The organism is Acidovorax sp. 69, assembly GCF_002797445.1.
Lineage (GTDB): Bacteria > Pseudomonadota > Gammaproteobacteria > Burkholderiales > Burkholderiaceae_C > Acidovorax.
Window position 1 is genome coordinate 2,606,234 of the sequence record NZ_PGEP01000001.1, and the last position, 919,380, is coordinate 3,525,613.

The window sequence follows — 919,380 nt, forward strand, 5'->3', positions numbered from 1 at the left end:
CCACCGACGGCGATGTGCTGGGCCAACTCGGCATCGTGCGCCAACGCCAGGCTGCTATCGGGGCCCTGGCCCGCGCGGTGGACAGCGGCGCCCTGGCGCTGCATGCGGGCGCTGATGTCGAACAAACCACGGCCGCCCTGTGTGCCTTGCCCGGCATTGGGGACTGGACGGCCCAGTACATCGCCATGCGGGTGCTGCGCTGGCCCGATGCCTTCCCGGCGGGTGACGTGGCGTTGCACAAGGCGCTGGGGGTTCAGCCGCTCAAGAACCCGGCCCGCGCCGCCACGGCGGCCTCGCAGGCCTGGCGGCCCTGGCGCAGTTACGCGGTGCTGCGTGCCTGGGCTGCCGGCGGCAGCAGCGCCATGCCAGCCGCCAGTACAGACACAAAATCACTATAAAAATAATAGCTGCCAGCACAATACACAAAAGCACAATAGCGTGATATTGATGATTTTTTCACCCCTCAGAGCGAAATCTCCCCGTATGCGTTTCCACCCCCTTACCGTTCAGGCACATGCCCCAACACCCCTGGGCCGGGTGCGTCTCTCGGCGTCTCCAGCAGGTCTGTCGGGCATCTGGTTTGAAAGCCAGCGCCACGAGCCCAGCCATTGGCTGTACGGCCCCTCCGCCTGGGCCACAGCGCCGGACCACCCGCTGCTGCAGGCCGCAACCGCGCAGTTGCAGCAGTATCTGAGTGGCCAGCGCGATCATTTCGATCTGCCGCTGGATCTGTCGGGTGGCACCGCTTTCCAGCAAAGCGTGTGGCGGGCGCTGCTTTCTATCCTGCGCGGTCAGACCACAAGCTACGGGGCGTTGAGCCAGCAGCTGGGCAACCCCCGGGCCGTGCGGGCCGTGGGTGCAGCCATAGGCCGCAACCCCCTGAGCGTGGTGGTGCCCTGCCACCGGGTGGTGGGTGCCGATGGCCGCCTGACCGGCTACGCGGGCGGCCTCGATCGCAAGAGGGCCTTGCTGGTCCTGGAAAATGCCACGCTCGGCGGCTCAGGTCCCTACTCCCACTCCTCCCACTCCAAAGGACATGCATGAACAGCCAGGGCACCCAGCCTGTATCGACCTGGATCGGTGAGTTTGTGCTGCTGGCAGCGCTGTGGGGCGCGTCCTTTTTGTTCATGCGGCTGGGCGCTGCCGAATTTGGCCCGCTGCCCATGGCCGGTTTGCGCGTTACGCTGGCCACGCTGTTTCTCTGGCCCATCATGCTGCGCCAGGGCCACTGGCCCGCATTGCGCAAGCACTGGCGGCCTATCCTGCTGGCAGGTGTCCTCAATTCGGCCATTCCGTTTGCACTGTTTGCCTGGGCGGTGATGCACATCACCACGGGCATGACCTCTATCCTCAATGCCACCGTGCCACTGTTTGGTGCGCTGGTGGCCTGGATCTGGCTGGGTGACCGCATCAACCGCTTGCGCTGGTTGGGTTTGGCCCTGGGTTTTGTGGGCGTGGCATTGTTGACATTGCGGGCCCCGGTCGGCAGCGGGCTCAAGACCGAACACACCGCTTGGGCCATTGCGGCCTGCCTGGTGGCGTCCAGCTTTTACGGTGTGTCGGCCAGCTTTGCGCGGCGCCACCTCACGGGCATTCCCCCGCTCGCGACAGCCACCGGCAGCCAGCTGGGTGCCGCATTGGCCCTGGCGTTGCCCACGCTGTGGCTGTGGCCGACACAAATGCCCGGCCCCAGCGCCTGGGCCGCGATTGTGGCAATCGCCGTGTTTTGCACCGGCATTGCATACATCCTGTACTTTCGCCTCATCGTGCACGCAGGCCCCAGCCGCGCGTTGGCGGTGACTTTCATCACCCCCGTGTTCGCGGTTCTCTATGGCGCGTTGTTTCTGGGCGAAACCGTCACGCCCTGGATGATTGGCTGCGCCCTGGTGATCGTGTGCGGCACCATGTTGTCAACCGGACTTATCAGGACGCGCCGCTCGCCCGCGACACCCCCAGAACGCGCCTAAACTCTGCACATGGTTGTTGTGCCGGGTTCTTGCTTATGCGCCACGAGTTCCTCGCGGCGAGTTACCGGCTTGGGGTCTTGTGTGCCCCCCAGTGCTGGCGCGTTGGGCACATTCGGCGCCTGGCGCCCTGAGCCTGCGTGCCCCCCTCTTTTCGCCCCTTCCGAGGCGTCTTCTCGGGCCCTTCACCATGGCCCATAACGCGCTGCTGGCAGGCGGACTGCTGATCCTGCTGGTACTGGTGCTGGCGCATCTGAAGCCGGCCGAAATCCTGCGTCCCTCCCGTCACACGCAAGTGCTCACCGGGGTGATGGGCGGTGTGGTGTCGGCATTGATTCTTGTGGTGCTGCGCATGAATGCGCCCGAATTGGGCGTGGTGGCCTACCCGACGGCCACGGCCTTCATGGGCTTGTATTTCGGCCCCCTCTCGGCGGGAATCACCGCAGCCATGGCCCTGCTGGCGCTGGCCTGGAGTGAAGACGCGGCGTGGCTTGCCGCCCTGGCCGTACTGACAGGGGCTGGCGCACTGGCGGGGCTGTGGCGCCTGGCAGATTCTCGCCCCGGTGCCAATCCATGGCTTGGCATGACGGGCATGGCCGTGACCTTGCCACCCGTGGTTGCGCTCTGCCTGGTCGCTGGCGGCGTTCAGCCCTTGCCGACCTCGGCGCTGGAATGGCTGCTGCAGTTGCCCTGGTACCACGGCGCTGGCATCCTGATTTTGGGCACTGGGCGGCAACTGCTGGTGGGCAAGGCGCAATCGGTGGCGGCGCTGGAGCATGCCCACCACACGCTGGAAGAACGCGAGCAGCAACTGCGTCTGGCGTTGGACTCCCTGGGCGGAGGGCGTTGGGAATGGGATGTCGGAACCCGCCGGTTCCATTGCAGTGGTGCCTTCTACGAGGCCTACGGCATCACCCGCGCCGATACCGATGCCCCCGACCTGTGGGAGCGTTGGTATGCACGGCGCCATCCGGTGGACGCCGAACGCAACGCCGCGCGGCTCGCTCGGGCCATGGACGGGCTGGAGGAAAGCTACGAGGCTGAGTTCCGCGTGATGGACACGGCGGGCCAATGGCACTGGCTGATGTCGCGTGGCTCGGTCGCCCGACGCGACGCCCAGGGACGCCCTGCCAGCCTGATCGGCATGGATGTGGACATCACGGCGCACCGCGAGGTCGAGGATGCGCTGCGCTCCTCCGAGGCCAAATACACCACCTTCTACCAGACGCTGCCCGACCCGGCGGGCATCTCGCGCATCTCGGACGGCCGCTATGTGGACATCAACCCGGCCTTCTGTGAGGTGCTGGGCCGACCGCGTGAGGAAGTGATCGGGCGCACGTCCACCGAGCTGCAGATCTGGGCCAGCGAACAAGAGCGTGCGCGGCTGGTCGACACCTTCCGTCGCGAAGGCAAGGTGGACCGCCTGCCCCTGGTAGCGCAAAGCAAGGGCGTGCGCATTCCGGGCCTGATGTCGGCACGCTCCGTGCTTGTGAATGGCGAAAATTGTTTTGTTTTCGTATTCCACGACATGACCGAAGCCCAACGCACCAGCGACGAACTTCGGGCGCTCAATAACCAGTTGCAGCAAGCCGGCCGCCTGGCCCGCCTGGGCGCCTGGGAAGACGAGCGCGGCAAAGGCCTGGTGTACTGGTCTGAAATGTGTTTTGACATCCATGGCCTGGACTCCAGCCAGCCGCCACCCAGCGACTACATCAACCGCCATGTTGCACCGGCCTACCGTGAGCCACTGCGCGAGAAGTTCCGCCAAAGCATCCGTTCACGCACCGCTTGGAGCATGGAGATGGAGGTCCGCCATGCCGATGGCCACCTGCTGTGGATGCGTGCACGCGGCGAACCCGTGATCGAGAACGGCCGCGTCGTCAAGGTGCGCGGCGTGATGCAGGACATCGACGAGGCCAAGCGTGCCGAACAGCGTCTGCGCCAGTCGGAGGAACGGTTCTCGCGCATCTTCCACCTCATGCCCTACCCGATGGGTCTGTCACGCCGCAGCGACGGGCAGTATGTAGACATCAACCCCGCCTGGGTGGAGATGATCGGCATTCCCCGCGAAGAAGCCATTGGCCACACGGCGATCGAGCTGGGCATCTTCTCGGCCGAGGACCGTCGGCGGCTGATGCACGAAGTGGAACGCTCCGGCCAGCTCAGCGACTATGAAGTCACGTTGAACCTGCGCAGCGGCCCCCCACGGACCGTGCTGCAATCCATGCGGTCCACAGAGTTTGACGGCGAGCCCTGCTGGCTGTTTTCAGTGCACGACATCACCGACCGCAAACGCAACGAAGAACAAGTGCGCGAGCGGGAAGAACTGCTCTCCCTCACCATCTCTGCCGCGTCGCTGGGACTGTGGGACTGGAACCTGCAGACCGGTATCGTCACGGGCGACAGTCGTTGGCACGCCATGCGCGGTGCGGAGGCATCGGGCGGCAATGCCCCCATGCCCACGCAGTGGACCCACGCCATCGCCCCCGAAGACATCGACCGTATCACCGCCGAACTGGAGCGCCACACCACCCATCCCGGCACACCGTTTGATGCCACTTGGCGCGTGAGCCAGCCCACAGACGCCGCACGCTGGGTGCGCAATCTGGGCAAGATCGTGGGTTTTGACAGCAATGGGCGCCCTGCCCGCATGCTGGGCGTGGCCATCGACGTGACACCCCAGCGCGAGCAAGAGGTCATGCTGCAGCGTTTGGCGCTGTACGACGCCCTCACCGGCCTGCCCAACCGTGTGCTGCTGGCCCGCAAGCTGCAGGAAAGCATGGCCCTGGCCCGCGAGAACGGGACGCAACTGGGCGTTGCCTACCTGGACCTGGACGGTTTCAAACCCGTGAACGACCGCCTCGGACATGGCGCTGGCGACCGCCTGCTGGTGGTCGTGGCTGGCCGCCTCACCCGCGCCCTGCGGCCCCTCGACTGTGTGGCCCGTCTGGGTGGCGACGAATTTGTGATCCTCATGCCGGGGCTGTCATCGGTCAGTGACTGCGAGCACCTGCTTGAGAAAGTGATGGAAAGCGTCTCGGCTCCCTACACGCTCGACACCGAGCGCGTGGTGGTCACGGCCAGCATCGGCTACACCGTTTTCCCCCAGGACGATGCCGATGCCGACACCCTGCTGCGCCACGCCGACCAGGCCATGTATGCCGCCAAGCAGGCGGGGCGCAATCGTTTTCACCAGTTCGACGCGGCGCAGGAGCGTGCGGTACAACTGCTGCGAGCACAGGGGCGCCACCTGCGCGATGCGCTTGCCGACGCCCAATTCACGCTGTACCTGCAACCCAAGGTAGACATGCGCAGCGGCACCGTGGTGGGGGCCGAAGCACTCTCACGCTGGAACCACCCCGAGCGTGGACTGGTGTCACCGGCCGAATTCTTGCCGCTGCTGCAAGGCACTGAGCTGGAAATCGGTTTTGGCGAATGGGTGGCCGAAGCCGCGCTCACCGTCCTGGAGCAGTTGCAGGACCGAGGCTTGCCCATGCCCCTGAGCATCAACATTGCCGCCCAGCACCTGCAACACCCTGGCTTTGCGCGCTGGATGGCGCAATGCCTGGCACGCCACCCCAAGGTGCCAGCACACCTGGTGGAGATCGAGATCACCGAAAGCGCCGCCCTTTACGACCTGTCGGCCGTGGCGGCGACATTGACCGAATTGCGCGGCATGGGCGTGAGTGTGTCGCTGGACGACTTTGGCACCGGTTATTCGTCGCTGACGTACCTGCGCCGCCTGCCCATGGACACGCTCAAGATCGACCAGAGCTTTGTGCACGGCATGATGGGCGACCCCGGCGACCTGGCCATCGTGCAGGGCGTGATCGGCCTGGCCCGCTCCTTCGGCTACCGCGTGATCGCCGAAGGGGTGGAAACCATCGAACAAGGCCAGATGCTGCTGCAACTGGGCTGCACCCAGGCCCAGGGTTACTGCATCGCGCGGCCCATGCCGCTGGAGGACTTCATCGGCTGGACGTCAGCGTGGCAGCCCCCGGCGGGGTGGCAGCGAAACAGGCCCGTGTGAATTTTGAATAAAAATAGCTGCCAGCGCTTATTCAATAAGCGCTGGCAGCTATTTATTTAATAGCGTCTTGCAGGCGCTGACTTCGGCAGCGGGTCTGTCTCAGGCCTCAACCCACCAGATCCTTCACCTGCTGCAACGCTGCTGGGTCTTCCATCGTCGTCAAATCCCCCGGATCGCGCCGTTCGGCCACGGCCTGCAGGGCGCGGCGCAGCAATTTGCCGCTGCGGGTCTTGGGCAGCACGGTCACAAAAAACACGCGTGACGGGCGGGCTACGGCGCCCAGCTGGTTGTCCACCTGTTTCATGACCTCGCCTTCCAGCTTGAGCCGTGCGGCCTCAGAGTCGAGCCCTGACGCATCACGCGCTACCGCGAACGCCATGGCCACCTGGCCTTTCAGGCTGTCGGCCACGCCCACCACGGCCACTTCGGCAATATTGGGGTGGGAGGAAATGCTCTCTTCGATCTCACGCGTGCCCAGGCGGTGGCCCGCCACGTTGATCACGTCGTCGGTGCGGCCCAGAATGAAGTGGTATCCGTCGGCGTCGCGGATGCCCCAATCAAAGGTGCTGTAGATCAACCGGCCGGGGATGCTCTTCCAGTAGGTGTTCACGAACCGTGCGTCGTCGCGCCACACCGTCTGCATGCAGCCGGGCGGCAGCGGGCCTTCGATGGCCACCACACCCTTCTGGTTGGCACCGGTCAGTTCTTCGCCATTGCTTTCGTCGATCAGCTTCACGCCATAGCCATACATGGCCTTGCCCGGGCTGCCAAAGCGGGTGGTTTGCTGCTGCACACCATTGGCCAGGGTCAGAATGGGCCAGCCGGTTTCGGTCTGCCAGTAGTTGTCGATGATGGGCACCTGCAGCGCGTCACTGATCCACTGTGCCGTGGGCTCATCGAGTGGCTCACCCGCCAGCCACAGGGCCTTGAGGCTCTTCACGTTGTATCGGGTTAGGTAAGCGGGGTCCTGCTTCTTGAGCACGCGCACCGCCGTGGGGGCCGAGAACATGTGGGTGACCTGGTACTTTTCCACGATGCTCCACCACACGCCCGCGTCGGGCCGCGTGGGCAGGCCCTCGTACATGATGGTCGTCATGCCCGCGATCAACGGGCCATAAACGATGTAGCTGTGGCCCACCACCCAGCCAATGTCGCTGGTGGCAAAGTAAACCTGCCCTGCCTTGGCATCAAAGATGTGCTTCATGCTGGCCGCCAGCGCCACGGTGTATCCGCCCGTGTCGCGCTGCACGCCCTTGGGTTTTCCGGTGGTGCCGCTGGTGTAGAGCGTGTAGCTGGGATGGGTGGATTCCACCCACTCGCAGGGCACCACGGTGTTGAGATGCTGTTCACGCAGCGGAGTCCAGTCGTGGTCGCGCCCCGGTTGCAGGTGCATGGGCGCCAGGCCCCGGTTCACCATCAGCACCGCAGCGGGCTTGTGTTGGGACAGTGCAATGGCCTCGTCCAGCAGCGGCTTGTAGGGCACCACCTTGCCACCGCGCGATCCGGCATCGGCGCTGACCACGGCCACGGGCTCGGCATCTTCAATGCGGGAGGCCAGCGAGCCCGAGGCAAAGCCGCCAAACACCACCGAATGCAGGGCCCCAATGCGCACACACGCCAGCATGGCAAAGGCGGCCTCGGCAATCATGGGCATGTAAATGAGCACGCGGTCGCCCTTTTTCACACCCAGCGACAACAACACGGCCGCCATGCGCTGCACCTCAGCATGCAGCTCGGCAAAGCTGTAACTGCGCTCGGTGTTGGTTTCGGTGGAGATGGCCACCAGCGCGGCCTGGCTGGCGCGCGTGGCCAGGTGCCGGTCGACTGCGTTGTGGCACAGGTTGGTGGTGCCGCCCACAAACCATTTGGCAAACGGCGGGTTGCTGTAATCGCAGACCTGCTGGGGTGGCGTCTTCCATTCGATCAACTGGGCCTGTTCGCTCCAGAAAGCGTCGCGGTGGTCAATGGACTGGCGGTAGAAGTCAGCGTATGCGGTCATTGTGGGAGTCTCCTCGGCATCTCTCGCCCTGCCAGGACAGCAGGTTTTGAATTCATAATTATTCATAACGGGCTTGCGGCAAACTGACGCAACGCCAGGAACAACGCGCCCAGCGGGGCATGGCATATCGATATTCCCACAGGCGTCATGTTCCGCTGTCACACTCCGGGGCCATGAATTCAGCCCTGCCCCCTGCCCCGGTCACGTTTGGTGAGGCTTTTCGTTTCTGGCTCAAACTCGGATTCATCAGCTTTGGCGGGCCTGCCGGCCAGATTGCGATCATGCACGCTGAGCTGGTAGAACGCCGCCGCTGGATCAGCGAAAACCGCTTTTTGCATGCGCTGAACTACTGCATGTTGCTGCCCGGGCCCGAGGCACAGCAACTGGCGACCTATATCGGCTGGCTCATGCACCGCACCTGGGGCGGCATTGTGGCGGGCACCCTGTTTGTGCTGCCTTCGCTGTTCATTCTGATCGCTCTGTCGTGGGTGTACTTGCGGTTTGGCGATGTGCCAGTGGTGGCCGGTATTTTCTATGGCATCAAGCCGGCGGTCACGGCATTGGTGCTGCACGCTGCGCACCGTATTGGTACACGGGCACTCAAAAACGGCTGGATGTGGGGCATTGCAGCCGCATCGTTCGTGGCGATTTTCGCGTTCCGCACGCCCTTCCCTGCCATCGTGCTGGCAGCCGGGCTGGTTGGCTACTTTGGCGCACAACGATGGCCCGCAGTGTTTGCCTTGGGCGGCGGCCATGCGGCCGCACACAAGGGCTATGGCCCTGCGCTGATTGACGACGACACCCCTACGCCAGAGCACGCCCGCTTCAAACGCAGCCACCTGGCCAGGGTGCTGGCGGCAGGCCTTGTGCTGTGGCTGGCGGCCATGGCGGTACTGGTGCTCACGCAGGGCTGGCAGGGCACGCTCACGCAGATGGGCTGGTTCTTCACCAAGGCCGCCCTGCTGACCTTTGGCGGCGCCTATGCCGTATTGCCCTATGTGTACCAGGGCGCCGTGGAGCACTACCAGTGGCTCAGCGGGGCGCAGATGATTGACGGCCTGGCGCTGGGCGAAACCACGCCCGGCCCGCTCATCATGGTGGTGGCATTTGTGGGTTTTGTGGGCGGCTGGCTGCAGCAGGTGTGGGGGCCGGATGCGCTGTTTGCAGGCGCCGCTGCGGCGGCCACAGTGGTGACCTTTGTGACATTCCTGCCCTCGTTCATCTTCATCCTGGCGGGCGGCCCATTGGTGGAGGCCACCCACGGCAAGCTGGGGTTCACCGCACCCCTCTCAGCCATCACTGCCGCCGTGGTGGGCGTGATCCTGAATTTGGCGCTGTTTTTTGCCTACCACCTGCTGTGGCCGCAGGGTTTTGGAGGGCGGTTTGATGCAGCATCTGCCGTGATCGCTCTGGGGGCCGCTTTTGCACTGTTCCGCTTCAAGCTCGGCGTGTTTCCGTTGCTGAGTGCCTGTGCCCTGGTGGGCCTGGCGGTGAAGCTTGCAACGCCCCACTTTGCCTGAGTCGATTTGCTCTGTTTTTTATAGCTACCAGCGCTTTAATTACAAGCGCTTGAAGCCCATTTGTCCCCGAACGGGCTTATTTGACCAACCCCAGCACATCCTTGAACACTGGGTGCTCGCAGGTGCCCAGCCATTCAAACGCCACCATCTCGGTGGTCACCAGTTCGGCGCCCGCGCCGGCCAGGCGATCAAATGCCGCGTCGCGGTTGCGTTCGGTGCGCGAGCCGCAGGCATCGGTCACCACCCACACTTCAAATTCGTCTTCCAGCAGGTCGAGCGCTGTCTGCAGCAGGCAGACATGGGCTTCGCAGCCAGCGATCACGATGGTGCCACGCTCGTCCCCCTGGCCCGCGGCGGGCTTTTGCAGGTGTTTGGGCAGGCTGCGTGCATTACCGCCCTGGGGCTTGGCCGGTGGGCGCAGCCATTCGCCCAGGCCTTCCTCGGCGGCGCTGAAGTGCATCTTGGCCAGGGTTTTCTCGCACAGGGCGCGCAGCGCGGCATCATTGGCGCCCAGGCGCGATGGGTTCTGCTCGGTGCCCCACACGGGCACCTCCAGCAAACGGGCGATCTCGGCCAGGCGGCGGGCGTTGGCCAGCACGGCGGGGCCTTCAAAGATGGCGGGCATCAGGCGCTCCTGGTAATCGACCAGGACGAGTTGGGATTCGGTGGCGTCAAGCAGCATGGTGTGATCGTCGGTATGTTCTGGGATGCGACCGCCGGGACCGGGGGCGCTGGGCAATAGCGCATTGTCGCAGCCCTGCGGCGCCCTTTTATGCCGCCAGCACCGTCCGCAGTGCAACGGCCAGCGGCTTGGCCATCTCAACCGCATTGCTGGGGTGTGGGATGCAGTCCGTGCTCCACACCTCGCCAACCCCTGCGTCGTGCAAAGCCTGCAGTGCGTCGCCCGCAAACAGCGCGTGGGTCACGGCCACATCCACCGAGGCGGCGCCCGCCTGACGCAGCAGTTGGGCCGCCAGCGCCAGCGTGCGCCCGGTGCTGGCCATGTCGTCCAGCAGCACCACGGCCCGGCCTTGGGCGTTGAGGGTGGGCAACTCCATGGCGACATCGCGGTCGCCGTGGCGCACCTTGGTGCACACGGCGTGGTCAAAGCCGTGGCGCGCAGCGGCCTGGGCGATCCATTGGGCGGATTCGCCGTCAGGCCCCACCAACAGTGCGTTCGGGCGGCGCTCGGCGATCAGGTCGGCCAGCGGCTCGGCGCCGCTGAGCACCATCGCCTGCGGCACGGCCACGGCCTGCTCCAGACGGTCGATGCGGTGCAGGTGCGGGTCCACCGTGATGACCGCGTCAAACAGCCCGGCCAGGAACCCGCCCACCACCTGCTGGCTGACGACCTCGCCGGGGTGGAAGGCAATATCCTGCCGCATATAGGCCAGGTACGGTGCCACCAGCGTGAGGTGCTGCACGCCCAGGCCGCGTGCCGTGCGGGCGGCCAGCAGCAACTCCACCAGTTTTTCGTTGGGCTGGTGCAGGCTGCGCAGCAGCACGGCATGGGGTGGCAAGCGGCCAGAGGCATCGACGGGCAGGCGCAGCTTGAGTTCCCCATCGGGGAAACGGTGGCGCTCCATGGCCAAGGCTGTCAGGCCCGCGGCCGATGCCAAGCGTTGGGCAGCAGCTTCCTCGTCCGCGAAATACAGCAGGCAAGCCCGGTCGGATGAAAAGATCTGAGCCATCGTCAAAACTCCACGTAAACGCGCGGCACTTCGTCGGCGGTGCCCAGGCGGTACCCGCTGCCCTGCTCGCAGGCGTGGCGCGCAAACTCCAGGTCGGCGGGGTAGCTGGCATGCACCCGGTACAGCACCTCGCCCGCCGCCACGGTGTCGCCCAATTTGTGCATCAGGTCCACCCCCGCACCCGACACCTTGGGAGCACCGGCCAGTCGGGCCACGCGGGCGATCTGGTAATTGTCAATGCTGGCCACCACGCCGCTGGCGGGGGCCACCACATCGAAGGTCAACAGGCCCAGCGCCGGATGGTTGTGGTCAAAACCCGTGCCGCCCTGGGCGGCAATGATGGCGTTCATGCGCGCAAGAGCCCGGCCGGAATCGAGGATGTCACGGGCAATCGCATAACCGTCGCCGCCGCGCACATCGGGGTCGCATTCAATAAGACGCCCGGCCAGGCGCAAGGATTTTTGCCGCAGGTCGTCAGGCGCACGCGGGTCGTTTTGCAACACACGCATCACATCGCGGGCCTCCAGCACCGGGCCCACACCTTTGCCCACAGGCTGGCGGCCATCGGTGATCACCACGTCGAGTGACAGGCCCATGCGCCGCGCCACATATTCAAAGAGGCGCCGCAGGCGCTGCGCATCCGGCATGGACCGCACCTTGGCCGTGGGGCCAATGGGGATGTCCAGCACCAGATGCGTGGCACCCGCCGCCACCTTTTTGGACAGAATTGACGCCACCATCTGCCCGGCCGAGTCGATGGACAAGGGCCGCTCCACCGAGATCAGCACATCATCGGCAGGCGACAGGTTGGCCGTGCCGCCCCAGGCCAGGCAACCCCGGTAGTCGCGCACGATGTCGGCCAGTTGCTCAAAAGGAAGCTCCACCTTGGCCAACACCTCCATGGTGTCGGCAGTGCCTGCGGGCGAGGTGATGGCGCGCGAGGAGGTCTTGGGGCACAACATGCCATGCGCGGCCACAATCGGCACCACCAGCATGGTGGTGCGGTTGCCCGGAATGCCGCCGATGCAGTGCTTGTCGACCACCAGCGGCTCATGCCAGTCCAGCCGTCGGCCGGTGGCGACCATGGCGTCGGTCAAAAAGAACACTTCTTCGCGGTCCAGCTCGTTGCGGTGGCAGGCCACCACAAAGGCCGTGAGTTCGATTTTGGAATAGCGGTGGTCGGCAATGTCGCGCACGATGGCGCCAAAGTCCTCGCGCGTGAGCCGCTCGCTGGCAATCTTGCGAAACAGCGCGCCCATGGACTCGGGCGGCTCGGCCTGAGCGACCGACACGGTGTGGCCGTTGTCCACGCCCAGCTGGGCAAACGCGTCTTCCGACAGTCCCAGCTCGTGGCAGCCCACGATGGCGGGATCGTCGACCACGTTCACGATGGCCAGAATGCGGCGGCCGTTGGCGCGCACCTCGACCTTGGACAGGGCCTGGAAGCCCTCGGCCCGGTATACGGCGCAATCGCGGTGCAGATAGGCTACGTTTTCGCGCCAGGTGTCGATCGCCACGCGGCGCAGGGCCAGCTGGGACCGGGGAGCCGCGTCTGCCGTGGCGGCGGGCACAGGTGGAGCTGAGGCGGGTAAGGGAGAAGAGGATGGCTCGGTATGCATCACGCCAGCCTATACCGAAAGTGCACGCAATGACCCCGGGAACTCCCCGCGCGGCGGCGTTTGCCGCGCAGATCTTTCATGCGACATGACCCAAGTCAAGACCGACGCGCTGTCTGCCCGCCGACCCCAAGCTGCGTTGAGCGGCCTCTCAGTTCGGCTGGAGCCGTAGCAACCGACCTTGCGGGCTGTCGGTCAGCATGTAGAGCAAGCCATCCGGCCCCTGTCGCACGTCGCGGATTCGCTCGCCATTGCCTTGGAGCCATTTTTCCTCGCGCTGCACCTTGCCACCGGCCAATTCCAGCCGGTGCAGCGTGCCCAATTTGAGTGAGCCCACAAACAGGCTCCCTTGCCAGGCGGCGCCATAACGTGTGCTGGTCAGGAACGCCATGCCCGACGGCGCAATCGAAGGCACCCAGTAGTGCAGTGGCTGCTCCATGCCCGCCTTGGCAGTACCTTCGCCCATCTTGCCGCCGCCGTAGTTCTCGCCATAGGTGATCACCGGCCAGCCGTAGTTGCGTCCGGGCTGGGGCAGATTGATCTCGTCGCCGCCCTGGGGGCCGTGTTCGTGCATCCACAGCTTGCCGTCTGGCCCCAGGGTGGCGCCCTGGGGATTGCGGTGGCCGTAGCTCCAGATTTCTGGCAAGGCACCGGGTTGCTTGGCAAATGGGTTGTCGGCTGGCACAGCTCCGTCGGGGGTGATGCGCACGATCTTGCCATGGTGGTTGTCCAGCTTTTGCGCATCGTCCTTGCGCACGTAGCGTTCGCCCAAAGCCAAAAACAGATGGCCGTCACCCGACTGCACGATACGGCAGCCAAAATGCAACCCGCTTTCCACCTTGGGGCGCTGGCTGAAAATGACCTTCACGTCCTGCAGGCTGCGCGCGTCGGGCGCAAGGGTCGCGCGTGCCAGCGCCGTGCTGTTGCCCGCCCCACCCCCCGCAGCTGCCGGCTCGGAAAAGCAGAAATAGATGCGGCGACTGCGCGCGAAGTCGGTGTCGGTCATCACATCCAGCAGCCCCCCCTGGCCGCCAGCGGCCACGGTAGGCACACCCGCCAATGCAGGGCTCACCTGGCCACTGGCGCTGACAACCCGCATACGCCCAGGGCGCTCGGTCACCAGAAACTGCCCGTCCGGCAAAAAGGCCAGTGCCCATGGATGAACGAGCCCCGTGGCCACAGGCACGAGCGATACCGGAGATGCCGCATTCTGGGCAACGCCTGGGCCACTGTATGAAAGCACTATCAAAACAGTAGCCACATGTGCTTTTCCAATCGGCGCCAGCAGCAGTTTTTGCATCAAACCCATGGCTCAAGGCTCCTGGAAAAAATGGGCGGTGTGAATGGTGTGCCACCCCATGCGGGCGGGCAACTTTGAGGCACCACGCACGCCCAAAACTATAGAGCGGCGCAGGGCGGAAGCTGATTTATCTCAATCAAATCAATGGCTTGCAAAATCGCTTATTTTTGATAATTAACCATACCGTGTTACCCTTCGCCCCCATGTCCAGATGGTTTTGTATCCTCCTCTTGGTCTGCGCCAGCTCCGCGCAGGCTGCGCCCCCAGCGGCAAATTCTGACGATATGGACCGTTTGCTCGCGGACAAAGGGCTTCTGAACCGGCTTGAGAACGTGAGCCACAAGATGGCCGACAAGGCCCAGACGGTGGCTGGCCGGGCCTCGGATCTCGTGGTCAATGCCATGGGTTTTCTGGGCGTCCCCTACAAACGGGGAGGCAACAGCGCAGAGACAGGCTTTGACTGCAGTGGCTTTGTTCGCGCCATGTACGAACAAACCGTAGGCCTGTTGCTGCCCCGTCGCGCTGACCAGCAAGCGGCAGCTACCCAGATCATCGACAAAAAAGAGCTTCAACCGGGCGATCTGGTGTTCTTCAACACCATGCGCCGCAATTTCAGCCATGTCGGGATTTACGTGGGTGACGGCAAGTTCATCCACTCTCCGCGCAGTGGCTCGGAAATCCGGGTGGAAGACATGGGCATCGCCTATTGGGCCCGTCGGTTCAATGGTGCACGCCGTGTCACCCCCACCGATGGCGTCGAGAGCGCCCAAGCCTCTGCACAGAACTGAATAGGCCGTTTGCTGACGGTAAGCGACCCCGGTTTGCGCGCAGCAGATCCGATCAAGGCTTGACTTGGTACACCGTCTCGGTGCTCCGGATCGGCCCGCCCACGACATTGACAGGCCCTGCAGCAGGGTCCTTCAAGAGTGCTTTCGCCGCCGTCATATCAGACTGGTAGCGGGCGCGGGCCTCTGATTCACATCCCTTGCGCTGCGCTGCAACCATGGCGCGACATTCTTCAAGACTGACCTTGAGCCCACCCCCCGCCTCGCGGATGGCGGACTGGTACCGCTGCTGAGGCGTGGTGTCAGGCATCGCCCCCCGCGCCAGCGAAGCGTCGTCGTTTTGCGCCATTGCGCTGGTGGGCAAGGCCAGCATGCTGCCCAAGGCCATTGCAACCGCCAGTTGCGCTCCAGAACGGGTCCATTGAATAGTGATCATGAAAGTGCCTTTCTCTTTGAGTGGGGAAGATGGCAATACGCGCGCCGTGCGGTGTGTCTTGGCGCCGTGGGCATTGCCACGTTTGTGGACAGGCCACTGTAGGCCCGCCAAACGCCACTGTGCCGACAGCAGGTGCCGCGCTACCATGTCAGACATTGCCCACAGGCTATCGCCATGACCCCTCCTCCCGCGCTACCCGTAGAGGCCCACATCCCACACGACAAGGGCTATCTGCGCCGCCTGCTGTCGGAGCGCAACCAGACACCGGCCAACGCGCCAGCCATTGACACGGCCATTGAGCAAGCCTTTGTGCGCCATGTGGCCATTCTGGTGCTGGACATGTGCGGCTTTTCACGCATCACCCAGCGGCACGGCATCATTCATTTTCTGGCAATGATTCATCAGATGGAACAGGCAGCCCGCCCTGCCATCCAGGGAAATGGCGGGGAAGTCATCAAACAGGAAGCCGACAACCTGTTCGCGGTATTCGCTTCACCGGAACAGGCCCTGGAGGCTGCGCTGGACACGCTGCGCGCACTGGAGGCCATGAACACGGTGCTGCCGCCTGAACGTGCCCTTCATGTGAGCGCGGGCATTGGCTTCGGTCCGACGCTCGTCATTGCGAGCGAAGACCTCTTCGGCCCCGAAATGAACTGCGCCTGCAAATTGGGTGAGGACATCGCGGGTGCCAATGAGATTCTGCTCACGGAAGCGGCCTACACCCGCCTGCCAGAAGGTCGATATGTCTGCGCAAGAACAGACCACCAGATCTCAGGTCTGGACCTGCATGCGTACCAGTTCGAACAATGCCTTTTCGACCGTCCGTTGCACCCTTTGGGCCGCACTTCTTCTGGCACCCCTACCAGTTCAGTGCGCTGACGGGGGGCGTTGTCTGACACCGCTTTGACCGATCTGTCGGTAAAGTACCTCCACCGTCTCAACCACACACCAAGGGAAAAAATGCTGTCACTTCTGGGAACGTTATTGATCGGTTTGGTGGTTGGACTGATTGCCCGCGCCATCAAACCCGGGGACGACAAACTGGGCTGGATCATGACCGCGCTGCTGGGTGTTGCGGGGTCGTTTCTGGCCAGCTATGTGGGCACGGCCATGGGCTGGTATGCACAAGGAGATTCAGCCGGATGGATCGCATCGGTGTTGGGTGCCACGGTTTTGCTGGTTTTGTACAGTCTCATCAAGGGCAAGTCCTGAGCCGCAAGCAGCCATAGCGCGTTGTGCGCACCTTGGCACACCCAACCCTCTCATGTACTCACACACACCATGCCCAGTTCTTTGCACATGGCCAATGGCGACCCGGACCTGACCGCAGCAGTGCAACGCGCACGCAAACTGCTGCATCGGCGTGCGCTGGTGGCGGCAGCGGCCAGCGTGGTGCCCGTGCCTGGCCTTGACTGGGCGGTGGATGCCGCCCTGCTCTCACGGCTGATTCCGCAGCTCAGTGCCGAGTTCGGCTTGTCTGCCGAGCAGATTGACCAGCTGGACCCGCAAAAACGCGAACAGGTACAAAAAGCAGCAGGGTTGGTCGGGTCGGTACTGATCGGCAAATTGATCACCCGCGAGCTGGTCATTCGTGCGACCCAGGCGGTGGGCCTGCGACTGACCACCCGCCAGATCGCCAAATATGTTCCGCTGGCGGGTCAGGCCGTTGCGGCCACCATGGGCTACGCCACGCTGCGCTACCTGGGCGAGCAGCATCTGCGCGACTGCATCCGGGTGGTGCAGGCGTCTCAGCTGAGGCTTCCGCACCCACCCACCCGTTCAGGGCCCCCGCGCTAAAGGGCCCGTGTGCGGCGGAGCACACTGACCGTTCCAAAGAAAGAAATAAAGAAAGAAAGGGCCTCCAGGGCCCATTCTTTATTGAGGATGTGACGACGCATCCATTCTGTTGTGATCAGCCTGCTGTGCAAACGAAATTGCTGGCATCTTCCATGCTGCCTGTTCCCTTGTACTTGGCGAACTGCGGATAGGGGCACAAAGGGCGCGTGCGCAGGGGGAAGTCAGCGCTGGTTGGCAGTGCCTTGGCGGCAATGCTCTGAGGGGCAACGCCTTTTTCAACCCAGTCCACCATGGTTTGTATCGAGTCGAAGTTGTCTGTGGCAGGCCCGCCCGAACAGTGGTTCATGCCCGGCACCAGGAAGGTGCGCGCAAAGTTTTGCGTGGCCGCCATACCGCCGTTGTTGGCGGCCAGACGCTCGTAGTAGTCAATGGTGTCAAACGCCGAGAAGATCGGGTCGGACATGCCGTGGATGAACAACAGCTTGCCGCCGCGCTGCCGGTAGGCCGCGAGTTTGTCGTCGGCATAGGTGTCGTAGATGGCCGAATACGCCGCCATGCGCGCTGGATCCGTGTCGAAATTGAAGGCCAACGGGTTGAACGAAAGGTCGGGGGGCGTAAAGAACTCGTTGATGAGGGCATCGACCATCAACGTGATGTAGCGCGCATCGGGTGTGGCGGTGGTCGAGTTGCCCAGCGTCCAGGTACGCCAACCGGGTGCGGCCAGCCCGGCATCCCAGGGTTGACCTGCGTACAGCGCCTTGCCGGCAGAGTTGCGGGGCCCTGCGAATACGCTCTTGAGCGCACCCGCCTGGACCGATGACAGGCAACTATCGGTTTTGCCGCCACTGCATTGCAGCGCCGCTGGGTCGAAGGCCTTGCAGGCGTTGATGTTCTGGGCCAGGCCATCCACCACGCCATCTGCGGCGTCACAGGTGGCATTGACGGCATTGGCCACCAGTTTCAGATCTGTGTTGCTGAAGGCCCGCGACAGGATGCGGTTGCCACTGGCATCCTGCGGCGCAATGGCGTTGAACTGGATGGTGTTCCACATCGCAGCCACCGTCGCGCCACTCGACACCCGCATGGCTGGGGCCCCCGCCGTGATGCCGTCAAAGTAGTCGGGGAACCGCTGTGAAAACACCATGCCCTGGCGTCCCCCGCCAGAGCAGCCCGAGAAGTACGAATAGTCGGGCTTGCGGCCGTAACGTGTATTGATGAGTGACTTGGAGGCCACAGCCGTCTTGTCGTAAGCGTTGTAGGCGTGGTCAAGGCGGGCCTGTGGGTCCGCTCCAAAGCTGGCGCTGGTGCCACTGTGGCCTGCATCGGTAGACACCACCGCAAAGCCTTGCGCCAGCGGCGAAGGGGTACCACCCGAGATGCTGGAGCTGAGCGAAGTATCGCGCAGGATGCCGTCATTGCCGCCACCCCCGATGAACAAGAAACGCCCGTTCCAACTGTCAGGCAGGCTCAACTGAAAGCCAATCGCGTAGTTTTTTCCATCCACACCCACGCGCGGATTGATGCTGCCAGCCACCACGCAGTGTCCCGGCAAAAATGTGCCGCTGGTGGCGCCGCCGGGGCGGCGGGTGTTGGCGGGAACGTAGTTCGTGGTCAACGTGGTGCCGTTCAGCGGGTTCTGGGTCGCCAGGTCCGTGCAGGCCGTCGACGGACTGGCGCTCTCTGTCACCAGCACGGCATTGCCGCCGCCGCAGGCACTGAGCGCCAAAGGTACCAGCAACGCGGCAGGCCACCATGCCCGACGATCAAGGTGTGGAAGGAGGGATGGTGATGCAATCGTGCGAACCATGGGCATAGCGATCTTTCCTGTTGTTGTGGGCTGTGGGTGATCCGTGGCGCGGCTCAGTCGGCTTTGAAGCCGGTGGCTGCCACAGCCTTGCCCCAGGTCACCGTGTCGGCGGCAATGACGCGGGCAAACTCCTCACGGCTTGTGCCCGTCACACGAAAGCCTGCCTCTTCGAGCCTCGTCTTGCCTTCTGGGGATTGCACGGCCTTCACAATGTCTGCCTGCAGGCGCGCCACGATCTCAGGGGGGGTCTTGCTTGGCGCCACGATGCCAAACCACGAGTTGAATTCGAGACTCGGATAGCCCTGCTCCTTGATGGTGGGCACATCGGGCAATGCATTCGATCGGGTTCCGCCCGTCGTGCCCAGCGCCACCAGCTTGCCCGCTTTCACGTTGGGCGCGGCCAGACCGACGCTGGCAAATACCCCCTGCACGTCGCCACTGAACAAGCCGCCCAGCGCATCGGTGGTATTTTTGTAGTGCACGGGTTCGGGTTTGAGCTTGACGGCCTCTCCAAACATGAAGGCACCAAAATGCCCTGGTGTCCCCGCACCAAAGGTGGCCAGGAACAGGCCCTTTTGCTGCTGTGTCCAGGTCACAAAATCCTTGACGTTGCGCGCGGGCACCTTTTGTGGGTTCACCAGCAGAGCAAAGTCGGCCGTCACCACCTGGCTGACGGGGGCGAAGTCTTTTTGTGGGTCATAGGGCAGCTTGTTGTAGCTGCTCGGTGCAATGCTGAGCTGACCCGTTTCGCCCAGCATCAGCGTATAGCCATCGGGAATGGCGCGCGCAGCCTCTGCGGCGGCAATCAGTCCGCCAGCGCCGGGCTTGTTGTCCACGATCACGCCCAGGTTGCCCCACCCTTCCGACAGCTTTTGGGCCAGCAGCCGCGCCACAATGTCTGGCCCTGTGCCCGCCGGGAAGCCGACGATGATGCGCACCGGCTTGTTCGGGTAGCCCGCAGTCTGCGCCAGTGCGCCAGACGCAGGCACAAGGCCTGCCACCACCGTGGCCGCAAGGCAGACGCTGCGCAGGGCGTGGCGACGAGAGAATCTGCGGGACTGGGTGCGTGTGAACGTGGAAAAAGAGGTCATGACAAGGTCTCCAGGGTGTTGTTGTGTGCTGTCGGTGATCAAAAAAAGCGGGAACAAGGTTGCGCGGCTACATCAGCTCCCAGAACCGCATGGCCACGGCGTCGGGAAACCGCGCCCCGGTGCCCGTGAACATGCGCTCGCCAATCCAGCGCAGGGCCGGCGACGCCGTCTCGAACTGCGGGCTGCAGCGAAAGTAAATCTGCGCCGGGTCGACCGGCTCGCCCCGCACCAGCCGGGCCATCAGCTCCGGCGGGCCAGAGCGCACCGCGCGGTTTTGCACATAGACGAGGTCACCACCGTCGGTCTCCAGCGTGTAGCGGGCGTCCAGCTCGGCGAGGGTTTCACTCACGATGAGCTGAAAATCGGCCCCACCCGGCAGCACTTTGGCCTGCCAGCCATCACCGGTGGCCTGGCCTCCGGTGATGGGAATCAGCCGGCGCAGGCCATGCGCCGTGCGGCCCACCTCCTGCGGTGCCCCCACTTCCACGCGCAGATCGGCAAAAAATCGCAAACGGGGTTCCGTCAGTGACACAGGTTCATTCATGGGTTCTGGCTTTCCGGTGATTCGCGAGGTCCGGCGAGCGCAAGGGTTGCGCCCACCAGCTGGTTTTGCTTGCACCTAGCGTAAATCCCGTGGTGCCTGACCCATGTCATCCCTGAAGATGACAACATGACCCGACACACCCGGCACCACACCCCATGAGGCACTGGCTCCCGGCAAGCACCTTGGGCCGTGGCGCAGCGCCCGCCCCCAACCTCACCGGCTCGGCCATGGGCGCCATGGTCCACCAGCTGGGTGACACCGGATTTGCCTGCGGCATGCTGCAAGAGCTGGCGCCCGTGCTGCCCGCCGCATCGTGGTCGGTGTATCGCACGGGGCGCCACTGCAAACCCACGCTGTTCATGTCGGCCAGCCACGGCATTCCCGACACCACGCAGGACTGCTGGTGGGCGTACCTGTCGGGGCCCTACCGCACCGACCGCACCTGGGGCGATGCGGCCACCGTCGCGCCCAGCACACGGCTGTGCCATCTCGCCGCCAGCGATGTGGGTGGCGAGCACCAAAGCCGCGTCTACGAGGCCCACGGCATGGCAGAGCGGGTGTCCATCGTGGAGCATGAAAACGATGGCTCGGTCTTTGCCGTCAACTTCTATCGCCACCAGCATCAAAGGCCGTTCCAGGATCGGCAGATCAGCGACTTCGAAGACATGGCGCCTGTGTTGCTGGCCCTGACGCGCAAGCACATTGCGTTGGCCCTGCGCCCTGGCGCGTTGCAGCCCACCCTGCCGGCAACGACGTTCGCAGAGCAACCACAGCGGTCCCACAGCCTGCCCGCCCTGCGTGAGCGACTGCTGCGCGCCCATCACGGCCTGACCGAGCGCGAGCTGGACGTGTGCGCCCGCCTTCTGCAGGGCATGACCCAGGAGGGCATTGCCTGCGACCTGGGTTTGAGTCTGCCCACCGTCAAGACCTACCGCAACCGCGCCTTTGGCCGCCTGGGTATTCACTTTCGCAACGAACTGTTTGCACTGGCGCTGGGCACGCAACGCAGCGCATAGCCCAAATGCGCACTGCGCGTGGGCACAATGCCAGCCCATGTCCAGCCCATCTTTGCCACCCGCCCCCCCACGCCCTCGGCGGGCCGCGCCCGCGTGGTGGCGCAATGGGCACAGGCACTGCGCAACCAGGCGGGCAGCGCGGCCTTGCAGCAACTGCCTCCGCTGAGCGACGCTGAGGCCGCACAGGTGATGGCCCAGTTGCGGGGCGAAAGCGGCGCCATGGGATTAACCACCCAAGACTCGGTGCCAGATCTGCCTGAGGGCATCACCTCTGCGCAGTTTCGCCCCCGCATCACCCTCATGACGCTGGGCCGGGGCGACGGCCTGCTGGGCCTGCAGCCGCAGGGCAAACTGGGACCGCGCGGCGACAGCGTGACGCTGGCACAAATCGACTGGACGTATCGCACCGACGATGGCGCCACCTGGCAGACGCCCGCCCCCACGTCCATCCTCAACGCCCGCCCTGCCCCGGTGCAAGACCTGTTTGACACCGGCGGCCCCGTGGTGCGCATGCAGCGCAACCTGGCGGCTGAATCCGACGCCATGGACCGCGTGTGGGACCTGGGCCTCATTCCTGTGGATGCGAACAAGCTGCAATGGCGCCACCGCGCCGCTGCCACCCCGCTGGGGCCCGTGTGGACGCTGGCGCAGGAGGCGCATTTTGGCGACTTCTGGGCCGAGCAAATCCCTCGGTTGCGCGCCGAGGGCTGGAGCGTGGTGGTGCACCCCGGCTTTGCGCACGAAAGCGTACCCGTACAGCGCTGGAAGCTGCTGATCGCCCCCGACACCGGTGAGCTGCTGGGCAAGGAAGTAGACGGCCCACTGGCCCTGCGCGAACGCCCCGTGCAAAAGCTCATGCTGCCCGAGCGCGAAGGCGCCTGGTTGCTCAGCCTGGGCATCGAGATCGACGGTGAAACGCTGGATCTCGCCCCCATGCTGGCCGACCTGCTGCGCCGCGACGCGCGCTGGCTCAACGCCCGGCAGATGGCGGCCATTGACGACATCGCCATCATTTCGCTGCGCGCACCTGGGGGTAAACGCATCGACGCGCCCGCTGGCCCGCTCAAGGCCATCGTGGGCGCCATGGTGGACCTGCTGACCGACCCGACAAGGAATCAGCGCAAGGATGGCGACCCCCTGCACCTGGGCGCCTGGGAAGCCCGCCGCATCGAGGCCCTGCGCGCCGGGCTGGTGCAGGCCCACCGCGTGGGCACGGTCAACGGCTGGAACAACGACTGGCAATTGCAAGGCGACATTGGCTTGGCCCAGCTGACCAAACGCCTCAAATCCATCGGCGCCCTGCAACCCGTGGCGGCGCCACAAGGACTGCAGGTGCAGCTGCGCACCTACCAGCTCGAAGGCCTGGCTTGGTTGCAATACCTGCGCGCCCAAGGCCTGGGCGGCATCCTGGCCGACGACATGGGCCTGGGCAAGACCGCGCAGGCGCTGGCCCATGTGCTGGTTGAAAAAGAAGCCGGGCGGCTGACGCGCCCCGCATTGGTCGTGCTGCCCACCTCGCTGCTGTTCAACTGGCAGGCCGAGGCCGCGCGCATGGCGCCCGACCTGCGCGTGCTGGCCTTGCACGGGCCTGACCGGGGCCAGCGCTACCTGCACATTGCCGACCATGACCTGGTGCTGACCACCTACCCCCTGCTGTGGCGCGACGTGGAAGCGCTGGCCGCACAGCCTTTTCACCTGCTGATCCTGGACGAAGCGCAGATGGTGAAAAACGCGGGCAGCCGCAGCGCCCGCGCCCTGCGCAAGCTGCAGGCGCCCCACCTGCTGTGCCTGACGGGCACGCCGCTAGAAAACCACCTGGGCGAGCTGTGGGCTCAGTTTGACTTTTTGATGCCCGGCTTTCTGGGCGATGTGCGCAGCTTCAACGCCCGCTGGCGCAAGCCCATCGAGGAAAACGGTGAAACCCTGCGCGCGCAGCTGCTGTCCCAGCGCGTGCGCCCCTTCATCCTGCGCCGCCGCAAGCAGGACGTGGCCACCGAGCTGCCGCCGCGCACCGAAGTCATTCAGCGCGTGCAGCTGCAAGGCAAACAGCGTGAGCTGTACGAGGCCGTGCGCACCACCGCCGACAAACAGGTGCGCCGCGCGCTGGAGCGTCAGAGCTTTGACGGCGCGCAGATCACCATTCTGGATGCACTGCTGAAGCTGCGCCAAGTGTGTTGTGACCCACGCTTGGTAAAGGGCACCACAAAGACCGCTCTGACGATGGAGCGCGCCAAGCTCGAACTGCTGGCCGACATGCTGCCCGCACTGGTCGATGAAGGCCGCCGCGTGCTGGTGTTCTCGCAGTTCACCGAAATGCTGGGCCTGGCGGCCGAGCTGCTCGACACCCTGGCCCTGCCCTACCTCACCCTCACGGGCCAGACGCCTCCCCGCCAGCGCGGCGCGGTGGTGCGGCAGTTTCAGGCGAAGGACGAGGCCAGCGCGCCCATCCTGCTGGTGAGCCTCAAGGCCGGGGGCCTGGGCTTGAACCTCACCGCTGCCGACACCGTGATCCACCTCGACCCGTGGTGGAACCCCGCCGTGGAAGAGCAAGCCACCGCCCGCGCGCACCGCATCGGGCAAGACCAGCCCGTGTTTGTCTACAAACTGGTGGTGGAAGGCAGCATCGAAGAACGCATGCTGGAGCTGCAGGCCCGCAAGGCGGCGCTGGCCCAGGGTGTGCTGGGCCACGACGCCGAGGGTGCGGTCAAATTCAGCGAGGCCGACCTGCACGCGCTGCTGGCGCCGCTGGCCGAACCGGCCAACAACCCGCTGGGCATTCCGGGCGAAGACGCGCTGCGCTGGGGCGGCACGGGCAAACGCAGGCCCCGCCCGTTGCAGCCACCAGAAATGTGAGTGTTTTTGGCCTCTGGTGCTTGTCTGTTAAGCACTAGTAGCTATGTTAATAGTAGCAAAGGCCCGCGCAACCCAGGCCCTTCAAGCCGGCCGTCCATCGGTCGGGCGGTAGCGCAACGCGTCGATGACGAGTTCCAGGGCCCTGGAACCGGGCCGAAGCTGGGAGTAATAGACGTGCAAGCCCGGAATCACCGGGGCCCAATGGCACAACACGGCGCAAAGTCGCCCGGCTTCCACGTGCTGCTGCACCAGGTCTTCGGGCAAAAAAGCCAACCCGCATCCGTCCAGCGCCGCCGCGAGGATTTGGTAAACCCCGTTGAACACCGCCTGCCCCTGCACCTGCACCCGGAGTTCGCGCTGCCCGTCATTCAGCTCCCACGCATGCATCTCGCCACTGGCCAGTCGCAACCCAATGCAGTTGTGGTGGACCAGGTCCTGGGGCGACGCAGGCGGATTGCGATGTGCGAAATAGGCGGGAGCACCCACGATGACGCTGCGCACATCGGGGCCCACACGCACCGCAACCATGTCTTTGGCGACCTGGTCTCCCCACCGCACACCCAGGTCGTAGCGCTGCGCGACGATGTCGGTGAGCGCGTAATCCACGTGAATTTCAATGTGGATGTCGGGATAACGGCGCAACAGCGGCGCAAGGCGTGGGCGAAGCACCTGGTCAGCCGCGTAGTCTGTGGCCGTGATGCGAAGGCTTCCACCTGGCTTGCCTTGCAGGTCACTCACTGCGGCAATTTCGGCCTCGATGGCCTCCAGTTCGGGGCCCACGGCCTGTAGCAACCGTTCACCCGCCTCCGTGGGCGACACGCTGCGCGTGGTGCGAATGAGCAGCCGCACGCCCATTCGCGCTTCCAGCGTGCGAATGGTGTGGCTGAGGGCCGACTGAGAAACGCCCAGCTTGCCTGCTGCGCGCGTAAAGCTCTGCTCCCGCGCAACGGCCAGGAACGCCAGAATGTCATGCAAAGGGTTGCGGGCCATCGGGTTTCAGCTGCGGTGGCGCAATGCGTCCAACACCAGCGCCTGCGCGCGTGATTGCTGGCGGTTGCTGGGGTAGTAAATGTAAAAACCCGCTGCCGTGGGATACCAGTCCTCCAGCACCATGCGCAGGCGCCCGGCAGCCACATGCGGCTGCGCTATGGGCTCGGGCGTAAATGCCAGGCCAGACCCCGACAACGCGGACCGAAGGATCTGGTACGTGTTGTTGAAGGTGAGCTGGCCCGACGCGCGGACCTCGCGCACCTGGGCGCCTTTCTTCAGCTCCCAGGGGAACAGCGCGCTGCGCGTTGCCAGCCGCATGGTGATGCAGTTGTGATCGGACAGATCATCAGGGTGCTGCGGCGTGCCGTGCTCTTGCAGGTAGCCGGGAGTGCCCACAATCACGCGCCGATAGTCGGGAGAGATGCGCAGCGCCACCATGTCTTTGGCAACCTGGGCGCCCGCACGCACCCCGAAGTCAAAGCGCTCTGCCGCAATGTCAATCATCTTGTAACTGGTGCTGATTTCGATACGCAGCCCAGGGTATTGCAGCAGCAACGGCGCCAGTTTGGGCCACAAGATGGTGTCTGCCACGACATCGATGGCGGTGATACGGACGGTGCCCGTTGGGGTGTCGGCCAACGCGCTCAGCGCTGACATCTCTGCCGCAATGTGGTCAAAGCGGGGCCCCACCCTGAGCAAAAGGCGCTCTCCCGCTTCGGTGGGCGTGACGCTGCGGGTGGTGCGGTTCAGCAAGCGCACGCCCATGCGCTGTTCCAGGGCGCTCACGGTGTGGCTCACCGCCGACGGCGTCAGCCCCAGCTGGGCCGCTGCTTTCGTAAAGCTGCACTCTTGGGCCACGGCAAGAAACGCGAGTACGTCGGTGATGGTGTTGCGCGCCATTGCTGAATGCCATTCATAAGTGCATGCAAATTGTGCCAGCTAGTCACCGCGCGCACCCCGCCCTAAAGTTCACAGCAGGCGGGTTTGACCGCTACCACACAGGAATCCATCACGGCCATGACCCCATCCCATTCGAAAATCGCGTTGTGCCTCACAGCGGCCCTGGCCGCCACGATGAGCGAAGCACGGGCGCAGGTGCAGCCCGCCGCTGAAGCAGCAGCCGCCCAACAAATCCAGCGAGCGGGCACACAAGCTTCTGTCCCCGGCCCCGCAGCGTTTTTCACCGGCCAGGCGCGCATCGATCCGGTCTGGCCCGCAGACGGTGACATCCATGCATCTGGCGGCCTGGTGACCTTCGAGCCCGGCGCGCGTTCGGCCTGGCATACCCACCCCAAGGGCCAGCGATTGGTGGTCATGGCGGGGGTGGGCCTGACCCAGGAATGGGGCAAACCCATCCAGGAAATCCGGCCCGGTGACGTGGTCTGGTGCCCACCCGGCGTGAAACATTGGCATGGTGCCGCGCCCACCACCGCCATGACCCACCTGGCCGTGACCGGCACGCTGGACGGAAAAAACGTGGAATGGATGGAGAAAGTCAGTGATGCGCAATACCACCACCGCTAAATTCCGCCGGGCTGTTCTGCAACCCGCCGTCCTGGGGCTTGCGGGGCTTTGCGTCTTCAGCGCACTTAATCCACCCTCCGTCCATGCTCAGCCTGCCAACACCATGACCCAACCAGCGCCCTCGTCAGACACACTATCGGCCCCACAGCAAGCCATCATCCCTGTCGCAGCGCTTGCAGCGGCTGGAGACATTGCCAGGCTGAACACGGCCCTGAATCACGGGTTGGACAGCGGCCTGAGCGTGAACGATCTGAAAGAGGTGTTGGTCCAGGTCTACGCCTACGCCGGGTTTCCGCGCAGCCTGAACGCGCTGGGCGAGCTGATGAAGGTGCTCGATGCGCGCAAGCAGCGCGGCATTCAAGACCCCCCTGGCCGCACGCCCGGCCGTGTGGTGCCCCAAGGTGACGCGCTGCTGGCAGCGGGCACTGCCAACCAGACGCGCCTGAGTGGCGGGCCCGTGTCAGGGCCGTTGTTCGCGTTCGCGCCCGCCATCGACGAGTACCTTAAAACCCATCTGTTCGGCGACATCTTCGAGCGCGACAACCTGGACTGGCAAAGCCGCGAGCTGGCCACCGTCGGCATGTTGTCGGCACTGCCTGGCGCCGATTCGCAAATACAGGCCCACATGCGCATCAGCATGAACGTAGGCCTTACCGCCAGCCAGTTGGGCCAGCTGGCGCAGGTGCTGCATGACCGTGTGGGTGCTGACAACGCCGTGAGGGCGCGGGAGGCGCTGGCGCGGCACGTGGCCACCCTCGGCGGCGGGTAGGCAAAACCCAAGGGTGCCGGTTCTGCCGGTTGCCACCTCTCTATCAAGCGGGTAGCGCAGCGCCGCTTGGGTTGCGCTTGGGCAATGCCACGGGTGCCGCTGATAAAAGCAGCCGCTCCACATCCCGCCGAGGGGGCGCGCCGAACAGTCGGCTGTACTCGCGGCTGAACTGCGATGGGCTTTCATAGCCCACCGTGAACGCGGCAGTCGAGGCGTCTGCCTGTTCGGTGAACATGAGCCGGCGCGCCTCGTTCAGGCGCAGGTGTTTTTGAAACTGCAGCGGGCTCATGGCGGTGAGCTGCCGAAAGTGGTGATGAAACCGCGATGGACTCATCTGCACCAGTGCGGCCAGCTCGTCCACCAGCAGCGGCTGCGCAAAGTGCGCCTTCAACCAGCCAATGGCACGGGCCACCCGGTTCCCCTGGCTGCCCGTAGAAACCAGCTGCCACAACAGCGCACCCTGCGGCCCCACCAGCAGGCGGTAAAAAATTTCCTTGTGTATCAGGGGTGCCAGCACGCCCATGGCTTCGGGCTCATCCAGCAACTGCACCAGTCGGTCAAAGCGCTCCAGCATGCCTGCCGACGTGTCGCCGATGGCAATGCCGCGCGCGGCCGAGGCCTCTCGGGTGGGTGGGTGCATCTGGCCTTGCATCACCAGTTCAGCAATGGCCCGCTCGTCCAGTTTCAGAACCAGGCTCAGGTAGGGCGTGGCCTGGCTGGCTTCTACCGCCTGCAGAACAACTGGCAAATCCAGGGTCGTCAAAAGAAACCGGTGCGGGTTGTAGGCATAAACATCGTCGCCCAGCAAGGCCCGCTTGGCGCCCTGAACAGTGAGCGCGATGGCGGGCTCCACCATGCAGCTGGTGGCCTCGGTGGGCGCCTCGTGGCGGTACAAGGTCAGGCTGGTGTTCGCGGTGGGGAACTGCTCCACGCCCGCCGTCCATCGGTCAATGCGCGCCGCCAGGCGTGCGCGAACCACTTCAAAAGCATCGGACGGGCTGGGGGGCAAGGCATCGGGGCTGGGCATGGGCCGCATGGTACTGCGCCGCTCGATGGCATTGGCCAAAAATAGCCGGGTGTGGGAGCAATGGGCAAGAACTTGATGGAATCAGCCTACCGCTCCGGGCGGCTGCGCGCGAACAATGAAGCCAGCCCTTCAGGAGTCCATTCGATGATGACAAAACGCGCCGCGGTGGCCACAGCCGCATCCTTGATCTTCAGCACGCTGCTGGTAAAAACAAATGCAAACGCAACCACAGCCGCGCAAGCACCCGCCGGGCCCTACGTGCGCTGGGCTGAGCTGGAGATCTCGCCCGCAAAATTAGCAGAGTTTCGTGAAGCCAGCCGCGATATCGCCGCCCCCACGCTGCAGGAGCCCGGGGTGGTGGCTTTTCACTCGGCAGCTGAAAAAGGCAATCCCACCCAAGTCCGCGTGCTGGAGGTTTACGCAGACGCTGCGGCATACGGCACTCACTTGCAGTCGCCGCACTTCCAGCGTTTTGCACAGGCGTCGCAGCCGGTGCTGGTAGCGCGCCGCGTGTACGACACCGTGCCCATTCTGCTGGGGGCCAAACCGGGCATCACCTCGCCAGCACCCCATGTGCGCGTGGCCGAGCTGGAGATCCATGCCAACCAGCTGGACGCCTACAAAGCGGCCGTGAGGCAAGAGATCGAGGATTCCATTGCCGTCGAGCCCGGTGTGCTGGCGATCTATTCCGTGGCGTTGAAAGACCAACCCACGCACCTGAGATTTTTCGAAATTTATGCCGATGAAGCCGCGTACCGCGCGCACATCGTGTCCCCGCATTTCAAGAAATATGTGGAGACCACCCAATCCATGATCGCCGCGCGAAAGTTGTTCGAAATGGACTCGCCCGTGCTTGGCATCAAAAACGCCCACTGATCACCTGTTGATCACCCCCGGATCGCCCACCCAAACCCCACCGAGGAACTGCCATGAACCTGAAACTCACCCTGCTCCGCGCTGCACTCGCGGTGACCGCCGCAGCCACCTGCGCCCTGGCCAGCCACAGCGCGCAAGCGCAGACGACCGGCCCGGCGGCGAAGCCGCCCGCGTACTACCTCTCTGAATTTGAACTGACCGACCCCGAAGGCATTCGACCCTACAGCGCGGCCGTCGAGTCCACCTTCACCCCGTTTGGCGGCAAGTACGCCGTGCGCGGCGGCAAAGCGGTGTCGCTGGAGGGCGAGCCCAACAAGCGCGTGATCATGATCGTCTTCCCCAGCCTGGAGCAGGCACAGGCCTGGTACGACTCCCCGCGCTACCGGGAGATCATGCCAATCCGCCACCGATCGGCCCAATCGCGCGTTTTCATCATGGAAGGCTTCGCCAACTAGGCAGGTCACGGTGGGCCCGCAAGCGAACGAACGACGAGCAGGCGCAGCAACATTGCGCTGCGGGCTCTGCACTGGCGCAGCAGCTGACATGGGATGCTCGGTAACTTGCCGCAGCCTTGATGCGTTGCGCCCCAGAGCCTGGGGAATGGAGGCAGCGCGGCGGCGTGCACACTCTCAACGAGCCGTAGGTGGCCGCTTGGCAACGAACGAATCAGAGTGTTTTTGGCCTCTGGCGCTTATGCGGTATGCACTGGTAGCTATCAAATAGAGAGTAATACCCCCATTGCGCAGGCCTCTGCAACCAGGCGCAGAATTCAAAAGCAAGCTTCGGAGTGCGCGCGCCGCGCCCCGTCCCTAAAGTGCATGGCATCGCAACCGACTTGTGAGCCATCCACCATGAACGCTGCCGCCTTCGCCCTTGTTACATCGCATTGTTCGCAGACCACCCCGATGCCCCGCACCGCCCCAACGTCCAACAAAGCCGCACAGGCCGCTGCCACCCAGGCCGACCCGCGCTGGGCGGCGGTGGTGGCGCGCAGCGCTGCGGCAGACGGAACCTTCTGGTATTCGGTGCAGACCACCGGCGTGTACTGCCGCCCCAGCTGCGCGGCGCGCGCGCCCCGCCCCGAGAACGTGCGGTTTCATGCCAGTGGTGCAGAGGCGGAAGCCGCCGGGTTTCGGCCGTGCCAGCGCTGCAAACCCCGGCAGCCTACCGCGCTGTCGCACCACGCTGCGCTGGTCACCGAGGCCTGCCGCAGCATCGAAACGGCAGACAACGACAAAGCCGCCACCCTGGAGGCACTGGCCGCACGGGCGGGCCTGAGCGCATCGCATTTCCACCGCATCTTCAAACAGGCCACGGGGCTCACGCCCAAAGCCTATGCCGCGGCCCACCGCGCGCAGCGCCTTCGCAATGCGCTCAATGAATCGCCCACCGCCTCGGTCACAGACGCCATTTACAGCGCGGGCTACCAGTCCAGCAGCCGGTTTTACGAACAATCGGCCCAGGTGCTGGGCATGACACCCAGCCGCTACCGTGCGGGCGGCAACGCGCTGAACATTCGTTTTGCCATTGGCCAGTGCGCGCTGGGCGCCATTCTGGTGGCGCAAAGCGACCAGGGCATCTGCGCGATCTTGCTGGGCGACGATGCCGACACCCTGGCGCGCGACCTGCAGGACCGGTTTGTGCAGGCCCACCTGATCGGCGGCGACACCGCATTTGAAGCCCTGGTGGCACAGGTGGTGGCGTTTGTCGAGGCCCCTGGCCTGGGGTTGAACCTGCCACTGGACGTGCGCGGCACGGCGTTTCAGCAACGCGTGTGGCGGGCGCTGCAGGCGATCCCCGCCGGGCAGACCGCCAGCTATGCCGAGGTGGCCGAGCGCATTGGCGCGCCCACCGCAGTGCGCGCCGTGGCGCAGGCCTGTGCGGCCAACGCGCTGGCGGTGGCCATTCCGTGCCACCGGGTGGTCAAAAGCGATGGCGCCTTGTCGGGCTACCGCTGGGGCGTGGAGCGCAAACGCAAGCTGCTGGACCTTGAATCGTTGCCGTCGCCGCCATCGCACGCCCCGAGTGCATCCAGCACTGTGGAGAACGCGGCATGAGCGCGCTCGCCAGAACCACCCTCTCCGCGCCACCGCCCGACTGGGCCCCCCGCGCCGCCGCCATCGACTGGCCCACAGCCACTGAGGCCCTGCACCAGCAAGGCAGCGCCGTGCTGCCCCAACTGCTGAGCGCGCCGGAATGCAGCGCACTGGCCGGCCTGTACAGCGGTGCCAGCGAATCGACCTTTCGCAGCCGCGTGGTGATGCAGCGCCACGGTTTTGGCCAGGGTGAATACCGGTATTTCAGCTACCCCCTGCCCCGCGTGGTGGCAGGTTTGCGCGAGGCGCTGTACCCGCACCTGGCGCCCATTGCCAACCAGTGGAACACCGCCATGGGCATCGACGTGCGCTACCCCGCGCGGCACGCCGACTTCATCGCGCGCTGCCATGCGGCGGGCCAGTTGCGCCCCACGCCGCTGCTGCTGCAATACGCACCGGGCGACTACAACTGCCTGCACCAGGACCTGTACGGCGAGCATGTGTTCCCGCTGCAAGTGGCCATCCTGCTGTCAGAGCCCGGCCACGACTTCACGGGCGGCGAATTTGTGCTGACCGAGCAGCGCCCTCGCATGCAGTCGCGGGCCGAGGTGGTGCCCCTTTTGCGCGGCGATGCCGTGGTGTTTGCCGTGCACCACCGCCCTGTGCAGGGCACGCGCGGGCCGTACCGCGTGCAGATGCGCCATGGGGTGAGCCGCTTGCGCAGTGGGCAGCGGCACACGCTGGGCGTGATCTTTCACGACGCTGAATAGGACTGCACCCCTGTGTCGCGTTCGGCGCCTTCACCCCTTTCTCGCTGTGCGGGAGGGGGACGCATCCGGTGGCCTGGCGAAGCCAGTTCCACGGGTGCACTCGCTCAGATCGTGCCCGCTGCCACGGGCTGTAGCCACGTTAGATTCACACATCCATGAACCTTGGTCTTTTTGATGACATGCCTGTCGCGCCTCAGCCACCCGAGGTGCTGGAGCCCGGCGCCCTTGTATTGCGCGGCTTTGCGGTGGCGCAGGCCGCTGATTTGCTGGCTGCCGTGCAGCAGATCACGGCGCAAGCGCCTTTCAGACACCTCATCACGCGCGGCGGCCTGCGCATGTCGGTGGCCATGACCAACTGCGGCGCGCTGGGCTGGGTGAGTGACCGCAGCGGCTACCGCTACGACCCCACCGACCCCGACAGCGGCCAGCCCTGGCCCGCCATGCCACCGCTGTTTCGCCAGTTGGCGCTCGACGCTGCGCAGGCAGCGGGCTTCCCCGGCTTTGCGCCCGATGCTTGCCTCATCAACCGCTATGCCCCCGGCACGCGGCTGTCGTTGCACCAGGACCGGGACGAGGGCCACTACGCGCACCCCATCGTGTCGGTGTCGCTGGGCATACCGGCCGTTTTTTTGTGGGGTGGCGCCCAGCGGGCCGACAAGGCTCGGCGCCTGGGGCTGGTGCACGGCGATGTGGTGGTGTGGGGCGGGCCAGCGCGGCTGCGGTTTCACGGGGTGCTGCCGTTGCCCGAGGGCGTGCACCCGCTGACGGGCGCGCACCGCATCAACCTCACGTTTCGCAAGGCGGGTTGAGGGCGGTGATCGGCCAGCAATCCGGCCAATGATCCGCTTGCAATGGGGTGGCGCGCAGCCCGCCTCAGCGTGTGGGGTAGCCCGTCCAGCCACCGATGGATGAGAGCATGCGATCGGCTTCTGCGCGCCCTTGCAGGTCTTGGGCGATGGTGATTTTTTTGCCGCTGCGCAGTGCGGCCTCGATGCGGAAATACACCTGGCGCTGGCCATTGGTTTCCACCGTGTAGCTCTCCACCACGTGAAGGCGGGCAATGTCGTGTGCGGGCACCTGGTGCCACTGCAGCATCAGGCCCAGCAGGCGCCGCTCGGTAAGCAGGCCGTCGTGGTCCAGCTGCACCCGCAGGCTGTTGGCCAGCGCATAAAAGCTGCTGATCAGCACTGCCCCGCCGATGCCTCCAAAAAGCAGGCGAAACAGCCAGGGCGCCACATCCACCCGGGCTTCCTGTTCCCAAGGCACCAGCAGGCCCACTGCCAAAAACACGCACCCGACCAACCCCAGGGCCAGCTTGAGGCCCCACCACCGCCCCGCCGGAAAATACATCTGCACTCCCCCCGGAATGCGCTCCACCTTGCCGGGGGTGCCCGCTGCCACAGCGCGTTGCGGCGACGTTTGGCGCCCTGCCTGCGACGGTGTGCGCACCAGGTGCACCAGCATGCCCAGGCCAACGCCACCAAACACCACCACAAACACCATCTTGAGGGCCAGCAAGCCGGGCCGCAGGCTGCGGTCGATCACGGCCTCAGCGGGGTTGGTGGCACTCACCCAGATGGGCACCGGCTGTGCGCTTTGCAGCGCATGCTCCAGCCGCTCGCCCAGCGCTTCCTGAAAATCCCCCACGTTGTCCCCACCACTGCCGATGGCCACGCGGTCGCCCTCGTACTCGCGGCCCGCCACCTGATACCGGTAGCGCGCCGTGACGTGGTACGTGGTGGACTTGCTGCTGCGGCTGGCGTTGAGCTGCGCAGACACCAGGGTGGCCTGCGCCGGTTGCCAGAACTGCATGCGCGACCAGTCGTACAAGGTGGGCAACACGCCCAGCAGCAGCATGCCCACGCCCACGGCGGCAAAGGGCAGTGCAAACAGGGCGAGCAGCCAGCGCCCACCGCGCTTTTGGCCCGGCTTGGCGGCGCTGCGTGTGCCACGGTCTGCACGGTTGGAAAGGCGTTGGGGCATTGTTGAGGTGGTGTTGAGCCCGAGACTGCGAGATTGCGGCACTGTGCCGGTGGCGCGCCGTTGGTGTGCCGTTAGGCTGCCGTTAATGTGCTGGTAGGGTGCCGTTAGTGCGGGCAAATAAGCTCTGCGATTTTGCTGCGCGCCCGGTGGCTGCGCAATGCCACGGCAGAGACAGCGGCACGCTCGCAAGTGGTTTTGCAGGTCTTTCAGGCCGCTAGCGCTTGATTGGCAAGCACTGGCAGCTATACAAAATATAGCAAAACAACACGCCGGTTATTTTGTGCGGGCCCGGTGTCCGTCCGCCCCCCGTCTTTGCCAGAATATTGCCATGGCCCTACCCCACACCGCTGAGCACCCCGCCCGCTACTGGCTCATGAAGTCGGAGCCTGACGAATGCTCCATCGACGACGCCCTGCACGCGCCCGAGGCCACGGTGCCCTGGACTGGCGTGCGCAACTACCAGGCGCGCAACTTCATGCGCGATGCGATGCAGGTGGGTGACGGCGTGCTGTTCTATCACTCCAGTTGCCCCGAGCCCGGCATTGCAGGCCTGGCCCGCGTGGCCAGCGGTACACGCACCGACCCCACGCAGTTCGACGCCGCCTCGCCCTACCACGACCCGAAATCACCCACCGATACCCCGCGCTGGTTGTTGCTGGAGGTGCAGGCCTTGCGCAAAACACGCCTGATCAGCCTGGCCGAGTTGCGGGCACACCCGGCGTTGGCCGACATGCGGGTGCTGCAAAAGGGCAGCCGCCTGTCCATCACGCCGGTAGAGCCCGGTGAGTGGGCGTACATCACCGGGGTGCTGATGGCGGGCGCCTGACCACCTACCCCCGGCCAATGCCCATCCACGGGTGCCGCACCGCCGGCCTCACTGGCTGCGCTCTGCCGACACATGCCCCTTGTTGGCATACATCGCCTGGTCGGCCACGCGCAGCAGCTCGAATGCGGTAGCGCCGTCTTGCGGGTAGATCGCTGTGCCCACGGCGGCAGACACGCTCACCACGCGGCCAGCGCCCAGGTCGATGGGTTGTTCGATGGCCTTGCGCACGCGCTCCAGGGCTGTGGTGATTTCAGCGCGGTCGTTGACCGCGGTGAGCAACAGCACAAACTCGTCACCACCGATGCGGGCTGCAGTGTCGTTGCCGCGCACCTGCTCCAGCAGGCGGCGGCCAATGACCCGCAGCACCTGGTCGCCCATGTCGTGGCCATACTGGTCGTTGATGGGCTTGAAGCCATTGAGATCCATGTAGCACACCGCTGCCAGGGAGTGGGTGCGGTCGCACAGCGCAAACGCCTGGGTCAGGCGGTCGGCCAGCAGCAAGCGGTTGGGCAGGTGCGTGAGGCCGTCGTGAAAGGCGATGTGCTCCATTTGCTCCTGGTACTGCTTCATGGCCGTGATGTCCTGCATGAGCCACAGGGATTCGCCATCGGCACTCAGCGCCACGCCATTGACATCGATCCACACCGTTTCGCCCGTCGCTTTGCGCATCCGGCGCTGCTGCCGGTAGTGTCGGCCCGAGGCCAGGATGGCATAGGCATCACGCCCAAACGCCAGGTAGTCCTCGCGGTCCATATACATCTCTTCGGTCAACCGGCCCTGCAGCATGCCCGGCGCATAGCCAAAAATGCGCTCCAACGCCTGATTGCGCCACACGATGACGCGGTCCTTGATCTTGGCGATGCCGATCAGGTCGTTGTCCAGCATGGCCTGCTGCTCCCGGTTCAGCGTGTGCAACGCTTGCCGGGCCGCGTGCAGCTCGGTCACGTCGTACATGATGGAGCGGCTCATCGCAAACCCGCCCTTGGCGTCCAGGATGGCGGTGGACGATACGCTCACCCGCCGGGGCGGCTGGCCCTGGCCCTGCAGGTTGAACTCGACGGGCCCGATCTTTCCGTTCGCCAGAAACACCGGAAAACTCTGGGCAAACAGCGCCTTGCCTTCCTCGTCAAAAAAGTCCGCAGGGCCCAGCTTGCCAATCACCTCCTCGCGCGGAAGGCCCAGCCATTGCTCGATGAGCAAATTGAGGTGCACATACCGCCCCTGCCAGTCCAGCGCGTAATACCCGCAGGGCGCATGGTCGTACAGGTCTTGAAACTGCTCGGAGGCCTGGGCCAGTTCGGCCTCCAGCCCTCGCTGGTCGGTGATGTCGCGCCCCACCGACTGCCATTCCACCAATTGCCCGGCGCCATCAAACAGCGCACGGTTGCTGAACTGGCACCAGCGGATGGCCCCATCACCCGCCACCACGCGGTTTTCGATCACCACCACCGGGTTGCCGGGGTGGATGGCCGCGAGTTTTTGCGTGACCAGCGGCAGGTCGTCGGGATAGACGATGGGCGCCCACACCTGTCCCACCACGTCGTCACGGCGCAGATGGAACAGCCTGCAGAACGCATCGTTCACAAAGGTCATGCGGTTGCTGGCGTCAAAGCGGCAAATGATCTCGGTCTGGTCTTCCAGAATCGACAGATAGCGCTGCTCGCTTTGCTGCAAGGCCAGGGTGCGCTCAATCACCCGGTGCTCCAGCTCGGCGTTGGCTTTCTGCAGTGCGGCCCTGCCATCTATCAGGCCCTGGGTCATGTTCTGCAGCGCAGACCGCAGGTGCTGGAACTCCACTGTCTCCATCTTGAAGTCCAGGGCCGCCACCTGTCCGGTGGTTTCCACCTGCCGGGCCGCCTCGGCCAGGCGCTCCACCGGCTGGCTGAAGCGCCGCGCCGCCCAATAGGCAAGCCCCACCAGCATGGCCGTCATCACCACCAGCAACAAGGCCACCACGCTGTGCAACCGGCTGATGGGCTGCAACGCCATGTCCAGCGGCTGCCGGGTCACCAGTTGCCACCCCAGATCGGTCACCGTTTGCGCCTTCACCGGCACCACGGCCGTGAGGTAGCGATCCTTGGGTGAATCACCCCAAGACATCACATGAAACGTGCCCAGCGGCGGAAGAATCGGCAGCGCAGACCGGGGCAGCTCCACCTTCCCTGCCGCATTGAGCACGCCATCCTTGTTGACCAGCAGGACGTCCAGCCCACTCGCCGCCGCCGAATCAGGGCTGGCGCGGCGAATGATGTCCTGCACCCAGGCCCAGTTCACATGGGCTGAAATCACCCCCCTGAGCGCCGAGTCCTGACCACGCACCGGAGAGGCGTAGTCCATGAAGCGCAAAGGCACCTGGCTGCCCGGGTCACGCAGGTGCTTGTCCAGCAGCACAGCATCGTGTGCGTCGCCCACATAGGGGCCGGTCTTGCCGGCACCGAACCAGGGCCGTTGCGACACGTCTTGACCCAGCAGCAAATTGCCGGTGGCCACTTGCACCACACCCTGCGCGTCGGTCACGCCGATCCAGGAGTAAAACGGGTAGGACTGCCGGATCTGCTCCAGGTGGGCCTGCAACTGGGGGGCATAACCGCTTTCGCTGGTCAGCATGGGCAGGTAGCTGAGCAGCGAAATTTCGCGCTCACGCTCTTGCATGCCTTGGGACAACGCCAGCGCAATGGGCTGGCTGGCATTCATCAGCGACTGGCCGCTGACCTCTGTGAGATGCCGGCTCAGCACTTCGTCGGCCACAAACCCAATGGCCAGACCCGTGAGCACCGCCGTGCCGCCAAAAAGCAAGGTCAGCCGCGAGCGCGTGGTCTGCAGCCATGAAGACACAGCGGGCATCAGAGGCATGGGGAGTCGGGTATTTCAGTGTTTGACAACGGCCAATTCTGTCATTGAAAGCTCGGTGCAAGTTACGGCCTGGCCGCACAACGGGGTGGTAGAAACCCGTTCGTTCACGCCCCCTGCTTCGCCTACTTGCCTCGCCGCCCGTGCCGCCCGGTCTATGCTGCCCCCATGACCTCTGCCAAAACCCTGCTGATCGTCTACCACTCCCACACCGGCGGAACCCGCCAGATGGTGGACGCCGCGTGCGCCGGGGCCGCAGCGGCCGACAGCAGCGTGGCAGTGCGCTTGCTGCACGCAACGCAGGCCCAACCCGCCGATGTGCTGGGTGCCGACGGCTATCTGTTTGCCACCCCAGAAAACCTGGCGGCCGTCAGCGGCCTGCTCAAGGACTTTTTTGACCGCAGTTACTACGGCGTGCTCGACCAGATCAACGGCCGCCCCTATGCCACCTTGGTCTGCGCGGGCAGCGACGGAACCAACGCAGCCCGCCAGATCGCACGCATTGCCACCGGATGGCGCCTCAAAGCGGTGGCAGAACCCTTGATCGTGTGCACCCGCGCGCAAACCACCGAAGCCATCCTGGCGCCCAAGCACATTGGCCCCGATGACCTGCTGCGCTGCAGGGCGCTGGGTGAGGCCATGGCAGCGGGGTTGGGGCTGGGGGTGTTTTAGCTCTGCGCTGCCAGCTCCGGCGCCCGATACACCAGCACCTTCAACGCCCGCTCCCCGTCCACATCGGCAAACACCGCCGGGTTGGCCACCCGCTCGACAAACTGCAGGTCGGGAGCCAGCTCACGCATCTGGTCCTGCAAAAACGCCAGGCCCAGCTCCGGCGCGTTCAGGCACAGCAGCGCGTGGCCGCCGGGCGCCAGCAGGTCGGGCAGGCGCCGCATCAGGCGGGCGTAATCCTTGGTGGCCACAAAGCTGCCCTTTTGGTAGCTGGGCGGGTCGACAATGACCAGGCCATAGGGGCCGCTGCGATTGATCTTGCCCCAGCTGCTGAAAATGTCGTGCGGCAAAAATGCAGCGCCGGTGGTCAGGCCGTTGAGCTGGTGGTTTTGTTGGCCCACGGCGATGGCGCCGTGGCTCATGTCCACATTGACCACGTGCCGGGCACCCGCCTGCAGCGCCACCACCGAAAACGCGCAGGTGTAGGCAAACAGGTTCAGCACCTTGAGCCCATAGCGGTCATCGCTGCGCGCGGCGGCGTGGTCGCGCACCCAGCGGCGGCCTTCGGCCATGTCCAGAAACAACCCGTGGTTTTGCCCGCGCAGCACATGCACCCGGTAGCGCGCACCGGCCTCGGTGACCGTGTGCGGGTCGGGCACGGCGCCGGTCATCAGGCGCGTTTCGCTGCGGCCTTCCATGCGCAGGGCCTCGCCGCGATGCTGGAACACCCAGTTCAGTGGTTCGCCACTGGGCGCGATCTGGGCCCAGCGCACGGCCAATGCAGCGCCAATGGCGGCCAGCGCTTCCTCGGTGGCGGGCGCGAAACTGGTCAGCACCCACACCGGCGGGTAGGCGTCGAGCGACCACTGCTCCGAACCCGGGTGCAGCCCGCCCCGGCCATGAAAGACGCGCTGCGCGTCTGTGGGCAGGGGCATGGTGGCGATGGCGTCGAGCAGGGCTTGCATGGAAGAACGAAAGTGGAGAGAACGAAAATAGGGGTAAAAACAGCCTCTGGTGCCGGAGGTAAAAGCGCCGACAGCTACCGAAACCATAGCAACAGCCATTATCGCGCCTGCGATGGGCGGGTGGCGGCCGCCGCGTCGCACCACATGGGGTATTGGAATGAGGCCTGCGGCCATTTGCCATCTGCACGCGAACCCTTGGGCGGGCGGGTGGTCGGCATGGTCAGCGAGCAATGCGATGGCGGCACGTCTGCCGGTGTGCGCACGCCCCCTGCACAGCCCGCCGTCTCCCGTTAACGACTGTGACTTCAAATGCAATTACAGTCGCTGCCAGGGCCACCTGACGGCCTGAACCTCATCACAAGGAATTCCATGTTCTCCATTCTCGGAACCATCGTTGTCGGCTTCATCGTCGGACTGCTTGCGCGCGCCCTGAAGCCGGGCGACGATAAATTGGGCCTGATCATGACCACCGTTCTCGGCGTTGCCGGGTCGCTGCTGGCGCGCTATGTGGGTGTGGCCATGGGCTGGTACGGGCCCGAAGCGCCAGTGGGCTGGATCGCATCGATCGTCGGCGCCATGGTGTTGCTGGTGATCTACGGGCTGATCAAGAAGAAGGCGTAAGCGCGGGCGCGCGGCCTTAGAGCCGCGCAAACAAAGGCGCCTGGGTGCAGGAAATCCCTGGGGACCCTCTGCACAAATCAGCGTGCCGTGTGCATCTGCGGCCCCGGGCGGTCTGCCGTGTTGCAAATACTCGCCATAGCTATGGCTACGGCTGCGTTTTGCGCCTTGCGTTCTGCGCCTTGCAGCCCATCCCGATCCGCAGCGCACCCTTGCCACTTGATTCGTGCAGACGATCTCTAGCCCGCCGCGCCCTGCAGCATCAGCGCCACATGCTGCAGCAGCATCACCGTCTTGCCGTCCTGAATCGCCCCGCTGCCAATGCCGGCCAGGGCTTGCGCCAACGGCATCTCGATCACTTCGATGTCTTCACCCTCATGCGCCAGCCCGCCACCGCTTTGGATGCGGTCGTGCGGTGCGTATTCGGCAACAAAGAAGTGGAGCTTTTCGGTGACCGAACCAGGGCTCATGTAGGCCTCGAACACCTTGCGCGGCTGGCGCACGCGGTAGCCGGTTTCCTCCTCGGCTTCGCGGCGGATGCAGGTCTCGGGGTCGTCGCCATCGAGCAAACCGGCGCAGGCCTCCACCAGCATGCCGCTAGCACTGCCGTTCAGGAACGCGGGCAACCGGAACTGGCGCGTCAGCACCACGGTGCGGCGCTGCGGGTCAAACAGCAGCAGCGCGGCGCCGTTGCCCCGGTCGTAGGCTTCGCGGCTCAGCGTTTGCCACTGGCCGTCGCGGCGGCGCAGTTCAAACGTCACCTTGCGCAAGGTGTACCAGTGGTCTGACAGCACATCCACGGCCAGCAGCTTGACCTGCTCTGTGCTGGCTGGCAGGGGCGCGGGCACAGGGCGGCTCATCGGGCGGGCTCCGGCGCAACCGGGGCCTGGGCCTGGGCCTGGGCCTGGGACAGCCGCAGCGGCAATTCGTCCACATGGTGCACCACTGGCAGGCCCCGAGCGCGGGCCCTTGCCACACCCATGTCTGCGCCGCGCGATTCGCCCGGCAGGCGCAGCACGGCGTCGCAGCGCGACAGCAAGCGCTCGGCCACGGGGTACTGGTACGCGTGAAAGATGTCATCGCTTGTCTCACGCCCACCCGCCGCGTGGATGATGGGCAGTGCCAGCCACTCGCCCAGAAGGGGCAGGTGGCCGCGCTCGTAAATGGGCAGCGCGGCGGCCTCCAGCCGTGCGCGGTTGGCGGCGATCTTTTCAGGATCTCCATCCGTGCCGGACAAATACGGGCCGGCGATCAGCACCAACATCGGAGGGTGGGAGTTGGGCGTGATGGGCATGGTGTGCAAATGGTAATTCGTGCGATATCATGCACAAACACGCAATTTCATGCAAACGCGTCGGCATCAACCGCGTCGGCCGCAACCGCTGCCCTGCTTTCGTCGCCATGCTCACCACACAACGCAAACAACTCATTCTTGACCGGCTTCGGCAAGACGGCCACCTTGTGGCCAAAGCCCTCAGCGAAGAACTGGCGATCTCGGAAGACACCATCCGGCGCGACCTGCGCGAGCTGGCTGCCGAAGGCCAGTTGCAGCGCGTGCACGGCGGCGCCCTGCCCGCATCCCACGCCGTAGGCAGCCTGCAGGTGCGCGAACACCTTGCCACCGACGACAAGCGCGCACTGGGCAAGGCCGGTGCGGCACTGGTGCAGCCGGGGCAAGTGGTCATCCTCGATGGCGGCACCACATCGCTGCAGGTGGTGCAGCACCTGCCCCTGCACCTGCGCGCCACCGTGGTCACGCACAGCCCCGCCGTGGCCGTGGCGTTGGCTGCGCACACACAGATCGAGGTGCTGATGCTGGGCGGCCGCCTGTTCCGGCATTCGATGGTGAACGTGGGCGCCAGCGTGGTCGAGGCCGCTTTGCAGCTGCGCGCAGACCTGTATTTGATGGGCGTGACCGGCGTGCACGCCGACGCCGGCTTGACCACCGGCGATTTTGAAGAGGCCGCCGTCAAGCGCACGCTGCATGCGCGCGCCGCAGAAACCGTCGTGCTGGCCACCATCGACAAGCTCGGGGCGGCCTCCCCTTTCGGCATTGCGGCGCTCAACGAACTGACAGCGCTGGTGGTACCTGCGGCCACGCCCGCTGCGATGCGCAAGCAGCTTCAGGCGTCGGGGGTCCGGCTGATCAAGGCGGAATAACCGAGCGCACAGCTGCCTGCCCCAGCCCGCCACCCTGGTCACCGGCGCCACCGGATTCGTGGGCAGCGCCCTGGTGGCCGACCTGGTGCGCGACGGCCAGCGGGTGATCGTGTTAACCCGCGACGCCCTGCAGGCCCGCGCCAGCTTTGGCCCCGGCGTGTGGGTTTCCACCCTGTTGCTGGCCGGACAAAACGTAGTGCCAATCGCCGCTGTGGCTCAGGGATGCGGGTTTGCGCGACCGCACCTGGATGGAGCTTTGGACAACTTGGCGCAGCATTCAACCCGGAACCTCCAAATCCACACCCTCACAAGATGTGAATAAAAACAGGCGCTAGAGCTCACTGGATAGGCGCTAGCCGCTATCAAAACCGTAGTCTTCCGTGGACACAGCACTGCTGTCGCTCATGTCCAGTCCAGACGTGCAACCCGCAAATCAAGCACCTACGGCAACAGCTGCAAATCCAGTTCTTTCAAAAAGCTGTTGTGCTTGTCCTTGGCTGCCGCAATCGCCTTTTCAATTTCTACCAACTCGCCATGCGTGGCGGCCAGGTCAATCTCTGCCTCGCCCACCGCCGTGCTGATGTAGCGCGAGATATTCAGGTTGAAATCGTTCTTCTGAATTTCTTCCATCCCCACCCTGCGTGAGTAACGCGCATCTTCGGTGCGGAACTGGTAGGTGCTGATGATCTTGGCGATGTGTTCTTCGGTCAGCTGGTTCTGGCGTTTGCCTTTGACAAAGTGCTCGGCGGCGTTGATGAACAACACGTCATCCGGCTTCTTGCACTTCTTCAGCACCAAAATGCACACCGGAATGCCGGTGGAATAGAACAGGTTGGACGGCAAGCCAATCACCGTGTCGATATGCCCGTCCCTGAGCAGCTTGGTGCGGATGCGCTCCTCCGCCCCGCCCCGAAACAGCACCCCGTGCGGCAGGATGATGGCCATTACGCCTTCATCCTTCAAGAAGTGAAAGCCGTGCAGCAAAAAAGCAAAGTCGGCTGCTGACTTGGGCGCCAGCCCATGGTTCTTGAAGCGCACGTCATCGGCCAGCGCTTCAGTGACGTCCCACCGGTAACTGAAAGGCGGGTTGGCCACGATGGCGTCAAACGCCGGCTTCTTGGCTGGGTTCAGCTCACGCAGAATGTCCCAGTCGTTGGTCAGCGTGTCGCCGTGGTAGATCTCAAACTCGGTATCTTTCACCCCGTGCAGCAGCATGTTCATGCGCGCCAGGTTGTAAGTGGTGATGTTTTTCTCTTGGCCGTAGATCTTGCCAATGCCATGCGGCCCCATGCGCTTGCGCACATTGAGCAGCAGCGAACCCGAGCCACACGCAAAGTCCATCACGCTCTCCAGCCGCTGCTTTACGCCTGTCTTGGGCTCCTGGCTGTCAAGCGTCACGATGGTGGAGAGGATGTCCGAGATTTGCTGCGGCGTGTAAAACTCGCCCGCCTTCTTGCCCGAGCCAGCGGCAAACTGGCCAATCAAGTATTCATAGGCATTTCCTAGATCATCCGCATCCTTCGACAATTCGGCCGCTAGCCCTTCTGCGATCTTCTGAATGATGGTGCACAGCTTGGCATTACGTTCGGTGTAGGTTTTCCCCAGCTTAGGCGAGCCCAGGTCAATCTCGGAGAACAAACCGGCAAAGGTACTTTCAAACGACTCAGTCTCGATGTACTTGAAGCCCTCTTGCAGCGTGCGCAGCAATTCAGGGTCTTGCGTGCGCGCCATGCTGGCAATGCTGCTCCACAGGTGCTGCGGCTCAATCACGTAGTGCACCTTGCGGCGCATTTGCTTCTCAAACTCCGGCACGTCTTCTAGGTTGCCCTCGTACCAAAGCTGCAAGGGCGTAGATACAGAGCTATCGATATGCGCCGGGTAGTCCTTGCCCAGCTCCTTTTTCGCCGCCGTCTCGTAGTTGTCAGACAGATAACGAAGAAACAGGAAGGACAACATGTAGTCGCGGAAATCATCCGCATCCATCGCCCCGCGCAGTTGGTCGGCAATGGCCCACAGGGTCTTGCCCAGTTGTTTTTGGTTTTGTTCGGTCATGCTGGGTTGGTTTTAGTGACTACTTGCAACGCCAGATCTGAGGCGGCAACTTGTCGGTATTTCCGACGAGTTGCACCCAATGAAGACGTTTTCTCTACACAACGTGGTGAGAATTGAGAGCGGTTCGATCATTTTTTCGGACGGCGTTTGATGCTGTTTTCCAGTGCCTTGAGTTCAGCCTCGTCCTGCCGGTCAGTTTGCATGGCTTCTTGCTGTTTGCGGCGCTGGTCAAAGTCTTGGTACAGCGCCTCGGTTTTGGATTCCATCTGCGCGTGGCTGATGGCGCCCGCGTGCGCGAGCAGGGGGAAACCGTTGGTGCTGATGATCTGGTCCACGTTTTGCCGCCAAAATACCATGCGGATCTCCTGGCGGCTCTTGGTGCGCAGCTCTGCTGTTTCCAAAAAGATCACCACCAGTCGGTTCAAGGTGTCAATCTCGTCCTCGGACAGGTAATTTTTGGCCACCAGAATGTCCTGCTTGCGCACCTGCGCGCCCTTCCAATGCTGCAGGCCAAAGTTGGGATCGTTGCGGTCGGCCCGGGCGGTGACCAGTTCGGCTGCCGTCTTTTGCGTGACCGCGTAGAGCAGCTGGTTTTGCACGGTGGCAAAAAAGGTCTGCGTGGCCTGGTCGGTCTTGTCGTAGTCACTGGAGAGCGCAAACAGGTCGCGGACCTTTTGGTAAAAGCGCTTTTCCGAGGCCCGAATGTCCCGGATGCGCGCCAGCATCTCGTCAAAGTAGTCCGGGCGGCCGTCGGGGTTCTTTAGCCGCTCATCGTCCATCACAAAACCCTTGACCAGATACTCCTTGAGCACAGTGGACGCCCAGCGGCGGAACTGCACCCCGCGCGGCGAGCGCACGCGGTAGCCCACGGACAGGATGGCGTCGAGGTTGTAGTGCGCCACGTGGTAGTTCTTGCCGTCTGCGGCAGTTATCAACCGTTGGTTGACAACTGAATCTTGGGCCAACTCTTGCTCAACGAAGATAGCTTTGAGGTGCTTGGCAATGTTCTGCTTGCTGGTCTGGAACAACTCCGCCATCTCCAACTGACTGAGCCACACAGTGCCCAAATCAACTCGCAGCTGAATCTGGCTCTTACCATCGTCAGAGGTGTAAAGAATAAGGCCGCTCATACTGTTGCCGGTAATGGTGCGACAGTGGGTTTTTGCGAACCCGCAACTGCGGTAAGGCGGAATGCATAGCGGTTAAGGAAAACATGGAGAATTTCCCGAAACATTTTTTTATCAGTTGCTGTAATGGATTCCGACTCGAATACTGAATATTTCGCGTGACTTCGCACGTTCAGAAAACGCGCATAAAGTGCCTTCTTCGGAAGACCTTCAAAGCAAGTTGAAATGTGTTGGCGGCCAAAAAAAATAGCCGTCTTCTCAAGAATACTTCGCAGTGAATTGAAATGGTATTGCGAGATCTTTCCAGATTTCGCAACCGCACGCAGTTCCTCTAACGCTGCAACATGATGTAGAAATGGCGATTCGCTTGTATCTTCAAGCGTGTATGTCTGGGCTTCATTCAACCGGTGAAGAATGTATGCCTTCTTCTTTATGTCGACGTTGCTCTCAGGTGACCTTTTTCCTTTGAGTTCATTAAACATTACATTGAAAAATAGACCGTGGTGCGTAGATACAACGACCTTAAGTTTGTTGTCTTCACGCTTCAGTAAGCTACCGAGGCCAGCAGCAACAGCAATGGTGTTTTGCTCGTCTAAGGAAGAGATGGGATCGTCAATATAGACATACTTCACCCAATCGTAGGGTTGCCCCTTATCCGCTTCAATGGCCAACTGCAGAATGGCCAAAAAGAAGCACCAAATAAAGATATTCTCTTCACCTCGTGAAATCTTGATGTCCTCAAGACGTCTGCGAATACCTGAAGTCGTCACGTTGCGAAAGAAGCGTATCTCTGCTGCGGCGTAATTGATTCTGAAATCAAAGTCTACATATTGATGCAGAAGAGGTCGGACCTGATCTTCAATACCCATACCATCCAGTCCATCGAAGAAATGAGACTCAGCCTTGAACTTAATCCTGCGATCCTTGTCTTCATCGAGATCATTGTCCCAATCGAAGAGATCTTCCGTAAAGGCATTGAAGTAAAGCGTATCTCGTTTCTCTTCGTTCTTACCGAGATTCTTAAACTCCATCGACAATCGGGTTTTGCCCACACCGTTGTGTGCGAACACCAGAACGAAGTCATTTTCAGCAACCGCAGTAGTACCTTTGCGCTGAAGTGTCTTCTTGCGCTTCTGAATTCCTTTTAAGTCTTTGCGGAACTTCCGTGCTAAAGATTCCAAAGACCTGAATCTGGTGATGGTGGATGCCTTACTCATACTTCGATGTCATCAATGGACGGGAAAAGTTGCTGCATCAGTCCTTTTTTGTGTTCGGCAAGAAATTCAAGTTTTCGAGCTTCACTACTGATCGAGATATCCAGATTCACTAGCCGCTCCGCAATCTTTCTTTGTTCCGCTACGTCCGGAAAAGCGCTTTCCCAGCTCTCGATCGCCCCCTTTGTGATGTGCATGATTCCAAGTCCGTTTGTGGTCTTGGCTTTCATTCTCTCGGTCTCATGCTCAAGCACGATGAAGAGAAACTGTTTATCGATACTCGGCTGCTCGACGACCTTCCAAATGTGGTAGTGATAAATAGTTTTCTCGCCACGCCAGACACGTGGCCCGAATGATGCAGACCACGCATAAAGAAGGTCGCCATCTTCGCAATATTTCGTTTCATCCAGTTCAAGATTGGAGTGATACCAATTATTGTTAGTGAAAAAATTCCCAACACGCAGTACTTTATATTTTCCGGCTTCGAGAAGCTCTTCCTGTTTGTAAGCTCGCCCGTTGTAAAAATTCGCGGCAGAACCAAGGGTCATTTTTTTCCACTTCCCCGAATCCCGAAACTCAGGAAACCGCAGGCGGGGTTGGGTTTCGCCTTCGCGGGGGAAAAGCTGCTGCATCAGCCCTTTTTTGTGGGTCTTGAGCGCGTCCACTTTGCGGGCTTGCGCGGCGATCAGTTCGTCCAAGGAACGCAGGCAATCGGCGATTTTTTTCTGTTCGTCTGGCTTCGAAAGAGCAAGCGGTACTTCTGCCAAATCAGATGAATTGATTGCGGGGTAGCTTGAACCCGTGCATTTCGCTATTACGCGATCAACGAAACCATCAACATGAACGGCCTGATATAGAAAGTCTGCCGAATCTTTCGCCCTGAGTTGTGCGTATCCAGTAGAGGCAACGTATTCCAAGCCGTCGCTGGCTTTGAAATGAAAGTTGTTGCGTTGATATGGTCGAACAATCTGAAAAATCACATCATCGGGATGCAACAGTCTTTGCGCTCTGCTCGGCGCATCATCTATAGCAATAACCTTGCGCGCAGTCAATTTACCCGCTTCCACTGATTCAAGGTCGATATACACAAACATCGCGGGCAGCGCAGAACTCGAAGGATTTACTTCGCAGGCATCCTTCAGCCTCTTCCGAGACCACCCCTCCGCCCCCCGAAACTCCGGAAACCGCAGTTTAGGCACCAGCAGTGCTTTGTTCTTATTGCTCATACGCACTCAGCCCAGAAATATCCCGCCCCTGCGCGCGCTTGGTCAGCAGCGCCACCAGCTCTGTCATCAGCGCGGTTTCCGCCTGGGCACGGGCTTTCCAGCCCAGCTCCAGCGGGGCCATGAGGTCGCTCAAGGCCTCGCCATCAAAAATCATGCGCTGCAAGATGCCCTCCACAAAGGCTTGCAGAGCGGCGGGGATCAAGCCGTGCCGGGTGGCGATGCTGGCCAGCTCCGCGCTGTCTTTTTCCTTTTTAAACCGGGTGTAGCCGTCGCGGATGGTTTGTTCGCTCAGGCCTTCGCCGGCCTTCAGGGTGTTGATGTAGGCGGCAATGTCGTAGCGCTCGTTCATGAACTTGGCATCACTCTGGATGAGGCCAATGAGCTGCTCGCGGGTCATCTTCTGCTTGCCCGGCCCTTGGCTAGAGAAGCGGTGCATCAGGCCCATGATGTAGTCGTAGTCGATCACCGCGCTGGCAAATAGCACAAATTCAAAGTCGAGCTGGTCTACCTCGGCGCTGGCTGCGCCGGTGTCGCCCTTGCCTTGCTGGGCCTGTTGCGCTTTGAGGCGCTGTGCTGTCTCCAAGTAGGCCCCGCGAAATGCTTGCAGGTTTTCTGCGGGCAATATCTGTTCGATGGCTGTAGTGTTGTCAGCCGTGAGGTCGGTGTATTGGTCTAGCTGGGTTTTCAGGCGCTGCACTTCTTTGAAGTGGCTGATAAACGCAGCGCGGGCATCGTCGCCCTTGAGGTTGTGCACGGCCTCGGGCGCGCAGTTGAGGCCCTGACTTTGCATGAAGTCAGCCAGCTTGGTGACCGCAGCGTCTAGCTTTTCAATCACCACAGGGGCTTTGTCCACCAGCCAGATTTCGCGGGCCTGTTCGCTGGTCTTCTCGCCCGAGAACAGGGCAATGGCGGCATCTACGTTGTCTTGCTGGTTGCGGAAGTCGAGGATGTTGCCGTAGGGCTTGGTGCCGTTAAGCACGCGGTTGGTGCGCGAGAAGGCCTGTATCAAGCCATGGTGCTTGAGGTTTTTGTCTACATACAGGGTGTTGAGGTATTTGCTGTCAAAGCCGGTGAGCAGCATGTCCACCACGATGGTGATGTCGATCTTTTGGGCGGCGGGCAGGTCGGCATTGGGCCACTGCTGGTCTTTGATGCGTTTTTGCACGTCCTGGTAGTACAAGTCGAACTCGCTGATGCTGTGACTGGTGTTGTAGCGGGTGTTGTAGCTGGCCAGGATGGCTTTGAGGGCGGCTTTTTTGCCCTCGGGGTCTTCTTCGTTGTCCTGCTTTTCTTGCGGCAGGTCTTGCTGCAGTTGCTTGACATCGGCATCGCCCTCGGCGGGGGGCGAGAACACGCAGGCGATGTTGAGCGGCACAAAGTCGGGGTCGGCTTCTTGTTTGGCTTTTTGCAGCTCGGCAAACAGGCTGTGGTACTCAATAGCATCGTTAATGCTGGCGGTGGCCAGCACGGCATTGAAGCGGCGATTGGCAGTAGCCGTGTCGTGCTTGGCGAGGATTGCCTCTATGACGGCCCGCTTTGCCAGCGGCTCGCCGGGCTTGGGGGCCGTGGCCTTCTTGGTCTTAGCTTCTGCCTTGCCTTCTTCTTCCTTGGGCTTGAAGTAGTCCACATGGAAGCGCAGCACGTTGGCGTCTTCAATGGCGTGGGTGATGGTGTAGGCGTGCAGCTGCTTTTGGAAGATGTCTTCGGTGGTGCGCAGGCTGGCCTGTTCGTCCACGATCTGAGTGCGGGTGGCGTTGGCCTCAAAGATGGGGGTGCCGGTAAAGCCAAAGAGCTGAGCCTTGGGGAAGAACTCTTTGATGGCGTCGTGGTTGGCACCAAACTGGGAGCGGTGGCATTCGTCAAAGATGAAGACCACGCGCTTCTCGCGCAGCGGCTCCAACTGCTCTTTGTAGGTGGCGCGGCCATCCCTTTTTTGCTGCTGGTTGCGGTGGCTGGTTTCATCCAGCGCCAGGCCCAGCTTTTGGATGGTGGTGACGATGACCTTGTCGGCATAGTCGTCAGACAGCAGGCGGCGCACCAGGCTGGCGGTGTTGGTGTTTTCCTCTACGCAGCCTTCTTGAAAGCGGTTGAACTCTTCGCGGGTCTGGCGGTCCAGGTCTTTGCGGTCCACCACAAACAGGCATTTCTCCACGTCGGGGTTGTCCTTGAGCAGGGTGGATGCCTTGAAGGACGTGAGCGTTTTGCCGCTGCCGGTGGTGTGCCAGATGTAGCCGTTGCCGCTGTTGTGGTGGATACAGTCCACGATGTGTTTGACGGCGTACACCTGGTAGGGCCGCATCATCAGCAGCTTTTGCTCAGAGGCCACCAGCACCATGTAGCGGGCGAGCGTTTGGCCTAGCGTGCATTTGACGAGGAAGCTGTCGGCAAAGTCGTCCAGGTGGGTGATCTTTTTATTCGCCTCATCGGCAAACTGGTAGATGGGCAAAAAGCGCTCGTCGGCGTTGAACGCGAAGTGGCGCGCGTTGTTGTTGGCAAAGTAGTAGGTGCTGGCCCTGTTGCTGACGATAAACAGCTGCAAAAAGCACAGCAGCGTTTTGCTGTAGCCATTGCCGGGGTCGTTTTTATAGTCAACGATCTGCTCCATGGCCCTGCGAGGGTTGATGGTGAGCGTTTTCAGCTCTACCTGCACGCACGGCACGCCGTTAATGAGGATCAGAACGTCAAACCGATGGTGGCTGTTGTCGGTATTAATGCGCAGCTGGTTGACCACCTCAAAGGTGTTTTTGCACCAGTCTTTAATGTTGACCAGGGTGTAGTTCAGCGGCGTGCCGTCTTCGCGGGTGAACGAATTGATGCTGCGCAGGGTCTTGGCGGCGGTGAAAACGTCGGGGGTGACGATTTCGTCCAGCAGGCGGGCGAACTCGCCGTCTGACAGGTTGACTCGGTTCAGGGCTTCAAACTTCTCACGGAAATTTTTCTCAAGCGAGGCACGGTCGCGAATGTCGGCGCGGTATTCGTATTTCAGGCCCTGCAGCTTGCCGATGAAGCCGTATTCAATCTGCTGTTCCTTGACGGCATGAATCGGAGCGCCGGGCGCGGGGGCGTAGGTGGGCGTAGATGGAGGCATGGTTTTGCGAAAGCGGTACCGACTAACTTTGGGCTATTCGATAGATGTAGAGCACCGGAGATTGTGACGCCTCGGGCGGCCTCCCTCGCGCCCTTGAAGGCGCCATCCGCGATGACGGCGGAGTCGCCGTTCTGCGGAACCCACCTCTAAGGCAAATTCTCCCGAAAAATCACCTGGCTCCGCGTCGTCTCCACCCCACTCGTCGGCTCCCGCCCATCCCGCACATTCGCAAAAATCCGCACGCAGTTCATCACCGCGCCCTGCGGGTTCTGGGTGATCACTGCATCCATCGTTCCGTCGATCAGCAGCGCCCGCGTATCCGGCGTGAGGCCGTGGCCGATGAACACGATCTTGCGGTCTGCGCCCGCCTCTTTCAGCGCCCGGCCAATGCCTTCGGCCCCGCCGCCGATGTTGTAGATGCCTGCCAGGTCGTCGTGCTGCTCCAGCAGCGCGCGGGCTTGGCGGTAATTGCGTTCGGCGTCGTCCTGGCCTTCGCGCACGCCCACCACCTGCACCAGGGGGAACTGTTCTTCAAACAGGTGCAAAAAGCCCGCCTCGCGCTCCTCGTGGGCGCGGTAGCGCAATGAGCCAACAATCATCGCCACATGCGCCTTGCGGCTGTGGGCCAGCGGGCCCATGAAGCGGGCGATCAGGTAGGCGGCGGTGCGGCCTGCGGCGCGGTTGTCCAGGCCCACGTAGGCCACGCGGCGCGAGTTGGATAGGTCTGAAATCAAAGTGACGGTGGGCACGCCCTGCTCTGCCAGCTGGGCCACGGCCTCGCGCACCACGGGGTGCTCCAGCGCCATGAAGGCGATGCCGTCGCAGCGTTTGCCGTAGTGCAGCAGTGCTTTGGCCAAGGCGTCGGGGTTAAAGCTTTCGATGTACGCCGCCTGGCAGCGCACGTTGAACGGTGCCCAGTGGTCTTGCGCGTAGCCGATCACGTCGCCCAGCATTTGCAGAAAGCGGTTGCTGCCCTCGGGGATCAGCACCATCAGGCGCAGGGGCTGGGGTTGCAGCGCTGCGTGCACCTCAGCCTGCGGCAGGTAGCCCAGGGTGGCAGCGGCCTGCAGCACCCGCTGCGCGGTGGCGTTGCGCACGCCCGAGCGCTGGTTCAGCACCCGGTCGACCGTGGCTGTGGAGACGCCGGACAGCTGGGCAATATCGGGGATGCGCGGGCTGCGAGGGGCCTGAACAGGTAATGAGGTGGGTGATTGGGCCATGATTCAATTCCATCAAAAACCATCATCTATTTTGCTGGTATTTGATGGGTTCCGCGGATAGTATCACTGGGCGTTCGATGCTGAAAGGCATCAGAAACCATCAGTAAAAACCCTAGGTTGCAACGGCCAAGACCGATTGCGCAGGAGACAAGACATGCCTGATACCCCCACCCTTGCCGCGTGCCGCGCCCCGGGCTTGCCCGTGCCGTTCGTGCCGTTTGTGCCGTTCGCGACCAGGCGCCCCGCCTGCGTGCGCTGAAGCATCGCCGCCGCGCCCATGCAATACGAGTTTGACTTTGCCAGCGTGCTGGCCAACTGGCCCCAGTTTCTGGAAGGGGCGTGGATGACCATCTTGCTGTCCTTCCCGGCCACGGTGATTGGTTTTGTGGGTGGCACGCTGCTGGCCATTGGGCGGCGCGGCGACACGCGCTGGCTGGCCAAGGCCTGCGGTGTGTATGTGGAAGTGCTGCGCAACACGCCGCTGCTGGTGCAGGTTTTTTTGGTGTTCTTTGGCCTGGCCAGCCTGGGCTTCAAGGTGTCGGCGTTTGCTGCGGCGCTGCTGACGCTGGTGATCAACGTGGCGGCCTACACCTGCGAAATCATGCGGGCCGGTATGGATTCCATCCACAAGGGGCAGATAGAAGCGGCCGAGTGCCTGGGGCTGACGCGCCGGCAGGTGTACTGGCATGTGGTGATTCGCCCGGCGATGGAGAAGGTGTACCCCGCGCTGACGAGCCAGTTTGTGCTGCTGATGCTGGCCTCGTCCATCACCTCGCAAATCTCGGTGGAAGAGCTGACCGCCGTGGCAGCGCGGGTGCAGTCAGAGACCTTCCGCCCGTTTGAGGCTTACATCCTGGTGGCGGTGGCGTACCTAGCGTTGTCGCTGCTGATGCGGCTGGGGCTGTGGGTGTTCGGGCAGATCGTGTTCACGCGCCAGCGCAAATTGGGGAGCGCCAAATGATCGACGGTGGACTGAACTCGTATCACCTGCAGTACCTGTTGTTTGGCGCGCTGTGGACGGTGGGGCTGTCGCTGATTGCGTTTGTAGGCGGCGGCCTGGCCGGGGGCGTGATTGCGCTGTGCCGCGTCAGCCCTATCAAGGCGGTGCGCTGGGCCACGATTGCGTGGATTCAGATCATCCAGGGCACGCCGCTGCTGGTGGTGCTGTTCTTGTGCTACTTCGGCCTGAGCATTGCGGGGCTGGAGCTGCCCGCCATCGTGGCGGCCAGCATTGCGATGATTGTCTATGTCAGCGCCTATCTGGGCGAGATATGGCGCGGTTGCATTGAATCGGTGCCGCGCACGCAGTGGGAGGCGGCCGAGTGCTTGGCGCTGTCGCGCACCCAGCGCATGCGGCTGGTGGTGCTGCCGCAGGCGGTGCGCATTGCCACGCCGCCCACGGTGGGCTTCATGGTGCAGATCGTGAAGAACACCTCGCTGGCGTCCATCGTGGGGTTTATCGAGCTGGTGCGTGCGGGGCAGCTCATCAACAACTCCATTTTTCAGCCCTTTACCGTGTACCTGCTGATCGCCATCGTCTACTTTGCGATGTGCTACCCGCTGTCGGTGTGGAGCCGCAAGCTGGAGCAGCGCCAGCAGTTTGGAAACCGTGGCCCAGCCACTGTGCCTGTGACCACCGCATGAAACGAGAAGACACCATGAACCTCGCCCAAGACGCTGCTGTGCAATCTGTTGCGCACGCTGCTTTGTCTGCACAACAACCACAACAACATCGACAGCAACAGCGCGTGGTCGAACTGAAAGACGTGCACAAAAGCTTTGGCAGCAACCAGGTGCTCAAGGGCGTGTCGTTTGCCATTCCCAAGGGGCAGGTGGTGGCCATCATCGGCAAGAGCGGGTCGGGCAAGAGCACGGCGCTGCGTTGTATTGACCGGCTGGAGATCATCGACAGCGGCACCATCAACGTCTGCGGCCACGCGGTGCACGACCCCGCCATCGACCTGCGCCAGCTGCGCCAGGACGTGGGCATTGTGTTCCAGAGCTACAACCTCTTCCCGCACCTGACGGTGGAGCAGAACGTGACCCTGGCGCCCAAGGCCGTCAAGAACATGCCCGCCGCCAAGGCGCGCGAGATTGCCGCGCGCACCCTGCAGCAGGTGGGCCTGGCCGACAAGGCGCAGGCATACCCCGAGCAACTGTCGGGCGGGCAGCAGCAGCGCGTGGCCATTGCCCGGTCGCTGGCGATGGAGCCGCAGGTGATGCTGTTTGACGAGGTGACCTCGGCGCTAGACCCGCAACTGACCGGCGAGGTGCTGCGCGTGATCGAAGCCCTGGCCCAGGGCGGCATGACCATGGTGCTGGTCACGCACGAGATGGAGTTTGCCGCCCGCGTGGCCGACACCATCATCTACATGCACGAAGGCAAGGTGTGGGAGACGGGCCCGGGCGCGATGCTCAAAAACCCGCAAACCGCCGAGCTGCGCGATTTTCTGTCGCACGGGCTTTGACTGTTGATGCGCCGCTTATCGAGACGACATGAACCCACTAGAACCCACAAGAGCCGTTCACGCTGAGCTTGTCGAAGCGCTGCGCGAGGCTTCGACAAGCTCAGCCCGAACGGAATTTGAGATTTCTACGCGCCCGACCACCCGAGCCCTGCCCCTTTCGATTCACTAGCAAAAACGACCAGGAGACAACACCATGACCACTTCCCTCACCCTCCTCCGCCGCACCCTGTTGGCCGTCAGCGCCGCCGCCCTGTGCGTGCCCGCGATGGCCGAGCTGGCCGACATCAAGTCCGCTGGCAAGCTGCGCGTGGGCATTGACTTTGGCGCGCCGTTTTACGGCTATGTGGACGAAAAGATGAAGCCCGTGGGCTCGGACGTGGAAGCCGCCGAGCTGCTGGCCAAGGACCTGGGCCTGACGCTGGAGATCGTGAACACCACCAACTCGTCGCGCATCCCCAACCTGCTGTCGAACAAGGTGGACCTGATCATCTCGTCGCTGTCGATCACGCCAGATCGCCAGAAGGCGGTGGATTTTTCTATCCCCTACGGCGCTATTCAGGCTGCGGTGGGCGCGCCCAAGAGCATGAAGCTCACCAGCATTGAAGACCTGGCGGGCAAGACCGTGGCCGTGACGCGCGGTGGCCCGCAAGACAAGATCGTGACCGAGCGCGCGCCGCAGGCCAAGGTGGTGCGGTTTGATGACGAATCGGCCTCCATCACCGCCGCCGCCACCGGCCAGGCCGACATCGTGGCGATCACGCCGCCCATCATCGCGGCCATCGCCAAGAAGAACCCGTCGCGCGACTTTGAGACCAAGTTCATTCTGCAGTCGTACCAGCTGGGCGTGGCCATGCGCAAAGGCCAGCCCGAGCTGATGGCCGCCGTGAACAGCTGGATCAAGACCAACCTGGCCAACGGCAAGCTGAACGACATCCATGTGAAGTACGCGGGCGTGCCCATCCCCAAAGAAATCATCGACGGCGCGAAGTAAGCCAATAAGCAAACCAAGCCTGCAACCTGGGCGGCGCCTGTGGGCCCCGCCCGGCTGCGCCCTGCCCTCACGCATCAATACCAAAGGAATTTTTATGAGCCGTCATTTCGGCGCCATCCGCCAACTTGGCTACGTGGTCCACGACATCGAAGCCGCCATGGACTATTGGAGCAAGACCCTGGGCGTGGGACCGTGGTTTTACAACCCCAAGGTTCCGATCAAGAACTACGTGTACCAGGGCGAGTCGTACGAGCCGCACAACTCGGTGGCGCTGGCCAACTCGGGCTACGTGCAGGTCGAGCTGATCCAGACCCGCAACGATGTGCCGTCGATGTACCGCGATTTTTTGCAGGCCGGGCGCACCGGGCTGCAGCACGTGGCGTACTGGACCAGCGACTACGACGCCGACTTGGCACGGCTGACGGCCCAGGGCTTCAAGACGGTGATGAGCGGCGAGGTGGGCGAAAAAGGCCGGTTCGTCTATTTCGACACCGAGTACCACCCGGGCACGGTGATCGAGCTGTCGGAAGTGGCGGGCCCCAAGGGCCGCATGTTCGATTTGATCCGTGCGGAATCGGAAACCTGGGACGGGACGACCGACCCGGTGCGGCCTTTTCCTGATCTGTCGAAGATTTGATTTTTAGGTGCCGATCATCTCAACCCCCAACCGTTCGGGCTGAGCTTGTCGAAGCCTGTTGGAGCTTCATCCGGCCTTTCGACAGGCTCAAGGCGAACGGGGGGCCAGCCAGCCGAGCATTCACGATTTTTAAGCCAAATTGGCATCTAGCGCTTATCCTATAAGCGCTAGCAGCTATCAAAACAGTAGTAAAGCCTTAACCATGTCCCCCAACCGCTTTGAAGCCACCTACCTGATCGAAACCCCGCTGGACCCTGCCCACGTGGCCGAAGTGCTGGCAGGCGAGCAATCGTGCGGCACCTTCACCCGGGTAGAGGGCGAGACCGACGCGCTGCGCGAACGCGCCCGCGCCACGGTGGAATCGGTGGAGCTGCTGGACGTGGCACCGGCCCCCTCGCTGCCCAACGGCTGGATGCAGCGGCGCGGCATGTTCGATACGCCGCAAACCTGGCAGCGCGCCCGGCTGCGCGTGAGTTTTCCGTGCGACAACATCGGCCCCAACCTGCCCACGCTGGCGGCCACGGTGTCAGGCAACCTGTACGACCTGGGCGAAGTCACCGGCCTGCGGCTGGAGTCTATGAAGCTGCCGGCCGAATACCGACGCCAGTTCGACATGCCCCGCCACGGCATCACCGGCACGCGCGCGGTGACGGGTGTGCAGGGCCGCCCGCTCATCGGCACCATCATCAAACCCAATGTGGGCCTGTCGGCCGAAGAAACGGGCGACTTGGCGGGCCGCCTGTGCGCCGCCGGGGTGGATTTCATCAAGGACGACGAGGTGTGCGCGAACCCGGTGCACGCGCCGCTGGCCGACCGGGTGCGCTCGGTGATGCGCCGGGTGCGCGCCCACCAGGACAAAACCGGCAAGTTGGTGATGGTGGCCTTCAACATCACCGACGAAACCGACGCCATGCGCCGCCATGCGGACCTGATTGCGGCCGAGGGCGGCAGCTGCATCATGGTCAGCCTGAACTGGGCTGGTTACTCCGCCGTGCAAACCCTGCGCCGCCACAGCCCGCTGGCGCTGCACGGCCACCGCAACGGCTACGGCGCGCTGTCGCGCCACCCGTTGCTGGGCTTTTCGTTCAACGCCTGGCAGACGCTGTGGCGACTGGCGGGTGTCGACCACATGCATGTGCACGGGCTGCAGGGCAAGTTCTCGCAGACCGACGAAGAAGTGATAGCGTCGGCCCACGACACCCTGGCGCCGCTGTGCGAAGGCCTGGACGACCGGGTGCTGCCCGCGTTCTCCAACGGCCAATGGGCGGGCACTGTGCCCGCCACATGGGACAGCATCCAGTCCAACGACCTGCTGTTCATGTCTGGCGGCGGCATTCTGGCCCACCCAGACGGTGCCGCTGCAGGCGTGGCCAGCCTGCAGCAGGCGTGGGACGCGGTGCAAAAGGGCGAGACGCTGGCAGAACGTGCCGTGCACGCGCCCGAGCTGCGCCGCGCCATCGACTTTTTCGGCAAGAAATAAATAGACCACCACACACACAAACAGACCCACCATGACCACAACGGCCCCTTTGTTTGGCTGGTACGGCGACGACTTTACGGGCGCTACCGACACGCTGGCGGTACTGGCGCAGGCCGGTTTGCGCGCCATGTTGTTCATGGGCGTGCCCAGCCCCGAAGCCCTGGCCGCTGCAGGCCCGCTGGATGCCGTTGGCATTGCAGGCGCAGCCCGAGCGATGGCGCCCGATGCCATGCGCACAGAGTTGTCAGGCGTGGGCCGTTTCTTTGAAAAAGTGGCGCCACCAGTGCTGCACTACAAGGTGTGCTCCACCTTCGACAGCGCGCCGCATGTCGGCAACATCGCCTGCGCCATCCAGGCGCTGCACCCCTCGGTGAGTAACCGATGGGTACCCATCATTGGCGGGCAACCGAGCCTGGGGCGTTACTGCGCCTTCAGCAACTTGTTCGCAGCCGCAGGCACAGGCGGGCTCGTGCACCGCATCGACCGCCACCCCACCATGCGCCAGCACCCGGTCACGCCGATGGGCGAGGCCGACCTGCGGCTGCACCTGGCGCATCAGGGGCTTGAGAACATCACCGCCCTGCACTACCCGCAATACGACACCGACGCCGACGCGCTGGACGACGCACTGCGCGCGTTGCTGAGCGCCGATGCAGCCTTGATCCCAACCCTGCTGGACCTGACCACATCCTCCCAATTGGCCGTCGTCGGACGTTTGCTGTGGGACCAAGCCCAACACGCCCGCTTGCTGGCCGTGGGCTCCAGCGCGGTGGCCCAGGCGCTGGTCGCCCACTGGGGCAAGCCGACTTCCAAGGCCGCTGCACCGCTGGCGCCCGCCGACGGTCCGGTGTTTGCCTGGGCAGGCAGCTTGTCGCCCCTGACCGCGGCGCAGGTGCAGGCCGCTACCGCATACCACCGCATTGCCGTGGACGCCCAGCGGCTGTGCAGCGACACGGCCTACGCTCAGGATCTGCGAGACGCCATCTGCGAGGGGCTGCAGAGCCTGCAGAACGTACTGGCCTTCACCGGCCCCACGGACGGCGCGCCGCTGGCCGCTGCGGCCTCGTCCACCGACATCGCCCAGGCCAGCGCCCATCTGATCGCCCGCGTGGTGCAAGCCCGCGCAGAACGCGGTGCGCCACTGCGCCGCATCGGCATCGCTGGCGGTGACACGTCAAGCCACGCAGTCCAGGCGCTGCAGTTGTGGGGGCTGTCGTACAAGACCACAGTCTGCGCGGGCGTCACGCTGAGCAGCGCGCACAGCGCAGACCCGTCACGCCACGGGCTGGAGTTGATGCTGAAGGGCGGGCAGATGGGCGGAACGGATTTGTTCCAAAAGCTGCTCGGCACCGCCTGACAGAGGCATCCAGTCCATTTCAAGCGACAAAAAAGCCCGCACAGGGCGGGCTGGCCCTGCATCAAGGCAATGGGCAACGGGCAACGGGCAATTGGGGAGAGGCATTGCGGCAGGTGCACCCGCCGCAACCCCGTCACACGCATGGAACCGGCGTGCCGGAGTTCACGCACAGCGCCAGGTTCAGCGCCTTGACGGCGGTTTTGTAGTCCTCACGCTCGATCACAAACTGCATGTTCACCTGCCGCAACGTTTGGGACACGCAGTTCACATTGACCCGCGCATCGGCCAGCGCCTGCGCCGCCTTGGCCAGCACACCGGGAATGCCGATGTTGGAGCCAATGGTGCAAACGATGGCGCTGGGCTTGATCGTCACGATCTGGTAGCCCTCCTGCAACTCGGCCACGAACTCGGGTGTGACCTGGTTGTCCCACACCAGGTGGGCAATGGAGTTGGCGTTGGTGGCCTTCAGGATGTAGCTCACACCGTGCTTGCAAAACACGTTCATCAGGCCCGCATCAAAGCCCACGGTGCCCACCATGCTGGGGTCGTGGATCTCAATCAGCGTGACCTTGTCGGTGCCGGTAACGATCTCGACGCGAGCGCGCTCGCCCACGAAGTCTTTGGTGATCAGCGTGCCGGGGTGGTCGGGCTCGAAGGTGTTCTTCAGGCGGATGGGGATGCCCGCCAGTTCCATGGGCTTGGCGGCTTTGGGGTGGATGGCTTCCATGCCCACGTCGGCCAGCTGGTCGGCCACGTCGTAGTTGGTGGCGCCCACCACGATGGCGTTTTCCAGGCCCACCAGGTTGGGGTCGGCGGAAGACAGGTGGAATTCCTTGTGGATCACGGCCTCGGCGGGCCGCACTTCCACCGCGATCTTGCTGAAGGTGACCTCGGAGTAGCCCCGGTCGAACTCGCGCATGATGCCTTCGGTGCCCTTGGTGTAGCCGGTGGCCACCACCACCTTGTCGCTCAGGTCCAGGCCCTTGAAGCTGTGGGCAATGCGCTCGTCAATCGTCCATGCCTCGTTGTCGTCAAAACCGGCCAGGTCCATCAGGATGGCGTTGACGCCATTGGCCTTGAGAATTTCGACGGAGTTGAAGGCGCTGTGCGATTCGCCAATCGAGGCCAGCACTTCGCGCGCGGCCAGCAATACGTCCTTGCGGCTCAGATAGCCGCTGGCCAGCACGTGCTGCATGGCATTCAGGTATTCATGCGCCTGTCCAATGCGCTGGTCGATGAAAGCGTCTGCCACGGGCAGCGGCAGGCCAATGTCGGCATAGCCCGCGTTGAGCTTCTTCAGGCTGACGGCCAAATCCGTCAGGGCGTCCTGGTAGCCCTGGCCCTCTGCAAACAGCGCGTAAATCCCGCGCTCGCCCGTTTTCTTGTGCTCCAGCAACTGGTTCGTCACGCCAGAGTAGGCAGACACCACATAGATACGGCCGTAAATGCGATTGGGATCGTGCAGCACGATGTGGCGCAGCACATCGCCAAAGGCGGTCATGGATGTGCCGCCGATTTTCTCGACAGAGATCTTGGAGTTTTGAACGTCTTGCATGGACAGGCTCAGGGGAGCAAAAAAGTTGGAAAGCCGGACGGGTGTTCTGCCAAGGGACTCAGCGGCAGCAAACCCTCTATTTTCCACGACTTTTGGCGGGGTGCTTGGACGCATACCTCGTGAATGGGGGCGCACTCCGTTGCGAGCTGGCGCGGCGTCTGTGCAGATGGGATGGGCTGGCGTGGTGTGCACAGGACCATGCATCCAGACCCGCATCAAGATCCAGCAGCGGTTTTGACCGCAGCGGCTGCCTCTTCAGCCCCCAGGCCCCACTGCTCCCAGTCCTCGCCAAACAGCTCCGCAGGATGCTGGGTGCGGTCCGATCCGTTGCCACAGCGCATGTCTTTGGCGGGGCAGTACAGGTCACAACCCCAGCACACCCGCTCGGGGTGGGCGGGGGCCTTGGGGAACTTCTTGACCGCCATGGCTTGTCTTCAGACTTTGGGTACCGGGCTCCCGCCAAACCTGCGCTGTACCGGCGCCTTACTTGCGTGCGGGCGGCACGTCTGTGCAACTGCCGTGCGCAATCTCCGCCGCCATGCCGATGCTTTCGCCCAGCGTGGGGTGCGGGTGTATGGTCTTGCCGATGTCCACCGCATCCGCGCCCATCTCGATGGCAAGCGCGATCTCGCCGATCATGTCGCCTGCATGGGTGCCGACCATGCCGCCGCCCAGGATCTTGCCGTGGCCATGGGCTTCGGGCGAATCGTCGAACAGCAGCTTGGTCACGCCCTCGTCGCGGCCGTTGGCAATCGCGCGGCCGGAGGCCGTCCAGGGGAACAGGCCCTTCTTGACCTTGATGCCTTGCGCCTTGGCCTGGTCTTCGGTCAGGCCCACCCATGCCACCTCGGGGTCTGTGTAGGCCACGGATGGGATCACGCGGGCGTTGAAGGCGGCCGCTGCCAGCTCTTTGTTGCCCTGCAGTTCACCGGCGATCACTTCGGCCGCCACGTGCGCTTCATGCACCGCCTTGTGCGCCAGCATGGGCTGGCCCACGATGTCGCCGATGGCGAAGATGTGGGGCACGTTGGTGCGCATCTGGATGTCGACGTTGATGAAGCCACGGTCGGTGACGGTCACGCCGGCCTTGTCGGCGGCGATCTTCTTGCCGTTGGGCGTGCGGCCCACAGCCTGCAGCACCAGGTCATACACCTGCGGCGCGGGGGCGGTGCCGCCCTCTTCCGCAGGTGCAAACGTCACTTCAATGCCCTCGGGTGTGGCTTTGGCGCCCACCGTCTTGGTCTTGAGCATGATGTTGTCAAACCGCTTGGCGTTCATCTTCTGCCAGATCTTGACCAGGTCGCGGTCGGCGCCCTGCATCAGGCCGTCCATCATTTCGACCACATCCAGGCGCGCGCCCAGCGTGCTGTACACAGTGCCCATTTCCAGGCCGATGATGCCGCCGCCCAGGATGAGCATGCGCTTGGGGACTTCTTTCAGTGCCAGGGCACCGGTGCTGTCCACCACGCGCGGGTCTTCGGGCATGAAGGGGAGGCGCACGGCTTGCGAGCCCGCCGCAATGATGGCGTTCTTGAAGGCGATGACCTTCTTGACGCCGGTCTTGTCTTGCGACGTACCGGTGGTCTCTTCCACTTCGAGGTGGTTGGCCCCCACAAAGGCACCATAACCGCGCACGGTCGTGACCTTGCGCATCTTGGCCATGGCGGCCAGGCCGCCGGTGAGCTTGCCGATGACTTTTTCTTTGTGGCCGCGCAGCTTGTCGATATTGAGCGCCGGGGCGCCGTAGTCCACGCCCAGGTCGGCCATGTGGCTGACTTCGTCCATGACGGCTGCGACGTGCAGCAGCGCCTTGGAGGGGATGCAGCCCACGTTCAGGCACACGCCACCCAGGGTGGCATAGCGCTCGACGATGACGACCTTGAGGCCCAGGTCGGCCGCACGGAAGGCTGCGCTGTAGCCGCCGGGGCCACCGCCGAGCACGAGCACATCGCACTCCAGATCGGCCGTGCCTGCAAAGCTTGATGCTACTGAATCAATAGCTGGAGGCGCTTTATTTACTTGCGCTACCACCTGTTTTTGCTCAGGAACCGCTGATGCCGGGGCCGCAGCAGGCGCGGTGGCAGCTGCGCCTTCGACCTCCAGGGTCAGCACCACCGAGCCCTCGGCGACCTTGTCACCGAGTTGGACCTTGAGTTCCTTGACCACGCCAGCGTGGCTGGAGGGGATCTCCATGGAGGCCTTGTCGGACTCCACGGTGATCAGGCTCTGCTCGGCCTTGATGGTGTCGCCGGGTTTGACCAGCAGTTCGATGATGGCCACTTCGGCGACGTCGCCGATGTCGGGCACCTTGATGTCAATGATTGCCATGGGTATTGCCCTCGCGTTACATCACGATGCGGCGGAAATCCGCCAGCAGCGAGGCAAAGTACACGTTGAAGCGTGCGGCGGACGCACCGTCGATCACGCGGTGGTCCCAGCTGAGCGACAGCGGCAGCATCAGGCGAGGAGCGAACTGCTTGCCGTCCCACTTGGGCTCCAGGCTGCTCTTGCACACACCCATGATGGCGACTTCAGGCGCATTGATGATGGGCGTGAAGTAACGACCACCAATGCCGCCCAGCGAGCTGATGGAGAAGCAGCCGCCGGTCATGTCGGCCGGGCCGAGCTTGCCGTCGCGCGCCTTCTTGGCCAGGTCGCCCATCTCTTGCGAGATCTGCACGATGCCCTTCTTGTCGGCGTCACGAATGACGGGCACGACGAGGCCGTTGGGCGTGTCGGCCGCAAAGCCGATGTGGAAGTAGTTCTTCAGCACCAGCTGGTCGCCGTCGAGCGAGCTGTTGAACTCGGGGAACTTCTTGAGCGCGGCCACGGCGGCCTTGATCATGAAGGCGAGCATGGTGACCTTGACGCCACTCTTCTCGTTCTCTTTGTTGAACTGCACGCGGAAGGCTTCGAGGTCGGTGATGTCCGCGTCGTCGTGGTTGGTGACGTGCGGGATGACGACCCAGTTGCGGTGCAGGTTGGCACCGCTGATCTTCTTGATGCGGGAGAGGTCCTTGCGCTCCACGGGGCCGAACTTGGTGAAATCGACCTTGGGCCAGGGTAGCAAGTCCAGGCCCACGCCAGAACCGCCCGTCGCGGCAGGCGCCTTGGCGGCCTGGGCTTTGGTTTGTGTGGCACCGCTCATCACCTGCTTGGTAAAGGCGGCTACGTCGTCCTGCGTGATACGGCCCTTGGGGCCATTGCCCTTGACTTCGTCGATGGGCACACCCAGTTCGCGGGCGAACTTGCGCACCGATGGGCTGGCGTGTGGCAGGCCGAGAGGGGACGCACCAGGCTGGTGGGCTGGCGCAGATGCTGTAGCCGCAACGGGTGCCACTGCAGCGGCAACCGCTGCTGGTGCCGATACCGCAGCGGGCGCAGGGGCAGCAACGACGGGGGCAGCCATGCCTACCACGCCTTCGAGCAGGGCAATGAGGTCGCCAATGTTGACGGTGTCGCCAATCTTGACTTTGAGTTCCTTGAGCACACCAGCGGCGGGCGAAGGGATCTCCATGGAGGCCTTGTCGGATTCGACGGTGAACAGCGACTGCTCAACCTTGATGGTGTCGCCGACCTTGACCAGCATTTCGATGACGGCCACGTCCTTGAAGTCACCAATGTCAGGCACGCGCACTTCGACAGGGCCTGCAGCAGCAGGGGCTGTAGCGGGTGCCACGGCTGCTGCTGCAGGTGCGGCGACAGCCACGGGAGCAGGAGCGGGTGTTGGGGCCGCGGCAGGTGCCGATGGGGTGGCCGCGTCAGCAGATTCCACCACGGCAATCACCGAGCCCTGCTTGACCTTGTCGCCCAGCGCGATCTTGATTTCCTTGACCACGCCTGCGTGACTGGACGGGATTTCCATCGATGCTTTGTCCGATTCGACGGTGATGAGCGACTGCTCGGCCTTCACGGTGTCGCCCACCTTGACCAGCAATTCGATCACGCCCACTTCGTCGAAGTCCCCGATGTCCGGGACTTGAATGTTGACCAATGCCATTGTTGTCTCCGTTCGGTTTACGCGTAGAGCGGGTTGACCTTATCGGCCTGGATGTTGTACTTGGCAATCGCCTCGGCCACCTTGGCGGCGGGCAGCACGCCGTCTTCGCTCAGCGCCTTGAGGGCGGCCACGACGATGTAATGGCGATCCACTTCGAAGTGCTCGCGCAGCTTGCTGCGGAAGTCGCTGCGGCCAAAACCGTCGGTGCCCAGCACCTTGTAGGTACGGCCCTTGGGCACAAAGGGGCGGATCTGCTCGGCATAGGCCTTCATGTAGTCGGTGGATGCCACCACAGGGCCGGTGCTGCTGCCCAGTTGCTGCGCCACGAAGGGCACACGCGGTGTTTCCAGCGGGTGCAGCAGGTTCCAACGGTCAGCGTCCTGGCCTTCGCGGGTGAGTTCGTTGAAGCTGGGGCAGCTCCACACGTCGGCTTGCACGCCCCAGTCGGCCGCCAGCAGGGTCTGCGCAGCCAGCGACTCACGCAGGATGGTGCCCGAGCCCAGCAGTTGCACGCGCTTGTCGCCCTCAGCACCGGGCTTGCACAGGTACATGCCCTTGATGATCTGCTCTTCGGTGCCCGCCGTGAGGCCGGGCATGGGGTAGTTTTCGTTGAGCAGCGTGATGTAGTAGAAGACGTTCTCCTGCAACTCGACCATGCGCTTGAGGCCCCTGTGCATGATCACAGCCACTTCATGCGCAAACGTCGGGTCGTAGCTGACGCAGTTGGGGATGGTGTTGGCCAGAATGTGGCTGTGGCCATCTTCGTGCTGCAGGCCTTCGCCGTTGAGCGTGGTACGGCCCGAAGTGCCGCCGAGCAAAAAGCCACGTGCCTGCATGTCGCCCGCCGCCCAGGCGAGGTCGCCAATGCGCTGGAAGCCGAACATGGAGTAGTACACGTAGAACGGGATCATGATCCGGTTGTTCGTGCTGTAGCTGGTGGCCGCCGCAATCCAGCTGGCCATGCCGCCGGCTTCGTTGATGCCTTCTTGCAGGATCTGGCCAGCCTTGTCTTCGCGGTAGTACATCACCTGGTCGCGGTCCACCGGGGTGTACAGCTGGCCCTTGGGGTTGTAGATACCAATCTGGCGGAACAGGCCTTCCATGCCGAAGGTACGGGCTTCATCCACCAGGATGGGCACCACGCGTGGGCCCAGTGCCTGGTCACGCAGCAACTGTGTGAGAAAGCGCACATACGCCTGGGTGGTCGAGATTTCACGGCCTTCGGCTGTGGGCTCCAGCACCGCCTTGAAGGTGTCGATCGACGGGACCGTAAAGCTCTCTTCCGCCTTGGGCAAGCGCTTGGGCAGATAGCCGCCCAAGGCTTTGCGGCGCTCTTGCAGGTAGCGCATTTCCGGCGTGTCGTCAGCGGGCTTGTAGTAAGGGATGTTGGCCAGCTCGCTGTCGGGGATCGGGATGTTGAAGCGATCGCGGATGTACTTGATGTCTTCGTCCGACAGCTTCTTGGTCTGGTGCACGGTGTTCTTGCCTTCACCGGCCTTGCCCATGCCATAGCCCTTGACGGTCTTGACCAACAGCACGGTGGGCTGGTTCTTGTGCGCGTTGGCAGCGTGGAAAGCGGCGTAGACCTTGGCGGGCTCATGGCCGCCGCGGCGCAGCTCGAACACTTCCTCGTCGGTCATGTGCTCGACGAGCTTGAGCGTCTCGGGGTATTTGCCAAAGAAGTTCTTGCGCACAAAGGCGCCGTCGTTGGCCTTCATGGCCTGGTAGTCGCCGTCCAGCGTCTCCATCATCAGTGCTTTTAGCTTGCCCGTCTTGTCGCGGGCCAGCAGGGCGTCCCAGCCAGCGCCCCAAAGCAGTTTGATGACGTTCCAGCCGCTGCCACGGAACTCGCCTTCCAGTTCCTGCACGATCTTGCCATTGCCACGCACCGGGCCGTCAAGACGCTGCAGGTTGCAATTGACCACGAACACCAGGTTGTCGAGGTTCTCGCGCGCAGCCAGGCCGATGGCACCCAGCGATTCGGGCTCGTCCATCTCGCCGTCGCCGCAGAACACCCAGACCTTGCGGTTTTCGGTGTTGGCAATGCCACGGGCATGCAGGTATTTGAGGAAGCGCGCCTGGTAGATGGCCATCAGCGGGCCCAGGCCCATCGACACGGTGGGGAACTGCCAAAACTCGGGCATCAGCTTGGGGTGCGGGTAGCTGGACAGGCCCTTGCCGTCGACTTCCTGGCGGAAGCTGTCGAGCTGCGCCTCGGTCAGGCGACCTTCCAGGTAGGCGCGGGCGTAGATGCCGGGCGCGCTGTGGCCCTGGATGTACAGCAGGTCGCCGCCATGGTCTTCACTGGCGGCATGCCAGAAATGGTTGAAGCCCGCACCAAACATGCTGGCCACCGAGGCAAAAGAGCCAATGTGGCCGCCCAGGTCACCGCCGTCGGCGGGGTCCAGGCGGTTGGCACGCACCACCATGGCCATCGCATTCCAGCGCATGTAGGCGCGCAGGCGCTTTTCCAGCGCGATATTGCCGGGGCAATGGGCTTCCTTGTCGGCCTCGATGGTGTTCACGTAGCCCGTGTTGGCCGAGAACGGCATGTCGATGCTGCTCTGGCGGGCATGCTCAAGGAGCTGTTCCAGCAGGTAGTGGGCCCGCTCAGGGCCCTCCTTGTCGATGACGGCGGACAGCGCGTCCATCCATTCACGGGTTTCTTGCTGGTCGGTATCGGAACCGATGCCGAAACCGGCCTGTGGGTCGGGCTGAGCTGACATGCTTTGTCTCCTGTAGGTGTGGCAGCAATTTAGTACGTTGGCTCTAGTTTCGCATATTTTTCTTCAATTTCAAATGGTGCCCATGCATTTCACATTGCAAGAATTTGCTGCAAACGCACATATCCGGAATGGCGCCATGCCGGGCACGGCTCCCCTACACTTGGAGGATGGATTCGATGCCCCCTGCCCCCACCCCTGCAGCAGTGACCGTGGCTGCGCCAATACGCTGGTGGCGCATGTGGTGGCGCGGTTTGTCACCCACCCGCCAGGACCGTTTTGCCGCACTGGCCCCCCTGGCTGCAGTGCTGATGTTTCTGGCGGCCATCGTGGCCGCGTTCTGGTATCTGCGTGCCGAAGAGGCCGAGCGCGAACAAGAAGCCTTGCGGCGCGATGTGGAATACGCCCAGCAGCGCGTGCGCCTGCGCCTGCTGGAGCGGCAGGAGCAGTTGATGCGCATCGCGCGCGACCTGTCCAACCAGGATCTCGGCCGCGCGGAGTTCGTGGGCCGTGCTGAAGCCCTGATCAGCCAATACCCCGAACTGCAGGCCATCACCTGGATCGATGAGCGCCGCCGCATCCGCGCCAGCCAGGCGGCACCGACCCTCGCCAGCGGTGAGTTGCGGATTGGCGGCGAGGTGCTCAAGCCAGGCGACACCGCCGACACCTTTGGCCTGGCGCGGGACCTGCAACAACCGGTCTACGCGCAGCCCGCAGTCACCTCGGGCGATGCCACCCCGCTGCTGCAGTTGCAGGTGCCGCTCAATAACCAGGGCAAGTTCAGCGGCGTGGTGCTGGGCGAATATTCCGTCGACAGTTTGCTGCGTTACGGAACCCCCACCGAAGTGCTCGCACGTTATGCCGTCACGCTGCTGGACAGCAAGAGCCAGGTGTTGGCGGGCACGCCCCTAGGGCCGCGCAACAAGGCGACCCAGTTGCTGCCGTGGACCCCCAAGGCCAATGAGTACGAGGTGCCTGTTTCGCCCGTGGGCAATGGCCTGGTACTGCGCGCGCAGGCCTACCGCACCTCGCTGGGGGTGGTGGGCAGCGGCCTGTTCTGGCTGGTAGGCACCTTGAGCGCCATGACCGCCTGGATGCTGATCGCCACCTGGCGTCACACCCGGCGCCGTATGCGGGCCCAGGAGGCCTTGGTGGCTGAAACCAATTTCCGCCGGGCGATGGAAAACTCCATCCTCACGGGCATGCGGGCTCTGGATCTGGAGGGTCGCATCAGTTATGTGAATGCCGCCTTCTGCCAGATGACGGGCTGGAGCGCCGAAGAGTTGGTGGGCCTGAAGGCGCCCTTCCCCTACTGGCCCGAGGCCGACCACGAGACGCTTCAGGCCAAGTTGCGCGATGAACTGCGCGGCCACACCATGGCGGGCGGCTTTCAGGTGCGCGTCAAACGCAAGAGCGGCACGCTGTTCGATGCGCGGCTGTACGTGTCTCCATTGATCGACGCGCATGGCCAGCAGACCGGCTGGATGACGTCGATGACCGACATCACCGAGCCCAACCGCATCCGCGAGCAGCTATCGGCCTCGCACGAGCGCTTCACCATCGTGCTGGAGTCGCTGGACGCGTCGGTCTCAGTGGCGCCCCTGGGCAGCGAAGAGCTGCTGTTTGCCAACAAGCTCTACCGACAGTGGTTTGGATCACAGACCAGTGGGCACTTGCAGTTGGTGGCACAGGCCGGCGTGGTGCCCATTGCGGGCAAGGAGCAAAGCGGCATGGACGACGAGGACGGACTCATGGGCCTGCCCACTGACACCCTCACCAGCGCCCGCACCGAGAATGCCGAAATCTACCTGCCCGACCTGGGCAAATGGCTGGAAGTGCGCTCGCGCTATCTGAACTGGGTGGACGGGCGTCTGGCGCAGATGGTGATCGCCACCGACATCACGCCCCGCCGCCTGGCCGAAGAACAGGCCGAGCGGCAGGCCGAGCGCGCCCAGTCGGTCAGCCGCCTTATCACCATGGGGGAGATGGCATCGAGCGTGGCGCACGAACTGAACCAGCCACTCACCGCCATCAACAACTACTGCAGCGGCATGGTTTCGCGCATCCAGAGCGGTCAGCTCACCGAAGAGGCCCTGCTGACCGCGCTGCAAAAAACCGCCCACCAGGCCCAGCGCGCAGGACAGATCATCCAGCGCATCCGCTCCTTCGTGAAAAAGAGCGAACCCAACCGCACGCTGGCCGATGTGCACTCCATGGTGAACGAGGCTGTGGAGCTGGCCGACATCGAACTGCGCCGCCACAACGTGCGGCTTACGCACTATGTGGCCGCACGCTTGCCCCCCGTGATGGCCGACACCATCCTGATCGAGCAGGTGCTGGTGAACCTCATGAAAAACGGCGCCGAAGCCATTCAGCACGCCGACCGCCCGGCTCCCAACCGCAGCGTGGAACTGCGCGTGGTGCCCAAACAGATCGAAGAACGTCAGGTGGTGGAGTTTTCGGTGCAGGACACCGGCAAGGGACTCGCACCCGAGGTGCTGGAGCGCCTGTTCGAAGCCTTCTTCTCGACCAAGGCCGAAGGCATGGGCATGGGGCTGAACCTGTGCCGCAGCATCGTCGAGTCGCACCAGGGCCGGATGCAGGCGGAGAACCTCTACAATGGATCAGAGGTCACAGGCTGCAGGTTCTCCTTCTGGCTGCCGCTTGCCAAGCCTGCTGATGCCACTACAAATTCTGTAGCAAACGTACAAAACCCAAGGACTGTTGCATGAGCTTGATTCCGAAAAAAGGCACTGTTTACGTTGTAGACGACGACGAAGCAGTTCGCGACTCCCTTCAGTGGCTGCTGGAAGGCAAGGACTACCGGGTGCGCTGCTTTGATTCGGCCGAAACCTTTCTTTCGCGTTACGACCCCCGCGAAGTTGCCTGCCTGATTGTGGACATCCGCATGGGCGGCATGACCGGCCTGGAACTGCAGGACCGCCTGATCGAGCGCAAATCACCATTGCCCATCGTGTTCATCACCGGCCACGGCGATGTGCCCATGGCCGTGAACACCATGAAAAAGGGCGCACTGGACTTCATCCAGAAGCCGTTCGACGAAGAAGAACTGGTGGGTCTGGTCGAACGCATGCTGGACCACGCCCGCGAAAGCTTCGCGGGCTACCAACAGGCCGCCAGCCGCGATGCCCTGCTGTCCAAGCTCACCAGCCGTGAAGCCCAGGTGCTTGAACGCATCGTGGCCGGCCGCTTGAACAAGCAGATTGCCGACGACCTGGGCATCAGCATCAAGACCGTGGAGGCGCACCGCGCCAACATCATGGAAAAACTCAACGCCAACACCGTGGCCGACCTGCTCAAGATTGCCCTCGGCCAGAACGCGCCCAAGGTCTAAGGCCTTGATCACTTTTTGATAGCTGCTTGCGCATATACAACAAGCGCTCGCAGCATTTTTGACCAGTATTTTTGATATGACTGCACAGCTCATCGACGGCAATGCCCTCTCCCGCCAACTGCGCGCTGACGTGGCGCAGCGCGCCGCCGTATTGAAAACCCGTGGCGTCACGCCCGGGCTGGCTGTCGTCCTGGTGGGCGACAACCCGGCCAGCCAGGTCTATGTGCGCAACAAGGTCAAGGCCTGCGAGGATGGCGGCCTGCACTCAGTGCTCGAAAAGTACGACGCCGACATGACCGAGTCAGCGCTGCTGGCGCGTGTCGAAGCGCTCAACAACGATCCGGCCATCCATGGCATTCTGGTGCAATTGCCGTTGCCCAAGCACATCGATGCGCAAAAGGTGATCGAGGCCATCTCGCCCGCCAAGGATGTGGACGGATTCCACATCGCCAGTGCTGGCGCCCTGATGACGGGGATGCCAGGCTTCTGGCCCTGCACACCTTACGGCTGCATGAAGATGCTCGAATCCATCGGCTATGACCTCAAGGGCAAACACGCTGTGGTCATTGGCCGCAGCAACATCGTCGGCAAGCCCATGGCACTCATGCTGCTGGGCCAGAACGCCACCGTCACCATCTGCCACAGCGCGACCCAGGACCTGAAGGCCCAAACGCTTCAGGCCGACGTGATCGTGGCCGCTGTGGGCAAACGCAATGTACTGACCGCCGACATGGTCAAGCCTGGCGCGGTGGTGATTGATGTGGGCATGAACCGCAACGACGAAGGCAAGCTCTGCGGCGATGTGGATTTTGAGGGCGTCAAGGAAGTCGCCGGTTGGATCACCCCCGTTCCTGGCGGGGTTGGGCCCATGACCATTACCATGCTGCTCGTAAACACCATCGAAGCCGCCGAGCGCACCGCAGCGCACTGAATGAATGCGCCTGGGGGAGACACCGGCCGCTTTGCAACTTGAACCTGCGCCACCTGGCGCCATCTGATTTCGCATGAGCAACGCCCTTCTCGACTTCTCCGACCTCCCTCCTTTTGACCGCATTGCGCCTGAGGATGTTGCGCCTGCGATGGATGTGCTTCTGGAGCATTCCAATCAGGCGCTGGAGACCGTCACGGCCCCGGATTTCCCCGCCCGCTGGGATGCAATTGCCAAGGTGTTGGATGTGGCGACAGAGCAGCTGGGGCGCGCCTGGGGAGCGGTCAGTCACCTCAACAGCGTGGCAGACACCCCGGAACTGCGCGCCGCGTACAACGCCGCCTTGCCGCGAGTCACCGAATTCTGGACCCGCCTGGGCGCCGATGAGCGTCTGTATGCCAAGTACAAAGCCATCGACCCCGCCACGCTCACACCCGAGCAGCGTCAGGCCCACCTGAACGCAGTGCGCAACTTCGTGCTCAGTGGTGCCGAGTTGGTTGGAGCCGCGAAGGAACGGTTCGCGCAAATCCAGGAGCGCCAGGCCGAGTTGAGCCAGAAATTCAGCGAAAACGCACTGGATGCCACCGACGCCTACGCCTACTTCGCGTCTGCCGATGAACTGGAAGGCATCCCCTCCGATGTGCAGCAAGCAGCATGGGCTGCAGCGCAGGCCGAAGGCAAGGCGGGTTACAAGCTCACGCTGAAGATGCCGTGCTATCTGCCGGTGATGCAATTTGCCGCGCGCAGCGACCTGCGGGCCAAGCTCTACCGCGCCTATGTCACCCGCGCCTCTGACCAGGCCGAAGGCGATGCCCACAAGTTCGACAACACCGCACTCATCAGCGAGATCCTCGCACTGCGCCGCGAAGAGGCCCAGTTGCTGGGTTATGCCAACTTTGGCGAAGTGTCCGTGGTGCCCAAGATGGCGCAGTCGCCCGCGGAGGTTGTCCGATTCCTGCGAGACCTGGGCCGCCGCGCACGTCCGTACGCGGAAAAAGACGTTGCCGACCTGCGCACCTTTGCCGCCGAACACCTGGGCTTGAGTGATCCGCAGGCCTGGGACTGGCCCTACATTTCAGAGAAGCTCAAGGAAGCCCGCTACGCGTTCAGCGAGCAGGAACTCAAGGAATACTTCACCGCGCCCAAGGTGCTGGCGGGGCTGTTCAAGATCATCGAGACGCTGTTTGAAGTCTCCATCCGTCGCGACTCGGCCTCCGTATGGCACCCCGCAGTGGAGTTCTACCGCATCGAGCGCAATGGAAGCTTGGTGGGCCAGTTCTACCTCGACCAACCCGCCCGCACCGGCAAGCGGGGCGGCGCCTGGATGGACGATGTGCGCACCCGCTGGCAGCGCCCCGACACTGGCGTGCTGCAAACTCCGGTGGCACATCTTGTCTGTAATTTTGCAGAGGGTGTTGATGGCAAGCCACCCCTGCTGACCCACGACGATGTGATCACGCTGTTCCATGAGTTTGGCCATGGCCTGCACCACATGCTGACGCAGGTGAACGAACGCGATGTCTCTGGCATTGGCGGCGTGGAATGGGATGCGGTGGAGCTTCCCAGCCAATTCATGGAAAATTTCTGCTGGGAATGGGATGTGCTGAGTCACATGACAGCCCATGTGGACACGGGTGCAGCACTGCCTCGCGAGCTGTTCGACAAAATGATCGCTGCCAAGAACTTTCAGAGCGGCATGCAAACCTTGCGCCAGATCGAGTTCGCGCTGTTCGACATGTTGCTGCACACCGAGCACGACCCCGCCCAGGATTTCATGCCGCTGCTCCAGCAGGTGCGCAGCGAGGTCTCAGTCCTTGCCCCACCCGCCTTCAGCCGCACTGCCCACACGTTCAGCCACATCTTTGCTGGCGGCTATGCGGCAGGCTACTACAGCTACAAGTGGGCCGAGGTGCTCAGCGCCGATGCCTATGCAGCCTTTGAGGAAACCGCTGGCAGTGATGGCTTGCCGAGCACAGAGACCGGCAGGCGCTATCGCGAAGCCATCCTGGAGGCCGGTGGTAGCCGCCCTGCGATGGATTCGTTCAAGGCATTCCGTGGCCGTGAGCCCAGCCTGGATGCCTTGTTACGCCACCAGGGCATGAACGAAGAGTTGAGCGCCTGAGCGCTGCACGTGACCCCCTGAACGCACGCTGCATCCGCCGATCACCTATTGGAATGAGGAGAATGACCATGCAAAAAACCATGTTGGCCCCCCTGTTGGCTTCTTTGCTGCTGGTTGTGGCTGGCGCTCAAGCGCAAGGCGTATACCGCATCGTAGGACCCGACGGCAAAGTGACGTTCTCCGACCGGCCGCCCGCAGATGACAAGGCACCGCCACCATCTACCCGAGCTAATGGTGCGGCGCCCACAGCCGCCAGTGGTGCCGCGTTGCCCTACGAGCTGCGACAAATCGCCAGCCGCTTTCCCGTGACGATCTATACGGGCAACGATTGCGCTCCGTGTGGCAGTCTCCGGATCATGTTGTCATCGCGCGGTGTGCCTTTTACTGAGCGCACCATTGCGACCAATGAGGATATTTCAGCGCTGCAACGCCTCAGCGGAAGCACCAGTTTGCCTTTTGGCACGATTGGTGGGCAGCAATTAACAGGTTACTCGGATGGGGAATGGGCTCAGTACCTGGATGCGGCAGGCTACCCCAAACAATCTCAGCTGCCGGGCAACTACCGCCAGCCCGCGCCCACCCCGTTGGTGGCAGTGAAGCCCGTGGAGGCGGCTCCCGCCGCCGAGTCACGGGCAACTCCCCCGGCACGCCCCGCACCTGCAGCGCCCGTCAATGAAGGGCCTACTCCCAGCAATCCTGCGGGCATCCGTTTCTGACATTGGAGCCATCACGTCCACGGCGCAACGCCGGGCCGTGATATCGCTCTAAAAAACAAGAGGCCCTCATGGGCCCCTTATTTTTGACTGGCGGTCCGCTCCCCACCGCCTTGTGCTGGGGACTCACTGACTCATTGGCCAGCCATTGATTCGTCAGTAGGTCAGGGTCTTTACCCCTTGGGCCGTTCCCAGCAGACACACGGAAGCCTTCTGGTGGGCAAACACGCCCACGGTCACCACACCGGGCCATTGGTTGATTTGCGACTCAAACGCCAGCGGATCTGTGATCGACAGTCCCCTGACATCCAGAATGTGTTGTCCGTTGTCCGTGACCAGCGGCAGACCATCCTTGAGCCGCAAGTTCGCCTGCCCGCCCATGGCCGAAAAACGGCGGGCGACGTGATTGGCTGCCATGGGAATCACTTCCACAGGCAAAGGAAATTGACCCAGGGCTTGTACCAGCTTGGACTCATCGGCGATGCAAACGAACCTGTCAGCCAACGCCGCCACAATCTTCTCGCGCGTCAGGGCTGCGCCGCCGCCCTTGACCATATGGCCCTGGCCGTCGATTTCATCGGCGCCGTCAATATAGACGGACAAAGACTGCACTGCGTTGGCATCGAACACGACAATGCCCAGCGCCTTCAGGCGCTCGGTGCTCGCCACCGAGCTGGAAACAGCGCCCTTGATCATGTCCTTCATGCCCGCCAGGGCGTCGATGAACTTGTTGACGGTGGAGCCTGTGCCCACCCCCACAATCTCGCCAGGCACCACGTATTGCAATGCGGCTTGGCCTACCAGGGTCTTGAGTTCGTCTTGGGTCAGGGAAGGAATGGTCGTCATGGGAGAAAATCAGGGGTAATCCTTGAATTATCCCCCCATGTCCCTGATCCCCTACGCACTCACACGCCCCTTTCTCTTCAGCATGGACGCCGAAGTCGCCCACGAACTCACCATGGACATGCTGGCGCGTGGACAACGCACGCCACTGCAATGGGCCTGGTGCAATGAAACCGTGGACGACCCGGTGCAGTTGGCGGGCCTGACGTTTCCTAACCGCGTCGGCATGGCTGCGGGCCTGGACAAGAATGCACGCTGCATTGATGCACTGGGGGCCATGGGTTTCGGTTTTGTGGAGGTCGGTACGGTCACCCCCAAGGCGCAGCCCGGCAACCCCAAGCCGCGCATGTTCCGCCTGCCCGAGGCCCGTGCCCTGATTAACCGCCTGGGTTTCAACAACGAGGGTTTGGATGCCTTCCTGCACAACGTGCAACAGGCGCGGTTTCGCTCACACAACCGCAAACGCCCCTTGCTGCTGGGTTTGAACATCGGTAAAAACGCCACAACCCCCATCGAAAACGCCACCAGCGACTATCTGACCTGCCTAGAGGGCGTGTATCCCCATGCGGACTACGTCACGGTCAATATCAGCTCTCCCAATACACAAAACCTGCGTGCACTTCAGAGCGACGCCGCTTTAGACGCCTTGCTCGGCGCGATTGCAGGGCGGCGCGAAGCACTGGTTGTGCAACACGGTCGGCGTGTCCCGGTTTTCGTCAAGATTGCGCCCGATCTTGACGAGGGCCAGGTATCGGTCATTGCCGCTACGCTGCAGCGGCACGGCATGGACGGAGTGATTGCTACGAACACAACCATCAGTCGCGCCGCAGTGCAGGGCATGCGCCATGCCGAGGAAACTGGCGGACTCAGTGGGGCACCCGTGCTGGAGGCCAGCAATCAGGTCATTCGGCAACTGCGTGCTGCCCTGGGAAGCCGCTTTCCCATCATCGGCGTGGGCGGCATCCTGAGCGCTGACGATGCCGTGAGCAAGATCCGCGCAGGCGCCGACGTTGTCCAGATCTACACCGGTCTGATCTATGAAGGCCCGGCCTTGGTCGCCAAAGCGGCCAAAGCCATCAAGGCCTTGGCCTGAGTATTGGTCGCTCACCCCCTGTACAAAAAGAAACGGAGCCACTGGCAACAGGGCTCCGTTTCGCTTTTCGGTGAGCGGGCGCCATCAGCACCCATACACCCCCCGCAAAGGGATTGTCATCGCCGCAGGCGCAGCAGCATGGGCAACAGAACCCCCGCCCAACGAATCAACCTGCGCGGCCCTGCGACCACAGCCACTCCCGCCATGGCGGCAACGGCCAAAGGATGCTCACGGGCAAAGCCCGCTGCGCGCAGCGCCAGCGACTCTTCCGTATCTTCCGTCGCAGTGCCGTTTGAGCCCATGGCCTGAGCCCTTGCTGCCCGCCGCGTGCGCAGACGCTCACGCTGCATGGCGATGCGATCCAGGATACGTTGCTGCTCTACCGTGGCCACAGGCGATGGTGGCACCACTGAAGTGAGGGTGGACGAGGTGGACGTGTTCACAGCCGCTCCTTGATGTCGCGCCAATCGTGGGCCAATTCACGGCGCGTCAAGGCAAAGCCGTTGCCGGCCCGCTGGCCTACAGACACAAGTGCCACCAAGGTGCCCGCCCATCCTGCCATCCAGACACCCGCCACAAGCCAAGCCACCAGGCCCCGCTGCGGCGAATCCCAGAAGTGCACCAGTACCGCCAGCGACAGCATGATCAATGCAACCACCGTGAGCCCTGCCACCACAATGGTCAGGACCAGCAATTGCTGAAGGCGCTGCTTGAGGTCTGTCCACTCCGAGCGGGCGAGATCCATGCGATCTTCGGCGGCAATGGCGCCCTCGATCACATGGGCACGCCAGCGCGCGACCAAGCCCTCAAGACCCAGAAGCGAAAACCAGTTCATGCGGGATGGCGGTTAGCGGCGTGCGAGCAAAAACCCCACCAAGGCACCCACAGCCAAAGCAGCACCAGCCACGCGCCATGGTTCGTCGTGTGCGTAGCGGTCAGCCGCCAGTGCCGCATCCTTGGCCTGGCGGGCTGCGTCCTGGGCAGCACGCACGGCAGACTCGCGCACATTGTGCATACCGTCGTCCAGGCGCTGGCGCAGCAGCCTGATTTCCGGAACCGCGTCCAGGTCCTTGCTGGACAACAGCCCGCGCAGATCGGAAACCAGCTTTTCCAGTTCGCCCTGGGTGGTGGTGGTATCGGAAGCAGTCATAAAAACCTTTCTGTCGATCAACATGCGTATTGGAAAAAGAACCCCTGATAGGGACCACAGTTCATCTTAGCCATCTGCCCAGAGACCCCTCGTAGGACGGGGGCGCAAGAGGTTACCGATTGCAACTGACTTGCCACAGATCAAACAAGTGCAGCCACATGCTCAGCAATAGCAAGGGCACTTGTCAACCCGGGTGATTCGATGCCAAACAGGTTCACCAACCCGGGGACTCCGTGGACCGCAGGGCCCTGGATCACAAAATCTGCTGCAGGCGCATTGGCGCCGTGGATCTTGGGGCGAATGCCCGCGTACCCAGGGGCCAACGCACCGTCCTGCAGAGCGGGCCAGTACTTGCGTACCTCAGCATAAAAAGCATCACCACGGGCAGGGTCCACCAGCAAGTCGTCCGCAGACTCCACCCATTGCACGTCGGGTCCAAACTTGGCCTGCCCACCCAGATCCAGCGTCAGGTGCACGCCCAGACCAGCCGCTTCAGGCACAGGGTAGATCAGATGGCTGAAAGGCGCCTTGCCCGCCAACGTGAAATAGCTGCCCTTGGCATAGTGGGCTGCAGGAACATGCGCAGGAGCTAGGCCTGCAAAACAGGCCGCCAAAGCGGGCGCAGAGAGTCCCGCCGCGTTGATGACGGTACGGGCCTGCAGCCGGGTTCCATCTTTTGCTTCTAAATTTATAGCATCTTGCGCATACTCCGCAAGCGCAAGCGGCGAATTCAATGCCACGATCCCACCAGCGTGCTCCAAGTCACCTTGCAGCGCCAGCATCAGCGCATGGCTATCGACAATGCCGGTGCTGGGCGAATGCAATGCTCCCACACACTCAAGGGCAGGCTCCAGCGCCAGCGCTGCGTCACGACTGAGCCATTGCAGGTCCAGCACACCGTTGGCCTGCGCCCGTTCCTGAATGGACTCCAGACTGGCCAACTGAGCCGCCGATGTTGCTACCAGTAACTTCCCACAGCGGCGATGTGGCACGCCGCGCTCTGCACAATAGGCATAAAGCATCTCCTTGCCCTGCACACACAGACGCGCCTTCAAGGAACCGGTGGAATAGTAAAGCCCGGCATGGATCACCTCACTGTTGCGCGAACTGGTGCCGGTGCCAATGGCGTCTGCCGACTCCAGCACCATCACCTCGCGCCCTCGCAACGCCATCGCACGGGCCACGGCAAGCCCCACCACGCCCGCCCCCACCACCACGCAGTCCACCACATCGGTCATTCGTTTTCCCTTTTAGAGTTCCATTTCCCAGCACCGCCACCGTCACGAGAACCCGTACCAGCACCCGACAAGAGCCGGTGGGAGGCACTCACGAGAATTTTGCCTGTTCAAAACCGTCGAGCACATTGACGGCGTTGGTCCCCAACTCTGCGGCCGCATAACCGCCCTCCAGCACAAAGACCGTAGGCAAGCCAAGCCCCGCGAGGCGCTCACCCAGCCGCGTGAAATCGGCGGACGTCAGCGCAAACTTGGAGATGGGGTCGCCCTCAAAGGCATCGAGCCCGAGAGAAATCACCAGGGCATCAGCCCCCTGACGGACAATCCGCGCACAGGCGCTTTCGAGCGCATCGAACCAGGTGGCGGCGCTGGTGCCTGCAGGCAGCGGCAGGTTCAGGTTGAAACCCGCTCCCTCACTGACCCCGGTTTCGTCCGCATGGCCCAGATAAAAAGGGTACTCGGTGCGTGGATCGCCATGAATGCTGATGAACAGCACATCGGCCCGGTCGTAGAAGATGCTTTGTGTACCGTTGCCATGGTGGTAGTCCACATCCAGCAAGGCCACGCGCTGCGCCCCGTGGTTGCGCAACGTCTGAGCAGCCACTGCGGCGTTGTTCAGAAAACAATAACCCCCCATGAAATCAGGGCCCGCGTGGTGGCCAGGTGGGCGCGTGCAGCAGAAAGCTGCGCGAGCGCCCTGTGCAACGCGCACCCCCGCACTGGCTGCCGCATCGGCCCCTGCCTTGGCGGCCGCCCAGGTGCCCGCAGCCATCGGTGTACCGTTGTCCATGGAATAGAGACCAAGGCGCGCCACAAAGTTGTCCGGCTCGACGTCGCTGCGCAGCGTGCGCACCGGCCACACAGAGGGAAAAGGCTGTGCCGTCGCATTGGCAGGGTCCAGCGCAAGCCATTGCTGCCATGCGGTTTGCACGAAATTCAGGTAGCGTTGCGCATGCACCTGACTGAGTACGGCGCTGCTGTCGACGTCGGGCGCCTCCATGCCATGGCCGCGCAAACGCAGCGCCTCCTCCACATAGTCAACCCGCGCGGGCTTTTCGAAACAGGGCACGCGTTCACCACGGAAGAACTCATGGACAGGCGCATGGCCTAGGTGCAAGGGGTTGTGGAAGGTGATCATGGATTCAGCGTCTGAAGACAATGGGGCGGGACTGCAAGTGCAGCAAGCAGCACACATGGGTCATGGAACCAGTGCCCGACACTGTAGCGGCTTCTGGGAACCCTCAGACCGGCGGCACAAGAACGTGCGAGCCCATGAAAAAACCCCTGCAGATCAAAAATCTACAGGGGTTTCAAATTGGTGGGTGATACATGGATCGAACATGTGACCCCTGCCGTGTGAAGGCAGTGCTCTACCGCTGAGCTAATCACCCGACGAGGCATCCCTAACCGGGGTGCTTTCGTAAAAGGCCGAGAAACGTGGTGGGTGATACATGGATCGAACATGTGACCCCTGCCGTGTGAAGGCAGTGCTCTACCGCTGAGCTAATCACCCGCGTCTCTGTGACAGCCTTCGATTATGTCACAGCTTTTCAAGCCGCCTGAGAAGTTCGCCAAATTGTTTTACCACCACTGGCCTTGTCAATCTGAGTCAGCACGTCGGCATGGGCTGCAAGCTCTGGCTCGCTGGCCCGCAACACTGGCAACGCCAGGCCGCGCAAATCAATGGCCGCCGCCTTCGTACCGTCAGAACCGTCCTGCGCGTCATCAGCAATGAGCAAAGCATCCTGCCCGCGCGTGAGGTTGATATACACATCGGCCAACAGCTCGGCATCAAGCAAGGCACCGTGCAAGGTCCGGCCCGAGTTGTCCACGCCCAGGCGGTCACACAAGGCGTCGAGAGAGTTGCGCTTGCCCGGGTACATCTCCTTGGCCATGGCGAGTGTGTCGGTCACACTCTCCACAAAGGTGCGAAACGTGGGGCGCCCGGTCAGCTCCAGCTCCTTGTTCAAGAAGCCCACGTCGAATGCGGCGTTGTGAATGATGATCTCGGCGCCCTGCAGGTACTGCAGGATCTCGTCGACCACCTCCACAAACTTGGGCTTGTCTTTCAAAAACTCGTTGCTGATGCCGTGCACCTTCAAAGCATCTTCATGGCTATCGCGCCCGGGATTGAAATACAGGTGCAGGTTATTGCCGGTGAGCTTGCGGTTGAGCAGTTCCACACAGCCCAGTTCAATGATGCGGTCCCCGCCTTCGGCCGACAGGCCAGTGGTTTCGGTGTCGAGAACGATCTGGCGCGACATCAGTGGTTTTCCTTGGCGTGGTTGATCGTGTACTTGGGAATCTCCACCGTCAGGTCAGTTTGCGCAAGGATCGCCTGGCACGACAGGCGCGACTGCGGCTCCAGGCCCCAGGCGCGGTCCAGCAGGTCTTCTTCCTCTTCCTCTGCGTCATTCAGCGAGTTCAGCCCCTGGCGCACGATGACATGGCAGGTGGTGCAGGCGCAACTCATGTCGCAGGCATGTTCGATGTTGATGTGGTTGTCCAGCAGCGCCTCGCAGATCGAGGTGCCTGCAGGGGCCGTGATTTCAGTCCCTGCGGGGCAGTATTCGGGATGGGGAAGAATTTTGATGACGGGCATGGGGCGGTCTTTTTCTTGCTCGAAAGGATGGACTCAGAGGGTCTGAACGTTCTTGCCGGCCAGCGCCTGCTGGATACCCCGGTTCATACGCTGGGCCGCAAAGGCCTCGGTACCCTTGGCCAAGGCGTCGGTGGCGGCTTCAATGACGGCCGCATCGTCGACATCGCGCTGGTGGCGCAATGCGACCATCAGGCCATCGATGGCTGCGCGCTCGCGCGAACTGAGCACATCGCCATCTGCATCCAGTGCACTCTGGGTGGCGATCAGCATGCGGTCGGCATCCACACGGGCCTCGACCACGGCACGGGCCTTCATGTCCTGTGCGGCCGTGGCAAAACCGTCCTGCAGCATGTGTGCAATCTGGTCGTCAGAGAGGCCATACGACGGCTTCACGTCGATGCGCGCCTCCACCCCACTGCCCTGCTCCCGCGCGCTCACGCTCAGCAAGCCGTCGGCATCGACGGTGAAGGTCACGCGGATGCGCGCAGCGCCTGCGGCCATGGGGGGGATGCCGCGCAGCTCAAAACGCGCCAGGCTGCGACAGTCCTGCACCAGGTCGCGCTCGCCCTGAACTACATGGATCGCCAGTGCTGTTTGGCCGTCTTTGTAGGTCGTGAAATCCTGCGCCTTGGCCGTGGGGATGGTCTCGTTGCGCGCCACGATGCGCTCGACCAGCCCCCCCATGGTTTCGATGCCCAGCGACAGCGGAATCACATCCAGCAGTAACAAGTCACCCGACGTATTGTTCCCTGCCAGCTGATTGGCCTGAATGGCAGCGCCCAGCGCCACTACCTCGTCAGGGTTGAGATTGGTCAGTGGCTCTTTGCCAAAAAACTCTGCCACCGCGCTCTGCACCTGCGGCATGCGGGTGGAGCCGCCCACCATTACCACGCCTTGCACCTCATCGCGGGCCAGGTGTGCGTCACGCAGCGCACGGCGCACGGCGGCCATGGAGCGTGCCGTCAAGTCAGCCGTGATGGCCTCAAAATCCGAGCGTTTAACGTCAAAATGGGCTTCAGCGCCTGACAATAAAGCGCTGAATGCTACTGAATCAATAGCGGTTAACGCCTCCTTGCAAGCACGCGCCGCGATGCGTACTGCGGATTTATCGGTGGCGGTGACCGCTTGCAGCCCTAGTTGCTGCAGGACCCAGTCAGCCAGCGCCGCATCGTAGTCATCCCCGCCCAAAGCCGAGTCACCGCCCGTGGCAATGACCTCAAATACGCCTTGCGTAAGGCGCAGGATGGAGATGTCAAAAGTGCCTCCGCCCAGGTCATACACAGCGTAAACACCTTCGCTGGCGTTGTCCAGCCCGTAGGCAATCGCCGCTGCCGTAGGCTCATTGATGAGGCGCAGCAGATGAATGCCGGCGAGCTTGGCCGCATCCTTGGTGGCTTGGCGCTGGGCGTCGTCGAAGTACGCGGGCACGGTGATGACCGCGCCATAGAGATCATCATTGAAGGTGTCTTCAGCCCGGTAGCGCAGCGTGGCCAGAATTTCGGCGCTGACCTCAACAGGCGACTTGTTGCCATCTACCGTCGCTAGGCTGACCATGCCACCCGCCTCGACGTCGATGGCGGGAACAAAGTCATAGGGCAGCTTGCCCGCGTCCGCCACGTCTTTCAGGCCGCGCCCCATGAAACGCTTGGCCGAGGCGATGGTGTTGCGCGCATCCTGGGCTTGCGAAGCCACGGCGTCATAGCCAATCTGGCGCCCACCGTTGGCGAGGTAGCGCACCACCGATGGCAGCAACACCCTGCCCTGCGCATCGGGCAGGCACTCTGACACACCATTGCGGACAGCGGCAACGAGGGAATGGGTGGTTCCCAGATCAATGCCGACAGCGATGCGTCGCTGGTGCGGGTCGGGGGATTGCCCGGGTTCGGAAATCTGCAAAAGCGCCATGAAATTTCGGGTCTCAACGTGGTGGAGCCCGCCATCACAACGACCGGGCCCTCAAGGGAAAAGCAAAACCGCTCTATTGTCCCAGTTGCTCTCGGCGACGTTCAATATCGTCGGCAAATCGCGCAATGAACATGAGGGCTCTGACCTCACGGGCTGCGCCCGCGTAATCTTGCTGCTGGTCGATGAGCTGACCACACTGTGCCAGCGCAGTACGGCGGGCCCGCTCGACGCCATCATCCAGGGCATCGAGCTCACTCTCTGCACGGGCGTCCTCCAACGCCTCCCGCCACTCCATCTGCTGCATGAGGAACGCTGCGGGCATGGCGGTGTTGTCCTCGGCGCGAATGGCAGCACCGTGCAACTCGCACAGGTACGCAGCACGGCGCATGGGGTCCTTCAAGCGCTGGTAGGCCTCGTTGATACGCACCGACCATTGCATGGCCACGCGCTGCGCTGCTGCGCCTTGCGCCGCAAATTTGTCGGGGTGGGCTTCGCGCTGCAACTCTTTCCAGCGGGCATCGATGGCGCTGCGCTCCTGCGCAAAGCAGCGTGCGAGGCCAAACAGTTCAAAGTCATCAGATTGCAGGTTCATGCGCAGGAGAATCGATGCGAAAAATCCAAGAAAAAACCGCCAGCACGGAGCGCGTTGGCGGTTTCACGGTGCAGCAGCAGCGGGCGCTCAAACGCGAAAGCTCTCTCCACAACCGCAGCGGTCACGCTCGTTGGGGTTGTTGAACTTGAAGCCTTCGTTGAGGCCTTCGCGGACAAAGTCCAGCTCGGTGCCATCAATGTAGGCCAGGCTTTTCGGATCGATCAGCACCTTGACCCCGTGATTTTCAAACACGATGTCTTCGGGCTCGCTGTCATCCACATATTCCAGCTTGTAGGCAAGCCCTGAACAACCGGTCGTCTTGACCCCCAGGCGCACACCCAAGCCCTTGCCACGGCGAGAAAGGTAGCGGTTGACGTGCCGGGCAGCGGCTTCTGTCAGCGTAATGGCCATGTCTCTCTCGGTCGCTCAGGCTGCGGCAGTGGCTGCGTGCTTGGTCTTGTAGTCGAGCACGGCCGCCTTGATGGCATCTTCGGCCAGGATGGAGCAGTGAATCTTCACAGGCGGCAGTGCCAGCTCTTCAGCGATCTCGCTGTTCTTGAGGGCCGCGGCCTCATCCAGCGTCTTGCCCTTGACCCATTCGGTCACAAGCGACGATGACGCAATGGCCGAGCCGCAGCCGTAGGTCTTGAAACGCGCATCTTCGATCACACCGGTTTCAGGGTTCACCTTGATTTGCAGCTTCATCACATCGCCGCAAGCCGGTGCACCCACCATGCCGGTGCCCACCGAATCGTCACCCTTGTCGAACGAACCCACGTTGCGGGGGTTTTCGTAATGGTCAACCACTTTGTCTGAGTAAGCCATGATGTTTACCTCTTCAATACGTCCAAAATCTTCGCGGAATCAGTGCGCAGCCCACTGAATGGTGCTGATGTCGATGCCGTCTTTGTACATCTCCCACAGCGGGCTCAGCTCGCGCAGGCGGGCCACGTTCTCGCGGATGGTGGAGATGGCGTAGTCGATCTCTTCCTCGGTCGTGAAACGGCCGATGGTCATGCGCAGGCTGCTGTGCGCCAGTTCGTCACTGCGGCCCAGGGCGCGCAGCACATAGCTGGGCTCCAGACTGGCAGAGGTGCAGGCCGAACCCGATGACACCGCCAAGCCCTTGATGCCCATGATGAGCGACTCGCCTTCGACGAAGTTGAAGCTCATGTTCAGGTTCTGTGGCACGCGGCGCTCCATGCTGCCGTTGATGAAGACCTGTTCAATGTCCTTCAAACCGTCCAGAAGGCGCTGCTGCAGTGCATTGGCCTTGGCATTGCTCTCGACCATTTCTTCCTTGGCGATGCGGAATGCCTCGCCCATGCCCACGATCTGGTGCGTGGGCAAAGTGCCAGAACGCATGCCGCGCTCGTGGCCGCCACCGTGCATTTGCGCTTCCAAGCGCACTCTGGGCTTGCGGCGCACGTACAGTGCGCCGATACCCTTGGGCCCATAAGTCTTGTGTGCCGTCATGCTCATCAGATCGATGGGCAATACGTTCATGTCAATCTCAACCCGGCCCGTTGCCTGGGCTGCATCCACATGCAGCAGGATGCCCTTTTCGCGGCACAGTGCACCGATGGCAGGGATGTCCTGAATCACACCAATCTCGTTGTTCACGAACAGGATGCTGATCAACACCGTGTCAGGGCGGATGGCGGCCTTGAGGGCGTCCATGTTGACCAAGCCGTCTTCCTGCACATCCAGGTATGTGGCTTCAAACCCCTGGCGCTCCAGCTCACGCATGGTGTCCAGCACGGCCTTGTGTTCGGTCTTGAGCGTGATGAGGTGCTTGCCCTTGCCCTTGTAGAACTGGGCGGCGCCTTTGAGGGCCAGGTTGATGGACTCTGTGGCACCGCTGGTCCAGACGATCTCGCGCGGGTCGGCATGGATCAAGTCAGCCACTTGCACACGCGCTTTTTCGACCGCCTCTTCCGCCTCCCAACCCCAGGCATGGCTGCGCGATGCCGGGTTGCCGAAGTGCTCGCGCAACCAGGGAATCATGGCATCCACAACGCGGGGATCCACCGGCGTCGTAGCGCCATAGTCGAGATAGATGGGAAAGTGCGGTGTCATGTCCATGGCTGGCTCAGTAAAAGTTTCTGGCTGGCAAAACTTGGGAAGAAGGAAGGTCGATATTCGAAAACACGTTCAGGGCAGCGCCGACCCTAAGGCCCAATTCACCGCCCCAAATGTCAGGATTTCGCGAAGACGTTGCCCAGCGCAAACACCGAGTTGGGTGCGTTCACGCGAATCGGCTTGACCACCGGGGTTGTCGAAATGGCGCGACGCACCACAGGTTTGTCTTCAATCTGAACACCCTTGGCGAGTTGTTCGTCCACCAGCTTTTGCAAGGTGACGGAGTCAAGAAACTCCACCATGCGCTGGTTGAGCGATGCCCACAATTCATGGGTCATGCAGCGCCCCGCTTCACCCAGGCAGTTTTCCTTGCCGCCACACTGCGTGGCATCAATGGGCTCATCGACCGACACGATGATGTCTGCCACCGTGATGTCGCCTGCCTTGCGGGCCAGCGTGTAACCCCCACCCGGGCCACGGGTGGACTCCACCAGTTCGTGACGGCGAAGCTTGCCAAAGAGCTGCTCCAGATACGACAGCGAGATTTGCTGGCGTTGGCTGATCGCGGCCAGCGTGACAGGGCCATTGTTCTGGCGCAGGGCCAGGTCAATCATGGCGGTGACCGCAAAACGGCCTTTGGTTGTGAGACGCATCGCAAGCTCCTTGTGCTAAGGCTTGTTCGTTGTAGAAACTGCTTTTGCTGGCTGTTGGTCAGCAAAAGCACCGTCTCCGCCCCTTACTCCGCACAGTTACTTGCACGGAGCCCTTCATCGCTGGGCTTTTTTCTTGAGTATTTTGTGCAAGTATAACACAAATCCCTATTGAATTTGTCGGGTTAAAAAACCAAACAGTCACCGTTTGACCTATGGCGTATTCCCTCCCGCACCCCGCCACTAAGCCGCCACGGAATCGTTACCGTGTGCACCAAACGCCTGGTCTTTGAGCCGCGTGAGCTGGTCCCGCACCCGGGCGGCCTGCTCAAACTCCAGGTTGCGCGCATGTTCCAGCATGAGCTTTTCCAGCCGCTTGATCTCGCGTGCCACGTCTTTTTCGGACATGTCCTCGACCTTGGCGCGCTGCATGGCTTCCTGCTCCAGCCGTTCAGCGTCTTTTCCGGCTTTCTCGCTGTAGACGCCGTCAATCAGGTCTCTTACCCGCTTGACAATGCTGCGCGGCGTAATTCCGTGTTCCTCGTTGTGTGCGATCTGCTTGATGCGCCGGCGTTCCGTTTCACCCATGGCTTTTTTCATGGAGTCGGTGATGCGGTCGGCATACAGGATGGCGCGGCCATTCAGATTGCGCGCTGCGCGGCCAATCGTCTGAATCAGGCTTCGCTCGGCCCGCAAGAAGCCTTCCTTGTCAGCATCCAGGATGGCCACCAAGGACACCTCGGGGATATCCAGCCCTTCCCGCAGCAGGTTGATACCCACCAGCACGTCAAAGGCGCCCAGCCGCAGATCCCGGATGATCTCCACCCGCTCCACCGTGTCGACATCGCTGTGCAGGTAGCGCACCTTGACGCCGTTGTCGGTCAGGTAGTCGGTCAACTGCTCCGCCATGCGTTTGGTCAGCGTCGTAATGAGTACACGTTCATGCTTTTCAGAGCGAATGCGTATTTCTTGCAGCACATCATCCACCTGATGGGTGGCGGGGCGCACTTCGACTTCAGGATCTACCAGGCCGGTCGGCCGCACCACCTGGTCCACGACCTGGCCGGAATGGGTTTTTTCATAGTCAGCGGGTGTGGCCGACACAAAAATCACCTGCCGCATGCGCTGCTCGAACTCCTCGAACTTGAGCGGCCGGTTGTCCAGCGCGGACGGCAGCCGAAACCCATACTCCACCAGCGTCGTCTTGCGCGAGCGGTCCCCGCTGTACATGGCGTTGAGCTGGCCAATCATCTGGTGGCTCTCGTCCAAAAACATCAGCGCGTTCTTCGGCATGTAGTCGGTCAGCGTGCTGGGCGGGTCGCCCGGCGCTGCACCCGACAGGTGGCGCGTGTAATTCTCGATGCCCTTGCAATGCCCCACTTCGCTGAGCATCTCCAGATCAAATCGCGTGCGCTGCTCCAGGCGCTGCGCTTCCACCAGCTTGCCGTCGGCCGCCAACTGCTTCAGACGATCAGCCAGCTCCAGCTTGATCGTCTCCACCGCCGCCAGCACCTTGTCACGCGGTGTCACGTAGTGGCTGCTGGGGTACACGGTAAAACGCGGAATCTTCTGCTTGACGCGGCCCGTGAGCGGGTCGAACAGTTGCAGGCTCTCGATCTCGTCGTCAAACAGCTCGATGCGCATTGCCAACTCGGAATGTTCGGCCGGGAACACATCAATCGTGTCGCCGCGCACCCGGAACTTGCCGCGCGAGAAGTCGGCCTCGTTGCGCTGGTACTGCATGCGGATGAGCTGGGCGATCACGTCGCGCTGACCCAGTTTGTCGCCGGTGCGCAGTGTCATCACCATGCGGTGGTAGCTCTCGGGCTCACCAATGCCGTAGATGGCAGACACCGTGGCCACGATGACCACATCGGTGCGCTCCATCAGGCTTTTGGTGCATGACAGACGCATCTGCTCGATGTGCTCGTTGATGGCGCTGTCCTTTTCGATGAACAGGTCGCGCTGCGGCACATACGCTTCGGGCTGGTAGTAGTCGTAGTAGCTGACAAAGTACTCGACGGCGTTCTTCGGAAAGAACTCGCGGAACTCGCTGTACAGCTGGGCGGCCAGCGTCTTGTTGGGCGCAAAGATGATCGCCGGGCGCCCCATTCGGGCGATCACGTTGGCCATGGTGAAGGTCTTGCCTGAGCCCGTCACACCCAGCAGGGTCTGAAAGGTTTCCCCGTCGTTCAACCCTTCCACCAGCTTGTTGATGGCCTCGGGCTGGTCGCCAGCGGGCGGGTATGGCTGGAAGAGTTCAAAGGGCGAACCAGGAAATTGGACGAACTTGCCGTCTTGCTGTTCGGGAATGACTTCTGAGATATCCGGCATGGGGCGGTCAACGGGTGGGTTGGGCGGGCCGTTAAAATCGGCTTAACCTGGCACAGTACACCACGCCCGGATTCTTCGCTACTGACAACCTTTCAAGGATTTTCATGTCTCTGTTCACCGCCGTCGAAATGGCCCCCCGCGACCCCATCCTGGGTCTCAACGAGCAATTCAACGCCGACACCAACCCCAACAAGGTCAACCTGGGCGTTGGCGTTTATTTCGACGACAACGGCAAGCTGCCCCTGCTGCAATGCGTGCAGGCCGCCGAAAAGACCATGATGTCCACCCCCACGGCCCGTGGCTACCTGCCCATCGACGGCATCGTGGCCTATGACAACGCCGTCAAGGGCCTGGTGTTCGGTGCCGACAGCGAACCCGTCACCTCCGGCCGCGTGGCCACCGTGCAGGCCATTGGCGGCACCGGCGGGCTGAAGATCGGCGCCGACTTCTTGAAGAAGGTCAGCCCCAACGCCAAGGTCCTGATCTCCGACCCCAGCTGGGAAAACCACCGTGCGCTGTTCACCAGCGCCGGCTTCGTTGTGGACACCTACGCGTACTACGACGCTGAAAAACGCGGCGTGAACTTTGAAGGTTTTCTGGCCAGCCTGAACGCCGCCGTCCCCGGCACCATCGTCGTGCTGCACGCCTGCTGCCATAACCCCACCGGCTATGACATCACGGCCGCCCAGTGGGACCAGGTCATCGCCGCCGTCAAGGCCAAGGGCCTGACGCCCTTCCTCGACATGGCCTACCAGGGCTTTGGCCACGGTATCGCCGAAGACGGCGCCGTGATCGGCAAGTTCGTGGCCGCTGGCCTGAACTTCTTTGTCTCGACCTCGTTCTCCAAGAGCTTCAGCCTGTACGGCGAGCGCGTGGGCGGCCTGTCGGTGCTGTGCGCCGACAAGGAAGAAGCATCGCGCGTGTTGAGCCAGCTCAAGATCGTCATCCGCACCAACTACTCCAACCCACCCATCCACGGTGGTGCCGTGGTGGCCGCCGTGCTGAACAACCCCGAGCTGCGCGCGATGTGGGAAAAAGAGCTGGGCGAGATGCGCGTGCGCATCAAGGCCATGCGCCAGAAACTGGTCGACGGCCTGAAAGCCGCTGGCGTCAAGCAGGACATGTCGTTCATCACCACGCAGATCGGCATGTTCAGCTACTCGGGCCTGAACAAGGACCAGATGGTGCGCCTGCGGAACGAGTTCGGCGTGTACGGCACCGACACCGGCCGCATGTGTGTGGCGGCCTTGAATAGCAAGAACATTGACTACGTTTGCCAAGCCATCGCAAAGGTCGTCTGAGCTTGATGACAAAGCGGCGCTTGCGCGCCGCTTTGTGAGCGAAACGCTCCAGAACCCGCACAACGCGGCCCTTCTGGGGCGTTTGCCGTTTCTGGGCTTGCCTGATGTGTGGCTGGTGGCAGGTTGCCTGTTTCAAACAGTGTGGAACCTGCGCACCGGCCTGGCGCCCACAGCAAACATCAAGGACTACGACCTGTTCTATTTCGATGCATCAGACCTGTCCGAAACCGCCGAACAGGCGGTGCAAGCACGTGTCACCGCCCTCTTCGCTGACCTGCCGATCACGGTGGAAGCCAAGAACCAGGCCCGCGTGCACCTCTGGTACGAGCGCTGGTTTGGTTACCCCTATGCGCCCTTGCAATCGGCGCGCAACGGCATCGAGCGATTTCTGGTGCCCTGCACCTGCGTCGGTCTGCAACCTGCGGCTGACCTCAGCGTTGATGAGCCCACGCTCTATGCGCCCTATGGGCTTGACGAACTGTATGCCGGGCTACTGCGCCCCAACCCGGCGTGCCCCCATCTGCCGCTGTTCCAGGCCAAGGCGGAAAGCTACCGCGAACGCTGGCCGTGGCTGACAATCCAGGCGGGCCATCTGCCGCATTGATCAGCGTTGCAGATGGTTTTTAGGTGCTTTTGGTCTCTAGCGCTTGATGGATAAGCGCTAACAGCTATCAAATCAGAAGCAATGGCTGCAGCCAGTGCGACCCCCTCACCCCCACAGTACGGACCGCATCGAGATCGAAGCCGACTGGTAGCCCGTATTGAAGAAACGCGGCATCTCACTGGCGTGCACCGCGCCCGCCGCGTAGAGCAGCGGCAAATAGTGCTCATGCGTGGGGTGTGCCTGTTTGGCCACCGCGCCCAGTTGCAGGAGGTTCTGCAACGCGCCCAACTGCCCTTTCTTGATCTGCTCTTGCACCACCGTGTCGAACTCTGTGGCCCAGTCATACGCCTCGTTGGCGGCCGTGCCACGGCGGGTGAGCCGAAGGTTGTGCACCACATTCCCGCTGCCCACGATGAGCACACCGCGTTCGCGCAGCCCTTTGAGCTGCTGACCCAGCGCGTAATGCTCCGCCGGGGCACGGCTGTAGTCCATGCTCAGCTGCATCACGGGGATATGCGCCTTGGGGAACATGGGTTTGAGCACCGACCAGGTGCCGTGGTCCAGGCCCCACTCGCCCTCGTCCACGCCCAGCGCACTTCCGGTGGCGGGCGATTTGAGTTCCTTGGCCAGGCTGCTGGCTACCAGGGGCGCGCCGGGTGCCGGGTACTGCTGGTCAAACAGCGCCTGCGGAAAACCGCCAAAGTCGTGGATCGTCTTGGGGTTGGCCATGCCCGTCAGCTGCCAGCCGTCACGTGTCAGCCAATGGGCCGATACGCACAGGATGAGCTGCGGTTGCGCGGTGCGGGCTGTCAACTCGGCCCCCAAGGCTTGCCAACTGCGGCGCCAGGCGTTGTCCTCAATGGCGTTCATGGGGCTGCCGTGGCCTACAAACAGCACCGGCATGCGGGGCGATGCTTTCAGCGCCTGCAACGCGGGCACAGTGGCGGCACTGCTCAAAGACGAGGTCATGAAGGCTCCCGGGAAGGCGGCCAGGCCCGTGAGTGCGGCCAAAGAGGTTCTGCGTTGCATGGGTCAGGTAGCGTAACAAATTATGTATAACGCAGGGAATGAGCCCGCGCGCCCCGTGAAGTTCCGGCGCCACGCGCTCCCGTCAAAACCACAACGCCGAGACAACCCCACACCCATGACGACCACCCTGCCCCAGCCCCTGCGCAATGTCCGCGTTCTGAGCCTCGCTCTCAACCTGCCCGGCCCCGCCGCCCTGATGCGCTGTGCACGCATGGGCGCCGAATGCACCAAGCTCGAACCCCCACCGCCCGCCGGCTACCCCAGCGCCGATCCCATGGGCGTCTACAGCCCGGCCGCCTACGCCACGCTGCACCACGGCGTGCGTGTGGTGCATGCCCACCTCAAGACCGCCGAAGGCCAGGCCGCGCTGCACGAGGAGTTGGTCCGCACCGATGTGCTGATTACGTCGTTCCGTCCGTCAGCCCTGAACAAACTGGGCCTGGGCTGGGAGGCCCTGCAATCGAAATACCCGCGCCTTTCGCTGGTGCGCATCGTGGGGGCTGCCGCCGAACGGGCCGAAGAACCCGGCCACGACCTGACCTATTTGGCCGACGCGGGCCTGGTCACCGGCACCGACATGCCTCCCACCTTGTATGCCGACATGGGCGGCGCGCTGATGGCGAGTGAAGCGGTGCTGCAAGCCCTGCTGGAACGCGCCCACACGGGCAGCGGCGTGTGCATCGAAGTCGCTCTGGCCGATGCCGCTGCGTGGCTGGCCCAGCCACGCGACTGGGGCCTGACCACGCCCGAAGGCGATGTGGGTGGCAACCATGCAGGCTACCGCATCTACCCCTGCGCCGATGGCCGCGTAGCCGTGGCCGCGCTGGAGCCGCACTTTGCCGCCAGCCTGTGCGCCGCTGCAGGCCTGCCCGCTTCAGGCGACCCACAGGTGCTGCGCACCCCCGCCACCCACGCGGCCGTGGCGGCGTTCTTGCGCACGCAGACGCGCGCACAGCTCGATGCGCTGGCCATGGCGCAGGACATTCCCTTGCACACTCTGGCCTGAGAACCCCCTTTCACCGATGCAGAAACAAGGCACCGTCATCCGCTGGGACGCCACCCGCGCCTTCGGTTTTATCCGTAGCCCCGGCACATCGGCCGATGTGTTCTTTCATGTGCGGGACTACCAGGGCGCTGCGGCGCCCCGCGAAGGTCTGGCCGTGATGTATGAAGAAATTCATGTCGGCGGCAAAGGCCCCCGGGCGATGGCCGTGCAACCCACAGCGCAGCAAGGCGTCACCTCGCAGCCCCGTGCGCAGCCGCGATCAGCCCCAAGAACCGCCCCTGCGTCGGGCTCACCAGCGCGCGGCGCCGCCACACAGAAGACCCTGCCACAGGCGCACCGCAGCCGCCGCCCCGCAGACTCCAGCGGCCCACCAACCCCTGCGGGCCCCGCACTGGCGCTGATGCTGGGCTGGGTGGCGCTGCTGGCTTGGGGTCTGTGGGCTGGCCGACTTCCGCCTTGGGTGCTCGGGGCCGCAGTGGGGGTCAACCTGCTCACCTTTGTGGTGTACGCCATCGACAAAAGCGCTGCGCAAAACGGCCAATGGCGCACCAAAGAAAGCCACCTGCATTTGCTGAGCCTGGCAGGTGGCTGGCCGGGCGCCTGGTTTGCCCAGCAGTGGCTGCGGCACAAGTCCCGCAAGGTGGAGTTTCGCGCGGTCTACTGGGTCACCGTGGTAGCGCATTGCACGTTGCTCGGGGCCTGGCTGACCGGATGGCTCGCGCGGTGGCTGGCATAGCAGTTTGCGGCCTTTTTATTCAAGTTTGATAGCTACAAACCCATTAAAAACAAGCGCTTTCAGCATTTTTATGGAAATTTCAGGGTGAATTCAAACGAATCCATGTACTGACGCGGACAAGGCCCGCCGACCTACACCGGGGATGCAGAAGAGGCGTTTCAATAGACCGTTCTGAAACACCTCAGGAGATGGCATGAAGCCCCTCGTTCTTGACTCCACCATGACCAACCTGGGCGGCGTTTTCTACCCCACGGGCCATGTCTTCGCCCTCTTCCCCGACGAAGACTGCGTGCGGCAGGCAGCCACTGCACTCCACGCAGCAGGCCACCAGGGCGAAACGGCTTACGCCAGCCCCGAAGTCATCCTGCAAGAGATCGTGCACACCCTGGGCACCGCCGATGCTCCCTTGCCATCCGTCGGTGCCGAGGGCGACATGGTGCGCCGCATTGCAGACCTGGCAGGCACCGGGCACCACGGCGTACTGATCGAGATGAACGACAAGGACACCACCACGGACACCCTTGTCGCCACCATTGGCCCCGAGGGTGCAGTGGCCGCCTTCTACTACCGCACGTTCATCATCGAAGACCTGATCAGCGAGCCCGCTGATGGCCCACTACAGTCCGTCGTGGTGGGCACCCACGCAGCCCCTCTCTGAGCGGGCGGATTTGCCCTAGCAGGTTTGGCAGTCTTGCCCTGCATGGCACGTTCTGATGGATGACTGCCAGCTGCGCTAAGACCTGACAAACCAGAAAAAAAGATAGGTCCACGGCTCTGTCCAGCCTTTTGCGTCCCCCCACGAAGGCCATCCCCCACCCGGGCGCAGGGACTGCCAAACTTTGCATGCGCGGGCGAATTGATCCCTATATAGTGGCTCGAACGCGTCGCACCACAGAATCAGCCGCCAATTCCAGAGCCACTCTGGAAGGCCCGCATGGACACTGGGTGCGGGCACACCAACGAAGAGGCGCCAGGCGAAGCCATCAGGGGCATCCAGAGCGCATGGCGGCTTGGCATGACGCGGAGGGCCCATTCATGGATGTGTTGCAGACAGTCGAGCGAAGACCCGTCTCACTGACGCTGCGGGTGACTTGGCCATTCATCACGATGGTGTTGCTGCTGGTGGCGTGTGCCTCTGCCAGCTTGTATGTCTTATCGACGGTGCGTGCCTTTGTCGCTGGCGAAAGCCTCTGGACCAAGGGCCAGAAAGACGCCATCTACTTCCTGGATCAATACGCCACCACCGGGTCGCCACAGGCCTTTGCCGGTTTCACCCGTGCCATGGAGATTCCGCTGGGCGACCACGCCGCACGACTGGCCCTGCAACCCGGTCAGGTTCAGACCGATGTGGCACGCGACGGCTTTCTGCGGGGCGGCAATCACCCCGATGACATTGACGGCCTGATCTGGTTGTTGCGCTATTTCGACCGCTTTGACCTGGTCAAAAAGCCCGTAGACCAATGGCTGGTAGGCGACGAATACATCAATGCGCTGCGCGAGCTGTCGCACGAAATCCACCAGCACAACACCGCAGGCACGGCAGATGCCCAAGCACGCGAGCGCTGGCAAACAACCATCCGCGAGATCAATGCAGGCGTCACCCCGGCTGCCCGAAACTTCAGCGACGCCCTGGGCGAAAGCTCGCGCCACATCGTGCTGCTGCTGATGTGGACCAACATGGGCATGGCCGTGATATTGATCATGCTGACCTTGTGGCACACCCACGGGCTGCTCGCACAACGCCGCCGTGCCGAGCTGAACCTGGAGGCCGAGCGCGAGCAGGCGCGCACCACACTGACAGCCATTGGCGACGCCGTGGTAACAACCAATATGCACGGAGAGATCCTCTACATGAACCCTGCGGCAGAGGCGCTGCTGGCCCGCAGCGCCACGCAGGCCGCCGGGTTGCCACTGGCGCAACTGCTGGTTTTTGACGGCGAGGCACCTCCCTTGTCTGCGAATGCGCTGGTGCAAACCATCCTGCACAGCGGCAGCGCTACGACAGGCAACATCCATCGCACCCTGGTGCGCGCAGACCAGACCATCGTTCCAGTCAAACTCGTAGGTTCGCCCATCCGGCATCAGGGGGCACTCACCGGCGCGGTGCTCGTACTGCACGACGTCACGCGCGAGCAGCACTATGTGGAGCAGCTGTCATGGCAGGCCAGCCACGACGCGCTGACGGGCCTGGTCAACCGGCGCGAGTTCGAGCATCGGCTGGAAGCGCTGCTCGCACAGCCCCGCCCCGTGGGCCGCGAAGGTTCGCTGCTGTATGTGGACATGGACCAGTTCAAGCTCATCAACGACACCTGCGGCCACCAGGCGGGCGATGAGATGCTGCGCGAGGTCTGCCGCATGCTGCAAAGCCACCTGCGCGAGGGCGACACCCTCGCCCGCCTGGGCGGCGACGAATTCGGCATCCTGCTCAAGGACTGCCCCGCAGGCCCCTCGGCCCGCATTGCAGAGCAATTGCGGCAGGCGGGCCAGGAGCTGCGCCTGAACTGGGGTGACCAGCAGCTGCGCACCGGTCTCTCCATCGGTATGGTGCAGCTCATCCCGGCACTCACCTCCATCCAGGAGGCCATGCGCGTGGCCGACATGGCCTGCTACCGCGCCAAGGAGAGTGGGCGCAACCGGGTGTTCATCTACCAGACGGAAGACATTGAAATGAGCCGCCGCGAAGGCGACATGGACTGGGTACGGCGGCTGCGCCTGGCTCTTGAGCACAACCAGTTTCAGCTGTACGCCCAGGCCATTGCCCCCTTGCAACCCGAGGGCGAAACCGGTCTGCACATGGAAGTGTTGCTGCGACTGCCTGAAGACGACGGACAGCTGATTGCACCCGGCTGCTTTATCCCGGCGGCCGAACACTACGGGATGATGCCCTCCATCGACCGGTGGGTCATCCGGCACACACTGGAGGCCCTGGCGCAGCGCCAGAACCTGCCAGGCGTTAATACACCGGTGCACAGCTGCGCCATCAACCTCTCGGGCACCAGTCTGGGCGACGACAGCCTGCTCAAACTCATCCGCAGCGCGCTGACAGAGTCCGGGGTCGACCCCCGAGTACTGTGCTTCGAGATCACGGAAACCAGTGCCATATCTCACCTGCCCAATGCCGTGCGGTTGATGAAAGAACTGCAGCAACTCGGTTGCCGCTTTGCACTGGACGATTTTGGCGCGGGGATGTCGTCGTTCAACTACCTCAAGCACCTGCCGGTGGACTACCTCAAGATCGACGGCAGCTTCGTCAAAGACATGCTGCAAGATGCCGGCAACCGCGCCATGGTGGAGATGATTCACCACATTGGGCAAGTGACGGGCAAACAGACCATTGCAGAGTTTGCAGAATCGCAGGCCATCGTGGACGCATTGCGGGGCATTGGCGTGAACTACGCGCAAGGCTATGCGCTGGCACGGCCGATACCGCTGGATGACTATTTGGCCATGCAGCGCACACCACAACCGGGGCCTCCGGGGAGTGCGGACTCGGTGCAGGCGCCTCCTCGCGCCGGCCAACGTGGCGCCGGCCCTGAAACCGGCGACGGCCCCCCATAGGGATGCCCTGCATAACGCCCTGTGGTCTTTGGTAGCCCGGACCCGGGCGGTCTACTGCGTTGCTTTTTTTGCCAATAGCGCGGCTGATGGCTGCAAAAGACGCCTTCTAGCCCCTCCCGATCCGCGCTACCACCGGCTCACAAGGGTTACACAGGAAAGCCCTAGCGCGCCTTCTTGAAACCCTTGCCCGCTGCGGGCTTGGCGGATGCCCCGGTGACTCTCGGTGGCAAACCCGTGTGCTGCGTCAGAATGCGGCCCTTTTGCGGCTGGGACGACTTGATCGGCGCAGCCGCAACCGGCTTGCTCGCCCCCACGGGGGTGGAGTTTTTGCGCCGCGCGCTCTGATAACCGCCGTCCGTCAGGGGCTGGAAGGTCGGTATCAGGTGGTGCTTGCCATTGCCGATCAAATCGGCCCGGCCCATGGCCTTGAGCGCATCACGCAGCAACGGCCAGTTGTTGGGGTCGTGGTAGCGCAAGAAGGCCTTGTGCAGGCGGCGGCGCTTTTCACCGCGCACGATGTCTACCGACTCCTCATCCGTGTCGCGCATCTCGCGGCGCACGCGGGTCAGCGTGTTGCGGCCCGAGTGGTACATGGCCGTGGCCGTGGCCATGGGGCTCGGGTAGAAGGTCTGCACCTGGTCGGCCCGAAAGCCATTCTTCTTGAGCCAGATGGCGAGGTTCATCATGTCCTCGTCGCTGGTCCCAGGGTGTGCTGCGATGAAGTACGGGATCAGGAACTGCTTCTTGCCCGCCTCTTCGCTGAACTTCTCAAACAGTTGCTTGAACTTGTCGTAGTTGCCGATGCCCGGCTTCATCATCTTGGTGAGCGGGCCTGATTCGGTGTGCTCGGGGGCAATCTTGAGATAACCGCCGACATGGTGCTGGACCAGCTCCTTGACGTATTCGGGGCTCTTGATGGCCAGGTCGTAGCGCAGACCCGATCCGATCAGGATTTTCTTGATGCCCTTCAAGGCACGTCCACGGCGGTAGATCTTGATGAGCGGGCCGTGGTCAGTGGTCAGGTTCTGGCAAATGCCGGGGTACACGCAGCTCGGTTTGCGGCAGGCGGCTTCGATCTCTGGCGAGCGGCAGCCCAGGCGGTACATATTGGCCGTGGGGCCACCCAGGTCGCTGATGGTGCCGGTGAAGCCCTTGACCTTGTCGCGGATGTCCTCGATCTCCTGGATGATCGAATCCTCGGAGCGGCTCTGGATGATGCGCCCTTCATGTTCGGTGATGGAGCAGAAGGTACAGCCACCAAAACACCCACGCATGATGTTGATGGAGAAGCGAATCATCTCCCACGCAGGGATCTTGGTGACACCGTCGTGGCTGCCGTTCTCGTCGGCGTAGCTGGGGTGCGGGCCGCGCGCATACGGCAGGTCGAACACATAGTCCATCTCGGCCGTGGTGAGCGGAATGGGGGGCGGATTGAGCCACACATCGCGCGCGGTCACACCCTCGCCATGCGCCTGCACCATGGCGCGGGCGTTGCCAGGGTTGGTCTCCAGATGCATCACGCGGTTGGCGTGGGCATAAAGCACTGGGTCGCTTTTGACCTGCTCGTAGCTAGGCAGGCGGATCACCGTTTTGTCGCGCGGGGGCACCTTGAGCTTGGCCTTGAGTGCCGGGTTGGCGACAAACAGCATGGGCTGAATGGCAGGGTTGGGCTCAGCTGTCTTAAGGTCTTTTTGGCCACCAGCGCTTGAGCCGCCTTTGCTACCAGCTACAAAATCAGGAGCATCATCCTTGCTGCAGGTGCTGCCTTGGGCTGCAGCCTGCTCACTGGTCGTCATGTAGGGGTTGATGTGGGCCTCAACACGGCCGGGTTCGTCCACGCTGGTGGAGTCGATCTCAAACCAGTCTTTGCCGCTCTCATCGTCTGGGCGACGCACAAAAGCCGTGCCGCGCACATCGGTGATTTTTTCCACCGGCTCGCGTGCAGCCAGGCGGTGGGCCACCTCGACCAGGGCTCGCTCGGCGTTACCGTACAGCAGCAGGTCGCACTTGGCGTCCACCACAATGCTGCGGCGTACCTTGTCACTCCAGTAGTCGTAATGCGCGATACGGCGCAAGCTGCCCTCAATGCCGCCCAGGATGATGGGCACGTCCTTGAAGGCCTCGCGGCAGCGCTGGCTGTAAACGATGGCGGCACGGTCAGGGCGCTTGCCACCGATGTCGCCCGGGGTGTAGGCATCGTCGCTGCGGATCTTGCGGTCAGCGGTGTACCGGTTGATCATCGAGTCCATGTTGCCCGCCGTCACGCCCCAGAATAGGTTGGGCTTGCCCAGCACCTTGAACGGGTCGGCGCTTTGCCAGTCAGGCTGGGCGATGATGCCCACGCGAAAGCCCTGCGCCTCCAGCGTGCGGCCGATCACCGCCATGCCGAAGCTTGGGTGATCCACATACGCATCGCCAGTCACCAGGATGATGTCGCAGCTGTCCCAGCCCAGTTTCTCCATCTCGGCGCGGCTCATCGGCAAGAACGGGGCCGTGCCAAAGCGTTTGGCCCAGTACGGACGGTAGCTGGTCAAAGGCTTTGCGGCGCGCGCAAAAAAGGAGACGTCAACGGGGGCGTTCATGCAATGGGGGTCGCGGCCACCCCGTGTGCGATGGGGTCTCGTGGGGCGCGGCTGTGGTGATTAACCCGTGATTTTACGTTGGCAGGCGATTTTTGTCGCCTTGAGGTCACTTGTCCCTCACTCCTGCAGGCTTGATAGAGATCCAACATATACTTGCTTTTGTCAATTAATTAAATGACAAAGGCATCTATGCGCCGTGCAACGCCAGACTCTCCACCCGCCACCGCCGTCTCGGCAAATGCCGTCAAGGCGGTGCGTCGCTTCAACCGTTTTTTCACCCGCCGCATGGGCGTGCTTGACCCTTACCTGGGCAGCAAGCTCTCGCTGACGGACGTGCGCGTGCTCTATGAGCTGGCCCACCGCGAGACGCCAGTGGCCAGCGAACTGGCGCGTGAGCTGGGACTGGACGGCGGCTACATGAGCCGAATCCTGCGGCGGTTCGAGCTGGCGGGCTGGATCAGCCGCAGCGCGAGCCAGGCAGACGCCCGGCAAAGCGTGCTGACCCTCACGGCGGCGGGGCGGGAGGTGTTCGAGCCGCTGCAGCAGCGCTCACGCGATGAAGTCGCGGCTCTGCTGGCCCCCCTGCCCCCCGCGCGCCGCCAGGAGGTGGTGGACGCCATGGAACGCATCGAGACCCTGCTCGACCCAGCCTCCGGTGCCGGCACCAGCCCCCCCCGCATGGCTGTGCTGCGCGACCCCGTGCCTGGAGACATGGGCTGGGTGGTACAGCAGCACGGCGAAATCTACTGGCGTGAATACGGCTGGGACCGTCGATTTGAGGCCCTGGTCGCCGACATTGCCGCGCAGTTCGTGCACAAGTTCCAGCCCGCCTGGGAAAAGGCCTGGATCGCAGAGTTGGACGGCGAGCGGGTAGGCGCCGTCTTTGTTGTGCGCAAATCCCCCACCACGGCGCAATTGCGCATGTTGATCCTGACCCCCAAGGCACGCGGACTCGGCCTGGGCGCGCGACTGACCGACGAATGCCTTGCGTTTGCCCGTGCCAAGGGCTACAAGAAGATGGTGCTGTGGACCAACAGTTGCCTGACCGCAGCGCGTGGCATCTACAGCCAAAGAGGCTTCAAGCTATGCAAATCTGAGCCCTACGAGGGGTTTGGGCAGCACCTGGTGGGGGAAACCTGGGAGCTGAAGCTGTAGCAGCCCACCCGACCCACTCCGTGCAGAGACCGCTCTCACGACCTACGATCCGATCCATGCCGCACCACTCAGCCTTGATAGCACCATGACCGAGAGCCATCGCCCCACCATCCGGCTGGTCGACGTTGACGATGATCTCTCTCGTCTCACGGCGCTGATCCATAGCGCCTATGCCCCGCACGCACGCCTCGGCCTGCGGTATTGGGGCACCCACCAGTCGGTGGAAGACACCGCCAAGCGCTTTGCATCTGGCACAGGATTGGTGATGGTGAATGGGGCTGGCGACTATGTGGGCACGTTGACCCTGCGCCCGCCACAACCGGATTCTGCGGTGGCTTTGTACCGCGACCCGGTGGTGTGGTCGCTGTGCCAGTTTTGTATTTCACCCCAGGCCAAGGGCCGGGGCTATGGCACGCAGTTGCACGCCTACGCGACCGATTTTGCCCGCAGGGCGGGCGCCCGGATGATGGCCTTGGACACAGCACAACCCGCCAAGGCCTTGATCGCGATGTATGAATCCTGGGGCTACCAGGTGGTGGGCGAGTGCGACTGGCGGCCGCTGACCAACTACACCAGCGTGCTCATGTCACGCAGTCTTACCGGCAGCGCGGGGGCGAACTCTGCCAGCTAATAACCGCAAGAACACCCAAAAGAATGGCCCCCAGGGGCCCATATGAGCAACGCCGGAAACACGCGCCAAGGCCGGGTCGGCCTACCACTCCCCCACATTGCGCACACGCTGCGCCAGATCAGGCGTCGCATCGTCGTCCGCAGCCAATGCCTGCGGAGCGGGCACCACCACGGATTCATGGGCGCCAGGCAAGCTGGACCGCCCCAGATACCGTCCAAAGAGATGGCTGGCAAGGGATGCAGGCAATGGGGCGGGGACCGGGGTAGATGCAAACATGGCAGTTCCTTTTCTGATGACCTGAGTGCTTTCCAATACAGCGCACCAGCGTAGGCCACGGCAATAAGCAATCAGTGTAGGAACACAGGCCAGATCCGTGTGTGACAGAACGCACAAACAACAGTCTGTTGTGGGTTTCATCGCTACAGACTGGCTCAAGACGTGACATCCGTCACAACCGAGCACCCCGCAGCGGCGCCGTAAACTCACGGCCCCATGTCCCACACCCTGGCTACGCCCGCGCACAGCGAACTCATCATCAAAAAAAGCCGTTTCATCGGCTGCGTACAACCCATGGCCGACCGCGCCAGCGCCCAGTCCGCTGTCGATGCGCTATGGAAGCAGCACCCAGGTGCCGCCCACGTCTGCTGGGCGTTGTTGGCCGGTGGCCAGTCGGCGGCGGTGGATGATGGCGAACCCGGTGGCACAGCCGGGCGCCCCATGCTCGAAGTGCTACGCCACCAAGACCTGGAAGGTGTGCTGGCGACGGTGGTCCGATATTTCGGGGGCGTGAAGCTGGGCGCCGGTGGTCTGGTGCGGGCTTACACCGACACCATCGCCCAGGCCCTTCTCACCGCACCCAAGGTGACCCTGCAACGCATGAAAACGCTGCAATGCCAGGTGCCCTACGCGCTCGAAGGCCTGTTGCGCCGAGAGATCGAGGCTGCAGGCGCTGAGCTGATTGAGGTGCAGCATGGTTCGCTGGTGTGCCTGCAATGGCGGTTGCCGGAGACACAGGCGCCTGCCTTTGTGCAGCGCATCAACGACAACGGGCAGGGCCGCGTGGGGTGGATGAGGCCTGAGCCCTGATCCTTACAGGCAGCTCAACGGGGGAGTTGCCGTGGTGGTGCAAGGCTTCGCTGAAAAGGCCTCTGCGCCTACAAGCGTCCTGCGGCCAGCGCTTCACACTGCCGGTTTCTGGACTCTGAGGACGCTCCGTGAGCCAACAACCGCTCGACACCATCATCATCGGCGCAGGCACCGCTGGCCTCGCGGCATTGCGCGAGGTGCGTCAGCGCACCGACCGGTACCTCATCGTCAATGAAGGCCCCTGGGGGACCACTTGTGCACGCGTAGGCTGCATGCCGTCCAAGACCCTCATCGAGGCAGCCAACGCTTTTCACCGCCGCCACACCTTTGAGGCGTTCGGCTTGCGTGGTGCCAGCGGGCTGACAGCAGACATCCCGGCCGTGCTGCAACGCGTGCGGGCGCTGCGCGATCAATTTGTGGCGGGGGCCCTGCAAGCCACCGGTGACCTGGGCAAGGCCTGCCTCAGTGGCCGAGCCACTGTGCTGAACCCCCACACAGTGGACATTGACGGCATACCGTACACGACCCGCAGCATCATCATCGCCACGGGCTCGCGCCCCAGCCTTCCCGACGAATGGCTCGCTTTTGGCGACCGCATGCTGACCACTGACACCCTGTTCGAACAACCCACGCTGGGCCCGCGCATCGCGGTGATTGGCCTGGGCGCCATTGGCGTGGAGATTTCGCAGGCCCTGGCCCGGCTGGGCTTACAGGTGGCAGCCTTCACCTCGGGCCATACCTTGGCAGGACTGAGCGATCCGGCGCTCAATGACGTGTTGACGGCGCTGCTCAAGCAGGAGATGGTGCTGCACACGGGCGCCAAAGCCGAGCTGCGCGAAGTGCCGGGCGGCATCGAAGTGTGCAGCGGCACGCACCGTGTGGTCGTGGACCAGGTCATTGCGGCCATGGGCCGGGTGCCCAACATCGAACACCTGGGCCTGGACACCCTGGGCGTGCCGCTGGACTCGCGCGGCATGCCCGCCGTGGACACGCAAACGCAGCAAATTGGCAACCTGCCGGTGTTCCTGGCTGGGGACGCGAATGCCCACGCGACAGTGCTGCACGAGACCGCAGATGAAGGCCATATTGCCGGCATGAACGCACTCGCCGCCGTGCCCGCACGGTTCAGGCGTCGCACACCGCTGTCCATCGTTTTTGCAGATCCGAACATCGCCATCGTAGGCCAGCGCATGGCCAGCCTGGATCCACGGCACACCGCCACTGGCACCGCAGGTTTTGAAAATCAAGGCCGTGCCCGCACCGCCCAGCACAACCACGGGCGCTTGTGTGTGTATGCCGACAAGACCACCGGCTGCCTGCTGGGTGCCGAGCTATGTGCACCGCAGGGCGAACACACGGCACACCTGCTGGCACTGGCGGTGCAGCAACAAATGACCGTGCACGACTTGCTGGGCATGCCGTTTTATCACCCCACGCTGGAAGAAGGCCTGCGCACCGCGCTGCGCGACGCCGCGCGCCAACTGCCACACGCCCGCACCTCCGATCTGGCCACCTGCATGGCGATCGGTGTACCCGCGCTGGACTAGCGAAGGCTCTGGCAGGCAGCCTTTTGAGTTGTAACAACGCTCAAGTCTGTCGCCAGCATGCCGAAAAACCGCCATTACCCCAAGGAATCGCCATGGACGTCGCCCTGACCAACAGCATCGTCAACACAGCCACCTCACTGGCCAGCGCCAAGACATCGGATGCGCTGAACATGGTGGTGCTGAAGAAAGCACTCAACATTCAGGCCGCATCGGCGGCCACCATGATCGACGCCATGCAGCAATCCATGCCCCAGCCATCGCTGGCCACATCGGGCACGCTGGGCACCCAGGTCAACACGTTCGCCTGAGCCTCCAAACAAACCGCGGCTATCGCAACCTCGCTGGCGATAGCCCTTCCAGCATCACGCATTCGCGCACCAGCGCGTCAGACAGCGGCTCGCCGGACAACAACTGCCGGGCCAACAAAGAGGCGCCCGCCGCGCTCTGAATTCCATAGCCGCCCTGCCCGGCCAGCCAGAAGAAGCCGGGCACATGGTTGTCCCAGCCAATCACCATGTCACCGTCTGGCACAAACGAACGCAGACCCGCCCAGGTGTGCGAAGGGCGGCGAATCTGGAAAGTGGTTTTTTCCTCAATGTGATAAATGCCGGTGGCCACATCCAGTTCTTCAGGCACCACATCGTGGGGATGGGTCAGGTCGGCGTTGGCCGGTGAGCCCAACAACTGGCCCGCGTCGGGCTTGAAGTAAAAGCTCTCGTCGATGCCGATCACGGCGGGCCAGTGGGTGGCGTCCATGCCCTCGGGCACGGCAAACGTGAAGGCCGTGCGGCGGCGCGGCTCCAGGCCAATGGGCGGAACGCCCGCCAGGCCTGCCACTACATCGGCCCAGGCGCCAGCGGCGTTCACGATGGTTTTGGCCAGAAGTTCTCGGCCATCGGCCAGGGTCACGCACCACACATCGCCCTGGCGCTGCAGAGACGTCACCTCCGCGTGGGTCAGCACCTGGCCGCCACGCTGGCGCAAGCCGCGCAGGTAGCCCTGGTGCAATGCATTCACGTCGATATCGGCCGCCTCGGGCTCGCTCATGCCTGCGGCCACGGCCTCGGGTTTCAGGCAGGGTAACTGGGCCAGCAACGCGTCCTTCTCCACCCATTCCACATTGGGCGAGATCGCATGGGCTTGCGTATACGCCTGTTTCAGCATGTCGAGCTGATCCGGCCCGGCCACATAGACCACGCCACGCGGCAAGAGGATGGGGTCCGCCCCAAACTCCGGCGGCGGTGCGTCATAAAACGCTCGGCTCGCCCGCGTCAGCGCCTGGATGTTGGGCGTGCCGTAGGTGGCCATGTACAGCGCTGCCGAGCGGCCGGTGGTGTGGTAGCCGGGCTGCGACTCGCGCTCCAGCAGCATCACGCTGGTGCCCGTACCCCCGGCGCTCTCCTGCACCAACTGCCAGGCCACCGAGGCCCCTGCTATGCCCGCGCCAATGACAATGGTGTCCGCTGTTTGCATGGTTTTGACTCCTGGCTCGAATTACACCGCCGACACTTGTGCTGTGGATGCCGCCCGGTCGTCGCGCGGCAGGCTGCGGGCATCGCGCAAATCAGGGGCGCCCGTCACGATGGAGGTCAGCGCAGGGTCCGCGCTGGTTTGCATGAGTTTGGCGATGTCAGGCCGTGGACGCGCCAGCCCGGCGATGCCCTTGAACGCCTGCTCCATCGCATGGCCCACGCCCAGCGTGTGGCGGTCGGCGCGGAAGCGGCCCACGATCTGCAACCCAAACGGCAGGCCCGCATCGTCCAGCCCGCAGGGCAGACTGAGCGCGGGGTGCGTGGTCAGCGTGGTCACATAGGTCAGCGCCAGCCAGCGGTAGTAGTTGGCCTGCGGCTCGCCATTGATGTGGCTGGCGAACAGTTGCGTCCACGCAAAGGGCGACACGGGCGTGGTGGGCGCCAGGATCACGTCGTAGTGTGCATACAGCTTTTGGAACCGCGCCAGGATGCGCGTCTGCTCGGCCTGCGCCCAGGCGCTGTCCAGCAAACTCATGGTGGCGCCCAGCTCATAGTTGGCGCGGGTGTTGGGCCCCAGGCTGGCGGGGTCGCGTTCATACGCTTCGCGGGTGCTGGCCACAAAGGCTTCGGCACGCAGCACATCAAAGCAGCGGTGCACGTCGCCCAGGTCGATGTCGATGGCGTCGCAGCTGGCAAACAGGTGCTTCATGGCCTGCACCTTGTTGCGGAACACGGTGCGGATGCCGTTATCGACCGCACAGGCACCAAAGTCTTCGGTGTAGGCCACGCGCAGGCGGCTCAGGTCCACGGTCTCGGGCAGTAAGAAACTCATCGGGTCCAGCGGATAGCTGAGCGGGTCGCCCGCCGACATGCCCGCCGTGGCAGCCAGTTGCAGGCACGCTTCTTCCACCGTGCGGCCCATGGGGCCCACCACCGAAATCGGGGTCCAGGCCAGCAGCTTGCGCGAGCTGGGCACCACGCCGGGCGAGGGCCTGAAGCCCACCACCCCGCAGATGGATGCCGGAATGCGCAGCGACCCGCCCGTGTCCGACCCCGTACACACCGGCAGCATGTCGCACGCCAGCGCAGCGGCCGACCCGCCCGACGAGCCGCCCGCATTCAGGTTCGGGTTGAACGGATTGCCCGTGGCGCCCCACACCGTGTTGCGCGAATTGGCGCCTGCGCCCATCTCGGGGATATTGGTCTTGCCCGTGACGATGGCGCCCGCCGCACGCAACCGCGCCACCAGCACGTTGTCCTCCGCCGGGATGTTGCTGCGGTAGATTTCCGAGCCATAGGTGGTCAGCAGCCCGGCCGTGGCCTCCAGGTCTTTCACCCCCATCGGCAGGCCGTGCAGCAGGCCCAGTGGCTCACCACGCAGCACGGCCTGCTCGGCCGCCTGTGCCTCTGTGCGGGCGCGGTCGTAGCAGGTAGCGGTGATGGCGTTCACCTGCGGGTTCACGGCCTCGATGCGTTCGATGCAGGCGTCGAGCAGCTCCACCGGAGAAATTTCGCGCGTACCGATGCGGTGGCGCAGTTCGTTGGCGGTCAGCTCGACCAGGGTGCCGGGTGTTGTCATGTTGGGTTTGTCTCCTTTTTTTACCGGGTGTTCGGTCAGGGTCAATCGACCGTGATGTTGGCCCGCTGCGCAATGGCGCGCATCAGCGGCAGCTCTTTGTCGATCAGTTCGGCCAAGGCTTTGGATGAAGCATAGGACGGTTCAAACCCCGTGGCGATCATCTTGTCGCGCGTTTCGGGGTCTGACACCACCTGGGCCAGCGCCAGCTCCAGGCGTGACTTCACGGCGGGCGGCAAACCACGCGGCGCCACCATGGCCAGCCAGGTGTCCATCTCCAGGCCCGGGAAACCGCTTTCGGCCAGCGTGGGCACCTTGGGCAGCAGGGCCGAGCGCTTGCCCGCCGTGACCGCAATGGCTTTGATCTTGCCGTCCTTGAGCTGTGGCAACGCGGCCGATACGGTATCAACGGAGAACGGAATCTGCCCGCCCAGCAGGTCGGTCATGGCCGGGGCGCTGCCCTTGTAGGGCACATGCTGGATTTTGAGACCCGCCGCGTTGAAGAACATCTCGCCTGCAAACTGCGAGGTGGTGCCCGCGCCAAACGAGCCGTACGAATGCTTGTCGGGCGCCGCCTTGACCATGGCCACAAACTGCTTCACGTCACTGACGGGCACATCCTTGTTCGCCAGCAAGATCAGGCTGGTGCGCCCGGTAATGCCAATGGGCTCAAAACTTTTGACCGGGTCATACGGCAGCTTGGGGCGCACGGCCGGGTTCACCGTGAAGGTGGTGCCCGAACTCATCAGCAGCGTGTAGCCGTCGGGCGCCGCCCGCGCTACATAGGTGGCGCCAATCACCGTGCCCGCGCCTGCGCGGTTGTCGATCACCACACTTTGGCCCAGCTTGTCGCCCAGCTTCTTGCCGATCAGGCGGCCGAGCACGTCGGTGGCGCCACCGGGTGGGAAAGGAATCACCAAAGTGATGGGCTTGGTGGGGAACACCGCTTCTTGCGCCGCGGCGGGGCCCCATGCAGCGGCCCCCAAAGCACAGAGTACGGCGGACGACAAAAGCAGTTGCTTGCGGTTCATGGGGTGCTCTCCAAAGATGACGGAAGTTGGGGAATAAAGGGACAGGGGGACGAGAAGATCAGCCTTGCGCAGCCAGCACGGCCCGCCCGCGCTGTACAAAGCCTTGGTACTGCGCATCGGGCACCAAGAGGCCGCCCGTGGTCCACACCAGGTGCGTGGCGTTGTGCAGCACGGCATCCACGCCGGTGTTTTGCAGCCACGCTTGCCCGGCGGTGGTGCCCGTCAGCATGGCCGGGCCACTGAAGCCCGCGGCGGCCGAGGGCTCGATGCGCTCGCCCAGCGCATCCAGCACTTGCACCAGCTGCACAAATAAGGTGTCGTCGGCCACGGTAAACACGCCCGACAGCAGCGGCTGCATCAGCTCGGCGGCCAGCAGCGAGGCACGCGGCACGGCCAGGCCATCGGCCTCGGTGCGGTTGGTCAGGCCCCAGTCGTACACCGACGGGTGCTGCCCAGCGCCCTGTGTGGCATCGGCCAGCATCTGAACCAGGAAACACGGCGACTGCACCGGCTCGGCAAAGAAACAGTGCACATGCGGCCCCAGCAACTGCCGCAGGCCAAACGCGATGCCCGCTGGCGCACCACCCACACCACAGGGCAGGTACACGATGAGCGGGTGCTCGGCGTCCACCGCCACGCCCTGCTCTGCCAGCTGCTGTTGCAGGTGCAGCGCTGCTGCGCTGTAGCCCAGCAGCAGAGAAAACGATTGTTCGTCGTCCACAAAGTGGCACAGCGGGTTGCTGCTGGCCTGGGCACGGCCCGCAGCCACGGCGCGCTCGTAGTCACCCGCGTGCTCCACCACCTCTACGCCGCGCAGGCGCAAGCGGTCTTTTTTCCATTCCTTGGCATCGGCCGACATGTGCACCGCCGCCTTGAAACCCAGGGCAGACGCCACCACGCCAATGCTCAGCCCCAGGTTGCCCGTGGAGCCCACCGCCACCTGGTAGCGGCCCAGCACCTCGCGCGCCGCCGGGCTGGCCAGCGCTCGGTAGTCGCCACCAGGCTGCACCAGCCCGTGCTCCAGCGCCAACCGCTCGGCAAACTCCAGCACCTCGTGCATGCCACCCCGGGCCTTGATGGATCCCGCCACGGGCAGGCCGTGGTCCGCCTTGATGAACAAACGCCCCTGCTCTGGGGCCCAACCCAGCGCAGCTTGTAGCGCGGTGGCGGGCAGCAGGGGAGACTCCACCACGCCCCCCGTGGCGGCCAGCTCCGGGAACACCTGCGCCAGCAAACCTGCAAAACGGGCCAGCCGCGCCGCAGCAGCCTGCGTATCATCCAGACTAATGGTTCTCCCTAGTGCGGGCAGTGCGACGGCGGGCTGCGCCTGCCGGGCCGGATTGATCCACAGGGCGGGCTGGGCGTTGCGCAGGCGGTTGGCCAGCAAGGCATCCATAGCGGGGTGGGTTTCTGCAAGCGTCATGGCACATTCATCACAAGAAGTCTTGCCTGCATTCTTCGCCGGTCACGCCATCGTCACAAACCATTTATATTGCGCGAAGCATTAGTATTAATAATGGATATTCGCCTCTCCCCTTCTCTACTGGCCTGGCTGCGCAGTTTTGATGCGGCTGCCCGCCACGGCAGCTTTACCAAGGCCGCAGCCGAGCTGTGCATCACCCAGGGCGCTGTCAGCCAGCAGGTCAAGCAGCTCGAAGACTGGCTGCGCCGCCCGCTGTTCTTGCGCACCCCGCGCGCCCTGGTACCCACGCCCGAGGGCAAATGGCTGGCCGTGGTGCTGCGCGAGAGTTTTGACGCCATCGAAAGCACCCTGGCCCAGATGCGCCAGCCGCCCGAGGCCGCCACCGCCACCCTGAGCTGCTCGCCATCGTTTGCCATGAGCTGGCTCACCCCCCGGCTGGGCGACTTCTTTCGCCAGCACCCCCACACCGGCCTGCGCGTGTTTGGCGAATTCCACACCCTGGACCGCACCCGCATGGTGCAGGGCGGCATCGAGGCCGCCGTGCGCTTCGACCTGGGCGGCTACCGCGACTTGAACGCCACCGTGTTTCTGGACGAATGGCTCATCCCCGTGGCCAGCCCCGAGTTCCTGGCCCGCCACCCGCCCATTACCCAGCCGCAAGACCTGCACGGCGACTGGCTGCTGCACGACGGCAGCCCCTGGGACGGCGCCGACACATATGAAGAATGGCAGCACTGGTTTGCCCAGGTGGGTGCCACACCACCACCCTGGGCCGGCGGCCAGCAGTTCAACCTGTCACAACTGGCCCTCGGCGCAGCATTGGCGGGCCAAGGAATCGCCATGGGCCGCGCCGCGCTGGTGCTGCAGGACGTGAAGGCCGGGCGTTTGGTGCCACTGCTGGGCCACAGCGTGGCGTCGCGTGCGGTGTATTCGTTTGTGACCACGACCCACCCCAGCCCGGCCATGCAGTTGGTGCGGGATTGGTTGGGGGATGAGGCGTTGCGGTTTTGTGGGGAGCGGGGGCAGGTGCTGCCAAGCCCGGCGGGGTGACATGCCGCCGCGCATCGTGCCCAGCACAGAGTTTTTAGTCTTTTAAGCCTCTAGCGCTTGATGAATAAGCGTTGGCAGCTATTCTTTTTGATTTGCGGCCAGCCATCAATCTGTAGGGTCACACCCTACTGGCTGACCGGGCTTGCATGACGCCTCCCCCTCCGAGTTACACCACATACCGCCTCATTAGACTTCACAGCGCATCCCCGCCACGGCAATCGCCTACCCCCACGCATGGCCTCTGCCAGCCCCGACATCACCGCCACCATCGCCGCCGCCCAGGCCTTCATCCAGCGCTGGCAGCACAACACCGCCAGCGAGCTGGCCACGGCGCAGAGTTTTGTGATGGACCTGTGCGAGCTGCTGGGTGTGACCAAGCCGCACCCCACGCCCGACCAGGACTACATGTTCGAGCGGCCCATCACCTTTGCCCACGGCGACGGCACCGGCTCGGCAAAGAAACAGTGCACATGCGGCCCCAGCAACTGCCGCAGGCCCAACGTAATGCCCGCTGGCGCGCCGCCCACACCACAGGGAAGGTACCGACGTTACCAAAGCATCGGGCACCCTGGTAAACGCGCTACTGGCCCTCGGCCATCTCGAATGTTAGTATTACAACCGTAATAACATACGGAGCCGCCATGCACACCCTCAAGCTCACCCAGATCGGCAATTCCGTGGGCGTTGTCCTGCCCAAAGAGGCCTTGGCCCGCCTGAAGCTGCAAAAAGGCGAGTCCGTTTTTCTGACCGAATGTGCTGAAGGCTTCATTCTCACGCCCTACGATCCGGCGCTGGAAGAAGAAATCACTGCAGGCAGAGAGTTCATGCGCGAGTACCGCGACACCTTTCACCAGTTGGCCAAATGAGCTGGCGCTGGATCAGCAAACAGGCGCTGCTGCTGCTGCATACCGAAAGCCTTGCCGAACACGGTGGCGGCGCTGGCATGCGCGACGAAGGGCTGCTGGACTCCGCCCTGGCGCGCCCACTGAACCTGTGCGCTTACGGCGATCCTGATTTTGCGGCCCTTGCCGCCAGCTATGGCGTTGGGGTGGCCAAAAACCACCCGTTTGTGGACGGCAACAAGCGCGCTGCACTGCTGGCTACTGGTCTTTTCCTGTACGTCAACCGCTACAAGCTCACCGCCAGCCAGGCCGAAACCACACTCACCATGCTCTCCGTCGCCGCAGGCGACCTCTCTGAGGACGACTTTGCCGCCTGGCTGCGCCAGCACGCCAAGCCACGGGCGTGACAACGCCTGATCTCCCCAGCGCACCCCGTCACGGCAATCCCCACCCCCACGCATGACCTCTGCCACCCCCGACATCACCGCCGCCAACGCCAACGCCGCCCATGCCTTCATTCAGCGCTGGCAACACAACACCGCCAGCGAGCTGGCCACGGCGCAGAGTTTTGTGATGGAGCTGTGCGAGCTGCTGGACGTTGCCAAGCCCCACCCCACGCCAGAGCAGGACTACATGTTCGAGCGGCCCATCACCTTTGCCCACGGCGACGGCAGCACCAGTGCCGGGCGCATTGACTGCTACCGGCGCGGCCACTTTGTGCTGGAGGCCAAAAAGCTCAAGGCCGGTAGCCACACCAAAGGTTTTGACGACGGCCTGCTGCGCGCCCGCAGCCAGGGTGAAGGCTATGCCCGCGCCCTGCCCAGCGCGGAAGGCCGCCCGCCTTTTGTGCTGGTGGTGGATGTGGGCACCGTCATCGAGGTGTATGCCGAGTTCAGCAAAACCGGCGGCACCTACACCCCCTACCCCGACCCGCGCAGCCACCGCATCGCGCTGGCCGACCTGGCCCGGCCCGAGGTGCAAGACCGCCTGCGCCGCGTCTGGCAGGACCCCGACAGCCTGAACCCCGCGCGCATCAGCGCCCAAGTGACGCGCGATGTGGCCGCGCTGCTGGCGCGCCTCGCCAGATCGCTCGAAACCAGCCGACCAGCCGACCAGCCGACCAGAATTTTCGCAAAATTCCGGATTAACGCAATATAGCAAAGCGTTTATAGCTCCTGAAATAGTAGCAAACTTTCTCACCCGCTGCCTCTTTTCGATGTTCGCCGAAGACGTCGAACTACTGCCCAAAGGCGCGTTTCTGGGCCTGCTGCAAACCCGCTGCGACGACCCCGCCACACTGCAGCAAATGCTGCGCATTCTGTGGGCCGACATGGATCGGGGCGGCTTCAGCGCCGCGCTGGTCAAGCCCGTGCTGCACTTCAACGGCAAGCTCTTCAAAGGCGCGGCACAAGACGGCTACAGCCTGCTGCTCACCCCCGAGCAGGTCGATTTGCTCATCCAGGCCGCCCGCTGCAATTGGCGCGAGGTGGAGCCCGCCATCTTCGGCACCCTGCTGGAGCGCGCCCTCGACCCCACCGAGCGCCACGCGCTGGGCGCGCACTACACGCCCCGCGCCTACGTAGAGCGCCTGGTGCTGCCCACCGTGATCGAGCCCCTGCGCGCAGACTGGGCCAATGCCCAGGCCGCCGCCCTGGTGCTGGCGCACGAAGCCGCTGCGCTGCAAGGCAAGGCGATGGACGCCAAACTGGCCGAAGCGCGTGCTGAGGTCAAAAAATTCCACCACCAGCTGTGCACCACCCGCGTGCTGGACCCCGCCTGCGGCAGTGCCAACTTCTTGTACGTGACGCTGGAACACTTGAAGCGCCTGGAGGGTGAGGTTGTCAACCAGTTGGAGTCCCTGGGCCACACGCAAGACCAACTCGGCTTTGAAGGCGAAACCGTCACCCTGCAGCAACTGCGCGGCATCGAACTGAACGAACGCGCAGCCGCCCTGGCCGAGCTGGTGCTGTGGATTGGCTACCTGCAATGGCACATCCGCACCCGTGGCAAAGCCGCAGTGGCCGAGCCCGTGGTGCACAACTACGGCAACATCGAATGCCGCGACGCCGTGCTGGCCTGGGACGCGCAAGAAGTGGCTTACGATGCCGCCGGAAAGCTGCTCAGCCGCTGGGACGGCACCACGTTCAAGACGCACCCTGTGACGGGCGAGCCAGTGCCCGACGAAGCCGCCCAAGTGCCGCAATGGCGCTACGTGGGCGCTCGGCAGGCAGCGTGGCCGCAGGCGGATTTCATTGTGGGGAACCCGCCGTTTATTGGTGCCAAATATTTGCGCTCAGCCTTGGGCGACGGCTACGCGGACGCTCTGCGCGCCGCGTGGCCCGAGGTGCCAGAGAGTGCAGACTTTGTGATGTTCTGGTGGCACCACGCAGCCGCGCAGGTGGCCGCAGGCCACTCCCGGCGGCTGGGACTGATCACCACCAATAGCCTGACCACGACCTTCAACCGTCGCGTCGTGCAGGCGGCGCTGGACAAAGGCACTCATTTGGAAATGGCGATTGCCGATCACCCATGGGTGGACGGCGCGAACGGCGCCGCCGTGCGCATTGCGATGACGGTGCTGGCACCTGATGCAGGCGAAGGCGGCTTACAGAGCGTGACCACCGAGCACGCCGGTGAATTTGGTGAAGTAGCAGTAACGCTGAATGAACGACGCGGGCTGATTCACGCTGATTTGAGCGTGGGCGCCAATGTGGCGGCTGCGAAGCCATTACAAGCAATGGCGGGCATTTCGTCACCCGGCGTCAAACTGCATGGCGCTGGTTTCATCGTCACGCCACAAGAAGCCGATGCACTGGGCCACGCGCCGCTGATTCGTGACTATCGCAACGGCCGAGACCTCGCCGACAAGCCGCGCGGCGTTATGGTGATCGACGCCTTCGGTCTGGATGCGGAAACCCTGCGCAAGCAATACCCGGCGGTTTACCAATGGTTAGCGGAACGGGTCAAACCAGAACGCGACCTGAACAATCGGGCGGTCTATCGCGACAACTGGTGGATTTTTGGTGAACCTCGCAAGGAGTTACGGCCCGCTCTTGCTGGGCTATCCCGCTACATCGCCACCGTAGTTACCGCCAAACATCGCGTATTCCAATTCCTCGACGCTGGAATACTGGCCGACGATGCTCTTATTGCAATCGCTCAGGACGATGGATACACGCTCGGCGTGCTGTCCAGTCAGTTGCACATCGAATGGGCTTTAGCCACAGGCAGCACTCTGGAAGATCGTCCTCGGTACATAAAAACCACTTGCTTCGAAACCTTCGCCCTCCCCGACGAAGACACCGGCCTGACCCCCGCCCTGCGAGAGCGCATCGCCGACCTTGCCGAGCAGATCGACGCCCACCGCAAGCGCGTGCTGGCGCCCGAGGCAGGCAACACCGGCCTCACCCTCACCGGCATGTACAACGTGCTGGCCGCCTTGCGCGAAGGCCGGGCGCTCACCGCCAAAGAGAAAACCCAGTACGCCCAGGGCCTGGTCGGAGTGCTGCGCGAACTGCACGACGAGCTGGATGCGGCGGTGCTGGCAGCGTATGGCTTGCCCGCCAACGCGAGCACCGACGACATCCTCGCCCACCTGGTGCAGCTCAACGCCCAGCGCGCAGCCGAAGAAGCCCAGGGCCGCGTGCGCTGGCTGCGCCCGGACTTTCAAAATCCGCAAAATTCACTGCAAAAACAAGAGCTGCTAGCGCAAGAGGATAAAGCGCCAGAGGCCGATCTGGATAGTGAAAAATCGCTATCAAAACCAGAGCAAGCAAAACCCACCCAACACCCATGGCCCCCCACCCTGCCCGAGCAGGTGCGCGCCGTGGCCGATGCGTTGGCCGCCAGCCCCGTCCCGCTCACCTTGCCCGCCATTGAGGCCCGCTTCAAAGGCCGTGGCCCGTGGAAGAAAGGCCTGCCCACGCTGCTGCAAACGCTGGAGGCGCTAGGTCGCGCGCAGGCGGTGCAAATTGAAGGCGGCATGGCCTGGCGGGGCTAGTCTCCAAAAACTCGATCTTGCGCACGCCGTGGGCCAAAGGGCCGACGGGTGAGTGGTTCGTGCGCTTCATGCAGTCCGTGCGGCTGGCCTCACGGCAGCGGCGTGCCTTGGTGTGCACGCAGCTGCCAGGTGCCGCCCTCGCCCCCTGGTCCGGCCACCCAGACGGTGAGGAACTGGCTGCGAACCTGCTTTTCCTGTCCGTCCTTGAGCACGGAGGCGTCCATGCGGCCGGTGACCAGTGCAGTGCCGCCGGGCAGCACCTGCACCTGAAGATCGCTCCACTCCAGGAGCAAGTAGCGCATGGCACCGTCGCGGATCTTGCCCAGGTAGCTGTCCCGGGTGTCACGCACGCCGGTGGAATGCACGTACACGATGTCTGGCGACAGCAGGGCCTGGAGGGCCGCACTGTCGCCCGCCAGCATGGCGTTACGCCGCAGTTGCTCGCAGTGCAGCACGGCCTCGGCGGTGATGAGCGAACTCATGGCGCAGCGCTTCAGTCGAGCTTGACGTCGGCCTGGCGCACCACCTTGCCCCATTGGGCAGAGTCGGCCTTGATGAAGGCGGCAAATTCTGCCGGGGTGGTGGCCTTGAGTTCGCCGCCGTACTGGCGCCATTTCTCGGCCAGTTGCGGGTTTTGCGCAGCTTTTTGCATGGCCGCACTGAGCTTTTCGACGATGGCCTTGGGGGTGGCTGCAGGCGCCAGGATGCCTTGCCAGGCCACAGGCGCGTAGTCTGCAATGCCAGCTTCGGCAAAGGTAGGCACATCGGGGAAGGCCGGGTGGCGGGTTTTCCCGGTCAGCGCCAGCAGCTTGAGCTTGCCGCCACGGATACCGCCGGCCGCCACGGGCAAGGCGTCAAACATCACTTGCACCTGGCCAGCCATCAGATCGGTGTAGGGGCTCGTGGTGCTGTAGGGCACAAAGCGCAGTTTGACCCCCGCGTTCGACGCAAACCATTCGCCGGCCAGATGAAAGTAGCTACCAGCGCCCAACGTGGCTGCGGTCACGGTGTCTGGATTGGTCTTGGCATAGGCCACCATTTCAGCCGCTGTCTTGAAGGGTGCTGAAGGCGTGGCAATCAGCCCGGTATTGAGTACGCCCAGCAGGCTGACGGGAGCGAAGTCTTTCTCGGCGTTGAAGGGCAGCTTGGTGTACAGGTGGTGTAGCACCGACATGGTGCTGGTGGTGCCCACCACCAGCGTGTAGCCATCGGGCGCGGCCTTGGCGGCGGCCTCTGTGCCGATGATTCCCGAGGCACCGGGCTTGTTTTCGACGATCACGGTCTGGCCCAGGATCTTGGTCAGCTCGCCCGCAATTTCCCGCGCATTGGCATCGGGCCCCGAGCCGGCCGGAAAAGGCGCCAGCAGCCGGATGGGCTTGGTGGGGTAGTCCTGCGCTTGTGCGCCGCTGGCGGCCAGCAGGGCCAGCGTGATTGCTGCGAGGCCGGTGCGCCGGGTGATGAAGGGGGTCATGTTTTGTCTCCTGAAGGGGTCGTTGAATGGACGCGTGACAACCGCGCTGGATCGCCTGGGTTGAATTCTTGATAAAAAACAAGATTTTGTCAAATTATGAGAATTGATGCATAATTTTATCTAAATCAAGCGACAAAACATCTTTACATGTTCACTCAAACTCCCCAGGAGACGATATGACCCCACCTATCTCGGCACTGCGCGAGCGCGGCTCATTGGTGTTCAGCCACATGGGCTTTTACGTGCGTGACCTAGAACGCATGGCGCACTTTTACAAAGACGTTCTGTGCTTCACCGAGACCGACCGGGGTGACCTGGGAGCGGTTCAGCTGGTGTTTCTGAGCCGCGACCCAGCAGAGCATCACCAGGTGGTGCTGGCCAGCGGCCGCCCAGCGGATCTGACGTTCAGCGTGATCAACCAGATCTCCCTGCGCGTACCCGACCTGGCCACGCTGCGCCTGGTGCGGGACCGCGTTGCGGCCGATGCCGATGTCACGGAGATGCTGTGTGCGACCCATGGCAACGCGGTATCGATCTATTTCCGCGACCCCGAAGGCAACCGGCTGGAGGTGTTCATGGACATGCCCTGGTACTGTGAGCAGCCGCTGCGCGAGCCCATCGACCTGGACCAGTCTGACGAGATCATCATGGCGCGCGCCGAGGCCATCGCGCGCAGCCGCCCCAAATTCCAGTCGCGGGCGTTGTGGCAGGCCGATATGGCCCGTCGCATGGGCTATGCCGACGACAGCCAAGAGGCCTGAGCCATGTTCGACGTCGCAATCATCGGCTACGGCCCCGCTGGCGCCACGCTGGCCAATCTGCTGGGCCAGGCAGGTTTGTCTGTAGTGGTGCTGGAAAAAGAAGCTGGCATCTACCCGCTGCCGCGCGCCATCCACTTCGACGGCGAAGTGATGCGCATCTTTCAGTCGGCGGGCCTGCGCCCGAAGGTAGAGGCCATCTCGCGCCCCGGCCTCAAGGGCATGCACTTTGTCAACGCCGAAGGTGAGACGCTGATGATCCGCGGCGGCACGGCCGCCCAGGGGCCGCACGGCTGCGCGAGCAACCACTACTTTCACCAGCCTGAGCTGGAGCAGGTGCTGCGCGATGGCGCTGCTCGCTTTGCCAGCGTACAGGTGCGGTTGCGCCATGAGGTCACGCAGATCACCGAAGCCGCCGACCATATCAACCTGACTGTTACCGACATGCAGGTTGGCCGCGCCTCTGAGGTGCAGGCACGGTATGTGGTGGGTTGCGACGGCGCGCGCTCCATGGTGCGCAAGGTGCTGGGCAGCCCCATGACAGACCTGGGCCTGCGCCAGCCATGGCTGGTGTTTGACGTCATCCTGAAAGACAACGCTCCCGCACTGCCCGACCACACCGTCCAGTTCTGCGACCCGGCCCGGCCCATGACCTGGTGCAACGTGACAGGGAATCGCCGCCGCTGGGAGATCATGCTGATGCCGGGCGACGACCCGGCCCAGCTGGTGCAGCCCACCACCCTGTGGCAACTGGTGAGCCGATGGATGAAGCCCGAACACGCCGACATCGAGCGCGCCGCGATCTACACCTTCCATTCTTTGATTGCCCAGGGCTGGCGCAAGGGTCGGCTGATGTTGGCCGGCGACTCGGCGCACCAGACGCCGCCTTTCCTGGGCCAGGGCATGTGCGCCGCACTGCGCGATGTCTCCAACCTGGCCTGGAAGCTCGAAGCGGTGCTGCAAGGCCACGCCAGCGAATCACTGCTGGATACCTATGAATCTGAACGCTCGCCCCATGTGCATGCGTTCATCGAACTGGCCGTCAAGCTGGGCGACATCATCCAAGCCACCGACGCCGACAAAGCCCGCGAGCGCGACGCGAAGTTCAGGGCGGGTGGGCCGGAGATTTTCGAGTTTCCGTCGCCACGCCTGGGACCAGGCCTGCTGCACGGCAATACGGGCCCGGTGGGCCAACCGTTCCCGCAGCCGGTGTTGGACGACGGCCGGCTGATGGATCTGCACATCGGCAATCGCTTTGCGGTGATCGGCCGCCCAGCGCTGCTGGGCGCGGTGAGCGAAGAGACCAAAGCGCTCTGGCAACACAGCAATGTGGTGGTGATGGCAACACAGGAGCCGGCCCTGCTCGATTGGCTCGACAGCCACGGTGTGGGGGCCGCCATGCTCAGGCCCGACCGCTACATTCTGGGGTTGGCCAAAACGCCAGGGGAACTGGATGCCATCACGGCGTGCCTGCCCGTGGCGGAACTTCAACCCCACTGAGCCCTTCAAGGGCCAAAGCCCCATGACCGAAAAGTCCGAGTCCAGCCTCGCGCGCATGCTCAGCGTGCTGGACCTGTTTTCCGACCAGCAATTGACCTGGACTGCCGAAGCCATCACCGAGGCGCTGCAGGTGTCGCTACCCACAGGCTACCGTTACGTGAAGATGCTGACCGAAGCGGGCCTGCTGCAGCGCTCGGCCGACGCGAATTACACGCTGGGGCCGCGCATCATCGTGCTGGACCACTACATACGCATGGGTGACCCGGTGCTGCAGCACGGCGTGGCGCAAATGCAGGAGCTGGTCGAGCAAACCGGACTGGACTGCGTCATTTCGTGTCTGTATGGGCAGCAGGTACTCGACACCCACCGGGAGTTCGGCACCACCGAGGCCACGCTGAGCTATGGCCGGGGCCGCCCGCGTCCGCTGTTCCTGGGTGCGGCGCCCAAGGTCATCCTGTCGTGCTTTACCCCGGCACAGTTGCACCGGGTTTTTGACGAGCACCTGGACGAGATCGTGCAGGCTGGCCTGCCCACCGACTGGAGCGATTTCCGCAAGTACTACAGCGCCATTCGCAAAGCCGGGTCCTACTTCTCGAATGGCGAACTCGAACCCAACCTGGCGGCGGTGGGTGTTCCCCTGCAAAAACCTGATGGCACTTTGCTGGGCGCCATCTCGCTGGTAACCACCGTGCCACGCATGGCCGTGATCGATCTGCCCAAGCTGACGCAACGTCTCACCCGCACAGCGCAGGAAATCACGGCCCGCATTCCCTGACTTCCCGCATTCGTCCTCTTCCCTTCCCGCTTTCCTCCTCCGTTCATTTTGAAAGGCCTTTCCCATGAAACTCATCAGCTTCTTGAACCAGGGCACGCCGTCCTACGGCATCGTCAACGGCGACGACGTGCTCGACCTCACGCCCATCCTGGGCGCACAAGCACCCGACCTCAAGACCCTTATCGCCAAGGACCTGCTGGGCGCCGCTGCCGAGGCGGCCAAGAAGCATCCCTTCACCCTCAAGTACGGGCAGCTCACCTTGCTACCCGTCATCCCCAACCCCGGCCAGATCTTCTGTATCGGTCTGAACTACGGCGAGCATGTGCGCGAGACCGGCAAGGAGATCACCGAAACACCCGTGATCTTTCTGCGCCTGCCCGAATCGCAGGTGGCCCATGGCCAGGACATCGTGCGCCCGGCTGAATCGCATCGGCTTGACTACGAGGCAGAGATCGCCCTCGTGATTGGCAAGCCCGGTCGCCGCATCAAGGAAGAGGACGCCTGGGACCACATCGCCGGTTACGCCTGCTACAACGACGGCTCGATCCGCGACTGGCAGGTGGCCACCTCCCAGTGGACGCCCGGCAAGAACTTCTACAAGACCGGCGGCTTTGGCCCCTGGATGGTGACGTCTGACGAGATCCCTGCGGGCAAGGTGATGCGCCTGCAAACGGTCCTGAACGGCCAAGTCCTGCAGGACACCACCACTGACAAGATGATCCACAACATTCCGCGCCAGATCGCCTACATCTCCACCTTCATTCCGCTGTCGCCTGGCGACGTGATCGTGACCGGTACCCCAGGCGGCGTAGGCAACAAGCGCACGCCGCAGATATTCATGAAGCCCGGCGACGTCTGCGAGATCGTGGTGGACGTCATCGGCACGCTGAGAAACGGCATCCGCGACGAGTAATCGTTCAGGTAGCCATTCAGCTTGCGGAGCGCTGGCTGGATCGGCCCGCTTCCTCGGTGCGTGGCAAAGGCTTGTGGATGGGGCCCGTTGGTGCCTGACATAGCGTTCAGAGCGAACGGATCAGACCTCATCGGGCCGGATCAATCGATGGCCGGCACGAAGCAGCGACAGCGGTCGATGTGCCTGCGCCATTTAATTTTCATGAGGACATCATGCATTTCATCCCCCTTACATTCGGTCGCAGCGTGACCCTGTTGGGCGTTGCCTGCGCCTTTGCCGCAGCCGCACCAGCGTTGGCGCAAGACAGCTACCCCAGCAAGCCGATCCGCCTTTTGCTGGGATACGCGCCCGGAGGGGGCAGTGACATGGTGGCTCGCCTCATTGCCAAACCGCTGGGGGAGCGGCTGGGCCAGGGCGTGGTCGTGGACAACAAGCCTGGTGCCGGTGGCAACATCGCAGCAGACTTGGCGGCAAAGGCCCCACCGGATGGCTACACACTGGTGCTGCTGCCCAGTGGTCACTCCAGCAATGCGGCCATGAAGAAAAGTCTGCCTTTCCACCCGGTGAACGATTTCTCCTGGATTTCCACGGTCACCACCTACCCGCTGACCCTCGCGGTAACGCCCAATTCGCCCATCAAGTCATTCCCCGACTTCATGCAACGGGCCAAGGCCGAGCCTGGCCGCTACACCTATACATCCGTGGGGGTAGGTACCGCCATGCATCTGGTTGGCGAGTGGATCATGGCCGAAGGTGGGGGCGTGGCAACCCATGTGCCCTTCAAGGGCGGCGCCGCCCCGCTTACCGAGCTACTGGCAGGTCGCGTAGACGTCATGATCGACACCATGACCAGCACGGCCCCGCTCCTCAAGGACAAACGTTTGCGCGTGCTGGCCGTGACCAGCCCCAAGGGGGCCAGCAATCCCCCCGGCGTGCCCAGCGTGGCGGAGTTTTACCCCACAGTGGTTTTCGAATCCTGGCTGGGAATCGCCGCACCGGCAGGCACACCCCCTGCCATCGTTGCGCGGATCAACAAGGAGTTACGTGCCGTTGTTGCCCAGCCAGAAATACGGCAACAACTCATCGATTGGGGCGGCACACCACAGACTGGTTCACCCCAGGAGTTCCAGGCCCGGGTTGAGCGCGACATCCAGAGTTTGCGCCAGGTGGTTGCAGACCGACGCATTGAAACCGAGTAGTCCCCTCAAAGTGGGATCGTTCACTGATCCGGCCCTGCGACGTACTGAAAATTTTGCAAGCAGCGCTTGCTGAAGCGTTTCGGCCAGTTCAGTGTGAGCGACTCAAACCTCATGGCCCGGATGCTCATTGAATGCGCCAAGCCTGGAGCGGGCTTTCACCGATGACCCGCTGCGACAGCAGTGTGCCACGCCGCAATCTCAACCCAAACCTCAAACCTACGCACTTCATGAAACCGATTCTTCACATCGTCGTTTGCAGCACCCGCCCTGGCCGCGTCGGCCCCGCCGTCGCACAGTGGGCGCAGCAAGAAGCCCTGGCCAACGACAAATTCGATGCGCAAGTGGTGGACCTGGCGTCGTTCAATCTGCCGGTTTTTGATGAGCCTGAGCACCCGCGCCTGCAGAAGTACCAACACGCCCACACCAAAGCCTGGAGTGCCAGCGTCCACGCGGCCGATGCCTTCGTGTTCGTACTGCCAGAGTACAACTTCGGCCCCCCTTCGGCTCTGCTCAATGCCATGAACTACCTCGTGCGCGAATGGCAGTACAAACCAGCAGCTTTCGTCAGCTACGGAGGCATGTCGGGCGGGGTGCGCGCAGTGCAGGTCACAAAGCAGCTGCTGACCACACTCAAGGTGATGCCTCTGCTCGAAGCGGTGGCCATACCAAACGTGGGCCAGCACCTCGATATCGACAAAACCTTTGCACCGAATGATTTCCACACCAGCTCGGCAGCGGCCATGTTCGACGAGTTGTCTCGCTGGGCACAGGCGCTCAAGCCGATGCGTGCGCCGTCGTGAGTGATTCGCGCGGTTAATACCGCTCAATACTGCGGAAGGCGTCGTGCTGAGGAGAACGGTGCCCATCAGATAAGCTGGAATCTTGGCGGGACAAATGAATTATTAAATACTCTTTTAATTTAAAATGAGTATAAATACGATCATGTCTACCGACCTCATCCCCACCCTCGCCGCCGCCCGCAAGGCCCACCAAATGACCCAGGCCCAGCTCGCCGAAAGCGCAGGCCTTTCCCGCATGACGGTGCAGCGCACCGAAGGGGGCGACCTGGACCCGCGCTATTCCACCCTGGCCGAAATGGCCCGCGTGCTGGGCATGGACATCATTGCCGTGCCCAGCAGCCTGCGGCCCAGCCTGGAGGCGTTCATCCAGTCGGGAGGCAAGTTTCTGGGCCAGCCGGAGGGTGTGGATGCCCCGCCCTCGGTGGTGGATGGCCTGCGCCGCTGACCGTAGCAACGCCCCATGAGCACCTCCATCCGCTACCTGCGCCTGTACCTGCACCGCCCCGCGCAGGCGGATGGCCACCCCGGTGGGCGGGAGCCCATCGGCTACCTCTCGCAATACGGCGACATCCTGCGCGTGTCATTCGACGAGAGCTACATCCGCAACCCGCAGCGCCCCACCCTGTCGCTGAGCTTTCAGGGTGCAAACGAGGCGGCCACGCAGCAGATTCTGGCGTCGGCACGCGATGCGCGGCTGGTGCGCACCGATGGGCGCTGGCCTGCCTATTTTCAGAACCTGCTGCCCGAGGGCCACAACCGCGAGCGGCTGGCGCGCGAGCGCGGTTGCAGCCCCGATGACGAGTTCGAGCTGCTGGCCGCCGCAGGCCATGACCTGATGGGCGCGCTGGAGGTGGAGCCCGTGCCCGCGCAAGACGGCATCCCGGACGTGGTGCGGCACTGGCACACCACGCAGGGGCTGGATGTGCTGGAGCCGGGGTTTGTGGAGTTTCCGGTGGAAGACGCGGCATCGCTGCCCGGCGTGGTGACCAAGTTCAGCGCGGTGCAGGACGGCCGCCGCTACACCGTGCACCGCCAGGGCGCGGCGGGCAGCGTGATCTTGAAGCTGCCCACCACCGCCCACCCCGACCTGGTGGCCAACGAATACACGGGCTACCAGCTGTGCAAGGCGCTGGGCTTGCATTGCGCCGATGTGCGCGTCATCACCCGCGCTGAGGCTGACCTGCCCGATGCCGTGCCCTTCAACGAAATTTTGGCCGTGCAGCGTTTTGACCACCTGCCCGGCGGCGCGCGCGTGCACATGGAGGAGTTCAATCAGGTGCTGGGCTACACCCCGCGCCAAAAGTACGGCAAAACCCATGGCAAGGGCGCACTGCAGGACTGGGCCACCATGTTGCGCGTGCTCAACCGCCTGAGCCGCCAGCCGGTGTTGGACACACGCGAGTTTCTGGCGCGCATGGTGGCGTTCATCCTGATGGGCAACACCGATGCCCACCTGAAAAACTGGGCGCTGGTCTACCCCGATGGCCGCGTGCCGCAGCTGGCGCCGGTGTACGACCCCGTGTGCGTGGCTGCGTTTTTTGACGGCGTACCCGACCACCAATACGCGGTGAACCGTGCCATCGACCACACCCTGCGGGCGCTGACCTGGGGCGATCTGGAAGGCCTGATGAAATCTGCCGGGCTGCTGCGTGTGCCCCGGCACCTGGCGCTGCTGCGCGAAACAGTGAAACAGGCCCAGGCAGACTGGCCCGCCTTGTTGCAAGCCACCACCACGCCGCCGACCGTGCGCACCACGGTATTGCAGCGCCTGGCGGGCGGGGTGAAGCTGACAGCGTGACCATGGCGCATGGCGCAGCGGCGTCAGGCACCCAGCATCTGAAGCGCTTCCCATACAGCCAAATGTGCTATTGAATGAATAGCGCATTGCGCTTATTCATCAAGCGCACCACCCGTTTTTATACAAATTCCTTGCCGGTTACATGACCCAAATGTGATGCCACCGTGGATACTGGGCCTCGCAAGCCTCCAATCACCCTCCCTCAAGGATGCCCATGGCCAAGATCCTGGAAGTGAAGTACGAGCACCAGGCCGACGCCCGCGTGTGCGAGGTGGCCCAAAAAAGCCTGGCCGATCTGTGCTGGCACGAAGTCGCCTACCCTACGCAAGCCACGGGCGATGCGGTCTGGTTCCTGGTGGCCTATGCGAACCAGGCGAGCTTCAAGGTTTACCGCGTCAAACATGCCAGCCAGGCAGACCTCAAACTCTTCAAAGTGGCCACCCCCGAGGAAGCGGGCTGGCGCACCAAAGACCATCTGCTGCGCGGCAAGCTGGGGTGACCTCTGCCGGGCAACGGCCACAAGCCCTTGGAGCGGGTTCTCAGCCAGAGGCAATCCGGGCGTCAGTGCCTCTTGTGAGGCACGGTGGACAAGAAGATAGGCTCGCTTGCTGCAGCGGTCACGCAACGTACCGGCACCCAGGTCATTGTGCGAACGTGAATGACAAACACGCCCATGCCACAACACGAGGCCGCAGGGTCTTGCACCGGGCGCAGCACGCGTAACATGGCGCGGGGGGCGCTGCTCCCCCCACGACTCCATGTAAAAATCCTGATTTGATAGCTACCAAGGCATACTGAACAAGCACCGGTGGCTATTTTGACCCCACCCTCGCCATGGCCGCTGCCACCGATCTACCCACCCCCTCCCCGAGCCTTCTCCAAGGCCCCAACCCCGCAACCCGGCCGACCTGTTCTGGTCCTTCACCTGGCTGGCCCTGCAGGGCTTTGGCGGCGTGCTGGCGGTGGTGCAGCGCGAACTGGTGGAGAAAAAACGCTGGATGACCAACGAGGAGTTTGTCGAGGACTGGGCCGTGGCGCAGATCATGCCGGGCCCCAACGTGGTCAACCTCAGCATCATGATTGGCGACCGCTACTTTGGGCTGCGCGGGGCGTTTGCGGCCCTCGCGGGTATGCTGACGTTTCCGCTCATGCTGGTGCTGGCACTGGCCGTGGTGTACGCACAATTTGCCAGCCACCCCGCCGTGGCCGGTGCGCTGCGTGGCATGGGCGCCGTGGCGGCCGGGCTGATCGCGGGCGTGGGGATCAAGCTCTTTGTCTCGATCAAGAACCACCCGCTGAGCCGGCCGCTGTGCATGGCCGTGACGGCACTGACCATCGTGGCCATGGCGTGGTTGCGCTGGCCTTTGTTCTGGATATTGCCGGTGATCGGCGGCGCAGCCTGCGTGCTGACATGGAGAAAGCTCGCGCCATGAACGCTGCCGCCACTGTGACCGCCCCTCTTCTGGCCCTGAGCGCAGGCGACTGGTTCAACCTGTTTCTGTACTACCTGTCGCTGTCGCTGCTGGCCGTGGGTGGCGCCATTGCCACCGCGCCCGATATGCACCGTTTCCTCGTCGAGCGCCAGGCCTGGCTGACCGATCCGCAGTTCAACGCGTCGATCGCCATCGCACAGGCCGCACCAGGCCCCAATGTGTTGTTCATCGCCCTGCTGGGCTGGAACGTGGGCATCAACGCCGGTGGCCCAGGCATGAATGGCTGGCTGCTCGGGACGCTGGGCATGGCGGTGTGCATGCTGGGGGTGATGCTGCCCAGCAGCCTGCTGACTTGGCTGGCCACGCGCTGGGGTCACCGCAATCGCGAGCGCCGGGGGGTGCGGGCCTTCAAGCAGGGCATGGCACCGGTGGTGATCGGCCTGCTGCTGGCTACCTCATGGGTGCTGGCCCGCGCGCATGGCAGCCCCACTGCGGCCTGGCCGCTGTGGCTGCTGAGCGCCGTGACCGTGGTGCTGGTGTGGCGCACCAAGCTGCATCTGCTGTGGATGCTGGGCGCAGGGGCGCTGCTGGGCGCGCTGGGCTGGGTGTGACCAAGCCCTGAACGCACCAAAACGCACCCCAGAGCCCGTGCCCACCCCCGGCAGCCGGCAGGGGTGGCTTACGCGCCAGACGCGCGGTCGAGCATTTCTTAACTGATCCGGCGCCCGTTTTCTGCGTAGATCGCCAGGTAAATGGCGTCCGAACCAATGTACGGCGCCTTGTTGCCAAAGCCGATATTGAAGTCACCAAACGACAGTGCACGGATGCTCGTCAGCCCGGCGCGCAGGCGCTCACGCGTAGGTTCTTTGCCCGCGTTCTTCAGGCCTTCGATCATGATCTGGGCATTGAGCCAGCCTTCGAGCGCGCTGCCGCTGTTCAAGAACGCGGCATCTGCGCCGGTGGCCTTCATGGTGCTCTGGAACTTGCGCACCACCACCGACTTCTGCGAATTGGCGTCCGGGAACACCTGCACCAGCGCAAGGCCACGCGTGGATGCGGCCAGCTTGGGCAGCTCGGACGAGATCACGGTGACCGACAGCCCCGCCAACGGCACACCCTGCGCCTTGGCGCGGAACGCCTGCACAAACGCCGTGTTGGCGGTGCCCGTGGTGGCCAGCAACACCGCGCCGGGGCGCTCAGCGGCCACCTTGTCGGCCAACTCAGCACCGTTCTTGCCATCCACAGCCAGCGCAAATTCGCCCCCGCGCTCGACCTTGATCTCGTCCAGCGCCCGGGACATGTCCTTGAGCACTTCCTTGCCGAAGGGGTTGTCCAGATAAACCACGGCAATGCGCTTGAGACCCATGTCCACGATCTGCTTGACCAGGCGCTGTGTCTCCTCGCGGTAGCTCGGGCGCAAGAAAAACACATGGCGATTTTCCGGCGCGCGCAGCGAGGTGGCGCCCGTGACCGGGCCCACAGTGGGAATGCCCTTCGACTCGATCAGCGGCAAGATGGACGCCGTGTTGGCGGTGCCCAATGGCGAAATCAGCGCAAACACCGACTGCGCCTCTACCATGTCCGTCACATTCTTGAGGGTGCGGCTGGCTACGTAGCCATCGTCCTTCACCTCCATGCGAATTTCGCGGCCGTGCACGCCGCCTGCGGCATTGACCTCGGCAAACGCGGCTTTCATGCCCGCCACCTGCTCAATGCCCGCCTGACCCAAGGGGCCGGTCAGTGCGATGGAGCAGCCGAGGTTGATCGACCGTGCGGTCAGCGCCTCTTCAGCCGCCATGGAAGTCTGGGCCCATACGGGCAGGCCAGTGGCAGCGACAGCCTGGGTGGCGCGCAAAAGAAAGTGACGACGGCTCATGGTGGTGTGTGACTGAAAAAGCAAAGGTGGCGCAGGCTACCGGCCGCTGCGCCCCGCCACTGTCCGCTGTGCGACACAAGCCGCTGTGCCGACCAGAAATAGGGGGTTTTCACTGAGCCAGGACAAACAGCGCAGACAAAGTACGCCCGCGCCTTGCCCCGGTAGCCTCAGCGGCCCAACAACTGCGGCAACAGGGTGGCGGCCGTGCCGCGCAGCAACAGGTGTGCCACACCGTCCAGTTCGCTGTGGGCGGGATTGAGTACGACCACGCGTGCGCCAGTGGCCCGGGCCTGGTGCGCCAGGCCCGCCGCCGGATAAACCGCGCCCGCCGTGCCCACCACCAGCATCAGATCACACCGCCCCGCAGCGTTGTGGGCGGCATCCAGCACATCCGGAGGCAAGGGCTCGCCAAACCACACCACCCCCGGCCGCAGCAGGTTGCCACAGCCCCCGCAATGCGGTGGGTGGCCCGCGACGGCGTGCCCGGCAAGGCAACAGCTGCGTGGCGTGTCAAGCCATTGGTATTCAAAGATGTCACCGTGCAGGCACAACACGCCGGTGCTGCCCGCACACTGGTGCAGGCCGTCGACGTTCTGGGTGATCAGCGTGAGCCCGCCCGGGTGTTATTGCCCAAAGGTAGCCAGTGCAAGGTGCCCAGCGTTGGGTGACACCTCAGCCAGCAGCTCGCGCCGGTACTGGTACCAGTCCCACACGCGCTGCGGATGGCTGCGAAAGCCCTCTTCGGTCGCCATGTCCTCGGGCCGAAACTGCGCCCAATAGCCGGTCTGCGCATCGCGGAAGGTGGGCACGCCCGATTCGGCACTGACACCGGCCCCGGTCAGTACGGCAAGGTGCCGCGCCTGCTGAACCCAGGTTCTGGCGTCGTCAAGCGGGGCACCCGGCATGGGGCGGGGCGGTTCAGGTCCGCTGACGCAGTGCCTCGTAAAGGCACACACCGCTGGCTACCGACACGTTCAGGCTTTCCACAGCCCCTTTCATGGGGATGCTGACCAGCTCATCGCAGGTCTTGCGGGTGAGCTGGCGCATGCCGTCGCCCTCCGCGCCCAGCACCAGAGCGACGGGGCCTTTCAGGTCCACCTGGTACACGGTCTTGGGTGCGTCGTCGCTGGTGCCGATACACCAGATATTGCGCTCCTTGAGTTCATTGAGCGTGCGCGACAGGTTGGTCACCATGAAGTACGGCATGGTCTCGGCCGCGCCACTGGCCACCTTGGCCACGGTGGCGTTGATGCCCACGGCATGGTCCTTGGGGGCGATCACCGCGTGGGCGCCCGCGCCATCGGCCACGCGCAGGCAAGCGCCCAGGTTGTGCGGGTCGGTCACGCCGTCGAGCACCAGCAGCAGCGGATTTTCAATGCCAGCGGCTTCCAGGTTCTCCAAAAGCTCATCGAGCGAGGTGATCTGGGCCACGGGCTCCACGCGGGCGGCCACGCCCTGGTGGCCATGGCTGCCGGCCAGTTTGGCAATGCGCTCGCTGTCGGCTTCGATCAGGCGGGCGCCGGCCTCGCGGGCGCGGTCGAGAAACTGGCGCATGCGGGCATCGCGCCGCGTGACTTCGTAGTAAATCTCGATGACGGACTTTGGTGCGGTCTTCAGACGCACACCCACGGCGTGAAAGCCGAAGAGAACTTTGGGGCTGGACATGGGGGGATTATCCGCTGGCTACAGACTGCGCTGCATGGCAACTATCAATTTCATAGCTGCCAGCGCATGAACTACCTGCACCAGCGGCCAAAAACACTCCAAATTGCTTCGCGACTCAGACCACCCGTCCCGCATCGATGGTGATGCGCCGCTCGCACTGCGCAGCAATGGCACGGTCGTGTGTGACCAGCACAAGGGTGGTGCCCTGCTCGCGGTTGAGATCGAACATGAGCTTCATGATGGTTTCGCCAGTCGCAAAATCGAGGCTGCCGGTGGGCTCGTCGGCCAGCAGCACGGCGGGCTGCACGACAAAGGCGCGGGCCAGGGCCACGCGCTGCTGCTCGCCGCCCGAAAGCACCTTGGGGTAGTGCGACAGGCGCTGGCCTAATCCCACGCGCGCCAGCATCTCGGTGGCGGCCTTGCGCGCATCGCGGCGGTCGGCCAGCTCCAGTGGCAGCATCACGTTCTCCAGCGCCGTGAGGTTGCCCATGAGCTGAAAGCTCTGAAACACAAAGCCCACCTTTTGCGCACGCAGGGCAGCACGCGCGTCTTCGTCGATGGCAAAAAGGTCCTGGCCGTCAAGCCGTACCGTGCCACGCGTGGGTGTGTCCAGCCCTGCGATGATGGACAACAAGGTACTCTTGCCCGACCCCGATGCACCCACGATGGCAGCGGTTTCCCTGGCGGCCAGGCGGAAATCGATATCCCGCAGAATGTCGAGTGTTCCGGTGGAATCCGTCACCGACTTGAAGACATGCTCGATGGCAATGATGGGTGTGGCAGACGACGTCGCGGGCAGTGGGGAGGATTCGGACATGAAAGGCACTTTACTTTGATTCGATATCTGCAACGACGCCACTTTATCCTGAGCACAGCGACCGCCGCGATGGTGGGGCTTTGTGCCCCTGCCGTGTTGGCGCAAGCGAACAGCAAGGCGGCGACCACGCCCGCTCGGCAGCCGGTGATCCTCGTGCTCGGTGACTCACTGAGCGCGGAGTACGGTCTTGCACGTGGCACCGGCTGGGTGGCATTGCTCGAAAAGCAGTTGGTTCAGGAGAAATGGGCGGCCACGGTGGTCAACGCCAGTGTGAGCGGCGACACCACCTCGGGTGGACGCTCGCGCCTGGCAGCACTGCTGGCGCAGCACAAACCCAGTCATGTGGTGATCGAGTTGGGCGGCAACGACGCGCTGCGCGGGTTGCCACTGAAAAATACCGAAGAGAACCTGGCCTGGATGACGCAGACGGCGCAGAAAACGGGTGCCAAGGTCCTGCTGGTGGGAATGCAGGTGCCACCCAACTATGGCACCGACTACGCAAACCGGTTTGCGGGTTTGTTCACCACCGTGGCGCAGGCGCAGAGGGCTGCGGTAGTGCCCTTCCTGCTGAAGGGAGTGGCCGACGGGCCTGATCCAACCCGCCTGTTCCAGCCAGACCGCATCCACCCACGCGCCGAAGCGCATCCGCAGATGCTGGCCAATGTCTGGCCGGAACTCAAGAAACTGATGCGCTGAGATGCGCCTGGCGCCTTAAGCGCCGGTGGCGCCTGCAGGCTGCTCGGGAGTACCGGCATCGCCCATGGGCTGACCATCAGCGGGCTGGTCATCGCCCTGCGGATCGTCCGGCCTGCGCTGTGTTTTGGACCTCAGCTTCTCTTCCTTTTTTTTCTTTTTGGCGAGTTCGCGCTGGCGTTTTTCGTATCCGTAGTTGGGTGTTGCCAAGGTAATTGCTTCCTGAAGTAGAGGCTCACTGTAACAGCATGGACTTTTTTCACGCGGCTGCGGGCGGCAACTGGGGTGGGGTTACTGATGCACGATACGCATGCCAACTGGCAAAGCCCAGCACCGGGCCTGCCAAAAGCAGCCCCACGCCCCAGAACCAGAGCGAAAGTGTCACGATGGCAGTGATGAGCGCCCCCCAGAGCAGCATGACGAGGGTGTTCTCCAAAACCACCCGCATGCTGGTGATACCGGCGGTCAAAGCATCGGTGTCGCGATCCAGAATCATGGGGATAGACACCACCGAGGTGGAGAACACCAGCGCCGCAAACACACCACCCACCACGGTGTACACGGCCACAAAACTCCAGTTTTGCGGGTTGAACACCGCCTGCAATACGCCGGTGGTCGATGGCATGCCGGTGTTGAAAAACACTGCAAACACCACCAGCGACGCGCGCCCCCAGAGCAACTCCAGCACCACCAGCACCAGCACCAGCATGCCCATGCTGCCCATATGGCGGTCCCAGCAGGTGAGCGACTCGCTCAGCTCGGGTCGGAGCCCCGCCTCGCGCCTGCGGCTGGTGTCGTACAGCCCCATGGCCAAAAAGGGCCCCACCAGCAGACAGCCGCTGGCCAGAGACATCGTGTATTCGGGCCGCGTGCGGAAGACCCAGCCCAGCACCAACGCCATGCAGCAGAAACACACGCCATAGAACACCGAAATACCGGGGGCAGCGCGCACATCCTGCACCCCCCTGGCAAGCCACCGAAACGGATCGGCGAGCGTCAGGCGCTGCAAGATGACCGGCTGGGCTGCCTGGGCATCCAGCGCGACACGCGGCGCTGGGTCAATGGGGTCAATGGGGTCAGGAACGGGATCAGCGGGATGGGTGGGCGTGGCGGTCATGCAAACAGGCAGGCTGTGGGAGTTGGGCAGCGGGAAACCCGCGAACCCTCACCCTAAGCCAGGCCCTTGTCACGCGCCACTGAGGAAACTACCACCCCCGGTAAAAAAGAGAGAAAAGGCTACCCCGCCGGGAAGGCATGCTCCAGGGCCTGCCACAGATCCTGCCGCAGGTCTTCCACAGCCTCCAGGCCGATAGAAAACCGCACCAACGTGCCTGGTTTGAGGTGCGTGGGCGCGCGGCTGCGCATGCTGGCGATGTTGTAGGGCACAACCAGGCTCATGGGGCCGCCCCAGCTGTAACCCAGCCGGAACAGGCGCAAGCCGTCGCAGAAAGCATCGACCTGCTGCTGCGTGTATCGGGCATCGATCATCACGCTGAACAGGCCTGCCGCCAACCCCGGCCCGCCCCGCCCAGCGCCACATAGAGCCTTCCAGTGCGCGTGGCCGGGCGCGTCTTCCAGCGCGGGATGCAATACCTGCGCAATGGCAGGCTGCAGCTGCAACCAACGCGCCAGACTGCGAGCGGCCTCGTCATGGGCGCGGTAGCGCAGGCCAATACTGGGCAGCGCGCGCAGCACGGCCTCTGCGTCGTTGGCCCCCACACCCAGGCCCAGGCGCATGTGGGTGAGCTTGATTTTCATGTGCAACCCGAGGTCGCGCGTGATGACACTGCCCATGAGCACATCACCGCCACCACTGGGGTATTTGGTCAGCGCGTGGGCAGAAATATCCACACCAAGGCTGCCGTCCCCCGTCAGATCAAACGGTGCAAACGCCAGCCCAGCGCCCCAGGTGTTGTCCAGCGCGGTGATCACGCCGCGAGCGCGGCAGATGCGCACCTGCTCACACAGGTCCGGAAATTCCATGCTGACCGAACCTGGCGCCTCCAGCCACACCAGCCGGGTGGCGGGTGTGATGCGGGCCGCCAGGTCGGACAGGTCCAGGGGGTCATAGAACACATGGGAGATGCCAAACCGGGCCAGCTCGCCGTTGGCGAGGTCTTTGCCAGGGCCGTATGCGTTGTCCGGAATCAGTACCTCGTCGCCGGGTTTGAGCAGGGCCAACGACACATTGGCGATAGCGGCCAGGCCGCTGGGTACCAATACGCACTGAAGACCACCCTCCAGGGTGCACAGGCGCTCTTCGAGGATGAAGGTGGTGGGCGTGCCGTGGAGGCCGTAGGTATAGCCGCTCTTGTCTTTCCATTCCCGCGAGCGCATGGCAGCCACGTTGGGGAAGATGACCGTCGAAGCCTTGAAGACGCCAGGCTGGGGCGCTAAAAAACCGGCGGGTGGAATGTAGTCGTGGTGGACGATGCGGGTTGCTGGATCGGTGTCATGGTCGTTCATGACAACCATGGTAGCGCGCCGCAAGGGGCGAACCCGCACGGCGCGTGGCCTGGAGGGATGCCGCAACAACGGCTCCGCTCCACGCACGCATCGGCGATTTTTTAGCTTGCGGTGACAACCAGCTGGTTGTTCACCGAGGTCACGCCCGTCACTGCCTTGGCAATGGTTTCTGCGCGCTCACGGGCCACGGTAGAGGGTGCGGGGCCATTCAGCGTGACCTTGCCATTCACGGTATCTACATTGATTTTGACGGCACTCAGATCAGGGTCTTTGGCCAGACCTGCACTGATCTGGGCGGTGATGGTTGCGTCGTCAATCATGCCCTTGGCATTGTTGGCGGCCTGCTTGGCCGTGGTTTCAGCATTCGCTGCGCCCTGCTCCATCTTGGTTTCGGCGCTTTGCATAGCCCCTTCGGCCTTCACGCGCGCATCGGCAGCAGCCTGCTCGGTCTTTTCTACGGCAGAGTCCAGACGCTGGCCCACCGTGGGCTCTTCCTTCTTGCCGCAGGCTGAGAGACCCAGGGCGAGTGCGCTCACAGCCAGAATGGTGGCAACCCGATGTGCGGGACGATCGATCATTTTCAGTGTGTTCATGCAGTGACTCCTTGCGAGTGAAACAGGGGTCCACTGTAGGCAGCCACACTCGGTCAACGGGTCGGACGCCACTGAAGTGCTTGTAGGACGGTATCACCAGTCAGTCCGCCAACGACGCGGCAAAACAGGCTGCCGCGCGCGACAATCACCCCATGATGTCGTCTTCGCTGGCCCGCTGGCTTCCTTTTCTGAAATGGCCCCGCCCTGACCGCCACTTGCTCAAAGGGGAGTTCTGGGCAGGCATGACGGTGGGCCTCATGCTGGTGCCGCAGGGCGTGGCCTATGCCGCACTGGCCGGTATGCCGCTGGTGACCGGGATCTACGCTTCGCTGATCCCTGCACTGATCGCGGTGCTGTTCAGCTCGTCCACCCGGCTGGGCGTGGGGCCGACGGCGCTGACCAGTTTGTTGATTGGGGCGTCGCTCACCGGTCTGGCCGAGCCAGGCAGCGCCCAATGGGTGGCTATGGCCGCATGGATGGCGCTGCTCTCGGGCTTGCTGCAGCTGGTCATGGGGTTGGCGCGATTTGGCTGGCTGCTCAACCTGGTCACGTCGCCGGTACTCAGCGGGTTCACGCAAGCAGCGGCACTGTTGATTCTGGGATCTCAACTGGGCGCCCTCACGGGCCTCAGAGCCGCCGACTGGGGTGCCTTGCTGTCCACGCCGTCACCGGGCCTGTTTGACCTGACGGCGGCGGCCTTTGGACTGGGCAGCCTGGCGCTGCTGATGGTGGCACGCCGCTGGAGACCCAACTTCCCGGCCGCCATCATCATCGTAGGTGCGGCAGGCGCATTGAGTTGGGCGCTGAACTATGCCGACGCCGGAGGCGCCGTGGTGGGGTCGCTTCCTTCGGGCCTGCCGGCGCCCTATTGGCCCGGCGCCCTGCCCTGGTCAAGTTTCACGGCGCTGGTAATGCCCGTGCTGGTGGTCACCCTGGTGAGCTTTCTCGAAACAGCGTCCAGTGCCAAGGTAGAAAGCCAACGCTCCAGCGAACAGTGGAACGAAAACCAGGACCTGATTGGCCAGGGGCTCGCCAAGATCAGCAGCGGTCTGTGCGGCAGTTTTGCCACCAGCGCTTCGTTTTCGCGCTCTGCCATCAACCTCTATGCGGGCGCCAAGAGCGGCTGGGCCACGCTGTTTGCCATCGGCCTGGTGCTGGTAGTGTTGCTGTGGCTAACCCCGGCGCTCTATCACGTGCCGCAGTCGGTACTGGCCGCCGTGGTGGTCACAGCGGTGACCAGCTTGATCAAGCCTGGCACGCTGTTGAGGCTGTGGCGGGTATCACGTGTCGAGGCGGTGATCGGAGGCATCACCTTCGCCCTGACCTTGGCAACGGCCCCACGCATGTACTGGGGCGTGCTGGTGGGGTTGCTGATCAACCTGAGCCACTTTCTGTACCAGCGCTTGCACCCCCGGATCATCGAAGTGGGGCTGCATCCAGACGGTAGCATGCGTGACCGCCACCTGTGGAGCCTGCCACCGCTGGCACCACGGCTTTTGGCACTGCGGATGGACGCCGAGCTGGACTTTGCCTCGGCAAGCGCACTGGAGCGACGGGTGACGGAGCACCTGGCGGAACACCCCGATGTCGTGCACCTGTGCCTGCTGGCCCAACCCATCAATCGCATCGACGTGACCGGTGTGGAAACTTTTGCGCAGTTGCTGGCCCTGATGCAATCCAGAGGCGGAACGCTGCACCTGAGCGGCTTGAAGCTTCCCGCAGAGCAGGTGCTTCGGCAAGCGGGGCTCCTGGAGCCTTGTATTGGCTTGGCCATGTACCGAACCGACGCAGAAGCGTTGGTGGCGCTGCAGCAGCTCCCGGAACCCATCGCAAGGGTTTGATGACGAGGGTTAGTCCACGCCATGGGCGGGCCTTCTTCTTGCTGACGCACTGGTACACTCCCTGAACTCTTTTTTGCTCCATTTGTGTCTGACTCTGCGGCCTCTCATCTTGTAGATCTGCGCGAACTTCGCCTGGATACTGCGCACTCGCTGGTGGTTCAGGCCGGCGGCAGTGAAGCAGCATTGCACCGCGAGGTTCCCTCGCGCTACTTGCAGGGCCTGATTGACGGCCTGTGCGAGCTGTCCCTCAAAGACCCCCTCACCGGCCTGGCCAACCGCAGGCATTTCCGCGCGGTGCTGGAGCGTGAAATCGACCGTGTGACACGTTCGGGTGAAGCCGCCTTGCTACTCATGCTCGACATCGATCACTTCAAAAAAGTGAACGACACGCATGGCCATCTGGCTGGCGATGTGGTGTTGCAGGCCGTAGCACGCACGCTCAGTGCCTGCGTGCGCCCCATGGACACCCTGGCACGTTATGGCGGCGAAGAGTTTGCCGTGGTGCTACCCGCCTGCCAGGCCGCTTTTGGGCGCGTAGTGGCCGAGCGCATACGTCGGGCTGTGGCCAACACGCCCATCCAGATATCCCCCTCGGTGGAGCTGAATGTCACGATCAGCATTGGCGGCGCCTTTGCCATGCAGTGGATCCGATCAACCACACTGCTGTGGACCGACCGCGCCGATCACCAGCTCTATCAGGCCAAATCGTCAGGCCGCAACTGCGTCAGCATTGAGGAGCAACCCGACAGCACCGTCAGTGCCGAAGAGAAAAGCCTGTTGTTTGGCCCGCTCTACACCCCCTCGGGTTGGGGCGACCTGCCCCCGCTGGACCCCAACCCAACAGGCAGCGCCTACTGAAAGTTAGATGATGAGCGACGCGCTGTCCCCCCAACCCACTTCGCCCGCAGTTCCTGCGGGCCCCGCCACCCCTCCAGCACCAGCCGCGCAAGGCGCCCGCATCATTGCGGTCACCAGCGGCAAAGGCGGGGTGGGAAAAACCTTTGTATCGGCCAATCTGGCTGCGGCACTCACCCGCCGCGGGCAGCGGGTGCTGGTGCTGGATGCCGACCTGGGCCTGGCCAATCTGGATGTGGTGCTGAACCTGCACCCCAAGATCACCCTGCACGATGTGTTCACGGGCAAAGCCGCACTGGACGATGCCGTCATCGCCGCCCCCGGTGGTTTTGATGTGCTGCTGGCGGGCTCCGGCATGGTGGAGTATTCGCGCCTGACACCCGAGGTACGCAACCAGTTTCTGAGCGTGATTCAGGCACTGACTCCACGCTACGACGTGGTGCTGCTCGACACCGGCGCCGGCATTTCTGATGTGGTGCTGTTTTCTGTGTCGCTGGCATCAGAAGTCCTGATCGTGGCCACGCCCGAGCCCACGTCGCTGACCGACGCCTACGCCGCCATAAAGGTGCTGGCCATGCAGCAAAAACGCCAGCATGTGCGCATGGTCATCAACCAGGCGGCACGCCCGGGCGATGGCCGCGCCATCACCAGCCAGTTGCAGCAGGTGCTGGACCGCTTTGTCAGCACCGATTCAGGCCGCCCTATGCGGCTGATCCACATGGGTGACATTCCGGCCGACCCCTCCGTGCGCGATGCGGTGATGCGCCGCCAACTTTTGCTGCTGCAAACCCCAGGTTGCCCTGCTGCGCTGGCGATTGCCCAGCTGGCCAACAAGATAGAAACCACACTGCTGTCGCCAGCAGCGTAACAATGCCCGCAAGCCCCGATAGGCCCATGGGCCTTCGGCGGCGCAGGTGATTCACAAGCCCATGACCGGGCCCTTGTTCGTCAAATAGCCGTGAACCACAACGTCCTCAACATCTCCTGCTACAAGTTCGTGCCCCTGCCCGATGCCGCAGCATTGCGCGAGTTGCTGCAGGCGCGGGCCACTGCCGCCGAACTCAAAGGCACCATCCTGCTGGCCGAGGAAGGCATCAACTTCTTTCTGGCAGGCCCGGCCACTGCGGTGCGCGGCTTTGTAGAGGCACTACGCAACGATGCACGGTTTGCCGATCTGGAGCCCAAGGAGAGCTGGTCGGACACCCTTCCGTTTCGCAAGATGCTGGCCAAGGTCAAGCGCGAGATCATCCGCATGGACCACCCCACCATCCAGCCCGCCCAAGGCCGCGCCCCCTCGGTGGACCCCGCCACGCTGCACCGCTGGCTGGCCCAGGGGCATGACGATGATGGCCGCGAGGTGGTGACACTGGACACCCGCAACGCTTTTGAAGTGGATGCAGGCACCTTCGACAATGCCATCGACTGGCGTATCGACAAATTCACCGAGTTTCCACCCGCACTGCGGGCCCACAAAGGGGAGCTGCAGGACAAGACCGTGGTGAGTTTTTGCACCGGAGGTATCCGCTGCGAAAAAGCCGCCATCCTCATGCGCGAAGAAGGCCTTTCGCATGTTTACCAACTGGAGGGTGGCATCCTGAAATACTTTGAGCTGACGGATGGCGCGCACTACCACGGAGGATGTTTTGTGTTCGACGAACGCCGGGTGCTGGACACCGGGCTTGCTACCGACACCCTCACAGCTAGCGGCGAATTTGCTATCAAATAATGAGCATCCAGCGCTTTAAGCACCTGCGCTACAGCCCATTTTGACTCAAAAAATCACCCTTTGAACCGGTGTTCCGGCAGGGGAATCCACTCCACCTCGCCCGGCACCTGCCCCATGGCCTGGGCATCCCAGTCTGTCGCGGCTTGCACGATACGGTCCTTGCGGCTGGAGACAAAGTTCCACCACATGTGGCGCGGTGCATCCAGCGCGTCGCCACCAATCACCATCAACTGCACCGCGCTGTCACCCGCAGCAAGCTGTGTGACCTGCCCCGGCTCGACCACCGCCAGTAGCTGCGCAGCCACCGTGTCCCCGTTGAGCACTACAGGGGCATCCACGGGGTAAACCGCCATCTCCGGTACCAGTGCGGGGATCTCCAGCGTGGCGCCCGCAGGCAACTGCACGTCCAAGTACAGAGTGCGCGAATAGGTGGCGACAGGGGAGGTCTGCCCAAAGGCGTCCCCAATCAGCACCCGCACAGTGGCCTCTCCCACCTGCACCTGCGGGATGGCAGCAGAGGGTGTGTGCACGAACGAAGGATCGGCCTCTTCATGGGCCAGCGGCAGCGCGGCCCACAGCTGGATGCCATGGTTCACATAGGACTGGTTGGCGAGATTCTGCGGGCGGCGCTCGGAATGCACGATGCCGCGTCCCGCCGTCATCCAGTTGATGGCGCCGGGCTCGATCTGCTGCACATAACCCAGGCTGTCGCGGTGCATGATGGCGCCGGAGAACAAGTAGGTCACGGTGGCCAGGCCAATGTGGGGATGGGGTCGCACATCGTGGCCTGCGTCGGGCTCTACCGTCACCGGACCAAAGTGATCAAAAAACAGGAAAGGCCCCACGGACTGGCGCTGCACCGCGGGCAACAGGCGCCGCACCGTGAACCCACCGCCCAGATCCTTGGCGTGGCCTGACAGACGCAGAGGTGCGCTCATGACAACACTCCCATAAAGTCCCTGGCGAAGGCAAAGGCAAGGCAAAAGCGGTGATTCATCGGGCGACTCCTTGAAGGCTGGGCAACAACGTCGCCAGCCTACCAGCTTCAGCTGCCCAACTTGGCAGCCATGGCCGCAACGCGCTGGCCGAACTGCTTGCCGGTTTCCAGATCGCCAGGGAACATCTCGGCGGCCGAGGCATCCGATGGCGATTGCGACATGGCGCCGCTGAAGGAGCCGATCCAGTTCACATCGTTGCGTGTGGCGGCCTTGGAGTTGGCAGGCATCATGCCGTTGCCCACCCACACGCCGCCATGCTGCATGGCCAGGTGGAACAGATAGTCCAGCGTGATTTGCTTGTCGCCATTGGTGCTGGCGCTGTTGGTGAAGCCTGCGAACAGCTTGTTTTTCCAAGCCTGGCTGAACCAGGGCTTGGACGACGCGTCGGCAAACTTCTTGAACTGCCAGCTCGGGCCCGCCATGTAGGTGGGTGTGCCGAAGATGATGGCACTGGCGCCCGCCAGGGTTTCCCAGCCGCCTTCGGGAAGATTGCCCTCGGCATCAATAGCGATCAACTGGGCGCCAGCGCCCTCGGCCACGGCCTGCGCCAGACGCTGCGTATGACCGTAACCCGAGTGGTAAACAACTGCAATGTGTGCCATGAGAAAACTCCTGAGGGATGGATAAAACCAAGGGACCGAGGGAACAAAGAACCCACCGAAGGGCCACAGTGAAGCGGCGATTGCCTGCTGCGCGCGCGCAGCGCGCTAAATGGCAGTCTGCGCCCCACTATAGAGAGAGATCAACAACCTGTCTCAGCGGGCCGACTGGCGCGCATCCAGACTCCAGGCACCAGCGCCGAAGGCCGCCAGGGCCAGCAGGCCGCCCGTCACGCCCACGTTCTTGAAGAACATCAGCTGCTGCATCATTTGCTTGTCGACCGGCAGGCTCCAGTAGGCGTGAAAGAAGAAGCTCGCCACCAGCGTGAAGAACGCCAACGCCAGGGCTGCAAAGCGCGTACCCAAGCCAAAAATAAGGGCCAGACCGCCCAGCACTTCGACGGCTGCTGCGATGGCGGCTGCCACGGTGGGCATGGGCAGCCCGACCGAGCTGATGTAGCCGACAGTGCCAGCGAAGCCGGTCAGTTTGCCGATACCGGCGGGCAGGAACAGTGCAGCCAGCAGCAGCCGGGATGCCAAAGCTAAAGGATTTTGCAGGGATGTGAACATGGTGAGTAACTCCTGAGTGATGGGGGGTTGAAAAACAAAGTCGAACGTCAGGCGGCCAGGTCAAACACGAGCACCTCGGCGTCGTGGCCATCGGTCAACGACAAGGTGGTTTCTTGCTCCATCAGCACGGCATCACCGCCCGACAAAGCATTGCCGTTGACCCGCAACGTGCCGCGCACCAAGTGCACATAGGTCTTGCGCGCCGCTTGGAGAGCCAGCGTGACAGTCTCCGCACCATCGAGCAGGCCGGCGTACAAAGCGGCATCGGCATGGATCTTCACCGACCCTTGGGCGCCGTCGGGCGAGGCCACCAGGCGCAGTGCACCCCGTTTTTCTGCCTCGGCAAAGGTCTTTTGCTCATAGCTCGGAGGGATACCGCCCACGTTGGGCTCGATCCAGATCTGCAGGAAATGGGTGGTCTGGCCCGCTGCATGGTTGAACTCGCTGTGCTGCACGCCAGTGCCAGCGCTCATGCGCTGCACATCGCCGGGCGGGATGCCTTTGATGTTGCCCATGCTGTCCTTGTGGGCCAGTTCGCCCGACAGCACGTAGCTGATGATTTCCATGTCGCGGTGGCCATGGGTGCCAAACCCGGTGCCCGGCGCGATGCGGTCTTCGTTGATGACCCGCAGGTTGCCAAAACCCATGTGGGCCGGGTCGTAATAACCCGCAAACGAAAAGCTGTGAAACGAATTGAGCCAGCCATGGTCGGCATGGCCCCGGTCTTGCGATTTACGAACAGTCAGCATGTGAGTGCTCCTTTCAAGACTCCACTGTAGGACTGCGCAGCGCCCGGCAGGGGCAGATGAATTGATGGCACTATTCAAATAATCTGAATTAACATGGCACCACCATGCAAAACGCACGCGATGTCCTCACCCCAGATGCGCTGACCATGCTGCAGGTGATTGCCGAGGCCGGTAGCTTTGCCGCCGCCGCCCGGCAGCTGGGCCTGGTGCCCAGCGCCCTCACCTACCGCGTACGCCAGATCGAAGATGCGCTCGATGTGCTGCTGTTCGACCGCAGCGCGCGCCAGGCCCGCCCCACCGAGGCGGGCGTGGAGCTGCTGCGCGAAGGTGCCCGCCTGTTGCAGGACATCGACGCCGTGGCCAACCGCGTGCGCCGCGTGGCCACCGGCTGGGAGCCGCAGCTCACGCTGTCCATCGACGGAATCATCTCACCGCACACCATGCTGGAGCTGGTGGATGCGTTCTACGCCATGCAACCCCCCACCCGCCTCAAGCTGCGCGACGGCATCATGACGGGCACGCTGGAGGCGCTGACATCGGGCCGTGCCGATCTGGCCATTGGTGTCTCAGTGGCAGGCAACAACGTGGCGGGCCTGCAGCAGGCCACGCTGGGCGACATGTTGTTCATTTACGTGGTGGCGCCCCACCATCCCTTGGCCACTGCTCCCGAGCCCATTGCAGACGCCACTTTGCTGGAACACCGCGCCGTGGCCGTGGCCGATTCGGCCACGCGCGGTGGTGTCACGATGGGCCTGCTGGGTGGGCAAGATGTGCTGACCGTCGACACCATGCAAGCCAAGGTACGGGTACAACTGCGCGGCCTGGCCGGTGGCTTTTTGCCCGAGCCCATGGTGCGCCCCTATCTGGAGACCGGCCGCCTGGTAGAGCGCCGCGTGGCCCGCCCTGAGCGCAATGTGCGCGTGCATTACGCCTGGGGCGGCCCCGGCTTCACGGCACCCGGTCGGGCGCTGCAATGGTGGCTGAACCAGTTGCAAAGCCCCGCCACACGCCGCGCTCTGCTGGAAAACCACCATCATTTCTGATGCGGATCAAGCTCACAGCCCCCTGTGGCGCGTGTAGAGTGGTTCCTGTTGGTTTTGCATAGCATTTCACCTGCCGACCGTCACCGAAAGGCCTTCCATGAGCAAACCTGATCCTCTCCCCGCCAAACGGCTCCGACGCACCAGCGCCCCTGTCCAAGCAACCCCTGCTGCGGCGCCCACCACCCCATCCGGCAAACCCCAGCGCCATTTCGCCATCATCGGCGCAGGCATGGCCGGCATTGCCTGCGCACGCACGCTGGTGCAAGCCGGGCACCGCGTGACCGTGTTCGAGAAGTCCTCCCAGGCGGGCGGCCGCACCGCCACCATCGACACCCCTTTTGGCAACTTTGATGCGGGCGCCCAATATTTCACGGTGCGCGATCCACGTTTTGCCCGCGCCATCGACACCGTGCCTGGCATCTGCAAGCGCTGGAGCGCCAATTCTGTGCAGGTGCTCGACGCCGCAGGGCGCGTGGCCGCAGCCGGCCTGCCCCACCGCGAAGCGCACTGGGTGGCGAGCCCGGGCATGCAGTCCCTGGTGGGCGCCTGGGCCGAGCCGCTGCTCAAGGCCGGCCAGCTGATCACCCACACCCGCGTCACCGCCATCGAACCCGATTCCCTGAATGCCCCCGGCTGGCAACTGCGCACCGAGGGGCCTGCGGGCAGCCAGCATGTCTATGCCGGCTTTGACGCCGTGCTGCTGGCCCAGCCTTCGGTGCCCGCCCAGGCCCTGCTGGCCAGCTCAGCCGTGGACACCTCGCTGACCGATGCCCTGTCCACAGTAGCCATTGCCCCCTGCTGGACACTGATGCTCGCCTACCCGCAGGCCGTGCGCCCAGGCCTGACCACGCTCGGCCCCCAGTGGAATGCCGCACGCAGCACCCACCACCGCATTGCCTGGCTGGCGCGCGAGTCCTCCAAACCCGGCCGCAACATGGTCGAACGCTGGACGGTACAGGCCAGCCCCGCTTGGTCGGCCGAGCACCTGGAAGACGACGAAGCCCGTGTGCAGGCCAAACTGATCAAGGCGTTTGCCGAAGTCACCGGCATCCGCGCCACGCCGGCCCACGCCGACACCCGCCGCTGGCGCTATGCCCAGACCACACACGCACTGGGCCGCAGCCATTTGTGGGATGCCACCATGGGCCTGGGCGCCTGTGGCGACTGGTGCCTGGGGCACCGGGTGGAAGACGCCTTTGTGTCGGGCCTGGAGCTGGCACTCGCCGTGGCATGACCGTGGACGCGGGCGCTGGTCAGCGCTACGTGGGCCGGTTTGCCCCCTCGCCCACGGGCCCGCTGCATGCGGGCTCGCTGGTGGCCGCGCTTGCCAGCTGGCTGGATGCGCGGGCGCACCATGGCCGATGGCTGGTGCGCATTGAAGATGTAGACCAGCCCCGCTGCGTGCCCGGCGCCGACGCCTTCATCCTGCAACAACTGGCCACCTGCGGCCTGATTCCGGATGCCCCGCCCCAATGGCAGTCAGTCCGTGGAACGCTCTACCAGCGAGCGCTGGAGCAGTTGATGGCGCAGGGCAACGCCTACCCCTGCGCCTGTTCGCGCAAGGACATTGAAGACGCCCAGGCCGCGCTGGGCCATGCCCGTGAGCGCCACGCAGCGCTCCCCTACCCCGGCACCTGTCGCCACGGACTGCAGGGCCGCACCGGGCGCTCCTGGCGCTTCAATGCCACCGAATTTAAGAAAAAACAGCCTGTAGCGCATGTTGCACAAGCACAAGCAGCTACATATTCAATAGCAAACAACGCGGATGAACTGCAGTGGCGTGACCGCCGCCTGGGCCTGCAGCAGCAAGACGTGGCCCGCACCGTGGGCGACTTTGTGCTGCACCGTGCCGATGGGCTCTGGGCTTATCAGCTCGCCGTGGTGGTGGACGACGCAGACCAGGGCATCACCGATGTGGTGCGAGGCGCAGACCTGGCAGACAACACACCGCGCCAGATCCTGCTGCAACAGGCCCTGGGGCTGTCCACGCCCCGCTATCTGCACACGCCACTGGTCTGCGGCGACAACGGGGAGAAGCTGTCCAAGCAAAACGGTGCCCAGGCCCTGGACCTGCGCCATCCGGTATCGGCATTGTCACAAGCGGCCCGCGTGCTGGGGTTGCCACCACTGGAGCATCCGCACCACATTTGCATCTCGGAGGCCCTCACGCTATGGGTTACGGCATGGGGACGAAACTACAATGGCTCATCGTGACCGAACCGACCATTGCCCCCTCCCTCCCGAGCGCTGCGCCCGCTGCAGCCCCATCCGCTCCTGGTGCAGCGCCAGCAGGCGTCACCCACCCCAAAACCATCAAGAGTTTTGTGCGCCGCGCAGGCCGCACCACCACCGGCCAGGCCAAGGCCTTTGAAGACCTTGGCCCCCGTTTTGTGCTTCCCTATGCCCCGGCCCCGCTTGACGCAGTAGCCGCCTTTGCCCGCAATGCCCCGCTGGTGCTTGAAATCGGCTTTGGCATGGGCGAGGCCACGGCCCACATCGCTGGCGTGCGTCCTGGCGACAATTTCCTGTGCTGCGAAGTGCATGAACCTGGCGTGGGTGCCTTGCTCAAGCGCATTGGCGAGCAGAACCTGACCAATATCCGCATCCTGCAGCACGACGCGGTGGAGGTCATTGACCACATGCTGCCCGAGGGCAGCCTGGATGGCGTTCACATCTTCTTCCCGGACCCCTGGCACAAGACCAAACACAACAAGCGTCGCCTGATCCAGTCTCCGCTGGTGGCCAAGCTGGCCGCCCGCCTCAAACCCGGCGGCTACCTGCATTGCGCCACCGACTGGCAACCTTACGCAGAACAAATGCTGCAAGTGCTCAGCGCCGAGCCATTGCTTCAAAACACCGCCACCGGCTTTGCCCCACAACCCGACTACCGCCCCCTGACCAAGTTCGAAAATCGCGGCCTGCGGTTGGGACACGGGGTGTGGGATGTGGTGTTCGTTCGCCGCAACTGACCACCCATATGCCCCGACCGGCCCGCCAAACACCGCCCATGAAACCCATCCTGCAAAACCTGGTGGAGATGACCGGTCACCGCGATCACCTGCGGCTGGAGGTGTCGGTGTTGTCCACGCTGCAAAAGCTCAGCAGCATCACCGAAGTGCGGGCCCTGGAGCTTTTCTCCGACGCAGGGGTGCCCTTTGTGCGCCCGCGCACCTGGGTGGACAACGGCCAGCTGGTCTCCACCGATTCGGAGGCTGCAGCAGACCCGCGCCGCGAACCGCTGGACAACTACCCCGCGCTGCGCGGCTGCGTGGACACCCACGGCGAAAGCGCGCTGGCCTCACCCCGCAAGGGCCGCTATGTGCTGTGGCTGCCGGTGTGGATGCACGACAAGGTCAGCACCTGCCTGGAGATCACGCAGTCGCGACCCTTCTCAGCCCACAAGCTCGACGTGCTCATGGGTGTGTTTCAGGTGTACCAAAACTACCAGAGCCTGCTCGACTACAGCGAGCGCGATGCACTCACAGGGCTCTTTAACCGCAAGACCTTCGACGAACAGTTCTCACGCCACACGATGAGCGGGCTGGCCAGTCGCGCAAGCGCAGCCAACGAATCTTTTGTCACCGATGAAAGCCCTGCAGCCAGCGAACACAAGCCCGTACAGCAGTGGCTGGCCGTTGTGGACATTGACCACTTCAAGCAGGTCAACGACCGCTTTGGTCACCTCTATGGCGACGAGGTACTGATCCTGATCGCCAACATTTTGCGCAGTTCGTTCCGCAGCCACGACCGCATCTTCCGCTTTGGCGGCGAGGAGTTCGTGGTGCTATTGCGCTCGACCACACTGAGCACGGCCCACAAAGTGTTCAACCGTTTTCGCCTGGCCGTGCAGGAGTACCCCTTTCCTCAAGTGGGCCAGGTTACCGTGAGCCTGGGGTTTGTCGGCACCACCAAAGGCTCGCCGGTAGAAATCCTCGGGCAGGCTGACCAGGCGCTCTACTACGCCAAAGAACATGGCCGCAACCAGGTCTGCTTCTACGATGACCTGGTGGCCAGCGGCCAACTCACGCCCAAGGTCGCCAACGACGACGTCGAACTGTTCTGACGCGCGCGTTGCACTAGGCGCGCAAGCGCATGCATGCCGACATCCCGCTGCCGGGCGTTGAACAACCCCTGTGGCTCAGGCCAGCGACGCCAGAATGGTGTCCACATCCACCCCATCGTGTTGCGCAGGCGCCAGAAAGCGCTCGGCATACTCGCGCCAGACTCCGCTGGTCAAGAAGAAGCGAAACACATCGGCATCGATGTGCCGATCACGCACCATGTGGGTCATGATCTTGAGCGACTCGGACAAGGTTTTGGGTGGTTTGTAAGGGCGGTCTGCGGCCGTCAATGCCTCAAAGATGTCGGCCAGCGTCATCACACGGTCTGCCAGGGTAAGGTCTGCGGCTTTCAATCTGCGCGGATAACCCGTGCCATCCAGCTTTTCATGGTGCGAGCCCGCAATGTGAGGCACACGCGCCAGATGCGGTGGAAACGGCAAGCCACTGAGCATGATGATGGTCTGCACGATATGGTCGTTGATCTTGAAACGATCCTCCGCCGTGAGCGTGCCGCGCTGGATCGACAGGTTATGCAGCTCGCCCAGGTGCGCCTCCTGCGGCGGCAGCACCATGTCAAAGCCCCAATGGTTGGCCGGATTGCCCACCTCCACCGGCGGCTTGCGGGCGCCCCAAGGCACGATGTGCTCAGGCCGGTCGGCCAGCAGCGGCTCGTTGGCGGGCAGGGGGCGCACCGGCACCGAGGCCAGCCGCAACAACTCTGCCGCCGACAGGCCCAGCCGGTCATCAAAATGCCGTTGCCACACCTGCCTGCCGATGGCGGCCAATCGCTGCATATCTGCACCGGCCATGAACTCACCGCCCACATTGCTGCGGGCTACAAACGCAAAGTCTTCTTGCAGGCGCTCACGCAGCTGCAGCAACTCACGCTGCAGGCGTACCGGATCGACACCCGCCACCTGCTGCTTCCAATAGTCCAGTTCGGCATCGCGCCACAGCACTTCAAACCGCATACGCACCTCGTGGATGCGGTTGTACAGCGTCTCCAACTTGGTCGCCTTGTCGATGATGTGCTCCGGGCTGGTGACCTTGCCGCAGTCATGCAGCCAGGCACCCAGGCGGAACTCGTAGCGCTCCGCATCGGTCATGGCGACCTGCGCAAAGGGTCCCTCCTTGGCCTCGCACATGCGCTGCATCAGCGACTCGGCCAATTGCGGCACCCGCTCGCAGTGCCCGCCCGTATAAGGGCTCTTGGCGTCGATCGCGTCTGCCAGCAGGCGGATGACCGCGTCGAGCAACTTTTTCTGCCCCTCAATCAGGCTACGCGTTTCAATGGCCACAGACAGGGTGCCTGACAGTTTCTCGACAAACGCACGAAAATGCACGTCGTCCTGCAGCTGGTCCGCCCCGTAGCGCAGCACCAGCAGCCCCAAGGGATGCCCATCCCTTGTGCGCAACTGCACGCGCAGTACACGCGGGTGCAAGGTCTCATCGTCATCCTCGTGCTGATCCCCCGCCTGCACCTCGGCATGGTTGATGAAGTGCACCATTCCCAGGTGATCCGGGTAGCGCGACTGCTGTTCCGGGTCTTCGCAATAGCGGGCGGCACGCAGCAGCCCGGTGCGTTGGGGTTCCACCAGATAAACGGCACCGCCCGTACAACTGGTGGCACGCACCAGTTCATACAACACGCTGGACAGCATCAGGTCCGTGCGCGACTCGGCGCTGATGTGGTGCGTGATGTGCAGAAACTCCTGGATGGTGTCCGACATGCGGTCCATCACGAGCCCCAGATCACGCACCTCGCGCACGGGCGACACCCGCCGCTCGGGACGCCGAAAATCAAACCGGGCCAGCGCCCGCGCCTGCGAAGCCAGCCCAAACAGACTGCGCCCCACCCGCCGTCCCGCCAACCACCCGAAGGGCAGCATGAGACCGATGAGCGACACCGACAGCCACACCTGGCGCCGCAGGTTCTCGTTCACCCCGGCCAACAGCTCCTTCGTAGGAATGGTGATCAGCATCTGAAGCCCCCGCCAGCGCATCGACTCCAAAGGCAAGGCACGGGCCAACCACTCCTCACCACCGGCCTCCAGCCGCCGAGACTCGCCTTCTTTCAGTCCCAGCGTTTGCGCGGCAAGAAGACTATCGACGCCCAAGTCCGCAAGCTCACGCAACCGCAGCGTGGGTGCATCTCCGTCCTTCACAAGCACACGCGCCATGTCCGGATAAGCCAGGACACGGAGATCCTGGTCCACCACCGCGACTTCAGTGCGGGGCAACAAGCGCAGCTCCCCAATCTCGCGTCCCAGATCCGTCAGCGCCACATCCAGTCCGATCACGGCGCGCCCATCTTCGTTGGGCTGGCTCAGCGTGACACCCACTTCCTGTGTGGTGAAAAACACATAGGGTGCGGTGAGTATCTGGGTGTTCCTTTCGGCAGCCTCGGCGTACCAGGGCCGGGTGCGAGGGTCGTAACGGTATTCGGGGCGGACGGACGAATGGATCAGGCGCAATTGGGTGTCGTAGTAGCTCCAGCGCCCCACCAGGCCCTCGCCTGCGCGCTCACGGGACATGGACTGCACCAGGTACGCTGTCTTCGGTGGCGCATCCAGACGCACGCGCAAGGCGTCGTTCCGCAGGGGACGCACAAGCAGAAACTGCCCGTCGGGATAACCAATGAAAACCGCCGACAGCAGCTGGTTTTGCTCCACCAGCCGCGCCAGCATCGGCAGGCGGCGCAGCCGCGCCGGCAGTGTCCCTGCGGTAGTCACCGGGTCAAACGCCAAAAGGCGGATGGTGGCGTCCGCCGGGTCCACGATACGGTGCACCCGTTCGGTAATCAACTGGCTGATGCGCAGCGCACTGTCGTCCGACGCAGCAATGATGGCCTGGCGGGCGCTGGTACTGACCTGGTAGACCAGCAGCACGGTCAGCAGCAGCATGGCCGTGACCACCACCGTGGCAATCAACACCTCAAAAGGAATCGTGATGCGGCGCCACCAGGAACCATCGTCAGCCCGCGGCTGGAAGGCCGAGGCACCGCCATGGCTGGCGACAGAGGGTGGTTCTTGCGGGCTGTTGCGCAGGCTGTCCATGCGCTCGAATGTAGGGGGAAAGCCGGTTTTCCGTCACCCCTATTTGGCAAGCAAGTCCGACAAACCACAGCGGCCCGCGCCGCCGTGGTAGCCGAGGGCATCAGCCCAGTTGTTGCGTCACCCAGCCCGTCACCGAAGCCAGTGCGGCAGGCAGCTTGGAGGCATCCGTGCCACCCGCCATCGCCATGTCGGGCTTACCGCCGCCCTTGCCGCCGACTTGCTGGGCTACAAAGTTCACCAGTTCGCCCGCCTTGACCTTGCCCACGCTGTCGGCTGTGATACCGGCTGCGATCTGCACCTTGTCGCCGTCCACGGCCGCCAACACGATGGCAGCGGTCTTGAGCTTGTCCTTGAGCTTGTCCATGGTGTCGCGCAGTGTCTTGGCATCAGCCCCCGGCAGCGCAGCGGCCAGCACCTTGATACCTTTGATCTCCACGGCCTGGTTGACCAGCTCATCGCCCTGGTTGGAGGCGAGCTTGCCCTTGAGCGCAGCCACTTCCTTCTCCAGCACACGGGCGTTGTCCAGCGCTTGGGTGATACGACCGTTCAGCTCAGCCACCGGCGCCTTCAGGGTGCTGGCAGCCTGGTTCACGGTGTCTTCCAGGTTCTGCAAGTAGGCCAGAGCGTTGACACCGGTCACAGCCTCAATGCGGCGGATGCCAGCGGCCACGCCGCCCTCGCCCACCACCTTGAACAGGCCGATATCGCCCGTGCGCTGCACGTGGGTGCCGCCGCAAAGCTCGCGGCTGGTGCCGATGTCGAGCACGCGCACGGTTTCGCCGTACTTCTCGCCAAACAGCATCATGGCGCCGGTCTTCTGGGCCGACTCGATGTCCATCACGCGGGCCTGCGTAGGCTGGTTGGCCAGGATTTCCTCGTTCACGCGGCGCTCGATCTCGCGGATCTCGGCCGCCGTGACGGCGCCGTTGTGTGTGAAGTCAAAACGCGTGCGGTCGGCGTTGACCAGGCTGCCCTTTTGCTGCACATGGCTGCCCAGCACTTCGCGCAGGGCCTTGTGCATGATGTGCGTGACCGAGTGGTTGCGCACGGTGGCGGCGCGCACTGCGGTGTTCACCTGGGCCAGCACCGTGTCGCCCACGTTCAGCGTGCCCTCTTCGAGCGTGCCGTGGTGGCCAAACACATCGGCCTTGATCTTGAGCGTGTCGCCCACCGCAAAACGGGCCGAGCCGCTGGTGATGACGCCTTCGTCACCCACCTGTCCGCCGCTTTCGGCGTAGAAGGGGGTTGTGTCGAGTACGACCACCCCGGTTTGACCATTTTTTAGGGCCGCAGCGCTTGTCCCATTTACGTAGATAGCTACGATTTTTGCAGTCTCTGCAAGATTTTCGTAGCCCGTGAAGCGGTTGACATCACCGGTGTAATCCAGCGCCTTGTCCATCTTGAACTTGCCTGCAGCGCGGGCCTGGGCCTTCTGCTTTTCCATGGCGGTCTTGAAGCCAGCTTCGTCCACTTCCACGTCGCGCTCGCGGCACACATCGTTGGTCAGGTCGAGCGGGAAGCCGTAGGTGTCGTGCAGCTTGAACGCCACGTCGCCGGGCAGCACCTTGGCACCGCCATCCAGGGTGGCGTCCAGGATTTCCATGCCATTGGCCAGCGTTTCAAAGAAGCGCTCTTCTTCCACCTTCAGCACTTCGGTGATGCGCTGCTCTTGCTCGCGCAGCGATGGGTAGGCGTCACCCATCAGGCGCACCAGGTCGGCCACCAGCTTGTGGAAGAACGGGGTCTTCTTGCCCAGCTTGTAGCCATGGCGGATAGCGCGCCGCACGATGCGACGCTGCACGTAGCCGCGGCCTTCGTTGCTGGGGATCACGCCGTCGCTCACCAAAAACGCGGTGGCGCGGATGTGGTCGGCGATCACGCGCAGGCTCTTGTGGTTGAGGTCGGCCACGCCGGTCTCGCGGCCAGCGGCCTTGATGAGGGCATCGAACAGGTCGATCTCGTAGTTGCTGTGCACGTGCTGCAGGATGGCAGCCAGTCGCTCCAGGCCCATGCCAGTGTCCACGCAAGGCGCGGGCAGCGGCGTGACCTTGCCGCTCTCGTCCATGTCGAACTGCATGAACACGTTGTTCCAGATCTCGATGAAACGGTCGCCGTCTTCATCGGGGCTGCCTGGGGGGCCGCCGGGGATGTGGTCACCGTGGTCGTAGAAGATTTCGCTGCACGGGCCGCAGGGGCCGGTGTCGGCCATCATCCAGAAGTTGTCGGACTTGTAGCGGCCACCCTTGTTGTCGCCGATACGGATCACGCGCTCGGGCGGCAGGCCGATTTCCTTGGTCCAGATGTCGTAGGCCTCGTCGTCTTCCTGATAGACCGTGGCCAGCAGGCGCTCGGGCGGCAGCTTGTAGACCTCGGTCAGCAGCTCCCACGCCCACTTGAGCGATTCGCGCTTGAAGTAGTCGCCAAACGACCAGTTGCCCAGCATTTCAAAAAACGTGTGGTGGCGCGCGGTGTAGCCCACGTTCTCCAGGTCGTTGTGCTTGCCACCCGCACGCAGGCAGGCCTGCACTGACACCGCGCGGTTGTACGAGCGCTTGTCGGTGCCCAGGAACACGTCCTTGAACTGCACCATGCCCGAGTTGGTGAACATCAGCGTGGGGTCGTTGCCGGGCACCAGCGGGCTCGATGGGACGATGGTGTGGCCCTTGGAGACGAAGAAATCCAGGAAGGACTTGCGGATGTCAGCGACAGAAAAAGTGGGATTGCTCATGGTGTTGTGGAGTGGTTGCACGGAGCAGGCAGGGCGCAGGACCCGCGCCTGTGCGTGGCCTGTCGCTGCCCCTATGGGGACCAACCTTTCATTATAGGTTTGCGACCTGCAGGCCCGTGGCGGTATGGCGACAGCGCGGGTGTGCAGGCTGCGGAGTACCGCAACAGGAGCTTGCGCCATTGGGAACAAAAGATGCATTCGGCAGGCAACGGGTGGGGTGGATCGTTCGCAACCGCTCCAAAAACCGCTTGCGCCGATTAAATATCTTGTTAATATATTAATAACTCAACCGAAGCGAACTGCTTCATCCGCCCCCAAGGAGCCCCCGTGAACCACCAACCCCGCTGGCAAGGCATCTTCCCCGCCATCACCACCAAGTTCCACGCCGATGAATCCATCGACGCCGAAGGCACGGCGCGGCACATCGACTTCCAGATCCGCAACGGTATCCATGGCCTGGTCACCTGCGGCTCGCTGGGTGAGGCCAGTACGCTGTCTCTCGAAGAGAAGCTCCAGGTCGCGAAGATCGCTCTCGAAGCCGCCGACGGCCGCGTGCCCGTGCTGGCCAATGTGTCCGAAACCAGCACCCGCGACGCCCTGCGCTACATAGATGGCGGCAACCAACTGGGCGTGGCGGGCTACATGGTGATGCCTTCGGTCATCTACGTGGCAGACGCCCGTGAGGCCATGGCCAACGTGCGCGCCATGGCGGGCGCTGCCCAGCGCCCCCTCATGGTCTACAACAACCCCGTGGCCTACCGCGTGGACCTGAAGCCCGAGCACATGGTGGAGCTGGCCGACTGCGAATGGATCGCCGCCATCAAGGAGAGCACGGGCGACATCCGCCGCATCACCGACCTGCGCAACACCTTGGGCGACCGCTACCAGCTCTTTTTGGGCGTGGATGATCTGGCCTACGAAGGCCTGGCCCTGGGCTGCGACGGCCTGCTGGCGGGCGTGGGCTGCGCGTTCCCACGTGAAACGGTGGCTTTGTACGACCTGATGAAGGCCGGCAAATTTGCCGAAGCGTTGCCGCTGTACCAGTGGATGACGCCCATGCTGCACCTGGATGTTTCGAACAAGCTGGTGCAGAACCTCAAGCTCATCGATGCACTGGTGGGCGTGGGCACCGAGCACATGCGCCGCCCGCGCCTGCCGCTGGTGGGTGAGGAGCGCGCGTTTGTGGAGAGTGTGGTGAGCAAGGCACTGGCCACGCGCCCCACAAAATACCAGTCTGTGGCTTAAAGCGCAGGCGGGTGTTGCTCACCGCGCTCCTCACCAGCCACCAGCCGTCCGGACAGAGCCTGTCGGGGCCAGTGCACGCATGTCGATAAAAGCCCATCGACAGGCTCAGGACGAACTGGCGTGGAAACACCCAAAATAGCGAAAACTCACGACGACCCCACACCGCTTCTCAGCAGCAACGCAGCCCAACACCATGCAACGCATCCAAGTGATCGACTCCCACACCGGCGGCGAGCCCACCCGGCTTGTCATCGACGGTTTTCCTGACCTGGGCACCGGCACCATGTCCGAACGGCGTGCGCTGCTGGCGGAGCGCCACGATGCCTGGCGGGCCGCCACCGTGCTGGAGCCGCGAGGCAGCGACGTGGTGGTGGGCGCCCTGCTCTGTGCACCGCAAGACCCGGCCAACGCAGCGGGCGTGATCTTCTTCAACAACAGCGGCTACCTGGGCATGTGTGGCCACGGCACCATCGGGCTCATTGCATCACTGGCCTACCTGGGCCGCATCACGCCCGGCGAGCACCGCATTGAAACACCGGTGGGCACCGTGACCACCACACTGCACACCGATGGCTCCGTCAGCGTGCGCAACGTGCCCGCCTACCGGCTGCACCATGCATTGGCCATCGATGTGCCCGGCTACGGGCGCGTGGTGGGCGATGTGGCCTGGGGCGGCAACTGGTTCTTCTTGATCTCTGAACACGGCCAGCGCGTGGCCAGCAACAACCTGGAGGCCTTGATGGACTACAGCTGCGCCGTGCAGCAGGCTCTCAAAGACCAGGGCATTCGCGGCGACAACGGCGGCGAGATCGACCACATTGAGCTGTTCGCCGATGACGACCAAGCGGACAGCCGCAACTACGTGCTGTGCCCCGGCAAGGCGTATGACCGATCGCCCTGCGGCACGGGCACCAGCGCCAAGGTGGCCTGCCTGGCCGCAGACGGCAAGCTGGCACCGGGCGCCGTCTGGCGCCAAGCCAGCATCATTGGCAGCCAGTTCGAGGCCAGTTACACGCTGCAGGACGATGGCAAGGTCATCCCCACCCTGCGCGGCCGCGCCCACATGAGCGCCGAGGCCACACTGCTCATCGAAGACAGCGACCCTTTCGGTTGGGGAATCCGGCTGTGAAGCCCCCCTGTGTCGCTTCGCGCCTTCCCCCCAGGGGGACGACGGCCTTTGCTGCGGGGCGGCCCTTGCTGGCCGTCCGCGCGATGGCCCTGCGCCCGTTTCAGCGATTGCAGGCAATACACAGACTGATGTTTCAGGGCCAACCACCGCAACCCGTCGCGCCTTGTCGTTTCTCCCCATGCAACACACCGATGTCCTTGTGATTGGCGCTGGCATCGTGGGCGCGGCCTGTGCCCATGCGCTGGCGCGGGCCGGGCTGTCGGTGCATGTCATCGATGCGCGCCTCGGCGGGGCCACGGCTGCAGGCATGGGCCACCTGGTGGTGATGGACGACAACCCGGCCGAACTGGCACTGAGCCAGACATCGCTGGACCTCTGGCACGCCTGGGCGCCCCACATGGATGCGGGCTGTGCCTTCACCGCCTGCGGCACGCTGTGGCTGGCCGCCAACGACGCCGAACTGCAGGCCGCATACGACAAGCGCACCACATTGCAAGCGCATGGCATCGCCTGCGAGATGCTCGACGCCGCCGCCCTGGCCCGGGCAGAGCCCGCGCTGCGCCCCGGTATGGCGGGCGCACTCAGGGTGCAGGGCGACAGCGTGGTCTATGCCCCGCGCGCGGCCCAGTGGCTGCTGGACCAGGCCGCAGCGCACGGCCAGGTCGTGTTTGAGCAAGCCCAAGCCACGCACATTGACGGCCATACAGTCACCCTGCGCGATGGCAGCCGGCGCAGCGCAGGCGCCGTCGTGCTTGCCAGCGGCATGCACGCCCCACAACTGTGCCCCGGCCTGCCGCTGCGCCCCAAAAAGGGCCACCTCGTCATCACCGACCGCTACCCCGGCACCGTGCACCACCAGTTGGTGGAACTGGGCTACATCACCAGCGCCCACCACAGCGATGGAACCTCGGTGGCCTTCAATGTGCAGCCCCGGCCCACCGGGCAATTGCTGATCGGCTCGTCGCGCGAATTCGACACCACAGACCCCACCGTCAACAACGCCGTGCTGGCGCGCATGCTGCAACGTGCGCTCGACTACCTGCCGGGCCTGGCCGAGCTCAACGCCATCCGCACCTGGACCGGGTTTCGTGCCGCCACACCCGACAGCCTGCCCCTGATTGGCCCGCACCCCGAACACCCGCACCTGTGGCTGGCCGTGGGCCATGAAGGGCTGGGGGTGACCACGGCCCCTGCTACCGCACAGCTGCTGGCGGCACAGATCACCGGGAGCACTCCGCTGATCGACACCGCACCGTATGCGCCCGCACGTTTTGCTGGCTCGGGCAGGCCATGAACCCATCCCATTCAACCGTTGTACAGATCGTGGTGAACGGCGTGCCTCTGCAGGCGCGCGCGGGCACCAGCGTCGCCGCCGCGCTGGCGCAGCAAGCACCAGGCACCGCTCGCACATCAATCACTGGCGCGCCCAGGGCACCGCTGTGCGGCATGGGTGTGTGCCACGAATGCCGGGTGCGCATCAACGGCCGTACCCGCCTGGCGTGTCAGACGGTCTGCGCCGACGGTATGTTGATCCACACCGATGTCGGCACGGCCCCTGGGAGTGCAACGCCATGACTCAGTCCCCCACAGTGCACGAACACTGCGACATCCTCATCATCGGCGCTGGCCCTGCGGGCATGGCTGCAGCACTGGCCGCAGCGCCCAGCGGTGCGTCAATCACCATCGTGGACGACAACCCCCAGGCGGGAGGCCAGATCTGGCGCGACGGCCCGGCGGTGGCACTGCCCGCCATCGCACAGCACCATCGCTCTGCCCTGGCACAACACGCCAGTGTGCGCCTGCTGAACGCGACTCGGGTAGTGGGCCTGGGAGACCCGCACCCGCAAGACAAAGCCCCCGCCCTGCTACTGGAGGATGCCGAACAGGGCTGGACCCAGCACAGCCACCGCATCGTGCTGTGCACCGGCGCGCGCGAATTGTTGCTGCCCTTCCCCGGTTGGATGCTGCCCGGCGTGACCGGTGCAGGCGGTTTACAGGCGCTCATCAAAGCGGGCCTGGATGTGCGCGGCCAGCGCATCGTCATCGCTGGCACGGGCCCGCTGCTGCTGGCCGCCGCGGCCACCGCCACCCAAGCGGGCGCCACAGTGGTGCGCGTGGCAGAGCAGGCACCATGGAGCGCCCTCGCTGGCTTTGCAGCGCAGCTGGCGCGCTGGCCCGCCAAGGCAATGCAGGCCTTCACCCTGCTGAACCCATCGCTGCGGGCCAGCACCCACGTGCTGGAGGCGCAAGGCACCGACCAGGTGCAGACCGTGCGCCTGCGCACAGGTCAGCACGCAGAAGAAACCATGGCCTGCGACCGCCTGGCCTGCGGTTTTGGCCTGGTGCCCAACACCCAGCTGGGTCAAATGCTGGGCTGCGCACTGGGCGGGCCCCTGAGCGATGGCCTTGGGCTGGCGGTGGATGCCCACATGCGCACCAGCGTGCCCGGGGTGTTTGCTGCGGGTGAAAGCACCGGCTTTGGCGGCAGCGAACGCGCACTGGTTCAGGGTGCCATGGCGGGCCATGCAGCCGCAGGGCAGGTGCAACAGGCGCTGGCCCTCCGCCCGCAACTGGCACGCTGGGAGGGCTTTGCGCAGGCGCTGCAGGCCTCTTTTTCGCTGAACGAAGCACTCAAGACACTGGCACAGCCCGACACCCTGGTGTGCCGCTGCGAGGACGTTCCCTTTGCGCAATTGACAGGGCGCCAGGGCTGGATCGACGCCAAGCTCCACACCCGCTGCGGCATGGGCGCCTGCCAGGGGCGCATTTGCGGCGCCGCGGCACAGCACCTGTTTGGCTGGGCCCCTACCGCGCCCCGCCATCTGCTGGCGCCAGCGCGCATTGGCACGCTGGCCACTTGCACTCCCGTGCCCGAGCCTGCGCCCGCCAAGGCCACTTTGGCCTGACGGGCTGATAGCTGACAAGCGCCCCGCCAACCCCTCGCGCACACGCTTCTTCAGGGCTTACCCGCACCCCGCAGGCATCTATCTTGCTTTTAAATATATTAATTAGATATTAGACAGGCGCGCGCTTCTTCAACGTCCACCGGCAAGCACTTTTCCTCCGCCCCACACCATGTCCACCCTCCACAGTCCCCCTGCCCCACCAGCCCGCGTGCCACACACGCCACGCGCACCCGTTCGCTGGGTGCAAGCACTGTCCACGCAGGTGCTGCGCATCGAACGGCTGGTGCTCACCGCCCTCATGACGCTGCTGGTGGGGCTGATCCTGCTCAACGTGGTGACGCGATACACCGGCGTACCCCTCTACTGGGTGGACGAGGCGGCGGTGTACACCGTGGTCTGGCTGACCTTTGTGGGCGCCTCGGTCATGACGCGGCTGCGCATGGACTTTGCCGTGACCATGCTCACCGACCACCTCGGCGCACGGGGCGCCAAGGTGTTCAAGGGGGTGGCGACATCGGGCGTGCTGCTGTTTGGCCTGGCGATGCTGGCGATGTGCTGGGTGTGGATGGACCCGGTGGGCATTGCGCGTTATGGCTTTGACGCCAAGGAGTTTGCGGCCGAGAGCTTCAACTTTCTCTACACCGAACGCACCCAGACGCTGAACTGGCCGACCTGGGTGCTGCAGCTCATCCTGCCGATCTTCTCCGCCACGTTCAGCGTGCATGCCCTGGCCAACCTGCTCGAAGACATGGGCGCGGCCGAGCGCGTGAAACACGCGGGCTTCGACGTGCTCAACGCCGACGCCGTGAATTGACCACCAAGCACGCCACGCACGCCAATCACCCCACCAACGCCCCACCAGAGCGCCACCATGATCACCACCCTGTTCTTTCTCGCCGCATTGATGGTGGGCGTGCCCATCGGGGTGTGCCTGTGCCTGTCGGGTGCGGTGTACATCCTCAGCATTGGCAGCCCGGTGCTGTTCCAGTCGTTCCCCATGCAGATGTTCGGGGGGTGGACAGCTACGGCCTCATCGCCATCCCCTTGTTCATCCTGATCGGCGAGATCATGAACAGCGGGGGCATCACGCGGCGGCTGGTGGACCTGTCGATGGCCTTCATCGGCTCGGTCAAGGGCGGCCTGGCCTATGTGAACATTTTGGCCAACATGCTGGTGTCGTCCATCATCGGCTCGGCCACCGCGCAAGTGGCGATCATGTCGCAGGTCATGGTGCCCGAGATGGAAAAGCAGGGCTACGACAAGACCTTTGCGGCCGGCCTCACGGTGTATGGCGGCATGTTGGGGCCGATCATCCCGCCCTCGGTGATGTTCGTGGTCTATAGCGTGCTGGCCCAGGTGGCCGTAGGCGACATGCTGATTGCGGGCATCCTGCCCGGCGTACTGCTCACGGCCATGTTCTTTGTCGTGATCGCGCTCATGGGCCTGGTCTACAACTACCCGCGCAGCGAGAAGCGCACGCTGGCCCAGCGCGCACGCACCGTGGTGCAGGCCAGCCCCACGTTGCTGATCCCGATCATCATCGTGGGCTCCATCCTGAGCGGCCTGGCCAACCCCACCGAGTCCGCCGCAGTGGGCGCACTGGTCTCGGCCCTGGTGGGCCGCTACGTGACCAAAGAGTTCCGCTTCAGTGCCATGCCAGCCATCTTGCTGCGCTCGGCCATCTACTCGGCCATCGTGCTGTTTCTGGTGGCGGCAGCCGCCGTGTTCTCGTGGCTGCTGATCTACGGCAAGGTGCCGCAGATGGTGGCAGCCTGGGTGCAGACCGTAGCGCACGACCCAGTCACCTTTTTGCTGCTCACCAACGTCATCCTGCTGGTGATCGGCACGGTGATCGACGGCATCCCCGGTCTCATCATGACGGCACCGATCCTGCTGCCGATCGCCACTGAGGTCTATCACATCGACCCGCGCCATTTTGGCGTGGTGATCGTCGTCAACCTGGTGCTGGGGCTGATGACCCCACCCGTGGGTCTGAGCTTCTTTGTCGCGTCGGCCGTCACCGGAGCCAAGCCCGGAAAGATGTTCATCGTGACCTTGCCATTTTTCATCATCAGCTGCGTGGCGCTGGTGATGTTGTCGCTGTTCCCCAGCCTGTCGCTCGGTTTGCTCAAGTAGCCAGCCGCCCGGCAAATCCCCCGTCCCCTCCCCACGTTTCTTCACACGGAGTTCACCATGACGACCACGCCCGCCGACACCAGTACCCTCACCCGCCGCCATTTCATCCAGCGCCACGCCGTAGCCGCGGCCACCGTCACGGGGCTGGGCTTTCCGGCACTGGTGCGCGCCGCTGACGCCAAAGAGTTTCGACTGGGCCTGATCACGCCCGCCGGCCACTCATGGAACCGCGCCGCACTGCAGTTTGGCGAGGCGCTGAAGAAGGAAACCGACGGCCGCCTGAGCGCCACGGTTTTCCACTCGGGCCAGTTGGGCAACGAGGCGGCCATGATGCAGCAGCTGCAGTCCGGCGCGCTTGACATGGGCTGGATCCAGGCGGCCGAACTGGGCTCACGGGTGGCCAGCATTGCCTCCATCAACGCGCCGTACCTGGTGCGCTCCACACCGGCCGTGGCCAAGCTGGTCAAGCACCCGGCCGCCACCAAACTGCTCGAAGTGCTGCCGCGCGAGACAGGCACCATCGGCCTGGGCTGGGGCATCACCGGCATGCGCGCGGTGTTCTCCACCAAGGACATCAACGTGCCCACCGACATCAAGGGCATGAAGCTGCGCATCAACCCCACGCCCGTTTACCGCGACTTTTATCAAATGCTGGGCGCCGCCCCCACGCCCATCCCCACGCCCCAGGTGTTTGACGCCATGAGCAACGGCCAGGTCGATGGGCTGGAGGCCGACATCGAGTTCTCGTGGAACCAGCGTTTTGACAAGGTGGCCAAGACCCTGCTGCAGATGAACGCCCTGTTCATGCCGTTTGCGCCGCTGGTATCGGGCCGCATCTGGCAAGGGCTGGACGCCAAGGACAAGGACCTGATCCGCAAGCTGGTGGCCCAATCGCTGGATGCGCAGATCAATGACATCGTGACCACCGAAGCCGGCCTGATCGAGAAGTTCAAGGGCACGTCCATCGCCTTCAAGACGGCGTCATCGTTCAACCCCGACGGCATCATTCAGGAGTTCGACAAACTCTGGCTGCCCAAGGCGCCGCAGATTGCCGAGCTGCGCAAGGCGGGCGCAACCCTCTGACAGGAACACGGCAGACCCGCGAAGGCTGCATCAAAGGGCGTTCGCCTAAGATGCGGCCTCCCGCCACGCCCCGCCCTCCACGCCCGATGACACTCCGCAGCCCCTCCCCCCAGCGAGAACCAGCGCCCAAGCGGCGCGCGGCGGACGTGGCCTACGACGCCATCGAGACCATGATCTCCACGCTGCAGCTGCTGCCGGGCAGCCCCGTGGTGGAGGCCGAAATCGCTGACAGCACGGGCCTGGGCCGCACGCCGGTGCGCGAGGCGCTGCTGCGCATGGTGTCCATCGGCCTCATCGTGCAGCAGCCCCGGCGCGGCTTGCTGGTGTCACACATCGACCTGGCAGACCACCTGGATGTCATCCAGACCCGCCGCGTGCTGGAGCGCCTGCTGGCCTCCAACGCCGCACGCCGCGCCACCGCACCGCAGCGCCAGGCCATCGTGCGCTGCGCTGAAAACATGGTGGAGGCTGCAGCGCGCGGCCACCTGGACGACTACATGCTGGCAGACCACGCGCTGGACCTCGTCACCCACCAGGCCAGCCAGAACCACTCGGCCGTGAAGTGCGTGGCGCCGCTCATCGTGCAATGCAGGCGCTTTTGGTACGCCTACCAGCACGAAGGCGAAGTGTCGGAAGGCGCCCGCGCGCACATGCAACTGGCGCAGGGCATCGCCAGCGGTGACGAGGCCCAGGCCATGGCGGGCGCAGAACAATTGATGGAATACCTCGAGCGGTTTGCACGGCGCATCATTGACCGGTAAAGGGGCCACTGCGGCGTGTAAGGTCGTTGCCTTTGGGGTAAATTTGCTATTATTTTTATAGCTACCAGCGCTTTATCTACCTGCACTACCGCCCAAAAACACCCAAAATCCCCCGCCTCGGAGATCGGAGCCTATTCCACCACCTGCTGGCCCAGCACGATGCGCTGCTCCAGAAAATGCCACATGCGCTCGTCCTGGCTGAAAGCCACGTTAAAGCGCAGCCAGCCCGTGGGGCGCGGCTCCACCAGAAACAGCTGACCCGGCCCGAGCATGATGCCCGCACCCGTGGCCTCCTTCGACAGCTCGGCGCTGTCGGGCAGGTCGGGGTGGCGCGCCCACAGGTACATGCCCGCTTCGGGCTCGTGGAACAGCTCGAACCCGAGGTTCAGCAGGCGCCGCCCCACCGAGCGGTGTGCCTCGGCCAGGCGCTCGCGCAGCGACTTGAGGTGCTTGCGCCAGCGGCCATCGGTCACCACGCCAAAGGTGATGCGCTCGGTGATCTCTGACGAGGTCAGACCCGAAATCATCTTGAGCTGCACCAGCTCATCCAGCAGATCGCGCCGCGCCGCCAGAAAGCCGGTGCGCAGGTTGGGCGAAATCGTCTTGGAGAAACTGCCCAGGTAAATCACGCGGTTGAGCTGGTCCAGGCTGGCCAGCGAGGGGCGCACACCCGTGTCCATGTCGGCGTAAATGTCGTTCTCCACCAGCATGAAGCCGTGCTGCTCTGCCAGCTGCAGCAGGCGGTGCAGCTGCGCCACCGACGCCACCGAGCACGTGGGGCTTTGCAGGCGCGGCTGGGTGAAGAACACCGTGGGCCGGTGCTCTGCCAGCAGGGCCTCCAGCGCCACCAGGTCATAGCCCGTGGCCGTGCGCGGAACCCCCACAGGGTGAGCACCTGCAAAACGCAGCATGAACAACAAGTTGGGATAGCCAGGGTCGTCCACCAGCACCACATCGCCCGGCTTCACCAGGCGACGAGCCACCAGATCCAGCGCCTGGCTGGAGCCTTGCGTGAGCAGCACTTGGTCGGCATCCACCGCCAAATGGTGCTCCGCCAACGACTCGGCCACCACCATGCGCAGCGCCATGTGGCCGTGGGGCAGTCCGTAGCCGTCCAGCTCGGGGCCGTCGGACGAAAGCTGGCGCATGCTGCGTTTGACCGCATCGCTAAACAGCCAGTCATGTGGCAGCCAGCCACAGCCCGGTTTCATGGGCAGGTTGCGATTTTCAAAAATTTGTTTGAGGTACCAGCGCGCATCAAAACGGGGCACAGGCCGCTCTGGCGCACCAGCACCGGGCACAGCGCCTTCGTCGCCCCTTCGTTTCACAAAAAAGCCCGCATTGGACCGCGACACCAGCCAACCCTGCGCCACCAGACGGTCGTAAGCCTCGACCACGGTGAATACGCTTACGCCGTGGGCCGCAGCAAAAGCACGGATGGACGGGAGTTTGCTGCCGGGTTTAAGAACCTGTCCGGCAATGAGGCCTCGCAGCCCATCGACGATCTGGCTGACCAGAGGTGTCTGGAGGTCCGGGCTGAGAGTGAGCATCAGGAGGGCAAAAAAGGAGGCGAATTGTGCACCGGGTTGGCGCACACCAGATCAGGGATTGCCTGTACAGGATTCTAGACCTGCACAGTGCGCGCCAAACAGCATGCCGGTGTACATGGACGGACCGTGGCGCGACTTTCAGAATTCGCTCCATTCCTTCTTTTCATCACCCACTCCACCTGCCCACCGCCATGCAGCAAGACCGCCACTTCACCAACGCCGCCCTCATCACCCGCCGCCACGCCGCTGTGGCCCGGGGCGTAGGCCAGGCCCACGACCTCTTCATCCAGAAGGCCCGCAATGCCGAACTGTGGGACGTGGAAGGTCGCCGCTTCATCGACTTTGCCGGCGGCATCGCCGTGCTCAATACCGGCCACCTGCACGCCGGTGTGATCGCCGCCGTGAAGGCGCAGCTGGAGCTGTACACCCACACCTGCTTTCAGGTGGTGGCGTATGAACCCTATGTGGAAGTGTGCGAACGCCTGAACACGCTGGCCCCGGGTGCGTTTGCCAAAAAGAGCCTGCTGCTGACCACCGGTGCCGAGGCGGTGGAGAACGCCATCAAGATCGCCCGCGCTTACACCAAGCGCGCCGGCGTCATCGCATTCACTGGCGGCTACCACGGCCGCACCAATCTCACGCTGGGCCTGACGGGCAAGGTCGCTCCCTACAAGACGGGCTTTGGCCCCTTCCCTGGAGAGGTGTTCCACGCACTCTTCCCCAACGCGCTGCACGGCGTGAGCGTGGAGCAGGCGCTGCACTCGGTCGAGCTGATCTTCAAGAACGACATCGAGCCGGAGCGCGTGGCGGCCTTCATCGTCGAGCCTGTGCAGGGAGAAGGTGGCTTCTACGTCGCCCCACCCGAATTCATCACCGGCCTGAAGGCCCTGGCCGACCGTTACGGCATTCTGCTCATTGCCGACGAGGTGCAGACCGGCGCGGGCCGCACCGGCACCTGGTTTGCCTGCGAGCAATGGCCGGTGGCGCCCGACCTCATCACCACCGCCAAATCGCTGGCGGGCGGATTTCCGCTGTCGGGCGTGGTGGGCCGTGCCGACGTGATCGACGCCCCAGCCGCTGGTGGCCTGGGCGGCACCTATGCCGGCAGCCCCGTCGCCTGTGCTGCAGCACTGGCCGTGATCGACGCCTTTGAAAAAGAAAACCTGCTGGCCCGCAGCCAGGACATGGGCGCCCTGCTGGTCAGTGCCCTGAAGGCAATGGCCGCCAAAGTACCTGCCATCGGCGACGTGCGCGGCCTGGGCGCCATGGTGGCCATTGAGCTGTTCGAAAACGGCGACGTGCACCGCCCCGATGCCGCACTGACCAAAAAGGTCGTCACCGAGGCCGCCAAGCGCGGGCTCATCCTCCTGTCGTGCGGCACCTACGGCAACGTCATCCGCATCCTGGTGCCGCTGACAGCCTCTGACGAACTTCTGGCGGAGGGCCTGGCCATCCTGGCCGACAGCTTTGCTGCGGTAGGCTGATATGCGCCCCGAACTCCCCTCTGCCTACAAGGCCACCCCCGCCATGACCCTGGCCACCGAACCCTTGGTCCGCTTCAGCGGCGTGCAAAAGACGTACGACGGCGAACAACTGGTCGTGCGCGCGCTGGACCTGGACATCCAGCGCGGTGAGTTCCTGAGCCTGCTGGGGCCTTCAGGCTCGGGCAAGACGACCACGCTGATGATGCTGGCGGGGTTTGAATCCCCTACCGCGGGCGACATTCTGCTCGATGGCAAACAGATCACGCGCACCCCACCGCACAAGCGCAACTTCGGCATGGTGTTCCAGAACTACGCGCTGTTCCCCCACCTCACCGTGGGCGAGAACGTGGCCTACCCGCTCACCGTGCGCAAGGTGCCCAAAGGCGAGCAGGCTGAGCGCGTGAAGAAGGCCCTGGACATGGTGCGCCTCACCGGCATGGCAGACCGCCTGCCCACACGGCTGTCGGGTGGCCAGCAGCAGCGCGTGGCCCTGGCCCGCGCCTTGGTGTTCAACCCCCAGCTGGTGCTGATGGACGAACCCTTGGGCGCCCTGGACAAGCAATTGCGCGAGCACATGCAGATCGAGCTGAAAGAACTGCACCGCCAGCTGGGCGTGACCTTTGTCTACGTGACGCACGACCAGGGCGAGGCGCTGACCATGAGCGACCGCGTGGCGGTATTCAACGAGGGCATCATTCAGCAGCTGGCCGACGTAGAAAGCCTCTACGAAACCCCCAGCAACCGGTTTGTAGCCGGGTTTGTGGGCGACAGTACCGTGCTGACCGGCACCTTGCAAGGTGCCGGCGCAGACGCAGCCATTCAGCTGCCCGGCGGCTACCTGCTACCAGGCGTGAACGTGAACGCCGCAGCCCGGGGAGCCCCTGTGCAGGCCTGCGTACGCCCCGAGCGCATCGTGCTGCACTCGCCCGCGCAATACCCCAAGACCTCGGCGGTGCCCGCCACTGTGGCCCGCGTCATTTACTACGGTGACCACCTGCGCCTGATGTGCGACCTGGGCCATGGCCAGGAGCAAGCCAGTGTGAAGCTCGCCCTGGCGCCTTCGGGCACCGGTCCCCAGCTCGAACCAGGCAATGCCGTGCTGCTGGAGTTTCCACCCGCTGCCACCCGCATCTACGCGGTCTGAGCCCTTGGCTTCACCGGTTCGCATCATTTCGCCGTTGCCGTCCTCTTCTTCTCTTTCCATCTTTTTGTCCGCTTTCCCGTCCGCGCTTTCGTTACCCCAACCCTAGGAAAACCTGCACCATGAAAAAGAGCCTTATCGCCTGCGCATCCCTGGCTGCCTGCCTGGCCCTGCCCAGCTTTGCACAGCAACAACTCACCGTTGTGAACTTTGGCGGCGCCAACGCCAATGCGCAGAAAAAGGCGTTCTACGAGCCCTACGAGAAGCTGGGCAACAAGATCGTGGCCGTGGAGTACAACGGTGAGCAGGCCAAGGTCAAGGCCATGGTAGAGACGAAAAAAGTGACCTGGGACGTGGTGGAAGTCGAATCCCCCGACGCGGCCCGTGGCTGCGACGAAGGCCTGTACGAAAAGCTGGACTACAGCAAGATCATCCCCAAGGCCGACCTGCTGCCCGCTGCGGTGAACGAGTGCGCCGTCGGCATCTTCGTATGGTCCACCGTCATGGCCTACAACGGCGACAAACTCAAGACGCCCCCCACCAGCTGGGCTGATTTCTGGGACACGAAGAAGATCCCCGGCAAGCGCGGCATGCGCAAGGGCGCCCGCTATAACCTCGAATTTGCCCTGCTCGCTGACGGCGTAAAGCCCGCTGACGTTTACAAGGTGCTCGTCACCAAGGAAGGCGCTGACCGTGCCTTCAAGAAGCTGACCGAACTCAAGCCGAATATCCAATGGTGGGAAGCCGGTGCGCAAGCGCCCCAGTTCCTGGTGGCCGGTGATGTGACGCTGACCACCGTGTTCAACGGCCGCATCGACGCCGCCAACCGCGAAGGCCGCAACCTCAAGATCTACTGGCCCGGTGGCATCTATGACCTGGACTCCTGGGCCATCCCCAAGGGCTCGCCCAACAAGGATGCGGCTGTGAAGTTCATCGCCTTCACGATGCAGGCGCAAAACCAGGCTGCCTACGCACAAAACATTGCGTACGGCCCTGCCAACACGAAGGCCCTGGCGTCGCTGGACAAAAAGGTGCTGGACGACCTGCCCACCTCGGCCGCCAATGCGAAAGAGGCACTGCAGTTCAGCGTGGGCTTCTGGGCTGACCAGGGCGAGGCACTCGAAAAGCGCTTTGCTGCCTGGGCAACACAGTAATTTTGTGAACCGTTGAGAGCAAAACACCATGCAAGCCACCCTGGTCGCCCCTGACGCCAGCGCCACGCAAGACAGCGCACCTGGCGCACTGCGCAAGGCCCTCTCTCTCGCCGAATCCCGGCGCAAATGGCGGGCCTTTGCGTTGACCTTGCCCTTGCTGGTGTTTTTGCTGCTCACCCTGCTGGTGCCCATCGTGGCACTGCTGCAGCGCGCTGTAGAAAACCCCGAAGTGGCCAACGCCCTGCCGGCCACGATACGCGCGCTGGACGGCTGGGACCGCAAGGACGCCCCAGCTGCCAGTGCCTACGCTGCCCTGGTGCAAGACCTGGGCCGCTTGCCCGACAACTCGGACGCCGGTGCCCTGGCCCGCAGGCTCAACACCGAAGTGCCCGGCGCGCGTTCGCTCATCATGGGCGCCTACCGCGCCCTGCCCATCGAAGGAACGCCAGAGGCGATCCGCGCGCAGCTTCTGGAGAAAGACGCCCGTTGGGCCGAGGCCCCGCTGTGGCAAACCATTGCCAAAAACGGCGCCCGCTGGACCCCCGACTACCTGCTGGCATCCGTCGACCTGCAGCGTGATGCACAGGGCCACGTGGAGCGCATGCCCGAGGAGCAGCGTGCGTTTGGCGGCATCTTGCTGCGCACCTTTCACATCAGCCTGGTCGTCACGCTGGTATGCCTGCTGCTGGCCTACCCGCTGGCCTGGTGGCTGGCGACGCTGCCCGCACGCACGGCCAATGTGCTGATGATTCTGGTCTTGGTCCCGTTCTGGACATCCATCCTGGTGCGGGTGGCTGCCTGGATCGTGCTGCTGCAATCCGAGGGCCTGGTCAACCGGGGCCTGATGGGCCTGGGTGTTATCAGCGAGCCGCTGGCGCTGCTGTTCAATCGCACAGGCGTGGTGATCGCCATGGTCCACATCCTGCTGCCGTTCATGATCCTGCCGCTGTACAGCGTGATGAAAAGCGTGCCACCCACTTACCTGCGCGCCGCCGTGTCACTGGGTAGCTCGCCGCTGGCCGCGTTCTTTCGGGTGTATGTGCCGCAAACCTACCCTGGCATTGGTGCAGGCGCGCTGCTGGTATTCATCCTGTCAATCGGCTACTACGTGACGCCCGCGCTGCTGGGCGGGGCCGATGACCAGATGCTCAGCTACTACATCGCCCGCTACACCAATGTGGAAGTGAACTGGGGCATGGCCTGCGCACTGGGCGCACTGCTGCTCACCGCCACGCTGGTCTTGTACGGCGTTTACCGCCGCATTGGCAAAGCCGAATTGAGTCTGGGCTGATCACTCCCTCCAAAGCTGAAAGTCGCTCACCATGTTTCGCCTGCCCCAATTCCCCCTGTACGCCACCTTGGCCGACAAGCTCGGCTGGTGGGCCGTGCGCGCGCTTTGCGTGTCCGTGCTGGTGTTCCTGCTGGCCCCCATCCTGGTGATGGTGCCGCTGTCGTTCTCCGAGAGTTCTTTCCTGGCCTATCCCATCCATGGCTGGTCGCTCAAGTGGTACCAGCACCTGTTTGAGTCGCCTGAATGGGCACGCGCCACACGCAACAGCTTCATCGTGGCACCTGCGGCCACTTTCATTGCCACCGTGCTGGGCACGCTGGCAGCAGTGGGGCTGTCGCGGGCAGACTTCCGCTTCAAGGGCCTGCTAATGGGCATCTTGATTGCGCCCATGGTGGTGCCCATCATCGTGGTGGGCGTGGCCACCTACCTGTACTTTGCACCGCTGGGGCTGGCCGACAGCTACTTCGGACTCATCATCGTGCACGCCGCGCTGGGTGCACCGTTTGTGCTGACCACGGTGCTGGCTACCCTGGCAGGCTTCAACCACAACCTGGTGCGCGCCTCGCTCAGCCTGGGCGAGACACCCTTCCACACCTTCTTTCGCATCACCCTGCCGGTGATTGCGCCAGGCGTGATCTCGGGGGCGCTGTTTGCGTTTGCCACCTCGTTCGATGAAGTGGTTGTCACCCTGTTTCTGGCCGGCGCCGATCAGTCCACGCTGCCACGACAGATGTTCAACGGCATTCGCGAGAACATTTCCCCCACCATAGCGGCGGTGGCCACGCTGCTCATTCTGTTCACCACCAGCCTGCTGCTGGCGTTGGAATGGTTGCGCGGCCGCCGTGCCTGACGGAGCCGCAGCAGGTGCCACCTTGGCGACCGGCACTGCGGCACCACCCGTGCTAGCCTTTGGCTAGATGCCTGCCCATCGGCAAGCCCCTCTCTTTTCTGTTCGTCTTTTCCCTCGTCACGCCACCTCTTCTGGAAGCATTCCCATGGACATGAAGACCTCCCCCCTCGCCCAACTCAACGACCCCACCCTGCTCAAGACCGACGGCCTCATCAACGGCCAGTGGGTGGCAGGCAGCAGCCGCTTTGACGTGAACGACCCGGCCACAGGCTTGAAGCTGGCCGACGTGGCCAACCTGGGCCCGGCCGATGCGGAGGCCGCCATCGCCGCCGCCAATGCAGCCTGGGGCCCCTGGAAGACCAAGACGGCCAAGGAGCGCAGCATCATCCTGCGCAAATGGTTCGACCTGCTCATGGCGCACCAGGACGACCTGGGCCGCATCATGACGGCCGAGCAAGGCAAGCCGCTGGCCGAAGCCAAGGGCGAAGTCGCCTACGGCGCAAGCTTTGTGGAATGGTTTGCCGAAGAGGCCAAGCGCATCAACGGCGAGACCCTGCCGCAGTTCGACAACAGCCGCCGCCTGCTGGTCCTCAAGCAGCCCATCGGCGTATGCGCGGCCATCACACCGTGGAACTTCCCGCTGGCCATGATCACGCGCAAGGTGGCACCCGCCCTGGCCGCTGGCTGCCCAGTGGTCATCAAGCCCGCCGAGCTCACACCGCTCACAGCCCTGGCTGCGGCCGAGCTGGCCCTGCGCGCTGGTATCCCCGCGGGTGTGTTCAACATCCTGCCCGCTGACAGCGACAACTCGATCGCCATCGGCAAGGTGCTGTGCGCGAGCGATGTGGTGCGCCACATCAGCTTCACGGGCAGCACCGAAGTGGGTCGCATCCTGATGGCACAGTCGGCCCCCACGGTCAAGAAGATGTCGCTGGAGCTGGGCGGCAATGCGCCCTTCATCGTGTTCGACGACGCCGACATCGACAGCGCCGTGGAAGGCGCATTCGCCAGCAAATACCGCAACGCGGGCCAGACCTGCGTGTGCACCAACCGCTTTTATGTGCAAGAAGGCGTGTACGAAGAGTTCGTGGCCAAGTTTGCCGCCAAGGTCAAAACCGCCAAGGTGGGCAATGGCTTTGAAACTGGCGTGAACCAGGGCCCGCTGATCGAGGAAGCCGCCCTGGCCAAGGTGCAGCGCCATGTGGACGACGCCATTGCCAAGGGCGGCCAGGTGGTGGCGGGTGGCCAGCGCCTGAAAAGCCTGGGCTCGGGGCAGTTCTTTGAGCCCACCGTCATCGCCAACGCCTCGGCCGACATGCTGTGCGCACGCGAGGAAACCTTCGGCCCCTTCGCCCCCGTGTTCAAGTTCAAGACCGAACAAGAAGCCATCGACGCCGCCAACAACACCGAGTTCGGCCTGGCCAGCTACTTCTACAGCCGCGACGTGGGCCGCATCTTCCGCGTGACCGAGGCGCTGGAATACGGCATGGTGGGCGCCAACGTGGGCATCCTGGCCACCGAGCACGTGCCCTTTGGCGGCGTCAAGCAGTCGGGCTTGGGCCGCGAGGGCTCGCACTACGGCATGGACGACTACGTGGAGATCAAGTACTTGTGCCTGGGCGACATCCAGAAGTGACCGGCGCGTGGGCAGCTTCTATTTGATATGTTTTTGATAGCTGCTAGCGCTTATTGAATAAGCGCTAGCAGCCAAAAACGCTTCAAAAAATCAACATCGTCAGCGACACCCACAGGCCCGGATTCACACTCACTTCGACAATGCGCACCTGCTGGTTGTCGAGGTCCTGCCCCAGCCATTCAGTGGTGGTGACCAGGGGGGCCAGCAAGGCCCCGCAGAACAACGCGATGCTGCATGCATGCCACAGAAACGCGCACCCAGTGGCTCCAAGCAGGCTGTAGAGATAGGTTGCTTGGACTTGTCATTGGCGTCCTTTCGATGTCTTTAAAGCGCCTGCCCAGCGCAGCTGGTGAAAGGAATTTGGGGCCCGACGCCAATCAGCCCAGCCAACCAGTTCAGCAATGAATATGCATTTTGCGTACTTGCACCAAGCGCGCTCCAGACGGCCGGCGGATGCTGCCTATAATCCACAGCGTCGCGGGTGTAGTTCAATGGTAGAACGGCAGCTTCCCAAGCTTCATACGAGGGTTCGATTCCCTTCACCCGCTCCAAATACAGAACCTGCCTTGCAAAAATGTCTGGCAGGTTTTTTTATGGCACTCGCCGGGGCCACTCAGCCTTTGAGCTGTGGGGCGGCCGTTGCGGAAAGCCTGGCTGTGCTAGACAGCTGGGCGGCATATGCCGGAGAAGTTGCAGCATCCTGCCCCAGGTTGAAGCGTGCGATTGCCGTCACCATCTGCTCTGCCTGCACCTGCAAGCTGCTGGCTGCGGCAGCCATTTCCTCCACCAGGGCAGCATTTTGCTGCGTGGTCTGATCCAACTGGGTAACCGCCTCGCCCACCTGGCCCACGCCGGCGGTTTGCTCATTGCTGGCGGCGCTGATCTCCGAGACCATGTCTGCCACGCGCTGGATGGAGCTGACCACCTCCTGCATCGTACTGCCCGCCTGATCGGCAAGCACCGAGCCCTGCTGCACCATAGCGCTGCTCGCCCCTATCAGCTCCTTGATGGCCTTGGCTTCTGCGGCCGTGCGCTGAGCCAGGTTGCGCACTTCGGCGGCTACCACCGCAAAACCGCGGCCTTGCTCACCCGCGCGGGCCGCCTCAACTGCAGCGTTGAGCGCCAGGATGTTGGTCTGAAAAGCAATACCGTCAATCACACCAATGATGTCGGCAATCTTCTGGCTGCTGCTATTGATCTCCTGCATGGTGTGGACTACTTTGGACACCACCTCGCCACCCTGCTGCGCGACGCGGCTGGCCCCGACTGCGAGCTGGTTGGCTTGGCCGGCACTGCCCGCGTTATGGCGGATGGTGGCGCCCAGTTGCTCCATGCTGGCCGCCGTTTGCTCCAAAGCACTGGCCTGACTTTCGGTGCGGCCCGACAAGTCCTGGTTGCCTTGCGCGATCTCCGTGCTGGCGGCCGACACGCTATCAGCACTGGCGCGAACCGTGCTCAGGCTTTCGACCAGGCGAACCCGAAAACCCTCCATGGCCTGGGCCAAGGCTCCAATTTCGTCGCTGGAGCGGATCGACACGGTGTGGCTCAGATCACCCTGTGCCAGGTAGCCAAGGGCCGTGCTCAGCTGCTGTACCGGTGCGCCCACCAATCGACGTGTGGCCGCCACCAGCACCACGGTAAGCAGTACCAGTGCCACCGCCACACCCAACCAGAGCCAAGTGAGCACACTGCGCGCTTCGCTCATCATTTCCCCCAAAGGGGCCTCGGCAACAATGGCCCAATTCCAGGGTTTGTAGTGCTGCACGGCCACATAACGCGTGGCAGTGTCGCCTTCGCCACTGCGTCGCGGCGACCAGCCCGACTCCAGATCGCCAGACTGCCCAACCGCAGCCAACGAAGCCAGCCAGGCCTTGGCGTTGTCGTCCTTGTCATCCACCTTCAGGGATTTACCAACACCCGGCAGCCCGAAAACACTGCCCCGCGCGGGGCCCGATGAGAGATTGACGGCATAGACCGCACCTGTGGTGAACAGCTTCTGTCCCGCCATCACGGTGTCTAGCTTGCCCAAAATAGCCCCCATGTCAGAGCCAATGAACAAGATTCCGATGGTGCGATTGCCGTCGCGAATGGGCTCGTACACGGTCATGTACTCGCGGCCAAACAGGCTGGCACGGCCGATATAGGTTTTGCCCTCGTTCATCAGCGCGTAGGCGGGGTGTTTGCGGTCCAGCAGGGTCTTGTAGGCGCGCTCGCCATCCTGCTTTTTCAGGGACGTGGTCACACGGATGAAGTCGTCTCCCGTGCGCGCAAAAATCGTAGCCACGGCACCTACGCTGTCCTTGGAAAAACGGTCCACCACTTCAAAATCACCGTTGACGGCAGCCCCCTGGAACGACAGCAAGGCTTCGGGTTTGCCATCGGCCCCTGGCGCCTCGGCCACGGTGAACTGGCCCGGAAAATTCGCCTTGAACAGGGTGAAGTCCCTCTTGGCCTGGTCTTGCGCCGTTTCGTCGAAGGTCTGCACCAGGGTGCTCACCTGGGCGGCATATTGCATGGCATCGCCACGCGCCAGGCGGCCAAAGTCTTTCCAGAGCAGGCCACTGACGCTGCCCATCGTGACCAGCAAGACCACCAACAGACTGACCAAAGCGGTGAAGGAGAGCTTGAAGGCCACTGAATGTTGGTTTTTTGAGGGAGTCATCTGGTGCTTTTCTGTAACTTATGCATCGCTGTGCATAAAAAAGCAGTCAAGTTACCCTATATGGGTAGGAAGACCAAACCAAGGCCAGCTCTATGGCCTTTGAATACATAGGGAAAACCCTTGTAAAAAGCATTCCAATGCGGCACTGCCCCGGCATGGGCCGCCCGCGACTGTCTGCGCGCTGGGCCGACAGGGCGCTCAGGGGAGGTTCAACGACTGCCTACTCTCAAAGACCCGGTGCTCCCCCGTGAGCGGATCCATGAACTCCAGCGACCGTGCCAACAGTTGGAGTGGCCGCGAGTAATCACCTTCGGGCGGGTCGTTGACGACCGGATAAAACGGATCATTGCGCAACGGCAAGCCCAGGGCAGCCATGTGCACCCGCAGCTGATGGCGCTTGCCCGTGATGGGAGACAGACGGTAGCGTGCCCAGCCCCCTGCCACCTCCACAACCTGCATGTGGGTATGGCTGTTGGGCTCTCCGGGCGCTTCCTGCATACGAAAGAACTGGGGACTTTCTTCCATGCGACTGGTGTGTTCGCGTGGGAAGCGCACATCCGCCCGCCAAGGGGCAATCGCGTCGTAGTGCTTGGTGATCTCCCGATCACGGAACAACGCCTGGTACACGCCGCGCGTGCGCTGCTGCACAGAGAGCATGACCAGTCCGGCCGTGTCGCGGTCAATGCGGTGCAGTGGTGATAGTTCTGGCAATCCCAGTTGGCGTTTGAGCCGCACCAGCAGCGTGTTGTGCAGGTAGTGGCCTGACGGCGTGACGGGCATGAAGTGCGGCTTGTCGGCCACCACAAGATGTTCGTCGCGGTACACCACCGTCTCGCTGAAGGGCAGCGCTGGCTCTGCCGACAGGCTTCGGTAGTAGTACAGGCGCAGGCTGCCTTCAAACGGCCGCTCGGGCGCCACAACCTGCCCGCGCTCATCCACCACCTCGCCCGCCAGCATGCGCTGGCACCATTCCTCGCGGCCCACCACTGGCAGCCGCTGCGACAGAAAGTCCAGCATGTTGCCCTGCCCGTGTGTGGGCAGGGCAACACAACTGGGGCTCACCCCATCGCGCACGGGCATGACCTGGGGGTGGCGGGGGTTGTGCATGGTGCGCGAATTCTAGGGCGCGCCAGCACGGTTCATCGGCTGTAGGACATGAGCGCCAGTTGCGCCGACACAGCCACATGGCGCGCCGATGCGGGCTAGCATCCAACAACCAAGCCGCAATGCCGAGCTGGCAGGCGCTGTGCCCCACACATTCATGCGCAGCAAGTGCCCAGTGGAATACGGCCAAGACCCACCATCGTTCATGTCACCCATACCCGCATCTCCCAATCCTCCTGCTGCTCAACCTGGCCCTGTCACCACCACCGCCTTCCCGTTGCCTGCACCGGGTATTTGGCGGCGTATCACGCACGGGGCCCTGTGGGCTGCAGGGCTGCTGGCTGCGCTGCTGGTGGCGCTGGGTGTCTTGCTGGCATGGATCGACTGGAACCGCGCGAAGCCTTGGGTCAATGACACCGTGAGCAAAGTCACAGGACGGCACTTTGCCATTCAAGGCGATTTGTCTGCGGCATGGCACTGGCCCCAGCCCCTGGAAGAGGGATGGCAGCGCTGGGTACCTGGTGTCACGGTGACTGCCGAACGCCTGGTGATGGGAAACCCCGCCGGGTTCACACTCCCTTTTCCGCATGCTGCAGGCAAAACGCCGCCCAAAGGCCAACTCCGCGCTCCGCTGGCATCCAAAGAGGCCGACACCCATGCAACCACCTTGGCCCGTATTGGCGGCGCCACCGCTACCGTGCGCCTGTTGCCATTGTTGGTAAAACATCTGTCGATTGACACGCTCAAACTCACCGGGCCCCAGGTGACTTTGGCCCGGAGCGCCGATGGCGTCGATAACTGGCACTTTGATCGCAAGGATGGTCCCAAGAGCGGTTGGAGCTTTGATATCGACCAGTTGGTGGTGAATGAGGGCGTACTCGCTTATGCCGATGGCGTGAAAGACCTGGACCTGCGGGCGCACATTGATACCACGGCGCCCTTGGCCCCCACAGACGCAGCGACCCAGGCCTTGGCCAGCGCAGCCGACCCGACGACAACACCTGCAGCAAAGGCTGCACCCGGCATACAAAACCAAAGTGCAGCGACCACACCTTATGGCTTGCGCTTCGAGATCCGGGGCCGCTATGCCAAGGCACAGATCGAGGGCCGAGGACGTGCGGGCCAGGTCATTAGCCTGCGCAACAAGGTGGTGAACTACCCGCTACAGGTCGACGCCAGTGCAGGCAGCGTGGCCCTGTCGGCCGAGGGGGTGCTGGCCAACCCGGGAGCCCTCTCGGGGCTGGACTTCCAAGTGTCTCTCAAGGGTGGCAGCATGGCCGACCTGTACGACCTGACAGGGCTGGTGCTGCCCAACACCCCTGCGTTTGCCACGCGCGGGCGGCTGACCGGCAGCCTGGAACCCGAACGCGCCGTGTGGGAGTACAACGATTTTCGCGGCAAGGTGGGCCAGAGCGATCTGCAAGGGTCGCTGAAATACACCTCCGGCAAACCACGTCCCCGGCTCACCGGCACCATGACCTCCAACCAGTTGCGCCTGGCAGACCTGGGACCGACGATTGGCACCCGCCAGTCCGGCAACACCCCACGCAGCCGCAGCCAGGGCGGCAAGGTACTGCCAGACTCGCAATTTGCGGCCGAGCGGTGGAATGCCATGGACATGGACATGGTGTTCAAGGGCCGTCACATCATCCGCCCCGAGAGTCTGCCCCTGCAGGACTTGAGCGTGCACGCCGTGATGGAAAACGCGCAGCTCAAGCTGGCACCGCTCACGTTCGGCGTGGCAGAGGGGAAAATCGATTCGCAGGTGAGCATTGACGGGCGTACCGCTCCTTTGACGGCCCAGATACGCGGCACCGTGCAGGGCTTGCAGCTCTCGGCCCTGTTCCCCAAGGTACAGCTCATGAAAAAAAGCTTGGGCCACATGGACGGGGCCATTGCCCTGAAGAGCTCAGGCAACAGCATGGCCGGATTGCTGGGCCATGGCACCGGCGAAATGCGTTTGTATGTGCGCGACGGCACGTTGAGCAAGCAGATGCTGGACCTGGCGGCGCTCAATGTGGGCAGTATTGTTGTAGGCAAGCTCTTTGGCGAAAACAAAGAGGTGCGCCTGCGCTGCGCCGTGGCTGACTTCACGGTGGTGGATGGCCTGGCCACCACACGCATCGTGAAGATGAGCACCGACGACGCGGTGGTGGAGGCCACAGGCACCATCGACCTGGGTACCGAGGCCATGAACCTGCGCATCAAGCCCGAGTCGTTGCAATGGAAATTCTTCTCGCTGCGCTCACCCCTGTATGTCAAAGGCACCTTTGCGAACCCCGATGTCGGCGTGGAACCCGGCCCGCTGCTGCTGCGCGCGGGCGCCGCAGTCGCGGCCGCCCTGGTGGCCCCCGCCGCACTGGCACTGGTGCCGGTCACCGTGCCGGCGGCGGAAGACAACACCCCTTGCAAACCGTTGCTCGACCTGGCCCAGGAACCCGTCAAGCCCGGATACCAAGGCGCTGCGGGCACGGCATCACAGCCTGCGCGGCGGGCTGCCAGCGGCATGGCAGATCCTGCACGTTGATGGCCTCCTGGGCAGACGGCAACGGGGGAGGCATTGCCCTGCTCCCTCGCCCCTCATGGCGGACAAGACGCGAAAGAATGCCCTCTTGCACCATGGCGCCGGCCCTCTGCATGAAATTTACCAACATCTGGTGTGCGCAAGGACATCGACATCTTTGGCAAGACCGGCACGCCGGTGCCAAGCGCCACGGATGGCATCTCGCTTCTCGCGGGAGAGACCGCCAAAGACGGCAAGGTGGTGCTTGTGCTTGTGCTCATGCTCGGACCCCGCTGGCGGCTGCATTGTTTTGTGCATCTGGACTCGATCCGAACAGGCGCCTTGTCGTTCGTGGTGTCTGGCGAGACCATCGGTACGCTGGCCGCCAACGGCAACGCACTGGGCAAGCCACCGCACCTGCGCCATTCCATCGGGCGAATACTGCCCGCACCGTGGAAGGTGGATGGCGCTACGCAGGGCCACAAAAAACGGTTTTTTCTATCGATCCTCACGCTTATCTACTCGAACGGTGACTGCCGGGGTCAGACACTGACCTCAATACACCCCAACGCCCTGCTCGCGCACTCTGCATCAAACCGCCACGGCCAAGGCGAATGAACCTCGAACCAGACAGTACAAGGCCCCTTGCACAACACCAATGCGCTGGTCGCTCAAAGAACTGCGCTTCCCCTCAATGAAAATCCCGGCTGCCTTGCAGCGCCTGGGCCATGCGCCCAAGCAGTGGCGTCATGTCTTTGAATCGCTGGGCCACCAAGTGGCGCACCACGGTGGGCTCCGGGCCGGAAGACGATGGCGCGGCGCCGTCCGGCACGCTGCACTGCCACACCCCCTCTACCGCCAGCAGTTGCGAGCGCAGCAGCGCATTGCGCCAGGTCTCGACCAATGCAGGCCACACGATCACGTTGACGGGGCCGGTTTCATCCTCCAGTGTGACGAACATCGTGCCCTTGGCTGTGCCAGGGCGCTGGCGCACGGTGACGATGCCGCAGGCGCGCACCTTGCGGCCGTGGGGCACGGTGTTCAGCTGCAGTGCGGTCAGCAGCCGCCAGCGGTCCAGGCGCGGGCGCAGCAAGGCCAGCGGATGGCGGCGCAGCGTGAGACCGGTGGCGGCGTAGTCAAACAGGATTTCTTCGCCCTCGGGGGCTGCGGGCAACTGAAGCGGCGCTTCATGCACCGGTGCATCGCGCAACAAGGCCGGCGCGGTGTGCTGCGCTGCAGCATCCCACATCTGCTGGCGCCGATGGCCGGAAAGGCGCGCCAGCGCATCGGCTGCAGCCAGGACCTGCAGATCCTGCTGGCTCAGCTGCGCGCGCAGGGCCATATCTTCGGTATTGGCGAATGCGGGGCCTGTGGCACGGGCTTGTGCCAGGCGTTCGGCAGCATCTGCACGCAAACCGCCCACCAGCCGCAGGCCCAGGCGCACAGCGGGCTGCGGCAGTGGCGGTGCCCCCAGTCCGCGTGCGGGCCGCAGCTGTTCTGCGGGGCCTTCCAGCGTGCAGTCGATGTCACTGCAGGTCACGTCGATGGGCAGAATGCGCAGGCCGTGGCGGCGTGCATCCTGCACCAGCTGCGAGGCGGTGTAAAAACCCATGGGCAGCGAGTTGAGCAACGCTGCCAGAAAACACGCGGGCTCATGGCACTTGAACCAGCTGCTGGCATAGGCCAGCAAGGCAAAGCTGTGGGCGTGGCTCTCAGGAAAGCCGTATTCACCAAAACCCAGCATCTGCTGGAAGATGGCCTGGGCAAACTCAGGGCGGTAGCCCTTGGCCAGCATGCCTTTCATCAGGGGTTCTTCAAAACGGTGCACGCCGCCCTTGCGCTTCCATGCCGCCATAGAGCGGCGCAGGTCATCGGCCATGCCCGGCGTGAAATCCGCAGCGATCATGGCGATTTGCATCACCTGCTCCTGAAAGATGGGCACACCCAGCGTCCGCGCCAGGGCTGTTTCCAACTCCGCTTTCTCCAGCACCAGCGGTTCGCCCCTGCGCCTGCGTTCACGCGCTTGCAAGTACGGGTGCACCATGCCACCTTGGATGGGCCCGGGCCGCACAATGGCGACTTCCACCACCAGGTCATAGAACACGCGCGGCTGCAGGCGGGGCAGCATGCTCATCTGAGCGCGACTCTCGATCTGGAACACGCCCACGGTGTCGGCCGCGCAGATCATGTCGTAGGTGGCGGGGTCTTCGCGCGGGATGTCGTGCAGCAGCCAGCCTTCGCCCCGCAGCGCGGAGCGCAAGTCCAGGCAACGGCGCAACGCGCTGAGCATGCCCAAGGCCAGCACATCGACCTTGAGCAGCCCCATGATGTCGAGGTCGTCCTTGTCCCATTGAATGACGGAGCGGCCTGGCATGCTCGCGGGCTCCACCGGCACCAGGCGCGTGAGCTTGCCCTGCGTGAGCACAAATCCGCCCACATGCTGGCTCAGATGGCGCGGAAAGCCCTTGAGTTGCGCGGCCAGCTCCAGCCACAGCGTGGCCGTGTGCCGATGCAGTGGCATACCCAGGCCTTGTGCCAGCTCCTGCAGGCGGTCGGTCGCAAACTCTTCGTCGAACCAGTGATGGTCCTTGGCAAAGGCATCCACCAAGGCAGGCGCCACCCCCAGGGCCTTGCCCACATCGCGCAAGGCGCTGCGTGTGCGATAGGTCGTGACCACAGCGGTAATGGCGGCGCGCTCGCGGCCGTATTTTTCATAGATGTACTGGATGACTTCTTCGCGCCGGTCGTGCTCAAAGTCCACATCGATATCGGGCGGCTCGCTGCGCTCTTTGCTGATAAAGCGCTCGAACAAAAGATGTGAATCTGCGGGGTTCACTGCCGTGATGCCCAGCACATAACAAACGACCGAATTGGCAGCCGAACCGCGCCCCTGGCACAGGATGCCCACGCTGCGCGCAAAGCGCACGATGTCGTGCACGGTGAGGAAATACATCTCGTACTTGCAATGTGCAATCAACACCAGCTCTTTGCGGATCTGCGCAGCAATCCAGTCGGGCACCCCTTGGGGATAGCGGCCCCTGGCCCCCTCCTCGGCCAGCCAGGCAAGTGCCTGGGCAGGCGTCATGCCAGCCGGAACGGTCTCCAGCGGATATTGGTACTTGATTTCCTTGAGATTGAAGGAGCAACGCGCTGCCACCGTGAGCGTGGCTGCCAGCAACTCGGGCGGATAAAGGCCTGCCAGCCGCACACGCCGGCGCAGGTGGCGTTCGGCATTCGGTTGCAGGGCAAAGCCGCATTCCGCCACGCTGCAGCCCCGTTGCACGGCGGTGACGACGTCCTGCAGCGGCTTGCGCCCGCGCCCATGCATGTGCACGTCGCCAGCGGCCACCAGCGGCAGACTGAGCACAGCCCCCACGCGCTGCAACGTGGCCAGCCACAAACCATCGTCCGGCGCCAGATGCAACTCTACGGCCAGCCAGATATGGCCGTCAAAATATGAGTCAAAATGGCTTGTAGCGCTTGATATACAAGCGCTGACAGCTACAAAATCAGAAGCATTCAAACGCTGGCGGCATGGGGCCAGCAGCAGCTCGCACCCGCGCAGCAGCGCCAACGGGCTGCCCGGCCCCACGCGATACTCGCCCTTGGGCGCTGCCGCGCGGGCGGCGGTGATGAACTCGCACAGGTTTCCCCAGCCCTCGGCGTCGCGCGCCAGCGCCACCAGCCGCAGATCGCCCCACAAGAACTCACTGCCCACGATGAGATGCAGGCCTGATTTTTCAGCCGCTTCATGTGCCCGCACCACCCCCGCCACCGAGCATTCATCCGTCAGTGCCAGCGCCTGATAACCCAGCGCCAAGGCACGCTCCACAAGCTCTTGCGGGTGGGATGCACCGCGCTGAAAGCTGAAGTTGGACAGGCAGTGCAGCTCTGCATAACCCGGCAGCCCCGCTGCAACGGCTGGCACGGACGGCGCCACGGAGGAGTCCCTGGCCGAAGTCAGAGCAAGGGGCGAAGGCACCACCCCAGCGGCACTGCGCGCCATCACCCAAAAACTCCCTGCAAAAACCAGCGATGGGGGCGCGCCAGGGCCTGTGTGCCCTCAGAAACAGGCGCCAGCCGCTCGCGGAACACCCACACCAGCCCCGCCACATCGTTGTGCGCCACAAAATAGTCACGCAAGGCCAGGCCCGCACCGGGGCGGGCCGGATCTTCGCCGTCCTCCATGGCAGACCACCAACCCGCCTCGAACCGATGGGGACCGGCCAACAGGCGCAGCAGACCGTGGTGACAGGGGCGGTTGCCCTGCACAAGCAAGCGGCGGGGCGGATTGAGCAGCCAGGTGGGCAGCAGCAAGGCATGGGGGTGCATATCCAGCGCGGCACCCGAAACGCTGGCGGGCACATGCCGGACGGCAGGACGCATTGCAGGGCGGGCTGCCGTGACAAGGCATAACACCTCGGCCGCAGGTCGCCACTGCTGCATGCGCTCGGGCCGATGGTCGGCCTGCAGCACGGGGGCCAGCACATGGTCCGCCCCCAGGCGGGCTGACAGGCGCTCCAGCAACTGGTGCAAGGCCTCGCCCTGCACGTCTGATGAATGGTCATGGGCCGCACCCCGATCACCGGGTGGCAGCAGGCTCGCGCTGCGGTGTGGCAACAGTGCCGACTCCAGCAGGCGCAGCGTGATCTGGTTGACCGGTGCCGCCAGGGCCGTGCGTGCCAGGTTTTCAGACAACAGGCGCCGCAAGTGCGCCATGTCTTGCGTGGCCTGGGCGGTGCGTACCTGCAGGGCCTGCGCAGGGGCGATCAGCACCCCATCGATGCGCCGCAGGTCGTGGCGCCAGGCCAGCTCCAGCGCCAGCGCACCCTGTTGTCGGCCCTGCAGCCAGCCCTGCAGGGCCGACAACAGGGTGCGGTTGGCGCTCCACAGCAGCGCATCGGCCGACTCTGCCAATGCAGGCAGCTCGGTGGCAAGCACAAACTGCTCGGGCAATTCCAGCCAGCGGTGCGCCTCCGGGGCATCGCCCAACGCCTGGTCCAGCACCCGCAACACGCCGGCACCAAAACGCCTTGCCACCCCGGCACGCGGCAGCGCATGCAGCGACCCCCACGTGCGGCAGCCCATGTGCTCCAGGCTGGCCACATGCGGGCGCAAGGCCGTCAAAGTGTGCAAAGGCAAGCCCTTCAGGGCGCTGTCAGACAACGGCGAGATCGCCTGCGGCCAATCAACCAGTGCGGTCTTTTTGTGGCTGCCTTCCGAGGCTCTGGGACCGTGGGGCCGCCGGCTCTCCGCCGCCTGTGCCATGCGCAACAAAGCCTGCGCCACCAGGGCTGTCGGCCCACAGCCCCAGACGGTGGTTGGCGGGTCAGCTGTTTGTCCACCAACGTCATCGCCTGCCGCTGCATCCGCCAAACCAACGCAGGCATCGGACCAAGCCTGCAATACCAGCGCCAACAAAACATCGGGCCCGCCCCACAGCCGTTCGGTGCTGGAGACCTCCAGCAACACGGTGTCACCATCCACCAGCGCCACGCGCGGAGTGAAACGCAAGGCCCACCACCCCGCCGCAGCGGCCACCAGCGGGCTGGGCGACATTGGGGCCGCCCCGCTGCCAGCTGCTGCTGGCGCAGGGCCCACTGCTCCGGCGCCTTCGCGCCTTGCTACGGACTCATCCAGCCATGGCAATGGCAGTGCGATCCAGTGCATGCTCCCTCCCCTCCGGCCCAACCATCGCAGGCACGGGCACAGAGCGCTGACACAGCTCCCGTGTATCCCCAAGGACTGCCGTGTTGCGATGCATTACCGTTGCATGGACCGCCATCTGTGCGGCACGCCGGCGCTCTGCCTGCGCTGTCAGCGCCTGCGCCAACTGAGGGTGACAAGCCGGCAGATCAAGCCCCTGCGCAAGATGCGGCCCCCGGCGTTTGAGGATATGCACCTGCATCCCTGGCGATGCCGAGGCGTCACCCGGCAGTGCCAGCCCTTGTACCTGCAGCCGCAGCAAGGCGGGCGACGCCTGCAGCGCAGCGCTGGCCGGGCGAAACACCCACAACAACTGCTGTTGTTGCGCCGCCGCCAATTGCAGCCTGCGCAAGGCCGCCGGTTGCGCCTGCGGCAGCCAGGCCATGACGGCCAGCACATCGCGGCACCGCAGTGCCTGCTCGGCAGCCCAGAGTGCCGCCTTGGCGTTATCGGCCCGCACCATGCACAACCGCTGTGCCGACAGCCCCTTCGCCGTGAGTGCCGGGCCAAAAGGCTCACAGGGGGGGGCCACAGCCACCACAGTACCCGCCCGCTGGGCGGTAGCCTGTGCCAGCGCTGGCAGCACCAGTTGCCATTCATGCAGGCCTGCCGAGGGTTGCAGTACCTCGCTCAAAGCCCCCACCGGCCAGCCTCCGCCGGGCAACTGGGTGTCCAGCAGCGCATACCCTGTGGGCTGCGCTGGGTGCAGGCCCATGCCCAGGGTATCTGCATGCCAGACACCCGGCACGACAGCGGGAAGATCAGACGCAACCCGCAGGGAAAGGCGCAATGCAGACATGGTGGCGAAATGGCTTCAAAAACAAGAATACTGTGAATATACACAGTATTTTGAAGCATGTGCACCCCATGAGGGAGACGCTGAAAAAGAACGACTATGGGGCTATGAATGCCTGTCGCAAAGCACTACCCCACAGGGTCAGTCAGCGGCACCCGGACCCCACGCACTGTTGCAAGCATCCGGATCGAAACGAATGCGCGCAGTTGCGATGGCCGCATTGAGAGAAAAAGCCAAAGGGCACCACTGTCTCGCGCTCCGCGCAGCGAGGGCTGCCCCCAAGGCGGTATGGCAGCCTGGACGGAATCGCTCACCCAGTGACATCCAGAAACTTCCGCCCGGACCATCGCTGCTCATGGGCTCTTTCGCGCCAAAGCCTACGGTGATTTCAAGATCCAGACGCACCCTGTCACCGGGGGTGGATCACACAGAAGCGCCAAACGGCTGGCTACGTGCAATCCATCCTTCACAGTCTCCGCAGCGCCCAATCACACCAGTCGGCCACAGCAGCGTCCGCAGGGGTCGCACGGTCCGATAACTTGGGCCAGCGACGATGGCTGGCGTTCAGAATGCTTTGCAACTGCCACAGTGCCTCTCGCCCCACCAAGGCCACCTCGGCCATGCCGATGGCATCACCCTGCAATTGCGCCATCAAATCGCCCTGCTGCTGAGGGTGTGACCCCGCTTCCACCAAGGCTTTTTGAAGGGCAAGCAAGCGCGAGTCGGCAAATGCAAAGGCGCTACCTTCAAGGGCCTTGGTGCCAGTTCCAGTGGCAGGGGGCAAGGCTGCCTTGAGCTGGTCCCAGTAAGAAAAAGCCTCGGCCAGCAAGTCAATCTGGCGCGAAGCATCATTGCCCAAGGGCATGAGGGCCGATTCGCGAGTCACCTCTTCCTGCAGCAAAGGCAGGACATGCGCGACCAATGCCGACGGGAATTTACGGTGGTTGAGCCGCAGCACCAACGACAGACGCTGCGCTGGCATATCGTCGTATTTTTCGTAAAACGCAGTCACCACCTCGGCCAACAGCAGAATGCGGCCCATGGGCGTGATGTCAGCACCGGCCAGTGCGCGGGGGTAGCCGCTCCCGTCCATGCGCTCATGGTGCTCTAACACGGCCACTTCAGTGGCACGGGAATAGGACTGGGTATCGCGAATCATCAGCATGGCGGTGATCGGGTGCGCCACCAGATGCTTGCGCTGCGCACCGACCACCTTGTGGTCAGGGTCGCTCCAGGCCGGGTCCATGTGCAGCACACCCAGGTCATGCAGCAAGGCGGCAGCGGCCAGCGCGCCGCAATCGCGCTCAGTGAGGCCACTCTTGATCCCCAGAAAAACGGCCACAGTCATCATCTGCAAGCTGTGCTGAAACAGCTGGGGCCGCTGGTCACGCATCACCGTGAGCTTGCAGGCCATGGAGGTCGGCAATGGCAGGGAGCGCAGCGGCGCCAAAAGCCGGGCCGCCGACCCCAATGCCTCGACCAGCATGCCCGGCAGCACTTCCTGCTCAATGAGCGTCTGGCCCGCCACCAGCAAAGCGGGCACGTCCACGGGGTTCTCGATGGACAGGTGGCGGTCGATGGGCTCGCGCAGTTTGTGCTGCACCAGGCGGTCATAAAGCCGGCTGTCGATGCGGGTCCCCTTTTCCACCAACTTGATGCCGTTGTCGGTGTAGATGGCTGCGTCGGCAACCACCGTACGCCGGTCAGCCATATCGGTCAGCGCGCGCAGATAGTGGGGGCTGTCAGTAGTGTCGATATCCGCAGGGAAAAGGGTATCTGTCATGCGAGGAACACAAATCGTTACCTCGGACTATATGCCGTTCTCTTGCAAGGCACTGACACAAAACACTGCGTGGCTCCGAACGGCCTTGATGCACATCAAGCGTTGCTTTGGAACTACGGCCAGATAGGCCTGCAGCCCAAAGGCGAAGGGCAGGAAGTCGGCACGAGGCGCCCCTTTGGACTGTCCCAAATCTGAATCAGGGTTTGCATGGAACGCTGGGGTCTGAAGCCATCTTTTTGATGGCCATTGGCACTCAGGCATGGGTAAACCCTGAAAAGTTCCTCATTGATTGTTTCCAATACTGGAACAGTTAGTTCGCGACCCAGTGGTTTTTCTCTGAACACCATCGGCGTACAGTTCAACCCATCGATGAGCCGAACCCGCAAGGCGACTCACCGAACCCGGTTCAGCAGCCCTTCTTTGTTTTGCAGCCGTTCCGGTTTGATTGAGCCGCTTTTTTAACTTCAAGGATTTTCATCATGAACAACACCGCACGTTTCCTCTCCATCGCCGCTGTGGCCGCTTTCGCTTCTTTTGGTGCACAAGCCGACGAAGCCGATGCTTCGCAATTTTCCACCAAGTTTGAAACGAACCGCACCCGCGCTGAAGTGGCTGCTGAAGCCGCTACCGTGGCCCAGACCCGTTCCATCGAGCCCGCTGGCTCGCGTGTCGTGACTTACAAGTCCACGGCTGACCGCGCTGCGGTGCGTGCCCAGGCTGCTGACGCTGTGCGTACTGGCCAGATCCCTTCGGGCGAGCGCGGTTGATTCTTTTTGAATCCGCAGTTCCCCTGTTTGCGTATTTGTCAGTACCTCACCCCTGTTTTTTGAATTTCACTGGAGTTTCACCATGAACAAGACTGCACGTTTCCTGTCTATCGCCGCTGTGGCCGCTTTCGCTTCTTTTGGTGCACAAGCCGACGAAGCCGATGCTTCGCAATTTGCCACCAAGTTTGAAACCAGCCGCACCCGCGCTGAAGTGGCTGCTGAAGCCGCTACGGTCGCCCAGACCCGTTCCATCGAGCCTGCTGGCTCGCGTGTCGTGACTTACAAGTCCACGGCTGACCGCGCTGCTGTGCGTGCACAGGCTGCTGAAGCTCTGCGCACCGGCCAGATCCCTTCGGGCGAATTCAGCGCCATGTAATTTCCAGGGCCCGCATGCGATGCATGGGGGCTGGCGAAGTGCAAATGCAAAAGGCCGGGGCCCCACAAGGGGCCCCGGCCTTTTTTACTGCGCCGACACCGGCGGGCAGGTATGAATGATTACTGGATCAGCGTCACGCCTGTCTTGGCCTGAAGGGCATCAAACGTAACACCCGGCGCCAGCTCCACCACCTTCAGACCCTCTGGCGTCACGTCCATGACGGCCAGGTCGGTGATGATGCGATCCACCACACCCACGCCTGTCAAAGGCAGCGTGCACTGGGGCAATATCTTCATGTCTTCAGTGCCATCCTTCTTGCGGGCGACATGCTCCATGAGCACGATCACGCGCTTGACGCCAGCCACCAGATCCATCGCCCCGCCCATGCCCTTGACCATCTTGCCAGGGATCATCCAGTTGGCCAGGTCACCCTTTTCGCTGACCTGCATGGCACCCAGGATGGACAGGTTGATCTTGCCGCCACGGATCATGGCGAAGCTGTCATGGCTGCCAAAGATGGACGATCCCTTGATGGTGGTCACGGTCTGCTTGCCAGCATTGATCAGGTCGGCATCCACCTCGTCTTCGTTGGGGAAAGGGCCGATGCCGAGCATGCCGTTTTCTGACTGCAGCCACACTTCTTTGTCAGCAGGCACAAAATTGGCCACCAGGGTGGGGATGCCAATACCCAGATTCACGTAAAAGCCGTCTTCGAGCTCATGGGCGGCACGGGCCGCCATTTGGTCTTGACTCCACGACATATGTATTTCTCCAGCTTGTTCGGTGACGGCAGGCTTGCACGCCCGCCTTTTCGATAAACGCAGGCTTAAACGCCCGCCTTTTCAGTGATCGTGCGCTTTTCGATGCGTTTTTCTGGGGTTGGGTTGTGCACGATGCGGTGCACATAGATGCCCGGCAGATGAATCTGGTCAGGCACCATCGCGCCGGTCTCCACAATTTCTTCCACTTCAACGATGCAGACCTTGCCAGCCATGGCGGCAGCGGGGTTGAAATTGCGGGCCGTCAGGCGGAACTGCAGGTTGCCCGATTTGTCAGCGCGGTGGGCTTTGACCAGCGCCACCTCGGGCACCAGCGAGCGCTCCATCACATAGGTTTCGCCATCAAAGTCACGCAGCTCCTTGCCATCGGCCACGATGGTGCCCACGCCGGTTTTGGTGAAAAACGCCGGAATGCCGGCACCGCCGGCGCGCAGCTTTTCTGCCAGCGTGCCCTGGGGCGTGAACTCCAGCTCCAGTTCGCCTGCCAGGTACTGGCGTTCAAACTCTTTGTTCTCGCCCACGTAAGACGAGATCATTTTCTTGATCTGGCGGGTTTCGAGCAGCTTGCCCAAACCAAAGCCGTCCACCCCGGCGTTGTTGGAGATTACGGTGAGGTTTTTGACCCCCGAGTCGCGCAAAGCGTCGATCAGGGCTTCCGGAATGCCGCACAGCCCGAAGCCACCCACGGCCATGAGCTGGCCGTCTGCAACCACGCCCTTGAGGGCCTCGGCTGCGGAGGGGAATAACTTGTTCACCACGATCTCCTTGTGAATTTGGATGCGCTACGATACTACGTACCAGAATAAGTAGTTTTCCGTAAAGATTTGCACTATGGACGTTGATTACAGACTTGCTTTCGACATGGCCCCCGTGGGGCTGGTGCTGTCACGCAATCGCACCATGGTCGATTGCAATCGCCATGTCTGCGAGATGTTTGGTGCCTCGCGCGAAGTGCTCATTGGCCAGTCGTTCCAGGTCCTTTATCCGAGCGTGGACGAATACGAGCGCCTGGGCGCGCACATGGAGCCTATCCTGAACGCGAAGGGGCACTATGCCGACAACCGCATCATGAAACGCGCCAACGGCGAGGTCTTCTGGTGCCATGTATCGGGCCGTGCACTCAACCGCGAAACACCGCATGAATCCGGCATCTGGAGCTTTGAAGACCTCAGCTCGCAGCGTGCCGTGAAGGCTGAGCTGACAGGCCGCGAACGCGAGGTGGCTGCGCGCCTGCTGGAAGGCCTGACCTCCAAGGAGATTGGCAAAGCGCTGGAGATCAGCCACCGCACAGTGGAGATCTACCGCGCGCGCCTCATGCGCAAGTACAACGCCTCCACCGCTGCCGACCTGGTGCACAAGCTGTTGGCGGGAGGCTGAAAACAGCGGTCGGCTTCAGCCCTTCTTGGGCCCGTCGATCACCTCGGCCGCCGTGCGGAAGGCCTCCACCGCCGTAGGCAGGCCACAGTAAATGCTCGCGTGCAGCAGCACCTCCTGGATCTCTGCCGCGGTCGCGCCGTTGTTGAGCGCACCGCGCACATGGCCTTTGAGTTCGTGCTGCTTTCCCAGCGCCGTGAGAAAAGCCACAGTGATCAGGCTGCGCGTCTTCATGTCCAGCCCCGGACGTTGCCACACATCGCCCCACGCATTGCGGGTGATGAACTCCTGGATCGGCTGGGTGAACTCCGTGGCATTGCCAAAGGCATTGGCCACAAAGTCCTCACCCATGACCTGCTTGCGCGTAGACAGGCCTTTGTCGAAATCCTTGGTGGATGGGGGTTGCGTCATGCGGGCTCTCCATTACAGCGTTGAGGAACAGGGCCGCCATGTTAGCCGCCCTACCCCAGGCGATGCCTTGGAAAACAGAACGCCACCTGACGGAGACCCAGCGGGGCAACAGGCAGGTGGCGTTCTCCCAGCGCTCGAAGCGCACTCAGGCGTTCGTGGCCGTGTCAGGACAGGTCAAAACGGTCCAGGTTCATCACCTTGGTCCAGGCCGCCACGAAGTCCTGAACAAACTTCTGTTGGGCATCCACGCTGGCATAAACCTCGGCGACGGCGCGCAGGACGGAGTTGGAGCCAAACACCAGATCGTTGCGGGTCGCCGTGAATTTCACCGCACCGGTCTGGCGGTCCCGGCCCTCGAACACCTGGGCTGTGGCATCCACGGGCTTCCAGACAGTGCCCATGTCCAACACATTGGCAAAGAAGTCGTTGCTGAGCACCCCCACCTTGTCGGTCAACACGCCGTGCTGGCTACCGTCGTAATTGGCCCCCAGCACCCGCAGGCCGCCCACCAGGGCCGTCAACTCCGGCGCCGTCAGCGTGAGTTGCTGGGCCTTGTCGATCAGCAACTCCTCCGCCCTCGTGCTGCCAGCCACGCGCCGGTAGTTTCGGAAACCATCGGCCACCGGTTCCATCACGGCAAAAGACGCCACATCGGTCTGGTCCTGGCGGGCATCCACCCGGCCCGGGGCAAAGGGAACATCCACCGCCACACCGGCAGCCTGTGCGGCCTGCTCCACGCCCACCACACCGGCCAACACGATCACATCGGCCAGCGAGGCCTTGCCAGACGCCTGCTGAATGGCCTGCAACCTGGGCAGCACACCCACGGCAATGGTGTTCACCGCCCAATCCTTTTGTGGTGCCAGTGCCAGGCGTGCACCGTTGGCGCCACCGCGCTTGTCCCCACCCCGGAAGGTGGAGGCAGAGGCCCAGGCCACCGACACCAGATCGCTCACCGAGAGACCCGAGGCCGCGATCTTTGACTTCAGCTCGGCGATGTCCGCCGCCGTGGGCTTGTGTTGCTGTGCGGGCAGCGGGTCTTGCCAGACCAGCTCTTCCTTCGGCACTTCGGGGCCCATGTAGCGCGCCTTGGGGCCCATGTCGCGGTGGGTCAGCTTGAACCAGGCGCGGGCAAAAGCCTCGTTGAACGCCTGTGGGTCGTTCAGGAAACGGCGCGAGATCTTCTCGAACTCAGGGTCGAAGCGCAGCGTGAGATCGGTGACCAGCATCGTGGGCTTGCGCTTCTTGGCCGGGTCGAAGGGGTCGGGAATGATCTCGGGCGCATCCTTGGCCTCGAACTGGATGGCGCCAGCAGGGCTGCGCGTCTGCACCCATTCGTACTTGAACAGGTTTTCGAAGAAATGGTTGCTCCACTGGGTAGGCGTCTGGGTCCACACCACCTCCAGGCCCGATGTGATGGCGTCGCTTCCACTGCCGCTGCCATGGCTGCTGGTCCAACCCAGGCCCATCTGCTCCATGGACGCGCCCTCTGGGTCAACGCCCACATGGCTGGCGGCGCTGGCGCCATGGGTCTTGCCCAACGTGTGGCCACCGGCGATCAACGCCACAATTTCTTCATCGTCCATGGCCATGTTGCCAAAGGTGGCACGGATGGCTGCAGCCGCAGAGCGCGGGTCGCCACTGGCATTGGGGCCTTCGGGGTTCACGTAGATAAGGCCCATCTCGGTGGCCGCCAGCGGGTTCTGGGCCAGGGCCTCAGGGCTGCGGTGTGTCAGCCAGGCTTTCTCGTCGCCCCAGTTCACGTCCATGTCGGGCTCCCACACGTCCTCGCGGCCAGCGGCAAAACCAAAGGTGCGAAAGCCGGAGTTTTCGAGCGCCACGTTGCCTGCCAGGATCATCAGGTCGGCCCAGGAGATTTTTTGCCCGTACTTCTGCTTGATCGGCCACAACAGGCGGCGCGCCTTGTCCAGGCTCACGTTGTCGGGCCAGCTGTTGAGCGGGGCAAAACGCTGCTGACCACGCCCGGCACCACCACGGCCGTCCACCGTGCGGTAGGTGCCGGCGCTGTGCCAGGCCATGCGAATAAACAGACCGGCATAGCTGCCCCAGTCCGCTGGCCACCAGTCCTGCGAATCTGTCAACAGCGCCTTGAGGTCGCCCTTGAGCGCAGCGTAGTCAAGCTTCTTGAACTCCTGGGCGTAGCTGAACTTCTGGCCCAGGGGATTGGAGCGCTCGGAATGCTGGTTCAGCAAGTCCACGCGCAACTGGTTCGGCCACCAGTCCCGGGTGGTGGTGCTGTTGCTGGCACCAGCGGCATGGAATGGGCATTTAGCTTCTTGGGTCATGGAGCGCTCCTTGGATTGCATAGGGGGCCGTTGTGGCGGGATACAGCCCAAATGATAGGGAGCCGCACCTGAAACAAAAAGTCAATTAATACAAATACATTGATAGTTTTTTATTAACAAAACAGTTCAAAGGATAGCCAGAAAGGAGAATGTGCAGCACCTCCAATTCATCATTTTGATAGCACTCAGCGCTTTATCCATATGCACTTCAAGCGCAATGGGCATGTCATCTGCACGCCTTTTCTCAAAATGCAGCCGCAGCCACTCAGCGCGGCCGTGCCAACGCCAGGCCGGGCGTGTCCAGGTCCGCGCACAGGATCTGGCCGTGCGTCGAGTCGGTCACATACACCTCTCGGCGCGCTTCTCCGCCGAAAGCCAGGTTGGTGGTGGAGGACCCAGCGGGGCCGCGCAGCACATATTCCGGCTCGGCCCGGTGGTTCAGCACCCACACATAGCCCAGGCCCGGGTTGGCCACCAGCAGGCGCCCTGCCCCGTCCACCGCCAGCCCATCGGGGCCGCTGGGGCCGTATGAAGTGAAGAACTGCCCCACCTTGGCCACGCTGCCATCGGGCAGCAGCGGTACGCGCCACACGCAGTTGCCACGCGTCACGGCCAGATACAGCACGCGGCCATCGGGCGACAGGGCCACACCGTTGGGACTGGGCACGTTGTGCAGCAGCAAATCGAGCTGACCATTGGGCCGCAGGCGGTACAGGCGACCACTCGGGTCGTGCAGGCCGCTCTGGCCCTGGTCCGTGAAATAAAGATTGCCTTCGGCGTCAAAGATCAGGTCGTTCACGCCCTTGAAACGCTCGCTGTTGCGGCGCTCCAGGTACGGAGTGACTTTGCCGCTGGCCACATCGAGCTGCATCAGCCCGTTTTTGTAGTCAGTGATGAGCAGCGTGCCAGCATCCATGAACTTCATGCCATTGGGCTCGCCGTCGTACTCGGCCACCAGCGCCCACTCCCCTTGCGGATTGATGCAAAAGACACGGCCCCAGGGGATGTCGCTCACATACAGGTTGCCGGCGTCGTCGAACACCGGGCCTTCCAGGAACGAATCGGTGATGGTGCCGCCCCGGTTGGCGTCGGCCCAATCGCTGCGCTCGCGGCGGCGAAAGCGCTCGGGCATGGAGGTAAAGACATCGAGGTCACGGACCTCAGGGGCTTGCAGCAAAAACATGGTCATTCTTTCATTAGCAAACCGTTCACGCTGAGCTTGTCGAAGCGCCGCGCAAGGCTTCGACAAGCTCAGCCCAAACGGATGTTTCAAGTGCAAAGATGCTTGCTCAAAATAGCCTGGAGGCGGTGGGGGCGGCATCGAAACCATACAGCCGCTCCGGGTTGTCGACCAGGATGTGGTTCATGGCGGCGTCGCTGCCAGCCCAGGCTTGTAGCAAGTCCACCAGCGCTGCATCGTTCACGGTGCCGGGTGCCTCGGTGGTGTGCGGCCAGTCGCTGCCCCACACCAGCCGGTCGGGTGCGGCCTGCACCAAGGCCTGGCCCAGCGGCAACGTATCCGCAAAACTCGGGCCATGCACCGTCGAGCGCATGTACGCGCCCGAGAGCTTGACCCAGGTATTGCCCCCATCCAGCAGGCCACGCACCACGCGGTAAGCCTTTGCAGCCGGGCCTTCGGCCGGGTCGATGCGGCCCAGGTGGTCGATGACCAGGGGCACAGGCAGGGTGTGCAACTGGGGGGCGAGCGCGATGAGTTGCTCAGGGTGCGCAAAGATCTGGATATGCCAGCCCGCGCACGCCGGGTGCTCCGCCACCTTGCGCGCCAGCGTGGCCAGCATGGCGGGCGTGGTGGTGCCCCACGATTGGGGCGAGACGAAATTGACGCGCAGCCCGCGCACACGGCGTGCGGCCAGGCGGCTCAGCTCTTCGGCACTCACGTCGTCACCCACCACGGCGACGCCGCGCGCAGCGTCGCCCAACTGGTCCAGCGCATCGAGCGTGCAGGCGTTGTCGGTGCCGTAGGTCGATGGCGTGACCACCACCGTGCGTGTGGTGCCCAGGCGCACCTGCAGCTGCCGGTACACCGCCACGGGCGCCACCGGTGGCGTGCGCGGCCAGTGGGCTGACGGCGCAAAGCGCGGGTCAAAGATGTGCATGTGGCTGTCGCATGCACCGGGCGGCAACAGGCGCTGCGGGCGGTTCAGGCCCACCGAGTGCGGCACGGGCGTGATCAGCGCTGGTAAGGGCATGGCTCAGTCCAGTTTGATATGGCCCTTGCGCACCACCTCGCCCCACTTCGCGTCTTCCTTTTTGAGAAACGTAGCAAATTCAGCGGGTGCGGATCCGATGGGCTGGGCCCCCAGGTCGGCCAGGCGCTGCTTCACTTCGTCCTCCTTCAGCACCTCTTGCAGGGCCTGCTGCAGTTTGGTGGCCACGTCGGCAGGTACGCCCGCAGGCAGAAAAATACCGTTCCATTCATACGCTTCGTAGCCCGGAATGGCCGCCTCGGCCACGGTGGGCACATCGGGCAGGCGCTTGGAGCGCTCAGGCGCCGACACGGCCAACGCACGCAGCTTGCCGCCCGCCACATGCGGGTAAGTGGCGGCCACGGTGCCGAACATGAAGTCCACCTGGCCCGCGATCACGTCGGTGATGGCCGGGCCGCCGCTCTTGTAGGGCACGTGCACCATGTCCAGGCCCAGCCTCTGGGCCATCAGCTCGGCGGCCAGGCGCTGCACCGTGCCGCTTCCGCCCGAGGCAAAGTTGATCTTGCCCGGCTGCGCCTTGGCCTTGGCAATCAGCTCGCCCACGTTTTTGTAGGGTGCATCGGCCTTCACGATGAGCACATTGGGCGCCAGCAGCACCAGCGACAGCGGCTGCAGCGCGTTGGCGGCATACGGCATCTTGGGGAACAGGTGGGGGTTGATGGAATACGGCGTGGCGTCGTACAGCAGGGTGTAGCCGTCCGCCGATGCCTTGGCCACAAAGCTCGCACCGATGGTGCCGCTGGCCCCGGCCTTGTTGTCCACGATCACGCTGCCGCCGAGCTTGGCGCCCAGGCGGGTGGCGACCACACGGGCCACGGCATCGGCCGCGCCACCGGGGGCGTAGGGCACGACGATGGTGATGGGCCGCTCGGGGAAGGCGGCGTGGGCCACGCCAGCGGCCAGGGCGCAGGCGGCGATCAGGGGTTTGAGGAAGCGAAACATGCGTGTCTCCAATCAGTTCTAGGTTCTACAACAGGGCGGCTCAATCTGCTTTGAGATCGAGCGCTTTGGCAATCTGGCTATACGTCGCAGCTTCGCGGGCCACACGGGTCGCAAAGGTATTGCCACACACCGATTCGGCATCCATCCCCAGGCCGCGCAGCTTGTCGGCGGCCGATTCGCTCTTGGCAAAGTCGGCGGCGGCACGCTCCAGCGCCTGGGCGATGGGCTCGGGCAAGCCCGCAGGGGCCAGCACGCCGTACCACACGTCGGCAGCGTAGTTGCCACCACCCGCTTCGGCAAACGTGGGTACATCGGGCACCAGGGCCGAGCGCTGGGGCGCGCCCACTGCCAGCGCGCGCAGCTTGCCACTGCGGATCTGCGGCAGCACCGAACCCAAAGTGGCGAAGGAGCTGTCGAGCTGGCCGCCCATCAGGTCCGTCACCACCGGCGCGGCGCCCTTGTAGGGCACATGGTTGAGCTGCAGGCCCTGGGCGCGGGCAAACACCTCGGTCGCAAAGTGGCCCGAGCTGCCCACCCCGGCGGTGCCCGCCGTCACGCGGCCGGGCTCTGCGCGGGCTTTGCCCAGGTAGTCGGCCAGCGTCTTCACAGGCAGGCTGGGGGCCACCACCAGCACCGTGGGGCTGCTGGCCACCGTGCACAGGGGGCGGAAGGACTTCACCGCATCGAACTTGACGCGGCCCTGGTACAGCGCCGGAATCATGGTGTGGTTGGTGGCACCAAACAGCAGCGTGTAGCCATCGGCCGGGGCGCTGGCCACGGCCTGGGCAGCAATGATGGTGCCCGCGCCCGGCTTGTTGTCGATGATGAAGGGCTGGCCCAGCGCCTTGCTGGCATGGTCGGCAAAGGCGCGCGCCACTACATCGGTGGGGCCACCGGCGGCAAAGCCAACGACCAGCTTCACGGGCTTGTGGGGGTAGGCCATGGCGTTGGTTTGTGCCCAACCCGCACCAGACGCTATCAATGCAATAGCTGTCAGCGCTTTAAAAATATGCGCTACAGGCGGTTTTTGTTGAAACATCGTCAACTCCTTCAGTCCACGCGGATACCGCTGGTGCGAATCACCTCGGCCCACTTGGCGGTTTCGGTTTTCAAGAAAGCGCTGAACTCCTGCGCGCTGGAGCCCACACCCTGCACGCCCAGTTCGGCAAAGCGCTTTTTCATCTCGGGGCTGGCGACGATGGCGCGGGTTTCTGCCTCCAGCCGCTCCAGCACTGGGCGTGGCGTGCCAGCGGGAGCCAGCAAGCCGTTCCACTCGCTCACCTGAAAATGCGGCAGTCCTGATTCAGCCACGGTAGGCACCTGCTCCCAGCCTTCCACACGGCGCGGCGAGGTCACTGCCAGTGCGCGCAGCTTGCCGCTTTTCACAAACGGGCCGCTGGCTGTGGTGGCGCTGAACATCACGTCCACCTGCCCGCCGATCAAGTCGGTGAGCGCCGGGGCGCCGCCCCGGTAGGGGATGTGGGTGATCGCCACCTTCTGCCCCTGCTTGAACAGCTCGCCCGCCAGGTGCTGCGCGCCGCCGTTGCCCGCCGATGCGTAGGTGAGGTGGCCGGGCCGTGCCCTGGCGGCCTTGGCCAAATCAGCCACCGACTGGAAGGGCGAGTTAGCGGGCACGACCATGAGCAGCGGCACCTGCAGCACCAGCGAGATGGGTGCAAAGTCCTTGACCGCATCAAACGGCAGCTTGGGGAACAGGCTGGGGTTGACGGTGAAGGCCGTGGCATCGAGCAGCAGCGTGTAGCCATCAGCCGGGGCCTTGGCCACTGCCGCCGCGCCAATGGTGCCGCTGCCACCGGGGCGGTTGTCCACCACCACCGGCTGGCCCAGGCGCTGGCCCAGTTGCGTGGCCAGCAGGCGTGCAGTGTTGTCGGCATTGCCACCGGCCGGGTAGGGCACGACGAGCTTGAGGGGCTTGTCGGGCCAGGTCGCCTGCGCCTGCGCGGGCATTGCAGTCGCCACACCTATTGCTATCATAAATATAGCTGTCAGCGCTTTTCCAAAAAGCGCTGCAGGCCGTTTTGGCTTGAAACCTCTGTTCATGGGGATTGTCTCCTGATAGGGGCTGCGGGGGCCGCAGCCGTTGGTTCTGGCACAGGTCGGTGCGGACACCAGGCCCGGCAAGGCGGGCACACAACGCTGGTGTGCCCTGCCCTGCTTCATGTGTTCGTTCACTCGGTATCGCGCTACCTAGGCTCCCGCCGTTTCAGCCGCGACAGCGGCGACCGGAACGCGCGCCAGCACGGCCAGCAGGTTCTGGGCAGCGCCCACGCCCATGTTCACGTAGGCATCGCTCGTCACGCCGCCGATGTGGGGGCTAAGGACGAAGTGCTTCTCGCCCTGGAAGGGGTGGCCCGCCGCCATGGGCTCCACCGCAAAGCTGTCGAGCCCGGCCGCCATGACCTGGCCCGAGCGCACGGCGGCCAGCAGCGCGGCCTCGTCGATCAGGCCGCCGCGTGCCGTGTTCACCACGATCACGCCGCGCTTGCATTGCGCCAGCGTGGCGGCGTTCAGCAGGTTGCGGTTGTCGTCGGTCAGCGGGCAGTGCAAAGACACAGCATCGGATTCGCGCCATATCGTTTCCAGGTCCACCGCCTGCACGTACGCGGGCAGGTTTTTGGCAAACGGATCGAAGCCGATGACGCGCATGCCCAGGGCGTCGGCCATCTTGGCAAAGCGCAGGCCAATGGCGCCCAGGCCTACCAGGCCCACAGTGCGGCCGCCCAGCTCCAGGCTCTTGTGCGTGGCCTTGTCCCAGTGGCCAGCGTGCATGCGCGCATCGAGTTGCACCACCGACTTGGCGCAGGCCAGCAGCAGCGCCAGGGCCTGCTCGGCCACGGCGGCGGCGTTGGCGCCCACGGCGGCCACCACCTCAATGCCACGGGCCTGGGCGGCCACCTTGTCGATGGTGTCAGTGCCGCTGCCATGCTTGGAGATGACTCGGAGCGCGGGGGCCGCGTCCATCACCGCAGCGCCCACCTTGCCGTAGCGCACGATGATGGCCACCGGGTTGTGGCGCTGGCACAGGGCCACCATGTCGTCTTCGGTGGGTGTCTTGCCTGCGTAGACGATCTCGTAGCCTGTGAGCAAGTCGAGGGCTTGTTGCGCCAGGTCGGCGCCCGTCACGATGATGGTTGGGGTCACAGCGATTCCCCTTCCTTCAGTACGCCCGCAGCGCGCAAGGCGGCGGGCAGCCATTTCGATGCAGTGTCACCACGGGCAATGGCTTCGATGCGGGCGGCTTCGTCGGCCACCTTCTTGTCGGCCAGGACCAGCAGCGCGGGGGCTTTTTCGCGCTCGATGACGACCACGCCATCGGCGTCGCCCACCACCAGGTCACCCGCATTCACCACGGCGCCACCGGCGCTGATGGGGTGGTTGATGCGGCCGGGCACGTACTTGGTGGGCCCTGCGGGGTTGAAGCCCGCGCTGAACACGGGGAAGTCCAGCTCCAGAATTTCCAGCTTGTCGCGGATGGCGGCGTCCACGATCACACCCGCCAGACCGCGCTTCTTGCAGGCGCTGAGCATCAGCGTGCCCATCAGCGCGGCAGTCTGGTCGCCCTTGCCGTCAATCACCAGCACATCGCCCGGCTGGGCCAGAGCGATGGCGGCGTGGATCATGAGGTTGTCGCCGGGGCGCACTTCCACGGTGAAGGCGGGGCCGGCCACCTTCATGCTCTGGTGCACAGGCGCCACGCGGCCATGCATGGTGCCGCGGCGGCCTGCCACGTCGGCCAGGATGGCGGCCTGGTAGGTGGCGGCTTTTTGCACCACGTCGGCACTCACACGGTCGATGCTGCGGATGATTTCGGGGAGTTGGCTCATGGGGGAATCCTTGATAAAGAAAGCGGGAGACGGCGCACCAGATCGATGCCAACGAATGGACGGGGGCTTCCAAAGGGCCCATGCAGCGGCGCTGCCGGCCCCAAAAAGCGGCAAAGAACGCGGTGGATGAAAAAAGGCGGAGGCAAGCGCGCCGAGCGAGCCGCCCCCCCTGGCGGCTGTGTCAGTCCAGGCTGGCGCCCGAGTCCTTGACGATCTTGGCCCAGCGCGGCACCTCGGCGCGCAGCAGCGTGCCGAACTGCTCGGGCGTGCCGCCCAGCACATCGCCACCTTCCGACTTGAGCTTGTCGGCCACATCGGCCTGCTGCAACGCCTGGTTGATGGCCTTGTTGAGCTGCGCCACGATGGGCGCGGGCGTGCCGGCCGGAGCCAGGATGCCAAACCAGGTCACGGCCTCAAAGCCCTTGTAGCCCGATTCCGCCAATGTGGGCACGTCAGGCAATTGCGATGAGCGTTTGGCCGAGGTGATGGCCAGCACTTTGAGCTTGCCGTTACGCACCTGCCCCAGCAGCGTGGGCACCGAAGACATGTACAAATCGATCTGCCCACCCACGAGGTCCGTCATGGCTTGCGCCGCGCCCTTGTAGGGGATGTGGCGCAGCTGGATGCCTGCGGCGTTTTCGGCCAGCTCGCCCGCCAAATGGGCCACAGTGCCGTTGCCTGAATAGCCCAGCGTGAGGGCGTCGGGCTTGCCCTTGGACGCAGCCACCACATCGGCAAAGGTGTTGAAGCGCGAGTTCGCGGGTGCCGCCATCACGATGGGCGAGGACGACACCAGCGCCACGGGCACCAGGTCCTTGATAGGGTCGTAGGGCAGCTTGGCGTAGAGCGAGGGGTTGATGGCCAGGTTGCTGGTCTGGCCCATCACCAGCGTGTAGCCGTCGGGGGCCGACTTGGCCGCCGCATCCACGCCCAGGTTGCCACCCGCGCCAGGCCGGTTGTCCACGATCACGCTCCACTTGTGCTGGTCGGTGAGCTTTTGCGCCACCGTGCGCGCAATCATGTCGGTACCGCCGCCGGGCGGGAACGGCACGATGAGCCGGATGGGTTTGTGGGGGTATGCGGCCTGCGCCAGGGCGGCGCCGATGGGCAGGGCCGCCGAGGCAAGGCCCAGGAGGGCAGCGCACAGCTGTGCGCCCATTGAACGCGAAAACGATGAAAGCACTGGCATGGATTTGTCTCCGTTATGGTGGTTCGTCACGCCGTTGTGCAAGAGTGTTCAAGCCCGGCGCCGTGGGAGCGACTTTACGCAACCGTTTCAACCCATACAATGCAGTTGCACACAATGAAACGAATTGCACCATGAGCAACCGCCCCGCCCAAACCCTGCATCCCGCCCTGCCCAAGGCCCCGGAGCCCCCCGGCGCTGCCGCCGCAACGGCCACCAAGGACACCGGTGGGGTGATCGCCGTCACACGCGCACTGCAGGTGCTGGAGGCCTTTGCACTGGGCGAATCAAGTCTGCCGCTGGCCGAGCTGAGCCGCCGCTGCGGCCTGCACAAGACCACCGTGCTGCGGCTCGCGCGCACGCTCGCGCAGTCGGGCTTCATGGTGCAGCGCGAGGACGGTGACTGGCGCCTGGGCCCCGCTGCGGGCTGGCTGGGCGCGCGCTACCAGGCAGGGTTTGACGTGCAGAACGTGCTGGAACCCGCGCTGCGCGAACTCACGCACGCCACCGGCGAGAGCGCCGCTTTCTATGTGCGCGAGGGCCAGGTGCGCACCTGCCTCGTGCGCGTGGAAGGCCCGCAGGCCCTGCGCCACCATGCGCGCATGGGCGAAGGCCTGCCGTTGGACAAAGGCTCGCCGGGCCGCGTGATCCTGGCTTTCTCCGGCGAGCCGGGCAAGGCGTACGAAGAGATTCGCAAGAAGGGTTACCACTGGTCCATTGGCGAGCGCGAACAGGGCGTAGCCACCGTGTCGGCGCCAGTGTTCGGGATGCACTGGCGGCTGATGGGGTCGGTATGTATCTCAGGGCCCGCATCGCGCCTGCCCGCCGACAAGCTGGAGGCGCTCGCGCAGACGGTGGTGGCCGCAGCCACCCGCCTGTCCTACGCGCTGGCAGGCAACACCGGCGCACCACCACAGAGCCCGGTGCGCGCCACCCAATGGCATCCGTGATACATCGCAACACCACTGGCATACCCACAAGCCGTCAGACAACCACAAGCCCCAGGAGACCGAAGTGAGCCGCTACCCTTTTCCAGACCTCAACACCCTGCCCGACGACATCCGCACGCGAATTGTGGAAGTGCAAGAAAAAGCGGGTTTCATCCCCAACGTGTTCCTCGCATTTGCCCGCCGCCCAGCCGAATGGCGCGCCTTCTTTGCGTACCACGATGCGCTCATGCTCAAGGAGGATGGCAGCCTGACCAAGGGCGAGCGCGAGATGATCGTCACCACCACCAGCGCGGCCAATCAGTGCCTGTATTGCGTGGTGGCACATGGCGCCATCTTGCGCATCTACGAGAAGAAGCCGTTCATAGCCGACCAGGTGGCAGTGAACTACCTTAAGGCGGATATCAGCCCGAGAGAGCGGGCCATGCTCGACTTCGCGATGAAGGTGTGCCAGAACGCCCACGAGATCGACGACGCGGATTTCGAGGCCCTGCACCCCCATGGTTTCGATGACGAGGACATCTGGGACATCGCTGCCATCACGGCGTTTTTCGGCCTGTCCAACCGCATGGCCAGCTTTGCAGGCATGCAGCCCAATCCAGAGTTCTATCTGATGGGGCGTGTACCCAAGGCCAAGCCTGCGGCCTGATCGATACCATGCACGCCGCAGCAACGATCTGGCTTTGGGTGCTGGCCGCCCCTGTGGTGCAGGCCGCAGGGTTTGGGCCGCCGGAGGGCACACTGCCCATTCACCCTTTGCCTGTGACCGTACCCGCTGGCGCGTTGTCGCCGTTGTGGTACGCCTCCCTCTTTCGCGAAGAGCCCAGCACTGGGGCGACGCCCACTTACTACCTGGGTGCAGGCGTTGTGGGCTCACGCCTGCCAATCCCCGACTCGCCGGGTGCTACGGCCTGGCAAGTGGTAACTACCGCAGATTGCGTGCGTCTGGAGCCAGTACCCACCGCACTTCTGCACACCCCTGCGGTGCAGGCAGTGCTGGTGCAAAAGAATCCTCTTCCTATGGAATGCGCTGCCGCCTTCGAGGGCAGCTGTACCAGCCGTGACGGAAAACTGCGCATCACCACGGCCTTCGACGGCCGTCGCCGCGCAGCGCGGGTGGGTGGCGGCTTCTTTGGCACCGAAGGCACGATCGACACCACGTTCTACACGGGTGTGCGCACGCTCAGCATCGAACACCTGCCCAGCCGTCTTGTGCTGCGCATGCAAGAACGCCTGAACAACGCCAACGGCTACAGCGCGCCGCAGACAGCCATCCGCTACTTGCCAGAGCTGCAGCGCCTGCTGCTGCTCGGCGCCTCCGAGGCGCGTGGAATGCCGCTGACGCACTGTGTGGCCCTGCCCCCCGGTTGACGGGAGTGACCCTGCGGTCGAGGACCTGGCGAGGCCCGCGTTGCTCACGCAGAACGGGGTATCACGTTGACCGGGTGCTTGATCTGTCCATGGACATGGCACAACGCCTGGCCGACAAGCCGCGGCGCCTCAGACTGGCAAGCCGGCATCGTCTTGTGGCACCCAGGGTTGCTGCGCTCGCCACTGGTCCAGCCAGCCCGGCACCTGCTGCGCAGGCATGGGCCGCGCAATGCCATAGCCCTGGCCCAGCACACAGCCCATGGCCAGCAGCTTGCGGCCGTGGGCCACGGTCTCCACGCCCTCGGCAATCACCTTGCGGTTGAACGCCTTGGACAGGCCCACCACGCCTTGCACAATGGCCAGGTCATCGCGGTCTTCGAGCATGTCGCGCACAAAGCTCTGGTCGATCTTGAGCAGCTCGGCGGGCAGTTTTTTCAGGTAGGTCAGCGATGAATAGCCCGTCCCGAAATCGTCCAGGGCAAAGCGCACGCCCAGTTCAGCGCACGCATGCATCAGGCCTGACACCTGGGCCATGTCCTGCAATGCGCTGGTCTCCACAATCTCCAGCTCCAGCGCCGACGAAGGCACCGAGGGGTGCGCCTCCAGCGCCTGGCGCAGCTTGTGGACAAAGTCATCCTGCTGCAGCTGCCTGGAGAACACGTTGACGCTGACTGGCATGCGCAGCCCCGCCTCCAGCCACTGCGCCATTTGCGACAAGGCCATGTCCAGCACCCGCTCGCCAATCGCAATCGCCATGTCGTGGTCTTCGATGACCGGCAAAAACTGGCTGGGCGCCAGCAGGCCGCGCTGCGGATGCAGCCATCGGATCAGCGCCTCCATGCCCACCACCTCGCCTGTCTGCATGTTGACCTGCGGCTGGTAGTACAGCACCAGCTCCCGCTGCGCAATGGCGGTGGCAATCTGCTCCAGGCTCTCGCGCTTGATCCGGATGGCCGCATCGCTGGCCACATCAAACAGGTGGAACCGGTTCTTGCCCGCCTGCTTGGCCAGGTACATGGCCTGATCGGCATGGCGGATGAGCTGCTCCGAACTGGAACCATCCTGCGGGTAGATGGTGACGCCGATGCTGGCAGACACCTGCAGGGACTGCCCGCTTATCTGCAACGGCTCGGCCGCCAGCTGCAACAGCCGCAACAGCAAGGGCTCGCAGTCGTGCTCGGCCGTCAGGTCGGTCATGACGGCTACAAACTCGTCCCCGCCAATGCGCGCCAGCGTGTCGCCATCGCGCAGCGCCGACCGCAGACGCTTGGCAATCGCCACCAGAAACTCGTCGCCCGCCGCATGGCCGTAGCGGTCGTTGATGTCCTTGAAGCCGTCCAGGTCCAGAAAGGCCACCGCCAGCGACTTGTTGCGGCGCACGCAATGTGCCATGGCCTGCTGCAGCCGGTCAGCCAGCAGCACGCGGTTGGGCAGACGCGTCAGCATGTCAAAGTGCGCCACCTCGGCCAACTGCTCGTTGATGCGGCGCATTTGCGCGTTGGCGGCCTCCAGCTCGGCCTGGCTGCGCAAGCGCTCTGTGATGTCGCGCACGATCATGCTGCTGTATTGGCGGCCCTCACTGTCCCCATAGATGCTGGAGCTGATCTCGGCGGTGAAGTGGCTGCCATCGCCACGCACCATGGTCAGCAACCCAGCGGCCTGACCCTGTCTTGCGCGCTGAATCAACAACTCCTGCAACCTGGAGTCGGTGGGGTCCGCCAGACCGGTGCGTCCACGGGTGATGATTTCCGCCTCGCTCAATCCGAACAGTCGGCAAGCTGCCTGATTCACAGCCAGCACCGTGCCGTCGGGCGAGGTCAGCAACACGGCATCCATGCTGTTATCAAACAGCGCCTTGAACTTGAGTTCGCGGTCCTGCAACTGGTATGTCAGCTTGCGCCGCATGGTGATATCGACAAACGTGACCACGATCTTGTCAATCTCTCCACCTGGCTTGAGCCAGGGGTCTGCTCGGCACAGCACCCAGCAGATATCCGCATCTTTGGAGTGGACGATGCCCACGACCGACCCCTTGACGGGTTCACGGGTCGCAAGCACCCGCGAGGCGGGGTAGTCGGAGACCGGCATGACAGCCCCCTCCTCACTCACAAAGGACCAGGCCGGGTCAATCAGCTGCTTGCCGGTCATCTGCTCAAAGCTCAGACCCAGGAGGTTGCTGGCCTCGGCGTTGCACCGCACCACGGCGCCCGTCGCATCGTGGATGACCAGGCCGGTCATCAGGTTGTCGATGAGCGAGCGCTGCTCGGTTTCGCTGTCGCGCAGCACTTGTTCCACCACCCGCCTTTGCTCTTCGGCTTCGCTCTCGCGACGGGCCAAGCGCAGAGACACAAACTTGATGAACGCCAGCAGCAGCGCGGTCAGCGCCAGGGGGGTGTCGATGCTGCGGGCCCACACCTGCCAGAACCGGCGCTCGGACTGCCCCACAAACACCGTCACCGGAAACTTGTCGAGCCGATGGAACAGATTGATGAAGTTCTGCCCATTCAGCAGTGCATTAGGCCCTTCCACCCGCCCTTGCACCGGGAACTGTTGCTCGGTCAGATACCGGCTGAGTGCCCCGGCGCGGCGCGTGCCGTACACCTCATCCTTGGTGACTGCGGCGGGCACGGGGTACCGGGTCATCAGGTAGCCATCGTCACGCAGCACGCCCACCGTCAGCTGCTGCACCAGCGGCGCGTCTTTCCAGAGCGACTCCAGAAAATCGACGGGGAACACATCGGTCAACACCGCCCGGGCCTGGCCCTGCGGGTCGCGCAGTACATAGCGCAGGGTGAACACCCAATCCGGGTTCAGCGCATCCCGCTGCGGGCGGCCCAGGTAGATGTCGCGTGCGGCCTGAGCATCACGCAAAAAATCCTGAAAGCTGGGTTGGTCCGCCAGGCTGGGCAACCCACGCAGACTTGGCGTGTGGGATGAGGCCAGCAACTGGCCATTCATGTCGCTCACGTAGATTTGGCTGACTTCAGGGCGGTGCTGACGGTAGTCCGCCAGCAGTTGCTGCACCTGGGCCAGGTTGTCGATGCCACCAGGCGAAATCGCGATGGTCTCGGCCAGGCCGAGCATGCCCGCGCGTTTGGAGAGAAAGAAGGTGTCCAGCGTCCGCGTCAGGAGCACCAGGTTGGACTGCATGTGCTGTTCTTCACGATCTTTGACCTGTCCCCATTCGTCAAAGGCGTACAGGCCAACCATGAAGAGAACCGACGCAATGACCAGATTGATCACCTTGTTGATGCTGCTGGCAGCCGCGCTTGCTTGGATGGTTGAATTCATTCAGAAAGCACAAAACAGCACGTCGGTGCGGTGTTGGAAACCCCCTCCCCGGCTTTATTCGTGTTCTTCTTTCCTCACCCAAACCATCCTAACAGGTAACAAAAAGAACGAGGGGGTGAAAGAGAAGGCGTTGCATTGGGCCGGTGATGTGCGCGCACGGCTCCATGCCGCGGTGCAGGGGCGGGCAGGATCGTCGGCTACCGCCGGGCCTCTGGGAAAGCAGCGAAGTGGCGCGGGTGCTGTGCGCTGGCCGGGGATCGCCTTTTACCCTGCCGTAAAACTGCTGGGGTCAACTAAAAAATACTATATTTTTGATAGCAATAAAGACATATGACACTGGCGCTACCGGCCAAATACCCCCAATAATCCGCCCCCCGCCAAAGGGCTCAGGAGCCAGTGCGGAGGGTCAGCCGGCAGTCACCAGCGCCCGCATCCAGTCGGGCAACGCCACAGCCTTTTGCTGCGGAAAGTCCACCCAGATGGTGGTGGCGCCTCCAGCAGCGCAGATGACGCCCGGTTGGTCCGCACGTTCCATCGTGCCCCAGGTCTCGAACGTGGTACGGCCCGGGTCACTCACATAGAGCTTGAGCAACACATCGGCCGGGTATTCGAGCTGCTTGTAGAAGTTGCAGAACGCGTTGACGATGACAGGCCCTTGGCCGGTGGGATCGGGGTTGCAGCCCACCGACACCATCCAATCAATGCGCGCGGTTTCCAGGTAACGGAAGTACACCGTGTTGTTGACATGGCCCATCGCATCCATGTCGCCCCAGCGTACCGGAAAGCGCATTTCATAGACCAGCGTCTTGATCTCAGGGATTTCGATCTTCATACGTGCGTCGCACCGCGAGGATCAGACTGCAAAACCATCGTCGGCTGCAATCACTGCACCATTGATGAAATGGCTCTGGTCACTGGCCAACATGATCAACAGCGCATCGAGGTCCTCGGGACTGCCCACGCGCTTGCGGGGCAGCATGGCTACCAGCTTCTGGCCCTGTTCGGTCTGCCAGTGGTGGTGGTTGATCTCGGTATCAATGTAGCCGGGGCAGATCGCATTCACATTGATGCCGAACTTGCCCCACTCCATCGCCATCGCCTTGGTCATCTGCACCACCGCCGCCTTGCTCATGCAGTAGGCACCGATCTGCGGCAGCACCTTGAGCCCCGCCATCGAGGCAATGTTGATGATGCGCCCGCCTGTGAAGCTGCCCGGCGCCGCACCGCGCGAGCGGGCCAGCATGCGCTTGCCCACCTCTTGCGCCACAAAAAATGCGCCCTTGACGTTGGTGTCGAAGATGAAGTCATAGTCCTCGGGCGTCACGTCCTGGATGCGCTGCGTGGTGCTCACGCCCGAGTTGTTGACCAGGATGTCAATGGAGCCCATCTCGGTCTCGGCATGTGCCACGGCGGACTTGATGGAGTCGTGGTCTGTCACGTCGAGTTCAATCACATGGGCGTCCCCGCCCTCGCCTTCGATGCGCGCGCGCAGTTCCTTGAGTTTCTCGATCCGGCGACTGGCCAGCACCACCCCGGCACCTGCACGCGCCAGAGTGCGCGCGAACTGGGCGCCCAGGCCGCTGGAGGCGCCGGTGATGAAAGCCACGCGGCCGGACAAGTCGATGCTGTATGCCATTTAGAGTCTCCCTACTGATCAAAATAGAACGGTCGTTCGATTGTCTATATTCCGTGAATACAATCAGTCGCCAGACAGACAGGGCATTGCACCCGGCTCTGTAGACAATCACCCATTATCAAACGCCCGACGAGACGCTCATGACCCACGAAGAAATCCTCGCCCAATATGGCCCCCGCGAATCCATGGAATACGACGTGGTGGTCGTCGGCGGTGGCCCTGGCGGCCTGTCCACCGCCATCCGCTTGAAGCAGCTGGCGGCAGAAAAAGGCCAGGATGTCTCGGTCGTGGTGCTCGAAAAAGGCTCTGAACCCGGCGCACATGTCCTCTCGGGCGCCATCATGGACCCCAAGGCACTGACGGAACTGATCCCAGACTGGAAAAAACGCGGCGCGCCGCTGAACCAGCCCGTCACCGACGATGCGTACATCTTCCTGTCGGAAAAATCGGGCGTCCGTGTGCCCAACATGTTCCTGCCACCGTTTGCGCACAACCACGGCAACTACATCATCAGCCTGGGCAACCTGACCAAATGGCTGGGGGAACAGGCCGAGGCACTGGGTGTAGAGATTTTCCCGGGCTTCACGGCCGCCGAAGTGCTCTACAACGACGATGGCTCGGTCAAGGGTGTCGCCACCGGCAACATGGGCATCGGCAAGGATGGCGAGCCCACCGAGAACTTCCAGCTCGGCATGGAGCTGCTGGGCAAGTACACCGTGTTCGCCGAAGGCGCACGCGGCCACCTGGGCAAGCAGCTGATCGCACGCTACAAACTTGACCAAGACCGCGACCCGCAGAGTTTTGGCATCGGCGTGAAAGAGCTGTGGGAGATCGACCCCAAGAAGCACCAGCCCGGCTTTGTGATGCACACCGCTGGCTGGCCCATGGAGAACGACACCTACGGCGGCGCCTTCCTGTACCACCTGGAAGACAACAAGGTGGCCGTCGGCTTCGTGACCGGCCTGGGCTACACCAACCCTTACCTCAGCCCGTTTGAAGAATTCCAGCGCTGGAAGACGCACCCGAACGTCCGCTACTACTTCGAAAACGAAAAAGGCGAGATCACGGCCAAGCGCCTGTCGTACGGCGCGCGCGCCATCAACGCCAGCGGCATCAACGCGCTGCCCAAAACCGTGTTCCCAGGCGGTGCACTGGTGGGCTGCAACGCCGGCTACCTGAACGTGGGCCGCATCAAGGGCAGCCACGCCGCCATCAAGACCGGCATGCTGGCTGCTGAAGCAGCGTATGACGCGATCGTGGCCGGACGCCAGCATGACGAACTCAAGGCCTACCCCGAAGCCTTTGAAAAGAGCTGGCTGCACACCGAGCTGAACAAGGACCGCAACTTCAAGAACTGGTTCAAGTACGGTCTGACCACCGCCACGCTCATGAACGGTTTTGAGCAGTTCGTGTTGCGCGGCCACATTCCCTGGACGCTGCACCGCGACAAGCCCGACCACGCGTATCTGAAGCCTGCGGCCGAGTGCAAGCCCATCGTCTATCCCAAGCCCGATGGCAAGCTCACGTTTGACCGCCTCTCCAGCGTGTTCATCAGCAACACCAACCACGAAGAGAACCAGCCAGCGCATCTGACGCTCAAGGACGCGAGCGTGCCGGTGAACATCAACCTGGCGAAGTACGCGGGCCCCGAGGCGCGCTATTGCCCAGCAGGCGTGTACGAGTTTGTGCCAGACACCACCCAGGGCGGCGATGCCCAGCGCCTGCAGATCAATGCGCAGAACTGCGTGCACTGCAAGACCTGCGACATCAAGGACCCGACGCAAAACATCGTGTGGGTCACACCCGAGGGCGGCGGTGGCCCGAACTACGCGGGCATGTAAACATCAAAAATCATAGCGCGTAGCGTTGGAAGGGCCTGCACTGCAGGCCCTTTTTTATTGAAAACCCAGGCGCAAGCTAGCCCGCGAACAGCGGCAAGTCGGCCTTCTTGAGCGTGCGCAGCACAAAGCTGGAACGGCTGTGCCGTATGCCCTTGATCTTGTAGAGCTTCTCGCGCAACAGGCGCTCGTAATCGCGCGTGTCTTTCACCACGATACGCAGCAGGTAGTCATAGTCGCCAGAGACCAGATGCGCCTCGATCACCTCGGGAATGCTGGCCAGGGTTTCGCCAAACTTTTCGAGCGTGTTGTCAGAGTGGCTGTCGAGCGTGACCTGCACCAGCACGGTATCGGCGAGGTCCAGCGCCTGTGGGTTGATACGCACGGTGTAACCCTGGATCACCCCTGCCTCTTCCATCTTCTTGATACGCCCCCAGCACGGAGAAGGGCTCAGGCCGACCGCTTGGCCAATCTCTTGCAGGCTGGCCCGTGCATTACCTTGCAGCACAGCGAGAATTTTTCTATCCAATCGATCCATTGGCCTGATTATTCACAACAATATCGATTGACAGAAAATTATTCTGCAATTTACGGAAATTGCGTCAATTTCAGCAAATCCATCTCCACCCTGCGGCGCATACTTCTCACATCAAGGCGCTCTTACCGGAGCGAACGAACTGACAAGGCCCCGGCTGGTTACCGCCAGCACGGGGCCCTTGGCATTTTTCACGCCCCAAGCAGGACTTGCGGCTCATCAGACGAGGACGCACAGCGTGTGCCCAGCAGCACCCAAGGCATCACGGGTGTCACCAATGCAACTGTGGCGGCACTTCTGCACAGTTAATAAGCACGCTTACCAGCACAAACCCCGATGCCTGCAAGCATGCTGCACCGCGATAATTTGGGGGAGGCTGTGGCCCGCAGACACCCATCTCCAAGCGGTGCGCGAAGACCACGCCTGGCCCGAATCAACAGGAGACACCATGCAATTGACCAAACTCGTCGTCGGCCTGAGCCTTGCGCTCGGCTTTGTGGCCACCGCTGCCGCGCAAACCACCATGCGCATCAGCATTTCTACTGCCCAGAATTCTCACCAGGGCGTGGCCATCGACACGTTTGCCAAGGAAGTCGAAAAGCGCACGGGTGGCCGCTACAAGGTTCAGACCTTCTACAACGGCGCTCTCGGCGGTGAGCGTGAGTCGATTGAAGCGGTGCAACTGGGCACCCAAGAGCTGGCGTTCAGCTCCACCGGTCCTATCCCCAACTTTGTGCCCGAAACCAAGATCCTGGACGTGCCCTTCCTGTTCCGCGATAAGGCCCATGCCCGTGCCGTGCTCGACGGCCCCATCGGCCAGGAGATGCTCACCAAGTTCGACGCGAAGGGCTTCAAGGCGCTGGCCTGGGCTGAGAACGGCTTTCGCCACATGACCAACAGCAAGCGCGACGTGAAGGAGCCCGGCGACTTGAAGGGCCTGAAGATGCGCACGATGGAGAACCCCGTGCACATCGCTGCGTACAAGGGCTTTGGCATCATCACCACGCCCATGGCCTTCCCTGAAGTGTTCACAGCCCTGCAGCAAGGCACCGTGGACGGCCAGGAGAACCCCCTGCCCGTGATCATCTCGGCCAAGTTCGACCAGGTGCAAAAGCACCTGACGCTCACCGGCCACGTCTACTCGCCCTGCATTTTTGTGATGAACAAGGCATCGTTTGACAAGCTCAGCGCCGCCGACAAGCAGGCTTTCGTCGATGCCGCCAAGGAAGGCACCAAGGCCAACCGTGCCCGCGTGGACGAAGACGATGCCAAGGGCGTGGCCGACCTGCGCGCCAAGGGCATGACGGTGATCGACAACCCGGACAAGGCCAAGTTTGTGGCAGCCCTGGCACCCGTGAATGCCGAGTTTGAAAAGCAGTTCGGCAAGGCGGCACTCGACAAGATCCGCGACGTCAAGTAAAGCCGCCCACCGCTACTATCCATTTGGTAGCAAATAACGCCCGTAGCCAAAGCGCTACCGGGCGTTTTCTCATTTTTAATTTTGAACCACCGACCGCCCATGGTTGCCACTGCCCCATGAAAAACGCCTTTCTCACCTTTGAGCGTTGGACCACGTTCATCGCCATGCTGGGCGCCTGCGCCATGCTGGCCGTGTCGGCCTCGCTGGGCATGTTCCAGATCATCACGCGTTTTGTGCTCGAACAACCCGCCGAATGGACCGAAGTGCTGATCCGCTTCAGCCTGATCTGGATGGTGTTCCTGGCCATCCCCGCCGCCTTCCGCCAGGGCGCGATGGTGAGCGTGGACGTGCTGTACCGCTGGAGCCCGCCCAAGATACGGCGCGTGCTGGACTGGGTGGTTTCGCTGGCGGCACTGTCGCTGATCGGCATCATCATCTGGTGGGGCTGGGATTACGCCCAACGCGGCGGCGTGCAGAGCATGGCGGGGCTGGAATCCGTGTCCATGTTCTGGGCCTATCTGGCCATGCCTGTGGGCGGGCTTTTTTGTATTGTCGGAATCATTGGCAACCTCATTGATCCTTTGCGCATGGAACTGGAGACGGCCCAATGACCGCAGTGATGATTTCAACGATGGTGCTGTGCTTTGCACTCACCGTCTCGGTGGCTGTTTCCATCGGACTCGCCTCCATCCTGGGTATCCAGGCGTCCAACGCCAACATGCTCATTTCGGTCAAAGAGATGTTTGGCGCGATCAACAAGTTTCCGCTGGCCGCCATCCCGTTCTTCATCCTGGCAGGTAACCTGATGGAAACCGGCGGCATCTCGCGCCGTCTGGTCGAATTTGCCAAGAGCATTGTGGGTGGGGTGCAAGGGGGCCTACCCATGACCTGCGTGCTCACCTGCATGATCTTTGCCGCCGTGTCGGGCTCTTCGGTCGCCACCACGTTTGCGATTGGCGCCATCCTGATTCCCGCGCTCATCAAGCACGGCTACCCCACCAGCTATGCGGCTGCGCTTCAGGCTACCAGCGCTGAACTGGGCGTGATCATTCCGCCCTCCATCCCCATGATCCTGTACGGCGTGAGCGCCGAGGTGTCGATTGGTGAGCTGTTCATCGCAGGCTTCGGCCCGGGCCTGCTGATCAGCGGAGCGCTGATGTTCTTTGTCTGGGCGTATTGCAAATACAAGGGTTGGGGCAAGAACGACGGCGATGGCCGCATGCCCTTTGGCAAGGCCACGCTGCAGGCCGGCTGGGCGCTGCTCATGCCCGTGATCATCCTGGGCGGCATCTATGGCGGCGTTTTCACCCCCACCGAAGCATCGGCCGTGGCCGTGTTCTACGCGTTGGTGGTAGGCGTCGTGATCTACCGCGAGATCAAGATCAAGGACCTGTTCGCCATTCTGCGCAAGTCGGCCCTCTCGTCGGCCGTGATCATGTTCATCATCGCCAACGCTGGCTTGTTTGCGTTCCTGATCACCCGTGCCGGCGTGCCAGATGCCATTGGCCGCTGGCTGGAATCCGTGCTGCAGTCACCCGCCCTGTTTTTGCTCGGTGTCAATGCTGCGCTGTTCGTGATCGGCATGTTCATCGAGACCAGCGCGGCCATCATCGTGCTGGCCCCCATCCTGGCGCCCGTGGCCATGCACTTCGGTATTGATCCTGTGCACTTCGGTCTCATCATGGTGGTGAACCTGGCACTGGGCATGATCACGCCGCCCTTCGGTGTGAACCTGTTCGCAGCCTGCACGGTGGCCAAAATTTCGCTGGACCGGATCATCAAGCACCTGCTGCCCTTTGTGGGCGTGATCTTGGTTTGCTTGTTGATCATCACCTACATTCCCTCGATTTCACTGGCACTTCGTGATCTGGTCTACGCGAAGTAGCTAGAATCGCCCGGTCAGGAGAGAGCGCCAGGCCCCCATAGGCCATGGCGCCGCCGAAGGCGCAGGCAGCAGCCAAACGCTCAGGCAAAAGGACTGACAACCGCCCGCAGTGATGCGGGCGTTCCCTTGCTGGAGAGAGATGACCCCCACACGACAACTGTGCGCGAGGCCATCCACCGAAGGAGCAAACCGCACGGCCAGCCAGGGCGCTGCGGTGAATCTCTCAGGTAAAGCGGACAGCAGGGCAAATCCCGTGATCATGTTTTATGGTCGCGGCCCCCATTTGCCCGGAGTCCGCCATGTCAGCCACCAATGCCCCCCTGCTCACCACGCCCCTGAACGCCCTGCACATGGAGCTGGGCGCCCGCATGGTGCCGTTTGCTGGCTATTCCATGCCCGTGCAGTACCCTGCAGGCCTGATGGCAGAGCATGTGCACACCCGCACTGCGGCGGGCTTGTTTGACGTGTCGCACATGGGCCAGCTCAGGCTCATCGGCGCCGATGCCGCCACCGCTTTTGAATCGCTGATGCCTGTGGACGTGATAGACCTGCCTGTGGGCAAGCAGCGTTACGGCCTGTTGCTCACCGACGAGGGCACGGTCATCGACGACCTGATGTTCTTCAACCAGGGCGTAGTGGATGGCGAGCCGACCCTGTTTGTCATCGTGAATGGCGCCTGCAAGGTGGGCGACATCGCCCACATCCAGGCCCGCATCGGCCAGCGTTGCAAAGTGGTGCCCATGCCCGACCACGCCCTGCTCGCACTGCAAGGCCCGCAGGCCGTCACCGCCCTCGCCCGCCTGTCACCCGGTGTGGAAAAGCTGGTGTTCATGACCGGCGGCGCGTTTGACATTGCAGGCTGCGACTGTTTTGTGACGCGCAGTGGCTACACCGGCGAAGACGGCTTTGAAATCTCGGTGCCTGCCGCCCAGGCCGACACCCTGGCGCGCGCCCTGCTGGCCCAGCCCGAGGTCAAGCCCATTGGCCTGGGGGCCCGCAACTCGCTGCGCCTGGAGGCGGGCCTTTGCCTGTACGGCAACGACATCGACACCACCACCACGCCGCCTGAGGCCGCTCTGAACTGGGCCATCCAGAAGGTGCGCCGCACCGGTGGCGCGCGCGCGGGCGGCTTCCCCGGTGCCGACAAGGTGCTGGCGCAGATCGACAACCCCGCCAGCCTTCAGCGCAAACGCGTAGGCCTGGTAGCGCTGGAGCGCGTACCCGTGCGTGAACACACCGAACTGCAGAGCACCGACGGCCAGAAGATCGGCGAAGTGACCAGTGGCCTGCTGGGCCCCACGGTGAACGAGCCCGTGGCCATGGGCTATGTGGCGCCCGCCTTCGCGGCCATGGGCACGCGCGTCAACGCCATCGTGCGTGGCAAGCCGGTGCCCATGGAAGTGCGCGCCCTGCCCTTTGTGCCCGCCAACTACTTTCGCGGCTGATTTCGCCAGCGGGCGCGCACAGGCACGGCCCGCGCCCGCTACATTGCTGATTCCTTTATTTACCCGTTGCTTGAGGAGCTTCCCCATGACCGTCAAATTTTCCAAAGAACACGAATGGATCAACACCACCGACACGGCCGCTGCTGTGGTGGGCATCACCGTGCACGCGCAGGATGCCCTGGGCGATGTGGTGTTTGTGGACCTGCCCGAGGTGGGCGCGAGCTTCAACCTGGGTGACGTGGCGGGCGTGGTCGAGTCCGTGAAGGCCGCCGCCGACGTGTACATGCCCGTCACCGGCGAGATCGTCGAAGTGAACGAAGCCCTGCGCGCCGACCCCTCCCTGGCCAACAGCGATCCGCTGGGCGCTGGCTGGTTCTTCAAGGTCAAGCTGGCGGATGTCGCCCAGCTCGACGGCCTGATGGACGAGACGGCTTATAGCGCCTTCGCAGCCAACGCCTGATGGGCGACTGGTCAATCTCAGGTTTCAAAAACCATAGCTGCCAGCGCTTTATTTGATTGGTTTTCAATATAAAAATTCATTGAAATCAATGAATATCAAGCGCTAGCAGCTTCTTTTTTAATAGCAATTCAACCGCCCGCCATGACCGCCGCTCTGCCCACCTCCTTGCCGTTGTCCGCGCTGGAAAACGCCGCCGAATTCCTGCCCCGCCACATCGGTATCGACGCGGCAGACGAAGCCCACATGCTGTCCGTGATCGGCGAAGCCTCGCGCCGCGCACTCATCGACTCCATCGTGCCGCGCTCCATCGCACGCGCCAGCGCCATGGACCTGCCGCCCGCCACCACCGAAGCGGCGGCGCTGGCTGAACTCAGGGCGATTGCGGGCAAGAATCAGGTGCTCAAGAGCTTCATCGGCCAGGGCTACCACGGCACCCACACGCCAGGCGTCATCCTGCGCAACATCCTCGAAAACCCCGCCTGGTACACCGCCTACACACCCTACCAGGCCGAAATTTCGCAAGGCCGCATGGAGGCGCTGGTCAACTTCCAGACCATGGTGTGTGACCTGACGGGCATGCCGATTGCCAATGCGTCGATGCTTGACGAAGCCACCGCCGCCGCCGAGGCGATGACGCTGGCCAAACGTTCGGTCAAGAGCAAAAGCAATGTGTTTGTGGTGGCCGGTGACGCGCACCCCCAGACCATCGAAGTGATCCAGACCCGCGCCAAGCCCCTGGGCCTGGAAGTGCGCCTGGCCAATTCGGCCGAAGAATGGAACACCTTGCTGGCCGGCGACTACTTTGCCGTGCTGGCCCAGTACCCCGCCACCAGCGGCCGCATTGACGACCTGCGCGCCGATGCAGCCAAAGCCCACGCCAAGCAAGCCGCCTTCATCGTGGCCGCCGACCTGCTGGCCCTGACCCTGATCACGCCGCCCGGCGAATACGGGGCAGACATCGTCGTGGGCACCACGCAGCGTTTTGGCATGCCCATGGGCGCTGGCGGCCCGCACGCCGCGTTCATGGCCTGCCGTGACGAGTTCAAGCGCAGCCTGCCCGGTCGCCTGGTGGGCGTGAGTGTGGACGTGCACGGCAAGCCCGCCTACCGCCTGGCGCTGCAGACGCGCGAACAGCACATCCGCCGCGAAAAGGCCACGTCCAACATCTGCACGGCCCAGGTGCTGCCCGCCGTGATCGCCAGCATGTACGCTGTGTACCACGGCCCCGAAGGCCTCAAGCGCATCGCCCAGCGCGTGGCAAGCTATACGGCCATCCTGGCCAGGGGTCTCACACAACTGGGCGCGCCCGTGCGCCCCCAAGCCACGTTTGACACCCTCAGCCTGCACACCGGGGATGCTACCAAATCAATAGCTGCCCGCGCCGTCCAGATGGGCGCCAACCTGCGCATTTACTTTGAAGAGTATCTGTGCATCTCGCTGGACGAGACCACCACCCGCGCCGACATCGCGCTGCTGTGGAAGGTCTTCGCCAAGGACGGGCAGCCACTGCCCACCTTCGATGCGTTCGAGAACGGCGTCGAGCCACTGATTCCTGCCGCGCTGCGCCGCACCAGCGCCTACCTCACGCACCCGGTGTTCAACACCCACCATTCCGAAACCGGCATGCTGCGCTATATCCGCCAGCTGTCCGACAAAGACCTGGCGCTGGACCGCAGCATGATCCCGCTGGGCTCGTGCACCATGAAGCTCAACGCCACCAGCGAGATGATCCCCATCACCTGGCCCGAGTTTGCCAACGTGCACCCCTTTGCCCCCGCAAACCAGCAACAGGGCTACAAGGAGCTGGATGAACAGCTACGCGCCTGGCTGTGCCAGGCCACGGGCTACGCGGGCATCAGCCTGCAACCCAACGCTGGATCACAAGGTGAATACGCGGGCTTGCTGGCCATCAAGGGCTACCACGAGTCGCGTAGCGAAGGCCACCGCAACATCTGCCTCATCCCCAGCAGCGCGCATGGCACCAACCCCGCCAGCGCCCAGATGGTGGGCATGCAGGTGGTGGTGACGGCCTGCGATGCCAACGGCAACGTGGACCTGGCCGACTTGCAGGCCAAGTGCGAACAACACAGCGGCAACATCGCCTGCGTGATGATCACCTACCCCAGCACCCACGGCGTGTTCGAGACCAGCGTGAAAGAACTGTGCGCCCTGGTGCACAGCCACGGCGGCCGCGTGTATGTGGACGGTGCCAACATGAACGCCCTGGTGGGCGTGGCCGCTCCCGGCGAATTCGGCGGCGATGTAAGCCACCTGAACCTGCACAAGACCTTCTGCATCCCCCACGGCGGCGGCGGCCCCGGCGTGGGCCCCGTGTGCGTGGTGGAAGACCTGGTGCCGTTCCTGCCCGGCCATGCCACGGCGGGCGTGCCCGGTGGCGTGGGTGCCGTCAGCGCTGCCCCGCTCGGCAACGCCGCCGTGCTGCCCATCAGCTGGATGTACATCCGCATGATGGGTGCGGTGGGCCTGCAGGCGGCGACCGAAACCGCCATCCTGAGCGCCAACTACATCAGCGCGCGCCTGAAGGACCACTACCCCACGCTGTATTCAAGCGCCAACGGACATGTAGCGCACGAGTGCATCCTGGATCTGCGTGGCCTCAAGGACACCAGTGGCGTGATGGCCGAAGACGTGGCCAAGCGCCTCATCGACTACGGCTTCCACGCCCCCACGCTGAGTTTCCCCGTGCCCAACACGCTGATGGTGGAGCCCACCGAGAGCGAGACGCTGTCCGAAATCGACCGTTTCATCGACGCGATGATCGCCATCCGCGAGGAGATCCGCCAGATCGAGGCAGGCGCCTTCCCGCAGGACAACAACCCACTAAAGAATGCGCCGCACACGGCCGAGAACCTGCTCACCGGCGAATGGAACCGCCCCTACACCCGTGAAGCCGCTGCCTACCCCGTGGCTGCACTGCGCCAGGCCAAATACTGGTCCCCCGTAGGCCGCGTGGACAACGTGTGGGGCGACCGCAACCTGAGCTGCAGCTGCATCCCGGTCAGCGATTACGCCTGACCCTGCAGCGAAGGCCACGGCGGCACGGTCTGCCGCCACAGCCCTTGCTCTTGCAAGCCCTGGAGCCCGCTCGTCCAGGGCTTTTTTCGTTGAAGGCCCGTACTGACAGGTGCATGAACACGCATAAGATCGCGGGCTGCGTTGTGATTCACCCTTCTAGGAGCCCCCTTTGCGAAACCTCTTGTGCCTTCTGCTCGCCAGCGCCGTGATTACCCCCGCCGCCATGGCCCAGTCTTCCAAGCCCGTCACCACGGCCAGCGGCCTGGTCTATGAATCGCTGAAAGACGGCACAGGCGAATCGCCCAAGGCCACCGACACCGTCAAGGTGCACTACAAAGGCATGTTCCTGGACGGCAAGGAGTTCGACAGCTCCTACAAGCGTGGCGAGCCCACCGAGTTCCCGCTCAACCGCGTGATCCCTTGCTGGACCGAAGGCGTGCAGCGCATGAAGCCCGGTGGCAAGGCCAAGCTGACCTGCCCGCCAGGCATCGCCTATGGCACCGCAGGTGCAGGCGGTGTTATCCCACCCAATGCCACGCTCAATTTTGAGGTCGAGCTGGTGTCGGTTCGCCGCTAACGCTGCACCTGCCTGATCCCCATCGAAAACCGCCCACCATGCTGCTGAAGGTCGGAGACCTCGCGCGGCGCACCGGCCTCACGGTGCGCACACTGCACCACTACGACGAGATTGGCCTGCTCACGCCTTCGGGCCGCTCGGAGGCCGGTTACCGGCTCTATAGCCAGGCCGATGTGCAGCGCCTGCATGGTATTCAGACCATGCGCCAGATGGGGCTGGCGCTCAGCGATATCGGCAGCCTGCTGGCAGATGACGTCATGGCGCCCGAGCGCATCATCGGGCAGCAGATCCGCGCGCTGGAACAGCAAATCAACCAGGCCACCGAACTGCGCGCGCGCCTGACCATGCTGCGCGACGGACTCATGGCAGGCGCCGAGCCCGACATGGGCAACTGGCTGGAAGCCCTGGCGCTAATGACCACCTACGGCAAGTATTTCAGCTCGGCCGAACTCAAGCAGATCTTCACCAGCTGGAGCCTCATCGAGGCGGACTGGATGATCGTCAAGGACCTGGTGCGCGATGCCATGGACCGTCAACTGCCGCCCGATGCCCCCGAAGTCCAGGCACTGGCCTACCGCTGGATGGCGCTCATGCTGTACTGGATGGGCGGCGACCTCGATTTGCTGGAGCGCTGGGGCCATATGTTCCGCACGGAGCCCAGCACACAGGGGCGCAACCACGCGCCGCCGGGCGACATGATTGCGTACATCGAAACGGCCATCAAGCTGCGCATGGCATTGCTGGAAAAGTACCTGACCCCCGACGACCTGCGCAGATTGGGCCATGTGCCCCACACCCGATGGGCCGCACTGGAAGCCGATGTGCAGCAGCTTCTGGCCCATGCGCTGCCCCCGCACCACCCCGATGCGATAGCTGCAGCGCAGCACTGGAATGCACTGTTCGACCAACTGACCGGCCAGAACCCCGCACTGCGCAAGAAATTGATCACGGCATCGGCCAACGAACCGCTGCTGCAGGTCGGCTCACCCCTGAGCGCCCCCGTGCGCGCTTACCTGCACGCGGCGCTGGCCTGTGCAACCCCCGCTGCGCCCCCTCAGCCCACCCTTTGTTGAAAAAGTTCTGAAAAGCGCTTGACCCTCACGCAACGTGAGGCTCCACAGTCGGTCCCCATGAATGGATCGACACCTTCCCCCGGGCCTGCCGCCCCGCGCCTGCGGGTTTATGCGTTGGACAACCTGCGCGCCACCATGATGTGGCTGGGCATCGTGCTGCATGTCTCGGTGATTTACATGAGCCGGCCGTCGCCCCTGCCATGGCACGACAACCTGTCCACCCCGGTGGCCGATCTGCTGGTCGCCGTGATCCACGCGTTCCGCATGCCCGTGTTTTTTATCCTGGCGGGCTTTTTTGTGTCGTTGCTGGTGCACCGCCGTGGTCTGGCGGGCATGGTGCGCCACCGGCTGCGCCGCCTGGGCCTGCCCTTTGTAGTGTTCTGGCCGCCCCTGTTTGTGCTCTGCGCCATGCTGGGCCTGGCGTTCCTGCACCGCATGGCCGATGGCACCTGGGGCCTGGACCGCAGCCTGCTGCCCCCAAGCCCCAACGTGCCCAAGGGCCCGAGCACCATGCACCTGTGGTTCCTGTGGATGCTCTTGTGGCTGGCCGCCTTGACGCCCGTGCTGTGGGCCACCGTCTGCGCGCTGCCCACCGGCCTGCAGCGCACCCTGGGGCACACCGTTACCTGGCTGGGCGGCACACCCCTGGGTCTCATCGCTCTCACGCTGCCGCTGGCGTGGATGGGTGCGGGTTACGACCACGGCGTCGTTACCCCCAGCGGGTCTTTCCTGCCACCGCTGGCGGAATGGCTGCACAACGGGCTGTTCTACGCGTTCGGGCTGTGCCTGTATGCACAACAAAAGGAACTGATGATGCGCTACCAAAAACACTGGCCGATGCTGGCAGGCCTGGGACTGGCCAGTTTTGTGATCACGGCCGTGCTGTCGGAGGTACTGGCGCAGCCGGAGGCATCGGCCTTCGCGCTGGTGCTGATCACCGGGACCTTTTCGGACATCCTGGCCGCGCCCGTGTCGGCCACACGGCACCTGCAGTTCTGGATGGCGCTGGCCTACAACAGTGCCTCCTGGCTGTGGAGCTTTGCCCTGATCGGCTTCTTTCTACGGCATGTGGGACACACCCGCCCCTGGCTGACCTACCTGGCGGACAGCTCGTACTGGGTGTATCTGGTGCACCTGCCCATGACGATCGGGTTGGGCGCGCTGATGTACGGCCTGCCAATTCCCGTGCTGGCCAAGATGATTCTCAACGTGCTGGCCACCACCGCCCTGTGCCTGGCCACTTATCACCTGGGCGTGCGGTTCACTGCCGTGGGCCAGTTGCTCAACGGCCACCGCCACACCCGCAATTTTTCTGGAGACCCTGCCCATGCGACCTGACACCTCACCACACTCCGCATCCGCGCCATCACCGGCCCCAGCGGCCAACCCACGCGCTGCGCTGTTCAAGGACCGCAACTTCCGTTGGCTCACCAGCGGCGCCTTCCTGTCGATGCTGGGTGACCAGTTCACGCTGATCGCGCTGCCCTGGCTGGTGCTGCAGATGACCGGAGACACCCTGGTGCTCGGCACCGTGTTGGCCCTGGTCAGCGTGCCGCGTGCGCTGTTCATCCTGATTGGCGGCGCGCTGGTGGACCGGCACTCGCCCAAGCGGGTGCTGATGATCACCAAGTACGTCAACTTCGTGCTGCTGGCCGTGCTCGCAGGGCTGGTGCTGACGGGCCATCTGACGCTCTCGATGGTGTACATGTTGTCGCTGGGCATTGGCCTGGCCACCGCCTTCAGCATCCCGGCCGGCACCGCCATGATGCCGCACGTGGTGGCACGACACCAGCTGCAGGCGGCCAATGGCGTGAACCTGGGTTTGCGCCAGCTCACGATGTTCCTCGGGCCGCTGCTGGCGGGTCTGCTGATTGCTCTGTTTGGCGATGCCACGGCGGCCTCTGCTGGCAGCGAGGGCGGTGCGCGCGCCAATGCCACCGGCATCGGCCTTGCGTTTGCGCTCGACGCGCTGAGCTTTGCAATCTCTGCCTGGACGCTGGCGAAGGTCCAGACGAACGGCGGCAGTGCGCCGTTCTCTGCCTCCGTGCCTGTCGCGCCAACAGCACCTTCGCAGGCCGTGCTGGCCTCGGTGGCCCAGGGCCTGGTGCATTTCTGGCACGACAGCGAACTGCGCACCTGCTTTCTCTACTGGAGCGCGGTCGCCCTCTTCATCATGGGGCCCATCCACATCGCGATTCCCGTGCTGGCCAGCAGCACGCCCGCGCTGGGCGCAGCCGCCTTTGGCATCATCGTGGGCGCCCATGGCGCCGGCACGCTGCTGGGCATGGTGGTGTCAGGCATGGTGCCCCGGCTGCGTTTTGGCAGCCTGGGCATGACCATCCTGGTGTTTGACGCGATCATTGGCGCCTTGTTCATGCCCATGGGCCTGATCACTGCCGTGTGGCAGGGCGCACTGCTGATGCTCGCCATTGGCCTCTTGGGCGGCTTCATGCAGGTGAGCGTGTTCACCTGGATCCAGCAGCGCGTGCCTCCTGCACTGCTGGGCCGCGCGATGAGCCTGTTCATGTTCATCTTCATGGGCCTGGCGCCCATCTCTGCGGCGGTGACAGGGTGGGTGATGAAAAGCACCACACTCACGCAGCTGTTTGCTGCCAGCGGCGGCACGCTGGTGGTGCTGGCCGCGCTGGCCTTTGTGCTGACACCCATGCGCCGCGTGACGGACACGGCGCCCGCCACGCGCTGACAACCTCGCACCCATGAAAAAAGCCGGGCACAAGCCCGGCCTTGATGGGGTGGATCGAGGTCGCGCAGCCTCGATCCGGCTCAGACTTCGGTGACGAACTGCTCGCGGGGGCGGCGCACCTTCTTCAGGTTCACCAGCCAGTCGCCTTCATCGGCACGGTAGCCCAGGGGCAAGATGGCGACGCTGCGCAGGCCACGGGCCCGCAGGTCCAGAATCTCGTCCAGCGCATTGGGGTCGAAGCCCTCCATGGGAGTCGAGTCCACTTCTTCAAACGCGGCAGCAATCAGCGCGGCGCTCATGCCGATGTAGGCCTGGCGGGCAGCGTGCTGGAAGTTCACTTCGGCATCGCGCTGGGGGTAGCTGGACAGCAGCATCTGGCGGTAGTTCTCCCAGCCTTCGTTCTTGAAGCCGCGCTGGTCGTTGGTCAGGTCAAACATCATGTTGATGCGCTCGGCCGTGTAGTTGTCCCAGGCCGCAAACACCAGCAGGTGCGAGCCGTCCGTGATCTGCGCCTGGTTCCAGGCGATCGGTTGAATCTTGGCGCGCACGGCGGGGTCAGTGACCACAAAAATTTCAAAAGGCTGCAGACCGCTCGAAGTGGGCGCCAGGCGCGCGGCTTCCAGAATGCGCTCGACCTTGTCCTGAGGAACCACCTTGGCGGGGTTCATCTTCTTGGCAGCGTAGCGCCATTGCAATTGGTTCAGCAGGGGTTGGGAGGCCGCGGTGTCGATGGGGTTCATGGCAAGAATTCCTGAAGGTAACGAGAAAGGTGGGTCGAAAAACGAGGGGATGGTGGAACTGTAGAGAGCCGAATCCCTTTCGGTAAGCCCTGCCAGGGAAAAGGATTGTTCGCAATTGATCAACAATCCCCGCTTGAAACACGGCCCAAGGCCCCCAAACGCCACATTGACTGGCAACAGCGCCCCTGCGGCACCGCAGGGACCAAAGATTGCGGGCGTACACTCCCGGCCATGCGTTCTGGCCCACAGCATTGCGCGACGCTCGAACTTTCTACGCGCCCAAACCCCTGGCCGCGCCCCTCCCATGAGTGAACCTGACCTGTCGTTTCTGGACCCCGAGGGGCGGCAGCCCACCCCCGCAGAGCGCCCGCCCGGCATCTTCGCCGCACACGCCCGTGCCGCCAGTGCCCCCGGTGGCAGCCCAGCCGAAGGTCTGGTGGCCGAGTTGCGCGCCTACCAGGGAGAGCTGGAAAGCCAAAACAAGGTGCTGCGCTACAGCCAGGCCGTGGCAGAAAGCGCCTACGAGCGTTTTGAAACCCTGTTTGCCAGCGTGCCCTTGGCCCTGATGGTGGTGGACGAGCACGACATGGTGGTGCAGGCCAACTCGATGGCGCACCGCTCATTCCAGCCCACAGAACGTGACCGCCCGCTCACCGCGCTGATGCCCTTTGTGCGCCCGCAAGACGCCCGGCGCGTGCGCGAGGCGTTTGCGCTGGCGCAGGACCTGGGCCGCAGTGAGGTCAAGGAGGTGGTGTTCTCGATCAGCGAAGACGCGCACATCACCGGCGACCTGCACATCGCACACATCGAGGCCCCTCAAACCAACGGCCTACCGCAGTCGCAGTATTTGTGCGCCGTGATCGACCAGGGTCCGCTGCTGGCCGAGCGCCAGGCGCTGCAGCACAGCGCGCGCACCCTGCAGCAACGCAACGAACAACTGCACGCCAGCGAAAAGCGGCTCGAAGCCGTCATCAATTCAGCGCTGGACGCGATCATCTGCGTGGACCAGCACCAGCGCGTTACCGTGTTTAACCCCACGGCGGCGGCACTGTTCCAGTGCAGCGCCAGTGATGCACTGGGCAGCACGCTCGACCGTTTTTTGCCCGATGCAACCCAGGCCCTGGCGTTTGCCCAGCTCACCACCCAGGCTCTGCTGGGCGAAATGACGGCGCTCACGGCCAGCGGCAAGGAACTGGCCGTGGAAGTCAGCGTGTCGTTCGAGCGCCATGCCGAGGGCGAGACCACCACCGTGTTCGCACGCGACCTCACGGGCCGCAAAAAGGCCGAGGCGCACAGGAGCGAGCTCGAAGCCCAGTTGCGCGAGTCGCACAAGATGCAGGCCGTGGGCACCATGGCCGGAGGCATTGCGCACGACTTCAACAACATCCTGGGTGCCATCCTGGGCAACGTGGAGCTGGCCAAGGCCGACTGCAGCCCCGGGTCACCCGTGCTGGAAAGCCTGCTGGAGATCGACAAGGCCGGTCGGCGCGCGCGCGACCTGGTGCGCCAGATCCTCACCTTCAGCCGCAACGAGCCTCCACAGCGCTCGGCCGTGTCGCTGGCCGAAGTGGCGCACGACACTGAGCGCCTCCTGCGCGTGACCCTGCCCCCCGCCATCGAGCTGCACATGCAATTGCAGGCGGGCCTGCCGCCCGTGCTGGCCGACGCCACGCAGGTCGAGCAAGCCCTGCTCAACCTGTGCACCAATGCGGTCCATGCCATTGGTGCGGAACGCGGCAGCATTCATGTAGAGGCCGCCGCAGTGCAGCCCGATCAGCGCCTCTCCGAACGCCTGGGCCTGGCACCCATCGACTATGTCGCCTTGACCGTACGCGACACGGGCCCCGGCATGGAGGCCACCACCTTGGAGCGGATCTTCGAGCCGTTCTTCACCACCAAGCCCGTGGGCCAAGGCACAGGGCTGGGCCTGGCCGTAGTGCATGGTGTGATGCGCACGCACGAAGGCGGTGTGGACGTGCAAAGCACACCGGGCCAAGGCAGCCGTTTTACGCTGTACTTTCCGGTAGCCACCAACGCCGCGCAGGGTGCGCAGGCCGGTCCTGTCGCGCAGTCCGCGCCGCTGGCCGCCACGGCATCTTCACCATCGTCTGCAGACACCCTCAGCGGCACGCCGGGCAAGAAGCACCATGTGATGTACGTGGACGACGACCAGGCCCTGGTCTTCCTGGTGCAGCGCCTGCTGCGCCGCCGGGGCTACGAGGTCAGCGGCTACACCGACCCGCACGAGGCCACGGCCGCGCTGCGCGCTGCACCCCAAGCCTACGATCTGCTGGTGACCGACTACAACATGCCCGGCTTTTGTGGCGTGGACCTGGTGCGCGAGGCCCGCCTGATCCGCCCCGACCTGCCCGTGGCCCTGGCCTCGGGCTATGTGACGGCCGAGATCGAACAGGCTGCGCTGGCCGAAGGGGCGCGTGCCCTCATCCACAAACCCAACGATGTGGAAGAACTGTGCGCCACCGTGCAGCGGCTGATCGCAGGCAATGACCCTGCCTGAGCCGCTGGTGGGCAGTGTGCAGGCGGTGTACGAAGACGCCGACCTGCTGGTGCTGCAAAAGCCCTCGGGCCTGCTGTGTGTGCCGGGCCGGGGCCCCGACAAGCAGGATTGCATGAGCGCGCGCGCGCAGCAGCGCTGGCCTGGCGCATTGATCGTGCACCGCCTCGACCAGGCGACATCCGGCCTGGTGCTGATGGCCCGCCACATCGACGCGCAACGGGCCCTGAGCCACGCCTTTGCAGAACGGCAGGTGCACAAACGCTACCAGGCCGTGGTGCAGGGGCAGATGGGACTGGCGGACAAAGGTGAAGGTGGCAGTGAAAGCGCTTGGGGCGAAATCGATCTTCCCATTGCCGCAGACTGGGAACGCCGCCCCCTGCGCATCATCGACCCCGTCGCAGGCAAACCCAGCCTCACCCGCTGGCGCGCGCTGGGCCATGACCGCACAACGCACACCACGCGCCTCGAACTGGAGCCCTTCACGGGCCGCACCCACCAGCTGCGCGTGCACCTGGCGGCGGTGGGCCACGCCATTCTGGGCGATGCGTTGTATGCCGATGCCACCACACACGCCCAGGCGCCGCGCCTGCTGCTGCACGCTTGCCACCTGGCCTTCACCCATCCGGCGACGGGTGAGCCGATCACGCTCGATTCAGCGCCAGATTTTTAGTCAAAATGGTCTGCAGCGCTTATCCTATAAGCGCTAGCAGCTATTACCCTGATAGCAACCGGTCCCGGGTCATTGTGCGAACCGGCAAGTTGCCCGGGGCCGCTGGCTGCGACATCGCACAGGGCTCGCCGCCCTGGCACCCACGGGAGACAGCGGCCGCCCCACATCCCGCAGTACGATGGCGGGATGCCTCAAAACCACCTCTACATCCTCACCGGCGCATCGCGCGGCATGGGGCTGGCCATGGCCCAGCAACTTCTGCGCAGCGGCAACACCTTGATCTGCATTGCGCGCAGCGCCAACGCCGACCTGACGACCGAAGCCAAAGCCGCAGGCGTCACCATTGAACAGTGGCAGCAGGACCTGTCACAAGGCGAACAAGCTGCACACAAGCTGCAAGCCTGGCTGGCCGCCCAGGGCCCGCAGGCATTTGCCAGCGCCACCCTGATCAACAACGCGGGCATGATCCCGCGCATTGCGCCGCTGTCAGGCAGCGACGCCGACGACCTGGCCACCGCCCTGCGCGTGGGCCTGGAAGCGCCGATGCAGCTGACCGCCGCCTTCCTGGGCGCTACGGACAGCTGGACCGTGCCCCGCAAGGTGCTCAACATTTCATCGGGCCTGGGCCGCCGGGCCATGGCCTCGCAAGCCGCCTACTGCGCCGCCAAGGCGGGCATGGACCATTTCACCCGCTGCGTGGCGCTGGACGAAGCCATCAAGCCCCATGGCGCCAAGGTATGCTCGTTGGCTCCGGGCGTGATCGACACCGACATGCAGGTCCAGCTGCGCGGCGCCGACCCGGCCGCCTTCCCGGACCGCCAGAATTTTGCCAACCTCAAGACGGGTGGCCAGCTCACATCGCCCACCGACGCCGCTACCCGCGTGCTCGGCTGGCTGGAACGCGCGGACTTCGGCACCCACCCGGTGGCCGACGTCCGAGACGCATAAGGCCTGAAAACTCCTGTTTTTATAGCTGCTAGCGCTTTATGGATAAGCGCCACCGCCCCATTTGACCTGAAATTCATCTGAAAGGACCTCCCCATGACCCGTGAAGTCGTCGTCGTCAGCGCAGTGCGCACCGCCATTGGCACCTTTGGCGGCAGCCTCAAGGATGTGCCCCCCACCGAGCTGGGCGCCCTGGTGGTGCGTGAATCGCTCGCGCGTGCCAACGTGGAAGGCAAGGACGTGGGCCATGTGGTGTTCGGCCACGTGGTGAACACCGAGCCTAAGGACATGTACCTGTCGCGCGTGGCCGCCATCAACGGCGGCTGCGGCGAAGGCACGCCCGCCTATAACGTCAACCGCCTGTGCGGTTCGGGCCTGCAGGCCATCCTCAACGCCAGTCAGTCCATATTGCTGGGCGACACCGACGTAGCCATTGGCGCCGGTGCCGAGAACATGAGCCGCGTGCCCTTTGCCAGCCTGAACATGCGCTGGGGCGCCCGCATGGGTGACACCAAGATGGTGGACATGATGATCGGCGCGCTGCACGACCCCTTTCACAACATCCACATGGGTGTGACGGCCGAGAACATTGCCGCGAAGTGGGGCATCAGCCGTGAAGACCAGGACAAGCTGGCCGTTGAAAGCCACAACCGCGCCGAGCGCGCCACGCAAAGCGGGGTGTTCAAAGACCAGATCGTGCCCGTCACCCTGAAGAGCAAGAAGGGCGATGTGCAATACGCCACCGACGAGCACTTCCGCCCCGGCGCCACGATGGAAGACCTAGCCAAGCTCAAGCCCGTGTTCATCAAGGAAAACGGCACCGTGACCGCGGGGAATGCCTCCGGCATCAACGACGCCGCTGCAGCGGTGGTGCTGATGGAAGCCGGTGCCGCCAAGGCCCGCGGCGCCAAGCCCCTGGCCCGCCTGGTGGCCTATGCCCATGCGGGTGTGGACCCCAAGTACATGGGCATCGGCCCGGTGCCCGCCACGCAACTGGCGCTGAAGAAGGCGGGCCTTACCGTCAACGACCTCGACGTGATCGAAGCCAACGAAGCCTTTGCCGCCCAGGCCTGCGCGGTGACCAAGGACCTGGGCCTCGACCCGGCCAAGGTCAACCCCAACGGCTCGGGCATTTCGCTGGGCCACCCCATCGGTGCCACCGGTGCGCTCATCACCGTGAAAGCCATTCACGAGCTGCAACGCATTCAGGGCCGCTACGCGCTGGTGACCATGTGCATTGGCGGCGGCCAGGGCATTGCGGCGATTTTTGAACGCATCTGATCTGCTTGCGGCGTGTGCAGGCCGCCATCGCCACCCGCGATGCTGCCACCCGCTATTGGCAAGGTCAGCGCCGCGGGTGATCAACGATCATTGACGCCCGCTGACCCAGATCAGCCGAGCAGCCCCCGCCTGGTGGCTGCCCGCACACCATTGAACCGACGGAGACATCTCTCACCATGATTCGCACCCTGTTTTCCTTCGCTACGCTCGCCTTCGTCGTGGGCGCCACCGCCCACGCCCAAGCGCCCGCACCCGCAGCGGCCTACCCCAACAAGCCCATCCGCCTGATCGTGCCCTTCCCACCCGGCGGCGGCACCGACATCCTCTCGCGCCTGGTGGCCACCAAGCTCACCGAAACCGCCAAGTGGACCGTGGTGGCCGACAACAAGGCCGGTGCGGGCGGCACCATCGGCATTGGCGAGGCTGTCAAGGCCGCGCCCATGGGCTACGACATCGTGATGGGCCAGAAGGACAACCTCGTGATCGGCCCCTGGCTCTACAAGAACCTGCCTTGGGACCCCACCAAGGACCTGACCGCCGTGGCCCATGTGGCCTACACGCCCGTGGTCATTGCCACCAGCGCCAACTCCAAATTCAAAACCCTGGCCGATGTGGTGGCCGCCGCCAAGGCAGCACCCGGCACCATCACCTATGGCTCGCCCGGCAACGGCACCTCCATCCACCTGGCGGGTGATCTGTTCGAGAAGGCGGCCGGTGTGAAGCTGAGCCACATTCCCTACAAAGGCTCGAACCCCGCGATGATGGATGCCCTGGCCGGCAATGTGGACCTGCTCATGTCCTCGGTGCCCTCGGCCATGGGCCAGATCAAGTCGGGCAAGCTGCGCCCCCTGGCCGTGACCTCGGCCAAACGCAGCTCATCGATGCCCGATGTGCCTACCGTGGCCGAATCCGGTTTCAAGGACTTTGACGTGAGCACCTGGTACGGCGTGTTCGCCCCCGCAGGCACCCCTGCCGCCGTGGTGAACACCCTCAACGCCGAAATCAACAAGCTGCTGGCCACGGCCGACATGAAGGCCGCCATCCACGCCCAGGGCGCCGAGCCTGAAGCCCTGTCGGCCGCCCAGTTCAACACCCTGCTCAAAGCCGACTACGCCAAGTGGAAGGGCATTGTGGAAGCCTCGGGCGCAAAGATTGAGTAGCCCCCTGAGTCGCCTGCGGCGCCTTCCCCCAAGGGGGACGCACCCGGTGGCCTGGCAGAGCCAGATCCACGGGTGCACTGGCGGGGGGCGTGCCTGTTCCACGAACGGTGGGGTGGGTTGCCGGTGATGCGCGACATCATCGAGAACTGAAATGAAAAACGGCTCCTTTCGGAGCCGTTTTTCATGGGGAAAAGGACGCTCAGTCCCTCACCACCAGCACAGGGATGTGCACCACGCCCAACACGCGCTGGGTGACGCTGCCCAGCACCAGCTTTTCGAGGCCCCGGCGGCCGTGCGAGCCCATCACGATGAGATCAGCCCCAGTGCTTTCGAGTGCCCGCAAAATGCCGTCATGCACCGCATGGCCTTCGCCCACCACGCCGGTCACGTCCACACCCGCTTCTGCCATGGCCTTTTTGGTGGCATCCAGCGCAGCGTTGGCTTCTGCGGTGGCGGCGCTGATGTACTGCGCCTGACCGTAGGCGAAATCAGCGCCCACACCCGTGAAAGGATAGGGGTCGATCACATACACCGCTGTCACGGTGCTGCCAAAGGTCTTGGCAAGGCCTGCGGCCTTGGACACGGCCAGCATCGAGGTCTTGGAGCCATCGACGGGAACCAGAATGTGCTTGAACATGGTGCTTCTCCTTGGATTAGTAAGTCAGGTGTTGAACCAAGCTTGTGACCTGGCCATGGGCCTCAGTGTGAACGCCCACCATACCGCGCATCTTGATTCGCATCAAATTGGATGCACTCAGGCACCCGCGCTCAGGTGGGGCTGTGCCCCACCACATCAGCGCCCTGGAAGTTACCGCGTCGGCAGGTCACCACCAGGGTGTCACGATACCCACCCTCGGCCACGGGCTGGATGGGCGTGGACTCGTGGATCATGCGTGCATCGTCCAGCAGCAACAGCGACCACGGCTCGGTGAGCGTGAAACGCAGGCCGTTGGGGCCGGAAGCCTCGAACACGCGCGTCTCGCCGCCCTTGACGCCCTCTCGCCCCACCAAAAATACCGCCACCAGATCAACGCCATCGCGGTGCGCTCCTTCGGGTGTCGGGCGTCCGATGCCATCGGTGGTGTCGATGCGGAACTGGTGGGCTTCCACAAACCAGGACGCAGGTGCGTCGGGGCCCGCAAAAACAGCGTCGGACACCCTTGCCAGGGCCACGAGCAACTGCTGCCACACGGGTTTGGCCACGGTGGCGGGCTCCATGGGCGCAAACCAGCGCTCCATGCCACCGTGCAATGCGTTGTACTCCACGGGCTGCCAATGCGCCCTGTGCGGCGCCTGCTGCATCTGCCCACCCTGCACCACAAAGCAGGCATGGCGACGGCGGCGATAGCGGCCACCGTCTTTCAGAAAATCGTCCGGCGGCAACGTGGCCCAATCGCCATTCAGGCCCATCAGCGCTGACAGATCACAACCCAACCACTGGGCCACGGCCGCCGGGGAGAGCACAGCGTAGCCGCCCTCGCGCAACTGGCTGGAGACGTCGGAAGGGACGGTGAACGGAGGGGAAAAGGTGACTTGGGCCATAGGAGCCCGAGCTTAACCGCTGGCCCCACCCCCACGCCTTCCCACGCGCTCCCAAACCTCAATCAGCCCCGAGGTCAGTCCCGGTGGCCGTGACCATTGCCCTTGCCACGGCCTTCGCCTCTGTCGCCCCGGTCATCCCCTCTGCCATTCCCACGCCCGTGGTCGCGGTCATGCTTGCCGCCGCCATGACGACGATCGTCATCCCAGCGATGGTCATCCCGGCCCCTGGGGCCCTGGTAGGCGTTGCCACGGCGCGGTGGTGGCTCTTGCACAAAATACACGGGCTGATTACAGGCGTTGTAGCGGGAGCAATGCTTGCCCCAGTTCTTGGCGTGACCCGGTGGCACATACAGGTAAATGGGTGCACGCGGCACAACCACCGCAGGGCGGTGAATGATGACGGGCTCGGCGTAGAGCAATGGCGGCGGTGGCGCATTGCCGATGTTGATGCGGCCATACACGCCGGGAGCCAGTTCGCCCCCTACGGTGGCGTTGACGTAGGCCTGCGCATAGGCACCGCCAGCGGCGGCAAGCAGCAACGTGGCAGCTGCCCCGGAAACAAAAAGGCGAATCGTGGTGATGGTCGTGTTTTTCATGGAGACTCCTGATGACTTGCCCACCGAATGCACAAAGGACATGCGAATGCCGGTGGGCCGGCCCGTCTTTGAACAAAGCCTGTCGTAGCTTAACTGGGCGGGTGCAGAAATAATGTCAGCCAATGGCGACAGATACTTCCCCTCCGATCCAGGCATTTCGAGTCATTCTACAAACCCATGACTGTTGATGCGCTTGATATTCATGCCTCTTAAGCTATCATAAAAATAGCAAAACCATCTCCACCGAACGAACACCCCCTGCGATTCATCGCTCCACAAGCCCGTTTCAGCGCGAAGATCATGATGCCCCTGCCGCAGCGGCCGTTGCCACAGCGTGCAGTGCGGCAGCGGGGCCGGGGCGCCCGAACAGGTAGCCCTGCCAGGTGTGGCAGCCCAGGCTGGCCAGCATGTCGCGCTGCTCCAGGGTTTCCACACCTTCAGCGATCACGCCCAGATCCATGCTTTGCGCAAGAGTCACGATGGTGCGGGCGATGCTGGCGTCATTGGCGTCGGTGAGCAGGTCGCGCACAAAACTCTGGTCGATCTTGAGCTGGTCCAGTGGCAGCCGCTTGAGGTAGCTCAGGCTGGAATACCCGGTACCAAAGTCGTCCAGCGAAAAACCCAGGCCCGCTGCACGCAATGTGGCCATGCGCTCAATCGTGTCTTCCACATCGTCGAGCAACAGGGTCTCCGTCAGTTCCAGTTTCAGGCGATGGGGGTTGGCCCCAGTCTCCTCCAGAACGCACAGCACCTCATCGACAAAGTGGCTGTGGCGGAACTGTCGCGCGCTCACATTCACTGCCAGCGTCCAGTGTGCCGTCAGCGGGTCACGCGCCCAATCAACCAATTGCACGCAGGCCGTGCGCAAAATCCACGCACCCAGCGGAACAATGAGGCCCGATGCCTCGGCCACCGGAATGAACTCAGCCGGCGACACCAGCCCGCGCTGCGGGTGCTGCCAGCGCACCAGCGCCTCGGCCCCCAGCATGCCGTGGTCCTGACTGATCTGGGCCTGGTAGTGCAGCAGGAACTGACCGTCGCGCAGGCCTTCACGCAACCCAGACTCCAGCAACGTGCGTGCCGTCACATCGGCTTGCGTGCGCGGGTCGAAGAAACGCAAGGTGTTTCGGCCTGCCCCCTTGGCCTGGTACATGGCCATGTCGCCGTGCTTGAGCAACTCGTCCACCGAACCACGCGCGTCGGCATACAGCGCGATGCCGATACTGCATGCGCTGTGGTGGGCATGGCCTTCAAGCTGGTAGCTCTGACTCAGGGCCTGCAACACCGTACGCGCCACAGCCTCCGACTGGGCGGCCGCTTCGTGCGGGTGCGGGCTCAGTCCTTCCAGCAGCACCACAAATTCATCCCCGCCCAGGCGCGCCACCGTATCGCCCATGCGAACGCAGCCTTCCAGACGGGCCGCCACCTGGCGCAAAAGCTGGTCGCCCAGCTCATGGCCCTTGGTGTCATTGAGGTCCTTGAAGTTGTCCAGATCCACAAACAGCAACGCCCCCCCGCTGCCAGAGCGCGCCGTGGTAGCCAGGCTGTGCTGCAGGCGGTCGGTCATGAGACGGCGGTTGGGCAAGCCCGTGAGTGGGTCATAAAACGCCAGCAAGCGGATCTCTTCTTCGGCTGCCTTGCGACTGGAGATATCGGTTTGCGTGCCCACATAGTGCGTGATGTCGCCCTCGGCAGAGCGCACGGCCGTGATGGTGATCCAGGCCGGGTACTCCGAGCCATCCTTGCGCCGGTTCCATACCTCGCCCTGCCATATACCGGTGGTGGACAGCGCGCTTTTCATGCTGGCGTAGAACGTGGCGTCCTGCCGCCCCGATCGCAGCAGCCGGGGCGTCTGCCCCACCAGCTCCTCCACCGTGTAACCCGTCAAGCGTGCATACGCCTGATTGGCCTTCAGGATGCGCTGGTCTGGGCCCGTCACGATCATGCCCTCGAACGACTCGAACACCGTCGCGGCAATCTGCAATGACTCCTCGGCCTTGCGCCGCTCGGTAATGTCGGTGGAAATACCGCACAGCGCATGGATGCTGCCATCAGCGTGGCGCAGCGGTATCTTGACGGACAGGTACGCCCGGGTCTCGCCGGTCACCCGCTGCGTGTTCACCTCCTCGGCCTCCAGCGTTTCGCCATCCTCCAGCACGCGCCGGTCATTGGCGCGCAATTGCGCGGCCGTGGCCGCATCAAAAATGAAGGCGTCATCGTGGCCCACCACCTCTTCGGACGACTTGCCAAAGAGCATGAGTGTGTGATGGTTGGCGTACTGGTAGCGGTAGTCCCGGCCCTTGATGTAGATGAAGGCGCCCACGCTGTCCAAAATGGTGGCCAGCTTTTGCTCGCTGTCTTTCAGGTGGCGGGTGCGCTCTTGTACCTGGCGGCGCAAGAACACAGCCGTCAGCGCCGCCAGCAAACTGAACGCCAGCAGACCGCCCAGACTCCACCACAGCAGGGGCGATATGCGGCCCCCAGGGTCCTGCGCGCCCCAGTGGCGCAAGACCTGGCTGTACGCGGGGTCTGCCCCACTGCGCCAGTCCTGCACCGACCTGTCAATCGCCGCCAGCAAATCCGCATTGCGCCGGGGGCCGGTTGCAAAAAACAGCGCAGCGGGCTGAAACACGATGCCCGAATCCACCAGACCGTACCGGGCCGAATGGAAATTGCCGAACAAATGATTGGAGATCACCGCATCGGCATCCCCGCGCTGCACCATCGCAAAGGCATCGATGAGGCTGGCGGCATCCACCAGCGAGACCTGGATCCCAAAGCTGTCCATCATGTTGACAAACGTGGCGCGTTGCACCGAGCCCTTCAGCACGGCCACCCGCTTGCCCTGCAGGTCGAACAGTGACTGAATGGCACTGCCGGGTGTGCGATAGATCTGTGACCAGCTGTGCAGCACCGGCAGGGCATGAAAGTCATACAAGGCCTCACGCTCTGCAGACCGGGCCACATCGGGCATCAAATCGAGACGCCCAGCACGCAACGCCTCCAGACAGTCCTGCCAGTCGCAGGGCACGAATTTCAGCGTCCACTGCTCACGCGCCGCCACCAGTTGCAACAGGTCCACAAAAATGCCAGAGGCCTTGCCATCGGCATCCACAAACACCTTGGGTTCGTTGGAGTACACGCCCACGCGCAACTCACGGGGCGCCGCAGGCACGCTCATGCTCACCCACAGCAGGGGCAAGACCACGATCCATCGCAGCCAGCCGATACATCGGCGTCTGAACCGGTACACGTCTGGACCCACAGACTGCCTCCACAAACAGCGGAAGTCCCATATTAACGACAGGTGTCAAAAACCTCCAAAGACAATCTGACCCACGGGGCGTTGGAGTAGCATGTGCCAAAACCATGCCCCGCCCAGGAGACAGCAATGCCCCATGAACGCCGCCACTTCGTTCGCGTCAGTTTTGATGCGCCGGCCCTGCTGACAACCTCTACCGACGCATTCAGCGTGCATGTGCTGGACCTCTCCCTCAAGGGCGCGCTCATCACGGTCCCCGCCCAAGCCGAGCTGAAACCCGGCATGCTGTGCCAGATCACCATCCCTCTGGCCGAAACGGGCAACCACATCGCCATGTCAACCGAAGTGGCGCATGTACAAGGTCTGCACACCGGGCTACTGTGCTGCGGTATCGACCTGGACAGCGTGACCCATCTGCGCAGACTGATCGAGCTGCAACTGGGCGACCCCGCCCTGCTGGAGCGCGACTTGGGTGAGCTGACGACCGCCACCCAACCCCAGTAAGCCCACAACACACAAGGGCCGCCCCCGGCAGCCCTTGTCTCGTGCCGTCTTGAAGATTGCTGGCGCCCTTGGCTACTGCGCTTCCTGCTCCTGCAGCGCGCGCCACATGACCTTGCCGCTCCCACTCTTGGGCAATGCATTCACGAACTGCACGATGCGCGGCACCTTGTACACGGCCATGTTCTCGCGGCACCAGTCAATGATTTGCTGCTCGGTCGTGCTGTCTTTGTGCGTGGCGCGCACCACCACCACAGCCTTCACCGTTTCACCCCGGTAGCTGTCCTTGGCGGCGATGATGCAGGCCTCCTGGATGGCGGGGTGGCGGAACATCAGCGCCTCGACCTCAGCGGGCCAGACCTTGAAACCGCTGGCGTTGATCATGCGCTTGAGCCGGTCGGTCAGGAAGAAATAGCCGTCCTCATCCATATGCCCCAAATCGCCCGAGCGGAAGAAACGCTTGCCCTCGAACTCGATGAATGTGGCCTCGGTGGCGTCAGGCCGTTTCCAGTAACCGTCAAACACCTCGGGGCCATGGATGACGATCTCGCCCTGCTCGCCCTGGGGCATTTCCTTCAAAGTGTCAGGGTCAACCACACGCGCATCGGTGCTCATGAACGGGATACCCAGGCACTGCTGTTTGGGGTGGTCGGGCGGGTTCGAGTGCGACGGAGCCGCTGTCTCGGTCAAACCATACCCTTCGGAATAACGCAGGCCGTATTGCTCCAGCAGGCGCTGTGCCACAGCCTGCGGCATGGCTGCGCCGCCACCGCCGATGTAGACCAGGCTCGACAGGTCGTAGCTAGCAAAGTTCGGACTGCCCAGCAGGTCAATGACCATGGTGGGGATGTTCGTCCACGTCGTGACCTGGTAGCGCGAGATAAGGCGCCCCGCCAGGTCGCGGTCCCATCGGGGCATGATGACCAGCGTGGCGCCGCTGTAGATGGCCGTGTGCATCACGCTCACCATGCCGGTGATGTGGAACATGGGCACCACCGCCAGCGTCACGTTGTCGGCCGACCCATTGCCCCACAGGCAGCCCGACACTGCGTTGTGCATGATGCTTTTGTGCAGGTGCATGCAGCCCTTGGGCAGGCCCGTGGTGCCGCTGGTGTACGGCAACAAGGCCAGGTCGTCCGGCCCCACCACCAGGGCGGGCGGCATGTCAGAACACGCCACCGCATCCGTCCACGCATAGGTGCGCCCGCCCTCCAGCGCTGGCAGCGGATGCCGGGTGCCCAACCACTCCATCCAGGCCTCCGGCGGGGCATCGGCGCCCGTCACAGAGGGGTCGAAAGCGTCGGTGAATTGCGTCACCACCAAATGCGCCAGACGCTCGCCCAGCGGCAGCGCGTTGCTGGCCTTGGCCATCTCGGCCGCCAGATCCCCCGTGGTGAAAGCCACCTTGGTGTCCGGGTCGGTGATGTAGTGCTTGAGTTCCTCGGCCCGGTTCATGGGGTTGACGGGAACCACCACCGCATTCGCCCGCAGGATGGCAAAGTGCGCCATCACGAGCTGCGGGCAGTTTTGCATGCACAGCACCACGCGGTCCCCGCGCTTCACGCCCAATTGCACCAGCCGTGCAGCCAACCGCTCTGCGCCTTCTGCCAACGCCTGGTAAGTCACCGAACGGCCGAAGAACACCAGGGCTGCCTTGTCAGGATAGCGCCGGGCGTTCGTGGCCAGGTTGTCCCACAGCGATGTAGCGGGCAAGGTGATGGAGTGCGGTAAACGGCGGGGCCAGAACTTGTGGTGGGAACGCATAGGGCAGACAGTCTCCTTTGGCCTGCAAGCCTAGTTCGCCGTCCCCCGAACTACAATGGGGGTGCCCCTTGGCTGGCGTCGCCAATGCGACCGATAGCCCCTTGTACATCGACTCTGCCCTGTTGCCACCCCATCACACCTTGGCTATCAGGGCGCCAGCAAGCTCTTGCATTTTTTGAATCAGTCAGTCATATTGATTCCGACGATTCATTTTGGACACCGAGTCCGTCGTTGCGATAAGTCCTTATATTTGCCTTGCGTACCGGCAATAGACTCCCTGTCGTTAAAGGAGCAAATTGCATAAGACAAGCCATATCTCTCTTGCCTCTATTCAAACCGGACCAGCCTACATTGAAGCTATGCTGAATCAGCTGACACATCGAAAGATTCCGCTGTTTTTTCAGGATGAGAGAAAAGTGAATAGTCGCGTTGCGCTCCAGGGCCTCACCCAAGGAACGCTAGGTTCTGCTGTGTTTTACGAAGTGTTGCTAAAAGAAGCGATGACCCGCGTAGTCGGAATCGTGGCGATCCAAAAACCCGTTACGAAGGGATCGCCTGCCTATATTTCCCTCTTGCTCATTGATGTGGACTTTCGCGGGCGCGGTCTGGGGCATGAGGTTAATCTTCTCCTCGACAAGGAACTGGCCCAGTTTTCTGACACGATCTTGCTCCATGTTTCACCCCCCAACCCCGGCCTGATTGCATTTTGGAAAAGCAACGGCTTCGTCACGGTGGGCGGTCTTCAGGAGATGATGGGTTTAGGTCAAACCAAACATACCGGTGCACTGATGCAAAAACGGCTTCACATGACCGCCCCGCTTGGCATAACGCACTAAATGCCGATCCTTGTCGGTAAGGCCAACCGTCTCACTGCCGAAGACAACTTCAGTCAACTATTGACCTGCGCCCACAGCTTGTCCAGCCGCTTCACGCTCACCGGCTGCGGGGTGCGCAGTTCTTGCGCGAAGAAGCTCACGCGCAGTTCCTCCAGCAGCCAGCGCAGCTCTTGCATGCGGGCATCCACGGCGCCCTTGCGCTCGGCCACCAGGCGCCAGTAGCGCTGCTCTTGCGGGCGCAGCTCGGCCAGTTTGGCGGCGTCGCGGGCGGGGTCGGCGCGGTATTTGTCCAGGCGCAGGGTGATGGCCTTGAGGTAGCGGGCGTAGTGCGCCAGTTGCGTCCACGGCGCCACGGCGATGAAGTTCTTGGGCATGAGGCGGGCCAGTTGCTGCTGCGCGTCTTGCGTGGCCTCGGGCGCGTTTTTGGTGTCCTTGATCTTGCGGGCCGCTACGGCGTATTCGAGCAGGATGGTGCTGGCCAGCCGCGCCACTTCGTTAGCGATCAGCGTGAGGCGGCCTCGCCCCTCGTCCATGCGGCGCTTGAAGGCGAACTCGTCGGTGGGCAGCGGGTCGAGCAAAAACGCGCGGTCCAGCGCCACATCGATGATTTGGTTGCGCAGCTCTTCCTGCGTGCCGCCGCCGGTGCCATCGGCGTTGCGGCCCACCTGCATGTAGGCCACGGCCATTTTTTGCAGGTCGGGGATGTTCTTCTCCAGGTACTTCAGCGCGTCCTTTATCTGCAGCGCAAACAAGCGGCGCAGGCCCGCGCGGTGTTTGGCGGCGGCTACTTCGGGCTCGTCGAACACTTCGATGGTGACGGCGTCGCCGCCGTCGATGAGCGCCGGGAAGCCGATCAGCGTTTGGCCCGCCTTCTTGATCTCCATGAGTTCGGGAAGCTCGCCAAACGTCCAGCTGACGTAGCGCTGGCCAGCGGGGGCCGATGGTGTGGTGCTGGCGGGCGCCACAGTTTTGGTGGCTGGTGCTGCGCATTTTGCTCCTGATTTAATAGCTGATGGTGCTTGACCATCCAGCACTGGAGGCACTTTTGGCTCTGAATTTTCGGCCGATACTGTCGTACCGGCTAACTTCAACCCTGCCAGCGCCTGGAACGCCCCGCGCGCCTTGGCGCCCCACTCGGCCTTGAGCGCACCCAGGTTGCGGCCGTGGCCCAGCTGGCGGCCGTGTTCGTCCACCACGCGGAAGTTCATGAACAGGTGCGGGCTGAGCATGTCGAGCTTGAAGTCGGCACGCTTCACGTCCAGCGAGGTTTCGTCGCGCACCTGCTTGAGCAGCACGTCGGTCAGGCTGCCCGTGCCAAAACTCTCAGGTGCGCCCAGCAACGCGGCAAGGCGCGTGGCGTTTTCGGGCAAGGGCACAAAACGGCTGCGTGGGCGCTGGTGCAGGCTTTTGAGCAGCGCCTGGATCTTGTCCTTGAGCATGCCGGGCACCAGCCATTCGCAGCGCTCGTCGTTCACCTGGTTGAGCACAAACAGCGGGATGGTCACGGTGATGCCGTCGCGTGCGTCGCCGGGCTCGTGCAGGTAGCTGGCGGCGCAGTCCACGCCGCCCAATCGCACGGTTTTGGGAAACGCGTTGGTGGTGATGCCTGCGGCCTCGTGGCGCATCAGCTCGTCGCGGGTGAGCTTGAGCAGTTCCGAGTTCTTCTTGCTTTCGTCGCGGTACCACGCCTCAAAGCTGTGGCCGCTGCACACCTCGGGCGGCAGTTGCTGGTCGTAGAAGGCGTAGATCAGTTCATCGTCCACCAGCACATCCTGGCGGCGCGACTTGTGCTCCAGCTCTTCTACCTTGGCGATCAGCTTCTGGTTGGCGGCCAGAAATGGCAGCTTGGTCTCCCAGTTGCCACCCACCAGCGCTTCTCGGATGAAAATTTCACGGGCAGCGTGCGGGTCGATCTTGCCGAAGTTGATGCGGCGATTGTTGTAAACCACGATGCCGTACAGCGTGGCGCGCTCCAGCGCAGTCACCTCGGCCGACTTCTTTTCCCAGTGCGGGTCGAGCAGTTGCTTGCGCAGCAGGTGCCCACCCATTTGTTCGAGCCACTGTGGCTCGATGGCGGCAATGCCGCGCCCAAAAAGACGTGTGGTTTCGACCAGTTCAGACGCAATGATCCAGCGGCCGGGCTTCTTGTTCAGGTGCGCGCCAGGGTGTTTATAAAACTTGATGCCACGCGCGCCCAGGTACCAGTCTTCTTCTTCGCTTTTGAAACCCACGTTGCCGAGCAGACCCGCCAGCATGGACAGGTGCAGTTGCTCGTAGCTGGCGGGCTGGGTGTTGATCTGCCACTTGTGCTCGGTCACCACGGTGAGCAGCTGGGTGTGGATGTCGCGCCATTCGCGCAGGCGGCGAATGCTGATGAAGTTTTGGCGCAGCTGCTGCTCGTACTGGCGGTTGCTGAGCTTGTGGGTGGCGGCAGGTGCAGTGGCTGAGGCTGCAGGAGCGCTCGGCGTTGCCTCCACAGCACTTCGGCCACTGCTGCGCTGCGCCACCGGCAAAAACGCTTGCGAAGGCGCTTTCTGCGCGGCCATGGCCTTTTGAGCGCGGGCCGATGGCAGGCTGGGCGCACCGCCGCGGGCCTCGTTGATCCACTTCCACAGCTTCAGATACCCGCTGAACTCACTCTTGTCGTCGTCGAACTTGGCATGCGCCTGGTCGGCCTGCTGTTGCGCCTCCATCGGGCGGTCGCGCACGTCCTGCACGCTCAATGCGCTGGCAATGATCAGCACTTCGTCCAACGCCTTGCGGTCGCGTGCCTCCAAAATCATGCGGCCCACGCGCGGGTCCAGCGGCAGGCGCGACAGGGCCACGCCCATGGGGGTCAGCTCGTTGGCGTCGTCCACCGCACCCAGCTCGCCCAACAGTTGATAGCCGTCGGCAATGGCGCGGCCCGAGGGGGCCTCGATGAACGGAAACTGCGTCACATCGCCCAGGTGCAGCGACTTCATGCGCAGGATGACGCCAGCCAGCGAGCTGCGCAGAATTTCAGGGTCGGTAAAACGCGGGCGGCCGTTAAAGCCGGGCTCGTCATACAGGCGAATGCAGATGCCGTTGGCCACACGCCCGCAGCGCCCGGCGCGCTGGTTGGCGGCCGCCTGGCTGATGGGCTCGACCAGCAGCTGCTCTACCTTGCTTCTAAAACTGTAGCGCTTGACGCGCGCTGTGCCTGCGTCGATGACGTAACGAACCCCAGGCACGGTGAGCGAGGTCTCGGCCACGTTGGTGGCCAGCACGATGCGGCGGCCCGTGTGGCCGTCAAAGATGCGGTCCTGCTCGGCCTGCGACAGGCGGGCAAACAACGGGAGCACCTCGGCGTTGCGCATCACCGGCTGGTGCGCCAGATGCTTGCGCAGGTGGTCAGCGGCCTCGCGGATTTCGCGCTCGCCAGGCAGAAAGACGAGGATGTCGCCCGCCGCGTTGCCCTGCCAAAGCTCGTCCACGCCATCGGCAATGGCCTCGTTCAGTCCGTAGTCGCGGCTTTCTTCAAACGGGCGGTAGCGCTGCTCGACCGGGAAGGTGCGGCCCGACACCATGATGACCGGCGCCGGGCCCTTGGCCGACTCAAAGTGCTTGGCAAAGCGGTCGGCATCGATCGTGGCGGATGTGACGATGACCTTCAGGTCCGGCCGACGCGGCAGGATCTGGCGGATGTAGCCCAGCAGAAAGTCAATGTTGAGGCTGCGTTCGTGCGCCTCGTCAATGATGATGGTGTCGTAGTTTTTCAGCAGCGGGTCGGTCTGTGTCTCGGCCAGCAAGATGCCGTCGGTCATGAGCTTGACGGAGGCATCGCGACTCAAGCGGTCCTGAAAACGCACCTTGAAGCCCACCACATCCCCCAGCGGCGTGTTCAGCTCTTCGGCAATGCGCTTGGCCACGCTGCTGGCCGCAATGCGGCGCGGCTGGGTGTGGCCGATGAGCTGGCCCTTGGTACCGGGCTTGGCGTTGCACTTGCCGCGGCCCAGGGCCAGGGCAATCTTGGGGAGCTGCGTGGTTTTGCCGGAGCCGGTTTCACCACACACGATGATCACCTGGTGCTTTTCGATGGCCTCCATGATCTCTTCGCGCTTGCCCGACACGGGCAGCGACTCGGGGAACGTGATGCGCAGCGGCGCGGAGATCGCGGGTGGTGAGGCGGGTGTCGGTGTGGGGGCGCGGGAAGGCTCAGGCAAACGCGAATCAGAAGAAGACATAGGCCTGCATTATCCGTAGCGGCGCCCTGCCCCCTGGGCTGCATCTGTACTTTTGGTGCGACATTTCGCTGCGCTTTCAGCGCTTTTCGTTGCCAAAGCCCACAAGGGCCGCCAATATCACAGCCATTCTTCGGAAGCCAACATACAGCGCACCCCTGGCGCATGGCCCGAACGAACCCCTGGAGGTCCCCCGACATGTCCGCCTTTGACACCGCACCCGTCTGACCGCAGTCCACCGCCCCGGCTGGACAGTGCACACCCAGTTCAGCCATAGCGAAAGCACCCGCGCACCCATTCACGCGCTCCGCAAGCCCTGGCTCTGTTGCCGGGGTTTTTTGTTTGTGGAGTACGTGCACACCATGAGTGCCAAAAAATTGTCTCGGGCCTACGCCCAGGGTGCGCTGAAAAAGCTGCGTCGCATGAAGGCGCCCCTGGTCTTGCAGCTGGAAGCCTCGGGCCCGCCCCGAAACCCTGTGGCCGCTGCGCTGGCCCAACGCAGCCTGTCGAGTGCGGCAGGCAAACACATCCGAACCCGTGGGGCCCAGCGCCGCGCGGACGACGTCGCTTTGCGCAAGGCGATCCAGAATCCCTTTGCGAGCGATTGAAATGCACCCATCACCAAAGCGCTACTCCGGCAGAAGAAGACCTGCCGCAGGAGCCGTTCAGGGCCAAAATCACGGCCTTGCGTGTGCAAGGGCCTGCCTAAATGCCAGCGAATGGACACACAAACGCCATCCATCCGTCACACAATCGCCGCATGAGAAGCCTCCGCCCCCAGGAACCCCATGGCCAACGGCTTTACTGAAACCGTCGAGGGCCTGCGCTACGCCGAATACATATCGGTGCCAATGCGGCTTTTTGCGGGCGTGATTGGCCTTTGCATGTTTCTGATTCCGGTGCCTTTTGTTCTGCACGCCAGTGTCCACACGCCCTGGTGGCACCTGCTGCTGGCCGTAGCGTGTGTGCTGGCGGCCACTGCCATGGGGCTGCTCTTCATCACCCTGGCACTCTGTCGGGTGCGAACCCTGCAGTTCGACACCGCGCAGCGCCGTGTACTGCGCACTTCGCGCTGGCCCTTGGGTGCACGCCACACGCCCATCGATTTTGATCGTTTGGGCCTTCCTGACGTTCTGGAACGGGCCTCAGAAGACGGTCCGTACTATGTGGTTCGACTGACGGTGCAAGGTGAGCGCCCCATGCACCTGGCCAGTTTTGACCGCAGAGATGATGCGGAACACTGGCGCAGCCGCGTTGCCGCGCAATGGCAACAAAACACACTTTGAGAACCTGTCGGGAGGCGTGGTTCTAAGGACACTTATCATTCGCTGCTCACGCGTTTCCACCACCGCTCTACACACCACCCTCCTTCATGTCCGCTGTCTTCAATTTCACCTTCGTCCCCTGGTTTCGCTCTGTGGCGCCGTACATCCACAAGTTCCGCAACCAGACCTTTGTGATTGGACTCACGGGTGAAGCCATTGCGGCGGGCAAGCTGCACAACATTGCGCAGGACTTGGCCCTCATCCAGGCCATGGGCGTGCGCATTGTGCTGGTGCATGGCTTTCGCCCACAGGTGAACGAGCAACTGGCAGCCAAGGGGCACGCCGCCAAGTATTCGCATGGCATCCGCATTACCGACTCGGTCGCGCTGGACTGTGCTCAGGAAGCTGCGGGCCAACTGCGTTATGAGATTGAGGCGGCTTTCAGCCAGGGCCTGCCCAACACCCCCATGGCAGGCGCCACCGTGCGGGTGATTTCGGGCAACTTCCTGACCGCACGGCCCGTCGGCATTGTGGACGGCGTGGACTTTCAGCACTCGGGCCTGGTGCGCAAGGTGGACGTGGCGGGCATCCAGCGCACGCTGGACATGGGTGCGCTGGTGCTGCTGTCGCCCTTTGGGTTTTCGCCCACTGGCGAAGCCTTCAACCTGAGCATGGAAGAAGTGGCGACCAGTGTGGCCATCGAGATGCGGGCGGACAAGCTGATCTTCCTGAGCGAGGTGCAAGGCATCCGCATGTCGCCCACCGAGCCCGAGAGCGAAGACAACCCCATCGACACCGAGCTGCCGCTGGCCGCCGCCCAGGCATTGCTGGCGACGCTGCCCACGGCGCAGACCCCCACCGACACGGGCTTTTACCTGCAGCACTGCGTGAAGGCCTGCAAGGCGGGCGTGGAGCGCAGTCACATCCTGCCGTTTGCGGTGGATGGATCGCTGCTGCTGGAGGTGTATGTGCACGACGGCATCGGCACCATGGTGATCGACGAAAAGCTCGAAGAACTGCGCGAGGCCACGGTCGACGACGTGGGCGGTATCCTGCAGCTCATTGAGCCGTTTGAGAAGGACGGCACGCTGGTCAAGCGCGACCGCACCGAGATCGAACGCGACATTGCCGCCTACACCATCATCGAACACGACGGTGTGATCTTTGGCTGTGCGGCGCTCTACCCCTACCCCGAGGCCAAGACGGCCGAGATGGCCGCCGTGACCGTGTCGCCACAAAGCCAGGGCACGGGCGACGGCGAAAAGCTGCTCAAGCGCATCGAGCAGCGCGCCCGCGCCGCAGGCCTGGACAGCATTTTTGTGCTGACCACGCGCACCATGCACTGGTTCATCAAACGCGGCTTTTCGCCCGTGGACCCGGACTGGCTTCCCGATGCACGCAAGCGCAAGTACAACTGGGACCGCAAGAGCCAGGTGCTGGTCAAGAAGCTCTGAAAGTCTCGCGCGCTGCAACCACTGCACGCGCTACCTGGGCGATGGCGGCATCGCGCTGCTCCGGCTTGGCGGTGGACTCCGTCAGATAGCAGGTCACCAGCACGGGGGCACCGCCGCCCGCAGGCCACATCACGCCGATGTCGTTGGACGTCCCGCTGTTGGTGGTGCCTGTCTTGTCCCCGACCTTCCAGCCAGGCATGCCCGCACGCAGACGCTTGTCCCCGGTGCTCGTCTCTCGCAGCCAGCGCTGCAGCCACGCTCGGGACGGCGGGGTCAGCCCATCGCCCAACACCAACTTCTGCAGCGTCTGCAGCATGGCCTGTGGCGTGGTGGTGTCGCGCGGGTCGCCCACGGCTGCTTCGTTGAGCGTGGGCTCTGTGCGGTCCAGCCGCGTGGTGCCGTCGCCCAGTGAGCGTACAAAAGCTGTGAACCCAGCCGGCCCACCATGGCGGGCCAGCAGTACGTTGGCGGCGGTGTTGTCGCTCAGGCTCACGGTGGCAGAGCAAAGTTCCGCCACCGTCAGACCGCCGCCGTCACCCGCGCGCGGGCCACTCACGGGCGAGTAGTCCACAACAGCATCGCGGCCATACAACACGCGCGCATCCAGCCGCTCCTTGCCCTGGTCCACCAGCGCCAGCATCCAGCCCGCGAGCAATGCCTTGAAGGTGCTGGCCATGGCAAAACGTTCATCCTGCCGCCAGCCCAGCGCCAGGCCCGAGCCGGTGTCCAGCATCGCCACGCCCAACCGGCTCTGTGCGCTGCGTTCGATCTGGGCGAGCGTTTCACCCCATTGGCGGGCCGTTGCGTCCTGGTTTGCCGGATGGCTGGCAGCGGCGCAACCCCACAAAGGAACGGCGGCACCGGCGATCACACCCAAGGAAAACTGTCGTCTTTGCATAAGAAATGGAGCGATTGGTTGAAACAAGGCCTGAACGATACGGGCTTCGACTCCCCATCACCATCGACAATAATTGCCGTCAGCCCCCAGAAAAACTTATGCATCTACCGCTCAATGCCCTGCGCGCGTTCGAAGCCTCGGCACGCCACCTGAACCTCACGCGGGCAGCGGCAGAGCTGCATGTGACCCAGACCGCCGTGAGCCAGCACATCCGCAAACTGGAAGACCGCCTGGGCAAACCGCTGTTCCGCCGCCTGCCGCGTGGCCTGGCGTTGACGGATGAGGGGCAGGCGCTGCTGCCGGTGGTGGCGGAATCGTTCGCCAACCTGGAGCGCGCGCTGGAGACGCTGGGCGACACCCGTCCGCGCGAGGTGCTGACGGTAGGCGCCGTGGGCACTTTCGCCGTGGGCTGGCTGCTGCCGCGTTTGCGTGACTTCCAGCAGGCCTGCCCGTTCGTGGACCTGCGCCTGCTCACCAACAACAACCGCGTGGACATGGCCGGCGAAGGGCTGGACTGCGCCATCCGCTTTGGCGACGGCGCCTGGCATGGCACCCATGCCGAACGCATCATGGACGCGCCCATGTCCGTGATGTGCTCGCCCGCGCTGGCCCACGGCCTGCGCACTGCCGCCGACCTGGCGCGCCAGCCCTTGTTGCGCAGCTACCGAACCGATGAATGGACCGCCTGGTTTGACGCCGCCGGTACGCCCTGCCCCGTGGTGCGGGGCGCAGTGTTTGACTCATCCCTCACCCTGGCCGAGGCCGCCGCCCAGGGCGCGGGCATGGCGTTGCTTCCGGTGAGCATGTTCGAGCGCGAATTGCAGCAGGGCCGCCTGGTCCAGCCGTTTGTGCAGGCGCTGCACCGGGGCGCGTACTGGCTCACCCGCCTGCAGACGCGCCCGCCCACTGGGGCCATGACTGCGTTCAGTACCTGGCTCATGGCAGAGGCCCGCATTGGTCAGGCTGAAATTTGAGTCAAAATAGCCTCTAGCGCTTATCTATCAAGCGCAGACAGCTATCAATTCAGAAGTATCCACAGTATCTGCGGTCATGCGGTTGCAGCACGCCGCCGGGGCCCCGCTCAGGATGTAAAGGCTCAGTCTGAACCCACCCGTGGCCATGTTGATCGCCCCCGCCATCACCAGCGCCGCCACCCCCGCCGTTCCGCCCAGTGTTGATGATCAGCGCAATGCCCATGGCGGCGGCATACACGGCGGGTGTGCATGCGCCTGCGCCAGGCGCTGGCCTGGATTGACGACGCCATCCTGCAGCCGCTTCCCCTAAGGCTGGCGCATCGCCTGCTCACACTGGATGCGCGGCCCGACGCATCGGATGGCGTGACCGTGCTGGCGGCATCGCAGGAAGACCTCGCCTTCATGCTGGGCGTGTCGCGGCAGAGCGTGCACCGGCCGCTGAAGCTGTGGGAGGAAGAGGGAATTTTGCGGGTGGGGTATCGCGTGGTGGAGTTGATGGACCGCGGCCAACGGGAACGGCAGGCGCTGTCTGCGGGATGACCTGGAACGGGGTAGTTTCATTGAAGAAAAATCACCCTTGAGCGCCTTTCCCGCTTGCGCTAGCAGCTATCTTTTTTGATATTTCAGCCTTGTTGAAGGCCTGGCGCCAAGCACCGCAATCCGAACTGGTGACAGAACCACAAGGTCAGCACCCAATCACCGGAACCCCAGCCCTACACAAACCCCAGCGCCGCAATATCCACCGCATCCACCTGCCCCACATCCAAAAACTCCTGCCCATACCGCAGATGCACCCCTTCGCGCACGAACACCTCGAACAAGTCCGGGTCGATGTGCCCGTTGTCGCGCATCCTGCACATGATGGCCAGGGCCTCTGACAGGGTCATTCCACTCTTGTAGGGCCGATCGGCCGCTGTCAGCGCCTCAAAGATGTCGGCAATGCCCATCATGCGGGCCTGCAGCGACATCTGGTCGCGGGTGAGTCCGCGCGGGTAGCCCTTGCCATCCATGCGCTCGTGGTGGCCTCCCGCGTATTCAGGCACGTTCTTCAGGTGGCGCGGCCAGGGCAGTGTCTCCAGCATCTTGATGGTGGCGACGATGTGATAGTTGATGGTGTCGCGCTCGGCCTGCGTCAGCGTGCCGGCACGGATGGTCAGGTTCTCCACCTCTTCGGCACTCAAAAAGCTGGTCTGCACGCCCTGCGGGTTGCGCCAGTGGCGCATGGCGGCGATGTCCCGCACACGCTGCTGGTCTTCAGATCTCATGGACTCGGTGCCGGTGTTGCAACGGCGCAGAAACTCGCGGTCCTTTTCCAGCGCATGGATTTCATGGTGCAACGCCTGCAGCTCCTGCCCTTCGGCGCGGGCATCCACCACCGGCCGCAGCGCCAACTGGCGGCGCAGCGCCGCCAGCTCGGCATCACGCTTGAGCACCTCAAACCGCGTGTCTACCAGCCCAATGCGGTCGTAGATGGTCTGCAGCTTGGTGGCCTTGTCCACCACATGCACGGGCGTGGTGATCTTGCCGCAGTCGTGCAGCAGGCCCGCCATCTTGAGCTCGTACCGGTCGCGGTCGCTCATCTTGAAGCCCGCCAGCGGGCCTTGATCGGTACCGTCCACCGCCTCGGCCAGCATCATGGTGAGGGCCGGCACACGCTGGCAGTGGCCGCCGGTGTAGGGCGATTTTTCGTCAATGGCCAGGTTGATGAGGTTCACAAACGACTCGAACAGGCGTTCGAGCTGCGTGATGAGCAAGCGGTTGGTCAGCGCGATGGCCGCCTGAGACGCCAGCGACTCGGCCAAACCTTGGTCGGCCTCGGAGAACGTGGTGACCTCGCCCGTTTCCCAGTCGCGTGCGTTGATGAGTTGCAGCACGCCAATCAGCTCATGGTCGTGGTTCTTCATTGGCACCGTGAGGAACGACTTCGACCGGTAACCTGTGCGCACATCAAACGTGCGGGTGCCAGAAAAATCGAAGCCCTCGGCACTGTAGGCATCGGCAATGTTCACCGTGCGGTCGTGAATGGCGGCGTGGGCTGCCACCAGTGAATCGTTGGGCGTGCCGTCGGCATTGCGCAGCGGCAGGTGCGGAAAATCAATCGGCTTGCCCGTGGTGCCGCCCAGGCGGATGTTCAGCGAATCGGTGCGCAGAATCTCGAATTTCAGGGCAGATTCGTCCTCGGTCACGCTGTACAGCGTGCCGCCGTCGGCCCCGGTAATGGCCTTGGCGGCCTCCAGAATGTTCTCCAGCAAGCGGTCAATATCGCGCTCACGCGATAGCGCAGCCCCGATGCCATTGAGCTGCTCCAGGCGGCGAAACAGGTTGACAGTGGATTCCTGGGCCATAAAACACCTTGGGTGCGCGGTGGGGACTCCCACATCGTAACGAAAAGTGACCGCTATCATCACCCTTCTTTTCTCCCCTCTCCCCATTTCGTGGACTCGGTCACTCCCCCATTCCTCACCGTTGCTCTCTATCAGTTTGTCGACCTGCCCGACTGCGCCATGCTGCGCGTGCCCCTGCAGGCCCTGTGCGACGAGCGCAGCGTGCGTGGCATGCTGCTGCTGGCGCCCGAGGGCATCAACGGCACCATCGCGGGCGCACCCACTGATGTCCGCGCGGTGCTGGCCTGGTTGCGCAGCGATGCCCGCTTTGCCAATCTGCAGCACAAGGAGGCCCCCACCGATCGCCAGCCGTTTTACCGCATGCGCGTGCGGCTCAAGCGCGAGATCGTGACGCTGGGCGTGCCCGGCCTGAACCCGGCACGCAATGCGGGCACCTATGTGAAGCCGCAAGACTGGAACGCGCTGATCGACGACCCTGCCGTGGTGGTGGTGGACACGCGCAATGACTACGAGGTGGGCATCGGCACGTTCGAGCGCGCGGTCAACCCGCACACCCAAACCTTTGCAGAGTTTCCAGCCTGGGTGGCCGCGCAATCGCAACCCGGCGGAGTGCTGGCGGGCAAACCCCGCGTGGCCATGTTCTGCACCGGGGGCATCCGCTGCGAAAAATCCACTGCCCTGCTCAAGTCGCAGGGGTTTGAAGAGGTGTTCCACCTCGAAGGCGGCATCCTTAAATACCTGGAAACCGTGCAAAAAGAAGAGAGCCGCTGGCAGGGCGACTGTTTTGTGTTTGACGAGCGGGTATCCGTGGGGCACGGCCTTGCGCCGGGCCACCACCAGCTGTGCCGGTCGTGCCGCATGCCGCTGGGCGAGGCAGAGCTTGCGTCGCCCCACTATGTGCGCGGTGTGAGTTGCCCTTACTGCCACGGCACGCGCACGCCCGAACAAGAACGCGCACTGGCCGAGCGCCAACGCCAGATGGACCTGGCAGACCAACGGGGGCAAGCGCACCTGGGCGCGCGGCAACCGGGCAGCCCTGCTGCACGAACCGTTCCCAGCAACGAGGGTGGAAGCGAGGACGATTCAGCGTGAGCGCGCTGCCTGTTCTCTATTCCTTTCGCCGCTGCCCGTATGCCATGCGCGCCCGGCTGGCACTGGCCGTGAGCGGCCAGGTGTGTGAGCTGCGCGAGGTGGTGCTGCGCAACAAACCCCAGGGCCTGCTGCAGGCATCGCCCAAAGCCACGGTGCCCGTCCTGGTGATGGAGGACGGACAGGTGCTGGACCAGAGCCTCGCCATCATGCGGTGGGCCTTGGGGCAGCATGACCCCGCACACTGGCTGGTGCCCAGCGAAGGCACCGAGGCCGACATGCTGGCACTGATCACCGAGTGCGACGGCCCCTTCAAGCAGGCACTGGACCGCTGCAAATACCCCGGCCGCTACCCCGAAGCCGACGCCGTGCTGGCCCGCACGCAAGCCGTGGAATGGCTGCAGGCACTGGATGAGCGTTTGACCCAGCGCCCCTTTCTGTTTGGGGTCCACACGGCCCTCGCAGACATGGCAATTGCGCCCTTCGTGCGGCAGTTTGCAGGCATCGATACTCCTTGGTGGGACGCCCAGCCCTGGCCGCGCCTGCAGGCCTGGCTGGCGCAATGGCAGGCGAGCCGCCTGTTCGAGAGCGTGATGCACAAACTGCCCGCCTGGGTAGACGGCACCGAAGGTGTGCTGTTTCCGCCCCTCGCTGAGGCCGCAGACGGACTCCAGCCATGAGGCCCCGCTTGAGATCGGTGTTTCAGGCACCATGTTCCAGATGAGCCCCCATGCGAGCGACATCCATTTTCGCGATGGCGCAGCCTCTTTCACGCATACGCTGCGTGCGCTGGCATCAGTTCCTAGGCTTCGCTACCGCAAAGCCCCATCAAAGAACCACTGTTTGACCCGATAAAGATGAAGATCATCGACGAGATGCTGAACCTTGACCTGCTCACCCACGAGCAGCACCTGCAAATCAGCGCATGGATAGCGCGCTCTTCCTCGCCGGAAGAGATACTGGAAATGCCTCCTCCGCTTTGGCAGGCTGTGGAGCGCGCCAGTCAGACCATGGGGATCAATGAGGACCTATTGCGTCCGCCATCCCTGGATGCTGGCGACGTTGTATTCAGCTAGCCAGGATCTGTCCGTCAGCCATTAAAAAGGCGCTCCGGGGAGCGCCTTTTTCACGAGCTTTTGTGCATCACCTGCATCAGGCCATCGAGTAGCCCGAACCACTGCGGCGCCCGCCCTTGAAGCCGCGCACCAGCACGGCCAGTATCACCAGGCCAAAACCGACGAAGCAGATGAACGACCAGTTGGCAATCGAGCCCCCCAGGAACGTCCAGTCAATGGCCGTGCAATCGCCCGAGCCCCGGAAGATCATGGGAATGGCGCGGCTGATGGGGTAGTTTTCGATCATTCCATAGAAGTCACGGCCACAGGTGGCGATTTCGGGCGGATACCACTGCAACCAGCTCTGGCGGGCCGCCACAAAGGCACCGAAACCGGCCGTGAGTACCGCCAGCGCCCCCCAGCTCATCCACCAGCCTTTTTGTCCTCTGGCGCTTGCCAGTCCTGCAAAGATTGCTACACCCATAAGAGCATATCGCTGCACGATACACATGGGGCATGGCTCCAGACCCACCACATGCTGCAGGTACATGCCAAAGGCCAGCATGGCCACGCAGGCCACGCTGATGAGCGCAAGCACTCGGCGCGGGGCCTGATCGATCCAGTTCAACACCATCATTTTTATCCCTTATCCAATAGCCATTTCACGCGGCGCCGACTCCCGAACGGGCGCCGCCCATGCCAGTGCACCCGAGGATCTGGCTCCGCCAGTCCACCGGGTGCGCCCCCCCAGGGGGAAGACGCGAAGCGGCTCAGGGGGAGTCAGATCCCAGCGGCGTGATCCAGAAAAACCCGGGCGCGGCGTGGTGTCACCACCAGCGTTTCGCCCTCTTTGAAGCCCTGCTCCTTGAACTGCTGCGCAGGGATCTGCGCTTCGATCAGGGAGTCTGGGGACGCATTGTCCGCTGGTTTGTGGTCCTGGGATGGAATAAGTTCCAGCCGGGCAATCGGCCCCACCACAATGGCGCGGCTCAGTTGCGCCACGATACCGCGTGGACGGCCTTCAGCGTCCAGGCCCGCACCGGGCGAATAGCGCTCCACATCCAGGTCATGGGGACGAACATAGGCGAAGGCCTTGGCGTTTTGCGCCTGGCTGTGCTCGGGCGAGTCGATCTGCATGCCATCCAGATGCACCAGCCCTTCGTGCGCGCGGCCGTGGAAAAGATTCACATCGCCCAAAAAACCATAGACAAACGGGCTGGCGGGCTGGTCCCACACCTGCTGGGGTGAGCCGCTTTGTTCGATGCGGCCCTGGTTGATGACCACCACACGGTCGGCCACCTCCAGCGCTTCCTCCTGGTCATGGGTCACGAAGATGCTGGTCACATGCAACTCATCGTGCAGGCGGCGCAGCCAGCGGCGCAGTTCCTTGCGTACCTTGGCATCCAGCGCGCCAAAAGGCTCGTCCAGCAGCAGCACCTTGGGCTCCACGGCCAGGGCGCGGGCCAGCGCAATACGCTGGCGCTGGCCGCCAGACAGTTGCGAGGGGAACCGCTCCGCCAACCAGTCAAGTTGCACCAGCTTCAGCAGATCGGTCACTTTCTGCTTGATCTGCGCCTCACTGGGCCGCTCTTTGCGGGGTTTGACGCGCAGGCCAAATGCCACGTTCTCAAACACCGTCATGTGGCGAAACAGCGCGTAATGCTGGAACACAAAGCCCACGTTGCGCTCGCGCACATGCACGTCGGTCGTGTCTTCGCCACTGAAGTGAATCGTGCCCACATCGGCCGTTTCCAGCCCAGCAATGATGCGCAGCAGCGTGGTCTTGCCGCAGCCCGAGGGGCCCAGCAACGCGATGAGTTCGCCCGATGCGATGTCCAGGCTCACATCGCGCAGCGCCTGGAAGTCACCGAACTGCTTGCTGACGTTACGGATTTCAATGCTCATTTGTGTCTGTCCTTCAGTGATCCATTCCGCTGCACATGCACAGCTGCCTTTGCAACTGACGCGGCCCGAGTCAGCGGACGCCGGGCAAGGGCCGCGCTGGCGTCGTCCCCCTTCCCGGCGAAGCCGAGAGAAGCGGCTCAGGGGGTTGTCGGTCGTTCCGGCGGTAACTCGGCGGCAGCCTTCAACGCCTGCTCGTTGCGATGTTCGGCAATGGTCTTGATGACCAGCGTGACCAGGGCCAGCAGGGCCAGCAGCGATGCAGCGGCGAATGCGGCCACGGACTGGTACTCGTTGTAGAGAATCTCGACATGCAGCGGAATGGTGTTGGTCTGGCCCCGGATGTGGCCCGACACGACAGACACCGCGCCAAACTCACCCATGGCGCGCGCATTGCACAGGATCACGCCATACAGCAGGCCCCACTTGATGTTGGGCAGCGTCACGTACCAGAAGGTCTGCCAGCCGGTGGCACCCAGCACGATGGCGGCCTGCTCCTCGTCGTTGCCCTGAGCCTGCATCAGCGGGATCAGCTCGCGGGCGATGAACGGGAAGGTCACGAACACAGTGGCCAGCACGATGCCCGGCACGGCGAAGATGATCTTGATGTCGTGCTCTTGCAGCCACGGGCCGAACCAGCCCTGCGCACCAAACATCAGCACGTAGATCAGGCCCGCCACCACAGGCGACACCGAAAACGGCAGGTCTACCAGTGTGGTCAGAAAGGCTTTGCCCCTGAACTCATACTTGGCGATACACCAGGCCGCCGCCACGCCAAACACCAGATTCAGCGGGACCGCAATCAGCGCCGTGATCAGTGTGAGCTGGATGGCCGACCAGGCATCGGGCTCGCGCAGGCCTTCGAGGTAGGCACCAAAGCCCTTGCGCAGTGCCTCGGCAAACACGGCGGCCAGTGGCAGCACCAGGAACAGCAGCATGAACGCCAAGGCCAGCGTAATGAGCGTGTAGCGCACCCAAGGCGCCTCGGTCGTTCCCGCTTGGGCGCGCCGAACGGTTCTAGAGTTGCTGCCACTCATGCCGGAGCCCCCGCGTGGCGGCGCTGCCAGGCTTGCAGCGCGTTGATGATGAGCAGCAGGATGAAGGAAATGACCAGCATCACCACGGCCACGGCGGTGGCACCGGCGTAGTCGTACTGCTCCAGCTTGCCGATGATGATGAGGGGCGTGATCTCAGACACCATGGGCATGTTGCCCGCGATGAAGATCACCGAGCCGTATTCGCCCACCGCGCGCGCAAACGCCATGGCAAAACCGGTCAGCAGCGCGGGGGCAATGGAAGGCAGGATGACCTTGGTGAAGGTCTGCAGGCGCGTGGCGCCCAGGCAGGTGGCGGCTTCTTCCAGCTCCTTCTCGGCGTCTTCCAGCACGGGTTGCACGGTGCGCACCACAAATGGCAAGCCGATGAAGATGAGTGCGATCACGATGCCTGCGGGCTTGAACGCGAGCTGAATGCCCATGGGCTCCAGGATGCTCCCGACCCAGCCATTGCCCGCCAGCAGCGCGGTCAGCGAGATGCCTGCCACGGCGGTGGGCAGCGCAAATGGCAGATCCACCAGCGCGTCCACCATCTTTTTGCCCGGAAACTTGTAGCGCACCAGCACCCAGGCGATCAGCAGGCCAAACACCAGGTTGACCAGCGCCGCCAGCAACGACGCGCCAAAGGTGAGGCGGTACGAAGCCATCACGCGCGGCGCACTGATGGCGACCCAGAACTGCTCCCAGGTGAGGGTGAAGGTCTTGAAGATCAGTGCCGACAACGGGATCAGCACAATGATGCTCAGATAGAAAAGCGTGTAGCCCAGCGTGAGCCCAAAGCCGGGAAGCACGCGTTGGGGCGTGCGCCGTCCGGCCGGGGCTGCGGCCACTGCAGTCGCGGTGGTCATAAGTGAGGTAGAGACGAAACGCGCTGGCTTACTTGGCGCCGGGCGTGTAGAGCTTGTCGAACTGGCCGCCGTCATTGAAGTGCACCTTCTGCGCTTCGGTCAGCGAGCCAAAATACTTGGCCACGGTGAACTGTTTGAGCGGCTTGAAGGTGGCGGCGTACTTCTTGAGCACGGTTTCCGAACGGGGGCGAATCGCATGCTTGGCAGCGATTTCCTGGGCTTCTTCGGAGTACAGGTAATCCAGATAGGCCTTGGCCAGCTGGGCTGTGCCCTTCTTGGCGACAGTACGCTCCACCACGGCCACGGGGTTCTCAGCCACCACACTCACCGACGGGTAGATCGCATCGACCTTGCCCGCACCAAACTCGCGGTCGATGGAGACCACTTCGGATTCAAACGTGATGAGCACATCGCCCTGGTTGCGCTGCAGGAAGGTCGCCGTGGCATCGCGCCCGCCCTTGGCCAGGATGGGGACGTTCTTGTAGAGCTTGCCCACGAACTCGGCAGCCTGCGCCTCCGTGCCACCCTTTTCGCGCACAGCGCCCCAGGCGGCCAGATACGCGTAGCGGCCGTTGCCACCGGTCTTGGGGTTCACCACGATGACCTGCACACCCGGCTTGATCAGATCGTCCCAGTCCTTGATGCCCTTGGGGTTGCCGTTGCGCACCAGGAACAGCATGGTCGAGGTGGTGGGCGATGCGTCGTGCGGAAACTTCTTGGCCCAGTCCTTGGCGACCACACCGCTGTCGGCTAGAAACTGCACGTCGGTGGTGGTGTTCATGGTCACCACATCGGCCGCCAGGCCGTCATTCACGGCGCGCGCCTGGGCGCTGGAGCCCGCGTGCGACTGATCGATCTTCACATCCTGACCGGTGGTCTTCTTGTAGTGCGCGGCAAAGGCAACGTTGTAGTCCTTGTAGAACTCGCGGGCCACGTCATACGAAACGTTCAACAGCGAATTTTGCGCGGCAGCCATGCCGCTGGCAGCCAGGGCCAGGGAGGCCAGAAGGGTCTTGAGTTTCAAAGAAGTCATGGTGTTGTCGCCCAAAAATTGCTGGAGATACCGCATTGTGCGGAGGCCTCTTTAAAACTCAAAAGAATATATTCTTGTTAATTAATCGTATATTGGCATATAGATTTTTCATCGTCCCATGAGGGCGACTGCAGACAGACCTGCCCGGATGATCGCCCAGCACGCCAAACTATGAGCCAAATCAGCCGTTAGCGCCTATAAATAAAGCGCCAACAGCTATAAATAATATAGCAATCAAATGACTGCGGAGGACAGGTGCACTGACGCTGCGGGCCGCTTCGGCACAGCGGCATGGTCGCCTTCCAGCGACTGCAGCAGCGCCCAACCCAGGGGCCATTCGCCGTGGCCGGAATCAATGTTGATATGCCCCGCGTTCTGCATGCGCACAAACTCGCTGCCCCAGGCCCGCGCATAGGCACCCGCCAGGCGGATGGGGCAGTACGGGTCGTTGCTGCTGGCCACCACAATGCTGCGATAGGGCAGCGCGGCATACGGCACAGGGGCAAAGTCGCTCAGGATGGCGCGGCGTTCGGGGTCGGCCGGGGCCACCAGCAGCGCACCGCACACCCGGGCGGCAGCCTCTGGGCCCATGTGGGTGGTAGCGATGCAGCCCAGGCTGTGCGCCACGATGACCACGGGGTTCGGCGCGGCGAGCACGGTCTTCTCCAGTTGCCCCACCCAGGCGGAGCGGGTGGGCGTGATCCAGTCGTCCTGCACCACGCGGCGGGCGTGCGGCAGGCGCTCGGCCCACAGGCTTTGCCAGTGGCCGGGGCCCGAGTCGCGCCAGCCGGGAACGATGATGATGGAGATGGTGGTCACAAGGCAAATCAGGCCGGGCCCGCCTTGGCGAGCCCCTGGTCTTTGGAGGATGGCTGGGTTACTTGTTGGGCTGCGGCGTGATGCGCAGATAAGGGCGCACGGCCTTGAAGCCCTTGGGGAAACGCTGGGCGATTTCGGCCGGGTCTTGAAGGCTCGGCACGATGATCACGTCGTCGCCATCCTTCCAGTTGGCAGGCGTGGCCACCTTGTGGCTGTCGGTGAGCTGCAGCGAGTCGATCACGCGCAGGATCTCGTCGAAATTGCGGCCCGTGCTGGCCGGGTAGGTGAAGGTGGTACGGATCGTTTTTTTGGGGTCGATGATGAACACGCTGCGCACCGTGACCGTGACCGTGGTCGATGCGTTGGGGTGGATCATGTCGTACAGGTCGGCCACCTTCTTGTCCGCGTCGGCGAGTATGGGGAAGTTGACGGTGGTGTTTTGCGTCTCGTTGATGTCGCCCACCCAGCGGTAGTGCGAATCCACGGGGTCCACGCTCACGGCGATGGGCTTGACATTGCGCTTGGCGAACTCGGCGGCCAGGGCGGCGGTCTTGCCCAATTCGGTGGTGCACACGGGCGTGAAGTCGGCCGGGTGCGAGAACAGCACCACCCACGAGTCACCCGCCCATTCGTGAAAACGGAGGGTGCCGACGGTTGATTCCTGGGTGAAGTCTGGGGCGATATCGCCGAGGCGCAGGGTGGCCATGTCAATGCTCCTTCAATGGGTTGAAAGGCATTGTGTGATGGGGCCTTTAAAACCCAAACGAATATATTGCTCTTACTTAATCGCCAAATCGTCTATCAGCAGACCGACTGCGGCGGGCATCAACCCGCTGATGAACGTCAGACATGGTTTTTTTGCTGAAGGCTTAACCCCATTCAGCCACCCCGTTCGTTTCACCCAGCACCACCACTTTTTTTGATGGAGCTGCCATGAAACCCCGTTTCCTCACCCTCTCTGCCCTGACGGCACTCACTGCACTGCTGGGCCTGACCAGCGTCCCCGCCCAGGCCATTGGCCGCCTGGCCGATGTCACCATCGTGGACCGGGACACCGGCGCCACATTGCCGGTGCATTACGCCCAGGGTGAATACTGGGTGGCCGGACGGCCCGGAGCGCGCTATGCCATCACGGTACGCAACCGTTCGGGTGAACGGGTGCTGGCCGTGCCTTCGGTCGACGGGGTCAATGTGCTCAGCGGCGAGACCGCCGCCTGGGACCAGCGCGGTTACGTGTTCTCGGCCTACGAGCGCTACCAGATCACCGGCTGGCGCAAGAGCAGCAGCGAGGTCGCCGCGTTTGAGTTCGCCCACATTGCCAACGCCTACGCCAGCCGCACGGGCCGCCCCGCCCATGTGGGGGTGATTGGTGTGGCGCTGTTTCGCGAACAGCCGCCCGTGCTGGCGCCCGCCATCACGCCCGAGCCGTACAGCCCCCACCAACGCCGCGACAGCAGCAGCAACAACAGCGGTGCAAGCGGCAGCAGCCTGGGGCGCCTGCGCGAGGAGCCTGCGCCCATCCTGCCCTCGCCCGCAGCGCCTGCGGCAGCGGCGGCCGCCCCGCAGTCGGAGGCCGAGTCCTCTGCACGGTCCATGTCGGCGGACAGCATGGCCAAAACCGCCCCCATGCCATCGGCCAAACTGGGCACGGCCCATGGCCAGCGCGAGACATCCATCGTCTCGCACACCACGTTCACACGCCTGCAAGAGCAGCCCAACGAAGTCATCAGCATCCGCTACGACAGCCGCGAGAACCTGCTCGCCAGTGGCGTGATCCGCGAACCCATTGCCCGGCCGCACATGCCCCGCGCTTTTCCGCAGTCCGACAACCTGTCGTACGTGCCCAACCCACGGTAAGCCCAAAGAAGGTGTCACCGGTCGCGCGCCAGTGCATGGGGGCCTCGCATAATGTCCCAGTGCCCACCGCCCCACCTTCCGACGATACCGACGAGACCTTGATGCTGCGGTACGCCAGGGGCGACCTGGGCGCGTTCGACCAGCTCTACGGCCGGCACGAACTGGCGGTTTGGCGGTTTGTGTTTCGCAGCGTCAAGGTGCAGGCCGTGGCCGACGATTTGCTGCAGGACGTGTGGTTTGCCGTGGCGCGCAACGCTGGCACATATGAGGTCAAGGCCCGGTTCCGTACCTGGTTGTTCACCCTGGCACACCACCGGCTGGTGGACCATCTGCGCACCGCCAAAAACCACACCAGCCTGGATGCCAGCGACGATGACGCGCGCAGTCTGGCCGACACGCTGGTGGCCGACTCCGGCTTCGGGCCCGTGCGGCAATGGCAATCCCGCGAGCAGGCCGCTGCCCTGATCGCCGCCGTGGAGCGCTTGCCACTGGAGCAGCGAGAGGCTTTCTTGCTGCAGGCCGAGGGCGACCTCAGCGTGCAGGAGATCGCGGAAGCCACCGGCGTCAATTTTGAAACCGCCAAGAGCCGCCTTCGTTACGCGCGGGCCAGCCTTCGTGTTCAGCTAAAGGAATTTGCACCATGAGCGCGCCAGACGACGAATGGGTCCGCCGATACCGCGACGCCAGCGAGCAGGAGGGCGCCCGCCCCGGCGCCCATGTGCGCGACGCCGTGCGGGCCCATGCGCAGATGGTGGCCGCAGCCCCCGAGCCTGCGGCACCCACTGGCGCGCGCACCGCAGCCAACCAAACGCGCTGGAAGATCTCGGCCCTGGCCACCGTGGCCGTAGTGGGCCTGACCGGCTTGCTGATGCTGCAGTTTGAGCGCGGCACGCCCGAAGAAAGAGACACCGCTTTCAGCCACCGCCGGGCCGAGTCCCCCGCGCCGGCCGAATTACCCCCCTCTGCCCCCTTGGCAACGCCTGCAGCAGAACCCCCATCGGCAACACCACCAGCCCCTGCTGGACCGCCGGACCGCGCCCGCAACACCACCAACACAGCAGCCGGGGCCATGGCCCCCAAGCCCGCCACCCCCGAGCCCCTGGCCAAGGCCGCGCCTGCGCCAACCCCTGCGCCGGTCCCCGCTCCCGCTGCTGCTGTCGATGCCTTGCCCGCGCCCCGCATCGCCGGGGCGATGTCAGGGTTTCCCGCTTCACCGCCCGCTGCCATGGCGCCAGAGGCTGAAAGGCGCGCGCGCCCGGCAGTCCCTGCAGAGCCCGCCCTCAAGGACGTAGCGCCAGCGCCCCAAGCGGCTGCAGCCGCAGCCCCCCACAGCCCGCTGTCCGACACCATGGCCCGCGACGACCGCGCTGCAGCCGCCGCACCGCTACCAAAGAGCCTCGGCGATTCGTTGCCAGGCAGTGTTTGGGATGCGGCACGCGCAGGCAACACCTTGCAGGTGGAAAACCTCATTCACCAGGGCGTCTCCGTGGATGCCCGTGACAACCACAGCAGGACGGCACTGATGCTGGCAGCCATGAACGGCCACACCGCAACCATCCAGAAGCTCCTGACCCTGGGCGCCAACCCGGCACTGGTGGACCGCGACGGCCTGAGCGCCGCGCAATGGGCCCGGCAGCGGGGGCACAGTCACATTGCCGACTTGTTGGATGCGGCACGCTGAGCACCGCTACAACGGGCTCAGCCCGAACAGACGTCAATGACCCGGTGCAAATCCGCGCCGACCCGCCTCAAAACCGCACCGCTTCAAACGCCGGATGCAGTTCGTCGATCCAGTGGTCCAGCTCGTCCTGCGTCACATGCAGGTGCGCCATGCAGGCCTCGCCATGCAACAGCCATTCGCGCGTGGGCGCCAGGCCCTCGTGCTGGTTGACCAAAAACTCGGCCAGCAGGCCCAGGGCCACCAGGTGGCGCACGGTGGGCACGAAACGCTCGTCGTTCAGGCACGTAAAGTCGTGGTGCAGCCAGATGGCCTGGGCCACATCGCCCGGCAGGTGCCAGGTGCGCGCCACGATGGCGCCCATCACGGCGTGATCGGTGCGGTGGCTGGCGTTTTCGGTCTGGGTGAAGGTGCGGTCCTTGCGGGCCAGGGCCTCGGTCACCGTGCCTGCGTAGCCGCGCACGGCCTTCACCAGCACGGGCATGCCCACATGGCAAAACAGCCCGAAGCTGTAGCCCAGGCCCGGATCAAAGCTGTAGAGCTGGTGGCCAATGTGTTCGCAGGCAATGGCGCGGCGCTGGGAGCTTTCCCAGAAATGCTCCAGCAGCGGCGAGCGCACCTGCAAGGCATTGCGGGTGATGAAGGCCGACAGCAGCTCCACCGCAGGCTGCAGCCCCAGCACCGTGAGCGCCATGCCCACCGTCTGCACCGGCTGGGCCAGGCCATACAGCGGGCTGTTGGCCAGCCGCATCACGGCGGCGGCCAGGGCCACGTCCGACGATGCCAGTTGGTCCAGCGCCACGGAGTCCAGCTCCGGTTCCGCCACGATCTTCTGCAGGCGCAGCAACGATTCGGGGCACGGAGGAATCACGATCGCGCGCACCGCAGGGTGTACGCGGGCTTGCCGGATGTCTTGATCGATGGGGTGTGGAGCGGTCACGAAAAATCCTCGGGCCGCCGCGTGCGCAGAACACACGGACGGGGGCAGCCCGAACAGTTGCAATTCGTTGCATTGTGGCGCCAAAAAGTGCTGTGCCGATGCAGCCCAGGCGGCATGTGGTCTTTGCCACAGCCTGCTGAATCAGCGCTCAGTCTGCGCCCAGCGAGCGCTTGGGGGCCGTGCTTCCCCCATACCGTCAGATATTCGCCCCATCCACCCCTTGCAGCGCCTGGCGCGTACTCAGGCTGCTGCGCCCGGGCATGGCCTCACCCAGGTAATCCAGAAACCGCCGTACGGCGGGAGACAGCCCCCGACGCGACGGAAACACCGCATGCACGATGGCGGGCGCTGGCGCCCAGTCGGGCAACACGCGCACCAGCTTGCGCTCGCGCATCTCGTCCTGGCACATGTAGTCGGGCATCCAGCACACGCCGGTGCCGGCCACGGCGGCGTATTTGAGCGTGAGCAGGTCGTCGGCCACGTAGCGCGGCGTGTGCTGCACCACCTGGTGCACGCCGCCCGGGCCGATCAGGTTCCAGGTTGATCGGCCATCGGGGGCGGACATGGCGATGCTGTCGAGCTTGGCCAGGTCGTCCAGCGTCTTGGGGGTGCCCTGGCGGATCAGCAGCTCGGGGCTGGCGACCAGGATCTGCGTGGTGTGGTCCAGTCGCTTGACGACCATGCTGCCGCTGTCGTCCACCGAAGGGCGCACGCGCAGCGCCACGTCGATGCCCTCCTCCACCAGATTCACCGCGCGGTTGCTCACCAGCATGTCGATGCGCACTTCGGGGTACTGGGCCAGAAACCGGGGCATCAGCTCGGCCACCACGGTCTGCGCCAGCGTCACCGGGCAGCTCACGCGGATGGTGCCGCGCGGTGTGGTCTGCACCTGGGCCACCGTGTCGGCCGCCGCCTGGGCCGATTCGCGCATGGCCTGGCAGTGGCGCAAATACGCCTCGCCCACCTCGGTCAGCGAGAGCTTGCGGGTGGTGCGCTGCAGCAGGCGCACGCCCAGCTGCGTTTCCAGGTCAGACACCCGCCGGGACAGGCGCGATTTGGGGATGCCGAGGGCGCGGCCCGCAGCGGCAAAGCCGCCCCGCTCCACCACTTCGGCGAAATACAGCATGTCGTTGAGGTCTTGCATGGACGGGTCCGTAACACTTCAATCGTTCTATGGATAGAACAATCTATCGCAAGTTCCCCACCTTATCAACAATTGGATGAACAACCACAATTGATTCCATGGCCACACGCTGTGGCTCCACCCACAGACCCCCAGGAGTTTTCCATGCAACTGCTTCACATCGACTCTGCCATCACCGGTGAACAATCCGTGTCCCGCCAACTGACCGCCCGCACCGTGGCGTCCTGGCAAGCCAGCCACCCCGGTACCCAAGTCGACTACCTGGACCTGGCCGCACAGGCCCCTTCGCACCTGTCGGTGGAATCGCTGGGCTTTCGCACCGGACAGGCCGCTGCCACCGAGGTGGAACGCAATGAAAACGCACTGTCTGAAGCGCTGGTGAGCCAGTTCCTGGCGGCCGACGTGATCGTGATCGGCGCACCCCTGTACAACTTCTCCATCCCCAGCCAGCTCAAGGCCTGGATCGACCGCATCGCCCAAACGGGCCGCACCTTCAAGTACACCGACAAGGGCCCCGTTGGCCTGGCCGGTGGCAAGACAGTGATCGTGGCGTCCACCCGTGGCGGCGTGTACTCGACCAGCGAAGGCGGCCAGTCCATGGAGCACCAGGAGAGCTATCTGAAGGTGGTGTTCGGCTTCTTCGGCATCACCGACGTGCGCTTTGTGCGTGCCGAAGGCGTGGCCATGGGCCCGGACGCCAAGGCGGCCGCACTGGCCTCGGCCGAGCGTGAAATCACCGCCAGCACCAGCGAAGCCGCCAACCAGGCCCGCGTGTCGCAGGCTGCGTAAATTGCGCCACGGGGCGCAAGCCCTGCGGAGTTTTCCTCAAACCCGGCCCCGTGCCGGGTTGGGTGCATTATCCATAAAAATAGCCTCAAGCGCTTATTCAATAAGCACCAGAAGCTATCATTTTTGAACTACGAACCGGCAAAACCCTCTGTGGACTGCAGCCGCTCCACGCGATGCAGCCATTGCTGGGCCAGTTGCTCCGGCGCCAGGGCGGGGGCAAACAGCCAGCCCTGAAAGCGCTCGCAGCCCATCTTGATCAAAAGCTGCAGTTGCTCCTCGGTCTCGACCCCCTCGGCCACCACCTCCAGCCCCAGCGTCCGGGCCAGGGCGTTGACGGTGGCGCAGATCTCTCGGTCGTTCACATCCGCCACGATGTCGCGCACAAACACCTTGTCGATCTTCAGCTCGCTCACGGGCAGCCGTTTGAGCTTGATGAGCGATGAATGGCCGGTGCCAAAATCATCGATCGATAAAACAAAACCCGCGTTCTTGAGGTCCAGCGCAATGGCATAGAGGGACTCGTCCAGCAACTGCGATTCCGTGATCTCCAGCACCAGGCTCGCAGGCTCCACCCCGGTGCTGCGGGCCATGCCCAGCAGGCTCTCGGTGAAGCCGGGTTCGCGCAGCTGGATGGTGGAGACGTTGACCGACACCACGGGCACCTGCCAGCCCTGCGCCCGCCATTGCGCCACCTGGCGGCAGGCCGTCTCGAAAACCCACAGGCCAATGGGCACGATGAGCCCACTCTCTTCGGCCAGCGGAATGAACTCATCGGGGGACACCGGTTTGCCATCCACCGACCAGCGCAGCAAGGCCTCGGCCCCCACCGTCTGGCGCAGGTGGTTGAGCTGCGGTTGGTACACCAGCGAAAACTCACCACCCTGCAGCGCGCTGTGCATGCGGCGGCGCAGCTCCAGCCGGCTGCGGGTGATCTGCGTGAACTCCTCGATGTAAAAACGGTACGAGCCCCGCCCCCCACTCTTGGTGGCATGCAGCGCCGAATGCGCGTGCTGCACCAGCTCCACGCTGGTGCCCGCATCGTCGGGGAACAGGCTGATGCCAATGCTCGCGCCCATGTACTGCACGCCCACCTCCGACAGCTCCCAGGGCCGCGCAAGCCCCTCCAGCAACACGGTCGCCAGCTGTGCCAGCACCGTGCGCGATGCCGGGCGTTGCAGCATCACCGTGAACTGGTCATTGGCCAGCCGCGACACCAGCCCCTGCCCCTCCAGCAACTGGTGAATGCGCTGCGCCACCTCGCTCAGCAGCGCATCGCCAACCCGGTGACCATAGGTTTCGTTCACGCTCTTGAAGTGGTCCAGGTCGATGAGCAGCAGGGCCACGCGGCGGTCAGACGCCTGCGTGTAGCGCGCGGCCTCGGCCACGGCGCGCTCCAACGCATCCTCGAAATAGCGGCGATTGGGCAGCCCCGTGAGCGCATCGAAATGCGCCACGTGGTAGAGCTGTTCCTCGTTGCGCAGCACCGCAGCTTCAGCCGTGCGCAAGCGGTTGAGCAGGCCCACCACAATGGTCTGGCGCAGCGCCGCCAGCAACAGCACCAGCAGGCAACACACCAGGATGAGCACCTGCAACCCGTTGTGCCCCCCATTGGGAGCGATGAACAACAGCACCAGCGTGACCGACGCCAGCGCCATCGCCACCAGGGGCACATAGTTCATGGCCTGGTCGCACCGGCGCCGGTAGCCGGGGTCGGCCGACACCTCAAAGCGCAGCCACCGCGCCCCCCAGCCCAGGGTCAGCGCGGCCACGCTGAAGCTGGCGTTGAACCAGATGCCTGGCTGCACCGAGCCACCCAGCAGCATCAGGTTCCATTGCATCCAGCTCAGGCCGTAGCCCAGCATGCCCACCAACACCAGCAGGTGCGAACGCGTGACACGCACCCCCACCGTGGGAATGGCCAGCGCCGTCACCCCTGCCGCCGTCAGATAGCCCGCCGGATACAGCAGCAGCACAGTGCCCACTGCCAGCGAGTCCACCTCGCCCGAGGGCAGGTAAACCACCAGGGTAAAAGCCACCAGCGCCAGCACCGCGCCCCCGAAATCCAGCGCAGCGGGATAGACACGGTCCTTGGACAGGCGCGCGAAGGTGGCACGGATCACGGTGGCCGCCCACAGCGGCCCCACACTCACAAAGAACAGATCCGCCGGTGCCGGGAAAGGGTTCCAGTCCAGCGCCACCTGCAGGTTCCACACCAGTTGCCCTGCAGCCACCAGCAAAGTGCCCGCCCACAGCCCCGTGTGCAACAAGCGCTCGGCCGGCGGCACCTGCGCCCGGCCCCGCCAGGCCCAGAAGGCCGACAGGCCAAAGGCCAGCGTCCAGGAGGCGTTGTCGAGGAACACCTTCACTGCGGCATCTGGCACCCACAGCGACGCAGCAAACAACAGCGTGGCTGCGCCCATCCAGACCGCTGTGAGGGTTTGTTCCGCTAGGGGCATGGGCGAAGGAAAGTTTCGGGGTAACGGTGTTACAGGGCGTTAACCTCTCCATTGTGGCCGCGATCCTGGCCTGACAAATCCCCACGGGCCCCACCGGGGCACAACCTGTCGGGGCATACAGGCCCGCAGCGCCCCGGCAGCCCCGCCGCTCCATCCCATGCTCCCGACAAACGCTGCCAACATGCGCTACAAATAAAATAGCACCTGGCGCTTGATTGGCAAGCGCCAGGTGCCTTTTTATTTAAATTTCATACAGCGCGCCACAGCGCGCGGCCACCTCAAAAGCCTGGCAACACCGAACCCTTGAACTCGGTCTGGATGAACTTGCGCACTTCTTCCGAGTGGTAGGCCTTGACCAGCTTGGCCACCCAGGGCTTGTCCTTGTCGGCTTCGCGCACGGCGATCAGGTTGACATAGGGGCTCTTGGCGTTTTCTTGTGCAATCGCGTCCTTGCCAGGGTTCAGGCCGGCCGACAGCGCAAAGTTGGTGTTGATCGCCGAGGCATCCAGATCATCCAGCGAACGGGGCAGCTGGGCCGCATCCAGTTCTACAAACTTGATCTTCTTGGGATTGCTCACCACATCGAGCGGCGTGGCCTTGAGGTCGGCGCCGTCACGCAACTTGATCAGGCCCTTGTCCTGCAGCACCAGCAACACACGGCCGCCGTTGGTGGGGTCGTTGGGGATGCCAAACTTGGCGCCTTCCTTCAGGTCTTCCAGCTTCTTGACCTTCTTGGAGTACAGGCCAATGGGGAAGTTGACGGTGTAGCCCACGGACACCAGTTTGTAGCCACGGTCCTTGACCTGGGCATCCAGGTACGGCTTGTGCTGGTAGCTGTTGGCATCGAGGTCACCCGCCGACAGCGCGGCATTGGGCTGCACGTAGTCGCTGAATTCAACCACCTGGATCTTCAGGCCGTCTTTCTCGGCGACCTTCTTGACCACTTCAAAAATCTGCGCGTGAGGACCACCGGTCACGCCCACCTTGATGGGTTTGTCTTGCGCCATGGCACCGGTCGAAAAACCAGCGGCGAGGGCCAGGGCAAGAGTGGTTTGCAGCAACGAGCGTTTGTTCACGAAAAGCACCTTTGGATATGAGATGGTTCACATCCTAGGGTTTCCCCGATAAAACACAAACGAATAGGTTTTCATGTTCTTACAACCAATTCGAATAAGAAGGCCTGCAAAGGCCTCCTATCTGCTCGGCCCCGTGTGGGGTCCGCCCCACCACGCGGGGGGCTTGTTGCCCCCTCCGGAGAAGGCGCACAGCGCCTCACGGGGTCAAGGGGGCAAGGGGTCAGCCCCTCAGCGCCACGTTGTTCAGCTTGTCCAGCCGCTCCGGCCAGGTGCCCTCCACCGTGGCGCCCTGCAGCAAAATGCGCGTCCAGGCCACCCAGGCGTCCCACTGCACGCGCTTGTCCCATGAATTTCCCCAGGCGCTGAACAGGTGCAGTGCGCTTTCGGCAGCCGCCTTGGCGTCATCTTTGCGGCCCGCCGACAGGTACAACTGGGCCAGCACCATCTGCGGCTCGCCCACCCAGGGGTTGTGGCGCACGGCGCTTTCCAGCACACCGGTGGCCACATCCAAATCCACCAGGGGCTGGTCTTGCTGGATCACCGACCAGTAGAGCGACGCAGCCGCTGCCTCGTTGGCCGCTGACAGGTACTGCGAGCAGTGCGCAAACACGGGCGGCATGGGCAACACATCCTTCAGACCCGGGTGCTGCAGCGCCTTGGCCAGCCCATTGATCTGGTGCACCATGCGCCCGGTGGGCCGCATGGGCCCGGGCCACAGCGATGCCGCCCAGTGGGCCTTCTGATTGCGGTGCTGCACCTCGGGAAAGCGCGAGAAGATGTCGTCCTGCCAGCTGAACCACTGCTCAATGGTGTCGGCCATGCTCACAATGATGAAAGTGGCCACCTCATACGGCGTGAGCACATGGTCCTTGCCGTCTTTTTGCAGTACCAGGCTGCCATCGGCCTCCAGCGCATGGGCCAGCACCTTCTGCACAAACTGCGTGCGTGACTGGGTGCAGAACAGATACACCAGATGCTCGGCCGACTCGCCCACCAGGTCACGCACCCGGGCACGCTCCTTGGCCGGGTCGAACTTCACCAGGTCCACAAACGCATTGCCGTACACGCTGTGCAACAGCCCCAGCAGGCGCACATCGCGCGGCTGCTGCCACACGGTCAGGGTGCGCGTCACCCCCACCAGGTGGTGCCGGAACGTGCCTGCCTTGTGCCAGTCCTGCCCCACATTGCGCGCCAGCACGGTGGGCAACACCGGGGCCAGTTCGGGGTCGCGGGCCAGCCACTCGTCGTCCAGCAGCGGTTGCGCGCGAGCGAACAGGTCAGCGTCCAGGGGGTGAAGCGGCAGGGTCATGGTGTTTTGTCTCCGGCGTTGGTAGGGGCAAGGAATGCAATGTACACACAGTATCGGCGCAGCCCACGCCAGCGCGTGATGGGCATGGGCCGGTACTTTTGAATGAAATCGTGCGGTAGCGCAGGTGCGTATTGCCCTGGCAGCTATCAAAATAAAAGCACACCTTCCATCACGCCCGTGACGGAAGGCGCAGGTGCTCAGGGGCGCAACGTGATCGCAGCCCCGCAGCAGCCGCTCACATCGACGGATCGATCAGCACTTTCGCCCCGGTGTTGCGTGGGCCATAGAACGCGATGGCATCCGCGCTGAGCGCACCGGCCAACGACACCGTGCGTGCGTAATGGCTGGCAAACGTGGTCTTCAGTTCAGCGGCCACGCGCTCGCGCAGCGCTTGGGCCGCAGCGTCACCGATCTTGTTCAGGAACGGGAACAGCAACCAGCCCCCCACGCCCCAGGCCATGCCAAAGGTGCGCTGGATCTCGGTGGGGCGGGTGTCCAGGTGGCCATACAGGTACACCTGCTTGTGCACGGCCGAGCCGTAACGGCTGTACTCCTTGGCCGTGCGGTTGATGGCAGCCTCCATGCACTGCAGGATCTGCCCGGCCAGCGTGCCGCCGCCCGTGGCGTCGAACGCAATGGTGGCGCCCGTGGCGGCCAGCGCGTCGGTCAGCTCGGCCATGAAGGTGGGGGCGCTGCTGTCGCACACGTACTGGGCGCCAATTCCCCGCAGCAACGCGGCCTGTTCGGGTTTGCGCACGATGTTGACGAGGCCAATGCCGTCCTTTTGGCACACCTTGTTGAGCATCTGGCCCAGGTTGCTGGCGGCGGCGGTGTGCACCAGTGCGGTGTGGCCCTCGCGCTTCATGGTCTCGACCATGCCAAGCGCCGTCAGCGGGTTGACAAAACACGAAGCGCCTTCGGCCGCCGTGGTGCCGGACGGCAGCACCAGGCACTGCGCAGCGGGCATGGCGCGGTACTGCGCATACATGGCGCCGCCAATCACCGCGACCGTGCGGCCCAGCAGCGCCTGCGCGGCGGCAGAGGCACCCGCTGCCACTACCAGCCCGGCCCCCTCATTGCCCACGGGCATGCTCTGCCCGATGCGCGCGGCCATGCTGGGCATGGCACGCTCAGGAATCCGGGCCGTGGCGACGGGCCGGTCTGGGCTGCCAGAGACCTGGACGGTCGACAAATCGGCAGGACCCAGCAGCAGGCCGATGTCCGACGGGTTGATGGGTGTGGCCTGCACCTGGATCAGCACCTCGTCGGGCCCCGGGGTGGGAACGGGAATGGATTCGAGGCTGATCTGCAAGGTGCCGTCGGCCTGCACCAGTGAGCGCAGTTGGAGCGCGGTAGCGGGTATAGATGGGTTCATGGGTGACTCGTGGTGGGTGACGTTGGACCGGGTCCGTGCATTTGGCGAAGGGTGAGGTGGGAGGCACTGGGCCCAGCGGGCCAGCACCTCTCTGCCATCAACCACCATTTTTGATCAGACGGCCTGGCTTTACTGTCCCCCACGTTTTCGCCCCACCGTGCAAGCAGGTTGCCGCCGCGCGCGGTATGCCCCCACACAACATGACAGCGGCTCACGGCCCATTTGCAGGGCATGGCAGCCCGCCTTTTTTTCAAACACCTGTGACGGCATGGCCATGGGCCAAGCCAGCACGCCAGGTGAGAAAGACCAGCAGCGCCGCCCCCAGCAGCAAGATGGCGCTCACGGCAAAGGTGGTCTGGTAGCCGCTGCTGTCAAACAGCAGGCCGCCCACCGTGGCGCCCAGGCCAATGGCCAACTGCACCACCGCCACCATGAGGCCGCCCCCGGCTTCGGGTGCATCCGGCATGGACCGGGCAACCCAGGTCCACCAGCCCACGGGCGCGGCGGTAGCTACCAGGCCCCACACGCCCAGCAAGGCAGTGACAACGGTCAACTGGTCACCGACAAAGATCAGCGCGATGGCAATGAACGCCATCAGCACGGGCGCCATGAAAAGGGTCCGGTAAAAGCCCTTGTCCAGCGCCACGCTGACGAGCGCAGTGCCCACAAAGCCCGCCACCCCGATCACCAGCAAGATGAACGACAAAGTAAACCCACCCACATGCGCCACGGTTTCCAAAAAAGGCCGCAAGTAGGTAAACAGCACAAACTGGCCCATGAAAAAGCTGCCCACGCCCCACATGCCCAGGGCGATGGCCCGGCGCCGCAGCAGCCCGAACACCCGGCCAGACTCGCCAGCGGACTGGCGCTCGGCAGGCATCGCCGGCAAGCTCACCCATTGCCAGACAAAGGCCACCACCGCCACTGGCACCAGGCACCAAAAGGCCCCGCGCCAACCGATTGCAGCCCCCAGATAGCTGCCCAGCGGCGCCGCCACCACGGTAGCCAGCGCGTTGCCGCCATTGAAGATGGCCAGCGCCCGTGGCACCTGCTGCGCAGGCACCAGCCGCATGGCAGTGGCTGCCGACATCGACCAGAAGCCCCCCACCACCACCCCGATGAGCGCGCGCCCCGCCATGTACACCGCGTAGTTCGGCGCCAACGCAATGACCGCGCCAGACACGCACATCAGCACCGTGAGCCCCAGCAACAGGGTCTTGCGGTCCATCTTGCCGGCCAGGGCAGCAATGCGCAGGCTGGTGAGCACGGCAAAAGCGCCCGACACCGCAATGCCCTGCCCGGCCCAGCCTTCGCTGACGCCCAGGTCGACCGCCATGGGTGTGAGCAGGCTGACCGGCATGAACTCCGAGGCGATCAGCGCAAACACACACAACGTCATCGCAAACACGCCGCCCCAACGCGCAGGTTGTGCTTCTGTTCCGAGCATGCCGCAAACTTGGCAGGGTGCCGCGTCGCAAATCTGTGTCGCCATCGCCTAGGCCAGGTGCTTGTTGAAGAACGCCGTCAGCGTGTCCCACGGGATCAGGTTCACGCGGTCGTACAGGTCCACATGGCCCGCACCGGGCACGATGTGCAGCGCCTTCGGTTCGGCCGCACGTTGGTACGCGTCTTCGCTGAACTCCTTGGAGTGCGCCTGGTCGCCGGTGATGAACAGCAGGGGGCGCGGAGAAATGGTCTCGATGTCATTGAACGGGTAGAAGTTCATGAACTTGACGTTGCTTGTCAACGTGGGGTGGGTGGTGGTTTTGGGGGAGCCGCCCTTGGGCGTGACCTCTCCACGCGGGGTGCGGTAGAAGTCATAGAACTCGCGCTGAATGGGGTGCGTGTCTGCAGCCAGCTGGTGCACCGTGCCACCGGTGTATTGCGTCGCACCGCCGGTGAACTCTGCATAGCGCTGCTCGGCAGCTGCGGCAATGATCTGCTTGCGCTGCACCACAGTCTGCGAGTGGTTCAGCGCGTCGCGGTTGGCAGCACCCATGTCGTACATGCTGACGGTGGCGATGGCCTTCATGCGCGGGTCGATCTTGGCGGCGCTGATGACAAAGCTGCCGCTGCCGCACACGCCAATGGCCCCAATGCGCGCGCGGTCCACCATGGCCTGCGTGCCCAAAAAATCCACCGCTGCGCTGAAAGCCTCGGCATAGATATCGGGTGCCACGGCATTGCGCGGCTGGCCCTCGCTCTCGCCCCAGAAAGGCAGGTCGAGCGACAGCGCGACAAAGCCCTGCTCCGCCATCTTGGTGGCATACAGGTTGGCGCTCTGCTCCTTGACCGCCCCCATGGGGTGGCCCACCAGAATGGCCGGGTGCTTGTGGCTGCGGTCCAGGTTCTTGGGCACAAACAGGTTGCCAGCCACCGCCATGCGGTACTGGTTCTTGAAGGTCACTTTGCGCACTGTCACCTTGTCGCTTTGGTAGAAGTTGTTGGCACCGCTGACCTTGCCGGGCACCGCTTGCGGCCCCGCTGCCATGGCGTTACCGCCCGCAGACACCCCGCCGAGGGCCGCCGCACCGAAGCCCGCACGGATGAGGAAGTCGCGCCGGTCCGAGGTGCGTTGGAAGGACGGCTCCGCGGTGCCAAGTTCGGCGCCGACAGGGTGAAATATGTGGGATGCGTTCACGGTGTTTTCCATGGTCGATGTTCCTGGAGATGGGAAATGTGGGGGTCAGGGCAATGCGCCCGATCAGGGCCATCGCAGGACGAAGCCGGGCAGCAGACCTGCCGCCTCCACCCTCTTACTGCCTTGCGGCCGCTCAATCGCTGGCGCGTTCGATGCGCACGGTGAACGGCCCGGGCCGCTGCAAGGCCGACAGGCCGCTGTCCACCCTGCCCAGGCGCACCAGGCCGCGGTCCGATACGGTGCCGCTCAGATAGATCGCCAGATTGCCCCACGGCGCGTAGTAAGCGATATCGCCCGTGACGGGGGTCATGCCCATGGATGCCTGCGCGATGGACAGCTTGCGCGGCAGGTCCGTGATGCGTTCGATCTTTGCGTAGTCCTTGAGCGTCACGGTCAACGGAAGCAGGGCTGCGAAATCGCGGGCAGCCACAGAGTCTTCCAAAGTGGCCGTGGCCACGGCATCGTCAAGCTGGAGGCGGATTTTCATGGGATTGGTTTGTGCAAGAACGGGCATGGGCACCATGCTGGCTGCCACGACCCCTGCGGCGGCAAAGCCCGCCAGCCAGCGGCTTTGCCAGAGAGGAAGACGATTGCGCAAGGTCATGGGAAAGAAGTTTGCGCGCCTTTACGGGCCCTGACTAGATAATGAATACCGAATAGGTTAATAAGCCCTGCTAACCAATCAAGGAGGACCGTGTGACATGGCACGACGCAACCTGAACGACCTGCTGGCCTTCGTCACCGTGGCGCGCGAGGGCAGCTTTACCAAGGCCGCAGCCACCCTGGGCGTGACGCAATCGGCCCTGAGCCAGACCATCCGTGGGCTGGAAGAGCGCCTGCAGATCCGGCTGCTCACGCGCACCACGCGCAGCGTCTCGCCCACACCAGCGGGCGAGCGCCTGATGCACGCCATCGGCCACCGCTTTGACGAGATCGAGGCCGAGCTGGATGCCCTGACCGCGTTGCGCGACAAGCCCGCAGGCACCGTGCGCATCACCTGCGGCGATCACGTCATGCACACCACGCTGCTGCCCAAGCTCATGCCGCTGCTGCACGACAACCCCGACATCACGCTCGAATTCGACATGAACTACGGCTTTCGCGACATCGTGGCCGACCGGTTTGACGCTGGCGTGCGCATGGGCAACACCATCGACAAGGACATGATTGCCATCCCCATCGGCCCGCCGCTGCGCATGGCCGTGGTGGCATCGCCCGGCTACTTCGCCAAACGCCCTATTCCGAAGACACCGCACGACCTGACGGCGCACCGCTGCATCAACCAGCGCATGCCCACATCGGGCGGCCTGTACGTGTGGGACTTTGCGCGCAAGGGCAAACAGGTCAACGTGCGCGTCGATGGGCCTCTGATCTTCAACACAGCGCCGCCCCAGGTCGATGCCGCATTGGCCGGGCTGGGCATTGCACTGCTGCCCGAGGACGAGCTGGCACCCCACATCGACGACGGCCGCCTGGTGCGTGTGCTGGAAGACTGGTGCCCGCCATTTGCGGGCTACCACCTGTACTACCCCAGCCGGCGTCAGCCATCGCCCGCGTTCTCGCTGGTGCTGCAGGCGTTGCAGCTGCGGTGAAAAAGCAGGGCGCAAGCACGCGCATCGACAAATATCGCCAGGCTGCCGATGCGAGAAAGGGCTAGACGACGGCCTGATGCAGCCCCTCTTCATCACGAAACGATTCAGCACTTGACTTAGAGTGCGCTCAAACTTTCAGAATCGTTCCCATGGCATCCCTCCTCACCATTGCCGAAGTCGCCAAACGCACCGGTCTGACCGCGCACACCCTGCGCTACTACGAGCGCGCCGGTTTGATTGCGCCGGTAGCCCGTGCACCCGGTGGTCAGCGCCGCTATGCGGCGTCGGACATGGAATGGATCGGATTCTTGCTGCGCCTGCGCGAGACCCAGATGCCCATCGGGCAGATGCAGGCCTTTGCGCGGCTGCGCAGCGAAGGGAACGCCACCGCCCCCGAGCGGCGCCAGTTGCTGGAGCAGCACCTGGCGCAGGTGCTGGCCACGATCACCACGATGCAGCAAGCCGCACAGGCCCTGCAATCCAAGATCGCGCATTACCAGGGCCTGGAAGCTTCCCTTCGGTCCACCCCGTCGTCAACCCACCAAGGAAGCTCCCATGTCCCCTGAAACCCAACCACGCTATCTCCAGGGCCTCGCCAAGCTGCGCGAAATCGACGGCCACGCCGGTGAAAACGTCGTCGCCAGCCTGGCCGACATTGCGCCCGACTTTGCGCGCTACCTGATCGAATTTCCGTTTGGCGACATCTATTCGCGCCCCGGGCTGGACCTGCGCAGCCGCGAGATTGCGGTCATCGCCGCGCTGACCGCGCTGGGCAACGCCGCACCGCAGCTCAAGGTGCATCTGCAGGCGGCGCTGAACGTGGGCGTCACCCGCGAAGAGATCGTGGAGGTGCTGATGCAGATGGCGGTCTATGCTGGCTTTCCAGCCGCACTCAACGGGCTGACCGCCGCACGCGAGGTGTTTGCGGCGGACGATGCGCAATCGATGGCGGCGTAAAGCGCCCTGCCCGTTTGGCTATCGGGCTACTTGCCCGCCCCCACCGGCTGCGGCCGCACCAGCCGCACAGGCAGCTTGCTGGCCCGCGCGGCATCGCCCCGCGCCTCGCCGCTGGAGAGGTTGACCGCCCAGCCGTTGATGAGGGCAGCCTGGCGCGCGCCATCGCCCGCGCGGCCCTGGGCGATGTTGCCGTAGGTGTACTGGTTGGTGCTGGGTGCGCTGACGTTGGCGGTGGACGACCAGTGCCACTGGCCCGGCGCAGCCGGGAACAGGATGGGGTTGAGGCCTGATGGTGACAGCGACTTGTCCACCAGCCGCTGCAGCTCGGCCGCACGGGGAATGCGCCAGCCCACGCCCTCGGCCTTCCAACGGTCTGAGGCCAGCGCGGTGGCTTCGGCGCGGTCCAGCAGCAGGGGCTGGCCAGTACAGGTTTTGCCGTTCCATTGCATGCCCTCCACACAGCGTGGCCAGGCGAGGCCGGCGCGCTGGTCCAGCACGTAGGCGCCATCCGCTGACAGGGACCAGTCGGCTGCCACCTGCGAATCGGCGGCCTGCACAGGCCCGGCAAACAGGGCAACAAACAGCGGGGAGATGAGCTGCAACAACATTTTCATGGGCAAAGCAGAGGCAATGAAAGACAGGTACAGGTCCGGGGGCGGCGAAGCACCATAGGGTGCCTCGGCAACACCCTAACCCGGCGGCGGCACACGCGCCATCCACCAGGTCAAGAAACCCGCACGGCCCGCCTCTTGTCCACACGGGCACCGATACCCACCCCCGCCAGCATGCCTGATGCAGCCAGCGCATCGGACAGAAAGCCCACAAAGGCCTGCACCCGGGTGGAGAACTGGTGCCGCTGCGGGTACACCGCATAGATGTCAGCCGCAGGTGTGTGGTATTGCGGCAGCACGGGCTCCAGCAGGCCCTGGGCAAGGTGGCGGTTCACGTCCCACTCGGCGCGCATCACGATGCCATGGCCCTGCAGCGCCCACAGCACGGCAATCTCGCCGTCGTTGGTGGTGAGGTTGCCGGTGATCTTGATCGACTCGGTGTGCGCCTTGCTGCCACGCCCGGTGGTCAGGCGCCACAGGCCATAGGCCTCGTCGCCCTGGCGGATGCCGATGCACTGGTGCTCCATCAGGTCGCGCGGCACGCGGGGCCTGCCGTGCTGCTCCAGGTAAACAGGTGCTGCACACAGCACGCGCCGGTTGGGTGCCATGCGGCGGGCAATCACGCGGCCATCGGGCGGCTCGCCAAAACGCACACACACGTCGTAGGCATCGTCGGTGATCGGTGGTGGGTGCACCGACAACTGCAGCTGCACATCCACCTCGGGGTACTGGCGCACAAAGTCCGAGATCACGGGGGCAATGTGCATGCGGCCAAAGCCCAGGGTGGCGTTCACGCGCAGCAGGCCCTTGGGGCTGGCCTTGGACTGCACGATGAGTTCATCCAGCGCATCGATCTCGCGCAGGATGCGGCGCGCGTGCTCCAGCAGCAGCTCGCCCTCGGGCGTGAGGCTCATGCGCCGGGTGGTGCGGTTGATGAGCACCACACCCAGGCGCTTTTCCATCTGCGCAAGGTGCTTGCTCACGGCGGCGGTGGAGACGCCCATTTCGCGCCCGGCGGCGCTCAGGCTGGGGCTGGCCGCCAGTGCCGAGAAGAAGCCCAGTTCTGCGGGCTGGATGGTGGAGCTCATCGCCGCATTATCAACTGCAGGTTAACGATGGATTCACTTGGTCGCCGTTTTTACAACGAGCGTATGCCTACAGTCGCTTCCACTGCTTTTGTTCCATCCATTTTCCGCGGCCCGGCATCCCACAGGCCTTCCCCGACGCTTTCACACACCCAGAGACCTTCATGAAAACTTACCAAATCGCCACCATCCCCGGAGACGGCATCGGCAAGGAAGTGATTCCCGCCGGCCAGCGCGTGCTCGAAGCCCTGGCCGCGCGCCACACGGGCTTGCAATTCCAGTTCGAGAATTTCGGCTGGGGCGGCGACTGGTACCGAGCCCACGGCGTGATGATGCCGGCCGATGGCCTGAACGCCCTGCGCAGCAAGGACGCCATCCTGTTCGGCTCGGCGGGCGACCCGGACATCCCCGACCACATCACGCTGTGGGGCCTGCGCCTCAAGATCTGCCAGGGGTTCGATCAGTACGCCAACGTGCGGCCCACGCGCATCCTGCCGGGCATTGATGCGCCCCTGAAGCGCTGCACACCCAAGGACTTGGACTGGGTCATCGTGCGCGAGAACTCCGAGGGCGAATACTCGGGCGTGGGCGGCCGCGTGCACCAGGGCCACCCCATCGAGGCGGCGACTGATGTGTCCATCATGACCCGCGTGGGTGTGGAGCGCATCCTGCGCTACGCCTTCCGCCTGGCCCAATCCCGCCCCCGCAAGTTGCTCACCGTCATCACCAAGAGCAATGCACAGCGCCACGCCATGGTGATGTGGGACGAGATTGCCGCGCAGGTGGCCACCGAGTTCCCCGACGTGAAGTGGGACAAGGAGCTGGTGGACGCTGCCACGGCCCGCATGGTCAACCGCCCCGCCACGCTCGACACCATCGTCGCCACCAACCTGCATGCCGACATCCTCAGCGACCTGGCCGCCGCACTGGCCGGCAGCCTGGGCATTGCCCCCACCGGCAACATCGACCCCGAGCGCCGCTACCCCAGCATGTTCGAGCCTATCCACGGCTCGGCGTTCGACATCATGGGCAAGGGCCTGGCCAACCCCATCGGCACCTTTTGGTCGGTGGTGATGCTGCTGGAGCACCTGGGCGAGGTAGATGCCGCCCGCGCCGTGATGCAGGCCATCGAACAAGTCACCGCCCACCCCGCACTGCACACCCGCGACCTGGGAGGCACAGCCACCACGGCGCAGGTGACCGACGCCGTGTGCGCACTGGTGGGTAGCACGCCGCTGCAGAAGGCCGCCTGAGCCGCGTGACTCCAACGCACTGCGCCCTACCCCACTACCCGATGAGCACGCACATCGACACCCAGGCCCGCCACTGGCTGCGCAGCATGTTCGATGCCGCCATCGCATCCGCGCAGCCTGCGGTATGCCTGCCGCCGCACCTGCCTGCCCCGCCCCGGGGCCGCACGGTGGTGATCGGCGCAGGCAAGGCATCGGCCCAAATGGCGCAGGTGCTGGAGGCCCACTGGCCCATGCCGCTCACTGGCGTGGTGGTCACACGCTACGGGCATGCGGCCGCCTGCCAGCACGTCCGCGTGCTGGAGGCCGCCCACCCCGTGCCCGATGCGGCGGGCCTGGCTGCCGCCCAGCACATGCTGGCTGCAGTGGACGGGCTCACTGCGGACGATCTGGTGATCGGCCTGTGGTCGGGCGGCGGCTCGGCGCTGCTGCCCTTGCCGCTGCCGGGCATCACGCTGGCTGACAAGCAGGCGCTCAACCAGGCCCTGCTGCGCAGCGGCGCCAGCATTGGCGAGATGAACTGTGTGCGGCGCCACCTCTCGGCCATCAAGGGCGGGCGGCTGGCCCTGGCCTGCAGCCCCGCCCGCGTGGTCAACCTGGTGATGTCCGACGTGCCGGGCGACGACCCGCTGGACGTGGCCTCGGGCCCCACCGTGGCCGACCCGACCACCCGTGCACAGGCTCTGGCCATCTTGCAGCGCTACCGCATTGCGCTGCAGCCCGCCGTACTGGCTGCGCTGGACACTGCCGCCAGCGAAAGCATCAAGCCCGGCGACACCCGGCTGGGCCCCATCACTACCCACGTCATTGCTACGCCCGACCTGGCCCTGCAGGCAGCAGCCCAGGTGGCGCGCCAGGCGGGCATCGAGCCCACGCTGCTCGGCGATGCACTGGAGGGCGAAGCCCGCGACATGGGCACCGTGCTGGCCGGTGTCGCCCGCTACGCCGCCAAGGCCCCGTCACCACGGCACCGCGTGCTGCTGAGTGGCGGCGAAAGCACTGTCACCCTGCGTGCACCGGCCCCAGGGCAACCCATGCCAACCCCGGGGCGCGGCGGGCGCAATGTGGAATGCCTGCTGTCCCTGGCCCTGTCGCTCAAGGGCTTGCCCGGCGTGTACGCATTGGCCGGGGATACCGACGGTATCGATGGCCTGGAGCCCGTGGCAGGCGCCATCGCCACGCCCGACACGCTGGAGCGCGCCGCTGCACTGGGCCAACACGCCACCGCCGCGCTGGACGCGCACGACGCCCACACCTTTTTTGGCGCGCTGGGCGACGCCGTGGTCACCGGGCCCACGGGCACCAACGTCAACGACTTCCGCGCGATCCTGATCGCAGCCACGGGCTGACGCCACGCATCCGCGTCCCCACCGGCCCTGCCCCCACAAGAACCACAACCCAACGGAGACAACCATGACACGCATTGCGACCCCGCACCACCCACCGTCAACGCCGCCCACAACGCCCTCCACGCGCCGCCACCACCTGCTGGCGCTGGCAGCCCTGGCTGGCGCTGCCTGTGCCCTACCCAGCGCGCCGGCCCACGCGCAGGCCTGGCCGGCCAAGCCCGTCACCATCGTCGTGCCCTTTGCAGCGGGCGGCACCACCGATGTGCTGGCACGTGCGCTGGGCGAAAAACTGGGCACGGCCCTGGGCCAGCCCGTGATCGTGGAAAACCGGGGCGGCGCGGGCGCCACCATCGGGGCCGACTACGTGGCCAAGGCTCCTGCCGACGGCTACACGCTGTTGATGGGCGCGGTGCACCATACCATTGCCACCAGCGTGTACAAAAAGCTCAACTACGACTTTCAAAAGAGTTTTGCACCCATCACCACCGTGGCGCTGGTGCCCAACGTGCTGGCCGTGAGTGCGGCCACGCCCGCCAAGGACGTGAGGGAGCTGGTGGCGCTGATCAAGGCCACGCCCAACAAGTTCTCCTACGGCTCCAACGGCGCGGGCACAGCGCAGCACCTGATCGGCACGCAGTTCGCCGCGTCCATCGGCCAGCCCTTGCTGCATGTGCCCTACAAGGGCAGCGGCCCGCTTACCACCGACCTGCTGGGCGGGCAGGTGTCGATGTCGTTCGACACCGTCACCCCGGTGCTGCCGCACATTAAGGCGGGCAAACTGCGCGCCCTGGCGGTCACCACGGCCAAGCGCTCGTCCACCCTGCCCGACGTGCCCACGCTGCAAGAAAGCGGCTTTGCGGGCTTTGACATCGGCACCTGGTTTGGTGTGCTGGCCCCCGCCCGCACACCCGCCGATGTGGTGGCACGGCTGAACACCGAAATGGTCAAGGTCATCCAGTCGCCGGACTTTCAAAAACGCATGCAGGACATTGGCGCCGAACCCATCGGCAACACCCCCGCGCAGATGGCCGAGCAGATTGCGGCCGACACCGCACGGTTTGCCAAGCTGGTGGCCGACAACAAGATCACCACCGACTGACCGAGTGGCAAAGAGTGGTCGCCAAGGGTGGTTGGTGAGTTGAATGGTCAAGGTGGGTTGGTATAAACCCACGATGACCGATACCGCCGCCCCCGTTGCCAACACCGCACCCGCTGCCCTCGTCCGCGCGCTGGAAGAGCGCGCCTTCAACGCCTGGCCCGCGCACCAGACGGTGTTTCACCGGGGCTGGGTGTTCCGGCTGTCGGGCGGGTACACCAAGCGTGCCAACTCGGTCAACGCGCTGGTGCCCGGCGCGCCGTTTGACGGCGTGCGCGAGGCGGCGGCGGCGCTGTATGCGCGGCATGGTTTGCCCGCCGTGTTCCGCATCTCCCCCCTGGCCCCGGACGAGGCCGACCAAGAGCTGGCGGACGCGGGCTACCAGCACTTCGACCCCTCGCTGGTCCTGCACCGGCCGCTGGTGCAGGGCTCGGTGCCCCGGCCCGACGGCAGCACCGTGGTCAGCACTTCGCCTTCACCTGCATGGCTGGAAGGTTTTGCGGCGGCCAACGGCGTGGCGCCGCACCACCGCAACCTGCACCGCAGCATCCTCGACGCGATCGCCCACCCGGTGGGCTATGCGCTGCAACACAACGCCCAGGGCCATGCCGTGGGCTTTGGCCTGGCGGTGCTGGAGCGCGGCGCCGTGGGCCTGTACGACCTGGCCGTGGCGCCCGAACACCGGGGCAGCGGGCGCGGGCGCGCGCTGGTGCAGGCCCTGCTGCACTGGGGGACCGAGGCCGGGGCGACCAGCGCCTATCTGCAGGTGCGCGCGCAGAACACGCCTGCGCTGCGGCTGTATGAATCGATGGGGTTCAAGACGGCCTATGGCTACCACTACCGGGTGCCGGGCTGAACAGCCCACGCTCGCCGGGTGGTGAGGATGGCAAGCGGTACCGCAGAGGGTTTTCGCGGAGAATTTGAATCAAATTGGCTGGTAGCGCTTGATAATCATGCGCCAACAGCTATTGAATCAATAGCAAATCACCCGATCCCTAGCGGTGGCCGAGCTTGCGCACCGCCCAGTCGCCCAGGCTTTGCACGGCCTGCACAAAGAAGATCAGCACCAGCACCACGGCCAGCATGATCTCTGGCAAAAAGCGCTGGTAACCGTAGCGGATGCCCAGGTCGCCCAGGCCGCCGCCACCAATGGCACCGGCCATGGCCGAGTAGCCCGTGAGGCTCACGAAGGTGATGGTCAGGCCCGCCACGATGCCGGGCAGCGCCTCGGGCAGCAGGACCTTCCACACGATCTGGCTGGTGGTGGCGCCCATGGCCTGGGCGGCTTCCACCAGGCCATGGTCCACTTCGCGCAAGGCCGATTCAACCAGCCGGGCCACAAAGGGCGCGGCGGCAATGGTCAGCGGCACCACGGCGGCCGCCGTGCCGATGGACGAGCCCGTGATGAGGCGCGTGAACGGAATGATGGCGACCAGCAAGATGATGAACGGCGTGGAACGCACGGCATTCACCAGCCAGCCCACCAGCTTGTTCAGCGGCCCGTTTTCCAGCACGCCACCATCGTCCGTGAGGCGCAAAAACACGCCCAGTGGCACGCCGATAAGGCCCCCGACGATGCCGGAAATGCCCACCATGATGAGCGTCTCCCACAGCGACGAGGCAAAGAGGTCCAGCATGGCCGGAGTGAAATGATCGAACATGGCTTGCCCCTCCCTCAGATTTCAATGGTGACTTCTTCGACGGCCACGCCGCCTGCGCGCAGATGCTCCACGGCACCGCGCAGGTGGCCGGGTTCACCGCTGGCATAGACCGCCAGCGAGCCGAAGGTTTCGTCCTGGATCTCGTCCACCTGGCCGTGCAGGATGCTCATGTCCACCCCAAACTGGCGGATCAGCTGCGACAAGATGGGCTGGTAGGCGCTGTCGCCAGAGTAAGACAGGCGCAACAACCGGCCGGCGTGGCCGGGGGCCGTGGCCGCCAGCTGACCAGTCAGCTTGCGCACGTGGTCGAGCACACTCGGGGGCAGCTCTTGCGGCAGAATTTCGTCGATCAGGCTCTTGGTGATGGCCTGCTGCGGCCGCGTGAACACGTCGAGCACACGGCCCTGCTCCACAATGCGCCCGGCCTCGATCACCGCCACGCGGTCGGCCACCTGTTTGATGACCTGCATCTGGTGGGTGATGAGCACCACCGTCAGGCCCAGCTCGCGGTTCACCTGGCGCAGCAGGTCGAGGATGGAGCGGGTGGTCTCCGGGTCGAGCGCCGAGGTCGCTTCGTCAGACAGCAGCACCTTGGGGCGGCTGGCCAGCGCACGCGCAATGCCCACGCGCTGCTTTTGACCGCCGCTGATCTGCGCCGGGTAGCGGTCTGCCAGTGCCGACAGGCCCACCAGCTCCAGCAGCGGGTTCACGCGCTCGCGAATGGCTGCCTTGTCCATGCCCGCCAGCTCCAGTGGCAGTGCAGCGTTGTCGAACACCGTGCGCGACGACAGCAGGTTGAAGTGCTGGAACACCATGCCAATGTCGCGGCGGGCCTCGCGCAGTTGTGCGTCGTTGAGCTGGGTCAGGTCGCGCCCACCCACGATGACCTGGCCCGTGGTGGGCCGGTTCAGCAGATTGATCACGCGCACCAGCGAGCTTTTTCCCGCGCCGCTCTTGCCGATGATGCCGAACACTTCGCCCGGCGCGATGTGAAGGTCGATGCCGCGCAGGGCCTCGACCGGACCTTGTGGGCCCTGGTAGGTTTGGGTAATACCCCGTAAGTCGATCATGAAAAGCAAAGGGCCGGCACGCACCTGGTGTGTGCGCTCGGCCCTGAAAACACAAAGATAAGCAACTGTACTAGAGCGCTATAAAGAAACCAACTATCAAAAAATAAAGTAATAAGACATCAAAGTTATTTGGACTGTTCGGCGCCTACCCCGCCGCCATGGGCACAACCCGACCCTTGACCTGGCGCGACACCATGGCCCCCAATACCACCACACCCAGCGCCGCCACCGAGAACACCGGCGCGATCCAGCCCCGGTCCACGCTGGCGGCCACCGCCAACACCCCCAGGGACTGGCCCAGAAACAGCAGACAGGCAAACAGCGTGACCGCTGTGCCACGCGCTTCGGGGGCCATCTGTGTGGCCTGCACCTGCAGCGTGTTGTGCAGCATGTAAAAGCCCACCCCGGCAAAAAAACAGCCCAGCACAGCCCACGCGGCCGCCGGGCCCCAGGCCAGTAGCAGCAGGCCCGCCGCAATGAAGCAAGCGCCCACCAGTGCCAGGCCACGCTCACCCAGCAGGGCCAGCCAGCGGCGCGCCAGCAGGCTGTAGACCAGCCCGCCCACGCCATACAACACCATCACCCCCCAGCGGCCGAGGCCGACAGCCCAAAACCATCCACCATGCGCGCAGGCACAAAGGCCAGCGTGCCAAAGGCCAGGGCCCCTTCGACCGCCACCACGGCCAAGACCCAACGCACGCGGGGCATGCGCAACAGGCGCGCTGTGCTGGCCAGATAGGCCGACAACGAGAACGCGGGCGGCACCGGCGCGCCTTCGGCCGGGGCCGGGGCAGAGGCCGTCATGATGCGTGCCTGCCTGAACAACATGCTGGCCGCCACCATAAACAACAGCGACAGCACGGCAAACGCGGCCCGCCAGCCCAGCACTTCCACCGCGAAACCACCAAACCACTGGCCCGCCATCATCCCCGAGACCGTCGCCACCATCAGGCGGGCCAACGTCTCCTGGCGCTGCGCATAGGGCACATGGTCGCCAATCCAGGCCATCGACAGCGGGATGATGCCCGCCGCCGCCGCCCCCATGGCCGCGCGCGAGGCCACCAGCAGCGGCAACGTGGGCGCCATCGCTGTCATGCCGCAGAACACCGCACAGGCCGACGTGGCGCTGATGATCACGCGCACCTTGCCAAACCGGTCGCCCAGCGGGCCATAAAAAAGCTGAAGCACGCCGTAGGCCACCGCAAACGCGGCAATCACCGCAGAGGCATCGCCCGTGGTCACAGAGAACTCCTGCGCCAGGGACACCAGCATCGGGTCACACACGCGCATGGAGGCCATGCTGCAAAAGGCCGCCAGGCCAATCAGGCGCAGCATCAAAGGGGAAGGGATCATGCGCCGATTGTGCGGGGGCTGTGGCCAGTGTGCTGACGCCAAGGTGCATGCACCCCGGCAGCGGGGGGTCTGTGGGCTGGCGCGTGCAGCGCAGGCCCTCTGTGTGGTTGTCGTGATGGCGCGGGGCCAGAGGGGCCCGATCAGTCCCGGGCGCGATCAGCCCTTGCCCGCATTGAACCCGGTGTCGAACGTGCCCCGCACATCGAGCCGCTGCTTGATGAGGCCCGCCGCCAGATAAAAGTCGGCCGTCTTCTGCTGGTCCGCCAGCACCTGGGCGTCGATGTCCTGCCAGCGGGTGGCGCGGCGCTCAAATTGCAGCTGTGCGGCATCGGCCGGTATGCCCACGATGCGCGCCAGCGATTGCCCAAACGGCTTGGCGTTCTGGTACGACCACACCTGCGCACGCGCCACGCGCTCCTTGAAGTCTTGCAGTGCAGCGCGTTTTTCGGCCAGCGCCGCATCGGTGGCGGCCAGAAAACTCAGGCCGGACCACAGACCCCGGCCACTGACCAGAACCCGCGCATGGCCGCTGGTTTCGGCGAGTGCCGTGTAAGGCTCCCAGGTCGCCCAGGCGTCCACCGATCCCTGAGTCAAGGCGAGCTTGGCGTCCGGCGGCGGGATGAAGCGCAGCTGCACATCGTCCACCTTCAGGCCCGCCGACTCCAGCGCCTTGAGCGTGACCAGATGGCCGATGGAGCCCCGGTTGGTGACAATGCTCTTGCCCTTCAGATCCGCCGCCGTCTTGAGCGGCGAATGGGGCGCCACCAGCACGGCTGTGCCATACGCGTCAGACCGGCTGGCCGCAAAGGCCTTCACCCGGCTGCCCGCCGCCAGCGTGAACAGCAGCGGCGCATCGCCGATGGGGCCAAAGTCCACCGCGTTGGCATTGAGTGCCTCGGCCAGCGGCGCGGCGGCCGGGAACTCGCTCCATTTGATGTCGTAGGGCAGATTCTTGAGTTCACCCGCCGCGTCGAGCAGGGCCTGTAGCCCGCCCTTCTGGTCGCCCGCACGCAACAGCACGCGCGCGGGTGTTTGGGCATGGGTCAGCACAGGCGAGAGGAACGAACTGGCGGCGACCGAGGCGGTCAGCAAGTGGTGAAACTGGCGTCGTTGGAGGGTCATGGTCGGGGAGTTTTGAAAGGGAGAGGTCGGTAACAAAAAAAGGAGGGGGGGAAAGGGATCACAACCCCAGAGCGCGGCGGCCCGCCGCGATGTGTACGCTGTCCTCCTGCGGCGTGTGCACGCGCCCGCACAACACGTCGCGCAGGTGGCGCTCCAGCGGGTTCTTGCGCGCCAGGCCGTGGTTGCTGCTGAGCGCCAGCGCGGCTTGCACCGCCTCGATGGCGTTCTGCATGGCCACCGTCTTCACCAAACCGCTGTCTATCGCGGGCACCAGGATGCCGCTGTCCAGGTCCTGCGCCACGCTGGCGATCAGGCGGGCGTTGGTACTCAGCTGGGCCTCGATGCGGCCCAAGGCCTCTTGTGCGCGGGGCAGGCTGGCCAGCGGCGCGCCGAGGTTGGCGGGTGTGCGCTCGCGCAAAAACTGCACCAGCCAGTCGCGCGCCGCGCGGGCCACACCGGTGTAGAGCGCGCCCAGCATCACCGTCATCTCGGCCAGCATGGCGGGCTCGCCACGGGCCCAGTCTTGCGGCAGGCGCAGGTCCAGCGCGTGGTCGTGCGGCGTGAGCACCCCCTGCAGATGCACGTCGTGGCTGCCGCTGGCGCGCAGGCCCAGGTGGTCCCAGGTTTCTTCGATACGGATTCCGGGCGCATCGGCCCGCACCAGGAACGATCCCGTGCGCGGCACCTCCTCATCGGTGCGCGCCCACACCACATACCAACGCAGGATGGGTGCGCCGGTCGAATACACCTTGTGCCCGCTGATGCGCCAGCCCTCGGCCGTGTGCCGCGCCACCGTGGCGGGCAGGCCGCCGCGCGCGGGCGAGCCCAGCTCGGGCTCCACCCGCAGCGCGTTGATGAGCGATACCTCGCGTTGCGACTCCTGCACCAGTTGCTGCGCCAGCGCCTGCGGCCAGGGCGAGCCGGGCCGTCCCATGCCGCGCTGCTGGATGTATTGCATGGTCAGCACCAGTGCGGTGGCCGGGCAGCCCTGCCCCACCGCACCGATCACCTCGCCCAGTTGCGCAGCCGATGCGCCCTGCCCGCCCAGCGTGCGTGGCGCGGCCAGCGCAAGCAGCCCGGCCTGCTGCAGGTCGGCAAAGTTGGCATGCGGAAAACTGCCGTCCCGGTCATGCACCACAGCCCGCTCGGCAAACTCCACCGCCAGCGTGCGGGCCACCTGCCCCCAGGTCAGCGGCGCATTCATTGCAGCACCTCAGGCTGCTGCCGCACGATGATGTCGAACAGGCTTCTGAAGGCAAACTGCGCGCCGCCCGGCCCGCCGATCTGCGCGTGGGTGCGCTGCGCGATCTCGTGGCGAATGGGTTTGGGCGTGCCCGCTGCCTCGGCCAGCAACTGGGCGTGGCAGGCGTTCTCCAGCGCGATGTACCACCACGCAGCGGCCTCCACCGAGGGCCCAGCCGTGAGGATGCCGTGGTTCTGCAGGATCACCGCCTTCCGCGCACCCAGCGCCTTGCCGATACGGAAACCCTCATCGGTCTCCAACACCACCCCGGTGAAGTCGTCGAACAGCGCATGGTCTTCATAGAAGATGCACGCGTCCTGCGTCAGCGGATCGAGCTTGCGGCCCAGCGCGGCCCAGGCCTTGCCGTAGGTGGAATGCGTGTGGGCTGCCGCAATGATGTCGGGCCGTGTCTCATGCAGTGCGGCGTGGATGGCAAACGCAGCGCGGTTCAGCGGCCCCTCGCCCACCACGATCTCGCCCGCTGCATTGACCAGCAGCAGGTCAGACACCTTGATCTGCGAGAAATGCACGCCCAGCGGGTTCACCCAGAAGTGATCTGTCCACTCTGGGTCGCGCGCAGTGATGTGGCCTGCCAGCCCATAGTCAAAACCCTGCTGCGCAAACAGCCGGAACGCCACGGCCAGCGTCTCTTGCCGGTGACGGCGCTCGGCCTGCACGGTGGAGCGCGCTGCGGGCGCATCGAACCAGTCCTTACGCTGGGGTTGGGCGTTGCGGGCAGGGGTGGTGGGTACAGGCGCGAGGACAGCGGACATGGGCGGCTTTCAAGAATGGGTGGGGTTGCAACAAGCAATGCGCCCACCTTAAAAGCGCCCCCACGCTTCGCCAACGAAGAATTCCGCGTGACCACATGCGGTTTCTGCATGAACGGCGACGGCGCGGTGCACTGCCCCTGTGCATAAGCAGTCGGCAGCACGCAGCGTTCCATGCTGCGTTTACCGCATATCGATGCTACGCAACGGTCTTTGCGCGGCAGGCGGGCTTGGCGGAACCTTGTGGCCCATCGTTGTATGCCACTGCCTCAAGGACCCGCCCCCATGCCTCACACCACACAGCCCCTCACCCACCTCCTGAACCGCCGCCAACTCCTTCAGGCCAGCCTGGCCGCCACCGCCTGGGCCGCCACGGCGGGCACACCCGCCTTTGCGGCCACGCCCGCGCCCGACCTGTCCAAAATCACGCTGCGCGTCGGCACCTACAAAGGCCTGTGGCGCGCACTGATCGCGGCATCGGGCCAGGGCAACACGCCCTACCGCATCGAATGGCGCGAGCTGAACAACGGCGTGCTGCACATCGAGGCGCTGAACGGCGATGCGCTCGACCTGGGCTCGGGGAGCGAGATCCCGGCCCTGTTTGCTGCACGCCAAAAGGCGCAGGTGCGCTTCATCGCCGTGGTGCGCGAAGACCTCAACAACCAGGTCACGCTGGCGCGCAAGGATGCGCCCATCCAGCGCATCGCGGACCTGAAAGGCAAGCGTGTGGGCTACGTGCGCGCCACCACCTCGCACTACTACCTGAGCCGCCAGCTGGCCGAGGCCGGCCTGTCGTTTGCCGACATCCAGGCCATCAACCTTACCCCCGCCGATGGCCTCTCGGCCTTTGACCGGGGCGACCTCGACGCCTGGGCCATCTACGGCTACAACGGGCAAATCGCCCGCCTGCGCTACGGGGCGCGCGTGCTCAAAACCGGGCTGGGTTACCTCTCGGGCAACTTCCCCATTTATGCCAACCCGCGCTCGGTGGACGACCCGCTCAAACACGCTGCCATTGCCGACTATTTGCAGCGCCTGCGCCGCGCCTATCTGTGGGCCAACGACAACTACCTGGCCTACGCACAGGCCCAATCGGCCGAGACCCGTGTGCCCGTGGGCGACCTGATCGAGCTGTGGAACAACCGCAGCACCGACTACGACCTGCGCCCCGTGGACGACAGCGTGGTGCAAGGCCACCAAACCGTGGCCGACACCTTCTTGCAGCTGGGTGTGCTGGACGGGCCTGCACAAGTGGCACCGCTGTGGGATCGCAGCTTCAAGGGCGTGTTGCGCCCCTTGGCCGTGGACAAGGCGGCATAAAGGCAAGGGGCGGCTCGGTGGCCAACGTGCCCGCCGTCCGCCGTCCGCCCTCCCTCCTTCCCTCCTTCCCTCCTTCCCCGATCCATTTTTTGCGTGGCACGGGCACCGCTTGCGCTTACCATGCGCCCCTCATTCCAACGAGGAGCACAGAACCATGACCATGAACAAGCGCAACTTCGTCACCGCCAGCGTGGGCCTGGCCAGCCTGTGGTCCGCGGCCGGCAGCAGCCACGCCGCCCCCTCGACCAAGACCACAGCGTCCCAAGGCCCCACGCTGCTCACCCTGAGCGGCGCCATCACCCGGTCCAACCGGGGAGCACTGGACCCTGCCATCGACCAGATGATGGGCAAACACGGCATCCAGTTTTCCAACGCCCACGCGCTCGACGCCGCCGCCCTGCAACGCATGGCCGCCGTCACCATCCAACCCACGCTGGAATACGACAGCAAAAAGCACACGCTCAAAGGCCCCTTGCTCACCACCGTGCTGGCCGCCGCGGGTGTCACCGCAGGCAGCGCCGTGCAACTGGTGCTGCGCGCGGTGGATGGCTACAACGTCACCATCAGCATGGCCGACGCCCAGGCCCACCGCATGATCGTCGCCACCCACATCGACGGCCAGCCCATGGCCCTGGGCGGCCTGGGCCCGCAGTGGGCGGTGTATGACGCGGACGTGCTGCCCGCCTTCAAGGACAAGCCTGTGAAGGAACGCTTTGGTTTGTGCCCCTGGGGGCTGTACCACATTGAGGTGAAGAAGGCCTGAGCCCGCGCGGGCCCACCACCGACGGGCCAGTGCACAGCAAAGCACCGCAACCCCGCACCCAACAAAAAGAGCGACCCCAGGGTCGCTCTTTTTTTGATAGCTGCCAGCGCTTGATCCACTAGCGCTACAGCCACATTTCGCCTCAAATCAGCCCCGGCGCCGCCCGATGCGCACCGCCAGCGCTGCCAGCGACCCCACCGTGGCCAATGCCACCACACCCAGCCACCCCCACTGCGCCAGCACCAGGCTGCCCAGCGCTGCACCGGCCGACATGCCGATGAACATGCCGGTGAACAGCAACGCATTGAGCCGGCTGCGCGCCGCAGGGTCGATGCCGTACACGATGGTCTGGTGCGCCACCAGCGTGGCCTGCACGCCAAAGTCAAAACCAATCGCACTGGCCACGATCAGCGCCAACTGCGCCTGCGCAGGCAGCAGCGGCGCCAGCGCCATCACCGCAAACGACGCCGCCGCCAGCCCTGCGCCATAACGGGTGACGACCTCGGGCCCGCGCTTGTCGGCCAGGCGCCCGGCCAGCGGTGCGGCCAACGCACCTGCCGCCCCGGCCAGGCCAAACGCACCCGCTGCCGCCGTACCCAACTGAAACTGGCCGTGCAGCATCACCGCCAGCGTGGACCAGAACGCGCTGAAACCCACGGCCAGCAACCCCTGCGCCCAGGCCGCACGGCGCAGCGCAGCGTGCTGGCGCCACAGCGCCACCATCGAGCCAATCAGCGCGCCATAGCCCAGCTGCGTGGTGGGCGCAAAGCGCGGCAGCCCGCGCCACACCGCCACCGTCAGCAGCGCAATGGCCACCGCCGCCGCCACATACACCGTGCGCCAACCCCATTGCTGCGCCACAAAGCCGCTGACCACACGCGACAACAAAATGCCCAGCAGCAGCCCCGTCATCACAATGCCCACCATGCGCCCGCGCTGCGCCGCCGGGGCCAGCGTGGCGGCGGCGGGCACCACATCTTGCGCCACCGTGGCCGCCAGGCCCACGGCCAGGCTGGCCGCCAGCAGTGCGCCCATGCCGGGCGCCAGGCCGCTCATTAGCAAGGCCACTATCAGCGCGATGGACTTGATGACGATGATGCGACGCCGGTCAAACCGGTCGCCCAGCGGAGCCAGCAGCAAGATGCCCAGCGCATAGCCCAGCTGCGTGAGCGTGGGCACCAGCCCCACCACGCGGCTGTCGGCCTGCATGTCGGGCCCCAGCACGCCCAGCATGGGCTGGCTGTAGTACAGCGACGCCACGCTCAGGCCCGCCGTGGTGGCCAGCAGCAGCAACAGCGGCGCGCCCACCGCCCCCTCGGCAGGCGGCAGCCCTGGCGCCGCGCCAATGACAGGGATTGCATGCACATTTTGAATGGAAGACATCTCAACACCTGTTCAGCAAAAGGAAAGGTGCGATTGTTCATAGGCGCTGCACCCTTGGGTAGTGGTCTGGGTTGCAGATTTGTTATACGCTTCACGCATGACCACTGCCCTGCCACCCGGCGCCGACCGCATCGAGCTGATGCAGACCTTCATCCGCATCGTCGAAACCGGCAGCCTCTCAGCCGCTGCCCAGCAACTGGGCACCAGCCAGCCCACCGTGAGCCGCCGCCTGCAGGCACTGGAGCGCAGCCTGGGCATCAAACTGCTGCAGCGCTCCACCCATGTGATGAAGCTCACCGAAGACGGCGAACGCTGCTTTGCCCACGCCAAGGCCCTGCTGGAAGACTGGCGCGCCATGGAAGACGACCTGCGCGGCACGGCCGACACCCCGCGCGGCACCCTGCGCGTGCTGGCGCCACACGCCTTTGGGCAAGACCAGTTCATCGCCCCGCTGATGGCCTACCTGCGCCGCTACCCCGAGGTGGATGTGGAATGGATGCTGCACGACCGCCGCCCCAACTTCATCGCCGAAGGCATCGACTGCGCCATCCAGGTCGGCGCGGTGGACGACCCCACGGTGGTCGCGGTGCGCCTGGCCGAAGTGCCTCGCATCGTGCTGGCCGCCCCCGCCCTCATGGCCGGGCGCCCCACGCCCCAGCACGCACAAGACCTGCAACCCCTGCCCTGGCTGGCCCTGAGCACCTTCTACCGCCGCGAGGTCACGCTGACGCAAGAGCCCGGCGGCGAGGCCCACACGTTTGGCATCGCACCGCGTTTGGCCACCGACAGCCTGTACGCATTGCGCAGCGCCGCTCTGGCCGGGCTGGGGGCGTGCATTTCATCGGCATGGATCGTGGACAACGATGTGCGCCAGGGGCACTTGCTGCACCTGGTGCCCAACTGGCATGCAGCGCCGCTGCCGGTGTACTTGGTTTATCCGTATGCGCGGTTTTATCCGGCGCGGCTACGGTTGTTTTTGGAGGCGATGCGGGGGGCGATGCCGGGGTTGGTGGGGATGCGGGCGGTGGAGGTTTGAGCGGATGGCAGGCATCGGCCCATTGCGGAGGCTCCGGGCCGCCCCGCGCTGGCCGGCCGGCCGAGGGATGAACCTATCGGGCAGGGCGTTTGGCCCATCCGTCGCGGACGGGCTGCGAGGCCTGATAGACCTCGACCGGCTGTGCCCCAGCGCTCTAGAATGTTTGCGTGAAGCCCCGGTTGGAACAACAGATTCGCTTCTGCAAATCGCATGACGACCTACGCATTGCCTACGCGACGATGGGTAGGGGGCCGGCGGTGGTGCGCGCGGCACACTTCCTCACGCACCTCGAATTCGATCTGCACAGCCCCGTCTGGAATCCATGGTTGCTCGAACTCAGCCGCCAGCGCTCGCTGGTTCGGTACGACGGCAGGGGCTACGGTCTGTCGGACCTGGATTCGGCGCCGCAGCAACTTGACGCCTGGGTCGCCGATCTTGAAGCCGTGGTGGACGCCGCCGGGCTGGAGCGTTTTGCGCTGCTGGGATGTTCGCAAGGCTGTGCCATTTCCATTGCCTACGCGGTGCGCCACCCGGAACGGGTCTCCTGCCTTGTGGTGCTGGGCGGATATACGCGCGGGCTGATGCGGCGCAACCCGACGCCGGCCGAGATCAAGGAAGCCAGGCTGCTTCTCGACCTGATCGAGATCGGATGGGGCCGCGACAACCCGGCTTTCCGCCAGGTGTTCACCTCGCAGTTCATTCCCGATGGGTCGCCAGAGCAAGTGAACTGGTTCAATGAACTGGAGCGGCTGTCTACCAGCCCCGAACATGCGGCACGCGTCATCGCGGCGTTTGGACAGATCGACGTCACCGACTTGGCCGCCCGTGTCACCTGCCCTACGCTGGTGCTGCACGCGCGGGGAGATGCCCGCGTGCCCTTCGAGGAAGGCCGGCGCACCGCAGGACTGATTCCCGGCGCACGCTTCATTCCGCTGGACAGCCGTAACCATGCGCTGTTGGCGACCGAGCCCGCATTCGCCCAGTGCTTCCGTGAAATTCAGACCTTTCTTGAAGAGCACCAAGCGGCACCGGGCGAGCCTCTTGCGTTCCCGGACTTGAGTTCTGGCGAGCGAGCCTTGCTGGAGCTTTTGGCGCATGGCCTGGACAACTTGCAGATAGCGGCGCATCTCGGCCTGGCCGAGAAGACAGTGCGCAACAAAGTCTCTGCAATCTTCGCCAAACTGGACGTGTCAACCCGCGCCCAGGCCATCGTCCACGCGCGAGAAGCCGGATTCGGCGCCAAGCCGCTGCCGACCTGAGGTGGCACAGGACGGCGGTCCCGGCCAGGGACCCATTTGCGCAAGCATCCGCCCCGAATCGGGACAACTGCCTCGCGCGCGATCGTCCCCGCTTCTATTGAATGGACTCCATCGCATCACCCCAGCACTGGAGATCACATGTTGCCACTGACAAAACCGAATCCGATCCGCTTCACAACGGCCGGTGTGGCGCCGCGCCACCCAGGGCTAGAGCGCATGGCGAGCTGGCTGCAACGCAGATGGCAATCGGCATGCCGTCGCGCAGAGCGGCCCGACCGCGCCGTGCCCTACTACTGACCCGCGATGCCAGACGCCTTGCATGGTTCGGGATCGGGTCGACCTCACACGGTTTGATGGTGGCCGGGACATGGGCGTTTGTGCAGAGGCAAGAAGTTCGGCAGCATTCCCCCAAAGCGCTGGGTTCCACAGGGCCGACCCGGCGGGACAGGCCGGGCCCGGCTGCTGGGCCATGGTGGCCGCCGCCTCGGCCTTGTGCGTATTCACCATGGGCCTGTCGGTGGCCTGTTGGAGGACTTGACCGGCAGGGTTTCGGTGACATAGGCTAACGCTGGCTTGGCAAGGCTACTCAATTCCGCCACCGTTGGCGGCCTCGTACGCCGGCAACGCGGTCGCAAGAAGCCACCTCTGCACGCTGGCACCGCACAGGCCTCTGCATTTTTTGGCGTTACCAAGGAGTCACCCACCATGCAGACCGACCGCCACCACAAAATTGACTTTCAGGAATACGGCGGCAAGCCCGACGGTGTGAACGGTGTTGCAGGCAGCGCGCATCCGGTAGTGATGTTCGTGCCCGGCTCGTACAGCACCCCGGCGGCCTGGCGTGGCATACAGAAGCGGCTGCCGCCCCAATATCGCATGGTTGGCACCAGCCTCTGCGGCTATGGCGCAACAACCGATTCGCGCAGCGTCGGCGATCTCGATATCGATCACGAAGTGCGTGTGTTGGAGCACGTGGCCGCGCGCATGGGCAATGGGCCGTTGCATCTGGTGGGCCATTCGTTCGGCGGCACCGTGGCGCTGGCTGCGGCCCTCTCCCGCACCGTAGAGGTTTCCAGCCTGGCATTGTTCGAGGCCAACCCGGTGACCATGATCCGCGCAGTCGGCAACATCGATCTGTTTGAAGAAACGCGTCGCATGAGCCAGGATTTCGAGGCGGCACACCGTGCTGGCGAGCCCGATGCCGCCAGCCGCATCATCGACTTTTGGGGCGGTACCGACTCCTTTGCGGCAATGCCACTGTCGGTGCAAGACTATTGCCGATCGACCACCGATGCCAATGTGCTCGACTGGCGCACCGTGATGACGCTCGACGCTGGCCCGGCAGACTATGCCCGGCTGGCCATGCCGGTGCTCCTGGTGCGCGGCGGCCTCGCCAACCCCGCCATGGTGGCGATCACTGACGCGCTTGCGACGAGCCTGCCAAATGTCACGACCGCTGTCGTCGCCAACGCCGGCCACTTCTTGATCACATCGCACGCGGCCGAATGCGCTGATTTGCTCAGGGACTTTTTGGCGCATGCATCCCTGTAGGCAAGGCTTCATTGGCGCCTTCGCAGTGCCTGCTTTCCAGCTTGTCACCACCGCCTGCCAGGACCCGCTTTGGGTCGGTAGCGGCCAATCTTCGATCAACACCCTCAAAGTCCAAAGACATGGAGCGGTATACCAACCGCTCTCATTTCAATAGCTTTCAGCGCTTACACATCAAGCGCTACAGCACTATTTCATTCAAAACAGCGTTCCCCCCTTCGTGCAGCCCCTCGCCACACCTGCGCATGCGTGATGGCCGCCACGTCCACCCGCACGGACAAGATCCCGTCGCGGGCCGACCGGCCGGCCACGGTTTGCAGCGCCGTGATGCCAGTTGAAGCCCACACCTTCCAGCGTGCGCGATGCCTCGAACAGTGCGCGCAGGCCACCGGCCTGGTCGCCCAGCACCAGCGATGTGGCCTGGGCTTGCTGAGCGTGTGCAACGCCGCCCGGGCCGAGCAGGCCCGACAGGCTGGTAGCCCCCAGCGACAAGGCGCCGGCCTGCTGCAGCCAGATGCGGCGGCTTGTGTGACTACTGCTGCGGTTGTCCATCACGCCGCCTTGCGCAGGGGCTGCGCTGCGGGTTGTAGGCCATCACGCTCGGCCACCTTGGCACGCACCAGGGGCAGCAGTTCGCGGCCATATTCGATGGCGTCCACCAGCGGGTCGAAGCCCCGGATGAGGAAGGTGGTGATACCCAGGTCGTAATACTTGAGCAGAGCGTCGGCCACCTGTTCGGGCGTGCCGACGAGCGAGGTGGAGTTGGAGCGGCCACCGATCTCGCGCGCCACGGCAGTCCACAGGCGTTCGTCCACGCAGTCGCCGTTGGCGGCGTCGGCCAGCAGGCGTTGCGCGCCTTCGCTTTGCTGCGGGCCTGCGCCGCGTGCGTAGCCCTGCTGCACGCGCAAGCGGCGGGTGTCGTCCAGAATGCGGTCGGCCTTGGCCCAGGCTTCTTCTTCGGTTTGGCCCAGGATGGGGCGAAACGAGATGCTGAAGTCCACATGCCGGCCTTGCAGCGTGGCCTCGGCGCGCACGCGGCGCACCAGGTCGCCGGCCTGGGCCAGCGATTCGCCCCACAGCGCGTATACGTCGGCGTGTTTGCCTGCCACCTGCAGTGCGGGGGCAGAGGCACCACCAAAGTAGATGGGCACGCGCTGGCCGCGCACGGGCTTGACTTCCGACACGGCGCCCTTCACGCGGTAATAGGTGCCTTCATGGTCGAAGGGTTTGTCTTCGGCCCACACGCGGCGCAGGATGGCAAGGTATTCGTCCGTGCGCGCATAACGCTCGTCGTGGTTCAGAAAATCGCCATCGCGCTGCTGGTCTTCGTCCGAGCCACCGCTGATGTAGTGCACGGCCAGGCGGCCGCCCGTGTAGTGATCGAGCGTGGCGAGCTGGCGTGCAGCCAGTGTGGGCGCCACAAAGCCGGGCCGGTGGGCCAGCAAGAAGTTGATCTTGTCGGTGACCGAGGCGGCGTATGCGACGGTAAGCAGCGTGTCGGGGCTGGACGAGCTGGCGGGAACGAGGATGCGGTCAAAGCCCGCATGCTCATGCACCTGCGCAAAGGCGCGCACGTAGGCGGGGTCTACGGCGGCGCCCTTGCGGGTAATGGTTTCGGAGACTTCGTGCGGCTGGATCATGCCGATGAATTGGACGGACATTGCGGGCTCCTGGGGCGATGGGTAAACGGTTGAATGAATGATTGGCAGCGTCACGCGGGCGGGACTGCAGCCATGATCTGCCTGCACCCGGCGCGCGCCAACGAAGAAAAACGCGTTTGCAAACTCGGGCTGTGCATAGGGCCTCACGGCAATGCAGCAGACGCCCACCGTGGCGCTTGAGCCCGGTTGCAAGGTAGAGTGGCAGCCTCTGGCTCTGCCTGGGCTGCTGGCCATGGCTCCAGGACCGAAAACGACCGGCGCGCTGCGGTACTTGCGCGGTGCACAAGAGATGGGCCAAGCCGAACGGCAGCAGCCGCCTGGCCAATGCCTTCAGGCCAAGCTGCGGCTGCCGCGAGGGAAATGCCGAGCCCATGGGCGCAGTTCGAAAGATGGAGGTGACCGTGTTCAGAACACGCATCCCAGTGCAACCCCAAAGGAGGTACTCATGACACAGCATTCAGATGCCACCTTGGCCACCGAGCGCGTGCTGCTTGCCAGCCCGCGCCAGGTGTTCACCGCCTTCAGCCAACCGCAACTGCTGGCCCGCTGGTGGGGGCCGGAAGGTTTCAGCAACACGTTCGAGCAATTCGATTTTCGGCCCGGGGGAAGGTGGGTGTTTGTGATGCATGGGCCGGACGGGGCGAACTACCCCAACGGGAGCCGCTTTCGCCGCATTGAGGAGGACACGCTGGTCGTGATCGATCATGTGGTGGCACCGCTGTTCACCCTCACGGTCAGGCTGACACCCCATGGGGAGCACCATACGCACCTGGCTTGGGCCCAGGCGTTTGAAAGTGCCGCGCTGGCCGACAAGCTGCGCGCGCTGGTCGTTCCCGCCAACGAGCAGAACCTGGACCGACTGCAGACCGTGCTGAGCACATTGGGGGCAGCGTGACCTCCACACGCGCCGAGACTCAACCGCCCCCTCCTGAAGGGCCGCCCGCCTCCACCCTGATCGATCAGCGCATTGCCGACCTCAACGACTGGCGCGGGCAGGCACTGGCCCGCGTGCGCCAACTCATCCACGAGGCAGCGCCCGATGTAGTGGAAGAGTGGAAGTGGAAAGGCACGCCGGTATGGTCGCTGGGCGGGATCCTGTGCACGGGCGAGAGCTACAAGACGGCAGTGAAGCTCACCTTTCTGAAAGGTGCCTCACTGCCCGACCCGGCCCAGCTCTTCAACGCCAGTCTGGACGGCAACGCGCGGCGGGCCATCGACATCCATGAGGGCAAAACGGTGGATGCCAGCGCCTTCAAGGCACTCGTTCGCGCCGCCGTGGAGCTGAATGCGGCGCAGACCACCGCCAGACAACTGGCTCGAACCAGGTAACCGGGGCAGCCCCATTCTTCCCCTGCCTGGCCAAGCCTTGCACGCCCATGCTTTGGTCGCACGCGCCGATGGCAGCCGATGCGAGGATTTTTCGGATGCATCCTTCTCCAAAAAACTGTATATTTATACAGTTATCTACCCAGGAGAAAACCATGGACACCATCGAAGCCACCTACACCGTTACCCTGCACGACTACCCTGAAGAACTGCCAGCCCAGCAACAATCCGCCGCCGAAAAACGCTATGCCCGGGAGCTTGAAAAGCAGCTGGGCGGCCCAGAACAGGTGGTGGCCGCGCTGGACACCCTGTCCAGCCTGGAAGAGTCCCCGCCCGAAATTGTCTCTCCCGGCGACCTCAGCCTGCTCAAGCACTGGGGTCGAGCCAATGCGGCGGCCAAACAGGCGGGTTTTCGGGACCTGGGTGAGGCGGATGGCGCGTACTTTGAGGTGCAAATCGCCTGAACAGAGGCCATGTGTGGCCGGGCGTGCGCTGGCATCCACTCTCATGGCTGGCGGCGTACTGGCCGGAATGGCCGTGGGCCACGGTTGCGGGCCCTGAATACCAACCACGTCCGCTAACAAAACCGCCGATCCGGGACAAGTCGGCCCCCCTCGGGCCGCCTGTGCAGACACTCTCAGATAAAACCCGCCGCAGCGAATTTATTTTCGATGTAGCAAGCCTCCAGAATGCCCTCAGGCCAGGCTGTGGAGAATCTGGCAAACGCCCCGAAGTTCATCCAACCCAGACCCGGATTGTGAGGGCGCCAACCCACAGGCAGGACATGAATGAAGACAGCACCTATGCAAGAACTACTCGCCAGCAGGTTGCCATCGGGCGGACAGATTTCCGTGTTGATGGTGTGCATGGGCAACATCTGTCGCAGCCCCACAGCACAGGGTGTGCTGGAGAAGATGGTGGCCGATGCGGGCTTGTCCGGCCGCATCCATGTGGACTCCGCCGGCACCCACGGCTACCACGTGGGCGAGCCTCCCGACGAACGTGCCCAGGCGCACGCCGCACGGCGGGGCTATGACCTCTCGGCGCAGCGCGCACGCACACTCACCCGGAGCGACTTCACCGACCACGACCTGTTGCTGGTAATGGACGACAACAACGAACACGCCGCCCGCGCGCTGTGCCCGCCGGGCAGCAAAGCCCGGTTGCACCGGCTTGCAGACTTCTGCACCACCCTGCAGGCCCATGAGGTGCCCGACCCGTACTACGGCGGCAAGGATGGTTTCGAGCATGTGCTGGACGTGGTGGAAGACGCCTGCCGGGGCGTGCTTCAGCGCCTGCAGCTCCAACCGCAGACACCGGCCCGCTGAACCGTCCCAGGATGGGTCAGGATTCGGCGAGCGGCATGACAACCCGCGCCGCCGGCAATGACACCGCACAACCCCTGTCCACCTGGCTCGACCAGCCCATCGCCAATTCCAGTCGCTGATGGGAAGCCCTGGCCTGGAATGCACTTGCAGCCAAGCCCACCAAGGAGGGCGCTGCACGCAGCAGTTAGCTATGTTTTCAAGAGCAAACTCTGTTGATTCCACTGGCGCATGAGGCACTATTGGCTTGAAATCCGCCGTCCGATCCGGCACGGAAGGTGCCAAAACGGTCGGGCAACCCCACCTCGCTGCCTAGCACCGTGCCCCGGCCGACCACATCATTCGGGCTGGATGCCCGCCTCCTTCACCACCCTGCCCCACTTGACCAGGTCGGACTTGATGACGGCGGCGTATTCCTGCGGCGTACCGCCCTGGATTTCAATGCCGGCGCCCTCCAGCTTGGCCCGCACGTCAGGCAATTTGAGGGCGGCGTTGATCTCGGCATTGAGCCGGGCAATGATCGCCTTGGGTGTGCCCGCTGGCGCAAGGAAACCACCATTGGTATTGGCGTCGTAGCCCTTCAGGCCCTGCTCGTCGGCCGTGGGCACATCCGGCAGCGACTGGGCGCGTTTGCGGGTGGAGATGGCCACGGCGCGCACATTGCCACCCTTCACCTGCGGCTGGATGGCGCTGATAGTGTCGATGTAGAGCGCGGTGCGCCCGGCCAGCAAGTCGGGGTGGGCAGCGGACGAGCCCTTGTAGGGCACCAGCAGCATCTGCACGCCGCTGGCCATGCGGAACATCTCAGCGGCCATCTCCTGAGCGCTGCCGCGGCCTGAAGTGGCCACCTTGGCCTGGTCGGGATTGGCCTTCATCCAGGCGATGAACTCGGGCAGCGTCTTGGCAGGGATCTGCGGGTAGATGGCAAACACCAGCGGCACTTCGTGGGTGTAGACGATGGGCTCGAAGCTTTTTTCAGGGTCCCAGCCCATATTCTTGAACAGGAATTTGTTGATGTTGTGGCTGCCACCCACGATGCCGATGGTGTATCCGTCAGGTGCGGACTTGGCCAATACATCGGTGCCCAGGTTGTTAGAGGCACCGGGTCGGTTGTCCACGATGACCGGTTGGCCCAACGACACCGCCATCTTGTCGCCCACAACGCGGGCAATGGTGTCGATGGCGCCGCCCGGTGGGGCCGGCACAACGATCTTGATGGCCCGTGCGGGATAGGCAGCCTGGGCCGAGGCCAGCGTGGGCACCAGGCCCAGGCTGGCCGACAGGACCAGAAGGCGAGTCAGATGATTCAGGAACGGGCGTTTGCGCATGGTTTGTCTCCTCTTGAGGGATGGGTCGGTCGAACCGGTTTTTTCTAGAAAAGTAAATAGATCGCGGGGCCGGTCAGTCGCTCAGCCCCGGCCCACAAATGGCATGGCGCTGGCCATCACGGTCATGTGGAGCACATTGGCCTCCAACGGCATGGCGGCGATGTGGCGCACGGCCTGGGCCACATGGCTGGCGTCCATCATGGGTTCGGGAGCGGTGGTGCCGTTGGCCTGAAGCACGCCCCGCGTCATGCGTTCGGACAGGTCCGTCAGCGCATTGCCGATGTCGATCTGGCTGGCCACGATGCGGTAGGCCCTGCCGTCCAGCGCCAGCGCCTTGGTCAGGCCGCTCACTGCGTGTTTGCTGGCCGTGTACGGCGCAGTGAAGGGGCGCGGCGTGTGCGCCGAGATCGAGCCGTTGTTGATGATGCGCCCGCCCTGCGGAGCCTGGCGCCGCATCAACCCGAACGCGGCACGCGCGCACAGGAACACGCCGGTCACGTTGGTATTGATCACGCTGAACCACGTGTCCAGCGGGAGTTCATCCATGGGCACCGCCGGGGCGTTGACGCCCGCGTTGTTGAACAGCAAGTCCAGCCGACCGAAGCGGCCTTCGATGGTATCGAACAGGGCCTGCACGCTGGCCGGGTCGGTCACATCGGTGGGCACCGCCAGTGCAGCCTGCCCCTGGGCGGCAGCCTGCTGCTCCAGCGCCTGCAGGGGCTCTGTGCGCCGACCAGCCAGCACCACCGTGAAGCCATCGGCCAGCAGGCCCAGGGCAACGGCGCGGCCGATGCCGCTGCCTGCACCCGTGACCAGTGCAATGCGCTCAGAGGGGGTGGATGACGGTATGGATAGAGGGTTGGGATGGTTCAAGGGGAAACTCCTTCTGAATGGGTGGGTGATGGCGTGGCCGCGGCACCCACCGGCCCACGCTCCACGGTCATGGAAAACTCGCCGACGCCTTCGACACCGCCTGTCACCGTATCGCCAGGCTGCAGCGGGCCAACCCCGGCCGGCGTGCCTGTGTAGATGAGATCTCCAGGCAGCAGCGCGACCGAACGCGACAACATGGCCACCAGCTCTGGCACGGGCCAGAGCATGTCGGCCACATCAGCCCGCTGCCGCTCGGCACCGTTGACCGCCAGCCAAATCGCGCCGCGGCGTGCATGGCGGCAGGCTGCTGCAGGAACCAGCGGCGTGCAGGGCGCGGAATGGTCGAAGGCCTTGGCGGGCTCCCAAGGCCCGCCCGTGCGCTTGGCCTGCTGCTGCAGGTCGCGCCGCGTCATGTCCAGCCCGACGGCATAGCCCCAAACGTGGTGCATGAGCACCTGCGCGGGGTCTATGTCGCTACCGCCCTGGTGCAAGGCCACAACCAGCTCCACCTCGTGGCAGAAGTCCTGCGTGGCAGGTGGGTAGCGCAAGCGCCCCCCGGCGGGCACCACGGCGTTGGAGGGTTTCATGAACCAGCCAGGCATCTCAGCGGGCCGTGGCTCGCCGGTGTGCCAGCGGTAATTGCGGCCGATGCAGAACACCCGGCCCACCGGAAACCGCGCCGCCGTGCCTGCCACGGCCAGGGTGGCCATGGCGGGTGCGGGTATCACGGTGCCGGAGAGAGCGTCCGTACCGACCTTGAGGGTGGAAACGGCACTCATTCGACGGTGATCTTTCGGCTCTTGATGATCTGGGCGTAGCGCACCTTGTCTTCCTTGATGAGCTTGCCGAACTCGTGCGGTGAGGTGGTTCGCGGCACACCGCCCAGAGAGGCAAAACGCGCTTTCACAGCCTCTTCGGCCATGATGGCGCGCACATCGGCAGCGATTTTCTCCACGATGTCGGGGGGCGTGGCGGCAGGTGCCAGCAGGCCCAGCCATGAAATGGCGTTGAAGCCGGGGATCACGGTTTCGGCCAGCGTGGGCACGTCACCCAACGCAGGCACGCGCTTGTCACCCGTCACGGCCAGCGCCCGCAGCTTGCCGGCCTTGATGTGCCCAGAGGCCTCCAGAACGGTCATGAAGGACAGCTGCACATGGCCCGCGATCAGGTCTGCAATGGCCGGGCCGCCGCCCCGATAGGGCACGTGCAGCATGAAGGTGCCGGTCTGGTCCTTGAACATCTCACCCGCCAGGTGGGGTGCCCCACCCGCCCCGGCGCTGCTGTACGAGAGTTTGCCGGGCTGCGCCTTGGCCAGCGCAATCAGCTCTGCCGGTGTTTTGGCGAGCACCGCGGGGTTGACCATCAGTGCCAGGGGCAGCTCGGCCAGCAGTGAAATGGGGGCAAACGCAGTGTCAGGGTCGTACGGTAGCCGCGCATACAGCGATGGGTTGATGGCCTGCGTGCCGATGTTGCCCAGCAGCAGGGTGTAGCCGTCTGGTTTGGCTTTGGCCACGTAGTCGGCACCAATCTGTCCTGCCGCGCCGCCCTTGTTCTCGACCACCACGCTCTGGCCCCATTTCCTGCCCAGCTGCTCGGCAATGATGCGTCCGCCAGTGTCAGTGCCGCCCCCCGGTGGAAAAGGCACGACCAGGGTGACCACCCGCGATGGGAAAGCCTGCGCCGAAACGCCGCCGTGGCCCAACACCCCCGCCGTGAGCGCCAACGCAACGGCGACGGTATGGGGTAAAAAAGTGCGTCGAAAAAACATGGTGGTTGTCTCCGTTGTTATCGTTGAATGGGGCAAGGCTTTGCACGCGGTTGCAGCAGTGGCAGCAGTGGCAGCGCTGGCAGCGGCGACCGTGACTGCGATGACTGGGCACGCCCTGTGTGACCAATGCGTCAGGTGGTCAGGCTCAACGCCGGCCGCTGGCCAGCCAGGGCCTGCGCGATGCTGTCCAGCACCATCTGCCCCATGGCCGTGCGGGTCTCCCAGGTGGCGCTGGCGCGATGGGCCTGCAGGGTCACGCGGTCGGACTGACGCAGGGCCAGCGGCACACGCGGCTCGTCGACGAACACATCCAGCCCCGCCCCGGCAATACGGCCTGCGGCGATGGCATCGGCCAAGTCCGCCTCGTTGACCAGACGACCCCGCGCCACGTTGACGAGAAAACTGCGCGGGCCCAGCGCGTCGAGCACCGCCGCATTGACGATGCCCTCGGCCTGGTCGGCGGCAGCGCACAACACCAACGCGTCGGCGTCACGTGCCAGTTCCACCAGGCCCGGTACGAACCTGTAGGGCACGTCCTCCATGGGGCGCAGGTCGGTGTAGCTGATCGCACAGCCAAAGGCCGCTGCACGCGCGGCCACTGCGCGCCCCACGCGACCCATACCCACGATGCCCACATGCATGCCGCTGAACCGCCGAGCCAGCGGGATGGCGCTGGGCTGGGGGTGCAGCTCCCACTGGCCGTCGCGCACGAAACGGTCGCCCGCACACAGGTTGCGGCACGCGGCGATCAGCAGGCCAATGGCCAGATCCGCAACGTCTTCGGTCAGTGCACCCAGCGTGGCGGTGACGGGCAGCGACCGACTGCGGCAGTACGCAAGGTCTACCGCATCGGTGCCCACACCATTGACGGCCACGACCCTGAGCGCAGGCAACTGCTCCAGCATGGCCCGCGTGATGCCGGTGTGACCCCCGGTGACCACTGCAAGCACCGTGGCACCGTTCTCGCGCAACCAGGCCGCCGGGTCCGGCGTCTCGTAAAGCTTGTGCACGTCGTACAGCGCGGCGAGCTGCTGGTTGATCTCAGGGATGAGGATGGGGTTGAGTTGCAGGATGCGTGGCTTGGTCATAAGGCTTTGTCGGGACGGTCTGTCTGCTGCCGGCCCCTGTTTTTGCAAGATGAAGCCATGGTATTAATACATTGATTGATTGGTCAATATTGATGTATAAAATCAACATATATATTTTCCATTCACCACAAGATGGCCTCCTGGATATCAATGGATGAGGCGTGCAGCCTCCTCGGGGTACGGCCCCAAACGGTGTATGCGTATGTCAGCCGCGGCAAGCTCGAGGTGGCCCCCGACCCCACGGATTCGCGCCGCAGTCTGTACCGCACTGAAGACGTGGCGGTGCTGACCAAGCGCAAGCAGGCCGGCCGCAAACACGAGACGCTGGCCGCCAACACCCTGTTCGGCGCAGAGCCCAGCGTACCGACGGCGCTGTGCACCTTCTTCAAAGGTCGGCCGTATTACCAGGGGCGGGATGCCGTCGATCTGGCGCGCTCCGCGACACTGGAAGATGCAGCGCAGCTGCTGTGGGGAGCCGAGCGGGCTGTGGACTTTTCCACCTCGACACCCCTGCAGGCAGGCCGCCAACCTGGCCGCGACGCGGCCTTCACGGCGCTGGCCAGCCTGGCCGCCGTGGGGCTTTCGACACGCGGACGGCTCACGCGGGTGCTGCACACCGAGGGCCAGGCCCTGGTGGGGCAGATGGCCAACGCCTTCGGCGCACGGCAGTGCCCGCAGCCACTGCACCAACGGTTTGCGCTGGGCTGGAAGCAGCCGCACCGGGTGGCCGAACTGTTGCGAACGGCCATGGTGCTACTGGCCGACCATGAGTTGACCAGCTCAGCCTTTGCCGCGCGCATCGCGGCCTCTACAGGGGCATCGCTTCCGGCCTGCCTGCTGGCGGGCCTGACCACGCTGTCAGGGCCCTTGCACGGGGATGCATCAGGCCGGGTGCAGGCGCTGTTCAGCGAAGTGGAGCGTTTGGGCGACGATGCTGTGCTTGCCCACTACCTGTCCACCGGGCTGCCACTGGCCGGTTTCGGGCACCACATCTACCCGGATGGCGACCCGCGTGCCGCAGCGCTGCTGGCGCTGTTCGAGCCACCCCAGGCCATTGCGCGCTTCATCGAGAAAGTGATTGCGATGACGGGTCTGCAGCCCAACATTGACGTGGCATTGGCAGCCCTGGTGGCCCATCACAGGCTGCCTGCCGACGCTGCCTTTGGCCTGTTTGCCACGGCCCGCAGCGTGGGCCTGCTCGCGCACAGCCTGGAGCAACTGGATGTTGCACAGGTCATCCGGCCGCGCGGACGCTATGTGGGACCCCCACCCCAGGTGCTGGCGGCCGGCTGATCGTCAAAGCAAATCCAACACGCATGACGCGCAAGCGGTCACCGGCTGACGATGTCGAGGCGCAAGGGAACACCAAGGCAAGGCGGTCGAACTTCTGTGCATCCACTATGGCCAGCCCGCCGTTGACGAGGTTCTCCGGAACGAAATCGCCGCGAGCGACGGGGGTTGCCGAGGCAGCGGTTTCCACCGCGCAGCGGCCTGCGCTTCTCAGCCCCGTTCACAGCTTGTTCAAGGCGCCTACGCGCTGATCGGCGCATGCCGTGTAGCCAAGCTCATCGACCATCCGCACCGCCATCCGTTCTTCGACTTTGACGAGGATGCACTGGAACACAGTGGGCGACTGCTCGTGACAGCCCTCGTTGGCGCGAACGTGGTCGCAGACGAAGCCCATCAACGCCCCACAGGCCGCCACGCCCTCAGTGCGGAAAGCCACCACGCAGCAGCCGTACAGGCTCGGCGTCCATACGCCGAATCAATGCCTCCAGCCCATCACCTTGGGCTGCCGACCGTTTTTCCACTGACGCGTCAGCGGGTGCCGTGAGGACCGTGCCCGAGCGGCAGACCAGGTCGTCCTCAGACCACGCCGTCTTGCCCGGCTGTCCACGGGCACGCAACCAGCCTGCGCGATCCACAATGAGCTGGTAGCCCGGCAGCTCTGCAACAGGCACACCCAGCACCAGGGCCAGAGTTTGGTTCACGGCTTCGGCCCCACCGTCGGGCCAGCACTCGACATCGGCGTCGGAGGCCGGAGGCCCCGCCACCAGCGTGACCAGGCGAGGGTCGTCGGCCAACGGTGGCACGCCCGGGCCTGCCACCGCCACGCGCACGCGCTGTCCCAGCAGATCGCGAGACTGCTGTGGACGCCCGCTGCGACAGTGCACGGCCATTCCGGGCAGGCGCACGGGGCGGTCCCAGGTGCCGGATTCGCGCAGCATCTGCCCGGCAGCGTGGGCCTGCAGGTAGTCCAGCACCTCCCAGATCTCTTGGTCGCGCAGTGCATTGCCCACACCGGGCATGGTCTGCACACCAACGCGGTTGTGCATGCCCTCGCGCACGCGCCAAAAAAGTTCACCATCGAGCCGCTTCCACAACAACGCTCCGTTCAGATTGGGTGGCCATTGCGCCAGTTGCGCAGCCTCGGCCCCCTCGCCCCGCCCGTCCGTGCCGTGGCAACGCACGCAGTGCTGTCGGTACACCGCCTGGCCGCGCACGATGCCAGTGGCCTCAAAGCCGGTGGGAGACTGGTGCAGGCTGGTGGGTACGGCGGGCGTCAGCAGCAGATGCGCCTGCGGCCAAGGGGCCAGCACCAGCACTGCGATGGCAGCCGCCCACAACGGAATTCGGGCACGCCGCCAGGGCAGCGACAGCCCCATGGCCAGCACCGCCACACCAGCACACAACAGCGACAGCAATACGCGCCGCGCGTGGCCGGCATCCACCACCAGCATTTCTGCGGCAATGCGGTAGCCCAGCGGCCACGCGGGCTGGCCGTGCAGGTCGGGCGCCGAGCCGACCAGATGCAGCAGCGCACGCAGGCCCTGTTGCGCGGCATACAGGCCTTCGAGCAGGCCGTTCAACAGTTCAGAAGACAAGGCAATGCACCACGGCCCAGCTACCAGCTTGCCGCCAGGCCGAGCAGCGCCAAGGCCTCGTGGCGCAAGGCCGCCAGGCGCGGATCACCCCGGTGGCGCGGGTACGGCAGGTCGTTGACCAGCACCTGCTTCACACGCGCAGGGCGGTCAGAGAACACCACCACGCGCTGCGCCATGAAGAGCGCCTCTTCCACATCGTGCGTGACCAGCAGCGCCGAAAAGCCCGCGCGTTGCCATAGCTGCACCAGCTCGGTCTGCATGGACAGGCGGGTGAGCGAATCGAGCTTACCCAGCGGTTCGTCAAGCACCAGCAAGGTGGGGTCGTTGACCAGTGCACGCGCCAGCGCCACGCGCTGCGCCATGCCACCCGAGAGCTGGTGCGGGAACGCCTTGGCAAAGTCTTGCAGGCCGACCAAGGCCAGCGCTTCGTCCACCCGGTGGCGCTGCGTGCGCAGGAGGCCGCGCGCCTGCAGGCCCAGGGCCACGTTGTCCCACACAGTGCGCCAGGGGAAGAGCGTGGGGTCCTGGAACACCACGATGCGCGAGGGATCGGGCTCGGTGATGGGTGCGCCGTCCTGCATCAGTTCACCCGTGGTGGCGGGCTCCAGCCCCGCTACCAGGCGCAGCAGCGTGCTCTTGCCGCAGCCGCTGGGGCCCAGCAACGCCACGAATTCGCCAGGGGCGATGGACAAATCCAGTTCGTCAATCACATGCAACGGGCCTGCGGGCAGGTCGAACCAGTGGCTCACATGGCGCACGTCGATGCGCGCGCCGGTTGCGCGTGTGGCTACACCCGGATCGTCACTCACAACAGCGCTCACCATTTCACCACCCCCTTCTGCCACGACAGCACCCGGTCGCGCAGCACGAACAGCAGGCTGATGACGCCCGAGAAAAGCAGCGCCATCACGATGAGCGCGGCATACATGTTGGGGTAGGCCGCCCAGCCCTGCGCCCAGGTCAGGTACCAGCCCAGGCCCGCCTTCACGCCCAGCATCTCGGCCACCACCAGGGTCGAAAACGCCGCGCCCAGGCCCATGAACAGGCCCACAAACACCTGCGGCAGAGCGGCAGGGATGGCCACACGCAGCACCAGGAACCAGGGCGATGCGCCCATGGTGCGCGCCACGTCATAAAAGTTCTTGTGCACCCCGGCCACGCCCGACCAGGTCAGGATGGCCACCGGGAAGGCTGTGCCCAGCGCAATCAAAAAGATCGCCGTGGACCAGCTCGACGGAAAGAAATAGAAGCTGACCGGCAACAGCGCCGTGGTGGGCACCGGGCCCAGGATGCGCAGCACCGGGTGGATCCAGTAGCTGGCCTGGCGCGACCAGCCGATCAGCACGCCGGTCACAAACCCCGCCGCCGCACCAATGGCAATGCCCAGGGCCAGCAGACGCAGCGAGGCCACCGCGCTTTCGAGCAGGCGCGGCGCGTCGGTGGCATACACCTCGACCAGGCTCTGAGGGGGAGCAAAAAACGGCGGTGGCAGCGTGCCCAGCTTGGCGGTGAACACCTCCCACACCAGCAGGCCCAGCGCGATCGCAATCAACCACGGACCGGCCGCGCGCACGCGGTGCACCGTGGCGCCCAACGGGCGGGCCAGGATCACCAACGCCAGCAGCAGCACCGACACCCCACCCGCGCCCCAGGCAAACTCTTCGGTGAATGCCCACTCGCTAAAGCCCGCTGGCTTGTTGGGCCACAGACCCGTGAGCAGGGCCAAGGCGGCCCATGCGATGGTGGCGGCAAGCCCCGTCCACCAAAAGCCCACGGACGCAGCGGCGGCCTTGAAGTCAGGCACCTTGACCGTGTGCACCGCCTGGGGCGGGCTCGGTGAGCGTGAAGACGATGTGGCGGGCCGGGGCGCGGCGCCAGGCGGCGCGCCCAGAATGTTGTCAGCGACGGTACTCATGAATGATGTCCTTGCACGGGTTGCATGGATGAATGAAGGGATTGCCGGGCTCAGGCAAGAACGTCCGCGTGGACGTGAGCGGCAAAACGCGCGGGGTCGGTGCTGGGCTTGAGCACGCCCACCAGCTTGAAGTCGCGGGCATAGAACTCGATCTCCTGCCGCAGCGCCGTGCCTACGGGGTGGCTGCGGTGCGTGAGCGTGCCCAACACCGCGCGCAGGTCTTCTTGCGGCACTTTGGAATATGGGCTGAAGATGCGTGCCGTTTCGTTGGGGTTGTCGGAAACGAAGTCCGAGGCCTCGATGATGGCGCGCGTGAGGGCTGCCGCCGTGCCTTTGTCGTTGCGCACCATGGCGCCGCTCACGCCCAGCACGCAGCAGGTTTTGGCGGCGTATTCGCCCGACAGGTTCGACGCCAGGTCCACCAGGCCCTTGGTACGGCGCTGGATGAGCAGCAGGTTGGGGTCGCCGTCGGCAATGGCCTGTGCCTCGCCCTTTTCCACCGCAAGGCCCAGCATGTCACCGGGGAATTGGCGCCAAACCACATCTTTCTCGGGGTTCAAGCCGGCCTTGGCCAGCAATACCGAGAAAAAATTCTTGCCAGGACTGTTGAGGTCCGAGACGGCAATGGTCTTGCCCTTGAGCTTTTGCAAGCTGGTCACGCCCGCCGCTTCGTAGCCCACCAAGCGTGAACAACCGCCATGCGAGCTGCCCACCAGCTTCACGTCAAAGCCCGACTCCAGCGGCTTGATCCAGCGGTGCACCATGCCCAGGCCCGCATCGGCCTTGGAGGTGGCAATGGTCTCCAGCAGTTGGTCGGTAGAGCCCGCAAAATTGATCAACTCGACCTTGAGGCCATGTTTTTCAAAAATACCCCGTTCGATGGCTACAGGGGCCGCAGAAAGGCAAATGGCATTGGCGTTCCACGCCAGCTTCACCTCACGCAGCTTGCCGGCAGCCAGCACATGGCTGCCCACCACACTGCCCACCCCCACCATGCTGGACGCGCCCGCCGCCTGCAACAGCTGCCGGCGCGTCCAGCGCCCTCCCACCCCACCTTGACCTTGAACCTTGCTCATGTTGTGCCCTTTTGGTTGTCAAATGCCGACCAGCGATGTGAATGCCTGGGTGCAGGCCAGCACAATCGCTACGATGGATTGGCATTGAACCGAGAGTTGCCCCGCAACAGAACGAAGAAAAACAGGGATGCATATGCAAAACACGCAGCACGCCAGAGGCCCAGACGCTGGTGCAATACCGGGCATGAGTTCATTGCCCACCCCATCGGCTCCACCCGCACAGCAGGGGGCCCCAACACCACACGCCTGCGCCACTTTGTGCAGCAACTGGCCACGCTGGTCGAGCGGGGCTTGCCCGAGGCCGACACCCTGTCCCAAGGCACCACACTGCTGGCTGCGCTGGTCGCCCACGACGACTGGCTGCCCGACGCCTATACCCAGCCAAACCCCGAGCGCTACCAGCAATACCTGCTGCATGCCGATGCGCTGGGGCGCTTTTCGGTGGTGAGTTTTGTGTGGGGTCCGGGACAGGCGACGCCCATCCACGACCACACGGTGTGGGGGCTGATCGGCATGCTGCGTGGCGCCGAGGATTCGCAGGCCTATGCCCGCACACCCGACGGCCGCTGGGCACCGCAAGGCGCGCCACTGCGGCTGCACCCGGGCCTGGTGGAGGCCGTATCGCCCAGCATTGGCGACGTGCACCGCGTGAGCAACGCCTGGGAAGGGCAGACCTCCATCAGCATCCACGTATATGGCGCCAACATCGGCGCGGTGCAGCGCAGCGTGTACCTGGAGGACGGCGCGAAGAAACCCTTCATTTCAGGCTACAGCAATACAACGCTACCCAACCTGTGGGATCTGTCTCGTAACCCCGCCACCGCTGCCTGACCCTGTTTTTCAAAGCCCCTTACGCCCCCGCACATGACCGTCACTCCCCTGCCCCAGACTTCATTCCACCAGGTCCGCGAGGCCCTGCTCGCTCGCCACGAAATCGCTCTGCTCGACGTGCGCGAGGAAGACCCGTTTGCCCAAAACCACCCGCTGTTCGCCGCCAACCTGCCCGCCAGCAAGATCGAACTGGACGCCTGGGCGCGCATTCCACGCCGCGACACTTTCATCGTGGTGTACGACAACGGCGAAGGCCTGGCCGAGCCCGCTGCGCGCAAGCTGCAGAAGCTGGGCTACACGCAGGTGACGCTGCTGGCCGGTGGCCTGCAGGGCTGGAGCGATGCGGGCGGCGAGCTGTTCATCGATGTGAACGTGCCCAGCAAATCGTTTGGCGAGCTGGTCGAATCGGTGCGCCACACGCCCTCGCTCGGCGCCGAAGAAGTGCAGGCCCTGATTGACGCCAACGCCGATGTGGTGGTGCTCGATGTGCGCCGCTACGATGAGTACCACACCATGAACATCCCCACCGGCGTGAGCGTGCCCGGTGCCGAGCTGGTGCTGCGTGCGCAGGCGCTCGCGCCCCACCCGGCCACGCAGATCATCGTGAACTGCGCGGGCCGCACGCGCAGCATCATCGGCACGCAATCACTGGTCAACGCGGGCATCCCCAACCCCGTGGCGGCGCTGCGCAACGGCACCATCGGCTGGCTGCTGGCCGGCCAGGCGCTAGAGCGCGGCGCCACCCGCCGCTTTGACCCCACCGTGCATGCCGACCGCGAGCGCGCCCCCCAGCAGGCGCGCAGCGTGGCCGACCGCGCGGGCGTACAACGCACAACGCAGGGCGACCTGGCGCGTTTCGCGGCCGAAGCGCAGCGCACCACCTACCTGCTGGACGTGCGCACGCCCGAGGAGTTTGCCGCGGGCCACCTGCCGGGCTTTCGCAACACACCCGGCGGCCAGCTGGTGCAAGAGACTGACCACACCGCGGCCGTGCGCGGCGCACGCATCGTTCTGATGGATGACGATGGCGTGCGCGCCAACATGAGTGCATCGTGGCTGGCGCAGATGGGCTGGGACGTGTGGGTGCTGGACGGCGCGCAGGCCGCCGACTTCAGCGAAACCGGTGCCGTGGCCAACACCGTGCCCGAGCCCGAGGGCCCTATTGCCTGGGCAACACCTGCACAGTTGGCAGGCTGGCTCAGGGAAGAAGCCCCCGGCCACACCGCCGTGCTGGACCTGACCACCAGCGCCCACTACACGCAGCGCCACATCCCCGGCGCGTGGTTCGTGATCCGCTCGCAACTGGCGCAGGCCGTGGCCAGCATTCCCAAGGCGCAGCGCTACGTGCTGACCTGCGGCAGCAGCCTGCTGGCGCACTATGCCGCGCAGGACCTGGCCCGCCTCACCGGCGCTGAGGTGCTGGTGCTGGAGGGCGGCACCCTGGCCTGGATTGCCCAGGGCCTGCCGCTGGAGCAAGGCGAAACCCGCCTGGCATCGCCCCGCATCGACCGCTACCGCCGCCCCTACGAGGGCACCGAGAGCCCGCGCGAGGCCATGCAGGCCTATCTGGACTGGGAGTTTGGGCTGGTGGAGCAACTGGGGCGCGACGGCACGCACGGGTTCCGGGTGATCTGATTTGCTCTACTTTTGATAGCTATCAGCGCATATTCTAAAAGCGCCTGGGGCCATTTTCATTCATAAATAACCCGAGAAGCGTCGCTCCCGGTGCGCCAGGCCGGGCAAGATACTGTGATTAAAATCAGTACCTTGCCAGCCTCGCACCCCCATGACGGCGCAACCCTCCTCCCCCCTTCCTATCACGCTCACCCGGTTTCACCGCACCCGCCTGATGCAGATCTGGCGCTCGGCGGGCTGGCCGTGCAAGGACGGGCTGGAGATCGATCTGCTGGCCGCCGGGCTGATTGCGCAGCACTCCACACCAGAGGGGTTTGAGACGCTCCAGCTCACCAACGATGGCATCCGCACGCTGGCCCTGGCACGCCAACGCAGCGTGCGTGCACTGAGCGCCCATGACCGACTGGGCCAGAAGTTTGCCGCGCAACTGCTGGCCAGCGGACGCATCGTATGGGCCGAGCTGTCGCTGCGCGCCGTGATCGAGGGCCCCGCCGCGCCACCCATCCCGCAAATGACCGCGCCCCACACCGCACCGGCCATGGCCCCGCTGTGGAGCGACGAGGACACCCCCACCGCCCGCGCCGCAGCCAACCTGTGGCGCATGGCGCGGCCCGATCTGTTTTCGGTGCGCAACACCTCGGTGCCTGCCTACCTGCAGCCCATGGTGCACGAGATCAAGTACAGCCGTGCCGACTTGCTGTCGGACCTGCGCCACGACGCCAAGCGCCAGGCCTACCAGTGGCTGTGCGAGGAGTGCTACTACGTCTTTCCTGCCGGCATCGCCGAGCCCGAAGAGATCCCTGAACACTTCGGTATCTGGGTACTGCATGGCGGTCTGGACGCAGGCCACTTCGAGCTGCTGCGCCCTGCACGCCACACACCCTGCACCCTGCCCTTTGCCGTGTGGCTGGCACTGTGCAAGGCCACACCGCTGCGCAGCGACGAAGACAAGGCCCAGGTCCAACTGGGTGACGCCGGCACACCGCCCCCCGGCACCCAAGCGCCATGACCTACACCGTGGCAGTGCGCGAGTTGTGCGAGTTCACCGCCAAGCAGGGCGACCTGGACCTGCGTTTTACGCCCGCACCGACGGCGCTGGAAGGCATTGCAGGCCACGCTGTGGCGGCAGCCCGCCGGGGTAAAGGCTACCGGGTCGAAGTGGCGCTGGCGGGCAGCTACCAAACCCTGCAGGTGCGCGGCCGTGCCGATGGGTACGACCCTGAGGCGCAGCGCATCGACGAGGTCAAAACCTTCAAGGGGCGGCTGGACCGCCAGCCCGCATCGCACCGCCGCCTGCACTGGGCGCAGGCCAAGGTGTATGGCTGGCTGCTTTGCCAGCAAGAGCAGCTGGCGCACATCGACGTGGCGCTGGTCTACCTGGATGTGGGCACGCAGCAAGAGACGGTGCTCACCGAACGCTGCAGTGCCGACGCCCTTTGCCAGCATTTCGAGGCGCAGTGCCAGCGTTTTCTGACCTGGGCCGAAGCGCAGATGACGCACCGAGCAGCGCGCGACGCAGCGCTGTGCACACTGACGTTTCCGTTTGGCGGGTTTCGCACCGGGCAGCGCCCGCTGGCCGAGGCGGTGTACAAGGCCGCCACCGCCGGGCGCTGCTTGCTGGCGCAGGCGCCCACGGGCATTGGCAAGACCATGGGCACGCTGTTCCCGCTGCTCAAGGCGGCGCCTGCGCAGCGCATCGACAAGGTGTTTTTTCTGGCGGCCAAAACGTCGGGGCGGCAAACGGCGCTGGATGCGCTGACCCGCCTGGCACACAGCGCCCCCCATCTGCCGCTGCGCGTGCTGGAGCTGGTGGCGCGCGACAAAGCGTGTGAATACCCTGCCAACGCCTGCCACGGCGAATCGTGCCCTCTGGCCCAAGGCTTTTACGACCGCTTGCCCGCTGCCCGCGCTGCTGCGGTCGCGCAAGGGGGCGCCCCTTGGCACCAGGCCCAGGTTCGCGAGGTGGCCCTGCAACACCAGGTCTGCCCCTACTACCTGAGCCAGGAACTCGCGCGCTGGGCTGACGTGGTGGTGGGCGACTACAACTACTACTTTGACATGGGCGGCCTGCTGCACGGCCTGGCCCAGGCCAACCAGTGGCGCACCGCACTGCTGGTGGATGAGGCCCACAACCTGGTGGAACGCGGCCGCAAGATGTACACCGCCGAGTTGCGCCCCACCGCATTGGCCGAAGCACGCCGCAGCCCCACAGCCACACGCCACGCACCTGTCAAAAAGGCATTGGACAAGGTGCGCCGCCAGTGGGTAGCGCTGGACAAGGCACAAACCAGTGCCTACGCCGTGCACGACGCCTTCCCCGACAAACTGCTCGCCGCGCTGCAGCAGTGCGGCAGCACGCTGACCGAACACTTTGCAGAGCACCCCACCGAGCCCGACCCAGCGCTGCAGGCCTTTTACTTTGATGCGCTGCACATGGTGCGCATGGCCGAGCTGCTGGACAGCCATTCAATGGTGGACGTCACGCAGCCGACCAAGCCCACCACGGGATACAACCGCAAAGCGGCTGCACCGGGCGATTCGCTGGTCTGCATTCGCAACGTGGTGCCCGCGCCGTTTCTGCAACCCAAGCTGGCGGCTGCACACACCAGCACATTGTTTTCAGCCACGCTGCAGCCCGCGCGCTACTACGCCGATTTGCTAGGTTTGCCTGAGGATCATCTGTGGGTGGATGTCGAATCGCCCTTTGCTGCGGCGCAATTGCAGGTGCAGGTGGCGCGCCACATCTCTACGCGCTACCCGCATCGCAGCGCCTCGCTGGCGCCCATCGTGGCGCTGATGGCGCGGCAGTTTCAAATGCACCCCGGCAACTACCTGGCGTTCTTCAGCAGTTATGACTACCTGCAGCAGGTGGCCGCGCTGTTTGCGCAGCACCACCCCGATGTGCCGCACTGGTGCCAGTCGCGCCGCATGCTGGAGGCCGAGCAGCGCGAGTTTTTAGGCCGTTTGACGGATACCAGCCAGGGCATTGCCTTCGCGGTGCTGGGCGGCGCGTTTGCTGAGGGCATCGACCTGCCTGGCAATCGGCTGATCGGCGCATTTTTGGCCACACTGGGGCTGCCGCAGGTCAACCCGGTCAACGAGCAGATCCGCGAGCGCATGCAGGCACTGTTTGGCGCGGGGTATGACTACACCTACCTGTACCCCGGCCTGCAAAAGGTGGTGCAGGCCGCCGGGCGGGTGATACGCACGCCCAGCGACGAGGGGGTGGTGCACCTGATGGACGACCGGTTTGGGCAGGCACAGGTGCAGGCGCTGCTGCCCGCGTGGTGGCGGGCGTAAAAAAAGGCCGATCACCCTGGGGTGACCGGCCTTGCAAAGCCACCGAAGTGGCATACAGAGAGTCAATCGTCAGAACACCGCTGAATCGCCCCCGCGATGTTGCTGGCACCAGTGCGTGAAGTGCAGCACATCGGGGGCTGGTTCAGCGTTGCCTTAGCTGGCGGCAGGCGCCACCACCAGTTCCTTGGCTTTGCCACGCTGGCGGAAGAACCCAAAGGTCTGCCACAGGATGAACGCTGCGATCAGGCTGATCAACGTGCCGCTGATGGGCCGGTTCACGAACACGTCGAAGCTGCCGCGCGACAGCAGCATGGCGCGGCGGAAGTTCTCTTCCAGCATGGGGCCCAGAATGAAGCCCAGCATGAGTGGCGAGGGGTCCATCTCCAGCCGCATGAACAGGTAGCCCAGCGCACCAAACGCCACGGTGATGAAGACGTCATCGAGGTTGTTGTTGATGCTGTAGGTGCCGATGCAGCAGAAGAACAGGATCGCCGGGAACAACACGTTGTACGGGATCTTGAACACCGACAGCCAGTAGCGCACCAGCGGCACGTTCAGGATCAGCAGGAAGCAGTTGCCGATCCACATGCTGGCCACCAGGCCCCAGAACAGCTCGGGGTGACCGGCAATCATGTTGGGGCCGGGCTGGATGCCCTTGATGATGAAGGCCGCCATCATCAGCGCCATCACCGCGTTCTCAGGGATACCGATACTCATCAGCGGGATGAAGCTGGTGCGTGCAGCCGCTTCGTCGGCAGCGGCCTGACCCGCCACGCCTTCGATGCAGCCTGTACCGATCTCGTGGCGGTATTTGCTGACCTTCTTGTCCAGCGCGTAGGCCGCAAACTGGGCAATGACCGGGCCACCGCCGGGCAAGATGCCCAGGATGGAGCCCACCACGCTGCCACGCAGCGCGCTGGGGATGATGCGCTTGAACTCAGGCCAGGTGGGGATCAGCTTGATCTTGCCGTTGAAGGGCGAACGCTCTTCGCGCGCGTCCAGGTTCTTGGTGATCTCGGCAATACCGAAGCAACCCAGTGCAATGCTCACAATGCCCACGCCATCCGCCAGGAAAGGTGCATCCCAGGTAAAGCGCGCAAGGCCACTGTTGACGTCGGTGCCGATAGAGCCCAGCAGCACGCCCACCATGCACATGGCCAGGCCATTGAGCAAACTGCCGGTGGTGACAAAGCTCACGCACACAAAACCCACCAGCATCAGCGCGCAATAGTCGGCCGGTCCAAACAGGAAGGCCACCTCGCCCAGGCTGGGCGCCAGAAACGCCAGCACCACAATGGCCACCGTGCCACCAATGAAGCTGGACACCCCGGCAGTGAACAAGGCAAGGCCCGTTTTGCCTTTGAGCGTCATCTGGTAACCATCGATACACGCCACGATGGAGCTGGCGTGCGGGATCTTCATGGTGATCGCGCTCACGCTATCGCCATACTGCGCGCCGTAGTAGATGCCCGCCAGCATGATGAGCGCGCCGGTGGTGTCGATCGAATACGTCAGTGGCAGCAGCAGGCTGATGGTGGCCAGTGGCCCCAGGCCCGGCAGCAGGCCCACCAGAGTGCCCACGGTGCAGCCCAGGGCGCAGAACATCAGGTTCTGCAGGGTCAGTGCGTGGCTGAAGCCAAACGCGAGGTTGTTGAGAACTTCCATGGCAGCGACCTCAGTACAGCGGCAGGCTCACGCCCAGCAGCTTTTGGAATGCAAACGCAATGCCGACCAGCACCGCAGCGATCTTGAGGTTGCGCTTCCACGAGTACGACGCACCCGCAAACCCCGAGCAGAACACCAGAAACACGATGCCGGCAATCATGTTCACAAAGTGCGACAGTGCCGCAAACCCGCACAGGCTGCCCAGGATGATGGCAATGTTGCGCACTTGGAAGTCCATGGGCACAGGCGCCACCAAGCGCGCGCGCACCACGGTGATGGCGCCGATGGCAAACAGCATGCAGCTGACGATGAACGGGAACATCCCGGGCCCGGCGCGGCCGAGCGACCCCAGCGAGTAGCCCATCGACGGCAGGCCAAAGCCCAGCGCCAGGGCCATGAGGGCAAAGCCTCTGACTAGATTGCGGTTGATCATGAAAAGTGTGTCTCCTGAAAGGCTGAACGACCCCGCTGGGCTGCACCCGTGGCGCACAGGGCTGGGGTATGCTGACGAGAGGACTATCCCCACCCAACCTGATCGCTGGCTGATCTTGGCCATGCGTAATTTCACGTAGAACCAGCCCCCTCCATGCGACTCCTTTTGGTGGAAGACGACCCCGTGCTCAGCCGCACCATGGCCCAGGGCCTTGAAAACGCAGGCCATCGCGTCGAGCGGGCCTGCACCGTGGAGGAGGCCCAGCACTGGTGGGCTGTGCAGACCTTCGATGCCGTGCTTCTGGACCTCAACCTGCCCCACGCCGCACACGCGCGCAGTGGCCTGGGCAGCGGCCTGACGGCGCTGCGCGGCGCCCGTGCACGCGGCGACCGAACCCCCGTGCTGGTACTAAGCGCACGCGACAGCACCGAAGAGCGCATCGCCGGGCTGGACGCGGGCGCCGACGACTACCTGGGCAAGCCCTATGAACTCAAGGAGGTCGAGGCCCGCCTGCGCGCGCTGCTGCGTCGCGCCAGTGGCACGGCCGATCTGGTGGCCGTGGGCCAGTTGGTGCTTGACCGACAGGCACGCCGCTTCAGCGTGGCAGGGCGGCCCCTGGAGTTGCCCGCACGCGAGTTCGATCTGCTGTGGGAGCTGATGACGCCACCGGGCCGTGTGCTCAGCAAGGGCGATCTGTCCCAGCGCCTGTCGGACGCAGGCGAGGCACTGGGCGAGAACGCGCTGGAGGCGTCCTTCTCGCGGCTGCGGCGCAAGATCGCCGACAGCGGCGCCGCCATACGCACGCTGCGCGGACTGGGCTATGTGCTGGAGGACGATGCCGGCCGGTCCTGATGCAGGCCTCACGGCCCGCCAGCGCCCCCCCGCGTTGCGCCAGCGTATCGGGCGCCATGTGCTGCTGTCGCTGGTGCTGATCTGGGCACTGGGGAGCGCCGTAGTGCTGGGCGTGGGCAACCATTTTGTGACCGAGGCCTTCGACCGCGCGCTGCTGGACGACGCCCATGCGCTGGCGGCCCATGTGCGCAGTGGCGACAGCGATCCGCTGCGGCTGGACCTGACACCGCGCGAGGTCGGGCTGCTGCGGTTCGACCAGAGCGAGACAGTATGGTTTGCGGTGTACGGCCCCGACGGCGCCTTTGTGGCGGGCGACCGTGACGTTGCTACCGCGAGCGTGGCGACCGGGGCCGCACATGAGTTCTCGAACCTCGCGCGCGACGGACGCGAACTGCGCCGCGTGAGCCTGCACATCGATGGCCCTCCCACATTCACCGTGGTCATGGCCCAAACCACCGCCGAGCGCACGCACCTGCTGCGCAGGTTGCTGGTGTATTCAGGCCTTGCGCAGTTGTGGCTGCTGGTGGTGCTGGGTTCACGGTTGCTGCGCGGCATCGAACGCGACCTGCGCCCGCTGACCGATCTGCAGGACGCCATGGACCGCCGCGACGCCGCCGACCTGCAGCCGTTGCCCGAGGCACTCACGCGCCAGGCGGGCACACGCGACGTACAGCACCTGGGCGAGGCACTGGATGGCCTGCTGGCGCGCGTGCAGCAAAGCCTGCATGCGCAGCGCGAATTTGCAGGCAACGTGGCCCATGAGCTGCGCACCCCCCTGGCGGGCATCCGCGCACAAGCCGCCCATGCCCTCGCGCACAACGATCCCTCTGTCTGGCGCAGCGAACTCGAAGGAATCGCCCAGGCCGAGCAACGCGCCAGCCGCACGGTGGATCAGTTGCTGGCACTGGCACGTGCCGCAGAAGGGGGTATTGCGCTGACGCTGCAGACGATGGCACTGGACACCCTGGTTCGAGACATCGTTCTGCGGTTTGTGCCACGCGCCGACGCACTCAGTGTGGACCTGGGCGCCGAGGGCCTGGACAAGACCGTGGAGGTGCATGGCAACGCCGCACTGATCGAGGGCATTCTGAACAACCTGCTGGACAACGCCCTGCGCTACGGACGCGGCAGCCCCCCTTGCATCACAGTGGCCCTGCATACCACGCAAGACCACGCCGTGCTCACGGTGACCGACAACGGCCCCGGCATCGACTCCGCGCTGGCAGAGCACCTGCATCAGCGCTGGGCACAGGGCGAACAGGGCTTGCGCCTGGGTCAAGGTGCGGGGCTGGGGCTCTCCATCGTGGCGCGTTACGCAGAGCTTCTGGGAGGCCGACTCGCCCTCGCCAATGCCGAGGGCTCAACAGCGCACAGCCCCCACGGGTTGGTTGCCAGTGTCTGGCTGCCGTTGGCCCGGCCTGTCGTCAGCGATCCCGTTCTCGTAGCTTGACACACATCAAGGCAGACCACCGCTGCGCACGGTCACAATCCCCCCGTGCAAAGCATCTCCAGCCCCCTCCCCATGCCCCGTCGGCCACACCTTCCACGGACGGTGTTCACGGCACTCGCACTCTCCGCGTTCGCGCTGGCAGGCTGTGACAACACCGCCGACAAAACCGCTGCGGCAGCCGCTGCACCCAATGCCACCGAGGCCGCTTTTGACGCCATCGTCGCCCGCTGCACGCAGTCAGTGGCCGACAGAACACCCACGGTGCGCGCCGGTGATAACGGCCAATGGGTCAAGGTAGGTCATAGCCCGGCCCTAGTGCAGCGCGAGGTCACCCGCACCGAATCGCCCATCACCCCCTATGTCGGCAAAATTGTCATCAAGGACAACGAGGCGCGCGCCACCGCCACGACCGAGGCCGAGGCCCGTGCGATCACCCTCACGCCTGCCCACCTGCTGTCCAACCGCACGCACACCTTCGTCTACAGCTTTGATGGCGAGGCGTGGCGCTGGAACAATGGATCTCTTTTCACCAAAACACCTTCGCAGAGCGACACCACGGTGGCACTCACTCTGGCCGAGGTCTCGGCAACGGGCACAGGGTTTGGGGGCTGCCTGCCGCACTGATATTGCTATTTATTTTGCAGCATATAGCGCTTGATTCATGGGCGCTACAAGCCATTTTTAGGAAAATTTCGATGCGCATCACCGCATCGTTCTATTCGCAGCTCGCTCCAGGCGCGCTTTGCTGAACCGCTTTTTCCACCGCCTCCCGCGTGAGCGTCGGCACAAAGCTCTCGACAAAGTGGTACGCATACCCGCGCAGCCAAGCGCCCCGGCGCAGGCCCAGGCGCGTGAGGTTGACCTCGAACAGATGCCCGGCATCGATGAGGCGCAGGTGCCTGTCGCGCTCGGCGTCTACCGCGATCGAGGCCACGATGCCCACGCCCATGTCCAGCTCTACATAGGTCTTGATCACATCGGCGTCCATGGCAGTGAGCACAATGTCGGGCGCGATGCCCGCACGGGCAAAGGCCTCGTCGATGTGCGCACGGCCGGTGTAGCCCAGCTCGTACGTGATGATGGGGTATTGCGCCAGTTGCTCCAGCGTCACAGGCCCCTCCAGCTCCAGCAGGCGATGGCCCGGTGGCACCACGATGCTGTGCGTCCAGCGGTAGCACGGCAGGGTGACCAGCGCGTCGTAGCCCGCCAGCGCCTCGGTGGCCACGCCGATGTCGGCCTCACCGGACAACAGCATCTCTGCCACCTGGCGCGGCGAGCCCTGATGCAGGTGCAGCGACACCTGGGGAAACAATGCACGAAAGTCGCGCACCACCTGCGGCAAGGCATAACGCGCCTGCGAGTGTGTGGCAGCCACCGACAGGCGCCCCTGCGCGCTGTCGCTGAAGTCCTGCCCCGCGCGCTTGAGGTTGTCGGCCTCCAGCAGCAGGCGCTCTACCGTGGGCAGCAGCGCCTCGCCCGGTGGTGTAAGGCCGGTCAGGCGTTTGCCTGCGCGCACAAAAATCTCCACGCCCAGTTCCTCCTCCAATTCGCGGATCTGGCGGCTGACGCCGGGCTGCGAGGTGTGCAGCATGTGGGCCACCTCGGTGAGGTTGAAACCCCGTCGCACGGTTTCACGCACGGAGCGCAATTGCTGAAAATTCATGAGAGATGCCCGTCGCTGGTCCACGCCCCCACAGCGGGGCCTCAGTACGGCGCCAGCCTTCAGGGCGGCTGGCGTCAGTTACTCTATTTTTGATAGCTACTAGCGCTTATTGAATAAGCGCCAGAGCCATTTTTTAATGATTTTTAGTGCAGCTGCCCTCTCACAGCTTGGCGATCGACACCTCCGTGGACTTGACCAGTGCGACAACATCCGAGCCCACCACCAGGGCCAGGTCGTCCACCGAGCGGGTGGTAATGACCGAGGTGACGATGCCCCAAGGGGTTTCGACATCGACCTCAGACACCACATCACCGCGAATGATCTCGCGCACTTTGCCCTTGAACTGGTTGCGAACGTTGATGGCTTGAATGGACATGGGGTTCTCCTTGAAAGTCCGTTGAAAAAAAGAAATCTGCAAAAACAAACACAAAAAACAGAAAGATCAGACCGCCCAGCGCAGGCCATGCGCAGGCACCCCCGGCCACACCGGCTCGTGGGCGGGTGCCACATCGGGCTTTTGCAGCACGCGGTCGAGGATGCGTTTTTCGATGGCGGCAAACGCGGCATCGCCGTGGGATCGGGGGCGTGGCAGGTCGATGCGCTGGTCCAGCGCGATCTGGCCGTCTTCGATCAGGATCACGCGGTCGGCCAGGGCCACCGCCTCCTGCACGTCGTGCGTGACCAGCAGTGCCGTGAAGCCGCTGCTGCGCCACAGGCCTTCGATGAGTCGGTGCATCTCGATGCGCGTCAACGCATCAAGCGCGCCCAGGGGTTCATCCAGCAGCAGCAGGCGCGGGTTGTGCACCAGGGCACGGGCCAGGGCCACACGCTGGCGCTGGCCGCCGGACAGGCGCGCGGGCCATTCGCCCAGGCGGTCGCCCAGGCCCACACGGGCCAGCACGTCGGCCGCTGCACCGCGCTGCGCAGTCGGCAGGCCCAGGGCCACGTTGTCGGCCACACGCTTCCAGGGCAGGAGGCGCGAGTCCTGGAACATGATGCGGGTGTCGTCACTCAGGCCGGTGATGTCCTTGCCGTCGAGGCGGATGGCCCCACCCGAGACAGATTCCAGCCCCGCCACCAGGCGCAGCAGGGTGCTCTTGCCACAGCCGCTGCGGCCCACGATGGCGACGAACTGGCCGGGCTCGATGACAAGTTCGGTCTTCTTGAGCACATCACGTGTGCCATAGCGCTTGTCCACGCCACGCACTTCCAGGCGCACGCCTTGTGCCGATGGGGTGTTGGTTGTTGTCATGGTGTCAGGCCCCGGGTTTGAACAACGGCACGTCCAGCGCATTCACGCGCTTGGGCAGCAGCTTCTCGGCCAGAAAGGCGTCGGCAATGCGCTGCTGCTCGGCCAGCGCGGCAGGCACTACCGCCCGCACTTCATAGCTGCGGCGGCTGTTGGCCAGCTCGATCACATCAGCATCCAGCCCCCACACGGGCGCCAGCAGCGCGGCAGCGTCCTTGGGGCTTTGCTTGACCCAGACACCCGCCTTTTGCAGCTCGTTGAAGAACACGCGCAACACATCGGGCCGGGCCTGGGCGTACGTGGTGCCTGCCAGGTAGTAGCGCTGGTACGCGGCCAGATCGCGCCCATCGGCCAACACCCGCACGGCCGATTGTTTTTGTACAGCAGCCAGGAACGGATCCCACACCACCCAGGCGTCGATGGCACCACGCTCGAACGCGGCGCGGCCGTCGGCGGGTGTGAGGTAGGCGGGCTCGATGTCCTTGAACGAGAGCCCTGCTTTCTCGAGCACCGCAATCAACAGAAAGTGCACGCCAGCGGCCTTGGCAAAGCCGATCTTCTTGCCCTTGAGATCGGCCACGGTCTTGATCGGCGAATCCGCACGCACGACGATGGCCTGGGCGGAGGGAGACGGCGACTCCTGGGCCACAAAGGTCAACTGCGCACCAGCGGCCTGGGCAAACACGGGCACGGTGTCTGCCACGTCGGCGCTCACGTCGATGTTGCCCAGGTTCAGGGCTTCGAGCAGCGGCAGGCCGCTGGTGAACTCGTGCCAGCTCACCTTGACGTTGAGCGGTGAGAGCAACTGCTCCAGCGTGCCGCGCGTGCGCAAAATGGTGGTGAGCGTGGACGACTTTTGCAAGCCGATGCGGAGCACCTCGGGCTTGCTGCCCTGGGCCCGCGTCAGGCCACTGGACAGCGCGGAAAACGCTGCCAGCGCCCTGAGCGCATGGCGCCGGTGGATGGAGAAAATTGCAGACATGGTGACGGGATCTCTGGGGCGAATGGTTTGGAATGGGGAGAGATGAAGCGCGATGCAACGCCGGTTACGCAGACTGATAGCCGGGATGCCAGCGCAGCCAGTAGCGCTCCAGCCCCTTGGCAAACACGTCGGCCAACTTGCCCAGCAGCGCGTACAGCAGGATGCCCACCAGCACGATGTCGGTCTGCAAAAACTCGCGGGCATTCATCGTGAGGTAGCCGATGCCGGCCTGGGCGGAGATGGTCTCGGCCACGATCAGGATCACCCACATCAGGCCCAGCGAGAAGCGCAGCCCCACCAGAATGCTGGAGAGCGCCCCCGGCAGAATGATCTGGCGGTACAGCTGCCAGCGTCCCAGTCCGTAGGTACGCCCCATCTCGATGAGGCCCGGGTCCACGTTGCGAATGCCGTGAAACGTATTGAGGTAGATGGGGAAGAACACCGACACGCTGATGAGGAACAGCTTGGCCGACTCGTCGATGCCAAACCACAGGATCACCAGCGGGATGAGTGCCAGCGCCGGGATATTGCGCACCATCTGGATGGTGGAGTCCAGCAACGTCTCGAACAGCCTGACCGAACCGGTGAGCAGACCCAGCAGCAGCCCCAGGCCGCCACCAATGGCCAGTCCGGCCAAGGCGCGGCCGGCGCTGACCTTGACGTGTGTCCACAGCTCGCCCGATGCGGCGAGGGTCCACGCGGCCTTGACGACCTCAACAGGCGCGGGCAGCACGCGGGTCGACAGCCAGCCTTGCGACGAGGCAATTTGCCACAACACGATGAGCGCCATGGGCACCGCCCAGGGCAACAGGCGCTGTGCAACGTTGGCAAGAAAGCGGACCACCGGCGCGGGGAGCAACGGCCCCTCGATGGGCAGGTCTACGGAGTCGGCCACAGGGGATACCTGCAGCTCTCTGGCGATGTGGGTCATGGGAGGGTTCGCTTTCAATCTACGGTTCAGCTTTGCGATGCACGCGGCACAAAGTCGTTGGCCACGGTTTCACCAAATGGGCCCAGCGGGTTGCCGCCCGCGAGCTTCTCGCGCACACCGAGTGGCAGCAGCGGGAACACCAGCTCGGCAAAGCGGTAGGCCTCTTCAAGGTGCGGATAGCCGGAGAGCACGAAGTGGTCGAGCCCCAGGGCGGCATATTCCTGGATGCGCGCTGCCACCGTTGCTTGGTCGCCCACCAGGGCCGTGCCAGCGCCGCCACGCACCAGTCCCACGCCAGCCCACAGGTTGGGGCTGATCTCCAGGTCTTTGCGGCTGCGGCGAACACCCCCTGCGTGCAGCGCGGCCATGCGGCGCTGGCCCTCGGAATCCATGCGCGCAAAAACGGCCTGGGCACGCGCCACAGTGACGTCGTCCACATGGCTGATGAGCTCCTCGGCAGCGGCCCAGGCTTGTTCCTCGGTTTCGCGCACGATGACGTGCAGGCGGATGCCGAATTTCACGGTGCGGCCGCGCTTTGCGGCGCGGGCGCGCACATCGGCGACCTTCCTTCCCACCTCAGCGGGCGGCTCGCCCCAGGTCAGGTAGGTCTCTACCTGCTCGGCCGCCAGGTCATGTGCAGCATCGGAGGAACCCCCGAAAAACACTGGCGGGTGGGGCTGCTGCAGCGGCGGAAACAAGAGCTTGGCACCTTTCACCGTGAGATGTTTGCCTTCGTAGTCGAAGGCTTCTCCGTGGTGGCTGCGCGTGAGGATCTCGCGCCAGATGCGGATGAACTCGGCCGATTGCTCATAGCGCGTGGCATGGTCCAGGAACACGCCATCGCCCTCCAGCTCGGCCTGATCGCCCCCGGTCACGAGGTTGATGAGCAAGCGCCCCCAGAGAGGCGGTCGAACGTGGCCGCCATGCGCGCGGCCAGCGCGGGCTGGTGCAGGCCAGGGCGCACGGCCACCAGGAACTTGAGTTTCTTGGTGACAGCAATCAGGCTGGATGCCACCACCCACGGGTCTTCGCAAGAGCGGCCGGTGGGGATCAGCACGCCTTCATAGCCCAGGCTGTCAGCGGCCACGGCCACCTGCTGCAGATAGTCAATGCTGAGCTGGCGTGCGCCTTGGGCAGTGCCCAGATACCGGCTGTCGCCGTGGGTAGGAATGAACCAGAAAATTTGCATGGAACAGGTCTTTTTTAGAGGGCAATGGCCAGAAGCTCAGTACGAGATGGCAAAGCCGAACTGGGGAGCTTGTTGTGTGGCACGGCGCTGCGGGGCGCTAAGCCCCCAGGCGGTGGCCGTGACGCACAGAACGCGTCGCAGCTGGGTGTGCAACGGGAAAGGCAGGGGCGCAGGCATGGGGGCTCCTTGGGGTACGGGTTACAACAAATCAACCGGCGCCGCGTGCAGCAGGTTGAGCTTCTTGGGAATCAGCTTCAGGTCGAAAAAGGTGTCGGCAATGCCTTGCTGTTCCGCCAGGATCTCGCGGGTGACCGGGGCGGTGCCAAACCGTGCGCGGTTCAGGTACAGCTCGGTGATGGACTTGTCCAAACCCAGCACGGCCGACAGCTCAGCCGCTGCGGCGGCCTTGTTCTTCGAGGCCCAGGTGTCGATGGCGTTGACCTCTTCAATCGCAATGCGCAACACATCGGAGTTTTGGGTGGCGAAGTCGCGTGAGGTGAAGTAATACGCGCGGTTGTTGACCACCCCTGTGGCATCGGCCAGCAGGCGGGCATCGAGCGTTTTTTGGGCAGCGGCGAGGAACGGGTCCCAGATGATCCAGGCATCGACCGCACCCTTTTCAAAGGCGGCCCTTGCATCGGCCGGCGCCAAAAAGACGGACTGCACATCGCCGTACTTCAGGCCATTTTTCTCCAGCAGCTTGACCAGGAAATACTGCACGTTAGAGCCCTTGTTGTAGGCCACGCGTTTGCCCTTGAGGTCGGCCACGCTGCGGATGGGCGAATCCTTGGGCACGATCACGGCCTCCAGCGCAGGGCGTGGCACGGTGGCGCCCGCATACACCAGTGGCGCACCAGCGGCCTGGGCAAAGATGGGAGGCGCTTCGCCCACATCGCCGAAGTCGATGGAGCCCACGTTGAGCGCTTCGAGCTGCACGGGACCTGCGTTGAACTCGGTCCAACTGACCTTGACACCCAGCGGTGCCAGGCGCTTTTCGAGCGTGCCACGGCCCTTGAGGATGGAGAGCCAGCCCTTCTGGTGGCCCACGCGCAGCACACGGCTGGGCACCGGGTTCGGTGTTTGTGCCAAGGCCGAGGCGCCGAGGGCTGCGGTGGCCAGGCCGCAGAGCAGTGCCTGGCGGCGGCGAAGGGAGAAATGCGTAGGCATGGTGAGATGTCTTTCTGAAAATCGGGTCACAAAAGGGGCCGAGTGCGTGGGATTCAGCCCACGGCAGGTGCTACCGGCATGAGCAAAAAGGCGCCAATCACCACGAGCGACGCCACCACCAGCAAGGCGATACCCAGCCAGCGCAGCGCATCGCGCAGGCCCAGGGGACGGCCCCCGGACAGGTCTTGCGCTGGCACCTTTGGCTGTGCGGGCAGATGGATTGCGTCACCGGACATGAAGAACACCTTTTTTCTGCGGGTAGAGAACGGGCAACAGCCCACCCTGCCCGCACTCAGCGGGCAACACCAGGAAACAAACGGGGATGGAAAACGAGAAAAGAGCGCGGGCACCAACCGCCAAGGCTGGGGGCGCCCATTGCGTCAGACGCTACATCGCACCTGCGAAAAATGCACCGGCGCAAACCGCGTGGCCTGGGCCGGCGATGGGCGCAGGGTTTCGGTCACGAGCACGTTGACAGCGTCGTCCAGCCGCGTGGAAATGTCATCGTTCAGGTGGTAGGCCCCTTCGGGCGTCAAGGTGACCTGCGCGTCCGTGGCATAGATGCCCGGCAGGATGCTCTTGGCGCCCAGCGACTGCAGCACTGGGCGCAGCGCGTAGTCCAACGCCAGCATGTGGTGCGGGCTGCCACCGGTGGCCAGAGGCAACACGACCTTGCCCTTGAGAGCGGTCTGCGGCAACAGGTCCAGAAAGACCTTGAGTACGCCGCTGTAGGCCGCCTTGTAGACCGGAGTGGCCACCACTAGCACGCGGGCCTGGGCCACCTGGTCGATAGCGCCCACCACCGTGGGGTGCCCAAAGTCAGCGAGCAGCAGCGCTTGGGGCGACAGGTCGCGGATGTGGATGCGATCCACCAGCGCACCACGCACCGACAGGCGCTGGGCCACGGCATCCAGCAAAGCAGCGGAGCGGGAACGCTCGGAAGGGCTGCCAGCAATGAGCAAGGCGGACATGATGGAATCCTTTACTACATTTTTGATAGCTTCCAGCGCTTTATGGATAAGCGCTAGAGGCCGATTTCTTATAAAAACGAATGTGCGGCACCCGTCCCGCCGTTTCAGGCAAGGTTTGTCGAGGCTGGGGGCCGGGGCTCTACCCGCCGCTCAGGCGGGGTGAGCCTACTTGCGCGTATAGATCTGGTCGAAGCTCGCGTTGTCCGCAAAGTGGTCCTTGGCCGCCTTGTCCCAGCCACCGAACGCGTCGTTGATGGTGAACAGGTTCAGCTTGGGGAACTGCTTGGCGTACTTGGCCTTGGCTTTGTCGGACACCGCCGGGCGGTAGAAATTTTTGCCTGCGATGTCCTGGCCTTCCTCCGTGTAGAGGAACTTCAGGTACTCCTCGGCCACGGCGCGGGTGCCTTTTTTGTCCACGTTCTTGTCCACCACCGTCACGGCGGGCTCGGCCAGGATGGAGATTGAGGGGGCAATCACATCGAACTTGGCGCCGAACTCCTTTTCGAGCAGGTAGGCCTCGTTCTCCCAGGCGATCAGTACATCACCCTGGTTGCGCTGGGCAAAGGTGATGGTGGAACCACGGGCGCCGGTGTCGAGCACGGGCACGTTGCCGTACAGCTTGGCGACAAAGTCCTTGGCCTTGGCATCGCTGCCCAGCTTGCGCTTGGCAAACTCCCAGGCGGCCAGGTAGTTCCAGCGGGCGCCGCCCGAAGTCTTGGGGTTGGGCGTGATCACGCTGATGCCTGGCTTGATGAGGTCGTCCCAGTCCTTGATGCCCTTGGGGTTGCCCTGGCGCACCACCAGCACGATGGTCGATGTGTAGGGCGAGCTGTTGTGCGGCAGGCGCTTTTGCCAGTCCTTGGGGATCCAGCCACCGTTGGTGTGCAGCGCGTCGGTATCACCGGCCAGCGCCAGGGTGGCGACGTCGGCATCCAGGCCATCGATGATGGAGCGCGCCTGTTTGCCCGAGCCGCCATGGCTTTGCTTGATGGTCACATCCTGGCCGGTTTTGACCTTCCAGTGCTTGGCGAAAGCCTGGTTGAACTCGACGTACAACTCGCGGGTGGGGTCGTACGAGACATTGAGCAGCGTCACAGACTGTGCAAACGACGGCAATGCCGTCAGGGCCAAACTGCCAATGAGGGCGGCAGCCCAAGGAAACTTGATAAAGTCGCGGCGAAAGTTCATGAGGGACCTCGATTTATGAATGTGTTGCGGTGCAAACCACCGATGAAACGCATTCTGGAAGGCACTCCTTAAAACCGGAACTACTGAGATTTCAGTTCTTTATATCCAAAACATCTGAGCAACCCGTTTTTGCTCGCTCCACACAAGGAAAACCCATGGCACGCACGGTTCAATGCATCAAGCTCGGAAAAGAAGCGGAAGGCCTTGACTTCCCCCCCTACCCGGGCGATCTGGGCAAGCGCATCTGGGAAAGCGTGAGCAAGGAAGCCTGGGCGGGCTGGCTGAAACACCAGACCATGCTCGTCAATGAAAACCGCCTGAACCTCGCCGACGCCCGCGCCCGCCAGTACCTGGCGCGGCAAATGGAGAACCATTTCTTTGGCGGCGGCGCAGACGCTGCAGCGGGTTACGTGCCGCCCACGGCCTGAGCCCCATGTCAGCTTTCCATGGTGCTGCGTGCCACCCACGGCCCATGAAACTGGCGCTGTGGATGCCAGTGAGCCGCGAAACTGGCTTTGCCAGGCCGCTGGCTGCGTTCCCCTTCCACGCGAAGCGTGAGACAGGGGGAAGGCGCGAAGCGACTCAGGGGGTGTTTCATCTCAGAGCCCATTGACTGGCTGCCGGACGGCACCCCCTACAGCCCCCGCTTTGGCGACCGCTACCACAGCGAAAACGGCGGCCTGGACCAGGCCCGCCGCGTTTTTCTGCACGGTTGTGGCTTGCCTGGCGCCTGGGCGGGGCAACCGCAGTGGCGCATTCTGGAAACCGGGTTTGGCTTTGGGCTGAACTTTCTGGTCACCTGGGCGGCCTGGCGGGCCGACCCGCAGCGCCCCACCTTGCTGCATTTCGTCTCGACCGAGGCCTGGCCTGTGGGCGCAGACGACCTGCTGCGGGCCACCACGGCACACCCCGAACTGGCACCGCTGGCCGGAGCCTTGCATCGCCAGTGGTGGGGCCTGTTGCCGGGCGTTCACCGCCTTAGCTTCGACGAGGGCCGCGTGTTGCTCACGCTGTGCGTGGGCGACACCCAGAACCTGCTTCGCCAGCAGAGCCTGACGGTGGACGCGGTGTACCTGGACGGCTTCAGCCCACAGCGCAACCCCGAGATCTGGGACCTGCACACCCTCAAAGCCGTGGCGCGCTGCTGCCGCCGTGGCACGCGGCTGGCCACCTGGACCATTGCACGCGCCGTGCGTGACGCGCTGGCCCAATGCGGCTTTGAAGTCAGCCGCGTGCCGGGCGTGCCGCCCAAACGCGACAACCTGCACGCCACCTACAACCCCCACTGGGAAACGCGCACCACACGCCAGCCCCAAACCACGACGCAGCCCGCCGTCCCCGGCACCTGTATCGTGATCGGCGGCGGCATTGCGGGCGCGGCCACCGCAGCCAGCCTGGCACGGCGCGGCTGGCAGGTGGTGGTGTTGGACCAGGCTGCCGAGCCTGCAGCGGGCGCATCGGCCCTGCCCGCTGGCGTGTTTGCGCCCCATGTGTCGCCCGACGACAGCGTGCTGTCGCGCCTGTCTCGCAGCGGCATCCGCACCACGCTGCAGCAGGCCCAGGGGCTGCTGAATGAAGGGGTGGACTGGTCCCACTGCGGCGTGCTGGAACACCGCACCGATGGCTCCCCCGGCCTGTCGGTCGACTGGATGCACGGACCAGGGGCCGCCTGGAGCCAACCCGCACCGTCCTCCACCCTGGCAGAGGCCCAGTTGCCGCCCGATGCCGCAGCCTGCTGGCACCATCAGGCAGGATGGGTGCGCCCAGCCCGTCTGGCCAAGGCCTTGCTGGGGCAGCCCGGGATTCACTGGCAAGGTGGGTCTCAGGTGGCTCAGTTGCGGCGCTTGGAGCGGCCCGCCGCTGATGACCAACCAACCGCCCTGTTGTGGCAAGCAGTGGACGCCCAAGACAACGTGATTGCAGAGGCCCCCACCCTGGTCATTGCTGCGGGCGCTGGCAGCCGGGAGCTACTCAACCACCGGTGGCCTTTGCAGCCCGTGCGCGGACAAGTGTCCTGGGGCATTCATGCAGAGCCCGCTGCGCCGCTGCTGCCGTTTCCAGCCAATGGCCATGGCAATCTGGTGCCCCGCTTTCCGATGGACAACCGCTTGGGCGAGGCTCCTGGCAGCGGCCAGGCGTGGGTCATGGGTTCTACCTTTGAACGCGACGTGGAAGCTCTGCCGCCCACCGCTGCTGACATCCATTCCGCCCACACCACCAATTGGGCCAAATTACAAGGCCTGTTGCCGGGGATCGCCCCGCAGCTGGAACCCGCATTTGCCACGGCGCTGTCCGTCCCTCACACAGTTGCAGCCTTCGGCGATACACCCGTGTTGGAGCATGCTGTTCGATCGTGGGCGGCCGTGCGCTGCACGGCGCCAGATCGTTTACCCATCGTCGGACCCGTGGATACCACCCACCTCCCGGGGCTGTGGGTCAACACCGCCATGGGTGCGCGGGGGCTGACCCTGGCACTGCTGTGTGGCGAACTGCTGGCCGCCCGCCTGCAGGGCGAACCCCTGCCACTGGATACCAAGCTGGCCAGGGCCCTGGGCACGGAGCGCCTGGCAGAGGCCTGCACCCAGCCAAAGCCCTCGTAAACCCGCACCAAACCTTGCTTATAAGCAAATTGACATATTGGAAGAGCAAAACAATAGTTTGCATCCATAAGAGAGCCCCCTACATTCGCAGCCATGCATGAATTGGCGTTTGTTTTTGCGGGCTTTGCCGTCGGTCTGATCGTAGGCCTGACGGGGGTGGGCGGTGGCTCGCTGATGACGCCTGTGCTTATCTTTTTCTTCGGCATCAAGCCCCACCTGGCCATCGGCACCGACCTGCTGTTTGCCGCGTTCACCAAGATGGGCGGCACCGTGAGCATGGCGCGCCAGCGCCTGGTGCCCTGGCGCGTGGTCGGCCAGCTGTGCGCCGGTAGCATTCCGGCTGCCCTGCTGGCGCTGTGGGCGCTGCACACCCTGGGACCAGCCAGTGCCGTGGCCCAGCGCGTCATGACCACCACACTCGGTTTTGCGCTGCTGCTGACGGCAGCGGCCACACTCTACAAGGTGGTAGCCTTTTCGCGCCAGCGCCAGGCGGCCGACCAGGCCAAGCGGCTGGCCGGTGCAGAGCAGGCCACGCGCCCCCGCCACTGGAGCCTGCCCGTACTGCTGGGTGCCGTTATCGGCACCCTTGTCACCTTCACCTCGGTGGGTGCGGGCGCCATCGGCGTCACGGTGCTGCTGCTGGTGTACCCCCTGCTGCCGCTGCCGCGCATCATCGGCGCCGACATTGCCTATGCCGTGCCGCTGACCCTGGTGGCAGGCCTGGGCCACGCCTCACTGGGCTCGGTGGACTGGCCTTTGCTTGCACAATTGCTGGCTGGCTCGTTGCCGGGCATCTGGCTGGGCTCGCGCCTGGTCACCCGCACCCCCGAGCGCCTGATTCGCTCCGCCCTGTCCATTTTGCTGGCCTGGGCGGGCTTCAAACTGATCCTGATCTGAGTTGCCCCACGATGTACCAATACACCGCATTCGACACACAGTTCGTGCAACAGCGCGCGCACCAGTTCCGTGACCAGCTCACGCGCTGGCAAACCGGCAAGCTGAGCGAGGACGACTTCCGGCCCCTGCGCCTGCAAAACGGCTGGTATGTGCAGCGCTACGCGCCCATGCTGCGCGTGGCCGTGCCTTACGGCGAAATCGCCAGCCGCCAGCTGCGCGTGCTTGCACAGATTGCCCGCGAATACGACGAGCCCGAAGCTGCGGTGTTCAAGGCCGCCATGGAAGGCCAGGGCCTGCTGGGCACCACCTTCCTGCCCAAGAACTGCGCCCACTTCACCACGCGCACCAATGTGCAGTTCAACTGGATTCCACTGTCCAAAAGCGCGGACGTGATGGACCTTCTGGCCAGCGTGAACCTGCACGGCATCCAGACCAGCGGCAACTGCATCCGCAACACCACCACCGACGCGCTGGCCGGCGTGGCAGTGGATGAAATCGTGGACCCACGCCCCTATGCAGAAATCATTCGCCAGTGGACCACGCTGCACCCCGAGTTCGCGTTTTTGCCGCGCAAGTTCAAGATCGCCATCAGTGGCGCCAAGGACGACCGCGCCGCCACGGGCTGGCATGACGTGGGCCTGCACCTCGTCAAGAACGACGCGGGCGAGATCGGTTTCAAGGTGTTTGTGGGCGGTGGTATGGGCCGCACGCCGGTGATTGGCACCGTGATCCGCGAGTTCCTGCCCTGGAACCAGATCATGAATTACATCGAGGCCATCGTGCGCGTGTACAACGAACACGGCCGCCGCGACAACAAGTACAAGGCGCGCATCAAGATCCTGGTGAAGGCCGAGGGCCAGCAGTACATCGACGATGTGGAAGAGGAATACCGCCAGATCCTGGAGATCGACGGTGGCCCCCACACCATTCCTCAGGCCGAGTTTGACCGCGTGGCGGCCTGTTTTGTGACGCCTCCCCTGGCCGCTATTGCCGATGTAGCGCCCGCTGCACTGCAAGCAACGCTCGATGCACAGGCGGCCGAGCAAGTGGCCTTTGGCCGCTGGCTCAAGCGCAACGTGCATGCACACCAAAATGCACAGCTGCGTGCGGTCACGCTGTCGTTCAAGCGCCCTGGCCAATCGCCGGGCGATGCCACCAGCGAACAGCTGATTGCGCTGGCCGACCTGGTGGACAAATACTCCGCTGGCGAAGCCCGCGTGACGCATGACCAGAACGTGCTGCTGCCCTGGGTGCACGCCAGCCGCCTGTTCGACCTGTGGCAAGAAGCCAAGGCCCTGGGCCTGGCCAGCGCCAACGTGCAGCTGCTCACCGACATGATCGCCTGCCCCGGCGGCGACTTCTGCGCGCTGGCCAACGCCCGCTCGCTGCCGATTGCCGAGGCCATCACCCAGCGCTACCAAGACCTGGACGAGCTCGACGACATCGGCGAGATCGACCTGCACATCAGCGGCTGCATCAACAGCTGCGGCCACCACCACAGCGGCCACATCGGCATTTTGGGTGTGGATAAGGACGGCAAGGAGTGGTACCAGGTCACGCTGGGTGGCTCCGATGGTTCCGACCTGTCGGGCGCCGCCGTGGCGGGCAAGGTGATTGGCCCCTCGTTCTCCGCCGCCGAAGTGCCGGACGTGATCGAAGCCGTGCTGGGCACCTACCGCGACCTGCGCGAATCGGGTGAAACCTTCCAGGCGGCCGTGCGCCGCACGGGTCTGGACCCGTTCAAGGAAGCCGCCAAACAAGCCCGCCACAAAGAACCAGAAACCGCCGCCGCCTGACCCGGCCGAGCGCACAGCCTGACCCACAAGATGTTGAAACTACTTGCCGCCCAAGACCACCAGCCGCCCGCCGAGGGCGACGCCCGCACGGTGGCCCTGCCCAACGATGCCGACGCCATGGCACTGCCGCTGGAAGGCGTGGAACGTGTGGACCTGCACTTCCCCAACTTCACCGATGGCCGCGCATTCAGCCAGGCCTTTTTGTTGCGCCGCCGCCGTGGCTTTGCGGGTGAAATCCGCGCCACGGGGGATGTGCTGATCGACCAGCTGGTGCAGATGCAGCGCACGGGGTTTTCGAGCGCCGTACTGCGCGAAGGCGTGGACGCGGCCGATGCGCAGCGCCAATTTGAACGGTTCTCCGGGTTCTACCAGGGCGACGCCGTGCAAACCCAGCCCCACTTTGCAAAGGCTGCCTGATGTCCAGCAACTCCAGCCTGTTCTCGCGTGGTGCGCCCGCCAAAGCCACCGAAGTGCATGCCCGCGCCAGTGTCACGTTCGACGCCAAGCTGACAGAAACCCAGGCGTTGCTGCGCCAGGCAGCAGCCCTTGGCGCCAACGCCGTGACGCAAGCCTCCAGTCTGGGTGCCGAGGATGTGGTCATCACCCACCTCATCAACGCGTTGCAGCTCGATATCCCGGTCTTTGTGTTGGAAACCGGCGCGCTGCACACCGAAACGCTGGCCCTGCTGGAGCGTACCCAGGCCCATTCGCGTGCTCCCGTCACGGTGTACCGCCCCGAAGCAGAGGCCGTGATCCACTTCGTCCGCACCAATGGCCAGGACGCGATGTACCAGAGCATCGACCTGCGCAAGGCCTGCTGTGGCATCCGCAAGATGGAGCCGCTGGCGCGCGCGCTGGCAGGCAAAAGCGCCTGGATCACCGGTTTGCGCCGCGAACAATCCAACGCCCGGGCCGACGTCCCTCTGATCGACACCACCGAAGTCACCGCCAAGGGGCTGACCAAATTCAACCCCCTGGCCAACTGGACCTGGGGTGATGTGTGGCACTACATCGCAGCCAACGGGGTGGACTACAACCCGCTGCACGATCAGTTCTTCCCCAGCATCGGCTGCGCACCCTGCACGCGGGCCATCAGCCTGGGAGAGGAGTTCCGTTCAGGCCGCTGGTGGTGGGAGGACGAGACCGCCAAGGAATGCGGTCTCCACGCCAAGAACTGATCGCAGAGAAAGCACCCGATATGAATTCCCGCACCGACTCCGCGCTGCTTGAGAAGAAAACCAACGACATGAGCCACCACCTCAACAACTCGCACCTCGACGCACTGGAAGAAGAAACCATCTTCATCCTGCGTGAGGTCGCCGCCGCCTTCGAGCGCCCCACCCTGCTGTTCTCGGGCGGCAAGGATTCGCTGGTCATGCTCAAGTGCGCCGAAAAGGCCTTTGGCACCAAGGCCAGCGGTGGCGGCATTCCTTACCCGCTCTTGATGATCGACACGGGTCACAACTTCCCCGAAGTCACGGACTTCCGCGACTTTCGCGCCAAGGAACTGGGCGCCGAACTCATCGTGCGCAATGTGGAAGACTCGATGGCGCGCGGCACCGTGCGCCTGGCCCACCCCGGCGAATCGCGCAACGTGCACCAATCGGTCACGTTGCTGGAGGCGATTGAAGAATTCCGCTTTGACGCGCTGATTGGCGGCGCCCGCCGTGATGAAGAAAAAGCCCGCGCCAAGGAACGCATCTTCAGCCACCGCGACAGCTTTGGCCAATGGCAGCCCAAGGCCCAGCGACCCGAGCTGTGGACGCTGTTCAACACCCGCCTGCAACCCGGCGAGCACTTCCGCGTGTTCCCTATCAGCAACTGGACTGAACTCGATGTGTGGCAGTACATCGACCGCGAACAGATCGCCCTGCCCAGCATCTACTACACGCACAAGCGCCAGGTGGTGGACCGCAAGGGCCTGCTGATGCCCGTGACCGAACTGACGCCGCCGCGCGATGGTGACACGGTAGAGACACGCGACGTGCGCTTTCGCACCGTGGGCGACATCACCTGCACCGCACCAGTGGAAAGCACGGCAGCCACCGCCGCCGAGATCGTCATCGAGACCTTGGCCGCAGATGTGAGCGAGCGCGGTGCGACCCGCATGGATGACAAGACTTCCGATGCTTCCATGGAGAAGCGCAAGAAAGACGGGTATTTCTGATGACTACTACTAATTTAATAGCTGCCAGCGCAATTAACACCGGCACTAGCGGCCAAAATGACCATATTTCCGCGCTCAAGTTCATCACTTGCGGTTCGGTCGATGATGGCAAAAGCACGCTGATCGGACGCCTGCTGGTAGACAGCAAGGCCGTGCTGCAGGACCACCTGGCCGGCGTACAGCGCCAGGGCGAAACCGACCTGGCCTTGCTGACCGACGGCCTCAGTGCAGAGCGCGAACAAGGCATCACCATCGACGTGGCCTACCGCTACTTCGCCACCGAAGAGCGCAAGTTCATCATTGGCGACGCCCCCGGCCACGAGCAGTACACACGCAACATGGTCACCGCCGCCAGCAGCGCCGACGCCGCCGTGGTGCTGGTCGATGCGACCAAGCTCGACTGGAAGAACCCGCAATTGGCCCTGCTGCCGCAGACACGCCGCCATTCGCTGCTGGCCCATTTGCTGCGCGTGCACTCCGTGGTGTTTGCTGTGAACAAGCTCGACGCCGTGGAAGACCCTGTTCTGGCGTGGAAACACATCCAGGGCGCCCTGCAGTCCTTCGCCCAAGCAGCGGGCATCACCGTGCGCGCCACGGTGCCGGTCTCCGCCCTCAAGGGCTGGAATGTGGTGGACGCCCACGCGGGCTGGTGCGGCTACGAAGGCCCCACGCTGCTGCAGGTGCTCGAAGCGCTGCCCAACACGCCCGCCGACACGGCGCTGCCACTGGCTTTCCCGGTGCAGTGGGTCGAAAAGTCCTCCTCCTCGTCGTCGGACACATCCCAAGGCCGCCGCGTGTTCTGGGGCCGTGTGGCTGCGGGCAACGTAGCACCTGGCACGCCCGTGCAGATCTTCCCCAGCGGCCAGCTGGCCACCGTGGCCCAGGTGCTGGACCATGCACGCCGCCCCAAGGACGTTCCCGCAGGCACCAGCGCGGGCATCATCCTCGACCGCGAGGTGGATGTCTCGCGCGGCGACTGGATTTTGGCCGCTCCCACGGCAGCGGCGGCCCCAGCCGACGACGACTTTGGCGACACGCCCACTGCTGCGCCCGCCTGGCCCGCCAACCGCGAGCTGCGCACCACCATCGCCTGGATGGACGACGAGCCCCTGGTGGCTGGCCGCGTTTATTGGGCGCTGCATGGCCACCGCTGGGTCAAGGCCAAGGTCAAGGCCGTGGTGCACAAGCTCAACATCAACACGCTGGCAGAAGAGGCAGCGACGCAGCTCGACCCCAACGCCATCGGCCATGTGGATTTGCTGCTGCAAGAGGCCGTTCCGGCCGCCGCATTCGGCACAGCCCGCGTGCTCGGTTCGCTGATCCTGGTAGACACCGCCAGCCACAAAACGGCTGGCGCCGTGCTGGTGAACTGATCCAGATCAGCGCCAAAACCCCAGAGTCACCCCTCCCCGGCGAGGGGCCCTGTCAACAACGCCGGTGAAAGCTCCTAAAATCGAGGGTTTTCACCGACCCACACAATTCCCGTCATGACCCACGTCGTCTCCGAAAACTGCATCAAGTGCAAGTACACCGATTGTGTGGACGTGTGCCCCGTGGACTGCTTCCGCGAAGGCCCGAACATGCTTGTCATCGATCCCGATGAATGCATCGATTGCGCCGTGTGCATCCCCGAGTGCCCGGCCAACGCCATCTTTGCCGAAGAAGACCTTCCGGCAGACCAGATTGCTTTCATCAAGCTCAATGCCGACCTGTCTTTTGCCGATGGCTGGAAAAGCATCACCAAGCGCAAGCCCGCCATGCCCGACGCCGACGAGTGGAATGGCAAGCCCGGCAAGGTCAACGAACTGGTGAAGTGAGCTCCCCCCTGAGCCGCTTCGCGTCTTCCCCCCTGGGGGGGACGCCACCCGTGGCCTGGCAAAGCCAGTTCCACGGTGGCAGAGGTCTTTGGCTGCGCCAGGTTCAAGCGCTGCCTGTATGTTGGCGCCGACATGACTCAAGAAACCGATGCTGTTGTCATCGGTGCGGGCCCGGTAGGACTGTTTCAGGTCTTCCAGCTCGGCCTGCAAGGCATCACCGCCCACCTGATCGACGCCCTGCCCCATGCGGGCGGCCAATGCGTCGAACTGTATGGCGACAAACCCATTTACGACATCCCGGGCATTCCCGTCTGCACGGGCCGCGAGCTGGCGGATTTGCTGCTGCAGCAGATCGCGCCTTTCAAGCCCCGCTGGCATCTGAATACCCTGGTCTCGTCCCTGGCGCCACAGCCCGATGGCCGCCTGCTACTGCAGACCCGTGCCGGAGCGCAGTTGCTGGCGCGCTCGGTGTTCATTGCGGCGGGTGTGGGCGCCTTTGTGCCGCGCACGCTCAAGATCGAAGGCGTCGAGCGTTTTGTGGGCACGCAGGTGCACTACCAGGCACTTCCCGCTGGTGTCGATGCATCCGGGCAAAACATCGTCGTGCACGGTGGCGACGAGCCCGCCGTGGCGCGTGCCGTGGAACTGGCCGAACTAGACGGCACGGCGCGAATCAGCCTCTTGCACCGCCGCGACGTCTTCCAGGCGCCCGATACGCTGCTGCAACGCCTGCAGCAACTGCGTGACGCGGGGCGCATCGTGGTCGAGGCCGCGCAGATCACCGGCATCGAGGCCTCTGGCGACCGGTTGACGGCGCTGCAGGTGGTGGACGCAGAGGGCAGCACCCGCAGCCTGTCACTGGATCTATTGGTCGCCGTTCTGGGCATCTCGCCTCGCCTCGGCCCCATCGCCGATTGGGGCCTGGCCATGGAGCGCAAACAGCTGGTGGTGGACACCGAGGCGTTTCGCACCAGCGTACCCGGCATCTACGCCGTGGGCGACATCAACACCTACCCCGGCAAACGCAAGCTCATCCTGTGCGGTTTCCACGAGGCCACACTGGCCGCCTTTGGCGCGGCCGAGGCATTGAAGGGTGACAAGGTGGCGCTGCAATACACCACCACCAGTCCACGTCTGCACCAGCTGCTGGGTGTGGCACCAGCATCAGCGCCTTCCATCAGCGTGTAGTCCCGGCGGGTCTGGGCACCGTCGCGTCATGCCCCAGCGGCGCGCCCACAAATAAGCACAAAATGTCCAAAAGGCGTGCAGGCGCCCGGCAGGATGGCGTCTCCCGTCAACACCCATCAGGAGCGCACCATGAGCCAACAACATCTTCAATCCGTCTGGGACACCTACACCGCGTCGTGGAAAACCGACTCGGTCGCAGACAGAGAGACCCTGTTTTCCCTGTCCCTCGACCCCGGCTGCACCTACAGCGACCCGCTGGCCACCGCCCAGGGCTGGACCCAGCTGACCGCCTACATGGACGACTTCCACCACCAGGTGCCCGGCGGCCATTTTGTGACCCACTACTTCGCCAGCCACAACCGGCAGAGCATCGCCAAATGGAACATGGTGGATGGCAGCGGACAGGTGATCGGAGAAGGCGTGAGCTACGGCCGGTACAACGACCAGAATCGCTTGGTTGCCATGACCGGTTTCTTTGAAACCCCTTGAACGGACGCCACCGTGCTTTATCTCCAGCAGATCCAGGAGGGCATCGATTTCATCGAGGCCCATCTCGAATCCGATATCGAACTGGCTGAGGTGGCGCGGGCTGCGGGGATGAGCCAATGGCACTTCCAGCGGATCTTCAAGGCGCTGACCAATGAAACCTTGAAGACCTACATCCGCTCGCGCCGGTTTGCCAAGGCACTCGAGCAGTTGACCAACACGCGGCTTTCCGTGCTCGACATTGCGCTGGCCTCGGGATACGAGACGCAGGAGAGCTTCACGCGCGCGTTCCGGGATGGCTTTCGGCTCACGCCGTCGCAGTACCGCAAGATGGGCAACCGCTCCCTGTTCGTGCGCAAGATCCGTTTTGACCCAAGCTACCTCGCGCACCTGCACCACAACATCTCCCTGGCGCCCGACATCGAGGAGCAGCAAGCCATGCAGATGGTCGGGCTGCCCACGGACTACTACGGCATCGACTCTGAAAAGAACAACCTGGGCCAGAAGCTGCCGCCCCTGTGGGCGAAGTTTCTACCCCGGTTGGGCGAAATTGCGAACACCGTGCCCGGGGTCTGCTATGGCGTTGTGGTGCCTGCGGGGCCGTACACCGAAGAGCTGCGCTATCTGGCCTGCATCGAAGTGCGAGGCCCCGGTGTGCTGCCACCGGGCATGGTGGCCATGGAAATCCCCGCGTCGACCTATGCACGCTTCACCCACCGGGGTCCAGCCCAGAACGTCGATGCGACGGTGAACTACATCTACTCCAGCTGGCTGCTGTCGGCCAGCCCGTCGCACAGCCTCGGGCCGGATCTGGAAATCTATGGTTCTCAATACCACCCGACTTCCGGCGACTCCGTGATGCACTACGCCATCCCCATCGCCCACGCCGGGCGCTGACCCACCCTCTACAATAATTACCGCGCTCCTTCGGGGGCGCTATCGCTAGGGGTGTCGAGACCGGCTTGCCGGAACCGACTGAGAGAGTCCCTTTGAACCTCATTGAACAGACTTCGGAGCGGCCTGAAGATACGGGCCCAGCACAGGCGGAAGCACCGGGCCATTGGCCCTTTTTTTTCGTCTCGCCATTGCCCGATAGATAGATTTGGGTGTGGTTCCCCACATATCTGCCAGGAGCGCCCAGGTGTACCAGCCGGACGCATACATAGCCATGATTTGGTCAAGCTCCAGCTCAGTAATCACCAAAGGCTTGCCACCCCAAGTAACGCCCCGCATTCGGGCTGCAACCTGCCCAGCTATCGCACGTTCCCGAATGATTGAGCGCTCAAGCTGCGCGACAGCGCCAAGAATCTGGATCATGAACATCCCTAGCGGGCTGGATGTATCTAGCGGCTCTGTCAAAGACCGAATGGCCGCCCCAGCCACTTTTATTCGATCCAATATGGCAAGCAAGTCTTTTAAGGATCGTGCCACGCGGTCCATCTTGTAGACCACAAGGACATCACCCGGCTGCAACGCCGCCAAGAGCTTCTGCAGCTCAGGCCGAGGCCCTACCGAACTCCCCTTTTCTTGCCAAATTTGCGTAACGCCAGCTTTTGCGAGCGCGTCAAGCTGCAAATGCGTTTCCTGATCCCTTGTAGAAACGCGCGCATATCCAATCAGAGCCATTCAATCCCCCCATAACAAACCTTGTTTTTTCCAATCACGGTTAGTGAGCGCGAAGCGCAACAGCGACCGCACAACGACCGCTTTAGAGCAGCCGAAGCACAAGGCTAAATCGTCGATGGTTTGACCAATTGGTAAAGAAACAGGGATATCAAGGCGCGCATGAACAGAGCGAAATTTCGACACTCTCTGAGAATCACTTACAGGCCGACGTTACCGGTAACGACCACGCTTTGATCAATAGGCAGGGGCATGGTGCACCCCCTTCGGTTCAGGCTCAGTGACGAGCCAATAGCGGCCACCAGACCACCTATCCCGAGTGACTCTATGTGACACGATGACGTCACCATCGGCACACTGAAAAGCAAGCTCAATCATCTGCTCAAAGGTAAGGCCACAGAACTGCATGCGCTGAGGCTTGGGCACTTGCAAGCCGTTCGACCTGCTGTATCGATTGGACTCAAGAGGAGCATCGTGATAATCCTTCATGATGTACTTGGACACATACGCAGCGAGCTTTGCAAGGCTCAGGTTGCGACGCTGACCGCCGTGCCTTGTCTTGCCACCGACAAAACACAAGCCATTGTCTTGACCGATGATCGAACGCCATATCTCAGTGCCCAGTTTCCAAGCCTTGATCTTTTCGCCCTTGCGCGTGCCATGACTGGGCAGCTTATGGCATGCGACATGCACATGCATGGCACCGCGTTCTTGACGCTCAAAACTGGCGCAATAAACGAACTTGCCACCCAGTGCGGCTTTCATGCGCCGTACCCACATCTCGAAATGTTTTTTGCACAAATTACGGTCTTGCTGATTCTCGCGATACGTCAACGTCAGCAACTCATTGAGGCCCTGGGCCTTGATGATCCAGCGGCAATTGGTCTTGGCACGCTGGGCGTTTTTTTCGCGCTGCTTTTCGCGCTTTTCCTCCAACTCTTTTTCATACAGCGCTTGCCTGTCCGCAGCCTCAACACCTTCAAAGCCTTGCATATAGACGTCATGAGAATCTGGAGCACGTTCACCAGTGTCTTCCCACACCACGACGTTCTTGAAAGACAACTCACGATGACCGTTTGCGGTGCGTGTGTAGACCTCCCAAGCATCCTCAACCACCGTTCCACGAAACAACATGCGTTCACCGCAAATCGATACAATCCGTTCCATCGACTACCTCATTTAGTTGATCAAGGCTCTGAACCGTTGACGCGGTTGCAGGGCCATTTTTTTGCTACTCACCATCCCACCAGAGGGCCATGACTGCCCCTTGCTTGTGGCGCCATTGACGGCACCACAACTGATCGAGATAGCACCAGTCCCCATCGGGGAACTCCCACACGAACAAAGAGCAATCCCCAACAGCCGGGAACCGACTTGCAAGCGGCCTGCGACCGTGATGCAAAAGCGCCAAAGACATGCTTTGTCGGAAAGTGAACTATTAATAAATTAGGCGGCGCTTCGCGCCGCTCGCAAGCTCGCCACGCCGCAGCGCCGCCCCGTCATTGCAACGAACTCCGCACCTGCGCATTGCGAGCAGCAAGGCCCTGCAAATACGTGTTTTGGGATGGCTCAGAAGACGGAGCAGGGGCAGGCATAGCCGATGGCTGTGCACGAACAGGAAGGGGCGCAGAACCCTCAGCGTATGGACGCGGTAGAGCCTTCTCGCGCATCGTTTCAGGGGACACCTGGGCGCGCTTCCAATCCATGAAAAACCCGTGCTGAACTATCTGCAAACAGGCCGCAGCACTGACCTGCAAAAGGGTTGCTTGCTGGGTGTAGCACTTGCACGTTTTGCCCATCTGTACGCAGGCCGCAGGGTAAGGCGCCTCAGTGGGTTTAGTCACATCGTCATATGCCGGCGCAGTCTGTGGAAAATCAGGAAAGCGAGGTGTACGCGAAGCCAGATATTGAGCCGCCGTCATGGGGCCGACGCTGGCAGCAGCACCGGAGCCGGTAGCAACCGGAGGACGAGCGCCATCAACTTTTGCCGCGATCGCAGAGCCAGAACCAGACGCTTTACCGATGGCGCCACTGGCGAAATAAAAAGCCGCATAGATCGCAAGACCCGCAAGCAAAAGACCGACAGGGATCGCCCAAAGCTTTGTCGGAATACTGCGCTTAATATTGTGGACGTCAGCACTCTTGTACCAAGGCTTTGTGATCCAGTTGCCCGCCTTGTCCTTCTTGCCAAACGCTTCTTTTGGATAGCGCCATGGATACTTCTCAGACTTGGCCTTGACCTTCTCAGGGTCAGTTTGCATACGGTTGAATTTATGAGCAACAGCGTTCTCACTGCCAAACGCACGGACGACATGCCAATGGGTTTCGCAGAGCTTGCGAGGTGTGGCATGTATTAACGTAGGGTCCTGGGTGATGAAGTAGAAATCAATGCCGCGTTTGCCGTGCATTGACAGCTCAAGGATAGGCAGAGGCACGCGAGCGCCAGTGCTAGCCATCCCCCAAAACTGCTGCAATTCATCAACCACGATGATGGAGTCGTTGGGACAGTCCATCCACTTGTCAGGGTGATCAATGCGCGTCCAACCATCGAGCGTTACCTCAGGGATGTTGCAATAGAAAACAGGGCGGTTCTCCTTCTTCGCACGCTCCATCACTTGAATAAACGTGAACAGCGTTTTGCCTTGACGAGGCAGGCCGGTGACGATATTGATAGGCATCGAGCAACCCCTACTTCTGCACCAAGCGCCTGATCTTGTCGCCGCCAAGGGCATTCAAAAGCACCTTCGCGCCTATGGCACTTATGACGATAGAGATGTGCTGATCAATGCGAAAAAACCCAGCCCAATCGGCCAGCATCGACGCGCCAAACGATGAGATCAATGCTGTAGCTTGAGCCTTGACTGAATCGACCAAGGTACTAACACCCACGTACTCAACAAAGCCAAAGCCGAGGGCAATAACGACACGACCAACGAGAGAGCCAGCAATCTGCAACAAGCCAGAAAGCAAGATAGAGACGATCCACGGCATGACCTACCCCCTATTGTTTTTGCCACCAAGCACCCACACGAGGGAGCCGAGCAATGTGATGCCGACACCTGCCAACGACAGGAGACCGAGAACGCCACAGACGCGGGAAAAGGGAATGACGAAGGAGCGACCCGCAGCAAACTCAAGGGTGAACTCAGGATCAGGGGGGCAGGTATGGGACCAGCCAAAACCAGCACTATCAAACGTGCTAACACTGACCTGCTGTGCCTCAGACCTCAGCTTGTCCATGCTGAATCCGTCAGTGCCCGCCTTCGCCTGATTGAAGGCGGTAGAGGGGTCATTGTCAGCATCAAGCATCTGACAGTTGCGCCGGTACTGCTCACGCGCCATGGCACATTGAATGGCATCACCATCACACTGCACGGACTCACACTGACCGCCGAAACTGTTGGGGTCTTTCTCTTTTGCATCGTCTGGACGAGGCATCAAGGGGATGCACTCCGAATTGACCTTGATGTAACCAGATGGGCATTTGCCATCGTTGTCTGGCGGCTGCTTTGGCGGGTCTTTCGAGTAGCAGCCGCCATTTGATTTGTAGGTTCCGTCAGGGCACTTTCCGTCAGGGCCGGGAGGTGTTGGAGTGTTGCCGGGTCCACCGGGAGAACCGCCCGGTTTATCGCCCGGTTTGGGGTCACCGGGTGCCGGTGGCTTGGTGCCCCTGTCGGGGTCGCCATTTGGATTGTCAGGGTCCACCGGCGTTGGTTTTCCGGGTTCTGATGGGCCACAGGTGCCGCCCGTATAAACGCCATAGCCCCCGTAATACGTGGGCTTGCCGCCACTCATTCCAATAAATTGAGGTTTGATAGTGAGCGTGCAATAGGTGTTGTCGATGTGGTTGTAAAGACAAGTTGCGGCAGAACCCGGACCCTCAAGGTCGTACCACTGATCTGATTCAACGCCCTGCGTGGGGCACTTGAAAGGCACGCATTTGCCATTGACGCGACTTTGACCAGCAGGACAAGGAGGCTCAGGGATGCAAACGCCATTGACGCGGGTTTCGTTGGGCTTGCAAGCGTCGGGCACACATGAGCCGCCCTCTTCATGCTGGCCCACAGGGCAAGCTGGCACCTTGCAAAGACCGTCACCACCAAGCACAGTGGGAGGTACGCATTGACAGTTTGGACTGGTGCCCGTGGAAAAAGGAGGGCAAGCCCCAGGCACTTTTGCAATGGAATACGTGTAATAAGACTTGCCGCCGTTGTCGTAATTCAAGACGACATTGCAGGCAGTCTCAGTGACGGAGTTGATGGCATATGAACCACCCAAATTAGCAGGAGCACGAGATTGCAAAGAAGCCACAACAGCAGAGCAAGCAGCAGACGCCGAATCAAAGAGAGTCGATGAACTGACGTAAGGAGCAGTTACTGAATATTGAGGGTTGGCGGTAAAGGCAGAAGCAACCGCCGAGAAAATGACCAACACAGAGAACAGACTCAAGCGGAGAAAATTCGCCATACACGCCTCAAGGCCAAAAGATGATGACGCCCGCGAGCACGAGCGATAGAAGAACCCAGTGACCCACGACGACCCCCTTTAAATGAAAAGAGGGGCACCCCTCACGCGAGAAGCGCCCCCCGGTCAAGCCCTGCTTACAGGACGCGCTGCACCCACTTGAACAGCTTGATGACCACCACCAAAGACAGGATGGCGATACCAATGCTGGACACGAGGGCCACACCTGAGGTGATGACCGAAATCACTTCGGACACGTCAGGCATGACAACGGCAGCTTGAGCGCCGCCAGTGGCCACGAGAGCAGCAGCAGCCACCGCCAAAGCACGCGCCAGAGGGGCACGAGCAATAACGGACAGGGCGCGGCGCTTCGCAGCGTTTGCGTTTGCGTTCATGAGTTACTCACTTTCACTTCCGAGGGTTTTGCGCGCAGCACGTAGCACGAACGCCACGGCCATCACGAGCAGGAGGGCACCCCCAATGGCCCCCGCTGATTCAATATCCAAATAAAACGGGCTGTACTGCTGCAACTCTGTACGGGTCATGACCACCAAGGAGTCCGGCATGTCGCAGGAAACCTCAGTGACCGTAGACGTATCAGCCTGCATGCAGTACATCAAGCACCCCGCAGGAGGGGCAAAGGTGCGGGAGGCACTAACGCCAATTCCTCTGAAGTGCTGTGCACTTCGCCGGAATCGTCATTAGCACAGTGACCACATCGCAAGGCGGGGGCGCCTTCGGCGCGTTTGTCTTTCAAGCACGAAAGCGGGCTTGCCTGATCTTGAGTCTGGAGGCGCGGGTCTTCGCTGTGCTTGACCACGCGCCCTTCATGGCCCTGCACTTGCGACCTCACCGCCCCGACTTGAGACACGCGCACTAGCCCGCCCCCTGCCCCTTGATGCGGGTACTCTGTGCGTGACAGGTCCACCATGGGGCGTTGCCCCATACCCCGAGCAGCGCGGGCTTGAGCAGCGGCGACCCTTGCGCGGGTCTGGGCGCGATCCGCGAACCAGTCAAGCAGTGAGCCCACAAGGGACGCGCACACAGTCCATGCACAGCCGCCTATGGCACCAGCACACAGCGCAGCAATGACGAGCTGCTGTGCAAAGTGCACCAGCTCAGCATGGGTGAGGGGGGCCGCATTCATGATGGCTTGGACGATGCAGGGAGCTTGGGCACCGTGTAGGGTGTCAACGATGTGAGAACGGCGCCGATCTTGCGATCCTTCATGCCGACTTGCATTGCGAACGCGCCGAGGTAAATACCGGGCTGGGGGGCAGCATCACCGGTCATGTTTTTAGGCAGTTGCAAAACGCCCACTTGCTCAATCGCACCGGTATCGGACACCAGCGCACATTCACAGTCCTGCATGGACCACGCACGGCCATCTTTTGAGCCAGTGCGCACATCGTTTGTTTTGAAAATCTGGAGTATTGAAGTCATTGCCATGATGGGCTTTCAGTAGGGGCACAAGGGCCGATATAGAGCGAAAGCGCTCCCCACTGCCGTGCACGCAGAGCAGCAGAGAGGGCTTTCACGCAGACACCACCTGAACGGACGCACAGGGGAGCCAGCGAGTAGCCACATCGGCAAAAGTGGGCATGCGGCCAACGTGCTGGAACTTGACCAAGCAGCGACCCTGCCGAACACGCTGGACAGTGGCGCGATAGCCACCCCAAGAAACGAGCAGGCCACGCTTTATGAGCTTGTCGTTTAGATCGAGATTAGGAGCGCGGGTCATGCGTACCACCCAGGACGAGAAACACTGCTATCGATGAACGGGTAACCAGCCTCAAGCCCAAGAACTACAGCGGAACCAGAGGGGATAAAAGAAGGGGCGTCAAGGCCAACACCAGCCCAACCAGGGTGCATGCCATCAAGCCAAAATTCCTCACGCATGAAGTCCAAGGCAGGCCGCTCAACATGGACGCGACGGAGATCGATGTGAATGCACTCCCCACCGTCAGCCACCAATGGGTGAGCTACCACCGCAGAGGCAGCATCAATGACAGGGGGAGTGCAAGGGGAAGCCTCAAAATCAATCTCAGATTGAGCAGAGGCCAGAAGGGACGCGGCAAACGAGGCGAAAGAAATCTGCGTGGCTGACATGGGTAGCTCCATGAGTGGATAATTACCCCGGTGGGGTACATGTACCATTTTTTAGTACATGCCCACATTGTACCAATTATTTGATACATGTACCAGAAGAAAGATACACCATGCCGTTGAATTTAACTATCAATAAAGCCGCAGAGATAGCAGGCAGCCAGACGAAGCTAGCCGAGCTCCTAGGGGTAGCAAGGCCGCATATCTCAAACTGGAAACAAGGCAGCAGAACGTGCACGATCGACAAGCGAATAAAGCTCGCACAGATAGCCGGACTCGACCCGACGACAGCAGTATTGGAAGGACTGGCCGACCAACTAGACGAGAACGACCAATGGCAAAAACAAGCCAAGGAAACACTAAACGCAATCCTTAACGCGTTCCCCCAAACCTGATTGAGATCATCCTCGCGCAGGGAAGCAAGTCCGCTTTGGCATAGCCCTGAATGAAATGACTTTGGGGCGCGCTGGCGGGCCGCCCCTGCTCTGTACTTCTACGGAGCCATCCATGTCCTCATCGCCCGCCGCGCCCGCCACCAACGAAGCGCTGGCCCCTGTTTCCTCCGACCGCCGCGTCTTCCAGTGGCATGACCACGCCTCGCTTTGGTTCAGCCTGGGCGTGGGCCTGCTGGTCATGCAGGTGGGCGCGTACCTGATGCCCGCGCTGGGCACCAATGAGGCACTCATTGCCATCGTGGCCGGCTCCATCGTGGGCGCAGGCCTGCTGGGCTGGGTGGCCAAGCTCGGTTGCGACAGCGGCCTGGCCAGCGCGGGGCTGATGCACGCCGTGTATGGCCGCACGTTTGCCAGCCTGCCCATCATTCTCAACATCGTGCAGCTGGTGGGCTGGGGCACGTTTGAACTGGTGGTGATGCGCGACGCCACCGTAGCCATTGGCCAGCAATCGGGCAGCATGGCTGGCGCTCACTGGCCTGTCTTGGCCACATTGCTGTGGGGCGGGGTGGTGATGCTGCTGATCAGCGGATCGATGGTGCAGCTGGTGCGCAAAGTGATCGCACGCGTGGCGCTGCCGCTGGTGGTGCTGTCGCTGCTGTGGCTGTCGTGGCAGTTCCTGTCGCTGGCGCAGGCCCAGGGCTTTGAAGCGCTGTGGACGCGCAAGGGCGAAGGCGGGATGGGCGTGTTTCCGGCGCTGGACCTGGTGATCGCCATGCCGATTTCGTGGCTTCCGCTGGTGGCAGACTATGCGCGCCACGGCAAGAACGGCGGCTCGGCCTTGCGCGGCACCTGGCTGGGCTACGCGCTGGCCAATATGTGGTGCTACAGCCTGGGTGTGCTGGTGGCGCTGACCTTGCCCAGCAAGGACCTGGTGCAGGCGCTGCTGCTGGCGCAGGGCGGGCTGATTGCGCTGTCGCTGATCCTGATCGATGAGGTGGACAACGCCTATGGCGACACGTATTCGGGTGCGGTGTCGGCCCACAGCCTGCTGCCAGGCTGGGGTGTGCGCGCCTGGGGCCTGCTGGTGGCCGCGCTGTGCACAGGGTTGGCCCTGGTGCTGCCAATGCACAGCCTGGAGCCGTTTTTGCTGCTGCTCAGTTCGGTGTTTGTGCCGCTGTTTGGCGTGATTCTGGGACGGTTGGCGTTTGGCGTCGACGCGTCGGCATTGCTGGCGCAGGCACGCAAGGTCAACCCAGCGCCAGTGGCCATCTGGTTGGGAGGCGTGGCTTTCTACCACCTTCTGCCCCTCGTCTCCACGCTGCTTGGCGCCGCATTACCCACATTAGTGCTGTGTTTTGTGCTGGCGTTCGCAACCCGCCCGCGCCGCTGAGCGAGTCCCAACAAGGGCAGACCAGGGTCTGCGCGCAAAGGGGCAGTGTCTTGCACTGCCTAAAATGGCCCATGAAATTTTTAGTTCGATTCTTTTTCAAGACCCTGCGCACCGTCCTGGGCCCTGCGATGCTGCTCAAAGAGGCCTTGACCCGGCCCCAAGGTGTGGTGCGCTCGGAGGCAGGACAGCAAGCCGTCAATCAAGCGTGCAACGCACTTGCGCTGTACCAATACAAGACCTGCCCTTTTTGCATCAAGGTGCGCCAGGAAATGCGTCGCCTGTCATTGCCGATAACCCAGGTGGACGCGCAACCGGAAGGCCCCGCCAGGGCCGCGTTGGTGCAGCAAGGTGGCCACGCCAAAGTGCCGTGTCTGAAGATCACGGACGAATCGGGCAAGAGCCACTGGCTCTACGATTCAGAAAAAATCATCACCTACTTGCGCAGCCATTTCGCGCAGGTGGCCTGAAGCGCCCCTGCAACGGGTAGCGCAGTCACGCCAATCAGACGGGCAACACCCGCTGTGCCAAGGGCGCATAACCGTGGTTGAGGGGCCCTTGGCCGCGGCCCGTGTGCACATCCGCCCCTGCGGCGATGGCGCCCAGAATGTAGGCGCGGGCACGCTGCACAGCTTGCTGCAACGTTGCGCCCAAGGCAAGGTGTGCAGCAATGGCAGACGACAAGGTGCAGCCCGTGCCGTGCCCGTTGTGGGTGGCAATTCGCTCGGACGCGAGTCGCTGGCACGTTCCGTCCGGCAATGCCAGCACATCCACCACCCAGTCACCCGGCAAGTGCCCGCCTTTGAGCAGCGCCGCACGGGCGCCCAGGGCCCGCAGCGCTTGTGCGGCCTCGTCCAGCGTCTCAACACCTTCGACGGGCCACCCCAGCAACCAGCCTGCTTCGTCCAGATTGGGCGTGATCACCTCGGCCAACGGAAAGAGTTCGCGCACCAATACGGCCACGGTCTCCTGGGCAATCAGCCGGTCACCACTGGTGGCCACCATCACCGGGTCAAGCACCACGTGGGGCAACTGATAGGTGCGAATGGCGTCAGCCACCACGCGCACCACTTCGGGCGAATGCAGCATACCGATCTTGACCGCGTCCACACCAATGTCCTGCACCACGGCGTCAATCTGGGCCTTGAGCATCTCGGGCGGAATGCCATGGATGCCCGTCACGCCACAGGTGTTCTGGGCCGTGATGGCCGTGATGGCCGTCATGCCGTAGCAGCCCAGGGCGCTGAAGGTCTTGAGGTCCGCCTGAATGCCCGCCCCGCCGCCGCTGTCGGAACCGGCGATGGAAAGAACGCGCGCGTAGCGGCGCGCTGCGAAGGGCTGGGAAATCGATGAAGTCATGGCAAAAATTATGGCCTATGCGCCACATCAAATCGCTGCCGCAAGGGATATGCTGTAATTGATTTTTACGGACGAAACAGGGGTGTCCCGCCAGCACGGTCAAGGATCGCGTGGGACTGAGAAATACCCTGGGGCCGCACAGCATTCCGCTTGCCAATTGCCCCGCTACCCGATCCAGGTCATGCTGGCGTGGGGAGTTTCCACCAACGGCACAGCCCCGTTTTGTCCATTGTTGCCAGCCAACACACGGACACACAGACGGACTTATGCCACTTCAACCCTCTTCTTTTGCCATTTTGGGCGCGGGCCTCATGGGCCGGATGCTTGCCGTGGAACTGGCTCGCCAAGGGCATCAGATCGACCTCTACGACGCTGGCAGCCCGGCTGCCGAAGGATCTGCCGCCACGGTGGCGGCCGCCATGTTGGCCCCATTGGCCGAATCCGCCATCACGGAGCCCGGCGTGGTGCGCATGGGGCACCACGCCCTGACCCGCTGGCCCCAACTGCTGGCCTCTTTGGCTGAACCGGTGTTCTTCCAGCAGGCTGGGACCTTGATCGTATGGCATCGGCAAGACGCCGCCGACGCCCAACGGCTGACCCGCCAATTGGAGACCAACCAACATCGGGTGCCCGAGTTACCCCGCCTGCAAAAACTCAGCAGCGATGCCCTCGCGCAGGCAGAGCCCACACTGGCCCACCGGTTCTCACAGGGCCTCTACCTGCCCGGCGAAGGCCAGCTGGATAACCGCCAGTTGCTCGCGGCATTGGGGGTGGAAATGGAAACACTCTCGGTGCGTATGCACTGGCACAGCCCCCAATCACCTGACACCTTCACACCCGGCACTCCAGGACAGCCAGACTGGGTGCTGGACTGCCGCGGGCTGGGCGCCAAAGGCCAGTGGAGCGCGCTGCGCGGCGTGCGCGGCGAGGTGGTGCGTATCCATGCACCCGACGTCACGCTGCAACGCCCCACACGGCTCGTGCACCCACGCTACCCCATCTACATCGCGCCGAAGGAAAACCACCTTTTCGTGATCGGCGCCACCGAGATCGAGTCGGATGACCTCTCGCCCGCCAGCGTGCGCTCCACACTGGAACTGCTGAGCGCCGCCTATGCCGTACACCCGGGTTTTGCAGAAGGCCGCATTCTGGAGCTGGCAACCCAGTGCCGCCCTACGCTGCCCGACAACCTGCCCGCCATCCGCAAAACCCGCCAGGGCGTGCTGGAGATCAATGGCCTGTACCGCCACGGCTTCATGATTGCCCCCGCATTGCTGGATGTGACACTGGAGGTGCTGAACACAGGACAATCAGCACTTTCGCAACGTTTTGATCTGGCGTTGACACTGGAGCCCAGCCCATCGGCCGCGCCCAGTGCCACCGCCCGAGCCTTGGCATGAACATTTCGATCAATCAGATCTCGCACGAACTGCCCAACGGCTCTACCGTGGCCGACGCCGTGGCCGCCATTGCAGCCCGCCCCCCCTTCGCCGTGGCTGTCAACACCAACTTTGTGCCCAGCACCCGCTACGCCGAGCAGGCCCTTCAGCCCGGCGATCGCGTAGAAATCATCTCTCCCGTGACCGGCGGCTGAGCTACCCGAGACACACGCCATGACACAGAACCCTACACCCGACGCCTTGGTACTCTACGGCCAGCATTTTGCGAGCCGCCTGTTGCTGGGCACCTCCCGCTACCCCTCCCCCGCCGTGCTGGAGGCTGCCGTGTTGCGCGCACAGCCCGCCATGGTGACCGCGTCGCTGCGGCGCCAGGGCAGCAATCCAGCCGAGAGCGGCAGCAGCTTCTGGGAGCTGCTGCGCAAGCTCAACGTGCCAGTGCTGCCCAACACCGCCGGTTGCCACAGCGCGCAAGAGGCCATCACCACGGCACAGATGGCGCGCGAGGTTTTCAACACCCCCTGGATCAAGCTGGAGCTGATTGGCGACGACTACACGCTACAACCCGACACGCTGAACCTGGTGGGGGTGGCCGAACACCTCATCAAGGAAGGTTTTCAGGTCCTGCCGTACTGCACTGAGGACTTGGTGCTGTGCCAGCGCCTGGTCGATGTGGGCTGCCAGGCCGTGATGCCCTGGGCAGCGCCTATCGGCACAGGGCGCGGACCGGTCAACCCTTACGCGCTGCAGACATTGCGCGAACGCCTGAGCGTGCCGCTACTGGTCGATGCGGGCCTGGGCCTTCCCTCGCACGCATGCCAGGTCATGGAATGGGGCTATGACGGTGTGTTGCTCAACACCGCCGTCGCACTGGCCCAAGACCCCGTTGCGATGGCTGGTGCATTCGCCGATGCGGTGAACGCCGGGCGCGCAGCGCGCCAGGCCGGAGCCATGGCGGCACAAGACGCAGCCCAACCCAGCACCCCCGTGTTGGGCACCCCTTTCTGGCACCACGCCCATGCATGACACCGCAACCTTGGCGCAAGCCATTTTGGAACACCACGCAACCACTTTCGCGGGCTTTTCCCCCGAACCAACTCCCGTACCCACCTCGCAGGAGCCGGTCTATATGGCAGCCCTGCAGGCATGCAGTGCACTGGGATTCATCGCGCAGGATGCAGAGTGCCTGGCTCTCGCATGGCTGGCGCGCACGCAGCGCACAGGAGCCGTTCACGCGCAACAATGGCCAGATGAGCCCCAGGATTTCGGTCTACAAGCCCTGCCGCGCGCGCAGCAATTCAGACCCTGTCCCAACGAATTGGGCCTGTATGCCGTGCTGCCCGACGCCAACTGGGTGGGGCGCATGGCACGTGCGGGCGTGCCCACAGTACAACTGCGCTTCAAATCCACCGACGCCGCGGCTATCCAACGGGAAGTGCAAGCAGCGGTTCAGGCAGTGCAAGGCACTGACGCGCTCCTGTTCATCAACGACCATTGGCAGTTGGCCATCAATGCCGGTGCCTACGGCATCCATCTGGGCCAGGAAGATCTGGACGCACTGAACGCCCATGAACTGCAGGCGCTGCGCAGCTCAGGCCTGCGGCTGGGGGTCAGCACGCATGGCTACGCAGAAATGGTACGTGCCGATGCCGTGGGCCCCAGCTACATCGCGATGGGGGCGGTGTTCCCCACCACCCTCAAGAAAATGGCTACGGCCCCTCAGGGAGTGGGCAGGCTGGGCATGTACGCGCGCCTGATGCGGAACTACCCCCAGGTTGCGATCGGAGGCATTGGCGCCGAACAGTTTGCACAAGTGCGCGCCACTGGCGTAGGGTCCATCGCGGTGGTGAGAGCCCTTGTCAACGCACCAGACCCCGAAGCCGCCGCAAAGCAACTATTGAAGGCCGTGGGATAAATCACCGGGGCTCACAACACCTGCCAGGTGTTGACTACGGGCCCTCGGTGCCACACACCGCCGGGTCCGTCGCAGCCTTACAGAACCGCCCCCAGGCTACCGGGGGTCGCGATCCTGTGCACCCGCATCATGGCAAAACAAGCTTGCTGACGCGCCTACGGCCCCTTTGTCCGAGGGTCCGTTTTCATCTGTTCCAACTCCAGCCGCAGCTCCATCAGATCGTTCTCCATCCCAAACCCGACGGCTTGTCCGGGCGACGGAGGTGCAGAAACAGGCACAGGCGGCAGATCACTGAGGGTCAGATGGGGTGGTTCCGACAGATCCAGGTCGAGTGGGATGCCACGGGAATCCTGGTCCATGGCTGCAGGCGCCGTGGTGGCAGGAGCGACCGGCTCTGCGCGCGGAGGGAGCACACCAAAATCGAACTCCAGACTGGCAGCCAGAGAGTCCAGCGGCAAGTCGTCCGGCGTCGCAACAGTGGCAGGCGGCTGCGCCATGAGCACTTCGATCCGGGGCGGCGCCAGAGGCGTCGTACGCTTGCGAGGTGGCGGCGCTCCACGGGCACTGGCGGGTGTCGTCTGCGCTACAGAGAGCAGCAACAACAGATCGTCATAGGCAGCCAGATCGAACGGCTCCACGGCCTCAGCGCCGGTACGCCGAAACAGGAACTTCTCCAGCAACGGCAACACCGTGGGCATGGTCCATTCGGCTTCAATCTCTGCCAGCGCATCGGTGTAGTGGTAAAGCATGCGCCCCGTGCGGTGAAAGCCTGAGAACTCGGGAACCTGCGCGTTGAAGGATTGCATGAACTGTGCGCGCAACTGAGCAAACTCGTCCACCCGACTGAGCGTGTGATACAGACGCAGAAGCTCCAGATACGCCAGCGGCGAGGTCTCGCGGTGATCAGCAATGTGGTTCTTCAAGACTTCAATGGCTTGCTGGTGCTCCCCCACCGATACAAAGAATTCAGCTTGCTGTTGGATGTCAAAAAGCTCTTCCGGATTGACGATATGTGGTGACGATGGTGGGGTTGCCACCGCTGGCTTTTTCGCAAGGGGTACGGGTGTGCCGACCGCAGGGCTTGTTGCCACGAAGGGAACCGGCGCCGGGACTGCACTGGGAGAAGCGGCCGCCGCAACATGGACTTCTGGCGCTGGCTGGGTTTCGGATGGCAACCAGGTATCCCCAGGATGCGGCGTCAGGCCCAACATCTCGTCATGGGCCAAGGTAGCGTCGCGTGCGCCCACGGCCACCGAATCCCGCCAGGCCCGCACGGCTTTGTCCGATGCACTGCGCAACCGTGCCCATGTCCAGCCCGCAGCCAACAGCGCCAAAAGCAGCAAACCGCCCAGTGCATACACAACGGTAGCGGGGAACCGCTCCTTCTCTGCCAACTCCAGTTGCTGCTGCACTTGCGCGACCAGAGCACGGTCCTTCGTTGCCTGCGCTCGCAAAAGGCCCGCTTCGGACTCCAGGCTTTTTAGACGCTCACCGTCCTTTTGCAGATCTTCGGGGCGGGCGTTCAATGACCTCCAAAGTGTGGCCGCTTGCATGCGCTGCTCCGACATGCCTTCCGATGGTGTGCTCAACAGTTCGGGGGTCACCCGCAATGAAACCGGGGTATCCGCCCCGTTGTCGAGAGACTCAATCACCAGGCGCGAGCGAAGGGCCGTCGCACTAGCGGCGACAGCGGCTTTGCCGGGAGCCTGCGGCCCCACCGCTCGCGCAGACTTTTTGGGAGCAGGACGCGCCGCCGCAGGGGCTCGCGCGGGCGGGTTCTGGAGGGACGGATTTTCGCGTGAGGCCGACGGCAGCGAAGGACGACTATCTACGCTCTTCGCGGGTGATCGCGATGACTCCGACGTCGCACCCGACGCCAATGGCAGGCGCGACTGATCAACGGGCAATGCCGAGGCAGACCGAGTCACGGTCGTGGGGAGATCGGAAAGAAAGGTGTAAGTGCGTGTTGTTCTACCCACACACCCGGCTGACAACGTGACCGTCAATACCGGTTCGTCGAGCGAAATCGATGCCAGAACTCGAACCCCCGAGGGACGACCGCGCACCTCGGGCAAGGGGATGACGCGCACCTTGCTCTCACCCACGGCGTTATCGCCTGCCAACAATTTGGCGGTGACACAGGACGATGCGACATCAGTCCCGGGATCAGGTTGCAATTCAAACGCCAGATCAACGGGAGCCCCCAACACAACCGTGCCACTGCCACCACCCAAGGACAGCGCCGAGGCACCGGCTGCAAACACCCACAGCCCTGGCCCAAAAAAAGTGTTACGGATTTTCACAATAATTTCTGTTTCTGGTCCGAAGGATTCTTGCACATAAGTCCAAGATAAGGCCACAGCCATAATGACGCTATGAAAATTCAGTTTCCCAACATAGCCATTGTGGGCACCGGCGCCATGGGCCGAGGCATCGCACAGATCGCGGCACAGGCTGGCAGCCAAGTTTTCTTGCTTGATGCGAACCCCGGCGCTGCGGATACCGCCAAGGCAGCGCTCCAGGAGCAATGGAGCAAACTGGTTGCCAAAGGCCGCATTGAGGCAGAACAAGCCAACACATTGGCAGCCCGGCTGCACCCGGTGAAGAGCGTGGCCGACCTGGCCACCTGTGACCTGGTGATCGAAGCCATCGTCGAACGCCTGGACGCCAAACAAGCCCTGTTTGTGGAGCTGGAAGCCGTGGTTCGCAGCGATGCCATCCTGGCCACCAACACCTCCTCCTTGTCGGTCACATCAGTGGGGCAGCACTCAAGCGCCCTGATCGTCTCGCAGGCTTTCACTTCTTCAACCCTGTCCCCCTCATGAAAGTGGTGGAGGTGATTGCAGGTCTGAAGACAGACCCGGCCATTTGCACAGCGCTGGCAACCTATGCCCGGGAAATGGGGCACACCCCCGTGCAGGCGCAAGACACGCCAGGTTTCATCGTCAACCATGCGGGGCGCGGTTTTGGAACAGAAGCCTTGCGCATCGTCGGTGAGGGCGTGGCCGATTTCGCCACCATCGACCGCATCTTGCGCGACCAGGTGGGCTTCAAGCTTGGGCCCTTCGAGCTGATGGACCTCACGGCACTGGATGTGTCGCACCCCGTCATGGAATCCATCTACCGCCAGTATTACGACGAACCCCGCTTTCGCCCCAGTGTGATCACCGCGCAACGCCTGGCCGGGGGCATCGTGGGCAAGAAGGTGGGTGAAGGCTTCTACCGCTACATAGATGGCGTGGCACAGATGCGCGCCGAAACCCCGGCCCCCGTGGTCAACGACATTCCCCCCGTGTGGGTATCCCCCCGAGCGGCACGGCGCGCCGAGCTGTACCAGTTGCTCAAAGACCTGGGTGCCACCATCGAAACAGGGACATCGCCCTCGCCCCACGCCATCACGCTGGTGGCTCCCCTGGGCTTTGACGTGACCACGGTCGCCGTGGTCGAACGGCTGGACCCGGCCCGCACCATCGGCATCGACATGCTGATCGACGATGCTGCCACCAAGCGCCGTGTGCTGGCCACCAACCCGGCGACGCGCGTGGACATCCGCAACGCTGCGCATGCGCTGTTTGCACGCGACGGTAAGGCTGTGAGCGTAATTCGCGACAGCGGTGGATTTGTCACGCAGCGTGTGGTGGCCACCATCGTCAACATTGCGGCAGATATCTGCCAGCAGGGCATCTGCTCACCCAAGGACCTGGAAACCGCTGTGACCCTGGGTCTGGGTTACCCGTTGGGCCCATTGGCCATGGGCGATCGCTGGGGGCCCACCAATATTCTTGAAGTGTTGTTCAACATGCAGACGGTGTACGGCGACACCCGCTACCGGCCCAGCCCCTGGCTGCGCCGGCGCGGCGCCATCGGACTGAGCCTCTCACACGTCGAAGAAGACTAACCCACAGCCCTGCCGCCAAACCTGAGCACCCATGCCCGCAGAACTACAAAGCACCAGCCAGGGCCAAACCCTGATCCTGACCCTTCGCAACCCGGAGCGGCGCAACGCCATCGACCCGGTGATGTACGCAGCAGGCGTGGAGGCGCTGGGCGTGGCAGAAAGAAGCCCCGACATCCGCAGCGTGGTCATCACCGGTGCCGACGGCATGTTCTGCTCGGGTGGCAACCTGCAGCGGCTGCTCGCCAACCGACAGCAGCCGCCCGAGGTGCAGGCCCAGAGCATTGAAGGCCTGCACAACTGGATAGAGACCATCCGCACCTACCCCAAGCCGATCATTGCGGCGGTGGAAGGCGCAGCGGCGGGCGCCGGCTTTTCGCTGGCGCTGGCCTGTGACTTCATCGTGGCCGCCCGAAACGCCGTATTTGTAATGGCCTACAGCAATGTGGCGCTGTCACCCGATGGCGGCGCCAGCTGGAGCCTCTCGCACGCCCTGCCCCGCCAGATCGCCACCGAAATCCTCATGTGCGGTGACCGCATCGGCACGGAGCGCCTGCACGCACTCGGTGTCATCAACCGCATTGCCGAAGCAGGCAGCGCACTCGATACAGCCCTGGCGCTGGCCGAACAGCTCAATGCGCGCGCGCCGAATGCACTGGCCAGCATCAAAGAGCTGCTGAACGAAGCACCCCACGCCCAGCTGACGCACCACCTGGACCAGGAGCGTGACCACTTCGTAAAGAACCTGCACCACGCCAACGGTGGCGCAGGCATCTCGGCATTCCTCGAAAAACGTGTGCCGCGCTACGAATAGCACAAAACAGCGGGTGCCCGACAACGCCCACCCGTCAACCACACATCGCCCCCAGCACGCTGCCACACAGCGCCGGGGGTTTTCTTTTGGCATACGCACAGACACGCAGGTGACAACCCTGACGCATCTCGCCGGTCCCTGACGCGACAATGGGGCTGTTTCTAGTCACGCAAAAGACAGGCCATGGACGACCCGATTCTTACCATCGAAGAACGTGAAGCGATCAACTCAGGTCGCTGGTTTTCATCCCTTTCACCTTCGCTACGCCACGACATCCTCCGATGTGCATACGTCAAACGCTTCAAGGACGGCGGCCTCATTGCCGCACGCGGCGACCCGCCCGAGGAATGGATTGCCTGCGCGCGCGGTGCAGTGCGGGTCAGTTCCACATCCATCTCGGGCAAACAGATCACGCTGACCTACGTGGAGCCAGGCATCTGGTTCGGCGACGTGGCGATCTTCGACGGGGACCGGCGCACACACGATGCGTATGCACATGGAGACACCACGATCCTGTGTGTGGCCAAAGCCGACTTCAAGAAAATCCTTGCGGCGCACACCGAGTTCTACGAAGCCATGCTGCGCCTGCATGCGCGGCGCATCCGCCAGCTTTATGGCCTGGTGGAAGACCTCAACACCCTGCCTCTGCGCGCTCGGCTGGCCAAGCAGCTCGTCCACCTGGTGCGCAGCTATGGCATTCCCAGCCTGTCAGATGGCAGCGAGATGCGCATCGGCCTGCAACTTGCGCAGGAAGAACTGGCGCAGTTGCTGGGCGCGTCGCGCCAACGGGTGAACCAGGAACTCAAGGCGATGGAGCGGGAGGACGCCATACGCATCGAACCGGGCGGCCTCGTGGTGCGCGATCGTGAAGCGCTCATGCGCATCGCTGAAACAGACAACTGACAGACCGAACCTTTCTTCATCCCTCCATGAGCAACTTTGACCATTTCGTCGGCACCCGCCCCGTTTCCGATCAGCACGCTTTTGATATCGAAACACTGACTGCGTGGCTCACCAAGAACATGGAGAGCTTTGCGGGCCCGGTGACCGTGGAGATGTTCAAGGGCGGGCAGTCCAACCCCACCTACAAACTCATCACCCCCGGTGCCAGCTATGTGATGCGGGCCAAGCCTGGCCCGGTGGCTAAATTGTTACCATCGGCTCACGCCATCGAGCGCGAATTTGCGGTGATGAGTGGCCTGTACGGCACCGACGTGCCCGTGCCCCGCATGTTTGTGTTGTGCGAGGATGAAGCGGTGATTGGCCGCGCCTTTTACGTGATGGAGTGCATGCAGGGCCGCGTGTTGTGGGACCAGTCGCTGCCTGGCATGACACCCACAGAGCGTGGCGACATCTACAACGAGATGAACCGCGTGATTGCCGCGCTGCACACCGTGAAGTTTGCCGACCGAGGGTTGGCCAACTACGGCAAGCCAGGCAACTACTTTGACCGCCAGATAGGCCGCTGGAGCAAGCAGTACGTGGCCTCCGTCACGCAGCCCATCCCTGAGATGGACAAGCTCATGGAATGGCTGCCGGCCCACATGCCTGCGAGTGCACGTGACGAGAGCCAAGTGTCCATCGTGCATGGCGACTACCGGCTCGACAACCTGATGTTCCACCCCACCGAGCCCCGTGTGATTGCCGTGCTCGACTGGGAGCTGTCCACACTGGGCCATCCGCTGGCGGATTTCAGCTACCACTGCATGAGCTGGCACATCCCCGCCGCGATGGGCCGTGGTATCGCAGGTCAGGACCTTGCCGCATTGGGCATCCCCAGCGAGGAGAGCTACATCCGCCTGTACTGCGAGCGCACCGGCATCGCCACCCCAGAGTCGCTGCGTGCGGACTGGAACTTTTACCTGGCCTACAACATGTTCCGCATTGCGGCCATTCTGCAAGGCATTGCCAAGCGCGTGGAGGCCGGCACGGCTTCCAGCGCGCAGGCCAAGGCCTCTGGCGATACCGCACGGCCCATGGCCCAGCTCGCTTGGTCGTTTGCGCAGCGCGGTTGACCTGCGCCGCTCGCAGCGCCCCGCACCCGAGATTTTTTGACGGAGACCCCCATGGACTTTGATTACTCCCCCAAGACCAAGGAACTGCAGGCAAGACTGCTCCAGTTCATGGACGACTACATCTACCCCGCAGAAGCCGCCTACTCCACAGAGTTGGCCGCCAACACGGCAGCGGGCAAGCGCTGGTCGGCACTTACCACCATCGAAAATCTCAAACCAAAAGCCCAGGCCGCAGGCCTGTGGAACCTGTTCCTGCCCGTCGACAGCGCTGCTGCATCGGGCTATGCCGGAGCAGGCCTGACCAACCAGGAATACGCGCCGCTGGCCGAAATCATGGGCCGCGTGCCATGGGCGAGCGAAGTCTTCAACTGCTCGGCACCCGATACGGGCAACATGGAAACCATCGCCCGCTATGGCGACGATGCCAACAAGGCGCGCTGGCTCAAGCCCCTGCTGGAAGGCAAGATCCGCTCGGCCTTTGCCATGACGGAACCCGAGGTGGCATCGAGCGATGCCACCAACATCGCCACGCGCATCGAACGCCAGGGAGACGAATACGTCATCAACGGCCGCAAGTGGTGGATATCCGGCGCGGCCGATCCCCGCTGTGCCGTGTTTGTGACCATGGGCAAAACCGACCCTGAGGCGCCCCGCCACTCCCAGCAAAGCATGGTGCTGGTGCCCGCAGACGCCAAGGGCATCACCATCGTCCGTCCTCTGAACGTGCTGGGCTATGACGATGCGCCCCACGGCCATGTGGAGATGACGTTCGATAACGTGCGCGTGCCCGTGTCCAACATCCTGCTCGGCGAAGGTCGTGGCTTCGAGATCGCCCAAGGGCGCCTTGGCCCCGGACGCATTCACCACTGTATGCGCTTGATTGGCTTGGCCGAGCGCGCACTGGAACTGATGTGCAAACGCGCCTCGTCGCGCACAGCCTTCGGCAAGACCGTGGCCCAGCAGACTGTGACACAAGAGCGCATCGCCGAAGCGCGTTGCAAGATCGACATGGCCCGCCTGCTCACGCTCAAGGCGGCCTGGCTGATGGACGTGGCTGGCAACAAAGTCGCCAAGTCCGAAATCGCCATGATCAAGGTGGTGGCTCCCAGCATGGCCTGCCAAGTCATCGACTGGGCCATGCAGGCGCATGGCGGCGGTGGCATGTGTGATGATTTCCCGCTGGCCTACGCCTATGCGCAAGCCCGCACCCTGCGGTTTGCCGACGGCCCTGACGAAGTGCACCGCAACGCCATTGCCAAGTGGGAGTTGGGCAAGTACGGCACCTATGGTCGCGATGCGGCAGTGCCGGTCACACGCGGCGGCTGATCTAGTCTAAAGGATGCGCTGGCTCGCTTGCCAGCGTTCGCTTGCCAGCGCCTTTCGCGCCATTCATTTCGCCGGCTCCACAGCTTGCCTCCTTCGCCTGCGGTCTATGGCGACGGCTCCAGCGTATCGCTGGCCGACACGGCCGGTGGTACAGGAGGCAGGTTCTGCAAGGCTCCCTGGGCCGCCGCCAGCAGTAACTGCGTGGCCTGGGCGATTTCGGACAGGCTACGCTGGGCATGTGCCATGCGCAAATAGACCTTGCCACGCACCAGCATCAAAAGCAGGGGAGATTGCGCCCGCTCTGCGCCACCCTCGCCTTCCACGATATTGAGCAACTGAGACACCAACGGGGCATGAATCCAGCGCTGGGCGGTTTCGATGCGCTCAGCCACTACCGCAAAGTGCTGCCGGAACGATGCGGGCAAACCTGGCCAGGCAACCTCTTCATACATCGCCAGCCAGCGCATCTCTTCGGGCAGGCTGGCATTCACCGTGGTCTGCAAGGTGTCCGTGATCGCGTTGTAGGCATTGCCCTCCAGCGCCTCTTGCAACGGCCGGTTGAGCACCATGACTGCGGCATCGGGGTCGGCGCCCACATCCGCGCGGCCTCGCAACTCCAGGCCGTGCACATAGTCCCGCGTGGGGTTTCCGCACTCCAACCGCCAAGGGTGACCATTCAGATCCCCACCCAGGTCGAAATGCCCCTCCACCGCCTGCGGCACGATTGCCAGACGCTGGGTAGCAGCCCAACGGACCACCTCCTGGTTGGACACGGGCCGGGTCGAAGACGAGCCGCCCGACGGACTGAGTGCTTTGCGGAGGCGATCAAACATGGCGGTTCGAAGCAGTGCGCTTCGCGGAAGTCACGGATGCAGGCATTATTGAGGGCATTGCCTCGTATAGAAAGCCCCCTGAGTCGCTTGGTGGCGCCTTCCACTGAGGGAGACGCACCCGGTGGACTGGCGAAGCCAGATCCACGGGTGCACTGGCCTGGGGCCGCGCCGGTTTCAACGGCTGTGCGCAGTGCACGGCGTTTTGGATAGATAGCATGCTTTTTTGCTCATGAACCGCCGTTATGTCTTTGCCGCCGTGGCTGCCGCTTGCGCATTGGCGACCATGCCTACGGCCGCTGTGGAGCCCCCCAAGGACGCCTCGGCCACGGCCCGCCAGCTGGTACGCTGGGCCACCGAAAACGGCGACCACCAGGGCCTGCCTTTTGCCGTGATCGACAAGCCTGCAGCCCGTATCCATGTGTTCTCAGCCCAGGGGCAATGGCTGGGCAGCTCGCCGGTGCTGCTGGGCGCGGCGCTGGGCGACAGGTCTGCGCCCGACATTGGGCAGCGGCCGCTGTCGCAGATTCGCCCGGAGGAGCGCACCACGCCTGCTGGCCGGTTCGTCACGGAACCCGGTCGCAATCTGCGGGGCGAAGACATCGTGTGGATCGACTACGAATCGGCCGTGTCACTGCACCGGGTGCGCAGTGTGCGGGCCTCAGAACGCCGACACCAACGCCTGCGCAGCCAGGGAGTAGGTGACAAACGCATCAGCTACGGTTGCGTGAACGCGCCCGAAGGGTTCTACAACCAGTTCATCGCCCCGTTGTTTGGACAGTCACCCGGTGTGGTGTATGTGCTGCCAGACACGGAGGATTTTGCTACTATTTTCGAAGCTGCCAGCACTTATCCTTAAAGCGCTGGAAGCCATTTCCATCAAAATTTCTCGCACCAAGCAACGATGGCAGCACACCACAATCAGTGTCTGGTGCACCGCCTGCCAGTCGCGCGTAGCCCCGGGGCCAGAATCAGAGGGACAAATCCCATGATGCTCCTTACGGGCCCCATCGCTGCGTGGCGGTTGCGGGGGCAGTGTCAGTCCATGCACCCAGCGGGGGGCTGGCGCTGCAGGGCCCGGTAGCCCGTCTCAGCCCAAATGGCACTCATATCGCGGTGGCGGGGTGGCCTCCTATCGTTGTCTGCTGGGCCATTGCCAGGGGGTTGCATCAAGGCTCTCAGGCAACACTGACAAGGTATCGGGCACTATTGCAGCACGCCTGCCCACCAACACATCAGCCCAGGTGCACGCTGGCGCCAGCCACGTGAAAATTCATCACCGGCGCACTGGACTCAGAAAAAGGAACGCCCAGCGCGATCTGCCCCGTGCCATGCAGGATGCATGCGTCGCGACGCAGCCGCACCGGCGATTCGCTTCCATCAAATCGCACCCAGGTTCCGAAGCTGCTCATGTCAGTGAGCACAAAACCGCTGTTGCGCCAGTCGATGCGTGCATGCAAACGGGAGACCCGTGGGTCATTGATGCACAGTTGCGCATGGGTTGCGCGCCCCACATGAACAGGCGCATCCGACGAAGTGAAGGACATGTCAACACCATGCCACGAAAACTGAATCTGCCCGAGGATGGAGTCCACTGGCGCAAAACTGCTGACCAGTGCGGCCTGCATGGTGAGAGAGTCAGGCTCCTCGTTCTCACGCCACTCCACCTGGTACAGCATGAGCAACTCTGCTTTCCCACGAATTTCCATCATGCCTAGCTTGCGGTACCAGACATCAGCCGCAGCCCCCGCCAGCAGCACAGTGGTCTCCGTGGCCCATATCTCAGCAGGCCCGGCCCGCTCGCACAGGCGAGACGCCACGTTGACGGCATCGCCATAGCAGTCGCCATCCACATCCACGACCTCGCCACTGGCCACACCCACACGAATGTCCATGCGCAGCGGTTGCGGCCAGCGATCCAGTCGCAGCTTGTGCTGACGGAGCATGGCGCTTGTCGCTGATACGGCGCCGGCGGCATCGCCAAAAATGCACAGCACGCCGTCACCCAGCTTCTTGACCAGCCTCCCCCCGTGGGTTTCGATGGTGTCGCCAATCCACTGGGTCATCTGCGTCACGGCCTCCGTGGCCCGCTCGTTGCCCAGCGTTTCATACAAAGAGGTGCTGCCGGAGATATCTGCGAAGACCACCGTGGATAACACACTCATGAACGACGGCCTATCAGTAACATCATGTGAATCAGTTTAGTGCAAGCCGAATGAAGACGCACTCTTCAAAGCGTCAACAATCCTTGACTGAAGGGCTTGGTCGGCTCATCTGCAACAAGTGCACTGCCACATTCCCCGTTTTTTTAGCCGCTCACAGAACGGCGGAACAAGGAAATCCGAGGGTCTACGCCCATCGCAGACCACGCAGGGTGGTCCCCAAAGAAGCACTCATAACACGTAAAAATTCGCAACAAACACTCCCCGCGTGTTGTCTTTATACAAAAACAGGAGCACCACCCTTGCGTCAATCCTCGCGCCCGCTTACTTTGATCGACCCTGTTACACAAATCGTTTGCCGATCCACCCATGCGCTGGAACAAGCCTAATCTTCGCAACAACCTGCACGACCTGCTGGGCCGTGACAAGCCATCTTCGACGGCATGGGTGCGCGACCAGGGTCTGGAAGACGTGCGCCGGGCGATGCTGCAGGGTCTGATGGGCCTGACGGGTTGCGAAGTCGCACGCATGAGCATGCGCTTGCGCTATGCAGGGGACATTGAGGCTCTCTGGTATCTGCGCACCGACCTGTTTGCCACCCTGTTGTCCTTGCGCGGACAGGCCGTTGCGCAGACGGTGCTGGACCAGGTCACCCTGTTGTTCCAGGGACAGTTGCCCCGGTCCCTGCGCGCGCCACAAATACCCCCATCACCCCACGCCCGGCCGTTCTAGGCCTACCGGGCAATGCCTGCAATGCAGGCCACGGGGATCACCGGGCACTCTGCGCTGGAGTGTCTCCGGCAGATCAGCTGATCGCACTCCTTCCCCGACAACGACACTGCTGCGCCCACCAGCAACAACACCCTGGTCAAGCTGTTGCCTGCCAAGCCCGCTGTGCTGGTTCCGCCGTGCTTCGCGTGCCTGGCCGAAGCGGGCGGTGAACCAGCGCGTGAAGGTGCTGCGGCGTCTACCCAAGCCTGACCCGCTACTACTGCCCGCGCCCGCCAACATCTCGACCGAGATGTCTGTCAGTGCTGGTGGCCCCAGTAAATCAGCGCATCGCGCTCTTCCACCGACAGCGACACCGTTGCGCCGACTGGCAGCAGCACCTTGGTCTCCACATGGCCAAACGGCAGGTTCGTCAGCACCGGCGCCTTGATCTGGGTACGCAGCCAGTCCACCACCGACTGCAGCTTGTAGCCCTTGTCATGCGGTGCCAGCTTGAAGTGGGTGAACTGCCCCAGCACCACGGCCTTTTGCTGGGCCAGCACGCCCGCGTGCAGCAATTGGGTCAGCATGCGCTCGATGCGGTACGGGTGCTCGTGCACATCCTCCACAAACAGCACCCCGCCTTTGACCTGCGGGAAATACGGCGTTCCCACCAGCGAGGCCAGCACCGCCAGGTTGCCGCCCCACAGCGTGGCGCTTTTCACATAGACATTGGGCACGGCGGGCTTGCCCGTGGTGGCATGGGGCTTTTCCTTGTGCATGCGCCAGCCCGTACCTTCGCCGTGGCCGGTCAGCAGGTCGTCAAAGCAGGCTTCCATGATGTCATCGGGCTCGCCCGCCACACCAAAGTCCGCCCCCAGTGACGGCCCCGCCCAGGTGGTCGCACCCGTTTTGGCCAGCATGGCCAGCTGAAAGGCGGTGAAGTCGCTCACGCCGACAAAGTGCATGCCCTTTTCGATGGCCTTGGCCACGGCCTTGTAGCGGATACCCGGCAAGATGCGCGTGAGCCCATAGCCGCCGCGCGAGATCAGCGCCACATCGGCGCCACTGGCAGCAGCGCGGTGAATGGCGGCCAAACGCGTGGCATCGTCGCCCGCAAAGCGGGTGTGTGTGGCCAGCGCGTCTTCGTCCACTTCCACCTCATGGCCCAGGGCCTTGAGCCTGGCAATGCCGCGCTTGAAGGCGACCTTGTCACGCACGGCGCTGGAGGGCGAGTAGATGTAGATGCGCTTGGGACCGTGGTCATGGTCGCAATGTGAGTGGTCGTGGTGATGGTCGTGCAAAGCGCTCAGGCCCACCGGGGCCTGCTCCATAAACAGGGGGATGACCGACGCTGGAGGCGGAAGCACCAGGCCGGATGTCAATGCGCGAAGTATTCCACAGCCTGTGCGGCAATGGCTTCGCCATGCTCCTGCACAAAGTGGCCCGCCTGCGGCAGCACTACGGGCTCAGGGCAGCCGTGGATGAGCTGCTGCAACACCCGCATTACGGGCAAACCCAGCACCGGGTCTTGAGCCCCCACCACCATCAGGCTGCGGCCCTGCCACCGCTGTTGCCAGAACTGGCGGGCCTCGCGCGACAAAGCGGCACCGGGGTCATCGATGGTGGTGGGCACACGCTCGGGAAAAGCCCGCAACGCCGCCCGATAGCCGCGATCAGGGAACGGAGCGTCGTAGGCGGCACATTCGGCGTCCGTCAGTTGCGGGTTGCCACGCGCCAGCAGGCGGCCCACGCCGTACAAAGGTTTGTCGCGGCACATCGCACGCCAATCGACAAAGCCGGCAGGCAGCGGCGCATCGCCCGTGGCCAACAGTGTGTTCATCACCAGCAAGCCGTCAAAGCGATCCGGCATCGCCATGGGCAAGGTCAAGCCCAGAATCCCCCCCCAGTCCTGTACCACCAACACGGTGGTTCGCAAGTCCAGCCGTGCGATCAACTCCAACAGCACCTGCCGGTGCCAATCAAACTGGTGCAGGCCCTCTTTCTTGGGCTTATCGCTTTTGCCAAAACCGATCAGATCCGGCGCCACCACACGGTCGCCTGCCGCCAAAAACGTGGGCAACATGCGCCGATACAGATAGCTCCAGGCAGGATTGCCATGCAGGCACAGCCAGGTGCGGCGCGCGTCGCGGGGGCCTTCATCCAGATAGTGCAAACGCAGCCCGGCCAGGCTGGGCAAATCGCTCACGTAGTGGGGGGCCCAGGGATAGGCAGGCAGTTGGGCAAACGCGGCCTCGGGCGTGCGCAGCGCATCGTCACGCAGGGGGTGGCGAGCCAGCGCTTCGGAGCGCTGCTGCTGGCGGCGCTCGCGGAAGAAGCCGCTGAGCAGGCCGCCACATTCTTCAGCCAGCACCCCGCCTTGCACCTCGGTCTGGTGGTTCAACTCGGTATGGCCGAACAGGTTGAGCACCGAGCCAGCAGCCCCCGTCTTGGGGTCCCCCGCGCCATAGACCACACGCGCGAGCCGGGCATGCAGCATGGCACCACTGCACATGGCACAGGGCTCCAGCGTGACGTACAGGCTGCAACCATCGAGCCGGTAGTTGCCCAGCCTCTGCGCGGCGCCACGCAGGGCCACGATCTCGGCATGGGCCGTGGGGTCGTGCCCTTCCACGGGGGCATTGCGGCCCGAGGCAACAACCTCGCCGTCCTTGACCACAATGGCGCCCACGGGCACCTCGCCAGCGCGTGCAGCCTCCAGCGCCTCAGCCAGTGCCAGGCGCATCCAGTGTGCATCGTTGTCTGGGGTCATAGCTATTAAATCAATAGCTGCTAGCGCAATGAGAACAAGCGCCAGCAGTCACTTTCACTTACTTTGCAGCATCCTCGGGCATCGGCCGTGCCTGCTGCATCAAGCCTTCCATCTGCTGCTTGACCTGTTGCTGCACCTGCTGACTTTGTTCGCGCACCGTGCCCGTGGGTGCCGAGGCCGGGGTCCCAACACCTGTCGCAGTCTGCAAAGCGGGCACCGTGGTGCGTGTGGCAGACAATTGCTTCTTGGCCACCAAGCCCACGATGGCCAGCGCCACCACCAGCCCGACCACTCCAAATAGTGCACGCATAGCCTTGCTCCTTGTCGGGCTCAGGCGGCCCGCTTGCTACCGGCCTGACTGTAAAGCCAAACGCAGGGCGCAAAAAAGGCCGCACGCAGCGGCCTTTGGCATCTGCCGGGAAGGCAGACAGCGTCAGTTCAATGCCACGCGGCTGCCGTCCTTGAAGGTGTAGAGCGTCACGGCGGGCGTGGTCAGTTCACCCTTGGCCGTGAAAGCGATGTTGGCGGTCACGCCCTTGTACTCGGCCTTCGCAATGAAAGCGGCAAACACCTTGGGGTCCACCGAGTTGGCACGCTTCATCGCGTCGGCCAGCACCATGGCGGCGTCGTACGCGTAGGGGCTGTAGATCTGGAACTGGCCGGGGAACTTGGCGTCGTAGCGCTTCTTCCACTCTGCACCGCCCTGCATCTTGTCCACCGACGCGCCGCCGGTGGCGCAGGTCACGTTCTTCAAGGCCGGGGTCTTGCCCGACAGTTCAGGCAGCTTCTCGGTACACAGCGCATCGCCACCGAAGAACTTCACGTTGCCCAGGCCCAGTTGCTCCATCTGGCGCAGCATGGGGCCCGCCTGCGCATCCAGGCCGCCGTAGAAAATCGCGTCCGGCTTCTTGTTCTTGATGGCCGTGAGGATGGCCATGAAATCAGTGGCCTTGTCGTTGGTGAACTCCTCACCCACCACCTTCAGGCCCTTCTGCAGCGCAGTGGCCTTGAAGACGGACGCAACACCTTGGCCGTAGGCCGTGCGGTCGTCAATGATGGCCACCGACTTGAGCTTGAGGTGGTCGGCACCAAACAGCGCCAACGCAGCGCCCAGGGCGTTGTCGTTGGCAATCAGGCGGAAGGACGTCTTGTAGCCGGGCTTGGTCAGATCGGGGTTGGAGGCCGATGCCGTGATGTGCGGCAGGCCGCACTTGTCGTACACCGACGAGGCCGGGATGGAGGTACCCGACTGCAGATGGCCGACCACGCCCGCCACCTTCTGGTCGCACAGTTTTTGCGCCACAGCGGTGGCCTGGCGTGGGTCGCCCGCGTCGTCTTCCGCCGCAATTTCGAACTTGATCTTCTTGCCACCGATCACGAGGTTCTGGGCGTTGAGATCGTCAATGGCCAATCGCACACCGTTTTCAGTGTCCTTGCCGATGTGGGCAATGCCGCCAGACACAGGGCCAGCGTGGGCGATCTTGACGGTCTGCACATCCTGGGCGACAGCGCCAGCCGAGGCCAGCGAACAGGCCACCAGGGTGGCCAGCGCGGAAAGCGAGAAAAAGGGCGAAGAAGAGGAACGCAGCACGGTGAATGTCTCCAGAATCGAAAAAAGCAGACCCCGCCGCACCAACATGGGGCGCAGCGAAGCCCCGCATCGTAGCCACCCTCCCCGCCCACAACCGCCAATCGCTAAGCAAACTTAGCAATTTGCTCAAGCATTAACGTGGCTAATGGAGCCCCGGGGAGTTCCCTGCCCTGTGCACGACCTCAGGGGCGCCCTACCCATCTGGCCGTGCGCGCTGGGATAATCACGCCCCATGTCCCTCCTGCCCCACCAGCTCGAACTGCTCTCGCCCGCGCGCGACGCAGACATTGGCATCGAAGCCATCAACCACGGCGCAGATGCCGTTTATATCGGCGGCCCCGCGTTCGGCGCGCGTGCCAGTGCGGGCAACGACATCCGGGACATCGAGCGCCTGGTCAAGCACGCGCACCGCTTCAACAGCCGCATCTTCATCACGCTCAACACCATCCTGCGCGATGATGAACTGGAAGCCGCGCGCCAGATGGCCTGGCAGGTGTACGAGGCCGGGGCCGACGCCCTCATCATCCAGGACATGGGCCTGCTTGCCATCGACGACATGCCGCCCATCCAGCTGCACGCCAGCACCCAGACCGACATACGCACGCCCGAGAAGGCGCGCTTTTTGCAGGACGCAGGCCTGTCGCAGATCGTGCTGGCGCGCGAGTTGACGGTGCAGCAGATCGCAGCCGTGCACAAAGCTCTGGGCCCGGTGGATGCCCCCGGCCGCGCCAACATCGAGTTCTTCGTCCACGGTGCGCTGTGCGTGGCCTACAGCGGCCAGTGCAACATCAGCCACGCGCAGACCGGGCGCAGCGCCAACCGGGGCGACTGCAGCCAAGCCTGCCGCCTGCCCTACCAGGTGACTGACGCGCAGGGCCGCTTCATTGCGCATGACAAGCATGTGCTCTCGATGAAGGACAACAACCAGAGCGACAACCTTCGCGCCCTCATTGATGCGGGCGTGCGCAGCTTCAAGATCGAAGGGCGCTACAAGGACATGGGCTATGTGAAGAACATCACCGCCCACTACCGCACGCTCATTGACGAGATTCTGGAAGAACGCGAAACCTCGGGCCACCCACTGTCGCGCTCGTCCAGCGGCAGCACCCGCTTCACCTTCACGCCCAACCCGCTGCAGAATTTCAACCGCGAGTTCACCGACTACTTCGTGACCGGCCGAAAGGAAGACATCGGCGCCTTCGACACCCCCAAGAACCCCGGCCAGGCCATTGGCTGGGTGACCAAAGTCGGCCCCGACTTCGTGGAGCTGGAAGTGAGCGACCCGGCCACCGTGCTGCACAACGGCGACGGCCTGTGCTACTACGACCTGCACAAGGAACTGGTGGGCATGGCCATCAACGTGGCCGAGCCGGTGTCCGCGCGCAGCGTGGGGCACTGGCGCGTCTATCCGAAAGACCCGATGGAGGGATTCAAGGACCTGCGCAAGGGCACCGAGGTCAACCGCAACCGCGACATGGACTGGGTGCGCACGCTGGAGAAAAAGTCCAGCGACCGCCGCATCGGCCTGTGGGCGCACCTGAGCGAAACCCCTGCGGGCTTCAGCCTGATGCTGACCGACGAAGACGGCAACGTGGGCTGCTCTGCAGTGAAGCACGCCCACCAGGCCGCCAGCGATGCCGCCAAGGCCGAAGCCAGCCTGCGCGAGCAGTTGGGCCGCTTTGGCGCCACCATCTTTGCAGTGCACGACATCGCGCTCTCGCTGTCGCAGCCCTGGTTTGTGCCGGCCTCGGTGCTCAACGCGCTGCGGCGCGACGCGCTGGCCGACCTGGAAACCCAGCGCGCAAGCAACTTTGTGCGCCTTCCGCGCGCCACACCGGTCGAGCCGCCCGCCCCCTACCCCGACGACACGCTGAGCTTTCTGGGCAACGTGTTCAACCACAAGGCGCACGATTTTTACGTGCGCCACGGCGTCAAGGTGATCGATGCGGCCTACGAGGCGCATGAGGAAGAAGGCGAAGTCAGCCTCATGATCACCAAACACTGCGTGCGCTTTTCGATGAGCCTGTGCCCCAAGCAGGCCAAGGGCGTGACGGGCGTGCAGGGCACCATCAAGGCCGAACCCTTGATGTTGATCAATGGCAAGGAGAAGCTGACCTTGCGCTTTGACTGCAAGCCCTGTGAAATGCACGTGGTGGGCAAGATCAAGCGCCAGGTGCTGAACCAGGCCAAAGACATCCCGCTGACCTTCTACAAAGCCCGGCCGCAGAGCGCGCACTGACGCACCGGCGTGCGGCCGTTTCTTTCCGACTGCCGCATGCCCCCTTCCAACGCCCCCCACCTCCACCCACCAGAGGCAGTCGCCCAGGCCCACGGCGTCGACCCTGACGCAGGCCTGCATGCCGACGAGGCCCTGCGCCGTAGCGCCACCCACGGCGCCAACGAATTGGCCGCATCGCAAGACCGCCCCTGGTGGCGCTTGTTGGCCGACCAGTTCAAGGACTTCATGGTGCTGGTGCTGCTGGGCGCGGCCGTTATCTCAGGGCTGGTGGGTGAAGTCACCGACACGCTGGTGATCCTGGTCATCGTGGTGCTCAACGCCGTCATCGGCTTTGTGCAGGCCTGGCGCGCCGACCAGGCCATGGCAGCGCTGCGCCAGCTGGCTGCAGCGCACGCCACGGTGCTGCGCAGCGGTGCCGTGCAGGTGGTGCCCGCCACGGTGCTGGTGCCCGGCGATATCGTGCTGCTGGAGGCTGGCAACCAGATCCCGGCAGACCTGCGGCTGATCGAGATTGCACAGCTGCAGGTGGATGAATCGGCCCTCACGGGCGAATCCGTCACCGTCGCCAAACAGACCGAAGCCCTGGCCGCCGAGGACGTGGGCGCACTGGGCGACCGTACCAACATGGCCTTCAAGGGCACCACCGCCACCCACGGGCGGGCGCGTGGGCTGGTGGTGGCCACCGGCATGCACACCGAGCTGGGCAAGGTGGCCACACTGCTCGACACCGGCGACCGCAGCACCCCGCTGCAGTTGCGCCTGGCGGCCTTTGGCAAACGGCTGGCGCTGGCGGTGCTGGGCATCTGCGCGGTGATTTTTGTGGTGGGCGTGCTGCGCGGCGAAGCGCCTCTGCTCATGGCACTCACGGCCATCAGCCTGGCCGTGGCAGCCATCCCCGAGGCCCTGCCTGCCGTGGTCACAGTGTTGCTGGCCCTGGGCGCACGCCGCATGGTGGCAGTGCATGCGCTGGTGCGGCGACTGCCGTCGGTGGAGACCTTGGGCTCGGTCACCACCATCTGCTCGGACAAAACGGGCACCCTGACGCAAAACCGCATGCACGCCGAGCTGCTGATGGCCCACGGCGTCCGCTGGGTGCCTGGCGACCCCCTGCCCGGCCCGGCCCACGCCGAGGCCTTGCGCGCCGCCGCGCTGTGCAACGACGCCACGCTCCAGGCGCAGAACGAAGAGGGCCAGTCGGGCACCCACTGGCAAGGCGACCCAACCGAAACCGCGCTGGTGCTGGCCGCCCACGCAGGGGGCCTGGACAAGGCCCAGCTCGACACCGCCAGCCCCCGCGTGCAGGAGCAGCCGTTTGACTCCGACCGCAAGCGCATGACCACGTTTCATCGCGATGCCCACGGTTTTATGGCCTACACCAAGGGCGCGCCGGAATCGGTATTGCCCCGCTGCACCGCCCACTGGACGCCCGAGGGCACTGCTGCACTCGACACCGCCAAGGTCCTCTCCACCGCCCAGCAACTCGCCGCCCAGGGCCTGCGCGTGCTGGCCCTGGCCCGCCGCAGCCACGCGCGCCTGCCCGACACCAACGACATCGACGCGGTGGAAAACCAGCTGGAGCTGCTAGGCCTGATCGCCCTCATCGACCCACCCCGCCCCGAGGCCCAGGCCGCAGTGCGCGACTGCATCAGCGCAGGCATCACCCCGGTGATGATCACCGGCGACCACCCCGCCACCGCCCGCGCCATTGCACACCGCCTGGGCATTGTGAAGAGTAGCGATGCCCCTGTGCTCACCGGCGCCGACCTGGCCACGCTCGACGATGCCGCGCTGCGAGCCCGCGTTGAGCAGGTGCAGGTGTATGCCCGCGTGGACCCGGCGCAAAAAATCCGCATCGTAGAAGCCTTGCAGGCCCAGGGCCACTTCGTGGCCATGACGGGCGACGGCGTGAACGACGCACCCGCCCTCAAGCGCGCCGACATCGGCATTGCCATGGGCCAGGGCGGCACCGACGTGGCGCGCGAGGCATCCAGCCTGGTGCTGCTGGACGACAACTTCGCCACCATCGTTGCCGCCGTGCGCGAAGGCCGCCGCATCTACGACAACATCCGCAAGTTTGTGCGCTACGCGATGACGGGCAACTCGGGCGAGATCTGGACCATCTTCCTCGCTCCACTGCTCCTCTTGCCCATTCCGCTGTTGCCCATCCACATCCTGTGGGTCAACCTGGTGACCGACGGCCTGCCGGGCCTGGCGCTGGCGGCAGAACCGGCGGAGCGAGGCATCATGCAACGCCCGCCCCGCGCACCGCGCGAGAGCCTGTTTGCCCACGGCATGTGGCAGCACATTTTGGGCGTGGGCCTGCTCATTGGTGGGCTGTGCCTGGCGGTGCAGGCCTGGGCGCTGCACACCGGCCACGCGCACTGGCAGACCATGGTGTTCACCGTGCTCACGCTGGCGCAGATGGCGCATGTCATCGCCATCCGTTCCGAATCCGAACCCCTCTGGCGCCTGGGCCTGCTGAGCAACCGCCCGCTGCTGGGCGCCGTGCTGCTCACCTTTGCGCTGCAGATGGCCACCATCTATGTGCCCTGGCTCAACCCCATCTTCCGCACCGAGCCGCTGAGCCTGGGCGAGCTGGCGCTGTGCATTGGTGCCGCGCTGGTGGTGCTCGTGGTCGTGGAAATCGAGAAGGCCTGGCGCCGCAGCCAGCACGCGCGGCGCACCAGCCCAGAGCCCACCGACAGCGCCATGGACGAGCCGGCTGCCTGAAAGAGTCCAGGGCGCACAAGAGCGTCATAAGCACATAGCCAACGATTCGATGACGCCACGGGTCCAGGGTGCCAGAATGGCCCGCGCCATCGGCACATCGAGCCTCGTCCAGCAATGGGCTGAGCCCCGTTGTTCCACTTCCATTCCTTCAACGAAAGAGACAGCACCCATGCACATCGAAACCCTGGCCGTCCACGCAGGCTACAGCCCCGACCCCACCACCAAGGCCGCGGCCGTGCCCATCTACCAGACCGTGGCCTACGCGTTTGACAGCGCCCAGCACGGTGCGGACCTGTTCGATTTGAAGGTGCCGGGCAACATCTACACCCGCATCATGAACCCCACCACCGACGTGCTTGAAAAGCGCGTCGCGGCGCTCGAAGGCGGCATCGCCGCGTTGGCAGTAGCCTCGGGCATGGCAGCCATCACCTATGCCATTCAGACCATTGCCGAGGCGGGCGACAACATCGTGTCGGCCAGCACGCTGTATGGCGGCACCTACAACCTGTTTGCCCACACGCTGCCCCAGCAGGGCATTACCACGCGCTTTGCCGACCCGCGCGACCCGGCCAGTTTTGCGCAGCACATCGATGCGCGCACCAAGGCCATCTTCATCGAGTCCATCGGCAACCCGCTGGGCAACGTGACGGACATCCGCGCCCTGGCCGACGTGGCCCATGCGCACGGCATTCCGCTGATCGTCGACAACACCGTGCCCAGCCCCTACCTGCTGCGCCCCATCGAGCACGGCGCCGACATCGTGGTGCACTCGCTCACCAAGTACCTGGGCGGCCACGGCAACAGCGTGGGCGGCGCCATCGTGGACAGCGGCAAGTTCCCGTGGGCCGAGCACAAGGCACGCTTCCCGCGCCTGAATGAGCCCGATGTGAGCTACCACGGCGTGGTCTACACCGAGGCCCTGGGCCCAGCCGCCTTCATCGGCCGGGCGCGCGTGGTGCCACTGCGCAACACGGGTGCCGCGCTGGCACCGCTCAACGCGTTCTTGATCCTGCAAGGCATCGAAACCCTGGCGCTGCGCATGGACCGCATCTGCGACAACACGCTGGCCATTGCCAAGTACCTGCAAAGCCACTCCAAGGTGGAATGGGTGCGCTACGCCGGTCTGCCCGACCACCCGGACCACGCGCTGGTGCAACGCCAGTCGGGCGGCAAGGCCTCGGGCATTTTGAGCTTTGGCGTGAAGAACAGCGATGCCGACCCGCGCGCCGCAGGCGCCCGCTTCCTGGACGCACTGCAGCTCTTCACGCGCCTGGTCAACATCGGCGATGCGAAGTCCCTCGCCACGCACCCCGCATCGACCACCCACCGCCAGCTCAACCCTGAAGAGCTGGCCAAGGCGGGCGTGAGCGAGGGCATGGTGCGGCTGTCGGTGGGCATTGAGCACATCAGCGACCTGCAGGCCGACCTGGCGCAGGCACTCGACAAGGTGTGATGTGCGAATGGCCATGCGCCTCCAAAGCGCATGGCCAGGCACCCTTCATCCCATTTTTGAGGCTTTTTGCACCCAAGCGCTTGTGGAATATGCGCCACCAGCTATATATTCAATAGCAAAAACGCACAAAGGCGTTGCCGAGCCTGCCGACGCGAGGCGGGGCTATGGCAACCCGCGCCGGGCGCTGGCCACATTCAGCCAAGGTCGCGTGCCAACCGGATGCCGGTGAACTGCCAGCGCGCCGTGGCCGGGAAGAAATTGCGGTAGGTCAGCCGCTCGTGTCCCGGGGGTGTGGCGCTGGACGAGCCCCGCAGCACGTACTGGTTGACCATGAACTTGCCGTTGTACTCACCCACTGCGCCTTCGGCCACCCGAAAGCCTGGGTATGGCGCATAGCTGGACTGCGTCCACTGCCAGGCAGCGCCTTGCCACTGCGCCATGCCAGAGGTAGCCTGCGCGGCCGCATGCTCCCATTCAGCCTCGGTGGGCAGGCGCGCGCCCACCCAGCGCGCGTAGGCATCGGCTTCGTAGTACGACAGATGCAGCACCGGCTGGTTGCCCTGCAACGGCTGCAGGCCGGCCAGCGTGAATTGGTGCCAGGCCCCATCGATGCGATGCCAGTACAGCGGCTGCTCCAGCCCCAGCGCCGCCCGCCAGTCCCAGCCTTCGGCCAGCCAGAGCAGCGGATTGCGGTAGCCGCCACCTTCCACAAACGCCAGGTACTCGGCTTGCGTCACCAGCCGCGAGGCCAGCACGTAGGGGCGCAGATACACCCGGTGGCGCGGGCCCTCGTTGTCAAAGGCAAAACCGCTGCCCGCGTGGCCGATCTCAGTCAGCCCCCCCTCAAAGGGTTGCCACGCCATCGCTTCGGCAGCCTCTGGCATCACAGCCGCTGAAGCATCGGCATAGGCCGGAAACAAGGGGTTGCAAGACAGCAGGTGCAGGATGTCGGTGAGCATCAGCTCCTGGTGCTGCTGCTCATGCTGCAGGCCCAGCCCGACCAGGGCGCACAGCGCAGCATCGTGCGCCACCGTGGGCCACAGGCACGCCATGCGGGCATCCACGTCGGCCCGGTAGGCCAGCACTTCATCCAGAGAAGGGCGCGTGAGCAGCCCGCGCTGGGGGCGCGGGTGCTTGGCACCCACACCGTTGTAATAGGAGTTGAACAGCACCCGGAACGCGGGCGCAAACGGTGCAAACCCCGGCTCATGAGATTCGAGCACAAAGGTTTCAAAAAACCAGGTGGTGTGGGCCAGGTGCCATTTGGTGGGACTGGCGTCCGGCATGGACTGCGCGCCACAGTCCTCGGCAGAAAGGGGGGCAGCCAAAGCCACCGAACGGTTGCGCACGTCGACATAGCGGAATGGCAGCGCGCAGGAGGTCATGGTCATTTGAGAAAACCGTTAGGGGCGGGCATGCACCACCGCAAACCATCCCCGCTCGTCCGTCCATGCCTGGGCCTGCGCGAAACCTGCACGCGCCAGCATGTCGGTGAACACGGGCAATGGGTATTTGTAGCTGTTTTCAGTGTGGATGCGCTCCCCCTGGTCAAACCTTCGACCGCCGCCGGGCCAGCGCACCTCGGTATCGGACACGGCCTCCAGGTGCATTTCAATGCGCGACGCCTCGGTATTGAAGAACGCCCGGTGCTGCCACTGTTCTAGGTCGAAGTCGCTGCCGATCAAGCGGTTCACATGGCGCAGCACGTTGCGGTTGAACTCCGCCGTTACACCGGCAGCATCGTCGTACGCAGCCTCCAGCACCGCCACATCCTTGGGCAGATCGATACCGATGAGCAACCCGCCGTCGTCCTCAATCAGCTCACGCATATGGGTTAGCAGCTCCAGCGCATGCGGCGGATCGAAGTTGCCGATGGAGGAGCCCGGGTAAAACACCAGCCGTCCGGTGCGGGGAATGTCATTGGGCAGCGCCACGCCCAGGGTCATGTCGCCACCCACGGCGCGTGCGTCCAGCGCAGGGAAGTCATCACGAAGCCCCTGCACGGCCGCCTCCAGAAAGTCTGCCGAGATATCAACCCCCACAAAACAGGCCGGCTGCACCAGACGGCACAGGGTGCGGGCCTTCTGGCAGTTGCCCGCGCCCAGTTCGATCAGGGTGCGGCCAGGGCCCACCGCGCCCGCAATGCTGGCCGCATGCGCCTGCATCAACCCCACTTCGGTACGCGTGGGGTAATACTCTGGCAGCCGTGTAATGGCCTCAAAGAGCTGAGAGCCGTGCTGGTCGTAGAAGTATTTGGGAGAGATGCGCGCGGGCCGCTGGGTCAGACCGTGCGTGATGTCGGCGTGGCGAGGCATGAGCATGATTCAGGGAAACGTTGGGTGCGGCAGCGCCGCCGGGTAGTCAACAAAGGCAGAGGCACCAGGGGCGCGCGCACCATGCACGCCCCCCATACCAATGTTCCATTGTGCGTTGCCTCACCAATGCCTGTGTGTAGGTCATTTCCCCACCCACAAAAAAAGGGCTGGCGCCTGTGCGCCAGCCCTTTTTCCCTTGGAGAACTCTCGCTGTCAGGAATGTGGGGGCCATATGGCCCCCACCCTCCTTAGAAGCGCCAGCCCAGACCCACGCCCACCAGAACGGGGTCTACCTTGAAGGTGCCCAGCTTGGCACCACCTGCGCTCACGTCGGTCTTGATGAAAACCTTCTTCACGTCGAAGTTGAGGTACAGGTTCTTGGCCAGCGGGATGTCCACACCCACTTGCAGCGCGGGGCCGAAGCTGTTGCGGTCAATGTCCACGCCAGCGGGCAGGTTCACGCTGGAGAAACGCGTGTAGTTCAAACCCGCGCCCACATAGGGCTTGAAGCCGGCGGCTTCAAAGTGGTATTGCAGCAACAGTGTGGGTGGCAGGTGCTTGAGCGTACCGATGGCAGTGCCGGCAGCGCTGAGGGTGTGCTTTTGGGGCACGGTGAGAATCAGTTCGGCCGCAACGTTCTTGTTGAAAAAGTACGTGACATCCACTTCAGGGATGGTCTTGTCGTTGACCGACAGGCCCAGGGGCGTGCTGTCCTTGTTGGCGCTGTCCAGGTGCACCACGCGTGCACGGACCATCCAGGGGCCTTCAGCCTGTTGCGCGAAGGCAGCGCCAGAAGACAGGGCACAGAGAACGGCGACAGCCAGCAGGTTTTTTTTCATGGTATTTCGCATCGGTTGGACGGGGACGACCCCCGTGCATGCATTGAACCGCTGCAGCCCCCACCCGGCCTTGCCTTACATCAAGGCCTCCGTACTAACCCTTAGACATACATCAAGGAGTACCCACTATTGATCTGTGGACTTGCCGCGCAGACGCTGTACCAGCGTAACCCCCACGAGCACCAGGCCACCGGCCACAATCCCCACCACGGCATTGATCAGGTTGGGCACCAGCACCGCCCACAGCCCGCCCACGGGCCATTGCGCCGCCGCCGCGCCCGCAGCCTCAACCGCATGGTGCAACACAGGTACGCCGTGCACCAGAATGCCGCCGCCCACCAGAAACATCGCCGCAGTGCCCGCAATAGAGAGGCCCTTCATCAGCCAGGGTGCCGCACGCAGGATGCCAGAGCCCAGAGCGCGCGCTGCGCTGCTGGCCTTGTTGTTGAGCCACAGGCCCAAGTCGTCGAGCTTGACGATGCCCGCTACCAGCCCATACACACCGATGGTCATGATGATCGCGATGCCCGACAGCACGGTCAGCTGCTGCACAAAGGGCGCAGCGGCCACGGTACCCAGGGTGATGGCGATGATTTCAGCCGACAGGATGAAGTCGGTGCGCACAGCGCCCTTGATCTTGTCGTTTTCGAAGGCCACCAGATCCACCGCCGGGTTGGCGTTGGCCTTGGCATGGCTTTCGTGTTCGGCCTCATCTTCGTGTTGCGCATGCAACAACTTGTGCGCCACCTTCTCAAAGCCCTCAAAACACAGAAAAGCACCGCCAATCATCAACAGCGGCGTGACTGCCCAGGGCGCAAAGGCACTGATCAGCAGCGCCGCGGGCACTAGGATCACCTTGTTGATGAACGAGCCCTTGGCCACTGCCCAGACCACAGGAATCTCGCGCTCGGCGCGCACCCCGGTGACTTGCTGGGCGTTGAGTGCCAGGTCATCGCCCAGTACGCCAGCCGTCTTCTGCGCAGCCACCTTGGTCATGACAGACACATCGTCGGCCATGGCCGCGCTCTTTTTGGCGGCCACTTTCGTCATCAAGGCCACATCGTCGAGGATGGTGGCGATATCGTCGAGCAGAGTCAGAAGGCTGGCACCGGCCATAAGAGGGCTCCGAAAGGATAGGAGCGCCGATTATGGGGTCGGCCCGGCCTGGGCCACGATCACATCTTGCACAGCGGCGATGCCGGCGGTGTGATGCTGGCGGGGTAGCTCTGTTCGATCACCGGGCGCAGCGTGCCGTCCGCCATCTTGACGCGTGCCACGTAGTTGGGAATCAGCAGCTGGTTGTCCGCAGGGCGGATGGTCGCCTTGCCATACAGCGTGTCCACCGTGGCTCCGCGCAGTGCCTTGGTCACGGCTTCGGGCTGCACGCTCTTGGCCAGCGTGACACCCTGGAACAACACCATGGCACCGTTGTAGGCCTGGCCTTCGGTGTCGGACGGCAGCCGGTTGTGCTTGGTTTTGAACGCGGCAGCGAACGCCTTGCTCTGGGGCGTGTCAATGTCTGGCGTGTAACCCACGTTGCCGGGCACGTTGGTCAAGGACTGACCGGTGGCATTGACCACGAAGTTCGACAGCAGCGCGTGGCCGATGAGCGGTGTCTTGGGAATCAGGGCGAAGTCCGCCGCCTGCTTGGTAAAGGCAATGGCGCCGGAGACGTCTGCCACCCAGATCGCATCCACATTGGCGGCCTTGATCTGCTGGATGTAGGGCGCGTAGTCCTTGGTGCCCAGCGGAACGAACAGCTTGGTCGTTACCTTCTTGCCCTGTGCCGTCACTGCCGCCTCGAACGACTTGGCCGAATCCTGGCCCCACACATAGTCGGCCGCCATGATGGCGAAGTTGTTGCCCGGGATGCCCTTGACCCATTCGTTGATCATGGCCAGGTCCATCGCATCCGAATGGTTGGTGCGAATGAAGCGCGGGCTGCAAGCATCCTGCGTGAGCTTGTCTGCCTTGCTGATGGTGCCGATGAAGGCAGCATCCCAACGCGCCAGGTTGGCGCTGATCGCGAGCGAGATCGACGAGGTGATGGGGCCGATCAGCAGGTTGTGGCCATCGCGGGCCAGCTTCTCGGCGGCGCGGCGGCCGGCATCGGGGTTGCTCTCGTCGTCGCCTTCGGCCGCCACGATCTTGCGGCCGTCCACCCCCCCTTGGCGTTGGCTTCTTCCACCGCAAAGCGGATGCCGTTGAGCACATCGGCGCCCATGGTCGCAAACGGCCCGGACTTGGACGTCACCAGACCGATTTTGAGCGGCTCTTTGTCTTGCGCCGCCGCCGTCAGGGGCAGTGCAGCCACGAGCACCACGCCCGCCAGCAGTTGTTGAATCCGCGAGGTCTTGAACATTTTTGTCTCCTTGAATTGGCCGGAAAGGCCCGGCTGCCACACCATCGCCACAAACACTCCCTGCGCACTTGCGGTGCGCGCGCTACACCATCACGTGTTCTTCCAGCGCCCTCAGGCCCTCAGCGCCCTGCTCCACCGTGCCCGACGCCACCACCGAACCTTTGGCCATGGCCAGGTAGCGGTGCGCCACGCGCACCACCAGGCTCAGGTTCTGCTCGATCAGCAGCAACGCGGTGCCCTGCGCGGCCACCTGGTTGAAGATGTCGGCGAGCTGGTCGACGATGACCGGGGCCAGGCCTTCGGTCGGTTCGTCGAGCAGGATGAGGTCCGGGTTGGCCATCAGCGCGCGGCCCACGGCCAGCATCTGCTGCTGCCCGCCCGACAGCGCCGTGCCCGGCGTCAGGGCGCGCTCTTGCAGGATGGGGAACAGCTGGTAAACCTGCGCCAGGCCCCAGGGCCCCTTGCGGCCCACGGCGGCGCCCAGTTGCAGGTTCTCCTGCACCGTCAGGTTGGCCACGATGCGCCGGCCCTGCGGCACCACGGCCACGCCGTGGGCTGCGGCCACATAGGGGCGGGGTTTTTTCACCGGCTTGCCCCCTACGGCCAGCTGGCCGCTTTTCATCTGGGCCAGGCCCAAAACGGTGTTGACCACCGTGGTCTTGCCCACGCCGTTGCGCCCGATGAGGGCCACACGCTCGCCCGGGTGCACCGCCAGGCTGAGCCCGTGCAGGATGTGGGCCGTGCCGTAGTAGGCGTGCACGCCGTCCAGTGTCAATAAAGCGCTCACGCGGCACTCCCCAGGTAGGCTTCGCGCACGCGCGGGTCGGCGCGCACCTGGGCGGGCGCGCCGTCAGCAATCACACGGCCCAGCTCGAACACGGTGACCGCGTCGGAGATGCCGAACACCACATCCATGTCGTGCTCCACCAGCAGCACCGACACCTCCCAGCGCGCGGTCAGCGCCTGCAGGTGCCGGGCCAGGTCATGTGACTCCTTGACGGACAGGCCGGCCATGGGTTCGTCCAGCATCAGCAGCTGGGGGCGGCCCACCAGCGCCAGCGCCAGGTCCAGCCGGCGTTGCTCGCCATAGCCCAGGTCTTCGGCCAGCATGTCGCCGAACTGGGCCAGGTCCAGCTCCTGCAAAACGGCATCGGCGTCCGCTGCCGAATCGGCCACGCCCATCAGGTGTGAGGCCAGTTCGACCTGCTTGCGCACCCCCATGCCACCAAAGATGCTGGTGCGCTGGAAACTGCGCGACAGCCCCCGCTTGCGCCGCTCGACCGCGCCGAGATGGCTCACGTCCTCGCCCGCCAGGCGGACGCTGCCGCGCGTGAGCGGGCGGCGGCCGGTGATGGCGTCGATCACGGTGGATTTGCCCGCGCCGTTGGGCCCGATGAGGCCCCGGATCTGGCCTTTTTCCAGTGTCAGCGCCACGCCATCGAGCGCCTTCACCCCGCCGTAGTGGATGGCGACATCCACCACTTCCAGTACATAAGCGCTCATGGCTTGCCCCCCTGTGCTGCAGCCGGGTCGCTGGCACCGCCCGCACCACCCACACTGCCGCCGCGCGAAAACCCGCGCCGCAACAGGCGCTCCACCGCGCCGGTGATGCCGTCGGGCGAGAACACGATCACGGCAATCAGGGCCGCGCCGAAGATCGCCATGGAATGCGTGGCGTATTCGCCCAATAGGTCCTTGAACAGGAAATAGAGGATGGCGCCGACGATGGGGCCGATAGGCCGCTTGAAGCCGCCCACCACCACCATCAAGAGCGTGATGGCCGACACACTCCAGTGCAGGCTCTCCGGCGAGACAAAGCCGGTGTTGAGCGACGACAGCAGGCCCGCAATGCCGGTCACCACCGCCGACAGCGCATACACCAGCGCACGCGGCACCGTGGTGCGGATGCCGATGAAGCGGGCGCGTTCCTCGTTGTCGCGGATGGCTTCAGTCACCGCGCCGAAGCGGGTGCGCAGGATGCACAGCAGCACGAAGGTCACCACCACAAGCAGCACCCACGACAGCATGAACAGGTTGCCCGGCTTGAGCAACAGCGACTGCGGCACACCGAACAGCGTGGACGGCCACGGAATGTTCATTCCGTCCGCCCCGCCCGTGATCCCCCGCGCCCGGGCGGCGAGCAGATAAGCCATCTGCCCGATCGCCAGCGTCAACATGCCAAAGGCAATGCCCGGCACGCGCACGATGACCAGGCCCACCACAAAGGCGGCCACGCCCAGGGCCACCAGCACCGACAGCAGCGCCCATTCGGCGGGCATCCAGCCGAGCGTGAGCACCACGCCCATGCCGTAGCCTGCCGCGCCGAAGTACAGCGCGTGGCCAAAGCTCACCAGCCCGTTTTGCTTGAGCAGCACGCCCACGCCCAGGGCAAAGATGGCGTAGATCACCGCCTGGGTGAACATGCCCAGCAGGCTGGTCGAGCGGGTCAGCAGCAAAATAGCGCCCCCCGCCAGCAAGGCCAGCAGCGACAGGGCCAGCAGGCGGCCCAGGCCACCGTCCGAAACGCGCGCAACACCGGTCATGTGCGGCTCCCGGCCAGACCCGAGGGCTTCCAGATCAGCACCGCGATCATGAAGATGAACGGCAGCAGCACCGACACCTCGGGCAGGTAGACCGCGCCCAGCGCCTGCATCATGCCCAGCAGCAGCGCCGCCACAAAGGCCCCGGCCAGCGAGCCCAGGCCGCCAATAACCACCACCACAAAAGAGTCGATCAGCACGTCTGAACTCATGTGCGGCGACAGCGACAGAAACGGCGCCGCGACCACGCCCGCCAGGCCGGCCAGCGCGCTGCCCAGCCCCACCACCGCCGCACTGAGCCGGTCGGTGTTGACGCCCTGCATGGCGGTGGTGACCGGGTCGGTGCTGGCCGCGCGCACAAAGAGGCCCACCTTGGACCAGCGCAGCCACAGCGTGAGCCCCACCGCCACGGCCGCGCCCACCACCATCACACCGATGCGGTAGGCGGGCAGGTCATGCCCCATGAACTTCACGGAAAACGCCAGCAGCTCGGGGGTGAACAGCGAGTAGTTGCCCTTGCCCCAGATGAAGGCCACCAGGTCTTCCAAAATGAGCAGCAGGCCGAAGGTGACCAGCATCACGTTGAGCGGCTCCTGGTCCTGCAGCAGGCGAAACGCGTAGCGGTCGAGCAGTACGCCCACCACCGCCATCACCAGCGGCGCGGCCACCAGCGCCACCCAGAAGTTGCTGTGGATGGCCACCGAATAACCGATGTAGGCGCCCAGCATGTACAGCGCCCCGTGCGCGAAGTTCACCACGCGCCGCAGGCCATAGATCAGCGCCAGGCCCGAGCTCATCACGATGAGCAAGGCCCCGTACACCAGTCCGTTGAAGAGGTTGATCGCCAGCATGTTGTTGTCTCCTTGCGGCGGGCTGCGGCGCAAACACGCCCGCGCGCTATATTTTTAATAGCTATCAGCGCTTTATTGATAAGCGCTAGAGGCCTAAAAGCCTTGAAAATCGGTGTCCTATCCTCCTGCGGGTCAGCGGTGCTCGAACTGCGGCGCCCGTTTGTCAAGAAACGCACGCATGCCTTCGTGGGCGTCGTGGCTGGCAAAACGCGCGTACAGCGCCCTGCGCTCGAAAAGAATCCCCTCGCTGAGCGAGCTCTCCCAGGCGCGGTTGACCGACTCCTTGATGGCCGCCAGCGCCGGTGTGGAATAGGCGGAGATCTGCGTGGCCAGCGCCAGCGTGGCGTCGAGCAGCTGCGCATCGGGCACCACGCGCGAGACCAGGCCGTAGCGGTCGGCCTCTTCGGCGCCCAGCAACCGCGCCGACAGCGCCATGTCCATCGCCTTGGCCTTGCCGATGGCACGCGGCAGGCGCTGTGTGCCGCCCGCGCCGGGCAGCATTGCCAGCTTGATCTCGGGCAGTCCAAAGCGTGCCGACTCGGCCGCGACGATGATGTCGCAGGCCAGCGCCAGCTCACAGCCTCCGCCCAGGGCAAAACCTGCCACCGCCGCCAGCACGGGCTTCTTCACCTGGCGAATGGTTTCCCAGTTGCGGGTGATGAAGGCGCGCTCCACCACCTCGGCGTGGCCCCAGTCCACCATGGCGTCAATGTCGGCGCCCGCGGCAAAGGCCTTGTCGTTGCCGGTGATCACGATGGCGCCCACGGAGGCATCGGCATCGGCGGCCAGCAGCGCTGCACCCAATGCGTCCATCAGTGCATCGCTCAGCGCGTTGAACTGCGCCGGGCGGTTGAGGGTGATGAGCGCCACGCGGCCGTGCCGCTCCTGGCGGACCAGCGCCGCTGCCGCAGGGGATGCGTGCCCTGCTGTGTCGGAGGCTTGCATCGCACTCAATCCTTGCTGCGCATCATTTCGCGCAGCTTGAACTTCTGGATCTTTCCGGATGGAGTCGTGGGCATCGTTTCGGACACCACCAGCCGCTCGGGGATGTACTGCACCGCCACCTTCTGCGCCTTCAGGAAGTCCTGGATGGCCGCCAGGTCCAGCGTCTGCCCCGGCTTGGGCACCACCACGGCGCAGGCCCGCTCGCCCAGGCGTTCATCGGGGTAGGCCACGATGGCCGCCATCGCGACGCCAGGGTGGCGGTACAGCAGCGATTCGATCTCGACCACCGGAATGTTCTCACCGCCGCGGATGATCACGTCCTTGCTGCGGCCGGTGATGCGCACATAACCCCGCTCGTCGATGCGCGCCAGGTCGCCGGTGTCGAACCAGTCGTCGGCGTCCGTGCCGTTGAGGTGGGGTCGGTGCAGGTAGCCGCCAAAGTTGGAGCACGAGCGCAGCATCAGCTTGCCCGTCTCGCCCGCAGGCAGCGCCGTGCCGTCCACATCGACCACCTTGATCTCGACGCCCGGCAGCGGGCAGCCATCCGTAGCCACCGAACGCTCGTCGTCATCGTCGAGCTGGGTGGTGGTGACTGCGCCGTTTTCCGTCATGCCCCAGGCGGAAACGATCTTGGCGCCCAGTGCAGCCCGCGCCTGCTCGACCAGCGGGCCGGGGATCGGCGCCCCGGCACACAGAAAAGTGCGCAGGCTGGGCACGACCTGCCCGGTCTCGGCCACGGTCTTGGCCAGGTCGGTCAGGAACGGCGTCGAGGCCATGGTGAAGCTGACCTTGTGCTGCTGGATGAGCGCAATCGCCTTCTTCGGCTCCCACACGTCCTGCAGCACCACGCCCGTGCGCAGCATGATGGGCATCATCAGTCCGTACATGAACCCCGTCTGGTGCGCCATGGGCGAGGCCATCAGCACCGTGTCGTCCGACCCCAGGCGCAGCCGCTGCGCATAGGGAACGATGTTGGCCATCAGGGTATTGGCCGAATGCATCACGCCCTTGGGCTCGCCGGTGGTGCCCGAGGTGTAGATGAGCTGCGTGGCTTCGTCCGGGCCGGGCCGGTGGCGTGTGAGGATGTCCTGCGCGTCGGGCTCGTCTTCCCAGCGGGGGCCACTTAGCAGCGCGTCGAAACTGTTGGCGCCGGTGCCGCCCACGATGACCAGGTGTTTCAGGTCGGGCAGGCTGGCCTGAAGGCCGGTGGCCATGGCCTCAAAGTCAAAGCCGCGGAAACTTCGGGGTGCAATCAGCACCTTCGCCTCGCCGTGCTTGAGCATGAACGACAGCTCGCGCTCGCGAAAGATGTGCATCAGCGGGTTCATGACCGCGCCGATGCGCGAGCAGGCCAGGTAGGTCAGCGTGAACTGCCACCAGTTGGGCAGCTGGCAGGCCACGATGTCGTTCTTTTGCACGCCCAGCCGCGCCAGGCCCACGGCAATGCGGTCGGCGAGGCGGGCCAGTTCGCGGTAGGTGAACTGCGTCACCTCGCCGGACTCCACCTGCACCGCCGTCAACGCCAGCTTGTCAGGGCATTGCGCCAGGCAGGCGTCGAGTTCGTCGTTGATGGTGCGGTCGTGCCAGAACCCCTGGGCGATCATGCGCGCGCGGCGCGGTGGCAGCAGTACGGCGTCGAATTCCATGGTTTGTCTCCTGGTGTGGATCAGTTTTTATGGGGTGATGGGTGAAAAGGGGCGCGATGCCCCGGCTAGGCGGGCACGAATTTGCGCCCCGCACGCACGCGCGCAATGACGGTTTTCATGATCTGCGCCGTGCCGTCGCCGATCTGGAAGCCCAGCACGTCGCGCATCCGCTGCTCCATCGGCCCGCGGTCGTAACCGCCATGGCCAAAGCACAGCAGGCACTGGTGGACCACGTCATAGGCCAGCTTGGGGCCCCACCACTTGGCCATGCCGGCCTCCGCGCTGTGCGGCAGGCCCTGGTCCTTGAGCCACAGGCCCTGCAGGCACAGCAGGCGCGCGCCTTCCACCTCGGTGTCGAACTGCGCCAGCGGGTGTGTCACCCCCTGGAAAGCCGAGAGTGGCTGGCCAAAAGCCTGGCGCTCGGTGATGTAGGCCCAGGCTTCTTCCAGCGACACCCGGGCCACCGCCAGGCATTGCAGCCCGATGAGCGAGCGCGAGAAATCAAAGCCCTGCATCACCTGCACGAAACCCTTGTTCTCATCGCCCAGCCGGTGGCTGGCCGGCACGCGCACGTTCTCGAAAAAGATCGAGCCGCGACCGATGGCGCGCTGGCCATGGCAGTCGAACCGGCTGGTGGTGACGCCCGCTGTGTCCATCGGTACCAGCAGGGCCGTGACGCCATGCGCGCCCGACTCCGGCGTGCCGGTGCGGCCGAAAACGACCGTGATGTCCGCCTGGTCGGCCGCCGAGATGGAGGTCTTCTCGCCGTTGATCACATAGTCATCCCCCACACGCTCGATGCGCAGGCGCAGGTTGGCCGCGTCCGAGCCACCCCGGGGTTCGGTCAGCGCAATGGCACAGATCGCCTCGCCCTGCACGATCTTCTGCAGCCAGGGCGCGACCACGTCGGGCTGGCCGTATTGCGACAGGATCTGGCTGTTGAGCGAGGCCAGGAGGTTGATGTACGAGAAACTCAGGTCGGCCCGCGCGATTTCTTCATGGATCACGCCAGCGGCCAAGCTGCCCATGCCCAGGCCGCCAAACGCCTCGGGCAGCTCGGGGGCGATGAAGCCCAGCTGCCCCATCTCGCGCATCAGCGCCCGATCGAACACGCGGGATTGGTCACGCTCCAGAAAGCCGGGCGCCACACGCTCCTGCGCAAAACGGCGCACCGTGGCGGCCAGGGCCTGCAGGTCTTCACCAAGGTAGGGGTTCGGGTTCATCGCGGCGTCCTGCTTACTTGACGTACTTGCGGAACTCGGGCTTGCGCTTTTCGGTGAGGGCTGCAACGCCTTCGCGCGACTCTTCCGTGTCGTAGTACAGCTTGAGCGCGTACATGCCCAGGCCCGCGATGCCGGCCTGGTGCGCCGTGTCGGCATTGAAGCTGCGCTTGGCGATGGCCAGCGCCGTGGGGCTGCGCTCGCACAGTTCCTCGCCAATCTTCTGCACCTCCGCATCGAGCTGGTCGTGCGGGAAGCAGAAGTTGGCCAGGCCCATGGCCACGGCCTCGGCACCGCTGTAGCGGCGGTTGAGGTACCAGATCTCGCGCGCCTTCTTCTCGCCCACCACGCGGGCCAGGAAAGCCGTGCCATAGCCCGGATCGACCGAGCCCATCTTGGGGCCCACCTGGCCGAACTGGGCCTTGTCCGAGCAGATGGTCAGGTCGCAAATGGTGGCCAGCACATTGCCGCCGCCAATCGCGTAGCCCTGTACCCGCGCGATGACCGGCTTGGGCACGTCGCGGATGGCCGTGTGCAGCTCTTCCATCGGCAGGCCAATGGTGCCGCGCCCGTCGTAGTTGCCGTTGTGGGCCGACTGGTCGCCACCCGTGCAGAACGCCCGGTCGCCCGCGCCTGCCAGCACGATGGCGCCAACCTGTTTGTCATAGCCCGCCTTGTTCAGCGCGCGAATGATCTCGTCGCAGGTCTGCCCGCGAAAGGCATTCATCTTGTCGGGCCGATTGATGGTGATCCAGGCCACGCCATTGCGCACTTCATAAAGGATGTCTTCGAAATTCATGGCAGGTACTCCGTGTTCGTTGAGAAAAATGCGGGCATCGGCTGCGCCGTCAGCCCACCATGCTCAGGCCGCCCGAGACGCTGAGCACCTGGCCGGTGACATACGCCCCGTCGTCGCTGGCAAAGAAAAGAATCGCGCCCGGAAGGTCGCCCGGCTGGCCAATGCGGCCCAGCGGAATCGATCGTTTGAAGGCCTCTTCGAGCTTCTCGGGGTTGCCCGCGCCGACCTTGTAGTCCGCGAACAGCGCGGTGTCGGTGGGCCCGGGGCACACCACATTCACCGTGATGCCGTGACGTGCATGCTCGCGGGCAATGGTCTTGGAAAAGGACACCAGCCCGCCCTTACATGCGGCATACACCGCCTCGCCCGACGAGCCGACGCGTGCCGCGTCCGACGAGATGTTCACGATGCGCCCGCCCTTCGCGCCAGCCACCATCACCGGCAGCACCGCGTGGTGCATGTGCAGCGCGCCAGTGAGGTTGATGGCGATCAGCTTGTCCCACTGCGCGGGCTCGGTCTTGGTGAATGGCTTGAACACGTCCCAGCCCGCGTTGTTGACCAGCACATCGATACCGCCCCAAACCTGCTGCACGGCGGCCACAGCAGCGTCCACCTCGGCGCGCACCGTGATGTCGCAGCGAAACGCCTGCGCCGTGCCGCCGGACTGCGTGATGCGGTCCACTACGGCCTGCGCGGCATCGGGATTCATGTCGAACACCGCTACATTGGCTCCCTCTTGGGCAAAGCGCTGGCAAGTGGCACCACCGATGCCGCCGCCGCCGCCGGTCACGATCACTGTTTTTCCGTCAAATCGTTGCATGAAGCTCTCCGTCAATTTAAGGGGCCTGAGCCACCAAGAGAAGTATTTAAGTCAATATGTTGTCGTATATTAAGCAGCAGAAGGACGCTGCGCAAGAAAAAAACCAAGGATTAATTCATGGATAACCCTGATGATCGTCAGCTTGTGACACGCATGGAACTCGCCAACCGGGTTTTCTTCAGGATGTACCAATGTGCAAATATGTTGCATAAAACAGGGTCGCGCGCCGTGGCTGCAGAGGGCCTGACGACGCAGCAGTGGGCGGTGCTGGGCGCGCTGTCGCACCCCAAGGCTGCGGGCGGGATGAGCGTGGGCGACCTCGCCCGCTACCTGATGGTGAGCCGCCAGAATCTTTCAGGGCTGATCAGCCGCATGGAACGCGACGGACGCGTGCGAAGCGCCCCAGACGGGCGCGACCGGCGTTCTCGCCTCGTCAGCATGACCGAGGCTGGGCGCCAGGTGTGGGAGGAGCAGGCAACACCGCAGATCCACGCTTACTACGAGGACGTGCTGGGGGACTTCTCCATCAGCGACATCTCGCACACGCTGCACTACCTGCTCAAGATCCTGAACAACATGAAGCGCCTGGACAACGACGTGGGTGGTGACTCAGACGCAGACGCAGACGATGTGATGACGCCCTGAGCGCCTCACCCCCGCCTGCACAAAACAAAAAGCCCCTGGGCCTGCCAATGTGCAGGCCCAGGGGCTTGAAGCGACTCAGGGCTGGCGGAGGGGTCTCTTCAACCCACCCACTGGCGCGCATTGCGCCAGATGCGCATCCAGCCGCTGTACTGCGACGGGTCTTCGCTCGTCCAGCTGGTTTGCACATTGCGGAACACGCGTTCGGGGTGCGGCATCATGGCCGTGAAGCGGCCGTCCGCCGTGGTTACCGCCGTCAAGCCGCTGGCGCTGCCGTTGGGGTTGAACGGGTACTGCTCGGTGGCGCGGCCGTGGTTGTCCACAAAGCGCATGGCGGCGACGGCCTTGTCCGCGTTGCCGCGGAACTTGAAGTTGGCATAGCCTTCACCGTGCGCCACGGCGATGGGCAGGCGGCTGCCCGCCATGCCTTGCAGGAACAGGCTGGGCGACTCCAGCACTTCAACCATGGACAGACGGGCTTCAAAACGCTCGCTCTGGTTGGTGGTGAAACGCGGCCAGTCTTGCGCGCCGGGGATGATGTCGGCCAGTTCGGCAAACATCTGGCAGCCATTGCACACCCCCAGGCCAAACGTGTCCGCGCGGCCAAAGAAGCCCTGGAACTGCGCAGCCAGCACCGGGTTGAAGGTGATGGAACGCGCCCAGCCGATGCCCGCGCCCAGCGTATCACCATAGCTGAAGCCGCCACAGGCGACCACGCCCTTGAAGTCTTCGAGCTTGACGCGGCCGGTCTGCAAGTCGGTCATGTGCACGTCGAACGCCTCAAAGCCCGCTTCGGTGAAGGCATAGGCCATTTCCACATGCGAGTTCACGCCCTGCTCGCGCAGGATGGCGACCTTGGGGCGGGACAGATTCAAGTAGGGCGCGGCCACGTTGTCGGCCGCATCGAACGTGAGGTGCACGTGCATGCCGGGATCTGTGGGCTCGCCCGCTGCGGCGTGTTCGGCATCGGCATTGGCGGGGTTGTCCCGCTGCTGGCAGATCTTCCAGCTCACGGCATCCCACACCTGGTGCAGGTCAGCCAACGGCGCGCTGAACACGGCCTTGGCATCGCGCCAGACCTGCAACTCGCCCTTGCCGGCATCGATCTCGGACGACGCAGGACGCGTCTTGCCCACAAAGTGGCTGAACCTGGACAGGCCGTGTTCACGCAGGGTCTGCATCACCTCGTTGCGCTCACTGGTCTTGACCTGCAGCAGCACCCCCAGTTCTTCATTGAACAACGCCTTCAGCGTCAGTTCGTCGCGGCGCGCGCCCACCTGGCCCGCCCAGTTCTTGGCGTCGCCCGTGTCCATGCGGCTGTCACTCACGCCATCGCCTTCGGTCACCAACAGGTCCACGTTAAGGGATACGCCCACATGCCCCGCAAACGCCATCTCGGCCGCTGCAGCCAGCAGGCCACCGTCGCTGCGATCGTGGTAGGCCAGGATCTGGCCCTTGGCACGCAGTGCGTTCACCGCGTTGACAAGGTTGATCAGGTCTTGCGGATCGTCCACATCCGGCACCACGTCGCCGCTTTGATCCAGCGTCTGGCCCAAAATACTGCCGCCCATGCGGTTCTGGCCCTTGCCCAGGTCGACCAACACAAGGGTGGTGTCTGCCTCGGCGGCATCCAGCTGAGGCGTGAGCGTGCCGCGCACATCCGACAGCGAGGCGAAGGCGCTCACGATCAAGCTGACAGGCGAGGTGACTTTCTTCTTGTCACTGCCTTCGTTCCACTGCGTGCGCATGGAGAGCGAATCCTTGCCGACCGGGATGCTGATGCCCAGCGCGGGGCACAGCTCCATACCCACAGCCTTCACGGTTTCGTACAGCGCAGCGTCTTCGCCGGGCTCGCCGCAGGCGGCCATCCAGTTCGCCGACAGCTTCACACGCGGCAGCTCGATGGGCGCGGCCAGCAGGTTGGTCAGCGCCTCGGCCACGGCCATGCGGCCGGATGCGGGCGCATTGATGGCGGCCAGCGGCGTGCGCTCGCCCATGCTCATGGCTTCGCCAGCAAAGCCTTTGTAATCGGCCAGCGTCACGGCGCAATCGGCCACAGGCACTTGCCAGGGGCCAACCATCTGGTCGCGGTGGGTCAGCCCCCCCACGGTGCGGTCGCCAATGGTGATGAGGAAGCGCTTGGACGCCACCGTGGGGTGGGCCAGCACGTCGATCACGGCCTTTTGCAGCGGCACGCCGGTCAAATCCATGGGCGCGAATTCACGCACCACGGTCTTCACGTCACGGTGCATCTTGGGCGGCTTGCCCAGCAGCACGTTCATGGGCATGTCCACGGGCAGCTTCTGGTCTGCGGCCGTGGCGGCAGGATCGTGGAGCACCAGCTGGCGCTCTTCCGTGGCCGAGCCAATCACGGCAAACGGGCAGCGCTCGCGCTCGCAAAAGGCCTGGAACTGCGCCAGCGATTCGGGCGCGATGGCCAGCACGTAGCGCTCCTGGCTCTCGTTGCTCCAGATTTCCTTGGGGGCCATGCCCGATTCTTCGAGCTGCACGGCGCGCAGGTCAAAGCGTGCGCCACGGCCTGCATCGTTGGTCAGCTCGGGGAATGCGTTCGAGAGGCCGCCCGCGCCCACGTCGTGGATGGCGAGGATGGGGTTGGCCGCGCCCTGCGCCCAGCAGTGGTTGATGACTTCTTGCGCACGGCGCTCGATCTCGGGGTTGCCGCGCTGTACCGAGTCAAAGTCCAGCTCGGCCGCGTTGGTGCCGGTGGCCATGGAGCTGGCCGCACTGCCGCCCATGCCAATGCGCATGCCGGGGCCACCCAGCTGGATCAGCAGCGAACCGGCGGGGAATTCGATCTTCGTCGTCAATTCGGCGTCGATCACACCCACACCGCCCGCGATCATGATGGGCTTGTGATAGCCGCGCTGCACGCCTGCGACTTCCTGCTCGTACTCGCGGAAGTAGCCAGTCAGGTTGGGGCGACCGAACTCGTTGTTGAACGCAGCGCCCCCCAGAGGCCCTTCCACCATGATCTGCAGCGGGCTGGCAATGTGCTCGGGCTTGCCCACGTTGCTGCCCCACAGCTTGCCCACGGTGAAGCCGGTCAGGCCCGCCTTGGGCTTGGAGCCCCGGCCGGTGGCGCCTTCATCACGGATCTCGCCGCCTGCACCGGTCGATGCCCCCGGGAATGGGGAGATGGCCGTGGGATGGTTGTGGGTTTCCACCTTCATCAGCACATGCTGGGTGGCACTACTTTTTTGATAGCTATTGACGCTTGATGGATAAGCGCTGGAGGCCATTTTTGCCACAAATCGCTCGACCTGGTGGCCTTCCATGACCGAGGCGTTGTCCGAATACGCGATCACCGTGTGCTGCGGCGCCAGCTGGTGCGTGTTGCGGATCATGCCGAACAGGCTCTTGCTTTGCGCCACGCCGTCGATGGTGAACTCGGCGTTGAAGATCTTGTGGCGGCAGTGTTCGCTGTTGGCCTGCGCGAACATCATCAACTCCACGTCGGTGGGGTTGCGCTTCAGGCCCGTGAAGGCGGTCACCAGGTAGTCGATTTCATCGTCGGCCAGCGCCAGGCCAAAGCGGGTGTTGGCGGCCTCCAGGGCAGCGCGACCACCGGCCAGCACGTCCACATGCTCCATGGGCGCAGGCTGCAGCTCTGTGAACAGCGCAGCGGCAGCACTGCGGTCGGCCACCACCGATTCGGTCATGCGGTCGTGCAGCAAGGCAGCGACCTGGGCCAGTTGCTCAGGCGTCAACTCGGGCGTTTTGCCCAGCAGGCCGGCCTTGAGGCTGATGCGGAACTCGGTGATGCGCTCTACCCGGCGGATGGCGATGCCGCAGTTGCGAGCGATGTCAGTGGCCTTGGAGGCCCAGGGCGACAGCGTGCCCAAGCGCGGCGTGACGATCAGGGCAGCGCCATCGGCCGGCCCAGCATACGGATCGCCGTAGGTCAGCAATGCAGCCAGTCGTTCTTGCTCTCCGGCCGTGGGGGCCGCATCGGTGGCCACCAGGTGCACAAAGCGCGCTGCAATGCCACTGATCTTGGGGTGAATGGCCTCCAGGGCGGGTTGAAGTTGCTGGGCGCGGAAGGTGCTGAGGGCGTTGCCGCCCGCCAGCGTGGTCATGTGCAAGGTCACGGTAGCGGCCTGTTGGGGGTGTGAGGGGTCAGTGATGGCGCCGGCCCGGGGTCCAGGCCGATGGGCCTGGGCGGGAGGACAACCCGGCATTTTACCGGGCTGTCCATGGCCCGCTGCAGCCGCCGGGGTGCAATGGGATAATTGCAGCATGAGCATCACCATCAAAAGCGCTGAAGACATTGAGGGCATGCGCCTGGCCTGCCGCCTGGCCTCCGAAGTGCTGGACTACATTGCGCCGCACATCAAGCCCGGTATCACGACCAAAGAAATCGACCGCCTGGGCGCCGAATGTATGGCTCAGCAGGGCACGATTTCGGCCACCGTGGGCTACCAGCCGCCCGGTTACCCGCCCTACCCGGCTTCGCTGTGCACCTCGGTCAACCATGTGGTGTGCCACGGTATCCCCAACGACAAACCGCTCAAGAAGGGCGATATTGTCAACGTGGACGTGACTGTTATCACCAAGGATGGCTGGTATGGCGACAACAGCCGCATGTACCTGATCGGTGAGTGCTCGATCGCTGCCAAGCGCCTGTCGGCACTCACCTTTGAAGCCATGTGGCATGGCATCGTGCAGGTCAAGCCAGGCGCCCACCTGGGTGACATCGGCCACGCGATTCAGAAGTTTGCCGAAGGCCATGGGTTTTCCATCGTGCGTGAATTCTGTGGCCACGGCATTGGACAGAAGTTTCACGAAGAACCCCAGGTGCTGCACTACGGCCGCCCGGGTTCGCTGGACGAACTCCAGCCCGGAATGGTGTTCACCATCGAGCCCATGATCAATGCGGGCCGCCGCGAGGTGAAGGAATTTGGCAACGACGGATGGACCATCGTGACCAAGGACCACAGCCTGTCTGCTCAATGGGAGCACACCGTTCTGGTCACACAAACGGGGTATGAAGTGATGACCTTGTCAGCGGGATCACCGCCATTGCCCGCCTTTGTGACGGCTACGGCGACTTGACGCGCGCCTGGCACGCCGGCGTGGCGGACAGACCTGCACACCGGCGCGCACAACTCTTGCATGGCTTTTTCATGGCCCGAAAACCTGTTCAAACCAGCGCACACACCGACCATGACTGAACTCCATGCACTGCGGGACACCTACCGCAGCGACAAAGCCGCCTTGCTGGTTGCCATGCAGGCCACGGGCGCATCCACGCGCGGTATCCGCGTGCTGCTGCGCAAGTTGTCGTCCCTGGCGGGCAACCTGCTGCACACGCTGTGGCAACGCGCCCAGTTACCCGACAACATGGCCTTGGTGGCGGTGGGTGGTTTTGGCCGTGATCAGCTCTTCCCCTACTCTGATGTTGATGTCCTGCTGCTCCTGCCCAACGGAGCGACACCCGAGGCAGGCAGCGCGTTGCGCGCGCAACTGGAGGGATTTATCGGCAGTTGCTGGGATACAGGATTGGAGATCGGATCCAGCGTGCGCACCGTGGCTGAGTGCCTGGCCGAGAGCGCGGGCGATGTCACCGTGCAGACCTCGCTGCTTGAATCGCGACTGGTGTGTGGCAACGTGGCATTGTTTGCCGAGTTTCAGCAACAGTACCGTGCACAGATGAACACCGAGGCTTTCCTCGTGGCCAAAACGCTGGAGATGCGCCAGCGCCACACCAAGTACGAGAACACGCCCTACTCGCTGGAACCCAATTGCAAGGAATCCCCGGGCGGCCTGCGTGACCTGCAGATGATCCTCTGGGTGGCGCAGGCTGCAGGCCTGGGCAGCAACTGGAAGGAACTGGCCGCCAGCGGCATGGCCACGGCCTTCGAGGTACGCCAGATCGAGCGCAATGAAGCAGTGCTCTGCCTTGTTCGTGCGCGCCTGCATGCTGCGGCGGGCCGGCACGAAGACCGGCTGGTGTTTGACCTGCAGACGGCCGTGGCCGAATCGTTTGGCTACCGCTCGCAGGCGCCCGACGGTTCGCGGCTGCCCATGCGCGCCAGCGAAACCCTGATGCGAAGGTACTACTGGGCCGCCAAGGCGGTATCACAGCTCAGCCAGATCTTGCTGCTCAACATCGAAGAGCGCCTGAGTCCATCAACGCATGAGCCAAGGCCGATCAACGAACGCTTCTTCGAAAAGGCCGGACTCATCGAAGTGGCCAGCGACGACCTGTACACACGCGACCCCCACGCCATCCTGGAGACCTTTCTGCTCTACCAGACCACCGTGGGGCTCAAGGACCTGTCGGCGCGCACGCTGCGCGCGCTGTACAACGCACGCGGGGTGATGGACAGCGCCTTCCGGCGCGATCCGGTCAACCGCGATGCCTTCATGCGCATCCTGCAGCAGCCCTCCGGCATCACCCATGCCATGCGGCTGATGAATCAGACGTCGGTGCTGGGGCGCTATCTGTGGCCGTTTCGCCGCATCGTGGGGCAGATGCAGCATGACCTGTTCCACGTTTACACGGTAGACCAGCACATCCTGATGGTGCTGCGCAATGTGCGCCGCTTCTTCATGGCCGAGCATGCCCACGAGTACCCGTTTTGCTCGCAGCTTGCCGGGGGCTGGGACAAGCCCTGGATTTTGTATATAGCAGCCCTGTTTCACGACATCGGCAAGGGCCGAGGCGGCGATCACTCACAGATCGGCGCCGAAGAGGTGCGGCGCTTTTGCCGCCAACACGCTGTGGACCGCGACGATGGCCGACTCATCGAGTTTCTGGTGCGTGAGCACCTGACCATGAGCACCGTGGCGCAAAAGCAGGACCTGAGCGACCCGGACGTGATCGCGGCCTTTGCACGCCGCGTGGGCAATGAGCGCAACCTTACTGCCATGTACCTGCTCACGGTGGCCGATATTCGTGGCACCAGCCCCAAGGTCTGGAACGCCTGGAAAGGCAAGCTGCTCGAAGACCTCTACCGAGCCACCTTGCGCACCCTGGGCGGCCGCGCACCCGACGCGGCCGCCGAGATCGAGGCCCGCAAGCGCGAGGCACTGGTTTTGCTGGCGCTCAACGCGTTGCCATTCGATGTTCACAAGGCGCTGTGGGCCACGCTGGATGTGAGCTATTTCATGCGCCACGATGCTGCCGACATTGCCTGGCACACGCGCCACCTGTCGCGCCATGTGGGCGCTACCCGACCCGTAGTGCGTGCGCGACAGTCGCTGGCAGGCGACGGGCTTCAGGTGATGGTGTATGCCGCTGACCAGGAGGATCTCTTTGCGCGCATCTGCGGCTACTTTGACCGCGTCGGATTCAGCATTCTCGATGCACGCGTGCACACCGCCAACAACGGCTATGCGCTGGATACTTTTCAGGTGGTGGCATCGTCACAGCCAGGGCACTACCGCGAGCTGACGCACATGGTCGAAAGCGACCTGATGCGCGTGATCGAAGAAGGCGGACCTCTTCCAGAACCTGCCCGCAAACGGGTCTCGCGCCGGGTCAAGAGTTTTCCTGTGGCGCCACGCGTCACGCTGCGGCCCGACGAGAAGGCACAGCGTTGGTTGCTGGCCATCTCGGCCAGCGACCGCGCGGGCCTGCTTTATCTGGTGGCGCGCATCCTCGCGCAGCACCATCTGAGCGTGCAACTGGCCAAGGTCAGCACCCTCGGCGAACGCGTGGAAGACACTTTCCTCATCCAAGGCCCCGAGCTGCAAAACAATGCCCGCCAGATCCAGATCGAAACCGAGCTGCTGCGCGAGTTGTCGTCCTGACGCTGGGCCGCAGCGGCAGCAGTGCCCACCGATGACCTCCCTTCGCTGCGCCCCGCACGTCAGTCGTCTTCTGTGGCACTGATGTCAGGAAACAGAACATCGGTGAAGCCGAACTGCGCGAAATCCCGCACCCGCATCGGATACAGCTTGCCAATGAGGTGATCACACTCGTGCTGCACCACGCGGGCATGAAAGCCCTCTACCGTGCGGTCGATGGGGTCGCCATATGGATCAAAGCCGGTGTAGCGGATGCAGGACCAGCGAGGTACTTTGCCGCGCAGTCCTGGCACCGACAGGCATCCCTCCCAATCCTCATCCTCTTGCTCACCCAACGGCATGATCACCGGATTCAGCAGCACGGTAGGAGGAACCAGGGGACGGTCGGGATAGCGGGGATTGCGCTCTTGGGAGCCGAAGATCACCAGTTGCAGATCCACACCGATTTGCGGGGCTGCAAGACCGGCTCCATTGACAGAGCGCATGGTGTCAAACATATCCAGCACAAGGCGATGCAAGGTATCGGTGTCGAACTCGGTCACAGGCTGGGCCACACGCAGCAGGCGCGGGTCGCCCATCTTCAGGATGGTGTGAATGGTCATGGATTAGAAGTCTCTACAAAAGCGGATGCAGATGCATGCGGGGCGCACGCAGCATAGCTGCTCACACGAGCATCTGCCGCAGCGAGCCCATTCACAATACGCTCCATGGCTTTGACGCCCCCAGACGATTCCACCGTCGTCCCACCCCCGACCGAGCCCACTCCACAGCCTCTGCCTTGGCCTGTGCGCTGGCTGCTGCAAGCTTTTGCGGTGCTCTGTCTGGTGATGGGCGCCATGGGTGTGATTGTTCCGGGCCTGCCGACCACGGTCTTCATTCTCATGGCGGCCTGGGCCGCCGCGCGCAGCTCCCCACGACTGTACCGATGGCTCTGGAACCACCGGCTGTTCGGTCCTTCGCTGCGCAACTGGGCCCAGGGCGGCAAGGTCAGCCGCCGCGCCAAATGGAGCGCGGCCCTCATGATGTCCTTGAGTGCCGTCGTGCTGCTCTTTACCGTATCGCGTCCATGGATCGCGGCCTTTGCCATCGGAAGCATGGCCTGCGTTCTGGTCTGGTTATGGCGCCGCCCGGAGCCGTCGTAAAGCTGCCTTCCGGATACAGGCCAGAGCAAGCTCGTTGAGAAAATCCATGTGAAGGTACAAACACGCTGTTCCAACGGTTTTGGCGATTTTTTTGTGTATATAATCTAAGTCTTGTTCCTCGATAGCTCAGTTGGTAGAGCGCCGGACTGTTAATCCGTAGGTCCCTGGTTCGAGCCCAGGTCGAGGAGCCAAAAATTTGCAGGCCCTGCATGAGTAAAGCGGGGCCTTTTACATACCGATCATTCCTCGATAGCTCAGTCGGTAGAGCGCCGGACTGTTAATCCGTAGGTCCCTGGTTCGAGCCCAGGTCGAGGAGCCACTCAAAAAGCCCTGCACTACATTCTAGTGCAGGGCTTTTTTGTTGCCTGCAACGCAAGCTGTCCGCAGATGGTGCATGCCGGACAATGGTGTCTTTGCCCACCACGACCATGCCCCCGCAACTGCCTTGGCTGGAACCCGAAGACCCCCTCCCCTCGCCGACCACAGCCTGGGGACCCAGCGATCCCGCGCCCGGCCTGTTGGCAGCTGGAGGCGCGCTGGATGCGAGCCATTTGTGCGCCGCGTACGGACAAGGCACATTCCCTTGGTACGGCCCCGGCCAGCCTATCCTCTGGTGGGCTCCAGATCCCCGGATGGTGCTGCCGGTCTCGCAGTTCCGGTTGCACCGATCCCTGCGCAAGACCCTGCAAGCCTTCCACGCCAACGCGCATTGCGAGATCCGTGTAGACCACGCATTCAGGGCTGTCATCACGGCATGCGCGACCAAGGAGCGCGATGGCCAGGCGGGTACCTGGATCGTGCCCGAGATGGTCGAGGCATATACCCGCCTGCACGAAGCAGGCTACGCGCACAGCGTGGAAACCTGGGTGCATGGCGAGCTGGTCGGCGGCCTCTATTGCGTAGCACTTGGCCACGCCGTCTTTGGCGAATCCATGTTCGCCCACACCACAGACGCATCCAAGATTGCGCTCGCTGCGCTGGTGGCCCTGTGCAGCCACCACGGCATCCGCCTGATCGATTGCCAGCAAAACACGAGGCACCTGGCCTCCTTGGGCGCGCGCGAAATCCCGCGCGCCGAATTCCTCGTGCACGTTGAAAAAGCGCGCAGTCAACCGCCGATTCCCTGGGTGTTTGACCCCGTATACTGGGACGAGCTGCTGCCCACCAAGACCCCCAAGGCATGACGCAACTCAACGATCTCCCGCTGCAGACCCTGCAGTTCTATGCGACAGCCCCTTACCCCTGCAGCTATCTGCCGGACCGGCAAGCGCGGTCGCAGGTCGCCACGCCCAGCCATTTGATCCAGAGCGACCTTTACTCCGATCTGGTCGCCAGGGGGTTTCGTCGCAGCGGAATGTTTACCTACCGACCGTATTGCGACGGTTGCCAAGCCTGCACGCCACTGCGGGTACTCGTCAACGATTTCAAGCCCGATCGAAGCCAGAAACGCGCCGTTGCCCGCCATGGCGGGTTGCAGGCGAGAGTTCTGCGCCTGTGTTTTGTGCCAGAGCACTACCAGCTGTACCTGCGCTATCAGAATGGGCGCCACGCGGGCGGTGGCATGGACCATGACAGCATCGATCAGTACACACAGTTTCTACTTCAAAGCCGAGTCAACTCGCGGCTGGTGGAGTTTCGGGAGGCCGATGAAATGGGTGAGCCAGGCCCCCTGAAGATGGTCTCCATTCTTGACGTGCTGGATGACGGCCTCTCGGCGGTTTACACCTTCTACGAACCAGAGCCCCATTGCAGCTATGGCACCTACAACGTGATGTGGCAACTTGCGCAAGCCCACTCTCTGGGGCTACCCCATGTGTACCTTGGCTACTGGATCGAGGCCAGCCCCAAGATGAACTACAAGGCGCGATTTCATCCGCATGAGATTCGCACGGAGGGACAGTGGCATCGGGCGCACACCCACCCGCCACAGAGCACATGAACACCCAGCAACATTTCACAAGGTAAGATGCAGCGGCTCCCGCCTATTGCCGCCCATGAAAAAAATCGATCCTAGCATCCCCGTCAAACCCAGCGTTCAAGTGCTTGAGCGCATGTTTACGCTGATCGATGTCCTGGCATCCCGCGAAGAAGCGATTTCCCTCAAAGAAATCAGTGAAAAAACGGGTTTGCACCCGTCTACCACGCACCGAATCCTGAATGACCTGACCATTGGTCGCTTCGTTGATCGCCCCGAGTCGGGTAGCTATCGGCTTGGTATGCGACTGCTGGAACTGGGCAACCTCGTCAAGGCCCGCTTGAGTGTGCGCGATGCCGCACTGACTCCGATGCGCAACTTGCACAAACTGATCCAGCAGCCTGTGAATCTGAGCATGCGCCAGGGCGACGAAATTGTGTATGTCGAGCGTGCCTACAGCGAGCGCTCAGGCATGCAGGTGGTACGTGCCATCGGTGGTCGCGCCCCTTTGCACCTGACCTCTACAGGTAAGCTCTTTCTGGCCTTGGACGACCCCCAACGTGTTCGCGCCTATGCCACACGCACCGGGCTTGCTGGCCACACACGCAATAGCATCACGCAGCTACCCATTCTGGAACGAGAACTAGCGAAGGCACGCCAATACGGCATGGCCCGCGACAACGAAGAGTTGGAGCTGGGTGTACGCTGCATGGCCGCAGGCGTGTATGACGACCAAGGCAAATTAGTGGCAGGCCTGTCCATCTCAGCACCCGCCGACCGGCTGGATGAGGGCTGGTTGCCCAAGCTGCAAGCCACCGCCAATGAGATATCTTTGGCACTGGGTTATGTGCCCACCAGCACCGACATCAATAGCGAAACAGCCGCAATGGGTCGCACAGCCTTGCGCTAGGAGAATGCGCCAGAAAGCGCACATCATCAACAACTGGCGCGCACCGACCTCCGAACCACAACCGCCCCGCCCCGCCCCGCCCCGCCAGAGCATCCAAGGTCGGACAAAAAAAGAAAGCCCGATAGACCGCCAATCTGGTCTATCGGGCTTTTTTTGTTATCCCTCGTCAACCGTTGGTGCCACGGGCCGCCTGCAAAGGCGCCGCCAGTGCGGGCGTGGACTCGACCCAGTGGCGAACCCGCTCAGCATCTCCAAGTCGACTGAACTTGCCCGCAGAGTCCAGAAACACCATGATCAGCTTACGACCAGCCACCTGCACCTGCATAACGAGACAACGCCCGGCTTCGGAGATATAGCCTGTTTTCTGCAGCCCAATATCCCAGGTCGGATTCTTCACCAAGCCATTGGTATTGTTGTACTGCAAAGTTTTCCGCCCCACAGCGACCTCGTAACCTGGCGAGGTGGAGAGTTCGCGCAGCAACGGGTCACCATGTGCCACATTCACCAACGTGGCGAGATCGCGAGCACTCGATTGGTTGTGGCTCGACAACCCGGTCGGCTCCACATAGCGCGTATCGGTCATCCCCAGCAAACGGGCCTTGGCGTTCATCTGGGCCACAAAAACATCCAAACCACCTGGATAGGTTCTTCCAAGTGCATGTGCTGCACGGTTCTCACTGGACATGAGAGCCAGATGCAGCATTTCACCGCGCGTCAATGTGGATCCAACGGTCAGGCGAGAGCGACTGCCTTTTTCGGTATCAACATCGTCCTGAGTGATCGTCAAAGGCTCATCCATGGGGAGCTTGGCCTGAGAAATCAGCATGCCCGTCATCAACTTGGTCAGAGATGCAATCGGCAGCACAGCATGATCGTTCTTGCTGAGCAAAACTTCATGTGTGTCCTGATCCACCACGAGCGCAACGCTGGATTTGAGATCCAGGGGATCATTGACTTCGTGGAGACCGGCCATCTGCCCGAAGGACTGCTTGGCAGGAACGAACGCCACCCGGACGGGGGCCTTCGCCGTTTTGGCGGAAACCCGCACCGCCTTGGTGTTTGCAGCCGCCTTGCGTGGCGCCACGGTCCGCTTGGTATTCGCAGAACTCACCTGCTGCTTTTTAGCAGCGGCTTTCTTTTGTTCACCCGCATGTGCGAGCGGCCCAACAAGGGCGGCGCTGACGACAGCAAAGCCCAAAAGCTTAAAAAAACGATTCACTGCAGCGCGGTGGCGATGGTGCATCAAAGTGCTCCAAACGGTAATAAGTGTTGAGCAGTGTACAGAATCAAAAAAAGTCACGCAAGATCAATACCTTGCGCGACTTTCCAAGAAAGTGAGTGAAATTATAAATTGATCGTTCAACCCTGGGCAGCAACCCGATCGGCTTTACTTTGTAACTTGTTCAACGCGCTAAGGTAGGCCTTGGCTGACGCAACCACGATGTCAGGGTCCGCGCCCACACCGTTGACGACCCGGCCGCTGTTCTGCAAACGCACGGTGACCTCCCCCTGGCTCTCTGTCGAGCCACTGATGGCATTCACCGAATACAGCACCATCTCGGCGCCGCTCTTGACGTGCGACTCGATGGCCTTGAGCGAAGCATCAACGGGGCCATTGCCTTCGGACTCGCCGCGCACTTCCTGGCCATCCACCGTGAAGACGATGCGCGCACGGGGCTGCTCGCCCGTTTCACTTTGCTGAAACAACGACACAAAGCCGTACTGCTCTTTTTCGGCCGTCACGCTTTCGTCGCTGACCAAGGCCAGAATATCCTCATCGAAGATCTCGCTCTTGCGGTCGGCCAGTTCCTTGAAGCGGGTGAAAGCGCTGTTGATTTCGGTCTCGCTGTCCAGACTCACGCCCAGTTCCTGCAGGCGCTGCTTGAAAGCATTGCGGCCGCTGAGCTTGCCCAGCACGATCTTGTTGGCGCTCCAGCCCACGTCCTCGGCTCGCATGATCTCGTAGGTGTCGCGTGCCTTGAGAACGCCGTCCTGGTGGATGCCACTGGCGTGGGCGAAGGCGTTGGCCCCCACCACGGCCTTGTTGGGCTGCACCACGAAGCCGGTGGTCTGGCTGACCATGCGGCTGGCCGCCACGATGTGCTTGGCATCAATGTTGAGATCCAGATCAAAGTAGTCGCGGCGGGTCTTGATGGCCATAACCACCTCTTCGAGCGAGCAATTGCCAGCACGCTCGCCCAGACCGTTGATGGTGCACTCCACCTGACGAGCACCGCCAATCTTCACGCCAGCCAGCGAGTTCGCCACAGCCATGCCCAGATCGTTGTGGCAATGCACAGACCAAATCGCCTTGTCACTGTTTGGGATACGTTCACGCAGCGTCTTGATGAAGTGGCCATACAACTCAGGAATGGCATAACCCACGGTATCGGGCACATTGATCGTCGTCGCACCCTCTGCAATCACGGCTTCCAGCACGCGACACAGAAAATCAGGATCACTGCGATAGCCGTCTTCCGGGCTGAATTCAATATCTCCCACCAGATTGCGCGCAAAGCGGACCGACTGCTTTGCCTGCTCCAGCACCTGGTCGGGCGTCATGCGCAGCTTCTTTTCCATGTGAAGGGCAGAAGTGGCAATAAAAGTGTGAATACGGGCGCTGGCCGCCCCCTTGAGGGCCTCGGCAGCACGCGAAATATCACGGTCATTCGCACGTGACAGAGAGCAGATGGTGGACTCCCGAATCGCATTGGCAATGGCCTGAACCGCCTCAAAATCACCATTCGAGCTGGCAGCAAACCCTGCCTCAATCACATCCACCTTCAGGCGCTCCAGCTGCCGGGCAATACGGAGTTTTTCGTCCTTGGTCATCGAGGCGCCAGGGGACTGCTCTCCGTCGCGCAAGGTGGTATCGAAAATGATCAGTTTGTCAGCCATGTGGTTTCTCCTGGTACTGGTGGGTGGTGGGGTCAGCCCGCAACGCAAAAAATCTGGCGCCCAAAACAAAAGGCCCGTTGCGGGTGCATACGGGCCTTTGTGGAAAAGTGTGCGCGTGCGCCTACTGTCTCCGCCCGTGGGGGATTAGCAGTAGAGCCAGTGCAAACTTGTTCATGTTGAGCAATGTAGCACAAGTGGTCCGGCGCTATCGCAGTCACTTATGAAGTCCGCGCTCATCGGGTTCATCGGTCGAGGTGCTGATCACGCTGCTGTGCTGCCCCTTGGCCTTGCGCCATGCGTACACACCGTAGCCGCTCACCCCATAAAACACGAACACACCGAACAACACAATCGGTGGGTGGATGTTGATGATGGCAATGCCCAGCGCAATCAGCACAATCGCAGCGAATGGCACGCTCTTCTTCATCTGGATGTCCTTGAAGCTGTAGAACGGGACATTGGTCACCATCGTCAGGCCCGCATACAGCGTGAAGGCAAACATGGTCCACATGATCTGAGCCCAGGTCAGCCAGAGGTCTTCGCCCGGATGCACACCCAACTCGGTCATGAGCCAAATGAAGCCAGCAACAAGGGCTGCCGCAGCGGGCGAAGGCAAGCCCTGGAAATAGCGCTTATCCACCACACCGGTATTCACATTGAAACGTGCAAGACGCAAGGCTGCACATGCGCAGTAAACAAACGCCGCAAACCAACCCCAGCGCCCCAATCCCTGCAGCGCCCATTCGTAGGCGATAAGTGCAGGCGCTGCCCCAAAGGAAACCATGTCGGACAACGAGTCCATTTGTTCACCAAAGGCGCTTTGGGTGTTGGTCATGCGGGCCACCCGCCCGTCCAGGCTATCAAGCACCATGGCGCAGAACACGCCCACAGCAGCCAGGTCAAATCGACCATTCATGGCCATCACGATGGAATAAAAACCACCGAACAATGCCGCCAGCGTGAACAGGTTAGGCAAGATATAGATGCCCTTGCGCCGTTTGCGCACCATCACACCGGGATTGTCGGTAGGTTCATTGCCGTCATGCATCAAAAAGACCTCCAGCGCTTACCTGCGTTGCGCAAGCAGCTATTAAATTTATAGTTCTCAACAATTTCCCGCAGGACAGCCAGATCGCCGCACGCGCAAAAGGCGAAGGCCGCAGTGTAGCGCCTGCAAACCGGGACGCCCGGCAACAAAAAAGGCCACCGAAGTGGCCTTTGGATGCTTCACAGGGAAGTATCAGTTGCGGGTCTGGTCGACCAGCTTGTTCTTGGCGATCCAAGGCATCATGGCGCGCAGCTGGGCACCCACCACTTCGATGCTGTGGTCGGCCGTGTTGCGGCGGCGGGCCGTCATCGATGGGTAGTTCAGGCGGCCTTCCTGGATGAACATCTTGGCGTAGTCGCCATTCTGGATGCGCTTCAGAGCGTTGCGCATGGCCTTGCGCGACTCTTCGTTGATGACTTCAGGACCGGTCACGTACTCGCCATACTCGGCGTTGTTCGAGATCGAGTAGTTCATGTTGGCAATGCCGCCTTCGTAGATCAGGTCCACGATGAGCTTGAGCTCGTGCAGGCATTCGAAGTAGGCCATTTCAGGCGCGTAGCCGGCTTCGACCAGGGTTTCGTAACCCATCTTGATCAGCTCGACAGCACCACCGCACAGAACGGCCTGCTCGCCGAACAGGTCGGTCTCGGTTTCTTCCTTGAAATTGGTCTCGATGATGCCGGCCTTGCCGCCACCGTTGGCAGCTGCGTAGCTCAGGGCCAGGTCACGGGCCTTGCCAGACTTGTCCTGGTGCACGGCCACCAGGTGTGGCACGCCGCCACCCTGGGTGTAGGTGTTGCGCACGGTGTGGCCGGGTGCCTTGGGCGCCACCATCCACACGTCCAGGTCAGCACGGGGCACGACCTGGTTGTAGTGCACGTTGAAGCCGTGGGCGAATGCCAGCGAAGCGCCTGGCTTGATGTTGGGTTCGACGTTGTTCTTGTAGACCGCTGCGATGTCTTCGTCAGGCAGAAGAATCATGACCACGTCAGCGGCCTTGACCGCGTCGTTCACTTCCAGCACGTTCAGGCCGGCTTTGCCGACCTTGTCCCACGATGCACCACCCTTGCGCAGACCAACCACGACCTTCACGCCACTGTCGTTCAGGTTTTGTGCGTGGGCGTGGCCTTGGCTGCCGTAGCCAATGATGGCCACGGTTTTGCCCTTGATCAGGCTCAGGTCGGTGTCTTTGTCGTAGAAAACTTTCATGGGTCGCTCCGGTTGAAATACGTTGTTGGGTTGAAAAATTAAAAACGAAGAATTGTCTTACACGCGCAAGATGCGCTCGCCGCGACCGATACCGCTGGCTCCAGTGCGGACGGTTTCCAGGATCGCCGTGCGATCAATCGCTTGCAAAAAAGCGTCGTTCTTCGACTGGTCACCCGTCAGCTCGATGGTGTAGCTCTTCTCGGTCACGTCGATGATGCGGCCACGGAAGATGTCGGCCATGCGCTTCATCTCTTCGCGCTCTTTGCCCACCGCGCGCACCTTCACCATCATGAGCTCGCGCTCGGTGTAGGCGCCTTCGGTGAGATCCACCACCTTGACCACTTCGATGAGGCGGTTCAGATGCTTGGTGATCTGCTCGATCACGTCGTCGGAACCCGTGGTCTGGATGGTCATGCGCGACAGCGATGGATCCTCGGTGGGCGCCACGGTGAGAGATTCGATGTTGTAACCACGGGCGGAGAACAGTCCCACGACGCGCGACAGCGCACCGGGTTCGTTTTCCAGCAAGACAGCAATGATGTGTTTCATAAGTGCAGATTCCTCTTTTCGCTGCCCTCCCCCGTGCACGGTAATGCTCGGGCTTGGCAGGCAATAGATTCGTCAAAAAAGTGATTGCTATTACTTTAATAGCTTATAGCGCTTGATGGACAAGCGCTGGGGACCGATTATGCTTAAAGATCTTCCGATCCCAGCAACATTTCGGTAATACCTTTGCCGGCCTGCACCATCGGGAACACGTTCTCGGTGGGGTCGGTGCGAAAGTCCATGAACACCGTCCGGTCCTTGAGCTTGCGTGCTTCGCGCAGCGCCGGCTCCACGTCCTTGGGGTGCTCGATCAACATGCCCACATGGCCATAGGCCTCGGCCAATTTCACGAAATTGGGCAGCGCATCCATGTAGCTGTGGCTGTAGCGGCCCTCGTACTCAACCTCTTGCCACTGCCGCACCATGCCCAGGTAGCGGTTGTTGAGCGAGCAGATCTTGATCGGCGTGTTGTACTGCAGGCAAGTGGACAGCTCCTGGATGTTCATCTGCACAGAGCCTTCTCCGGTAATACAGAACACCTCGGATTGGGGCTTGGCCAGTTTGATACCCATCGCGTAGGGAATGCCCACACCCATGGTGCCCAGGCCACCGGAGTTGATCCAGCGGCGGGGTTCATCAAAGCGGTAATACTGGGCAGCCCACATCTGGTGCTGACCCACGTCGGACGTGATGTAGGTATCGACGTCCTTGGTCATGTTCCACAGCGTTTCCACCACGTACTGGGGCTTGATGACGTCGGGGCTGCCCATGCTGTACTTCAGACAATCGCGGCTGCGCCAGCCTTCGATGGTGTCCCACCACGCAGCAAGCGCACCGGCATCGGGGCGGGTGCTGCTCTCGCGGATCATGGAGATCAGCTCGGTCAGCACATCCTTCACATCACCAACAATCGGGATGTCGACTTTCACACGCTTGGAGATGCTCGACGGGTCGATGTCCACATGAATGATCTTGCGGTCGTTCTGAGCGAAGTGCTTGGGATTGCCAATCACTCGATCATCAAAGCGAGCACCCACGGCCAGCAGCACGTCGCAGTTCTGCATGGCGTTGTTGGCTTCGATGGTGCCGTGCATGCCCAGCATGCCCAGGAACTTGCGGTCCGACGCCGGATAGGCACCCAAGCCCATCAGCGTGTTGGTGACGGGGTAGCCCAGCATGTCCACCAGCGTGCGCAACTCATTGGTGGCATTGCCCAGCAGTACGCCGCCGCCGGTGTAGATGTAGGGGCGTTTGGCCGCCAGCAACAACTGGAGCGCCTTGCGAATCTGTCCGCCATGGCCCTTGCGCACAGGGTTGTACGAACGCATTTCCACGCTTTGTGGATAGCCGCTGTAGGGCACCTTCTTAAAGGATACGTCCTTTGGCACGTCTACCACCACGGGGCCAGGGCGGCCGGAGCGGGCGATGTGGAAAGCCTTCTTCATCGTCATGGCCAGATCACGCGGATCCTTGACGAGGAAATTGTGCTTGACGATGGGGCGGGTGATACCGACCGTGTCACATTCCTGGAAGGCGTCCAGTCCGATGGCCGCCGTGGGCACCTGACCGGAGATGATCACCATCGGGATGCTGTCCATGTAGGCCGTGGCAATACCGGTGACAGCGTTGGTGAGGCCGGGGCCGGAAGTGACCAGCGCCACGCCGACTTCGCCGGTAGCACGGGCGTAGCCGTCAGCGGCGTGCACTGCAGCCTGCTCATGGCGCACCAGCACGTGCTGAATGGTGTCTTGCTTGTAGAGCGCGTCGTAGATGTAGAGAACCGCACCGCCGGGATAGCCCCAGATGTACTGAACGTTCTCCGCCTGAAGCGACTTGATGAGGATCTCGGAACCCATGAGGTCCTGAGCACCGGAAACGGGGGAGATATTGTTGCCCTGCGAAGCAGCAGCCGCTGAAAGTTCAGCCTTGGAGATTTCCATGATCGATCAACCTTTGTGAATTTCTCTGACGAAAAACCTTGGGTGCTCCTCGCACGCACTCTTGTGGAGGCGGCTTGGAACTTGAGGCCAAGGACATTGGCGGGATGATTACCGCGCCGGACCGTGACCCGTTTGCCTTTTGAATTGCAACATCAATTATCGCACTGCAACACACGCAAAACCCGCCATGGCCGAAAAAAACCCCAGCGGATGCGATAATCAAATGCTTTACAGCGTCAGACCGCCGTATTTTTGCAGCGCCTCTGTACCACTCCCTCCCGGGCTGATCCCTCTTGGCAACCGAACAAGAACTCTCCGATTTCCTCAAAAGTGTAGAAAAGCGCGCCTTCAAGCGCTCGGTCTACCACGTTCGCAATGAGGAAGCGGCGCTTGACATCGTGCAAGACAGCATGCTCAAGCTGGCCGAACACTACGGAGACAAGCCTGCAGCAGAGCTTCCGATGCTCTACCAGCGCATCCTGTCCAATTGCACTTTAGACTGGTTTCGGCGCCAAAAGACCCGCAATGCACTGTTTTCGAGCATGAGCGACTTTGAAGGCCCTGGTGAAGATGGCATGGATTTTGATCTGTTGGAAGCCTATTCAGGGCCAGATGACGGTGACAGAGCAGAGAGTGCGGAAGACCTCACCCGCCGGGCTCAGATATTCCACGGCATCGAAGCAGAGATTGCAGAACTGCCACCACGTCAACGGGAAGCGTTCCTGATGCGTTACTGGGAGGAAATGGATGTCGCAGAGACAGCAGCCGCCATGGGTTGCTCTGAAGGCAGCGTGAAAACACACTGCTTTCGCGCCATACAAACCCTCAGCAAGGCACTGAAGGCCAAAGGAATCGAGCCATGAAAAACACTGTACAGACCCCATCGACACAAGCAGAAGCTGCCGCTGAGCGCTTTGCGCTGCGCGTCACGGCGCGGTTGTCCAGTGGGACGAACGAATTGCCTTACGACATTTCTGAGCGTCTGCGCGCGTCCCGCGTGCAGGCACTGAGCAAACGCAAGGTCACTGCACCGGTTCGGCGCACAGCACCTGCTGCCGTGGTCATTGGCACAGGCAATGCAGCCACACTGGGCCGAGGCGGTGAAGGTGTTAGCTGGTGGAATGCGCTGGTTTCGGCAGTTCCTTTGCTGGCACTGGTGGTAGGCCTTGTGGTCATCAACATTGCACAGGATGAGCGCAGCGCCAACGATGTCGCCGAAGTGGATGCCGCTTTGTTGACCGATGATCTGCCACCAGCCGCCTACGCGGATCCCGGCTTCGTACAATTCCTCAAGACATCCGCGCCGTCAAACTGAACTGCCTGACAACTGCCTGCATGCACCCAAGCCCTTCCGACGCCTCCCCCGCCCTGCCAGCCTTCGTGCTGGCTTTGGCGCTCTTGGGCGTGCTCACGATCGGGGGGGGCCAGGTGTGGATGCAGATGCGCATGGCCCCCGGCACACTGCTGCAAGCGGGTGCTGAAGCGGCGGTCGCCAGCCCCAACAACGCCCGAACGCCCCTGGCACCGGGCGCAATGCATCAACCCCAGGCCGAATCAGGCCCTGGCTGGGAGACATTGACTACCCCGCAAAAAATGGCCCTGTATCCACTGGCTGAGCGCTGGTCACTTGTCAGCGAAGCACAAAAGCGCCGGTGGCTGACGCTGGCCTCCAACTACCCCACACTGTCGGAAGAGGAACAGAACAAGTTCCATGACCGAATTACTGACTGGGCCAGCCTGAGTGCACAACAACGCAACCAGGCACGGCTGAACTACGCGGTCACCAATCGCTTGGCGCGTGACGACAAGCGCGCCCAGTGGGAGGCCTACCAGGCCTTGTCCGACGAAGAACGCCGTGCGCTGGCAGCCCGGGCCGTGCCCAAGCCCACGGGGGCGGCCACGGCACTGCGCCCTGTTTCTCCCAGAAAACTGGCGCAAGTGCCCGCTGCCACAGAAGCCAACCCCAGCCGGCCCAACGCGCCCAAGATTCCACCGGTCGTTGAACACACGCCCCGCGTGGCAGCGCCGGTCACACCCATGCCACCCGCCACGGGGGGTAACACCACACCACAAAGCCCGAGCGCTGCGGCGGCATCCACCGCCTCTGGCGTGGAAACCGCACCGGTGGCGATTCCTACGGCGGTGCCGGCACCGCTGCCGCCTTTGGGTGCAGGCTCGGCCGAGGGTCCCGCCACCACCACGCCCCAGTCCGTGACCCCAGACACCTCAGGCCTGTATCCTCAGTAGGTTTGTAACCTGCCCCCAGCCCCCAAGGGCCTGACCTGGAATGTCCGCTTCTCCTCCCTCCCCTACTCCGCCGGTCGACGCCAGCACCACCCCATCGGCATGGCCCGGTGTAACAACACCCAACCTGGGGAGACGCATGGCCTGCTGGCTCTATGAAGGCATGCTGATGTTCGGCGTGGTCTTCATTGCAGGCTATCTGTTTGGCACCCTGAGCCAGACCCGCAACGCCATGGACAACCGGCACGCACTGCAGGCCTTCCTGTTCGTCGTGTTTGGCATCTACTTCACCTGGTTCTGGGCCAAAGGACAGACCCTCGCACAAAAAACCTGGCACATCCGCGTGGTCGGCAAGTCCGGTCAGCCGATCACCCAGGGACGCGCACTATTGCGCTACGTGTTGAGCTGGCTCTGGTTCCTGCCCCCGCTTGCAGCCGTGGCTCCGTTTTCGCTCTCTGGGGGCGAATCTGCGGTCATCGTGCTGGGCTGGGTGGCTGTTTGGGCCCTTTTGAGCCGCTTTCACCCTGAGCAACAGTTTTGGCATGACGCACTCGCAGGCACGCGACTGGTGCACTTTGAACTTCCCAAAAAATAGTCCCATGTCTACATCTACCCCGCCGACGGCGGCTCCAGCCAACCTCCAAAAAGCGCGCACCGGCCTCAACCGTATCTGGCACGCCGCCGGTTATTCCATGGAAGGCCTGCGGGCAGGCTGGAACGAAAAAGCCTTCCGCCAGGAGGCCATTGCCGCCATGGTGCTGCTGCCACTGTCGCTCTGGCTGGGGCGCAGCTGGGTCGAAGTCGCCCTGCTGGCGGGCTCCGTCGTGATCGTGATGATTGTGGAGCTGCTCAACACAGGCATTGAAACCGCCATCGACCGCATCGGGCCAGAATGGCATGACCTGTCCAAGCGCGCCAAGGACATGGGCAGCGCAGCGGTGCTGCTCGCCTTGCTGCTGTGCATGGGCATCTGGGCAGCGGCTCTTTACCAGAGGCTTTTGCATGGCTGAACCCGCATTTTCTGTGTGCGTCTACTGCGGCTCGCGCTCCGGCGAGAACCCGGCTTTTGCCCAGGCTGCTCAGGCAGTCGGTCAGTGGATCGGGGCCCACGGTGGCCAACTGGTCTATGGCGGCGGCCGCAGCGGACTGATGGGCACGGTGGCCGAGGCCACACGCCTGGCGGGCGGGCGCGTGGTGGGGGTGATTCCCCAGGCGCTGGTCGACAAGGAACTGGCCAACAGGCAATGTGACGAACTGCACATCGTGCAGACCATGCACGAACGCAAAGCCCTGATGGCTGAGCGCAGCGATGCCTTCTTGGCCCTGCCGGGCGGCATCGGCACCTTTGAAGAACTGTTTGAAGTGTGGACCTGGCGCCAGTTGGGTTACCACAGCAAGCCCCTGGGCTTGCTGAACGTGGCAGGCTACTACGACGGCTTGCTGGGCTTTTTGCAGACCAGCGTGGCCAGCGGCTTCATGGGGGAGTGGCAGATGGGCTTGCTGCACACATCCACCGATGCCGAAGCCTTGCTGCGCACGCTGGTGCAGGATGCGGCGCCTGATCAGGCCCCGGTAGCCCTGCGTTCGGTGATTTAACTCAAAACCAGAGCCTCTGCCCGCCGAGCCTGGCGTGGCCCAGGCGAGAGACGTGCCGCAGCGGCTGGGTTGCCCCCGGCCCATGCAGCGCCGCGAGAGAGAGGGGAGCGGCAAAGCGCCGCTCAAGCTCAGGGGCCCTATACCGCCGCGTCGTCCAGATCGCCCGTGCGGATCCGCACCACACGCTCCACGGCAGTCACAAAAATCTTGCCGTCGCCAATCTTGCCGGTGCGCGCGACATTCACGATGGCATCCACACAGCGGTCCACGTCTTCGGTCTTGACCACGACCTCGACCTTCACCTTGGGCAAGAAGTCCACCACGTACTCGGCCCCCCGGTACAGCTCGGTATGGCCTTTCTGGCGACCAAAACCCTTCACCTCGGTCACGGTGAGGCCGGTCACACCACATTCGGCCAGGGCTTCGCGGACTTCTTCGAGCTTGAAGGGCTTGATGACAGCGGTGATCATTTTCATGGCGGGTCTCCTCGGGGATGTGAAAAAAGCGGGTGGCGTGGCGGTCTGTGCAACCGTCAAGCCCTGAATTTGCTGGTGATAGGGTAACGCCAGTCCTTGCCGAAGCTGCGGCGGGTCACCCTTATCCCTACGGCGGCCTGGCGGCGTTTGTATTCGTTGAGTTTGATGAGGCGCGTGACACGCTCCACATCAGCACGTGCAAAACCACTGGCAATGATGGACTCGATGGGCTCGTCATTTTCCATGTAGCGCGCCACGATGGCGTCGAGCACCTCGTAAGGCGGCAGGCTGTCCTGATCCTTCTGGTCCGGGCGCAGCTCGGCACTGGGCGGACGGGTGATGATGCGCTCGGGGATGGGGCTGGCGCCCGTGCCATACGGATCGTTGGCATTGCGCCAGCGGGCCAGATCAAACACCCGCGTCTTGGCCACGTCCTTGATCACGGCAAACCCGCCCGCCATGTCCCCATACAGCGTGCAGTAGCCCGTGGCCATCTCGCTTTTGTTGCCCGTGGTGAGCACGATGGCGCCGAACTTGTTGGACAGCGCCATGAGCAGCGTGCCCCGGATGCGTGCCTGCAGGTTTTCTTCGGTCGTGTCTTCTGCCAGACCCGCAAAGTCGCTGGCCAGCGCGGCCTTGAAGGCTTCGAACTGCGGCTTGATCGATATCTCGTCATAACGCACACCCATGCGGGTCGCCATGTCACGCGCGTCGATCCAGCTGATGTCGGCCGTGTAGGGAGACGGCATCATCACGGTGCGCACCTTGTCGGCCCCCAACGCGTCTACAGCAATCGCCAGCACCAAGGCCGAATCAATGCCACCTGACAACCCCAGCAGCGCGCCCGGAAAGCCGTTCTTGCCCACGTAGTCGCGCACCCCCAGCACCAGCGCGTCCCACAGGTCGGCCTCCAGGCTTTTTTCAGGGGCAATATCTGCTTCAATTTTGATAGCTGCTTGTGCTTGATGCACCTGCGCATACACCAGTTTTTCTTCAAAACCAGGTCCCCGGCAGGCCACGGAGCCGTCTGCGTTAAGCGCGAACGAGCGGCCCTCAAACACCACCTCGTCCTGCCCCCCCACCAAGTGCGCGTACACCAGCGGCAGACCTGTCTCGGCCACGCGCTCGCGCATGGTGGCCTCGCGCTCCGCGCTTTTGCCCAGATGGAAGGGCGAAGCGTTGATGACCGCCAGCAGCTGAGCACCCGCTGCAGCGGCATCACGGGCCGGGGCGGCAAACCACGCGTCTTCACAGACCAGCACGCCCACATGCACGCCTTCCACCTCGAACACGCAGGGCGCACTGCCCGCGACAAAGTAGCGACGCTCGTCAAACACCTGGTAGTTGGGCAGCTCGCGCTTGGCGTAGGTCTGCTCGACCTGCCCGTCACGCACCACGCTGGCAGCATTGAAGCAGGCACTGAAGGCAGGCGCGTTGGACACCACCGCCTGGGGATGGCCCAACACGATGGCCAGGCCTTTCAACCCCGCAGTCTCGCGGGCCACGGTTTTCACGGCATCATCACAGGCCGCGATGAAAGCGGGCCGCAGAAAAAGGTCTTCGGCCGCATAGCCGCAAATCGCCAGTTCGGGCGTGAGCAGCAGCCGGGTGCCCTGGGCATAGGCCTCGCGGGCGGCCGCAATGATCTTTTGCGCGTTGCCGGGCATATCGCCCACCACAAAGTTGAGCTGCGCAGTGCAAATGGAGAGCGTCATGGAACTGGAATCGGCCCCTGCGGCCAGGTTGAATATCGCCAGCGCAGGCCCGCTATGGATGGAGCATCACGGGGACCTGCATGGCTGAAACCGCCATTATCGCCCGCGTACTCGCTTCTGCGCTCGACGTGGACGCCTTGGCGTGGAACGCGCTCTTGGCGCAACAAAACCACCCCACGCCCTTCATGCGGCACGAATACCTGGCGGCCTTGCAAGAGAGCGGCAGCGCCACACCACGCACCGGCTGGACGCCCCGCTTCATGACGCTCTGGGAGAGCGATACGCTGGTTGCCGCCTGCCCGCTGTACCTCAAGAGCCATTCCTACGGCGAATATGTCTTCGACTGGGCCTGGGCGAGCGCCTATGAGCAGCACGGTGTGCCCTACTACCCCAAGGCCGTGGTGGCCGTGCCGTTCACTCCCGTGCCTGGCAGCCGCCTGCTGGCCCGCGACGCAGCCACACGCCAACTCCTCATCCAGGCGGTGTGCCAATGGTGCGAGCAAGAGGGGGTGTCGTCGGCACATGTGCTGTTTGCCAGCGATGACGATGTGCAGGCCAGCACCCAACAAGACCTGATGCTGCGGCACACGGTGCAATTTCACTGGAAGAACGACGCCCCCCTGCTCACAACAGCCGGTGTCATGCACCCACCTGACGGGGAAGGGGCTCCGGCTTCACCGGCGCTTGGATCCCCCACCGCCTCGGCCCAACCCGTTGGCGGCTTGAGCCAACCCTTTGCAAGCTTCGACCACTTTCTTGGCAGCCTGTCCCAGGACAAACGCAAGAAAATCCGCCAGGAGCGCCGTCGCGTGGCCGATGCAGGGGTCAGCTTTCGCTGGTCGCGTGGCGCCGATATCCGTGCGGCCGACTGGGATTTTTTCTACCGATGCTACGAACGCACCTATCTGGAGCACGGCAACCCCCCCTACCTCACGCGGGATTTTTTTGCCCGCATGGCGACGCACATACCCGAGGCTTGGCTGCTCTTTGTGGCCGAGCGCGACGGCCAGCCAATTGCTAGCATTTTGATAGCTGTCAGTGATTCAGCATCAAGCGCTAGCAGCCAAAAAGACCATGACCTGGTGGCCTACGGCCGCTACTGGGGTGCGCTGGAGCGCGTGGACTGCCTGCATTTCGAGGCCTGCTATTACCAGCCCCTGCAGTGGTGTATCGAGCAGGGTGTACGGCGCTTTGAAGGGGGCGCCCAGGGCGAACACAAAATGGCCCGCGCGCTGCTGCCCGTGCAGGCCACCAGCGCCCACTGGCTGGCGCATCCGGCGTTCGCGGACGCAGTGGAACGGTTTTTGGAGCGCGAAGGTTCCGGGGTGAAAAACTATCTCAGCGAGTTGCAGGCACGCAGCCCCTTCAAGACAAGCGCCTGAACCCGGGACCGCGTCACAGCGGATGCTTGCAGCGAAGCAGAGAAATAGCCCGCGCCATAGGACGGCTACGGCAGCAACAACGGCACAGCCCGAAAGGCCCCCACGCAAGCCCCCGCATCACCACCAGGGATGGTGAGGGGGTGCGGGTGCAAAAAACGTCAGAAACTCTCCCAGTCGGTGTCGTTACCTGCACCTGCGCGGGCAGCGATCAGCTGGGCAGGGGCCTTGGCTGGCTTGGAGGGCAATGCTTTCGGTAATGCTTTGTGCTTGGCTGCTGGCGTGAACCGCGCTGCACCGCCAGGTGCCGCAGCGGGCCGGCCAGCGCTGACCCTGGCCGTCATCGGAGGCACTGTCGAGACACCCCCCGATGTGTGCCCTGTCGACAGCTTGAAAAACGCCACGGTGCTCACCAGGTCCTGCGCCTGGTTGTTCAGGCTGCTGGCGGCAGCAGCCATCTCCTCAACCAGCGCGGCGTTTTGCTGCGTGACCTGATCCATCTGCGTCACGGCCTCGCCCACCTGGGCAACGCCCTGGCTTTGCTCAGAACTGGCGGCACTGATTTCGCCCATCAGGTCGGTCACGCGCTTGATGGCGCCCACCACTTCCGCCATCGTCGCGCCGGCCTGATCGACCAGCGTGGTGCCCATGCTCACACGCTCCACGCTGTCGTTGATCAGGGCCTTGATCTGTTTGGCCGCATCGGCCGAGCGACCCGCCAGGCTGCGCACTTCCGAGGCCACTACCGCAAAACCACGGCCCTGTTCACCAGCACGCGCCGCCTCGACGGCTGCATTCAGCGCAAGAATATTGGTCTGAAAAGCAATGCTGTCAATCACGCCAATGATGTCGGCGATCTTGTTGCTGCTGTCATGGATGCCCTTCATGGTGCCCACCACCTGGCTCACCACCTCGCCACCGTGCTCCGCCACCGTGGATGCGCTCAGGGCCAACTGGTTGGCCTGGCGGGCGTTTTCTGCATTCTGGCGAACGGTGGAGTTCAACTCCTCCATCGAAGCTGCCGTCTGCTGCAAGGCACTAGCCTGCTGCTCAGTGCGCGCACTCAGGTCGTTGTTACCCTGCGAGATCTCTGACGATGCCGTGGCCACGTTCTCGGAGCCCGACCGCACATGGCCCACGATGCGCGACAGGTTCTGCTGCATCTCGCCCAGCGACCGCAGCAAATGGGCCATTTCATCGCGGCCCTCGTGGCGAATATCCACCGACAGATTGCCTTGACTGATTTCATCGGCCGCCTGTACCGCCCGGTGCACAGGGCCCACGATGGTGCGCGTCGTCCACAGCGCAAACAACGCACCCAGCACCACCGACGCCACGGCACCCAGCGCCAGGGCCCACTGGCTCACACCCGCCGTCTTGAGGATGCTGGCCTCAAACTCGTCGAGCTGCTTGCGCGTGTTGTCAGCCACATCGGCCAGTGATTGGAGGTAGGCGCTTGCCAGGGGCTTGAGGTCGCGATCCACCAGTGCAAACACATCTTCACCGGCCTTCTTGCGCTCCAGCAGCTTGGCGCGTGCCCCCACATAGGCAGCGCGCGCAGTGGCCACGCGGTCCATCAGCGCCTTCTCGGTGGCATCGTCAATCAACGCTTCCAGCTTCTTCTGGACCTCGCTGGCCCGCAGGGACGTTGCAGCCATGTCGGAAGAAAGCGACTCGATATAACCCCCATCGGTGGCTTTGAGCGATGCCGAGGCGCGCACCCAGTTCAGGTCAATGGCGGCTTTCCACTCCTGCGCCAAGGCATTGCGCTCCATCTCGACGTTGGCGATGCGAATGCTGGCGTCCTTGAGGACAGCCAGCCGCCAGACGCCGATGGCCGCGATGGCCGCCGTGATCAGCAAGACAAGGCCAAAGGCCAGGCTCAGGCGTGCTCCGATTTTGAGGTTGTTCATGGACTCTTTCGTGGGTGTTATTGGGGGGAAGCCAGCCGATTGGCCGTCGGTCGCCCAGCGCCCTGGGGCGCTTCAGGGCACGGTGCCAACAAGGCTGTTTATTTCTGGTGATTTGCCGATTTTATCATTATTTTGATAAAAATGATTTTATATTGAACAACTTCGAAGTGGGCGTATCTGATCTGCACCGCTTGCCCACCGGTCATACGCTCTGCGACACACCGTCACGGGGGACAGGGCATAAAAAAAGCACGCGGTCATCCCACGTGCTTGTATTGGTGCGGCGAAACGGAGGCGGTCCCAGGGCTTGTCTATCGGCCTGGTGGGCAAGATCTGCTGGCAATGGCCTGCAGTCTACGCCCTAATTTGGTGCATTCCCGGGACAAACCAGACTTAAAAGCTCTCCCATTCATCTTCTGCACCCGCAGCAACCGGCTGGGCGGTCTTGGCCGCTGCGGCAGGAGCCGAAGCCGCCTTTTTGACAGGGCCTGCAGGCCCCGAGCGCACGGCGAGCGCGGTCTTCTTCGACGGCGTGCCGCCTGCGGGGGTATTTGCACGCGCTGCAGCAGGTGCGGTCGATGGCGCAGCAGCCCCCACCCCGGACAACCCGCCCGGTTGCGACGCCCTTGCCTGGTCTGCCGACAGCTTGAACACGGCCACAGCGCCCACCAAAGCCTGGGCCTGGTGGCTCAGGCTGCCAGCAGCAGCGGCCATTTCCTCCACCAGCGCGGCGTTTTGCTGAGTGACCTGGTCCATTTGCGTGACCGCCTCACCCACCTGCGAGACACCCGTGCTCTGCTCGCTGCTGGCGGCGCTGATCTCGCCCATGATGTCTGTGACACGGCGGATGGCCCCCACCACCTCGGTCATCGTGGTGCCCGCCTTGTCCACCAACTGCGTGCCTTGCTCCACCCGCTCCACGCTGGCCGTGATGAGCGACTTGATCTCCTTGGCGGCCTCGGCGCTGCGCTGGGCGAGGTTGCGCACCTCGCCTGCCACCACGGCAAAGCCGCGCCCTTGCTCACCCGCGCGGGCGGCTTCTACCGCCGCATTCAGGGCCAGAATGTTGGTCTGGAAAGCAATGCCATCAATCACGCTGATGATGTCGGCAATCTTCTTGCTGCTGTCGTTGATGCCCTTCATCGTCGTGACCACCTCGGCCACCACATCCCCACCCTGCCCGGCCACGGTAGATGCACTCATGGCGAGCTGATTGGCTTGGCGCGCGTTGTCTGCGTTCTGCTTGACGGTGGAACTCAACTCCTCCATCGACGCAGCGGTCTCCTGCAACGCGCTAGCCTGCTGCTCAGTGCGGATCGACAGGTCGTTGTTGCCCGAGGCGATCTCGGCGCTCGCCGATGCCACACCCTGGGCATTGCCCCGCACACCCGACACCACATGCGCCAGGTTGTCGCGCATGGTGGTCAGGCCGCCGAGCAGCTGGGCGATCTCGTCCTTGCCGCGCGCGTGGATGGGCACCGTGAGGTCGCCCTGTGCCACCGAGTCGGTAATCTGCACCGCGTTGCCCAGAGCGCGCGAGATCTGCCGGATCATGGCGCCACCCATCAGCACCGCCAGCAAAATGCCCAACACCACGGCCGAGAGCGCCAGCGCGCGGATGGTCTGAAAGCTCGCTGCCGCACCGTCGTACTCGGCCTTGGCGTAATCGAGCTGCACTTGCATGAGCTGGCCCAGCACTTCCTGCAGTGGGTCAATGGCCGGGTACATCTCCTTGGCGGCAAAGCGGGTCAGCGCAGCCACATCGCCAGATTTGAAATGTCCCACCAGCGCATCGGTGGCCGCATCGGCCTTTGCCTGCAAGGGCTTGAAGCGTTCGACGAGCTGAACCTCCTCTGCCACCAGCTGCGTCGCCAGGTAAGCCTTCCAGTTGGTGTCAATGGACTTGCGCGCATCCACCACCGATTGCAGTCCTTGCGCAGGCGTCATCGCGCCGTCGCGCACCTTGTGCGCGGCGTCCACCACGTTGACGGCATACATGTCTGCCACCACCTTGATCTGCTTGAGGGGGACCACTCGGTCGTCGTACACCGACTTGAGCCCCGCGTTGGACTGACCCATGCCAAACAGCCCTGCCCCGCCCACCAGCAGCACCAGCAGGCACAGGGCCGTGAGCAATCCAGCGAGGCGTGTGGATATCTTGAACTGGCTCATGGCAACTCTCCTGGTGTGAGTGAACGGGATAGGCAGGACACCCCGACAGCGTGAAAGCAGCGGGGCCAAAGGGAGACAGGGTGATGTGCGCCAAAACATCCCGACGGGGAAGAAGCCGGGGCGGCGAAGGAGTGAGCGGGCACCAGGCCCTCAGCACGGCGGGTCTGACAGCGGGCAAACCACCCCGCCAGAGCGGTGAAACCACAGACCATGAGCGAACTCCTTGCAGACGACCCGCGCACAAAGAGACTGGCGATTCCTCTGCAGAGCTGTCTGCAGACGGACAGTGGCAGCATAGCGCTTTCCGTTACGTTTGCGTACAACCGGGAGAAGCCACAGAACCACGCTGCAAGCGGGCAAACACGCCAACCGGCGGGACGGCAAAGGCCCACACGCAGCGCATACCAGCCTGGCCCACAAAAAAGCACGCAGAAGGGATCACCCCTCTGCGCGCTTCTCTTTTGATAGCTACCAGCGCTTTATCTGTCTACGCTAGCGGCTGTTTTCAGCATATTCTGGCTGCCGCTCTGCGCGCCCCGGCTCAGAAGCTCTCCCATTCTTCGTCGTTTCCGCCCCCACCCTTGGCCTGCGCTGGCGCTGCGGGTCTGCTGGCCGCAGGGGCTGCGCTGGCTTTGGGGGCTGTCAGGCTGGCCTGGGGTTTGGTGGTGGGCTTTTTGCCGTTGCCTAGGCTGCTGGCGCCGACACTTTTGCCCGCCGTGCTGCGTGGGGCACTGTAGGCCGGGGCCGGGATCGGGGCCCTGTGGGCGGCTGGAGGGGCGCTGCGGGTGGCGTTCGCATCGAGTTTGAACACGGCCACGGCGTTGACCAGTTCTCCTGCCTGCGCGTTCAGTGCGCTGGCGGCTGCGGCCATTTCTTCTACCAAGGCCGCGTTTTGTTGGGTGGCCTGGTCCATCTGTGTGACGGCTTCTCCCACTTGGCCTACGCCTGCGCTTTGTTCGCTGCTGGCGGCGCTGATTTCTCCCATGATGTCGGTCACGCGCCGGATGGCGTTGACGACTTCTGTCATGGTCGCTCCGGCTTTGTCTACCAGTTGGGTGCCTTGTTCCACGCGCTCTACGCTGTCGGTGATCAAGGTCTTGATTTCCTTGGCCGCTTCTGCGCTGCGCCCGGCCAGGCTGCGCACTTCTCCGGCCACCACGGCAAAGCCTCTGCCTTGTTCGCCTGCCCGCGCAGCTTCCACTGCCGCGTTCAGCGCCAGGATGTTGGTCTGGAACGCGATGCCGTCGATCACGCTGATGATGTCGGCAATCTTGTTGCTGCTGGTGTTGATGCCTTTCATGGTCTCCACCACTTCGGCGACAACGTCGCCGCCTTGCACCGCTACGGTGGAGGCGCTCACGGCCAGTTGGTTGGCGGCCCGTGCGTTGTCGGCGTTCTGGCGCACTGTGGAGCCCAGCTCTTCCATCGAGGCGGCCGTTTCTTCCAGTGCGCTCGCTTGTTGCTCTGTGCGCGCCGACAGGTCGTTGTTGCCCGACGCTATCTGTGAGCTGGCTGACGCCACACCCTCCGCGTTGCTGCGCACCGAGGCCACCGTGTTCACCAGGCTCTGCTGCATGCGCTGCAAGGCGCCCAGCAGTTGCCCGGTTTCGTCTTTGGACTGCACGACGATCTGGCCACTCAGGTCGCCCGCCGCCACCCGATCGGCAGCCACCACGGCCTGCGCCAGCGGCCGGGTGATCGACCGGATGATGCTGATGGCCAGGAAAATGGCAGCCGCAATGGCCAGGGCGCCCGCGATCAGCACGTCCCGCTTGAGAGCGTTGGCAGCCGCCTCCGCCCGCTGGCCGGCATCGGCGGTCACCTGGGCCTGGTAGTCCACCTGTTCCTGAATCGTCTTTTGGTACTCCAGCTGAACGGGGCGCACCTTTTCTTCCAACAGCTTGAGGGCTTCTTCCCGTTGCGCCTGCTTGATCAGCGCCAGGTACTCGTCGCCCAGCTTGAGGAAGGCGGCCCGGTTCTGCTGCACCCGCGCCAGAATTTCCTTGCCTTTTTCCGACTGGATGAGCGCAGTGAGCGTTTTCATCTGCTCGGCGATGGCACTGCGCGCAGCAGCCACGCGCTCCAAGGACGACTTGGTGATGTTTTCAGAGCTGAAAATCGCAAGGTTCCGAAATTGAATGGCCTGAACATTCACCCCATCGGCCAGCACCCCCATCGCCTTGGTGATGGGTATCCGCATCTCGGTAATGTCATTGAGTGAAGCACGCTGGCTCGCAGACTGGACCAGGGCCACCGCCCCCAGGGCAACCAGCAGCAGCACCATGGCTGCAAACGCTGCGGTGAGTCGGGTTGAAATCTTCCATTGATTCATCCTGCTTCTCCTCGGGGGTTGATATGTTGTGGTGACCAGCGTCTACGTTACCCGTGCGCGGCTTTTGTCACCAGACCTATTTCGTCACTGCTGAGCAAGGCCTCGATGTCCATCACGATCAGCATGCGGTCGCCCAGGCTGGCGATGCCGGTGACGAAAGTGGGGTCTACGTTGCCCTGGCGCTCAAACTGGGGCGTGGGTTTGATGACATCCGGCGTGAGCGTGACCACGTCGGCCACCGCATCCACGACCACACCGATCACCGTGGAGCCGATGTCCAGAATGATGACCACCGTGAAGTCGGTGTAGTTCGCCTCGGGGCACTGAAGCTTCACGCGCAGGTCCAGGATAGGGACAATGCGCCCGCGCAGGTCGATCACACCCTTGATGAAGTCTGGCGAATGCGCCAGGTGCGTGGGCCGCTCATACGAACGGATTTCCTGCACCCGCAGGATGTCGATGCCGTACTCCTCCGCCCCCAGGCGAAAGGTCAGGTACTCGCCCGCAGGTGCGGCGGCCGTCGCGGCAGGGCGTGAGGCAGAAGATGCGGTGGCAGATGCAGTCATCATGGCGCGGGCTTTCAAAGTCAGGGGAGGCGTTAAGCAAGTCACGCGGTCTACCAGAAACCCAAGCCCGCGCGGGTGTACTGAAAGCATAGCAGCGGGTGGTTGCATTTAATAACAAATAGCCCTTTTCCGCTGACCGGCTTCGCACCCATCCTCACATGGATAAAGCCTCCACACAGCCTGTGTGCCGCGTTTGAATTGGAGAGCTAGCTCCATTTCAGCCCCCTGCCATCCGCAGAAAAAATGCTACCGTCGCCCAGAGCCACAACCCCCTGTGTGCCCCCGCTTTGAAACGACGAATTGATGCCTCTCTTCCGAAAGAAAGAAACCGACCCCGCCCACATCCCACCGCCGGGCCTGCCGCTGTTGGCGCTTGAATTGCGGGCCCCCTGGGAGTTTGGCGCGGTGCTGCCAGCATGGCCCGTGTTGCAACGTGCCCCGCTTGGTGACGGGCATTCGGTCATCGTTTTTCCCGGGCTCACGGCGGGCGACGCCACCACCGTGCCGCTGCGCCGCTACCTGGAATCGCGCAACTACGACACCCTGGGCTGGGGTCAGGGCCTGAACCTGGGCCCGCGCGAGGGCGTGCTGGAAAACGCCAAGCGCCAGTTGCAAGCCGCCTGCGACGCCAGCGGCAGCAAGGTCAGCCTGGTGGGCTGGAGCCTGGGTGGTATCTACGCCCGTGAGCTGGCCAAGGAAATGCCTGACCTTGTGCGTTGTGTGGTGACACTGGGCACACCCTTTGCCGGCCCCCACACATCCACCAACGCCTGGCGCATCTACCAGTTTGCCAGCGGCCGCAGCATTGAACGGGAGACCGAGAACTACAACCTGCCCGAAGCCCCCCCCGTGCCCACTACCAGCATCTACTCACGCACTGACGGCGTCGTGGCCTGGCGTGGCAGCTTCCAGGCCCCCGCCCCGCACAATCCGCACACCGAAAACATCGAAGTGGTGGCCAGCCATTTCGGCATCGGACTGAACCCCAGCGCCTGGTGGGCCGTGGCCGACCGACTGGGCCAGCCGCAAGGCCCCGGGGTGGTGTGGCAACCCTTCCAGCGCCCCAAGCTGCCTGGACTGCACCTGGTGTACCCCGATCCGCACCGCTGAAACCTGGGGCGAGCGGGGTCGCGCACCAGCCTGGTCCACAAAAAAGCACGCAGAAGGGACCACCCTCTACGCGCTTCTCTTTTGATAGCTACCAGCGCTTTATCTGTCTGCGCTAGCGGCTGTTTTCATCATATTCTGGCTGCCGCTCTGCACGCCTCGGCTCAGAAGCTCTCCCATTCTTCGTCGTTTCCGCCCCCACCCTTGGCCTGTGCTGGCGCTGCGGGTTTGCTGGCCGCAGGGGCTGCGCTGGCTTTGGGGGCTGTCAGGCTGGCCTGGGGTTTGGTGGTCGGCTTTTTGCCGTTGCCTAGGCTGCTGGCGCCGCCACTTTTGCCCGCCGTGCTGCGTGGGGCACTGTAGGCCGGGGCCGGGATCGGGGCCCTGTGGCTGGCTGGGGGGGCGCTGCGGGTGGCGTTCGCATCGAGTTTGAACACGGCCACGGCGTTGACCAGTTCTCCTGCCTGCGCGTTCAGTGCGCTGGCGGCTGCGGCCATTTCTTCTACCAAGGCCGCGTTTTGTTGGGTGGCCTGGTCCATCTGTGTGACGGCTTCTCCCACTTGGCCTACGCCTGCGCTTTGTTCGCTGCTGGCGGCGCTGATTTCTCCCATGATGTCGGTCACGCGCCGGATGGCGTTGACGACTTCTGTCATGGTCGCTCCGGCTTTGTCTACCAGTTGGGTGCCTTGTTCCACGCGCTCTACGCTGTCGGTGATCAGGGTCTTGATTTCCTTGGCCGCTTCTGCGCTGCGCCCGGCCAGGCTGCGCACTTCTCCGGCCACCACGGCAAAGCCTCTGCCTTGTTCGCCTGCCCGCGCAGCTTCCACTGCCGCGTTCAGCGCCAGGATGTTGGTCTGGAACGCGATGCCGTCGATCACGCTGATGATGTCGGCAATCTTGTTGCTACTGGTGTTGATGCCTTTCATGGTCTCCACCACTTCGGCGACAACGTCGCCGCCTTGCACCGCTACGGTGGAGGCGCTCACGGCCAGTTGGTTGGCGGCCCCCGTGCGTTGTCGGCGTTCTGGCGCACTGTGGAGCCCAGTTCTTCCATCGAGGCGGCCGTTTCTTCCAGTGCGCTCGCTTGTTGCTCTGTGCGCGCCGACAGGTCGTTGTTGCCCGACGCTATCTGTGAGCTGGCTGACGCCACACCCTCCGCGTTGCTGCGCACCCCCGACACCACCCGCGCCAGATTGGCCCGCATATCGCCCAAGGCCGCAAGCAACTGGCCCATCTCGTCTTTGCCACCGGCCGGTACCTCGGTAGCAAGGTCACCCCCCGCAATCGCCCGGGCCGCCTGCACCGCATGGTGCGCAGGCCCGGTCACAGCACGGGTAATGCCCATTCCAAGGATTGCGGCGAGCACCACACACAGCGCCAACGTGCCCAGCACCCAGATACGGGCCATGGTGAAGACCTGTTGCGCCTCGGCATTCGCCTGCAGAGCGGCGTCGGCGTTGATTTTCTGCAGCTCGCCCAATGTCTCGGCCGTGGCCACGAAGGCCCCCTCGGATTCACCCGCATACAGCATATTCACCGCATCGGCCGTGAGTTCCAGGGTCTCTGCCGTGCTGAAATCCACGCCCTTGGTGATGTCCGCCAGTTTGTTCTGGAGCGCCACATAAGCGGCCTTGCGTGTCTTGTAGGTCTGAAAGACCTCACGCTCCTTGGGCATGTCGATGAGTGTTTCATACATGGCCTCGACGCGGTCCAGGTCTTTGTGGCGCAACGCCACTTGCTCAGCAAACGCCTTGACCTCTGCCGCGCTGCGCGCGGTGACCATGCCGGCCTCGGCCCGGCGCATGCGATTGAGCAACACCCGCAGCTCCCCCGTCTGCGTCACACTGGGCAGCAGGTTGGTCGCAATCTCTTCGGCATTGGCGTGAATGCGCGACATCTGCACCAGCGCAATGGCGCCCAGCAGCATGGTCAACAACACCACCACCAAAAAGCCGGCCCCCAACTTGATGCCGATGCGTAGATCAGAAATCTTCATGATGAATCACCCCCCGAAAAATCGTGCGAGGGACCTGCGCCCCACAGAATGGCCCCCAGCGGCGCGGCCATGTAACAAAATGCAGTCTAGCAGTGCAACTCCTCACATCGCGCAGACCGCCGCCTCATTGCAAACCACCAGGCCATAAAAAAAGCGCGCTCCCATCCGGGTAGCGCGCTTTTATTTTGATAGCGTCTCGTGCTTTAAGCACGGGCACTAGCGGCCATTTCAGGCCTGCGATTTCTGGTAGTTCGCGATGCCATCCGTGATTTCCTTCTTGGCGGCGTCCAGGCCTTCCCAGCCCAGCACCTTGACCCACTTGCCCTTTTCCAGGTCCTTGTAATGCTCAAAGAAGTGGGCAATGGCATTGCGGCGCATGGCGTTCACATCGTCGATGGTCTTCCAGTGGTCGTACATGGGCAAGATCTTGGAGGTGGGCACGGCAATCACCTTGCCGTCCACACCGGCCTCGTCTTCCATCATCAGGATGCCCAGCGGGCGGCAGGTCACGACCACACCGGGGTGCAGAGGGTAAGGCGTGATCACCAGCACATCCACCGGGTCGCCGTCGCCCGACAGCGTCTGTGGCACGTAACCGTAGTTGGTGGGGTAGTGCATGGCCGTGGTCATGAAACGGTCCACAAAAATGGCGCCCGATTCCTTGTCCACTTCGTACTTGATCGGGTCGGCGTTCATCGGGATTTCGATGACGACGTTGAAGCTGTCGGGGACGTTCTTGCCTGGGGGGACGTTGTTGAGGGACATGTCTTTGGATAGTGGTTTGAAACGATAACCCGCGATGCACTTGGCGCTGATGCAGCGCAATGAAGCGTCGGGATTAACCCTGATTTTAGGCGCACGCCCCTTTCTGCCCGCTTGCAAACCACCGTTTGCCTGTAAATTGGGCCCGTTGGCCAATCGACTCCTGCCGCGAAAGCCCGGGGAGCACGAGGAAGCAACGCAGCGGAAGCACCACCGACCTGCGTTGTGTTTCCTTCCGTGCAACTGAATTTTCAAGGAGTGACGAATGGCTGGAAATACAGCGCTGACTGCCCCTCTGATACTGGCTCTTGTTTGCGGATTGATTGCGGTGGCCTATGGCATCTGGGCCCGGGGATGGATTCTTGCCAAAGACCCCGGCAACGCCCGCATGCAGGAAATCGCCGCCGCCATACAGGCCGGTGCCGCCGCCTACCTCGCCCGCCAATACAAGACCATCGCCATCGTCGGCGTGGTGCTGGCGGTTCTTATCGGCATCTTTCTCGACGGCACCACGGCCGTGGGCTTTGTGGTGGGCGCGGTGCTCTCGGGTGCCTGCGGCTTCATCGGCATGAACGTGTCGGTGCGGGCCAACGTGCGTACGGCCCAGGCGGCCACGCAAGGCATTGGCCCCGCGCTCGATGTCGCATTTCGGGGCGGCGCCATTACTGGCATGCTGGTGGTGGGCCTGGGCCTGCTGGGCGTTACGGGCTTTTACTGGTTTCTGGCGGGCAATGGCAACCTCACGCCTACCGCCAACCTGGCCGCGCTGCTCAACCCACTGATCGGGTTTGCGTTCGGTTCATCGCTGATTTCCATCTTTGCGCGCCTGGGCGGCGGCATCTTCACCAAGGGCGCCGACGTGGGTGCTGACCTGGTGGGCAAGGTCGAGGCCGGCATCCCCGAGGACGACCCCCGCAACCCCGCTGTGATCGCCGACAACGTGGGCGACAACGTGGGCGATTGCGCCGGCATGGCGGCCGACCTGTTCGAGACCTATGCCGTCACGCTGATCGCCACCATGGTGCTGGGCGCATTGCTCATCGCCACTGCACCAGTCAACGCTGCGGTGTATCCGCTGGCTTTGGGGGCAGTGTCCATCGTGGCATCCATCATCGGTTGCTTCTTCGTCAAGGCATCGCCGGGCATGAAGAACGTGATGCCCGCGCTTTACAAGGGCCTGGCCATCGCCGGGGTGCTGTCGCTGGTCGCTTTCTACTTCGTCACGCTGTGGATCATGCCGGACAACGCGGTCACCGCCACCGGTAGCCAGATCCGGCTGTTTGGTGCGTGCGCTACGGGGCTGGTGCTCACCGCCGTGCTGGTGTGGATCACCGAGTTCTACACCGGCACGCAGTATTCACCCGTGCAGCACATTGCACAGGCGTCCACCACGGGCCACGGCACCAACATCATTGCGGGCCTGGGCGTCTCCATGCGGTCCACGGCCTGGCCTGTGGTGTTTGTCTGCACCGCGATCATCGTTTCGTACGGCCTCGCGGGCTTGTACGGCATCGCAGTGGCAGCCACCGCCATGCTGAGCATGGCCGGTATCGTGGTGGCACTGGACGCCTATGGCCCCATCACCGACAACGCAGGCGGCATCGCCGAAATGGCCGAGCTACCCAGTAGCGTGCGCGACATCACCGACCCACTGGACGCTGTGGGTAACACCACCAAGGCCGTGACCAAGGGCTATGCCATCGGTTCGGCGGGGCTGGCTGCGTTGGTGCTGTTTGCCGACTACACCCACAAGCTTGAAAGCTATGGCAAAGCCATCAGCTTTGATCTGTCGGACCCCCTGGTCATCGTGGGCCTTTTTATTGGTGGCCTGATTCCCTATCTGTTTGGCGCCATGGCCATGGAAGCCGTGGGCCGTGCCGCAGGGGCCGTGGTGGTGGAAGTGCGCCGCCAGTTCAGCACCATCCCCGGCATCATGGACGGCACAGGCAAGCCGGAATACGGCAAGGCCGTTGACATGCTGACCACCGCTGCCATCAAGGAGATGGTGGTACCCAGCCTGCTGCCTGTGGTAGCCCCGATTGTGGTGGGCCTGCTGCTAGGTCCCAAAGCCCTTGGCGGGCTGCTGATGGGCACCATCGTCACCGGCCTGTTTGTGGCCATCTCCATGTGCACCGGCGGCGGTGCCTGGGACAACGCCAAAAAGTACATCGAAGACGGTCACCATGGCGGCAAGGGCAGCGATGCGCACAAGGCCGCCGTGACGGGCGACACCGTGGGCGACCCCTACAAAGACACCGCCGGCCCTGCCATCAACCCCCTGATCAAGATCATCAACATCGTGGCGTTGCTCATCGTGCCGCTGGTGGTCAAGTTCCACGGGGGATAAGACCGTCGGAATGCATGAATACAAAGGGGCTTCGGCCCCTTTTTGCTGCGTGCCATCGCGGGCACAGGTGTCCCTCGGAAAAGATGGGGTTGAAACGTGTTGCGCCGTCTGCCAACGCACCCGCCGCAAACAGCACCACGTGGTTGCACCAGAGCGTCGCCCGCAACCCACCCCGCTGGCCTTGGGCCCCTGGCAATGGGTCCAACTGCTGGCGACAAACCTGTGATTGCGCCACAGACCGTGGTGGAGGAAACCCGGGACGCCGTGGCCTCAGCCGCCATGCGCTACAGCGTGGACAACCGGTGTGAATTGCGCCTGAATCGGGAGCATCCAGCGCTTTCTACACAAGCGTTGGTGGCGCCACAGAAGACCTCACCACCGATCTGGGGCCTCTGCGGGGACTCATTCATGCGTTGTGTCTAGTGCCACGGGTAGTCAAATACTGCGGCGGGTGATACCCTGAAGCTGTTACCTCCAAGGCTTGGCAGGATTTCTTCGGATTTGTCAGGGCCTTAGCCCGCTCAGGCGGGCTTTTTTCATGGGGCCAGCGTGGTGGGTTTTCTACGCGGCACCATCCACCAAGGGCAGCACCAGCACCACGCGCAAGCCCCCCAGGTCGGCGGGCTCCAGTTCCAGCCGCCCCCCATACAAAACCGCCAGGTCCTGCACGATGGCCAGGCCCAGACCCGAGCCAGGCACCGACTCATCCAGCCGAACGCCACGCTCCACTGCGTGAGCGCGCTGGGTCGCCCCGATACCGGGGCCGTCATCTTCCACCTTGATCCAGATCTGGCCGGGTTGCCCACTTGCCTCATGCGCCTGTGCCTGCAACCGCACCGTGGTCCGCGCCCATTTGCAGGCGTTGTCCAGCAGGTTGCCCAGCATTTCCTGCAGGTCTTGCGACTCTCCCGCAAAAAGCAGAGGGGCCTCTGGCAACGCGAGGGTGATGTCCACGCCGCGCCCGGCATGCACCTTGTTCATCACCCGCACCAAGCCCGCCACCACGGGCTCCAGCGGCGTTCGCTGCCCGGGCAGGTGGGCTGAGGCCGCCACGCGAGACCGCGCGAGGTGCCAGTCGATGTGCCGACGTGCCACCTGGACCTGCTCACGCACCAAGGTGGCTAGCTCAGTCACCCCATCACGGCCTGCCTGCGCACAAGCAGCTTGCTCCAGCACCGTGAGCGGTGTTTTCAACGCGTGCGCCAGGTTGCCCGCCTGGGTGCGTGCACGCTCCACCACATCGGCATTGCGGCCCAGCACGGCGTTGAAATCATCCACCAACGGCTGCACCTCGTCGGGGAATGCGCCCGAGATCTGTGTGGCACGCGCCTGCCGCACATCCTGAAGGCCACGCTGCAGCGCCTTCAAAGGCTTGAGCCCCACCGCCACCTGGGCCCAGGCGGCCGCAGCGAGCAACGCCAGCAACACCGCCAGCGACAACGACAGAACGCGCGTGAACTGGGCAATGGCCGCCTGCGTGCCTTGCAAATCGGCCGCAACGATAAGGCGCCAGCGGGCAGCATCCGCACCCGCAGCGCGCACCGTGCGCTCCAGCACGAGCAAAGGAGCACCCTGTGGGCCTGCGACCTCATGCGCATGCACCGCGCCGTCCGCTAACGCGTCCACCTGCAAAGCCAGACTGGCGTCCCACAAGGAGCGCGAGCGCAATACCCCTAACCGGCCCTGCCCATCGGGTGCCATGGCATCCACTTGCCAATACAGCCCCGAATAGGGTGTGAGCCAGCGCGGGTCGGACAACGCCTGTGCAGCAATCACCGGCTGCCCCAGGGCATCAAAATCCAGGCGCGCTGTGACCTGGTCGAGTTGCAGCATGAGCGCCGCCTCGAACTGCCGCTGCACATGCTCGCGAAAAAAGCCACTGAGCACCACACCGGCCAGCACCATGGCCACCGCCACTCCCGCCAATGTCACGGCCAGCAGCCGAAACCGCAATGACCGCAACCAGCGAACTAGCGCGGCAGGCAGAAGTGGGCCACTCATGGTGGCACCAGGCGGTAGCCCATGCCACGCACGGTTTCGATGCGTGCAGGGTGGTCCGCAGAAGACTGCAGCTTTTTGCGCAGGCGCCCCACAAACACTTCGATGGTGTTGGAGTCCCGGTCAAAGTCCTGCGCGTAGATGTGTTCGGTCAGTTCCGTGCGCGAGACCAGCACGCCGGGCCGATGCATGAAGTAGGCCAACACCTTGTACTCATGCGACGTGAGCATCACTGGCTGACCCGCGCAGGTCACGCGGCCACTGCGGGTGTCCAGCAACAGGTCGCCGCACTGCAGCACCGCCGACGCCTGGCCGCTCGCACGGCGGATCAGCGCGCGCAGGCGCGCCAGCAGTTCTTCCAGGTGAAACGGCTTGGTGAGGTAGTCATCGGCTCCCGCATCAATGCCCGCCACCTTCTCATGCCAGTTGTCGCGCGCAGTGAGGATCAGTACCGGCATGTTGCGGCCCTGGCCGCGCCAGCGCTTGAGCACCGTGAGCCCATCCACCATCGGCAGGCCGAGGTCCAGCACCACGGCATCCACCGTCTCGGTGTCGCCCAGGAACTGCGCGTCGTGGCCATTGTCGGCTTCGTCCACGGTGTAGCCCGCCTCTTGCAGGGCGGTACGCAATTGGGTGCGCAGCAGCGCGTCGTCTTCGACCAGGAGGATGCGCATGAATGGGTCAGTTACGGCGCCGATCTTGGCGACCTTCGCTACTTGGGTTTCTATCTTCGCGTGATTTGATGCGCAGCACCTCCGCAGTGCGCGCATCGAGCTTGACCTTGGTCAACTGCCCGGCGGGGGTCAGCAGCTTGATCTCGTAGACCCACATGCCCCGCTCCTGCTCCAGCTCCACGTCAAGCACCTGGCCCGGCACCTCGCTCTGCAGGCGCTGCAGAACGACAGGCAGTGGCAGCACCTGCCCAGCTTGTACGGCCTGCCGGGCGCGGTCGTGATCGTCCTTGCCACCGGCGAATGCCGACACCGCCGCAGCCCACAGCACACACGCCAGCACCACGCGGCGCATGGCGGGGCGACTTGGCGGCGTGCGGCAGGTCATGAAGGACATGGGGAGATTGTCCTGCGGGATTTCTGAATGGCGGATGAACAGCCCTTTCACGCACCGTTCAGGCAGGGATTTCCACAATGACCACCAACGACCACACAGAGAGCCCCTGGCTCCACCTCGCAAGGACACCACGATGACAAAATTTTTCACCCTGGCCATGGCAGCGCTGTGCACCTTGGCAACCAGCAGCCACAGTCAGGCAGCAGACACCACCGCAGCCCAGCAACTCGCGCATTGGAACGCACAGGCAGGCAGCCCGGGCCAAGCAGACAAAGGCAAGGTCTTCTTTACCTCCCGCCACGGTGGTGAATGGTCATGCGCCTCGTGCCACGGTACGCCGCCTACCGCCCAGGGCAAACATGCCAGCACCGGCAAATCAATCGCGCCCCTGGCCCCTGCCTTCAACCCCAAGGCGTTCACCGACACCGCCAAGGTGGACAAGTGGTTCCGCCGCAACTGCAACGACGTGCTGAGCCGCGAATGCACGGCCGTTGAGAAGGCCGATGTGCTGGCCTACCTCAACGCTCTCAAACCCTGAAGCCCATCGCATCATGAAAAAGACCGCCTCCCTCCGCCCCGCCGCCATGGCCACCATGGCTGCCGCCGTCTGCATGGTGGTGCTCTCCAGCGCCCATGCAGACAGCGGGCGCGCCATGCCTCGCAACATGCCCAGCGCCTACACGCAGGAATGCGCCGCGTGCCACACGGCCTATCCGCCCGGCCTGCTGCCCGCTGCGTCCTGGAACCGCGTGATGACGGGCCTGGACAAACACTACGGCACCGATGCCTCGCTGGACGCCACCACCGTGCGCCAGCTCAATCAGTGGCTGCAGGCCCACGCAGGCACCTACAAGCGCGTGAACGAAGAGCCGCCCGAGGACCGCCTCACCCGCTCAGCCTGGTTTGAACGCAAGCACCGAAAAATCGAGCCCGCCACCTGGAAGCTCGCGAGCGTGAAAAGCGCAGCCAACTGCGCGGCCTGCCACACGGGCGCGGACCAGGGGCAGTTTGACGAACACAACCTGCGCATGCCAGCGGGGCTGGATGCCCGATCGCGCCGTGCCTGGAACGACTGATAGCGACAAAAAAACCTCTGGCGTCCCCCCAAGGAGAACACGATGAACAACACCCCCTCCCTCCACCCCGCCAGCGCCACCACAGCGCCACCAGCCCCGTCAAAGGCCCCCAGCCGCCGGGTGACCGACGCACCCACGCGCATGTTCCACTGGCTGTTTGCACTGTGCTTTGTGGGCGCTTACGCCACGGCCGATGGTGAACACTGGAGGCTGCTGCACGTCACGCTGGGCTACACCATGGCAGGCCTGCTGGGCTTTCGCTTGCTGTACGGCATCTTGGGGCCGCGCACCTCGGGCCTGGGCCTGCTGTGGCGCAAGCTGGGGGGGGCGCCGGCCTGGCTACGCACCCTGCCCTCAACCACATCGATCACACAGATCCCCTGGCGCCAAGGCCAGAACCTGCTGATGGCGCTGGCCATTGTGTTGCTGCTGGCGCTGGTGGTGCCGCTCACACTCAGCGGCTATGCCACTTACAACGACTGGGGTGACGCCCTGGGTGGCGACTGGATGGAAGAAGTGCATGAGTTCTTTGGAAACGCGCTGCTCTTTGTGGTGCTGGCCCACGTCGCGCTGATTGCAGGCCTGAGCGTGCTGCGCCGCAAGAACCAGGCACTGCCCATGCTGACGGGCCGGGTCGAAGGCAAGGGGCCGGACCTGGTCCCCAAAAACCGCACGTGGCTGGCGGCCCTGCTGCTGATCGCGGCGCTGGCCTTCGGTGCCTGGCAATGGCAGCAATCACCCAGCGGCTGGATCGCCAGCGGCGCATCTGCAGAGCGCAGCCGGCACCACGATGACGACTGAGCCACGGCAACACCACCGAAGGAACCCATCCCATGAAAATCTATATGTGTGCCCTCTGCGGCTGGATCTATGACGAAGCCGCGGGTCTGCCCGACGACGGGATAGCGCCAGGCACCCGCTGGACCGATGTCCCCGACGGCTGGCGCTGCCCCGAGTGCAATGTGGGCAAGGCGGACTTTGTGATGTGCGAGGTGTGATGGAGGGAGACCGGGTGTGGCGCCCTGCTCTGCGTCAGGGGTGCAGACACCCGTGCGCGGTATAACCACTGCGCCCCTCCGTGCAACGCTGCCCGACGTCCCACATGCCAACCACCGACTCTCCCACCGGCCTCGACCCTGCAATAGCCGCTCAACGCCTGCGTGAAGAAGGCCCCAACGAACTGGGCATCAGCCAGCGCCGCACGCTGCGTGACATGGCCTGGGACGTGGTGCGCGAGCCCATGTTCTTGCTGCTGCTGGGTGCAGGCGGCATCTACCTGGCGATGGGCGATGCGCACGAGGCGCTGATCCTGCTGGGCTTTGTGGTGATCATCATGGCCATCACCGTGCTGCAAGAACGCCGCACTGACAACGCGCTGAACGCCCTGCGCGACCTCTCCAGCCCCAGAGCGCTGGCGCTGCGAGGAGGAACCGCCGTGCGCATCCCTGGCCGCGAGGTGGTGCGCGAAGACCTGCTGATGATTGCCGAGGGCGACCGCATACCCGCCGACGGCACGCTGCTACAGGCGCACGAGTTGGCCAACAACGAATCGATGCTGACGGGCGAGTCCGAGCCCGTGGCCAAGCAACCCGGGGACCAGGTGTTTGCAGGCACGCTGGTGGTCAGCGGCCAGGGCTTGGTGCAAGTGACCGTCGTGGGGCGCCACACCGAACTTGGGCGTATTGGCCAGTCCCTCGACACCATTGCACTGCAAGCCTCCCCGCTGCGTGAAGAGATGGCACGGCTCACCCACAAACTGGTGCTCATCGGCTTGTCGCTGTGCGCGCTGCTGGTGGCCCTGTTCTGGGCGCTGCGCGGCGACTGGCTGCAGGCCGTGCTGGCGGGCATCACGCTGGCCATGGGTATCCTGCCGCAAGAGCTGCCCGTGATCATGATCATCTTCCTGGCCTTGGCGGCGCGGCGGCTGGCGGCGCAGCAAGTGCTGACGCGGCGACTCAACGCCATCGAGACGCTGGGACAGACCACCGTGCTGTGCGTGGACAAGACCGGCACCCTCACACAAAACCGCATGGCGGTGGCGGCGCTGTGCATTGCAGGTGAGGAGCTGGATGTACAGAGCCTGCCAGTCGCCTGCGGCGGCACGGCGCTGCCAGAAGCCTTTCACGAACTGCTGGAATACGCCGTGCTGGCCAGCGAGATCGAACCGCACGACCCCATGGAACAGGCCTTTCACCGCATGGCGGCAGACCACCTGGTGGACACCGAGCACCTGCACCCCGCGTGGTCGCTGGCTCGGGAATACGAGCTATCCCCCCAGCTGCTGGCCATGAGCCACCTGTGGCGAGACGGCACCTCTGCGCACGACACTGTGGCCACCAAGGGCGCCCCCGAAGCCGTGGCCGACCTCTGCCACCTGCCCGACGCCAAACGCGCCGCCGTGAGCGCCCAGGCCGCCCGCCTGGCCGACCGAGGCCTGCGGGTGCTGGGCGTGGCCAAGGCCCGGCACCGCGCGCAAGATACCTGGCCTGACATTCAGCACGCCTTTGACTTTGAATGGCTGGGGCTGGTAGCCCTGGCCGATCCGCTGCGCCCCGAGGTGCCCCAGGCCATTGCGCAATGCCGCCGGGCAGGCATCCGCGTGGTCATGATCACGGGCGACCACCCCCGCACTGCTCGCGCCATCGCGGCCCAGGCGGGCATATCACACGACAGTGTGGTCACCGGCGATGAGCTGGCCCCCATGCCACCGCAGATGCTGGCCGACAAGGTCCAACAGGCCAGCGTATTTGCGCGCATCAAACCGCACCAGAAGCTGGCGCTGGTCGAAGCCCTCAAAACCCAGGGCGAGGTGGTGGCCATGACGGGCGACGGCGTGAACGACGCCCCTGCCCTCAAGGCCGCCCACATTGGTATCGCCATGGGCCAGCGGGGCACCGACGTGGCGCGTGAAGCCGCAGCACTGGTGCTGCTGCACGACGATTTCGCGGCCATCGTGCAAGCCATCCATCGGGGACGCCAGACCTTTGCCAACTTGCGCCAGGCCATGGTCTACACGCTGGCAGTGCACATTCCCATCGTGGGCCTGGCAGTGCTGCCGGTGCTGTTTGGGCTGCCGTTGGTGCTGGCGCCGCTGCACATCGCATTTCTGGAGCTGGTCATCGACCCGGCCTGCTCCATCGTCTTCGAGGCCGAGGAAGGCGCGGCCGACCTCATGCTACAACCGCCACGCGGGGCTGACGAGCCTCTGCTAGGTGCCCGCCATATCCTGCTGAGCCTGGCGCAGGGCGGTGTGGTCACCGCCGCCGTGGTGGGCTTGTATGCGTGGTTGCTGAATCAGGCCGCACATGCCGCCACAGCCAGCACCGCCGCTTTTGTGGTGCTGGTGACTGCCAACGCCGCGCTCATCCTGCCCAGCCGAAGCAGCCGCGCCGGGTGGCGCAGCCTGTGGGCAGGCCTTACCCCCGTCAGCCTGTGGGTACTGGGCGGCACACTGGCAGCATTGACCGCCATCACCACCGTGCCTTGGCTTGCCGGCATGTTCAAATTTGCGCCACTGTCGCCTGCTCAGTGGCTGACCGCCATGGGTACCGGGCTGGCGCTGGTGGTGGTGTTTCAGGGCAACAAGCGCTGGATGGGCGCTTCCGCTCCGCCTCGCGGCCTCTAGAACTCTGCCGAAATCGCCACCCGCAACAACGTTGCGGCGGGCTCTACCAACTCTTGCAGTTGCCCGGCCCGATCCTGCTCGATGGATTGCAGCACCATCTCATTGATCCCGCCCACCACCGCCATGGCCATCATGGGCTGAAGCGGTGCTTTGCGCCTGCGCTCTCCGGGGCGGTTGTTCACCAGGTCCAGCATCAGGTCGGCCAACTGCTGGTTCGCACGGCGGCGCGCGGCCAGGCCCGGCGTGCCCAGGCCCAGGATGTCGATGAACAGAGTGCGCAGCAATACCGGGTTGCGCGCCAGCACACCAAAGTAGGCGGCCATGGCCTGCTCCACCTGGTTTTGCCACTCGCTGTGCGGGTCGATAGCCGCGCGCAGCACAGCAATCGCGTTGCCGCTGGCTGCCTCGTACAACGCCGTCAGGCATTCGGCCTTGTCCGCGAAGTTTTCGTAGAACGTGCGGCGCGACACGCTGGCCTCGCGCACGATGTCGGCAATGGTGGTGTCGGCATAGCCCTTGGCTGCCACGGTGCGGGCCATGCCTTCGAGCAGGCGGGCCCGATGTTCAGTGCCGGTGACAGGGGCGGAAGCTTCGGTCATGGATTGCGCTCAAGGCAGAAATTTGGACAAGGTACTTGACAGTACCATAGTTGATCTGCATCATGCAAAGCCATCGGTACTACAACGTACCAAACCCCTTGCCCCACGAAACCCGCTCCCGGAGATCGTCCATGACCGAACTTGTCGTCCGCCGATTGCTGATTGACCTGGAGACGCCTATTGCGCGCCACTGGTGTGGTGGCGATGCGTTTCGCACCGCGTTCTTCAATGCGCTGTCGATGAGCTTTCCCGTGGGCGAGCAATTTTTCATCGACGCCGTGCGTGATGGGCACAAGGCCATGCCACCCGAGCAGCACGCCCGGTTCGCCGACGAAGTGCGCGGCTTCATCGGGCAAGAGGCCACACACCGCCGCATCCACGCACTGTTCAACGGCCACCTCGAAAAGCAGGGCCTCACCAACGACTGGGCGCCGCGCGCGGCCGAGCGCATGAAGCTCTTCGCCAACGCCGACCCGCGCCACCCACTGGCAGTCACCGCCGCCAACGAACACTTCACAGCCCTGCTGGCCGAATGGCTGCTGGCCCACCCCGAGGCCGTACAAGGTGCCGAACCCCGACTGGCCACGATGTGGCAATGGCACTGCGCCGAAGAAGCCGAGCACAAAAGCACGGCCTTTGACCTCTACCAGGCCCTGGGCGGCAACCACGACTGGCGCATCACCTGGTTTCGCCGCATCACGCTGGTGTTCCTCTCCGATGCGCTGCGCCAAACGGTACTGAACCTGCGCCGCGATGGCACGCTGTGGAAGTGGAGCACCTGGGCCAGCGCCGCCCGCACGCTGCTGGGCAAGGGCGGCCTGGTGCGCGAAAGCTGGAAACCCTGGCGTGAATACCTTCGGCGTGACTTTCATCCGACCCAACACGGCACCGGCCTGTCAGAGCGCTGGCTGGCCGAGCACAGCGATGCCTACACCCCCGTGGGCGCACGCTGAGTCACGGCTTTTGCTTTTTGCGAATGACATCTTTGACCTGCCCGCCCGGTGCTGCTAAAACCCGTCTGAATCGCCCTGCCCTTTTGTCCTTTTGCCTTTTCCTTTTGCGCCTTCTGCCCCCGCCAAGGCAAAAAGGCGCAGACACCCACGAGCTGAACCATGACCCTCACTCCACCGCACCGGCGCCATCGTCGGGCAGGCGAAGCATTGCTGCGCCTGCTCGCCACAGCCCCCCTGGCCCTGCTGCCTGCGCTGACACAGGCGGCGCCCCTGGCATTCGACGCTGCGCTACAGCAGTTGCAGCAGCGCTCCGATCAACTGGCCGCGTCGCGGTCTGCCGTAGAAACCGCCCAACTGCGCCGAGATGCCATGCAGCGCCTGGGCGGCCCAGTGGTCAACCTCAGCGGTGCGGCCTACACCTACAACGCCAACCTGGACGTGGACCTGAACCCGCTGAACCGGGCGCTGCCCGGCGTACTCTCTCAGCTGCCCCCGGCGCTGGCAGGCTCTCTGGCCCAACTGCCGCACCTGCCCTCCAGCTACACGCTGAACCGCAGCCAATCGGACACCACGGCCTCCGTGTCGGCCATCTGGCCCATCTACATGGGTGGCGCTAGCCAGGCAGCTCGCGGTCTGCTGGATGCCCAGACGCAAGAGGCCGAGGCGGATGCCGCCAAGACCGGCCACGAAGCCACCACCATGCTGGTACAGCGCTACTTTGGCGCCCAGCTGGCCCAACGTGCCGCAGTGCTGCGCGAATCTGCACTGGCCACCATCGAACAGCACGATGCAGCCGCGCAGAAGATGCTGGATGCGGGGGTGATTGCCCGCGTAGAGCGCCTGCAGGCCCGCTCAGCACTCGAAGAAGCCCGCCGCAACGCCCGCAAGGCCCGCGACGATGCCGACCTGGCCGCTACCGCGCTGACCCGCACGCTCAAGGCCACAGAAGCCGTCACCCCCACCAGCCCGCTGTTTGTGCTGAGCCAGCCCGTCGAACCCCTGCCCCACTTTATTGACACCGCGTTGGCCCGCCACCCGGGTCTCGACAAGGTAGCCGCAAAAAAAGAACAGGCCACACAACTGCACGCGGCGCAGGAGGCATTGCGCAAGCCCCAGCTGTTTGCCTTTGGCCAACGCCAGCTCAAGACCGGCAAGGAGGCCGACTGGGTGGCCGGCGTAGGCGTACGCTGGACGCTGTGGGACTCCATCGACCGCAACGCGCTTGCCGAATCCTCCAACCGCCAGATTGAACAGGCCGAACGCACCGGGGCCCAGGCGCAAAGCGACATCGCCCTGCTGGTCGAAAAGCGCTGGTTGGCGCTGGAACAAGCCAGGCGCCAGTATTTCGCGCTGGCCCCCGGCCTGGAACTGGCCGACGAAGTGCTGCGCCTGCGTACCTCAGGCCTGCGTGCTGGCACCAGCACCACGCTCGATCTGATCGACGCCCAGGTCAATCAGGCCAAGGCGCAAACCGAACGCACCCAGGCCGCGCACGACTACGTAAAGGCCCTGGCCGATCTGCTGGAAAGCTGCGGGCTCTCGGAAGAGTTTGGCAAATACATGGCACGCGCCGATGCGACGCGGGTCGAATGAAGGTGAAATGAACATGAGCAACAACAGTAATAGCAGCCATAGCAGCAAAAAAACAGCCGTGATCGGCACCGTGGCCCTGGTCGCCGTGGCGGGCTTCGTGGGCTTTGGTCTGTGGAAGGCTTCGCAGCCCGCGCCCGAAGTGTTCCAGGGCCAGATCGAGGCCCAGGAGGCCGACATCGCACCCAAGGTCACCGCCCGCATTGCGCAGATTCTGGTCAAGGAAGGCGACCAGATTGCCGTGGGTGCGCCCCTGATCCGCATGGACAGCCCCGAGGTCAAGGCCAAGCTCGCCCAGGCCACGGCCGCCCAGGAGGCCGCGCAGGCCGTGGCCGACAAGGCCCAGCATGGCGCGCGCCCACAAGAAATCGAAATGGCCCGCTTGAACTGGCAGCGTGCCGTGGCGGCGGCCGACCTGGCCGAATCATCGTTCAAGCGCGTGGACGGACTGGCCCGTGAAGGTCTGGTGGCGGCGCAAAAACGCGACGAAGCCGAGGCCAACCACAAGGCATCGCGCGACCAGGCCCTGGCTGCCAAGGCGCAGTACGACCTGGCCCGTGCCGGCGCCCGCACCGAAGACCGCTCGGCCGCCAGCGCCCAGGCGCGTCAGGTGGCAGGCGTGGTGGCCGAGGTCGAAGCCGCCCAGGCCGAGACCGAACTCAAGAGCCCCGTGGCCGGCGAAGTGGCCAAAGTCCTGGCCCGCACCGGCGAGCTGTCGCCCCAAGGGGTGGCCGTGGTCACCGTCGTGGATCTCAAGGACCAATGGGTGGTTTTGAACGTGCGCGAAGACCGCCTGCAACGCTTTGCGATCGGCAGCGAATTCGACGCCACGCTGCCCGCGCTGGGCCACAAGGCGGTCAAGTTCAAGGTCTATCACACGGCCGCGCTGCCCGACTTTGCCACCTGGCGCGCCACCCGCGCAGGCCAGGGCTTTGACGCCCGCACCTTCGAGGTCCGTGCGCGCCCGGCCGCGCCCATCGAGGGAGCCCGCCCCGGCATGACGGTGCTGGTGCAGTGATTGCATGCGCCCCATGGAAATTTGAATCAAAAGTGCCAATAGCGCTTTATCCATAAGCGCTGACAGCTATGAATTCAATAGTAAACAGCCTCTGCCGCGAAACCCGCCGCCTGCGCAGCAGCCCCTGGGACCTGGCCATGGTCACCTGGGTGCCACTTCTGGCCGTGGCACTGCTGTGGTGGATCTTCTCGGCCGGCCTGCCGCGCCACCTGCCCGTGGGCGTGGTGGACGACGACCACTCCAGCCTGTCGCGCCAACTGGTGCGCATGCTTGACGCCACGCCCGGCCTGCAAATCACGCAGCACTACGCCAACGCCGCCGAGGCCGAGCGCGCGTTGCGCGGCGTCGAGGTCTACGCCGTGGTCACCATCCCGCGCGACTTCGCGCGCACTGTGAAGGAAGGCCGCGCCGCACAGGTCACGTTGTTGCACAACGCACAGCTGGGCACCCATTCGGGCGTGCTGCAGCGCGACGTGCGCGCCGTGGTGGGCACCCTGTCGGCAGGCATCGAGATGGCCGCACGCAACAAACGCGGCGAAAACGCACAGGCCGTGCATGTGAGCATGGAACCCATCCACACGCAGATGGTGGCGCTGTTCAACGTGTCCACCAACTACGAGCAGTTTCTGGGCGCGGCGCTGATCCCGGCGCTGCTGCACATCCTGGCCATGACAGCCGGCGCCTGGGCTGTGGGGCGCGAGTTGCGCGACCGCACGCTGGGCGAATGGCTGGGCGCAGGGGGTCTCCTGCGCAATGGTGGCGCACTGCTGGGCAAGCTGGCCGCGCCATGGGTTTCGCTCACGCTGGTGGGGCTGCTGGCGCTGGTGGGCATTACCTGGGGGCGTGGCTGGTATCCGCCGGGCCACCTGGGCTGGGTGGCTGCAGCGTTGGCGCTGCTGATCGCCGTGTCGCTGGTAGCAGGCGCTGTATTGGCGGCCCTGACCCGGTCGCTGCGCACGGCGCTGTCGGGTGCAGGCTTTTTTGCGGCCCCTGCGTTTGCATTCAGCGGCGTGGCGTTTCCGCTGGCGGGCATGCCCGGCAGTGCGCGCGCCTGGGCCGAAGCCATGCCCTACACCCACTACATCCGCCTGCAGATCGAACAACTGCAGATGGGTGCGCCGCTGGCCACTAGCGCACCCACCATGGCTGCGCTGATCATCGCTACCGCCGTGCTGTGCCTGGTCGGTGCAGTGGCCCTTACCCTGGCCCACCGTCGCCCTGACACCTGGGGAGCCCGCTGATGAACACCATTGAAAAACCCATGCCGGTGTTGACACACTCTCACCCGGGCCTGGTGCGGGCATGGCTGCAAGCACTGGCCGCGGTGGTGCGCGACAAGGGCGTGCTGCTGCTGCTGATCGGTGCGCCCGTGCTCTACGGCTTTTTTTACCCCTGGTTCTACGCCGATGAGGTGCTCACCCGCGTGCCCGTGGCCGTGGTGGACATGGACCACACCAGCCTGTCGCGCCAGATCACCCGCTTTGCCGACGCCGACCCGCGCATCGAAGTGCTTTTGGTCACCGGCAGCGAACGCGAAGCACAAGAGGCCCTGTGGCGCGGCGAGATCGAGGGCTATGCACTCATCCCCGCGAACCTCAAGCGCAACGTGGTGCGCGGCGAAAGCGCCGTGGTCAGCATCCAGGCCAACGGCGCCTACGCGCTGCTCAACAAGGCCGTGCAGTACGGCTTTGCGGAAGCGGTGGGCACCGTCTCGGCCGGCGTCGAGATTCGCAAGCTGCAGGCCAGCGGCCAAAGCGCCCAGCAGGCCCGTGCCAGCCGGGCCCCGGTGCAGCTGCAAATGGTGGCGCTGTTCAACCCCACCGAGGGCTACGGCAGTTTTGTAGTGCCCGCCGTGGCGCTGCTCATCCTGCAACAGACCTTGCTGATGGGCGCAGCCATGCTGACCGGCACCTGGGTGGAAGCCGGTGAACACCGCGCCAGTGCCACCACCTGGCTGGGACGGCTGCTGGCGTTGTGCACGCTGGGCTGGGCCAGCGGGCTGTTTTATTTTGGCTGGATCTTTGTGCTGCACGACTACCCGCGCGGCGGCAACCCGCTGGGCGCGCTGGCGCTGCTGGCCTGCTATATCCCAGCCATCGCTTCGCTCGGCGCGTTGCTGGGGCTGTGGTTCGGCAACCGTGAACGCGCACTGCAGGTGCTGCTGTTCACCACACTGCCCATCGCGTTCGTCGCAGGCTTCTCGTGGCCGGTGGAGGCGCTGCCCGAGCCGCTGCAGTGGCTGCGCTGGCTGCTGCCCAGCACCTCGGGCGTGCAGGCGTCGCTGCGGCTCAACCAGTTGGGTGCGCCGCTGTCAGCCGCGTTGCCATATCTGTGTGCACTGGTGGCGCTGGGTACAACGTGCACAGTCGCAGTAATGGCCAAGGCAGGCCCTGCGCGCGCACCGTCGCGCGCGCCTCTCACTCACTGAGGGTGGGCCGCCGCCTGTTGCCTGGTGCGCAGGCTGACCGGGCCGCTGCGCGCCTCGATGGCCGCCTGCACCTCCTTGCGCAGGCCCAGGGCAAAGGCCCATTCAGCCACCACAAACAGCGGGCCCACGATCAGACCCACCAGGTCGTCCACGAACGCGGGCTTGCGGCCCTCGTAGTAATGGCCCACAAACTGGATCACCCAGCCCACGGCAAAGAGGCCGATGCCGGTGGCCAGCCACACCGCCAGGCTCTGCATCGCCACCCACTGCCCGCCCACCAGCATGGCTGCCAGCAGAGTCACCATGGCCAAGCCAAAACGCACGTCCAGCCGGAAGTAAAAGACGCTGGCCGCCAGCGCGCCGAACAGTGCCGGACTCACCCACAGCGCCCCCACCGTCCAGGTCGGGCGCGACAACAGGATGACGACGGCAAACATGATCATGGGAACGCCCACAAAATGGGTATGGATGTTGCGCGGGTCGCGGTGGTAGGCCGCGTACTGGGCCAGGTGGTCGATCAGGGTTTTCATGGGTGTCTCCTGTATTTGTTTTGCGCAGCATCAATACTCGCTCCAGGGGTGCGCCAGCGTCTGTCGTGCACACGACAAAAACCCAGCCGCACACCTCGCCCCGTCCACTCGCATCGCATGACCACTCCTACCACCTATCTGCCTGTCCTCCAGTCCGGCCGCTGGTTTGCCCACCTGCCGCCCGACTTGGCCGAGCCGCTGATTGCGATGGCGCAATTGCGCCACCTGCAGGCGGGCGAGGTGCTGTTTCGTCGCGGTGATGCCCCTTGTGGCCTGTATGCCGTGGTGCGCGGCGCGGTCAGCATCTCGGGCACCGGCGGGCGGGCCGACGAGGCGCGGGCGGCGCTGCTGATCCGGCTGGAGCCACCGCACTGGTTTGGCGAGATTTCGGTGTTTGACAACTCGGCGCGCACGCACGACGCGCAGGCCACCGAGGCGACCACGCTGGTGCACATCCCGCACGAGCGGTTGCAGCACTGGCTGCAGGCCCACCCGCAGCACTGGCATGCGCTGGCCCTGTTGCTCACCGACAAGCTGCGCTCGGCCTTTGTGGCCATGGAAGAACTCGCCCTGCTGCCCGCCCCGCAGCGCCTGGCACGCCGCCTGGTGATGATGGCCGAGGGCTACGGCCAATGGACGGCCGAGGGGCAGTCGCGCCGCGTGCTGTCCATCTCGCAAGAGCAGCTGTCACTGATGCTGGCGATCTCGCGCCAGACCACCAACCAGATCCTCAAGGACCTGGAATCGCGCCACCTGCTGCGCGTGCAGCGCGGCGAGGTGGAGATTCTGGACCTGGCTGCGCTGCGTGCCACCTGCCACTAAATTGCTACTATATTAATAGCTACTAGCGCATGTTCAATAAGCGCCATAGGCACTTTTTACTTAAATACTAAGCACACATTTCATTTCCGGGCAAAATAACGACCATGCAACTGAACTACATCGCCAACGCCTCGGTGCCATCTTCATCGGGCCGCACGATCCCCGTGATCGACCCGTCCGACGGCCAGCCCTTCGACGAGATCCAGCGCAGCAACGCCGACGATATCGACGCGGCGGTGCATGCGGCACGCCAGTGCTACCACGCGGTGTGGCAGAAGCTGGCACCGGTAGAGCGCGGCCGGTTGCTGCAAAAACTCTCCGCAAAAATTCTGGAGCATGCCGATGAGCTGACCGCGCTGGAGCAGCGCGACTGCGGCAAGCCCACCAAACAGGCGCGGGCCGACGCCATCGCGCTGGCGCGATACTTCGAGTTCTACGCGGGGGCCTGCGACAAGTTCCACGGCGAGACCATCCCCTACCCCGATGGCTACAGCGTGCTCACCTGGCGCGAGCCGCACGGCGTCACAGGCCATGTGATTCCCTGGAACTACCCCATGCAGATCTTTGGCCGCAGCGTGGGCGGTGCCCTGGCGGCGGGCAATGTGTGCGTGGTCAAACCGGCTGAAGACGCCTGCCTGTCGCTCATCCGCGTGGCGCAACTCGCGGCCGAGGTGGGGTTCCCCTCCGGCGCCCTGAACATCGTCACCGGTTACGGCCACGAGGTGGGCGACGCGCTGGCGCGCCACCCTGGCATCGACCACATCAGCTTCACCGGCAGCCCCACGATCGGCACGCTGATTCAGCAGGTGGCGGCCGAGCGCCACTGCCCCGTGACGCTGGAACTGGGCGGCAAAAGCCCCCAGATCATCTTTGCCGATGCCGATCTGGACGCCGCGATCCCCGTGGTCATCAACGCCATCGTGCAGAACGCCGGGCAGACCTGCTCGGCCGGCTCGCGTGTGCTGATCGACTCGCTGATTTACGAACCGCTGCTGGAGCGCCTGGGCAAGGCCTTTGACAAGCTGCGCGTCGGCCCCGCTGCCATGGACCTGGACGTGGGCCCGCTGATCCGCCAGACGCAGCAGCAGCGCGTGTGGGACTTTTTGTCGGACGCTCAAGTCGCAGGTATCCCGATGGTGGGCCAAGGTGTGGTGGTGGATGAAGCGCCCGAAACGGGCTACTACCAGGCACCCACCCTGCTGCGCGACGTGCCGGTGAACCACCGCCTGGCGCAAGAAGAAGTGTTTGGCCCCGTGCTGTGCGCGATGGCGTTTCAGGACGAGGACCACGCCGTGGAGCTGGCCAACGCCACGCAGTTTGGCCTGGTGGCGGGCATCTGGACGCGCGACGGCGCGCGCCAGTTCCGCATGGCCAAGCGCGTGCACAGTGGCCAGGTGTTCATCAACAACTACGGCGCTGCGGGCGGTGTGGAGTTGCCGTTTGGCGGCGTGAAGTCGAGCGGCTATGGCCGCGAAAAAGGCTTTGAGGCGCTGTACGGGTTCACCACGCTCAAGACCGTCGCCATCAAGTACGGCTGATCGTGCCTCGGTGGTGTCACGCCCGCGCGCGACGGCGCGGCCATGCACCGCTAACCTCTGATTCTTCTGCACGACGCCTCTTTTTTTTCCATGCCCCTGAGCCCCCCCGCCCCCCGCACCCTGAAACATGTCCGCAAGGTGAATTACCAGGGTTTTGAACGCGACGATGGCCTGTGGGACATCGAAGGCGAACTGCACGACAGCAAGGCCTACGACGCCACCTCTTTTCGCGACCCCACCCAACAACGCCTGGCGGGTGAGGCCATCCACCACATGTGGCTGCGGGTCACGGTCAACCGCCAATTGGTGGTGCAGGCGATCGATGTCGCCATGGACTCGCACCCGCTCAAAGGTTGCACGCAGGCACAGCAGGCACTGCAACAGATGGTGGGCTGCAGCATGGCGCGCGGCTGGCGCCATGCCATCCAGAAGCACCTGGGCGGCGTGGCCAGTTGCACCCACCTGCGCGAGCTGCTGTTCAACCTGGCCACGGCGGCCTTCCAGTCTGTGCCAGCCGTTTTTTCAGCGGCCAACCCGGACGAGCCGCCCCGCCACCTGGGCCAATGCACCGGGTGGGACTTCAATGGCAACGGCGTGAAGGAATACTTCCCGCAGTTCTATGGCCGGGTGCCGCAGGCGCCCGTGGCTGCTTCGGCAACCGGAGCCACGGGCACGCCGCCACCACCACAAAACCCAGAAATATCAGTCAAATCGACCTCTAGCGATTGATAGATAAGCGCTAGCAGCTATCAAATTTAATAAGCCACACACACCATACCGGAGACCCCATGCGCGCAAAGAACAAATCCATCATCGTCACCGGTGCCGGCAACGGCATTGGCGAAGGCATTGCCAAGCGCCTGGCCGCTGAAGGCGGCAAGGTCATCGTCAATGACATCAACGAAGCCGGAGGCCAGCGCGTGGTGGCCGAGATCACGGCCGCAGGCGGCGTCGCCGCCTTCTTCAAGGCCGACGTGACGAAGTCCGCCGACGTGAAGGCCATGGTCGATGAAGCTGTGCGCCTGTACGGTCAGCTCGACGTGGTGGTCAACAACGCAGGCTGGACCCACCGTAACCGCCCCATGCTCGAAGTGAGCGAGGACGAGTTCGACAAGGTGTACGCCATCAACATGAAGAGCATTTACCTGTCGGCCATCCACGCCGTGCCCGCCATGCGCGCAGCCGGTGGCGGCAGCTTCATCAACATCGCCTCCACGGCCGGCCTGCGCCCGCGCCCGGGCCTGACCTGGTACAACGGCTCCAAGGGCGCCGTCATCATCACCAGCAAGTCCATGGCGGCCGAGCTGGGCCCGGACAACATCCGCGTGAACTGCATCAACCCCGTGTTCAACCCCGACACCGGTCTGGCGGCCGAATTTGCCGGTGGCCCGGTGGACGACGCGCGCCGCGCCAAGTTCTTGGCCACCATCCCGCTGGGCCGATTCTCCACGGCACTCGACGTGGCCAACGCAGCGCTGTACCTGGCCAGCGACGAGGCTGCGTTCATCAGCGGCGTGTGTATTGAAGTGGACGGCGGCCGCTGCGTGTAGTCGTCACGCAACTGGCAACTGGCAACTGGCGCGCAACGCTACTGCGCCAGCGCACGGTCCGGCCGAGGGCCGCCTAGCCCAGCACCTCGCGCAGGGCTGTGTCGTACAGGCCGGTGAGCTTGTCCATCACCCCCAGCAGGCGTTCGCTGGTGGTGGCCACGGCGTTCAGCCCCGCATCATCGGCGGGGCGGCGCAAGGCCGATTCAAAAAACAGCCACTGCGAATCGGCCAGTTCCAGCTCGTTGCGGATGGCGGGGGTGGACACAGGCGCCGCCTTGAGCGTCTGCAGGGCCTGACGGAAATCCGCCGCATCTGATACCAGTTGCGCCTGCACCACCTTAGAGTCCACTTTGGCCGCGTTCAAGAAATAGTTCTTGGCCAGACGCTGCGACAACATGCGCTGGCGGCCCGCCAAATTGACCAGCCGCGCACTCGGGGCCTGCGCCATCTTCTCGATGGACTCGGTCACGGCCTGCGCAATCAGCAGCGTGCGGTCTGCCTGCTCAGAAGCCGCCACAACCAGCGTGGTCTGGGTTGCAGGCGCTGCGGTCAGCTGGTTGAGCAAGGCAAACTGCTTTTGCACCTCCGCCAACTGGCGCCCCACATCGGCCGGCCACTGCCCCGACTGGGTGCCCCGGGCCAGCTCCCCCGCACCCGACTGCACCATCTTGCGCGCCAGCCCCATCACATCCACCGCAGCGCCAGGCAACACCTGCAGGTACTGCTGGCAATAGGCCTTGGCCATGCGCTGTGAGAGGGCCCGAAACCAACCCGCATAGTTGATGGCCCCCGACAACCCCATCTGCGCCTGGGCACCTGTCGCCCACGTTGCCCAGGTGGGCAGCAGAATGCCTGCCGCCACCCATTGAACGGCCACCCGGCGCTGGCACGGCACGGCATCGGCAATAAATTCACGAACTGGCATGGGAATCCCCTGAAATCGGATCCCCCGATTGTTGCAACGCAGCAACCTGGCACCCATGCGCCATGTCAAAGATCGGTCAGCTCCATCCGGGGCAAGACTTGACCGCGATCAACTCCGGTTGCAGGGGTTTGGCCCCATCACGCAGGTGCATGCGGCAAAATCACGCCATGGCAGAACGTGTGATTCCTCTGGTGGACCAACGCATCGCCGCTCTGGCGGCGCGGGTACCCACGCACCCCGTGGCCCCCACAGGCCTGTTGACCGACACCCGCGGCCGCCCGCTGCGCGACCTGCGCATCAGCGTGACAGACCGCTGCAACTTCCGCTGCAACTACTGCATGCCCAAGGAAGTGTTCGACAAGGACTACCCTTACCTGCCCCATGGCGCACTGCTGAGTTTTGAAGAAATCACCCGTCTGGCGCGCCTGTTCCTCGCCCACGGCGTGCGCAAGATCCGACTGACCGGCGGCGAGCCTCTGCTGCGCAAGAACCTCGAAGAACTGGTGGCGCAACTGGCCCAGTTGCGCACGGTGGATGGCCTGGCGCCCGACCTCACACTCACCACCAACGGATCGCTGCTGGCGCGCAAGGCCCAGGCCTTGAAGGACGCCGGCCTGAACCGCGTGACCGTGAGCCTCGATGGCCTGGACGACGCGGTGTTTCGCCGCATGAACGATGTGGACTTTCCGGTGGCCGATGTGCTGGCAGGCATCGAGGCCGCGCACGCGGCGGGGCTGTCGCACATCAAGGTGAACATGGTGGTCAAGCGTGGCACCAACGACCACGAAATTTTGCCCATGGCGCGCCACTTTCGCGGCACGGGCACGACGCTGCGTTTCATCGAATACATGGACGTGGGCGCCACCAACGGCTGGCGCATGGACGAGGTGCTGCCGTCGGCCGAGCTGATCGCGCGCCTGCGCGCCGATCTGCCGCTGGTGCAACTCGACCCCAGCAGCCCCGGCGAAACCGCCGAGCGCTGGGGCTATGCCGACGCCGCTGGCCAGTACGACCCCGCTCTGGGCGAGGTGGGTGTCATCAGCAGCGTGACCCAGGCTTTTTGCCATGATTGCAACCGTGCGCGGCTGTCCACCGAGGGCAAGCTCTACCTGTGCCTGTTTGCCTCGGAAGGTTACGACCTGCGCACCCTGCTGCGCGGCGGCGCCAGTGACGAAGCGATTGCCTCGGCCATTGCGCCCATCTGGCAGCAGCGCGCCGACCGCTATTCGGAGCTGCGCAGCAGCCTGCCTGCCGACACCACACCAGGCGGCGCGCGCCGGGTGGAGATGAGCTACATCGGCGGGTAGCCGACGCGCCTCTTGCCCCCAGCCCCTGAGGCTTGGTACGAGGTATCGCTCCATCGGCGTCAGTGTCGCCACCAACTTTCAGAACAATCCCTATGACCCAAACCCAAGACATCACCGGCCTGGTCCTCGCCGGTGGCCGAGGCTCCCGCATGGGCGGCGTCGATAAAGGCCTGCAGAACTTTCGGGGCCTGCCGCTGGCACTGCACACGCTGATGCGGCTGCAGATGCAGACCGGCGCCAGCATGGTCAACGCCAATCGCAACCTCGCGGCCTACGAAGCGTTTGGCGCCCCGGTGTGGCCCGACGTGCTGGCCGACTACGCTGGGCCCCTCGCGGGTTTTCTGACGGGGCTGGAGCGTTGCGAAACACCCTGGCTGCTGACGGTCCCCTGCGACACCCCGCTGTTCCCGCTAGACCTGGCCACGCGCCTGGCGGCTGCCGCAGACGCACAAGGCGCCGACATCGCCATGGCCGCAGCGCCCGAAGACGATGGCACGGGCAGCACCACCGTGCGCACCCAGCCCGTGTTCTGCCTGTTGCGTGTGGATCTGCTTGAAAGCCTGGTCGCCTTCACCCAGGCGGGCGGCCGCAAAATCGACGCGTGGACGGGCCAGCACCGCTGCGCCATCGTGCCGTTTGACCAACCGGGCGATGACCCCAAGGCGTTTTTCAACGCCAATACGCTGGCCGAGTTGCACGCGCTGGAGAGCAGCAGCAACACGCCACAGGCCTGATCGGTCTCACTACCCGCATGAATACCAGCACGCACGCGGTCACGGGCGCAGTACAGATCCGCCCCCTGGTTGCCACGGACGCCGTCGCCTACAAAGCCTTGCGCGACGAGGCGCTGCGCACCGCGCCGGATGCTTTCACGTCCGACTACGAATCCTCGGTGGGCCGCGATGCGAGCGAGTATGTGGAGCGCTTTGGCACGCTGGCGTCAGGGCAGTTTTTTCTGGGTGCATTCGATGCCGCAGGGACATTGCTCGGCTGTGTCGGCTGTGAACGCGAGCAGCGCATCCAGCAACGGCACTGCGCCGTGGTGGTGGGCATGATGGTGTCGCCCCGTGCGCAGCGCCAGGGTATTGGCCAGCAACTGGTGGCCGCCTGTGTGCAAGCAGCCAGCCACGTACCTGGGCTGACCCAGCTCGTGCTGACGGTCACGGCCACCAACCCCCACGTTGTGCGCCTGTATGAACAGGCCGGATTCCGCGCCTGGGGCCTGCTGCCCCACGCTGTCGTGGTGAATGGCGTGGGTTTCGACAAGCTGCACATGGTGCGCCGGCTACCCGATTGATTCAAACACATTGAAACCCATGAAAACCATTGCCCAGATCGCCGCCGAACTGCAAGGCTACGACCCGCAGGCCCTGAGCGCCGCCGATGTCAACGCGTTTCTTGGACGGCTGGTAGAACCCGTCACCGCGACCGAAGAGCTGGGTATCTTCGACGCCCTGGGCCGCGTGCTGGCCCATGACGTGATCTCGCCCGTCAGCGTACCGCCGCACGACAACTCTGCCATGGACGGCTATGCCTTTGCAGGCGCGCAACTGGTCGCAGGCCAGCCCCTCACGCTGCGCGTGGTGGGCACGGCGCTGGCGGGCAAGGCCTGGGTGGGCACGGTGGCCGAGGGCGAATGCGTGAAGATCATGACCGGCGCGATCATGCCCACGGGCCTGGACACCGTGGTGCCGCAGGAGTTCACCACGGCCGCCGCAGCTGACGGGCACATCACCATCGCGGCCGATGTGCTCAAGACCGGCGACAACCGCCGCTTCAAGGGCGAAGACCTGATGGAGGGTAGCGTGGCGCTGGCCAAGGGCGCGCTGCTGGCGCCTGCTGCGCTGGGCCTGGTCGCCAGCCTGGGGCTGCCCACCGTGACCGTGTTCCGCCGCCTGCGCGTGGCGTATTTCTCTACCGGCGACGAGATCCTGAGCCTGGGCGAGCCTCCACGCGAAGGCGCGGTGTACGACAGCAACCGCTACACCGTCTTCGGTCTGCTTACCCGCCTGGGCGTGGAGGTGATCGACCTGGGCGTGGTGCGCGATGAACCCACCTTGCTGGAAGCTGCGTTTCGCAATGCGGCACAGCGCGCCGACGCCATCATCACCAGTGGCGGTGTGAGCGTGGGCGAGGCCGATCACACCCGCACCATGATGAAAAAACTGGGTGACGTGGCCTTCTGGCGTATCGCCATGCGCCCCGGACGCCCCATGGCCGTAGGCAGCATTGCAAGCACAGAAATTCAAGCCAAAACGGCCTCCAGCGCACATTCATCAAGCGCTAAAAGCTATCAAAATAATAGCAATCCATCTTCAGACGGCGCCGTGCTGTTCGGACTGCCCGGCAACCCCGTGGCCGTGATGGTGACGTTTCTCGCCTTTGTACGCCCCGCCCTGCTGCGCATGATGGGCAGCACGCACACCGCCCCGCCACTGCTGCGCGCCATCAGCACCGAGGCCATCCGCAAGAAGCCCGGCCGCACCGAATATCAGCGCGGCACGGTGACCACCGCTGCCGACGGCACGCTGCAGGTGCGCACCACGGGCAACCAGGGCTCAGGCGTGCTCAGCTCCATGGTGCAAGCCAACGGGCTCATCGTGCTGCACCACGGCCAGGGCAATGTGGCGGTGGGCGATGCGTTGGATGTGATGGTGTTTGACGGTGTGATCTGAGGAAGCCCATGCCCTACGCAGCCCAACATCTCGCCCAATCACCAACCCGCGATGAAATAGACCGCCTGCCCGGCGCCACGGTTCTCGAATTCGGCACGCCCTGGTGTGGTCACTGCCAGCGCGCGCAGCCCTTGATCGAAACCGTCTTGAAGGACCGCGCCGGGGTGGCCCATATCAAGGTCGAGGATGGCCCCGGCCAGCGCCTGGGTCGCAGCTTCGGCGTCAAGCTCTGGCCCACGCTGGTGTTCCTGAAGGAAGGGCAAGAGGTGGCACGGCTGGTGCGTCCGCAAGGCCGTGGCGAACTGGAGCAGGCGTTGGAGCAACTGCCAGGAGCATGAGCTGATCGCCGCCGCCACGGCGCTCCGGTGACGCGGTGCGGTCAGCGCAGCCGCCGGTGGTGCCGCTTGGTGAATGGTGCCCATTGCCCCCGGCCCTCCACCGCCACACCCACCGCCGGTAAAGGCGGCACCATGTGCCGTGCCACCCCGCCGCACAGCAGACCGCACAGGTAGCCTGCAAGCACATCGGCCGGGAAATGCACCCCTACGCCCACGCGCGACAACCCCACCCACACCACCCCTAGAACCAGTAGCGCCCGATACAGCCCCCGCCAGCGCACCTGCGGCGCGGGCCAGAACACCACGGCAACCAACATGGCAAACGTGGCGTGGCCACTGGGGAAACTGTGCAGAGACTCTGGCTCCATCAGGCGGTGCATGCGCTCGGGCGGCAGCACCATGAAGGGCCGTGGCATGTCAAAGCCCCACTTGAGCAGCGACACCAGCACCGCAGCCAGGCCATAGGCCAGGCCCAATGACAGCAACCACCGCCCCACCACACGCTGATGGGGCAGCCAAGCTGCAGGATGCCCCGGGGGTGTCCAGCGGTGCCAGGCCTGCACACCCAGCAGCGCAGCAAAAATCCATGCCGCATTGAAGAAACTGCCCAAGCGGCTGCCCGCCACCATAGCGGCATCCCATCCTGGGGCTTGCAAGCCGTTGAGCCAGTAAAACATCTGCAGGTTCACGCCGAACCAGTCATACAGAAAAGAAAAAGCGCCAGACGCCATGGCCGTCAGAGATGGAATGGGGACATGTCAAAAAACGCGCCGCAGCGACTTGCCCGCCACACTGAGTGCCCGCCGTCTTCACCACCAGCCATGGCCTAGAGGATTGGCGGCGACGGGCCCAGCGCCAGCGGCTGGCAACGCTACTTGGCCACGTACTCGGGGGCGTGGTGTGCCGCATCGGCGGGTTCGTCCACTGCCACCGCAGTATTGGCACCCGGCACGGCCTTGCGCGCAAACAGGGTGTACATGGTCGGCACCACAAAAATGGTGAGCAAGGTGCCCAACGACATGCCGCCCACGATCACCCAGCCAATCTGCATGCGGGTTTCGGCGCCCGCCCCTTTGGCCAGGGCCAGAGGGATGGCGCCGAGCACCATGGCACCGGTGGTCATCAGAATGGGTCGCAGGCGTTGCGCCGAGGCCTTGACGAGCGCATCCACCATCTCCATGCCCTGCTCACGCAGCTGGTTGGTGAACTCCACAATCAAGATGCCGTGTTTGGTGATCAGCCCCACCAGGGTGATCAGGCCGATCTGCGAATACACGTTGAGCGAGCCGCCACTCCACTTGAGGGCCAGCAGCGCACCAATCATCGACAACGGCACCGACACCATGATCACCAGCGGATCGATAAAACTCTCGAACTGCGCGGCCAGCACCAGGAAGATGAACACGAGCGCCAGCACAAACACCACGCCCAACGCCCCTTGCGAGTTCTTGAACTCCCGCGATGTGTCGTTGAGGTCTGTGGTGTAGCCGGGCTTGAGAACCTTGGTGGCGGTCTCGTTCATGAACGTGATGGCCTGGCCCAGCGAGTATTCGGACGACAGGTTGGCCGTGATGGTGGCCGAGCGGCGCTGGCCGAAGTGGTTCAGCTCGCGCGGGCTGACGCTCTCGCGCACCTTGACCAAACTGGACAAGGGAATCATGGAGTCGTTGCGGCCCCTGACATAGATGGTGTCGATGTTCTCAGGGGTGCTACGGCCCCGCGCCTCGGTCTGCACGATCACGTCATACTGCTCTGCGTCGCGCTTGTAGCGCGTGACCGTGCGGCCACCCAACATGGTTTCGATGGCCTTAGCCACCACTTCGACGCTCACACCCAGGTCGGCCGCGCGCTCGCGGTTGACCTCGATGCGCAGCTCGGGCTTGTTCAGGCGCAGGTCAACGTCGGGCGACACGATGCCAGGGTTCTGCGCAATCTCGGCCATGAACGCGGCCACCACCTTGCTCAGATTCTCGTAGCTGTCAGACGTCTGGATCACGTAGGTGAGCGGCCTCGAACGAAAGCCCTGGCCCAGCGATGGCGGCGTGATCAGAAACGCATTCACGCCCGGCAGGCCCGCCACCTTGGGTTGCAGCTCCTTGGCCAGGTCGAGCGTGGTGCGGTCGCGGCTCTCCCAATCCACCGTGCGGTAGATCACGCTGCCCTGGGCCACCGTGGGGTTGCCAATGTTGGCAAACACACGGTCGAACTCGGCGTAGGAATTGCCGATCTTTTCCAGCTCCAGCGCGTAGCGGTTGGTGTAATCCAGCGTAGCGCCATCGGGCGCGGTGACGCTGGCCAGGATGGTGCCGCGATCTTCCAGCGGCGAGAGCTCCTGGCGCATGGTCGGAAACACCAGCACCAGGGCCACACCACTGAGGACCATGACGCCCAGTACGATCCAGCGGGCCTGGAAAATGGCCCCACGCACCCCGCCGCGCTCTGCACCCTTGCCACCCCAGCGCGCCGTGACGATCCAGCGCAGCAGCCGACCATAGGCGTCCGAAAGTGCGGTGAGCCAGCGTTCCATGGAACGGTCAAACCAATTGGGTTGGGGGTTGTGCTTGAGCAGCAGCGAACACATCATGGGCGACAGCGTCAGCGCCACAAAGCCCGACACCACCACGGCACCGGCCAACGCCAACGCAAACTCGACAAACAAGCGCCCCGTGCGGCCCGGTGTGAACGCGAGCGGCGCGTACACCGCCACGAGCGTGAGTGTCATGGCCACGATGGCAAAACCGATCTCGCGAGCACCCTTGATGGCCGCCGAGAACGGGTCCAGCCCCTCCTCGATGTGGCGGTAGATGTTCTCCAGCATCACGATGGCATCGTCCACCACCAGCCCGATGGCCAGCACCAGCGCCAGCAGCGTGAGCGTGTTGATGGAAAAACCTGCCAAAGACATCAGTGCGAAACTGCCCACCAGGCTCACCGGGATGGTGATGATGGGAATGATGGACGCGCGCAAGGTGCGCAGAAACACGAAGATGACCAACGCCACCAGCACCACGGCTTCAATGATGGTGGAGTACACGCTCTTGATGGAACGGTCGATGAACAGGGAGTTGTCGTTGGCCACGTCAATGCCGATATCGGCAGGCAGGTCGGCCTTGAGCAGGGGCATCATGGCGCGCACGCCTTTTGCCAGTTCCAGCGGGTTGGCAGTGGCCTGGCGGATCACGCCCACCGAGATCGCATCGCGGCCATTGAGCCGCACCCGGCTGCGGTCGCTGGCCGGGCCCTCCTCCACCCGGGCCACATCCAGTATGCGCACCGGAAAGCCGTTGACGGTGCGAATCACGATGTTGGAAAACTGCGCAGGGGTTTTCAGATCGGTCTGCGAGGTCACGCTGAACTCACGCTGCTGCGATTCAATGCGGCCCGCAGGCAGCTCCAGGTTGTTGCGCCGGATGGCGTCTTCCACATCCTGGGTGGTGAGCCGGTAGCCCGCCAAACGCTCAGGGTCCAGCCACACACGCATGGCGTATTTGCGCTCCCCGTAGATCGGCACGTCGGCCACGCCCGTCACGGTCTGCAGGCGCGGCTTGACGATGCGGTTGACCAGGTCATTGATCTCCAGCGGGCTGCGCGTGTCGCTGCTGAAGGCCAGCCACATCACGGGGGACGCATCGGCCTCGACTTTCGCAATCACGGGCTCATCGACGGCGTCGGGCAGGCGGTTGCGCACGCGTGCGGTGCGGTCACGGACTTCGGCGGCGGCGTTGTCAGCATCCTTTTCAAGGCGAAAGCGCACGCTGATCTGGCTTTGTTCAGCCCGGCTGATGGAAGTGATCACATCCACCGCATCGATACCGGCGATGGAGTCTTCCAGTGGCTTCGTGACCTGTGATTCGATCACCTCGGCCGAGGCGCCCGCGTAGCGCACGCTGACGGTGACCACAGGCTCGTCGATCTTGGGGTATTCGCGCACCGAAAGGCGCGTGAAGCTCACGGCGCCAATCAGCAGCACCAGCAGCGACAACACAGTGGCAAAGACCGGTCGGCGGATCGAGATTTCAGCGAGTTGCATGGCAGTCCAGGGGCGTCAGGGTAGAGCGATGAGCAACCCGTCAGACGGGAGGACGATGGCCGCTGCGGGCGGATGGACCAGGAGTACCTGCGAGCTGGCAGGGGTTGGGCCCTGGCAGGGGTGCCATGGCAGCGCTGGCCATAGCAGCCACCGAAGCCGGTGCGATGGGCGAAGTGGGCGTTGCTGGCGCGGGGGCCGCAGGCGTGCCGCCGCTGACAACTCCCGATGCACCAGACGCTGGCGCATCGGCCACGCCCGGGGCATTGCCTCGCTGCCCGGAGGCTGCACGCGCGGGTGAAGGAGCCGTGCCGTTGCCTGGTTTGCCCAGTTCCACCACCCGCACTTCGGTGCCATCCTTGCGAATACGTTGCTGGCCTGCGCTAACCACCAGGTCCCCGGCGTTCAGACCTTCCACCACCTCAACCCAGCCCGGGGAGCGCGCACCCAGCTTGACAGGGGTGCGGCTGGTGACACGGGTGCCAGGCTCCTTGCCTTCCACGACCTTGAGCACGTAAGGACTGGTGCCATCCGGCACGATCGCTTCTTCCGGAATCACGCGCGCATCGCTGCGCTCCGAGAACACAGCTGTCACACGCGCGAACATGCCCGGCCGCAGTTGCAAGCGGCGGTTGTCAATGCAGCCGCGCACGGCAATGGCCCGTCCGTCGGTATCAATCTGCGGGCTGATGGCCTGCACCACGGCGGCGTAGCGCACACCCGGCAGCGCATCGAACGCCACCTGCGCCGTCTGGCCGGGGCGCACCTTGCTCTGAAGCCGCTCAGGCAGGCGGAAGTCCACGTACACGGCATCCAAATCTTCGATGTTGACGATGTCGGCCCCATCCTTGAGGTAATCGCCCACGTTCACACCGCGAATACCCGCGATGCCATCGAAGGGTGCCATGACCTTCAAACGCTGGGCCGTGGCCTGGGCCAGCGCCAGCTTGGCCTGCGCCACTTCGAGGTTGGCGGCACTTTCATCCACGGAGCGCTGGCTGATGAAGCCCTGGGCCACCAGTTCCTGGTTGCGCTTGTGGTTGGCCTGTGCAATCGACAGCTCTGCCTGGCTTTGCTGAACCTGGGCTCGGGGCAATTGGTCGTCGAACTGCACCAAGACCTGCCCACGCCGCACGCGCTGGCCATCACGGAAATTGAGCTGCGTGATACGGCCGCCCACCTCGGGCCGCAGCATCACGCTCTGGCGTGACCGCAGGCTACCCACGGCCTCGGCATCGTCACGCAATACCATTTGTCTCACGGAGACCACTTCCACTGCCACCGGGCGATTTGCCCCCCCAGGCGCCCCACCTTTGGCGGCGGGCGCCTCACTGCGCGCAGCGGGCGCTGGTTTTTGGAGCCACCAGGCGGCCCCAGACGCAACAGCAATGCCGATAGCCGCGAAAACGATGTATTTGTTCTTGGACGCCATGGATCAGTGAAACCAGGTGAAGTGGGGAGCGCAATCGAACAATGTATCAGTGCGTGTCTTGCGCTGCAGCAAACCCTGGCAAGACCCCAAGGACAAATTCGGCAGATTTACGCAGGCTTTACACGCCACCCAACAAAAAAGCCCCGAAGGGGCGGGTGGCGCCGAACCGCACGCTTTCGGTGCCTGATGCGCGGGATCTCCAGCGTGTCACCCGCGGCCGAGGGCCTTGTCCACACCCCGGTTGGCGAGCGCATCCGCGCGTTCATTGCCGGGGTCACCCGAGTGACCCTTCACCCAGCGCCACTCGATGCGATGGCCACCGGTACTGACCAGGGCATCCAGACGCTGCCACAGCTCCACGTTTTTGACCGGCTGCTTCGACGCGGTGCGCCAGCCCCTGGCCTTCCAGCCATGAATCCATTCGGTGATGCCCTTGCGCACATATTCGCTGTCCAGAAACAGCGTCACGGCGCAAGGGCGCTTGAGGGCCGCCAGTGCCTCGATCACCGCCATCAGTTCCATGCGGTTGTTGGTGGTGCCCAGCTCGCCGCCAAACAGCTCTTTTTCCGTCGGACCGGAGCGCAGCAGCACGCCCCATCCGCCAGGGCCCGGATTGCCCTTGCAGGCACCATCTGTATATATCTCTACCTGATTCAAACTGTGTTCCTGGTGTGGTGATTCAAGGCTGTCATCGCGGGAGCGGGAGCCCCGTGACAGCCCATTTAGGGTTTGCGCCCTGCCTTCGCGGCGGGGCTTGTGGGTGCGCGATGGGTTGCGCGGTTGGCGATAGGCACCGTGGCCGCAGAGCGCTGACGATTGGTACGCCAGGCGGGCTCCAAAAGTCGCATGCCATGGACCCGCTTGACCGCGACGAGGAAATAGGCAGCACCCAAAATAGGCCACCACTTTTCGCCCAACGGATCCATCCAGCCAAAACGCTCCAGCCATTGGGCGCTGCGCACGGCAGGACGATAACAGCCAAAACGGGCCGATTCGACCTCAAAGCTCAAAAGCCTGAGCCAGTCTCGCAGGCGCCGGTACCCGATGAATTCACCCACATCCGGCAGGTACAGCGTACCGCGCCCCATGCGCTGGTAAAGACGCGCGCGCCGCTGGCGCAGGCCCCACAGGCTGGCAGGGTTCAGACCACTGATGACCACACGCCCCTCGGGGACCAGAACCCGCTCCACCTCTCGCAATGCAGCATGAGGGTCCACGCTCAACTCCAGCGTGTGAGGCAACACAAGAAGATCCAGGCTGGCCTCGGCAAATGGCAGAGACACCGGCTCGGCGAGCAAGTCCACCGTGCGGCGCTGCAGCGGCACATCGGCGCCACTCGCTGCCTCCATGAAGCCCAAAGTGCCCTTATTCATCCCTTCCTGCCCCAGCGCCAGCCATTGGTGCGGCATGCGGTTGGCCCGAAGACCATCGAGCAGCGGCATACCCAGTTGCAGGCTGTGGTAGCCAAAAATATCGGCCACTGCTTCGTCAAAGCGTGCCTGCTCCCATGCCAGCAGGTACTGGCCGGGAGGTGAGTCAAACCAGTGGTGCAAACCTATAATTTGATCGCTCATGAACTTGCTACCGCTGCCCGCCTTTACCGACAACTACATCTGGATGCTGCACGACGGCCGCCAGGCTATCGTGGTCGACCCGGGTGACGCCGCGCCCGTGGCCCAGGCACTGCACCAACTGGGGCTGAGTTTGCAGGCCATTCTAGTCACGCACCACCATGCCGATCATGTCGGCGGGGTGGATGCCCTGCGCGACGCAACCGGCGCCAGGGTCTACGGCCCGGCCCGTGAGCACATTCCCGAGCCACTGGTCCGCCTGCAGCAGGGCGATAGGGTCGAAGGGATCGACGTGCTCGGCCTGCGCTTCGAGGTGATCGATGTGCCCGGCCATACTGCGGGCCACATCGCCTACTACTGTGCAGCCATGGACGGGGCCCCGCTGCTGTTTTGCGGCGACACCTTGTTTTCAGGCGGGTGCGGGCGCCTTTTCGAGGGAACCCCTGCGCAGATGCTCGATTCGCTGGACCGACTGGCCGCCTTGCCCGACAACACGCGCGTGTGCTGCACCCATGAGTACACGTTATCCAACCTGAAATTTGCGCGTGCCGTGGAACCTGGCAACGCCGCATTGCTCCACTACAGCAGCCATTGCGAGGCGTTGCGGGCTCAACACGAGCCCACACTGCCCTCCCACATGGCGCTGGAGCGAAACATCAACCCCTTCCTGCGCGTGCGACAGACCACGGTGGCCCAAGCGGCCCAGGGCTATAACGCGCAGGTGCCTCACGACGATGCGGTGGCGGTACTGGCCGCACTGCGTCAATGGAAAAACGAGTTCCGATGAAAATTTTGCATATCGCCTGCCTGGCAGGGCTTCTTTGGCTCACAGGCTGCGCCACCACGGGGCCCTCCTCGCCAGAGGAAGGGACCATCGGCGGTAAACCGCAAAACACAACCAACGCCTCCTCGCACACGCCCGTCATCCCCAACGGGCCGCTCAAACCCATCACGGCGGCCCGGGCCACCAGCGGCGAAGTGGCCTCGCTGTCGGCCCCCGCCGACCTGTGGGACCGCATTCGCAGGGGTTTTGCGATGCCCGATCTGCAGCACGAACTGGTGCAAGACCGCGAGCAGTGGTATGCCACGCGCCCAGACTACATGCAGCGCATGACCGAACGCTCCAGCAAGTACCTGTTTCACGTTGTTGAAGAGCTGGAACGCCGAGGTATGCCCACCGAACTGGCGCTGCTGCCCTACATTGAGAGCGCGTTCAATCCCCAGGCCGTCTCCAGCGCCAAGGCCGCCGGCATGTGGCAGTTCATGCCGGCCACGGGCAATTATTTCGACCTCAAGCAAAACGCCTTCCGCGATGACCGCCGCGACGTACTGGCGTCCACGCGCGCCGCACTCGACTACCTGCAAAAGCTCTATGGCATGTTCGGCGACTGGCACCTGGCGCTGGCGGCCTACAACTGGGGCGAAGGCAGCGTAGGCCGGGCCATTGCCCGCAACCAGAAGCTGGGCCTGGGCACCAGCTACACCGACCTCAACATGCCGGCAGAAACCCGCATGTACGTCCCCAAGTTGCAGGCGGTCAAAAACATTGTGGCCAACCCGGACGCCTTCCGCACCGAGTTGCCGCTGATTGAAAACCATCCGTACTTCCAGACGGTAGACATCACACACGACATCGACGTGGCCCTGGTGGCCACATTGGCCGGCATCCGCGAGGAAGACTTTCGCGCGCTCAACCCCGCCTACAAGCGGCCCGTGATCCTGGCTGCAGGCACACCCCAGGTCCTGCTGCCGTGGGACAACGCCAAGGTGTTCCAGCGCAATCTCGAAGCCCGTCGCGAAGGCCAATATGCGAGCTGGACCGTGTGGTCCGTCCCTACCACCATGAGTGTGGCCGAGGCCGCCCAGCGTGCAGGCATGAGCGAGAACGACCTGCGCAGCATGAACAACATCCCGCCACGCATGCTGATCAAGGCGGGATCGGCGCTCATGATCCCCCGGTCCACCACCACACGCCAGGACGTGTCTTCCCACCTGGCTGACAACGGACAACTGGCGCTCACCCCTGAGATCGTCACCCGCCGTACCACCGTGCGTGCAGGCAAGGGCGAAACCGTGGCGAGCATTGCGCGGCGCTACAAGCTGGCGGCCTCCAGCGTGGCCGACTGGAACGATGTGCGTGCCAATGCAGCCTTCAAGCTGGGCCAGCAGGTGGTCGTGTACCTGCCCATGCGCCAGGCACAGGCACGCAGCAGCAACGCATCACACACCAACACAGGAAAGCGCCAGGCGGCGGCACCAGCGCGTCGTGGCGGCACGCCGGCCAAGGTCAAGCGACGCTGACCCCCTGGGCGGGCGCGCTCACTCCAGCCGCGCCCGGGCCTACCGGGCCTCCGCTCAGAGCCTGAGGGTGTGCATGCCCAACAGCCCGAGAATGCCCATGATGATGAGGTACAGCGCCACAATGGTGCTGAGCAGGCGGGGCATGACCAGGATGAGGATGCCCGCGATCAGAGAAACAAGCGGGCCGATGCTGAGGCTCAGCGACATGGGACAGTCCTTGGAAAGATAAATACCGGGGAGCAAAGGGATAAAGGCCACGCTACCTGCCGACGGATGCGCCGTGGCAAAAGCATGTAACGCCAGCGATGGGCTCCCGCACTGTAGCCCAAACCAGCCCCTGCTCCAGGCTGGCGCCCCTCGGCCAAAGCAGCCGCACCACGCACCACAGAATGGCTGTGCGACACCGCCGGCTTCGAGATCAGACGCTGTATTTCTGGCGTGCCTTGCGCACCAGATCATTGGTGTAGGTACGCGCCAGTTCGACCTTGGTTTCGGCGAGTTCAGGCTGCACACGAGAAAGCACTCGCAGCGCAGTGGCCGGGCCGTCGTCCGGCATCAGGCCATTGGGCGAAAAGGTTTCGCGCACGCGGCCAAAGGCCGCCAGGTACAGGCCCCGGTCGCCCATCAAATAAGCCGGAGGCACCGCCTTGACCAGATCGGCCGGAGCCGCTGTCTGCAGCCACTTGAGCGCATGCACAATGCCGTTGACCAACGCCTGGGCCTGCCCAGGCTGTTTCTGGAAGAAGGCCTGGGGCGCATAGAGGCTGCCCGCTGGCATGGGGCCGCCGAACATGTCCTGCGCCGCTTTCAGCGAACGCAAATCACCCACCACGCGGGTATCGGCCTTCTGCTCCAGCAGCGTCATGATCGGGTCGGCATGGCACAACGCATGCACCTGACCCGAACGCAACGCGTTCATCGCGCTGGTGCCAGAACCGACACCCACAAACGTGATATCGCGGAGGGACACACCCGCGCGTACCAACATCAGGCTGGCCGCCAGGTGGGTCGAGGAACCGACCGAAGACACCCCGATCTTGCGACCCGACAGATCACCCAGGTCCTTGTAGGCCGGCAGTGACCGCAGCGACACCCCCAGAGCCAGCTGGGGCGCCCGCCCCTGCAATACCAGCGAACGGTAGGCCTGGCCCCGCATTTGCGCACGCAGCACATGTTCAAAGGCCCCGGAGCAAACATCGGCAGCGCCGTCCTGCACCGCCTGCATGGCCAGCGCGCCCGCAGAAAAATCACGCACCACCACCTCCAGGCCTTCGGTACGGAAGTACCCCAGAGCATCCGCCAGCGCCAGCGGCAAGTGATAGAGAACCCCTTGCCCTCCCACCGCGACGGTGACGCGCCCCAGCATGGCACCATCGGTTTGTGCCCGCACCAACGCAGGCGCAAACACCGCAGCCGCCGACAAGGCAGAGACGGAGCCAAAGGCGCGGCGGGTGAGCAGGCGTGGGGTCATGGAATCAAAAAAGCGGGCAATGCTGCATTGCAACAATTGTGCCTCAGAGCAATCAGCGCCGCATCAGGGAGATTCCCTGAGGGTTTCTACGTACAGAGGGGGAAAGTGGCGCCTCGGCCCACAAAATGCAGTCCCCCGGGGGCCAGCAGCCGCCCGATGGAAGCCTTAGCGCGCTCAACGATAGCCGATGAAGAGGATCGCCACGTTGACCAGAAAGCCCGCAGCCCACACCGCACTGCGGGCCGTGGGCATGTCGGAGACATACATCATCACGTAGAAGATGCGCAGCATGACGAACAGCAGCGCCAGCATATCAAGCAGCGTCTGCCCCGCACCCAGCATGTGCGCGATGATGACCGCGCCGATGAAAAACGGCAGTGCCTCGAAGCTATTGGCCTGGGCCGCATTGGCCCGCGCACGCCAGTCGGTCTGCCGAGCCATCCAGGCGCGCGGATCGTGGTTGTCAAAGCCGCCATCCTTGCGCGACTTGCCCAGGTTGCCACTCTTGGCCAGCCAGGCACAACCCATGGGCAGCAGCACGGCGATCAGCACGCACCAGTAGGCCACTGTGAACCGTGCAACATGCATGGTGGTATTCATATTTCAAGCCTTTTAGGGCTCCAGCGCTTGATACACAAGCGCTAGCAGCTATTAATTTGGGAGTATTTTACCCACAGCGGTGGAAGCCGTTGTGCGTTTTCGACACCAAAGTGTTACCGGCGATCCACCAGCGCATGGGCAATCGTGCCCAGGTCCACATACTCCAGCTCACTTCCCACAGGCACGCCGCGTGCCAGCCGTGTGACATGCAGGCCTCGGCTCTTGAGAGCCTCGCTGATCACATGGGCCGTGGCCTCGCCTTCGGCATTGAAGTTGGTGGCCAGAATGACCTCCTGCACCGTGCCATCGGTGGCGCGATCCATCAGTTTGTGCAGCCCGATTTCCTTGGGGCCCACCCCATCCAGCGGACTGAGCCGCCCCATCAACACGAAATACAAGCCCTTGAACGCCCCCGTACGCTCCAGCGCCGACTGATCGGCCGGGGTCTCCACCACACAGAGCCGCGTGGCATCCCGCTCCGGGTCCAGGCAGGTGCTGCATACCTCGGCCTCGGTAAAGGTGTGGCAACGCGTGCAATGGTGCACCGTCCCAACCGCCTCCCCCAGCGCCCGCGACAACGCCAACGCACCCTCCCGGTCATGTTGCAGCAGATGAAACGCCATCCGCTGCGCAGACTTCACCCCCACCCCCGGCAAGCGGCGCAGCGCCTGGATCAGGACATCAAGGGAGTTGGTGGATGGGGAGGACATGGGTTGGAAAACAATCCGAGGGAAGTAGGGGTGACGCGTAAACCAGGCTTCGACAAGCTCCGCCCGAACCGTGGGAAGGGCCAGCGGGCCCTGCACCTTGGTCTTCCATCCCGCCCTCAAGGGCGTAGCGAGCGGGATGAGCTGCTCGGTGGACGGAGCGCAGCCACCGGAACGCACTTGCAGTGCGTGAGGATGGCGAGCACCGCCCAAAGACGCAGATGGCCCGCCCGGTAGCCAACCTCAGAAGGGGAATTTCATGCCGCCTGGGAGGCCTGGCATGCCTTGAGTGAGCTTGCCCATCTTCTCCGACGAAGTTTCTTCGGCCTTGCGCACCGCCGCATTGAACGCAGCCGCCACCAGGTCTTCCAGCATGTCTTTGTCTTCGGCCAGCAGGCTGGGGTCGATGGTGATGCGTTTCACATCGTGTTTGCAGGTCATCACCACCTTCACCAGGCCCGCGCCCGATTCGCCCTCCACCTCCACAAAGGCCAGTTCATCCTGGGCCTTCTTGAGGTTGTCCTGCATGGCCTGGGCTTGCTTCATCAGACCGGCGAGTTGTCCCTTGTTGAACATGGTGTCGTTTCCTTTTCAGTTGCAGTTTCGGTTAGATATTGGATAAAAGGCGGTGGACCGTCATGCAGGCTTGATGCTGCCCGGCACGATTCTCGCGCCGTAGTCACGCATCAGCGATTGCACAAAGGGGTCGTTGTTCACGATTTCTTCGGCACGGCGTTGCCGCTCGGCGGCCGCAGCGGCGTTGCGGCGGGCGGGGCTGTCGATGACAACACCCACTTCCACCGTGATCTGGGTCGCATGGCCCGCAGTCTCCAGCGCGGCACGCAGGCGCTCGCGCGCCGTCGGTTGGTTGAGCGATTCGCGCTCGACGCGCAGCAGCCAGTGGCCGCCATCGCGCGCCACCAGTTGGGACTGCAGTGCCAGCTCTCGCACCAGGGCGGTAATGGACTCTGCCAGCACCATCTGTTGCACCGTGCGGTGCCAGACATCCCCCTCCTCGGTCGGCGTATAGCGCGCAGAAACAGGGGTTGGTGCAGACAGCGGCAAAGGTTGCAGTCGCTCGCCGGGTTCCGGCGTCTCACGCACTGGAATTGCTACGTATTCAGGAGCAACTTGCGCTCTACCTGCCTGCACCGGGGGCTGATTTCGCACAAATCCTTCGGTGGTCCGTATTGGCAGCGTGGTGGTGGGTGTGGCCGCCCCCACGGCGTCCGGCTCGTCCGAACCCGGCCACGGAGGCGGTTCGCAAGCCCCGGAGACATCAGAAGACGCGTCTTGCAGGGGCACCGAAACCGATGGCGTCGATTGCACCAACGGCACCGGAGCAGCGGGCGCCGCGGCGGGCGCTTCCACAGCGGCAGCTCCGGGACGCTCCATAGGTGCCGATACCGCGATGGCAGCGGGCGCAGAAGGTGCCGAAGACGCGCGAAACCCCGTAGAGCCCGTATCCACCGGGCCCGAGGACGCCGTTTCAGGCCGCGTCAGAGTTTTTTTTTCCGCCGATTCGCCCTGGGGCTTGAAGGCCAGCAGGCGCAGCAACACCATGGTCAGCGCCGCATATTCGTCCGGCGCCAGGCCCAATTCACCACGCCCGTGCAGGCACAGGCTGTAAAGCAGCTGGGTTTCGTCGGCAGGCATCAGGGCGGCCAGACGCGCCGTTTCCGCCGCCTCGGGGTCATCGGCATCCACGGCACCCGCCATCTGGGGCACCGCCTGAAACACGGCCATGCGCTGCAGCACAGCGCTCATTTCTTCCAGCGTGGACGCAGCCGACAGGCCATTGATGCGCAGCGTGTCCGAGGTTTCCACCACCGTCTTGCCGTCGCCCTGGGCCAATGCATCGATGAGGCGGAACACGTAAGAGCGGTCCACAGCACCCAACATCTGGCGCACGGCGCCTTCCTGCAATTGACCGCTGCCAAAAGCGATCGCCTGGTCGGTGAGCGACAGCGCATCGCGCATCGAGCCGCGTGCGGCGCGTGACAGCAGGCGCAGTGCCTGGGGCTCGGCCGGCACATTCTCGGCCGCCAGCACCTGCGTGAGGTGTGAGAGCACGGTTTCAGGCGCCATGGGGCGCAGGTTGAACTGCAGGCAGCGGCTCAGCACCGTGACAGGCACCTTTTGCGGATCGGTCGTGGCCAGCACGAACTTGAGGTATTCGGGCGGCTCTTCCAGCGTCTTGAGCATGGCGTTGAACGCCGTGTTCGTCAGCATGTGCACTTCGTCGATCATGAAGACCTTGAAGCGCCCCTGCACCGGCTTGTACACCGCCTGCTCCAGCAGGCTTTGCACCTCGTCCACGCCCCGGTTCGATGCGGCATCCAGCTCGGTGTAATCGACAAAACGACCGCTGTCGATGTCGGTGCAGGCCTGACATACGCCGCAAGGCGTGGCCGTGATGCCACCCTGCCCGTCAGCCCCCTGGCAATTGAGTGACTTGGCGAGGATGCGCGACACCGTGGTCTTGCCCACACCCCGTGTACCTGTGAACAGGTAGGCATGGTGCAGACGCTGCTGGGTGAGCGCATTGGTCAAAGCCTGCACCACATGCTCCTGCCCCACCATTTCGGTGAAATTGCGGGGGCGGTACTTGCGGGCGAGCACGAGGTAAGACATGGGGGGTGATTCTAGGGCCCACGCCGCCCCTGGTTTTGGGTGCGCCTGCCCGCGCACCCTCCACCGCCTTGCACAGGCATGCCCCAAGCGAGAAACGCCACACAAGGGCCGCCCCGCTGTGCGGGCATCGCCCCTCCTGCCGAATTGCGCTGCAATTCGGCAAGAGCGAAACGGCGTCGTCGTTCACGAGGTAGAATCCCATCCTGACGGGCCTCCCCGCATGGTGAAGCGGCCAACCGGGTCAGGTGGGGAACCAAGCAGCCCTAACTGTGGAGCCAGTGCCGGGGGTAAGGCTCGTCAACTTCTTTTTTTCTGCGCGTTCGCGCAGAGACCCCCAACTTCCTGCACCTTGCACACCGCACTGATAGCTATATTTTCGATAGCTACCAGCGCTTATCCCATAAGCGTTAGCGCCCCAAAAAACGCAAAACACCCTGCCCGGCCCGCACGCCGCTGGCCAGACTGGCCGTGAGCAGGTAGCCGCCCGTGGGGGCTTCCCAGTCCAGCATTTCGCCCGCGCAAAAAACGCCCGGCATGGCAGTGGCCATGAGGTGCTCATCCAACGCCTCAAAAGCCACGCCACCGGCCGTGCTGATGGCCTCATCCAGCGGGCGGGCGGCCACCACGGTGAGGGGCAGCGCCTTGATGGCACGGGCCAGGGCCACGGGGTCGTTCATGCCGTCCTTGCCCAGGTGCTCGTACAGGATGCCTGCCTTGATGCCATCCAGACCAAGGCGGCTTTTGAGGTGGCTCGACAGGGAGCGCGAACCGCGCGGGTGGCGCACCTCCACCAGCACACGCTCGGGGCTGTGGTCTGGAAGCAGGTCCAGCTCGAATGTGGCATGGCCATGGGCATCGATCTCGTCGCGCAATAGTTGCGAAGCCGCATAGACCAGGCTACCCTCCACGCCCGTGGCCGTCACCACGAACTCGCCCCGGCGGCTGAAACTGCGGCCCTGGCTGTCGGTGGCACTGAGCGCCACCGTCTTGAAAGGCTGACCCGCAAATCGCTCGGCAAAATGCGGTGTCCAGCCCACGGCCGGGGTGGGCGTGCGGCCGATCAGCTCCTGCAGGAAAGCGCGGCGCGTTTCCCCGACAGGGGCGTCGGCACGCAGCACATCAAAGCCACAGTTGGACGGGCGCAGAGGCGCCACGGCCACGCCGCGCTGCGCCAGCAGCGGCACCCAGGCACCGTCGGACCCCAGGCGCGCCCAGCTGCCGCCCCCCAGCGCCAACACCACCGCCTTGGCAGTGACCTGCACTTCACCCGCAGGCGCGGCAAAACGCAGTGCGCCGCCATCGGTCCAGCCCAGCCAGCGGTGGCGCATGTGGAACTGCACGCCCTGCGCGCGCAGGCGCTGCAGCCATGCGCGCAGCAGGGGCGCGGCTTTCATGTCAGCCGGAAACACACGGCCGGAGGTGCCCACAAAGGTCTCGACACCCAGCCCCTGCGCCCAGGCGCGGACCTCCGGGCCGCCAAATGCGGCGATCAGGGGTTCGACCTGCGGTTGGCGCCCGGCGTAGCGGCTGACAAAGGGCGCGTGGGGCTCGGAATGCGTGAGGTTGAGGCCGCCCTTGCCCGCCAGCAAGAATTTGCGCCCTACCGAGGGCATGGCATCCAGCAGATGCACTGCCACCCCCGCCTGTGCCAGCACCTCGGCGGCCATCAGCCCCGCAGGCCCTCCGCCCACGATGACGGCATCGCAGCGCAGAAAAGTGGCTGCCTCAGTGGCCAGGGGAGTGGGTGCATTCATGGGAAAAACCTTTGGATCCATCGAAAACATTCAGCGTCAGAACAGGGTGCCCTGGACCGAACCCAGGGGGGCGTCATCGGCCGACCCCGGCACTGCGGCAGACGCAGGCGCTGCGGGGGCGAGAGTATGCCGCACGGCACCGCTCCCTGGGACCGCACCCGCCCGCAAAACATCATCGATGGCCGGGGGCCCCGCATCGGGCACCGGCACCATGCGCCCGTCGCCCGTCAGGAAGGCTGCCCACACACTCTCGCCGGGCGCCTGCTCCCTCACGGCCGCGCGGTAGCGCTGCAGCTGGGCCATCAGCGCAGGCTGGCGCTCGGGCTGGGCCGCGCTTTTGTAGTCCAGCACCCACCAACCCGCGCGCTCGGCTGGCTGGTGGCAGTGCACCAGACGGTCGATGCGCAGGCTTTGACCCCGGTAGCGCAGCGGCACTTCGTTGATCGTGGTGTCCACCACCGCTGCATCCCAGGCCCAGGCGCCCTCGCCCGCCAGGATGCGCTGGGCCGTCTGGGCGGCGATGTGCGCTGCGCCCACGCTGACATCAAAGTCCTGCGCCAAGCGCGCTACGCGGGCCGCTGGCCAGCCCTGGGCGCGCAGGTCGGCCAGCGGCGCGCCCGCCACCCCGGCCTGCTCCAGCAACTGGTGCATGGCCTCGCCCAGGCGCGATGCGGGGGTGGACTGCGATGCCTCCGGGTCTGCCGGATCGGTGTCGTCGGCCACGGCACGCGGCGCGGCGCGCAAGTGGACAGGGAGCATCGCCAGCTCGGCCACGGTGAAATGGTCATGCGCGCTGTCAGGCCCAGCCGTCACCAAGCCCGCCTCGGCCTCACCCGCCCCACCCTGTACATCCGCATCCGCCAGCAGTGGCGCCAGCCGGTTCCACCAGCTCCCCAGGGCCGAAACGCTGGGCAACACCGACGACAGCGCCAGGCAGTGCTTGGCGCGTGTCATGGCCACGTACAGCATGTTGAGTTCTTCACGCTGGCGGGCCTGCTGTTCGACCGCCAGGGCGGCTTCGGCGCTGGGGGGCGGACTGGATTCGCTGGCGAGAAAAACAAAGCCCGCAGGTTCGGCTTTTTCGCCGGGCCAATCCACCAGCACGCCCATGGTCTCGGCCTTTTGCGGACGGGTGTCGGTATCGAGCAGCAGCACGCAGCGCGCCTCCAGCCCCTTGGCGCCGTGCACGGTGAGCAGGCGCACCGCCTGCGCGTCCACCCGGCCCGGCGCGCGCACGCCGCCTTTTTTCATGGCCCGCACAAAGGCATAGGGCGTGAGGTAGCGGCCACCATCGTGCTGCAGCGCGGCCGAGAGCAAGGCGCGCAAATTGGCTTGGACGGCAATGCGCTGCGCGGCCGGGGCTGCGGCAGCAAAGCGGGCCAGCACATCGGCCTGCTGGTAGATGGCATGCAGCGCATCGTGTGGCGGCAAGGTGTCCACCCAGGCCTTGTATTGAATCAAACTGGTGCCTAGCGCTTGTAAATCAAGCGGTAGCAGCTCACTTTTTTGTAGCAAATCAAACCAACTGCTGCCCACATGCTCACCTTGACGGCGCAATGCCGCCAGCGCAACGAGGCCATCGTCACCCACGCCGAACAGCGGCGACTTGAGCGCGCGCGCCAGCGAGAGGTCGTGCCCGGTGGACACCAGCACATCCAGCAGCGCCACGATGTCCTGCACCTCGGGCGCGTCAAACAGGTCGGCCTTTTCGGGCTGCACACACGGCAGGTGCAACGCGCGCAGGGCGTCCTGCATGGCGGCCAGCCGGTCGCGCTTGCGGGCCAGCACCAGCACCTCATTGGGGGGCGTGCCTGCGGCGATCTGCGCCGCCACCCAGGCGGCGGCCTGCGTGGATTCGCGCATGCGCTGGGTTTCTTCGGCTTCGTGGCGCGGCTCGGTCAGGCTGTCGCGCCAGACCAACGGGTCGGAGCCTCCGCCACCGTCAGCATCGGGCGGCAGGATAGCGGGCAGGCGCAGCAGCACGCCGGGGTCTTTCGATTCGGTGGTGTGGTCGCGAAAGCCGCTGGTTTCGTGCTGCGCCTGGGCAGTGCCCATCACCTGGTTCACGGCGGCGATCACACCCGTGGCGTTGCGGCGCGTGTGGTCGCAGCTGAGCAAGTCGCCCCCCAGGCCATCGCGCACAAAGGCCCGCGCGGCGATGAACACCTGCGGCTCGGCGCGGCGAAAGCGGTAAATGCTCTGCTTGGGATCGCCCACGATGAACACGCTGGGCGGCTGCGCGCCGCCGCCCGAGCCCGCGTAGCCCGACAGCCAGGCATGCAGCGCCTGCCACTGCAGCGGGTTGGTGTCCTGGAACTCATCCACCAACAGGTGGCGGATGCGCGCATCCAGGCGCTCTTGCACCCAGCCAGAAAGGATGGGGTCGGCCAGCATGACCAGCGCCGTGCGCTCCACATCGTTCATGTCGACCCAGCCGTGTTGGTGCTTGACGGCGGCAAACTCCGCGATCAGGCAGCGCGCCAGCCGGGCCATGCGCTGCTGGTGCTGCCAGGCGTCGTGCTGGCGGCGGGCCGTGAGCAGGCGTTGCAGTTCGGGCTCGGCCTCCTGCGCGGCGGCGAACTTTTCGAGGTTCTTGGAGAGCCGGTCTTCCTTGGCCACGAACAAGGCCTTGCGCAGCATGTCCAGGCGCAGGTTGAGGTCGTTGCAGGCGAGTGCGTCGATGATGGCGTCGGCCGCCTTCTGCGGGGTCTTGTTGGATTCGGTACCCAGCGCCTTGGCGCGGGCCAGCCAGCGCTGGTGGCAGACGTCGCCATGCACAGCATCGGCAGGCTCGTCGAAAGCAGCCAGCTCCGGGTACTGCAACTGAAACGGCGGCACCGAGGCATCGACCACGCCGGCCGTGTCGGCCAGGTCAAACTCGACCCGTTTGGAGAGCGCCGCCGCCAACGCCTTGTGCGTCTGGGATCGACCATGGCGGGCCACGACGGCCTCATAGTCGGCCCGCAGGCTGGCGCTGGTGGCCACTGCCTGCAGGAAAGGGCCCCAGACCTCGCGCACGGCCTCGGCATCGTCTTCGAGCAATTCAAAATGGGCCGGCAAACCCTGCGCCTGCAACAGCGCCAGCGGGGCCGTACCCAGCAGCGCTGCAAACCAGCTGTGGAAGGTGCGGATCTGCGCCGGGCGGCCACTGGCCAGCATCTTTCGGTATAAATTCTGTAGCGCCTCGCGCTGATCCAGAGCGCGCTCCGGGCTGATTCCCCTTGCAACCAATTCTGCGGTCAGCACGTCCAGCGGCGCGTGGGAAAACGCCTCCAGCCATTCCTGCAAACGCTGGCGCATTTCGCCCGCCGCCTTTTTGGTGAAGGTGATGGCGAGAATCTCGTGGGGTGCGGCACCGTCGAGCAGCGCACGCAGCATGCGCGAGACCAGCATCCAGGTCTTACCTGCGCCCGCGCAGGCCTCCACGGCCACGCTGCGCGCGGGGTCGCAGGCGATGGTGTAGAACGCCTCGCGCGAAACGGGGTGGCCGTTGTGTTCGTAGGCCGCAGTCGTGTGGGTTGGTTCGGTCACCGGCGGGGCCTCAGTCATTCCAGAAATCTTTTCGGCACAGGCCACGCGCAGCGCAGTAGTCACACACGGCGCCCTCGCCCAAGGCGGGCATCGGTGCGCCTGCGGCGATGCGGGCGAAGTCGTGCTGGATGCCCTCCACCAGCAGGTCGCGCAGGTGCACCACCTCGTCCTGTTCGTGCATCTGTGTCTCACCCCGCTCGCCCACGTTCACGTAGGCGGCGCGCAGCGTGTCGTGGCTCAGCAAGGCCGCATAGAAAGCAAGCTGGGTGTCTTCGGCCCCCGCCCCGATGCGTTTGCGCGTGACGGTGTCGTTTTCGGTCTTGTAGTCAATGACCAACGGCGTGGGCTCGCCCGTGGATGAGATGGCATCGATGCGGTCGATGGTGCCCACCAGTTGCAAGGCACCCAGCGGCTGGCTGGTTTGCACCTCGGCCTGCCGAAAATGCCCTCCAGCCTGTTCATGCTGCACTAACCAGCGCAGGTAACCATCGCGCACCTGGGCCCAGCCTGCCGCGAACGGCAGAAAGTCGCCCTCGCCCAGGCCCTGCTGCAGCGTGACGGCCTGCGCGGCGCTGTCCATGCGGGCGATGCGCGTGTCTGCGTCGTCTGTCGGCTCGGCCAGCAAGCCCTCATGAAAGTGCTGCAACACCGCATGCAGCCAGTTGCCAAAGTCGCGCTTGTCCACCTCGGCGGCCAGCTCGTCAGCCTCTTGCAGACCCAGTTGGCGCAGCGCAAAAAAACGGTAGGGGCAGTGCCTCAGGTCGGAGTACGCCGTGGACGACAGCCGCACGACCGGCAACGCCCGCCCGTCAGGCAAGGGCCTGGCCGTAGGCGTAGCCACCACGGTGCGCTGGCTGCGGTCGTCCGCCCCTTCGATGCCCGCTCCGTCCAGGTGCAGCGCCAGCACCAGTGCACTGGCCAGCAAGGGCTCGCCGCCTTCGTCGCCCGTGCGCCAGAGCACATCCACGGCCGGTGTCTGCAAAGCATGTTGCCACGCGGCGCGCTGCGCGGCTTCCAGCGATTCGCGCGTGGGCAGACCCCAGGCCTCGCGCTGCGCCGGGGTCCAGTCGCCCACAGGCTCGGGCGATGGCTGCAGGCGTTTTTCATCACAGCCGGGCAGCACCAGCGCGGCAAACGGTCGTGCCAGCAACTGCGGCAGGGGCAGAACGACAACGGGCGCGTCGCCCATCTGGCTGGGCACATAACGTGCGGCTTCCAGCACCTCGTTGGCCCAGCGCGTGAACTCGGCCAGTGCCATGCGGCGGCCTGCGCTGTCCCAGCCGTCCAGCTCGACCTCCTGGCCTGCCTGCAGACGCAGCGCTGTCAGCACGCGGGCGCCTGCGGGGTCATCCTCCAGAACCGTCCACTGGCCATTGCCCTCCAGCAGGGCACGCAAGGCCTGCAGCCACTGCGCCAGCGGGCGTGCGGCACGCAGCCCTTCGCGCCATTCCTGCGCCTGGGCCACACAGACGGCCAAGGCGGGCTGCGCCTCCCAGTCACGCGCGGCGGCACCCGACCACGTCGCCACCTGGGCCTTGCGCAGCGCACGCTCCAGGGCATTGAGGACCGCAGGCTGCACGACCGGTGCATGTTTGAGCCAGTCCAGCACCGCATCGGCGGTGGCATTCCAGGCGCAGGCCGTGAGCGCGGCCATCAGCTGTGCAGCAGCCCGTGTGGTGGAAAGCGTCCAGCCGTTTTCATCGCGCACCGCCACACCGCAGCTGGCCAAGTGCGCGCCAATGCGGCGTGTGAGGGCGCGATCGTTGGCCGCCAGCGCCACCGGTGTGCGGCCGGCCACCACGTGGGCCCACACACAGGCCGCAGCGCGTTGGGCCTCGTCTTCGGCATCCTGCGCAGCGTGCAGCGCCAGGCGGCCGCAGGCCCCGACAGCCACCTCCTCAGGCGGCAAGACCAGGGCCACGGCCTTGTCGCCCCAATGGGCGTGCAAGGCCTGGGCAAGGGCCTCGACCTGAAAACCTTGCAGCAGCACCAGGGCGTCCACCGACTGGCGCACGCCAGGCTCAAACAAGACATCCGTAGCATGGCGCGAGGCCAGCACCCATTCGAGTGCAATGCGGGACACCACGGCTTCGAACCGCAAAGCTGAACCTTCTTCAGGCTCTGGCAAGAGGCTGCGCGCCTGGAGCCCCCAGGCCTCGCGCTGCGCCGGGGCCATGGCAGCCACCACCACCGCCAGCTGGGCCGCCGCCTCTTGCAACGGCACCGCCAGCACGTCCCGCTGCGCGGTCAAACCCGCGCGATCGAGCAAGGCGCGCGCCGTGAGGGTGTCGCGCGCCACGTCCCCGGCCAGATCGTCACCCTGTGGCACAAAGGCAGACAGCTGGCGGGCCCAGTTGCGCGTGGTTTCAAACCGGGGGGCAAATCCGTCGGCATGGAGCAAGGCCCAGTAGCGCTGCGCCCAGGGCATGAGCTGGGCATAGGGAACCAGCACCACCGTGCGCGCGGGATGGGCCCTCAGCCCCTGCATGTGCGCCTCCACCTGGGCCAACACGCGTTGCCACAACGCGGCGCACTGATCGCTTTTCGCTATGACAGTCATAGCGTCGTAAGACCCGGCCACACCGGTGAACGTGGGATTGGTTTCTGTCACAATGCCCTGACTTTAAACGTACACCGGTCACCACCCGATCAAAATCAAGGAATCCGCCATGGCCAGCGAACTCATCAAACATGTCTCTGACGCCAGCTTTGAAGCCGACGTGCTCCAACCCGGCTCCGCCGTGCTGGTGGACTACTGGGCCGAATGGTGCGGCCCCTGCAAAATGATTGCTCCCATCCTGGACGAAGTGGCAGGCACCTACCAAGGCAAGCTGCAGATCGCCAAGATGAATGTGGACGAAAACCGCGAGATCCCCGCCAAGTTTGGCATTCGCGGCATCCCCACGCTGATGCTGTTCAAGGATGGCCAGCTGGCCGCCACCAAGGTCGGAGCCATGAGCAAGGCGCAATTGACCGCCTTCATTGATCAGCAACTGGCCTGATTCACAAACAAATGCCCCGTTGGTTTTGCCACCTCCGGGGCTTTTCTTGAAGGGTATGCAGCTCGCACAAATACCCAGGGCTGGCGGCAGTGACCACCCCAATCACGCCCCCTTGAAGCCCTCTCTTTTTTTCCTGTCATAATTCCACCAGATCACCGGACTGCACGCATTGGCAGCCGGACCAAGATCCCCGGCGAGCCGGACCTGCAAACAGCAGCCCATCCGGCACCAGCCCATCTCCCCCAAGATTCATACCTACTCCGCCAAGGAGTCAATCCATGCACTTAAACGAACTCAAGGCACTGCATGTGTCTGAAGTCCTGAAGCAGGCCGAAGAACTCGAAATCGAAAACACGGGCCGCATGCGCAAGCAGGAGTTGATGTTTGCGATCATCAAGAAGCGGGCCAAGACCGGGGAACAAATCATTGCCGACGGCGTGCTGGAAATCCTGCCCGACGGATTTGGTTTCCTGCGCAGCCCTGACACGAGCTTCACGGCCAGCACAGACGATATCTACATCAGCCCCAGCCAGGTGCGCCGCTTCAACCTGCACACCGGCGACATGATCGAAGGTGAAGTGCGTACACCCAAAGACGGTGAACGCTACTTCGCGCTGAACAAGCTCGACTCCGTCAATGGCGGCCCACCCGAGCAGAACAAGCACAAGGTCATGTTTGAAAACCTGACGCCGTTGTTCCCCAAGGAACAGATGCGCCTGGAGCGCGACGTCAAGAGCGAAGAGAACATCACCGGCCGCATCATCGACATCATCGCGCCCATCGGCCGTGGTCAGCGCGCGCTGATCGTCGCCCCGCCCAAGAGCGGCAAGACGGTGATGATGCAGCACATCGCCCATGCCATCACGGCCAACAACCCCGATGTGCACCTGATGGTGCTGCTGGTGGACGAGCGCCCTGAAGAAGTGACCGAAATGCAGCGCACGGTCAAGGGCGAGATCATCGCCTCGACCTTCGACGAACCCGCCGCGCGCCACGTGCACGTGGCCGAGATGGTGATCGAACGCGCCAAGCGCCTGGTCGAATTGAAGAAGGACGTGGTGATCCTGCTGGACTCCATCACCCGCCTGGCCCGCGCCTATAACAACGTTGTGCCGTCGAGCGGCAAGGTGCTGTCGGGTGGTGTGGACGCCGCTGCACTGCAGCGCCCCAAGCGCTTCTTCGGCGCCGCTCGCAAGGTCGAGGAAGGTGGCTCGCTCACCATCATCGCCACCGCACTGGTCGACACCGGCAGCCGCATGGACGAAGTGATCTTTGAAGAATTCAAGGGCACTGGCAACTGCGAAATCCACCTGAACCGCCGCCTGTATGAAAAGCGCGTATTCCCCGCCATCGAGCTCAACAAGAGCGGCACCCGACGCGAAGAGCTGCTGCTGGCGCCCGAGATCCTGCAAAAGACGCGCATCCTGCGCCAGTTCATGTACAACATGGACGAGATCGAGTCCATGGAGCTGATGATCAAGAACATGAAGGCCACCAAGACCAACGTGGACTTCTTTGACATGATGCGTAGGGGCGGCTAGCGCCCCCGCACCTCTGGTGGGCCGGCAACGGCCACCTCATCCCGCACGCCCTTGGGGCCTGCGGGATTTTTTTTGTCCGGGCGATGCCATTCGCTGGTGCACAGCCCCCAAAAAAAGCACCTTGTGGATGCACAGACGCGGGAAAACCCCCGGATTACCCCACTTTTGAGCTGGCCCGGAAACTGCTATCTTGCAATCTGTCGACAGACGACTGTCGAAGATCAAAGAAAAGAAACACCGCTTGGTGTAGAGGCACCCGGCCTCAACAAATATCCAAGGAGCCGCGCATGAGACCAAACCAACTCGCCACCGCCGAAGCGTTCCAGGCAGACGCCACCGAACAGCAGGTGCGTGAAGACCTAGCGGCTGCCTACCGCCTGATCGCGCACTTCGGGCTGGACGACAGCATTTACACCCACATCTCGGCGCGCGTGCCGGGCCGGCACGACCAGTTCCTGATCAACCCGTTCGGACTGCTGTTCAAGGACATCACGGCCAGCTCGCTGGTCAAGATCGACACCGAAGGCCGCATTCTGGAACCGTCACCCTATGACGTGAACCCGGCTGGCTTCACCATCCACAGTGCCGTGCATGCGGCGCGCCACGATGCGGCCTGCGTGGTGCACACCCACACGGTGGCAGGCGTCGCCGTGTCATCGCTGGCCTGCGGGCTGCAACCTTGCAACCAGTGGGCGCTGCAGTTCCATGGGCGCGTGGTCTACCACGCCTTCGAGGGCATCGCGCTGGACCTGGACGAACGCGAGCGGCTAGTGGTCGACCTTGGCCCCACGTCGCGCGCCATGATCCTGCGCAACCACGGCCTTCTCACCCTGGGGCGCAGCGTGGCAGAGGCACTCATCCTCATGCTCAACCTCGATCGTGCCTGCAAAGTGCAGTTGGCCATCCTGGCCAGCGGCCAGCCGATCCACCCGGTGCCCGAAGAAGTCCGCGAGCGCACTGCGCAGCAATACGAAAGCGGTGATACCAACCGCGTACCCGGCCAACCGGACCCCCACTGGCGTGAATGGCAAGGCTTGCTGCGACACCTGGAACGCCCGGTGCCCAGCAGCTTCCGAGACTGACGCCCCAACCCCTCCCCTTTTTTTGACAACCCTCCTCACAAGGAAACATGCCATGAAGCGTCGCGAACTGATTCAATTGGGGGCCTCAGGGCTCGGTCTGAGCATTGCGGGCGTTCCACTGAGTGCTCTCGCTCAGACCCGTAAAGGCGTGATCAACGTCCTGGTCCAGCCCGAGCCACCAGGACTGATGCTCGGCATGGTGCAAAACGGTCCCACGCAGCTCATCGCAGGCAACATCTATGAAGGGCTGTTGCGCTACGACGAGAAGCTCAACCCGCAACCACTGCTGGCCACCAGTTGGACTGTGAGCCCTGACGGCATGGTCTACACCTTCAAGCTCAAGCCCAACGTGAAGTGGCATGACGGCAAGCCCTTCACCTCGGCCGACGTGGTGTTCTCGGTCGACGGCTTCCTGCGCAAAACCCACGCGCGGCTGCGCGGCAACCTGGAATCGCTGGACACGGTGCGTGCCCTTGATCCGCTCACCGTGGAGTTCAAGCTCAAATCACCCTTCGGCCCCTTCCTCGGCTTGTTCGAAACCGGCACCATGCCCATGGTTCCCAAGCATGTGTACGAGGGCACAGACTTCGCCACCAACCCGGCCAATGCCGCCCCCATGGGCACAGGCCCATTCAAGTTCAAGGAATGGATCAAAGGCTCGTACATCCAGCTGGTGGCCAATGAGGCCTACCACATGCCCAACCTGCCCGAAGTTGAGAGCCTGTATTTCCATGTGATTCCCGATGCCGCCTCGCGCGCAGCGGCCTTTGAATCCGGCAAGGTCGATATCGTCCCTGGCGGTGCCGTAGAGTTCTTCGACGTGGCACGCCTGTCCAAGCTGCCCGGTGTGCAGGTCACCACCAAGGGCTGGGAGTTCTTTTCGCCGCACTCCTGGCTGTGGCTGAACAACCGCAAGGCGCCCATGAGCAACGTCAAATTCCGCCAGGCGGTGATGCACGCCATCGACCGCGAGGCCATGGCAAAAATTGCCTGGCAGGGCTTTGCAAAGCCAGCCACGGGCCCATTCAACAGCCACATCAAGTACTACAGTGCCGACGTAGCCAAGTACCCACGCGACCTGGACAAGGCGAAGAAGCTGGTGGCCGAATCGGGCTACAAGGGCGAAACCCTGCGCTTGCTACCCCTGCCGTATGGCGAATCCTGGCAGCGTCAGGCCGAAATCGTGCGCCAGAACCTGACCCAGGCTGGCATCAAGGTCGAACTCACCGGCACCGACGTGGCGGGCTGGAACCAGCGCCTGAATGAGTGGGATTACGACATCGCTTTCACCTACGTCTACCAGTATGGCGATCCGGCACTGGGCGTGGCACGCAACTACACCAGCACCAATATTGCCAAGGGCTCGCCCTTCAACAATGTAGAGGGCTACAGCAACAGCCGGGTGGATGCGCTCTTTGCCGCGGGCGCCCGGGCCACCGACCCCGAGTCGCGCGCCAAAGCGTACCTGGAGGTGCAAAAGCTGTTGCTCGAAGAAGTGCCTGTGGCCTGGCTGCACGAGATCAACTTCCCCACGCTTTACCGCAGCAAGGTAAAGAACCCTATCAGTTCGGGCATTGGCCTGAACGACAGCCTGGGCCGCGCCTCGATCGGCTGAACGCCACGGTGTCCATCTGCCGGGGTCGCGCCTGTTTGCGCCCCGGCAGCCCTTCAATGCTCTCGCCCCACGCCGATGAAACGTCTTCAATACATGCTCACCCGCGTCGCCCAGGGCCTGCTGGCCCTGATGTTGATCGCCACCGTGAACTTCTTGCTCATCCGAGCCGCCCCTGGCGACCCGGTGTCCGTGATGGCTGGCGAGGCGGGCGCATCGGACGCCCAATACGTGGCTCAGTTGCGGCGCGAGTTCGGGTTGGACAAACCTCTGTCTACCCAGCTGGGCACCTACCTGGGCCGGGTGGCTACGCTGGATCTTGGCTACTCGTACCGGCAACAGCAGCCCGTGCTCAAGCTCATTGCAGAGCGGCTGCCTGCCACCCTGTTGCTCACGGGCAGCGCCTTTGCCCTGTCGCTGCTGTTTGGCGTGGTGCTGGGGGCAATGGCCAGCAAGCGGGTGGGCAGTTGGCTGGACAGTGCGATCACCGTGGTGGCACTGGTGTTCTATGCCATGCCGCTGTACTGGCTGGCAATGATGGCGGTGCTGGTGTTCACCGTTCAGCTCGACTGGCTGCCAGGCTTTGGCTTCTTCACCGTGGGCAGTGACGCCACGGGCCTGGCACGCGCCTGGGACATCGCTCAGCACCTGGTCATGCCCTCACTCACGCTCGCGCTTTTTTATATGGCGGTGTATGCGCGCATGACGCGCGCCTCCATGCTCGAAGTAGCACAGATGGAATTCGTGAAGACTGCGCGCGCCAAAGGTGTGCGCCCAGGCCGCATTCAGCGCTCACACATCCTGCGCAACGCGCTGCTGCCAGTGGTCACGTTGGCCGGCATCCAGGCCGGTGGAATGATCGGCGGCGCTGTACTGACCGAAACCGTTTTCGCCTGGCCCGGCATTGGCCGCCTGATGTTCGATGCCCTGCTGCAGCGCGACTACAACCTGCTGCTCGGCTGCTTCCTCGTGACAGCCGCCGTAGCGGTGCTGTTCAACCTGCTCACCGACCTGGTCTACACCCTGGTTGATCCCCGCATCGAACTCGGCTGACAAGGACACACACCATGAGCCTCCCCTCCAAGAATTCATTCTGGCGCCGCTACCGGCGCAACCGCGGCGCCGTATTCGGTCTGGTCGTGCTGCTGCTTGTGGCACTGCTAGTGGCCTTTGGCCCCCTTCTGGCATCGCACGACCCCTGGGACATGGTAGAGCAGCCGTTCCTGCAACCCGGGCAGACCGCCGGTTTCGCACTGGGCACCGATACCATGGGCCGCGACATCCTCTCGGGCATCGTCATGGGCGCACGCATCTCGCTGCTGATCGGCGTGGTCTCCACCGTGGTCTCGCTGCTCATCGGGGTGACCATCGGTGCTTTGGCGGGCTACTTCGGACGCTGGGTCGATGCCACGCTGATGCGCTTCACCGAGCTGTTTCAGGCCATCCCCAGCTTTGCGCTGGCCATCGTACTGGTGGCGATCTTCGAGCCATCGGTGAAGTCCATCGTGGTGGCCATCTCACTGGTTTCCTGGCCGCCCGTGGCGCGGCTGGTGCGCGGCGAATTCCTCACCCTGCGCCAACGCGACTTCGTGGCAGCAGCGCAATTGGCAGGCCAGAGCACGCCCCGCATCATCCTCACGCAGATCCTGCCCAACGCAGCCTCGCCCATCGTGGTGATGGCCTCGCTGATGGTGGCGACAGCCATCCTGCTCGAATCGAGCCTGAGCTTCCTGGGACTGGGTGACCCCAACCAGATGAGCTGGGGCTACATGGTGGGCGCCGCGCGCACTGTGCTGCGCCAAGCCTGGTGGATGGCCGTATTTCCCGGTGTGGCTATTTTGCTTACGGTACTGGCCCTGAATCTGGTGGGCGAAGGGCTGAACGATGGCCTGAACGCCCGTCTGGACGGGAGAACCTGATGAACGCCGTACTCAAACCTTTCGACGACACAGAATCCATGTCCCAGGTACTTGCCCAGACCGCAGAACCCGTACTCGACGTGCGCGGCCTCGATATCCGACTGCCCGCAGGGGGCGACCGCCTTCTGGCGGTGCAGGGTGCCAGCTTCACTCTGCTACCCGGCCAAACGCTGTGCGTAGTGGGGGAGTCCGGCTCAGGCAAGTCCATGATCGCCAACGCCATCATGGGCCTGCTGCCACGCCCCCTGGTCGAACCCGTGGCAGGGCAGATTCTTTTTGACGGAACCGACCTGCTACAGCTGAACGAATCCCAATTGCGCCGCCTGCGTGGCCAGCGCATGGGCATGGTGTTTCAGGAGCCCATGACGGCCCTGAACCCCGTGATGCGCATTGGCGAGCAATTGGAAGAAGTGTTCGACGCCCACATGCGACTGGGCGCGGCCGAAAAACGCCAGCGCATCCTGGCAGCGCTGGCCGACGTGGGCCTGCCCGAGCCTGAGCGCCTGATCGACAGCTACCCGTTTCGCCTCTCGGGTGGTCAGCGCCAACGGGTGATGATCGCCTGCGCCATGCTGCTGGAGCCAAGCCTGCTGATCGCCGACGAACCCACCACAGCACTGGATGTGACCACGCAGGCCCAGATTCTCAAGCTCATGCGCGACCTGCAGCGGCGCCGTGGCATGGCCATGCTGTTCATCACACACGACTTTGGCGTGGTCTCTGAAATCGCCGACCACGTGGTTGTGATGCAAACAGGGCAGGTGGTGGAAGCAGGCCCCGCACAAGAGGTGCTGCGCCGCCCACAGCACCCCTACACCCGCAAACTGATCGCAGCCATTCCAAATGGAGCACCCCGTGTGGCGCAGGCCGAGCCCGACCCCGTGCATGTGCTGCAGGTGCAGGACCTGTGCAAGACCTATGTGAGCGGCGGCAGCCTGTTCAAGCGCGGACGCGAAGTGGTAGCGGCGGACCATGTGAGCTTTGAGCTGCGCCGGGGCCAGACGCTGGGTCTGGTGGGCGAGTCGGGCTCGGGAAAATCCACCGTGGGCCGTTGCATCGTGGGCCTGGCGCCGTTCGAATCAGGCCGCATCCTGTTCCGGGGGCGTAACCTCATGTCAGGTGCTGCGCTGCGCCAGCAGGCCAAGGGCAAGATCCAGATGGTCTTTCAAGACCCATACGCCTCACTCAACCCGCGCCACCGTATTGGTCCCACCCTCGCTGCAGGCCCCATTGCCCAGGGCGTTCCCAAGGCGCAAGCCATGGCGCGCGCACTGGAACTGCTGCAACTGGTGGGCCTGGGGCCCGAGGCCGCTGACCGCTTTCCGCACGAGTTCTCGGGCGGACAACGCCAGCGCATCGGCATTGCCCGCGCACTGGCCATGGAACCGGAGTTGCTGGTGGCCGACGAGCCGGTGTCGGCCCTTGATGTATCGGTGCAGGCCCAGGTGCTCAAGCTCTTTGCCGAGGTGCGCGAGCGCTTTCAGCTGGCCATGGTCTTCATCACCCACGACCTGCGCGTGGCGGGTGAGATGTGCGACCACATCGCCGTCATGCAGCGGGGTCAGGTGGTGGAGTACGGCCCCACAGCCGAGGTGTTGGCACGCCCGCAGCACCCCTACACCCGCACCCTGATCGACGCCATCCCCCGGCTGGCAGCCCAGCCAGAAGACGCCCCATGAGCCGAAACCCCGACCGCCTGACCCTGGCTTTCCTGAGCAGCCAGATCCCGATGGACTATCTGCTGCCTGCGTTTCGTGCGCAGTTTCCTACCGCCGAGCTGCGCCTGGGAGAGCAGCTTGGGGCATTGGACGAGATCGACGCCGTGGTGTGCTGGTACCCGCCAGAGGGGTTGCTGGCACGCCTGCCCCACCTGCAGCTGGTGCAGTCGGTGGGCGCAGGCATTGACCACATCAGCGCAGACACCACCCTGCCACCCGTGCCTGTGTGCCGCATCGTCGACACTGACATGGCCCACGGCATGACGGCCTTCGTATGCTGGGCCGTCATCCACCGCCAGCGCCACATGGACCGCTACCTGGCGAGCGCAGCCGTACGGCGATGGGAAGAGCAACCCATACAGCCGCCCGGCCAGCACCGCGTAGGCATCGCCGGACTGGGCACACTGGGTCTGGCCTGCGCGCATGCACTTCTGACCATGGGCTATGCCGTGCGCGGATGGAGCCGCTCGCACAAGGCAGACCTGCCCGAGGGCCTGGAGGCCTTCCATGGCGACGCTGGCCGTGCCAATTTTCTGGCCGGGTGCGACACCCTCATCTGCCTGTTACCACTGACCGAGGCCACGCGCGGCTTCCTGGATCTGGCACTGATGCGGCAGTTGCCACTCGGAGCCCACCTCATCAACGTGGGCCGGGGTGCACACTTGGTAGAGGCAGACCTGCTGCAAGCCCTGAAGGAGGGCCAGTTGGGCGCAGCCACGCTGGATGCCTTCGCGCACGAGCCCCTGCCAGCGGGCCACCTCTTCTGGAGCGACCCACGCATCCTCATCACGCCACACATCGCCACGCGCACCAACCCGGCAACGATTGCACAGCAGACGGCCCACAACCTGGCCCGTATCCGTGCCGGGCATGCCACCGAGGTCGCTGTCGACCTGGCGCGTGGCTACTGACGTTTCACACCCAAGACATAGCCCAAGGACCTCCGCCCATGAACGCCCCTACGCCCCACACCCTTCTGGCCCAGCAAGACATTTCAGCCCACCTTCACCCGTTCACCAACCTGGCCGTGCATGCCGACGTAGGCCCGCTGGTCATCACGCGCGGTGACGGCATCCAGGTCATCGACGAACACGGCCGACGCTATATCGAAGGCATGTCGGGCCTGTGGTGCAGTTCGCTGGGCTTCAGCCACCCACGCCTGGTGGCTGCAGGCATCAAAGCGCTGCAGACGCTGCCTTACTACCACACCTTCAACCACCGCTCGAACCCGGCCGTAGCTCAGCTGGCAGAAAAACTGCTGGCGCTGGCCCCCGTGCCCATGGGCCGCGTGTTCTTTGCCAACTCTGGCTCAGAAGCCAATGACTCGGCCGTGAAAATGGTCTGGTACTACCACAACGCCATTGGCAAACCGGGCAAAAAGAAGATCCTGGCGCGCCAAAAGGCCTATCACGGCGTGACGGTGGCAGCCGCCAGCCTGAGCGGGCTGCCCACCAACCACCGCGACTTCGACCTGCCCATAGACCGCATCTCACATGTCGATTGCCCACACCACTACCGCTATGGTCTGCCCGGCGAAAGCGAGGAGGCCTTTGCCACCCGTCTGGCCGTTGCGCTGGAGCAACGCATCCTGGCCGAAGGCCCCGACACCGTGGCCGCCTTCTTCGCGGAACCCGTGATGGGTGCTGGTGGCGTGATCGTGCCGCCCGCCACCTACTTCGAAAAGATCCAGGCCGTACTGCGCAAGTACCAGGTGCTGCTGGTGGCCGACGAAGTGATCTGTGGCTTTGGCCGTACCGGCGCCATGTTCGGCTCCACCACCTTCGGCATGCAGCCCGACATCCTGACCTGTGCCAAGGCGCTGTCGTCGGGCTACGTGCCTATCTCGGCGGTGATGGTGTCCCCGACGGTCCATGCAGCCATCGCCGCCAACAGCGGCAAGATCGGCACCTTCGGCCATGGCTACACCTACTCAGGCCATCCGGTAGCCTGTGCGATTGCGTTAGAAACCCTGCGGGTCTATGAGGATGACCACATCCTAGAACATGTGCAAGCCCTGGCTCCCGGCTTCCAGGCAAGGCTGCGCGCCTTTGGCGAGCGCGCCAGCGTGGGCGAAGCCCGTGGTGTGGGCCTGATTGGAGCCCTGGAGCTGGTCGCAAACAAGGCCAACCGCACACCCTTTGCTCCCGACATCAAGGCTGGCCCCCGCCTGGCCCAGCTGGCGCAGGAGGAAGGCCTCATCGTGCGCGCCATGGGCGACACGGTGGCGCTGTGCCCTCCGCTGATCATCACCGACACAGAGCTCGGCGAACTATTCGCCCGCCTGGAGCGCGCCTTCGACCGCTTCGAAGCCACGCTGGGTTGAACTAAACATGCAGGCCTTCTTCTGCCCTGACCAATTGCAGCACACACCGCAGCAGTTCATGCGTCTGGGCCGGCTCATGCCGGCCACCGACCTGCCCAGCCGCGCCGAAAGCCTGCAGGCCACCTTGCACGCAGCCGGGGTACCCGTGCACAGCCCACCTGAAATCGCCCGCACAGCCCTGGAGGCGGTGCACGCGCCACACTACCTGGACTACCTGGAGACCGCCTACGAGCGCTGGCAAAACCTGCGCCGCCCGGGTGTGGAGCCCGGCATCGAGGTATTGCCTAACCTCGCCCCCTACGCCGGCGTGTCCCTGGGTCTGGAGCGCCCGCCCTGCCCTTCGCCCGCGCTCCCCGCACAGACGGGCTATTACCTGGGCGACCTCTCGTGCCCGCTGGGGCCGCACAGCTGGCGCTCCATCCTGCGCTCGGCGCACAGTGCCGTGGCCGCGGCCGACGCCGTCATTGGCGGAGCCCGTGCTGCGTATGCGCTGTGCCGTCCCTCGGGCCACCATGCACACCGCGACCGCGCCAGCGGTTTTTGCTTCGTGAACAACAACGCCTGCGCAGCAGCGCGGCTGCAACAGGCTTTCGGCCGCATTGCGGTGCTTGATGTAGATGCCCACCACGGCGACGGCACGCAAAACATCTTCTATAGCAACCCCAATGTACTGACGGTGTCCACCCACGCCGACCCCGCGCAATACTTTCCGTTCTACACAGGCTATGCGCACGAGCGTGGTGCTGGCGCAGGCCTGGGCTGTAACCTGAACCTGCCATTGGTCCACGGCAGCGGCAACGCCGAATTCCTTCAGGCCCTGGCGGCTGCTCACCGAGCGATCACAGACTTCCGCACCGAGGCATTGGTGCTGGCCCTGGGTTTCGACACCTACAAGGACGACCCCATCAGCGTGCTGCGCCTGGATTTCGACGCCTACCGCGCCACAGGCCAGCTATTGCGCACGCTGGGGCTGCCCGTGGTGGTGGTGCAGGAAGGCGGCTACCTGGTCGAAGCCATCGGACCAGGCCTTGCGGCCTTCCTGGAAGGCCTGCATGGCTGACACCACCGCCGCCAGTCGCCAGCTACAGCGCCAGGGCATGCTGATGTTCCTGGGCGCCCTGCTGGCCTTTGCCATCTACGACGCCTTTGCCAAACACATGCTGGCCCAATACCCAGCCACGCTGATGAACCTCACGCGCTACGCGGCCGTGTGCAGCCTCGCGCTGATTGGGCTCATGCGCCACGGCGACTGGAGCGTGTGGAAGGTGTGGCGCCAACCGCACCGCAAGCTGCTGCTGATGCGCAGCCTGATGCTGGCCATCGTAGCCACCAGCTTCATGACTGCGCTGGCCAGCATGCCGTTGGCCGAAGCCACCGCCATCTACTTCACCGCGCCGTTGATCATGGTGGCCCTGTCACCGTGGCTTCTGGGCGAAACAGTAGGCCGAGTGCAGTGGGTGGCTGTGCTGCTGGGCTTTGCCGGCATGCTGCTCATCGTGCGCCCCGGCGGCAGCCTGCCACTGGCGGGCACACTGCTGATGGCGCTATCGGCCGTGTGCTACGCACTGTTCCAGGTGCTCACTCGGCGCCTTTCGGGCCTGGTGCCGGGGCCCGTGCAATATGCCTACATGGCCGCCGTATGCCTGGTGGTCACCAACCTGCCGGCACTGGTCGTGCCGGTGGAGCACTGGCCCGGCTGGGACGAAATCGCGGTGCTCCTGGCAGGTGGCTTGGTCAGTGGCGCCGCCCAGCTGCTGCTGCTGGCGGCCTTCCAGCGCGTCTCAGCCTCAGTGCTGGCCCCCATGAACTACCTGCAGTTGCTGCTGGCCGTTCTGATCAGCACCTTCTGGTTCCAGCGCCCACCGGATGGGCTGGCGCTGGCGGGCATGGGCGTGATCGGTGCTGCGGGGCTCTACCTGGCTTGGCCCAGGCGCTTAAAGTAGCGGCCCGCCGCGCCCTTTCATGCGCCAAAGACACCCAGAGACACCATGACCCAAGCCACACCCCTTACCCCACAGCCCGCGGCTGCACCCGGCTTCGCATCCATCGAACGGCCCGATCTGGTGGCCATGGTGGAGAGCCAGTTGCAACAGGCCATCGTCGAAGGCCGACTCGCCCCAGGTGCCCGCATCGTCGAAGCGGAGCTTGCGCGGCAGATGGGAATCAGCCGCGCACCCGTGCGTGAGGCCGCGCGCCGGCTGGAAAGTCAGGGGCTGCTGATCTCACGACCTCGCCATGGTTTTGCCGTGCGCGCGCTCTCTCTCAAGCAGATCAACGACCTGTTTGAAGTGCGCATTGGCCTGGAGATGATGGCGACACGCCTGGCCTGCCAGGCAGCCAGCGACGAACAACTGGCCCAACTGCAAGCCCGCGTGGAAAACATGGTGACACAGGCGTCGAGGCTTGGTCAGGCTGAACGCGTAGCACTGGACCTGGGCATTCATCTCACCATCAGCGAGCTGTCGGGCAATGACTACCTGCACCGACTGTTCAGCAACATGCAAACCGAAATTCGCATGATCCTGGCCTTTACCGAAGGCAGCTACCGCGACCCGCTCCTGATCGCCGAATCGCACCAGCCTGTGATGGAAGCCATCCTGCGCCGCGATGCCGATGCGGCCCAGGCGGCGTTGCACCACCACCTGATCGAAGGCCAGGAGCATGTGCAAGCCCTGTTCCTTTCTGCACAGAACCCCACCACCTCGCCACCCCAACCGGCTCCACCATGAAGATCGTCTACTCCGACCAGCACCAGCAGCACGACCCGCAACAGTTCATGGTGCGTGGGCGCCTCCAACGCAGCAACGAACAGCCCGAGCGCGCGGCCCTGCTGCTGGCCGCAGCCCAATCTGCGGGCCACGCGGTAGTCTGCCCCGAAGACCACGGCCCTGGCCCACGTGCCGCGATCCATACGCCGCAATACCTCCACTTCTTGGAAACCGCTTGGGAGCGCTGGCAACAACTGCCCGATGCCTCCGACGAGGTGATGCCCAACGTCTACCCCTTCCCCGGCCAACCTGCCACCTACCCTGACCACCTGGTGGGGCAGGCCGGCTACCACATGGGAGACAACGCCTGCAGCATCGGACGCCACACCTGGCATGCCGCCGTGCATTCGGCGCATGTGGCCACCCATGCCGCCGAGTTGGTGCTGGCTGGCGAGCGGGCCGTGTATGCGCTGTGCCGCCCACCCGGCCACCATGCCTACCCAGACCGTGCCAACGGCTTTTGCTACCTCAACAACGCGGCCATCGCTGCCCAACACCTGCGCCAGCGCCATGCGCGCGTCGCCGTGCTCGACATTGACGTGCACCACGGCAATGGCACACAGGGCGTGTTCTGGCGCCGCCCCGATGTGCTGACCATCTCGCTACACGCCGATCCACACTTCTGCACCCCCTTCTTCACCGGTCATGCGCATGAGCGTGGAGAAGCCGAAGGACTGGGCTACAACGTCAACATCCCTCTGGCCAAAGGCACAGACACCGACAGCTACCTGCAGGCCCTGGCCAAGGCGCTGACCACGCTGCGCGCCTTTGCGCCCGGCGCACTGGTGGTAGCCCTGGGGCTTGACGCACACGAACGCGACCCCTACAAAGCCCTGGCAGTCAGCACCGAAGGCTTTGCCCGCATCACCACCGAGATCGCCCGAATGGGACTGCCTACGGTGCTGGTACAAGAAGGCGGCTACCTCAGCGATGACCTGGGCCCCAACCTGGCCAGCGCGCTGCGCGGCTTTGAAGTGGGCTGCTGAAATGAGCGCGTTGCCCACCTTCAACGACCCAGATGCCCTTGCGCGCGACCTGCCCGGCGCAGCCCTGCTCGGCGCCGACCCGGCCCCCGTGCAGCTGGAAGATGCCGCCGCGCTGCTGGCTGAACACTATGGCTTGCACGGCGATCTGAGCCCACTCACAGGCGAGCGCGATGCCAACTTTCTGCTGAAAACAGCCAATGGCCAGCACTGCATGCTGAAGATCTCGCACCCACTGGAAACTCCATTGGTGGCCGACTTCCAGACCCAGGCCCTGCTGCACCTGGCACGCCACGCACCCGCCTTGCCCGTCCAGCGACTGGTGCCCACGCTGAGCGGCCAGCCTTCGCTGACCGTGCACCTACCGCACACTATCGCCCCGCGCGTGATGCGTGTTTTCAGCTACCTCGAAGGCCTGCCGATGCCACAGGCGCCGCGCTCGGAAGCTCAGCGCCTGAACGTGGCTCGCAGCCTGGCGGCCCTGGACAGCGCGATGGCCGGCCTGCAGCACCCCGCGGGTGACGAGGACTTGCCTTGGGACATTCAGCAGGCCCATCGGGCGCGCGGCCTGCTTCAGACGGTGGCCGACCCCGCACGTCGCGCGCTAGCCCTGTCCGCGCTGGCAGATTTCGAGAGCGAAACGCTGCCCCGCTTGCAGGCCCTGCCGCGCCAGCCCATCCACAACGACTTCAACCTCTATAACCTGCTGGTTGACCCCGCAGAGCCTGAGCGAATGGCTGGCATCCTGGACCTGGGCGACATGGTGCTGGCACCGCGGATCAACGACCTCGCGGTAGCGGCCTCCTACCAGCTCAGCGAAGCGGGCGATGCACTGCCCGCGCTGTGCAGCTTCGTCGCCGCATACCACTCAGTGGCGCCTTTGAGCAGTGCGGAACTGACCGTGCTACCGGCCCTGGTGCGCGCGCGCCTGGCCATGGTGGTGGCCATCAGCGGCTGGCGCGCTGCACGCCAGCCCCACAACGCCGACTACCTGCTGCGCAACAACGCCATCTCATGGGCCCGATTGAGCAGCGTGGCGGGCTGGACAGACACGGCCGTGGTGGCCGCTCTGCACCAAGCCTGCGGACTGTCACCCCAACGCGAGGAAACCCCGCCCGTGCTTCCCACGACCACCGACACGACCGCCTTGTTGGCGCGCCGCGCGCACCTGCTCGGCCCGGCCTACCGCCTGTTCTACGAAGAGCCTTTGCACCTGGTGCGCGGCGAAGGCGTGTGGCTCCATGACGCCCAAGGAAAGCGCTACCTGGACGCCTATAACAACGTGGCCAGCGTAGGCCATTCCCACCCGCATGTGGTCGAAGCCATTGCACGCCAAGCCAGCACACTCAATACCCACACGCGTTACCTGCACGCAGGCATCGTCGACTATGCCGAACGGCTGCTTGCCCATATGCCCACGGCGCTGGGACACGCCATGTTCACCTGCAGCGGCAGCGAGGCCAACGACCTGGCCCTGCGCATCGCGCGCGCCCATACAGGGGCCCAGGGACTGATCATTACGCGCTATGCCTATCACGGCGTCACGGCGGCATTGGCTGAGGCCTCGCCCTCGCTAGGTGCACTGATGCGCCTGGGCAATACCGTGCGCACCGTGCCGGCACCGCAAGCCGCAGGGCACGATACGGTCGAGGTGGGGCGCCACTTTGCGCAAGGGGTGCGCGCAGCCATCGCCGAGATGGCCGCTGCAGGTATACGCCCGGCTGCACTGCTCGTGGACACCGTGTTTTCCAGTGACGGTGTGTACACCCACCCCGCTGGCTTTCTGCAAGAGGCCGTACAGGCCGTGCGTGACGCAGGGGGACTATTCATCGCCGATGAGGTCCAGCCAGGCTTTGGCCGCACCGGCGAGGCGTTCTGGGGCTTTGAGCGCCACAGACTGGTACCCGACATCGTTACGTTAGGCAAGCCCATGGGCAACGGCCACCCAGTGGCCGGCATCGCGGTTCAACCTGAAGTGCTGGCCGCCTTTGCCGCCACCTGCCGGTACTTCAACACCTTTGGTGGCAACCCGGTGTCGATGGCAGCGGCGAGCGCGGTGCTCGACGTGATCGAGCGCGAAGGCCTGCAGGCCAACGCCCTGGCCGCAGGCTCTCACCTGCGCGAGCGGCTGAGCGCATTGCGCCAGCGTCACCCGCAGGTCGGTGAAGTCCGGGGGGCAGGCCTGTTCATAGGCGTTGCCCTGGTCCAGCCCGATGCGGCAGGCCCGCCGCCCGCCACACTTGCCACTCGCGTGGTGAATGCATTGCGCCAACACGGCGTATTGCTCAGCGCCACCGGCCCGGCGGCAGACACCCTCAAGATCCGCCCGCCACTGGTGTTCCAGCGTGAGCATGCCGACCTGCTCGTCGACACGCTCGACCGGGTACTGAGCAACCCAGCCTTGCACCACCCCGCGTGACTCCGCCGAAGAACTTTGCAAACACTCCAGGGAACTCGATGCCACAGACCGCCCCCAGCCCCGCCATCCTGCAGCAGGCGGTGGACGATCTCCATGACGACATGATCGACCTACTGGGCGACTTCGTTGCGACGGCCAGCCTTTCAGGGGCAGAGCAGGCAGCCGCCGATTTTCTGGAGAAGCGGTTACAGAGCATGGGCCTCGATTGCGAGCGCATAGTGCTCGACAGCCACCTGATCGCCAGCTCGCCTCTGTTTTCGTGCCCTTGCGACCCCGACGGCGGGCGCCACAACCTGCTTGCACGCCACCTGCCCCGGCAACGCCCCGATGGCACACGCGGACGCTCGGTGCTCTTTAACGGTCACCTGGATGTGGTGCCCACCGGCCCTGAGGCACTGTGGACCACGCCCCCCTTCCAAACCCGCGTGGAGGGTGATTGGCTGTACGGACGCGGCGCCGGCGACATGAAAGGCGGCATCGTCTGCGCCCTCATGGCCTTGCAGGCCCTTCGCCGCCTGGGGCTACAGCCCGCTGGCGTGGTGGGCATCAACGCCGTGCTCGACGAAGAAAACACAGGCAACGGCACCCTGGCCACCGTGCACGCCCTGCGCAACAGCATGGCCAAGGCGCGCTTGAGCGACTTTGATACCGTCATCATCCCCGAGCCCTTTGCAGAAACCATGATGGCGGCACAAGTGGGGGTGAGCTGGCTGTTCGTGACCATCACCGGGCGCCCCGCACATGTGGCCTACAAAGGCCAGGGGCTCAACCCCATCGAGGCCGGTATGGCCCTGGTCGACGACTTGAAGCAGCTGGAAGCCGAATGGAACCGGCCCGAAAACCGCCACCCGGCCTTCCAGAACGTAGAGCACCCGGTCAACTTCAACCTGGGCCGCATCGAGGGCGGCGAATGGAACTCATCCGTGCCCTGCACCTGTACCCTCGGTCTGCGCCTGGGGTACTACCCAGACGCGGACCCGGATACCGTGGTGGAGCAGGTCAGCCGACGGCTGCGCGCCAAAGCCCAAGCGCTCAACCCGGCACTGCAACTGGAGATCAGCACCCGGGGGCATCGCTCGCCAGGCTGCATCTATCCACTGGACAGCCCTGCCATGCAAACCCTGGCCATGGCCCACCGCAGCGTCCACGGGCGTGACCCCGAGCACCTGGCCTGCACCGCCACCACGGACGGACGCCATTTCAGCCTCCTGACCGACATTCCGGTCACGAACTACGGTCCCGTGGCGCGGAACATCCACGGCATTGATGAATCCGTGTCCCTCGCCAGCTTGCGCCGTGTCACCCGAACGTTTGCCCAGTTCATCATCGACTGGTGCGGGGTGGAGGATGCCGAGGAAAAATCCCCGCTATTGAACCGTGACCAGAAATAGCAGATAATTGAGGGCTTTTTCTGCGGAAAGTACGCTGAATGTTCCACGGCGCAAAGGTTGCACCGGGTTCAGCACGGCTCCCGCACTTGACAAGGATTGATCATGAAAGAAGGCATTCACCCCAACTACCGCGAAGTTCTGTTCTCGGACCTGTCCAACGGCTTCAAGTTTGTGACCCGTTCGTGCGCAAACACGAAGGAAATGGAAACCTTCGAAGGCAAGGAATACCCGCTGTTCAAGCTGGACACGTCCTCTGAATCGCACCCCTTCTACACCGGCACACAAAAGTCGGTGGACAACATGGGTGGTCGCGTGGAGCGCTTCCGCAACCGTTTCGGCAAGACCGCAGCGAAGTAATTCGCCCTTGCGTTCCCGCCAAAAAGGCAGCTCGGGCAACCGGGCTGCCTTTTTTATTTGTTTTTGCCCTTATTCTCGGTGGCTACTTCGCCTTGCTGCCCACTGACGCGTGACTCCCCCAACCCCCGCCATCGTTACCCAGAATGCCGTAACGCCCCTTCCGCGCTGGGCGTTGCTGCTACTGTGCATCGCCTATGTGGTACCCGGCTTTGTGGGTCGTGCGCCCTGGAAAAGCGCCGACATCACCGCCTTTGGCTACATGCTGGAGTTGGCGCAGGGGCGCACTCCATGGCTAAACCCTCTGCTCGGCGGCATGCCGCCCGAAACCGAAGGCTTGCTGCCCTATTGGATCGGAGCCTGGGCCATGCAGATAGCGCCGCCATGGCTGTCTGCCGAAATGGCTGCGCGCATTCCCTTCGCCGGGCTGCTCGCCATTGCGCTCATCGCCACCTGGTATGGAGTCTATTACCTGGCGCGCAGCCCTGGCGCCCAGCCCGTGGCCTTTGCGTTTGGCGGTGAAGCCCCGCCCCTTGACTACGCCCGCGCCATTGCCGATGGCGCACTGCTGGCATTGATCGCCTGCCTGGGGCTTGCCCAGCTGTCGCACGAGGTCACCAGCTATCTCGTGCAGTTCAGCTGTACGGCCTTGCTCTTTTTTGCGGTGGCAGCCATGCCACACCGCACGGTGGCACCGGCCATGGCACTGGTGGCAGGCATGGTCGGGCTGACACTGGCTGGCGCCCCTGCGCTGGCTGCAATGATGGGCCTGGGCAGCATGGTGCTGGTGGTCTATGCACCTGGAAGCAGCACCGACCGTAAATGGCCTTGGGCACTGGCTTTGACAGCCGTTACGCTGGTGGCAGCGTTGATAGCCTGGTCTCTGGATCTGTGGCGCTGGCGGATTGTGAGCACCGATGCTGGCGGCAAGGAGTGGCAAAGCCTTGCGCGCTTGCTGCTGTGGTTTGGCTGGCCCGCATGGCCGATGGCGTTGTGGACCCTGTGGCGCTGGCGCAAGCAGATCGTGAGCCGCCAGGGCCACCGGCATTTGCTGCTGCCGCTGTGGTTCTCTGCCGTGTCCATTGGCGCCACCATCACCACCCAGCCCGCAGACCGTGCCTTGCTGCTGGGCCTTCCCGCCCTGGCATCGCTGGCGGCATTTGCACTGCCTACACTGCGCCGCAGCGTCGGCGCATTGATCGACTGGTTCACTCTGCTCTTTTTCACCACGGCTGCCTTGGCCATCTGGGTGATCTGGATTGCCATGCTGACGGGTGTACCCGCCAAGCCGGCGGCAAACGTTGCCAAGCTCGCACCCGGTTTTGTGCCGCAGTTCTCAGCACTCACGCTAGTGGTGGCTCTTGCAGCGACCGTGGGCTGGTGCAGCCTGGTCTGGTGGCGCGCATCCCGCGACCGCGCACCCATCTGGAAAAGCCTGGTGTTGCCCGCTGGGGGCGCCGCATTGGGTTGGGTATTGCTCATGACGCTGTGGCTACCTCTGCTGGACTACGCGCGCAGCTATGGCCCACAGGTGCGCAGTGTTGTAGCGGCCCTCGGCCCTGAGCCCGGGTGCGTTCAAACCGTGGGGCTCAATCGCGCCCAGGTGGCCGCCCTTCAGTACCACGGCCAACTCTCGCTGGAACGCGCTGGCCTTCAGGATGAATGCCAGTGGCTGCTGGCGGACATTGCCTCGTGGCCCGCGTCCGAGCGGATGGTCAACGCCGCGCTCTGGGAGCCAAAGGCCACGATTCCTCGCCCCACCGACAAAAACGATCATCTGCTGTTATTCCGACGCATGGGCCTGGCGCGCTGATGTCGGAGCGGACCACCATCACCCGGCATGCCCTCACGGTACTGGCCGGGCAACTGGCCGTGATGGCGTTTGGTGTGACGGACACCATCGTCGCCGGCCGCTACGGCGAGTCGTCGCTTGCGGCGCTGTCCGTTGGTTCAGCCATTTTCATCAGCGTGTATGTGGCACTGATCGGCGTTCTGCAGGCACTGTTACCCGTGTGGGCCGAGCAGCGCGGTGCACGCGAGACTGAGGGCCTTGGCCGGTCACTGCGGCAGGCCCTGTACCTGTGTGGCGCAGCGTCTTTGGTCGGCATGGCGATCTTGTTGTCACCGGCTCCCATCCTGCGCTGGACGGAGGTTCCAGCCGCCCTGCGAGCCGATGTGGAAAACTACCTGGCGGTGCTGGCACTGGCGTTGCCCCCGGCGCTGTTGTTCCGGATCTACAGCACCCTGAACCAGGCCCTGGGCAAACCGCTGCTCGTCACGTGGCTGCAGGTGGGGTCGCTGTTCATCAAGCTGCCGCTGTCGGTGTGGTTCACGTTTGGCGGTGGCGGTCTGCCCGCGCAGGGCGTGGTGGGCTGCGCGTGGGCCACATTGGTCGTCAACTGCAGCATGCTGGCCGTCGCCCTCTGGCTGTTGCGCACCCAGGACCTCTACGAGCCCCTGGGCCTGTGGCGACGCATGGAGCCGCCACACTGGCCCACCATCGCAGGTTTTGCCCGGCTAGGCATTCCTGCGGGCTTGGCCGTGATGGTCGAAGTGACATCGTTCACGCTGATGGCGCTGTTCATCGCTCGGCAGGGCACCACCGCTTCCGCAACCCATCAGATTGCGGCCAACCTGGCCGCCGTGCTCTACATGGTGCCACTGTCACTGGCCATTGCAACCAGTGCTCGGGTCAGCTACTGGTTGGGCGCAGGCAACCCCAAACAGGCCCGCAAGGTAGTTTTTATAGGTTTTAGGCTTTCAGCGCTTATGGGTATTGCGCTGGCAGCTATTTTATTTATAGCAAAAGACCATCTTGGCAGCGTCTATTCAACCAACAGCAGTGTGGTGGCGATGACAGGGGGCGTGCTGGTGTGGGTGGCGATGTACCACGCAGCCGATGCGCTGCAGACCCTGTGCGTGTTCGTGCTGCGCTGCTACCGCATCACCCTGGCTCCGCTGGCGGTTTACTGCACGTTGTTGTGGGGCGCTGGCCTGGGCGGCGGCTACTGGCTGGCCTACACGGGCAACGGTCCTTGGGCCGGAGTTCCTTCGCCCACCCCATTCTGGGCCGCCAGTGCCGCCGCCCTGGTGGTCACCGCCGCGCTGTTTGTTGCAATGCTTTGGCAGGCCATCAACCCGGCAGAGAGTAGCCGCGCAGCCGGTTCGCAGGGAAGGTGACCGAAAACACGGAGCCCTTACCCAAGGTGCTGGATATGTCCAAGGTGGCGCCATGGCGCTGCAGCACATGCTTGACGATGGCCAACCCCAGGCCCGTGCCGCCGGTTTCGCGCGACCGGCTGCGGTCCACGCGGTAAAAACGTTCCGTCAGACGCGGAATGTGCTCGGGGGCGATACCCGGGCCCGTATCGCGCACCGAAAACACGGCGCGGCCATCCTCTTGGCGCGCCCACTCCACAGCAATCGCGCCGCCTGCAGGCGTGTAGCGCACGGCGTTGTTGACCAGATTGGACAGCGCGCTCTGCAGCTCCGCCGGCACGCCCGCAATCTCGCCCTCTGAGCGCAGTGCGTCTGCGGAGGGAAAACCAATGTCGTGCGAGCGCTGCTGGGACTGCGTGAGCAGCGTCGACAGGGCACGACTCTCTTCCTCGCAGCGCTGCATCAGCGATTGGACGGGCGTCCAGTCGGCCATGCCTGGCAGCGGGCTGCCCTCCAGGCGCGACAGCGTGAGCAGGTCCTGCACCACACTCTGCATGCGCAGCGCCTGCTGCGCCATCATGCCCAGATAACGGGAGCGTTCGTCGGCACTCAGGGGCAAGGTCTGCAGGGTCTCGACAAAGCCGGTCAGCACCGTGAGCGGCGTGCGAATCTCGTGCGAGACATTGGCCACAAAGTCACGCCGCATGGCGTCGGCCTGTTCCAGCGCCGTGACATCGCGCGAGAGCAGCAAGGTGCGCCCATCACCATACGGATGCAGGTGCACCGAGATCCGCACCGGCCGCGAGGGCGTGCTCAAGCGCCCCTCCAGCACCACGTCGCTGGAGAAATCCTTGGTGGCAAAGTACGCCGTGAATTCAGGGTTGCGCAGCAGGTTGCCGATGGACTGCATCACGTCGCGCTGGGCGTCAAAGCCGAACTGGTTTGCCGCCATCTGATTGCACCACTCAATACGGCCCTGGATATCCAGCAGCACCACCCCGTTGGGCGACGCCTGCAGTGCGGCCAGGATCTCTTGCAGCCGGTCCTGACTGTCGCGGACCAAGGCTTCCTGCTTGCGCAGCAATCGCCGCGCACGGTCTGCGGTCTCGCCCCAGATACCCCGCATGTCGGGCGTGTCGGCCAGCTCGCCCGTGCGCAGCCAGCGCAACACGCGCGCGCCACGCAACAGGTCCCAGACGAACCACACCCAAGCAGCCACAGCAGCGCCGAGTGCAGCGCCCCAGGAGCCGCTGTACCACCAACCTACACCACCACCCGCCAACTGCCACAGCAGGAAATACGAAATACGCCACAGCATGCGGATAGCGAAGCTTTCTCAGAAAACCGGGGGCGCGGCACACACGCCCGTTGATTGCAACATTCAACCCACGACCAAGGCCTTAGCCTGTCTGCGCCGACGTCAGGCCTGTAGCTGTACCTGCGGCTGCGCGGTCAAACGGTAGCCTGCGCCACGCACGGTTTCCACCATGATGGACGCTGCGCCCAGAGCCTCCCGCAGACGCTTGACATGCACGTCCACCGTGCGCTCCTCGATAAAGACATGGTCACCCCATACCTTGTCAAGCAGCTGCGACCGGCTGTGCACGCGCTCGGCGTGTTTCATCAGAAAATGCAGGAGCTTGAATTCGGTCGGGCCCACCTTGAGGGGCTGCGCCTGAAACGACACGCGGTAGGTCGCAGCGTCCAGCACCAGCTCGCCAATGGTCACGCTGTCACTCACCTGCTCGGGTGCACGCCGGCGCAGCACCGCACGGATGCGGGCCAGCAGCTCCTGCGTGGAGAACGGCTTGGTGATGTAGTCGTCTGCGCCTGCATCCAGCCCAGCCACCTTGTCGGGCTCATCGCCACGCGCGGTGAGCATAAGGATGGGGATGGGCTTGGTGCGACTGTCGGCACGCCATTTACGGGCCAGCGACAGGCCGCTTTGCCCGGGCAGCATCCAGTCCAACAGGATGACATCGGGTAGCACGGCATCCAGCTCACGCTGGGCAGAATCACCGTCTTCTGCCCAAAAGGGCTGGAAGCCGTTATGGCGCAGATTGACCGCAATCAACTCGGCAATGGCGGGTTCGTCCTCCACGATGAGGACACGAGGGAGCTTTCTCATATAAACGCCGAAGCCCTTTTCTTACAGAACGGCTGACTCAATCTCGTCCAAGGCAGTGTGGCGCACATCCTTGCCCTTGACCAGATAGATGATCAGCTCGGCCACATTCTTGGAATGATCCCCGATGCGCTCGATGGCCTTGGCCAGGAACAGCAGGTCCAGGCTGGGCGAAATGGTGCGCGGGTCTTCCATCATGTAGGTAATGAGCTTGCGCACAAAGCCGTCGAACTCCTTGTCGATGAGGTCATCTTCCTTGAGAACCGCCACAGCCATTTTGGTGTCCAGGCGGGCAAACGCATCCAGCGCCTTGCGCAGCATGCCGGAGGCCAGCTCGGCGGCCACGCGCAGGTCGCTCGACGGCAGCGAGCGTGGCGCACCGCTTTCAATGATGGAGCGCACCATGCGCGCCATCTTGTTGGCCTCGTCACCCATGCGCTCCAGGTTGGCCGTGGCCTTGGAGAAGGCCAGCAGCAGGCGCAGGTCGCGCGCGGTGGGCTGGCGGCGGGCAATGATGGAGGACAGCTCCTGGTCGATCTCGACCTCCATTGCATTCACCCGGGTTTCCATCGAGGCCACGGTCTCCACGGCCTCCAGGCTGAATTGCGACAGGGCGTAGACCGCCTGGCGGATCTGCGACTCCACGAGTCCGCCCATCTCCATGACGCGGGCAGAGACGCTGTTGAGTTCGCTGTCGAACTGGGAGGAAAGATGTTTATCGGGCATCTGCTGTCTCCTTAGCCGAAACGGCCGGTAATGTAGTCTTCGGTTTCCTTGCGCTCAGGCTTGAAGAAGATCTGTTCGGTGGCACCAAACTCAATCATCTCGCCCAGGTACATATAGGCGGTGTAGTCGCTGCAACGGGCTGCCTGCTGCATGTTGTGGGTCACGATGGCGATCGTGTAGTCGTGCTTGAGTTCGTCGATCAGCTCTTCGATCTTGGCGGTGGACAGTGGGTCCAGCGCCGAAGTGGGTTCATCGAGCAGCAGCACCGATGGCTTCACTGCCACGCTGCGGGCGATACACAGGCGCTGCTGCTGGCCACCGGACAAGGAAAGACCGCTCTGGTGCAATTTGTCCTTCACCTCGGTCCACAGCGCCGCTTTGGAAAGCGCCCATTCCACGCGGTCATCCATTTCGCTCTTGCTGAGGGTCTCGTACAACTTCACGCCGAAGGCGATGTTGTCGTAGATGGACATCGGAAAAGGCGTGGGCTTCTGGAACACCATGCCAATACGAGCGCGCAGCAGGTTGATGTCCTGCTTGGCGTCCAGGATGTCCTGGCCATAGAAATTGATCGTGCCCTCGGCGCGCTGGCCAGGGTACAGGCTGTACATGCGGTTGAGCGTACGCAGCAAGGTCGATTTGCCACAACCGGATGGGCCAATGAAGGCCGTGACCTTGTGCTCGGCGATGTTCAGGCTCACGTTGCGCAGGCCCTGGAACTTGCCGTAGAAAAAACTCAGGTTGCGCAGTTCCAGCGCATTCTTGCTGGCGGTAGCGGTAGCAGTGGCGTTCATTGTCAAATCCTGAAATGGAGGCTGTCTTGTCGATGTCTGCAGCAGGGATTGCGGAGGGATCACACGCGGTTTTTCTCGCGCAGGAACACCCGCGCCACGACGTTGAGAATCAGCACCGACAACGTGATAAGCAGCGCCCCTCCCCAAGCCAGGCGCACCCAGTTCTCATAGGGACTCAAGGCAAACTGGAAGATCACCACAGGCAGGTTGGCCATGGGTGCATTCATGTTGGTGCTGAAGAACTGGTTGTTGAGCGCCGTGAACAACAGAGGCGCCGTTTCACCACTGATGCGGGCTACAGCCAGCAGCAGGCCGGTCATCACGCCGCTGCGTGCCGCACGCAGGGTGACCATCGTGGAAACTTTCCAGCGCGGAGCCCCGAGTGCGAAAGCGGCTTCACGCAGACTGCCAGGCACCAGGCGCAGCATGTTCTCAGTGGTACGCACGACCACTGGCACAGCGATCAGCGAGAGTGCCAGGCTACCAGCCCAGCCAGAGAAATTACCAACCGTAGCCACGGCGATGGCGTAGACAAACAAGCCCAAGACGATGGAGGGAGCCGACAGCATGATGTCGGTCACAAACCGGGTGAGTTCTGCGGTCTTGCTCTGGTCACCGTACTCCGCCAGATACACCCCCGCCAGCACCCCCACCGGGGTGGAAACCAGCACGGTAAAGCCCACCATCATCAAGCTGCCGACGATGGCGTTGGCCAGCCCTCCCCCCTCGGAGCCGGGTGCTGGCGTGGACTGGGTGAACATGTTCCAGTCAAGCGCCGCAAAGCCATTGGAGAGCAAGACGCTCAGGATCCAGAGCAGCACGAACAGACCCAGCACCATCGCACCCAGTGACAGGGTCAGACCAATGGCATTGGAGCGCTGGCGCTTTTTGTAAAGTTGTTGGTTGAATTCCATGGAGCTTGTCTCAAAAGAGGTTGTTCATGGTCAGGACGGACGCCTCAAAGGCCCTTGGCCTTTTCAGCGCGCAGCATCATGATCTTGGCAGCCGAAAGCACGACAAAAGTGATCACGAAGAGCAGGAAACCCAGAGCGAACAGCGTGGACAAATGGAAATCTGCCGCCTCACCAAACTCGTTGGCCAAGGTAGACGCAATGGAGGTGCCTGGCGAGAACAACGATGTCGGCAAACGGTTGGCATTGCCGATCACGAACGTGACCGCCATGGTCTCTCCCAGCGCACGGCCCAGGCCCAGCATGACCCCGCCAATGACGCCCTTTTGTGTGTATGGAAGGACCACGCGGCGCACCACCTCCCAAGTGGTGCAACCCAGGCCGTAGGCGGACTCGCGCAAGATGGGTGGAACGATCTCGAACACATCGCGCATCACAGCGGCTACAAAGGGCAGCACCATGAAGGCGAGCACGATGCCCGCTGCCAAGATGCCAAAGCCGTTGGTACTGCCACCAAACAAGAATCCCACCAAGGGCATGGAGCCCAGCAGCTTTTGCACCGGCACCTGAAAGTAGTCGGCAAACAGCGGTGCAAAAACGAACAAGCCGAACATGCCGTAAATGATGGACGGCACAGCCGCCAGCAACTCCACAGCGGTCCCCAGCGGGCGACGAAGCCACACGGGGCACGTTTCGGTCAGGAAAAGAGCGATGCCAAAAGCGAGCGGCACCGCGATCAGCAGCGCAATGCCCGCACTGGCCAAAGTGCCTGCAATGGCTATCGCAGCACCAAACTCTTCGTTAACGATATCCCACTCAACGCGCCAGACGAACTGAACGCCAAACTTGTGGAAAGCAGGCCAAGCGTAGATAAAGAGCGAGATGATGATGCCCAGCAACGCCGCCAGCACCAACAAGGAGAGACTCTGTGTCAACCGGTGGAAAAAGATGTCCTGCAGACGCTGCCGCCTGGCAATCGACACCATGGTTTTTGTGGGGACGTCCGTCGTCTTGACGGACACAGGTTGCGAACTCATGGTGGTTCCCACGCTCATGTTGACTCCCATCTGGCTTCTGGAGGCCCCACAAACCAGCACCCATCAGCCAGACCTGCCAGCCGATGGGGGGTATTTTGGGGCAAACGAACTTATTTTTTGATCTGCGACCAGACCTTGGAGCGGATATCGGCGGTCAGGCTGTCAGGCAGCGGCACATAGTCCAGATCCGCCGCCATGCCCTTGCCGCTCTTGAATGCCCATTCAAAGAACTTCAGCACTTCTGCTGACTGGGCCTTGTCCGCAGGATCCTTGTACATCAGGATGAAGGAAGCCGTGCTGACCGGCCAGCTTTCAGCCCCCTTGGCATTCACCATCGAGATGCCCATGCCTGGCACGCTGAACCAGTCAGCACTGGCAGCTGCGGCCGCAAAGGTCTTGTCATCAGGACTCACGTACTTGCCGTCTGCATTTTGCAGCTGCAGGAAGTTCATGTTGTTTTTCTTGACGTAGGCGTACTCGACGTAGCCGATGGCACCTTTCACACGGGTCACGTTGGCTGCAACACCTTCGTTGCCCTTGCCGCCGACAGACGAAGGAGCAGGCCACTTCACAGCGGCGCCCTTACCTACCGTGTCGGCCCATTCCTTGCTGACGGATGTCAGGTAGTCGGTCCAGTTAAAAGTGGTCCCAGAGCCGTCGGCGCGGTGCACGATGGTGATGTTCTGGTCAGGCAGAGTCTTGCCAGGGTTCAGGGACGCCAGCTTGGCATCATTCCACTTGGTGATTTTCCCCAGGTACATATCGGCCAGAACAGTACCGGTGACACGCAATTCACCCGGCTTGAATCCATCCAAGTTCACCACCGGTACGGTGCCACCGATGATCGCAGGGAACTGCACCATGCCGTCCTTTTCCAGATCGGCGCCGGAAACCGGTGCGTCCGTGGCGCCAAACACCACGGTCTTGGCGCGGATCTGACGAATGCCACCTGAAGAACCAATGGATTGATAGTTGAGACCTGTTCCCGTCTCTTTTTTGTAGGCTTCGGCCCACTTGGCGTACATGGGAAACGGGAAGGTTGCGCCTGCGCCGGTGATATCGGCAGCAAAAGCACTACCGACAGCCATGGAGGCCAGTGCTACGGCGACGGTTTTGAGAAATGTGCGCTTCATTATTCAGTACCTTTGGGCTAGTGTTATCAGGAACAGCATGAACTTTATGCCCTCAAGATGACAATTCAGTGACACAAAAACCAACCTTTGGACGATTGCCACAAACGCCATGACACAGCTTCGGGCGCCGTCATAAACCCGTCACAAGCCAGGCACACACTCCCAAAGTTGAACTCGCGTCCATCGCAACCTCATGCGGGGTCGCGGCCCAAATCCATCAGTTAGCGATAGCTCGCGGTACGATGCCTCACGAAGCTCCCACCAGAAAAACATGCAGAACGGCACACGCCTCGCCGCAGTCGACCTCGGCTCCAACAGCTTTCGCCTTGAAATTGGGCGCTACGAATTTGGTCACGTACAACGGGTGGAATACCTCAAAGAAACCGTGCGCCAAGGCAACGGGCTGGACGAGGATCGCAACCTGACCCAAGACGCCATGGAGCGGGGCTGGGCCTGTCTGGCGCGATTTGGCGAGCGGCTGGCCGGATTCCCTCGGGCCCAGGTCAGAGCCGTAGCCACACAAACCTTGCGAGAAGCCCGCAACCGCGATGATTTTTTGTCACGAGGGAGCGAGGTGCTGGGATACCCCATTGACGTGGTGTCTGGCCCAGAAGAAGCCCGCTTGATTTACCAGGGTGTGGCGCGTCTTTTACCGCAATCAGACGAGCGCCGGCTGGTGGTTGACATCGGGGGGCGCTCTACCGAGTTGATACTGGGCCAGCAGTTCACCCCGCATGCGGTGGCGTCGTTCCGTGTCGGCAGCGTCGCCTGGTCGCAACGCTACTTCGCCAACGGTGATTTCACCAACCAGGCCTTTCTGGCTGCAGAGATTGCGGCCAAGGCAGTGCTGGACGAAGCCCTGGCGACTTTCAGACCAGATGCTTGGGATGTTGCTTATGGCTCGTCAGGCACGGCAGGCGCCGTCGGAGATGTGCTTGCGGCGGCCGGGGGGCCCGAGGGACTTATCACCCGTGAAGGCTTGAACTGGCTGCATGACCGCGTCCTGCGCGCACAAAATGCCGACCGCCTTCGCATGGAGGGGCTGAAAGAAGAGCGGCGCGCGGTGATCGGGGGCGGTATCAGCGTGCTGCGCGCCATTTTTGATCTGCTGGAAATCAACGAGATGCAGGTGGCGCAGGGTGCCTTACGCCAGGGCGCCCTGTATGACCTGTTGGACCGCGAGCAGCCGGGAACCGACCTGCGCACCACCACTGTCAATGGACTCATGGAACGCTTTGGCGTGGATGTGGCGCATGCGGAGCAGGTTGCGCGCACAGCCTGCGCATTGTTTGACCAGGCCGCACCCAAAGACAGCGAGCGCGCATCACGCAAACTGGACTGGGCAGCCCGCCTGCATGAAATTGGCTGTCTCATATCGCACAGCGACTATCACCGCCATGGTGCCTATATCCTGGACAACACCGATGCAGCCGGCTTCGCTGTGCCAGAACTGCATCGTCTGGGGGTACTGGTGCAAGGGCAGCGAGGCAAGGTCCGAAAGCTCGGTGCGGATCTGGATGACCCGACTTTCGTGCTGCAACTGCTTAGCCTGCGGCTTGCCGTGGCCCTGTGCCACGCGCGGCGCGACCCGGATACCGCAGGCCTGCGGCTACAGCGTGAAGGCCAGCGCTTTTATGCGAGCGCCCGCCCCGGCTGGGGAGCCGCCTATCCGCAGTCCGCGCATCTTTTGCGAGAAGAAGCGCAGGCCTGGCAAAAAACGCCCTGGGAACTGGTCCTTGACCTGCCGTGAGCATTGGCAATAAACTATATAAACTGTTTATATCGTTTATCTGAAACTCAATGACTACCTCCACCACGGCGCCGAGCGCACCAACACCTTCCGCGACTGTTACTCCTGCAGCGCAACAAACCAAAGTGGCCAAGCCCACAAAAGTGGCCGCACCAACAACAACTTCGACCGCAAAGCCCGTAGCAAAGGGCGTGGTCAAGAAGGCACCTACCGCCAAAAAGACCGCCGAGCCAAAGACACCTAAAGCTGCAGCGCCTGCGCCGGTCAAAACCGCCAAGGACGCCAAGGCCAAGAAGCCTAAGCTGGTACGCGACAGCTTCACCATTCCCAAAGATGAGTATGCGGTGATCGAAACGCTCAAGCAGCGTGCAGCCACCCTGGCCCAACCCATCAAAAAGAGTGAACTGCTGCGTGCGGGTCTCAAGGTTTTGGCAGGTCTTTCCGACAGCGCTCTGCGCAGCGCATTGCAGGCCGTTCCCTCCATCAAGACAGGGCGCCCCAAGATCGAGACCGCCGCATTGACACCTACCGCCAAAGCCAGTGCCAAATCGGCCCGCAGCAAGTAAAACACTGCTATCTGAAGGGCGCATCGAGGCCGTTGCGTCCTTGTCCTCTCACACAGGGGGTTAGAGAAACTCGGGCGACTGCACAGTCAACAATACCGTCTGACTCTGGTCCATCCGATGGCGCTGGCGCAGCCACCACACAGCACCTTTTCGGACCGCACATTCAGCAGCCTTCAGCTCCAGCAAATGGGCAATGGTCTGCCCCAGCACAGGCTGGTGCCCGACAACAAGCACCGTACCTTTGGCGCGCGGCCACTGGGCCAACTCCAGCAAATCTTCGGCACTCCCACCGGGGAGCAGTTCCGCTCTGATCTTGAATCTGCGTCCCAGCGCATTGGCCGTCTGCTCGGTCCGCCGCGCGGGGCTGGCCAACACGCGCAGCCCTTCTGGCAACTGGCGATCCAGCCACGCCGCCATCCGTGCCGCCTGCTTCTCCCCCCGAGCAGTCAAGACCCGTGCCAGGTCGTCGCAGCCATCGGTGGCCTCTTCTGCTTCAGCGTGGCGCCACAGGATCAGGTCCATCATGCCGCCCCGGGCGCAAAGCGGGAGGTGGAGGAGACGGGACCATAGCGCACCATCAAGGCATTCTGCGCGCCCAGGCCATCTCCCGGGTGCGGCGCACGGTCGTAAGTGCCATGCGCATTCAGCGTCCAGGCATCCCTGTCATCGTGCAGATAGGCAACCAGACACTCGTCCACAATCTGCTGGCGCAGGCCGGGATCGGTCACGGGCCACGCCAACTCCACGCGGCGCATCATGTTCCGATTCATCCAATCGGCGCTGGAGAGATATAGATCCTCTTCGGCACCCATCCGAAAATAGAAAACACGGGTGTGCTCAAGGAAGCGGCCGATCACCGAGCGCACGCGGATGTTGTCCGTCACCCCAGGCACCTGAGCCGCCAACATGCAGGCACCGCGCACGATCAGGTCAATGCGGGCACCGCGTTGGCCCGCAAGGATCAAAGCACGTATCAACGACTCATCCGTGAGTGCATTCATCTTGGCGACAATCCGCGCGTCCTCACCACGGCTTGCAGCCAGTCCGACCTGTTCGATTTTTTCGATCATTCGACGATGCAGGTGAAAGGGCGCGAGCATGAGCTTGCGTAGCTTGGGCGGGCGGTTTTGGCTTGCAAGGTGATTGAACACCCCATCCATGTCAGCCGTGGTGTCCTCGTCAGCAGTGAGGTAGCTCAGGTCTGTGTAGAGCTTGGCTGTACGCACGTTGTAGTTGCCGGTGGACAGGTGCCCATAGCGCCGCAATTGCCGACCTTCTCTGCGCGTGACGAGCAACATCTTGGCATGCGTCTTCAGCCCCACCACGCCATACACCACCTGAGCACCAATCGATTCCAGAGCTTCGGCCCAGTTAATGTTGGCCTCTTCATCAAAGCGTGCTTTCAGCTCCACCACCGCCATGACTTCCTTGCCCCTACGCACCGCCTCGGTGAGCAAATCCATAAGTTCGGAGTCAGCACCGGTACGGTAAATGGTCTGCTTGATGACCAGCACTTGGGGGTCGTTCACGGCTTCTCGCAGGAAGGCCAGAAGACCATCGAAACTCTCGAAAGGCTGGTGGATCAACACGTCCCGCTGACGCAACTGCTCCATGATGGAGATCCCTGGCTGCAACTGCCGCGGCCATGAGGAACTCCAGGCGGGAAACAACAAGGCAGGGTCATTGACCAAGTCCACCAACTGGGTCAGGCGCACCAAGTTCACGGGCCCATGCACGCGATACAAAGCTGCCGTCGGCAAGCCAAACTGCTCCAGCAAAAAGTCCGACAGGAATCGGGAGCAACCGGCTGATACCTCCAGCCGTACAGCCTGACCATAGTGACGGTGCTGCAGCCCCTGCCTGAGTGCGGTACGCAGGTTGCGCACATCCTCCTCGTCCAACGCAAGATCGGAATGGCGAGTGACACGAAACTGAGAAAACTCGGTCACTTCGCGGCCCGGAAAGAGATCCTCCAAGTGCGCGCGAACGATGCTCGACAGGCTCACGAACAACGCTTCCCTGGGCGCCACCTTGGCAGGCATGCGAATCAGGCGCGGCAGCGCGCGCGGCACCTTCACGATGGCAATTTCGTTCTCCCGGCCAAAGGCATCGCGCCCTTTGAGACGAACGATGAAATTCAAGGATTTGTTGGCGACCTGGGGAAACGGATGCGCCGGGTCCAGCCCCACCGGGATCAGCAAGGGGCGGACTTCCCGCACAAAATAGTCGTGAACCCAGCGTTTTTGGTCAGGCGATCTATCTCCGTGGGCGACGATGCGGATGCCATGTTTGGCAAATGCAGGCACCAGCTCATCGTTGTACAGGGTGTATTGCCGCTCCACCAGGTCGTGGACCTTGGCAGAGAGCGCCTCGAACGAGCCCGTGGTGTAAAGCCCCTTGGTCTCCCCCTTCTTGGCAGCGGTGATATGGGGTGCCGCGCGCACCTCAAAGAACTCGTCGAGATTGGAAGAAACGATACACAGGTAGCGCAGACGCTCCAGCAAAGGAATGTCAGTGCGCACCGCCCAATCGAATACCCGCTCATTGAACGCCAGGATACTGTGGTCGCGGTCCAGAAACATAGGAAGCTGCGCGCCATGGATATGAGTCTCCGGCGCATAACCATTGTCATGCAATGAAGCTGGGGGTGCGTCGACAACAGCGTCTGAACGCTCGCGCTGCAAAGAAACAGTATCAGTAGGAAGCAAGGGCGACATGGATACGCAGACGCGGCAAGTGCAGGATGGCTCCAGTATTTAACGGCCAGATGACAAAGATGTGACAGTCTTTGTGACAGACACAGAGACTTCAGTGTCAGCAACGTGCGCGGGCACCAGGTACTGTTGAAACAACTGCGCGGCCTGCGCCCAGGTGAAATCCAATGCCCGGCTACGTGCCTCTGATCGCGTAACAGACAATGCCTCCTGGCTCGCTGTCAGCAAATTGTCATGCAGGACACCCCCTTGAGGAGGTCGCCCTGTGTGCGCACCCAACACCTCCATGGGACCATCAACCGGGAACGCCGCTACGGGGGTGCCACAGGCCATGGCCTCCAGCATGACAAGACCAAAGGTTTCTGAACGGCTGGGAAACACAAAAACATCGGCGGCTGCATATACCTGGGCCAGAGCCGCTCTATCCAGAATACCCAGCCAGCGTACCTGCGGGTACTTGGCCTTGAGCCGCGCCTCCAGGGGTCCCACGCCGCACACGACCTTGGTACCGGGCATGTCCAGGCGCAAAAAGGCCTCAACGTTCTTTTCGTAGGAAATGCGCCCCACGTACAAAGACACAGGATGGGCCAATGCACCGGTCAGCGGGCTCTGGCAAACTTCACCGTGGAACGGAAATGCCTGGGTGTCCACGCCATGGGTCCACTGGCGCAGGTTGCTAAAACCCCGTTGCTCCAGCATTTGAAGTACTCCGTGCGTGGGCACCATCACGCCAGACGAAGGCCGGTGGAAATGTCGAAACAATGCATATCCCCATGCCAAAGGGATGCGCAGCGCCGCGTAGAGAATTTCTGGAAATTTGGTATGAAATGCGGTCGTGAATGCCAGCCCTTGACGCAGGCAATAGCGACGCCCTGCCCACCCCAGGGGGCCCTCGGTGGCAAGGTGAATCGCATCCGGCTGCATGGCATCAAGCATTTTGGCCACCAATTGGCCCGGGCGCACCGCCAAGTCGATGCCGGCATAGCCGGGACAGGGCCGGGTGGCAAACTGTCCAGGGTGCACGACCAGCACTTCATGCCCCACCGACTCCAGCTCCCGCACCAGTTCCTGCAACGTAGTGACGACACCGTTCACCTGCGGCAACCAGGCGTCTGTCAGTAAAGCGATTTTCATACTACGACCTCGACTCTCGTGTTGGACATGCTGGGCGTGGACGAGGCGGGCCACTGGATAAGCTCCAGCCGGCCATCCAGGTGCTCGACCAGCGCAGTGTGGCTCTCCACCCAGTCGCCGTCGTTGCAATACAGCGTGTCACCAATCTCGCGCATTTCCGCACGATGAATGTGTCCGCACACCACCCCGTCATGACCGCGACGCCGCGCCTCCATGGCCACTGCCACCTCAAAGTCGGTCACATAGTTGAGCGCCTTTTTCACTTTGCCCTTGAGGTAAGCAGACAGTGACCAATATGGAAGCCCCATCCGAGCGCGCAGCGTGTTGAGATGTCGATTGAGCTTGAGCGTGAACTCGTACATGTTGTCGCCCAGGTAAGCAAGCCACTTGGCACACTGGATGACACCATCGAAATGGTCTCCATGCGTGACCCAGAGACTGCGTCCGTCGGCCGTGGTGTGTACGGCATCGGCCACGACCTCGATGCCTCCAAAAGAGTGGCCCACAAAGGCCCGGGCAAACTCGTCGTGGTTGCCGGGCACAAACACCACGCGACAGCCCTTGCGCGCACGGCGCAGCAGCTTTTGCACCACGTCGTTGTGCGCCTGTGGCCAAAACCACTTGCGGCGCAGCTGCCAACCATCCACGATGTCGCCCACCAGATACAAATGGTCGCTGGGATGGTGCTTGAGAAAGTCCAACAAGGCTGCGGCCTGGCAACCAGGCGTTCCCAGGTGCAGGTCTGAAATGAACACTGCGCGAAATCGGCGCTGCCCGCCCGCAGGAATATGCGCGTCTGCAGGGCCATCGTCCGGCCCTATGGACTCATGCAGCCAGGGACCGAATGCGTCGAACGCGGCGCGCATCAAGCCCCCAGGAAGTGCTTGCGGTAGCGGGGGTGCAGATCCGCCAAGCGCATCAGCATTGGCAGGTCTGCAGTATTGAAATCGGGGTCCCAGGCAGGGGCGCCCAGAACCCGGGCCCCCAGACGGAGGTACCCCTTGATCAAGGCGGGGGGATCCACAGCAATGGAACCATCCAGATGCTCCACCGGCAGCGGAAGACGCGGCAGCACGTGATATTCAATCGGCGCGAGGTGGGTTTTGCGCACCTGCTGCCAGATGCTGGCAGCAGCGTCGCCACTGACAACACCGTTGTGCAGCATCGGAATGCTGGCACAACCAATCATCGTGTCGAGCTGATTGCGCACCATGAAGTCAGCCAGGGCACTCCACAAGGCCATGATCACGCCGCCGTGGCGGTGATCGGGATGCACGCAGCTTCGGCCCAACTCCACCATACGGGGTCGCAAGGTGCGCAAGCGGGTCAGGTCAAACTCGGTATCACTGTAAGTGCCACCTACTCGTTTGGCTTGCGCGGGTGTGAGCACACGGTAAGTCCCAATGACTTGCTGGCTCTGGGCATCGCGCACCAGAAGGTGCTCACAGTAGTCGTCGAACAGGTCCACATCGTGGCCACGAATGGGGGTCGTCAATCGAGCGCCCATCTCTGCCGCGAAAACATCGAACCGCAGCCGTTGCGCCTCTCGGACTTCATCCAGATGCCTTGCCCACGCCACCTGGATGGCGCCGCGCTCCGGTGCGGGCACTGCCACACCGGACACAACGCCCGGGCGATGAGTGCCACCCACCACAATGGCATCGGATGAGGGGGTTAGCGTCAGGTTGGGCAACTCATTCATGGTGCAACGTCTCCTTCTGTGAGGACAGGTACGGCTGGATGCTCCAACCACTCGGGGAAATCCGTTTCTCTGGGCTGGAGTGTGGAATTGGAGCGTGACGACAACATGTCCAAGAGGTGTCAACACCATGACAAAACAGTCTCCCCCTCACCCGACCCTTGTCGAGTCGATGGCCTGCATAATTGATTCAGGAAATCACACCGTGTCCGCATCAACCCCGCCCCTCGCCCACCACCCCATCTCGGCCTTTCTGGTGGTGTTTGTGCTGGCGGCGGCTTGTGCAGGGGCATTGATCTGGACCCTGGAACGTCAGGAGCGCGCCCAGCAGCGCACCCAGGCGGCAGACATCGCTGGCGACCACGTGCAGGCGCTGCAGCGTGCCATCGAACTGGCCCTGTCGGCCAACAATGCCCTGGTGGCACTGGTCCGCCAGGGCCAAGGCCACGTCACACAATTCGAGGAGGTAGGTACGCAGATGTTGCCGTTCTACCCCGGCATCGCGGCCATGGGTCTCTCGCCCGGAGGGGTTGTACAGCAGGTTGTTCCCCGGCTGGGCAACGAGAGCCTGATTGGCTTTGACCAGCTCAAAGACCCCCGGCAGGGCGCCGAGTCGATCCGAGCAAGGGATACGGGCCTGCTCACACTGGCCGGCCCTGTGGAACTTGTACAAGGGGGGCTTGGCGTGGTGGGGCGCCAGCCGGTGTACCTGGACGACAGCCAGGGGAAACGCAGCTTCTGGGGGTTCACTTACGTCACCGTACGCCTGCCGGAGGTACTTGCGGCCACCCGGCTGCCACAGCTCCTTGAACGTGGCTACCACTATCGTCTGTGGCGCGTTCGCCCCGACAACGGCGAAGAGCAGACCATTGCAACCTCCACTCCGCCACCTGATATCGATGCGGAGGGCCGATCACTGACCTTGCCCAACGGGCAATGGACGCTGAGCCTTGCGCCTGTCAATGGCTGGGGCGCACCGGATGTGCTGGCCCTGCGCTGTGCACTGGGCCTGCTGTTTGCACTGCTGATGGCCTACCTCGCCCGCCTGCTCGTTGTCCTGAAGACGCACGAACGCGGCCTGGCGTTCCAGGTGGCCCAGCGCACCTCGGAAATCCAAGCCACCCAGCAACAACTTCGGGCTACGATCGACGCCATTCCCGATCCCTTGTTCGAAATCGACCAAGACGGCCGCTACTGCAGCGTACACAGCCAGCGCAAAGAACTGCTGATGGGACCGTCCGAGCAGCTGATCGGGCGCAACGTGACCGATGTGCTACCCGCGCTGGCAGCGTTGTCGGTCATGGATGTACTGCACGAGGCCCAGGCGCAGGGCTGGTCCACGGGACGACAGATCATGCTGGATCTACCGAGCCTCGGGGCTACCTGGTTCGAATTATCGGCCGCCCGAAAATCGGGCTCGGCCAGCGCCACACCCCGTTTCATACTGCTGTCGCGCGACATCACGGAGCGCAAGCGATCGCAGGAACAGCTGCAACTAACCGCCCAGGTGTTTGACCAAAGCAGCGAAGCCATCGTGATCGCAGATGCGGCTCACACCATCGTGCGCATCAACCGGGCCTTCAGCCGCATCACAGGGTACTCAGAGTCCGAGGCGGTGGGCCAGTCCGTGCGCTTGCTCACCGTGGCCGAGTCCACGCGGGATTTCAATGCCGATGCTGTCTACGCCCGCCTCACCCAGGAAGGGCACTGGGAGGGCGAAGCCTGGGGCCGACGCAAGGATGGCGCCATTTATCCGCAGTGGCTGTCGGTGAGCAGTGTGCGCGACGGCAATGGCAGCGCGACCCATTCGATCACGCTGTTCCGCGATATCACCCTGCAGCGCGAGGCACAGGACCGCATCGAGCGCCTCGCACATTTCGACCCCCTGACCAATCTACCCAACCGCGCCCTGCTGGCCGAACGGGCTCAACGGCACATCGCCAGCGAACAGGCCAAGGGCGGCACACTGGCGATGCTGTTTCTGGATCTGGATCACTTCAAGAATGTGAACGACTCGCTGGGCCACCGCGTCGGCGACACCTTGCTGGTGGCCGTAGCGCGGCGGCTAGAAGCCTTGTTAAGCCCCCAGGACACCGTCTCGCGCCTGGGAGGCGACGAGTTTCTGCTGCTGCTGCCGTCCGCCTCTGCGGCCCGGGCAGCCGAAGTAGCAACCCAACTACTGGCCGCCGTGGCCCAGCCTTTTCAGATCGACCCGTACGAACTCACGACCACTTTGTCTGTGGGTATTGCGATGTACCCGGCCGATGGTGATTCCTTTGACACGCTTTACCAGCGCGCAGATGCGGCCATGTACCGCGCCAAACAAAGCGGGCGCAACCGGTATGGATTCTTCACGGCCGACCTGGAAGCACGCACGGCCCGAGCCCTCCAGATCGAGAATGCCCTGCGCCGAGCACTGGAGCGCCAGCAGTTCGAACTGCACTACCAGCCCCAGGTCTCACTCGCCACGCGCCAGGTGGTCGGTGCCGAGGCGCTGTTGCGCTGGCATCATCCGGAGCTGGGGATGGTCTCGCCCGCAGAGTTCATTCCCGTGGCAGAAAGCAGCGGCATGATTGTGGCGATTGGCGAATGGGTGCTTCACACCGCTGTGCACGACGCCAAGCGGTGGCTGGACATGCAGCTGCCCTTACGGGCCATCTCGGTAAACCTCTCTGCCGTGCAATTTCGCCACCCGCAGTTGCCCGAGATGGTGACGCGCTGCCTGCAACAGGCCGGGCTGCCGGCCCGCCGGCTGGAGCTGGAGCTGACCGAAGGGGCCGCGGTAGACGACCCCGCCGCCGCGCTGGCCATGATGGACCAGTTGCACGACCGCGGCGTGCGTTTGTCGATGGACGACTTTGGCACCGGCTACTCGTCGCTGAGCTACCTCAAGCGCTTTCAGATCTACAAGCTGAAAATCGACCAATCGTTTGTGCGCGACCTGGATGATGATGCCAATGACCGAGCCATCGTGAGCGCCATCATCCGCATGGCTCAGGCACTGGGCATGCAGACCACGGCCGAAGGGGTAGAAACCGATGGTCAGCTCGAATTTCTGCGACAGCAGGGTTGTGACGAGGGCCAAGGCTACCTCTTCAGCCGCCCTCTGCCCGCAAAGGCCTTCGAGGCTTACCTGCGCGAGCATCTGGGCCGTTGAGCACCAGTTCGGGCTACACCGGTTGCTGGTTGCTCACACTGAGGCATACCCGCGGTGGGTTGTAAGGTGTCGCTGCTACACTTTGGTACAAATTTTGAGGCCGTCTGGCCCTGCCGCCTGAACTGCTCTCTATGTCTTCGCTGTACATCGCTCCGGAATTGCAGCGTCCTGGAGCTGCCCCCGATTTCCCCCTGCAACGCACATTGCGTGAACAACAGATCCTGCTCGACAGCGCAGGTGTCGGCATTGTTTTCCTGCGTCAGCGCAGCGTCGTCCGCTGCAACCAGCGGTACGCCGAAATTTTTGGCTATGCCAGCCCCGCGCGTTTGGTCGGGCTCAACACTGAAGCCTTCTACCCGAGCCGTGACGCGTTCCGGGAACTGGGGCGTATGGCCTATCCCGAGCTGGCGCAAGGGCAGTCGTTCCGCGTGGAACGCCAGTTGCGGCGCCGCGACGGCACTATTTTCTGGGGAAGCCTCACGGGGCGTCTCATCAATCCACATGACACCTCAGAGGGTTCCATCTGGATCCTGGACGACATTGATGAGCAAAAGCGCGCTCAGGCAGCCCTGAGCGCTGCGGTCAGCGAAAAACAACTGCTGTTTGACAGTGCCATGGTCGGCATCGTGTTTCTGCGAGACCGGCATCTGACCCGATGCAATGGCCATTTCGAGCAGATGCTCGGCTTCCTGCCCGGCGAGCTGATGGGAAGCTCGTCACGGCGCTGGTACGCCAGTGACGAAGCCTGGGAGGACGTGGGCCGGCGCTGCTATCCGCACCTGGCCTCCGGGCAATCCTACGAGGGCGAGGTGACGCTGTGCCGCAAGGATGGCACGCCCGTTATCTGCGAAGTGCGCAGCAAATCCATCGACCCTGCCGACCCTTCCCAGGGGGCCATCTGGATCACGATGGACATCACCGAACGCAAACAAGCCCAGGCGTCGCTGGCCCGCGTGCATGAGGAGCTGGAGCAACAGGTGCAGGACCGAACCCGCGAGCTGCGTGAGACCGTGGACAACCTGCACCGAGAGATCAACGACCGAAAGGCCGATCAAGACCGCATCTACTGGCTGGCCCACTACGACACCCTCACAGGCCTGCCCAACCGCGCACTGCTGGCCGAACGTGCGCAGCAGGCCATCCAGGTGGCCCAGGACGGCCATACGCCGCTGGCCGTGATTTTTCTGGATCTGGACCATTTCAAGCATGTGAATGACTCGCTCGGGCACCGGGTGGGCGACACACTGCTGGTCGAGATCGCCAAACGGCTGCGCGCTGTGGTGCGCGACAAAGACACCGTGGCGCGCCTCGGCGGCGATGAGTTTGTTTTGCTATTGCCCGGCGCCAATGCGCATGGCGCTGCCCGCGTGGCAGGTAAGCTGCAAGAAGCGTCACGCCAGCACTACCAGATCGATCACCATGAGCTGACCATGGCCCCGTCCATGGGCGTTGCCTTGTTTCCGCAGGATGGGGCCGACTTCGACACCCTCACCCAGTCGGCAGACGTGGCCATGTATCGCGCAAAACTCGACGGCCGCAATACCTTCCGCTTCTTCACCCCTGAAATGCAGGCGCAATCGGTGCGCGCCTTGCAACTGGAAAATGCGCTGCGCCGAGCTTTGGAGCGCGATCAACTCCGATTGCACTACCAGCCGCAGATGAGCCTGGCCACCGGCACCGTTCGCAGCGTGGAGGCACTGCTACGCTGGCAGCACCCCCAGCTGGGGCACATCTCGCCGGCCGAATTCATCCCCATCGCAGAAGACAGTGGGCAAATTCTGCAGATCGGTGAATGGGTGCTGCGTACTGCACTGGCACAGCTCAAAGCCTGGCGGACTTGCGGGTTTCCGGGGCTCACGATGGCGGTCAACCTCTCTGCCATTCAGTTCCGCCAGCCTCAATTGCCCGAACTCGTCAGTCGCATCCTGGCAGAGTTTGATCTGCCTGCCGAGTCACTGGAGCTGGAACTGACCGAGGGTGTTGCCGTGGACGATCCGCATGCCGCCGTGGCAACCATGGACCAGTTGCACGCACGGGGTGTTCGTATGTCGATGGACGACTTTGGCACTGGCTATTCCTCGCTGAGCCAGCTCAAGCGATTCCAGATTTTCAAGCTCAAGATCGACCAGTCGTTCGTTCGCGACCTGGGCAACGACAGTAACGACCGCGCCATTGTGAGCGCGATCATCCGCATGGCGCAGGCGCTGGGCATCCGCACCACGGCAGAGGGGGTTGAAACGGAATGCCAATTGGCGTTTCTGCATGCGCAAGGATGCGATGAGGCCCAGGGCTATCACTTCAGTACGCCGCTGCCAGCCCCGGAGCTGGAGACCTTCATGCGCCAGAACCTGACCCAGGCGCCAGCGGCAAGAGCCCTTGCCTGACACAGAGGGCTCACAGCCCGAACAGCCGCCGCCCCGCTCGCTCAGTCCAGATATTTCTGAAAGAACTGCGCCGAGCCCATCTGGGGATCCAGCATGTAAGCCGCGAAACCCTCCCGCTCATAGGAGCGGATCGCACTCAGGTTGCCCGACAGCACTTCCAGCGTGAGCTTGCAAGCCCCCCGAGACCGTGCCATGACCGCGACCTCCTGCAGCATGCGCTGCGCAATACGCTGACCGCGCCAGGCGGGCACGACCACCACATCGTGCACATTGACGAGAGGCTTGCAGGCGAATGTCGAGAACCCCTCAAAGCAGTTGATCAAGCCCACAGGAATCTCGGCACCCCTTGCTGACGGCTGATCCTGCGCCCAGGCCATCACACTGAATGCCTGAGGACGCTGGTGCAGCGCCTGAGCCAACCCCTGCTTGACGCCAACAGCAAGGGGCTCGCCTCCGCCCGCCATATCTTGCGCATAACCGTCGAGCAACTCCACCAGGGCAGCCGCATCACTGGGATCTCCGTAGTCCACCGGGCGTACAAGGATGCGTGTCCGCGCAGAGGTCTGTGTCATGAATTGCGCAGGCAAATATCGACTTCGATGAAACCGACAAGTTGGACGAGCGTCGTAGGCACGGCGGTCACCCTGCGCGCGCAGCATCAGCCAGCCGCTGTGCACAAGAGCTGGCCAATTGCGCATCTCGCGCCTCCACCATCACACGCAGTAAAGGCTCTGTACCGCTGGCCCGGATGAGCACACGCCCCGAGGTGCCAAGATCCTGCTCCACCGCCCGGGTCGCGTCTGCCAACAGTCGGTTGGATTTCCAGTCCTGTCCCGGTGCGAGACGGACGTTGAGCAACACTTGGGGATACAACACAACGTCGCTCAGCAGCTGCGCCAGCGTATGACCACTGCGCACACAGGCTTGCAACACCTGAAGCGCACTCACAAGGCCATCACCCGTCGTGTGGCGGTCGAGAGCCAGCAAATGGCCAGAGCCTTCGCCACCGAGCACCCAATGATGGCGCGCCAACTCTTCGAGAACGTATCGGTCACCCACCTTGGCACGCACAAACTTCACGCCGCGGGCCTGCAAGGCCACCTCGACCGCCATGTTGGTCATGAGGGTGCCCACCACACCGGGCACATGCTCGTCGCGGCCCATGCGGTCAGAGGCCATCAGGTACAGGAGTTCGTCGCCGTTGTACAGCCGCCCATTGGCATCCACGATCTGCAGTCGGTCCGCGTCACCGTCCAGAGCAATGCCATAGTCGGCACGGTTGGCCCGCACGGCGCGCACCAGCGCATCAGGGTGCGTAGCGCCCACTTCGTGGTTGATGTTCAAACCATCGGGGGAACATCCGATCGACAAGACCTCGGCCCCCAGTTCGTGAAACACCTTGGGCGCCACTTGGTACGCCGCGCCGTGGGCGGCATCGACCACGATCTTTACGCCCTTGAGGGTCAGGTCTTGGGGGAAAGTGCTTTTGCAAAATTCAATGTAGCGCCCCGCTGCGTCGTCCAGTCGCCGCGCCTTGCCCAGGCTGGCTGAATCGGCCCATACCGGCCGCTCTCCCAAAGCCTCTTCCACCGCCAACTCCCATGCATCGGACAGCTTGGTGCCTTGCGCACTGAAGAACTTGATGCCGTTGTCAGGATAGGGGTTGTGGCTTGCGCTAATGACCACACCCAGGCTGGCCCGCTGGGCCCGCGTCAGGTAGGCCACACCGGGTGTCGGCAGCGGCCCCAGCAGCACAACATCCACCCCCGCAGAATTGAAACCGGACTCCAGCGCGCTTTCGAGCATGTAGCCAGAAATACGGGTGTCCTTGCCGATCAGAACCGTAGGACGCTCCTCCGTCTGACGCAAAACACGCCCCACAGCGTGGGCCAGACGCAATACAAAGTCCGGCGTGATGGGCGGCTGCCCCACCGTGCCACGGATGCCATCGGTTCCAAAATACTGGCGCGTCATGTTATGGCGTCTCCTTGTGTTGATCTCGTTTTTATAGATGGTAGGGCGTGACACCGTGCGCCACCGGCCAACACCTGTCTCAGCAAAGTCAGAGAGCACGCTGCATGGCAGACCACACCGCCAACGCAGCCACCGTCTCGCGAACATCATGCACGCGGACCACCGATGCGCCACGCTCCACAGCCAGAACAGCCGCAGTCACGCTGGGCACCATGCGCTGGCCCACATCCAAATGGGTCACAGCACCCAGCGACGACTTGCGCGACCAACCCGCCAGCAAAGGATAACCCGCCGACAGCAATACATCCTGCCTTGCCAACAGCGCAAAATTTTGCGCTACCGTTTTGCCAAAACCGATGCCGGGATCAAGAAGAATCCGGTTCTTTTCGACCCCAAGTGCACGTAAATTATGCGCACTCAGCTCTAAAAATGATAGCACCGAGGGCACTACATCGCCTTCCATAGGAACAGCCTGCATGGTTTGCGGGTCGCGGTGCATGTGCATCAAACACACACCGCAGCGCGGGTGCGCCACCACCACAGCTGACGCCCCTGGCTGCCGCAAGGCCCATATGTCGTTGACGATGTCGGCGCCGAGGTCCAAAGCCGCTTGCATGACCTCGGGTTTGTAGGTATCCACCGACACAGGGACTCCCAACGCTACCGCCTCACGCACCAGCGGGATGACGCGGGCTAACTCTTGGTCTACAGGCACCGCAGGACTGCCCGGGCGCGTGGACTCCCCGCCAATGTCGAGAATATCGGCGCCATCCCTCAAAAGCTGTTCGCAGTGCCGCAGTGCCGCTGCCGTGGAGTCATGGCACCCACCGTCAGAAAATGAATCGGGCGTAACGTTGACGATGCCCATGACCTTCGGCCGTTCAAGATCAATAGAGAAGCGAGTGGTTTGCCAAAACATGGGGCTATCGATAAGAAACAAAAAAACGCCACGACAGCGCCATCACACACAGAAAGGACGAGATCCTCAGCCATGAAAAACGGGGCACAAGGCCCCGCTGGAACGGCTGAACAGGCAAGCGCCCTCAGGCTGCCGTTGGTGCGGTATCCGTCGCGACCGCCGGAGTACCACCACTGGAATTGTCGCCCCCAGAGGGAGGGGTACGGGGTGTCCAGTCCTTGGGAGGACGGGGTTCCTTGCCCGCCATGATGTCGTCGAGCTGCTCGGTGTCGATGGTTTCCCATTCGAGCAAGGCCTTGGCCATGGCGTGCATCTTGTCGCTGTTCTCTTCGATCAAGCGACGGGCCAAGTTGTACTGCTCGTCAATGATACGGCGCACTTCCATGTCCACCTTTTCCATGGTCTGCTCGCTCATCGTGGTAGTTTTGGTCACCGAACGGCCCAGGAACACTTCGCCTTCGTTTTCTGCATAGACCATGGGGCCCAGTGCATCGGTCATGCCGTAGCGGGTGACCATGTCACGGGCAATGTGCGTGGCACGCTCAAAGTCATTGCTGGCGCCGGTGGTCATCTGGTTCATGAACACTTCCTCGGCGATGCGGCCACCAAACAGCATGCTGATCTGGTTGAGCATGTACTCACGGTCATAGCTATAGCGGTCTTGCGCAGGCAGGCTCATCGTCACGCCCAAGGCACGGCCGCGTGGGATGATGGTGACCTTGTGCACCGGGTCACATTTGGGCAGCAGCTTGCCGATAAGCGCATGGCCGGACTCGTGGTAGGCCGTGTTGCGGCGCTCTTCCTCGGGCATGACCATGCTCTTGCGCTCGGGGCCCATCAGGATCTTGTCCTTGGCCTTTTCGAAATCCTGCATTTCCACGGTGCGCGCATTGCGGCGGGCGGCCATCAAGGCAGCTTCGTTGCACAGGTTGGCCAGGTCGGCGCCGCTCATGCCCGGCGTGCCTCGGGCAATGATCCCGGGGGCCACGTCCTGGCCGATCGGGATCTTGCGCATGTGCACGTTCAAGATCTGCTCGCGGCCGCGGATGTCAGGCAGCGTTACATACACTTGACGGTCGAAACGGCCGGGACGCAGCAAGGCTGCATCCAGGATGTCAGGACGGTTGGTGGCAGCTACCACGATCACGCCGAGGTTGGTCTCGAAGCCATCCATCTCGACCAGCATCTGGTTCAGGGTCTGCTCGCGCTCGTCGTTGCCACCACCCAGACCGGCACCGCGCTGGCGGCCCACGGCGTCGATTTCATCGATGAAGATGATGCAGGGAGCGTTCTTCTTGGCGTTGTCGAACATGTCACGCACGCGAGCCGCGCCCACGCCGACAAACATTTCCACGAAGTCGGAGCCCGAAATGCTGAAGAAAGGCACCTTGGCCTCGCCCGCAATAGACTTCGCCAGCAAGGTCTTGCCAGTGCCTGGAGGGCCCACCAGCAGCAGTCCACGGGGGATACGGCCACCGAGCTTCTGAAACTTCTGGGGGTCTTTCAGGAAGTCCACGACTTCCTTGACTTCTTCCTTGGCTTCGTCGCAACCGGCCACGTCCGCGAAGGTGACCTGGTTGTTGTTCTCGTCGAGCATGCGCGCCTTGCTCTTGCCAAAGCTGAAGGCACCGCCCTTGCCGCCGCCCTGCATCTGACGCATGAAATACACCCAGACGCCAATCAGCAGCAGCATGGGACCCCAGCTGACCAGCAGGGTCATGAGCAGAGAACCTTCTTCGCGGGGCTTCACATCGAACTTGACGTTATGGTTGAGCAGATCGCCCACCAAGCCACGATCCAGCACCGAGGCATTCGTGCGAATCTTGCGGTCATCCGTGGTCGTAGCCACAATTTCACCACCACTCAAGCCTTCGGGGATGGTGGCGCTCTTGATGCGGTTGTTCCGGACTTCGTCAAGAAATTCAGAATAGCCAACATGCCCGGCGCTAGCGCCACTGCGGGTGTCAAACTGTTTGAACACCGTGAACAGCACCATGGCGATAACCAGCCATACGGCAATTTTTGAAAACCACTGATTGTTCAAGCGGGGCTCCAGTTGCGGGGAACAGAAAACGGACACACTGCCGTCACGGCGTATGTGTGGCCCATTTTAGGTCTTTCAAGCCGAGGGGCCACTCTTATTCCCCCTCACCGCCATGGAATCAGCAAGGGTTTGGTCGCGACATTTTACGAAATCTTGACCTGAGGCAGGTCTCTCATGCTGCTTTCTTGAGGCCCATGCCTACCAAAAAGGTCTCGGAAGACTTGTCGCGCGATGCCTTGGGCTTCAAGGGTTTGACCACCTTGAAAGTCTGCTTGAACAGGGTCACCAGGTCGCCGTAACCACTGCCATGGAAAAGCTTGACCACAAGCGCGCCATCAGGCTTCAAATGGCTGCCAGCAAAGTCCACCGCCAGTTCCACCAGATGGGCAATGCGTGCCGTATCTGCAGACTCGATGCCAGACAGATTCGGGGCCATGTCAGATACCACAACATCCACCACCCTGCCGTCGAGTGCTTGTTCAAGGCGCTCCAACACGTCGGGCTCGCGAAAATCACCGTTCAGATAGGTGACGCCCTCAATAGGCTCCATGGGCAAGATGTCCAGCGCGATGATCGTGCCATTGAGCTGCCCCGCCGCCGCACCAGAAGGTGACATGCGTCGGCGCAGGTACTGGCTCCAAGCACCTGGTGTGGAGCCCAGGTCCACCACGGTATAACCAGGCTTGATCAGCCCGAGTTGCTCGTCAATTTCCTTGAGCTTGTAGGCGGCGCGGGCTCGGTAGCCCTCCTTGTGCGCCAATTTGACGTAGGTGTCATTGACGTGGTCATTGAGCCACGCCTTATTGACCTTCTTACTTTGGGTTTTGACTTTCATCTTCGCTTTCGGGGAACGCCTGGAGCATAGCTTGTAAGCCTGCCTTGGCGTGGGCTTCGTGCGCTATGTCATCGCTCAGGCCTCCGGCTATGCCTTCGAGAAGGATGCGGATTGCAAGCTCTTGCATGCCTGCCGCTGCAGCAATTTGTGCCTGCTGTTGATAGCTGCAATACCTGCCCTTTTTGAACCCGCTTAGGTTCTGTTCTTTTATTCCCAGCAGCTCGGCCAACTTGCGTTGGCTTCCGACTTTTGATGCTGCCTGGTCAATGATTTCTGTGACTGTCATTGGTCATCCTTTGCTTGCAAATAAGCATTTGTGCTACATTTCGCATCACTTAGCAGTGATGATTATTTAAGCATTAGTGTTAATTCTCACACAAGGGCCGCCATGTCAATTACTTCCTACCAAGGTTACCCCAGCGCGGGCAGGACCTTCCACCTTCCCCAAGCCGGGGAAATCACTTGTCTGTCCCCTGCCACTAACACCACTGGTGAGAGCTTGGCGGCCCTAGCCGGTTGTGGGCAGGGGGCAGACACCTTAGGCGCCATGCTCAATGGCGAGCTGACTGACCCGATGGGCTTCTGGGTCGTTTGCTGCGATTGCGTCTTTGCTTTCCTGCCCTCGTCTACCGTTCGTTTGGAGCGGCGGGTATGAGGCTGGTAGCCAAACACGCCCAGGTGGGCTACCAAACCCCTGGTGACCGCCCAGGTTGCCGCAATTGCGCGCACTTCGAGCAAGTGCGCCATGACAGCCCAGTGATTGCTCCGCGCCAAGCCTGCACGAAGCATGACCTGGAAGTGACCAGCGGCGGCATTTGCTCCGACCATAAGCTGCAGCGCCGCCATGATGAAAGCCAGCTCGTATTCCTTGCTCGCCAGCGCGATCTGTTGGAGTCCCTGGCCTCAGAGCTGCAGCCGCGCCTGGTCGATGCCCGCGTGTTTCCCAAGGTTGGGGAACTGTACGAGGGCAGGCCCATGACGGTGGCCAAGCACCGCCGTCTCATGGTCGAGCAGTTGGTGGCCAATGAGGAGGCCTCGGGTGATCCCGAGCTTGTGGCCATTGCGGCCCGTCGCCGCTGCTGGGCGGGTATGCCTCCCCAGGCTGGGGAGTGTCGCGCATGACTACTACCGGCCAATCTGGCGCCTCCATGCTCCTTCCCGTCTTTGAGCCACGCATGAGCGACCAGGCACGCCGCATCGTCCGTTGCGCAGCTCACCTGCACATGTTCTTAAGCTCGCCCGAAAAATCCGCCTGGTTCGACGCCCACGTGTTCGAGGTTGAGGGCCTTTTGCGTGGATACGCCATCGACTACATCAGCCAGGCCTGCCAGGACCTGGACGCCCAGGCACAGGCCAGCAAAGACCGCGCAGCTGGGCGCGGTGAGGGTGGGCAAGCGCAGCGCCGCACGCCCTCGCCGCGTGCCTCCGGAGGACTGACGTGCAAGTAACACGTCAGTCTAGTCCGTTTGAGCGGAAAACAGGGGTCGAATCTGGCGCTGTTGTGCCGGTGGATGTCCCCGAGCTTTACCACCTTTTCCCCAAGCCAGGGAGTAAGCCGGATTGGTATCCCCGCCCAGCCACAAAGGTCCAGCTCGTCGGCTTCTGTGACTGGCTGTCGATCTATCAGCGCCACCATTGCGGGGGCCTGCCAAAGGTCGCAGACGGTGCTGTGATCCGTGTGGATGCCGATGGCGTCGTTGAATCAACCACACTCAAAAAACTGCAGGTCGAGGGATCGCACGAAACCTCGGTCTTCATCCGCTGCGACGGTGAAACCGTGTGGTTCGATGGGAACGTGTCGCGCTGGGGCCGTCCAGACAACGTCTTCGGCTATCCCTTCCGCCAGTGCTTGCAGATCATCAACAACCTGCTGGTGTCCATGGGCCTGCCTCCCTTCACCGAAGGCGAGCGCTTCATAAGCAATTTCAAGGGCGAGCCTCGCACGGTCTGGACCGGTGCCCGCGTCACACGCGTGGACGTGACCCGCAATTTCAGCACCGGCAGCAAAGAGGACGCTTACCACTTCATGCGCTACCTGCAGGGCCAGCAGGCAAGCCGTTTGAAGACTGGCACCTATGGCGAAGGTGAAACGGTCGATTGGGGTCGTGGCTCCCGCTACCTCTACTACAAGGCCTACCTGAAAGGCCCTGAATTGCGCCGTCACGCTGGCCGTTCAGTACCCGGTGATGACCTGTTCAAACCCGCACTTGATCCTTACGTCCTGCAGCTCGCGGACTGGTGCGACTCTGTCGGGTTGGTCCGTTTCGAGATGACGTTCAAGGCAACAAAGCTGCATGACATGGGTTGTTCGCACCTAGGGGGGTTTGACATGAAACAGCTCGAAATTGAGTTCGAAAGTAAGGCCGAGGTACTCACTCGTGCCTCTGCTGACGTTGACCAAATCAGCCAGCTTCCTAAGCCATTGCTGTCCACCTATCGCATGTGGCAAGCCGGTGACGACATCACAACCAAGTTGAAGCGCTCGCAGTTCTACAAGCACCGCCGCGAGCTGCTGTCGTTCGGCGTTGATATCGCCATAAAGAGCAACGTCCTTCAATTTCAACCAAAGACCCGGGTAATCCAGCTCGGCCCGGTCTCTATGCCTGATTTTTACGAGCTCCCAACCATCGAAAGAAAACGCTATGGCAGTCACTATTGAAGTCGTCGGAATGAAAGCCTTTAAGGGCATTGTGAACGGCGAAGCCATCGACAGCGCAACGCTGTTTGGTCGTGTGAAATTGGACACCCGCTACAACAAACCGGGCGAGAACTTCAAGGCCGGGCACGCTACCGAAGAATGGAAGATGCCTAACGCTGAAACGGTGTTTCGCATGCAACACCTGCCCCTCCCGTTCATGGCCTCGCTTGAGGTCGAGCGCGTTTCCAACGGCAAGGAAACCAAGGAAATGGTCACCGACTGCTCTCCGCTGGAGCTTCCCAAGGCCGAACCAGCACCCTTCAAAAAAGTTGCTTGATTTCAGCCGGTAGCTCATCAACGTTCTGAAACGTGGTGGGCTGTGGAGTGCAATCGCCTTCATCACTGGAGTGTCAATGTTCAAAACTGCCTGCTCTCGACTTGTGCTGTTCTCTCTCGCGCTGTTCGGCTTTGCGCTCCCTGCACATGCTGCGCTCAGTGCGGTTGTGCTCGGCGCAATCTCCACTTTGAGCACCGATCTCATTATGACTATGGGGGCTGTCATCACCGTGTTTGTTGTGCCTTGGGGCCTTGCAAAGCTCTCTCAAAAACTCGGCTTTGGCGCAACACCTGAGAAGGGCTACAGCTACGGCTATTGGGATGGTGACAAGTTCATAGACGCTACTTGGTCTAAGCGTGACGACGCTATCCATAACCGCCGCCATGGCGGGTAAGTGATTCCAGCCTGCAGCTCATCAACGTTCTGAAACGTGGTGGGCTGTGGGGTGCAATTCCGCGCCATTTCATCAAGGAGTTTCAAATGAACGTTTCCGCAAAAACCGCGAAGAAAATCGCTCGCCGTTTGGTCGCTCGCGGTGCCACCGCTGCCGGTGTTCTGTCGATGCTGGGCATGTCTGCCCATGCCGCGCTGCCTGCTGGTGTCACCACCGCCATCAGTGACGCTGGCACCGACATGACCACGGCCATCACGGCAATCATCACCGCCTTCGTTGCCTTCTGGGGCCTGAAGAAGCTCGCTTCCAAGTTCGGTTGGATCTGATCCATCGCCGTCATCGTGTGAATCTCCGGGGGCCTTGCGCCCTCGGTTTTTAAGGTGTTTTTTATGCCTCAGTGCGTAGAGATTTTTCCTGTCGGGGGTCAGCTTGGCGACACTGCTACCGGTGAGGCTGTTTTTACTGCTCACTCTTTTTTGAAGGTTCCCACTCGGTCGGGTGTCTGTCCTTACGTGTTGCTCTCCAGTGAAGAACATGCTTCTTCTGAGCCTCTCAACCTCGAGCGGGTCGCCGATATGCAAGCCGTCTTTTACGGCTTTCTTCTAGTCCTTGTCACTGTATGGGGTCTCAAGCAGCTTTTGAATCTTTTCACTGGTGATACCGATAGGGGTTAAACATGATTCTTCCCATTGAGTACATGATCGCCGCTGGCTTGTGCTTCATTCTTTTCGTTGCATTCAGGTGAGCCAAGCTATGCGCAATATGCCCCTTTTGCGTGCGGCCATGTTCTCCGCTGGCATGCTTCTTTTGTCTGCAGACTATGCCCACGCGGCGTACGCTTCTGTTGTTCCGCAGGTGCCTGTTTCTGCTATTGGAACTGGTGCTGCGAATGTTGCCCGGATTACGGGTGGCGTTGTGTCTGCTGGTTACGTCTTTACAACCGGTGTATTGCAGCTCGGTGCCTACAACCTTGGTCAAGTTGTCGTGCCGATAGCCTTTCGCGTTGCCGCTGGTGTTGCTGTCGCTGGCCTTGCTGGCACAGCATTGCTTACCGGTGTTGCTGCTGGTGTTGCGCTGGGTGCTGCTGCTCCCTATGTCATTGATTGGATCACGCGTGCTCACTCTGATGGTGTTGCAATGGATCTGTACTATGACGCGCAGACGGACATGCTTCGAAAATCCGCTGTGCCTCCAGCTGGTCATAACTACAACGGCATAGATATCAATGCCACCATGATGGCCACTGGAACCAGCTTGGCAGTTGAGATGACCAACATGGCTTCTCATTACCCTTACGCGTGCTACACAGCGCCGCACACCTGGGTTCGCATTGCCGATGGTAGTGCTGGTGCGTGCGCTCCTGGTGCAAAGTTGCTCGTGGTGGTGTGTACTGCTACCACTGATTATTCATACGAGCCGTGTACAGGCTCTGCTGGCGTTGTGATGGATAGCGGCGTTGCTGTCAGTGGCTCTGATCTAAATGCCTTGTCCACTGTCGCGGTGGACCCTCGCATCCTGCCTGCGCTGGGTCAGCCTATCCCTGTTGATCCCACGCCGGTGATGAATCCCCCTGCGCCGGCTGGCAATGATCCGTTGCCCATTGGTCCCAACTCGCCGGCTGTTCCCACGCTGCCAAGTCAGCCGTTGCGTATTGCCGATGGTGAGCCAATACCGATCCCAAACACGAGCCCTCAGCAATACACACAGCCTTGGCAAGAGATTGTTGCGGCACCAACTGCCACGGACCCTTATCGCGTTGATGTTCGGCCCATCACAACAATTGTTGACACGCCGACTGCCCCGACTACCCCCGTCACAGTTCCCACCCCGGTGACTGGTAACCCCACGCCCGGTACAAACTACCTCACAGATTGCGATAAGTATCCTGGCTCGCTGGGCTGTATGCCTGTCGGTGCACCCCCGCCAGATGGCACGATACCGACGCAAACGCGCAACATTACTCAGCAGCAAGGCCCATCTTTTGGCGGTGGTGGGTCTTGTCCTGCCAACCTCAATATCAACGTTGGCGGGCACTCCATTACAGCTCTCAACATGGCTCAGCCTTGCGGCTGGATCGTGAACTACATAAAGCCGATATTGCTGTTGCTGGCGGCTATCTCTGCGGTGTTCATCGTCGCGCCAAGGTCTGAGGGGTAAGCCATGGGATTTGCACAGCTCATCATGGCGATGGTGTCCCCCATCATTGCCCGTATCTTCGTTACGCTGGGTCTTTCTCTGGTCAGTTTTGTGGGCATGGATTTGCTCATGGATCAGGTCATTGCCACCGCTCAAAACGCATGGGGTGGCCTGCCTGCAGGCATCCTGCAACTGGCTGGCCTCGCTGGTGTTGGACAGGCCCTGTCGATCATCTTCGGGGCCATCATGACCCGCGTGTTGATTTGGAACCTTAGTAAGACGACGCGCATCTTGAGTTCTAACTCATGATCACGCTGATAACCGGCACTCCTGGCGCTGGGAAAACGCTGTATTGCATCGCCAAGCTACTGCTTGACCTAGTCGGCTCGGTCGTCAAAAGCACTGATGAAAACGGCCAGCAAAAAGAGACACAGCGCCGCATCTGCACCAACATTCCCCGCCTCCTAATTGAACACGAGCTGATTGACGGCGATGAGGAACACGGCCTGCGCGGCTGGCATAAGTGGTGCAAGCCCGGTGATGTGATCGTTCCCGATGAGGTGCAGCGTTACTGGCCCCCACGCCCCAACGGCTCCAAGGTTCCGGATGACATAAGTGCTCTTGAGACGCACCGACACAAGGGAGTCGACTTCATCATCATCACGCAGCATCCTATGCTGCTGGATCGCAACGTCCTTGCCCTTGTTGGTCGCCATTTGCACGTGCGCCGCTTCGGTGGCCTCGGTGCTTCTATCGTCTATGAGTGGGACCACTGCAGCCGGTCTCTCATGTACAGCAAGGCCCTAAAAAAGAGCCCTTTCCGATATGACAAGAGTGTGTTCAAGCTCTATATGTCGAGCGAGTTGCACACCAAGCCAAAAACAAGTATCCCGCCGCTGGCGTATGTCGTGATTGCAGCTATTGCCGCTGCCCTTTATTTCGTTCCATCGATCGTTAGTCGGATTTCGTCCAAGGGCGATAAGACTGCCGCTGATGCCAGTAAGGCTGGCCCGCATGCGCCCTCGGTGTCTGCGCCTTCGTCTCCTGCAGCGCCTTCTCCTGCTTCCCCTGCGGTCCCTGGCACTGGCTTTAAGCCCATGACTAGCAATGGCCCCGGCCAGCGTGGCCAGTCTTATGACAGCACCATGTTTATTCCCGTGGTCAGCTACGAACCTCGTAGTGCTCCTGCGTATGACCACCTGCGCGAAGTCGTCACCATGCCTCGCATCGTTGGCCGTGTTTGTCCGGATGCTGAGCCATGCTACTGCATGACCCAGCAGCGCACCGCTGTTCCTGCAGACCTGTGCGATGAATGGGACGATTGGCGTCGGCGGCGTTTTGATCCCTTCAAGCCGGATGGGGGAACGCTCTTGGCCTCAGATCAACGATCCTCGGTTTCTGAAGCCCAGCTCTCTGCTCATTGACCATCTGAGAGACACACGGGGACCCGAACCGGAGACCTTGTGTCGCAGGTTTGGGGCGGGGGTATGGGGCCGCAGGGCACCATGTAGGACCATCGCGCAACCCTTGCCCTATGCGAAGGCCCCTTGCATAACGCACTGACAAGGCCCTGATTTCTTGCACTAAACGTGGCCGCCATTTCCAGCTTTTACCAATTGGTAAAACGTCTAAATTCTTCCAAAAAGGAGGGGGAAAATGGCTTCTATTGGGTACGCAAGAGTTTCAACAAAAGACCAAGAAACGCATCTTCAAATTGATGCACTTGCAAAGGCCGGGGTGATCGATGTGCGGCAGGAAAAGGGGAGTTCTGTCGGTCCTCGGCCGGAGCTGCAGCGGCTGCTAGCATCACTCAAGCCGGGTGATGTGCTGGTCGTCTACAAGATGGACCGTATTGCAAGATCGCTCAAGGATTTGCTAAGCATCCTGGACCAGATAAAGGCATCTGGCGCGGCCATTCGTTCTTTGACTGAACCGTTAGATACGGCCTCACCGCTTGGCACGTTCATGATTCAGATTCTTGGCGCAGTCGCCCAGCTCGAACGCTCCATCATCAGAGAACGCACTGTTGCTGGGCAGGTATCAGCCATCAAGCGTGGCGTGATATTTGGCCGCCCTAAGCTACTTACACCGGAACGCGAGGCAGAAGTGTTGGCAATGGTCGATGGGGGAGCAACTCAGTCAGCCACTGCCCGCCATTTCGGCGTGTCCTTGATCGTTGTTCGACGCCTATTGGCTGAGCGCAAGGGGCAAAAAAATACCGGGCTATACCCGGTGCTGCGTGACTATCTTTAGCTTTTTCTCGCTGTCGGAAGTGTTGACTTTCATTACTTTTTTCTTCCTGCCTCGATAATACGGCCCATGCCCCAAATTCAACTGACTCCCGCAGAGCGCCGGGAACAACGCGCCAATGCCCATCACCTGGACCCCGTGGTCCTGATCGGTGGCGATGGCCTCACTCCTGCCGTCCAAAAGGAGATCGACGCCGCGCTGAACGCCCACGGACTGATCAAAGTGCGTGTTTTCAATGACGACCGCACCGCCCGCGAGCTGATGTACCAACAGCTCACGGCCGATCTCAATGCCGCCCCCATCCAGCACATTGGCAAGCTGCTGGTACTGTGGCGCCCTCAGCCACCGAAGGAGCGCGCGGTCAATGACGACCGTATGCCTGGTCCCCGTGATGTCAAAGTGCTCAAGTACAGCAAGCGCGGCGGCCAACGCCCCGAGATCAAGCAATTGCGCGTACTTGGCAACCAGCGCCTCACCCCGGGTGGCCAGATCAAGCGCGCAAAACCCAAGCAAAAATCCATCAAAAAGCGCCAGGCAGACTAATGAACGCTACGGCAGCACCCGCCCTTACGGCCCGCGCACGCCACATCATCTGCATGAAATGGGGCACGAAATACGGCCCCGAATATGTCAACCGGCTTTATGCCATGGTGCGCAGACACCTGAATGGAGATTTCCATTTCACCTGCCTGACCGACGACAGTGCCGGTATTCGCAGTGAAGTGCAGTGTCTGCCCATTCCGGCGCTGGACCTACCCCCTGGTATCCCGGAACGGGGCTGGACCAAGCTGGTGACGTTCAGTGCCGACCTGCACGGCCTTCGAGGAACCGCCCTTTTTCTGGATGTGGATGTGGTTATCACCGGAAGCCTCGATGAATTTTTCACACAGGCCGGCGAGTTTCTCATCATCCATGACTACAAGCGCCCTTGGCGTATTACAGGTAATTCATCGGTCTATCGTTTCGAACTCGGCGCTCACCCCGATGTGCTGGCGCATTTTCGTGGGCATTTCGCCGAGATACGCGAGCAATTCCGCAATGAGCAGGCCTATCTGTCCGACTTCCTGCACAAACAGGGCAAATTGCAATACTGGCCGGCGACATGGTGCCCTAGCTTCAAGTACCACGGCATCCCCACCTGGCCCACGAACTACTGGCGTGCGCCCTTTGTACCGCCTGGCGCTCGCATCGTGATCTTTCATGGTGAATGCAATCCACCCGATGCGCTGGCAGGTCGACGCAATCGCCGGTTTCGCTATATCCGCCCCGCAAAATGGGTGGCTGAACATTGGCACGAATAAGCGAGCGCGAAGTCTTTTTTTGATGGGACGAAGACTAGCGCCAGACTGTGTGCAGCCTGCCTTTTCAAAGACGGCTCTCACGGCTGGCTGACTAGCTCAAGCGTCCACTGATGCGACCGCGACACCAGCGGTCACATTGTGGTGGCGAAGTGTTTGCCAAAACACGGCCAGAGCACAGCACCATTGCAGCGCATACATCACCGTACCCACGCTGTGCCACAGTCGCAGGTCCTGCCGAGCCACGATGCGCGGCGCAACGCCAAACTGGTTGAGCAATGCCAGCAACAGGCCCCCCAGTATAAAAAGCATAGCAGCCTGTGCCCATGGATATTGCGCCACAGCATTTCTGGGCCTGGACAATGCCAACAACACCAAGCAACAGACCACCGCAACCCAGGTCTGCGCAGCAAACAACTTGGCCGCCATATTGCCGGCCAGCGACGGGGACGGCAGGTTCGCAAACAACATGGGCACCACCAAAAATCCGATGGTACTCAGACTGCCCCACCACAGGGCAGCAACCACAACAGGAAGGCGTTGACGCATAGCTTGTTGCATCACTTGCTCTTAACGGTAGCTAACCCCCACCACCTCATAGCGGCGGACACCACCCGGCGCCTGCACTTCCGCCGTGTCACCCGTCTCCTTGCCGATCAAGGCACGCGCGATGGGGCTGGAAATATTGATCAGACCTTGCTTGAGGTCAGCCTCGTCTTCACCCACGATCTGGTACTTCACGGTATCGCCTGACTCTTCATCTTCCAGCTCCACCGTGGCGCCAAAAACGACCTTGCCACCACCGTCCACGCCGCTCGGATCAATGACCTGAGCCACGGAAAGCTTGCCCTCGATCTCCTGGATACGTCCCTCGATGAACCCCTGGCGATCCTTGGCTGCGTCATAGTCGGCGTTCTCGCTCAGATCGCCTTGCGCGCGCGCTTCAGCGATTGCCGTGATCACGGCGGGGCGCTCCACGGTCTTGAGGCGGTGCAACTCTTCCTTGAGTTTCTCAGCACCGCGTTTGGTAATCGGAATGGTGGCCATTTTGTTGAGTCTCCACAAATCAAAACGGTGAAAGCGCAAAGCACTTCCACCGGTCAGTTACCACATCGCACCCAGAAAATTTCAGTGTGTGCAAATGGCAAATCTACAAAAGGAAACCGCCGCACGTTGCCGCGCGGCGGTGTCTGGTCAAGGGCAGATTATGCCGCTTTTACCGGGGCTCAGGCCGCCAGTTGCGCGTGCAACTCCTGCACCGAATACACATCGAGCTTGTCGAGGTATTTCATGCCTTCGACAGCAGCTTCTGCACCAAAAATAGTGGTGAAGGTCGTCACACGGGCCAACAGCGAAGAGGTACGAATCGCACGCGAATCCGCAATCGCATTGCGACGCTCTTCCACCGTATTGATGACCATCACAATCTCGTTGTTCTTGATCATGTCCACGATGTGCGGGCGCCCTTCTGTCACCTTGTTCACCACGCCCACGGGCACACCGGCCTCGGCAATCGCAGCTGCCGTGCCCTTGGTGGCCACCAGATCGAAGCCCAGGGCCACCAGCTGGCGCGCAATATCCACGGCACGGGGCTTGTCGGCATTCTTCACGGTGAGAAACACGCGACCTGATGTGGGCAACTTGGTGCCCGCACCCAGCTGGCTTTTCACAAAAGCTTCGCCGAAGGTCTTGCCCACGCCCATGACTTCGCCGGTGGACTTCATCTCGGGACCGAGGATGGTGTCCACGCCGGGGAACTTCACGAAGGGGAACACGGCCTCCTTCACGCTGAAGTACGGCGGCGTCACTTCCTTGGTGATGCCCTGCGACGCCAGTGTCTGGCCGGCCATGCAGCGCGCGGCCACCTTGGCCAGCTGGATGCCGGTGGCCTTGCTCACGAAAGGCACCGTGCGCGAGGCGCGCGGGTTCACTTCCAGCACGTAGATCACGTCCTTGCCATCCACTTCCTGAATGGCAAACTGCACATTCATCAGACCCACCACGCTCAGGCCTTCGGCCATGGCCGCAGTCTGACGCTTGATCTCGTCGATAGTGGGCTGCGACAGGTAGTACGGGGGCAGCGAGCAGGCCGAGTCGCCGCTGTGCACGCCGGCCTGTTCGATGTGCTCCATCACGCCGCCGATGAAGGTGACGCCTGCGGAGTCGCGCACGCAGTCCACGTCGCACTCGATGGCGTTAGAGAGGAAGCGGTCCAGTAGCACTGGCGAGTCGTTGCTCACCTTGACGGCTTCGCGCATGTAGCGCTCCAGATCGCGCTGCTCGTGCACGATTTCCATCGCGCGGCCGCCCAGCACGTAGCTGGGGCGCACCACCAGAGGGTAGCCCAGGGCGGCGGCCTTTTCCAGGGCTTCGGGCTCGGTACGGGCCGTGGCATTGGGTGGCTGGCGCAGACCCAGTTCGCCCAGCAGCTTCTGGAAGCGCTCGCGGTCTTCGGCCGCATCGATCATGTCGGGGCTGGTGCCGATGATCGGCACGCCTTCGGCTTCGAGGCCCAGCGCAAGCTTCAGGGGCGTCTGGCCGCCGTACTGCACGATCACGCCGACCGGCTTTTCCTTGTCCACGATCTCCAGCACGTCTTCCAGCGTCACAGGCTCGAAGTACAGGCGGTCAGAGGTGTCGTAGTCGGTGGAGACGGTCTCGGGATTGCAGTTGACCATGATGGTTTCATAGCCGTCCTCGCGCATCGCGAGGGCCGCGTGCACGCAGCAGTAGTCGAACTCGATGCCCTGGCCGATGCGGTTGGGGCCACCGCCCAGCACCATGATCTTCTTGTTGGTGGTGGGCTCTGCCTCGCACTCTGCAACGCCACCATAGGTCGCAGCCTCGTAGGTGGAGTACAGGTAGGCGGTGTCAGTGGCGAACTCGGCGGCGCAGGTGTCCACACGCTTGTACACGGGGCGCACTTTGAGCGCACGGCGTGCTTCGCGCACCGCCTTCTCGGTGGTCTTGAGCAGCTTGGCCAGGCGGCGGTCGGAAAAACCCTTTTGCTTGAGCGTGAGCAACGTGGACGCATCCAACGCCGCCAGCGCGCCGTCACCCTTCTCGACCACGAGCTTGTCAATGTCCAGCTCGATCTTCACGATCTGCTCGATCTGCACCAGGAACCACTTGTCGATCTTGGTGAGTTCGAAGACTTCGTCTACCGACAGGCCCATGGCGAAGGCATCGCCCACGTACCAGATGCGCTCGGGACCGGGCTCGCCCAGTTCCTTTTCGAGCACTTCGCGGTCCTGGGTCTTCTCGTTCATGCCATCCACGCCCACTTCCAGGCCGCGCAGGGCTTTCTGGAAGGATTCCTGGAAGGTGCGGCCCATGGCCATCACTTCGCCCACGGACTTCATCTGCGTGGTCAGGCGGCTGTCGGCGGTCGGGAACTTCTCGAACGCGAAACGCGGGATCTTGGTGACCACGTAGTCGATGGACGGCTCGAACGAGGCCGGCGTGACGCCGCCCGTGATCTCGTTGCGCAGCTCATCAAGCGTGTAGCCCACGGCCAGCTTGGCCGCCACCTTGGCGATCGGGAAACCCGTGGCCTTGGAGGCCAACGCCGAAGAGCGCGAGACGCGCGGGTTCATCTCGATCACGACCATGCGGCCGTCCTTGGGGTTGATCGAGAACTGTACATTGGAGCCACCCGTGTCCACGCCGATCTCGCGCAAAACCGCCAGGGAGGCGTTGCGCAGGATCTGGTATTCCTTGTCGGTCAGGGTCTGCGCGGGGGCCACCGTGATCGAGTCGCCGGTGTGCACGCCCATCGGGTCCAGGTTTTCGATGGAGCAGATGATGATGCAGTTGTCCGCCTTGTCGCGCACCACTTCCATCTCGTACTCTTTCCAGCCGAGCAGCGACTCTTCGATCAGCAACTCGTTGGTGGGCGAGGCTTCCAGGCCGCGCTTGCAGATGGTCTCGAACTCTTCGGGGTTGTAGGCAATGCCGCCGCCCGTGCCGCCCAGCGTGAAGCTGGGGCGGATCACTGTGGGGAAGCCTACGGTCTTTTGGACGGCCCAAGCTTCGTCCATGCTGTGGGCAATGCCCGAGCGCGCAGAGCCCAGACCAATCTTGGTCATGGCGTCCTTGAATTTGAGGCGGTCCTCGGCCTTGTCGATGGCTTCGGGCGTGGCGCCAATCAACTCCACCTTGTACTTTTCAAGCACGCCGTGGTGCCACAAATCCAGGGCGCAGTTCAGCGCTGTCTGACCACCCATGGTGGGCAGGATGGCATCGGGGCGCTCTTTAGCGATGATCTTCTCGACCGTCTGCCAGGTGATGGGCTCAATGTAGGTGACATCGGCCGTGGCCGGGTCGGTCATGATCGTCGCGGGGTTGCTGTTGATCAGGATGACCTTGTAGCCTTCTTCGCGCAGGGCCTTGCAGGCCTGCACGCCGGAGTAGTCGAACTCGCAGGCCTGGCCGATGATGATCGGGCCAGCGCCGATGATGAGAATCGATTTGAGGTCTGTGCGCTTTGGCATTACTTCTTCTCCATCAGCGCGGTAAAGCGGTCAAACAGGTAGGCGATATCGTGCGGGCCGGGCGATGCCTCGGGGTGGCCCTGGAAGCAGAATGCGGGCTTGTCGGTGCGCGCAAGGCCCTGCAGCGTGCCATCAAACAGGCTGATGTGCGTGGGGCGCAGCGTGGCAGGCAACGAATCCATCTCGACGGCAAAACCATGGTTCTGGCTGGTAATGCTGACGCGGCCGTTGTCCAGGTCTTTGACCGGATGGTTGGCGCCGTGGTGGCTGTTGTCCATCTTGAAGGTCTTGGCGCCCGATGCCAGAGCCATAATCTGATGACCCAGGCAAATACCGAATGTGGGTACGCCGCTGTCGATGATCTGCTGCGTGGCCGCGATGGCGTAGTCGCAGGGCGCCGGGTCACCGGGGCCGTTCGACAGGAAGACTCCATCGGGCTTCATGGCCAACACCTCGGCCGCAGGCGTCTGCGCGGGCACCACGGTGACCTTGCAGCCACGCTCGGCCAGCATGCGCAGAATGTTCTTCTTCACGCCAAAGTCGTAGGCCACCACATGGAACCTGGGCGCAGCCAGCTCACCGTAGCCCGAGCCCAACTTCCACTCGGTCTGCGTCCACTCGTAGCTTGACGCCGTGGTCACGACCTTGGCCAGATCCAGCCCCGCCATGTTGGGGGCGGCCTTGGCCTTGGCGATGGCTTCATCGACGAGCCCCTGCGTGACAACCTGCCCTGCGGCCAGGCCCACGATGACGCCATTCTGGGCACCTTGGGTGCGCAGCAGGCGGGTCAGTTTGCGGGTATCGATGTTGGCAATGGCAACGGTCTTTTCGCGCACGAGGTACTGCGAAAGTGTTTCCGTCAGACGGAAGTTGCTGGCCAAAAGAGGCAGATCTTTGATGATCAGGCCGGCGGCATGGATCTTGTCGGCTTCGATGTCATCCGCATTGACGCCGTAGTTGCCGATGTGCGGATACGTGAGCGTCACGATCTGCTGGCAATAGCTGGGGTCGGTGAGGATTTCCTGGTAGCCGGTGATGGCGGTGTTGAACACCACTTCGCCGACCGTGGTGCCGGTAGCACCAATCGAATTACCGATAAAGACCGTGCCGTCTGCGAGCGCCAGGATGGCGGGCGGGAAATTTCCCTGTAGAGACAAAAGCACTGGATTCTCCGGATGGTTACGGTCGCCCGGCGCCTGCAGTCCACTCGCGCGCGAGTGCCAGTGGCTGCTCTCAGATAGGTTGTTGCTTTGGGTGCGGTCGGGCGACGCTGTTGCGAGAAAAGCCCCCGATTATACCCTTGCCCGTCAGCCGGCCCGCGATGCACGTACTGCATAACCCTGATAGCAAGGCCCATGACCCACAGGGACTCCAGTGCAAGCCGCTGCGACTGCGGTCAGGCCGCCACCGCGAATTCAAAATGCAGCACCAACCCTTGCGCTCAACGGGCGGCACCACTGGCGTGCAGGCAAATGGCCGCTGCAGCCGCCACGTTCAGCGACTCTTCGCCACCAGGCTGGGCAATGCGAATGCGCACGGCGGCACGATCTTCCAGGGAGGGCGAAACGCCCTGCCCTTCATGCCCCATTACCCAGGCACAGGGCCAGGGCAAGGCCGCGCGATGCAGATAGTCACCAGCGTGTGAGCTGGTGACCAGCAGGGGCACCTCCAACGCCACTATGTCCTCCAACCCGACACCCTCTATCAGATCCAGCGCAAAATGCGCCCCCATCCCGGCCCGCAAGACCTTGGGCGACCACAGTGCGGCACTGCCCTTGATGGCGACGACCTGCCGAAACCCGAATGCCGAGGCGCTGCGCAGGATAGAACCCACATTGCCGGCATCCTGCACCCTGTCCAACACCACGGTCGCAGCCTCGGGACGCAGGGCAGGTGGCGTCGGCAGATCCAGGATGAAACCCATGCGAGCAGGAGACTCCAGCCCGCTGATGTCGGCAAACAGTGCATCGGCAAGAACTATTGTTTTCATAGCATCCTGCGCATATTCAAACTGCGCTTGAGGCCAAAAAGACTCCGAAAACACCGCCACCGCCGCGCGCAACCCCCTGGCCAGCGCGGCACGGCACAGGTGATCACCCTCCAGCCATACACGGCCCTGCTTGCGGTAGGCCGTGGTGTCCTGGGCCAGTCGGCGCAGATCCTTGACGAAGGTGTTGTCCCGGGAATGGATGGCAATCACGGACGACGAGGTCATGGGTAGTCTCCTTGGGCGAGCAGGCTCTGGGCCACCGGGGCGAACGAGCGTCTGTGATGGATGCAGGCGCCATGTTCACGCAAGGCGTCCATGTGCACAGCCGTGCCATAGCCCTTGTGCCCCGCGAAGCCATACTGTGGAAACTCCTCGTGGACCTGAACACACCAGCGGTCGCGGTACACCTTGGCAAGAATGGAAGCTGCCGAGATGGCAGGCACCAGCGCATCCCCCTTGACGATGGCTTCGGCCGGCACGTCCAGCAAGGGCAGGCGGTTGCCATCCACCAGCACCATGACAGGCTTGAGCCGCAGACCCATCACCGCGCGGCGCATGGCCAGCATCGTGGCCTGCAGGATATTGAGTCGGTCGATCTCCTCCACGCTGGCTTCGGCGATGCTGCAGCACAGCGCCTTGGCGCGAATTTCGTCATAGAGCTTCTCGCGCCGCGCCGGAGTGAGCTTTTTGGAGTCGGCCAGTCCAGCGATTGGATTCAGGTCATCCAGAATGACGGCGGCAGCCACCACCGGCCCCGCCAAGGGCCCCCGGCCGGCCTCGTCCACACCAGCGACCAAGCCAGGCGGATGCCACGGCAGACAGACCTGCTCAGGCAGTGGCAGAGAGGATTTTCTGGATCGCATCGGCAGCCAGTTGGGGAGTATTTCGCAGCAGGCTTTCGTGCAGCGCCGTAAAGCGTTGCTCCAAGGCCGCTATTTTTTGCGGATTGTGGCGCCGCGCGTCCAGCCACTCCAATGTGGCAGCACAAAGCGCCTGCGGTGTGGCTGCGTCCTGAATTAACTCGGGCACCACGAACTCACGGCACAAAATGTTGGGCAACCCCACCCAGGGTTGCAACTGCTTGCGTCGCATGAGCCACCAGCTCAAAGGGTGCATGTGGTACCCAATGACCATGGGGCGCTTGAAGAGCGCCGCTTCGAGGGTGGCAGTGCCACTGGCAATCAGCGTGGCATCACAGGCAGCCAACACGGCGTGGGACTGCCCCGCAATGATCTGAACCGCATCGCCCAAACCACAGGCGTAGGCCATTTGCACGATGCGGTCACGCAAGGCAGGCACAGCAGGAACTACTATTTTGATAGCTGGTCGCGCTTTAAGCACTAACGCTGCAGCCTCAAAGAAGGGTTGCGCAATGTACTGAATCTCTGACGACCGGCTGCCCGGAAGGATGGCGAGAACCTCATCGGAGTCCCGCAGTCCAAGTTGGGCCCTGGCCGAGGAACGGTCGGGCACCATGGGGATCACGCCCGCCAAAGGGTGGCCTACATAGGTGGCGGCGATACCGTGCTGGGCCAATAGCTCGGGCTCGAATGGAAAGATGCACAACACATGGTCTGCACTGCGGCGGATCTTCTCTACGCGATCAGCCCGCCAAGCCCAAATGGAGGGGCACACGAAATGCACTGTTTTGATACCGGCCGTGCGCAAATCGGACTCCAGCCCCAGATTGAAATCAGGAGCGTCCACGCCAATGAAGACATCGGGGCGATCCTTGATCAAGCGTTCGCGCAGTTGTTTGCGGATACCCAGCAACTCACGCAGCCGGCGCAGCACTTCCATGCTGTAACCGTGCACAGCCAGTTTCTCACTGGGCCACCAAGCCTCAAAACCACGCCGCTCCATCTGCGGGCCACCAATACCGCAGGACTGCAACCCCGGCCAATGGGCCTGCATGCCATCGATCAACAGGCCAGCCAGCAGGTCGCCCGAAGTCTCGCCTGCCACCATGGCAACGCGGGGGGATGCATTCATGGAGCCCCCTCAGCGCGCAATGCCGCGCGTGGAGGTATCAAGGAAGGCCAACACCAAAGCGATGTCGGCAGCTGCCTCGGGATAAGTGGCGGGCAACTCCGCCATAGCGGCGCGTGCGGCCTCCAGGGTCAGCCCCTGGCGATACAACACGCGGTGCATCTGCTTGATGCCCGCCACCCGCGCGGTCGAAAAGCCCCGGCGGCGCAGGCCCTCCAGATTCAGGCCCCGCACTGCCAGCGGGTTGCCATCCACCATCATGAACGGTGGTACATCTTGCGAGATGTGGCTGGCAAACCCGGCCATCACATGGGCTCCCACTTTCACAAACTGGTGAATGCCGGTCAGCCCGCCGATGATGGCCTGGTCCGCCACCTGTACATGCCCGGCCAGGGTTGCGTTGTTGGCCAAAATGGTCTGGTTGCCCACCACACAATCGTGCGCAATGTGCACGTAGGCCATGATCCAGTTGTCGTCTCCGATGGTCGTCACCCCCCGATCCTGGGTGGTCCCCAGGTTAAAGGTGCAGAACTCCCGGATGGTGTTGCGGTCGCCGATGACCAATTGCGTCGGCTCACCCGCGTACTTCTTGTCTTGCGGGGCTGCACCGAGCGAGACGAACTGGAAAACGCGGTTGTCCGCGCCAATGGTCGTACGTCCCTCGATCACACAATGGGCACCCACAGTGGTGCCCGCCCCGATCGACACATGCGGACCGATCACGGTGTAGGGCCCCACCGTCACGGAAGGATCAATGCGGGCGCCCGCCTCAACGATGGCAGTGGGATGAATGTTGCTCACGGTCCAACAGGTCTGAACAGTTTGTGTCGATCAGCCCACGCTGCGCATGGTGCACATCAGTTCGGCTTCGCAAGCCACCTCGTCGCCCACGCTGGCAACGCCCTTGAACTTCCAGATGCCACCACGCACGCGGTCGATGGTGATGGTCAGAATCAACTGGTCGCCCGGCTCCACCGGGCGCTTGAAACGCGCGCCGTCGATGCCAACAAAGTAGTAGATGTTGTTTTCATCGGGCACCTTGCCCATGGCATCAAAAGCCAACAAACCAGCCGCCTGCGCCAGCGCTTCCAGAATCAATACCCCGGGCATCACGGGGCGGCCAGGAAAATGCCCCATGAAATACGGCTCATTGAACGTGACGTTCTTGATGGCCTTGATGCGGGTGTTGCTCTCCAACTCGATCACCTTGTCCACCAGCAAAAACGGGTAGCGGTGGGGCAGTTGTTTGAGAATTGCGTGAATATCCATCATCGAGTTGTTCTTCCGTTCATGCTGCTTTGAGGGCCTGCTCCAGCGCCTTGATGCGCTCTCGCAGGCTGTGCAATTGTTTGAGTGTCGCAGCGTTCTTTTCCCAGCGCGCATTGTCGTCGATGGGAAACATGCCGGTGTATTGGCCAGGCCGGGTCAGCGATCGCGTGACGACGGTTGCCGCAGAGATATGTACGTTGTCGGCCAACTCCAGATGGCCCAGCACGATAGCGCCGCCGCCAACGGTGCAATGCGCGCCAATCGTTGCACTGCCGGCCACACCCACACACCCGGCCATGGCCGAATGTTTGCCGATCCGCACGTTATGCCCAATTTGGATCAGGTTGTCGAGCTTGACACCATCTTCGATCACGGTGTCCTGCAACGCACCGCGGTCGATGCAGGTGTTGGCACCAATCTCGACATCGTCACCAATGCGTACAGCGCCCAGTTGCTCGATCTTGACCCACTGGCCTTTCTCGGGCGCAAAACCAAAGCCGTCAGCCCCGATCACCACGCCCGAATGCACAATGCAACGCGCACCAATATGGCAGTCCTCACCCACAGTGACCCGCGATTTGAGCCAAGTACCAGCACCGACATGCGCCCCGCGCTCGACCACGCAGAGCGGGCCAATGGTTGCGGTGGGATGCACCTGCGCCGTGGGATCGACCACCGCACTGGCGTGCACACCGGGCGGTAGCGCAGACGCATTGCGCTGCCGCCACAACTGGGTGGCGCGCGCAAAGTAGACATAGGGGTTGTCCGCCACGATGCAGGCGCCCCGCACCAGCGCGACTTCACGCATGGCAGGCGCCACAATGACACAGGCCGCCCGGGAGGCGGCCAGTTGCTGTTGGTAGCGAGGGTTGCTCAGGAAACTGAGGTCTCCTGGGCCCGCAACCTCCAGTGGCGCGATGCGGGCAATGGCGGTTTCACGCGCCCCCCCTTCCAACGAACCACCGAGCGCATCAACAATGTGCCCAAGCAACAAGCTCACGAGCCACCTGCCCTGCGCACAAGACTACTTAGCGCCAGCTGCGGCATTCAGCGCCTTGATCACTTTGTCGGTGATGTCATGCTTTGGGTTGATGTAGACCGCCTCTTGCAGAATCACATCGTACTTTTCAGCCTCAGCCACTTGTTTGACCACCTTGTTGGCGCGCTCCAGCACCTGGGACAGCTCTTCGTTCTTGCGCGCGCTCAGGTCTTCCTGGAATTCACGGCGCTTGCGCTGGAAGTCGCGGTCCTGGTCCACGAGCTGGCGCTGGCGTGTCGTGCGCTGGCTTTCCGCCAAGGTGGGTGCTTCACGCTCAAACTTCTCCGTCGCGGTCTTGAGCGTATTGCCCAGATCGAGCAATTCTTTCTCGCGGCGGGAGAACTCCTGCTCCAACTTGGCCTGTGCAGCCTTGGCTGTGCTGGCCTCGCGGAAGATACGATCCGTATTGACAAAACCGGCTTTGAACTCTTGCGCTTGAGCAGGAGCTGCGACGGCGATGGTGCCAAGCAGCAGGGCCAAAGAGAGATGGCGGGAAAAGGATTTCATTAGAAAGACGTTCCAATCTGGAATTGCAGTTTCTGGATTCTATCGCCGGCAAACTTGCGCACCGGCTGCGCAAACGCCAGACGCAGGGGGCCGAGCGGAGAAATCCAGCTCAAACCCAGGCCCACGGACGCACGCATGTCACTGAAGCTCACTTTTTCGTTCTCCCCATACACATTGCCCACGTCGAGGAAAGTAAAGACACGCAAGGTCCGATCGTTGCCAGCGCCTGGAAAGGGAGCAATCAGCTCCGTATTCAGCGTGACCTTCTTGGGGCCGCCCAATGAAGCCCCCGTCACATCGCGTGGTCCCAGCGTGCCTTGGTCAAAACCACGCACGGAGCCCAGTCCACCCGAATAGAAATTCTTGAACACCGGGAACGGCCGACCATTCATCCCCTTGCCAATGCCCGCTTCGCCATTGAAGGCAATCGTGAAGCGCTTGTTGAGAGGGATGTACTGCTGGTACTGATAGTTGGCACGCACATAACGCGCATCCCCTGCCACCGACCATTCGGAGTTGAGGCGCTGGTAACGACCCGAATTGGGTGCCAGTGCACTGTCCCTATCATCCCGTGACCAACCGACCGTCAGAGGAATGGATGTGCTGCTGTAGCCGAATTTGTCGGCATAGTAAAGATAGGTGGCGGGGATGTTCGTTCCGGGCTTGATCTTGGTCTGCTCCAGCCCACCGCCAAAAAACACCGTATCGGTTTCACTGAAAGGCACCCCGAATCGCACAGAAGTACCCGTGGTGACCAACTGATAGTTGCCACCCTGATCCTCGTAGGGCTTGTCCGTGCGGTAGTAAACGTCCAGCGTCCGCGAGATTCCTTCAGGCGTGAAGTAGGGGTTGGTGGTGCTGAACACCAGGGTCCGGCGGTACTTGCTGGTGTTGACGTCGATACCAAGATAGTTGCCGGAGCCGAAAATGTTCTCCTGCTTGATACCAAACGAAAGCGATGCTTTTTCAGCACTGGAGAACCCCACCCCCAGTTGCAGAGAACCCGTGGGCTTTTCAGCCACGTTGATCACCAGATCCACCTGGTCTGGCGAACCCGCGACCTCCTGGGTCTCTACATTGACCTCGGTGAAGAAGCCCAGGCGGTCCACGCGGTCGCGGGACAGCCGAATCTTGTCACCGTCGTACCAGGAGGCCTCGTACTGGCGAAATTCACGCCGGATCACTTCATCCCGCGTGCGGTTGTTGCCACTGACGTTGATGCGGCGCACGTAGGCACGGCGCGCTGGCTCCGCCTGCACCACAAAGGCCACACGGTTGTTTTCGCGGTCGATCTCTGGCACGGCTTCGACACGTGCAAACGCAAAGCCAAAACGGGCGAAATACTCGGAAAACGCCTTGGTGGTTTCTGTCACCTGGTCGGCGTTGTAAGGCTCGCCTGGGCGGATCGTGACAAGCGACTTGAACTCGTCCTCGCGGTCGAGGTAGTTGCCCTCCAGCTTGACGCCCGACACGACATAACGCTCACCCTCGGTGACGTTGACCGTGATCGAAATATCCTGCTTGTCCGGCGAAATCGCCACCTGCGTGGAGTCCACACGGAACTCCACGTAACCCCGTTGCAGGTAATACGAACGCAGCGTCTCCAGGTCAGCATTGAGCTTTGCCCGGGAGTAACGGTCTGACTTCGTATACCAGCTCAGCCAGCCACCCGTGTCCTGATCAAAAAGGCCCTTGAGCGTTGACTCACTGAAAGCCTTGTTGCCCACAAGACGCACTTCCTTGATACGTGCCGGCTCACCTTCGACCACAGTGAAGGTCAGGTTCACGCGGTTGCGCTCAATGGGCGTCACCGTGGTCACCACCTCGGCACCATAGAGACTCTTGTTGATGTACTGGCGCTTGAGTTCCTGCTCAGCACGATCTGCCAGGGCCTTGTCGTAAGGGCGTCCCTCCGTCAGACCCACATCACGCATAGCCTTCTTGAGCGCGTCTTTGTCAAATTCGCGGGCACCTGCAAAGTCCACATCGGCAATGGTCGGGCGCTCTTCCACCACGACCACCAGCACGCTGCCACTGGCTTCGAGACGCACATCCTTGAAGAGGCCGAGACCGAAAAGGGCTCGAATAGCGGCAGCACCTTTTTCATCGTTGTAGTCGTCACCCACCCGCAAGGGCATGGACGCAAACACGGTGCCTGGCTCCACCCGCTGCAGGCCTTCCACGCGAATGTCCTGCACCTTGAAAGGCTCCAGAGCCCAAGCCGCATTGGCGGCAAAAACCATGGCTGCAACGGCCGATGCGGTACGCACGCCTAGGCGATTGATGTGTTTTTTCATGAATGAAGCTGGAGCCGCCATGCAGGGCAAGCGCGGCAAAAGGTTAGCCAAAGAGCCGGGTGATATCGTTGAACAGGGCTATGGACATCATGAGAAGCAGGACCGCAACGCCTCCACGTTGCAATCGCTCCATCCATGCGTCCGACACGCCCCTGCCCGTGACACCCTCCCAAAGATAATACATCAGGTGCCCCCCGTCCAAGACGGGCAGCGGCAGCAGGTTGAGCACGCCCAGACTCACACTGATGAGCGCCAGGAAAACAAGATACTGGGTCAGGCCCATGCTGGCTGAGCGCCCGGCGTAGTCGGCAATCGTCAAAGGGCCACTCAGATTCTTGAGGGAGGCCTCGCCAATGACCATGCGCCCCATCATGCGAAGCGTGAGGATAGACACATCCCATGTCTTGACCAGACCGCCCCAGGCGCCCTCCAGCAAACCGTATTCAACCGTCACGAATTCGGGGGCAGCCCCCACGTAGGCACCAATCCGCCCCACGGTTGCACCCATCTCCGGCTTGGCCTCCGGCAGCACGTCAAGCGTGATCGACTGCCCCGCCCGATCAATTCGCCAAGCCTGTGCCAAGGGTTCACCGCCCCGCATGGACTGGCGGATCAGCTCACGAAGTTGCTGTCCATCCACTACATCGGTGGTGCCCATCTTGAGCACCACATCGCCCTCGCGCAAGCCAGCACGGGCAGCGGCCCCATCGGGCATGACCTCCCCCAAAACCGGGCGCGTCCACGGGCCCAGAATGCCAATCTTGCGAAAGAGCTGTGCGTCTGCCTCACGGCTGTCGATCTTCGACAGGTCCAGCAGGATTTCCCGGTGTGCGGAGCCCGCTTGAGGCTTCACATCCAGGCGCACAGCTTGCCCTTCGAGTGCCCCTCGCGTGAGCAACCAACGCAGGTCTTCAAAAGAACGAACAGGCTCCAGGTCGTCCGAGCCCAGCGCGGCACGCTCGACCAACTCGCCGCCCCGCAGCCCCGCACTCTGCGCCACCGAGCCCGCCACCGGACTGGCCAGCAGGGCACGGGGCTCTTCCACCCCGTTCCAGTTGACGATGGAGTACAGCAAAACAGCCAGCAGCAGGTTCGCCACAGGCCCCGCAGCCACAATAGCAGCCCTCGATCGCAAGGGCTGGGTGTTAAAGGCCAGATGGCGCTCTTCGGGCAAAACGGGGGCCTCCCGCTCGTCCAGCATGCGCACATAGCCCCCCAAGGGAAAAGCGCCCAACACAAACTCCGTGGAAGAGCCCTTGGGCTGCCAGCGCAGCAGAGGATAACCAAACCCCACCGAAAACCGCAACACCTTCACGCCACACGCCACGGCCACCCGGTAATGCCCATATTCGTGCACCGCGATCAGAAGGCCAAGGGCCACGACAAAGGCAACGATGGTCAGCAACATGAATAGGTGATTCCGTGGGTCAAGAACGCTCAGGCAGCCAAACGGCCTGCGGCATACTCGGCGGCACTGCGGGCCTGGGTGTCCAGATCCAGCAAGGCTTCGAGCGAATTGGGGTTGGAGGGGGACACCGCATCCAAAGTTGCAAGGTTGACCGCATGAATATGGTCAAAACGCAAACGCCCGGACAAAAACGCACCGACAGCCACTTCATTGGCTGCGTTCAATACCGCCGTCGTCCCCTCGACCGCCTTCAGCGCCTGCCAGGACAGATGCAAACCTGGGAAGCGAATGGCATCGGCATCCTCGAACGCCAGCGCACTCAACGTCGAAAAGTCGAGTTTGCTGGCACCGCTGGCAATTCGCTCAGGCCATGCCAAACCACAGGCAATGGGCACGCGCATATCGGGGGTGCCCAGTTGAGCGAGGATGGACGCATCGTTGAACTGCACCATCGAGTGGATGATCTGCTGTGGATGGATCACCACTTTGATCTGGTCTGGATGCAGATCGAACAACCAACGCGCTTCAATCACTTCAAGCGCCTTGTTCATCATCGTGGCCGAATCCACCGAAATCTTGCGCCCCATCGAGAAATTGGGATGCGCGCAGGCCTGAGCCGGGGTGATCTCTGCAAGTGTCGCAGGGTCGCGCTGCCGGAAGGGCCCCCCGATGCGGTGAGCAGGATGCTGTCCACGCGCTCAGGCCAAGTTGAGGAGTCTTCGGGCAGGCATTGGAAGATGGCGGAATGCTCGCTGTCGATAGGCAGCAATGTGCCCCCCCCTTGCCTCACCGTCTGCATGAACAATCCGCCCCCCACCACCAAGGCCTCCTTATTGGCCAGCAGCAATCGCTTGCCCGCACGGGCCGCCGCCAAACAAGGGGACAGCCCAGCGGCCCCCACGATGGCCGCCATGACAGCATCCACATCCGCGTGCGACGCTATTACTTCAAGAGCATTCTCCGCTTGTAGTACCTGCGTTGGAAGGCTGTTTGCCTTCAGCTTATCCGACAAAATCCGAGCGTGGGGCAGACTCGCCATCACAGCGTAGCGCGGGAAAAACCGCGCGCATTGCGCAAGCAACAGGTCTACTTGAGTGGCAGCACTCAGCGCAAATATCTCAAAGCGGTCCGGGTGGCGTGCCACCACATCGAGCGTACTGGTGCCAATCGACCCGGTGGATCCAAGGACGGTGATTCGTTGTTTCATCATGAAGTCGTCAAACGGGTGAGCATCATGGCCAAGGGCAGCGTCGGCAGCAGGGCATCAACCCGATCAAGCACACCGCCATGCCCAGGCAGCAGGCCACTGCTGTCCTTAACGCCTGCGCTGCGCTTGATAAGCGACTCCACCAAATCACCTGACACGCTCATGGCCACCATGAACAATGCGGCGATCGCAAGCAACCACCAGCCCTGTTGTGCCATGCGACTGTAAAAACTGGGCACGGCCGCCTGCCAATGGGCATCTGCAGCCACCCAGAGAAAGGCCATAGCCAGCACACCCGCCAAGCCGCCCCACACACCTTCCCAGCTCTTGCCGGGGCTGATCGTAGGAGCCAGCTTGCCCTTGGTGAAGCGCAAGCCAAAGGCACGGCCAGCAAAGTAGGCAAAGATGTCTGCCACCCACACCAGCAGCAGCACCGACAGCAAAAAATTGATGCCTTCATTGCGCGCCTGCACCACAGCCAGCCAAGCAAGCCAAAGGGCAAGCACCCCGGCCACCAGGCGCAGGGCCGCAGGAATGCGGGACCAGCCAGACACCCCTGCCTTGAGCAGCCAGGCGGCCGCCAACACCCAGAGTCCTCCCCCCACGACCCAAAGGCCGGTCAACGGACGATCCACCCCACCAAGAACCCACGATCCTGCACACAGTGCGACACAGGCGACGCCCACGGCGACGGAGCCTGCTTGGCCACAGCCGCACAGGCGGCCCCACTCCCACGCGCCCGCAGCCATGAGGACCAGCACCACAAAGGTGAAGGGCACAGTGGATGCGTAGAAAAGTGCTGGCAACAAGATGGCTAGCAGGACAAGGGCTGTGATGACGCGCTGTTTGAGCATGGGGCCTTTCAAAGCCTGTTCAGGTTCTCAGCCCGGCATCGGGTCGGGATGCGCAGAGAGTATCTGTTCGGAGGTTTTGCCAAAACGGCGTTCGCGGCCACTGAACGCGGCTATCGCCTCATCCAGCGCCGATTCGTCAAAGTCCGGCCACAGCCGGTCACTGAAGAAGAACTCGGAGTATGCGGCTTGCCACAGCAGAAAGTTGCTGATGCGCATTTCACCCCCGGTGCGAATCACCAGATCTGGATCAGGCACATGGGCCATACCCATGGCGCCATGGAGGCTGACCTCGGTAATGGGCTCACCGCGTGCCGCCAGCGAAGCGGCGGCCTGCGCTATGTCCCAGCGACCGCCATAGTTGAAACACACGTTGAGCACCAAGCGGGTGTTTTCTGCTGTAGCGGCCTCTGCTTGCGCAAGACCTTCGCGCACCCTGGGCGAAAGACCTGCACGCTCTCCAACAAAGTACAGGCGTACACCGTCCTTCTTGAGCTGCGGCACCTCGCGTGCCAACGCCATCGCCAACAACTCCATGAGGCCAGAGACCTCATCGGCCGGGCGGTTCCAGTTTTCAGAAGAAAAGGCAAAAACGGTCAACACACTCACACCACGCTGAACGCAAGCGCGTGCGCAGCGGCGCAGTGAATCAACCCCTTGCTTGTGGCCCGCCAGGCGCGGCAGAAATCGCCGCGTCGCCCAGCGGCCGTTGCCATCCATCACGATGGCAATGTGGTGTGGCACCACCGGAGAGTCGGACATGTGAACGTTCAAGCCTCTAAAGGCTTAAACCGCCATGATTTCCTGCTCTTTGGCGGCCACCAGCGCATCGATTTCACCGATGTGCTTGTCGGTGGCTTTTTGCACCTCGGTTTCGGCACGCTTCTGGTCGTCTTCAGACGCCAGTTTGTCCTTGACCAGTTTCTTGACAGACTCGTTGGCATCACGGCGCAGGTTGCGCACGGCGATCTTGGCGCTCTCGCCCTCGTTGCGGGCCAGCTTGGTCATTTCCTTGCGGCGCTCTTCGCTCATCGGCGGCATGGGCACCCGGATCAGGTCGCCCATCGAGGCAGGGTTCAGACCCAGATCGCTTTCACGAATGGCCTTTTCAATCTTGGCGCCCATGCCCTTTTCCCAGGGCTGCACGCTGATGGTGCGCGAATCGATCAGCGCGACATTGGCCACCTGACTCAGGGGGACCATCGAGCCGTAGTAATCGACCTGCACCGTGTCGAGCAATGCAGGATTGGCGCGGCCCGTGCGAATCTTCTGGAGGTTGTTCTTGAACGCCGAGATGGACTGGTCCATCTTGGTTTCGGTGTTTTTCTTGATATCGGCAATCGTCATGTTTTCTCCTCAGGGCGGGCCCGCATCGGTGCAAGCCTCTCAACCATCGTCGTCAAGCGTAAACCAGCGTGCCTTCGTCTTCACCCATCACCACGCGCTTCAAGGCGCCGTGTTTGATGATGGAGAACACCCGCACCGGAAGTTTCTGGTCACGGCACAGGGCAAAGGCTGTCGCATCCATGATGCCCAGATTGCGGGACATGGCCTCGTCGAAGCTGAGCTTCGTGTAGCGCGTGGCCGTGGGATCCTTCTGGGGGTCGGCAGTATAAACGCCGTCTACTTTGGTGGCCTTCAGAACCAGTTCAGCGCCAATTTCCGCGCCACGCAGCGCGGCGGCGGTATCGGTGGTGAAGAAAGGATTGCCCGTACCGGCCGCAAACACAACGACCTTGCCTTCTTCGAGATACTGCAGCGCCTTGGGGCGCACATAGGGCTCGACCACCTGTTCAATGGCAATGGCGGACATCACCCGGGCAATCAGACCCTGTTTGTCCATCGCATCGGCCAAGGCCAGTGCGTTCATCACGGTGGCCAGCATGCCCATGTAGTCGGCCGTGGCGCGGTCCATACCGACCGAGCCGCCGGCCACACCACGAAAAATATTGCCCCCGCCAATCACCACCGCCACCTGAACACCCAGGCGGGTGACCTCGGCGATCTCCTCCACCATGCGGACGATGGTGGCGCGGTTGATACCGAAGGCATCATCCCCCATCAACGCCTCACCAGACAGCTTGAGCAGGATCCGCTTGTGGGCTGGTGCAGCGTTGGACATGGGAAATATCTCCGGTAGGTGGTGAGGGACTTTGGTGGGGTTGTCTTGGAGAACGGCGATCAGGCAGCGGCCTTGGCGGCGGCAACCTGTGCAGCCACTTCGGCGGCGAAATCGTCGACCTTCTTCTCGATGCCTTCACCCACGACGTAGAGCGTGAAGCCCTTGACGGTGGTGTTGGCAGCCTTGAGCATCTGCTCGACGGTTTGCTTGCCGTCTGCAGCCTTCACGAAGACCTGGTTGAACAGCGAGACTTCCTTGAGGAACTTCTGCACGCCACCTTCGATGCGCTTGGTCACGATTTCATCGGACTGCACGGGCTTGCCTGCGGCCACGGCCACGGCTGCGTCTTCAGCGGCCTTGGCGGCTGCCACCGAGCGCTCTTTTTCGATCAGGTCAGCAGGCACGTCAGCGCTGGTCAGGGCCACGGGCTTCATGGCAGCGATGTGCATGGCCACGTCCTTCGCAGCGACTTCGTCGCCTTCGAACTCGACGACCACGCCGATGCGCGAGCCGTGCAGGTACGAAGCCAGCTTGCTGGCGCCGCCAAAATGCTTGAAGCGGCGGAACGACATGTTCTCGCCGATCTTGCCGATCAGGCCCTTGCGCACGTCTTCCAGCGTGGGGCCGAAGCTGTCTTGCTCGTAGGCCAGCGCACCCAGGGCAGCCACGTCGGCAGGGTTGTGCTTGGCGACCAGTTCGGCAGCAGCCTTGGCCAGCGCCATGAAGCTGTCGTTCTTGCTCACGAAGTCGGTTTCGCTGTTCACTTCGATCAGGCCACCGGTGGTGCCGTCGATGAAGCTGGCGACCACGCCTTCTGCGGTGATGCGCGAAGCGGCCTTGCCCGCCTTGGTGCCGAGCTTGACGCGCAGCAGCTCTTCAGCCTTGGCCATGTCGCCATCAGCCTCCGTCAGCGCCTTCTTGCACTCCATCATGGGGGCATCGGTCTTGCCACGCAGTTCGGCAACCATGCTTGCGGTAATTGCAGCCATCTTTATTCCTTCAGTATTCAGTTCAGTGAGATCAGATTCGGGCTAAAAAAAAGGGGGCTCACCAGGGGCCCCGCTTTTGTTCGCGACGGATCGCGCAGCCGGGCTTATCAGGCAGCGGCTTCTTGCACTTCCACGAATTCGTCGGTGCTCTCGGTAGTAGCAGCCTTCACGACTTCGTTCACAGCGTTGGCACGGCCTTCGATGATCGCGTCAGCGATACCGCGGGCGTACAACGTCACGGCCTTGGCCGAGTCATCGTTACCGGGGATCACGTAGTCGATACCTTCAGGCGAGTGGTTGGTGTCAACCACACCGATCAGCGGGATGCCCAGCTTCTTGGCTTCAGCCACGGCGATCTTGTGGAAGCCCACGTCGATGATGAAGATAGCGTCAGGCAATGCAGCCATGTCCTGGATGCCGCCGATGTCTTTTTCGAGCTTTGCGATTTCGCGGGAGAACGTCAGTTGCTCCTTCTTGCTCAGGCTGTCCAGACCAGCTTCTTGCTGGGCCTTCATGTCCTTGAGGCGCTTGATCGAGGTCTTGACCGTCTTGAAGTTGGTCAGCATGCCACCCAACCAACGCTGATCCACGAAAGGCACGCCAGCGCGCAGGGCTTCGGTGGACAGGATTTCACGGGCTTGGCGCTTCGTGCCGACCATCAGGATCGTGCCGCGATTGGCAGCCAGTTGCTTGACGAACTTTTGGGCTTCCTGGAACAGTGGCAGCGACTTTTCCAGGTTGATGATGTGAATCTTGTTGCGATGGCCGAAGATGTAGGGGGCCATCTTGGGGTTCCAGAAGCGGGTTTGGTGACCGAAGTGGACACCGGCTTCCAGCATTTCGCGCATGGTAACGGACATAAAAATACTCCAAAGGTTAGGTCTAAAATCAGCCCCAATATTTGTGACAACGTGCATTTCACGAAGGCCACAACACCTTGACAGGGCTGCTTTGCGATTGGTCTTGCGACAGCCGCCACACGCACGATGCATACATCGCTTGCGCCACTGCTCCCAGCAAAACCCAAAGATTCTAGCACACCCATGCTCACCGACCTGATCACCACCCGCGACCAGCTACGGAACGGCGCCACCACATCGCCAGCAGAGTTGGAGCGCTGCATCACAGCCGCCCAGGCCCCCTCCAACACCCACAGTTTTGTGCGCACTTTGTTCGACGCCGCGCGCACCACGGCGGTGCAACCCGGTCTGCCCCAATTACCGCTGGCCGGCCTGGCGGTGTCGGTCAAGGATCTGTTCGACATCGAGGGCCAAGCCACTCTTGCTGGCTCCACGGCCTTGGCTGAAGCCCCTCCGGCCGCGCAAGACTGTCCCGCCGTGGCCCGCCTGCGGGCAGCGGGCGCCAGCCTGATCGGCCGCACGAACATGGTGGAGTTCGCCTTCTCCGGCGTCGGGGTCAATCCACACCACGGCACACCGGCAGCGTGGGATGGTCGGTTTGGCGTCCTGACTGGCGCCGCGCGCGTGCCCGGAGGCTCCTCCTCTGGCGCCGGGGTCTCGGTAGCCACCGGGGCCGCCTTCATCGGGCTGGGGTCCGACACCGGCGGGTCCATCCGCATCCCTGCGGCACTCAACGGCATCGTGGGCTTCAAGAACACCGCCCGCCTGGTGCCCACGAACGGCGCCGTGCCGCTGTCCACCACCCTTGACACCGCCTGCGCCATGACCCGGACGGTGCGCGACGCCATCGTGGCGCATGAGGTACTGGCCGCCCGGCGCGTCACGCGCAGCCTGGCACCGCTGTCGCAGTACCGGTTCGCTGTCCCGTCCACGTTATTTCTGGATGCGTTGGACGCCACCGTGGCCCGTGCATTCGAGCGCAGCATGGATGCCTTGCGCCAAGCCGACGCCCAGATCGACACCATCGACCTGCCCGCCGTGCTGGAGCAGCCGACCTATGGCTTTGCCGCCCCCGAGGCCTACGCATGGCACCGCGAACTGCTGCAGCGCGCAGGCGACCAATACGACCCCCGGGTGCGCATGCGCATCGAAAAAGGAGCCCCCCTGATGGCCTGGGAATACATTGATCTGCTCCAGGCACGCCAGCAATGGATCGCACGCATGCTCGCCGACATGGAAGGCTATGACGCTCTGCTGTCCCCCACCGTACCCATGGTTGCCCCGTTCATTGCCGATGTCGCACCGGCGGACGGGGTAGACAAGACGCAAGACAGCGCGCGCGACGCCGAGTTCTTCCGCGTCAACAACCTGCTGCTGCGCAACACCAGTGTGGTCAACCTGCTGGACGGCTGTGCGCTGTCCCTGCCCTGCCACGTGCAGGGGGAACTCCCGGTCGGCCTGATGGTCTGGCACGGGGCCCTGCGGGATGACTCGGTGCTCAATGCGGGCCTGCAGATCGAGAAATTACTACAAAAACAATAGCTACCAGCGCTTTATCATCAAGCGCTAGACGCCAAAAACACTCAAATTCATGAAGATTGCCATCGTGGGCGCCGGCATCATCGGCGTCACCACCGCATACGAACTGGCCCGTGACGGCCACGAAGTCACCATTTTTGAACAACGCAGCGCTGCCGCCGAAGAGGCCAGCTTTGCGACCGCAGGCTTGCTCGGCCCCCACCTGCTCAGTCCCTGGGCCGTGCCCGGCTTTGGCCAGGCTTTGCGGCTGATCGGGCCGCATGCCACGTTACGAGTGGCTGGTGGACTCAACCGCGCCAACTGGGCCTGGCTGCGGCGCTGGCGCGGTGCAGCACGGTCTAACAGCGCCCCTGCTGCTGCACTGGAACGCCTGGCGCAATACAGTCTGACCCGCCTCAAAGCCATCGCCCGCCAGCACGAACTCGACTTCGAGACCAGTGAAGGGCGACTGGTGCTGCTGCGCACGGAACAGGAGCGCGCCCATCTCCAGCCCGCGCTGCAGGTGCTGCGCGACAGTGGCGTAAGCTTGCACGAAATCGACGCGGACGTGGCACGCCAGATCGAACCCGGCCTGTCGCCCGAGGCACCACTGGCGGGAGCCATTCACCTGCCCGACGCCAGCGCAGGCAACTGCCGCCTGTTTGCCCAACTGCTGCGCCAAGGCACCCAGGGCTCCGGTGTTCAGTTTGTGTTCAATACCCGCGTGGATCGCATCAGCACCCAGCCCACCGGCGTCGCGCTGCAGGGCGAACCCGACCTGCGCCGCTTTGATGCCGTGGTGCTGTGCGCCGGCATGGCTTCGGCCACGCTGATGCCTGCGCTGGGGCTGCGCTTGCCCATGGCGGCGGTGTATGGCTACTCGGTCAGTGCGCCACTGCGCGAATCCACGCATGCCCCCCGCGCCAGCGTGGTCGACGCGGCCCAGCAAATCTCCATCACCCGCCTGGGGCAGCGCGTGCGCATTGCAGGCGGCGCCGAGCTGGCCGGAGCGGATGCACACCACCACACGCCAACGCTGCAACGCCTGTACCGCACATTGAACGACTGGTTTCCCGGGGGTGCACAGCTCTCATCCAGCCTGCAGATCTGGCGCGGTGCGCGCACCATGCTCCCCGACGGCGCCCCCGTGGTCGGCGCCAGTGGGGTGCCCGGCCTGTGGCTCAACACGGGCCATGGCGCGGGCGGCTGGGCCCTGGCCTGCGGCAGCGCCCGCGTGGTGGCGGACCTGGTCGCGCAGCGCGAACCCGACGTCTCGCTGGATGGCCTGGGAATGCGGCGTTTCTGATCTACGACGGGAGTCTTCACACCGCCATCGCCATCGCGGGACACGGCGCAAAATGGTGAGCACTCCGCCCTGAGCAGCACACTCACCACCATGCACCGCATCACTGCCCAACAGCCCCACCCCCTGTTCAGCACGGCCGCCACGCGGCGCCTGGAGCATCAGGCTGCTGCCACGCTCCCACCCCACACGCTCATGCGGCGCGCCGGCTTGGCCGTGGCACGGCTGGCGCAGGCACTGGCCCCCCATGCCCGCACAGTGTGGATCGCCTGCGGCCCTGGGAACAATGGCGGCGATGGGCTGGAAGCCGCCATGCACCTGCAGCGCGATGGCTGGCAGGTGGTGGTCACCTGGCTGGGCAACCCAGAGCACGCGCCTGCCGATGCCCGCCACTCTTGGGACCGGGCACTGGCCGCAGGCGTCATGTGGGCCGACGCAGCCCCTGCCGACATGAGCGCCACAGACCTCTGCATCGATGCCCTGCTGGGTATTGGCGTCTCTTCTTCCCCCGGCGCAACGCCCCGCGCGCACGACGCACGGCTTGAGGCCTGCCTGCATGCGCTGCACCGCAGCCGTGCGCCAGTGCTGGCGGTGGATCTTCCCAGCGGGCTGGATGCCGACACGGGCCAGTTCGCTACAGGCTTTGCCCCGGATTACGCCTCCCATCTCCACCCCCCACCTCCTGCGCGCCACACGCTGAGCCTGCTCAGTCTCAAACCCGGCCTGTTCACCGCCGCCGGCAGGGACGCAGCCGGCCAGGTGTGGCTGGACGATCTGGGGGTAGCCTGCGGTCACGAGCCCCCCAGTGCATGGCTCTGCGGCCCTGCCCCGCAGGCACACCGCCCTCACGCCAGCCACAAGGGCAGCTACGGTGACGTGGCCGTGGTAGGCGGCGAGGGGCTGGCCGAGCGCGGCCTGGGCATGGCGGGCGCCGCCCTGCTGGCTGCGTCGGGCGCTCTGCACAGCGGCGCAGGACGGGTGCTCGTCGCATTGCTCGACCACGGCCACCTGCAACTGGACCTGCAACAGCCCGAGCTGATGTTCCGCCACTTCGACGCCCTGGCGCTGGAGCAGCTCACCGTGGTCTGCGGCTGTGGCGGCGGCCAGGCCATCGCACGCCTGCTACCCGAGGTCATCACCCGCGCGGCCCGCCTGGTGCTGGATGCCGATGCGCTCAACACCATCGCCACACAGGCCGGGCTGCACGCACTGGTGGTGGCGCGCGGCCAACACGGGCTACCCACCGTGCTGACGCCCCACCCGCTGGAGGCCGCTCGATTGCTGGGCCTCACCACGGCCGAAGTCCAGGCCCACCGGCTGGACGCCGCACAACAGTTGGCGGACCAGTTCAACTGCGTGGCCGTGCTCAAGGGTTCGGGCACCCTGATTGCCGCGCCCGACCGCGTTCCGGCCATCAACCCCACGGGCAACGCACGGCTGGCCACCGCTGGAACGGGCGATGTGCTGGCGGGCATGGTGGGCGCCCACCTGGCAGCCGGTGCCAGCGCCCTGCGCGCCGCCAGCGAGGCGGTTTATTTGCATGGTCAGGCGGCCGATCAGTGGCCTGCGGGCACGGTGCTGACCGCCAGCACGCTGGCGACCCAGGGTGCGATTTCTCTCAAAGGGGCATTCCACACCCCTCGGCACTGACAGACGGCACTTCGCGCATCCGCCCACCGGACATTGCCACCGCGTTTGTCATGCCAGACGCGCCACCCAACGTGTCTCGAACCCAGTTTTCCTGCGCACCCCAAAGCCCCAGGGCGCTGGTGCACAGACAAGGACAGACAACCACAGGTTGCGGCGGCAGTGCGCAGAGACATTAAGCGGCGCCGCTGGGCAGCGAGCGCTTGAGCACTGCAATTGCAACGTCTGCCTCAAACGTCCCCTCGCCGCACTCACCCTCCGACAAAGCAAGGGACAACGGGCCGCAACCGCCCCTCACCAGCGTGGGCGCGTGCCGCCTTTCCCCACCGCTGCGCCGGTTTACATCCCGCCGCTCATTGCGCCTGCAGTGCTTTGAACATCGACGCACCAACGCTCTGCCAACGCCAGACAGCACACTCACACGTGGCGCTTGCCCATCACCGCCACGACCGGGACGGACACCAACTGCGCATCGGCGCGCGCGTGCAACGCCTCGATGATGTGACAGGTAGCGTCCGCGCCGTCGCAGCGGCTGCGCAGTGCCAACAGGTCTGCCTCCAGCACCCGTAGCTCCTCCAGGCGGGTGCGCACATGCTGCAGGTGTTCGTCCAGCGCATCGCGCGCGGTGTCGCAATCCTCCTTGCGACTCCAGTCCAGGGCCAACAGGGTACGGACTTCGTCCAGCGACATATCCATGGCGCGGCACAGCCGGATGAAGCGCAGCTGATGCACATCGGAACCGCTGTACAGGCGGTAGCTGTTGTCGCCCCGAACACCCACCGGCAACAGTCCTTCTTTTTCGTAGTAACGGATGTTGGCAGTGGACACCCCGGACTGCTGGGCGGCCTCGCCAATACGGAACTGCACAGCGTTGTGATCCATGGGCTTGACCTTCTAGTGACTTTAAGGTTTCCAATCATGCCATCGCTTCCAAACCACGTACGGAGAAGAAACCCATGTCTGCCCATTGCCATCATGACCAGAATGCCCCCGGTCACAACCATGGTGCCCCTGCCAGCGGGGACCCACGCTACCGCCGCATTCTGTGGATCGCGCTCATCGTCAATGCCGCGATGTTCATGCTGGAATTGGGTGCTGGCATGCAATCAGGTTCGGCATCACTGCTGGCCGATGCCATCGACTTTCTGGGTGACGCCGCCAACTACGGCCTGTCACTGTGGGTGCTGGCCATGGCCCTCTCCTGGCGCGCCCGTGCCGCACTGGTCAAAGGGGCCAGCATGCTGGCGTTCGGTGTTTTCGTGATTGGCCGCGTGGCCTGGGGCGCATGGCAGGGCCTACCGCCCGAGCCTTTCACCATAGGCGGCGTGGGCCTGCTGGCGCTGGCGGCCAACCTCGGTGTCGCCGCTCTGCTTTACGCGTGGCGCGAGGGGGATGCCAACATGCGCGGCGTGTGGCTGTGCACCCGCAACGATGCCTTGGGCAATCTGGCGGTGATGGGCGCAGCCCTGGGGGTGTTGGGCACGGGCTCGGTATGGCCCGATCTGGTGGTGGCCGCCACCATGGCGGGCCTGGCCATCAGCGGGGGGTGGAGCGTGATCCGCCATGCTCGCCGGGAGCTGGCCTGCGTTGACGGCAGTCCGTCCATGCATAGGCACTGAGTCATGCCTGCCCGCCCGTCATAGCAACCCGCGGTCAAGCACCGGCTGGCGGCCTCGACCCTCGCGCTGACGCACTGGCCGCTGATGCTGCGCCAGCGCCCGCACGCGGCCATCCGCGCCATGCCCTGTCGCAGCGGGGCCAGCGCTGGATAGCGGGCGCTACATACTTGATAAAAAAGGCCTCTAGTGCTTTACGGACAATCGCTACCAACTATCAAATCAGGAGCCTCACCACCCATCAAGGCAGACCATCCTTAGAGGCGTCGCACCCGATTGTTTGACGCGCGACAAGCCCTGCAGGGGCCTCGCGTGGTTCAATCCGGCGCTTGCACACGCGGGGCTGCGCCTCGGTTTCCCACATCGCACGTTTGCCCGCTCCACTTTTTTGCACCATGACCCGTCCCTCCGTCGCCCCTGCAACTGCCGCTGCACCAGCGCCTGTGGTCATTCCCCACAGCTTGACGGAGGACGCGGTGGCCATCTTCACCGGGGTGCTGCTGATTTCGGTGGGGGTGGCATTTTTCACCAGCGCAGGGCTGCTCACGGGGGGCACAGCGGGCCTGGCATTTTTGCTGCACTACGCCACAGGGATTGGTTTTGGCAAGATCTTCTTCGTGCTCAACCTGCCGTTCTACTGGCTGGCCCTGCGCAAGCTCGGACGGGCGTTCACCGTAAAGACCTTCATAGCCGTGCTGCTTCTGTCACTGCTGACCGAGGTGCAGTCGCAGTTGCTGCAGTTCGCGCAGCTTCAGCCGCTGTATGCCGCCATTGCGGGCGGGCTGATCACGGGCACGGGTTTTCTGGTGCTGTTCAGGCACCGCTGCAGCCTGGGCGGAGTGGGCATTGCCGCGCTGTATCTGCAGGACCGCTACGGCTGGCGCGCGGGCAAGGTGCAGATGGCGGTGGACTGCTGCATCGTTTTGCTGGCGCTGTGGACCGTGGAGCCGGTGCGCGTACTCTGGTCCATCGCCGGTGCCGTGGCGCTGAACCTGGTGCTGGCCATGAACCACCGGCCAGGTCGCTACATGGTGGTGTAGGCACATAACGCTGCCTAGGGACCCTCTGCACGAATCAGCGTGCCGTGTGCATCTGCGGCCCCGGGCGGTCTGCCGTGTTGCAAATACTCGCAATAGCTACCGCTATTGCTGCGTTTTGCGCCTTGCGGCCCATCCCGATCCGCAGCGCACCCTTACCACTTGATTCGTGCAGAGGATCCCTAGCGCCCAGCATTTCCGTTGCCTACGGAACATGGTGTGCGGTCTCGGCCAGCGCGGGCAGCCTGCCACTGACAACCTGCGGGGAACTTCGTACGGTACCCCGTATCATCCTGCCATGCGTCGCGGCTTCTACATTCTGCTGATGGTGGTGCTGGTCCTTCGGGGACTCACCGGCACCGCCATGGCCGCTGGCGTCCTGCCACCACTACAGCCCTTGGGTGAGCCACACGGGTACCAGCAGGAACCACCACAATCGCACCACCACGGCAGCACACTCAGCGCTGCGGCCACCACCAGCCAGCCTGATGACAACGGGCACAACAACCACCCTGGCATGTCGGCGCAGGCAACCACGGAGACCGAGGGCAAGCACGCGCATGGTCACGACTACGCCAGCACAGCGCCAACGCCCTCGGAACTGACCGTCTGCGATGGTTCCACGGGGGGGTGCACCACGCACGACCATCACACCGCAGCGTGCTCCGCCTGCGAAATCTGCCATTCGGCCATGCTGAACGCGCCTGCCGCAGTCACATCAGCCCATCTTCCTCCAGGTGCCTTGCAGCCTCTGGCCACTGCGCAGTTTGACAGTGCCGCTGCGGCACTGGCCATCAAACCACCCATCGCCTGACCTCTGACGCCCATAGTGCGTCTGCCATGGCCTGAACCCCCTCAAAAAAAGGGGGGATTTCAGGTGGCAGCGCCGTCGTTTGTTGGTTCGATGTCTGGAGATCGCCATGCGCGCCCTCGCCCCATTACTCACCCTATTTCTCGCACCATGGCTGCCGCTGCTGCGGCGGCGTGTCGCCGGCCTTGCTGTGCCGATGCTGACGCTTTGCCCTCTGGCATCGTTGGCCCAAAACCCCAGCCCCGTCCAAAACCCGGTTGCCACTACCGACGCTGCCCAACCTGCTGCGCCCACGGCCTCCTTGGTCCATCCACACCTTGCACCGACGAAGGTGGCGGCGGGTGTCGCACCTTCGGCCATGGCCTGGCGCGAAGCCAACGAAGCCGTAGCGGACTTCCCACGCGGCCATGCAGACATCCTGGCGTGGGAGGCCCAACAAGGCACCGCCCCCGCATCACCCGCCACGGCCAAACCAGGCCCCATGCACCACCAAGGTGCTCACGCGATGCACCCGCACCGCCACACAGAGCCAGGGGGCAAGCCATGACCACACCACACGCCTTTGCACGGCGCCTGCCCCTGCTGGCTGCCGCAGCCCTGCTGGCCGGCTGCGCCAGCGTTTCACCTGATGGCCTGCGCGGGGACGTAGCGACCCTCACCGCGGGCCGCACAGGCGGCGTGCAAGCGGCACTGCCAGCCACCGATCCCGCTGCGCGCGCCGCAGCCCAGCAGGCCATCAAAGACTGGCTGGCCCAGCCTCTCACGCAAGACGCCGCCGTGCGCATTGCCCTGCTCAACAATCCCGGCCTGCAGGCCCGGCTGGCGGCACTGGGTCTGGCCGACGCAGAGCGCGTGCAGGCCATTACGCTGCCCAACCCACACCTGACCCTGGGGCGCTTTACCAACAGCCAAGAGCGCGACATCGAGCGCACCCTGGCCTTTGGGCTGCTGGACCTCATCACTCTGCCGTGGCGCACCGCGCGGCAAGCTGAGCGCCTGCAGATCGCCACGCTAGAAGCCGCACAGGACGTGGTCACATTGGCAGCTGACACTCGCCGCGCCTGGCTGCGTGCCGTGGCGGCCGAGCAGGTGGCCGCCACACACGACCGCATGGTCGAAGCCGCCGAGGCCGGGGCCGAGCTCGCCCGCCGCATGGTGAGCGTGGGCAACTGGAGCCGCCTGCAGCAGGCCCGCGAACAGGCGACGCTGCAATCGGTGACCAGCCAGCGCGCCCGCGCCCGGCTGGCGGCTGCCACCGAGCGCGAGCAACTCAACCGCCGCCTGGGCGTATGGGGGCTGCAGGCGCAATACCAGTTGGCCGCCCAGCTACCACCGCTGCCCGCCACCGCCTTGCCCGCCGACGGCATCGAAGCCACCGCGCTGCGCGAGCGGCTCGATGTGCAGGCCGCCCGCCGCCAGCTCGACACCCAGGCCGCGCGCCAAGGCTGGAGCCGTGCGGGCGCCGTGTTTGGCGACATCGGTCTAGCCTACAGCCGCAACACCACCACCGAGCGCGACACCGGCCGCAGCGATGTGAAACGCGGCTGGGAGATTGCGCTGCCCCTGCCCCTGTTCGACTGGGGCGGCGCCGCACGCACCCGTGCGCAAGCCGAGGTGGAGCAAAGCGCCGCCCAGCTGCAAGACACCGCTGTGCGCGCCCGCAGCGAGGTGCGCGCCGCCTGGCTCACCTACCGCACCGCGCTCGACCTGGCGCGCCAGCAGCAGGCCGAGGTCGTGCCTCTGCGCCAACTCATCAGCGACGAGACCACGCTGCGCTACAACGGCATGCTGGCCAGCGTGTGGGACATGCTGGCCGAAGCGCGCAACAGCACGCAGGCCGTAGCCAACGCCATCGAAGTGCAGCGCGACTTCTGGCTGGCCGAGACCGACCTGCAACTTGCGCTGATGGGCACATCGCCCGGCGCCCTGCAGGGCCTCACCTCCGGCGCCGCCGCCTCCACCACCCCACAAGGCCACTGACATGAACCGCCGCAATTTCTTTTCTGGCGCAGCCACGGCCGTGGCCGCTGCCTCTGTCAGCCGCGTGGCCCTGGCTGCGCTGCCCGAGCCCGCTACACAATCCAGCGCCGACACAGCGCCGCCGCTGCACCCGCCCACCGGCCGCCCCTACAACCCCGTGGTCACCCTGAACGGCTGGACCGCCCCCTGGCGCATGAACGCGGGCGTCAAGGAGTTCCACCTCGTGGCTGAGCCCGTTGTGCGCGAGGTGGCGCCTGGCTTCATGGTCAACATGTGGGGCTACAACGGCCAGAGCCCCGGCCCCACCATCGAGGTGGTTGAGGGCGACCGTGTGCGCATCTTCGTCACCAACCGCCTGCCCGAGCACACCACCATCCACTGGCACGGTCAGCGCCTGTCCAACGGCATGGACGGCGTGGGGGGCCTCACCCAGCCCGCCATCCAGCCGGGCAAAACCTTTGTGTACGAGTTTGTGGCGCGCCGCCCCGGCACCTTCATGTACCACCCACATGCCGACGAGATGGTTCAGATGGCCATGGGGATGATGGGCTTGTGGATCACCCACCCCAGGGGCACTCACCCGCACATCGCCAAGGTGCAGCGCGACTACGCCTTTTTGCTCAACGCCTTTGACGTGGAGCCCGGCAGCATGACCCCCAAGGTCAACACCATGCTGGACCACAACATCTGGTGCTGGAACAGCCGCGTGTTCCCCGCCATCAGCCCGCTGGTGGCCCGCCAGGGCGAGCGCGTGCGCATCCGGGTAGGCAACCTCACCATGACCAACCACCCCATCCACCTGCACGGGCACGAATTTGAAGTGACCGGCACCGACGGCGGCCCCGTGCCCAAAAGCGCGCGCTGGCCAGAGGTGACGACCGACGTGGCTGTAGGCCAGATGCGGCAGGTCGAGTTCATTGCCGACGAGCCCGGCGACTGGGCGCTGCACTGCCACAAGAGCCACCACACCATGGGCGCCATGGGCCACAGCGTGCCCACCATGATCGGCGTGGACCACCGGGGCCTGGTCGGCAAGATCCAGAAGATCGTGCCCGACTACATGGTGATGGGCGAGCGCGGCATGGCCGACATGGGCGCCATGGAGATGCCCTTGCCCGACAACACCTTCCCCATGATGACCGGCACCGGCCCCTTTGGCCCGCTGGAGATGGGCGGCATGTTCACCACCCTCAAGGTGCGCGCAGACCAGCCCGCAGACAGCTACGCCGACCCCGGCGACTTCAAACAGCCGCCGGGCACCCAGGCCTTTGAATGGCAAGGTGCGCCCGCCGCTACGCCACGCCCCGCACGCACCGACACCCCGGGCACGGCCCCGGGCGCCGCCAATGCGCGCAAGCCGGCTGCCAGTGGCCACCAACATTGATGCCAATGATCACCATGAAAACTATCAAATTCATAGCTGCTTGCGCAATGTTGACTAGCGCATTCGCTGCTTTTGGGCATGAAAACATGCCGCACCGCGCCACCACAGCCCCGGTGGCCAAGGAGCAAAAGGACTGGGGCATTGCAGGCGACGCCAAGGCCGTGCGCCGCACCATCACCATTCGCATGACAGACAACATGCGCTTTACGCCCAACCATGTTGAAGTGCGCGAAGGCGACACCGTGCGCCTGCGCGCCGAGAACAAGGGCCGGGTGTTACACGAGATCGTGATCGGCACAAAAATCGACCTGGACGCACATGCCGAGATGATGGCCAAGCACCCCGGAATGGAGCACGACGAACCCCATATGGCCCATGTGACTGAGGGCAAGACCGGCGACATCGTGTGGCACTTCAACCGCGCCGGGAGTTTCGACTTTGCCTGCCTGATCCCCGGCCACTACCAGGCGGGCATGACCGGCACCATCACGGTGAGCCCCCCCTGAGTCGCTGCGCGCCTTCCCCCCGAGGGGGACGCCACCGGTGGCCTGGCAAAGCCAGTTCCACGGTGGCACTGGCAAGAGCCATGCCGGTTTCCACCGGCTGAGGACGGATCACCGAGCCGTGAACCACAAAGACATCAAAGAGCGAAGAAAGGCATCCATGACATACCCGACAACAACAAGCAACCGCCGCACGTGGCTGACCACTAGCGTGACCTTGCTGGCCGCAAGCGCCCTGCCCTTTACAGCGGCGGCCGCGGCCCCCACACCGCTGGAAGTGTGGAAAGACCCCAACTGCGGCTGCTGCCAGGACTGGGTGGACCACATGCAGGCCAACGGCTTTGCGGTCAAGGTACACGCCACGGGCAACAACGCCGTGCGCGCGCGCCTTGGTCTGGCGCAAAAGCTGGGCTCGTGCCACACCGCCCTGGTCGGCGGCTATGTGGTCGAAGGCCATGTGCCCGCCAGTGACGTACGCGCCCTGCTGCAGCAAAAACCCCAGGCCCTGGGCCTGGCCGTGCCGGGCATGCCCGTGGGCTCGCCCGGCATGGACGGCCCGGCGTACGGCAATCGCCGTGACGCCTATGACGTACTGCTGGTCGCTCGAGATGGCAGCACGCGAATTTTCAAAAGCTACAACACGCCAGCCGGCAACAAAAAGGCCACTTCGTGATGACAAACACCCTGCGCCAGCTCAACCCTGCAGCCACCGCACTTGCGCTCCTGATGCTGATCGGCTTTGCAGAGCCAGCATTGGCCCAACCGGCGCCCCCGGCGGCTACCACAAACCCGCCCGTGCTGGCCGACGCCAGCACCCCTTTGAGCGAAGGTGAGATCACCCGCTGGGATGCACGCACCCTGCGCGTCACACTGCGCCACGGCGAGATCAAGAACCTCAATATGCCCCCCATGACCATGGTGTTCCGCGTGTCAGATGCCAACGTGCTGGGCGACCTCAAGCCCGGCGACAAGGTACGCTTTCGGGCCGAACAGGTCAGCGGCACCTACCGGGTGACGCGGATCGAAAAGGCACCTTGACCACCCAATCAAAGGTTGAGCGCACACAGCCCCACCGATGCGACAGGGCACCATAATCACCGGCCATGAGTTCTCAACATGTTCTGGCTGGCGACGCTGGCAGCATCACCCGCGTGGCGGGCATCGAGGTGGGCCACTTCACCGAAACCCGCCGCCCCACGGGTTGCACCGTCATCATCACCCGTGAGGGCGCGGTGGGGGGCGTGGACGTGCGCGGCGCCGCACCTGGCACACGCGAGACGGACCTGCTCCACCCCTCCAACCTGGTAGACAAGGTGCACGCCATCATGCTGGCCGGCGGCAGCGCCTGGGGGCTGGATGCAGCCACCGGCGCGGTGCGCTGGCTGGAAGAGCGTGGCGTGGGCTTCGACGTGGCCGTGGGCCGCCTGCCCATCGTGCCCGCCGCCGTGCTGTTCGATCTGCTGGTGGGCGACATGCGCATCCGCCCCGACGCTGCAGCAGGCTACGCGGCCTGCGATGCCGCATCCACCGCAGATCCGGCTGAGGGCAACGTAGGCGCGGGGACAGGCGCAGCGCTGGGCAAGATTTTTGGCATCCAGCGCGCCATGAAAGGTGGCATCGGCACCGCCTCCGTCACCGTGGACGGCGTCACGGTAGGCGCTCTCATTGCCTGCAATGCGCTGGGCGACGTGATCGACCCCGACACCGCGCAAGTCATTGCCGGGGCCCGAACCGACGACGGTCTGCGTTTGCGCGACACACGCCGCGCCCTGCTGCGCGGCGACCCGCCCCAGCCCTTGCTGGCGGGCACCAACACCACCATCGGCGTGGTGGCCACCGATGCCATCATCACCAAGGTGCAAGCCCACCGCCTCGCGGTGGCCGCACACGACGGCCTGGCCCGCAGCATCAACCCCGTGCACACCATGTCCGATGGCGACACGCTCTTCAGCCTGGGCACCGGCCGTGCAGGCAAGAGCCTGGGCATGATGGTGCTGGCCACCATGGCCGCAGAAGCCACGGCCATTGCCACCGCCCGCGCTGCACGGGCGGCGCGGGCCATCACGACGGCAGAAGGGTTGTACCTGCCCGCGGTCGCAGAACTGGGCTGATACGCGCGCAAGACTTTGCGACTTATTCCCCGGCCCCTGCTGGCCGTGCGCTGGACCCACAGCGAACCATTGATTGCTGAATACGGTAGCTGTCGATGCCGGACGATGAGCAACGGCCCCGCACCGTGCATTAGCCCTTTGCGAGCAAGAACGCAGATCCCTGGCTTGGGTGCCCTATCTACCAGATTGACGGGGGATGCTGCGCACCGGGCCCAGTCAGGGCCGACAGACCACGCCAGACGCACTGAACTCTGTCCACAATATCCCAGAGACCGACTCCACGCTGTCAAAAACTCCTTGACGGGGCGGGCAAAGCCCTCCAAAGATTAGCTCGCTGCCCCACCTCTTGCGCACCACAGGGGTCGGCGTGGAAGGGCGAGCCTGGCAAGAACCGCCGCGCGCAGGTTGTTCACGCTCCACAAAAGGTTTACAACACGATCTTCCCCGGGAAAAGCGCACCATCTGCAGTAACACGTTGAGGGTTCAACACATGAATATCCTGCAAAACCTGAGCATCAGGACGCGTCTTGGAATTGGTTATGTTGTTCTGACCTGTGCCTTGATTCTGGTGGCCGTCATGGGCATTCGCGGGGAGTCCCTGACGCAGGACAGCCTGGACAACCAGGTCAACCACCTGAACGTGCTCAAGAGTCTGGGCAATAGCGTGCTGGATGCTGCGAACGCAAGGGCTGTTTCCGCCCGCAACCTGGTGATTGCCACCACCAAAGAAGACGCTAACGCTGAAACCAAGCTCATCGGAGCGGCCCACGAAAAGATGGGACGTGCGCTCAAGAGCGTCGAAGAAGCGCTCAAGACGGCACCACCCGAAACAGCCCCTTTGCACAAGCTGCTGGCACAGATCCGGGAGACTGAAGCGGCCTATGGCCCGATCGCGCTAGAGATCACCCGGCTGGGCAGCCTGGGCGAAAAAGACATGGCGATCAAGAAAATCAACGAAGAATGCCGCCCCCTGCTGGCCAAGCTGATCGGCAACATTGACACCTTCCTGGCAGAGAGCGATGCAATCAGCAAGCGGGCGAGCGAGCAATCGTTGAGCCAGCTGGAATCGCTGCGCTTGCAACTGGTGGTGCTCAGTATGGCGATGGTGGTATTTGCCGCCGTGCTGGGCATGGCGACGACACGGTCCATCACCAGGCCACTTGGCGAGGCCAACCAGGCCACGAAAGAGTTTGCCAGGGGCAACCTGACCACCCCGTTGGTGGTCCATGGCAAAGATGAGATTGCCTCGGTGGTCGCATCGATGGAGGCCATGCGCCAAAGCCTGTCCGGTTTGGTGGCGGGCGTTCGGCAAGGATCTGAAAGCGTATCGACCGCCAGCGCAGAGATCGCGCAGGGCAACCACAACCTGTCCATGCGCACCGAACAACAGGCCAGCGCACTGCAACAAACAGCCGCGTCGATGGAGCAGTTGGGCTCCACCGTGAGACAGAACGCGGACAACGCGGTCAATGCCAACAAGCTGGCGCATTCGGCATCGACCATTGCCCAACAGGGCGGCGAAGTGGTGGCCATGGTGGTGGCGACGATGAAGGACATCAACGACTCCAGTCGCAAGATCAATGACATCATCAGTGTGATCGATGGCATTGCATTCCAGACCAACATCCTCGCACTGAATGCTGCCGTGGAAGCTGCCCGCGCGGGCGACCAGGGGCGGGGTTTTGCGGTGGTGGCGAGCGAGGTGCGTAGCCTGGCCCAGCGCAGCGCGGCAGCCGCCAAGGAGATCAAACAGCTGATCACGGAAAGCGTGGGCCGCGTGGAGCATGGGACCGCTCTGGTGGACAAGGCGGGCAACACCATGAGCGAAGTGGTGACCAGCATCCGCAATGTGACCCACATCATGGGCGAAATCAGCGCGGCCAGTTCCGAGCAAAGTTCGGGCGTCACGCAGGTGGGTGAGGCCGTTACGTTGATGGACCAGGCCACGCAGCAGAACGCGGCGCTGGTGGAGGAAATGGCTGCCGCCGCCTCCAGCCTGCGCGGGCAAGCCGATGATCTGGTGAGCGCTGTGGCAGTGTTCAGAATCAACGGCAACGGACAAGCACTTGTGCTCAAGTAACCGCCTGATCGCGTTGCATTCAACGCACAGCATCTTTACGGTTTTGCCCAGCGTTTGTGGCACCACACCGCAAGGCGGCCAGAGATAGTGCTTTAACACGCCGGTCGGTCCCGCCTTGGCATTGCCACAACGCAGGTATTCCAAGCCGTCCAGTGGCCGGAGCACAGGCACCATTCGATACGTTTGTACCCCCTGGCTTCTACAGCCCGGCGTGGCCCGCGCAGGGATAATCGCCGGACCGCTGATCTCCGTAAGTCAGCCCTCCTCGCCCAACCCACGTCAACAGCCACCGCTGACTTGTTGCCCCCGGCCCAGCCACCGCATTGGTCGGCCACGCTGCGTGCATCCCCTATTCAAAACGTTCGCTCCTCCATGTCCCAGGCACTTCGCAACACACTGCTTTCTCTGCGCGATCTGATCGTGTCGGCCGGTCCGCTCGCCTTCCTGGGGGTAGGGCTGCTGGTGCTAGCGTACTGGTGGCTTAACCCCAATCCGCCCAAAACGGTGACTCTGGCCACTGGACCTGCTCAGAGCGCCTACGAGGAGTTTGGCAAGCGGTATCAAAAGGCGCTGGCAGCTGACGGCATTGACGTAGTGCTTCTGCCCAGTGAGGGGTCTTCTCACAACCTGCAATTGCTCCGAGAGGGTCAAGCGGACGCGGCCTTCGTACAAGGCGGAACGGCTGAACTGCAACCCGATGATCCCGATGAACTGGTGTCGCTGGGCAACCTCTTTGTAGAGCCTGTGTGGCTGTTCTATCGCACCGAGACGGCACAGCGTATGTACAACACTCCGCGGCTTGACGGCTTGCGACAGCTGCGTGGGCTGCATGTGAACGTAGGCTCGCAGGGCAGCGGCGTGCCCACGCTGATGGAGCGCCTGCTGGACGCCAACAAGGTCGAGCGCGGGGCCGTGAAACTCTCACGCCTGGACCAGACGCCGGCCACCGTGGATTTTCTGGCGGGCAAGCTGGATGCGCTGGTGTTTGCCTCTGCCCCCGAATCCTTGATGGTGCAGATGCTGCTGCAGACACCAGGGGTTCAATTGCTGGACTTTGCCCAACACGAAGCCTATGCGCGGCGCTTTCCCTTTCTGACACCCGTCACACTGCCACGTGGCGTAGTGGACCTGGCCAACAATGTGCCCAAGCGGGATGTAAGGCTGGTCGCCTCCACCACCTCATTGCTGGCGCGTGAAGGCACCCACCCGGCCTTGCTCACTCTGTTTGCGCAGAACGCCCAGAAGCTCCATAGCGGCGCGGGCTGGTTCAACCGGGCACGCGAGTTCCCCAACGCGCGCAATAGCGAACTACCGATTGCCAAGGAGGGTGACCGTGCAATGAACGAGGCAGTGCCCATGCTGCAGCGCTACCTGCCCTTTTGGGTTGCCAACCTGATTGAGCGCATGTGGCTGGTGCTGGGTATCTTGCTGGCGATCATGCTGCCGCTGTCGCGCGTTGTGCCGCCGCTGTACCAGTTCCGAGTGCGCTCACGCGTGTTTCGCTGGTATGGCCGTCTGCGCGAGGTAGAGAGCGACCTGGAAGCTGGTAAGACCGACACAGCAGAACTGCTCAAGGCATTGAATACGCTAGAGGCGCAGGCCGAAAAGGTCAGCGTCCCCCTGTCCTATGCCGATGAGCTGTATGCCCTGCGCAACCATATCCACCTGGTGCGAAAAAAGCTGCTGCGGGCATCGGAAGGTGGTGGCGCCGAAAGACCTTCACCAGACGCGCCTGCGCGCAAAGACTGAGGCCTGCGCAGCGCTACCTGGCCGAGGCGTTGCTGGCTCAGGGAGAAAGCAGGCAAGCCGTTTCAAAGCCAGCACGGTCATCACAGCAGTAAGGTCAGATGGCTCGACAGGCAAGGTGCGGTGACCGGACCAAGGCTCTGGAGACACGCCGGGCACCGGCAATCACGCCAGCCACCAGGACTTAGCGGTTTTTGGAGGCCCTGGAGCCCGAAGACGACGACAGAGGCGCCGACTTGGATAGCGGAGCCATTTTGGAACTCGACGATGACCGGGCTTCAGAAGCCTTGTGCTCTGATCCAGATTCAGCCGCCCGCGCGGGCGCCTTGGCCGGTTTGGGGGGCTGCTGTGCAGGTACCACGCGCAGCGCGCCCTCAGTGGCCAGCTTGTCGCGCATGCGCCGTGTCATGGACTGGGTGCTGGCGTCGGGCGCCGTAAACAGAAACAGCGTTCCGTGCGGGCTGGCCCAAGTCAGCTGGGTACGGACTACACGGCCATTGGTCACCAGCTCAACCCAAACGCCGATGACAAAATCGGCATAAGGATCTGGAACATCCACTGGGGCCTGAGCGCTGTCTTCCGGAGCGGGCGCCGAAATCGGGGCCTCTGCAGACTCGGTCGCAGCCGCCAGGTCTTGCGAAGGCACTACGGCAGGCTTTTCAAATGCCGCCTGATGCAACCCCACCAGACGTTGCAACAAAGCACTGGTCTGAACTGCCGGGTAGCTGACGGTCTTGAGGCCTTTTCGCAACTTGGCAAGCAGCCCAGGAATGGCCTCGTTGAGCCGCTCAGGCTCCAGACGGGTCAGCTCAGGCTGCGCACTCCAGAGCAACACAGGCACCAACGCCAGATAACCACCGGGATCATCCTCCGCATCACCTTCGGCCGCCATGACCTGAGCAAGTGCCACCACGTCAGCCCATGGGCCCGCCGCGAAATCGAGGATGTCTCCAGGAACACCCTCCATATCGGGCAACTTGCGAATATCTGCAGCCACCCTCTCCGCCAGCAATTCACGCCGCTCGGCATTGAGCTGGGCTTTTTCCTCGCTCTCCTGCTGGGTCTTGAGTTTCTGCTCTTGTACGTCCCACGCAGACTGCAGCGCTTTGAGCACGGTATCAAACGGCCCCGCATCCACTATTTCGTGCGCAGACAAATGCTCTACCGCTTCCGTCACCAGGCGCATAAAGCGACTGAACCCTGGGGCTGTTTCCGTCGTAAACGCCAGACTGCGCTGCGTCAACTCATCCAGCAACCTGCGCGCAGGATGCACCCCATCCGTGAAGAAGCGGCCATCATGGTGAACGAGTTGCTTGAGCGCGGGCTCCAGACTTTTGATCGCCCGCTGCACGGGGGCCAGCAACCGCGCGTCCTGAGCGATGTTGTCCATCATGCGGCCGACCACTTCGACGGCCATGGCCGTGGACTGAGTGGCAGCATCCATCGGCATGGTTGCATACACCACCGGAGCCATACCAGGCCCTCGCCACCCCGATAAGGGTACAGGCAACGAGCCCGGATGATTGACACCACCACCACTGCCCGCCAAACGCCCTACCAACCGCTCCAATTGGGCCATGTCCTCGATTGCTTCTGCTGCGCCCGAGGGGAAATAGCCACCAGACAACGAAGATTGAGCACTTGCAGCTCCGGCGCGCGGATCCACCCAACCGGGTTGTCCTGCGGCGGGTTGCACCAGCATAGGCTGAACCGGTGCGGCTCCATAGGCACGCGGATCGAACGGGTCACCACCCGCCAGCATTTGGCGCAAGATACCCACGGTCAGTATGGCTTCTTGTGCATCAGGCGCCATGGGTGCCTGCTGGGAATCTCCGCTCCAACCTGTGGACGGCCCCATGCCACGCCCGTAACCTGTGTTGCCATAGTCACTCACAGGCCCGTTCATCGAATGCCCGTACCCCGAGTATCCACCACCCTGGCCAGTGCCAAGGCCGCCGTAACCCGTCCCGTAACCAGTTCCCGCACCTCCGTAGCCAGTGCCCGGAGCGCCGCGCGCCGAGCTGCCAGATGGTGTGCCCAACACGGCATAGCCCACAGGCTGCACACCATGTTCACGCAGACTCTGGGCGGTTTTTTTGTACTCCTCTACCAGCAGTTTTCCGAGGAGGTCGCGCATGTGCTGCATCCACGTCTGCCGGATTTCGGACGACACACCCGTTTCGCTCACCACCTGCTGCAGCGCGCGGATATAGCTCTCAGGCCGCAGGGGATTTCGCTCGGGCTGGACACTGCGCAAACCTTGAGCAGCGCTGACCAGGGTATTGAGTTCAGCCAGCACAGCATCTGTGGCATGGAGTGCAGATTGCTGGGCTTTGGAGAGTTCCACCTGCGCCTGCATCTCGTTCTCGTCCATGAGCGAGAGTTCACCGAAGTCCATGCCGGTATCCTCGGCCGAACCCCTGCCTTTGGCGACTGACGGGCCTTCGGCGAAAATTTCCAGCAGGGCCATCGAGTAGCCCTTCACCAGAGCAACCTCATGCTGGTTCAGCAGGCGCAAGCTGTCACTGATCAGATTGCGCTGCTGAACATTGCGGTTGGAGGACTCCTCGCCCGTCAAAGTCCCTCGCGTGACCTTGACCAGCTCACCCATCAGGGCCTCGCCCCCGCGAACAGCGTTGACAACGCAGGCGCGGAAAACGGTTCTCAAACGCGGTGCGGGCACAGACATGGTGGGACTGACGTCGAAAGAGTTTCTGGATGCAATGCTACTTGAGCTGACGCCTTATTTGAGGGCCTTGTAGCGCATTCGCTTGGGCTTCGCGCCTTCTTCACCCAGGCGTTTTTTCTTGTCTGCTTCGTACTCTTGGTAATTGCCGTCAAAGAACGTCCACTGGCTGTCACCTTCTGCCGCCAGGATGTGGGTCGCAATACGGTCAAGGAACCAGCGATCGTGGCTGATAACCAACATGGTGCCCGCAAACTCCAGGAGCGCGTCCTCCAAAGCCCGCAAGGTTTCCACGTCCAGATCGTTCGATGGTTCATCGAGCATCAGCACGTTGCCACCCGCAATCAGGGTCTTGGCCAGGTGCAAACGACCGCGTTCGCCGCCGGAGAGCATGCCGACCTTCTTTTGCTGGTCGCCGCCATTGAAGTTGAAACGACCGCAATAGGCACGGCTCGCCATCTGGAACTTGCCGACATTGAGGATGTCAAGTCCGCCGGACACGTCTTCCCACACCGTCTTGTCATTGGACAGGTCATCACGGTGCTGGTCCACGAAGGCCATCTTGACGGTGGAGCCAATGACGACCTCCCCCGAATCCGGCTTTTCCTTGCCGGCAATCAGCTTGAAGAGCGTGGACTTACCGGCGCCGTTGGGGCCGATGATGCCGACGATGGCGCCCGCAGGAATGTTGAAGCTCAGGTTATCGATCAACACGCGGTCGCCAAAGGACTTGGTGACGTTCTTGAACTCGATCACCTGGCTGCCCAAGCGGTCAGCCACAGGGATGAAGATTTCGTTCGTTTCGTTGCGCTTTTGGTATTCGTAGTCGCTCAATTCCTCAAAGCGGGCCAAACGGGCCTTGCTCTTGGCTTGGCGAGCCTTGGGGTTCTGGCGCGACCACTCCAACTCCTTCTTCAGGGCCTTGGCGCGGGCTTCTTCACCCTTTTGTTCGGCTTCCAGACGTGCGCCCTTTTGGGTCAGCCAGTCAGAGTAGTTGCCCTTGTAGGGAATGCCGGATCCACGGTCCAGTTCCAGAATCCACTCAGCGGCGTTGTCCAGGAAGTAGCGATCGTGGGTGATAGCGACCACAGTGCCCGAGTAACGCTGTAGAAACTGCTCCAGCCAGTCCACCGATTCGGCATCCAAGTGATTGGTCGGCTCGTCAAGCAGCAGCATGTCGGGCTTGGACAGCAGCAGGCGGCACAACGCCACGCGGCGCTTTTCACCGCCGGACAACACGCCAATGTTGGCGTCCCAGGGTGGCAGGCGCAGCGCATCGGCGGCGATTTCGAGCTGGTGCTCGGAGTCTGTGCCTGCCGTCGCAATGATCGCTTCCAGTTCGGCCTGCTCTGCGGCCAGGGCGTCAAAGTCAGCGTCTTCGGCACCGTAAGCGGTGTAAACCTCCTCCAGGCGCGCCTTGGCAGCAAACACCTTGCCCATGCCCGCTTCCACGCTCTCGCGCACCGTCTGCGTAGGGTCCAGCTGAGGTTCCTGGGGCAGGTAGCCGATGTTCAAGCCGGCCATTGGGATGGCTTCGCCTTCGATTTCCTTGTCCAGGCCCGCCATGATCTTCAGGAGGGTGGACTTGCCCGAACCGTTGGTCCCCAGCACGCCAATCTTGGCGCCCGGGAAAAAACTCAGGGAAATGTCTTTCAAGATCTGCCGCTTGGGCGGCACGATCTTGCCGACGCGGTTCATGGAGAAAACGTATTGAGCCATTGAATGTCAAACCTGCAAAAGTGAGCAGAAATTCTGCGTGCAAACCGAGATTATCGGGCCATGCGACAATACCCACCGTAGCGGGCTCCAGTTGCCCGTCACATCAGCACACTGCTGGGGACGAAAGAAGCGACGCTTCTGGGCTCCCAATCCTGAACCTCATCAGCCTGAGACTGGCTCGGCGACCCCCCGGTTGCACGACAGGCCGATACCCAGCGCCCCGGACGGGCGCATCCAAAGACATGACATTTGACGAACTGAATCTGGCTCCAGCCATCCTGAAGGCCGTGCACGAAACGGGCTACGAAACCCCCACGCCCATTCAGGCCCAGGCCATTCCCGCTGTTCTTGCAGGCCACGACCTGCTGGCCGGTGCGCAGACTGGCACCGGCAAGACTGCCGCATTCACCCTGCCCATGCTGCACCGCCTCTCCTTGAGCGCGGCCCCCAAGAACAAATTCGGCGGCAAGGGCATCCGCGCCCTGGTGCTGACCCCCACCCGTGAATTGGCCGCCCAAGTAGAAGAGTCCGTCCGCGAATACGGCAAATACCTGGACATCAACTCCACCGTGGTCTTCGGTGGTGTGGGCATGAACCCGCAAATCGACCGCATCAAGCGCGGCGTGGACATCCTGGTGGCCACCCCTGGCCGCCTGCTGGACCTGCAGCAGCAGGGCTTCCTGGACCTGTCCACAGTTCAGGTGCTGGTGCTCGACGAAGCCGACCGCATGCTCGACATGGGCTTCATCCACGATGTGAAGAAGGTGCTGGCCCTGGTGCCCAAGGACAAGCAAAGCCTGCTCTTCTCGGCCACTTTCAGCGATGAAATCCGCGACCTGGCCAATACCCTGCTCAAGAACCCGCAAAGCATCCAGGTCACGCCCAGCAACACCACGGTGCAGCGCATCACCCAGGTGATCCACCCTGTGGGCCGCGGCAAGAAGAAACAGGTGCTGCTGCACATCATCCAGCAGCACAACTGGAGCCAGGTGCTGGTGTTCACCCGCACCAAGTTCGGCGCCAACAACGTGGCGGAGTTCCTGACCAAGAACGGCGTGCAGGCCATGGCTCTGCACGGCAACAAGAGCCAGAGCGCCCGCACGCAGGCCCTGGCTGGCTTCAAGAGCGGTGACATCCGCGCCCTGGTGGCTACCGACATTGCAGCGCGCGGCATCGACATTGATGACCTGCCTCACGTCGTCAACTATGAAATTCCGAACGTCTCGGAAGACTACGTACACCGCATCGGCCGCACGGGCCGGGCTGGCGCCACCGGTGAAGCCGTGAGCCTGGTCTGCATGGACGAAGAAGGCTTCATGATGGACATCGAGCGCTTTACCAAGCAGCAGATCCCTGTCCAGATCATCGAAGGCTTCGGCCCCGATGCCGGCGAGAAGGCCGAGCCCATCGCCATGGGCCGCCAGACGATCTGGGGCGGCGCAGGCAAGCCCCCGAGCCGTGACGTGATGCAGGCGGCCGCCAAAGCCGCCCGCAGCGAAATGATGGAACGCATCCGTACCAACAAGGCTGGACAGGGTGCTGGCAGTGGTGGCAATGGTGGCGGCGACCGTGGGCCCCGCCCTGCTGGCGGTGGCAATGGTGGCGGCCGTGGTGGCCGCGCTGGTGGTGGTGCGGCGGCTGGTGGCGGCAATGGCCCACGTAGCGGCCGTGCCGGTGGTGGTGGTGGTGGCCAAGGTGGCGGCGCACGCGCCGGTGGCCAGGCCCCTGCACGCGGACGCTCCGGTGGCGGCGGTGGTGGTGGCTATGAAGGCGGCAATCGCTACGATGATTCGCAACCTCCACGCGCCAACGCCCACCTGGGCACGCACATGGGCCACGCCAATCCGGGCAACCGCAGCTCCGGCCATACGGGCGGTGGCCAGCCCGACCCGATGCGCACCAGCGTGGACAGCATGGGCGGCGGTGGACGCCGTGGCGGTGGTGGTTATCGTGGCGGCAATGGTGGAGGAGGCGGCTATGGCGGTGGATCAGGCGCGGGTGGCGGTGGTGGCCGGGGCAACGGGCCTCGTGGGCCGGGCGGTCCTCGCGGCTCTTTTAACCGCTGAACCTGACAACCCTGGAGATGGCGCGGCACTGGCAGCTCAGGCTGCACCAGTTGCCTCGCCACATCCCCGGTCAGACAACCAGGGCGCACCCATCGTACATGTGCTTCACGCCCGGGATCGCCGGGCGCCTGCACTGAACCATCCCTGCCTGCAACTACACGCGGTCGATTTTGCCAATCTGCCGGCCCTGCCACCGGTGGACGATGTCTACATCACCTTAGGCACCACCATCGCCGCGGCAGGCAGCCAGAGTGCCTTTCGTGCCGTGGACTATGACGCCGTGCTGGCCACCGCCCGCGCAGCGCTGGCCGCTGGCGCCAGCCGCTGTGGTGTGGTCACGGCCATGGGCGCCAATCCGCATTCGCACATCTTCTACAACCGCATCAAAGGCGAGGTCGAGCGCGACCTGCAGGGTCTGGGCTTCACCACACTGGTCATTGCCCGGCCTTCCCTAATGCTCGGCGAGCGCCAGGCATTGCAGCAGGCCGCACGCCCGGCCGAGTCCCTTTCCATCCAGATATTCAAGTGGCTGGACCCGATCATCCCCGCCAACTACCGCGCTCGACCAGGCGCTGATATCGCGCGCGCCCTGGTTCATGCCGTACAGTCAAGACCGCCTGGACTGCACTTGCTGTCGGGTCGCGAGCTGCAGGCACCCTGACCAGAGCCGGCGGCATTTTTCCCTGCTGCTGCCTGCCGTCATGCGCCCCAACGACCTGCCCCAACCCTTGGCCACCCTGATGGTGGCCACCTGCAACGTGCTGAACCTGGCCAATCCAGGGCGCATGTTCTATGAAAACCAGGACCCCTACAGTGCCGCCGAGTACGAGCGCAAGATCACTTGGCTCGGCGAGCGCTTTCGCATGCTCAATGCCGATGTTCTTGCCGTGCAGGAAGTCTGGGACGATGCTGCCTTCAAAGGAGCGCTCGGTCGCGGCAGCATGCGCTATGACTTCGTTGCGGTTCCTGGCGCTGAAAACGATGCCACCCACAACGGAGCGCATGGCACGCCCCGTGTAGGCATCGCGACACGGCTCAAGGTAGAGGCGTTGCAGTCATTTCCTGAGTACCCCCCAGGCTTTCAGGTAGAGATACCCGGCATCGGTCAGTACACCCGCTTCGAGCGCCCACCCCTGGTAGCGACCCTGCGCATGAAACATGGGCAAACGCTCAATGTACTGACCGCCCACCTCAAATCCAAGCGCCCCAAATTCCTGCAGGATGCGCAGGGCAATCCCACCGAGGATCGCGACGACCGCAAGGTGATGGCGCTGGCCTCGTTGCGCTCGTTGATCATGCGGGGCGCCGAAGCCATGGCTTTGCGCTGTCTGGTCATCGACTTGCTGCACCGTACCCACATCCCGCTGGTGGTGCTGGGTGATTTCAACGACACCCCAGACAGCGTGACCACCCAGCTCATTTGCGCCACCACCGAGGTCGCCTACGACCGGTCGGCCAGGGATGTCGCTCTGTTCAACGCCTACGACCTGCAGGGTGACGCCGCATTAAAAAAAGACGTGGCGTACTCGCACATTCACCAGGGCGCTCCCTATGTGCTGGACCAGATTTTGGTCAGCGAAGAGTTCATGGCGACCGGGCGCAACAGCGTGGGCGATGTTCGCAGGGTGGATTACTTCAATGACCATTTGCACGAAGGGCGGGACCGCACTCGCTCAGACCATGGTTTCGTGCGCGCCCTGCTGCGCCTGAAAATGGAAGCACCACAACCATCAGCGGGTTCTGATCCAACGCTGTTGCCATAAAACTCGACACGGCGCCGTGTCAATCATCGCTTTGCAACGGGATGTACGCTGACACAGGCCCAAAGGTCCGCGCAGGTAACATCAACCTAACATGCGCCCCCGCGCGGCTCCCATTGGCAGAAACAACCATGACCCTGCACACACTCCTCCGCCGCACCTCAATCTCCACTGAGGCACAGCCTGCAACGCCCTTTGCTAGGCGCTTGCACTGGAAAGCCTCCTTCACGCTCACGGCACTGTTGCTGGCGGCATGTGGGAGCACCCCGCTACCTCCCTGGCCATCTTCCTCCACCGCCCAGCGACCCAATGCACCAGCGCCGTTGCCGCGTGTTCAGCAAGGTGCGGCGGTGCCCAAGCCGCTGGGCCAGTTGCAACAGCCGCAGTCTGCCGCGATTGCCAGCCCCCTGCCGCCGCCTGCGCCCCTGGTTGTGCAAAACGAAGGCCCGATGGCTCCCCCGTACGGAGCCGCCGTTGCCGCACGATTCCCTAATCCTCCAACGTCTTACAGCACCCCTGGGCTGGGCCTTGAGCGCCGTGCGTTCACCACCAACGCAGAGCTGGGCCAATGGCTGAGATCCTTGACGGACACAGCACCCAAGAATGGCACTCGTACCAAATTGCTCGACATCGGCATGTCGCAACGCGGTGAACCCATTCAGGGGCTTCTAGTTACCCGTGCCAAAGGTACAGACCCAGCCAGCCTGGACGCCAGCGGCCGCCCCACGGTGGTCTTGATTGGCCAACAACATGGCGACGAACCCGCGGGCAGCGAAGCCCTGCTGGTGATCAGTAGCGAGCTGGCCCAGGGCCTGCTGGAACCCCTGCTCGACCGCATCAATGTCGTGGTGGTGCCCCGCGCCAACCCCGACGGAGCGGAGGTCAGCACCCGCGTCACGGCCAATGGTGTGGACATGAACCGCGACCACCTGCTGCTAAACACCCCTGAGGCCCGCGCCCTGGCCCAGGTCATCAATGACTACCGCCCCATCCTGGTGGTGGACGCCCACGAATACACCGTGGTGGGCCGCTACCTTCAGAAGTTCAACGCTATCCAGCGCTACGACGCCCTGCTCCAGTACACCACCACGGCCAACTACCCCGAGTTCCTGACCAAAGCCTCTCAGGAGTGGTACCACCAGCCCATGGTGACGGCGCTCAAGGCCCAGGGCCTCACCAGCGACTGGTACTACACCACCTCCACCAATCCGCAGGACAAGCGCATCTCGATGGGTGGCACGCAGCCAGACACGGGGCGCAACGTCAACGGCCTCAAGAACACCGTCAGCCTGCTCATCGAGACACGCGGCGTCGGCATTGGCCGCATGCATATTCAGCGCCGCGTGCATTCTCAGGTCATCGCCATCACAAGCGCATTGCGCACCACCGCAGAGCGGGCTGCCAATCTGGAGCAGGTGCGCTCGTTTGTGGCACGCGACGTCAGCGCCCAGGCCTGCCACGACCAAGTAGTGGTCGAGGCGGCGGCAACACCCACTCAGCGCGACCTGGACTTTCTCGATCCCGACACTGGGGCGGATCGTTCCATCCGCGTGGACTGGAACTCCTCGCTGACTTTACGCGCCACCAAATCACGCGCACGCCCCTGCGGGTACTGGCTGGCAGCAGGCTCTACCGCCGCAGTGGAGCGCCTGCGGCTGCTGGGCCTGCAAGTCATGCGCGTGGCAGAACCGGGTTCCATGCTGGCCGAAACCTACCGGGAAACCGCTCGTGAAATGGGCGACCGGCAGGACGTGATCGGCACTATCGCTGGCGGTGCAGGCATTGTGCGGGTACAAGTGTCAGCGGTGCGCAGTGCCATCGACGCCCCCGTAGGGAGCTTCTATGTGCCGCTGAACCAGCCCCGCGCCAACCTGGCCGTGGCTGCACTGGAGCCCGACACTCAAAACAGCTATTTTGCCAACCGGCTAATCGAAGACCTGGGCCAGGCCGCACGCGTCATGGCGAATCCTGCACTGGTGTTTGAAGAGACCGACTAAACAAACCCGCGCGTGCGCTGTGCTGTACTGGGCTTGCGGGTAGACGGGTCGATCTGTTAGCGGCGGAGTTTCCATCCATGATTGACCGGCACCACTGGCCCACGCCGAACGGTTAAAAGCTTCCATCATGCGAGAGGAATGAGGCTGGTACTACCGCAGCACTCCCATCAACATCGTCCAGAGCGAACAGTTTCGCCCCAAGCTCCTGGCAATCAACCCCAACAACCAAATTACCGCCAACGTGGACCACGCGTTGGTCGAGGGCAGCGCATCGATGTCCGTCTTCGAAAACAGTGCCATCTTGCATCGAACTGGCCGAGAAAACCGGCCGCTCCTGCTCCACCGACCTGGGCGAGCGGTATTCACCAATGCATTGGCTGACGAAGCAGATGGGCGGCCTGGAGCCCATGTCATTGCAGAACGGATATCTCAGGGACTACGCATCCGGGAAGGTGCCATGGCCATTGACCGCTATGACAAAAAGCAAACCGCCTCTACGGGGTTCTCGAAGGCCAGCTGGAGCGCACTGGCGCCTATGGGGGAGGTGACGAGATTCGATTGCCGACACCGCCAGCCTGCAGGCTACATTCAGGCCAACGCACAACAGGCGCGTTCTATTCTCACCACACAGTCAAATGCTACCAAATATATAGCAAACACTGCTTATTCAACATGCACCAGGAGTCATTTTCACTTGAATCATGCCTGCCCATGAAGCGGCGCAGGTGCCGTGCTCCGCGCATCGCGCGCCTGGGTTCTCTCCAACACATGGCGTGATATAGACTGGGCCAGCGCCTCGTCGGCAAGAAACGCCACGGTGCTGCTGCACTCTTGCACCAGCCTGCGGGCTTCATCCTCGCTGTGGCTTCGCACCACGGTCTCAATGGCGGGGTTCAGCGTCAGCGCAGTGCCAATGATCTGTCGCACATTGAGGGTATCGGGGGTGGCAATCACCAGCATGGCGGCACGGGCGATGTGCGCCTGGATCAACACGGCGGGGTCCACCGCATCCCCAAACACGGCCGCAATGCCATCGGCCCGCAACGACTCCACCAGCTCCCGGTTCTGCTCGGCCACCACAAAAGGGATGTCATTGGCTGAAAGAACATGGGCCACACGGCGACCCACCCGGCCATAGCCGACCAAGACCACCTGACGGGCCAGATACCGCGAATCCGTGCTCATCGGCAGCTCTGCCAGCGGGTCATCCCGCTGCTCCAAACGTCGCGCCAACGCAGAGCGGGCACGCAGCCAGTCCTGGAGCGGTGCAATGGCATGAAAAAGCAAGGGATTGAGCGCCATCGAAATCAGCGCACCAGCCAACACCAGGCTACCCCCCTCGGGCGGCAAGAGCCCCAAAGACGAGCCCAGGGCCACGAGGATGAAAGAAAACTCACCAATCTGCGCAAGACTTGCCGACACCGTGAGCGCTGTGTTGAGCGGATAACGAAATGCCAGTACCAGCGCGGCGGCTGCCAGCGTCTTGCCGACCATGATGATCGCGACCACCGCCAGCACTTGCAAAGGCCTTTCCCACAGCACGGCAGGATTGAAAAGCATGCCCACGGAAACAAAAAACAGCACGGCAAATGCATCACGCAACGGCAGCGATTCGTGCGCTGCACGGTGGCTGAACTCCGATTCACGCATTACCATGCCCGCAAAAAAAGCCCCCAATGCGAACGACACACCGAACAAGGCAGCCGATCCGAAAGCGATACCTACGGCAGCGGCAACCACGCACAACGTGAACAACTCACGCGAGCCGGTACGCGCCACCTGCCATAGCACCCAGGGAAACAAGCGGCGCCCCACCACCAGCATCAGGGCTACAAAACCACCCACCTGAAGCAGCGTCCATCCCAGAGTGCGCCATACCTGCGCTGCATCCGGCTGATGCACACCAGCGCCGCCCCCCAGCCACCCAGCCAGCGGGGGCAAGAGCACCAACACCAGCACCATGGCCAGATCCTCCACCACCAGCCAACCCACCGCAATGCGACCCGTGTAGCTGTCCAGAATGCCCAGCGTTTCCAGCGCTCGCAGCAACACCACCGTGCTGGCCACAGACAACGAGAGCCCAAACACCAGAGCCCCACCCAGGCTCCACCCCCACCAGGTGGCCAGCGCCATGCCAAGCGCCGTGGCCACCATCATTTGCACCACCGCCCCGGGGACGGCAATCTTGCGCACTGCCAGCAAATCACCAAAAGAGAAATGCAAGCCCACCCCAAACATCAGCAACATCACCCCGATCTCGGCCAGTTGACTGGCCATGGCTGCGTCCGCAACAAATCCCGGCGTAAACGGCCCAATGACCACGCCCGCCAAAAGGTATCCCACCAGCGCAGGCAGGCGCAGACGTGTCGCCAGGAATCCTAGCGCCAACGCCAGCCCGAGGGCTGCAGCAACGGTGTGGATAAGAGTGACGCTGTGCGGCATAAAAAAGTGGCTGATTGGGACGGCGCCGTGTGCGCCTGCACACAACCTCGTTATAACCGCATCCCTGCCCACACCGCGAAATCAGAGAGGCCGCCCGCAGAATTGGGGTGGCCATGGCGGGTATGATTCAACCCCTGCGACAAAGCAGTGGCGGAGTACTTCACACAGCAAGTACGCGTCACTGCTGAAAGCTTTTCTGCCCGTAGCTCAACTGGATAGAGCAATAGCCTTCTAAGCTATAGGTCGGGGGTTCGAGTCCCTCCGGGCAGGCCAAAACAGACCTCCACACAGCCTCACAACCTCTCAGAACCCGCACGTTTCCTAGCGTTGCGGGTTTTTTGTTGTCTCAGACCATTTCACTGCGTACCATGACATACCAACAAAAAGTTGGTACTTCTGCCGGTATCTCTGCATACCAACTCAGCAGATATCAACAACAGGGGTAACCTCGAAAAGCGCACTGCCATCCACACCCTGGACGACCTTTGGCGGAGAGTTGGCAACCTTGCCAAACATTGGCCGTGCTGAGGCTGTGCTGGCCGCCAAGACCGCCGCAGGACGCCGCGACCGCCTTAACGTGACGCAGGCCGCGCAGCTTTCAGCAATCACCCGGCACGCCCCAAAGACCGCAACCGTGCAGGCCAACACAGACCACGAACGCTGCATTGACCGCACCGAGGCCCACGACCTGCACGTTTGGAGCGACTGAGCCTAAGGACACCATCATGACCATCAAAACATGCACGATGTGGACGCAGCAAACGCAACAAAAGCACAATAGGACGTAACGCGAAATTGCTCGCGTGCGTGAAGTCATATTCTCGATTGGTATCCAAACGGTATCCACTCAAAGCACGTTTGCGCAAGGCTACGCCGCGCGAATTGAGCGAACAGTACGCGCGCGTGTGAACATCTATCCCATGACCCCCAAGACCATCAAGCCACACACCCGCCTGGAGCACATCGAAGTGGACACCCCGGATGGCCCGGTGCGGCTGCTCGTGAAGCGGCACTACGACGCCAGTAACATCAGTGGGAGCGTTTATGGTCTGGACTGGTGGCGCACACCTGAAACGCCGAAGATGGGACGCGTGCGACGGGTGCTGAATGCCCTGCTACGACCTGATAAAACCTGACTTTGCCAGCCGTGCATGCAGGCCAGCCCTGTTATCAAAAGTCATGGTTGCAGCCCATGGCAAATCACATTCAACACCCGCTTGAGCTACAGCCCGTTTAGGCAGTGCATCACCGTGACGCCATCCAATCCAATTGACGACCCCGACATGAAAGCTATTCGGGAGATGCTGGAGGCACTTACAAACGAGGAACTTGACACCTTCCTAAGCCTGCGCATCTCGTTTAAACCAGAATGTCCGCGCGAAACGCCGACGCGACTACGCGCTCAGACAGAACCTGGCGCAGGAGATTCTGGAACGCAGGCGATTGACCCCAGCAGCGCCAGCGGGAAGCGCGAAGCAGCATCACCACCCACCAGCCCCAGGCAACTGCCGAAGCCGCTGGTACGAAAAGAAGCGGTACGCAGTACGGTGCGCGCGGAATCGACCGCGCAACTGCTGCTGCGGTAGAGGCGGCACTCCTGCATACCCTTCCCCATGGCCTGCATGGTGGGGGATGGCATGCATCTGAACCTGAAAAACCTGAATTTTCGGAGCAGTACGCCCGCGCGCGCGCGAGGAAAGCGCTCTACGGTGCGGGCGGTGGGTATATCTGCGTTTTCACGCAGATGGCCGCCGAACCCTTGTGAAAACCTTATGGAAACCTTGCTGTTTTGTTTTACGCGGAAACAAACTGATGCCCAGCGACTCGCCGGAGTTGATAGCTTGGCGCACATGGCTGCCAAACCCAGACACCAAGCCTTTGCGGACTGGCGATGTGTGGCTACAAAGTGCAAACCACCGTACCGCTGGCTACACAGCGGCTACACGGTGCAGAAAACAAAAAACCCCGCTATTTTTTGGATAGCAGGGTTTTTTACTGTACTTGGGGTGGCTGATGGGGCTCGAACCCACGACAACAGGAATCACAATCCTGGACTCTACCAACTGAGCTACAGCCACCGTAGCTTTGTATTATAGCCTGGGTTTTCAGCCCAAAAGCCAATTCAACTAATTTTCTAAAATGCCCTGCGCTACAGCCTCGGGGCGAGGCGTCTTGATCTGCACTTTGAAGCGCTGTTTGAGCAATTCGTAGTAAGCCATGCCTTCGGCGGTCGTCAACCACTGCACGTACTGCTGACGCTCCTGCTGCGCGCGCTGCGCATCCGGCGTCTGGCGGGGCACCACGCGATTAACCTTGACCACCATGTAGCCCGTCGCCCCCAAGTCCACGCCAGTCCAACCTGGCAGGGCATCCGCAGGAGCGCGCAAGGCAGCGTCGATCACAGGGCGCGGCAGGTTCTGATTCTGCTCGCGCGACACCTCCGTCGCAGCAGCGAGGCCCGTAGCAGCAGCGGGGGTTGCCCTCCAGGTAGCTAGCTTCGCTTCACCCTCCTTGCGTGCCAGTTCTGCCGATTTTTCAGCCACGTAGAGCGCTCGTACACGGACACGCACTTCTTCCAACGGCAAGGTGCGTGCAGGGGTGTAGGTCGTCACGCGGCCTGCGGCCATCTGGCTGGGGCCCACTTCGACAGCCTCTGTATTGCGCTTGTTCTGTACCGAATCCGAAGCGAACAGTGCTTCCAGGAACTTGGCACTTGCCAAAGGCCCTTTGGCACCAGGCACCGGCGTGCGGGTCACGCCCGCAGCCGTCTGCACCTTGAGCTTGAGCTTCTCAGCCACCGGCTGCAGGCTGTCTGCCTGCTCATACACGCCATTGGTGAAGGACTCCGCCACTTCGGCAAATTTTCGCTGGGCCTGCTGCTGCTTCAACTCGGCTTCCATCGAAGGACGCAGCTCCTCAAACGTGGGCTGGCGAGGCGTCTTGATGTCGGTCAGTTGGATGATGTGATAACCGAAGTCGGTTTCCACTACATCGCTGATCTCGCCCTTCTTCAGAGCGAACGCCGTCTCTTCAAAGGGCTTGACCATGGCACCACGGGCGAAGAAGTTGAGATCCCCCCCGCCACCGCAGAGCCCTTGTCGTCAGAAGACTTCTTGGCCACGTCAGCAAAGCTCGCAGGCGCCTTGCGTACCTGAGCCAGCAGTTCGACAGCCCGGGCCTTGGCCTTCTCACGGTCCGCAGCCGGAGCGTCCTTGGCTGCATTGATGAGGATGTGACTCGCGCGGCGCTCTTCCTTGGCTGTCATCCGTGCCACGTTTTCCTTGTAGTACGTGCGCAGATCATCGTCGCTCAGGGTGATGGCAGCACGCACGCTATCGATGTCGAGAACCACGTACTCCACAACCGCTTGCTCCATTTGCTGGAACTGCGCGGGGTGTGCCTTGTAATAGGTTTCCAGATCCACATCCGTGGGCGTGACCTTGCTTGCAAAGTCAGTGGCGTTAAAGCGTGCTACCTGGATTTCACGCCGTTCGTACAGGGCATCCAGAGCGAGTTTGACCTGCGCATCCGTGCCAAAGGCCGAACTCATCACACCACCCATCACTTGATTCACAGAGATATCGCGGCGCACATTGGCCTCAAAACCAGCGGGCGTCAGACCTTGACTAGCCACCAAGGCCCGATAGGCTTCTGCATCCAGCGTTCCGTCTGCACGCTTGAGCCCTGCAATGGCGGGGATTTCTTGCAGGCTGCGTGCCAAGCGCGAATCACTGGTGGCGAGGTGCATCTTTTGCGCTGCAGCGGCCAGCACACGATCACGCACCAGACGCTCAAGCGTGGCATAACGCGCGCTGGGTGTATCCAGCAATTTAGGATCGACCGTGGGAGACTGCGCGCGAATACGGTCCGTCTCCATGCGGTGCGCATTGTCCCAGTCTGTCTGCTTGATGTTGTTGCCATCAACACGCGCAACCACCGGGCTCTTTTCAGAGAAGTAGTTGCTGTCAATGCCTACCAGTACAAACGAAGGAATGATCAGCAAGAACAAGAAGATCATCACGATCTTGGAGTGCTTGCGGATGGATTCAAACATGGTCGATCTTTCAGGGGCAAAAAACAAAAGGCGAACTTGCGTTCGCCTTTGTTCGGTGATGGTGGGTCCTGACGGTCTCGAACCGCCGACCTACTCCGTGTAAAGGAGCCGCTCTACCAACTGAGCTAAGGACCCCACCTAAACTTGATCCTCAGTTCAAGGCATCTTTCAATGCCTTGCCAGGACGGAACTTCGGAACTTTAGCAGCTTTGATTTTAATCGTATCGCCGGTACGGGGATTACGGCCAGTACGAGCAGCACGCTTGCCTACAGCGAAAGTACCAAAACCGACGAGCGACACCGTGCCGCCCTTCTTGAGAGTCTTCTTCACAGCCTCGATCGTGGATTCCAGAGCACGCGCAGCAGCGGCCTTGGAGATGTCGGCGTTGGTAGCGATGTGCTCGATCAGTTCGGTTTTGTTCACAAGAAGCCTCTCGGAAAAGAGTTAATGGAATGTCTCGATGGTGTCTGGTCTTCACACGTCTGACAGCACAGCCAGAGGCTGGTGGAGAACAAACGGGGGAATGACTGGCATACACAGCAGTGGCTGCTGCATCAGATTAAAGCCATCGAGTTTCAGAGTGTCAATACAACACGCTGTTTTGAGACAGCGTTGCGGTGAATTCTAGTCGCATTTCACGCTGCGACAGGGCTTGCAGGCGGGTTTTGTCTCAAACACGCCGTATGGGCAGCATTCCGTATTGACACCCTAATTCCAGCAACACTCAAACAGCCCAAAGTGCCTCTGCGACCGCCTTGCCGACATCCTGCGTACTGGATGTGCCTCCCAGGTCGGGGGTGCGCGCGCCCCCGCTTTTCGGATCAAGAACGGACTCGATGGCAGCCAGCACGGCGTCGTGCGCGGCGCGGTAGCCCAAGAAGTCAAGCATCATCGCGCCGCACCAGATCTGGCCAATGGGATTGGCGATGCCCTGCCCTGCGATGTCCGGCGCGGAGCCATGCACGGGCTCGAACAACGAGGGCATGGTTCTTGTGGGATTCAGGTTGGCACTGGGCGCAATACCGATGGTGCCGGTGCAGGCCGGCCCCAGGTCGCTGAGGATGTCGCCAAACAGATTGCTGGCCACCACCACGTCAAAGAAGTCAGGGCGCTGCACAAAGTGGGCCGTGAGAATGTCGATGTGAAACTTGTCCACCTTCACATCGGGATACGACTTGGCCATCTCGGCCACGCGCTCATCCCAGTAAGGCATGGTGATGGCGATGCCGTTGGACTTGGTGGCGCTGGTCAGGTGCTTCTTGGGGCGCGACTGGGCAAGTTCAAAGGCGAACTTGAGCACGCGATCGACCCCATGGCGCGACATCACCGTCTCCTGCATCACGATCTCGCGCGGTGTGCCTTCGTACATGCGGCCACCGATGCTGGAGTATTCGCCTTCGGTGTTTTCGCGCACGATGAGCATGTCGATCTCACCAGGCAGCCGGGGCGATCCGTCGCGCCGCACCACGGGAGCAATCACGCCGGGCATGAGGCGTGCGGGACGCAGGTTGATGTACTGGTCGAACTCGCGGCGAAAAAGCAGCAACGAACCCCAAAGTGAGACGTGGTCCGCAATCTTTTCGGGCCAGCCCACGGCACCGAAGTAAATGGCTTCGTGACCGCCGATCTGCTCCTTCCAGTTGTCGGGCAGCATCTTGCCGTGCTTCTCGTAGTAGTCCCAGCTCGAAAAGTCGAAATGATCGAAGTGCAGGTCGATGCCAAACTTGCGCGCTGCCACGTCCAGAACGCGCAGCCCCTCGGGCATGACTTCTTTGCCAATGCCGTCACCGGCAACGACTGCAATGCGATGCTTCGCCATTCAAATGCTCCTGAAAATATAGCTAAAAGCGCTTATGGATAAGGCGCTGGCGGCACAAAAGGACTGAAATTATTTGACGCGGGCCCGAATTTCCGGGAGCGCCTTCTGCAGGTAATACACCATCGACCAGACCGTGAGCACGGCCGATGCCCAGATGAGCCATGTACCCCACACTCCCGTGTCGATCGCTCCGAACAAGCGTCCGTCGTACAGCAGGAAAGGGATCGCCACCATCTGCACCGTGGTCTTGACCTTGCCGATCATGTGCACGGCCACACTCTTGCTGGCACCGATCTGTGCCATCCATTCACGCAGGGCGGATATGGCGATCTCGCGACCGATGATGATCAAGGCCACAAACACGTCCGCCCTCTGCAGATGCACCAGTACCAAGAGCGATGCGCAGACCAGGAACTTGTCGGCCACCGGGTCCAGAAATGCGCCAAAGGACGAAGTCTGGTTCAGCTTGCGAGCGAGGTAGCCGTCCAGCCAATCCGTGGCGGCAAACACCACAAACATCACGGTAGCGATCAGGTTGCGCGTGGCCGGGTCCATTGGTGCATAGAACACCCCCACGATCAAAGGTATCGCGACGATGCGCGTCCAGGTCATCAAGGTGGGGATAGTCCAGAACATGGCGGCAATTGTGTCACGCCACGGCGGTGGCGCTATCAACAAATAAGGCTTATCGCAGAGCCCGGTAAATCTCTTCGGCCAACTCGCGCGAGATGCCATCCACCGTCACCAAGTCTTCCACACTGGCCGCAGCCACGCCGCGCACGCCACCAAACCGCTGCAGCAGGCGCGCCCGCTTCTTGGGCCCCACGCCGGCAATCTCCTCCAGCTGCCCGCCGCCCACGCGCACCTTGGCCCGGGCAGCCCGCATGCCCGTGATGGCAAAGCGGTGCGCCTCGTCGCGAATCTGCGCCACCAGCATGAGCGCCGCCGAGTCCTTGCCCAGGTAGACCTTCTCACGGCCGTCGGCAAACACCAGCTCTTCCAGGCCCACCTTGCGGCCCTCGCCCTTCTCCACGCCCACGATACGGGTCAGGTCCAGCCCCAGCGCCGTGAACACCTCGCGCGCCACGCCCACCTGGCCTTTGCCGCCATCGATGAGCACCAGATCGGGCAAGCGCGCCTGGCCCTTGGGCCGGGCTGCTGCCTGTGCCTCGGGGGATTTCGCGTAGTCAATGCCCCCCTCTTCACGCTGCGCCTCCACGACCTTGCTGTAGCGGCGCGTGAGCACCTGGCGCATGGCGGCGTAATCGTCGCCGCCGGTGATGCCCTCGATCTTGTAGCGGCGGTATTCGCTGCTCTGCATCTTGTGGTGGTGGAACACCACACACGACGCCTGCGTGGATTCACCCGCCGTGTGCGAGATATCAAAGCACTCGACGGTGAGCAGGTCCAGGTCTTCGGGGGGCAAATCGAGTGCCTCGACCAACGCACGCGTGCGGGCCTGCTGCGAACCCTCTTCGGACAACAGACGGGCCAGTTGCAGGTCGGCATTTTTCTGCGCCATGTCCAGCCACGCGCGGCGCTGCTCGCGCGGCTGGTGGATGGCGTTCACGCGCAGGCCACTTTGTTCGGTCAGCGCATTCAGCAAGCCCTTGCCCACGGGCACACTGGTCACCAGCAACGGGGGCACGGGCACGCCGATGTAATGCTGGGCGATGAAGGCTTCGAGCACCAGCGCCTCCACGGGGCGGGCGGGCCTGGCCGGGGCGGTGACCGCGTCCTCGCCACCCTCCACGCTCTCCACAGCATCGGCACTGTCGGCCCCCTCTTCCGCATACACCGCTGCAGCGTCTTCCACGTGCACCGGGAAGTAAGGCCTGTCCCCCAGGTGGCGACCACCGCGCACCATGGCCAGGTTGACGCAGGCGCGGCCGCCTTGCACGCGCACAGCCAGGATGTCCACATCCTTGTCATCCACCGTCTCGATGGACTGCTGGTGCAGCACGCGCGACAGCGCCTGGATCTGGTTGCGCACCTCGGCCGCCTGCTCAAATTCCAGCTTGTCCGAGTGCGCCATCATGCGCGCCTCCAGCGCCAGCAGCAGCTCCTGCGTTTCGCCGCGCAGCAGCGCCTCGGCATGAGACACGTCGGCGGCATAAGCCTCAGGCGAAATCAGGTCCACGCAAGGCCCGGTGCAGCGCTTGATCTGGTACAGCAGGCAGGGCCGTGTGCGGTTGGCAAACACCGTGTCTTCGCAGGTGCGCAGTCGGAAGACCTTTTGCAGCAGCTGGATGGTTTCCTTCACCGCCCAGGCGCTGGGGTACGGGCCAAAGTAGCGGTGTTTTTTATCCACCGCGCCCCGGTAATAAGCCATGCGCGGAAACACCTGACCCGGCGCATCGCTCCGCGTGTGGGCGCCCGGCGTGCCGGTGATCTTGAGATAGGGGTAGCTCTTGTCGTCACGGAACAGGATGTTGAACTTGGGGTTCAGCGTCTTGATGAGGTTGTTTTCCAGCAGCAGCGCCTCGGCCTCGGAGCGCACCACCGTGGTCTCCATGCGCACGATCTTGCTGACCATGTGGCCGATGCGGGTGCCGCCATGGTTCTTCTGGAAATAGCTGGACACCCGGCGCTTGAGGTTGAGCGCCTTGCCCACGTACAGCAGCGCATCCTGCGCGTCGAAATAGCGGTACACGCCCGGCAGCGCGGGCAGCGCAGCCACCTGCGCGAGGAGTTCTTCGGAATGCACATCAGACATGGCGCGTATTGTGGCCTCGGTCGCGCCAGGGGTCGTCCACTATGAAATAAATAGCTGCTAGCGCTTATTTAACCTGCGCTAACGGCCATTTTCATCACAAAACCCTTACCCGATCGGTCACTCCGCCTCGATCTTCGAGGTCTTCACCACCTGCGCCCAGTTGGCCAGATCGGCCTTCACCTTGTCACCCAGTTGCGCAGGGGTCTGGTAGTCGGCCGTGGCGCCCTGCTCTTGCGCCTTTTGCTGGAAGGCCGGGTTCTGCACCACGGTGCGAATGTCGGCCGTGAGCTTGTCCACCACGGTCTTGGGCACGGCGGCCGGGGCAAACACGGCAAACCACGACGTGGCATCGACCTTGGGATAGCCCGCCTCGGCGGTGGTGGGTACGTCGGGCAGGCTGGGCAGGCGCTGCTTGCCGGTCACGGCCAGCACGCGCAGCTTGCCGCTGGCAATGTGCGGCATGAACGGGGGCGCGGTGCCAAAGGTCAGGTCCACCTGGCCGCCCAGCAGGTCCTGCAGCGCAGGGCCGGTGCCTTTGTAGGGCACGTGGACCATCTTGATGCCACCCTGCTGCTCCAGCATGGCACCCGTGACGTGCTGCAGCGAGCCGTTGCCCGACGAGGCGTAGTTGAGCTTGCCGGGGTTGGCCTTGGCGTAGGCGATAAGTTCTGCCAGAGATTTCACGGGCAGGTCGTTGCGCACCACGATGATCTGCGGGGCGGAGATGACGTTGGCCACGGGCTGGAAGTCGCCCTGCTCCCACTGCTTTTGTTTGGTGATGTGGGGCGAGATGACGTGGTAGCCCGAGTACTGCATGAGCAGGGTGTAGCCATCCGCCTCGGCGCGCTTGACGGCGCTGGCCGCAATGTTGCCGTTGCCCCCGCCCTTGTTGTCCACGATGACCGACTGGCCCAGCACCGGCGCCAGGGCCTGTGCCAGCATGCGGGCCGACAGGTCGGTGGTGCCGCCTGCGGCGGTGGGCACCACCATGGTCACGTTTTTGGTGGGGTAGGTGCCCTGCGCGCCCGCGTGGCCGATGAAACCTGTGGCCAGTGCGGCCAGGGCCAGGGTGGTGAACTGTTTACGGGTGGTTTTCATGAAAGCGATGTCTCCGTTGTCGTTGTTGTGAAAGGCGTGAAATCCAGAAGCAGGAACGCAAAAAGGCGGCGCCCCATCAATCCACCGTGGCGCCCGTGTCCTTGACCACGCGGCTCCACTTGGGCAAGTCGGACTGCACCAGCGCGGCCAGCTGCGCTGCCGTGCCCTTGAAGGGCTCGCAGCCCACGGTGGCCAGTTTCTCGACCACATCCTTGTGCTCCAGCGCGCGGGCCACTTCGCCCTGCAGTTGCGCCACGATGGGCGCGGGCGTACCCGCCGGGGCAAACAGTGCGTACCACGGCGCCTGGCCAAAGCCCTTGATCGTCTCGCCAATCGTGGGCGCATCGGGCAAAGCGGCCACCCGCTTTTCATTGACCACGCCCAGCACCTTGAGCTTGCCCGCCTTGATGAAGGCAATGACCGAGGGCAGGCTTTGCACCGACAGTGGCACCTGCCCGCCCACGACATCGGTGGCCGCAGCGGCAGAGCCTTTGTAGGGGATGTGTTGCAGCTGGATGCCAGCGGCCTTTTGCAGCATTTCGCCGATCAGGTGGTTCAGCGTGCCATTGCCGGCCGAAGCAATCGAATACTTACCCGGATTGGCCTTGGCCAGCGCGGTCAGCTCTGCCACGGTGTTGGCAGGGAACGACGGGTGCGCCACCAGCACATAGCCCGCTGTGGCCACAGGTGCCACGGGCGTAAAGTCTTTGACCGGATCGAACCCCGGGTTCTTGTACAACGCGGGGCCAATCACATGCGCGCTGTCGGCCGTGAGCAGCAGCGTGTAGCCGTCGTTGCGCGCACGCGCCGTGGTGCCTGTGGCCAGCGTGCCACCCGCTCCGGGGCGGTTCTCCACGATCACGCTCTGGCCCAGTTGCTCACCCAGCTTTTGCGCCAGCACACGCGCAATGGCGTCGTTGGCACCACCGGCGGCCTGGGGCACCACCAGGGTGATGGGTTTGGACGGGTACTTGTCCTGCGCGCCTGCGGCAAAGGCAGTGGAGCACAACACGGCGGCTGTGAATGTGCGGCGGGACAGGGTGGGTTGGAAGTGCATGGCTTTTTGTCTCCTGGTTGTATTTGGGAAATGCAGGCTGCCCGTATTCAGCGGGCCAGCGCCCTTTCGCGGATGGCTTCGAAATCGTCAGGCACCGGGTGCAGCGCCAAGCGCGGGCCGGCCTTGGCGATCTGGCTCTGAATGTCGTGGCCGATCAACCCCGGCAGCTGCTGGGCTGCCGAGACGAGTTGCGCCAAGTCCACGCCCGTGTCATAGCCCATCAGTTCCAGCGCATGCACGACCTCTTCACTGCACACATTGCCGCTGGCGCCGGGCGCATACGGGCAACCGCCCAGGCCGCCCAGCGAGGCGTCGAACCGATCGGCGCCCGCATCGATGGCCGCCAGCACGTTGGCAAGCCCCATGCCGCGCGTGTTGTGGAAATGCAGGGTGAACTCCACCCCCGGCCAGCGCGCGCGGGCCGCCGCCGTGAGCGGGTGCACCTGCGTGGGGTAGGCCATGCCCGTGGTGTCGCACAGCGTGATGCCGCGCACACCCTGGTCCGCAAAGCGTTGTACCCAGCCGAACACATCGGCCTGGGGTACATCGCCCTCCATGGGGCAGCCAAACACACAAGACAGAGATACGTTGACGGCCACTTGGGCACTCTGCGCCATCGCTACCACCTGCGCCAGCGCCGCAAACGACTGCTCCTGCGTCATGCGCAGGTTGGCCAGGTTGTGGGTGGCGCTGACCGACATCACAAGGTTCAGCTCGTCCGTGCGCGACTCGATGGCACGCTCTGCCCCGCGTTGGTTGGGCACGAGCGCGGTGTAGACGGTGCCGGGGCGGCGCGTGATCTCGCGCATCACCACTTCGGCATCTTTCAGTGCCGGGATGGCCGTGGGCGAGGTGAACGAAGTCACCTCGATCTTGGCCAGGCCCGCCGCCGACAGCGCATTGCACAGCGCGATCTTGTCGGCCGTGGGCACAAAAGCTTTTTCCATCTGCAGGCCATCGCGCAAGCCGACCTCCTGCATGTGGATGCGACGGCCTGCGCCCTGCCACACCGTGTTGGACGCACTCATTGAATCACCCCCTTGTTGCGCAGCAGCGCGATCTGTTCGGCCGTGAAGCCTGCCTCAGCCAGCACCGCATCGGTGTCGTCGCCCAAGTGCGGCGCGCTGCTGCGAATGCTGCCCGGCGTGCCTGAGAGCTTGGGCACGATGCCCGGCACCTGCACGCTGTAGCCGTCGCGCGTCTGCTGCGTGAGCAGCATGTCGCGGGCGCGGTAATGCGGGTCTTCGGCAATGTCGCGGGCGGTGTAGACCTTGCCCGCAGGCACGCGGGCTGCGCCCAATGCATCCAGCACCTGCTGCACGGTGCGCTGCGCGCTCCAGGCGCCAATGGCGGCGTCGATCTCTTCCACGCGCGCCACGCGGCCGGTGTTGTTGGCAAGGTCGGGCGCGGCGCCCAGGTCAGGCTTGCCAATCGCATCCATCAACCGCTTGAAGATGCTGTCGCCATTGCCCGCCACCAGCACCCAGCCATCGGTGCACGGGTAGGCGTTGGACGGTGCAATGCCCGGCAGCGCACTGCCTGCGGCCTCGCGCACCGCGCCAAAAGCGCTGTATTCGGGGATCAGGCTTTCCATCACGTTGAACACTGCCTCGTGCAGCGCTACATCAATCACCTGGCCTTTGCCGCCATTGACCTTGCGGTGGTACAGCGCGGTGAGCACGCCGATGGTGCCGTGCAGCGCCGCCAGCGTGTCGCCAATCGATACGCCCACACGCACCGGCACGCGGCCGGGCTCGCCCGTCAGATGACGCAGGCCGCCCATGGCCTCGCCAATGGCGCCAAAGCCGGGCAGGTCGCGGTACGGCCCGGTCTGGCCGTAGCCAGAAATGCGCAGCATGACCAGGCCGGGGTTGAGTTGGTGCAGTTCTTCAGGCGACATGCCCCAACCTTCGAGGGTGCCGGGGCGAAAGTTCTCGACCAGTACATCGGCCTCGGCAATCAACTGGCGGGCTATTGTTTGCCCCTCCTCCTGGCGCAGGTCCAGTGCCACGGAACGCTTGTTGCGCGACTGCACCTGCCACCAGACGGAGGTGCCTTCCTTGATGAGCCGCCAGTTGCGCAGCGGGTCACCGGTTTCTGGCGCCTCGATCTTGATCACATCCGCACCGAACTCACCCAGCGTCTTGCCGCAGAATGGCCCGGCGATGAGCTGGCCCATTTCAATGACGCGCACGCCCTGCAGGGCGGCGGGGGAAGCAATGGAATCCATGGAAATAGCTGTCTCCTGAGGGCTTTAAGCCTTGGCTGGGGTAGCGAATGATGCGCACAGTCTGCGCGACCGCAAAACGCTGATGCGACAAGCCGCCATCGCAAACCGGCATGGTGGCAAGGTAGGATCCACCTCCCATGAAACTCGACCCCGTCTCCCTGCGCCTGTTTGTGGCCGTGATGGAAGAAAACACCATTGCCGCCGCCGCTGCACGCGAGCACCTGGCCGCATCCGCCGTCAGTCGGCGCCTGGCCGACCTGGAAGACGCGCTGCAGACGACCCTGTTCACCCGCAGCAACAAGGGCACCGAGCCCACCGCCGCCGCCTTCGCGTTGTTGAACCTGGCGCGCGGCGTGCTCAACGACCTGGACGGCATTGCCAGCCAGATGCGCGAATACGGCACCGGCGTGCGTGGCCATGTGCGCGTAGTGGCCAACATCTCGGCCATCACGCAGTTTTTACCGGCAGAGCTGCAGAGCTTTTTGGTGCAGCACCCGCAGGTGGATGTGCGGCTGCAGGAGCAGATCAGCAGTGCGATTGCCCATTCGGTGGCCGAGAACGCAGCCGATGTCGGTATCCTGAACGAAGGCCACTACGGCGAGCGCGTGACGCTGCTGCCCTACCGCACCGATGAGCTGGTGTTGGTGGTGCCCACGGGCCATGTGCTGGCGCGGCGCAAATCCGTGCGGCTGGCGGACGCCCTGCCCTTCGATTTTGTCGGTGCACACCCCAACAGCGCCATCAACAACCAGCTCACCAGCGCCGCCGCTCACGCGGGCCTGCCGCTGCGCTTGCGCATTCAGGTCACCAGCTACGACGCGCTGTGCCTCATGGTCAACGCAGGCCTGGGCGTGGGCGTGATGCCCAGAGGCAGCGCCGCGCTGTACCAGGGTACCTTGAGCATTCGCACCATCACGCTCAACGAACCCTGGGCGCAGCGGCGGCTGGCGCTGTGCGTGCGGTCTGAAGAATCGCTCTCCAGCGTGGCCCGGCTGCTGGTCGGGCATTTGCGCGCAAAACCCCCAACGCCATGAGCCACACCACCACCCCTCCCCTTCAGTGGGACGTGTTCTGCCGCGTGATCGACAACTTTGGCGACATCGGCGTGTGCTGGCGCCTGGTGGCGCAATTGGCCGAACAAGGCCAGCGCGTGCGCCTGTGGGTGGACGACGCCTCGGCCCTGGGGTGGATGGCGCCGCAGGGCTTCCCCGGCGTGGAGGTGCGCGCCTGGGGCTCGCCACCGCCCGGCCCTGGCGAGCCCCCACCCGATGTGATGGTGGAGGCCTTTGGCTGTGAAATTGCTCCTGAATTTATAGCTTACAGCGCTTATTCATCAAGCGCTACAGGCCGAAAAGACCTAAAGCCCGTCTGGATCAATCTCGAATACCTGTCGGCAGAGCGCTACGTGGAGCGCAATCACCGGCTGCCGTCGCTCATCATGTCGGGCCCGGCGACAGGCTGGACGCGCTGGTTCTTCTACCCCGGCTTCACCCCTGCCACAGGCGGCCTGCTGCGCGAGACCGAGCTGATGGCCCGGCGTGAAGCGTTCGACCGCAGTGCTTGGCGCGCCGCGCATGCACTGGCGTTCGGCCTGGGTGATGACACCGCGCGCCAGCGCTGGGTGTCGCTGTTTTGCTACGAGCCCGCCGCCCTGCCCGATCTGCTGCGGCAAAGCCAGGCCGAGCCCACGCAACTGCTGGTGACGCCGGGCAGGCCCACTGCGGCCGTGCGGTCGGTTCTTGTCGAAAACACCAGTCAAATTGGCCTCCAGCGCTTATCTGACAGGCGCGACAAGCTATTAATTTCATATCTCCCCCACCGCCCGCAAGCCGCGTTTGACGAGATGCTGTGGGCCTGCGACTTCAACGCCGTGCGCGGCGAGGACTCGCTGGTGCGGGCGCTGTGGGCCGGGCAGGCACTGGTCTGGCAGATCTACCCGCAGCACGACAACGCGCACCACGACAAGCTTTGGGCGTTTCTGGGCTGGCTGCAGGCGCCAGAATCGCTGCGGCAGTTCCACGCCACCTGGAACGGCCTCAACACCGCACCCCTGCAATGGCCGGACGACAACACCCTGGCGGAGTGGACCGCCTGCATTCGCGCAGCACGCGCACGCCTGCTGACGCAGGACAATCTCGTCGCACAACTTTTGGGCTTCGTCGCCGAAAAACGGTAAAATCCGAGGCTTTGCGCAATTCAGGCGCGGCACACCGGTGCCCAGCCTCCGCGCATTCCCGCCGCGGAACATGCATCGGCAGGGCAAACCAGCAGATCCATCAGCCAGTTTGCCAGCCCGTGCATTGAGCGGCCCCAACCCAAGCAACATGCTATGAAAATCGCTCAAGAAATCCGCGCCGGCAACGTCATCATGCACGGCAAGGACCCCATGGTGGTCCTGAAGACCGAATACGCCCGTGGCGGCCGCGGCGCAGCCACCGTGCGCATGAAGCTCAAAAGCCTGATTGGCAACTTCGGCACCGAAAACGTGTTCAAGGCTGACGACAAGATCGACAACGTGATCCTGGACAAGAAGGAATGCACGTATTCGTACTTCGCCGACCCCATGTACGTTTGCATGGACACTGAGTACAACCAGTACGAAGTCGAAGCCGAAAACATGGGCGACGCGCTGAACTACCTGGAAGACGGCATGACGCTGGAAGTGGTGTTCTACGACGGCAAGGCCATCTCCGTCGAACTGCCTACCAGCGTAGACCGCGAAATCACCTGGACAGAGCCAGCCGTCAAGGGTGACACGTCCGGCAAGGTGCTCAAGCCTGCCAAGATCGCTACCGGCTTTGAAGTGCCTGTGCCCCTGTTCGTCTCGCAAGGCGACAAAATCGAAATCGACACCCGCACCGGCGAATACCGCAAGCGCGTGTAAGGCTTCTGGCCTGTTGTTCTCCTTCGCAGGAGAACACCTGCAAAAAAGGCTTCCCGTGGGAAGCCTTTTTTATTGTTTTAGGCCGACAGCGCTGATTTCTCAAGCGCTACAAGCTATCAAAAAAGTAGCAATCAGATCGGCTGCGCGATCAAGTCGTGCCCACGCACGCCCACGATGCGGGCCTTGGTGAACTCGCCCACCTTGAGGGTCTTGCTGATCTTCTCGGGCGGCAGCAGCTGGACCGTGCCGTCGATCTCGGGCGCGTCGGCATACGTGCGGCCCACGCCACCCTTGCGGCCGAGACCGGGGGCGGAATCGACCAGCACCTGCATGGTGGCACCCACGCGGCGCTGCAGGCGGGCGATCGAGACCTCTTCGGCCACGGCCATGAAGCGGGCGCGGCGCTCTTCGCGCACTTCCATGGGCAGCATGCCGGGCAGCTCGTTGGCGGCGGCACCACTCACGTCGCTGTAGGCAAAGCAGCCCGCGCGGTCGATCTGCGCCTCGCGCACAAAGTCGAGCAGGTGCGCAAACTCTTCCTCTGTCTCGCCAGGGAAACCGGCAATGAAGGTGCTGCGGATCACGATCTCAGGGCAGATCTCGCGCCAGCGCTGAATGCGCTCCAGGTTGCGCTCGCCGCTGGCGGGGCGCTTCATGCGCTTGAGAACATCGGGATGGCTGTGCTGCAGCGGCACGTCCAGGTAGGGCAGCACGCGGCCGGTGGCCATCAGGGGCAAGACATCGTCCACGCTCGGGTACGGGTACACGTAGTGCAGGCGCACCCAGGCGCCGTAGGGTTCGGCAATCTCGCCCAGGGTCTGCACCAGCTCCAGCATGCGGGTCTTGACCGGCTTGCCATCCCAGAAGCCGGTGCGGTACTTGACGTCCACGCCGTAGGCAGAGGTGTCCTGGCTGATCACCAGCAACTCTTTCACCCCGCCTTCAAACAAGGCCTTGGCCTCGCTAAGGACATCGCCAATGGGGCGTGACACCAGGTCACCGCGCATCGACGGGATGATGCAGAAAGTGCAGCGGTGGTTGCAGCCTTCGCTGATCTTGAGGTACGCGTAATGCTTGGGTGTGAGCTTGATGCCCGCCACGCCGAAATTGCCGGGCACCAGGTCGATGAAGGGGTCGTGCGGCTTGGGCAGGTTCAGGTGGACGGCGTCCATGACCTCCTGCGTGGCATGCGGGCCAGTCACGGCCAGCACGCTGGGGTGCATCTGGCGCACCATGTTGCCGCCGCCTTCACCCGCGCGCGCGCCCAGGCAACCAGTGACAATGACCTTGCCGTTTTCGGCCAATGCTTCGCCGATGGTGTCCAGGCTTTCCTTGACGGCATCATCAATGAAGCCGCAGGTGTTGACGATGACCAAGTCCGCGCCCTGGAAGGTCTTGGAGGTCTCGTAACCCTCGGCGCTCAGTTGCGTGAGGATCAATTCGGAATCGGTCAACGCCTTGGGGCAACCCAGGCTGACAAATCCGACTTTGGGTGCTTTTGTGGGGGAGAGTGCTTCGCTCATATCCCCGTATTGTCCCAGTTCCGGCGCCCGGCCGGTTTTAGCCTTGGCAGTAGACCCAAATTAACGTTTCAGTCCAAACGCGCCCAGCATCTGCTCGGTCTGCTTTTGCATCTGTTCCTGCATCTGGGTCAGCATGGACTGCGACTGCTCCACGTAATTGCCCATCATGCCCTTGAGCATGGGCGATTGCATATTCATGAACTGGGCCCACATCTCAGGGGTCACGCTTTGCGATTGTTCAGCCAGCTTGGTCTGCACGTCGGTGAAGGCCTGCACATTCTTCTCCAAGTAAGCGCCCATGAAGCTTTGCATGGCATGGCCGTAAAACCGGATGATGTTGGCCAGCACGGCCTCGGTAAACATGGGAGCCCCACCAGCCTCTTCTTCCAGAATGATCTGCAAAAGGATGCTGCGCGTAAGGTCCTCGCCCGTCTTGGCATCGCGCACCACCACATTCTGGTGGGCCATGACAAGCTGACGCACTTCAGCCAAAGTGATGTAGGTGGAGGTGTCCGTGTCGTACAGACGACGGTTGGGGTACTTCTTGATGATGCGCTGGGCCGACTTGGATGCGGCGCTTTTTTGTTCGGACACGACGAACTCCTCGGGATCGAAACCCATGTATTGCAGTGCAACACATTCTAGGGAGTGTGCTACGCCGCAGCGGCAAAGGAATACCCTGAGGACGCAGGACCAAAGGGTGTCGCGCGTGTGACTGATGTAGCAGGCGTCGTGTGACTTGCGGCCGCTTACACAACCCCTTGCAGCAGCCCCCACCCCTTGAGAGAAAGCAGAAACGGAAGCAAAAAAGCCACCTCGCGGTGGCTTTTTGTACAAACACCAGAACGGTGTTGTGGCCCAGCCTTTTTCAGAACTGAAAGCTGGTTTTTCAGAGGAAACTTGCTAGGCGCGATTGGACTCGAACTAAAAAAGGCAGGTAGGTGTGGCGCGAACTTAGAGTTCGATGGCACGACTTCGACACTCCATGCCCCCCTGAAATACGCGTCGATGCCCCCTCCCCGGAAAATATCCCCAACACACGCACATATTCCGGTCGAACTCCCTGTTAGCGACGAATAGGGCATTCGCCGTAGTCGGCAGCCCTGAGCGATACGGCGCAAACTGGCACTTCTGGCTTGTTCATCTATGGGTCGAGGTGGGCTCGACCATCATCCACCAGATTGAGGCGCCTCAAAAATGGCGCGGCGACAAAGTCAGACTCTGCTCCGCATTCTCCCCATCCCAAACATTGCGAGCATGCCCGCCAGACCGATCAAAGCCCACTCGGAGAGCGTAGGAATGCTGGTGGCCGTAACAGGAGCAGCTTCGGTGACGTTGATGGTCCAGGCACGAATAGAGCCCGTATCTCCCGAGAAAAAATCCTGGGCGAGCAAGGTCCATGCACCGTTAGAAGGCTCGCCTGCAAAGGCCGCCAGGACAGCATTGGGCTTGTAACTGCCTGTGAAAGGCGCCTGAGCGGTAACTACAGTTTGAATCGAAGGCCCTGGGCTGGCGTCAGCCAGAACCACTTGGCAAAAATTATTCCCGCTCCCATCGGTTTGATTGATCACAACCACCTCGGTTCCAATGGGTGAGCGCAAAGTGATCCGTAGATCATTGACGAACGTATGGTCGATGCCCACGGTAGTCGACCCAGCGATTGCTGAGCAAGCCGTTCCGTCAATGCTCAAAGTAACAGAGCCAACAGGCCGCGTGAGCCCTGAAACCACAATCGGGGCTCCCACCTGCAGACCAGGGGAGGTACCGCTCAAGTCTGCCGCATCCGGGATCGCAACCGGGACCCCAGAATAGGAGGCCGAGGCAGTCGCACCATGGGCTGCTGCGGAAAACAAGAAAAGTCCAACGATCAGAAGGCGAGTGGCCATGATTGCGCTCAGTTGCGAAAGAAACAATTGGACGCCATCGTAGCCAATTCACACAATTATTTTTTATATCTAATACGGCTTTTTTGCACAAACCCGAAGTGGGACGAGTTGACCCCAGCCTCAGACGCAGCTACGCCATGGCGGTCACAGATATCTTGGCCAGCCCTTCGCGCAAGGGGTACAAAAAATTCTGGACGGGGATGCAACAGTGCAGATCACCAAGCACAGCGAACTGCACACCCTCAAGGTCATGCCCAAGCGCTGAATCGTCGAGCGCAGCTTTGCCTGGCTGGACAAGAACAGGCGGCGGTGGAAGAACTGCGAGCCGCCGCTCAATACCAGCCTGCAGTTCGTCCATCTGGCCTTCCTCGCTCTGCTGCTCAAGAGATCGTGAACAGGCTCTTAGCGTCGTGTCCACGATCTCCCTCTTGAAAACGATGCCCTATCGGCCAAATTAGCTCAAGACTGATTCTCCGCCCGCTTACTCTTACGAGGCAATTTTGTTTCCGTACTTTGCCCGTACGGACAAACAAAAAAGCCCGCTTGTTAGCGGGCACTTTTGCTGCAAGCTCTGGTTTAGCTTGCGATATTTGGTAGGCGCGATTGGACTCGAACCAACGACCCCCACCATGTCAAGGTGGTGCTCTAACCAGCTGAGCTACGCGCCTATCGTTGTTTAGCTTTTGATTATAGCCATAAAAAACGCCGCTCAGAAATATCGCACGACAAATCTCCGTCACGGGCGTTGAGATGACCCCCTACACCCCACCCATTGAGACCAGTTCCTCAACGGCGGCGCGCAGAACGCACGCCCGGCACCCCCGCGACAATGCCCAGCACCTTGTTCAGGCGCCCTGAATCAGCCACCTCCACGGTGAACGTCATCCAAGCCGTCCCTTTCACCGATTGGGTTTGTACACCGATCACATTGGTTTTTTCGCGAGCGAAAACCTCCGAGATGTCACGCAATAGTCCCTGGCGGTCGGCAGCTTCCACCGCCACATCCACGGGGTACACGGCGGCGATCTGTTTGGGGATGCCCCACTCCACCTCGATCACACGCTCAGCGCTGCGTACAGCCATCTCTCGGAAATTGCTGCAATCTGCCCGGTGCACGCTCACACCCTTTCCACGCGTGACGAACCCCCGAATGATGTCTGGTGGCGCAGGCTTGCAGCATTTGGCCAGCTGCGTCATGAGTGAGTCGATACCCACCACCAGCACCCCCCCCTTGGGGGCCGACTCATTGGTCCGTGTCTTCTTGAGCAGCAGGTAGTCGTCGGGCTGCATCACCGGTTCGGGCGGGCGCAACACCGTTTCGATGGCGCGCAACGAGAACTCGTCCTTGCCCACCACCTCAAACAAGGCATCGGCAGACTTGAAGCCAAGTTGCACCGCAAGATCGTCGAGCTTGATGGCGGTCTTGCCCTCGCGCTGCAGGAGCTTTTCTACCGCCTCTCGGCCACGGCCAACCGTTTCATGGGTGGCCTGGGCGTTAAACCAGGCTCGGACTTTGGCTTTAGCGCGGTTGCTGGTGAGGTAGCCCAAATCCGCGTTGAGCCAGTCACGCGACGGGCGGCCCTCCTTGACGGTGGAAATTTCCACTGTCTGGCCGTTCTGCAGCTGCGTGTTGAGTGGCACCATGGCACCGTCGACCTTAGCGCCCCGGCACCGGTGCCCCAGGCTCGTGTGCACGGAGTAGGCAAAGTCCACCGGCGTAGCGCCCTGGGGCAACTCCACCACGGCAGCTTCTGGGGTCAACACATAAATGCGGTCTTCGAACAAGCCCCGGTTCGACACCGAACCGGACAGATCCCGCTCCCACGCGAGCAGTTGGCGCAACACGGCGATCTTGGCATCGTATTCACCCGTAGCGGACACACCCGCATAACCTTTGGCGCCAGCCTCCTTGTAGGCCCAGTGCGCTGCCACACCATGCTCGGCGTGTTCATGCATGGCCTGGGTGCGGATCTGGATTTCGATGGGTTTGCCATTGTCGTCGCGCACGATGGTGTGCAGCGACTGATAGCCATTGGGCTTGGGCTTGGCAATGTAGTCGTCAAACTCCTCCACGATGGGCTTGAATTGCTCGTGCACCCAGCTCAAGGCGGCGTAGCAGTCCTTCACCGTGGGCACCACCACACGCAGCGCGCGGATGTCAAACACCTGGTCGAAGTTGAGCGACTTGCCGCGCATCTTCTTGACGATGCTGTAAATGTGCTTGGGGCGCCCTTGCACGCTGGCACTGATGCTGCGAGCGCGCAGGTCGGATTCGAGCCGCGCACGCAGTTGCTCCATGTACACCTCGCGCTCGCCCCGCTTTTCATCAAGCAAGCGGGCGACTTCCTTGTAGGTGTCGGGCTCCAGAAAACGGAAGGACAGGTCTTCCAGCTCCCACTTGACCTGCCAGATGCCCAGACGATTGGCCAGCGGCGCAAACACCTGGAGTGACTCGCGCGCCAGGCTGGGTGACACAGGGCGTTTGCTGGCCGCATGAAAGCGCAGCGTCTGTAGGCGAGAGGCCAGGCGCAGCATCACCACTCGCAGATCGCGCGAGAAGGCGAGCAGCATCTTGCGCACGTTCTCAGTTTGCGCTGCAGGATCGTCCAGGTGTTCAGCTGCACGGGCCTGCTGCTGTACGCGCATGAGCTTGGTGGTTTCCACCGCCAAGGCCGCAAAGTTGGCGCCAAAAGCCTTGGCAATCACTTCTTCCGGCTTGTTCAGATGAATGCACGCATGCACCAGGTAGCTCGCTGCCTGCATGGCCTCGGAACCGCCAATGCCTTTGAGAATAAAAGCAACGGCATCTGCGTGAGCCAGCGTGTTCTCGCCCGAGTCCAAGGTCTCGCCAGCCATCAAAGGCTCGGCAAAAGCGCGGGCACGCACCAAAGCGTTGACCTGCTCGGGCAGCGTATGGGCTGTGGCGGCAATGAGTTGTGGAACGCTGTCGCTCTGGGGCGGCAAGGAGGCCAATGCAGGAGGGTTGGTTTTCATCCTGCGGTAGCACCTTCAGCCGCCAACAAGAACTCTGTGACGGCCGTAACCTGTTCGCCAGCCACCAGCGTGGGGGCATGTCCTACGCCTTCAAACTCCACCATCCTCGCACGGGGGCCACGTTGGGCCATGGCCTGCGCGGTCTCCCGCGAAAGCAGATCTGACTGCGCACCGCGCAGCAGCAGGGTTCTTGCCGTGATGTGGTCATAAAGCTGCCACAACGCAGCCTCTCCCGCCGCTGCGGACTCCTGAGTCAAGGTTCTGAACGGCACCGCAATGGCGGGGTCGTAATGCAGCGTGATGCCCCCATCGGGCAGCGGGCGCACCATGGCGCGCGACAGCTCCAGCCATTGCTCTGGCGTGTGCGGGCCAAAGCTGGTGGAAATGGCCCACATCGCTTCAGCGGCCTGCTGCAGTGAGTCAAAACGCACCGACTGTCCTAAGTATTGACCGATGCGCTGCAGGGCCTCCCATTGAATCAATGGTCCCACATCATTGAGCACCAGTCGGAGCACCGGCACGGGCAACGGCAAACCCGGCTGACCGGTGATACCCATACCGATGAGACCGCCCATGCTGGTGCCAACCCAATCCAGCATGGAAATCGGACCTCGCTGATGCAGTTGCGCCAGCAAAGCCAGCATGTCGGCGGCGTACTGAGGGATCTGATAGCCCATGGGGTCGGCCAGCCAATCGCTCTGACCACGACCGACCACGTCAGGGCAGATCACGCGCGCGTGGCAACTCAATGCGCGGGCCAAGGTGTCAAAGTCTCGCCCCTGGCGCGAAAGTCCGTGCACACAGACCACCACATGCGGATGCGCGGGATCCCCTGTGGCATTCCACTCCCAATACGCCATGCGATGCAGCTGTGCCGGGGCGGGCGCACGGCCCGGAAACACTGATGGGGCTGCGGGGCCAGGGCACAGTACGTAGTTCAGCGTAGGTTCATTCATGGGGGCGAAATCCGGGAGCGGCGCTCGATAATGCAGGTGAAAGCAAGCCCGCATCGCCACGCCATGCCAGCTCGCATCCCCTTAGTTGGCATCGTAATTCATTCGGAGAGACTCTCATGCTGAAAGGCAAAACCGCACTCGTCACCGGCTCTACCAGTGGCATTGGTCTTGGAATCGCAAAGGCTCTGGCGCGCCAAGGTGCCAATATCGTGCTCAATGGCTTTGGCGATGTAGATGGCCCCCGCGCCGAAGTGCTCGCTGCTGGCGAGGCCGCAGGTGCGCAAGTGGCGTACCACGGCGCCGACATGAGCCGCGCGGCTGATATTGAAGACATGATGAAGTACAGCGCCAGCCAGTTTGGGCGCGTGGACATCCTGGTGAACAACGCCGGCATCCAGCATGTCGCCAATGTGGAAGACTTTCCTGTGGAGCGCTGGGATTCGGTGATCGCGATCAACCTCACCAGCGCCTTCCACACCTCTCGCCTGGCGTTGCCCTCCATGAAAAGCGCCAATTGGGGTCGCATAATCAACGTGGCATCCGTGCACGGCTTGGTGGGTTCTGCACAGAAATCGGCGTATGTGGCAGCCAAACACGGCATCGTGGGGCTGACCAAGGTCACTGCACTTGAAAACGCCACCACGGGCGTGACCTGCAATGCCATTTGCCCCGGGTGGGTACTGACACCCCTGGTGCAAAAACAGGTGGATGCCAAGGCGGCCGAGCGTGGCATGTCGAATGAAGACGCCAAAAAACTGCTGCTGGGCGAAAAAGAGCCCTCGATGCAATTCACTACTCCTGAGGAGCTGGGTGAGCTGGCCGTTTTCTTCTGCTCGCCCGCAGCCAACAATGTGCGTGGTGTGGCATGGAACATGGATGGCGGCTGGGCCGCACAATAACCCGCACCATTCGTCGTCATTGCCCAGCCGCCCTGCCGTTTCCGCCACAACACAGCACTGGCAGAGCGGCAAAGCGCCTCAATGACTACAAGGCGCGGGCGAATGCACCGCGCTTCCTTCGACCTCGCTCCCCTGCTTAAACGCGGACCCAGGGGCCTTCAGGCCGGGACAACTCACATCCCGATGGCCCTGCTGGGCGGGCATCACTGTGCCCCAACGCGCGGCAAAAGCATGAACATCCGTTGCGAACACCTCCAACAAAGCGGTCGCAATTTTCCTTGCGGAAACAGACTCATGCAGGCTCGCGCGCTCTGCCCCGTGCGGCCTGCGTTTCGCGCACCGGCGGCAATCCAAACAAACGACTGTACTCGCGCGTGAACTGGGGCACACTCTCGTAACCTACCGCAAACGCGGCGCCGCTGGCGCTGGCGCCCTCAGACAGCATCAACCGCCGCGCCTCAATCAGGCGCAGTTGCTTCTGAAACTGCAGGGGTGACAAGGAGGTGACCGCCCTGAAATGCTGATGGAAGGACGACGGGCTCATGCCCGCCAGCGCCGCAAGACTCTCCACCGGAAGGGACTGGGCAAAGTCGGTACGCAACACGGCAACGGCACGCGCCACACGTTGCACATGGCTGCCAGGCCAACCCAGGCGGCGGATAGCGGCGCCATGGCGGCCAGCAAGCAACCAGTAGTGCAATTCGCGCACCAAAGGGGCGTGCAACAGCGGCACCGCCTCTGGCCGCTCCAGCAAGCGCACGAGACGCAATGCCACGTCTGCCACTTCGGCATCGGTGGGGTCCACACGCACAGGTGCATGATCCCCCAGCGGCGCAGCGCCCATCTGCGCAGAAAGATCGGCGATGACCGGCAGGTTCAGTTCCAACGCCAGGCACAGATAAGGAGCGGCCGCACTGGCTCGCGTAATCTGACTCACCAAAGGAACATCGGCGGTGATAAGCAGTGACTCCCCTGCCGCAAACTCGAAGGTTTGCGGCCCCATCGTCACTTGCTTGCAGCCTTGCAACACGAGGCAGACAAGAGGATGCGAAATGGCGTGTAACAGCCCGCTGGGCTCAGTGGCCCGCACTGCACTCATTCCTGGTATCGCTGTCTGCACGACACTGCCCTTGCTGATATGGGCTTCTGCGTAGCGGCTCACGGCCTGAAACAATGGGGTCGTCATACGGCCAAGCGTACCGCGTCGTAGGCCACTTGCCATTCGTTTTGGAGGATCAGGCAAAAATTGAAGAGATTTCGGCAACACCCACGGGCGCTTCGCCGAGACACTGGACTTCACACAACACAGGAAGCCCAGCCATGTCAGGAACCGCCCTCGCAAATCCTCCCACTCACAAAACCACCATCAGCCTGGTTACCGGCGCCAGTCGAGGCCTAGGCCGCAATACAGCCCTGAGCATTGCACGCGCCGGTGGCGACGTGATTGTTACCTTCCACAGCAACGCCGACGAAGCGCAAGCCGTGGTGACCGAGATCGCAGCGCTGGGCCGCAAGGCCATTGCCTTGCAGCTCGACACGGGCGCCGCCACTACATTTGCAGGCTTTTCCGAACGCCTGCGCGCCGCGCTGGAGAGCACGTGGCAGCGCGGCAGCATCGATCACCTTGTCAACAATGCCGGTCACGGCGACTGCGCCACGTTCACAGACACTACCGAGGCGCAGTTTGACCGCCTGGTCAACGTGCACTTCAAGGGCGTCTTTTTCCTCACACAGACATTGCTGCCACTGATCGCTGACGGTGGGCGCATCGTGAACCTCTCAACAGGACTGACGCGCCTGTCCCTACCAGGCTATGCCGCGTATGCAGCGGCCAAGGGTGCGGTGGAGGTGCTCACACGCTACCTGGCCAAAGAACTGGGCGCCCGTGGCATTGCGGTAAATACCGTCGCACCGGGGGCCATCGAAACCGACTTTGGCGGCGGCGCCGTGCGCGACAACCCTGCACTGAACCAGCAGCTCGCTCAGGCAACAGCGCTGGGCCGCGTGGGCGTGCCAGACGACATAGGCCCCATGGTGGCCAGCCTGCTTGCCCCCAGCAATCGCTGGGTGACGGCGCAGCGCATTGAAGTGTCCGGTGGCCAAGCGCTCTGACCCCAAAGTCGCTTCACGCCGTGCTCTTCAAGAACGAACGACGTCAAGGTGACGATGCCGCCGCTTGCACGGTGGTCGGCGGTTTCAAGGAGCGATCTTGTCACGCGCAGCAGCCAACGAACAGCACCTTGAAGCGTGGCAAAAATCAGTAGATCCGATCGCGGGTCAACGCATTTGTACGGAGCCTGAAACCGTGACAACAACCTGCGCCTTGCCTGCCTCCACCGGCACGGCCGAGTCGGAGAATGACGAGGCCTTGGCCTCCATGGCCATCATGCGCGGACGGGGGCCAGGAGACATCTCGTTGCTGTTCACTGCCACCTCGCGCAGGCCGTAATTGGCAAAGCCGAAGCCCTTGGTCAGCTCAGCAGCGCGAGACTTGAACTGCTCGATGGCTTGTGTCTGCGCGTCGGTCTCGACCTTGGCACGGGCCTCGCGCGACAACGCAAACGCCACCTGGCTGATGGCCATAGATTGGATCTTGCCGGCCGTGGTAGTGATGCGCGAGAAGTCACGCCCCTCCATGACAAGCTCAGCACGGCCCTGCCAGCCATTGACTTTGCCGTCTTTGCCATAGCGCGGGTACAGACCAAAAGGGCCCGTTCGCAGATCAAGTTGACCTGGCTGCGCGCTGCGTTTGGCCTCAGTCAGCGCGGCGTCGAGCGCCTGCTTGAGTTGGGTCTGCACGGCAGCAGCATCAGACCCCTCCTTGTTTGCAGAGAGTGTGACCACCAGCAAGTCCTGCTGCACCTCGACCGTGCCCGTGGCCGCCAGCTGCACCACATTGCGTGTTTCCGGTGGCGCAGCACTCTGAGCGCTGGCCGCAGCAGTGCAGGCCAGCAAAGCGGCGGTCGCGATCAAACGGGTTGTGATTTTCATGGTGAAAGCCTTTTCAAAGAGGGGCGCAAACGACAATCCAGCTGCGCAGGCGGCTACCTTACCCGCAGCCACATACGCCCCGATGAAACTGCTGCCGCGAGAATGCGAGACGCAGCAAAACTTGTAACATTTGGTCAAAGCACCACGTAAAAAGCGAACTTCGGCGTTCCAAGTGGTCAGAATCGGCTCTGTTACAAATTGGACTTGGGATCAACATGGCCACAACAATCAACCGCACCGACAAAGTTCTGGTGGTAGACGACGATGCACGAATCCGCGATTTGCTGCGCCGCTATCTCACGCAAGAGGGTTTTGAAGTCATGGTCGCCGAAGACGGCAAAGCACTGAACCGACTGCTGCTGCGTGAAACCGTGGACCTCATCGTGCTGGACTTAATGATGCCAGGCGAAGACGGTCTGTCGATCTGCCGCCGTCTTCGCGCTGCAAATGACAGGACTCCCATCATCATGCTCACAGCCAAGGGAGAAGATGTGGACCGCATTGTGGGCCTGGAAGTAGGGGCAGACGACTACCTGGGCAAACCCTTTAACCCTCGCGAACTGTTGGCACGCATTCACGCGGTGTTGCGCCGCCGCCCTGCTCAGGAAGCGCCGGGCGCTCCCTCAGGCGACAACGAAGTGGTCACCTTCGGACCCTTTACCTTTGATCTGGGAACCCGTGCCCTGCAGCGCAATGGAGAAGAACTCCCCCTGACCACCGGTGAATTCGCCATGCTCAAGGCCTTGGTGCGCCACCCGCGCCAGCCTTTGTCGCGCGAAAAGCTGGCTTTGCTGGCACGCGGTCGTGAATTCGAGCCGTTTGACCGCAGCCTGGACGTCCAAGTGTCACGCCTGCGCAAACTGGTGGAAGTGGATGCGGCAGCGCCCCGCTACATTCAGACCGTGTGGGGTGTGGGCTATGTGTTCGTTCCAGACGGAACGAATTAACTGCACATGTTCAGAACTGAGGGCAAGCCGAGGCCTTCGCCTCGGAAGTCCGTGACCGCCTCCGAAGCAACAAGTCCAGCACCACTTGAGGCCATCCGGCGGGCGCGGGAGCAACGCGCCCGCGTGGGACTGAACCTGTTCTGGCGTACGTTTTTTCTCCTTGCGCTGCTGCTGGTGGGCAGCATCCTGGCTTGGCTGCAAACTTTGCGTGCGCTCGAATTCGAGCCACGCACGCTGCAAACGGCGCAACAGATCGCGTCGCTCGTCAACCTGAGTAGAGCGGCGCTGGTGCACTCCGATGCGATCGCGCGGGTATCGCTGATCAAGACCATGGCAGACCAGGAGGGTGTCCGCATCCTTCCGCGCGAGCCCAAGGACAAATACGCGCTGCTCGACCCCACTGCGCTGGGGAATCGGCTGACCGATGAACTCACAATGCGCCTGGGTCCCGACACCATCGTGGCCCAGAGCGTGAATGGCGAAACCGGTCTATGGGTGGGCTTCAATATCAACGGTGACCCTAACTGGCTGCTGATGGACCGTTCCCGGTTCAGCCCTGCCGGTGGCCGCACCTGGCTGATCTGGCTCATCACGGCCGCAGCACTGTCGCTGGCGGGCGCTGCAGCCATTGCACGTTTGATCAATCGTCCGCTCAAGCAACTGTCTTACGCTGCAAACCGGGTCAAAGACGGCGACTTTGCCGCCAGCCACTTGGATGAAGAGGTTGTAACCAGTGAAATCCGTGAAGTAAACATCGGCTTCAACCGCATGGCCCAGAAACTGGCCAAGCTTGAGCAGGATCGCGCCGTGATGCTTGCAGGGATTTCGCACGATTTGCGCACGCCACTGGCACGCTTGCGACTGGAAACAGAGATGAGCGTCAACGACGAAGTAGCGCGCGAACACATGGTCGCCGACATCGTGCAACTCGACGCCACCATCGATAAGTTTCTCGACTACGCACGGCCCGATCACGTCACGCTGACCCCCGTCAACCTGCATGCCGTGGTGTCATCTTGTGTGTATGCCGTACAGGACCACCGCGAATTGCAGATCACGATGTCGGTGCCTGAAGACGTCAACGTGCTGGCCGACGAAGTCGAGTTGGCCCGTGTGATTTCGAACCTGCTGGAAAACGCCAGACGCTATGGAAAAACAGAAGAAAGCGGCATTACCAGCGTAGACATCGTTGCCAAGAGCCGTGAAAACTGGGTGCTGATCAAGCTACGTGACCACGGTGCAGGGGTGCCACCAGAGCAACTGTCCAACTTGACCAAACCATTTTTCCGTGGCGACTCGGCCCGCACGGCAGCAGCAGGCGCGGGCCTGGGCCTGTCCATCGTCGACAAGACGGTGCAGCGCATGGGGGGCATCTTTGCACTGGCCAACTCCAGCACAGGCGGCTTGGTGGCGCATCTGCAACTTCAGCGTGCCACCGACCTACCAGAGGGCGCAGACCCGAAGCAGCGCCTGCAGCGCCCCGCCATCAAGCGCCAATTGCCCAGGCGCCGCGCCGAGGACAAGACCGCCTGAAACCCTGCTGCTACCAACAATAGAAAGCCCCGCTGGACGGGGCTTTCTATTTGGTACCGCAATGCTTGGTTAAAAATCCGGGCACACACAAGCGCGAGACATGGCCAGCGAATTTTGTATGGTGTTGGGTTATGTGCGTTTCGGTGTACTCAGCGCACCATGCAAGGCGCCTTGTTGTTGAACTTCCAGCCCGGGATCAGGTACTGCATCGCAATCGCGTCGTCGCGCGCACCCAGGCCATGCTGCAGGTACAGGCGGTGCGCGCGCTCCACCTCGTCCATGTCCAATTCCACGCCCAGGCCGGGTTTCTTGGGCAACTGGATGAAGCCGTCCTTGATCTGGAACGGCTGTTTCGTCAGACGCTCGCCGTCCTGCCAGATCCAGTGCGTGTCGATGGCGGTCACGCGGCCCGGGGCGGCGGCGCCCACGTGGGTGAACATGGCCAGCGAGACGTCGAAGTGGTTGTTCGAATGCGAGCCCCAGGTCAGCCCGAAGGCCTGGCACATCTGCGCCACGCGCACCGAGCCGGCCATGGTCCAGAAGTGCGGGTCGGCCAGGGGGATGTCCACCGACTGCAGGGCCAGGCTGTGCGCCATCTCGCGCCAGTCGGTCGCCACCATGTTGGTGGCGGTGGGCAGGCCCGTGGCGCGGCGGAACTCGGCCATCACCTCGCGGCCCGAGAACACGCCTTCGGCACCGCAAGGGTCTTCGGCATAGGCCATCACGCCGTGCAGGTCGCGCGTGATGCGGATGGCGTCCTTCAGCAGCCAGCCGCCGTTGGGGTCCAGCGTGACGCGGGCGTCGGGAAAGCGCTCGTGCAGCGCGCGGATGGCCTCGACCTCTTCCTCGCCGCGCAGCACGCCGCCCTTGAGCTTGAAGTCGGCGAAGCCATAGCGCTCGTACGCCGCCTCGGCCAGGCGCACGATGCCCTCGGCGTCCATGGCCTTTTCGTTGCGCAGGCGGAACCAGTCGTTGTCGGCACCGGGCTCCGTGCGGTAATTGAGATCGGTCTTGGCGCGGTCGCCCACGTAGAACAGGTAGCCCAGCATCTGCACCGCCTCGCGCTGCACACCATCGCCCAGCAGCGCGGCCACGGGCACATTCAGGTGCTGGCCCAGCAGGTCCAAGAAGGCCGACTCCACCGCCGTCACGGCATGGATGGTGATGCGCAGGTCAAAGGTCTGCAGGCCGCGCCCGCCCGCGTCGCGGTCGGCAAACTGGGCGCGCATGGCATTGAGCACCGCGTTGTGGTGGCCGATGGGCCGGCCCACGATCAGCGGCCGCGCGTCCTCGATGGTCTGGCGAATCTTCTCGCCGCCGGGCACCTCGCCCACCCCGGTGTTGCCCGCGCTGTCGCGCAGGATGATCAGGTTGCGCGTGAAGAAGGGGCCGTGCGCACCGCTCAGGTTCATGAGCATGCTGTCGTGGCCCGCCACGGGCACCACGCGCAGCTCGGTGACGACGGGGGTGCTGGCAAGGGCTTCGGGGGCTGTGGAAGGTGTGTTCATGGTGGTTTTCAGTGGCTAAGCCACGAGGCGGGCGATTGGGTGGAATGCGCGCGGCCCAAGCCAGGACCGCCGCGCAAGGGCCGCCCCGCCGCGCTGGCGGTGTCCCCCTTCCCGAATGGCGCAGCCATTCGAGAGAAGGGGAAGGCGCGAAGCGACTCAGAGGGTTGTATCGAATCAATCTGCAGTGATCTTTCGGGTTTCGATCACTGTCTTCCAGCGCGCGAACTCTCGCGCCTGGTAGGCGGTGAAGGCTTCGGGCGTGCTCGCCACGATCTCCAGGCCCTGCTCCAGCATGCGCTTCTTCACGGCGGGGTCGTTCATGGCGGCGATGGCGGCGTCCGCGAGCTTCTTCTTGAGCGCAGGCGGCAGGCCCTTGGGCGCGGCCATGCCTTGCCAGGAGTAGACCTCCGCACCGACGACCCCAGACTCAGCCAGCGTGGGCACATCGGGCAGCACCGGGCTGCGCTTGTCACCCGTGACGGCGATGGCGTGCAGCTTGCCGGCACGGATGTGCTGCAGCACGGCATTCACGTTCTGGAACGAAAAATCCACCTGCCCGCCCAGCAGGTCGTTGATGGCCGGTGCGCCGCCCTTGTAGGGGATGTGCAGGCCTTCGGTGCCGCTTTGCTGCCAGAACACTTCGGCCGAGAGGTGGTCCGAAGAGCCGTTGCCCGAACTGGCGAAGCTCACCTTGCCGGGGTTGGCCTTGAGCTGGGCGATCACCTCCTTGACGGTGCGGGCCTTCTGGTTGGGCGCGGCCACCAGCACGTTGGGCGCCTGCACGGGCACGGTGATGTAGTCAAAGTCCTTGAGCGCGTCGTACGGCACGCTCTTGAGCAGGTGCGGCGCCACGACGAAGGCACCGAGCGAGGACACCAGCAGCGTGTAGCCATCGGGCGCAGCGCGCTTGACCATGCCGGCGCCCAGCGTGCCCGTGGCACCGGGGCGGTTGTCCACCACGAAGTTCTGCCCCAATTTGTCGCCCATGTGCAGCGCCATGGCGCGGGCCACCATGTCGGTGGAGCCACCGGCCGGGAACGGCACGACGATGGTCACGGGTTTCTCAGGCCAGGGGGTGGTCTGTGCCGTTGCGGCAAAGGCCAGGGTGCAGGCGCTGGCAAGCAGCAGCAGTTTCTTGACGAACATGGTGGATGTCTCCGGAGGTGAAGGGGGTGGTCAATGGCCCTCTTGCGGGGCCTTGATCGTTCGATTTCTTCGGGGGTGCGCAGGCCGCGTTTACTGGGGACCCAGCTTCGCAATCAGCGCCTTGAGCTGCTCCATCTCGGCAGGCTTCAAGTCCGTCAGCGGCGCACGCACCGGGCCCGCACCATGGCCCACGATGGTGGCGCCCGCCTTGATGATGCTCACGCCATAGCCTTCCACCTTGTTGCGGATGTCCAGGTAGGGCATGAAGAACTCCTTGAGCAGCTTGTGCTGCGTCGCTGTGTCATCAGCGGCCACCGCCTTGTAGAAGTCCATCGCCGTCTTGGGGATGAAATTGAACACCGCCGACGAATACACCGGCGTGCCCAGCGCCTTGTAGGCCGCTGCATACACCTCGGCCGTCGGCAGGCCACCCAGGTACGAAAAACGGTCACCCATCTTCATGAAGATGGACGACATGGTCTCAATGTTGCCCACGCCGTCCTTGAAACCGATCAGGTTCGGGCAACGATCGGCCAGGGTGGCCAGCGAATTGGCGGTCAGCTTGGTGCGGTCGCGGTTGTAGACGATGACGCCGAACTTCACGCTATTGCAAACGGCCGCCACATGCTCGATCAGGCCCTCCTGGCCGGCTTCGGTCAGGTAGTGGGGCAACAGCAGGACGCCGTGGGCACCGGCCTTCTCGGCCTCCTGGGCGCACTGGATGGCAAAACGCGTGGGGCCACCGGCACCGGCAATGATGGGCACCTTGCCGCGGCAGGTGTCCACAGCCGTCTTGATGATGGAGGGGTACTCGTCACCGGTGAGCGAGAAGAACTCGCCCGTGCCGCCGGCGGCGAACAGGGCGGTGGCGCCATAGGGGGCCAGCCATTCCAGGCGTGCGGCGTAGCCCTTGGCGTTGAAGTCGCCCTGGGCGTCGAAATCCGTGACGGGGAACGAGAGCAGGCCGGAGCCCATGATGGATTTGAGTTCTTGCGGGTTCATGGTGGTTCAGTGGGCCGGGTGGCCGCTCTATGGAACAGGTCGTACAAGTGTTGAATTACTCCAGTCCCGTAGGTCGATTCGAACTGGAAAGGAATTTCAACGCTGCAAGGACCCGTGAAAAAGACACTCAAACCAGTTCCAAGCAGCTATTAATGCCAATGTTAACGTTAACATTTCCAATGAACATAGTGAAAACCCTTTGTTGTATGACATTGATATCTCCAGGTGACGTGGCTGCCACAGCCGGGTCACCGAACTTGTCCAAATCCTGCGCCCCCTTGCAACGCCCTGCGCAAGCAGGGGCTATGAAAACACAAGGCCCGCATGAATGGATGGTGTCCTGTGGAGGTGCACCCTTTCCTACGCAGTGCGGCCGCTCACTGCAATCTTCGGTCCGATCAATCCCGGCACCTAGAGCCAAAAGGTCGGTCAGAGATGTCTCGCGCCCCCTCATGCCCCCGTCGCGACCTATAGACTCGCTCCACCATGCACCCGCCCACCCCGCACCCAGCGCCTGCCACAGCAACGCCCGCCCGCGACCGCCCTGTGGTCACGCTGCGTGAGGTGGCAGAGCGTGCGGGGGTGTCGATGATCACAGTCTCTCGCGCGATCAATACGCCGCACCAGGTGTCTGAGCGCACGCGGGTGCGCGTGCAGGAGGCCGTCTCAGCGATGGGCTATGTGCCCAACCTGGTGGCAGGCGGCTTGCGCTCTTCGCGCAGCCATGTGGTCACGGCGCTGGTCCCCACCCTCACGGGTCCGTTGTTTGGCGAAATGGTTCATGCACTCACCGAGGCCCTGGAGTTGCGTGGCTTCCAGGTGATGCTGGGTCAGGTGGGCTACGCCCGATCGCGTGAGGACGAATTGTTGCGCGCCATCGTGGGCCGGCGGCCCGACGGCATCGTGCTCACAGGCATCATGCATTCGCCGCAAGGGCGGAGCATGCTGCTGGCATCGGGCATCCCCATCGTGGAGACCTGGGACTTCAGTACCACCCCCATCGACATGCTGGTGGGCCTGCGGCATGAGGAGCTGGGCGCTGCCGTGTGCGAGCATCTGCATGCCAAAGGACGGCGGCGGTTGGCACTGCTCAGCGGCGGAGACGAACGCGCCGCACGCCGCTGCGCAGGTTTTGAGGCCGCAGCCCAACGCCTGGGCCTTTGCGCACCCACGATCCGACTGGGCAAATCACCTACCACCCACGCCGACGGGCGCTCTGGTCTGGCGGCGCTGTTGGCCGAACAGCCTGACATCGACGCGGTGTTCTGCAGCTCCGACATGTTGGCACTGGGGGTGCTGACCGAGGCCCGGGTGCGCGGCATCGCTGTGCCCCAACAACTGGCAGTGATCGGGTTTGGAGACATCGAATTTTCCCAGACCGTGAGCCCCAGCCTCACCACGGTGCGCATCGACGGAACCCGCATGGGCCAGACAGCCGCCCACCTGATTGCAGATCGCGCAGAGGGCAAGACGGTGGCTTGTCCGGTGGTGGACATCGGTTTTTCGATCATCCCGCGCGAAAGCGCTTGAATCATCGACCCTGAGGGGGACGCATGTCGCCCTCCTCGTTGCGCTCACACAGCGAAGATGAGCGCAGCCGCCCTGGCCTCCATGGCCAAACCCTGCCCTACCGGCCCCAGCCGCTCGGCCGTCTTGGCCTTCACATTCACCTGCCCTTCGGCGACGCCCACAGCGTGTGCAATGGCGGCACGCATGCTGGGGATATGCGCGGCCAGGCGCGGTGCCTGTGCGATCACGGTGCTGTCGATGTTGCCGATCTCGTAACCGGCCGCACGCACACGCCGCGCCGCTTCGGCCAACAGCACGCCGGAATCAGCCCCGCGAAACGCCGCATCCGTATCGGGAAAATGGGTGCCGATATCCCCCAGGGCGGCGGCGCCCAACAACGCATCGGTGATAGCGTGCAACAGCACATCAGCATCCGAGTGGCCAAGCAGCCCCATGGGGTGGGCAATGTCCACCCCCCCAATCACCAGCCGACGGCCGGGCACCAGCGCATGCACGTCCCAACCTTCACCAATCCTGAAATTCATTCGTTGCCTTCGTTTTTGCTCGTCCTACGACCTGGGTTTTGCCCGGCGCCTGCCACGCCCAGCCATGGGGCGATACACACAAGCGCTGGCGCAGACGTCAGAACAGATTCTTCTTGCCCGGGGCGGTGCTGACCAGGCCCCGGTCACCACCAAAACGCTCCAGCGTCGTTCCATGCGCGCGTGCAGCCAGCACCGCTGCGGCCAACGCGAAATCATCGGGGTACGTGACCTTGAAGTTCTGCGCCCCGCCCTGCACCAGCCGCGGATGCATACCCATCGCCTCCATGGCACTGGCTTCGTCGGTCACGTTGGAGCCCACCTTGTCCATGGCATCCATCAGCGGGCCAATGCGGAACATCTGCGGCGTCTGCGCCAGCCACTTGTCACTGCGGTCCACGGTAGAGGCCACGCGCACGCCCCCGGGGCCGTCGATAGAGGTCTTGAGGGTATCGGCCAACTTGTGCGCCAGCAGCCCTCCCACACTGTCGCCCGCACACTGGTCGATGAGGGTATCGATCTGCTCGGAGGTCACCAGGCAGCGCGCAGCATCGTGCACCAACACCCAGTCATCGCGCTGCGCGCCCCGCTCCAGCAAGGCCTTGAGGCCACCCAGCACCGTGTCGGCCCGCGTCGGGCCTCCACACTCCACCACAAAAAACGTGGGATGGGTGTGTGCATCCAGAAACCGGTCCCCGGGCGCCACCGCCACCAAGGTGCCCAGCAACCGCCCGACCCCTGCAAAGGCGGCCAGCGTGTGCAACACCATGGGTTGCCCGGCCACCAGGTGGTACTGCTTGGGCAGAGGGAGCGCAGGCGAGGGAGGCAAGGCGGCCTCTGCAGAAAACGCAGCCATGGTCGATGTCGTTGGGACAGCGCCATCTGAACCAGCTGCAAACGCTGCAAACGCTGCAGACGATGCAACCGCCGCAACGGCGCGCGCGCCAATCCCTGCGCAGGGGATGAGCGCCCAAAATCGACCGTGGGCAGACAAGGGGACGAGCGGAGGTTGCAGCAACGGAGCAGTCATGAGTGGCTCATTCTAAAATCTCCCATGGCCCCCCATCCAGCCCGTGCGCGTTTCGCGCCCCTGGGGATGCGGCGGGTTCTGACGATAGACACCGTCCGCATGGAACTCCCCAAACTCTCCCTCGGAAAACGCTTCACCCTGCCCCGCCCCCTGGGCAGCGCGGACTCGCTTCTGCTGGCCCGCCTGGCTGAGCGCGACAAGGCCGCCGGCCGGACCACCGCCATCGTCACGGCCGACGCCACCGATGCGCAGCGCCTCATCGAGGAAATGGCTTTTTTTGCGCCCTCGCTGCGCTGCGCCTTGTTCCCCGACTGGGAGACGCTGCCCTACGACACCTTCTCGCCGCACCAGGACCTGATCAGTGAGCGGCTGGCCACGCTGTGGCGCATCAGCCAGAAGGACAAGGACACGGGGGCCGATGTGGTGCTGGTGCCCGCCACCACGGCGCTGTATCGGCTGGCACCGCCCTCCTTCCTGGCGGGCTACACCTTCCATTTCCAGGTCAAGCAAAAGCTCGACGAAGCGAAGTTCAAGGCCCAGCTCACGCTGGCCGGGTACAGCCATGTATCGCAGGTGGTGAGCCCTGGCGAATACGCCGTGCGCGGCGGGCTGATCGACCTGTTCCCCATGGGCTCGCTGGTGCCTTACCGCGTGGACCTGTTCGATGACGAGATCGACAGCATCCGCACCTTCGACCCCGACAGCCAGCGCAGCCTGTACCCCGTGCCCGAGGTGCGCCTGCTGCCAGGCCGCGAGTTCCCCATGGACGACGACGCGCGGGCCAAGTTCAGGAGCCGATGGCGCGAGATGCTGGAGGGCGACCCGACCAAGAGCCGCATCTACAAGGACATGGGCGCGGGCGTGGCCACGGCGGGTATCGAGTACTACCTGCCGCTGTTCTTTGACGAGACCGCCACCGTGTTCGACTATCTGGGCGGCGAGGCCACGGTGGTGCTGCATGGCGACCTGGAACCGGCCTTCCAGAGCTTTTGGCAGGACACCAAGGACCGTTTTCGCCTGGTGCAGGGCGATCCGGAACGCCCCGTACTGCCGCCCGATGCGCTGTTCCTCTCGGCAGACCAGTTCTACACGCGCGCCAAAGAGCATGCCCAGCTGTCTCTGCGCCCCGGCGTGCAGGACGTGGATGACAACCCGCATTTCCACAAGCTCGGCGACCTGTCGGTGGTGCGTGGCGCCGAAGACCCGCTGGCCCGCCTGCACGCCCACATCCGCAACACGCAGCACCGCGTGCTGTTGCTGGCCGAGAGCGATGGTCGGCGTGAAAGCCTGCTCGACTTTCTGCGCGCCAGCGGCGTGAACCCACCGGCCTTTGACTCACTGGCTGAGTTCCAGGGCGATGCCACCGAGAAGGTGGGCATTGCCACGGCGGGTCTCACCGTGGGCTTCAGCTGGATCGAGGACGGCATCGACTTCGTCACCGAGACCGAGCTGTTTGCCGCGGGCCCCACCACGCGCCGGCGCAAGAAGCAAGAGCAGGTAAGCGACGTCGAAGCGCTCATCAAAGACCTGGCAGAACTGACCTTGGGCGACCCCGTGGTGCACAGTGCCCACGGTATTGGCCGCTACCGGGGCCTGATCAACATGGACGTGGGCAACAAGAACCCCGACGGCACGCCCGCCATGCAGGAGTTCTTGCACCTCGAATACGCCGACAAGGCCGTGCTCTACGTGCCCGTGAGCCAGCTGCAGCTCATCAGCCGCTACACCGGCGTGAGTGCCGACGAAGCCCCGCTGCACAAGCTGGGCAGCGGCCAGTGGGAAAAGGCCAAGCGCAAGGCTGCCGAGCAGGTGCGCGACAGCGCGGCCGAACTGCTCAACATCTACGCCCGCCGCGCGCTGCGCCAGGGGCATGCCTTCCGCTACAGCCCGCAGGACTACGAGACCTTTGCCAACGACTTTGGCTTTGACGAAACCGCCGACCAGAACGCTGCCATCCACGCGGTGATCCAGGACATGATCAGCCCCCGCCCGATGGACCGCCTGGTCTGCGGCGACGTGGGCTTCGGCAAGACCGAGGTGGCCCTGCGTGCGGCCTTCGTCGCCGTCACGGGCGGCAAGCAGGTGGCCTTCCTCGCGCCCACCACCCTGCTGGCCGAGCAGCACTACCAGACGCTGGTGGACCGCTTCAGCAAATGGCCGGTGAAGGTGGCCGAGGTCTCGCGCTTCCGTTCGGGCAAGGAGATCACCGCCGCCATCAAGGGCATCGGCGACGGCACAGTGGACATCGTGGTGGGCACGCACAAGCTGCTGTCCGAGTCCACCAAGTTCCACAACCTGGGCCTCTTGATCATCGACGAAGAGCACCGTTTCGGCGTGCGCCACAAGGAGCAGATGAAGGCCTTGCGCGCCGAGGTCGATGTGCTCACACTCACGGCCACGCCCATCCCCCGCACGCTGGGCATGGCGCTCGAAGGCCTGCGCGACCTGTCGGTCATTGCCACTGCGCCGCAGCGGCGCCTGGCCATCAAGACCTTTGTGCGCAACGAGGGCACGGGCGTGATCCGCGAAGCGGTGCTGCGCGAACTCAAGCGTGGCGGGCAGATCTACTTCCTGCACAACGAGGTGGAGACCATCGAGAACCGCCGCCAGAAGCTCGAAGAAATATTGCCCGAGGCGCGCATTGCCGTGGCCCACGGCCAGATGCCCGAGCGCGAGCTGGAGCGCGTGATGCGTGACTTTGTGGCCCAGCGCTACAACATCCTGCTGTGCTCGACCATCATCGAGACCGGCATCGACGTGCCCACGGCCAACACCATCATCATGAGCCGCGCCGACAAGTTCGGCCTGGCGCAGCTGCACCAGCTGCGCGGCCGCGTGGGCCGCAGCCACCACCAAGCCTATGCGTACCTGATGGTGCCGGACATCGAAGGGCTGACCAAGCATGCGCAGCAACGGCTTGACGCCATCCAGCAGATGGAAGAGCTGGGCAGCGGCTTCTACCTGGCCATGCACGACCTCGAAATTCGCGGTGCGGGCGAGGTGCTGGGCGAGAACCAGAGCGGCAACATGCTGGAAGTGGGCTTCCAGCTGTACAACGAGATGCTGAACGAAGCCGTCAAGGCGCTCAAGGCGGGCAAGGAGCCTGACTTGCTGTCGCCCCTGTCGGTCACCACCGACATCAACCTGCACGCCCCCGCCCTGCTGCCCGACGACTATTGCGGCGATGTGCACCTGCGCCTGTCGTTCTACAAGAAGCTGGCCACAGCCAAGAACCCCGACCAGATCGACAGCCTGCTCGAAGAGATCGTGGACCGATTTGGCAAGCTGCCGCCGCAGGCGCAGACCCTCATCGACGTGCACCGCCTGCGCGTGCTGAGCCAGCCCTACGGTGTAGTGAAGGTGGATGCGGCCCCGGGCGTGATCAATATCACCTTCAAGCCCCAGCCGCCCATCGACCCGATGCGCATCATTGAGCTGATCCAGAAGAACAAGCACATCAAGCTGGCGGGCAACGAGAAGCTGCGCATCGAGCGCGAGCTCAAGGACCCCAAGGACCGCGCTCAGATGGTGCGGGACATCCTGCGCTCGCTGGGGCAGCCAGTGGCCGCATAGCGATGTAAAAACAGATTGAAATTGGCTTCTAGCGCTTATCCGCAAAGCGCTAACAGCTATCAAATTCATAGTTCATCCAATGGAAGCTGCCCTGGCCCTGATCGCCCTCGCCGCTGCGCTGGCCGCCCGCCCCTGGCGGTTGCTGGCCAGCCGCCAGCCCTTGGCGCAGGAAGCGCAGCACGGATCCCCCGCCGCGCTGTGGACGCCTCTGCTCGCCACCCTCGTCCTGCTGCCGTGGGTCTGGGCCCTGCCCACCCTGCACCACATGCCGTTGCAACTGCAGTGGTCCGGCGCGTGCCTGGTGCTGCTGATGCTGGGCTGGCCGCTGACTGTGCCCACCTTGCTGGCGGTGGGCGCTGTCGCGGCGCTGGTCTCGCCCAGCCTGGGTTGGTGGGATGCGCTCGCTATCGCCGTGTGGCAGGGCGTGGTGCCCGCCACGCTGGCGCTGCTGCTGGGCGTGTTGTTGCGCCGCCTGGCGGGGGCCCCATCGCTGGCGGGCGTGCGCGCCTTCGTGTATGTGCTGGGCCGTGGTTTTCTGGGCACCGCGTTGTGCCTGTTCGTGGCGGGCACCTTGTCGCAATGGAGCGGCCACACATTGCCGGGCGTGGGCGATCAGCTCTCGCTCGTGGCGCGCTGGCTGATGGCCTGGGGGGATGCTGCGGTCACCGGGATGTTGTGCGCGGTGTTCGTGGCCTTCAAGCCCCAATGGCTGGCCACCTGGTCGGATGAGCTCTATTTGCGGCAAAGAAACGGCTGAAGCGCTTATCCCAAAAGCGCTAGCAGCTATAAAAAGAGAAGCACTCGCACCCCCAACGGGTCCAACGGCTGGCGGGCTCCGGACCTCTGGTGCAGGAATTGCTTAAGTACGGAACACGCGGTATACCCGTGAGAAAGCAAGCCCCCCTGCCAGCCAGACCGGCTCGCCCCGCCTGCTTGTCCGTCCACCTTTTGGGAGTTGTTCCATGCCAATTCGGCGTCTCATCCCGGCCCTGGCCAGCACCTTTCTTGCGCTCTGTTCCGCAACTCCCGCCTTGGCCCAAGGCACCTACCCCGATCGCCCCGTCAAAGTCATCGTGGCCCTGCCAGCAGGCGGCAGTGCCGACATGATTGCGCGCGTGGTCTCGCAAAAAATGTCGGCCGAGCTGGGCCAGCCCTTTGTGGTGGACAACAAGGCCGGGGCGTCGGGCCAGATCGGCACGCCGCTGGTCTCGCGCGCTGCATCCGATGGCTACACGCTCATGGTGTCGCCTGCATCCTTTTTGACCACCAACAAGAGCATTTTCAAAACCCTGCCCTACGACCCTGAGGCCGACTTCGTGCCCATCACCAAGTTCGTGAACCAGCCCATGGTGCTGGTGGTCAAAGACAAGCAGAAATTCCCCACCGTGGCCGCGGTGATCGCCGCCGCCAAGGCGGCACCAGGCAAGCTGACCTATGCCTCGTCAGGCGACGGCAGCCCGCAGCACCTGGCGGGGCTGATGTTCACCACCCGCACCCAGACCGATCTGCTGCATGTGCCCTACAAGGGCGGCGCCCCGGCCATCAACGACGCCCTGGCGGGCACGGTGGACATGCTGTTTGCCGTGTTGCCCGAGGCGCTGCCCCACATCCAGTCCGGCAAGCTGCACGCGCTGGGGCTGATGGCCGCGCAGCGCACGGGCACCCTGCCGCAGACGCCCAGCATGACGGAAGCCGGTGCACCCGAGATGAACCTCTCCGCCTGGGTCGGCCTGCTGGCACCGGCCAAAACACCCCAGCCCGTCATCGACCGTTTGCAGCGCGCCGCACACGCCGCGCTGGCCGACGCCGACATCAAAGCGAAGCTGGCCGCCAGCGGCATGGAGGTGGCGCCCGGCACCAGCCAGCAACTCAAGGACGCGATCACGCAGGAGATCAAGATCCACGCCGAGCTGGTGAAAGCGGCGGGGCTGGTTCCGCAATAGTCCGCAGCACTCCATGCAGGGGATGCACTGAAACAATGCAGCCTCATTGCGACGCGGGCTCGCTGGGGATCAAGCGGCGCGCAGTTCGGTCTTGCGCTCGATGATGCGCGAGACCAGCCCGTATTCGACCGCCTCTTGGGCCGACAGCCACCGATCTCGCTCAATGTCGAGAAGCACCACCTCCAGCGGCTTGCCCGTCTCGCGCGCGATCGTCCGGGCGATGCGCTCACGCGCCTTGACGATCTCGCGCGCCTGAATGGCGATGTCGCTGGCGGGGCCCCCTGTACCACCGCTGGGCTGGTGGATCAGAAACCGCGTATTGGGCAGGCAACAGCGCTTTTCCAGAGGCGCAGCGAGGAAAAGATGGGCGGCAGCGCTGCCAACCCAGCCGGTGCCAATCATGTTCACCGGCGCAGCAATGAAACGCAGGATGTCGTGGATGGCATCGCCAGACTCCAGATGCCCGCCTGGCGAACTCACCAGCACATCGATGGGGTCGGCGCTTTCGGCATCCAGCGCAATCAAACGGCGCGTCACGTCTGCCGCCATCACATCGGTCACGCTTCCGAAAATCAGCAAGGTGCGCGCTTTGAAAGCCTTTTCTTCCAGGTAGGAGGTGCGGGGCTCGGTGCTGGTGGATGGTTCAGGGGTGTCTGGGGTGGTGTTCATCGCACAATCCGGTAGTTGAACTGCCTTGACGAACGAGGCGCCGATCGCGTGACGCGCACCGCGCAGGCCGTATGGCAAGATTTCCCCATGCACGATGACCGACTGCTGCCCCTGATCGAAACCGACCGCCCCCGCCTGGTGCGAGCCGCCACCCGCCTTCTGGGCCCCACCGAGGCCGAAGACGCCGTTCAGGACGCCTACCTGCGAGCCCTGGAAGCTGACGCCATGCTGCAGCTCAATGTCGCCCAGGCATGGCTCCTGACCGTGGTGCGCAACCTGGCCATTGACCGCCTGCGTCGGCGAAAGTGGCTGCAGCAATGGCTGGCAGAGGCGAGCGCGGCCCGCAGCTCCGAGCCCACGACGCCCTCTGCCGAGGCAGATGCCGCGCGGGCTCAGGAAGCGGTCCACGCACTGCGTCTGCTTGCGGCACACCTTGCACCCGCCGATGGCGCTGCCCTGCTGCTGCACGAGGTGTTCGAAGCCAGCCATGCCGAGATTGCCTTGGCCAGCGGCAAGACCGAAGCTGGCAGTCGCCAGCAGCTGCGAAGGGCGCTGCTGCGCCTCCCGAAAGCGGGCGGCGCGCACCTGCCCCATCCCGAGCGCGAGCTGGACCCCACCGAAGAGGCCACGTTCCGCCTGTATCTGCAGTCCCTGCAACTGCGTGATCCGCAGACGCTGTGGGCGATGCTCAATCAGCCGGTGGTCCGCGCTGCGGCGAGCCTTGCGAACTGCGCGAAGGCGCCTGCAATGGCGGCCGCGGCACCTTCATTGGCAGGCGTTACCACCAGTGCCGTGGTGCAGATGGGCGGCCAGCTGGGCCTGGTGCTCACGCTCGATGGCATCACCCTGTGCGTGTTGCCCCTGGGTGTGCAGGCAGAACGCGACGAGGACCCTGTGCCGGTGTGAGATGCAGCAGAGGCGGCCCGCACTGTTATTCACATAACCACCGGGGCAAAAACGGGGCATGCCTGCCGCCGCCGCCTCGCATCCCGTCGCGCCTCGGACCACACGGGCCTCGACCACCAGACCCTGGCGTACCCGCCTCGTGCGCAGCCATGCCGTGCGCGAGCGATACCATTGCGGGTTATTTCGCTTGCTCACATTTTTGCCTTTTCGCATCGCCATGAAAAACGCCACCGAATTCGCCCCAGGTCTTGTCGTCCAGGGCATCGAGCCCCCCCTGTCCCTTTCGAGCTACAAGCTCATCGCGTTTGACATGGACTCCACCCTGATCAACATCGAATGTGTGGACGAGATCGCCGATGCCGCAGGCCGCAAGGCCGAAGTGGCCGCCATCACCGAAGCGGCCATGCAGGGCGTCATTACCGACTACAAAGAAAGCCTGCGCCAGCGCGTGGCGTTGCTCAAGGGGGTGACGGTGTTGCACATGGAGCAGGTGTTCAGTGAGCGACTGCGCTTCAACCCTGGCGCCAGGGAGCTGATCGCCGCCGCCAAGGCTGCGGGCCTGACCACGCTGCTGGTTTCGGGCGGCTTCACCTTCTTTGCCGACCGCGTGAAGGCGGGGCTCGGAATCGACTTCGCCCGCTCCAACATGCTGGAGGTGGACAACGGCCTGCTCACCGGCCGCATGGTAGACCAAGCCTGGGGCGACATCTGCGACGGCGCCGAAAAGCGCCGCACCCTGCTGGAGGTGGCCTCGCTCATGGGCATCTCGCCATCGCAGACCATCGCCGTGGGCGATGGCGCCAACGACCTGCCCATGATGGGCGCTGCTGGCCTGTCAGTGGCCTACCACGCCAAGCCCGCCGTGCGCGCGCAGGCCAAGGTGGCGATCAACCAGGGCGGGCTCGACCGCCTGCTGGAAGTGCTGCGCTGAGTGGCCAGCGCCCCAGGGCGCTGTCTTCTGCTGCGCACCAGCTGCTGCACCACGCGTGCGGCATCTCGTCCAGCCGGTACAGTGCGTGACAATTACTACTATTTTTATAGCTGCTGACGCTTATTGAACAAGCGCTACAGCGTTGTTTTTACTCAAACTCTGGCGCATCCGGCAACCCAGGCAAGGGTTGTGGTGGAGTGCGAATAGCGCCATTGCGCGGCACCGCCACGGTCGGCCACAGCCCGCGCCCCGTGGGCGAAGCCGGTGCCATCAGGTCAGCCAGCGTCACCCCATCCAGCACCGCCAGATAGGCCTGCATGGCCTGGCTCAACACACCCTTGAGGCGGCAATGGCTGCTCAAGCGGCACTGGTTGGTGGTGGGGTCAAAACACTCCACCAGATTGAAGTCCGTTTCGGTGGCACGCACCACCGCACCGATATTGATGGCGGTAGCGGGTTGCATCAATCGCATGCCACCACCCCGGCCTCTTGTGGTCTCCAGCATGCCTTGCGCAGACAACTGCTGCACAATTTTCATCAGGTGGCTGCGTGAGATGCCATAGCCTTCGGCCACCTCGGTGATGGTGACAGGCTGGGCCCGCCCCTCGGTAGCAGCGCAGTACATCAGCACGCGCAAGGTGTAGTCGGTCCATTGGGTCAGGCGCATGGGATTTGCCGCAGGTCAATTAAAAAGATGTACTTGTTCTGAATTTTATTGGATAAAATATTCACATCAAATGAATCTTTAAAGGAACCCCCATGAACGCCCGCATCGATACCCTGCAAGTACCCCAGACCACCCTCAGTACCGACCAACAGATCGGCCAGATTGCCGTGCAGTTGCCCGGCGCCACTGCGGTGTTCCGGCGTCTCAAGCTGGATTTTTGCTGCGGTGGTCAGGTGAGCCTGGCCAAGGCGGCGGCCGACAAGGGTCTGGACGCCAACGCCGTGCTGGCCGAACTGTCAGCCTTGCAGCGCAGCGACGCCGTGCCCGAAGCCGCATCACCCAGCGCACTGATTGACCACATCCTGGCCCGCTATCACGAGGTGCATCGCCAGCAACTGCCCGAGCTGATCCGCATGGCCCGCCGCGTGGAGGCCGTACACCGCGACAATCCGGATGTGCCCGTCGGACTGGCCGACCACCTGGAAGCAATGCACGAAGAACTGCTGTCGCACATGCTCAAGGAAGAGCAGGTGCTGTTCCCCATGCTCAAGGCCGGTGGCAACCCCTTTGTGGGTCAGCCCATCGGCATGATGCGCGCTGAGCACGTGGACCATGGCGAGGCACTGGACAAACTCAACGCCCTTACCCACGACGCCACGCCCCCTCAAGGCGCGTGCAATACCTGGCGCGCACTGTATGCCGGCATCGCACAACTGGGCGACGACCTCATCAACCACATCCACCTCGAAAACAACGTGTTGTTCCCATCGTTCGAGGCCAGCGCGGCGCCTGCGCAAGGTTGCGGCCCTTCAGGCTGCGCCTGCAGCGGCGCTGGCACACTGCAGGCATGAGCCAAGAAGCAGTTCGGACGACGACCCCAGACATGCCACCACCCAGCGTGGAGAGCATCACGCAACTCGTGCACGGTTTTTATGGAGACGTGCGCAATGATCCGTTGCTAGGGCCTGTTTTTGAACAGGCCCTGCACGGTCGGTGGGAAGCGCACCTCCAACGGCTGGTGGATTTCTGGAGCACGGTGGCGCTGGGCACTCGCAGCTTCAAGGGTGATGTATTTGGCAAGCACATGGCGCTGCAGGGCGTGACGCCTGCCCACTTTGCCGCCTGGGTCGGACTGTGGCAACAACACACCAACGGCCTGTTTACGCCCGAGGTAGCGCACGACCTGCAAGTGGCTGCGCATGGCATTGCGCGCAACCTCTTCCGGGGCTACTTTGGCAGCGACCCGGCTTTTGCAACGCCTCGCTCAGACGAACACGCGCACGGCCATTCGCACCCCTGACTTTCGCCTGCATTGCAGCAAGCCCACCCCCACAGGCAATCGAAGGCGCCGACTTCTACAGGTCGCCTATTTCCCCTTGGAGCCCGGCGTAAAAAACAGCGCCAGGCCCACAGCAATCAACGCCACCGGCCACCACACGCGCAGCAACTCGCGCAGACTGATGCTGATCAGCCCCAGGTTGGTCAACAGAAAAAACACGCCCAGCACGACCAGAACGATCGCCGCAATATTGCCCTTCATGTGCATTCCCTCGGAGTTGTGGTTGGATGGTCGCCATCATTATGGTGGAGCCCCGCGCCTGCCACGGGGCAAAAGCAATGCCCACCCCACCACCACTCACCGCCCGCGCAAGGGCTTGAGCAGGTCAGACAACCCGTTGTGATCAATCTCGTGCATCAGCGCCAGCAACTGCCCCAACTCCCCCTTGGGAAAGCCCTCACGTGCGAACCAGTTCAGGTAGTTGCCCGGCAAGTCGGCCAGCACCGTGCCTTTGTGTTTTCCGTAAGGCATCTGTAGCACAACAAGGCGTTGCAGCTTGTCGGGGTCGATCAGCGTCATGGGGCTATCCGCCAGCGCGTTTGACCTTGTGGCCCAGCTTCTGCAGCGCCACCACCACGCGCTCCACATGGTCTCCCTGCACTTCGATCACACCATCCTTCACCGTGCCTCCACTGCCGCAGGCCGCCTTGAGTTGCTTGCCCAACTGCTCCAACGCGCCTTCGTCCACCAGCACGCCCTTGACCAAGGTGACGGCCTTGCCGCCACGGCCCTTGGTCTCGCGCGACACACGCACAATGCCGTCGCCTGTGGGCAGCGGCTTGTTCTGCTGGCAGATGCATTGCGCCACCGGCTGGCGGCAGCCAGGGCACATGCGACCTGATTCGGTGGAATACACGAGGCCCCCCAGGCCTGCGAAAGACTTCATGACCTTTTCCCCTCCACCTCTTGCTGCAACATGTGGAAGTTAAGCAATCGGGTGGCCAGCAGTGTTTCGGTCAAAAAGCACACCAGCGCCAGCAAAAACGAAGCGACTCCCGCCAGAAAGCCGCCCACAGCGAACCGGCTGGACTGGAAGTCGGTCGTCTCACCCAAAAACAGCAAAATGATGGTGATGCCAATCAGGAATGCACAAAAAGTAAGCAACCCGATACACCCATTGGCCAGTCGCCCGCGCAATCGCAGGTCAGCCAGTTCGCTGTAGGCGCGGGCCAGAAACTCCGGCTCGGCATTGGCGCGTGCACGGTCTTCCACCAAGCGGGCCCGGTCAATAATTCGGGCCAAGCGCCCGGCCACCGCACCAATCATGCCGGACACTGCCGTGAGCAAAAACACGGGAGCCACCGCCAGCTGAATGCCGTGGGTAATGGCAGAAGTATCAAGGGTCAGGGCCATGGGGTGGGTCCGAAATCAAGCAACAAAAATCAAGTGGCCCGATTATCGGTTGCGAACCAGAGGTGATGGCGGCTCGCATTCACCTCGGCAGATGCCAGGCGCTCCGAATTGCCCCTCCAAGTGGCACCGCCCTCCCCATTGGGCAACTGCGGCGACAATGCGCTCTATCTCTTTCTCGTCCGCGCTGCCGTGCGTGCATCCTTCATCACCTCTTCGGCGCCCTTCCATGCCTTTTGCCTCCCTCGGTCTGTCCCCTGCCCTCGTCCACGCTGCAGAAAAAGCGGGCTTTGTGGCGCCCACGCCCATTCAGGCCGGTGCCATCCCTGCCATATTGAGAGGGGTTGACCTGCTGGGCGCTGCACAGACGGGCTCGGGCAAAACAGCTGCCTTCGCCCTGCCACTGCTGCAACAATTGCAGTTCAGCGCCACCGGAGGACCACGCCGGGTGCGTGCTCTGGTGCTCGTGCCCACGCGTGAACTGGCCGCCCAGGTGGGTGAGGTACTGCGAAGCCTGGCCCAGCACCTGCAACAGCCGCTCAAGGTGGCCATCGTGTTTGGCGGTGTGTCGATCAACCCGCAAATGCTTGGGCTGCGCGGCGGCGCCGACATCGTGGTAGCCACGCCGGGCCGCCTGCTGGATCTGGTGGAGCACAACGCGCTGCGGCTTTCTGCCGTGGCGCACCTGGTGCTGGACGAGGCAGACCGCCTGCTGGACCTCGGCTTTGCCGAAGAGCTGCAGCGCGTGCTGGCCCTGTTGCCCGCCCAGCGACAAAATCTGTTCTTCTCGGCCACCTTCCCCACCGCCGTGCAAACGCTCGCCGATGGTTTGCTGAAAGACCCGGTCCGGATAGAAGTGCCCCACACACCCGGCAACGAGCCGGCCATTGAGCAGCGCGCGATTGCAGTCGATGCCAGCCGCCGCACGCAGTTGCTGCGCCATCTGGTCAAGGAACACAACTGGTCGCGTGTGCTGGTGTTTGTCGCCACACAGTACGCGGCGGAGCATGTGGCCGAAAAGCTCTACAAGGCGGGTATCTTCGCCACGCCCTTCCATGGTGGCCTGAGCCAGGGCGCGCGCAAGCAAGTGCTGCAGGAATTCAAGGACGAACGCTGGCAGGTGGTGGTCACCACCGATTTGGCCGCGCGCGGCATCGATATTGCGCAATTGCCCGCCGTGGTCAACTACGATCTTCCGCGCTCGGCAGTGGACTACGTGCACCGCATCGGCCGCACCGGCCGCGCAGGCGAGAGCGGTGTGGCCGTGAGCTTTGTGACCGCCGACGCCGAAGCGCATTTCCGCCTGATCGAAAAGCGCCAGCACCTGAGCCTGCCACGTGAGCAGATGGTGGGCTTCGAACCCACCGACGCGCCCACAGCGGCCTCGACCACCGACCCCCACGGCACAGGCGGCGTCAAGGGCAAACGACCCAGCAAGAAAGACAAGCTGCGAGCGGCAACAGCGGGGGCGACTGCCCCTAGCGACAACAAAAAAGGCCCCTAAGAACGTGCCGACGATCTTGCAGGGGCCTACCAGAAGAATGTGAACCGCAGCGGAGCTGCGCCGCAGCAGGGGTCGATCTCAGAGCCCTTCGTCGCCCTCATCCGCATTGTTGTCGGCAACCTCGCCCGCGGCCCTTGGCTGGCGCTTGCCGGGTTTGGCAAGTATCTCGACATAAAACTGCGCGCCACCATCGGCCGCCACCTCATTGATGAGGCCCGTCAGAGCCGAGAGGTGCACCACCGCAGCGTCCTCCTTGGTGCGGCCGAACTGGCAGTCAAAGTCCCAGAAGTTAGCGCCTTCAGGGATATCCCGGCGGCGTTCGCGCTTGATGTACTTGCGGATTTCGTGCTTAACAGCGTCCAGAACGCGGTCGCGGTTCTTGCCTTCAACGTGGAGTTGGAAATTTTTTCTCATGGGCGATGGTACCGCCTGTGACAGATATGGATTCCCAGCCGCGAACTCTGGTGCCACAATGGTTATTACTTTTGGTTACCGACAAGCCCCATGCTCCACGACCTTCGTCTGCTGCAAGCCCTGCCAGCGGCTGTGCTCGTCACACAGGAAGGTGCCATCCGCTTTGCCAACGCTGCCAGCATGAATCTGCTGGAAGTCACCCAGATGGAGAGCCTCATCGGTCGGCTGTCAGGGGACTTTGTGCACCCCATGGACCAGGTGCGCTCCACCAACCGCATCCAGCAGGTGGCCGTGCCCGCACAGGCGGGACAGCCCAACAAATCCTCCGAATTCCGTATCCGTACCGAGCGGGGCAACCTCCGTATGGTGCTCATCAGCAGCGTCGCCATTGAGTGGGAAGGAGCCCCCGCCGTGCTCATGTGTGGCATGGACATGACGCACCAGAGCGAGATTGAAGCCCAGCTGCGCGAAAGCGAACAGAACTTTCGGCGCCTGTTCGACAACCTCCAGGACGTGTACTACCGCACCAATGCCCAGGGCGTCGTGCAGCATGTGGGCCCTGGCGTGCGCCGTGTGCTGGGATACGAGCCGCACGAGATCGAAGGCCGCACTGCCGAGTCCTATTACCCCCAAAGCACTGACCGTGATGCGTTCAAGGTCGCCATCATGGACAAAGGCGAAGTCTCAGACTTCCCCGGCCAGATGGTGCGGCGTGATGGCACAGTGATCGACATCTCCATCAGCAGCCATGCCCTTTATGACCACGCGGGTCAATTTGCCGGGGTCGAGGGCATCTACCGCGATGTGACGCAGCGCAAAAACCTGGAGCGCGAGCTGCATCGCCTGGCCACCACCGACATGCTCACCGGCATCGCCAACCGGCGAGCATTTCTCGAATGCGCGGAATCGGTTTATGAACACTCGCGCAACAATGGCGAACCGCTCACGCTGCTCATGCTGGACCTGGACCACTTCAAGGCCGTCAACGACCGCTTTGGCCATTTGGAAGGCGACCGGGCTCTGGTGGCGTTTGCACTAGCCGTCAAAAGTCAGCTCCGCGCCAGCGATGTCGTAGGGCGCCTGGGTGGCGAAGAGTTCGGCGTCCTGCTTCCACTGACCGCACTGGCCGAAGGCATGGAAGTGGCGATGCGCATCCTGCACAGCGTCCAAGCGCTGCAACTCGCCGATGACACGGGCGCTACCTACCGCATCACCACCAGCCTCGGCGTGGGCGCTTTCAGGCAATGCGACCGCAGCCTGCGCGACATGATGGACCGTGCCGACCAGGCCTTGTATCTGGCCAAGCACCAGGGGCGCAATCAGATTGCATCGCTCGACGCCCCTGACGACGAAAGCCCGCGCCCCACCGCCACCTGAAAGCCCCGCAGACACAGACCTAGGGATCCTCTGCACGAATCAAGTGGTAAGGGTGCGCTGCGGATCGGGATGGGCTGCAAGGCGCAAAACGCAGCAATAGCGGTAGCTATTGCGAGTATTTGCAACACGGCAGACCGCCCGGGGCCGCAGATGCACACGGCACGCTGATTCGTGCAGAGGGTCCCTACAGGCGCATCCGCTCTTGCTGCAGGTTCCACAGGCAGGCGGCAATCCGCAGCAGCATCTCCATCACATGCTCGGCGCCAGCGTGCGACAGCTCCAGGTCGTCGATGATCATGGCCAGCTGGGAGATCGCATCTTCAGGTGCCGATGCGCCCCCTGTTTGCGCCACTTCTGCAATGGCAATCAGTACATCCGTGCGATTCATGGAGCAGGCTTTGCGGTAGCAAGGGGCGGCAAACCAGCGATCAGCCGCCCCGCTAGCGTGGCGCCATCGCGAGCTGCTGTGGCGATGAAGGCGCCGCTTGCAAGGCCGGCAACGGCTGCCCGGCCCGGTGCAGATCCTGCGCAGCGCCCGCCGTATCCTCGGGCACCAGCCGGAACTGGTGGATCACCTCCAACAGACGCCTGACCTGGTTTTTCACGCCGGAGGATGCCGACGAGCTGTCGTCCACCAAAGCCGCATTTTGCTGAGTCGCCACATCCAGTTGCCGCACGGCCTCGCCGATCTGGGCGATGCCCCGCGCCTGCTCCTGGCCGGCGTCCTTGATCTCGCTAATGAGTGCTACCACCTGATTGACATGCCGCACGGTGTTGGCAACCCGCTCACCCGCCTGACCGACCAGTGTTGATCCGCGCTCAACACCCCGGACGCTGGCCGTAATCAACCCACGGATCTCGCGGGCCGCCGTACTGCTGCGCTGGGACAGCCCGCGCACCTCCCCTGCGACCACGGCAAAACCACGCCCCTGTTCGCCCGCGCGGGCGGCCTCCACCGCCGCGTTGAGAGCCAGCAGATTGGTCTGAAACGCGATGTCGTCGATCACCTTGATGATGTCGGTGATCTTTTGGGACTGGACATTGATCTCCTGCATGGTCGCAATCACGTCGCGCATCACGCTTCCCCCCTCGTTCGCCACCTTGCTGGCTTCTTGCGCCAGCGCAGTGGCCCGATGGGCGTTGTCGGTGTTGTGCTGAACCGTGATGGTGAGTTGCTCCATCGATGCCGCCGTCTCCTGAAGATTCGCCGCCTGCACCTCCGTGCGGCGGGCCAGGTCTTCCGTGCCTCCAGCCATCTGAACAGCATCGCGGGCCACGGTTTCAGTGCTGTCGCGCACCTCGGTAATCACGCGCACAAGTTGGTGGTTCATCTCCCGCAGGGCCGCCAGCAACTCAGCGGTTTCATCCGTTCCGTGCACCACGATCTGCGCGCTCAGATCACCGCCCGCCACTGTGCGGGCCAGCACCACCGCCTGGCGCAGCGGGCGCGAAATCGAGCGCGTGATGACCGAGGCCATCACCGCACCCACCAGCAGCGCCAGCGCGGTGGCGGCCAGCATCCACACGTGGATGGTTTCACTCATTGCCCCGGCAGCACCAAACTCTTCTTCGGCCACCCGAATCTGAAGCGCCACAAGCTGCTCGACGGCCTCCTGAACCTTCAAGGCGTTGGGCCGGATCTGGGTGATATACAGCTCTGAGCCATCGTCGTATTTGCCAGCCACCAACGCCGCTGCAGCCGGGATCAGCCCCTTGTCCAGATAAGTGGTGTTGGCGGCAACAAAGGCCTGAGCAAGAGCCTGCTCCTGCGTGGCCAGCGGCTTGGCGGTGTAGGTCTCCCACAGGGCGCGGATGCGTTCAACGTTCGCGGTCAGTGCGGTGTGGCTGGCTTGCAGGTTGCTGGTGCCCGGGTCCATCAACATGTCCATGACCAGCACGCGGTTGCGCTGTGTCAGGTGGCTGATCTCGGCCAGCACCCCCAGTGGAACCGTGCGGTCTTCATACAGCGCTGCACTGCGCTCAGCCAGGCGCTTGGCGCCGCTGATACCACCGGCGGCCAACGCACAAATCAACAACAGAAGCACTGCAAACGCCAGGGCGAGCCTGGTGCCAATTTTGATTTTTTGAAGCATCTGAAACTCTCGTCAATGACCCAGTGGTTGGCCGCACTCGGCCACCACCATCACATGTCAACGGATGGGGTGATACACGAGGGTGTGGCAATGCCAATACCCCCGTTCACACCAGCGATCTGCAGCCGCAACCCGGCCTGCAAATCGAAGATACTATTTGTTTCAAATGACAAAATCGTGACGGCGGGAAAGACCATTTACCAAACCAAGTCCATTCTGGCGCATATTCATTTTGATAAAATTCCGGTCTTCGCGTGCACAGACAAAACAACTGCAGATACGCGATAAACCACTGCAGCACACTGACAAATACCACTTCATTCAATACAAATAACAGGAAAATAAATGAAATATATTTACACTCTCTTTTTGCTGTCCTGGACACTGCTGCAGGCAGGCGAAGTCGGCGCGCAAACCGTGACCGGCGCAGGCTCATCTGCGGCGGCTCCCATCTACCGCAGTTGGGCCAAGGCCTATGCCAAGACCACGGGGTCCCGGGTGGATTACGAACCGGTCGGCTCCAGTGCCGGCATGAAAAAGATCCAGCAGCAGGCGGTGGGTTTCGGTGCCACCGACGTCTATCCGCCCGAAAAGGATCTCATTGAAAACGGGCTGATTGCCTTGCCAGTGGCCATCACGGGCATCAGCCCCATCGTCAACCTGCCCAAGGTACAAAACGCGCAGTTGCGCCTGACAGGTGACGTACTGAGCCGCATCTTCATGGGAGAAATCAGCCGCTGGAACGCCCCGGAGATCACGGCGTTGAACCCCGAAGTCTCACTGCCAGACATGCCCATCAAGGTGGTAGTGCGTGCCGACGGTTCGGGCACCACCTACAACTTCGCCGATTACCTGGGCAAGGTCAGTCCGAAATGGAAATCCGCCTATGGCGCCAAGACCAGCATCCAGTGGCCTGACGGGTTTCTGGCTTTCAAGGGCAGCGATGGTGTGGCCAAGGGCGTGCGCGACACGGTGGGCGCCATCGGTTATGTGGACTTCGGCTATGTTGCCGAGTATGGGCTGACCTCCGTACAGATGAAAAACGCCGAAGGTGTTTTTGTCAAACCCTCCATCGAGGCCTTCAAGGCTGCGTTGGCCCACAGCGAATGGTCTGCCACCGGGGCCTTCCAGCACACGCTGACGCAAAAGCCCGGCAAATCCGTATGGCCCATCACCATGGGCACCTTTGTGGTCTTCCCCAAGGTCACAGACACACCCGAGCAAACCACCCAGGCCCTGAAATTTATTATCTGGTCATTTCTCAACGGAGATACTCTTGTCCAAGAAAATAATTTTGTTCGCCTCCCAGACCGGGTTCAGGCATCGGCTTTCAAGGTAATTACTTCGATCCGCAATAAAAATGGAACCCCACTGGGCATGAGTTTGATTTCCTCAGCAAATCCATCACTCCATTAAATAATTACCCGATTATTTATTGCAAATTTTTATTATATTTTTACTTCCACCCTCGCTTGAAAGCGATATCCTTGGGCTCTATTAAAAATGGGCCCAGCGGCCAGGCAAGCGTGCCCAAAACCATGGAAATCGAGTTCAAGTTCTGCATCCCCCCGAGCGTCTGGCCGCAATCAAGGCCGCCACGCGCCGAGGACCTTTCGTTCAGATTCGCATGGAGGCCCGCTACTTCGACACGCCCGACGGGGCGCTGTCGGCCCAGGGCATTGCCTTTCGATTGCGCCGCGAAGGCGACCAATGGGTCCAGACCGTCAAGGCCTTGGGCCAAGGCCCCCTGGACCGCGAAGAGCACAACGTGGCGCTGGGCAGCGCCCAAGCGGCCCAAGCGCCCCAGCCACGCCCTGAATTGCACGCGGGCACTGCCGCTGGCACCCGGCTGCTGCAAGCCTTGCAGGCGGCCTCAGGCCCCTTGTCTGAAACCTATGGCACCGAGATGGACCGCCTGACGCGGGACATTGCCTTCAAAGGTGGGGTGGTGGAACTGGCGCTGGACACCGGGCGGGTCATTGCCCATCGTGGCACGCCGCAGCACAAAGAGACGCCCATCTGTGAGCTGGAGCTGGAGCTCAAGGCCGGCCCGGTGGCGGGCCTGGTGGACCTTGCCACCCGGTGGGCGACGCAGCACGGTCTTTTTCTGAGCACCGTGTCCAAGGCAGAGCGCGGCGAGCGACTACTGGCTGCGCAATGGGCCCGCCCCGCCATCAAAGCGCTGCCGATGAAGGCCCACAGCCACAAGCACTCTCTGCTCGCACTGCCGCTGCAGCGCGCGGTGGTAGCCCATTGCCTCCATCAGACTCTGGGCAACGCCAGTGAGATCGTGGAAGGCTCAGGCGACCAGGAGCATATGCACCAGCTACGCATCGGCATCCGCCGCTTGCGCACCGCGCTGCGGGAGCTGGATGCCCTGGCCCCTGGCAACTTCGACTCGGCGTGGACACCACCGCTGGTGGATGTATTCCAGCGCCTGGGCAAACTTCGGGACTGTGGGCAGGTGCTGCTGGCCATGGATGCCGACCTGCATCTGGCCGGTGCTCCTGCCGTGGATTTACCGGCCGCCGCGCAAGCAGCCTCCTCAGACGCCACCGCTGCGGGCATCGTGCACACACCCGCATTCCAGGCCGCGTTGATCGGGCTCATGGGGTTCACGGCGCAGAACCAGGCAATACCGGGCAAAACTGAAGGTGCCATGGATGCCAAGGACACTCGCCGCTGGCTACAAAAACGCTTGTGGGGCCTGCACGCCAAAGTCCAGAAAGATGCACAACGGTTTGGCGCGCTGTCTGCCGAGCAGCAGCACCGCCTTCGCAAGCGCCTCAAGCGTTTGCGCTACCTCACCGAATTTTTGGCGCCCGCGCTCAAAGCTGAAGGCACTCCTTTCCTGGAAAGCCTGCAGCCCGCGCTGTCCGCTTTGGGTCGGCTGAACGACGAGCGCGTGGCCCTCGCCCTCTATGGCGAGATCATCACCACAGACCCCAGGGCCTGGTTTGCGGTGGGCTGGCTGACTGCGCGGCAAGCGGGCGCAGCCGATGCCTGCAAAGTGGCCTTATCCCACATCGCAGAGGCGCCCCGCCTGCGCCACAGCTGTGCACGTTGAGCCCGGTGGGTTCTTCGGGCGGTCTGACATCCAAGGCATCGCACGGCAAAATGGCGGCATGACGGAATCCCCTCCTCCCCAGCGCCCCCATCGCCCCCAGCCCATTCATCCGCCGTCGCGCGCGGGCCATCGCGCCACCCCTGACAAAGACCAGATTGCCTTGCTCGACCCCTTCGAGCGATTGGGCACCGACCGCATCACCCTGGTGACCAACGCGGCACAGGCGGACAAGGCCTGTGATGCCTTGTCCGCAACGAGCGTCTGGGGCTTTGATACCGAATCCAAACCCACCTTTGTGCGTGACGAGGTGTCGGACGGACCCCATATCGTGCAGTTGGCCACGCTCGACACGGCCTTTGTGTTCCAGTTGCACGACCCGGGCTGCCGGGCCCGTGTGGCAGAGCTGCTGGCGCTGCGTGGCGTGACCAAGGCGGGCTTTGGCCTGGGGGACGACACCAAACGCATTCAAAGCAAACTGGGGGTGCAACCGGCCGATGTGCTGGAGCTGAACACCGTGTTCCGCCAACGCGGCTATCGCAAGGACATGGGCGTGAAAGGCGCGGTGGCCGTGTTGTTCAACCGGCGCTTCATCAAGTCGAAAAAGGCCGCCACCTCGAACTGGGCCAACGCCCGGCTGACCGAGTCCCAGCTGGTCTACGCGGCTAACGACGCGTGGGCGGCGCTGCGGGTGTTCAACGCCCTGGAGATACCAACTGCGGCCCCTGCCGCATAAGCACCCGGAGAAACACTACAAAAATAATAGCTGCTAGAGCTTATGAATAAAGCGCCAGAAGCCAATTTCACTCAGATTCCCGCTCCTCGGCCAGCAACGGGGCAAAAGTCACCCTCTACAGGCGCGCCGCCAACCGCGCCGCCTGGTCGATGGCGCGCTTGGCATCCAGCTCGCCCGCCTCCAGCGCGCCCCCAATCCGATGCGGTTTGTGGCCTGCTGCCTCCAAATCCTGCGCCAGACGGAACAGCGGCACCTGCCCCGCGCACAGCACCACGGTGTCACACGGGATCCAGGTCGGGTCATCGCGCTTCTCGCCGTACGAGATGAGCAGGCCTTCATCACCAATGCGCTCGTAGTTCACGCCGCTCACCATCTGCACCTCTTTCATCTTGAGCGTGGTGCGATGGATCCAGCCCGTGGTCTTGCCCAGGCCCGCGCCCAGCTTGCCCTTCTTGCGCTGCAGCAGGGTCACTTGGCGCGCGGGAGGCGTGACACGGGGGCCGCTGGTAGCGAGGCCGCCGCGCGCCTCGGCCGGGTCGGTGATGCCCCATTCGGCCTTCCAGGCGGGCAGGTCCAGCGTGGTGGAGGGGTGGTCGCCGTGCGTCAAAAACTCGGCCACGTCAAAGCCAATGCCGCCCGCGCCGATGATGGCCACGCGCTCGCCCACGGGCTTGCCATGGCGCAGCACATCGATGTAGCTCAGCACCTTGGCGTGGTCCTGGCCGGGGATCTTGGGGTCGCGGGGCAACACGCCCGTGGCGATCACCACCTCGTCAAAGCCCGCCAGGTCTGCTGCCTCCACGCTCTGGTTCAAATGCAGGTGCACCCCCGTGTCTTCCACCCGCGTGGCCAGGTAGCGCAGCATTTCATGGAACTCCTCCTTGCCCGGCACCACCTTGGCCATGTTGAGCTGGCCGCCAATGGCGGGCGCGGCGTCGAACAGATGCACCTCATGCCCGCGCTCGGCCGCCACCGTGGCGGCGGTCAGGCCCGCAGGCCCCGCGCCCACCACGGCGATGCGCTTGCGGGCAGCGGGCGTGGCGATGGGGCGGTAGACCAACTCGGTCTCGTGGCAAGCGCGCGGGTTCACCAGGCAGCTGCTGGTCTTGTTCTGGAACACATGGTCCAGGCAGGCCTGGTTGCAAGCAATGCAGGTGTTGATGCGGTCGGCCCGGCCCTCTCGTGCCTTCTTCACAAAGTCGGCATCGGCCAGCAGCGGGCGCGCCATCGACACCATGTCGGCGCAACCATCAGCCAGCACCTGCTCGGCCACTTCGGGGGTGTTGATGCGGTTGGACGTGACCAGCGGTGTGGCAATGCCCGCCGCAGCAAACTCGGCCTTCATCTTCTGAGTGACCCACGCGAACGCCGCGCGCGGCACACTGGTTGCAATGGTGGGCACCCGCGCCTCGTGCCAGCCGATGCCGGTGTTGACGATGTTGGCACCGCCGGTGGCCACGGCCTTGCCCAAGGTGACAATCTCGTCCCAGGCGCTGCCGCCGGGCACCAGGTCGATCATCGACAGGCGGTAGATGATGATGAAGTCCGGCCCCACGGCCTCGCGCATGCGGGCGAGGATTTCGACCGGCAGGCGCATGCGGTGGCTGTAGTCGCCGCCCCAGGCATCCTGGCGCAGGTTCGTCGTCTGCGAGAGGAACTGGTTGATGAAGTAACCCTCTGAGCCCATCACCTCCACGCCGTCGTAACCCGCCTCGCGCGCCTTCACGGCGCAGTTTACGAAGGCCCGGATCTGCCGCTCCACCCCACGCGCCGACAGCGCAAATGGTGTGAATGGCGAGATGGGCGACTGCAGCCGCGAGGGCGCCACGGCCAGCGGGTGGTAAGCGTAGCGGCCCGTGTGCAGGATCTGCAGCGCGATCTTGCCGCCTGCACCGTGCACGGCGTCAGTCACCACGCGGTGCCGCTTGGCCGCGCCCGAGGTCGCCAGCGTGCCCGCAAACGGCTTGGCCCAGCCTGCGATGTTGGGCGCGAAACCGCCCGTCACGATCAGGCCCACTTCGCCCTCGGCCCGCTCGCGAAAGTACGCTGCCATGCGCGAAAGATCCCGCCCATCCTCCAGCCCGGTGTGCATGGAGCCCATGAGCACGCGGTTCTTGAGGGTGGTGAAACCCAGGTCCAGCGGAGCCAGCAGGTGCGGGTAAAGGGCAGCGCCGGGTGCAGACGGCGTGGAAGCAAAAGTGGCAGGCGCAGCGGTGGCGTTGAAATTCATGGTTTGTGGTGATGAATAGAAGGTTTTTCTAGAACTTTATTCTAGAATCACCGTCCATGGCAAGCCGAATCACCCCCAGCCCCTCTGCCCCCCCTGCCGAGCACCCCACCGACCGCCGCCAGGACATCCTGAACGCCGCCCTCGCCTGCGCGGCCGAAGGCGGCGTGGACACGGTCACCATTGATGGCGTGCGCGCGCGCTGCGGGGCCAGCGTGGGCAGCATCTATCACCACTTTGGCAACCGCGACGGCATCGTGGCGGCGCTGTTCTTTGACATTTTTCACGACCAGTCGCGCAATGTGCAGGCGCAGCTGGACGCCGCTTTAGGCGTCGAAGCAGGGGTGCAGGCGCTGGTCACAGGCTATCTGGACTGGGTGGTAGCGCAGCCCGAGCGGGCGCGCTTTTTGTTCCAGGCGCGCGGCGCCGTGGCGGCGGGCCCGCGCACGCCCGACTTGGCCGAGGCCGCACGGCGCCGCAACCAGGCGCTGGTGGCGTGGTTGGAGCCCCATCGCCAATCGGGTGCACTGCGCGACCTGCCTTGCGATCTGATGCCGTCGCTGGTCATGGGCCCGGTGCAGAGCTATTGCAGGGCGTGGCTGTCAGGCAATGCAGACCAAGGCGGCCTGCCCTCGCCCACGGCCTACCGGGCGGATTTGGCAGAGGCAGCGTGGCGGGCTGTGCGGGCGTGATACCGCAAGATTCAAAAAACAAAACCGCTCACGCTGAGCCTGTCGAAGCGCAGCGCGAGGCTTCGACAGGCTCAGCGTGAGCGGTGATGGAAGATCGACGCAGTGCTTTGCGAGCCGTCAGTAATGTGGCGGTAGCTCATCGCGCAGATTGCGCGACCCGTTCGATCCACCCTCGGGCGCCTGCTGGCGCAGCTGGATGACCTCGTGTGTGAGTCGGTCGATCAGTTGCTGCTGCTGGTAGATGGTCATGTTCAGCTGGTCCAGCAGGTCTTCGGTGTAGCTGGCCTTGATCTCCAGGCTTTCCAGGCGCTGGAGGATGCTGGCAGTGTCGTTGGCGTCTGGCATCGGGTGTCAGATGGCCTGACCCAAACGCGCCACGCCTTCGCGGATCTTGTCCACATCGGCGGTCGCGAACGACAGGCGCAGCGTGGCGTTGTCGGGGTTGGCGCAGTAGAACGGCGTACCGGGCACAAAGGCCACGCCCTTGTCGATGGCGCGCTTGGCCAGCACGTTGCCGTCAGCCACCTTGCCGCCCGCACCGGTCAGGCGCGCCCACACAAACAGGCCGCCCTGGGGCTGCACGAACTCGATGGCATCGCCCAACTCCTTGCGCAGCGCATCACCCATGGCCTGGGCGCGCTCTGCGTAGACCTTGCGTACATGGGCCAGCGTGGCGGGCATGCGGCCGGCCTTGAGGTACTGCGCGGCCGTGGCCTGGGCAAAGGTGCTGGTGTGCGCATCGCTGAACTGCTTGCACATCGTGGCCTTGGCCAGCAGTTCGGCCGGTGCAATCATCCAGCCCACACGCAGGCCGGGCGAGAGCACCTTGCTCATGGAACCGCAGTGTGCCAGCAGCTCACGGCTTCCGGGCACGGTGGCCGACAGGTTGAGCAGGCTGGGGGGTGGCGCTTCGCCAAAGTACAGGTCACCGTACGGGTCGTCCTCGACGATCAACGTGTTGTGCTTGACGGCCATCTCCAGCACGGCCTTGCGGCGCTCCAGGCTCAGCATGGCGCCGCTGGGGTTGCCGAAGGTGGGGATCAGGTAGACGAACTTGGGCTTGTGCTCAGCAATGAGCTTTTCCAACTCGTCGGTCTTCACGCCGTTTTCGTCGATGGGAGCGCTGATGAGTTCGGCGCCGTACAGGCGGAAACACTGAATGGTGGCCAGGAAGGTCGGGCCTTCCACAATGACTTTGTCACCCGGGCTGATGAGCGTCTTGCCCAGCAAATCGAGTGCTTGCTGGCTGCCAGTGGTCACGATGAGGTTGTCGGCCGCCAGATCCTTGGCACCTTTGCTGGCCATGAAGGCGGCCAGTTGCTCGCGCAGCGGGTTGTAGCCTTCAGTGGCGCCGTATTGCAGTGCGGCACCAGGTTCTTCGGTCAGTGCGGCATTGCTGGCCGCGCGAATGCCTTCCACGTCAAACATCGCGCTGTCCGGGAAGCCGCCCGCAAAGCTGATGATGCCGGGCTTGCCCAGCAGCTTGAAAAGCTCACGGATGGCGGAGGTTTCTACGTTGTTCAGGCGGTCGGCAAATTGCATGGCGTGGTCGGGGAGTGGGTTGGCAACAAGCTTTGCATTGTCGCCAATTGCAGCGCAGGTTTCCTGCGGTGTCATTAAACTGGCTTCTCTTCTCCTTAACGCCATGACGCGCCATGCCCCTGACGATACGCACCCTGCCACGCATGCGCTTGGCCGCCATGCGCCACACCGGCGCCTATGCCCACCCCGGTCTGACCGATCTGTGGGAGCGGTTTGGTGCCTGGTGCACCACCCATCGCCTGACCGACCCACCGCCGAAGTTTTACGGGTTCAGCCACGACAACCCGGCCTGCACGCCGCCCGAGCAGTGCCGATATGACGCCTGCGTGCAGATCGGCGTGGGCCTGCGCACCGGCCCCGATGTGCAGGTGATGGACTATGAGGGTGGCGACTACGCCTGCCTGCACTTCACGGGTACCGGGCCCGAGATTGCTGCGGCCTGGGCGCGCATGGCGGTGCCGGAGCAAATTCCTGAAGGCTGGGAATACGTGCACCGCGCGGCCTTGGAAATCTATGACGAAGACTTTGCGGTGGACCCTGCAACCGGCCGCTTTCCGTGCTGGCTGTGCGTGCCGGTGCAACGCAGCCGCTGACCCCCCAACAAGCCGGACAGCCCCACCGGAGCGTTGCTTTGCTCCCCAAGATACCCACCAGAAGCCCCGATGAAAACCTCGCAGATCGAACCCTTTTTTGCCACGCTGAAGGCGGCCAACCCCCTGCCCAACACGGAGCTGGAATACACCACCACCTTCGAACTGCTGGCCGCCGTACTGCTCTCCGCCCAGGCCACGGATGTGGGCGTGAACAAGGCCACCCGCAAACTGTTCCCGGTGGCGGGCACTCCGCAGGCCATTCTGGACCTGGGGTTGGCGGGGCTGGAGGGCTACATCAAGACCATCGGGCTGTACCGCACCAAGGCCAAGAACCTGATGGAAACCTGCCGCATCCTCGTGGAGCAGCACGCCAGCGTGGTGCCCCGCACGCGGGAAGCCTTGGAAGCCTTGCCGGGTGTGGGCCGCAAGACGGCCAACGTGGTGTTGAACGTGGCCTTCGGCCAGCCCACGATGGCGGTAGACACCCACATCTTTCGCGTGAGCAACCGCACGGGCCTGGCACCAGGAAAAAATCCGCTGGCGGTGGAACTGCAGCTCATGAAGCGCGTGCCCGCCGCCTACGCCGTGGACTCGCACCACTGGCTTATCCTGCTCGGACGCTATGTCTGCCAGGCGCGCAAACCACGCTGCTGGGAATGCGTGGTGAGTCCGTATTGCGACTACGCGCCCAAAACGATGGCTCCCTGAAATCCAGACACTCGCCAACGCGCTGAGCACAGCATGTGCACAATCCCACCTTTTTTTGACTCACCGAAGAGGTTGCCCATGTCCCCACTCCATTTCGTCCAGCAAGGCCAGGGGCCTGTCGTCGTTCTGAGCCACGCTCTCGGCTGCGACCTGCAAATGTGGGACGACGTGGCCTCTGCGCTGCAGGACCGATACACCGTGCTGCGCTACGACCACCGCGGCCATGGCCGCTCGCCGGCGACTGAAGGCCCCTACAGCATGCAAGACTTGGCCGACGATGCGGCCGCGTTCATCCGTGCCCATGCAGGGGGCGAGCCGGTGCACTTCGTGGGTCTGTCCATGGGCGGGATGACGGCGCAGGCCCTGGCCGCGCGCCACCCTGCGCTGGTGCGCAGTATCACCATTGCCAACTCGGCCTGTCACTACGATGAAGCGGCACAGGTGGGCTGGCAGACCCGCGTAACCACCGTGCTGGCCCAGGGCATCGAGCCCATTGCCGACGGTGCGATGCAGCGCTGGTTCACGCCCGAAATCTGCACCGACAACCTCCACGGCGGCAGCGCCCGTGTAGCCGCCATGCGGGCCATCTTGGTCGATACGGCGCCAGTGCCCTATGCAGCCGCCTGCACCGCTGTGGCCGCCATCGACCTCGCAGCGGGCAACCGCAGCATTGCTTGCCCCACACTCGTGCTGGCCGGCACCCGCGACGAGGCCACGCCACCGGCCTTGTCGCAGACGATCGCCGAAACCATCCCGGGCGCACAGCTGTCCTTCATCGATGCAGCCCACCTGAGTGCGGTGGAGAAACCGGCCGAGTTCGCGCGCGTCGTATCGGCATTCATCGCCGCCCACTGAAAGTGGACTGAAGCAGGGCTGCGAACTCCAACGCTGCCCTGCTGCGCGACGCGCCCTTGCGCCACAAAATGCCCGCCTGCCGCAGCATGGTCGGTGAATGCAGGTTGATGGCGTGCAGGTCGCTGGCTTGCTGCGCAGCACGCTCGGGCGCAATGCTGGCCAGTTCACCCCAGCGGCACACGTCGAGCAGGCCCTCAACGGATTCCATCTCCACCCGCACCAGGGGCACCACGCCCGCAGCACGCAGACTGTCGTCGATGAGGCGGCGTGTGGCAAAGCTGCGCGGCAGCATGGCCAGTGGCACCGCAGCCAGGTCCTTGATGGCCAGTGTGCGACGCCGCGCCAGCGGGTGCTGGTGGTTGACGACGAGTTGCAGACGCTCCTCGAACAGGGGGTCGGTCTCGATCTCCTCGCGCTCGGTGGGATAAAAGGCGATGCCCACGTCCAATTGCCCCGCCACCAACTGTTCCTCGATAGGGCCGGCCCGCAGATCGCGCACCACCACGTTCACGCCCGGATAGGCGCTGCTGAAAGCCGCCACAGCAGCTGGCACCAGCGTGTGCAAAAAGGTCGGGATGACCCCCACGGTGAGCAACCCCGTCTGCAGTGCGCCCATGTCGGCCAAGGCCATGCGGCCGGCCTCGATCTCCTGCAGCGCTCGGGCTGCATGGCTGCGAAAGACGACACCGGCCTGCGACAGCTTGAGCCCCCGGCCCAATCGATCGAACAATGCCACACCCAGCTCTTGCTCCAGCTGGCGCAGGCCGTGCGATAGGGTGGACTGCGTGACGAACAGGTTCTGCGCGGACTGCGTCAGGTGCTCGGTGCGTGCGATGTCGAGAAAGTAGCGAAGCTGGCGGATTTCCATGGGTGATGCTCCCGCGTCGCACCGTTGAAGCACGGCCGACTTTTCATCGATCATATCGAATGGTCGATTGAAAATGATTCATTGGATTTGTTGAGAAACCGCCATTAATCTTGCAATGGCTTGGGCCTCCTCAGGGAGGACGGGCATCGCACACAGATCGATCAAAGGCCCCGCATGAACCACCGCGATGGATTCACCGTCGAGCGCATCGAAGCGCGCATCCTAGACATCCCCACCATTCGACCGCACAAGCTGTCGTTCGGGTCCATCAGCCGACAAAGCCCGGTCATAGTGCAGTTGTGGCTGAAAGGCGGCGCCTGCGGTTTTGGCGAGGCCGCCACCATCGGCGGCCCTTCGTGGAACGAGGAATCGCCTGAGAGCATCCATCACGCTATTGCCAACTACCTCGCACCGGCCCTGGTCGGACAGGACGGCGGCGGCTTCGAAGCAGCGCTGACGCGCATGGACAAGGCCTGCAAAGGCAACGCCTTTGCCAAGAGCGCCATGGAGATGGCGTTGATCGACGCCGTGGCCCGAACCCTGGGCCAGCCCGCCTGGCAGTTGCTGGGCGGCAAAGTACATCACAGCCTGCCCCTGGCATGGACCCTGGCCAGCGGCGATGTAGAGCGCGATCTGCAAGAGGCGCAATTGCGCCTCGAACAAAAGCGCCACCGCATCTTCAAGATGAAAATCGGCGCCAACGCCCCGGCCGATGACGTGGCCCATGTGACGCAGATCGCGCGCGGCCTGCAAGGCAAGGCCACACTCACCGTGGACGTCAACCAGGCGTGGGACGGCAACACCGCACGCCGCTACCTGCCGCAACTGGTGGAGGCCGGTGTAAGCCTGATCGAGCAGCCCGTGGCGCGCTGGAACGTGGAAGCATTGAAGGGCCTGACCGCCACCCTGCCCGGCGCCCTCATCATGGCCGACGAAACCGTGTGCACCCCGCAAGACGCCATGCTTCTGGCGCGCGAGCAGGCGGCCCACGTGTTCTCGCTCAAGGTGGCCAAACACGGTGGTCTGCTGCGCACCCGCAAGGTGGCGGCAGTGGCCGAGGCGGCCGACATCGGCTGGTACGGCGGCACCATGCTGGAGACCTCGCTGGGCAGCGCCGCGTCGGCCCACGTGTTCTCGACCCTGGGGGGTCAGCACCACGGCTGCGAACTGTTCGGCCCCCAACTGCTGGTGGATGACATTGTGGAATCACAGATGCCCATCGCCGAGTTTGCGCTGCAGCTGCCCGACGGTCCGGGCTTTGGCGTGCAGGTATCGCTCGCCCAACTCGACCGCTTCGACCGTGCGCGCGAGGGCCAATCCCCCGTTCACATCGACATGGGCCGCAAGGCCACCACCCCTGCCACCGTTTAAGGAGACTCCCACATGCTGTTCCTCGTTCGCATGGACGTCAACATCCCCCATGGCCTGCCTGTCGAGCAGATCAACGACATCAAGGCCCGCGAAAAGGCCTATTCACAGGACCTGCAGCGCGATGGCCGGTGGAAAAGCATCTGGCGCGTGGTGGGCGAATACGCCAACTACAGCGTTTTCGACGTGTCCTCCAACGATGAACTGCACCAGTTGCTGCAGGGCCTGCCGCTGTTCCCCTTCATGAAGATATCGGTGACGCCGCTGGCGCAGCACCCCTCAGCCATCGGCTGACCCGCTTCGCTACGACCCAGCGCGCCAAAGCTCAAAAGAAAGACATGGAGACAAGACCCGATGAAAAGACCACTCACCCCCACGCTGCTGGCTGCCACCCTGGCGCTGGCCGCATTCCCTGCAGCACACGCCCAGGCCACAGGCTCTAACTGGCCGAACAAGCCGATCCGCTGGGTCGTTCCCTTCCCGCCCGGCGGCGCCATGGACGCCATTGCCCGCACCCTGGGCGAGAAGGCGGGCCAAGCGCTGGGCCAGCCCTTCGTGATCGAGAACAAGGCAGGCGCGGGCGGCAACATCGGCGCCGAATTCGTGGCCAAGCAACCGGCCGACGGCTATACGCTGATGATCACCTCCATCGGCATGGCCACCAACAAGCCGTTGTACGGCAAGCTGTCCTACGACCCAGTCAAGGACTTTGCGCCGGTGAGCCTGCTGGCCGTGGTACCCAACGTGCTGGTGACCAATGCCACACAGCCCGACATAAAAACCGCCACCGACGTGATCGCCGCCGCGCGCAAGGCGCCGGGCAAGCTCACCTATGGTTCGGCCGGCAACGGCACCTCGATCCACCTCGCGGGCGAGATGTTCAACTCGCTTGCGCAGGTCGACATGCTGCACATCCCTTACAAAGGCAGCGGCCCGGCAGTGGCAGACCTGCTGGGCGGGCAGATCAACTACATGTTCGACAGCATCACCTCGGCCAAGCCCCATATCCAGTCGGGCAAGCTGCGCGCCTTGGGCGTGACCACGGCCAAGCGCTCCGCCACGCTGCCCAACGTGCCCACCCTCGCCGAAGCCGGCTTGCCCGGCTACGAAGTGTCGCCCTGGTTCGCGGTGTTCATGCCCGCAGGCACGCCACCGGCCATCGTCAACAAGCTCAACAGCGCCCTGCGCGATGCGATGAAGCTGCCCGACGTGGTGGCGCGCTTTGAAACCATTGGCGCCGAACCCGTGGGCTCCACGCCTGCTGAACTCGCCACGCACCTGGCCCGAGAGTCCGATCGCTGGTCGAAATTGATTGCCGAGCGTGGCATCAAGCTCGACTGATCGACCGCCGATTTCCTTTCTCTCACGATTTCCAACCATCCATTCCCACCGAGGAGACATAACCCATGGCTGAATTCACCGCATCCCAGTTGCTCGAACTGGTCAACACCCAGCAAGTCGCCCCCGGCAACGCCCGTGTGCGCGCTATTTCCCAACGCATCGTGACCGACCTGTTCAAGGCCATCGACGATCTGGACATCACTCCCGATGAGTTCTGGGCCGGCGTGGCCTGGCTCACGCGCCTGGGCGCAGCCGGACAGACCGGGCTGATCACTGCGGGGTTGGGCTTTGACCGCTTGCTGGACATCCGCGCCGACGAGGCCGATCAGAAAGCCGGCCGCGCTGGCGGCACGCCGCGTGCCATTGAAGGCCCGCTGTTCGTTGCCGGCGCCCCCACTGCAAAGGTGGAAGTGCGTGTGGACGAGGGCGAGCCCAAAGGCGATGTGTTTGTCATGGAAGGCCAGGTGCTGGACCTGGAAGGCAAGCCTGTCCCGCATGCCATGGTGGATGTGTGGCACGCCAATGAGCAAGGTGGCTATTCGCACTTCTTTCCCGGCATGCAGCCCTACGAGTTGCGCCGCCGCATCGAGACCGATGCCAAGGGCTTTTATCGCTTCCGCAGTTTCTTGCCGCCCGGTTACGCCATTCCTCCGTCCGGCCCGGTGGCTGAGCTGTTTGCCGCCCTCGGTCGCCATGGCCATCGGCCTGCGCACATTCACTTTCTCGTCACGGCCACGGGCATGCGCACGCTCACCACGCAGGTCAATATCCCTGGCGACACCTACATCGATGACGACTTTGCGTTCGCTACGCGCGATGGCCTGATTGTGGAGCTGCAAAAGAATGTGGCACCCGCAGGGTATGAATCGCTGGGCATTGGCGCGCCGTTCACGCGGTCGGTGTTCAACTTTGTCCTGACCAAGGCCGTGTCCCAGGATGAGGCGCTGCCGCTCACACGCATGGAGCGTGTGGCCACACCGGCCTGAGCGGGCAACGACCGCCACGGCTGGGAATCTTTCGGTATCAGGCGCCTGGGTGCAAGCCCAGCGCTGCCATGGCCCCCGACACCCCCATCCAGGCCACATCAAACCCTGCCACCTTGCGCTCCGGTGGCACCGGGTGGGCGCGCAGCGCCCAGTGGGCCCCGGCTACCACACTGTCAATCACCGGCACCGCCACCTGCGGCTGCACCGCAGCGGCCATGCCGGCCAGCCCGGCGCCGCCCAGGATCACGGCTTGCACACCCATCTGCCGCACCACATCGCGGCAGGCCTGCGCCAGCAGACTGCGGGCGGCTTCGGGGTCGGCCGCCAGTTGGGCGCCGGTCGGCGCCACGGTGTGAATGCCGGCCAGCGCATGGGCATGCCCCAAGGCCTGAGCGAGGCGCTGCAACATGGGCCCCCAACGCTCGCCTCCCGTGACGATGGCAAAGCGACCATGGCGTGCGGCCTCGATGAAGGAAGCTTCTGCGAGGCCGGTCACAGGCACGGGGCTGCTTTCGCGCAGCGCCATCAGGCCCGGGTCGCCAAAACAGCCGATCAGCACAGCATCAGGCAATGGCAATCGCAACGGCTGTACCAGTTCATATGCCCACACATCCAGCGCCGCATGAGCCGCCACCGCGTAACTGGCCTCGCAGGCGATGTAGGGCGCCCCAAATCTCGCAGTGGCCGTGCGCACCGCCACGTGTGAGCCTGCGGCCACCTGCACATGCTGCTGCAGCAAGGCGCTGACGCTGGCCGATGTGTTGGGGTTGATGACGAGCAACTGGCGCATGGCAAGGCGTGAAGAATCGAATCAGGCGCCCAGCAGTTGGGCGAGGTCAGGGGCATCAGCGGCCGGCGGGGTGAACTCCAGCTGGGTTTCGATGCGGGCCAGGTGGGCCAACATCAGCCGGGGCGCTTCGCGCACATCGCGCAGGCGAATCGCATCAATCAATGCCCGATGCTCCCGACAGCCGCAGGCCGTCGCCTCCTCGCGCTCGCGCGCATGGCTCGGGCTGTAGGTCATGAGGATGAGCGAGGTGCGCGACACCAGCTCGCGCAGGATGCGGCCCAGCGTCTGGTGACCTGCGGCCTGCGCGATGTGCAGGTGAAAGTCGCCCGACAGGCGGATGGCGCGGCGCATGTCGCCGCTGGCGCGGGCGGCCTCCTCGTCGTCGATGCAGGTGCGCAGCGCAGCAATGTCGGCGTCGGTGGCGTTGGCAATAAACAGCTCCACCAGGCGCGGCTCCAGCAGGCGGCGGGCCTCGAACACCTCCAGCGCTTCTTGCGGCGTGGGCTGGGCAATGGATGCGCCCCGGTTGGGCGTGAGGGTCACCACTTGCTCGTTGGCAAGCCGCACCAGCACAGGCCGTACACGGGTGCGCGATACGCCAAAGGCCGCCGCCAGCTTGTCTTCCACCAGCTTGGTGCCGGGCGGTAGCCGGTGGTCGAGGATGGCAGAGACCATGCGGTCGTACATGTCGTTGTCGCTGAGCTGGCCGGTCGTGTCGGGCTGCACGGGCGGTTCGGTGTCCGCAGCGCGCGCGCGCCGGGGCTTGGGGAGGGTGGTCGTCATAAGGGTGCCGTTTTTACCTCGAACGGCCCTTGCGCCTGCGGCCCAATGCCCACACCAGCACCAGCGTGATGCCCATGACGATGAACGACACCACCGTGGTCAGCGTACCCAGCGCATAGATGGATGGCGTGGTCACCGTGCTGGTCAGGCCCTGCAGCTCCAGCGGCAGCGTGTTCACGTCGCCGATGGCCTGCGAGGTGCGGGCGATCTCGTCCCAGCTGAGCGTGAAGCCGAACATGCCGATGCCCACGACCGAGGGCGCGATCAGTGGCAGCACCACATGGGCAAAGCCCTGCCACGGCGTGGCCCCCAGGTCGCGCGCGGCCTCTTCGTACGCAGGGTTGAAGCGGTTGAACACCGCGAACATGATGAGCAGGCCGAACGGCAGCGTCCAGGTCAGATGCGCGCCCAGGGCCGAGGTGAACAGGCCCAGCGACGTGCCATAGCTTTCCAGCGTGCTCTCCATGCCCAGCCATTCCAACGCGGCCTTGATGCCGTTGTCGATGAGCCGGAACTCCAGCCCGATGCCCAGCGACACGATGATGGACGGCATGATCAAGCTGGCCACGACGATGAAGAACAGCGTGTTGCCCCCCGCCAGCCGCTTGCGAAATGCCAGGCCCGCCAGCACCGAGAGCACCACCGTGCACAGCATCACCGCCGCGCCCAGGCCCAGTGACCGCCAGAGCGCCGCACCAATGTCCACCACGCCCAGCCCCTCCGCCAGCTTGGTGAACCAGTGCAGCGATACGCCGCGCATAGGGAAGGTCAGCCCGCCCTCGGGCCCCTGGAAGCTCAGGATGACGATGACAAACATGGGCCCGTACATGAACAACACGAACAGAGCAAACACAAGGGCCAGGGGCCAGAAGCTGGCGGGGCGGGATTCGCGCACTTTCATCTCACAGCTCCTTTCGGATGTCGACGAGGCGCGTGAGGCCCCAGATGATCATCAGCACCACCACCAGCAAAATCACCGCATTGGCCGCCGCCAGCGGAAACTGCAGGTAAGACGTCTGCACCTGAATGATCTTGCCGATGGAGGCGATCTGCTGGCCGCCCATCACGCCGATCGTCACGAAGTCGCCCATGACGATGGTGATGACAAAGATCGAGCCGATGATGATGCCGGTGCGCGACAGCGGCACGATCACGTTCCATAGCGTCTGCCAGCCGCTGGCCCCGCTGTCGCTGGCGGCCTCGATGAGACTGCGGTCGATGCGCATCATGCTGTTGAAGATGGGCACGATCATGAACATGGTGTACAGGTGCACAAAGGCCAGCACCACCGAGAAATCAGAAAACAGCAGCCACTCAATGGGCGTCTCGATGAGGTTCATGCCCACCAAGGTTTGGTTCACCAAACCATTGCGCCCCAGCAGCGGCACCCACGAGATCATGCGGATTACGTTCGAGGTCCAGAACGGAATGGTGCACAGCACGAACAGCAGCGTTTGCATGCCCGATGAACGCACATGGAAGGCCAAAAAATAGGCCACGGTGAAACCGATCGCCAGCGTGATCAGCCACACCAGAAAACTGAACTTGAGCGTGGAGTAATACGTCTTGAGCGTGACGCACAGGCCTTCCGACACATCGCCACAGCCCGTAAAAATCGACACGTAGTTCTTGAACGTGACGCCGGGCAACAGCTCGTACTCGTTGAAATCCCAGAAGCTGACCATCACGATCAGCACCAGCGGAATCAGGAAAAACAGCGCGAACACCAGCGTGAACGGCGCAGCCTGCCACCAGGCGGCAATGCTGCGGCCGGGGACAGCTGCAGCGGGCAAGGTCGGTGTGTTGGTCGTGCTCATGGTGCTTGCATTCAGATATCAGCAGCGCTGCACGCTGCCCTTGAAACCGGCGCGGCCAGAGGCCAGTGCTCCCGCGCAAGGGCCGCCCCGCAGCGCTGGGAGCGTCCCCCTCCCGAACCGCGCAGCGGGTCGAGAGAGGGGTGAAGGCGCGCAGCGCCTCAGGGGGTGCTTCCTATGCCGCTACAAATTCATTCCACTTCTGGACCATGTAATTGTTCTCGTCCATCAGCGCGTTCCAGCAGGCAATGCCGCCCATGCGCGATTCGTAGCTGCCGCCGTCGCGCACCGCACCGGTCTTGGCCAGCACGTCGCCGCCCGGGCTCTTAATGTCTTGCGTGGCGGGCTTGCCTTCCATCCAGTAGGCCCACTCGTAGGCTTCCATCTTGGACTTGGCGGTGTCGAGCACGGCGCTGTAGTAGCCCTGGCGGTTCAGGTAGGCACCGGCCCAGCCGTCCAGGAACCAGTTGATGAACTCGTACGCGCCATCGAGCTTGCGGCCCGACAGCGTAGCGGGCAGGCCAAAGCCTGCAGCCCAGGCGCGGTAGCCTTCCTTCAGCGGCTGGAAGTTGCAGGCGATGCCCTTGGTGCGCACGGCCGTGACGGCGGGGCTCCACATCGACTGGATCACCACTTCGCCCGATGCCATCAGGTTCACCGACTCGTTGAAGTCCTTCCACAGCGCGCGGAACTGGCCCTGCTTCTTGGCTTCGATCAGGGTCTTGATCGTGAGATCGATCTCCTTCTTGGTCATGTTGCCCTTGTCGGGGTACTTGTAGATGCCCATGGCCTCGACCACCATGGCGGCGTCCATGATGCCGATGGAGGGGATGTTCAGGATGGCGGTCTTGCCCTTGAACTCGGGGTTGAGCAGCTCGGCCCAGGAATTGATGGGGCGCTTGATCAGGTCGGGGCGGATGCCCAGCGTGTCGGCGTTGTACACGGTGGGGATCAGGCTCATGAACTGCGTGGGCGCAGCGGCGAACTTCTTGGACTTTTCGCCTTCCAGGTAGATCACCTTCTTGGGCGCGGTGCCCTGGTCGCCCACGGCCTTGCCCGCCACCATGCCGGTGGTGAACAGTGGGGTGATCTTGTCGGCGTTCTTGATGCGCTTGGTGTCGATGCCCTTTAAGTTGCCCGTGGGCACGATCTTTTTCAGCGAGAAATACTCGGTGTCGATCAGGTCAAAGCTGTTGGGGGCCGTGACGGCGCGCTTGGTCACGTCGTCGGTGGTCACGGCCACGTACTGGATCTCGATACCGGTGTCGGCCTTGAATTTTTCGGCAATCGCCTTGTCCTGGTTCACCGCCGTGCCCAGGTAGCGCAGCACGATTTTTTCCTGCGAGTGAACGGCCGGAAACACGCCGGCAGCCAGGATGCCCGCCGTGCCCTTGAGCAGCGAGCGGCGCTGCATGCCGGTGGCGTCGGGTACAACAGCGGGGGAATCAGCACGGGAAGCATCGGACATGGGAAAACTCCTTGGGTTGCGGAAGGGGACGGGTTAAAAAAAGGCTGCGCAGCGACAAGATCAGTCGGCCAGGGCCACTGCGGGAGCGGGCACCGCCGCTGAAGGGGCCGCAGGCTGGGTCAGCGGGTGCGCCTGGTCGGGCGTCCAGTGCAGTTGCACGCCTTGCCTCACCTGGTAGGGCTGCGTGGCAAACGCGGCTTCGGACACCATCACCGAAAAGGCCGCCGTGGCGTTGGCCGACAGCGCCACGCCCTGCTTTTGCAGGCCCAGCAGCACATAGGTGCCCTGGTACTCGACATCCGTCACCACGGCCTGCATGCGCTGGGCGCCCCAGGGCAGCTCGGCGTGGACGGGGGCGATCTGCAGGTGGTCGGTGCGCACGCCCACCTTGCCTTCGGGCGTGTCGATCACGTTGTGCCCGCCCATGAAGCGCGCCACAAACTCGTTGGCGGGGCGGTTATAGACCTCGTGCGGGCTGCCCGCCTGCTCGATCACGCCGTGGTTCATCACCACCATGGTGTCGGCCAGGGCCATGGCCTCTTCCTGGCTGTGGGTGACGTGGATGAAAGTCAGGCCCAGCTCTTTTTGCCAGCGGCGCAGCTCGGCGCGCATCTGGATGCGCAAGAACGGATCGAGCGCCGAGAGAGGTTCGTCCAGCAGCAGCACACGCGGCTGGGTGATCAGGGCGCGAGCCAGCGCCACACGCTGCTGCTGCCCGCCCGACAGCTCTGCAGGCTTGCGCTCAGCCAGGTGGCCCATGGCCACGCGCTCCAGCAAATCACGCGCCTTGGCCTGGCGCTCGGCCTTCGCCATGCCCTTCATCTTGAGGCTGAAGGCCACGTTATCGAGCGCCGAGAGGTGCGGAAACAGCGCAAAGCTCTGGAACATCATGGCCGTGCCGCGCGCGGCAGCGGGCAGGTCGGTGATATTGCGGTTCTCCAGCAAGATGTCGCCGCTGGTCACCGACTCGTGCCCGGCAAGCATGCGCAAGGTGGTGCTCTTGCCGCAGCCCGAAGGCCCCAGCAAGCAACAGTAGCTGCCGCTGGCGATGCGCAAGTTAATGGCATCCACGGCGGGCTTGCCACTGGCGTAGCGCTTGGTGAGCGCGACGATTTCAATGGCGGCGGGAGTAGGCGCAGGGGTCTGGCTTTGCATGGGGTATGCACTACGCAAAGCCCATGCCAACTTTGTACACAATGTTTTATGTGCTTTGCATACAAAATGCACCAACACTGTGCCCGCAGATGCCCCAATCCCGCGAGAACCCGCATGTGCACTGGCTCCACCCGGTGCATGGCACGCACCGAAGCAGCGCACATGCAGCGGCGCCGCGTAGGGCGTGGCTATACTGACCTTCGCCGTTGAAACAATTTTTTACGTAAGTCCATTACGCCCTTGCCCGCCGCATGACGAACCTCGACCCGCGCTCCATGATTGCCCTGGCGGGCTTCATGTCTGCCGTCATGGCCATGGTGCTGCTGTTCATGCGGCGGCACTACCCACCCAGCATCCGGGGCGTGGGTGGCTGGGCGGTGGCGCCCCTGCTCTGGCTTGTGTCCACCGTGTTGTTCGGCGCGCGCGGCGCCATCCCCGACTGGCTGGGCCTGGTGCTGGCCAACCAGTTGCTGGTGCTGGGCTCGGTCACTTACTACATGGGCACCCGGCAGTTCATGGGCCAGCCCGCCACATGGCGGACCTGGAACTGGGTGATGGCGGGCACCACGGTGGTATTTGTCTGGCTGACCTACGGGTCGCCCAACTACGCGCTGCGCGTGGGTTTCTACACCGTCGTGATGGGAATGCTGTACGCCACACAACTGCACTTCATGCTGCGCCACGGTGACCGCAATTTTCCGGTGCGGCTGGTGGAGGCGGTGCTGGGGCTGCACATGCTGGTGCTCGCCGTGCGGCTGGGCTCCATCCTGGCCGGACACGCGGGCAACGACCTGATGGAGCCGTCGCTGTTCCAGACCCTTTACATCGGCGCCTATGTGCTCACCGTGCTGATGCTGTCCATTGGCGCCGTGCTAATGGCTACGGACCGCCTGCGCACCGAGCTGGAGCACCTGGCCACCTATGACTCGCTCACCCAGACCCTGAACCGACGCGCGCTGCTACAGCGCTGCGAGGACGAGCTGGAACGCGCACAGCGCTATGGCAACGGACCATCCATCATGATGGTAGACCTTGACAACTTCAAGGCCGTGAACGACACGCGCGGTCACCAGCATGGCGACGCCGTGCTGGTGCACTTTGCCGAGCGCACCCGCCAGGTGCTGCGCCGCGCCGACCGACTGGGCCGCTATGGGGGCGAAGAGTTTCTTGTGCTACTGCCCGGCGCCGATGCTGTCGCAGCCCTGGGCGTGGCCCAGCGCATACACGCCACGCTGGCCACGGGCCACCCGCTCGACTGCCAGGTCAGCATCGGACTGACCCATTGGACCGGATCACACGAAACGCTGGACACCATGCTGAGCCGGGCCGATGCCGCACTCTACCGCGCCAAAAAAGAAGGCCGCAACCGCACCGTGGTGGGCTGATGCACTTGCAGCCTGCGTGCCAAGGCATGCAGCGAGCCAGATCAGGCCGACTGGGTGGTGACCCCGGCCGATTCAAAACTCGCCATGTCGGCCAGCACCGCACAGGCGGACTGCAACAGCGGCCAGGCCAACGCGGCGCCCGAGCCCTCGCCCAGCCGCAAACCCAGGTCCAACAGCGGCTCCGCCTGCATCTGTGCCAGCATCAAACCGTGGCCACGCTCACCCGATCGGTGCGCAAATACGCAGCGCTGCAGCACGGCGGGCTGCAGCCGACTGGCCACCAACACAGCCACGCTGGTGATGAAACCATCGACCACAATCACGCGGCGATCGGCAGCGGCCTGCAGCACCGCGCCCACCAAGGTCGCCACCTCATAGCCACCCAAAGCGGCCAGTGCGGCCAGCGGCGTGGTGGCGTCGGCGTTCGCATCCAGCGCCTGTTGCAACACAACGCGTTTGCGCTCAATGCCCGCGGCGTCCAGGCCGGTGCCTGCACCAGTCACCTCGGTCAGCGGCAAACCCGCCAGACGCGCTAACAGCAGCGATGCCACCGAGGTGTTGCCGATCCCCATCTCGCCCAGCAGCAGCGCATTGCCCGGCAAGCCACGCACCACCTCCATGCCGTTGAGCAGCGCCTGCGCGCATTGATCAGCCGCCATGGCCGGGCCCACCGAGGCATCCTGAGTGCCTGGCGCCACATTGCGCACCAACAGGCGTGGGGCGCCAGGGGCCGTATCGCGCGGAGCAATGCGGCGCGCCACGCCACAGTCCACCACCGTGAGTTGCAGGCCGTTCTGGCGGGCCAGCACGCTCACCGCAGCGCCACCGGCCAGAAAGTTCTCCACCATCTGCCAGGTCACATCACTGGGAAAGGCCGAAACGCCTTTTGCCGCCAAGCCATGGTCGCCCGCACACACCAGCATCTGCGGCTGCGTGAGCACGGGGGCCTCGGTACCCAACACTTGGCCGATGCGCAAGGCGAGCGCTTCGAGCCGCCCCAGAGATCCGAGCGGTTTGGTCTTGTTGTCCAGCAAATGCTGCAACCGTGCGGTCAAGGGAGCATTGGCAATGTCGGCGATGGCAGGGGTGGTGAACTGGGCCAGTTGTTGCATGGTGGAGGGAGTCAAAAAAATGAAGAAGAAATTCGAAAAGGAGGGTGCCGAGGCACGAAGCGCTCAGGGGCTGGGTGGGTCTTGCGCGACCAGTTCCCGCAGCGCACCCGGGTCAAAGCTGGCCTGTGCCATGCGGGCCAGGCCCTCAAACACGGCATCGAGCGTGGGCACGGGCGCCGCGCCCGCACGGCCAAACAGAGCTTGCAGTGCTGCGGGGTCTTCGAACAAACCATGCAGATACACACCCAGCACATTGCCCACCGGGTTTTGCCAGGCAATGCCGGGCATGACCTCGCGTGCCACATCGCCCTTGGCGGCCATGGCCGGGTGCTGGGCCGTCTGGCCGTGGTGAATTTCGTAGCCCGTGACGGGGACACTGGCCAGTGCCGCCCAGGCGCCCTGCACCGCGCCAAACTGCGCTCGCGTGCGCTGCACGGTTTTGGCAAGCTCGAAGGTGGTGACCAGGGGCAGCAGGCCCAGGCCGGGCGCATTGCCGTCGATGCCTGCGGTGTCGATGAGCGCTTCGCCCAGCATCTGCAACCCACCGCACACCCCGAGCACTGTGCCTCCCCGCGCTGCATGGTCCGCAATGGCGCTGTCCAGGCCCTGCGCACGCAACCAGCCCAGGTCCGCCGCGGTGGATTTGGAGCCCGGCAGTACCACCCAGTCGGAGGGCTTCAGCCCCCCAGGTCGGCCGGGCTGCGCGCCCACAGCAGGCGCACACCGGGCACGTTCTTGAGCGGCTGGAACTCGTCGAGGTTGCTGATGCGCGGATAGGCCACCACGGCCACCGTGGTGTGCACGGGGCCAGTCGCCAGCGTGCGGTCATCAAACACCCCATCTTCTTCGGGCAAGCCGTGGCGCCAGTGCATGGGGATGGTGGCCACGGTGGGCACGCCGGTCAGCTCTTGCAGCATTTGCGGGGCTGGCGCCAGCAGGCTGGCATCGCCACGGAACTTGTTGAGCACAAAGCCGTGGATCAGCGCGCGCTCCTCTTCAGGCAACAGCGCCCAGGTGCCATACAGGTGGGCAAACGCGCCGCCCCGGTCTATGTCGGTCACCAGCAAGCAGCGCGCACCGGCATGGCGCGCTACCCGCATGTTCACAATGTCGCTGGCGTGCAGGTTGATCTCGGCGGGCGAGCCTGCGCCTTCGATGACGACCACATCGTTCTCGGCGCGCAGTGCATCCAGCGCAGCGGCGATCTGCGGCCACACCTTTTCGCTGCGGCCGCGCCACGGCATGGCCGTGAGTTCCGCACTCACCTGCCCCATCAGCACGACTTGGCTGTGCGTGTCGGCCTCGGGCTTGAGCAGCAGCGGATTCATGCGCACCTCGGGCTCGGCGCGGGCCGCGAGGGCCTGGAAATACTGGGCTGAACCGATCTCACCCAGGCCGCCGCCAGGGCCCGACACCACGCGCGCATTGTTGCTCATGTTCTGCGCCTTGAAGGGCGCAACCTTGAGGCCCAGGTTGCTGTAGTAACGGCACAGCGCGGTGGTGAGCCAGCTTTTCCCCGCGCCGCTGGTGGTGCCCAGCACCATCACGCAGCGGGCCAGTTTGGAGGATGTGAGTGAAGTCAAGGCAGTGGAAGGACCATGCGGTCCATGATGTGTTCAAGCGCCGCGGCCGCATCGGTGCAGCGGCCGGTGTGCACGGGCGAGGTCTGAATGATGGCGCTGCGTTTGGCCGTGAGCCAATGGAAACGCTGGCGGTACGGCAGGCGCGCAATGGGGCCACAGCCCTCGTCGCCTGCGCAAATGGCCACAATGGCGGCGAGGTGTCGGTGCACCGTGTCCATGTCTACCTGGGGGTCCATGGCGAGCAAACGCTTTTCGTCGAGCGCGATGGCCGCCTTCAAAAAGCCGCTGCGCTGGCACGACAGGATCACGCCTGCGTTGATGAATTCCTCGCGCTCCACGCGGGGCACCACGCGCACGATGGCGTAGTCGTACACATCAGCGGCGTGCATCGAAGGCCCCCTTTACCGCATTCACCCAGACTTCGCGCCCTGCCATGCGTGCGCAGAAATAATCCACATAGGCTTGGCGGTGGCTTGCGGGGGCAGTCAGCGGGCCTTCGGCATGATCGGCTCCAGCCAACGTAAAAAACTCGTCGGGCACCTCGGCCAGGATGCCCGCAACCACCTCAGGTGTGAGGCGTCCAGCCAGCTCGGCATCTACCTGCGCCAGCGCAGTGGCCTGGGCCAGCAGCACATGGTCGGCAATCGGCGCGAACGGTTTGGCGGGCTGGGCTACAGCACCATTCCACGCATGGTGAAAGGTCAGCGCTGCGCCATGGTCGATGAGCCAGGGCTGGCGGTGCCACATGAGCAAATTGGTGTTGCGCGCCGTGCGGTCCACATTGCCCACCAGCGTATCGAACCACACGAGACGCGAGGCGAAATCGTCAGACACCACGTCCACCGCCGGGTCAAAGTTGAGCGAGCCCGACAGGTAGTCCAGCCCCACGTTGAGGCCACCGCTGGCGCGCACCAGATCCTGGATCTCGGGGTCGGGCTCAGTCTGGGCCAGGGCTGTGTCCAGCTGGGCCAGCACGATCTCGGGCACGGGCAGGCCCAACGCACGCGCGATGCCGCCGGCAATCATTTCGGCCAGCAGGGCGCGCACGCCCTGCCCTGCGCCACGGAACTTGAGCACGTAAGTGCCCAGGTCGTCGCCCTCGACGATGGCGGGCATGGAGCCACCTTCACGCAGCGGCGTGACGTAGCGATTGACGGTGATGGTTCTCACGAGGTCTCCCTTGAACCGGTTGAAACGCTGCCGACGATGGTACGGCCGGGCCGCAGCCCTTCCCAGGCGGCCCGCAGCGTGTCTTGCGCAACGGGTGCGAGCACACCCAAACGCAGGGTGCCGGGCAGCCCGAACGATGTGGCATCCCGCAGCTTGATGCCCACAGCCCGCAAGGCGACCAGGTCATGTTGCAGCGTGGCGGTAGCGGGCTGCGCACAGAAATAGTTGGCCAGGCTGTCGGCATGCACGGCCCAGCCCAGGGCAGCACACAGCCCTTGTTGGCGGATCTTCCATGCGCGCAAAGTGCTCAGGCTGTGAACCAGCCACTGCTGCACCGTGGGCTGTATCCAGGCCTGCAACAACGCCACGCCATGCGCACCCACCGGCCACGAAGGCGCCAGCGCCGTCAATGCCTGCACCAGCGGTTCGCTGTCTGCGGGCGCCACGGCATAGGCGGCCCGCACCCCGGTGAGCCCCAAGGCCTTGTTGGGTGTCCAAAGCTGCCAGCAGGCTGACGGCGGCTGCAGCGATGCGGGGGCACCGGTCCAGCCGCCATCCTGGTCGAGGCGCAAGGGGACATAGGCGCAGTCGAGAACGCGCAAGCCAGTCGCCGCATGGCCCGTCTCGCTCCACGGGCGCACAGCCGGATCTTGCAAACCCTGCGGGCTGGAGGGCGCACACGCCCATTGCAAACCTGCTGGCGACACATCACCGCCCCGCAATACCCCCAGGCCCCGCGCCTGCGCCGCCTGGGCATAGTCACCGTAGCTGTGCAAGGGCACCGCCACCTGCACCGCACCCTGCTGCACGGCCAGTGCGGTGATGCGGTGGATGAACTCGCTGGCACTGGCGGCCAGCACGATACGACCGGGCGCCACGCCATGGAATGCGCCCAGGCCCTCGCGCAGCGCCGTGTACGCCGGGTCGGGATAGCGCGTGGCATCGGCCACCTGCACGGCGTGCAGTGCCTCGGGGCACGGCCCACAGGCGTTGCTGTTGGTCGAAAAATCAAACAGCGGTACACCGTCAGCGTCCGGACCTCCATGCAGCGGCACCTGCGTGGGCAAGGGCTTGAAATGTGTCATGCGTGCAGCCAGGAAAAAAACCCCAGCGCCAGCAACTGGAGCGCCGCCACCACCGGCACCATGCACACAACCACCCGGGTGCCCATGCGCGCCGCGCGCCGCGTATCCAGGGGCCCAGCCCTTCGGCCCTTGCGATTGAGCGTGTACGCGCCCGGCTTGGCCAGGCGCACGCCCAAAGCCAGCGCCATGGCGGCCATGGGCCAGCCGCTGTTGGGCGACGGGGTCTTGCTCGCCTGGCGGGCCAGCGTGGAGAGCGGCAGGCCCTGGGCACCCGTCGCGAGCAGCAAGGCCGTGATGCGTGCGGGCACCCACGACAACACGTCATCCGCCCGCGCCGCCCACTTGCCTGCCCATTGCCAGTAGCGCCCACCCCGCATGCCGGGGTAGCCCCACATGGCATCGGCCGTGTTGGCAAAGCGGTACAGCGCGGCGCCGGGCAAACCCAGCAGCGCAAACCAAAAGAGCGGCGCAACCACCGAGTCGTTGAGGTTCTCGGCCAGCGATTCAATGGCGGATTCGCGCACCTGCAGTGCGCTGAGCTGGGTCACGTCCCGGCTCACCAGGCGCGCCAGGCGCTCGCGCCCCTCGGGCAGCGAACGGGCCAGCGCTTCTTCCACCGCCAGCACCTCATCGCGCAGCATGCGCCAGGCCAAGAGTGGCTTGAGCAGCAGGGCCATCAACGCAGCGGCCACAAAGCCGTGCAGCATCAGCACCAACTGCTGCACGGCACATCCCACTATAAAAACAATAGCTGCCAGCGCACACCAGACAAGCGCTGAAAGCCAAAAGATCTTCAAATCCCGGGCTACAGGCACAGGGGGCGCCAGCCGGCCGCCCCACCACTGCAGCGCCTGCCCCATCCAGACCACCGGGTGCCAGGCGGCGGGCGGCTCGCCCAGCCACCAGTCCACCGCCAGCGCCAGCAGCGGCACGCCGATCCACACCGCCACCATGGGCCAGCCCCCGGCGGGTGTGATCAGCAAAAGCCAGTGGTCGGACACGATGGCCTGCCTAGTCTTCGATGCCGCGCTGCGCCGGGATGCCGGCCTTGAACGCGTGTTTGACCATCTGCATCTCGGTCACGGTATCGGCCAGCTCGATGATCTCGGGCGGGCAGCGGCGGCCAGTCAGGCACACATGCACGTCCTTGGGCCGATCGCGCAGGGTTTGCAGCACGCCGTCGAGCGGCAGCCAGCCATAGATCAGCGGGTAGGTGATTTCGTCCAGCACCACCAGGAAATGTTCGCCCGACACGATGGCGGCGCGCGCCTTCTCCCAACCGTCGCGCGCGAGCTGCGCCGAGTGCTCCAGGTCCTGGCTTTTCCAGCTGAAGCCGTCACCCAGGCCCTCAATGGGGATACCAATCTGCTCGAACATGCGGTGCTCGCCAAAACGGGCCGAGGGCACCTTCATGAACTGGAAAATCTTCACGGCCTTGCCGCGGCCATGCGCGCGCAGCGCCAGGCCAAAGGCGGCCGTGCTTTTGCCTTTGCCGTCGCCGGTGTTGACGATGACGATGCCACGGCGTTCGCCTTCGGGCTTTTCATAGCGCTTCTCGGTGGGCGGGGTTTCGATCTGCATGGTGAACATTCTTTCAGAGGGGTCGATTCTTACAGCCCGACCAGGCGGGGCTGCCGGGACAGGGACAACGGCTGGCGGGCCTGCCAGGCAGCACCCGCCAGCACCACCAGGGCCATGACCAGCATGGCCACGATGCCGGCCATGCGCTCCACGGGAGTGGGCTCGGCGGTGGCGGCTTCGCGCTCGGGCTGGCGCTCCAGCAGCACGCCCATGGCGGGTACAGCTGGCACGGCAGGTGCGGTGGGCGCGGGGTTTGCCTGCGGGGGTGGCGCAGGGAGGTCGGCGGACCGGGGCGTGGGCGGGGTCGACGCAGCGGGTGGCAGTGCCGATTGCGGCGTGGCCACGGCCATGCCGCTGGGTGCGGCCGTTGCGCCTTGCGCAGCCTGCTCCACCCACCGGCGCACGCTGGGCAGCTCGGCCGCCAGCGGGGCCGCGCGCGTCAGCGCCTGGTAGGTTTGGGCGAGTTGCTTTTGCGTTTCTGCATCGGCTTGCCAATAGCCCTGGCGCTGTGCCTGCACCAGGCGCTCCAGCGACTGGGCATAGGCCTGGGGATGCTCTTTCAGCCACTCGGGCATGCCCAGCTGGTGCTTGTCGCGCACCAGCACGTCGTAGAAGCTTTGCCAGTGGTCGCTGCGCACCGTATCAGGCGCCACGGCTTGCCAGCCCCAGGCAAATTGCACGGCCTTGAGCACCTGCAGCGTGCCCGAATAACCCTCCGCCTTCTGCGCCTGGAGCCAGCCGGGGTGCAGGTAGCGCGACTGCATCTCCAGCGCGATGGCGCGCCGTGCAGTTTCGGTGGTGGGCTCGCTTACATCCTGCAGTTGGGCCACATGCAGCTCCAGCCCCTGCGGCTGGCCGGCCACGCGGGCTGCGGCCGACAGGCCACCCAGGTACTGAAACGGATCATCAGAGCTGACCATGGCATACAGGTGCGAGCTGCGCGACATGATCGCCGCATCGGTGCGGCGCAAATGCGCACCCAATGCCTGCACGGCCGTGCCACCGGCCACGCCGGTCACGGGTTCGCCATCCAGGTAGGGCTGGCTCATCCGCTCCAGAAACATCTGGCCCAGGCGCGCATCGTTGTTCTGCAGGCCGTCGCTCTGCACCGCGTCGGAAATGCCCGTGCCGTAGTCACCCACCGCATTGCCAAATGAGCGGGCGCGCGCCAGCTGATCGGCCTGGGCTGGCGGCACGCCCTTCTGGCGCAGTTCGCGGCGGATCTGTTCGGTGTTGGCCGCAATCACGTTGCCGGGCTCGGCCGTGGCGGCCTGGGCCACCGCGCGATCGAGCAGCGCCATCAGCGCCGGGAACTGGTCGCGGTACGAGCCGGTGATGCTCATGAGCACATCCACGCGCGGGCGTTTGAGCTCATCGGCGGCAATGGTCTCCACGCGCACCGGGCGGCCCGAGTCGTCCCACACCGGGCGCATGCCCAGCGCCACCAGGGCCTGGGCTTCCATGATGCCTTGGTGGCGCAGCGTTTCGCCCGCCCACAGCGACAGTGCCATGCGCTGCGGAGCCTGGCCTTTGTGGCGCGCCTGGTAGTCCTTGAACCAATCGTTGAACAGCGTTTGCGCCACGGCGTAAGCCTGCCGCGTGGGCAGGCGGCTCGGGTCCAGCCCCGTGAGGTTGCGGCCCGTGGGCAGGCTCTCGGGGTTGCGGATGGGGTCGCCGCCGTAAGCAGCGGTGAGAAACCGGCCCTCCAGCCCCGCCAGCAGGCCGGGCATTTCGCCTTCGGTGGCCAGCAGGCGCTCCAGCTCCTGTGCACGTTGGGCCAGTTGCAGCAGTGCAGGCGTGTCGATGGGCTTGCGCGCGGCGCGGTTGGGCACATGGTCTTCGGCGCGCACCAGATCGGATGCGCCCGATACGGGTGCCGCCGCTGATGGCTGGCTGGGCAGCGCGGGGCGCAGGTCCAGCACGCTGGCGGCCTGGGCGTCGTTCAGCGCCACTTCCAGCCAGCGCGCGGGGCGCGCGGCCAGCACGGTATCGTGTTTGATCAGGAAGGCTTCGTCGATGTCTTCGCCCAGCGCCTCGATCAGCGGCTTGCGCAGCGCCTGCAGGATGGTCTCGCGCCGCTGCTCGGGCGCGGGCACACGGCCGAACACCGCCAGGCCTTTGGGCTGCGAGCTTTGCGCGAGCTGGTCCAGGTAGGGGTGCAGAATTTCAAGAAAGCCGCTGAAGTCGGCCGCGATGCGGTCGGCGCTCCAGCCCAGGTCGCGGTGCAGCTGGTGCTCCACAAACTGCGCCACCAGCTGCTTTTCGAGTGCGCGGCGCGTGGGGCCCTCGTCCACGGTTTCCCACTCGTGCATCACCTCGTGCATGTGGGCCATGCGGGCCTCGAAGCCTGCCGGGGCGAACACCGGCGTGCGATGGCTCACCAGCACGGCGCGGCCCCGGCGCTTGGCGGTGAGGGCCTCGCCCAGGTTGTCCACGATGTAGGGGTAGACCACGGGCAGGTCGCCCAGCGGCAGCAGCGCGTCGTCGTGCACATCCAGCGCACGCGCCTTGCCACCGGCCCATTCCTGCGTGCCGTGGGTGCCGAAGTGGATCAGTGCATCGGCCTCCAGCTGCGCCCACAGGTACACGGCCAGGTAATGGTGCGACAGCGGCGCCTTGGCCTTGTGCATGAACGGGTTCTGGCCGAGGCGCAGCGTTTCTTCGCGCGGGGGCTGGGGCAGCACGGCCAGCTGGCCCACCTGCAGGCGCGGGATGGCGAACACTTTTTCGCCCTGCCACTCGACCACGTAGCGGCTCTTTGCGGACGCGCCCCAATGCGCGTTCATGCGCTCGCGCACGGCCTTGGGCAGGGTGGCCAGGTGCTGCTCATAGCGTGCCAGCGGCAGCGCGGCGGCCTGGCCACTTTGCAGCAGCGCGCGCACATCCGCACCGGGGTAGTAGGCTGCCAGCAGCGGTTTGAGCCCGTCGATCCAGCCCTGCTCGGGCACGCGCTCGGTGCGGTAGCCCGCCTCGGCCAGGCCGCCGGAGACCTGCTCCAGGCTGCGCGGCACGTTGAGAAAGGAGGCGCCGAAGTTGGTGCCACCCGGTGGGTAGTTGTAGACCATGGCCACCAGGCGTTTGTCGGCGGCGGGTTTTGTCTGCAGCGTGATCAGGCGCCGCGCCTTGGCGGCCACCGCCTGGGCCTGGCGCTCAATGAGGCGATAGTCGCGCCCCTCGGCGCCATGCGCCACCGTGAGCACGGGGTCGATGGCGCCCGCTGCTTCGGGCTGGGCCAGGTAGAACGGCACGTCGGACAGCGACAGGCCCGTTTCGCTGGCCTCCCACGCGGCGGCATCGCCCGCCCGGTAGGGCTGCGTGGCCAGCAGCGGCGCGCCCCAACGCAGCAGCAAGGGTTGCAGTGCTGACGCCTGAGGTACGAGCTGGTGCAGCACCAGGGCGGAGGCGTGAAGGCGCTCAGGGCCCGCTCCCGTGCCGCTGGCCGATGGAAGCTCCAGCACCTCGGCCAGGGTCTGCGCATTGAGTTGCTGCCCAAAGGCTGCATAGGCGAACAAGCCTTGCTGGCGGAAGGTGCGCAGCCAGGCATCCAACCATTCGGTGCTCCCATCCACAAAGTGGTGGCGGTGCACCAGCACGGCCACGGCCGGTTGGCCGCGCAGTGCAGGCTGCCCCTGCCGCCATTGCTCCAGCGCCACCACATTCGGCAGCAGGCCTGGGGCCTCGGGGTGGTAAACGCCACGGGCGGGCACCCGTTCGGGGTTGGGCAGAGGGGGCATCGCCACGTTGCCCGCCGCGGTGGCACGTGCCAGTGCCATGGCGTGCTGCAGATTGCGCGGGCCGCCCGCCTGCAGGTAAGCCACCATGCGTGCAGGCGTGTCCAGCGCGGCCAGGTCAATGGCTGGGCTGCCCGCAGGCACCCACACCACCCGGCCGGGCGTGCGCGCTGCGCGGGCATCCAGCGCCGGGCCTGCCATGCGGCGCAGGCGGGCCTCGACGCTGGCATGTGGCGCATCCACCCACACCAGCGCAGCGTCGGCCAGCGCGCGCTGCAGCCTTTGGGCGTCTGCCGCAGCCAGCACGGCGGGGCCGCCCAACGGGTAGTCGATGTGTTCAAACGCCAGGCCCGCTTTAGCGGCCAGCCGCTGAACGGTGGCCGTGCGCGTGGCGGTGGTGATGTCCGAGGTCAACCACAGCAGCCCGGGCGCTGCATGCGCCAACGGCGCGGCAAACAGCAGGCACCACAGTGCCACGCGCAGGATCAGCGTCTTCATGGCTTGGCGGGTGCAGCCGCTGTAGCACCGCTCGCCGAGGTGCTGGCAGGAGGCGCACCTTTTTCTGGGATGTAGACGATGTTGCCGTCCTCCAGCTGGTAGGCCACGCCCGCCCGCACGCCCTGCCCTTGCGCTGCGCTGCCCGCGCCCTTGAAGCGCACTTCCTTGCCCTGCTCGCGCACCACGACCTCCATGTCGGGCTGGCCGGGGTTGCGGATGATGGTGACGCTTTCGTTGGCACTGGTCTGCGTCTGCACAGCCACAGCCGTGAGCAGCGCCACCACCAGCACCAGGAACACGTCCACCAGGTTCACGGCGGACAGCATCGGGTCGTCGTCGTCCTCGGCCAGGACATTCAGGTGCTTCAAGCTCATTGCGCCACCCCGCGCTCCTTGCGCACCGCCAGCAGTTCGGCCAGCAGCCAGCGGCGGCGCACCGAGTACACCACCAGCCCCACCGACGCAGCCGCCAGCGCCAGCACCACGCCCGCAAACGCGCCGCTGAACACCGCCAGAGCCTGCTGGCCGTTGCCCGCCGCCACGCTCTGCAACGCGGGGCCGAGCGGGATCATCGTGGCGATCAGCCCCAGCATGGGCGACAAGCGGCTGAGCAGGCGCACGGGTTCGACCTGGCGCACCAGTTGCAGCTCCAGCTCTTCCATCGAGAGTTCAGGCTCCACGCGCAGCGAGCGGTATTGCGGCTGGCGCCAGCGCTGCCATGCCTCCATGAGCGTGGCGCCGCCCGACCACAGTGCGTAGACAAACGCCAGCGCGACCAGCACCAGCACGGGCCAGAGCAACGACTGCGCGACCTGCGAAAAACCCGATTCGATGTTCATGCATCCACTCCCTCAATAGCTTGGTTGTTGTTCTTGCGTTGCAGGGAGGGCAGCGCCATCCACATGCCATCCAGATGCCGCACATGGATGCGGTAGTCAAACACGCTTTCCAGCGCGGCGTGGGTATCGGGCGCATCGCAGGCGCCCTGGTGCAGCACGCGGCCCTGTGCCATCACCACCATGTCGTCGGCCTGCAGTGCCAGCGACACCTCGTGCAGCACGCTGACCACCGTGCCACCCGCCTCCACCAGTTCGCGCATGGTGTGCAGCCAGTCGGTCTGGTGCGGCGGGTCGAGGTTGGCCAGGGGCTCGTCCATGAGCAGCACCTGCGCCTGCACGGCCAGGGCGCGGGCCAGCAACACGCGCTGGCGCTCGCCGCCCGACAGCTGAGACAGCGGGCGGTGGCGCCAGTCCCAGGCCTGCGTGGTGCGCAGCGCCTGCTCCACTGCCGCATGGTCGGCCGCGCCCGGCGGGGCCAGCCAGGCCTGGTGCGGCAAGCGGCCCAGCATGGCGACGTCGTAGCTGGTGAGGTCGTCGGCCGAGCCTTCGTTCTGGCCCAGCCAGGCAAGCTGCCGGGCCCGTTCGCGCGCAGGTATCTGCAGGAGGGGTCGCCCCAACAACTGCACTTCGCCCTGCACGGCAGCGCGCGGCAGCAGGCCCGCCAACGCTTTGAGCAACGTGGACTTGCCCGCGCCGTTGGGGCCGACGATGCTGGTCCAGCGACCGGCGGGCAATTGCAGGTCAACGCCCTGCAATATCAAGTGATTTCCGATGCTAGCGCCTATCCCATAAGCGCCAATAGCTATCAATTTCATAGTTAACTCGCGCAAATGGGGGTGCGACGACAGGGGGCGGTCACGGCAAGCGACTTGCTTGAGCCTTTTTGCACAAGTCGCTTCATAGCGCACCACCGTGCGATGTGCGGCGGTGCATGAGCCACAGCAAGTAGGTGCCGCCCAGTGCGGCGGTGAGCACGCCCACCGGCAGCTCCTGCGGTGCCAGCAGCCAGCGCGCCAGGATGTCGGCGGCCAGCAGCAGCACCGCGCCCATCAGACTGGAGAGCACGATGTGCCGCTCGTGCGTCACCCGCACGATGGAGCGCACCAGGTGCGGCGCGGCCAGCCCCACAAAGGCGATGAGCCCCGTCTGCGCCACCGCCGTGCCAGTGGCCAGCGCCATGGCCGCCACCAGCCCTGCCCGCATGGGCATCAGCGGCAGGCCCAGGCTGGCCGCGGTGGACTCGCCCAGCGTGAGGCCGTCGAGCGCGCGCGCCAGCATCCAGGCGACAACTGAGCACAACCCCCACGCCACCGCCATCAGCACGCAGGCCATCCAGCCCACAAACGCCGTGCTGCCCAATGTGAAAGCCTGCATGGCCTGCAAGATGTCTGGCGACGCCAGCTCCACCAGGTCGCGCAGAGCACCCAGCACCACGCCCACGATCACGCCCGCCAGCAGCAAGCGCAGAGTGTGCTGCACGCCCTTGGCGAGCAACAGCGTCAGCACCACCGCCCCTGCCGCGCCCAAAAATGCCATGCCGGTGATACCAATGCGCGCAAGCCATTGCGCCGCCACGGGCGAGACACCAAACAGCGCCATGGCCACGGCCCCGCCCAGCGCCGCGCCCGAGGCGCTGCCCAGCAGGTACGGGTCGGCCAGCGGATTGCGAAACAGCCCCTGCGCCACGGCGCCTGACAGCCCCAGCAACGCGCCCGCCAGCCAGGCGCCCAGCGTGCGCGGCAGGCGGATATCCCACACGATCTGCCAGGCCACCGGGTCGCCACGCATGTGCAGCACGCTGTCAAAGCCGGTGCTGCCCACCCCCACGCCGGTCAACGCCAGCACCACGCTGGCCAGCAGCAGCCAGGCGGCGCACCATGCCGCACGGCGGCTGGCCGTACCGGTGGGCAAGTCGGCGGGGGCGCGGGTCATGGCGCCTTGTCCGAAATACACCGCGCCATGATGCGGGCCGCCTCGGCCATGCGCGGGCCGGGGCGCACCACCACGTCGGAATCACCCGGGCCAAACACGCACAGCTTGTTGTCTCGAATGGCCCGCATGCTCGCCCAGCCAGGGTACGGCACCATGGCCTGCATGCTGCGGTTGCCGATCATGATGATGTCGGGGTTGGCGCGCACCACAAACTCGGGGTTCAGGCGCGGAAAAGGCCCGAGCGATGCTGGCACCACATTGCGCACGCCCAGCCGGGTGAGCGACTCGCCAATGAACGACGCCTCGCCGGCCGCATAGGGCCCGCGGCTCACCTCGAAATACACGCGGGTGTTCTTGGCCTTGGGCGGGATGGACTGCGCCGCCGCCAACACGCCTGCATCGATCACGCGCCACAGCCGATCGGAGCCTTGCGCACGGGGCACGCCCAGCAGGTCACTCAAGGTGCCCAGCACGCGGCGTACGTCGGCGTGGGTCTTAGGCTCGAGCTGCACCACGGTAACGCCCAGCGCCTCCAGCCGGTCGCTGGCACGCGAGCTGACGGACATGAGCACAACGTCCGGTTTAAGCGCCACAACGGCCTCGATACTCGGGTCCAGCCCACCGCCCACCTTGGGCAGCTTCGCAATCACGGCCTCAGGCCAGTTGGAATAGCGGTCCACGCCCACCAGCCGGTGGCATTGCTCCAGCTCGCACACGCTTTCGGTCAATGAGGGCAGCAGGCTGACAATGCGCTGTGGCGGGCGGGGCAGCGAGACCTCGCGGCCGCGGTCGTCCTTGATATGCACCGACTGCGCCTGCGCCAGCCCGGCCATCAGCAGGCCCAGCAGCACCACGATGGCAATGACCCACAGAATGCGGCGCACGGGGGTTGGTTTCATCAGCAGGGTTCTTTCAACGTGAGAGGCAGGCCGGCTGCCATCAATGTGACGCGGGGGCACACCTGCGCGACTTGCTGGTTGAGCGTGCCAAGGGCATCCACAAAAGCGCGCACCTCGCGCCCCATCGGGATGACCCCCAGGCCAATTTCGTTGCCCACCAGAACAACGGGGCCAGGGGATTTCCGAACCGCTTCCAAAAACATAGCTGCTTGCGCTTGCCAATCAAGCGCTAGAGCCTGTTTTTGTTCAAAATCAAGAGTCTCCATGCCCGAGGGCATGGTCCAGTGTGTGAGCCACAGCGTGAGGCAGTCCACCACCACCAGGGTTTGCGGCGCGCTGAGCCGTACCACGGCAGCGGCCACATCGTGTGGATCTTCCACGGTCTGCAGACCGGGCACGCGTTCGGCGCGATCGCGTTGGTGGCGGGCGATGCGCTCGCGCATTTCGTCGTCCCAGGCTTCAGCGGTGGCGATGAGAACCGCGCGATGGTCGCCCGATTGCGCCAGCCAGTCACGCGCCAGCAATTCGGCGCGGCGCGACTTGCCGCTTTTTTGGCCACCCAGGATGAGTTCGGTGGTGATGGGGTGCGGTGCGGAAGTCATGCCGAGCCCCCTCCCAGCAGATGCGCCACGGCTTCGGGGCTGGACGGGAACCACGCATGAAAATAGCTTGCGTAGATGCTGCCCAACTGATACAGCGCTTCACCCGCATCCGGCGCAACTGCCTCGTTCGGGCGGGCCGTGCGGGCCACCACAGGCGCATGGCTGTCGCTGGTGGAGTAATGGAAGGTGTGGCCGCGCAGCGTGTGCCCCGCCACATCCAGTTGTTGTGGGCCCAGCGCCGCCAGGCGTTTTTGCATGGTCACGCGGCCGGGCAACAAGCCCCACAGCGGGGCCGTGCTGCCATCGGCCAGGGTGATGGATTCAAACAACGCCATCATGCCGCCGCACTCGGCCCACAGCGGTTTGCCCGCCGCCACATGGGCGCGCAGGCTGGCCAGCATGCCGGTATTGGCGGCGATCTGCGCGGTGTGCAGCTCGGGGTAACCGCCGGGCAGCCACACGGCATCGCAGTCCGGCAACGCCGTGTCTTGCAGGGGCGAGAAGAACACCACGCGGGCGCCCATCTGTTCCAGGCATTGCACATTGGCGGCGTAGGTGAAACAGAACGCCGCGTCACGCCCCACGGCCACGGTGCGGCCGGCCAGAAGGGGTGGCACGGGCACAGGCTGCGCAGGGGGTGCAAAGCCCACGGCCCAGCGCTGCAAATCATCCAAGCCCATCTGACCCAAGGGTGTGGCCGCCAGCGCGTCGGCGGCGGCGTCCAGTCGCTGCAAACTGTCGTCCAGCTCATGCGCGGCCACCAGGCCCAGATGGCGCTCGGGCAGCAGGGCGGCGCTGGCCTTGCCAGCGGCGGGTGCGGTGCCAGACTGCACCCGCATCAACGCCCCCATCCAGTCATCGGCGTCTTGCAGGCCATCTCGCAGCATGTCGGCGTGGCGCGCACTGCCCACGCGGTTGGCCAACACGCCGGCCCAAGGCAGGCCCGGGCGGTAGTGGCGAAGGCCAAAGGCCAGCGCACCGAACGTGCCCGCCATGGCCGAGGCATCGACCACAGCCAGCACCGGCACACCAAAGTGCCGGGCCAGATCGGCCGCGCTGGGGCTGCCGTCAAACAGGCCCATCACGCCTTCGATAAGGATCAGGTCCGACTCGCAGGCCGCATCGTGCAAGCGCTGCGCGCAGTCCGCCTCGCCCGTCATCCAAAGATCAAGCTGGTGCACCGGCGCACCGCTGGCCAGCTGATGCCAGTGCGGGTCCAGAAAATCCGGTCCGCACTTGAAGACCCGCACGCGCCTGCCCTGGCGCGCGTGCAGGCGCGCCAGGGCAGCGGTCACCGTGGTCTTGCCCTGCCCGGAGGCCGGGGCTGCGATCAGCAGCGCGGGGCAACGTGTCACTGCGGAGCCCATTTCACACCGACATAAACCGTGCGGCCTGCGGTGGCATAGGTGCGGGCCAGCTGATAGTCCTTGTCGGCCAGGTTGTCGATGCGGGCCAGCAAGGTGTAGTCGCGTGCAATGCGGGTGCTGGCATACAGGTTGAACAGGGCGTAGCCGCCCAGCACGTTGGTGTTGGCCACGGTGTCGAAGCGACGGCCAGAGGCCTGCACTTCGGCGCCCACGGTCCAGCCCGCCAGGCGCGTGTCGGCGCCGAAGGTGGCGTGCTGCTTGGCGCGGCGCGCCAGCTGTTTGCCGGTGTCCAGGTCACGCGGGCGCTGCAGGTCGACAGAACCGTGCAGTTGCACATCGCCCACGCGGTGTGAGCCAGCCAACGTCACGCCTTTGTATTCAGCACGCGCCGTGTTGGCGTAGCAGCCAAAGCTGGAGGCACAAGTGCCCGCACCACCAAAGGAGATCAGGTTGCTCACGCGGTTGCGGAACAGGGTGGCAGAGAACGTGCTGTTGCCCTGCGCATAACGCAGCGCCACTTCGGCATTGCGGCTGCTTTCGGGGCGCAGCGTTGCCACGCCGTATTCGCTGAAACGGTGATAGAGCGTGGGGGCGCGGAAGGCCGTGCCCACCGACGCCGTGGCGCGCCATTGCGGGGTGATGGCATAGCCGTAGGCCGCGCTGCCAGTGCTCTTGCCGCCAAACTCGCTGTCAGAGTCGTGGCGCACATTGAGCTGTACCGTGTGGCCTGCAGCGTTGTAGCCGTAGCCCAGGGCCAGTGCGTCCTGCGAGCGTTTGGCGTCGATGGGAGCGTTTTCCAGGCGGTCCTCCCGGCGCTCCAGGGCCGCGGTGACCAGGTGCGCGCCCTGGCGCCATTCATTCTGGAAGTAATAGCCGCGCAGGCGCGTGTCGCTCAGGTAAGGCGAGGGGCGGGTTTCGTATTCGTCGCGCGAGTCAGTGATGGACAAGCGCGTCTTGTAGGCACTGCTCCACTGCGCGATCCAGTTGAGGCCCAAGGCGTGCATGGTGTGCAGGTTGCGGTCGTCCTTGCCCAAGCCGCTGTCGTAGCCTGCGTTGGAGTCGTTGGACATCAGCGTGCCTTCGAGGCGGTGCGCGGCGTTGACCTGAAGACCTACGCGCGCGTGGCCCGCTGTGGTGCGGTAGCCGTCGCGATCGGGGTTCTGCCCGGTGATGGGGCGGGCGTTGAAGCCCTTGCTGTCGTCGCGGGCCAAGCCCAGTGCATAGTCCACCGTGCCACTGGCGCCGCTGATGCCCGCCTCGATCTTGGTGGTTTGACGGCTGCCCACTCCGATACCCACATAGGGCGCTACGCCGTTCTCGCCACGTTTGGTGAAAATCTGCACCACTCCACCCATGGCATCTGACCCATACACCGCCCCTGCCGGCCCACGCAACACTTCAATGCGATCAATGAGGCCCAGCGGGATGCTCTCCCACGGCGCACCGCCGGTGGACTGCGAGTCGATACGCACACCGTCGATATAGACCGCCGTGAAGCGCGACTCGGCACCACGCAGGAATACGCCGGTGGTGGTACCGGGGCCCCCATTGCGCGAGAACTCCACACCAGGCAAGCGGGCGAGTAGATCGGCCAGACCAGTGGCGCCGCTGCTTTCAATGGTTTCGCGGTCCACGATGGAGATGTCAGCCACCAGGTCGGCGAGCGGCTGCGGCGTGCGCGTGGCGGCCACCACGGTTTCTGCCAGCGAGGGAGCGCGCAGGTTCTGGGCCAGCAGTTCGCTGCTGGCAGGCGTGGCTTGTGCCAAGGCACTGCAGGCACTTCCCACAGCCAGTGTCAACAGGGCCAGGCGATTGGCAGGCAGGCGCAGCAACGCCACGGGGCGCGCACGAAAGGTACGGATTTTCATGGGGATCATCGTCAACAAACAACCCGGGCCGGCCTCCCGCCAGCATATGGGTGATACAGCTGCGCAGCGCCCAAAGCAGGCGCACGCAGCCACCGTGTTGGCCGGTATCCGGGCTGGCGGAACACCCCCAATGCCTTCCCATGTGCTTGTTCAAGGCACGCAGTGGCGTATGGATGGAGAGAGAATCGGATGATTCGTCCGCTGACCGTTGCGGGGGCAGCGCAGGCTGGGTGCGCCATGCGTGGCGCCTCCTCCCTGCTTCCCGTTGAACTGCGGCATGTGAACCACGCTGCGAGCACCAACTCTGCGATTTTACGACCGTTTACAACCCGCAACCGGAGGATGCGTCCTTCGCCAATGCCTTCAAGCCCCTCTGCGGCCAGTGGGGGCGCCCAGCGTCGCGGGCCGTGCTGCGACGCACAACCTGCCAATCCCCAGCGACCAGAGGTCGCTCTTTGACTCACTATGCACCTCGATCGAGCTGGCAAATGCCAAGCGCGCTGAGGAAATAGCGGGAGACACGCCCTACAATCAAAGGCTGTATGGCCACACCGTTCCCTACCGACCAGATCGCCGACCGCGTTGAGCGCCTGCTGCTGCGCCATGCGGAATTGCAACGCACCAATGCGCTCCTGGCAGACCAGGTGACGGCATTGACGCAGGAGCGGGATTCGCTCAAGTCACGCCTGAGTGCTGCGCGCGCGCGCGTGGATGCTCTGCTTGAACGCCTTCCCGCAGCCGCGCCGCCCACGAAAGAAGCCGAATGAAACAAATCGAGGTGCAGATACTGCAGCAAAGCTATCTGCTGACCTGCCCCGAGGGTCACGAGAGCCGCTTGCTGGATGCCGTAGAACGCGTGGACACCGCCATGACCCGCATCCGCGATGCTGGCAAGGTCCGCGCCCGTGAACGCATCGCCGTGCTGGCGGCCTTGAACCTGGCCTTCGAGATCGCGGACCGCGAGGCGGCCGATCTTGTGGCGGGCGCGGCACAAACAACCACAGCACCGACGGCCGCGATCATGAGCCCCGGACAGCAGGAAACACGCTTGCCGGACGAGGATCAACATCGTCTGCACTCCCTCGTGCAACGGCTGGACCAGGCCCTGGGCGAAGACGGCCGCCTGCTCTAGCAAACAAAGGAGACGAGGCGCACTCCACCAGCCTCGGATCTATTGAGCAACGGCGCTCCACCCAAAAATTCCATGCTGCGTGCACGATAAACGTTAAAGCTTACGGGCTTTACATATCACCTCCTCTACAGCACGCTGTGCCTGCGCCTACAATCACAGCGTCTGCGAAGCTGTCGGGCCTTATATTTCCTTGAACCAATGCTCAACGAGCTCGGGCTTGGTACATTGCCCGGCGAGCGTGATCATCTCGCGTCAGATGAACCCAACGCTTGGCTGCCCTCGCCCACCTGAACCCCCGGTTCAGGATGAGGGTCCGGCGGCATTCGCAGACACCTTCTTGCCCATGCCCCTGTCTTCGCACTCTGCTGCTGCCACATCCCGGACAGGGCATCGTCCCGCCGCTCCCCTTTTCTTCTTTCTCTTCACGCCATGCTGGACCCTCTCCTGATCGTTGAACTCGGTGTGCTGGGCCTTGCCACAGGCTTTTTAGCAGGTCTGCTTGGCATTGGCGGAGGCATGCTGCTGGTGCCATTCCTGACCTATATCCTGGGCGCTCAGAAGGTGGCCCCGGACCTGGCTGTGAAGATGGCCATCGCCACATCGATGGCCACCATCATGTTCACGTCGATATCCAGCGTACGTGCCCATCACAAGCGTGGCGCGGTGCAATGGAACATTGTCAAACGCCTGGCCCCCGGCATTGTGCTCGGTGGATTCGTAGCCAGCCTCGGTGTGTTTGCATTGCTCAAGGGGTCCTTCCTGGCCATCTTCTTCGCACTGTTCGTCAGCTTCTCGGCCACCCAGATGTTCCTGGACAAGAAGCCCGCTCCCACACGCCAGATGCCCGGTGGCGGAGGTCAAGTGGCTGCTGGCGGTGTGATCGGATTCCTGTCGGGCCTGGTCGGGGCAGGCGGGGGCTTTGTGAGCGTGCCGTTCATGACCTGGTGCAATGTGCCCATTCACAATGCAGTAGCCACCAGTGCGGCGCTCGGATTTCCAATTGCTCTGGCGAACGTGATCGGCTACGTGATCAGCGGACAGACCGTGGCGGGATTACCTGCCGCATCCCTGGGCTACATCTGGCTGCCCGCCCTGGCCGTGATTGCCACCTGCAGTGTCCTGACGGCCCCTTTGGGAGCAAAGGCGGCACACAATCTTCCCGTGAAGCAGCTCAAGCGCGTTTTCGCATCCCTGCTGTTTGGTCTGGCAGCCTACATGCTTTGGAAGGGCCTATCAGCGGCTTGAGGGCCGCAAAGGCTCAAGCATTCAGTGGCTGATTGACTGATTGGCCGGCATTCCTGACCCTCAGCCGTACTCCGCCAACCTTCAGGTATTGAGCGGCCTGTGTTTGCCCTGCGCCTTCAGCGGCAAAGGCTCGCGCAGCATGGCGCGAAACTTCTCTGCAGGAAGCCCCGGCGCACACAAGAACCCTTGATAGTGCTCACATTGCATTTGCTGCAGCACGGCCTGCTGAGTTTCCGTTTCAACGCCTTCTGCGACCACCTCAATGTGCAGGGCGCGCCCCATGCTGATGATGGCACTCACGATGGCGCGGTCGCCATCATCGTCGGGTAACCCACGCACAAAAGACTGGTCGATCTTGAGCTTGTGGATCGGCAGCTTCTTGAGATAGGCCAGACTGGAATAACCCGTGCCGAAATCATCAATGGCCAGACCGATGCCCAGGTCGGCCAGTACACGCAAACGCTGCTCCATCTCTTGCGCGTCCTGCAGCAAGATCGTTTCCGTAAGCTCCAGCTCCAGCAGGGTCGGAGGCAGTTGGTGCACCGCCAGCAAACGCGTGATCCGCTCCACAAAATCTGGCTGGCGAAACTCCAGTGCCGACACATTCACGGAAATCATGATCGGCATGCCGCTGTGCATCCACACCGCAGCCTCACGCACCGCCTGCTCCATCACCCAGGCGCCCAGAGTCACGATATAGCCAGACTCCTCCGCCAAGGGAATGAACACGCCGGGAGACACCGAGCCAAATTCGGGATCGGTCCAACGGATCAGCGCTTCTGCGCCAGTAATTCGCCCCGTCGCCATATTGACCTGAGGCTGATAGTGCACCGCCATGCGCTGCAAGCCCAGCGCCTGTCGCATGGCGTGCTCCATCCGCATTCGGGCCAGCAGGTTGGCATTCATCTGCGGCTGATAGAACCCGTAACTGCCGCGTCCACGCTCCTTGACCCGGTACATCGCGGTGTCGGACTGCTTGATGAGGTCATCCAGCGAAGTGCCGTCTTGCGGATACAGCGCAATGCCGATACTGCACTGGATCGAAAAGCCCATGCTGTCCAGCATGAAGGGCTTGAGCATGTCGTCCAGGATGCGGCGCGCCACGCTCTCGGCCACAGCCGCATCGCCGCCATGCAGGTAAATCACAAACTCGTCCCCACCCAGTCGGCACAGCATGTCGGTCTGCCGCAGGCAGGTCTGCAGGCGCTCGGCCACGAGTTGCAGCACCCTATCGCCAAATGGATGCCCCAGGGAGTCATTGATGATCTTGAAACGGTCCATGTCGAGGAACAGGATCGCAAATCCGGTGTCGCTCTGACGCGCGCCCTGAATGGCGGTGTCTACCCGCTGGGACAGCAGCAGTCGGTTGGGCAGACCAGTGAGCACGTCGCTGTAGGCCAGTTCCTCGATGCGTTTTTGCGCCGCATGCTGCAGCGTGAGATCACGCATGAAACCAATGCTCTGCACAAGCCGGCCTTCATCGTCACGCAACGCGACCCAGGACAACTGCACGGCACAGTAGGCCCCGTTGTCCCGAGGGAGCCAAAGCTCCCCTTCCCAGAAACCTTCACGCGCCCAGCCTTGCAGCACCTGCTCCATGAATGACGCGTCTGCCCCTCCGCCAAACAGCGAGGCGGCCATGCACCCTTCGAATGTCTTGGCGGCAGGCCCGACAAGGCGCTCGCAACCGGGGTTCATGCGCATGATCCGGTGGTGGCTGTCAGCAATGAAGATGGCATCCAGACTGGACTCGAACACACGCGCGGCGAGGCGCAGACTGGCCTGCATTTCAGCCTGTCGCGTGATGTCGCGGTACGAATAAACACGCCCTACCGGACGGCCCTGGCTGAACTGTGGCACCGAGCGCATCTCCAGAACCACGCCGTTGCGCAGCTCCAGGATATCTGTGCTCTCCTGCATCGGCTCGCGCTCAATGGCGGACATACGCTCTGCATAGGCACGGCCATCGGCCACCTGTTGCGCCATGCAGGCGTATACCGCGGCATCATCACGCGCCAGTAGCAGATCTCGCGGCAGCGCCCAGAGCTGTGCCAGCCTCTGGTTGAATGCGCGCACGCTGCGATCAAGACCACAGACCAACATGCCATCGGCGGCAGAATCCAAGGTGGCCCGCAATTCGGACAGGAGGGTTTCCAGTTCACGCTCGGTTGCGTCCTGGGTGCTCCTGTCGAGCATGGTCAACATAAAAGCCATACCCCCATCCGAACCCCAAGGTACGCGCGTCACGCGCCGGTCCACAGGCACCAGCATGCCATCCGCACGCAAAAGGCTGGTGTAGGAATGGATGCCATCGGCAATCACTTGGGGAGGCTCGGCCCAAAAGGCAAGGTCTTGGGGCGTAGCCGCCAAGCTCAGAACCGACGCACCCACCATGGCGGCAGCAGGCACACCAATCAGGCGCTCAGCAGCAGCATTAGCAAGCAAGATGACCCGAAGGGCTTCATCCACCAGCCAAACAGCCTCCTGCAATCCATCCAGCCAGCCATACGATTGTGGATCAGTCACGCGCCCGCCTCATCAGGATCGGGGCTGACTGCTCGCTCAAAAAAGTAACAAATACGCTGCCGGGGCGACAGATAGTCCAAGGCATCACGTGGCAGCTGCGCAGGCTTGAGACTGCGCCGGATTCCCAGCTCCGGGACCGTTTCCAGATCCAGAATCGGTGCCTCGTCCTTGGGAATCCGCGAGTCATGCACGATGACCCTGGGCCTCAGAGGCCGCGAAGAATTCACCGATGCGACGATCGCATAGCGGTCATTCACCAGCTGAACAATGGAACCCGGGGGATATACCCCCATCATGCGTATGAAGGCCCCCAGTACGACAGAATCAAATCGCGCCTTGAGCTGGGCAAAAATGACCGACAACGCCTCATGGGGCGTGAGTGCATCCACCCCAACGGCAGGATTGCACATTCGGTCGTACCGGTTGACGAGAGCCAGCACCTGGCTCGTGCGCCCAAGGTCTGCCCCCGACAACCGCAGCGGAAAACCGCTGCCATCCGCCATCTCATGGTGCCGGGCAACGGCCGTCAGCACAGCATCGGAGAGTCCCATGCGCTTGGCCATTGCCACCGACTCCCCCACATGGGTTTCATAGCGCGAGCGCTCCATCAATGGCATCGAAGGTGTCGGCTGGCGCAGGTTGGGCGGGAGCTTGAGCTTGCCCAGATCGTGAATGAGTGCAGCCACACCCAAGTCGTGCAGCTCGGCACTTTGCATGCCCAGTGAACGCCCCAGCAACAGGGAGATGACCATCACATTGATGGGATGCAATGCGTTGCGCTCACCCACGCCTTCCGACAGCAGCCGGATGACAGAGTCACCGTTTTCCAGCAGTTCCGAAACACAGCCAGATACCAGCGCTTCGCCCTTGTCGCGCGCCTGGTCCGGGTGGTCAGACACCGCGCGTTCCAAAGCCTGGTACTGGCGCGTTGCCTCTGCAAATCTCTGATTGCAAGCGGCCAAAGCACGATTCTGCGCATCTAGCAACAGACGCCTGCGTGCAGCCTCTGGATCAACGGCAGCGGGGACACCTGGAGTCTCCAGGCCGTTGGTGGGCGGCGAGATCATCTCCGGCACACTCCAAGCAGCGGGCACCAACTCCTTGAGCGCGGGGTCACTCTTCTTGGGGACATACCGTACCTCGGTCAGCCCCAGCCCACGCAGCGTAGTGATCTGATCTGCCGATGCCACCCGAAAGCTACTGACCGGGAAGGGATGATGCATCCAGCCTACATCAAGCTGGATGTACATACCGACCCGCAGTTGGCTGATGTCAATAAGGATGGAAGAGTTCACTTCAGGCGGCCGCGAAACATGGAGACATCAATGCCACCAATAGTTACGCAGATTATCACCAGTTCCGCAGGCTTGTCTAAGAAGTGCAGCGCCATCGCGGCGATTCGGCAACACTTCGGAAACACTGATAGCCCCGGTCAGGAGAGACACCTCCGGTGCTCGCGCAACCCCGCGACAGACCGCCCAAAATGATCAGCGGCACCAGAGTGAAGGCTTGTAGATCAGGTCCATCCAAAGTGCCCAGGCAGCCACTGAACAGAGCAAACCCCCAGCAACCCGAGTCCCCCATTCAGCCCGCGCTGTATTGAGACGGCTCTTGAGGCGAGTCCATGCCCACGGCCCGGCCAATAGCCAGACACCACTGCCGACAGCAAACAGCATCATGGTCAAAGCCCCTTCCAGTGCGCCGCCACTCAACGCCGCAACCAGAAGTGCCGAATACAACAAGCCACAGGGCATCAAGGCCCACAGGACACCTGCGGCGAACACGCCTCCGGGAGCACCAACCAGGGGTCTGACTCGCACCCACACCACACGACCTGTCCGCTCCACCCAGGCCGGCTGGCGAGATTGCACCATCATCATGAGCCCCCAGGCCATGACGGCCACGTGCATCAAGGTCCATGCCGGGCGCAAAGCTGTGGATTGCTGAGTGAGCCAAGCAAGGCTGTCCATCGCCAGGGCAGCCAAAGCACCAGCTGCGGCGTAGCCCATCAAACGGCCCACATGAAAGGCAGCAGTACGCCGCACCAGACCGCCACGCGGTGCCCAATGCAAGACTACTGGCTCGGATCTGCCCGCCACCGCCTGGCTGGAAGCCGCCTGCCCTACCAAAGCACCGCAGGGAGCTGAACACATGGCGAGGCAATGGGACCCGCCAGCGAGCCCCATGAGCAAGGCAGTCGAGGCAACCGTTGCGAGCATAGAGACTAGATGATGCGCGAAAACCGGGCGCGGTTGCGATCTGCCTGCAGGTAGCGGTCAAACACCATAGCGATACCACGCACGAAGAACCATCCCATGGCCGTAACCTCAATGCCTTCAGGCCCCACACGTACCAGGCCCTGCTCCGCCATGCCTTCCAGCTGGGCAATCTCTGCCGCAAAATACTGCCGGAAGTCGATCAGCCAAGCCTGCTCCATGGACTCATACAACAGCTCGCCCTGGCACATCAAGGCCATGATGGCCGCGCGGCGCACCAAGTCATCGCGCGTCAGCGCCAAACCGCGTACGACAGGAAGACGCCCCTGGTCAAGGAAGTCGTAGTACTCTTCCAACGTCTTGGAATTCTGGCTGTAGGTGGCACCTACTCGCCCAATCGCAGAAACCCCGAGCCCGATCAAATCACAGTCCGGTTGTGTGCTGTAGCCCTGAAAATTCCGATGCAGGCGCCCCTGCCGCTTGGCCACGGCCAGGGCATCTGAGGGAAGAGCGAAGTGGTCCATGCCCACATACACGTACCCGGCGTCCATGAAAGCATCCAGCGACCGCGAGAGCATGGAAAGCTTGCTTGATGCCGTCGGCAGCTCGGCAGAAATGATGCGCCGTTGGGGCTTGAAACGCTCAGGAAGGTGCGCGTAGGCATACAACGCAATGCGATCTGGCCGCAACTGGACCACCTGCGCCAACGTCCGGTCAAACGACTCGGGGGTCTGGCGCGACAAACCGTAAATCAGGTCCACATTCACTGAGTCGAAACCCAACGAGCGCGCAGACTCCACCAACGCAAACACCTGCTCGGCAGGTTGTATACGGTGTACGGCCTTTTGCACTTCGGCGTCAAAATCCTGCACACCAAAACTAAGTCTGTTAAACCCCAGCTCAGCCAACAGTGCCAACCGATCCGCATTGACGGTGCGAGGATCCACCTCAATGGAGTATTCCCCCCCAGGCGCAAGGGTGAAACTGCGCTTGAGCATGGACATGAGTTCGCGCAGTCCCGCGTCGGACAAAAACGTCGGCGTGCCTCCACCCAGATGCAGCTGACTCACCACCTGCCCAACACCACAGTGCGCAGTGTGCAGATCAATCTCGCGGCTCAGGTAGCGCAAATAGACATCTGCGCGATCGTGGTGCTTGGTAATGATCTTGTTGCAAGCGCAGTAGTAGCACAGCGACTCGCAGAAGGGAATGTGCACATAGATGGACAGCGGAAGCGCTTTGGCCACGGACCCAGAACGGCGTTGCTCCAGCGCCAGAACATAGTCGTCCTGCCCAAACGCCTCGACAAAACGGTCGGCTGTCGGATAGGAGGTATAGCGGGGTCCTGGCACGTCAAAACGGCGCAGGAGATCGGGCGAAACAGCAGTCATGGGGGAATATCCTTGCGTACACCCTGACTGTGCCGTACCCTCTGGATCATGTCCTTGACCTGCATCAAGCGAACGAATGGGCCAACCAGCGACAATTTGATGCATGTCAGTCGCTCAACCGCCCCTTGAGGCTTTGTCGCCGTACCGAACCGGGCGCGATATGCTCGACACCTAAACCTAGCTCACGCCTATGAACCCGCTCACCATCAAAGTCGCCTGCTCCAACTGCAACCTGCGAGAGCTGTGTATGCCCGTAGGCTTGAACGAAGAGCAGTTACAGCGCATCGATGAAGTTGTCGCCGTTCGACGCAAGATCAAGCGCGGCAGCACGTTGTTTCGCAATGGCGAATCCTTCACCTCACTGTACGCCATACGCACCGGTTTTTTCAAGACCTGCGTGGCTACCGAGGATGGGCGCGATCAGGTCACGGGCTTTCAGATGGCGGGTGAAATCATCGGCCTTGACGGCATCGTGAACGACCACCACACCTGCGATGCCGTGGCCTTGGAAGACGCCGAAGTTTGCGTCATGCCATTCGACCGCATCGAAGAGCTGTCCCGCGAAGTCACGGCCTTGCAGCACCATGTGCACAAAATCATGAGCCGCGAAATCGTGCGCGAACATGGTGTCATGCTGCTGCTAGGCAGCATGCGCGCTGAAGAACGTCTCGCGGCGTTTCTGCTGAATCTGGTGCAGCGTCTGCATGCACGCGGGTTCTCCCAGTCTGAATTGGTGCTGCGCATGACCCGCGAGGAAATCGGCAGCTACCTTGGCCTCAAACTCGAAACGGTCAGCCGCACGTTCTCAAAGTTTGTGGAAGAAGGCATTGTGGAAGTCAAGCAGCGCCACGTCCGCATCCTGGACACGGATGCCCTCAAGCGGATCGTGAACAGCCAGCAGGCCTGCCACTGACCTGACCAGCTGCGGCCGCACTGCAGCCAACAGGCTCTAATACACCCAAGGCGCTCGCGTCAGCGCCTCACGAACACGAGGGTGTCTTGCGACAGTCGTCAGGCCGCTCACCGTCAGGCACCGGGCAACGATTGACCTCAAAGGGCGACATCGCCAGCAACGTGGTCAACGCACTGGATGCCAGCGTGATGATCCAGAACGCGAAGAACGCCAGGGTATAAACACCCTGTCTTGAGAGCGCCAAGGGCTGCCCAAACCAATGCAGGTCCTGCGGATCGACCATTGCAAAAACAAGCATCTCCAGCACTCCCGCCATTAAAAAAGCGGGCCATGCTATCCACATTAGGCGTTGCATCCACATATCAGTCCTGACTCCTTGTACGGACTGCCCAACAACGGCAGCGCCGGATGTTCACTGAACTCAGCGCGGCTGGTCTTGCACCGGCGTAGCTGCATGGTTACGGGCCTTCATGGCCGGTGCCAAGCTCTTTTCTGGCGCTTCCAGCGTCTTGTTGATCTCGATGCCTTTGCGGTAGTAATCCTCGGCAATCACCGGATCGGGCCGCGAAACCGCGAGCCATAAGGTCACAAAGCCGGCAACGATCACGATGGCCGGCCCGGCAAGCACCAGCCAGACATGGCCGAACTTCCACCAAGGTGCCGCTGCCGTAGATCCAATGGCTGGGTTTGAAGACATGCGATTTACTCCTCAACAATCTCGATCAACACAAGGCCAAAACGACCTTGCACAAGGATGCCACTCAGCGCGGCACCAAAAACACAGATTTCTCAGTGACATGAGCGGCAGCCCCGACCGCGCCCACATCAAATTGAACGGCATGGGAACCCGGTGTGGCGGATCCATACGGTATTTGCAGCCGCACAGCCACCCAGCGTGACTCGGCAGGTCCAATGTCCACTTCAGCCTCTGAAGACACTTCCAATCCATCCAGACCACGAGCGCTGATACGGTAGCGCTGCTCGCCCTCGGTTGCATTCATGATCTGCAGGCGGTAGATGTTCTCCAACTTGCCTCCGGCCACGATGCGCGAAAGTGCGGCACGATCTCGTACAACGTCCACTTTCAGCGGAGTGCGCGTGACCAGGCTGGCAAGCATGGCCAAGCAGAGCGCCACCAACACCGCGCTATAGATCAGCACACGGGGACGCAACACGCGTCGAAAAATCTGCGACTGCGTCCAGCGCTGGGCCACACCGTTCTGGGTGGAATAGCGAATCAGTCCCTTCGGGTAGTGCATCTTGTCCATGACGGTGTTGCACGCATCCACACAAAGACCACAACCAATGCACTCGTACTGCAAGCCCTTGCGGATATCAATACCCACCGGGCACACCTGGACACACAGCGTGCAGTCGATGCAATCACCCAGGCCCTTGGCCTTGTAATCCACTGTCTTGGTACGCGGACCTCGGGGCTCGCCCCGCTCCACGTCGTAGCTCACGATCAGGGTGTCCTTGTCAAACATGGCACTCTGGAAACGAGCATAGGGGCACATGTACTTGCACACCTGCTCGCGCATGAAACCTGCATTGCCGTAAGTGGCAAAGCCATAAAAAAGCACCCAGAAGAGTTGCCAGCCGCCCTCCAGGATCAGCAACTCGCTGCCCAGCTCACGAATAGGCACAAAGTAGCCCACGAACGTGAAGCCCGTCCAAAGAGCCACCGCAATCCAGACGATTTGCTTGAGGAATTTCTTGCGGACCTTCTCAAAGGTCCAGGGGCCATTGTCCAGTCTCAGACGCGCACTGCGATCGCCCTCAATCTTGTGCTCGATCCACATGAACATCTCTGTGTAGACCGTTTGCGGGCAGGCAAAGCCACACCACAAACGCCCTGCCACCGCCGTGAACAGGAACAACGACAGCGCCGAGATGATCAGCAACCCGGTGAGATAGATGAAATCCTGCGGGTACAGCACCAACCCGAAGATGTAGAACCGGCGAGCCCCCAGGTCAAACAGCACCATCTGGCGCTGCCCCCATTCAAACCAGGGCAGCCCATAAAACACGATCTGCGTGAGGAACACCATGCCCCAGCGCCACCGCGCAAACAAACCGCTGATGGAGCGCGGGTATATCTTCTTCTGGGCTTCGTAGAGCGAGACGATTTCGCCCTCAGAAGACGCATCGGGCGCGACTGGCGTGATGGGAATGACCTTGCGAGCAGGCTCGCTGGGTGGCTTCATGGTGTCGCTCTACAAACGTGGGTACGAACTCGAAAAGAACCGGGCGGCAACCAAGCGGTTGCCGCCTGTGGGGTCAGCGCGCTGCAGCCACCTGCTTGTTCGACAAACCCCAGACGTAAGCCGACAGCACACCGATCTGCGCTTCTGTCAGCTTATCTGCCTGTGCAGGCATCTGGTTCACCTTGCCATTGTTGATCATGGCAGTGATCGCGGCCTCGCCCCAGCCATGCAACCAAATGTCATCGGTCAGGTTGGGTGCACCCAAGGCCTGATTGCCCTTGCCGTCCATACCATGGCAGGCTGCGCAGGCTGTGAACTTGGACTTGCCCAGCGATGCACGCAGCGAATCGTGCGGGCTGCCTGACAGGCTGAGCACGTAATGCGACAGGTTGCGCACGTCTTCAGGCGTACCAACGGCCGCAGCCATAGGAGGCATGTTGCCAATGCGCCCCTTCTCCAGCGTTTCGCGGATTTTTTCGGGGGCGCCGCCGTGCAACCAGTCGCCATCGGTCAGATTAGGGAAGCCCTTGCTGCCGCGTGCATCGGAGCCATGGCACTGCGCGCAATTGTTCATGAACAGGCGCTCGCCAATGGCGTGGGCCTGGGGGTCCACGGCCACTTCTTCGGGCTTCATGGATGCAAAACGGGCATACAGCGGCTCAAGTTCTGTCTTGGCCTTGGCCATTTCAGCCTCATATTCGCCTTTTTGCGTCCAATTCAGTTTGCCCGTGAAGGTGCCCAAACCAGGGTATGCAGCCAAGTAGCCCAGGCCAAACACAATGGTGATAACGAACAACCACACCCACCAGCGTGGCAGGGGGTTGTTCATTTCGACCAGGTCCTCGTCCCAGACGTGGCCCGTGGTGTTGTCGGCCGTGGCCATAACCTTCTTGCGGCCTGCCATCCAAAGCAGAATGCCACAGGCAATGATGCCGACCAAGGTCAGCGTGGTCACAAAGACCGACCAGAAATTGCTGGTGAAGTCACTCATGGGGTGTTCTCGTTCTGGTGAAGGTCAATCTTGCTCGAAGGGCAGTCGGGCCGCCTCATCGAACCGGGACTTGTTGCGGCCCCTGTAGGCCCAGACCCAGATGCCAATAAAGCAAGCCATCGATGCCAGTGTGGCGACGATGCGCATGGTCGTGATGTCCATGGCAAATCTCCTTTACTTGAGCGCGCGGCCCATGACTTGCAGGTAAGCGATAAGGGCGTCCTGCTCGGACTTGCCCTTGACTTCACCCGCTGCTGCGTTGATCTGCTCATCGGTGTAAGGAACACCCACGGTGCGCAGCGCCTTCATGCGGGGAGCCATTACGCTCGGATCGACCTGATTTTTCTCCAGCCAGGGATACGCAGGCATATTGGACTCTGGCACCACGTCACGCGGATTGTTCAGGTGGATGCGATGCCATTCGTCGCTGTACTTGCCACCCACACGGTGCAGATCGGGGCCTGTGCGCTTGCTACCCCACTGGAAGGGATGGTCATACACGAACTCGCCAGCCACCGAGTAGTGGCCATAGCGCAGCGTTTCGGCGCGAAAGGGACGGATCATCTGCGAGTGGCAGTTATAGCAACCCTCGCGGATGTAGACGTCGCGGCCAGCCAGTTGCATGGCGTTATAGGGCTCCACACCCTTGACCGCTTCGGTCGTGGACTTCTGGAAAAAAAGCGGCACGATCTCTACCAAACCGCCAATGGCGATCACGAGCAGGATCAGCACGATCATCAGGAAGTTGTTGGTTTCCACCTTTTCATGGGAGAAGCCGGTCGAATTCGATGGGTTGTTGTTTGACATGAGTTATCTCCTTCGGCTCAGGCGTGGGCCGCATTCACGGCAGGGATCGCCACCTTGACCGAACGGCCCGAGATCGCCGTCATCCAAACGTTCCAGGCCATGACCAACATGCCACCCAGGTACAGCAGACCACCGGCCACGCGGATCACATAGAACGGATAGGTCGCCTTCACGCTTTCCACAAAGGTGTAGGTGAGCGTGCCGTCAGGGTTGATGGCGCGCCACATCAGACCTTGCATCACACCGGCAATCCACATGGCTGCGATGTACAGCACGATGCCGATGGTGGCCATCCAGAAGTGCAGCTCGATCGCCTTCATGGAATGCATCTTTTCCCTGCCGAACAGGCGGGGCACCAGGTAGTACAGCGAACCCATCGAAATAAGACCCACCCAACCCAAGGCACCAGAGTGCACGTGACCAATGGTCCAGTCGGTGTAATGACTCAGGGCATTGACGGTCTTGATGGACATCATCGGACCTTCAAACGTGGACATGCCATAGAACGACAAGGACACGATCAGGAAGCGCAGGATAGGGTCGTCACGCAGTTTGTGCCATGCACCCGACAGCGTCATGATCCCGTTGATCATGCCGCCCCAGCTGGGGGCCAACAGAATCAGGGAGAACACCATGCCCACGGATTGCGTCCAGTCAGGCAGCGCGGTGTAGTGCAGGTGGTGAGGACCCGCCCACATGTACGTGAAGATCAGGGCCCAGAAGTGCACGATCGACAGGCGGTACGAGTACACGGGACGGCCAGCCTGCTTGGGAATGAAGTAATACATCATGCCCAGGAAGCCAGCGGTCAAGAAGAAGCCCACGGCATTGTGGCCATACCACCACTGCACCATGGCGTCCTGCACACCGGCGTAGGCAGAGTAGCTCTTCATGAAGCCGGCGGGAATCGCAGCACTGTTCACCACGTGGAGCAAAGCCACGGCCAGGATGAACGCACCAAAGAACCAGTTGGCTACATAGATGTGCTTGACCTTGCGCACACCAATCGTGCCAAAGAACACGATGGCATACGACACCCAGACCAGCGTGATCAGGATGTCAATCGGCCATTCCAGTTCCGCGTATTCCTTGCCTTGGGTGTAACCCAGCGGCAAGCTGATGACAGCACCGGCAATGACCAGCACCCAACCCCAAAAGGTGAATGCCGCCAAGGGACCCGCAAACAAGCGGACCTGGCAGGTGCGCTGCACCACGTAGTAGCTGGTGGCAAACAGTGCGCTACCGCCAAACCCAAAGATCACCGCATTCGTGTGCAGGGGTCGCAAGCGGCCATAACTGAGCCAGGGTATGCCAAAGTTGAGTTCTGGCCAGGCAAGTTGGGCGGCGATGATGACGCCCACCAGCATGCCAACCACCCCCACAACCACGGCCAAGATAGAAAACTGCCGCACGACCGTATCGTTGTAGTGCGCAGCATTTGTTTTTGGAGAATCCATCGGGCACCTCTTTGTATTGCGGTAAGAGTTTGTTGCAGTCGGGGCTATCGGGCATTGACACAAGTCAACCGTCTCTGAGAATACGCTCACCCTCTTGTTCCACGCTCTCGAACTGACCGTGGTAAACCGCCCACCACAGCCCGCCCAGAATCAACAGAACCAACATCACGGACAGCGGGATAAGGAGATAAAGGATGTCCATCAGACGGGCTCCAAGGTTGTCTTCGAGAGGTTCAAGGGCGGTGGTGGCGGGTTGCCAGCAGAAGGGACCGAGGACTGTTCCAAAGACCCCTCCTCCACCCGCAGCGTGCTCCGCACCCCAGGCAATGGGGGCAGGTCACGGGCCAGGCGCGCCGCATTGAGCACCACCAACAATGAACTCAACGCCATGCCCAGACCGGCAAGCCAGGCGGGCATCCAGCCCACCACAGCCAGCGGAACACACAACGCGTTGTAGCCAGCGGCCCACCACAGGTTCTGCCGCACGACCCGCAGGGTCCGGCGCGCCAACAAAACCGTCTGAGGCACCAGCATGAGGCTGCTGCCCAGCACAACAAAATCAGCCCGCGACTGCGCCAGTGGAACCGCGCGACCAAAGGCGAACGATACATGTGCACCCGCCAGCACCGGCCCATCATTGAGGCCATCCCCCACCATGGCCACCTGGCGCCCCCCCTCCTGCAGCGCCCGCAATGCAGCCAGCTTACCTTGAGGCGTGCACTCGCCCTGCGCTTGCCCGATGCCAGCCTGCGCGGCCACACGCTCCACGGCACCTCGGCGGTCGCCAGACAGCAGGTGTACCGCAACGCCTTCATGTTGCAATGATGCGACTACGACAGAAGCCTCGGGACGCAGGTCCTCCACCAGATCAAACCGAGCCAGCTCCAAGGCAACACCATCAGCCCCCTGCTCCGAGAGCACCACATGCAACGCAACACCCTCATCCTGCAACGCAACACCCGCATGGCGGGCAGAACCCAGCCGAACCCTGCGCGCGGAATGAGCCCCAGCAACATCTTTGACGGTCGCCGTCAGCCCCAAGCCCGCTTCTTCCTGCAGGTCCGCAACGACCCAGCGCCGCTCCGGCAGTCTTGTCGCGGCAGCCACCACCGCGCGCGATACGGGGTGCATCGATTGCCGCGCCAGCGCAGCCGCCAACACCAGGGCATCGTCAGCACTCCAAGCACCCGTGGTGTGCACAGCCTGCAACGCCATGCCGTCACGGGTCAGCGTTCCCGTCTTGTCAAACACCACCGTGTCCACATGGGCAAGCGCCTCCAGCCCTTGCAGGTTGCGCACCAGTACACCGTGACGAGCCAGCGTGCCCGCCGCCGTCAGCATGGCCACGGGTGTCGCGAGCGAAAGCGCACAAGGACAGGTCACAATCAGGACGGCCACGGCCACCATGAGCGCATGCCCTGGGTCAGACGGCCACCAGTACACAGCGGCCAGCGCCGCTGCCAGCAACACCGCCATCAGAAATGGCCGCGCAATGCGATCTGCCAACTGGGCAAGGCGGGGCTTTTGCAACGAAGCACTTTCCATCAAGGCCACGATCTGTGCGAACCGTGTCTGGCCTCCCGTGCCCTCTACCAGCACCTCGACGGGCGACTGCAGGTTGTAGCTCCCCGCAGTCACTGTGCTACCCATCGGGCGTGGTACCGGGGTGGACTCACCCGTCAGCAGCGCTTCATCGGCATGCGTATTACCCACCGTGATGCGTCCGTCGGCAGGAAAAGCCTCGCCCGGCAGCACACGAATGGTGTCGCCCGCAACGATACGGCGGGTGGCCACGCGGACGAAACCGCCCGCCTTATCGCGCCGCTCCACACTGTCGGGCAAGCGATTCATCACCGCCTCTAGCGCTCCTGCCGTTCGATCACGCAGGCGCAACTCCAGCCAGCGGCCGGTGAGCAGGAAGAAGACGAACATGGTCAAGGAGTCGTAATAAACCTCCTTGCCAAAAATGCCACCCGGATCAAACGTGCCGGCAGTACTGACCAGGAAAGTGATCGCCATGCCCAACGCCACCGGCAGGTCCATACTGACCCGGCGCAGCCGCACATCGCGCAACGCACTGGCAAAGAAGGGGCCACACGAGAAAACCACCATGGGCAAGGAGATCACCCAGGAAGCCCAGCGCAGCAATTGCTCCATCTCCCCCGTCAGATCGCCCGGCTGCGCCACATAGGCAGGCCATGCATACATCATCACCTGCATCATGCAAAAGCCTGCCACCAGCCAGCGCCACAGCGCACGGCGACTCTCACGCAGGCGTTGCCCACGCGCAAAGGCGTCCATAGCGGGCATGGCGCGATAGCCTGCGTTCTGCACCGCCTTCATCCACTGCGAGGGAAGCACCTGGCCCGGCTGCCACACCACCCGCGCCCGGCGCGTGGCAGAACTCACGTCGGCCTGCAATACCCCTGGCACGGCGCGCAAGGCATCTTCAATGGTGAGCGCGCAGGCGGCGCAATGCATGCCATCGAGCACCACCTGCGAATCCCACGCGGTGGATGCAGGGTCCAGAGGCGCACCGCCATCGGCGGCCGCAGCCAGCGGGCCGCCCGCCGAGGTGCAGGGGCGACCAAACGCCAGCCATTCCTGCGGATCGTCCAACAATTGCGTCTGTGTGGCTGGCGCCGGGTCAGTCGCACCATCAAACAAGTGCACCGGATGTGAAGCCGGCGCACCGGGTCGAAACATTGACATGGTTCAAGCCTATCTTTGGGACATGACAGGTACATTGACCTGCATCAAGTCCCGGAACATGATTCATCCTAAGCTTGTTACATCACTTTGAGGAGCCCTATATGTACAAACGCATCCTGATTGCAACGGACGGTTCGGCCTTGTCTGACAAGGCGGTGGAACATGGTCTGTCTCTGGCCGAACTCACAGGCGCTACCGTGGTAGCGCTCAAGGTGGTGCCCCGCTACCCACGCAGCTACTTTGAGGGTGGCATGCCCGTCGACATGAACGACGTGAAACGCATTGAATCCCAATGGGGCGACGCAGCACAGGCCATGGTTGACGGCGTGAAGGCCAAGGGCGGTGCCCAGGGCGTGACGGTAAAGGCCGTCGTTGCCAAGTCGGACCTGGTGGCAGAAGCCGTCATCTCTGCCGCCAAGAAGCACAAGTGCGACCTGATCGTGATGGCTTCACATGGTCGCAAAGGCCTCAAGCGCCTGTTGCTGGGCAGCGAAACGCAGCATGTCCTGACGCACTCGCACATTCCCGTGCTGGTGTTGCGTTAAGCACAAAAATGGCCTCCGGCGCATATCCTTAAAGCGCTAGCAGCTACAAAATAAATAGCAAACCCCAAGGTGACTTCCGTCGCCTTGGGGTTTTTCATGGGTGGCGCCTGCCCCAGCGCGTCAGTGATTGCCCAGGTACAGCTGCGCCATGCGCTCGTCGGCGAGCAAACCCTGGGCCGGGCCCTGCAGCACGCACCGCCCCTGGTCCAGGATGTAACCCTGCTGGCTGATCTGCAGCGCCTGCCGTGCGCGCTGCTCCACCATCAGCACCGCCACACCCGCTGCGGGCAGCTTTTGCACCATGTCAAACACCTTGCCTACCAGCGAGGGGGCCAGCGCGGCGGTGGGCTCATCGAGCACCATGATGCGCGGTGACGGCATGAGGGCACGGGCAAAGGCCAGCTGCTGGCGCTCGCCGCCCGAGAGGTTGCTCGCCGGTTGTGACAGGCGCTCGACCAGCGCCGGAAAGTCCGCAAGCACCTCGTCCATGCGGCGCTTGATGTTCGCCACGCCCCGCACCACCAACAGGTTCTCGCGCACGGTGAGGGACGGGAACACATTGGCCACCTGCGGAACATAGGCCAGGCCCGCGTCAAAACGGTCTTCGGCCGACAGGGCCGTGATGTCGCGCCCGCCCAGGTGGATGGTGCCCGCCACGCGCGGCAGCAGGCCCAGCAGCGCCTTGACCAGCGTGGACTTGCCTGCTCCGTTGGTGCCCGCAATCGTCACGATCTCGCCCGGAGCAACGACCAGGTCGATGCCGTGGATGATGTCCACCTCCGAGTAGCCACCGCGCAGCTGCGCAATCTGTAGCAGCTTGCCTGCGTCGCTCATACCACCCCTCCCATATAGGCTTCTTGCACGCGCGGATCGTCCAGCACGGTGTGCGGGTCACCCTCGGCCAGAATGCTCCCCCGGTCCATCACGATCATGCGGTTCGATAGCGCCTTGAGCGCCTGCAGGTGGTGCTCAATCACGATGAACGCGATGCCCTGCCCGTTCAGCTCGCGCACGCGGTCGCAAATCTCTTCGATGAGCACCGGGTTGACCCCGGCAAACGGCTCGTCGAGCAGGATGCAGCGCGGGTCCAGCATCAGCACCCGGCCCAGCTCCACCAGCTTTTTTTGCCCGCCCGACAAGCCCCCCGCCTTCACATCGCGCACTCGTGCCAGGTTCAAGAACTGCAGGATGCCGTCGGCCTTGGCCGCCAGCTGTGCCTCGTGCTCACGCAGGCTGCGGGTCTGGAAAAATGCATTCAACAGCCGCTCACCCTGTGGGTTGGCGGCGGCTGCCATCAGGTTCTCGTGCACCGTGAGGCTTTTGAACTCGCGCGGTATCTGGAACGTGCGTACCAGCCCCAACCTGGCACGGCGGTACGGGGGCATGCGCGTGATGTCCTGCCCTTCAAAGCGGATCTGGCCCGCATCGGCAGGCTGCTGCCCGGCAATGGCCGCAAACAGGGTGCTCTTGCCCGCACCGTTGGTGCCCGCAATGCCCAGAATCTCGCCCGCAGCCAGTTGCAGCGACACCCCATCGACCGCCTTGAAGCCCCCGAATTGCCGCGTGACGGCCTCTACTTTCAGCATCGTTGTTGCGGTCATTGGGATTTGCCTCCAAACAGGCCGTTGGGCTTGTACAAGGTGACCAGGATCAGCGCCAGGCCCACCGCCGCCAGGCGCAGGCTGGCCATGCCGACCTCCGACACGCCGGGCACCCAGTCTTTGGCAAAACGCGAGCCTTCCAGGAACACCATCAGCAACAGCGAGCCAAACACCGCGCCGCGCACCGTGCCAGAGCCGCCCATCACCAAGCCCATCCACACATAAAAGGTAATGAGCGGGATAAATTGCTCGGGGGTGATGAAGGTGATGAAGTGCGCATAGAACGCCCCCGCCACCCCGGCCAGCGCCGCCCCCAGCATGAACACCTGCACCTTGAACCAGGCCGGGTCCTTGCCCAGAGCCGCCAGCGCGGGCTCATCGTCGCCAATCGCCTTGAGCAACCGCCCAAACGGGCTGGCGGCCAAGCGCACCGTGCCCCAGGCCACTACAGCAACCACCACCAGCAAGGTGGCAAACATGGCCATGTCAGACGCACCCCCGCCCCAGGACGCAAACGCCTTGGGCAAACCAGGCAAGCCCTGCACACCCTTCGTGAGCCAGCTTTCTTGCTGGATGGAGATGCGCACGGCCTCCGAAAAGCCCAGCGTCACGATGGCCAGGTAGTCGTCTCGCAGGCGAAGCGACAGCAGGCCAATCGGCAAGGCAAGCAGGCCCGACACCACGCCCGCCGCCACAAAACACAGCACCAGCGGCACGCCTTGCAGCGACAGCAGGCCCGAGGTGTAGGCGCCCACGGCAAAAAAAGCCACGACACCAAAGTTGACCAGCCGGGTCAGCCCGAACTGCAGATTCAGGCCCAGCGCCAGCAGGCAGTAGATGAGCGCGATGATGCCAATGGCACACAGGTAAGCAATCATGAATCGGACCCCTTACCGCACCAATTGCACACGGCCCATGATGCCCGCCGGGCGCACCAGCAGCACCAGCGCCAACACCACAAACGACAGCACCAGCTTGTACGACGGCCCCATGAGCGGCACCGCCAGCTCTTGCGCCACACACAGCAGCAGCGCACCCAGCACCGCGCCCACCGGGCTACCGATGCCGCCCAGCACCATGGCCGCAAAGGCGGGGATCAGGCTCTCCCACCCCATCTCGGGGCTGACCACGGCCTTCATGCCCAGCAGCACGCCACCCAGCGACGACAACGCGCCCACCAGCAGCCACAGGCTGAGCATGAGCCCGTTGGCACGGATACCGCTGGCCCGCGCCAGGTCTGCACTGTCGGCCACGGCGCGCAGTTGGCGGCCAAAGCTGGTGCGATAAATCAGCACAAACACCACCGCCAGGCTGACGGCAGCCACGGCCGCAATGGCCAGGTCGGTGGGCAGGATGCGAATGCCGCCAAAGTTCCAGGCGCGCACCAGGGGCAAGTCAAACGTACGCTGGTCATGGCCCGCAAAAAAGCCGATCAGGCTGCGCAGCAAAAACCCGAGGCCAATCGCCGCGAGCATGGACGACACCATGGGCCGCCCCGCCAGCTTGCGAAAAATCAGCGTGTACGAGCCCGCCGACACCAGGGCCGTGACCACCATGCTGATGAGCGCCGCCGCCCACAGCGGCCAGCCTCCCAGCAACTGCACCGCCACGGCCGCGTAGGCCCCGGTGGTCAGCATGTCGCCCGTGGCTGCATTGGGAAAGCGGTTGACGCCCATCACCAGGGTCATGGCCAGTGCGGGCAATGCCACCACCAGCCCTTCGATCAATCCATTGATCAGTAGATTTACAAAGTCGATCCAGGTCATTGCGTCATTCCGTCATCCCGCGCGCATCTCGCCCTGCGCATTCAAAAATTAAGGCCCGGGGCCCACACTGCGTGGGCACACCGGGCCTGCGCCATCACATCGTGATGGACACCACGTCGCGGCGCACCAGCTGGCCCTTTTCAATGACGAAAACGCCGAAGTCGGGCGTGGCATCGCCAAACTTGTCGAAGTCGAGCTTGCTGGAAGCGCCTTCGTAGTTCACCTTGGCCTTCTTGCCCAGCTGCGCCTTGCCATCGGCGAACGAGTACACGGCGGTGCCGGGCGCGTTGGACACTTCGCGCAGCTTGGCATTGATTTGCTCCACCGTGGCCTTGGGGCCGGCGGCCTCCATGGCCAGGGCCAGAGAGATCACCATGTCGTAGGCCATGGCAGCGTAGATATTGGTGGAAACCGGCTTGCCCGTGGCCTTGGTGAAGGCTGCATCGAACTGCGCGTACGACGTGCTTTTTTCGTTGGAGACTGTCTCCACCGAAATGATGCCTTCGCACACTTCAGCGCCCAGCGCCTTCACCAGGTCAGGATTGGCCGCCCAGCCGGGGATGACCCATTTGTTGTCGGCGCCCGCTTGGAACCATTCGCGCAGGATGATGGTGGTGTCGGGCAGGTACGAGCCCATCACGATCACATCGGGCTTGGCCGCCAGAATTTTTTGCAACTCGCTGCGGTAGCTGGGGCGGCTCGGCTCATACGTGACGTGCGCCGCCACCTTGCCGCCACGCTTTTCCCACGCCTTGGTGAAGCCCTCCACATTGCCCAGGCCCGAGGCGTTGTTGAACGCCATGGTGGCAGGCCGCTTGAAGCCGCGCTTGGTGCAGATCTCGGCAAACGCTGCGCCAAAACGGTCGTTGGTGGCCTGAAAACGCCACACCAGGTCCTTGGTGTCCAGCGTAGAGATGGCGGGTGCGCCCGACACGTTCATCTGAATGAGGCCCGCCGCATCGGTCAGCGGCATCACCGCCAGCGTCACGCCCGAGGCCCAGGTGCCCAGCACGGCCTGCACCTTGTTCACTTCGATCAGCTTCTTGGCGGCCAACACGGCGGCGTCAGGCTTGGTCTGGTCGTCTTCCGTGAAGAGTTCGAGCTTGCGGCCGCCCGCACCGCCAGCGGCATTGACCTCGTCCACCGCGAGGCGGATGGCCTGCTGCATGCCCGGGCCGTAGGGGCTGCCCGCGCCCGTGATGGGCGTGAGCGAGCCGATGCGAAACACGTCGCCTTGCTGGCTGAAGCCGATGGAGGGAAGACATTGCAGGGCAGCAGCCGCGCCGCCGAGTTTGACGAAATTTCTACGTTGCATGGTGTTCTCCGGTGAGGGGGTGAGGGGGGAAAGGGAATCAAAGGGTGTTCTTGACCCACACGCCGTCCTTGGCGATGGCGCGGATGCGCTCGCCCTGGTTCAGCAGGCAGGTGATGTCGGTGAGCGGGTCGCCATCGACCAGCAACAGGTCGGCAATGGCACCGGCCGTGATCTCACCCAGCTGGCCTTGCTGGCCCAGAATTTCCGCACCGATCAGAGTGGCCTGTTGCAGCACGGGGCCATTGCCCAGCACGTCGGCGCGCAGGCGCAGCTCGTCGGCCTGCAGGTAGTGCGTTTCGGCCAGCAGATCGCTGCCCAGGCCCATCTTCACACCCGCCTTGGCCAGGATCTCGATGGCCTGCTTGCCCTGGCTGCGCACGGAATCGATCTTGGCGATGGACACCGCAGGCAGGCCGTAGCGCTCGCCCTCGTTGGCCAGGCCTTCGTAGGTGATGAGCGTGGGCACCATGAAAGCGCCCATCTCCGCCATCAACTCAGCGGTGGGCGCATCCACCAGGTTGCCGTGCTCGATGGTGCGCACGCCACAGCGCACAGCGCGGGCAATGGCACGTGGCGTGTAGGCATGGGCCATGACGTAGGTATTGGCGTTAGAGGCTTCCTCCACGATAGCGCGCAGCTCGGCCTCGGAGTAACCCAGGTTGCCAATCGGGTCGTTGGGCGAGGCCACACCGCCCGATGCCATCACCTTGATCTGGGTGGCGCCCTTCAGAATTTCTTCACGCACCGCCAGGCGGCAGGCGTCCACGCCATCGACCACGCGGCCGATGTTGCCCAGCTTGTAGGCGCACGAGCACACATCCAGGTCGTCGTTGCGCTGGCGGAAATCCGCATGCCCGCCGGTTTGCGACAGCGCCTTGCCCGCAGGGAAGATGCGCGGCCCTTGCACCAGCCCCGTGCGCACTGCCTCGGCCAGTGACCAGTCGGCACCACCGGCATCGCGCACCGTGGTAAAGCCGCGTTCCAGCATACTTTTCATGATGGGCAGCGAGCGCAGCATGGTGAACACGTTGGGCATCTTGGCCACGGCGCCCAGGTTGAACGACGACGCCACCACATGCACGTGGCAGTCGATCAGGCCGGGCATGAGCGTCATGCCCTTGGCGTCCAGAGTCGCAGTGCCCTCGGGCACTTCCAGATCACTTCCCACGGCAGCGATGCGGCCGTCCTGCACCCACACCGAGAGGCCGGTGCGCAGTGTGAGCGCATGTACATCCAGAACGCGGCTGTTTTCAATCAACAAAGAGGTCATGGGATTCGTCAAAGTGAGAGCAATGGCTTCAAAATTACTCATAGCCCGTTTCTAGAAGGCCATGAAGGTCGGTCAGGCCCCATTTCGGTGCAATGCAGCATTTTCAAAGGAGTTGGCTGACATGCTGGTGTCACAGGACGCATTTATCGGGCCAATCGCACTTGTCTGCAACGCCTAAAATCTCACCCACCCATGACTAACACTCATACCCACCCATGCGCCGCCTGTGCCCCACCATCTCTGAGCTGAACGCTTTTCACTCTGCGGCCAAGCACCAGGCCTTCACGATGGCGGCGCGCGAGCTGTGCGTGACGCAAAGCGCCATCAGCCGGCACATCGCGGCGCTGGAGGACTACCTGGGCCAGAAGCTGTTCATCCGCAAGGCCACGGGGCTGGAGCTGACCGAGGCGGGGGCCACTTACCTCAACGCCACACGCCCTGCGATGGCCGCGCTGGAGTCGGCCACAGCGCAGCTCATGTCATATGGAGGCGACGGCGGCTCGCTGAACCTGTCGGTGCCGCCCACGTTTGCAGCGCAGTGGCTGTTTCCGCGCCTGGGACACTTCAAGCGCACGCTGCCGCAGGTGTCGCTGAACTTTGTGCGCTACCAGCACGCGCACGACTTTGCAACGCCGCATGAGTTCGATGCTGCCATTCAATACGGCTATGGCAACTGGCCCAGCGCCAATGCGCGCTACCTGATTGGCAAAGAGACCAGCATTGTGTGCAGCCCGCAGTTGCGCGATGCCCTGCCCCTGCACACGCCGCAGGACCTGGTGCGCGCCACGCTGCTGCAGCACATCGAGGTGCCCCTGGCCTGGCACGACTGGATGGAAGCCAATGGCCTGGACACCAGTGCCAGCCGTTTCGGGCCGGGGTTCAACCTGTACTCGCTGATCATCCGTGCAGCACTGTCGGGCTTTGGCGTGGGCATTGTTCCCACCTGCCTGGTAGAGGATGAACTGGCGGCGGGCACCCTGATCGAGCCCTTGGCCCAGCGCTTTGAAAGCCCCTTGGGCTACTACTTGTGCGCACCCACCGCCCGCACCAATCTGTCGGTGTACCGGCTGGTGGCGGGGTGGTTGGAGCATTGCTGCAACCACGCCGACGGCGCCGCAGCACCTGCCGCAACGCCTTGCATCTTCTGCAGCCCACAGGCCTCAGCGGCCGGGTAAGTGGCAAACCGCGAAGGGTGCGCTACAGGCGCAACACCCTCGCCGATCGCGCCGCCGCCCGTTCAGGCAAACAGGCCCTTGTGCTGCTCGCGCAGCAGGTTCTTTTGCACCTTGCCCATGGTGTTGCGGGGCAGCTCGGGCACCACAAAACACTTCTTCGGAATCTTGAAGTTGGCGAGCTGCGACTTGAGTGACGCCACGATGGCCTCAGGGTTGAGCTGCGCGCCCGGCTTGGCAATCACCACGGCCACGCCCACTTCGCCAAAGTCGGGGTGCGGCACGCCCACCAGGGCGCTTTCGGCCACGCCGGGCATGTCGTTGATGTAGCCCTCGATCTCTGCGGGGTAGACGTTGTAGCCGCCGCTGATGATGAGGTCCTTGCTGCGGCCAACGATGCTCACGTAATCGCGCTCGTCCACCTTGCCCACATCACCGGTCTTGAACCAGCCGTCTTTGGTGAACTCTTCGGCCGTCTTCTCGGGCATGCGCCAGTAGCCCTTGAACACATTCGGGCCCTGGACCTGGATGTTGCCGATCTCGCCCACGGGCAGTGGCTTGTTGGCATCGTCCACCACGCGCAGGCCCACGCCAGGCAGCGGGAACCCCACCGTGGCGCCGCGGCGCTCGGTCTGGCCCTTGTGGCGCGCATCGGCCGCGTAGGGGTTGGACGTCAACATGATGGTCTCGCTCATGCCATAGCGCTCCAGAATGGTGTGGCCGGTGCGTTGCTGCCAGTCGGTGAATGTCTCGATCAGCAATGGCGCAGAGCCAGCGATGAACAGGCGCATGTTCTTTGTGGCCTCCTTGTTCAAGCCGGGCTCGGCCAGCAGGCGCACGTACAGCGTGGGCACACCCATGAAGACGGTGGCGCGAGGCATGGCCGCCAACACGGCCTTGGGGTCGAACCTGGCCATCCAGATCATCTTGCTGCCGTTGATGAGCGCACCATGGATGGCCACGAACAGGCCGTGCACATGAAAGATGGGCAGCGCGTGGATCAGCACATCACCCTTCTTCCAGCCCCAATACGCCTTGAGCACCTGCGCGTTGGACAGCATGTTGCCGTGCGTGAGCATCGCGCCCTTGCTGCGGCCCGTGGTGCCGCTGGTGTAGAGGATGGCGGCCAGATCATCGGCGGAGCGCTGCACAGGCGTGTGTGTGTCGCCGTGGTGCGCGGCACGGTCCAGCAGGCTACCGGTGCGGTCTTCGCCCAGTGTGAACACATGCTGGGTGCCCAGCGTGAAGGCGATCTTGCTCACCCAACCGAAGTTGCCCGGCGTGCACACCACCACGGCGGGCTCGGCGTTGCCGATGAAGTATTCGATCTCAGCGCTCTGGTAGGCGGTGTTGAGCGGCAAAAACACAAAGCCGGCGCGCAACGTGGCCAGGTACAGCACCATCGCTTCGACCGATTTCTCAACCTGCACGGCCACACGGCTACCTTCAGGCAGCTTGAGCGACACCAGCAGGTTGGCCATGCGGGCGCTGGCACGCTCCAGGTCGCCCCAGGTGTAGAAAAGCGGCGTGCCGTCTGCGGCCGTGGTCTCTACGGCGGTGCTGTCGAGGTCAGACGGAAATGCGGCGCGCAGCGCGCTGAAAAGGTTGTGTTGGCTCATGGCTTGGGCTTTGCTTCTTTGGCAGGTTGCAGGTGGCAAGAATTCGATGGAGGCGGAGGTGGATGTTTTGGCAGGGGCGACGCTGCTCAAAAAACGGGCGTGCGTTTATCCAGAAACGCGGTGATGCCTTCGCGATGCTCCGCGCTGTGGGCGTATCCGTAAGGGTCAGGTGCGCCGTTCACTATGGTTTCGATAGCTGTTAGTGCTTGTATTTCTTGCGCTACAGGCACTTTGAGCGCTCGAAACGTCTGCTTGTTCATGCGGGCGGCCTGGGGGGCCAGTGCAGCAATCCGTTGGGCGCTGCCCGCCGCCTCGGTGGCCACCATGTCATCAGGTACCACGCGGCTCAAAAAACCACGCGCCAACATGTCGGGGGCGCTGAAGGTGGCGGCCTCCAGCAGCATCTGCCGGGCCGTGACATCGCCCACGGCGCCGGCCACCAGTTGGGCCTCGCGCGGGGCCATGGGAAAACCCAGCTTGGCAATCGGAGCGCCAAAACGGGCGCCACTGCCCGCAATGCGGATGTCGCAGCAACTGGCGATCTCAACCCCAGCCCCCATGCAGGCGCCGCTAATCTGGGCCACGATAGGAACGTCGCACATGAGCATGGCGTTCAGCCCGCCCCACACATCGTTCTCATGAAAATCGCGCAGGGCTGCGGCGTCAAAACGAAAGCCGGGGTATTCAGAAATATCCCCGCCCGCACAAAAAGCCCCGCCCTCGCCCACGATGAGCACGCAGCGCACATCGCTGCTGCGCTGGATACCGTCAAACACCGCACGCAACTGCCGCCACATGGGTCGCGACATGGCGTTCAGCCGCCCAGGATGGCGCAGGGTGACATGCACCACACCGCCCTCACTCACATCCATCAACACTTCACCAGACATCTTGGTATCCATCCCGTCATGAATCGCCCAGGGCCTGAAAGGCCCGCGCAGCGCTGTGGCGCGTGCCACCGTGGAACCGGCTCTGCCGGGCCACGGGTCGCGTCCCCCTTGGGGGATGGCGCGCAGCGCCACAGGGGGTTAATCGAGCTTCGCCCCCGAAGCCTTGACCACCGCCGCCCAGCGCTTGACCTCGCTGCTGACGAAAGCGCCAAACTGCGGCTGGGTCATGCCGCCATAGTCCGCACCGTTGTTGGCCCACACTGCCTTGAGTTCCTCGGCCGTGCCCAGACGCTTGATCTCGTCTACGATGCGCGCCTGCACATCGGCCGGCGTGCCTTTGGGCGCCCACAGGCCGTACCAGGTGGTCACGGTGTAGTCGGGCAGGCCCACCTCTGCGGCGCACGGCACATCGGGGAAGGCCGGGTTGCGCTTGGCGCCCGACACCATGAGCGCCTTGATACGGCCACTCTTGATGTGATTGGCTGACGAGCCCAGGCCGTCGAACATCATGTCCACATTGCCACCAATCAGATCCTGCAGCGCAGGGCCTGCGCCACGGTAGGGAATGTGGGTGATGAAAGTGCCCGTCTGCTGCTTGAACAACTCGCCCGCCAGGTGGTGCGAGGTGCCCGCTCCGGCCGAGCCATAGTTGAGCTTGGCCGGGTTGCGTTTGACGAAGTCCAGGAACTGCTTGAAGTTGGTGGACGGCGTCTTGGGGTTGACCACCACCACCTGGGGCACGTTGGCCAGCAAGGCCAGGGGGATGAAATCCTTCTCGATGTCGTAGTCGAGCTTGGGGTACATCGACGGTGCAATGGCATGGTGCACTGCGCCCATGAACAGTGTGTAGCCGTCGGGCGCTGCCTTGGCCGCAATGCTGGCCCCGAGTGTGCCGCCGGCCCCGCCCCGGTTGTCGATCACCAGCGTCTTGCCAGTGCTCTTGGAAAACTGCGCGGCCAGCGGCCGGGCAAACGCATCGGTGCCGCCACCGGCAGGGAACGGCACCACCACCGTCACGGGCTTGGTGGGCCAGTTGCTGTCGGCCCAGCTGCTGCCGCTGGCCAGGCCCAGGCCTGCAGCCGCCGCGCCGAGCAGCACATCCCGGCGTTGGATTCGCGATTCAGTCATTCCTTGTCTCCTGTCGTTGTAAAAATAATGTGCAGCCTGCCCAGCAATGCGCCGGGTGCTACCGTCAGTCGCGGCAAAGGCTTTCGATGTCCCCCGACACTGGCACCTTGCCCTGCGCGAGCAAGCTGCGATGCTTGTCGATGCGCTTGATGTCGTACAGGTAATTCACCATCAGTCCGTACGATTGTTTCAAACCCTTGGACGAGGGGTCGCCCGCCCAGTTGAGGCGCTCTACCCGTGCGCCGTTGCCCAAGTGGAAGCGGGCCACAGGATCCACCGGCTTGCCCTCTTGCAGTTCACGGCCCAGATAGTATGCGGCGCATTCAAGCAGCATCTGCCGAACGGGCGACTTGGTGTCCAGCTCCAGCGCCTTGTCGATGGCGCCCAACAGGTGCGTTGCCTGCGGTGGCTCAAAACCCACCGCACGGCCCAACTCGGCGCGGCGCTTGTCGTCCAGGCGTTCCAGCATGGCGCCCGCGTGTTTGCCCAGCCAGGAGCGAAAACCCGGGATGGGCGACAGCGTGGCAAAGGTGCGCAGGCGCGGAAACTCGGCGGTGAGTGTTTCCACCACATGCTTGATGAGCGAATCCCCAAAACTCACGCCCCGCAGCCCTGTCTGCGTGTTGCTGATGGAGTAGAAGATGGCCGTGGTGGCCTTGCCCAGATCGGCAGGCGCAGCGGCCTCATCCAGCAGCGGAGTGATGCTGGCCGATATCTTGTCCACCAACGCCACCTCCACAAAAATCAGCGGCTCATTGGGCAGGCGAGGATGAAAAAACCCGTAGCAACGCCGGTCGCTGTCGAGGCGGTTTTTGAGGTCCGCCCAGCTGCGGATGTCATGCACGGCCTCGTACTTGATGAGCTTTTCGATCAACGAGGCGGGCGAGTCCCACGACAGGCGGCGCAGCTCCAGAAAAGCCACGTCAAACCAGGTTGAGAACAGGTGCTCCAGCTCGGCATCCAGCGCCAGCAGGCGCTTGTCGGCCTTGAGCAAGGGCAACAATTCTGCGCGCATGTCCACCAAAAAGCGCATTCCTTCCGGGAACACCGAAAACCGCTGCAGCAACCGCGTGCGCGGCGACACCAGCGCGCGGCGCAGGCTGATCTCGGCCTGGCCTTCTTCTGCCGTGCCTGCAGCCGCCTCGTAGCGTTGGCGGGCCGACTTGAAGCGGGTGGCGTCGGGGGCAAACTGCTCGCACATCAACAGCCACATATCGCGCCGCTCTTCGGCCTCAGCCTTGGCGTACCACTCGGCCACCGCCTGGGCGCGGCGCCCCCCCTCCAGCTCGCTGACCTGCGGTGCCACCACCTCTTGCAGATCTGCCAGCAAACGGCGCAATGCGCGGGGCGACAGCGACTCCTGCCCGCGCCGCAGCGTGGCCTGCAATCGCTCATGGGTGGAGCGCGGCACAGCCACCTTGGCCACCACATCGGTGACGGATTTATCGAGGCTTGCCTTGGCCGACTTGTCTCCGGCCTTGTCGGCGGAAGGTGCAGCGGTGCGCAGCCGCGAGACACTGCGGGTGATCCATTCAGGGGTGTTGTTCATCATGGTGTCAACCTCGATTGCTGATTGCGGGCTACGTCGCGCAGCGCATCGCGCTGGCGCAACAAATGGGTGCGCATGGCCTCTTCGGCGGCATCGCAATCGCGCGCCTTGAGCGCCGCGAAGACGGCCAGATGCTCTGCCAGGCTTTGCTGCAGGCGGCCCGGCGCGTGCAGCGTCTGCTGCCGCGCCAGCCGCAGAATTTTGCGCAGATCACCAATCACTTGCGCCAGCCAGCGGTTGTCCGCCAGGGTGATGAAGGCCTCATGGATGGCGTAGTTGGCCTCGTAGTAGTCGGTGATGCGCCCGTCCGAGGCGCATTGTTCAAGCCGCTCGTGCAACGACTCCAGCGCCGCCACATCGGCAGCACCCGCCTTGCGTGTGGCCTCATGGGCAGCACGGCCTTCGAGCAGGGCGATCACCGGAAAGAGGTCATCCAGATCGCTCTCGGTGATCTGGGCGACAAAACAGCCGCGGCGCGGTTCGTGGCGCAAAAGACCTTCGGCCACCAACACCTTGAGAGCCTCTCGCAGCGGTGTGCGCGAGATCGACAGCCGTTCGCACAGGGCGGCCTCGTCCAGAAAGCTGCCGGGCAACAAGGCCCCGGCAAAGATCTGCTCGCGCAGCCGCGAGGCGACTTCATCGTGCAGTGAATTCGGGACAGAACGCATGTGATACGAGACTCCAGGGTCAACACCTTCAACACTCAAAACACCCGCGAGGCATCGGCGGACAGCCGTAACGGGGCGACAGGGTGCCAGCAGACTGCCTGCAACACACCTTCATCAGCTGGCAATGGGTGCGATTGCCTCACCATGTTTGTAATTTCTCATAATTACGCAAAATAACAAGATGAAAACCCTGATTTCAGGGCTTTGGTTACACAAAAGTCGGGGGGTGCTGCGGCAGAGCAACGCCGCACAGCACCAAGGCGGTGTTGTTGGCTCTTTTTGACCGGCGTATCACGCGGGGTGCGTGACGCTGCTCGCCCCTGCCTGGCGTGATCGCAACGCCTCACGCGACGCCTGCAAATCCTTCCACCAAGTGGTCGATCCACACACGCAGCTTGGCAGGCAAAAACCGGTTGGGCGGGTACAACACCCAGGCCGTGCCCGCGTACGAGGTTTTGTGCTCCCAGTCGGGCAGCACAGGCACCAGATCGCCACGCTCCAGGGCAGAGCGCGCGGTAAAGCCGGGCAGGCTGGCAATGCCCAGATCGCTCAAAGCCGCCTCCAGCCGCACCTCGCTGTGGTTGGCCACATAGCGCCCACGCACGGCCACCGTGGCGACCTCGCCTGCTCGCTCAAAGCGCCAATGCCGGTCACGCTCGTCTTCCCCAAGGTAAATGCAGGCATGCCGCTCCAGCTCGCGCGGGTGCTGCGGATGGCCCTGCTCGGCCAGGTACCGGGGGCTGGCACAGACCCGGTGCTGCAAGGTAGCCAGTGGCCGCCCCGCCAGGCCCGGCGGCGGGGTATCGGTCACGCACAAGGCCAGGTCAATGGATTCTTCGAACAGATCCACGGTGCGGTCAGTGATGAGAAGTTGCACGTCCACCTCGGGGTATTGCCGCAGAAACGGCAGCACCAGGGGGTGCACCAGCTGGCGCCCCACGGCCTTGGGCATGCTCATGCGCACGAGGCCCGAGGGCGCGGCCGAATGCGTGTCGCTCAGCGCCCACACCTCACGCGCAGCCGCCACCATGGCCTGGCAGCGGCTGTAGGCGGCAGCACCGGCATCGGTGAGCTTGAGCTTTCGGGTGGTGCGCTCCAGCAGGCGCACGCGCAGCACAGCTTCCAGTCGGGCCACTTGCCGACTCACGGCCGAGGGCGTAACACCCAGTTGCCGGGCCGCTTTTGAAAAACTACCGGAATCCACCACGCGCGCAAAAGCGGCCATGTCGGGCAGGCTGTCCAGGGGCTTATTAGTGCTCATGAGGAACAAATTCTGTTCTTGAATAGTGATTATCTCTATTGATACGCAAATAGATAATTACCAAGACCCACAGATCGCTCGACACGCCCTACCCCAACCCGCCCCAACCTGACCCATGACCCCCACGTTGCCCCTGACCCCATCCGCCCTCCTGGCCCCACGACTGTCTGACGGGGCGCTGCTGCTCGTGGCCGTGGTGTGGGGCACAAGCTATGGCGTGGCCAAAGGGGCGCTGGTGTTTTATCCGGTGCTGGGCTTTCTCGCCGTGCGCTTTCTGCTGACTTTTGCCCTGCTACTGCCCGCGCTGCTCCGCGCAACGATTCCAGAGCGCCGGGATGCCCTATACGCCGGGGTGCCCCTGGGCGCTCTGATGCTGGGCATTTTTCTGTGCGAAACCTTTGGTTTGGCACTGACACAGGCCAGCAATGCGGCCTTTCTGATCAGCCTGTGTGTGGTGTTCACGCCGTTTGCCGAGTGGTGGCTGTTGCACCAACGGCCCAGCCGGGCCATGTTCGTGTTTGCCGCCGTCTCGCTGCTGGGGGCGGCGCTGCTCAGCGGAGGTTATTCGGGCCACTGGGGTTGGGGCGATGCACTGATGTTGGCCGCTGCCGTGTTGCGCGCCATCACCGTGTGCCAGACCACCCAGCTGACCCGCCGCCGCAACGCGCCGGTGCTCGCACTCACCGCGGTGCAGGCCGGCGTGATTGGCCTGGGCAGCCTGCTGCTGGCGCTGGCCCTGCCGGGCAAGCTGCCGCCCCTGCCCTCGCTCAACGACGCCAGCGCTTTCTGGCTGGCCTGCATTTATCTGGTGGTCGGCTGCACGGTGTTTGCGTTTGTGGTGCAGAACTGGGCCCTGCGCCACAGTTCGCCGACCCGGGTTGGCCTGCTCATGGGCAGCGAGCCCGCGTTTGGTGCGCTGTTCGCAGTGTTCTGGCTGGGTGAACAACTCAGCCCCACGGGCTGGCTGGGGGGCGCACTCATCGTGGCAGCAGCACTGTGGACGATGGCCCGCCGGGCCGGGCCACACAGCTGAGCCGCTACATCAGGGCTTTGGTGCCTTCTGGCTGACCTGCCCAATCAGCCGGTGATAAAAGCGGATCGCATCCACATAGTTGGCAATCTCCAGTCGCTCGTTGGTGCCGTGGAAACGCTTCAAATCCTCCGAATTGGCACGCACGGGCGAAAATTTGAAGATGTGGTCACTGATCGCGCCATAGTGCTGAGAATCCGTGCCCGCCACCATGAGGCCCGGCGCCACCAGCACATCCGGAAAAATTTCACGGATGGTCTGGTTGAGTTGGCGGTACTGCGTCGAGTCGGTAGGCGCGACCTTGGACGCATCCACCGCGCCCGGCAACGTGCTCAACTCAACCTGGGCGGCAGGCGCGCGGATCTTGCTGCGCACATGCTCCATCACCTGCTCTTTGGTGTCTCCGGGCAGCAGGCGGAAGTTGACCGTGGCTTCGGCGCGACCAGGCACCACGTTGTCACGGTTGCCAGCGCTCACGATGGTCAACGCCGTGGTGGTGCGCAGCATGGCATTGGTGCTGGAGGCTCCCTCCAGCTGCTTTTGCACCACCGGCCGGAACAACCACAGGTTGGACAGCACGACGCGATTCACCCCGCCCATCTCAGGCGCCAGGGTATCGAACATCTCGCCCGCCACCCCACGAATGCCGCCAGGCAATTGCTCCTCGTCCAGACGCTTGAGCGCGTCGCTCATCATGGCGATGGCGCTGCTGCCCTTGTGGGGCGGCATGGACGAATGCCCCGGTGTACCCGACATCGTCATCACCACCGACATATAGCCCTTCTCGGCCACGCCAATGAGCGCGGCAGGCTTGGCCAAGCCTGGCATCACGCCGTCCAGAATCAAAAGGCCCTCGTCGATCACGAAGTCCAGGCGCACCTTGCGCTCCTGCAGCAAAGCCGCGATCTTGGCCGCGCCGCGCAGGCCGCCCACTTCCTCATCGGCACCAAAGGCGAGGTAGATGGTGCGCTGGGGCTGAAAGCCACTGGCCAGCAGCATCTCCACGGCTTCGAGCTGGCTCATCAGGTTGCCCTTGTCGTCCCAGGAGCCACGACCCCAGACAAAACCGTCCTTGATCGCACCCGAATACGGTGGCTGCGCCCAGTCGCCCTCGGTGCCCGGCGCCACAGGCACCACGTCCTGGTGCGCCATCAACATGACCGGTGTGGCGCTCGCGTCACTACCAGGCCAGGTGTAGAGCAGGCTCAGCTCGCCCACCACTTCGCGCTGGAGCTTGGCATGCACCCGCGGAAACCGGGCCTGCAGCAGCGCGTGGAACTGCATGAACTGGCCAACACTGGCCTTGGCGTCGTCACGCGAGGACTCGGTGCGCAAGCGCACCGCCTCGGCCAGGCGCTGGGCCACGGCAGCGTCATCCACTGGCAGGCGGGCGATGGGCGGCACCTCCCACTGGCGCGAGCCCTTGCGTGCGGTGTTGATGCCCAGGGCCGCAGCCAGCAGCACAGCCAGGGCGAGCAGCCCCAGCAGGAGTTTCTTGATCATGTCTGTCGGAGCCTTGTCAGGGAGGGGTCACCGGCGGCCTTCGCGTGCGAGGAAAGCAACACCACGGCAGTGACCCAATGCGGTCACAAGCATAGTGCAACTTGCTCCTCCCGCCCCCCGGATAGGCGACACCCGCGCGCCGGGTGGTGCTGGGCGTGCACCGCCACCCAGCGTGGCCGCCTGCGGGCGGCACCGTCACCCACCCGCAGCCCAACCCACCCCTTGCCCCATGCAGACAGTCCTGCCAACTCACTCCGTTTTTGATAGCTGCCAGCGCTTTGAAATCAAGCGCAAACAGTCATTTCACTTGAAACTTGGCGGTACCACCACCGGCTGGCGCTGCGCCCACAGCCACAGTCCCGCACCGCCCACGATCATGGGCACACACAGCCATTGCCCCATGCTCATGCCGAGCGACAGGATGCCCAGAAAAGCATCGGGCTCGCGAAAATATTCGGCAATGAACCGGAAGCAGCCATAGCCCAGCAGGAAGACCGCCGCCACCTGGCCTGGGCGACGCTCCTTGCGCGCATAGAACCACAGCAGAATGAACAGCAGCAGCCCCTCCATGAGGAACTGGTACACCTGTGAGGGATGGCGTGGCTGCATCGAGCCGCTGTGGGCAAACACCATGCCCCAAGGCAAGTCAGGGCTGGCAAAACGACCCCAGAGTTCGCCATTGATGAAGTTGCCCACCCGCCCGGCCGCCAGACCCGTGGGAACGCAGGGCGCCACAAAATCCGCCACCTGCAGCCAGGGCCGCTTGCGAGAGTGCGCAAACCACAGCATGGCAGCGACCACGCCCAGCAGCCCCCCATGAAAGGCCATGCCACCCTGCCACACTGCAAAAATCTCCAGCGGGTGACTGAGGTAGTAGCCGGGCTTGTAAAACAAACAATAGCCCAGCCGCCCGCCGATGACCACACCGGCCACGCCCAGGAACAAGATGTCCTCGACGTCCTTGCGTGACCAGGCGCCCTGGCCGGTGATGGAGGCAAAAGGCTCGTGCCGCAGGCGCCGGATGCCCAGCAACATGAACAAGCCAAAGGCCGCAAGATAGGTCAGGCCATACCAGTGCACGGCCAAGGGGCCGATCTGAAGGGCAACAGGGTCAATGTGGGGATAGGTCAACATGGTGGGCGGTATTGTGCCCGTGCCCTGCAGGGCCCCGGCGGCGGCTTCGCGGAATGTCGATACACCCTGGGGACTCTTCAATGCGAACGCTTCTGATCCCGGTACGCATATAAAACGGCTTCCAGGGGCATTCGCCCTGGGCTGTGCATGCCAGCGCGATACTCACGCCTTTCAAGATCAGGGCAACAATATGCAGGGAAACCCCCAAGTCGTCGAATATCTCAAGGATCTGCTGCGTGGCGAACTGGCGGCACGCGACCAGTATTTCGCGCATTCGCGTCTGTATGAAGACCAGGGTTTCGCCAAGCTCTATGCACGCCTCGACCACGAAATGCAGGAGGAAACCCAGCATGCCGATGCGCTGCTGCGCCGCATCCTCTTCCTGGGCGGACGCCCCGACATGCGCCCCAAAGAGTTCACACCCGGCGAGACGGTGCCCGAGATGCTGCGCAAGGACCTGGACACCGAATACACCGTGCGCGCAGCCCTGCAAGGCGGCATGGCACTGTGCGAAAGCGTGGGCGACTACGTGAGCCGCGACCTGCTACTGGCCCAGTTGCGTGACACCGAGGAAGACCATGCGTACTGGCTCGAAAAGCAGATCGGCCTGATCGACAAGATGGGCCTGCAAAATTATCTGCAGTCACAAATGGGCAGCCTTTCAGCATAAAAACTGCCTACAGCGCTTATGAAATATGCGCCACAAGCTATTGATTGGATAGCAAATAAAAAAGCCGCACCCTGAGGGTGCGGCTTTTTTTTGAGGGGGCACCGACTCGATACGGTCGATCAATCCTCCAGCAGCGACAAATCGCGCACAGCCCCCTTGTCGGCTGACATCACCAACTTGGCATAGGCCTTGAGTGCCGCCGACACCTTGCGCGGGCGGGGCTGGGCGGGCTTCCAGCCTTTGGCATTTTGTGCCTCACGGCGCTTTGCCAGTTCTTCGTTGCTCACCAGCACGTTGATGCTGCGGTTGGGGATGTCGATACGGATACGGTCGCCGTTTTGCACCAACCCGATGGCCCCGCCCGCAGCGGCTTCGGGCGAGCAGTGGCCAATCGACAGGCCAGACGTGCCGCCCGAGAAGCGCCCGTCAGTGAGCAACGCACACGCCTTGCCCAGGCCCTTGGACTTGATGTAGCTGGTGGGGTAGAGCATCTCCTGCATGCCGGGGCCGCCCTTGGGGCCTTCGTAACGCACGATGACGATGTCACCGGCCTTGACCTTGTCGGCCAGGATGTTGGCCACCGCCTCGTCCTGCGACTCGGTAACGTGGGCAGTGCCCTCGAACACCAGAATGCTTTCGTCCACGCCGGCCGACTTGACCACGCAGCCGTCCACCGCGATGTTGCCCGTCAGCACGGCCAGGCCGCCTTCCTTGCTGAAGGCGTGGTCGTACGAACGGATGCAGCCTTCGGCACGGTCCAGGTCCAGACTGGGCCAGCGGGTGGACTGGCTGAACGCCACCTGCGTGGGCACGCCGGCGGGGCCGGCCATGTAGAAGGTGCGCACGGCTTCGTCCTGCGTGCGCACGATGTCCCACTGGTCCAGCGCGTCCTTGAGGGTCGGTGCATGCACGGTGGGAGCGTCGGTGTGCAACTTGCCCGCACGGTCCAGCTCGCCCAGGATGGCCATGATGCCGCCCGCGCGGTGCACGTCTTCGATGTGGTACTTGTTGGTGTTGGGCGCCACCTTGCACAACTGCGGCACGACGCGCGAGAGGCGGTCAATATCGGCCATCGTGAACGGAATCTCCGCTTCACTGGCTATCGCCAGCAAGTGCAGGATGGTGTTGGTGGAGCCGCCCATGGCGATGTCCAGCGTCATGGCGTTCTCAAACGCCTTGAAGCCCACCGAGCGCGGCAACACGCGTTCGTCGTCCTGTTCGTAATATTGCTTGGCGATCTCCACGATGCGTCGGCCCGCGCGCTTGAAAAGCTGCTCGCGGTCAGAATGTGTGGCCACCACGGTGCCATTGCCGGGCAGCGACAGGCCCAGGGCCTCGGTCAGGCAGTTCATGGAGTTGGCCGTGAACATGCCCGAACACGATCCGCAGGTGGGGCAGGCTGAGCGCTCCACCTCAGCCACGTCGGCGTCGGAGTAATTGGTGTCTGCAGCGATCACCATGGCGTCCACCAGGTCGAGCTTCTTGAACTCCATGACCTTGGTGACGGGGTTGGCCAGGCGGGTCTTACCCGCTTCCATCGGGCCGCCCGAGACGAAAATCACTGGAATGTTGAGGCGCATCGCGGCCATCAGCATGCCGGGCGTGATCTTGTCGCAGTTGGAGATGCACACCATCGCATCGGCGCAGTGGGCGTTGACCATGTACTCGACCGAGTCCGCAATGATGTCGCGGCTGGGCAGCGAATACAGCATGCCGTCGTGGCCCATGGCGATTCCATCGTCCACGGCAATGGTGTTGAACTCCTTGGCCACGCCGCCAGCGGCCTCGATCTCGCGGGCGACGAGCTGGCCCAGGTCCTTCAGGTGCACATGGCCGGGCACAAACTGGGTGAAAGAGTTAACCACCGCGATGATGGGCTTGCTGAAATCATCGTCTTTCATGCCGGTGGCGCGCCACAAGGAGCGCGCCCCAGCCATGTTGCGACCGGCGGTGGAGGTTTTGGAACGGTAGATAGGCATCGTGCTGGCTTCTGGAAGATCGCTGATAAGGAAGCGGGCCGCAGGAATAAGGGCCCCTCGCGCGCCCGTGCGAACAACCTCTTGAGCCGTGCCGGGGGCAAACCCTTTAATTATCGCCCACCCCTTTCGCCGCTGAGGGCGATGGTTCCACGCCCATACCGGCACTGGCAAAATGCGTCCACCCCGTTGCAGCCAACCAGGACGCCCCACGATGACCAACCCCACCACTCCCTCCACCCCCATCAACCGCCGCAGCGCCAACATCACCCAGGGCAAGGCGCGCGCGCCCAACCGCTCCATGTACTACGCCATGGGCTACGAGGAAGGCGACTTCGTCAAGCCCATGGTCGGCGTGGCCAACGGCCACAGCACCATCACCCCCTGCAACAGCGGCCTGCAAAAACTGGCCGACGCGGCGATTGCTGGCATCGAAGAAGCGGGCGGCAACGCCCAGGTGTTTGGCACGCCCACCATTTCGGACGGCATGGCCATGGGCACCGAAGGCATGAAGTACAGCCTGGTGAGCCGCGAGGTGATCAGCGACTGCATCGAGACCTGCGTGGGCGGCCAGTGGATGGACGGCGTGCTGGTGGTGGGCGGCTGCGACAAGAACATGCCCGGCGGCCTGATGGGCATGCTGCGCGCCAACGTGCCCGCCATCTATGTGTACGGCGGCACCATCCTGCCCGGCCACTACCAGGGCAAGGACCTGAACATCGTGAGCGTGTTCGAAGCCGTGGGCGAAAACGCTGCGGGCAAGATGAGCGACTTCGACCTGAAAGAGATCGAAAAGCGCGCCATCCCCGGCACCGGCTCCTGCGGTGGCATGTACACGGCCAACACCATGTCCAGCGCCTTCGAGGCCCTGGGCATCAGCCTGCCCTACTCGTCCACCATGGCCAACCCGCACGACGAGAAGATGAACTCGGCCAAGGAATCGGCCAAGGTGCTGATCGAGGCCATCAGGATGGACCTCAAGCCCCGCGACATCGTGACCAAGAAGGCCATCGAAAACGCCGTGGCCGTCATCATGGCCACCGGTGGTTCCACCAACGCCGTGCTGCACTTCCTGGCCATCGCCCACACGGCGGGCGTGGAGTGGAGCATCGACGACTTCGAGCGCATCCGCAAGCAGACCCCCGTGCTGTGCGACCTGAAACCCAGTGGCAAGTACCTGGCCGTGGACCTGCACCGCGCAGGCGGCATCCCGCAGGTGATGAAGGTGCTGCTCAACGCCGGCCTGCTGCACGGCGACTGCATCACCATCAGCGGCAAGACCATTGCCGAAGTGCTCAAGGACGTGCCCGATGTGCCACGCGCCGACCAGGACGTGATCCGCGGCATCGACAAGCCCATGTACGCGCAAGGCCACCTGGCCATCCTGAAGGGCAATCTGAGCCCCGAAGGCGCTGTGGCCAAGATCACGGGCCTGAAGAACCCTGTCATCACCGGCCCCGCCCGCGTTTTCGACGACGAGCAGTCCGCGCTCGAAGCCATCCTGGCCGGCAAGATCGTTGCGGGCGACGTGATGGTGCTGCGCTACCTGGGCCCCAAGGGCGGCCCTGGCATGCCCGAAATGCTGGCCCCCACCGGCGCACTGATCGGCGCCGGCCTGGGTGAAAGCGTGGGCCTGATCACCGACGGCCGCTTCTCCGGCGGCACCTGGGGCATGGTGGTGGGCCATGTGGCACCCGAAGCCGCTGCCGGTGGCACCATTGCCTTCGTCAACGAAGGCGACAGCATCACCATCGACGCGCGCCAGTTGCTGCTGGAGCTGAATGTGCCCGAAGAAGAAATCGCCAAGCGCCGCGCTGGCTGGACTGCCCCAGCCCCCCGCTACACCCGCGGCGTGCAGGCCAAGTTTGCGTTCAATGCATCGAGTGCCAGCAAGGGTGCCGTGCTGGACGCCTATTGATCAATGAATGAAGGGGGGAAATGGGTAGCACGCCCATCCCCCGCACCGTTGGGACCATAAAAAAAGCCCGGGGCACATGGCCTCGGGCTTTTTTTGTGCAATGCACGGTACAGCCATTGCCGACGATCTACCCGGCACAGACCAGGCAAGACATCCGGCGGTCACTCAACGCGGCTTGCGCGGTTGGATGCCCAAAGCTTCTTTGTTCTTGTTGATGCGGTCCTTCTTGCGCTGGTCCATCTTTTCCATGGCTTTGCGCTTGGTGTAGCCGGTGGAATCCGCCCACGCCCACCACAACGCGGTGGCGGCAAAAGGTGCCAACACCCACCACCACGACCATGTCGCCACGGGGCCGATCTCGAAATACTTCAGTGCCAGCATGAGAAGTGAAAGACCCAGCAAATACATCGCAATCTCCAGAAAACGCCGTGAAAGGCCTCATTGACAAGGGGCAAGGGCATGTCAACCCAAGTCACTACAATTCCATTAAAAGCACTGTAACTCAACCACAGGAATTTCCACCATGAAGCGTACCCTGATCACTCTTGCCATGACGCTGTCGGTTGCGGCACCCGCAATGGCCGACCTGGCCCTCGCAACCTCGAAAAACTGCATGGCATGCCATGCCGTAGACAAGAAACTGGTGGGGCCTGCGTACAAAGACGTCGCCGCCAAATATGCGGGCCAAAAAGATGCCGTGGACAAGCTGGCCGCCAAAATCGTCAAGGGCGGCTCCGGTGTCTGGGGCCCAGTTCCCATGCCCGCCAATGCACAGGTCAATGACGCTGAAGCCAAAAAACTGGCAGCCTGGGTCCTGACGCAGAAGTAATCCATCGCCGCCAACACCGTGGCCTGGAGGACAACCACTCCAGGGCCACCAGAAAAAAAGCCGCGCCACAGTCTGTGGCGCGGCTTTTTTTCTGGGCGACACCGGCTCCGGCGGTGCAGTGCCCAAAGCACATCCGCCCCCGCACAAAGCCTGCAGGGATTTACACCCTATGGCTGACAACTGGATTGTGGGTACGCAACTGTTGCTCCAGTTGCCCTACATAGGCGGCGGTGGTGTTGTCCGACTCTTCTGCCCGGGCGGCAAGGCGTGCCTCCAGGCTGTCCAAACGCGCAAGGACCGCCGAATGGGCCTGCCGGTGCTGGGCCTCCAGGAATGTGCGCAGCTCCGTGAAGCGTGAGGCCTCGGCCTTGTCAGCCAGTTCGCGCTGGGCCTGCAGCTCTCTCGTGTGACGGCGCGCTTCGAAAAGCACCGAACCCTGCAGCGACAGCACATACGCCACAAAGAAGATGCCCAACAGGGCAGTGAGTGCAAGCATCATCAGCCCCAGAGGCGCTTCAAAAGACACTAAGCCGAGCGATACGAGGGAAGGGGTTGTGAGCGCGGACCAGTTCAGTGCCGCCAGCGCGGCAATTGCCAGCACTGTCAAAAGAAGAACGATGGAACGCAAGTGCATGGGAAATCTCCGGTCAGCAGCGTCCGGCCAGGATGACCGGTCACGCAATGCTGCCGTTGTAACGCATGCAAGCGGGATCTCTCGCTGCTGGAGCGCTATTTCAGATCACGTCCTACAAGAGGTGCCGCCGACTCACAGGATCGCCCACTCACCGGAGAGGGTAACCCCGATGGCGAGCACCAAACGAATCACTGGGTTTGTAGACACACAGCGCTGCACCAGAAACGCAGCGAGAAGGCGCCGTGTGCACAGCGCCTTCTCGATCAGTTGGTTTCGGACAACTGATCCAGAATTGCCGGGTTCTCCAGCGTGCTCGTGTCCTGCGTGATGGCCTCACCCTTGGCGATGCTGCGCAGCAGGCGGCGCATAATCTTGCCGCTGCGTGTTTTGGGCAGGTTGTCGCCAAAGCGGATGTCCTTGGGCTTGGCAATCGGCCCGATTTCCTTGGCCACCCAGTTGCGCAGTTCGTTGGCGATCTGCTTGGCTTCTTCGCCGGTAGGGCGCGATCGCTTGAGCACCACAAACGCGCAGATGGCTTCGCCAGTCACATCGTCCGGGCGGCCCACCACGGCAGCCTCGGCCACCAGATCGGTCTTGGAGACCAGAGCGGATTCGATCTCCATCGTGCCCATGCGGTGGCCGGACACGTTCAGCACATCGTCGATGCGGCCCGTGATGCGGAAGTAGCCCCGGTCGGCACTGCGCACCGCACCATCACCCGCGAGGTAGTAGCCCTTGAGTTCCTCAGGGAAGTAGCTCTTTTTGAAGCGCTCTGGGTCGTTCCAGATGGTGCGGATCATGCTGGGCCAGGGGCGTTTGATGACCAGAATGCCGCCGGTGCCGTTGGGAATGTCGTTGCCCATTTCATCCACGATGGCAGCCGTGATACCGGGCAGCGGCAATGTGCAGCTACCGGGCACCAGCGGTGTGGCGCCGGGCAGCGGGGTGATGACATGGCCGCCTGTTTCGGTCTGCCAGAAGGTGTCCACGATGGGGCAACGCTCGCCGCCCACGTTCTTGTGGTACCACATCCAGGCTTCGGGGTTGATGGGCTCGCCCACGCTGCCCAGGATGCGCAGGCTCGTCAAGTTGGAGCGCGCGGGGTGCACGGCTGCATCAGCCTCTGCCGCCTTGATGAGCGAGCGAATGGCGGTGGGGGCGGTGTAGAAGATGGTGCATTGATGGCGCTCGATCATCTGCCAGAAGCGGCCCGCGTTGGGGAAGGTCGGAATGCCTTCAAAGATGATCTGGGTGGCGCCGGCCGCCAGCGGGCCGTAGGCCACGTAGGTGTGGCCCGTGATCCAGCCAATATCGGCCGTGCACCAGAAGACGTCGTCGGCCCGCAGGTCGAACGTCCAGTCCATGGTCATCTTGGCCCACAGCAGATAGCCGCCCGTGCTGTGCTGCACGCCTTTGGGTTTGCCAGTGGAGCCACTGGTGTAAAGGATGAACAGCGGGTGCTCGGCGCCCACGGCCACGGGCGCACATTCGGTGCTTTGTCCGGCCAGCGCCTCGGCAAAGGTCTTGTCGCGGCCTGCCACCATGTTGCAGGTGGTCGCGGTGCGCTGGTAGACAAACACGTTGCGCAGGGTGTCGCAGCCACCCATGGCCAGGGCTTCATCAATGATGGCCTTGAGGGGCAATTCCTTGCCTCCGCGCATCTGGTAGTTGGCGGTGATCACCGCCACGGCGCCCGCGTCGATGATGCGCTCATGCACGGCCTTGGCACTAAAGCCGCCAAACACCACGCTGTGGGTGGCGCCGATGCGGGCGCAGGCCTGCATGGCGATCACGCCCTCGATGGTCATGGGCATGTAGATCAGCACCCGGTCGCCCTTGGCCACGCCGTGGGCCTTGAGCGCGTTGGCAAACTGGCTCACGCGGGCCAGCAGCTCCTGGTAGGTCACGCGCGTCACCGTGCCATCGTCAGCCTCGAAGATGATGGCAGTCTTGTTCTCAGTGGGCGTGCCCATGTGGCGGTCCAGGCAGTTGGCGCTGGCATTGAGCTCACCATCATCAAACCACTGGAAAAACGGGGCATTGGACTCATCGAGCGTGCGCGTGAACGGCTTGGTCCATTGCAGGTTGCCACGCGCCTGGCGCGCCCAGAAGCCCTCGAAATCCTGCTCGGCCTCGGCACACAGAGCGTCATAACCGGCCATGCCGGACACGCGGGCTGCCTTGGTAATGGCGTCCGATGGGGGGAACACGCGGTTCTCGACCAGCACGGACTCAATGGCAGATGTGGGCGCACTCATGGTTTGTCTCCTGGATCTAATGAAATTTGCCGGTACTGTCGGGCGCAGCACTTACAGGCCACTGACTGGCACGAAGCTTACAGACTTGGCGACAGAACCGCGCACCCACCGCTCTGTGGACCCGGCTTGCAGCACCGCACCGCCGAATCCACCCACCCCGCCGCAGGGTTGTCATGCACGCCGCCTAAAATTGCGCCTCCCCAACCTTTTGCGCGCGACATGTCTTCCCCCAAACCCAACACTTCCGCGCCGCTGCGCCCCCTGCCTTCGATGATCTTTGCCAGCCGGTGGCTGCAACTGCCCCTGTACCTGGGCTTGATCCTGGCACAGGCGGTCTATGTGTTCCATTTCTGGGTGGAGCTGGTGCACCTGATCGAGGCCGCTTTTGGCAACACCGCAGCGTTGCAAAGCCTGGTATCGAGCATTGGCTACAAAAGCGATTTCCAGGTCACGGCGCTCAATGAAACCATCATCATGCTGGTGGTGCTGGCGCTGATCGACGTGGTGATGATCTCCAACCTGCTGATCATGGTGATCGTGGGCGGGTACGAGACCTTTGTCTCGCGCCTGCACCTCGAAGACCACCCCGACCAGCCTGAATGGCTGAGCCATGTGAACGCCTCGGTGCTCAAGGTCAAGCTGGCCACGGCCATCATCGGCATCAGCTCGATCCACCTGCTCAAGACCTTCATCAACGCCGCCAACTATGACCTCAAGGTGCTGATGTGGCAGACCATCATCCATGTGGTGTTCCTGCTCAGCGCATTGGCCATTGCGCTCACGGACCGGCTGATGTCGCACCCCGACAAGCATTGAGTCCCTGTGTACCGCGCTCCGGGGAGTCTGCCAGGCCGGCGGCCTACCCGTATGAAAATGCAGGTCAAAACCACCCGTAGCGCTTGATGAATATACGCAAACAGCTATCAATAGTGGAGCAGACCTCTCTTCATTGAGCGCGCCCCGCGCTCCCATATTTCTCCTCATTCGGGCGGCACAGTGCAGGCCATACCCACCCGAAGGAGAACCCCATGGACCCCATTTCAGCCCCGGCACTGGCAGCCAAGCCCCCCGCCAGCCGCCGCCTTGCACTCAGCGCCCTGGGCTCTCTGGGTCTAGCCAGCCTGCTGGGCTGCGGTGGGGGGAGTGACTCCACCAGCACCAGCGATGCCAGCACGGGGACGGGGACAGACACCGGTACAGGCACAGCAACCGGCACAGTGACCCCAACGGGAACAGGCGCCACAGCCACCTGCTCGGTCGCCCCCGAGGAAACCGCTGGCCCCTACCCCGCCGATGGCTCCACGGCCAGCAACAACACCTACAACGTGCTGGCGCTCAGCGGCATCGTGCGCTCTGACATCCGCAGCTCTATTGGCGCGTCCACCCCAGTCGGCGGCGTGCCGCTCACCATCACGATCACAATGACCAACACCCAGGCCAGTTGCGCTCCGCTGTCGGGGTACGCCATCTACCTGTGGCATTGCACGCAGGACGGCAACTACTCGGTCTATACGTCGAACAACATCGCCGACAACTACCTGCGGGGCGTGCAAGTCACGGACGCCAATGGCACCGTCACCTTCACCACCATCGTGCCCGGCTGCTACGCCGGCAGGATGCCCCACATGCACCTGGAGGTGTATCCCACGCTGACCTCGGCCACCAAGTCAGCCAACAAGGTCAAGACCACGCAGCTGGCCTTCCCCACCAACCTGCTCAGCAGCATCTATAGCAGCACTGCGGCCTACAGCGCCAGCGTGCGCAATCTGGCGGCCATGACCTTTGCCACCGACAACGTCTTCAGCGACGGCACCGACCTGGAAATGACCACCATGCAGGCCAACACAGGCGGTGGCTACGCCGCCAGCATCACGCTCTCGATCGCCGCCTGACCGCCCCGCCCTTCAACCTTTCAAGGCAATCCCCATGTCCCTGATCCGCACCCCTCTGGCCAGCCTTGTCCTCGTGACGCTAGGCGCCACCACCTTCACAGCCTGTGCCCAGCAGGAGCGCGGCGGCAACCCGCCCGCCCCACCGCCCGAGGCCTACGCCGTCTGCAAGGGCAAGACCGAAGGTGCCTCGGTCACCCTGACCATGCCGGACGGAAAAGCACTCCAGGGCACTTGCCGCACAATGGGCGGCACCCTGGTGGCCATGCCTGCCGGTGGGCCCGGCGGCCCTGGCGGCCCGCCCCCTGTCCACTGACACCCCATGCCCCTCGTCCCGTTGCCCCGTCTCACGCACCTCACACTGCACCGCAAGGCCTTTATGGCCCTGGCAGCACTGTTGGTGGCTCTGCTGCTGATCTTTGCGGGCTTCTCACGCCTGGGCCTGCAGCGGGGCCTGGGACCTTATGTGGCCGAGATCGAGCTGGCCCGCATGGACTGGCTGGCCGAGCGACTGCAGGCCCACCACACCCAGGCAGGCGGATGGGAGAGCCTGCGCAACCAGCCAATGCTATGGGGCCGGCTCACCCATCCCGGCGGCCCCCGCAGGCCCGCCAACCTGCGCGCAGATAGCGAGGCACCGCCGCCGGGCGACATGTCTCCAGAGGGCACCACAAAGTCCTCCCGCCAGGGCCTGCCCCCCGAGCCCGCAGGTGCCGCCAACGGCCCCTTCAACGGCGGCCCTGACAACAACCCACCGCCCCCGCCGCCCGACGGCCTGCGCGCTGACAACCGTGGCGGCTTTCCACCACCCCAGCGCCACCCTAACGACATCCACCCCCGCCTGGGCCTGGTGGATGCACAGGAGCACTTGGTGGTGGGCACAGCGCCCCAGCCTGGTGGCGCACGCCTGGCGTTGCGCGGGCTGGACGGGCAGACCATCGGCCACCTGGTGCTGGCGCCCCCACAGGGTGTGCGCAGCGAAGCCGACCAGGCCTTCCTGGCACAGCACCTGGGTTTTGTGGCGTGGACGGGCCTGGCCGGGCTGGCAATGGCACTGCTGCTGTCCGGCTGGCTGGCGCGGCGCTGGCTGGCACCGGTAGAGGCGCTGGCCACCGGTGCACGCGGTATCGCCGCAGGTCACCTGCACACCCGCGTCCCCGTGCAGGGCAACGACGAACTGGCCCAGCTGGCCCGCACCTTCAACACCATGGCCGAACAACTGAGCAGCATCGAGGCCTCGCGCCGACAGTGGCTGGGTGACGTGGCCCACGAGCTGCGCACCCCCTTGGCCGCCATGCGCGCCGAGATCGAGGCCGTACAGGACGGCATCCGCCCCTTTGATGACAAGACCGCGCTGCGCCTGCACCGGCAGGTGATGCGCCTCATCCAGCTGGTGGGCGACCTGCGCGCCAGCCTGGATGCGGTGGGCACCAGTGCGCCATCGGCCCAGGTGCCCGTGCACCCGCTGTCACTGCTGGCCGAGGCCTTGGCATCGATGCGCCCACGCCTGGCGCAGGCCACCCTGGCAGTGGACACCACAGGCCTGGACACCCTGGCCATGCGGTCACCCCCTCCCGTGGTGCGGGGCGATGCGCAGCAGTTGCACCAGGTATTCTTGAATTTGCTCGAAAACAGCCTGCGCTACACCGATGCGGGCGGCCTGCTGCGCATCACGGCGTGCGAAACGGCAGCACCTGGCGGCGGCTCACTGCTGCAGGTACAGCTGGACGACAGCGCCCCCGGTGTGCCTGCACATGAGTTGCCGCGCATTTTCGAGCGCCTGTACCGCGCCGAGACCTCACGCAACCGCGACCATGGCGGATCGGGCCTGGGCCTGGCCATCTGCCGTGCCATCGTGCTCGCGCATGGCGGCACCCTGACTGCCGAGGCGTCGCCCCTGGGCGGCCTGCGCATGACGCTGCAAATACCTCTTCTGGAGAACACTGAACCATGAGGGCATGCGCCAACAAGAAGGCAACGACCGTCGGCACCGTCTGGCAGGCCACTGGCTGGCCCCCTGTTTTGCACAAGTCATGAACATGAACCAACGCATCCTCGTCGTCGAAGACGAACCCGACATCGCCGCCATCGTGGTGGACTACCTGCGCCACGCGGGCTACGCCGTCGAGCACCAGGCCGAAGGCCGCGCAGCCCTCGCCAGCATCACCACCGCGCCGCCCGACCTGACGCTGCTGGACATCATGCTGCCCGGCATGGACGGCCTGGAAATCCTGCGCCAGGCGCGGCGCCACACGCAGCACCCCATCATCATGCTCACGGCCCGCGTGGAAGAGGTGGACCGCCTCATCGGCCTGGAGCTGGGCGCAGACGACTACATCTGCAAGCCGTTTTCGCCGCGCGAGGTGGTCGCCCGCGTCAAGGCTGTTCTGCGCCGTGCAGCGCCCGGCGCAGCCTCCCTGAATGGCCTGGCAACGGCACTGGTGCTGGACGAAGCCTTGTGGCAGGCCACGCTGCATGGCACGCCGCTGGGCCTCACGCGCCGCGAGTTCAAGCTACTGCAGGTGCTGGCGCGCCAGCGGGGGCGCATCTTCTCGCGCGCCCAATTGCTGGACCAGGCCTATGACGACACGCTGGACGTGAATGAACGCGCGATCGACAGCCACATCAAGAATCTGCGCAAGAAGCTCAAAGCAGCCAGTGGCGACGGCAGCGAATGGATTCGCTCGGTGTATGGCGTCGGCTTTTCGCTGGACCCGACAGCCGCAGGCTGGACCTAGGAAACGGGTGCATCCGCATCCACAGAGCAATCACCCGGGAAAATGCTTTCATTTTGATAGCTATCAGCGCTTATGCATCAAGCGCGATAGCCATTTTTCAATCAAACCCTGGCGCGCAGCCGTCCGCCAGCACCAGCCCCCTTTCGACTCACGTACCACGCCCCACCATCTGCGCGGGCACCACCCACTGGTCAAACTGCTCGCCCGTCACATGGCCCGAGGCCAGGGCCGCATCGCGCAGGCTGGTGCCTTCCTGGTGCGCCTTCTTGGCAATGAAGGCGGCTTTGTCGTAACCGATGTGGGGGTTGAGTGCCGTCACCAGCATCAGAGACTGCGCCACCAGGTCGCTGATGCGCGCCTGGTTGGGCTCTATGCCCACGGCGCAGTGTTCATTGAAGCTGGCCATGCCGTCAGCCAGCAGGCGCACGCTCTGCAAAAAGTTGTGAATCACCATGGGGCGGAACACGTTCAGCTCGAAGTTGCCCGACGCCCCGCCGATGTTGATGGCCACGTCGTTGCCCATCACCTGCGCGCACAGCATGGTCAGCGCCTCGCACTGCGTGGGGTTGACCTTGCCCGGCATGATGGACGACCCCGGCTCGTTCTCGGGAATGGTGATCTCGCCCAGGCCGCTGCGCGGGCCGCTGGCCAGCCAGCGCACGTCGTTGGCAATCTTCATCAGGCTGGCGGCCAGGGTCTTGAGTGCGCCATGGGCATGCACCAGCGCATCACAGCTGGCCAGGGCCTCGAACTTGTTGGGGGCGGTGACCAGCGGCAAGCCGGTCAGGTCGGCCAGCTCCTTGGCCACGGCCTTCGCGTAACCCGCAGGTGCATTGAGCCCGGTGCCCACGGCCGTGCCGCCCAGGGCCAGTTCGCCCAGGTGCGGCAGTGCGGCGCGCACATGCTGCTCGCCATGCTGCAGCTGCGCCACCCAGCCCGAGATCTCCTGGCCCAGCGTGAGGGGTGTTGCGTCCTGCAAATGTGTGCGGCCGATCTTCACGATGCCGCTAAACGCCTGCGCCTTGCCGGCCAACGTAGCGCGCAGGCCGTGCAAGGCTGGCAGCAGGCGGTGCATCAGCGCATCCACCGCTGCCAGGTGCATGGCCGTGGGGAACACGTCATTGCTCGACTGGCTCTTGTTCACCTCATCGTTGGGATGCACCAGGCGCGCCTCGCCGCGCGGGCCGCCCAGCAGCTCGCTCGCCCGGTTGGCCAGCACCTCGTTCATGTTCATGTTGGTCTGCGTGCCCGACCCGGTCTGCCAGACCACGAGCGGAAACTCCTGCAGATGGCCGCCGCCGATCACCTCGTCTGCCGCAGCGACAATGGCCGTGGTCTTGGCAGCATCGAGCAGACCCAGCGCGTTGTTGACATAGGCGCTGGCCCGCTTGACCTGGGCCAGCGCGCGGATCAGCTCTGGCGCCATGCGCTCGCCCGAAATGGCGAAGTGGTGCAGCGAGCGCTGCGTCTGCGCACCCCACAGGCGCTGGGCAGGCACGTCAATCGGCCCAAAAGTGTCTTTTTCGGTGCGGTAAGCGGTCGCTTCGGGTGTGGATGTCATCTCGGTGGAACCTTGCCGCTCGGTGAGCGAATGGGATGGGAATGAAACACCAGACCGCAGCATACCCACCGAAACCCCAAGTACGCCACTGCCGCTTGGCGCAGCCCCATCCCCCTGACAGGACCACGCAAGCCCAACGGGGGATAATTCGGGGTTCGCGTTTTTCCCTACAGACCCCACCTGCCATGACCACGACGACCATTCGCCAAGAAGACCTGATCGAATCCATTGCCGGCGCGCTGCAGTACATCAGCTACTACCACCCCAGCGACTACATCGCCCACCTGGCCCGCGCCTACGAGCGCGAAAAAAGCCCAGCGGCCAAGGACGCGATCGCACAGATCCTGACCAATAGCAAGATGAGCGCCACCGGCCAGCGCCCCATCTGCCAGGACACCGGCATCGTCAACGTCTTCCTGAAAGTGGGCATGGACGTGCGCTGGGAAGGTTTTTCAGGCAGTCTGGACGACGCCATCAATGAAGGCGTGCGCCGTGGCTACAACCACCCCGACAACACCCTGCGCGCCAGCGTGGTAGCCGACCCGCAGTTCGAACGCAAGAACACCAAGGACAACACCCCCGCCGTGATCTTCACCGAGATCGTGCCCGGCAACACCCTGGACATCACCGTGGCAGCCAAGGGCGGTGGCTCGGAGAACAAATCCAAGATGTACATGCTCAACCCCGGCGACAACGTGGTGGACTGGGTGCTCAAGACCGTGCCCACCATGGGCGCTGGCTGGTGCCCACCCGGCATGCTGGGCATCGGCATTGGCGGCACGGCGGAGAAGGCCGTGCTGATGGCCAAGGAAAGCCTGATGGACGACCTGGACATGTACGAACTGCAAGCCAAGGCCGAAGCCGCCAAGACCGGCGGCCCCGCCCTCGACAAGGTTGAAGCACTGCGCCTGGAACTGTTTGAAAAGGTCAATGCGCTGGGCATTGGCGCCCAAGGCCTGGGCGGCCTGACCACCGTGCTGGACGTGAAGATCAAGATGTACCCCACACACGCAGCCAGCAAGCCGATTGCGATGATCCCCAATTGCGCTGCCACACGCCACGCACACTTTGTGATGGACGGCTCGGGCCCCGTGTACCTCACGCCCCCCAGCCTGGACCTGTGGCCCAACGTGAACTGGACGCCCGACTACAACAAGAGCAAGAAGGTCAACCTCGACACGCTGACTCCGGCCGAAGTGGCCAGCTGGAAGCCCGGCGACACACTGCTGCTCAACGGCAAAATGCTGACCGGCCGCGATGCCGCGCACAAGCGCATCCAGGACATGCTCGCCAAGGGCGAGAAGCTGCCCGTGGACTTCACCAACCGCGTCATCTACTACGTGGGCCCTGTGGACCCCGTCAAGGGCGAGGCTGTGGGCCCTGCAGGCCCCACCACCGCGACACGCATGGACGGGTTCACCGAGATGATGCTGGCCCAGACCGGCCTGATCGCCATGGTGGGCAAGGCCGAGCGCGGCCCGGTCGCCATCGAGGCCATCAAGAAGCACCAGAGCGCCTACCTCATGGCCGTGGGTGGCGCCGCTTACCTGGTCTCCAAGGCCATCAAGACCGCCAAGGTCGTGGGCTTTGCCGACCTGGGCATGGAAGCCATCTATGAATTTGACGTGGTGGACATGCCCGTCACCGTGGCTGTGGATGCCGGCGGCACCAGTGCCCACATCACGGGGCCGGCCGAATGGCAAAAGCGCATTGCCACCGGTGAGTTCAAGGGTATCGGCGTCGCTGCCGCCTGATGCGCCTTTCGGCGACTGGAGGCGTTGTGCCCCTGTTCACACGCTTCCACTTCAATCCAACCGCCCTCGGGCGGTTTTTTTATTATCGTGATCTCGCGCAGCCCTTGGCGACCCCCTGAATTCGCACGCCAGGATGGATCCGGCCACTGCGCCCCGCAGCCAAGTAGCCGAGTAGCCAGGTAGCCCGACAATCCACCGGTCCTCCCGCGCAGCCCCGCCTCCCGCCTACAACCCGCGGGGGGCCCTGCGCCGATGCCGCGTCTTTCCTACAATCCAAGGTTTGTCCTACACGTGATTTCCTCGATGCCGCTGGCCTCTTCTCCTATCGGTGTGTTTGACAGCGGTGTCGGTGGCCTGAGCGTGCTGCGCGCGCTGCTCGTCGCCATGCCCAACGAACGCTTCGTTTACCTGGCCGACAGCGCCAACGCGCCGTATGGCGAGCGCGGCGATGCTTTTGTGGCCACCCGTACCCACGCCATCACCCAGTACCTGTGCGAGCAGCACCATATCAAGGCGCTGGTGGTGGCCTGCAATACTGCCACGGCAGCTGCTATCCATGAGGTGCGCAGCAGCCACCCCGAACTGCCCCTGGTTGGCTTGGAGCCCGCGATCAAGCCCGCCTTGGCGGTGACAAAAACAGGGCACGTGGGCGTGATCGGAACTCGGGGCACGCTCACCAGCACCAAATTCGGCAAGCTGATGACATCCTTGGCCGACCAGGCCCACTTTGTGGTGCAGCCCTGCGACGGCCTGGCCCATGCCATCGAACGCAGCGTGGCACAGCCCGAGCCGCGCCCCGGCAATTCACTTAGCGCGACCGAGACAGGGGCACTGTGCGAACGCTATATCCATGCCATGGGCGAATTCGGCACAGCACACGGTCAGATGGACACGCTGGTGCTGGGGTGCACCCACTACATCTTCGTCGCCCACGAACTGAGGGCCCTTGTAGGACCGGACGTGCGGCTCATTGAAACCGGGGAGCCCGTAGCCCGACAGACCAAACGATTGCTGGAAGCAGCGGGTTTTCTCAACCAGAGCCCCCCCAAAAAGCACCACGGCGAGGCCCCGTCTGCTGCAAACCAGACGGCGCCCGAATCAGCCCCTTCCATCCGGCTGTTGACGACCGGCCCGGTGGCGATGCTGGAGGCTGCCGCACAACGGTGGCTGAATCTGCCGGCCAATTGCTGCGAAACCGTGTCGGTGCCCTGAATTTCATTCAAAAGCTACCGCCGCGCTTCATCCATCTACCTCAATAGCTATCTCATCAATAGCAAATAAGCAGGTGAACCGTGCGCCCCTCATGCAGGGGCGGTGCCCCACAGCCGCTGCCCCGTATGGTCCACATGCGTGAGATACAGCCGCAAATCGAACTCGTACTGGTGGTACTCCGGCTCCATGTGCGTACACAGCTGGTAGAAGGTCTTGTCGTGGTCTTTCTCGCGCAGGTGAGCCAGTTCGTGGACCACGATCATGCGCAGAAACTCATCCGGCGCCTGCTTGAACATCGACGCGATGCGAATCTCATGCTTGGCAGCCAATCTGCTGCCTTGCACACGCGAGACCGACGTGTGCAACCCCAAGGCGTGCCGCACCACATGGATCTTGTTGTCGAAAAGAACTTTGTTGACCGTGCCTGCATTCCGTAGGTAACGCGCCTTGAGCTCCTGTGCGTAGTCGTACAGCGCCTTGTCACTGCGCACAGCATGGGCCTGAGGGTACTTGCGCTGCAGCACCGCCCCCAATTGTCCTTGCACCAGCAGATCGCGCGCCTGGTCTTGCAAGGATGCTGGATAGGAACGCAGGTACGTGAGATCGGATGTCATGGGCGTGACGAATTGCTTGCGGGGAATCACAGAACTGCGCAGGAGGCCCACCGAGCCAGGGCACTCGGTCCTGGGCGGAACAACAGGCTGCCGTGATGCCTATGGGAGCGCGCCAGTGACAGCAACAACAGCTACTCCGGCAATACGGAGGCCGAAGGCCGTCATCTCATCAATGAAGGTGCCGTGGGCGACGGCCACCGCCCCCCCATGGCCGCTCCCGGAGCCACCGGGGCCACGCGGGGGCTTGCCGATCTCCAGTGAATTCACCAAAGCGTCAAAGCGCAGGCCGAACAGCTTGTCTATCTCCGCGACCACACCACCCAGCTCGGCACCATCAAAGTGGCGCTCCATCATGTTCACGACATCCTGCACCAGCAAATCACGCTGCACTTGCATGATGGCGGCCGGGGTGGGGCCCACGAACAGCATGACAAAGTCGTCGCGCGACTCCGCACCCTGATCTTCTTCTTCCTCATCAAAGTCAGCGTCATAGAAGGTGACTTCAATGGCGGCACCCAGCTCAGCCAACTCGTTGAGGCTCATGCACATCTCATCGAGCGACTGCCGGAAATCCTCATCACCCCGCACTGTCCAGCACATCTGCAGCAAGTGCTCCTGCGCGTCAAATTTGATACCGGGCTCTTCCTCGTAGGCACTGGCGGCGCCATCGGCCAGCGAACGGGCTCCAGCGTACTTCCACAGGGGTTTGAGCGCGTCCTGAAGCTGGTCGAAGCTCGCATCGGAGCGCAGCTGGACCTGTCCGTGAACGTGGATTTCGAAGGGAGCGTTGTAACTTGACATGATTGAATCGTAGTGGTGCCCCGAGCCGGGGTCGAACCGGCACGCCCCTTTTCAGGAAAGCGGCGGATTTTAAGTCCGCAGTGTCTACCAATTTCACCATCGGGGCGCCGGCTGCTGAGCGCACACCTGCGTTGCAGCGTAACCCGGGCAGCGCATGCGCGCAATGCCCTGTCGCATCTCTGGTCACAGGCCGCAGTTTGGAAATCTGCGCACTCTGCACCGCCAAGAAAAAAGGGAAGCCGAAGCTTCCCTTACAAATATGGAGCGGGAAAAGAGTCTCGAACTCTCGACCTCAACCTTGGCAAGGTTGCGCTCTACCAACTGAGCTATTCCCGCATTTTGCGCTTCGCTCGATTTACATCAACACAAAGCAGCAAGCCTCAAATTATATCGCTATTTTTTGGCACTATTCGATTGCAGCCCAAAAAATTTAACCAATCACTATCTACCCATCCATCTACGATCTCTGTCAAAGCACTGGCATCGACACCCTGTGACATCAACGGAACAAACCGTGTCTGGAGGCGCGGTCCGGAGTCGAACCGGACTAACCGGATTTGCAATCCGGGGCATAACCGCTTTGCTACCGCGCCAGGAATCCACATTCCTTTGACAAAAAAGGGAAGCAATTGCTTCCCTTTTTTTGGAAATTGGAGCGGGAAAAGAGTCTCGAACTCTCGACCTCAACCTTGGCAAGGTTGCGCTCTACCAACTGAGCTATTCCCGCATTTATCGAAGCCTTACATTCTACAACGTTTGCTGCGATGGAGTGAATTGTAGCGCACTTTTTGGGGCTCCCCCAAAAAAATTGCGTCAATGTTTCAAACCATCGGCAGCAGTTGATGAAACGGCCGCTTTTTCTGCCGGAGCAGCGGCCACCACTGCCACATCGTCGTCCGTCAGCGGCACAGGTTTGCTTTCCAGGGCCACCTCCAGCACCTTGTCGATCCAGCGCACGGGTACGATTTCCAGGCCGCTCTTCACGTTGTCCGGTATCTCGGCGAGATCCTTGACGTTTTCTTCTGGAATCAGCACGGTCTTGATGCCACCGCGCAAGGCCGCCAGCAGCTTCTCCTTGAGTCCGCCAATGGCCGTGACTTCGCCACGCAGCGTGATCTCACCCGTCATGGCCACATCGCCACGCACAGGGATGCCCGTAAGAGCCGAAACAAACGCCGTGGTCATCGCTGCACCAGCACTCGGACCATCCTTGGGCGTGGCACCGTCTGGTACGTGGATGTGGATGTCGCGCTTCTCGAAGGCTTCATCCTTGATTCCCAGCAAACGAGCGCGGCTGCGCACCACCGTGCGTGCAGCCTCCACTGACTCCTTCATCACGTCGCCCAGCGAGCCAGTGCGGGTGATCACGCCCTTGCCGGGCATGATGGCCGCCTCGATGGTCAGTAGATCTCCACCCACCTCGGTCCAAGCCAAGCCCACCACCTGCCCCACCTGATTTTGCAATTCAGCACGGCCATAGGTGTATTTGCGCACGCCCAGGAAGTCCGGCAGGTTGTCGGCGGTCACAATCACCTGCGGCTCCAGCTTTTTCAGCTGCAGGCCCTTGACCACCTTGCGGCAGATCTTGGACAGCTCCCGCTCCAGCGAACGCACGCCGGCTTCGCGGGTGTAATAGCGCACCATGTCGCGCACGGCGGGCTCGGTGATCAGCAGCTCTTCGTCCTTCACGCCATTGTTCTTGAGCTGCTTGGGCAGCAGGTATTTCATGGCGATGCTGGTCTTCTCGTCCTCGGTGTAACCCGACAGACGAATCACTTCCATGCGGTCCAGCAGCGCAGGGGGAATGTTCATCGAATTCGACGTGGCGACAAACATCACATCGGAGAGGTCGAAGTCCACCTCGACATAGTGGTCGCCAAAAGTGTGGTTCTGCTCGGGGTCCAGCACCTCCAGGAGCGCGCTCGACGGGTCGCCACGGAAGTCGGTCCCCAGCTTGTCGATCTCGTCCAGCAGGAACAGCGGATTGCGCGTGCCTACCTTCGAGAGGCTCTGTAGCACCTTGCCCGGCAATGCACCGATGTATGTGCGACGGTGCCCGCGGATCTCGGCCTCGTCGCGCATGCCACCCAGGGCCATGCGCACGTACTTGCGGCCGGTCGCCTTGGCGATCGACTGACCCAGCGAGGTTTTGCCCACGCCAGGAGGTCCTACCAGGCACAGGATGGGCGCCTTGACCTTGTCTACGCGCTGTTGCACCGCAAGGTACTCAAGAATGCGGTCCTTGACCTTGTCCAGGCCAAAGTGGTCCTCGTTGAGCACGCCTTCGGCATTGACAAGGTCATGCTTGATCTTGGTCTTTTTGCTCCAGGGCAGATTCGTGAGGACATCGATGTAGGTGCGCACCACGGTGGCCTCTGCCGACATCGGCGACATCAGCTTGAGCTTCTTGAGCTCAGCGTCTGCCTTTTTGCGGGCCTCGGCGGACATTTTCGCGAGCTTGATCTTTTTCTCGATCTCTTCGATGTCGGCGCCTTCATCACCCTCGCCCAATTCCTTCTGGATCGCCTTGACCTGCTCATTCAGATAGAAGTCGCGCTGGTTCTTTTCCATCTGACGCTTAACGCGACCACGGATTTTCTTATCGACATTCAGGATATCGACTTCCCGGTCGAGTTGCTCAAACAGGTTTTCGAGGCGGGCTTTTACATCCGACAAATCCAGCACGACCTGCTTATTCTCCAGCTTGAGCGGCAGGTGGGCCGCGATGGTGTCGGCCAGACGGCCAGGATCGTCGATGCTGGAAATCGAGGTGAGGATCTCTGGCGGGATCTTCTTGTTGAGTTTGACGTACTGGTCAAACTGCTGCATCACCGCACGCCGCAGGGCCTCGATCTCGCTGGGCTTGTTGGCTTCTGGCACAGCTTCGACTGGCGTCACGGTGGCCATGAAATGGGTCTCCGTGTCATCGATGGAAGACACCAGAGCGCGCTGCTGGCCCTCGACCAACACCTTCACCGTGCCGTCGGGCAGCTTGAGCATCTGCAGGATCGTGGAGACGCACCCGACGTCGAACATGTCCGACACCGACGGTTCATCTTTGGCGGCAGCTTTCTGGGCGACCAGCATGATGCGGCGGTCGGCCTCCATAGCCATCTCAAGGGCCTTGATGCTCTTGGGACGACCCACGAAAAGCGGGATGACCATGTGAGGAAACACGACGACGTCGCGCAACGGCAACAGCGGCAGGTCAATGGGGGTGGCTGGCAGGGGGGTATGTCCGGACATGGAAATCCTCAAAGTACTCTGTGGAAGTGGGTCCACATGTGGGGATTTTCAACCCTTGCGCGCAGCCGTACTGCTGCAAGGGTTGATGGTTCAATGGGCGGCATCAAGGCGCCCGCCCCGGGCATTTCAGGCCTTCTTGGCCGCTTCGCGGTAAACGAGCAGCGGTGGCTTGTTTTCTTCGATGGTGGACTCGTCCACCACTACCTTTTCAACGTTGCTGGTGTTGGGCAAATCAAACATGGTGCCGATCAGCGATTGCTCCAGGATGGAACGCAGGCCACGGGCGCCTGTCTTGCGAGCCAACGCCTTGCGGGCAATGGCCTTCAAGGCCGCCGGACGGATTTCCAGGTCCACACCTTCCATGGCCAAGAGCTTGCTGTACTGCTTGACCAGCGCATTCTTGGGTTCTGTCAGGATTTCAACCAAGGCGTCCTCGCTCAATTCAGCCAGCGCTGTCACCACGGGCATGCGGCCCACCAGCTCGGGAATCAGGCCGAATTTGATCAGGTCTTCGGGCTCAATCTCGGTGAATACCTCGGTCAGCGAACGCTGTTTCTTGCTCTTGACCGATGCACCAAAGCCAATACCCGATGCCTCGGTTCGGTTCTCAATGACCTTCTCCAACCCGGCGAAGGCACCGCCACAGATGAACAGGATGTTGGTCGTGTCGATCTGCAGGAAGTCCTGGTTCGGATGCTTGCGCCCCCCCTGAGGTGGCACGCTGGCCATGGTGCCTTCGATCAGCTTGAGCAACGCTTGCTGCACGCCTTCACCCGACACGTCGCGCGTGATGCTGGGGTTGTCAGACTTGCGCGAGATTTTGTCGATCTCGTCGATATAGACGATGCCGCGCTGGGCGCGCTCGACCTCATAGTTGCAACTTTGCAGAAGCTTCTGGACGATGTTTTCCACGTCCTCACCGACGTAGCCGGCTTCGGTCAGCGTGGTGGCATCGGCCATCACAAAGGGCACATCCAGCATGCGGGCCAAAGTCTGGGCCAGCAGGGTCTTGCCCGAACCCGTGGGGCCGATCAGCAAGATATTGCTCTTGGACAGCTCTACGTCGTCCTTGTGGGCCTTGTCCTTGTGGCGCAGACGCTTGTAGTGGTTGTACACCGCCACTGCCAGCGTGCGCTTGGCCACGTCCTGGCCAATCACATAGTTGTCGAGGTTGGTCTTGATCTCCACCGGGGTGGGCAGGTCGCTGCGGCCTTCACGCGCCAGATCACCAGCGGGAAGTTCATCGCGAATGATCTCGTTGCACAGGTCAATGCACTCGTCGCAGATAAAGACCGACGGACCGGCGATCAGCTTCTTCACTTCATGCTGGCTTTTGCCGCAAAAAGAGCAGTAAAGGGTTTTTTCGCTGGAAGAGCCTTTTTTCTCGGCCATGGGGGCAATGCCTTGCTTGTTACGGAAAGTTGTCGGGATGATAACCAAATAAAAAACGGCGTCTTCCACGCAGGAAAACGCCGCTGTGTGCGCTTTTGGCTATCAGGCGCGCTTGCTGATCACCTGATCGACCAAACCATATTCCTTGGCTTCGTCGGCCGACAGGAAATAGTCGCGTTCGGTGTCGCGCTGGATCTTCTCCAGCGACTGACCCGTGCGCTCGGCCAGGATGTTGTTGAGCTGCTCGCGGGTCTTGAGTATCTCGCGGGCATGGATCTCAATCTCGGTCGCCTGGCCCTGCATGCCACCCAAAGGCTGATGGATCATGACTTTGGAATTGGGCAGCGCAAAACGCTTGCCCTTGGCACCGGCCGCCAAAAGGAAGGCCCCCATGCTGGCAGCCATGCCAGTGCACAGGGTCGACACATCAGGTTTGATGAAGTTCATGGTGTCAAAGATCGCCATGCCAGCACTGACGGAGCCGCCTGGGGAGTTGATATAGAACGAAATGTCCTTATCGGGGTTTTCGCTCTCCAGGAACAGCAGCTGCGCCACCACGAGATTGGCGGTCTGGTCATTGACCGGACCGACCAGAAAAATCACGCGCTCCTTGAGCAGGCGCGAGTAAATATCGTAGGACCGCTCGCCACGGCCCGACTGCTCGATGACCATGGGGACCATGCCCAGGCCTTGTGTTTCCAATGCGCTCATGTTTTCTCCAGTCAAGCAGGTACTGTACCCAGAAATGAATTGGGGCTTGTGCTCGAAAGCACAAGCCCCTGGTATGCACCGTCACTCACCAGGCAGCACGATACAACGGCCACCCAGTGAGGCAAGGCCCCTCAACCCTGTTGTTGCGCCATCAGCTCGTCAAACGACACTGCCTTTTCGACTACCTTGGCTTTGCCGAGCACGAATTCGGTCACGTTGTTTTCAATCACAACGGCTTCGACTTCGGCCAGACGCTGGCGGTCACCGAAGTACCAGCGCACCACGTCTTCGGGCTTCTCGTAGCTGGCGGCCAGTTCGTCGATGTGTGCCTTGAGCTGCTCAGGCTTGGCCTGAAGCTCATTGGCACGCACCAGCTCGGCCAGCACCAGGCCCAGGCGCACGCGGCGCTCGGCTTGGGGACGGAACACGTCTTCAGGGATTTCTGCCTTGTCGGCGTCCTTGATGCCACGTTGCTTGAGCTCTGCACGGGCGCCTTCGAGCAGGCGGGCGATTTCAGCCTGCACGCTGGAATTGGGCAGATCCAGCTCGGCCTTGGACACCAGGGCGTCCATCACGGCTTGCTTGTTGCGGGCCAGCAGGCGGAACTTGACTTCGCGCTCCAGGTTCTTCTTGATGTCAGCGCGCAGGCCATCCACGGAACCATCGGCAATGCCGAGCGACTTGGCCAGGGCATCGTTCACTTCAGGCAGGTGGGCTGCTTCGATCTTCTTGATCGTGACGAGGAAATCGGCTGTCTTGCCAGCCACATCCTTACCATGGTATTCAGCAGGGAATGCCAGAGGGAAGGTCTTGCTTTCGCCGGACTTCATGCCACGCACGGCATCTTCGAACTCCTTGAGCATCTGGCCTTCGCCGACCAGGAACTGAAAGTCTTCAGCCTTACCACCGTCAAAGGGTTCGCCGTCGATCTTGCCTTCAAAGTCCACGGTCACGCGATCACCGTCTTGCGCAGCAGCGTCAAGGGCGCGCTGGGCAAAGCTGCGACGCTGCTTGCGCAGAATGTCGATGGTCTTGTCGATGGCGGCATCGGTCACTTCGGCCGACAGCTTCTCGACTTCAGCGTCAGACAGATCAGCGATCTTGACTTCGGGGAACACTTCGAAGATGGCATCGAAGGTCACTTGGCCTTCGGGGGCGCCGTCCTTTTCGGTGATGCGGGGTTGACCAGCAACGCGCAGGTTGGCTTCGTTGGCGGCCACAGCAAAGGCTTCACCGACCTTGTCGTTGAGCACCTCGTACTGCACCGAGTAGCCATAGCGCTGGGCCACCACGTTCATGGGCACCTTGCCAGGACGGAAACCGTCCATCTTGACCGTGCGAGCCAGGCGCTTCAGGCGCGTGTCGACTTCGGACTGAATCAGGGTAACGGGCACGCTCAACGTGATCTTGCGTTCGAGCTTTTCAAGGGTTTCAACAGTAACGGCCATGGCTATTCCTCTTATGAATGTGGATCGTGCTGGCTGCAGCGCAGCAGCGCCGTGTTCCGCAAAGTCTCACATGGGTGGTGCGCGGGGGGGACTCGAACCCCCACACCATTGCTGGCGTCAGGACCTAAATCCGAATGAACCAAACGCGCACGAATTAAATTTTCATAGGGAAAACCGAAAAAAACGGACTGATTTTTTCGAATTTCCCAAACTATTTCCCAAACTCGAGCAGAATCCCAAACAGGCCCCTACCCGCGTAGAGAGGCAACGCCTCCCTCTGGGGAACTCGGCATTCTAACTGACCAGACTTTTCAGGTAAGGCAGAACCCATGGCAAACATCTCCAACCGCTCCCCCTGGCAAGTCAAGCTGGCCGGTCAGAAGGAGCAGAGGTTCCGCCTCAAATCCAAGGCCTTGGAGTACCTGGCAAGCCAGGGACACCCCGATCCAGCCAAGTTCCCCAGGAACGCCTTAAAGCAACTGGAAACGGCTTTTGAGGTCCAGATCAAACTGACGGACAAGGATGGCAACGTCGTCACCCGCAGCGCTACGCACGACACACTGGACCAAGCAAAGGCATGGGCCAAGGAGCAAGAGGACCAAATCAAGAGCATCCGCACGAAGCACGGCGGGTTCATCGCTGGGTACGAGACCATCACGATCGAGCAAGCACTCAAACGGTTCCACGCGGAGCACTACGCGGGCAAACGCTCGTTCAAGGAAGTGAGCTACCGCGTCACACATCTGTCCGAATGGCTTGGGAAGAACACTTTGCTGCGCGATCTGACCAAAAAGGACTTCATGCGGCTGCGGGATCAACTGCTGGAAAAGAAATACTCGGCCTCCTCCGTGCGCAACTACTTCACGGTCCTGACCTCCCTGTATTCCCGTGCGGCCAATGAGTGGCTGTACCCAGTGGACAACCCGCCCAGCGGGATTTCGCTTCCTAAGCCTCAGAACAATATCCAACGCTCATGGATGGGCAACGAGTACGAGCGTCTGATGGCATCGCTCGAAGAACACTCCCCTTGGATGGTGCCCATCGTGAAACTGGCGCTGGCCATGGCTTTCCGCCGTGGGGAAATTGTCCAGAGTGCCAAGGACAAGAAGACCGGGGAGCAATCGGGCGGCATGCGCTGGGAGGATGTGGACTGGGACAACAACGTTCTGAGACTTCCCCGAGAAAAGAACGATCACACCAAGAGCGTGACCCAGTCCCTCGGGCGTTCGGTCCCCCTGACCCCCGAAATGCAAGACATCCTGCGGCCCCTCTACGAGGCCAGCGAAACGAAGTCAGGATTGATTTTTACGAACACCATCAACTCGGTAACAGGCGCGTTCACCATCGCCTGCGCCAAGGCCAAACCACCGATCACCGACCTGACCTTCCATTCGCTGCGCAAGATCGCGACTAAGAACCTGTCGAAGAAGGTCAACAACCCGATGGAGCTGAGCCGCCTTACGGGCCACAAGAGCCTGGACGTCTTGAACCGGAGATATTTCGATGTGCAGGTGGAAGAGCTGTACGCCCTACTCGTTGAAAACTCAGGCACGATTCGGCATCGAGGCATCAGCGCGCTGACCAAAGTGCTGGGGCTGCCAGATGCGAAGAAGTTCATCGAGGAGGTTCGCAAACTTCCCTCCGTGGAGGATGCCTTTCGGTGACCACACGCTAACGCTCCGCTTCCGATCAGCCTCAGCTGATCAAGGAGTAGGTCTCTCAGGCGTTGTAGTCGAGGTTGGCATCAATCGCCTCGGCATGTAATTCCACACTCAACGCAATAAGGGGCCTCGGTGGAACTTCCAGGCCAGCGCAGAATTTCAACATGCCCGGTTCCGCGTCGAAGTCTTGATCGGTGAGGGTTAGCACGAAGGGCGCTTCCTTCCATTGCGGCCAATTTTTGAGTTTTGTGGCCCGTAACGGTGGGACATGAAAGTCGTGACGGCCATATATGTTGACGCGGGTGGACTCATGCTCCGTCTCATACTCCCAAAAGCCAGCCAAAACATCGCCGCCCACTACCAACGACCAAGTCTGATCAGCTTTGAAATTCACAGCAGCGAGGTTGCCTTGGAACCGCGCGATGGATCGATCAGAGTGGGAAATAACGTTGCCGAGCCATTTTTGAAGAGTTGTTTCAAGGTCTCCTGCAAGAGCCACTTCGTCAGGGGATCTGGAAGCCCGACTTGAACTTGGTGCGAAGGGCGTGCACATGAACAGTTCAAACCCGTTCGAGTCGCACAAGTTGCAGCTCCCACCCCCGAAAAGACCGTACAGCGCCTCCTCCTGCTCCTCCGTATGCACTAACCCAAGCACGTCACGGATGCCTTTGAGTAGTCGCCCGATCTCAGATAGACGCCCCGTCCTCCTCGCAATCGCAGGCCAAACCCCGGTGGGGGTTTGCGCCTCAGACAGCCTCGCCCGAAACAAGAATTGCGAAAGATAAGACTCACTGCCATCTTCATCTGTACAGGGCCTCACAATCAACTCCACGATTAGGGCATCGACTTCCTTCGGGGAAGGCTGACACAACACAGACACCTCACACCCCCACTGGCCCTCGAAGGCTTTCAACCATTGGCTACCCATGGTTGACTTGTAAAGCGCGTTTTGGATGTCATCGACCAATTGGGACTTGTCTACCTGGTCATTGATCTGGCTTTGGTTTTTTTGATTCATCATTAAGTTCTCCTATTTGTCCAACCAGATTCGCAAACCGATCCCCGATCTGTCAAGTGGGTACCCCGAAGCCAGTATTCATGCGGGTTTGCAAGTCATCATCGGTGTGGCTGACGCCTGTCACCCCCCGAAAATCCTGAGCATGACCCCGATCCCAAGGCTGCTGAGACACCTGTGATGTGTTCCTGCCCATGGAACTCCACTGCTCGAAGGGCCTGTCGTACCAGGCTGGGCATAAGGTGCTGATGGACTTCAACTCAGTGGGCGTGAACTGGTCCACCAACTCATCCCACCAAGCCCTCTGCCAGCCTTGGGGACATCCAGCCAAGCGATTGATGTCCGCTTGGAAGGTTTGCCAGGTGTACGTGCTCCCCAGTCGTTGACAGCACGAACGGCGGTACTCGAAGTCCGCTAACTGTTGGGGCGTCAACACCTGCTCAACAGCCCATCTCGCTTGCAATTCAAGCTGCTGAAATGTCGATAAGGCTTTGGCCGCTTGTGCGTGGTTGGGCTCACGGACTGTGCCGATCAGCGCATCCCGCACCAGCTCTTCAAAGAACGCTCTTCGCAACGGAGGTACAGCGCGCAGAGCATCTGCCAGACGATGTGGCCTGCGTTTGGCCGCGAAGACCAAATCTTTAATCAGCAACGATTCGATCAGCGATTCGTTGGTGATGGGCTCTGGCAACTCCTTGCCTTGCGTCATGCGCTGCAAGCGCTTGCGCAGGATTTCTGGGGTGAAGGGTCTGTCAATCGCGGTTGCCAGGCGTTGACAGGCTGCGACGATGTCGATTTCCGATCCGGTGAGATGAGACAGCTCGGGAAACGACACCAGCACCTCACGGAATGTTGCAGATGGCACTTTGAGCGCTGTCGCTTGAACGTCGGTGACCGATGGGGTTGCACGCTGCCGGAATTCAGGCAGCCTAGATTGGGCCTGCTCGATCAGGGCCTCCAATGCCCCAACGAACTGGGGCTTGTTCTTGCTCACCCATTCCTTCACGCTGAACGCGGCCCGAACAACGTGGGGTGGATCGGCAGCGTCCAAGCAGTCAGGCAGGCGTTGGGGTGCACGGCTCACTACCCACATCAGTTCTTTGGCCAGTAGTTCCGCCAAGGGGTTTTCTTGGCTCTTGCGAATGCGCTGGTACTGCCCCAGAAAAACTGACCAGGACCAAGATCGACCCAGCGTCTCACGCCATCGGGTCAATACGTTGAACGCTGTTTCTGCGTCAGGCCATGCGAGCAACAGTTGACGGCGTGCACCTGCGTCAGACTGGTCGAACAGTGCGGCATCGTCCAATGCTTCTGAACGCAACGCCAGTGGGTGTGTGCGTGCAGGTTGCGCACCTTGATCTTCGGGGGCGAACCCTTCCCACGAACCAATGTGTCGCACCATCTGGACGCCACAAACACCAGCACGCAAGTGCACATGGGCACGTCGTTGGCGCTCCAATCCTCGGCGGTGGTTTCGCTCCTGAACCTTCTTGTTGCGCGCGATCACCTCCTCACGCTTTTGAGCATATTGGGGGTTTGTCTGCTCCACATGAGCGGGGCCAACATGGGCTGTGGCCTCTCTTTGCAGGCCCAGTTCGGCAAAAGACTTGTGCGTGACCCGCTCTGATCGTCCTGCCCGTCGCAAAGCTGCGTTGCAGTGGTCTGCCCAAGATTTACGCCAGCCATATAGGACCTTGAACGTGTCGAGGGCGCGGTTCTTGGGGCCGAATCCGTCAGCGGTCCAATGCCGGGTCGTACACATCATGTGGACATGCGGGTTGCCTGGCTTGTTGTGGATCGCGTAAGTCACCAGCACCCCATGCGGCGTGAGTTGGTCTCGAATGAAGTTTTCAATCAGCCGAACCCAGGCCTCTGGGGAGGTTTCATCAGCAATCTCCTTTGGGAGGGCGCATTCAAATTCCCGAAAGATGGCAGCGTCTTTGCGCTTCTCAGACTGGTGAACGTGCTGCCAAAGGTCTTGCGGATTGTCTTTCCAAGCAGGACCAAAGCCGGGTGTGATGGTTGCGTTGTGGATGACCTCACGGCTTTTGGACGTGCTGTCATAGATGTGCTGGGTGACTGGATCGACGATTCGCGATCCCGTGCGGTAGGCCAGTGCGCGCAGCGCGTGGAGCTTCTTGTTCTTTGCACGCGAGTGCATCTTGACGGTGAGGTGGTAGATGCTCATAGCGCACCGCCGAACACTGGGAGGGTGGCACCGGACCGATGAAGCTGGCGACCTCGACAGCGAGGTTTCCGATGTATGTGCGGGCGACCTCGACCGTGGAAGTTGAAGTCTCGACCCCCGAAGGGTGGCGCACCAAAGCGTTGTCCCGAAGGGGCAATGCATAAGTGCGCTTGGACAAGTCCCGTGACCGGGAGGTATGGCAATGAATGGGGCATGGAATGGGTCTCCTTGCCATCCAAGGTGCCAGAAGCTGCTCAAAATTGCAGCAATAAACGGGGGCTGACCGCCCGGATCTGGGCTGAACGGTCGTGCGCGTTTGGCTCGTGGTCGAATCGACGTCGTTTAGTGGGCGAAACGGTGTCGAATCGTGGAGCAGACGGCAACCTATCGTCGGTGGATCGCCGGGGATGGGTTGCGAGGTGTGGGTGATTGTCGAAACGACGTCGTTTGGTAGTTGAAACGTTGCTGCGTCGTTGCTGTTTGGATCACGTCGTCACTTGCGCGTCGCACCACCACGCAGTCAAATACGCTGGCCGGAAGGACGCTGTGGACAAGCTGGCTGCCAAGATCATCAAGGGTGGCTCTGGCGTGTGGGGCCCGGTGCCCAGGCCCGCCAATGCGCAAGTGAATGACGCCGAAGCGAAGAAGCTGGCTGCCTGGGTGTTGAACCAGAAATAGCCCAGGGCTTCGCTCATAAAAAAACCCGCTGGAATCCAGCGGGTTTTTTATGCCGATGGCGCCATGGGCGTGGCCTTACTTGCCGGCAATGGAACGGATGAACGCCAACGTTTCACATCCGATCAAATCCAGGTCGTTGTCCAGCGTCGCCACATGGTAAGAATGGTCAAGCCAACGGAAATCGATCCGGCTGCTCCCCAGCCTACGCACGATTCGAGGGCCGTTGCTCGGATCGACGACGTGGTCCTCACGCGCCTGGATCACGAGGGCCGGGCACTTGATGCGAGGCAACAGATCGTGCGTCACGGCCACAAGGCCATAGACCTGCCGGAACGCGAGCACCGGCACTTCGGGATACGCCAGCTCGGTCACGCCGGGCGCCTTGATGTCGGAGCCAATGCCCGGTACGGTAGCCGGCAGCCCGGTGGCCAGAGCGAGTCCAGCCATGTCGGCGGAGTTGAGCTGCACCACGCCGTTGATGGGCACGGTGCCTCTGATGACGTCAGGATGCATGGCAGCCATGTACAGCGACAAGGTGCCTCCCATGGAGAGCCCCACCATGTAGATTTGTGAACAGGTCTTGCGCAGGCTGGTCAGTGCCTCCTCCACGGAAGCGATCCAGTCACTAGCTGTGGTGCGAGCCATGGCAGCCGGAGACACGCCGTGACCGGCCAGACGCGGCCCTATTACGGTGTAGCCAGCCTTGGCGATCTGTTCACCCAGGGGACGCATGCTCTGCGTGGTGCCAGTGAAGCCGTGGCATACCAACACGCCGACGTCGTTGCCGGCAAAGAAGAAGGGCTCGGCTCCAGACAGGATGGGTTCGTCACTCATGTGTTTTCCTTGTGGTCAAAAAGAAGCGGGGAAATTCATCGATTCTTCAGGCTGTAGGCCAATGCGGCGACCGCAATGATCGCGCCTTGCAACATCAGGCGCCCGGGTTCGCCCAGGCCCAGGCTGGTCAGGAAGTTGAACAGAAAGGTAAGCATGAAAGCCGCTACCGCCGGGCCTGCCATGCCGCCTTTGCTGCGCCCAAAGGTCACCCCTCCCAGGATGGCTGCGGCCAACGAGTTGAGCGCGAGATCCTGGCCCAGCGTGATGCTGCCCTTTCCGACGAAACCGACCAGGATGAACCCGCAGGCGACCGAGATCAACGCCGAAATCACATGACCGGCAAACACCACGCGCAGGTGCGGCAGGCCGGACAACGCAGCGGCTTGCGGGTTGCTCCCCACCGCATCCAGAGTGCGTCCGAACACGGTGCTTCGGAGCAAGAGCACCGCCGGCACCAGCGCGACCAGCCAGAGCAACACGGAAACGGGCCACCCATATACCCGCTGGCGCACCAGTTCGACCAAGAACTCGGGTGCATCCCCCGGGGCGCGAAACTGCGAGAGCGCCACCACGCAGCCCGTCAGGATCATCGACATGGCCAGCGTGACGATCATGGAAGACGCCCGCGTCCCGACGATCAATGCACCGTTGAGCAAACCGACCACCAGACCGAACAGAACGCACAGGCCTGCAGCCGCGGAGGACGACATCGGAAAGTAGCCACTGGTGAGCAGATAGGCAACCGCCACGATGACGCCGCCCGAGGACAGGTCGATGGAACGTGCCCGCATCACGAGCGACTGCCCGATCACCGCGAGCCCCAGTGGCGCCGCCTGGCGCGCGATCAAGGGCAGCAGCATGGCCGAAATAAGCTGTGGTCGCATCACCGCAGCGAGCAGCAGAAGGATCAACAGGGCAGCATAAGCCGGTGGCAGATCGCCCACCCACCGAAGCACCTTGCGCCAGGGCGCCGCTGGTGGCGTCGATGCAGAAAACACCGCACTCACAGGCCCACCACCTTTCTTCTCTGCGAGCACACGGCCAGCAACAACAACAATCCCGTCACCGCACCGCGCAGGAACGGCGAGATGCCGAACAGGTTGATGCCGTTGGTAATGAGGCCCAGGCTCAAAGCGCCAATGACAACGCCCAGGATGCTGCCCACGCCTCCGGTCAACTGCACTCCACCCAGCGCGACGGCAGCAACGGATTCAAGGCCAAACGCGGCCCCCATCGTGGGATCACCTGCGGAGACCCGAGCGGTCAGATAAATGCCGGCCACCACCGCCAGCAAGCTGCACAACACATAGGCGGCAACGACGACTGTTCGCGATTGCACGCCATTGAGATGGGCACTTCGGGCCTGTGCCCCCACGGCAAAGATGTGCAGGCCCAGACGAGAGCGATGCAGCAATACATACACTGCCAGCATGCACGCGGCGCACCACAGCAGAGGCAGCGGCACGCCCGCAGCGGTGCCGTTGACAAGCTGGCCGAGTGCGGGTGCCACTTGACCGCCTGGAATGGGCAATACCAGATATGCTAACCCCTGCAGGAACGTCATGGTCGCGAGCGTCATGATCAACGGATGAATGCCCGCGATGGCAATGCCCAGACCGTTGACCAGACCAACGCAGAGGCCCATCAAGAGCGCCAGCACGGTGCCGGTGAAGGGGTCCGCTTGGGTGGCGATCAGGCATCCCGCCAGGCTCATGACACTGCCGACAGAGAGGTCGATGCCAGCCACCAACGCCACCAGCATCTGCCCGAGCGTGACGATCAGGAGTGCGGTAATCTGGCCAGTGACATTGGTGAGGTTCTGTGCGGCCAGAAAGTTGGAGGCAGCCAGAGAAAGAAAGACGATCAGCAGCACGGGCAGTGCGAGCGTCATGCGGCCTATGCCGGTCCTAAACGTGTTCATGCGTGCGATGCCTCCTGCATCTCTTGTCTGACAGCGACAGGTTGGATCAGCGCGAGCGCCAGCAACTGCTCTTCGGTGGCATTCGCCGCAGGAACATCTCCTGCAATCTGTCCGCCGCTGACCATAAGAATCCGGTCACAAAGACCGATGAGTTCAAGCAGATCGGAAGACAGCGCGAGCACGGCACCTCCCTGCTTGGCGAAATCTCGCAGCAATCCATAGATCTCGGCCTTGGCCCCAACGTCCACGCCGCGAGTGGGCTGTTCGACAAGCAAGGTGTCCACACCCGCGCAGAGCCATCGCCCGATCATCACTTTCTGCTGATTGCCGCCAGAAAGATCGCCCACGTTCTGATCAAGCCCCCGCGACCGCAACTGCATGCGCTCAGCCAGACCGATCACGACCTCGCGCGAACGCGGCGCGCCGCGAATCAGTCCCAGACCTCGCAGCAGGCCCAGTCCGATGTTGTCCGAGATCGGCAGGTCCAGATAAAGTCCTTCCTGCTTGCGGTCTTCGGGTACAAGGCCTATGCCCCGCCCCACTGCCCTGAGGGCTCCTTCGCGCGGATCGTACCGTTGCTCTTGCCCTTGCCGATCCCGGCGGACGACGTCGCTCCCGGCAGGGCGGATCACCCCGGCCAGAGCCCGCACTATTTCGCGCTGGCCCTGACCTTCCAGGCCACCCAGCCCAACGATCTCTCCTCTGCGCAGCGCGAAGGCGACAGGCGTGGCGCCGGGTGCGATCGTCAGCGCACGCACTTCGAGTGCAGCCAAACCTACATCAGCTGCCTCGGCGCGCGGAGGAAACAGCGCCAGCAAAGGACGTCCCACCATGAGGGCAATCAACCGATCGTGGCTCAAAGCCTCGATGGGCTCGGTCGTCACAAGACGACCATCCTTGAGCACGGTCACCGTATCGCACAACCGGAAAATTTCATCCAGGCGATGGCTGATATAGAAGACCAGCTTGCCCTGAGTCTTGAGCGACCTCAGCAAGGTCTCGAGCTTGTCGACCTCCGCGCGATTCAGCGGTGCCGTTGGCTCATCGAAGATGAACACCTGCGCATCGGTGCTCACACCTTTTGCGATTTCCACCAATTGCTGTTCGCCAACCGTGAGACTGCCACCTGCACGCAGCGGATCCAGCGAGATGCCGATCCGGGTCAGCACCGCGCGGGCCTCAGTCAACATGCCCGAGCGGTCCAGCAGACCCGCACGAGACCGCTCCCGACCCAACAACAGGTTTTCAGCCACGGTCAGGTTGGGGAGTACCGTCAGTTCCTGGAACACCGTGGAAATGCCGGCTGCGCGCGCTGCCGCCGGATCGCGCAGCGACATCGCTCGCCCGTTCATCAGAATTTCGCCTTCGTCGGGTTGGTGAACCCCTGCGAGCAGTTTCATCAACGTCGATTTGCCGGCGCCGTTTTCGCCTGTGATGGCATGGATGGATCCCGCTTTTCCCACAAGATCCACGTCCTGCAGCGCCACCGTTGAACCAAACCGTTTGCCTATGCGGCGCACGGCGATGAGATCGGCCCCCCCGAGGGAGACCGCTTGAAGATCGGTCATCAGAAACTCGGCCTCTCAACGACGGAACAGTTCCTTGAGCGTGGGTTCCGGCAGCGTGGAGGGCAGCCAGTAAGCGTCGTTGAGGTCCGGCCGGTAGAACTTATCCAGGTCGGCCTGCGTGATGGCGGGCGGCGACGAGAAATAGGAGCGGTACAACGGCTTGCCGTCCAGCAAGGCTGCGGCAGCGCGAACCATGGCGGCGCCCAGCCCGGGGGTGAATTGCGGCGCGACACTCTTCACACCGGTGGCTTTCCACACGCGCAAGAAACCGTTGTTGCCTTCACCCGTCATGGGGACGAGCGGCTTGCCGGTCTCCTTGAACACATCGATGCAGGCGCGCGTCATTTCGGCACCGGAGAACCAGATGCCGTCGACCTTGTCGCCAGAAAGCACCAGGTTTTCGCAGAGCTGCTTGCTCTTCGCGTAATTCCAGTCGCCGAAGACCTCCTTCGTCACTTTCATCGACGAGCCCTCGATGGACTTGCGGAACCCGTTGTAGCGCAACGTCTCCTCTTCCACACCAGCAACACCGCGAAACGCCCACACATTCCCCTTGCCATCGAGTTCCTTGCGCAAATACTCACCACCCTGACGGCCGAAGACCTCGCCCGCACCCACCAACTCGACGGTCGAATTCATCGCTTTGCCAAACGCACCGAACACTACCACCGGGATGCCCGTCTTCGCCGCCTTCTCCACCAAGGGTGCACCGATCGCCGAAGAAATAGGGCCTACGATCAGCACATCTACCTTTTTGGTCAGAAGGTCTTCCACGTCGGCCACTTGCTTGGCCGCTTGCCAGTTGGCTTCGACAAAAATGAACTCGCCGATGTTCTTGTCCTGCGCGGCGGCATGGCGCATTTCCTGGATCATCTGCACGATCCATGTGTTGCCCACGCCACCAAAGGACACGCCTACGCGCCAAGGGCCGGCCTTCTTGAACTGGCCGGGCTTGGTCTGTTCTTTCGACGTGGGCGTGAGCAGGTTGTTGGGCAACAACTCCACATCTGCCGCCAACGCAGGTGCACACAAGGCCACGGTGGTCGCCAGAACACCGATCCAGCGAAGGCCACGGAATTTGAGGTGAGACATGAAAGCTCCAGAAGATAACGACGGGGGGGCTTGTCCGAACCGCTCTTGGCCAGACAAGTTCGTTTTTGTTCGTTTCCATCGACGCCACGCCATCCAAATCGGGATGACTTATCTTTCGCGCTTCATACTGATGGCGCGCCTTGGGGAACAGCAGCCGGATAGGCTTTTGGACCGAAGCGAACGTCTTTCCGACGTTCACTCCGCTTGCTGAAACGATCAATACGCACGGATTGTTTGATTGAATCTGTATTTTTATGATCAAGGTTTTCCCTATATATGATCATTTATTTTCGTTTTACCACCTGACTACTTTCGTTTCGCACCAGTTCACACTCTCCGTGGAAAAACAAAAAAGCCGCCTGGGGCTGATGCCCGGCGGCAACGGATACGCAGGCCTCGCCAGAGCGAGACCTACCGTCAGTTGTTCTCTGCCAACGGCAGATGACTTCTTACCCCTGCTGGGACACGGTCACAAGGGAGATAAGAAACTGGCACAACTGCTGACGCTGCTTGTTCACGAATATTTCGACAGGGAGCTGGTGGATCAGGCCAATGCCTTGAAGGTACTGACGGTGCTGTGCGCGTTACCGAATCCCCAGTCCAGAGCCCATGTTCGATTCTTGACCATGGGCGTGAATTTTGAGTGGGATCGGGAAGCGTTTACGCAGGATTTTGCGGGTGCCACCTGGAAAGTCGTCGCGCCCCTGATCCGCCACTTTGCGAGCCAAGAGAAAGAGCTTGCAGAGCTGGATGACCAAGCGGTGCTGCTGCCTTCGTTGGCGCTGATCGTCAAACGATTGCGGGACATGAAGGCTCTCCAACTCGGGACTTTGAATGAGCGGCAGGTCAAGTTCTTGCGAGCACTGGCCAAGTACAAAGCACCTTGACGAATAGCGGGCAGCCAGGCTTACAAACCCCCAGCATTCCTTGGCTCGTACGTCTCTCCCCTATTCCATTGAGACGTCTTACCCCAGTGCATGCGATCCGTCGTACCCCCGGTGATGACCCGACGCCGTTCCAGCGGCGGAGTGGTCTTCACCACTCACCATAGACCTGTCTTAAACAGGTCTTGGATGAGTCTTAGATCAGGGCTTCGACCGCCTCGGAAGCCGCACCCCCATTGGGTTCCGCCTCATGGTCAGGTTCCGTTACAACGCCCATGGTGTCCGTCGCAACGCCGGGGGTCTCCGTCACAACGTCTGCGGTTGGCGTCACAACGTCTTCATCGGGACTACCCACGAACCGGGGTTTGCGCACCCGTACCATCCGATCAGCATCATTGAGCCAGCATGTCCAACCTGGCAAACCAGCGATGGCGTGAACCGCCTCCTTCAACGTCCTGATGCGGCTTTTCTTGGCCGATGATGAGCATTCCTCCGTGCCCCAGACATGCGGCAACAGGGTTTCCAGCTTGATTTTGCGGACTTCCCCAGTGAACGCCCATGCGGATAGCCAGGCATGCAGACGCCGTGCCGGTTTTGACTGCAACAAGCGTTGTTCACGCATGTTGATCCAGTTCACACCGCTTCGGGATACACAGCCTGCCGACAGTTCAGGGTTGAGGAATACGAAGACACGGGCAGGCGCCTCCCCCGTGAGCACCGCTGATAACAGCGTGTATGAGCAAGTCCCCCAGTGGCTGCCGCTGCCTGGGTAGTACAGCGATGCCTCACACGTTGTTCGGAGCAACCTGCGCACGCTGTTGCGCACAACCTCGGTATTCGGCCCCGTAGCGGTCATTCCAATGCCCCGCGCAAGTGATGGGATCGTGACTTCCACGCCCACCAAGACAGAAGGTGTACTGAGATCAGCAAGGTTGCTGGCAATCGCTTTTTCAGCCTTCACAGCCTGGTACTTGATATGCCTGAGTGCGGTGGCGAAATCCTCAGGGTGCTGTGCTGGGAAAAACGTATGTCTGTGTTCGCCAGGTGTCCCAGCCAACTGACACAGGTGGTACAGGACCAATTGGTCAGTGATGTCCAATGCCTGCTCTGACGTCCAAACGCAGTCCACAAGCGTCTTGCACGCCCCTCCCCGGATCGCGGTGTTTGCTGCCTGAATTCCGGCAGCACGGGTGCCGTGTTGGATGGGCCGAAACAGGCCGTCTGTCATGACGTACAAGGGATGCACGGGGGCATGGTCCATGTAGTCGATCACGGGTTCGACCTGTCCGTTTGCGCCCAACCGTGGCTTGGGCGATGGTTTCAATGAGGGCTGCTTTGCTCTGGCCCCCGCTGGCGTTTTTCTATTCTGCTGCATGTGATTTTTCCTGATCGAGGCTCGCACCGATGTGCCCAGCCGCAACCTGGGCGCACGTCGGCTCGAACTCTGGTGAATCACATGCGCTGGGGTGTTGTCGGTGTCTTTCTTGGACAGTTGTGACGACATCACGGAATCATTTCCGGGGGCTAGGGAAACCACGTTAGCAAGCGCACCCTCGTTTGCGCAAGTGGGGTACGGCATCCCGTGCCACGGACATTCGGACAGGATCATGGGCCGCATTGATGCTGCCTGGCTGCCCTTGACAAACGGTCTGAAATTCGTAGACTGATAGGCATATGCACAGTGATACCCACTTCCTCAATCACACCTCCACGGATCGCTCGATCCAGTGCATACGTTCGCGTTAAGCGGACGAATCTCCTCCCTCCGTTTCGTCCGCGTCCATAGGCACGCATCAAGGGTTTGGTGCGCGCCGAGGGTTTGACTTTTCAAACCGGAACGCGACATGTCTCACACTCCTAGCGCCTCTTCTGCGGCCTCCAAGCAGAAACCATCCACGACGGCAAAAACCGTCACGACGTACCCCCTCGATCCTTGCGTCGAGTTGTTCCCGGCAATGAACTCGGACGAGTTCAACGCCCTGAAACAGAGCATTCAACGCAACGGCCAATCCGAACCCATCTTGCTCTTCGGGGGCAAAGTGGTCGATGGCCGCCATCGCCTCAAAGCCTGCGAGGAACTGGGCATCGAACCCAAGGTCCAGACGCTGAGCGTCAAGAACTACGAGCAGGCCAAATCGATGGCCTTCGCACGCAACATCAACCGCAGAAACCTGGCCACAGGACAACGGGCTTTGATGGCGGCTGCGTTGTGCACTCGCAAACCAGGTCAGGCCAAGTTTTCAGCAGCGACGGAACCGCCACTGTCTCAAGCCCAAGCGGCTGACCTGTTTGCCGTGAGCCGCGATTCGGTTCAACGGGCTGTAAAGGTGTACTGCGACGGCAGCAAGGAGCTGAACCGGCAACTGGCGTCGGGCGAGACCACTCTGAACGAGGCGTACGTCGAAGTTACCGGGTCCAAGCGCATCAAGGACTCTGTACTTCTTCAAGCAGCCAAGTTGGTTGCGCGACACAAGGAACAAGAGAGCGCGAAATCTCGCCTGGCACGACTGAACCGTCAAGCCCTTCTGAGCCAGGAGAATGCGGCACTGCCCACGGGCAAGAAGTATTCCCTCTTGCTGGCAGACCCTCCATGGAACTACGGCATGTCCAACGACCGCTCTGCGTCCCGGATGCTGCCGCACAACCATTACCCCACCATGAGTACGGATGACATCTGTGCGATGGACGTGCAGTCTTGCGTGACGAAGGACGCCATGTTGTACCTGTGGTGCCCCGCATCCTTGCTTCCAGAAGGCTTGCGCGTCATGGAGTCCTGGGGTTTTGAGTATCTGACCAACTGGGTATGGCACAAGAACGGCGGCAAGCTCACGTGTGCGGGCGGCGTTGCAGTGGCACACCATGAATTGCTGCTCGTCGGCAAACGTGGTCAAGGCCTGACGATTGTCGGCAACGATGCTCGCGAGTCATCGGTGTTTGCTGCACCTGTGACACAGCACAGCGCCAAACCAGCACTGGTGCATGAACGCCTGGAACGCCTGTACCCCTCCGTTGTAAACCGCATGGAGCTTTTCGCCCGCAATGCGCGTAGCGACTGGGATGCCTGGGGCAACCAGAGCCAGCAATCGACGGCAGTTGTGCCAGTCGTGCAAACCACCTTGCAAACGGGAGCCAACGATGCGGCTTTTGCACACGCTGCCTGAATTCGGCAGGGTCGTGCGGCACTTCATCGTGTACGGCGCCTGCACCAAGCGAATACAGCACGGTCGCTGACAGCGGCCTAACCGGGCTATGACGCGCGTGAAAGCGCAGTCGTGATCCGGCTTTTTTACCAAGCCTTTCTGCACTGATGTGCAAACGCGCAAGAGCGCGGGGCTACTCGTTCTCGCTTGGCAGATCAACGATCTGTTTGCAAACCCACTTACCAAGGATTCAACCTATGAAACATTCTCAACTAAACGAAACCGATTTCGACTTCCCGTATCTCGAGGACGAAGTCAAAAACCCCATCAAGCTTCTCGAAAAAACGACGAGTTCGAATGCTGAACCTAAGTTCGATGAACTTGGGTGGCCTTTCCTCTGCGTCTCTCGAAGGGCGCAGTTCGCTGCATCTATCAAGACCAGCTGCGAAAGCTCGCAGGCGTGGCGGCAATGGAGAGCCGACTTCCAGCGGAAATGGCGCTGTCGGGTATGGCTCGTCCACGATGGCTCCACTGGCTATGCGCCCATCACTACATCCCTGCTGATCGCACCGCAAGTCGATTCACGCCACCTACCGTTCCAACAGGCGACTTTCTTGGTTGAACTACCTGGTGTTCTCGACGTAGGCGGAGTGATTGCATCGCTGCACGAACGACAGGACCGGCTGACGAAAATTGGTCGTATGTTTCGCCTCACTTATCCTGGTGGCATCGTTCAATGCGGCGAGCAGGCTATGGCTTTGGGTGAATTGTTCTCGCAATGGTCCGGCCACCTCAGAGACCAGACGGGCGTCATGCTGCTCAAATGCTATGTACTTGAAGACGCGGCTTACTGGGCTTACCGTAGTGGTGAGGGGACCTTGGTAAACACTCCACTCGAATGCTATCTGAGGCCTGCCATCAAGGAAATTCGGCGGCAACGACGGTCACTTCGTGCTTCACGTATCAGGCAACTCGGTCCCACAATTGCGTTCGCGAAGTCTGCTACGAATCGCAAGACTTGGACTGCCTCATTAGGAACGTTGCCAATCAGCGGAGAGTGGCGTTACGACATGATTGAAGGGCGCACCGGAGTACACCTGACAGGTCAGTTCACCATTTATGTGGCGCCCATTTCAACCTCTCAACCGATGGAGGACTGGTGTAGTTGGACCTACCGCTACCCCGTTCGGTTGAGTGCGGAAGAGCTGGGTGTTGCTCAATCCATGTTGGATTGTTTCGCCTCATTGGGCACGCCTTTGGCGCGCTTCGTGACGTCAACAATCCCAATGGTTCAACTGCCGTCCAACATTTTCACGTCTGGTTATCTGGTGCGTAGGGCTCTTCCACGACGACGTAAAGCAAAAAAGAAATGAACGGCTGACGGGCTGTAAAGCCTCTCAGCTTCCAGCGCAACCGTTCACCGCTCGTCAGCGGTTGACGCCCCATAAATGGTTGCGTGACCCCAAGCTCGTTTGTTAGCTTGGGCTATGACACCATACACACACCTGATCTCAACGCGCGGCTCTATCCCGCGCCCGCATGAGCAATCCCCGCATCCCCCCACATTTTTCGAGGGGGTCGCATGCTAGGACTTCTGCTTCACCTTCTCACCGAATCAGCCGCGCCCCCTGTTGAGAGGCGCTACCAGTACGTTCGGGCCATTCACCGGCAGACGTTGACGGCGCTGGTGCGTGCACGACAAGACCCCAGAACCCATCCTCGGATGCTGATAGCGCTGGAACGCGCTGCCGACGATTTCGAGGAGGAGTTGCGTCGCCTAGAACCCTTGCGGCTTCACCGCCGACCAGGTTCGTCTGACCCCGTACATCACGAATCGGAGTGCAGAGGGGGTAGCCTATGAGTGCATTGAGCTACCACGTGCAGCACATGCCGGACGCTGCGTTTTGGCAGGCGCTGGCTGATCATCCCAAGCCGCATGGTCAATACCCATGTCCGTTGACGCTGGGGTCGCGCATCGCTTTTGTTTTCGCACCTTTCAACACCCAGGAAGGCTATGCGGATTTCGGGAATCCGAAGAGGGGCATGCACTTGATGGTGCCATCCACCCCTGCCCCCATCACGTCCATTGGGTATTTGTTCGGGCCACCCACAGGCATGAGTCGCCGGATGTTCGTGGCCTTCTTCTATCGTTTCAACGAAGCAGTGCTCGCAGAGTGCAGCCCGATCGTGATGCTGCACAAGCCACTGGGACTGCGCTTGCCAAGCGGTGCGGTGTACACCGATTTCAGTGTGTCATCAGCGGTTCTCAAAGGGGATGACGCGCCCATCAACCTTCTGTATGCCAGCCCCTCAAACCCGGATTTGAGCCTGGTGATCAGGGAAGAAGCGGACCTCGCGGGCAAGTCGAATCTGAACATTCAGTTGCGGGTGCCGATGCTGGCCTCCATGACAGTCAACCCACCAGCGCAAGCACCATTGCCGATTTGAGGGGGCAGGATGACTTCGACAACCAATCCCCAAATGTTCGACCCCATGCCAGCCCTGGTCTGGAACCTCGTTTGCCGCATGTTGGGTCCTATCTACACCGAAGCTCAACCCCATTCCGTCTCGGTCTTCGACTGGTCACAAGCGGTGTGGGATCAAGCGCTGGACATTGCGCGAGAACACAAGCCACTGCCCCAGGTACGACCCCCTCGCAATCGCGGACTGCTCGACAAACCGCAGCCCTCACCGCACTCCCCTGATGTTGGAGCGTTCGAGCTATGAGCACGTTCACTCCGTTTTTCTTTCCCCTCCCACGACATGAAGCCCATGACTTACCTCGTGCACCGGTCCTGTTTCCTCCTGCTGCCGCGCAGCAGGGCTCCACCCACCCATTCAACGAAAGGCAATTCCATGAAACGCACCACATCCAAGTCCCCGAAAGAACGGACTACACCCCGATCAGCCGATCCCGACAATGCCACTCCACCCAAGCGCTCGGTGGAAGACGTCAACAACCAGCTTTACCAAGAAGCTGCACAGCGCATTCTCCAAGCCATTGAGGCTGGCACCTCGATCTGGCAAAAGCCCTGGATTGCTCCATCCAGCCATCGCCGTCCGTTCAATGCGCACACGGGCCTCAACTATCTGGGTATGAACCGCGTGTTGCTGATGACCGAGATGATGGCGAACGGTTGGACCGACACCCGGTTCATGACGTACAAGCAGGTACAAGCCTTGGCACAGGACATGAAGCGCTCGGGCACACCCGACGATGAGTTGCCCTATGTGAAAAAGGGTGCGCAGTCGATCACCATCTACAAGGTGGGCAGGCAAGAAATTAAGCGGCCTCGGGTGGATAGCTCTGGCAAACCCGTTCTGGATCCAGCAGGCCAACCCATTGTGGACAAGGCACTGGGGCGCACGTTTTTGCAGACGTACCGGGTATTCAACGCCAACAACATTGCCAATTTGCCGCCGCTACCGGAGGTCGAGCGCAAACCGACTTGGGAGGTTCATGCAGAGATTGAGGCGCTGGTTAAAAAGCTGGGGGTGCCCGTCACTTATGAGCCCATTGGCCAGGCGTTTTATCAACCGGGTCTGGACCGCATCACGGTTCCTGAACGCTCGCAGTACAAAGACTCTGTCAAAGGTGGAGTGGTGGTGTATTCAGCGGCTGCCAAGCACTACTCGGTGCTATTGCATGAGTGCTGTCATGCAACGGGGCATGATTCACGGTTGAAGAGAGAGATGTCGGGCGGTAGAGGCTCCGCTGAATACGCCAGGGAGGAGCTGGTCGCTGAAACAGCCTCGACCTACCTCATGTGCGAGCTGGGGTTGGAGTCCGATGAGGTCATCAACCAGCATGCGAGTTATCTAGAAGGCTGGGCCAAGCTCATCAAGAATGACCCAAGGGCGCTGTTTCAGGCGTTCTCTGCTGCTGAAAAGGCTGCGGACTGGTTCATGCAACGGCATGAAAGACAGTTGGCTGAGGCACCACTAGTCACCCCTCAGCCTGCCCCCTCCTTGGTTCAAGGCGTTGGAGTGCCACAGCAGCAAGTTGACGGGATCGGCCAGGGATTGGTGGCAGTAGCTCAGATGCCGTCGTCGGCTAGCAGGATCAACGGACTTCGACCGGCTGGGGAGTTGCTGGATGCGGCGGTCGCTGGCCTGAATTCCGGCAGCATGGGGCTGACTTAGAAAAGCGGCTTGATCAGTGCTGGCTCGGTAAACTCAGATGCTCTCACCGATTCGTGGTTGGTTGGAGCCAACTGCCGAAGACTTGCCTTGTTCATCCAAGATTCTCCATGCTCAAAGTCTTCAGTGCTAATCTGACTGACGCGATTGGTAGGTGCATTTGACATGAAGCTCAACCCGAGCAAACGTTGGGACTTGCTGCTCGCAATTAAGTCCCCTACCGACCTAGATTGCCTATCGGCTTTCGCAACAGCCGAGGGAGTGGATGCATTGAGGGGATACCCAAACATCGTAGTCAGGGCAACCAAGAATTTCGCTCAATTGCCCGAACTACTGGCGCAATTCCCCGCTGAGTTCGTGGCTAACGGGGTAAGGAACATCCTCTCGGGTGTGGATACCTCGACAACATGCCACGAGGAGGACATCAGCGACCTTTTCGGATGAGGGCCACATGGCCAAGAACAGGTCGTCTAGATGCTATGCAAAGCGTCCCGCCTGAGTGCGTCCACAGTGTCATGCAGACTAGGCACCACGACTGCCATTTTTTCGAGCCACGCCAACCGCTTTGATTCATCAAGCCAAACCAGTGAAAGCGCCGACGCCCATGTCATCCAACGCACCTGGTGGATCGCAACTGGACTTGCATCATGATCGGCAAACTCATCGACAACCAGAGCGACGACCAAGCCTTCCGGGCTGACAAAAAATGGAATCTGCCGTGCCTCGTAGGGGATGTCGGGCGACTCAGGATTCGACAACCTGGCGTATAGCTGCTCGAATTCATACGAGGCGGCATCGACAGCAGCGGAGAGTCTCGAAAGAGTTTTCCGCATTTGCTCCTCGCAACCCATGCTTTCATCCCCATCGAGACGCTCACCGGCAATGCGATGCCCGATACCTGACAGCAACTCCCTGGCCTGCACCCGATAGATTGCAGCATGAAGATCGCTCTGAAAGCTGGATACCGTCGCACTCGCTCTGGCAGTGGAGCCTCGGGGCCGTCCAGGTTTCTTGACGATCAGTTCAGGGGGTTGATCAACTGGCGGCGCGTACTCCGATAGCGACGTCTTGTCGAGGTAAGCGGCAAACTCGATGATAGAAACAAGAATCTTGTTGCGGCGCCCGCGACTGACCTTGAACGGCAATTTGCCTTCGTAGTTGAGGTTGTACAGGTGGCCACGCCCATATCGCGTCAAGGAAGCAATTTGGTCGATGTCGAGCATCAGCACGCCGGGAAACATCGCTTGTAGCAATACGAGGTGTTTTGATGGCATACGAGGACGCGATGTAATCGGTGTTAGATGTTCAGCAGCATAGCCCCGGTATGGAAGGTGTCGCGTTTCAGCAACTTAACCACCCTCCCAAACTTCCCAGAATTTTCCCAAACCGGAGGGATGAATTTGGGTGAAAACTGATGAAAATAAATGAAACCGAATGAAAAGAAGGGAGAGCCTAAAAATCACACAAGTGACTGATTTTCCATGGCTTTCCCCGCTTTTACTATGGTGCGCGGGGGGGACTCGAACCCCCACACCATTGCTGGCGTCAGGACCTAAACCTGGTGCGTCTACCAATTTCGCCACCCGCGCGGTTCTACAAACAAACAGGCGGCAAGCTGAGCTGCCGCCTGTGTGAAATCGGTCAACCTTCTATTTTACCTGATACGCACAGCTTGCCCGTCAAGCACCCCCAAGAACCTCTGGCGCCGGTCGTTTTACACGGAACCAGGCAGCATACATCGCGGGCAATGCCAGCAGCGTCAGCACGGTGGCCACCACCAGCCCGCCCATGATGGCCACAGCCATCGGGCCCCAGAACACGCTGCGCGACAGCGGGATCATGGCCAGCACTGCAGCAGCAGCCGTCAGCACGATGGGCCGCAGGCGGCGCACAGCCGATTCCACGATGGCATCCCACGCTGGCACGCCCCGCGAACGATCCTGCTCGATCTGGTCGATCAAGATCACCGAGTTGCGCTGGATCATGCCCATGAGCGCAATCACCCCCAGCAGTGCGACAAAACCAAATGGCCGATTGAGCAACAGCAACGCCGCCGCGACGCCTGCCAGCCCCAGCGGCCCGGTCAGGAACACCAGCATTGCCCGGCTGAAGCTGTGCAGCTGCAGCATGAGCAGCGTGAAGGTAATGAACAACATGATCGGAATGCCCGCAGCGATCGAGGCCGACCCCTTGGAGCTTTCCTCCACGGCACCCGCCACTTCGATGCGGTAGCCCGTCTGCCCGGCAGCCCGCCATTTCGCATCGATCTCCTTGAGCGATGGCAGCAGCGCCGCCGTCACCGTGGCGCCCTGAAGACCCTCGGTCACGTCGCCCTGCACCGTGATGGCGTAGTCGCGGTTTTCGCGCCACATCACGCCCGGCTCCCAGGTAAACACGGGCTTGGCGATCTGTGTGAGCGGGATCGACTTGCCCGAGGCGGTGGGCAGGTAAGCATTGGCAATGTCGGTGATGGCGTTGCGCTCGTCCAATGGCTGGCGCAACAGAATGTCGATCAGCTTGTCGCCTTCGCGGAACTGGCCCACCTGCGTGCCCGACAGGATGGTCTTGGACGCCTGGGCGATCGATTGGCTCGTCACACCCAGCGCGCGCGCCTTGGCCTGGTCCACTTCGAGGCGCAACACCTTCACGGACTCGTTCCAGTTGTCGTTCACGCCGCGCATGTCAGGACTCTGGCGCAACACGGCTTTCACCTCATCGGCGCGCTCCCGCAGCACCAGCGGCTCGGGGCCCACCACGCGAAACTGCACAGGGTACGGCACCGGCGGCCCATTGGGCAGCAGCTTGACACGACCACGCACTTCGGGGAATTCCTGGGCCAACAGCGCGGGCAGCTTCACCCGCAAGGATTCACGCACCTTCAGATCCTGCGACAGCACAATGAATTGCGATACGTTGGTCTGCGGAAACACCTGATCGAGCGGCAGATAGAAGCGCGGCACCCCTGAACCCACCCAGGTGCTCACAGAGCTGACACCCGGCTCGGACAACAGCCGCTGCTCCACCCGCTTGGTGACTTCTTCATTGCCCGCAAATGAAGTGCCCTCGGGGAACCAGATATCCACCATGATTTCAGGCCGGCTCGAGTCGGGGAAGAACTGTTGCTGCACCTTGCCCATCCCCGCGATGCCCAATGCAAAGGTCAGCACAGTGGAGCCGATGGTGATCCACCGGTGCTCCACGCACCAGTCCACCAGGCGACGGAAGGTGGTGTAGAACGGGCTGTCGAAGACTTCGTGGGGATCGTCCGTGATGCCCTTGTTGGCCTGTGCCGCCAGCACATGGGGAGGCACCTTGAGCAACAACGTGCCCAGGTAGGGCACAAAGTACACCGACACAATCCAGCTGAGCACCAGCGCGATCACCGTCACGGCAAAGATCGCAAAGGTGTATTCACCGGTCATGGACTTGGCAATGCCAATCGGCAAAAAGCCCGCCGCCGTGATCAGCGTGCCCGTGAGCATGGGCATGGCCGTGATCTCATAGGCAAACGTGGCGGCGCGCACCTTGTCATAGCCCTCTTCGAGCTTGAGCACCATCATCTCAACGGCAATGATGGCGTCATCCACCAGCAAGCCCAGCGCAATGATGAGCGATCCCAGCGAAATCTTGTGCAGCCCGATGCCCCAGTACCACATGGCCAAAAAGGTCACGGCCAGCACCAGCGGGATGGTGATGCCCACCACCAGGCCGGGGCGCGGGTCGATGTACCAGCGCTTCCAAAAAGGCTGGTTGCCAGGGCGTTTATGCAGCCCCAGGCTGATGAAACTCACCGCCAGCACGATGACCACCGCTTCGATCAGCACCTTGACGAACTCATTCACCGAGGTAGCAACCGCCTTGGGCTGATCCTGCACATTGACGAGTTTCACCCCTGCAGGCAGCGTGGCGGCGATGCGGTCAGTGGCCGTGTGCAAGGCCTTTCCCAGTGCAATGATGTCCCCGCCCTTGGCCATGGAGACCCCCAGGGCAATCACCTCCTGCCCCTGGTGGCGCACCTTCACGGTGGCCGGGTCCACGTAGCCGCGCTTGACCTCGGCGATATCACCCAGTCGCAGCTGCGCACCCGATGGTCCACGGATCGGCATGGCCCGCAGGTCTTCAATGGCGTTGAACTGCCCTTGCACCCGCACCTGCACCTGATCCTGGGGCGTCTGGATGGCGCCAGCACTTTCCACAGCGTTCTGTTGCCCCAGCTGGGCCAGCACCTGGTTCATGTCCAGACCCAGCTGCGACAGGCGCTTCTGCGATATCTCGATGAAGAGCTTCTCGTCTTGCACACCGAACAGCTCCACCTTGGCCACATCGGGCACGCGCAGCAGCTGCTGGCGCGCGTCGTCGGCAAATGCTTTCAGCTCGGCGTAGCTGAAGCCCTCGGATTCCAGCGCATAGATCACGCCATACACATCACCGAAGTCGTCATTGAAGAATGGCCCCTGGGTACCCTGCGGCAAGGTGTAACGCATATCGCCCACCTTCTTGCGCACGCTGTACCAGACGTTGGCCACCTCGCTGCCCTTGGATGAGTCCTTGATCTGGAAAATGATCTGCGACTCGCCGGGCTTGGAGTAGCTGCGGATCTTGTCCGCATAGGGCACTTCCTGCAGGGTGCGCTCAATTTTGTCGGTGACCTGCTCGGCCACCTGCTGCGCCGTGGCGCCCGGCCAGTAGGTGCGCACCACCATGGCGCGGAAGGTGAACGGCGGGTCTTCGTCCTGCCCGAGTTGGAAGTAGGCGGCAAAGCCCAGCAGCATCAGCACCACCATGAGGTAGCGGGTGAGCGCGGGGTGATCGAGCGCCCACTTGGAGAGGTTGAACCCCTCTTTGGGTTGGATTTGCGTCATGGCGGGCCTCAGTTGGCGGCAGAGGCCGTGGCTGCAGCAGGGGCTGCAGATGCGGAAGGCGCGGACGACGCAGCAGGCGCCGCTACAGATTCAGGAGCTGTCTGCGCTTTATTCACGGCCACTGGCACCACTTTTTGCTGATATACCGTCACTTTCTGCCCGGGCGACAGCACATGCACGCCTGTGGCCACCACCTGCATACCGGGGGTCAGGCCCGCCGCCACCACGGCTTCGTTGCCGTCGGCCGTTGCAATCTGCACCACCTGCGACTTCACCGTGCTGCTGGCTGCGTCATACACCCACACGGCAGTGGACTGCCCCTGTTGGCGCAAAGCGCTGGTGGGCAACTTGATGGCCGCAATACCCGCGTGGCTCAGCGCCTTGGGGGTGACATACACCGTGGAACCCAGGGCCGGAGCCTCGGCGCCTTCGATCGCCACCTTGATCTGGTAGGTGCGGGTCGCTGGGTCGGCGCTGGCGGCCACTTCGCGCACACGGCCTGCCAGCGGCGCACCGCCCGACCAGCCACGCACCACCACGTCAGTGCCTTGCGCAATCTGCGCGACTTTGTCTTCGGGCACCGCAAACACCACATCGCGGGGGCCGTCCTGGGCAATGCGCACCACCGGCGTTCCCGCAGAGACCACCTGGCCCGGCTCGGCATCAATACCCGTCACCACACCTGACACATCGGCCGCCAAGGTGGTGTAGGCCGCCTGGTTGCCCTGCGACGACAGCTGCGCGCGGGCCTGGTCCAGCGTGGCCTGCGCGGCCTTGAGGGTGGCGTCGCGACGCTCCAGCTCTGCGCCGCTGATGAAATTCTGGTCCTTGAGAGCCTGGTAGCGCTTGAAGTCTGCCGCAGCCAGGTCCCGCTGCGTCGTGGCCGATGCCAGTTGCGCACGCGCGGCGTCGGCCGCCAGCTGGTAGTCCTTGGGGTCCAACTGGGCCAACACCTGACCCGCCTTCACGCGCTGGCCCAGCTCGGCCTGGCGCTGCACGATCTTGCCAGCCACGCGAAACCCCAGGCGCGACTCCACACGCGCCCGCACCTCGGCCGAATATTCCAGGCTGGACTGCAATGTGCCCACGCCCACTGTCAGCAGTTTCACGGAGCGCACAGGCTCCTCGGGCGGTGCGGGGCGAGAACAGGCTGCCAGCACCGTGGCTGCTGCTACCACCAGCAAATACCGGGTGTGCCGTTGAAGGGACCGCGAGGCGGAGGGTGTGCGCATGGGAAATCCGGTGAATGAAAATTGAGGCCACAAGGCGCTGCACGCAAAACGCAGGCACGAATGCCTGCGTTGCGACGGGGTACGGGTCTGCGTCCTTGTCCCCAGTGATATTGCTTGCTTTTGCTACTGACTGACCGGTTAGTAATCTATGAGAAGCCCCCGGCCTTGTCAAGCGACAATCCGGGATGTGAACGACCACCCCAGCCCCTCCTCCATACCGCCCGCAGTATCCACCCCGCAGCCACCCGCAGCGGCTGCATCGGCACCGCCGGTGACCCACTACGAAAATTTTCCGGTGGCGTCACTGCTGTGCCCACCGCACCTGCGCCAGCCGATTGCCGCCATTTATGGATTTGCCCGCACCGCCGACGACATTGCGGACGAAGGCGACGCCGCCGCCGCCGCTCGCCTGGCGGACCTGGCCGCCTACCAGGCCGACTTGCAGGCTGTTGCCCAGGGGCAGGCGCCCTCCCCCCGTTGGGCCGACGTGTTTTTGCCGCTGCAATCGGTGTTGCGCAGTCACCATCTGCCTGTGCCGCTGCTCGCAGACTTGCTCAGCGCCTTTGTCCAGGATGTGGAAAAAACCCGAGACGCTGAAGGCTACGCCGACCGCGCCGAATTGCTGGACTACTGCCGCCGCTCCGCCAACCCCGTCGGCAGATTGCTGCTGCACCTGTATGAAGTGACGGGCGCCGAGGCGCTAGAAGAAAGCGACGCTATCTGCACCGCGCTGCAACTCATCAACTTCTGGCAAGACCTCAGTGTGGACATTCCCCGGGGCCGTCACTACCTGCCCCGTGCCGACTGTGCTGCCCACGGAGCCTGCCAGGCCGAGTTGCTGGCGCTGCAATCTAACCGTGAAAACGTGCGCCTGATTGCCGATTGCGCCCATTGGGCCCGCAGCAGCATGCTCAGCGGCGCACCGCTGGTGCACCGCCTGCCCGGCCGCGCGGGCTGGGAACTGCGCCTGGTGGTGCAAGGCGGCCTGCGCATCCTCGACAAGGTGGATGCCCTCAAAGGCGGCAGCCTGCACACCCGCCCACAACTCAATGCCTGGGACTGGTGCGTGATGCTGGCCCGTGCGCTGGTGATGTAAGAAAGATTCATGGGCCACAAGGCGCGCTGACAGCAGCCTGCACCTCCACCATGAATTTCACATCAAATAGGTCTCTAGCGCTTACCAAATAAGCGCCGATTGCTATTCTTTTAAATACAACCACCTGCCCAAGACAGGTCTCCACAAACGGGCAGATCAAAGGCGGGGCAGGGATAGCGCGCATGGCACCTTCTTTGCGGCGCGCTAGTCTTGCGCCCACTGCGGCCAGCCGCCCGAGCCTGCCAAGCCCGGAACACAACAACGACAACAACATCCGCAAGCCAGCACCCGTGGCACGCCAGGAGGGACTTCCGTTGACTGCCAGACACCTGTTCAAGACCCTTCAATGGGGGCTCATCGTTTTCTGCCTGGTTTTTTCCATCGTCGGTGGCGTGGCCGCAGAGCGGGTGCTGGATGTGCTGCACTGCCAGCCCGATGCGAACCCCGCACTGCGCTCGTGCTCTTGGCTGGCCAATCCCATCGGACTGCGGCTGACACCGTTTCTGTCAGCGGGCGGCATGGTGGACTACCCCTTTGTGCTGCTGAGCAACTTCTGGGGGCTGCTGCTGGCATGGGGGCTGGCGCTGTATGCCGCACGCTGGGCAGACCACAACCCCGCCGCAGCGACGGCCCTGCTGCAGCGCTGGCTGCCGCGCAAGGGCCATGCCACATCCGCTGATTTTTTGCGTTGGGGCGTGGGCTGCACGTTCTGGCTCTTGCTCGCAGGGTTCATCGGGTTCTGCTTGGCGCTGGGCCTGCCCATTGTGGGCAACCAGACCGCGCGCGCCATTCTGGAAAGCCTGGGCTGCTCGCCTGGCACCTTCGACCCCTTCTCATCGCCCTGCATGAGAGCCCCTGGCTTCTGGACGTCCCGCCTGTCGCTTTACGTCATCCCCTTGGCGGGCCCCCTGCTGGCGCCGGTGTGGCTCGTCATGGGGTTCTGGGATGTGCTGCTGGGCTGGATGGTCTTGATCGGCACCACGTTCGCCTTGAAATCGCATCTGCCGCTGCAGGTCAAACCGCAGGCCCACCACCCCCACCCTTCGGCCGAAACACCACGCCGCCCTTGAGAGCATCACACCATGTCCGTCAGCGTTTTCGACCTCTTCAAGATCGGCATCGGGCCGTCCAGCTCGCACACCGTGGGGCCAATGATTGCCGCCCGGCAGTTTGCCTGCCACGTGCGCGACACCCTGGGCCTGGCGGCCGTGCACCATGTGACGGTGGAGCTGTTCGGCTCACTGTCGGCCACCGGCGTGGGCCATGGCACCGACCGTGCCGTGCTGCTGGGCCTGGCCGGCTTTGAACCCGACCGCATCGACCCCGACCAGATCGCGCCGACCGTTGCGCAGATCCGCAGCAGCGGCACGATGGTGCTGCTGGGCGAGCACGCCACGCCCTTTATCGAGAAAGAGCACCTGCTGTTTCGCCGCAAAAGTCTGCCCTTGCATCCCAACGGCATGGCCTTCCACGCCTGGGATGTGCTGGGCACAGAGATTGCAGCGCGCGACTACTACTCGGTAGGCGGCGGCTTTGTCGTGGATGCCGAGGGCCATCGTGTGCTGAACTCAGTGCCCACCAGCGGGCCCGGCGCTGCCGGCCACCACCGGGGCCTGCCCCACCCCTTTCGCACCGGGGCCGAGCTGCTGGCCCAGTGCCAGGCGACCGGCATGACCATGGCCCAGCTCATGGCGGCCAACGAAGAGCACTGGCGCAGCGCGGCCGAGGTGCGCCGCCAGCTTTTGGCCATCTGGCAGACCATGGCGGGTGCCGTGCAACGCGGCTGCGCCAGCACCGGCACACTGCCCGGCCCGATGCACGTGCGCCGCCGCGCGGCGGAGCTTCACCGCAACTTGAGCGGCTCGCCCGAGGCCGCGCTGCGTGATCCGCTCTCGATGCTGGACTGGGTGAACCTGTACGCCATGGCCGTCAACGAAGAAAACGCCGCCGGTGGCCGCGTGGTGACGGCCCCCACCAATGGCGCCGCTGGCGTGATTCCGGCCGTGCTGCACTACTACGTCAACTTCTTACCCGGGGCGAACGAGGACGGCATCGCTACCTTTTTGCTCACAGCGGGCGCCATCGGCATCATCTACAAAGAGAACGCATCGCTCTCCGGCGCCGAGGTCGGCTGCCAAGGCGAGGTGGGCGTGGCCTGCTCCATGGCTGCAGGCGCCCTGGCCGCCGTGATGGGCGGCACGCCCGAGCAGATCGAAAACGCCGCCGAGATCGGCATGGAGCACAACCTCGGCATGACCTGCGACCCTGTGGGCGGCCTGGTGCAGATCCCCTGCATCGAGCGCAACGCCATGGGCGCCATCAAGGCCATCAACGCCGCCCGCATGGCCCTGCGCGGTGACGGCCAGCACGTGGTGTCGCTCGACAAGGTCATCAAGACGATGATGCAGACCGGCGCCGACATGAAGGTCAAATACAAGGAGACCTCGCGCGGGGGGCTGGCGGTGAATGTGGTCGAATGTTGAGCCACGCTCTCACCCGCCACTGCCCTCCATGCCCCCGCCAACCGACGACCCCAGCCCCATGCGCCTGGAGCGCTGGCTCAACCGCCTGAGCACCATGGTGATGCCGCTGGCGCTGCTGGTGGTGGTGCTGCTGTTTTTGCAATGGCCCCTGCGCGACGGCTGGGGCACAGGCTCCAGCCAGGCCAACGACCTGGCGCAGATTCTCTTCGCACTGTACGTGGCCGTGGCCTTACGCCATGCCGACCGACGGGGCGCTCATCTGGTCAGCAGACCCGACCTCACCCACACAGGCCACGGTGTCGTGCGGGCCCTGCGCTTGCTGGGCGCACCACTGGCGGTGCTGCCTTGGGCGCTGTTTGTATGCATCAATGCATTGCCCACGGTATGGCGCTCAGTGCAGGGACTGGAGAGTTTCCCGGAGACCGCCAACCCCGGCTACTTTCTCATCAAGGCGGCCTTGCTGCTGCTGGCCTTGTTGATCTCATTGCAGGCACTGACTGACCTTTGGCGCGCAGTGCACACCCTGCGAACTACACCGGCCGAACACCCATGAGCGCACTGGGTTTGCTGCTGCTGGGGCTGGCCCTGGTGCTAATGACTACGACCGGCTGGGCCACTTACGCCGTGCTGCTGGCCGTGAGCACCCTGGGGGCCCTGGCGGGACTGGCCCTGGGCGCGTTCGATGGCGCCGTGCTGCGCAGCCTGCCCGAACGCGTAGTGGGCCTGCTCGAACATGACCTGCTCCAGGCCCTGGTGCTCTATGCCGTGGTGGGCGCGCTCCTGAACCACCTGGCACTGGTCAACGGCCTGTACGGCGGCCTGCGCAAGGTCATCGCCAGACTCATCGGCAGCCGGGCTGCATCCGACATGGCGGGCCTGGGCGTAGGCATGCTGATGGCCCCCATGAACGGATCGGTAGGCGCCAGCCTGATCACTCTGTCGCGCACGGCCGGGCAAGCCTGGGCCGACGAGGGCATGCCCGCAGCGCGGCGCACCGCCCTGGTGGCCGTGGCCAGCACGCTGGGCATCATCGTGCCGCCATCCCTGGTGTTGCTGCTCCTGGGTGACGCCATGCTGCGGGCCCACACCGAGGGGCTGACTCTGGCCACCCAACTGGGGTTGCCCACCGCCACGGCCGGCACGCGCATCATCAACACCCAGGACGTACTACAAGCGGCGCTCGCCCCTGGCGCCCTGTTGCTGGTGCTGTGGATGGCCATCACCTGGTGGCTGGCGCCCCAGCGTTCATCACCGCCCCCAAGCAAAACCGTCACAGCACTCACGCTATCGCTGCGCGAACGCTGGACGCTGCTGCTGGTGCCCGCGCTCATCGTGGCACTGCTGGCCCTGGTCACCACGGGCCGCGTGCGCGCCGTCGAAGCGGCAGCCACCGCCGGGGTGCTGCTGCTGGTATGGGGCGCGGTGTCAGGCCAGCTCACGCGACGGCGGCTGATGCAGGTGCTGGACGACGCGCTCGCGCTCACTGGCGCGCTGTTCGCCCTGTTGGTGGCCGCCGTCACGTTCTCGCTGGTGTTGCGCGCATTGGGCACCGACCTGCTCGTGGCCGAATGGATGCGCGCCCTGCAAGGCCAACCCCTGCTGGCCATGGGACTGGTGCTGGCCGTGCTGCTGGGTTCGGCATTTGTGCTGGATGCGTTTGAGCTGATTTTTCTGATCATCCCCATCGTGATGCCGCCCTTGCTGGCGCTGGTGGGCGATGCTGCCTGGGTCGCGGCGCTCGCACTGCTGGTGTTACAAGCCGGTTTTCTGCTGCCCCCGCTGGGTTATGCCCTGGTGCTGGCGCGCGCCCAGGTGGCACCGCGCCCCACCATGGCAGCCGTGGCCGGGGCGCTGGCGCCTTATGTGCTGAGCCTGCTGGCCGTGATCGCCCTGGTGATGGCCTTCCCGGCCACGACCCAATGGCTGCGCACCACACCGGCCACGCTGCCCGAGATGTCCATTCAGGGCGACGACCTTGATGCCCTGATGCGGGAGATGTCGCAGCCCCAGCCCGATGCGACCGACACGCCCGACTTGCCAGCGCCAGCCACCAGATAGCTACAAAATTAATAGCTACCAGCACATACGCATCAAGCGCCACCACCCAAAAACATCACAAACGCTTCAGACCTGCCAACCACCGAACGCCATGGGACAATCCCACCCCATGACACCGCAGCAGTACGTACAGCAAAAAGCCGTGGCCTCGGGCAGCAGCTTCTATTACGCTTTTCTCTTTTTGCCCGCCCCGCGCCGCGCGGCCATCACGGCGTTCTATGCGTTTTGCCGCGAGGTGGATGACGTGGTCGATGAAGTGACCGACCCCGGCGTAGCGCGCACCAAGCTCGCCTGGTGGCAGGCCGAGGTAGCCAAAGCCTATGCCGGCCAGCCCACCCACCCGGTGATGTTGGCCCTGATGCCACTGGCTGCCGACTATGGCATCGAGCAACGCCACCTGCAGGCCGTGATCGACGGCTGCCACATGGACCTGGAGCAGACCCGCTACCTCGACTTTGCGGGTCTCAAGGGTTACTGCCACCTGGTGGCCGGCATCGTGGGCGAAGTCGCAGCGCGCATCTTCGGCCAGACCGACCCACGCACCACCGAATACGCCCACAAGCTGGGCCTGGCGTTTCAGCTCACCAACATCATCCGCGACGTGGGCGAAGACGCGATGCTGGGCCGCATCTACCTGCCCGTGAGCGAGCTGCAGCAGTTTGATGTGAAGGCGCACGAGATCCTGAAGCGCCAGTATTCCGACCGCTTCACCGCGCTGATGCGTTTTCAGGCCGAACGCGCGCACAGCCTCTATGACGAAGCTTTCGCCCTGCTGCCCGACGCAGACCGCTGCACCCAAAAGCCGGGCCTGATGATGGCCAGCATCTACCGCACGCTACTGCGCGAGATAGAGCACGAGAACTTCCAGGTGCTGCACCAGCGCATCCGTCTCACCCCACTGCGCAAGTTCTGGCTGGCGTGGAAGGTGCAGGCATTGGGCCGGATGTAGTGTCGGTGTGGCGCCCATGAAAGTTGCCGTCGTCGGTGCGGGCTGGGCCGGTATGGCCGCCGCCATCGCCCACACACAGGCAGGTCGCCACGTCACCGTGTTCGAGGCTGCGCGCACCGTGGGTGGCCGGGCGCGGGCCGTGCCGGGCACGCTGCCCGACGGCACCCCTGCCAAGCTCGACAACGGCCAGCACATCCTCATTGGCGCCTATGCCGAAAGCCTGCGCCTGATGCGGCAGGTAGGCGTGGACCCCAACACTGCGCTGCTGCGCCTGCCGCTCACGCTGCAGTTCCCGGATGGCCAGGGGCTGCAATTGCCCGACCTGCCCCCGCCGCTGGATGCCCTGCTCGGCATTGGCCGCGCCAAAGGCTGGGGCTGGCGTGACAAGCTGGCACTGCTGCGCACGGCCACGACCTGGCAACTGCGCGGTTTTCGCTGCGCTCCAATAACCTCGGTAGCGCAGCTTTGCGCCCCGCTCACACCGCGCCTGATGGCCGAGTTCATCGACCCGCTGTGTGTGTCGGCCCTCAATACCCCAGCGCATGAGGCCAGCGGCCAGGTGTTTTTGCGCGTGCTGCAAGACAGCCTGTTCAGCGGGCGCGGCGGCTCCAACCTGCTGCTGCCTCGCGCCGACCTGGGGGCGTTGTTCCCGCAGGCAGCGGTGCACTGGCTGCAGCAGCGCGAGGGCCAGGTCGTCACCGGCCAGCGCATTCAGCGGCTGTTGCCTTTGCACGGCGGACGTTGGCAATTGGCAGGTGCGACCAACGTCTCGGAAGAACCCACCCCGTTCGACCACATCACCCTGGCCTGCCCGTCGTGGGAGGCCAGCCGCCTGGTTGAGGGCCTGGCAAGCACTGCGGGCCTGGCCAGCGCAGGCCGCTGGAGCGCCGCCGCCGGTGCCCTGCGTTTTGAGGCCATCACCACCGTTTACGCCCATGCCAGCGGAGCGCGCCTGCCCCAGCCCATGCTGGCGCTGCGCAACACGGCCACCCATCCCGCGCAATTCGTTTTCGACCGGGGCCCGCTCGACGGCCAGCATGGCCTGCTGGCCTTTGTGGTCAGCGCCAGCGATGGTGACCGGGCCCTGATAGAGCAGCAGGTGCTGCAGCAGGCGGCCGTACAGCTTGGCCTGCCGGCCCTGCAGCCTGTGCAAACCGTGGTGGAGAAACGCGCCACCTTTGCCTGCACCCCCGGCCTGCAGCGCCCTGGCATGCAGGTGCTGCCAGGGCTGACCGCCTGCGGCGACTATGTACAGGGCCCCTACCCCGCCACGCTCGAAGGCGCCGTACTCAGCGGCACCGCAGTGGCCGCTTGCGTCACTGCGCGCTGAAACGATCTCTGATTCAAGGTGGCCCCACCCCCGGGTAACTACCAACCCCACTGACAGCATTCCGAAAGCCCGCACCCGGCACCATGGCACCACACGCATCCGCATTCCGCATGCGCCATCGATCCGACGGAGACAACCCATGCTTTCAAACGACCCGCTTGCTTTTTCATCCTCACGCCGCCACTTGCTCGGTGCCAGCGGCGCTCTGGCCCTGGGCGGTTTTCTGCCCGCCACGGCGTCAGCCCAGGCCGCCTGGCCCTCTAAATCGGTACGCTTCGTGGTGCCCTTTGCACCGGGCGGCAGCTCGGAAATCGTGGCCCGCTCTACCGCCGCCGAACTGGGCAAGACACTGGGGCAAAGCGTTTACGTCGACAACAAGCCTGGCGCCGCCGGCAACATCGCCATGGGCGAGGTGGCCCGCGCTGAAGACCAGCACACATTGATCCTGGGCCACATCGGCACGCTGGCCGTCAACCCCTTCATCTTTGACAAGCTGCCCTACGACGCCAACAGGGACTTCAAGCCCGTAAGCCTGCTGGCCAAAGTACCCAGCCTGTATGTGGTGCACCCCGATGTGCCCGCCAAGAACCTCAAGGAGTTCATCGCCTATGCGAAAAAGAACCCCGGCAAGCTCAGTTACGGCTCAGCGGGCAACGGAAGCGCCGGGCACCTGGCGTTTGAATACCTCAAGATGACAGCCGATATCTTCATGTTGCACGTGCCCTACCGTGGCACCGGCCCCATGATGACCGACCTGCTCTCGGGCCGCCTTGAAGCATCGGCCGTGGGCGCTGCCGCCATGCTGCCGTTCATCAAGTCGGGCAAGGTGCGCTGCATCGCCACCGGCTCGGCCAAGCGCCTGCCGCAACTGCCCGACGTGGCCACTGTGGCTGAGCAGGGCTTTCCGGGCTTTGAGATGACCCAGTGGTACGGCATGCTGGCCCCGGCCAATCTGGCCCCGGCCCACCTGGAAAAGTTGGCCACAGAAACCGCCAAGGCCGTCAAGGCCCCCGCTTCACTGGAGCGCCTGAACGCCGACGCTGCGGAAGCGATTGGGGGCACACCCGCACAGTTCGCGCAGTTCATTGCGGCCGAACAGGAACGCTGGAAAAAGGTGCTGCTGCGCGCGAAGGTCAAACCAGATTAACCCCCTGAGCCGCTTCGCGTCTTCCCCCTTTCTCTCGCCCCGCTGCGCGGGTCAGGAAGGGGGACGCAGCCAGTGCGGCGGGGCGGCCCTTGCACGGCTGCCTGGCCTGGGCAGCGCGTACGCATAGTTTGGCTGCTGGCGCCTGCGCGCCCTAACCGCTCCGCATTGAATGGCTCAATGCTGAATGCAAGCCCTGCGCCTTCCGCACAAACGGTAGCATCCCCCCATGCGCATCCTCCTGGCCGAAGACGACCACAACCTGGGCACCTGGCTGAGCCGGGCGCTGGAGCACGCGGGCATCCAGGTGGAGTGGGTGAATGACGGCCGCCTGGCAGACCGCGCCTTGCAGCAGCACGACAACTACGACGCGCTGGTGCTCGACCTGGGTCTGCCCGGGCTGGACGGCCAGGCCGTGTTGCAGCGCTTGCGCGACCGCGACCAGCGCCTGCCCGCTCTGATCCTTACCGCGCGCGACTCCCTGGACGAGCGCGTGCGCTCGCTCAACGCCGGGGCCGACGACTTTCTGGCCAAGCCCTTCGAGCTGGCCGAGCTGGAAGCGCGTCTGCACGCGCTGGTGCGCCGCGCGCGGGGCAACGAGCACCCGCGCCTGACCTGCGGCGCGCTGGTGTATGACAACGCACGCAAACAGTTCACGCTGCGCGGGGAGCCGCTGGCCCTGTCACCGCGTGAACATGCCGTGTTGCGCGTGCTGGTGCAGCGCAGCGGCGAACCGTTCTCCAAGCAACAAATCCTGGACCGTGTGTTTTCGGACGATGACGACGTGCACCCCGAAGCGGTGGAGGTGTTTGTGCACCGGCTGCGCAAGCGGCTCGATGGCAGCGGTGTACGCATCACCACGCTGCGCGGGCTGGGCTACGCGCTGGAGGCGGAATGACGAGGGTCCCCACTGAGGCACTGCACATCTTCCCCTCCAAGGGGAGACACCACCAGTGGCTTGGCGGAGTCAGTTGCACGGCAGCACGGGCCTGGGCCGAGCAGAGATCCAGGGCAGCGTGCGATAGCTCGCAGCAAGGGGGGGCGCTGTGCCACTGATCCAGCGCCTGCGCCGCGCCAGCCTGTGGCGGCTGCTGGCCATGCTCTTGCTGCCGCTGCTGGCCCTGGTGACTGGGGTGGAGCTGTGGATGACCCGGCACGACGCGCTGGAGGCCGCCAATGCAGCCTACGACCGATCGCTGCTGGGCGCGCTCAAATCGATTGACGCCAACATCTCCACCGCATCGGGTGGCCTGTCGGCGGAGCTGCCCTACAGCATGCTCGAATTCTTTGAACTCACGGCCAGCGGCAACGTGTACTTTCGGGTGGCATCGTCCGATGGTCTTGTGGAGCTGGGCAATGCCGACCTGCCCCTCCCGCCGGGACCGCTGAAGCCCGGGGTACCACTCTTTTACGACGCCACCTACTTCGGCGAATCCGTGCGGCTTGCGGCCTATCGCCGCGCACTGGACCGCGCGGAGTCTGCGGCCACCGTGCTGGTGCAGGTGGCCGAAAGCACACGCTCGCGGCAGGACTTCACGGATCGCTTTGTGCGCCGGGCCGTGCAGCGCGATGCGCTGGTGCTGGCACTCATGGTGTTGGGCACGGCAGCGCTGCTGGCCATTGCGCTGCGCCCCCTGGCACGGCTGGCGCGCGAGGTGCAAGCCCGAGGCATCGACGACATGACACCGCTGGCCCCCACCGACCTGCCCGCCGACATCCGCCCGCTGGTGGACGCAGTCAACCAGCAGATGGCGCGCACCCAGGACTTGGTGGCGCAGCAGCGGCAGTTTCTGGACGACGCCTCGCACCAGCTGCGCACCCACCTGACCACGCTGCAAATGCAGATCGACTACGCCCGGCGTGAGGGCGATGCCACCGAGGTTCAACACACGTTGGCCGCCATCGGCGGCGAAATTGCACGCGCCACCCGCAGCACGCAGCAACTGCTGGCGCTGGGCCGCAGCGATACTGCAGCCGTAGAGCTTGTTCCGTTCGACCTGACCGCGCTGCTGCGCACCGTGGCGCTGGAGCTACTGCCCCAGGCGCGAGCCAAGCAAATCGACTTTGGCATTCACACACCCCCTGTCGAGATAGCGTCCGTGGGGGACAGTGGCCTGCTGCGCGAGGCGTTGACCAACCTGGCGGCCAATGCGATTGCCTACACCCCGGTCCAGGGCACCGTCACCGTGTCGGCTGCGGGCGACAGCCTGGGCTGGAGCATCAGCGTGGAAGACAACGGCCCCGGCCTTCCCGCTGAGGAGCGCGACGCACTGGGCCAGCGCTACCGGCGAGGGTCGCAGGCGACGGCGAGTGGATCGGGCCTGGGGCTGGCCATTGCGCGTTCCATTGCCGAACGCCACCAGGGCAGCCTGCGCCTGCAGGCGCGTGCCGAAGGGCCGGGGCTTCTGGCGATACTCTGGTGGCCGCGGTCCTGACACGACCTCCTGCCTTCGCCACAACTTCGTGCCGCAACATGCCACCCCGCACAGTCATCGCTGATCCCCCCTCGCCCGCACGCTGGAGCCGCCGCCAGGCCCTGCTGGCTCTGGCGACCAGTGCCAGTGCGGGGGTGGCACCCTTCGCCGAAGCGGCAGACGCATCCACAGAGTCCGCCGAGTGCATCGCGCCCTCACGCCCCGGTGGGGGGTTTGACCTGACTTGCGGCCTGGCTGCACAAGCCCTGCAGGCCGCGCGCCCCGGCCGGGCACCGCTGCACACCCGCTACCTGCCCGGAGGCATTGGCGCGGTGGCATTCGATCAAGTGGCCACAGGGCGGCTGGGCGGCCCCAGCACGCTGGTGGCATTCTCCAGCGGCTCGCTGCTCAACATCGCACAAGGCCGTTTTGGCCCACATCCGTTGAACGCAGTGCGCTGGATCGCCACGCTGGGCAACGACTATGGCGTGGTGGCTGTGCACCACAACGCACCGCACCAGCGCCTGCAGGACGTGGTCACGGCACTGCAAAAGGATTCAGCCCGCGTGGTGTTCGGCGCTGGCGGCACACTGGGCAGCCAGGATTGGGTGAAGGCCGCGCTGCTGGTCCGCGCAGCGGGGCAAGACCACAAGCGCATGCGCTTCGTGTCGTTTGAAGGCGGTGGCGAAGCCCTCAAGGCCCTGGGTGGCCGGCACATCGACATCTTCACCGGCGATGCGGCTGAAGCCATGAAGGCCGCCGCCGAGGGACTGCCAGTGCGTATCCTGGCGGTGCTGGCCCCCGCGCGCCTTTCCGGCGCACAGGCCGCGCTGCCCACCGCACGCGAACAGGGCCTGGACCTGGTCTGGACCACCGTGCGAGGCCTGTACATGGCCGCCAGCGTGCCCGACGCCGATGCGCGCGCATGGACCCATGCACTGCAGGAGGCCCAGGCAACCCCGGGCTACGCGGCGCTGTGCAGTCGCTATGGTCTGCACCCGTTCGCCTTGAGCGGCGCCGCGCTGGAGGACTATGTGCAGCGCCGCGTCGCTGACTACCGTCGCCTGACGCAGGAGTTGGGTCTGCGGTCCTGGCCGAGATGAAGACCGTCGCCTGTCCGTTGCGCCAAGAATCTGTGCCACCGCCCATTGTTGAAAGGTGCCCGCAAAAACCATCCTCCCGCGCAGCGTAGCGCTGTATGGGGTGTTTTGTGCCGTGCTGTGCTTGCTGGGCACCGGCTGTCAGTGGCGAACGCTGCCCAGCGACTTCCCCAGGTAGCGCAACGTACACGCGCATTTTTAATCTGGAGTGAGCCGCGCGCGGCATCCCGCCGGATCGGGCCTTAAAAACCCTGGACAGGTACTAATAAGCCTGCACCGCACCTTAAACCGGCAACACTGCCGCGCCAACCATCCGCCCCAGGTTGGGTGACGAAGCCTCTTGGCGCGCAGGCTCCGCGCCATCCTGCCGGGGCAAAGACGATTGCGCTGCAAAGGCATTGAGCGTATTGCGCCACTCCTCATTCGACGTGCTTAATGCGCGGCGCATGCGCATGACGCCCAAAACCGCCGCAATCATCGTCAACGCAAGCACTGCAAGAAGGCCGTATACCAAGGAAGCTGGAAAGTACCCCGTGTCCATCTTCTCCAGCCGCGTCAACATTGCCAGGGTGGCTTGGCGGTCCTGCTCAGCTTGCTCACGCATACGTTCGATTTCAGTCTGCAGGGCCTGCAAACGCTCCCCTTCGGCGCCACCGGCGTCCTGCGAATTACCCACGCCGATCGAGGGGAGTGCCTCCCCCGATCCCGGAGCGCCCGACGAAGCCTGGTCCCCGGACGTCGAAGGCGTAGCCAGCGTCGCCAACGGCTCCATCACCAGCCGGGGCCTCGCCGGAGCCGCTGCAGCAGATGCTGGATCAGGAGCAACCGCTGGCCGCGACGTCTCTGCAGCGGGGCTTGCTTTTTTTGCCTCAACCTTGACCGCCACCTTGGGCGCGAGAATCGAGGCCTCCGGCTGCGCGCCACTGCTGCTCGGCACAGCTGCAACCGCCGCGTCTGAAGGACTGCGCGCCAAGGGTTTGGAAGACGATTTCATCGCCTTGCGCGCCACACGCTCGCTGGCCGAAGCCTTGCGCGGCGGCGGAGCCACTGTCTCCCCTGGAAACGATTTTTCTGCGGCGGCACCTGGAAGTGCCCAGGAAGATGTGGCACCCGAAGCCTGCCCCTCCCACGGAATCGCGATGGGCCGATTACCACCCGCGACAGACATCGGCAGGTCAGCCAGGAAGGTGTACTCCCGCATGAAACTGCCGATGCAACTGATCGACACCTGGGCGGTCAATACGGGCTCGTCCGCCAGATGCGAAGACTGGACCCGAACCACAGGGTTGCGCCCCAGTTCACCCGGCTGCACGCTCACCTGGACACGACCCGCCGGTACGGAAAGATCCCCCGACACCAAACGTGCCTGCGGGCAGATTGCATCCATCGACATCCCCGGATCCAACTGGACTTCAAAACCAAGGTCGATGGGCTTTCCCAGCCACACCGTCCCCTGGGGCGCCCCCAAGGACAGTGCCCCAGCCCCCGGCGCTGCCAAGCCCATGCAAACAACGATCAACGAGTTACGAATCATCACAACCATCTCCAGTCATTTCCATTCGTTTCTACATGAAACATAATGATACGGAAAGCAATGGATGCGTATGTGTGAAAAATCTTGGCCAAAAAGGGCCGTATCCCCCGTTTGAAGCGGCAGCCGGCAGGGCAAGCAGCCACCGCACCTCACCCAGGGCAGCCAAGGCATCCACAAATGCCAGCGCACCGGTGTGGACGGCAGTTTCGATGAAGGCGCGGGCTTCTACGCGGGTGCGCAGAGGGATGGGGGGGTCATGGCGTGATCCGTGGCACGGTAACCAGTGAGCACCACCGCCTGATCACTTCTCCAGCCACCACTGAATCATGATTTTCGCCAAGAACCCCAAAAACCCCACGCCCAGACCAAGGAACAGTACGAAGGTGCCAAAGCGCCCTGCCTTGGACTCCCACGCCAGCTGCCCGATGATGAACAGCATGTAGAGGATGAACGCCCCCACACCGTAGGTGAGAAAGAACCCCGAGATCTGCGCCTCGGTAAAACCAAAAATCACGATGCCCCTCCAGGGGTGCGAACAGGATCGGCCAAGTCCCGCTCCGGCAAGCTGGAGGCATCCACCAGATCACGGTAGGCGTGCCAACTGGCGTGGCCCAACATGGGCATCACGGCAATCAGACCCAGCAGCAGCGACCCCAGGCCCAGCAACGTGAAACCCAGGATCACCGCCGCCCAGAACGCCATAGGCAGCGGATTGACCACCACGGCCTGCCAGCTGGTCAGCACCGCCTGCAGGAGCGTGGCGCGGCGGTCCAACAGCAACGGCATCGCCACCACGCTGGATGCAAAAATCGGTGCGGCCATGAGGCTGCCCAGCGCCAACCAGATCTCGAACAGCCAGCCATCACGGGCCATCACGACATGGCGCAAAAAATCGAGTGGCGTCTCAATGGGCACCGGCGCCAGCAGTGTGATAAGTGCCGCTGACGTCATGACCCAGCCCGAGGCAGCGAATGCGAGCAAGGCGCCAAACTGCACCATGCACCAGTAATCGTTGCCCCATTTGTTGACATGGCTGTTCTGCCAGTTGAGCCAGGTCTTGAGCACCACGCCCAGGTCAGCGCGCTCGCGGCGCTCCAGTGCGCGGCTGAGCGCATACAGGCTCGTGGCCAGCACAGGCGCCACCACCAGAAAACCCGACAGTGCCCCCGCCAACAGCCAGAACCGGTGGTGGCCCACCGCAAAGAGAGCAGCCCCGAACAGGCTGAGTGCCAGACCATGCGCAAAGCTGATCCATCCCGCCCGCGCCATATCGCGCCAGGCCAGCACCAGCCAGGTCATAGGCTGCATCAAGCCGATGGTGCGGATGACGGGTATCGGGGGGGGATTACGGGGCATGGTGTGGGGGTCGCTCAGCGACGGTGGAGTGTGACGTCATAGGGCAGCAGCATCAACCACCGCACGCCCAAACCTTGACCTGAGGCAAGAAGCAGTTCGGTAACCCGTCATCGCGCAACCCGGCTGTGTGTCGCTGCACGCCACCCAGAACCTGGCGCGGGCCAAGCCAGAGATGCCGAGCAAGGGCGTCGCCCCCTTCGGGGGAAGGCGACGAAAGCGATACGAGGGGGCCGCCATGTCAGGCCCACAGTCTGCACAGCTCCGTGAGGCTGCCCACCGTGGCATGTGGCAGTGTGGCGTGGGGCCAAGGGTGGTTGGCGCTGTTGATCCAAACCGCCTGCATGCCCGCCTCCAGCGCCCCTTGCGCGTCCAGGGTAGCGTCGTCGCCCACATGCAGAACCTCATGGGGCAATACATCGGCCGCACTGGCCGCCGCATGGAAGATGCGCGCATCGGGCTTGGCCACACCAAACTCCGACGCACTGATGCTCTGGCGAAAGTAGTGGCCGATACCGATGCGGTGCACATCGGCATTGCCATTGGACACAGCCACCACAGGGTAGCGGGCCGACAAAAACGCGAGCGTGTCATGCGCATCGTCAAACAGCTCGACCCGCTGGCGTTCGGAAAAGAACAGATCGAAGGCCGGTTCGGCCAGAGCGGGCTCGTCGCCCGCCTGGGTCAGCGCCAGACGTATGGACTCGCGCCGCAGTGCGCTCAGGTCGCCCTGCAGGTCGGGGCGCAGAGTCACCATCTGGTTGCGGATGGCGCGCAGCGCCTCGGTGTTAGAAAACAGCGCCGCCGTGGCGGGCGCGTGGTGTATGAGCCAGTCCAGCAACACCGCTTCGGCGCGCGTGATGGTGGGCCAAATGGGCCACAAGGTGTCGTCCAGATCAATCGAAATGGCGCGGATGCGGGAGATGTCCAGAGAAGGGTTCAACACAAAATCGCACCTGCAAAAACAACACGGAGTAGGGCTCGGCAGAACGCCGGGCGGCGGCCGCAAAGCATACCGCAGCCCCTCCCCCGAAGGCTCAGCCCGGCGACACTGGCGACTGCGCACCCAACGATGAACCGCGCACAATGAGCCGCCCCGGCAACAGGCTCTCTCGCGGTGGACCCTGCAGGCCGCCCAGCCGCTCCAGCAGGCACTGGGCAGCGCGCGCGCCAATGGCATCGGTGGGCTGCGCCACGGTGCTCAGGCCGGGCCGGATCAACGGGGCCCACTCGGGGTCATCAAAGCCCACAAAACCCAACTCCTGCCCAAAGGTCCAACCAAGACGCGACACCGATGCCGCCACGCGCAACGTCACCACCGAGTTGCCCGCCACGACTGCGCAGCGTTCGCCCCCCGGGGCACGCTGGCGAAAGTCCGCCAGCGCCTGGCCCAGCACGTCTTCGCACTGCTCCGCAGCAATCTCCAGCACGTCGCCATGCACCTGTGTTCCATGCGCGGCAACACAGGCACGGAAGGCCGCCGTGCGCTCAACGCGTGAGCTCACGCCCAGCAGAGGCTGCGTGACGTACAGCAGGTGCATCCAGCCCTGCTGCTGCAAGTGGTCACAGGCATCACGCATCGCGCCCTCGTTGTCCAGCGACACAAAATCCGCAGCCAGTCCTGCGTGGCGCCGGTCCACCAGCACAGCGGGTTTGCCATGCAGGGTGCTGACATCGGCCTGACCCGCGCTCTGCCCCAGGGTGTTGAGGATGAAGCCGTCCACCTGGTAACTGGCCAGCGCGTCGATGGCCGCCCGCTCACGCTCGCGGTCATTGCCCAGGTTGAACAACATCACCAGGTAGCCCGCCTCCTGGCAAGCCTTCTCGGCGCCACGCAGCACGGCCACCGAATAGGGGTTGGTGATGTCGGCCACCACCAGGCCGATGAGGCGCGAGCGGCCGTGGCTCAGCGCCTGGGCCATGGGGCTGGGCACATAGGCCAGCTTGGTGATGGCCGCCTCGACACGCGCCGCGATGTCGGGGCTGAGCAGGCGTTCACGGTGGTTGAAGTAGCGCGACACCGTGGCTTTGGACACGCCTGCCTCGGCCGCGACATCGGCAATGGTGGGTCGGGTGCGCGCGGCGGCGGGTGTGATTTGGCTCATGCTTGTGCCGGGTTGTACACCGCCGCCGGGCTCTCACCCGCCAGCGCCTGCAGCAAATTGGTGGTGGCCAGCGCGGCCATGGCGTGGCGCGTGTCGTGCGTGGCCGAGCCGATGTGCGGCAACGGGGTCACTCGTGGGTGGGTACGCAGCGGCGACGCCGGCGGCAGCGGCTCGATGGCAAACACATCCAGCCCCGCCGCGCGCAGCGGGCCATGGTCCAGCGCATGCAGCAGGTCCTGCTCCACCACCGTGGCGCCGCGGCCGCCGTTGATGAAGATGGCACCGGGCTTCATGGCCGCAAACAGTTCGGCATTGACCATGCCCCGCGTGCTGTCCGACAGCGGCAACATGGCCACCACAAAGTCCGACTGCGCCAGCAGCGCGGGCAGCGGCGTGTGGATGGCCTTGCCCTGCAGCTCGGGCGCGTGGGTCGCCAGGTCCACCGGACGGCGGGCGTGGTAGATCACCGGCATGCCAAAGCCCAGTGCCGCGCGGCGCGCCACGGCCTGGCCGATGCGGCCAAATCCGAGCAGGCCCAGCGTCTTGCCATGCACATCGCTGCCAAACAGGTCTTCTCCAATGTTTTGGGTCCACTGGCCCTCACGCACCCGTTGCGACAGCTCCACCAGTCTGCGGCTGGTCGCCATGAGCAGGGCAAACACCGTGTCGGCCACCGTTTCGTCGAGCACGCCCGGTGTGTGGCACAACACAATGCGGCGCGCCTGCAACACGTCCAGCGCGTAGTTGTCGACGCCGACAGAAATGCTGGACACAACCTCCAGCTGGGGCGCGCGGGCCAACAAGGCGGCATCCACCGGAAAGCTGGAGCCAATCAGCCCCTGTGCCTGCGCCAGCGCAGCATCGAAAATGGCACGTTCTTCGGGCTTGCGCGGGTTGGCCACGGTCACGTCATGCACGGCCTGCAGTCGCGCGAGCTGGTCTGGCGGAAGCTCGCGAAACACCAGCACCTGCTTGCGCACGGCATCGTGGCCTTGCGGCGGGGCCGATGGCGTCACAGCCCGGCCTCCAACAACTGGGCTTGCGATGGCAGGCCTTCGGTATCGCCCAGCACCTGCACGGCGCGCGCGCCGATCCAGGCGCCACGGCGCACTGCGTCGGGCACAGGCCTGCCCTCTAGCAGTGCGCTGATCACACCGACCGCAAACCCATCCCCCGCGCCCACGGTGTCCACCACCTGCGCCACCGGCACACCAGGCACATGGCCCGTGCCAGCCACATCGCTGTCGTAGTAAGCGCCCTCAGGCCCGAGCTTGACCACCACCAGTTTTGCGCCCCGCTCGCGGTAGAAACGCGCCACGCCTTCGGGCGTGGTTTCACCCGTGAGGAAAACGCCCTCCTCCATGCCCGGAAGCACCCAGTCGGCATAACCCGCCAAGGTGTTGATCCAGTGGCGCATGGTCTCGGGTGACGACCACAGCGTGGGGCGCAGGTTGGGGTCGAACGAGATGGTGCGGCCTGCGGCGCGCATCACCTCCAGCGTGCGGATGGCCGCCTGCAGGCTGGTGTCGGAGATGGCGGCAAACACGCCGGTGGCATGCAGGTGGCGTGCGGACTGCAGCCAGGGCTCGTCCACATCGGCGGGCCCCATCTGGCTGGCGGCCGAACCCTTGCGGTGGTATTCGACCTGCGGGTCACGCCCATCGGTCACGCGCTCCTTGAACTGGAAACCTGTGCGTTGCGTGGCGTCGCACACCACATGCGAACAATCAATGCCCTCACCCCGCATGGCCGCAAGCAGCGCGCGGCCCATGGAGTCGGTGCCCAGGCGGCTGGCCCAGCCCACCTTCAGGCCCAGGCGCGCGAGGCCAATGGCCACATTGGTCTCGGCCCCGGCCGTGCGCTTGTGGAAGCCGGTGGCGTTCTCCAGCGGGCCGGGCTCGTTGGCCACCAGCAGCAGCATGGCCTCGCCAAACAGTGCCACGTCGAAGGCTGAATCGCTCATGCAGCCTCCCGTGCAGCGCGGATAAAGGCCACCTGCTCGCGCGTGACGGCCACCAGGTCGTCGCCCACCAGCGGGTATTCAATGGCATGCGGCACATCGGCAGGCAAGGCGCGTAGCACGGCGCGCCAGGGCGCCACCGAATCGGCCAGCGGCACCGCCACCCACTTGGCGGGCAGGCGCTGCACGCCCTTGCAATGCACATAGCGCACATAGGGCGCCAGCGCCTGGGCGGCCTGCAGCGGGCATTCGCCTTGCCAGTGCCAGTTGCCCATATCAAAAGTCATGCCCAAATCCAGTCCGGCCTGGGCCTGGGCTGCAAAAAAAGCCTGCATGGCGGACAAGGTTCCCGCCGTAGCGGTCTGGTCGTTTTCAATCACCAGCTCCACGGGCTGCGCCTGCAACAGGATCTTCAGCCGCAGCAGCGATGCGTGCGACTGCGTGCCAAAACCGCCAATCGACATCTTCAGGCGCGGCGCGTGCAGCACCTTCGCGGCGTGCAGGCCACGATCCAGGGCCGCTTCATCGAGCTGGCCCTGCAGGGTCCACAGGCCCTCCGGGCTGGAATACACCGCAGCAAGGCCTGCCAATACGGGCAGTTCCGTGGCAGCGTCGCGCAGTAACTCTCCACGCACTTCCACGCCATCGGCACCCGCGTGTTTGGCAAGCTCGGTGCACCACAGCTGGCCATGGCGCCCCGTTTCGGCCGCACCGAAGGAGGACAGGGAGATCAATACCGTCATGTTGTTTTCTTTCAAACCCGCCGTGCGGGCTGTCGCTACCACGCAGTCGCTGCAGGTTCAGTGCGCGTGGTGGGAGCTGAGGATCTGGCCCAGGAACTGGCGGGTTTTCTCGTGCTGCGGCTGGCCAAAGAACTGCTGTGGCGGCGCCTGCTCCAAGATCTTGCCGTCGGCCATGAAGATCACGCGGTCGGCCACGCTGCGGGCAAAGCCCATCTCGTGCGTCACACACAGCATGGTCATGCCGTCATCGGCCAGACCGATCATGGTGTCCAGCACCTCCTTGACCATCTCGGGGTCGAGCGCCGAGGTGGGTTCGTCAAACAGCATCACCTTGGGCGCCATGCACAGCGCACGCGCAATGGCCACGCGCTGCTGCTGGCCGCCCGACAGTTGACTGGGGTGCTTGTGCGCCTGCTCGGGGATGCGCACCCGCGTGAGGTACTTCATGGCCACCTCTTCGGCTTCGGCCTTGGTCATGCCACGCGAGCGCATGGGGGCCAGCGTGCAGTTTTCCAGAATGGTCAGGTGCGGGAACAGGTTGAACTGCTGGAACACCATGCCCACTTCGGCACGCACGGCATCCACGTTCTTGCCGCCCGCAGTCAGTTCAATGCCATCGACCTCGATCAATCCCTTCTGCACCGTCTCCAGCCGATTAATGCAGCGGATCAGCGTGGACTTGCCCGAGCCCGATGGCCCGCAGATCACGATGCGCTCGCCGGGCCGCACCGACAGGTTGATGTCGGTGAGCACCTGGAAGCTGTCGTACCACTTGTTGACCCCCTCCATGCGGATGATCGGCGGGGTGCCGGGGGCGGTCGTGACTGCGTCGCTCATCAATGGCTCCTTGTGCTGTCCTGTCTGGCTATGGCTTTACTGCAGCTTGGGCAGGTCGGCACCCAGCCACTTTTGGTACAGCTTGTTCAGCTCGCCATTGGCCGTGTTGCGCGCCACGAAGTCGTTGACGGTCTTCACCAGTTCGTCCTGGCCGGGGCGCATGGCAATGCCCATGGCCTGCTGCAGCAGATTGAACTTGTTCTCGAACGTGTTGGCGGGCACGCGCTTGGCGATTTGCGCCGCCACGGTGACCGAGCAGCCGATCGCATCCACCTGGCCGGAGATCAGCGCCTGCATGGCCGATGCATCGTCATCGAAGCGGCGGATCTCGGTGCCCTCAGGCGCGGCCTTGGTCACAGCCACGTCCTGCGTGCTGGCACGCGCCACGCCCACGCGCACGGTCTTCAGGTCCGCAGCGCTCTTGATGTTGGTGCCCGTCTTGCCGTACAGCACGATGGTGGCGGCCGCGTAGGGCTGCGAGAACTGCACCTGCTTGGCACGCTCAGGCGTGACGGCCAGAGATGCCACCAGCACATCGACCTTGTTGGTCAGCAGAAAGGGAATGCGGTTTGGGCCGGTGACGGGCACGATGTTGGCCTTCACGCCCAGCTCCTTGGCCAGCAGCTTGGCCACGTCGGCGTCATAGCCGTCGGGCTGGTTTTGAGCGTTGGTGGTGCCGTAGGGCGGAAAGTCCACCAGCATGCCGATGGTCAGCTCGCCCTTTTTCTTGATGTCGGCCACGGTCTGTGCCGACGCCAGTGGCGCAAAGGCCGTGAGGGCGGCGCCCAGGCCCAAGGCGGCCAAAGCGGCGGTGGCAGTGCGGCGGTGCAGGGAAAAGGTCATGACATGTCTCCTGGTGGTTGGTATGAAAGGACAACAGAAAAAGAAAAGTGCGGGCCTGGCGAAGTCAGCGCGCCAGCGCCCGTGCACGCTTGCGCTCCATGCGGGCCGCCAGCAGCGACAGCGGCCAGCAGATCACAAAGTACAACGCGGCCACTGTGGTGAATACATGCAGTGGCTGAAAGGTGGCGTTATTGATGATCTGGCCTGCCCGCGTGATCTCGGTGAATCCGATGATGGCGGCCAGCGAGGTGCCCTTGATGATCTGCACCGTGTAGCCCACTGTGGGCGGCAGCGCGATCTTGAAGGCCTGGGGCAGCACCACAAACCGCATGCGCGCCACATATTTGAGGTTCAGGGCCTGGGCCGCCTCCCACTGGCCGCGCGGCACGGCCTCGATACAGCCACGCCAGATTTCAGCCAGAAAGGCCGCGCTGTTGAGCACCAGTGCCACACCCGCTGCCACCCAGGGGTTAATGTCAAACCCCAGCACCGGCGCGCCAAAGAAGATCAGGAACAGCTGCAACAGCAGCGGCGTGCCCTGAAACACCTGGATGAACACCCGCGACGCATTGCGCGCCACAGCATTCTCAGAGGTGCGCGACAGCGCCACCACCAGGCCCAGCAGAGCACCGCCCACAAAAGCGATGGCGGACAGCGCCAACGTCCACTGCGCGGCCTGCACGATGAATAAAAACTCGGAGAGTCCGAAAGTACGCATGGTCTGGTTTCCTTAGCGACGGTCGGGGTAGTTCAGGGCGCGCTGGTAGATCAGCTTGAACAGCGCCGAGAACAACAGCGCCAGCGACAGGTAAATGGCTGCCACCACGATGTAGATCTCGAAGCTGCGGAAGGTCTGCGACTGCAGGTTGGCAGCCACCGAAGTCAGATCGTCGGCCGAGATCACCGACACCACGGCCGAACTCAGCATCAGCAAAATGAACTGGCTGGTGAGCGCGGGATAGATGGCCTTGAGCGCAGGCTTGAGGACGACAAAGCGAAAGATCTCCCAGGGCTTCAGGTTGAGCGCCTTGCCCGCCTCGATCTGCCCCTTGGGGATGGACTCGATGCCCGCCCGAACGATCTCTGCCGCATACGCCCCCAGATTGACCACCATGGCAGTCAACGCTGCCGTGTAGGGCGACCAGCGCAGCCCGATGGAGGGCAGCGCAAAGAAAAAGAAAAACAACTGCACCAGAAACGGCGTATTGCGGATCACCTCGATATAGGCATTGATCAAGAACCGCAGCCAGCCCGGTCCACCTGTCTTGCCCCAGGCACAAAAGATGGCCACCACCAGCCCCAGCAGCGTGGCCGTGAGCGACAACTGCACAGTGATCCATGTGCCCTTGAGCAACAAGGGCCATGCGGCCAATACGGCATCGAACTGGAACTGGTAATTCACGGTGAACAGTCGTTATTCCGAAGTGGTGCGAGTTTATGAAACCGGTTTCATAACCACATCGGGGATTACCCGCATCCTGGAGAAATGGGGCTCAGAGCAGGTCAGAAAGCACACAGCCCACACCGGCCAGGCGCGTGGGTGAAAATGCCGCATGCCTTCTTTCCACCCCGAACCCCCTTACACCCACGGCCAGGCCGAACGCACTGCGGTGCTGCTGTGCAACCTGGGCACGCCCGACGAACCCACGGCCCCCGCCGTGCGCCGCTATCTGGCGCAGTTTTTGGGCGACCACCGCGTGGTGGAGATCCCCAGACTGGTGTGGTGGCCCATCCTGCACGGCATCATCCTGCGCACCCGCCCTGCCAAATCAGCCGCCAAATACGCCAGTGTGTGGACGCCCGAGGGCTCGCCCCTGGCCCACTGGACGGCCAAGCAGGCCACGCTGCTGCGCGGCTGGCTGGGCGAAGCGGGCCACGCGGTGCTGGTGCGCCACGCCATGCGCTATGGCAACCCGTCCATCGCAAGCCAGCTGGATGCATTAAAGGCCGAGGGCGCCACACGCATCCTGATCCTGCCGCTGTACCCGCAGTATTCGGCCACCACCACAGCCAGCGTGTTCGACGCCGTCTACACCTGGGCTGCCGCCACGCGCAACGTGCCCGAGCTGCGTTTTGTGAACCGCTATCACGATGCCCCCGGCTACATCGACGCGCTGGCCCGCACCATCGAAACGCACTGGAAGACCCACGGCCAGCCCGACCAGCTGGTCATGAGTTTTCACGGCGTGCCAGAGCGCACGCTGCACCTGGGCGACCCCTACCACTGCGAGGCGCGCAAGACCGGCCGCCTGCTGGCCGAGCGCCTGGGCCTGCGCGAGGAGCGCTATCGCATCACCTTCCAGTCACGTTTTGGCAAAGCCAAGTGGCTGGAGCCCTACACCCAGCCCACCATCGAGGCGCTGGGCAAGGCGGGCACACGGCGGATAGACGTGGTATGCCCTGGCTTCACCAGTGACTGCCTGGAGACGCTGGAAGAAATCAACATGGAAGTGCGCGAGGCGTTTTTGCACGCGGGCGGCCAGGAGTTCCACTACATCCCCTGCCTGAACGACAACCCCTACTGGATCACCGCGCTCAGCCGCGTGGCCCAGCAACACCTGGCGGGCTGGCCCACCGAGGCGCCCACCTCCGCCGCGCTGGCCGACGCACGCAGCCACGCGCTGGCGGGCGGCGCACCAGCCGGTGCCTGCCCGGTGGCGCACTGACCGTCGCCGCACCGGAACAGACGCCACAGCGAACACTACACTTTTGATAGCAACCAGGGCACATAGCACTAGCGAATTTGCCCGTTTTGACTCATATTTTGGTGAATCGGCGTTGCAAAGCCCCCAATGGCCTCACGCCGCCACCACCCCACACACGCACCCATGCCCGCCTTTGCCCTCGCCTCCCACCAGCTTCGGCTGACCATTGCCCCCGAATCGCTGGGTTTTGCCAGCACGGCCGAGTTGCAAGACCTGCCCCTGCCCTGGATCGGGCAAGAGCGCGCGCAGGCTGCCGCGCAGTTTGGTCTGGCCATGCAGCAGCCCGACTACCACCTATTTGTGCTGGGCGAGGTGGGCAGCGGGCGCGCGTCTCTGCTGCGCCAGGCAATGCACGAGGCGGCCACCGCGCGCCCGGTGCCGCCCGACCTGTGCTACCTGCACCACTTCGACAGCCCCGACCGCCCCCGCGCCCTGCGCCTGCCCGCAGGCCAGGGCCGCCAGCTGCGCTTGGGGCTGGCCGACATGGCGCGCAGCCTGCAGGCCGACATCCCCAAACGCCTGGCCCATCCCGATTTCAAGGCCGAGGCTGAGCGCATCGAAAAGACCTGGCAAACGCAGGAGAGCGAAGCCTTTGCGGTGCTGGACGCGTTTGCCGAGGCCCGCCAGTTCCGCCTGACGCGCGAGGCGGGGCACATGGTGTTCACCCTCGCAGGCCCCAAGGGCCAGTCGCTGACCGAAAACGAAGCCCGCGCCCTGCCCCGCGAACGACGCGCCGAGATCGATGCGGCTGAGCAGGAGCTGCGCACCGAAATCACCCGCTTCCTCGAATCCACCCGCCCGCTGGAGCGCGCCCGCGACGACGCACTGGCCACCCTGCGCCGCCAGACCGTCAAGCCCTTGGTGGATCACCCGCTGCAGGAGATCCGCCAGGGCCTGCGCAAGCAGATCAAGGATTCCGTCAAGCTCACGCAGTGGCTGGACCAGGTGGAGCGCACCGTGCTCGACCACATCGATCTGTTCGAGCCCGGCGATACAGAACAAAATGCCGACGCCGAGGACGACCGCAAGGATGCGCTGGATGAGTTGCTGGCGCGCTGCCAGGTAAATCTGGTGGTGGACAACCATGGCCGCAACGCCGCCCCCGTGGTGGTGGAGGACAACCCCACTGCGCGCACCTTGTTTGGCAGCATCGAGCACGGCTCGGACACCGACACGGTACAAGCCGACCACGCCAGCATCCACGCAGGCAGCCTGCTCAAGGCCCACGGCGGCTTCATCCTGCTGCACCTGCACGACCTGGCCGCCGAAGAAGGCCTGTGGCCACGCCTGCGCCGCTTTCTGCGCTGCGGCCGCCTGCAGATCGAGGAAGGCGGTGGCAACCCGGCACACGGTGGCGGCGGTGGCGGCGGTGGCGGCGGTGGCGGCGGTGGCGGCGGTGGCAGCGCCACCCTGCAACCCGAGCCCGTGGATGTGGACGTCAAGATCGTGCTGATCGGCTCAGTGGACGAGTACTACGCCTTGCAAGAGGCCGACCCCGACGCGGCACGCCGCTTTCGGGTGAAGGTGGATTTTTCAGACCACTTTGCCGCCACCCCCACCACCCACCGCGCCACCGCCATCCTGGTGGCGCATTGCTGCAAAAAACGTGGCCTGCCCCACTTTGCGCCCGACGCCGTGGCCCTGCTGCTGGAGCAAACCCACCGCGAGGCCGACGACCAAGGCCGCCAGAGCGCACGTTTTGCGCACACCGAAGCCCTGGCCATCGAAAGCGCCACACTGGGCCAGACACGCCACAGCAGCTTGGTGCAAGCACCTGATGTGCTGGCAGCACTGAGCGCCCGCACCCAACGCCACAACCAACCAGAACAAGAACTGCACGAATCCATCACCGAAGGTGAACGCCTCATCACCCTGCACGGCACCGTGGCGGGCCAGATCAACGCCATGACGCAGATTGACCTGGGCGACTACCGCTTCGGCTTTCCGGTGCGCATCACGGCGCGCACGTTCGCGGGGCAGGAGGGCCTGCTCAACATCGAGCGCGAGGTGGATATGTCCGGCCCCATCCACGACAAGGGCGTGCTCATCCTGCACAGCTACCTCACGGCACTGTTCAGCCACGTGGCACCACTGGCGCTGAACGCGTCCATCGTCTTCGAGCAGGAATACAGCGGCGTGGAGGGCGACTCCGCCTCGTGCGCCGAGCTGTATGCGCTGCTGTCCAGCCTGTCAGACCTGCCGCTGCGCCAGGGCATTGCAGTGACAGGCGCATTGAACCAGCACGGCGAAGTGCTGCCCGTGGGCGGTATCAACGAAAAGATCGAAGGCTGGTTCCAGGCCTGTGTAGCAGCAGGGCTCGATGGCACGCAAGGCGTGCTCATCCCCGCCCGCAATCAGCGCCACCTGATGCTGGACCGCACCATCCTCGACGCGGTCGATCGTGGCCTGTTCAGCGTCTACACCATGGGCCACGTCAGCGAGGGCATCGCGCTGCTGACCGGCGAGGCCTCGGGCATGAGCCCGGCCGAGCTGCTGCAGGCCCAGGCAGACGTCGCGGCCCAGGTGGCCGATACCGTGCTGCACCGCGCAGAGCAGACCCTGCGCGCCTACCGGCGCGCGTGCCAGAGCGCGGGACACACGCGGCGCGGACGGGGTGGATTGCGGCGCGGCAACCAATAGCCAACGACCGTCCACGCCGCCATCTCCATCCCTCTGCGCCACACTTTCTCCATACCGCCGTGACCCACCCGATCCCACCACACGCCAGCGCGCTCGACCCAGCCACGGTGGGTGAGATCATCCAGATGGCGCTCAGCGACCACGTGAGCTTTGCCCAAATCCGTGCCGTGCACGGGCTGCACCACGACGAGGTCAAGGCCCTCATGCGCACCCACCTGGCACCCGGCAGCTATCGCGCCTGGCGCAAGCGGGTGAGACGGTTTGCGGATCAGCGGGCCAACTACAAGTAACACGGGCGGCCCAGACCTTGCAGGCCCCCACTCCGCTGGCATCCGTGGCGCGCCGATGGAATCTGCTCTGATGGCTCGGCACGATTGCGACGGTGTATCGGTAACGAAGTTGGGGCTTGAAAAGGAAGGCGATGCGCGCAAACCGCATCGCGGGCTGTTACTCCAGTGCGCCCTCGGACGACCGATTCGGGCCCGACGCAGTTTGTCGTTGGACGCCATAGCCATCGCACAATCCGCCAGTTCCTATCCGTTTGGACGTTTGGACGCTGCCTCACGCAATTTGCCCATGCACCGTTGTCGATGAAAGCGATTCATGCATAAACAACGTATGAAAGAACAACTTCTCAAGCCGGGATTTTTCCAATGTATCGTGCGCACATGCTGCATGAATTCCTACTCGCAAATCGTCGCGCACTGATTGATCGTTGCCGCACAAAGGTTTCCTTGCGCTCAGACGGCGTTGCATCGGAAGAACTCCCGCACGGTGTCACCGTATTTCTGGATCAACTCATTGAAACCCTGATGGCGGAACAAGCCGCAGACCCCCTGCGCAGCCAACAGATCTCAGGGCTTTCGGGTGGGCTCAGCCTTGCACCATCGGAAATCAGCGATGCCGCTACCCGATATGGAAAAGAGTTGATTGGCAGTGGCTTCACGATCGAAGAAGTGGTGCACAACTATGGCGACTTGTGCCAAGCAATTTCCGATCTCGCATTGGAGACCGGCACAGAGGTGCGAGCTGACGAGTTTCGATCCCTCAGCCGTTGCCTGGACAATGCCATCGCCAACGCCGTGACCGAATACATTCACCAGCGTGATCTTCTGGCTGAAACCAAACAAGCACATGCGCTGAATGAACGGTTGGGCGTCTTCGCGCACGAGCTGCGCAACCTATTGTTTGCTGCCAAGCTGGCAACACGGGCGATCAAAGCCGGCAATGTCGGCGTGGACGGTGCAACGGCAGGGGTATTGGATCGCTCGCTCGCCGGTATGAGCCATCTGATTGACCGCTCGCTCGCGGAAGTCCGCGTGACGGCGGGCATAGCGGCGCAGCGGCATCCATTTTCATTGGTCGACTTTATCGCGGAGATCAGGCTCTCGGCCACGCTGGATGCACAGGTCAAGGGTTGTGCGTTCACTGTGTCGGCGGTAGACCGATCGCTTGCAATTGATGCAGACCGGGATCTGATGCTGGCAGCCGTCGGCAATCTGCTGCAGAACGCCTTCAAGTTTTCTCCCCCGATCGGAGGGGTCGTGGGCCTTGAGGCACGCGCATCAGGGAATCGAATTCTGATTGAGGTGCAGGACAACGGAGAAGGACTTTCCGAGGATGCAATGCTGACACTGTTTCAACCCTTTACCCAAGTAGGCAAGGACCGCAGCGGCATGGGACTTGGACTTTCGATCTCGCGCCGCAGTGTGGAGGCGAACGACGGCACTCTCAGCGTGCGCAAGGCGCCCGTCGCAGGCTGCATTTTCACCATCGAAATGCCTCGCCACACGTTGCCGGCAGGCGCCAGCATTCATTCGTAACACGACGTCCCCACAGGCTGAGCCGTTGCTTGCAAGCACAGGAACGAGGCTGATCTGCCTTGACGACAGCGCCACAGAAAGCCCCAACCGGACCTTCTCCGATAGTTGACCTTGAGACCGCTCCTGGCCGATGGCGACCATCGAAGTCAAGCCTCCACGCCCTCCGTTGAAATTTTGAAAAATAGCCGCTGGCGCCCATCTGGGATCGATCTTCGGTATCAAAACCATAGCAGGCATCCGACACTCACCACGGCAGTTTTTCCCCGCTGTAGGCATAAAAACTGCCCGTTTCGTCCGCTCCCAACCCATCCAGCACCCGCAGCATGTCGCCCGCCGCATCGGCTGCGGGACGGCCTATTTCTGCGCCGTTGAACGGGGCGGACAGGGCCGAGTCCACCGTGCCTGGGTGCAGCGCCACCAGCACGGCCTGCGGGTGAGTTCGGGCTACTTCGATGGATGCCGTTTTGAGCAGCATGTTGAGCGCGGCCTTGGAGGCACGGTAGCTGTACCAGCCGCCCAGGCGGTTGTCGCCAATGCTGCCCACCTTGGCCGAGAGCACGGCCAGCAGACCGCGCTCCTGCTTGGGCAACAGCGGCGCAAAGTGGGCCAACACCAGCGCGGGACCGAAGGTGTTGGTGCCGAAGGTGGCCTCCATCTGCGCATAGTTCATCTGGCCCAGGCGCTTCTCGGGCAGGCCTTGGGGGCCATGCAGCATGCCAGCCGCATGGATGATGCAGTGCCACGGCCCCTGGGCCTTGAGATGCTGCGCGGCGTGGGCGATGGTGGCCTCGTCGTCCAGGTCCACCGCAGGGCTCGTGTGGCGGCCCAGGCCCACGGCCAGGGCGCAGCGGGGGTCGGCCCGCAGGTGGGCCAGAAATGCGCAGCCGATGGCGCCGGTGGCACCGATGACGAGGGCGCGGTAGCCCTCGGGCAGGGAGGCGAGGGATCGGGTGGGCATAGGTTGGTTCCTCGGATCAATGTGTGCGAGCCCACCAACGTTCGGGCTGAGCTTGTCGAAGCCAGGGCATGGGTGCGGCCTTCGACAGGCTCAGGCTGAACGGGGCTGCGATGGAGGTGCGGCCCTTCGCAAAGCCCAGCGCGAGCGGGGGGTGGTGGCGAATGGTGAGCATGGCAGCCGCTACAGCGCATGGAGCCGCATGCGCAGGTCGGCGGCGTGTTCACGCAGCGCATCGAGCTGCGGGCCCTGCATCTTCTGCAACTGGCGGTAGACCATTCCGAGGCGAAAGTTGCGGCCCAGCGCGCCTTCGTTGCGCGCAAAAAAGTCCCAGTACAGCGCGTTGTAGGGACAGGCGCGGTCGCCCACCTTGAGCTTCTTGTCGTAGTGGCAGCCTTTGCAGTAGTCGCCCATGCGGTCGATGTAGGCCGCGCTGCTCACATAGGGTTTGGTGGCCAGCAGGCCGCCGTCGGCAAACTGGCTCATGCCCACGGTGTTGGGCACTTCCACCCATTCAAACGCGTCGATGTACACGCCCAGGTACCAGCGGTGCACGGCGGCGGGGTCCAACCCCGCCAACAACGCAAAGTTGCCGATGACCATGAGGCGCTGGATATGGTGGGCATACGCATGCTCCAGTGACTGGCCCACGGCGTGCTGCAGGCAGCGCATGCGGGTGTTACCCGTCCAGAACCATTCGGGCAATGGTGCGCTGTGGCCCAGGGCGTTGCGCTCGTCGTATCCGGGCATGTGGGCCCAGTAAATGCCGCGCACATATTCGCGCCAGCCGAGGATCTGGCGGATGAAACCCTCTACCGCTGGCAGGGGCGCAGCGCCTGCGTGGTGCGCGGCCTGGGCGCGCTGCACCACCTCGTGCGGGCGCAGCATTTTGGTGTTGAGCGCGAAGGACAGCAGCGAGTGGAACAGTCGATTGCTCTGTGTGCTCATGGCGTCTTCATAAGCGCCAAAGTGCGGCAGCGTGGTCGTGATGAAGTGGTCGAGCCACGCCAGGGCTTCGGACCGATTCAGCGGCCAGCGCAGCGCAGCGGCTTGGGGGTTGCCGAAGCTTGGCACGCCTGCCGCCTGGATGGTGACCCACAGGGCGCTGTGGTCGTGCGTGGGGCGTTCGTCCGGCGGCAGCTCCGGTGTGCCAGGCCATGGCTTGCGATTGTCGTGGTCGTAGTTCCACTGGCCGCCTTCGGGCTCGCCCGCTGCGTCGATCAGCACCTGGTGGCGCTGGCGCATGCGGCGGTAGAAGTGCTCCATGAGCCACTGCTTGCGGCCCTGGAAGACCTCGGCCATTTCGGTGCGGGTGGTGTAGAAGTGCTCGCTGCTGACGGCCTGCACGGCAAAGCTTTGCTGTGTACCCCAGGTGCGCAGTTGCTCGTCCAGCCGCCATTCGTCAGGGTGCTGGTATTGCAGCGTGTGCGCACCGTAGTGGGCCATGAGGGCGGCCAGGTTGTCAGGCATCGACTGGCGGTTGCTGGCGTCATCGATCGCCACGTAGCGCACGCGGTGCCCGGCCTCGCGCAGGTAGCGGGCCAGGTCGCGCATGGCGGCAAAGATGGCGAGGATCTTTTGCGCGTGGTGCAGCACGTAGTCGGTCTCTTGCCGCACTTCCATCAGCACGTAGACCACGCCCTCGTCCTGCGTGGCAAACCATGAATGCTCGGGGTTGAGCTGGTCGCCCAGCAGCAGGCGCAGGGTGTGGGTTCGCGGTTGTGGCGTGGTCATATCGTGCCCCACATGCGGCGGTAGCTGCCATCGGCGTCGTGGTCCTGCGTTTGCTTCACGGGGTTGAAGCGGCGCCCACCGCGCGGGTCAGTGCCGCGCCCGGCGATGTAGAGCCAGTTGGCCTGGTTGCTGTACACGTCGTAGTCCACCAGTTGCGATTCAAACCACGCAGCGCCTGCGCGCCAGTCACTGTGCAGGTCGTAGATGAGGTAGCTGGCCACCACCTGCCGCAGGCGGTTGCTCAGGTAGCCGGTGGCGGCCAGCTCGCGCATGGCGGCGTCCACCAACGGCTCGCCGGTACGGCCCTGGCACCAGCGCTCAAAGCCCTGCGCGTTGTGCGTGTCTGGGGGCAATGCAGACAGGCCGCGCGCACGGTACAGCGCAGCGCCGTACTGCAGGTGCAGCAGCCGGAAGTAGTCACGCCACAGCAGCTCGAACCACAGCCAGTAGGTGCCGTCGTTGGCGCCGTGGTCGCGCTCAAAGGTTTTCAGATCGGCATAAATCTGCCGGGGCGAGAGTGCCCCCGTGGCCAGCCAGGGCGAGAACTTGCTGGAGTAGTCGAACCCCGTCAACCCGTTGCGCGTGGCCTTGTAGCTGTGGGGCAGCTTGCGTGCCAGGTACTGCGCCAGGTGGGCCAATGCGGCGGCCTCGCTGCCATCACACGCAGGCGTGCCGTAGGGGAAGGACGAGCGGGCATCGCTGCCATGCGGCGGCGCGGGTTGCAGGATGGCTGCGGCGCCCTTCTCTGCGCCCGCTGCCTGCAGCACGGAGGCAGGCACATCGGGCGGCGGCAGCAGCCGGGCGGGTGCAGGCAATGGCGCAGCGGGGGTGATGCCCGCGCGCTCGACCTTCTGCCGAAAGCTGGTGAACACGCCCGGTAGCTGATCCACAGGCCAGGGCATGCGCGCAGGGGGCAGCAAGCTGCTGTGCCACACGGTGCGTACCTGCAGACCAGCAGCGCGCAATGCGGCCACCTCGGCCTGCTCGTAAGGGGCGGCAATGTCTTCGCACACCACGGTGGTGGCACCCACGGCCTGGGCCAGTTGCGACAAGGCGGTTGCGGGTGGGGCCTGGCAGATGAGCAGTGGGTTGCCCAGTGCGCTCATTTGCGCCTGAAGCCCACGTAGCGCGGCAGCGGTGAAGGCACGGCGGTGGGGGCCCACGCGGGCAAAGCCCCAGGGCGTGGTTTCATCAGCAGCCGACAGGCACACCACAGACAGCAGGTGGGTAGCACCGCTGGTAAGTGCGGCATGCAGCGCGGGCTGATCGTGCAGGCGCAGGTCGTTACGAAACCAAAATAACACGGTGTTCATGCAGCGCCCTGCCCTGCTGAACCACTGGTGGCGCTGCCCGCGTGCTTGCGCTCGTTGCGGCAACGGTCAGAGCAGTATTTCACCTCGTCCCACACCTTCTCCCACTTCTTGCGCCAAGTGAATGGCAGGCCGCAGTGCAGGCAGGTCTTTTGCGGAAGGTCTGATTTTTTGCGCATGCGCATGGTTCAAAAGTCCAGGGTTTGCTGCTGGGGGTGCTGGGCCGCGTTGCGTGCGCGGGCACGGGCGCGTGCCTGCGGGCTGCCGCCGTCGCGGAACTGGCGAGATCCGTGCTTTTCGACGATGGCGACCTTGGCGTCGCGGATGGTTGGCTGGGCGCGCAGGTTGTGCACACGGGTCTTGGCGATGCGGGTGGCGGTTTCCAGGTCCACCAGCGGCTCGGCAATGCCGTGCCCCACATGCACGCCACAGCGGGCCTGCACATCGGGCGGCATGCGCCAGGGCTCCAGCAACCACACGTCGGGCACGCGGCGCAATGCAGGCAGCCACTGGCGCACAAAGTGGCCGTGGGGGTCGTGGTCTTGCGCCTGCTTGATGGGGTTGTACACGCGGGTGGTGTTGATGCCGGTGGTGCCCGCCTGCATTTGCATCTGGCTCCAGTGGATGCCGGGCTCGTAGTCCAGAAACTGGCGCGCCAGCCATTCACCCACGGGCCGCCAGTGCAGCCACAGCGGGTACGACGCTACCGACACCAGCATGGCCCGCATGCGGAAGTTGATCCACCCTGTCTCGCGCAGCATGGCCACGCAGGCATCGACCATGGGCCAGCCGGTGCGCCCGGCCACCAGGGCATCGAAGTGGGCGGGGTTCCACTCGCCTTCGCGCAGGCCGGTATAGCCCCGGTGCAGGTTATGGTGCTCCAGCGCAGGCTCGGATTCGAGCTTCTGAATGAAGTGGCAATGCCAGTGCAGGCGGCTCATGAAGGCAGTCAGGCCCTTGCGCTGCCAGGCGGCAGCGGGGTCGGCACTGCCTTTGAGTTGTTGCTGGCGGCGCTCGGTGGCCTGCACCACTTCGCGCATACCCAGGCAACCCAGCGCCAGATAGGGAGACAGACGCGAGCAGGCGCTGGGCGCCGTGAGCGGCGATGAGATGCCACCCCGGTATCCCTGGCTGCGGTCCAGCAAAAAGTCTTGCAGCACCCGCAAGCCCTCTTTGCGGCCGCCACGTTGCCGCAGGGGCGGGTCGTGCGCGGGCAGGCCCAGCTCGGCCCCAATGGGCCAAGGCTGCGCGGGCCACGGCAGCGTGCGGGCCTGCAGATTGTCGGGCTCGGGGGCAGCCACCACCGGCGCGTGCATAAAGGCTTGCCAGTGCCCATGCCACTCGTCGCGCGAGCGCAGGCGGCGCACCACGCCGTGCTGAGGCCATTCGCGCCAGGCCACGCCCTGCGCGCAGCACCACCGGCCCACGGCCAGGTCGCGGGCATAGGTGTGGGCATTGCCAGTTTCTTCATGCGCTACCAAGGTGTGGAACGGTGCCAGCGCGTGCAGGCGGGCCAGCACATCGCTCACCTCGCCCACAGCCACCTGCAGCGCGGCACCGCGCCGCTGCAGGGCATGGGCCAGGTCGTGCAGGCTTTCTTGCACAAAGTGATAGTGCTGCAGGGCGACATCGGGCTGCGCCCATAGGCTGGGCTCGACGACGTACAGGCACAGCACCGGGCCCTGGGCGGCGGCATGCTGCAATGGTGCGTGGTCGTGCACGCGCAGATCGCGTTTGAACCAGACCACGGTGTAGCTCATCGCGCGTGCCTTGTGCGTGGTCGTCAGGTGGGTGTTGCTTGCCGCGCCAAAGCCTGACCGCTGAGCCACGCGCCCTCGACCTTGCCGCCGTTCAGCCAGTCACCGCACATCCCCAGGCGGGCGGCGCCATCCCACCAGCAGCCCAGGGTGAGTGCAGGCTCGGTGTCGGCATAACGCCAGCGGTGCGCGGTGGCAACCAGGGGCGAGGGGCCGCCCAAGACTGCAAAGGCGGCGAGCAAGGCAGCGGTCACGCTGCCTGCGCTGTCTTCGATATGCGCCTCGCTCCACTCGGCACTGGCGTGCAGCAGCCACGTTTCTGGCCCTGCACGGCCGGGCTTGCTGCTGTCGCGCGCCACCCAGCGCAGCGGGCCGGTGTTGATGAAGGCGCCATCCCACGGCAGAACCACGGGTGCGGCATAACGCAACATGACGGCCCAGCTGCCGCGCATGCGGGCGCTGCCTGCCACCGCAGCGCCTGCGGGGGCCACCTCGGTCAACAGCGGCACCACCTGGGGCGCGGGCACGGCCAGCAGCACAGCGCTGTAGCGCTGGGCATGCAGGCCATGCTCGGCTGAGGTGATGGCCCATCCGTCGGGGCATCGCTCCAGCCGCTGCACGGTGGTCTGCCACTGCGTGTGGGCGCGCTCGCCCACTGGCGCCAAGCCCTGCACCAGCCACGCGGCGGGCGATGTCATGCGCGGTGTGCCCACAAAGCGCTCCAGAGGGGTGTGCGGCGTGGTCCAGACATTGCCATCAAAACTGGCCAGTTGTGCATCCCACTGCGCAGCCACACCGGCCTGCTGCCAGCGGGCGACTTCTGAGCGGAAAGCGGCGTCACGCGCAGTGAAATACTGCGCGCCGTGGTCGCACTGCCAGGGGCCATGTTCATCTTCGGCGCGCCGGGTGCTCATGCGGCCCGAGGGGCCCCGGCTTTTGTCGAACACATGGACCGTGTGCCCCTCCTGCAGCAGCGCCTGCGCACACGACAGGCCCGCCAAGCCTGCGCCGATGACGGCGATGGGTTGTGGCATCGTCAAAGTGCTCATGGCTGCGGATCGGTGCGTTCGTGGGTCACCCAGATCAGGGCCTGGGTGTCGATGCCGAGCGCCTGCGCGCGGGCGATGAGCTGTTCGCGCACGGCAGGTGCCAGTTGTTTGGTGCGCGACAGGATCCAGCAATAGCTGCGGTCTGGCCCCAGCACCAGGGCCCACTGGTAGTCGGCGTCGAGCGCGACGACGTGGTAGCCGCCGTAGAACGGGCCGAAGAACGACACCTTGAGCGAGGCGGTGTTGAAGTCGCCGGTGAATTTGGCCTTGCCTTCCGCCTGGCGCCAGTCTTTTTTGCCGGTGTCAAAACCCCGATTGAGCACCCGCACGCTGCCGTCCGCCTGGCGCTGGTAGGTGGCGCTCACGTCGGTCATGCCGCGCTCGAACGAATGGTCGAGCCGCGCTGCCTCGTACCAGCGGCCCTCGTACCGGGCCAGGTCGAACGGGGTGACAGGGGTGACGCCAGGGGGCGGAGTGGTGGATGAGCAGCCCATCAGGGCCAGGACACAGGCCGCAGACAAAAGCAGCGCCGAGCGGCGAACCCACAGGAATGGTAGAGGCATAAATTACCAATCAGTCACAAAACAAACCGAATGGTAAACCACTCCACCACGGGACCAGTACAAGCCTGCGCCATGCCCCGTAAACTCGCACCATGACCCTTCAAATCACCGTGTACTCCAAATCCGCCTGCCCGCAGTGCGAGTCGGCCAAGATGCTCCTCAAATCCCGCTCGCTGCCCTATGAGGAGATCAAGATCGATGACGAGGCCGAGCGCCTGGCGTTTTATGCCAAGTGCGGGCCGTCGGTGCGCCAGATGCCGCAAATTTTCATCAACGACCAACGCGTGGGCGGGCTGGCCGGGCTGCAAGCGGCACTGGCGCAACTGAGCGCCTGAGCCCACCGCCCTACCGGTACTGCGCGGCGGTGATGAACTGGCCGAAAGTCTCGCACCACACGACCACGGTATTGAACTGCGCCGGGTCCGCGCCCTGCGGTACCGGAACGATGAAGTTGTTGAACGTCTTCACATCCCCCACGCGCAGCATTTGCGGCTTGAGGCGCTGGAAGTCGGCCTCCGTCTCCACAAACGCGGGCGACAGGTAGAGCTTGTAGTCCGGCCCCGGTGCCAGCTTGCCCGCCAGGCTGATGGCTTGCGGGCCAATGGACACCACGCCCTCACCCCAGTGCAGGGCGTCGCTGTCCTTCAGGTCACGGCGAAAGGTGCCGGTCCATTGCACCGTGGGTACACTGGCCTGTACCTCTTGCAGCGTGGGTGCCGCAGGCGCGATCAGGACCGGCAACCAGTACACACCCGCTGCGAACCCCACGACCAGGGTGAGCAGGTGCGAGGCGATGAGCAAAAGCGGTTTCGTGGCGGCGGGCAACATGTCGCGCCAATGTACCGCCAGTCACCTCACTGTGCTCGTGCCAAAAGCCCATCGACCAGTGCGTAATGCTCTGGCACGTTCAGCGCCGGTGCGTGACCGCAACCCGACACCTCAACCACTTGAGCCAGACCCCGTGCACCCGGACCGCGTGTGAGCATCTCGGCCGTGGTGTCGCGCAGCACCAGGTCTGACTCAGCACCGCGCAGGCACAACACGGGGATATCCAGCGCGTCGTAATGGTCCCAGATCAGGTAGTCGTTAGCGTGGTGCGTGAACTGCTGCACCATGGCCGGGTCGTAATGCGGTGTCACCCGGCCATCGGGCAGACGGCGCGTGCTGCTCTCGGTCAGCAGGCGCCACTGTGCGTCGCTCAACCAGCCGTAGGGTTTGTACACCTGACGGAAGAACGCTTCCAGCTCCAGCACCGTGTCGAAGGCGGGCGGGTGGCCTGCATAGGCCTTGATGCGCTCCAGCGCAGCGTCGGCCAGGCGGGGGCGTTGTCGTTGAGAAGCAGGCTGGTAATGCGGTCCTTGAGCTGCGGCTCGAAAAGGCCCGATGCGCACACCGTGCCAATGGCACCGCCCATCGATGTGCCCACCCAGTGCGCCTTCTCGATACCCAACTGGTCAAACAGGCCGGCCGCAATTCGCGCGTAGAACGACAGGCAGTATTCGTCGAGCGGCACGCGTGCCCACTGGCTCAGCCCCCGCCCCAGCGTGTCCGGGCAGATCACGCGGTAGCGCGGGGCCAAGTGCGCTGCCAATGGGTCCATGTCGCGCCCCGTGCGCGCCAGGCCGTGCCAGGCAATCACCACCGGGGCATCGGGCGCGCCCCATTCCATGTAATGGATTTCATAGCCAGCGCAGGTGGCGTAGCGCGAGGTGGGGGACATGATGGCGACCTTGTGGAACAGAGAAAATGAAGAGGATCGGTGGCTCACTTCATGAGGCGGCCATTGCTGCCAATGACGGTGACCTCGACATAGCGCGAGCCGATGCGGTTGGTGGGCGAGTAGCCCAGCGTGATACCGCCGAGGTCATAGCTTTGCAGCGACTCCAGCGCCTTCATCACCTTGGCGCGCGTAGGCACAGGCCCGGCGCGGCGCAACGCCTCGACGAGCACTTTGGCACCCAGGAACTGCTCGAAGCTGGTGTAATTGACCTCGGCCTCGGGCGCGTACTTTTTGAGCAGCGTCTGGTACTCGCGCACCACCGGCAGCTGAGGCCGGTAGGGGTAAGGCACCACCTGGCTGATGCCCAGGCCGTGTGCGTTCTTGAGGCCCGCTAGCTTGACCAGTTCGGTCGGGTCCACCACCGATATGTTGTACAGCTGCGCCCCGCCGCCCTGCTCGCGGTAGCGCTGGATGAAGGCTGCGGCAGGCTTGTTCACCGCAATCATGATGACCGCATGCACATCGGCGGCCTTAATGGCCTTGACGGCATCGTCTACCTTGTCGGTGTTGCGTTCATAGCCTGCAGACACCACCAGCTTGAGGTTGCGCTTGGCCAGCGCGGCCTCCACGCCCGCCAGGCCCGCCTTGCCAAAACCGTCGTCCTGGTACATCACGGCCACGCGGTTCATGCCCAGAGTGGTGAGCTGCTGCACCATATGCTCGGTCTCGTCCACGTAACCAGCGCGCACATGAAAGATCCAGGGGTTGAACGGGCTGCGCAGCGACTCGCCACCCGTATAGGGCGCTACCAGCGCGGCTCCGCCCTGCTCCAGCACGCCATCGGCCAGCAACTGGGTGATGTTGGCCGTGCCCGCAAAACCATACAGCGCCACCACCTCGGGTTTGGCCAGCATCTCGCGGGTCAGTCTTACCGTGTCGGCCACTTTGTAGGCATCGTCGGCCACCACTTGGCGGACGGTGGCGCCATGTATGCCGCCCTGGGCATTGACCCAGTCAAAGTAGACCTTGCCGCCCAGCACCATCTGTGCACCGGTGCTGGCCAGCACACCAGTGAGCGGCGCCACCTGTCCAACCACAATGTCGGCGGCGTGCAGCGGCGGGGCCATAGCCCCGCTCCACACGACCGCCAATGCTGTCGCCAGGCGGCGACTCCATGTCATGACTTTGTCCATATCGGTTCATCCCCTCGTTAGGTGGCTTGCGGCCGCACCCACGGGCGGCGCTGGGGCACAAGGCCCGCGCGCACGTCAGGGGTCGGCGGTGACGGTGTGTCTGGCAAAGCTCTTTCAGGTCAATCGGGGATGGCAATGGCGCCAGCCGTGATGGCAATGGCGTTGGCTGCCGCAGGGGTGACGGCCAGCGGCGGCACATTGGCCGCCGTGATGGCCGGGGCGCTGCCCGGTATGCCACCGCGTGGCACCGTGCGCACCACCTGGCTGCCCGGCAAGGCCTTGCCGTTGGCCAAGTGGTCGTACACGGCGTCAAGCGCCTGGTTCAGGTAGACATGCAGCGGCACATAGCGGCTGTCATAGCCCGGCAACACCGTAGGCAGGCCAATGAAGCTGTCAAAGTGCTGCGCATGGGCCACCTCCACATAGCTGAGCTTGCTGGCGGCGCCTTCCACCTTCTTGTTCAGCGCGGCGTAGGGGCGCGAAGTGTGGCTCACGGGCAGCAGCGCATCGGCGCGGCCATGCACGATGATGGCTGGCTTGCCCCGCAGGTTGCCATTGCGACGGGTTTCATCCACGCCAGCCTGCAACTTCTTCGCCGCCGTGTCGGTGCCGGTGACCAGGTTGCGCAGGCACAGCGCGCCAGCGGTGTTCCAGTCGGCCACACCTGCATCCGAGAACGACAGGAAGTCGCGCGCCGGCCCGAGTTTGCCCAGGTTGTTCACCAGGTTGATGCCGCCCGAGGGAGGCACGCCGTTGCCCGTGGCAAACATGCCGGGCAGCGCAGCGGCAGCCAGCGGCGTCACCGCACCGGTCGCCGCCGTGGCGGCATAGCTAAAGCCACAAAGGTTGTCTTTCACACTGGCGCGTGACAGCCCGTTGGCAAAGGTCACAGCCACGGCAGGGGCCACTTCAAACGCCGCAAGCGAGGCATGCAGATCGTTGGACTCGGGCTCCCATCCATAGGCGCGCAGCTTCTCAAGCGCCTCTTCGGCCTGTGTGGCCGTGGTGCTGGCCGACAGCAAGCCTGCCGTCTTGAGCGCCGCACAGCGGTTGGGTGCGATCGGCAGTGCTGCACCGGCAAAACCCGCTGCAAACGCGGCAGCAAAGGGGCTGGTGCTGACCGAGGGCGCCAGTGATGCACAGGCCTGGTACAGATTGGCGTAAGTGGTGAAGTCCACCAGCGTCTTGCCGGTGACGGCCACCTCGGCACTGCCACGGCGCACCGTGACGCCGGGACTGGCGGGCAGCTCCAGTGCGGGCTCGGACACGGCCACGCCGCTGATCAGGCCCTGGGTGTCCAGCTCGGCCGCAGCGATGGCGGCACCCCCGCCGTTGGAGATGCTCGATGCAATGACGATGGTGTTGGCGGGGGTCAGCGTTTTCAGGCGCAGACCGTCAGCCGTGGTCGCACCGTAGCGCTGGTTGAGTACGTAATAGCCAAATTCCACAGCCTGCAGCGTGGTGGTACCCCAGTCCTTCTCGGAGTTTTGGCCGGAGTGTGCGTGCTTGAAAGCAAAGCGGTTGGGCGTGGCGGTGTTGAAGCCCGCCAGCTCCACGGCCGAGAGGCCTGCGTTGAAAGCGGCGTTTTTTCCTGCAGCGGTAGCCGTGGCGCGCGTGCCGTCAATCAGCGGCACGGTGTCGTTCTGCAGGTCGTGCGGCGCACCACCCGTGCCCTTGTCGGAGTAGGCCACGGCGCAGCCGCGTTTGAGGGCCCATTCACCGGTGGAGATGCCGCCATACACACCGCGCGAGCCTGACGCCGTGGCGGTGATCATGCAGGGCTTCTTGGGGTCGAAGCTGGTGGGAACCTGCACCATGAGCGTGACATTCTTGCGGCCCGTGCCGTCGTCGGCAAACGCGATGTATTCGGTGCCGGGCACCTTGCCCTCGCCCGCAGTGACCTTGCCCTGCGCATCCACATTGGGGCCGTACAGCAGCCCGTAGCCGCCTGCCGCCGTCATGTCGAGCATGGCGCGGTAATTGGTGTGGATGGCGGTGCGGCGCAGCTCGGCCGCCGTCGGCTTGAGCGGGTCGGCATAGGCTGGTGGCGCGGCCGCAGCCAGGCCCGTGGCACCGAGGCCCGCCGTGAGCAGGTCGTTGCTGGTGCCGTCGTACACGGCTTCGCTGATCGCTCCGAGGTAGGTGGGTTTGGTATTGGGGGCCGCGTTGTCATCATTGCCGCCACCACAGGCGGCCAGAACGGCGGCAGCCAGGGCAGCGGGAACAAAGGGACGAAAACGCGGGTTCTTCATGCTCATCTTCATGTGCTTGTCTCCTGGATTTTTCTTTGCGTCTTTTTGCACAGCTAACGAACCAACCAACATCCCAGACCGCACCGGTTGCCCCGCACGGCCCGGGTTGCTTACCCCACCTTGCGCACAGCTGCCGCGCGCAGGCGCCCCACCACACCGGTGGGGAAGTAGTAAACAGACAGAACAAACAGCACGCCCAGCCACAGCAGCCAGCGGTCTGGCGAGAGCAAGGCAGACAGCCAGGGCAGGCCAGAGGTGGCCTCACTGCCCAGGCGCAGCAGGTCCTGCAGATAGCTTTGCGCCACCAGGAACAACACGGCCCCGATGGCCGAACCGTAGATGGTGCCCATGCCACCGATCACCACGATGAGCAGGCAGTCCATCATGATTTCGAAGCTGAGCGAGGTGTCCGGCCCGTTGTAGCGCAGCCAGAGCGCCAGCATCGCGCCTGCCATCGTGGCAAACAGCGCCGACAGCACGCTCGATGTGGTGCGGTACACCACCACGCGGTAGCCAATGGCCTCGGCGCGGAACTCGTTCTCGCGGATGGCCTGCAGCACGCGGCCGAACGGCGAATTCACGATGCGCAGCAACGCCAGCACCAGCGCCACCGCCGTGACGAACAGCAGGTAATAGCACAACAGCCGCCCATCAAGCGTGACGCCCAGGAAGGGCTCGTCGAAGGGTTCGAAACTCGGCGACAGGATCTCGGGCACCTTGAACGTCAGCCCGTCCTCTCCACCGGTGATGTCGGACAGCTGCGAGGCCAGCGTCTGGAACGCGGCCGCCACGGCCAGCGTGATCATGGCGAAGAAGATGGCCCGCACGCGCAGCGAAAACAGCCCCACAGCCAGCGACAGCAGCAGCGAGAGCACCAATGCGCCACCCAGCCCCACGGCCAGTGCCGACCACGTGGGCCCCATGCGCGTGGTGGCTACCGCGATGCCATAGGCCCCGATGCCGAAAAACATGGTGTGCGCAAAGCTCACGATGCCGGTGTAGCCCAGCAACAGGTCGAAGCTGGCGACCAGCACCACAAAGATCAGCACCTTGGCCGCCACCGACAGCGCCTTGACGCCGGGGAACAGGAAGGGTGCAAATGCCAGCCCAAGAAGGATGGCCACGAGGATCACCGCCAGCACCTTGCTGCGCGGGTAGTCGCCGGAGAGAAGTCGGTTCAGCATGTCAGTCGGCTCCTCATCAGCGGTTGGCCACGGGATAGACGCCCTGCGGACGCCACAAGAGAATGGCCACCATCAAAGCGATGTTGGAGAACAGCGCCACCTTGGGCACCAGGAAACCGGTGTAGTTGGCCATCAGCCCCACCAGCAATGCACCGATGAGGGCGCCGCCCGTGCTGCCCAGGCCGCCGATGATGATCACGATGAAGATCAGCACATTGACCTGTGCGCCCATCTGCGGCACCACGTTTTGCTGGTACAGGCCCCACATCACGCCGCCCAGGCCGGCCAGGGCCGAGCCCACCACGAACACGCCAATGAACAGACGGCGGATGCGGTAGCCGAGCGACTCGACCATCTCGCGGTCCTGCACGCCAGCACGTATCAACAGGCCGACCTTGGTGCGCGACAGCGTCCAGGCCAGCACGCCAAACACCAGCAGGCCCACAGCCACGGCCACCAGGCGGTATTTTTCGATGGCGGCGTCGCCGATGAGCAGCGAGCCCCGCATGCCCTCAGGCAGCGGCAGTGGGATCTGCGCGGGGCCCCAGATGACCTTGATGAGTTCTTCACCAATGATCATGCCGCCCATGGTGATGAGGATCTGCTTCAGGTGCTGGCCGTACACAGGCCGCACGATGAAGCGCTCGAACGCCAGCCCCACCGCGCCCGCCACGGCCATGGCCACCAGCATGGCAGGCAGCACGGCCAGCAGGTTGCGCCACAGGTCAGCGCTTTGTGTGTAGTCGGTCATGCTGCCCAGCACGCTGGTGGCCACGAAGGCGCCCAGCGCAATGAACACACCGTGCCCGAAGTTGAGCACGTCCATGAGGCCAAACACCAGCGTGAGGCCCGAGGCGATGATGAACACGATCATGCCCATGGCCAGCCCCGCCACCGTGAGTGTGAGCCAGGTGCTGGGCGAGCCGATGAAGGGCAGCACCAGGAGTGCCAGCGCGGGCACCAGGGCCAGGGGCTTCCAGTCGAAGTCGCGGGTGGCGCTCATGCGAGTTCTCCTGCAGCGTTGCGGCTGCCCATTTCATTTGCTACTGTATTCATAGCTACTAGCGCTTTACCATCAAGCGCCAGAGGCCAAAACGACTTAAAAACCACCAATCCACTCATAGTGCCAACCCCAGCAGCGACCGCTGCAGTGCCTCGTCCTCGGCCAACGCGGCCATGCTGCCCGCATGCACCACCTGGCCGTTGTCCATCACGGCGACGGTGTCACCGAGCCGCTTGGCGAAATTGATGTTCTGCTCGACAAGCAGAATCGTCACGCCACTCTTTTTGAGCTGGTCGAACGCCTCGATCATGTTGTTGATGATGGCGGGCGCCAGGCCCTTGCTCGGTTCATCGACGATGAGCAAGTCGCGCGGCTCCACGATGGCGCGGCTCACTGCCACCATCTGCTTTTGTCCGCCGCTGAGCTTGCCAGCGGGGTGATTCCAGAACTTCTCCACCGCGGGAAAGAGCTTGAAGATCCACTGCAGGCGCTCCTGGTCCATCTGAGCGGCATTGCGCGCACTGCGCGCGGCCAGCAGCATGTTTTCCTTCACGGTGAGGTCGGCAAAGATGCCCATGTTTTCGGGCACGTAGGCGATGTTCATGCCTGCGATCTGCGGCGTGTTCATCGCGGTGATGTCTTTGCCGCCGAAGTGGATCGAGCCTTGCGACGCATGCCACAGGCCCATGATGGTGCGCAGCGTGGTCGTCTTGCCCGCGCCGTTGCGGCCCAGCAGCATGGTGAGCTGGCCCTTGGGCACGGCCAAATCCACGCCGTGCAGGATGTGGTACGCCCCGATGTGGGTGTGCACGCCCTTGAGTTCGAGCAGGTTGGGGGTTGCGGTCGTCGTACTCATGCGGCCTCCTTCTCTGCGTCCTTGTCAGCGTCCTTGGAGACACCCAGGTAGGCCTCTTGCACCACGGGCGATGCGATCACCTCGGCTGGCGGGCCATCGGCCACCAGCGTGCCGTTGGTCAGCACGATGATGCGGTCGGCCAGCTCGCGCACCACGTCCATCTTGTGCTCCACCAGCAAGATGATCTTGGTCTTGTCCTTCTTCAGCTCGCGGATCAGATTCAGGATCACAGGCGCCTCGTCGTGGCTCATGCCGGCCGTGGGCTCGTCGAACATGTAGACCTGCGGCTCCAGCGCCATGAGCAGCGCAACTTCGAGCTTGCGCTGGTCGCCGTGGGGCAGGCTGGCCACGGGGGTGTCGGCACGGTCGGTCATGGCCACGGCCTGCAGGATCACGCGGGCACGCTGGGTGAGCGCGTGGTGGTCGCTCCAGATGCTCCACAGGTTCAGGCCCCGGCGGTGCTTGCCCTCTTGTGTGGCCTGCACGGCCAGGCGCACGTTCTCCAGCACGCTGAGGTTGGGAAACAGGTTGGTGAGCTGAAACGCCCGGCCCAGCCCCGCATGCGTGCGCGCCGAGACCGACTGGCCCGTGAGGTCCTGCCCGCCCAGCGTCACGCTGCCGCTGGTGGCCTTGAGTTGCCCCGAGATCAGGTTGAAGTAGGTGGTCTTGCCCGCGCCGTTGGGGCCCACGATGGCGGTCAGCGTGCCAGGCTCGAAAGAGCAGGTCACGCCATTGACCGCCACGTGGCCGCCAAAGCGGATGGTCAAGTCCTTGGTGGCCAAGGTGCTCATGGGTGGGGGTTCACTTTCACGGTCTGAGTCATTTCATTCAAAGAGCCCGGCAACCCTGGCCTGCGGCGGGGTGCCAAGACCTTCACTGGGTTTCCATCGTCAACAGTCTCCGCAACAGGCGCGGTCGAAGCCAGCGACCGCCGCGCAAGGGCCGCCCCGCCGCGCTGGCGGTGTCCCCCTTCCCGAATGGCGCAGCCATTCGAGAGAAGGGGGAAGACGCGAAGCGGCTCAGGGGGTTGTACATATTTCAACAAGTGCCGATCACGTAGTAGCCGGAGCTGGTCTGCTTGAGCGTGGTGGTCACGAACACGTTCCACCAGCCCATGCCTTGGTTGGAGCCCAAGGCATACGCAAAACCGGCATAGGCATACGCCCGCCCTGCCAGGGTATGCGCATAGTTGCTGGCGGTGGTGCAGGTGCCCGTGCCGCCACCTGATGCAGCCAGCGTGGTGCCCGGTGCGGCTGTGGACGTGGCACCTTCGGCCCCGTTGGCATCGGCAGCGCGCACCGTCCAGCTGTAGGTGGTGGATGCGGCCAGGCCGGTGTCGCTGTAGTTCGTGGCGGTCACGGGCAGCGCGTTGACCTTGTTGGCGTTGCGGTACACGTTGTAGCTGGCAGCGCCGGTGACAGCGGCCCAGCCAATCACCATGCTGCTGGTCGTGGCGCCCGAGGTGCTCACACCTGTGGGGGCTGAAAGGACCACCGGATCGGGGGGTGTGGTGCCACCGGTGCCGCTGGAGAGGCGGTCCACCATGGCCTTGATGGCGACCATCTGCGGGCCGGATTTCTTGGAATAGTTGGCGCTGTCATAGCCCCACCAGTCCCAGCAGCTGTTGGTGGCGGCCAGGCTGGTCTGCGGGTACAGCATCACGATGTTGTTGCTGTCGGCCCAGCGGTTGTAGCCGGTGTTGCGCACGTACTGCTGCTGCACGTCGCTCACGTTTTGCTTGCAGCCATGCAGCACCACGTGCAGTTTGCAGGTGGCGGTGCCGCCCGCCTGGCAGGCCTGTGGCACATAGGCCCAGCCCGTGGTGGCCATGCCGTGGTTGGTGATGAATTCACCTTGGTTGAATTCGATGAAGTTGCCGGTGGGTAGCGTGGTGGTGTTGCGTGGGCTCAAAGGGCCATACAGGTGCTGCAGCATGGCACCGGCCAGATCGAAGTTGCAATTGCTGATGTAAGGAGCACCCTTGGTAGAGCAGGCGTTGCCGTAGTCGTCCGTGACCATGGCGTGCTCGGCCGCGATGTCCTTTTTGTAGACCACGTTGGCGGCTGGCACAAAGCTGTTGTAGTAGGTGCGCAGTGCGTCCATCCCGCCCGTTTTGACCACGCTGTCGAGCGTGCCAGAGAACAGGTAGACCTTGGAGTTCTGCAGGTTGGCCACGGAGTCAATCACGCCCTGGCTGGCCCAGGTGTTGGTGGTGCTGACCAGCGTGCTGGTGGGAATGCCTGCGGGGCTGGCCATGCAGCGCCCGGTGGCGTTGACGACCGAGCCCTCGGCGCAATAGAACGGACCGCCCGCAACCACACCGGCGCCCTTGGCAAACGTGGCCGAATACGCCACGTGCAGCTGCACCGCCATGAACCCGCCTGAGGACAGGCCCGATACCGTCGTCTGTGTCTTGTCGATCTTGAGTGCTGGCAGGTTGACGGCAGCGTGAACACTGCCCAAGCCACAGAGCGCCATCGCAGCCCCGGTTGCAGCCGCCCGGATGAAATTGAAAGCCATGTTGTCTTGTCTCCAAATAATTTTTGAGAAAAACCGACCCAGCCCCCGTGTCAACCCGGGAGTTCATGCATCAATTCACTGGAAAAAGAGGGGCGGCCGCCCCTGCGGGATGGACCCCGAAGGAGCAGGAAGGTGATCCTGTCCGACGGGCCTCGCTAACTCGCTAACTCGCTAACGGAATCGAAAGACCGGCTTATCGCTTGTTGCGAATCGGCACGTTCATTTCTTCAGGCTTGATCTCACGCACCAGCTCGGGCACGCCCCAGGCGAAGGCCGGGTCCACCTTGATTTTGAAGTGGTACATGCTCTGCATGGCCTGGTGGTCTTCCTTGCGGAAGGTCATCTTGCCCTTGGGGGTCTCAAAACTCATGCCTTCCATGGTCTTGATGAGCTTGTTGGTGTTGGTGTCGCCACCCGTGGCCTTGAGGGCCGTGACCAGCGCCATGGCCGAACTGAAGCCGCCCGCGGTGAAGAAGTCCGGCGGGGTCTTGAACTCCTTGTAGTGCGCCGCCACCAGGGCTTCGTTCACGGGGTTCTTGGGAATGCCGAAGTAGTAGTACGTGGCACCTTCCATGCCGGGGAAGTTCTTGTACGCGGCCATGGCGGGCAGGATGTTGCCGCCCGTGGCGATCTCGATGCCGTAGCGCTTCAAGTCCATGTCGGCGATCTTGAAGGGGTTGCCCGCGCCGGCCCAGATGATGAAGATCACCTTGCGGCCGGGCACGTCCTTGAGCTTGTCGATCAGGCGCTGGGCACCGGCGGTGAAGTCGGTGGTAGTGGTGGGCAGGTACTCCTCGTGCGCCAGCTTGGCGTTCTTGAGGGCGTCCTTGAAGGCCTTCACCCCGTCGCGGCCAAAGGCGTAGTCCTGTGCCAGCGTGGCCACCGTCACACCGGCCTTGTCGATGGCCACTGCGTTGGAGATGGCGTCCTGGCTGCTGTTGCGGCCGGTGCGGAAGATGTACTTGTTCCACTTGTCACCGGTGATGGCGTCGGCCACGGCGGGCTCCACCAGCAGGATCTTCTTGTACTCCTCGGCCACAGGCAGCAGGGCCAGCGCCACGCCCGACGAGGTGGGGCCCACGGCGATGTCGGCCTTGTCGTCCGAGTAGGCCGACGCCAGCAGGCTCTTGCCCAGGTCGGGCTTGCCCTGGTCGTCCTTCTCGATGACCACCAGCTTCTTGCCGTTGACGGTCATGCTGCCGCCGGTGGCGTAGTTCAGGCCCATCAGCAGACCGGTCTGGGTCTGCTTGCCGTAGGCCTCCAGCGGGCCGGTCTTGCTGTAGACATGGGCAATGCGGATTTCGCCGGTCTGGGCGAACGCGGGGGCGGAAAGCGTGGCGGCGGTAACGGCAGCGGTGGCGAGGGCGACCAGAGTGCGACGGTGCATGGCGATGTCTCCTGTTGTGATGCCTGAACATTGCACAGTTTGTGCCAACTCGCAAGTGCTTGATTTTTTAGACACTTTTATTGACACAGCACCAGCACTGTCCAATTTAAAGTCAAATAATTTGCCTGATTTTTGGACATATGTTCAATGTTTATTCAGGGTTTTCCAGACGTCCGTAAAGCGTGGCACGCGAAATCCCCAGCTGCCGTGCGGTGGCCAGCTTGTTGCCGCCGTGGGCTTTCATGGTGGCGGCAATGGCACGCCGCTCCAGCTCGGCCACCTGTTCAGCCAGAGGGCGCAGGTAGCGGGCTTCGTCGTCGACATCGCCCATCGGGGCGGCATCCTGCACCGGGGCGGGGGCTGCGGGCTCCACCCCAGCTTCACGCAGCACACGCTCCAACTGCGCTGCGTCAATCGACGGAGAATCGCCGCGCATCACGGCCTGCTCCAGCACATTGCGCAATTCACGGATGTTGCCGCGCCAGGGCTGGCCAGCCAGCAACGCCAGTGCGTCGGGCAGCAACTCGGGTGGCGGCGTGCCATTGCGCAGTGCAAGGTCTTCACCCAGGGCTTCGACCAGCGCGGGGATATCTCCGCGCCGCACACGCAGCGGTGGCACGCGCACCGGCAGCACATGCAGGCGGTAAAACAGATCTTCGCGGAACTTGCCCTCGCGCACCAGTGCGGCCAGGTCGCGTGAGGTGGCTGCCAGGATGCGCACATTGAAGGGCACAAGCTTGTTCGACCCCAGTGGCTCGATCTCGCCCTCTTGCAGGGCCCGCAGCAGTTTGGCCTGCAAGCTTTGTGGCATGTCACCGATTTCATCGAGGAACAGCGTGCCACCGTCGGCCAACTTGAACTTGCCGTCGCGCCCCTTGCGGTCGGCACCGGTGTAAGCACCGGGGGCGACGCCAAAGAACTCGGCTTCGAGCAGCGTGTCGGGCACGGCAGCGATGTTGACGCTGACGAAGGGGCCGCTGGCACGGCTCGATGCCGCATGGATGGCGTGGGCCAGCAGCTCCTTGCCGGTGCCCGTCTCGCCCAGCAGCAGCACGGGACTGGTGGACTGCGCCGCACGGCGCGCCTGGCGCTTGACCTCGGCCGCAGCGGGGCTGGAGCCGATGAAGCTGGCAAAGGTGTACTTGGCCCGCCGCTCGCCATCGCCCGCCACTGCCAGGGTGCGGCGGCGTTGGCTGGCCAACTCGCGCCGGGCGTCGTCCAGGTCGCGCTGCAGCAGCGCAAACTTGCTGATCAGCGGCTGCAGCGTGGTCTCGGGGTGGTCGAACAGCACGATGCCAATGGCACCGATCACACGGTCAGCGTCGTCACGCAGCGGGATGCGGCTGACCACGAAGGTACCCGCCTTGTTGGTGAGCAGGTCGATCAGCACAGGCTGACCGGTCTCCAGCACGCGGCGCATCTGGGTGTTGGGGATGACCTCCTCGACCGTGCGACCCACAAACTGGTCCACCGACGAGAACCCGAGGTCGGGCAGAAAGCGCTGGTAGCCCTCGTTCACCCACACGATGCGCCCGCTGCGGTCCACCAGGAACATGCCCTGGCTGACGCTGGAGAACAGCTGGAACATGGAGCGTGCCGCCAGTTCGAGGATGCCCTGGGCATCCAGCGGCAAGGCGGGGGCGTCGTCAACAAGCAAGGGCATCCATGGATGGTAGCGCGGTGACGGGCTGGGGGGGTCCGATGCCGACCAGCAACGGGCGGCCTCCCGTCGATCATGATGCTACAAATTAGATAGCTACTCAGGTAAATAGCACCGGCGCTATACGCCACTTTTATCAAAAACGAGCGCCAAAGAGGCATACGACAGCGCTTCACATGCCGCCAGAGGTGGGTCCACGAGGATGCAAGGCTTGCCGGTGCGGCGGCAATGGTCCTGCACGCGCCAGTAGGCGTCGTGGCTGATACAGCCGGTCTGGCAAATCACCAGGTCCGCAGCGGCCAGACTGGCGTCGAAGGCCGCACCGGCATGGATGTCCGGGGCGGTCTCCACCACCACGGGTAAGCGCAGGCTGCGGGGGCGGGCCAGGGCATCCATGGGCAAAGTGACAGTTGCCCTGCCCTGCTCCAGGTTGCCCACCGCCCCGGTATCGGCCTGCGCCGCCAGTCGCCAGCGCAAGCACTCCCGTGACAGAGTGGCAATGCGCTCAGCCAGCGCACCGATGTGGCGTGCCATGGTCTGCCGGCGTGGCAGCCCCGGTATGGCGGCCCGCGCCTGCGCCAACGCATCCCCTGCCATGGCCAGCCGCGTATCGCGCACCATCAACGCGCCGCGCAGCCGTACCACCTCGGCCTGTAGCCGCTCAATCTCGGCCGCCTGCATGGCCAGGGCCGCACTGCAGCGCTGCTGGGCTTCACCCATTTGACGACACAGCACCAGAAATTCCTGCGGAAGTGATTGCATGCACAAATTTTGCAAATACGAACCATTCGCATTGTATGGTACGATTCGCGGCCTGTGAGAACGCAAGTCACCTTGGTGGGGAGGGCGCCGGGGGCATCTAGCCCCCGGTGTCTGGCTTGCGGCACCAGACCGTGATATCGCCACAGTTTGCAGCCCTCGGAGCATAAAAAAACCGCGCCCTGTTGTGAGCGCGGTTTTTTGCTTGGGGTGTGTGCGCAGTGCGCACGGCCATCAGGTCTGTGCCACCGCCAGCTTGCGCGCTGCCCAGCGGCGAAGCAGGCGCGGCACGATCAGCACCGCCAGAACAATGATGATCAGCGTGAGCGAGCCTGGGCGCTCCAGGAAGATCGTCCACTTGCCTTCGCCAATCGACACGGCATTGCGCATCTGTGCTTCGGCCAAGGGGCCCAGGATCATGCCCACCACCACCGGCGCGGCCGGGAAGTCGTAGCGACGCATCACCACGCCCAACAGGCCAATCGCATACAGAAGCACCAGGTCGAACGCGCTCTGGCGCATGCCATACACGCCGAGCGTAGAGAACACCAGAATGCCGGCATACAGGTACGACTTGGGGATGTTGAGCAGCTTGACCCACAAACCCACCAAAGGCAGGTTCAGGATCAGCAGCATCACGTTGCCGATGTACATCGACGCGATCAGCGCCCACACCAGTGCACCGTTGGTATCAAACAGCTGCGGGCCGGGCTGGATGCCGTAGTTCTGGAAAGCGCCCAACAAGATGGCTGTGGTGTTCGACGTGGGAATACCCAGCGTCAGCAGCGGGATCAGCGTGGCCGTGATGGCCGCGTTGTTGGCCGCCTCAGGGCCTGCCACGCCTTCGATGGCCCCCGTGGTGCCGAACTCTTCCTTGTGTTTGCTCAGCTTCTTTTCCGCCGCATAGCTCAGAAAGGTAGGGATCTCGCTGCCGCCTGCGGGGATGGTTCCAAACGGAAAACCGATGGCCGTGGCGCGCAGCCAGGCAGGCCAGGAACGCTTCCACTCTTGCTTGGTCATGTGGGTGCTGGTCAGGCGGTTCTGCGTTTCGTCAGACTTGCCTTCGTACATCACGTTGTACAGCGCCTCACCCACCGCAAACAGGCCCACGGCAATCAGCACCACCTCGATGCCATCCATCAACTCGGGCACGCCCCCGGTGTAGCGCGCCTGGCCCGTGATCTGATCAATACCGATCAGGCCCATGGCCAGGCCCACAAACAGCGCCACCATGCCACGCAGCGTGCTCTTGCCCAGCACCGCGCTCACGGTAGTGAAAGCCAGCACCATCAGCATGAAATACTCTGGTGGACCCAGGCGGATGGCGTATTCGGCCACCAGCGGCGCACAGAAGGTGACCAAGATGGTGGCAATGGTGCCCGCTACAAACGAGCCGATCGCAGCGGTGGCCAGTGCGGCACCGGCACGGCCGTTCTTGGCCATCTTGTTGCCCTCCATGGCTGTGACCATGGAGCCAGCCTCACCCGGCGTGTTCAGCAGGATCGAGGTGGTGGAGCCGCCGTACATGGCGCCGTAGTAGATGCCGGCAAAGAAGATCATCGAGGCCGTGGCCTCGACCTTCACGGTGATGGGCAGCAACATGGCCACTGCCACGGCCGGACCAATGCCGGGCAACACGCCCACGGCGGTGCCGATGACGCAGCCCACAAAGGCCCACATCAGGTTGATGGGTGTTGCCGCAGTGACAAACCCCTGCATCAAAAGATTTAACGTTTCCATAGTGTGCAGGCCTTAGAGCCACCCCGTGTTGGTCAGGCCGGGCAGGTTGATGGCCAGCAGTTGCGTAAACATCCAATACACCGGGGCCGCTACCGCGATACCGATGAAGGAATCCTTGATCCAGGCCTGCAAGCGCAGGTCCAGTTCGCCTTCAGCGCTTTTGAAGCCCCGCACCGACAACACGAAGCACAGCGCGCAGCTCAGGATGAAGCCCAAGGTGGTGATGAGAAGGGCATTGAGCAGCAGCCCGGCCGACACCCAGACGAAACCCTTCCAGTGGGCACGCTCGTCGCCCGAACCTTCCTCCAGATGCCGGAACCCGCCGGTCTGCGCGTGCACCACACACAGCACGCCACAGACCAGGATGGCAATGCTGACCACCCAGGGAAAGAAGTTGGGGCCCACGCCACCGTAACCAGCCTCTGAACTGACTGAACTGGCACCCCAGGCCAGGCCCAGCGCCAGCACCACCAACCCCGCCCCGATCAGGGTCTGCAAGGGTTTGGAGCGCGATGAATGTTGTTGTGTCATGTTTTTTTCCTTCGCACCAACCAATGCACGGCAACGCAAGCCTCCGCCCCCACAAGGAGAGAGAAGGCCGCTGCCGCGCCTCGCTTCGGGATCAGATCATTCCGGACTTGGCCATCGTGGCGCGCATGCTGGCGAATTCGGCATCCACGAAGTTGGCAAACTCGTCGCCCGCCATCCATGCGGGTGTCCAGCCGTTCTTTTCCATGGCGTCCTGCCACGCTTTGCTCTTGAAGGTCTTGGCCAGTGCATCGACCAGGGCCTTGCGCTGCTCGGCCGTGATGCCGGGGGCGCCATACACGCCGCGCCAGTTGCCAATTTCCACGTTGATGCCCTGCTCCTTGAGCGTGGGCACGTTCACGCCCTTGAGACGTGTGCCCGAGGTCACGCCCACCGCACGCATCTTGCCCGCCGAGATGTATTCAGCAAACTCGCTGTAGCCGCTGCCGCCCACGGTGACATTGCCACCCAGAATGGCTGCCGTGGCCTCACCGCCCCCACGGAAGGCCACGTAGTTGATCTTGGCGGGGTCCACGCCCACTTCGCGGGCGATCATGGCCGCAGCAATGTGTTCGGTAGAACCGCGCGAGCCGCCGCCCCACTTCACGCTGCCAGGGTCCTTCTTGAGCTGCTCGACCACGTCCTTCATGGTCTTGAAAGGCGAGTTGGCGGGCAGCACAAACACGTTGTATTCACTGGTCAGGCGCGCCAGGGGCGTGACCTTGTCCAGGCCCACCGGAGGCTTGCCGGTGATGATGCCACCCAGCATCACGGCGCCCATCACCATCATCGCGTTCGCATCGCCCTTGCTGGCATTGACGAACTGGGCCAGGCCGATCGCACCGGCAGCACCGCCCTTGTTGTCATAAGACACCGACGATGCGGCACCGGCATCCTGCATCGCCTTGCCCAGCGCGCGGCCGGTGGAATCCCAGCCCCCACCCGGGTTGGCAGGAATCATCATCTTGACGGCGGTTGCCGTCTGGGCCGAGACGGGCAACACACCTGCGGCAGCCATGGCTGCCAGTGATTTCAGAAAGGTATCGCGACGCATGGAGTCTCCTGATAGGTTTGCGAACTGTTCGATGATGCGCGCGCTGCCTGTCAAACGGCTGTCCTCAGACTCAGGGAAAACACTAGCATCTGCAGCCCCCTGAGTCGCTGCGCGTCTTGAACCGCAGCAAACGGCGAGCGGCCCTGCGGCAGGCCGTGCAGCGCGCAGACCGCCCCGGAGTGATATGGTCCCGCGCATGCAATTGCTCCTCGTAGAAGACGATCCCACCATGCAGGCCACCTTGCACCGTGCGCTGACACGCAGGGGCATGGAAGTCACCGCCGTGGGCGACGGGCGCGCGGCCCTGAATCAGTGGACCGCACTGCAACCCGATGCGGTGATCCTGGACCTGACCCTGCCCGGCCTCGATGGCCTGCAGGTGTTGCAGCAGGCGCGCAGCCGGGGCCTGCGCACCCCCGTGCTGATCCTGACGGCACGGGGCACCGTGGGTGACCGCGTGATGGGACTGAACGCAGGTGCCGACGACTACCTGCCCAAGCCCTTCGACCTGGACGAGCTGGAGGCACGCCTGCGCGCGCTGGTGCGCCGCAGCGCAGACCCCACCGTGCCCCCCATGGCCCCCAGCACCGTCCAGATCGGTGCCATCCGCTACGACAAGGACAGCGGCGCGCTGTACCTGAACGGTGAGGTGATGGAGCTGACCCCCCGCGAGCTGGCGCTGATGCACGCGCTGCTTGCGCAGCCGGGCCATGCCGTGACCAAGGAGCGGCTGTATGAGCTGGTGTTCCCGGGCCAGCTCGACGTGCAATACGAAGCCATCGAGGTGGTGGTGTACCGGCTGCGCAAGAAGCTGGTGGGCACCGGCCTCACATTGATGACCCTGCGCGGCCTGGGTTACCTGCTGCGGGCCGACGCATGACACTGGGCACTGAACACCATCACTCGCTGCGGCGACGCCTGCTGCTGGGCATCCTGCTGCCCGTGGCGTTGTTCATCGGCTTCAACACCTGGAGCCTGTATCGCCAGACGCTGGCATCGCTCAACACGGCTTACGACCGCACCCTGCTGGCGTCCGCCAAGAGCATCAGCGAGCAGCTCGACGTGAAAGGCTTCGACGACGCAGCACAACTGCGCGCCATCGTGCCGTATTCGGCACTGGAAGCGTTTGAGGCCGACAACCAGAGCCAGATGTTTTACCGTGTCTCGAACTTGAAGGGCGAAATCGTGTCGGGCTTTGAGGAACTGCCGGTCTGGCAGGGCCGCATTCCCGACCGGCCGCCCTACGCCGCTCTGGTGGACTTCTACGACGACCGCTTCCGCGACCGGGACGTGCGCGTTGCCGTGCTGCTGCAGCCCGTGGCCAGCTCCGAAGGGCGCGCCATGGCCGTGATCCAGGTGGCCGAAACCCTGGAGGTGCGTGAAACCCTGGCCCTGCAAATCCTGTGGAACACACTGCTGCGCCAGGCACTGTTGATCGCTGTAGTGGCCTTCACGGTAGTGCTGGTGGTGCAGCGCGCGACCCAGCCTGTGCGCCAGCTCAGCCAGCAGCTGCAGGCGCGGCGCGAAGGCGACCTGAGCCCCATCGCAGCGCCCATGGCCCCGCGCGAGCTACAGCCGCTGGTGGACGCCACCAACGAGGTCATGCAGCGCCTACGGCACCTGCTGAGGCACCAAAAGCGATTTGTGCGCGATGCATCGCACCAGCTGCGCACCCCGCTGGCCGTGCTCAAGACCCAGGTGCAGTCCGCCTTGCACGGTGATGTGGAGCCCCGCCAGGCCCTGCACGAGATCAGCGACACCGTGGACCGCGCCACCCAGCTCGCCAACCAGATGCTCGCCCTGGCCAAGGTGGAACAGCTGCGTCAGCAAAGCGCCCCCCCCACCACGCGGCTTGACGAAGTGTTGCGTGCCGTGGCACTGGATATCTCTCCACTGATCGCGCAGCGGGACCTGGATTTCGGCATTCACACCGAGCCCGTGCTGGTGCAGTCGCACGAATGGATGCTGCGCGAACTGAGCCGCAACCTGCTGCACAACGCCGTGCGCCACGCCCCCGTGGGCACCGAGCTGACCGTGGACCTGCGCAGCGACGGCAGGCATGTGGCGCTCACCATCAGCGACCATGGTCCTGGCATCGACGATGAACTCGCTGCCCGCCTGTTCCAGCCCTTCTCCGCCGGCGATGTGCGCACTGGCAGCGGCCTGGGCCTGGCCATTTGCCGTGAGATCGTGCAAGCACTGGAAGGCAGCATTGCCCTGACCAACCGGATGAAGGGCCACAAGGTGACGGGGCTGGACGCCATCGTTCGCTTGCCGCTGCCCGGGCTCAAGAACGAAAGCACGCCCCCCACATAGGCGGCACAATCTCGCCCATGAATACGTTGGAGACGATGCGACTGGACAAATGGCTCTGGTGTGCCCGCTTTTACAAGACCCGCAGCCTGGCCACCGAAGAGATCGGCAAGGGGCGGGTCACCGTCAACGGCCAGTCGGCAAAGCCCGCACGCGACCTGCGCTGCGGCGACACCGTGGCACTGCGGCAGGGCCCCGTGGCGCGTACCGTGCAGGTCAAAGGACTGAGTGGAGCACGTGGCCCTGCGCCCGTTGCGCAGCAGCTGTACGAAGAAACTCCCGACAGCATCGCCGCACGCGAAAAAGCAGCAGAACTACGCCGCCTGGCACCCGAACCCGCCGCCACGCTACAGGAAGGCAGACCCACTAAACGCGACCGGCGCGAGATCGACAAAGTAAATCAGCAAGGCAAGGAGTGGAACCAGCGCTGGAGCGCGTCTATTGACGAATAGCAGCATCCCCCAGTCGCACGGAAAACCTGTACGCATCAAAGCAATACCTTGAACGCGATGAGACAGCCAAAGAAAAAACCCCAAGCACACAAGGCACTTGGGGTTAATCTTGGCGGAAACGGAGGGATTCGAACCCTCGATGAGGCTCTACACCCCATACTCCCTTAGCAGGGGAGCACCTTCGGCCACTCGGTCACGTTTCCAATCCAGCTATTATGCCTCAATTCGGAAGCGGCTTCGGCAGATTGGGCGGCTGGCTGGTCCGGTTCGAAAGCCTTGTGCAGACTACGCACAGCCCATTCCACATACTCTTCGTCGATCACGACTGATGTATTGATTTCAGCAGTGGAGATCATCTGGATGTTGATGCCCTCTTCGCTCAGCACCCGGAACATCTCGCTGGCCACGCCCACATGGCTTCTCAGGCCGATGCCGACGATGCTGTCACGTCATCCACGTCGGTATAGATCAGGCATCCGTGGGCCTTCATGGCCGCAGCTGCGACAACTGCCGAGGTGTCCGAACCGCCACCGCCGAGCGTGGTGATATTGCTGTCGTCGTCAATGCCGTGAAAGTCCGTGTCGATGACATCGACGTTCTGCCGTATTTGTGAGCGATCCATGCCATTGGAATTTTTTTGGAATGACGAGTCCATCGCCACGGCACAGTGGTTGAAGAACAGGGGGTTTTAACGCACAGCCGTTTTTCGTGCGGGTAGGAGACCAAAACCTATCGACTGTACCAATCGAGCTTTGGCCCAGACCGCACAACAAAGCTGCGTCCGACCTTGATATGAATGTGATGGCCACGTGTGGTGCAGGCCGTGATCTGGTCCAGCAGCTCATTGAGCTGCGCTGCGGATGGGGTGGTTTGGTGAATCATGCGCAGCCAGTGCCGTAACACATTGGCTTGCCGCGCTCGGCTGAGACTCTGCAAAAGACAGAGCTGCGGGGGGATGCCAACCATGGATAGATCCTGCTGCGCCAGCTCCTGCAACAGTTCGGCCGCCTGGGCTGCATTGGAGGCCGACCGAGCAAAGGTGTCGCGAAATGAAGGGAACGCAGCATCCAAAACGGGCAACAACTGCGCACGGATGCGATTGCGAGTAAAGCGCTCGTCGGTGTTGGTGGGGTCTTCCACCCAGGCCTGCCCCTGCGCTTGCAACCAGCGGCGCACGTCTGCCCCCGTCACACGCAGCAAGGGGCGGTGCCAGGCAAGGCCTGCGCGCACCCAGTGGGTGGGCATTGCCGCCAGCCCTGCCACCCCAGCGCCGCGCGACAGTGCCAGCAGCAGGGTCTCGACCTGATCATCCGCGTGCTGCGCAATTGCTATCGATTGAATAGCAAACTGCGATTGATTGGCAAGCACTACCGCCTCAAATGCCTGATATCTGGCCTGCCGGGCTGCATCCTCAGGGCTCTGACCAGGGGCATGGCGGGCATCCAGCCTCCGTACCACTAACGGCACATTCAGCTCCTGGCACAGCAGGATGCAATGCTGCTCAAAACCGTCGGCCGCCCCCTGCAGGCCGTGGTGCACATGGATGGCCTGCACCTGACCGGGCCAGCGCCGGGCACAGGCCAGCAGCAGTGCGGTGGAATCCGCCCCTCCACTCAGCCCTACGGCCAGCGGCAGCGCGGGCGCAAAGGACTGCACGGCAGCCTCGAAGGATTGGGTCATGCCAGCCGCCCCCGCCCACCAACCGGCAAGCAGCAAAAACAAGGCCATGGGCCGGAGGCAGTATCGACAAAGTGGCAAGGCATGGGCGCCGATTATCACGGGCACCCGAGCCTACCGCGCTCCCGTCAACCGGCTGGCGCAGACAAACGCGCAGAAGCGTGCGACGCGTCAGTAGAGAGGCGAAACGTGCCTACCACCTCCGACAAGCGCACCGACTGATCCTTGAGGCTCTGGGCTGCCGCTGCGCTTTCCTCCACCAGCGCAGCGTTCTGCTGAGTCATCTGGTCGAGCTGCGCCACCGCCTGGCCGACCTCATTGATGCTGGTGCTTTGCTCATTGGTGGACGCGGTGATCTCGGCCATGATGTCAGTGACGCGCTGCACTGAGGTAACGATGTCGTTCATCGTAGTACCCGCATCGTGCACCAGGCGGGAGCCGTTCTCGACCTGCTCCACCGATGTATTGATCAGTGTCTTGATCTCGCGCGCAGCCTCGGCACTGCGCTGCGCCAGGCTGCGCACCTCGCCGGCCACCACGGCAAAGCCCCTGCCCTGCTCTCCCGCACGGGCGGCTTCCACCGCCGCGTTCAGCGCCAGGATGTTGGTCTGAAAAGCAATGCTATCGATAACGCCAATGATGTCGTTGATCTTGCGCGATGCGGCGTTGATCTGCTCCATAGTGGTCACGACATTACCCACCACCTGACCCCCATGCCGGGCCACATTGGACGCTTGCGCCACCAACTGGTTGGCCTGGCGGGCGGAGTCTGCGTTGTGCCGCACGGTTTCGGTAAGCTGCTGCATCGATGCCGATGTCTCCTGCAGGCTCGACGCCGTGAGTTCCGTGCGCCCGCTCAGGTCATGGTTTCCGGTAGCGATCTCTTCGGCCGCCACGCGCACCGACCCGCTGGCATCGCGGATCTGCGCCAACACACCCGAGAGCTTGCCCGCAAAGCTGTTGAAGCTGGCGGCGATCTGAGCCAACTCATCCTCACCCTGCGCATCGATACGGCGCGACAGGTCGCCATCTCCCGCTCCAATCTCATGCATGGCGTCGCGCACTTGCGTGAGCCGGCGCAGCCGCTGCGACAGGATGCCCGCCAGTACCACCAGCGCCACCAGCAACACCACAATGCCCGCGCCCAGCGACACCTGCAGCATGGTACTGATGGCCTGGAGCGCCTCACCACGATCGAGCGCAATGGCCAGCAGCCAGGGCGTGCCCGTGACGGGCGCCACCGTGAGCAGCACGGCCCGGCCTTGCAGATCCAGTGCATTGAGGTCAGCGCGCTTGGCCATGTCAGCCAGTGCCACCGCTGTGAGCATGGGTGCCACATCCGTGGCGGGCTTCAACGCCAGCTTCACCTCGGGGTGGGCAATGATGTTGCCGTCGCTGCCCACCAGAAAGGCATAACTCGACGGCGTGGGCTTGATGGTGGCTACGTTGGCAACCACTGCCGCTAGCGACACATCGCCAGCCATCACGGCCTTCACGGTGGCGCCCTCGCGCACCGCCTTGGCAAAGGTCACCACCAGCCCCGCCCCCCTGCATCGGAGTACGGTGCGGTCAACACTGAGGTATCCGTTACAGCGGCTTGTTTGTACCAGGGGCGTGCAGTCGGGTCGTAATCTGGCGGCAGATTCTGTTTTTCAGAAAACACCGTGCGCTTGTCGGCGTAGCCGAAATAGGTGGTGTGGAAGTTACCCGCCTTGGCCAACATGAACAGAGGCTTGGCGGCGTCGGCGTCATCCAGTGCAGCAGCAGCCGACTCGACCACCATGGCCTTGCCGCGCGCCCAGTCGCGCAGAGTCTCGATGTGGCTGTGTGCAAGGGCCTGCGATTGCGCCGTGAGGGATGCGTAGGCCTGGGATCGCGCCGTGAAGTAGTTGGCTACCGTGAGGGCCAGCAACCCCGCCACAAGGCAAGCTACTGACACCAGAAGGATCTGACCCTTGAGCGTCTTCAGAAGCGACATTGAGCACCCCTTGAACCGCCCGCAAGGACGGCATCGGGGCATGTTACATCCAGTATCAGTCTGCACACCAGCGGGAATTGGCGCTGGACAATGAAGATTCGGCCACAAAAACAACAACGGCCCCGAAGGGCCGTAGGCAGGCGCAGTGCGCAGCAACGGGACCACCCCGGCGCTCAGCGCGCGTCTGCCTTGGTATCGCTGAACCGGCCGTAGCTCTGCAGGCGGTCGTAGCGACGGTCCAACAGATCTTTGGTTTTGAGGTCAGCCACCTGCCGGAACGCATCCCCCAAGGCCCGCTTCAAAAAGGCGGCCATCTGCTTGTGGTCGCGGTGGGCACCGCCCACGGGCTCGCTCACGATCTTGTCGACCAGTCCCAGGGCCTTGAGGCGGTGCGCGGTGATACCCAAGGCGTCTGCGGCTTCCTGGGCCTTCTCGCTGGTCTTCCAGAGGATAGAGGCACAACCCTCGGGACTGATCACGGAGTAGATGGCGTACTGCAGCATCACCACTTGGTCAGCCACACTGATGGCGAGCGCGCCGCCGGAGCCACCCTCACCAATGATGGTGGTGATGATGGGCACTTCCAGCTGCGCCATCTCAAAAATATTGCGGCCAATGGCCTCTGACTGGCCGCGCTCTTCGGCATCGATGCCGGGGTAGGCGCCGGGAGTGTCCACAAAGGTGAACACCGGCAGCTTGAACTTCTCGGCCGTCTTCATGAGGCGCAGAGCCTTGCGGTAGCCCTCGGGCTTGCTCATGCCGAAATTGCGCATGGCGCGCTCTTTGGTGTCACGGCCCTTTTGGTGGCCCAGCACCATGCAGGGGTGGCCGTTAAAGCGCGCCAGACCGCCCACGATGGACAAGTCGTCTGAATAGTGGCGGTCGCCGTGCAACTCGACGAAGTCGGTGAAGATGTCGCGCACGTAGTCGAGCGTGTAAGGGCGCTCAGGGTGGCGGGCGATCTTGGTGATCTGCCAGGGCGACAACTCGCTGTAGATGTCCTTGGTGAGTTGCTGGCTTTTTTTGCTCAGCTGGTCGATCTCTTCCGAGATATCGACGGCACTCTCGGTCTGCACGTAGCGCAGTTCTTCGATTTTGGATTCGAGTTCGGCAATCGGCTGTTCGAAATCCAGAAAGGTCTTTTTCGCCAACGTTTTTCTCCTTGGGTCGCACCCCGCAGGGCATGCCACGAATGGCACACACTGTAACCGGCGCGCTTGCAAATTTGTGTCAATAGGCGACAGGCAGGGGATCCAGCGAGCGCCAAATATACCAAGTCGCCACGCTGCACCAGGGCTTCCAGGCCTCCGCCACCTCGCGGGCATCACTGCGGCTCACGGGGTCGCCAGAGAAATAATTCTGGCTGATACCGTTGATCAACCCCACATCGTCCAGGGGCAAAACATTGGGCCGCATCAAATAGAAGATCAAAAACATCTCCGCCGTCCAGCGGCCAATGCCACGGATGGCGACCAGCTCGGCAATGATGGCCTCATCGTCCATGGCGGCCCAGTCCTTGACGTGCAACTTGCCACCTTCAAAATGCATGGCCAAGTCCACCAGGTAGTCCACTTTGCGGGCTGACAGGCCTGCGGCACGCATGTCGTCGATCTTGAGCTTGAGCACGCTGGCGGGCTTCATGCTGCGAGGCAGGGCAGCAAAACGCTCCCACACGGTCTGCGCAGCTTTCACAGAGACCTGCTGTCCAACAATGCTGCGCGCGAGCGTGATAAATGCATCCCCCTTCGTTTGCAGCGCTGCATCGCCAAACTGGGGGATCAGGCGCTTCATCACCCGATCTTTTTTCATCAGGTGTTTGCAGGCCTCCGCCCAATAGTCGGGCGTAGCCAACACGAGCGGAGCGTCCAGCACATCAGACGCTATTTTTTTAGAAGCAGCCACCGGGCATCCTATCTGCCCTGGAGGCGTTTTCCATGTCAAACACAACAATCACTGCGCGGCTTCCCAGGTGGTTCCTGCGGCGGAGTCCTTGAGCACAATCCCTTGGGCCAGCAACGCATTGCGGATGCGGTCGGCCTCGGCAAAGTTCTTGGCGGCCTTGGCGGCGGCGCGGGCAGCGATCTGCGCCTGAATCTCCGATTCGCCCACGCGGGTAGCCCCTGCTTGCAAGAAGGCCTTGGGGTCCCCTTGCAAGATACCAAGGCAACCGCCCAGCGCCTTGAGCAGCCCGGCCAATGCAGCCGAGCGGGTTTTGTTGACCTCGCCTGCCAACTCAAACAGCACGGCCACAGCCTCGGGCGTGCCGAAGTCTTCATCCATGGCGGCCTTGAAACGCGCAGCGTAAGGGTCGGTCCAGTCGATGGTTGTCACATCGGCAGGTGCCACCAGGCTCAAGGCGGTGTAGAGGCGCTTCAGGGCCTGGCGCGCATCGTCCAGATGGGCGTCGCTGTAGTTCAGGGCACTACGGTAGTGGGCACGCACGATGAAAAAGCGCACCGTCTCCGCGTCGTAGCTCTTAAGCACGTCACGAATGGTGAAGAAGTTGCCCAGACTCTTGGACATCTTCTCGTTGTCCACACGCACGAAGCCGTTGTGCACCCAGAACTTCGCCAGGGGCTTGCCCGTGGCGCCTTCACTCTGGGCGATTTCGTTCTCGTGGTGCGGAAACTGAAGGTCGGCCCCACCGCCGTGGATATCGAAGGTCTCGCCCAGCGTGGCGCAGCTCATGGCCGAGCATTCGATGTGCCAGCCGGGGCGGCCTGCGCCGAATTCGCTGTCCCACTTGGCCTCGGGCGGCTCCTCCGCCTTGGCGGACTTCCACAGCACAAAATCCAGCGGATCTTCCTTGCCATCCAGCACCGCCACACGCTCGCCGGCGCGCAGTTCGTCCAGCGACTTGCCCGAGAGCTTGCCGTAGCCGTCAAACTTGCGCACGGAGTAGTTCACGTCGCCATTGCTTGCACGGTAAGCCAGGCCTTTGCCTTCAAGCTGTCCGATCAGAGACAACATCTGGGGCACGTATTCGGTGGCGCGGGGCTCTACGGAGGGTGGCTCGATGCCCAGGAGGCCGATGTCCTGGTGCATCGCGGTAATCATCTCGTCGGTAAGCTGACGGATCGTGATGCCCCGCTCCAGCGCGCGCTTGATGATCTTGTCATCGATGTCGGTGATGTTGCGCACGTAGGTCACGCGCATGCCGCTGCTTTTGAGCCAGCGCTGCACCACGTCGAACGCCATCATCATGCGGGCGTGGCCGATGTGGCACAAGTCATAGATGGTCATGCCGCACACATACATGCGCACATGACCAGGTTCGAGCGGAGAAAAGTCTTCCAATGCACGCGACAGCGTGTTGTAGATGCGCAAACTCATGGGATTTCAGTAACGGGGGATGGGGTGGTGGGCGAATGAAAATCCACCCGGCAGCTGGGGGCAAAGGCCCCTGGCGAAGGGTTGGCCCAGCGAGGGGCCTACAGCGAAATCACCCGCGGCAACAGCGTTCCGTCATGACAACCCCCTCAGCTACAATCCGCCGCAGTATAAGCCCCCGCCCGGGACAGACGCTGCCCCACACCTTTGAAGCCCCCATGAAGCAAGTCCGACGCACACTTCCACGCCTCCTGCGCCTGCTGGCACTGACCGCCCTGGTGGGCACGGGCATGGTCCACGCGGACGACTACTCCGACATCACCCAGTTGCTCAAGACCGGCAAGGCCGCCGAAGCACTGACCAAAGCCGACCAGCGCCTGGCAGCCAACCCGAAAGATCCGCAACTGCGCTTCTTGCGGGGCGTGGCCCAGACGGACTCGGGCAAGCAGGCTGATGCGATCGTCACCTTCACCAAGCTCACCGAAGAATATCCCGAGCTGCCCGAGCCCTACAACAATCTGGCCGTGTTGTATGCCAACCAGAACCAGCTGGACAAGGCCCGCACGGCGCTGGAAATGGCCATCCGCACCAACCCCAGCTACGCAACCGCGCAAGAAAACCTGGGCGACATCTACGCCAAACTGGCCAGCCAAGCCTACAACAAGGCCCTGCAACTGGACGCCAACAACGCCACCTCGGTCAAACCCAAACTGGCGCTGATCCGGGAGCTGTTCTCCGCAGAAACCACCGGCAAGGCGGGCCGCCCCGCAGCGGCTGCCCCAGCGCCCACACCTGCCGCCGTGGTGGCCACCCAGCGCCCAGCGCCAGCGCCCGCACCGGCCACAACCCCCGCAGTACCCGCTCCGGCACCCGCAGTGCCAGTACCCGCCGCAGCACCGCCGGCCCCAGCACCTGCTGCCACGCCAACGCCGAGTCCGGCACCCACTGCCGCCACCGACGCATCCACCCAGGCCGTGACCGCTGCCGTACAGGCCTGGGCCGCTGCCTGGGCAGCGAAAGACATGAAGGGCTACCTCGGTGCCTACGACAAGTCTTTCAATCCCCCAGGCAACCAGAACCGCTCTGCCTGGGAAAAAGAGCGCGAATCGCGCATCGTGGGCAAATCCAAGATCAGCGTGAAACTGTCCGACATTGCCGTTTCAGTCCAGGGCGACAAGGCCACGGCCCGTTTTCGCCAGGCCTACAGCGCTGACGCGCTCAATGTGACCAGCCGCAAGACCCTGGATCTGATGAATAGCAACGGTCGCTGGACCATCGTTCGCGAGTCCACAGGCGGTTGACCGTGATCCCCGACGCAGCGCCTGCGCCTCACGCGCGGGCTTTTTTTTGGCCTTGACACCCAGCTGATCCCGCGCATGTTTGTGCATTTATCCGCACCATCAGGCCACCGGGCTGCAGCAGCGGCCCTCTGGCTGGCTGGTCTTTTGCTGGCAAGTTCGGCATGGGCCCAGAGCCAAAAAGCGCGCCGCGCGACTCCGTCTGCGGCAGCGGCAGTCGCCCCGACCGCCGCCACTACGGCACTGCGAGATGGCCAGGCCGAAGCCCGCCTCATGGCCGTCTACAAACTCGTGGCCGAGGGCCGGAGCCGCGAAGCCCTGGTGCAGGCCGAAAACCTGGCGCGCGACTACCCCAACTTCCAACTGGCGCAGCTCGCCGTGGGGGATTTGCTGATGTCGCGCACGCGGCCCATCCGCCACCTGGGCGATGTGGCGCCCGAACCCGACTCCGCCCGCAGCATCCAGGCGGCCACCACCCTCGCAGAACTGCGCAACGAGTCGCGCCAGCGGGTAGATGCACAACGCAGCCGCCCGCCCGCAAACAGCGTCCCCGCCCAATTTCTGGAATTGGCACCCCGCTCGCGCCACGCCATTGCAGTGGATGCCTCGCGCTCACGCCTGTACCTCTTCGAAAACACCCCCAAGGGCCTACAGCTGATTGCCGACTACTACGCCTCGGTGGGCAAGCTTGGCATCGAAAAGGTGACCGAGGGCGACCAGAGGACACCGCTGGGCGTGTACTTCATCACCAGCCGCCTCGACCCCGGCACACTCAAGGACTTCTACGGCGCGGGCGCCCTGCCCATCAACTACCCCAACCCGCTCGACCAGAGCCGGGGCAAGACGGGCAGTGGCATCTGGTTGCACGGCACACCTCCCGACCAGTTCGCGCGCGCTCCCCTGGCCTCCGACGGTTGCCTGGTGCTGGCCAACCCCGACCTCGAGCGCATCCTGCGCACGGTGGAACCCCGCTCCACCCCCGTGGTCATCGCACGCCAGTTGCAATGGGTACAGCCGCACAGCGTTCAGGCTGAGCGCAAATCGTTCGAAGCCGTTCTCAACGCCTGGCGCAACGCCAAGACCGAAGGCGACATGAAACGCCTGCTCGGCTTTTATGCCCCCGACTTTCAAAGCTACCGCAAGAAGCCGCTGGATGAATGGACCCAGGTGCTGCAGGCCGAAGCCCGCGCCCTGAGGGGCAGGGAACTCCAGCTCAAAGACAAGTCTTACCTGCGGTGGACCGACTCCGCCGACACCATGGTGGTAACGTTCGGCGAAGTCGCAGAAGGCGCCCGCACCGGCCCCGTCAAGCGCCAATACTGGACGCGACGCGGCCAACATTGGCAGATATTTTTCGAAGGAGTGATTGGATGATTTCCAGAAGAAATTCGACCTCGGCGCTTGCAAGCATTGCGCTGGCAGCTATTTTTTCAGTAGCACCGGCCCAGGCGCAAGATGCCCCCAAAGTCAAGCTGGCCACCTCGATGGGTGACATCGTGGTGCAGCTCGACCCCGCCAAGGCGCCCAAGACGGTCGAGAACTTCCTCGCCTACGTCAAGACCAAGCACTACGACGGCACGGTGTTTCACCGCGTGATGGACGGCTTCATGATCCAGGGCGGTGGCTTCACCGCCGACATGGTTCAAAAGCCCACCCAGCCGCCCATCGCGCTGGAAGCCAACAACGGTCTCAAGAACGACACTTACACCATTGCCATGGCGCGCACGGGCAACCCCAACTCGGCCACCTCGCAGTTCTTCATCAACGTGAAGGACAACGCCATGCTCAACGCCCCCAGCCCTGACGGCCACGGCTATGCCGTGTTCGGCAAGGTCGTGGAAGGCACTGCCGTGGTGGACAAGATCAAGGCCGTGGCCACCGGCAACAAGGGCCCGCACCAGAACGTGCCCACCACCCCTGTCACCATCAACTCCGCCACCCTGGTGAAGTAAGCCATTTTTTTGAAAGAAGCATTGCCATGAGCAACCCCCAAGTCGAACTGCACATCACCGGCTACGGTGTCATCACCCTCGAACTCGACGCTGCCAACGCGCCCAAGTCGACCGAGAACTTCCTGGCCTACGTGAACAAGGGCCACTACAACAACACCATCTTCCACCGCGTGATACCCGGCTTCATGGTGCAAGGCGGCGGCTTTGAGCCCGGCATGAACCAAAAAGGCTCGGACGCGCCCATCGAGAACGAAGCCAACAACGGCCTGAAGAACGCCAACTACACCGTGGCCATGGCCCGCACCAGCGATCCGCACTCGGCCACCGCACAGTTCTTCATCAACGTGGCTGACAACGGCTTTTTGAACCACACAGCGCCTTCTGCCCAGGGCTGGGGTTACGCAGTGTTTGGCAAGGTCATCTCGGGGACCGACGTGGTGGACAAGATCAAGGCCGTGAAGACGGGCCGCTCTGGCTTCCATGACGACGTACCCAAGGAAGACGTCGTGATCGAAAAGGCCGTCGCCCTGTAATCGGCGGCGAACGTCTTCCCTGTGACCCCGACCGTGCCCCGGTTCGAGGAGCTTGCCGCTCCCTCACACTGGCGCACGGTCGATTTCATTTCAGACCTGCACCTGCAGGCCAGCGAACCCACCACCGTAGCCGCCTGGCAGCACTATCTGCAGACCACTCCGGCCGACGCGCTCTTCATCCTGGGCGATCTGTTTGAGGTCTGGGTAGGCGACGATGCCATCCTTGAAACGGGCAGCTTCGAGGCCCAGGGCTGCGCCGCCCTGCGCGCAACGTCACGGCGCATACCCGTGTATTTCATGCACGGCAACCGCGACTTCCTGGCAGGCCCGGCGTTTCTTGCGCATTGCGGCATCACCGGCCTGGCAGACCCCACTGTGCTGGTGTTTGGCGGTCAACGGTTTGTGCTCAGCCACGGCGACCTGCTGTGCCTGGACGATGTGGACTACCAGCGCTTTCGCGTGCAAGCGCGCAGCACCGAGTGGCAAGAGCGTTTTCTGGCCCAGCCTCTGGCCACACGCCGGGCGCAAGCCCGGGGCATCCGGCAGGAGAGCGAGGCGCGCAAACAGTCGGGCGCCCCCTATGCCGACGTGGATGGCCCAGCCGCCATCACCTGGCTGCAGGCGGCCCAGGCGCATACGCTCATTCACGGCCATACCCACCGCCCGGCCGACCACGTGCTGGCCTCCGGTTTGCAACGCGTGGTGCTCAGTGACTGGGACGCCGCCGCATTACCGCCCCGAGTGGAAACACTTCGTTTGTCGCGCGCGGGCTTGGAACGGCTGTCCCTGGCCCCCACGTACCAGCGATCCTGAACTGCGCGGGGCTTTACCTCCCGCTGCCTGATCGCCATGCCCCCTCTCCTCAATCGTCTCTGGAGCCGTGTCCGCGCCACGGTCGCTCCTGTGCCCGACATCTCGGCCACGCTGTGGCTCCAGACCCTGCAGCGCTACCCGTTTCTGGCAGCCCTGTCGCTGCACGACCAGTCCAAGCTGCGCGCCTTGAGCGCCCTCTTCCTGCACCACAAGGAATTCCACGGTGCCCACGGCCTGCTGGTGACCGACACCATGGCCATCGATATCGCGGCCCAGGCCTGCCTGCCGCTGCTGCATTGGGGCGACCCGGCCAAGGCGCTCGACTGGTACGACGATTTCGTGGGCATCGTGCTGCACCCGGGCGAAGCCGTGGCGCGCCGCCAAACGATGGATGAGGCAGGGGTGGTGCACGAACACACCCAGGTGCTGCTGGGCGAAGCCATGGAGCGCGGCCCCATCATGCTCAGCTGGCAGCACATTGCCAACGCCGCCGAGAACACCGCGCGCGGCCACAACGTGGTGGTGCATGAGTTTGTGCACAAGCTCGACATGAAAAACGGCCAGCCCAATGGCTGCCCGCCTCTGCCCGCAGGCTTCATGGGCACACGCACTGGCCGCGCAGCGTACGAGGCGTGGTGGGCCGCATGGGAACCTGCTTACGAACAGTTCAGAGAACGCGTCATCCTCTCGGAACGCTTCAGCGCCGAACGCCCCTGGCTGGACGCGTACGGAGCCACCTCGCCATCCGAGTTCTTTGCCGTGGCCTGCGAGGCGTACTTTGTGAACCGCGAACGGTTTGCGCAGGAGTTTCCGGCGTTGATACCGGTGCTGGATGCGTTCTTCAGGCGCCCTGCAGACTGAGCCTGCGGCATGGAGAGCGGGCCCTCTGTGCGCTTGCAGGCGATGTGCCCGTCTCAACAAAAACCGAGACCGCACAGACACTCAGACCGCAACGCCCCAGCGCAAGCAAATCACGCAGCCAGCGCGTGCTCAACCGCCAATTTGGCATCTTCCAGACTGCTGAAAAATTGGGTGGGTTGCGGCAGGGCTTTGGGCAAATGGGATGGCGGCGGCCACAGGCGCTCGTCTGTCCAGGCGGCGGTCCACCCGCCAATGTCTTTGCGCTTGATGGAGCAAAGTGCTTGCCCGTCCACCATTGCGATCCAGGTGGTCGGCGGGGTATGGTCCCAGGTGACATGTGCCATGGCGCCCTCTCTCGGTTGCTGGACCATTGTAGGAAGCCTGCGCCAAATTGGGCAATGGCATTCACCCACCCCACCCAGGTGTCGAAAGGGAGGAATGGCAGAACGACAGCGGACGCTCCCACAGCGCCCGCATCCCTCAGCCAGCAGCCAGCGCGCGCCGCGCCGCTTGGGCCACGCTGGAAGCGTCCACGCCAAAAAATTGGCGCAGCGCTGCGCGCGTGTCACTGCGCCCAAATCCATCCGTGCCCAGGGTCACATACTTGCGGCCCTCAGGGATGAACGCCCGCACCGTCTCGGGCACAGCGCGCACGTAGTCGGTGGCGGCAATCACCGGTCCGTGCGTCGCGGCCAGCTGCTGCGTCAGCCATGCCGGTTCAGATGCGAATTCACCCGCCAGCCAACGCTGCTCGCAGGTCACACCGTCGCGGGCCAGTTCGCTCCAGCTGGTGACGCTCAGCACGGTCACATCCACGCCTTCTGCGGCCAGCAGCTCAGCGGCCTTGACCACTTCCGTCAGGATGGCGCCAGAACCCATCAGGGTGACGTTATTGGATGAAATCGGGCTCTTGCGCTGATCTGACAAGCGCGAGTAGCTCTTGAAAACATAGCAACCTCGCAGCACCCCTTCAGCCGCACCTTCCGGCAGGTCGGGCTGGGCGTAGTTCTCGTTCATCAGTGTGACGTAGTAGAAGACGTCGCGCTGCTCGGTCACCATCTCGCGCATGCCGGCGTCGATGATGACGGCCATCTCGCCCGCATAGGCCGGGTCGTAGGCCTTGCAGTTGGGGATGGTGGCTGCCACCAAGTGGCTCGATCCATCCTGGTGCTGCAGGCCCTCGCCGCCCAGCGTGGTGCGGCCCGAGGTGGCGCCCAGCAGGAAGCCGCGCGCACGCTGGTCGGCGGCGGCCCAGATGGCGTCGCCCACGCGCTGAAAGCCGAACATCGAGTAGTAGATGTAGAACGGCAGCATGGCCAAGCCGTGCACGCTGTAGCTGGTGGCCGCGGCCGTCCAGCTGGCGATGGCGCCGGCCTCGCTGATGCCTTCTTCCAGAATCTGGCCGTCCAGCGCCTCGCGGTAGCTCAGCACCGAGCCGATGTCTTCGGGCGCATAGCGCTGGCCCACGCTGCTGTAGATGCCGACCTGTTTGAACAGGTTGGCCATGCCAAAGGTGCGCGCCTCGTCGGCCACGATGGGCACGATGCGCGGGCCCAAGGTGGCGTCTTTCAGCAGCGTGCCCAGCATGCGCACAAAGGCCATGGTGGTGCTCATCTCCTTGCTATCGGCTTGCAGTGCAAACTGTGCGTAGCTGGTGATGGGCGGCACGGGCAGCGCCTCGCACACCGACTCGCGGCGCGGCAGGTAGCCGCCCAGTTGCTGGCGGTGGCTGCGCAAATACTGTATCTCCGCGCTGTCTTCGGCGGGCTTGAAGAAGGCCAGGCTGGTGGCCTGCTCGTCGGTGAGCGGCAGGTTAAAACGGTTGCGAAACTCGATGAGGTCGGTCTCGTCGAGCTTCTTCTGGCTGTGCGTGGTCATCTTGCCCTGCCCGGCTGTGCCCATGCCGTAGCCCTTTTTGGTGTGGGCCAGGATCACGGTGGGCTGGCCCTTGTGGGCACTGGCCGCAGCGTAAGCGGCGTGGATCTTCACCAGGTCGTGCCCGCCGCGCTTCAAGCGATCAATCTGCTCGTCCGTCATGCCCTGGGCCAGGGCGGCCAGCTCGGGGTTCTGGCCAAAGAAGTTGTCTCGGTTGAAGCGGCCGTCCTTGGCGGCAAAGGTCTGCATCTGCCCATCCACCGTGCCTTCGAGCGTACGCACCAGTGCGCCGGTCAGGTCGCGGGCGAACAGGCCGTCCCAGTCGCTGCCCCAGACGAGCTTCACCACGTTCCAGCCCGCACCGGCAAACAGGCGCTCCAGCTCGTCGATGATGCGGCCATTGCCGCGCACCGGGCCGTCCAGGCGCTGCAGGTTGCAGTTGACCACCCACACCAGGTTGTCGAGGCCCTCGCGCGCGGCCAGGGTCAGCGCGCTCATGCTCTCAGGCTCGTCCATCTCGCCATCGCCAAACACGCCCCAGACCTTGCGCTGACTGCAATCGAGCAGGTTGCGGTGCGTGAGGTAGCGCATGAAGCGCGCGTGGTAGATGCTGCTGATGGGGCCAATGCCCATCGAGCCCGTGGGGAACTGCCAGAAGTCCGGCATCAGCCACGGGTGCGGGTAGCTCGACAGGCCGTGTGCACCGGCGGCCGGTGCGGTCAGCTCTTGGCGGTAGTGCATCAGGTCCTGCTCAGACAGGCGGCCTTCGAGGAAAGCGCGGGCATACACGCCCGGCGCGCTGTGCGGCTGAAAGAACACCAGGTCGCCCCGGTGCTGGCCCTCGCCCAGGCCTTCACGGGCACGAAAAAAATGGTTGAAGCCGCTCTCGAACAAATCCGCCGCGCTGGCATAGCTGGCGATGTGGCCGCCCAGCTCGCCATACGCCTGGTTGGCGCGCACCACCATCGCCAGCGCATTCCAGCGCACGATGGAGGCCACGCGCTCTTCCACCGCCAGGTCGCCGGGGAACACGGGCTGGTCCTGCACCGCCACGGTGTTCACATACGGCGTGTTCAGGTCGGGCTGCCAGTCAATGCGCTGGGCACGCGCCAAACGCACCAGCTCTTGCAGCATGTGCCGGGCGCGCTCGGGGCCTTCGGTGGCGACCAGCGCGAGGAAGGCGTCGCGCCACTCGGCGGTTTCTTCGGGGTCGGCGTCCGGGGTGGCGCCGGGGGCTTGTTGCAGCAGGGCGTGGGGGGTGAAGGCATTCATGGAGATCACTGTAGCGAGGCTGCCCCCAAATGAGTTGCTGTTTTGGCCTTCTCAACGCATCGCAAAGGCATCTTATGCTGTAAAAATAATAAACTGCAGCACATGAAACTAGACACCCTGGATTTGCGCATCCTGGCCGAGCTGCAGGCTGATGGCTCGTTGTCGAACGTGGAGCTGGCCCGGCGCGTGCACCTGTCACCCTCGCCCTGCCTGGCGCGCGTGAAGGCGCTGGAGGCAGCGGGCGTCATCAGCCGCTATGTGGCGCTGGCCAACGCGGCGGAGCTGGGGCTGGGGCTCAATGTGTTCATCAGCATCAGCCTCAAGACCCAGAGCAAGGAGGCGCTGGCCGATTTTGAACGCCGCATTGCCGAGCACGACGAGGTGATGGAGTGCTACCTGATGAGCGGCGACAGCGACTATTTGATCCGTGTGGCGCTGGCGGACATCGGGGCGCTGGAGCGGTTCATCCTGGAACAGCTGGCGCCGATTCCGGGCGTGGAGAAGATCCGATCGAGCTTTGCGCTCAAGCAGGTGCGCTACAAGACCGCCCTGCCCCTTCCCTCCGCATAACGCCACCTGCTGGCTGAAAAAGGTGCGCTACTTGCGCGCCACCTCGCTCGTCGCCACGCGCTTGCGCAGGTCGCGAATCAGAGCCTTGGCCCGCGCCTCGTTGGCAGGCCCCATGCGCACCAGAACCTTCTGCCCGCTGGAGAGCGATTCCAGCGCCGGGTCCACAAACTCATACCGCACCCAGGGGCGCAGGTTGGGCACTTCGGTAGTGACGGGCGTGAGCTTGACGCGCAGCGGGCCCTGGGGCTCGGGCGCCAGCAGCAGGTGGTCCAACACGGCCACCAGGCGGTCGTTGAAGTAGCGTTTGGGGTAGCCCAGCTCTTCATACGCCTGCTGAAACAGCGGGTACAAGCGCGCATACAACGCCACCGCAGCGTCGAGCGGAACGGCCTCGGCAAACGTCAAAACGGCGTTGTAGCGGGCGGCGTTGGTCGCGGCCACGGTGGTCGGAGCATTGCCCTCGCCGTCCACCGTGAAACGCTGTGGCATCGGCTGCACGGGCCACATGCGCGAGGGGGCCTGGGCGCGGCCCAGGTTGTCCACCGTAGCGACCACACGGCGGACAAAACCCTCTGTCGCCAGAAACGAGGCCACCTTGTCTCGCCCCAGCAGTTCGGCCAGCAACGCCATCACCCGCGCATCGGATTCGGCCAGCGTGGGCAAGGCGGCATCTGCGGGGGCCAGCGCATCGACGGGGTTCTGAGGGCCCGAGGTATCAGGCAGGGGCGGTGGAGCCACTGGCGTTTGGGGCGCGGCGGCCACGGGCGGTGATGGGGCAGCGGGGAACGCTGCGGGGCGCAGCCAGTACCACCAGGCGGCACCAGCGGCTACCGCACAGGCCAACACGCCAGCGGCAACCCAGTTTGCGGGCGATGTGCGCTCTGGCGCGGGGCGGAATTCGGCAGCTTCTTGATCGGGCATCAGGTCTCCTTGAAGATCAGGAACAACCCTTGTCCGAGCGGCTGCGGCTGCGGGCGTTCCCCAAGCCCGCACGTCAGGGGCCACGCGCCCATTGGAAACTCGGCCAGCGCGCTCCGCGTAACGCGATGTAGACCGCGCCTCGAAACCTGCGATTAAAACGCCGTCGGCGTGGTGGACAGCGATTCCAGCCAGGCCACGGTGGCCGCCAACTCAGACGGGCGGATTTCATGCGCGCTGGGGAACTCGTGGTATGTCACCGTGACCGGCAGTGGCGCCATATGGTGCGCGATGGCTTGTGCATTGGCCAGCGGGATCACGTTGTCGTGGGTCCCGTGGCTCAGCCACAGTTGCTTGCCACGCAACGCGTCAGCGGGCGCCGTGAGCGGAACCACCTGCGGCAACAGGCGGCTGTGCCATACCAGCGCTGCCTGCATCAGCGCGGGCTGGGTCAGCAACAGGGACAACGCCATGATGCCGCCTTGGCTGAAGCCGCCCACCACCACACGTTCGGGCGGAATGCCCAGTTGCTCGGCGGCAGACGTCACTGCCTGGGCCACCAGGGCGCGGCTTTGGGCCTCCTGCTGCTCGTTAATGCTGCGCTCGCCCCCCGGCTCGATGGAGAAGTCAAACCACGCATGCGACCCTGGCCCCATGCGAAACGGTGCGCGCAGGCTCAGCACATGAAAACGGTCCGGGATCTGAGAAGCCAGGCTGAACAAGTCCTGCTCGTTGCTGCCCACACCGTGCATCAGCACCAACAGCCAGGGGCGGGGCGTGGTGGAGGCAGCGGGGCGCTGCAAAAATGTGAGCGGCAAAGTAAGCATATATAAGCGCCTCAGTCAGTTTTAGGCCAAAAACAGGAAGAAAACAGGGGTGTCAATGCGCTGCCTCCAGCGCAAATGCATCCATCGACAGCATGCTGTACATCACCTCACGACTCAAGTAGTGGGCGTGCAGGTCATCACCCGCCGCACCCAGCGCGAAGAAAATGGGCAAAAAATGGTCTTCGGTCGGGTGTGCGCGGCTGGCGTGGGGCGCCTGGCTGCGGTAGTTGAGCAACGCCGTCATGTCGCCGCGCGAAAGGGCGGCTTCGATCCAGCGGCTGAACTCCAGCACGTAGGGTGCAGGTTCGCGCGCACCGCCGAAGAACTCGGCCAGGTTGTGCGTCATGCTGCCCGACCCCACCACCAGCACGCCTTCATTGCGCAGGCCGCGCAGGGCGGCCCCCAGCGCGTACACCTCTGCGGGGCCCGCACCTGCGGGCAGGGCCACCTGCACCACAGGCACATCAGCCTGGGGGAACAAGTGCATCAACGGCACCCACGCACCATGGTCAAAGGGGCGGGCCGCATCGCCCTGTGCGGCCACACCTGCGGCCTGCAGCAGGCCCAGCACCTCTTGCGCCAGCGCCGGTGAACCGGGGGCTGGGTATTGCAACTGGTACAGCGCAGGCGGGAACCCACCAAAGTCATGCCAGGTGGAAGGCTGCGGCCCGGTCATGACCTGGGGGGAACGCGCCATCCAGTGCGGCGACATGATGACCACGCCGCGCAGGCCGGGGTACTGCGCCCTGAGGCCTTCACCCCACTGCGTGAGCGCCGGGCCGGTGGTCCCGGCATCTATTGCGAACAGCGGGGCGCCGTGCGAAATAAACAACGCGGGAACAGTGGCCGGGGCGTGAACAGAGAGGGACATAACAACTCCATAAAGGGATGCCATGAATGTAGAACCTCTCGCCCACGGAACCAAGCCCTGCAAGGCAGACAGATTGTTCCACCGGTGACGCCAATCAACATCGCAAGGCCAGCAAGGCACGCTCTTGCCAATGGCCACACAAGGCACACGTCGCCGCCCTCACAGGCCCAGGAGCAGCAACACCACACCCTTTCTGCTCAGGTGCCGTCGCGCACCCTGCCCCGCAACGCCTTGGTCTCGCTGCGCTGGGTTTTGCCCTCCAGCCGCCGCTGTTTGGAGCCGTAAGTGGGCTTGGTCGCCCGCCGCACGCGCGGTGGCACGGCCACAGTGTTGACCAGCGCGTTCAGGCGCTCCAGCGCATCGGTGCGGTTCTGGTCCTGGCTGCGGTATTGCTGGGCCTTGATGACCACCACCCCGTCTTGGGTGATGCGGGTGTCGCGCAGGCACAGCAGGCGCTCTTTCACGTCCTCGGGCAGCGACGATGCCATCACATCAAACCGCAGGTGTACCGCGCTGGACACCTTGTTGACGTTCTGACCGCCCGCGCCCTGCGCGCGCATGGCGGTGATTTCTACCTCGTCCTCAGGCACCTGCAGTGGCAATGGGGGCGTCATATATCTATTGGTCCCCTTGCTGCCAGCGCAGAGTTAGGCTGCAGGCGGCTGTGCCAGCAACTGCGCCAGGCCGTCAATGGCCAGGCCGTAACCCAGCACACCAAAACCGCACATCACCGCCTTGGCGGCAGCCGCCATGTACGAATGGTGACGGAACGCCTCACGCGCATGCACGTTGCTGATGTGCAGCTCGATCAGCGTGATGCCCGTGCCTTTGGTGGCGTCGTGCAGCGCAATGCTGGTGTGGGTGTAGGCCCCGGCGTTGATGACTACGCCCGCCAGCTCGCCCGCTGCATGCAGGCGGCCTGCCTCATGAATCCAGTCCACCAGAGCACCTTCGTGGTTGCTCTGGTGAAACCGCAGCGCAAAACCATGGCGCTCGCACGCATCAGCGCACAGCTTTTCGACATCGGCCAGCGTGGCCGCGCCATACACAGCAGGCTCGCGCGTGCCCAGCAGATTCAGGTTGGGGCCATTCAGGACAAAAATGGTTTTTTTATTCACAAACAGGGTCTCCGGGGCGATGCGCCCGCCACGCTGGCAGGCCAGAGTGCGGGATTATGCGATGCCCACCCAGCGTGGCCCCCACGAAAAAAGCGGCCCCGAGGGACCGCTGTGAAAAAGCAGCCTGTGCAATGCTGCCTGTGAGCGATAAGCGCCCGAGATGATGGTGACAGATCAACCACCATCGCCAGGGTTCATCAACGGTCCCAGTGGCGGCCGTGTCCATGGCCGTGGTGGCGATGACCGTACCCACGGTCATAACCGCCGTAATACACGGCAGGTGGAGGCGCATAGTAGGCAGGAGGCGCGTTGTAATAAACAGGCCGTGGGGGCGCGTAATACACGGGTGGGGGCGGTGCCACATACACCGGTGCGGGTGCGTAGTAGCCATTGCTGGCACCGATCACCACGCCGGGCACGCCAACACCAACCGACCAATTAACGTCACGGGCCTGGGCAGCGCCAGCACCGGCCAACAAAGCCAGCGCCACACCAGCCGAAGCGACCAGGGCAGAAACAGAACGGGTTTTCGTCATGGAAATCTCCTTGTGAATGAGGGCAGCCAGCCAAATGGACTTGCCTCACTGGTACACAACGCACCAAGTAGCCAAAAGGATGGCACAAAACCGTCTTTACGTTGTGTCTGAACGTACACGCACTTGTTTTTATGAGCAAACCATCACGAAACCGCCGCCTAAAATGCCTGAATGAGCACCCCCTCCTCCGCCAATCCAGCCGCCAACGCGGCCCCTGAAGCCGTCAAGCCCAGCAATTTTCTGCGCCAGATCATCGAGCATGACCTGGAAAAAGGCACCTACGCCCCCGCCGCTGGGCAGGCACCCCCGGCGACGCCGCCCACCACGCCGCTGGCCAGCCCGACCCGGCGAAGATTCGCACCCGCTTCCCGCCCGAGCCCAACGGCTACCTGCACGTGGGCCACGCCAAAAGCATCTGCATCAACTTCGGCCTGGCGCGCGACTACGGCGGCGTGTGCCACCTGCGGTTTGACGACACCAACCCCGAAAAAGAAGACACCGAATACGTCAACAGCATCATCGACGCCGTCAAATGGCTCGGTTTTGACTGGAACGGCAGCCGGGGCGACTACAGCGCCCCCGCCTACCAGGCCAGCGACTACTTTGGCTTCATGTACCGCGCGGCCGAGGCGCTGATCGAAACCGGCCACGCCTATGTCGACGAGCAAACCGTTGAGCAAATGCGCATCAACCGGGGCGACTTCGGCAAACCCGGAGTAGACAGCCCCTTCCGCACCCGCACCCCGTTTGAGAACCTGGCCCGCTTTCGCGAAATGCGTGACGGCCTGCACGAAGACGGATCGATGGTGCTGCGCGCCAAGATCGACATGGCCAGCCCCAACATCAACATGCGCGACCCGGCCATCTACCGCATTCGCCGCGCCACGCACCACAACACGGGCGACACCTGGTGCATCTACCCGATGTACACCTACGCGCACCCGATTGAAGACGCGCTGGAGCAAATCACCCACAGCCTGTGCACGCTGGAGTTTGAAGACCAGCGCCCCTTCTACGACTGGCTGCTGGAACGCCTGACCGAATGCGGCCTGCTCAACAGCCCGCCCCCCCGCCAGTACGAATTTGCGCGCCTGAACCTCACCTACGTCATCACCAGCAAGCGCAAGCTCGCCCAGCTGGTGTACGACCACAAGGTCAGCGGCTGGGACGACCCCCGCATGCCCACCATCGTCGGCCTGCGCCGCCGTGGCTACACCCCCGCCGCCATCCAGACCTTTGCCGACCGCATTGGTGTGACCAAGTCCGACAGCTGGATCGACTACAGCACCCTGGAAGGCTGCCTGCGCGAAGACCTGGAGCTGAAGGCCCACCGCGGCATGGCCGTGCTCAACCCCGTCAAACTCGTGCTGACCAACTGGGACGAGGTGATGGGCGCCGGCCACCTGGAGCCCTGCAGCCTGCCCGCCCTGCCCCACCAGAACCATGAAGCGACACCAGGCGTCGCGGAAGGCGTGGAAATCCCCGTGCGCCACTTCACCATCGGCAAAGAAGTCTGGATCGAACGCGAAGACTATGAAGAAGTGCCCCCCAAGGGCTACAAGCGCTTGTTCCCTGGCAACAAGGTGCGCCTGAAGGGCGGCTACGTCATCGAGTGCACCGGTGCCAACAAAGATGCCGACGGCAACATCACCGAAGTGCTGGCCACCGTGGTGCCCGACACCAAAAGCGGCACCCCTGGTGCCGACACCGTGAAGGTAAAAGCCGCCATCACCTGGGTGGGCGTGGCCGACGGCGTGAACGCCGAAGTGCGCATGTACGACCGCCTGTTCCTGGACGCCCACCCCGACGCGGGCGGCAAGGACTTCATTGAAAGCCTGAACCCGAACAGCCTGAAGGTGGTGACTGCCATCGTGGAACCGTCATTGGCCAACGCCAAGCCGGACGACAAGTTTCAGTTTGAGCGGCATGGGTACTTTGTGGCGGACCGGTTGGATCACGCGGCGGGCAAGCCGGTGTTTAACTTGGCGGTGGGGTTGAAGGATTCGTGGGGAAAGTGATTACCTCCTGATTGAAAAGAAGGCCAGCAGATTTTTATATTGGCTGGCCATTTTCTCTTGAACTGATGACAGCTTTCGACAGCGGATTCAAGCGGTCGGTCACAGTGCAATATGGATCTGTCATTTGCTGTCTTTCAGTTAAAGTCCCCGCCCTCAGGGTGAGGTTTGCCCGTGTCGAACACTTCGCATCTCAAGGGGTGGGGCATCGACTCCCCAGTGACTTGGTTTGAAAACACGGTCTGCGACTTTGGGTGGAATGGCGAATGATGCTGCTGTGTAAGCTGCAGCTTGAAAAGCGAGGAAAACAATATGCTGCTAACCGATATCGCCGTCGAGCACACCCTGGTGTCCAAAAAGAATGGAGTTCGTCAGACCTTCTTACTGCATCCGTTTACCGATACACAGCGAGATTCACTTGGTAAATTCGAGATCGCTCGTGAGATCAGCCAGCCAGGATTCAAAGACGTTAAACGTTCAACCTTCGTGACGTTTCAACAATTAGCAGAGTTGTATGCAAAAGGTGCACTCGAAGAATTCGGGTTTTCCGTTCGCATGTGTCCGGGCCAGGGCACGTACCCCGCCAAGAATCCAACAAAAAAGATACTACCAACCTGCATCAGGCCAGGCTCACCATTCGACCTGGCTGTTCAAAAGGTGGATCTTTCAAAACCGGCTACTCGCGAATTGAGAACAGCCTTGCTTCGCACCAACGTCACACTTTAAGGGTGGTGACGCTGATTGATATGGAAGTCCCTGTGAATTCATCCGTTGCCCCTGCTGAACTCATCGCCACTTTCAACCGGGCGCAGGCAGATGCCGCTCACAAGCTCGGATTGATCAAAGCTGCTGCGAATAAGGGCCCCAAGGCAGTCCAAGCCGCCACCGAAACAGCTGCAAAGGCTGTAAAACGCAGGGACTCGTATGCCAAACAGCTGGACGACCTGGGGGTAAGCCTCAAGGATGGAGGGCGGTCCAGCCTACGGCCCGGCACCAGCCAGTAGCCAGTAGCCAGTAGCCACTGGCCCACCCTGGCCGCAAGAGATAGATAAGCACTAGAGGCAAATTGCATGATCCATGCAAGCCGCCCGCGGCCACCCACAGGGCGTAGATCTCAACGTGGCACCAGCGGGGGTAAGAGGCCCACAACACGCTGCACGCCGTAAACGGGGCGCGCTACCGCGCCGCAAGCGCCACGCCATTTGCGATACAAACACCGCCATGCTCCCTACCCCACCCCTGCCGCCCACATTCACCCCCACCTTCGCCCATGTGCCGCCTGGCCCGGTGGCAGGGCCGTTGCAGTTGGTGCCCGTCAACACCGCCGTGGTGTCCGTGCACACCGCCGATGGCGCGCATATGGGTTCCCTCAAGCTGGTTGGCGGGGTGTGGAAGTTCAAGGCCATGGGCTACGACGCTGCCGGGCGCATGGAGCCGGGCCACGGGCCTCTGACGGAGCAGCACAACATGGCGTTCGCCACGCTGGATGCGACCGAGGTCAGCGCCAGGTTGCTGGGCGCTTTGGGAAGCGCTCCGTAACAAGCGCTCAGAGAGCACCAAAAATACGAAGCCGTGCCGCATGGGGCCGCAACCCTCAGGGCTGCGCGTCGGCCACCACAAACTCCACCGCCGCACACACCGCCGCCACCTGCGCCTCAATGCACTGCTCGGGCGTGGCGCGGGGGCTGTCGGGGTAGACCTCGGTCGTTGTGGTGTAGCGTGCACCGCTGACGCTGGCGCACAGGCCCCACTGCTTCATGGGGTAGTGGATCACGCCCCGCGCCACCACGGGTGAGCCGATGATTTCGTTCTTGTCGTCCGCAGGGGCAATGTGCGTCACGTGGCTGACGGCTTCGATGATGGCCTGCTGGAAGGCGGGCTGGGGGTTCTCTGTGTCGTCCACCAGATAGAAGCCATCAGGAATGCTGCCGGGCTCGAACACCTTGCCGTCGCGCGCAGCCAGGGCGGGGCGGTATTCGGATTCGTCGGTGTCGGTGGTTTCGTGCAGGTCGATGTGCGCAGCAAACGGGCCGTATTGGCCTTGGTGCTGCGCCACCAGCCGCATGAGGGCGAGCGATTCCTGCGCGGGCGAGCCTTCTTTGAACGCGCGGTTGGGGTCGATGGCGTCAAAGTTCCAGCGCTGAAAACGCTCGTACGCCCAGGGGCTGACACACGGCACCACCAGCAGGTTGGCCCGGCCAGCGTAGCGCTCGGCGTGCACATCCACAAACCGCAGTGCGCCGTGCACGCCACTGGTTTCGTAGCCGTGCACCCCGCCGGTGACGAGCACAGTGGGCAGGCCGGGTTGCCCATGGCGACTGCGAACGGCCAGCAGGGGGAAGCGCTCTGGTGCGTGGTGATCGTTGGCATAGGCCACCTCGCCATAGGGCTCCGCATCGAACCGGCTGCGCAGTGCATCGATGGCATTCAGCACATCATCGGCATAGCTGCGCTGGCGCACCTGGCGTGCGCGCCACAGGTCGCGCTCTGCGTCGCCCCAGGCTTGGCCGGGTGTGCCGATGGGATAGGGGGAGGTCGTTTGCATGGGCGCGTGGAGACGGGGTGGCTTGGGAAGGAAGAACCCTTGGTGGACGGGGCCCTGGCGTGGCACAGGGGCTTCATAGAATACCGCGATGCCCTTCCCCCTGCTCCGGCCCCTGCGGCTTGCGACCTCGTCCCTTCTTTTGCTGCTTTGCGCCCTGGCCCACGCACAGCAGGCCCCCTCACCCGCCTCTGCCAGTACCCCGGTAACTCGCCCGGCGGGCGGTGATCCGGGGAGCGGTGCGATGCAGCCACCGGTGGCCGCTGCACCCGCGCCCGCTGCGGCAGATGCCGCGTTGCTGTCGCGCGATGCGCGGCGCATTTACGAGCTGTCGCGCGACAAGCTGGTGCAGATCCGCACGCTGCTGCGCAATGCCAACACGCAGGCGTCGATTGGTTCAGGCTTTTTTGTGTCGGCCGATGGGCTGATCGTCACCAACTTTCATGTGGCCAGCCAGCTGGCGCTGGAGCCCGAACGCTACCGGGGCGTGTACGTGACGATGGAAGGGCAAGAGGGCGAAGTCGAGCTGCTGGCGTTTGACGTGCAGCGCGACCTGGCCGTGCTGCGGGCCAAGGGGCGCACGGCCGCAGCGCCGGTGCTGGGCTTTCGGCCCGCCACCGAGGCCCTGGCGCAGGGCGAGCGCATCTACTCGCTGGGCAACCCGCTGGACATCGGCTTTGCCGTGACCGAGGGCACCTACAACGGGCTGGTCAAGCGCAGCTTTTACCCCCGCATCTTCTTTGGCGGCGCGCTCAACCCTGGCATGAGCGGGGGCCCGGCGGTGGACGACACGGGCCGGGTGCTGGGTGTGAACGTGGCCAAGCGGCTCGATGGCGAGCAGGTCAGCTTCTTGATTCCGGCCGAGTTTGCGCAGGCGCTGGTGCAGCGCGCAGCCAGTGCCCAGCCCATCACCCAGGCGGCGCATGCCGAGATGACGCGGCAGCTGATGGAGCACCAGCAACTGCTGACCGAGCGATTCTTGAAGGCGCCGTTTCGCGCGCAGCGCCACGGCAACTACCGCGTGCCGGTGCCCGACGATGCGCTGGCGCGGTGCTGGGGCTCGGGGCGCGACCCGGCTTTTCCGGGCCTGAACCTGGAGCGCACGCAGTGCCAGGCCGACAGCGATGTGGTGGCTGGTGACTTCAACACCGGCACGGTGCGCATGGCCTACGAGGCCTACAACGCCCCCACCCTGGGCGCTGCGCGGTTCGCCCGGGTGTTCTCACAAAGTTTTGCCAACGAGCGCCTGCCCACACGCGGCAACCGCCACCAGACGGCGGCCGAGTGCAGCGAACGTTATGTGGACCCCGGCAGCCTGGCGCTGCGCGCAGTGGTGTGCCTGTCGGCCTACCGCAAGCTGACCGGCCTGTACAACATGACCGTGCTGGTGACCTCGGTCAACCAGCCCACGCAAGGCGTGCTGGGCCGCCTGGATGTGCAAGGTATCGCGTTTGACAATGGCATGAAGCTGGCCAGCCACTACCTCAAGGCGTTTCGCTGGGAGGCCGCACCATGATGCCGACCCTCGGACTGATCGAAGCCTTTGACCGCCACGGCGCCTTGCTGGCACGCTCGCCCATCACCCGCTGGCCGGTGACGGTGGGCCGGGCCCTGGACTGCGACCTGGTGCTGGACGACCCGTTTGTGGCGCCCACACACCTGCGCATCGACCGCGCTCCCGATGGCGCCCGCACGGTGCAGGTCGATGTGGTTGAAACCCGCAACGGCGCACGCCTGCAGCGCAAACACCATGCCCAGGGCGAGCGCTTTGACTGGCCGGACGGCACGCCCATTGACCTGGGCCACACCCACATCACACTGCGCCTGGCCGACACGCCCATCGCACAAGAACAGGCGCTGCCGCAGTTTCCCTGGCGCACGGTGGGCACCTCGGCGGCGCTGATGGCTTTGGTGGTGGTGGCCGCGCTGGCGTCGTCGTGGCTGGAGGCCCGCGACACGGCGCAATACCTAAAGTCGCTGCCGGTGGTGCTGTTGACCACGTTGGCGGTGCTGGCCGCATGGTCAGGCCTGTGGTCGGGGGCCAACAAGGTGTTTGCCGGCCAATTGCAGTTCTGGCGCCATGTGCGCATTGCCTGCGCCGCCTACCTGGTGGCCGATGCCGTGCAGCTGGCGAGCTACCTGACGGCCTTCGCCTTCTCGCTGGAGGCCCTGTCGCGGTTTGCCCCCGTGCTGGTCGTGCTGGTGCTGGCGGGTGCGCTGTACGCCCATCTGGTGGCCGTGCTGCCGCGCCGCCGCGTGGGCCTGGCCTGGGCGGTGGCAGCGGTGGTGGCCCTGGGCGTGCCGTCATGGCTGGGGGCGCAGTGGCTCAACCGCATGCGACTGACGAACGAGCTGTACATGAGCGGCCTGTTCCCCCCCGGCCTGCGCGTGGCCCCCGCCGTGCCGGTGGAGCAGTTTCTGCAAGACACCGAATCGCTGCGCGGCAAGCTGGACCGCCGCCTGCGCGATGACGGCCAGGCGGACGAAGACGAGTAACTTGGGATGTTCTCGGCATTCAAGACACCGTTGAACCCGTTTGCCTTGCGCTTGTCGAAGGGCTTTCACCGAGGGCGCCCTGGCTTGGACAGGCTCAGCCCGAACGGTGTTGAATGATGGAACGCAAACCCACACGCCCCCTGCGCCGTCACAAGCTCCACCACCACGTCTATGTGGTCGAGCTCTCCAAAGACGTGCTGCTAGAGCCGCGCTTTCGCCGGTGCAATCCGAACTACGTCGACGGCAAGCCCTGTGTGTACGTGGGCATGACGGGCCTAGACCCCGACGTGCGGTTTGACAAACACAAGGCGGGCATCCAGGCCAACCGGTTTGTGACGCAGTACGGCCTGCACCTGCTGCCCGACTTGTACGAGGGTTTCAACCCCATGAGCTACGAAGACGCCGTGGACCGGGAGATCGAGATCGGCATCGACCTGCGCTCGGCGGGGTTTGGGGTGTGGCAGGCGTGATGCCATTGCCCCTGCCCTTCCTGAGGCTCACGACCCTTTATTACTCATTTTTTTATAGCATTTAGCGCTTATCCATCAAGCGCCACCGGCCAATTTCACCCAAACCATCCTACACACCACCATGAACTTTGCAGACCGCCTGAAGCAACTCCCCGCCACCACCCACCTCGCCACACTGCAACTGCTGGGCGCGGACGGCCAGGTGCTGGCCACCATCGAGAACAAGCCCGGCCAGACGGGGTCGCTGGTGGTGTATGCCGCGCTGGCTGCCTTGTACGGTGGCAGCATCACACCCGCAGCCGCCAGCCTGGGGCTGGAGTGGTATGCAGAGCATGTGGCAGATGCGCGTGCGTTCCCCGGCAAACACCCCAACATCGACCGGCTGCTGGCCTGGGCGCAGGGCGGCGAGAGCTTTGCGGTGCGCACGGTGGCGGCCTGAGGCGGCACCACCTTTCAAAAAATGGGTGCGGGCAACGGCCGGTTGTCGAAAACGCGCAGGCCTGTTCGTCGTAGGGGTGTGAACGCGTGAGTGATTGCGGCCATTGACCAAGATGGCTTCGTGGCCCACGCTGTCATTCACCCCCCTGATTTCCACCCCCAGGAGACACCGCATGACGACCACCTCCACCTCCGCAGCCACCAGCACAGGCACCGTGACCCTGCACCGCGTGCTGCGCGCCCCGGCCGAGCGCATCTACCGCGCCTTTCTGGACGCCGATGCCCTGTGCAAATGGCTGCCACCGCATGGGTTTACCGGCCGGGTACTGAGCATCGACGCGCGCGTGGGTGGCAGCTACCGCATGCAGTTCACCAACCTGAGCAGTGGCGGCACGCATGCGTTTGGCGGCGACTATGTAGAGCTGGTGCCCGGCGAGCGCATCGTGCACACCGACCGGTTTGACGACCCCCACCTGCCCGGTGAGATGCGCACCACCATCACTTTCAGGAAGGTGATGGTGGGCACCGAGGTGTCTATCGTGCAGGCGGGCATTCCGGCCGTGATTCCCACCGAGATGTGTTACCTCGGCTGGCAGGAGTCGCTGCAGTTGCTGGCACTGCTGGTAGAGCCGGAGATCCCGGGTTGATGCAACGCAGGCCGGGTCATCGGCTTGACGCCTTGGCGTCGACAAGCTCAACCCGAACGGTGATTGTTCAAACCGAACAGCGGCTGCCTGCCGCAAGCCTGCCCACCATCACTGGCTGAAAAGGCCCATCACTTCAACCACTTGTCAGCGGCTTGCTTGATGGTGCCCCGGCTGTCCACCAGGCCCCACACAAAGCCCATCACGCGCACATAGTCGGCGTCGTCGGTCGGCACCATGAAGCCCAGGGTGTTCTTGGGCGTGAGGGGTGCGTCGACAAACGCAGCCGCCAGGCGGGGGTCGGCCTTGGCGTAGTGCAGGGCCTCATACGTCTCGGTGATCATCACGTCGCCCTTGCCCTCGGCGATCAGCGCGGGGATCTCGGCGTTCTTGTCGTGGGTGCTGACCTGGGCGGCCTTGAGGTTGGCCAGCACATAGGTCTCGTTGGTGCCGCCGGGGTTCTTGATGACACGCACCGTGGGCTGGTTCATCGCGTCCACGCTGGTGTACTTGGCCTTGTCAGCCGCGCGCACCAGGGCCACTTTGCCAAAGGGAGCGTAGCCGGGCAGCATGTCAAAAATGCGCATGCGGTTGACGTTGCGGGTGATGCCGCCCACCGCCACATCAAACTTGTCGCCCTGCAGGTCTTTGACCAGGTTGGGCCAGGTGGTGGGCACGTATTCGATCTTCACGCCCAGCTCCTTGGCCATGGTTTCGATCACATCGATGTCGTGGCCGCTGTAGCCTGCGTCGGTCTTGATGGCAAACGGGCGGTAGTCACCGGGCGTGCCCACGCGGATGACCTTGGCCTCCATGATCTTGTCGAGCCGGGGCCCCGCCTGCGCGGCCTGGCTGAAGGCGAAGCTGGTCAGCACGGCGGCTGCGGCCAGGGCAAAGGTCTTTTTAACGATCATTTCAAGGTTCTCCAGAGGGTGGTGGGCGGCTTGGCCAATTTGGCAACACATACGGCCCGGTCAAGGCACCACGGCCCTGCGCGGCGGGTGGACACAAGCGTGGGCGCCCACGTTACAACAGGCCCACCGTCACACCATCGGGGCTTGCCCAGGGTGGCAACGCAGCGGCGGTTGTTGTGCGAGCGGCATGTTCGGCTGTGCCCATTGGCCAGCGGCTGCAGGCGTGGGGCAACAGCACGCAGAACCAACGCAAGTGGCATGCCATGGGGCCTGCACCACGCCAGGGCCCTGGCGCCTTGGCACAGACAGCCTTGAACGCTCTATTTTTTATAGCGCTTTGCGCTTATCCAATATGCGCTACACGCCAATTTCTCTCAAAACTGGGTTACCCTGCCCGGCTTAGCAACCAAGGACTCGCCATGAAAAAACTCAACGTCACCATCCAACTCGAAATGACTGTGCCCGACGACTGGGAGCTGGCGGACACGTCTGAAGGCACGCCCGTCATCAAGCTGCCCGACGGCAAGTACATGGACATCGCCATCGAGCCCCTGTTTGCCGCCGACCCCGAAGACATGTGGGCCAGCACCGAAGACGAAGACCTGCTCGACGACATCCTGGACATGGTGGAGAGCGAAGCCGTGACGTTCGAGTTTGTAACGCACTGATTTTGATAGCTTCTAGCGCTTACTGGACAAGCGCTAGGGATCCTCTGCACGAATCAAGTGGTAAGGGTGCGCTGCGGATCGGGATGGGCAGCAAGGCGCAAAACGCAGCAATAGCCGTAGCTATTGCGAGTATTTGCAACACGGCAGACCGCCCGGTGCCGCAGATGCACACGGCACGCTGATTCGTGCAGAGGGTCCCTAGAAGCCCATTTGGCTTAAAGCTGAGAGCGCAACCAGCCCGTCAGCTTCTCGTGCGCCTTCTCGCGCAAGGGACGGTCCCGCCAGGCCTCGAAAGTCACGCGGCGCGAGCGCTTTATGTCGCCTTCAAACACCAGCGTCTGCCGCTGCGCAAACGCTGCGTCGTACACGTTCAGGTTGGCCTCGTCGTTCAGGCGGAACGAGCGGTTGTCGAAATTGGTGGAGCCCACCGACACCAGCAACTGGTCCACGATCATGACCTTGCAGTGGTACATGGTGGGCCCGTATTCATAAATCTCGGCGCCCGCCTGCAGCAGCGGACCCCAGGTGGCGCGCGATGCGGCCTTCACGGTTTCGGTGTCGGTGTGCCCGCCAGGAGTGACCAGGCGCACACGCACGCCGCGCTGGAGGGCATCCATCAACAGCTTGAGCGTAAGTTCATCGGGCACGAAATACGCCACCGACAAGTCCAGGCTGCGCTCGGCCGCCGTGATGGCCAGGTGGACCATGAGCTGCATGCTCTCGCTGCCACTCGATGGCGAGCTGGAGAACATCTGCGCCTTCTGCGTGCCCACGGGTGGATCTTGTGCGATGGCCGGAAAGTATGCCTCGCCATGCAGCACCTCGCCGGTGACCTTGAGCCAGTTGTCCAAGAACGTGGCCTGCATCTGCGCCACCACGGGGCCGCGCACCAGGTAGTGCGAGTCGCGCCAGTGGTCGGGGTCTTGCGCATGGCCCGTCCATGCGGGCGCAATGCCCACGCCTCCAGTAAAGCCCACCTGCCCGTCCACCACCAGCAGCTTGCGGTGGGTGCGGTTGTTCAGGCGGGCCAGGTTGTACCAGTGGGGTTTGTGGAATTTCTCGATTTGCACCCCGGCAGCCTTCATCTCGGCCAGGTAGCTCTCTTCCATCTTGGCGCTGCCCACCCAGTCGAGCAGCACATGCACCGGCACACCGGCGCGGGCACGCTCGCTCAAGGCGTCAGCAAACTGCTTGCCGATGTCGCCCGACCAGTAGATGTAGGTTTCGAAGGTGACGCTCTTTTGTGCGGCCTGGATGGCGGCCAGCATGGGCGGAAAGATCTGGTCGCCGTTGAGCAGCTCGGTCACCGCGTTGCCGCCCACGATGCCCGGGCCCAGCAGGCTGCCCAGGGCACGCTCGAACTGCGGGTGGGCGGTGCTGTACAGGCGCGGCAGTGGCTGCTGCACCTTCTTTTCGCCCGCCGTGAAGTTGAGTGCCAACAAGACAAGCGCCCCCGTGGCCAGGGCCGTGAGCAAAACAGTGAGCAGGGTGGAGCGGCGGCGGTGGGCTGCTTTGGGCATGGCGCGATGGTAGGTGGCGGTCTGCTGGAGCGCTGTAGGCCGATGCCGCCAACGCCGGGCGGCACAATCGCGGGGTGCCAGCCGTACACGCGCGTTGCAACGCGCTGGCCCCACACACCCCTCTGCGCTTTTTACCGTTGCCCTGCCGTGTCTGAATCTGCCCGCTCTGCTCTCGTTCGCCCCGCCATCCACATCACCCGCCGCAGCGCCTTGATCGGCACGGCAGGCCTGCTCGCTCAGCCCGCCCTGCTGGCGCCACTGCACGCCAAGCCCTTGCCACACACACCCACGGTGTGGCCCCAGGCGCTGCAGGTGCCAGGCGGCGTGGCACGTCTGTCGCTGGGCCCGGCGGCCACACGGCCCGCAGCACAGGTGCGTCTGGGCGATACGGATGTACCGCTGCGGGTGGTGGGCGATGCCATCGAATGGACAGCCATCGTGGGCATACCGCTGGCCGCTGCGCCCGGCGATGCGTTCATCACCGTGTTGGCCGAAGGCGGCGGCAGCCCGCGCCTGGTGCCCTACACCGTGGCGCACAAGCAATACAAGGAGCAGCACCTGAAGGTGTCGCCGCGCACGGTAGACCTCTCGCCCGAGGACCAGGCCCGCTACGAGCGCGAGCGCGATCACCAGGCCGTGGTGATGGCCACCTTCAGCGATCAGCCCGCAGGCGTGGCGCTGGCATCGCTGCGCATGCGGGTGCCGGTGCCGGGGCGCCGCTCCAGCTCGTTCGGGCTGCGGCGCGTGTTCAACGGCCAGCCGCGCAATCCGCACAGCGGCATGGACATTGCCGCGCCCACGGGCACCCCCATCGTGGCGCCGTTGCCGGGCCGCGTGATTGACGTGGGCGACTACTTCTTCAATGGCGGCACGGTGTGGCTGGACCATGGCCAGGGCTTGCTGACGATGTACTGCCACCTCAGCGGCATGGACGTGCGCGTGGGCGACGTGGTCAAAGCAGGCGACGCATTCTGCCAAGTGGGCGCCACCGGCCGCGTGACCGGCCCGCACCTGCACTGGGGCGTGATGCTCAACCGCACCATGGTGGACCCAGCACTTTTCATCCCGGCCTGACAGACCCTGTTTGCTACTATTTTTATAGCTTTTACCGCTTATACATCAAGCGCTACAGGCATTTTTTATCCAAACCATCCCCCTTGGCCACCGCATGACCTCGCGCCTCATCCGCTTCAACAAACCCTACGGCGTGCTGAGCCAGTTCACGGCCGAGGGCAAGTGGCAGGGCCTCAAGGACTACATCGACCTGCCCGGCGTGTACGTGGCCGGGCGCCTGGACGCCGACAGCGAAGGGCTGCTGCTGCTCACCAACGACGGCCCGTTGCAGGCCCGCATTGCCGACCCGCGCTTCAAGATGGAAAAAACCTACTGGGTGCAGGTGGAGGGCATCCCGGATGCCGCTGCACTCGCCACGCTGTGCAGCGGCGTGGTGCTGAACGACGGCCCCACCCTGCCCGCCCGCGCGCGACTGCTGGACCCGGCCCCCAACGTCTGGCCACGCAACCCACCCATCCGCGAACGCAAGGCCATCCCCACCGCGTGGATCGAACTCGTCATCCGCGAGGGCCGCAACCGCCAGGTGCGCCGCATGACAGCCGCCGTGGGCTACCCCACGCTGCGGCTGATCCGCGCAGCCATCGGGCCCTACACGCTGGATGGGCTGGCGCCGGGCACCTGGGCCGATTGAGTCGGAACAACTGCGCCGCAGCCGCATCCATGCGGAGCGACAGCACCGAGCCGCGCGCCCGCGAAAACCGCACGCAGCCCGCCGGCATCGTCCGCACCCACTGCCTGTAGCACCGAGGCCCGATCGCCCAGCACAGCACAGCACAGCACAGCACAGCACAGCACGCCAGCGCAATACACGCGGCATATCGCGCCTCAGCCCCAGGCCCGCCATGCCGCAGTCCAGGCCTGTAGATGCGGCCATGCCGTGAGCGGAATGCCCCGCAGGTTTGCCCGATGGACGATGGTGAAACCATAGGCATAGCCCGTGCGGTGCGCGCCTGCCACAAAGTCGCAGCGTAACCACATGGCGCCAAGCTGTGCCAACCGCGTGGGCCGCCGGGGCTTCACGGCCTGGCGCGTGAACCCGGCCGTTTCCATGGGCCACAACCAGGGGCTGAAGCCCTTGTGCAGCTCGGTGCTGATGAGGGTGCACCACGGCAGCACGGCCAGGCGCTCGCGCAAGCCGGATTTGCCGATCAACGCCTGGCGGGGCAGCAGCAGTGGCGGCGAATCAGCCCTTCGGCCACCTGGTTCAGTCACATATCTTTGGCGCCACCGGCTGACTTGCACGGGCAGATGGAAGAGCATTGCCACTCATCAAAATTGTACTAATACAAAATAATTTTAAAAGTACAATTTATTTCCAATGGCCTGCCACACATCCAGGCGTCAGGAGTACCCCATGCTCGACACCCCCTCACCCCCCGGTCCAGGCTGGAAGGCGCGCAGCCTGAGCGGTTTCATTCAGCATGCGGGCCCCTTGTGGGCGCAGCGAGAGGAACAGGGCTGGGCCTACGGCATAGCGGTGGGGCCACAGCACCTGAACCCTGCGGGGGCCACCCATGGCGGGGCATTGATGACCCTGATGGACCATGCCCTGAGCGCAGTGGCGTGGGAAGCCTGCGAACGCATTCCCTGCGTCACGCTCCAGATGGACTCGCACTTTGTGAGCCCCGTGCGGCCCGGTCAGTTTGTCGAGGCGCGGGCCACCGTGATCGAGCGCACCGGCAGCCTGGTCTTCATGCGCGGCGAGCTACGCACGGGCCACAGCCTGGTGCTGACGGCCCATGCCCTCATGAAAGCCCTGAGATGAAGGCGCCGGGCCACTGACATCTCCCCTGCAGCCCTGCTGCGGCTGCAATTATTTGGTACCCCGACAAGGAGCGCGCGTTGGACATTCCTGCCCACCACAGCCTGATGGCCCTGTTCGGAGACCGACTGCCGCCCCCGGCCGCGGCCGATGCGGCTACAAATGGGTTTACCCTCGCCAGTTTGAAGCTCAAAAACTCCAACATGGCCACCCGCTCCAAGTCCGTCTCGCTCCCTGCCGACTCCAAGCCCGCCAAAGGCGTGCGCGTCAGGCCAGTGCCCGCCGTGACGCGCTCCATCGCCATCTTGCGGCTGCTGGGTGAACACAAACAGCCGCTCACGCTGAAAGCCGTGGCCGAGGCGCTGCACCTGGTGCCCAGCACCTGCCTGCATATCCTGCGGGTGCTGGTGGCTGAGGACCTGGTCACGCTCGACCCCGCCACCAAACGGTATGCCCTGGGCACCGGAATGATCAGCCTGGCGCGCAGTGTGCTGGAGGGCGGCGGCTTCACGCAACTGGTGCAGCCAGCGCTGGACCGCCTGGCCGCGCAGTTTGGCGCAACCGCCATGGGCGTGGAGATCACCGCGCGCCAGACGGTGGTGGTGCTGGCGCTCTCGCGCTCCAGCCAGCCGTTTCGCGTGCACACCGACGTCGGCAGCCAGTTCGAGACACTGGTCAGCGCCACAGGGCGGCTGATTGCCGCCTACAGCGGAGAAACCTGGCCTGCGCTGAAAGAGAAATTTGCCCACGTGGTGTGGGACAAGGCCCCCACATTCACCACCTGGAAAAAAGAGGTCGAGCTGACCCGATCCCGGGGCTGGAGCCTGGACCGCGACAACTTCATGGCCGGCATCACCGTCGTTGCCATGCCGGTGTTTGCGCCGGGGGGGCGGCTGGTGCACACGCTGGTGGTGGTCGGGCTCAGCAGCCAGATGGGGGCTGCCGTGGTGCAGCAGATGGCGCAGGTCATGCAGCGCGAGGCCGCCGAACTGTCACGCCTGCTGGGAGGGAGCTGAAACATCATGTCGACCTCCAGCACCGCAGTGGCCCAGACCCTGCTCAAGACCATGACCATGCCCGCGCACATCGACGCCAGCGGGCAGGTGCCCACAGGCTGGCTGCTGGCCCAGATGGACCTGGCGGGTGCCGTGTTGCCCGGCCAGCATTTCACAGCGCCGGTGGCCTTGGTGGGCCTGTCTGATGTGGTGCTGCTGGCCCGGCCCCGGCTGGGCCAATGCGTCACGTTCACGGGCCGTCTGCTGTCTTGCAACACCCAGGAGGCGTGTGTCGCCGTCGAGGCCTGGAGCGAAGAACGCGGCCAGACCGGCGCCGCCCCCCTGATGCGAGCACAACTGCGCTATGTGCCCGCCAAAATCGAAGTGCCTGGGAATCTCTTCCCAGGCACTTTTCCTGCTGGCGATTGACGCGGCGCTCAGTCCGCGCGGATCCCCGCCGTCTTGATGATCGGCGCCCAGCGCTCCCGCTCCTTCCTGGCAAAGACACCCAGGTACGCAGCACTCCCCCCCGCTGGTTCAAACCCCAGGTCCAGCAGCCGCTGGCGCACGTCCGGTTTGGCCAGCACCTTGTTGACGGCAGCATTGAGCACCCGGGTGATCTCCGCAGGCGTGCCCTTGGGGGCGTAGAGCGCATTCCAGGCGACGAACTCGAAACCAGCATAGCCCTGCTCGGCCACCGGCTTCACGCCGGGGACGAGGGGGCTGGCGATGGCCGAGGTGACGCCCAGGGCGCGCAGCTTGCCGGCCGCCAGGTGCGGGCGCAGCGCCAGCGGGGTGTCGATGGTCACGGACAGCTGACCGCCCAGCACATCGGTCATCGCACTGCCTGAACCCTTGTACGGAATGCCAAAAAGCGGGGCGCCTGAGCGATCTTTGAGGAATTCGACCACCAGGCGCGCCGAGGTGCTGGGCATCGCAATGTCGGCCGAACCAGGCGTGCGCTTGACGGTGTCCAGCACATCGCCCACCGTGCGGTACGGTGTGCTGGCGCCTGTCGCAAGCACCATCGGAAAGGTCCCCACCATGGCAATGGGCTCGAAATCCTTCTCGGGATCGAAGGGCATCTTGGCATAGAGGAACTGGTTGAGCACATGGGTGGCATTGGTGCCCATGGTCAGTGTGTAGCCGTCGCCTGCGGCCTGCGCCGCCAGTTCGGTCCCCAGGATGCCGCCCGCGCCGGCCTTGTTTTCCACCACGATGGGTTGCCCCAGCTCCCGGGAGAGTTGCTCGCCCAGAAGCCGGGTGGCCACGTCGGTGCCCTGCCCGGCGGCGTAGGCCACGATGATGCGGATGGGCTTGTTGGGATAGGCGGACGCCTGCGCATGGGACGCAGGCACGGTCAAAAATAGCAAACTGGCAGCAGTCGTGATAGTGGCAGCGATGGTTCGCATGCTTGTCTCCTTATGGTTCTATTCTGCAGGTCACAGAGGATGGGTGGGTGTGCGGGCAATGCCCCGGTCGTAGAAATCTCTCCTCTGGGTTTCGTCGAATCCGAGATCGGCCAGCACCTCGTCGGCGTGCTGGCTGAAGGCGGGTGGCGGATGGCCCGGCGATGCCGGGGTGCCGTACAGGCGCATCGGGGCCCGGAGCGCGGTGAACGCCCCCTGCTGGATGACCATGTCACGGTGCGCGCAATGTGCCTGTGCCAGTGCCTGCGGCACGTCGTTCACCACGCCGGCGGGTACACCCACGCGCATCAGCGCCTCGCACAGCGGCTGGCAGTCGGAGGTGGCGATGGCCGCCTCGATGAGGGCCTTGAGCTGTGGCCGGTGCGCCAGGCGGTCCGCGTTGCTGTGAAAGCGCGGGTCGTCAGGCAAGCCGGGGCAAGCGATGTGCTGGCTGAAGCGGCGGAACTGGCCGTCGTTGAGGATGCCGATGAACACATGGCCATCGCGCGCCTGGAACTTGTCGTAGGGCGCGATGTTGGGGTGCGCGCTGCCCAGCAGGCCCGGCGTCTGGTGCGAGGCGAACCAGTTCGATGCATGTGGCAGCAGCAGGCTGAGCGCGGTGTCGTACAGGGTGGCCTCCACGCGCTGCCCCTTGCCGCTGCCATGGCGGCTGCACAGCGCCATGAGGATGCCGGCGAGCGCCACGTAGCCGGTCAGATGGTCCACGATGGGGATGCCCATGCGCGTCGCGCCGCTGGCCGATTCGCCGTTGATGCTCATCAGCCCGCACTGCGCCTGCAGAACCGCGTCGTAGCCCGGCAGGCCGCCCAGCGGGCCGTCGCGGCCGAAGCCGGAGATGGCGCAGTAGATGAGCTTCGGGTAGCGCTCGGCCAGGGCCTGCTCGTAGCCCAGGCCCCATTTCTCCATGGTGCCGGGCAGAAAGTTCTCGACCAGCACATCGGCGTCCTGCAGCAGGCGGTGCAGCACCTCCTGTGCATCGGGCTGGCTCAGGTCCAGGCTCAGTGCCTTCTTGCCGCGGTTGAGCGCAGCGAAGTAGGCGCTGTTGCCCATGCCGTCAAAGGGCGGGCCGAGGTGGCGCGTCTCGTCGCCACCCGGTGGCTCGATCTTGACGACGTGGGCACCGTTGTCAGAGAGCATCTGGGTGCATAGGGGGCCTGCGAGCACCCGTGTCAGGTCCACGACGCGCAGGCCCCCCAGCGCCGTGGCGCCGGGGTTTGCCATGGTGCTCACGCGCGGCTGGGCAGCACCACCACGCCGCCACCCAGCGCGGACTGTTCGCCGTCCTGGTTCTGCGCTTCCTGCTCGATCTCCACCATGTGTTTGCCGTTCTCCACAAACTTGCGGATGACCCGGCCCTTGATGAACACCATGTCGCCCTCGGGGTTGTGGCGGCGCACCTTGCAGGTGGCCTTGTGCAGGAAACCGGTGTCGCCCATCCAGTTGGTCAGGTGGTGCGTCATCCACGAGGTGCGCTCCGGGCCGTAGTCGTAGGCACCGGGGGCACCCACTTCGAGCGCGAAGTCTTCTTCCCAGTGCACGCGCTCTGGCACGTCCGGGATGCCGAAGCGGTTCTTGATGCCCACGCCCGGGTGGGCGTCGATGAGCTTCCAGGCCAGCTTGTTGGCACGGATGTACAGGCCACCCCAGCCCTGTGCGTAGGCGACGAAGCCAGTCACCGTCATCGGGCCCTTGAACATGGTGGGCAGCTCGTCGCCCACGGTCACGTCTTCCCAGTAGCGGGGGATGGCGCCGCGCACTTCCTCGTCGCGGTAGAGCTTGTAGGCTTCGGCCAGCTCTTCGTCGGTGTAGCGGCGCACGCCGCGCTCGCGCACTTCACGGTACTTGGTGCCGCTTTCACGGGCGTGGTCGCGCTCGGTGCGAAAGCACCAGCTGTCGGCTTCGGCCACCTTGTCGCCCGACTGGTTGAAGAAGTCCACGTGGTAGGTCTGCTGGATGGCGCGGCCGGCAAAGCGGGTCTGGTGTTCCACCAGGTCCTTGAGGTAGCACTCGGTGGAGATTTCATCGTTGCGGCGCACGTCCTTGTGCCAGGTCCAGTTGGCGCCAGACCACATGGCGTGTACGCCGGGCAGGCCGCCCACATAGCCCGAGACGATGCGGCTGGTGGAGAACAGGAAGCTGGGCAGCGCAATGATGCCGCCGTGGTGGCTCTTGGCCGCGTAGTCGGGGTCGCACCACAGTGGGTTGTCGTCGCCGATGCCATGGGCATAGTGGCGGATGTTGTCGCGCGTGGCTTCGTAGCACCAGGGCTCGGCAGTCTGGCCGATCTTCACGCCAATGCGCTGGCGAAGGTCGTCCAGGCCACTGTCGGTGATCTTGGGGAAGGTGCGTTGTGCTTCGTTGGACATGCTTGTCTCCTTTTTTGCGGTGGTTGAAAGGGGGATGGACGGGGAGGGAAAAAAATAGGCTTCAGTGCGTGACGGCCAGGGCCTGCTGGGCTTCGCGCTCGCGCAGCACCTTGCGGTGCACCTTGCCGGCCGGGGTTTTGGGCAGTTCGGCCACGAAGGCAATGTGGCGCGGGTACTCGTGCTGGCTGAGCTTGGTCTTGACCAGGCGCTGCACTTCTTCGGTGAAGCGCTCGCTGGACGCGCGGCCCGAGACCACGAAGGCCTTCACGACCTGGCCCCGGATGGCGTCGGGCACGCCGATGACGGCGGCTTCCAGCACGTCGTCGTGCATCAGGATCACGTTCTCGATCTCCACGGCGCTCATGGTCCAGCCGGCGGAAATGATCACGTCGTCGGCGCGGCCACCATGGAAGAAGTAGCCGTCTTCATCGGTGCGACCCAGGTCCTTGGTGGGTATCCACTGGCCACGGCGCAGCACCATGAGTTGACCCGTGGTGCCGGGCGGGCAGACCTTGCCGTCGGCATCGTGAACCTCGACCACGGTGCCCGGCACGGCCTTGCCCAGCGAGCCGCGCTTGACCGGGAAGTCGTCGGCCCCGGGGTAGCTCACGAGCACCACGCCGATCTCGGTCGTGCCATACATGCTGCACACCGGCAGGCCGAACTGTTGCTGCACAAAGTCTGCCGTGTCGTCGTCGATAGGCTCGCCGGTGAACGACAGCTTGGTGAAGTGATACCGGTGATCGCCCGCCTTGCCGCAGTTTTTCATCATGCGGTAGTGCGTGGCGGCGGCCGACATGTTGGTGAACCGGTGGGCCGACAACGCCTGAAGCAGCCGCTCGGCGTTGAAGCGGCCGCTGTAGCTGCCGATGGTGAGGCCCAGCGCCAACGGCGCCAGCGTGCCGTGCCACAGGCCGTGGCCCCAGGCGGGAGAAGACGGGCACATGAATCGGTCGCCAGGGCGCAGCCCCGTGCCGTACAGAGCGGCCACCATCAGCGTGACCAGGGCCTTGTGGGTGTGTTTGACCGCCTCTGGCAGCTCACGCGTGGTACCCGATGTGTACTGAAAAACAGCCAGGTCGTCAGGCTGTGAGCGGGGGGTGTAACGGGCCGGTAGCGCTTCGAGCTTGTGCCACAGGTTGGCATCAAACACGTCGAACGGTGTCGTGCCCAGTCCGGCCACCACCTCGCGCTTTTCTTCATTGGTGACCAGCAGGCTGGGTTGGCAGTCGCCCACCCGCAGACGCACACCGTCGGGCCCGAACAGGGTGAACAGTGGCACAGCGATGGCACCCCGCTTGATCACGCCAAACATGGCCGTGTAGAAGGCCCGCGATGGCTCCAGCATGATCGCCACACGGTCGCCGCGCTGCACGCCCCGGGCTTCGAGGAAATGCGCAAACCGGGCGGAGTCCCGCGAGAGTTCGTCGAAGGTGATGGTCTCGTCCACGCCATCGGCGCCGCAGACGATCACCGCCTCGCGGCCCATTCCGGCATGGCGGTCCACACACTCGTGGGCGATGTTGAACGAAGTGCGATCTCCATCAAAAAGCTCCCACAGGCGCTCCGGCGAAAAGTGGGTCTGGGCATCGGCATAACGGGTGTATTCGGTCAGTCGTTTCATGGCTGCATAGGCTCTGTGTGGCGGTGCATGCAGTCTCAATTTTCCAACTTTAATTGTCAAATACGACTACTAATTGTCTCAATACAATTTTTGGAAAACACATCCCATCAGCCTGTGGCGCTATTCGCGTGCCCGCGCGGGGCAGTGTTCCAACGCCCCGCGCAGCACCTGCGTGGCAGGTCCTTGCTCAGGCACGCTGCACGGCACTCGGGGGGCGATAGCGCGTTGCCCGCAGCGACGTGCGGCCGGTGCACCGGGCCATGGTGCAAGCCGCAACGGGGCGCAATGGATGACGAAAGGGAGACTGAAAGCCGGAGGGCCGTTTGACGGCGCGGGCCTGCTCGATGAGCAGATCGTGCAGGTTGTGCAGGTTGTGCAGGTTGTGCAGGTTGTGCAGGCAGTGCAGATCGTCCCGGTCACGCGGGGCGTGGGCACAGCGCTGTTGCCGCGTCAGAACAGGCAGCCCGTGCTGTGATTGCAGCTGGAGACCACCTGGGGTGGCATTTTGCGGGGCGGCGCGACGCGACCCCGAGGCCTGGACACAGTGCGGGCCGCAGGGCAGCGCCACACCCACCCACAGATCAGTCGGTCAATGCCTGGTCGATGACAAGGTAGCGTTTGACAAGATCAAAAAAACTCTCGTAGAACGTGTCTTTGGCGATGGTTTCGCTGCCCACCTTGACCAGCGACTCGCTGGTGGACGAAAACGGCAACGACACCGAGCCGATGGCCCCCACCCCCAGGCTGGCAGAGTTGTTGGTCTTGCGCAGCGCGTAGGTGTCCTGCGTAGCCGTCACAAAACCCAGGCTCACCTTGCCATCATTGGCCTCAGGCACACACACCACGCGCACCACCATCTGCAGGTGCGATTCAGGCTCGGGTTGAAAACTCTTTTTGCCTTCCACCAGATCGATGGCGCTGGAGGAGATGACGTAGCCCTGGCTCAGCAGCGCGCGGCGCGATGCCTCGCAGGCCTGGGCGGGCGTAGCGTCAAAAAGGCGCGAATAGGTGGCCACCGACCCGAAGCTCTCCTGCACACCAAACGTTTTGGTGCCCGTGCTCGCACAACCCGCCAGCACGAGGGCCGCGCCAGCAGCCACTGCGGCAACAGCGAAGGCCCGCACAGCGCGGCGCGCAGCACAGCCGGTGGGTGAAGGCCGGGGCAGGCAAATCCAGGAAACAGGCAAAACCAGGCACTCCTTATTGATGGCGGCAGGATTCAAACAGGTCCCTATTCTCTATAGTCTGTAGTGGGTCAGAGAGTCCATCGGGCACTCGGTTCCCCGCATTCTCAAAATGCCCAGGTTTCACGGCCAGCGCGGGGGCGGATCGGACACCCCGAACCGACCAGTTATGCCCACAGCATGTGCACCAACCTGTGGATAAATCGTGGGACAAGCCGCACAACCCGCGCCACGGCTGGGCTGCACCAGTGTGCCCAAAATGGCAGCAACCAAGAACAGCCCCGGGGGCGCCGCCTGAGGCGGTTAAAGCTACACTATTGATAGCTTCCTGCGCAAGTAAATAAAGCGCTAGCAGCCGAAACCACATCAACTTTGCAGACCCGCCCAGGCGGCGCCAGCCCATCCGCCCCCTCACCGTGCCCCTTGCTTCCCTGCTCTGCCTGGTCGTCGCCATCAGCGACGGCGACACCCTCACCGCGCGCTGCGGCACACCCGGCGCCTACCAGCAGATCAAGGTGCGCGTGGCCGCCATCGACGCGCCCGAGTCGCGCCAGGCATTTGGCCAAAAATCACGGCAAAACCTGGCCCGCCTTTGTTTCCAGCAGCGCGCTACGCTGCGCCCCCTGGACGAGGACAGCTATGGCCGCACCGTGGCCAATGTGCGCTGCGGCGGCATCGACGTTGCCACGGCCCAGGTGCGGGCCGGGCTGGCCTGGGTGTACACGCCCTATGCCAGCGCACACCCGCACCTGGCGCCGCTGCAGCAGCAGGCACGCAGCAGTGGCACGGGCCTGTGGTCACAGCGACGGCCACTGGCACCGTGGGACTACCGGCACCGGCGCAACAAACACCACTGAAGGTGGCAGCCGCAGCCACCCAGGGCGCGCGCCGCCATCACGGCCACCGCAGGTGCCAGGCGGAAGGCGAAACCCGGCACGGCTGTTGCCTTGTTGCCCGGCCAAAATCCGATAGCGCATATTTCGCGGCATGGCATTGAGATGGATTGACGGCGCCAGGACACGCCCCATCAACGGGTGAACACAAAACCTCACGGTCAAGTCCTGCGGGTCTTTGCGCAAGCCCCCGGCAGTGGGGTTGCGCAGCCGCTAGCATCCAGGGTCTGCCCGTCCCGCCCTGCAATGCGTGCTGCTCCGGGCCAACCCGCCCCGTTTTCATGACCGTACCCCAATCCCCTCTTGCGGCACCCGATGCCGAAACAGCCAGCGTCTACCGCCACTCCGGCTTCATGTCGTTTCTGATTGCCCGCGTGGTGGCTGTCGTTGCCACCCAGGTGCAGGCCGTGGTGGTGGCTTGGCAGGTGTATGACCTCACACGCGAACCGTTGGCACTGGCCTATGTGGGCCTGGCGCAGTTTCTGCCCATGCTGTGCCTGCTGCTGCCAGCGGGTGATCTGATCGACCGCTTTGATCGCAAACGGATCCTGGCATTGAGCTGGTCGGTGGGCGCCCTGTGCAGCGCACTGCTGTGGGGGCTGGCGGGCCACGGGGCCAGTGGTGTGGCTGGCATTTATGCCGTGCTGGTGCTGTACGGCTGTTCGCGCGCGTTCTCGGGCCCGGCGATGCAGAGCCTGCTGCCCCAGATCGTGCCGCGTGGCCAGCTGGCGCAGGCGATTGCTGCCAACAGCATGCTGATGCGGGTAGCCAGTATCGGGGGCCCCCTGCTGGGCGGTTTGCTCTACGCGCTGGGGGGTGGCGAGCTGACATATGCCCTATGCTGCGCCTGCTTTGTGCTGGGTGTGGCACTGCTGTTGCGCGTGGTGGTGGCGCATGCCACGGCCCCAGGCCCCGCGCAAGGCACCATGTGGCAGCGCTTTGGCGCGGGCATTGCGTTCATCCGCTCGCGGCCCATCATCCTGGGCACCATTTCGCTCGACCTGTTTGCCGTGTTGCTGGGCGGCGTGGTGGCCCTGCTGCCCATTTATGCCCAAGAGGTGCTGCATGTGGGCCCGGCGGGCCTGGGGGCGCTGCGCAGCGCCATGGCCGTGGGCGAGGTCAGTGCGGGGCTGTACCTGAGCATGCGGCCCTTCAACCGCAACGTGGGGCGCACCATGTTCATCGCTGTGGCGGTGTTTGGCATGGCCAATCTGGTGTTTGCGCTGTCCACACTGTTCTGGCTGTCGTTTGCGGCGCTGATGGTGGCGGGCGCGGCCGACATGGTGAGCGTGTACATCCGTGGCGCACTGGTGCAGTTCTCCACGCCCGACACCATGCGCGGGCGCGTGAACGCGGTCAACATGCTGTTCATCGGCTCATCCAACGAGCTGGGCGAATTCCGCGCGGGCACCAGCGCCGCGTGGCTGGGCGTGGTGCCAGCGGCCATTGTGGGCGGCCTGTGCACACTGGGTGTGGTGGGCGGCTGGGCGCTGGCCTTCAAGCCGTTGCGCGAAGTGGACCGGTTTGAAGAGGCGGCCAACGCGCATTGACGTTGACCGCACACGACGGCGCGCTCCGCAGCGTTTAAGACGCCGTTGCGTTGAAGGTGCCCGTCAGCAACTCGGGCAGGCGTTCGACACCCATCTTGAAGCCACAGGCCTGTGCATGGCCGCCACCGCCCATGCTTTCAGCCAGCGCAATGCAATCAAAATTGCGCTGCGCCCGCAGGCCCACTTTGACGCCCTTGGCGCCCGCGCTCCACATCAACGCGAAGGTGCCGGTCTTGGCCGACAGCAGATCACCCACCAGGCTGTGGAACATGCCGGGCGCGTTGACCATCAGGCCTTCAATGCCGTTGAACAGCAGGGGCTGTGCGCCTTCGGCGATGTCGGTGGCGAGCTTGCGGTATTTCTCGTCCATGGCGGCGCCACGGGCCATGAACAGCGTGAGCTGTTCGGGCGTGAAGGATGCAATCTCGCGCCAGCGCGCAAAGCTCTGTGCCTCCATGTCCAGCGCCGACAAGAAGCCTGCGCTCTCGGCAAACTCCCATTTCCAGATGTCGCGGTCTTCCACATACTGGAGCAGCGGGGGCACTGGCTCATGGGGGTGGAAGAACTCCCACGCCAGGCGCGCGCCTGATTTGTTCATGTCGAAATGCACCACGCCGCAGCGGCAGGCAAAGCCGGTGAGTTTTTCGGCGGCGCTTTTGTGGTGGTCCAGCATGACCAGCTTGGCGGCGTGTTCGTCGATGGCCCGCAGGATGTCCGCAGAGAACGAAAAATCTAGGATGTACACCGTGCGGCCCGCCACGGGGGGCAGGTCATCCACCGACTTGATATCACCGTGGTCGAGCCCCAGGTATTCAGCATCGTCGCCGTAGTAAAGCCATGCGGCCAGCGCAGCGCCAAAACCGTCAGGGCAATTGCGCCCGTGGTACAGCACCAGCGGGGAGGGATCGTTCTTATCGGGGGCAACCAGCAGTTGCAGGGGGAGAATGGTTTTCTTCATGGCCCCCGATTGTCGCGTGCCGCCCGACTGTGGGCGAACAAAACATGGCACCTGCTGCCAGCAAACTCCACGCTGGCCCGGTTCGCGCCCCGTCCGGGTCCTGTACGCGCCAGGGAACCAACGCTGCACCGCTGCCCTCCACCCTTCCTGTTTGCACCACAAGCCGCACCATGCTCAAAACAATCAAAGACCTGTTTGACAGCTTTATCCAGCCCACCCCCAGCCAAACGCTTGCACAACGCGAGCACGCCTTGCAATTGGCTACGGCCGTGCTGCTGGTCGAGGTGGTTCGGTCCGAATCCTCCATGGACGAAGCCGAGCGCACCACCATGGTCGCCGCCCTTCGCAGCAAGTTTGCGCTGACCGATGACGAACTGGAACGCCTGCTGGAACTGGCCGTGACCACCTCCCAAACGGCCTACGACTACCAGCGTTTCACCGGCAGCCTGAACGATCACTTCACGCAAGACCAGAAAATCCGCCTGGTAGAGGCCATGTGGCAGGTGGCCTATGCCGACGCGCACATCGACGCCAACGAGAACCACACCATCAGCAAAGTGGCGGGCCTGCTGCATGTGACACATGGCGAATACATCGCCGCCAAGCTCAGGGCTAAAGAAGCAAGCCAACACTGAGTCGCCTTCGACGCCGCCCCTAAAGGGAAGATGCCGCCCGTGCGGCGGGGGTGGCCATTGCACGGCGGCCGATGGCCTGGGCCGCGCGGGCTCTATGGATGGTGCGCCCGCGCCTCGCTTCTACACGGACAGCCAGCGCCACCAGAACGGCTTGCGCTCGTCCTTCGCGCCCCGTGCCTGCAGCAGCGTCACAAGCTCCGTGCGCCGGTGGCGGCGTGCAGCTTCCAGCGGGGTCATGTCGTCAAAGTCAGACCGCAACTGCGGGTCCGCACCCTGCTCCAGAAGGTAGCGCGCAATCTCGTCGTGCCCGTGGATGAGGCTGGCGACCAGCGGCGTGCACAAAATCTCGGGGGGCTGGTAGTTGGGGTTCACGCCCGCATCAATATGGTGGCGCACCAGTGCCAGGTCGCCGTCTACCGCAGCGCCGTACATTTCCTTCCAGTCGCCTCCCGACATAGGCCTGTTCCTTGAGTGCATTGCAACAAATGGCCGCCTCAGTGTAGGCAGGCCGGTGTGCTGCACAATGCGCGCCTTCCCTACCCCACCGAAGAACGAAGGGGCATGGCGCTGCCGGTGCGCCTGCGCCCCACCCTGCCATGCCCCATCCCTTGCACATCCTCTGGCGCGATGAGCACCTGGTCGCCGTCTACAAGCCTGCAGGCTGGCTGGTGCATCGCACCGGGCTGGATGCAGGCGAAACGCGGTTTGTGATGCAGACCCTGCGCGACCAGTTGGGCCAGCATGTGTACCCCGTGCACCGGCTGGACAAGGGCACCTGCGGCGTTCTGGTGATGGCGCTACACAGCGATGCAGCGCGCGCGCTGTCGCAGGCGTTTGAGCGCCACGCCACCCACAAGCGCTACCTGGCCCTCGTGCGCGGCTGGGCGCCCGAACAGATCGATGTAGACCACGCTTTGAGGCCTGATGACGCGCCCCCGGACGCGGCGGTGCAGGATGCCCACACCCGTTTTCAAAGGCTGGCGCAGGTCACATTGCCCGAGCCCAGCGATCCGCGTTTTGCGACCACGCGCGCCTCGCTGGTGGAGGCCACCCCCACCACCGGGCGGCGCCACCAGATTCGCCGCCACCTCAAGCACCTGGCGCACCCCATCCTTGGCGACGCCACACACGGCAAAGGCCCCCTCAACCGCTGGTGGGCCGAGCGGCTGGGGCAGCAAAGACTGTGGTTGCATGCGTGGCAACTGACCGTGCCGCACCCGGTATCGGGTGTTGAGATGACGTTTGACAGTGGGCTGCAATGGCCTGGACCCGCAGACTGGGGCTTTGGGTTGGGCACCGCAACAGATGCAGAGGCCAGCCCCGCCTCCGACTGGCAGCGCCTGTTTGCACAGCTGCCCTGGGAAGCTACGCCTACCTTGGCCCCGTAACGCGGGCGACACGGCGACGGCGTGCCCGTCGAAATAATGGGCGCTCCAACAACCAGGAGACTCCGTCCATGACCGCACCCGCCGCCAACCGCGTCCTCGCCCACACCGGTGCGCGCTACCCCATCATCCAGGCACCCATGGGCTGGATCGCGCGCACGCAACTGGCGTCAGCGGTGTCCCGTGCGGGCGGGCTGGGCGTCATCGAGACGTCCTCTGGCGAGACCGCCAACTGCCAAGCCGAGATCACCAAGATGAGCGCGCTGGGCCTGCCGTTTGGCGTGAACCTGCCCATCCGCTTTCTCAAAGACGACGCCATGCTGCGTTTTGTGTGCGCATCGGGTGTGAAGTTTGTGACCACCTCGGCCGGCAGCCCAGCCAAGTTCATTGCACCACTGAAAGACGCGGGCATCACCGTGTACCACGCAGTGCCAACGGTGGACGCCGCGCTGAAATGTGTGGATGCAGGCATCGACGGCCTGGTGGTGGAAGGCGGTGAAGGCGGCGGCTTCAAGAACCCCGAAGAGGTCTCCACCCTGGTGCTGCTGCAAGCGATACGCGCCCGAACGGATGTGCCGCTGGTGGCTGCTGGCGGCATCTGCGACGGGCGTGGCATGGCCGCAGCCTTTGCATTGGGCGCCGAGGCTGTGCAGATGGGTACGCGTTTTGTGAGCTGCGCCGAGAGCCCGGTGCACGCCAACTACAAAAATGCCATCGTTGATGCGGGTGTGACCGGCACCTGGATGCTCAACACCAAGGCCAGCCCCTGTATCCGCGCGCTCAAATCGCAGCGCACCCAGCAGATTCATGAAGCGGGGCTGATGCCAGCCGACAGCTTTGCGGGCATCCAGCGCGTGTACTTTGATGGCGATATGGAGGCCGCCCCCGCACTCGCGGGGCAGACGGTGGGGCTGATCGACTCAATCAAGACAGCGCAACAGATCATTGACGACACGGTGTCGGAATTTTTTGCCATCAGCCGGCGCATGGGCGCCATGGAGGCGGCACGATCCTTCGGCTGAAAAGAGCCAGTGCGCGATGCAAAGCTGACGAGGCAGCGGATCGCAAACAAAAGCGCCATTGAGCCATTGGGCCAATGCCACTACGCGCTTATCAGTCCAAAGAAGGCCGGTAACATGCGGTTACTTCCGCACTGAGACGAAAGTCCCATACCCATGTTTCTTCAAACCGATGGCCAAGCCCCGCTCAGCACTGTGCTGGTGGTGGACGACACTCGCGAAAACCTGACGGTGATCGGGCAGTTGCTGCGCCCGCAGTACCAGGTGCGGGTGGCCAACTCCGGCCAACGGGCGCTGCAAGTTGCCCAAACCGAGCCGATCCCCGACATCATCCTGCTCGATGTGATGATGCCGGAGATGGACGGCTACGCGGTGCTGGCGTCGCTGCGCGCGCATCCACAGACGCGCGACATTCCAGTGATCTTCGTGACCGCACTTGACGCAGTGGCCGATGAGGAAAGGGGTTTACAGGCGGGGGCGGTGGACTACGTGGCCAAGCCCATCAAACCAGCGGTGCTACTGGCCCGTGTGCGGACGCACCTGGAACTCAAGGCCGCACGCGACTGGCTGGCCGACCAGAACAGCTACCTCGACGCCGAAGTGCAGCGCCGGATGGCCGAAAACGAACTCATCAAGGACTTCAGCCTGCATGCCATGGCCACATTGGCCGAGAAGCGCGATAACGAAACAGGCAACCACCTGCACCGCACCCAGGCCTATATCGAGGCACTGATGGAGCATCTCAAGGACCACCCCCGATTCCACGCGCTGCTGGGAGCCCCCCACCAGCGCCATCAGATCGCCAAGGCAGCACCGCTGCATGACATTGGCAAGGTGGGTATTCCGGACGCCATCCTGCTCAAGCCGGGGCGACTCACCCCCGAAGAATTCGAGGTGATGAAGACCCATGCTCGCATTGGCGCCGACGCCATTGAGGAGGCCATTCGCAGCGTGCTCGACATGAGCCGCGGCAAGCAACAGTTGCCGTCCCCCGATCTGATGAAGCCGGCGCTGCAGTTCCTCGAAACAGCCCGCCAAATTGCAGCGGGTCACCACGAAAAATGGGATGGCTCCGGCTACCCCAGTGGCCTGCAGGGTGACGCTATCCCAATGTCGGCCCGGTTGATGGCCATTGCCGATGTCTTTGACGCGCTGATCTCGCGACGGCACTACAAGCTGGCCTTTACCCTGGATGACGCCGTGGACATCATCCGCAAGGGTCGCGGCCAGCACTTTGACCCAGACATTTGCGACGCCTTTTTGATTCTGGTGCCACAATTCGCAGCGATTGCCGAGCGTTTCTCAGACCACCCCAGCGTTGCGCATTAGGACTAAGCCTTGACCCCCCACACAGCAAACCGAGCACACCGCCGCAGCGGGGCCTGGGTTTTGCCTGCGTGTCTGACCATGGTGCTATGGGGAGACGCTGCAGCGGCGCAGGCCCCTGCAGTCTTTGAGGAGAAACTGGTCGATGCCGCTTTACTCACCCAAGTGCAGGGCGGTGGTTTTGTGCTGTACCTGCGCCACGGTGCTACCGACAGCAGCAGGGCCGACCGAGCCCCCAGCGTGGATTTGCACGACTGCACCACCCAGCGCGTGCTCAGCGATGCCGGACGCAAACAAGCCAGCGCGCTGGGCCAGATCCTGCAGCGCGCGCGCATCCCGGTGGGCGAGGTAATTCACAGCCCGCTGTGCCGGGCCAGGGAGAGCGCACAACTCACCTTTGCCAACCAGCCCCAACTGCTGCGTTCCGAGCCACTGCTGGCTTATACAGCCAACCTCACCACGGATGAAAAAAACCGGTGATTGCAGCCACACGGACACTGGTGTCCGCGCCGGTGGCAGCGGGCACCAACCGAGTCATCGTGGCGCACGCGCCCAACATGGCAGACCTGATGGGCTACTTCGTCAAGCCGGAGGGCACCATGGTCGTTCTCAAACCCTTGGGGCAGTCTCAGTTCAAGTACTTGGGGAGCATTCCCCCCACCCACTGGAACACCCTGCTCGCCCCTGCAGAAAAACGCTGACGCTCCTGCGGCCTTGCGCCTCCCACCATGCTCCAATTGCTCACGCGACAACGTTTTTTTCTGAGTTTTTTTTTCCCGGTTGCAGTGGCGTTGATTCTGGGAGCAGGGTTTGGCTACGCCGTGCAACACCACACCAATACGGTGCAACGGCATGCCTTTCAAAGCCAGGAAGAAGATATCCGGGTCGCCATGCAGGCCGAAAACATCACCCGCAAGCTGCTAGAGGTCAAATTGCGCCTCGCAAAGGCACTGGCAGCCAGCAAGGCCCAGCAAATTGATGAAGGCCAGGCGTACCAGTTGCACACCCTGATCGTGGACGAAACTGCAGCGCTTGAGAAAAGCCTGACGGATCTGACCTCATCCCAAGACTTCCGGCATATCAGATCGGCTTATCCAGATGCCCTGAGCGCGTTCAAGGAGTTCCGCCAGTTTGCACTGATGAGCACCGACCAGATGTCCATCGACCAGTCGCTGGCGGGTGAACACCTGATCAGCGCCACCACTTACTACGGCACCTTTGCACTGCGCATGGGCGATATCGCCAAGGCCTTCATGTTCCACGCCGGCGAGAACGCCGCGCAGACGCGCAGCGAGTTGCAGGACTTCAGTGCCCGGATGACGCTTTACAGCGCCCTGGCTGTGACTGCCTTTCTGGCGGTGTGGTTCGGACTTTCGCTCTCCACATCCCGGCAACTGGACCGGCTCAACAGTATTCTGCAAAAACTCTCGCGGGGAGAAAACGGACTCGGTAACTACCGTACCTTTTCCCAGATCAAGGCAATGGCAGAGCGCAAGGGCACCCTTATTGGCGACATGGCCGACGCAGTGCTGGCTTTTCAGAAGACCCAGGACGAGCGGCGCATGGCATTGGCCGATCTGCATGACCGGGAAGAACTGCACGCCAGCATAATCAGCCAGGCCCCCATTGGCATCGTGGTGGTCGACTCGCAGACCCTGCAGTTCATCAGTTTCAATGACGCCACCTTTGAGTCACTGGGCTACACCCGCGAGGAGTTCTCCGCACTGAGCCTGTACAACCTTCAAGCGCAACTGAATCCCGAACAGGTGGACGCCAAGGTGCGCAATATCGTTGCACTGGGGGGGCTGGATTTTGAAACCCAGCGCTTGGACAAACACGGCAACACAAGGGACTTCTGGGTGTCGATGCGCCCCCTGCATCTGCAAGACCGCGACTGCATGACTGGCATCTGGATGGATATCACCACCCGCAAGCAGGCCGAGCGCGAGCTGACGCGCTACCGCGACGAGCTGGAACAACTGGTCGGCGAACGCACCCTTGATCTGGAGAAAACCAGCCAGGCCCTGGCCCAGCAAACCCTGGAGCTGCAACATACCAACGCCCAGTTGCGCAGCGCCAAAGCCATGGCCGATGACGCCAACCTAGCCAAAAGCGCGTTCCTGGCCAATATGAGCCACGAAATTCGCACGCCCATGAACGCCATCATCGGGCTCACTCACCTGATCCGGCGCGACGCGACCAACCATCACCAGCGCCAACAGTTGGACAAGGTGTCTGGCGCTGCCATGCACTTGCTGTCCGTGATCAACGACATCCTGGATTTCTCGAAGATCGAAGCGGGCAAGATGACGCTGGACCCTACCGACTTCGAGCTGGAGAAGGTCATCACCAACGTGTTCACCATCACGGGTGACAAGGCCGAATCCAAGGGGCTGGAGGTGACGGCAGAACTGGGCAACGTGCCGCCCACGCTCCATGGGGACGGCGTGCGGTTAGGGCAGATCCTCACCAACTTCATGGGCAATGCCGTCAAATTCACAGAAAACGGCAGCGTTTCGCTGCGCGCCTTTGTGACCCACAGCGAAGACAACCAGGTGACCGTGCGTTTTGAGGTGCGTGACACCGGCATCGGGCTGAGCCCTGAACAGCAGAACAAGCTCTTTGTTGCGTTTCAGCAAGCTGATGTATCCACCACCCGCACCCATGGAGGAACGGGCTTGGGGCTCGCCATTTCACGCCGCCTGGCCGACCTGATGGGCGGGCAGGTAGGCATACGCAGTGAGCCGGGCAAGGGCAGCACCTTCTGGTTTGAGGCTCCTTTTGGCGTCGGAGCCAATGCGGTGCCCGCCCCCCTGAACAAGCCCTGCCCCCCAAAACCCGCGTGCTGGTGATCGATGACATGGAGGAAGCACGCGAACTGCTGGCCGACATGCTCACCCACCTGGGCGCCCGTGCCGATGCTGTCTCGTCCGGCGCCCTGGCGCTGAAGGCCGTGGCGCAAGCTGATGAAATCGGTGACCCCTACGAGCTGTTGCTGACCGATTGGTTAATGCCCGGTCTGAATGGCACCCAGACCTGGCAACAGATCTGTGGGCTGCCGTTGAAGCACCGGCCTGCATGCATTCTGGTCAGCGGCAGTCTCAGTTGTCCCGCCGACGAATTAGACGCAGGCCCCTTCGCCGCCTTTTTGCCCAAACCGGTGCTTCCCAAAGCGCTGCAGGAAGTCCTTGCACGTGTCTGGGGCCAATCCCAGGCACGCGATACCGTGCAGAATGCCTCCCCAGCGCCTGCGAGGTTCGCCCCCGGTATGCGATTGCTGCTGGCCGAAGACAACGCGCTCAACCAAGAGGTGGCAGGAGAACTCCTGCGCCAACTGGGCTTTGCGGTGGAGATGGCAGGAGACGGTCTCATCGCCATAGAACAGGCCCGCAGACAACGCTACGACCTGATCCTTATGGACGTTCAAATGCCCCACATGGACGGACTGGAGGCCACACGCCAGATCCGCGCCTTGCCCGGCTACGAACACACCCCCATCGTAGCCATGACGGCCAACGCCTTCGCCGAAGACCGCGCTGCCGCCCTGGGTGCGGGCATGAATGACCACCTGCCCAAGCCCGTAGACCCCGAACAGCTCAGACGGGTACTGGCGCAGCAGCTTCCACATGCCGTGCAGACAGCAGACCCGCCCACCCCTTCTGCGCGGCCAGCCACAACAATGGACAACGAAGCCGAACTGCGCTCTAAGCTGGAGGCGATCGATGGGATGGACCTCACACAGGGGCTGCGTTCGCTGGGCAACAACTTCGCCGCACTGGTGCGACTTCTGCACCGCATCACCGTGCAGCACACCCAGGACGCGCAGCAGGCCCTGCACGCCCTGCGGACAGGCGATCTGGAGGAAGCCCAGCGCATTCTGCACACCCTCAAGGGGTTGGCGGGCACTGCTGGCCTGCCAGGCCTGCAGGTGGCTGCCCAGCGTGCCGAGGCTGTGGTGGAGGCGTCGCGTTCCCGACCGGGCACCGACACGTCCAGCCCGTTGATGGAAGTTAGTGAGCTACTTGCGCGGCTGGCGTGTTCGTTCGACTTCCTGCCAAACGATACGCACCCATCAACAACTGCACTGGATCAACGTGGACTGCAGGCCGCCCTGCTGCGGCTGCGTCCCCTTTTGGCCAGTGACGATATCGATGCCAGTGCCGCCTATGCAGATCTGCATATGGCGATGCTGAAGCACTATCCACAACAGGCCCAGGCGCTGGCCCAGACCATCGACGACTTCGACTTTGTGCAGGCGCTGCACCTGCTCGACACCATCATGGCCTCAGCCAGCAGCCCCCTGGACGCACTGCCTGCTTCAGACACGCCCTGAGAATCAGCCCTCTGATCTCTCTGCGCAGGCTGAAAACCCCGGCGAGATCGCAAAAAGCCGTCATACCCAACGGCCTTCAACGAAACTGTGGCACCCACGCTGTGCTCGCGGGGGTACCTTGCATTAGCAAAGCACGCGGCTTCGCTGCATGGGCACACCCAACCCGAGCGGTATCGGACGATCGAAAGCGAGCCCGCTGGTGAGGACTATGGCCCCTGCCTCACACCACCTACGCTGCACTTTTTTGAATTCAGCGCGCGCAAGACAAGGTTGTGCATCGAGAATGGCCCATCCCTTCAGGCACCATCCACCGGACTCCCTTCGCGGATGTCTATGCCCCGCAACGCCTGGCCATAACCCCCATGACACAGACCCAGCCACAAACCGGCAGCGCACCAGCAGCCTTCCCCAACCCATCACACGGCAACCTGCGCGGCATCCTTGCCATGGTTGCCGCTGTGGGATGTTTCTCCATGATGGACGCGCTGCTCAAGACCCTGTCGGCCAACTACCCGGCCATGCAGGTGGCCGCATTGCGCGGCTGGGGAGCCTTGCCACTGGTGGCCCTGTATGTACTGTGGCGCAAGGAGGGGGGTGGACTGCTGCGGGTGCGGTGGCCACTGCACCTGCTGCGCGGAGGGCTCAACGTGACCATGCTGGCACTGTTCACCTACGCACTCAAGGAACTGGGTCTGGCCGAAGCCTACACCTTGTTCTTCATCGCCCCGCTGCTCATCACCGCGCTGTCCACGGTGGTGTTGCGCGAAAAAGTGCGTGCCGCCCACTGGGTGGCCATTGCGCTCGGCATGGTGGGCGTGCTGGTGGCCCTGCGGCCCAACCAGGAGGCTTTTTTTACCCTGGGCGCGCTGGCCGTGCTGGCGGCTGCCATCTGTTATGCGGTGTCAGCCATCACGGGCCGCATGCTCACGCGCACCGACTCCAGCGCCAGCCTGGTGTTCTGGACGACCACACTGCTGGCACTGGGTGCAGGCACGCTGGCCTGGCCGCAATGGGTGGGCGTGGCGCAGGCGCACTGGCCTTTGGTGGCGGGGCTCGCCGTCACGGGTTTTGCGGGCCAGCTGGCGATCACCGAGGCATTTCGCCACGGACAGGCGTCGGTAGTAGCCCCGTTTGAATACACGGCCCTGGCCTGGGGCATGGGTCTCGATTGGGTGTTGTGGCAAGCTGTTCCGGGCTATTCCACGTTGCTCGGAGGCGCCATCATCATCGCCAGCGGCCTGTATCTGGTGCGCCAGGAACGCACGCAGGCCGTGGTCCCGCCCTGATGCGCGCTTGCCCCTCTCAGCACGCCGGGCTAGGCCGGCAAGCTATCAATTAAGTAGCGCTTCAAGGCCTTTTCTCAAGCGACAGCGATCCGTTTCACCTCACAGCACAAGCACCCGCACCCACGCCCCATGCAAGCCGACGACATCCTTTATTTCTGGTTCGAAGAACTCTCACCCGCACAGCACTTTGCCCAAGACGATGCCCTTGACGCGATGATCCGGGCCCGCTTTGGCGCCACGTGCCAGGCTGCACAGCAGTGCGAGCTGTGGGCCTGGCGTACCACAGCCCAGGGGCGCCTGGCAGAAATTTTGGTGCTGGACCAGTTCACGCGCAACATCCACCGTGGCACTGCGGCGGCATTTGCCCAGGATGCCCAGGCGCTGGCACTGGCCCAGGAGCTGGTGGCGGGGCACCACGATGCGGCACTGGCGCCCACACAGCGCGCATTTGCCTACATGCCTTACATGCACAGCGAATCGCTGGTGGTCCACAACCAGGCCATGGTGCTGTTTGACCAGCCTGGGCTTGAAAACAACCTGCAGTTTGAAGTGCGGCACCGCGACATCATTGCGCGCTTTGGGCGCTACCCGCACCGCAATGCTGCACTGGGGCGCACCTCCACAGCACAAGAGGTGGCTTTCCTTGCACAACCCGGTTCGTCGTTCTGACGCACGGGCCACGCAGCCAACACAGCCGTCGGCTTACAGTGGTCGCGTGAGGTACACCGCCTCACGCCCCACGATGGGCTCGCGGGTCGGCATGAGGATGGTGCAGTCGTCACACAGTGCTCGGATCTCATGCGGGCCATCGGTGGCAATCAGATCGCCCTTGGCAAACACTTCAAAACCTTGCACAGGCCGTATGAAGCGGAAATCTGCCGTGCGCACCATGCAGGTTTCCAGCAGCTCGTAGCGCCGCTGCGCACCTGGCGCAGGCCGGTCGGCGGCAGGGGCCACCAGACCAAAATGCGCCAGAAAGTCCAACGCCACCGCCGTGGCCATATCGGCGGCCGACTGGCGGAAATGCTGGCCACACTCCACCACCAGCGCCACGCCCTTGCCATCGGCCTGCCCGTGGCGGCCATGCTGGATGAGCGGCGTGCCCGAACCCAACCCGCTGGGCATCACCAGGTGCACGGGTGGACGGCCGATGGCCAGCGCCACATCCGCATTGCGTTGGTAGGCCGGGTACACCCAGAAAGGCTGCACATCCTGGCTGGTGGAGTGGATGTCCAGGATGTGATCGGCAGCCGCTACCACCGGGCGCAGAACGCGGGCGCGTTGCAGCTCGGGGCTGTCGGCGGTTCCATCCAGCTCGCCCGCTGACCAGATGCGGTTGAGGTTATGCACCAGCTGGCGGCTTTCAAACGGGCGGCTCTGGTCAAACGACGCGTAGGCGGCCACGTTGGCAAAGCTGACGGTCAGTGTGCCGACCAGGGGGCGCACGCCGGTGTCGAGCAGGTGCGTGGCAGCCACCATGCCGCAAATCTCGTTGCCATGCGTGAGTGCATTGATCAGCACATGGGGGCCTGGTTTGCCCGACTCGAAACGATGCACGTAGTCGATGCCGACATTGCCCTGGCGGTAGGCCGAGAGATCGCGGGGAAGGACTTCGAAAACGGGAGGATTCTGTGTCATGGCGGTTGATTGATAAGACAACACATCATTGTCTGCGCAAAGCCCGAAAATTGCTGACTGCGGTGTACGATGCCCGCCGGTTTCGCTCCAACGCCACGCTGTCCCATGCCCACCGCCCGACTTTGCCCGCTGGCCGATGTAGCCCACCTGATCCCCCGGACGGCTGGATCGCAGCACGACTGACCCAGGACCCCGGGGCGCTGGCCGATGAAACCGCGCTCTGGATCACCGGCGACATGCGGTGGCCCGAGCTTCACCTCGATGACCCTCTGGCCAGCGGTAGCCCACTGCACACCTGGCTGCAAGGCCTGCCCGGCGACAGGGGGAGCACTCCCACGCCCCGCTCGCCCTTTCTGATCCTCATTGACGGGCATTTGCAGCTGGACGGTGCGCTCACCTGCCACAGCACCCAGGGCACCACCCACCTGATCGTGAGAGGGAATGCGCACCTGCACAACGCCGTGATCGGCGGGCAGTGGGTCTGCGTGCTGGGTGCGCTGCGCGTGGACGAGCTGTTGTGGGGCCACGACAACCATGGCGAGTTGCGCGTGCACGGCGGGTTGCAAGCCCGTGTGGCGCTGTTCACTGATGGGTACCAGGTTCACATCGAAGGCCCCGAGCAGGTAGAGTTTTTGATGGACGAGGTGCGGGCGGTAGCCCACCGGGCCGAGTTCTCCAACGAAATTCTGGGCGCCGTCTTTGCACCTGAGTTCCACGACGGAATGGATGCCGGGGAGGACAGTCTGGCGGCCATGCTGGACCGCCACCAGGTGGTCACCACCGTGCGGGCAGGTCACAGCGCCGTGCACAGCAGTGCAGACATTCGCGCCGCCCAGCCACTGGCCCCCGACCTGTGCGCAGACGGCACCATCCGCATCGAGAACATCTTGGCCGTGGTGCGCACGCCGGTGATAGCGCACAAGGAGCACAAGGCCTACGGCTGGTTCGGACAGACCGACTTCTCACTGTGCCAGCGGCATGTGGACAACGAAGGCGACCAGCGCGACGACAACGTCTTCATCACCGTCTGGAAAACCTGGGACTTCTACCTGTCGGTCGAGCAGGTGCCCGCCGCTCGGAACCTGCTGGAGCGGCTTGCCGCCGCCATGCTGCGCCGCACCGTGCCCACCACCCCGCAGCTCACGTTGCTGTACCGCCGCTACAGCCAGGGCGAACCCGGCGACTGGCAGGTCCTGAAGCCCAACACCGACACCCCCCTTGATGCCTGGAACGCCTGCCGACACGCATGGCGCGGCGTGCTGGACTACGTGCGCAAGGCTGTGGGCCAGCACCGTGCCCGCTACCCGCTCTACCAGCGCCTGCAGGCCGCCCTGACGGCCGAAAACGTCGAATCCTTCACCAGCCTGCCTGTGTTCACCGAGCAATACAACGACTGGTGGGACAGCGACCGCAATGGCTACTGGGAGGGCGAGGTCTGGGTGGGCGCACGCCAGCCCTGCATGCACGAGGGCGAGCCCTGGGGACGCGCGCTCAAGTTCAGCTGGCAGAACGGCGCCGAGGCACCCGGCGACGACGAAGACAACGCCCACAGCGCCTACCAGATCAACGTGGACGAGGCCCGTGAAGGGCCTGCAGCGCTGGATTTCACCTACACCCAGCGCCAGAGTGACAGCCGCACGCCCCTGCCCCGCTGCGCAGCCGACCACATCGCGCGCCTGCTGCGTTTTTATGGCCTGATCGACGCCCGCATTCGGACCCAGGCCCAACAGGAAGCGGATCGCGCGATCGAAGCCCGGCGCATCGAAGCCACCGTGCACTTGCTCGCCACACCCCCGCTGGCCGCCGATGCGCCCGACGCCACCGTCTTCCCGGTGGAACTGATGCTTCTGTCGGAACAATGGCAAACCGATGGGCACGCTTACGTGGCGGCCGTCCGCGCGCAACAGTGGGCCAGGGGTGACGCCAACGCATCAGCAACCAAGGCAGCGCAAGACGCAGGGGACGAAGCCACGACCGACACACGCCCTGATGACCCGCGCAAGGCCGTCGCACCCACCGTGCTGCAACTGGCGCGCGTGGTCAGCGCATGGGCCGACGAAGACCTGTCCGAACGATTTCGCCAGCGTTTCGCGTTCGCGCCCGACGCTTACGCAGCGCATGCGGCCAGGGCCGGGGATTTCATCGGGCCCGTCTTCGCGCTCGACGATGGCCGCGTGATCGCCCGCATTGGCGCTGCAGGCCACGATGCTGCCCGTTGGGTCGCGCTGCAGGGTGCGCGGCAGACGCTGCTGCCCACACTGCAAGGCCTGGGCCGCTCGCCCAACCGGCACTGTTTTGCGCAAAGCGACGGCCAGTACATCACCACACACCAGGGTTTTGGTGGCCCCCTGATTGCGCGCTTTGCAATGCCCCAGGGCCACGAGGCCGTGCCAGCCAATGTGCGCGCAGTGGCAGGCCCGCTGGGCCAACGGTGTGACACCCTCATTCCCTTCAACGACGGCCAACGTGTGCTGCTGGCCAACCCCACGGGGGTGTACCTGTTGCGCGCTGGCGGTGGTGCGGATGTGCAACGCATCCACCCCCAGACCTTCGACGAAGACGGCCCCTACACCTGGCCCAAGAACCAGCTGGAGACCGCTGGCGGCACAGTGCTGGCACTCGGAATGCTCCATGTGGCCCTGTCCCCCGACGAGCGCCATATGGCCGTGGGCGACCAGGACAGCACACACCTTCTGCTCAATGCCGAAGGCCTGCTACTGCGCCACTACGAGCCGCTGTCGTCCTACCCACACCACGCCGCCTTCTCACACAATGGCGCTCAGCTGTTTGCCAATGCCTGTCATTTCTACGGAGGCCGCACACTGGCGGTGCCCCTGGCCCCCAGCGACGACGGTGCAGAGGAACCTTCTGCCCTCAACACCCCATGGCGTATACATGCCTCGGCCACGCAGCCGGGCCAGTGGATCGTGGGCGATGCCAACGGGTATCTGCATGCCTTGGACGACACCGGGCATCCCCTGTGGCACCACCATATCGGCAGCACCGTGAGCGCCATCGACATCACCCCGGATGGCCACACGGTGTGGGCGGCCAGCTGCGGCGGCTACCTCGTACAGCTGAGGCTGGAGGAGACCGGCATGGACCCCTACTCCATCGGCACCTCGCCGTATGTCGAGGCGCAGCGGTGGATCTTCTGGAGCGACGAGGCCATGCCCCTGCACTGGTAGGACTGGTAGGGCTGGCGTGGCCTTTTGGGCCCCCGTTCTGCACCAACGGGGGGATGCCACGCACTGCGGCGGCGGTGCAGGCATGACCTGTGCATGCCCCCCGTAAAACCGCCCTCCCCACCCATGACCACACGACCGGACACGACCATGCCCACCACGCCCAACGCACCGGGTCTGAGCACCCCGGTGCTGCTGCTCATGGCCGTGGCCTGCGGGCTGTGCGCGGGCAGCAACTATTTCAATCAACCCCTGCTGCATTCGATCGCCACCCAGCTGCAGGTGCGCGATGCTTCGGCGGCGCTCATCGTCACGTTGGCGCAGGTGGCCTATGCAGCCGGGTTGCTGCTCCTGGTGCCACTGGGCGACATGCTGGAACGGCGCGCACTCGTCACCACGCTGATGCTGCTCGCCGCACTGGGGCTGTTTGTCAGTGGGTTTTCGGGCAGCTACGGCATGCTGGCGCTGGGCACGCTGCTCACGGGCATGTTTTCGGTGGCAGCGCAGGTGCTGGTGCCCTTGGCGGCCACACTGGCGGCGCCCGGCCGCAGCGGACGGGCGGTGGGGCTGGTGATGAGCGGCCTGCTCACCGGCATCCTTGCGGCACGCAGCGTGGCGGGCCTGCTGTCGGAAGTGGGTGGATGGACGCTGGTGTACCGCGCCGCGGGCGTGGCCATGGTCGCTGTGGCACTGGCCCTGTGGTGGGTGATGCCACGCTCGCGCAACACGCCCCAGGCACATGCCCCGGCGCAAGGGTATGGCCAGGTCCTGCGGTCCATGGGCACCCTGGCCATGCGCCATCCACGGCTGCGCAGCCGGGCCTTGCTGGGTGGGCTGTCATTCGCATCGGTCAGCGTGTTGTTCTCGACCATGGCCCTGCTGCTGGCGGGACCCGTGCACCGCTTGGGCGATGCGGGCATCGGGCTGGTGGGGCTGGCAGGTGTGGCCGGTGCGCTCATGGCCAATGTGGCGGGCCGCATGGCCGACCGTGGACAGGCGCAGGTGGCCACCACGGCGTCGGTGGCCTTGTTGCTGCTGAGCTGGGGCGCGCTGTGGCTGGGCGCCAGCGGCCTGGTGTGGTTTGTGGTGGGCATGCTGATGGCAGACCTCGCGCTACAGGGGGTGCACATCAGTAACCAGAACGTGATCTACCGGCTGGACACCACGGCACGGGCGCGGATCAACGCGGTGTACATGACCAGCTACTTCACCGGTGCGGCCACGGGCTCGGCGCTCGGGTCGGTGGCCTGGCTGTGGGGCGGCTGGGGCGCCGCTTGCACGCTGGGCGGGAGTATTGCTGTGCTCAACGCGCTGGCACTCGCCCATGACCAACGGCTGGCCATACAGTCCCGCAACGCGGCACCGGCATAGCACCACACCGGCAAAAAAAGGCCGGTTTGTGACGTACCATGCCGGCACGGTCCCATCCCGAGACCTTTCAAGGAGGCCCCATGGCCAAAGGCGAACAACGCAGCAACAAGATGGCGAAGAAACCCAAAAAGGACACTTCGCTGCCCAAAGAACACAGCGGATCTGACCGGCCCATGCCGCCAATGACCGCAGTCCTCCCCAAGGGCAAAGAGAAGAACAAGTAGCCTGCCGCCTGCGGTGGCATTGACCGCACAGAAGCTACTAAAAACATAGCTGCCAGCGCAGATGGAACAAGCGCTGGTGGCTATTTTTATGCCCAAACGCCGTCACAACACCCGGCGCCCCTGCGCTACGGCTCCACCTGCGCGGGCACCAGGCGGCTGAGCCATTGCTCGCTGGGCTCGGGCCGGCCAAACAGGTAGCCCTGGTAAACGATGTCCGGCGCGCGCTGGCTCAGAAAATCAGCCTGGGCCTGGGTCTCGACCCCCTCTGCCACGACGCGCAAACCGAAGTGGCGGGCGACCGACAGGATGCCCTCGACCAACACACCATCGTCGGCGTTGGTGGGTGCTTCGTGCACAAAAGACCGGTCAATCTTGATCTCCTGGATGGGCAGGCGCTTGAGGTAGGCCAGCGATGAATACCCTGTGCCAAAGTCGTCGAGCGAGATGTCCACCCCCAGTGCGGCCAGCTCACGCATCTTGGCCACAGCGTCATCAAAATCGTCAATCACCAGGCCTTCTGTGACCTCCAGCGTCAGCAGCTGCGGGTCGGCGCCACTGGCGGCCAGCAGCGCACACAACTGCGGCACAAAACGCGCCTGACGAAACTGCCGCGCACTGAGATTGACCGACAGCCGCAGCCGCCGCGCAGCAAACGCAGGCTGTGCCAGCACCGCGCAGGAGTGAGCCAGCACCCAGCCGCCCACGCTGACGATGAGATCGGATTCCTCGGCAATGGGGATGAACATCCCTGGCGGCACCAGGCCGTCGCGCGGGTGTTGCCAGCGCACCAGCACCTCGGCCCCCGTGAGCTGCCCCTGCACATCCACCTGCGACTGCAGGTACAGCCGCAGCTCGCCCGCGCTCACGGCCTGGCGCAGCTCACGCTCCACCCGGAACCGCTGTTCGGCAGCTTCGCCCATGCCCTGCTCGAAAAATGCGGCACGCCCGCCGCCCGCCTGTTTGGCACGGTGCAGCGCAGTGCCCGCGCGGCGCAGGGCATCGTGGGCACTATCGCTGGCGTTTTGCGGGTACAGCGTGATACCCACGCTGGCGCCGAGTTGGGCTTCCTCTGCATCGCCATCCAGCAGCAAGGGACGCAGCAGCGCGGCCTGCAGCTTCTCGGCAAACACCAGGGCATGGGTGCCCGCCAGCGACACGTCGGCGCCCAAGCCATGCAGCACCACCGCAAACTCGTCGCCAGCCACGCGCACCAGAAGGCCCTGCGGCGGCAAGATTTCGGACAGGCGCAGCGCCACGGCACACAACAGGCGGTCGCCCATCTCGCTGCCGCGTGCATCGTTGAAGGTGGTGAAGCGATCCAGGTCCAGCAAGAGCAACGCATGTTGCAAGGCCGGCAGTCGGGCCGCGCGCCCCTGCAATACCTGCAGCCGCTCCATCAGCGTGGAGCGGTTGGGCAGGCTGGTGAGGCTGTCGAAATGCGCGAGACGATGGATTTCCTCGGCCGCGCGCTTGCGCTCGGTGATGTCCTGCTTCAGCTCCACATAGTGGCTCACGCGGCCGTCGGGCTGGCGAATGGGGGCCACCACCACCGACTCGATCAGCGCCTGCCCATCCTTGCGGTAGTTGACCTGCTCTCCCGCCCAGTTCTCGCCCCGTGCGAGGGTCGCGCGCAGGCCCTCGCGCTGTGCGGGTGCCAGGCCATTGCTCGAAAAACTGGCCGATGCCCCGCCCACCACTTCGTCGCGCCCATAGCCCGTGCGCTGCACGAAGGCATCGTTCACGTACTCGATGCCCTCGTGCAGGTCGGTGATGACAATGCTCTCCGGACTCTGCTCCACGGCCCGCAGCAGCTTGCGCAGCGCTGCCTCGCTGGTGGCCAGATTGGCGGCCGTGTGCTGTGCCTCCAACACCCGGTTCATGTAATTGCGACGCGAGAGCAGCGTGGCAGCCGCCGTGAGCACCAGGATACCCGCCAGGTACACCGCCCCCGCCACGCGGTTGGCCACCTGCAAGGGCTTGAACATGCCCTGGATGTCAGCCCAGATGAACCCCATGAACAGCAGCGCCGTCAGCCCCACCAGCGTGAGCGTGGCCCGCACCCCCAGCAGCCAGCCGGCCAGCACGATGATCACAGGGTAGTTGAGCAGGTTGGGGCCGTTGACACCGCCATTGCGCGCCGCCACCAGCGACACCGACACCCACACACCCCACACCAGCAGGTGGGCCGCCTGGGTCCAACGCTGCTGACGCGCCAGCAGCAGCGCCAACGCGCCCACCAGGCCCGCCACAAAATTGAGTGCCACACGGGCAGGCTGCACTGGCGCATCAAACATCAGCAGCACACCGATTACACCGCCAATCAGCACCACGGCCCAGCCCGCCACGCGCACCAGATGGCGTGTGGTGGCATCTTCGTGGTCAGGCAGCGGAACAGCAGGAGCTTCGGCCATGGCAACGGACATTGGGGGGAGGAAACCATCCTAACCGCTGCCATCCCAAACGCCTACGCACAAAATGCCAGCCGCTGCGGGCGCACAACAGCGACTCTGGCACCCACTGGCGGGCGGCTCGAAGGCGGATCAGTCCGCGTCGTCGCTGCCCGGAGCGGGCTCGCGCACGCCAGAGCCCTTGCCCTTGGCCTTGGTGCGGGCGTCCTTCTTGGCCTGGCGTTTGGCGTCCTCGGCCAGGCCGGCGGCGCGCCATGCCTCGAACTCGGCCGGCGTCTCCAGCGTGATGCGGCCCAGGATGGCGGTGCGAAAGTCCGTCATCACGATTTCGGCCGTTTTTTGCAGGTTCACGCGGCCGCCGCCCAGCATGGCGCCGCGTTTGCGACCAATGGCTTCGAGCAGTTCTTCGTCGTGCATGGCGGCCATGGCACCGGCGGGCAGGCCCAGCTTGTAGCGCGCCTCCAGCAAGGGCGCGTAGTTCTTTTGCAGGCGGCGCAGCAGCTCCAGCGCCACCAGCTCTTCGTCGTACGCATTGCGGCCTACGGCGCCGCTGGCGGCCAGGTTGTAGCCGCTTTCGGGCACCACAATGCGCGGCCACAGCATGCCGGGCGTGTCCCACAGGTAGAAGTCGTCGGCCAGCGTGATGCGCTGCTCCAGCTTGGTGATGCCCGCCTCGTCGCCCGTTTTGGCCTGGCGCTTGTTGGAGAGGGTGTTGATGAGCGTGGACTTGCCCACGTTGGGCACACCGCAGATCAGCACGCGCATGGGTTTGGCCATGCCGCCCCGGTTGGGCGACAGCAGGTGGCAGGCGTCGATCAGCTTGCGCGTGGGGGCCGGGTCCGACGCATCCAGCGGCAGGGCGCGCGTGTCGCTCTGGGCGTTGTACCAGTCCACCCACAGCGCCGTGCGGTCAGCGTCGGCCACGTCCTGCTTGTTGAGCACTTTGAGCGTGGGTTTGTGGCCGGTGATCTCGGCCAGCAGCGGGTTGGCGCTGGAGCCGGGCAGGCGCGCGTCCAGCACCTCGATCACCACGTCAATGTCCTTGATGCGTTCGGTGATGGCTTTTCGGGTCAGGTGCATGTGACCGGGGAACCACTGGATGGCCATGCGGGGGGTACTTTCTTGTGTTTTCGGAACTGTCCAAGGGTGGCAAGGATAATCGCGGTCTCATCTTTCCCTGATCTGGCGTGTTTTTGCACCGCCCCGCCCCACCATGCCACTGCCCGCACCCTCGTCCTCCAAGTCCACCCGCAAGGCCGACAAGGAAGTGCTGTTCAAGGGCGTGACCTGCGCCCTGATCGGCCTGGTCATCCTGCTGGCGCCCTACGTGGCCCGCTCCACCAGCGTGCGCGAGCTGATGGGCCAGGCCGCCCTGGTGGGCTGGTTTGCGCTGGCGCTGGGCATTGCGTTTGTGGTGCAGTACGCCATGCGTCGCTCCAAGGCAGCGCGCCGCCAGCCGTGACCTCGCTCATCGCCACCACCCCGGCCCGCGCGGTCGATAGTGTCTCGGCCCAAGCCATGTTCCTGGCCTTGCAGCAGCGCGCGGCCCATGCCGACATCGCGCTGCGCAAGCCGCCGCCCGAGCCCACCACCTGTTGCGGCCGGGGCTGCAACGGTTGTGTGTGGGAGGGTTTTCTGGACGCCGCCGAATACTGGCGGCAAGAGGCGCTGCTGCAGCTGGAGGCCTGAATATCAAGCCAAATCGGCCTCTAGCGCATTACCAATAAGCGCCAGCAGCTATCAAATCAGGATCGTTTGCCGCCAGCAGGTGGTGTCAGCCCAACTCTTTCACCGACATGTACTGCTCGCGCCACGCCTCAAACGGCAGTGTGTCTGCCGCCTCAATGGCCTTTTGGGCGGCGATGGACTCGTCGGCCATGACCAGGTAACGCGCCTGCTGCTCGGCCGTCCAGGGCAAGCCCAGCAACGCGTCGCGGGCGGCGATGGACTGCTGGCGGGCAAACCCTTCAAAACTGTGGGCATGCTGCTGCACGATGCGGTCCAGGACACGGGCCGATGGCGTCCTGGCAGGTGCGGCCATCAGTGCGCGGGCATCACGCAGCGCGGCGCTGTAGTCATCCGTGCCATGGGTGGCGTCCAGCGCCGCCGCCAGGGGCTCGCAGGCAGCCAGAACCTCGGAACCCCAATCGGTCAGCAGCACACTCTGGCCGTTGCGCGAAAGCTGAAGGCCACTCTCGCGGCCCCGCTCCGCCGTGAGGTGCTGGTTGCGCTTGAGTTCTGCAATCTCGGCCGGTGTGTCGGGCGGGCTGTCGGACAGCAAACAGTGCAGCAAAAATACGTCCAGCAGGCGCATGGTGGGCGCGGTGATGCCCACGGGCACAAACGGATCCAGGTCCATCAGGCGCACCTCGACGTATTCGACACCGCGCTCGCGCAGGGCATGCAGCGGGCGCTCGCCCGTTCGCACGGTGCGCTTGGGGCGGATGGTGCCGTAGAACTCGTTTTCGATCTGCAGCAGGCTGGTGCCCAGCTGGTTGTAGTCACCGCCGGGGTTGCGCACGCCCACGGTTTCGTAGGCAGGGTAAGGCTTGGTCAACGCCTCGTGCAGCGAATTGGCGTAGCCCGTGAGGCCGTTGTAGCTCACAGCCAGCGTGGACTGTGCATCGCTCTGGTAGCCCAGGCGCCCCATGCGCAGCGAGGTGGCGTGGGGCAGGTACAGCGCACTGCCGCCCTCCATCTGCTGCAGGCCGTGTTCCCGGCCTTCCACAAAACAGGGGCACAGCGCGGGCGAGGCGCCAAACAGGTACAGCAGTACAAACGCATGGCGGCGGAAATTGCGGATCAGCGAAAAATACTGCTCGCTGTCCACGCCCGGCAACGACCAGTTGTAGTGGATGCCCGAAATGGTCTGCATGCGCCGGCCATATCGGTGGCCCAGGCCCATGCGGTACACACTTTTGGCGCGGCCCACGTTGGAGCTGCCGTAGCGGCCAATCGGAATCGTCTCGTCCGTAGGCAGGCCGCACGGCATGCTGGAGGCCCACAGCAGCTCGCCGCCGCTGTCTTTCAAGGTGTGGTGCACAAACTGGTGCACCTCGGTCAGCTCATCCAGGCATTCCTGCACCCCTTTGCGGGCGCCAGTGATCAGCTCCAGCTGCGACTCGCTGTAGTCCGTGGTGATCAGCGGGTGTGTGAGGGCCGAGCCCAGCGCCAGCGGGTGGGGCGTAAGGGCCAGGCCGCCCGTGGGCAACACCCGCAACCCTTCCTTTTCAATGCCGCGGCGAATCCCTCCCAGGGCATCCGCCGGGTAGGCGGCCAGTCTCTCGTGCAATTTGCTCATATCTTTATACCGATCCAGCTTCTGTCGGCCCGGAACTTAGCACGGAGCACGATTGCACGTACGGACTTGGCTTAAACCCTGGCCGCCATGGCCTTTCCAACTTCGTTGGTTCCCTGCGCTGCACCGCTTTGTGGTACCTGCTCTCCCGCACGCTCGGTCACCTGGGCCAGGTGGGCGGCCAACTGCTCGGGCACATCCGCGCCAATCCCCAAATGGACACCCTGCGTGAGCGTGATGTGCGCCGCTTCGAACGTGCCCGCGCCCGCACACAGGATGGTGCGCGTGGGGGCGGATTCGTGTGCCAGCACCAGCATGGCGGGCACCACGGCTTCGGGCTTGAGGGCGTCCAGCACCTCCTGGGGCATCAGGCCCTCGGTCATTCGGGTGGCGGCCGTGGGCGCCAGCGCGTTCACATGGATGTTGTACTTGGCGCCTTCAATGGCCAGGGTCTGCATCAGCCCCACCTGGGCCAGCTTGGCCGCGCCATAGTTGCTTTGGCCAAAGTTGCCGTACAGGCCGGTGGACGATGTGGTCATCACGATACGGCCGTACTGCTGGGCCACCATGTGGGGCCACACGGCCTTGCAGCAATGAGCGGCGCCCATCAAATGCACATCCACCACCAGCTTGAAGTCGTCCATGCTCATCTTGGTAAACGATTTGTCGCGCAGGATGCCCGCGTTGTTGACCAGGATGTCCACGCGGCCCCAAGCATCGATGGCCTGCTGCACCATGGCCTCGACCGCCGCAAAGTCGGTGACCGATGCGCCATTGGCCAGCGCCTCGCCGCCCGCTGCGCGGATTTCGTCGACCACCGCCTGGGCCGCGCCCACCGTGGCGCCACTGCCGTCGACCGCGCCGCCCAGATCATTGACCAGCACCTTGGCACCGCGCGCAGCCAAAGCCAGCGCATGCTGGCGGCCCAGACCGCCGCCCGCGCCCGTCACGATGGCCACACGGCCTTGGAAGTCGATACCCATGGATGCTTCTCCTGTTGGTTGTCTAGAAAAAATAGAGAAAAAGAACTGGCAAGCACCCTGCACCGGCGCATACCGTGCGTGGCACTGTAAGCCACACGGCTCGGACTGGGCGTTGCGCACGCGACTGGGCGAGATGCCTTGGGATAATGCAACGCGCATTGCATGATGGGCACGCAACGCCACCCCCAACGGACTGGCGACGCATGCCCTGCAAAGCCAATGACTCACCAATTAATAGCATCACGCGCATGATTTCAAAGCGCTACAGGCACTTTTAACCCAAGGATCTCCCATGAAGGCAGTTTGGAACAATGTGGTTGTTGCCGAGAGCGACGACACCGTAGTGGTCGAAGGCAATCACTACTTTCCCGAAAGCGCGCTCAACCGCGACTACTTCACTTTCAGCAACCACAAGACCACCTGCCACTGGAAGGGCCAGGCCAGCTATCTGTCTTTGCTGGTCAACGGCGAGATGAACTCCGACGCCGCCTGGTTCTATGCCGACCCCAAGCCCGAAGCCGAAGAGATCAAGGGCCGCGTGGCGTTCTGGAAGGGTGTGAAGGTTGCACCTTGACCCCCCGTGCGGGTTATCCCTGCCAGCGCTGGACAATCATGTGGATAAGTTTTGACAAGCCCTGTATGACCGTGCCAAGTGCTTGATTTGTAAGGAAACACACTGCACCGCCTTATTTTTAAGCAACATGGAAAATCATGGCGCCGGTTATCCCGTCCTGCACTGGACAATCTTGTGGATAACCTTGGATAAGCCTTGTATGGCAGCTTTAAGTGTTTGATTTACAAGGAATATCCTTGTGAAGCTTAAAAAACAGGCACATTTGATTCACTTTGCACGCCAGCCGCCAACACCCCAGAGATGGCCACAAAGCCCCCGGTTATCCCTGCCTGCACTGGACAATTCTGTGGATAACCTTGAACAAGCCTTGTATGACAGGCTTAAGTGCTTGATTTACAAGGATTATCCTTGTGTCGCTTAAAAAATAGGCAACCCACCAGGACCAACCTTCTGCGGTACATTGCACGTCGGCGCACGCCCTAACGCTCTCAATTCAATAGCTTCTAACGCTTGATATACAAGCGCTGGAAGCCAAAATCATCCATGTCCCTTCCAGCCCTTCAGCACAGCCCCGCCGCAGAACGCAACCAGGCCCCCATCCTGGCCCAGCTGCTGGCGCTGCTGACACCCACAGGCGCGGCCCTGGAGATTGCCAGCGGCACCGGCCAGCACGCGGCGCACTTCGCCGCCGCCTTTCCCGGCTGGACTTGGCAGCCCACGGACCAACAGGCCACCCACTTTGCATCGATCACCGGTTGGGCCGCCCAGGCCGGCGCTGCCAACGTGCGGGCGCCGCTGCGGTTGGATGTGCTGCAAAGCCCCTGGCCCAGCGAGGGCCCGGCGTTTGGCGAGTCATCGTTTGACCTGATCTACTGCGCCAACATGCTGCACATCGCCCCCTGGGCCTGCTGCGCCGGGCTGATGCAGGGCGCGGCGCGGCACCTGGCGCCGGGGGGTTGCCTGGTCACCTACGGGCCCTACCTGGAAGACGGCGTGCCCACAGCCCCGGGCAACCTCGCCTTTGACGCCAGCCTGCGCGCGCAGGACGCCGCCTGGGGAATCCGCCGCCTGGAGGACGTGACCACGGTGGCCACCCAGGCGGGCCTGCGCCTGACCGCGCGGCACGCCTTGCCCGCGAACAACCTGCTGCTGGTGTGGACCAGCGCCCAGCCAGCCACTGCACAACCTCTGACGGAAGCGACCCCATGACCACCCCGACCGCCGCGCCCTTTTTCATCGCCAAGGTGGAGCCCGACGGCCAGCAATGCGACGCCTGGCCCGAGCAGCCCCTGCTGTTGTCGCTGGAGCAAGGCGGCATCGACTGGCCCAGCTCCTGCCGCAATGGCACCTGTCGCACCTGCATCGGCCAGTTGGTGGAGGGCACGGTGCGCTATGCCATCGAATGGCCAGGCCTGACCGCTGAAGAAAGAGCCGAGGGCTGCGTGTTGCCCTGCGTGGCCTACCCCGCATCGGACGTGGTGCTGCAGGGCAGCGCTATCTGATCTGCATCAGGCACATGCGTGCTCAAAGACGAACGCGAGCCGGGTGCACTAAAATCCATCGCTTCTGGGGCAAGATGCCCCTTTGACGTGCGGCAGCGCCGCATCGCATGTTCTTTGGGGCGGTTTCTTGGAGGCACCACTGCCTTCGGCCACGGGAACCTGTGCTGCAGCACACCGCCAGCAGGTATCTCACCTGCGGCCCCCACAGAAAGCCCCGACCTTCCATGAACACCCCTCTCACCCCCGTGCCGATCTCGCCCGTCGAGGACATCGTGGCCGAGATGCGCGCCGGGCGCATCGTCATCCTGGTGGATGAAGAAGACCGCGAAAACGAAGGCGACCTCGTCCTGGCCGCCGACCATGTGACGCCCGAGGCCATCAACTTCATGGCCCGCTTTGGCCGGGGTCTGATCTGCCTCACACTCACCCGCGAGCGCTGTGAGTTCCTGAAGCTCCCGCCCATGGCCGCGCGCAACGGCACGGTGTACAGCACGGCCTTCACCGTCTCCATCGAAGCCGCCGAGGGCGTGACCACCGGCATCTCTGCCGCCGACCGCGCCCGCACCGTGCAGGTGGCCGTGGACCGCAACAGCCAGCCCACCGACCTGGTGCAGCCTGGCCACATCTTTCCGCTGCAGGCCGTGGATGGCGGGGTGCTGATGCGCGCAGGCCATACCGAAGCCGGTTGCGACCTGGCCGCCATGGCGGGCTGCAGCCCTGCATCGGTGATCTGCGAGATCATGAAGGACGACGGCACCATGGCCCGCCTGCCCGATCTGCAGCTGTTTGCCGCCGAGCACGGCCTCAAGATCGGCACCATCGCCGACCTGATCGAGCACCGCAGTCGCAACGAATCGCTGGTCGAAAAGGTCGGCACGCGCACACTGCAAACCGCCTACGGCGAATTCACCGCCCACGCTTTCCGCGACAAACCCAGCCAGGCCGTGCACCTGGCGCTGGTCAAGGGCCAATGGAGCGCTGACGATGTGGTGCCTGTGCGCGTGCACGAGCCGCTGTCGGTGTTCGACGCGCTCGAAGTCAACCGCTCCATGCACTCGTGGGGGCTCGACACCAGCCTGCAATACCTGGTCAAACAAGGCAAGGGCGTGGCCGTACTGCTCAACTGCGGTGAAAGCGCCAGCCAATTGCTGGCGCAGTTTGAAGGCACCGCCCGCGCCGCCCAGGCGCCCGAACGCGGTCGCATGGACCTGCGCACCTATGGCGTCGGCGCACAAATTTTGCGCGAATGTGGCGTGCACAAGATGGCGCTCATGGGCCAGCCCCGCCGCATGCCCAGCATGGCCGGTTATGGCCTCGAAATCACCGGCTTCATCCCCAAGGAATAACAACTATGTTTGGCGCAGAAAAAGGAACAGCGGACAAGCTGGACGGCAAGAAGCTGCACATCGGCATCGTGCAGGCCCGCTTCAATGAAAGCATCACCAACACGCTGGCGGGGGCCTGCCGCGCCGAGCTGTTGGCCCTGGGTGTGCAGGAAAAGCACATCAAGCATGTGCTGGTGCCCGGCGCGCTGGAAGTACCGGTGGCCTTGCAGGCCATGGCCGAAAGCGATGAGTTCGACGCGCTGATCGCGCTGGGCTGCATCATCCGTGGCGAGACCTACCACTTCGAGCTGGTGGCCAACGAATCCGGTGCAGGTGTGACCCGCCTGTCGCTGGACTACCAGATACCGATCGCCAACGCCATCATCACCACCGAGAACCTCGATCAGGCCATTGCCCGCCAGACCGAAAAAGGCACCGATGCGGCCCGCGTTGCGGTGGAAATGGCCAACCTGCTGGACGAACTGTCATGAGCGAAAACACCCCCACCCCCTCTTCCGAACGCCCGCCCAAACAAGTCCGCACCGGGCTCAAGAGCACGGGCACGCGCAAGGCCGCATCCAAGTCCAACCGCAGCCGCGCACGCGAGTTCGCGCTGCAGGCGCTCTACCAGCACCTGGTGGGCGGCAACGACGCGTCGGCCATCGATGCCTTCACGCGGGATCTGGCGGGCTTTCACAAAGCCGACTCGGTGCACTACGACGCGCTGCTGCACGGCTGTATCGGCAACGCCGCCGAACTGGACGCGCTGATCACCCCACTGCTGGACCGCAAGATGGCCGAGATCTCGCCCATCGAGCACGCCACGATGTGGATCGGCGTGTATGAGTTCCAGCACTGCCTGGACGTGCCATGGCGCGTAGTGCTCAATGAATGTATCGAGCTGACCAAGGAATTTGGCGGCACCGACGGCCACAAGTACGTGAACGCCGTGCTCAACGGCCTGGCCCCGCAACTGCGCGCGCTGGAAGTGGCCGCCGACAAGGCCTCGGGGGCAGCAGCCACCTGACCAGGGCACGGGCAGGCGCCGGAGAGCGCCTCTCCCCGAGCCACGAAGTCTCCGTCCCGTCTTGCCAAAGACGGCGACCAAGCCCCCCCAGCAATCTTGAGCAACGCCCGGCCAACGCGGGCAGGATGCCTTTCCATGAAGTTTTCCACGCGCGCCGAGCGCATTGAACCGTTCTATGTGATGGAAGTCGCCAAGGCCGCACAAGCCCTGGCCCGCGAGGTGGCGGGTACGCGCGAGCCCATGATTTTCCTGAACATTGGCGAACCCGACTTCACCGCCCCCCCGCTGGTGCAGGAAGCCGCGGCCCGCGCCGTACACAGTGGCGCCACGCAGTACACCAACGCCCTGGGCCTCGATGCCCTGCGCGAGCGCATCAGCGGCTGGTACCAGAGCCGATTTGGCGTTCAGGTGCCCGCGCGCCGCATCGTGGTGACGGCCGGTGCATCGGCCGCACTGCAACTGGCGTGCCTGGCGCTCATCGAGTCGGGCGACGAGATCCTGATGCCCGACCCCAGCTACCCCTGCAACCGCCACTTCGTGAGCGCCGCAGAAGGCCGGGCCGTGCTGCTGCCCACCACGGCGGCCGAGCGCTATCAGCTCAGCGCCGACAAGGTGCGCGCCGCCTGGACGGAGAAAACCCGGGGCGTGCTGCTGGCCTCGCCCTCCAACCCCACGGGCACCTCCATCGCGCCCGACGAGCTGCGCCGCATCCACGACGTGGTGCGCGCGCACGACGGCATCACGATGATCGATGAGATCTACCTGGGCCTGTCATACGAAGAAGAGTTCGGCCACACGGCACTGGCCATCGACAACCACATCATCAGCATCAACAGCTTCAGCAAATACTTCAACATGACCGGCTGGCGCCTGGGCTGGATGGTGGTGCCCGAGGCCATGGTGCCTGTGGTCGAGCGCCTGGCACAGAACCTCTTCATCTGCGCCAGCACCGTGTCGCAACACGCGGCGCTGGCCTGCTTCGAGGCCGAGAGCATCGCCGAATACGAACGCCGCCGCGCCGAGTTCAAGGCCCGGCGCGACTTCTTCATCCCGGCGCTGCAGTCGCTGGGCCTCACGGTGCCCGTGATGCCCGACGGCGCGTTCTACGCCTGGGCCGACTGCACGCAGGCCGCACAGCAGCTCGGCGTGAACGGCAGCTGGGACTTCGCCTTTGAAGTCATGCGCCGCGCCCACATCGCTGTGACGCCAGGGCGCGACTTTGGCACGGCAGAACCTGAGCGCTTCATCCGCTTCTCCACCGCCAACTCCATGGCGCAACTGGAGGAGTCGGTGGCGCGGCTGCGCAAGCTCCTCGGGTAACGCGGCATGGCGTTTGAGTTTCCGATCCGCGTTTATTGGGAAGACACCGATGCTGGCGGCATCGTGTTCTATGCCAACTACCTCAAGTTCTTTGAGCGCGCCCGCACCGAATGGCTGCGCTCACTGGGCGTGGGCCAGCAGCGATTGCGGGAACAAACCGGCGGCATGTTTGTCGTAACCGATGCCCAGCTGCGCTACCACCGGCCCGCACGGCTGGATGACGAACTGATTGTTACCGCCGCCCTGCAGGCCTCGGGACGCGCATCGTTGACAATAGTGCAGCGCGCGCTCCTGAAACCAGAGCAGACAACCGAAAAAGCCCCGTTGCTGCTGACCGAAGGCACCATCCGCATCGGATGGGTTGATGCCACCACCATGCGCCCTGCAAGAATTCCGAGCCCTCTTCTGGAACAACTCACACCATGAACTCCCAAAACATGTCCATCATCTCCCTGGTGCTGCACGCCAGCTGGGTGGTGCAACTCGTCATGCTGCTGCTCTTGGGTGTGTCGGTGGCCAGCTGGGCGGCGATCTTCCGCAAGCTGTTCGCCCTGAAGCGCGTGAAGACCCTGAACGAAGATTTCGAACGCGAGTTCTGGTCGGGCACCAGCCTCAACGACCTGTATGCCAGCGCCGCCCAAAACGCCAAGCAGGCCGGTCCCATGGAACGCATCTTTGCCAGTGGCATGCGCGAATACCAGAAGCTGCGCGAGCGCCGCATCGCAGACCCCGGCACCCTGCTCGACGGCGCCCGCCGTGCCATGCGCGCGAGCTTCCAGCGCGAGATGGATGTGGTCGAGTCCAGCCTGTCTTTCCTCGCTTCGGTGGGCTCGGTATCACCCTATGTGGGCCTGTTCGGCACCGTGTGGGGCATCATGCACGCGTTCACCGGTTTTGCGGGCATGGAGCAGGTCACGCTGGCCACCGTGGCCCCCGGCATTGCCGAAGCGCTGGTCGCTACCGCCATCGGCCTGTTTTCCGCCATCCCCGCCGTGATCGCCTACAACCGCTTTGCCCGCGACATCGACCGCGTGGCCACACACCAGGAGACCTTCATCGAGGAGTTCTCCAACATCCTGCAGCGCAACCTGGGCGCTCAGGCCAATTCCGCCTCGGGGCACTGACACCATGCCCGCCATGGCATCCCGCGGCCGGGGCCGCCGCACCATCAACGAGATCAATATGGTGCCCTTCATTGATGTGATGCTGGTGCTGCTCATCATCTTCATGGTGACCGCACCCATGCTCACACCCGGTGCCATCAACATGCCAAGCGCAGGGGTTTCACAAAAACCCCCAGCCAATATTGCCCGCGTCATCCTCAACAAAGACGGCTCGATTCAACTGAAGACGCGCGACGCAACCGTCACTTTGAGATCGACCGAGGTGGGTCCCGCAGCGCTCCGTTGGCAGCAAGCGCAAAGCAAGGACAAAGACAGCGGCATTCTCTTGAGCGCCGACAAAGATCTCTCCTATGAAACCGTGATGAAGACGCTTGGCGTGTTGAAGAAAGCTGGAGTCGATAGGGTTGCGCTTGAAGTCAAGCAGAGCAGTTGAAGACTCGCTTTACTGAACCCATGCAAGCCCACAACGACCGCGAACAGTTTGCCCCTCCGCGCCCTCCGGCACGGCTGCGCGCCATCACGCTGGCGGTGCTCGTGCATGCGGCGCTGATCGGTGCGCTGACCTGGGGCGTGAACTGGAAGAACACTGCCGACCAGCCTGCCGTAGAGGCTGAACTGTGGGCCGCCGTGCCGACCCAGGCGGCCCCGCGCGCCGTGGAGCCCCCACCGCCACCGCCGGTGCAGCAGGTCACCCCTCCCCCGCCCCCTACGCCCCCCATCCGCGCCGCGCAGCCGCCCGACACGCGCGAGGCCGACATCGCCATCGAGCGCGAGAAGAAGCGCCTGGAGCAGGAAAAGAAGACCCGCGAGCAGCAGCAGGAGCGTGAAAAGCGCGAACGCGAGCGCAAGGAAGACGAACGCCGCGACCGCCTGGAGCAAGAGAAGAAAGAACGCCTGCAAAAGGAAAAAGAAAAAGAGAAGGACCTGCGAGAGAAACAACTGGCCGAGCAGAAGAAGGCGGAGCAGGACAAGCAGAAGAAGCTGGCAGATGACAAGCGCAAGGCGGAAGAAACCGCCAAGCGCAAATCCGAGACCGAGGCCAAGCAGTTGGCCGAGCAGCGCGAGGCCAACCTGCGCCGCATCCAGGGCATGGCGGGGGCCACAGGAGGCGAGAACGCCACAGGGACAGCCCAACGCAGCGCCGGCCCCTCGGGCAGCTACGGTGGCAAGGTGGCGGCCAAGGTCAAGCCCAACATCGTGTACCCCGATGCGATCTCGGGCAACCCACGTGCGGAGGTGGAGGTGCGCCTCTCACCCGACGGCACCATCGTGGGCAAGCGCCTTGTGCAGTCAAGCGGCAACAAGTCCTGGGACGACGCTGTACTGCGCGCCCTGGACAAAACCGAGACCCTGCCGCGCGATGTGGATGGGCGCGTGCCGTCTTCACTGACCATCGGCTTCAGGCCACAGGACTGATCCCCAAAAACAAAGCGCCCGGCAATACCGGGCGCTTGTTTTTTAGTCTTTTTGGCCTCTAGCGCTTGAGAAACATGCGCAAGCAGCTATTGATTAAGTAGCAAAACCCAACCATGCTTACCGATCACGCCGCTCCATGCGGCGGTTCAGGTTCAGCGCACCCAGTGTGCAGGCGACGCCGGACAACAGGTACACCGTTACCGCCAGCAACCCGAACTGGGACGACAGGTACAGGGCCACCAGGGGCGCAAACGCGGCACCGATGATCCACGCCAGGTCGGCCGACAGGGCGGCGCCTGTGTAGCGGTATTGGGGCGAGAAATTGGCCGTCACCGTGCCAGATGCCTGGCCATACGACAGGCCCAGCAGCACAAAACCCAGCAGCAGGAACATGGTGCTGCCCACTTCGCCGGAGTTAAGCAGCACCGGTGCCATGAAGCTGAACAACCCGATCAGCACCGCCATACCACCCAGCAGCTTGCGGCGTCCCAAATGGTCTGACAGCCAGCCGGACACCATGATAGCGCCCGCCGCCAGGAAGGCCCCCACAATCTGTACGCCCAGAACCTGCGTCACGGGTTGGTCTGAATACAAAGTGATCCACGACAGCGGAAACACAGTGACGAGGTGAAACAGCGCAAAGCTCGCCAAAGCCGCAAATGCGCCCAGCAGCACATTGCTGCCTTCGTCCCGCACCACGCGGCTGACCGGCACCGGTTGCAGTTCACGGTCCTGCAGCAACTCGGAATACGACTGCCCCACCACCAGCCTCAGGCGGGCGAAAAGCGCCACCACATTCACGGCAAAAGCCACGAAGAAGGGGTAACGCCAGCCCCAGGCCAGAAACTCCTGCACCGTGAGGCTGCTGTACAGATAAGCAAACAGGCTCGCTGCCAACACAAAACCGACCGGTGCGCCCAACTGGCCGATCATGGCGTACCAGCCTCGGCGATCTTTGGGGGCCGACATGGCCAACAGCGACGGCAACCCGTCCCACGACCCGCCCAATGCCAGCCCCTGCCCGATGCGCAGAATCAGCAGCGCCACCACTGCGGTCAGGCCCACGTCCTTGTAGCTGGGCAAAAAGGCCATTCCCACCGTGCACACACCCAGCAAGAAGAGCGCAATCGTCAGCTTGGTGCCACGCCCCCAGCTGCGCTGAATGGCCATGGACACGGCAGTGCCCACGGGCCGGACCACGAAGGCCACGGCCAGCAGCGCAAATGACATCAGCGTTCCATCCAGGCGCGACAGGAACGGAAACAGGAGAGACGGGAAGACGAGAACACAGGCGATCCCGAAAACGAAGAAGTCGAAATACTCGGACGAGCGTCCGATGATCACACCCACAGCGATTTCGCTGGGGGTCACATCTTCATGCGTGTCAGCCCGCGAGAGAGAGGCGGGGCTTTCTTCAAAACCGACCGCAGGGTAAGTGGCAGAGGCGGGGCTGCTCATGAACAGGGCTCCTTGTCGTTGTGTAGATAAGACAACTTCGTTCTACACGCAAGTGCACGCGGCGACAAGTGCGCTTTCACTAGGTCGATGGCAGGACAAACCCTGCTTTTCCCCTGAATTGCACCCCTTCAGGGCATTCCTCTTTGACCTTGGACAAAATGTCCAATGGACAAAAAAGCTAGCCATATTACATTCTCTGGCATTCTGTTATTCGCGTTTACCCTCGACCAAACGCTCTGCTTGCGCTCTCCACATGCTCAAACTCCCCCACTTCCGCGGGCCCACCTGGCTGGCCGCTATCGCCGCCCTGGGCAGCCTTGCCGGCTGTAGCAAGGCTGTCGTACTCAACCCGGCCGGTGACATTGCCGCCCAACAGGGCCAGATGGTCATCACCGCCACGCTGTTGATGCTCATCATCATCGTGCCGGTGATCGCCCTCACCCTGTTCTTCGCCTGGAAGTACCGCCAGTCGAACACCGCCAACACCGAGGCCGACTACGACCCCGAGTGGCACCACTCCACCACCCTGGAGCTGGTGATCTGGACGGTGCCACTGCTCATCATCATTGCCCTGGGTGCCCTGACCTGGATCGGCACCCACAAGCTCGACCCCTACCGTCCCCTGGACCGCATCGACGCCCAGCGCCCCCTGGACGCCAACGTCAAGCCCCTGGAGGTGCAGGTGGTGGCGATGGACTGGAAGTGGCTGTTCTTCTACCCAGAGCAAGGCATTGCCACGGTGAACGAACTGGCAGCACCAGTGGACCGCCCCATCCTGTTCAAGCTCACTGCCACATCCACGATGAACGCGTTCTACGTGCCCGACCTGGCCGGCATGATCTACGCCATGCCCGGCATGCAGACCGAGCTGAACGCCGTGATCAACAAGCCTGGCGTGTTCAATGGCATGTCGTCGCACTACAGCGGCGCGGGCTTCTCGGGCATGACGTTCAAGTTCCACGGCCTGAGCAACGCGGACTTTGCCCAGTGGGTTCAAAAAGCCAAGACCGAGGGCAAGCCCCTGAACAAGGGCTCCTACCTGAACCTCGTCAAGCCCAGCGAACGTGATCCCGTGCAGCGCTTTGCGTCGGTGGAAGAGGGCCTGTACGACAAGGTGCTCAACCGCTGCGTGGAAGACGGAAAGATGTGCATGCACCACATGATGGCCATCGACGCCCAGGGCGGCGACGCCTATGTGCGCGCTGCGGGCCTGAACCTGCCACAGGACGTGTGCAACGCACAAAACGCAGCCCAAGTGGTGGCAGCGCTTGAAACCCGTAACGCACCGGCACCAACCTCCGGCGCCAGCATCCGCCAATGAGCCTCGCTATGACCTCCGAAAACGTAACTCCCGCCCACTGGGCGCTGGGCCGCCTGAGCTGGGACGTTGTGCCCATGGCACATGAGCCCATCGTGCTGTGGACCTTCATCGCCGTCGTGCTGGGCGGTCTTGCTGTTGTCGCTGGCATCACCAAGTTCCGCCTGTGGGGCCCCTTGTGGCGCGACTGGATCTGCAGCATTGACCACAAAAAGATCGGGATCATGTACATGATCCTGGGCATCGTGATGCTGCTGCGTGGCTTTGCCGACGCTGCCATGATGCGGCTGCAGCAGGCCATGGCCTTTGGCGACAACATGGGTTACCTGCCGCCGCACCACTACGACCAGATCTTCACCGCCCACGGCGTGATCATGATTTTCTTCGTGGCCATGCCTCTGGTCACCGGGCTGATGAACTACCTGGTGCCGCTGCAAATCGGCGCGCGCGATGTGTCCTTCCCGTTCCTGAACAACTTCAGCTTCTGGATGACCACGGCCGGCGCGGTGCTGGTGATGGTGTCGCTGTTCCTGGGTGAGTTCTCCACCTCAGGCTGGCTGGCGCTGTCCAACCTGGGGGCGCAGAGCCCCAGCACCGGGCTCGATTACTACATCTGGGCGCTGCAGATCGCGGGGGTGGGCACCACGCTCTCGGGCATCAACCTGATCGTCACCATCATCAAGATGCGTGCGCCGGGCATGAGCCTGATGAAGATGCCCGTCTTCACCTGGACCGCTCTGTGCACCAACGCGCTGATCGTCGCTTCCTTCCCGGTGCTGACGGCCGCCCTGGTATTGATGTCGCTGGACCGCTACGTGGGTACCAACTTCTTCACCAACGAGCTGGGCGGCAACCCCATGCTCTACGTGAACCTGATCTGGATCTGGGGTCACCCGGAGGTGTACATCCTGGTGCTGCCCGCCTTCGGCGTGTTCTCCGAAGTGGTTGCCACGTTCAGCAAGAAGCGCCTGTTTGGCTACACCTCCATGGTGTACGCCACGGTGTGTATCACCATCCTGTCGTACCTGGTGTGGCTGCACCACTTCTTCACCATGGGCTCAGGTGCGAGCGTGAATACCTTCTTCGGTATCACGACCATGATCATCTCGATCCCGACGGGCGCGAAGATCTTCAACTGGCTGTTCACCATGTACAAGGGCCGCATCCGCTTTGAGCTGCCCATGATGTGGACCGTGGCCTTCATGGTGACGTTCGCCATCGGCGGCATGACCGGCGTGCTGCTGGCGGTGCCCCCGGCCGACTTCGTGCTGCACAACAGCCTGTTCCTGATCGCCCACTTCCACAACGTGATCATCGGCGGCGTGGTGTTTGCCATGTTCGCGGGCATCAACTACTGGTTCCCCAAGGCGTTTGGCTACAAGCTGGACCGCACCTGGGGCGTGTACTCCTTCTGGCTGTGGCTGGTCGGCTTCTGGGTGGCGTTCACGCCGCTGTATGTGCTGGGCCTGATGGGTGTCACCCGCCGTGCCAACCACTTTGAAGACCAGTCGCTGCAGATCTGGTTCGTCATCGCCGCGCTGGGCGCGGCGATGATCGCTGCCGGTATTGGCTGTTTCATCATTCAGCTGGTGGTGAGCTACTTGAAGCGCGAGCAGCTGCGCGACTGGACCGGCGACCCCTGGGGTGGCCGCACGCTGGAATGGGCCACCTCTTCACCCCCACCCGACTACAACTTTGCAATCACCCCCGTGGTGCACGAAATCGACGCCTGGTGGGACATGAAGAAGCACCGCTACCAGCGGCCGCTCACTGGCTTTACGCCCATCCACATGCCTGCCAACACAGGCGCGGGGGTGGTCATCTCGGCCCTGTCGCTGGTGTTCGGCTTTGCGCTGATCTGGCACATGTGGCTGCTGGCAGGCGTGTCGTTTGCGGCGGTGGTGCTCGCCGCCATCATCCACACCTTCAACTACAAGCGTGACTTCTACATCCCTGCCTCCGAAGTGATTGCCACCGAAGAAGCCCGCACACTCCAACTCGCACGCCATGTCTGATATCCGCATCCAAGCGGGCGCCGCAGGCGCCCTGGCCCCGCGCGAGTACCACCTCGCGCACGAGCCCCATCCCGAAAACGGCACCGCCCTGGGCTTCTGGCTGTACCTGATGAGCGACTGCCTCATCTTTGCCGCCCTGTTTGCCACTTACGGCGTGCTGGGCCGCAGCTATGCAGCCGGCCCCACCGGCGCCCAGCTGTTTGACCTGCCTCTGGTGGCCATCAACACGGCCTTCCTGCTGTTGTCGTCCATCACCTTCGGCTTTGCCATGCTGCGCAAACAGCTGGGCGACGTCAAAGGCACACTGCTGTGGCTGGGCATCACGGGCCTGTTTGGTCTGTGCTTTCTGGGGCTGGAGCTGTACGAGTTCCAGCATCTGATCCACCAGGGCGCAGGCCCTCAGCGCAGCGCCTTCCTGTCGGCCTTCTTCACGCTGGTGGGCACCCACGGCTTGCACGTCACCTTCGGCCTGGTCTGGCTGGTGGTGCTGATGCTGCAGATCAACAAGCACGGCCTGATCCCCGAGAACAACCGCCGCCTTATGTGCCTGTCCATGTTCTGGCACTTCTTGGATGTGGTCTGGATCGGCGTATTCACCTTTGTGTACCTGATGGGGGTGCTGTAAATGAGCGCACAACACACAACACACGCCCACGCAGCCCATGGGCATGGCGGGCACGATGACCACCACGACCACCACAGCGACAGCGGCCCGCACAGCACCTTCTCGGGCTACATGGTCGGCTTCGTACTGTCCATCATCCTCACGGCCATTCCCTTCTGGCTGGTCATGTCCAAGGTGATAGCCGATCGCAACACCGCCGTGCTGGTGCTCGGTGGCTTTGCCGTGGTGCAGATCCTGGTGCACATGGTGTGCTTCCTGCACATGAACGGCAAGGTGGAAGGCGGCTGGACGTTGTTGTCCACCATCTTCACCGTGGTGTTTGTCGCCATCGCCATCACCGGCACGCTGTGGGTGATGTTCCACATGAACGCCAACATGATGCCGGAGCACCCCACCCCGACACCACCGGTGCATGAAGCACCGGGGCACTCCACGCCTTGACACCGGTCACGCCACCCCCTGCCACAGGCGCACCTGCCACCGCCACCCATTGGCGACACCAAGGGGTGCTTGTGGTGGTGGGCATCGCTCTGTTTTTGGGTTTTCTAGCGCTGGGAACCTGGCAGGTTCAGCGCCGTGCCTGGAAGCTGGCGCTCGTCGAGCGGGTGGAGCAGCGCGTACACGCGACTCCGCTAGCCCCTCCCCCACCCCACCGCTGGGGCGAGGTCAATGCTGTCGATCATGAATACCTGCCCATCCGCCTGCAAGGGCGCTGGCTCGGCGACAAGACCGTGCTCACACAGGCGGTCACAGATCTCGGCGCTGGTTTTTGGGTCATCACTGCGCTGCAACAGGACAACGGCACCCAAATACTTGTGAACCGTGGCTTTGTACCGCAGGAGCAGCGCCTGCAATGGATGGCGAGCCCCACTCCCACAGACCTTCCGATAGAAGTGCTGGGGCTGTTGCGCATGACGGAGCCGGACGGAGGCTTTCTTCGCACCAACGCGCCCGCACAGCAACGCTGGTACTCCCGCGACGTAGCGGCCATCAGCCAGACACTGCGGCTATCCAATGCAGCCCCCTTCTTCGTGGACGCGGGTCTTCCCGGCACCTCGGATGGCACCGGTTCCGCCACCACCTGGCCCCGCCCGGGCCTGACGGTCATCCGATTTCACAACAGCCATCTGGTGTACGCCCTGACCTGGTACGGCCTGGCCCTCATGGTTGCGGGGGCGGGCTGGTATGTGGCACGCTACGAGCGCCGCCAGAGCGGCCTTGCCAGCCAGACCACTCCCGATGACCACCCTTCGCACTGAGACCCCCTTACCCGCACCGCAGCGCAATACGCGCTCAGCCGACGCTGCGGCAGGTATCAAGAATCTGCAGCAACTCATTGAACTGCGCTGGATTGCCGTGGTTGGACAAGTGTTCACCATCGAGATGGCTCACTACAGCCTGGGCCTGAAGTTGCCGCTGCGCGAAATGTTGCTGGTGGTGGGTTGCCTGGCGGTGTTCAACGTGGTGAGCCTGCTGCGACTGCGCACGGGCCGTGCGGTGCGCAATGTGGAGCTATTCCTGGCGCTGCTGATCGACGTGGCTGTACTCACAGTGCAGCTCTATCTGAGTGGCGGCACCAGCAACCCGTTTGTGTTTCTGTATCTTTTGCAGATCACGCTGGGCGCCGTCCTGCTGCGCGGTGCCTACATCTGGTCGATTGTGATCATCACGATCTTGTGCTTTGGAGCGTTGGCAACACATCACCTGCCCTTGCCGCTCCCCCAGGACCTGCACCAGGGCCTGTCGAGCCTGTATGTGCTCGGATTGCTGGTCTGTTTTGTGCTCAACGCCACGCTGGTGATGGTCTTCATCACACGCATCAACCTCAACCTGCGCGAGCGCGATGCACGCCTGGCCGCAGCACGCAGGCGCCGCGTGGAAGAGGAGCATATTGTGCGGATGGGCCTGCTGGCCTCGGGCGCCGCGCACGAATTGGGCACCCCCCTGTCCACACTGGCCGTGATCCTGGGGGACTGGCAGCACGACAAGCACCTTGCCGCGAGCGCCTCACTCCAAGAAGACATTGGCGAAATGCAAACGCAGGTGCAACGCTGCAAAAGCATCGTGAGCGGCATTCTGCTATCGGCTGGGGAGACGCGCGGAGAAGCTTCGGTACAAACCACTGTATGCACCTTTGTAGATGCATTGGCCAACGAGTGGCACAACACCCGTTCCATGCCGCAGTTTGTCTACGACAACGATTTTGGCAGTGATACCCCCATGGTGTCTGACACCACGCTCAAGCAGATGATTTTCAATGTGCTGGACAATGCACGCGATGCCTCTCCCCGCTGGGTGCGCCTGGCCATCACCCGCAACGCCGACGCACTGCGCATCACCGTCACCGACGCAGGGCCCGGCTTTGCAGCCGAGATGCTGGCCAAACTGGGTACCCCCTACCAGTCCTCCAAGAACCGCCCAGGGGGTGGACTGGGCCTGTACCTTGTGCTCAACGTAGCGCGCACGCTGGGGGGTAATGTGGTCGCGCGCAATCGCCCAGAAGGGGGCGCAGAGGTCGTCATCGAGCTGCCTTTGGCCGCAATCACCTTGCCTGAAACCAGCGTCTGACCCCATGGATACCGAAGAAGAACAACGCCTGCTGTTGATCGTGGAAGACGACGAGGCCTTCGCCCGCACGCTGACGCGCTCTTTCGAACGCCGCGGCTACAGCGTGCTGCAAGCTGCAAGCCTGCCTGAGGTCGAAATCTTGCTCGCCCAGCACACCCCAGGCTATGCCGTGGTGGACCTCAAACTCAAAGGTGAAGCCTCCGGCCTTGCCTGCGTACAGAAGCTGCAAGCGGCCAGCGACGAGATGCTGATCGTGGTGCTCACCGGCTTTGCCAGCATTGCCACCGCCGTAGAGGCCGTGAAGCTGGGCGCCTGTCACTACCTCGCAAAGCCTTCCAACACCGACGACATTGAAGCGGCTTTTGGGCTGAAGGCGGGCAGCACCGACGTGGAACTGACGAATCGGCCCAGCTCAATCAAAACGCTGGAATGGGAGCGCATCAACGAGGTTCTCGCCGAAACCGGCTTCAACCTCTCTGAAGCGGCACGCCGCCTGGGCATGCACCGTCGCACCCTCATGCGCAAGCTGGAGAAGAAGCAGGTGCGCTGACGGCGCAGAGGCCATGGCATTCCTTCGCCGTCGCCCTGAGGTTTGCCGAATCCGTCCCTTGCAAGCACGTGAGCGATCTCGCGGAGCAGCGCCTTGATGTCGCCGCGAAGGGCGCCTTGCTTGTTGGCAACACGGTGGCCTTGGTCCCATAAAAAAAGGGAGCGTGACACACGCTCCCTTTTTGGTTTGCCCTGAGAGACCACGGCGCTTTGAGGATCAACCTCGCACCGAGGCCGTCTCTCGCAGCACAGAGAATCGGGACAAATTACGCGGCCACGCCCTTGGCCACTTCTGCGTACTCTTCGATCTGGTCAAAGTTCAGGTACTTGTAGATCGAGGCACCGTCCTTGTTCACGATGCCCATGGCGTCGTGGTACTCCGCCACCGTGGGGATCTTGCCCAGCTTGGACGCAATGGCGGCCAGCTCGGCAGAGGCCAGGAACACGTTGGTGTTCTTGCCCAGTCGGTTGGGGAAGTTGCGGGTGGAGGTAGACACCACCGTGGCACCTTCACGCACTTGGGCCTGGTTGCCCATGCACAGCGAGCAGCCGGGCATTTCGGTGCGGGCACCAGCGGCACCAAAATTGGCGTAGTGGCCTTCCTTGATCAGCTCGCTCTCGTCCATCTTGGTCGGTGGTGCCACCCACAGCTTGACAGGGATGTCACGGCTGCCACCCAGCAACTTGGCTGCAGCGCGGAAGTGGCCGATGTTGGTCATGCACGAGCCGATGAAGGCTTCGTCGATCTTGGTGCCAGCCACATCCGACAGGGTCTTGGCATCATCAGGGTCATTCGGGCAGCACAGGATGGGTTCCTTGATGTCGGCCAGATCGATCTCGATGACGGCTGCGTATTCGGCATCCTTGTCGGCTTCGAGCAGGTTGGGGTTGGCCAACCATGCTTCCACCTTTTCGATACGGCGCTGCAGTGTGCGTGCATCGGCGTAGCCGTCGGCAATCATGTTCTTCATCAGCACGACGTTGCTGGTGAGGTATTCCTTGACGGGCGCTGGGTTGAGCTTGATGGTGCAACCGGCAGCAGAACGCTCTGCGGATGCATCAGACAGTTCAAACGCTTGCTCGACCTTCAGGTCTGGCAGGCCTTCGATTTCAAGGATGCGGCCCGAGAAGACGTTCTTCTTGCCAGCCTTGGCCACAGTCAGAAGGCCCGCCTTGATGGCGTACAGCGGAATGGCGTGCACGAGGTCGCGCAGCGTCACACCGGGCTGCATTTCGCCCTTGAAGCGAACCAGCACCGATTCGGGCATATCCAGAGGCATCACACCCGTAGCGGCACCAAACGCCACCAGGCCGGAACCTGCAGGGAAGGAAATACCGATGGGGAAACGGGTGTGCGAGTCGCCGCCGGTACCAACGGTGTCAGGCAGCAGCAGACGGTTGAGCCAGCTGTGGATCACACCATCGCCGGGACGCAGTGCCACGCCGCCACGATTGCTGATGAACGCGGGTAGTTCGCGGTGGGTCTTCACGTCCACAGGCTTGGGGTAAGCCGCAGTGTGGCAGAACGATTGCATGACCAGATCGGCCGAGAAGCCCAGACAGGCCAGGTCCTTCAACTCGTCGCGGGTCATGGGGCCGGTGGTGTCTTGCGAGCCCACGGTGGTCATCTTGGGTTCGCAATAGGTACCGGGGCGCACGCCCTGGCCTTCTGGCAGACCCACGGCGCGGCCCACCATCTTCTGCGCCAGCGTGAAGCCCGCATTGGTCGCCACAGGCGCTGTAGGCAGGCGGAATAGTGCGGAAACAGGCAGACCCAGGAATTCACGGGCCTTGGCGGTCAGCGAGCGGCCAATGATCAGGTTGATACGACCGCCAGCGCGCACTTCGTCAAACAGCACATCGCTCTTGAGCTTGAACTCGACCACGGTTGCGCCGTCTTTCACGATCTTGCCGTCGTAGGGCAGGATGTCGACCACATCGCCCATTTCGAGCTTGGACACATCCACCTCGATAGGCAACGAACCCGAGTCTTCTTGCGTGTTGAAGAAGATGGGGGCGATCTTGCCGCCCAGCGTCACGCCACCGAAGCGCTTGTTGGGCACAAATGGAATGTCTTGGCCCGTGGCCCAGATCACACTGTTGGTGGCCGACTTGCGGCTGGAGCCCGTGCCCACCACGTCGCCCACATAGGCCACGAGGTTGCCCTTCTTCTTCAGGTCTTCAATGAACTGCATGGGGCCGCGTTTGCCGTCTTCTTCGGGCTTGAACGCCGCGCCTTCGCGGGTGTTCTTGAGCATGGCCAGGTAGTGCAGCGGAATGTCAGGACGGCTCCAGGCGTCGGGCGCGGGCGACAGGTCGTCGGTATTGGTTTCGCCAGGCACTTTGAACACCGTGACGGTGATCTTCTTTTCGACTTCAGGACGGGTGGTGAACCACTCGGCATCAGCCCAGCTCTTGATCACTTCCTGCGCCTTGGCATTGCCCGCCTTGGCCTTGATGGCGACGTCGTTGAAGAAGTCGAACATCAGCAGGGTCTTCTTCAGGCCCTCTGCGGCCACACCGGCCACATCAGCATCGTCCAGCAATTCAATCAGCGGGTGCACGTTGTAGCCACCTACCATGGTGCCCAGCAGCTCCGTGGCCTTGGCTTTGGAGATCAGGCCCACCTTGATGTCACCGTGCGCGACGGCTGCCAGGAAGCTGGCCTTGACCTTGGCCGCATCGTCCACGCCCGGAGGCACGCGGTGCGTGAGCAAGTCCAGCAGAAAGGCATCTTCACCAGCGGGTGGGCTCTTGATCAGCTCGATCAATTCGGCGACTTGCTTGGCTTCCAGCGGCAGAGGCGGGATGCCCAGGGCGGCGCGCTCGGCCACATGGTCACGGTAGGCTTTCAACATCATTTTTCTCCGGTTGCGTTCTAAAGTGGGGCGGCATGCCTGTTTGCAAGGGCCTCAAGGGCCATCACGCGGCACGCACAAAGGGGTTCGGGTTCGTGGATCTGAAGAGGCTTTGCCAAGGCTGGCCCATGACCATGAATTACTTGGCGACTGGCAGGGGCTCCAGAACGCTCGCAGGTGGATTCTTCTTGATGGCTTCGGCCACCACCACCTGCTCGGCGCTCATGCACTCGTCCGCCAGACGCTGACCCAGGCGCTGGTTCATCAACATGGATTTGTTGACGATCTGCAGCCAGACGGCGCCGCCCTTCTGGTCTTCCAGACGCACAGTGCCTGTGGAGGTGACCACAGGCGACATGAAATACTTGAAGCCCTTGCCTTCTACATGGAAGTGGCCTGGAACAGCCGAATCGGCTGTCACCGTGACAAACGCACCCAGCTCGCAGGGCATGCGGCCCACGTGCACACGCTCGGCAATGGCCAGCTCTGCAGGCGAGAGCGCCGCTTCTGCGGCGATGATGCCGGCCGCCACCTGGTTGGTGGCGCTCTTGAGTTGGGCGCGACTGCTGGTGGGCTCGGACTTGGCCACGGTTGTCTTTTTGGCTGCTGGCGCCTTGGCGGCCGACTTGCTCGGCTTCGCATCAGATTTGACCGCGGTCTTGGCCACAGGCTTCGCTGCTGCCTTGGTTTCGGACTTGGCGGCGGGTTGCGCAGGCGTTTGCGCCAGAACTACGGCCGGAGCCAACAGCATGAGGGCAGAAGCAATGAAGGATTTCATGGGAGGTCCCGCGTAGAAGTAATGCGAAATGTTCACGATGGAACGAAGGTCAGTGCGTCAAACCAGGGACGCACAGAGGGGGGAAGCGCACGCCCGGTGCTATGGGCGCGCTCCAAAATTTGCCAATAAAAACGGTAACTGGCCCGGTCATGCAAGACCCCCTCAAAACTGATGGGTGCCCAGTCAGCAAGTGCAGCAGCTGCTATTATTTTTGAAGCATTTTCGATATCATCCTGCTGCGGCGCAAAGGCCTGCAGGATGGGGCGTATCTGCGCAGGATGAATGCTCCACATGCGGGTATAGCCCAACTCACGCGCGGCGCGGCCTGCCGCGCCCTGCATGGCTGCGACATCGGAGAATTCAGTCACCACACAATGCGACGGCACCTTGCCATGGGCGTGGCAGGCAGCGGCAATTTCGAGCTTGGCCCGCACCACGAGCGGGTGCGAGAACTGCCCCGCCGACGTCATGCCCTCTGCGGGAATCGCGCCACCATGGGCCGATACAAAATCCATGAGGCCAAAGCTCAGACTTTGCACCCTGGGGTGAGACGCGATGTCAAAGGCCCGATGCACGGCCGCAGGAGACTCGATCAACACATGAATGGGGAGCTGGGCGGCCGAAACGCGCTCCAGCGCGCGCTCCACCCGCAGCACGTCATCCACGGACTCGACCTTGGGCACCATGATGTGGCAGAGCCTGTGCCCTGCCTCGCCAGCAATCGTGGCGACATCATTGGCAAACGCCGGATGGTCCACCGCATGCACGCGGGCAGCAACGCGGGCCGTGGGCGCTGCATCCAACGCAAGGCGGGCCACCAGCCGTGCGTGTTCGGACTCAAAACCGACCGGGGCGCCATCCTCGCAGTCGAGGGTGACATCAAAGACGCAAGTACCGAATTCCTGCGTCATCTCGGCCTGCAGCTGCAGGCTTTTGCGCATGCGTGCGTCCACACCGCTGTAGTGGTCGCACACCGGCAGGAAGCCTGTTTGCGCCTGTGCCCCCAACAGCACGTCACGAGGGTGCGAACGGGAGGGCTGCGCGGAAGAAAACGCAGCGCCCTGCCCCTGCGCGGGGGCCTGGGCGACCCGGAGGCCCGATGCCAATGGCGTCGGCTGCATGTTGTGCGCCTGGTTTACAGCAGGTGCTTGACGCCGTCTTGCTCGCCTTGCAGCTCGGCCAGCGTGATGTTGATGCGCTCTTGCGAGAACGCATCGATAGCCAGGCCTTCAACGATCTTGTACTCGCCGTTTTCGCAAGTCACAGGGAAGCCAAACATCGTGTCCTTGGGGATACCGTACTGGCCGTCCGAAGGAATACCCATGGTGACCCACTTGCCGTTGGTGCCCAGGGCCCAGTCGCGCATGTGATCAATGGCAGCGTTGGCAGCCGAAGCAGCCGACGACAGACCACGGGCTTCGATGATGGCCGCGCCGCGCTTGCCCACGGTGGGCAGGAAGGTATTGGCATTCCATTCCTGGTCGTTGATCATCGTCGCGACGCTTTCGCCGTTGATGGTGGCGAAACGGTAGTCGGCGTACATCGTGGGCGAGTGGTTGCCCCAGACGGTCAGCTTTTCGATGTCGGCCACGGCCTTGCCGGTCTTGGCAGCGATCTGGCTGGCAGCGCGGTTGTGGTCCAGGCGCAGCATGGCGGTGAAGTTCTTGCGTGGCAGGTCAGGGGCCGACTTCATGGCGATGTAGGCGTTGGTATTGGCAGGGTTGCCCACCACCAGCACCTTCACGTTGCGCGAGGCCACGGCGTTCAGTGCCTTGCCTTGTGCCGTGAAGATGGCGCCGTTGACGGCCAGCAGTTCTGCGCGTTCCATGCCTGGGCCACGGGGACGCGAGCCGACCAGCAGTGCGTAGTCGGCATCCTTGAAAGCGGTCATCGGGTCGCTGTGCGCGGTCATTTCCACCAGCAGGGGGAATGCACAGTCGTCCAGTTCCATCATCACGCCCTTGAGCGCCTTCTGAGGGCCTTCGACAGGGACTTCGAGCAATTGCAGGATGACCGGCTGGTCCTTGCCCAGCATTTCGCCGGAGGCGATACGGAACAGCAGGGCGTAACCGATTTGACCAGCGGCACCGGTGACGGCTACGCGAACAGGCTTCTTGCTCATGGTGAAAACTCCAGGAAGTGAGGAAAACAGGTGTGAGTGCAACGCAAGCACCAGCGCCTGTTACCAGCAGCCCGTGCCCCGCAAAACAGCCTTGGAGTTTACCCCCGATTGGGCACCCCGGTCAATTTGTCTTATGTCTTATATAAGATATGATTGCAACCCGTTTGTCGTTCGATTGTCATGGGGCAACCGCACTGCCGCACCACAGCCCACGCACACCATTCGCCATGTCATCCCTTCCGTTCGCCGCCGACAACCCTGCCGCATCCTTGGGCGCGGCGGGTGCCGCCACGCCGGCGTTCAGTCCGCTGTACCAACAGATCAAGGGCCTGATACTGCAAAGCCTGCAACAGGGCGAATGGAAACCCGGTGAAGCAATCCCCAGCGAGATGGAGCTGGCCGCGCGCTTTCGCGTGAGCCAGGGCACGGTACGCAAGGCCATTGACGAGTTGGCGGCCGAGAACCTCGTGATGCGTCGGCAGGGCAAAGGTACGTTTGTAGCCACCCACGCCGAGCAGCATGTGCAGTACCGCTTCCTGAAGTTGCTGCCCAACACCGGAGACGCCAGGGTGGAGGGCCCGGCCCAGCGCCGCGTGATCGAATGCCGCCGAGTGCGTGCGAGCGCTGATGTCGCTCGCGCTCTGGCGTTGCGCAGTGGCGATGCCGTGATGCAGGCCAGGCGCATTTTGTCGTTTGCCGGCACCCCCACCATCCTCGAAGACATCTGGCTGCCCGGACAAGCCTTCAAAGGCCTCACAGCAGAACAGCTCGCCAACTACCAGGGGCCTACCTACGCGATGTTCGAACTGGATTTCGGCGTGCGCATGGTGCGCGCAGAAGAAAGAATCCGTGCCGTACTCCCTGACGAGGAACAGGCGCAATTGCTGCAGATCACCCCGGTCACTCCGCTTCTGAGCGTAGAGCGGGTGGCTTACACCTACAACGACGTTCCCATGGAGTTACGCCGCGGGCTCTACCTCACCGACACCCACCATTACCGTAACGAATTGAGCTGACAACAGGCTGGCACCTGAGCATTAACGTCGAATATTCCGACAGGATCAAAACCCTGATTGTTGCATTGCAATAGAATTTTGCGTTCTTTGCATCTTCAAATTACAAAGCAGTTACATCCACGAAAGCACCAGACATGACCGAACTAGCCAAAAAACGGCCTGAATTCCGCAACATCAATGCCTTCAAGGACCTGACCACCTACCGCATGACACCTGCAGCGTGGGTTTCTATCCTGCACCGCGGCAGCGGGCTGATCATGTTCCTGCTGCTGCCTTTCATCATCTGGATGTTCGACACCTCGGTGTCGTCTGAAATCTCGTTCGCCAAGTTCACCGCGGCATTCAGCATCGGCATCGGCTTTGTCCCCGGCTGGTTCATCAAATTGGTGGCACTGGCACTGATCTGGTCGTACCTGCACCACTTCACCGCCGGTCTGCGCCACCTGTGGATGGACGTGAGCCACAGCGCCGTGAACAAGGAATTTGGCAAGACCTCGGCACTGGCCGTGCTCGCGATCAGCATCCCGTTGGCCCTGGTGCTGGGCGCCAAGCTCTTCGGCCTGTACTGATCAATCCATATAACGGCGGCTGCTGCCAAACAGCGCCCGCCAAAGAACGAGAGGAAACTACCCATGTCCGTCAATTACGGTTCCAAACGCGTCGTCGTCGGCGCCCACTACGGCCTGCGCGACTGGCTGAGCCAGCGTGTGACAGCCATCCTGATGGCACTGTTCACCCTGGCCTTGCTGGCCCAGGTGATCTTCAGCAAAGGCCCCATCGGCTACGACAAATGGGCCGGCATCTTTTCGGCCCAATGGATGAAGGTACTGACCTTCTCCGTGATCATTTCGCTGGCCTGGCACGCATGGATCGGTCTTCGCGAAGTCTTGATGGACTACGTCAAGCCCGTGGTCCTGCGCCTGGCACTCCAAGTGTTCAGCATCGTCTGGCTGGTCAGCTGCGCTGGCTGGGGCATCCAGGTTCTGTGGCGTCTCTGATTCCCGCGACTGAAGGCAAAAAATAATGAGCTATACCAACGCTAACATCACCAAGCGCAAGTTCGATGTCGTCATCGTCGGCGCAGGCGGCTCCGGCATGCGTGCCGCGCTTGAACTCTCCCGCGCGGGCCTGAACGTGGCCTCGCTGTCCAAAGTGTTCCCCACCCGCTCGCACACCGTGGCAGCACAAGGCGGCGTGAGCGCATCGCTGGGCAACATGTCCGAGGACAACTGGCACTACCACTTCTACGACACCATCAAGGGTTCGGACTGGCTGGGCGACCAGGATGCCATCGAGTTCATGTGCCGCGAAGCACCCAACGTGGTGTATGAGCTGGAACACTTCGGCATGCCGTTCGACCGCAACCCCGACGGCACGATTTACCAGCGTCCGTTTGGTGGCCACACCGCCAACTACGGCGAAAAGCCCGTGCAACGCGCTTGCGCCGCAGCGGACCGCACCGGCCACGCCATGCTGCACACGCTGTACCAGCAGAACGTCAAGGCCAAGACCAACTTCTTTGTGGAGTGGATGGCTCTGGACCTGATCCGCGACGCCGACGGCGACGTAGTGGGCGTGACCGCCCTGGAAATGGAAACCGGTGACCTGTACATCCTGGAAGCCAAGACGGTGCTGCTGGCCACCGGTGGCGCCGGCCGCATCTTCGCCGCCTCCACCAACGCCTTCATCAACACCGGC

At 63.5% G+C, this 919,380-nt stretch carries 826 protein-coding genes, 15 tRNA genes, 1 other RNA gene, 19 pseudogenes and 4 riboswitches (2 of these 865 only partly in view); of the genes and pseudogenes, 417 read left to right on the forward strand and 444 right to left on the reverse strand.

Going from position 1 to position 919,380, the window contains the following annotated elements; genetic code table 11:
• The 4 genes from CLU85_RS11925 to CLU85_RS11940 form a co-directional block, all read left to right on the forward strand.
• On the forward strand, positions 1-398 hold the 3' portion of the coding sequence (locus tag CLU85_RS11925; RefSeq protein WP_232727802.1) for a DNA-3-methyladenine glycosylase 2 family protein. It extends 1,240 nt beyond the left edge of the window; only the last 398 of its 1,638 coding nucleotides appear in the window; its start codon lies off the left edge, out of view; its stop codon occupies positions 396-398.
• A gap of 85 nt (positions 399-483) precedes the next feature.
• Positions 484-1,044: a methylated-DNA--[protein]-cysteine S-methyltransferase gene (locus tag CLU85_RS11930; RefSeq protein WP_100410452.1), complete on the forward strand. Its 561-nt coding sequence runs from the start codon at positions 484-486 to the stop codon at positions 1,042-1,044.
• Positions 1,041-1,967, forward strand: coding sequence for a DMT family transporter (locus tag CLU85_RS11935; protein ID WP_100410453.1), 927 nt, complete (start codon positions 1,041-1,043; stop codon positions 1,965-1,967). The genes CLU85_RS11930 and CLU85_RS11935 overlap by 4 nt, the downstream gene beginning before the upstream one ends.
• A gap of 187 nt (positions 1,968-2,154) precedes the next feature.
• Entirely contained in the window at positions 2,155-5,994 is a 3,840-nt protein-coding gene (locus CLU85_RS11940; protein WP_100410454.1) for an EAL domain-containing protein, read from the forward strand.
• A 106-nt stretch (positions 5,995-6,100) separates the two neighbouring features.
• On the opposite strand, the gene CLU85_RS11945 is transcribed toward CLU85_RS11940, so the two are convergent.
• Positions 6,101-8,119, reverse strand: a complete 2,019-nt coding sequence (locus CLU85_RS11945; protein WP_369858207.1) for a propionate--CoA ligase — start codon at positions 8,117-8,119, stop codon at positions 6,101-6,103.
• 47 nt (positions 8,120-8,166) lie between these two features.
• On the opposite strand from CLU85_RS11945, the gene chrA reads away from it, so the two are divergent.
• The gene (chrA, locus tag CLU85_RS11950; protein ID WP_100410456.1) at positions 8,167-9,513 is read left to right on the forward strand and encodes a chromate efflux transporter; all 1,347 of its coding nucleotides are present in this window, start codon (positions 8,167-8,169) and stop codon (positions 9,511-9,513) included.
• 76 nt (positions 9,514-9,589) lie between these two features.
• Here chrA and CLU85_RS11955 read toward each other — a convergent pair whose 3' ends face one another.
• The 4 genes from CLU85_RS11955 to CLU85_RS11970 form a co-directional block, all read right to left on the reverse strand.
• Complete coding sequence (locus CLU85_RS11955; protein ID WP_100410457.1) at positions 9,590-10,195, reverse strand: isochorismatase family protein; 606 nt, start codon at positions 10,193-10,195, stop codon at positions 9,590-9,592.
• 88 nt (positions 10,196-10,283) lie between these two features.
• Complete coding sequence (locus CLU85_RS11960; RefSeq protein ID WP_100410458.1) at positions 10,284-11,204, reverse strand: ribose-phosphate diphosphokinase; 921 nt, start codon at positions 11,202-11,204, stop codon at positions 10,284-10,286.
• 2 nt (positions 11,205-11,206) lie between these two features.
• Positions 11,207-12,736 carry a thymidine phosphorylase family protein gene (locus tag CLU85_RS11965; protein WP_100412506.1) on the reverse strand — a complete coding sequence of 510 codons (1,530 nt, stop codon included), beginning with the start codon at positions 12,734-12,736 and terminating at the stop codon, positions 11,207-11,209.
• A 235-nt stretch (positions 12,737-12,971) separates the two neighbouring features.
• A complete protein-coding gene (locus CLU85_RS11970) occupies positions 12,972-14,129 on the reverse strand; it encodes a PQQ-dependent sugar dehydrogenase (protein ID WP_232727803.1) in 1,158 nt (385 codons plus the stop codon).
• A 194-nt stretch (positions 14,130-14,323) separates the two neighbouring features.
• On the opposite strand from CLU85_RS11970, the gene CLU85_RS11975 reads away from it, so the two are divergent.
• Positions 14,324-14,908, forward strand: coding sequence for a C40 family peptidase (locus tag CLU85_RS11975; protein ID WP_100410459.1), 585 nt, complete (start codon positions 14,324-14,326; stop codon positions 14,906-14,908).
• Between the two features lie 52 nt (positions 14,909-14,960).
• On the opposite strand, the gene CLU85_RS11980 is transcribed toward CLU85_RS11975, so the two are convergent.
• Positions 14,961-15,341: a hypothetical protein gene (locus CLU85_RS11980; RefSeq protein ID WP_100412508.1), complete on the reverse strand. Its 381-nt coding sequence runs from the start codon at positions 15,339-15,341 to the stop codon at positions 14,961-14,963.
• Between the two features lie 174 nt (positions 15,342-15,515).
• On the opposite strand from CLU85_RS11980, the gene CLU85_RS11985 reads away from it, so the two are divergent.
• The 3 genes from CLU85_RS11985 (at position 15,516) to CLU85_RS11995 (ending at position 17,138) form a co-directional block, all read left to right on the forward strand.
• A complete protein-coding gene (locus CLU85_RS11985) occupies positions 15,516-16,220 on the forward strand; it encodes an adenylate/guanylate cyclase domain-containing protein (RefSeq protein ID WP_100410460.1) in 705 nt (234 codons plus the stop codon).
• Positions 16,221-16,301: 81 nt separating this feature from the next.
• Positions 16,302-16,553 carry a GlsB/YeaQ/YmgE family stress response membrane protein gene (locus CLU85_RS11990; protein WP_100410461.1) on the forward strand — a complete coding sequence of 84 codons (252 nt, stop codon included), beginning with the start codon at positions 16,302-16,304 and terminating at the stop codon, positions 16,551-16,553.
• Positions 16,554-16,622: 69 nt separating this feature from the next.
• Positions 16,623-17,138: a hypothetical protein gene (locus CLU85_RS11995; RefSeq protein ID WP_100410462.1), complete on the forward strand. Its 516-nt coding sequence runs from the start codon at positions 16,623-16,625 to the stop codon at positions 17,136-17,138.
• A gap of 115 nt (positions 17,139-17,253) precedes the next feature.
• On the opposite strand, the gene CLU85_RS12000 is transcribed toward CLU85_RS11995, so the two are convergent.
• From CLU85_RS12000 to CLU85_RS12010, 3 genes are all read right to left on the reverse strand, one after another.
• Entirely contained in the window at positions 17,254-18,951 is a 1,698-nt protein-coding gene (locus CLU85_RS12000; protein WP_232727804.1) for a DUF6351 family protein, read from the reverse strand.
• Positions 18,952-18,998: 47 nt separating this feature from the next.
• Positions 18,999-20,036 (reverse strand): tripartite tricarboxylate transporter substrate binding protein, encoded by a 1,038-nt coding sequence (locus tag CLU85_RS12005; protein WP_232727805.1) that lies wholly within the window; start codon positions 20,034-20,036, stop codon positions 18,999-19,001.
• 67 nt (positions 20,037-20,103) lie between these two features.
• Entirely contained in the window at positions 20,104-20,580 is a 477-nt protein-coding gene (locus tag CLU85_RS12010; RefSeq protein ID WP_100410463.1) for a DUF3237 domain-containing protein, read from the reverse strand.
• A gap of 155 nt (positions 20,581-20,735) precedes the next feature.
• Between CLU85_RS12010 and CLU85_RS12015 the strand changes: the two genes are divergently transcribed.
• Positions 20,736-21,596 (forward strand): helix-turn-helix transcriptional regulator, encoded by an 861-nt coding sequence (locus tag CLU85_RS12015; RefSeq protein WP_198509179.1) that lies wholly within the window; start codon positions 20,736-20,738, stop codon positions 21,594-21,596.
• A 27-nt stretch (positions 21,597-21,623) separates the two neighbouring features.
• Complete coding sequence (locus CLU85_RS12020; protein ID WP_100410464.1) at positions 21,624-24,449, forward strand: DEAD/DEAH box helicase; 2,826 nt, start codon at positions 21,624-21,626, stop codon at positions 24,447-24,449.
• Positions 24,450-24,530: 81 nt separating this feature from the next.
• Here CLU85_RS12020 and CLU85_RS12025 read toward each other — a convergent pair whose 3' ends face one another.
• Both CLU85_RS12025 and CLU85_RS12030 read right to left on the reverse strand, forming a co-directional pair.
• Positions 24,531-25,439 carry a LysR family transcriptional regulator gene (locus CLU85_RS12025; RefSeq protein ID WP_100410465.1) on the reverse strand — a complete coding sequence of 303 codons (909 nt, stop codon included), beginning with the start codon at positions 25,437-25,439 and terminating at the stop codon, positions 24,531-24,533.
• A gap of 6 nt (positions 25,440-25,445) precedes the next feature.
• Positions 25,446-26,339 carry a LysR family transcriptional regulator gene (locus CLU85_RS12030; RefSeq protein WP_100410466.1) on the reverse strand — a complete coding sequence of 298 codons (894 nt, stop codon included), beginning with the start codon at positions 26,337-26,339 and terminating at the stop codon, positions 25,446-25,448.
• Between the two features lie 117 nt (positions 26,340-26,456).
• Here CLU85_RS12030 and CLU85_RS12035 point away from each other — a divergent pair, with 117 nt between their 5' ends.
• Complete coding sequence (locus CLU85_RS12035) at positions 26,457-26,963, forward strand: cupin domain-containing protein (RefSeq protein WP_369858208.1); 507 nt, start codon at positions 26,457-26,459, stop codon at positions 26,961-26,963.
• A gap of 103 nt (positions 26,964-27,066) precedes the next feature.
• Positions 27,067-27,732 (forward strand): carboxymuconolactone decarboxylase family protein, encoded by a 666-nt coding sequence (locus tag CLU85_RS12040; RefSeq protein ID WP_100410467.1) that lies wholly within the window; start codon positions 27,067-27,069, stop codon positions 27,730-27,732.
• Positions 27,733-27,775: 43 nt separating this feature from the next.
• On the opposite strand, the gene CLU85_RS12045 is transcribed toward CLU85_RS12040, so the two are convergent.
• Positions 27,776-28,759, reverse strand: a complete 984-nt coding sequence (locus tag CLU85_RS12045; RefSeq protein WP_100412513.1) for an AraC family transcriptional regulator — start codon at positions 28,757-28,759, stop codon at positions 27,776-27,778.
• Between the two features lie 144 nt (positions 28,760-28,903).
• Between CLU85_RS12045 and CLU85_RS12050 the strand changes: the two genes are divergently transcribed.
• The 5 genes from CLU85_RS12050 to alkB all read left to right on the forward strand — a co-directional run bounded on the left by CLU85_RS12050 (position 28,904) and on the right by alkB (position 33,250).
• Entirely contained in the window at positions 28,904-29,635 is a 732-nt protein-coding gene (locus CLU85_RS12050; protein ID WP_232727806.1) for a putative quinol monooxygenase, read from the forward strand.
• A 53-nt stretch (positions 29,636-29,688) separates the two neighbouring features.
• A complete protein-coding gene (locus CLU85_RS12055; RefSeq protein ID WP_100410469.1) occupies positions 29,689-30,090 on the forward strand; it encodes a DUF1330 domain-containing protein in 402 nt (133 codons plus the stop codon).
• Between the two features lie 450 nt (positions 30,091-30,540).
• Entirely contained in the window at positions 30,541-31,692 is a 1,152-nt protein-coding gene (ada, locus tag CLU85_RS12060) for a bifunctional DNA-binding transcriptional regulator/O6-methylguanine-DNA methyltransferase Ada (RefSeq protein WP_100410470.1), read from the forward strand.
• A complete protein-coding gene (locus tag CLU85_RS12065) occupies positions 31,689-32,441 on the forward strand; it encodes a 2OG-Fe(II) oxygenase (RefSeq protein WP_100410471.1) in 753 nt (250 codons plus the stop codon). The genes ada and CLU85_RS12065 overlap by 4 nt, the downstream gene beginning before the upstream one ends.
• A 155-nt stretch (positions 32,442-32,596) precedes the next feature.
• The gene (gene alkB, locus CLU85_RS12070) at positions 32,597-33,250 is read left to right on the forward strand and encodes a DNA oxidative demethylase AlkB (protein WP_100410472.1); all 654 of its coding nucleotides are present in this window, start codon (positions 32,597-32,599) and stop codon (positions 33,248-33,250) included.
• Between the two features lie 64 nt (positions 33,251-33,314).
• Here the strand turns inward: alkB and CLU85_RS12075 are convergent, their stop codons facing one another.
• Positions 33,315-34,424 carry a DUF3592 domain-containing protein gene (locus CLU85_RS12075; protein WP_232727807.1) on the reverse strand — a complete coding sequence of 370 codons (1,110 nt, stop codon included), beginning with the start codon at positions 34,422-34,424 and terminating at the stop codon, positions 33,315-33,317.
• A 328-nt stretch (positions 34,425-34,752) separates the two neighbouring features.
• On the opposite strand from CLU85_RS12075, the gene CLU85_RS12080 reads away from it, so the two are divergent.
• Positions 34,753-35,250 carry an EVE domain-containing protein gene (locus CLU85_RS12080; protein WP_100410473.1) on the forward strand — a complete coding sequence of 166 codons (498 nt, stop codon included), beginning with the start codon at positions 34,753-34,755 and terminating at the stop codon, positions 35,248-35,250.
• A 48-nt stretch (positions 35,251-35,298) separates the two neighbouring features.
• On the opposite strand, the gene CLU85_RS12085 is transcribed toward CLU85_RS12080, so the two are convergent.
• A complete protein-coding gene (locus CLU85_RS12085) occupies positions 35,299-38,103 on the reverse strand; it encodes a diguanylate cyclase domain-containing protein (RefSeq protein WP_100410474.1) in 2,805 nt (934 codons plus the stop codon).
• 165 nt (positions 38,104-38,268) lie between these two features.
• On the opposite strand from CLU85_RS12085, the gene CLU85_RS12090 reads away from it, so the two are divergent.
• A complete protein-coding gene (locus CLU85_RS12090; RefSeq protein WP_100410475.1) occupies positions 38,269-38,772 on the forward strand; it encodes a flavodoxin family protein in 504 nt (167 codons plus the stop codon).
• On the opposite strand, the gene CLU85_RS12095 is transcribed toward CLU85_RS12090, so the two are convergent.
• Positions 38,769-39,734 (reverse strand): class I SAM-dependent methyltransferase, encoded by a 966-nt coding sequence (locus CLU85_RS12095; protein WP_100410476.1) that lies wholly within the window; start codon positions 39,732-39,734, stop codon positions 38,769-38,771. The genes CLU85_RS12090 and CLU85_RS12095 overlap by 4 nt on opposite strands.
• 369 nt (positions 39,735-40,103) lie before the next feature.
• Between CLU85_RS12095 and CLU85_RS12100 the strand changes: the two genes are divergently transcribed.
• A complete protein-coding gene (locus tag CLU85_RS12100; protein ID WP_100410477.1) occupies positions 40,104-40,355 on the forward strand; it encodes a GlsB/YeaQ/YmgE family stress response membrane protein in 252 nt (83 codons plus the stop codon).
• Between the two features lie 236 nt (positions 40,356-40,591).
• Here CLU85_RS12100 and CLU85_RS12105 read toward each other — a convergent pair whose 3' ends face one another.
• Positions 40,592-41,212 carry an NUDIX domain-containing protein gene (locus CLU85_RS12105; protein ID WP_100410478.1) on the reverse strand — a complete coding sequence of 207 codons (621 nt, stop codon included), beginning with the start codon at positions 41,210-41,212 and terminating at the stop codon, positions 40,592-40,594.
• Entirely contained in the window at positions 41,209-41,646 is a 438-nt protein-coding gene (locus CLU85_RS12110) for a DUF4406 domain-containing protein (protein WP_198509183.1), read from the reverse strand. Before CLU85_RS12110 ends, CLU85_RS12105 begins: the two co-directional genes overlap by 4 nt.
• A gap of 107 nt (positions 41,647-41,753) precedes the next feature.
• Between CLU85_RS12110 and CLU85_RS12115 the strand changes: the two genes are divergently transcribed.
• Together CLU85_RS12115 and CLU85_RS23635 are read left to right on the forward strand one after the other, a co-directional pair.
• Positions 41,754-42,512, forward strand: coding sequence for a DeoR/GlpR family DNA-binding transcription regulator (locus tag CLU85_RS12115; RefSeq protein ID WP_100412515.1), 759 nt, complete (start codon positions 41,754-41,756; stop codon positions 42,510-42,512).
• 34 nt (positions 42,513-42,546) lie between these two features.
• Positions 42,547-42,834 (forward strand): NAD-dependent epimerase/dehydratase family protein, encoded by a 288-nt coding sequence (locus tag CLU85_RS23635; protein ID WP_369858315.1) that lies wholly within the window; start codon positions 42,547-42,549, stop codon positions 42,832-42,834.
• Between the two features lie 119 nt (positions 42,835-42,953).
• Here CLU85_RS23635 and CLU85_RS12125 read toward each other — a convergent pair whose 3' ends face one another.
• From CLU85_RS12125 to CLU85_RS12150, 6 genes are all read right to left on the reverse strand, one after another.
• Complete coding sequence (locus CLU85_RS12125) at positions 42,954-44,564, reverse strand: type I restriction-modification system subunit M (RefSeq protein ID WP_100410479.1); 1,611 nt, start codon at positions 44,562-44,564, stop codon at positions 42,954-42,956.
• Positions 44,565-44,692: 128 nt separating this feature from the next.
• Positions 44,693-45,622 (reverse strand): virulence RhuM family protein, encoded by a 930-nt coding sequence (locus CLU85_RS12130; RefSeq protein WP_232727942.1) that lies wholly within the window; start codon positions 45,620-45,622, stop codon positions 44,693-44,695.
• 68 nt (positions 45,623-45,690) lie between these two features.
• Entirely contained in the window at positions 45,691-46,908 is a 1,218-nt protein-coding gene (locus CLU85_RS12135) for an AAA family ATPase (protein ID WP_100410481.1), read from the reverse strand.
• Positions 46,905-48,131: a restriction endonuclease subunit S gene (locus CLU85_RS12140; RefSeq protein ID WP_100410482.1), complete on the reverse strand. Its 1,227-nt coding sequence runs from the start codon at positions 48,129-48,131 to the stop codon at positions 46,905-46,907. Before CLU85_RS12140 ends, CLU85_RS12135 begins: the two co-directional genes overlap by 4 nt.
• Complete coding sequence (locus CLU85_RS12145; protein ID WP_100410483.1) at positions 48,121-51,219, reverse strand: type I restriction endonuclease subunit R; 3,099 nt, start codon at positions 51,217-51,219, stop codon at positions 48,121-48,123. Before CLU85_RS12145 ends, CLU85_RS12140 begins: the two co-directional genes overlap by 11 nt.
• 146 nt (positions 51,220-51,365) lie before the next feature.
• A complete protein-coding gene (locus tag CLU85_RS12150; RefSeq protein ID WP_100410484.1) occupies positions 51,366-52,439 on the reverse strand; it encodes a LacI family DNA-binding transcriptional regulator in 1,074 nt (357 codons plus the stop codon).
• 277 nt (positions 52,440-52,716) lie between these two features.
• Here CLU85_RS12150 and CLU85_RS12155 point away from each other — a divergent pair, with 277 nt between their 5' ends.
• The 7 genes from CLU85_RS12155 to CLU85_RS12185 all read left to right on the forward strand — a co-directional run bounded on the left by CLU85_RS12155 (position 52,717) and on the right by CLU85_RS12185 (position 59,372).
• The gene (locus CLU85_RS12155; protein WP_100410485.1) at positions 52,717-53,400 is read left to right on the forward strand and encodes an amino acid ABC transporter permease; all 684 of its coding nucleotides are present in this window, start codon (positions 52,717-52,719) and stop codon (positions 53,398-53,400) included.
• Positions 53,397-54,083, forward strand: a complete 687-nt coding sequence (locus CLU85_RS12160) for an amino acid ABC transporter permease (protein WP_100410486.1) — start codon at positions 53,397-53,399, stop codon at positions 54,081-54,083. The genes CLU85_RS12155 and CLU85_RS12160 overlap by 4 nt, the downstream gene beginning before the upstream one ends.
• Before the next feature lie 14 nt (positions 54,084-54,097).
• A complete protein-coding gene (locus CLU85_RS12165) occupies positions 54,098-54,907 on the forward strand; it encodes an amino acid ABC transporter ATP-binding protein (RefSeq protein WP_304528984.1) in 810 nt (269 codons plus the stop codon).
• Positions 54,908-55,100: 193 nt separating this feature from the next.
• On the forward strand, positions 55,101-55,898 hold the full coding sequence (locus CLU85_RS12170; protein ID WP_100410487.1) for a transporter substrate-binding domain-containing protein: 798 nt from the start codon (positions 55,101-55,103) through the stop codon (positions 55,896-55,898).
• A gap of 94 nt (positions 55,899-55,992) precedes the next feature.
• Entirely contained in the window at positions 55,993-56,535 is a 543-nt protein-coding gene (locus CLU85_RS12175; RefSeq protein WP_100410488.1) for a VOC family protein, read from the forward strand.
• A gap of 202 nt (positions 56,536-56,737) precedes the next feature.
• Complete coding sequence (locus CLU85_RS12180) at positions 56,738-58,015, forward strand: ribulose-bisphosphate carboxylase large subunit family protein (protein WP_100410489.1); 1,278 nt, start codon at positions 56,738-56,740, stop codon at positions 58,013-58,015.
• A 31-nt stretch (positions 58,016-58,046) separates the two neighbouring features.
• Positions 58,047-59,372 (forward strand): four-carbon acid sugar kinase family protein, encoded by a 1,326-nt coding sequence (locus tag CLU85_RS12185; RefSeq protein ID WP_100410490.1) that lies wholly within the window; start codon positions 58,047-58,049, stop codon positions 59,370-59,372.
• Positions 59,373-59,505: 133 nt separating this feature from the next.
• Here CLU85_RS12185 and CLU85_RS12190 read toward each other — a convergent pair whose 3' ends face one another.
• The 5 genes from CLU85_RS12190 to aceE form a co-directional block, all read right to left on the reverse strand.
• Positions 59,506-60,927 carry an aspartate kinase gene (locus CLU85_RS12190; protein ID WP_100410491.1) on the reverse strand — a complete coding sequence of 474 codons (1,422 nt, stop codon included), beginning with the start codon at positions 60,925-60,927 and terminating at the stop codon, positions 59,506-59,508.
• A gap of 215 nt (positions 60,928-61,142) precedes the next feature.
• Entirely contained in the window at positions 61,143-61,352 is a 210-nt protein-coding gene (locus tag CLU85_RS12195; RefSeq protein WP_100410492.1) for a DUF3079 domain-containing protein, read from the reverse strand.
• 58 nt (positions 61,353-61,410) lie between these two features.
• A complete protein-coding gene (gene lpdA / locus CLU85_RS12200; protein ID WP_100410493.1) occupies positions 61,411-63,255 on the reverse strand; it encodes a dihydrolipoyl dehydrogenase in 1,845 nt (614 codons plus the stop codon).
• Between the two features lie 16 nt (positions 63,256-63,271).
• On the reverse strand, positions 63,272-64,927 hold the full coding sequence (gene aceF, locus CLU85_RS12205) for a dihydrolipoyllysine-residue acetyltransferase (protein ID WP_100410494.1): 1,656 nt from the start codon (positions 64,925-64,927) through the stop codon (positions 63,272-63,274).
• A gap of 17 nt (positions 64,928-64,944) precedes the next feature.
• Positions 64,945-67,653, reverse strand: a complete 2,709-nt coding sequence (gene aceE / locus CLU85_RS12210) for a pyruvate dehydrogenase (acetyl-transferring), homodimeric type (protein WP_100410495.1) — start codon at positions 67,651-67,653, stop codon at positions 64,945-64,947.
• A gap of 167 nt (positions 67,654-67,820) precedes the next feature.
• On the opposite strand from aceE, the gene CLU85_RS12215 reads away from it, so the two are divergent.
• From CLU85_RS12215 to CLU85_RS12235, 5 genes are all read left to right on the forward strand, one after another.
• Positions 67,821-70,382: a PAS domain S-box protein gene (locus CLU85_RS12215; protein WP_100410496.1), complete on the forward strand. Its 2,562-nt coding sequence runs from the start codon at positions 67,821-67,823 to the stop codon at positions 70,380-70,382.
• On the forward strand, positions 70,379-71,005 hold the full coding sequence (locus tag CLU85_RS12220) for a response regulator transcription factor (RefSeq protein ID WP_100410497.1): 627 nt from the start codon (positions 70,379-70,381) through the stop codon (positions 71,003-71,005). Before CLU85_RS12215 ends, CLU85_RS12220 begins: the two co-directional genes overlap by 4 nt.
• Positions 71,006-71,081: 76 nt before the next feature.
• The gene (gene folD / locus CLU85_RS12225; protein WP_100410498.1) at positions 71,082-71,936 is read left to right on the forward strand and encodes a bifunctional methylenetetrahydrofolate dehydrogenase/methenyltetrahydrofolate cyclohydrolase FolD; all 855 of its coding nucleotides are present in this window, start codon (positions 71,082-71,084) and stop codon (positions 71,934-71,936) included.
• Positions 71,937-72,009: 73 nt separating this feature from the next.
• Positions 72,010-74,055, forward strand: a complete 2,046-nt coding sequence (locus CLU85_RS12230) for a M3 family metallopeptidase (RefSeq protein WP_100410499.1) — start codon at positions 72,010-72,012, stop codon at positions 74,053-74,055.
• 62 nt (positions 74,056-74,117) lie between these two features.
• Positions 74,118-74,771, forward strand: coding sequence for a glutaredoxin family protein (locus tag CLU85_RS12235; protein WP_100410500.1), 654 nt, complete (start codon positions 74,118-74,120; stop codon positions 74,769-74,771).
• 153 nt (positions 74,772-74,924) lie between these two features.
• Here the strand turns inward: CLU85_RS12235 and rpiA are convergent, their stop codons facing one another.
• Positions 74,925-75,614, reverse strand: a complete 690-nt coding sequence (gene rpiA / locus CLU85_RS12240) for a ribose-5-phosphate isomerase RpiA (RefSeq protein ID WP_100410501.1) — start codon at positions 75,612-75,614, stop codon at positions 74,925-74,927.
• Between the two features lie 37 nt (positions 75,615-75,651).
• On the opposite strand from rpiA, the gene CLU85_RS12245 reads away from it, so the two are divergent.
• Positions 75,652-76,704, forward strand: coding sequence for a quinone-dependent dihydroorotate dehydrogenase (locus CLU85_RS12245; RefSeq protein WP_100410502.1), 1,053 nt, complete (start codon positions 75,652-75,654; stop codon positions 76,702-76,704).
• Between the two features lie 116 nt (positions 76,705-76,820).
• On the opposite strand, the gene CLU85_RS12250 is transcribed toward CLU85_RS12245, so the two are convergent.
• The 16 genes from CLU85_RS12250 to uvrB form a co-directional block, all read right to left on the reverse strand.
• Positions 76,821-77,147, reverse strand: a complete 327-nt coding sequence (locus CLU85_RS12250; protein WP_369858212.1) for a hypothetical protein — start codon at positions 77,145-77,147, stop codon at positions 76,821-76,823.
• Complete coding sequence (locus tag CLU85_RS12255) at positions 77,144-77,539, reverse strand: phage holin family protein (protein WP_100410503.1); 396 nt, start codon at positions 77,537-77,539, stop codon at positions 77,144-77,146. Before CLU85_RS12255 ends, CLU85_RS12250 begins: the two co-directional genes overlap by 4 nt.
• Before the next feature lie 12 nt (positions 77,540-77,551).
• The gene (locus CLU85_RS12260) at positions 77,552-77,854 is read right to left on the reverse strand and encodes a DUF883 family protein (protein ID WP_100412519.1); all 303 of its coding nucleotides are present in this window, start codon (positions 77,852-77,854) and stop codon (positions 77,552-77,554) included.
• Positions 77,855-77,994: 140 nt separating this feature from the next.
• Positions 77,995-79,092 (reverse strand): NAD(P)/FAD-dependent oxidoreductase, encoded by a 1,098-nt coding sequence (locus tag CLU85_RS12265; protein ID WP_100410504.1) that lies wholly within the window; start codon positions 79,090-79,092, stop codon positions 77,995-77,997.
• 88 nt (positions 79,093-79,180) lie between these two features.
• The gene (locus CLU85_RS12270) at positions 79,181-80,227 is read right to left on the reverse strand and encodes a histone deacetylase family protein (RefSeq protein ID WP_100410505.1); all 1,047 of its coding nucleotides are present in this window, start codon (positions 80,225-80,227) and stop codon (positions 79,181-79,183) included.
• A gap of 178 nt (positions 80,228-80,405) precedes the next feature.
• A tRNA-Val gene (locus CLU85_RS12275) sits at positions 80,406-80,480 on the reverse strand.
• A gap of 47 nt (positions 80,481-80,527) precedes the next feature.
• Positions 80,528-80,602 (reverse strand) — tRNA-Val (locus CLU85_RS12280).
• 37 nt (positions 80,603-80,639) lie between these two features.
• Positions 80,640-81,353: a DNA polymerase III subunit epsilon gene (dnaQ, locus tag CLU85_RS12285; protein WP_100410506.1), complete on the reverse strand. Its 714-nt coding sequence runs from the start codon at positions 81,351-81,353 to the stop codon at positions 80,640-80,642.
• On the reverse strand, positions 81,353-81,691 hold the full coding sequence (fdx, locus tag CLU85_RS12290; RefSeq protein ID WP_100410507.1) for an ISC system 2Fe-2S type ferredoxin: 339 nt from the start codon (positions 81,689-81,691) through the stop codon (positions 81,353-81,355). The genes dnaQ and fdx overlap by 1 nt, the downstream gene beginning before the upstream one ends.
• A gap of 33 nt (positions 81,692-81,724) precedes the next feature.
• Positions 81,725-83,596 carry a Fe-S protein assembly chaperone HscA gene (gene hscA, locus CLU85_RS12295; RefSeq protein ID WP_100410508.1) on the reverse strand — a complete coding sequence of 624 codons (1,872 nt, stop codon included), beginning with the start codon at positions 83,594-83,596 and terminating at the stop codon, positions 81,725-81,727.
• Positions 83,597-83,669: 73 nt separating this feature from the next.
• Positions 83,670-84,188, reverse strand: coding sequence for a Fe-S protein assembly co-chaperone HscB (gene hscB, locus CLU85_RS12300; protein WP_100410509.1), 519 nt, complete (start codon positions 84,186-84,188; stop codon positions 83,670-83,672).
• Between the two features lie 87 nt (positions 84,189-84,275).
• The gene (iscA, locus tag CLU85_RS12305; RefSeq protein ID WP_008904781.1) at positions 84,276-84,599 is read right to left on the reverse strand and encodes an iron-sulfur cluster assembly protein IscA; all 324 of its coding nucleotides are present in this window, start codon (positions 84,597-84,599) and stop codon (positions 84,276-84,278) included.
• Positions 84,600-84,614: 15 nt separating this feature from the next.
• On the reverse strand, positions 84,615-85,013 hold the full coding sequence (gene iscU / locus CLU85_RS12310) for a Fe-S cluster assembly scaffold IscU (protein ID WP_100410510.1): 399 nt from the start codon (positions 85,011-85,013) through the stop codon (positions 84,615-84,617).
• 39 nt (positions 85,014-85,052) lie between these two features.
• The gene (locus CLU85_RS12315) at positions 85,053-86,273 is read right to left on the reverse strand and encodes an IscS subfamily cysteine desulfurase (RefSeq protein ID WP_100410511.1); all 1,221 of its coding nucleotides are present in this window, start codon (positions 86,271-86,273) and stop codon (positions 85,053-85,055) included.
• 113 nt (positions 86,274-86,386) lie between these two features.
• A complete protein-coding gene (gene iscR / locus CLU85_RS12320; RefSeq protein WP_015013980.1) occupies positions 86,387-86,923 on the reverse strand; it encodes a Fe-S cluster assembly transcriptional regulator IscR in 537 nt (178 codons plus the stop codon).
• A 240-nt stretch (positions 86,924-87,163) separates the two neighbouring features.
• Positions 87,164-89,254, reverse strand: a complete 2,091-nt coding sequence (uvrB, locus tag CLU85_RS12325) for an excinuclease ABC subunit UvrB (RefSeq protein WP_100410512.1) — start codon at positions 89,252-89,254, stop codon at positions 87,164-87,166.
• A gap of 104 nt (positions 89,255-89,358) precedes the next feature.
• On the opposite strand from uvrB, the gene CLU85_RS12330 reads away from it, so the two are divergent.
• Positions 89,359-90,555, forward strand: a complete 1,197-nt coding sequence (locus CLU85_RS12330) for an amino acid aminotransferase (protein WP_100410513.1) — start codon at positions 89,359-89,361, stop codon at positions 90,553-90,555.
• Positions 90,556-90,589: 34 nt separating this feature from the next.
• Entirely contained in the window at positions 90,590-91,159 is a 570-nt protein-coding gene (locus tag CLU85_RS12335; protein WP_100410514.1) for a nucleotidyltransferase family protein, read from the forward strand.
• 105 nt (positions 91,160-91,264) lie between these two features.
• Here CLU85_RS12335 and ygiD read toward each other — a convergent pair whose 3' ends face one another.
• On the reverse strand, positions 91,265-92,170 hold the full coding sequence (ygiD, locus tag CLU85_RS12340) for a 4,5-DOPA dioxygenase extradiol (RefSeq protein WP_100410515.1): 906 nt from the start codon (positions 92,168-92,170) through the stop codon (positions 91,265-91,267).
• Between the two features lie 133 nt (positions 92,171-92,303).
• On the opposite strand from ygiD, the gene CLU85_RS12345 reads away from it, so the two are divergent.
• The 4 genes from CLU85_RS12345 (at position 92,304) to CLU85_RS12360 (ending at position 97,488) form a co-directional block, all read left to right on the forward strand.
• Positions 92,304-93,194 carry a CoA transferase gene (locus CLU85_RS12345; RefSeq protein ID WP_100410516.1) on the forward strand — a complete coding sequence of 297 codons (891 nt, stop codon included), beginning with the start codon at positions 92,304-92,306 and terminating at the stop codon, positions 93,192-93,194.
• Positions 93,195-93,210: 16 nt separating this feature from the next.
• On the forward strand, positions 93,211-93,930 hold the full coding sequence (locus tag CLU85_RS12350) for a cold shock and DUF1294 domain-containing protein (protein WP_100410517.1): 720 nt from the start codon (positions 93,211-93,213) through the stop codon (positions 93,928-93,930).
• A 193-nt stretch (positions 93,931-94,123) separates the two neighbouring features.
• The gene (locus CLU85_RS12355) at positions 94,124-94,588 is read left to right on the forward strand and encodes a hypothetical protein (RefSeq protein ID WP_100410518.1); all 465 of its coding nucleotides are present in this window, start codon (positions 94,124-94,126) and stop codon (positions 94,586-94,588) included.
• Between the two features lie 377 nt (positions 94,589-94,965).
• Complete coding sequence (locus CLU85_RS12360; RefSeq protein ID WP_232727809.1) at positions 94,966-97,488, forward strand: EAL domain-containing protein; 2,523 nt, start codon at positions 94,966-94,968, stop codon at positions 97,486-97,488.
• 161 nt (positions 97,489-97,649) lie between these two features.
• On the opposite strand, the gene CLU85_RS12365 is transcribed toward CLU85_RS12360, so the two are convergent.
• Positions 97,650-100,070 (reverse strand): YgiQ family radical SAM protein, encoded by a 2,421-nt coding sequence (locus tag CLU85_RS12365; RefSeq protein ID WP_100410519.1) that lies wholly within the window; start codon positions 100,068-100,070, stop codon positions 97,650-97,652.
• A gap of 174 nt (positions 100,071-100,244) precedes the next feature.
• On the opposite strand from CLU85_RS12365, the gene CLU85_RS12370 reads away from it, so the two are divergent.
• Entirely contained in the window at positions 100,245-101,225 is a 981-nt protein-coding gene (locus tag CLU85_RS12370; protein ID WP_369858213.1) for a GNAT family N-acetyltransferase, read from the forward strand.
• 85 nt (positions 101,226-101,310) lie between these two features.
• Positions 101,311-101,856, forward strand: a complete 546-nt coding sequence (locus tag CLU85_RS12375; RefSeq protein WP_100410521.1) for a GNAT family N-acetyltransferase — start codon at positions 101,311-101,313, stop codon at positions 101,854-101,856.
• Positions 101,857-101,937: 81 nt separating this feature from the next.
• Here CLU85_RS12375 and CLU85_RS12380 read toward each other — a convergent pair whose 3' ends face one another.
• Complete coding sequence (locus tag CLU85_RS12380; protein ID WP_100410522.1) at positions 101,938-102,132, reverse strand: hypothetical protein; 195 nt, start codon at positions 102,130-102,132, stop codon at positions 101,938-101,940.
• A 216-nt stretch (positions 102,133-102,348) separates the two neighbouring features.
• On the opposite strand from CLU85_RS12380, the gene CLU85_RS12385 reads away from it, so the two are divergent.
• The 3 genes from CLU85_RS12385 to CLU85_RS12395 all read left to right on the forward strand — a co-directional run bounded on the left by CLU85_RS12385 (position 102,349) and on the right by CLU85_RS12395 (position 104,797).
• The gene (locus CLU85_RS12385) at positions 102,349-102,942 is read left to right on the forward strand and encodes a YigZ family protein (RefSeq protein WP_100410523.1); all 594 of its coding nucleotides are present in this window, start codon (positions 102,349-102,351) and stop codon (positions 102,940-102,942) included.
• Between the two features lie 128 nt (positions 102,943-103,070).
• Entirely contained in the window at positions 103,071-104,489 is a 1,419-nt protein-coding gene (locus tag CLU85_RS12390; RefSeq protein ID WP_100410524.1) for a dihydrolipoyl dehydrogenase, read from the forward strand.
• A 92-nt stretch (positions 104,490-104,581) separates the two neighbouring features.
• Positions 104,582-104,797 (forward strand): putative motility protein, encoded by a 216-nt coding sequence (locus CLU85_RS12395; protein WP_100410525.1) that lies wholly within the window; start codon positions 104,582-104,584, stop codon positions 104,795-104,797.
• A 19-nt stretch (positions 104,798-104,816) separates the two neighbouring features.
• Here CLU85_RS12395 and CLU85_RS12400 read toward each other — a convergent pair whose 3' ends face one another.
• From CLU85_RS12400 to CLU85_RS12415, 4 genes are read right to left on the reverse strand one after another with little or no spacing between them, the layout of a single operon-like run.
• Positions 104,817-105,962: an FAD-binding oxidoreductase gene (locus tag CLU85_RS12400; protein ID WP_100410526.1), complete on the reverse strand. Its 1,146-nt coding sequence runs from the start codon at positions 105,960-105,962 to the stop codon at positions 104,817-104,819.
• Between the two features lie 21 nt (positions 105,963-105,983).
• Entirely contained in the window at positions 105,984-107,540 is a 1,557-nt protein-coding gene (locus CLU85_RS12405) for an amidase (protein ID WP_100410527.1), read from the reverse strand.
• A 41-nt stretch (positions 107,541-107,581) separates the two neighbouring features.
• Positions 107,582-108,568, reverse strand: coding sequence for a tripartite tricarboxylate transporter substrate binding protein (locus CLU85_RS12410; RefSeq protein ID WP_100410528.1), 987 nt, complete (start codon positions 108,566-108,568; stop codon positions 107,582-107,584).
• A gap of 58 nt (positions 108,569-108,626) precedes the next feature.
• Complete coding sequence (locus CLU85_RS12415) at positions 108,627-109,991, reverse strand: D-serine ammonia-lyase (protein WP_100410529.1); 1,365 nt, start codon at positions 109,989-109,991, stop codon at positions 108,627-108,629.
• Between the two features lie 93 nt (positions 109,992-110,084).
• Between CLU85_RS12415 and CLU85_RS12420 the strand changes: the two genes are divergently transcribed.
• The 6 genes from CLU85_RS12420 (at position 110,085) to CLU85_RS12440 (ending at position 115,883) form a co-directional block, all read left to right on the forward strand.
• Positions 110,085-111,041, forward strand: coding sequence for a LysR substrate-binding domain-containing protein (locus CLU85_RS12420; protein ID WP_100410530.1), 957 nt, complete (start codon positions 110,085-110,087; stop codon positions 111,039-111,041).
• 234 nt (positions 111,042-111,275) lie between these two features.
• On the forward strand, positions 111,276-111,665 hold the full coding sequence (locus CLU85_RS12425) for a hypothetical protein (RefSeq protein ID WP_100410531.1): 390 nt from the start codon (positions 111,276-111,278) through the stop codon (positions 111,663-111,665).
• 17 nt (positions 111,666-111,682) lie between these two features.
• A complete protein-coding gene (locus tag CLU85_RS12430; protein WP_008904763.1) occupies positions 111,683-111,907 on the forward strand; it encodes a transcriptional regulator in 225 nt (74 codons plus the stop codon).
• Positions 111,904-112,290 carry a type II toxin-antitoxin system death-on-curing family toxin gene (locus tag CLU85_RS12435; RefSeq protein ID WP_100410532.1) on the forward strand — a complete coding sequence of 129 codons (387 nt, stop codon included), beginning with the start codon at positions 111,904-111,906 and terminating at the stop codon, positions 112,288-112,290. The genes CLU85_RS12430 and CLU85_RS12435 overlap by 4 nt, the downstream gene beginning before the upstream one ends.
• A 52-nt stretch (positions 112,291-112,342) precedes the next feature.
• On the forward strand, positions 112,343-113,041 hold the full coding sequence (locus CLU85_RS23385; protein ID WP_232727810.1) for a type IIL restriction-modification enzyme MmeI: 699 nt from the start codon (positions 112,343-112,345) through the stop codon (positions 113,039-113,041).
• 58 nt (positions 113,042-113,099) lie between these two features.
• Entirely contained in the window at positions 113,100-115,883 is a 2,784-nt protein-coding gene (locus tag CLU85_RS12440) for a DNA methyltransferase (protein ID WP_232727811.1), read from the forward strand.
• A gap of 89 nt (positions 115,884-115,972) precedes the next feature.
• Here the strand turns inward: CLU85_RS12440 and CLU85_RS12445 are convergent, their stop codons facing one another.
• Positions 115,973-116,365, reverse strand: coding sequence for a nuclear transport factor 2 family protein (locus CLU85_RS12445; protein ID WP_157803960.1), 393 nt, complete (start codon positions 116,363-116,365; stop codon positions 115,973-115,975).
• Positions 116,366-116,376: 11 nt separating this feature from the next.
• Positions 116,377-117,354 (reverse strand): tripartite tricarboxylate transporter substrate binding protein, encoded by a 978-nt coding sequence (locus CLU85_RS12450; RefSeq protein WP_100410534.1) that lies wholly within the window; start codon positions 117,352-117,354, stop codon positions 116,377-116,379.
• A gap of 176 nt (positions 117,355-117,530) precedes the next feature.
• Between CLU85_RS12450 and CLU85_RS12455 the strand changes: the two genes are divergently transcribed.
• The 11 genes from CLU85_RS12455 (at position 117,531) to CLU85_RS12505 (ending at position 127,141) form a co-directional block, all read left to right on the forward strand.
• Positions 117,531-118,115: a VOC family protein gene (locus CLU85_RS12455; RefSeq protein WP_100410535.1), complete on the forward strand. Its 585-nt coding sequence runs from the start codon at positions 117,531-117,533 to the stop codon at positions 118,113-118,115.
• A gap of 3 nt (positions 118,116-118,118) precedes the next feature.
• The gene (locus CLU85_RS12460) at positions 118,119-119,612 is read left to right on the forward strand and encodes a bifunctional 3-(3-hydroxy-phenyl)propionate/3-hydroxycinnamic acid hydroxylase (protein WP_100410536.1); all 1,494 of its coding nucleotides are present in this window, start codon (positions 118,119-118,121) and stop codon (positions 119,610-119,612) included.
• A 22-nt stretch (positions 119,613-119,634) separates the two neighbouring features.
• Entirely contained in the window at positions 119,635-120,387 is a 753-nt protein-coding gene (locus CLU85_RS12465) for an IclR family transcriptional regulator (RefSeq protein WP_100410537.1), read from the forward strand.
• Positions 120,388-120,451: 64 nt separating this feature from the next.
• The gene (locus CLU85_RS12470) at positions 120,452-121,300 is read left to right on the forward strand and encodes a fumarylacetoacetate hydrolase family protein (protein ID WP_100410538.1); all 849 of its coding nucleotides are present in this window, start codon (positions 120,452-120,454) and stop codon (positions 121,298-121,300) included.
• A gap of 212 nt (positions 121,301-121,512) precedes the next feature.
• Positions 121,513-122,499, forward strand: coding sequence for a tripartite tricarboxylate transporter substrate binding protein (locus CLU85_RS12475; protein WP_100410539.1), 987 nt, complete (start codon positions 121,513-121,515; stop codon positions 122,497-122,499).
• Between the two features lie 227 nt (positions 122,500-122,726).
• Positions 122,727-123,299: an NADPH-dependent FMN reductase gene (locus CLU85_RS12480; protein ID WP_100412521.1), complete on the forward strand. Its 573-nt coding sequence runs from the start codon at positions 122,727-122,729 to the stop codon at positions 123,297-123,299.
• 142 nt (positions 123,300-123,441) lie between these two features.
• Positions 123,442-123,744, forward strand: a complete 303-nt coding sequence (locus CLU85_RS12485; protein WP_010458494.1) for a helix-turn-helix transcriptional regulator — start codon at positions 123,442-123,444, stop codon at positions 123,742-123,744.
• A gap of 15 nt (positions 123,745-123,759) precedes the next feature.
• Complete coding sequence (locus CLU85_RS12490) at positions 123,760-125,097, forward strand: type II toxin-antitoxin system HipA family toxin (RefSeq protein WP_100410540.1); 1,338 nt, start codon at positions 123,760-123,762, stop codon at positions 125,095-125,097.
• Positions 125,098-125,311: 214 nt separating this feature from the next.
• Entirely contained in the window at positions 125,312-125,596 is a 285-nt protein-coding gene (locus CLU85_RS12495) for a DUF6150 family protein (protein ID WP_100412522.1), read from the forward strand.
• A gap of 409 nt (positions 125,597-126,005) precedes the next feature.
• Complete coding sequence (locus CLU85_RS12500) at positions 126,006-126,530, forward strand: chromate transporter (RefSeq protein ID WP_100410541.1); 525 nt, start codon at positions 126,006-126,008, stop codon at positions 126,528-126,530.
• Entirely contained in the window at positions 126,527-127,141 is a 615-nt protein-coding gene (locus CLU85_RS12505) for a chromate transporter (RefSeq protein ID WP_100410542.1), read from the forward strand. Before CLU85_RS12500 ends, CLU85_RS12505 begins: the two co-directional genes overlap by 4 nt.
• A 98-nt stretch (positions 127,142-127,239) precedes the next feature.
• Here the strand turns inward: CLU85_RS12505 and CLU85_RS12510 are convergent, their stop codons facing one another.
• From CLU85_RS12510 to CLU85_RS12525, 4 genes and pseudogenes are all read right to left on the reverse strand, one after another.
• Positions 127,240-128,406 carry an ABC transporter substrate-binding protein gene (locus tag CLU85_RS12510; protein WP_100410543.1) on the reverse strand — a complete coding sequence of 389 codons (1,167 nt, stop codon included), beginning with the start codon at positions 128,404-128,406 and terminating at the stop codon, positions 127,240-127,242.
• A 167-nt stretch (positions 128,407-128,573) separates the two neighbouring features.
• Positions 128,574-129,311 (reverse strand): annotated as a pseudogene (locus CLU85_RS12515) (NAD-dependent deacetylase).
• A 13-nt stretch (positions 129,312-129,324) separates the two neighbouring features.
• Complete coding sequence (gene rlmB, locus CLU85_RS12520; RefSeq protein WP_100410544.1) at positions 129,325-130,071, reverse strand: 23S rRNA (guanosine(2251)-2'-O)-methyltransferase RlmB; 747 nt, start codon at positions 130,069-130,071, stop codon at positions 129,325-129,327.
• 115 nt (positions 130,072-130,186) lie between these two features.
• The gene (locus CLU85_RS12525) at positions 130,187-130,888 is read right to left on the reverse strand and encodes an ABC transporter ATP-binding protein (RefSeq protein WP_100410545.1); all 702 of its coding nucleotides are present in this window, start codon (positions 130,886-130,888) and stop codon (positions 130,187-130,189) included.
• Positions 130,889-130,903: 15 nt separating this feature from the next.
• Between CLU85_RS12525 and CLU85_RS12530 the strand changes: the two genes are divergently transcribed.
• A complete protein-coding gene (locus tag CLU85_RS12530) occupies positions 130,904-131,584 on the forward strand; it encodes an arylesterase (RefSeq protein ID WP_100410546.1) in 681 nt (226 codons plus the stop codon).
• Positions 131,585-131,599: 15 nt separating this feature from the next.
• On the opposite strand, the gene CLU85_RS12535 is transcribed toward CLU85_RS12530, so the two are convergent.
• From CLU85_RS12535 to CLU85_RS12550, 4 genes are all read right to left on the reverse strand, one after another.
• Complete coding sequence (locus CLU85_RS12535) at positions 131,600-131,791, reverse strand: hypothetical protein (protein WP_100410547.1); 192 nt, start codon at positions 131,789-131,791, stop codon at positions 131,600-131,602.
• Positions 131,792-131,840: 49 nt separating this feature from the next.
• On the reverse strand, positions 131,841-132,698 hold the full coding sequence (locus CLU85_RS12540) for a DUF2189 domain-containing protein (RefSeq protein ID WP_100410548.1): 858 nt from the start codon (positions 132,696-132,698) through the stop codon (positions 131,841-131,843).
• A 119-nt stretch (positions 132,699-132,817) separates the two neighbouring features.
• On the reverse strand, positions 132,818-134,056 hold the full coding sequence (locus CLU85_RS12545; protein WP_100410549.1) for a PLP-dependent transferase: 1,239 nt from the start codon (positions 134,054-134,056) through the stop codon (positions 132,818-132,820).
• A gap of 92 nt (positions 134,057-134,148) precedes the next feature.
• Positions 134,149-134,640, reverse strand: a complete 492-nt coding sequence (locus CLU85_RS12550) for a BON domain-containing protein (protein ID WP_100410550.1) — start codon at positions 134,638-134,640, stop codon at positions 134,149-134,151.
• Between the two features lie 152 nt (positions 134,641-134,792).
• Here CLU85_RS12550 and CLU85_RS12555 point away from each other — a divergent pair, with 152 nt between their 5' ends.
• From CLU85_RS12555 to CLU85_RS12570, 4 genes are all read left to right on the forward strand, one after another.
• Positions 134,793-136,481, forward strand: a complete 1,689-nt coding sequence (locus CLU85_RS12555; protein WP_100410551.1) for a SulP family inorganic anion transporter — start codon at positions 134,793-134,795, stop codon at positions 136,479-136,481.
• Between the two features lie 84 nt (positions 136,482-136,565).
• Positions 136,566-137,339, forward strand: coding sequence for a GGDEF domain-containing protein (locus CLU85_RS12560; RefSeq protein WP_100410552.1), 774 nt, complete (start codon positions 136,566-136,568; stop codon positions 137,337-137,339).
• Between the two features lie 10 nt (positions 137,340-137,349).
• On the forward strand, positions 137,350-138,204 hold the full coding sequence (locus tag CLU85_RS12565; protein WP_100412523.1) for a MinD/ParA family protein: 855 nt from the start codon (positions 137,350-137,352) through the stop codon (positions 138,202-138,204).
• A 90-nt stretch (positions 138,205-138,294) separates the two neighbouring features.
• Positions 138,295-139,062: a sulfurtransferase gene (locus CLU85_RS12570; protein WP_100410553.1), complete on the forward strand. Its 768-nt coding sequence runs from the start codon at positions 138,295-138,297 to the stop codon at positions 139,060-139,062.
• Positions 139,063-139,115: 53 nt separating this feature from the next.
• On the opposite strand, the gene CLU85_RS12575 is transcribed toward CLU85_RS12570, so the two are convergent.
• The 4 genes from CLU85_RS12575 to CLU85_RS12590 form a co-directional block, all read right to left on the reverse strand.
• Positions 139,116-140,000, reverse strand: coding sequence for a pirin family protein (locus tag CLU85_RS12575; RefSeq protein WP_100410554.1), 885 nt, complete (start codon positions 139,998-140,000; stop codon positions 139,116-139,118).
• 107 nt (positions 140,001-140,107) lie between these two features.
• Positions 140,108-140,662, reverse strand: a complete 555-nt coding sequence (locus CLU85_RS12580; RefSeq protein ID WP_100410555.1) for a flavodoxin family protein — start codon at positions 140,660-140,662, stop codon at positions 140,108-140,110.
• Between the two features lie 153 nt (positions 140,663-140,815).
• Positions 140,816-141,229 carry a DoxX family protein gene (locus tag CLU85_RS12585; RefSeq protein ID WP_100410556.1) on the reverse strand — a complete coding sequence of 138 codons (414 nt, stop codon included), beginning with the start codon at positions 141,227-141,229 and terminating at the stop codon, positions 140,816-140,818.
• A gap of 47 nt (positions 141,230-141,276) precedes the next feature.
• Complete coding sequence (locus CLU85_RS12590; protein ID WP_100410557.1) at positions 141,277-141,978, reverse strand: pirin family protein; 702 nt, start codon at positions 141,976-141,978, stop codon at positions 141,277-141,279.
• Positions 141,979-142,082: 104 nt separating this feature from the next.
• Here CLU85_RS12590 and CLU85_RS12595 point away from each other — a divergent pair, with 104 nt between their 5' ends.
• The 5 genes from CLU85_RS12595 to CLU85_RS12615 all read left to right on the forward strand — a co-directional run bounded on the left by CLU85_RS12595 (position 142,083) and on the right by CLU85_RS12615 (position 147,084).
• On the forward strand, positions 142,083-143,021 hold the full coding sequence (locus CLU85_RS12595) for a LysR family transcriptional regulator (RefSeq protein ID WP_100410558.1): 939 nt from the start codon (positions 142,083-142,085) through the stop codon (positions 143,019-143,021).
• Positions 143,022-143,250: 229 nt separating this feature from the next.
• Positions 143,251-144,255 (forward strand): FAD-dependent oxidoreductase, encoded by a 1,005-nt coding sequence (locus CLU85_RS12600; RefSeq protein WP_100412524.1) that lies wholly within the window; start codon positions 143,251-143,253, stop codon positions 144,253-144,255.
• Positions 144,252-145,235 (forward strand): tRNA glutamyl-Q(34) synthetase GluQRS, encoded by a 984-nt coding sequence (gene gluQRS, locus CLU85_RS12605; protein ID WP_100410559.1) that lies wholly within the window; start codon positions 144,252-144,254, stop codon positions 145,233-145,235. Before CLU85_RS12600 ends, gluQRS begins: the two co-directional genes overlap by 4 nt.
• Positions 145,193-145,990 carry a tRNA (guanosine(46)-N7)-methyltransferase TrmB gene (gene trmB / locus CLU85_RS12610; RefSeq protein WP_100410560.1) on the forward strand — a complete coding sequence of 266 codons (798 nt, stop codon included), beginning with the start codon at positions 145,193-145,195 and terminating at the stop codon, positions 145,988-145,990. Before gluQRS ends, trmB begins: the two co-directional genes overlap by 43 nt.
• A gap of 38 nt (positions 145,991-146,028) precedes the next feature.
• Positions 146,029-147,084 carry a GGDEF domain-containing protein gene (locus CLU85_RS12615; protein ID WP_100410561.1) on the forward strand — a complete coding sequence of 352 codons (1,056 nt, stop codon included), beginning with the start codon at positions 146,029-146,031 and terminating at the stop codon, positions 147,082-147,084.
• Between the two features lie 75 nt (positions 147,085-147,159).
• Here CLU85_RS12615 and CLU85_RS12620 read toward each other — a convergent pair whose 3' ends face one another.
• Together CLU85_RS12620 and alaS are read right to left on the reverse strand one after the other, a co-directional pair.
• Complete coding sequence (locus CLU85_RS12620) at positions 147,160-150,138, reverse strand: HD domain-containing phosphohydrolase (protein WP_100410562.1); 2,979 nt, start codon at positions 150,136-150,138, stop codon at positions 147,160-147,162.
• A 100-nt stretch (positions 150,139-150,238) separates the two neighbouring features.
• Positions 150,239-152,866 carry an alanine--tRNA ligase gene (gene alaS, locus CLU85_RS12625; protein ID WP_100410563.1) on the reverse strand — a complete coding sequence of 876 codons (2,628 nt, stop codon included), beginning with the start codon at positions 152,864-152,866 and terminating at the stop codon, positions 150,239-150,241.
• Between the two features lie 327 nt (positions 152,867-153,193).
• On the opposite strand from alaS, the gene CLU85_RS12630 reads away from it, so the two are divergent.
• The 9 genes and pseudogenes from CLU85_RS12630 to CLU85_RS12670 all read left to right on the forward strand — a co-directional run bounded on the left by CLU85_RS12630 (position 153,194) and on the right by CLU85_RS12670 (position 162,126).
• On the forward strand, positions 153,194-154,111 hold the full coding sequence (locus CLU85_RS12630; RefSeq protein ID WP_100410564.1) for a dihydrodipicolinate synthase family protein: 918 nt from the start codon (positions 153,194-153,196) through the stop codon (positions 154,109-154,111).
• A gap of 193 nt (positions 154,112-154,304) precedes the next feature.
• Positions 154,305-155,240 carry a 4-hydroxyproline epimerase gene (locus CLU85_RS12635; RefSeq protein ID WP_100410565.1) on the forward strand — a complete coding sequence of 312 codons (936 nt, stop codon included), beginning with the start codon at positions 154,305-154,307 and terminating at the stop codon, positions 155,238-155,240.
• Positions 155,241-155,418: 178 nt separating this feature from the next.
• Entirely contained in the window at positions 155,419-156,534 is a 1,116-nt protein-coding gene (locus CLU85_RS12640; protein ID WP_100410566.1) for an FAD-binding oxidoreductase, read from the forward strand.
• Positions 156,531-156,815, forward strand: a complete 285-nt coding sequence (locus tag CLU85_RS12645) for a (2Fe-2S)-binding protein (RefSeq protein WP_100410567.1) — start codon at positions 156,531-156,533, stop codon at positions 156,813-156,815. Before CLU85_RS12640 ends, CLU85_RS12645 begins: the two co-directional genes overlap by 4 nt.
• The gene (locus CLU85_RS12650; RefSeq protein WP_100410568.1) at positions 156,812-158,146 is read left to right on the forward strand and encodes an FAD/NAD(P)-binding oxidoreductase; all 1,335 of its coding nucleotides are present in this window, start codon (positions 156,812-156,814) and stop codon (positions 158,144-158,146) included. Before CLU85_RS12645 ends, CLU85_RS12650 begins: the two co-directional genes overlap by 4 nt.
• A gap of 169 nt (positions 158,147-158,315) precedes the next feature.
• On the forward strand, positions 158,316-158,960 hold the full coding sequence (locus CLU85_RS12655) for a TRAP transporter small permease (RefSeq protein ID WP_232727812.1): 645 nt from the start codon (positions 158,316-158,318) through the stop codon (positions 158,958-158,960).
• Positions 158,961-159,017: 57 nt separating this feature from the next.
• Positions 159,018-160,282 (forward strand): annotated as a pseudogene (locus CLU85_RS12660) (TRAP transporter large permease).
• Between the two features lie 57 nt (positions 160,283-160,339).
• Positions 160,340-161,365, forward strand: coding sequence for a TRAP transporter substrate-binding protein (locus tag CLU85_RS12665; RefSeq protein WP_100410569.1), 1,026 nt, complete (start codon positions 160,340-160,342; stop codon positions 161,363-161,365).
• 86 nt (positions 161,366-161,451) lie between these two features.
• Positions 161,452-162,126 carry a GntR family transcriptional regulator gene (locus CLU85_RS12670; protein WP_100410570.1) on the forward strand — a complete coding sequence of 225 codons (675 nt, stop codon included), beginning with the start codon at positions 161,452-161,454 and terminating at the stop codon, positions 162,124-162,126.
• Between the two features lie 131 nt (positions 162,127-162,257).
• Here the strand turns inward: CLU85_RS12670 and CLU85_RS12675 are convergent, their stop codons facing one another.
• A complete protein-coding gene (locus CLU85_RS12675) occupies positions 162,258-163,676 on the reverse strand; it encodes a PLP-dependent aminotransferase family protein (RefSeq protein WP_100412526.1) in 1,419 nt (472 codons plus the stop codon).
• Between the two features lie 191 nt (positions 163,677-163,867).
• Between CLU85_RS12675 and gabT the strand changes: the two genes are divergently transcribed.
• The 6 genes from gabT (at position 163,868) to CLU85_RS12705 (ending at position 171,232) form a co-directional block, all read left to right on the forward strand.
• Complete coding sequence (gabT, locus tag CLU85_RS12680) at positions 163,868-165,160, forward strand: 4-aminobutyrate--2-oxoglutarate transaminase (RefSeq protein WP_100410571.1); 1,293 nt, start codon at positions 163,868-163,870, stop codon at positions 165,158-165,160.
• A 43-nt stretch (positions 165,161-165,203) separates the two neighbouring features.
• Positions 165,204-166,304: an ABC transporter ATP-binding protein gene (locus tag CLU85_RS12685; protein ID WP_100412527.1), complete on the forward strand. Its 1,101-nt coding sequence runs from the start codon at positions 165,204-165,206 to the stop codon at positions 166,302-166,304.
• Positions 166,305-166,423: 119 nt separating this feature from the next.
• Positions 166,424-167,455, forward strand: coding sequence for an ABC transporter substrate-binding protein (locus tag CLU85_RS12690; protein WP_100410572.1), 1,032 nt, complete (start codon positions 166,424-166,426; stop codon positions 167,453-167,455).
• A 28-nt stretch (positions 167,456-167,483) separates the two neighbouring features.
• Positions 167,484-168,746: an ABC transporter permease gene (locus tag CLU85_RS12695; RefSeq protein WP_100410573.1), complete on the forward strand. Its 1,263-nt coding sequence runs from the start codon at positions 167,484-167,486 to the stop codon at positions 168,744-168,746.
• Positions 168,747-168,777: 31 nt separating this feature from the next.
• Positions 168,778-169,596, forward strand: coding sequence for an ABC transporter permease (locus CLU85_RS12700; protein WP_100410574.1), 819 nt, complete (start codon positions 168,778-168,780; stop codon positions 169,594-169,596).
• A 145-nt stretch (positions 169,597-169,741) separates the two neighbouring features.
• Entirely contained in the window at positions 169,742-171,232 is a 1,491-nt protein-coding gene (locus CLU85_RS12705; protein WP_100410575.1) for an NAD-dependent succinate-semialdehyde dehydrogenase, read from the forward strand.
• Positions 171,233-171,314: 82 nt separating this feature from the next.
• Here CLU85_RS12705 and CLU85_RS23535 read toward each other — a convergent pair whose 3' ends face one another.
• A complete protein-coding gene (locus CLU85_RS23535) occupies positions 171,315-171,440 on the reverse strand; it encodes a hypothetical protein (RefSeq protein ID WP_255409657.1) in 126 nt (41 codons plus the stop codon).
• Positions 171,441-171,709: 269 nt separating this feature from the next.
• Between CLU85_RS23535 and CLU85_RS12710 the strand changes: the two genes are divergently transcribed.
• Positions 171,710-171,783, forward strand: a tRNA-Gly gene (locus CLU85_RS12710).
• Positions 171,784-171,845: 62 nt separating this feature from the next.
• Here CLU85_RS12710 and CLU85_RS12715 read toward each other — a convergent pair.
• A complete protein-coding gene (locus CLU85_RS12715) occupies positions 171,846-173,894 on the reverse strand; it encodes a Cache 3/Cache 2 fusion domain-containing protein (RefSeq protein WP_100410576.1) in 2,049 nt (682 codons plus the stop codon).
• Between the two features lie 198 nt (positions 173,895-174,092).
• Complete coding sequence (locus CLU85_RS12720; RefSeq protein WP_100410577.1) at positions 174,093-175,001, reverse strand: pseudouridine synthase; 909 nt, start codon at positions 174,999-175,001, stop codon at positions 174,093-174,095.
• A 202-nt stretch (positions 175,002-175,203) separates the two neighbouring features.
• Between CLU85_RS12720 and CLU85_RS12725 the strand changes: the two genes are divergently transcribed.
• Positions 175,204-177,525, forward strand: a complete 2,322-nt coding sequence (locus CLU85_RS12725) for an AsmA family protein (RefSeq protein WP_100412528.1) — start codon at positions 175,204-175,206, stop codon at positions 177,523-177,525.
• 132 nt (positions 177,526-177,657) lie between these two features.
• Positions 177,658-178,119, forward strand: coding sequence for a peptidoglycan DD-metalloendopeptidase family protein (locus CLU85_RS12730; RefSeq protein WP_100410578.1), 462 nt, complete (start codon positions 177,658-177,660; stop codon positions 178,117-178,119).
• Between the two features lie 73 nt (positions 178,120-178,192).
• Here the strand turns inward: CLU85_RS12730 and CLU85_RS12735 are convergent, their stop codons facing one another.
• From CLU85_RS12735 to CLU85_RS12750, 4 genes are all read right to left on the reverse strand, one after another.
• Positions 178,193-181,507 (reverse strand): error-prone DNA polymerase, encoded by a 3,315-nt coding sequence (locus tag CLU85_RS12735; RefSeq protein ID WP_100410579.1) that lies wholly within the window; start codon positions 181,505-181,507, stop codon positions 178,193-178,195.
• A complete protein-coding gene (locus tag CLU85_RS12740) occupies positions 181,507-183,171 on the reverse strand; it encodes a DNA polymerase Y family protein (RefSeq protein WP_100410580.1) in 1,665 nt (554 codons plus the stop codon). Before CLU85_RS12740 ends, CLU85_RS12735 begins: the two co-directional genes overlap by 1 nt.
• Positions 183,134-184,006: a translesion DNA synthesis-associated protein ImuA gene (imuA, locus tag CLU85_RS12745; protein WP_100410581.1), complete on the reverse strand. Its 873-nt coding sequence runs from the start codon at positions 184,004-184,006 to the stop codon at positions 183,134-183,136. The genes CLU85_RS12740 and imuA overlap by 38 nt, the downstream gene beginning before the upstream one ends.
• 463 nt (positions 184,007-184,469) lie before the next feature.
• Positions 184,470-185,786, reverse strand: coding sequence for an HD-GYP domain-containing protein (locus CLU85_RS12750; protein ID WP_232727816.1), 1,317 nt, complete (start codon positions 185,784-185,786; stop codon positions 184,470-184,472).
• 479 nt (positions 185,787-186,265) lie between these two features.
• Here CLU85_RS12750 and CLU85_RS12755 point away from each other — a divergent pair, with 479 nt between their 5' ends.
• Entirely contained in the window at positions 186,266-186,553 is a 288-nt protein-coding gene (locus CLU85_RS12755; RefSeq protein ID WP_100410583.1) for a DUF4148 domain-containing protein, read from the forward strand.
• An 82-nt stretch (positions 186,554-186,635) separates the two neighbouring features.
• Complete coding sequence (locus CLU85_RS12760) at positions 186,636-186,929, forward strand: DUF4148 domain-containing protein (protein WP_100410584.1); 294 nt, start codon at positions 186,636-186,638, stop codon at positions 186,927-186,929.
• 119 nt (positions 186,930-187,048) lie between these two features.
• On the opposite strand, the gene CLU85_RS12765 is transcribed toward CLU85_RS12760, so the two are convergent.
• On the reverse strand, positions 187,049-187,690 hold the full coding sequence (locus CLU85_RS12765; RefSeq protein WP_100410585.1) for a CoA transferase subunit B: 642 nt from the start codon (positions 187,688-187,690) through the stop codon (positions 187,049-187,051).
• 65 nt (positions 187,691-187,755) lie between these two features.
• Positions 187,756-188,463, reverse strand: coding sequence for a CoA transferase subunit A (locus tag CLU85_RS12770; protein ID WP_100410586.1), 708 nt, complete (start codon positions 188,461-188,463; stop codon positions 187,756-187,758).
• Positions 188,464-188,539: 76 nt separating this feature from the next.
• On the opposite strand from CLU85_RS12770, the gene CLU85_RS12775 reads away from it, so the two are divergent.
• Complete coding sequence (locus CLU85_RS12775; protein ID WP_100410587.1) at positions 188,540-189,085, forward strand: PAS and helix-turn-helix domain-containing protein; 546 nt, start codon at positions 188,540-188,542, stop codon at positions 189,083-189,085.
• A 15-nt stretch (positions 189,086-189,100) separates the two neighbouring features.
• Here the strand turns inward: CLU85_RS12775 and CLU85_RS12780 are convergent, their stop codons facing one another.
• From CLU85_RS12780 to CLU85_RS12825, 10 genes are all read right to left on the reverse strand, one after another.
• Positions 189,101-189,493, reverse strand: coding sequence for a carboxymuconolactone decarboxylase family protein (locus tag CLU85_RS12780; RefSeq protein WP_100410588.1), 393 nt, complete (start codon positions 189,491-189,493; stop codon positions 189,101-189,103).
• A gap of 164 nt (positions 189,494-189,657) precedes the next feature.
• Complete coding sequence (gene katG, locus CLU85_RS12785; protein ID WP_198509185.1) at positions 189,658-191,799, reverse strand: catalase/peroxidase HPI; 2,142 nt, start codon at positions 191,797-191,799, stop codon at positions 189,658-189,660.
• A 265-nt stretch (positions 191,800-192,064) separates the two neighbouring features.
• Positions 192,065-192,982 carry an SMP-30/gluconolactonase/LRE family protein gene (locus tag CLU85_RS12790; protein ID WP_100412529.1) on the reverse strand — a complete coding sequence of 306 codons (918 nt, stop codon included), beginning with the start codon at positions 192,980-192,982 and terminating at the stop codon, positions 192,065-192,067.
• 106 nt (positions 192,983-193,088) lie between these two features.
• A complete protein-coding gene (locus tag CLU85_RS12795; RefSeq protein WP_100410590.1) occupies positions 193,089-194,009 on the reverse strand; it encodes an amidohydrolase in 921 nt (306 codons plus the stop codon).
• A 3-nt stretch (positions 194,010-194,012) separates the two neighbouring features.
• A complete protein-coding gene (locus CLU85_RS12800) occupies positions 194,013-194,969 on the reverse strand; it encodes a tripartite tricarboxylate transporter substrate binding protein (protein ID WP_100410591.1) in 957 nt (318 codons plus the stop codon).
• A gap of 40 nt (positions 194,970-195,009) precedes the next feature.
• Complete coding sequence (locus CLU85_RS12805) at positions 195,010-196,008, reverse strand: tripartite tricarboxylate transporter substrate binding protein (protein WP_100410592.1); 999 nt, start codon at positions 196,006-196,008, stop codon at positions 195,010-195,012.
• An 11-nt stretch (positions 196,009-196,019) separates the two neighbouring features.
• The gene (locus CLU85_RS12810) at positions 196,020-196,964 is read right to left on the reverse strand and encodes a tripartite tricarboxylate transporter substrate binding protein (RefSeq protein WP_100410593.1); all 945 of its coding nucleotides are present in this window, start codon (positions 196,962-196,964) and stop codon (positions 196,020-196,022) included.
• A 213-nt stretch (positions 196,965-197,177) separates the two neighbouring features.
• Positions 197,178-198,131 carry an NAD(P)-dependent oxidoreductase gene (locus CLU85_RS12815; RefSeq protein WP_100410594.1) on the reverse strand — a complete coding sequence of 318 codons (954 nt, stop codon included), beginning with the start codon at positions 198,129-198,131 and terminating at the stop codon, positions 197,178-197,180.
• Complete coding sequence (locus CLU85_RS12820) at positions 198,128-198,814, reverse strand: methyltransferase (protein ID WP_100410595.1); 687 nt, start codon at positions 198,812-198,814, stop codon at positions 198,128-198,130. Before CLU85_RS12820 ends, CLU85_RS12815 begins: the two co-directional genes overlap by 4 nt.
• Before the next feature lie 181 nt (positions 198,815-198,995).
• Positions 198,996-200,003, reverse strand: a complete 1,008-nt coding sequence (locus CLU85_RS12825) for a tripartite tricarboxylate transporter substrate binding protein (RefSeq protein ID WP_100410596.1) — start codon at positions 200,001-200,003, stop codon at positions 198,996-198,998.
• A gap of 131 nt (positions 200,004-200,134) precedes the next feature.
• Between CLU85_RS12825 and CLU85_RS12830 the strand changes: the two genes are divergently transcribed.
• The 3 genes from CLU85_RS12830 to CLU85_RS12840 all read left to right on the forward strand — a co-directional run bounded on the left by CLU85_RS12830 (position 200,135) and on the right by CLU85_RS12840 (position 202,318).
• Positions 200,135-200,950 carry an IclR family transcriptional regulator gene (locus CLU85_RS12830; protein WP_232727818.1) on the forward strand — a complete coding sequence of 272 codons (816 nt, stop codon included), beginning with the start codon at positions 200,135-200,137 and terminating at the stop codon, positions 200,948-200,950.
• Positions 200,951-201,014: 64 nt separating this feature from the next.
• Complete coding sequence (locus CLU85_RS12835; protein WP_100410597.1) at positions 201,015-201,596, forward strand: peroxidase-related enzyme; 582 nt, start codon at positions 201,015-201,017, stop codon at positions 201,594-201,596.
• Positions 201,597-201,604: 8 nt separating this feature from the next.
• On the forward strand, positions 201,605-202,318 hold the full coding sequence (locus tag CLU85_RS12840; protein WP_100410598.1) for a hypothetical protein: 714 nt from the start codon (positions 201,605-201,607) through the stop codon (positions 202,316-202,318).
• Positions 202,319-202,447: 129 nt separating this feature from the next.
• Here the strand turns inward: CLU85_RS12840 and CLU85_RS12845 are convergent, their stop codons facing one another.
• Positions 202,448-205,561 carry an EAL domain-containing protein gene (locus CLU85_RS12845; RefSeq protein WP_198509186.1) on the reverse strand — a complete coding sequence of 1,038 codons (3,114 nt, stop codon included), beginning with the start codon at positions 205,559-205,561 and terminating at the stop codon, positions 202,448-202,450.
• Here CLU85_RS12845 and CLU85_RS23000 point away from each other — a divergent pair.
• Positions 205,545-205,943, forward strand: a complete 399-nt coding sequence (locus CLU85_RS23000) for a hypothetical protein (RefSeq protein WP_198509187.1) — start codon at positions 205,545-205,547, stop codon at positions 205,941-205,943. The two genes, CLU85_RS12845 and CLU85_RS23000, sit on opposite strands and share 17 nt — an antisense overlap.
• 72 nt (positions 205,944-206,015) lie before the next feature.
• Here the strand turns inward: CLU85_RS23000 and CLU85_RS12850 are convergent, their stop codons facing one another.
• Positions 206,016-206,441, reverse strand: coding sequence for a thioesterase family protein (locus tag CLU85_RS12850; RefSeq protein WP_100410600.1), 426 nt, complete (start codon positions 206,439-206,441; stop codon positions 206,016-206,018).
• Positions 206,442-206,462: 21 nt separating this feature from the next.
• Entirely contained in the window at positions 206,463-207,245 is a 783-nt protein-coding gene (locus CLU85_RS12855; protein ID WP_100410601.1) for an SDR family oxidoreductase, read from the reverse strand.
• Positions 207,246-207,385: 140 nt separating this feature from the next.
• Between CLU85_RS12855 and CLU85_RS12860 the strand changes: the two genes are divergently transcribed.
• Positions 207,386-209,086: an electron transfer flavoprotein-ubiquinone oxidoreductase gene (locus tag CLU85_RS12860; RefSeq protein WP_100410602.1), complete on the forward strand. Its 1,701-nt coding sequence runs from the start codon at positions 207,386-207,388 to the stop codon at positions 209,084-209,086.
• Positions 209,087-209,162: 76 nt separating this feature from the next.
• Here CLU85_RS12860 and CLU85_RS12865 read toward each other — a convergent pair whose 3' ends face one another.
• Positions 209,163-209,621, reverse strand: coding sequence for an Lrp/AsnC family transcriptional regulator (locus CLU85_RS12865; protein WP_100410603.1), 459 nt, complete (start codon positions 209,619-209,621; stop codon positions 209,163-209,165).
• Between the two features lie 445 nt (positions 209,622-210,066).
• Between CLU85_RS12865 and CLU85_RS12870 the strand changes: the two genes are divergently transcribed.
• The 10 genes from CLU85_RS12870 to CLU85_RS12915 all read left to right on the forward strand — a co-directional run bounded on the left by CLU85_RS12870 (position 210,067) and on the right by CLU85_RS12915 (position 222,218).
• Positions 210,067-211,038: a TRAP transporter substrate-binding protein gene (locus CLU85_RS12870; RefSeq protein ID WP_100410604.1), complete on the forward strand. Its 972-nt coding sequence runs from the start codon at positions 210,067-210,069 to the stop codon at positions 211,036-211,038.
• Positions 211,039-211,154: 116 nt separating this feature from the next.
• Positions 211,155-211,649, forward strand: a complete 495-nt coding sequence (locus CLU85_RS12875; protein ID WP_100410605.1) for a TRAP transporter small permease — start codon at positions 211,155-211,157, stop codon at positions 211,647-211,649.
• On the forward strand, positions 211,646-212,923 hold the full coding sequence (locus CLU85_RS12880) for a TRAP transporter large permease (protein ID WP_100410606.1): 1,278 nt from the start codon (positions 211,646-211,648) through the stop codon (positions 212,921-212,923). Before CLU85_RS12875 ends, CLU85_RS12880 begins: the two co-directional genes overlap by 4 nt.
• A gap of 13 nt (positions 212,924-212,936) precedes the next feature.
• A riboswitch (glycine riboswitch) is annotated at positions 212,937-213,021 on the forward strand.
• Positions 213,022-213,042: 21 nt separating this feature from the next.
• A riboswitch (glycine riboswitch) is annotated at positions 213,043-213,173 on the forward strand.
• 49 nt (positions 213,174-213,222) lie between these two features.
• Positions 213,223-214,368: a glycine cleavage system aminomethyltransferase GcvT gene (gene gcvT, locus CLU85_RS12885; RefSeq protein ID WP_100410607.1), complete on the forward strand. Its 1,146-nt coding sequence runs from the start codon at positions 213,223-213,225 to the stop codon at positions 214,366-214,368.
• A gap of 85 nt (positions 214,369-214,453) precedes the next feature.
• Entirely contained in the window at positions 214,454-214,828 is a 375-nt protein-coding gene (gene gcvH / locus CLU85_RS12890; protein WP_100410608.1) for a glycine cleavage system protein GcvH, read from the forward strand.
• A gap of 141 nt (positions 214,829-214,969) precedes the next feature.
• Positions 214,970-217,864 (forward strand): aminomethyl-transferring glycine dehydrogenase, encoded by a 2,895-nt coding sequence (gcvP, locus tag CLU85_RS12895; RefSeq protein WP_100410609.1) that lies wholly within the window; start codon positions 214,970-214,972, stop codon positions 217,862-217,864.
• A 169-nt stretch (positions 217,865-218,033) separates the two neighbouring features.
• Positions 218,034-218,441 carry an FKBP-type peptidyl-prolyl cis-trans isomerase gene (locus CLU85_RS12900; protein WP_100410610.1) on the forward strand — a complete coding sequence of 136 codons (408 nt, stop codon included), beginning with the start codon at positions 218,034-218,036 and terminating at the stop codon, positions 218,439-218,441.
• 38 nt (positions 218,442-218,479) lie between these two features.
• Positions 218,480-219,514 (forward strand): MerR family transcriptional regulator, encoded by a 1,035-nt coding sequence (locus CLU85_RS12905; RefSeq protein WP_100410611.1) that lies wholly within the window; start codon positions 218,480-218,482, stop codon positions 219,512-219,514.
• A gap of 57 nt (positions 219,515-219,571) precedes the next feature.
• Positions 219,572-220,852, forward strand: coding sequence for an acyltransferase family protein (locus CLU85_RS12910; RefSeq protein WP_198509188.1), 1,281 nt, complete (start codon positions 219,572-219,574; stop codon positions 220,850-220,852).
• The gene (locus CLU85_RS12915; protein ID WP_100410612.1) at positions 220,842-222,218 is read left to right on the forward strand and encodes an MFS transporter; all 1,377 of its coding nucleotides are present in this window, start codon (positions 220,842-220,844) and stop codon (positions 222,216-222,218) included. The genes CLU85_RS12910 and CLU85_RS12915 overlap by 11 nt, the downstream gene beginning before the upstream one ends.
• 80 nt (positions 222,219-222,298) lie before the next feature.
• Here the strand turns inward: CLU85_RS12915 and CLU85_RS12920 are convergent, their stop codons facing one another.
• Positions 222,299-222,958, reverse strand: a complete 660-nt coding sequence (locus CLU85_RS12920; protein WP_100410613.1) for an NAD(P)H-dependent oxidoreductase — start codon at positions 222,956-222,958, stop codon at positions 222,299-222,301.
• Positions 222,959-223,262: 304 nt separating this feature from the next.
• Between CLU85_RS12920 and CLU85_RS12925 the strand changes: the two genes are divergently transcribed.
• From CLU85_RS12925 to CLU85_RS12945, 5 genes are all read left to right on the forward strand, one after another.
• A complete protein-coding gene (locus CLU85_RS12925; RefSeq protein ID WP_100410614.1) occupies positions 223,263-225,476 on the forward strand; it encodes a PAS domain-containing sensor histidine kinase in 2,214 nt (737 codons plus the stop codon).
• Positions 225,463-226,146 (forward strand): RluA family pseudouridine synthase, encoded by a 684-nt coding sequence (locus CLU85_RS12930; RefSeq protein WP_100410615.1) that lies wholly within the window; start codon positions 225,463-225,465, stop codon positions 226,144-226,146. Before CLU85_RS12925 ends, CLU85_RS12930 begins: the two co-directional genes overlap by 14 nt.
• 186 nt (positions 226,147-226,332) lie before the next feature.
• Positions 226,333-227,094, forward strand: coding sequence for an SDR family NAD(P)-dependent oxidoreductase (locus CLU85_RS12935; RefSeq protein ID WP_100410616.1), 762 nt, complete (start codon positions 226,333-226,335; stop codon positions 227,092-227,094).
• A 93-nt stretch (positions 227,095-227,187) separates the two neighbouring features.
• The gene (gene bktB / locus CLU85_RS12940; protein ID WP_100410617.1) at positions 227,188-228,372 is read left to right on the forward strand and encodes a beta-ketothiolase BktB; all 1,185 of its coding nucleotides are present in this window, start codon (positions 227,188-227,190) and stop codon (positions 228,370-228,372) included.
• Between the two features lie 176 nt (positions 228,373-228,548).
• Complete coding sequence (locus CLU85_RS12945; RefSeq protein ID WP_100410618.1) at positions 228,549-229,532, forward strand: tripartite tricarboxylate transporter substrate binding protein; 984 nt, start codon at positions 228,549-228,551, stop codon at positions 229,530-229,532.
• A 199-nt stretch (positions 229,533-229,731) separates the two neighbouring features.
• Here the strand turns inward: CLU85_RS12945 and CLU85_RS12950 are convergent, their stop codons facing one another.
• The 4 genes from CLU85_RS12950 to CLU85_RS23560 all read right to left on the reverse strand — a co-directional run bounded on the left by CLU85_RS12950 (position 229,732) and on the right by CLU85_RS23560 (position 234,878).
• Positions 229,732-230,169 carry a universal stress protein gene (locus tag CLU85_RS12950; RefSeq protein ID WP_100410619.1) on the reverse strand — a complete coding sequence of 146 codons (438 nt, stop codon included), beginning with the start codon at positions 230,167-230,169 and terminating at the stop codon, positions 229,732-229,734.
• Positions 230,170-230,300: 131 nt separating this feature from the next.
• A complete protein-coding gene (locus CLU85_RS12955) occupies positions 230,301-231,074 on the reverse strand; it encodes a 2OG-Fe dioxygenase family protein (protein ID WP_100410620.1) in 774 nt (257 codons plus the stop codon).
• Positions 231,075-231,148: 74 nt separating this feature from the next.
• Positions 231,149-231,670, reverse strand: coding sequence for a hypothetical protein (locus CLU85_RS12960; RefSeq protein WP_100410621.1), 522 nt, complete (start codon positions 231,668-231,670; stop codon positions 231,149-231,151).
• Between the two features lie 298 nt (positions 231,671-231,968).
• Positions 231,969-234,878, reverse strand: a complete 2,910-nt coding sequence (locus tag CLU85_RS23560; RefSeq protein ID WP_304528985.1) for an EAL domain-containing protein — start codon at positions 234,876-234,878, stop codon at positions 231,969-231,971.
• 183 nt (positions 234,879-235,061) lie between these two features.
• On the opposite strand from CLU85_RS23560, the gene CLU85_RS12970 reads away from it, so the two are divergent.
• Positions 235,062-235,436, forward strand: coding sequence for a PilZ domain-containing protein (locus tag CLU85_RS12970; RefSeq protein WP_100410622.1), 375 nt, complete (start codon positions 235,062-235,064; stop codon positions 235,434-235,436).
• Positions 235,437-235,508: 72 nt separating this feature from the next.
• On the opposite strand, the gene CLU85_RS12975 is transcribed toward CLU85_RS12970, so the two are convergent.
• Complete coding sequence (locus CLU85_RS12975; RefSeq protein WP_100410623.1) at positions 235,509-237,197, reverse strand: long-chain fatty acid--CoA ligase; 1,689 nt, start codon at positions 237,195-237,197, stop codon at positions 235,509-235,511.
• Between the two features lie 359 nt (positions 237,198-237,556).
• Here CLU85_RS12975 and CLU85_RS12980 point away from each other — a divergent pair, with 359 nt between their 5' ends.
• Positions 237,557-238,033: a GNAT family N-acetyltransferase gene (locus CLU85_RS12980; RefSeq protein WP_100410624.1), complete on the forward strand. Its 477-nt coding sequence runs from the start codon at positions 237,557-237,559 to the stop codon at positions 238,031-238,033.
• Positions 238,034-238,086: 53 nt separating this feature from the next.
• On the opposite strand, the gene hrpA is transcribed toward CLU85_RS12980, so the two are convergent.
• Complete coding sequence (gene hrpA / locus CLU85_RS12985) at positions 238,087-242,238, reverse strand: ATP-dependent RNA helicase HrpA (protein WP_255409658.1); 4,152 nt, start codon at positions 242,236-242,238, stop codon at positions 238,087-238,089.
• 359 nt (positions 242,239-242,597) lie between these two features.
• Here hrpA and CLU85_RS12990 point away from each other — a divergent pair, with 359 nt between their 5' ends.
• From CLU85_RS12990 to argA, 3 genes are all read left to right on the forward strand, one after another.
• Positions 242,598-242,843 (forward strand): hypothetical protein, encoded by a 246-nt coding sequence (locus CLU85_RS12990; RefSeq protein WP_100412534.1) that lies wholly within the window; start codon positions 242,598-242,600, stop codon positions 242,841-242,843.
• A 180-nt stretch (positions 242,844-243,023) separates the two neighbouring features.
• Positions 243,024-243,521 (forward strand): hypothetical protein, encoded by a 498-nt coding sequence (locus CLU85_RS12995; RefSeq protein ID WP_100410625.1) that lies wholly within the window; start codon positions 243,024-243,026, stop codon positions 243,519-243,521.
• Between the two features lie 86 nt (positions 243,522-243,607).
• Positions 243,608-244,954 (forward strand): amino-acid N-acetyltransferase, encoded by a 1,347-nt coding sequence (argA, locus tag CLU85_RS13000; RefSeq protein WP_100410626.1) that lies wholly within the window; start codon positions 243,608-243,610, stop codon positions 244,952-244,954.
• Here the strand turns inward: argA and bla are convergent.
• The gene (gene bla / locus CLU85_RS13005; protein WP_100410627.1) at positions 244,941-245,852 is read right to left on the reverse strand and encodes a class A beta-lactamase; all 912 of its coding nucleotides are present in this window, start codon (positions 245,850-245,852) and stop codon (positions 244,941-244,943) included. The two genes, argA and bla, sit on opposite strands and share 14 nt — an antisense overlap.
• A gap of 98 nt (positions 245,853-245,950) precedes the next feature.
• Between bla and CLU85_RS13010 the strand changes: the two genes are divergently transcribed.
• Both CLU85_RS13010 and CLU85_RS13020 read left to right on the forward strand, forming a co-directional pair.
• Positions 245,951-246,826 (forward strand): LysR family transcriptional regulator, encoded by an 876-nt coding sequence (locus CLU85_RS13010; RefSeq protein WP_100410628.1) that lies wholly within the window; start codon positions 245,951-245,953, stop codon positions 246,824-246,826.
• 249 nt (positions 246,827-247,075) lie between these two features.
• A complete protein-coding gene (locus CLU85_RS13020; RefSeq protein WP_232727819.1) occupies positions 247,076-247,366 on the forward strand; it encodes a Crp/Fnr family transcriptional regulator in 291 nt (96 codons plus the stop codon).
• A gap of 173 nt (positions 247,367-247,539) precedes the next feature.
• Here the strand turns inward: CLU85_RS13020 and CLU85_RS13025 are convergent, their stop codons facing one another.
• Positions 247,540-249,171 (reverse strand): HD family phosphohydrolase, encoded by a 1,632-nt coding sequence (locus CLU85_RS13025; RefSeq protein ID WP_100410629.1) that lies wholly within the window; start codon positions 249,169-249,171, stop codon positions 247,540-247,542.
• A 90-nt stretch (positions 249,172-249,261) separates the two neighbouring features.
• On the opposite strand from CLU85_RS13025, the gene CLU85_RS13030 reads away from it, so the two are divergent.
• The 3 genes from CLU85_RS13030 to CLU85_RS13040 all read left to right on the forward strand — a co-directional run bounded on the left by CLU85_RS13030 (position 249,262) and on the right by CLU85_RS13040 (position 251,336).
• The gene (locus CLU85_RS13030) at positions 249,262-250,263 is read left to right on the forward strand and encodes a rhodanese-related sulfurtransferase (RefSeq protein WP_100410630.1); all 1,002 of its coding nucleotides are present in this window, start codon (positions 249,262-249,264) and stop codon (positions 250,261-250,263) included.
• Positions 250,260-250,940 carry a glutathione S-transferase gene (locus CLU85_RS13035; RefSeq protein ID WP_100410631.1) on the forward strand — a complete coding sequence of 227 codons (681 nt, stop codon included), beginning with the start codon at positions 250,260-250,262 and terminating at the stop codon, positions 250,938-250,940. Before CLU85_RS13030 ends, CLU85_RS13035 begins: the two co-directional genes overlap by 4 nt.
• Before the next feature lie 177 nt (positions 250,941-251,117).
• Positions 251,118-251,336: a hypothetical protein gene (locus CLU85_RS13040; protein WP_100410632.1), complete on the forward strand. Its 219-nt coding sequence runs from the start codon at positions 251,118-251,120 to the stop codon at positions 251,334-251,336.
• Positions 251,337-251,412: 76 nt separating this feature from the next.
• On the opposite strand, the gene CLU85_RS13045 is transcribed toward CLU85_RS13040, so the two are convergent.
• The 7 genes from CLU85_RS13045 to CLU85_RS13075 form a co-directional block, all read right to left on the reverse strand.
• On the reverse strand, positions 251,413-251,949 hold the full coding sequence (locus CLU85_RS13045; RefSeq protein WP_100412535.1) for a disulfide bond formation protein B: 537 nt from the start codon (positions 251,947-251,949) through the stop codon (positions 251,413-251,415).
• 146 nt (positions 251,950-252,095) lie between these two features.
• Positions 252,096-253,220, reverse strand: coding sequence for a sulfate/molybdate ABC transporter ATP-binding protein (locus CLU85_RS13050; protein ID WP_100410633.1), 1,125 nt, complete (start codon positions 253,218-253,220; stop codon positions 252,096-252,098).
• Between the two features lie 137 nt (positions 253,221-253,357).
• Complete coding sequence (cysW, locus tag CLU85_RS13055) at positions 253,358-254,254, reverse strand: sulfate ABC transporter permease subunit CysW (protein WP_100410634.1); 897 nt, start codon at positions 254,252-254,254, stop codon at positions 253,358-253,360.
• Positions 254,251-255,120 carry a sulfate ABC transporter permease subunit CysT gene (cysT, locus tag CLU85_RS13060; protein ID WP_100410635.1) on the reverse strand — a complete coding sequence of 290 codons (870 nt, stop codon included), beginning with the start codon at positions 255,118-255,120 and terminating at the stop codon, positions 254,251-254,253. The genes cysW and cysT overlap by 4 nt, the downstream gene beginning before the upstream one ends.
• A gap of 28 nt (positions 255,121-255,148) precedes the next feature.
• A complete protein-coding gene (locus CLU85_RS13065; RefSeq protein ID WP_100412536.1) occupies positions 255,149-256,153 on the reverse strand; it encodes a sulfate ABC transporter substrate-binding protein in 1,005 nt (334 codons plus the stop codon).
• 234 nt (positions 256,154-256,387) lie between these two features.
• Entirely contained in the window at positions 256,388-256,972 is a 585-nt protein-coding gene (locus CLU85_RS13070) for an alpha/beta hydrolase (RefSeq protein WP_100410636.1), read from the reverse strand.
• A gap of 58 nt (positions 256,973-257,030) precedes the next feature.
• Entirely contained in the window at positions 257,031-257,678 is a 648-nt protein-coding gene (locus tag CLU85_RS13075; protein WP_100410637.1) for a peroxiredoxin, read from the reverse strand.
• A gap of 227 nt (positions 257,679-257,905) precedes the next feature.
• Here CLU85_RS13075 and CLU85_RS13080 point away from each other — a divergent pair, with 227 nt between their 5' ends.
• From CLU85_RS13080 to CLU85_RS13090, 3 genes are all read left to right on the forward strand, one after another.
• Entirely contained in the window at positions 257,906-258,829 is a 924-nt protein-coding gene (locus tag CLU85_RS13080; protein ID WP_100410638.1) for a hypothetical protein, read from the forward strand.
• A 101-nt stretch (positions 258,830-258,930) separates the two neighbouring features.
• Positions 258,931-259,473 (forward strand): sigma-70 family RNA polymerase sigma factor, encoded by a 543-nt coding sequence (locus tag CLU85_RS13085; protein WP_100410639.1) that lies wholly within the window; start codon positions 258,931-258,933, stop codon positions 259,471-259,473.
• A complete protein-coding gene (locus CLU85_RS13090) occupies positions 259,470-260,510 on the forward strand; it encodes an ankyrin repeat domain-containing protein (RefSeq protein ID WP_100410640.1) in 1,041 nt (346 codons plus the stop codon). Before CLU85_RS13085 ends, CLU85_RS13090 begins: the two co-directional genes overlap by 4 nt.
• Before the next feature lie 67 nt (positions 260,511-260,577).
• On the opposite strand, the gene CLU85_RS13095 is transcribed toward CLU85_RS13090, so the two are convergent.
• Entirely contained in the window at positions 260,578-261,447 is an 870-nt protein-coding gene (locus tag CLU85_RS13095) for an HDOD domain-containing protein (protein WP_100412537.1), read from the reverse strand.
• 196 nt (positions 261,448-261,643) lie between these two features.
• Positions 261,644-262,591 carry a LysR family transcriptional regulator gene (locus CLU85_RS13100; protein WP_100410641.1) on the reverse strand — a complete coding sequence of 316 codons (948 nt, stop codon included), beginning with the start codon at positions 262,589-262,591 and terminating at the stop codon, positions 261,644-261,646.
• Positions 262,592-262,735: 144 nt separating this feature from the next.
• Here CLU85_RS13100 and CLU85_RS13105 point away from each other — a divergent pair, with 144 nt between their 5' ends.
• A complete protein-coding gene (locus CLU85_RS13105; RefSeq protein WP_100410642.1) occupies positions 262,736-263,380 on the forward strand; it encodes an FMN-dependent NADH-azoreductase in 645 nt (214 codons plus the stop codon).
• Positions 263,381-263,508: 128 nt separating this feature from the next.
• On the opposite strand, the gene CLU85_RS13110 is transcribed toward CLU85_RS13105, so the two are convergent.
• The 7 genes from CLU85_RS13110 to CLU85_RS13140 all read right to left on the reverse strand — a co-directional run bounded on the left by CLU85_RS13110 (position 263,509) and on the right by CLU85_RS13140 (position 272,841).
• Entirely contained in the window at positions 263,509-265,836 is a 2,328-nt protein-coding gene (locus CLU85_RS13110) for a bifunctional diguanylate cyclase/phosphodiesterase (protein WP_100410643.1), read from the reverse strand.
• Positions 265,837-266,114: 278 nt separating this feature from the next.
• The gene (locus CLU85_RS13115) at positions 266,115-266,912 is read right to left on the reverse strand and encodes a MetQ/NlpA family ABC transporter substrate-binding protein (protein WP_100412538.1); all 798 of its coding nucleotides are present in this window, start codon (positions 266,910-266,912) and stop codon (positions 266,115-266,117) included.
• 220 nt (positions 266,913-267,132) lie between these two features.
• Positions 267,133-268,221, reverse strand: a complete 1,089-nt coding sequence (locus tag CLU85_RS13120; RefSeq protein WP_100410644.1) for a DUF6817 domain-containing protein — start codon at positions 268,219-268,221, stop codon at positions 267,133-267,135.
• 235 nt (positions 268,222-268,456) lie between these two features.
• Positions 268,457-269,596, reverse strand: coding sequence for a zinc-binding dehydrogenase (locus CLU85_RS13125; protein ID WP_100410645.1), 1,140 nt, complete (start codon positions 269,594-269,596; stop codon positions 268,457-268,459).
• A 250-nt stretch (positions 269,597-269,846) separates the two neighbouring features.
• Positions 269,847-271,043 (reverse strand): MFS transporter, encoded by a 1,197-nt coding sequence (locus CLU85_RS13130; protein WP_232727820.1) that lies wholly within the window; start codon positions 271,041-271,043, stop codon positions 269,847-269,849.
• Between the two features lie 48 nt (positions 271,044-271,091).
• Positions 271,092-272,087: an alpha/beta hydrolase gene (locus tag CLU85_RS13135; protein WP_232727946.1), complete on the reverse strand. Its 996-nt coding sequence runs from the start codon at positions 272,085-272,087 to the stop codon at positions 271,092-271,094.
• Positions 272,088-272,370: 283 nt separating this feature from the next.
• Positions 272,371-272,841, reverse strand: coding sequence for a cyclophilin-like fold protein (locus CLU85_RS13140; RefSeq protein ID WP_100410647.1), 471 nt, complete (start codon positions 272,839-272,841; stop codon positions 272,371-272,373).
• 97 nt (positions 272,842-272,938) lie between these two features.
• Here CLU85_RS13140 and CLU85_RS13145 point away from each other — a divergent pair, with 97 nt between their 5' ends.
• The 3 genes from CLU85_RS13145 to CLU85_RS13155 all read left to right on the forward strand — a co-directional run bounded on the left by CLU85_RS13145 (position 272,939) and on the right by CLU85_RS13155 (position 274,786).
• Positions 272,939-273,829, forward strand: coding sequence for a LysR family transcriptional regulator (locus tag CLU85_RS13145; protein WP_100410648.1), 891 nt, complete (start codon positions 272,939-272,941; stop codon positions 273,827-273,829).
• Between the two features lie 149 nt (positions 273,830-273,978).
• Positions 273,979-274,395, forward strand: a complete 417-nt coding sequence (locus tag CLU85_RS13150; RefSeq protein WP_100410649.1) for a MerR family transcriptional regulator — start codon at positions 273,979-273,981, stop codon at positions 274,393-274,395.
• Complete coding sequence (locus tag CLU85_RS13155) at positions 274,385-274,786, forward strand: carboxymuconolactone decarboxylase family protein (RefSeq protein WP_100410650.1); 402 nt, start codon at positions 274,385-274,387, stop codon at positions 274,784-274,786. Before CLU85_RS13150 ends, CLU85_RS13155 begins: the two co-directional genes overlap by 11 nt.
• Before the next feature lie 26 nt (positions 274,787-274,812).
• Here the strand turns inward: CLU85_RS13155 and CLU85_RS13160 are convergent, their stop codons facing one another.
• Entirely contained in the window at positions 274,813-275,400 is a 588-nt protein-coding gene (locus CLU85_RS13160) for a DUF1566 domain-containing protein (RefSeq protein WP_100410651.1), read from the reverse strand.
• Positions 275,401-275,510: 110 nt separating this feature from the next.
• A complete protein-coding gene (locus CLU85_RS13165; RefSeq protein WP_100410652.1) occupies positions 275,511-276,485 on the reverse strand; it encodes a LysR substrate-binding domain-containing protein in 975 nt (324 codons plus the stop codon).
• Between the two features lie 161 nt (positions 276,486-276,646).
• On the opposite strand from CLU85_RS13165, the gene CLU85_RS13170 reads away from it, so the two are divergent.
• The 4 genes from CLU85_RS13170 to CLU85_RS13185 all read left to right on the forward strand — a co-directional run bounded on the left by CLU85_RS13170 (position 276,647) and on the right by CLU85_RS13185 (position 281,033).
• Entirely contained in the window at positions 276,647-277,735 is a 1,089-nt protein-coding gene (locus CLU85_RS13170; RefSeq protein WP_100410653.1) for a tartrate dehydrogenase, read from the forward strand.
• 41 nt (positions 277,736-277,776) lie between these two features.
• Positions 277,777-279,081 carry a glycerate kinase gene (locus tag CLU85_RS13175; RefSeq protein ID WP_100410654.1) on the forward strand — a complete coding sequence of 435 codons (1,305 nt, stop codon included), beginning with the start codon at positions 277,777-277,779 and terminating at the stop codon, positions 279,079-279,081.
• A gap of 64 nt (positions 279,082-279,145) precedes the next feature.
• The gene (locus CLU85_RS13180) at positions 279,146-280,180 is read left to right on the forward strand and encodes a tripartite tricarboxylate transporter substrate binding protein (RefSeq protein ID WP_100410655.1); all 1,035 of its coding nucleotides are present in this window, start codon (positions 279,146-279,148) and stop codon (positions 280,178-280,180) included.
• Positions 280,181-280,253: 73 nt separating this feature from the next.
• Complete coding sequence (locus CLU85_RS13185; RefSeq protein WP_100410656.1) at positions 280,254-281,033, forward strand: N-acetyltransferase; 780 nt, start codon at positions 280,254-280,256, stop codon at positions 281,031-281,033.
• Positions 281,034-281,172: 139 nt separating this feature from the next.
• Here the strand turns inward: CLU85_RS13185 and CLU85_RS13190 are convergent, their stop codons facing one another.
• The 6 genes and pseudogenes from CLU85_RS13190 to CLU85_RS13215 form a co-directional block, all read right to left on the reverse strand.
• Positions 281,173-281,838: a methionine ABC transporter permease gene (locus CLU85_RS13190; RefSeq protein ID WP_100410657.1), complete on the reverse strand. Its 666-nt coding sequence runs from the start codon at positions 281,836-281,838 to the stop codon at positions 281,173-281,175.
• 14 nt (positions 281,839-281,852) lie between these two features.
• Positions 281,853-282,908 (reverse strand): methionine ABC transporter ATP-binding protein, encoded by a 1,056-nt coding sequence (locus tag CLU85_RS13195; protein ID WP_100412540.1) that lies wholly within the window; start codon positions 282,906-282,908, stop codon positions 281,853-281,855.
• 145 nt (positions 282,909-283,053) lie between these two features.
• Positions 283,054-284,243, reverse strand: a pseudogene (locus CLU85_RS13200) (MFS transporter).
• Between the two features lie 174 nt (positions 284,244-284,417).
• Positions 284,418-285,383 carry an ABC transporter substrate-binding protein gene (locus tag CLU85_RS13205; RefSeq protein WP_100410658.1) on the reverse strand — a complete coding sequence of 322 codons (966 nt, stop codon included), beginning with the start codon at positions 285,381-285,383 and terminating at the stop codon, positions 284,418-284,420.
• 58 nt (positions 285,384-285,441) lie between these two features.
• A complete protein-coding gene (locus CLU85_RS13210) occupies positions 285,442-286,587 on the reverse strand; it encodes an acyl-CoA dehydrogenase family protein (RefSeq protein ID WP_100410659.1) in 1,146 nt (381 codons plus the stop codon).
• On the reverse strand, positions 286,584-287,399 hold the full coding sequence (locus tag CLU85_RS13215; RefSeq protein WP_100410660.1) for a class II aldolase/adducin family protein: 816 nt from the start codon (positions 287,397-287,399) through the stop codon (positions 286,584-286,586). The genes CLU85_RS13210 and CLU85_RS13215 overlap by 4 nt, the downstream gene beginning before the upstream one ends.
• A gap of 282 nt (positions 287,400-287,681) precedes the next feature.
• Here CLU85_RS13215 and CLU85_RS13220 point away from each other — a divergent pair, with 282 nt between their 5' ends.
• Both CLU85_RS13220 and CLU85_RS13225 read left to right on the forward strand, forming a co-directional pair.
• Positions 287,682-288,716, forward strand: a complete 1,035-nt coding sequence (locus CLU85_RS13220; protein WP_100410661.1) for an ABC transporter substrate-binding protein — start codon at positions 287,682-287,684, stop codon at positions 288,714-288,716.
• A 160-nt stretch (positions 288,717-288,876) separates the two neighbouring features.
• Positions 288,877-289,479: a molybdopterin-dependent oxidoreductase gene (locus CLU85_RS13225; RefSeq protein ID WP_100412541.1), complete on the forward strand. Its 603-nt coding sequence runs from the start codon at positions 288,877-288,879 to the stop codon at positions 289,477-289,479.
• Between the two features lie 147 nt (positions 289,480-289,626).
• Here the strand turns inward: CLU85_RS13225 and CLU85_RS13230 are convergent, their stop codons facing one another.
• Positions 289,627-290,862, reverse strand: a complete 1,236-nt coding sequence (locus CLU85_RS13230) for an MFS transporter (RefSeq protein ID WP_198509189.1) — start codon at positions 290,860-290,862, stop codon at positions 289,627-289,629.
• A gap of 97 nt (positions 290,863-290,959) precedes the next feature.
• Between CLU85_RS13230 and CLU85_RS13235 the strand changes: the two genes are divergently transcribed.
• The 4 genes from CLU85_RS13235 to CLU85_RS13245 all read left to right on the forward strand — a co-directional run bounded on the left by CLU85_RS13235 (position 290,960) and on the right by CLU85_RS13245 (position 294,708).
• Complete coding sequence (locus tag CLU85_RS13235) at positions 290,960-291,898, forward strand: LysR family transcriptional regulator (RefSeq protein WP_100410662.1); 939 nt, start codon at positions 290,960-290,962, stop codon at positions 291,896-291,898.
• 167 nt (positions 291,899-292,065) lie between these two features.
• The gene (locus tag CLU85_RS13240) at positions 292,066-293,157 is read left to right on the forward strand and encodes an alpha/beta fold hydrolase (protein ID WP_232727821.1); all 1,092 of its coding nucleotides are present in this window, start codon (positions 292,066-292,068) and stop codon (positions 293,155-293,157) included.
• Positions 293,158-293,295: 138 nt separating this feature from the next.
• Positions 293,296-293,454 carry a hypothetical protein gene (locus CLU85_RS23005; protein WP_157803963.1) on the forward strand — a complete coding sequence of 53 codons (159 nt, stop codon included), beginning with the start codon at positions 293,296-293,298 and terminating at the stop codon, positions 293,452-293,454.
• Between the two features lie 408 nt (positions 293,455-293,862).
• On the forward strand, positions 293,863-294,708 hold the full coding sequence (locus CLU85_RS13245; protein ID WP_100410664.1) for an alpha/beta fold hydrolase: 846 nt from the start codon (positions 293,863-293,865) through the stop codon (positions 294,706-294,708).
• 195 nt (positions 294,709-294,903) lie between these two features.
• On the opposite strand, the gene CLU85_RS23410 is transcribed toward CLU85_RS13245, so the two are convergent.
• Positions 294,904-295,257 (reverse strand): hypothetical protein, encoded by a 354-nt coding sequence (locus CLU85_RS23410; RefSeq protein WP_232727822.1) that lies wholly within the window; start codon positions 295,255-295,257, stop codon positions 294,904-294,906.
• Positions 295,257-296,366, reverse strand: coding sequence for an LLM class flavin-dependent oxidoreductase (locus tag CLU85_RS13255; protein WP_100410665.1), 1,110 nt, complete (start codon positions 296,364-296,366; stop codon positions 295,257-295,259). The genes CLU85_RS23410 and CLU85_RS13255 overlap by 1 nt, the downstream gene beginning before the upstream one ends.
• A gap of 445 nt (positions 296,367-296,811) precedes the next feature.
• Between CLU85_RS13255 and CLU85_RS13260 the strand changes: the two genes are divergently transcribed.
• The 3 genes from CLU85_RS13260 (at position 296,812) to CLU85_RS13270 (ending at position 298,156) form a co-directional block, all read left to right on the forward strand.
• Positions 296,812-297,261 (forward strand): SRPBCC domain-containing protein, encoded by a 450-nt coding sequence (locus CLU85_RS13260; RefSeq protein WP_100412543.1) that lies wholly within the window; start codon positions 296,812-296,814, stop codon positions 297,259-297,261.
• Positions 297,258-297,695, forward strand: a complete 438-nt coding sequence (locus CLU85_RS13265; protein ID WP_100410666.1) for a DUF1801 domain-containing protein — start codon at positions 297,258-297,260, stop codon at positions 297,693-297,695. Before CLU85_RS13260 ends, CLU85_RS13265 begins: the two co-directional genes overlap by 4 nt.
• 152 nt (positions 297,696-297,847) lie before the next feature.
• Positions 297,848-298,156, forward strand: a complete 309-nt coding sequence (locus CLU85_RS13270) for a hypothetical protein (protein WP_100410667.1) — start codon at positions 297,848-297,850, stop codon at positions 298,154-298,156.
• Between the two features lie 173 nt (positions 298,157-298,329).
• Here CLU85_RS13270 and CLU85_RS23130 read toward each other — a convergent pair whose 3' ends face one another.
• Entirely contained in the window at positions 298,330-298,560 is a 231-nt protein-coding gene (locus tag CLU85_RS23130; protein ID WP_198509291.1) for a hypothetical protein, read from the reverse strand.
• Here CLU85_RS23130 and CLU85_RS13275 point away from each other — a divergent pair.
• Entirely contained in the window at positions 298,550-299,020 is a 471-nt protein-coding gene (locus CLU85_RS13275; RefSeq protein ID WP_100412544.1) for a low molecular weight protein-tyrosine-phosphatase, read from the forward strand. The genes CLU85_RS23130 and CLU85_RS13275 overlap by 11 nt on opposite strands.
• Positions 299,021-299,355: 335 nt before the next feature.
• Here CLU85_RS13275 and CLU85_RS13280 read toward each other — a convergent pair whose 3' ends face one another.
• The 5 genes from CLU85_RS13280 to CLU85_RS13300 all read right to left on the reverse strand — a co-directional run bounded on the left by CLU85_RS13280 (position 299,356) and on the right by CLU85_RS13300 (position 304,074).
• Positions 299,356-300,345: a tripartite tricarboxylate transporter substrate binding protein gene (locus CLU85_RS13280; protein ID WP_100410668.1), complete on the reverse strand. Its 990-nt coding sequence runs from the start codon at positions 300,343-300,345 to the stop codon at positions 299,356-299,358.
• Positions 300,346-300,426: 81 nt separating this feature from the next.
• Positions 300,427-301,218, reverse strand: a complete 792-nt coding sequence (locus tag CLU85_RS13285) for an SDR family oxidoreductase (RefSeq protein ID WP_232727823.1) — start codon at positions 301,216-301,218, stop codon at positions 300,427-300,429.
• Positions 301,215-301,997 (reverse strand): fumarylacetoacetate hydrolase family protein, encoded by a 783-nt coding sequence (locus CLU85_RS13290; RefSeq protein ID WP_100410669.1) that lies wholly within the window; start codon positions 301,995-301,997, stop codon positions 301,215-301,217. Before CLU85_RS13290 ends, CLU85_RS13285 begins: the two co-directional genes overlap by 4 nt.
• Entirely contained in the window at positions 301,994-302,986 is a 993-nt protein-coding gene (locus tag CLU85_RS13295) for a tripartite tricarboxylate transporter substrate binding protein (RefSeq protein WP_100410670.1), read from the reverse strand. The genes CLU85_RS13290 and CLU85_RS13295 overlap by 4 nt, the downstream gene beginning before the upstream one ends.
• A 131-nt stretch (positions 302,987-303,117) precedes the next feature.
• A complete protein-coding gene (locus tag CLU85_RS13300) occupies positions 303,118-304,074 on the reverse strand; it encodes a 2-hydroxyacid dehydrogenase (protein ID WP_100410671.1) in 957 nt (318 codons plus the stop codon).
• Between the two features lie 132 nt (positions 304,075-304,206).
• On the opposite strand from CLU85_RS13300, the gene CLU85_RS13305 reads away from it, so the two are divergent.
• A complete protein-coding gene (locus tag CLU85_RS13305; RefSeq protein ID WP_100410672.1) occupies positions 304,207-305,367 on the forward strand; it encodes a citrate synthase family protein in 1,161 nt (386 codons plus the stop codon).
• Positions 305,368-305,584: 217 nt separating this feature from the next.
• On the opposite strand, the gene CLU85_RS23010 is transcribed toward CLU85_RS13305, so the two are convergent.
• From CLU85_RS23010 to CLU85_RS13325, 5 genes are read right to left on the reverse strand one after another with little or no spacing between them, the layout of a single operon-like run.
• Positions 305,585-305,800, reverse strand: coding sequence for a hypothetical protein (locus CLU85_RS23010; protein WP_157803964.1), 216 nt, complete (start codon positions 305,798-305,800; stop codon positions 305,585-305,587).
• A complete protein-coding gene (locus CLU85_RS13310) occupies positions 305,784-306,959 on the reverse strand; it encodes a cytochrome c (protein ID WP_100410673.1) in 1,176 nt (391 codons plus the stop codon). The genes CLU85_RS23010 and CLU85_RS13310 overlap by 17 nt, the downstream gene beginning before the upstream one ends.
• A 20-nt stretch (positions 306,960-306,979) precedes the next feature.
• Positions 306,980-307,783 carry an ABC transporter ATP-binding protein gene (locus CLU85_RS13315; protein WP_100410674.1) on the reverse strand — a complete coding sequence of 268 codons (804 nt, stop codon included), beginning with the start codon at positions 307,781-307,783 and terminating at the stop codon, positions 306,980-306,982.
• A complete protein-coding gene (locus tag CLU85_RS13320; RefSeq protein WP_100410675.1) occupies positions 307,777-308,874 on the reverse strand; it encodes an ABC transporter permease in 1,098 nt (365 codons plus the stop codon). Before CLU85_RS13320 ends, CLU85_RS13315 begins: the two co-directional genes overlap by 7 nt.
• Before the next feature lie 50 nt (positions 308,875-308,924).
• The gene (locus CLU85_RS13325) at positions 308,925-309,950 is read right to left on the reverse strand and encodes an ABC transporter substrate-binding protein (RefSeq protein ID WP_100410676.1); all 1,026 of its coding nucleotides are present in this window, start codon (positions 309,948-309,950) and stop codon (positions 308,925-308,927) included.
• A 204-nt stretch (positions 309,951-310,154) separates the two neighbouring features.
• On the opposite strand from CLU85_RS13325, the gene CLU85_RS13330 reads away from it, so the two are divergent.
• The 4 genes from CLU85_RS13330 to CLU85_RS13345 all read left to right on the forward strand — a co-directional run bounded on the left by CLU85_RS13330 (position 310,155) and on the right by CLU85_RS13345 (position 315,716).
• The gene (locus CLU85_RS13330; RefSeq protein ID WP_100412546.1) at positions 310,155-310,781 is read left to right on the forward strand and encodes a cysteine dioxygenase; all 627 of its coding nucleotides are present in this window, start codon (positions 310,155-310,157) and stop codon (positions 310,779-310,781) included.
• Between the two features lie 33 nt (positions 310,782-310,814).
• Positions 310,815-312,416 (forward strand): rhodanese-related sulfurtransferase, encoded by a 1,602-nt coding sequence (locus tag CLU85_RS13335; protein WP_100410677.1) that lies wholly within the window; start codon positions 310,815-310,817, stop codon positions 312,414-312,416.
• A gap of 151 nt (positions 312,417-312,567) precedes the next feature.
• Positions 312,568-313,425 carry a hypothetical protein gene (locus tag CLU85_RS13340; protein ID WP_369858215.1) on the forward strand — a complete coding sequence of 286 codons (858 nt, stop codon included), beginning with the start codon at positions 312,568-312,570 and terminating at the stop codon, positions 313,423-313,425.
• Positions 313,422-315,716 carry an ATP-dependent DNA helicase gene (locus CLU85_RS13345; protein WP_100410678.1) on the forward strand — a complete coding sequence of 765 codons (2,295 nt, stop codon included), beginning with the start codon at positions 313,422-313,424 and terminating at the stop codon, positions 315,714-315,716. Before CLU85_RS13340 ends, CLU85_RS13345 begins: the two co-directional genes overlap by 4 nt.
• A 153-nt stretch (positions 315,717-315,869) precedes the next feature.
• On the opposite strand, the gene CLU85_RS13350 is transcribed toward CLU85_RS13345, so the two are convergent.
• Both CLU85_RS13350 and CLU85_RS13355 read right to left on the reverse strand, forming a co-directional pair.
• Positions 315,870-317,381 carry a tripartite tricarboxylate transporter permease gene (locus tag CLU85_RS13350; RefSeq protein WP_100410679.1) on the reverse strand — a complete coding sequence of 504 codons (1,512 nt, stop codon included), beginning with the start codon at positions 317,379-317,381 and terminating at the stop codon, positions 315,870-315,872.
• A gap of 10 nt (positions 317,382-317,391) precedes the next feature.
• A complete protein-coding gene (locus CLU85_RS13355) occupies positions 317,392-317,814 on the reverse strand; it encodes a tripartite tricarboxylate transporter TctB family protein (RefSeq protein WP_100410680.1) in 423 nt (140 codons plus the stop codon).
• Positions 317,815-317,967: 153 nt separating this feature from the next.
• Between CLU85_RS13355 and CLU85_RS13360 the strand changes: the two genes are divergently transcribed.
• From CLU85_RS13360 to CLU85_RS13370, 3 genes are read left to right on the forward strand one after another with little or no spacing between them, the layout of a single operon-like run.
• A complete protein-coding gene (locus tag CLU85_RS13360; protein WP_100410681.1) occupies positions 317,968-318,666 on the forward strand; it encodes a response regulator transcription factor in 699 nt (232 codons plus the stop codon).
• Positions 318,650-320,116 (forward strand): sensor histidine kinase, encoded by a 1,467-nt coding sequence (locus CLU85_RS13365; protein ID WP_100410682.1) that lies wholly within the window; start codon positions 318,650-318,652, stop codon positions 320,114-320,116. The genes CLU85_RS13360 and CLU85_RS13365 overlap by 17 nt, the downstream gene beginning before the upstream one ends.
• A 45-nt stretch (positions 320,117-320,161) precedes the next feature.
• On the forward strand, positions 320,162-320,740 hold the full coding sequence (locus CLU85_RS13370) for a hypothetical protein (protein ID WP_232727824.1): 579 nt from the start codon (positions 320,162-320,164) through the stop codon (positions 320,738-320,740).
• A gap of 91 nt (positions 320,741-320,831) precedes the next feature.
• Here the strand turns inward: CLU85_RS13370 and CLU85_RS13375 are convergent, their stop codons facing one another.
• From CLU85_RS13375 to CLU85_RS13420, 11 genes and pseudogenes are all read right to left on the reverse strand, one after another.
• Positions 320,832-321,779 carry a CysB family HTH-type transcriptional regulator gene (locus CLU85_RS13375; RefSeq protein WP_100410684.1) on the reverse strand — a complete coding sequence of 316 codons (948 nt, stop codon included), beginning with the start codon at positions 321,777-321,779 and terminating at the stop codon, positions 320,832-320,834.
• 160 nt (positions 321,780-321,939) lie between these two features.
• A complete protein-coding gene (locus tag CLU85_RS13380) occupies positions 321,940-322,155 on the reverse strand; it encodes a molybdopterin-binding protein (protein ID WP_056168199.1) in 216 nt (71 codons plus the stop codon).
• 66 nt (positions 322,156-322,221) lie between these two features.
• The gene (locus CLU85_RS13385) at positions 322,222-323,031 is read right to left on the reverse strand and encodes an ATP-binding cassette domain-containing protein (protein WP_100410685.1); all 810 of its coding nucleotides are present in this window, start codon (positions 323,029-323,031) and stop codon (positions 322,222-322,224) included.
• Positions 323,032-323,035: 4 nt separating this feature from the next.
• Complete coding sequence (locus tag CLU85_RS13390; protein ID WP_100410686.1) at positions 323,036-324,010, reverse strand: aliphatic sulfonate ABC transporter substrate-binding protein; 975 nt, start codon at positions 324,008-324,010, stop codon at positions 323,036-323,038.
• Positions 324,011-324,074: 64 nt separating this feature from the next.
• On the reverse strand, positions 324,075-324,941 hold the full coding sequence (ssuC, locus tag CLU85_RS13395) for an aliphatic sulfonate ABC transporter permease SsuC (RefSeq protein WP_100410687.1): 867 nt from the start codon (positions 324,939-324,941) through the stop codon (positions 324,075-324,077).
• Positions 324,942-324,967: 26 nt separating this feature from the next.
• Positions 324,968-326,130, reverse strand: a pseudogene (ssuD, locus tag CLU85_RS13400) (FMNH2-dependent alkanesulfonate monooxygenase).
• Positions 326,131-326,166: 36 nt separating this feature from the next.
• Positions 326,167-326,307, reverse strand: coding sequence for a hypothetical protein (locus tag CLU85_RS23135; protein WP_198509190.1), 141 nt, complete (start codon positions 326,305-326,307; stop codon positions 326,167-326,169).
• A 21-nt stretch (positions 326,308-326,328) separates the two neighbouring features.
• Complete coding sequence (locus CLU85_RS13405; protein WP_100410688.1) at positions 326,329-327,297, reverse strand: sulfonate ABC transporter substrate-binding protein; 969 nt, start codon at positions 327,295-327,297, stop codon at positions 326,329-326,331.
• A gap of 53 nt (positions 327,298-327,350) precedes the next feature.
• Positions 327,351-327,533, reverse strand: a complete 183-nt coding sequence (locus CLU85_RS13410) for a hypothetical protein (RefSeq protein ID WP_157803965.1) — start codon at positions 327,531-327,533, stop codon at positions 327,351-327,353.
• 144 nt (positions 327,534-327,677) lie between these two features.
• Complete coding sequence (gene ssuE, locus CLU85_RS13415; RefSeq protein ID WP_100410690.1) at positions 327,678-328,268, reverse strand: NADPH-dependent FMN reductase; 591 nt, start codon at positions 328,266-328,268, stop codon at positions 327,678-327,680.
• Between the two features lie 165 nt (positions 328,269-328,433).
• Positions 328,434-329,456 (reverse strand): sulfate ABC transporter substrate-binding protein, encoded by a 1,023-nt coding sequence (locus CLU85_RS13420; protein WP_100410691.1) that lies wholly within the window; start codon positions 329,454-329,456, stop codon positions 328,434-328,436.
• A gap of 155 nt (positions 329,457-329,611) precedes the next feature.
• Between CLU85_RS13420 and CLU85_RS13425 the strand changes: the two genes are divergently transcribed.
• The 12 genes from CLU85_RS13425 (at position 329,612) to CLU85_RS13480 (ending at position 341,304) form a co-directional block, all read left to right on the forward strand.
• Positions 329,612-329,884 carry an oxidative damage protection protein gene (locus CLU85_RS13425; protein WP_100410692.1) on the forward strand — a complete coding sequence of 91 codons (273 nt, stop codon included), beginning with the start codon at positions 329,612-329,614 and terminating at the stop codon, positions 329,882-329,884.
• Positions 329,885-330,052: 168 nt separating this feature from the next.
• Positions 330,053-332,056, forward strand: a complete 2,004-nt coding sequence (gene mnmC, locus CLU85_RS13430) for an FAD-dependent 5-carboxymethylaminomethyl-2-thiouridine(34) oxidoreductase MnmC (protein ID WP_100412548.1) — start codon at positions 330,053-330,055, stop codon at positions 332,054-332,056.
• Between the two features lie 93 nt (positions 332,057-332,149).
• Positions 332,150-332,953 carry a sulfite exporter TauE/SafE family protein gene (locus CLU85_RS13435; protein WP_100410693.1) on the forward strand — a complete coding sequence of 268 codons (804 nt, stop codon included), beginning with the start codon at positions 332,150-332,152 and terminating at the stop codon, positions 332,951-332,953.
• A gap of 11 nt (positions 332,954-332,964) precedes the next feature.
• Positions 332,965-334,749 (forward strand): nitrite/sulfite reductase, encoded by a 1,785-nt coding sequence (locus CLU85_RS13440; RefSeq protein WP_100410694.1) that lies wholly within the window; start codon positions 332,965-332,967, stop codon positions 334,747-334,749.
• A gap of 33 nt (positions 334,750-334,782) precedes the next feature.
• Positions 334,783-335,166, forward strand: a complete 384-nt coding sequence (locus tag CLU85_RS13445; protein ID WP_100412549.1) for a DUF934 domain-containing protein — start codon at positions 334,783-334,785, stop codon at positions 335,164-335,166.
• Complete coding sequence (locus CLU85_RS13450; protein ID WP_100410695.1) at positions 335,166-335,927, forward strand: phosphoadenylyl-sulfate reductase; 762 nt, start codon at positions 335,166-335,168, stop codon at positions 335,925-335,927. Before CLU85_RS13445 ends, CLU85_RS13450 begins: the two co-directional genes overlap by 1 nt.
• 20 nt (positions 335,928-335,947) lie before the next feature.
• The gene (gene cysD, locus CLU85_RS13455) at positions 335,948-336,916 is read left to right on the forward strand and encodes a sulfate adenylyltransferase subunit CysD (RefSeq protein ID WP_100410696.1); all 969 of its coding nucleotides are present in this window, start codon (positions 335,948-335,950) and stop codon (positions 336,914-336,916) included.
• Positions 336,916-338,289 carry a sulfate adenylyltransferase subunit 1 gene (locus CLU85_RS13460; RefSeq protein WP_100410697.1) on the forward strand — a complete coding sequence of 458 codons (1,374 nt, stop codon included), beginning with the start codon at positions 336,916-336,918 and terminating at the stop codon, positions 338,287-338,289. Before cysD ends, CLU85_RS13460 begins: the two co-directional genes overlap by 1 nt.
• 114 nt (positions 338,290-338,403) lie before the next feature.
• Positions 338,404-338,733, forward strand: a complete 330-nt coding sequence (gene fdxA, locus CLU85_RS13465) for a ferredoxin FdxA (protein WP_100410698.1) — start codon at positions 338,404-338,406, stop codon at positions 338,731-338,733.
• 132 nt (positions 338,734-338,865) lie between these two features.
• Entirely contained in the window at positions 338,866-339,921 is a 1,056-nt protein-coding gene (locus CLU85_RS13470; RefSeq protein WP_100412550.1) for an NAD(P)/FAD-dependent oxidoreductase, read from the forward strand.
• Positions 339,922-340,050: 129 nt separating this feature from the next.
• On the forward strand, positions 340,051-340,410 hold the full coding sequence (locus CLU85_RS13475) for a hypothetical protein (protein ID WP_100412551.1): 360 nt from the start codon (positions 340,051-340,053) through the stop codon (positions 340,408-340,410).
• A 12-nt stretch (positions 340,411-340,422) separates the two neighbouring features.
• Positions 340,423-341,304, forward strand: coding sequence for a helix-turn-helix domain-containing protein (locus CLU85_RS13480; protein ID WP_100410699.1), 882 nt, complete (start codon positions 340,423-340,425; stop codon positions 341,302-341,304).
• 99 nt (positions 341,305-341,403) lie between these two features.
• On the opposite strand, the gene CLU85_RS13485 is transcribed toward CLU85_RS13480, so the two are convergent.
• From CLU85_RS13485 to CLU85_RS13525, 7 genes are all read right to left on the reverse strand, one after another.
• On the reverse strand, positions 341,404-342,033 hold the full coding sequence (locus tag CLU85_RS13485) for a recombinase family protein (protein WP_100410700.1): 630 nt from the start codon (positions 342,031-342,033) through the stop codon (positions 341,404-341,406).
• 234 nt (positions 342,034-342,267) lie between these two features.
• Positions 342,268-343,197, reverse strand: coding sequence for a hypothetical protein (locus tag CLU85_RS13490; protein ID WP_100410701.1), 930 nt, complete (start codon positions 343,195-343,197; stop codon positions 342,268-342,270).
• A gap of 332 nt (positions 343,198-343,529) precedes the next feature.
• A complete protein-coding gene (locus CLU85_RS13495; protein ID WP_100410702.1) occupies positions 343,530-344,708 on the reverse strand; it encodes a zonular occludens toxin domain-containing protein in 1,179 nt (392 codons plus the stop codon).
• Positions 344,709-344,718: 10 nt separating this feature from the next.
• A complete protein-coding gene (locus tag CLU85_RS13500; RefSeq protein WP_100410703.1) occupies positions 344,719-345,021 on the reverse strand; it encodes a DUF2523 domain-containing protein in 303 nt (100 codons plus the stop codon).
• A gap of 3 nt (positions 345,022-345,024) precedes the next feature.
• Positions 345,025-346,497: a hypothetical protein gene (locus CLU85_RS23015; protein ID WP_157803966.1), complete on the reverse strand. Its 1,473-nt coding sequence runs from the start codon at positions 346,495-346,497 to the stop codon at positions 345,025-345,027.
• Positions 346,498-346,631: 134 nt separating this feature from the next.
• Positions 346,632-346,889 carry a major capsid protein gene (locus tag CLU85_RS13510; RefSeq protein ID WP_100410705.1) on the reverse strand — a complete coding sequence of 86 codons (258 nt, stop codon included), beginning with the start codon at positions 346,887-346,889 and terminating at the stop codon, positions 346,632-346,634.
• A gap of 748 nt (positions 346,890-347,637) precedes the next feature.
• Complete coding sequence (locus tag CLU85_RS13525; protein WP_100410708.1) at positions 347,638-347,943, reverse strand: hypothetical protein; 306 nt, start codon at positions 347,941-347,943, stop codon at positions 347,638-347,640.
• 770 nt (positions 347,944-348,713) lie between these two features.
• On the opposite strand from CLU85_RS13525, the gene CLU85_RS13530 reads away from it, so the two are divergent.
• The 3 genes from CLU85_RS13530 (at position 348,714) to CLU85_RS13540 (ending at position 350,852) form a co-directional block, all read left to right on the forward strand.
• Positions 348,714-348,995, forward strand: a complete 282-nt coding sequence (locus CLU85_RS13530; RefSeq protein WP_100410709.1) for a YdaS family helix-turn-helix protein — start codon at positions 348,714-348,716, stop codon at positions 348,993-348,995.
• Positions 348,996-349,107: 112 nt separating this feature from the next.
• Complete coding sequence (locus tag CLU85_RS13535; protein ID WP_100410710.1) at positions 349,108-350,385, forward strand: cytosine permease; 1,278 nt, start codon at positions 349,108-349,110, stop codon at positions 350,383-350,385.
• A 71-nt stretch (positions 350,386-350,456) separates the two neighbouring features.
• Positions 350,457-350,852: a glutathione S-transferase N-terminal domain-containing protein gene (locus CLU85_RS13540; RefSeq protein WP_100410711.1), complete on the forward strand. Its 396-nt coding sequence runs from the start codon at positions 350,457-350,459 to the stop codon at positions 350,850-350,852.
• Between the two features lie 34 nt (positions 350,853-350,886).
• On the opposite strand, the gene thiD is transcribed toward CLU85_RS13540, so the two are convergent.
• A complete protein-coding gene (thiD, locus tag CLU85_RS13545) occupies positions 350,887-351,741 on the reverse strand; it encodes a bifunctional hydroxymethylpyrimidine kinase/phosphomethylpyrimidine kinase (protein WP_100410712.1) in 855 nt (284 codons plus the stop codon).
• A 68-nt stretch (positions 351,742-351,809) separates the two neighbouring features.
• A riboswitch (TPP riboswitch) is annotated at positions 351,810-351,954 on the forward strand.
• 53 nt (positions 351,955-352,007) lie between these two features.
• Between thiD and CLU85_RS13550 the strand changes: the two genes are divergently transcribed.
• The 4 genes from CLU85_RS13550 to thiE are packed head-to-tail and all read left to right on the forward strand — an operon-like array spanning position 352,008 to position 355,053.
• On the forward strand, positions 352,008-353,141 hold the full coding sequence (locus CLU85_RS13550; RefSeq protein ID WP_100410713.1) for an FAD-dependent oxidoreductase: 1,134 nt from the start codon (positions 352,008-352,010) through the stop codon (positions 353,139-353,141).
• The gene (gene thiS, locus CLU85_RS13555) at positions 353,138-353,335 is read left to right on the forward strand and encodes a sulfur carrier protein ThiS (protein ID WP_100410714.1); all 198 of its coding nucleotides are present in this window, start codon (positions 353,138-353,140) and stop codon (positions 353,333-353,335) included. The genes CLU85_RS13550 and thiS overlap by 4 nt, the downstream gene beginning before the upstream one ends.
• Positions 353,336-353,354: 19 nt before the next feature.
• Entirely contained in the window at positions 353,355-354,164 is an 810-nt protein-coding gene (locus CLU85_RS13560) for a thiazole synthase (protein WP_100410715.1), read from the forward strand.
• Positions 354,157-355,053, forward strand: coding sequence for a thiamine phosphate synthase (gene thiE, locus CLU85_RS13565; RefSeq protein ID WP_100410716.1), 897 nt, complete (start codon positions 354,157-354,159; stop codon positions 355,051-355,053). Before CLU85_RS13560 ends, thiE begins: the two co-directional genes overlap by 8 nt.
• A gap of 155 nt (positions 355,054-355,208) precedes the next feature.
• Here the strand turns inward: thiE and CLU85_RS23415 are convergent, their stop codons facing one another.
• Positions 355,209-356,579: a hypothetical protein gene (locus CLU85_RS23415; protein ID WP_232727825.1), complete on the reverse strand. Its 1,371-nt coding sequence runs from the start codon at positions 356,577-356,579 to the stop codon at positions 355,209-355,211.
• Positions 356,580-357,428: 849 nt separating this feature from the next.
• Between CLU85_RS23415 and CLU85_RS13575 the strand changes: the two are divergent.
• The 5 genes and pseudogenes from CLU85_RS13575 (at position 357,429) to CLU85_RS13595 (ending at position 363,103) form a co-directional block, all read left to right on the forward strand.
• A pseudogene (locus CLU85_RS13575) lies at positions 357,429-358,951 on the forward strand (3-hydroxyacyl-CoA dehydrogenase).
• Positions 358,952-358,982: 31 nt separating this feature from the next.
• A complete protein-coding gene (locus tag CLU85_RS13580; RefSeq protein ID WP_100410717.1) occupies positions 358,983-359,762 on the forward strand; it encodes an oxepin-CoA hydrolase, alternative type in 780 nt (259 codons plus the stop codon).
• Positions 359,763-359,945: 183 nt separating this feature from the next.
• Positions 359,946-360,665 (forward strand): Crp/Fnr family transcriptional regulator, encoded by a 720-nt coding sequence (locus CLU85_RS13585; protein WP_100410718.1) that lies wholly within the window; start codon positions 359,946-359,948, stop codon positions 360,663-360,665.
• A gap of 26 nt (positions 360,666-360,691) precedes the next feature.
• A complete protein-coding gene (locus tag CLU85_RS13590) occupies positions 360,692-361,777 on the forward strand; it encodes a phosphotransferase (protein WP_100410719.1) in 1,086 nt (361 codons plus the stop codon).
• A gap of 51 nt (positions 361,778-361,828) precedes the next feature.
• Positions 361,829-363,103: an acyl-CoA dehydrogenase family protein gene (locus CLU85_RS13595; RefSeq protein ID WP_100410720.1), complete on the forward strand. Its 1,275-nt coding sequence runs from the start codon at positions 361,829-361,831 to the stop codon at positions 363,101-363,103.
• A 104-nt stretch (positions 363,104-363,207) separates the two neighbouring features.
• On the opposite strand, the gene CLU85_RS13600 is transcribed toward CLU85_RS13595, so the two are convergent.
• Complete coding sequence (locus CLU85_RS13600) at positions 363,208-363,936, reverse strand: hypothetical protein (RefSeq protein ID WP_100410721.1); 729 nt, start codon at positions 363,934-363,936, stop codon at positions 363,208-363,210.
• A 229-nt stretch (positions 363,937-364,165) separates the two neighbouring features.
• Between CLU85_RS13600 and CLU85_RS13605 the strand changes: the two genes are divergently transcribed.
• A complete protein-coding gene (locus CLU85_RS13605; RefSeq protein ID WP_100410722.1) occupies positions 364,166-364,792 on the forward strand; it encodes a hypothetical protein in 627 nt (208 codons plus the stop codon).
• A gap of 376 nt (positions 364,793-365,168) precedes the next feature.
• On the opposite strand, the gene CLU85_RS13610 is transcribed toward CLU85_RS13605, so the two are convergent.
• Positions 365,169-366,098: an adenylate/guanylate cyclase domain-containing protein gene (locus CLU85_RS13610; protein WP_198509191.1), complete on the reverse strand. Its 930-nt coding sequence runs from the start codon at positions 366,096-366,098 to the stop codon at positions 365,169-365,171.
• 366 nt (positions 366,099-366,464) lie between these two features.
• On the opposite strand from CLU85_RS13610, the gene CLU85_RS13615 reads away from it, so the two are divergent.
• Complete coding sequence (locus tag CLU85_RS13615; protein ID WP_100410723.1) at positions 366,465-366,827, forward strand: hypothetical protein; 363 nt, start codon at positions 366,465-366,467, stop codon at positions 366,825-366,827.
• Between the two features lie 296 nt (positions 366,828-367,123).
• Here CLU85_RS13615 and CLU85_RS13620 read toward each other — a convergent pair whose 3' ends face one another.
• From CLU85_RS13620 to CLU85_RS13635, 4 genes are all read right to left on the reverse strand, one after another.
• On the reverse strand, positions 367,124-368,107 hold the full coding sequence (locus CLU85_RS13620) for an LD-carboxypeptidase (protein WP_100412554.1): 984 nt from the start codon (positions 368,105-368,107) through the stop codon (positions 367,124-367,126).
• A 77-nt stretch (positions 368,108-368,184) separates the two neighbouring features.
• On the reverse strand, positions 368,185-369,576 hold the full coding sequence (gene tadA / locus CLU85_RS13625; RefSeq protein ID WP_100410724.1) for a tRNA adenosine(34) deaminase TadA: 1,392 nt from the start codon (positions 369,574-369,576) through the stop codon (positions 368,185-368,187).
• Between the two features lie 58 nt (positions 369,577-369,634).
• The gene (locus CLU85_RS13630) at positions 369,635-369,886 is read right to left on the reverse strand and encodes a hypothetical protein (protein WP_100410725.1); all 252 of its coding nucleotides are present in this window, start codon (positions 369,884-369,886) and stop codon (positions 369,635-369,637) included.
• Between the two features lie 123 nt (positions 369,887-370,009).
• Positions 370,010-371,215, reverse strand: a complete 1,206-nt coding sequence (locus CLU85_RS13635) for a branched-chain amino acid ABC transporter substrate-binding protein (protein WP_369858217.1) — start codon at positions 371,213-371,215, stop codon at positions 370,010-370,012.
• Positions 371,216-371,399: 184 nt separating this feature from the next.
• Here CLU85_RS13635 and CLU85_RS13640 point away from each other — a divergent pair, with 184 nt between their 5' ends.
• The 3 genes from CLU85_RS13640 (at position 371,400) to CLU85_RS13650 (ending at position 377,589) form a co-directional block, all read left to right on the forward strand.
• Positions 371,400-373,406, forward strand: coding sequence for a U32 family peptidase (locus tag CLU85_RS13640; RefSeq protein WP_100410726.1), 2,007 nt, complete (start codon positions 371,400-371,402; stop codon positions 373,404-373,406).
• Positions 373,407-373,442: 36 nt separating this feature from the next.
• A complete protein-coding gene (locus CLU85_RS13645; protein ID WP_100410727.1) occupies positions 373,443-376,136 on the forward strand; it encodes a cation-translocating P-type ATPase in 2,694 nt (897 codons plus the stop codon).
• Positions 376,137-376,305: 169 nt separating this feature from the next.
• Complete coding sequence (locus CLU85_RS13650; RefSeq protein ID WP_100410728.1) at positions 376,306-377,589, forward strand: O-acetylhomoserine aminocarboxypropyltransferase/cysteine synthase family protein; 1,284 nt, start codon at positions 376,306-376,308, stop codon at positions 377,587-377,589.
• A 194-nt stretch (positions 377,590-377,783) separates the two neighbouring features.
• On the opposite strand, the gene egtB is transcribed toward CLU85_RS13650, so the two are convergent.
• From egtB to badH, 14 genes and pseudogenes are all read right to left on the reverse strand, one after another.
• The gene (gene egtB / locus CLU85_RS13655; RefSeq protein ID WP_100410729.1) at positions 377,784-378,980 is read right to left on the reverse strand and encodes an ergothioneine biosynthesis protein EgtB; all 1,197 of its coding nucleotides are present in this window, start codon (positions 378,978-378,980) and stop codon (positions 377,784-377,786) included.
• Positions 378,981-378,992: 12 nt separating this feature from the next.
• The gene (egtD, locus tag CLU85_RS13660; RefSeq protein ID WP_100410730.1) at positions 378,993-379,910 is read right to left on the reverse strand and encodes an L-histidine N(alpha)-methyltransferase; all 918 of its coding nucleotides are present in this window, start codon (positions 379,908-379,910) and stop codon (positions 378,993-378,995) included.
• A 242-nt stretch (positions 379,911-380,152) separates the two neighbouring features.
• Entirely contained in the window at positions 380,153-380,743 is a 591-nt protein-coding gene (locus CLU85_RS13665) for an OmpW family protein (protein WP_100410731.1), read from the reverse strand.
• A 126-nt stretch (positions 380,744-380,869) separates the two neighbouring features.
• A complete protein-coding gene (locus tag CLU85_RS13670) occupies positions 380,870-381,859 on the reverse strand; it encodes a DUF808 domain-containing protein (RefSeq protein ID WP_100410732.1) in 990 nt (329 codons plus the stop codon).
• Between the two features lie 59 nt (positions 381,860-381,918).
• A pseudogene (locus CLU85_RS13675) lies at positions 381,919-383,150 on the reverse strand (ABC transporter substrate-binding protein).
• A gap of 37 nt (positions 383,151-383,187) precedes the next feature.
• Entirely contained in the window at positions 383,188-383,892 is a 705-nt protein-coding gene (locus CLU85_RS13680; protein ID WP_100410733.1) for an ABC transporter ATP-binding protein, read from the reverse strand.
• Positions 383,889-384,608 (reverse strand): ABC transporter ATP-binding protein, encoded by a 720-nt coding sequence (locus CLU85_RS13685; protein ID WP_100410734.1) that lies wholly within the window; start codon positions 384,606-384,608, stop codon positions 383,889-383,891. The genes CLU85_RS13680 and CLU85_RS13685 overlap by 4 nt, the downstream gene beginning before the upstream one ends.
• Positions 384,605-385,648: a branched-chain amino acid ABC transporter permease gene (locus CLU85_RS13690; RefSeq protein WP_100410735.1), complete on the reverse strand. Its 1,044-nt coding sequence runs from the start codon at positions 385,646-385,648 to the stop codon at positions 384,605-384,607. Before CLU85_RS13690 ends, CLU85_RS13685 begins: the two co-directional genes overlap by 4 nt.
• On the reverse strand, positions 385,645-386,496 hold the full coding sequence (locus CLU85_RS13695) for a branched-chain amino acid ABC transporter permease (protein WP_100410736.1): 852 nt from the start codon (positions 386,494-386,496) through the stop codon (positions 385,645-385,647). The genes CLU85_RS13690 and CLU85_RS13695 overlap by 4 nt, the downstream gene beginning before the upstream one ends.
• A gap of 132 nt (positions 386,497-386,628) precedes the next feature.
• Positions 386,629-387,441, reverse strand: a complete 813-nt coding sequence (locus CLU85_RS13700) for an enoyl-CoA hydratase-related protein (protein ID WP_100410737.1) — start codon at positions 387,439-387,441, stop codon at positions 386,629-386,631.
• Between the two features lie 5 nt (positions 387,442-387,446).
• Positions 387,447-389,087: a cyclohexanecarboxylate-CoA ligase gene (gene aliA, locus CLU85_RS13705; protein ID WP_100410738.1), complete on the reverse strand. Its 1,641-nt coding sequence runs from the start codon at positions 389,085-389,087 to the stop codon at positions 387,447-387,449.
• Between the two features lie 65 nt (positions 389,088-389,152).
• Entirely contained in the window at positions 389,153-390,310 is a 1,158-nt protein-coding gene (aliB, locus tag CLU85_RS13710) for a cyclohexanecarboxyl-CoA dehydrogenase (protein ID WP_100410739.1), read from the reverse strand.
• A 13-nt stretch (positions 390,311-390,323) separates the two neighbouring features.
• Positions 390,324-391,106, reverse strand: coding sequence for a 2-ketocyclohexanecarboxyl-CoA hydrolase (gene badI / locus CLU85_RS13715; protein ID WP_100410740.1), 783 nt, complete (start codon positions 391,104-391,106; stop codon positions 390,324-390,326).
• A 49-nt stretch (positions 391,107-391,155) separates the two neighbouring features.
• Positions 391,156-391,926 carry a 2-hydroxycyclohexanecarboxyl-CoA dehydrogenase gene (badH, locus tag CLU85_RS13720; protein ID WP_100410741.1) on the reverse strand — a complete coding sequence of 257 codons (771 nt, stop codon included), beginning with the start codon at positions 391,924-391,926 and terminating at the stop codon, positions 391,156-391,158.
• 117 nt (positions 391,927-392,043) lie between these two features.
• Here badH and CLU85_RS13725 point away from each other — a divergent pair, with 117 nt between their 5' ends.
• Positions 392,044-392,571, forward strand: a complete 528-nt coding sequence (locus tag CLU85_RS13725; protein WP_100410742.1) for a MarR family winged helix-turn-helix transcriptional regulator — start codon at positions 392,044-392,046, stop codon at positions 392,569-392,571.
• A gap of 98 nt (positions 392,572-392,669) precedes the next feature.
• Here the strand turns inward: CLU85_RS13725 and purL are convergent, their stop codons facing one another.
• A complete protein-coding gene (purL, locus tag CLU85_RS13730) occupies positions 392,670-396,677 on the reverse strand; it encodes a phosphoribosylformylglycinamidine synthase (RefSeq protein ID WP_100410743.1) in 4,008 nt (1,335 codons plus the stop codon).
• 148 nt (positions 396,678-396,825) lie between these two features.
• Here purL and map point away from each other — a divergent pair, with 148 nt between their 5' ends.
• Together map and CLU85_RS13740 are read left to right on the forward strand one after the other, a co-directional pair.
• On the forward strand, positions 396,826-397,641 hold the full coding sequence (gene map / locus CLU85_RS13735) for a type I methionyl aminopeptidase (protein ID WP_100410744.1): 816 nt from the start codon (positions 396,826-396,828) through the stop codon (positions 397,639-397,641).
• A gap of 111 nt (positions 397,642-397,752) precedes the next feature.
• Positions 397,753-400,344 (forward strand): [protein-PII] uridylyltransferase, encoded by a 2,592-nt coding sequence (locus CLU85_RS13740; protein WP_198509192.1) that lies wholly within the window; start codon positions 397,753-397,755, stop codon positions 400,342-400,344.
• Between the two features lie 59 nt (positions 400,345-400,403).
• On the opposite strand, the gene def is transcribed toward CLU85_RS13740, so the two are convergent.
• Complete coding sequence (def, locus tag CLU85_RS13745; RefSeq protein WP_100410746.1) at positions 400,404-400,943, reverse strand: peptide deformylase; 540 nt, start codon at positions 400,941-400,943, stop codon at positions 400,404-400,406.
• 105 nt (positions 400,944-401,048) lie between these two features.
• Here def and CLU85_RS13750 point away from each other — a divergent pair, with 105 nt between their 5' ends.
• The 6 genes from CLU85_RS13750 (at position 401,049) to CLU85_RS13775 (ending at position 404,308) form a co-directional block, all read left to right on the forward strand.
• Positions 401,049-401,483: a YbaN family protein gene (locus tag CLU85_RS13750; protein ID WP_100410747.1), complete on the forward strand. Its 435-nt coding sequence runs from the start codon at positions 401,049-401,051 to the stop codon at positions 401,481-401,483.
• 115 nt (positions 401,484-401,598) lie between these two features.
• Positions 401,599-401,674: transfer RNA gene (locus tag CLU85_RS13755), tRNA-Asn, on the forward strand.
• A 52-nt stretch (positions 401,675-401,726) separates the two neighbouring features.
• Positions 401,727-401,802: transfer RNA gene (locus CLU85_RS13760), tRNA-Asn, on the forward strand.
• A 109-nt stretch (positions 401,803-401,911) separates the two neighbouring features.
• Positions 401,912-402,667 (forward strand): leucyl/phenylalanyl-tRNA--protein transferase, encoded by a 756-nt coding sequence (gene aat / locus CLU85_RS13765; protein WP_100412556.1) that lies wholly within the window; start codon positions 401,912-401,914, stop codon positions 402,665-402,667.
• Positions 402,664-403,422 (forward strand): arginyltransferase, encoded by a 759-nt coding sequence (locus CLU85_RS13770; protein WP_100410748.1) that lies wholly within the window; start codon positions 402,664-402,666, stop codon positions 403,420-403,422. Before aat ends, CLU85_RS13770 begins: the two co-directional genes overlap by 4 nt.
• A 55-nt stretch (positions 403,423-403,477) precedes the next feature.
• Positions 403,478-404,308 (forward strand): IclR family transcriptional regulator, encoded by an 831-nt coding sequence (locus CLU85_RS13775; protein WP_100410749.1) that lies wholly within the window; start codon positions 403,478-403,480, stop codon positions 404,306-404,308.
• A 166-nt stretch (positions 404,309-404,474) separates the two neighbouring features.
• Here the strand turns inward: CLU85_RS13775 and pbpG are convergent, their stop codons facing one another.
• The 6 genes from pbpG to CLU85_RS13805 all read right to left on the reverse strand — a co-directional run bounded on the left by pbpG (position 404,475) and on the right by CLU85_RS13805 (position 411,949).
• Positions 404,475-405,551 (reverse strand): D-alanyl-D-alanine endopeptidase, encoded by a 1,077-nt coding sequence (gene pbpG / locus CLU85_RS13780; RefSeq protein WP_100410750.1) that lies wholly within the window; start codon positions 405,549-405,551, stop codon positions 404,475-404,477.
• Positions 405,552-405,667: 116 nt separating this feature from the next.
• Positions 405,668-407,206, reverse strand: coding sequence for a 2-isopropylmalate synthase (locus tag CLU85_RS13785; RefSeq protein WP_100410751.1), 1,539 nt, complete (start codon positions 407,204-407,206; stop codon positions 405,668-405,670).
• 214 nt (positions 407,207-407,420) lie between these two features.
• Positions 407,421-408,254, reverse strand: a complete 834-nt coding sequence (gene pssA, locus CLU85_RS13790; RefSeq protein ID WP_100410752.1) for a CDP-diacylglycerol--serine O-phosphatidyltransferase — start codon at positions 408,252-408,254, stop codon at positions 407,421-407,423.
• A 192-nt stretch (positions 408,255-408,446) separates the two neighbouring features.
• Positions 408,447-409,463 carry a ketol-acid reductoisomerase gene (gene ilvC / locus CLU85_RS13795; protein WP_100410753.1) on the reverse strand — a complete coding sequence of 339 codons (1,017 nt, stop codon included), beginning with the start codon at positions 409,461-409,463 and terminating at the stop codon, positions 408,447-408,449.
• Between the two features lie 57 nt (positions 409,464-409,520).
• Positions 409,521-410,012 carry an acetolactate synthase small subunit gene (gene ilvN / locus CLU85_RS13800; protein WP_007857867.1) on the reverse strand — a complete coding sequence of 164 codons (492 nt, stop codon included), beginning with the start codon at positions 410,010-410,012 and terminating at the stop codon, positions 409,521-409,523.
• A 143-nt stretch (positions 410,013-410,155) separates the two neighbouring features.
• Positions 410,156-411,949 carry an acetolactate synthase 3 catalytic subunit gene (locus tag CLU85_RS13805; protein ID WP_100410754.1) on the reverse strand — a complete coding sequence of 598 codons (1,794 nt, stop codon included), beginning with the start codon at positions 411,947-411,949 and terminating at the stop codon, positions 410,156-410,158.
• A 293-nt stretch (positions 411,950-412,242) separates the two neighbouring features.
• Between CLU85_RS13805 and CLU85_RS13810 the strand changes: the two genes are divergently transcribed.
• The 6 genes from CLU85_RS13810 to CLU85_RS13835 are packed head-to-tail and all read left to right on the forward strand — an operon-like array spanning position 412,243 to position 415,789.
• Complete coding sequence (locus CLU85_RS13810) at positions 412,243-412,812, forward strand: RNA polymerase sigma factor (RefSeq protein ID WP_100410755.1); 570 nt, start codon at positions 412,243-412,245, stop codon at positions 412,810-412,812.
• A complete protein-coding gene (locus CLU85_RS13815; RefSeq protein ID WP_100410756.1) occupies positions 412,809-413,264 on the forward strand; it encodes a DUF3619 family protein in 456 nt (151 codons plus the stop codon). The genes CLU85_RS13810 and CLU85_RS13815 overlap by 4 nt, the downstream gene beginning before the upstream one ends.
• 20 nt (positions 413,265-413,284) lie before the next feature.
• Entirely contained in the window at positions 413,285-414,196 is a 912-nt protein-coding gene (locus CLU85_RS13820; protein WP_100410757.1) for a DUF3106 domain-containing protein, read from the forward strand.
• A 40-nt stretch (positions 414,197-414,236) separates the two neighbouring features.
• Complete coding sequence (locus tag CLU85_RS13825) at positions 414,237-414,788, forward strand: RDD family protein (RefSeq protein ID WP_100410758.1); 552 nt, start codon at positions 414,237-414,239, stop codon at positions 414,786-414,788.
• A gap of 4 nt (positions 414,789-414,792) precedes the next feature.
• On the forward strand, positions 414,793-415,203 hold the full coding sequence (locus CLU85_RS13830; RefSeq protein WP_100410759.1) for a diacylglycerol kinase: 411 nt from the start codon (positions 414,793-414,795) through the stop codon (positions 415,201-415,203).
• Positions 415,196-415,789, forward strand: coding sequence for a TIGR00730 family Rossman fold protein (locus CLU85_RS13835; protein ID WP_100410760.1), 594 nt, complete (start codon positions 415,196-415,198; stop codon positions 415,787-415,789). Before CLU85_RS13830 ends, CLU85_RS13835 begins: the two co-directional genes overlap by 8 nt.
• A gap of 137 nt (positions 415,790-415,926) precedes the next feature.
• Here the strand turns inward: CLU85_RS13835 and CLU85_RS13840 are convergent, their stop codons facing one another.
• Together CLU85_RS13840 and CLU85_RS13845 are read right to left on the reverse strand one after the other, a co-directional pair.
• On the reverse strand, positions 415,927-416,265 hold the full coding sequence (locus CLU85_RS13840; RefSeq protein WP_007857855.1) for a P-II family nitrogen regulator: 339 nt from the start codon (positions 416,263-416,265) through the stop codon (positions 415,927-415,929).
• Between the two features lie 56 nt (positions 416,266-416,321).
• The gene (locus CLU85_RS13845; RefSeq protein ID WP_100410761.1) at positions 416,322-417,980 is read right to left on the reverse strand and encodes an NAD+ synthase; all 1,659 of its coding nucleotides are present in this window, start codon (positions 417,978-417,980) and stop codon (positions 416,322-416,324) included.
• Between the two features lie 80 nt (positions 417,981-418,060).
• Here CLU85_RS13845 and CLU85_RS13850 point away from each other — a divergent pair, with 80 nt between their 5' ends.
• Complete coding sequence (locus CLU85_RS13850) at positions 418,061-419,362, forward strand: GNAT family N-acetyltransferase (RefSeq protein ID WP_100410762.1); 1,302 nt, start codon at positions 418,061-418,063, stop codon at positions 419,360-419,362.
• Between the two features lie 158 nt (positions 419,363-419,520).
• Here CLU85_RS13850 and CLU85_RS13855 read toward each other — a convergent pair whose 3' ends face one another.
• From CLU85_RS13855 to CLU85_RS13870, 4 genes are all read right to left on the reverse strand, one after another.
• Positions 419,521-421,272 (reverse strand): methyl-accepting chemotaxis protein, encoded by a 1,752-nt coding sequence (locus CLU85_RS13855; RefSeq protein WP_100410763.1) that lies wholly within the window; start codon positions 421,270-421,272, stop codon positions 419,521-419,523.
• A gap of 393 nt (positions 421,273-421,665) precedes the next feature.
• Entirely contained in the window at positions 421,666-423,444 is a 1,779-nt protein-coding gene (locus CLU85_RS13860; protein WP_100410764.1) for a methyl-accepting chemotaxis protein, read from the reverse strand.
• 541 nt (positions 423,445-423,985) lie between these two features.
• Positions 423,986-425,776 (reverse strand): methyl-accepting chemotaxis protein, encoded by a 1,791-nt coding sequence (locus tag CLU85_RS13865; protein WP_100410765.1) that lies wholly within the window; start codon positions 425,774-425,776, stop codon positions 423,986-423,988.
• A gap of 47 nt (positions 425,777-425,823) precedes the next feature.
• Positions 425,824-426,345 (reverse strand): chemotaxis protein CheW, encoded by a 522-nt coding sequence (locus CLU85_RS13870; protein WP_100410766.1) that lies wholly within the window; start codon positions 426,343-426,345, stop codon positions 425,824-425,826.
• 300 nt (positions 426,346-426,645) lie between these two features.
• Between CLU85_RS13870 and CLU85_RS13875 the strand changes: the two genes are divergently transcribed.
• Positions 426,646-427,452 (forward strand): alpha/beta fold hydrolase, encoded by an 807-nt coding sequence (locus tag CLU85_RS13875; RefSeq protein WP_100410767.1) that lies wholly within the window; start codon positions 426,646-426,648, stop codon positions 427,450-427,452.
• 161 nt (positions 427,453-427,613) lie between these two features.
• Here CLU85_RS13875 and CLU85_RS13880 read toward each other — a convergent pair.
• Positions 427,614-429,442: pseudogene (locus CLU85_RS13880) on the reverse strand (methyl-accepting chemotaxis protein).
• Positions 429,443-429,670: 228 nt separating this feature from the next.
• A complete protein-coding gene (gene ppa, locus CLU85_RS13885; RefSeq protein WP_100410768.1) occupies positions 429,671-430,207 on the reverse strand; it encodes an inorganic diphosphatase in 537 nt (178 codons plus the stop codon).
• A gap of 262 nt (positions 430,208-430,469) precedes the next feature.
• Between ppa and CLU85_RS13890 the strand changes: the two genes are divergently transcribed.
• Positions 430,470-432,551, forward strand: coding sequence for a sodium-translocating pyrophosphatase (locus tag CLU85_RS13890; RefSeq protein ID WP_100410769.1), 2,082 nt, complete (start codon positions 430,470-430,472; stop codon positions 432,549-432,551).
• A 561-nt stretch (positions 432,552-433,112) separates the two neighbouring features.
• Here CLU85_RS13890 and CLU85_RS13895 read toward each other — a convergent pair.
• From CLU85_RS13895 to CLU85_RS13905, 3 genes are read right to left on the reverse strand one after another with little or no spacing between them, the layout of a single operon-like run.
• The gene (locus tag CLU85_RS13895) at positions 433,113-434,552 is read right to left on the reverse strand and encodes a sensor histidine kinase (protein ID WP_100410770.1); all 1,440 of its coding nucleotides are present in this window, start codon (positions 434,550-434,552) and stop codon (positions 433,113-433,115) included.
• Positions 434,549-435,223 carry a response regulator transcription factor gene (locus tag CLU85_RS13900; protein ID WP_100410771.1) on the reverse strand — a complete coding sequence of 225 codons (675 nt, stop codon included), beginning with the start codon at positions 435,221-435,223 and terminating at the stop codon, positions 434,549-434,551. Before CLU85_RS13900 ends, CLU85_RS13895 begins: the two co-directional genes overlap by 4 nt.
• A gap of 7 nt (positions 435,224-435,230) precedes the next feature.
• The gene (locus tag CLU85_RS13905) at positions 435,231-435,617 is read right to left on the reverse strand and encodes a PepSY domain-containing protein (RefSeq protein ID WP_198509193.1); all 387 of its coding nucleotides are present in this window, start codon (positions 435,615-435,617) and stop codon (positions 435,231-435,233) included.
• A 133-nt stretch (positions 435,618-435,750) separates the two neighbouring features.
• On the opposite strand from CLU85_RS13905, the gene CLU85_RS13910 reads away from it, so the two are divergent.
• From CLU85_RS13910 to CLU85_RS13930, 5 genes are all read left to right on the forward strand, one after another.
• A complete protein-coding gene (locus CLU85_RS13910) occupies positions 435,751-436,155 on the forward strand; it encodes a DUF1924 domain-containing protein (RefSeq protein WP_100410772.1) in 405 nt (134 codons plus the stop codon).
• Positions 436,156-436,168: 13 nt separating this feature from the next.
• Entirely contained in the window at positions 436,169-436,693 is a 525-nt protein-coding gene (locus tag CLU85_RS13915; RefSeq protein WP_100410773.1) for a diheme cytochrome c, read from the forward strand.
• Between the two features lie 42 nt (positions 436,694-436,735).
• A complete protein-coding gene (locus CLU85_RS13920; RefSeq protein ID WP_100410774.1) occupies positions 436,736-437,494 on the forward strand; it encodes a cytochrome b/b6 domain-containing protein in 759 nt (252 codons plus the stop codon).
• A 32-nt stretch (positions 437,495-437,526) separates the two neighbouring features.
• A complete protein-coding gene (locus tag CLU85_RS13925) occupies positions 437,527-437,691 on the forward strand; it encodes a rubredoxin (RefSeq protein WP_100410775.1) in 165 nt (54 codons plus the stop codon).
• A gap of 104 nt (positions 437,692-437,795) precedes the next feature.
• The gene (locus CLU85_RS13930) at positions 437,796-440,318 is read left to right on the forward strand and encodes a cation-translocating P-type ATPase (RefSeq protein WP_100410776.1); all 2,523 of its coding nucleotides are present in this window, start codon (positions 437,796-437,798) and stop codon (positions 440,316-440,318) included.
• Here CLU85_RS13930 and CLU85_RS13935 read toward each other — a convergent pair.
• The gene (locus CLU85_RS13935; protein WP_100410777.1) at positions 440,315-440,917 is read right to left on the reverse strand and encodes a TetR/AcrR family transcriptional regulator; all 603 of its coding nucleotides are present in this window, start codon (positions 440,915-440,917) and stop codon (positions 440,315-440,317) included. The genes CLU85_RS13930 and CLU85_RS13935 overlap by 4 nt on opposite strands.
• Before the next feature lie 131 nt (positions 440,918-441,048).
• On the opposite strand from CLU85_RS13935, the gene CLU85_RS13940 reads away from it, so the two are divergent.
• The 5 genes from CLU85_RS13940 to CLU85_RS13960 all read left to right on the forward strand — a co-directional run bounded on the left by CLU85_RS13940 (position 441,049) and on the right by CLU85_RS13960 (position 446,906).
• Positions 441,049-441,870, forward strand: a complete 822-nt coding sequence (locus CLU85_RS13940; protein WP_100410778.1) for a metal-dependent hydrolase — start codon at positions 441,049-441,051, stop codon at positions 441,868-441,870.
• Between the two features lie 159 nt (positions 441,871-442,029).
• Positions 442,030-443,463, forward strand: coding sequence for a TolC family protein (locus CLU85_RS13945; protein WP_100410779.1), 1,434 nt, complete (start codon positions 442,030-442,032; stop codon positions 443,461-443,463).
• A gap of 13 nt (positions 443,464-443,476) precedes the next feature.
• A complete protein-coding gene (locus tag CLU85_RS13950) occupies positions 443,477-444,478 on the forward strand; it encodes an HlyD family secretion protein (RefSeq protein ID WP_198509194.1) in 1,002 nt (333 codons plus the stop codon).
• A gap of 68 nt (positions 444,479-444,546) precedes the next feature.
• Positions 444,547-445,719, forward strand: coding sequence for an ABC transporter permease (locus CLU85_RS13955; protein WP_100410781.1), 1,173 nt, complete (start codon positions 444,547-444,549; stop codon positions 445,717-445,719).
• On the forward strand, positions 445,719-446,906 hold the full coding sequence (locus CLU85_RS13960; protein ID WP_232727828.1) for an ABC transporter permease: 1,188 nt from the start codon (positions 445,719-445,721) through the stop codon (positions 446,904-446,906). Before CLU85_RS13955 ends, CLU85_RS13960 begins: the two co-directional genes overlap by 1 nt.
• Here the strand turns inward: CLU85_RS13960 and CLU85_RS13965 are convergent.
• Positions 446,900-447,436, reverse strand: coding sequence for a DUF962 domain-containing protein (locus CLU85_RS13965; RefSeq protein WP_100410782.1), 537 nt, complete (start codon positions 447,434-447,436; stop codon positions 446,900-446,902). The two genes, CLU85_RS13960 and CLU85_RS13965, sit on opposite strands and share 7 nt — an antisense overlap.
• A 117-nt stretch (positions 447,437-447,553) precedes the next feature.
• Between CLU85_RS13965 and CLU85_RS13970 the strand changes: the two genes are divergently transcribed.
• From CLU85_RS13970 to CLU85_RS13985, 4 genes are all read left to right on the forward strand, one after another.
• Complete coding sequence (locus CLU85_RS13970) at positions 447,554-448,258, forward strand: Crp/Fnr family transcriptional regulator (RefSeq protein ID WP_100410783.1); 705 nt, start codon at positions 447,554-447,556, stop codon at positions 448,256-448,258.
• Positions 448,259-448,362: 104 nt separating this feature from the next.
• On the forward strand, positions 448,363-449,796 hold the full coding sequence (locus tag CLU85_RS13975; RefSeq protein WP_100410784.1) for an aldehyde dehydrogenase family protein: 1,434 nt from the start codon (positions 448,363-448,365) through the stop codon (positions 449,794-449,796).
• A 90-nt stretch (positions 449,797-449,886) separates the two neighbouring features.
• Positions 449,887-450,525, forward strand: coding sequence for a DUF2889 domain-containing protein (locus tag CLU85_RS13980; RefSeq protein ID WP_232727829.1), 639 nt, complete (start codon positions 449,887-449,889; stop codon positions 450,523-450,525).
• A gap of 59 nt (positions 450,526-450,584) precedes the next feature.
• Positions 450,585-451,346, forward strand: a complete 762-nt coding sequence (locus tag CLU85_RS13985; protein WP_100410785.1) for an SDR family oxidoreductase — start codon at positions 450,585-450,587, stop codon at positions 451,344-451,346.
• A gap of 73 nt (positions 451,347-451,419) precedes the next feature.
• Here CLU85_RS13985 and CLU85_RS13990 read toward each other — a convergent pair whose 3' ends face one another.
• Positions 451,420-452,271: a type IV pili methyl-accepting chemotaxis transducer N-terminal domain-containing protein gene (locus CLU85_RS13990; protein WP_100410786.1), complete on the reverse strand. Its 852-nt coding sequence runs from the start codon at positions 452,269-452,271 to the stop codon at positions 451,420-451,422.
• 167 nt (positions 452,272-452,438) lie between these two features.
• Here CLU85_RS13990 and moaA point away from each other — a divergent pair, with 167 nt between their 5' ends.
• The 5 genes from moaA to CLU85_RS14015 all read left to right on the forward strand — a co-directional run bounded on the left by moaA (position 452,439) and on the right by CLU85_RS14015 (position 456,591).
• Positions 452,439-453,578, forward strand: a complete 1,140-nt coding sequence (moaA, locus tag CLU85_RS13995) for a GTP 3',8-cyclase MoaA (RefSeq protein WP_100410787.1) — start codon at positions 452,439-452,441, stop codon at positions 453,576-453,578.
• A 92-nt stretch (positions 453,579-453,670) separates the two neighbouring features.
• Positions 453,671-454,312, forward strand: a complete 642-nt coding sequence (gene mobA / locus CLU85_RS14000; RefSeq protein ID WP_100410788.1) for a molybdenum cofactor guanylyltransferase MobA — start codon at positions 453,671-453,673, stop codon at positions 454,310-454,312.
• 17 nt (positions 454,313-454,329) lie between these two features.
• Complete coding sequence (locus CLU85_RS14005) at positions 454,330-454,875, forward strand: GNAT family N-acetyltransferase (RefSeq protein WP_100410789.1); 546 nt, start codon at positions 454,330-454,332, stop codon at positions 454,873-454,875.
• Between the two features lie 19 nt (positions 454,876-454,894).
• The gene (locus tag CLU85_RS14010) at positions 454,895-456,253 is read left to right on the forward strand and encodes a molybdopterin molybdotransferase MoeA (protein ID WP_100410790.1); all 1,359 of its coding nucleotides are present in this window, start codon (positions 454,895-454,897) and stop codon (positions 456,251-456,253) included.
• 8 nt (positions 456,254-456,261) lie between these two features.
• On the forward strand, positions 456,262-456,591 hold the full coding sequence (locus tag CLU85_RS14015; protein ID WP_100410791.1) for a thioredoxin family protein: 330 nt from the start codon (positions 456,262-456,264) through the stop codon (positions 456,589-456,591).
• 41 nt (positions 456,592-456,632) lie between these two features.
• On the opposite strand, the gene CLU85_RS14020 is transcribed toward CLU85_RS14015, so the two are convergent.
• The 5 genes from CLU85_RS14020 to CLU85_RS14040 all read right to left on the reverse strand — a co-directional run bounded on the left by CLU85_RS14020 (position 456,633) and on the right by CLU85_RS14040 (position 463,624).
• Entirely contained in the window at positions 456,633-457,322 is a 690-nt protein-coding gene (locus tag CLU85_RS14020; protein ID WP_100410792.1) for a phosphatase PAP2 family protein, read from the reverse strand.
• Positions 457,323-457,462: 140 nt separating this feature from the next.
• On the reverse strand, positions 457,463-460,621 hold the full coding sequence (locus CLU85_RS14025) for an efflux RND transporter permease subunit (protein ID WP_100410793.1): 3,159 nt from the start codon (positions 460,619-460,621) through the stop codon (positions 457,463-457,465).
• Between the two features lie 40 nt (positions 460,622-460,661).
• Positions 460,662-462,050 carry an efflux RND transporter periplasmic adaptor subunit gene (locus tag CLU85_RS14030; RefSeq protein WP_100410794.1) on the reverse strand — a complete coding sequence of 463 codons (1,389 nt, stop codon included), beginning with the start codon at positions 462,048-462,050 and terminating at the stop codon, positions 460,662-460,664.
• Positions 462,051-462,257: 207 nt separating this feature from the next.
• Positions 462,258-462,707 (reverse strand): ribonuclease HI, encoded by a 450-nt coding sequence (rnhA, locus tag CLU85_RS14035; RefSeq protein ID WP_100410795.1) that lies wholly within the window; start codon positions 462,705-462,707, stop codon positions 462,258-462,260.
• A gap of 65 nt (positions 462,708-462,772) precedes the next feature.
• Positions 462,773-463,624: a class I SAM-dependent methyltransferase gene (locus tag CLU85_RS14040; protein ID WP_100410796.1), complete on the reverse strand. Its 852-nt coding sequence runs from the start codon at positions 463,622-463,624 to the stop codon at positions 462,773-462,775.
• Here CLU85_RS14040 and gloB point away from each other — a divergent pair.
• Together gloB and CLU85_RS14050 are read left to right on the forward strand one after the other, a co-directional pair.
• Positions 463,623-464,408, forward strand: a complete 786-nt coding sequence (gene gloB / locus CLU85_RS14045; RefSeq protein ID WP_100410797.1) for a hydroxyacylglutathione hydrolase — start codon at positions 463,623-463,625, stop codon at positions 464,406-464,408. The genes CLU85_RS14040 and gloB overlap by 2 nt on opposite strands.
• Positions 464,405-465,922: a transglycosylase SLT domain-containing protein gene (locus CLU85_RS14050; protein ID WP_100410798.1), complete on the forward strand. Its 1,518-nt coding sequence runs from the start codon at positions 464,405-464,407 to the stop codon at positions 465,920-465,922. The genes gloB and CLU85_RS14050 overlap by 4 nt, the downstream gene beginning before the upstream one ends.
• 54 nt (positions 465,923-465,976) lie before the next feature.
• Here the strand turns inward: CLU85_RS14050 and CLU85_RS14055 are convergent, their stop codons facing one another.
• The 6 genes from CLU85_RS14055 to dnaX all read right to left on the reverse strand — a co-directional run bounded on the left by CLU85_RS14055 (position 465,977) and on the right by dnaX (position 471,334).
• Positions 465,977-466,129 (reverse strand): DUF3096 domain-containing protein, encoded by a 153-nt coding sequence (locus tag CLU85_RS14055; protein WP_100410799.1) that lies wholly within the window; start codon positions 466,127-466,129, stop codon positions 465,977-465,979.
• A gap of 211 nt (positions 466,130-466,340) precedes the next feature.
• The gene (locus CLU85_RS14060; RefSeq protein WP_100412559.1) at positions 466,341-467,393 is read right to left on the reverse strand and encodes an ABC transporter substrate-binding protein; all 1,053 of its coding nucleotides are present in this window, start codon (positions 467,391-467,393) and stop codon (positions 466,341-466,343) included.
• Positions 467,394-467,567: 174 nt separating this feature from the next.
• On the reverse strand, positions 467,568-467,993 hold the full coding sequence (locus CLU85_RS14065) for an MAPEG family protein (protein WP_100410800.1): 426 nt from the start codon (positions 467,991-467,993) through the stop codon (positions 467,568-467,570).
• 113 nt (positions 467,994-468,106) lie between these two features.
• Complete coding sequence (recR, locus tag CLU85_RS14070; RefSeq protein WP_100410801.1) at positions 468,107-468,703, reverse strand: recombination mediator RecR; 597 nt, start codon at positions 468,701-468,703, stop codon at positions 468,107-468,109.
• A 240-nt stretch (positions 468,704-468,943) separates the two neighbouring features.
• A complete protein-coding gene (locus CLU85_RS14075; protein WP_100410802.1) occupies positions 468,944-469,276 on the reverse strand; it encodes a YbaB/EbfC family nucleoid-associated protein in 333 nt (110 codons plus the stop codon).
• Positions 469,277-469,336: 60 nt separating this feature from the next.
• A complete protein-coding gene (gene dnaX / locus CLU85_RS14080; RefSeq protein WP_100410803.1) occupies positions 469,337-471,334 on the reverse strand; it encodes a DNA polymerase III subunit gamma/tau in 1,998 nt (665 codons plus the stop codon).
• A gap of 205 nt (positions 471,335-471,539) precedes the next feature.
• Between dnaX and ffs the strand changes: the two genes are divergently transcribed.
• An RNA gene (ffs, locus tag CLU85_RS14085) (signal recognition particle sRNA small type) lies at positions 471,540-471,636 on the forward strand.
• A 105-nt stretch (positions 471,637-471,741) separates the two neighbouring features.
• Here the strand turns inward: ffs and CLU85_RS14090 are convergent.
• Genes CLU85_RS14090 through CLU85_RS14100 form a run of 3 tightly spaced genes read right to left on the reverse strand, consistent with a single transcriptional unit; the run spans position 471,742 to position 479,179 of the window.
• Positions 471,742-473,088, reverse strand: coding sequence for a TIGR03862 family flavoprotein (locus CLU85_RS14090; RefSeq protein WP_100410804.1), 1,347 nt, complete (start codon positions 473,086-473,088; stop codon positions 471,742-471,744).
• Positions 473,089-473,124: 36 nt separating this feature from the next.
• Complete coding sequence (locus tag CLU85_RS14095; RefSeq protein WP_369858219.1) at positions 473,125-476,619, reverse strand: UvrD-helicase domain-containing protein; 3,495 nt, start codon at positions 476,617-476,619, stop codon at positions 473,125-473,127.
• A gap of 10 nt (positions 476,620-476,629) precedes the next feature.
• The gene (locus CLU85_RS14100) at positions 476,630-479,179 is read right to left on the reverse strand and encodes a PD-(D/E)XK nuclease family protein (protein ID WP_100410806.1); all 2,550 of its coding nucleotides are present in this window, start codon (positions 479,177-479,179) and stop codon (positions 476,630-476,632) included.
• Positions 479,180-479,288: 109 nt separating this feature from the next.
• Here CLU85_RS14100 and trxA point away from each other — a divergent pair, with 109 nt between their 5' ends.
• The 19 genes and pseudogenes from trxA to CLU85_RS14190 all read left to right on the forward strand — a co-directional run bounded on the left by trxA (position 479,289) and on the right by CLU85_RS14190 (position 500,911).
• Complete coding sequence (gene trxA / locus CLU85_RS14105) at positions 479,289-479,621, forward strand: thioredoxin TrxA (protein WP_008906761.1); 333 nt, start codon at positions 479,289-479,291, stop codon at positions 479,619-479,621.
• Positions 479,622-479,899: 278 nt separating this feature from the next.
• Entirely contained in the window at positions 479,900-481,162 is a 1,263-nt protein-coding gene (gene rho, locus CLU85_RS14110; protein WP_010457918.1) for a transcription termination factor Rho, read from the forward strand.
• 287 nt (positions 481,163-481,449) lie between these two features.
• Positions 481,450-482,244: a class II aldolase/adducin family protein gene (locus CLU85_RS14115; RefSeq protein ID WP_100410807.1), complete on the forward strand. Its 795-nt coding sequence runs from the start codon at positions 481,450-481,452 to the stop codon at positions 482,242-482,244.
• 52 nt (positions 482,245-482,296) lie between these two features.
• Complete coding sequence (locus CLU85_RS14120; RefSeq protein WP_100410808.1) at positions 482,297-483,859, forward strand: ABC transporter substrate-binding protein; 1,563 nt, start codon at positions 482,297-482,299, stop codon at positions 483,857-483,859.
• 75 nt (positions 483,860-483,934) lie between these two features.
• Complete coding sequence (locus tag CLU85_RS14125; protein ID WP_100410809.1) at positions 483,935-484,909, forward strand: ABC transporter permease; 975 nt, start codon at positions 483,935-483,937, stop codon at positions 484,907-484,909.
• 14 nt (positions 484,910-484,923) lie between these two features.
• Positions 484,924-485,775: an ABC transporter permease gene (locus tag CLU85_RS14130; RefSeq protein ID WP_100410810.1), complete on the forward strand. Its 852-nt coding sequence runs from the start codon at positions 484,924-484,926 to the stop codon at positions 485,773-485,775.
• Positions 485,776-485,813: 38 nt separating this feature from the next.
• Positions 485,814-487,454: an ABC transporter ATP-binding protein gene (locus CLU85_RS14135; RefSeq protein ID WP_100412560.1), complete on the forward strand. Its 1,641-nt coding sequence runs from the start codon at positions 485,814-485,816 to the stop codon at positions 487,452-487,454.
• A complete protein-coding gene (locus CLU85_RS14140; RefSeq protein WP_100410811.1) occupies positions 487,451-488,404 on the forward strand; it encodes a glyoxylate/hydroxypyruvate reductase A in 954 nt (317 codons plus the stop codon). The genes CLU85_RS14135 and CLU85_RS14140 overlap by 4 nt, the downstream gene beginning before the upstream one ends.
• A gap of 38 nt (positions 488,405-488,442) precedes the next feature.
• Positions 488,443-489,816: an aspartate aminotransferase family protein gene (locus CLU85_RS14145; RefSeq protein WP_100410812.1), complete on the forward strand. Its 1,374-nt coding sequence runs from the start codon at positions 488,443-488,445 to the stop codon at positions 489,814-489,816.
• A 7-nt stretch (positions 489,817-489,823) separates the two neighbouring features.
• On the forward strand, positions 489,824-490,876 hold the full coding sequence (locus CLU85_RS14150) for a histone deacetylase family protein (RefSeq protein WP_100410813.1): 1,053 nt from the start codon (positions 489,824-489,826) through the stop codon (positions 490,874-490,876).
• The gene (locus CLU85_RS14155) at positions 490,869-491,759 is read left to right on the forward strand and encodes a DMT family transporter (RefSeq protein WP_100410814.1); all 891 of its coding nucleotides are present in this window, start codon (positions 490,869-490,871) and stop codon (positions 491,757-491,759) included. Before CLU85_RS14150 ends, CLU85_RS14155 begins: the two co-directional genes overlap by 8 nt.
• 45 nt (positions 491,760-491,804) lie before the next feature.
• On the forward strand, positions 491,805-492,545 hold the full coding sequence (locus CLU85_RS14160; protein WP_100410815.1) for a GntR family transcriptional regulator: 741 nt from the start codon (positions 491,805-491,807) through the stop codon (positions 492,543-492,545).
• Positions 492,542-493,570 (forward strand): histone deacetylase family protein, encoded by a 1,029-nt coding sequence (locus CLU85_RS14165; protein ID WP_100410816.1) that lies wholly within the window; start codon positions 492,542-492,544, stop codon positions 493,568-493,570. Before CLU85_RS14160 ends, CLU85_RS14165 begins: the two co-directional genes overlap by 4 nt.
• Position 493,571: 1 nt before the next feature.
• Positions 493,572-494,342: pseudogene (locus CLU85_RS23425) on the forward strand (phosphotransferase); the annotation flags it as partial.
• Between the two features lie 342 nt (positions 494,343-494,684).
• Positions 494,685-495,986, forward strand: coding sequence for an aspartate aminotransferase family protein (locus tag CLU85_RS23140; RefSeq protein ID WP_232727948.1), 1,302 nt, complete (start codon positions 494,685-494,687; stop codon positions 495,984-495,986).
• 38 nt (positions 495,987-496,024) lie between these two features.
• Positions 496,025-497,377 (forward strand): ArgE/DapE family deacylase, encoded by a 1,353-nt coding sequence (locus tag CLU85_RS14175; RefSeq protein WP_100410818.1) that lies wholly within the window; start codon positions 496,025-496,027, stop codon positions 497,375-497,377.
• Between the two features lie 102 nt (positions 497,378-497,479).
• Positions 497,480-497,734 (forward strand): type B 50S ribosomal protein L31, encoded by a 255-nt coding sequence (locus tag CLU85_RS14180; RefSeq protein WP_100410819.1) that lies wholly within the window; start codon positions 497,480-497,482, stop codon positions 497,732-497,734.
• 109 nt (positions 497,735-497,843) lie between these two features.
• A complete protein-coding gene (locus tag CLU85_RS14185) occupies positions 497,844-499,544 on the forward strand; it encodes a hypothetical protein (RefSeq protein ID WP_100410820.1) in 1,701 nt (566 codons plus the stop codon).
• A complete protein-coding gene (locus CLU85_RS14190; protein WP_100410821.1) occupies positions 499,544-500,911 on the forward strand; it encodes an MATE family efflux transporter in 1,368 nt (455 codons plus the stop codon). The genes CLU85_RS14185 and CLU85_RS14190 overlap by 1 nt, the downstream gene beginning before the upstream one ends.
• On the opposite strand, the gene phoR is transcribed toward CLU85_RS14190, so the two are convergent.
• From phoR to pstS (CLU85_RS14225), 7 genes are all read right to left on the reverse strand, one after another.
• Positions 500,865-502,208, reverse strand: a complete 1,344-nt coding sequence (gene phoR / locus CLU85_RS14195; protein WP_100410822.1) for a phosphate regulon sensor histidine kinase PhoR — start codon at positions 502,206-502,208, stop codon at positions 500,865-500,867. The two genes, CLU85_RS14190 and phoR, sit on opposite strands and share 47 nt — an antisense overlap.
• 102 nt (positions 502,209-502,310) lie before the next feature.
• Positions 502,311-503,018 (reverse strand): phosphate regulon transcriptional regulator PhoB, encoded by a 708-nt coding sequence (gene phoB / locus CLU85_RS14200; protein WP_100410823.1) that lies wholly within the window; start codon positions 503,016-503,018, stop codon positions 502,311-502,313.
• Positions 503,019-503,039: 21 nt separating this feature from the next.
• On the reverse strand, positions 503,040-503,741 hold the full coding sequence (gene phoU / locus CLU85_RS14205; RefSeq protein WP_100410824.1) for a phosphate signaling complex protein PhoU: 702 nt from the start codon (positions 503,739-503,741) through the stop codon (positions 503,040-503,042).
• 11 nt (positions 503,742-503,752) lie between these two features.
• The gene (gene pstB / locus CLU85_RS14210) at positions 503,753-504,535 is read right to left on the reverse strand and encodes a phosphate ABC transporter ATP-binding protein PstB (RefSeq protein ID WP_100410825.1); all 783 of its coding nucleotides are present in this window, start codon (positions 504,533-504,535) and stop codon (positions 503,753-503,755) included.
• A gap of 59 nt (positions 504,536-504,594) precedes the next feature.
• Positions 504,595-505,449: a phosphate ABC transporter permease PstA gene (gene pstA / locus CLU85_RS14215; protein WP_100410826.1), complete on the reverse strand. Its 855-nt coding sequence runs from the start codon at positions 505,447-505,449 to the stop codon at positions 504,595-504,597.
• A gap of 44 nt (positions 505,450-505,493) precedes the next feature.
• Positions 505,494-506,483, reverse strand: a complete 990-nt coding sequence (gene pstC / locus CLU85_RS14220) for a phosphate ABC transporter permease subunit PstC (protein WP_369858220.1) — start codon at positions 506,481-506,483, stop codon at positions 505,494-505,496.
• A 110-nt stretch (positions 506,484-506,593) separates the two neighbouring features.
• Positions 506,594-507,616, reverse strand: coding sequence for a phosphate ABC transporter substrate-binding protein PstS (pstS, locus tag CLU85_RS14225; protein ID WP_100410828.1), 1,023 nt, complete (start codon positions 507,614-507,616; stop codon positions 506,594-506,596).
• Between the two features lie 271 nt (positions 507,617-507,887).
• Here pstS (CLU85_RS14225) and CLU85_RS14230 point away from each other — a divergent pair, with 271 nt between their 5' ends.
• Together CLU85_RS14230 and CLU85_RS14235 are read left to right on the forward strand one after the other, a co-directional pair.
• On the forward strand, positions 507,888-509,366 hold the full coding sequence (locus CLU85_RS14230; RefSeq protein ID WP_100410829.1) for a Ppx/GppA phosphatase family protein: 1,479 nt from the start codon (positions 507,888-507,890) through the stop codon (positions 509,364-509,366).
• Positions 509,367-509,491: 125 nt separating this feature from the next.
• Entirely contained in the window at positions 509,492-509,932 is a 441-nt protein-coding gene (locus CLU85_RS14235; RefSeq protein ID WP_369858221.1) for a hypothetical protein, read from the forward strand.
• Between the two features lie 60 nt (positions 509,933-509,992).
• Here CLU85_RS14235 and CLU85_RS14240 read toward each other — a convergent pair whose 3' ends face one another.
• From CLU85_RS14240 to CLU85_RS14260, 5 genes are read right to left on the reverse strand one after another with little or no spacing between them, the layout of a single operon-like run.
• On the reverse strand, positions 509,993-510,457 hold the full coding sequence (locus CLU85_RS14240) for a histidine phosphatase family protein (protein ID WP_100410831.1): 465 nt from the start codon (positions 510,455-510,457) through the stop codon (positions 509,993-509,995).
• Positions 510,454-512,649, reverse strand: coding sequence for a polyphosphate kinase 1 (ppk1, locus tag CLU85_RS14245; protein ID WP_100410832.1), 2,196 nt, complete (start codon positions 512,647-512,649; stop codon positions 510,454-510,456). Before ppk1 ends, CLU85_RS14240 begins: the two co-directional genes overlap by 4 nt.
• Before the next feature lie 39 nt (positions 512,650-512,688).
• Positions 512,689-513,780, reverse strand: a complete 1,092-nt coding sequence (locus tag CLU85_RS14250) for a glycosyltransferase family 1 protein (RefSeq protein WP_100410833.1) — start codon at positions 513,778-513,780, stop codon at positions 512,689-512,691.
• Complete coding sequence (locus CLU85_RS14255) at positions 513,777-514,646, reverse strand: UDP-2,3-diacylglucosamine diphosphatase (RefSeq protein ID WP_100410834.1); 870 nt, start codon at positions 514,644-514,646, stop codon at positions 513,777-513,779. The genes CLU85_RS14250 and CLU85_RS14255 overlap by 4 nt, the downstream gene beginning before the upstream one ends.
• Complete coding sequence (locus tag CLU85_RS14260) at positions 514,646-515,482, reverse strand: GNAT family N-acetyltransferase (protein WP_100410835.1); 837 nt, start codon at positions 515,480-515,482, stop codon at positions 514,646-514,648. Before CLU85_RS14260 ends, CLU85_RS14255 begins: the two co-directional genes overlap by 1 nt.
• A 202-nt stretch (positions 515,483-515,684) precedes the next feature.
• On the opposite strand from CLU85_RS14260, the gene CLU85_RS14265 reads away from it, so the two are divergent.
• Both CLU85_RS14265 and CLU85_RS14270 read left to right on the forward strand, forming a co-directional pair.
• Positions 515,685-518,636: an EAL domain-containing protein gene (locus CLU85_RS14265; protein ID WP_232727830.1), complete on the forward strand. Its 2,952-nt coding sequence runs from the start codon at positions 515,685-515,687 to the stop codon at positions 518,634-518,636.
• 131 nt (positions 518,637-518,767) lie between these two features.
• Complete coding sequence (locus CLU85_RS14270) at positions 518,768-521,020, forward strand: bifunctional diguanylate cyclase/phosphodiesterase (protein ID WP_100410837.1); 2,253 nt, start codon at positions 518,768-518,770, stop codon at positions 521,018-521,020.
• A gap of 41 nt (positions 521,021-521,061) precedes the next feature.
• Here CLU85_RS14270 and CLU85_RS14275 read toward each other — a convergent pair whose 3' ends face one another.
• The 6 genes from CLU85_RS14275 to CLU85_RS14300 all read right to left on the reverse strand — a co-directional run bounded on the left by CLU85_RS14275 (position 521,062) and on the right by CLU85_RS14300 (position 527,078).
• Positions 521,062-521,592 (reverse strand): GNAT family N-acetyltransferase, encoded by a 531-nt coding sequence (locus tag CLU85_RS14275; RefSeq protein WP_100410838.1) that lies wholly within the window; start codon positions 521,590-521,592, stop codon positions 521,062-521,064.
• Positions 521,593-521,659: 67 nt separating this feature from the next.
• Positions 521,660-522,994: a phosphoglucosamine mutase gene (glmM, locus tag CLU85_RS14280; RefSeq protein ID WP_100410839.1), complete on the reverse strand. Its 1,335-nt coding sequence runs from the start codon at positions 522,992-522,994 to the stop codon at positions 521,660-521,662.
• A gap of 88 nt (positions 522,995-523,082) precedes the next feature.
• Positions 523,083-523,913, reverse strand: a complete 831-nt coding sequence (folP, locus tag CLU85_RS14285) for a dihydropteroate synthase (RefSeq protein ID WP_100410840.1) — start codon at positions 523,911-523,913, stop codon at positions 523,083-523,085.
• Between the two features lie 124 nt (positions 523,914-524,037).
• Positions 524,038-525,957, reverse strand: a complete 1,920-nt coding sequence (gene ftsH / locus CLU85_RS14290) for an ATP-dependent zinc metalloprotease FtsH (RefSeq protein WP_100410841.1) — start codon at positions 525,955-525,957, stop codon at positions 524,038-524,040.
• 172 nt (positions 525,958-526,129) lie between these two features.
• Complete coding sequence (locus tag CLU85_RS14295) at positions 526,130-526,792, reverse strand: RlmE family RNA methyltransferase (RefSeq protein ID WP_100410842.1); 663 nt, start codon at positions 526,790-526,792, stop codon at positions 526,130-526,132.
• Positions 526,770-527,078, reverse strand: a complete 309-nt coding sequence (locus CLU85_RS14300) for a hypothetical protein (RefSeq protein WP_100410843.1) — start codon at positions 527,076-527,078, stop codon at positions 526,770-526,772. Before CLU85_RS14300 ends, CLU85_RS14295 begins: the two co-directional genes overlap by 23 nt.
• Before the next feature lie 365 nt (positions 527,079-527,443).
• Here CLU85_RS14300 and CLU85_RS14305 point away from each other — a divergent pair, with 365 nt between their 5' ends.
• From CLU85_RS14305 to CLU85_RS14355, 12 genes are all read left to right on the forward strand, one after another.
• On the forward strand, positions 527,444-527,914 hold the full coding sequence (locus CLU85_RS14305; protein ID WP_100410844.1) for a hypothetical protein: 471 nt from the start codon (positions 527,444-527,446) through the stop codon (positions 527,912-527,914).
• A 26-nt stretch (positions 527,915-527,940) separates the two neighbouring features.
• A complete protein-coding gene (locus CLU85_RS14310; protein WP_157803967.1) occupies positions 527,941-528,240 on the forward strand; it encodes a hypothetical protein in 300 nt (99 codons plus the stop codon).
• Positions 528,231-529,451 (forward strand): phage/plasmid replication protein, encoded by a 1,221-nt coding sequence (locus tag CLU85_RS14315; RefSeq protein WP_232727831.1) that lies wholly within the window; start codon positions 528,231-528,233, stop codon positions 529,449-529,451. The genes CLU85_RS14310 and CLU85_RS14315 overlap by 10 nt, the downstream gene beginning before the upstream one ends.
• The gene (locus CLU85_RS14320) at positions 529,435-529,767 is read left to right on the forward strand and encodes a hypothetical protein (RefSeq protein WP_157803968.1); all 333 of its coding nucleotides are present in this window, start codon (positions 529,435-529,437) and stop codon (positions 529,765-529,767) included. Before CLU85_RS14315 ends, CLU85_RS14320 begins: the two co-directional genes overlap by 17 nt.
• A 76-nt stretch (positions 529,768-529,843) precedes the next feature.
• Entirely contained in the window at positions 529,844-530,161 is a 318-nt protein-coding gene (locus tag CLU85_RS14325) for a hypothetical protein (protein WP_100410847.1), read from the forward strand.
• Positions 530,162-530,247: 86 nt separating this feature from the next.
• Positions 530,248-530,487 (forward strand): major capsid protein, encoded by a 240-nt coding sequence (locus CLU85_RS14330; RefSeq protein ID WP_100410848.1) that lies wholly within the window; start codon positions 530,248-530,250, stop codon positions 530,485-530,487.
• A gap of 388 nt (positions 530,488-530,875) precedes the next feature.
• A complete protein-coding gene (locus CLU85_RS23020) occupies positions 530,876-532,318 on the forward strand; it encodes a hypothetical protein (protein WP_157803969.1) in 1,443 nt (480 codons plus the stop codon).
• Between the two features lie 3 nt (positions 532,319-532,321).
• Positions 532,322-532,606: a DUF2523 domain-containing protein gene (locus tag CLU85_RS14335; RefSeq protein WP_100410849.1), complete on the forward strand. Its 285-nt coding sequence runs from the start codon at positions 532,322-532,324 to the stop codon at positions 532,604-532,606.
• Entirely contained in the window at positions 532,603-533,721 is a 1,119-nt protein-coding gene (locus CLU85_RS14340) for a zonular occludens toxin domain-containing protein (RefSeq protein ID WP_100410850.1), read from the forward strand. Before CLU85_RS14335 ends, CLU85_RS14340 begins: the two co-directional genes overlap by 4 nt.
• Before the next feature lie 232 nt (positions 533,722-533,953).
• Positions 533,954-534,550 (forward strand): recombinase family protein, encoded by a 597-nt coding sequence (locus tag CLU85_RS14345; RefSeq protein WP_100410851.1) that lies wholly within the window; start codon positions 533,954-533,956, stop codon positions 534,548-534,550.
• A gap of 66 nt (positions 534,551-534,616) precedes the next feature.
• Positions 534,617-535,090 (forward strand): YhbY family RNA-binding protein, encoded by a 474-nt coding sequence (locus CLU85_RS14350; protein WP_100410852.1) that lies wholly within the window; start codon positions 534,617-534,619, stop codon positions 535,088-535,090.
• Positions 535,090-535,848 (forward strand): glycosyltransferase, encoded by a 759-nt coding sequence (locus CLU85_RS14355; protein WP_100410853.1) that lies wholly within the window; start codon positions 535,090-535,092, stop codon positions 535,846-535,848. Before CLU85_RS14350 ends, CLU85_RS14355 begins: the two co-directional genes overlap by 1 nt.
• 96 nt (positions 535,849-535,944) lie before the next feature.
• Here the strand turns inward: CLU85_RS14355 and CLU85_RS14360 are convergent, their stop codons facing one another.
• The 21 genes and pseudogenes from CLU85_RS14360 to rpsB form a co-directional block, all read right to left on the reverse strand.
• Positions 535,945-536,394, reverse strand: a complete 450-nt coding sequence (locus tag CLU85_RS14360; protein ID WP_100410854.1) for a DUF4149 domain-containing protein — start codon at positions 536,392-536,394, stop codon at positions 535,945-535,947.
• Positions 536,395-536,415: 21 nt separating this feature from the next.
• Positions 536,416-536,892 (reverse strand): transcription elongation factor GreA, encoded by a 477-nt coding sequence (greA, locus tag CLU85_RS14365; protein WP_100410855.1) that lies wholly within the window; start codon positions 536,890-536,892, stop codon positions 536,416-536,418.
• Positions 536,893-537,071: 179 nt separating this feature from the next.
• Positions 537,072-540,338, reverse strand: a complete 3,267-nt coding sequence (gene carB, locus CLU85_RS14370) for a carbamoyl-phosphate synthase large subunit (RefSeq protein ID WP_100410856.1) — start codon at positions 540,336-540,338, stop codon at positions 537,072-537,074.
• Positions 540,338-541,501, reverse strand: a complete 1,164-nt coding sequence (gene carA / locus CLU85_RS14375) for a glutamine-hydrolyzing carbamoyl-phosphate synthase small subunit (protein WP_100410857.1) — start codon at positions 541,499-541,501, stop codon at positions 540,338-540,340. Before carA ends, carB begins: the two co-directional genes overlap by 1 nt.
• Before the next feature lie 278 nt (positions 541,502-541,779).
• A complete protein-coding gene (locus CLU85_RS14380) occupies positions 541,780-542,553 on the reverse strand; it encodes an RNA methyltransferase (protein WP_100410858.1) in 774 nt (257 codons plus the stop codon).
• Entirely contained in the window at positions 542,550-543,191 is a 642-nt protein-coding gene (gene rnhB, locus CLU85_RS14385) for a ribonuclease HII (RefSeq protein WP_100410859.1), read from the reverse strand. Before rnhB ends, CLU85_RS14380 begins: the two co-directional genes overlap by 4 nt.
• Positions 543,157-544,320 (reverse strand): lipid-A-disaccharide synthase, encoded by a 1,164-nt coding sequence (gene lpxB, locus CLU85_RS14390; RefSeq protein WP_100410860.1) that lies wholly within the window; start codon positions 544,318-544,320, stop codon positions 543,157-543,159. The genes rnhB and lpxB overlap by 35 nt, the downstream gene beginning before the upstream one ends.
• 9 nt (positions 544,321-544,329) lie before the next feature.
• Positions 544,330-545,118, reverse strand: a complete 789-nt coding sequence (lpxA, locus tag CLU85_RS14395; RefSeq protein ID WP_100410861.1) for an acyl-ACP--UDP-N-acetylglucosamine O-acyltransferase — start codon at positions 545,116-545,118, stop codon at positions 544,330-544,332.
• A gap of 30 nt (positions 545,119-545,148) precedes the next feature.
• A complete protein-coding gene (gene fabZ, locus CLU85_RS14400; RefSeq protein ID WP_100410862.1) occupies positions 545,149-545,589 on the reverse strand; it encodes a 3-hydroxyacyl-ACP dehydratase FabZ in 441 nt (146 codons plus the stop codon).
• A 16-nt stretch (positions 545,590-545,605) separates the two neighbouring features.
• The gene (gene lpxD / locus CLU85_RS14405; RefSeq protein ID WP_100410863.1) at positions 545,606-546,586 is read right to left on the reverse strand and encodes a UDP-3-O-(3-hydroxymyristoyl)glucosamine N-acyltransferase; all 981 of its coding nucleotides are present in this window, start codon (positions 546,584-546,586) and stop codon (positions 545,606-545,608) included.
• Positions 546,587-546,610: 24 nt separating this feature from the next.
• Complete coding sequence (locus CLU85_RS14410) at positions 546,611-547,132, reverse strand: OmpH family outer membrane protein (protein WP_100410864.1); 522 nt, start codon at positions 547,130-547,132, stop codon at positions 546,611-546,613.
• Positions 547,132-549,429, reverse strand: a complete 2,298-nt coding sequence (bamA, locus tag CLU85_RS14415) for an outer membrane protein assembly factor BamA (RefSeq protein WP_100410865.1) — start codon at positions 549,427-549,429, stop codon at positions 547,132-547,134. The genes CLU85_RS14410 and bamA overlap by 1 nt, the downstream gene beginning before the upstream one ends.
• A gap of 43 nt (positions 549,430-549,472) precedes the next feature.
• A complete protein-coding gene (gene rseP / locus CLU85_RS14420) occupies positions 549,473-550,837 on the reverse strand; it encodes an RIP metalloprotease RseP (protein WP_100410866.1) in 1,365 nt (454 codons plus the stop codon).
• 29 nt (positions 550,838-550,866) lie between these two features.
• A complete protein-coding gene (locus tag CLU85_RS23640) occupies positions 550,867-551,388 on the reverse strand; it encodes a hypothetical protein (protein WP_369858316.1) in 522 nt (173 codons plus the stop codon).
• 18 nt (positions 551,389-551,406) lie between these two features.
• A pseudogene (locus CLU85_RS23645) lies at positions 551,407-552,047 on the reverse strand (1-deoxy-D-xylulose-5-phosphate reductoisomerase); the annotation flags it as partial.
• A complete protein-coding gene (locus CLU85_RS14430; RefSeq protein WP_100410867.1) occupies positions 552,044-552,898 on the reverse strand; it encodes a phosphatidate cytidylyltransferase in 855 nt (284 codons plus the stop codon). The pseudogene CLU85_RS23645 and the gene CLU85_RS14430, both read right to left, overlap by 4 nt.
• A gap of 27 nt (positions 552,899-552,925) precedes the next feature.
• A complete protein-coding gene (uppS, locus tag CLU85_RS14435; RefSeq protein ID WP_100410868.1) occupies positions 552,926-553,657 on the reverse strand; it encodes a polyprenyl diphosphate synthase in 732 nt (243 codons plus the stop codon).
• A 24-nt stretch (positions 553,658-553,681) separates the two neighbouring features.
• Entirely contained in the window at positions 553,682-554,242 is a 561-nt protein-coding gene (frr, locus tag CLU85_RS14440; protein ID WP_100410869.1) for a ribosome recycling factor, read from the reverse strand.
• Positions 554,243-554,294: 52 nt separating this feature from the next.
• On the reverse strand, positions 554,295-555,017 hold the full coding sequence (gene pyrH, locus CLU85_RS14445) for a UMP kinase (RefSeq protein WP_007852283.1): 723 nt from the start codon (positions 555,015-555,017) through the stop codon (positions 554,295-554,297).
• A gap of 59 nt (positions 555,018-555,076) precedes the next feature.
• Positions 555,077-556,006, reverse strand: a complete 930-nt coding sequence (tsf, locus tag CLU85_RS14450; RefSeq protein WP_100410870.1) for a translation elongation factor Ts — start codon at positions 556,004-556,006, stop codon at positions 555,077-555,079.
• A 107-nt stretch (positions 556,007-556,113) separates the two neighbouring features.
• Entirely contained in the window at positions 556,114-556,866 is a 753-nt protein-coding gene (gene rpsB / locus CLU85_RS14455) for a 30S ribosomal protein S2 (RefSeq protein ID WP_100410871.1), read from the reverse strand.
• A 183-nt stretch (positions 556,867-557,049) separates the two neighbouring features.
• Here rpsB and CLU85_RS14460 point away from each other — a divergent pair, with 183 nt between their 5' ends.
• The 3 genes from CLU85_RS14460 to CLU85_RS14470 all read left to right on the forward strand — a co-directional run bounded on the left by CLU85_RS14460 (position 557,050) and on the right by CLU85_RS14470 (position 561,337).
• On the forward strand, positions 557,050-558,408 hold the full coding sequence (locus CLU85_RS14460; RefSeq protein ID WP_100410872.1) for an amidase: 1,359 nt from the start codon (positions 557,050-557,052) through the stop codon (positions 558,406-558,408).
• Positions 558,409-558,457: 49 nt separating this feature from the next.
• Positions 558,458-559,690 (forward strand): FAD-dependent oxidoreductase, encoded by a 1,233-nt coding sequence (locus CLU85_RS14465; RefSeq protein WP_100410873.1) that lies wholly within the window; start codon positions 558,458-558,460, stop codon positions 559,688-559,690.
• Between the two features lie 90 nt (positions 559,691-559,780).
• Positions 559,781-561,337 carry an NAD(P)H-hydrate dehydratase gene (locus CLU85_RS14470; RefSeq protein ID WP_100410874.1) on the forward strand — a complete coding sequence of 519 codons (1,557 nt, stop codon included), beginning with the start codon at positions 559,781-559,783 and terminating at the stop codon, positions 561,335-561,337.
• A gap of 414 nt (positions 561,338-561,751) precedes the next feature.
• Here the strand turns inward: CLU85_RS14470 and CLU85_RS14475 are convergent, their stop codons facing one another.
• Positions 561,752-562,216 (reverse strand): Cd(II)/Pb(II)-responsive transcriptional regulator, encoded by a 465-nt coding sequence (locus CLU85_RS14475; RefSeq protein ID WP_100410875.1) that lies wholly within the window; start codon positions 562,214-562,216, stop codon positions 561,752-561,754.
• A gap of 74 nt (positions 562,217-562,290) precedes the next feature.
• On the opposite strand from CLU85_RS14475, the gene CLU85_RS14480 reads away from it, so the two are divergent.
• The 12 genes from CLU85_RS14480 to CLU85_RS14535 all read left to right on the forward strand — a co-directional run bounded on the left by CLU85_RS14480 (position 562,291) and on the right by CLU85_RS14535 (position 574,605).
• Positions 562,291-562,953, forward strand: coding sequence for a cation transporter (locus CLU85_RS14480; RefSeq protein WP_100410876.1), 663 nt, complete (start codon positions 562,291-562,293; stop codon positions 562,951-562,953).
• Between the two features lie 392 nt (positions 562,954-563,345).
• Positions 563,346-563,990, forward strand: coding sequence for a YitT family protein (locus CLU85_RS14485; RefSeq protein WP_100410877.1), 645 nt, complete (start codon positions 563,346-563,348; stop codon positions 563,988-563,990).
• 295 nt (positions 563,991-564,285) lie between these two features.
• Positions 564,286-564,801: a hypothetical protein gene (locus CLU85_RS14490; protein ID WP_100410878.1), complete on the forward strand. Its 516-nt coding sequence runs from the start codon at positions 564,286-564,288 to the stop codon at positions 564,799-564,801.
• A 106-nt stretch (positions 564,802-564,907) separates the two neighbouring features.
• Positions 564,908-565,345, forward strand: a complete 438-nt coding sequence (locus CLU85_RS14495; protein WP_100410879.1) for a hypothetical protein — start codon at positions 564,908-564,910, stop codon at positions 565,343-565,345.
• Positions 565,342-566,778 carry a TolC family protein gene (locus CLU85_RS14500; protein ID WP_100410880.1) on the forward strand — a complete coding sequence of 479 codons (1,437 nt, stop codon included), beginning with the start codon at positions 565,342-565,344 and terminating at the stop codon, positions 566,776-566,778. The genes CLU85_RS14495 and CLU85_RS14500 overlap by 4 nt, the downstream gene beginning before the upstream one ends.
• Before the next feature lies 1 nt (position 566,779).
• Positions 566,780-568,162 carry a multicopper oxidase family protein gene (locus CLU85_RS14505; RefSeq protein WP_100410881.1) on the forward strand — a complete coding sequence of 461 codons (1,383 nt, stop codon included), beginning with the start codon at positions 566,780-566,782 and terminating at the stop codon, positions 568,160-568,162.
• Between the two features lie 14 nt (positions 568,163-568,176).
• Complete coding sequence (locus tag CLU85_RS14510; RefSeq protein WP_100412562.1) at positions 568,177-568,668, forward strand: plastocyanin/azurin family copper-binding protein; 492 nt, start codon at positions 568,177-568,179, stop codon at positions 568,666-568,668.
• A 157-nt stretch (positions 568,669-568,825) separates the two neighbouring features.
• Positions 568,826-569,338, forward strand: coding sequence for a DUF411 domain-containing protein (locus tag CLU85_RS14515; RefSeq protein WP_100410882.1), 513 nt, complete (start codon positions 568,826-568,828; stop codon positions 569,336-569,338).
• Positions 569,338-569,703: a copper-binding protein gene (locus CLU85_RS14520; protein ID WP_100410883.1), complete on the forward strand. Its 366-nt coding sequence runs from the start codon at positions 569,338-569,340 to the stop codon at positions 569,701-569,703. Before CLU85_RS14515 ends, CLU85_RS14520 begins: the two co-directional genes overlap by 1 nt.
• A gap of 65 nt (positions 569,704-569,768) precedes the next feature.
• The gene (locus CLU85_RS14525) at positions 569,769-570,776 is read left to right on the forward strand and encodes a P1 family peptidase (protein ID WP_100410884.1); all 1,008 of its coding nucleotides are present in this window, start codon (positions 569,769-569,771) and stop codon (positions 570,774-570,776) included.
• A gap of 490 nt (positions 570,777-571,266) precedes the next feature.
• Complete coding sequence (locus tag CLU85_RS23565) at positions 571,267-572,856, forward strand: methyl-accepting chemotaxis protein (RefSeq protein ID WP_100410885.1); 1,590 nt, start codon at positions 571,267-571,269, stop codon at positions 572,854-572,856.
• Between the two features lie 372 nt (positions 572,857-573,228).
• Positions 573,229-574,605, forward strand: a complete 1,377-nt coding sequence (locus tag CLU85_RS14535; RefSeq protein ID WP_100410886.1) for a TAXI family TRAP transporter solute-binding subunit — start codon at positions 573,229-573,231, stop codon at positions 574,603-574,605.
• A 181-nt stretch (positions 574,606-574,786) separates the two neighbouring features.
• On the opposite strand, the gene CLU85_RS14540 is transcribed toward CLU85_RS14535, so the two are convergent.
• Complete coding sequence (locus CLU85_RS14540) at positions 574,787-577,291, reverse strand: DUF1631 family protein (protein ID WP_100410887.1); 2,505 nt, start codon at positions 577,289-577,291, stop codon at positions 574,787-574,789.
• Between the two features lie 54 nt (positions 577,292-577,345).
• Entirely contained in the window at positions 577,346-579,007 is a 1,662-nt protein-coding gene (gene ettA / locus CLU85_RS14545; protein ID WP_100410888.1) for an energy-dependent translational throttle protein EttA, read from the reverse strand.
• A 242-nt stretch (positions 579,008-579,249) separates the two neighbouring features.
• On the opposite strand from ettA, the gene CLU85_RS14550 reads away from it, so the two are divergent.
• The 4 genes from CLU85_RS14550 to CLU85_RS14565 all read left to right on the forward strand — a co-directional run bounded on the left by CLU85_RS14550 (position 579,250) and on the right by CLU85_RS14565 (position 584,830).
• Positions 579,250-581,073, forward strand: coding sequence for a DEAD/DEAH box helicase (locus CLU85_RS14550; protein ID WP_100410889.1), 1,824 nt, complete (start codon positions 579,250-579,252; stop codon positions 581,071-581,073).
• Between the two features lie 100 nt (positions 581,074-581,173).
• Positions 581,174-581,734 (forward strand): nucleoside-diphosphate sugar epimerase, encoded by a 561-nt coding sequence (locus CLU85_RS14555; protein ID WP_232727832.1) that lies wholly within the window; start codon positions 581,174-581,176, stop codon positions 581,732-581,734.
• Positions 581,735-581,774: 40 nt separating this feature from the next.
• The gene (locus CLU85_RS14560; protein ID WP_100410891.1) at positions 581,775-582,836 is read left to right on the forward strand and encodes an endonuclease/exonuclease/phosphatase family protein; all 1,062 of its coding nucleotides are present in this window, start codon (positions 581,775-581,777) and stop codon (positions 582,834-582,836) included.
• A gap of 128 nt (positions 582,837-582,964) precedes the next feature.
• Complete coding sequence (locus CLU85_RS14565) at positions 582,965-584,830, forward strand: M14 family metallocarboxypeptidase (protein ID WP_100410892.1); 1,866 nt, start codon at positions 582,965-582,967, stop codon at positions 584,828-584,830.
• Between the two features lie 699 nt (positions 584,831-585,529).
• On the opposite strand, the gene ybaL is transcribed toward CLU85_RS14565, so the two are convergent.
• Positions 585,530-587,272 carry a YbaL family putative K(+) efflux transporter gene (gene ybaL / locus CLU85_RS14570; RefSeq protein ID WP_100410893.1) on the reverse strand — a complete coding sequence of 581 codons (1,743 nt, stop codon included), beginning with the start codon at positions 587,270-587,272 and terminating at the stop codon, positions 585,530-585,532.
• A 196-nt stretch (positions 587,273-587,468) separates the two neighbouring features.
• Here ybaL and CLU85_RS14575 point away from each other — a divergent pair.
• From CLU85_RS14575 to CLU85_RS23025, 4 genes are all read left to right on the forward strand, one after another.
• A tRNA-Arg gene (locus CLU85_RS14575) sits at positions 587,469-587,545 on the forward strand.
• 232 nt (positions 587,546-587,777) lie between these two features.
• Positions 587,778-587,981, forward strand: a complete 204-nt coding sequence (locus tag CLU85_RS14580; protein WP_100410894.1) for a hypothetical protein — start codon at positions 587,778-587,780, stop codon at positions 587,979-587,981.
• A gap of 211 nt (positions 587,982-588,192) precedes the next feature.
• The gene (locus tag CLU85_RS14585; protein WP_100410895.1) at positions 588,193-588,408 is read left to right on the forward strand and encodes a hypothetical protein; all 216 of its coding nucleotides are present in this window, start codon (positions 588,193-588,195) and stop codon (positions 588,406-588,408) included.
• A 114-nt stretch (positions 588,409-588,522) separates the two neighbouring features.
• Complete coding sequence (locus CLU85_RS23025) at positions 588,523-588,858, forward strand: hypothetical protein (RefSeq protein WP_232727833.1); 336 nt, start codon at positions 588,523-588,525, stop codon at positions 588,856-588,858.
• Positions 588,859-589,274: 416 nt separating this feature from the next.
• On the opposite strand, the gene CLU85_RS14595 is transcribed toward CLU85_RS23025, so the two are convergent.
• The 11 genes and pseudogenes from CLU85_RS14595 to CLU85_RS14645 all read right to left on the reverse strand — a co-directional run bounded on the left by CLU85_RS14595 (position 589,275) and on the right by CLU85_RS14645 (position 600,247).
• Positions 589,275-589,350, reverse strand: a tRNA-His gene (locus CLU85_RS14595).
• A gap of 48 nt (positions 589,351-589,398) precedes the next feature.
• Positions 589,399-591,326: pseudogene (locus CLU85_RS14600) on the reverse strand (SurA N-terminal domain-containing protein).
• Between the two features lie 59 nt (positions 591,327-591,385).
• A tRNA-Val gene (locus CLU85_RS14605) sits at positions 591,386-591,461 on the reverse strand.
• Between the two features lie 16 nt (positions 591,462-591,477).
• Complete coding sequence (locus CLU85_RS14610) at positions 591,478-591,750, reverse strand: HU family DNA-binding protein (RefSeq protein WP_056164954.1); 273 nt, start codon at positions 591,748-591,750, stop codon at positions 591,478-591,480.
• A 301-nt stretch (positions 591,751-592,051) separates the two neighbouring features.
• Positions 592,052-593,146 carry a tartrate dehydrogenase gene (locus CLU85_RS14615; protein WP_100410897.1) on the reverse strand — a complete coding sequence of 365 codons (1,095 nt, stop codon included), beginning with the start codon at positions 593,144-593,146 and terminating at the stop codon, positions 592,052-592,054.
• Positions 593,147-593,215: 69 nt separating this feature from the next.
• Complete coding sequence (gene pgsA, locus CLU85_RS14620; RefSeq protein WP_100410898.1) at positions 593,216-593,782, reverse strand: CDP-diacylglycerol--glycerol-3-phosphate 3-phosphatidyltransferase; 567 nt, start codon at positions 593,780-593,782, stop codon at positions 593,216-593,218.
• 49 nt (positions 593,783-593,831) lie between these two features.
• Complete coding sequence (gene uvrC / locus CLU85_RS14625; protein WP_100410899.1) at positions 593,832-595,862, reverse strand: excinuclease ABC subunit UvrC; 2,031 nt, start codon at positions 595,860-595,862, stop codon at positions 593,832-593,834.
• Between the two features lie 117 nt (positions 595,863-595,979).
• Positions 595,980-596,960 (reverse strand): tripartite tricarboxylate transporter substrate binding protein, encoded by a 981-nt coding sequence (locus CLU85_RS14630; protein WP_100410900.1) that lies wholly within the window; start codon positions 596,958-596,960, stop codon positions 595,980-595,982.
• 76 nt (positions 596,961-597,036) lie between these two features.
• Entirely contained in the window at positions 597,037-598,017 is a 981-nt protein-coding gene (locus CLU85_RS14635; RefSeq protein WP_100410901.1) for a tripartite tricarboxylate transporter substrate binding protein, read from the reverse strand.
• A 47-nt stretch (positions 598,018-598,064) separates the two neighbouring features.
• A complete protein-coding gene (locus CLU85_RS14640; protein WP_100410902.1) occupies positions 598,065-599,045 on the reverse strand; it encodes a hydroxymethylglutaryl-CoA lyase in 981 nt (326 codons plus the stop codon).
• Positions 599,042-600,247 carry a CaiB/BaiF CoA-transferase family protein gene (locus CLU85_RS14645; protein WP_100410903.1) on the reverse strand — a complete coding sequence of 402 codons (1,206 nt, stop codon included), beginning with the start codon at positions 600,245-600,247 and terminating at the stop codon, positions 599,042-599,044. The genes CLU85_RS14640 and CLU85_RS14645 overlap by 4 nt, the downstream gene beginning before the upstream one ends.
• A 137-nt stretch (positions 600,248-600,384) precedes the next feature.
• Between CLU85_RS14645 and CLU85_RS14650 the strand changes: the two genes are divergently transcribed.
• The 3 genes from CLU85_RS14650 to efp all read left to right on the forward strand — a co-directional run bounded on the left by CLU85_RS14650 (position 600,385) and on the right by efp (position 603,131).
• Positions 600,385-601,281, forward strand: coding sequence for a LysR family transcriptional regulator (locus CLU85_RS14650; protein WP_100410904.1), 897 nt, complete (start codon positions 600,385-600,387; stop codon positions 601,279-601,281).
• A complete protein-coding gene (gene earP / locus CLU85_RS14655) occupies positions 601,278-602,423 on the forward strand; it encodes an elongation factor P maturation arginine rhamnosyltransferase EarP (protein ID WP_100410905.1) in 1,146 nt (381 codons plus the stop codon). Before CLU85_RS14650 ends, earP begins: the two co-directional genes overlap by 4 nt.
• Before the next feature lie 153 nt (positions 602,424-602,576).
• Positions 602,577-603,131 (forward strand): elongation factor P, encoded by a 555-nt coding sequence (gene efp / locus CLU85_RS14660; RefSeq protein WP_100410906.1) that lies wholly within the window; start codon positions 602,577-602,579, stop codon positions 603,129-603,131.
• A 131-nt stretch (positions 603,132-603,262) separates the two neighbouring features.
• Here the strand turns inward: efp and rimO are convergent, their stop codons facing one another.
• The 3 genes from rimO to CLU85_RS23435 all read right to left on the reverse strand — a co-directional run bounded on the left by rimO (position 603,263) and on the right by CLU85_RS23435 (position 606,540).
• A complete protein-coding gene (gene rimO / locus CLU85_RS14665; protein WP_100410907.1) occupies positions 603,263-604,654 on the reverse strand; it encodes a 30S ribosomal protein S12 methylthiotransferase RimO in 1,392 nt (463 codons plus the stop codon).
• Between the two features lie 60 nt (positions 604,655-604,714).
• On the reverse strand, positions 604,715-605,275 hold the full coding sequence (gene phaR, locus CLU85_RS14670) for a polyhydroxyalkanoate synthesis repressor PhaR (RefSeq protein ID WP_198509197.1): 561 nt from the start codon (positions 605,273-605,275) through the stop codon (positions 604,715-604,717).
• A 593-nt stretch (positions 605,276-605,868) separates the two neighbouring features.
• Complete coding sequence (locus tag CLU85_RS23435; protein WP_100412564.1) at positions 605,869-606,540, reverse strand: IPTL-CTERM sorting domain-containing protein; 672 nt, start codon at positions 606,538-606,540, stop codon at positions 605,869-605,871.
• Positions 606,541-606,691: 151 nt separating this feature from the next.
• Here CLU85_RS23435 and CLU85_RS14680 point away from each other — a divergent pair.
• Positions 606,692-606,934, forward strand: a pseudogene (locus CLU85_RS14680) (IS5/IS1182 family transposase); the annotation flags it as partial.
• A gap of 197 nt (positions 606,935-607,131) precedes the next feature.
• On the opposite strand, the gene CLU85_RS14685 reads toward CLU85_RS14680, so the two are convergent.
• From CLU85_RS14685 to CLU85_RS14695, 3 genes are all read right to left on the reverse strand, one after another.
• A tRNA-Val gene (locus CLU85_RS14685) sits at positions 607,132-607,208 on the reverse strand.
• 118 nt (positions 607,209-607,326) lie between these two features.
• On the reverse strand, positions 607,327-609,534 hold the full coding sequence (locus CLU85_RS14690; RefSeq protein ID WP_100410908.1) for a bifunctional (p)ppGpp synthetase/guanosine-3',5'-bis(diphosphate) 3'-pyrophosphohydrolase: 2,208 nt from the start codon (positions 609,532-609,534) through the stop codon (positions 607,327-607,329).
• Complete coding sequence (locus CLU85_RS14695; protein ID WP_100410909.1) at positions 609,531-610,490, reverse strand: alpha/beta fold hydrolase; 960 nt, start codon at positions 610,488-610,490, stop codon at positions 609,531-609,533. Before CLU85_RS14695 ends, CLU85_RS14690 begins: the two co-directional genes overlap by 4 nt.
• Positions 610,491-610,606: 116 nt before the next feature.
• On the opposite strand from CLU85_RS14695, the gene CLU85_RS14700 reads away from it, so the two are divergent.
• A complete protein-coding gene (locus CLU85_RS14700; protein WP_100410910.1) occupies positions 610,607-611,389 on the forward strand; it encodes a 3-hydroxybutyrate dehydrogenase in 783 nt (260 codons plus the stop codon).
• A 292-nt stretch (positions 611,390-611,681) separates the two neighbouring features.
• Here CLU85_RS14700 and CLU85_RS14705 read toward each other — a convergent pair whose 3' ends face one another.
• Positions 611,682-612,575 (reverse strand): AraC family transcriptional regulator, encoded by an 894-nt coding sequence (locus CLU85_RS14705; protein ID WP_100410911.1) that lies wholly within the window; start codon positions 612,573-612,575, stop codon positions 611,682-611,684.
• A gap of 134 nt (positions 612,576-612,709) precedes the next feature.
• Here CLU85_RS14705 and CLU85_RS14710 point away from each other — a divergent pair, with 134 nt between their 5' ends.
• Positions 612,710-613,501, forward strand: coding sequence for an SDR family oxidoreductase (locus CLU85_RS14710; RefSeq protein ID WP_100410912.1), 792 nt, complete (start codon positions 612,710-612,712; stop codon positions 613,499-613,501).
• 165 nt (positions 613,502-613,666) lie between these two features.
• On the opposite strand, the gene CLU85_RS14715 is transcribed toward CLU85_RS14710, so the two are convergent.
• Positions 613,667-614,380, reverse strand: coding sequence for an SIMPL domain-containing protein (locus CLU85_RS14715; RefSeq protein WP_100410913.1), 714 nt, complete (start codon positions 614,378-614,380; stop codon positions 613,667-613,669).
• A 215-nt stretch (positions 614,381-614,595) separates the two neighbouring features.
• Here CLU85_RS14715 and ompR point away from each other — a divergent pair, with 215 nt between their 5' ends.
• Both ompR and CLU85_RS14725 read left to right on the forward strand, forming a co-directional pair.
• Positions 614,596-615,327 (forward strand): two-component system response regulator OmpR, encoded by a 732-nt coding sequence (ompR, locus tag CLU85_RS14720; protein ID WP_100410914.1) that lies wholly within the window; start codon positions 614,596-614,598, stop codon positions 615,325-615,327.
• Between the two features lie 6 nt (positions 615,328-615,333).
• Positions 615,334-616,860 carry a sensor histidine kinase gene (locus CLU85_RS14725; RefSeq protein ID WP_100410915.1) on the forward strand — a complete coding sequence of 509 codons (1,527 nt, stop codon included), beginning with the start codon at positions 615,334-615,336 and terminating at the stop codon, positions 616,858-616,860.
• Between the two features lie 149 nt (positions 616,861-617,009).
• Here the strand turns inward: CLU85_RS14725 and gudD are convergent, their stop codons facing one another.
• The 3 genes from gudD to kdgD form a co-directional block, all read right to left on the reverse strand.
• Positions 617,010-618,368 carry a glucarate dehydratase gene (gudD, locus tag CLU85_RS14730; RefSeq protein WP_100410916.1) on the reverse strand — a complete coding sequence of 453 codons (1,359 nt, stop codon included), beginning with the start codon at positions 618,366-618,368 and terminating at the stop codon, positions 617,010-617,012.
• Between the two features lie 174 nt (positions 618,369-618,542).
• Positions 618,543-619,514 carry a tripartite tricarboxylate transporter substrate binding protein gene (locus CLU85_RS14735; protein WP_100410917.1) on the reverse strand — a complete coding sequence of 324 codons (972 nt, stop codon included), beginning with the start codon at positions 619,512-619,514 and terminating at the stop codon, positions 618,543-618,545.
• A gap of 90 nt (positions 619,515-619,604) precedes the next feature.
• Positions 619,605-620,516, reverse strand: coding sequence for a 5-dehydro-4-deoxyglucarate dehydratase (gene kdgD / locus CLU85_RS14740; RefSeq protein ID WP_100410918.1), 912 nt, complete (start codon positions 620,514-620,516; stop codon positions 619,605-619,607).
• A gap of 486 nt (positions 620,517-621,002) precedes the next feature.
• Here kdgD and CLU85_RS14745 point away from each other — a divergent pair, with 486 nt between their 5' ends.
• Positions 621,003-622,046, forward strand: a complete 1,044-nt coding sequence (locus tag CLU85_RS14745; protein WP_100410919.1) for a LacI family DNA-binding transcriptional regulator — start codon at positions 621,003-621,005, stop codon at positions 622,044-622,046.
• Between the two features lie 44 nt (positions 622,047-622,090).
• Here the strand turns inward: CLU85_RS14745 and ispF are convergent, their stop codons facing one another.
• On the reverse strand, positions 622,091-622,570 hold the full coding sequence (ispF, locus tag CLU85_RS14750; protein ID WP_100410920.1) for a 2-C-methyl-D-erythritol 2,4-cyclodiphosphate synthase: 480 nt from the start codon (positions 622,568-622,570) through the stop codon (positions 622,091-622,093).
• A 97-nt stretch (positions 622,571-622,667) separates the two neighbouring features.
• A complete protein-coding gene (locus CLU85_RS14755) occupies positions 622,668-623,597 on the reverse strand; it encodes a 2-C-methyl-D-erythritol 4-phosphate cytidylyltransferase (protein WP_100410921.1) in 930 nt (309 codons plus the stop codon).
• Positions 623,598-623,696: 99 nt separating this feature from the next.
• Between CLU85_RS14755 and mfd the strand changes: the two genes are divergently transcribed.
• From mfd to CLU85_RS14770, 3 genes are all read left to right on the forward strand, one after another.
• Complete coding sequence (gene mfd / locus CLU85_RS14760) at positions 623,697-627,170, forward strand: transcription-repair coupling factor (protein WP_100410922.1); 3,474 nt, start codon at positions 623,697-623,699, stop codon at positions 627,168-627,170.
• Between the two features lie 79 nt (positions 627,171-627,249).
• Positions 627,250-627,927 (forward strand): hypothetical protein, encoded by a 678-nt coding sequence (locus tag CLU85_RS14765; protein ID WP_100410923.1) that lies wholly within the window; start codon positions 627,250-627,252, stop codon positions 627,925-627,927.
• A gap of 205 nt (positions 627,928-628,132) precedes the next feature.
• Positions 628,133-629,113 (forward strand): tripartite tricarboxylate transporter substrate binding protein, encoded by a 981-nt coding sequence (locus CLU85_RS14770; RefSeq protein WP_100410924.1) that lies wholly within the window; start codon positions 628,133-628,135, stop codon positions 629,111-629,113.
• 69 nt (positions 629,114-629,182) lie between these two features.
• Here CLU85_RS14770 and CLU85_RS14775 read toward each other — a convergent pair whose 3' ends face one another.
• A complete protein-coding gene (locus CLU85_RS14775; protein WP_100410925.1) occupies positions 629,183-629,782 on the reverse strand; it encodes an ATP-dependent Clp protease proteolytic subunit in 600 nt (199 codons plus the stop codon).
• 87 nt (positions 629,783-629,869) lie between these two features.
• Between CLU85_RS14775 and CLU85_RS14780 the strand changes: the two genes are divergently transcribed.
• Both CLU85_RS14780 and serB read left to right on the forward strand, forming a co-directional pair.
• Positions 629,870-630,688, forward strand: coding sequence for a sigma-70 family RNA polymerase sigma factor (locus CLU85_RS14780; RefSeq protein WP_100412565.1), 819 nt, complete (start codon positions 629,870-629,872; stop codon positions 630,686-630,688).
• 217 nt (positions 630,689-630,905) lie between these two features.
• Positions 630,906-631,619, forward strand: a complete 714-nt coding sequence (gene serB / locus CLU85_RS14785; RefSeq protein WP_100412566.1) for a phosphoserine phosphatase SerB — start codon at positions 630,906-630,908, stop codon at positions 631,617-631,619.
• 148 nt (positions 631,620-631,767) lie between these two features.
• On the opposite strand, the gene CLU85_RS14790 is transcribed toward serB, so the two are convergent.
• The gene (locus CLU85_RS14790; RefSeq protein WP_100410926.1) at positions 631,768-632,286 is read right to left on the reverse strand and encodes an Rrf2 family transcriptional regulator; all 519 of its coding nucleotides are present in this window, start codon (positions 632,284-632,286) and stop codon (positions 631,768-631,770) included.
• 92 nt (positions 632,287-632,378) lie between these two features.
• Here CLU85_RS14790 and ytfE point away from each other — a divergent pair, with 92 nt between their 5' ends.
• Together ytfE and CLU85_RS14800 are read left to right on the forward strand one after the other, a co-directional pair.
• Positions 632,379-633,137 (forward strand): iron-sulfur cluster repair protein YtfE, encoded by a 759-nt coding sequence (gene ytfE / locus CLU85_RS14795; RefSeq protein WP_100410927.1) that lies wholly within the window; start codon positions 632,379-632,381, stop codon positions 633,135-633,137.
• Positions 633,138-633,169: 32 nt separating this feature from the next.
• Positions 633,170-633,586, forward strand: a complete 417-nt coding sequence (locus tag CLU85_RS14800; protein WP_100410928.1) for a group III truncated hemoglobin — start codon at positions 633,170-633,172, stop codon at positions 633,584-633,586.
• Between the two features lie 66 nt (positions 633,587-633,652).
• On the opposite strand, the gene CLU85_RS23150 is transcribed toward CLU85_RS14800, so the two are convergent.
• The 4 genes from CLU85_RS23150 to CLU85_RS14815 all read right to left on the reverse strand — a co-directional run bounded on the left by CLU85_RS23150 (position 633,653) and on the right by CLU85_RS14815 (position 634,978).
• Positions 633,653-633,826 carry a LiaI-LiaF-like domain-containing protein gene (locus CLU85_RS23150; protein ID WP_198509199.1) on the reverse strand — a complete coding sequence of 58 codons (174 nt, stop codon included), beginning with the start codon at positions 633,824-633,826 and terminating at the stop codon, positions 633,653-633,655.
• 96 nt (positions 633,827-633,922) lie between these two features.
• On the reverse strand, positions 633,923-634,135 hold the full coding sequence (locus CLU85_RS14805; RefSeq protein ID WP_100412567.1) for a DUF3820 family protein: 213 nt from the start codon (positions 634,133-634,135) through the stop codon (positions 633,923-633,925).
• Positions 634,136-634,148: 13 nt separating this feature from the next.
• Positions 634,149-634,511 carry a translation initiation factor Sui1 gene (locus tag CLU85_RS14810; protein ID WP_100410929.1) on the reverse strand — a complete coding sequence of 121 codons (363 nt, stop codon included), beginning with the start codon at positions 634,509-634,511 and terminating at the stop codon, positions 634,149-634,151.
• On the reverse strand, positions 634,508-634,978 hold the full coding sequence (locus CLU85_RS14815) for a DUF2721 domain-containing protein (RefSeq protein WP_100410930.1): 471 nt from the start codon (positions 634,976-634,978) through the stop codon (positions 634,508-634,510). Before CLU85_RS14815 ends, CLU85_RS14810 begins: the two co-directional genes overlap by 4 nt.
• A 226-nt stretch (positions 634,979-635,204) precedes the next feature.
• Here CLU85_RS14815 and CLU85_RS14820 point away from each other — a divergent pair, with 226 nt between their 5' ends.
• A complete protein-coding gene (locus CLU85_RS14820) occupies positions 635,205-636,479 on the forward strand; it encodes a DEAD/DEAH box helicase (RefSeq protein WP_100410931.1) in 1,275 nt (424 codons plus the stop codon).
• 78 nt (positions 636,480-636,557) lie between these two features.
• Here CLU85_RS14820 and CLU85_RS14825 read toward each other — a convergent pair whose 3' ends face one another.
• Positions 636,558-636,893 (reverse strand): DUF6172 family protein, encoded by a 336-nt coding sequence (locus tag CLU85_RS14825; protein ID WP_100410932.1) that lies wholly within the window; start codon positions 636,891-636,893, stop codon positions 636,558-636,560.
• 90 nt (positions 636,894-636,983) lie between these two features.
• Between CLU85_RS14825 and CLU85_RS14830 the strand changes: the two genes are divergently transcribed.
• Positions 636,984-638,270 (forward strand): sensor domain-containing diguanylate cyclase, encoded by a 1,287-nt coding sequence (locus CLU85_RS14830; protein ID WP_100410933.1) that lies wholly within the window; start codon positions 636,984-636,986, stop codon positions 638,268-638,270.
• Positions 638,271-638,454: 184 nt separating this feature from the next.
• On the opposite strand, the gene CLU85_RS14835 is transcribed toward CLU85_RS14830, so the two are convergent.
• A complete protein-coding gene (locus CLU85_RS14835; protein WP_100410934.1) occupies positions 638,455-638,658 on the reverse strand; it encodes a hypothetical protein in 204 nt (67 codons plus the stop codon).
• 52 nt (positions 638,659-638,710) lie between these two features.
• Entirely contained in the window at positions 638,711-640,363 is a 1,653-nt protein-coding gene (locus CLU85_RS14840; protein WP_100410935.1) for a methyl-accepting chemotaxis protein, read from the reverse strand.
• Between the two features lie 345 nt (positions 640,364-640,708).
• Here CLU85_RS14840 and pstS (CLU85_RS14845) point away from each other — a divergent pair, with 345 nt between their 5' ends.
• From pstS (CLU85_RS14845) to CLU85_RS14855, 3 genes are all read left to right on the forward strand, one after another.
• Positions 640,709-641,779: a phosphate ABC transporter substrate-binding protein PstS gene (gene pstS, locus CLU85_RS14845; RefSeq protein ID WP_100410936.1), complete on the forward strand. Its 1,071-nt coding sequence runs from the start codon at positions 640,709-640,711 to the stop codon at positions 641,777-641,779.
• Between the two features lie 211 nt (positions 641,780-641,990).
• Positions 641,991-643,430: a CYTH and CHAD domain-containing protein gene (locus CLU85_RS14850; protein WP_369858225.1), complete on the forward strand. Its 1,440-nt coding sequence runs from the start codon at positions 641,991-641,993 to the stop codon at positions 643,428-643,430.
• 58 nt (positions 643,431-643,488) lie between these two features.
• The gene (locus CLU85_RS14855) at positions 643,489-644,163 is read left to right on the forward strand and encodes a 3'-5' exonuclease (protein WP_100410937.1); all 675 of its coding nucleotides are present in this window, start codon (positions 643,489-643,491) and stop codon (positions 644,161-644,163) included.
• 115 nt (positions 644,164-644,278) lie between these two features.
• On the opposite strand, the gene CLU85_RS14860 is transcribed toward CLU85_RS14855, so the two are convergent.
• Complete coding sequence (locus tag CLU85_RS14860) at positions 644,279-646,393, reverse strand: NADPH-dependent 2,4-dienoyl-CoA reductase (protein ID WP_100410938.1); 2,115 nt, start codon at positions 646,391-646,393, stop codon at positions 644,279-644,281.
• Positions 646,394-646,449: 56 nt separating this feature from the next.
• Between CLU85_RS14860 and CLU85_RS14865 the strand changes: the two genes are divergently transcribed.
• Entirely contained in the window at positions 646,450-647,082 is a 633-nt protein-coding gene (locus tag CLU85_RS14865; RefSeq protein ID WP_100410939.1) for a TetR/AcrR family transcriptional regulator, read from the forward strand.
• A 117-nt stretch (positions 647,083-647,199) separates the two neighbouring features.
• Here CLU85_RS14865 and CLU85_RS14870 read toward each other — a convergent pair whose 3' ends face one another.
• Together CLU85_RS14870 and CLU85_RS14875 are read right to left on the reverse strand one after the other, a co-directional pair.
• Positions 647,200-647,427 carry a SlyX family protein gene (locus tag CLU85_RS14870; RefSeq protein WP_100410940.1) on the reverse strand — a complete coding sequence of 76 codons (228 nt, stop codon included), beginning with the start codon at positions 647,425-647,427 and terminating at the stop codon, positions 647,200-647,202.
• Positions 647,428-647,433: 6 nt separating this feature from the next.
• A complete protein-coding gene (locus CLU85_RS14875; protein ID WP_100412568.1) occupies positions 647,434-648,624 on the reverse strand; it encodes a PLP-dependent aminotransferase family protein in 1,191 nt (396 codons plus the stop codon).
• Between the two features lie 113 nt (positions 648,625-648,737).
• Here CLU85_RS14875 and CLU85_RS14880 point away from each other — a divergent pair, with 113 nt between their 5' ends.
• From CLU85_RS14880 to CLU85_RS14890, 3 genes are all read left to right on the forward strand, one after another.
• Positions 648,738-649,217, forward strand: a complete 480-nt coding sequence (locus CLU85_RS14880) for a GyrI-like domain-containing protein (protein WP_100410941.1) — start codon at positions 648,738-648,740, stop codon at positions 649,215-649,217.
• Positions 649,218-649,286: 69 nt separating this feature from the next.
• Positions 649,287-649,925, forward strand: a complete 639-nt coding sequence (gene nth / locus CLU85_RS14885; RefSeq protein ID WP_100410942.1) for an endonuclease III — start codon at positions 649,287-649,289, stop codon at positions 649,923-649,925.
• Positions 649,926-650,003: 78 nt separating this feature from the next.
• Positions 650,004-650,780, forward strand: coding sequence for an alpha/beta fold hydrolase (locus CLU85_RS14890; RefSeq protein WP_100410943.1), 777 nt, complete (start codon positions 650,004-650,006; stop codon positions 650,778-650,780).
• Here the strand turns inward: CLU85_RS14890 and cynR are convergent.
• Entirely contained in the window at positions 650,764-651,648 is an 885-nt protein-coding gene (gene cynR / locus CLU85_RS14895) for a transcriptional regulator CynR (RefSeq protein ID WP_100412569.1), read from the reverse strand. The two genes, CLU85_RS14890 and cynR, sit on opposite strands and share 17 nt — an antisense overlap.
• A gap of 174 nt (positions 651,649-651,822) precedes the next feature.
• Between cynR and CLU85_RS14900 the strand changes: the two genes are divergently transcribed.
• The 4 genes from CLU85_RS14900 to CLU85_RS14915 all read left to right on the forward strand — a co-directional run bounded on the left by CLU85_RS14900 (position 651,823) and on the right by CLU85_RS14915 (position 655,343).
• Positions 651,823-653,019, forward strand: a complete 1,197-nt coding sequence (locus CLU85_RS14900) for a muconate cycloisomerase family protein (protein WP_100410944.1) — start codon at positions 651,823-651,825, stop codon at positions 653,017-653,019.
• A 12-nt stretch (positions 653,020-653,031) separates the two neighbouring features.
• Positions 653,032-653,310 carry a muconolactone Delta-isomerase gene (gene catC, locus CLU85_RS14905; protein ID WP_100410945.1) on the forward strand — a complete coding sequence of 93 codons (279 nt, stop codon included), beginning with the start codon at positions 653,032-653,034 and terminating at the stop codon, positions 653,308-653,310.
• Between the two features lie 60 nt (positions 653,311-653,370).
• Positions 653,371-654,357 (forward strand): tripartite tricarboxylate transporter substrate binding protein, encoded by a 987-nt coding sequence (locus tag CLU85_RS14910; RefSeq protein WP_100410946.1) that lies wholly within the window; start codon positions 653,371-653,373, stop codon positions 654,355-654,357.
• A 65-nt stretch (positions 654,358-654,422) separates the two neighbouring features.
• Positions 654,423-655,343: a dioxygenase gene (locus CLU85_RS14915; protein WP_100410947.1), complete on the forward strand. Its 921-nt coding sequence runs from the start codon at positions 654,423-654,425 to the stop codon at positions 655,341-655,343.
• Positions 655,344-655,380: 37 nt separating this feature from the next.
• Here CLU85_RS14915 and CLU85_RS14920 read toward each other — a convergent pair whose 3' ends face one another.
• The 6 genes from CLU85_RS14920 to CLU85_RS14945 all read right to left on the reverse strand — a co-directional run bounded on the left by CLU85_RS14920 (position 655,381) and on the right by CLU85_RS14945 (position 661,353).
• The gene (locus CLU85_RS14920) at positions 655,381-656,133 is read right to left on the reverse strand and encodes an aspartate/glutamate racemase family protein (protein WP_100410948.1); all 753 of its coding nucleotides are present in this window, start codon (positions 656,131-656,133) and stop codon (positions 655,381-655,383) included.
• Positions 656,134-656,154: 21 nt separating this feature from the next.
• Positions 656,155-656,916: a GntR family transcriptional regulator gene (locus tag CLU85_RS14925; protein WP_100410949.1), complete on the reverse strand. Its 762-nt coding sequence runs from the start codon at positions 656,914-656,916 to the stop codon at positions 656,155-656,157.
• 13 nt (positions 656,917-656,929) lie between these two features.
• Positions 656,930-657,817: an ABC transporter permease gene (locus tag CLU85_RS14930; RefSeq protein ID WP_100410950.1), complete on the reverse strand. Its 888-nt coding sequence runs from the start codon at positions 657,815-657,817 to the stop codon at positions 656,930-656,932.
• A 1-nt stretch (position 657,818) separates the two neighbouring features.
• Positions 657,819-658,733: an ABC transporter permease gene (locus CLU85_RS14935; RefSeq protein ID WP_100410951.1), complete on the reverse strand. Its 915-nt coding sequence runs from the start codon at positions 658,731-658,733 to the stop codon at positions 657,819-657,821.
• A 172-nt stretch (positions 658,734-658,905) separates the two neighbouring features.
• Positions 658,906-660,198, reverse strand: coding sequence for a PotD/PotF family extracellular solute-binding protein (locus CLU85_RS14940; RefSeq protein WP_100410952.1), 1,293 nt, complete (start codon positions 660,196-660,198; stop codon positions 658,906-658,908).
• Between the two features lie 60 nt (positions 660,199-660,258).
• Positions 660,259-661,353, reverse strand: a complete 1,095-nt coding sequence (locus CLU85_RS14945; protein ID WP_100410953.1) for an ABC transporter ATP-binding protein — start codon at positions 661,351-661,353, stop codon at positions 660,259-660,261.
• Between the two features lie 251 nt (positions 661,354-661,604).
• Between CLU85_RS14945 and CLU85_RS14950 the strand changes: the two genes are divergently transcribed.
• Positions 661,605-662,738: a GGDEF domain-containing protein gene (locus CLU85_RS14950; RefSeq protein WP_232727835.1), complete on the forward strand. Its 1,134-nt coding sequence runs from the start codon at positions 661,605-661,607 to the stop codon at positions 662,736-662,738.
• Between the two features lie 41 nt (positions 662,739-662,779).
• On the opposite strand, the gene cobT is transcribed toward CLU85_RS14950, so the two are convergent.
• The 16 genes and pseudogenes from cobT to CLU85_RS15030 form a co-directional block, all read right to left on the reverse strand.
• Complete coding sequence (cobT, locus tag CLU85_RS14955) at positions 662,780-663,850, reverse strand: nicotinate-nucleotide--dimethylbenzimidazole phosphoribosyltransferase (protein WP_100410954.1); 1,071 nt, start codon at positions 663,848-663,850, stop codon at positions 662,780-662,782.
• A 63-nt stretch (positions 663,851-663,913) separates the two neighbouring features.
• A pseudogene (locus tag CLU85_RS14960) lies at positions 663,914-665,394 on the reverse strand (cobyric acid synthase).
• Between the two features lie 35 nt (positions 665,395-665,429).
• A complete protein-coding gene (locus CLU85_RS14965) occupies positions 665,430-665,822 on the reverse strand; it encodes a DUF3037 domain-containing protein (protein WP_100410955.1) in 393 nt (130 codons plus the stop codon).
• Entirely contained in the window at positions 665,809-666,603 is a 795-nt protein-coding gene (locus tag CLU85_RS14970) for a HipA family kinase (RefSeq protein ID WP_100410956.1), read from the reverse strand. The genes CLU85_RS14965 and CLU85_RS14970 overlap by 14 nt, the downstream gene beginning before the upstream one ends.
• Positions 666,600-667,688 carry an aminotransferase class I/II-fold pyridoxal phosphate-dependent enzyme gene (locus CLU85_RS14975; RefSeq protein WP_100410957.1) on the reverse strand — a complete coding sequence of 363 codons (1,089 nt, stop codon included), beginning with the start codon at positions 667,686-667,688 and terminating at the stop codon, positions 666,600-666,602. Before CLU85_RS14975 ends, CLU85_RS14970 begins: the two co-directional genes overlap by 4 nt.
• The gene (gene cbiB, locus CLU85_RS14980) at positions 667,685-668,641 is read right to left on the reverse strand and encodes an adenosylcobinamide-phosphate synthase CbiB (RefSeq protein ID WP_100412571.1); all 957 of its coding nucleotides are present in this window, start codon (positions 668,639-668,641) and stop codon (positions 667,685-667,687) included. The genes CLU85_RS14975 and cbiB overlap by 4 nt, the downstream gene beginning before the upstream one ends.
• Positions 668,642-668,699: 58 nt before the next feature.
• Positions 668,700-669,269, reverse strand: coding sequence for a cob(I)yrinic acid a,c-diamide adenosyltransferase (gene cobO / locus CLU85_RS14985; protein WP_100412572.1), 570 nt, complete (start codon positions 669,267-669,269; stop codon positions 668,700-668,702).
• A gap of 29 nt (positions 669,270-669,298) precedes the next feature.
• Entirely contained in the window at positions 669,299-673,498 is a 4,200-nt protein-coding gene (gene cobN / locus CLU85_RS14990; protein ID WP_100410958.1) for a cobaltochelatase subunit CobN, read from the reverse strand.
• On the reverse strand, positions 673,495-673,872 hold the full coding sequence (locus tag CLU85_RS14995) for a DUF2149 domain-containing protein (RefSeq protein WP_100410959.1): 378 nt from the start codon (positions 673,870-673,872) through the stop codon (positions 673,495-673,497). Before CLU85_RS14995 ends, cobN begins: the two co-directional genes overlap by 4 nt.
• A complete protein-coding gene (locus tag CLU85_RS15000; RefSeq protein ID WP_100410960.1) occupies positions 673,869-674,336 on the reverse strand; it encodes a hypothetical protein in 468 nt (155 codons plus the stop codon). The genes CLU85_RS14995 and CLU85_RS15000 overlap by 4 nt, the downstream gene beginning before the upstream one ends.
• A complete protein-coding gene (locus CLU85_RS15005) occupies positions 674,333-675,151 on the reverse strand; it encodes an ABC transporter ATP-binding protein (RefSeq protein WP_100410961.1) in 819 nt (272 codons plus the stop codon). The genes CLU85_RS15000 and CLU85_RS15005 overlap by 4 nt, the downstream gene beginning before the upstream one ends.
• An 82-nt stretch (positions 675,152-675,233) precedes the next feature.
• Complete coding sequence (locus tag CLU85_RS15010; RefSeq protein WP_100410962.1) at positions 675,234-676,268, reverse strand: iron ABC transporter permease; 1,035 nt, start codon at positions 676,266-676,268, stop codon at positions 675,234-675,236.
• Positions 676,265-677,167 (reverse strand): ABC transporter substrate-binding protein, encoded by a 903-nt coding sequence (locus CLU85_RS15015; protein WP_100410963.1) that lies wholly within the window; start codon positions 677,165-677,167, stop codon positions 676,265-676,267. The genes CLU85_RS15010 and CLU85_RS15015 overlap by 4 nt, the downstream gene beginning before the upstream one ends.
• A complete protein-coding gene (locus CLU85_RS15020; protein ID WP_100410964.1) occupies positions 677,167-677,769 on the reverse strand; it encodes a bifunctional adenosylcobinamide kinase/adenosylcobinamide-phosphate guanylyltransferase in 603 nt (200 codons plus the stop codon). Before CLU85_RS15020 ends, CLU85_RS15015 begins: the two co-directional genes overlap by 1 nt.
• Positions 677,766-679,124: a cobyrinate a,c-diamide synthase gene (locus CLU85_RS15025; RefSeq protein WP_100412573.1), complete on the reverse strand. Its 1,359-nt coding sequence runs from the start codon at positions 679,122-679,124 to the stop codon at positions 677,766-677,768. The genes CLU85_RS15020 and CLU85_RS15025 overlap by 4 nt, the downstream gene beginning before the upstream one ends.
• Entirely contained in the window at positions 679,121-681,004 is a 1,884-nt protein-coding gene (locus CLU85_RS15030) for a TonB-dependent receptor domain-containing protein (protein WP_100412574.1), read from the reverse strand. The genes CLU85_RS15025 and CLU85_RS15030 overlap by 4 nt, the downstream gene beginning before the upstream one ends.
• An 81-nt stretch (positions 681,005-681,085) precedes the next feature.
• Positions 681,086-681,322: riboswitch (cobalamin riboswitch) on the reverse strand.
• 224 nt (positions 681,323-681,546) lie between these two features.
• Here CLU85_RS15030 and CLU85_RS15035 point away from each other — a divergent pair.
• The 3 genes from CLU85_RS15035 (at position 681,547) to CLU85_RS15045 (ending at position 683,381) form a co-directional block, all read left to right on the forward strand.
• A complete protein-coding gene (locus CLU85_RS15035) occupies positions 681,547-681,771 on the forward strand; it encodes a DUF904 domain-containing protein (RefSeq protein WP_100410965.1) in 225 nt (74 codons plus the stop codon).
• Positions 681,768-682,136, forward strand: coding sequence for a cell division protein ZapA (locus tag CLU85_RS15040; protein ID WP_100410966.1), 369 nt, complete (start codon positions 681,768-681,770; stop codon positions 682,134-682,136). The genes CLU85_RS15035 and CLU85_RS15040 overlap by 4 nt, the downstream gene beginning before the upstream one ends.
• 429 nt (positions 682,137-682,565) lie before the next feature.
• The gene (locus tag CLU85_RS15045) at positions 682,566-683,381 is read left to right on the forward strand and encodes a sulfite exporter TauE/SafE family protein (RefSeq protein ID WP_100410967.1); all 816 of its coding nucleotides are present in this window, start codon (positions 682,566-682,568) and stop codon (positions 683,379-683,381) included.
• 81 nt (positions 683,382-683,462) lie between these two features.
• Here the strand turns inward: CLU85_RS15045 and CLU85_RS15050 are convergent, their stop codons facing one another.
• The 4 genes from CLU85_RS15050 to hemN all read right to left on the reverse strand — a co-directional run bounded on the left by CLU85_RS15050 (position 683,463) and on the right by hemN (position 689,514).
• Positions 683,463-685,907: an EAL domain-containing protein gene (locus tag CLU85_RS15050; RefSeq protein WP_100410968.1), complete on the reverse strand. Its 2,445-nt coding sequence runs from the start codon at positions 685,905-685,907 to the stop codon at positions 683,463-683,465.
• Positions 685,904-687,202 carry an HD-GYP domain-containing protein gene (locus CLU85_RS15055; protein ID WP_100410969.1) on the reverse strand — a complete coding sequence of 433 codons (1,299 nt, stop codon included), beginning with the start codon at positions 687,200-687,202 and terminating at the stop codon, positions 685,904-685,906. The genes CLU85_RS15050 and CLU85_RS15055 overlap by 4 nt, the downstream gene beginning before the upstream one ends.
• Positions 687,203-687,394: 192 nt before the next feature.
• Positions 687,395-688,126 (reverse strand): sulfite exporter TauE/SafE family protein, encoded by a 732-nt coding sequence (locus CLU85_RS15060; RefSeq protein WP_100410970.1) that lies wholly within the window; start codon positions 688,124-688,126, stop codon positions 687,395-687,397.
• 5 nt (positions 688,127-688,131) lie between these two features.
• Positions 688,132-689,514: an oxygen-independent coproporphyrinogen III oxidase gene (gene hemN, locus CLU85_RS15065; RefSeq protein ID WP_100410971.1), complete on the reverse strand. Its 1,383-nt coding sequence runs from the start codon at positions 689,512-689,514 to the stop codon at positions 688,132-688,134.
• A gap of 190 nt (positions 689,515-689,704) precedes the next feature.
• Between hemN and fnr the strand changes: the two genes are divergently transcribed.
• Complete coding sequence (gene fnr, locus CLU85_RS15070) at positions 689,705-690,427, forward strand: fumarate/nitrate reduction transcriptional regulator Fnr (protein WP_100410972.1); 723 nt, start codon at positions 689,705-689,707, stop codon at positions 690,425-690,427.
• A 67-nt stretch (positions 690,428-690,494) separates the two neighbouring features.
• Here fnr and CLU85_RS15075 read toward each other — a convergent pair whose 3' ends face one another.
• The 9 genes from CLU85_RS15075 to CLU85_RS15115 all read right to left on the reverse strand — a co-directional run bounded on the left by CLU85_RS15075 (position 690,495) and on the right by CLU85_RS15115 (position 698,595).
• Entirely contained in the window at positions 690,495-690,788 is a 294-nt protein-coding gene (locus tag CLU85_RS15075; RefSeq protein WP_100410973.1) for a hypothetical protein, read from the reverse strand.
• Between the two features lie 60 nt (positions 690,789-690,848).
• A complete protein-coding gene (locus tag CLU85_RS15080; RefSeq protein WP_100410974.1) occupies positions 690,849-691,124 on the reverse strand; it encodes a FixH family protein in 276 nt (91 codons plus the stop codon).
• A 64-nt stretch (positions 691,125-691,188) separates the two neighbouring features.
• Positions 691,189-692,634 carry a cytochrome c oxidase accessory protein CcoG gene (gene ccoG / locus CLU85_RS15085; protein ID WP_100410975.1) on the reverse strand — a complete coding sequence of 482 codons (1,446 nt, stop codon included), beginning with the start codon at positions 692,632-692,634 and terminating at the stop codon, positions 691,189-691,191.
• A gap of 73 nt (positions 692,635-692,707) precedes the next feature.
• Positions 692,708-693,625 carry a cytochrome-c oxidase, cbb3-type subunit III gene (gene ccoP, locus CLU85_RS15090; protein ID WP_100410976.1) on the reverse strand — a complete coding sequence of 306 codons (918 nt, stop codon included), beginning with the start codon at positions 693,623-693,625 and terminating at the stop codon, positions 692,708-692,710.
• 24 nt (positions 693,626-693,649) lie between these two features.
• On the reverse strand, positions 693,650-693,787 hold the full coding sequence (locus tag CLU85_RS15095) for a cbb3-type cytochrome c oxidase subunit 3 (RefSeq protein WP_026435691.1): 138 nt from the start codon (positions 693,785-693,787) through the stop codon (positions 693,650-693,652).
• A 12-nt stretch (positions 693,788-693,799) separates the two neighbouring features.
• Positions 693,800-694,432, reverse strand: coding sequence for a cytochrome-c oxidase, cbb3-type subunit II (gene ccoO / locus CLU85_RS15100; RefSeq protein WP_100410977.1), 633 nt, complete (start codon positions 694,430-694,432; stop codon positions 693,800-693,802).
• Positions 694,433-694,449: 17 nt separating this feature from the next.
• Positions 694,450-695,889: a cytochrome-c oxidase, cbb3-type subunit I gene (ccoN, locus tag CLU85_RS15105; RefSeq protein ID WP_100410978.1), complete on the reverse strand. Its 1,440-nt coding sequence runs from the start codon at positions 695,887-695,889 to the stop codon at positions 694,450-694,452.
• Positions 695,890-695,953: 64 nt separating this feature from the next.
• The gene (gene ccoS / locus CLU85_RS15110; protein WP_010460651.1) at positions 695,954-696,091 is read right to left on the reverse strand and encodes a cbb3-type cytochrome oxidase assembly protein CcoS; all 138 of its coding nucleotides are present in this window, start codon (positions 696,089-696,091) and stop codon (positions 695,954-695,956) included.
• The gene (locus tag CLU85_RS15115; protein WP_100410979.1) at positions 696,091-698,595 is read right to left on the reverse strand and encodes a cation-translocating P-type ATPase; all 2,505 of its coding nucleotides are present in this window, start codon (positions 698,593-698,595) and stop codon (positions 696,091-696,093) included. Before CLU85_RS15115 ends, ccoS begins: the two co-directional genes overlap by 1 nt.
• A gap of 107 nt (positions 698,596-698,702) precedes the next feature.
• Here CLU85_RS15115 and CLU85_RS15120 point away from each other — a divergent pair, with 107 nt between their 5' ends.
• Entirely contained in the window at positions 698,703-699,146 is a 444-nt protein-coding gene (locus CLU85_RS15120; RefSeq protein WP_100410980.1) for a universal stress protein, read from the forward strand.
• A gap of 120 nt (positions 699,147-699,266) precedes the next feature.
• Here CLU85_RS15120 and CLU85_RS15125 read toward each other — a convergent pair whose 3' ends face one another.
• From CLU85_RS15125 to CLU85_RS15150, 6 genes are all read right to left on the reverse strand, one after another.
• Positions 699,267-699,980: an ABC transporter ATP-binding protein gene (locus CLU85_RS15125; RefSeq protein ID WP_100410981.1), complete on the reverse strand. Its 714-nt coding sequence runs from the start codon at positions 699,978-699,980 to the stop codon at positions 699,267-699,269.
• Positions 699,977-700,747 carry an ABC transporter ATP-binding protein gene (locus CLU85_RS15130; RefSeq protein WP_100410982.1) on the reverse strand — a complete coding sequence of 257 codons (771 nt, stop codon included), beginning with the start codon at positions 700,745-700,747 and terminating at the stop codon, positions 699,977-699,979. The genes CLU85_RS15125 and CLU85_RS15130 overlap by 4 nt, the downstream gene beginning before the upstream one ends.
• Positions 700,744-701,625, reverse strand: coding sequence for a branched-chain amino acid ABC transporter permease (locus CLU85_RS15135; protein ID WP_100410983.1), 882 nt, complete (start codon positions 701,623-701,625; stop codon positions 700,744-700,746). Before CLU85_RS15135 ends, CLU85_RS15130 begins: the two co-directional genes overlap by 4 nt.
• A 12-nt stretch (positions 701,626-701,637) precedes the next feature.
• Complete coding sequence (locus CLU85_RS15140; RefSeq protein ID WP_100410984.1) at positions 701,638-702,513, reverse strand: branched-chain amino acid ABC transporter permease; 876 nt, start codon at positions 702,511-702,513, stop codon at positions 701,638-701,640.
• A 94-nt stretch (positions 702,514-702,607) separates the two neighbouring features.
• Positions 702,608-703,828, reverse strand: a complete 1,221-nt coding sequence (locus CLU85_RS15145; protein WP_100410985.1) for an ABC transporter substrate-binding protein — start codon at positions 703,826-703,828, stop codon at positions 702,608-702,610.
• Positions 703,829-703,865: 37 nt separating this feature from the next.
• Positions 703,866-705,098 carry an amidohydrolase family protein gene (locus tag CLU85_RS15150; protein WP_100410986.1) on the reverse strand — a complete coding sequence of 411 codons (1,233 nt, stop codon included), beginning with the start codon at positions 705,096-705,098 and terminating at the stop codon, positions 703,866-703,868.
• 215 nt (positions 705,099-705,313) lie between these two features.
• Here CLU85_RS15150 and CLU85_RS15155 point away from each other — a divergent pair, with 215 nt between their 5' ends.
• Entirely contained in the window at positions 705,314-706,273 is a 960-nt protein-coding gene (locus CLU85_RS15155) for a LysR substrate-binding domain-containing protein (protein ID WP_100410987.1), read from the forward strand.
• A gap of 62 nt (positions 706,274-706,335) precedes the next feature.
• Here the strand turns inward: CLU85_RS15155 and CLU85_RS15160 are convergent, their stop codons facing one another.
• The 6 genes from CLU85_RS15160 to CLU85_RS15185 form a co-directional block, all read right to left on the reverse strand.
• Positions 706,336-707,889 (reverse strand): malonyl-CoA synthase, encoded by a 1,554-nt coding sequence (locus CLU85_RS15160; RefSeq protein ID WP_100410988.1) that lies wholly within the window; start codon positions 707,887-707,889, stop codon positions 706,336-706,338.
• Between the two features lie 86 nt (positions 707,890-707,975).
• Positions 707,976-708,779, reverse strand: coding sequence for an enoyl-CoA hydratase/isomerase family protein (locus tag CLU85_RS15165; protein ID WP_100412575.1), 804 nt, complete (start codon positions 708,777-708,779; stop codon positions 707,976-707,978).
• A 138-nt stretch (positions 708,780-708,917) separates the two neighbouring features.
• The gene (locus CLU85_RS15170; RefSeq protein WP_100410989.1) at positions 708,918-709,907 is read right to left on the reverse strand and encodes a tripartite tricarboxylate transporter substrate binding protein; all 990 of its coding nucleotides are present in this window, start codon (positions 709,905-709,907) and stop codon (positions 708,918-708,920) included.
• Positions 709,908-709,971: 64 nt separating this feature from the next.
• The gene (locus tag CLU85_RS15175) at positions 709,972-711,456 is read right to left on the reverse strand and encodes a malonyl-CoA decarboxylase (RefSeq protein ID WP_100410990.1); all 1,485 of its coding nucleotides are present in this window, start codon (positions 711,454-711,456) and stop codon (positions 709,972-709,974) included.
• Positions 711,456-712,124 (reverse strand): GntR family transcriptional regulator, encoded by a 669-nt coding sequence (locus CLU85_RS15180; RefSeq protein WP_100410991.1) that lies wholly within the window; start codon positions 712,122-712,124, stop codon positions 711,456-711,458. The genes CLU85_RS15175 and CLU85_RS15180 overlap by 1 nt, the downstream gene beginning before the upstream one ends.
• 343 nt (positions 712,125-712,467) lie before the next feature.
• Positions 712,468-713,385 (reverse strand): LysR family transcriptional regulator, encoded by a 918-nt coding sequence (locus CLU85_RS15185; RefSeq protein WP_100410992.1) that lies wholly within the window; start codon positions 713,383-713,385, stop codon positions 712,468-712,470.
• Positions 713,386-713,500: 115 nt separating this feature from the next.
• On the opposite strand from CLU85_RS15185, the gene CLU85_RS15190 reads away from it, so the two are divergent.
• Positions 713,501-714,418: a DMT family transporter gene (locus CLU85_RS15190; protein ID WP_100410993.1), complete on the forward strand. Its 918-nt coding sequence runs from the start codon at positions 713,501-713,503 to the stop codon at positions 714,416-714,418.
• A 9-nt stretch (positions 714,419-714,427) separates the two neighbouring features.
• On the opposite strand, the gene CLU85_RS15195 is transcribed toward CLU85_RS15190, so the two are convergent.
• Both CLU85_RS15195 and lgt read right to left on the reverse strand, forming a co-directional pair.
• Positions 714,428-715,918: a M20 family peptidase gene (locus tag CLU85_RS15195; protein ID WP_100410994.1), complete on the reverse strand. Its 1,491-nt coding sequence runs from the start codon at positions 715,916-715,918 to the stop codon at positions 714,428-714,430.
• A 303-nt stretch (positions 715,919-716,221) separates the two neighbouring features.
• On the reverse strand, positions 716,222-717,052 hold the full coding sequence (gene lgt / locus CLU85_RS15200) for a prolipoprotein diacylglyceryl transferase (RefSeq protein WP_100410995.1): 831 nt from the start codon (positions 717,050-717,052) through the stop codon (positions 716,222-716,224).
• 190 nt (positions 717,053-717,242) lie between these two features.
• On the opposite strand from lgt, the gene bfr reads away from it, so the two are divergent.
• Positions 717,243-717,722 (forward strand): bacterioferritin, encoded by a 480-nt coding sequence (bfr, locus tag CLU85_RS15205; RefSeq protein ID WP_100410996.1) that lies wholly within the window; start codon positions 717,243-717,245, stop codon positions 717,720-717,722.
• A 119-nt stretch (positions 717,723-717,841) separates the two neighbouring features.
• Here the strand turns inward: bfr and ilvD (CLU85_RS15210) are convergent, their stop codons facing one another.
• Positions 717,842-719,701: a dihydroxy-acid dehydratase gene (ilvD, locus tag CLU85_RS15210; protein WP_100410997.1), complete on the reverse strand. Its 1,860-nt coding sequence runs from the start codon at positions 719,699-719,701 to the stop codon at positions 717,842-717,844.
• Positions 719,702-719,912: 211 nt separating this feature from the next.
• On the opposite strand from ilvD (CLU85_RS15210), the gene ilvD (CLU85_RS15215) reads away from it, so the two are divergent.
• Positions 719,913-721,616, forward strand: coding sequence for a dihydroxy-acid dehydratase (gene ilvD, locus CLU85_RS15215; protein WP_100410998.1), 1,704 nt, complete (start codon positions 719,913-719,915; stop codon positions 721,614-721,616).
• Positions 721,617-721,781: 165 nt separating this feature from the next.
• Here ilvD (CLU85_RS15215) and CLU85_RS15220 read toward each other — a convergent pair whose 3' ends face one another.
• On the reverse strand, positions 721,782-722,024 hold the full coding sequence (locus CLU85_RS15220) for a TIGR04438 family Trp-rich protein (RefSeq protein ID WP_100410999.1): 243 nt from the start codon (positions 722,022-722,024) through the stop codon (positions 721,782-721,784).
• Between the two features lie 115 nt (positions 722,025-722,139).
• On the opposite strand from CLU85_RS15220, the gene CLU85_RS15225 reads away from it, so the two are divergent.
• Positions 722,140-722,445, forward strand: a complete 306-nt coding sequence (locus CLU85_RS15225) for a c-type cytochrome (RefSeq protein WP_100411000.1) — start codon at positions 722,140-722,142, stop codon at positions 722,443-722,445.
• Positions 722,446-722,605: 160 nt separating this feature from the next.
• Here CLU85_RS15225 and CLU85_RS15230 read toward each other — a convergent pair whose 3' ends face one another.
• On the reverse strand, positions 722,606-723,079 hold the full coding sequence (locus CLU85_RS15230) for a Signal transduction histidine kinase (RefSeq protein ID WP_100411001.1): 474 nt from the start codon (positions 723,077-723,079) through the stop codon (positions 722,606-722,608).
• Between the two features lie 263 nt (positions 723,080-723,342).
• A complete protein-coding gene (gene acs, locus CLU85_RS15235) occupies positions 723,343-725,337 on the reverse strand; it encodes an acetate--CoA ligase (RefSeq protein ID WP_100411002.1) in 1,995 nt (664 codons plus the stop codon).
• A gap of 219 nt (positions 725,338-725,556) precedes the next feature.
• Between acs and CLU85_RS15240 the strand changes: the two genes are divergently transcribed.
• From CLU85_RS15240 to CLU85_RS15260, 5 genes are all read left to right on the forward strand, one after another.
• Positions 725,557-726,153 (forward strand): TIGR00645 family protein, encoded by a 597-nt coding sequence (locus CLU85_RS15240; RefSeq protein ID WP_100411003.1) that lies wholly within the window; start codon positions 725,557-725,559, stop codon positions 726,151-726,153.
• A gap of 212 nt (positions 726,154-726,365) precedes the next feature.
• Positions 726,366-727,229, forward strand: a complete 864-nt coding sequence (locus CLU85_RS15245) for an intradiol ring-cleavage dioxygenase (RefSeq protein WP_100411004.1) — start codon at positions 726,366-726,368, stop codon at positions 727,227-727,229.
• A gap of 34 nt (positions 727,230-727,263) precedes the next feature.
• Positions 727,264-727,542, forward strand: a complete 279-nt coding sequence (locus CLU85_RS15250; RefSeq protein WP_100411005.1) for a hypothetical protein — start codon at positions 727,264-727,266, stop codon at positions 727,540-727,542.
• 6 nt (positions 727,543-727,548) lie between these two features.
• Positions 727,549-729,180, forward strand: coding sequence for an ATP-binding protein (locus CLU85_RS15255; protein ID WP_100411006.1), 1,632 nt, complete (start codon positions 727,549-727,551; stop codon positions 729,178-729,180).
• A 79-nt stretch (positions 729,181-729,259) separates the two neighbouring features.
• Complete coding sequence (locus CLU85_RS15260) at positions 729,260-729,964, forward strand: response regulator (RefSeq protein ID WP_369858318.1); 705 nt, start codon at positions 729,260-729,262, stop codon at positions 729,962-729,964.
• Positions 729,965-730,112: 148 nt separating this feature from the next.
• Here the strand turns inward: CLU85_RS15260 and fumC are convergent, their stop codons facing one another.
• The gene (gene fumC / locus CLU85_RS15265; protein ID WP_100411007.1) at positions 730,113-731,525 is read right to left on the reverse strand and encodes a class II fumarate hydratase; all 1,413 of its coding nucleotides are present in this window, start codon (positions 731,523-731,525) and stop codon (positions 730,113-730,115) included.
• A gap of 185 nt (positions 731,526-731,710) precedes the next feature.
• On the opposite strand from fumC, the gene CLU85_RS15270 reads away from it, so the two are divergent.
• Both CLU85_RS15270 and murI read left to right on the forward strand, forming a co-directional pair.
• The gene (locus CLU85_RS15270) at positions 731,711-733,279 is read left to right on the forward strand and encodes a fumarate hydratase (protein ID WP_100411008.1); all 1,569 of its coding nucleotides are present in this window, start codon (positions 731,711-731,713) and stop codon (positions 733,277-733,279) included.
• A 303-nt stretch (positions 733,280-733,582) separates the two neighbouring features.
• Positions 733,583-734,491 (forward strand): glutamate racemase, encoded by a 909-nt coding sequence (gene murI, locus CLU85_RS15275; RefSeq protein WP_100411009.1) that lies wholly within the window; start codon positions 733,583-733,585, stop codon positions 734,489-734,491.
• A gap of 89 nt (positions 734,492-734,580) precedes the next feature.
• Here murI and CLU85_RS15280 read toward each other — a convergent pair whose 3' ends face one another.
• The 10 genes and pseudogenes from CLU85_RS15280 to tig all read right to left on the reverse strand — a co-directional run bounded on the left by CLU85_RS15280 (position 734,581) and on the right by tig (position 742,703).
• Positions 734,581-735,105, reverse strand: coding sequence for a M48 family metallopeptidase (locus CLU85_RS15280; protein WP_100412577.1), 525 nt, complete (start codon positions 735,103-735,105; stop codon positions 734,581-734,583).
• Positions 735,106-735,274: 169 nt separating this feature from the next.
• A pseudogene (locus CLU85_RS15285) lies at positions 735,275-735,906 on the reverse strand (DUF6806 family protein).
• Positions 735,907-735,919: 13 nt separating this feature from the next.
• Positions 735,920-736,012: transfer RNA gene (locus CLU85_RS15290), tRNA-Leu, on the reverse strand.
• Between the two features lie 154 nt (positions 736,013-736,166).
• Positions 736,167-736,242, reverse strand: a tRNA-Gly gene (locus CLU85_RS15295).
• A 183-nt stretch (positions 736,243-736,425) separates the two neighbouring features.
• Positions 736,426-736,499, reverse strand: a tRNA-Cys gene (locus CLU85_RS15300).
• 58 nt (positions 736,500-736,557) lie between these two features.
• Positions 736,558-736,633, reverse strand: a tRNA-Gly gene (locus tag CLU85_RS15305).
• 86 nt (positions 736,634-736,719) lie between these two features.
• Entirely contained in the window at positions 736,720-739,152 is a 2,433-nt protein-coding gene (lon, locus tag CLU85_RS15310) for an endopeptidase La (RefSeq protein WP_100411010.1), read from the reverse strand.
• Positions 739,153-739,278: 126 nt separating this feature from the next.
• A complete protein-coding gene (gene clpX / locus CLU85_RS15315) occupies positions 739,279-740,544 on the reverse strand; it encodes an ATP-dependent Clp protease ATP-binding subunit ClpX (protein WP_100411011.1) in 1,266 nt (421 codons plus the stop codon).
• 102 nt (positions 740,545-740,646) lie between these two features.
• Entirely contained in the window at positions 740,647-741,255 is a 609-nt protein-coding gene (clpP, locus tag CLU85_RS15320; RefSeq protein ID WP_100411012.1) for an ATP-dependent Clp endopeptidase proteolytic subunit ClpP, read from the reverse strand.
• A 131-nt stretch (positions 741,256-741,386) separates the two neighbouring features.
• Positions 741,387-742,703 (reverse strand): trigger factor, encoded by a 1,317-nt coding sequence (gene tig, locus CLU85_RS15325; RefSeq protein WP_100411013.1) that lies wholly within the window; start codon positions 742,701-742,703, stop codon positions 741,387-741,389.
• Between the two features lie 329 nt (positions 742,704-743,032).
• Here tig and CLU85_RS15330 point away from each other — a divergent pair, with 329 nt between their 5' ends.
• Positions 743,033-744,367, forward strand: coding sequence for a tyrosine-type recombinase/integrase (locus tag CLU85_RS15330; protein ID WP_100411014.1), 1,335 nt, complete (start codon positions 743,033-743,035; stop codon positions 744,365-744,367).
• 55 nt (positions 744,368-744,422) lie between these two features.
• On the opposite strand, the gene CLU85_RS15335 is transcribed toward CLU85_RS15330, so the two are convergent.
• A complete protein-coding gene (locus CLU85_RS15335; protein ID WP_157803971.1) occupies positions 744,423-745,382 on the reverse strand; it encodes a hypothetical protein in 960 nt (319 codons plus the stop codon).
• A gap of 52 nt (positions 745,383-745,434) precedes the next feature.
• Positions 745,435-747,567: a MobA/MobL family protein gene (locus tag CLU85_RS15340; RefSeq protein WP_157803972.1), complete on the reverse strand. Its 2,133-nt coding sequence runs from the start codon at positions 747,565-747,567 to the stop codon at positions 745,435-745,437.
• A 516-nt stretch (positions 747,568-748,083) separates the two neighbouring features.
• On the opposite strand from CLU85_RS15340, the pseudogene CLU85_RS15345 reads away from it, so the two are divergent.
• Positions 748,084-748,245 (forward strand): annotated as a pseudogene (locus tag CLU85_RS15345) (cytochrome C'); the annotation flags it as partial.
• Positions 748,246-748,320: 75 nt separating this feature from the next.
• Here CLU85_RS15345 and CLU85_RS15350 read toward each other — a convergent pair.
• The 5 genes from CLU85_RS15350 to CLU85_RS15370 are packed head-to-tail and all read right to left on the reverse strand — an operon-like array spanning position 748,321 to position 753,660.
• A complete protein-coding gene (locus CLU85_RS15350; protein ID WP_100411017.1) occupies positions 748,321-749,079 on the reverse strand; it encodes a carboxylesterase in 759 nt (252 codons plus the stop codon).
• 35 nt (positions 749,080-749,114) lie between these two features.
• Positions 749,115-750,086 carry an ABC transporter permease gene (locus CLU85_RS15355; RefSeq protein ID WP_100411018.1) on the reverse strand — a complete coding sequence of 324 codons (972 nt, stop codon included), beginning with the start codon at positions 750,084-750,086 and terminating at the stop codon, positions 749,115-749,117.
• Positions 750,083-750,952, reverse strand: a complete 870-nt coding sequence (locus CLU85_RS15360; RefSeq protein ID WP_157803974.1) for an ABC transporter permease — start codon at positions 750,950-750,952, stop codon at positions 750,083-750,085. The genes CLU85_RS15355 and CLU85_RS15360 overlap by 4 nt, the downstream gene beginning before the upstream one ends.
• A gap of 44 nt (positions 750,953-750,996) precedes the next feature.
• Positions 750,997-752,568 (reverse strand): sugar ABC transporter ATP-binding protein, encoded by a 1,572-nt coding sequence (locus CLU85_RS15365; RefSeq protein WP_100411020.1) that lies wholly within the window; start codon positions 752,566-752,568, stop codon positions 750,997-750,999.
• A gap of 15 nt (positions 752,569-752,583) precedes the next feature.
• Complete coding sequence (locus CLU85_RS15370) at positions 752,584-753,660, reverse strand: ABC transporter substrate-binding protein (protein WP_157803975.1); 1,077 nt, start codon at positions 753,658-753,660, stop codon at positions 752,584-752,586.
• Between the two features lie 254 nt (positions 753,661-753,914).
• On the opposite strand from CLU85_RS15370, the gene CLU85_RS15375 reads away from it, so the two are divergent.
• The gene (locus CLU85_RS15375) at positions 753,915-754,547 is read left to right on the forward strand and encodes a hypothetical protein (protein ID WP_100411022.1); all 633 of its coding nucleotides are present in this window, start codon (positions 753,915-753,917) and stop codon (positions 754,545-754,547) included.
• 193 nt (positions 754,548-754,740) lie between these two features.
• Here CLU85_RS15375 and repC read toward each other — a convergent pair whose 3' ends face one another.
• Positions 754,741-756,048, reverse strand: coding sequence for a replication protein C, IncQ-type (repC, locus tag CLU85_RS15380; protein ID WP_232727836.1), 1,308 nt, complete (start codon positions 756,046-756,048; stop codon positions 754,741-754,743).
• A gap of 340 nt (positions 756,049-756,388) precedes the next feature.
• On the opposite strand from repC, the gene CLU85_RS15385 reads away from it, so the two are divergent.
• From CLU85_RS15385 to CLU85_RS15400, 4 genes are all read left to right on the forward strand, one after another.
• Positions 756,389-757,705 (forward strand): MT-A70 family methyltransferase, encoded by a 1,317-nt coding sequence (locus CLU85_RS15385; protein WP_100411024.1) that lies wholly within the window; start codon positions 756,389-756,391, stop codon positions 757,703-757,705.
• 236 nt (positions 757,706-757,941) lie between these two features.
• Positions 757,942-759,057 carry a hypothetical protein gene (locus tag CLU85_RS15390; protein WP_100411025.1) on the forward strand — a complete coding sequence of 372 codons (1,116 nt, stop codon included), beginning with the start codon at positions 757,942-757,944 and terminating at the stop codon, positions 759,055-759,057.
• Between the two features lie 484 nt (positions 759,058-759,541).
• The gene (locus CLU85_RS15395) at positions 759,542-760,132 is read left to right on the forward strand and encodes a hypothetical protein (protein WP_100411026.1); all 591 of its coding nucleotides are present in this window, start codon (positions 759,542-759,544) and stop codon (positions 760,130-760,132) included.
• A 408-nt stretch (positions 760,133-760,540) separates the two neighbouring features.
• Positions 760,541-761,827 carry an ArdC family protein gene (locus tag CLU85_RS15400; protein WP_157803977.1) on the forward strand — a complete coding sequence of 429 codons (1,287 nt, stop codon included), beginning with the start codon at positions 760,541-760,543 and terminating at the stop codon, positions 761,825-761,827.
• 467 nt (positions 761,828-762,294) lie between these two features.
• Here CLU85_RS15400 and CLU85_RS15410 read toward each other — a convergent pair whose 3' ends face one another.
• The 4 genes from CLU85_RS15410 to CLU85_RS15425 all read right to left on the reverse strand — a co-directional run bounded on the left by CLU85_RS15410 (position 762,295) and on the right by CLU85_RS15425 (position 767,918).
• Positions 762,295-763,098: a hypothetical protein gene (locus tag CLU85_RS15410; protein WP_157803978.1), complete on the reverse strand. Its 804-nt coding sequence runs from the start codon at positions 763,096-763,098 to the stop codon at positions 762,295-762,297.
• 229 nt (positions 763,099-763,327) lie between these two features.
• Positions 763,328-763,413, reverse strand: a tRNA-Leu gene (locus tag CLU85_RS15415).
• Positions 763,414-763,503: 90 nt separating this feature from the next.
• A complete protein-coding gene (locus CLU85_RS15420; RefSeq protein ID WP_100411030.1) occupies positions 763,504-766,686 on the reverse strand; it encodes an efflux RND transporter permease subunit in 3,183 nt (1,060 codons plus the stop codon).
• An 8-nt stretch (positions 766,687-766,694) separates the two neighbouring features.
• On the reverse strand, positions 766,695-767,918 hold the full coding sequence (locus CLU85_RS15425; RefSeq protein WP_100411031.1) for an efflux RND transporter periplasmic adaptor subunit: 1,224 nt from the start codon (positions 767,916-767,918) through the stop codon (positions 766,695-766,697).
• A gap of 187 nt (positions 767,919-768,105) precedes the next feature.
• Between CLU85_RS15425 and hpnC the strand changes: the two genes are divergently transcribed.
• From hpnC to CLU85_RS15485, 12 genes and pseudogenes are all read left to right on the forward strand, one after another.
• Complete coding sequence (hpnC, locus tag CLU85_RS15430) at positions 768,106-769,014, forward strand: squalene synthase HpnC (protein ID WP_232727837.1); 909 nt, start codon at positions 768,106-768,108, stop codon at positions 769,012-769,014.
• Positions 769,015-769,196: 182 nt separating this feature from the next.
• Entirely contained in the window at positions 769,197-770,084 is an 888-nt protein-coding gene (locus CLU85_RS15435) for a hypothetical protein (RefSeq protein ID WP_198509201.1), read from the forward strand.
• A gap of 12 nt (positions 770,085-770,096) precedes the next feature.
• Positions 770,097-771,497, forward strand: coding sequence for an L-serine ammonia-lyase (locus CLU85_RS15440; RefSeq protein ID WP_100411033.1), 1,401 nt, complete (start codon positions 770,097-770,099; stop codon positions 771,495-771,497).
• A 28-nt stretch (positions 771,498-771,525) separates the two neighbouring features.
• Entirely contained in the window at positions 771,526-772,050 is a 525-nt protein-coding gene (locus tag CLU85_RS15445) for a C4-dicarboxylate ABC transporter substrate-binding protein (RefSeq protein WP_100411034.1), read from the forward strand.
• The gene (locus CLU85_RS15450; RefSeq protein ID WP_100411035.1) at positions 772,047-773,555 is read left to right on the forward strand and encodes a TRAP transporter large permease subunit; all 1,509 of its coding nucleotides are present in this window, start codon (positions 772,047-772,049) and stop codon (positions 773,553-773,555) included. The genes CLU85_RS15445 and CLU85_RS15450 overlap by 4 nt, the downstream gene beginning before the upstream one ends.
• Before the next feature lie 109 nt (positions 773,556-773,664).
• Complete coding sequence (hpnD, locus tag CLU85_RS15455; RefSeq protein WP_100411036.1) at positions 773,665-774,504, forward strand: presqualene diphosphate synthase HpnD; 840 nt, start codon at positions 773,665-773,667, stop codon at positions 774,502-774,504.
• Positions 774,505-774,520: 16 nt separating this feature from the next.
• Complete coding sequence (hpnE, locus tag CLU85_RS15460; protein ID WP_100411037.1) at positions 774,521-775,834, forward strand: hydroxysqualene dehydroxylase HpnE; 1,314 nt, start codon at positions 774,521-774,523, stop codon at positions 775,832-775,834.
• A 139-nt stretch (positions 775,835-775,973) separates the two neighbouring features.
• On the forward strand, positions 775,974-776,981 hold the full coding sequence (locus CLU85_RS15465; RefSeq protein ID WP_100411038.1) for a tripartite tricarboxylate transporter substrate binding protein: 1,008 nt from the start codon (positions 775,974-775,976) through the stop codon (positions 776,979-776,981).
• A gap of 226 nt (positions 776,982-777,207) precedes the next feature.
• On the forward strand, positions 777,208-777,876 hold the full coding sequence (locus tag CLU85_RS15470) for a response regulator (RefSeq protein WP_100411039.1): 669 nt from the start codon (positions 777,208-777,210) through the stop codon (positions 777,874-777,876).
• Positions 777,877-778,075: 199 nt separating this feature from the next.
• A complete protein-coding gene (locus CLU85_RS15475; protein ID WP_369858319.1) occupies positions 778,076-779,413 on the forward strand; it encodes a sensor histidine kinase in 1,338 nt (445 codons plus the stop codon).
• A gap of 38 nt (positions 779,414-779,451) precedes the next feature.
• Positions 779,452-780,495 carry a tripartite tricarboxylate transporter substrate binding protein gene (locus CLU85_RS15480; RefSeq protein WP_100411041.1) on the forward strand — a complete coding sequence of 348 codons (1,044 nt, stop codon included), beginning with the start codon at positions 779,452-779,454 and terminating at the stop codon, positions 780,493-780,495.
• A gap of 30 nt (positions 780,496-780,525) precedes the next feature.
• Positions 780,526-780,667 (forward strand): annotated as a pseudogene (locus CLU85_RS15485) (IS5/IS1182 family transposase); the annotation flags it as partial.
• Between the two features lie 108 nt (positions 780,668-780,775).
• On the opposite strand, the gene CLU85_RS15490 reads toward CLU85_RS15485, so the two are convergent.
• The 12 genes from CLU85_RS15490 to CLU85_RS15545 all read right to left on the reverse strand — a co-directional run bounded on the left by CLU85_RS15490 (position 780,776) and on the right by CLU85_RS15545 (position 791,269).
• Complete coding sequence (locus CLU85_RS15490; RefSeq protein ID WP_157803979.1) at positions 780,776-782,026, reverse strand: FimV family protein; 1,251 nt, start codon at positions 782,024-782,026, stop codon at positions 780,776-780,778.
• Between the two features lie 301 nt (positions 782,027-782,327).
• A complete protein-coding gene (locus CLU85_RS15495) occupies positions 782,328-782,540 on the reverse strand; it encodes a DUF2788 domain-containing protein (protein WP_100411043.1) in 213 nt (70 codons plus the stop codon).
• Positions 782,537-783,382 (reverse strand): DUF2189 domain-containing protein, encoded by an 846-nt coding sequence (locus CLU85_RS15500; RefSeq protein WP_100411044.1) that lies wholly within the window; start codon positions 783,380-783,382, stop codon positions 782,537-782,539. The genes CLU85_RS15495 and CLU85_RS15500 overlap by 4 nt, the downstream gene beginning before the upstream one ends.
• Before the next feature lie 238 nt (positions 783,383-783,620).
• The gene (locus CLU85_RS15505; RefSeq protein WP_100411045.1) at positions 783,621-784,325 is read right to left on the reverse strand and encodes an HAD family hydrolase; all 705 of its coding nucleotides are present in this window, start codon (positions 784,323-784,325) and stop codon (positions 783,621-783,623) included.
• A 91-nt stretch (positions 784,326-784,416) separates the two neighbouring features.
• Positions 784,417-785,484: a LacI family DNA-binding transcriptional regulator gene (locus CLU85_RS15510; RefSeq protein WP_100411046.1), complete on the reverse strand. Its 1,068-nt coding sequence runs from the start codon at positions 785,482-785,484 to the stop codon at positions 784,417-784,419.
• Entirely contained in the window at positions 785,481-786,500 is a 1,020-nt protein-coding gene (locus CLU85_RS15515; protein WP_198509202.1) for a D-glycerate dehydrogenase, read from the reverse strand. Before CLU85_RS15515 ends, CLU85_RS15510 begins: the two co-directional genes overlap by 4 nt.
• Positions 786,497-787,447, reverse strand: coding sequence for a sugar kinase (locus CLU85_RS15520; protein ID WP_100411047.1), 951 nt, complete (start codon positions 787,445-787,447; stop codon positions 786,497-786,499). Before CLU85_RS15520 ends, CLU85_RS15515 begins: the two co-directional genes overlap by 4 nt.
• Positions 787,444-788,187, reverse strand: coding sequence for a sugar phosphate isomerase/epimerase (locus tag CLU85_RS15525; RefSeq protein WP_100411048.1), 744 nt, complete (start codon positions 788,185-788,187; stop codon positions 787,444-787,446). The genes CLU85_RS15520 and CLU85_RS15525 overlap by 4 nt, the downstream gene beginning before the upstream one ends.
• Before the next feature lie 57 nt (positions 788,188-788,244).
• Positions 788,245-789,024, reverse strand: coding sequence for an amino acid ABC transporter ATP-binding protein (locus tag CLU85_RS15530; protein WP_100411049.1), 780 nt, complete (start codon positions 789,022-789,024; stop codon positions 788,245-788,247).
• 36 nt (positions 789,025-789,060) lie between these two features.
• Positions 789,061-789,867, reverse strand: a complete 807-nt coding sequence (locus CLU85_RS15535; protein WP_100411050.1) for a transporter substrate-binding domain-containing protein — start codon at positions 789,865-789,867, stop codon at positions 789,061-789,063.
• 64 nt (positions 789,868-789,931) lie between these two features.
• Positions 789,932-790,585, reverse strand: a complete 654-nt coding sequence (locus CLU85_RS15540) for an amino acid ABC transporter permease (RefSeq protein ID WP_100411051.1) — start codon at positions 790,583-790,585, stop codon at positions 789,932-789,934.
• Positions 790,586-790,597: 12 nt separating this feature from the next.
• Positions 790,598-791,269, reverse strand: coding sequence for an amino acid ABC transporter permease (locus CLU85_RS15545; RefSeq protein WP_100411052.1), 672 nt, complete (start codon positions 791,267-791,269; stop codon positions 790,598-790,600).
• A 151-nt stretch (positions 791,270-791,420) separates the two neighbouring features.
• Here CLU85_RS15545 and hemH point away from each other — a divergent pair, with 151 nt between their 5' ends.
• The 4 genes from hemH to CLU85_RS15565 all read left to right on the forward strand — a co-directional run bounded on the left by hemH (position 791,421) and on the right by CLU85_RS15565 (position 797,035).
• Positions 791,421-792,533, forward strand: a complete 1,113-nt coding sequence (gene hemH / locus CLU85_RS15550) for a ferrochelatase (RefSeq protein ID WP_100411053.1) — start codon at positions 791,421-791,423, stop codon at positions 792,531-792,533.
• A 162-nt stretch (positions 792,534-792,695) separates the two neighbouring features.
• The gene (locus CLU85_RS15555; RefSeq protein ID WP_100412579.1) at positions 792,696-795,212 is read left to right on the forward strand and encodes a Lon protease family protein; all 2,517 of its coding nucleotides are present in this window, start codon (positions 792,696-792,698) and stop codon (positions 795,210-795,212) included.
• Between the two features lie 59 nt (positions 795,213-795,271).
• Positions 795,272-795,502, forward strand: a complete 231-nt coding sequence (locus CLU85_RS15560) for a DUF2805 domain-containing protein (protein WP_232727838.1) — start codon at positions 795,272-795,274, stop codon at positions 795,500-795,502.
• Between the two features lie 378 nt (positions 795,503-795,880).
• Entirely contained in the window at positions 795,881-797,035 is a 1,155-nt protein-coding gene (locus CLU85_RS15565) for a HAMP domain-containing sensor histidine kinase (protein ID WP_198509203.1), read from the forward strand.
• 244 nt (positions 797,036-797,279) lie between these two features.
• Here CLU85_RS15565 and CLU85_RS15570 read toward each other — a convergent pair whose 3' ends face one another.
• From CLU85_RS15570 to CLU85_RS15600, 7 genes are all read right to left on the reverse strand, one after another.
• Positions 797,280-797,993: an SDR family NAD(P)-dependent oxidoreductase gene (locus CLU85_RS15570; RefSeq protein WP_100411054.1), complete on the reverse strand. Its 714-nt coding sequence runs from the start codon at positions 797,991-797,993 to the stop codon at positions 797,280-797,282.
• A 180-nt stretch (positions 797,994-798,173) separates the two neighbouring features.
• Positions 798,174-799,724 carry a cryptochrome/photolyase family protein gene (locus CLU85_RS15575; RefSeq protein WP_100411055.1) on the reverse strand — a complete coding sequence of 517 codons (1,551 nt, stop codon included), beginning with the start codon at positions 799,722-799,724 and terminating at the stop codon, positions 798,174-798,176.
• Positions 799,721-801,037: a DASH family cryptochrome gene (locus CLU85_RS15580; RefSeq protein WP_100411056.1), complete on the reverse strand. Its 1,317-nt coding sequence runs from the start codon at positions 801,035-801,037 to the stop codon at positions 799,721-799,723. The genes CLU85_RS15575 and CLU85_RS15580 overlap by 4 nt, the downstream gene beginning before the upstream one ends.
• Positions 801,034-801,219, reverse strand: a complete 186-nt coding sequence (locus tag CLU85_RS15585; protein ID WP_100411057.1) for a DUF2256 domain-containing protein — start codon at positions 801,217-801,219, stop codon at positions 801,034-801,036. Before CLU85_RS15585 ends, CLU85_RS15580 begins: the two co-directional genes overlap by 4 nt.
• Positions 801,220-801,222: 3 nt before the next feature.
• Positions 801,223-802,794 (reverse strand): cryptochrome/deoxyribodipyrimidine photo-lyase family protein, encoded by a 1,572-nt coding sequence (locus CLU85_RS15590; RefSeq protein ID WP_100411058.1) that lies wholly within the window; start codon positions 802,792-802,794, stop codon positions 801,223-801,225.
• Between the two features lie 23 nt (positions 802,795-802,817).
• The gene (locus tag CLU85_RS15595; protein WP_198509204.1) at positions 802,818-803,840 is read right to left on the reverse strand and encodes an NAD(P)/FAD-dependent oxidoreductase; all 1,023 of its coding nucleotides are present in this window, start codon (positions 803,838-803,840) and stop codon (positions 802,818-802,820) included.
• Positions 803,837-804,403 carry a lipocalin family protein gene (locus CLU85_RS15600; protein ID WP_100411060.1) on the reverse strand — a complete coding sequence of 189 codons (567 nt, stop codon included), beginning with the start codon at positions 804,401-804,403 and terminating at the stop codon, positions 803,837-803,839. The genes CLU85_RS15595 and CLU85_RS15600 overlap by 4 nt, the downstream gene beginning before the upstream one ends.
• A 92-nt stretch (positions 804,404-804,495) precedes the next feature.
• Between CLU85_RS15600 and CLU85_RS15605 the strand changes: the two genes are divergently transcribed.
• Entirely contained in the window at positions 804,496-804,738 is a 243-nt protein-coding gene (locus CLU85_RS15605) for a glutaredoxin (protein WP_100411061.1), read from the forward strand.
• A 10-nt stretch (positions 804,739-804,748) separates the two neighbouring features.
• Here the strand turns inward: CLU85_RS15605 and CLU85_RS15610 are convergent, their stop codons facing one another.
• From CLU85_RS15610 to CLU85_RS15685, 15 genes and pseudogenes are all read right to left on the reverse strand, one after another.
• Positions 804,749-805,231, reverse strand: coding sequence for a DM13 domain-containing protein (locus CLU85_RS15610; protein ID WP_100411062.1), 483 nt, complete (start codon positions 805,229-805,231; stop codon positions 804,749-804,751).
• A 26-nt stretch (positions 805,232-805,257) separates the two neighbouring features.
• A pseudogene (locus CLU85_RS15615) lies at positions 805,258-806,123 on the reverse strand (alpha/beta fold hydrolase).
• A gap of 44 nt (positions 806,124-806,167) precedes the next feature.
• Positions 806,168-807,304 carry an ABC transporter substrate-binding protein gene (locus tag CLU85_RS15620; protein ID WP_232727839.1) on the reverse strand — a complete coding sequence of 379 codons (1,137 nt, stop codon included), beginning with the start codon at positions 807,302-807,304 and terminating at the stop codon, positions 806,168-806,170.
• Positions 807,305-807,435: 131 nt separating this feature from the next.
• The gene (locus tag CLU85_RS15625; RefSeq protein WP_100411064.1) at positions 807,436-809,580 is read right to left on the reverse strand and encodes a D-(-)-3-hydroxybutyrate oligomer hydrolase; all 2,145 of its coding nucleotides are present in this window, start codon (positions 809,578-809,580) and stop codon (positions 807,436-807,438) included.
• Positions 809,581-809,678: 98 nt separating this feature from the next.
• Entirely contained in the window at positions 809,679-810,752 is a 1,074-nt protein-coding gene (locus CLU85_RS15630; RefSeq protein WP_100411065.1) for a branched-chain amino acid ABC transporter permease, read from the reverse strand.
• Positions 810,753-810,768: 16 nt separating this feature from the next.
• On the reverse strand, positions 810,769-811,755 hold the full coding sequence (locus CLU85_RS15635) for a branched-chain amino acid ABC transporter permease (protein ID WP_100411066.1): 987 nt from the start codon (positions 811,753-811,755) through the stop codon (positions 810,769-810,771).
• 115 nt (positions 811,756-811,870) lie between these two features.
• Positions 811,871-812,611, reverse strand: coding sequence for an ABC transporter ATP-binding protein (locus CLU85_RS15640; protein ID WP_100411067.1), 741 nt, complete (start codon positions 812,609-812,611; stop codon positions 811,871-811,873).
• On the reverse strand, positions 812,608-813,402 hold the full coding sequence (locus CLU85_RS15645) for an ABC transporter ATP-binding protein (protein ID WP_100411068.1): 795 nt from the start codon (positions 813,400-813,402) through the stop codon (positions 812,608-812,610). Before CLU85_RS15645 ends, CLU85_RS15640 begins: the two co-directional genes overlap by 4 nt.
• A gap of 247 nt (positions 813,403-813,649) precedes the next feature.
• On the reverse strand, positions 813,650-815,131 hold the full coding sequence (locus CLU85_RS15655; RefSeq protein ID WP_100411070.1) for a PHB depolymerase family esterase: 1,482 nt from the start codon (positions 815,129-815,131) through the stop codon (positions 813,650-813,652).
• Positions 815,132-815,324: 193 nt separating this feature from the next.
• Positions 815,325-816,518: a substrate-binding domain-containing protein gene (locus tag CLU85_RS15660; RefSeq protein WP_100411071.1), complete on the reverse strand. Its 1,194-nt coding sequence runs from the start codon at positions 816,516-816,518 to the stop codon at positions 815,325-815,327.
• A 151-nt stretch (positions 816,519-816,669) separates the two neighbouring features.
• The gene (locus tag CLU85_RS15665) at positions 816,670-818,181 is read right to left on the reverse strand and encodes a sigma-54-dependent Fis family transcriptional regulator (protein ID WP_100411072.1); all 1,512 of its coding nucleotides are present in this window, start codon (positions 818,179-818,181) and stop codon (positions 816,670-816,672) included.
• A gap of 117 nt (positions 818,182-818,298) precedes the next feature.
• Positions 818,299-818,940 carry a DUF2325 domain-containing protein gene (locus CLU85_RS15670; RefSeq protein WP_100411073.1) on the reverse strand — a complete coding sequence of 214 codons (642 nt, stop codon included), beginning with the start codon at positions 818,938-818,940 and terminating at the stop codon, positions 818,299-818,301.
• A 231-nt stretch (positions 818,941-819,171) separates the two neighbouring features.
• The gene (locus tag CLU85_RS15675) at positions 819,172-820,677 is read right to left on the reverse strand and encodes a tripartite tricarboxylate transporter permease (protein WP_100411074.1); all 1,506 of its coding nucleotides are present in this window, start codon (positions 820,675-820,677) and stop codon (positions 819,172-819,174) included.
• 12 nt (positions 820,678-820,689) lie between these two features.
• The gene (locus CLU85_RS15680) at positions 820,690-821,208 is read right to left on the reverse strand and encodes a tripartite tricarboxylate transporter TctB family protein (protein ID WP_100411075.1); all 519 of its coding nucleotides are present in this window, start codon (positions 821,206-821,208) and stop codon (positions 820,690-820,692) included.
• A 91-nt stretch (positions 821,209-821,299) separates the two neighbouring features.
• Positions 821,300-822,259, reverse strand: coding sequence for a tripartite tricarboxylate transporter substrate binding protein (locus CLU85_RS15685; RefSeq protein WP_100411076.1), 960 nt, complete (start codon positions 822,257-822,259; stop codon positions 821,300-821,302).
• A 184-nt stretch (positions 822,260-822,443) separates the two neighbouring features.
• Here CLU85_RS15685 and CLU85_RS15690 point away from each other — a divergent pair, with 184 nt between their 5' ends.
• From CLU85_RS15690 to CLU85_RS15700, 3 genes are read left to right on the forward strand one after another with little or no spacing between them, the layout of a single operon-like run.
• Positions 822,444-823,139, forward strand: a complete 696-nt coding sequence (locus CLU85_RS15690; protein WP_100411077.1) for a response regulator transcription factor — start codon at positions 822,444-822,446, stop codon at positions 823,137-823,139.
• Complete coding sequence (locus tag CLU85_RS15695) at positions 823,136-824,575, forward strand: sensor histidine kinase (RefSeq protein ID WP_100411078.1); 1,440 nt, start codon at positions 823,136-823,138, stop codon at positions 824,573-824,575. Before CLU85_RS15690 ends, CLU85_RS15695 begins: the two co-directional genes overlap by 4 nt.
• A 17-nt stretch (positions 824,576-824,592) precedes the next feature.
• Complete coding sequence (locus CLU85_RS15700; protein WP_100411079.1) at positions 824,593-825,024, forward strand: RNA-binding S4 domain-containing protein; 432 nt, start codon at positions 824,593-824,595, stop codon at positions 825,022-825,024.
• A gap of 110 nt (positions 825,025-825,134) precedes the next feature.
• Here CLU85_RS15700 and CLU85_RS15705 read toward each other — a convergent pair.
• The 8 genes and pseudogenes from CLU85_RS15705 to cysS all read right to left on the reverse strand — a co-directional run bounded on the left by CLU85_RS15705 (position 825,135) and on the right by cysS (position 832,012).
• A tRNA-Ser gene (locus CLU85_RS15705) sits at positions 825,135-825,227 on the reverse strand.
• Positions 825,228-825,272: 45 nt separating this feature from the next.
• Positions 825,273-825,467: pseudogene (locus tag CLU85_RS23650) on the reverse strand (ACT domain-containing protein); the annotation flags it as partial.
• Entirely contained in the window at positions 825,446-825,679 is a 234-nt protein-coding gene (locus CLU85_RS23655; protein WP_369858230.1) for a hypothetical protein, read from the reverse strand. The pseudogene CLU85_RS23650 and the gene CLU85_RS23655, both read right to left, overlap by 22 nt.
• Before the next feature lie 74 nt (positions 825,680-825,753).
• Positions 825,754-826,704, reverse strand: coding sequence for a tRNA lysidine(34) synthetase TilS (gene tilS, locus CLU85_RS15715; RefSeq protein WP_100412582.1), 951 nt, complete (start codon positions 826,702-826,704; stop codon positions 825,754-825,756).
• A gap of 125 nt (positions 826,705-826,829) precedes the next feature.
• Positions 826,830-828,679: pseudogene (locus CLU85_RS23570) on the reverse strand (methyl-accepting chemotaxis protein).
• A gap of 173 nt (positions 828,680-828,852) precedes the next feature.
• On the reverse strand, positions 828,853-829,830 hold the full coding sequence (locus CLU85_RS15725; protein ID WP_100411080.1) for an acetyl-CoA carboxylase carboxyltransferase subunit alpha: 978 nt from the start codon (positions 829,828-829,830) through the stop codon (positions 828,853-828,855).
• Between the two features lie 79 nt (positions 829,831-829,909).
• Positions 829,910-830,581: a DNA-3-methyladenine glycosylase gene (locus CLU85_RS15730; protein ID WP_198509205.1), complete on the reverse strand. Its 672-nt coding sequence runs from the start codon at positions 830,579-830,581 to the stop codon at positions 829,910-829,912.
• 48 nt (positions 830,582-830,629) lie between these two features.
• Positions 830,630-832,012 (reverse strand): cysteine--tRNA ligase, encoded by a 1,383-nt coding sequence (gene cysS / locus CLU85_RS15735; RefSeq protein WP_100411081.1) that lies wholly within the window; start codon positions 832,010-832,012, stop codon positions 830,630-830,632.
• A gap of 215 nt (positions 832,013-832,227) precedes the next feature.
• On the opposite strand from cysS, the gene CLU85_RS15740 reads away from it, so the two are divergent.
• From CLU85_RS15740 to CLU85_RS15765, 6 genes are all read left to right on the forward strand, one after another.
• Positions 832,228-833,310, forward strand: coding sequence for a tetratricopeptide repeat protein (locus CLU85_RS15740; protein ID WP_100411082.1), 1,083 nt, complete (start codon positions 832,228-832,230; stop codon positions 833,308-833,310).
• A 75-nt stretch (positions 833,311-833,385) separates the two neighbouring features.
• Positions 833,386-834,681, forward strand: coding sequence for a L,D-transpeptidase family protein (locus CLU85_RS15745; RefSeq protein ID WP_100411083.1), 1,296 nt, complete (start codon positions 833,386-833,388; stop codon positions 834,679-834,681).
• The gene (locus CLU85_RS15750; RefSeq protein ID WP_100411084.1) at positions 834,678-835,259 is read left to right on the forward strand and encodes a peptidylprolyl isomerase; all 582 of its coding nucleotides are present in this window, start codon (positions 834,678-834,680) and stop codon (positions 835,257-835,259) included. The genes CLU85_RS15745 and CLU85_RS15750 overlap by 4 nt, the downstream gene beginning before the upstream one ends.
• 26 nt (positions 835,260-835,285) lie before the next feature.
• Positions 835,286-835,792, forward strand: coding sequence for a peptidylprolyl isomerase (locus CLU85_RS15755; RefSeq protein ID WP_100411085.1), 507 nt, complete (start codon positions 835,286-835,288; stop codon positions 835,790-835,792).
• A gap of 21 nt (positions 835,793-835,813) precedes the next feature.
• The gene (locus CLU85_RS15760; RefSeq protein ID WP_100411086.1) at positions 835,814-836,605 is read left to right on the forward strand and encodes a UDP-2,3-diacylglucosamine diphosphatase; all 792 of its coding nucleotides are present in this window, start codon (positions 835,814-835,816) and stop codon (positions 836,603-836,605) included.
• A gap of 36 nt (positions 836,606-836,641) precedes the next feature.
• On the forward strand, positions 836,642-837,466 hold the full coding sequence (locus tag CLU85_RS15765; protein ID WP_100411087.1) for a zinc-dependent peptidase: 825 nt from the start codon (positions 836,642-836,644) through the stop codon (positions 837,464-837,466).
• A gap of 110 nt (positions 837,467-837,576) precedes the next feature.
• Here the strand turns inward: CLU85_RS15765 and CLU85_RS15770 are convergent, their stop codons facing one another.
• Both CLU85_RS15770 and mdeB read right to left on the reverse strand, forming a co-directional pair.
• Positions 837,577-837,810 (reverse strand): hypothetical protein, encoded by a 234-nt coding sequence (locus CLU85_RS15770; protein ID WP_100411088.1) that lies wholly within the window; start codon positions 837,808-837,810, stop codon positions 837,577-837,579.
• Positions 837,811-837,946: 136 nt separating this feature from the next.
• The gene (mdeB, locus tag CLU85_RS15775; RefSeq protein ID WP_100411089.1) at positions 837,947-840,613 is read right to left on the reverse strand and encodes an alpha-ketoglutarate dehydrogenase; all 2,667 of its coding nucleotides are present in this window, start codon (positions 840,611-840,613) and stop codon (positions 837,947-837,949) included.
• A 102-nt stretch (positions 840,614-840,715) separates the two neighbouring features.
• Here mdeB and CLU85_RS15780 point away from each other — a divergent pair, with 102 nt between their 5' ends.
• On the forward strand, positions 840,716-841,183 hold the full coding sequence (locus CLU85_RS15780) for an Lrp/AsnC family transcriptional regulator (RefSeq protein WP_100411090.1): 468 nt from the start codon (positions 840,716-840,718) through the stop codon (positions 841,181-841,183).
• 27 nt (positions 841,184-841,210) lie between these two features.
• On the opposite strand, the gene CLU85_RS15785 is transcribed toward CLU85_RS15780, so the two are convergent.
• From CLU85_RS15785 to CLU85_RS15810, 6 genes are all read right to left on the reverse strand, one after another.
• The gene (locus CLU85_RS15785; protein WP_100411091.1) at positions 841,211-842,104 is read right to left on the reverse strand and encodes a DUF3014 domain-containing protein; all 894 of its coding nucleotides are present in this window, start codon (positions 842,102-842,104) and stop codon (positions 841,211-841,213) included.
• Between the two features lie 152 nt (positions 842,105-842,256).
• Positions 842,257-842,928, reverse strand: coding sequence for an alpha/beta hydrolase (locus CLU85_RS15790; RefSeq protein ID WP_100411092.1), 672 nt, complete (start codon positions 842,926-842,928; stop codon positions 842,257-842,259).
• Between the two features lie 52 nt (positions 842,929-842,980).
• Positions 842,981-843,799 (reverse strand): class III extradiol ring-cleavage dioxygenase, encoded by an 819-nt coding sequence (locus tag CLU85_RS15795; protein WP_100411093.1) that lies wholly within the window; start codon positions 843,797-843,799, stop codon positions 842,981-842,983.
• A 197-nt stretch (positions 843,800-843,996) separates the two neighbouring features.
• Positions 843,997-844,413 (reverse strand): alternative ribosome rescue aminoacyl-tRNA hydrolase ArfB, encoded by a 417-nt coding sequence (gene arfB / locus CLU85_RS15800; RefSeq protein ID WP_100411094.1) that lies wholly within the window; start codon positions 844,411-844,413, stop codon positions 843,997-843,999.
• 33 nt (positions 844,414-844,446) lie between these two features.
• Positions 844,447-844,923 carry a type II 3-dehydroquinate dehydratase gene (gene aroQ / locus CLU85_RS15805; RefSeq protein ID WP_369858320.1) on the reverse strand — a complete coding sequence of 159 codons (477 nt, stop codon included), beginning with the start codon at positions 844,921-844,923 and terminating at the stop codon, positions 844,447-844,449.
• A 191-nt stretch (positions 844,924-845,114) separates the two neighbouring features.
• Positions 845,115-845,453 carry a hypothetical protein gene (locus CLU85_RS15810; protein ID WP_100411096.1) on the reverse strand — a complete coding sequence of 113 codons (339 nt, stop codon included), beginning with the start codon at positions 845,451-845,453 and terminating at the stop codon, positions 845,115-845,117.
• A 171-nt stretch (positions 845,454-845,624) separates the two neighbouring features.
• Here CLU85_RS15810 and CLU85_RS15815 point away from each other — a divergent pair.
• From CLU85_RS15815 to CLU85_RS15830, 4 genes and pseudogenes are all read left to right on the forward strand, one after another.
• Positions 845,625-847,471: pseudogene (locus tag CLU85_RS15815) on the forward strand (glutamine--tRNA ligase/YqeY domain fusion protein).
• 309 nt (positions 847,472-847,780) lie between these two features.
• Positions 847,781-848,194 (forward strand): hypothetical protein, encoded by a 414-nt coding sequence (locus tag CLU85_RS15820; RefSeq protein ID WP_100411097.1) that lies wholly within the window; start codon positions 847,781-847,783, stop codon positions 848,192-848,194.
• 32 nt (positions 848,195-848,226) lie between these two features.
• On the forward strand, positions 848,227-848,472 hold the full coding sequence (locus CLU85_RS15825; protein ID WP_100412584.1) for a hypothetical protein: 246 nt from the start codon (positions 848,227-848,229) through the stop codon (positions 848,470-848,472).
• Positions 848,473-848,689: 217 nt separating this feature from the next.
• A complete protein-coding gene (locus tag CLU85_RS15830) occupies positions 848,690-849,007 on the forward strand; it encodes a hypothetical protein (protein ID WP_100411098.1) in 318 nt (105 codons plus the stop codon).
• A gap of 55 nt (positions 849,008-849,062) precedes the next feature.
• On the opposite strand, the gene CLU85_RS15835 is transcribed toward CLU85_RS15830, so the two are convergent.
• Positions 849,063-850,013, reverse strand: coding sequence for a M14 family metallocarboxypeptidase (locus CLU85_RS15835; RefSeq protein WP_100411099.1), 951 nt, complete (start codon positions 850,011-850,013; stop codon positions 849,063-849,065).
• 241 nt (positions 850,014-850,254) lie between these two features.
• Here CLU85_RS15835 and CLU85_RS15840 point away from each other — a divergent pair, with 241 nt between their 5' ends.
• The 5 genes from CLU85_RS15840 to CLU85_RS15860 all read left to right on the forward strand — a co-directional run bounded on the left by CLU85_RS15840 (position 850,255) and on the right by CLU85_RS15860 (position 854,061).
• Complete coding sequence (locus tag CLU85_RS15840; protein WP_232727841.1) at positions 850,255-851,526, forward strand: serine protease; 1,272 nt, start codon at positions 850,255-850,257, stop codon at positions 851,524-851,526.
• On the forward strand, positions 851,523-852,506 hold the full coding sequence (locus CLU85_RS15845) for an FHA domain-containing protein (protein ID WP_100411101.1): 984 nt from the start codon (positions 851,523-851,525) through the stop codon (positions 852,504-852,506). The genes CLU85_RS15840 and CLU85_RS15845 overlap by 4 nt, the downstream gene beginning before the upstream one ends.
• A 116-nt stretch (positions 852,507-852,622) precedes the next feature.
• Positions 852,623-852,976, forward strand: a complete 354-nt coding sequence (locus CLU85_RS15850) for a hypothetical protein (RefSeq protein ID WP_369858231.1) — start codon at positions 852,623-852,625, stop codon at positions 852,974-852,976.
• Positions 852,977-853,097: 121 nt separating this feature from the next.
• Positions 853,098-853,415 carry a DUF2322 family protein gene (locus tag CLU85_RS15855; RefSeq protein ID WP_100411102.1) on the forward strand — a complete coding sequence of 106 codons (318 nt, stop codon included), beginning with the start codon at positions 853,098-853,100 and terminating at the stop codon, positions 853,413-853,415.
• A 172-nt stretch (positions 853,416-853,587) separates the two neighbouring features.
• A complete protein-coding gene (locus CLU85_RS15860; RefSeq protein WP_100411103.1) occupies positions 853,588-854,061 on the forward strand; it encodes an SRPBCC family protein in 474 nt (157 codons plus the stop codon).
• A 128-nt stretch (positions 854,062-854,189) separates the two neighbouring features.
• Here the strand turns inward: CLU85_RS15860 and CLU85_RS15865 are convergent, their stop codons facing one another.
• The gene (locus CLU85_RS15865) at positions 854,190-854,972 is read right to left on the reverse strand and encodes a transporter substrate-binding domain-containing protein (protein WP_100411104.1); all 783 of its coding nucleotides are present in this window, start codon (positions 854,970-854,972) and stop codon (positions 854,190-854,192) included.
• 419 nt (positions 854,973-855,391) lie between these two features.
• Here CLU85_RS15865 and CLU85_RS15870 point away from each other — a divergent pair, with 419 nt between their 5' ends.
• Positions 855,392-855,640: a hypothetical protein gene (locus CLU85_RS15870; protein WP_100411105.1), complete on the forward strand. Its 249-nt coding sequence runs from the start codon at positions 855,392-855,394 to the stop codon at positions 855,638-855,640.
• Positions 855,641-855,855: 215 nt separating this feature from the next.
• On the opposite strand, the gene CLU85_RS15875 is transcribed toward CLU85_RS15870, so the two are convergent.
• A complete protein-coding gene (locus CLU85_RS15875) occupies positions 855,856-857,160 on the reverse strand; it encodes a phosphatidylserine/phosphatidylglycerophosphate/cardiolipin synthase family protein (RefSeq protein WP_198509206.1) in 1,305 nt (434 codons plus the stop codon).
• Between the two features lie 147 nt (positions 857,161-857,307).
• On the opposite strand from CLU85_RS15875, the gene CLU85_RS15880 reads away from it, so the two are divergent.
• Both CLU85_RS15880 and CLU85_RS15885 read left to right on the forward strand, forming a co-directional pair.
• Positions 857,308-858,234 (forward strand): M23 family metallopeptidase, encoded by a 927-nt coding sequence (locus tag CLU85_RS15880; RefSeq protein ID WP_100411106.1) that lies wholly within the window; start codon positions 857,308-857,310, stop codon positions 858,232-858,234.
• Positions 858,235-858,328: 94 nt separating this feature from the next.
• Positions 858,329-858,865 carry a pseudouridine synthase gene (locus CLU85_RS15885; RefSeq protein ID WP_100411107.1) on the forward strand — a complete coding sequence of 179 codons (537 nt, stop codon included), beginning with the start codon at positions 858,329-858,331 and terminating at the stop codon, positions 858,863-858,865.
• A 194-nt stretch (positions 858,866-859,059) separates the two neighbouring features.
• Here CLU85_RS15885 and CLU85_RS15890 read toward each other — a convergent pair whose 3' ends face one another.
• A complete protein-coding gene (locus tag CLU85_RS15890; RefSeq protein ID WP_157803980.1) occupies positions 859,060-859,446 on the reverse strand; it encodes a hypothetical protein in 387 nt (128 codons plus the stop codon).
• A gap of 142 nt (positions 859,447-859,588) precedes the next feature.
• Here CLU85_RS15890 and CLU85_RS15895 point away from each other — a divergent pair, with 142 nt between their 5' ends.
• From CLU85_RS15895 to CLU85_RS15905, 3 genes are all read left to right on the forward strand, one after another.
• The gene (locus CLU85_RS15895; protein WP_100411109.1) at positions 859,589-859,999 is read left to right on the forward strand and encodes a PaaI family thioesterase; all 411 of its coding nucleotides are present in this window, start codon (positions 859,589-859,591) and stop codon (positions 859,997-859,999) included.
• A gap of 77 nt (positions 860,000-860,076) precedes the next feature.
• On the forward strand, positions 860,077-861,012 hold the full coding sequence (locus tag CLU85_RS15900; protein ID WP_369858232.1) for an IclR family transcriptional regulator: 936 nt from the start codon (positions 860,077-860,079) through the stop codon (positions 861,010-861,012).
• Between the two features lie 6 nt (positions 861,013-861,018).
• Entirely contained in the window at positions 861,019-861,420 is a 402-nt protein-coding gene (locus CLU85_RS15905; RefSeq protein ID WP_100411110.1) for a hypothetical protein, read from the forward strand.
• Between the two features lie 8 nt (positions 861,421-861,428).
• On the opposite strand, the gene CLU85_RS15910 is transcribed toward CLU85_RS15905, so the two are convergent.
• The 4 genes from CLU85_RS15910 to CLU85_RS15925 form a co-directional block, all read right to left on the reverse strand.
• The gene (locus CLU85_RS15910; protein WP_100411111.1) at positions 861,429-862,403 is read right to left on the reverse strand and encodes a tripartite tricarboxylate transporter substrate binding protein; all 975 of its coding nucleotides are present in this window, start codon (positions 862,401-862,403) and stop codon (positions 861,429-861,431) included.
• A 30-nt stretch (positions 862,404-862,433) separates the two neighbouring features.
• On the reverse strand, positions 862,434-863,642 hold the full coding sequence (locus CLU85_RS15915; RefSeq protein WP_100412588.1) for a CaiB/BaiF CoA-transferase family protein: 1,209 nt from the start codon (positions 863,640-863,642) through the stop codon (positions 862,434-862,436).
• 5 nt (positions 863,643-863,647) lie between these two features.
• Positions 863,648-864,787 (reverse strand): MaoC family dehydratase N-terminal domain-containing protein, encoded by a 1,140-nt coding sequence (locus CLU85_RS15920; protein WP_100411112.1) that lies wholly within the window; start codon positions 864,785-864,787, stop codon positions 863,648-863,650.
• A 61-nt stretch (positions 864,788-864,848) separates the two neighbouring features.
• Positions 864,849-866,411 (reverse strand): acyl-CoA synthetase, encoded by a 1,563-nt coding sequence (locus tag CLU85_RS15925; protein ID WP_100411113.1) that lies wholly within the window; start codon positions 866,409-866,411, stop codon positions 864,849-864,851.
• A gap of 289 nt (positions 866,412-866,700) precedes the next feature.
• On the opposite strand from CLU85_RS15925, the gene CLU85_RS23030 reads away from it, so the two are divergent.
• Positions 866,701-866,886: a hypothetical protein gene (locus CLU85_RS23030; protein ID WP_157803981.1), complete on the forward strand. Its 186-nt coding sequence runs from the start codon at positions 866,701-866,703 to the stop codon at positions 866,884-866,886.
• A 106-nt stretch (positions 866,887-866,992) separates the two neighbouring features.
• Here the strand turns inward: CLU85_RS23030 and CLU85_RS15935 are convergent, their stop codons facing one another.
• The gene (locus CLU85_RS15935) at positions 866,993-867,535 is read right to left on the reverse strand and encodes a DUF2242 domain-containing protein (RefSeq protein ID WP_232727955.1); all 543 of its coding nucleotides are present in this window, start codon (positions 867,533-867,535) and stop codon (positions 866,993-866,995) included.
• A gap of 476 nt (positions 867,536-868,011) precedes the next feature.
• Here CLU85_RS15935 and CLU85_RS15940 point away from each other — a divergent pair, with 476 nt between their 5' ends.
• Both CLU85_RS15940 and CLU85_RS15945 read left to right on the forward strand, forming a co-directional pair.
• Entirely contained in the window at positions 868,012-868,452 is a 441-nt protein-coding gene (locus CLU85_RS15940; RefSeq protein ID WP_100411115.1) for a thermonuclease family protein, read from the forward strand.
• Positions 868,453-868,769: 317 nt separating this feature from the next.
• Entirely contained in the window at positions 868,770-870,038 is a 1,269-nt protein-coding gene (locus CLU85_RS15945; protein WP_100411116.1) for an MFS transporter, read from the forward strand.
• A gap of 34 nt (positions 870,039-870,072) precedes the next feature.
• Here the strand turns inward: CLU85_RS15945 and CLU85_RS15950 are convergent, their stop codons facing one another.
• Complete coding sequence (locus tag CLU85_RS15950) at positions 870,073-870,996, reverse strand: DHH family phosphoesterase (protein ID WP_100411117.1); 924 nt, start codon at positions 870,994-870,996, stop codon at positions 870,073-870,075.
• Between the two features lie 170 nt (positions 870,997-871,166).
• Here CLU85_RS15950 and CLU85_RS15955 point away from each other — a divergent pair, with 170 nt between their 5' ends.
• A complete protein-coding gene (locus CLU85_RS15955; RefSeq protein ID WP_100411118.1) occupies positions 871,167-871,631 on the forward strand; it encodes a TerB family tellurite resistance protein in 465 nt (154 codons plus the stop codon).
• Between the two features lie 120 nt (positions 871,632-871,751).
• Here CLU85_RS15955 and CLU85_RS15960 read toward each other — a convergent pair whose 3' ends face one another.
• The gene (locus CLU85_RS15960) at positions 871,752-872,087 is read right to left on the reverse strand and encodes an ankyrin repeat domain-containing protein (RefSeq protein WP_100411119.1); all 336 of its coding nucleotides are present in this window, start codon (positions 872,085-872,087) and stop codon (positions 871,752-871,754) included.
• Positions 872,088-872,227: 140 nt separating this feature from the next.
• Between CLU85_RS15960 and CLU85_RS15965 the strand changes: the two genes are divergently transcribed.
• From CLU85_RS15965 to CLU85_RS16000, 9 genes are all read left to right on the forward strand, one after another.
• Positions 872,228-873,019: a pseudouridine synthase gene (locus tag CLU85_RS15965; RefSeq protein ID WP_100411120.1), complete on the forward strand. Its 792-nt coding sequence runs from the start codon at positions 872,228-872,230 to the stop codon at positions 873,017-873,019.
• A 68-nt stretch (positions 873,020-873,087) separates the two neighbouring features.
• On the forward strand, positions 873,088-874,038 hold the full coding sequence (locus tag CLU85_RS15970) for a nitronate monooxygenase family protein (RefSeq protein ID WP_100411121.1): 951 nt from the start codon (positions 873,088-873,090) through the stop codon (positions 874,036-874,038).
• A 153-nt stretch (positions 874,039-874,191) separates the two neighbouring features.
• Positions 874,192-875,364, forward strand: coding sequence for a two-component system response regulator (locus CLU85_RS15975; protein WP_100411122.1), 1,173 nt, complete (start codon positions 874,192-874,194; stop codon positions 875,362-875,364).
• 78 nt (positions 875,365-875,442) lie between these two features.
• On the forward strand, positions 875,443-875,841 hold the full coding sequence (locus tag CLU85_RS23155; protein WP_198509207.1) for a histidine phosphatase family protein: 399 nt from the start codon (positions 875,443-875,445) through the stop codon (positions 875,839-875,841).
• The gene (locus CLU85_RS23160) at positions 875,838-876,062 is read left to right on the forward strand and encodes a hypothetical protein (protein WP_198509208.1); all 225 of its coding nucleotides are present in this window, start codon (positions 875,838-875,840) and stop codon (positions 876,060-876,062) included. The genes CLU85_RS23155 and CLU85_RS23160 overlap by 4 nt, the downstream gene beginning before the upstream one ends.
• A gap of 84 nt (positions 876,063-876,146) precedes the next feature.
• On the forward strand, positions 876,147-878,213 hold the full coding sequence (locus tag CLU85_RS15985) for an ATP-binding protein (RefSeq protein WP_232727842.1): 2,067 nt from the start codon (positions 876,147-876,149) through the stop codon (positions 878,211-878,213).
• A complete protein-coding gene (locus CLU85_RS15990) occupies positions 878,204-879,694 on the forward strand; it encodes a response regulator (RefSeq protein ID WP_100411124.1) in 1,491 nt (496 codons plus the stop codon). The genes CLU85_RS15985 and CLU85_RS15990 overlap by 10 nt, the downstream gene beginning before the upstream one ends.
• 362 nt (positions 879,695-880,056) lie before the next feature.
• The gene (locus CLU85_RS15995; RefSeq protein ID WP_100411125.1) at positions 880,057-880,980 is read left to right on the forward strand and encodes a DMT family transporter; all 924 of its coding nucleotides are present in this window, start codon (positions 880,057-880,059) and stop codon (positions 880,978-880,980) included.
• A gap of 129 nt (positions 880,981-881,109) precedes the next feature.
• A complete protein-coding gene (locus tag CLU85_RS16000) occupies positions 881,110-881,649 on the forward strand; it encodes a DUF924 family protein (RefSeq protein WP_100411126.1) in 540 nt (179 codons plus the stop codon).
• Positions 881,650-881,682: 33 nt separating this feature from the next.
• Here the strand turns inward: CLU85_RS16000 and CLU85_RS16005 are convergent, their stop codons facing one another.
• Positions 881,683-882,618 carry a succinylglutamate desuccinylase/aspartoacylase family protein gene (locus tag CLU85_RS16005; protein WP_100411127.1) on the reverse strand — a complete coding sequence of 312 codons (936 nt, stop codon included), beginning with the start codon at positions 882,616-882,618 and terminating at the stop codon, positions 881,683-881,685.
• 62 nt (positions 882,619-882,680) lie between these two features.
• On the opposite strand from CLU85_RS16005, the gene CLU85_RS16010 reads away from it, so the two are divergent.
• The 3 genes from CLU85_RS16010 (at position 882,681) to CLU85_RS23165 (ending at position 887,398) form a co-directional block, all read left to right on the forward strand.
• Positions 882,681-885,806: a WD40 repeat domain-containing protein gene (locus tag CLU85_RS16010; RefSeq protein WP_232727843.1), complete on the forward strand. Its 3,126-nt coding sequence runs from the start codon at positions 882,681-882,683 to the stop codon at positions 885,804-885,806.
• A gap of 123 nt (positions 885,807-885,929) precedes the next feature.
• Entirely contained in the window at positions 885,930-887,174 is a 1,245-nt protein-coding gene (locus CLU85_RS16015; protein ID WP_100411128.1) for an MFS transporter, read from the forward strand.
• Between the two features lie 80 nt (positions 887,175-887,254).
• A complete protein-coding gene (locus CLU85_RS23165; protein ID WP_198509209.1) occupies positions 887,255-887,398 on the forward strand; it encodes a hypothetical protein in 144 nt (47 codons plus the stop codon).
• A gap of 125 nt (positions 887,399-887,523) precedes the next feature.
• Here CLU85_RS23165 and CLU85_RS16020 read toward each other — a convergent pair whose 3' ends face one another.
• Both CLU85_RS16020 and ylqF read right to left on the reverse strand, forming a co-directional pair.
• Positions 887,524-889,809: a bifunctional diguanylate cyclase/phosphodiesterase gene (locus tag CLU85_RS16020; RefSeq protein WP_100412590.1), complete on the reverse strand. Its 2,286-nt coding sequence runs from the start codon at positions 889,807-889,809 to the stop codon at positions 887,524-887,526.
• A gap of 129 nt (positions 889,810-889,938) precedes the next feature.
• Positions 889,939-890,913 carry a ribosome biogenesis GTPase YlqF gene (gene ylqF, locus CLU85_RS16025; protein WP_100411129.1) on the reverse strand — a complete coding sequence of 325 codons (975 nt, stop codon included), beginning with the start codon at positions 890,911-890,913 and terminating at the stop codon, positions 889,939-889,941.
• A gap of 106 nt (positions 890,914-891,019) precedes the next feature.
• Here ylqF and CLU85_RS16030 point away from each other — a divergent pair, with 106 nt between their 5' ends.
• Both CLU85_RS16030 and CLU85_RS16035 read left to right on the forward strand, forming a co-directional pair.
• Positions 891,020-891,268, forward strand: a complete 249-nt coding sequence (locus CLU85_RS16030; RefSeq protein WP_100411130.1) for a hypothetical protein — start codon at positions 891,020-891,022, stop codon at positions 891,266-891,268.
• A gap of 56 nt (positions 891,269-891,324) precedes the next feature.
• A complete protein-coding gene (locus CLU85_RS16035) occupies positions 891,325-891,495 on the forward strand; it encodes an oxidoreductase-like domain-containing protein (protein ID WP_100412591.1) in 171 nt (56 codons plus the stop codon).
• A gap of 85 nt (positions 891,496-891,580) precedes the next feature.
• On the opposite strand, the gene gshA is transcribed toward CLU85_RS16035, so the two are convergent.
• Positions 891,581-893,107, reverse strand: coding sequence for a glutamate--cysteine ligase (gene gshA / locus CLU85_RS16040; RefSeq protein WP_100411131.1), 1,527 nt, complete (start codon positions 893,105-893,107; stop codon positions 891,581-891,583).
• A gap of 71 nt (positions 893,108-893,178) precedes the next feature.
• A complete protein-coding gene (locus tag CLU85_RS16045; protein WP_100411132.1) occupies positions 893,179-894,087 on the reverse strand; it encodes an SDR family oxidoreductase in 909 nt (302 codons plus the stop codon).
• Positions 894,088-894,379: 292 nt separating this feature from the next.
• On the opposite strand from CLU85_RS16045, the gene CLU85_RS16050 reads away from it, so the two are divergent.
• The 11 genes from CLU85_RS16050 to tolA all read left to right on the forward strand — a co-directional run bounded on the left by CLU85_RS16050 (position 894,380) and on the right by tolA (position 902,375).
• A complete protein-coding gene (locus CLU85_RS16050) occupies positions 894,380-894,661 on the forward strand; it encodes a DUF427 domain-containing protein (protein ID WP_100411133.1) in 282 nt (93 codons plus the stop codon).
• Positions 894,662-895,204: 543 nt separating this feature from the next.
• Positions 895,205-895,870 carry a DUF938 domain-containing protein gene (locus CLU85_RS16055; protein WP_100411134.1) on the forward strand — a complete coding sequence of 222 codons (666 nt, stop codon included), beginning with the start codon at positions 895,205-895,207 and terminating at the stop codon, positions 895,868-895,870.
• Positions 895,867-896,163, forward strand: a complete 297-nt coding sequence (locus CLU85_RS16060) for a 2Fe-2S iron-sulfur cluster-binding protein (protein ID WP_100411135.1) — start codon at positions 895,867-895,869, stop codon at positions 896,161-896,163. Before CLU85_RS16055 ends, CLU85_RS16060 begins: the two co-directional genes overlap by 4 nt.
• A 224-nt stretch (positions 896,164-896,387) precedes the next feature.
• A complete protein-coding gene (gene ribBA, locus CLU85_RS16065; protein ID WP_100411136.1) occupies positions 896,388-897,509 on the forward strand; it encodes a bifunctional 3,4-dihydroxy-2-butanone-4-phosphate synthase/GTP cyclohydrolase II in 1,122 nt (373 codons plus the stop codon).
• A gap of 5 nt (positions 897,510-897,514) precedes the next feature.
• Positions 897,515-897,979: a 6,7-dimethyl-8-ribityllumazine synthase gene (gene ribH / locus CLU85_RS16070; RefSeq protein ID WP_100411137.1), complete on the forward strand. Its 465-nt coding sequence runs from the start codon at positions 897,515-897,517 to the stop codon at positions 897,977-897,979.
• Positions 897,976-898,515 carry a transcription antitermination factor NusB gene (nusB, locus tag CLU85_RS16075; RefSeq protein ID WP_100411138.1) on the forward strand — a complete coding sequence of 180 codons (540 nt, stop codon included), beginning with the start codon at positions 897,976-897,978 and terminating at the stop codon, positions 898,513-898,515. The genes ribH and nusB overlap by 4 nt, the downstream gene beginning before the upstream one ends.
• A 135-nt stretch (positions 898,516-898,650) precedes the next feature.
• Positions 898,651-899,835 (forward strand): pyridoxal phosphate-dependent aminotransferase, encoded by a 1,185-nt coding sequence (locus tag CLU85_RS16080; RefSeq protein ID WP_100411139.1) that lies wholly within the window; start codon positions 898,651-898,653, stop codon positions 899,833-899,835.
• A gap of 6 nt (positions 899,836-899,841) precedes the next feature.
• A complete protein-coding gene (ybgC, locus tag CLU85_RS16085) occupies positions 899,842-900,261 on the forward strand; it encodes a tol-pal system-associated acyl-CoA thioesterase (RefSeq protein ID WP_100411140.1) in 420 nt (139 codons plus the stop codon).
• Positions 900,258-900,959 carry a protein TolQ gene (gene tolQ, locus CLU85_RS16090; RefSeq protein ID WP_100411141.1) on the forward strand — a complete coding sequence of 234 codons (702 nt, stop codon included), beginning with the start codon at positions 900,258-900,260 and terminating at the stop codon, positions 900,957-900,959. The genes ybgC and tolQ overlap by 4 nt, the downstream gene beginning before the upstream one ends.
• Positions 900,960-900,963: 4 nt before the next feature.
• The gene (locus CLU85_RS16095) at positions 900,964-901,392 is read left to right on the forward strand and encodes a biopolymer transporter ExbD (protein WP_100411142.1); all 429 of its coding nucleotides are present in this window, start codon (positions 900,964-900,966) and stop codon (positions 901,390-901,392) included.
• 20 nt (positions 901,393-901,412) lie between these two features.
• Entirely contained in the window at positions 901,413-902,375 is a 963-nt protein-coding gene (gene tolA, locus CLU85_RS16100) for a cell envelope integrity protein TolA (RefSeq protein ID WP_100411143.1), read from the forward strand.
• Positions 902,376-902,492: 117 nt separating this feature from the next.
• On the opposite strand, the gene CLU85_RS16105 is transcribed toward tolA, so the two are convergent.
• Positions 902,493-903,833, reverse strand: coding sequence for an MFS transporter (locus CLU85_RS16105; protein WP_100411144.1), 1,341 nt, complete (start codon positions 903,831-903,833; stop codon positions 902,493-902,495).
• A gap of 253 nt (positions 903,834-904,086) precedes the next feature.
• Between CLU85_RS16105 and cyoA the strand changes: the two genes are divergently transcribed.
• The 7 genes from cyoA to CLU85_RS16140 all read left to right on the forward strand — a co-directional run bounded on the left by cyoA (position 904,087) and on the right by CLU85_RS16140 (position 910,909).
• A complete protein-coding gene (gene cyoA, locus CLU85_RS16110) occupies positions 904,087-905,154 on the forward strand; it encodes a ubiquinol oxidase subunit II (RefSeq protein ID WP_100411145.1) in 1,068 nt (355 codons plus the stop codon).
• Between the two features lie 8 nt (positions 905,155-905,162).
• Positions 905,163-907,166, forward strand: coding sequence for a cytochrome o ubiquinol oxidase subunit I (cyoB, locus tag CLU85_RS16115; protein WP_100411146.1), 2,004 nt, complete (start codon positions 905,163-905,165; stop codon positions 907,164-907,166).
• Positions 907,159-907,791, forward strand: coding sequence for a cytochrome o ubiquinol oxidase subunit III (gene cyoC / locus CLU85_RS16120; RefSeq protein WP_099657740.1), 633 nt, complete (start codon positions 907,159-907,161; stop codon positions 907,789-907,791). The genes cyoB and cyoC overlap by 8 nt, the downstream gene beginning before the upstream one ends.
• On the forward strand, positions 907,792-908,232 hold the full coding sequence (gene cyoD / locus CLU85_RS16125; protein ID WP_100411147.1) for a cytochrome o ubiquinol oxidase subunit IV: 441 nt from the start codon (positions 907,792-907,794) through the stop codon (positions 908,230-908,232).
• A gap of 65 nt (positions 908,233-908,297) precedes the next feature.
• Positions 908,298-909,050, forward strand: a complete 753-nt coding sequence (locus tag CLU85_RS16130; RefSeq protein ID WP_100411148.1) for an SURF1 family protein — start codon at positions 908,298-908,300, stop codon at positions 909,048-909,050.
• On the forward strand, positions 909,031-910,359 hold the full coding sequence (locus CLU85_RS16135) for an ATP-binding protein (RefSeq protein WP_100411149.1): 1,329 nt from the start codon (positions 909,031-909,033) through the stop codon (positions 910,357-910,359). Before CLU85_RS16130 ends, CLU85_RS16135 begins: the two co-directional genes overlap by 20 nt.
• 4 nt (positions 910,360-910,363) lie before the next feature.
• Positions 910,364-910,909 (forward strand): response regulator transcription factor, encoded by a 546-nt coding sequence (locus CLU85_RS16140; RefSeq protein WP_100411150.1) that lies wholly within the window; start codon positions 910,364-910,366, stop codon positions 910,907-910,909.
• A gap of 265 nt (positions 910,910-911,174) precedes the next feature.
• Here CLU85_RS16140 and acnB read toward each other — a convergent pair whose 3' ends face one another.
• The 4 genes from acnB to CLU85_RS16160 form a co-directional block, all read right to left on the reverse strand.
• Complete coding sequence (acnB, locus tag CLU85_RS16145) at positions 911,175-913,766, reverse strand: bifunctional aconitate hydratase 2/2-methylisocitrate dehydratase (RefSeq protein ID WP_100412592.1); 2,592 nt, start codon at positions 913,764-913,766, stop codon at positions 911,175-911,177.
• Between the two features lie 139 nt (positions 913,767-913,905).
• Positions 913,906-914,544 carry a hypothetical protein gene (locus CLU85_RS16150; RefSeq protein WP_100411151.1) on the reverse strand — a complete coding sequence of 213 codons (639 nt, stop codon included), beginning with the start codon at positions 914,542-914,544 and terminating at the stop codon, positions 913,906-913,908.
• A gap of 32 nt (positions 914,545-914,576) precedes the next feature.
• On the reverse strand, positions 914,577-915,665 hold the full coding sequence (locus tag CLU85_RS16155) for a CoA ester lyase (RefSeq protein ID WP_100411152.1): 1,089 nt from the start codon (positions 915,663-915,665) through the stop codon (positions 914,577-914,579).
• 14 nt (positions 915,666-915,679) lie between these two features.
• Positions 915,680-916,666, reverse strand: a complete 987-nt coding sequence (locus CLU85_RS16160; protein WP_100411153.1) for a malate dehydrogenase — start codon at positions 916,664-916,666, stop codon at positions 915,680-915,682.
• Positions 916,667-916,893: 227 nt separating this feature from the next.
• On the opposite strand from CLU85_RS16160, the gene CLU85_RS16165 reads away from it, so the two are divergent.
• From CLU85_RS16165 to sdhA, 4 genes are all read left to right on the forward strand, one after another.
• The gene (locus tag CLU85_RS16165) at positions 916,894-917,682 is read left to right on the forward strand and encodes a GntR family transcriptional regulator (protein WP_100411154.1); all 789 of its coding nucleotides are present in this window, start codon (positions 916,894-916,896) and stop codon (positions 917,680-917,682) included.
• 134 nt (positions 917,683-917,816) lie between these two features.
• Positions 917,817-918,251, forward strand: a complete 435-nt coding sequence (sdhC, locus tag CLU85_RS16170; protein ID WP_056642487.1) for a succinate dehydrogenase, cytochrome b556 subunit — start codon at positions 917,817-917,819, stop codon at positions 918,249-918,251.
• A gap of 63 nt (positions 918,252-918,314) precedes the next feature.
• On the forward strand, positions 918,315-918,680 hold the full coding sequence (gene sdhD / locus CLU85_RS16175) for a succinate dehydrogenase, hydrophobic membrane anchor protein (RefSeq protein WP_100411155.1): 366 nt from the start codon (positions 918,315-918,317) through the stop codon (positions 918,678-918,680).
• A gap of 25 nt (positions 918,681-918,705) precedes the next feature.
• Positions 918,706-919,380: the 5' end (the start) of a succinate dehydrogenase flavoprotein subunit gene (gene sdhA / locus CLU85_RS16180; RefSeq protein WP_100411156.1), read on the forward strand. Its footprint extends 1,131 nt past the window's final position; the window shows 675 of its 1,806 coding nt (coding positions 1-675); it begins with the start codon at positions 918,706-918,708; its stop codon lies beyond the right edge, outside the window.

Bases quoted from the DNA above. Each gene is read 5' to 3' on its own strand.
- CLU85_RS11930 (WP_100410452.1), top strand. From the start codon at position 484: ATGCGTTTCCACCCCCTTACCGTTCAGGCACATGCCCCAACACCCCTG.
- CLU85_RS11935 (WP_100410453.1), top strand. From the start codon at position 1,041: ATGAACAGCCAGGGCACCCAGCCTGTATCGACCTGGATCGGTGAGTTT.
- CLU85_RS11940 (WP_100410454.1), top strand. From the start codon at position 2,155: ATGGCCCATAACGCGCTGCTGGCAGGCGGACTGCTGATCCTGCTGGTA.
- CLU85_RS11945 (WP_369858207.1), bottom strand. From the start codon at position 8,119: ATGCCATGCCCCGCTGGGCGCGTTGTTCCTGGCGTTGCGTCAGTTTGC.
- chrA (WP_100410456.1), top strand. From the start codon at position 8,167: ATGAATTCAGCCCTGCCCCCTGCCCCGGTCACGTTTGGTGAGGCTTTT.
- CLU85_RS11955 (WP_100410457.1), bottom strand. From the start codon at position 10,195: ATGCTGCTTGACGCCACCGAATCCCAACTCGTCCTGGTCGATTACCAG.
- CLU85_RS11960 (WP_100410458.1), bottom strand. From the start codon at position 11,204: ATGGCTCAGATCTTTTCATCCGACCGGGCTTGCCTGCTGTATTTCGCG.
- CLU85_RS11970 (WP_232727803.1), bottom strand. From the start codon at position 14,129: ATGGGTTTGATGCAAAAACTGCTGCTGGCGCCGATTGGAAAAGCACAT.
- CLU85_RS11975 (WP_100410459.1), top strand. From the start codon at position 14,324: ATGTCCAGATGGTTTTGTATCCTCCTCTTGGTCTGCGCCAGCTCCGCG.
- CLU85_RS11980 (WP_100412508.1), bottom strand. From the start codon at position 15,341: ATGATCACTATTCAATGGACCCGTTCTGGAGCGCAACTGGCGGTTGCA.
- CLU85_RS11985 (WP_100410460.1), top strand. From the start codon at position 15,516: ATGACCCCTCCTCCCGCGCTACCCGTAGAGGCCCACATCCCACACGAC.
- CLU85_RS11990 (WP_100410461.1), top strand. From the start codon at position 16,302: ATGCTGTCACTTCTGGGAACGTTATTGATCGGTTTGGTGGTTGGACTG.
- CLU85_RS11995 (WP_100410462.1), top strand. From the start codon at position 16,623: ATGCCCAGTTCTTTGCACATGGCCAATGGCGACCCGGACCTGACCGCA.
- CLU85_RS12000 (WP_232727804.1), bottom strand. From the start codon at position 18,951: ATGCCCATGGTTCGCACGATTGCATCACCATCCCTCCTTCCACACCTT.
- CLU85_RS12005 (WP_232727805.1), bottom strand. From the start codon at position 20,036: ATGACCTCTTTTTCCACGTTCACACGCACCCAGTCCCGCAGATTCTCT.
- CLU85_RS12010 (WP_100410463.1), bottom strand. From the start codon at position 20,580: ATGAATGAACCTGTGTCACTGACGGAACCCCGTTTGCGATTTTTTGCC.
- CLU85_RS12015 (WP_198509179.1), top strand. From the start codon at position 20,736: ATGAGGCACTGGCTCCCGGCAAGCACCTTGGGCCGTGGCGCAGCGCCC.
- CLU85_RS12020 (WP_100410464.1), top strand. From the start codon at position 21,624: ATGCCAGCCCATGTCCAGCCCATCTTTGCCACCCGCCCCCCCACGCCC.
- CLU85_RS12025 (WP_100410465.1), bottom strand. From the start codon at position 25,439: ATGGCCCGCAACCCTTTGCATGACATTCTGGCGTTCCTGGCCGTTGCG.
- CLU85_RS12030 (WP_100410466.1), bottom strand. From the start codon at position 26,339: ATGGCGCGCAACACCATCACCGACGTACTCGCGTTTCTTGCCGTGGCC.
- CLU85_RS12035 (WP_369858208.1), top strand. From the start codon at position 26,457: ATGACCCCATCCCATTCGAAAATCGCGTTGTGCCTCACAGCGGCCCTG.
- CLU85_RS12040 (WP_100410467.1), top strand. From the start codon at position 27,067: ATGACCCAACCAGCGCCCTCGTCAGACACACTATCGGCCCCACAGCAA.
- CLU85_RS12045 (WP_100412513.1), bottom strand. From the start codon at position 28,759: ATGCCCAGCCCCGATGCCTTGCCCCCCAGCCCGTCCGATGCTTTTGAA.
- CLU85_RS12050 (WP_232727806.1), top strand. From the start codon at position 28,904: ATGATGACAAAACGCGCCGCGGTGGCCACAGCCGCATCCTTGATCTTC.
- CLU85_RS12055 (WP_100410469.1), top strand. From the start codon at position 29,689: ATGAACCTGAAACTCACCCTGCTCCGCGCTGCACTCGCGGTGACCGCC.
- ada (WP_100410470.1), top strand. From the start codon at position 30,541: ATGCCCCGCACCGCCCCAACGTCCAACAAAGCCGCACAGGCCGCTGCC.
- CLU85_RS12065 (WP_100410471.1), top strand. From the start codon at position 31,689: ATGAGCGCGCTCGCCAGAACCACCCTCTCCGCGCCACCGCCCGACTGG.
- alkB (WP_100410472.1), top strand. From the start codon at position 32,597: ATGAACCTTGGTCTTTTTGATGACATGCCTGTCGCGCCTCAGCCACCC.
- CLU85_RS12075 (WP_232727807.1), bottom strand. From the start codon at position 34,424: ATGCCCCAACGCCTTTCCAACCGTGCAGACCGTGGCACACGCAGCGCC.
- CLU85_RS12080 (WP_100410473.1), top strand. From the start codon at position 34,753: ATGGCCCTACCCCACACCGCTGAGCACCCCGCCCGCTACTGGCTCATG.
- CLU85_RS12085 (WP_100410474.1), bottom strand. From the start codon at position 38,103: ATGCCTCTGATGCCCGCTGTGTCTTCATGGCTGCAGACCACGCGCTCG.
- CLU85_RS12090 (WP_100410475.1), top strand. From the start codon at position 38,269: ATGACCTCTGCCAAAACCCTGCTGATCGTCTACCACTCCCACACCGGC.
- CLU85_RS12095 (WP_100410476.1), bottom strand. From the start codon at position 39,734: ATGCAAGCCCTGCTCGACGCCATCGCCACCATGCCCCTGCCCACAGAC.
- CLU85_RS12100 (WP_100410477.1), top strand. From the start codon at position 40,104: ATGTTCTCCATTCTCGGAACCATCGTTGTCGGCTTCATCGTCGGACTG.
- CLU85_RS12105 (WP_100410478.1), bottom strand. From the start codon at position 41,212: ATGAGCCGCCCTGTGCCCGCGCCCCTGCCAGCCAGCACAGAGCAGGTC.
- CLU85_RS12110 (WP_198509183.1), bottom strand. From the start codon at position 41,646: ATGCCCATCACGCCCAACTCCCACCCTCCGATGTTGGTGCTGATCGCC.
- CLU85_RS12115 (WP_100412515.1), top strand. From the start codon at position 41,754: ATGCTCACCACACAACGCAAACAACTCATTCTTGACCGGCTTCGGCAA.
- CLU85_RS12125 (WP_100410479.1), bottom strand. From the start codon at position 44,564: ATGACCGAACAAAACCAAAAACAACTGGGCAAGACCCTGTGGGCCATT.
- CLU85_RS12135 (WP_100410481.1), bottom strand. From the start codon at position 46,908: ATGAGTAAGGCATCCACCATCACCAGATTCAGGTCTTTGGAATCTTTA.
- CLU85_RS12140 (WP_100410482.1), bottom strand. From the start codon at position 48,131: ATGAGCAATAAGAACAAAGCACTGCTGGTGCCTAAACTGCGGTTTCCG.
- CLU85_RS12145 (WP_100410483.1), bottom strand. From the start codon at position 51,219: ATGCCTCCATCTACGCCCACCTACGCCCCCGCGCCCGGCGCTCCGATT.
- CLU85_RS12150 (WP_100410484.1), bottom strand. From the start codon at position 52,439: ATGGCCCAATCACCCACCTCATTACCTGTTCAGGCCCCTCGCAGCCCG.
- CLU85_RS12155 (WP_100410485.1), top strand. From the start codon at position 52,717: ATGCAATACGAGTTTGACTTTGCCAGCGTGCTGGCCAACTGGCCCCAG.
- CLU85_RS12160 (WP_100410486.1), top strand. From the start codon at position 53,397: ATGATCGACGGTGGACTGAACTCGTATCACCTGCAGTACCTGTTGTTT.
- CLU85_RS12165 (WP_304528984.1), top strand. From the start codon at position 54,098: ATGAACCTCGCCCAAGACGCTGCTGTGCAATCTGTTGCGCACGCTGCT.
- CLU85_RS12170 (WP_100410487.1), top strand. From the start codon at position 55,101: ATGACCACTTCCCTCACCCTCCTCCGCCGCACCCTGTTGGCCGTCAGC.
- CLU85_RS12175 (WP_100410488.1), top strand. From the start codon at position 55,993: ATGAGCCGTCATTTCGGCGCCATCCGCCAACTTGGCTACGTGGTCCAC.
- CLU85_RS12180 (WP_100410489.1), top strand. From the start codon at position 56,738: ATGTCCCCCAACCGCTTTGAAGCCACCTACCTGATCGAAACCCCGCTG.
- CLU85_RS12185 (WP_100410490.1), top strand. From the start codon at position 58,047: ATGACCACAACGGCCCCTTTGTTTGGCTGGTACGGCGACGACTTTACG.
- CLU85_RS12190 (WP_100410491.1), bottom strand. From the start codon at position 60,927: ATGCAAGACGTTCAAAACTCCAAGATCTCTGTCGAGAAAATCGGCGGC.
- CLU85_RS12195 (WP_100410492.1), bottom strand. From the start codon at position 61,352: ATGGCGGTCAAGAAGTTCCCCAAGGCCCCCGCCCACCCCGAGCGGGTG.
- lpdA (WP_100410493.1), bottom strand. From the start codon at position 63,255: ATGGCAATCATTGACATCAAGGTGCCCGACATCGGCGACGTCGCCGAA.
- aceF (WP_100410494.1), bottom strand. From the start codon at position 64,927: ATGGCATTGGTCAACATTCAAGTCCCGGACATCGGGGACTTCGACGAA.
- aceE (WP_100410495.1), bottom strand. From the start codon at position 67,653: ATGTCAGCTCAGCCCGACCCACAGGCCGGTTTCGGCATCGGTTCCGAT.
- CLU85_RS12215 (WP_100410496.1), top strand. From the start codon at position 67,821: ATGGATTCGATGCCCCCTGCCCCCACCCCTGCAGCAGTGACCGTGGCT.
- CLU85_RS12220 (WP_100410497.1), top strand. From the start codon at position 70,379: ATGAGCTTGATTCCGAAAAAAGGCACTGTTTACGTTGTAGACGACGAC.
- folD (WP_100410498.1), top strand. From the start codon at position 71,082: ATGACTGCACAGCTCATCGACGGCAATGCCCTCTCCCGCCAACTGCGC.
- CLU85_RS12230 (WP_100410499.1), top strand. From the start codon at position 72,010: ATGAGCAACGCCCTTCTCGACTTCTCCGACCTCCCTCCTTTTGACCGC.
- CLU85_RS12235 (WP_100410500.1), top strand. From the start codon at position 74,118: ATGACCATGCAAAAAACCATGTTGGCCCCCCTGTTGGCTTCTTTGCTG.
- rpiA (WP_100410501.1), bottom strand. From the start codon at position 75,614: ATGACGACCATTCCTTCCCTGACCCAAGACGAACTCAAGACCCTGGTA.
- CLU85_RS12245 (WP_100410502.1), top strand. From the start codon at position 75,652: ATGTCCCTGATCCCCTACGCACTCACACGCCCCTTTCTCTTCAGCATG.
- CLU85_RS12255 (WP_100410503.1), bottom strand. From the start codon at position 77,539: ATGAACTGGTTTTCGCTTCTGGGTCTTGAGGGCTTGGTCGCGCGCTGG.
- CLU85_RS12260 (WP_100412519.1), bottom strand. From the start codon at position 77,854: ATGACTGCTTCCGATACCACCACCACCCAGGGCGAACTGGAAAAGCTG.
- CLU85_RS12265 (WP_100410504.1), bottom strand. From the start codon at position 79,092: ATGACCGATGTGGTGGACTGCGTGGTGGTGGGGGCGGGCGTGGTGGGG.
- CLU85_RS12270 (WP_100410505.1), bottom strand. From the start codon at position 80,227: ATGATCACCTTCCACAACCCCTTGCACCTAGGCCATGCGCCTGTCCAT.
- dnaQ (WP_100410506.1), bottom strand. From the start codon at position 81,353: ATGTCGCGCCAGATCGTTCTCGACACCGAAACCACTGGCCTGTCGGCC.
- fdx (WP_100410507.1), bottom strand. From the start codon at position 81,691: ATGCCCGTCATCAAAATTCTTCCCCATCCCGAATACTGCCCCGCAGGG.
- hscA (WP_100410508.1), bottom strand. From the start codon at position 83,596: ATGGCGCTTTTGCAGATTTCCGAACCCGGGCAATCCCCCGACCCGCAC.
- hscB (WP_100410509.1), bottom strand. From the start codon at position 84,188: ATGAACCTGCAATCTGATGACTTTGAACTGTTTGGCCTCGCACGCTGC.
- iscA (WP_008904781.1), bottom strand. From the start codon at position 84,599: ATGGCCATTACGCTGACAGAAGCCGCTGCCCGGCACGTCAACCGCTAC.
- iscU (WP_100410510.1), bottom strand. From the start codon at position 85,013: ATGGCTTACTCAGACAAAGTGGTTGACCATTACGAAAACCCCCGCAAC.
- CLU85_RS12315 (WP_100410511.1), bottom strand. From the start codon at position 86,273: ATGGACATGACACCGCACTTTCCCATCTATCTCGACTATGGCGCTACG.
- iscR (WP_015013980.1), bottom strand. From the start codon at position 86,923: ATGCGTCTCACAACCAAAGGCCGTTTTGCGGTCACCGCCATGATTGAC.
- uvrB (WP_100410512.1), bottom strand. From the start codon at position 89,254: ATGCCGGATATCTCAGAAGTCATTCCCGAACAGCAAGACGGCAAGTTC.
- CLU85_RS12330 (WP_100410513.1), top strand. From the start codon at position 89,359: ATGTCTCTGTTCACCGCCGTCGAAATGGCCCCCCGCGACCCCATCCTG.
- CLU85_RS12345 (WP_100410516.1), top strand. From the start codon at position 92,304: ATGACGACCACCCTGCCCCAGCCCCTGCGCAATGTCCGCGTTCTGAGC.
- CLU85_RS12350 (WP_100410517.1), top strand. From the start codon at position 93,211: ATGCAGAAACAAGGCACCGTCATCCGCTGGGACGCCACCCGCGCCTTC.
- CLU85_RS12355 (WP_100410518.1), top strand. From the start codon at position 94,124: ATGAAGCCCCTCGTTCTTGACTCCACCATGACCAACCTGGGCGGCGTT.
- CLU85_RS12360 (WP_232727809.1), top strand. From the start codon at position 94,966: ATGGATGTGTTGCAGACAGTCGAGCGAAGACCCGTCTCACTGACGCTG.
- CLU85_RS12365 (WP_100410519.1), bottom strand. From the start codon at position 100,070: ATGAACGCCCCCGTTGACGTCTCCTTTTTTGCGCGCGCCGCAAAGCCT.
- CLU85_RS12370 (WP_369858213.1), top strand. From the start codon at position 100,245: ATGACAAAGGCATCTATGCGCCGTGCAACGCCAGACTCTCCACCCGCC.
- CLU85_RS12375 (WP_100410521.1), top strand. From the start codon at position 101,311: ATGACCGAGAGCCATCGCCCCACCATCCGGCTGGTCGACGTTGACGAT.
- CLU85_RS12380 (WP_100410522.1), bottom strand. From the start codon at position 102,132: ATGTTTGCATCTACCCCGGTCCCCGCCCCATTGCCTGCATCCCTTGCC.
- CLU85_RS12385 (WP_100410523.1), top strand. From the start codon at position 102,349: ATGTCCCACACCCTGGCTACGCCCGCGCACAGCGAACTCATCATCAAA.
- CLU85_RS12395 (WP_100410525.1), top strand. From the start codon at position 104,582: ATGGACGTCGCCCTGACCAACAGCATCGTCAACACAGCCACCTCACTG.
- CLU85_RS12400 (WP_100410526.1), bottom strand. From the start codon at position 105,962: ATGCAAACAGCGGACACCATTGTCATTGGCGCGGGCATAGCAGGGGCC.
- CLU85_RS12405 (WP_100410527.1), bottom strand. From the start codon at position 107,540: ATGACAACACCCGGCACCCTGGTCGAGCTGACCGCCAACGAACTGCGC.
- CLU85_RS12410 (WP_100410528.1), bottom strand. From the start codon at position 108,568: ATGAACCGCAAGCAACTGCTTTTGTCGTCCGCCGTACTCTGTGCTTTG.
- CLU85_RS12415 (WP_100410529.1), bottom strand. From the start codon at position 109,991: ATGACGCTTGCAGAAACCCACCCCGCTATGGATGCCTTGCTGGCCAAC.
- CLU85_RS12420 (WP_100410530.1), top strand. From the start codon at position 110,085: ATGGATATTCGCCTCTCCCCTTCTCTACTGGCCTGGCTGCGCAGTTTT.
- CLU85_RS12425 (WP_100410531.1), top strand. From the start codon at position 111,276: ATGGCCTCTGCCAGCCCCGACATCACCGCCACCATCGCCGCCGCCCAG.
- CLU85_RS12430 (WP_008904763.1), top strand. From the start codon at position 111,683: ATGCACACCCTCAAGCTCACCCAGATCGGCAATTCCGTGGGCGTTGTC.
- CLU85_RS12435 (WP_100410532.1), top strand. From the start codon at position 111,904: ATGAGCTGGCGCTGGATCAGCAAACAGGCGCTGCTGCTGCTGCATACC.
- CLU85_RS23385 (WP_232727810.1), top strand. From the start codon at position 112,343: ATGACCTCTGCCACCCCCGACATCACCGCCGCCAACGCCAACGCCGCC.
- CLU85_RS12440 (WP_232727811.1), top strand. From the start codon at position 113,100: ATGTTCGCCGAAGACGTCGAACTACTGCCCAAAGGCGCGTTTCTGGGC.
- CLU85_RS12445 (WP_157803960.1), bottom strand. From the start codon at position 116,365: ATGAGTTCGCTCATCACCGCCGAGGCCGTGCTGCACTGCGAGCAACTG.
- CLU85_RS12450 (WP_100410534.1), bottom strand. From the start codon at position 117,354: ATGACCCCCTTCATCACCCGGCGCACCGGCCTCGCAGCAATCACGCTG.
- CLU85_RS12455 (WP_100410535.1), top strand. From the start codon at position 117,531: ATGACCCCACCTATCTCGGCACTGCGCGAGCGCGGCTCATTGGTGTTC.
- CLU85_RS12460 (WP_100410536.1), top strand. From the start codon at position 118,119: ATGTTCGACGTCGCAATCATCGGCTACGGCCCCGCTGGCGCCACGCTG.
- CLU85_RS12465 (WP_100410537.1), top strand. From the start codon at position 119,635: ATGACCGAAAAGTCCGAGTCCAGCCTCGCGCGCATGCTCAGCGTGCTG.
- CLU85_RS12470 (WP_100410538.1), top strand. From the start codon at position 120,452: ATGAAACTCATCAGCTTCTTGAACCAGGGCACGCCGTCCTACGGCATC.
- CLU85_RS12475 (WP_100410539.1), top strand. From the start codon at position 121,513: ATGCATTTCATCCCCCTTACATTCGGTCGCAGCGTGACCCTGTTGGGC.
- CLU85_RS12480 (WP_100412521.1), top strand. From the start codon at position 122,727: ATGAAACCGATTCTTCACATCGTCGTTTGCAGCACCCGCCCTGGCCGC.
- CLU85_RS12485 (WP_010458494.1), top strand. From the start codon at position 123,442: ATGTCTACCGACCTCATCCCCACCCTCGCCGCCGCCCGCAAGGCCCAC.
- CLU85_RS12490 (WP_100410540.1), top strand. From the start codon at position 123,760: ATGAGCACCTCCATCCGCTACCTGCGCCTGTACCTGCACCGCCCCGCG.
- CLU85_RS12495 (WP_100412522.1), top strand. From the start codon at position 125,312: ATGGCCAAGATCCTGGAAGTGAAGTACGAGCACCAGGCCGACGCCCGC.
- CLU85_RS12505 (WP_100410542.1), top strand. From the start codon at position 126,527: ATGAACGCTGCCGCCACTGTGACCGCCCCTCTTCTGGCCCTGAGCGCA.
- CLU85_RS12510 (WP_100410543.1), bottom strand. From the start codon at position 128,406: ATGAGCCGTCGTCACTTTCTTTTGCGCGCCACCCAGGCTGTCGCTGCC.
- rlmB (WP_100410544.1), bottom strand. From the start codon at position 130,071: ATGTCCAGCCCCAAAGTTCTCTTCGGCTTTCACGCCGTGGGTGTGCGT.
- CLU85_RS12525 (WP_100410545.1), bottom strand. From the start codon at position 130,888: ATGTCCGAATCCTCCCCACTGCCCGCGACGTCGTCTGCCACACCCATC.
- CLU85_RS12540 (WP_100410548.1), bottom strand. From the start codon at position 132,698: ATGACCGCCACGCCCACCCATCCCGCTGATCCCGTTCCTGACCCCATT.
- CLU85_RS12545 (WP_100410549.1), bottom strand. From the start codon at position 134,056: ATGGTTGTCATGAACGACCATGACACCGATCCAGCAACCCGCATCGTC.
- CLU85_RS12550 (WP_100410550.1), bottom strand. From the start codon at position 134,640: ATGAACACACTGAAAATGATCGATCGTCCCGCACATCGGGTTGCCACC.
- CLU85_RS12555 (WP_100410551.1), top strand. From the start codon at position 134,793: ATGATGTCGTCTTCGCTGGCCCGCTGGCTTCCTTTTCTGAAATGGCCC.
- CLU85_RS12565 (WP_100412523.1), top strand. From the start codon at position 137,350: ATGAGCGACGCGCTGTCCCCCCAACCCACTTCGCCCGCAGTTCCTGCG.
- CLU85_RS12575 (WP_100410554.1), bottom strand. From the start codon at position 140,000: ATGAGCGCACCTCTGCGTCTGTCAGGCCACGCCAAGGATCTGGGCGGT.
- CLU85_RS12580 (WP_100410555.1), bottom strand. From the start codon at position 140,662: ATGGCACACATTGCAGTTGTTTACCACTCGGGTTACGGTCATACGCAG.
- CLU85_RS12585 (WP_100410556.1), bottom strand. From the start codon at position 141,229: ATGTTCACATCCCTGCAAAATCCTTTAGCTTTGGCATCCCGGCTGCTG.
- CLU85_RS12590 (WP_100410557.1), bottom strand. From the start codon at position 141,978: ATGCTGACTGTTCGTAAATCGCAAGACCGGGGCCATGCCGACCATGGC.
- CLU85_RS12595 (WP_100410558.1), top strand. From the start codon at position 142,083: ATGCAAAACGCACGCGATGTCCTCACCCCAGATGCGCTGACCATGCTG.
- CLU85_RS12600 (WP_100412524.1), top strand. From the start codon at position 143,251: ATGGCCGGCATTGCCTGCGCACGCACGCTGGTGCAAGCCGGGCACCGC.
- gluQRS (WP_100410559.1), top strand. From the start codon at position 144,252: ATGACCGTGGACGCGGGCGCTGGTCAGCGCTACGTGGGCCGGTTTGCC.
- trmB (WP_100410560.1), top strand. From the start codon at position 145,193: ATGGGTTACGGCATGGGGACGAAACTACAATGGCTCATCGTGACCGAA.
- CLU85_RS12615 (WP_100410561.1), top strand. From the start codon at position 146,029: ATGAAACCCATCCTGCAAAACCTGGTGGAGATGACCGGTCACCGCGAT.
- CLU85_RS12620 (WP_100410562.1), bottom strand. From the start codon at position 150,138: ATGGACAGCCTGCGCAACAGCCCGCAAGAACCACCCTCTGTCGCCAGC.
- alaS (WP_100410563.1), bottom strand. From the start codon at position 152,866: ATGAGCAATCCCACTTTTTCTGTCGCTGACATCCGCAAGTCCTTCCTG.
- CLU85_RS12635 (WP_100410565.1), top strand. From the start codon at position 154,305: ATGCAACGCATCCAAGTGATCGACTCCCACACCGGCGGCGAGCCCACC.
- CLU85_RS12640 (WP_100410566.1), top strand. From the start codon at position 155,419: ATGCAACACACCGATGTCCTTGTGATTGGCGCTGGCATCGTGGGCGCG.
- CLU85_RS12645 (WP_100410567.1), top strand. From the start codon at position 156,531: ATGAACCCATCCCATTCAACCGTTGTACAGATCGTGGTGAACGGCGTG.
- CLU85_RS12650 (WP_100410568.1), top strand. From the start codon at position 156,812: ATGACTCAGTCCCCCACAGTGCACGAACACTGCGACATCCTCATCATC.
- CLU85_RS12655 (WP_232727812.1), top strand. From the start codon at position 158,316: ATGTCCACCCTCCACAGTCCCCCTGCCCCACCAGCCCGCGTGCCACAC.
- CLU85_RS12665 (WP_100410569.1), top strand. From the start codon at position 160,340: ATGACGACCACGCCCGCCGACACCAGTACCCTCACCCGCCGCCATTTC.
- CLU85_RS12670 (WP_100410570.1), top strand. From the start codon at position 161,452: ATGACACTCCGCAGCCCCTCCCCCCAGCGAGAACCAGCGCCCAAGCGG.
- CLU85_RS12675 (WP_100412526.1), bottom strand. From the start codon at position 163,676: ATGCTCACTCTCAGCCCGGACCTCCAGACACCTCTGGTCAGCCAGATC.
- gabT (WP_100410571.1), top strand. From the start codon at position 163,868: ATGCAGCAAGACCGCCACTTCACCAACGCCGCCCTCATCACCCGCCGC.
- CLU85_RS12685 (WP_100412527.1), top strand. From the start codon at position 165,204: ATGACCCTGGCCACCGAACCCTTGGTCCGCTTCAGCGGCGTGCAAAAG.
- CLU85_RS12690 (WP_100410572.1), top strand. From the start codon at position 166,424: ATGAAAAAGAGCCTTATCGCCTGCGCATCCCTGGCTGCCTGCCTGGCC.
- CLU85_RS12695 (WP_100410573.1), top strand. From the start codon at position 167,484: ATGCAAGCCACCCTGGTCGCCCCTGACGCCAGCGCCACGCAAGACAGC.
- CLU85_RS12700 (WP_100410574.1), top strand. From the start codon at position 168,778: ATGTTTCGCCTGCCCCAATTCCCCCTGTACGCCACCTTGGCCGACAAG.
- CLU85_RS12705 (WP_100410575.1), top strand. From the start codon at position 169,742: ATGGACATGAAGACCTCCCCCCTCGCCCAACTCAACGACCCCACCCTG.
- CLU85_RS12715 (WP_100410576.1), bottom strand. From the start codon at position 173,894: ATGACTCCCTCAAAAAACCAACATTCAGTGGCCTTCAAGCTCTCCTTC.
- CLU85_RS12720 (WP_100410577.1), bottom strand. From the start codon at position 175,001: ATGCACAACCCCCGCCACCCCCAGGTCATGCCCGTGCGCGATGGGGTG.
- CLU85_RS12725 (WP_100412528.1), top strand. From the start codon at position 175,204: ATGTCACCCATACCCGCATCTCCCAATCCTCCTGCTGCTCAACCTGGC.
- CLU85_RS12735 (WP_100410579.1), bottom strand. From the start codon at position 181,507: ATGGCGCGCAGTGCCGCTGGGGTGGTGCCTTCGCCCCTTGCTCTGACT.
- CLU85_RS12740 (WP_100410580.1), bottom strand. From the start codon at position 183,171: ATGCACTGGATCGCACTGCCATTGCCATGGCTGGATGAGTCCGTAGCA.
- imuA (WP_100410581.1), bottom strand. From the start codon at position 184,006: ATGTCTGCATTGCGCCTTTCCCTGCGGGTTGCGTCTGATCTTCCCGCT.
- CLU85_RS12750 (WP_232727816.1), bottom strand. From the start codon at position 185,786: ATGACAGATACCCTTTTCCCTGCGGATATCGACACTACTGACAGCCCC.
- CLU85_RS12755 (WP_100410583.1), top strand. From the start codon at position 186,266: ATGAACAACACCGCACGTTTCCTCTCCATCGCCGCTGTGGCCGCTTTC.
- CLU85_RS12760 (WP_100410584.1), top strand. From the start codon at position 186,636: ATGAACAAGACTGCACGTTTCCTGTCTATCGCCGCTGTGGCCGCTTTC.
- CLU85_RS12765 (WP_100410585.1), bottom strand. From the start codon at position 187,690: ATGTCGTGGAGTCAAGACCAAATGGCGGCCCGTGCCGCCCATGAGCTC.
- CLU85_RS12775 (WP_100410587.1), top strand. From the start codon at position 188,540: ATGGACGTTGATTACAGACTTGCTTTCGACATGGCCCCCGTGGGGCTG.
- CLU85_RS12780 (WP_100410588.1), bottom strand. From the start codon at position 189,493: ATGACGCAACCCCCATCCACCAAGGATTTCGACAAAGGCCTGTCTACG.
- katG (WP_198509185.1), bottom strand. From the start codon at position 191,799: ATGACCCAAGAAGCTAAATGCCCATTCCATGCCGCTGGTGCCAGCAAC.
- CLU85_RS12790 (WP_100412529.1), bottom strand. From the start codon at position 192,982: ATGTTTTTGCTGCAAGCCCCTGAGGTCCGTGACCTCGATGTCTTTACC.
- CLU85_RS12795 (WP_100410590.1), bottom strand. From the start codon at position 194,009: ATGCCCTTACCAGCGCTGATCACGCCCGTGCCGCACTCGGTGGGCCTG.
- CLU85_RS12800 (WP_100410591.1), bottom strand. From the start codon at position 194,969: ATGTTTCGCTTCCTCAAACCCCTGATCGCCGCCTGCGCCCTGGCCGCT.
- CLU85_RS12805 (WP_100410592.1), bottom strand. From the start codon at position 196,008: ATGTTTCAACAAAAACCGCCTGTAGCGCATATTTTTAAAGCGCTGACA.
- CLU85_RS12810 (WP_100410593.1), bottom strand. From the start codon at position 196,964: ATGATAGCAATAGGTGTGGCGACTGCAATGCCCGCGCAGGCGCAGGCG.
- CLU85_RS12820 (WP_100410595.1), bottom strand. From the start codon at position 198,814: ATGAGCCAACTCCCCGAAATCATCCGCAGCATCGACCGTGTGAGTGCC.
- CLU85_RS12825 (WP_100410596.1), bottom strand. From the start codon at position 200,003: ATGCCAGTGCTTTCATCGTTTTCGCGTTCAATGGGCGCACAGCTGTGC.
- CLU85_RS12830 (WP_232727818.1), top strand. From the start codon at position 200,135: ATGAGCAACCGCCCCGCCCAAACCCTGCATCCCGCCCTGCCCAAGGCC.
- CLU85_RS12840 (WP_100410598.1), top strand. From the start codon at position 201,605: ATGCACGCCGCAGCAACGATCTGGCTTTGGGTGCTGGCCGCCCCTGTG.
- CLU85_RS23000 (WP_198509187.1), top strand. From the start codon at position 205,545: ATGACCAGATTGATCACCTTGTTGATGCTGCTGGCAGCCGCGCTTGCT.
- CLU85_RS12850 (WP_100410600.1), bottom strand. From the start codon at position 206,441: ATGAAGATCGAAATCCCTGAGATCAAGACGCTGGTCTATGAAATGCGC.
- CLU85_RS12855 (WP_100410601.1), bottom strand. From the start codon at position 207,245: ATGGCATACAGCATCGACTTGTCCGGCCGCGTGGCTTTCATCACCGGC.
- CLU85_RS12860 (WP_100410602.1), top strand. From the start codon at position 207,386: ATGACCCACGAAGAAATCCTCGCCCAATATGGCCCCCGCGAATCCATG.
- CLU85_RS12865 (WP_100410603.1), bottom strand. From the start codon at position 209,621: ATGGATCGATTGGATAGAAAAATTCTCGCTGTGCTGCAAGGTAATGCA.
- CLU85_RS12870 (WP_100410604.1), top strand. From the start codon at position 210,067: ATGCAATTGACCAAACTCGTCGTCGGCCTGAGCCTTGCGCTCGGCTTT.
- CLU85_RS12875 (WP_100410605.1), top strand. From the start codon at position 211,155: ATGAAAAACGCCTTTCTCACCTTTGAGCGTTGGACCACGTTCATCGCC.
- CLU85_RS12880 (WP_100410606.1), top strand. From the start codon at position 211,646: ATGACCGCAGTGATGATTTCAACGATGGTGCTGTGCTTTGCACTCACC.
- gcvT (WP_100410607.1), top strand. From the start codon at position 213,223: ATGTCAGCCACCAATGCCCCCCTGCTCACCACGCCCCTGAACGCCCTG.
- gcvH (WP_100410608.1), top strand. From the start codon at position 214,454: ATGACCGTCAAATTTTCCAAAGAACACGAATGGATCAACACCACCGAC.
- gcvP (WP_100410609.1), top strand. From the start codon at position 214,970: ATGACCGCCGCTCTGCCCACCTCCTTGCCGTTGTCCGCGCTGGAAAAC.
- CLU85_RS12905 (WP_100410611.1), top strand. From the start codon at position 218,480: ATGCTGCTGAAGGTCGGAGACCTCGCGCGGCGCACCGGCCTCACGGTG.
- CLU85_RS12910 (WP_198509188.1), top strand. From the start codon at position 219,572: ATGAATGGATCGACACCTTCCCCCGGGCCTGCCGCCCCGCGCCTGCGG.
- CLU85_RS12915 (WP_100410612.1), top strand. From the start codon at position 220,842: ATGCGACCTGACACCTCACCACACTCCGCATCCGCGCCATCACCGGCC.
- CLU85_RS12920 (WP_100410613.1), bottom strand. From the start codon at position 222,958: ATGAACCCCATCGACACCGCGGCCTCCCAACCCCTGCTGAACCAATTG.
- CLU85_RS12925 (WP_100410614.1), top strand. From the start codon at position 223,263: ATGAGTGAACCTGACCTGTCGTTTCTGGACCCCGAGGGGCGGCAGCCC.
- CLU85_RS12930 (WP_100410615.1), top strand. From the start codon at position 225,463: ATGACCCTGCCTGAGCCGCTGGTGGGCAGTGTGCAGGCGGTGTACGAA.
- CLU85_RS12935 (WP_100410616.1), top strand. From the start codon at position 226,333: ATGCCTCAAAACCACCTCTACATCCTCACCGGCGCATCGCGCGGCATG.
- bktB (WP_100410617.1), top strand. From the start codon at position 227,188: ATGACCCGTGAAGTCGTCGTCGTCAGCGCAGTGCGCACCGCCATTGGC.
- CLU85_RS12945 (WP_100410618.1), top strand. From the start codon at position 228,549: ATGATTCGCACCCTGTTTTCCTTCGCTACGCTCGCCTTCGTCGTGGGC.
- CLU85_RS12950 (WP_100410619.1), bottom strand. From the start codon at position 230,169: ATGTTCAAGCACATTCTGGTTCCCGTCGATGGCTCCAAGACCTCGATG.
- CLU85_RS12955 (WP_100410620.1), bottom strand. From the start codon at position 231,074: ATGGCCCAAGTCACCTTTTCCCCTCCGTTCACCGTCCCTTCCGACGTC.
- CLU85_RS12960 (WP_100410621.1), bottom strand. From the start codon at position 231,670: ATGAAAAACACGACCATCACCACGATTCGCCTTTTTGTTTCCGGGGCA.
- CLU85_RS12970 (WP_100410622.1), top strand. From the start codon at position 235,062: ATGCCCCATGAACGCCGCCACTTCGTTCGCGTCAGTTTTGATGCGCCG.
- CLU85_RS12975 (WP_100410623.1), bottom strand. From the start codon at position 237,197: ATGCGTTCCCACCACAAGTTCTGGCCCCGCCGTTTACCGCACTCCATC.
- CLU85_RS12980 (WP_100410624.1), top strand. From the start codon at position 237,557: ATGCTGAATCAGCTGACACATCGAAAGATTCCGCTGTTTTTTCAGGAT.
- hrpA (WP_255409658.1), bottom strand. From the start codon at position 242,238: ATGTCTTCTTCTGATTCGCGTTTGCCTGAGCCTTCCCGCGCCCCCACA.
- CLU85_RS12990 (WP_100412534.1), top strand. From the start codon at position 242,598: ATGAGTGCCAAAAAATTGTCTCGGGCCTACGCCCAGGGTGCGCTGAAA.
- CLU85_RS12995 (WP_100410625.1), top strand. From the start codon at position 243,024: ATGGCCAACGGCTTTACTGAAACCGTCGAGGGCCTGCGCTACGCCGAA.
- argA (WP_100410626.1), top strand. From the start codon at position 243,608: ATGTCCGCTGTCTTCAATTTCACCTTCGTCCCCTGGTTTCGCTCTGTG.
- bla (WP_100410627.1), bottom strand. From the start codon at position 245,852: ATGCAAAGACGACAGTTTTCCTTGGGTGTGATCGCCGGTGCCGCCGTT.
- CLU85_RS13010 (WP_100410628.1), top strand. From the start codon at position 245,951: ATGCATCTACCGCTCAATGCCCTGCGCGCGTTCGAAGCCTCGGCACGC.
- CLU85_RS13020 (WP_232727819.1), top strand. From the start codon at position 247,076: ATGCGCCTGCGCCAGGCGCTGGCCTGGATTGACGACGCCATCCTGCAG.
- CLU85_RS13025 (WP_100410629.1), bottom strand. From the start codon at position 249,171: ATGGCCCAGGAATCCACTGTCAACCTGTTTCGCCGCCTGGAGCAGCTC.
- CLU85_RS13040 (WP_100410632.1), top strand. From the start codon at position 251,118: ATGAAGATCATCGACGAGATGCTGAACCTTGACCTGCTCACCCACGAG.
- CLU85_RS13045 (WP_100412535.1), bottom strand. From the start codon at position 251,949: ATGGTGTTGAACTGGATCGATCAGGCCCCGCGCCGAGTGCTTGCGCTC.
- CLU85_RS13050 (WP_100410633.1), bottom strand. From the start codon at position 253,220: ATGAGCATTGAAATCCGTAACGTCAGCAAGCAGTTCGGTGACTTCCAG.
- cysW (WP_100410634.1), bottom strand. From the start codon at position 254,254: ATGAGTGGCAGCAACTCTAGAACCGTTCGGCGCGCCCAAGCGGGAACG.
- cysT (WP_100410635.1), bottom strand. From the start codon at position 255,120: ATGACCACCGCGACTGCAGTGGCCGCAGCCCCGGCCGGACGGCGCACG.
- CLU85_RS13065 (WP_100412536.1), bottom strand. From the start codon at position 256,153: ATGACTTCTTTGAAACTCAAGACCCTTCTGGCCTCCCTGGCCCTGGCT.
- CLU85_RS13075 (WP_100410637.1), bottom strand. From the start codon at position 257,678: ATGGCCACCCTGCGCCTCGGCGATATCGCCCCAGACTTCACCCAGGAA.
- CLU85_RS13080 (WP_100410638.1), top strand. From the start codon at position 257,906: ATGAAACCCCGTTTCCTCACCCTCTCTGCCCTGACGGCACTCACTGCA.
- CLU85_RS13085 (WP_100410639.1), top strand. From the start codon at position 258,931: ATGCTGCGGTACGCCAGGGGCGACCTGGGCGCGTTCGACCAGCTCTAC.
- CLU85_RS13090 (WP_100410640.1), top strand. From the start codon at position 259,470: ATGAGCGCGCCAGACGACGAATGGGTCCGCCGATACCGCGACGCCAGC.
- CLU85_RS13100 (WP_100410641.1), bottom strand. From the start codon at position 262,591: ATGCAAGACCTCAACGACATGCTGTATTTCGCCGAAGTGGTGGAGCGG.
- CLU85_RS13105 (WP_100410642.1), top strand. From the start codon at position 262,736: ATGCAACTGCTTCACATCGACTCTGCCATCACCGGTGAACAATCCGTG.
- CLU85_RS13110 (WP_100410643.1), bottom strand. From the start codon at position 265,836: ATGCCCCTAGCGGAACAAACCCTCACAGCGGTCTGGATGGGCGCAGCC.
- CLU85_RS13120 (WP_100410644.1), bottom strand. From the start codon at position 268,221: ATGACCCTGCCGCTTCACCCCCTGGACGCTGACCTGTTCGCTCGCGCG.
- CLU85_RS13125 (WP_100410645.1), bottom strand. From the start codon at position 269,596: ATGAACCCATCTATACCCGCTACCGCGCTCCAACTGCGCTCACTGGTG.
- CLU85_RS13130 (WP_232727820.1), bottom strand. From the start codon at position 271,043: ATGCTCGGAACAGAAGCACAACCTGCGCGTTGGGGCGGCGTGTTTGCG.
- CLU85_RS13135 (WP_232727946.1), bottom strand. From the start codon at position 272,087: ATGGCAGCGGGGCCGCAAGCGGTGCCCGGCAAGGTCAGCGGTGCCAAC.
- CLU85_RS13140 (WP_100410647.1), bottom strand. From the start codon at position 272,841: ATGACCTTGCGCAATCGTCTTCCTCTCTGGCAAAGCCGCTGGCTGGCG.
- CLU85_RS13145 (WP_100410648.1), top strand. From the start codon at position 272,939: ATGGCACGACGCAACCTGAACGACCTGCTGGCCTTCGTCACCGTGGCG.
- CLU85_RS13150 (WP_100410649.1), top strand. From the start codon at position 273,979: ATGGCATCCCTCCTCACCATTGCCGAAGTCGCCAAACGCACCGGTCTG.
- CLU85_RS13155 (WP_100410650.1), top strand. From the start codon at position 274,385: ATGTCCCCTGAAACCCAACCACGCTATCTCCAGGGCCTCGCCAAGCTG.
- CLU85_RS13160 (WP_100410651.1), bottom strand. From the start codon at position 275,400: ATGAAAATGTTGTTGCAGCTCATCTCCCCGCTGTTTGTTGCCCTGTTT.
- CLU85_RS13165 (WP_100410652.1), bottom strand. From the start codon at position 276,485: ATGAGCTCCACCATCCAGCCCGCAGAACTGGGCTTCTTCTCGGCACTG.
- CLU85_RS13170 (WP_100410653.1), top strand. From the start codon at position 276,647: ATGAAAACTTACCAAATCGCCACCATCCCCGGAGACGGCATCGGCAAG.
- CLU85_RS13175 (WP_100410654.1), top strand. From the start codon at position 277,777: ATGAGCACGCACATCGACACCCAGGCCCGCCACTGGCTGCGCAGCATG.
- CLU85_RS13180 (WP_100410655.1), top strand. From the start codon at position 279,146: ATGACACGCATTGCGACCCCGCACCACCCACCGTCAACGCCGCCCACA.
- CLU85_RS13185 (WP_100410656.1), top strand. From the start codon at position 280,254: ATGACCGATACCGCCGCCCCCGTTGCCAACACCGCACCCGCTGCCCTC.
- CLU85_RS13190 (WP_100410657.1), bottom strand. From the start codon at position 281,838: ATGTTCGATCATTTCACTCCGGCCATGCTGGACCTCTTTGCCTCGTCG.
- CLU85_RS13195 (WP_100412540.1), bottom strand. From the start codon at position 282,908: ATGATCGACTTACGGGGTATTACCCAAACCTACCAGGGCCCACAAGGT.
- CLU85_RS13205 (WP_100410658.1), bottom strand. From the start codon at position 285,383: ATGACCCTCCAACGACGCCAGTTTCACCACTTGCTGACCGCCTCGGTC.
- CLU85_RS13210 (WP_100410659.1), bottom strand. From the start codon at position 286,587: ATGAATGCGCCGCTGACCTGGGGGCAGGTGGCCCGCACGCTGGCGGTG.
- CLU85_RS13215 (WP_100410660.1), bottom strand. From the start codon at position 287,399: ATGTCCGCTGTCCTCGCGCCTGTACCCACCACCCCTGCCCGCAACGCC.
- CLU85_RS13220 (WP_100410661.1), top strand. From the start codon at position 287,682: ATGCCTCACACCACACAGCCCCTCACCCACCTCCTGAACCGCCGCCAA.
- CLU85_RS13225 (WP_100412541.1), top strand. From the start codon at position 288,877: ATGAACAAGCGCAACTTCGTCACCGCCAGCGTGGGCCTGGCCAGCCTG.
- CLU85_RS13230 (WP_198509189.1), bottom strand. From the start codon at position 290,862: ATGTCTTCCATTCAAAATGTGCATGCAATCCCTGTCATTGGCGCGGCG.
- CLU85_RS13235 (WP_100410662.1), top strand. From the start codon at position 290,960: ATGACCACTGCCCTGCCACCCGGCGCCGACCGCATCGAGCTGATGCAG.
- CLU85_RS23005 (WP_157803963.1), top strand. From the start codon at position 293,296: ATGTTGCCACTGACAAAACCGAATCCGATCCGCTTCACAACGGCCGGT.
- CLU85_RS13245 (WP_100410664.1), top strand. From the start codon at position 293,863: ATGCAGACCGACCGCCACCACAAAATTGACTTTCAGGAATACGGCGGC.
- CLU85_RS23410 (WP_232727822.1), bottom strand. From the start codon at position 295,257: ATGGACAACCGCAGCAGTAGTCACACAAGCCGCCGCATCTGGCTGCAG.
- CLU85_RS13255 (WP_100410665.1), bottom strand. From the start codon at position 296,366: ATGTCCGTCCAATTCATCGGCATGATCCAGCCGCACGAAGTCTCCGAA.
- CLU85_RS13260 (WP_100412543.1), top strand. From the start codon at position 296,812: ATGACACAGCATTCAGATGCCACCTTGGCCACCGAGCGCGTGCTGCTT.
- CLU85_RS13270 (WP_100410667.1), top strand. From the start codon at position 297,848: ATGGACACCATCGAAGCCACCTACACCGTTACCCTGCACGACTACCCT.
- CLU85_RS13275 (WP_100412544.1), top strand. From the start codon at position 298,550: ATGGTGTGCATGGGCAACATCTGTCGCAGCCCCACAGCACAGGGTGTG.
- CLU85_RS23130 (WP_198509291.1), bottom strand. From the start codon at position 298,560: ATGCACACCATCAACACGGAAATCTGTCCGCCCGATGGCAACCTGCTG.
- CLU85_RS13280 (WP_100410668.1), bottom strand. From the start codon at position 300,345: ATGCGCAAACGCCCGTTCCTGAATCATCTGACTCGCCTTCTGGTCCTG.
- CLU85_RS13290 (WP_100410669.1), bottom strand. From the start codon at position 301,997: ATGAGTGCCGTTTCCACCCTCAAGGTCGGTACGGACGCTCTCTCCGGC.
- CLU85_RS13295 (WP_100410670.1), bottom strand. From the start codon at position 302,986: ATGTTTTTTCGACGCACTTTTTTACCCCATACCGTCGCCGTTGCGTTG.
- CLU85_RS13300 (WP_100410671.1), bottom strand. From the start codon at position 304,074: ATGACCAAGCCACGCATCCTGCAACTCAACCCCATCCTCATCCCTGAG.
- CLU85_RS13305 (WP_100410672.1), top strand. From the start codon at position 304,207: ATGGCCTCCTGGATATCAATGGATGAGGCGTGCAGCCTCCTCGGGGTA.
- CLU85_RS13315 (WP_100410674.1), bottom strand. From the start codon at position 307,783: ATGGTGAGCGCTGTTGTGAGTGACGATCCGGGTGTAGCCACACGCGCA.
- CLU85_RS13320 (WP_100410675.1), bottom strand. From the start codon at position 308,874: ATGAGTACCGTCGCTGACAACATTCTGGGCGCGCCGCCTGGCGCCGCG.
- CLU85_RS13325 (WP_100410676.1), bottom strand. From the start codon at position 309,950: ATGAGCAAGGTTCAAGGTCAAGGTGGGGTGGGAGGGCGCTGGACGCGC.
- CLU85_RS13335 (WP_100410677.1), top strand. From the start codon at position 310,815: ATGACCGTCACTCCCCTGCCCCAGACTTCATTCCACCAGGTCCGCGAG.
- CLU85_RS13340 (WP_369858215.1), top strand. From the start codon at position 312,568: ATGACGGCGCAACCCTCCTCCCCCCTTCCTATCACGCTCACCCGGTTT.
- CLU85_RS13345 (WP_100410678.1), top strand. From the start codon at position 313,422: ATGACCTACACCGTGGCAGTGCGCGAGTTGTGCGAGTTCACCGCCAAG.
- CLU85_RS13350 (WP_100410679.1), bottom strand. From the start codon at position 317,381: ATGGAAGTTCTCAACAACCTCGCGTTTGGCTTCAGCCACGCACTGACC.
- CLU85_RS13355 (WP_100410680.1), bottom strand. From the start codon at position 317,814: ATGATCAACCGCAATCTAGTCAGAGGCTTTGCCCTCATGGCCCTGGCG.
- CLU85_RS13360 (WP_100410681.1), top strand. From the start codon at position 317,968: ATGCGACTCCTTTTGGTGGAAGACGACCCCGTGCTCAGCCGCACCATG.
- CLU85_RS13365 (WP_100410682.1), top strand. From the start codon at position 318,650: ATGCCGGCCGGTCCTGATGCAGGCCTCACGGCCCGCCAGCGCCCCCCC.
- CLU85_RS13375 (WP_100410684.1), bottom strand. From the start codon at position 321,779: ATGAATTTTCAGCAATTGCGCTCCGTGCGTGAAACCGTGCGACGGGGT.
- CLU85_RS13380 (WP_056168199.1), bottom strand. From the start codon at position 322,155: ATGTCCATTCAAGCCATCAACGTTCGCAACCAGTTCAAGGGCAAAGTG.
- CLU85_RS13385 (WP_100410685.1), bottom strand. From the start codon at position 323,031: ATGACAACAACCAACACCCCATCGGCACAAGGCGTGCGCCTGGAAGTG.
- CLU85_RS13390 (WP_100410686.1), bottom strand. From the start codon at position 324,010: ATGTCTGCAATTTTCTCCATCCACCGGCGCCATGCGCTCAGGGCGCTG.
- ssuC (WP_100410687.1), bottom strand. From the start codon at position 324,941: ATGACCCACATCGCCAGAGAGCTGCAGGTATCCCCTGTGGCCGACTCC.
- CLU85_RS23135 (WP_198509190.1), bottom strand. From the start codon at position 326,307: ATGCCTGCGCCCCTGCCTTTCCCGTTGCACACCCAGCTGCGACGCGTT.
- CLU85_RS13405 (WP_100410688.1), bottom strand. From the start codon at position 327,297: ATGCCTACGCATTTCTCCCTTCGCCGCCGCCAGGCACTGCTCTGCGGC.
- CLU85_RS13410 (WP_157803965.1), bottom strand. From the start codon at position 327,533: ATGTCCGGTGACGCAATCCATCTGCCCGCACAGCCAAAGGTGCCAGCG.
- ssuE (WP_100410690.1), bottom strand. From the start codon at position 328,268: ATGTCCGCCTTGCTCATTGCTGGCAGCCCTTCCGAGCGTTCCCGCTCC.
- CLU85_RS13420 (WP_100410691.1), bottom strand. From the start codon at position 329,456: ATGAACTTTCGCCGCGACTTTATCAAGTTTCCTTGGGCTGCCGCCCTC.
- CLU85_RS13425 (WP_100410692.1), top strand. From the start codon at position 329,612: ATGGCACGCACGGTTCAATGCATCAAGCTCGGAAAAGAAGCGGAAGGC.
- CLU85_RS13435 (WP_100410693.1), top strand. From the start codon at position 332,150: ATGCATGAATTGGCGTTTGTTTTTGCGGGCTTTGCCGTCGGTCTGATC.
- CLU85_RS13440 (WP_100410694.1), top strand. From the start codon at position 332,965: ATGTACCAATACACCGCATTCGACACACAGTTCGTGCAACAGCGCGCG.
- CLU85_RS13450 (WP_100410695.1), top strand. From the start codon at position 335,166: ATGTCCAGCAACTCCAGCCTGTTCTCGCGTGGTGCGCCCGCCAAAGCC.
- cysD (WP_100410696.1), top strand. From the start codon at position 335,948: ATGAATTCCCGCACCGACTCCGCGCTGCTTGAGAAGAAAACCAACGAC.
- CLU85_RS13460 (WP_100410697.1), top strand. From the start codon at position 336,916: ATGACTACTACTAATTTAATAGCTGCCAGCGCAATTAACACCGGCACT.
- fdxA (WP_100410698.1), top strand. From the start codon at position 338,404: ATGACCCACGTCGTCTCCGAAAACTGCATCAAGTGCAAGTACACCGAT.
- CLU85_RS13470 (WP_100412550.1), top strand. From the start codon at position 338,866: ATGACTCAAGAAACCGATGCTGTTGTCATCGGTGCGGGCCCGGTAGGA.
- CLU85_RS13475 (WP_100412551.1), top strand. From the start codon at position 340,051: ATGAGCCAACAACATCTTCAATCCGTCTGGGACACCTACACCGCGTCG.
- CLU85_RS13485 (WP_100410700.1), bottom strand. From the start codon at position 342,033: ATGGCTCTGATTGGATATGCGCGCGTTTCTACAAGGGATCAGGAAACG.
- CLU85_RS13490 (WP_100410701.1), bottom strand. From the start codon at position 343,197: ATGGAACGGATTGTATCGATTTGCGGTGAACGCATGTTGTTTCGTGGA.
- CLU85_RS13495 (WP_100410702.1), bottom strand. From the start codon at position 344,708: ATGCCTATCAATATCGTCACCGGCCTGCCTCGTCAAGGCAAAACGCTG.
- CLU85_RS13500 (WP_100410703.1), bottom strand. From the start codon at position 345,021: ATGCCGTGGATCGTCTCTATCTTGCTTTCTGGCTTGTTGCAGATTGCT.
- CLU85_RS23015 (WP_157803966.1), bottom strand. From the start codon at position 346,497: ATGGCGAATTTTCTCCGCTTGAGTCTGTTCTCTGTGTTGGTCATTTTC.
- CLU85_RS13510 (WP_100410705.1), bottom strand. From the start codon at position 346,889: ATGAACGCAAACGCAAACGCTGCGAAGCGCCGCGCCCTGTCCGTTATT.
- CLU85_RS13525 (WP_100410708.1), bottom strand. From the start codon at position 347,943: ATGGCAATGACTTCAATACTCCAGATTTTCAAAACAAACGATGTGCGC.
- CLU85_RS13530 (WP_100410709.1), top strand. From the start codon at position 348,714: ATGCCGTTGAATTTAACTATCAATAAAGCCGCAGAGATAGCAGGCAGC.
- CLU85_RS13535 (WP_100410710.1), top strand. From the start codon at position 349,108: ATGTCCTCATCGCCCGCCGCGCCCGCCACCAACGAAGCGCTGGCCCCT.
- CLU85_RS13540 (WP_100410711.1), top strand. From the start codon at position 350,457: ATGAAATTTTTAGTTCGATTCTTTTTCAAGACCCTGCGCACCGTCCTG.
- thiD (WP_100410712.1), bottom strand. From the start codon at position 351,741: ATGACTTCATCGATTTCCCAGCCCTTCGCAGCGCGCCGCTACGCGCGC.
- CLU85_RS13550 (WP_100410713.1), top strand. From the start codon at position 352,008: ATGCCACTTCAACCCTCTTCTTTTGCCATTTTGGGCGCGGGCCTCATG.
- thiS (WP_100410714.1), top strand. From the start codon at position 353,138: ATGAACATTTCGATCAATCAGATCTCGCACGAACTGCCCAACGGCTCT.
- CLU85_RS13560 (WP_100410715.1), top strand. From the start codon at position 353,355: ATGACACAGAACCCTACACCCGACGCCTTGGTACTCTACGGCCAGCAT.
- thiE (WP_100410716.1), top strand. From the start codon at position 354,157: ATGCATGACACCGCAACCTTGGCGCAAGCCATTTTGGAACACCACGCA.
- CLU85_RS13580 (WP_100410717.1), top strand. From the start codon at position 358,983: ATGCCCGCAGAACTACAAAGCACCAGCCAGGGCCAAACCCTGATCCTG.
- CLU85_RS13585 (WP_100410718.1), top strand. From the start codon at position 359,946: ATGGACGACCCGATTCTTACCATCGAAGAACGTGAAGCGATCAACTCA.
- CLU85_RS13590 (WP_100410719.1), top strand. From the start codon at position 360,692: ATGAGCAACTTTGACCATTTCGTCGGCACCCGCCCCGTTTCCGATCAG.
- CLU85_RS13595 (WP_100410720.1), top strand. From the start codon at position 361,829: ATGGACTTTGATTACTCCCCCAAGACCAAGGAACTGCAGGCAAGACTG.
- CLU85_RS13600 (WP_100410721.1), bottom strand. From the start codon at position 363,936: ATGTTTGATCGCCTCCGCAAAGCACTCAGTCCGTCGGGCGGCTCGTCT.
- CLU85_RS13605 (WP_100410722.1), top strand. From the start codon at position 364,166: ATGAACCGCCGTTATGTCTTTGCCGCCGTGGCTGCCGCTTGCGCATTG.
- CLU85_RS13610 (WP_198509191.1), bottom strand. From the start codon at position 366,098: ATGAGTGTGTTATCCACGGTGGTCTTCGCAGATATCTCCGGCAGCACC.
- CLU85_RS13615 (WP_100410723.1), top strand. From the start codon at position 366,465: ATGCGCTGGAACAAGCCTAATCTTCGCAACAACCTGCACGACCTGCTG.
- tadA (WP_100410724.1), bottom strand. From the start codon at position 369,576: ATGACCCCAGACAACGATGCACACTGGATGCGCCTGGCACTGGCTGAG.
- CLU85_RS13630 (WP_100410725.1), bottom strand. From the start codon at position 369,886: ATGCGTGCACTATTTGGAGTGGTCGGGCTGGTGGTGGCGCTGGCCATC.
- CLU85_RS13635 (WP_369858217.1), bottom strand. From the start codon at position 371,215: ATGTTGGTGCGGCGGGGTCTGCTTTTTTCGATTCTGGAGACATTCACC.
- CLU85_RS13640 (WP_100410726.1), top strand. From the start codon at position 371,400: ATGTCCCTCCTGCCCCACCAGCTCGAACTGCTCTCGCCCGCGCGCGAC.
- CLU85_RS13645 (WP_100410727.1), top strand. From the start codon at position 373,443: ATGCCCCCTTCCAACGCCCCCCACCTCCACCCACCAGAGGCAGTCGCC.
- CLU85_RS13650 (WP_100410728.1), top strand. From the start codon at position 376,306: ATGCACATCGAAACCCTGGCCGTCCACGCAGGCTACAGCCCCGACCCC.
- egtB (WP_100410729.1), bottom strand. From the start codon at position 378,980: ATGACCATGACCTCCTGCGCGCTGCCATTCCGCTATGTCGACGTGCGC.
- egtD (WP_100410730.1), bottom strand. From the start codon at position 379,910: ATGCTCATGCCTCGCCACGCCGACATCACGCACGGTCTGACCCAGCGG.
- CLU85_RS13665 (WP_100410731.1), bottom strand. From the start codon at position 380,743: ATGAAAAAAAACCTGCTGGCTGTCGCCGTTCTCTGTGCCCTGTCTTCT.
- CLU85_RS13670 (WP_100410732.1), bottom strand. From the start codon at position 381,859: ATGGCCGGTGCCAGCCTTCTGACTCTGCTCGACGATATCGCCACCATC.
- CLU85_RS13685 (WP_100410734.1), bottom strand. From the start codon at position 384,608: ATGAGCGCTTATGTACTGGAAGTGGTGGATGTCGCCATCCACTACGGC.
- CLU85_RS13690 (WP_100410735.1), bottom strand. From the start codon at position 385,648: ATGACCGGTGTTGCGCGCGTTTCGGACGGTGGCCTGGGCCGCCTGCTG.
- CLU85_RS13695 (WP_100410736.1), bottom strand. From the start codon at position 386,496: ATGCTGGCGATCAACCTCTTCAACGGACTGGTGTACGGGGCCTTGCTC.
- CLU85_RS13700 (WP_100410737.1), bottom strand. From the start codon at position 387,441: ATGCAAGCCTCCGACACAGCAGGGCACGCATCCCCTGCGGCAGCGGCG.
- aliA (WP_100410738.1), bottom strand. From the start codon at position 389,087: ATGGAATTCGACGCCGTACTGCTGCCACCGCGCCGCGCGCGCATGATC.
- aliB (WP_100410739.1), bottom strand. From the start codon at position 390,310: ATGAACCCGAACCCCTACCTTGGTGAAGACCTGCAGGCCCTGGCCGCC.
- badI (WP_100410740.1), bottom strand. From the start codon at position 391,106: ATGAATTTCGAAGACATCCTTTATGAAGTGCGCAATGGCGTGGCCTGG.
- badH (WP_100410741.1), bottom strand. From the start codon at position 391,926: ATGCAACGATTTGACGGAAAAACAGTGATCGTGACCGGCGGCGGCGGC.
- CLU85_RS13725 (WP_100410742.1), top strand. From the start codon at position 392,044: ATGGATAACCCTGATGATCGTCAGCTTGTGACACGCATGGAACTCGCC.
- map (WP_100410744.1), top strand. From the start codon at position 396,826: ATGAGCATCACCATCAAAAGCGCTGAAGACATTGAGGGCATGCGCCTG.
- CLU85_RS13740 (WP_198509192.1), top strand. From the start codon at position 397,753: ATGACTGAACTCCATGCACTGCGGGACACCTACCGCAGCGACAAAGCC.
- def (WP_100410746.1), bottom strand. From the start codon at position 400,943: ATGACCATTCACACCATCCTGAAGATGGGCGACCCGCGCCTGCTGCGT.
- CLU85_RS13750 (WP_100410747.1), top strand. From the start codon at position 401,049: ATGGCTTTGACGCCCCCAGACGATTCCACCGTCGTCCCACCCCCGACC.
- aat (WP_100412556.1), top strand. From the start codon at position 401,912: ATGCCCCCGCAACTGCCTTGGCTGGAACCCGAAGACCCCCTCCCCTCG.
- CLU85_RS13770 (WP_100410748.1), top strand. From the start codon at position 402,664: ATGACGCAACTCAACGATCTCCCGCTGCAGACCCTGCAGTTCTATGCG.
- CLU85_RS13775 (WP_100410749.1), top strand. From the start codon at position 403,478: ATGAAAAAAATCGATCCTAGCATCCCCGTCAAACCCAGCGTTCAAGTG.
- pbpG (WP_100410750.1), bottom strand. From the start codon at position 405,551: ATGCACCATCGCCACCGCGCTGCAGTGAATCGTTTTTTTAAGCTTTTG.
- CLU85_RS13785 (WP_100410751.1), bottom strand. From the start codon at position 407,206: ATGGCTGACAAACTGATCATTTTCGATACCACCTTGCGCGACGGAGAG.
- pssA (WP_100410752.1), bottom strand. From the start codon at position 408,254: ATGCATGACGGCAATGAACCTACCGACAATCCCGGTGTGATGGTGCGC.
- ilvC (WP_100410753.1), bottom strand. From the start codon at position 409,463: ATGAAAGTTTTCTACGACAAAGACACCGACCTGAGCCTGATCAAGGGC.
- ilvN (WP_007857867.1), bottom strand. From the start codon at position 410,012: ATGAAACACATCATTGCTGTCTTGCTGGAAAACGAACCCGGTGCGCTG.
- CLU85_RS13805 (WP_100410754.1), bottom strand. From the start codon at position 411,949: ATGGAAATCTCCAAGGCTGAACTTTCAGCGGCTGCTGCTTCGCAGGGC.
- CLU85_RS13815 (WP_100410756.1), top strand. From the start codon at position 412,809: ATGAAAAACACTGTACAGACCCCATCGACACAAGCAGAAGCTGCCGCT.
- CLU85_RS13820 (WP_100410757.1), top strand. From the start codon at position 413,285: ATGCACCCAAGCCCTTCCGACGCCTCCCCCGCCCTGCCAGCCTTCGTG.
- CLU85_RS13825 (WP_100410758.1), top strand. From the start codon at position 414,237: ATGTCCGCTTCTCCTCCCTCCCCTACTCCGCCGGTCGACGCCAGCACC.
- CLU85_RS13830 (WP_100410759.1), top strand. From the start codon at position 414,793: ATGTCTACATCTACCCCGCCGACGGCGGCTCCAGCCAACCTCCAAAAA.
- CLU85_RS13835 (WP_100410760.1), top strand. From the start codon at position 415,196: ATGGCTGAACCCGCATTTTCTGTGTGCGTCTACTGCGGCTCGCGCTCC.
- CLU85_RS13840 (WP_007857855.1), bottom strand. From the start codon at position 416,265: ATGAAAATGATCACCGCTGTCATCAAGCCCTTCAAGCTCGAAGAAGTC.
- CLU85_RS13845 (WP_100410761.1), bottom strand. From the start codon at position 417,980: ATGACGCTCTCCATTTGCACTGCGCAGCTCAACTTTGTGGTGGGCGAT.
- CLU85_RS13850 (WP_100410762.1), top strand. From the start codon at position 418,061: ATGGCTGAAACCGCCATTATCGCCCGCGTACTCGCTTCTGCGCTCGAC.
- CLU85_RS13855 (WP_100410763.1), bottom strand. From the start codon at position 421,272: ATGAACAACCTCAAAATCGGAGCACGCCTGAGCCTGGCCTTTGGCCTT.
- CLU85_RS13860 (WP_100410764.1), bottom strand. From the start codon at position 423,444: ATGAGCCAGTTCAAGATATCCACACGCCTCGCTGGATTGCTCACGGCC.
- CLU85_RS13865 (WP_100410765.1), bottom strand. From the start codon at position 425,776: ATGAATCAATGGAAGATTTCAACCCGACTCACCGCAGCGTTTGCAGCC.
- CLU85_RS13870 (WP_100410766.1), bottom strand. From the start codon at position 426,345: ATGATGACTGCATCTGCCACCGCATCTTCTGCCTCACGCCCTGCCGCG.
- CLU85_RS13875 (WP_100410767.1), top strand. From the start codon at position 426,646: ATGCCTCTCTTCCGAAAGAAAGAAACCGACCCCGCCCACATCCCACCG.
- ppa (WP_100410768.1), bottom strand. From the start codon at position 430,207: ATGTCCCTCAACAACGTCCCCCCAGGCAAGAACGTCCCCGACAGCTTC.
- CLU85_RS13890 (WP_100410769.1), top strand. From the start codon at position 430,470: ATGGCTGGAAATACAGCGCTGACTGCCCCTCTGATACTGGCTCTTGTT.
- CLU85_RS13895 (WP_100410770.1), bottom strand. From the start codon at position 434,552: ATGAGTGGCCCACTTCTGCCTGCCGCGCTAGTTCGCTGGTTGCGGTCA.
- CLU85_RS13900 (WP_100410771.1), bottom strand. From the start codon at position 435,223: ATGCGCATCCTCCTGGTCGAAGACGACGCGCTGCTGCGCACCCAATTG.
- CLU85_RS13905 (WP_198509193.1), bottom strand. From the start codon at position 435,617: ATGTCCTTCATGACCTGCCGCACGCCGCCAAGTCGCCCCGCCATGCGC.
- CLU85_RS13910 (WP_100410772.1), top strand. From the start codon at position 435,751: ATGACAAAATTTTTCACCCTGGCCATGGCAGCGCTGTGCACCTTGGCA.
- CLU85_RS13915 (WP_100410773.1), top strand. From the start codon at position 436,169: ATGAAAAAGACCGCCTCCCTCCGCCCCGCCGCCATGGCCACCATGGCT.
- CLU85_RS13920 (WP_100410774.1), top strand. From the start codon at position 436,736: ATGAACAACACCCCCTCCCTCCACCCCGCCAGCGCCACCACAGCGCCA.
- CLU85_RS13925 (WP_100410775.1), top strand. From the start codon at position 437,527: ATGAAAATCTATATGTGTGCCCTCTGCGGCTGGATCTATGACGAAGCC.
- CLU85_RS13930 (WP_100410776.1), top strand. From the start codon at position 437,796: ATGCCAACCACCGACTCTCCCACCGGCCTCGACCCTGCAATAGCCGCT.
- CLU85_RS13935 (WP_100410777.1), bottom strand. From the start codon at position 440,917: ATGACCGAAGCTTCCGCCCCTGTCACCGGCACTGAACATCGGGCCCGC.
- CLU85_RS13940 (WP_100410778.1), top strand. From the start codon at position 441,049: ATGACCGAACTTGTCGTCCGCCGATTGCTGATTGACCTGGAGACGCCT.
- CLU85_RS13945 (WP_100410779.1), top strand. From the start codon at position 442,030: ATGACCCTCACTCCACCGCACCGGCGCCATCGTCGGGCAGGCGAAGCA.
- CLU85_RS13950 (WP_198509194.1), top strand. From the start codon at position 443,477: ATGAGCAACAACAGTAATAGCAGCCATAGCAGCAAAAAAACAGCCGTG.
- CLU85_RS13955 (WP_100410781.1), top strand. From the start codon at position 444,547: ATGAATTCAATAGTAAACAGCCTCTGCCGCGAAACCCGCCGCCTGCGC.
- CLU85_RS13960 (WP_232727828.1), top strand. From the start codon at position 445,719: ATGAACACCATTGAAAAACCCATGCCGGTGTTGACACACTCTCACCCG.
- CLU85_RS13965 (WP_100410782.1), bottom strand. From the start codon at position 447,436: ATGAAAACCCTGATCGACCACCTGGCCCAGTACGCGGCCTACCACCGC.
- CLU85_RS13970 (WP_100410783.1), top strand. From the start codon at position 447,554: ATGACCACTCCTACCACCTATCTGCCTGTCCTCCAGTCCGGCCGCTGG.
- CLU85_RS13975 (WP_100410784.1), top strand. From the start codon at position 448,363: ATGCAACTGAACTACATCGCCAACGCCTCGGTGCCATCTTCATCGGGC.
- CLU85_RS13980 (WP_232727829.1), top strand. From the start codon at position 449,887: ATGCCCCTGAGCCCCCCCGCCCCCCGCACCCTGAAACATGTCCGCAAG.
- CLU85_RS13985 (WP_100410785.1), top strand. From the start codon at position 450,585: ATGCGCGCAAAGAACAAATCCATCATCGTCACCGGTGCCGGCAACGGC.
- CLU85_RS13990 (WP_100410786.1), bottom strand. From the start codon at position 452,271: ATGCCAGTTCGTGAATTTATTGCCGATGCCGTGCCGTGCCAGCGCCGG.
- moaA (WP_100410787.1), top strand. From the start codon at position 452,439: ATGGCAGAACGTGTGATTCCTCTGGTGGACCAACGCATCGCCGCTCTG.
- mobA (WP_100410788.1), top strand. From the start codon at position 453,671: ATGACCCAAACCCAAGACATCACCGGCCTGGTCCTCGCCGGTGGCCGA.
- CLU85_RS14005 (WP_100410789.1), top strand. From the start codon at position 454,330: ATGAATACCAGCACGCACGCGGTCACGGGCGCAGTACAGATCCGCCCC.
- CLU85_RS14010 (WP_100410790.1), top strand. From the start codon at position 454,895: ATGAAAACCATTGCCCAGATCGCCGCCGAACTGCAAGGCTACGACCCG.
- CLU85_RS14015 (WP_100410791.1), top strand. From the start codon at position 456,262: ATGCCCTACGCAGCCCAACATCTCGCCCAATCACCAACCCGCGATGAA.
- CLU85_RS14020 (WP_100410792.1), bottom strand. From the start codon at position 457,322: ATGGCGTCTGGCGCTTTTTCTTTTCTGTATGACTGGTTCGGCGTGAAC.
- CLU85_RS14025 (WP_100410793.1), bottom strand. From the start codon at position 460,621: ATGCAACTCGCTGAAATCTCGATCCGCCGACCGGTCTTTGCCACTGTG.
- CLU85_RS14030 (WP_100410794.1), bottom strand. From the start codon at position 462,050: ATGGCGTCCAAGAACAAATACATCGTTTTCGCGGCTATCGGCATTGCT.
- gloB (WP_100410797.1), top strand. From the start codon at position 463,623: ATGAACTTGCTACCGCTGCCCGCCTTTACCGACAACTACATCTGGATG.
- CLU85_RS14040 (WP_100410796.1), bottom strand. From the start codon at position 463,624: ATGAGCGATCAAATTATAGGTTTGCACCACTGGTTTGACTCACCTCCC.
- CLU85_RS14050 (WP_100410798.1), top strand. From the start codon at position 464,405: ATGAAAATTTTGCATATCGCCTGCCTGGCAGGGCTTCTTTGGCTCACA.
- CLU85_RS14055 (WP_100410799.1), bottom strand. From the start codon at position 466,129: ATGTCGCTGAGCCTCAGCATCGGCCCGCTTGTTTCTCTGATCGCGGGC.
- CLU85_RS14060 (WP_100412559.1), bottom strand. From the start codon at position 467,393: ATGACCCCACGCCTGCTCACCCGCCGCGCCTTTGGCTCCGTCTCTGCC.
- CLU85_RS14065 (WP_100410800.1), bottom strand. From the start codon at position 467,993: ATGAATACCACCATGCATGTTGCACGGTTCACAGTGGCCTACTGGTGC.
- recR (WP_100410801.1), bottom strand. From the start codon at position 468,703: ATGTCCTCCCCATCCACCAACTCCCTTGATGTCCTGATCCAGGCGCTG.
- CLU85_RS14075 (WP_100410802.1), bottom strand. From the start codon at position 469,276: ATGTTCAACAAGGGACAACTCGCCGGTCTGATGAAGCAAGCCCAGGCC.
- dnaX (WP_100410803.1), bottom strand. From the start codon at position 471,334: ATGTCTTACCTCGTGCTCGCCCGCAAGTACCGCCCCCGCAATTTCACC.
- CLU85_RS14090 (WP_100410804.1), bottom strand. From the start codon at position 473,088: ATGAATGCACCCACTCCCCTGGCCACTGAGGCAGCCACTTTTCTGCGC.
- CLU85_RS14100 (WP_100410806.1), bottom strand. From the start codon at position 479,179: ATGACTGTCATAGCGAAAAGCGATCAGTGCGCCGCGTTGTGGCAACGC.
- trxA (WP_008906761.1), top strand. From the start codon at position 479,289: ATGGCCAGCGAACTCATCAAACATGTCTCTGACGCCAGCTTTGAAGCC.
- rho (WP_010457918.1), top strand. From the start codon at position 479,900: ATGCACTTAAACGAACTCAAGGCACTGCATGTGTCTGAAGTCCTGAAG.
- CLU85_RS14115 (WP_100410807.1), top strand. From the start codon at position 481,450: ATGAGACCAAACCAACTCGCCACCGCCGAAGCGTTCCAGGCAGACGCC.
- CLU85_RS14120 (WP_100410808.1), top strand. From the start codon at position 482,297: ATGAAGCGTCGCGAACTGATTCAATTGGGGGCCTCAGGGCTCGGTCTG.
- CLU85_RS14125 (WP_100410809.1), top strand. From the start codon at position 483,935: ATGAAACGTCTTCAATACATGCTCACCCGCGTCGCCCAGGGCCTGCTG.
- CLU85_RS14130 (WP_100410810.1), top strand. From the start codon at position 484,924: ATGAGCCTCCCCTCCAAGAATTCATTCTGGCGCCGCTACCGGCGCAAC.
- CLU85_RS14135 (WP_100412560.1), top strand. From the start codon at position 485,814: ATGTCCCAGGTACTTGCCCAGACCGCAGAACCCGTACTCGACGTGCGC.
- CLU85_RS14140 (WP_100410811.1), top strand. From the start codon at position 487,451: ATGAGCCGAAACCCCGACCGCCTGACCCTGGCTTTCCTGAGCAGCCAG.
- CLU85_RS14145 (WP_100410812.1), top strand. From the start codon at position 488,443: ATGAACGCCCCTACGCCCCACACCCTTCTGGCCCAGCAAGACATTTCA.
- CLU85_RS14150 (WP_100410813.1), top strand. From the start codon at position 489,824: ATGCAGGCCTTCTTCTGCCCTGACCAATTGCAGCACACACCGCAGCAG.
- CLU85_RS14155 (WP_100410814.1), top strand. From the start codon at position 490,869: ATGGCTGACACCACCGCCGCCAGTCGCCAGCTACAGCGCCAGGGCATG.
- CLU85_RS14160 (WP_100410815.1), top strand. From the start codon at position 491,805: ATGACCCAAGCCACACCCCTTACCCCACAGCCCGCGGCTGCACCCGGC.
- CLU85_RS14165 (WP_100410816.1), top strand. From the start codon at position 492,542: ATGAAGATCGTCTACTCCGACCAGCACCAGCAGCACGACCCGCAACAG.
- CLU85_RS14175 (WP_100410818.1), top strand. From the start codon at position 496,025: ATGCCACAGACCGCCCCCAGCCCCGCCATCCTGCAGCAGGCGGTGGAC.
- CLU85_RS14180 (WP_100410819.1), top strand. From the start codon at position 497,480: ATGAAAGAAGGCATTCACCCCAACTACCGCGAAGTTCTGTTCTCGGAC.
- CLU85_RS14190 (WP_100410821.1), top strand. From the start codon at position 499,544: ATGTCGGAGCGGACCACCATCACCCGGCATGCCCTCACGGTACTGGCC.
- phoR (WP_100410822.1), bottom strand. From the start codon at position 502,208: ATGCTGTGGCGTATTTCGTATTTCCTGCTGTGGCAGTTGGCGGGTGGT.
- phoB (WP_100410823.1), bottom strand. From the start codon at position 503,018: ATGAGAAAGCTCCCTCGTGTCCTCATCGTGGAGGACGAACCCGCCATT.
- phoU (WP_100410824.1), bottom strand. From the start codon at position 503,741: ATGCCCGATAAACATCTTTCCTCCCAGTTCGACAGCGAACTCAACAGC.
- pstB (WP_100410825.1), bottom strand. From the start codon at position 504,535: ATGAACGCCACTGCTACCGCTACCGCCAGCAAGAATGCGCTGGAACTG.
- pstA (WP_100410826.1), bottom strand. From the start codon at position 505,449: ATGGAATTCAACCAACAACTTTACAAAAAGCGCCAGCGCTCCAATGCC.
- pstC (WP_369858220.1), bottom strand. From the start codon at position 506,483: ATGAGTTCGCAACCTGTGTCCGTCAAGACGACGGACGTCCCCACAAAA.
- pstS (WP_100410828.1), bottom strand. From the start codon at position 507,616: ATGAAGCGCACATTTCTCAAAACCGTCGCCGTAGCACTGGCCTCCATG.
- CLU85_RS14230 (WP_100410829.1), top strand. From the start codon at position 507,888: ATGCAGAACGGCACACGCCTCGCCGCAGTCGACCTCGGCTCCAACAGC.
- CLU85_RS14240 (WP_100410831.1), bottom strand. From the start codon at position 510,457: ATGATGGACCTGATCCTGTGGCGCCACGCTGAAGCAGAAGAGGCCACC.
- ppk1 (WP_100410832.1), bottom strand. From the start codon at position 512,649: ATGTCGCCCTTGCTTCCTACTGATACTGTTTCTTTGCAGCGCGAGCGT.
- CLU85_RS14250 (WP_100410833.1), bottom strand. From the start codon at position 513,780: ATGAAAATCGCTTTACTGACAGACGCCTGGTTGCCGCAGGTGAACGGT.
- CLU85_RS14255 (WP_100410834.1), bottom strand. From the start codon at position 514,646: ATGCGCGCCGCGTTCGACGCATTCGGTCCCTGGCTGCATGAGTCCATA.
- CLU85_RS14260 (WP_100410835.1), bottom strand. From the start codon at position 515,482: ATGAATGAGTTGCCCAACCTGACGCTAACCCCCTCATCCGATGCCATT.
- CLU85_RS14270 (WP_100410837.1), top strand. From the start codon at position 518,768: ATGTCTTCGCTGTACATCGCTCCGGAATTGCAGCGTCCTGGAGCTGCC.
- CLU85_RS14275 (WP_100410838.1), bottom strand. From the start codon at position 521,592: ATGACACAGACCTCTGCGCGGACACGCATCCTTGTACGCCCGGTGGAC.
- glmM (WP_100410839.1), bottom strand. From the start codon at position 522,994: ATGACGCGCCAGTATTTTGGAACCGATGGCATCCGTGGCACGGTGGGG.
- folP (WP_100410840.1), bottom strand. From the start codon at position 523,913: ATGTTTTGGCAAACCACTCGCTTCTCTATTGATCTTGAACGGCCGAAG.
- CLU85_RS14295 (WP_100410842.1), bottom strand. From the start codon at position 526,792: ATGAAAGTCAAAACCCAAAGTAAGAAGGTCAATAAGGCGTGGCTCAAT.
- CLU85_RS14300 (WP_100410843.1), bottom strand. From the start codon at position 527,078: ATGACAGTCACAGAAATCATTGACCAGGCAGCATCAAAAGTCGGAAGC.
- CLU85_RS14305 (WP_100410844.1), top strand. From the start codon at position 527,444: ATGAGGCTGGTAGCCAAACACGCCCAGGTGGGCTACCAAACCCCTGGT.
- CLU85_RS14310 (WP_157803967.1), top strand. From the start codon at position 527,941: ATGCTCCTTCCCGTCTTTGAGCCACGCATGAGCGACCAGGCACGCCGC.
- CLU85_RS14320 (WP_157803968.1), top strand. From the start codon at position 529,435: ATGGCAGTCACTATTGAAGTCGTCGGAATGAAAGCCTTTAAGGGCATT.
- CLU85_RS14325 (WP_100410847.1), top strand. From the start codon at position 529,844: ATGTTCAAAACTGCCTGCTCTCGACTTGTGCTGTTCTCTCTCGCGCTG.
- CLU85_RS14330 (WP_100410848.1), top strand. From the start codon at position 530,248: ATGAACGTTTCCGCAAAAACCGCGAAGAAAATCGCTCGCCGTTTGGTC.
- CLU85_RS14335 (WP_100410849.1), top strand. From the start codon at position 532,322: ATGGGATTTGCACAGCTCATCATGGCGATGGTGTCCCCCATCATTGCC.
- CLU85_RS14340 (WP_100410850.1), top strand. From the start codon at position 532,603: ATGATCACGCTGATAACCGGCACTCCTGGCGCTGGGAAAACGCTGTAT.
- CLU85_RS14345 (WP_100410851.1), top strand. From the start codon at position 533,954: ATGGCTTCTATTGGGTACGCAAGAGTTTCAACAAAAGACCAAGAAACG.
- CLU85_RS14350 (WP_100410852.1), top strand. From the start codon at position 534,617: ATGCCCCAAATTCAACTGACTCCCGCAGAGCGCCGGGAACAACGCGCC.
- CLU85_RS14355 (WP_100410853.1), top strand. From the start codon at position 535,090: ATGAACGCTACGGCAGCACCCGCCCTTACGGCCCGCGCACGCCACATC.
- CLU85_RS14360 (WP_100410854.1), bottom strand. From the start codon at position 536,394: ATGCGTCAACGCCTTCCTGTTGTGGTTGCTGCCCTGTGGTGGGGCAGT.
- greA (WP_100410855.1), bottom strand. From the start codon at position 536,892: ATGGCCACCATTCCGATTACCAAACGCGGTGCTGAGAAACTCAAGGAA.
- carB (WP_100410856.1), bottom strand. From the start codon at position 540,338: ATGCCAAAGCGCACAGACCTCAAATCGATTCTCATCATCGGCGCTGGC.
- CLU85_RS14380 (WP_100410858.1), bottom strand. From the start codon at position 542,553: ATGACCTCGTCGTCCGTGATTGCCATCCATTCCCGGGACAACACCTTC.
- rnhB (WP_100410859.1), bottom strand. From the start codon at position 543,191: ATGCGATCCAGAAAATCCTCTCTGCCACTGCCTGAGCAGGTCTGTCTG.
- lpxB (WP_100410860.1), bottom strand. From the start codon at position 544,320: ATGAATGCATCCCCCCGCGTTGCCATGGTGGCAGGCGAGACTTCGGGC.
- fabZ (WP_100410862.1), bottom strand. From the start codon at position 545,589: ATGATGGATATTCACGCAATTCTCAAACAACTGCCCCACCGCTACCCG.
- CLU85_RS14410 (WP_100410864.1), bottom strand. From the start codon at position 547,132: ATGAAATCCTTTTCCCGCCATCTCTCTTTGGCCCTGCTGCTTGGCACC.
- bamA (WP_100410865.1), bottom strand. From the start codon at position 549,429: ATGAAAAAACACATCAATCGCCTAGGCGTGCGTACCGCATCGGCCGTT.
- rseP (WP_100410866.1), bottom strand. From the start codon at position 550,837: ATGTTGCTGACCATCGTTGCCTTTGTCGTGGCCCTTGGCCTTCTGATC.
- CLU85_RS23640 (WP_369858316.1), bottom strand. From the start codon at position 551,388: ATGAACAAGGCGCTTGAAGTGATTGAAGCGCGTTGGTTGTTCGATCTG.
- CLU85_RS14430 (WP_100410867.1), bottom strand. From the start codon at position 552,898: ATGCTCAAACAGCGCGTCATCACAGCCCTTGTCCTGCTAGCCATCTTG.
- uppS (WP_100410868.1), bottom strand. From the start codon at position 553,657: ATGTCCGACTCTCCGGTGGTGCCACACCACATTGCCATCGTGATGGAT.
- frr (WP_100410869.1), bottom strand. From the start codon at position 554,242: ATGACGATTGCCGATATCAAGAAAAACACCGAAACCAAGATGGACCAG.
- pyrH (WP_007852283.1), bottom strand. From the start codon at position 555,017: ATGTCCAACGCTGCACCAGCCCACAAGCGGATCCTGCTCAAGCTGTCT.
- tsf (WP_100410870.1), bottom strand. From the start codon at position 556,006: ATGGCTGCAATTACCGCAAGCATGGTTGCCGAACTGCGTGGCAAGACC.
- rpsB (WP_100410871.1), bottom strand. From the start codon at position 556,866: ATGTCCGTTACCATGCGCGAAATGCTGGAAGCCGGTGTCCACTTCGGT.
- CLU85_RS14460 (WP_100410872.1), top strand. From the start codon at position 557,050: ATGCTCACCGACCTGATCACCACCCGCGACCAGCTACGGAACGGCGCC.
- CLU85_RS14465 (WP_100410873.1), top strand. From the start codon at position 558,458: ATGAAGATTGCCATCGTGGGCGCCGGCATCATCGGCGTCACCACCGCA.
- CLU85_RS14470 (WP_100410874.1), top strand. From the start codon at position 559,781: ATGCACCGCATCACTGCCCAACAGCCCCACCCCCTGTTCAGCACGGCC.
- CLU85_RS14475 (WP_100410875.1), bottom strand. From the start codon at position 562,216: ATGGATCACAACGCTGTGCAGTTCCGTATTGGCGAGGCCGCCCAGCAG.
- CLU85_RS14480 (WP_100410876.1), top strand. From the start codon at position 562,291: ATGTCTGCCCATTGCCATCATGACCAGAATGCCCCCGGTCACAACCAT.
- CLU85_RS14485 (WP_100410877.1), top strand. From the start codon at position 563,346: ATGACCCGTCCCTCCGTCGCCCCTGCAACTGCCGCTGCACCAGCGCCT.
- CLU85_RS14490 (WP_100410878.1), top strand. From the start codon at position 564,286: ATGCGTCGCGGCTTCTACATTCTGCTGATGGTGGTGCTGGTCCTTCGG.
- CLU85_RS14495 (WP_100410879.1), top strand. From the start codon at position 564,908: ATGCGCGCCCTCGCCCCATTACTCACCCTATTTCTCGCACCATGGCTG.
- CLU85_RS14500 (WP_100410880.1), top strand. From the start codon at position 565,342: ATGACCACACCACACGCCTTTGCACGGCGCCTGCCCCTGCTGGCTGCC.
- CLU85_RS14505 (WP_100410881.1), top strand. From the start codon at position 566,780: ATGAACCGCCGCAATTTCTTTTCTGGCGCAGCCACGGCCGTGGCCGCT.
- CLU85_RS14510 (WP_100412562.1), top strand. From the start codon at position 568,177: ATGAAAACTATCAAATTCATAGCTGCTTGCGCAATGTTGACTAGCGCA.
- CLU85_RS14515 (WP_100410882.1), top strand. From the start codon at position 568,826: ATGACATACCCGACAACAACAAGCAACCGCCGCACGTGGCTGACCACT.
- CLU85_RS14520 (WP_100410883.1), top strand. From the start codon at position 569,338: ATGACAAACACCCTGCGCCAGCTCAACCCTGCAGCCACCGCACTTGCG.
- CLU85_RS14525 (WP_100410884.1), top strand. From the start codon at position 569,769: ATGAGTTCTCAACATGTTCTGGCTGGCGACGCTGGCAGCATCACCCGC.
- CLU85_RS23565 (WP_100410885.1), top strand. From the start codon at position 571,267: ATGAATATCCTGCAAAACCTGAGCATCAGGACGCGTCTTGGAATTGGT.
- CLU85_RS14535 (WP_100410886.1), top strand. From the start codon at position 573,229: ATGTCCCAGGCACTTCGCAACACACTGCTTTCTCTGCGCGATCTGATC.
- CLU85_RS14540 (WP_100410887.1), bottom strand. From the start codon at position 577,291: ATGTCTGTGCCCGCACCGCGTTTGAGAACCGTTTTCCGCGCCTGCGTT.
- ettA (WP_100410888.1), bottom strand. From the start codon at position 579,007: ATGGCTCAATACGTTTTCTCCATGAACCGCGTCGGCAAGATCGTGCCG.
- CLU85_RS14550 (WP_100410889.1), top strand. From the start codon at position 579,250: ATGACATTTGACGAACTGAATCTGGCTCCAGCCATCCTGAAGGCCGTG.
- CLU85_RS14560 (WP_100410891.1), top strand. From the start codon at position 581,775: ATGCGCCCCAACGACCTGCCCCAACCCTTGGCCACCCTGATGGTGGCC.
- CLU85_RS14565 (WP_100410892.1), top strand. From the start codon at position 582,965: ATGACCCTGCACACACTCCTCCGCCGCACCTCAATCTCCACTGAGGCA.
- ybaL (WP_100410893.1), bottom strand. From the start codon at position 587,272: ATGCCGCACAGCGTCACTCTTATCCACACCGTTGCTGCAGCCCTCGGG.
- CLU85_RS14585 (WP_100410895.1), top strand. From the start codon at position 588,193: ATGACCCCCAAGACCATCAAGCCACACACCCGCCTGGAGCACATCGAA.
- CLU85_RS14615 (WP_100410897.1), bottom strand. From the start codon at position 593,146: ATGGCGAAGCATCGCATTGCAGTCGTTGCCGGTGACGGCATTGGCAAA.
- pgsA (WP_100410898.1), bottom strand. From the start codon at position 593,782: ATGTTCTGGACTATCCCCACCTTGATGACCTGGACGCGCATCGTCGCG.
- uvrC (WP_100410899.1), bottom strand. From the start codon at position 595,862: ATGTCTGATGTGCATTCCGAAGAACTCCTCGCGCAGGTGGCTGCGCTG.
- CLU85_RS14630 (WP_100410900.1), bottom strand. From the start codon at position 596,960: ATGAAAACCACCCGTAAACAGTTCACCACCCTGGCCCTGGCCGCACTG.
- CLU85_RS14635 (WP_100410901.1), bottom strand. From the start codon at position 598,017: ATGCACTTCCAACCCACCCTGTCCCGCCGCACATTCACAGCCGCCGTG.
- CLU85_RS14640 (WP_100410902.1), bottom strand. From the start codon at position 599,045: ATGAGTGCGTCCAACACGGTGTGGCAGGGCGCAGGCCGTCGCATCCAC.
- CLU85_RS14645 (WP_100410903.1), bottom strand. From the start codon at position 600,247: ATGGATTCCATTGCTTCCCCCGCCGCCCTGCAGGGCGTGCGCGTCATT.
- CLU85_RS14650 (WP_100410904.1), top strand. From the start codon at position 600,385: ATGAAACTCGACCCCGTCTCCCTGCGCCTGTTTGTGGCCGTGATGGAA.
- earP (WP_100410905.1), top strand. From the start codon at position 601,278: ATGAGCCACACCACCACCCCTCCCCTTCAGTGGGACGTGTTCTGCCGC.
- efp (WP_100410906.1), top strand. From the start codon at position 602,577: ATGAAAATCGCTCAAGAAATCCGCGCCGGCAACGTCATCATGCACGGC.
- rimO (WP_100410907.1), bottom strand. From the start codon at position 604,654: ATGAGCGAAGCACTCTCCCCCACAAAAGCACCCAAAGTCGGATTTGTC.
- phaR (WP_198509197.1), bottom strand. From the start codon at position 605,275: ATGGGTTTCGATCCCGAGGAGTTCGTCGTGTCCGAACAAAAAAGCGCC.
- CLU85_RS23435 (WP_100412564.1), bottom strand. From the start codon at position 606,540: ATGGCCACTCGCCTTCTGATCGTTGGACTTTTCTTGTTTTCCGCAGCA.
- CLU85_RS14690 (WP_100410908.1), bottom strand. From the start codon at position 609,534: ATGAAAACCAACCCTCCTGCATTGGCCTCCTTGCCGCCCCAGAGCGAC.
- CLU85_RS14695 (WP_100410909.1), bottom strand. From the start codon at position 610,490: ATGAATGAACCTACGCTGAACTACGTACTGTGCCCTGGCCCCGCAGCC.
- CLU85_RS14700 (WP_100410910.1), top strand. From the start codon at position 610,607: ATGCTGAAAGGCAAAACCGCACTCGTCACCGGCTCTACCAGTGGCATT.
- CLU85_RS14705 (WP_100410911.1), bottom strand. From the start codon at position 612,575: ATGACGACCCCATTGTTTCAGGCCGTGAGCCGCTACGCAGAAGCCCAT.
- CLU85_RS14710 (WP_100410912.1), top strand. From the start codon at position 612,710: ATGTCAGGAACCGCCCTCGCAAATCCTCCCACTCACAAAACCACCATC.
- CLU85_RS14715 (WP_100410913.1), bottom strand. From the start codon at position 614,380: ATGAAAATCACAACCCGTTTGATCGCGACCGCCGCTTTGCTGGCCTGC.
- ompR (WP_100410914.1), top strand. From the start codon at position 614,596: ATGGCCACAACAATCAACCGCACCGACAAAGTTCTGGTGGTAGACGAC.
- CLU85_RS14725 (WP_100410915.1), top strand. From the start codon at position 615,334: ATGTTCAGAACTGAGGGCAAGCCGAGGCCTTCGCCTCGGAAGTCCGTG.
- gudD (WP_100410916.1), bottom strand. From the start codon at position 618,368: ATGAACACACCTTCCACAGCCCCCGAAGCCCTTGCCAGCACCCCCGTC.
- CLU85_RS14735 (WP_100410917.1), bottom strand. From the start codon at position 619,514: ATGTTCGTCAAGAAACTGCTGCTGCTTGCCAGCGCCTGCACCCTGGCC.
- kdgD (WP_100410918.1), bottom strand. From the start codon at position 620,516: ATGAACCCGCAAGAACTCAAATCCATCATGGGCTCCGGCCTGCTCTCG.
- CLU85_RS14745 (WP_100410919.1), top strand. From the start codon at position 621,003: ATGCACCCGCCCACCCCGCACCCAGCGCCTGCCACAGCAACGCCCGCC.
- ispF (WP_100410920.1), bottom strand. From the start codon at position 622,570: ATGAATTTCAGGATTGGTGAAGGTTGGGACGTGCATGCGCTGGTGCCC.
- CLU85_RS14755 (WP_100410921.1), bottom strand. From the start codon at position 623,597: ATGACTGCTCCGTTGCTGCAACCTCCGCTCGTCCCCTTGTCTGCCCAC.
- mfd (WP_100410922.1), top strand. From the start codon at position 623,697: ATGGAACTCCCCAAACTCTCCCTCGGAAAACGCTTCACCCTGCCCCGC.
- CLU85_RS14765 (WP_100410923.1), top strand. From the start codon at position 627,250: ATGGAAGCTGCCCTGGCCCTGATCGCCCTCGCCGCTGCGCTGGCCGCC.
- CLU85_RS14770 (WP_100410924.1), top strand. From the start codon at position 628,133: ATGCCAATTCGGCGTCTCATCCCGGCCCTGGCCAGCACCTTTCTTGCG.
- CLU85_RS14775 (WP_100410925.1), bottom strand. From the start codon at position 629,782: ATGAACACCACCCCAGACACCCCTGAACCATCCACCAGCACCGAGCCC.
- CLU85_RS14780 (WP_100412565.1), top strand. From the start codon at position 629,870: ATGCACGATGACCGACTGCTGCCCCTGATCGAAACCGACCGCCCCCGC.
- serB (WP_100412566.1), top strand. From the start codon at position 630,906: ATGAAAAACGCCACCGAATTCGCCCCAGGTCTTGTCGTCCAGGGCATC.
- CLU85_RS14790 (WP_100410926.1), bottom strand. From the start codon at position 632,286: ATGCGCCTGACCCAATGGACCGACTACACCTTGCGCGTGCTGATGTAC.
- ytfE (WP_100410927.1), top strand. From the start codon at position 632,379: ATGAACGCCCGCATCGATACCCTGCAAGTACCCCAGACCACCCTCAGT.
- CLU85_RS14800 (WP_100410928.1), top strand. From the start codon at position 633,170: ATGCCACCACCCAGCGTGGAGAGCATCACGCAACTCGTGCACGGTTTT.
- CLU85_RS23150 (WP_198509199.1), bottom strand. From the start codon at position 633,826: ATGAAGGGCAATATTGCGGCGATCGTTCTGGTCGTGCTGGGCGTGTTT.
- CLU85_RS14810 (WP_100410929.1), bottom strand. From the start codon at position 634,511: ATGAAGTCTTTCGCAGGCCTGGGGGGCCTCGTGTATTCCACCGAATCA.
- CLU85_RS14815 (WP_100410930.1), bottom strand. From the start codon at position 634,978: ATGGCCCTGACCCTTGATACTTCTGCCATTACCCACGGCATTCAGCTG.
- CLU85_RS14820 (WP_100410931.1), top strand. From the start codon at position 635,205: ATGCCTTTTGCCTCCCTCGGTCTGTCCCCTGCCCTCGTCCACGCTGCA.
- CLU85_RS14825 (WP_100410932.1), bottom strand. From the start codon at position 636,893: ATGAGAAAAAATTTCCAACTCCACGTTGAAGGCAAGAACCGCGACCGC.
- CLU85_RS14830 (WP_100410933.1), top strand. From the start codon at position 636,984: ATGCTCCACGACCTTCGTCTGCTGCAAGCCCTGCCAGCGGCTGTGCTC.
- CLU85_RS14835 (WP_100410934.1), bottom strand. From the start codon at position 638,658: ATGAATCGCACGGATGTACTGATTGCCATTGCAGAAGTGGCGCAAACA.
- CLU85_RS14840 (WP_100410935.1), bottom strand. From the start codon at position 640,363: ATGCTTCAAAAAATCAAAATTGGCACCAGGCTCGCCCTGGCGTTTGCA.
- pstS (WP_100410936.1), top strand. From the start codon at position 640,709: ATGAAATATATTTACACTCTCTTTTTGCTGTCCTGGACACTGCTGCAG.
- CLU85_RS14850 (WP_369858225.1), top strand. From the start codon at position 641,991: ATGGAGGCCCGCTACTTCGACACGCCCGACGGGGCGCTGTCGGCCCAG.
- CLU85_RS14855 (WP_100410937.1), top strand. From the start codon at position 643,489: ATGACGGAATCCCCTCCTCCCCAGCGCCCCCATCGCCCCCAGCCCATT.
- CLU85_RS14860 (WP_100410938.1), bottom strand. From the start codon at position 646,393: ATGAATTTCAACGCCACCGCTGCGCCTGCCACTTTTGCTTCCACGCCG.
- CLU85_RS14865 (WP_100410939.1), top strand. From the start codon at position 646,450: ATGGCAAGCCGAATCACCCCCAGCCCCTCTGCCCCCCCTGCCGAGCAC.
- CLU85_RS14870 (WP_100410940.1), bottom strand. From the start codon at position 647,427: ATGCCAGACGCCAACGACACTGCCAGCATCCTCCAGCGCCTGGAAAGC.
- CLU85_RS14875 (WP_100412568.1), bottom strand. From the start codon at position 648,624: ATGCAATTTGCCGACCGCCTGAACAACGTAGAAACCTCCGCCATCCGT.
- CLU85_RS14880 (WP_100410941.1), top strand. From the start codon at position 648,738: ATGCCCCTGACGATACGCACCCTGCCACGCATGCGCTTGGCCGCCATG.
- nth (WP_100410942.1), top strand. From the start codon at position 649,287: ATGAAAACCTCGCAGATCGAACCCTTTTTTGCCACGCTGAAGGCGGCC.
- CLU85_RS14890 (WP_100410943.1), top strand. From the start codon at position 650,004: ATGTCCCCACTCCATTTCGTCCAGCAAGGCCAGGGGCCTGTCGTCGTT.
- cynR (WP_100412569.1), bottom strand. From the start codon at position 651,648: ATGGAAATCCGCCAGCTTCGCTACTTTCTCGACATCGCACGCACCGAG.
- CLU85_RS14900 (WP_100410944.1), top strand. From the start codon at position 651,823: ATGAACCACCGCGATGGATTCACCGTCGAGCGCATCGAAGCGCGCATC.
- catC (WP_100410945.1), top strand. From the start codon at position 653,032: ATGCTGTTCCTCGTTCGCATGGACGTCAACATCCCCCATGGCCTGCCT.
- CLU85_RS14910 (WP_100410946.1), top strand. From the start codon at position 653,371: ATGAAAAGACCACTCACCCCCACGCTGCTGGCTGCCACCCTGGCGCTG.
- CLU85_RS14915 (WP_100410947.1), top strand. From the start codon at position 654,423: ATGGCTGAATTCACCGCATCCCAGTTGCTCGAACTGGTCAACACCCAG.
- CLU85_RS14920 (WP_100410948.1), bottom strand. From the start codon at position 656,133: ATGCGCCAGTTGCTCGTCATCAACCCCAACACATCGGCCAGCGTCAGC.
- CLU85_RS14925 (WP_100410949.1), bottom strand. From the start codon at position 656,916: ATGACGACCACCCTCCCCAAGCCCCGGCGCGCGCGCGCTGCGGACACC.
- CLU85_RS14930 (WP_100410950.1), bottom strand. From the start codon at position 657,817: ATGAAAGTGCGCGAATCCCGCCCCGCCAGCTTCTGGCCCCTGGCCCTT.
- CLU85_RS14935 (WP_100410951.1), bottom strand. From the start codon at position 658,733: ATGAGCACGACCAACACACCGACCTTGCCCGCTGCAGCTGTCCCCGGC.
- CLU85_RS14940 (WP_100410952.1), bottom strand. From the start codon at position 660,198: ATGTCCGATGCTTCCCGTGCTGATTCCCCCGCTGTTGTACCCGACGCC.
- CLU85_RS14945 (WP_100410953.1), bottom strand. From the start codon at position 661,353: ATGCAAAGCCAGACCCCTGCGCCTACTCCCGCCGCCATTGAAATCGTC.
- CLU85_RS14950 (WP_232727835.1), top strand. From the start codon at position 661,605: ATGACGAACCTCGACCCGCGCTCCATGATTGCCCTGGCGGGCTTCATG.
- cobT (WP_100410954.1), bottom strand. From the start codon at position 663,850: ATGCAACAACTGGCCCAGTTCACCACCCCTGCCATCGCCGACATTGCC.
- CLU85_RS14965 (WP_100410955.1), bottom strand. From the start codon at position 665,822: ATGCACGCCGCTGATGTGTACGACTACGCCATCGTGCGCGTGGTGCCC.
- CLU85_RS14975 (WP_100410957.1), bottom strand. From the start codon at position 667,688: ATGACACATTTCAAGCCCTTGCCCACGCAGGTGCCGCTGCATGGAGGT.
- cbiB (WP_100412571.1), bottom strand. From the start codon at position 668,641: ATGGTGGCGGTGTGGATCGGCGTGCCGCTGCTGGCGCTGGCGGTGGAC.
- cobO (WP_100412572.1), bottom strand. From the start codon at position 669,269: ATGCAGATCGAAACCCCGCCCACCGAGAAGCGCTATGAAAAGCCCGAA.
- cobN (WP_100410958.1), bottom strand. From the start codon at position 673,498: ATGAAGACGCTGATCCTGCGCGTGGCACTGTGGTGCCTGCTGTTTGCC.
- CLU85_RS14995 (WP_100410959.1), bottom strand. From the start codon at position 673,872: ATGAGCTTGAAGCACCTGAATGTCCTGGCCGAGGACGACGACGACCCG.
- CLU85_RS15000 (WP_100410960.1), bottom strand. From the start codon at position 674,336: ATGAACATCGAATCGGGTTTTTCGCAGGTCGCGCAGTCGTTGCTCTGG.
- CLU85_RS15005 (WP_100410961.1), bottom strand. From the start codon at position 675,151: ATGAAATTGATAGCTATTGGCGCTTATGGGATAGGCGCTAGCATCGGA.
- CLU85_RS15010 (WP_100410962.1), bottom strand. From the start codon at position 676,268: ATGACCCGCGCCCCCGCCGACTTGCCCACCGGTACGGCCAGCCGCCGT.
- CLU85_RS15015 (WP_100410963.1), bottom strand. From the start codon at position 677,167: ATGAAACCAACCCCCGTGCGCCGCATTCTGTGGGTCATTGCCATCGTG.
- CLU85_RS15020 (WP_100410964.1), bottom strand. From the start codon at position 677,769: ATGACTTCCGCACCGCACCCCATCACCACCGAACTCATCCTGGGTGGC.
- CLU85_RS15030 (WP_100412574.1), bottom strand. From the start codon at position 681,004: ATGAAAATCCGTACCTTTCGTGCGCGCCCCGTGGCGTTGCTGCGCCTG.
- CLU85_RS15035 (WP_100410965.1), top strand. From the start codon at position 681,547: ATGGCCACACCGTTCCCTACCGACCAGATCGCCGACCGCGTTGAGCGC.
- CLU85_RS15040 (WP_100410966.1), top strand. From the start codon at position 681,768: ATGAAACAAATCGAGGTGCAGATACTGCAGCAAAGCTATCTGCTGACC.
- CLU85_RS15045 (WP_100410967.1), top strand. From the start codon at position 682,566: ATGCTGGACCCTCTCCTGATCGTTGAACTCGGTGTGCTGGGCCTTGCC.
- CLU85_RS15060 (WP_100410970.1), bottom strand. From the start codon at position 688,126: ATGCTCGCAACGGTTGCCTCGACTGCCTTGCTCATGGGGCTCGCTGGC.
- hemN (WP_100410971.1), bottom strand. From the start codon at position 689,514: ATGACTGCTGTTTCGCCCGATCTCCTGCGCCGTTTTGACGTGCCAGGA.
- fnr (WP_100410972.1), top strand. From the start codon at position 689,705: ATGAACCCGCTCACCATCAAAGTCGCCTGCTCCAACTGCAACCTGCGA.
- CLU85_RS15075 (WP_100410973.1), bottom strand. From the start codon at position 690,788: ATGTGGATGCAACGCCTAATGTGGATAGCATGGCCCGCTTTTTTAATG.
- CLU85_RS15080 (WP_100410974.1), bottom strand. From the start codon at position 691,124: ATGTCTTCAAACCCAGCCATTGGATCTACGGCAGCGGCACCTTGGTGG.
- ccoG (WP_100410975.1), bottom strand. From the start codon at position 692,634: ATGAAGCCACCCAGCGAGCCTGCTCGCAAGGTCATTCCCATCACGCCA.
- ccoP (WP_100410976.1), bottom strand. From the start codon at position 693,625: ATGAGTGACTTCACCAGCAATTTCTGGTCGGTCTTTGTGACCACGCTG.
- CLU85_RS15095 (WP_026435691.1), bottom strand. From the start codon at position 693,787: ATGGACATCACGACCATGCGCATCGTCGCCACACTGGCATCGATGGCT.
- ccoO (WP_100410977.1), bottom strand. From the start codon at position 694,432: ATGTCAAACAACAACCCATCGAATTCGACCGGCTTCTCCCATGAAAAG.
- ccoN (WP_100410978.1), bottom strand. From the start codon at position 695,889: ATGGATTCTCCAAAAACAAATGCTGCGCACTACAACGATACGGTCGTG.
- ccoS (WP_010460651.1), bottom strand. From the start codon at position 696,091: ATGGACATCCTTTATCTCCTTATCCCGCTGTCCGTGATGTTGGTTCTG.
- CLU85_RS15115 (WP_100410979.1), bottom strand. From the start codon at position 698,595: ATGTTTCGACCCGGTGCGCCGGCTTCACATCCGGTGCACTTGTTTGAT.
- CLU85_RS15120 (WP_100410980.1), top strand. From the start codon at position 698,703: ATGTACAAACGCATCCTGATTGCAACGGACGGTTCGGCCTTGTCTGAC.
- CLU85_RS15125 (WP_100410981.1), bottom strand. From the start codon at position 699,980: ATGAGCGACGCAGGCAAGCTGCTACAGATTGCGCAGCTGCGCGGTGGC.
- CLU85_RS15130 (WP_100410982.1), bottom strand. From the start codon at position 700,747: ATGACCGCAACAACGATGCTGAAAGTAGAGGCCGTCACGCGGCAATTC.
- CLU85_RS15135 (WP_100410983.1), bottom strand. From the start codon at position 701,625: ATGATTGCTTACCTGTGTGCCATTGGCATCATCGCGCTCATCTACTGC.
- CLU85_RS15140 (WP_100410984.1), bottom strand. From the start codon at position 702,513: ATGACCTGGATCGACTTTGTAAATCTACTGATCAATGGATTGATCGAA.
- CLU85_RS15145 (WP_100410985.1), bottom strand. From the start codon at position 703,828: ATGCAACGTAGAAATTTCGTCAAACTCGGCGGCGCGGCTGCTGCCCTG.
- CLU85_RS15150 (WP_100410986.1), bottom strand. From the start codon at position 705,098: ATGACCTCTTTGTTGATTGAAAACAGCCGCGTTCTGGATGTACATGCG.
- CLU85_RS15155 (WP_100410987.1), top strand. From the start codon at position 705,314: ATGCGCCGCCTGTGCCCCACCATCTCTGAGCTGAACGCTTTTCACTCT.
- CLU85_RS15160 (WP_100410988.1), bottom strand. From the start codon at position 707,889: ATGAGCCAACACAACCTTTTCAGCGCGCTGCGCGCCGCATTTCCGTCT.
- CLU85_RS15165 (WP_100412575.1), bottom strand. From the start codon at position 708,779: ATGTCTGGTGAAGTGTTGATGGATGTGAGTGAGGGCGGTGTGGTGCAT.
- CLU85_RS15170 (WP_100410989.1), bottom strand. From the start codon at position 709,907: ATGACTGAATCGCGAATCCAACGCCGGGATGTGCTGCTCGGCGCGGCG.
- CLU85_RS15175 (WP_100410990.1), bottom strand. From the start codon at position 711,456: ATGAACAACACCCCTGAATGGATCACCCGCAGTGTCTCGCGGCTGCGC.
- CLU85_RS15180 (WP_100410991.1), bottom strand. From the start codon at position 712,124: ATGCGTTCTGTCCCGAATTCACTGCACGATGAAGTCGCCTCGCGGCTG.
- CLU85_RS15185 (WP_100410992.1), bottom strand. From the start codon at position 713,385: ATGAGCACTAATAAGCCCCTGGACAGCCTGCCCGACATGGCCGCTTTT.
- CLU85_RS15190 (WP_100410993.1), top strand. From the start codon at position 713,501: ATGACCCCCACGTTGCCCCTGACCCCATCCGCCCTCCTGGCCCCACGA.
- CLU85_RS15195 (WP_100410994.1), bottom strand. From the start codon at position 715,918: ATGATCAAGAAACTCCTGCTGGGGCTGCTCGCCCTGGCTGTGCTGCTG.
- lgt (WP_100410995.1), bottom strand. From the start codon at position 717,052: ATGTTGACCTATCCCCACATTGACCCTGTTGCCCTTCAGATCGGCCCC.
- bfr (WP_100410996.1), top strand. From the start codon at position 717,243: ATGCAGGGAAACCCCCAAGTCGTCGAATATCTCAAGGATCTGCTGCGT.
- ilvD (WP_100410997.1), bottom strand. From the start codon at position 719,701: ATGCCTATCTACCGTTCCAAAACCTCCACCGCCGGTCGCAACATGGCT.
- ilvD (WP_100410998.1), top strand. From the start codon at position 719,913: ATGACCAACCCCACCACTCCCTCCACCCCCATCAACCGCCGCAGCGCC.
- CLU85_RS15220 (WP_100410999.1), bottom strand. From the start codon at position 722,024: ATGTATTTGCTGGGTCTTTCACTTCTCATGCTGGCACTGAAGTATTTC.
- CLU85_RS15225 (WP_100411000.1), top strand. From the start codon at position 722,140: ATGAAGCGTACCCTGATCACTCTTGCCATGACGCTGTCGGTTGCGGCA.
- CLU85_RS15230 (WP_100411001.1), bottom strand. From the start codon at position 723,079: ATGCACTTGCGTTCCATCGTTCTTCTTTTGACAGTGCTGGCAATTGCC.
- acs (WP_100411002.1), bottom strand. From the start codon at position 725,337: ATGAGTGCGCCCACATCTGCCATTGAGTCCGTGCTGGTCGAGAACCGC.
- CLU85_RS15240 (WP_100411003.1), top strand. From the start codon at position 725,557: ATGTCTTCCCCCAAACCCAACACTTCCGCGCCGCTGCGCCCCCTGCCT.
- CLU85_RS15245 (WP_100411004.1), top strand. From the start codon at position 726,366: ATGGACCCCATTTCAGCCCCGGCACTGGCAGCCAAGCCCCCCGCCAGC.
- CLU85_RS15250 (WP_100411005.1), top strand. From the start codon at position 727,264: ATGTCCCTGATCCGCACCCCTCTGGCCAGCCTTGTCCTCGTGACGCTA.
- CLU85_RS15255 (WP_100411006.1), top strand. From the start codon at position 727,549: ATGCCCCTCGTCCCGTTGCCCCGTCTCACGCACCTCACACTGCACCGC.
- CLU85_RS15260 (WP_369858318.1), top strand. From the start codon at position 729,260: ATGAACATGAACCAACGCATCCTCGTCGTCGAAGACGAACCCGACATC.
- fumC (WP_100411007.1), bottom strand. From the start codon at position 731,525: ATGACATCCACACCCGAAGCGACCGCTTACCGCACCGAAAAAGACACT.
- CLU85_RS15270 (WP_100411008.1), top strand. From the start codon at position 731,711: ATGACCACGACGACCATTCGCCAAGAAGACCTGATCGAATCCATTGCC.
- murI (WP_100411009.1), top strand. From the start codon at position 733,583: ATGCCGCTGGCCTCTTCTCCTATCGGTGTGTTTGACAGCGGTGTCGGT.
- CLU85_RS15280 (WP_100412577.1), bottom strand. From the start codon at position 735,105: ATGACATCCGATCTCACGTACCTGCGTTCCTATCCAGCATCCTTGCAA.
- lon (WP_100411010.1), bottom strand. From the start codon at position 739,152: ATGTCCGGACATACCCCCCTGCCAGCCACCCCCATTGACCTGCCGCTG.
- clpX (WP_100411011.1), bottom strand. From the start codon at position 740,544: ATGGCCGAGAAAAAAGGCTCTTCCAGCGAAAAAACCCTTTACTGCTCT.
- clpP (WP_100411012.1), bottom strand. From the start codon at position 741,255: ATGAGCGCATTGGAAACACAAGGCCTGGGCATGGTCCCCATGGTCATC.
- tig (WP_100411013.1), bottom strand. From the start codon at position 742,703: ATGGCCGTTACTGTTGAAACCCTTGAAAAGCTCGAACGCAAGATCACG.
- CLU85_RS15330 (WP_100411014.1), top strand. From the start codon at position 743,033: ATGGCAAACATCTCCAACCGCTCCCCCTGGCAAGTCAAGCTGGCCGGT.
- CLU85_RS15335 (WP_157803971.1), bottom strand. From the start codon at position 745,382: ATGAATCAAAAAAACCAAAGCCAGATCAATGACCAGGTAGACAAGTCC.
- CLU85_RS15340 (WP_157803972.1), bottom strand. From the start codon at position 747,567: ATGAGCATCTACCACCTCACCGTCAAGATGCACTCGCGTGCAAAGAAC.
- CLU85_RS15350 (WP_100411017.1), bottom strand. From the start codon at position 749,079: ATGAGTGACGAACCCATCCTGTCTGGAGCCGAGCCCTTCTTCTTTGCC.
- CLU85_RS15365 (WP_100411020.1), bottom strand. From the start codon at position 752,568: ATGACCGATCTTCAAGCGGTCTCCCTCGGGGGGGCCGATCTCATCGCC.
- CLU85_RS15370 (WP_157803975.1), bottom strand. From the start codon at position 753,660: ATGTCTCACCTCAAATTCCGTGGCCTTCGCTGGATCGGTGTTCTGGCG.
- CLU85_RS15375 (WP_100411022.1), top strand. From the start codon at position 753,915: ATGATCAAGGTTTTCCCTATATATGATCATTTATTTTCGTTTTACCAC.
- repC (WP_232727836.1), bottom strand. From the start codon at position 756,048: ATGTCGTCACAACTGTCCAAGAAAGACACCGACAACACCCCAGCGCAT.
- CLU85_RS15385 (WP_100411024.1), top strand. From the start codon at position 756,389: ATGTCTCACACTCCTAGCGCCTCTTCTGCGGCCTCCAAGCAGAAACCA.
- CLU85_RS15390 (WP_100411025.1), top strand. From the start codon at position 757,942: ATGAAACATTCTCAACTAAACGAAACCGATTTCGACTTCCCGTATCTC.
- CLU85_RS15395 (WP_100411026.1), top strand. From the start codon at position 759,542: ATGAGTGCATTGAGCTACCACGTGCAGCACATGCCGGACGCTGCGTTT.
- CLU85_RS15400 (WP_157803977.1), top strand. From the start codon at position 760,541: ATGAAACGCACCACATCCAAGTCCCCGAAAGAACGGACTACACCCCGA.
- CLU85_RS15410 (WP_157803978.1), bottom strand. From the start codon at position 763,098: ATGCCATCAAAACACCTCGTATTGCTACAAGCGATGTTTCCCGGCGTG.
- CLU85_RS15420 (WP_100411030.1), bottom strand. From the start codon at position 766,686: ATGACGCAAATCCAACCCAAAGAGGGGTTCAACCTCTCCAAGTGGGCG.
- CLU85_RS15425 (WP_100411031.1), bottom strand. From the start codon at position 767,918: ATGCGCACACCCTCCGCCTCGCGGTCCCTTCAACGGCACACCCGGTAT.
- CLU85_RS15435 (WP_198509201.1), top strand. From the start codon at position 769,197: ATGGCACCTTCTTTGCGGCGCGCTAGTCTTGCGCCCACTGCGGCCAGC.
- CLU85_RS15440 (WP_100411033.1), top strand. From the start codon at position 770,097: ATGTCCGTCAGCGTTTTCGACCTCTTCAAGATCGGCATCGGGCCGTCC.
- CLU85_RS15445 (WP_100411034.1), top strand. From the start codon at position 771,526: ATGCCCCCGCCAACCGACGACCCCAGCCCCATGCGCCTGGAGCGCTGG.
- CLU85_RS15450 (WP_100411035.1), top strand. From the start codon at position 772,047: ATGAGCGCACTGGGTTTGCTGCTGCTGGGGCTGGCCCTGGTGCTAATG.
- hpnD (WP_100411036.1), top strand. From the start codon at position 773,665: ATGACACCGCAGCAGTACGTACAGCAAAAAGCCGTGGCCTCGGGCAGC.
- hpnE (WP_100411037.1), top strand. From the start codon at position 774,521: ATGAAAGTTGCCGTCGTCGGTGCGGGCTGGGCCGGTATGGCCGCCGCC.
- CLU85_RS15465 (WP_100411038.1), top strand. From the start codon at position 775,974: ATGCTTTCAAACGACCCGCTTGCTTTTTCATCCTCACGCCGCCACTTG.
- CLU85_RS15470 (WP_100411039.1), top strand. From the start codon at position 777,208: ATGCGCATCCTCCTGGCCGAAGACGACCACAACCTGGGCACCTGGCTG.
- CLU85_RS15475 (WP_369858319.1), top strand. From the start codon at position 778,076: ATGCTCTTGCTGCCGCTGCTGGCCCTGGTGACTGGGGTGGAGCTGTGG.
- CLU85_RS15480 (WP_100411041.1), top strand. From the start codon at position 779,452: ATGCCACCCCGCACAGTCATCGCTGATCCCCCCTCGCCCGCACGCTGG.
- CLU85_RS15490 (WP_157803979.1), bottom strand. From the start codon at position 782,026: ATGATTCGTAACTCGTTGATCGTTGTTTGCATGGGCTTGGCAGCGCCG.
- CLU85_RS15500 (WP_100411044.1), bottom strand. From the start codon at position 783,382: ATGCCCCGTAATCCCCCCCCGATACCCGTCATCCGCACCATCGGCTTG.
- CLU85_RS15510 (WP_100411046.1), bottom strand. From the start codon at position 785,484: ATGAGCCAAATCACACCCGCCGCCGCGCGCACCCGACCCACCATTGCC.
- CLU85_RS15520 (WP_100411047.1), bottom strand. From the start codon at position 787,447: ATGAGCGATTCAGCCTTCGACGTGGCACTGTTTGGCGAGGCCATGCTG.
- CLU85_RS15525 (WP_100411048.1), bottom strand. From the start codon at position 788,187: ATGACGGTATTGATCTCCCTGTCCTCCTTCGGTGCGGCCGAAACGGGG.
- CLU85_RS15530 (WP_100411049.1), bottom strand. From the start codon at position 789,024: ATGAGCGACGCAGTCACGACCGCCCCCGGCACCCCGCCGATCATCCGC.
- CLU85_RS15535 (WP_100411050.1), bottom strand. From the start codon at position 789,867: ATGACCTTTTCCCTGCACCGCCGCACTGCCACCGCCGCTTTGGCCGCC.
- CLU85_RS15540 (WP_100411051.1), bottom strand. From the start codon at position 790,585: ATGCGTACTTTCGGACTCTCCGAGTTTTTATTCATCGTGCAGGCCGCG.
- hemH (WP_100411053.1), top strand. From the start codon at position 791,421: ATGCCTTCTTTCCACCCCGAACCCCCTTACACCCACGGCCAGGCCGAA.
- CLU85_RS15555 (WP_100412579.1), top strand. From the start codon at position 792,696: ATGCCCGCCTTTGCCCTCGCCTCCCACCAGCTTCGGCTGACCATTGCC.
- CLU85_RS15565 (WP_198509203.1), top strand. From the start codon at position 795,881: ATGCTGCATGAATTCCTACTCGCAAATCGTCGCGCACTGATTGATCGT.
- CLU85_RS15570 (WP_100411054.1), bottom strand. From the start codon at position 797,993: ATGCCCACCCGATCCCTCGCCTCCCTGCCCGAGGGCTACCGCGCCCTC.
- CLU85_RS15575 (WP_100411055.1), bottom strand. From the start codon at position 799,724: ATGACCACGCCACAACCGCGAACCCACACCCTGCGCCTGCTGCTGGGC.
- CLU85_RS15580 (WP_100411056.1), bottom strand. From the start codon at position 801,037: ATGAACACCGTGTTATTTTGGTTTCGTAACGACCTGCGCCTGCACGAT.
- CLU85_RS15585 (WP_100411057.1), bottom strand. From the start codon at position 801,219: ATGCGCATGCGCAAAAAATCAGACCTTCCGCAAAAGACCTGCCTGCAC.
- CLU85_RS15590 (WP_100411058.1), bottom strand. From the start codon at position 802,794: ATGAGCTACACCGTGGTCTGGTTCAAACGCGATCTGCGCGTGCACGAC.
- CLU85_RS15595 (WP_198509204.1), bottom strand. From the start codon at position 803,840: ATGAGCACTTTGACGATGCCACAACCCATCGCCGTCATCGGCGCAGGC.
- CLU85_RS15600 (WP_100411060.1), bottom strand. From the start codon at position 804,403: ATGCCTCTACCATTCCTGTGGGTTCGCCGCTCGGCGCTGCTTTTGTCT.
- CLU85_RS15605 (WP_100411061.1), top strand. From the start codon at position 804,496: ATGACCCTTCAAATCACCGTGTACTCCAAATCCGCCTGCCCGCAGTGC.
- CLU85_RS15610 (WP_100411062.1), bottom strand. From the start codon at position 805,231: ATGTTGCCCGCCGCCACGAAACCGCTTTTGCTCATCGCCTCGCACCTG.
- CLU85_RS15620 (WP_232727839.1), bottom strand. From the start codon at position 807,304: ATGACATGGAGTCGCCGCCTGGCGACAGCATTGGCGGTCGTGTGGAGC.
- CLU85_RS15625 (WP_100411064.1), bottom strand. From the start codon at position 809,580: ATGAAGATGAGCATGAAGAACCCGCGTTTTCGTCCCTTTGTTCCCGCT.
- CLU85_RS15630 (WP_100411065.1), bottom strand. From the start codon at position 810,752: ATGCTGAACCGACTTCTCTCCGGCGACTACCCGCGCAGCAAGGTGCTG.
- CLU85_RS15635 (WP_100411066.1), bottom strand. From the start codon at position 811,755: ATGAGCGCCACCCGCGACTTCGACTGGAAGCCCCTGGCCCTGGTGCCC.
- CLU85_RS15640 (WP_100411067.1), bottom strand. From the start codon at position 812,611: ATGAGTACGACGACCGCAACCCCCAACCTGCTCGAACTCAAGGGCGTG.
- CLU85_RS15645 (WP_100411068.1), bottom strand. From the start codon at position 813,402: ATGAGCACCTTGGCCACCAAGGACTTGACCATCCGCTTTGGCGGCCAC.
- CLU85_RS15655 (WP_100411070.1), bottom strand. From the start codon at position 815,131: ATGGCTTTCAATTTCATCCGGGCGGCTGCAACCGGGGCTGCGATGGCG.
- CLU85_RS15660 (WP_100411071.1), bottom strand. From the start codon at position 816,518: ATGCACCGTCGCACTCTGGTCGCCCTCGCCACCGCTGCCGTTACCGCC.
- CLU85_RS15665 (WP_100411072.1), bottom strand. From the start codon at position 818,181: ATGCCCTTGCTTGTTGACGACGCCCCCGCCTTGCCGCTGGATGCCCAG.
- CLU85_RS15670 (WP_100411073.1), bottom strand. From the start codon at position 818,940: ATGCAATCACTTCCGCAGGAATTTCTGGTGCTGTGTCGTCAAATGGGT.
- CLU85_RS15675 (WP_100411074.1), bottom strand. From the start codon at position 820,677: ATGGAAACGTTAAATCTTTTGATGCAGGGGTTTGTCACTGCGGCAACA.
- CLU85_RS15680 (WP_100411075.1), bottom strand. From the start codon at position 821,208: ATGACACAACAACATTCATCGCGCTCCAAACCCTTGCAGACCCTGATC.
- CLU85_RS15685 (WP_100411076.1), bottom strand. From the start codon at position 822,259: ATGCGTCGCGATACCTTTCTGAAATCACTGGCAGCCATGGCTGCCGCA.
- CLU85_RS15690 (WP_100411077.1), top strand. From the start codon at position 822,444: ATGGTCCCGCGCATGCAATTGCTCCTCGTAGAAGACGATCCCACCATG.
- CLU85_RS15695 (WP_100411078.1), top strand. From the start codon at position 823,136: ATGACACTGGGCACTGAACACCATCACTCGCTGCGGCGACGCCTGCTG.
- CLU85_RS15700 (WP_100411079.1), top strand. From the start codon at position 824,593: ATGAATACGTTGGAGACGATGCGACTGGACAAATGGCTCTGGTGTGCC.
- CLU85_RS23655 (WP_369858230.1), bottom strand. From the start codon at position 825,679: ATGGACTCGTCATTCCAAAAAAATTCCAATGGCATGGATCGCTCACAA.
- tilS (WP_100412582.1), bottom strand. From the start codon at position 826,704: ATGACCCAATCCTTCGAGGCTGCCGTGCAGTCCTTTGCGCCCGCGCTG.
- cysS (WP_100411081.1), bottom strand. From the start codon at position 832,012: ATGAGTTTGCGCATCTACAACACGCTGTCGCGTGCATTGGAAGACTTT.
- CLU85_RS15740 (WP_100411082.1), top strand. From the start codon at position 832,228: ATGAAGCAAGTCCGACGCACACTTCCACGCCTCCTGCGCCTGCTGGCA.
- CLU85_RS15745 (WP_100411083.1), top strand. From the start codon at position 833,386: ATGTTTGTGCATTTATCCGCACCATCAGGCCACCGGGCTGCAGCAGCG.
- CLU85_RS15750 (WP_100411084.1), top strand. From the start codon at position 834,678: ATGATTTCCAGAAGAAATTCGACCTCGGCGCTTGCAAGCATTGCGCTG.
- CLU85_RS15755 (WP_100411085.1), top strand. From the start codon at position 835,286: ATGAGCAACCCCCAAGTCGAACTGCACATCACCGGCTACGGTGTCATC.
- CLU85_RS15765 (WP_100411087.1), top strand. From the start codon at position 836,642: ATGCCCCCTCTCCTCAATCGTCTCTGGAGCCGTGTCCGCGCCACGGTC.
- CLU85_RS15770 (WP_100411088.1), bottom strand. From the start codon at position 837,810: ATGGCACATGTCACCTGGGACCATACCCCGCCGACCACCTGGATCGCA.
- mdeB (WP_100411089.1), bottom strand. From the start codon at position 840,613: ATGAATGCCTTCACCCCCCACGCCCTGCTGCAACAAGCCCCCGGCGCC.
- CLU85_RS15780 (WP_100411090.1), top strand. From the start codon at position 840,716: ATGAAACTAGACACCCTGGATTTGCGCATCCTGGCCGAGCTGCAGGCT.
- CLU85_RS15785 (WP_100411091.1), bottom strand. From the start codon at position 842,104: ATGCCCGATCAAGAAGCTGCCGAATTCCGCCCCGCGCCAGAGCGCACA.
- CLU85_RS15790 (WP_100411092.1), bottom strand. From the start codon at position 842,928: ATGCTTACTTTGCCGCTCACATTTTTGCAGCGCCCCGCTGCCTCCACC.
- CLU85_RS15795 (WP_100411093.1), bottom strand. From the start codon at position 843,799: ATGTCCCTCTCTGTTCACGCCCCGGCCACTGTTCCCGCGTTGTTTATT.
- arfB (WP_100411094.1), bottom strand. From the start codon at position 844,413: ATGACGCCCCCATTGCCACTGCAGGTGCCTGAGGACGAGGTAGAAATC.
- CLU85_RS15810 (WP_100411096.1), bottom strand. From the start codon at position 845,453: ATGACGAAAACCCGTTCTGTTTCTGCCCTGGTCGCTTCGGCTGGTGTG.
- CLU85_RS15820 (WP_100411097.1), top strand. From the start codon at position 847,781: ATGCTGCTAACCGATATCGCCGTCGAGCACACCCTGGTGTCCAAAAAG.
- CLU85_RS15830 (WP_100411098.1), top strand. From the start codon at position 848,690: ATGCTCCCTACCCCACCCCTGCCGCCCACATTCACCCCCACCTTCGCC.
- CLU85_RS15835 (WP_100411099.1), bottom strand. From the start codon at position 850,013: ATGCAAACGACCTCCCCCTATCCCATCGGCACACCCGGCCAAGCCTGG.
- CLU85_RS15840 (WP_232727841.1), top strand. From the start codon at position 850,255: ATGCAGCCACCGGTGGCCGCTGCACCCGCGCCCGCTGCGGCAGATGCC.
- CLU85_RS15845 (WP_100411101.1), top strand. From the start codon at position 851,523: ATGATGCCGACCCTCGGACTGATCGAAGCCTTTGACCGCCACGGCGCC.
- CLU85_RS15850 (WP_369858231.1), top strand. From the start codon at position 852,623: ATGGAACGCAAACCCACACGCCCCCTGCGCCGTCACAAGCTCCACCAC.
- CLU85_RS15855 (WP_100411102.1), top strand. From the start codon at position 853,098: ATGAACTTTGCAGACCGCCTGAAGCAACTCCCCGCCACCACCCACCTC.
- CLU85_RS15860 (WP_100411103.1), top strand. From the start codon at position 853,588: ATGACGACCACCTCCACCTCCGCAGCCACCAGCACAGGCACCGTGACC.
- CLU85_RS15865 (WP_100411104.1), bottom strand. From the start codon at position 854,972: ATGATCGTTAAAAAGACCTTTGCCCTGGCCGCAGCCGCCGTGCTGACC.
- CLU85_RS15870 (WP_100411105.1), top strand. From the start codon at position 855,392: ATGAAAAAACTCAACGTCACCATCCAACTCGAAATGACTGTGCCCGAC.
- CLU85_RS15875 (WP_198509206.1), bottom strand. From the start codon at position 857,160: ATGCCCAAAGCAGCCCACCGCCGCCGCTCCACCCTGCTCACTGTTTTG.
- CLU85_RS15885 (WP_100411107.1), top strand. From the start codon at position 858,329: ATGACCTCGCGCCTCATCCGCTTCAACAAACCCTACGGCGTGCTGAGC.
- CLU85_RS15895 (WP_100411109.1), top strand. From the start codon at position 859,589: ATGCTCGACACCCCCTCACCCCCCGGTCCAGGCTGGAAGGCGCGCAGC.
- CLU85_RS15905 (WP_100411110.1), top strand. From the start codon at position 861,019: ATGTCGACCTCCAGCACCGCAGTGGCCCAGACCCTGCTCAAGACCATG.
- CLU85_RS15910 (WP_100411111.1), bottom strand. From the start codon at position 862,403: ATGCGAACCATCGCTGCCACTATCACGACTGCTGCCAGTTTGCTATTT.
- CLU85_RS15915 (WP_100412588.1), bottom strand. From the start codon at position 863,642: ATGGCAAACCCCGGCGCCACGGCGCTGGGGGGCCTGCGCGTCGTGGAC.
- CLU85_RS15920 (WP_100411112.1), bottom strand. From the start codon at position 864,787: ATGTCCAACGAAGCACAACGCACCTTCCCCAAGATCACCGACAGTGGC.
- CLU85_RS15925 (WP_100411113.1), bottom strand. From the start codon at position 866,411: ATGAAACGACTGACCGAATACACCCGTTATGCCGATGCCCAGACCCAC.
- CLU85_RS23030 (WP_157803981.1), top strand. From the start codon at position 866,701: ATGACGAAAGGGAGACTGAAAGCCGGAGGGCCGTTTGACGGCGCGGGC.
- CLU85_RS15945 (WP_100411116.1), top strand. From the start codon at position 868,770: ATGACCGTACCCCAATCCCCTCTTGCGGCACCCGATGCCGAAACAGCC.
- CLU85_RS15950 (WP_100411117.1), bottom strand. From the start codon at position 870,996: ATGAAGAAAACCATTCTCCCCCTGCAACTGCTGGTTGCCCCCGATAAG.
- CLU85_RS15955 (WP_100411118.1), top strand. From the start codon at position 871,167: ATGCTCAAAACAATCAAAGACCTGTTTGACAGCTTTATCCAGCCCACC.
- CLU85_RS15960 (WP_100411119.1), bottom strand. From the start codon at position 872,087: ATGTCGGGAGGCGACTGGAAGGAAATGTACGGCGCTGCGGTAGACGGC.
- CLU85_RS15965 (WP_100411120.1), top strand. From the start codon at position 872,228: ATGCCCCATCCCTTGCACATCCTCTGGCGCGATGAGCACCTGGTCGCC.
- CLU85_RS15970 (WP_100411121.1), top strand. From the start codon at position 873,088: ATGACCGCACCCGCCGCCAACCGCGTCCTCGCCCACACCGGTGCGCGC.
- CLU85_RS15975 (WP_100411122.1), top strand. From the start codon at position 874,192: ATGTTTCTTCAAACCGATGGCCAAGCCCCGCTCAGCACTGTGCTGGTG.
- CLU85_RS23155 (WP_198509207.1), top strand. From the start codon at position 875,443: ATGGTGCTATGGGGAGACGCTGCAGCGGCGCAGGCCCCTGCAGTCTTT.
- CLU85_RS15995 (WP_100411125.1), top strand. From the start codon at position 880,057: ATGACACAGACCCAGCCACAAACCGGCAGCGCACCAGCAGCCTTCCCC.
- CLU85_RS16000 (WP_100411126.1), top strand. From the start codon at position 881,110: ATGCAAGCCGACGACATCCTTTATTTCTGGTTCGAAGAACTCTCACCC.
- CLU85_RS16005 (WP_100411127.1), bottom strand. From the start codon at position 882,618: ATGACACAGAATCCTCCCGTTTTCGAAGTCCTTCCCCGCGATCTCTCG.
- CLU85_RS16015 (WP_100411128.1), top strand. From the start codon at position 885,930: ATGACCACACGACCGGACACGACCATGCCCACCACGCCCAACGCACCG.
- CLU85_RS23165 (WP_198509209.1), top strand. From the start codon at position 887,255: ATGGCCAAAGGCGAACAACGCAGCAACAAGATGGCGAAGAAACCCAAA.
- CLU85_RS16020 (WP_100412590.1), bottom strand. From the start codon at position 889,809: ATGGCCGAAGCTCCTGCTGTTCCGCTGCCTGACCACGAAGATGCCACC.
- ylqF (WP_100411129.1), bottom strand. From the start codon at position 890,913: ATGGCCATCCAGTGGTTCCCCGGTCACATGCACCTGACCCGAAAAGCC.
- CLU85_RS16030 (WP_100411130.1), top strand. From the start codon at position 891,020: ATGCCACTGCCCGCACCCTCGTCCTCCAAGTCCACCCGCAAGGCCGAC.
- CLU85_RS16035 (WP_100412591.1), top strand. From the start codon at position 891,325: ATGTTCCTGGCCTTGCAGCAGCGCGCGGCCCATGCCGACATCGCGCTG.
- gshA (WP_100411131.1), bottom strand. From the start codon at position 893,107: ATGAGCAAATTGCACGAGAGACTGGCCGCCTACCCGGCGGATGCCCTG.
- CLU85_RS16045 (WP_100411132.1), bottom strand. From the start codon at position 894,087: ATGGGTATCGACTTCCAAGGCCGTGTGGCCATCGTGACGGGCGCGGGC.
- CLU85_RS16050 (WP_100411133.1), top strand. From the start codon at position 894,380: ATGAAGGCAGTTTGGAACAATGTGGTTGTTGCCGAGAGCGACGACACC.
- CLU85_RS16055 (WP_100411134.1), top strand. From the start codon at position 895,205: ATGTCCCTTCCAGCCCTTCAGCACAGCCCCGCCGCAGAACGCAACCAG.
- CLU85_RS16060 (WP_100411135.1), top strand. From the start codon at position 895,867: ATGACCACCCCGACCGCCGCGCCCTTTTTCATCGCCAAGGTGGAGCCC.
- ribBA (WP_100411136.1), top strand. From the start codon at position 896,388: ATGAACACCCCTCTCACCCCCGTGCCGATCTCGCCCGTCGAGGACATC.
- ribH (WP_100411137.1), top strand. From the start codon at position 897,515: ATGTTTGGCGCAGAAAAAGGAACAGCGGACAAGCTGGACGGCAAGAAG.
- nusB (WP_100411138.1), top strand. From the start codon at position 897,976: ATGAGCGAAAACACCCCCACCCCCTCTTCCGAACGCCCGCCCAAACAA.
- CLU85_RS16080 (WP_100411139.1), top strand. From the start codon at position 898,651: ATGAAGTTTTCCACGCGCGCCGAGCGCATTGAACCGTTCTATGTGATG.
- ybgC (WP_100411140.1), top strand. From the start codon at position 899,842: ATGGCGTTTGAGTTTCCGATCCGCGTTTATTGGGAAGACACCGATGCT.
- tolQ (WP_100411141.1), top strand. From the start codon at position 900,258: ATGAACTCCCAAAACATGTCCATCATCTCCCTGGTGCTGCACGCCAGC.
- CLU85_RS16095 (WP_100411142.1), top strand. From the start codon at position 900,964: ATGCCCGCCATGGCATCCCGCGGCCGGGGCCGCCGCACCATCAACGAG.
- tolA (WP_100411143.1), top strand. From the start codon at position 901,413: ATGCAAGCCCACAACGACCGCGAACAGTTTGCCCCTCCGCGCCCTCCG.
- CLU85_RS16105 (WP_100411144.1), bottom strand. From the start codon at position 903,833: ATGAGCAGCCCCGCCTCTGCCACTTACCCTGCGGTCGGTTTTGAAGAA.
- cyoA (WP_100411145.1), top strand. From the start codon at position 904,087: ATGCTCAAACTCCCCCACTTCCGCGGGCCCACCTGGCTGGCCGCTATC.
- cyoB (WP_100411146.1), top strand. From the start codon at position 905,163: ATGACCTCCGAAAACGTAACTCCCGCCCACTGGGCGCTGGGCCGCCTG.
- cyoC (WP_099657740.1), top strand. From the start codon at position 907,159: ATGTCTGATATCCGCATCCAAGCGGGCGCCGCAGGCGCCCTGGCCCCG.
- cyoD (WP_100411147.1), top strand. From the start codon at position 907,792: ATGAGCGCACAACACACAACACACGCCCACGCAGCCCATGGGCATGGC.
- CLU85_RS16135 (WP_100411149.1), top strand. From the start codon at position 909,031: ATGACCACCCTTCGCACTGAGACCCCCTTACCCGCACCGCAGCGCAAT.
- CLU85_RS16140 (WP_100411150.1), top strand. From the start codon at position 910,364: ATGGATACCGAAGAAGAACAACGCCTGCTGTTGATCGTGGAAGACGAC.
- acnB (WP_100412592.1), bottom strand. From the start codon at position 913,766: ATGTTGAAAGCCTACCGTGACCATGTGGCCGAGCGCGCCGCCCTGGGC.
- CLU85_RS16150 (WP_100411151.1), bottom strand. From the start codon at position 914,544: ATGAAATCCTTCATTGCTTCTGCCCTCATGCTGTTGGCTCCGGCCGTA.
- CLU85_RS16155 (WP_100411152.1), bottom strand. From the start codon at position 915,665: ATGCAGCCGACGCCATTGGCATCGGGCCTCCGGGTCGCCCAGGCCCCC.
- CLU85_RS16160 (WP_100411153.1), bottom strand. From the start codon at position 916,666: ATGAGCAAGAAGCCTGTTCGCGTAGCCGTCACCGGTGCCGCTGGTCAA.
- CLU85_RS16165 (WP_100411154.1), top strand. From the start codon at position 916,894: ATGTCATCCCTTCCGTTCGCCGCCGACAACCCTGCCGCATCCTTGGGC.
- sdhC (WP_056642487.1), top strand. From the start codon at position 917,817: ATGACCGAACTAGCCAAAAAACGGCCTGAATTCCGCAACATCAATGCC.
- sdhD (WP_100411155.1), top strand. From the start codon at position 918,315: ATGTCCGTCAATTACGGTTCCAAACGCGTCGTCGTCGGCGCCCACTAC.